The 922,746-nt window shown below is 50.6% G+C and carries 801 protein-coding genes, 16 tRNA genes, 6 rRNA genes, 1 other RNA gene, 16 pseudogenes and 2 riboswitches (2 of these 842 running past the window's edge); of the genes and pseudogenes, 492 read left to right on the forward strand and 348 right to left on the reverse strand.

From position 1 onward, the window contains the following. Nucleotides 1–785: the 3' portion of a filamentous hemagglutinin N-terminal domain-containing protein gene (locus tag UNDKW_RS05910; protein WP_232063260.1), read on the forward strand. It extends 5,383 nt beyond the left edge of the window; 785 of the gene's 6,168 nt are visible here — the last part of the coding sequence; its start codon lies beyond the left edge, outside the window; its stop codon occupies nucleotides 783–785. Then, complete coding sequence (locus UNDKW_RS05915) at nucleotides 754–1,512, forward strand: FecR domain-containing protein (RefSeq protein ID WP_162057951.1); 759 nt, start codon at nucleotides 754–756, stop codon at nucleotides 1,510–1,512. The genes UNDKW_RS05910 and UNDKW_RS05915 overlap by 32 nt, the downstream gene beginning before the upstream one ends. A gap of 73 nt (nucleotides 1,513–1,585) precedes the next feature. Here UNDKW_RS05915 and UNDKW_RS05920 read toward each other — a convergent pair whose 3' ends face one another. The 5 genes from UNDKW_RS05920 to glyQ all read right to left on the reverse strand — a co-directional run bounded on the left by UNDKW_RS05920 (nucleotide 1,586) and on the right by glyQ (nucleotide 7,226). Beyond that, a complete protein-coding gene (locus UNDKW_RS05920; protein ID WP_232063261.1) occupies nucleotides 1,586–2,542 on the reverse strand; it encodes a M48 family metallopeptidase in 957 nt (318 codons plus the stop codon). Between the two features lie 176 nt (nucleotides 2,543–2,718). After that, nucleotides 2,719–3,468 carry a 1-acyl-sn-glycerol-3-phosphate acyltransferase gene (locus UNDKW_RS05925; RefSeq protein ID WP_162057952.1) on the reverse strand — a complete coding sequence of 250 codons (750 nt, stop codon included), beginning with the start codon at nucleotides 3,466–3,468 and terminating at the stop codon, nucleotides 2,719–2,721. A 38-nt stretch (nucleotides 3,469–3,506) separates the two neighbouring features. Further along, on the reverse strand, nucleotides 3,507–4,070 hold the full coding sequence (gene gmhB / locus UNDKW_RS05930; protein ID WP_162057953.1) for a D-glycero-beta-D-manno-heptose 1,7-bisphosphate 7-phosphatase: 564 nt from the start codon (nucleotides 4,068–4,070) through the stop codon (nucleotides 3,507–3,509). 40 nt (nucleotides 4,071–4,110) lie between these two features. After that, nucleotides 4,111–6,195, reverse strand: a complete 2,085-nt coding sequence (gene glyS / locus UNDKW_RS05935) for a glycine--tRNA ligase subunit beta (protein ID WP_162057954.1) — start codon at nucleotides 6,193–6,195, stop codon at nucleotides 4,111–4,113. Nucleotides 6,196–6,266: 71 nt separating this feature from the next. Then, nucleotides 6,267–7,226 carry a glycine--tRNA ligase subunit alpha gene (gene glyQ, locus UNDKW_RS05940; protein WP_232063262.1) on the reverse strand — a complete coding sequence of 320 codons (960 nt, stop codon included), beginning with the start codon at nucleotides 7,224–7,226 and terminating at the stop codon, nucleotides 6,267–6,269. A gap of 463 nt (nucleotides 7,227–7,689) precedes the next feature. On the opposite strand from glyQ, the gene UNDKW_RS05945 reads away from it, so the two are divergent. Next, the gene (locus UNDKW_RS05945; RefSeq protein WP_162057955.1) at nucleotides 7,690–10,173 is read left to right on the forward strand and encodes a GGDEF and EAL domain-containing protein; all 2,484 of its coding nucleotides are present in this window, start codon (nucleotides 7,690–7,692) and stop codon (nucleotides 10,171–10,173) included. A gap of 16 nt (nucleotides 10,174–10,189) precedes the next feature. Beyond that, nucleotides 10,190–10,456, forward strand: coding sequence for a hypothetical protein (locus tag UNDKW_RS05950; protein ID WP_162057956.1), 267 nt, complete (start codon nucleotides 10,190–10,192; stop codon nucleotides 10,454–10,456). Between the two features lie 5 nt (nucleotides 10,457–10,461). Here UNDKW_RS05950 and UNDKW_RS31065 read toward each other — a convergent pair whose 3' ends face one another. Together UNDKW_RS31065 and UNDKW_RS31070 are read right to left on the reverse strand one after the other, a co-directional pair. Continuing rightward, nucleotides 10,462–10,668 (reverse strand): hypothetical protein, encoded by a 207-nt coding sequence (locus UNDKW_RS31065; protein ID WP_370529092.1) that lies wholly within the window; start codon nucleotides 10,666–10,668, stop codon nucleotides 10,462–10,464. A gap of 19 nt (nucleotides 10,669–10,687) precedes the next feature. Continuing rightward, nucleotides 10,688–10,882 (reverse strand): annotated as a pseudogene (locus tag UNDKW_RS31070) (aldo/keto reductase); the annotation flags it as partial. A 154-nt stretch (nucleotides 10,883–11,036) separates the two neighbouring features. On the opposite strand from UNDKW_RS31070, the gene UNDKW_RS05960 reads away from it, so the two are divergent. The 4 genes from UNDKW_RS05960 to UNDKW_RS05975 all read left to right on the forward strand — a co-directional run bounded on the left by UNDKW_RS05960 (nucleotide 11,037) and on the right by UNDKW_RS05975 (nucleotide 16,785). Further along, the gene (locus tag UNDKW_RS05960) at nucleotides 11,037–11,948 is read left to right on the forward strand and encodes a LysR family transcriptional regulator (RefSeq protein WP_162057957.1); all 912 of its coding nucleotides are present in this window, start codon (nucleotides 11,037–11,039) and stop codon (nucleotides 11,946–11,948) included. A 133-nt stretch (nucleotides 11,949–12,081) separates the two neighbouring features. Beyond that, nucleotides 12,082–12,663: a 3'-5' exonuclease gene (locus tag UNDKW_RS05965; RefSeq protein WP_162057958.1), complete on the forward strand. Its 582-nt coding sequence runs from the start codon at nucleotides 12,082–12,084 to the stop codon at nucleotides 12,661–12,663. Nucleotides 12,664–12,730: 67 nt separating this feature from the next. Further along, nucleotides 12,731–13,513: a hypothetical protein gene (locus UNDKW_RS05970; RefSeq protein WP_232063263.1), complete on the forward strand. Its 783-nt coding sequence runs from the start codon at nucleotides 12,731–12,733 to the stop codon at nucleotides 13,511–13,513. Nucleotides 13,514–13,629: 116 nt separating this feature from the next. Next, nucleotides 13,630–16,785, forward strand: a complete 3,156-nt coding sequence (locus UNDKW_RS05975) for a prolyl oligopeptidase family serine peptidase (RefSeq protein WP_162057959.1) — start codon at nucleotides 13,630–13,632, stop codon at nucleotides 16,783–16,785. Here UNDKW_RS05975 and UNDKW_RS05980 read toward each other — a convergent pair. Beyond that, nucleotides 16,722–17,537 (reverse strand): hypothetical protein, encoded by an 816-nt coding sequence (locus tag UNDKW_RS05980; protein ID WP_162057049.1) that lies wholly within the window; start codon nucleotides 17,535–17,537, stop codon nucleotides 16,722–16,724. The genes UNDKW_RS05975 and UNDKW_RS05980 overlap by 64 nt on opposite strands. Nucleotides 17,538–17,610: 73 nt before the next feature. On the opposite strand from UNDKW_RS05980, the gene UNDKW_RS05985 reads away from it, so the two are divergent. The 9 genes and pseudogenes from UNDKW_RS05985 (at nucleotide 17,611) to UNDKW_RS06025 (ending at nucleotide 24,250) form a co-directional block, all read left to right on the forward strand. Continuing rightward, on the forward strand, nucleotides 17,611–18,312 hold the full coding sequence (locus UNDKW_RS05985; RefSeq protein WP_162057960.1) for a hypothetical protein: 702 nt from the start codon (nucleotides 17,611–17,613) through the stop codon (nucleotides 18,310–18,312). A 21-nt stretch (nucleotides 18,313–18,333) separates the two neighbouring features. Continuing rightward, nucleotides 18,334–18,462, forward strand: a pseudogene (locus UNDKW_RS31075) (AraC family transcriptional regulator); the annotation flags it as partial. A 48-nt stretch (nucleotides 18,463–18,510) separates the two neighbouring features. After that, complete coding sequence (locus UNDKW_RS05995; protein ID WP_162057961.1) at nucleotides 18,511–19,713, forward strand: acyltransferase family protein; 1,203 nt, start codon at nucleotides 18,511–18,513, stop codon at nucleotides 19,711–19,713. Between the two features lie 176 nt (nucleotides 19,714–19,889). Beyond that, complete coding sequence (locus UNDKW_RS06000; RefSeq protein ID WP_162057962.1) at nucleotides 19,890–21,284, forward strand: dicarboxylate/amino acid:cation symporter; 1,395 nt, start codon at nucleotides 19,890–19,892, stop codon at nucleotides 21,282–21,284. Between the two features lie 36 nt (nucleotides 21,285–21,320). Further along, nucleotides 21,321–21,755 (forward strand): hypothetical protein, encoded by a 435-nt coding sequence (locus tag UNDKW_RS06005; RefSeq protein WP_162057963.1) that lies wholly within the window; start codon nucleotides 21,321–21,323, stop codon nucleotides 21,753–21,755. Between the two features lie 224 nt (nucleotides 21,756–21,979). Continuing rightward, nucleotides 21,980–22,669 carry a hypothetical protein gene (locus UNDKW_RS06010; protein WP_162057964.1) on the forward strand — a complete coding sequence of 230 codons (690 nt, stop codon included), beginning with the start codon at nucleotides 21,980–21,982 and terminating at the stop codon, nucleotides 22,667–22,669. Between the two features lie 56 nt (nucleotides 22,670–22,725). After that, the gene (locus UNDKW_RS06015) at nucleotides 22,726–23,067 is read left to right on the forward strand and encodes a helix-turn-helix transcriptional regulator (RefSeq protein ID WP_162057965.1); all 342 of its coding nucleotides are present in this window, start codon (nucleotides 22,726–22,728) and stop codon (nucleotides 23,065–23,067) included. Continuing rightward, a complete protein-coding gene (locus tag UNDKW_RS06020) occupies nucleotides 23,060–23,539 on the forward strand; it encodes an SRPBCC family protein (protein WP_162057966.1) in 480 nt (159 codons plus the stop codon). The genes UNDKW_RS06015 and UNDKW_RS06020 overlap by 8 nt, the downstream gene beginning before the upstream one ends. Nucleotides 23,540–23,566: 27 nt before the next feature. After that, nucleotides 23,567–24,250 carry an Asp/Glu/hydantoin racemase gene (locus tag UNDKW_RS06025; protein WP_162057967.1) on the forward strand — a complete coding sequence of 228 codons (684 nt, stop codon included), beginning with the start codon at nucleotides 23,567–23,569 and terminating at the stop codon, nucleotides 24,248–24,250. Between the two features lie 60 nt (nucleotides 24,251–24,310). Here the strand turns inward: UNDKW_RS06025 and UNDKW_RS06030 are convergent, their stop codons facing one another. Further along, a complete protein-coding gene (locus UNDKW_RS06030; RefSeq protein WP_162057968.1) occupies nucleotides 24,311–25,084 on the reverse strand; it encodes a VOC family protein in 774 nt (257 codons plus the stop codon). Between the two features lie 249 nt (nucleotides 25,085–25,333). Between UNDKW_RS06030 and UNDKW_RS06035 the strand changes: the two genes are divergently transcribed. The 4 genes from UNDKW_RS06035 to UNDKW_RS06050 all read left to right on the forward strand — a co-directional run bounded on the left by UNDKW_RS06035 (nucleotide 25,334) and on the right by UNDKW_RS06050 (nucleotide 30,065). After that, nucleotides 25,334–25,711: a hypothetical protein gene (locus UNDKW_RS06035; protein WP_162057969.1), complete on the forward strand. Its 378-nt coding sequence runs from the start codon at nucleotides 25,334–25,336 to the stop codon at nucleotides 25,709–25,711. A 275-nt stretch (nucleotides 25,712–25,986) separates the two neighbouring features. Continuing rightward, a complete protein-coding gene (locus UNDKW_RS06040) occupies nucleotides 25,987–26,928 on the forward strand; it encodes a polysaccharide deacetylase family protein (protein WP_162057970.1) in 942 nt (313 codons plus the stop codon). A 30-nt stretch (nucleotides 26,929–26,958) separates the two neighbouring features. Then, nucleotides 26,959–27,960 carry a ParB/Srx family N-terminal domain-containing protein gene (locus UNDKW_RS06045; protein WP_162057971.1) on the forward strand — a complete coding sequence of 334 codons (1,002 nt, stop codon included), beginning with the start codon at nucleotides 26,959–26,961 and terminating at the stop codon, nucleotides 27,958–27,960. A 263-nt stretch (nucleotides 27,961–28,223) separates the two neighbouring features. Beyond that, nucleotides 28,224–30,065, forward strand: a complete 1,842-nt coding sequence (locus UNDKW_RS06050) for a sensor domain-containing diguanylate cyclase (protein WP_232063264.1) — start codon at nucleotides 28,224–28,226, stop codon at nucleotides 30,063–30,065. A 3-nt stretch (nucleotides 30,066–30,068) separates the two neighbouring features. On the opposite strand, the gene UNDKW_RS06055 is transcribed toward UNDKW_RS06050, so the two are convergent. The 4 genes from UNDKW_RS06055 to UNDKW_RS06070 all read right to left on the reverse strand — a co-directional run bounded on the left by UNDKW_RS06055 (nucleotide 30,069) and on the right by UNDKW_RS06070 (nucleotide 33,259). Further along, nucleotides 30,069–30,596 (reverse strand): GNAT family N-acetyltransferase, encoded by a 528-nt coding sequence (locus UNDKW_RS06055; RefSeq protein WP_162057972.1) that lies wholly within the window; start codon nucleotides 30,594–30,596, stop codon nucleotides 30,069–30,071. An 89-nt stretch (nucleotides 30,597–30,685) separates the two neighbouring features. After that, nucleotides 30,686–31,192 carry a DinB family protein gene (locus tag UNDKW_RS06060; protein ID WP_162057973.1) on the reverse strand — a complete coding sequence of 169 codons (507 nt, stop codon included), beginning with the start codon at nucleotides 31,190–31,192 and terminating at the stop codon, nucleotides 30,686–30,688. A 192-nt stretch (nucleotides 31,193–31,384) separates the two neighbouring features. Beyond that, complete coding sequence (locus tag UNDKW_RS06065) at nucleotides 31,385–32,416, reverse strand: Glu/Leu/Phe/Val dehydrogenase (protein ID WP_162057974.1); 1,032 nt, start codon at nucleotides 32,414–32,416, stop codon at nucleotides 31,385–31,387. Between the two features lie 228 nt (nucleotides 32,417–32,644). Further along, nucleotides 32,645–33,259 carry a hypothetical protein gene (locus tag UNDKW_RS06070; RefSeq protein WP_162057975.1) on the reverse strand — a complete coding sequence of 205 codons (615 nt, stop codon included), beginning with the start codon at nucleotides 33,257–33,259 and terminating at the stop codon, nucleotides 32,645–32,647. 235 nt (nucleotides 33,260–33,494) lie between these two features. Here UNDKW_RS06070 and UNDKW_RS06075 point away from each other — a divergent pair, with 235 nt between their 5' ends. The 3 genes from UNDKW_RS06075 (at nucleotide 33,495) to UNDKW_RS06085 (ending at nucleotide 40,072) form a co-directional block, all read left to right on the forward strand. After that, nucleotides 33,495–34,754, forward strand: coding sequence for an efflux RND transporter periplasmic adaptor subunit (locus tag UNDKW_RS06075; protein ID WP_162057976.1), 1,260 nt, complete (start codon nucleotides 33,495–33,497; stop codon nucleotides 34,752–34,754). A gap of 2 nt (nucleotides 34,755–34,756) precedes the next feature. After that, the gene (locus UNDKW_RS06080; protein WP_162057977.1) at nucleotides 34,757–37,954 is read left to right on the forward strand and encodes an efflux RND transporter permease subunit; all 3,198 of its coding nucleotides are present in this window, start codon (nucleotides 34,757–34,759) and stop codon (nucleotides 37,952–37,954) included. Nucleotides 37,955–38,455: 501 nt separating this feature from the next. Then, nucleotides 38,456–40,072 carry an MFS transporter gene (locus tag UNDKW_RS06085; protein ID WP_232063265.1) on the forward strand — a complete coding sequence of 539 codons (1,617 nt, stop codon included), beginning with the start codon at nucleotides 38,456–38,458 and terminating at the stop codon, nucleotides 40,070–40,072. 79 nt (nucleotides 40,073–40,151) lie between these two features. On the opposite strand, the gene UNDKW_RS06090 is transcribed toward UNDKW_RS06085, so the two are convergent. Then, nucleotides 40,152–41,834 carry an alkaline phosphatase family protein gene (locus tag UNDKW_RS06090; protein ID WP_232063266.1) on the reverse strand — a complete coding sequence of 561 codons (1,683 nt, stop codon included), beginning with the start codon at nucleotides 41,832–41,834 and terminating at the stop codon, nucleotides 40,152–40,154. A 357-nt stretch (nucleotides 41,835–42,191) separates the two neighbouring features. Between UNDKW_RS06090 and UNDKW_RS06095 the strand changes: the two genes are divergently transcribed. Further along, nucleotides 42,192–43,439, forward strand: a complete 1,248-nt coding sequence (locus tag UNDKW_RS06095) for a GGDEF domain-containing protein (protein WP_232063267.1) — start codon at nucleotides 42,192–42,194, stop codon at nucleotides 43,437–43,439. Nucleotides 43,440–43,496: 57 nt separating this feature from the next. Here the strand turns inward: UNDKW_RS06095 and UNDKW_RS06100 are convergent, their stop codons facing one another. Then, nucleotides 43,497–44,672 (reverse strand): DUF3667 domain-containing protein, encoded by a 1,176-nt coding sequence (locus UNDKW_RS06100; protein ID WP_162057978.1) that lies wholly within the window; start codon nucleotides 44,670–44,672, stop codon nucleotides 43,497–43,499. A 124-nt stretch (nucleotides 44,673–44,796) separates the two neighbouring features. On the opposite strand from UNDKW_RS06100, the gene UNDKW_RS06105 reads away from it, so the two are divergent. Continuing rightward, nucleotides 44,797–45,213 (forward strand): lysozyme inhibitor LprI family protein, encoded by a 417-nt coding sequence (locus UNDKW_RS06105; protein WP_162057979.1) that lies wholly within the window; start codon nucleotides 44,797–44,799, stop codon nucleotides 45,211–45,213. A gap of 56 nt (nucleotides 45,214–45,269) precedes the next feature. Here UNDKW_RS06105 and corA read toward each other — a convergent pair whose 3' ends face one another. Next, entirely contained in the window at nucleotides 45,270–46,235 is a 966-nt protein-coding gene (gene corA / locus UNDKW_RS06110) for a magnesium/cobalt transporter CorA (protein ID WP_162057980.1), read from the reverse strand. Nucleotides 46,236–46,321: 86 nt separating this feature from the next. Then, nucleotides 46,322–47,398, reverse strand: a complete 1,077-nt coding sequence (locus tag UNDKW_RS06115) for a GlxA family transcriptional regulator (protein WP_162057981.1) — start codon at nucleotides 47,396–47,398, stop codon at nucleotides 46,322–46,324. A 191-nt stretch (nucleotides 47,399–47,589) separates the two neighbouring features. Between UNDKW_RS06115 and UNDKW_RS06120 the strand changes: the two genes are divergently transcribed. From UNDKW_RS06120 to UNDKW_RS06130, 4 genes are read left to right on the forward strand one after another with little or no spacing between them, the layout of a single operon-like run. Next, nucleotides 47,590–48,351 carry a hypothetical protein gene (locus tag UNDKW_RS06120; RefSeq protein ID WP_162057982.1) on the forward strand — a complete coding sequence of 254 codons (762 nt, stop codon included), beginning with the start codon at nucleotides 47,590–47,592 and terminating at the stop codon, nucleotides 48,349–48,351. Further along, nucleotides 48,348–48,677, forward strand: a complete 330-nt coding sequence (locus UNDKW_RS31080) for a ThiF family adenylyltransferase (RefSeq protein ID WP_370529093.1) — start codon at nucleotides 48,348–48,350, stop codon at nucleotides 48,675–48,677. Before UNDKW_RS06120 ends, UNDKW_RS31080 begins: the two co-directional genes overlap by 4 nt. Further along, the gene (locus UNDKW_RS06125; protein WP_370529094.1) at nucleotides 48,635–49,273 is read left to right on the forward strand and encodes a ThiF family adenylyltransferase; all 639 of its coding nucleotides are present in this window, start codon (nucleotides 48,635–48,637) and stop codon (nucleotides 49,271–49,273) included. Before UNDKW_RS31080 ends, UNDKW_RS06125 begins: the two co-directional genes overlap by 43 nt. Beyond that, a complete protein-coding gene (locus UNDKW_RS06130) occupies nucleotides 49,260–50,396 on the forward strand; it encodes a molybdopterin biosynthesis protein MoeY (RefSeq protein WP_162057983.1) in 1,137 nt (378 codons plus the stop codon). The genes UNDKW_RS06125 and UNDKW_RS06130 overlap by 14 nt, the downstream gene beginning before the upstream one ends. A gap of 188 nt (nucleotides 50,397–50,584) precedes the next feature. Here the strand turns inward: UNDKW_RS06130 and UNDKW_RS06135 are convergent, their stop codons facing one another. The 5 genes from UNDKW_RS06135 to UNDKW_RS06155 form a co-directional block, all read right to left on the reverse strand. Next, nucleotides 50,585–51,340, reverse strand: coding sequence for a Crp/Fnr family transcriptional regulator (locus UNDKW_RS06135; RefSeq protein WP_162057984.1), 756 nt, complete (start codon nucleotides 51,338–51,340; stop codon nucleotides 50,585–50,587). A 207-nt stretch (nucleotides 51,341–51,547) separates the two neighbouring features. Further along, nucleotides 51,548–54,412 carry an ATP-binding protein gene (locus tag UNDKW_RS06140; protein ID WP_162057985.1) on the reverse strand — a complete coding sequence of 955 codons (2,865 nt, stop codon included), beginning with the start codon at nucleotides 54,410–54,412 and terminating at the stop codon, nucleotides 51,548–51,550. Between the two features lie 5 nt (nucleotides 54,413–54,417). Further along, on the reverse strand, nucleotides 54,418–55,224 hold the full coding sequence (locus UNDKW_RS06145) for a hypothetical protein (RefSeq protein WP_232063268.1): 807 nt from the start codon (nucleotides 55,222–55,224) through the stop codon (nucleotides 54,418–54,420). Beyond that, nucleotides 55,221–56,606, reverse strand: a complete 1,386-nt coding sequence (locus tag UNDKW_RS06150) for a hypothetical protein (RefSeq protein ID WP_232063269.1) — start codon at nucleotides 56,604–56,606, stop codon at nucleotides 55,221–55,223. Before UNDKW_RS06150 ends, UNDKW_RS06145 begins: the two co-directional genes overlap by 4 nt. Nucleotides 56,607–56,789: 183 nt before the next feature. Further along, a complete protein-coding gene (locus tag UNDKW_RS06155; RefSeq protein WP_162057986.1) occupies nucleotides 56,790–57,122 on the reverse strand; it encodes a hypothetical protein in 333 nt (110 codons plus the stop codon). A gap of 463 nt (nucleotides 57,123–57,585) precedes the next feature. Here UNDKW_RS06155 and msrA point away from each other — a divergent pair, with 463 nt between their 5' ends. Beyond that, complete coding sequence (gene msrA / locus UNDKW_RS06160; RefSeq protein ID WP_162057987.1) at nucleotides 57,586–58,125, forward strand: peptide-methionine (S)-S-oxide reductase MsrA; 540 nt, start codon at nucleotides 57,586–57,588, stop codon at nucleotides 58,123–58,125. A gap of 106 nt (nucleotides 58,126–58,231) precedes the next feature. On the opposite strand, the gene UNDKW_RS06165 is transcribed toward msrA, so the two are convergent. From UNDKW_RS06165 to UNDKW_RS06200, 8 genes are all read right to left on the reverse strand, one after another. Next, on the reverse strand, nucleotides 58,232–58,834 hold the full coding sequence (locus tag UNDKW_RS06165; protein WP_162057988.1) for an SRPBCC family protein: 603 nt from the start codon (nucleotides 58,832–58,834) through the stop codon (nucleotides 58,232–58,234). Further along, on the reverse strand, nucleotides 58,831–59,436 hold the full coding sequence (locus tag UNDKW_RS06170) for a dual specificity protein phosphatase family protein (protein ID WP_162057989.1): 606 nt from the start codon (nucleotides 59,434–59,436) through the stop codon (nucleotides 58,831–58,833). The genes UNDKW_RS06165 and UNDKW_RS06170 overlap by 4 nt, the downstream gene beginning before the upstream one ends. 1 nt (nucleotide 59,437) lies before the next feature. Further along, complete coding sequence (locus tag UNDKW_RS06175; protein WP_162057990.1) at nucleotides 59,438–59,911, reverse strand: hypothetical protein; 474 nt, start codon at nucleotides 59,909–59,911, stop codon at nucleotides 59,438–59,440. Nucleotides 59,912–59,997: 86 nt separating this feature from the next. Next, nucleotides 59,998–61,128: a glycosyltransferase gene (locus UNDKW_RS06180; RefSeq protein WP_162057991.1), complete on the reverse strand. Its 1,131-nt coding sequence runs from the start codon at nucleotides 61,126–61,128 to the stop codon at nucleotides 59,998–60,000. Nucleotides 61,129–61,251: 123 nt separating this feature from the next. Then, nucleotides 61,252–61,887 carry a pyridoxamine 5'-phosphate oxidase gene (gene pdxH, locus UNDKW_RS06185; protein WP_162057992.1) on the reverse strand — a complete coding sequence of 212 codons (636 nt, stop codon included), beginning with the start codon at nucleotides 61,885–61,887 and terminating at the stop codon, nucleotides 61,252–61,254. 52 nt (nucleotides 61,888–61,939) lie between these two features. After that, complete coding sequence (locus UNDKW_RS06190) at nucleotides 61,940–62,473, reverse strand: hemerythrin domain-containing protein (RefSeq protein ID WP_162057993.1); 534 nt, start codon at nucleotides 62,471–62,473, stop codon at nucleotides 61,940–61,942. A gap of 76 nt (nucleotides 62,474–62,549) precedes the next feature. After that, on the reverse strand, nucleotides 62,550–63,437 hold the full coding sequence (locus UNDKW_RS06195; RefSeq protein WP_162057994.1) for a class I SAM-dependent methyltransferase: 888 nt from the start codon (nucleotides 63,435–63,437) through the stop codon (nucleotides 62,550–62,552). After that, nucleotides 63,434–64,852, reverse strand: a complete 1,419-nt coding sequence (locus tag UNDKW_RS06200) for an FAD-binding protein (RefSeq protein ID WP_162057995.1) — start codon at nucleotides 64,850–64,852, stop codon at nucleotides 63,434–63,436. The genes UNDKW_RS06195 and UNDKW_RS06200 overlap by 4 nt, the downstream gene beginning before the upstream one ends. 285 nt (nucleotides 64,853–65,137) lie before the next feature. Here UNDKW_RS06200 and UNDKW_RS06205 point away from each other — a divergent pair, with 285 nt between their 5' ends. From UNDKW_RS06205 to UNDKW_RS30930, 3 genes and pseudogenes are all read left to right on the forward strand, one after another. Beyond that, complete coding sequence (locus tag UNDKW_RS06205) at nucleotides 65,138–65,881, forward strand: helix-turn-helix transcriptional regulator (RefSeq protein WP_162057996.1); 744 nt, start codon at nucleotides 65,138–65,140, stop codon at nucleotides 65,879–65,881. 72 nt (nucleotides 65,882–65,953) lie between these two features. Next, nucleotides 65,954–66,778, forward strand: a complete 825-nt coding sequence (gene tcdA, locus UNDKW_RS06210; RefSeq protein ID WP_162057997.1) for a tRNA cyclic N6-threonylcarbamoyladenosine(37) synthase TcdA — start codon at nucleotides 65,954–65,956, stop codon at nucleotides 66,776–66,778. A 247-nt stretch (nucleotides 66,779–67,025) separates the two neighbouring features. Beyond that, a pseudogene (locus UNDKW_RS30930) lies at nucleotides 67,026–68,659 on the forward strand (methyl-accepting chemotaxis protein). Nucleotides 68,660–68,751: 92 nt separating this feature from the next. On the opposite strand, the gene UNDKW_RS06220 reads toward UNDKW_RS30930, so the two are convergent. The 4 genes from UNDKW_RS06220 to UNDKW_RS06235 form a co-directional block, all read right to left on the reverse strand. Beyond that, nucleotides 68,752–69,510, reverse strand: coding sequence for an energy transducer TonB (locus tag UNDKW_RS06220; protein ID WP_162057998.1), 759 nt, complete (start codon nucleotides 69,508–69,510; stop codon nucleotides 68,752–68,754). A 412-nt stretch (nucleotides 69,511–69,922) separates the two neighbouring features. After that, nucleotides 69,923–70,963 (reverse strand): GMP reductase, encoded by a 1,041-nt coding sequence (locus UNDKW_RS06225; protein ID WP_162061797.1) that lies wholly within the window; start codon nucleotides 70,961–70,963, stop codon nucleotides 69,923–69,925. Nucleotides 70,964–71,151: 188 nt separating this feature from the next. Continuing rightward, a complete protein-coding gene (locus tag UNDKW_RS06230) occupies nucleotides 71,152–72,072 on the reverse strand; it encodes a metallophosphoesterase (protein ID WP_162057999.1) in 921 nt (306 codons plus the stop codon). 68 nt (nucleotides 72,073–72,140) lie between these two features. Next, nucleotides 72,141–74,723: a heavy metal translocating P-type ATPase gene (locus tag UNDKW_RS06235; RefSeq protein ID WP_162058000.1), complete on the reverse strand. Its 2,583-nt coding sequence runs from the start codon at nucleotides 74,721–74,723 to the stop codon at nucleotides 72,141–72,143. An 82-nt stretch (nucleotides 74,724–74,805) separates the two neighbouring features. Between UNDKW_RS06235 and UNDKW_RS06240 the strand changes: the two genes are divergently transcribed. Further along, the gene (locus UNDKW_RS06240; protein ID WP_162058001.1) at nucleotides 74,806–75,237 is read left to right on the forward strand and encodes a MerR family transcriptional regulator; all 432 of its coding nucleotides are present in this window, start codon (nucleotides 74,806–74,808) and stop codon (nucleotides 75,235–75,237) included. 26 nt (nucleotides 75,238–75,263) lie between these two features. Here the strand turns inward: UNDKW_RS06240 and UNDKW_RS06245 are convergent, their stop codons facing one another. The 3 genes from UNDKW_RS06245 to UNDKW_RS06255 form a co-directional block, all read right to left on the reverse strand. Continuing rightward, entirely contained in the window at nucleotides 75,264–76,871 is a 1,608-nt protein-coding gene (locus UNDKW_RS06245) for a DUF3369 domain-containing protein (protein ID WP_162058002.1), read from the reverse strand. 170 nt (nucleotides 76,872–77,041) lie between these two features. After that, the gene (locus tag UNDKW_RS06250) at nucleotides 77,042–77,686 is read right to left on the reverse strand and encodes a TetR/AcrR family transcriptional regulator (protein ID WP_162058003.1); all 645 of its coding nucleotides are present in this window, start codon (nucleotides 77,684–77,686) and stop codon (nucleotides 77,042–77,044) included. After that, entirely contained in the window at nucleotides 77,679–79,121 is a 1,443-nt protein-coding gene (locus UNDKW_RS06255; RefSeq protein WP_162058004.1) for a PLP-dependent aminotransferase family protein, read from the reverse strand. The genes UNDKW_RS06250 and UNDKW_RS06255 overlap by 8 nt, the downstream gene beginning before the upstream one ends. Nucleotides 79,122–79,296: 175 nt before the next feature. On the opposite strand from UNDKW_RS06255, the gene UNDKW_RS06260 reads away from it, so the two are divergent. The 9 genes and pseudogenes from UNDKW_RS06260 (at nucleotide 79,297) to UNDKW_RS06300 (ending at nucleotide 90,925) form a co-directional block, all read left to right on the forward strand. Continuing rightward, on the forward strand, nucleotides 79,297–80,607 hold the full coding sequence (locus UNDKW_RS06260; RefSeq protein ID WP_232063270.1) for an aspartate aminotransferase family protein: 1,311 nt from the start codon (nucleotides 79,297–79,299) through the stop codon (nucleotides 80,605–80,607). A 13-nt stretch (nucleotides 80,608–80,620) separates the two neighbouring features. Next, complete coding sequence (locus UNDKW_RS06265; protein ID WP_162058005.1) at nucleotides 80,621–82,120, forward strand: CoA-acylating methylmalonate-semialdehyde dehydrogenase; 1,500 nt, start codon at nucleotides 80,621–80,623, stop codon at nucleotides 82,118–82,120. Between the two features lie 61 nt (nucleotides 82,121–82,181). Continuing rightward, nucleotides 82,182–83,540, forward strand: a complete 1,359-nt coding sequence (locus tag UNDKW_RS06270; RefSeq protein ID WP_162058006.1) for an NAD(P)-dependent oxidoreductase — start codon at nucleotides 82,182–82,184, stop codon at nucleotides 83,538–83,540. Between the two features lies 1 nt (nucleotide 83,541). Beyond that, nucleotides 83,542–84,816, forward strand: a complete 1,275-nt coding sequence (gene preA, locus UNDKW_RS06275) for an NAD-dependent dihydropyrimidine dehydrogenase subunit PreA (RefSeq protein WP_110255749.1) — start codon at nucleotides 83,542–83,544, stop codon at nucleotides 84,814–84,816. 253 nt (nucleotides 84,817–85,069) lie between these two features. After that, a complete protein-coding gene (locus tag UNDKW_RS06280) occupies nucleotides 85,070–86,518 on the forward strand; it encodes an NCS1 family nucleobase:cation symporter-1 (protein ID WP_162058007.1) in 1,449 nt (482 codons plus the stop codon). A gap of 204 nt (nucleotides 86,519–86,722) precedes the next feature. Continuing rightward, a pseudogene (gene hydA, locus UNDKW_RS06285) lies at nucleotides 86,723–88,134 on the forward strand (dihydropyrimidinase). Nucleotides 88,135–88,158: 24 nt separating this feature from the next. After that, entirely contained in the window at nucleotides 88,159–89,400 is a 1,242-nt protein-coding gene (locus UNDKW_RS06290) for a Zn-dependent hydrolase (RefSeq protein WP_162058008.1), read from the forward strand. Between the two features lie 101 nt (nucleotides 89,401–89,501). Continuing rightward, nucleotides 89,502–90,221 (forward strand): hypothetical protein, encoded by a 720-nt coding sequence (locus UNDKW_RS06295; protein ID WP_162058009.1) that lies wholly within the window; start codon nucleotides 89,502–89,504, stop codon nucleotides 90,219–90,221. Next, nucleotides 90,221–90,925 carry a PIN domain-containing protein gene (locus UNDKW_RS06300; protein ID WP_162058010.1) on the forward strand — a complete coding sequence of 235 codons (705 nt, stop codon included), beginning with the start codon at nucleotides 90,221–90,223 and terminating at the stop codon, nucleotides 90,923–90,925. Before UNDKW_RS06295 ends, UNDKW_RS06300 begins: the two co-directional genes overlap by 1 nt. Before the next feature lie 68 nt (nucleotides 90,926–90,993). Here UNDKW_RS06300 and UNDKW_RS30810 read toward each other — a convergent pair whose 3' ends face one another. From UNDKW_RS30810 to UNDKW_RS06315, 3 genes are all read right to left on the reverse strand, one after another. Continuing rightward, nucleotides 90,994–91,227: a substrate-binding domain-containing protein gene (locus UNDKW_RS30810; RefSeq protein ID WP_255431533.1), complete on the reverse strand. Its 234-nt coding sequence runs from the start codon at nucleotides 91,225–91,227 to the stop codon at nucleotides 90,994–90,996. After that, on the reverse strand, nucleotides 91,224–91,502 hold the full coding sequence (locus tag UNDKW_RS30815) for a LysR substrate-binding domain-containing protein (protein WP_162058011.1): 279 nt from the start codon (nucleotides 91,500–91,502) through the stop codon (nucleotides 91,224–91,226). Before UNDKW_RS30815 ends, UNDKW_RS30810 begins: the two co-directional genes overlap by 4 nt. A 174-nt stretch (nucleotides 91,503–91,676) precedes the next feature. Further along, nucleotides 91,677–92,147: a hypothetical protein gene (locus tag UNDKW_RS06315; RefSeq protein ID WP_162058012.1), complete on the reverse strand. Its 471-nt coding sequence runs from the start codon at nucleotides 92,145–92,147 to the stop codon at nucleotides 91,677–91,679. A gap of 261 nt (nucleotides 92,148–92,408) precedes the next feature. Here UNDKW_RS06315 and UNDKW_RS06320 point away from each other — a divergent pair, with 261 nt between their 5' ends. Then, the gene (locus UNDKW_RS06320) at nucleotides 92,409–92,690 is read left to right on the forward strand and encodes a hypothetical protein (protein ID WP_162058013.1); all 282 of its coding nucleotides are present in this window, start codon (nucleotides 92,409–92,411) and stop codon (nucleotides 92,688–92,690) included. A gap of 29 nt (nucleotides 92,691–92,719) precedes the next feature. Then, nucleotides 92,720–93,001, forward strand: a complete 282-nt coding sequence (locus UNDKW_RS06325) for a hypothetical protein (RefSeq protein ID WP_162058014.1) — start codon at nucleotides 92,720–92,722, stop codon at nucleotides 92,999–93,001. 42 nt (nucleotides 93,002–93,043) lie between these two features. Here the strand turns inward: UNDKW_RS06325 and UNDKW_RS06330 are convergent, their stop codons facing one another. The 7 genes from UNDKW_RS06330 to UNDKW_RS06360 form a co-directional block, all read right to left on the reverse strand. Further along, the gene (locus tag UNDKW_RS06330) at nucleotides 93,044–95,965 is read right to left on the reverse strand and encodes an HD domain-containing phosphohydrolase (protein ID WP_162058015.1); all 2,922 of its coding nucleotides are present in this window, start codon (nucleotides 95,963–95,965) and stop codon (nucleotides 93,044–93,046) included. 146 nt (nucleotides 95,966–96,111) lie between these two features. Further along, nucleotides 96,112–96,693, reverse strand: a complete 582-nt coding sequence (locus tag UNDKW_RS06335) for an NAD(P)H-dependent oxidoreductase (RefSeq protein WP_162058016.1) — start codon at nucleotides 96,691–96,693, stop codon at nucleotides 96,112–96,114. A 79-nt stretch (nucleotides 96,694–96,772) separates the two neighbouring features. After that, nucleotides 96,773–97,168, reverse strand: a complete 396-nt coding sequence (locus tag UNDKW_RS06340) for a MerR family transcriptional regulator (RefSeq protein ID WP_162058017.1) — start codon at nucleotides 97,166–97,168, stop codon at nucleotides 96,773–96,775. Between the two features lie 25 nt (nucleotides 97,169–97,193). After that, nucleotides 97,194–100,550 carry a PAS domain S-box protein gene (locus tag UNDKW_RS06345; RefSeq protein ID WP_162058018.1) on the reverse strand — a complete coding sequence of 1,119 codons (3,357 nt, stop codon included), beginning with the start codon at nucleotides 100,548–100,550 and terminating at the stop codon, nucleotides 97,194–97,196. Between the two features lie 8 nt (nucleotides 100,551–100,558). Next, the gene (locus tag UNDKW_RS06350; RefSeq protein ID WP_162058019.1) at nucleotides 100,559–102,676 is read right to left on the reverse strand and encodes a bifunctional diguanylate cyclase/phosphodiesterase; all 2,118 of its coding nucleotides are present in this window, start codon (nucleotides 102,674–102,676) and stop codon (nucleotides 100,559–100,561) included. 124 nt (nucleotides 102,677–102,800) lie between these two features. Further along, the gene (locus UNDKW_RS06355) at nucleotides 102,801–104,513 is read right to left on the reverse strand and encodes a bifunctional protein-serine/threonine kinase/phosphatase (protein ID WP_162058020.1); all 1,713 of its coding nucleotides are present in this window, start codon (nucleotides 104,511–104,513) and stop codon (nucleotides 102,801–102,803) included. Nucleotides 104,514–104,523: 10 nt separating this feature from the next. Then, the gene (locus UNDKW_RS06360; protein WP_162058021.1) at nucleotides 104,524–105,738 is read right to left on the reverse strand and encodes a NarK/NasA family nitrate transporter; all 1,215 of its coding nucleotides are present in this window, start codon (nucleotides 105,736–105,738) and stop codon (nucleotides 104,524–104,526) included. A gap of 371 nt (nucleotides 105,739–106,109) precedes the next feature. Here UNDKW_RS06360 and nirB point away from each other — a divergent pair, with 371 nt between their 5' ends. The 4 genes from nirB to UNDKW_RS06380 all read left to right on the forward strand — a co-directional run bounded on the left by nirB (nucleotide 106,110) and on the right by UNDKW_RS06380 (nucleotide 112,209). Beyond that, nucleotides 106,110–108,539, forward strand: coding sequence for a nitrite reductase large subunit NirB (gene nirB, locus UNDKW_RS06365; RefSeq protein WP_162040289.1), 2,430 nt, complete (start codon nucleotides 106,110–106,112; stop codon nucleotides 108,537–108,539). 24 nt (nucleotides 108,540–108,563) lie between these two features. After that, nucleotides 108,564–108,908, forward strand: coding sequence for a nitrite reductase small subunit NirD (gene nirD / locus UNDKW_RS06370; RefSeq protein ID WP_162058022.1), 345 nt, complete (start codon nucleotides 108,564–108,566; stop codon nucleotides 108,906–108,908). Between the two features lie 63 nt (nucleotides 108,909–108,971). Further along, a complete protein-coding gene (locus UNDKW_RS06375; RefSeq protein WP_162058023.1) occupies nucleotides 108,972–111,734 on the forward strand; it encodes a nitrate reductase in 2,763 nt (920 codons plus the stop codon). A 4-nt stretch (nucleotides 111,735–111,738) separates the two neighbouring features. Next, nucleotides 111,739–112,209, forward strand: a complete 471-nt coding sequence (locus UNDKW_RS06380; RefSeq protein WP_162058024.1) for a GNAT family N-acetyltransferase — start codon at nucleotides 111,739–111,741, stop codon at nucleotides 112,207–112,209. A 20-nt stretch (nucleotides 112,210–112,229) separates the two neighbouring features. Here the strand turns inward: UNDKW_RS06380 and UNDKW_RS06385 are convergent, their stop codons facing one another. Further along, nucleotides 112,230–112,871: a LysE family translocator gene (locus UNDKW_RS06385; RefSeq protein WP_162058025.1), complete on the reverse strand. Its 642-nt coding sequence runs from the start codon at nucleotides 112,869–112,871 to the stop codon at nucleotides 112,230–112,232. A 36-nt stretch (nucleotides 112,872–112,907) separates the two neighbouring features. Then, nucleotides 112,908–113,279, reverse strand: coding sequence for a GFA family protein (locus tag UNDKW_RS06390; protein ID WP_232063271.1), 372 nt, complete (start codon nucleotides 113,277–113,279; stop codon nucleotides 112,908–112,910). A gap of 450 nt (nucleotides 113,280–113,729) precedes the next feature. Here UNDKW_RS06390 and UNDKW_RS06395 point away from each other — a divergent pair, with 450 nt between their 5' ends. The 6 genes from UNDKW_RS06395 (at nucleotide 113,730) to UNDKW_RS06420 (ending at nucleotide 124,591) form a co-directional block, all read left to right on the forward strand. After that, the gene (locus UNDKW_RS06395; RefSeq protein WP_162058026.1) at nucleotides 113,730–115,274 is read left to right on the forward strand and encodes a ShlB/FhaC/HecB family hemolysin secretion/activation protein; all 1,545 of its coding nucleotides are present in this window, start codon (nucleotides 113,730–113,732) and stop codon (nucleotides 115,272–115,274) included. Between the two features lie 11 nt (nucleotides 115,275–115,285). After that, nucleotides 115,286–117,595, forward strand: coding sequence for a CHAT domain-containing protein (locus UNDKW_RS06400; RefSeq protein ID WP_162058027.1), 2,310 nt, complete (start codon nucleotides 115,286–115,288; stop codon nucleotides 117,593–117,595). Nucleotides 117,596–117,672: 77 nt separating this feature from the next. Next, nucleotides 117,673–120,780 (forward strand): filamentous hemagglutinin N-terminal domain-containing protein, encoded by a 3,108-nt coding sequence (locus tag UNDKW_RS06405; protein ID WP_162058028.1) that lies wholly within the window; start codon nucleotides 117,673–117,675, stop codon nucleotides 120,778–120,780. Nucleotides 120,781–120,786: 6 nt separating this feature from the next. Then, nucleotides 120,787–122,625, forward strand: a complete 1,839-nt coding sequence (locus UNDKW_RS06410; RefSeq protein ID WP_162058029.1) for an adenylate/guanylate cyclase domain-containing protein — start codon at nucleotides 120,787–120,789, stop codon at nucleotides 122,623–122,625. A gap of 29 nt (nucleotides 122,626–122,654) precedes the next feature. Further along, nucleotides 122,655–123,524 carry a hypothetical protein gene (locus UNDKW_RS06415; RefSeq protein WP_162058030.1) on the forward strand — a complete coding sequence of 290 codons (870 nt, stop codon included), beginning with the start codon at nucleotides 122,655–122,657 and terminating at the stop codon, nucleotides 123,522–123,524. Nucleotides 123,525–123,599: 75 nt separating this feature from the next. Next, nucleotides 123,600–124,591 (forward strand): IS630 family transposase gene (locus tag UNDKW_RS06420; protein ID WP_162057283.1). Its coding sequence is split into 2 segments (ribosomal slippage): nucleotides 123,600–124,062 and nucleotides 124,062–124,591, totalling 993 coding nucleotides; the frame shifts between segments, so codons are not numbered across the junction. A gap of 79 nt (nucleotides 124,592–124,670) precedes the next feature. Here the strand turns inward: UNDKW_RS06420 and UNDKW_RS06425 are convergent. The 6 genes from UNDKW_RS06425 to UNDKW_RS06450 form a co-directional block, all read right to left on the reverse strand. Next, on the reverse strand, nucleotides 124,671–125,966 hold the full coding sequence (locus tag UNDKW_RS06425; RefSeq protein ID WP_162058031.1) for a GAF domain-containing protein: 1,296 nt from the start codon (nucleotides 125,964–125,966) through the stop codon (nucleotides 124,671–124,673). Nucleotides 125,967–126,165: 199 nt separating this feature from the next. Further along, nucleotides 126,166–128,241: a M13 family metallopeptidase gene (locus UNDKW_RS06430; protein ID WP_162058032.1), complete on the reverse strand. Its 2,076-nt coding sequence runs from the start codon at nucleotides 128,239–128,241 to the stop codon at nucleotides 126,166–126,168. Nucleotides 128,242–128,412: 171 nt separating this feature from the next. Further along, complete coding sequence (locus UNDKW_RS06435) at nucleotides 128,413–128,733, reverse strand: hypothetical protein (protein ID WP_162058033.1); 321 nt, start codon at nucleotides 128,731–128,733, stop codon at nucleotides 128,413–128,415. A gap of 72 nt (nucleotides 128,734–128,805) precedes the next feature. Next, nucleotides 128,806–129,267, reverse strand: a complete 462-nt coding sequence (locus UNDKW_RS06440; RefSeq protein ID WP_162058034.1) for a GNAT family N-acetyltransferase — start codon at nucleotides 129,265–129,267, stop codon at nucleotides 128,806–128,808. Nucleotides 129,268–129,289: 22 nt separating this feature from the next. Continuing rightward, nucleotides 129,290–129,940 carry an FMN-binding negative transcriptional regulator gene (locus UNDKW_RS06445; protein WP_162058035.1) on the reverse strand — a complete coding sequence of 217 codons (651 nt, stop codon included), beginning with the start codon at nucleotides 129,938–129,940 and terminating at the stop codon, nucleotides 129,290–129,292. 3 nt (nucleotides 129,941–129,943) lie between these two features. Then, nucleotides 129,944–130,405 carry an OsmC family protein gene (locus UNDKW_RS06450; RefSeq protein WP_162058036.1) on the reverse strand — a complete coding sequence of 154 codons (462 nt, stop codon included), beginning with the start codon at nucleotides 130,403–130,405 and terminating at the stop codon, nucleotides 129,944–129,946. A gap of 104 nt (nucleotides 130,406–130,509) precedes the next feature. Here UNDKW_RS06450 and UNDKW_RS06455 point away from each other — a divergent pair, with 104 nt between their 5' ends. Then, on the forward strand, nucleotides 130,510–132,009 hold the full coding sequence (locus UNDKW_RS06455; protein WP_162058037.1) for a PLP-dependent aminotransferase family protein: 1,500 nt from the start codon (nucleotides 130,510–130,512) through the stop codon (nucleotides 132,007–132,009). 36 nt (nucleotides 132,010–132,045) lie between these two features. Here the strand turns inward: UNDKW_RS06455 and leuA are convergent, their stop codons facing one another. From leuA to UNDKW_RS06475, 4 genes are all read right to left on the reverse strand, one after another. After that, complete coding sequence (gene leuA, locus UNDKW_RS06460) at nucleotides 132,046–133,758, reverse strand: 2-isopropylmalate synthase (RefSeq protein ID WP_162061801.1); 1,713 nt, start codon at nucleotides 133,756–133,758, stop codon at nucleotides 132,046–132,048. A 644-nt stretch (nucleotides 133,759–134,402) separates the two neighbouring features. Beyond that, entirely contained in the window at nucleotides 134,403–135,206 is an 804-nt protein-coding gene (gene lgt, locus UNDKW_RS06465) for a prolipoprotein diacylglyceryl transferase (protein WP_162058038.1), read from the reverse strand. Next, the gene (locus UNDKW_RS06470) at nucleotides 135,200–136,117 is read right to left on the reverse strand and encodes a LysR family transcriptional regulator (RefSeq protein ID WP_162058039.1); all 918 of its coding nucleotides are present in this window, start codon (nucleotides 136,115–136,117) and stop codon (nucleotides 135,200–135,202) included. Before UNDKW_RS06470 ends, lgt begins: the two co-directional genes overlap by 7 nt. An 84-nt stretch (nucleotides 136,118–136,201) precedes the next feature. Further along, the gene (locus tag UNDKW_RS06475; protein WP_162040306.1) at nucleotides 136,202–136,432 is read right to left on the reverse strand and encodes a TIGR04438 family Trp-rich protein; all 231 of its coding nucleotides are present in this window, start codon (nucleotides 136,430–136,432) and stop codon (nucleotides 136,202–136,204) included. 155 nt (nucleotides 136,433–136,587) lie between these two features. Between UNDKW_RS06475 and UNDKW_RS06480 the strand changes: the two genes are divergently transcribed. Further along, a complete protein-coding gene (locus tag UNDKW_RS06480; protein ID WP_162058040.1) occupies nucleotides 136,588–136,896 on the forward strand; it encodes a c-type cytochrome in 309 nt (102 codons plus the stop codon). A gap of 178 nt (nucleotides 136,897–137,074) precedes the next feature. Here the strand turns inward: UNDKW_RS06480 and UNDKW_RS06485 are convergent, their stop codons facing one another. Then, nucleotides 137,075–138,220 carry a branched-chain amino acid ABC transporter substrate-binding protein gene (locus UNDKW_RS06485; RefSeq protein ID WP_162058041.1) on the reverse strand — a complete coding sequence of 382 codons (1,146 nt, stop codon included), beginning with the start codon at nucleotides 138,218–138,220 and terminating at the stop codon, nucleotides 137,075–137,077. Between the two features lie 145 nt (nucleotides 138,221–138,365). On the opposite strand from UNDKW_RS06485, the gene UNDKW_RS06490 reads away from it, so the two are divergent. Further along, nucleotides 138,366–138,878 carry an Lrp/AsnC family transcriptional regulator gene (locus UNDKW_RS06490; protein ID WP_162040309.1) on the forward strand — a complete coding sequence of 171 codons (513 nt, stop codon included), beginning with the start codon at nucleotides 138,366–138,368 and terminating at the stop codon, nucleotides 138,876–138,878. Between the two features lie 243 nt (nucleotides 138,879–139,121). Here the strand turns inward: UNDKW_RS06490 and UNDKW_RS06495 are convergent, their stop codons facing one another. The 6 genes from UNDKW_RS06495 to folD all read right to left on the reverse strand — a co-directional run bounded on the left by UNDKW_RS06495 (nucleotide 139,122) and on the right by folD (nucleotide 144,953). Further along, on the reverse strand, nucleotides 139,122–140,426 hold the full coding sequence (locus UNDKW_RS06495) for a D-amino acid dehydrogenase (RefSeq protein ID WP_162058042.1): 1,305 nt from the start codon (nucleotides 140,424–140,426) through the stop codon (nucleotides 139,122–139,124). Between the two features lie 164 nt (nucleotides 140,427–140,590). Then, nucleotides 140,591–140,992: a hypothetical protein gene (locus UNDKW_RS06500; RefSeq protein WP_162058043.1), complete on the reverse strand. Its 402-nt coding sequence runs from the start codon at nucleotides 140,990–140,992 to the stop codon at nucleotides 140,591–140,593. A 1-nt stretch (nucleotide 140,993) separates the two neighbouring features. After that, nucleotides 140,994–141,413, reverse strand: a complete 420-nt coding sequence (locus UNDKW_RS06505; RefSeq protein WP_162058044.1) for a DNA polymerase III subunit chi — start codon at nucleotides 141,411–141,413, stop codon at nucleotides 140,994–140,996. Nucleotides 141,414–141,419: 6 nt separating this feature from the next. Further along, nucleotides 141,420–142,025, reverse strand: a complete 606-nt coding sequence (locus UNDKW_RS06510; protein ID WP_162058045.1) for a glutaredoxin family protein — start codon at nucleotides 142,023–142,025, stop codon at nucleotides 141,420–141,422. A gap of 17 nt (nucleotides 142,026–142,042) precedes the next feature. Next, a complete protein-coding gene (locus UNDKW_RS06515; RefSeq protein WP_162058046.1) occupies nucleotides 142,043–144,106 on the reverse strand; it encodes a M3 family metallopeptidase in 2,064 nt (687 codons plus the stop codon). A 1-nt stretch (nucleotide 144,107) separates the two neighbouring features. Next, a complete protein-coding gene (gene folD / locus UNDKW_RS06520; RefSeq protein ID WP_162058047.1) occupies nucleotides 144,108–144,953 on the reverse strand; it encodes a bifunctional methylenetetrahydrofolate dehydrogenase/methenyltetrahydrofolate cyclohydrolase FolD in 846 nt (281 codons plus the stop codon). 380 nt (nucleotides 144,954–145,333) lie between these two features. Here folD and UNDKW_RS06525 point away from each other — a divergent pair, with 380 nt between their 5' ends. From UNDKW_RS06525 to UNDKW_RS06545, 5 genes are all read left to right on the forward strand, one after another. Continuing rightward, nucleotides 145,334–148,123 (forward strand): TonB-dependent receptor, encoded by a 2,790-nt coding sequence (locus tag UNDKW_RS06525; RefSeq protein WP_232063272.1) that lies wholly within the window; start codon nucleotides 145,334–145,336, stop codon nucleotides 148,121–148,123. 406 nt (nucleotides 148,124–148,529) lie between these two features. Next, a complete protein-coding gene (aceE, locus tag UNDKW_RS06530) occupies nucleotides 148,530–151,226 on the forward strand; it encodes a pyruvate dehydrogenase (acetyl-transferring), homodimeric type (RefSeq protein WP_162058048.1) in 2,697 nt (898 codons plus the stop codon). Between the two features lie 124 nt (nucleotides 151,227–151,350). Further along, nucleotides 151,351–152,694 carry a dihydrolipoyllysine-residue acetyltransferase gene (aceF, locus tag UNDKW_RS06535; protein ID WP_304941464.1) on the forward strand — a complete coding sequence of 448 codons (1,344 nt, stop codon included), beginning with the start codon at nucleotides 151,351–151,353 and terminating at the stop codon, nucleotides 152,692–152,694. A gap of 14 nt (nucleotides 152,695–152,708) precedes the next feature. After that, entirely contained in the window at nucleotides 152,709–154,826 is a 2,118-nt protein-coding gene (gene lpdA / locus UNDKW_RS06540; RefSeq protein WP_162058050.1) for a dihydrolipoyl dehydrogenase, read from the forward strand. A gap of 220 nt (nucleotides 154,827–155,046) precedes the next feature. Then, a complete protein-coding gene (locus UNDKW_RS06545) occupies nucleotides 155,047–157,935 on the forward strand; it encodes a pitrilysin family protein (RefSeq protein ID WP_162058051.1) in 2,889 nt (962 codons plus the stop codon). A 93-nt stretch (nucleotides 157,936–158,028) separates the two neighbouring features. On the opposite strand, the gene UNDKW_RS06550 is transcribed toward UNDKW_RS06545, so the two are convergent. Then, on the reverse strand, nucleotides 158,029–159,072 hold the full coding sequence (locus UNDKW_RS06550) for a cyclopropane-fatty-acyl-phospholipid synthase family protein (RefSeq protein WP_232063273.1): 1,044 nt from the start codon (nucleotides 159,070–159,072) through the stop codon (nucleotides 158,029–158,031). Between the two features lie 299 nt (nucleotides 159,073–159,371). Here UNDKW_RS06550 and UNDKW_RS06555 point away from each other — a divergent pair, with 299 nt between their 5' ends. From UNDKW_RS06555 to UNDKW_RS06565, 3 genes are all read left to right on the forward strand, one after another. Further along, nucleotides 159,372–160,478, forward strand: coding sequence for an HD-GYP domain-containing protein (locus UNDKW_RS06555; RefSeq protein ID WP_162058052.1), 1,107 nt, complete (start codon nucleotides 159,372–159,374; stop codon nucleotides 160,476–160,478). 21 nt (nucleotides 160,479–160,499) lie between these two features. After that, nucleotides 160,500–161,042 carry a GNAT family N-acetyltransferase gene (locus UNDKW_RS06560; RefSeq protein WP_162058053.1) on the forward strand — a complete coding sequence of 181 codons (543 nt, stop codon included), beginning with the start codon at nucleotides 160,500–160,502 and terminating at the stop codon, nucleotides 161,040–161,042. 156 nt (nucleotides 161,043–161,198) lie between these two features. Next, a complete protein-coding gene (locus tag UNDKW_RS06565) occupies nucleotides 161,199–162,176 on the forward strand; it encodes a GGDEF domain-containing protein (RefSeq protein WP_162058054.1) in 978 nt (325 codons plus the stop codon). Nucleotides 162,177–162,185: 9 nt separating this feature from the next. On the opposite strand, the gene UNDKW_RS06570 is transcribed toward UNDKW_RS06565, so the two are convergent. The 6 genes from UNDKW_RS06570 to UNDKW_RS06595 form a co-directional block, all read right to left on the reverse strand. Further along, complete coding sequence (locus UNDKW_RS06570) at nucleotides 162,186–162,806, reverse strand: hypothetical protein (RefSeq protein ID WP_197893109.1); 621 nt, start codon at nucleotides 162,804–162,806, stop codon at nucleotides 162,186–162,188. 84 nt (nucleotides 162,807–162,890) lie between these two features. After that, entirely contained in the window at nucleotides 162,891–164,144 is a 1,254-nt protein-coding gene (locus UNDKW_RS06575) for a hypothetical protein (protein WP_162058055.1), read from the reverse strand. Between the two features lie 2 nt (nucleotides 164,145–164,146). Further along, nucleotides 164,147–164,887 carry an outer membrane lipoprotein-sorting protein gene (locus UNDKW_RS06580; RefSeq protein WP_162058056.1) on the reverse strand — a complete coding sequence of 247 codons (741 nt, stop codon included), beginning with the start codon at nucleotides 164,885–164,887 and terminating at the stop codon, nucleotides 164,147–164,149. A gap of 15 nt (nucleotides 164,888–164,902) precedes the next feature. Further along, entirely contained in the window at nucleotides 164,903–166,120 is a 1,218-nt protein-coding gene (locus UNDKW_RS06585; RefSeq protein ID WP_162058057.1) for an FtsX-like permease family protein, read from the reverse strand. Then, nucleotides 166,117–166,794, reverse strand: a complete 678-nt coding sequence (locus UNDKW_RS06590) for an ABC transporter ATP-binding protein (RefSeq protein ID WP_162058058.1) — start codon at nucleotides 166,792–166,794, stop codon at nucleotides 166,117–166,119. The genes UNDKW_RS06585 and UNDKW_RS06590 overlap by 4 nt, the downstream gene beginning before the upstream one ends. Then, nucleotides 166,791–167,438 carry a hypothetical protein gene (locus UNDKW_RS06595; protein WP_162058059.1) on the reverse strand — a complete coding sequence of 216 codons (648 nt, stop codon included), beginning with the start codon at nucleotides 167,436–167,438 and terminating at the stop codon, nucleotides 166,791–166,793. Before UNDKW_RS06595 ends, UNDKW_RS06590 begins: the two co-directional genes overlap by 4 nt. Nucleotides 167,439–167,702: 264 nt before the next feature. On the opposite strand from UNDKW_RS06595, the gene UNDKW_RS06600 reads away from it, so the two are divergent. After that, nucleotides 167,703–168,824 carry a DUF2855 family protein gene (locus UNDKW_RS06600; protein ID WP_162058060.1) on the forward strand — a complete coding sequence of 374 codons (1,122 nt, stop codon included), beginning with the start codon at nucleotides 167,703–167,705 and terminating at the stop codon, nucleotides 168,822–168,824. Here the strand turns inward: UNDKW_RS06600 and UNDKW_RS06605 are convergent. Continuing rightward, on the reverse strand, nucleotides 168,821–169,618 hold the full coding sequence (locus tag UNDKW_RS06605) for an ABC transporter substrate-binding protein (protein ID WP_162058061.1): 798 nt from the start codon (nucleotides 169,616–169,618) through the stop codon (nucleotides 168,821–168,823). The two genes, UNDKW_RS06600 and UNDKW_RS06605, sit on opposite strands and share 4 nt — an antisense overlap. Nucleotides 169,619–169,838: 220 nt before the next feature. Here UNDKW_RS06605 and UNDKW_RS06610 point away from each other — a divergent pair, with 220 nt between their 5' ends. The 4 genes from UNDKW_RS06610 to UNDKW_RS06625 all read left to right on the forward strand — a co-directional run bounded on the left by UNDKW_RS06610 (nucleotide 169,839) and on the right by UNDKW_RS06625 (nucleotide 172,815). Continuing rightward, nucleotides 169,839–170,219: a tautomerase family protein gene (locus UNDKW_RS06610; RefSeq protein WP_162058062.1), complete on the forward strand. Its 381-nt coding sequence runs from the start codon at nucleotides 169,839–169,841 to the stop codon at nucleotides 170,217–170,219. A 97-nt stretch (nucleotides 170,220–170,316) separates the two neighbouring features. Next, a complete protein-coding gene (locus UNDKW_RS06615; RefSeq protein ID WP_162058063.1) occupies nucleotides 170,317–170,901 on the forward strand; it encodes a TMEM175 family protein in 585 nt (194 codons plus the stop codon). 5 nt (nucleotides 170,902–170,906) lie between these two features. Further along, nucleotides 170,907–171,893 carry a S9 family peptidase gene (locus UNDKW_RS06620; protein WP_232063274.1) on the forward strand — a complete coding sequence of 329 codons (987 nt, stop codon included), beginning with the start codon at nucleotides 170,907–170,909 and terminating at the stop codon, nucleotides 171,891–171,893. A 97-nt stretch (nucleotides 171,894–171,990) separates the two neighbouring features. Next, nucleotides 171,991–172,815: a DUF2189 domain-containing protein gene (locus UNDKW_RS06625; RefSeq protein WP_162058064.1), complete on the forward strand. Its 825-nt coding sequence runs from the start codon at nucleotides 171,991–171,993 to the stop codon at nucleotides 172,813–172,815. A gap of 32 nt (nucleotides 172,816–172,847) precedes the next feature. Here UNDKW_RS06625 and UNDKW_RS06630 read toward each other — a convergent pair whose 3' ends face one another. From UNDKW_RS06630 to UNDKW_RS30310, 3 genes are all read right to left on the reverse strand, one after another. Continuing rightward, nucleotides 172,848–174,785, reverse strand: a complete 1,938-nt coding sequence (locus UNDKW_RS06630) for a hypothetical protein (protein ID WP_162058065.1) — start codon at nucleotides 174,783–174,785, stop codon at nucleotides 172,848–172,850. A 210-nt stretch (nucleotides 174,786–174,995) separates the two neighbouring features. Next, nucleotides 174,996–176,786: a S41 family peptidase gene (locus UNDKW_RS30305; protein WP_232063275.1), complete on the reverse strand. Its 1,791-nt coding sequence runs from the start codon at nucleotides 176,784–176,786 to the stop codon at nucleotides 174,996–174,998. Continuing rightward, nucleotides 176,696–178,342 carry a hypothetical protein gene (locus UNDKW_RS30310; RefSeq protein ID WP_232063276.1) on the reverse strand — a complete coding sequence of 549 codons (1,647 nt, stop codon included), beginning with the start codon at nucleotides 178,340–178,342 and terminating at the stop codon, nucleotides 176,696–176,698. Before UNDKW_RS30310 ends, UNDKW_RS30305 begins: the two co-directional genes overlap by 91 nt. A gap of 325 nt (nucleotides 178,343–178,667) precedes the next feature. Between UNDKW_RS30310 and UNDKW_RS06640 the strand changes: the two genes are divergently transcribed. Next, nucleotides 178,668–180,449, forward strand: a complete 1,782-nt coding sequence (locus UNDKW_RS06640) for a glycoside hydrolase family 44 protein (RefSeq protein ID WP_162058066.1) — start codon at nucleotides 178,668–178,670, stop codon at nucleotides 180,447–180,449. Nucleotides 180,450–180,528: 79 nt separating this feature from the next. On the opposite strand, the gene UNDKW_RS06645 is transcribed toward UNDKW_RS06640, so the two are convergent. Continuing rightward, nucleotides 180,529–181,542 (reverse strand): NADP-dependent oxidoreductase, encoded by a 1,014-nt coding sequence (locus UNDKW_RS06645; RefSeq protein WP_162058067.1) that lies wholly within the window; start codon nucleotides 181,540–181,542, stop codon nucleotides 180,529–180,531. Between the two features lie 157 nt (nucleotides 181,543–181,699). On the opposite strand from UNDKW_RS06645, the gene UNDKW_RS06650 reads away from it, so the two are divergent. Then, entirely contained in the window at nucleotides 181,700–182,593 is an 894-nt protein-coding gene (locus UNDKW_RS06650) for a LysR family transcriptional regulator (RefSeq protein WP_162058068.1), read from the forward strand. Here UNDKW_RS06650 and UNDKW_RS06655 read toward each other — a convergent pair. The 3 genes from UNDKW_RS06655 to UNDKW_RS06665 all read right to left on the reverse strand — a co-directional run bounded on the left by UNDKW_RS06655 (nucleotide 182,576) and on the right by UNDKW_RS06665 (nucleotide 187,367). After that, a complete protein-coding gene (locus tag UNDKW_RS06655) occupies nucleotides 182,576–184,591 on the reverse strand; it encodes a S9 family peptidase (RefSeq protein ID WP_162058069.1) in 2,016 nt (671 codons plus the stop codon). The genes UNDKW_RS06650 and UNDKW_RS06655 overlap by 18 nt on opposite strands. 162 nt (nucleotides 184,592–184,753) lie before the next feature. After that, nucleotides 184,754–185,950 carry an acetylornithine transaminase gene (locus UNDKW_RS06660; RefSeq protein WP_162058070.1) on the reverse strand — a complete coding sequence of 399 codons (1,197 nt, stop codon included), beginning with the start codon at nucleotides 185,948–185,950 and terminating at the stop codon, nucleotides 184,754–184,756. 391 nt (nucleotides 185,951–186,341) lie between these two features. Then, nucleotides 186,342–187,367: a CDP-6-deoxy-delta-3,4-glucoseen reductase gene (locus tag UNDKW_RS06665; protein WP_162058071.1), complete on the reverse strand. Its 1,026-nt coding sequence runs from the start codon at nucleotides 187,365–187,367 to the stop codon at nucleotides 186,342–186,344. 12 nt (nucleotides 187,368–187,379) lie between these two features. On the opposite strand from UNDKW_RS06665, the gene UNDKW_RS06670 reads away from it, so the two are divergent. After that, nucleotides 187,380–188,288 (forward strand): SDR family oxidoreductase, encoded by a 909-nt coding sequence (locus UNDKW_RS06670; RefSeq protein WP_174247571.1) that lies wholly within the window; start codon nucleotides 187,380–187,382, stop codon nucleotides 188,286–188,288. Here UNDKW_RS06670 and UNDKW_RS06675 read toward each other — a convergent pair. From UNDKW_RS06675 to UNDKW_RS06685, 3 genes are read right to left on the reverse strand one after another with little or no spacing between them, the layout of a single operon-like run. After that, complete coding sequence (locus UNDKW_RS06675) at nucleotides 188,222–190,954, reverse strand: CHASE domain-containing protein (RefSeq protein ID WP_162058072.1); 2,733 nt, start codon at nucleotides 190,952–190,954, stop codon at nucleotides 188,222–188,224. The genes UNDKW_RS06670 and UNDKW_RS06675 overlap by 67 nt on opposite strands. Nucleotides 190,955–190,977: 23 nt before the next feature. Further along, nucleotides 190,978–192,759 (reverse strand): GspE/PulE family protein, encoded by a 1,782-nt coding sequence (locus UNDKW_RS06680; RefSeq protein ID WP_162040344.1) that lies wholly within the window; start codon nucleotides 192,757–192,759, stop codon nucleotides 190,978–190,980. A 34-nt stretch (nucleotides 192,760–192,793) separates the two neighbouring features. Further along, entirely contained in the window at nucleotides 192,794–193,612 is an 819-nt protein-coding gene (locus UNDKW_RS06685; protein WP_162058073.1) for a spermidine synthase, read from the reverse strand. Nucleotides 193,613–193,857: 245 nt separating this feature from the next. Between UNDKW_RS06685 and UNDKW_RS06690 the strand changes: the two genes are divergently transcribed. Beyond that, nucleotides 193,858–194,793 (forward strand): hypothetical protein, encoded by a 936-nt coding sequence (locus UNDKW_RS06690; protein ID WP_162058074.1) that lies wholly within the window; start codon nucleotides 193,858–193,860, stop codon nucleotides 194,791–194,793. Between the two features lie 37 nt (nucleotides 194,794–194,830). On the opposite strand, the gene UNDKW_RS06695 is transcribed toward UNDKW_RS06690, so the two are convergent. Beyond that, complete coding sequence (locus UNDKW_RS06695) at nucleotides 194,831–195,355, reverse strand: DNA-deoxyinosine glycosylase (RefSeq protein WP_162061806.1); 525 nt, start codon at nucleotides 195,353–195,355, stop codon at nucleotides 194,831–194,833. Between the two features lie 164 nt (nucleotides 195,356–195,519). On the opposite strand from UNDKW_RS06695, the gene UNDKW_RS06700 reads away from it, so the two are divergent. After that, the gene (locus UNDKW_RS06700; protein ID WP_162058075.1) at nucleotides 195,520–196,026 is read left to right on the forward strand and encodes a DUF3016 domain-containing protein; all 507 of its coding nucleotides are present in this window, start codon (nucleotides 195,520–195,522) and stop codon (nucleotides 196,024–196,026) included. Nucleotides 196,027–196,087: 61 nt separating this feature from the next. Here UNDKW_RS06700 and htpG read toward each other — a convergent pair whose 3' ends face one another. Next, nucleotides 196,088–197,995 (reverse strand): molecular chaperone HtpG, encoded by a 1,908-nt coding sequence (htpG, locus tag UNDKW_RS06705; protein WP_162058076.1) that lies wholly within the window; start codon nucleotides 197,993–197,995, stop codon nucleotides 196,088–196,090. Between the two features lie 260 nt (nucleotides 197,996–198,255). Here htpG and UNDKW_RS06710 point away from each other — a divergent pair, with 260 nt between their 5' ends. The 4 genes from UNDKW_RS06710 to UNDKW_RS06720 all read left to right on the forward strand — a co-directional run bounded on the left by UNDKW_RS06710 (nucleotide 198,256) and on the right by UNDKW_RS06720 (nucleotide 201,381). Continuing rightward, on the forward strand, nucleotides 198,256–198,834 hold the full coding sequence (locus UNDKW_RS06710) for a transporter substrate-binding domain-containing protein (RefSeq protein WP_162058077.1): 579 nt from the start codon (nucleotides 198,256–198,258) through the stop codon (nucleotides 198,832–198,834). A gap of 8 nt (nucleotides 198,835–198,842) precedes the next feature. Next, nucleotides 198,843–199,016, forward strand: a complete 174-nt coding sequence (locus UNDKW_RS06715; RefSeq protein WP_162058078.1) for a hypothetical protein — start codon at nucleotides 198,843–198,845, stop codon at nucleotides 199,014–199,016. A gap of 245 nt (nucleotides 199,017–199,261) precedes the next feature. After that, the gene (locus UNDKW_RS30315) at nucleotides 199,262–199,849 is read left to right on the forward strand and encodes a TonB-dependent siderophore receptor (RefSeq protein ID WP_232063277.1); all 588 of its coding nucleotides are present in this window, start codon (nucleotides 199,262–199,264) and stop codon (nucleotides 199,847–199,849) included. Further along, nucleotides 199,849–201,381 (forward strand): TonB-dependent siderophore receptor, encoded by a 1,533-nt coding sequence (locus tag UNDKW_RS06720; protein WP_232063278.1) that lies wholly within the window; start codon nucleotides 199,849–199,851, stop codon nucleotides 201,379–201,381. The genes UNDKW_RS30315 and UNDKW_RS06720 overlap by 1 nt, the downstream gene beginning before the upstream one ends. Before the next feature lie 91 nt (nucleotides 201,382–201,472). Here UNDKW_RS06720 and UNDKW_RS06725 read toward each other — a convergent pair whose 3' ends face one another. Together UNDKW_RS06725 and cysS are read right to left on the reverse strand one after the other, a co-directional pair. Next, nucleotides 201,473–202,102, reverse strand: a complete 630-nt coding sequence (locus UNDKW_RS06725) for a hypothetical protein (protein WP_162058079.1) — start codon at nucleotides 202,100–202,102, stop codon at nucleotides 201,473–201,475. A gap of 82 nt (nucleotides 202,103–202,184) precedes the next feature. Next, on the reverse strand, nucleotides 202,185–203,504 hold the full coding sequence (gene cysS / locus UNDKW_RS06730) for a cysteine--tRNA ligase (RefSeq protein WP_370529095.1): 1,320 nt from the start codon (nucleotides 203,502–203,504) through the stop codon (nucleotides 202,185–202,187). A 423-nt stretch (nucleotides 203,505–203,927) separates the two neighbouring features. Between cysS and UNDKW_RS06735 the strand changes: the two genes are divergently transcribed. Together UNDKW_RS06735 and leuE are read left to right on the forward strand one after the other, a co-directional pair. Further along, a complete protein-coding gene (locus UNDKW_RS06735; protein ID WP_162058080.1) occupies nucleotides 203,928–205,013 on the forward strand; it encodes a GGDEF domain-containing protein in 1,086 nt (361 codons plus the stop codon). Between the two features lie 61 nt (nucleotides 205,014–205,074). Next, nucleotides 205,075–205,731 carry a leucine efflux protein LeuE gene (gene leuE / locus UNDKW_RS06740; protein ID WP_162058081.1) on the forward strand — a complete coding sequence of 219 codons (657 nt, stop codon included), beginning with the start codon at nucleotides 205,075–205,077 and terminating at the stop codon, nucleotides 205,729–205,731. A gap of 34 nt (nucleotides 205,732–205,765) precedes the next feature. Here leuE and UNDKW_RS06745 read toward each other — a convergent pair whose 3' ends face one another. Continuing rightward, nucleotides 205,766–207,187 carry a PLP-dependent aminotransferase family protein gene (locus UNDKW_RS06745; protein WP_232063279.1) on the reverse strand — a complete coding sequence of 474 codons (1,422 nt, stop codon included), beginning with the start codon at nucleotides 207,185–207,187 and terminating at the stop codon, nucleotides 205,766–205,768. A 183-nt stretch (nucleotides 207,188–207,370) separates the two neighbouring features. Between UNDKW_RS06745 and UNDKW_RS06750 the strand changes: the two genes are divergently transcribed. From UNDKW_RS06750 to UNDKW_RS06795, 10 genes are all read left to right on the forward strand, one after another. After that, entirely contained in the window at nucleotides 207,371–207,985 is a 615-nt protein-coding gene (locus UNDKW_RS06750) for a LysE family translocator (protein WP_162058083.1), read from the forward strand. A gap of 35 nt (nucleotides 207,986–208,020) precedes the next feature. Beyond that, on the forward strand, nucleotides 208,021–208,893 hold the full coding sequence (locus UNDKW_RS06755; RefSeq protein ID WP_232063280.1) for a DMT family transporter: 873 nt from the start codon (nucleotides 208,021–208,023) through the stop codon (nucleotides 208,891–208,893). A 254-nt stretch (nucleotides 208,894–209,147) separates the two neighbouring features. Further along, on the forward strand, nucleotides 209,148–209,606 hold the full coding sequence (locus UNDKW_RS06760; protein WP_162040354.1) for a RidA family protein: 459 nt from the start codon (nucleotides 209,148–209,150) through the stop codon (nucleotides 209,604–209,606). 61 nt (nucleotides 209,607–209,667) lie between these two features. After that, nucleotides 209,668–210,861 (forward strand): PLP-dependent aminotransferase family protein, encoded by a 1,194-nt coding sequence (locus UNDKW_RS06765; RefSeq protein ID WP_162058084.1) that lies wholly within the window; start codon nucleotides 209,668–209,670, stop codon nucleotides 210,859–210,861. 213 nt (nucleotides 210,862–211,074) lie between these two features. Then, on the forward strand, nucleotides 211,075–211,686 hold the full coding sequence (locus UNDKW_RS06770; protein WP_162058085.1) for a glycine zipper 2TM domain-containing protein: 612 nt from the start codon (nucleotides 211,075–211,077) through the stop codon (nucleotides 211,684–211,686). A gap of 216 nt (nucleotides 211,687–211,902) precedes the next feature. Then, nucleotides 211,903–212,739, forward strand: a complete 837-nt coding sequence (locus tag UNDKW_RS06775; protein WP_162058086.1) for an ABC transporter substrate-binding protein — start codon at nucleotides 211,903–211,905, stop codon at nucleotides 212,737–212,739. A 24-nt stretch (nucleotides 212,740–212,763) separates the two neighbouring features. Further along, a complete protein-coding gene (locus tag UNDKW_RS06780; protein WP_162058087.1) occupies nucleotides 212,764–214,758 on the forward strand; it encodes an ATP-binding protein in 1,995 nt (664 codons plus the stop codon). 48 nt (nucleotides 214,759–214,806) lie between these two features. After that, the gene (locus UNDKW_RS06785) at nucleotides 214,807–215,523 is read left to right on the forward strand and encodes a pseudouridine synthase (protein ID WP_162058088.1); all 717 of its coding nucleotides are present in this window, start codon (nucleotides 214,807–214,809) and stop codon (nucleotides 215,521–215,523) included. A gap of 133 nt (nucleotides 215,524–215,656) precedes the next feature. Beyond that, a complete protein-coding gene (locus tag UNDKW_RS06790; protein WP_162040360.1) occupies nucleotides 215,657–216,271 on the forward strand; it encodes a ParA family protein in 615 nt (204 codons plus the stop codon). Nucleotides 216,272–216,407: 136 nt separating this feature from the next. Then, nucleotides 216,408–217,016 (forward strand): lysophospholipid acyltransferase family protein, encoded by a 609-nt coding sequence (locus UNDKW_RS06795; RefSeq protein ID WP_162058089.1) that lies wholly within the window; start codon nucleotides 216,408–216,410, stop codon nucleotides 217,014–217,016. Nucleotides 217,017–217,101: 85 nt separating this feature from the next. Here UNDKW_RS06795 and UNDKW_RS06800 read toward each other — a convergent pair whose 3' ends face one another. Then, nucleotides 217,102–218,175: an acyltransferase family protein gene (locus tag UNDKW_RS06800; protein WP_162058090.1), complete on the reverse strand. Its 1,074-nt coding sequence runs from the start codon at nucleotides 218,173–218,175 to the stop codon at nucleotides 217,102–217,104. A gap of 297 nt (nucleotides 218,176–218,472) precedes the next feature. Between UNDKW_RS06800 and fliL the strand changes: the two genes are divergently transcribed. Further along, nucleotides 218,473–219,126 carry a flagellar basal body-associated protein FliL gene (fliL, locus tag UNDKW_RS06805; RefSeq protein WP_162058091.1) on the forward strand — a complete coding sequence of 218 codons (654 nt, stop codon included), beginning with the start codon at nucleotides 218,473–218,475 and terminating at the stop codon, nucleotides 219,124–219,126. 236 nt (nucleotides 219,127–219,362) lie between these two features. Here fliL and UNDKW_RS06810 read toward each other — a convergent pair whose 3' ends face one another. The 4 genes from UNDKW_RS06810 to UNDKW_RS06825 form a co-directional block, all read right to left on the reverse strand. Further along, nucleotides 219,363–220,238, reverse strand: a complete 876-nt coding sequence (locus UNDKW_RS06810; protein WP_162058092.1) for an EF-hand domain-containing protein — start codon at nucleotides 220,236–220,238, stop codon at nucleotides 219,363–219,365. 100 nt (nucleotides 220,239–220,338) lie between these two features. Beyond that, complete coding sequence (locus tag UNDKW_RS06815; protein WP_162058093.1) at nucleotides 220,339–221,358, reverse strand: ATP-binding protein; 1,020 nt, start codon at nucleotides 221,356–221,358, stop codon at nucleotides 220,339–220,341. After that, complete coding sequence (locus tag UNDKW_RS06820) at nucleotides 221,355–222,140, reverse strand: response regulator (RefSeq protein WP_304941466.1); 786 nt, start codon at nucleotides 222,138–222,140, stop codon at nucleotides 221,355–221,357. Before UNDKW_RS06820 ends, UNDKW_RS06815 begins: the two co-directional genes overlap by 4 nt. Before the next feature lie 2 nt (nucleotides 222,141–222,142). Then, nucleotides 222,143–222,628 (reverse strand): CinA family protein, encoded by a 486-nt coding sequence (locus UNDKW_RS06825; RefSeq protein ID WP_162058094.1) that lies wholly within the window; start codon nucleotides 222,626–222,628, stop codon nucleotides 222,143–222,145. A gap of 389 nt (nucleotides 222,629–223,017) precedes the next feature. Here UNDKW_RS06825 and UNDKW_RS06830 point away from each other — a divergent pair, with 389 nt between their 5' ends. Next, nucleotides 223,018–223,845: an HDOD domain-containing protein gene (locus UNDKW_RS06830; RefSeq protein ID WP_162058095.1), complete on the forward strand. Its 828-nt coding sequence runs from the start codon at nucleotides 223,018–223,020 to the stop codon at nucleotides 223,843–223,845. Nucleotides 223,846–223,934: 89 nt separating this feature from the next. On the opposite strand, the gene UNDKW_RS06835 is transcribed toward UNDKW_RS06830, so the two are convergent. Continuing rightward, nucleotides 223,935–225,542, reverse strand: a complete 1,608-nt coding sequence (locus tag UNDKW_RS06835; protein WP_162058096.1) for an NAD(P)/FAD-dependent oxidoreductase — start codon at nucleotides 225,540–225,542, stop codon at nucleotides 223,935–223,937. A gap of 1,029 nt (nucleotides 225,543–226,571) precedes the next feature. On the opposite strand from UNDKW_RS06835, the gene UNDKW_RS06840 reads away from it, so the two are divergent. The 13 genes from UNDKW_RS06840 to UNDKW_RS06900 all read left to right on the forward strand — a co-directional run bounded on the left by UNDKW_RS06840 (nucleotide 226,572) and on the right by UNDKW_RS06900 (nucleotide 241,129). Continuing rightward, nucleotides 226,572–228,099, forward strand: a 16S ribosomal RNA gene (locus tag UNDKW_RS06840). A gap of 89 nt (nucleotides 228,100–228,188) precedes the next feature. Then, a tRNA-Ala gene (locus UNDKW_RS06845) sits at nucleotides 228,189–228,264 on the forward strand. A gap of 26 nt (nucleotides 228,265–228,290) precedes the next feature. Further along, a tRNA-Ile gene (locus tag UNDKW_RS06850) sits at nucleotides 228,291–228,367 on the forward strand. 413 nt (nucleotides 228,368–228,780) lie between these two features. Then, a 23S ribosomal RNA gene (locus UNDKW_RS06855) occupies nucleotides 228,781–231,653 on the forward strand. Between the two features lie 244 nt (nucleotides 231,654–231,897). Continuing rightward, a 5S ribosomal RNA gene (gene rrf / locus UNDKW_RS06860) occupies nucleotides 231,898–232,010 on the forward strand. The 16S, 23S and 5S rRNA genes sit together here with 2 tRNA genes alongside, the layout of an rRNA operon. A gap of 333 nt (nucleotides 232,011–232,343) precedes the next feature. Then, complete coding sequence (locus UNDKW_RS06865) at nucleotides 232,344–233,384, forward strand: IS110 family transposase (RefSeq protein ID WP_162058097.1); 1,041 nt, start codon at nucleotides 232,344–232,346, stop codon at nucleotides 233,382–233,384. Nucleotides 233,385–234,331: 947 nt separating this feature from the next. After that, complete coding sequence (locus UNDKW_RS06870) at nucleotides 234,332–234,547, forward strand: Tfp pilus assembly protein FimT/FimU (RefSeq protein WP_162058098.1); 216 nt, start codon at nucleotides 234,332–234,334, stop codon at nucleotides 234,545–234,547. Next, complete coding sequence (locus UNDKW_RS06875) at nucleotides 234,547–234,915, forward strand: GspH/FimT family protein (RefSeq protein ID WP_162058099.1); 369 nt, start codon at nucleotides 234,547–234,549, stop codon at nucleotides 234,913–234,915. The genes UNDKW_RS06870 and UNDKW_RS06875 overlap by 1 nt, the downstream gene beginning before the upstream one ends. A 14-nt stretch (nucleotides 234,916–234,929) precedes the next feature. Further along, nucleotides 234,930–235,466 (forward strand): type IV pilus modification protein PilV, encoded by a 537-nt coding sequence (pilV, locus tag UNDKW_RS06880; RefSeq protein WP_162058100.1) that lies wholly within the window; start codon nucleotides 234,930–234,932, stop codon nucleotides 235,464–235,466. 11 nt (nucleotides 235,467–235,477) lie between these two features. Then, nucleotides 235,478–236,428, forward strand: coding sequence for a PilW family protein (locus UNDKW_RS06885; protein ID WP_162061809.1), 951 nt, complete (start codon nucleotides 235,478–235,480; stop codon nucleotides 236,426–236,428). Beyond that, nucleotides 236,425–237,018 (forward strand): PilX N-terminal domain-containing pilus assembly protein, encoded by a 594-nt coding sequence (locus tag UNDKW_RS06890; protein ID WP_162058101.1) that lies wholly within the window; start codon nucleotides 236,425–236,427, stop codon nucleotides 237,016–237,018. The genes UNDKW_RS06885 and UNDKW_RS06890 overlap by 4 nt, the downstream gene beginning before the upstream one ends. 152 nt (nucleotides 237,019–237,170) lie before the next feature. After that, nucleotides 237,171–240,662, forward strand: a complete 3,492-nt coding sequence (locus tag UNDKW_RS06895; protein ID WP_162058102.1) for a pilus assembly protein — start codon at nucleotides 237,171–237,173, stop codon at nucleotides 240,660–240,662. A gap of 17 nt (nucleotides 240,663–240,679) precedes the next feature. Further along, entirely contained in the window at nucleotides 240,680–241,129 is a 450-nt protein-coding gene (locus tag UNDKW_RS06900) for a type IV pilin protein (RefSeq protein ID WP_162058103.1), read from the forward strand. Nucleotides 241,130–241,147: 18 nt separating this feature from the next. Here UNDKW_RS06900 and nrdR read toward each other — a convergent pair whose 3' ends face one another. Continuing rightward, complete coding sequence (gene nrdR, locus UNDKW_RS06905; RefSeq protein ID WP_162058104.1) at nucleotides 241,148–241,600, reverse strand: transcriptional regulator NrdR; 453 nt, start codon at nucleotides 241,598–241,600, stop codon at nucleotides 241,148–241,150. A 140-nt stretch (nucleotides 241,601–241,740) separates the two neighbouring features. Further along, on the reverse strand, nucleotides 241,741–242,991 hold the full coding sequence (gene glyA / locus UNDKW_RS06910; RefSeq protein ID WP_162058105.1) for a serine hydroxymethyltransferase: 1,251 nt from the start codon (nucleotides 242,989–242,991) through the stop codon (nucleotides 241,741–241,743). Nucleotides 242,992–243,080: 89 nt separating this feature from the next. After that, nucleotides 243,081–243,217, reverse strand: a riboswitch (ZMP/ZTP riboswitch). Between the two features lie 198 nt (nucleotides 243,218–243,415). Between glyA and UNDKW_RS06915 the strand changes: the two genes are divergently transcribed. The 6 genes from UNDKW_RS06915 (at nucleotide 243,416) to UNDKW_RS06940 (ending at nucleotide 251,982) form a co-directional block, all read left to right on the forward strand. Next, nucleotides 243,416–244,168, forward strand: coding sequence for an SDR family NAD(P)-dependent oxidoreductase (locus UNDKW_RS06915; RefSeq protein ID WP_162058106.1), 753 nt, complete (start codon nucleotides 243,416–243,418; stop codon nucleotides 244,166–244,168). Between the two features lie 129 nt (nucleotides 244,169–244,297). Next, nucleotides 244,298–244,708 carry a tol-pal system-associated acyl-CoA thioesterase gene (gene ybgC / locus UNDKW_RS06920; RefSeq protein ID WP_162058107.1) on the forward strand — a complete coding sequence of 137 codons (411 nt, stop codon included), beginning with the start codon at nucleotides 244,298–244,300 and terminating at the stop codon, nucleotides 244,706–244,708. 59 nt (nucleotides 244,709–244,767) lie between these two features. Then, nucleotides 244,768–245,463, forward strand: a complete 696-nt coding sequence (tolQ, locus tag UNDKW_RS06925) for a protein TolQ (RefSeq protein ID WP_162040380.1) — start codon at nucleotides 244,768–244,770, stop codon at nucleotides 245,461–245,463. Nucleotides 245,464–245,479: 16 nt separating this feature from the next. Continuing rightward, on the forward strand, nucleotides 245,480–245,923 hold the full coding sequence (locus tag UNDKW_RS06930) for an ExbD/TolR family protein (RefSeq protein WP_110257282.1): 444 nt from the start codon (nucleotides 245,480–245,482) through the stop codon (nucleotides 245,921–245,923). Between the two features lie 10 nt (nucleotides 245,924–245,933). Next, a complete protein-coding gene (locus tag UNDKW_RS06935; protein ID WP_162058108.1) occupies nucleotides 245,934–247,814 on the forward strand; it encodes an autotransporter assembly complex family protein in 1,881 nt (626 codons plus the stop codon). A 79-nt stretch (nucleotides 247,815–247,893) separates the two neighbouring features. Further along, nucleotides 247,894–251,982, forward strand: a complete 4,089-nt coding sequence (locus UNDKW_RS06940; RefSeq protein ID WP_162058109.1) for a translocation/assembly module TamB domain-containing protein — start codon at nucleotides 247,894–247,896, stop codon at nucleotides 251,980–251,982. Nucleotides 251,983–252,071: 89 nt separating this feature from the next. Here UNDKW_RS06940 and UNDKW_RS06945 read toward each other — a convergent pair whose 3' ends face one another. From UNDKW_RS06945 to UNDKW_RS06980, 8 genes are all read right to left on the reverse strand, one after another. Then, nucleotides 252,072–254,936 (reverse strand): pitrilysin family protein, encoded by a 2,865-nt coding sequence (locus tag UNDKW_RS06945; protein ID WP_232063281.1) that lies wholly within the window; start codon nucleotides 254,934–254,936, stop codon nucleotides 252,072–252,074. 127 nt (nucleotides 254,937–255,063) lie between these two features. Next, complete coding sequence (locus tag UNDKW_RS06950; protein WP_162058110.1) at nucleotides 255,064–255,852, reverse strand: hypothetical protein; 789 nt, start codon at nucleotides 255,850–255,852, stop codon at nucleotides 255,064–255,066. Between the two features lie 153 nt (nucleotides 255,853–256,005). Then, entirely contained in the window at nucleotides 256,006–256,515 is a 510-nt protein-coding gene (locus UNDKW_RS06955; protein WP_162058111.1) for a DUF2867 domain-containing protein, read from the reverse strand. Beyond that, entirely contained in the window at nucleotides 256,512–256,901 is a 390-nt protein-coding gene (locus UNDKW_RS06960; protein ID WP_162058112.1) for a DUF6463 family protein, read from the reverse strand. Before UNDKW_RS06960 ends, UNDKW_RS06955 begins: the two co-directional genes overlap by 4 nt. After that, nucleotides 256,885–258,237: an AarF/ABC1/UbiB kinase family protein gene (locus tag UNDKW_RS06965; protein WP_162058113.1), complete on the reverse strand. Its 1,353-nt coding sequence runs from the start codon at nucleotides 258,235–258,237 to the stop codon at nucleotides 256,885–256,887. The genes UNDKW_RS06960 and UNDKW_RS06965 overlap by 17 nt, the downstream gene beginning before the upstream one ends. Next, nucleotides 258,234–258,965 (reverse strand): TetR/AcrR family transcriptional regulator, encoded by a 732-nt coding sequence (locus tag UNDKW_RS06970; RefSeq protein WP_162058114.1) that lies wholly within the window; start codon nucleotides 258,963–258,965, stop codon nucleotides 258,234–258,236. The genes UNDKW_RS06965 and UNDKW_RS06970 overlap by 4 nt, the downstream gene beginning before the upstream one ends. Before the next feature lie 251 nt (nucleotides 258,966–259,216). After that, nucleotides 259,217–261,475 (reverse strand): ATP-dependent DNA helicase, encoded by a 2,259-nt coding sequence (locus tag UNDKW_RS06975; protein WP_162058115.1) that lies wholly within the window; start codon nucleotides 261,473–261,475, stop codon nucleotides 259,217–259,219. Beyond that, complete coding sequence (locus UNDKW_RS06980) at nucleotides 261,472–263,142, reverse strand: VRR-NUC domain-containing protein (protein ID WP_162058116.1); 1,671 nt, start codon at nucleotides 263,140–263,142, stop codon at nucleotides 261,472–261,474. Before UNDKW_RS06980 ends, UNDKW_RS06975 begins: the two co-directional genes overlap by 4 nt. A 305-nt stretch (nucleotides 263,143–263,447) precedes the next feature. Between UNDKW_RS06980 and UNDKW_RS06985 the strand changes: the two genes are divergently transcribed. From UNDKW_RS06985 to UNDKW_RS07005, 5 genes are all read left to right on the forward strand, one after another. Then, nucleotides 263,448–263,813 carry a hypothetical protein gene (locus tag UNDKW_RS06985; RefSeq protein WP_110257271.1) on the forward strand — a complete coding sequence of 122 codons (366 nt, stop codon included), beginning with the start codon at nucleotides 263,448–263,450 and terminating at the stop codon, nucleotides 263,811–263,813. A gap of 142 nt (nucleotides 263,814–263,955) precedes the next feature. Continuing rightward, nucleotides 263,956–266,187 carry a class I SAM-dependent DNA methyltransferase gene (locus UNDKW_RS06990; RefSeq protein ID WP_162058117.1) on the forward strand — a complete coding sequence of 744 codons (2,232 nt, stop codon included), beginning with the start codon at nucleotides 263,956–263,958 and terminating at the stop codon, nucleotides 266,185–266,187. Beyond that, on the forward strand, nucleotides 266,187–266,516 hold the full coding sequence (locus UNDKW_RS06995) for a hypothetical protein (protein ID WP_162058118.1): 330 nt from the start codon (nucleotides 266,187–266,189) through the stop codon (nucleotides 266,514–266,516). The genes UNDKW_RS06990 and UNDKW_RS06995 overlap by 1 nt, the downstream gene beginning before the upstream one ends. Further along, nucleotides 266,458–268,920: a type I restriction endonuclease subunit R gene (locus UNDKW_RS07000; protein WP_197893110.1), complete on the forward strand. Its 2,463-nt coding sequence runs from the start codon at nucleotides 266,458–266,460 to the stop codon at nucleotides 268,918–268,920. The genes UNDKW_RS06995 and UNDKW_RS07000 overlap by 59 nt, the downstream gene beginning before the upstream one ends. A 63-nt stretch (nucleotides 268,921–268,983) precedes the next feature. Continuing rightward, entirely contained in the window at nucleotides 268,984–269,934 is a 951-nt protein-coding gene (locus tag UNDKW_RS07005) for a restriction endonuclease (protein WP_162058119.1), read from the forward strand. A 144-nt stretch (nucleotides 269,935–270,078) separates the two neighbouring features. On the opposite strand, the gene UNDKW_RS07010 is transcribed toward UNDKW_RS07005, so the two are convergent. The 4 genes from UNDKW_RS07010 to UNDKW_RS07025 form a co-directional block, all read right to left on the reverse strand. After that, a tRNA-Leu gene (locus UNDKW_RS07010) sits at nucleotides 270,079–270,163 on the reverse strand. 93 nt (nucleotides 270,164–270,256) lie between these two features. Next, nucleotides 270,257–271,681: an MATE family efflux transporter gene (locus tag UNDKW_RS07015; RefSeq protein WP_162058120.1), complete on the reverse strand. Its 1,425-nt coding sequence runs from the start codon at nucleotides 271,679–271,681 to the stop codon at nucleotides 270,257–270,259. Continuing rightward, a complete protein-coding gene (locus UNDKW_RS07020; protein WP_162058121.1) occupies nucleotides 271,678–273,402 on the reverse strand; it encodes a glycosyltransferase family 39 protein in 1,725 nt (574 codons plus the stop codon). Before UNDKW_RS07020 ends, UNDKW_RS07015 begins: the two co-directional genes overlap by 4 nt. 183 nt (nucleotides 273,403–273,585) lie before the next feature. Further along, nucleotides 273,586–273,852: a type B 50S ribosomal protein L31 gene (locus tag UNDKW_RS07025; protein WP_162040398.1), complete on the reverse strand. Its 267-nt coding sequence runs from the start codon at nucleotides 273,850–273,852 to the stop codon at nucleotides 273,586–273,588. 706 nt (nucleotides 273,853–274,558) lie between these two features. Here UNDKW_RS07025 and UNDKW_RS07030 point away from each other — a divergent pair. Beyond that, nucleotides 274,559–275,188 carry a trimeric intracellular cation channel family protein gene (locus tag UNDKW_RS07030; protein WP_232063282.1) on the forward strand — a complete coding sequence of 210 codons (630 nt, stop codon included), beginning with the start codon at nucleotides 274,559–274,561 and terminating at the stop codon, nucleotides 275,186–275,188. Between the two features lie 21 nt (nucleotides 275,189–275,209). On the opposite strand, the gene UNDKW_RS07035 is transcribed toward UNDKW_RS07030, so the two are convergent. Further along, a complete protein-coding gene (locus tag UNDKW_RS07035) occupies nucleotides 275,210–275,893 on the reverse strand; it encodes a TetR family transcriptional regulator (RefSeq protein WP_162058122.1) in 684 nt (227 codons plus the stop codon). Between the two features lie 673 nt (nucleotides 275,894–276,566). On the opposite strand from UNDKW_RS07035, the gene UNDKW_RS07040 reads away from it, so the two are divergent. The 4 genes from UNDKW_RS07040 (at nucleotide 276,567) to UNDKW_RS07055 (ending at nucleotide 283,366) form a co-directional block, all read left to right on the forward strand. Next, nucleotides 276,567–277,892 carry an efflux RND transporter periplasmic adaptor subunit gene (locus UNDKW_RS07040; protein WP_232063283.1) on the forward strand — a complete coding sequence of 442 codons (1,326 nt, stop codon included), beginning with the start codon at nucleotides 276,567–276,569 and terminating at the stop codon, nucleotides 277,890–277,892. A gap of 74 nt (nucleotides 277,893–277,966) precedes the next feature. Further along, nucleotides 277,967–281,122 carry an efflux RND transporter permease subunit gene (locus tag UNDKW_RS07045; protein ID WP_162058124.1) on the forward strand — a complete coding sequence of 1,052 codons (3,156 nt, stop codon included), beginning with the start codon at nucleotides 277,967–277,969 and terminating at the stop codon, nucleotides 281,120–281,122. A gap of 2 nt (nucleotides 281,123–281,124) precedes the next feature. Then, nucleotides 281,125–282,567 carry an efflux transporter outer membrane subunit gene (locus tag UNDKW_RS07050; protein ID WP_162058125.1) on the forward strand — a complete coding sequence of 481 codons (1,443 nt, stop codon included), beginning with the start codon at nucleotides 281,125–281,127 and terminating at the stop codon, nucleotides 282,565–282,567. Nucleotides 282,568–282,781: 214 nt separating this feature from the next. Beyond that, the gene (locus UNDKW_RS07055) at nucleotides 282,782–283,366 is read left to right on the forward strand and encodes a hypothetical protein (protein ID WP_162058126.1); all 585 of its coding nucleotides are present in this window, start codon (nucleotides 282,782–282,784) and stop codon (nucleotides 283,364–283,366) included. A 105-nt stretch (nucleotides 283,367–283,471) separates the two neighbouring features. Here the strand turns inward: UNDKW_RS07055 and UNDKW_RS07060 are convergent, their stop codons facing one another. The 4 genes from UNDKW_RS07060 to UNDKW_RS07075 all read right to left on the reverse strand — a co-directional run bounded on the left by UNDKW_RS07060 (nucleotide 283,472) and on the right by UNDKW_RS07075 (nucleotide 287,140). Further along, a complete protein-coding gene (locus tag UNDKW_RS07060) occupies nucleotides 283,472–284,122 on the reverse strand; it encodes an SCO family protein (RefSeq protein WP_162058127.1) in 651 nt (216 codons plus the stop codon). After that, a complete protein-coding gene (locus UNDKW_RS07065; RefSeq protein ID WP_162058128.1) occupies nucleotides 284,119–284,931 on the reverse strand; it encodes a formylglycine-generating enzyme family protein in 813 nt (270 codons plus the stop codon). Before UNDKW_RS07065 ends, UNDKW_RS07060 begins: the two co-directional genes overlap by 4 nt. Nucleotides 284,932–284,996: 65 nt before the next feature. Then, nucleotides 284,997–286,505: a copper-containing nitrite reductase gene (gene nirK, locus UNDKW_RS07070; RefSeq protein ID WP_162058129.1), complete on the reverse strand. Its 1,509-nt coding sequence runs from the start codon at nucleotides 286,503–286,505 to the stop codon at nucleotides 284,997–284,999. 179 nt (nucleotides 286,506–286,684) lie between these two features. Then, nucleotides 286,685–287,140, reverse strand: coding sequence for an Rrf2 family transcriptional regulator (locus UNDKW_RS07075; protein ID WP_162058130.1), 456 nt, complete (start codon nucleotides 287,138–287,140; stop codon nucleotides 286,685–286,687). A 292-nt stretch (nucleotides 287,141–287,432) separates the two neighbouring features. Here UNDKW_RS07075 and UNDKW_RS07080 point away from each other — a divergent pair, with 292 nt between their 5' ends. From UNDKW_RS07080 to UNDKW_RS07090, 3 genes are all read left to right on the forward strand, one after another. After that, nucleotides 287,433–289,721, forward strand: coding sequence for a nitric-oxide reductase large subunit (locus tag UNDKW_RS07080; RefSeq protein ID WP_162058131.1), 2,289 nt, complete (start codon nucleotides 287,433–287,435; stop codon nucleotides 289,719–289,721). A 79-nt stretch (nucleotides 289,722–289,800) separates the two neighbouring features. Then, nucleotides 289,801–290,064: a DUF2249 domain-containing protein gene (locus UNDKW_RS07085; protein WP_162058132.1), complete on the forward strand. Its 264-nt coding sequence runs from the start codon at nucleotides 289,801–289,803 to the stop codon at nucleotides 290,062–290,064. Between the two features lie 50 nt (nucleotides 290,065–290,114). Beyond that, a complete protein-coding gene (locus tag UNDKW_RS07090) occupies nucleotides 290,115–290,453 on the forward strand; it encodes a cupin domain-containing protein (RefSeq protein WP_162058133.1) in 339 nt (112 codons plus the stop codon). 67 nt (nucleotides 290,454–290,520) lie between these two features. Here UNDKW_RS07090 and rho read toward each other — a convergent pair whose 3' ends face one another. Then, a complete protein-coding gene (rho, locus tag UNDKW_RS07095; protein WP_162040410.1) occupies nucleotides 290,521–291,783 on the reverse strand; it encodes a transcription termination factor Rho in 1,263 nt (420 codons plus the stop codon). A gap of 244 nt (nucleotides 291,784–292,027) precedes the next feature. Next, complete coding sequence (gene trxA, locus UNDKW_RS07100) at nucleotides 292,028–292,354, reverse strand: thioredoxin TrxA (protein ID WP_162040411.1); 327 nt, start codon at nucleotides 292,352–292,354, stop codon at nucleotides 292,028–292,030. Between the two features lie 277 nt (nucleotides 292,355–292,631). Here trxA and UNDKW_RS07105 point away from each other — a divergent pair, with 277 nt between their 5' ends. The 11 genes from UNDKW_RS07105 to UNDKW_RS07155 all read left to right on the forward strand — a co-directional run bounded on the left by UNDKW_RS07105 (nucleotide 292,632) and on the right by UNDKW_RS07155 (nucleotide 305,526). Then, nucleotides 292,632–295,382, forward strand: coding sequence for a PD-(D/E)XK nuclease family protein (locus UNDKW_RS07105; RefSeq protein ID WP_162058134.1), 2,751 nt, complete (start codon nucleotides 292,632–292,634; stop codon nucleotides 295,380–295,382). Next, a complete protein-coding gene (locus UNDKW_RS07110) occupies nucleotides 295,382–298,705 on the forward strand; it encodes an exodeoxyribonuclease V subunit beta (protein ID WP_174247572.1) in 3,324 nt (1,107 codons plus the stop codon). Before UNDKW_RS07105 ends, UNDKW_RS07110 begins: the two co-directional genes overlap by 1 nt. Before the next feature lie 117 nt (nucleotides 298,706–298,822). Continuing rightward, on the forward strand, nucleotides 298,823–299,041 hold the full coding sequence (locus UNDKW_RS07115; protein WP_162040413.1) for a DUF904 domain-containing protein: 219 nt from the start codon (nucleotides 298,823–298,825) through the stop codon (nucleotides 299,039–299,041). An 11-nt stretch (nucleotides 299,042–299,052) separates the two neighbouring features. Then, nucleotides 299,053–299,364 (forward strand): cell division protein ZapA, encoded by a 312-nt coding sequence (locus UNDKW_RS07120; RefSeq protein ID WP_162044496.1) that lies wholly within the window; start codon nucleotides 299,053–299,055, stop codon nucleotides 299,362–299,364. Nucleotides 299,365–299,431: 67 nt separating this feature from the next. Continuing rightward, nucleotides 299,432–299,612, forward strand: a non-coding RNA gene (gene ssrS, locus UNDKW_RS07125) — 6S RNA. A 128-nt stretch (nucleotides 299,613–299,740) separates the two neighbouring features. Next, complete coding sequence (locus tag UNDKW_RS07130; protein WP_162058135.1) at nucleotides 299,741–300,202, forward strand: EVE domain-containing protein; 462 nt, start codon at nucleotides 299,741–299,743, stop codon at nucleotides 300,200–300,202. Then, nucleotides 300,199–301,200, forward strand: coding sequence for a DNA-binding protein YbiB (gene ybiB, locus UNDKW_RS07135; protein WP_162058136.1), 1,002 nt, complete (start codon nucleotides 300,199–300,201; stop codon nucleotides 301,198–301,200). Before UNDKW_RS07130 ends, ybiB begins: the two co-directional genes overlap by 4 nt. A 13-nt stretch (nucleotides 301,201–301,213) precedes the next feature. Next, the gene (locus tag UNDKW_RS07140) at nucleotides 301,214–301,747 is read left to right on the forward strand and encodes a hypothetical protein (RefSeq protein WP_162058137.1); all 534 of its coding nucleotides are present in this window, start codon (nucleotides 301,214–301,216) and stop codon (nucleotides 301,745–301,747) included. A gap of 100 nt (nucleotides 301,748–301,847) precedes the next feature. Next, the gene (locus UNDKW_RS07145) at nucleotides 301,848–302,435 is read left to right on the forward strand and encodes a hypothetical protein (protein ID WP_162058138.1); all 588 of its coding nucleotides are present in this window, start codon (nucleotides 301,848–301,850) and stop codon (nucleotides 302,433–302,435) included. Nucleotides 302,436–303,050: 615 nt separating this feature from the next. Beyond that, nucleotides 303,051–303,881 carry an alpha/beta fold hydrolase gene (locus tag UNDKW_RS07150; RefSeq protein WP_232063284.1) on the forward strand — a complete coding sequence of 277 codons (831 nt, stop codon included), beginning with the start codon at nucleotides 303,051–303,053 and terminating at the stop codon, nucleotides 303,879–303,881. Next, on the forward strand, nucleotides 303,853–305,526 hold the full coding sequence (locus UNDKW_RS07155; RefSeq protein ID WP_162058139.1) for a bifunctional diguanylate cyclase/phosphodiesterase: 1,674 nt from the start codon (nucleotides 303,853–303,855) through the stop codon (nucleotides 305,524–305,526). The genes UNDKW_RS07150 and UNDKW_RS07155 overlap by 29 nt, the downstream gene beginning before the upstream one ends. Before the next feature lie 486 nt (nucleotides 305,527–306,012). Here the strand turns inward: UNDKW_RS07155 and UNDKW_RS07160 are convergent, their stop codons facing one another. Beyond that, a complete protein-coding gene (locus UNDKW_RS07160; RefSeq protein ID WP_162058140.1) occupies nucleotides 306,013–308,283 on the reverse strand; it encodes a TonB-dependent receptor in 2,271 nt (756 codons plus the stop codon). Nucleotides 308,284–309,149: 866 nt separating this feature from the next. On the opposite strand from UNDKW_RS07160, the gene UNDKW_RS07165 reads away from it, so the two are divergent. The 6 genes from UNDKW_RS07165 (at nucleotide 309,150) to pstS (ending at nucleotide 316,012) form a co-directional block, all read left to right on the forward strand. After that, complete coding sequence (locus tag UNDKW_RS07165; RefSeq protein WP_197893111.1) at nucleotides 309,150–309,455, forward strand: hypothetical protein; 306 nt, start codon at nucleotides 309,150–309,152, stop codon at nucleotides 309,453–309,455. 284 nt (nucleotides 309,456–309,739) lie between these two features. Next, nucleotides 309,740–312,445 (forward strand): EAL domain-containing protein, encoded by a 2,706-nt coding sequence (locus UNDKW_RS07170; RefSeq protein ID WP_232063285.1) that lies wholly within the window; start codon nucleotides 309,740–309,742, stop codon nucleotides 312,443–312,445. Between the two features lie 187 nt (nucleotides 312,446–312,632). Continuing rightward, a complete protein-coding gene (locus UNDKW_RS07175) occupies nucleotides 312,633–312,860 on the forward strand; it encodes a hypothetical protein (RefSeq protein WP_232063286.1) in 228 nt (75 codons plus the stop codon). 164 nt (nucleotides 312,861–313,024) lie between these two features. Beyond that, the gene (locus UNDKW_RS30940; protein WP_304941468.1) at nucleotides 313,025–315,070 is read left to right on the forward strand and encodes a methyl-accepting chemotaxis protein; all 2,046 of its coding nucleotides are present in this window, start codon (nucleotides 313,025–313,027) and stop codon (nucleotides 315,068–315,070) included. Nucleotides 315,071–315,118: 48 nt separating this feature from the next. Continuing rightward, on the forward strand, nucleotides 315,119–315,415 hold the full coding sequence (locus UNDKW_RS07185; RefSeq protein WP_162058141.1) for a hypothetical protein: 297 nt from the start codon (nucleotides 315,119–315,121) through the stop codon (nucleotides 315,413–315,415). Beyond that, a complete protein-coding gene (gene pstS, locus UNDKW_RS07190; RefSeq protein WP_255431545.1) occupies nucleotides 315,416–316,012 on the forward strand; it encodes a phosphate ABC transporter substrate-binding protein PstS in 597 nt (198 codons plus the stop codon). It abuts the gene before it with no gap. A 27-nt stretch (nucleotides 316,013–316,039) separates the two neighbouring features. Here pstS and UNDKW_RS07195 read toward each other — a convergent pair whose 3' ends face one another. Beyond that, complete coding sequence (locus UNDKW_RS07195) at nucleotides 316,040–316,906, reverse strand: SDR family oxidoreductase (protein ID WP_162058142.1); 867 nt, start codon at nucleotides 316,904–316,906, stop codon at nucleotides 316,040–316,042. Nucleotides 316,907–316,955: 49 nt separating this feature from the next. After that, the gene (locus UNDKW_RS07200; RefSeq protein WP_162058143.1) at nucleotides 316,956–317,615 is read right to left on the reverse strand and encodes an O-methyltransferase; all 660 of its coding nucleotides are present in this window, start codon (nucleotides 317,613–317,615) and stop codon (nucleotides 316,956–316,958) included. A 414-nt stretch (nucleotides 317,616–318,029) separates the two neighbouring features. Between UNDKW_RS07200 and UNDKW_RS07205 the strand changes: the two genes are divergently transcribed. The 8 genes from UNDKW_RS07205 to UNDKW_RS07240 all read left to right on the forward strand — a co-directional run bounded on the left by UNDKW_RS07205 (nucleotide 318,030) and on the right by UNDKW_RS07240 (nucleotide 328,019). Beyond that, on the forward strand, nucleotides 318,030–318,662 hold the full coding sequence (locus UNDKW_RS07205) for a TetR family transcriptional regulator (RefSeq protein ID WP_162058144.1): 633 nt from the start codon (nucleotides 318,030–318,032) through the stop codon (nucleotides 318,660–318,662). Between the two features lie 78 nt (nucleotides 318,663–318,740). Continuing rightward, nucleotides 318,741–319,940: an NAD(P)/FAD-dependent oxidoreductase gene (locus tag UNDKW_RS07210; protein WP_162058145.1), complete on the forward strand. Its 1,200-nt coding sequence runs from the start codon at nucleotides 318,741–318,743 to the stop codon at nucleotides 319,938–319,940. A 284-nt stretch (nucleotides 319,941–320,224) separates the two neighbouring features. After that, entirely contained in the window at nucleotides 320,225–320,437 is a 213-nt protein-coding gene (gene rpsU, locus UNDKW_RS07215) for a 30S ribosomal protein S21 (RefSeq protein WP_005877634.1), read from the forward strand. 240 nt (nucleotides 320,438–320,677) lie between these two features. Next, nucleotides 320,678–321,124: a GatB/YqeY domain-containing protein gene (locus UNDKW_RS07220; RefSeq protein WP_162040426.1), complete on the forward strand. Its 447-nt coding sequence runs from the start codon at nucleotides 320,678–320,680 to the stop codon at nucleotides 321,122–321,124. A gap of 43 nt (nucleotides 321,125–321,167) precedes the next feature. Then, on the forward strand, nucleotides 321,168–322,961 hold the full coding sequence (gene dnaG / locus UNDKW_RS07225) for a DNA primase (protein WP_162058146.1): 1,794 nt from the start codon (nucleotides 321,168–321,170) through the stop codon (nucleotides 322,959–322,961). A gap of 539 nt (nucleotides 322,962–323,500) precedes the next feature. Then, the gene (gene rpoD, locus UNDKW_RS07230; RefSeq protein WP_232063287.1) at nucleotides 323,501–326,272 is read left to right on the forward strand and encodes an RNA polymerase sigma factor RpoD; all 2,772 of its coding nucleotides are present in this window, start codon (nucleotides 323,501–323,503) and stop codon (nucleotides 326,270–326,272) included. Nucleotides 326,273–326,439: 167 nt separating this feature from the next. Next, nucleotides 326,440–326,516, forward strand: a tRNA-Ile gene (locus UNDKW_RS07235). 6 nt (nucleotides 326,517–326,522) lie between these two features. Further along, on the forward strand, nucleotides 326,523–328,019 hold the full coding sequence (locus UNDKW_RS07240; protein ID WP_162058147.1) for a DEAD/DEAH box helicase: 1,497 nt from the start codon (nucleotides 326,523–326,525) through the stop codon (nucleotides 328,017–328,019). A 180-nt stretch (nucleotides 328,020–328,199) separates the two neighbouring features. On the opposite strand, the gene UNDKW_RS07245 is transcribed toward UNDKW_RS07240, so the two are convergent. Then, nucleotides 328,200–329,144, reverse strand: a complete 945-nt coding sequence (locus tag UNDKW_RS07245) for an ornithine cyclodeaminase family protein (protein ID WP_162058148.1) — start codon at nucleotides 329,142–329,144, stop codon at nucleotides 328,200–328,202. A 385-nt stretch (nucleotides 329,145–329,529) separates the two neighbouring features. On the opposite strand from UNDKW_RS07245, the gene UNDKW_RS07250 reads away from it, so the two are divergent. Beyond that, nucleotides 329,530–329,862 carry a DUF3579 domain-containing protein gene (locus UNDKW_RS07250; RefSeq protein ID WP_162040430.1) on the forward strand — a complete coding sequence of 111 codons (333 nt, stop codon included), beginning with the start codon at nucleotides 329,530–329,532 and terminating at the stop codon, nucleotides 329,860–329,862. Between the two features lie 49 nt (nucleotides 329,863–329,911). On the opposite strand, the gene UNDKW_RS07255 is transcribed toward UNDKW_RS07250, so the two are convergent. Next, nucleotides 329,912–330,823: a LysR family transcriptional regulator gene (locus UNDKW_RS07255; protein ID WP_162058149.1), complete on the reverse strand. Its 912-nt coding sequence runs from the start codon at nucleotides 330,821–330,823 to the stop codon at nucleotides 329,912–329,914. 101 nt (nucleotides 330,824–330,924) lie between these two features. Between UNDKW_RS07255 and UNDKW_RS07260 the strand changes: the two genes are divergently transcribed. From UNDKW_RS07260 to UNDKW_RS07280, 5 genes are all read left to right on the forward strand, one after another. Then, nucleotides 330,925–331,656, forward strand: a complete 732-nt coding sequence (locus UNDKW_RS07260; protein ID WP_162058150.1) for a histidine phosphatase family protein — start codon at nucleotides 330,925–330,927, stop codon at nucleotides 331,654–331,656. A 29-nt stretch (nucleotides 331,657–331,685) separates the two neighbouring features. After that, nucleotides 331,686–332,450 (forward strand): SDR family oxidoreductase, encoded by a 765-nt coding sequence (locus UNDKW_RS07265; RefSeq protein ID WP_162058151.1) that lies wholly within the window; start codon nucleotides 331,686–331,688, stop codon nucleotides 332,448–332,450. A gap of 24 nt (nucleotides 332,451–332,474) precedes the next feature. Further along, nucleotides 332,475–332,924, forward strand: coding sequence for a PaaI family thioesterase (locus tag UNDKW_RS07270; RefSeq protein ID WP_162058152.1), 450 nt, complete (start codon nucleotides 332,475–332,477; stop codon nucleotides 332,922–332,924). Between the two features lie 58 nt (nucleotides 332,925–332,982). Continuing rightward, nucleotides 332,983–334,209, forward strand: a complete 1,227-nt coding sequence (locus tag UNDKW_RS07275; RefSeq protein WP_162058153.1) for an acyl-CoA dehydrogenase — start codon at nucleotides 332,983–332,985, stop codon at nucleotides 334,207–334,209. 134 nt (nucleotides 334,210–334,343) lie between these two features. Continuing rightward, a complete protein-coding gene (locus tag UNDKW_RS07280; RefSeq protein WP_162058154.1) occupies nucleotides 334,344–336,050 on the forward strand; it encodes a long-chain fatty acid--CoA ligase in 1,707 nt (568 codons plus the stop codon). Between the two features lie 88 nt (nucleotides 336,051–336,138). Here UNDKW_RS07280 and UNDKW_RS07285 read toward each other — a convergent pair whose 3' ends face one another. The 4 genes from UNDKW_RS07285 to UNDKW_RS07300 are packed head-to-tail and all read right to left on the reverse strand — an operon-like array spanning nucleotide 336,139 to nucleotide 338,956. Next, complete coding sequence (locus tag UNDKW_RS07285) at nucleotides 336,139–336,345, reverse strand: hypothetical protein (protein WP_162058155.1); 207 nt, start codon at nucleotides 336,343–336,345, stop codon at nucleotides 336,139–336,141. Between the two features lie 39 nt (nucleotides 336,346–336,384). Beyond that, on the reverse strand, nucleotides 336,385–337,845 hold the full coding sequence (locus UNDKW_RS07290) for a TIGR01777 family oxidoreductase (RefSeq protein ID WP_162058156.1): 1,461 nt from the start codon (nucleotides 337,843–337,845) through the stop codon (nucleotides 336,385–336,387). Further along, nucleotides 337,842–338,489, reverse strand: coding sequence for a DUF4166 domain-containing protein (locus UNDKW_RS07295; protein WP_162058157.1), 648 nt, complete (start codon nucleotides 338,487–338,489; stop codon nucleotides 337,842–337,844). Before UNDKW_RS07295 ends, UNDKW_RS07290 begins: the two co-directional genes overlap by 4 nt. Continuing rightward, on the reverse strand, nucleotides 338,486–338,956 hold the full coding sequence (locus UNDKW_RS07300; protein WP_162058158.1) for a cell division protein: 471 nt from the start codon (nucleotides 338,954–338,956) through the stop codon (nucleotides 338,486–338,488). Before UNDKW_RS07300 ends, UNDKW_RS07295 begins: the two co-directional genes overlap by 4 nt. 165 nt (nucleotides 338,957–339,121) lie before the next feature. Between UNDKW_RS07300 and UNDKW_RS07305 the strand changes: the two genes are divergently transcribed. The 5 genes from UNDKW_RS07305 (at nucleotide 339,122) to UNDKW_RS07325 (ending at nucleotide 343,282) form a co-directional block, all read left to right on the forward strand. Next, a complete protein-coding gene (locus UNDKW_RS07305; RefSeq protein ID WP_162058159.1) occupies nucleotides 339,122–339,799 on the forward strand; it encodes a response regulator in 678 nt (225 codons plus the stop codon). Further along, nucleotides 339,796–341,121, forward strand: a complete 1,326-nt coding sequence (locus UNDKW_RS07310; RefSeq protein ID WP_162058160.1) for an ATP-binding protein — start codon at nucleotides 339,796–339,798, stop codon at nucleotides 341,119–341,121. The genes UNDKW_RS07305 and UNDKW_RS07310 overlap by 4 nt, the downstream gene beginning before the upstream one ends. 169 nt (nucleotides 341,122–341,290) lie before the next feature. Then, nucleotides 341,291–341,827, forward strand: coding sequence for a peptidoglycan-associated lipoprotein Pal (gene pal, locus UNDKW_RS07315; protein ID WP_162058161.1), 537 nt, complete (start codon nucleotides 341,291–341,293; stop codon nucleotides 341,825–341,827). Nucleotides 341,828–342,004: 177 nt separating this feature from the next. Next, on the forward strand, nucleotides 342,005–342,841 hold the full coding sequence (locus tag UNDKW_RS07320; protein ID WP_162058162.1) for a serine hydrolase: 837 nt from the start codon (nucleotides 342,005–342,007) through the stop codon (nucleotides 342,839–342,841). A 99-nt stretch (nucleotides 342,842–342,940) separates the two neighbouring features. Continuing rightward, on the forward strand, nucleotides 342,941–343,282 hold the full coding sequence (locus tag UNDKW_RS07325) for an NIPSNAP family protein (RefSeq protein WP_162058163.1): 342 nt from the start codon (nucleotides 342,941–342,943) through the stop codon (nucleotides 343,280–343,282). 37 nt (nucleotides 343,283–343,319) lie between these two features. On the opposite strand, the gene UNDKW_RS07330 is transcribed toward UNDKW_RS07325, so the two are convergent. Continuing rightward, nucleotides 343,320–343,727: a helix-turn-helix domain-containing protein gene (locus UNDKW_RS07330; RefSeq protein ID WP_232063288.1), complete on the reverse strand. Its 408-nt coding sequence runs from the start codon at nucleotides 343,725–343,727 to the stop codon at nucleotides 343,320–343,322. A gap of 85 nt (nucleotides 343,728–343,812) precedes the next feature. On the opposite strand from UNDKW_RS07330, the gene UNDKW_RS07335 reads away from it, so the two are divergent. The 3 genes from UNDKW_RS07335 to UNDKW_RS07345 all read left to right on the forward strand — a co-directional run bounded on the left by UNDKW_RS07335 (nucleotide 343,813) and on the right by UNDKW_RS07345 (nucleotide 346,777). Next, nucleotides 343,813–344,346 (forward strand): nuclear transport factor 2 family protein, encoded by a 534-nt coding sequence (locus UNDKW_RS07335; protein WP_232063289.1) that lies wholly within the window; start codon nucleotides 343,813–343,815, stop codon nucleotides 344,344–344,346. Between the two features lie 49 nt (nucleotides 344,347–344,395). Continuing rightward, nucleotides 344,396–345,253, forward strand: coding sequence for an SDR family oxidoreductase (locus UNDKW_RS07340; protein WP_162058164.1), 858 nt, complete (start codon nucleotides 344,396–344,398; stop codon nucleotides 345,251–345,253). 219 nt (nucleotides 345,254–345,472) lie between these two features. Continuing rightward, a complete protein-coding gene (locus UNDKW_RS07345; protein ID WP_162058165.1) occupies nucleotides 345,473–346,777 on the forward strand; it encodes a S9 family peptidase in 1,305 nt (434 codons plus the stop codon). 99 nt (nucleotides 346,778–346,876) lie between these two features. Here UNDKW_RS07345 and UNDKW_RS07350 read toward each other — a convergent pair whose 3' ends face one another. The 9 genes from UNDKW_RS07350 to UNDKW_RS07390 all read right to left on the reverse strand — a co-directional run bounded on the left by UNDKW_RS07350 (nucleotide 346,877) and on the right by UNDKW_RS07390 (nucleotide 356,754). After that, nucleotides 346,877–347,356: an NADH-quinone oxidoreductase subunit B family protein gene (locus UNDKW_RS07350; RefSeq protein WP_162040446.1), complete on the reverse strand. Its 480-nt coding sequence runs from the start codon at nucleotides 347,354–347,356 to the stop codon at nucleotides 346,877–346,879. Between the two features lie 46 nt (nucleotides 347,357–347,402). Then, on the reverse strand, nucleotides 347,403–348,281 hold the full coding sequence (locus UNDKW_RS07355; RefSeq protein WP_162058166.1) for an AraC family transcriptional regulator: 879 nt from the start codon (nucleotides 348,279–348,281) through the stop codon (nucleotides 347,403–347,405). 58 nt (nucleotides 348,282–348,339) lie between these two features. Further along, entirely contained in the window at nucleotides 348,340–348,846 is a 507-nt protein-coding gene (locus UNDKW_RS07360; RefSeq protein WP_162058167.1) for a hypothetical protein, read from the reverse strand. Between the two features lie 160 nt (nucleotides 348,847–349,006). Then, nucleotides 349,007–349,612 carry a response regulator transcription factor gene (locus UNDKW_RS07365; protein ID WP_162040449.1) on the reverse strand — a complete coding sequence of 202 codons (606 nt, stop codon included), beginning with the start codon at nucleotides 349,610–349,612 and terminating at the stop codon, nucleotides 349,007–349,009. After that, the gene (locus UNDKW_RS07370) at nucleotides 349,609–350,724 is read right to left on the reverse strand and encodes a sensor histidine kinase (protein WP_232063290.1); all 1,116 of its coding nucleotides are present in this window, start codon (nucleotides 350,722–350,724) and stop codon (nucleotides 349,609–349,611) included. The genes UNDKW_RS07365 and UNDKW_RS07370 overlap by 4 nt, the downstream gene beginning before the upstream one ends. 35 nt (nucleotides 350,725–350,759) lie before the next feature. After that, a complete protein-coding gene (locus UNDKW_RS07375) occupies nucleotides 350,760–352,580 on the reverse strand; it encodes a CIA30 family protein (protein WP_162058168.1) in 1,821 nt (606 codons plus the stop codon). A gap of 172 nt (nucleotides 352,581–352,752) precedes the next feature. Next, nucleotides 352,753–354,609 (reverse strand): signal peptide peptidase SppA, encoded by a 1,857-nt coding sequence (sppA, locus tag UNDKW_RS07380; RefSeq protein WP_162058169.1) that lies wholly within the window; start codon nucleotides 354,607–354,609, stop codon nucleotides 352,753–352,755. 30 nt (nucleotides 354,610–354,639) lie between these two features. Then, complete coding sequence (locus tag UNDKW_RS07385) at nucleotides 354,640–355,653, reverse strand: S1/P1 nuclease (RefSeq protein WP_162058170.1); 1,014 nt, start codon at nucleotides 355,651–355,653, stop codon at nucleotides 354,640–354,642. A 354-nt stretch (nucleotides 355,654–356,007) separates the two neighbouring features. After that, entirely contained in the window at nucleotides 356,008–356,754 is a 747-nt protein-coding gene (locus tag UNDKW_RS07390) for a hypothetical protein (protein ID WP_162058171.1), read from the reverse strand. Nucleotides 356,755–356,971: 217 nt separating this feature from the next. Between UNDKW_RS07390 and UNDKW_RS07395 the strand changes: the two genes are divergently transcribed. The 4 genes from UNDKW_RS07395 to UNDKW_RS07410 all read left to right on the forward strand — a co-directional run bounded on the left by UNDKW_RS07395 (nucleotide 356,972) and on the right by UNDKW_RS07410 (nucleotide 361,090). Further along, complete coding sequence (locus UNDKW_RS07395) at nucleotides 356,972–358,648, forward strand: peptide chain release factor 3 (RefSeq protein ID WP_174247573.1); 1,677 nt, start codon at nucleotides 356,972–356,974, stop codon at nucleotides 358,646–358,648. 289 nt (nucleotides 358,649–358,937) lie between these two features. Next, nucleotides 358,938–359,252, forward strand: coding sequence for a hypothetical protein (locus UNDKW_RS07400; RefSeq protein WP_162040455.1), 315 nt, complete (start codon nucleotides 358,938–358,940; stop codon nucleotides 359,250–359,252). Nucleotides 359,253–359,481: 229 nt separating this feature from the next. Then, nucleotides 359,482–360,288, forward strand: a complete 807-nt coding sequence (locus UNDKW_RS07405; RefSeq protein ID WP_162058173.1) for a transporter substrate-binding domain-containing protein — start codon at nucleotides 359,482–359,484, stop codon at nucleotides 360,286–360,288. Nucleotides 360,289–360,430: 142 nt separating this feature from the next. Continuing rightward, complete coding sequence (locus UNDKW_RS07410) at nucleotides 360,431–361,090, forward strand: amino acid ABC transporter permease (protein WP_162058174.1); 660 nt, start codon at nucleotides 360,431–360,433, stop codon at nucleotides 361,088–361,090. Nucleotides 361,091–361,115: 25 nt separating this feature from the next. Here the strand turns inward: UNDKW_RS07410 and UNDKW_RS07415 are convergent, their stop codons facing one another. The 5 genes from UNDKW_RS07415 to UNDKW_RS07435 all read right to left on the reverse strand — a co-directional run bounded on the left by UNDKW_RS07415 (nucleotide 361,116) and on the right by UNDKW_RS07435 (nucleotide 370,067). Continuing rightward, nucleotides 361,116–362,573 carry a M48 family metallopeptidase gene (locus UNDKW_RS07415; protein ID WP_162058175.1) on the reverse strand — a complete coding sequence of 486 codons (1,458 nt, stop codon included), beginning with the start codon at nucleotides 362,571–362,573 and terminating at the stop codon, nucleotides 361,116–361,118. 7 nt (nucleotides 362,574–362,580) lie between these two features. Then, nucleotides 362,581–364,689: a lipopolysaccharide assembly protein LapB gene (locus UNDKW_RS07420; RefSeq protein ID WP_162058176.1), complete on the reverse strand. Its 2,109-nt coding sequence runs from the start codon at nucleotides 364,687–364,689 to the stop codon at nucleotides 362,581–362,583. Nucleotides 364,690–364,758: 69 nt separating this feature from the next. Next, on the reverse strand, nucleotides 364,759–365,496 hold the full coding sequence (locus UNDKW_RS07425; protein ID WP_162058177.1) for a YoaK family protein: 738 nt from the start codon (nucleotides 365,494–365,496) through the stop codon (nucleotides 364,759–364,761). A 138-nt stretch (nucleotides 365,497–365,634) separates the two neighbouring features. Then, nucleotides 365,635–367,149, reverse strand: a complete 1,515-nt coding sequence (locus tag UNDKW_RS07430) for a tryptophan halogenase family protein (protein ID WP_162058178.1) — start codon at nucleotides 367,147–367,149, stop codon at nucleotides 365,635–365,637. A gap of 161 nt (nucleotides 367,150–367,310) precedes the next feature. Further along, nucleotides 367,311–370,067, reverse strand: a complete 2,757-nt coding sequence (locus UNDKW_RS07435) for a TonB-dependent receptor (protein WP_162058179.1) — start codon at nucleotides 370,065–370,067, stop codon at nucleotides 367,311–367,313. Nucleotides 370,068–371,058: 991 nt separating this feature from the next. Between UNDKW_RS07435 and UNDKW_RS07440 the strand changes: the two genes are divergently transcribed. From UNDKW_RS07440 to UNDKW_RS07500, 14 genes and pseudogenes are all read left to right on the forward strand, one after another. Then, nucleotides 371,059–371,727 carry an energy transducer TonB gene (locus tag UNDKW_RS07440; protein WP_162058180.1) on the forward strand — a complete coding sequence of 223 codons (669 nt, stop codon included), beginning with the start codon at nucleotides 371,059–371,061 and terminating at the stop codon, nucleotides 371,725–371,727. Between the two features lie 225 nt (nucleotides 371,728–371,952). Then, entirely contained in the window at nucleotides 371,953–372,828 is an 876-nt protein-coding gene (locus UNDKW_RS07445) for a MotA/TolQ/ExbB proton channel family protein (protein WP_162058181.1), read from the forward strand. Between the two features lie 201 nt (nucleotides 372,829–373,029). Further along, complete coding sequence (locus tag UNDKW_RS07450; protein WP_162040807.1) at nucleotides 373,030–373,464, forward strand: biopolymer transporter ExbD; 435 nt, start codon at nucleotides 373,030–373,032, stop codon at nucleotides 373,462–373,464. A 136-nt stretch (nucleotides 373,465–373,600) separates the two neighbouring features. After that, nucleotides 373,601–374,035: a biopolymer transporter ExbD gene (locus UNDKW_RS07455; protein ID WP_174247574.1), complete on the forward strand. Its 435-nt coding sequence runs from the start codon at nucleotides 373,601–373,603 to the stop codon at nucleotides 374,033–374,035. 310 nt (nucleotides 374,036–374,345) lie between these two features. Beyond that, entirely contained in the window at nucleotides 374,346–375,287 is a 942-nt protein-coding gene (locus UNDKW_RS07460) for a BadF/BadG/BcrA/BcrD ATPase family protein (RefSeq protein WP_162058182.1), read from the forward strand. A gap of 25 nt (nucleotides 375,288–375,312) precedes the next feature. Then, on the forward strand, nucleotides 375,313–376,047 hold the full coding sequence (locus tag UNDKW_RS07465) for a GntR family transcriptional regulator (protein WP_162058183.1): 735 nt from the start codon (nucleotides 375,313–375,315) through the stop codon (nucleotides 376,045–376,047). Next, nucleotides 376,044–377,170: pseudogene (gene nagA / locus UNDKW_RS07470) on the forward strand (N-acetylglucosamine-6-phosphate deacetylase). The gene UNDKW_RS07465 and the pseudogene nagA overlap by 4 nt, the downstream one beginning before the upstream one ends. After that, nucleotides 377,163–378,173, forward strand: a complete 1,011-nt coding sequence (locus UNDKW_RS07475) for an SIS domain-containing protein (RefSeq protein WP_162061824.1) — start codon at nucleotides 377,163–377,165, stop codon at nucleotides 378,171–378,173. The pseudogene nagA and the gene UNDKW_RS07475 overlap by 8 nt, the downstream one beginning before the upstream one ends. Before the next feature lie 139 nt (nucleotides 378,174–378,312). Next, entirely contained in the window at nucleotides 378,313–379,584 is a 1,272-nt protein-coding gene (locus UNDKW_RS07480; protein WP_232063291.1) for an ABC transporter substrate-binding protein, read from the forward strand. Then, the gene (locus tag UNDKW_RS07485; protein ID WP_232063292.1) at nucleotides 379,581–380,474 is read left to right on the forward strand and encodes a carbohydrate ABC transporter permease; all 894 of its coding nucleotides are present in this window, start codon (nucleotides 379,581–379,583) and stop codon (nucleotides 380,472–380,474) included. Before UNDKW_RS07480 ends, UNDKW_RS07485 begins: the two co-directional genes overlap by 4 nt. A gap of 2 nt (nucleotides 380,475–380,476) precedes the next feature. Further along, nucleotides 380,477–381,298: a carbohydrate ABC transporter permease gene (locus tag UNDKW_RS07490; RefSeq protein ID WP_232063293.1), complete on the forward strand. Its 822-nt coding sequence runs from the start codon at nucleotides 380,477–380,479 to the stop codon at nucleotides 381,296–381,298. After that, complete coding sequence (locus UNDKW_RS30325; protein WP_232063294.1) at nucleotides 381,295–381,552, forward strand: hypothetical protein; 258 nt, start codon at nucleotides 381,295–381,297, stop codon at nucleotides 381,550–381,552. Before UNDKW_RS07490 ends, UNDKW_RS30325 begins: the two co-directional genes overlap by 4 nt. A gap of 40 nt (nucleotides 381,553–381,592) precedes the next feature. After that, nucleotides 381,593–382,849: a glycoside hydrolase family 3 protein gene (locus UNDKW_RS07495; protein ID WP_232063404.1), complete on the forward strand. Its 1,257-nt coding sequence runs from the start codon at nucleotides 381,593–381,595 to the stop codon at nucleotides 382,847–382,849. 12 nt (nucleotides 382,850–382,861) lie between these two features. Continuing rightward, on the forward strand, nucleotides 382,862–383,962 hold the full coding sequence (locus tag UNDKW_RS07500) for an ABC transporter ATP-binding protein (RefSeq protein ID WP_162058185.1): 1,101 nt from the start codon (nucleotides 382,862–382,864) through the stop codon (nucleotides 383,960–383,962). A 116-nt stretch (nucleotides 383,963–384,078) separates the two neighbouring features. On the opposite strand, the gene UNDKW_RS07505 is transcribed toward UNDKW_RS07500, so the two are convergent. From UNDKW_RS07505 to UNDKW_RS07515, 3 genes are all read right to left on the reverse strand, one after another. Beyond that, the gene (locus tag UNDKW_RS07505; protein ID WP_162058186.1) at nucleotides 384,079–384,522 is read right to left on the reverse strand and encodes a hypothetical protein; all 444 of its coding nucleotides are present in this window, start codon (nucleotides 384,520–384,522) and stop codon (nucleotides 384,079–384,081) included. A gap of 69 nt (nucleotides 384,523–384,591) precedes the next feature. Further along, nucleotides 384,592–384,807 (reverse strand): DUF4287 domain-containing protein, encoded by a 216-nt coding sequence (locus tag UNDKW_RS07510; protein WP_162058187.1) that lies wholly within the window; start codon nucleotides 384,805–384,807, stop codon nucleotides 384,592–384,594. A gap of 527 nt (nucleotides 384,808–385,334) precedes the next feature. Then, nucleotides 385,335–386,237 carry a LysR family transcriptional regulator gene (locus UNDKW_RS07515; RefSeq protein ID WP_162058188.1) on the reverse strand — a complete coding sequence of 301 codons (903 nt, stop codon included), beginning with the start codon at nucleotides 386,235–386,237 and terminating at the stop codon, nucleotides 385,335–385,337. A gap of 129 nt (nucleotides 386,238–386,366) precedes the next feature. Here UNDKW_RS07515 and UNDKW_RS07520 point away from each other — a divergent pair, with 129 nt between their 5' ends. From UNDKW_RS07520 to UNDKW_RS07530, 3 genes are all read left to right on the forward strand, one after another. After that, nucleotides 386,367–387,377 (forward strand): zinc-binding alcohol dehydrogenase family protein, encoded by a 1,011-nt coding sequence (locus tag UNDKW_RS07520; RefSeq protein ID WP_162058189.1) that lies wholly within the window; start codon nucleotides 386,367–386,369, stop codon nucleotides 387,375–387,377. Nucleotides 387,378–387,410: 33 nt separating this feature from the next. Beyond that, nucleotides 387,411–387,854 (forward strand): heme-binding protein, encoded by a 444-nt coding sequence (locus UNDKW_RS07525; RefSeq protein ID WP_162058190.1) that lies wholly within the window; start codon nucleotides 387,411–387,413, stop codon nucleotides 387,852–387,854. 87 nt (nucleotides 387,855–387,941) lie between these two features. Beyond that, nucleotides 387,942–388,415, forward strand: coding sequence for a nuclear transport factor 2 family protein (locus UNDKW_RS07530; protein ID WP_162058191.1), 474 nt, complete (start codon nucleotides 387,942–387,944; stop codon nucleotides 388,413–388,415). Between the two features lie 7 nt (nucleotides 388,416–388,422). On the opposite strand, the gene UNDKW_RS07535 is transcribed toward UNDKW_RS07530, so the two are convergent. From UNDKW_RS07535 to UNDKW_RS07545, 3 genes are all read right to left on the reverse strand, one after another. Further along, nucleotides 388,423–389,286, reverse strand: a complete 864-nt coding sequence (locus UNDKW_RS07535) for a DUF2306 domain-containing protein (protein ID WP_162058192.1) — start codon at nucleotides 389,284–389,286, stop codon at nucleotides 388,423–388,425. A gap of 132 nt (nucleotides 389,287–389,418) precedes the next feature. After that, nucleotides 389,419–390,201: a LytTR family DNA-binding domain-containing protein gene (locus UNDKW_RS07540; RefSeq protein ID WP_162058193.1), complete on the reverse strand. Its 783-nt coding sequence runs from the start codon at nucleotides 390,199–390,201 to the stop codon at nucleotides 389,419–389,421. Beyond that, a complete protein-coding gene (locus tag UNDKW_RS07545) occupies nucleotides 390,198–391,205 on the reverse strand; it encodes a sensor histidine kinase (RefSeq protein ID WP_162058194.1) in 1,008 nt (335 codons plus the stop codon). Before UNDKW_RS07545 ends, UNDKW_RS07540 begins: the two co-directional genes overlap by 4 nt. A 275-nt stretch (nucleotides 391,206–391,480) precedes the next feature. On the opposite strand from UNDKW_RS07545, the gene UNDKW_RS07550 reads away from it, so the two are divergent. Continuing rightward, a complete protein-coding gene (locus tag UNDKW_RS07550; RefSeq protein ID WP_162058195.1) occupies nucleotides 391,481–392,212 on the forward strand; it encodes an ABC transporter substrate-binding protein in 732 nt (243 codons plus the stop codon). Nucleotides 392,213–392,235: 23 nt separating this feature from the next. Here UNDKW_RS07550 and UNDKW_RS07555 read toward each other — a convergent pair whose 3' ends face one another. Next, the gene (locus UNDKW_RS07555; protein ID WP_162061827.1) at nucleotides 392,236–392,631 is read right to left on the reverse strand and encodes a cupin domain-containing protein; all 396 of its coding nucleotides are present in this window, start codon (nucleotides 392,629–392,631) and stop codon (nucleotides 392,236–392,238) included. A gap of 213 nt (nucleotides 392,632–392,844) precedes the next feature. Continuing rightward, nucleotides 392,845–394,167: an MFS transporter gene (locus tag UNDKW_RS07560; protein ID WP_162058196.1), complete on the reverse strand. Its 1,323-nt coding sequence runs from the start codon at nucleotides 394,165–394,167 to the stop codon at nucleotides 392,845–392,847. Between the two features lie 408 nt (nucleotides 394,168–394,575). Between UNDKW_RS07560 and UNDKW_RS07565 the strand changes: the two genes are divergently transcribed. Continuing rightward, nucleotides 394,576–395,238, forward strand: a complete 663-nt coding sequence (locus UNDKW_RS07565) for a heparan-alpha-glucosaminide N-acetyltransferase domain-containing protein (RefSeq protein ID WP_162058197.1) — start codon at nucleotides 394,576–394,578, stop codon at nucleotides 395,236–395,238. Then, nucleotides 395,238–395,648: a hypothetical protein gene (locus UNDKW_RS07570; protein ID WP_162058198.1), complete on the forward strand. Its 411-nt coding sequence runs from the start codon at nucleotides 395,238–395,240 to the stop codon at nucleotides 395,646–395,648. The genes UNDKW_RS07565 and UNDKW_RS07570 overlap by 1 nt, the downstream gene beginning before the upstream one ends. A 131-nt stretch (nucleotides 395,649–395,779) precedes the next feature. On the opposite strand, the gene UNDKW_RS07575 is transcribed toward UNDKW_RS07570, so the two are convergent. The 4 genes from UNDKW_RS07575 to UNDKW_RS07590 all read right to left on the reverse strand — a co-directional run bounded on the left by UNDKW_RS07575 (nucleotide 395,780) and on the right by UNDKW_RS07590 (nucleotide 402,816). Beyond that, nucleotides 395,780–396,616 (reverse strand): HDOD domain-containing protein, encoded by an 837-nt coding sequence (locus UNDKW_RS07575; protein ID WP_162058199.1) that lies wholly within the window; start codon nucleotides 396,614–396,616, stop codon nucleotides 395,780–395,782. Between the two features lie 316 nt (nucleotides 396,617–396,932). After that, complete coding sequence (locus tag UNDKW_RS07580; protein WP_162057050.1) at nucleotides 396,933–398,249, reverse strand: hypothetical protein; 1,317 nt, start codon at nucleotides 398,247–398,249, stop codon at nucleotides 396,933–396,935. 170 nt (nucleotides 398,250–398,419) lie between these two features. Then, on the reverse strand, nucleotides 398,420–400,264 hold the full coding sequence (locus UNDKW_RS07585; protein WP_162058200.1) for a phytase: 1,845 nt from the start codon (nucleotides 400,262–400,264) through the stop codon (nucleotides 398,420–398,422). Nucleotides 400,265–400,278: 14 nt separating this feature from the next. Beyond that, entirely contained in the window at nucleotides 400,279–402,816 is a 2,538-nt protein-coding gene (locus UNDKW_RS07590) for a TonB-dependent receptor (RefSeq protein ID WP_162058201.1), read from the reverse strand. A 486-nt stretch (nucleotides 402,817–403,302) separates the two neighbouring features. Here UNDKW_RS07590 and UNDKW_RS07595 point away from each other — a divergent pair, with 486 nt between their 5' ends. Together UNDKW_RS07595 and UNDKW_RS07600 are read left to right on the forward strand one after the other, a co-directional pair. Further along, on the forward strand, nucleotides 403,303–404,226 hold the full coding sequence (locus tag UNDKW_RS07595) for a GGDEF domain-containing protein (RefSeq protein WP_232063296.1): 924 nt from the start codon (nucleotides 403,303–403,305) through the stop codon (nucleotides 404,224–404,226). Next, entirely contained in the window at nucleotides 404,226–405,281 is a 1,056-nt protein-coding gene (locus tag UNDKW_RS07600) for an AraC family transcriptional regulator (protein ID WP_162058202.1), read from the forward strand. The genes UNDKW_RS07595 and UNDKW_RS07600 overlap by 1 nt, the downstream gene beginning before the upstream one ends. A 39-nt stretch (nucleotides 405,282–405,320) precedes the next feature. Here UNDKW_RS07600 and UNDKW_RS07605 read toward each other — a convergent pair whose 3' ends face one another. The 3 genes from UNDKW_RS07605 to UNDKW_RS07615 all read right to left on the reverse strand — a co-directional run bounded on the left by UNDKW_RS07605 (nucleotide 405,321) and on the right by UNDKW_RS07615 (nucleotide 409,532). Further along, a complete protein-coding gene (locus UNDKW_RS07605) occupies nucleotides 405,321–405,614 on the reverse strand; it encodes a hypothetical protein (protein WP_162058203.1) in 294 nt (97 codons plus the stop codon). A 213-nt stretch (nucleotides 405,615–405,827) separates the two neighbouring features. Next, the gene (locus UNDKW_RS07610) at nucleotides 405,828–408,503 is read right to left on the reverse strand and encodes a prolyl oligopeptidase family serine peptidase (RefSeq protein WP_162058204.1); all 2,676 of its coding nucleotides are present in this window, start codon (nucleotides 408,501–408,503) and stop codon (nucleotides 405,828–405,830) included. Nucleotides 408,504–408,725: 222 nt separating this feature from the next. Then, nucleotides 408,726–409,532 carry an AraC family transcriptional regulator gene (locus UNDKW_RS07615; RefSeq protein WP_232063297.1) on the reverse strand — a complete coding sequence of 269 codons (807 nt, stop codon included), beginning with the start codon at nucleotides 409,530–409,532 and terminating at the stop codon, nucleotides 408,726–408,728. A 115-nt stretch (nucleotides 409,533–409,647) separates the two neighbouring features. Here UNDKW_RS07615 and UNDKW_RS07620 point away from each other — a divergent pair, with 115 nt between their 5' ends. After that, nucleotides 409,648–410,340 carry an aspartate/glutamate racemase family protein gene (locus UNDKW_RS07620; RefSeq protein ID WP_162058205.1) on the forward strand — a complete coding sequence of 231 codons (693 nt, stop codon included), beginning with the start codon at nucleotides 409,648–409,650 and terminating at the stop codon, nucleotides 410,338–410,340. Between the two features lie 10 nt (nucleotides 410,341–410,350). Here UNDKW_RS07620 and UNDKW_RS07625 read toward each other — a convergent pair whose 3' ends face one another. After that, nucleotides 410,351–411,238, reverse strand: a complete 888-nt coding sequence (locus UNDKW_RS07625; RefSeq protein ID WP_162058206.1) for a DUF2785 domain-containing protein — start codon at nucleotides 411,236–411,238, stop codon at nucleotides 410,351–410,353. A gap of 192 nt (nucleotides 411,239–411,430) precedes the next feature. Here UNDKW_RS07625 and UNDKW_RS07630 point away from each other — a divergent pair, with 192 nt between their 5' ends. From UNDKW_RS07630 to UNDKW_RS07640, 3 genes are read left to right on the forward strand one after another with little or no spacing between them, the layout of a single operon-like run. Next, the gene (locus UNDKW_RS07630; protein ID WP_162058207.1) at nucleotides 411,431–411,799 is read left to right on the forward strand and encodes a GntR family transcriptional regulator; all 369 of its coding nucleotides are present in this window, start codon (nucleotides 411,431–411,433) and stop codon (nucleotides 411,797–411,799) included. Next, nucleotides 411,796–412,689, forward strand: a complete 894-nt coding sequence (locus UNDKW_RS07635; RefSeq protein WP_197893112.1) for an ABC transporter ATP-binding protein — start codon at nucleotides 411,796–411,798, stop codon at nucleotides 412,687–412,689. The genes UNDKW_RS07630 and UNDKW_RS07635 overlap by 4 nt, the downstream gene beginning before the upstream one ends. Next, a complete protein-coding gene (locus UNDKW_RS07640) occupies nucleotides 412,686–413,633 on the forward strand; it encodes a hypothetical protein (RefSeq protein WP_162058208.1) in 948 nt (315 codons plus the stop codon). The genes UNDKW_RS07635 and UNDKW_RS07640 overlap by 4 nt, the downstream gene beginning before the upstream one ends. A 61-nt stretch (nucleotides 413,634–413,694) precedes the next feature. Here the strand turns inward: UNDKW_RS07640 and UNDKW_RS07645 are convergent, their stop codons facing one another. The 3 genes from UNDKW_RS07645 to xseA all read right to left on the reverse strand — a co-directional run bounded on the left by UNDKW_RS07645 (nucleotide 413,695) and on the right by xseA (nucleotide 416,861). Next, nucleotides 413,695–414,567: a DMT family transporter gene (locus tag UNDKW_RS07645; protein ID WP_162058209.1), complete on the reverse strand. Its 873-nt coding sequence runs from the start codon at nucleotides 414,565–414,567 to the stop codon at nucleotides 413,695–413,697. 182 nt (nucleotides 414,568–414,749) lie between these two features. After that, on the reverse strand, nucleotides 414,750–415,328 hold the full coding sequence (gene sodB, locus UNDKW_RS07650) for a superoxide dismutase [Fe] (RefSeq protein ID WP_162058210.1): 579 nt from the start codon (nucleotides 415,326–415,328) through the stop codon (nucleotides 414,750–414,752). A gap of 171 nt (nucleotides 415,329–415,499) precedes the next feature. Next, a complete protein-coding gene (gene xseA, locus UNDKW_RS07655) occupies nucleotides 415,500–416,861 on the reverse strand; it encodes an exodeoxyribonuclease VII large subunit (RefSeq protein ID WP_174247575.1) in 1,362 nt (453 codons plus the stop codon). Between the two features lie 1,231 nt (nucleotides 416,862–418,092). Here xseA and UNDKW_RS07660 point away from each other — a divergent pair. The 18 genes from UNDKW_RS07660 to UNDKW_RS07745 all read left to right on the forward strand — a co-directional run bounded on the left by UNDKW_RS07660 (nucleotide 418,093) and on the right by UNDKW_RS07745 (nucleotide 438,736). After that, nucleotides 418,093–418,698, forward strand: coding sequence for a MotA/TolQ/ExbB proton channel family protein (locus tag UNDKW_RS07660; RefSeq protein WP_162058212.1), 606 nt, complete (start codon nucleotides 418,093–418,095; stop codon nucleotides 418,696–418,698). Nucleotides 418,699–418,700: 2 nt separating this feature from the next. Further along, nucleotides 418,701–419,144, forward strand: coding sequence for a biopolymer transporter ExbD (locus UNDKW_RS07665; RefSeq protein ID WP_162058213.1), 444 nt, complete (start codon nucleotides 418,701–418,703; stop codon nucleotides 419,142–419,144). 118 nt (nucleotides 419,145–419,262) lie between these two features. Beyond that, the gene (gene lpxK / locus UNDKW_RS07670) at nucleotides 419,263–420,303 is read left to right on the forward strand and encodes a tetraacyldisaccharide 4'-kinase (RefSeq protein WP_162058214.1); all 1,041 of its coding nucleotides are present in this window, start codon (nucleotides 419,263–419,265) and stop codon (nucleotides 420,301–420,303) included. Beyond that, entirely contained in the window at nucleotides 420,284–420,478 is a 195-nt protein-coding gene (locus UNDKW_RS07675) for a Trm112 family protein (protein WP_162040499.1), read from the forward strand. The genes lpxK and UNDKW_RS07675 overlap by 20 nt, the downstream gene beginning before the upstream one ends. A gap of 5 nt (nucleotides 420,479–420,483) precedes the next feature. Continuing rightward, entirely contained in the window at nucleotides 420,484–421,242 is a 759-nt protein-coding gene (gene kdsB, locus UNDKW_RS07680; RefSeq protein ID WP_162058215.1) for a 3-deoxy-manno-octulosonate cytidylyltransferase, read from the forward strand. Nucleotides 421,243–421,437: 195 nt separating this feature from the next. Further along, nucleotides 421,438–422,094, forward strand: a complete 657-nt coding sequence (gene adk / locus UNDKW_RS07685; protein ID WP_162040501.1) for an adenylate kinase — start codon at nucleotides 421,438–421,440, stop codon at nucleotides 422,092–422,094. A gap of 263 nt (nucleotides 422,095–422,357) precedes the next feature. Further along, nucleotides 422,358–424,571 (forward strand): sodium-translocating pyrophosphatase, encoded by a 2,214-nt coding sequence (locus tag UNDKW_RS07690; protein WP_162058216.1) that lies wholly within the window; start codon nucleotides 422,358–422,360, stop codon nucleotides 424,569–424,571. A gap of 221 nt (nucleotides 424,572–424,792) precedes the next feature. Then, the gene (locus UNDKW_RS07695; RefSeq protein WP_162058217.1) at nucleotides 424,793–425,551 is read left to right on the forward strand and encodes a 3-hydroxyacyl-CoA dehydrogenase; all 759 of its coding nucleotides are present in this window, start codon (nucleotides 424,793–424,795) and stop codon (nucleotides 425,549–425,551) included. A gap of 260 nt (nucleotides 425,552–425,811) precedes the next feature. Next, on the forward strand, nucleotides 425,812–427,026 hold the full coding sequence (locus UNDKW_RS07700; protein ID WP_162058218.1) for a patatin-like phospholipase family protein: 1,215 nt from the start codon (nucleotides 425,812–425,814) through the stop codon (nucleotides 427,024–427,026). Nucleotides 427,027–427,174: 148 nt separating this feature from the next. Further along, a complete protein-coding gene (locus tag UNDKW_RS07705) occupies nucleotides 427,175–427,552 on the forward strand; it encodes a ribonuclease domain-containing protein (protein ID WP_162058219.1) in 378 nt (125 codons plus the stop codon). A gap of 41 nt (nucleotides 427,553–427,593) precedes the next feature. Then, on the forward strand, nucleotides 427,594–427,992 hold the full coding sequence (locus UNDKW_RS07710) for a barstar family protein (RefSeq protein ID WP_162061831.1): 399 nt from the start codon (nucleotides 427,594–427,596) through the stop codon (nucleotides 427,990–427,992). Nucleotides 427,993–428,081: 89 nt separating this feature from the next. Next, the gene (gene purN, locus UNDKW_RS07715; protein WP_162058220.1) at nucleotides 428,082–428,687 is read left to right on the forward strand and encodes a phosphoribosylglycinamide formyltransferase; all 606 of its coding nucleotides are present in this window, start codon (nucleotides 428,082–428,084) and stop codon (nucleotides 428,685–428,687) included. A gap of 139 nt (nucleotides 428,688–428,826) precedes the next feature. Next, nucleotides 428,827–430,137, forward strand: coding sequence for an RsmB/NOP family class I SAM-dependent RNA methyltransferase (locus UNDKW_RS07720; RefSeq protein ID WP_162058221.1), 1,311 nt, complete (start codon nucleotides 428,827–428,829; stop codon nucleotides 430,135–430,137). 49 nt (nucleotides 430,138–430,186) lie between these two features. After that, a complete protein-coding gene (locus UNDKW_RS07725; RefSeq protein WP_162058222.1) occupies nucleotides 430,187–431,485 on the forward strand; it encodes a mechanosensitive ion channel family protein in 1,299 nt (432 codons plus the stop codon). 146 nt (nucleotides 431,486–431,631) lie between these two features. Continuing rightward, nucleotides 431,632–432,834: an acyl-CoA desaturase gene (locus tag UNDKW_RS07730; protein WP_162058223.1), complete on the forward strand. Its 1,203-nt coding sequence runs from the start codon at nucleotides 431,632–431,634 to the stop codon at nucleotides 432,832–432,834. Between the two features lie 252 nt (nucleotides 432,835–433,086). Beyond that, nucleotides 433,087–433,707: an ANTAR domain-containing response regulator gene (locus UNDKW_RS07735; RefSeq protein ID WP_162058224.1), complete on the forward strand. Its 621-nt coding sequence runs from the start codon at nucleotides 433,087–433,089 to the stop codon at nucleotides 433,705–433,707. A gap of 608 nt (nucleotides 433,708–434,315) precedes the next feature. Further along, on the forward strand, nucleotides 434,316–435,359 hold the full coding sequence (locus tag UNDKW_RS07740) for an HD domain-containing phosphohydrolase (RefSeq protein WP_162058225.1): 1,044 nt from the start codon (nucleotides 434,316–434,318) through the stop codon (nucleotides 435,357–435,359). A gap of 86 nt (nucleotides 435,360–435,445) precedes the next feature. Next, nucleotides 435,446–438,736 carry a response regulator gene (locus UNDKW_RS07745; protein ID WP_162058226.1) on the forward strand — a complete coding sequence of 1,097 codons (3,291 nt, stop codon included), beginning with the start codon at nucleotides 435,446–435,448 and terminating at the stop codon, nucleotides 438,734–438,736. A gap of 174 nt (nucleotides 438,737–438,910) precedes the next feature. Here the strand turns inward: UNDKW_RS07745 and rpmG are convergent, their stop codons facing one another. The 3 genes from rpmG to radC form a co-directional block, all read right to left on the reverse strand. Then, a complete protein-coding gene (gene rpmG / locus UNDKW_RS07750; protein WP_110257750.1) occupies nucleotides 438,911–439,078 on the reverse strand; it encodes a 50S ribosomal protein L33 in 168 nt (55 codons plus the stop codon). A 25-nt stretch (nucleotides 439,079–439,103) separates the two neighbouring features. Next, nucleotides 439,104–439,340, reverse strand: coding sequence for a 50S ribosomal protein L28 (gene rpmB, locus UNDKW_RS07755; RefSeq protein ID WP_162040513.1), 237 nt, complete (start codon nucleotides 439,338–439,340; stop codon nucleotides 439,104–439,106). A 237-nt stretch (nucleotides 439,341–439,577) separates the two neighbouring features. Then, a complete protein-coding gene (radC, locus tag UNDKW_RS07760; RefSeq protein WP_162058227.1) occupies nucleotides 439,578–440,252 on the reverse strand; it encodes a DNA repair protein RadC in 675 nt (224 codons plus the stop codon). 96 nt (nucleotides 440,253–440,348) lie between these two features. On the opposite strand from radC, the gene UNDKW_RS07765 reads away from it, so the two are divergent. From UNDKW_RS07765 to UNDKW_RS07795, 7 genes and pseudogenes are all read left to right on the forward strand, one after another. Beyond that, nucleotides 440,349–440,804: a peptidylprolyl isomerase gene (locus UNDKW_RS07765; protein WP_162040515.1), complete on the forward strand. Its 456-nt coding sequence runs from the start codon at nucleotides 440,349–440,351 to the stop codon at nucleotides 440,802–440,804. A 9-nt stretch (nucleotides 440,805–440,813) separates the two neighbouring features. Then, nucleotides 440,814–441,752: a 4-hydroxy-3-methylbut-2-enyl diphosphate reductase gene (ispH, locus tag UNDKW_RS07770; protein ID WP_162058228.1), complete on the forward strand. Its 939-nt coding sequence runs from the start codon at nucleotides 440,814–440,816 to the stop codon at nucleotides 441,750–441,752. A gap of 532 nt (nucleotides 441,753–442,284) precedes the next feature. Further along, entirely contained in the window at nucleotides 442,285–443,214 is a 930-nt protein-coding gene (locus UNDKW_RS07775) for a branched-chain amino acid ABC transporter permease (protein WP_162040517.1), read from the forward strand. A gap of 11 nt (nucleotides 443,215–443,225) precedes the next feature. Next, the gene (locus tag UNDKW_RS07780) at nucleotides 443,226–444,416 is read left to right on the forward strand and encodes an ABC transporter ATP-binding protein (RefSeq protein ID WP_162058229.1); all 1,191 of its coding nucleotides are present in this window, start codon (nucleotides 443,226–443,228) and stop codon (nucleotides 444,414–444,416) included. 11 nt (nucleotides 444,417–444,427) lie between these two features. Next, a complete protein-coding gene (locus UNDKW_RS07785) occupies nucleotides 444,428–445,198 on the forward strand; it encodes an ABC transporter ATP-binding protein (RefSeq protein WP_162040519.1) in 771 nt (256 codons plus the stop codon). Further along, nucleotides 445,198–445,920: an ABC transporter ATP-binding protein gene (locus tag UNDKW_RS07790; protein ID WP_162058230.1), complete on the forward strand. Its 723-nt coding sequence runs from the start codon at nucleotides 445,198–445,200 to the stop codon at nucleotides 445,918–445,920. Before UNDKW_RS07785 ends, UNDKW_RS07790 begins: the two co-directional genes overlap by 1 nt. Before the next feature lie 311 nt (nucleotides 445,921–446,231). Further along, a pseudogene (locus tag UNDKW_RS07795) lies at nucleotides 446,232–446,716 on the forward strand (MFS transporter); the annotation flags it as partial. A gap of 180 nt (nucleotides 446,717–446,896) precedes the next feature. On the opposite strand, the gene UNDKW_RS07805 reads toward UNDKW_RS07795, so the two are convergent. Further along, the gene (locus tag UNDKW_RS07805) at nucleotides 446,897–447,454 is read right to left on the reverse strand and encodes a phasin family protein (protein ID WP_162058233.1); all 558 of its coding nucleotides are present in this window, start codon (nucleotides 447,452–447,454) and stop codon (nucleotides 446,897–446,899) included. 363 nt (nucleotides 447,455–447,817) lie between these two features. Between UNDKW_RS07805 and UNDKW_RS07810 the strand changes: the two genes are divergently transcribed. From UNDKW_RS07810 to UNDKW_RS07845, 8 genes are all read left to right on the forward strand, one after another. Next, nucleotides 447,818–448,258: a thioesterase family protein gene (locus UNDKW_RS07810; protein WP_162058234.1), complete on the forward strand. Its 441-nt coding sequence runs from the start codon at nucleotides 447,818–447,820 to the stop codon at nucleotides 448,256–448,258. Beyond that, a complete protein-coding gene (locus tag UNDKW_RS07815; protein WP_162058235.1) occupies nucleotides 448,255–448,947 on the forward strand; it encodes a nitroreductase in 693 nt (230 codons plus the stop codon). Before UNDKW_RS07810 ends, UNDKW_RS07815 begins: the two co-directional genes overlap by 4 nt. Before the next feature lie 182 nt (nucleotides 448,948–449,129). After that, nucleotides 449,130–450,176, forward strand: a complete 1,047-nt coding sequence (pbpG, locus tag UNDKW_RS07820) for a D-alanyl-D-alanine endopeptidase (protein ID WP_162058236.1) — start codon at nucleotides 449,130–449,132, stop codon at nucleotides 450,174–450,176. A gap of 629 nt (nucleotides 450,177–450,805) precedes the next feature. Next, complete coding sequence (locus UNDKW_RS07825) at nucleotides 450,806–451,615, forward strand: sulfotransferase (protein ID WP_232063299.1); 810 nt, start codon at nucleotides 450,806–450,808, stop codon at nucleotides 451,613–451,615. A 40-nt stretch (nucleotides 451,616–451,655) separates the two neighbouring features. Then, nucleotides 451,656–454,463: a DUF4347 domain-containing protein gene (locus tag UNDKW_RS07830; protein ID WP_162058237.1), complete on the forward strand. Its 2,808-nt coding sequence runs from the start codon at nucleotides 451,656–451,658 to the stop codon at nucleotides 454,461–454,463. A 50-nt stretch (nucleotides 454,464–454,513) separates the two neighbouring features. Continuing rightward, nucleotides 454,514–460,225 (forward strand): DUF4214 domain-containing protein, encoded by a 5,712-nt coding sequence (locus UNDKW_RS07835; protein ID WP_162058238.1) that lies wholly within the window; start codon nucleotides 454,514–454,516, stop codon nucleotides 460,223–460,225. A 423-nt stretch (nucleotides 460,226–460,648) separates the two neighbouring features. Further along, entirely contained in the window at nucleotides 460,649–463,468 is a 2,820-nt protein-coding gene (locus UNDKW_RS07840) for an Ig-like domain-containing protein (protein WP_162058239.1), read from the forward strand. Nucleotides 463,469–463,565: 97 nt separating this feature from the next. Then, nucleotides 463,566–464,708 (forward strand): OmpA family protein, encoded by a 1,143-nt coding sequence (locus UNDKW_RS07845; RefSeq protein WP_162058240.1) that lies wholly within the window; start codon nucleotides 463,566–463,568, stop codon nucleotides 464,706–464,708. 278 nt (nucleotides 464,709–464,986) lie between these two features. Here the strand turns inward: UNDKW_RS07845 and UNDKW_RS07850 are convergent, their stop codons facing one another. Both UNDKW_RS07850 and glnE read right to left on the reverse strand, forming a co-directional pair. Then, a complete protein-coding gene (locus UNDKW_RS07850) occupies nucleotides 464,987–465,379 on the reverse strand; it encodes a hypothetical protein (RefSeq protein WP_162058241.1) in 393 nt (130 codons plus the stop codon). Nucleotides 465,380–465,620: 241 nt separating this feature from the next. Then, on the reverse strand, nucleotides 465,621–468,356 hold the full coding sequence (gene glnE, locus UNDKW_RS07855) for a bifunctional [glutamate--ammonia ligase]-adenylyl-L-tyrosine phosphorylase/[glutamate--ammonia-ligase] adenylyltransferase (protein ID WP_162058242.1): 2,736 nt from the start codon (nucleotides 468,354–468,356) through the stop codon (nucleotides 465,621–465,623). A 378-nt stretch (nucleotides 468,357–468,734) separates the two neighbouring features. On the opposite strand from glnE, the gene UNDKW_RS07860 reads away from it, so the two are divergent. The 15 genes from UNDKW_RS07860 (at nucleotide 468,735) to UNDKW_RS30825 (ending at nucleotide 495,707) form a co-directional block, all read left to right on the forward strand. Further along, nucleotides 468,735–472,913, forward strand: coding sequence for a YhdP family protein (locus UNDKW_RS07860; RefSeq protein WP_162058243.1), 4,179 nt, complete (start codon nucleotides 468,735–468,737; stop codon nucleotides 472,911–472,913). A 62-nt stretch (nucleotides 472,914–472,975) separates the two neighbouring features. Next, nucleotides 472,976–473,770 carry a carbon-nitrogen hydrolase family protein gene (locus tag UNDKW_RS07865; protein ID WP_162058244.1) on the forward strand — a complete coding sequence of 265 codons (795 nt, stop codon included), beginning with the start codon at nucleotides 472,976–472,978 and terminating at the stop codon, nucleotides 473,768–473,770. A 161-nt stretch (nucleotides 473,771–473,931) separates the two neighbouring features. After that, entirely contained in the window at nucleotides 473,932–475,392 is a 1,461-nt protein-coding gene (gene tldD, locus UNDKW_RS07870) for a metalloprotease TldD (RefSeq protein WP_162058245.1), read from the forward strand. Between the two features lie 43 nt (nucleotides 475,393–475,435). Then, nucleotides 475,436–476,203, forward strand: coding sequence for a cellulose biosynthesis protein BcsQ (gene bcsQ / locus UNDKW_RS07875; RefSeq protein WP_162058246.1), 768 nt, complete (start codon nucleotides 475,436–475,438; stop codon nucleotides 476,201–476,203). A 339-nt stretch (nucleotides 476,204–476,542) separates the two neighbouring features. After that, on the forward strand, nucleotides 476,543–477,034 hold the full coding sequence (locus UNDKW_RS07880; protein ID WP_162058247.1) for a cellulose biosynthesis protein BcsD: 492 nt from the start codon (nucleotides 476,543–476,545) through the stop codon (nucleotides 477,032–477,034). Between the two features lie 41 nt (nucleotides 477,035–477,075). Beyond that, nucleotides 477,076–477,897 (forward strand): cellulose biosynthesis protein BcsP, encoded by an 822-nt coding sequence (gene bcsP / locus UNDKW_RS07885; protein WP_162058248.1) that lies wholly within the window; start codon nucleotides 477,076–477,078, stop codon nucleotides 477,895–477,897. Then, complete coding sequence (bcsQ, locus tag UNDKW_RS07890; protein WP_162058249.1) at nucleotides 477,894–478,661, forward strand: cellulose biosynthesis protein BcsQ; 768 nt, start codon at nucleotides 477,894–477,896, stop codon at nucleotides 478,659–478,661. Before bcsP ends, bcsQ (UNDKW_RS07890) begins: the two co-directional genes overlap by 4 nt. Then, on the forward strand, nucleotides 478,662–479,558 hold the full coding sequence (locus UNDKW_RS31085; protein WP_370529096.1) for a glycosyltransferase: 897 nt from the start codon (nucleotides 478,662–478,664) through the stop codon (nucleotides 479,556–479,558). Further along, entirely contained in the window at nucleotides 479,507–483,217 is a 3,711-nt protein-coding gene (bcsB, locus tag UNDKW_RS31090) for a cellulose biosynthesis cyclic di-GMP-binding regulatory protein BcsB (RefSeq protein WP_370529097.1), read from the forward strand. The genes UNDKW_RS31085 and bcsB overlap by 52 nt, the downstream gene beginning before the upstream one ends. 161 nt (nucleotides 483,218–483,378) lie before the next feature. Next, on the forward strand, nucleotides 483,379–487,956 hold the full coding sequence (locus UNDKW_RS07900; protein WP_162058250.1) for a cellulose biosynthesis protein BcsC: 4,578 nt from the start codon (nucleotides 483,379–483,381) through the stop codon (nucleotides 487,954–487,956). A 231-nt stretch (nucleotides 487,957–488,187) separates the two neighbouring features. Next, entirely contained in the window at nucleotides 488,188–492,954 is a 4,767-nt protein-coding gene (locus UNDKW_RS07905) for a cellulose synthase subunit BcsC-related outer membrane protein (protein WP_162058251.1), read from the forward strand. A 23-nt stretch (nucleotides 492,955–492,977) separates the two neighbouring features. Beyond that, nucleotides 492,978–493,409 (forward strand): tetratricopeptide repeat protein, encoded by a 432-nt coding sequence (locus UNDKW_RS07910; RefSeq protein WP_162058252.1) that lies wholly within the window; start codon nucleotides 492,978–492,980, stop codon nucleotides 493,407–493,409. Nucleotides 493,410–493,783: 374 nt separating this feature from the next. Continuing rightward, on the forward strand, nucleotides 493,784–494,845 hold the full coding sequence (gene aroG, locus UNDKW_RS07915) for a 3-deoxy-7-phosphoheptulonate synthase AroG (protein WP_162040543.1): 1,062 nt from the start codon (nucleotides 493,784–493,786) through the stop codon (nucleotides 494,843–494,845). Between the two features lie 53 nt (nucleotides 494,846–494,898). Then, nucleotides 494,899–495,552, forward strand: a complete 654-nt coding sequence (locus tag UNDKW_RS30820) for an ATP-grasp domain-containing protein (RefSeq protein WP_255431535.1) — start codon at nucleotides 494,899–494,901, stop codon at nucleotides 495,550–495,552. Continuing rightward, nucleotides 495,552–495,707, forward strand: coding sequence for a hypothetical protein (locus tag UNDKW_RS30825; protein WP_255431547.1), 156 nt, complete (start codon nucleotides 495,552–495,554; stop codon nucleotides 495,705–495,707). The genes UNDKW_RS30820 and UNDKW_RS30825 overlap by 1 nt, the downstream gene beginning before the upstream one ends. A gap of 73 nt (nucleotides 495,708–495,780) precedes the next feature. Here UNDKW_RS30825 and UNDKW_RS07925 read toward each other — a convergent pair whose 3' ends face one another. Together UNDKW_RS07925 and UNDKW_RS07930 are read right to left on the reverse strand one after the other, a co-directional pair. Then, a complete protein-coding gene (locus UNDKW_RS07925) occupies nucleotides 495,781–496,419 on the reverse strand; it encodes a TIGR02281 family clan AA aspartic protease (RefSeq protein WP_232063301.1) in 639 nt (212 codons plus the stop codon). A 17-nt stretch (nucleotides 496,420–496,436) separates the two neighbouring features. Next, a complete protein-coding gene (locus UNDKW_RS07930; RefSeq protein ID WP_162040545.1) occupies nucleotides 496,437–496,922 on the reverse strand; it encodes a YajQ family cyclic di-GMP-binding protein in 486 nt (161 codons plus the stop codon). 88 nt (nucleotides 496,923–497,010) lie between these two features. On the opposite strand from UNDKW_RS07930, the pseudogene murB reads away from it, so the two are divergent. Both murB and UNDKW_RS07940 read left to right on the forward strand, forming a co-directional pair. Next, nucleotides 497,011–498,038, forward strand: a pseudogene (gene murB / locus UNDKW_RS07935) (UDP-N-acetylmuramate dehydrogenase). A gap of 76 nt (nucleotides 498,039–498,114) precedes the next feature. Then, nucleotides 498,115–499,644 (forward strand): C13 family peptidase, encoded by a 1,530-nt coding sequence (locus tag UNDKW_RS07940; RefSeq protein ID WP_162058254.1) that lies wholly within the window; start codon nucleotides 498,115–498,117, stop codon nucleotides 499,642–499,644. 169 nt (nucleotides 499,645–499,813) lie between these two features. Here the strand turns inward: UNDKW_RS07940 and UNDKW_RS07945 are convergent, their stop codons facing one another. The 4 genes from UNDKW_RS07945 to UNDKW_RS07960 all read right to left on the reverse strand — a co-directional run bounded on the left by UNDKW_RS07945 (nucleotide 499,814) and on the right by UNDKW_RS07960 (nucleotide 503,601). Beyond that, nucleotides 499,814–500,821 (reverse strand): M48 family metallopeptidase, encoded by a 1,008-nt coding sequence (locus tag UNDKW_RS07945; protein ID WP_162058255.1) that lies wholly within the window; start codon nucleotides 500,819–500,821, stop codon nucleotides 499,814–499,816. Beyond that, the gene (locus UNDKW_RS07950; protein WP_162058256.1) at nucleotides 500,818–501,900 is read right to left on the reverse strand and encodes a YjgN family protein; all 1,083 of its coding nucleotides are present in this window, start codon (nucleotides 501,898–501,900) and stop codon (nucleotides 500,818–500,820) included. Before UNDKW_RS07950 ends, UNDKW_RS07945 begins: the two co-directional genes overlap by 4 nt. A gap of 152 nt (nucleotides 501,901–502,052) precedes the next feature. Continuing rightward, nucleotides 502,053–502,607 (reverse strand): lipocalin-like domain-containing protein, encoded by a 555-nt coding sequence (locus tag UNDKW_RS07955; protein ID WP_162058257.1) that lies wholly within the window; start codon nucleotides 502,605–502,607, stop codon nucleotides 502,053–502,055. A 1-nt stretch (nucleotide 502,608) separates the two neighbouring features. Then, entirely contained in the window at nucleotides 502,609–503,601 is a 993-nt protein-coding gene (locus UNDKW_RS07960; RefSeq protein ID WP_162058258.1) for a quinone oxidoreductase, read from the reverse strand. Nucleotides 503,602–503,729: 128 nt separating this feature from the next. Between UNDKW_RS07960 and UNDKW_RS07965 the strand changes: the two genes are divergently transcribed. From UNDKW_RS07965 to UNDKW_RS07995, 7 genes are all read left to right on the forward strand, one after another. Then, the gene (locus UNDKW_RS07965; protein ID WP_162058259.1) at nucleotides 503,730–504,596 is read left to right on the forward strand and encodes a LysR family transcriptional regulator; all 867 of its coding nucleotides are present in this window, start codon (nucleotides 503,730–503,732) and stop codon (nucleotides 504,594–504,596) included. A 214-nt stretch (nucleotides 504,597–504,810) separates the two neighbouring features. Beyond that, nucleotides 504,811–505,197, forward strand: coding sequence for a flagellar protein FlaG (locus tag UNDKW_RS07970; protein ID WP_162058260.1), 387 nt, complete (start codon nucleotides 504,811–504,813; stop codon nucleotides 505,195–505,197). Between the two features lie 11 nt (nucleotides 505,198–505,208). Next, on the forward strand, nucleotides 505,209–506,144 hold the full coding sequence (locus UNDKW_RS07975; protein ID WP_162058261.1) for a hypothetical protein: 936 nt from the start codon (nucleotides 505,209–505,211) through the stop codon (nucleotides 506,142–506,144). A gap of 210 nt (nucleotides 506,145–506,354) precedes the next feature. Then, nucleotides 506,355–507,818: a pyridoxal-dependent decarboxylase gene (locus tag UNDKW_RS07980; protein ID WP_162058262.1), complete on the forward strand. Its 1,464-nt coding sequence runs from the start codon at nucleotides 506,355–506,357 to the stop codon at nucleotides 507,816–507,818. 4 nt (nucleotides 507,819–507,822) lie between these two features. After that, nucleotides 507,823–509,076 carry a RimK family alpha-L-glutamate ligase gene (locus UNDKW_RS07985; protein ID WP_162058263.1) on the forward strand — a complete coding sequence of 418 codons (1,254 nt, stop codon included), beginning with the start codon at nucleotides 507,823–507,825 and terminating at the stop codon, nucleotides 509,074–509,076. 33 nt (nucleotides 509,077–509,109) lie between these two features. Then, complete coding sequence (locus UNDKW_RS07990) at nucleotides 509,110–510,642, forward strand: hypothetical protein (RefSeq protein ID WP_162058264.1); 1,533 nt, start codon at nucleotides 509,110–509,112, stop codon at nucleotides 510,640–510,642. 75 nt (nucleotides 510,643–510,717) lie between these two features. Next, nucleotides 510,718–511,254 carry an isochorismatase family protein gene (locus UNDKW_RS07995; protein WP_162058265.1) on the forward strand — a complete coding sequence of 179 codons (537 nt, stop codon included), beginning with the start codon at nucleotides 510,718–510,720 and terminating at the stop codon, nucleotides 511,252–511,254. A 35-nt stretch (nucleotides 511,255–511,289) separates the two neighbouring features. Here UNDKW_RS07995 and UNDKW_RS08000 read toward each other — a convergent pair whose 3' ends face one another. Next, nucleotides 511,290–511,970 (reverse strand): hypothetical protein, encoded by a 681-nt coding sequence (locus tag UNDKW_RS08000; protein ID WP_162058266.1) that lies wholly within the window; start codon nucleotides 511,968–511,970, stop codon nucleotides 511,290–511,292. Between the two features lie 286 nt (nucleotides 511,971–512,256). Here UNDKW_RS08000 and UNDKW_RS08005 point away from each other — a divergent pair, with 286 nt between their 5' ends. Continuing rightward, nucleotides 512,257–512,964, forward strand: a complete 708-nt coding sequence (locus UNDKW_RS08005; protein ID WP_162058267.1) for an SDR family oxidoreductase — start codon at nucleotides 512,257–512,259, stop codon at nucleotides 512,962–512,964. Nucleotides 512,965–513,054: 90 nt separating this feature from the next. Continuing rightward, a complete protein-coding gene (locus UNDKW_RS08010; RefSeq protein WP_162058268.1) occupies nucleotides 513,055–513,612 on the forward strand; it encodes a thioesterase in 558 nt (185 codons plus the stop codon). A 2-nt stretch (nucleotides 513,613–513,614) separates the two neighbouring features. On the opposite strand, the gene UNDKW_RS08015 is transcribed toward UNDKW_RS08010, so the two are convergent. Further along, on the reverse strand, nucleotides 513,615–514,370 hold the full coding sequence (locus UNDKW_RS08015) for an SDR family oxidoreductase (RefSeq protein WP_162058269.1): 756 nt from the start codon (nucleotides 514,368–514,370) through the stop codon (nucleotides 513,615–513,617). Between the two features lie 194 nt (nucleotides 514,371–514,564). Next, nucleotides 514,565–516,475 (reverse strand): ATP-binding cassette domain-containing protein, encoded by a 1,911-nt coding sequence (locus UNDKW_RS08020; protein WP_162058270.1) that lies wholly within the window; start codon nucleotides 516,473–516,475, stop codon nucleotides 514,565–514,567. Nucleotides 516,476–516,650: 175 nt separating this feature from the next. Between UNDKW_RS08020 and UNDKW_RS08025 the strand changes: the two genes are divergently transcribed. Continuing rightward, nucleotides 516,651–516,725 (forward strand) — tRNA-Arg (locus tag UNDKW_RS08025). A gap of 176 nt (nucleotides 516,726–516,901) precedes the next feature. Then, on the forward strand, nucleotides 516,902–517,918 hold the full coding sequence (locus tag UNDKW_RS08030) for a site-specific integrase (RefSeq protein WP_162058271.1): 1,017 nt from the start codon (nucleotides 516,902–516,904) through the stop codon (nucleotides 517,916–517,918). Here the strand turns inward: UNDKW_RS08030 and UNDKW_RS08035 are convergent. The 21 genes from UNDKW_RS08035 to UNDKW_RS08125 all read right to left on the reverse strand — a co-directional run bounded on the left by UNDKW_RS08035 (nucleotide 517,915) and on the right by UNDKW_RS08125 (nucleotide 529,996). Next, nucleotides 517,915–518,190 carry a hypothetical protein gene (locus tag UNDKW_RS08035; RefSeq protein ID WP_162040566.1) on the reverse strand — a complete coding sequence of 92 codons (276 nt, stop codon included), beginning with the start codon at nucleotides 518,188–518,190 and terminating at the stop codon, nucleotides 517,915–517,917. The genes UNDKW_RS08030 and UNDKW_RS08035 overlap by 4 nt on opposite strands. Further along, a complete protein-coding gene (locus UNDKW_RS08040) occupies nucleotides 518,187–518,651 on the reverse strand; it encodes a hypothetical protein (protein ID WP_162058272.1) in 465 nt (154 codons plus the stop codon). Before UNDKW_RS08040 ends, UNDKW_RS08035 begins: the two co-directional genes overlap by 4 nt. Next, nucleotides 518,648–519,640: a phage Gp37/Gp68 family protein gene (locus tag UNDKW_RS08045; RefSeq protein ID WP_162058273.1), complete on the reverse strand. Its 993-nt coding sequence runs from the start codon at nucleotides 519,638–519,640 to the stop codon at nucleotides 518,648–518,650. The genes UNDKW_RS08040 and UNDKW_RS08045 overlap by 4 nt, the downstream gene beginning before the upstream one ends. Before the next feature lie 2 nt (nucleotides 519,641–519,642). Further along, nucleotides 519,643–520,056, reverse strand: a complete 414-nt coding sequence (locus tag UNDKW_RS08050) for a hypothetical protein (RefSeq protein WP_162058274.1) — start codon at nucleotides 520,054–520,056, stop codon at nucleotides 519,643–519,645. A gap of 235 nt (nucleotides 520,057–520,291) precedes the next feature. Then, complete coding sequence (locus tag UNDKW_RS08055; RefSeq protein WP_162058275.1) at nucleotides 520,292–521,392, reverse strand: RNA-directed DNA polymerase; 1,101 nt, start codon at nucleotides 521,390–521,392, stop codon at nucleotides 520,292–520,294. A 4-nt stretch (nucleotides 521,393–521,396) separates the two neighbouring features. Continuing rightward, complete coding sequence (locus UNDKW_RS08060; RefSeq protein WP_162058276.1) at nucleotides 521,397–522,605, reverse strand: phosphoadenosine phosphosulfate reductase family protein; 1,209 nt, start codon at nucleotides 522,603–522,605, stop codon at nucleotides 521,397–521,399. Nucleotides 522,606–522,771: 166 nt separating this feature from the next. Further along, nucleotides 522,772–523,188, reverse strand: coding sequence for a four helix bundle protein (locus UNDKW_RS08065; protein WP_162058277.1), 417 nt, complete (start codon nucleotides 523,186–523,188; stop codon nucleotides 522,772–522,774). 55 nt (nucleotides 523,189–523,243) lie between these two features. Next, the gene (locus UNDKW_RS08070) at nucleotides 523,244–523,618 is read right to left on the reverse strand and encodes a DUF1566 domain-containing protein (protein WP_162058278.1); all 375 of its coding nucleotides are present in this window, start codon (nucleotides 523,616–523,618) and stop codon (nucleotides 523,244–523,246) included. Nucleotides 523,619–523,678: 60 nt separating this feature from the next. Then, on the reverse strand, nucleotides 523,679–524,284 hold the full coding sequence (locus tag UNDKW_RS08075) for a DUF1566 domain-containing protein (RefSeq protein ID WP_162058279.1): 606 nt from the start codon (nucleotides 524,282–524,284) through the stop codon (nucleotides 523,679–523,681). Nucleotides 524,285–524,315: 31 nt separating this feature from the next. Next, nucleotides 524,316–524,516 (reverse strand): DNA cytosine methyltransferase, encoded by a 201-nt coding sequence (locus tag UNDKW_RS31095; protein WP_370529098.1) that lies wholly within the window; start codon nucleotides 524,514–524,516, stop codon nucleotides 524,316–524,318. Further along, nucleotides 524,504–526,285 carry a DNA cytosine methyltransferase gene (locus tag UNDKW_RS08080; RefSeq protein ID WP_370529099.1) on the reverse strand — a complete coding sequence of 594 codons (1,782 nt, stop codon included), beginning with the start codon at nucleotides 526,283–526,285 and terminating at the stop codon, nucleotides 524,504–524,506. The genes UNDKW_RS31095 and UNDKW_RS08080 overlap by 13 nt, the downstream gene beginning before the upstream one ends. Next, nucleotides 526,282–526,791, reverse strand: coding sequence for a hypothetical protein (locus UNDKW_RS08085; RefSeq protein ID WP_162058280.1), 510 nt, complete (start codon nucleotides 526,789–526,791; stop codon nucleotides 526,282–526,284). The genes UNDKW_RS08080 and UNDKW_RS08085 overlap by 4 nt, the downstream gene beginning before the upstream one ends. Continuing rightward, the gene (locus UNDKW_RS08090; RefSeq protein WP_162058281.1) at nucleotides 526,788–527,024 is read right to left on the reverse strand and encodes a DUF3310 domain-containing protein; all 237 of its coding nucleotides are present in this window, start codon (nucleotides 527,022–527,024) and stop codon (nucleotides 526,788–526,790) included. Before UNDKW_RS08090 ends, UNDKW_RS08085 begins: the two co-directional genes overlap by 4 nt. 43 nt (nucleotides 527,025–527,067) lie before the next feature. Then, a complete protein-coding gene (locus tag UNDKW_RS08095; RefSeq protein WP_162058282.1) occupies nucleotides 527,068–527,937 on the reverse strand; it encodes a DUF2303 family protein in 870 nt (289 codons plus the stop codon). A 2-nt stretch (nucleotides 527,938–527,939) separates the two neighbouring features. After that, nucleotides 527,940–528,278, reverse strand: a complete 339-nt coding sequence (locus UNDKW_RS08100; RefSeq protein ID WP_162058283.1) for a hypothetical protein — start codon at nucleotides 528,276–528,278, stop codon at nucleotides 527,940–527,942. A gap of 85 nt (nucleotides 528,279–528,363) precedes the next feature. Next, on the reverse strand, nucleotides 528,364–528,975 hold the full coding sequence (locus UNDKW_RS08105) for a DUF1566 domain-containing protein (RefSeq protein ID WP_162058284.1): 612 nt from the start codon (nucleotides 528,973–528,975) through the stop codon (nucleotides 528,364–528,366). A gap of 24 nt (nucleotides 528,976–528,999) precedes the next feature. After that, nucleotides 529,000–529,197: a hypothetical protein gene (locus UNDKW_RS08110; RefSeq protein WP_162058285.1), complete on the reverse strand. Its 198-nt coding sequence runs from the start codon at nucleotides 529,195–529,197 to the stop codon at nucleotides 529,000–529,002. A 10-nt stretch (nucleotides 529,198–529,207) separates the two neighbouring features. Then, complete coding sequence (locus UNDKW_RS30830) at nucleotides 529,208–529,330, reverse strand: hypothetical protein (RefSeq protein WP_255431536.1); 123 nt, start codon at nucleotides 529,328–529,330, stop codon at nucleotides 529,208–529,210. Further along, nucleotides 529,327–529,548, reverse strand: a complete 222-nt coding sequence (locus UNDKW_RS08115) for a hypothetical protein (RefSeq protein ID WP_162058286.1) — start codon at nucleotides 529,546–529,548, stop codon at nucleotides 529,327–529,329. The genes UNDKW_RS30830 and UNDKW_RS08115 overlap by 4 nt, the downstream gene beginning before the upstream one ends. Continuing rightward, on the reverse strand, nucleotides 529,545–529,793 hold the full coding sequence (locus tag UNDKW_RS08120) for a hypothetical protein (protein ID WP_162058287.1): 249 nt from the start codon (nucleotides 529,791–529,793) through the stop codon (nucleotides 529,545–529,547). Before UNDKW_RS08120 ends, UNDKW_RS08115 begins: the two co-directional genes overlap by 4 nt. Next, the gene (locus UNDKW_RS08125; protein WP_162058288.1) at nucleotides 529,790–529,996 is read right to left on the reverse strand and encodes a hypothetical protein; all 207 of its coding nucleotides are present in this window, start codon (nucleotides 529,994–529,996) and stop codon (nucleotides 529,790–529,792) included. The genes UNDKW_RS08120 and UNDKW_RS08125 overlap by 4 nt, the downstream gene beginning before the upstream one ends. A 136-nt stretch (nucleotides 529,997–530,132) precedes the next feature. Between UNDKW_RS08125 and UNDKW_RS08130 the strand changes: the two genes are divergently transcribed. From UNDKW_RS08130 to UNDKW_RS08155, 6 genes are all read left to right on the forward strand, one after another. Beyond that, nucleotides 530,133–530,648: a hypothetical protein gene (locus tag UNDKW_RS08130; protein ID WP_162058289.1), complete on the forward strand. Its 516-nt coding sequence runs from the start codon at nucleotides 530,133–530,135 to the stop codon at nucleotides 530,646–530,648. Between the two features lie 32 nt (nucleotides 530,649–530,680). After that, nucleotides 530,681–530,962, forward strand: coding sequence for a hypothetical protein (locus UNDKW_RS08135; RefSeq protein WP_162058290.1), 282 nt, complete (start codon nucleotides 530,681–530,683; stop codon nucleotides 530,960–530,962). A gap of 38 nt (nucleotides 530,963–531,000) precedes the next feature. Next, nucleotides 531,001–531,381: a hypothetical protein gene (locus UNDKW_RS08140; protein ID WP_162058291.1), complete on the forward strand. Its 381-nt coding sequence runs from the start codon at nucleotides 531,001–531,003 to the stop codon at nucleotides 531,379–531,381. Beyond that, nucleotides 531,378–531,659, forward strand: coding sequence for an HNH endonuclease signature motif containing protein (locus UNDKW_RS08145; protein ID WP_232063302.1), 282 nt, complete (start codon nucleotides 531,378–531,380; stop codon nucleotides 531,657–531,659). Before UNDKW_RS08140 ends, UNDKW_RS08145 begins: the two co-directional genes overlap by 4 nt. Before the next feature lie 63 nt (nucleotides 531,660–531,722). After that, nucleotides 531,723–531,920: a hypothetical protein gene (locus UNDKW_RS08150; protein ID WP_162058292.1), complete on the forward strand. Its 198-nt coding sequence runs from the start codon at nucleotides 531,723–531,725 to the stop codon at nucleotides 531,918–531,920. Then, the gene (locus UNDKW_RS08155; RefSeq protein WP_162058293.1) at nucleotides 531,871–532,719 is read left to right on the forward strand and encodes a hypothetical protein; all 849 of its coding nucleotides are present in this window, start codon (nucleotides 531,871–531,873) and stop codon (nucleotides 532,717–532,719) included. Before UNDKW_RS08150 ends, UNDKW_RS08155 begins: the two co-directional genes overlap by 50 nt. Nucleotide 532,720: 1 nt before the next feature. On the opposite strand, the gene UNDKW_RS08160 is transcribed toward UNDKW_RS08155, so the two are convergent. The 4 genes from UNDKW_RS08160 to UNDKW_RS08180 all read right to left on the reverse strand — a co-directional run bounded on the left by UNDKW_RS08160 (nucleotide 532,721) and on the right by UNDKW_RS08180 (nucleotide 535,640). Then, a complete protein-coding gene (locus tag UNDKW_RS08160; RefSeq protein ID WP_162058294.1) occupies nucleotides 532,721–533,623 on the reverse strand; it encodes a LysR substrate-binding domain-containing protein in 903 nt (300 codons plus the stop codon). Nucleotides 533,624–533,974: 351 nt separating this feature from the next. Then, entirely contained in the window at nucleotides 533,975–534,346 is a 372-nt protein-coding gene (locus UNDKW_RS08165; RefSeq protein WP_162058295.1) for a helix-turn-helix domain-containing protein, read from the reverse strand. Nucleotides 534,347–534,426: 80 nt separating this feature from the next. Continuing rightward, on the reverse strand, nucleotides 534,427–534,957 hold the full coding sequence (locus tag UNDKW_RS08170) for a helix-turn-helix domain-containing protein (RefSeq protein ID WP_197893114.1): 531 nt from the start codon (nucleotides 534,955–534,957) through the stop codon (nucleotides 534,427–534,429). Nucleotides 534,958–535,412: 455 nt separating this feature from the next. Then, nucleotides 535,413–535,640, reverse strand: a complete 228-nt coding sequence (locus tag UNDKW_RS08180; RefSeq protein ID WP_162058297.1) for a hypothetical protein — start codon at nucleotides 535,638–535,640, stop codon at nucleotides 535,413–535,415. A 109-nt stretch (nucleotides 535,641–535,749) separates the two neighbouring features. On the opposite strand from UNDKW_RS08180, the gene UNDKW_RS08185 reads away from it, so the two are divergent. The 5 genes from UNDKW_RS08185 to UNDKW_RS08205 are packed head-to-tail and all read left to right on the forward strand — an operon-like array spanning nucleotide 535,750 to nucleotide 537,593. Further along, nucleotides 535,750–536,349 carry a hypothetical protein gene (locus tag UNDKW_RS08185; protein ID WP_162058298.1) on the forward strand — a complete coding sequence of 200 codons (600 nt, stop codon included), beginning with the start codon at nucleotides 535,750–535,752 and terminating at the stop codon, nucleotides 536,347–536,349. After that, nucleotides 536,346–536,798: a hypothetical protein gene (locus UNDKW_RS08190; RefSeq protein WP_162058299.1), complete on the forward strand. Its 453-nt coding sequence runs from the start codon at nucleotides 536,346–536,348 to the stop codon at nucleotides 536,796–536,798. Before UNDKW_RS08185 ends, UNDKW_RS08190 begins: the two co-directional genes overlap by 4 nt. Continuing rightward, nucleotides 536,795–537,019 (forward strand): hypothetical protein, encoded by a 225-nt coding sequence (locus tag UNDKW_RS08195; RefSeq protein WP_162058300.1) that lies wholly within the window; start codon nucleotides 536,795–536,797, stop codon nucleotides 537,017–537,019. The genes UNDKW_RS08190 and UNDKW_RS08195 overlap by 4 nt, the downstream gene beginning before the upstream one ends. An 11-nt stretch (nucleotides 537,020–537,030) precedes the next feature. After that, entirely contained in the window at nucleotides 537,031–537,384 is a 354-nt protein-coding gene (locus UNDKW_RS31100) for a helix-turn-helix domain-containing protein (protein WP_370529125.1), read from the forward strand. Between the two features lie 41 nt (nucleotides 537,385–537,425). Further along, nucleotides 537,426–537,593, forward strand: a complete 168-nt coding sequence (locus UNDKW_RS08205; protein WP_162058302.1) for a hypothetical protein — start codon at nucleotides 537,426–537,428, stop codon at nucleotides 537,591–537,593. A gap of 227 nt (nucleotides 537,594–537,820) precedes the next feature. Here the strand turns inward: UNDKW_RS08205 and UNDKW_RS30335 are convergent, their stop codons facing one another. From UNDKW_RS30335 to UNDKW_RS08215, 3 genes are all read right to left on the reverse strand, one after another. Then, complete coding sequence (locus UNDKW_RS30335) at nucleotides 537,821–538,228, reverse strand: phage tail sheath subtilisin-like domain-containing protein (protein ID WP_232063303.1); 408 nt, start codon at nucleotides 538,226–538,228, stop codon at nucleotides 537,821–537,823. After that, complete coding sequence (locus UNDKW_RS30340) at nucleotides 538,186–538,485, reverse strand: hypothetical protein (RefSeq protein WP_232063304.1); 300 nt, start codon at nucleotides 538,483–538,485, stop codon at nucleotides 538,186–538,188. The genes UNDKW_RS30335 and UNDKW_RS30340 overlap by 43 nt, the downstream gene beginning before the upstream one ends. Nucleotides 538,486–538,566: 81 nt before the next feature. After that, nucleotides 538,567–538,989 (reverse strand): phage baseplate assembly protein V, encoded by a 423-nt coding sequence (locus UNDKW_RS08215; RefSeq protein WP_162058303.1) that lies wholly within the window; start codon nucleotides 538,987–538,989, stop codon nucleotides 538,567–538,569. 408 nt (nucleotides 538,990–539,397) lie between these two features. Between UNDKW_RS08215 and UNDKW_RS08220 the strand changes: the two genes are divergently transcribed. After that, nucleotides 539,398–539,907, forward strand: coding sequence for a chemotaxis protein CheW (locus tag UNDKW_RS08220; protein ID WP_162058304.1), 510 nt, complete (start codon nucleotides 539,398–539,400; stop codon nucleotides 539,905–539,907). Nucleotides 539,908–539,953: 46 nt separating this feature from the next. Then, the gene (locus UNDKW_RS30945; RefSeq protein ID WP_162058305.1) at nucleotides 539,954–541,669 is read left to right on the forward strand and encodes a methyl-accepting chemotaxis protein; all 1,716 of its coding nucleotides are present in this window, start codon (nucleotides 539,954–539,956) and stop codon (nucleotides 541,667–541,669) included. 48 nt (nucleotides 541,670–541,717) lie between these two features. Here the strand turns inward: UNDKW_RS30945 and UNDKW_RS08230 are convergent, their stop codons facing one another. Then, on the reverse strand, nucleotides 541,718–541,957 hold the full coding sequence (locus UNDKW_RS08230) for a phage virion morphogenesis protein (RefSeq protein WP_162058306.1): 240 nt from the start codon (nucleotides 541,955–541,957) through the stop codon (nucleotides 541,718–541,720). A gap of 218 nt (nucleotides 541,958–542,175) precedes the next feature. Next, nucleotides 542,176–542,550 (reverse strand): VOC family protein, encoded by a 375-nt coding sequence (locus tag UNDKW_RS08235; RefSeq protein WP_162058307.1) that lies wholly within the window; start codon nucleotides 542,548–542,550, stop codon nucleotides 542,176–542,178. Between the two features lie 451 nt (nucleotides 542,551–543,001). Here UNDKW_RS08235 and UNDKW_RS08240 point away from each other — a divergent pair, with 451 nt between their 5' ends. Together UNDKW_RS08240 and UNDKW_RS08245 are read left to right on the forward strand one after the other, a co-directional pair. After that, the gene (locus UNDKW_RS08240) at nucleotides 543,002–543,616 is read left to right on the forward strand and encodes a hypothetical protein (protein WP_162058308.1); all 615 of its coding nucleotides are present in this window, start codon (nucleotides 543,002–543,004) and stop codon (nucleotides 543,614–543,616) included. 78 nt (nucleotides 543,617–543,694) lie between these two features. Beyond that, nucleotides 543,695–544,282, forward strand: a complete 588-nt coding sequence (locus UNDKW_RS08245; RefSeq protein ID WP_162058309.1) for an STM3941 family protein — start codon at nucleotides 543,695–543,697, stop codon at nucleotides 544,280–544,282. A 386-nt stretch (nucleotides 544,283–544,668) separates the two neighbouring features. Here UNDKW_RS08245 and UNDKW_RS08250 read toward each other — a convergent pair whose 3' ends face one another. The 6 genes and pseudogenes from UNDKW_RS08250 to UNDKW_RS08275 form a co-directional block, all read right to left on the reverse strand. Then, complete coding sequence (locus tag UNDKW_RS08250; protein WP_162058310.1) at nucleotides 544,669–545,367, reverse strand: phosphodiester glycosidase family protein; 699 nt, start codon at nucleotides 545,365–545,367, stop codon at nucleotides 544,669–544,671. 129 nt (nucleotides 545,368–545,496) lie between these two features. Then, complete coding sequence (locus UNDKW_RS08255; RefSeq protein WP_162058311.1) at nucleotides 545,497–546,213, reverse strand: ABC transporter substrate-binding protein; 717 nt, start codon at nucleotides 546,211–546,213, stop codon at nucleotides 545,497–545,499. A 171-nt stretch (nucleotides 546,214–546,384) separates the two neighbouring features. Continuing rightward, nucleotides 546,385–547,761 carry a branched-chain amino acid ABC transporter substrate-binding protein gene (locus UNDKW_RS30355; RefSeq protein WP_370529126.1) on the reverse strand — a complete coding sequence of 459 codons (1,377 nt, stop codon included), beginning with the start codon at nucleotides 547,759–547,761 and terminating at the stop codon, nucleotides 546,385–546,387. 30 nt (nucleotides 547,762–547,791) lie between these two features. Further along, nucleotides 547,792–548,088: pseudogene (locus UNDKW_RS30835) on the reverse strand (serine protease); the annotation flags it as partial. Nucleotides 548,089–548,510: 422 nt separating this feature from the next. Then, nucleotides 548,511–551,480 (reverse strand): hypothetical protein, encoded by a 2,970-nt coding sequence (locus tag UNDKW_RS08270; RefSeq protein ID WP_162058312.1) that lies wholly within the window; start codon nucleotides 551,478–551,480, stop codon nucleotides 548,511–548,513. A gap of 376 nt (nucleotides 551,481–551,856) precedes the next feature. Further along, nucleotides 551,857–552,240: a RidA family protein gene (locus tag UNDKW_RS08275; protein WP_162058313.1), complete on the reverse strand. Its 384-nt coding sequence runs from the start codon at nucleotides 552,238–552,240 to the stop codon at nucleotides 551,857–551,859. Between the two features lie 75 nt (nucleotides 552,241–552,315). On the opposite strand from UNDKW_RS08275, the gene UNDKW_RS08280 reads away from it, so the two are divergent. Both UNDKW_RS08280 and sodC read left to right on the forward strand, forming a co-directional pair. Further along, entirely contained in the window at nucleotides 552,316–552,972 is a 657-nt protein-coding gene (locus tag UNDKW_RS08280; RefSeq protein ID WP_162058314.1) for a helix-turn-helix transcriptional regulator, read from the forward strand. 234 nt (nucleotides 552,973–553,206) lie between these two features. Continuing rightward, nucleotides 553,207–553,719: a superoxide dismutase family protein gene (gene sodC, locus UNDKW_RS08285; protein ID WP_162058315.1), complete on the forward strand. Its 513-nt coding sequence runs from the start codon at nucleotides 553,207–553,209 to the stop codon at nucleotides 553,717–553,719. A gap of 67 nt (nucleotides 553,720–553,786) precedes the next feature. Here sodC and UNDKW_RS08290 read toward each other — a convergent pair whose 3' ends face one another. Continuing rightward, nucleotides 553,787–555,070 carry a GNAT family N-acetyltransferase gene (locus UNDKW_RS08290; protein ID WP_162058316.1) on the reverse strand — a complete coding sequence of 428 codons (1,284 nt, stop codon included), beginning with the start codon at nucleotides 555,068–555,070 and terminating at the stop codon, nucleotides 553,787–553,789. 149 nt (nucleotides 555,071–555,219) lie between these two features. Between UNDKW_RS08290 and UNDKW_RS08295 the strand changes: the two genes are divergently transcribed. The 3 genes from UNDKW_RS08295 to UNDKW_RS08305 all read left to right on the forward strand — a co-directional run bounded on the left by UNDKW_RS08295 (nucleotide 555,220) and on the right by UNDKW_RS08305 (nucleotide 557,113). Then, nucleotides 555,220–556,179 (forward strand): ribonuclease Z, encoded by a 960-nt coding sequence (locus UNDKW_RS08295; RefSeq protein WP_162058317.1) that lies wholly within the window; start codon nucleotides 555,220–555,222, stop codon nucleotides 556,177–556,179. A gap of 141 nt (nucleotides 556,180–556,320) precedes the next feature. After that, on the forward strand, nucleotides 556,321–556,713 hold the full coding sequence (locus tag UNDKW_RS08300; RefSeq protein ID WP_162058318.1) for an MAPEG family protein: 393 nt from the start codon (nucleotides 556,321–556,323) through the stop codon (nucleotides 556,711–556,713). A 19-nt stretch (nucleotides 556,714–556,732) separates the two neighbouring features. Further along, nucleotides 556,733–557,113 (forward strand): hypothetical protein, encoded by a 381-nt coding sequence (locus UNDKW_RS08305; protein WP_162058319.1) that lies wholly within the window; start codon nucleotides 556,733–556,735, stop codon nucleotides 557,111–557,113. Between the two features lie 66 nt (nucleotides 557,114–557,179). On the opposite strand, the gene UNDKW_RS08310 is transcribed toward UNDKW_RS08305, so the two are convergent. Then, nucleotides 557,180–558,379: a serine hydrolase gene (locus tag UNDKW_RS08310; RefSeq protein WP_162058320.1), complete on the reverse strand. Its 1,200-nt coding sequence runs from the start codon at nucleotides 558,377–558,379 to the stop codon at nucleotides 557,180–557,182. Between the two features lie 375 nt (nucleotides 558,380–558,754). Here UNDKW_RS08310 and UNDKW_RS08315 point away from each other — a divergent pair, with 375 nt between their 5' ends. Beyond that, on the forward strand, nucleotides 558,755–562,975 hold the full coding sequence (locus UNDKW_RS08315; RefSeq protein WP_162058321.1) for a hypothetical protein: 4,221 nt from the start codon (nucleotides 558,755–558,757) through the stop codon (nucleotides 562,973–562,975). Between the two features lie 97 nt (nucleotides 562,976–563,072). Then, nucleotides 563,073–563,516, forward strand: coding sequence for an alpha-ketoglutarate-dependent dioxygenase AlkB (locus UNDKW_RS08320; protein WP_197893116.1), 444 nt, complete (start codon nucleotides 563,073–563,075; stop codon nucleotides 563,514–563,516). Nucleotides 563,517–563,529: 13 nt separating this feature from the next. Here UNDKW_RS08320 and kynA read toward each other — a convergent pair whose 3' ends face one another. Both kynA and kynU read right to left on the reverse strand, forming a co-directional pair. Then, nucleotides 563,530–564,381, reverse strand: coding sequence for a tryptophan 2,3-dioxygenase (kynA, locus tag UNDKW_RS08325; RefSeq protein WP_162058322.1), 852 nt, complete (start codon nucleotides 564,379–564,381; stop codon nucleotides 563,530–563,532). A 187-nt stretch (nucleotides 564,382–564,568) separates the two neighbouring features. Continuing rightward, nucleotides 564,569–565,825, reverse strand: coding sequence for a kynureninase (kynU, locus tag UNDKW_RS08330; RefSeq protein WP_162058323.1), 1,257 nt, complete (start codon nucleotides 565,823–565,825; stop codon nucleotides 564,569–564,571). A gap of 470 nt (nucleotides 565,826–566,295) precedes the next feature. On the opposite strand from kynU, the gene UNDKW_RS08335 reads away from it, so the two are divergent. From UNDKW_RS08335 to UNDKW_RS08345, 3 genes are all read left to right on the forward strand, one after another. Continuing rightward, entirely contained in the window at nucleotides 566,296–566,772 is a 477-nt protein-coding gene (locus UNDKW_RS08335) for an Lrp/AsnC family transcriptional regulator (RefSeq protein ID WP_162058324.1), read from the forward strand. A 38-nt stretch (nucleotides 566,773–566,810) separates the two neighbouring features. After that, nucleotides 566,811–567,287: an NUDIX hydrolase gene (locus UNDKW_RS08340; protein WP_162058325.1), complete on the forward strand. Its 477-nt coding sequence runs from the start codon at nucleotides 566,811–566,813 to the stop codon at nucleotides 567,285–567,287. 178 nt (nucleotides 567,288–567,465) lie between these two features. Then, nucleotides 567,466–568,419 (forward strand): MBL fold metallo-hydrolase, encoded by a 954-nt coding sequence (locus tag UNDKW_RS08345; protein ID WP_162058326.1) that lies wholly within the window; start codon nucleotides 567,466–567,468, stop codon nucleotides 568,417–568,419. A gap of 18 nt (nucleotides 568,420–568,437) precedes the next feature. Here the strand turns inward: UNDKW_RS08345 and UNDKW_RS08350 are convergent, their stop codons facing one another. Continuing rightward, entirely contained in the window at nucleotides 568,438–569,436 is a 999-nt protein-coding gene (locus UNDKW_RS08350) for a type II secretion system F family protein (protein ID WP_162058327.1), read from the reverse strand. A 125-nt stretch (nucleotides 569,437–569,561) separates the two neighbouring features. On the opposite strand from UNDKW_RS08350, the gene UNDKW_RS08355 reads away from it, so the two are divergent. Then, nucleotides 569,562–570,227, forward strand: coding sequence for a hypothetical protein (locus UNDKW_RS08355; RefSeq protein WP_162058328.1), 666 nt, complete (start codon nucleotides 569,562–569,564; stop codon nucleotides 570,225–570,227). 119 nt (nucleotides 570,228–570,346) lie between these two features. Then, nucleotides 570,347–570,865, forward strand: coding sequence for a glycine zipper 2TM domain-containing protein (locus tag UNDKW_RS30950; RefSeq protein WP_174247576.1), 519 nt, complete (start codon nucleotides 570,347–570,349; stop codon nucleotides 570,863–570,865). A 110-nt stretch (nucleotides 570,866–570,975) separates the two neighbouring features. Here UNDKW_RS30950 and UNDKW_RS08365 read toward each other — a convergent pair whose 3' ends face one another. Next, entirely contained in the window at nucleotides 570,976–572,070 is a 1,095-nt protein-coding gene (locus UNDKW_RS08365) for a serine hydrolase (protein WP_162058329.1), read from the reverse strand. 102 nt (nucleotides 572,071–572,172) lie between these two features. On the opposite strand from UNDKW_RS08365, the gene murJ reads away from it, so the two are divergent. From murJ to UNDKW_RS08380, 3 genes are all read left to right on the forward strand, one after another. Continuing rightward, complete coding sequence (gene murJ / locus UNDKW_RS08370) at nucleotides 572,173–573,726, forward strand: murein biosynthesis integral membrane protein MurJ (protein WP_162058330.1); 1,554 nt, start codon at nucleotides 572,173–572,175, stop codon at nucleotides 573,724–573,726. A gap of 204 nt (nucleotides 573,727–573,930) precedes the next feature. Beyond that, nucleotides 573,931–574,260 carry a hypothetical protein gene (locus UNDKW_RS08375; protein ID WP_162058331.1) on the forward strand — a complete coding sequence of 110 codons (330 nt, stop codon included), beginning with the start codon at nucleotides 573,931–573,933 and terminating at the stop codon, nucleotides 574,258–574,260. A gap of 312 nt (nucleotides 574,261–574,572) precedes the next feature. Continuing rightward, on the forward strand, nucleotides 574,573–575,871 hold the full coding sequence (locus UNDKW_RS08380) for a right-handed parallel beta-helix repeat-containing protein (RefSeq protein ID WP_162058332.1): 1,299 nt from the start codon (nucleotides 574,573–574,575) through the stop codon (nucleotides 575,869–575,871). Nucleotides 575,872–575,926: 55 nt separating this feature from the next. Here the strand turns inward: UNDKW_RS08380 and UNDKW_RS08385 are convergent, their stop codons facing one another. The 8 genes from UNDKW_RS08385 to UNDKW_RS08420 form a co-directional block, all read right to left on the reverse strand. Continuing rightward, a complete protein-coding gene (locus tag UNDKW_RS08385) occupies nucleotides 575,927–576,337 on the reverse strand; it encodes a hypothetical protein (protein WP_232063306.1) in 411 nt (136 codons plus the stop codon). Nucleotides 576,338–576,494: 157 nt separating this feature from the next. Further along, nucleotides 576,495–577,295, reverse strand: coding sequence for a YfaP family protein (locus UNDKW_RS08390; protein WP_232063307.1), 801 nt, complete (start codon nucleotides 577,293–577,295; stop codon nucleotides 576,495–576,497). Between the two features lie 5 nt (nucleotides 577,296–577,300). Further along, nucleotides 577,301–578,080, reverse strand: coding sequence for a YfaP family protein (locus UNDKW_RS08395; protein WP_162058334.1), 780 nt, complete (start codon nucleotides 578,078–578,080; stop codon nucleotides 577,301–577,303). Next, nucleotides 578,077–579,867, reverse strand: coding sequence for a DUF2300 domain-containing protein (locus tag UNDKW_RS08400; protein ID WP_162058335.1), 1,791 nt, complete (start codon nucleotides 579,865–579,867; stop codon nucleotides 578,077–578,079). The genes UNDKW_RS08395 and UNDKW_RS08400 overlap by 4 nt, the downstream gene beginning before the upstream one ends. Beyond that, nucleotides 579,845–584,512 carry an alpha-2-macroglobulin gene (locus UNDKW_RS08405; protein WP_162058336.1) on the reverse strand — a complete coding sequence of 1,556 codons (4,668 nt, stop codon included), beginning with the start codon at nucleotides 584,510–584,512 and terminating at the stop codon, nucleotides 579,845–579,847. The genes UNDKW_RS08400 and UNDKW_RS08405 overlap by 23 nt, the downstream gene beginning before the upstream one ends. A gap of 9 nt (nucleotides 584,513–584,521) precedes the next feature. After that, entirely contained in the window at nucleotides 584,522–585,247 is a 726-nt protein-coding gene (locus tag UNDKW_RS08410; protein ID WP_232063308.1) for a DUF1175 family protein, read from the reverse strand. Further along, nucleotides 585,244–586,836, reverse strand: coding sequence for a DUF2138 family protein (locus UNDKW_RS08415; protein ID WP_162058337.1), 1,593 nt, complete (start codon nucleotides 586,834–586,836; stop codon nucleotides 585,244–585,246). The genes UNDKW_RS08410 and UNDKW_RS08415 overlap by 4 nt, the downstream gene beginning before the upstream one ends. A gap of 345 nt (nucleotides 586,837–587,181) precedes the next feature. After that, nucleotides 587,182–587,850 (reverse strand): glutathione S-transferase family protein, encoded by a 669-nt coding sequence (locus UNDKW_RS08420; RefSeq protein WP_162058338.1) that lies wholly within the window; start codon nucleotides 587,848–587,850, stop codon nucleotides 587,182–587,184. 141 nt (nucleotides 587,851–587,991) lie between these two features. On the opposite strand from UNDKW_RS08420, the gene UNDKW_RS08425 reads away from it, so the two are divergent. Next, the gene (locus UNDKW_RS08425; RefSeq protein WP_162058339.1) at nucleotides 587,992–588,963 is read left to right on the forward strand and encodes a YafY family protein; all 972 of its coding nucleotides are present in this window, start codon (nucleotides 587,992–587,994) and stop codon (nucleotides 588,961–588,963) included. 239 nt (nucleotides 588,964–589,202) lie between these two features. On the opposite strand, the gene UNDKW_RS08430 is transcribed toward UNDKW_RS08425, so the two are convergent. Together UNDKW_RS08430 and UNDKW_RS08435 are read right to left on the reverse strand one after the other, a co-directional pair. Further along, nucleotides 589,203–589,670: a cytochrome c family protein gene (locus UNDKW_RS08430; RefSeq protein WP_162058340.1), complete on the reverse strand. Its 468-nt coding sequence runs from the start codon at nucleotides 589,668–589,670 to the stop codon at nucleotides 589,203–589,205. A gap of 373 nt (nucleotides 589,671–590,043) precedes the next feature. Beyond that, nucleotides 590,044–590,667, reverse strand: a complete 624-nt coding sequence (locus UNDKW_RS08435; protein WP_162058341.1) for a glycoside hydrolase family 25 protein — start codon at nucleotides 590,665–590,667, stop codon at nucleotides 590,044–590,046. Between the two features lie 193 nt (nucleotides 590,668–590,860). Between UNDKW_RS08435 and UNDKW_RS08440 the strand changes: the two genes are divergently transcribed. From UNDKW_RS08440 to UNDKW_RS08455, 4 genes are all read left to right on the forward strand, one after another. Beyond that, complete coding sequence (locus UNDKW_RS08440) at nucleotides 590,861–591,652, forward strand: ABC transporter substrate-binding protein (protein ID WP_162058342.1); 792 nt, start codon at nucleotides 590,861–590,863, stop codon at nucleotides 591,650–591,652. Nucleotides 591,653–591,811: 159 nt separating this feature from the next. Next, nucleotides 591,812–591,970: a DUF3096 domain-containing protein gene (locus tag UNDKW_RS08445; protein ID WP_162040668.1), complete on the forward strand. Its 159-nt coding sequence runs from the start codon at nucleotides 591,812–591,814 to the stop codon at nucleotides 591,968–591,970. A gap of 76 nt (nucleotides 591,971–592,046) precedes the next feature. Beyond that, complete coding sequence (locus tag UNDKW_RS08450) at nucleotides 592,047–592,559, forward strand: GFA family protein (RefSeq protein WP_162058343.1); 513 nt, start codon at nucleotides 592,047–592,049, stop codon at nucleotides 592,557–592,559. A gap of 420 nt (nucleotides 592,560–592,979) precedes the next feature. After that, complete coding sequence (locus UNDKW_RS08455) at nucleotides 592,980–593,900, forward strand: LysR family transcriptional regulator (protein ID WP_232063309.1); 921 nt, start codon at nucleotides 592,980–592,982, stop codon at nucleotides 593,898–593,900. Nucleotides 593,901–594,070: 170 nt separating this feature from the next. On the opposite strand, the gene UNDKW_RS08460 is transcribed toward UNDKW_RS08455, so the two are convergent. Next, nucleotides 594,071–594,265, reverse strand: coding sequence for a hypothetical protein (locus UNDKW_RS08460; RefSeq protein WP_162058344.1), 195 nt, complete (start codon nucleotides 594,263–594,265; stop codon nucleotides 594,071–594,073). A gap of 259 nt (nucleotides 594,266–594,524) precedes the next feature. Between UNDKW_RS08460 and UNDKW_RS08465 the strand changes: the two genes are divergently transcribed. Beyond that, nucleotides 594,525–594,908, forward strand: a complete 384-nt coding sequence (locus tag UNDKW_RS08465) for a glutaredoxin family protein (protein WP_162058345.1) — start codon at nucleotides 594,525–594,527, stop codon at nucleotides 594,906–594,908. Between the two features lie 96 nt (nucleotides 594,909–595,004). Here the strand turns inward: UNDKW_RS08465 and UNDKW_RS08470 are convergent, their stop codons facing one another. From UNDKW_RS08470 to argF, 3 genes are all read right to left on the reverse strand, one after another. After that, nucleotides 595,005–595,319 carry a pyrimidine/purine nucleoside phosphorylase gene (locus tag UNDKW_RS08470; protein ID WP_162058346.1) on the reverse strand — a complete coding sequence of 105 codons (315 nt, stop codon included), beginning with the start codon at nucleotides 595,317–595,319 and terminating at the stop codon, nucleotides 595,005–595,007. Between the two features lie 72 nt (nucleotides 595,320–595,391). After that, nucleotides 595,392–596,624 carry an argininosuccinate synthase gene (locus UNDKW_RS08475; RefSeq protein ID WP_110257440.1) on the reverse strand — a complete coding sequence of 411 codons (1,233 nt, stop codon included), beginning with the start codon at nucleotides 596,622–596,624 and terminating at the stop codon, nucleotides 595,392–595,394. 382 nt (nucleotides 596,625–597,006) lie between these two features. Beyond that, a complete protein-coding gene (gene argF / locus UNDKW_RS08480) occupies nucleotides 597,007–597,921 on the reverse strand; it encodes an ornithine carbamoyltransferase (protein WP_162058347.1) in 915 nt (304 codons plus the stop codon). Nucleotides 597,922–598,437: 516 nt separating this feature from the next. Between argF and UNDKW_RS08485 the strand changes: the two genes are divergently transcribed. From UNDKW_RS08485 to UNDKW_RS08510, 6 genes are all read left to right on the forward strand, one after another. Then, nucleotides 598,438–599,097, forward strand: a complete 660-nt coding sequence (locus UNDKW_RS08485; RefSeq protein ID WP_162058348.1) for an SGNH/GDSL hydrolase family protein — start codon at nucleotides 598,438–598,440, stop codon at nucleotides 599,095–599,097. 18 nt (nucleotides 599,098–599,115) lie between these two features. Beyond that, on the forward strand, nucleotides 599,116–599,772 hold the full coding sequence (locus UNDKW_RS08490) for an alginate O-acetyltransferase AlgF (protein ID WP_162058349.1): 657 nt from the start codon (nucleotides 599,116–599,118) through the stop codon (nucleotides 599,770–599,772). Nucleotides 599,773–599,792: 20 nt separating this feature from the next. Next, nucleotides 599,793–601,190 (forward strand): MBOAT family protein, encoded by a 1,398-nt coding sequence (locus tag UNDKW_RS08495; protein ID WP_162058350.1) that lies wholly within the window; start codon nucleotides 599,793–599,795, stop codon nucleotides 601,188–601,190. 9 nt (nucleotides 601,191–601,199) lie between these two features. Continuing rightward, nucleotides 601,200–602,336, forward strand: coding sequence for a cell division protein FtsQ (locus tag UNDKW_RS08500; RefSeq protein WP_162058351.1), 1,137 nt, complete (start codon nucleotides 601,200–601,202; stop codon nucleotides 602,334–602,336). Nucleotides 602,337–602,361: 25 nt separating this feature from the next. Next, complete coding sequence (locus tag UNDKW_RS08505) at nucleotides 602,362–602,862, forward strand: 2'-5' RNA ligase family protein (protein ID WP_162058352.1); 501 nt, start codon at nucleotides 602,362–602,364, stop codon at nucleotides 602,860–602,862. A gap of 192 nt (nucleotides 602,863–603,054) precedes the next feature. Next, nucleotides 603,055–603,711, forward strand: coding sequence for a Sir2 family NAD-dependent protein deacetylase (locus tag UNDKW_RS08510; protein WP_197893120.1), 657 nt, complete (start codon nucleotides 603,055–603,057; stop codon nucleotides 603,709–603,711). A gap of 14 nt (nucleotides 603,712–603,725) precedes the next feature. On the opposite strand, the gene UNDKW_RS08515 is transcribed toward UNDKW_RS08510, so the two are convergent. Genes UNDKW_RS08515 through UNDKW_RS08530 form a run of 4 tightly spaced genes read right to left on the reverse strand, consistent with a single transcriptional unit; the run spans nucleotide 603,726 to nucleotide 606,910 of the window. Then, nucleotides 603,726–604,361 carry an SMI1/KNR4 family protein gene (locus UNDKW_RS08515; RefSeq protein WP_232063310.1) on the reverse strand — a complete coding sequence of 212 codons (636 nt, stop codon included), beginning with the start codon at nucleotides 604,359–604,361 and terminating at the stop codon, nucleotides 603,726–603,728. 23 nt (nucleotides 604,362–604,384) lie between these two features. Beyond that, nucleotides 604,385–605,290 carry a ribosome small subunit-dependent GTPase A gene (gene rsgA, locus UNDKW_RS08520; RefSeq protein WP_162058353.1) on the reverse strand — a complete coding sequence of 302 codons (906 nt, stop codon included), beginning with the start codon at nucleotides 605,288–605,290 and terminating at the stop codon, nucleotides 604,385–604,387. After that, nucleotides 605,290–605,640, reverse strand: a complete 351-nt coding sequence (locus UNDKW_RS08525; RefSeq protein ID WP_162058354.1) for a 4a-hydroxytetrahydrobiopterin dehydratase — start codon at nucleotides 605,638–605,640, stop codon at nucleotides 605,290–605,292. The genes rsgA and UNDKW_RS08525 overlap by 1 nt, the downstream gene beginning before the upstream one ends. Before the next feature lie 10 nt (nucleotides 605,641–605,650). Continuing rightward, nucleotides 605,651–606,910 carry a M48 family metallopeptidase gene (locus tag UNDKW_RS08530; RefSeq protein ID WP_162058355.1) on the reverse strand — a complete coding sequence of 420 codons (1,260 nt, stop codon included), beginning with the start codon at nucleotides 606,908–606,910 and terminating at the stop codon, nucleotides 605,651–605,653. A gap of 42 nt (nucleotides 606,911–606,952) precedes the next feature. Here UNDKW_RS08530 and orn point away from each other — a divergent pair, with 42 nt between their 5' ends. Further along, nucleotides 606,953–607,549: an oligoribonuclease gene (gene orn, locus UNDKW_RS08535; protein ID WP_162040688.1), complete on the forward strand. Its 597-nt coding sequence runs from the start codon at nucleotides 606,953–606,955 to the stop codon at nucleotides 607,547–607,549. Nucleotides 607,550–607,644: 95 nt separating this feature from the next. On the opposite strand, the gene UNDKW_RS08540 is transcribed toward orn, so the two are convergent. Further along, the gene (locus UNDKW_RS08540) at nucleotides 607,645–608,079 is read right to left on the reverse strand and encodes a VOC family protein (RefSeq protein WP_162058356.1); all 435 of its coding nucleotides are present in this window, start codon (nucleotides 608,077–608,079) and stop codon (nucleotides 607,645–607,647) included. A 27-nt stretch (nucleotides 608,080–608,106) separates the two neighbouring features. Next, on the reverse strand, nucleotides 608,107–608,463 hold the full coding sequence (locus UNDKW_RS08545) for an FKBP-type peptidyl-prolyl cis-trans isomerase (protein WP_162058357.1): 357 nt from the start codon (nucleotides 608,461–608,463) through the stop codon (nucleotides 608,107–608,109). A 395-nt stretch (nucleotides 608,464–608,858) separates the two neighbouring features. Between UNDKW_RS08545 and UNDKW_RS08550 the strand changes: the two genes are divergently transcribed. From UNDKW_RS08550 to UNDKW_RS08585, 8 genes are all read left to right on the forward strand, one after another. Next, nucleotides 608,859–609,833 (forward strand): cytochrome D1 domain-containing protein, encoded by a 975-nt coding sequence (locus UNDKW_RS08550; protein ID WP_162058358.1) that lies wholly within the window; start codon nucleotides 608,859–608,861, stop codon nucleotides 609,831–609,833. A gap of 34 nt (nucleotides 609,834–609,867) precedes the next feature. Continuing rightward, a complete protein-coding gene (locus UNDKW_RS08555) occupies nucleotides 609,868–610,632 on the forward strand; it encodes a polysaccharide deacetylase family protein (protein ID WP_162061840.1) in 765 nt (254 codons plus the stop codon). Next, nucleotides 610,632–611,612, forward strand: a complete 981-nt coding sequence (locus tag UNDKW_RS08560) for a sterol desaturase family protein (protein WP_162058359.1) — start codon at nucleotides 610,632–610,634, stop codon at nucleotides 611,610–611,612. Before UNDKW_RS08555 ends, UNDKW_RS08560 begins: the two co-directional genes overlap by 1 nt. After that, complete coding sequence (locus UNDKW_RS08565; RefSeq protein ID WP_370529100.1) at nucleotides 611,609–612,454, forward strand: EI24 domain-containing protein; 846 nt, start codon at nucleotides 611,609–611,611, stop codon at nucleotides 612,452–612,454. Before UNDKW_RS08560 ends, UNDKW_RS08565 begins: the two co-directional genes overlap by 4 nt. 20 nt (nucleotides 612,455–612,474) lie before the next feature. After that, nucleotides 612,475–613,275: a molybdopterin-binding protein gene (locus UNDKW_RS08570; RefSeq protein ID WP_162058360.1), complete on the forward strand. Its 801-nt coding sequence runs from the start codon at nucleotides 612,475–612,477 to the stop codon at nucleotides 613,273–613,275. A 2-nt stretch (nucleotides 613,276–613,277) separates the two neighbouring features. Continuing rightward, nucleotides 613,278–614,624 carry a TAXI family TRAP transporter solute-binding subunit gene (locus tag UNDKW_RS08575; RefSeq protein WP_162058361.1) on the forward strand — a complete coding sequence of 449 codons (1,347 nt, stop codon included), beginning with the start codon at nucleotides 613,278–613,280 and terminating at the stop codon, nucleotides 614,622–614,624. Between the two features lie 279 nt (nucleotides 614,625–614,903). Further along, nucleotides 614,904–615,149: a hypothetical protein gene (locus tag UNDKW_RS08580; RefSeq protein ID WP_162058362.1), complete on the forward strand. Its 246-nt coding sequence runs from the start codon at nucleotides 614,904–614,906 to the stop codon at nucleotides 615,147–615,149. A gap of 143 nt (nucleotides 615,150–615,292) precedes the next feature. Then, nucleotides 615,293–616,585, forward strand: a complete 1,293-nt coding sequence (locus tag UNDKW_RS08585; protein ID WP_162058363.1) for an acetamidase/formamidase family protein — start codon at nucleotides 615,293–615,295, stop codon at nucleotides 616,583–616,585. Nucleotides 616,586–616,648: 63 nt separating this feature from the next. Here UNDKW_RS08585 and UNDKW_RS08590 read toward each other — a convergent pair whose 3' ends face one another. Beyond that, nucleotides 616,649–616,906, reverse strand: a complete 258-nt coding sequence (locus UNDKW_RS08590; RefSeq protein WP_162061842.1) for a hypothetical protein — start codon at nucleotides 616,904–616,906, stop codon at nucleotides 616,649–616,651. Between the two features lie 75 nt (nucleotides 616,907–616,981). Between UNDKW_RS08590 and UNDKW_RS08595 the strand changes: the two genes are divergently transcribed. Then, nucleotides 616,982–617,773: a helix-turn-helix domain-containing protein gene (locus UNDKW_RS08595; RefSeq protein ID WP_162058364.1), complete on the forward strand. Its 792-nt coding sequence runs from the start codon at nucleotides 616,982–616,984 to the stop codon at nucleotides 617,771–617,773. 31 nt (nucleotides 617,774–617,804) lie between these two features. Further along, nucleotides 617,805–618,281 (forward strand): type II toxin-antitoxin system RatA family toxin, encoded by a 477-nt coding sequence (locus UNDKW_RS08600; RefSeq protein WP_162058365.1) that lies wholly within the window; start codon nucleotides 617,805–617,807, stop codon nucleotides 618,279–618,281. On the opposite strand, the gene UNDKW_RS08605 is transcribed toward UNDKW_RS08600, so the two are convergent. Next, the gene (locus tag UNDKW_RS08605; RefSeq protein ID WP_162058366.1) at nucleotides 618,276–619,358 is read right to left on the reverse strand and encodes a hypothetical protein; all 1,083 of its coding nucleotides are present in this window, start codon (nucleotides 619,356–619,358) and stop codon (nucleotides 618,276–618,278) included. The genes UNDKW_RS08600 and UNDKW_RS08605 overlap by 6 nt on opposite strands. Before the next feature lie 150 nt (nucleotides 619,359–619,508). Here UNDKW_RS08605 and UNDKW_RS08610 point away from each other — a divergent pair, with 150 nt between their 5' ends. Further along, nucleotides 619,509–620,219 carry a response regulator transcription factor gene (locus UNDKW_RS08610; protein ID WP_197893122.1) on the forward strand — a complete coding sequence of 237 codons (711 nt, stop codon included), beginning with the start codon at nucleotides 619,509–619,511 and terminating at the stop codon, nucleotides 620,217–620,219. Continuing rightward, a complete protein-coding gene (locus tag UNDKW_RS08615) occupies nucleotides 620,216–621,649 on the forward strand; it encodes a HAMP domain-containing sensor histidine kinase (protein WP_162058367.1) in 1,434 nt (477 codons plus the stop codon). The genes UNDKW_RS08610 and UNDKW_RS08615 overlap by 4 nt, the downstream gene beginning before the upstream one ends. A gap of 32 nt (nucleotides 621,650–621,681) precedes the next feature. On the opposite strand, the gene UNDKW_RS08620 is transcribed toward UNDKW_RS08615, so the two are convergent. Then, on the reverse strand, nucleotides 621,682–622,023 hold the full coding sequence (locus UNDKW_RS08620) for a hypothetical protein (RefSeq protein WP_232063311.1): 342 nt from the start codon (nucleotides 622,021–622,023) through the stop codon (nucleotides 621,682–621,684). Nucleotides 622,024–622,139: 116 nt separating this feature from the next. Beyond that, entirely contained in the window at nucleotides 622,140–623,243 is a 1,104-nt protein-coding gene (locus tag UNDKW_RS08625) for a low specificity L-threonine aldolase (protein WP_162058368.1), read from the reverse strand. A gap of 105 nt (nucleotides 623,244–623,348) precedes the next feature. Here UNDKW_RS08625 and UNDKW_RS08630 point away from each other — a divergent pair, with 105 nt between their 5' ends. From UNDKW_RS08630 to UNDKW_RS08655, 6 genes are all read left to right on the forward strand, one after another. Beyond that, nucleotides 623,349–625,058 (forward strand): M14 family zinc carboxypeptidase, encoded by a 1,710-nt coding sequence (locus tag UNDKW_RS08630; protein ID WP_162058369.1) that lies wholly within the window; start codon nucleotides 623,349–623,351, stop codon nucleotides 625,056–625,058. Between the two features lie 102 nt (nucleotides 625,059–625,160). Next, nucleotides 625,161–625,382: a hypothetical protein gene (locus UNDKW_RS08635; RefSeq protein WP_162057051.1), complete on the forward strand. Its 222-nt coding sequence runs from the start codon at nucleotides 625,161–625,163 to the stop codon at nucleotides 625,380–625,382. Nucleotides 625,383–625,401: 19 nt separating this feature from the next. Then, on the forward strand, nucleotides 625,402–627,162 hold the full coding sequence (locus tag UNDKW_RS08640; protein WP_162058370.1) for a GGDEF domain-containing protein: 1,761 nt from the start codon (nucleotides 625,402–625,404) through the stop codon (nucleotides 627,160–627,162). Nucleotides 627,163–627,269: 107 nt separating this feature from the next. Then, nucleotides 627,270–627,542, forward strand: coding sequence for a hypothetical protein (locus UNDKW_RS08645; protein WP_162058371.1), 273 nt, complete (start codon nucleotides 627,270–627,272; stop codon nucleotides 627,540–627,542). A gap of 146 nt (nucleotides 627,543–627,688) precedes the next feature. Next, nucleotides 627,689–628,516, forward strand: coding sequence for an SAM-dependent methyltransferase (locus UNDKW_RS08650; protein WP_174247577.1), 828 nt, complete (start codon nucleotides 627,689–627,691; stop codon nucleotides 628,514–628,516). A gap of 243 nt (nucleotides 628,517–628,759) precedes the next feature. Further along, nucleotides 628,760–629,158 carry a hypothetical protein gene (locus UNDKW_RS08655; RefSeq protein WP_162058372.1) on the forward strand — a complete coding sequence of 133 codons (399 nt, stop codon included), beginning with the start codon at nucleotides 628,760–628,762 and terminating at the stop codon, nucleotides 629,156–629,158. A gap of 111 nt (nucleotides 629,159–629,269) precedes the next feature. On the opposite strand, the gene UNDKW_RS08660 is transcribed toward UNDKW_RS08655, so the two are convergent. The 5 genes and pseudogenes from UNDKW_RS08660 to UNDKW_RS08680 all read right to left on the reverse strand — a co-directional run bounded on the left by UNDKW_RS08660 (nucleotide 629,270) and on the right by UNDKW_RS08680 (nucleotide 632,520). Next, complete coding sequence (locus UNDKW_RS08660) at nucleotides 629,270–629,485, reverse strand: DUF3820 family protein (RefSeq protein WP_162058373.1); 216 nt, start codon at nucleotides 629,483–629,485, stop codon at nucleotides 629,270–629,272. Nucleotides 629,486–629,488: 3 nt separating this feature from the next. Beyond that, nucleotides 629,489–630,160: a DUF2242 domain-containing protein gene (locus tag UNDKW_RS08665; protein WP_162058374.1), complete on the reverse strand. Its 672-nt coding sequence runs from the start codon at nucleotides 630,158–630,160 to the stop codon at nucleotides 629,489–629,491. Between the two features lie 42 nt (nucleotides 630,161–630,202). Beyond that, the gene (locus UNDKW_RS08670; protein WP_174247578.1) at nucleotides 630,203–630,400 is read right to left on the reverse strand and encodes a hypothetical protein; all 198 of its coding nucleotides are present in this window, start codon (nucleotides 630,398–630,400) and stop codon (nucleotides 630,203–630,205) included. A 348-nt stretch (nucleotides 630,401–630,748) separates the two neighbouring features. Beyond that, on the reverse strand, nucleotides 630,749–631,459 hold the full coding sequence (gene hutC / locus UNDKW_RS08675) for a histidine utilization repressor (RefSeq protein ID WP_162058375.1): 711 nt from the start codon (nucleotides 631,457–631,459) through the stop codon (nucleotides 630,749–630,751). 130 nt (nucleotides 631,460–631,589) lie between these two features. Next, a pseudogene (locus tag UNDKW_RS08680) lies at nucleotides 631,590–632,520 on the reverse strand (LysR family transcriptional regulator). Between the two features lie 192 nt (nucleotides 632,521–632,712). Here UNDKW_RS08680 and UNDKW_RS08685 point away from each other — a divergent pair. Both UNDKW_RS08685 and UNDKW_RS08690 read left to right on the forward strand, forming a co-directional pair. After that, nucleotides 632,713–633,504 carry a 3-oxoacyl-ACP reductase family protein gene (locus UNDKW_RS08685; protein ID WP_162058376.1) on the forward strand — a complete coding sequence of 264 codons (792 nt, stop codon included), beginning with the start codon at nucleotides 632,713–632,715 and terminating at the stop codon, nucleotides 633,502–633,504. Nucleotides 633,505–633,683: 179 nt separating this feature from the next. Continuing rightward, entirely contained in the window at nucleotides 633,684–634,490 is an 807-nt protein-coding gene (locus tag UNDKW_RS08690) for an isocitrate lyase/phosphoenolpyruvate mutase family protein (RefSeq protein WP_162058377.1), read from the forward strand. A gap of 82 nt (nucleotides 634,491–634,572) precedes the next feature. Here UNDKW_RS08690 and UNDKW_RS08695 read toward each other — a convergent pair whose 3' ends face one another. Then, nucleotides 634,573–635,052 (reverse strand): GNAT family N-acetyltransferase, encoded by a 480-nt coding sequence (locus UNDKW_RS08695; RefSeq protein WP_162058378.1) that lies wholly within the window; start codon nucleotides 635,050–635,052, stop codon nucleotides 634,573–634,575. Further along, nucleotides 635,049–635,456, reverse strand: coding sequence for a rhodanese-like domain-containing protein (locus tag UNDKW_RS08700; protein WP_162058379.1), 408 nt, complete (start codon nucleotides 635,454–635,456; stop codon nucleotides 635,049–635,051). The genes UNDKW_RS08695 and UNDKW_RS08700 overlap by 4 nt, the downstream gene beginning before the upstream one ends. A gap of 302 nt (nucleotides 635,457–635,758) precedes the next feature. On the opposite strand from UNDKW_RS08700, the gene hutU reads away from it, so the two are divergent. The 5 genes from hutU to UNDKW_RS08725 all read left to right on the forward strand — a co-directional run bounded on the left by hutU (nucleotide 635,759) and on the right by UNDKW_RS08725 (nucleotide 644,980). Next, nucleotides 635,759–637,459 carry a urocanate hydratase gene (hutU, locus tag UNDKW_RS08705; RefSeq protein ID WP_162058380.1) on the forward strand — a complete coding sequence of 567 codons (1,701 nt, stop codon included), beginning with the start codon at nucleotides 635,759–635,761 and terminating at the stop codon, nucleotides 637,457–637,459. A 189-nt stretch (nucleotides 637,460–637,648) separates the two neighbouring features. Continuing rightward, a complete protein-coding gene (hutH, locus tag UNDKW_RS08710) occupies nucleotides 637,649–639,190 on the forward strand; it encodes a histidine ammonia-lyase (protein ID WP_162058381.1) in 1,542 nt (513 codons plus the stop codon). A 91-nt stretch (nucleotides 639,191–639,281) separates the two neighbouring features. Further along, entirely contained in the window at nucleotides 639,282–639,890 is a 609-nt protein-coding gene (locus UNDKW_RS08715) for a HutD family protein (RefSeq protein WP_232063312.1), read from the forward strand. Then, nucleotides 639,890–641,113 (forward strand): imidazolonepropionase, encoded by a 1,224-nt coding sequence (gene hutI / locus UNDKW_RS08720; protein ID WP_162058383.1) that lies wholly within the window; start codon nucleotides 639,890–639,892, stop codon nucleotides 641,111–641,113. The genes UNDKW_RS08715 and hutI overlap by 1 nt, the downstream gene beginning before the upstream one ends. Nucleotides 641,114–641,236: 123 nt before the next feature. Continuing rightward, on the forward strand, nucleotides 641,237–644,980 hold the full coding sequence (locus tag UNDKW_RS08725; RefSeq protein WP_162058384.1) for a DUF748 domain-containing protein: 3,744 nt from the start codon (nucleotides 641,237–641,239) through the stop codon (nucleotides 644,978–644,980). 92 nt (nucleotides 644,981–645,072) lie between these two features. On the opposite strand, the gene UNDKW_RS08730 is transcribed toward UNDKW_RS08725, so the two are convergent. Further along, nucleotides 645,073–646,704 (reverse strand): M28 family peptidase, encoded by a 1,632-nt coding sequence (locus UNDKW_RS08730; RefSeq protein WP_162058385.1) that lies wholly within the window; start codon nucleotides 646,702–646,704, stop codon nucleotides 645,073–645,075. Nucleotides 646,705–647,068: 364 nt separating this feature from the next. On the opposite strand from UNDKW_RS08730, the gene UNDKW_RS08735 reads away from it, so the two are divergent. From UNDKW_RS08735 to UNDKW_RS08750, 4 genes are all read left to right on the forward strand, one after another. Then, nucleotides 647,069–647,461: a response regulator gene (locus UNDKW_RS08735; RefSeq protein WP_162040723.1), complete on the forward strand. Its 393-nt coding sequence runs from the start codon at nucleotides 647,069–647,071 to the stop codon at nucleotides 647,459–647,461. Then, on the forward strand, nucleotides 647,462–649,105 hold the full coding sequence (locus UNDKW_RS08740) for a diguanylate cyclase (RefSeq protein ID WP_162058386.1): 1,644 nt from the start codon (nucleotides 647,462–647,464) through the stop codon (nucleotides 649,103–649,105). It abuts the gene before it with no gap. A 221-nt stretch (nucleotides 649,106–649,326) separates the two neighbouring features. Next, nucleotides 649,327–650,166 (forward strand): phosphatidate cytidylyltransferase, encoded by an 840-nt coding sequence (locus tag UNDKW_RS08745; RefSeq protein WP_162058387.1) that lies wholly within the window; start codon nucleotides 649,327–649,329, stop codon nucleotides 650,164–650,166. Nucleotides 650,167–650,192: 26 nt separating this feature from the next. Further along, the gene (locus UNDKW_RS08750) at nucleotides 650,193–651,995 is read left to right on the forward strand and encodes a bifunctional alpha/beta hydrolase/class I SAM-dependent methyltransferase (RefSeq protein ID WP_162058388.1); all 1,803 of its coding nucleotides are present in this window, start codon (nucleotides 650,193–650,195) and stop codon (nucleotides 651,993–651,995) included. Here UNDKW_RS08750 and UNDKW_RS08755 read toward each other — a convergent pair. Next, nucleotides 651,943–652,563: a CDP-alcohol phosphatidyltransferase family protein gene (locus UNDKW_RS08755; RefSeq protein WP_162058389.1), complete on the reverse strand. Its 621-nt coding sequence runs from the start codon at nucleotides 652,561–652,563 to the stop codon at nucleotides 651,943–651,945. The genes UNDKW_RS08750 and UNDKW_RS08755 overlap by 53 nt on opposite strands. Beyond that, complete coding sequence (locus tag UNDKW_RS08760; RefSeq protein WP_162058390.1) at nucleotides 652,560–653,753, reverse strand: phosphatase PAP2 family protein; 1,194 nt, start codon at nucleotides 653,751–653,753, stop codon at nucleotides 652,560–652,562. The genes UNDKW_RS08755 and UNDKW_RS08760 overlap by 4 nt, the downstream gene beginning before the upstream one ends. Nucleotides 653,754–653,794: 41 nt before the next feature. On the opposite strand from UNDKW_RS08760, the gene UNDKW_RS08765 reads away from it, so the two are divergent. Both UNDKW_RS08765 and UNDKW_RS08770 read left to right on the forward strand, forming a co-directional pair. Then, complete coding sequence (locus tag UNDKW_RS08765; protein WP_162058391.1) at nucleotides 653,795–654,889, forward strand: patatin-like phospholipase family protein; 1,095 nt, start codon at nucleotides 653,795–653,797, stop codon at nucleotides 654,887–654,889. Between the two features lie 2 nt (nucleotides 654,890–654,891). Beyond that, nucleotides 654,892–655,614 (forward strand): SDR family oxidoreductase, encoded by a 723-nt coding sequence (locus tag UNDKW_RS08770; protein ID WP_162058392.1) that lies wholly within the window; start codon nucleotides 654,892–654,894, stop codon nucleotides 655,612–655,614. A 226-nt stretch (nucleotides 655,615–655,840) separates the two neighbouring features. Here the strand turns inward: UNDKW_RS08770 and parC are convergent, their stop codons facing one another. Continuing rightward, nucleotides 655,841–658,168, reverse strand: coding sequence for a DNA topoisomerase IV subunit A (parC, locus tag UNDKW_RS08775; RefSeq protein ID WP_162058393.1), 2,328 nt, complete (start codon nucleotides 658,166–658,168; stop codon nucleotides 655,841–655,843). A gap of 52 nt (nucleotides 658,169–658,220) precedes the next feature. Then, nucleotides 658,221–660,211 (reverse strand): annotated as a pseudogene (locus UNDKW_RS08780) (DNA topoisomerase IV subunit B). Between the two features lie 150 nt (nucleotides 660,212–660,361). On the opposite strand from UNDKW_RS08780, the gene UNDKW_RS08785 reads away from it, so the two are divergent. Beyond that, a complete protein-coding gene (locus UNDKW_RS08785) occupies nucleotides 660,362–661,189 on the forward strand; it encodes a response regulator (protein ID WP_162040738.1) in 828 nt (275 codons plus the stop codon). Nucleotides 661,190–661,296: 107 nt separating this feature from the next. Here the strand turns inward: UNDKW_RS08785 and UNDKW_RS08790 are convergent, their stop codons facing one another. Next, the gene (locus UNDKW_RS08790; protein WP_162058394.1) at nucleotides 661,297–662,466 is read right to left on the reverse strand and encodes a VWA domain-containing protein; all 1,170 of its coding nucleotides are present in this window, start codon (nucleotides 662,464–662,466) and stop codon (nucleotides 661,297–661,299) included. A 19-nt stretch (nucleotides 662,467–662,485) separates the two neighbouring features. Then, on the reverse strand, nucleotides 662,486–663,076 hold the full coding sequence (locus UNDKW_RS08795) for a GNAT family N-acetyltransferase (protein ID WP_232063313.1): 591 nt from the start codon (nucleotides 663,074–663,076) through the stop codon (nucleotides 662,486–662,488). Nucleotides 663,077–663,385: 309 nt separating this feature from the next. Here UNDKW_RS08795 and rpsT point away from each other — a divergent pair, with 309 nt between their 5' ends. Together rpsT and UNDKW_RS31105 are read left to right on the forward strand one after the other, a co-directional pair. After that, the gene (gene rpsT / locus UNDKW_RS08800; protein WP_162058396.1) at nucleotides 663,386–663,649 is read left to right on the forward strand and encodes a 30S ribosomal protein S20; all 264 of its coding nucleotides are present in this window, start codon (nucleotides 663,386–663,388) and stop codon (nucleotides 663,647–663,649) included. A 224-nt stretch (nucleotides 663,650–663,873) separates the two neighbouring features. Further along, nucleotides 663,874–664,128, forward strand: coding sequence for a hypothetical protein (locus UNDKW_RS31105; RefSeq protein ID WP_162040742.1), 255 nt, complete (start codon nucleotides 663,874–663,876; stop codon nucleotides 664,126–664,128). 90 nt (nucleotides 664,129–664,218) lie between these two features. On the opposite strand, the gene UNDKW_RS08810 is transcribed toward UNDKW_RS31105, so the two are convergent. Further along, nucleotides 664,219–664,764 carry a pseudouridine synthase gene (locus UNDKW_RS08810; RefSeq protein ID WP_162058397.1) on the reverse strand — a complete coding sequence of 182 codons (546 nt, stop codon included), beginning with the start codon at nucleotides 664,762–664,764 and terminating at the stop codon, nucleotides 664,219–664,221. A 360-nt stretch (nucleotides 664,765–665,124) separates the two neighbouring features. Here UNDKW_RS08810 and icd point away from each other — a divergent pair, with 360 nt between their 5' ends. The 3 genes from icd (at nucleotide 665,125) to UNDKW_RS08825 (ending at nucleotide 670,852) form a co-directional block, all read left to right on the forward strand. Next, nucleotides 665,125–666,378, forward strand: coding sequence for an NADP-dependent isocitrate dehydrogenase (icd, locus tag UNDKW_RS08815; RefSeq protein ID WP_162058398.1), 1,254 nt, complete (start codon nucleotides 665,125–665,127; stop codon nucleotides 666,376–666,378). A gap of 363 nt (nucleotides 666,379–666,741) precedes the next feature. Further along, nucleotides 666,742–669,600, forward strand: a complete 2,859-nt coding sequence (locus UNDKW_RS08820; RefSeq protein WP_162058399.1) for a DUF3857 domain-containing protein — start codon at nucleotides 666,742–666,744, stop codon at nucleotides 669,598–669,600. Between the two features lie 22 nt (nucleotides 669,601–669,622). Continuing rightward, nucleotides 669,623–670,852, forward strand: a complete 1,230-nt coding sequence (locus tag UNDKW_RS08825) for a hypothetical protein (RefSeq protein ID WP_162058400.1) — start codon at nucleotides 669,623–669,625, stop codon at nucleotides 670,850–670,852. 131 nt (nucleotides 670,853–670,983) lie between these two features. On the opposite strand, the gene UNDKW_RS31110 is transcribed toward UNDKW_RS08825, so the two are convergent. From UNDKW_RS31110 to UNDKW_RS08840, 5 genes and pseudogenes are all read right to left on the reverse strand, one after another. Next, complete coding sequence (locus UNDKW_RS31110) at nucleotides 670,984–671,169, reverse strand: LuxR C-terminal-related transcriptional regulator (protein ID WP_370529101.1); 186 nt, start codon at nucleotides 671,167–671,169, stop codon at nucleotides 670,984–670,986. Nucleotides 671,170–671,204: 35 nt separating this feature from the next. Then, on the reverse strand, nucleotides 671,205–671,624 hold the full coding sequence (locus UNDKW_RS08830; RefSeq protein WP_370529102.1) for a response regulator transcription factor: 420 nt from the start codon (nucleotides 671,622–671,624) through the stop codon (nucleotides 671,205–671,207). After that, the gene (locus tag UNDKW_RS31115; RefSeq protein WP_370529127.1) at nucleotides 671,621–672,469 is read right to left on the reverse strand and encodes a sensor histidine kinase; all 849 of its coding nucleotides are present in this window, start codon (nucleotides 672,467–672,469) and stop codon (nucleotides 671,621–671,623) included. Before UNDKW_RS31115 ends, UNDKW_RS08830 begins: the two co-directional genes overlap by 4 nt. Then, nucleotides 672,443–672,987: pseudogene (locus UNDKW_RS31120) on the reverse strand (cache domain-containing protein); the annotation flags it as partial. The pseudogene UNDKW_RS31120 and the gene UNDKW_RS31115, both read right to left, overlap by 27 nt. Nucleotides 672,988–673,163: 176 nt before the next feature. Next, complete coding sequence (locus tag UNDKW_RS08840; protein WP_162021162.1) at nucleotides 673,164–673,367, reverse strand: cold-shock protein; 204 nt, start codon at nucleotides 673,365–673,367, stop codon at nucleotides 673,164–673,166. A 397-nt stretch (nucleotides 673,368–673,764) separates the two neighbouring features. Between UNDKW_RS08840 and clpS the strand changes: the two genes are divergently transcribed. The 3 genes from clpS (at nucleotide 673,765) to UNDKW_RS08855 (ending at nucleotide 676,711) form a co-directional block, all read left to right on the forward strand. Then, nucleotides 673,765–674,073: an ATP-dependent Clp protease adapter ClpS gene (gene clpS / locus UNDKW_RS08845; protein ID WP_110257372.1), complete on the forward strand. Its 309-nt coding sequence runs from the start codon at nucleotides 673,765–673,767 to the stop codon at nucleotides 674,071–674,073. Next, nucleotides 674,070–676,370, forward strand: a complete 2,301-nt coding sequence (gene clpA / locus UNDKW_RS08850) for an ATP-dependent Clp protease ATP-binding subunit ClpA (protein WP_162040749.1) — start codon at nucleotides 674,070–674,072, stop codon at nucleotides 676,368–676,370. The genes clpS and clpA overlap by 4 nt, the downstream gene beginning before the upstream one ends. Nucleotides 676,371–676,444: 74 nt before the next feature. Further along, nucleotides 676,445–676,711: a hypothetical protein gene (locus UNDKW_RS08855; RefSeq protein WP_162058401.1), complete on the forward strand. Its 267-nt coding sequence runs from the start codon at nucleotides 676,445–676,447 to the stop codon at nucleotides 676,709–676,711. A gap of 57 nt (nucleotides 676,712–676,768) precedes the next feature. On the opposite strand, the gene UNDKW_RS08860 is transcribed toward UNDKW_RS08855, so the two are convergent. Beyond that, a complete protein-coding gene (locus tag UNDKW_RS08860) occupies nucleotides 676,769–677,173 on the reverse strand; it encodes an OsmC family protein (protein ID WP_162058402.1) in 405 nt (134 codons plus the stop codon). Nucleotides 677,174–677,181: 8 nt separating this feature from the next. Then, on the reverse strand, nucleotides 677,182–678,048 hold the full coding sequence (locus UNDKW_RS08865; RefSeq protein WP_162058403.1) for a pirin family protein: 867 nt from the start codon (nucleotides 678,046–678,048) through the stop codon (nucleotides 677,182–677,184). Between the two features lie 257 nt (nucleotides 678,049–678,305). Between UNDKW_RS08865 and UNDKW_RS08870 the strand changes: the two genes are divergently transcribed. Both UNDKW_RS08870 and UNDKW_RS08875 read left to right on the forward strand, forming a co-directional pair. Further along, nucleotides 678,306–678,830: an NADPH-dependent FMN reductase gene (locus tag UNDKW_RS08870; protein ID WP_162058404.1), complete on the forward strand. Its 525-nt coding sequence runs from the start codon at nucleotides 678,306–678,308 to the stop codon at nucleotides 678,828–678,830. Between the two features lie 15 nt (nucleotides 678,831–678,845). Then, nucleotides 678,846–679,178: a hypothetical protein gene (locus UNDKW_RS08875; RefSeq protein WP_162058405.1), complete on the forward strand. Its 333-nt coding sequence runs from the start codon at nucleotides 678,846–678,848 to the stop codon at nucleotides 679,176–679,178. 175 nt (nucleotides 679,179–679,353) lie between these two features. Here UNDKW_RS08875 and dut read toward each other — a convergent pair whose 3' ends face one another. The 7 genes from dut to UNDKW_RS08910 form a co-directional block, all read right to left on the reverse strand. Further along, on the reverse strand, nucleotides 679,354–679,803 hold the full coding sequence (dut, locus tag UNDKW_RS08880; protein ID WP_162040755.1) for a dUTP diphosphatase: 450 nt from the start codon (nucleotides 679,801–679,803) through the stop codon (nucleotides 679,354–679,356). Between the two features lie 58 nt (nucleotides 679,804–679,861). Then, nucleotides 679,862–681,067, reverse strand: a complete 1,206-nt coding sequence (gene coaBC / locus UNDKW_RS08885) for a bifunctional phosphopantothenoylcysteine decarboxylase/phosphopantothenate--cysteine ligase CoaBC (RefSeq protein ID WP_162061845.1) — start codon at nucleotides 681,065–681,067, stop codon at nucleotides 679,862–679,864. Nucleotides 681,068–681,084: 17 nt separating this feature from the next. Next, the gene (lspA, locus tag UNDKW_RS08890; protein WP_162058406.1) at nucleotides 681,085–681,612 is read right to left on the reverse strand and encodes a signal peptidase II; all 528 of its coding nucleotides are present in this window, start codon (nucleotides 681,610–681,612) and stop codon (nucleotides 681,085–681,087) included. A 93-nt stretch (nucleotides 681,613–681,705) separates the two neighbouring features. Then, complete coding sequence (gene ileS / locus UNDKW_RS08895) at nucleotides 681,706–684,570, reverse strand: isoleucine--tRNA ligase (RefSeq protein ID WP_162058407.1); 2,865 nt, start codon at nucleotides 684,568–684,570, stop codon at nucleotides 681,706–681,708. Between the two features lie 66 nt (nucleotides 684,571–684,636). Continuing rightward, nucleotides 684,637–685,614, reverse strand: coding sequence for a bifunctional riboflavin kinase/FAD synthetase (locus UNDKW_RS08900; protein ID WP_162058408.1), 978 nt, complete (start codon nucleotides 685,612–685,614; stop codon nucleotides 684,637–684,639). Nucleotides 685,615–685,752: 138 nt separating this feature from the next. Beyond that, nucleotides 685,753–685,968, reverse strand: a complete 216-nt coding sequence (locus UNDKW_RS30370) for a hypothetical protein (RefSeq protein ID WP_110257360.1) — start codon at nucleotides 685,966–685,968, stop codon at nucleotides 685,753–685,755. A gap of 74 nt (nucleotides 685,969–686,042) precedes the next feature. Continuing rightward, nucleotides 686,043–687,191 carry a class I SAM-dependent methyltransferase gene (locus tag UNDKW_RS08910; protein WP_162058409.1) on the reverse strand — a complete coding sequence of 383 codons (1,149 nt, stop codon included), beginning with the start codon at nucleotides 687,189–687,191 and terminating at the stop codon, nucleotides 686,043–686,045. A 232-nt stretch (nucleotides 687,192–687,423) separates the two neighbouring features. Between UNDKW_RS08910 and UNDKW_RS08915 the strand changes: the two genes are divergently transcribed. The 7 genes from UNDKW_RS08915 (at nucleotide 687,424) to UNDKW_RS08945 (ending at nucleotide 696,027) form a co-directional block, all read left to right on the forward strand. Continuing rightward, nucleotides 687,424–689,226, forward strand: coding sequence for a DUF885 domain-containing protein (locus UNDKW_RS08915; RefSeq protein ID WP_162058410.1), 1,803 nt, complete (start codon nucleotides 687,424–687,426; stop codon nucleotides 689,224–689,226). Between the two features lie 58 nt (nucleotides 689,227–689,284). After that, nucleotides 689,285–689,761 (forward strand): hypothetical protein, encoded by a 477-nt coding sequence (locus tag UNDKW_RS08920; protein WP_162058411.1) that lies wholly within the window; start codon nucleotides 689,285–689,287, stop codon nucleotides 689,759–689,761. A gap of 44 nt (nucleotides 689,762–689,805) precedes the next feature. Further along, nucleotides 689,806–690,303 (forward strand): dual specificity protein phosphatase family protein, encoded by a 498-nt coding sequence (locus tag UNDKW_RS08925; RefSeq protein WP_162058412.1) that lies wholly within the window; start codon nucleotides 689,806–689,808, stop codon nucleotides 690,301–690,303. Between the two features lie 527 nt (nucleotides 690,304–690,830). Further along, the gene (locus tag UNDKW_RS30955; protein WP_197893124.1) at nucleotides 690,831–693,629 is read left to right on the forward strand and encodes an Ig-like domain-containing protein; all 2,799 of its coding nucleotides are present in this window, start codon (nucleotides 690,831–690,833) and stop codon (nucleotides 693,627–693,629) included. A gap of 130 nt (nucleotides 693,630–693,759) precedes the next feature. Further along, nucleotides 693,760–694,380: a glutathione S-transferase family protein gene (locus UNDKW_RS08935; RefSeq protein ID WP_162058413.1), complete on the forward strand. Its 621-nt coding sequence runs from the start codon at nucleotides 693,760–693,762 to the stop codon at nucleotides 694,378–694,380. 100 nt (nucleotides 694,381–694,480) lie between these two features. After that, nucleotides 694,481–695,389, forward strand: a complete 909-nt coding sequence (locus tag UNDKW_RS08940; RefSeq protein ID WP_162058414.1) for an ADP-ribosylglycohydrolase family protein — start codon at nucleotides 694,481–694,483, stop codon at nucleotides 695,387–695,389. Continuing rightward, nucleotides 695,386–696,027, forward strand: a complete 642-nt coding sequence (locus UNDKW_RS08945; RefSeq protein WP_162058415.1) for an alanyl-tRNA editing protein — start codon at nucleotides 695,386–695,388, stop codon at nucleotides 696,025–696,027. The genes UNDKW_RS08940 and UNDKW_RS08945 overlap by 4 nt, the downstream gene beginning before the upstream one ends. A 52-nt stretch (nucleotides 696,028–696,079) precedes the next feature. Here the strand turns inward: UNDKW_RS08945 and UNDKW_RS08950 are convergent, their stop codons facing one another. From UNDKW_RS08950 to UNDKW_RS08985, 8 genes are all read right to left on the reverse strand, one after another. Beyond that, nucleotides 696,080–696,505, reverse strand: coding sequence for a YidB family protein (locus UNDKW_RS08950; RefSeq protein WP_162058416.1), 426 nt, complete (start codon nucleotides 696,503–696,505; stop codon nucleotides 696,080–696,082). Between the two features lie 130 nt (nucleotides 696,506–696,635). Next, a complete protein-coding gene (locus UNDKW_RS08955) occupies nucleotides 696,636–697,361 on the reverse strand; it encodes a 16S rRNA (uracil(1498)-N(3))-methyltransferase (RefSeq protein WP_162058417.1) in 726 nt (241 codons plus the stop codon). A gap of 36 nt (nucleotides 697,362–697,397) precedes the next feature. Continuing rightward, nucleotides 697,398–697,805 carry a DUF350 domain-containing protein gene (locus tag UNDKW_RS08960; RefSeq protein ID WP_162058418.1) on the reverse strand — a complete coding sequence of 136 codons (408 nt, stop codon included), beginning with the start codon at nucleotides 697,803–697,805 and terminating at the stop codon, nucleotides 697,398–697,400. An 8-nt stretch (nucleotides 697,806–697,813) separates the two neighbouring features. Continuing rightward, the gene (locus UNDKW_RS08965; RefSeq protein WP_162058419.1) at nucleotides 697,814–698,947 is read right to left on the reverse strand and encodes a glutathionylspermidine synthase family protein; all 1,134 of its coding nucleotides are present in this window, start codon (nucleotides 698,945–698,947) and stop codon (nucleotides 697,814–697,816) included. Beyond that, the gene (locus UNDKW_RS08970; RefSeq protein ID WP_162058420.1) at nucleotides 698,947–699,432 is read right to left on the reverse strand and encodes a hypothetical protein; all 486 of its coding nucleotides are present in this window, start codon (nucleotides 699,430–699,432) and stop codon (nucleotides 698,947–698,949) included. The genes UNDKW_RS08965 and UNDKW_RS08970 overlap by 1 nt, the downstream gene beginning before the upstream one ends. A gap of 21 nt (nucleotides 699,433–699,453) precedes the next feature. After that, entirely contained in the window at nucleotides 699,454–700,695 is a 1,242-nt protein-coding gene (gene speE, locus UNDKW_RS08975) for a polyamine aminopropyltransferase (RefSeq protein WP_162058421.1), read from the reverse strand. Between the two features lie 10 nt (nucleotides 700,696–700,705). Further along, nucleotides 700,706–703,096 carry a DEAD/DEAH box helicase gene (locus UNDKW_RS08980; protein ID WP_162058422.1) on the reverse strand — a complete coding sequence of 797 codons (2,391 nt, stop codon included), beginning with the start codon at nucleotides 703,094–703,096 and terminating at the stop codon, nucleotides 700,706–700,708. A 53-nt stretch (nucleotides 703,097–703,149) separates the two neighbouring features. Continuing rightward, complete coding sequence (locus tag UNDKW_RS08985; protein ID WP_162058423.1) at nucleotides 703,150–704,058, reverse strand: SWIM zinc finger domain-containing protein; 909 nt, start codon at nucleotides 704,056–704,058, stop codon at nucleotides 703,150–703,152. Between the two features lie 194 nt (nucleotides 704,059–704,252). On the opposite strand from UNDKW_RS08985, the gene tkt reads away from it, so the two are divergent. The 7 genes from tkt (at nucleotide 704,253) to UNDKW_RS09020 (ending at nucleotide 712,013) form a co-directional block, all read left to right on the forward strand. Continuing rightward, a complete protein-coding gene (gene tkt, locus UNDKW_RS08990) occupies nucleotides 704,253–706,256 on the forward strand; it encodes a transketolase (protein WP_162058424.1) in 2,004 nt (667 codons plus the stop codon). 14 nt (nucleotides 706,257–706,270) lie between these two features. Continuing rightward, a complete protein-coding gene (locus tag UNDKW_RS08995) occupies nucleotides 706,271–706,870 on the forward strand; it encodes a GNAT family N-acetyltransferase (RefSeq protein WP_232063315.1) in 600 nt (199 codons plus the stop codon). A gap of 196 nt (nucleotides 706,871–707,066) precedes the next feature. Beyond that, nucleotides 707,067–708,080: a type I glyceraldehyde-3-phosphate dehydrogenase gene (gap, locus tag UNDKW_RS09000; protein ID WP_162058425.1), complete on the forward strand. Its 1,014-nt coding sequence runs from the start codon at nucleotides 707,067–707,069 to the stop codon at nucleotides 708,078–708,080. Nucleotides 708,081–708,210: 130 nt separating this feature from the next. Continuing rightward, complete coding sequence (gene lepB, locus UNDKW_RS09005) at nucleotides 708,211–708,891, forward strand: signal peptidase I (protein ID WP_370529103.1); 681 nt, start codon at nucleotides 708,211–708,213, stop codon at nucleotides 708,889–708,891. A 146-nt stretch (nucleotides 708,892–709,037) separates the two neighbouring features. After that, on the forward strand, nucleotides 709,038–709,505 hold the full coding sequence (locus tag UNDKW_RS09010; protein ID WP_162058426.1) for a BON domain-containing protein: 468 nt from the start codon (nucleotides 709,038–709,040) through the stop codon (nucleotides 709,503–709,505). Between the two features lie 168 nt (nucleotides 709,506–709,673). Further along, entirely contained in the window at nucleotides 709,674–710,135 is a 462-nt protein-coding gene (locus tag UNDKW_RS09015; RefSeq protein ID WP_232063316.1) for a cache domain-containing protein, read from the forward strand. Nucleotides 710,136–710,480: 345 nt separating this feature from the next. Further along, nucleotides 710,481–712,013, forward strand: a complete 1,533-nt coding sequence (locus tag UNDKW_RS09020) for a DUF4214 domain-containing protein (protein WP_162058427.1) — start codon at nucleotides 710,481–710,483, stop codon at nucleotides 712,011–712,013. A gap of 71 nt (nucleotides 712,014–712,084) precedes the next feature. On the opposite strand, the gene UNDKW_RS09025 is transcribed toward UNDKW_RS09020, so the two are convergent. Next, a complete protein-coding gene (locus tag UNDKW_RS09025) occupies nucleotides 712,085–712,864 on the reverse strand; it encodes an IclR family transcriptional regulator (RefSeq protein ID WP_162058428.1) in 780 nt (259 codons plus the stop codon). Nucleotides 712,865–713,116: 252 nt separating this feature from the next. On the opposite strand from UNDKW_RS09025, the gene UNDKW_RS09030 reads away from it, so the two are divergent. The 16 genes from UNDKW_RS09030 (at nucleotide 713,117) to UNDKW_RS09105 (ending at nucleotide 728,818) form a co-directional block, all read left to right on the forward strand. After that, a complete protein-coding gene (locus tag UNDKW_RS09030; protein WP_162040779.1) occupies nucleotides 713,117–713,515 on the forward strand; it encodes a diacylglycerol kinase in 399 nt (132 codons plus the stop codon). 317 nt (nucleotides 713,516–713,832) lie between these two features. Then, on the forward strand, nucleotides 713,833–714,867 hold the full coding sequence (gene cobT / locus UNDKW_RS09035; RefSeq protein WP_162058429.1) for a nicotinate-nucleotide--dimethylbenzimidazole phosphoribosyltransferase: 1,035 nt from the start codon (nucleotides 713,833–713,835) through the stop codon (nucleotides 714,865–714,867). A gap of 41 nt (nucleotides 714,868–714,908) precedes the next feature. Next, a complete protein-coding gene (locus UNDKW_RS09040) occupies nucleotides 714,909–715,676 on the forward strand; it encodes an adenosylcobinamide-GDP ribazoletransferase (protein WP_162058430.1) in 768 nt (255 codons plus the stop codon). Between the two features lies 1 nt (nucleotide 715,677). Further along, nucleotides 715,678–716,226, forward strand: a complete 549-nt coding sequence (locus UNDKW_RS09045; RefSeq protein ID WP_162058431.1) for a histidine phosphatase family protein — start codon at nucleotides 715,678–715,680, stop codon at nucleotides 716,224–716,226. Nucleotides 716,227–716,281: 55 nt separating this feature from the next. Next, nucleotides 716,282–716,626: a PilZ domain-containing protein gene (locus tag UNDKW_RS09050; protein WP_162058432.1), complete on the forward strand. Its 345-nt coding sequence runs from the start codon at nucleotides 716,282–716,284 to the stop codon at nucleotides 716,624–716,626. Nucleotides 716,627–716,731: 105 nt separating this feature from the next. Beyond that, a riboswitch (cobalamin riboswitch) is annotated at nucleotides 716,732–716,970 on the forward strand. A gap of 179 nt (nucleotides 716,971–717,149) precedes the next feature. Further along, complete coding sequence (locus UNDKW_RS09055; RefSeq protein WP_162058433.1) at nucleotides 717,150–719,012, forward strand: TonB-dependent receptor domain-containing protein; 1,863 nt, start codon at nucleotides 717,150–717,152, stop codon at nucleotides 719,010–719,012. A gap of 185 nt (nucleotides 719,013–719,197) precedes the next feature. Next, complete coding sequence (locus tag UNDKW_RS09060) at nucleotides 719,198–720,208, forward strand: iron ABC transporter permease (protein WP_162061850.1); 1,011 nt, start codon at nucleotides 719,198–719,200, stop codon at nucleotides 720,206–720,208. Next, complete coding sequence (locus tag UNDKW_RS09065; protein ID WP_162058434.1) at nucleotides 720,208–720,981, forward strand: ABC transporter ATP-binding protein; 774 nt, start codon at nucleotides 720,208–720,210, stop codon at nucleotides 720,979–720,981. The genes UNDKW_RS09060 and UNDKW_RS09065 overlap by 1 nt, the downstream gene beginning before the upstream one ends. Before the next feature lie 20 nt (nucleotides 720,982–721,001). Then, nucleotides 721,002–721,640: a cob(I)yrinic acid a,c-diamide adenosyltransferase gene (cobO, locus tag UNDKW_RS09070; RefSeq protein WP_162058435.1), complete on the forward strand. Its 639-nt coding sequence runs from the start codon at nucleotides 721,002–721,004 to the stop codon at nucleotides 721,638–721,640. Then, complete coding sequence (locus UNDKW_RS09075) at nucleotides 721,634–722,947, forward strand: cobyrinate a,c-diamide synthase (protein WP_162058436.1); 1,314 nt, start codon at nucleotides 721,634–721,636, stop codon at nucleotides 722,945–722,947. The genes cobO and UNDKW_RS09075 overlap by 7 nt, the downstream gene beginning before the upstream one ends. Continuing rightward, nucleotides 722,944–723,522 carry a bifunctional adenosylcobinamide kinase/adenosylcobinamide-phosphate guanylyltransferase gene (gene cobU, locus UNDKW_RS09080; protein ID WP_162058437.1) on the forward strand — a complete coding sequence of 193 codons (579 nt, stop codon included), beginning with the start codon at nucleotides 722,944–722,946 and terminating at the stop codon, nucleotides 723,520–723,522. Before UNDKW_RS09075 ends, cobU begins: the two co-directional genes overlap by 4 nt. After that, nucleotides 723,522–724,469: an adenosylcobinamide-phosphate synthase CbiB gene (gene cbiB, locus UNDKW_RS09085; RefSeq protein WP_162061851.1), complete on the forward strand. Its 948-nt coding sequence runs from the start codon at nucleotides 723,522–723,524 to the stop codon at nucleotides 724,467–724,469. The genes cobU and cbiB overlap by 1 nt, the downstream gene beginning before the upstream one ends. Next, nucleotides 724,462–725,475 (forward strand): threonine-phosphate decarboxylase CobD, encoded by a 1,014-nt coding sequence (cobD, locus tag UNDKW_RS09090; RefSeq protein WP_162058438.1) that lies wholly within the window; start codon nucleotides 724,462–724,464, stop codon nucleotides 725,473–725,475. Before cbiB ends, cobD begins: the two co-directional genes overlap by 8 nt. Before the next feature lie 163 nt (nucleotides 725,476–725,638). Then, a complete protein-coding gene (locus tag UNDKW_RS09095; protein WP_162058439.1) occupies nucleotides 725,639–726,556 on the forward strand; it encodes a cobalamin-binding protein in 918 nt (305 codons plus the stop codon). Then, nucleotides 726,553–727,362, forward strand: a complete 810-nt coding sequence (locus tag UNDKW_RS09100; protein WP_162058440.1) for a cobalamin-binding protein — start codon at nucleotides 726,553–726,555, stop codon at nucleotides 727,360–727,362. The genes UNDKW_RS09095 and UNDKW_RS09100 overlap by 4 nt, the downstream gene beginning before the upstream one ends. Nucleotides 727,363–727,396: 34 nt before the next feature. Beyond that, nucleotides 727,397–728,818, forward strand: coding sequence for a cobyric acid synthase (locus UNDKW_RS09105; protein WP_162061852.1), 1,422 nt, complete (start codon nucleotides 727,397–727,399; stop codon nucleotides 728,816–728,818). Here the strand turns inward: UNDKW_RS09105 and UNDKW_RS09110 are convergent. The 4 genes from UNDKW_RS09110 to UNDKW_RS09125 form a co-directional block, all read right to left on the reverse strand. Then, nucleotides 728,815–729,222, reverse strand: coding sequence for a hypothetical protein (locus tag UNDKW_RS09110; protein WP_162058441.1), 408 nt, complete (start codon nucleotides 729,220–729,222; stop codon nucleotides 728,815–728,817). The genes UNDKW_RS09105 and UNDKW_RS09110 overlap by 4 nt on opposite strands. Nucleotides 729,223–729,299: 77 nt before the next feature. Beyond that, entirely contained in the window at nucleotides 729,300–730,895 is a 1,596-nt protein-coding gene (locus tag UNDKW_RS09115; RefSeq protein ID WP_174247580.1) for a PepSY domain-containing protein, read from the reverse strand. Beyond that, entirely contained in the window at nucleotides 730,892–731,203 is a 312-nt protein-coding gene (locus UNDKW_RS09120) for a hypothetical protein (RefSeq protein ID WP_162058442.1), read from the reverse strand. The genes UNDKW_RS09115 and UNDKW_RS09120 overlap by 4 nt, the downstream gene beginning before the upstream one ends. A 342-nt stretch (nucleotides 731,204–731,545) precedes the next feature. Next, nucleotides 731,546–733,498, reverse strand: coding sequence for a TonB-dependent receptor domain-containing protein (locus UNDKW_RS09125; protein WP_162058443.1), 1,953 nt, complete (start codon nucleotides 733,496–733,498; stop codon nucleotides 731,546–731,548). Between the two features lie 310 nt (nucleotides 733,499–733,808). Between UNDKW_RS09125 and UNDKW_RS09130 the strand changes: the two genes are divergently transcribed. Further along, nucleotides 733,809–735,443, forward strand: a complete 1,635-nt coding sequence (locus tag UNDKW_RS09130) for a DUF342 domain-containing protein (RefSeq protein ID WP_162058444.1) — start codon at nucleotides 733,809–733,811, stop codon at nucleotides 735,441–735,443. 68 nt (nucleotides 735,444–735,511) lie between these two features. Here UNDKW_RS09130 and UNDKW_RS09135 read toward each other — a convergent pair whose 3' ends face one another. The 15 genes from UNDKW_RS09135 to UNDKW_RS09205 form a co-directional block, all read right to left on the reverse strand. Next, nucleotides 735,512–736,204, reverse strand: a complete 693-nt coding sequence (locus UNDKW_RS09135) for a tetratricopeptide repeat protein (protein ID WP_162058445.1) — start codon at nucleotides 736,202–736,204, stop codon at nucleotides 735,512–735,514. Nucleotides 736,205–736,240: 36 nt separating this feature from the next. Next, nucleotides 736,241–736,927 carry a hypothetical protein gene (locus tag UNDKW_RS09140; RefSeq protein WP_162058446.1) on the reverse strand — a complete coding sequence of 229 codons (687 nt, stop codon included), beginning with the start codon at nucleotides 736,925–736,927 and terminating at the stop codon, nucleotides 736,241–736,243. A 1-nt stretch (nucleotide 736,928) separates the two neighbouring features. Continuing rightward, nucleotides 736,929–737,567 carry a CatA-like O-acetyltransferase gene (locus tag UNDKW_RS09145; RefSeq protein WP_162058447.1) on the reverse strand — a complete coding sequence of 213 codons (639 nt, stop codon included), beginning with the start codon at nucleotides 737,565–737,567 and terminating at the stop codon, nucleotides 736,929–736,931. A 73-nt stretch (nucleotides 737,568–737,640) separates the two neighbouring features. Next, on the reverse strand, nucleotides 737,641–738,576 hold the full coding sequence (gene tal / locus UNDKW_RS09150; protein ID WP_162058448.1) for a transaldolase: 936 nt from the start codon (nucleotides 738,574–738,576) through the stop codon (nucleotides 737,641–737,643). Nucleotides 738,577–738,611: 35 nt separating this feature from the next. Further along, nucleotides 738,612–739,670, reverse strand: coding sequence for a selenide, water dikinase SelD (selD, locus tag UNDKW_RS09155; protein WP_162058449.1), 1,059 nt, complete (start codon nucleotides 739,668–739,670; stop codon nucleotides 738,612–738,614). Nucleotides 739,671–739,913: 243 nt separating this feature from the next. Further along, complete coding sequence (locus tag UNDKW_RS09160) at nucleotides 739,914–741,356, reverse strand: DEAD/DEAH box helicase (RefSeq protein WP_162058450.1); 1,443 nt, start codon at nucleotides 741,354–741,356, stop codon at nucleotides 739,914–739,916. A gap of 421 nt (nucleotides 741,357–741,777) precedes the next feature. Further along, nucleotides 741,778–742,950, reverse strand: coding sequence for a cellulose synthase complex periplasmic endoglucanase BcsZ (bcsZ, locus tag UNDKW_RS09165; RefSeq protein WP_162058451.1), 1,173 nt, complete (start codon nucleotides 742,948–742,950; stop codon nucleotides 741,778–741,780). A gap of 90 nt (nucleotides 742,951–743,040) precedes the next feature. Beyond that, complete coding sequence (gene fabI, locus UNDKW_RS09170; RefSeq protein WP_110257315.1) at nucleotides 743,041–743,835, reverse strand: enoyl-ACP reductase FabI; 795 nt, start codon at nucleotides 743,833–743,835, stop codon at nucleotides 743,041–743,043. A 333-nt stretch (nucleotides 743,836–744,168) separates the two neighbouring features. Beyond that, complete coding sequence (locus tag UNDKW_RS09175) at nucleotides 744,169–745,491, reverse strand: TldD/PmbA family protein (RefSeq protein WP_162058452.1); 1,323 nt, start codon at nucleotides 745,489–745,491, stop codon at nucleotides 744,169–744,171. Further along, nucleotides 745,491–746,888, reverse strand: coding sequence for a TldD/PmbA family protein (locus UNDKW_RS09180; RefSeq protein ID WP_162061853.1), 1,398 nt, complete (start codon nucleotides 746,886–746,888; stop codon nucleotides 745,491–745,493). Before UNDKW_RS09180 ends, UNDKW_RS09175 begins: the two co-directional genes overlap by 1 nt. Before the next feature lie 221 nt (nucleotides 746,889–747,109). Then, nucleotides 747,110–748,810: an ABC transporter ATP-binding protein gene (locus UNDKW_RS09185; protein WP_162058453.1), complete on the reverse strand. Its 1,701-nt coding sequence runs from the start codon at nucleotides 748,808–748,810 to the stop codon at nucleotides 747,110–747,112. Between the two features lie 9 nt (nucleotides 748,811–748,819). Beyond that, the gene (locus UNDKW_RS09190; RefSeq protein WP_162058454.1) at nucleotides 748,820–749,935 is read right to left on the reverse strand and encodes an ABC transporter permease; all 1,116 of its coding nucleotides are present in this window, start codon (nucleotides 749,933–749,935) and stop codon (nucleotides 748,820–748,822) included. Nucleotides 749,936–749,944: 9 nt separating this feature from the next. Beyond that, complete coding sequence (locus tag UNDKW_RS09195; RefSeq protein ID WP_162058455.1) at nucleotides 749,945–750,883, reverse strand: ABC transporter permease; 939 nt, start codon at nucleotides 750,881–750,883, stop codon at nucleotides 749,945–749,947. 50 nt (nucleotides 750,884–750,933) lie between these two features. Then, nucleotides 750,934–752,766, reverse strand: coding sequence for an ABC transporter substrate-binding protein (locus UNDKW_RS09200; RefSeq protein ID WP_162058456.1), 1,833 nt, complete (start codon nucleotides 752,764–752,766; stop codon nucleotides 750,934–750,936). Between the two features lie 74 nt (nucleotides 752,767–752,840). Continuing rightward, nucleotides 752,841–754,619: an ABC transporter substrate-binding protein gene (locus tag UNDKW_RS09205; RefSeq protein ID WP_197893126.1), complete on the reverse strand. Its 1,779-nt coding sequence runs from the start codon at nucleotides 754,617–754,619 to the stop codon at nucleotides 752,841–752,843. A 1,097-nt stretch (nucleotides 754,620–755,716) separates the two neighbouring features. Between UNDKW_RS09205 and UNDKW_RS09210 the strand changes: the two genes are divergently transcribed. The 5 genes from UNDKW_RS09210 to UNDKW_RS09230 all read left to right on the forward strand — a co-directional run bounded on the left by UNDKW_RS09210 (nucleotide 755,717) and on the right by UNDKW_RS09230 (nucleotide 759,959). After that, a complete protein-coding gene (locus UNDKW_RS09210) occupies nucleotides 755,717–756,388 on the forward strand; it encodes an energy transducer TonB (protein ID WP_162057875.1) in 672 nt (223 codons plus the stop codon). 188 nt (nucleotides 756,389–756,576) lie between these two features. After that, entirely contained in the window at nucleotides 756,577–757,452 is an 876-nt protein-coding gene (locus UNDKW_RS09215; RefSeq protein WP_162058458.1) for a MotA/TolQ/ExbB proton channel family protein, read from the forward strand. A 200-nt stretch (nucleotides 757,453–757,652) separates the two neighbouring features. Next, a complete protein-coding gene (locus UNDKW_RS09220) occupies nucleotides 757,653–758,087 on the forward strand; it encodes a biopolymer transporter ExbD (protein WP_162040807.1) in 435 nt (144 codons plus the stop codon). 14 nt (nucleotides 758,088–758,101) lie between these two features. Beyond that, nucleotides 758,102–758,536: a biopolymer transporter ExbD gene (locus UNDKW_RS09225; protein ID WP_174247581.1), complete on the forward strand. Its 435-nt coding sequence runs from the start codon at nucleotides 758,102–758,104 to the stop codon at nucleotides 758,534–758,536. A 169-nt stretch (nucleotides 758,537–758,705) separates the two neighbouring features. Further along, the gene (locus UNDKW_RS09230) at nucleotides 758,706–759,959 is read left to right on the forward strand and encodes a tetratricopeptide repeat protein (RefSeq protein WP_162058459.1); all 1,254 of its coding nucleotides are present in this window, start codon (nucleotides 758,706–758,708) and stop codon (nucleotides 759,957–759,959) included. Between the two features lie 73 nt (nucleotides 759,960–760,032). Here UNDKW_RS09230 and UNDKW_RS09235 read toward each other — a convergent pair whose 3' ends face one another. From UNDKW_RS09235 to UNDKW_RS09245, 3 genes are read right to left on the reverse strand one after another with little or no spacing between them, the layout of a single operon-like run. After that, nucleotides 760,033–761,037 carry a GGDEF domain-containing protein gene (locus UNDKW_RS09235; RefSeq protein ID WP_232063317.1) on the reverse strand — a complete coding sequence of 335 codons (1,005 nt, stop codon included), beginning with the start codon at nucleotides 761,035–761,037 and terminating at the stop codon, nucleotides 760,033–760,035. A gap of 18 nt (nucleotides 761,038–761,055) precedes the next feature. Then, on the reverse strand, nucleotides 761,056–761,910 hold the full coding sequence (locus UNDKW_RS09240) for an HDOD domain-containing protein (RefSeq protein ID WP_162058460.1): 855 nt from the start codon (nucleotides 761,908–761,910) through the stop codon (nucleotides 761,056–761,058). Continuing rightward, nucleotides 761,907–762,227 (reverse strand): hypothetical protein, encoded by a 321-nt coding sequence (locus UNDKW_RS09245; protein ID WP_162058461.1) that lies wholly within the window; start codon nucleotides 762,225–762,227, stop codon nucleotides 761,907–761,909. The genes UNDKW_RS09240 and UNDKW_RS09245 overlap by 4 nt, the downstream gene beginning before the upstream one ends. A 300-nt stretch (nucleotides 762,228–762,527) precedes the next feature. On the opposite strand from UNDKW_RS09245, the gene UNDKW_RS09250 reads away from it, so the two are divergent. Further along, nucleotides 762,528–763,145 carry a DUF1345 domain-containing protein gene (locus tag UNDKW_RS09250; RefSeq protein ID WP_232063318.1) on the forward strand — a complete coding sequence of 206 codons (618 nt, stop codon included), beginning with the start codon at nucleotides 762,528–762,530 and terminating at the stop codon, nucleotides 763,143–763,145. Nucleotides 763,146–763,201: 56 nt separating this feature from the next. Here the strand turns inward: UNDKW_RS09250 and UNDKW_RS09255 are convergent, their stop codons facing one another. Further along, nucleotides 763,202–763,660: a hypothetical protein gene (locus tag UNDKW_RS09255; RefSeq protein WP_162058462.1), complete on the reverse strand. Its 459-nt coding sequence runs from the start codon at nucleotides 763,658–763,660 to the stop codon at nucleotides 763,202–763,204. A 213-nt stretch (nucleotides 763,661–763,873) separates the two neighbouring features. Between UNDKW_RS09255 and UNDKW_RS09260 the strand changes: the two genes are divergently transcribed. Next, complete coding sequence (locus UNDKW_RS09260; RefSeq protein WP_162061857.1) at nucleotides 763,874–765,112, forward strand: nucleoside recognition domain-containing protein; 1,239 nt, start codon at nucleotides 763,874–763,876, stop codon at nucleotides 765,110–765,112. Nucleotides 765,113–765,155: 43 nt separating this feature from the next. Here the strand turns inward: UNDKW_RS09260 and UNDKW_RS09265 are convergent, their stop codons facing one another. Both UNDKW_RS09265 and UNDKW_RS09270 read right to left on the reverse strand, forming a co-directional pair. Beyond that, nucleotides 765,156–766,949, reverse strand: a complete 1,794-nt coding sequence (locus tag UNDKW_RS09265) for a M14 family metallopeptidase (protein ID WP_162058463.1) — start codon at nucleotides 766,947–766,949, stop codon at nucleotides 765,156–765,158. 36 nt (nucleotides 766,950–766,985) lie between these two features. After that, the gene (locus UNDKW_RS09270) at nucleotides 766,986–768,293 is read right to left on the reverse strand and encodes a TRZ/ATZ family hydrolase (RefSeq protein WP_162058464.1); all 1,308 of its coding nucleotides are present in this window, start codon (nucleotides 768,291–768,293) and stop codon (nucleotides 766,986–766,988) included. Between the two features lie 144 nt (nucleotides 768,294–768,437). On the opposite strand from UNDKW_RS09270, the gene UNDKW_RS09275 reads away from it, so the two are divergent. Beyond that, nucleotides 768,438–769,133 (forward strand): fumarylacetoacetate hydrolase family protein, encoded by a 696-nt coding sequence (locus UNDKW_RS09275; RefSeq protein ID WP_162058465.1) that lies wholly within the window; start codon nucleotides 768,438–768,440, stop codon nucleotides 769,131–769,133. Between the two features lie 8 nt (nucleotides 769,134–769,141). Then, complete coding sequence (maiA, locus tag UNDKW_RS09280) at nucleotides 769,142–769,798, forward strand: maleylacetoacetate isomerase (RefSeq protein ID WP_162058466.1); 657 nt, start codon at nucleotides 769,142–769,144, stop codon at nucleotides 769,796–769,798. Nucleotides 769,799–769,902: 104 nt separating this feature from the next. Here maiA and UNDKW_RS09285 read toward each other — a convergent pair whose 3' ends face one another. Continuing rightward, nucleotides 769,903–770,433 (reverse strand): hypothetical protein, encoded by a 531-nt coding sequence (locus UNDKW_RS09285; RefSeq protein WP_162058467.1) that lies wholly within the window; start codon nucleotides 770,431–770,433, stop codon nucleotides 769,903–769,905. A gap of 469 nt (nucleotides 770,434–770,902) precedes the next feature. Here UNDKW_RS09285 and UNDKW_RS09290 point away from each other — a divergent pair, with 469 nt between their 5' ends. From UNDKW_RS09290 to UNDKW_RS09325, 8 genes and pseudogenes are all read left to right on the forward strand, one after another. Next, nucleotides 770,903–773,665: a PAS domain-containing sensor histidine kinase gene (locus UNDKW_RS09290; RefSeq protein WP_162058468.1), complete on the forward strand. Its 2,763-nt coding sequence runs from the start codon at nucleotides 770,903–770,905 to the stop codon at nucleotides 773,663–773,665. 168 nt (nucleotides 773,666–773,833) lie between these two features. Then, entirely contained in the window at nucleotides 773,834–774,406 is a 573-nt protein-coding gene (locus tag UNDKW_RS09295; protein WP_162058469.1) for an RNA polymerase sigma factor, read from the forward strand. 20 nt (nucleotides 774,407–774,426) lie between these two features. Further along, nucleotides 774,427–774,732 (forward strand): annotated as a pseudogene (locus tag UNDKW_RS09300) (hypothetical protein); the annotation flags it as partial. A gap of 88 nt (nucleotides 774,733–774,820) precedes the next feature. Then, a complete protein-coding gene (locus UNDKW_RS09305; protein WP_162058470.1) occupies nucleotides 774,821–775,117 on the forward strand; it encodes a 4Fe-4S dicluster domain-containing protein in 297 nt (98 codons plus the stop codon). A gap of 112 nt (nucleotides 775,118–775,229) precedes the next feature. Continuing rightward, the gene (locus UNDKW_RS09310; RefSeq protein WP_162058471.1) at nucleotides 775,230–775,709 is read left to right on the forward strand and encodes a GNAT family N-acetyltransferase; all 480 of its coding nucleotides are present in this window, start codon (nucleotides 775,230–775,232) and stop codon (nucleotides 775,707–775,709) included. A 2-nt stretch (nucleotides 775,710–775,711) separates the two neighbouring features. After that, nucleotides 775,712–776,671, forward strand: coding sequence for a GyrI-like domain-containing protein (locus tag UNDKW_RS09315; protein WP_232063319.1), 960 nt, complete (start codon nucleotides 775,712–775,714; stop codon nucleotides 776,669–776,671). A 147-nt stretch (nucleotides 776,672–776,818) separates the two neighbouring features. Further along, nucleotides 776,819–777,886 carry a prolyl oligopeptidase family serine peptidase gene (locus UNDKW_RS09320; RefSeq protein ID WP_162058473.1) on the forward strand — a complete coding sequence of 356 codons (1,068 nt, stop codon included), beginning with the start codon at nucleotides 776,819–776,821 and terminating at the stop codon, nucleotides 777,884–777,886. Between the two features lie 107 nt (nucleotides 777,887–777,993). Further along, nucleotides 777,994–778,425 (forward strand): hypothetical protein, encoded by a 432-nt coding sequence (locus tag UNDKW_RS09325; protein ID WP_162058474.1) that lies wholly within the window; start codon nucleotides 777,994–777,996, stop codon nucleotides 778,423–778,425. Between the two features lie 162 nt (nucleotides 778,426–778,587). On the opposite strand, the gene UNDKW_RS09330 is transcribed toward UNDKW_RS09325, so the two are convergent. After that, on the reverse strand, nucleotides 778,588–780,294 hold the full coding sequence (locus UNDKW_RS09330; RefSeq protein WP_162058475.1) for a cation:proton antiporter: 1,707 nt from the start codon (nucleotides 780,292–780,294) through the stop codon (nucleotides 778,588–778,590). Between the two features lie 351 nt (nucleotides 780,295–780,645). On the opposite strand from UNDKW_RS09330, the gene UNDKW_RS09335 reads away from it, so the two are divergent. After that, nucleotides 780,646–781,086, forward strand: coding sequence for a hypothetical protein (locus UNDKW_RS09335; RefSeq protein ID WP_162058476.1), 441 nt, complete (start codon nucleotides 780,646–780,648; stop codon nucleotides 781,084–781,086). Between the two features lie 52 nt (nucleotides 781,087–781,138). Here the strand turns inward: UNDKW_RS09335 and UNDKW_RS09340 are convergent, their stop codons facing one another. The 3 genes from UNDKW_RS09340 to UNDKW_RS09350 all read right to left on the reverse strand — a co-directional run bounded on the left by UNDKW_RS09340 (nucleotide 781,139) and on the right by UNDKW_RS09350 (nucleotide 783,085). Beyond that, the gene (locus tag UNDKW_RS09340) at nucleotides 781,139–781,669 is read right to left on the reverse strand and encodes a hypothetical protein (protein WP_162058477.1); all 531 of its coding nucleotides are present in this window, start codon (nucleotides 781,667–781,669) and stop codon (nucleotides 781,139–781,141) included. A 689-nt stretch (nucleotides 781,670–782,358) separates the two neighbouring features. Continuing rightward, the gene (locus UNDKW_RS09345; protein WP_197893128.1) at nucleotides 782,359–782,586 is read right to left on the reverse strand and encodes a hypothetical protein; all 228 of its coding nucleotides are present in this window, start codon (nucleotides 782,584–782,586) and stop codon (nucleotides 782,359–782,361) included. 154 nt (nucleotides 782,587–782,740) lie between these two features. After that, a complete protein-coding gene (locus UNDKW_RS09350; RefSeq protein ID WP_162058478.1) occupies nucleotides 782,741–783,085 on the reverse strand; it encodes a phage virion morphogenesis protein in 345 nt (114 codons plus the stop codon). 283 nt (nucleotides 783,086–783,368) lie between these two features. Between UNDKW_RS09350 and UNDKW_RS09355 the strand changes: the two genes are divergently transcribed. Both UNDKW_RS09355 and UNDKW_RS09360 read left to right on the forward strand, forming a co-directional pair. Continuing rightward, nucleotides 783,369–783,752, forward strand: coding sequence for a hypothetical protein (locus tag UNDKW_RS09355; protein WP_162058479.1), 384 nt, complete (start codon nucleotides 783,369–783,371; stop codon nucleotides 783,750–783,752). A 370-nt stretch (nucleotides 783,753–784,122) separates the two neighbouring features. Beyond that, entirely contained in the window at nucleotides 784,123–784,428 is a 306-nt protein-coding gene (locus UNDKW_RS09360) for a hypothetical protein (RefSeq protein WP_162058480.1), read from the forward strand. Nucleotides 784,429–784,613: 185 nt separating this feature from the next. Here the strand turns inward: UNDKW_RS09360 and UNDKW_RS09365 are convergent. The 3 genes from UNDKW_RS09365 to UNDKW_RS09375 all read right to left on the reverse strand — a co-directional run bounded on the left by UNDKW_RS09365 (nucleotide 784,614) and on the right by UNDKW_RS09375 (nucleotide 788,248). After that, nucleotides 784,614–784,703, reverse strand: a tRNA-Ser gene (locus tag UNDKW_RS09365). 107 nt (nucleotides 784,704–784,810) lie between these two features. Next, nucleotides 784,811–785,275: a rhodanese-like domain-containing protein gene (locus UNDKW_RS09370; RefSeq protein ID WP_162058481.1), complete on the reverse strand. Its 465-nt coding sequence runs from the start codon at nucleotides 785,273–785,275 to the stop codon at nucleotides 784,811–784,813. Nucleotides 785,276–785,335: 60 nt separating this feature from the next. Continuing rightward, complete coding sequence (locus UNDKW_RS09375) at nucleotides 785,336–788,248, reverse strand: EAL domain-containing protein (RefSeq protein WP_162058482.1); 2,913 nt, start codon at nucleotides 788,246–788,248, stop codon at nucleotides 785,336–785,338. A gap of 584 nt (nucleotides 788,249–788,832) precedes the next feature. Here UNDKW_RS09375 and glnA point away from each other — a divergent pair. From glnA to ntrC, 4 genes are all read left to right on the forward strand, one after another. Next, the gene (gene glnA / locus UNDKW_RS09380; RefSeq protein WP_162040837.1) at nucleotides 788,833–790,248 is read left to right on the forward strand and encodes a type I glutamate--ammonia ligase; all 1,416 of its coding nucleotides are present in this window, start codon (nucleotides 788,833–788,835) and stop codon (nucleotides 790,246–790,248) included. A gap of 127 nt (nucleotides 790,249–790,375) precedes the next feature. Beyond that, the gene (locus UNDKW_RS09385) at nucleotides 790,376–790,864 is read left to right on the forward strand and encodes a DUF4124 domain-containing protein (RefSeq protein WP_162058483.1); all 489 of its coding nucleotides are present in this window, start codon (nucleotides 790,376–790,378) and stop codon (nucleotides 790,862–790,864) included. An 85-nt stretch (nucleotides 790,865–790,949) separates the two neighbouring features. Beyond that, nucleotides 790,950–792,023, forward strand: a complete 1,074-nt coding sequence (gene glnL, locus UNDKW_RS09390) for a nitrogen regulation protein NR(II) (protein WP_162058484.1) — start codon at nucleotides 790,950–790,952, stop codon at nucleotides 792,021–792,023. Nucleotides 792,024–792,100: 77 nt separating this feature from the next. Further along, the gene (ntrC, locus tag UNDKW_RS09395; protein WP_162040840.1) at nucleotides 792,101–793,615 is read left to right on the forward strand and encodes a nitrogen regulation protein NR(I); all 1,515 of its coding nucleotides are present in this window, start codon (nucleotides 792,101–792,103) and stop codon (nucleotides 793,613–793,615) included. A gap of 150 nt (nucleotides 793,616–793,765) precedes the next feature. On the opposite strand, the gene UNDKW_RS09400 is transcribed toward ntrC, so the two are convergent. The 5 genes from UNDKW_RS09400 to UNDKW_RS09420 all read right to left on the reverse strand — a co-directional run bounded on the left by UNDKW_RS09400 (nucleotide 793,766) and on the right by UNDKW_RS09420 (nucleotide 797,209). After that, nucleotides 793,766–794,290, reverse strand: a complete 525-nt coding sequence (locus UNDKW_RS09400; RefSeq protein WP_232063320.1) for a phosphatidylglycerophosphatase A — start codon at nucleotides 794,288–794,290, stop codon at nucleotides 793,766–793,768. Next, nucleotides 794,287–795,255 (reverse strand): thiamine-phosphate kinase, encoded by a 969-nt coding sequence (gene thiL, locus UNDKW_RS09405; protein ID WP_162058485.1) that lies wholly within the window; start codon nucleotides 795,253–795,255, stop codon nucleotides 794,287–794,289. Before thiL ends, UNDKW_RS09400 begins: the two co-directional genes overlap by 4 nt. Before the next feature lie 75 nt (nucleotides 795,256–795,330). Further along, the gene (locus tag UNDKW_RS09410; RefSeq protein WP_162058486.1) at nucleotides 795,331–796,518 is read right to left on the reverse strand and encodes an FAD-dependent oxidoreductase; all 1,188 of its coding nucleotides are present in this window, start codon (nucleotides 796,516–796,518) and stop codon (nucleotides 795,331–795,333) included. Nucleotides 796,519–796,525: 7 nt separating this feature from the next. After that, nucleotides 796,526–796,690 (reverse strand): rubredoxin, encoded by a 165-nt coding sequence (locus UNDKW_RS09415; protein ID WP_110258335.1) that lies wholly within the window; start codon nucleotides 796,688–796,690, stop codon nucleotides 796,526–796,528. Nucleotides 796,691–796,729: 39 nt separating this feature from the next. After that, nucleotides 796,730–797,209 carry a rubrerythrin family protein gene (locus UNDKW_RS09420; RefSeq protein WP_162058487.1) on the reverse strand — a complete coding sequence of 160 codons (480 nt, stop codon included), beginning with the start codon at nucleotides 797,207–797,209 and terminating at the stop codon, nucleotides 796,730–796,732. Between the two features lie 272 nt (nucleotides 797,210–797,481). On the opposite strand from UNDKW_RS09420, the gene UNDKW_RS09425 reads away from it, so the two are divergent. Next, complete coding sequence (locus tag UNDKW_RS09425; protein WP_162058488.1) at nucleotides 797,482–799,791, forward strand: NADP-dependent malic enzyme; 2,310 nt, start codon at nucleotides 797,482–797,484, stop codon at nucleotides 799,789–799,791. A gap of 62 nt (nucleotides 799,792–799,853) precedes the next feature. On the opposite strand, the gene UNDKW_RS09430 is transcribed toward UNDKW_RS09425, so the two are convergent. Together UNDKW_RS09430 and alkB are read right to left on the reverse strand one after the other, a co-directional pair. Then, entirely contained in the window at nucleotides 799,854–800,759 is a 906-nt protein-coding gene (locus UNDKW_RS09430) for a 5'-nucleotidase (protein WP_162058489.1), read from the reverse strand. 50 nt (nucleotides 800,760–800,809) lie between these two features. Beyond that, the gene (gene alkB, locus UNDKW_RS09435; protein ID WP_162058490.1) at nucleotides 800,810–801,463 is read right to left on the reverse strand and encodes a DNA oxidative demethylase AlkB; all 654 of its coding nucleotides are present in this window, start codon (nucleotides 801,461–801,463) and stop codon (nucleotides 800,810–800,812) included. 583 nt (nucleotides 801,464–802,046) lie between these two features. Here alkB and UNDKW_RS09440 point away from each other — a divergent pair. The 6 genes from UNDKW_RS09440 to UNDKW_RS09465 all read left to right on the forward strand — a co-directional run bounded on the left by UNDKW_RS09440 (nucleotide 802,047) and on the right by UNDKW_RS09465 (nucleotide 808,109). Next, nucleotides 802,047–803,575: ribosomal RNA gene (locus UNDKW_RS09440) — 16S ribosomal RNA — on the forward strand. A gap of 89 nt (nucleotides 803,576–803,664) precedes the next feature. Further along, a tRNA-Ala gene (locus tag UNDKW_RS09445) sits at nucleotides 803,665–803,740 on the forward strand. A 26-nt stretch (nucleotides 803,741–803,766) separates the two neighbouring features. Beyond that, nucleotides 803,767–803,843 (forward strand) — tRNA-Ile (locus tag UNDKW_RS09450). A 413-nt stretch (nucleotides 803,844–804,256) separates the two neighbouring features. Then, nucleotides 804,257–807,130, forward strand: a 23S ribosomal RNA gene (locus UNDKW_RS09455). Nucleotides 807,131–807,374: 244 nt separating this feature from the next. Further along, nucleotides 807,375–807,487: ribosomal RNA gene (gene rrf / locus UNDKW_RS09460) — 5S ribosomal RNA — on the forward strand. A 442-nt stretch (nucleotides 807,488–807,929) separates the two neighbouring features. Then, nucleotides 807,930–808,109 carry a hypothetical protein gene (locus UNDKW_RS09465; RefSeq protein WP_197893130.1) on the forward strand — a complete coding sequence of 60 codons (180 nt, stop codon included), beginning with the start codon at nucleotides 807,930–807,932 and terminating at the stop codon, nucleotides 808,107–808,109. Between the two features lie 91 nt (nucleotides 808,110–808,200). On the opposite strand, the gene paaX is transcribed toward UNDKW_RS09465, so the two are convergent. Then, the gene (gene paaX / locus UNDKW_RS09470; RefSeq protein ID WP_162058491.1) at nucleotides 808,201–809,121 is read right to left on the reverse strand and encodes a phenylacetic acid degradation operon negative regulatory protein PaaX; all 921 of its coding nucleotides are present in this window, start codon (nucleotides 809,119–809,121) and stop codon (nucleotides 808,201–808,203) included. Nucleotides 809,122–809,318: 197 nt separating this feature from the next. On the opposite strand from paaX, the gene paaA reads away from it, so the two are divergent. The 15 genes from paaA to UNDKW_RS09545 all read left to right on the forward strand — a co-directional run bounded on the left by paaA (nucleotide 809,319) and on the right by UNDKW_RS09545 (nucleotide 825,272). Further along, the gene (paaA, locus tag UNDKW_RS09475; RefSeq protein WP_162058492.1) at nucleotides 809,319–810,308 is read left to right on the forward strand and encodes a 1,2-phenylacetyl-CoA epoxidase subunit PaaA; all 990 of its coding nucleotides are present in this window, start codon (nucleotides 809,319–809,321) and stop codon (nucleotides 810,306–810,308) included. A 30-nt stretch (nucleotides 810,309–810,338) separates the two neighbouring features. After that, complete coding sequence (gene paaB / locus UNDKW_RS09480) at nucleotides 810,339–810,623, forward strand: 1,2-phenylacetyl-CoA epoxidase subunit PaaB (protein WP_110252930.1); 285 nt, start codon at nucleotides 810,339–810,341, stop codon at nucleotides 810,621–810,623. Nucleotides 810,624–810,670: 47 nt separating this feature from the next. Next, nucleotides 810,671–811,450, forward strand: a complete 780-nt coding sequence (gene paaC / locus UNDKW_RS09485; RefSeq protein WP_162058493.1) for a 1,2-phenylacetyl-CoA epoxidase subunit PaaC — start codon at nucleotides 810,671–810,673, stop codon at nucleotides 811,448–811,450. Continuing rightward, complete coding sequence (paaD, locus tag UNDKW_RS09490) at nucleotides 811,444–811,974, forward strand: 1,2-phenylacetyl-CoA epoxidase subunit PaaD (protein ID WP_232063321.1); 531 nt, start codon at nucleotides 811,444–811,446, stop codon at nucleotides 811,972–811,974. Before paaC ends, paaD begins: the two co-directional genes overlap by 7 nt. A 42-nt stretch (nucleotides 811,975–812,016) precedes the next feature. Next, nucleotides 812,017–813,093 (forward strand): 1,2-phenylacetyl-CoA epoxidase subunit PaaE, encoded by a 1,077-nt coding sequence (paaE, locus tag UNDKW_RS09495; protein ID WP_162058494.1) that lies wholly within the window; start codon nucleotides 812,017–812,019, stop codon nucleotides 813,091–813,093. Further along, complete coding sequence (paaG, locus tag UNDKW_RS09500) at nucleotides 813,094–813,897, forward strand: 2-(1,2-epoxy-1,2-dihydrophenyl)acetyl-CoA isomerase PaaG (RefSeq protein WP_162058495.1); 804 nt, start codon at nucleotides 813,094–813,096, stop codon at nucleotides 813,895–813,897. A 27-nt stretch (nucleotides 813,898–813,924) separates the two neighbouring features. Next, the gene (gene paaI, locus UNDKW_RS09505) at nucleotides 813,925–814,407 is read left to right on the forward strand and encodes a hydroxyphenylacetyl-CoA thioesterase PaaI (RefSeq protein WP_162058496.1); all 483 of its coding nucleotides are present in this window, start codon (nucleotides 813,925–813,927) and stop codon (nucleotides 814,405–814,407) included. 58 nt (nucleotides 814,408–814,465) lie between these two features. After that, nucleotides 814,466–815,794: a phenylacetate--CoA ligase PaaK gene (gene paaK / locus UNDKW_RS09510; protein ID WP_162058497.1), complete on the forward strand. Its 1,329-nt coding sequence runs from the start codon at nucleotides 814,466–814,468 to the stop codon at nucleotides 815,792–815,794. Nucleotides 815,795–815,831: 37 nt separating this feature from the next. Further along, nucleotides 815,832–817,034, forward strand: coding sequence for a 3-oxoadipyl-CoA thiolase (gene pcaF / locus UNDKW_RS09515; protein WP_162058498.1), 1,203 nt, complete (start codon nucleotides 815,832–815,834; stop codon nucleotides 817,032–817,034). 15 nt (nucleotides 817,035–817,049) lie between these two features. Then, entirely contained in the window at nucleotides 817,050–817,649 is a 600-nt protein-coding gene (locus UNDKW_RS09520) for a phenylacetic acid degradation protein PaaY (protein WP_162058499.1), read from the forward strand. A 49-nt stretch (nucleotides 817,650–817,698) separates the two neighbouring features. Then, a complete protein-coding gene (paaZ, locus tag UNDKW_RS09525) occupies nucleotides 817,699–819,756 on the forward strand; it encodes a phenylacetic acid degradation bifunctional protein PaaZ (protein ID WP_162058500.1) in 2,058 nt (685 codons plus the stop codon). Nucleotides 819,757–819,990: 234 nt separating this feature from the next. After that, on the forward strand, nucleotides 819,991–822,816 hold the full coding sequence (locus UNDKW_RS09530; RefSeq protein ID WP_162058501.1) for an ATP-binding protein: 2,826 nt from the start codon (nucleotides 819,991–819,993) through the stop codon (nucleotides 822,814–822,816). Nucleotides 822,817–823,009: 193 nt separating this feature from the next. Continuing rightward, nucleotides 823,010–824,887, forward strand: a complete 1,878-nt coding sequence (locus UNDKW_RS09535) for a potassium transporter Kup (protein WP_162058502.1) — start codon at nucleotides 823,010–823,012, stop codon at nucleotides 824,885–824,887. A 57-nt stretch (nucleotides 824,888–824,944) separates the two neighbouring features. Continuing rightward, a tRNA-Arg gene (locus tag UNDKW_RS09540) sits at nucleotides 824,945–825,021 on the forward strand. Between the two features lie 174 nt (nucleotides 825,022–825,195). Continuing rightward, nucleotides 825,196–825,272: transfer RNA gene (locus UNDKW_RS09545), tRNA-Arg, on the forward strand. 114 nt (nucleotides 825,273–825,386) lie between these two features. Here the strand turns inward: UNDKW_RS09545 and UNDKW_RS09550 are convergent. Continuing rightward, complete coding sequence (locus tag UNDKW_RS09550; protein ID WP_232063322.1) at nucleotides 825,387–825,785, reverse strand: thioredoxin family protein; 399 nt, start codon at nucleotides 825,783–825,785, stop codon at nucleotides 825,387–825,389. 123 nt (nucleotides 825,786–825,908) lie between these two features. Between UNDKW_RS09550 and tsaB the strand changes: the two genes are divergently transcribed. The 4 genes from tsaB to UNDKW_RS09570 are packed head-to-tail and all read left to right on the forward strand — an operon-like array spanning nucleotide 825,909 to nucleotide 829,013. Further along, nucleotides 825,909–826,619: a tRNA (adenosine(37)-N6)-threonylcarbamoyltransferase complex dimerization subunit type 1 TsaB gene (tsaB, locus tag UNDKW_RS09555; protein ID WP_162058504.1), complete on the forward strand. Its 711-nt coding sequence runs from the start codon at nucleotides 825,909–825,911 to the stop codon at nucleotides 826,617–826,619. A gap of 11 nt (nucleotides 826,620–826,630) precedes the next feature. Continuing rightward, nucleotides 826,631–827,095 carry a ribosomal protein S18-alanine N-acetyltransferase gene (gene rimI, locus UNDKW_RS09560; protein WP_162058505.1) on the forward strand — a complete coding sequence of 155 codons (465 nt, stop codon included), beginning with the start codon at nucleotides 826,631–826,633 and terminating at the stop codon, nucleotides 827,093–827,095. After that, nucleotides 827,095–828,018 (forward strand): uracil-DNA glycosylase family protein, encoded by a 924-nt coding sequence (locus tag UNDKW_RS09565; RefSeq protein ID WP_162058506.1) that lies wholly within the window; start codon nucleotides 827,095–827,097, stop codon nucleotides 828,016–828,018. Before rimI ends, UNDKW_RS09565 begins: the two co-directional genes overlap by 1 nt. Nucleotides 828,019–828,023: 5 nt before the next feature. After that, nucleotides 828,024–829,013: a DUF1853 family protein gene (locus UNDKW_RS09570; protein WP_162058507.1), complete on the forward strand. Its 990-nt coding sequence runs from the start codon at nucleotides 828,024–828,026 to the stop codon at nucleotides 829,011–829,013. Nucleotides 829,014–829,028: 15 nt separating this feature from the next. On the opposite strand, the gene lplT is transcribed toward UNDKW_RS09570, so the two are convergent. Next, the gene (gene lplT, locus UNDKW_RS09575) at nucleotides 829,029–830,291 is read right to left on the reverse strand and encodes a lysophospholipid transporter LplT (protein WP_162058508.1); all 1,263 of its coding nucleotides are present in this window, start codon (nucleotides 830,289–830,291) and stop codon (nucleotides 829,029–829,031) included. Nucleotides 830,292–830,481: 190 nt separating this feature from the next. On the opposite strand from lplT, the gene radA reads away from it, so the two are divergent. Next, complete coding sequence (radA, locus tag UNDKW_RS09580; RefSeq protein ID WP_162058509.1) at nucleotides 830,482–831,867, forward strand: DNA repair protein RadA; 1,386 nt, start codon at nucleotides 830,482–830,484, stop codon at nucleotides 831,865–831,867. On the opposite strand, the gene hpnE is transcribed toward radA, so the two are convergent. Further along, nucleotides 831,864–833,234: a hydroxysqualene dehydroxylase HpnE gene (hpnE, locus tag UNDKW_RS09585; RefSeq protein WP_162058510.1), complete on the reverse strand. Its 1,371-nt coding sequence runs from the start codon at nucleotides 833,232–833,234 to the stop codon at nucleotides 831,864–831,866. The genes radA and hpnE overlap by 4 nt on opposite strands. Continuing rightward, nucleotides 833,227–834,060: a presqualene diphosphate synthase HpnD gene (hpnD, locus tag UNDKW_RS09590; protein ID WP_162058511.1), complete on the reverse strand. Its 834-nt coding sequence runs from the start codon at nucleotides 834,058–834,060 to the stop codon at nucleotides 833,227–833,229. The genes hpnE and hpnD overlap by 8 nt, the downstream gene beginning before the upstream one ends. Before the next feature lie 426 nt (nucleotides 834,061–834,486). On the opposite strand from hpnD, the gene UNDKW_RS09595 reads away from it, so the two are divergent. Then, nucleotides 834,487–835,335: a hypothetical protein gene (locus UNDKW_RS09595; RefSeq protein WP_162058512.1), complete on the forward strand. Its 849-nt coding sequence runs from the start codon at nucleotides 834,487–834,489 to the stop codon at nucleotides 835,333–835,335. Nucleotides 835,336–835,450: 115 nt separating this feature from the next. Here UNDKW_RS09595 and UNDKW_RS09600 read toward each other — a convergent pair whose 3' ends face one another. The 3 genes from UNDKW_RS09600 to hpnC form a co-directional block, all read right to left on the reverse strand. Beyond that, nucleotides 835,451–836,155, reverse strand: coding sequence for a M24 family metallopeptidase (locus UNDKW_RS09600; RefSeq protein ID WP_197893132.1), 705 nt, complete (start codon nucleotides 836,153–836,155; stop codon nucleotides 835,451–835,453). 35 nt (nucleotides 836,156–836,190) lie between these two features. Then, nucleotides 836,191–836,403 (reverse strand): hypothetical protein, encoded by a 213-nt coding sequence (locus tag UNDKW_RS09605; protein ID WP_197740992.1) that lies wholly within the window; start codon nucleotides 836,401–836,403, stop codon nucleotides 836,191–836,193. 274 nt (nucleotides 836,404–836,677) lie between these two features. After that, nucleotides 836,678–837,487, reverse strand: a complete 810-nt coding sequence (gene hpnC / locus UNDKW_RS09610) for a squalene synthase HpnC (protein WP_162058513.1) — start codon at nucleotides 837,485–837,487, stop codon at nucleotides 836,678–836,680. Nucleotides 837,488–837,687: 200 nt separating this feature from the next. Between hpnC and UNDKW_RS09615 the strand changes: the two genes are divergently transcribed. From UNDKW_RS09615 to lon, 7 genes are all read left to right on the forward strand, one after another. Next, a complete protein-coding gene (locus UNDKW_RS09615; protein ID WP_232063323.1) occupies nucleotides 837,688–838,902 on the forward strand; it encodes an efflux RND transporter periplasmic adaptor subunit in 1,215 nt (404 codons plus the stop codon). Continuing rightward, a complete protein-coding gene (locus UNDKW_RS09620) occupies nucleotides 838,899–841,997 on the forward strand; it encodes an efflux RND transporter permease subunit (protein ID WP_162058514.1) in 3,099 nt (1,032 codons plus the stop codon). Before UNDKW_RS09615 ends, UNDKW_RS09620 begins: the two co-directional genes overlap by 4 nt. 294 nt (nucleotides 841,998–842,291) lie before the next feature. After that, nucleotides 842,292–842,378, forward strand: a tRNA-Leu gene (locus tag UNDKW_RS09625). 28 nt (nucleotides 842,379–842,406) lie between these two features. Next, entirely contained in the window at nucleotides 842,407–843,756 is a 1,350-nt protein-coding gene (gene tig, locus UNDKW_RS09630; protein ID WP_162058515.1) for a trigger factor, read from the forward strand. 17 nt (nucleotides 843,757–843,773) lie between these two features. After that, nucleotides 843,774–844,400, forward strand: coding sequence for an ATP-dependent Clp endopeptidase proteolytic subunit ClpP (gene clpP, locus UNDKW_RS09635; RefSeq protein WP_162040873.1), 627 nt, complete (start codon nucleotides 843,774–843,776; stop codon nucleotides 844,398–844,400). Between the two features lie 268 nt (nucleotides 844,401–844,668). Next, a complete protein-coding gene (clpX, locus tag UNDKW_RS09640; RefSeq protein WP_162040875.1) occupies nucleotides 844,669–845,934 on the forward strand; it encodes an ATP-dependent Clp protease ATP-binding subunit ClpX in 1,266 nt (421 codons plus the stop codon). Nucleotides 845,935–846,171: 237 nt separating this feature from the next. Continuing rightward, nucleotides 846,172–848,592, forward strand: a complete 2,421-nt coding sequence (gene lon, locus UNDKW_RS09645; RefSeq protein ID WP_162058516.1) for an endopeptidase La — start codon at nucleotides 846,172–846,174, stop codon at nucleotides 848,590–848,592. Between the two features lie 231 nt (nucleotides 848,593–848,823). Here lon and lexA read toward each other — a convergent pair whose 3' ends face one another. Beyond that, the gene (gene lexA, locus UNDKW_RS09650; protein ID WP_162058517.1) at nucleotides 848,824–849,480 is read right to left on the reverse strand and encodes a transcriptional repressor LexA; all 657 of its coding nucleotides are present in this window, start codon (nucleotides 849,478–849,480) and stop codon (nucleotides 848,824–848,826) included. A 264-nt stretch (nucleotides 849,481–849,744) separates the two neighbouring features. Here lexA and rpsF point away from each other — a divergent pair, with 264 nt between their 5' ends. The 7 genes from rpsF (at nucleotide 849,745) to UNDKW_RS09685 (ending at nucleotide 854,641) form a co-directional block, all read left to right on the forward strand. Beyond that, nucleotides 849,745–850,113 carry a 30S ribosomal protein S6 gene (gene rpsF / locus UNDKW_RS09655; protein ID WP_162040879.1) on the forward strand — a complete coding sequence of 123 codons (369 nt, stop codon included), beginning with the start codon at nucleotides 849,745–849,747 and terminating at the stop codon, nucleotides 850,111–850,113. Nucleotides 850,114–850,140: 27 nt separating this feature from the next. Then, a complete protein-coding gene (priB, locus tag UNDKW_RS09660) occupies nucleotides 850,141–850,440 on the forward strand; it encodes a primosomal replication protein N (protein ID WP_162058518.1) in 300 nt (99 codons plus the stop codon). Nucleotides 850,441–850,449: 9 nt separating this feature from the next. Then, nucleotides 850,450–850,734, forward strand: coding sequence for a 30S ribosomal protein S18 (rpsR, locus tag UNDKW_RS09665; RefSeq protein ID WP_110252960.1), 285 nt, complete (start codon nucleotides 850,450–850,452; stop codon nucleotides 850,732–850,734). 26 nt (nucleotides 850,735–850,760) lie between these two features. Next, entirely contained in the window at nucleotides 850,761–851,213 is a 453-nt protein-coding gene (rplI, locus tag UNDKW_RS09670; RefSeq protein WP_162040881.1) for a 50S ribosomal protein L9, read from the forward strand. 166 nt (nucleotides 851,214–851,379) lie between these two features. Then, the gene (locus tag UNDKW_RS09675) at nucleotides 851,380–852,768 is read left to right on the forward strand and encodes a replicative DNA helicase (protein ID WP_162044543.1); all 1,389 of its coding nucleotides are present in this window, start codon (nucleotides 851,380–851,382) and stop codon (nucleotides 852,766–852,768) included. A gap of 151 nt (nucleotides 852,769–852,919) precedes the next feature. Next, nucleotides 852,920–853,546 carry a DUF47 domain-containing protein gene (locus UNDKW_RS09680; protein ID WP_110252962.1) on the forward strand — a complete coding sequence of 209 codons (627 nt, stop codon included), beginning with the start codon at nucleotides 852,920–852,922 and terminating at the stop codon, nucleotides 853,544–853,546. An 84-nt stretch (nucleotides 853,547–853,630) separates the two neighbouring features. Next, entirely contained in the window at nucleotides 853,631–854,641 is a 1,011-nt protein-coding gene (locus UNDKW_RS09685) for an inorganic phosphate transporter (protein ID WP_162058519.1), read from the forward strand. Between the two features lie 72 nt (nucleotides 854,642–854,713). Here UNDKW_RS09685 and UNDKW_RS09690 read toward each other — a convergent pair whose 3' ends face one another. The 3 genes from UNDKW_RS09690 to UNDKW_RS09700 all read right to left on the reverse strand — a co-directional run bounded on the left by UNDKW_RS09690 (nucleotide 854,714) and on the right by UNDKW_RS09700 (nucleotide 859,322). Further along, complete coding sequence (locus tag UNDKW_RS09690; protein WP_162058520.1) at nucleotides 854,714–855,472, reverse strand: LytTR family DNA-binding domain-containing protein; 759 nt, start codon at nucleotides 855,470–855,472, stop codon at nucleotides 854,714–854,716. A gap of 18 nt (nucleotides 855,473–855,490) precedes the next feature. Beyond that, complete coding sequence (locus UNDKW_RS09695) at nucleotides 855,491–856,822, reverse strand: sensor histidine kinase (protein ID WP_162058521.1); 1,332 nt, start codon at nucleotides 856,820–856,822, stop codon at nucleotides 855,491–855,493. Between the two features lie 259 nt (nucleotides 856,823–857,081). Then, nucleotides 857,082–859,322, reverse strand: coding sequence for an EAL domain-containing protein (locus UNDKW_RS09700; protein WP_162058522.1), 2,241 nt, complete (start codon nucleotides 859,320–859,322; stop codon nucleotides 857,082–857,084). Nucleotides 859,323–859,610: 288 nt separating this feature from the next. Here UNDKW_RS09700 and aroC point away from each other — a divergent pair, with 288 nt between their 5' ends. From aroC to UNDKW_RS09825, 25 genes and pseudogenes are all read left to right on the forward strand, one after another. Then, complete coding sequence (gene aroC, locus UNDKW_RS09705; RefSeq protein WP_162058523.1) at nucleotides 859,611–860,693, forward strand: chorismate synthase; 1,083 nt, start codon at nucleotides 859,611–859,613, stop codon at nucleotides 860,691–860,693. Nucleotides 860,694–861,083: 390 nt separating this feature from the next. After that, nucleotides 861,084–862,487, forward strand: coding sequence for a 3-isopropylmalate dehydratase large subunit (gene leuC, locus UNDKW_RS09710; RefSeq protein WP_162058524.1), 1,404 nt, complete (start codon nucleotides 861,084–861,086; stop codon nucleotides 862,485–862,487). A gap of 18 nt (nucleotides 862,488–862,505) precedes the next feature. Then, nucleotides 862,506–862,628 carry an entericidin A/B family lipoprotein gene (locus UNDKW_RS09715; RefSeq protein WP_162058525.1) on the forward strand — a complete coding sequence of 41 codons (123 nt, stop codon included), beginning with the start codon at nucleotides 862,506–862,508 and terminating at the stop codon, nucleotides 862,626–862,628. Nucleotides 862,629–862,636: 8 nt separating this feature from the next. Continuing rightward, nucleotides 862,637–863,284, forward strand: coding sequence for a 3-isopropylmalate dehydratase small subunit (gene leuD / locus UNDKW_RS09720; RefSeq protein ID WP_162058526.1), 648 nt, complete (start codon nucleotides 862,637–862,639; stop codon nucleotides 863,282–863,284). A gap of 65 nt (nucleotides 863,285–863,349) precedes the next feature. After that, the gene (gene leuB, locus UNDKW_RS09725) at nucleotides 863,350–864,420 is read left to right on the forward strand and encodes a 3-isopropylmalate dehydrogenase (RefSeq protein WP_162040890.1); all 1,071 of its coding nucleotides are present in this window, start codon (nucleotides 863,350–863,352) and stop codon (nucleotides 864,418–864,420) included. Between the two features lie 150 nt (nucleotides 864,421–864,570). Then, the gene (gene asd, locus UNDKW_RS09730) at nucleotides 864,571–865,698 is read left to right on the forward strand and encodes an aspartate-semialdehyde dehydrogenase (protein WP_162040891.1); all 1,128 of its coding nucleotides are present in this window, start codon (nucleotides 864,571–864,573) and stop codon (nucleotides 865,696–865,698) included. A 380-nt stretch (nucleotides 865,699–866,078) separates the two neighbouring features. Then, entirely contained in the window at nucleotides 866,079–868,916 is a 2,838-nt protein-coding gene (locus UNDKW_RS09735) for a FimV/HubP family polar landmark protein (protein ID WP_232063324.1), read from the forward strand. Nucleotides 868,917–868,989: 73 nt separating this feature from the next. Next, nucleotides 868,990–869,805: a tRNA pseudouridine(38-40) synthase TruA gene (truA, locus tag UNDKW_RS09740; RefSeq protein ID WP_162061863.1), complete on the forward strand. Its 816-nt coding sequence runs from the start codon at nucleotides 868,990–868,992 to the stop codon at nucleotides 869,803–869,805. A gap of 170 nt (nucleotides 869,806–869,975) precedes the next feature. Then, nucleotides 869,976–871,769: a translation elongation factor 4 gene (gene lepA / locus UNDKW_RS09745; RefSeq protein WP_162040892.1), complete on the forward strand. Its 1,794-nt coding sequence runs from the start codon at nucleotides 869,976–869,978 to the stop codon at nucleotides 871,767–871,769. Further along, nucleotides 871,766–872,674 carry a signal peptidase I gene (lepB, locus tag UNDKW_RS09750; protein WP_162058528.1) on the forward strand — a complete coding sequence of 303 codons (909 nt, stop codon included), beginning with the start codon at nucleotides 871,766–871,768 and terminating at the stop codon, nucleotides 872,672–872,674. The genes lepA and lepB (UNDKW_RS09750) overlap by 4 nt, the downstream gene beginning before the upstream one ends. A 26-nt stretch (nucleotides 872,675–872,700) precedes the next feature. Then, on the forward strand, nucleotides 872,701–873,105 hold the full coding sequence (locus tag UNDKW_RS09755; protein WP_162058529.1) for a DUF4845 domain-containing protein: 405 nt from the start codon (nucleotides 872,701–872,703) through the stop codon (nucleotides 873,103–873,105). Nucleotides 873,106–873,114: 9 nt separating this feature from the next. Next, a pseudogene (gene rnc / locus UNDKW_RS09760) lies at nucleotides 873,115–874,040 on the forward strand (ribonuclease III). Between the two features lie 6 nt (nucleotides 874,041–874,046). After that, nucleotides 874,047–874,949, forward strand: coding sequence for a GTPase Era (gene era, locus UNDKW_RS09765; RefSeq protein WP_162040895.1), 903 nt, complete (start codon nucleotides 874,047–874,049; stop codon nucleotides 874,947–874,949). A gap of 8 nt (nucleotides 874,950–874,957) precedes the next feature. After that, nucleotides 874,958–875,836: a DNA repair protein RecO gene (gene recO, locus UNDKW_RS09770; protein WP_162058530.1), complete on the forward strand. Its 879-nt coding sequence runs from the start codon at nucleotides 874,958–874,960 to the stop codon at nucleotides 875,834–875,836. Beyond that, complete coding sequence (gene pdxJ, locus UNDKW_RS09775; protein WP_162058531.1) at nucleotides 875,833–876,603, forward strand: pyridoxine 5'-phosphate synthase; 771 nt, start codon at nucleotides 875,833–875,835, stop codon at nucleotides 876,601–876,603. The genes recO and pdxJ overlap by 4 nt, the downstream gene beginning before the upstream one ends. 1 nt (nucleotide 876,604) lies before the next feature. Continuing rightward, the gene (gene acpS / locus UNDKW_RS09780) at nucleotides 876,605–877,006 is read left to right on the forward strand and encodes a holo-ACP synthase (protein WP_162058532.1); all 402 of its coding nucleotides are present in this window, start codon (nucleotides 876,605–876,607) and stop codon (nucleotides 877,004–877,006) included. Nucleotides 877,007–877,051: 45 nt separating this feature from the next. Further along, nucleotides 877,052–878,928 (forward strand): annotated as a pseudogene (uvrC, locus tag UNDKW_RS09785) (excinuclease ABC subunit UvrC). A 77-nt stretch (nucleotides 878,929–879,005) separates the two neighbouring features. Then, nucleotides 879,006–879,590 (forward strand): CDP-diacylglycerol--glycerol-3-phosphate 3-phosphatidyltransferase, encoded by a 585-nt coding sequence (gene pgsA, locus UNDKW_RS09790; RefSeq protein WP_162058533.1) that lies wholly within the window; start codon nucleotides 879,006–879,008, stop codon nucleotides 879,588–879,590. Between the two features lie 91 nt (nucleotides 879,591–879,681). Continuing rightward, nucleotides 879,682–879,757: transfer RNA gene (locus UNDKW_RS09795), tRNA-Gly, on the forward strand. Nucleotides 879,758–879,808: 51 nt separating this feature from the next. Further along, nucleotides 879,809–879,884 (forward strand) — tRNA-Gly (locus UNDKW_RS09800). Between the two features lie 36 nt (nucleotides 879,885–879,920). Next, nucleotides 879,921–879,996 (forward strand) — tRNA-Gly (locus UNDKW_RS09805). A 109-nt stretch (nucleotides 879,997–880,105) separates the two neighbouring features. Then, a tRNA-Cys gene (locus tag UNDKW_RS09810) sits at nucleotides 880,106–880,179 on the forward strand. Nucleotides 880,180–880,256: 77 nt separating this feature from the next. Beyond that, nucleotides 880,257–880,349 (forward strand) — tRNA-Leu (locus UNDKW_RS09815). Between the two features lie 197 nt (nucleotides 880,350–880,546). Then, nucleotides 880,547–881,419 carry a hypothetical protein gene (locus tag UNDKW_RS09820; protein WP_162058534.1) on the forward strand — a complete coding sequence of 291 codons (873 nt, stop codon included), beginning with the start codon at nucleotides 880,547–880,549 and terminating at the stop codon, nucleotides 881,417–881,419. Then, complete coding sequence (locus UNDKW_RS09825; protein WP_162058535.1) at nucleotides 881,416–881,688, forward strand: hypothetical protein; 273 nt, start codon at nucleotides 881,416–881,418, stop codon at nucleotides 881,686–881,688. Before UNDKW_RS09820 ends, UNDKW_RS09825 begins: the two co-directional genes overlap by 4 nt. Here the strand turns inward: UNDKW_RS09825 and UNDKW_RS09830 are convergent. Next, on the reverse strand, nucleotides 881,685–882,404 hold the full coding sequence (locus tag UNDKW_RS09830; RefSeq protein WP_232063325.1) for a site-specific integrase: 720 nt from the start codon (nucleotides 882,402–882,404) through the stop codon (nucleotides 881,685–881,687). The two genes, UNDKW_RS09825 and UNDKW_RS09830, sit on opposite strands and share 4 nt — an antisense overlap. A 37-nt stretch (nucleotides 882,405–882,441) precedes the next feature. Between UNDKW_RS09830 and UNDKW_RS09835 the strand changes: the two genes are divergently transcribed. Both UNDKW_RS09835 and gpW read left to right on the forward strand, forming a co-directional pair. Continuing rightward, nucleotides 882,442–883,203 (forward strand): terminase gpA endonuclease subunit, encoded by a 762-nt coding sequence (locus UNDKW_RS09835; RefSeq protein ID WP_370529104.1) that lies wholly within the window; start codon nucleotides 882,442–882,444, stop codon nucleotides 883,201–883,203. Continuing rightward, complete coding sequence (gene gpW / locus UNDKW_RS09840) at nucleotides 883,203–883,430, forward strand: gpW family head-tail joining protein (protein ID WP_162058536.1); 228 nt, start codon at nucleotides 883,203–883,205, stop codon at nucleotides 883,428–883,430. The genes UNDKW_RS09835 and gpW overlap by 1 nt, the downstream gene beginning before the upstream one ends. Here gpW and UNDKW_RS09845 read toward each other — a convergent pair whose 3' ends face one another. Then, complete coding sequence (locus UNDKW_RS09845) at nucleotides 883,431–883,691, reverse strand: hypothetical protein (protein ID WP_162058537.1); 261 nt, start codon at nucleotides 883,689–883,691, stop codon at nucleotides 883,431–883,433. It abuts the gene before it with no gap. 72 nt (nucleotides 883,692–883,763) lie between these two features. Between UNDKW_RS09845 and UNDKW_RS09850 the strand changes: the two are divergent. Next, a pseudogene (locus tag UNDKW_RS09850) lies at nucleotides 883,764–884,141 on the forward strand (DNA adenine methylase); the annotation flags it as partial. Nucleotides 884,142–884,196: 55 nt separating this feature from the next. On the opposite strand, the gene UNDKW_RS09855 reads toward UNDKW_RS09850, so the two are convergent. The 5 genes from UNDKW_RS09855 to UNDKW_RS09875 all read right to left on the reverse strand — a co-directional run bounded on the left by UNDKW_RS09855 (nucleotide 884,197) and on the right by UNDKW_RS09875 (nucleotide 885,638). Further along, nucleotides 884,197–884,412, reverse strand: a complete 216-nt coding sequence (locus UNDKW_RS09855; protein ID WP_162058538.1) for a hypothetical protein — start codon at nucleotides 884,410–884,412, stop codon at nucleotides 884,197–884,199. A 37-nt stretch (nucleotides 884,413–884,449) separates the two neighbouring features. Then, complete coding sequence (locus UNDKW_RS09860; protein WP_162058539.1) at nucleotides 884,450–884,692, reverse strand: hypothetical protein; 243 nt, start codon at nucleotides 884,690–884,692, stop codon at nucleotides 884,450–884,452. Between the two features lie 114 nt (nucleotides 884,693–884,806). Continuing rightward, complete coding sequence (locus UNDKW_RS31125) at nucleotides 884,807–884,995, reverse strand: helix-turn-helix transcriptional regulator (protein WP_162058540.1); 189 nt, start codon at nucleotides 884,993–884,995, stop codon at nucleotides 884,807–884,809. After that, nucleotides 884,985–885,371 (reverse strand): hypothetical protein, encoded by a 387-nt coding sequence (locus UNDKW_RS09870; RefSeq protein WP_162058541.1) that lies wholly within the window; start codon nucleotides 885,369–885,371, stop codon nucleotides 884,985–884,987. The genes UNDKW_RS31125 and UNDKW_RS09870 overlap by 11 nt, the downstream gene beginning before the upstream one ends. A 30-nt stretch (nucleotides 885,372–885,401) precedes the next feature. Beyond that, nucleotides 885,402–885,638: a hypothetical protein gene (locus UNDKW_RS09875; RefSeq protein ID WP_162058542.1), complete on the reverse strand. Its 237-nt coding sequence runs from the start codon at nucleotides 885,636–885,638 to the stop codon at nucleotides 885,402–885,404. 412 nt (nucleotides 885,639–886,050) lie between these two features. Here UNDKW_RS09875 and UNDKW_RS09880 point away from each other — a divergent pair, with 412 nt between their 5' ends. Both UNDKW_RS09880 and UNDKW_RS09885 read left to right on the forward strand, forming a co-directional pair. Beyond that, entirely contained in the window at nucleotides 886,051–887,712 is a 1,662-nt protein-coding gene (locus UNDKW_RS09880; RefSeq protein WP_162058543.1) for a site-specific DNA-methyltransferase, read from the forward strand. A gap of 12 nt (nucleotides 887,713–887,724) precedes the next feature. Next, nucleotides 887,725–890,412 (forward strand): DEAD/DEAH box helicase, encoded by a 2,688-nt coding sequence (locus tag UNDKW_RS09885; protein ID WP_162058544.1) that lies wholly within the window; start codon nucleotides 887,725–887,727, stop codon nucleotides 890,410–890,412. A 48-nt stretch (nucleotides 890,413–890,460) separates the two neighbouring features. Here UNDKW_RS09885 and UNDKW_RS09890 read toward each other — a convergent pair whose 3' ends face one another. Beyond that, the gene (locus UNDKW_RS09890) at nucleotides 890,461–891,732 is read right to left on the reverse strand and encodes a Y-family DNA polymerase (protein WP_162058545.1); all 1,272 of its coding nucleotides are present in this window, start codon (nucleotides 891,730–891,732) and stop codon (nucleotides 890,461–890,463) included. A gap of 9 nt (nucleotides 891,733–891,741) precedes the next feature. After that, nucleotides 891,742–892,167 (reverse strand): LexA family transcriptional regulator, encoded by a 426-nt coding sequence (locus tag UNDKW_RS09895; protein WP_162058546.1) that lies wholly within the window; start codon nucleotides 892,165–892,167, stop codon nucleotides 891,742–891,744. Between the two features lie 70 nt (nucleotides 892,168–892,237). Here UNDKW_RS09895 and UNDKW_RS09900 point away from each other — a divergent pair, with 70 nt between their 5' ends. Both UNDKW_RS09900 and UNDKW_RS09905 read left to right on the forward strand, forming a co-directional pair. Next, nucleotides 892,238–892,438, forward strand: coding sequence for a hypothetical protein (locus tag UNDKW_RS09900; RefSeq protein WP_162058547.1), 201 nt, complete (start codon nucleotides 892,238–892,240; stop codon nucleotides 892,436–892,438). A gap of 89 nt (nucleotides 892,439–892,527) precedes the next feature. After that, the gene (locus UNDKW_RS09905; protein ID WP_162058548.1) at nucleotides 892,528–893,907 is read left to right on the forward strand and encodes an ATP-binding protein; all 1,380 of its coding nucleotides are present in this window, start codon (nucleotides 892,528–892,530) and stop codon (nucleotides 893,905–893,907) included. Nucleotides 893,908–894,347: 440 nt separating this feature from the next. Here the strand turns inward: UNDKW_RS09905 and UNDKW_RS09910 are convergent, their stop codons facing one another. The 3 genes from UNDKW_RS09910 to UNDKW_RS09920 form a co-directional block, all read right to left on the reverse strand. Continuing rightward, nucleotides 894,348–895,382 (reverse strand): DUF4062 domain-containing protein, encoded by a 1,035-nt coding sequence (locus UNDKW_RS09910; protein ID WP_162058549.1) that lies wholly within the window; start codon nucleotides 895,380–895,382, stop codon nucleotides 894,348–894,350. A gap of 91 nt (nucleotides 895,383–895,473) precedes the next feature. After that, nucleotides 895,474–896,322, reverse strand: coding sequence for a hypothetical protein (locus UNDKW_RS09915; RefSeq protein WP_162058550.1), 849 nt, complete (start codon nucleotides 896,320–896,322; stop codon nucleotides 895,474–895,476). Nucleotides 896,323–896,403: 81 nt separating this feature from the next. Further along, entirely contained in the window at nucleotides 896,404–896,961 is a 558-nt protein-coding gene (locus tag UNDKW_RS09920) for a DUF4113 domain-containing protein (RefSeq protein WP_370529128.1), read from the reverse strand. A gap of 280 nt (nucleotides 896,962–897,241) precedes the next feature. On the opposite strand from UNDKW_RS09920, the pseudogene UNDKW_RS09925 reads away from it, so the two are divergent. The 4 genes and pseudogenes from UNDKW_RS09925 to UNDKW_RS09940 all read left to right on the forward strand — a co-directional run bounded on the left by UNDKW_RS09925 (nucleotide 897,242) and on the right by UNDKW_RS09940 (nucleotide 899,745). Beyond that, nucleotides 897,242–897,992: pseudogene (locus tag UNDKW_RS09925) on the forward strand (IS5 family transposase). Nucleotides 897,993–898,173: 181 nt separating this feature from the next. After that, nucleotides 898,174–898,806: a hypothetical protein gene (locus UNDKW_RS09930; protein WP_162058552.1), complete on the forward strand. Its 633-nt coding sequence runs from the start codon at nucleotides 898,174–898,176 to the stop codon at nucleotides 898,804–898,806. A gap of 136 nt (nucleotides 898,807–898,942) precedes the next feature. Continuing rightward, nucleotides 898,943–899,176 carry a hypothetical protein gene (locus UNDKW_RS09935; RefSeq protein ID WP_162058553.1) on the forward strand — a complete coding sequence of 78 codons (234 nt, stop codon included), beginning with the start codon at nucleotides 898,943–898,945 and terminating at the stop codon, nucleotides 899,174–899,176. A 203-nt stretch (nucleotides 899,177–899,379) separates the two neighbouring features. After that, on the forward strand, nucleotides 899,380–899,745 hold the full coding sequence (locus UNDKW_RS09940; protein WP_162058554.1) for an agenet domain-containing protein: 366 nt from the start codon (nucleotides 899,380–899,382) through the stop codon (nucleotides 899,743–899,745). 24 nt (nucleotides 899,746–899,769) lie between these two features. On the opposite strand, the gene UNDKW_RS09945 is transcribed toward UNDKW_RS09940, so the two are convergent. After that, nucleotides 899,770–900,873 carry an acyltransferase gene (locus UNDKW_RS09945; RefSeq protein WP_162058555.1) on the reverse strand — a complete coding sequence of 368 codons (1,104 nt, stop codon included), beginning with the start codon at nucleotides 900,871–900,873 and terminating at the stop codon, nucleotides 899,770–899,772. Between the two features lie 545 nt (nucleotides 900,874–901,418). On the opposite strand from UNDKW_RS09945, the gene UNDKW_RS09950 reads away from it, so the two are divergent. Genes UNDKW_RS09950 through UNDKW_RS09960 form a run of 3 tightly spaced genes read left to right on the forward strand, consistent with a single transcriptional unit; the run spans nucleotide 901,419 to nucleotide 904,701 of the window. Beyond that, complete coding sequence (locus tag UNDKW_RS09950) at nucleotides 901,419–903,308, forward strand: adenylate/guanylate cyclase domain-containing protein (RefSeq protein ID WP_162058556.1); 1,890 nt, start codon at nucleotides 901,419–901,421, stop codon at nucleotides 903,306–903,308. After that, entirely contained in the window at nucleotides 903,305–903,862 is a 558-nt protein-coding gene (locus UNDKW_RS09955) for an SH3 domain-containing protein (protein WP_162058557.1), read from the forward strand. Before UNDKW_RS09950 ends, UNDKW_RS09955 begins: the two co-directional genes overlap by 4 nt. Then, on the forward strand, nucleotides 903,826–904,701 hold the full coding sequence (locus UNDKW_RS09960) for a M48 family metallopeptidase (RefSeq protein ID WP_162058558.1): 876 nt from the start codon (nucleotides 903,826–903,828) through the stop codon (nucleotides 904,699–904,701). The genes UNDKW_RS09955 and UNDKW_RS09960 overlap by 37 nt, the downstream gene beginning before the upstream one ends. A gap of 92 nt (nucleotides 904,702–904,793) precedes the next feature. Here UNDKW_RS09960 and UNDKW_RS09965 read toward each other — a convergent pair whose 3' ends face one another. After that, the gene (locus UNDKW_RS09965; RefSeq protein ID WP_162058559.1) at nucleotides 904,794–905,600 is read right to left on the reverse strand and encodes an ABC transporter substrate-binding protein; all 807 of its coding nucleotides are present in this window, start codon (nucleotides 905,598–905,600) and stop codon (nucleotides 904,794–904,796) included. A 331-nt stretch (nucleotides 905,601–905,931) separates the two neighbouring features. Between UNDKW_RS09965 and UNDKW_RS09970 the strand changes: the two genes are divergently transcribed. Next, nucleotides 905,932–906,540 (forward strand): TetR/AcrR family transcriptional regulator, encoded by a 609-nt coding sequence (locus UNDKW_RS09970; RefSeq protein ID WP_232063326.1) that lies wholly within the window; start codon nucleotides 905,932–905,934, stop codon nucleotides 906,538–906,540. 31 nt (nucleotides 906,541–906,571) lie between these two features. Here the strand turns inward: UNDKW_RS09970 and UNDKW_RS09975 are convergent, their stop codons facing one another. Next, nucleotides 906,572–907,132 carry a TetR/AcrR family transcriptional regulator gene (locus tag UNDKW_RS09975; protein WP_162058560.1) on the reverse strand — a complete coding sequence of 187 codons (561 nt, stop codon included), beginning with the start codon at nucleotides 907,130–907,132 and terminating at the stop codon, nucleotides 906,572–906,574. Between the two features lie 310 nt (nucleotides 907,133–907,442). Here UNDKW_RS09975 and UNDKW_RS09980 point away from each other — a divergent pair, with 310 nt between their 5' ends. The 9 genes from UNDKW_RS09980 to motD all read left to right on the forward strand — a co-directional run bounded on the left by UNDKW_RS09980 (nucleotide 907,443) and on the right by motD (nucleotide 917,897). Beyond that, entirely contained in the window at nucleotides 907,443–908,645 is a 1,203-nt protein-coding gene (locus UNDKW_RS09980) for an NAD(P)/FAD-dependent oxidoreductase (protein ID WP_162058561.1), read from the forward strand. 65 nt (nucleotides 908,646–908,710) lie between these two features. Next, nucleotides 908,711–909,961, forward strand: a complete 1,251-nt coding sequence (locus tag UNDKW_RS09985) for an MFS transporter (protein WP_162058562.1) — start codon at nucleotides 908,711–908,713, stop codon at nucleotides 909,959–909,961. Nucleotides 909,962–910,154: 193 nt separating this feature from the next. Further along, a complete protein-coding gene (gene flhB, locus UNDKW_RS09990) occupies nucleotides 910,155–911,318 on the forward strand; it encodes a flagellar biosynthesis protein FlhB (RefSeq protein ID WP_162058563.1) in 1,164 nt (387 codons plus the stop codon). Beyond that, complete coding sequence (gene flhA / locus UNDKW_RS09995; protein WP_162058564.1) at nucleotides 911,315–913,402, forward strand: flagellar biosynthesis protein FlhA; 2,088 nt, start codon at nucleotides 911,315–911,317, stop codon at nucleotides 913,400–913,402. The genes flhB and flhA overlap by 4 nt, the downstream gene beginning before the upstream one ends. Beyond that, nucleotides 913,399–914,730, forward strand: coding sequence for a flagellar biosynthesis protein FlhF (gene flhF / locus UNDKW_RS10000; protein WP_162058565.1), 1,332 nt, complete (start codon nucleotides 913,399–913,401; stop codon nucleotides 914,728–914,730). The genes flhA and flhF overlap by 4 nt, the downstream gene beginning before the upstream one ends. Further along, nucleotides 914,723–915,553 (forward strand): MinD/ParA family protein, encoded by an 831-nt coding sequence (locus tag UNDKW_RS10005; RefSeq protein WP_162058566.1) that lies wholly within the window; start codon nucleotides 914,723–914,725, stop codon nucleotides 915,551–915,553. Before flhF ends, UNDKW_RS10005 begins: the two co-directional genes overlap by 8 nt. Before the next feature lie 8 nt (nucleotides 915,554–915,561). Beyond that, nucleotides 915,562–916,293: an RNA polymerase sigma factor FliA gene (locus UNDKW_RS10010; protein ID WP_162058567.1), complete on the forward strand. Its 732-nt coding sequence runs from the start codon at nucleotides 915,562–915,564 to the stop codon at nucleotides 916,291–916,293. Continuing rightward, complete coding sequence (locus tag UNDKW_RS10015) at nucleotides 916,275–917,015, forward strand: flagellar motor protein (RefSeq protein WP_162058568.1); 741 nt, start codon at nucleotides 916,275–916,277, stop codon at nucleotides 917,013–917,015. The genes UNDKW_RS10010 and UNDKW_RS10015 overlap by 19 nt, the downstream gene beginning before the upstream one ends. A gap of 30 nt (nucleotides 917,016–917,045) precedes the next feature. Next, nucleotides 917,046–917,897 carry a flagellar motor protein MotD gene (gene motD / locus UNDKW_RS10020; RefSeq protein WP_162058569.1) on the forward strand — a complete coding sequence of 284 codons (852 nt, stop codon included), beginning with the start codon at nucleotides 917,046–917,048 and terminating at the stop codon, nucleotides 917,895–917,897. A gap of 154 nt (nucleotides 917,898–918,051) precedes the next feature. On the opposite strand, the gene UNDKW_RS10025 is transcribed toward motD, so the two are convergent. The 3 genes from UNDKW_RS10025 to flgA all read right to left on the reverse strand — a co-directional run bounded on the left by UNDKW_RS10025 (nucleotide 918,052) and on the right by flgA (nucleotide 919,705). Next, entirely contained in the window at nucleotides 918,052–918,543 is a 492-nt protein-coding gene (locus UNDKW_RS10025; protein WP_255431537.1) for a flagella synthesis protein FlgN, read from the reverse strand. A 3-nt stretch (nucleotides 918,544–918,546) separates the two neighbouring features. Then, nucleotides 918,547–918,852 (reverse strand): flagellar biosynthesis anti-sigma factor FlgM, encoded by a 306-nt coding sequence (flgM, locus tag UNDKW_RS10030; RefSeq protein ID WP_174247582.1) that lies wholly within the window; start codon nucleotides 918,850–918,852, stop codon nucleotides 918,547–918,549. Nucleotides 918,853–918,979: 127 nt separating this feature from the next. Beyond that, on the reverse strand, nucleotides 918,980–919,705 hold the full coding sequence (flgA, locus tag UNDKW_RS10035) for a flagellar basal body P-ring formation chaperone FlgA (protein WP_162058572.1): 726 nt from the start codon (nucleotides 919,703–919,705) through the stop codon (nucleotides 918,980–918,982). 185 nt (nucleotides 919,706–919,890) lie between these two features. On the opposite strand from flgA, the gene flgB reads away from it, so the two are divergent. The 4 genes from flgB to flgE form a co-directional block, all read left to right on the forward strand. Next, nucleotides 919,891–920,295, forward strand: a complete 405-nt coding sequence (gene flgB, locus UNDKW_RS10040) for a flagellar basal body rod protein FlgB (protein WP_162040921.1) — start codon at nucleotides 919,891–919,893, stop codon at nucleotides 920,293–920,295. A 15-nt stretch (nucleotides 920,296–920,310) separates the two neighbouring features. Continuing rightward, on the forward strand, nucleotides 920,311–920,715 hold the full coding sequence (flgC, locus tag UNDKW_RS10045; protein ID WP_162040922.1) for a flagellar basal body rod protein FlgC: 405 nt from the start codon (nucleotides 920,311–920,313) through the stop codon (nucleotides 920,713–920,715). Nucleotides 920,716–920,736: 21 nt separating this feature from the next. Then, entirely contained in the window at nucleotides 920,737–921,414 is a 678-nt protein-coding gene (locus tag UNDKW_RS10050) for a flagellar hook assembly protein FlgD (RefSeq protein WP_162058573.1), read from the forward strand. A gap of 72 nt (nucleotides 921,415–921,486) precedes the next feature. Further along, nucleotides 921,487–922,746, forward strand: the 5' portion of a protein-coding gene (gene flgE / locus UNDKW_RS10055; protein ID WP_162058574.1) for a flagellar hook protein FlgE. 75 nt of this gene lie beyond the right edge of the window; 1,260 of the gene's 1,335 nt are visible here — the first part of the coding sequence; the start codon lies at nucleotides 921,487–921,489; its stop codon lies off the right edge, out of view.

The raw sequence follows: 922,746 nt of genomic DNA on the forward strand, positions 1-922,746 counted from the left end.
CCACACCGGCGTTGGCTGGTTGCAGCAATGTCTTGCCTACACTGGCATCCTGTACAGCAACACCTACGCTGCCAGGATGTAGCGTGGTCTTGCCCAGCCTGAGCGCATGTACTACCAATCCGGCTACGCCAGGTTGTTCAGCGGTCTTGCCCAGCTTCGCAAGTTGCACTGCCAATCCAGCGCAGGCAGGTTGCAGCGCGGTATTGCCGACGCTGGCAATATGTACCGCCAATCCATCCACGGCGGGTTGTTCTGCCGTCTTGCCTGGCCTGGCAGCCTGTACCGCCAACCCTGGTCTGCCCGGTTGTAGTGCGGTGTTGCCTGGCCTTGCCATTTGCGTAGGCTCGCCATCGACGCCAGGTTGCAGCGCGGTCTTACCTGGTCTGGCTGCATGTACTGCTAATCCAGCGACACCAGGTTGCTCTGCTGTCTTGCCTTCGATGGCCAGTTGCGCCGCCAATCCGGGTTTGCCAGGTTGCGCTGCGGTGTTGCCAACCCAGGCACAGTGCGCCATCAATCCAGTCTTGCTGGGTTGCTCACTGGTCTTGCCCATCGGTGATCTCAGGACTGGCAATATCCTGAACAACACGATTAATTTTGCGCTCAATAACTTTGTCAGTTCTACCTTGTTCATCACTAACGCTATCAGCAATCCTGGCAGTTTCTTCGATAGTGGCAGTGATTCCGGCAGAGAGACCAGGTTTGAGCAAAGAAGCAGTTTCAGCGGTATCAGGGATAACGGAGTATTAAAAAATGCTACAGATAAAAAACTCTACTGCAATTAAGTTTTTCTTTATTGCAGCACTGTGCCTGAGCTGCGCGCTGAGTTTTGCTGCGCAGGTCGCGGGCACGGTGACCCATCTCAGCGGGCCATTGATCACCAAGAAGGCAGATGGCACGGTCAAGGTATTGTCCCTGCAGTCTGGCATAGAGCAGGGCGACACCCTGATTGCCGAGAAAGATACTTATGCCCGCATCAAGTTTGCTGATAATAGTGAAATCGTCTTGCGCCCAAGTACCCAGATCAAGATAGACCAGTTTTCTTTTGAAGAAGACAAGCCCAATAATGATGGCTTTACCATGACCCTGATCAAGGGCGGCTTGCGCGCTGTTACCGGCTTACTCGGCAAGCGCAATAAAGAAAGATTTGGCCTGAATACGCCAACGGCATCGATAGGCATACGCGGCACTATCTTCATCGCAGAGTTCGTGCCTCAGGATGCGAGCCAGCCTGGCTCAGGTGCTGCAGACGCCCAAGGGAATGGGCCACGCGCGCCTGGTTTGTATGTGCAAGTCCTGGATGGCACAGTCTTCCTGAAAAATGATGCGGGCAACCTCGATGTCACCGCTGGTCAATTTGGTTTTGCGATCAGCTTCACCAGACCGCCAATTCTTTTGCCTAACAACCCAGGCATGCAGTTTTCACTACCTGGTAATTTCCCTGTGAGCCTGAATCAGGATAATGCCAATAATGAAAGCAAGTCAGGCAGTTTGATTTGTGAAGTAAGGTAATGATGCATTGAGATAAAGACAGGATTTGGCTTGGCGGCAAATCCTGTTTCGCATTTAAGTTCCGTAGCTAAATTTAGAAAACCGGCAAATCAGCACTGGCATGCTGGCGCAAGGTATTACGCGCGACTTCAAAATCAGGAAATACCGACTGCACAGTTGCCCAGAAACGTGGGCTATGGTTCATCTCACGCAAGTGCGCAAGCTCGTGCGCAATCACATAATCAATAATCATTGGTGAGAAATGGATCAGACGCCAGTTCAGTCGTATCTTGCCTTGTGACGTGCAAGAGCCCCAACGCGTCGCTGCTGCCGACAAGGCCATGCTTTGATAGCGGACGTTGAGCTTTTCAGCAAATACCGGCAGACGCTCATTGAAAACCCGCTTGGCTTCTTGCTGTAACCAGGCTTGTACCCGGTCTTTCAATTGCTGCTCACCAGCGTCCGCTGGCAGGTTGATACTCAACTCAGCCTGCTCGCTCTGGAAATGCGTACCGCTGACCGAGGCAGGGGCAATCCGCAAGGTAATCTCACCGCCCAGATAAGACAGCTTCGCCCCATCCTGCCAATGCATGGTAGGTTCCAGCTGGCGCTGCGTGCGCTCACGCCTCTCAGTCAGTTTGCGCAAGATCCAGGCTTGTTTTTCCTGTATCGCTGTTTCTATATCTGCAATCGTTACCCAGCGCGGTGCCGTGATACGCAGGCCATCTTCATTGATCAAAAAACCTATGCTGCGGCGCTTTGAGCGCTGCAAATCATATTCCAGCAAATAATCCTGTATCAGGATGCGACGCTTGTTGCTGGTATTGACGAAGGTAGAAGGTGGTGGTGCAGACGATGGTGGTATGGGAGCGGGTGGTGCGGCGGGCCGCTGTTCATCACGCAGAACGATATCTTTGAGCGGGCTTGCTGCTGGCACCGGCGTCTTGGCAGGCACAGGACGCAATTTGTCCGGCACCAAAAAATCACTGAATAAATCCAGTTGCAAAGCCATTTGTATGGCCTTGCCTATCGAGGGAATACGGGGCTTCATTTATGCTTGGGGAATCCTGATTCAATAGCAAGTGAATATCTGCTCAGCTTCATTTTTAAGCTGGCATGACACTAGTTTGACCTATTTTCAGGCGTTCGTGTTTTTACGGCTGAAAATGGAGATTTGCAGCGGGCGAGGGGGAAGGAGCTGACACAGCAAGCATCAGCCCCGATAGCTTATTTGGATTGTTCAGACTGATAAACCTGCGGTGAAATCACGCGCATCTCTGCCTCTATCCACTTCTCCACTTCCTGCATCAGCTCCACAGCATTCATGCCGTTCGGTGGGATAGGTTTGCCGACAGAGACAGTGACTGTGCCTGGCAACTTGGTGAAAGAATTTTTTGGCCAGCATTCACCCGAGTTCAGCGCGATAGGCACGACTGGCGTATTGGTTTCTACCGCCAAACGGGCGCCGCCGCCTTTGTACTGGCCTTTTTTGCCAACAGCGATACGCGTACCTTCAGGGAACATGATGATCCATTGCCCATCAGCCAGGCGTTTGCGGCCTTGCGTGACAACGTGAGCAAACGCATCCTTGCCCTTGCTGCGGTCGATCGGGATCATGCGCAGCATGGAAATGGCCCAGCCAAAGAAGGGGATATAGGTAATTTCTTTTTTGAACACGAAGACCAGTGGGCGTGGTGTTGCCATCAACAGGAAAATGGTTTCCCAGGCAGACTGATGTTTGGACAACAGGATGGCCGGGCCATCCGGGAAGTTTTCAAAGCCCTTGGTCTGGTAACGTATGCCGCAGATTACTTTTGCTGCCCAGATGATGGTGACATTCCAGCGGGCGGTAATGTAATAGCGCTGGTTATAGGGCAAGAAAGCAAACAGCATGCTGATGGGAGCCCATACAACGGTGACTACCGCCATCACCAGCAAGAAAATCAGTGAACGTATAAAACGGGTGAAGCTAAGCATGTAGTCTCCATTGTAGCGATGCTGGTTTGAGTAATGACTCAGATCGCGATATTAAATTCAGACGGCGAGTTTTCCACCAGTTTGTCGACCATAGCGGCCAGATCGTCATAAACTTGTGTGCCAGGTGGCAGGCCACCTTTTTCCTGGGTTTTAGTGCCTTTACCGGTCAATACCAAATGGGGTTTGCAACCCAGTACGAAGCCCGACTGCAAGTCACGCAAAGAATCCCCGACACAATGCACACCTTTGAGATTTACTTCATAGCGACGGGCAATTTCTTGCAGCATGCCAGGCTTGGGTTTGCGGCAGTCACAATTATCATCTGCCATGTGTGGGCAAAAGAAAATCGCATCGATGGTCGCCCCGACTTGTTGAGCACTGGTATGCATCTTTTGATGGATGGCATTTAACGTCGCCATATCAAACAGCTTGCGGCCTATACCAGACTGGTTGGTTGCCACCACTACCCTATAGCCCGCCTGGTTAAGCCGGGCGATGGCTTGCAGTGAACCTGGTATTGACTTCCATTCTTCGGGCGACTTGATAAAGTCGTCCGAATCCTGGTTGATCACGCCATCGCGGTCAAGGATGATGAGTTTCATCTGCAATCCTGGTTAGTGGTGCACTCTTGTTTAACTTGCCTCAAGCTGCCAGCTTGGAAATGTCGGCAACCTGGTTCATCATGCCATGCAGGCTGGCCAGCAAGGCCAGGCGGTTATTCCGCAAGGCCAGGTCTTCTGCATTTACCATGACGTCATTGAAGAAGCTGTCGACCGCTGCACGCAGGGCTGCCAGGGTTTTCAATGCGCTGGCGAAATCACCTTTGGCAAATGCGGCATCCACTTCAGGTTTGACATCGGCCATGGCCTTGGCCAGTGCCTGCTCGGCAGCTTCCTGCAACAATGCTGGCTGGACTGCGCCTGGCGTACCCTCGGTTTTTTTGAGGATATTGGTAATGCGCTTGTTGGCAGCAGCCAGTGCTTCTGATTCTGGCAGGGCAGCAAAGGCTTGTACAGCCTGCAGGCGTTCAACGATGTTATCGAGCGTGTCTGGTTGCTGGGCAACCACAGCTTCAACTTCATTTTGAGAAAAGCCCTTGTCGCGCAACTGGCCGCGCAGACGGTCAAACAGGAAGTTCAGCACATCGGCAGTCGGGTCTGTGAAATTGGCATTACCAGCGAACAGTGCTACCGCTTGTGCCAGCAAGGTGTTCAGCGATAGCGGCAAGCGTTTTTCCACCAGCATACGCAAGATGCCCAGGGCATGGCGGCGCAGCGCAAACGGGTCACGGTCGCCGGTAGGTTGCAAGCCTATGCCCCAGATACCAACCAGGGTTTCCAGCTTGTCAGCCAGTGCTACGGCCGTACCTGTCAGTGTCGCAGGCAGTGCATCACCAGCGAAACGGGGCTGGTAATGTTCAGACGCGGCAGCGGCCACATCAGCGTGTTCACCATCATGCTGGGCATAATAAGTACCCATGATGCCTTGCAGCTCAGGAAATTCACCTACCATGTCAGTCAGCAAGTCTGTTTTGGCCAGCAGGGCGGCGCGTTCGGTCAGCGCGACATCACCATTCAGGCTGGCAGCAATCTGGCCAGCCAAAGTTTTAACGCGTTGCGTACGTTCTGCCTGGCTACCCAGTTTATTGTGATAAACCACATTCGCGAGCATTGGCAGGCGGGACTCCAGGGTCTTTTTCTTGTCTTGCTCAAAGAAGAACTTGGCATCTGACAGGCGCGGGCGTACTACGCGCTCATTGCCCTGGATAATGTATTGCGGGTCGCTGGTTTCGAGGTTGGAGACGATCAAAAAGCGTGAACGCAATTTGCCAGATGCATCGGTCAGGGCAAAGTATTTCTGATTCGTTTGCATGGTCAAAATCAGGCATTCTTGCGGTACAGCCAAAAACTCTTGTTCGAAATTGCATTCATACACCACTGGCCACTCAACCAGGGCGGTGACTTCATCGAGCAGAGAATCAGGCATCAACACCTGGTCTGCACCTGCTTTGCCCAACAGGGCGGCACGTATCTGTTCTTTACGCTCATTGAAGCTGGCGATGACCTTGCCTTCGGTTTTCAGGCTGGCGGCATAGTCTTCAGCCTTGGCAATGCTGACTTCACCAGCGGAGAGGAAACGATGACCCTTGGTGATGCGGTCGCTATTCAAGCCCAGCAAAGACAGCGGCACGATGTCAGCGCCGTGCAAGGCGATGATCTTGTGCACAGGGCGTACAAAATGCACGGTCTCGCCATCAGGACGCTGGTAGCTCATGACTTTAGGAATAGGCAGCTTGCCTATGGTTTCTTCCAGCGCAGTTTGCACTGCTGGTGCCAGGGCAGTGCCTGCGGCTGTATAGCTGTAAAAGAAGCTCTCGGCCTTGCCATCGACAGCACGTTCGAGGTCACTGACCTGTAAATTGGGGAAGCCCAGTGCTGCCAGTTTCTTGCCCAATGGTGCTGTCGCATTGCCAGCAGCATCCAGTGCTACTGATACCGGCAAGACTTTTTCACGCATCAGCTTGTCCGGGGAAGTGGCTCGCACGCCAGTGATGCTGACGGCCAGGCGGCGTGGTGATGCATAGCTGGTCGCGACAGACTCAGCTTCCAGGAAATCGCGTGACTTCAGACCAGCGACGATACCGGCGCTAAATGCTTCACCCAGTTTGGCCAGTGCCTTGGGTGGCAGCTCTTCGGTAAATAATTCTACTAACAGTGTTTGGCTCATGTTTCTTATCCTACGTTCCGGCGCAGTGCCAGAATCTGTTTAATGATGTTCTTGTTGGCTATGCGTGCAGCTTATGCAGAAGCTGTAACCGTAGCGGGAGCAGCGGTAGCAGGCTTGTGCTTGTCATCCGCAGCGCACATGGGGAAGCCCAGTGCTTCACGCGATGCATAGTAAGCCGCAGCCACGGAACGCGACAGATTGCGTATACGGCCTATGTAGGCAGCACGCTCGGTCACAGAGATGGCACCACGTGCATCCAGCAAGTTGAAAGTATGCGCAGCCTTCAAAATCATTTCATAAGCAGGCAGGGCCAGGGATTTTTCTGTCACTTCCAGCAGGCGCTTGGCTTCTGCTTCGTAATTGGTGAACAATGAGAACAGGAAATCGGTGTTTGAATATTCAAAGCTGAAAGTCGATTGTTCAACTTCATTTTGATGGAATACATCGCCATAAGACAGGCGCAGGGTCTTGCCGTTTTCTTCACGCTCAGTCCAGACCAGGTCATAGATATTGTCTACACCTTGCAGATACATGGCCAGACGTTCCAGACCATAGGTGATTTCACCGAGGATAGGTTTGCAATCCAGGCCACCGACTTGCTGGAAGTAAGTGAATTGTGTGACTTCCATACCATTCAGCCAGACTTCCCAGCCCAGGCCCCAGGCGCCCAGAGTAGGGTTTTCCCAGTCATCTTCAACAAAACGTATGTCGTTTTGCTGCAAATCCAGGCCCAGGGCTTTCAACGAACCCAGGTAGAGGTCAAGGATATTTTCCGGTGCAGGCTTCAACACCACCTGATATTGGTAATAGTGTTGCAGGCGGTTAGGGTTTTCACCATAACGGCCATCTTTAGGGCGGCGTGATGGTTGTACATAAGCTGCACGCCAAGGTTCCGGCCCGATGGCGCGCAAGAAAGTGCCGGTATGCGAAGTACCCGCGCCCACTTCCATATCGTAAGGTTGCAACAGGGCGCAGCCTTGCTTGTCCCAGTAATCTTGTAATGTCAGGATAATTTGTTGAAATGTGAGCATCGTGCTATCTGCCTTTGTCACTTCATTAAGAAGCGATGAATAAAGTTTGCCAAACCTTAGATTTTAACGGCTTTTGCGCTGGATAGGCGAATTTGCTTGATGTTGTTTTATTAATTTTTGCGGCTTAAATGGGGAAAATCTTAAGACCATTAACCACATTACAGAGGAAGGAATGATTTTTTGCAAAAAATCATCGTTTCGTAAGTGAACAGCATGCTGTTCGAATTCCTTACTGCACCACAGAGAAATTCAGGAGAAAACCTAAGGGAATGAAAAGCTTACGCTAGCTTTTCAATTCATGAAAATTAATAAAAATACTATAAATTTTAAGTTTGTTTGAACGCAATTGCAGCATAAATAGGCAGCTTGCCTCTGGCGGTTTTTGTTGCAATTCGCTTGGCTACGCGGTATAAAAATCCACCTGCCAATAAAAACAGTGTGCTGAATGGGAGACCGCAATCACATGGCTATAGTTGACCAGACCCTTACTTTGGATGCCGAGTCACAACGGCTGGAAGAGTGGTATCTCTTGTTGGGGGAGCTTTCGCATTGTTTGTGGTATACACCAGAACTGCCTGAGATGTTGCGTGGCTTCTGTCGTATCCTGGTGCAGCGCGCTGGCTATCTGTGCGCCGAGGTGGAACTGGACCTGGGTGACAAGTCAGAAATTTACCGCTTTCGCGCCGACAGACAGGCAGGAAAAGAGACAAAATACCTGGTTCTGCCCTTGCAGCGTTATGGCTATGCGCTGGCACAATTGCGTGTTGGTGCTGACTTTGATCTCAGCGAAAGTGGTGATGCATACAACATACTGAGTCGCTTCGCCAATGAGCTGGCGCAAGCCATTCATACCCTCAGCAGCACCCATGAGCATCATGATCTGCAAGACAATATGGAAATGCTGGCACTGTCTGTGCAGCAAAGCCCGTTTGCGGTAATCATCACCAATGCCGATGGTGAGCTCGAATATGGCAATGACAGCTTTTGTCATATTTCTGGTTATGCATTGAACGAAGTGCTGGGTAAGCATGTGTTCTGGAATTCTGGTGATCCCGCTGATGAAAAAGTCATGCGCATCATCAAGGCACTCAAGGTTGGTGAGCATTGGCAGGGTGATGTACTCAGTCATCGCAAGGACGGTACTGCCTACTGGGAAAGGCAGATGGTCAGTCCGCTATGCAATGCAGATGGCCAAATCACACATCTGATCGCTGTCAAACAAGACATTACCGACAGCAAATTCCAGTTGAAAGAAGTCGAACAAGCATTGCTCTTGCGTGAGCAGGCTCTGGTATCGAGCAGCAACGGCATCATGATTACCCGTAGTGATGACAGCGATCATTCCATCGTCTATGTGAATCCTGCATTTGAGCGTATCACTGGTTATACAGCACAGGAAGTCATAGGCAGGGAAGGGCGTTTCCTGGTCAGGGAAGACCTGGCGCAACCAGATCTGGAAGAAATCCGCAGTGCCTTGCGTGAAAAAAGATCAGGCTGCGCGTTGTTGCGCAATTACCGTAAGGACGGCACGCAATTCTGGAATGAATTGCATATCTCGCCCGTCAAGGATGCGACGGGTGCTGCCACCACACATTTTGTCAGCGTTATCAATGACGTCAGTGAGCGTGTCAATTATCAGAAAGAGCTGGAATACCAGGCCACCCATGACAGTCTGACCGGACTGGCGAACCGCAATTTACTGAATGACCGCATCACCCAGGCCATCGCCTGGGCAAAGCGCCAGGATTTGTCGGTGGGTTTGATGTTGCTTGATCTTGATCATTTCAAGCTCATCAATGATGCCTCTGGTCATGGCGCCGGAGATGAAATGTTGAAGCAGGTAGCCAACCGACTCAGTCATTGTGTGCGTGAAACCGATACGGTAGCGCGCCTGGGCGGCGATGAATTCGTCATCATCCTGACTGATTTACCTGAGACTGGCGATGTCGATATCGTCGCTGAAAAAATCCTGGCGGCGTTGGCCCGCCCGTTTGAAATTAATGGCCATGATGTGTTTGTCACGGCCAGCATAGGTATTTCGCTATACCCGCGTGATGGCGACCATGGCGAAATATTATTGCGTTATGCCGACATTGCCATGTACCGCGTCAAGGAACATGGGCGCAATAGCGTGCGCCAGTTCATTCCCGAGATGGGTGTTACTGCCATCAGCCGCCTGAATATGGAAGGCGCATTGCGCCGTGCGCTGGAAAGGCACGAGTTGACCTTGCATTATCAGCCCAAGATAGAACTCGCTACGGGGCATATAGTCGGTGCAGAAGCACTTGTGCGCTGGCATCACCCACAGATAGGCTTGATACACCCCATAGAGTTTATCCCGCTGGCAGAGGAAACCGGGCTGATATTGCCGTTAGGTGAATGGGTGCTGGCAGAGGCCTGTCGCCAGCAGGTCGCCTGGAAAAAATCAGGCATGGCTGATCTGAAAATCGCCGTCAACATGTCGCCACGTCAGTTCAGGCAAGAGGATTTATCCGAGCGTGTTGCGGCTATTTTTGCCGAGACAGGTGCCGATCCGTCGAATGTCACACTGGAGCTGACCGAGAGTATGGTTATGCAGGATGTCAACAGTACACTGGTCGCATTGCGCGCTTTGAAAAACCTGGGTTTGTCGATATCGCTCGATGATTTTGGCACTGGTTATTCCAGTCTTTCCTACTTGCGGCGCTTCCCCATTGATGAACTCAAGATAGATAAATCTTTCATCAATGATATCCATGAAAATCCTGACGATGCAGCAATTGCCAGCGCCATCATTGCCATGGCATTGAGCCTGAGTCTGAGTGTGGTTGCAGAGGGAGTGGAAAAGAAAGAGCAGGCCGAGCTTTTACGCAAAATGGGATGCAGCCAGGTACAGGGTTATTATTTTGGCCGCCCCATGGATGCCGTCGGTTTTGTTACCCGCTATCGCGAGCACATCAATGAATAAGGCGATGAGTAAAACCATGAACAAGCTGCTCTGGCGCACCGGCAAGGTAAGCGAAATCCCGGAATTGCTGATGGCCGCAACCCTGGAAAAATCAGCCGCCATCGGCGCGGCGACCGTTTATCATTTCAAGCATGATGGGGAAGAAAAACTGGCGATTTCCCTGCCCGATGGTCAGGCCCTGATCATCGAACCGCTACCCAGTGGCAGGCCACGCCGCCGCCGGGTTGATCCACTGAAAGCTGAGTCGCCAGGTCAGCTTGCAGATGTCATCGATAAGAGCTAAATAGTTTAGTGGCCTGACGTATGTTCACTATCGAGCAAAGCCATGGCATGATCATTATAGCGATTACCCGCTACTGCATCGCTGGGCACCGCAGCTGCTATTGCCTGTAAATCTGCCGCATCCAGTTTTACGTCGAGTGCACCCAGGGCTTCTGTCAAACGGTCACGACGGCGCGCACCTACCAGAGGAATAATTTCTTCGCCTTGCGCCACTACCCAGGCAATTGCCGCCTGCGCCAAATTTGACGCTGATCTTGACCTTTTCGCGTGGCAGGTTTTGCAGTGCTTCCTGTTTCAGTAATTCATTGTGGCCCATGCCATAAAAATCACCTGTGTCGAGCAAGTCTATGCCTGCATCCAGCGCCGCATGGATAGTGGCGATGCTTTCGCCGCGATCAACAGGGGCATATAAATCAGACATACCCATGCAACCCAAACCCAGTGCTGAAACGCCTTTGTCATTGTTGCCTCAGCGGGTCTGCTGAAGATGTAGCCATTGTAGTTAGTCAGTATTTATAGATAAATACGTTAAAATTGACATTACTGTGCAAAAAATCTAAACAATGAGGATAGGGACGCTGATGGACAAATTCCAGGCTATGCAAGTCTTTATCGCCGTGGTGGAGCAAAGCAGCTTCACCCGCGCTGCCGAGCAATTGCAAATGCCCAGGGCCAGCGTGACCCTGAGTATCAAGCAACTGGAAACCCATCTTGGCACACGTCTCTTGCAAAGAACCACGCGCCAGGTCAATACCACGGCGGACGGCGATGCCTATTACCAGCGTTGCGTGCGCCTCCTGGCTGACCTGGAAGAAACTGAATCTGCATTCAGCCACAGCCTGCTCAATCCGCGTGGCAAGCTCAGGATTAATTTGCAAGGATCGCTGGGCAAATCGTTTGTGGTCCCGGCCCTGCCAGGCTTCAGTGCCAGATACCCTTTGATAGAGCTGGAAGTCGGCATGAGCGACCGTCTGGTTGATCTGGTACGGGAAGGCGTCGATTGCGTCTTGCGTGGTGGCGAGTTGCGCGATTCCAGCATGATCGCCAAACGGGTAGCGCTGATGACGCAAATTACCTGTGCCAGCAGCGCTTACCTGCAAAAACATGGCGTGCCCAAGGCGCTGGATGATCTGCCTGCCCATCTGGCAGTGAATTATTTCTCATCACAGACGGGCCGGAATATGGACTTTGAATTTGTCGTCGACGGTAAAACACAGACATTGCCATTAAAGGGGCAACTGGCGGTCAATGACGTCGATGCCTATGTAGCTGGCGCAGAAGCGGGTTATGGCCTGATACAACTGCCACGCTTCCACGTTGCTGCCCAACTCGCTGCTGGCAGCATGCAGGAAGTTTTATCGGAGATGCGGCCACCGCCTATACCGGTATCCATACTCTACCCTCACCACCGGCAATTATCGCCCAGGGTCAGGGTATTCGTAGAGTGGCTGACTGAGCTGATGGAAACGCATGCCGACAAATTCAAGGCCTAAATAATATTAAAAATATATCGTTTATCAGACTGGCTTGCAGTTTGTGGCTTATTTTCACGGTTTTGACCTCACACGAGCTAAGCTGGCAAGTCAACACCTGACATATTCACCCTGTTTCCCTTATCATGCTGTCATGACAGAAGATCAGGAAGTTCTCCTCCCCCCTTATCCTGGTATCCAGGAAAAAGACATACTGCTGGTGCAGACGCCAGCAGACGCAGAGCAAGCCTATGCAGAGATGCTGACAGCCGATATTTTGGGTTTTGATACCGAATCCAAGCCAGTATTCTTCAAGGGCCAGCAATCTGATGGCCCGCATCTGATACAACTGGCTACCGACAACAAGGCTTATCTCTTCCCCACGATCAAGGCACAAAATACCGATGCCGTGAAAGCCTTGCTGGAATCGAAAGACATACTCAAGGTTGGCTTTGGACTCAGCGATGACATGAAACGCCTGAAGATCAAACTTGGCATTGTGCCGCAGCATGTGCTTGATCTCGCACGCGCCATGCGTGAGAGCAAGCAACGCGACATGGGCGCAAAAGCGGCGGTCGCCAAATATTTTGGCATGCAACTGCAAAAATCCAAGAAAACCTCGACCTCCAACTGGGCTGCCCCAGCCTTGAATGACAGGCAAATCATGTATGCCGCCAATGATGCGCAAGTGGCATTGCTGGTGTATAGAAAGTGGCTGGCACTAAAGCAAGGATAAGCAAGGCTGAACTTTAAGACGTCCCGACGGTCAGATGGCTCACGATAGCTATAATGACAGGGGATGTATGCTGGCCAAAAAGAAAACTCTTTTACTGCTTGCGGGCATGTGTTTCAGTTTGCTTAGTTTGTTTACTCGGGCGGCACAGGCAGATGGTCTGGCAGATTTAAAAGCCTCCCTGGCACGCTTGCCAGGGCAAACACCAGTAAAAGCTGTCGTTGAAGCCAAAACCTGGAGTCGCCAGGGCGAAGGTAAAGACGCTGATGAACAAAATGGCCAGGCTAGCATCAGCCTTGATGACAGCCCGCGTGGCTTGCAAATTTTGTACAGCAAGGATTTATTGACGCGCCTCGAAACCGAAGAGCGCGCCAAGGAAAAAGACTCCAAAGCCAAAACCCCCACTATTGCTGCCATCAAGGAAGTCAATTCATCCGAATTGCGCCCCATGGTTTCTGCCGTGGGTAATCTTTCGCGGGTTCTTGAGAAAGCCATATTCAAAAGTGAAAAAGCCGACGCTAGCTACAATGGCAAGCCCGCGCGCTTGCTGAGTTTCGAGATACCTGTTGAAAAGCTCAGCGAAAAAGACCGCAAGTACGTTAAGAAATTCGAAGGCAGCCTGGAGGTCTGGATAGGCCAGGATGGTATCCCGCTTGCCAGCCGCATGCATCAGGCTATCTCAGGGCGTGCTTTCGTCGTGATCAGCTTTGAAACAAAAAATGAAGAAGAGCTGGTGTATGGCGTCAGCGGTGACCGGCTGGTTGTCACAAAAAAAGAAAGCAAGAACAGCGGTTCAGGTGCCGGTGAAAAAGGTGAGATGCGCGTGGTCAAAACCTTGCAGGTGCAATCTTGATATCTTTGGACTTGCTGCAACGCAACACCGATAATTCATAATTGTTTTGTCGATTTAATTTGGTTTGACATTACAATGTAGTGATGTAAAGTTCGTCTCTCAGAAAGGTAATTCCAGTGTTTAGCACGCCTTATTCCTCTTCTTCTTCTGTGTCTTCCGTTTCTTCTGTTTCTTCCTTCGGCCACTACAAACAGCGTCATCTGCGTAAGCTGGCTGCTACTGCCTTACTGGTATGTCTGGCCTATGGTGCCTATGTTCCTGCGGTCCATGCTGCCCCGGTATTGGCAGATGGCGCAGCAGCCGCAGTCATTCCGGTGAGTGGAAAAAAAGTCATCAGCCATGATGTCTATGCAAACTGGCGCAGCATACAGGGCAGTGTCCTGAGCCGCGACGGCAACTGGGCAGCTTATGCCTTGGTAGGGCAAGAGTCAGATGGCGAGGTCGTTGTCAGGAATCTGAAAGATGGCCGCGAGTGGCGTGCACCACGCGGCACGACACCAGCCTTCAGTGCGGATGGCCGCTACCTGGCTTTTGCGATTGCGCCAACCAGGGTAGAGCTGGACAAGGCCAAGAAAGAAAAGAAGAAGGGTGATGACTTGCCCAAGTCTGGCCTGGGCATCATGAATCTGGCGACGGGTAAAGTTGAAAACCTGGACAGGGTAAAGCGTTTTGCCTGGCCAGAAGAAGGCGGCAATTTCCTGGCAGTCTTGTTCGATGCACCCAAGGAAGCAAAGAAAGAGGCGAAGAAAGACGCCGAGCCTGCTGCCAAGGACGATGAAGATCAGCAAGCCGCTGCTGCCTCAGCCGCAGCAAAGAAAAAAGATACAGGCACAGAATTCTTATTGATCGATGTGGCAAATGCCAAGCGCACCAGCTTCAAGGACGTTGCTGATTTTACCTGGGCAAAAAATGGGGAATTGCTGGCTTTCAATATCATCACCAAAGATGCACAGAAAGACGCTCAAAAAGACGCGCAAAAAGATACAAATAAAGACGCTGCGCGCGAAGGCGTTTACCTGATCAGCCCGCAAGACCTGACACCACGCACCGTCATGGCAGGTGCAGGCAGTTACAAGCACATGAATTTTGATGAGGCAGGCCGTCAACTGGCTTTCGTCAGCAATCGCGATGATCTCGCAAAGAAAAATGCGGAAGCCGAAAAGTCTGGCAAGAAAAATGCCGACACCGAGAAGGCTGACAAGGGCGATAAGTCTGATAAGGCCGACAAAGCTGATAAGGCAGAAAAAGAAATTACTGCTTTCAACCTGTATTACTGGCGCGCAGGTGATAGCGAAGCCAAAGCGGTCGTGACGGCAAGCACCGCTGGCATGCCAGCAGGCTGGTTGCCCAGCGAGCATGGTAGCCTGAGCTTTAGCAAGGATGGCCAGCGCCTGTTCTTTGGCACTGCAGAATTGGCCAAGGCTGATCCCAAGGATGCACCGGAGCCTTTCAAGGTTGATCTCTGGCACTGGAAAGACCCTGAACTGCAATCCATGCAAAAGGTCAAGGCAGAGAAAGAAAAACAACGCAGCTATAAAGCAGTTTTCCACATTGCTGAGCAACGCTTTGTCCAGCTTGCCAACAAGAATATTCCAAATGTGCTGATCAATGATAACCCGCGTTTTGCCATGGGTGCCAGCGATGTGCCATACAAAATGCAGCAGTCTTGGGATGCACTGTATCACGATGCCTACGCAGTAGATTTACAAACTGGCCAGCCCCGTTTGCTGGCGCAAAAACTGCGCTATGTGCCCAGCCTGTCGCCAGGTGGCAAATACGTCATGGCCTTTGATGCCAATAGCAGTATCTGGTATTGCTGGTCAACCGCTGACGGTAGCAAGATCAACCTGACAGGCAAAATCAAGGCACGCTTTGAAGATACCAAACGCGATACGCCAGAAGTCAAGGACGCCTATGGTTTTGCGGGCTGGACAGAAGATGATGCCAGTGTCGTTTTGTATGATCAGTTCGATCTCTGGGAAGTCAATCCACAGACACAAGCGAGCCGCAATGTGACTGCCGGCTATGGCCGCAAGTATAATCTGGAATTGCGTTATGTTCCCGTCGATACCGAGAAAAAGCCGCCTGCAGATGAACCATCACCTGTCGCTGAATCCAAGGCTTTGCCAGCAGATTCATGGATGCTGGCAGCCACCAATGAAGGCAATCGCTCCACTGGTTATTACCAGCAGAACCCAAAATCTGGCGAGCCGGTAAAACTCATACATGGCGATAAAATGTTTGCCGGCCTGATCAAGGCCAAGAAGGCCGATACGGTTTTGTTCACGCAGCAAAGCTTTACAGAATTCCCGGACTTGTGGAGCAGTAACCTGGCTTTGCAAAATCCGCAAAAAATCAGTAATGCCAATCCCCAGCAAGCCCAATTCAACTGGGGCAAGCAAGAGATGATTGAATACACCAGCCTCGACGGCAAGAAGCTCAAAGCCTTGCTGGCCAAGCCTGAGAATTTTGATCCGGCCAAAAAATATCCGATGATGGTCTACATCTATGAAAACATGTCAGACAATCTGCATCGCTATGTTGCACCTGCCCCTGCCCAGAACATCAATGTCACCCGCTACCTGAGTAATGGCTACATCGTGCTGCGCCCGGACATCGTCTATAAAACCGGACACCCAGGCAAGAGCGCCTATAACGCTGTGGTACCGGCAGTGCAAAAAGTGCTGGCGCAAGGCTATGTCGATCCCAAACGCGTAGGTATACAAGGTCATAGCTGGGGTGCATATCAGGTCAATTACCTGATCACGCAAACCAATATGTTCCGTGCTGTCGAAGCTGGCGCATCCATGGCAAACATGATCAGCGGTTACGGCGGTATACGCTGGGGCACAGGCATGAGTCGCGCCTTCCAGTATGAAAAACAGCAAAGCCGTATTGGTGGTGCACCCTGGAACAAGACCGCAGAGTACATAGAAAATTCACCGATATTCTATGTCGATAAAGTGCAGACGCCTTACCTGACCATCCACAACGATGATGATGATGCAGTTCCGTGGTATCAGGCCATAGAATTCTTCACTGCATTGCGCCAGTTGGGTAAAGAGGCTTACTGGTTCAATTTCAATGGTGAAAAACACGGCCTCAAAGAACGTGACAACATAAAGTATTTCACGGTGCACATGGCTGAGTTCTTTGATCATTACCTGCTGGGCAGCCCGCGCCCTGAATGGATGGACAAGCCTGTGCCTTATCTGGAACGGGGCAAGCGGGATGTGATGGGGCAGTTCAAGCCTGTGGGGGGCGAAGGCTGATTAAGGCAGCAGAGTCCATTCGTGGCTCTTTGCTGGTTGACAGATTGGCCCGTGCTGGAATGTTTTAGCTTCATCTCCAAGCCATTTGCAAGCACCGCAGCGGGAGAGGTAAGGGTGAGGATGGTGTCCATTCGATAAACCGTATTCAAATTATCGTCGCTCCAGCGAAGGCTGGAGGCTACCGGGCTGGCGCTCCAGTGGCGTTCGTCGTGCACTTGAGTCGTTATTAAAGCGATTGCCCTTCGTGGATACAAGCCGGGTCTCGGCCCGGCAGCCGAAATTCTTTCTTTGCGTCGCCAAAGAAAGAATTCAAAGAAAGGCGACCCAGGCGTCGCCGCCCCCTGAAGGGGTTCCCGTTTGTGCAGTACAAAAAATGGGAAGGCCCGAAACTCGCCTTCGGCCTTGCCCTTAGGAACATGCGCTTGCAAGCGCATGCCGTTACGCAGGCGGACAGCATGCTGTCCGAAACCCCTGCTACACCTCAAACAGCGGTCCTTCTTAATCCACTTTCTGTAATGCACAAACGGCGTCGACACATGGGAACTGCGGAAAGTCAAAAGCAACGGCAACAGCAACAGCAACGGCAACGGCAACAGCAACAGCAACGGCAACAGCAACAGCAACAGCAACAGCAACAGCAACAGCAACAGCAACAGCAACAGCAACAGCAACAGCAACAGCAACAGTACCCCTTCGGCAGTAATCCAGATGATCTGAGCAAATTGCCAACAATGGCCAAACAAATCAAACACTGGCCCTCATAAAACTTCAAAAATGTCGTAAACGTCCAATACATACACCATGTAAGCAGGTAGCATCCACTACATGCACAGGACTGACATTACCCCCAAAGCGCAAACGCAAATCTGGCCAGCTAGTGGCCAGGCGGCTGAGCATGTGTTGATGTATCTCGTGCGCGATACCCGTGGCTGTCATCTGGATGGGCCGGATCAACTGAATCGTTACCCTGCTACGCCATTCTGTTGCATCAGCTGGATGCTGGAAGGTGAGGTGAGTCTGCTGCAACAGGGAAAAACCAAACGTGAGCAGCGCTTGCCGCAGATATTTGTGGCTGGTTGCCAGAGCCAGTATGGGGTGTCCATGAACCTCGGTGACCGACATAGTTTCATGGCGGTGTTTTACTCGGATGCCTTTCATGTCTTGTTTGAGCCGGACCTGACGACAGTACAGGTCAGATTTGTCGATGCGATGGAGGTATTGAATCCGTCAGGGCTGGCATTGCTGCAGGCCGTTGCCCTGGCTGATACACATGCTGAGCGGCGCTCGCTGATTGAAAGCCATGTTACACAAAACAGCAGCTCCCTGCTTTTCAGCCCCTGGTCACGTTTGCGTAAGATGGGGCAGAACCTGAGTCTGCGCCTGAGTTGCAGCCTGCTTGGCGTAGGCGCGCGCCAGTTGCAAAGACGGGGCAGGAAGGAAGCTGGCCTGCCTTTGCTGGGTTTGTCGCGTTTATGGCGCGCCAAGCGCAGTCACACCCAGGTCTTGAGCGACCTGGCGCAGGGGTAGACTCCAAACTGGGCGGAACATGCAGATGCCCTGGGTTATGCCGACCAATCCCACCTTATTCGCGACTGCAAGGAAGTATCAGGGCGCAGCCCACAGCAATTGCTCAACGATGCCAGAAAAAATGAAAGCGACTGGATTTACCGTATATAAGCAATACGCCAGCCAGACCTGCTTCACGTTAACCTTGAACATGTATCTATGACTACTGCTAATACTGATCAGCGCTTGCACTCCCTTGATAATCTCAGGGCCATTATGATGTGGCTGGGCATCGTCGTGCATGTATCGGTGAACTATATGATCAATCCATCACCTACGCCCTGGCGCGATAGCCAGACCAGTTTGCTGGCGGACTTATTGATCGTCTTCATCCATGCTTTTCGCATGCCTGTGTTTTTCATCCTGGCTGGATTTTTTGTTGCCATGTTGGTGGCAAAGCGTGGCATGGCAGCCATGCTGCGTCAGCGTGTACGCAAGCTGGTTTGGCCTTTCATGGTGTTCTGGCCTTTGCTGTTGATCTGCATGAGTTTGCTGGTGGCAGTGTATGCGCATCTGAATGCTTTTGGGACTATGGGTGTCGATTTTGAGTTGATTCCGAAAGTACCGGGCAGGCCGCGGGTATCACTGCTGCATCTGTGGTTCATCTATTACCTGTTCCTGTATTGTTTGGTGTATGCGCTGCTGCTGCGTTGGTCCGCCTTTGTTCCACTGGGGCTACAAGATGGTTTTGCCAATATATGGAAAATACTATGCAATAACTGGTGGGGTATATTTCTTCTGACATTACCTTTGGCGTTTGCCGGGAGCTTCTACCGCAATGGCATGGTAACGCCGCTGGGTTCTTTCATGCCGCACCCGGCAGAATTTATCCATAGCGGCATGTTTTTTAGCTGCGGGATTTTCCTGTATCGTTTTCAGGCAGATTTGCTGCCCCGTTTTGAGCGCAGGTGCTGGTCATATCTTTGCGCCGGCTTGCCAGTCTTTGTCGTGTTCCTGGCGTTGGTCAAAAGTGGTGGCAATACAGAGTCTGCCAACCCAGGCATGCAGGCCGTCATGGCGTATTTATACAATAGCGTGAGCTGGCTCTGGAGTTTTGCACTGATAGGCTTGTTTCTGCGTTATCTGCCAACTCAGAACCGTTTGCTGTCTTATCTGGCAGACAGTTCTTACTGGGTTTATCTGGTGCACATGCTGGCGACGATGGGCTTTGGCATCTTGCTATATCACAGCCCTTTTGGCGCTATTGGAAGAATGATGTGCAATATCCTGCTGACCAGCCTGTTTTGCCTGCTGAGCTACCATCTGCTGGTGCGCCGCGGCTTGATAGAGCGCTTCCTGAATGGGGGCGCGAGCAAAAAAAACGTTGATGCAGGCTCGGTCAATCCAAGGGTTTCTGGCTAAATTTTGCTAAGTCGTAGGCATATTCGTAGGCATATTCGTAGGCATATTCGTGGGCAAATATCTCCTTATGCGCTTAGCTCATTGCCGGAATGAATTTCTGTATTTGCAAATAGCACAGTCTTTGGTGCATGATGGCAGGCATTAATCATCATGTCAGAAGCACAGGGAATTTGGATATGCAAACTTCAAATAACAAGGCGACTGTATCAGCATTGCCCAGCGGGCATGGCGCACGCTGGTGGAAGTCTTTCGGACCGCAGATAGTCATAGGTTTATTGGCCGGGGTGGTGGTGGGGCTGATAGCACGTAACATGGGCACACAGGGTAGCGAGGCTAACTGGCTGCAGGTTGCGCTTGGTGCAATTGGTAATGCCTATGTGGGCCTCTTGAAACTCATGATCCCGCCGCTGATATTGACGGCAGTGGTCAGCAGCATTGCCAATTTGCGTCGTTTGCAAAACGCAGCGCAACTGGCAACACAGACTTTGATCTGGTTTGCGATTACTGCTTTTATCGCAGTAGCCATAGGCCTCACAATAGGCCTGCTGGCGAATCCCAGTGCAGGTGCGGTAGTCGATGCTGCCAAGGCCAGTGCACCGTCCAGGACAGGTTCCTGGTGGGCTTTTCTGAATCAACTGTTACCGGGCAATATCTTGGGCATGACAGCCAGCAGCTCAGTCAAGCTGGTGGGGGAGAAAGCTGTTGCCTCCACACAGCTGGGTTTTAATGTCTTGCAATTGCTGGTGATCTCGATTGCAGTGGGCATCGCTGCACTCAAGGTCGGTGAGCGTGCCGAACCGCTGTTGCGTTTTACCGATGCAGTCGGTGCAGTGGTGCAAAAAATATTGTGGTGGATCATACGCCTGGCACCGATAGGTACGCTGGCCCTGCTGGGTGATGCGGTAGCCAGTTATGGCTGGGATGCGTTGGGCTCGCTCGCCAGTTTCAGTGCATCAGTGTATGTGGGTTTGCTGCTGGTCTTGTTCGTGGTGTATCCCTTGCTGGTCAAGCTGCATGGCTTGTCCGTGCGCCAGTATTTCACAGGCGTCTGGCCTGCAGTACAACTGGGATTTGTCTCACGCTCGTCCATGGGTACCATGCCTCTGACAGAGCGGGTGACCGAGCGTTATCTCGGTGTCCCGCGTGAGTATGCAGCCTTTGCCGTGCCATTGGGCGCAACCACCAAGATGGATGGCTGTGCCTCGATTTATCCGGCGATCTCAGCTATCTTTATCGCGCAATTCTATGGTCTGCATCTGGATGTCACGCAGTTAGCCTTGATTGCCCTGGTTTCTGTACTGGGCTCAACCGCGACTGCCGGTACAACCGGTGCCACTGTCATGCTGACACTGACTTTATCTACCGTGGGCCTGCCATTGGAAGGTGTCGGCCTGTTGCTGGCTGTGGAACCCATCATTGATATGGGGCGTACTGCGGTCAATGTCGCAGGGCAAGCGCTGGTGCCGACGATAGTCGCCAAGCGCCTGGGTTTGCTGAATCTGGAACTCTATAATGCTGAGCGTACTGCAGAAGCGCTCGAAGCTGAGCTTGTCGAGCGTCAGGCAGCATAAGCCTGATAACGCTGGCGGCCTGTTGAGTCTATCGCGATGAAGCGCATTAGCATCCTGGATGATGCGGCCGATTTGCCTTTGCAATTAGGCCCGTCTGCTTTTGTGCAGGACGATGTCAAGGCTGTTCTGCCAGTCAGCTTGCTGGAGTTTTATCAGGGTGCACCGGCCTGCCATTTGCTGGCCTGGAACGATAAAGATAGCGCAACGATGGGCCTGAGCACATCAGGCAGCGTTATCGTCTTTGAACGCGCCCGGCTGCTTGAATTGACGATCAATATTTTGCGGCGCGCCAAAGGGGCGGGCTGGATTTCTTTTGAGGCTGTGCTCACAGATCAGGACAAACCTCTGGTGTTGCTTGAGTCATTTACGTTTAATGAAGCTGGTCTGGCATGGCTGGAAGCGATGACTGCCGTTTTCGAGGCTGTGTTTGGCGTCAAGTCAATATTGATTGAGCATGGCTATGATTGTTAAATTGTTTCAGAAGATGATGGATTTGATATGTCATAGCCATAAGTTTCAATATGAAAATGACCATTCTGAGCCAGTCTTGCAACATGGCGACAAGTCCCGCTTGTAAGCCACTGAAAATTGTTAAATACTGGAGTCGGGAAGGCTCAATTATTCATGGTCACTGTCTTTATATAAGCACTATGTAAGGAAAAGAAATGCCTGCCAAGCTTTGAAAGTCCATCATCGTGCGCGCATTTCTATTCATCTTTTTTTGCTGTACCTGTGCGTATGCCCACGCCCATGAGCAACTCGTGCAACGCGAGGTATTACGCTTTTCTTCTTCGCTTAGTGAAGCTGGTGAGGCCTTCGCAGACAGCAAAATTTTATTGGAAAAACTGTGCAGGCAGAGCGGCCTGAGTTGTAGCCTGACAGCATATCCACCCGGTCGTGCGGTTAAGATGCTGCAAGATAGTGAAACCGCAGGCGAGTTGCCGCGCTTTGAAGAATTTCAGAATCTGGCGCCAACAGCCAGCCGCGTTCCTACGGCTTTGGGTTATCTGAGCTTCAGTTTGCTGACGCGTGACAAAAATATAGTCGTGAAATCCATGGCCGACCTGAAGAGGCACAAAGTGTTTTATGTGCGCGGCAATGCGGCAATTGCAGCGCATAAAGAACTGGATAATCTCATACCAGTAGGCTCAGAACATGATTGCGCCTACATGGTGTTAAGAAAACTGGGGGACGCCTGCATCATGACCAAATCGCTGGCGTTGAAAATGCTGGAAGGAAGCCAGGCTGCTGCAGACAGCTACTACTTGCAAGATTTATTTTTCAAGCCAGTTTATTTATACCTGTCACCCCGTTATCAATATCTGCAAGAGATCCTCGATCAAAAACTCAGAAACATGCGGCCAGAAGAAAAAATCGCACAGTAGCGAAATTTCAATATAAAGGTGTTTACCTAAGTATTGGTTTGCGCTATATTATCCGCATGTCAAACCAGCAAAATCAACTCGATCATCTGTTTTCTGCCCTCGGTGATACAACGCGGCGTGCTGTACTGGCGCGCCTGTGCCAGGGGCCGGCTGCAGTCAGCGAGCTGGCGCTGGAATTCGACATGGCTCTGCCTTCATTTACCCAGCATCTGCGGGTACTTGAGCATTCTGGCCTGGTAGTGTCTGAAAAAAATGGCAGAGTAAGAACATACCAACTGGCACCAGCAGGCCTGAAAGAAGCAGAGCAATGGCTGGCTGCGCAGCGCAGCGATTGGGAGAAGCGCTTTAACCAACTGGATGCTTATTTAAACAAGATAAAGGAGAACCATAATGTCTGATGCAACGACGGAAGAAGGTAAACTTGATCTGGTGCTGGAGCGTATAGTCGATATCCCACCTTCTTTGGTGTGGGCTGCCTGGACTACGCCCGCCCATTTGCTGGAATGGTTCACGCCTGCTCCGTGGAAAACCGTGGATTGCGAGATAGACCTGAAAGCTGGCGGTATCTTCCGCACGGTCATGCGTTCGCCTGAAGGTGTCGATCACGACAATGCCGGTTGCTATCTCGAAGTCATACCCGGCAAGAAACTGGTGTTCACCGATGCACTGGGGTCAGGTTTTCGTCCTACCGGCAACTCCTTCATGACTGCCATCATTACTTTTGAGCCGCATGAAACGGGAACCCAGTATAAAGCAGTCGTCCTGCATAAAAACGCAGAAGACAAGCAAAAACATATGGAAATGGGATTCCATCAGGGCTGGGGCACGGCCCTCGATCAACTGGTCGCCCATATGAAAAAACTCAATTGACAGTGCAAGTGCCAGGCTAAGGATCATATGCAGGCTCAGCTCGTTTTTTTACATACTTCACCGGTACATGTCGCGGGCTTTGATGCCCTGATGCAGGAACTGGCTCCGGGACTTAAAGTACATCACCATGTTGATGAAAGCCTGCTCATCGCTGCGCAGCAGTTTGGTGCAACAGATGCTGCCGTCATTCAAAAAGTGGAGGCAGCGATGCATGTGGCTTCCACAAATTGTGCAACTGACTATGTGGGCATGGTGGTATGCACCTGTTCCAGCATAGGCGGGATTGCCGAACGCATGAACGGGCGTTCAGGTTTGCGGACGGCCAGGATAGACCGTGCCATGGCAGATCGCGCAGTCGCTTTGGGGCCGCGCATTTTGCTGGTCGCCGCGCTGGAAAGCACGCTTGATCCAACGACAGAGTTGTTGATGGAGTCGGCCAGGGCTGCAAGTAAAACGATAGAGATCAGTACTCTCTTGCCTGAGCAGGCCTGGGGGCATTTCCTGCAAGGCGACAGACAGGCTTATCTGCAAGCGATCAGTGATGCAGTCAGGCTGGCATTGCAGGATACAACTGCTGGCATTGATGTCGTGGTACTGGCACAGGCATCAATGGCAGCAGCGGCAGAAGAGTTAAGTGATCTGGGTGTCGAGGTGTTGTCCAGTCCCCGGCTTGGTGTGGCACGCGCCATCAGTGCATTGACACATGCTTGATACACGCTTGACACATGCAAACCAGGGACTGTGACTGCTAATTTCTGGCAAATTTTCTTGCTAATTTTCTTCATAAATCGCAAACACGGCACCCTGAGGATCAGCCAGAACTGCAAAGCGACCAGTATTTGGAATATCACTCGGTGGCACATACGTCGCCGCACCCAGGGCCTGTGCTTTTGCAGCTGTAGCGTCGCAGTCTTCAACGCTGAAATAGGCCCGCCAGTGTGATGGTGCCATGACACCATCTGGCAAAACCATCATGCCGCCTATGGCAGTGCCATGTTGCTGCCATTCTGTATAAGTCATGGTGTCATCACTGCCTATGCTAGCACCCCAGCCAAACAAGGCTTTGTAATAGGCTTCAGCTTTTGCCGTGTCACTGGTATTGAGCTGTGCCCAGCAAAAAGCGCCAGGCTCATTATGTATGCCTACACCCGTATTTTTACCCGGTTGCCAGACGTTATGGAAGGCGCCGGTAGGATCTTTTAATACCGCCATGCGGCCCAGGTCATAAACATCAAATGCCGGGACCACGACTTCACCACCCAATTCTGCGCTGCGCTTTGCCGTGGCCTCTGCATCTGCTGTCGATACATAGATAGTCCAGTGCGGCGGTATGCCAGCCTGCTGTTCAGGGTCCAGAGTATAAGCTGCTGCGGCATCGTGACCCTTGAGCTGAAAAATCGTGTAATAGCTTCCCAGTCCCATCTCATTGTCCTGATGGCCCCAGCCAAACAGGTCGCCATAAAATGCCTTTGCAGCTTTTTGATCACTAGTGCCAAGTTCTACCCAGCAAAAGGCACCAGGTTCATGTGTGCTTACGATACTCATGCTGATATCTCCTTCAGTTTTATGTCGGTTGGAAAACGATGGGGTAGGTCAGTTGCCAGAGGAGTGAAAATATAACAGTGCAGCTCAGGAATTATAAGCTGCCGCTCCAAATATGGAATGAGAATTTGCGTGGATGCAGGCAGCTTGTGCGCTTGGCAAAACTTAATGTTATGCTATCGCACATGGTTTTGTTGCGCACCTGCAATTTGCACTGGCATCAAAAGAAAATCCCTCAGCCTCTCTGTATTCATGCCGCTAAAAAAATCGCTGTTTTCACTACTCATCCTGACGACTTTGACAGCCTGTCAGCCTGCCGGAAAATCCGCAGTCAACCAGGTCCCGCAGCAAGATGCAATCCCTGCATTGAGCAAGGAAAATGTAGGTGACTTCGAGAATTACAGTATGCTCAGCACGCAGGATGAATGGAAGATCATCGCCTGGTCCGGCAAAGCGGTAAGCCAGCCCGGCAACAAGATCAAGGGGGAAATCTCAAGCACTGTCAGCATACTGAAAAGAGAAAAGCAAGCCTGGAGGGTCATTTCGCAAAAGCAGTTTGCCGATAGTTATAACCCCGCCTGCAGTTACATACCGAATTCACTCTGGCAGGAAAAGCAGTCTTCATCCTGAGACTACAACAAGGCGCTGCCTATGAAGAGCTGCAGGTATATGGCCTGGCTCAGGGCGAATACAAGCTGCTACAAACTTTGGTGGCCGGGGCATTTGAGTGGACTTATGATGCCGCCAGAAATAAGAAATCTTTGCTGGCAATCTCCGCAACAGCTGGAGAGAAAGCCGTAGCTTATCTATGGAATGGTCAGCAGTTCGTGCTCGTGGACGCTGCTGAGGTATCAACAAAATCTGCTGATTATGTCGTAGATTAAATTCTGGAAAATGAAATCAAATTGAAACTCTCCGCTTATTTAAGCAGCGCCACCGCTTCGGTATTTTTTATTGCCTGTATTTCGTTGGCAGCAGATGCAAGTGCGCAAACAGTGGCTATCACTATCGACGATGGCCCCAATCTGGAACAGACGCCCAGGCTGAGCCCTGAGCAGCGCAATCTGGCCATGCTCAAGGCGCTGTCCAGGCATGGTGTCACTGCTGCCCTGTTTGTCACTGCCAATTATGCAGCCACTCAACCTGCCGGTTATGCGCTGGCCAAAGCCTGGGGCGATGCGGGGCATGCTGTTGGTAACCACAGCATGAGTCACCCTGACCTGCATAGCGACAAAGTCAGTCTTGCACAATATCAAAAGGAAATCCTTGATTGCGACGCCATCATCAGCACCTTGCCCGGCTATCAGAAATGGTATCGCTATACTTATCTGCGCGAAGGTAATACACCAGAAAAACGCGATGGCATGCGCAGCTTTTTGAAGCAGCATAACTACCGTAATGCCTATGTCAGCCTGGATACCAGCGACTGGCGCCTGAATGAAAAATTGGTAGAAGTGCTGGGAAAAAATCCCCAGGCAGATGTGAGTGTCATCAAGCGCGCTTACCTGGCCCATATACGCCAGCGCGCCGAAGCTTATCGCGCCCTGTCGTGGCAATTGCAGGGGCGCGACATACCGCAAGTCTTGCTCATGCATCATAACCTCATCAATGCCCTGTGGCTTGATGATGTGCTGGCCCAATTCAAGGATATGGGCTGGAAGTTCACGACCCCGGCTGCGGCATTCAGTGATCCAGTCTATCAACTGGTACCGGATCGTTTGGCATCAGGACAAAGCCTGTTGTTGTCCATGGGCAGAATACTGGGCTTGGGCAAGTTTCCTGGCGGAGAGCGTTTGGTCGATGATGGTGATTTTGAGATTGAGGAATTGAAGCGACAGGGTTTGTAATCGGATTTTCCTGTAATTGAGAATTGCAATATGGCGATCAACATTCATTATCAAGACGATACCGGCGACTATGAGAGGGAGTATGGGCAGTGGAAAGGGCTATTGCTATCGGTCAGTAATGCGCCTGGGCCGACATTGCGTTTGCGTACTGCATTCGACAGACGGATGCGTTTGGATGCGGGAGATTTGAGTCTTCTGTGGGCAGAAATACTTGATGGTTATCACGGCGTCACTATCTATCGCAATTTGCCGCAACATCAAAACTGGCTCCCTTCAATTAGCTCAACTGAGGTTCAGCGTATCAACGAATTTACTCCTGATCAGCAATTGAAGTTATGGTTTAGATATTTTGTTCGGGTCCTGCGTACTGCTGATATTAGCTGTATGTCCAACGGTTTATGGTCGCTGGAATATTGTGACGGTACCCAAATTTATCATCCACATTGGTGTGGTAGCTATCGCTTGCGCGGCTGGCAGCGCGATGGCGATGATATGCAGTTGTTGCATGCGCCTACAGTTTATCTGGATTGGAACTTGAATGGTAACGGGCAGGTGTTGAATTTGTTTGCCCCGCAACACAAGGATAGTGGGCGCGTCAAGTGGTGGCGAAAATTGGTTCGTAATGGACAATTGCCACCAATACTCGTCTGGTACATTCACGGCCTAAATGCTTATCTGGTATTGGACGGGCACGACCGGTTGCAAGCTAGCTTGCTGGAAGATGTGCGGCCTACTTTTGCGGTGCTTAGTTCTTTTTATGAAATCGCCGTGCAAGGTGATCCCAGGCGGGAGAACGCCATATTGCAGCAAGTAAATATGGTTAGTGAGCGAGTTGCTCAAGGCTTGCATATCAATCCAAGTGTATTGAATGACATGCAACAATTGCTGGCACAGGCGTTTGATCGCAGACCAATGCGTCGCTTCATTACCCGCAGTTCGGCAACTTTGAATCCGCAAACATGGGACGATGAGGTTGCCACCTTCATGCGCCAAAAAGCTGGTGCTGACTGTATTTATTTACGCGGCCTGTGATGAACCCCATCAATTCTGTAAAGCAATTTACTGTTGCATTAATCTCAGCAAAATCTCAGTTAAATAGCGAAACACCGCATTGTATTCAATATTTGTATTAAAAATTGTTGCTCGCCATCACGCCTCCTCTCTTTGGTATATGATCAAATAGGGTATTATCGGTCTCTGCCTGTAATGACCTGTGTTTATTCCGATATGTCATGCCGATATAGTGGAATGCTGAATACGTGCAAGCACACTCTGATCAGGAATGCCGGATAAATATGAGTCTGGATAATTTGCACAAGAGCAATGAAGACGGTCAGCACATGCTGGACCTGTATCGTCTATGCATGAATGATATTGCGCGCAATACTGAGCTGACGGATAGTTTGCTTCGCATAGTCAGCAGCCTGGATGCCCATTATTCTGGTTTGCTGTCTGCTATCGTGGTGCGTGGTATTGAAGCCGATATTAAGACTGATCTGCTGCTTGCTTCAAATTTGCCCCTTGCCTGCCTTGATGACATGCGCAATATGTATGCCGTGGTCGAAGATGCATATCCACAAGGCGCATTTCCTGAACATGGCAAGCATGTAAGCCGATTACAGGCGCTCGCGCACGACCACGGCCTTTGGCTGTTAGCTGAGATACCTATTTCAAATGAAGAGCATAGGCAGTCAGGTAGCTTGTATTTCTTTGCAAAGAATGGGGCAATTGAAGAAAAGCCCAATCAGCAAGTCTTGCAAGAGCTTGCCAGCCTGATCGCCAATCTCATACAACGCAAGCACACGCAGCAAAAAGCCCTGCAGGCACAATCGCTGGCTGAACAAAGCCAGACCAATATGCTGCGTATGGCACTGGCGATAGAGGGCAGTGGCACCGGCATCTGGGACAGGGATGTGCCTGGTGGGCGAATACATTATTCGCCAGGCTGGAAAGCCATACTCGGTTATGCCGATGCAGAAATCACCGGGCGCATAGAAGACAGTTATGCGCGCTTGCATCCTGATGACCGTTCCTATGTACAGGCGAGCATACAGGCGCATTTTGAGGGGCTCACTGAGCAATATGCCGTCGAGCACAGGGTGCGTTGCAAGGACGGCAGTTATAAATGGATATCCAGCCGTGGCAAGGTAGTCAGCCGTGCAGAAGATGGCAGCCCTTTGCGCATGATAGGGACCACGACAGACATCACGGCCATGCGTATTTTGTCACAACGTCTGCAAGAGAGCGCTGACCTGGTGACCTGCCTGACCAATGAAGTACCTGGCCTGGCCTATCAATATCGCATGGATAGCGACGGCGCAGAGCGCTTCACCTATCTCAGCGAAGGTGTGCGTGATATCTATGAATTAATCCCAGGACAAATGCCAGAAGCCATACAACTGGTGCACGCGCGTATTCATGCAGATGATTTTCCGGCCTACCGCAATGCCGTCCTGAAATCAGCCAGCCGGCTGGAACACCTGCATCTGGAATACCGCGTCAATCTGCCACAACAGGGCATACGCTGGCGTCAAATGGATGCAAGGCCACGCCGCCTGCCGGATGGCGCTACCCTGTGGCATGGTTTTATTACCGATGTCACTGAACATAAACGCATAGAGCAAGAGTTGCAGGAGCTGGCGACCATCGACTTTTTGACGCAGATTCCTAACCGCCGCAGCTTCATGGGGCGCATGGAAGAAGAGCTGGCGCGCATGCAGCGTGGTGCCAGCAAGGCGGCAGCGGTATTGATGTGTGACCTGGATAATTTCAAGCTCATCAATGATACCTATGGGCATGCCATAGGCGACCTGGTGCTCAGGCATTTTGCCCATATCCTGCATGATGAACTGCGCAAAAGCGATTATGCAGGCCGGGTAGGTGGCGAAGAATTTGCCGTGGTGCTGGCCGGCACCAGCATTGCCGATGCCACCATTTTTGCTGAGCGTGTGCAAAAACAATTACTGGATACGCCGGTCAATGCGCATACCCATATTATTCCGGTCACGGTCAGTATAGGCATCGCGCTTATGCAGGCCAGTGATATTGATGCCGATGTCTCGCTCTCATCCAGTGACATGGCCTTGTACCGCGCCAAAGAAGCTGGCCGCAACCGCATTATTGTTGCGGCAGACTAGACATTATTTTCTGCTTGCCAGCCAGCCTGCTTTATCCATGGAATAAACCGCAGTGTCCATGTCATACCAGCGCTCTATGCCACGGTATTGCATGCCCAGTTTTTTCATGATATTTGCTGAGCCATGATTATCCTGATGGCAGACCGCGCACAAGGATTCAGCCTTGAGATTTTCAAAGGCGAATGCCGCCATGGCCTGCGCGGCCTCTGATGCATAACCATTGTTCCAGCTTTCCTTGCGCAGACGCCAGCCAGTTTCCAAAGGATTGGCCGGGTCGCGGCCCAGGTATTGTATGCAGCCAGCACCGATGACTTCATTGCTGTCTAGTTCTATGAAACTCCACCACGAAAAACCATACTCTATCCAGCGCGCCTTGACGCGTTCTATCATGGCCTGCGTGTCTTCCGGCGTATCTGGTTTGCCGGTAATGTATTGCATGACTTCGGCCTGGCTGTTCATGTGGAACAGACCGTCAAAATGGCTGTCGTTCATTGGTTCCAGGCGCAGGCGTGCAGTAGTGAGTATGGTCATGATCAGGCAGCTTGTTGAAAATAGAACATACGAGTGTAAGCCTGAAATTCAACTCTTTCAAGCAGCACGCCGGATGGCAAGCTTATGCATCATGCCCTCAATACATCCCTGACGAACACGGTCATATCTGTAGATTGAGGCATGACCTTCGCCTGGTACATCATGTCACCGACAAAACCGCGATGGTAAGTAGCGTGATTGACGACGTGCAGCAACATTTCCTGACAACTCATGATGCCTTCGCCACCGCCAATGAAATTGAAATGGATGACACGTTCCAGATCATCGTCAGTCAGGTCTTTGGCGAAGTCACGGTACCACTGGTTCATTTGTTTGGATGCGTTCCACAGATCATGCAATGCTGGTGTGGTCGCGGTATTGCGGTCTTGATATTCATGCTGCTGCCCTTGCAGATGCGCGCGGAAGATATCGTCGATGACATACACGTGGTTCAGGGTATGCAGCATATTGCCAATGCGGGTCAGCCGGGGGCGCAATACCTCTTCTTCAGGTAGGGCACTCAACATGGAAAACATCTTGTCATCAGCCCAGGCTTTATAGTGGGTCAGCATGCGTATATTCGATAACATCGTCATTCATATTCTCCGGTTGGATAAGAAAACTTGCCTCCCAGATAGAATATGCTTGTTGAGATAGGGTCAGTAGATACAGATGTTTGCGATTACTGCAGATACAATGCGAGAAACAATTGAAAAAACAAAAAGCCACCAGAACATCAGTCTGGTGGCTTTTAATTTCAGCATCTGCAAGCCTGGGCTTGTATTGCTTTATTTCTTGAACCTGGCTTCCGCAATACGATCAGCCACGACGCTGGTTGGCAAGCCTTCTGCATCGGCTCGGGCAAACACTTCAGCCAGGGTTTCACCAATGCGGCGTACATGGGCGACCATGCCGTCTTCCGGTGTGTTCAGGTATTCGTAGCACACCTTGATGATGCCGCCAGCATTGATGACAAAGTCAGGCGCATACAAGATACCTTTTTGACGGCAGAGTTCGCCTATCTCTGGTGTTGCCAGCTGGTTGTTGGCGCCACCTGCAACGATCTTCGCTTTCAGGCGTGACAGGGTGTCCGGGTTCAGGGTTGCACCCAGGGCGCATGGTGCATAGATATCGGCTTGCACATCATAGATGGCGTCGATGGCGACGACTTCCGCACCCAGTTCTTCTTGCGCGCGTTTCAGTGCACCCTGGTCGATGTCGGTAACGATGAGTTTGGCACCGGCTTCCTTCAACTGGCGGGCATAGTCATAACCGACATGACCCAGACCTTGCAGGGCCACGGTCAGACCATCAAAGTTGTCACGCTTTAAATGGTGTTTGACTGCAGCCTGGGCCCCAACGAAGCAGCCCAGTGCGGTGTAGGGCGATGGGTCGCCACGGTCACCCAGACCAGCAACGTATTTGGTTTTGCTGGCAACATTGGCCATGTCAGCCGGGCTGGTGCCTACGTCTTCTGCTGTAACATAACGGCCACCCAGGCGCTCCAGGGCTTCGCCCAGGGCTTCAAACAGGGCAGGGGTCTTGTCAGTCTTCGGGTTGCCGATGATGACGCTTTTACCGCCGCCTATAGGCAGGCCAGCAACGGCGTTCTTGTAAGTCATGCCGCGCGACAGGCGCAATACATCACGTACGGCTTCAGCTTCATCTGCATAATTCCACATGCGGCAGCCACCCATGGCTGGGCCAAGATTGGTGTTGTGGACTGCGATGATGGCTTTCAAGCCGGATTTGGCTTCGGATGCGAACACGACTTGTTCGTGGTCGTCGAAATTGATTTCATTAAATACAAAAGCGGTCATGCTTATGGCTCCGCGCGGATCAACCAGACGAGCTGCCAGATCAGGCAGATGCACTGGTGCCGCAAAAAAGTTAGTTAAATAGTGGTGTTGTCATGCAAATAAAACTGTCTTTGATCACGGGTTGGTGTAATCAAAAACGCAGGGCGGTGATTGTGTCACGCGTGCGAAGTATAGGGGAATAGGATGTGAAACTCAATCTTGCCAGCCAGCTACAAGCAGGGTCTTTACTCATGCTGCAACGCTGATTTGCGTCAGATCAAGCAACTCTTTCATAAAACGTTCCTGGGTTTTCAGGCAAAAACCAGCGGAATAGGGGTTCATGAAGCCATGTTTGCTGCCCTTGACCAGTTCTGCATCCTGATTGCGCCGTCGCAAGTCGGCCACCAGTTCTGCTGGTTCAAAGGCTGCTTCCTGCTCGGCAAAAATCAGGCGCATCGGGCAAACAGGTTTTACCTCGCGATGATCGCGTATGCGCGAGCCATAAAACAGCACGGCTTGCTGCATGCCGGCCATGGCCGGCATGGCGCTATTGAGCCAGAGTGCACTGGCTCCGGCGCTAAAGCCTATCGCATAACGCAGGCTGGATTGATGCTCTTCTATGATACGGGCCAGGTTTTCGGCATAGGCAGCAACGCCGCCTTCGGCAATAAATGCGTGATAAGCCAGTGTTTCTGCCGGGTATTGTGTTTTCTCGCCACTAAAAGGCGAAACGGTCAGGCAGGGCAGGGGAAATTGCCGGGCAAAACTGGCAACCGCTGGCGTATTGCCAAAAACATCAGTAACAATCAGTAAGACGGGCGGTGAAGCTGGTGCAGGCGCTTGAACAGAAACAATAACAGACACAATGAGAGCTTGATAGATACGCAGGAGGCGGGAGCCTACCGGACTTGTGATCGAAATGCAAGAAATTCACCCATAAGTAAGCGACAAAGGGGGAGTGTTGCTAGCTGGTAATGTCGCTGGAAATGCATGATTGACACTTGCCTGCATGCTCATAGATACTTGGCAAGAGTTGGAACTTTTTGTTACAAATCAGCTTCTTAGCGAAACATTTATTATAAATATACGGAGAACCACCATGTTGCGACCCAGTCTGATTTTTCTTTCTCTTGCCCTGGCATTGACGGCATGCAGCAAGGGAGGAAAAGATGGCAAGGACTCGGACCAGGCCAAGGCCAGTGCCAGTGCAGGTACTAGCGCGGCAAGCGCAAAGTCTGCCAGCGCCAAGATACCAGACAGTCCCTTGCTGGTTACTGAAGAAGACTTGCAGACCATACAAAATAGTGCGCTCTCATCCGGGCCCGTGATTACCGGCTCGATTCAGCCAGAACGCAAGGCAGACCTGCGCTCGGAATTATCTACAGTCGTTTTACAGGTGCTTAAAGAAAATGGCGAGACTGTAAAGCGTGGTGACTTGCTGGTGCGTCTTGATGATACTTCGATACGCGACAGCCTTAATTCAGCTGAAGAAGCCGCCAGGGCATCGGCGCAGACACTGGAGCAGGCTGAGCGCCAGTTTCAGCGCCTGAAGACCTTGCGTGCCTCCGGCATGACCTCGACCCAGCAACTGGAAGATGCAGAAATACGCCGTAACAATGCCCAGAGTGACCTGGTAGCCGCCAAGGCGCGTGCAGTGCAGGCGCGCCAGCAAATGCAGCGTACGGAAGTGCGCGCACCCTTTGATGGTGTCGTCAGCGAGCGTAAGGTCTCGGCAGGTGATACCGCCCAGATAGGCAAGGAACTGGTCAAGGTCATCGACCCGACCAGCATGCGCTTTGAAGGCTTGCTGTCTGCCGACAAGGTGAACAATGTCAAGATAGGCCAGGCAGTCAGTTTCCGTGTCAATGGTTATGGCGACCAGCAATTTGCTGGCAAGGTCAAGCGTGTCGATATGGCCGCGAATGCCACTACCAGACAGGTAGAAGTGCTGGTGGCTTTTGCCGACGCAACACCACCAAAGGTGTCTGGCCTGTATGCTGAAGGCCGCATAGAAACAGGTTCGACCCAGACCCTGATGATCAAGAGCACAGCCTTGATACGTGATGGCGACAAGGCCTATGCCTGGCGCATCAAGGACGGCATCGTGAAAAAAGTCAGTATCGTGATCGGTGAACGCGATCCCCGCCGTGGCGACTTTGAAATACGCAGCGGCCTGGTGGATGGCGACAAGGTCATACGCAATCCGATTTCTACTCTTGTGGATGGGCAAAAGGTAAAAATGGTTGCTACTGCAGGTGCGAATTTGCCTGCGGCTCCGGCCAGTTCAGTCTCTGCATCTTCTGTGTCAGCATCAACAGCGGCATCGTCCCCTGCAACTGCCAGTCCTAAAGGGAAATAATCATGTTCCTTTCTGATTTCAGTATTAAACGGCCGATTGCGATGATCGTCATCATCATCGCTCTCATGTGCATGGGCCTGCTGGCACTAAAAAAACTCAAGGTTAACCAGATACCGGATGTCGAGGAACCGGTACTGGTGGTCAGCATCCCCTATCCAGGTGCATCTCCAGAAACGGTAGAACGCGAAATTATCAACCGACTGGAAAAATCGCTGCAAAGTATTACCGGCGTATATCAGGTACGTTCGACTGCGTTTGAAGGGCGTGCACAAATTGTAATCGTTTTTAACTTCAATAAAAATCTCATTGAAGCCTCGGACGAGGTGCGCAATGCGATAGCATCGGTGCGCTATAAACTGCCTACGGAAATGCGCGAGCCCATACTGGAGCGCAGCGATCCATCGGCACAACCCATCATGCAGATGGCGCTGTCGTCCAGTACGCTCAGTCATGCCGAGATTTCGCGGCTGGCAGAAGATGAGTTATCCGATAAGTTCCGTGGCATAGATGGGGTTGCTACGGTCAGCGTGAATGGTTCTTTACGGCGCGAGTTGACTGTACTGCTGCATGCGCAAAAACTGCGTGAATACAATGTCTCTGTCGGTGAAGTGGTCACTGCCTTACGCAATCAAAATACCACGGCACCTGTGGGTAAAGTGCGCGGCAAGCTGGATGAACAAAGCATACGCCTGATAGGGCGCATAGAATCACCGGCAGAATTCCAGAACATCGTCATCAAGCGCCGTGGCACTGATTTGGTCAGGCTCGCGCAAGTGGCTGAGATTGCTGACAGCTTTGCCGAGATAGGTGGCTTCAGTGTGCGCAATGGTAACCCCAATGTCGGTATCTCGGTCACCCGTTCGCGTGATGCCAGTACTGTGACAGTTGCCAACAAAGTGCGGGACTTGATAGAAGAAATCAACAAGACTTTGCCAAAGGGCAGTAAGCTGGAAGTCACGCAAGATGGTGGCAAGGATGCGCAATCCAGCCTGAACAACGTCATTGAATCCCTGATGTTTGGTGCGGTGCTGACGATCTTTGTCGTGTATGTGTTCCTCAATTCCTGGCGCTCTACCCTGATCACGGCGATGAGTTTGCCAACTTCTGTGATTGCGGCTTTCATCGCAGTCTGGTTATGTGGCTTTACCCTGAACTTCATGACCTTGCTCGGCTTGTCGCTGGCAATTGGTGTGCTGATTGATGATGCAATTGTGGTGCGCGAAAACATCGTGCGGCATATGGAAATGGGTTCAGACCGCCGTACTGCTGCCAGCAATGGCACCAAGGAGATAGGCCTGGCGGTGGCTGCCACCACTTTCTCTATCATTGCCGTGTTTATTCCTGTGGCTTTCATGCCCGGTGTTTCTGGTGAATGGTTCAGGCCGTTTGCGTTGACCGTTGCCAGTTCCGTGCTGGTCAGTCTGTTTATTTCATTTACGCTGGACCCGATGTTGTCTGCTTATTGGGGCGACCCGGTCGGACATCACCTGGAACCCAAGCGCGGCATTAGCCGGATATTGGCCAAATTCAATACCTGGTTTGACCATCAGGCTGACCGTTATGGCAATGTGATTGCCTGGGCCCTGCATCACCGTGTCTGGATGGCCTTGATCGCTGGCCTCAGTTTTATAGGGGCAATCGCCTTGCATGCAAGTATGGGGGGCACCAGTTTCCTGCCTGTGTCTGACAATGGCACCCTGGTGATTGATGTGCGTACTCCTTCCAGTGCCAGTCTTGACTATGGCCGCATGAAGGTGGAAAAAGCTGCCGAGCTTGCCCGTACCATCAAAGAAACCAAGGCAACCAACAGTGTTATCAATGCCGGTGGTGGCCGTGTCTATGTTGATATCGGCAAGAGTACGGAGCGCAAGCGCTCGGCCAGTGAAGTTGGGGTTGAGTTGCGCAAGCTGGTGGCAACCATTATCGGTGCAGAATATGTGGTGCAGGATGATCTGAGTAATGGTGCCAGAAAACCGGTGCAAATCCGGTTCTCTGGCCCAGACTCAAGAAAACTCACTGAGATTGCCACCGACTTCATGGGGCAGCTCAGCAAGGTGCCAGGCGCAGTGGATGTAGGCTTGTCTGAGCAAGATCCTAAAGATGAATTGCAGATAGAGCTGGATCGCGGCCTGGCAAATTCCCTCGGCATCTCAGTCAATGACGCAGCCCAGGCTTTGCGCGTGGCGTTTGCCGGTGTCGAGATTGGTGATTGGGTTGATCCTACCGGTGAGGCGCGTGACGTGGCGGTGCGTCTGCACCCGGACGACAGGATCAGTGCAGAAAATATAGAGCGCCTGCCTATCGCCGTGGCTGGTAGCGACAAGATGGTACCACTGGAGCAAATCGCCAAAATCACCATGGGCAAGGGCCCAGCCAAGATCCAGCATACTGATGGCAAACGCATGATAGAAGTATCTGCCAATGCACAGGGCAAGTCTTCTGGTGAAGTCACAACCGAGGCTTTGAAGATCGCCAGGGCCATGAACTTCCCCACTGGTTTTGGTATAGAACTTGGCGGTGCAGCACGTTCGCAAAAAGAACTGTTCACTGAAATGACCATTGCTCTGGTTGCTGGCATAGGCTTGATGTACTTGATACTGGTCATGCAGTTCGGCTCCTTCACTGCACCTATTCCTGTCATGCTGTCCCTGCCTTTGAGTCTGATAGGTGTGGTGGTTGCCTTGTTGCTGACCAAGGGCACACTGAACCTGATGAGCTTTATCGGCATCATCATGCTCATGGGGCTGGTCGCCAAGAATGCGATTCTCTTGCTTGACTGTGCCAGGAAACGCGAAGAAGAAGGCTATGACCGTGAAGAGTCATTGATGTACGCTGGCCGCAAGCGCCTGCGTCCTATCCTGATGACCACCTTTGCGCTGATCGCCGGTATGTTGCCAGTGGCGATAGGCCTGGGTGAGGGTGGGGAGTTTTACCGCCCACTGGCGATTGCGATTATTGGCGGCACCATCACCTCCACCTTCCTGACCTTGCTGGTCGTGCCGACTTTCTATGACAGTATAGAAATCAGCGTTGACCGTATGGTCGCCAAGTTCCATCGTCGTGAATCGCGCTGGAATACTTTCTTTGCCTTCATCATGACATTTGTTGAAGCCCTGCTGACACTTGTTATGTTGCGTTTTATCTTCCGCCTGCCATTCAGGTTGTGGCGTAAGGTCAGCGGCAAACCTGCGCTGACCTGATGACATGAATGCCCACTTCATAAGTGGGCATTTTCATTTTTGCGCCACGGTATGTGGAGAAAAGGTGGCGAAAAGACAGAGCAAAAGCGGAGAAATTGTGACGCATATGGAGAGTATGTGAAAAATTATTTTGTCTGAATTTTACTCATAACCGTATCGTCATCAACTCATGAGTTTTTTATTTTTGCGGTGCACAAACCTAGCATCCATGCGGCTTGCAGCCTGGTTGCTGGTTTGAGTGATACAGCATTACGGTAGCTCTCTGACATCATTTCTCCTTGTATGTAGGGACAAGCTTCAAACCATAGCTTTTCTCTATCAAACGCGGGCGTTTTCAGGCTTGACTACCCCTGCACAAATCTGGATACTTCGCCCACTGTTTTTCCAGATATATCCATCTTATATGCTGGCAAACTTATCCATGATCCCAAAAGGCAAGCCTGTCTTTACAAAAGGCAGTTTGCCAAGGCTGTGAAAAAAACAATTGAACAGGAGAGACGAATGACTCAATCCGTGGCTATGGATGGCGCCGACAAAGCGCGCATGCCTAAGCAAATACCCTATATCATCGCCAACGAGGGCTGCGAACGTTTCAGCTTTTATGGCATGCGCAATATTCTGGTCACCTTCCTGACTACCAGCTTGCTGCTGTCCATGCCTGAAGAAATGCGCAAGGACATGGCGAAAGAAGTGTTCCATACTTTCGTCATCGGTGTGTATTTCTTCCCCTTACTTGGTGGTTGGCTGGCTGACCGATATTTTGGTAAATACAATACGGTGTTCTGGCTCAGCCTTGTGTATTGCTGCGGCCATGCATGCCTGGCTATTTTTGAAGATAGCCGCAACGGTTTTTATACTGGACTATTCCTGATTGCCTTGGGGTCGGGTGGGATCAAACCGCTGGTAACATCTTTTGTTGGCGATCAGTTTGATCAGACCAACCGTTCGCTGGCGCAAAAAGTGTTTGATGGTTTTTACTGGATCATCAATTTTGGCTCTTTCTTTGCATCTCTGTTGATGCCTTATTTCCTTAAAAAATTCAGCCCCACTACTACCTTTGACATTTTCGGCGTACTGAAGTTTACTTTGACTGGCCCCAGTATTGCCTTTGGTATCCCCGGCGTGCTGATGCTGATTGCGACTGTCGTTTTCTGGACAGGCCGCACCAAATATGTCCATGTACCACCAGCACCACGTGATCCACATTCCTTTCTGAATGTAGTCCGTACCGCATTGACTACTAATGCACCTGGTCAGGCTAAAACAGGTTATTTCATCGCAGTCGCAGGCGTGTTGCTCGCGATAGGCTCCATGTTCCTGATTCCTAAAGTCGGTATTGTCGCGGCGCTGTGCCTGGCGCTGGTGTTGGTAATGGGCTTTGGTGGCATGGGTACCTGGATGCAACTGGAACGTGCCCGTGGCATTCATCCTGATGTGGCGGTGGATGGTGTCCGTTCGGTATTGCGCATCCTGGTGGTATTTGCTCTGGTAACACCGTTCTGGTCCTTGTTTGATCAAAAGGCATCGACCTGGGTCTTGCAGGCTGATCAGATGACCAAGCCCTCATGGTTTGCATCTTCACAAATGCAGGCTTTGAACCCTATGCTGGTGATGTTGCTGATTCCTTTCAATAACCTGGTCCTGTACCCATTCTTGAAACGTAAAGGCGTGGAGCTGACTGCCCTGCGCCGCATGGGTACTGGTATCGCATTCTCTGGCTTGGCCTGGATCGTGGTCGGTTTCATGCAAGTAGCCATTGATGGCGGCAATGCGCTGACCATCACATGGCAAATCTTGCCGTATGCTTTGCTGACGTTTGGTGAAGTGCTGGTCTCCACTACAGGCCTTGAATTTGCCTACAGCCAGGCTCCTTTGGCGATGAAGGGCGTGATCATGAGTTTTTGGAATCTGTCGGTAACGATTGGTAACCTGTGGGTCTTGCTGGCCAATTCCAGCGTCAAGAGTGAGGCAGTCACTGAGCAAATCAAATCAACTGGCATGAGCGTCACGGCTTTCCAGATGTTCTTCTTTGCCGGTTTTGCCTTACTGGCAGCCTTCTTGTTTGCCTTGTATGCACGCGGCTATACGATGCAAAACAATTACCGTCAGGCGAAATAAACTGAGTGCATGATATTAAAAAACCGCATGATTTTATTCATGCGGTTTTTTTTCGTCCTGCCATTTAGCGGGATTGGAATCAGCGCAATATCTCTGTCAGTACCCGTCCTTCAGAACCAGAAGGTGGGCGCACTCTTAACAGGTGCGCCAATGTTGGTGCAATATCCATGACTTCTGCATACTGACCATAAGAACCTGCTTTGAAAGGCTTGCCCATCAGTATCAATGGCACATTGGTGTCGTAGATATAAGGTGAGCCATGCGATGTGCCATGTGCCTCGCTGGCAAAATACCAGTAAGGTTTGGTGACGACCATGACATCGCCTGAACGCTGTTTATTCCAGGCCCGTTGTAGCAGTGTGCCTATGCGGGTGCGTGGCAGATTACCGTTTTCAAACTGAGTGCGGGTAAAGCTGTCAGCAATACCTGGTACGCCCTGCAGGAACCTGGCTGCTGCCAGTTCCACCTCTTCACGCTTGAGGTTTTTTTGCTCCATGAGTTTGTAGTCAAGCAGGAAATGAGGATTCGACCATTTGCGTACCAGATCCTTTTGCCCAAATTTTTCTGCCAGGTACAGATTCAGATCTGCCGTTATCTTCTTGCTATCCAGGCGCTGTGCATCACGTTTGATGGATTGAGCAAATTCAGGCACGTTCGGGAAGCCGTGATCTGCGGTCAGCACGACCATGGTGTTTTCCAGGCCAATGCGCTTGTCCAGATAAGTAAAGAAAGCGGCCAGCATCCTGTCCAGTCTTTGCAGATGGTCATGCGACATGCGGCTTTCAGGGCCAAAGCTGTGATTCACATAATCATGGCTGGACAGGCTGACACCGAGTACGTCCGGCACACCGGTCGGATTTTGCCCCAGCTTTTCACCCTCTATCGCAGCACGGGCAAAGTCCAGTGTCATTTCATCGACATAAGGACCAGTGTAGAGATCCTTGTAGTATTCAGCATCAGGCTTGCCTGACTTGCTGACGTATTTGAAAGGGAAGCGCTTGTCTTTTTCTTTTTGGTTGATGACCAGCTCGTCGTCGGCATCATTTGCATAGGCTGCATCCGGCAGCAGAGGACGCCACTCCTTGCCATAAAACTTGTCTTGCGGTTTTGCCGCCTGGAATTGCTGCACCCATTGAGGGTGAGACTTCATGTAATACGTGGAGCTGGCGAAGTTGCCAGTTTTGCTCATGTACATATAGGCAGTACCGGTTTTGCCCGCCAGCAGGATTGCGCCCCTGTCCTTGCCGGACACGGTGATTACCTTGCTGTGTTCACCATTCGAATAACGCAATTCATCGCCCAGGGTGCTGACGCGCAGGTTGGCTGGGGATGTGCCATCACTGGCCTTGGTTTCTTCGCCTATATAAGTATATTGCTTGTCTTCTGTGCAATAGACAGATTCCAGCGTGACCGGGTCTATCCAGTTATTGCCGATGATGCCATGTTGATAAGGGTAAGCGCCAGTCAGCACCGCTGAGTGGCCAACCGCTGTGACGGTAATCCCGTGCGCCTGGTGTGCATCCGAGAACCAGGCACCCTGGTCCAGCAAGCGGCGGAAGCCGCCTTGTCCAAACTGATCGCGGTAGCGCACTACTTGTTCTTGAGGCAGGCCATCAACGACCAGAACCACAATGAGTTTGGCTTGTGTTGGTTTTTCTGCGACCGTTGCGGCGTGCGCAGGCATGCTGGCAGAAGCAGCAAGACAGGTCAGCAAAAATAAGCGGCGCATGGGCAGGGGGACGCGGGACAGGGAATTATTCATGATGTATTGTTGAGTGGTAAGTGCGGGTCAATGATGGTCAATATTGCTCAATAGTGGTCCAGGCAGGAGCCGACTCTCGCTATCATCGGCGCCCAGGCTAGCATACACTAAGTGATACATCTGACAGCTTGATGACAAGGTAAATCTTGAGCAAAATACATAAACTTTTCGGCATGTATTCTTTATCTATTAAATTTGGCTATTAAATTTTTGCTTTCAATTCTCTTGTTGTTGTGCGTCAAAAACAAACTGCCTGATCTTGCATTTTCTTACTTTGCTCATCATTGCCCGGCAGTAAAATGAAATCATGCTTTTCTGCATGTCTATCAATTGAAGCCGGAACTGATCGGATCATTCTTGAACAAAGATCATTATTACACTTACCTGTTTGACATCTTACCAGTCGCTGTTGCGATTGTGGTCGATGGCAAATTGGTGAAACTTAATCCCGCAGCAGTGCAATTGCTCGAGGTCAGCGACGAGCAGCTATTGCTGGGAAAGTCTGTCGATGAATTTGTCCACCCAATTGACCAGCCAAGATCACAGGGACGATTGAAAAAGCAGGGCAGCAACTGGGCGAATGCGAATAGTAAATTTCGTATACGTACCAGCAAGGGTAATTTCCGCATGCTGCTGGTGATCAGCAATGCGATAGAATTTGAAGGCAGGGATGCTGTCATGATCAGCGGCATGGACATGACCGAGCACAGCGAAATGGAGGAGCAATTGCGCCAGAGCGAATTCAATTTCAGGCGCTTGTTTGAAAACATGCAGGACGTGTATTACCGTACTGATGCTAATGGCATAGTACAAAAAGTCAGCCCGGCAGTCACTAAAATATTGGGTTACACCCCTGAAGAAATTGAGGGCAAACCAGCAGCGGAACTATATCCGCAAATGGGCGACAGGGAAGCCTTTAGAAAAGAAATCATGCTGCACGGCATGGTCAGTGATTTCCCCGGACAAATGGTCACCAAAGATGGTCGCATCATCGATATATCAGTCAATAGCCAGGCGCTGTATGACGATGAGGGCAATTATGCCGGTGCAGAAGGCATTTGCAGAGACGTCACTCAACGAAAATTGCTTGAACGAGAAATGCAAAGGTTGGCAACCACGGATTCTCTGACTGGCATTGCCAACCGCCGCGCTTTTCTTGAGCATGCCGAGCATATCTTCAAAAGCTGCCAGCGCTATCAAACCCAGATGACGCTGATGATGCTTGATCTGGATTTCTTCAAGGGTATTAATGATAAATATGGTCACCAGTCTGGTGATCTGGCGTTGATAAATTTTGCTGAGGCCGTCAAACTGGAATTACGGGAGTCCGACCTGTTTGGCCGTCTTGGTGGAGAAGAGTTTTGCGTGCTTTTGCAACAGGCTAATCAGCCAGAAGCCTTGCTCGTGGCTGAACGCATACGCGCCCATGTACAGTCCCTGCTGCTGAATTCTGCCGCTGGCGAGCCGTTCTCACTGACCGTCAGCATAGGCATAGCCATATACCGGGCCGAGGACGACCGCCTTGGCCGTTTGCTTGAACGCGCAGACAAGGCCTTGTATCAGGCTAAAAGCAATGGCCGTAACCGGGTTACCTGGGAGACCTAAAGTTCAGGCTCTTCCCGGTTACATACCATACACCATACACTGCACACTACAATCTGATCAGGCGCTCACGCTCAAAATCAGTAACAGATACATGAGCAAAGAACATCCAGCCACGAACAGCAAGGCTATCGTGCGCCACAGGCTGGCAGCTACTCCCAAGTGATAGGCCTCACGTAACTGCCTGAACATATGCAGGGGCGGCACAAAAACAAATAGCAGTACTGCTGTGGTGCTGAAACCCATGGTATTCAGTATGGCCGTCGTCATCAGAAGCAAGGCCATGAAGGACAGGGAATACAGTGAAAACACCGCATGATCGAACATGCCATATCTGCGCTTGAAGATGAATAGCAGCCATAAAAAAGGCAAGGAGATAGGCATGAGCATGAAGGCAAGTTTCGACGCATTGCTCTTCATTTTGTATAAGGTCAATTCAGGTGTATTGACTGCATGCTTGATTTTTTCCTGTATGGATGGGAGAGATGAGGTAACCGTGACCTTTTGTTTTTTTGCCGCTTGCTTGGCCTGATTCTCTTCTATTTTTTTAAACAGTTTTTCATCCAGTTTTTGCGCGAGTTTTCCCAAGCCCTGGTCTTTGTCATCGTCCTTTACCTGGCCGTTTCCATCATTTTTGATGCCAAGTAAATTCAATGAGCTTTCCAGTGCGGTGATCTCTGACTTAAGATCGGCGATGTTTTCATCCAGATCTTCCAGTTTCGAGTCTCCTGCCAGCAGTTTGTTACGTTCACTTTGCAGGGATGTCAGCTTCGCCTGATTCTCTTGCAAGACCTTGCTGATGCCTTCTTTAGTATGCGGTTTGTCAGTAATACTCTCGAGCGGATTGCTCGTCGTGAAAGAAAACACAAAGAACATCAAAAAGATCAAAAACAAAAACAGGGCCAAAGGCGATACATAGCGTGTGCGCTGGCCATCTATATAGTCGCGGGTCAGTTTGCCAGGTGACCAGATCAGTTTTGGAATCGTGCGCCAGGCCTTGGTCTCAAAGTGAAACAGACCATGCAAAAGCTCTTCTACCAGATGCAACAGGGATTTGTGTATATGGCCAGACTGGCCGCAGGCGTGGCAATAGGCCCCTTGCAGGGGAGTATTACAGTTGGCGCATGCATGATGATGCTCTGCTGAGCCCGCCGCATGTGCGGCGCTCTTTTCTGCTTCATTGACCAGCACTGCTGCTGTTGCCACATCCGTTGCAATTTCCACATCCACGGTCATATGCTTGCTCTCTGATTTTTTTGATTATGCACGATGTTGAACTTCCCTCAGTCCGGCAAGATAGCACAATCAGGTGTGGATTTGATAATATGCAACACTCATTTTTTAGATAAACAGGAACAAGATGCGCTTGCCTCAATTACTGTTGTGTGTGAGTTTGTCGGTTTCCAGTGCTGGTGCATGGGCGCAACGTGCTGCATCTGGTGAAGACTGTTTTTTCATTGGCGGCCAGGCAGATGCACGTAAGTGTCTGGAACAACGGGTCAGAGACAGTGACACGCTGCTGCAACAAACAGAAGCAGATACCTCCTCCATGGTGTTGCGCTGGGACGATACGCCAACAAACCGTGGCCGGGTGCAGCGCTATCTGTTATCCGCGGGCAAGCAGTATTTGCTCTATCGCAAAGAACAATGCGAGCTGCAAGCTGCGCTCGCAGCTGGTGGCACAGGCGGTTCGCACCGGCGCTACCTGTGCATACTGGAATTGAATGAACAGCGCATGCTTCATCTGCAAGGAGTCCAGACCTCATTGCAGCGCTGAGGCACCGATAATGACTTGTCCAATACATTGTAAGTCGTGCCACGAGTGAACTCAGGTCACAGCCAGCCTGACTTCTTGAAGCGGTAATACAGATAAGCACAGGCCGAGAACATGATGCCCAGAGCCATGGGATAGCCTAAATGCCATTCCAGTTCTGGCATGGCCTTGAAGTTCATGCCCCAGATACCGGCAAAGGCGGTAGGTACCGCAAAAATTGCCGCACCTGCAGCCAGTCGCTTGTTGACTTCGCTTTCATCGATTGCGACCATGGATAAATTCACCTGTATCGCTGTACTGATGGTGTCGCGTATGGTTTCTATCGAGGTATTGATGCGGTATAAATGATCATAGACATCGCGGAAATATTCCTGAGTATTCACACACAAGGCTGGCACGCGGCCACCAAACAGTTTGCCGCAGGCTTCCATCAATGGTGTGACTGCATGTTTGACCACCATGATCTTGCGCTTGAGCTGGTACAGACGCTGGATGTTGGCGCGCTCACTGCCCTTGGTAAAAATCTGTTCTTCGATGAGTTCGAGTTCTTCTTCCAGCGCTTCCACGACTGGGAAGTAACGATCGACCACTGCATCAATCAGGGCATAGAACACAAAAGATGAGCCATGCCTGAGCAAATGCGGCTCACGCTCGCAGCGCTGGCGCACGCCGAGAAAATTTTGCTGGCAACGGTTGCGTACAGACAGCACATAATTTTCACCAACGAAAAGATTGAGTTCGCCTGTATGCAACTCGCCCTCCAGCATTTCCACCGTGTGGATGACGGCAAACAGCGAGTCGCCATATTCCTCTATCTTAGGCCTTTGATAACCGTGGCGCGCATCTTCCACCGCCAGTTCATGCAGTTCAAACTCAACCTGCATTTCCTGTAATTCTTCGTCAGATGCGTCGCGCAGGGCCACCCAGACAAACTGGTCCTTATGTTGTACATAGTCGCTGATTTCTGCCACGGGTATGTCAGACAGTTTGCGACCTTCCTGATAAGTAACGCAGTTGATTAACATGTTTCAGTTTCCATCTTTTTTGTTGGGAGAAAATAGATTCAGTCTGAGCCAATATGTGTGCTGTGTAAACTCAGGCGTGGCAGGATTCAGTCAGTATCGTAAGAGGTAGCATCATTCGCACGCCACCAGCGCTTATCGACCCGGAAATTGAAACGACGGCGGAATTGCAAGGGACTCATTTGCGTTTCTCTTTTGAACAGGCGGCAAAATGAGCTGTTGTCGCGGTAGCCGCATTGCTCAACGATGGCGCTGACATCCAGCATACTAATTTCAAGCAATTGCTTGGCTCTTTGTATACGCAGTTTTTGCAGATAGGAGAGCGGCGACATTCCCAGTACTTCATTGAAATAACGGTTGATCGTGCGTGGGCTGACGGCGGCAGCATGCGCCACATCTTGCAGGTTGTAGTTGCGGCTCAGGTCTGCTTCCAGCCACACGCGGGCCTTGAAGACTATGCCGTCGCGCGCCTTGGTGGAAAGCACCGGGTTCATGTCGGCGCTGATCTTGTAGCGCTCTTCGCGGTAATAGGTGGCGTCGATGGCGCTATTGGCCAACGCGTCACCGTACTGCAGGCGCATGACTTCATAAATCAGGCGGTAATTGCTGGCCGGTGCGCCCGTTGTGAACAGATTGCCGTCAATCACCACTTCATGACGCAAATTCAGCAGGACATTCGGATAGTTGTCGGTCAGCCATCCACTCATCATCCAGCTCATGCTTGCCTGCTTGTGTTCCAGCAAGCCTGCTTCTGCCAGAAAGCCTGTGGCGTTATAACTCGCAGCGATAATGGCCCCCGATTGATGACGTGACTGCAGCAAGGCTTTTTCTGCCACACCAGTTTTAACCCGCTGGTCCAGCTCATAAATGGTGCTTATTTGCAAGCCAGGCACGACCAGCACGGTTTGCCTCGCCGGCAGATATTCATCTGTGCCGTCAAAGCCGGGGTCCATGGTGTTCGTCAGCCATGGCAAATGCAGGGCTTTGCCATGCACATCAATGATGCGCCAGCGAAATGGCAGCGCACGCCTGCCTGCCTGGCTTAATTTTTCAGGGTTTCTCAAACTCCACAGGGTATTTCCTGCGGTAATGGCATCAATGCTGGTCAGCATGGCACCAGGCATGCAGCCTTCCAGAAATAAGAGATCAAAGCGTAGCGGTAACATTTGATTACATAGATTTGCTTACAAGTCATGGCTGAATCGGCATATCGCTTGTCTATTTTAGCTTATTAATTTTCAGCAGGCATGAATATACTTGCTGCACAGATACGATATTTCTGTTTCCAAACGGTGGGTGCGCACTCCACAGGAAAGGTTTTGTAGTCCCTCAAACTGCTTATACTTTGGATAAGATCATGCACTCACTTGCTCAGACAAATACCATCATTGGTATGCCCCTGGATGTTCCGCGCCAGAATAAGGCGGATGCTTTCAGGCGGCAGCCACCAGTTTATCCCTGGCCGGACAAGCAGATTCCAGGCTTCAAGGTCAAGCTGGTGAACTCCAGAAATGACCGTGAAACCATCAACATGCTGGTCAATGAACGGTTTTCCTCGCGTGGTTATGCCCACCCTGAAGCGAGCAAAACCGGCAATATCCTCAGCCTGCAGGCGACCATAGAAAACCGCGTGGTTGGTACGCTCAGTGTGCAATTTGATGCCGGGGAAGGCCTGCCGCTCGACAAACTGTACCAGTTTGAACTTGATAGCTTGCGCAGGAGAGGTGCAAAGCTATGTCAGTTCACCAAGCTGGCGATAGAAAAAGAAGTCAAGTCCCGCAGCGTGCTCGCGTCCTTGTTCCATCTGGCCGAGATCTGGGCATTGCGGGTACGCCAATATAACTACATCTGCATAGAGGTCAATCCCAGGCATGTGGCCTTCTATCAGCGCATGCTGAAATTTACTGTCCTGAGTGATGTCAGGGATAACCAGCAGGTGCAGGCACCATCTGTCCTGCTGGGGATAGATTTGCATTATGTTGCCAGGATGATAGAGATTTTTGGTGGTAAACCAGAACTGGCTGATACTGAACGTTCTTTTTATCCTTATCTGTTTTCCCCTGAAGAGGAAGCCCGTCTGGCTGCCCGCATGCAGGGCATGAGTGAGCAATACGAATGAAACCACTACTAGTGCATCCTGCTCAGCCGGGTCCATCTTTTGATTACGACCAGGCTTTTTCCCGTAATCTGGGCTGGTTTACCGAGGCAGAGCAGGCACAACTGCGTGGCAAGAAGGCCGCCATCGCTGGCATGGGCGGCGTAGGCGGCGCACATTTGCTGACACTGGCCAGGTTAGGTATAGGTGCTTTCCATATTGCAGACTTTGACCAGTTTGATTTGCCGAATATGAACCGCCAGGCTGGTGCCATGCATCCACCCTGGGTAGAGACAAGGCGCAAGTCATGCAGGCCATGGCCAGGGATATTAATCCTGAGTTGCAGATAGCAGTTTTTGCCCAGGGTATAGGGCCGGCCAATATGGATGCCTTTCTGGATGGTGTCGATATCTATATTGACAGCCTGGACTTTTTTGCCTTTGATACCCGCCGTGCCGTGTTTGCTGCCTGCTATCGCAAAGGCATACCGGCTGTCACTGCTGCGCCCTTGGGCATGGGGACTGCCGTATTGTCCTTCATGCCTGGCAAAATGAGTTTTGATGATTATTTCCAGATGCAGGGGCAATCAGAATTTGAGCAAGGCATACGCTTTTTAATCGGGCTGGCACCGGCACGTCTGCATGGTTCTTACCTGGTTGATCCCAGCCGTGTGCGGCTGGATTTGAAAAAAGGCCCGTCAACGGTCATGGCCTGTCAGTTGTGTGCAGGTGTGGCGGCAACGGAAGCTGCAAAAATCCTGCTGGGACGCGGCAAGGTGGTTTGTGCGCCGCGCGGCATCCATTACGACGCTTACCGGCAAGAATTGAAGAAAACCTGGCTGCCCGGTGGCAACCGCAACCCCTTGCAAAAAATCAAGCTGGCCATAGCAAGGCGCATGTTGGGGCAGAAACTGGCAACTGCAGAAAAACAGCATGAGCCCGCTTGAATACATACTGGACAAGGCGCGCTGGGCACCCAGTGGTGATAATGTACAGAACTGGCGCTTTGAAATCATCTCGGAAGATGTCTTCATCATCCGTGCCTTTGATACCCGCGACACGGTGGTCTATGATTTTGATGGCCGCCCCAGCCAGATCGCCCTCGGTGCTCTGCTGGAAAATATCAGCCTGGCAGCCAGCCATCAACATCGCCAGGCAGAATTTCTGCGCATGGATAGTCAGGACAAATCTGGCAATAGCGATGCCATTGTCTACCAGGTCAGGCTTCTGCCTCTGGATATTTGCAGTCCCCATCCCCTGGTGGAGATGATAGAAAAAAGAAGCGTGCAAAGACGTGTGCTGTCCACAAGGGGTTTGCGGCCCGAACATCAACTGGCGCTGGAACAGGCAGCCGGAGACAATTTCAGCATACGCTGGTTTGGTGGCTGGCAACAACGCTGGCAAATGGCGAAATTGTTGTGGCGCAATGCCCAAATACGCCTGACCATGCCAGAAGCCTTTCCCGTGCATAAAAAAGCCATAGACTGGGGCAAGCAATTCAGTACAGACCGTATACCAGACCGGGCCATAGGCATGGATAAGCTGGGTTTGCTAATCATGCGCTGGGCCATGCGTAGCTGGCAACGCGTTAGCTGGATGAATCGCTATATGGCTGGTACCTGGCTACCACGTTTGCAGCTGGATCTGGTGCCCGCATTGTTTTGCGCTGCGCATTTCATGATCGTGGCAAAGAAAGAACCACAAACCGTTGAAGACTTCGTCGCCGCAGGCCGCAGCCTGCAACGCTTATGGCTGACTGCCACACAACTGGGCATACAATTGCAGCCAGAAATGACGCCACTGATCTTTAGCTGGTATGTCAATGCGGGGCGCCCTTGCAGTGCTGAAGCAGGCATACAGAAACAGGTGCAGGCATTGCATCAAGACCTTGCAGCGCGCTGCTACCCGGGAGCTTTGGAAAATACCTGCTTTATGGGGAGAGTGGGTTACGGCAAACCAGCGCAAGCACGTTCTTTAAGATTGAAGCTGCAGGATATTTGCCTGCAAGCCAATACTGGAGAAAATGTACAAGGTGACTACCCCATAGTTTGCCAACATACTGCCACGTAACACATAGCCTCATGATCATTTCCTCAAGAGGGGAAATGCGATCAAGACGTCTTGGGACGCCGGGCAAGGCCCAAGCTGTAAAAAATTCTCCCTGTATGGCAGCACCAATGACTTACTTGTCCAACTTACTGCGCACTTTATGACAAAGTGCGCATCATACATATGGATGAACAATCGCTAGCTTATCGCTACAGCACCGTTGCCGGGTCGGCATCTGGAACGGGCGGTAGTAGCCGCAGGTATTCTTTGCGGACGACTTCATAGCATTCACAGACACGAGCTTCCATTGCCGCTCTGTCAATGATCTTGATATGACCGCGTCTGCTGGCAATTAATCCGTCCTTTTGCAATTGGCCTATTGTTTGCGTAACGCTTTCGCGCCGCACGCCTAATAAATTGGAAATCATTTCCTGGGTGATCACGATATCTTCAGAATGCAATCTGTCCATACTCATCAGGAGCCAGCGGCACAATTGCTGATCGAGTAAATGATGCTGGTTGCACACCGCTGTTTGTGAGGTCTGGCAAATCAGCGCCTGAGTGTATAGAAGAGCATATTGCTGCAACTTGCCGCCCAGGGAAAATTCCCTTTTCATGACTTTTCTGCTGAGTTTGTATGCCTTGCCTGTGCTTTGCACCTCCGTGCTGGATGGCATGCTATCCCCACCCATGAAGATGGAAATGCCCACCATACCTTCATTGCCGACCAGGGCAACTTCGCTCGACGAACCATCTTCCAGTGCATAGATCAGCGAGACGATGCCGGATATGGGGAAATACAGGTAGCATACATGGTCACCTGATTCCAGCATAGTCCACTTCAATGGAAGAGGAACTAGTTCCAGATCAGGCAGGATACGCTCGAAATCTGCCTTGGGTAGCGCAGCTAATATGCTGTTCTGTTTTGGATTTTCAGACCAGACAGCTTTGCTTGTTTTTTTCATATGTATTTTGAGGTCGCTTGCTTGTTCTACCGCAGGCTTGGGCAGGCTGTAACATCAAAGCAGTTTACATGGTTTCACCCGCATTTTGTGGGTCATTTGGTTTGTGCAAGCGGAAACAACAGTAAAGACTATCATCCTGATTTCACAGCTAATAGTCTCCTCCAGTATTGGCAGTATGTACACAGAAAAAGTGACTGCCAGAATAAGCTATCCCCTGATATCAAGCGATATCAGGGGATATACATCATGCCTTGGCAGCCTTGTTTTTTCAGTCTTTCTTTGCAAGACAAAAATAGGCTGCGCCCATTCCGTATCTTTTTTCTTCTTGCTGGTGATCAGTGTCAGTTCAGACGGATCATAGACGTCGGTATTATGCGTCAGCGGTGTCGTCATCAGATACTGAGCATCGGTGTTCTTCAGGAACTCACCCACCAGCTGGATATTGCGTATATCGAGATGAGCAAAGGGTTCATCGATGAAGACAAAGCCGCCGGAACCATCGTCAGATTTCAGCAAGCCTATCAGCAGGATCAGTGACTTCATGACTTGCTGGCCACCTGATGCTTCACCGTCGTTCATGCCTATCGGGCCTTTGCCGTCAAACTTGAAGCGCACATGCAAGCCAGCCTGGGCCAGTTGTATATCGTCATTTTCGAGTTTGACCGGATCGGTATGCACTTCTATGCCTGCCAGCTCGCCCAGTTGCTTGATGTTCTTGCTGTAGGACTTGATGGTAAAGCGCAGCCTGTCCATATAGGCGGCGCGGGCATTCACGGTGGCTTCTATCGCGCGGTTATTCTGGTAGCGACGTTCATCAGTCTCAGCCTGGCGGCCTTGCAGCAGTGCGTTCAGGCGGGTGTACTGATCGACGACGGTGGAGTCAGTTTCCCAGTCATCGCGCGCAAGGTTATTCGTCAGGCTGCGTATGCGCAATTCAATCTGGTGGACGTTTTCATGCTCGGCCACCAGTTCCTTGCGGTGCGAGGCACGCTTCCAGTTAGGTGGCAGTGTATGCCAGGTATCGCGCATGGCGCGCAGGGTTTCGAATTGTTCCTTGCGTTCATCGGCATGACGCTTTTCTGATGTGCGTAATTGTGCTTCGGCATCGGCAATCGCTGCCTTGGCCTGTTCCCATTTAAGGTGAGCAACCGAGCGTTGCTCCGTAGCGGCTTTCAGCAAAGGCGCAATTTCACCGAGGCGGCCGCCGACTTCCATGCGTTGCTGTTTCAGTGGCTGGGTATTGCGGGTCGCTTCTTCAAATTCTGCATGACGGGCACTCAGTTCTTTTGCAGCATCAACGCCAGCCAGACGCGCTTTGAAGGCACTGATTTCACCAGCCAGTTTGCTGATCTGCATGGTCAGCACATCTTCTTGCGATTGCAGGCGCGGTAAAGACTTCAGCAGGGCTTCAAGACGCTGGGTGCGTCCCGCATTACCAAAGCGATAGCGTGACACTTCAACGAACAGTGAGCGGCCACCACGGCGTTCGAAATGGTAAGCGTCGGGCGTAATCCATTCCTGATTCTTCGGCAGTTTCATACCCAGCTCGATTGAACCTACCGTGTCTATGCGTTGCAACTGTTCTATCAGCCAGGCAGGAGCCTGGCCAGTGAAGTTGACAACGGACAGCAGGCTCTGGTCCTTGACCACCGGTGCGCTGATACGATCAGGCACGATGAAGTGACTATAGCGCTGCTTCTCACCGATGCGGTAAGCTGCAGAGGCATCAGTCGCCTTGTCCAGCAAGATGACCGAGGTATAGCCGCGCAATACACCTTCTACCGCTGCTTGCCATTTGGGATCGGTCACTTCGACGATCTCTGGCAACATGCAATGCGGAATATTTGCATCAGTGAGTGCACGGCGCATCTGGCGTACATTCTCTGGGTCTGGCAGGGCAGACTTGCCTTGCAAGGCGGCGATGGTTTCCATTTCGCCAGCGATGCGCTGGGTCAGGGCATCACGTTCGAGCTTCTGGCGCGACAGTTCGGCTTCTTTTTTCTCCAGATCGTCAGCGATATTGGCGACATCGGCGTCTGCTTCAGCAGCCAGTTTTTGCAAGCGGGCTTTTTGTTCCAGCAGGCTTTCTTGTGGCTTGAGTTTGCTGTTGATCTGCCCCAGTTTTTCTCGCAGCGACGACTCTTCTGCTTCCAGTGCAGCTTCTGCCTGCTTGGCATCTGAGACTTGCTGTGCCTGTTGTGCCAGGTGCTGGCGGCGGTCAGACAGAGCCAGGTCTTGCGTCTTTAAAAAGCGCTTGCTGGCACGCAGTGCCTGGCTGGTAGTTCCTGCTTTTTCCAGGGCTTCATGGTATTGCAGGGTAGGTAGTATCTCTTCCTGCAGATCGCGTTTCTCTTTGCTCAGACTTTCATACTGGTGGTAATTGGCAACGCGCAGGCGCAAGCCCTCGAGATTGGTTTTTGCACCTTCCAGCTCGGTTTCAAAGCGCTGCAACTCGGTTTCTGTATCACGCTGATGGCGCTTCGCATCATCATAGGCATCCAGTACTTCCTTGTCGCCAAAGACCTGGAACACCAGGTCCAGCAACTGGCGAGGTGCGTATTCACATAGTTTGTCGGTTTCACCCTGTTCCAGTGCCAGCACCTTGCCCATGGCATTCGACAAGCCAGCATGTGCCAGACGCTTGCGATAGCTCTCCACGCCCAGCCAGTCATTGGCTTCCTGTATTTCTTCTATCTCGGTCTTGCCACTACGCATCAGGTATTGGCGCTTCCAGTCACCGCCATTTTTTTCTATCTTGCAAAACAGTGTGACCTCATCTTCATACAGGCCAGACATGCGGAAAGGCCGGTTGGATATCTGCGGACCCACCGCGCTGTTATCGACTACCGCACGTATCCATGCCGTTTGCTGGCCTGAGTGACGGGCGTAATGTTTGTAGGATCGCCCCATCGAACATTCCAGACCAAACAGGGTGCGCAAGGCATCGAGCAGCGTGGTTTTACCCGAGCCATTTTGCCCGGCGATAGTAATGATCTTGGCATCGAGAGGGATGTTCTTGATGCGTTGCCAATAATCCCAATGGACAAGTTCCAGCGATTTGATATGAAACATGGTGCTTATTCTTTTTCGGTATTGGTGTCGGTGTTGGTGTCAGGACCGGCGTCTTTATCAGCGTTTGCACTTTCCTCGAAGTTGGCAACGGGTGTGACCACGCTTGCTACAGCCGGTTCAGTGACAGAGACAGTTTCAGCCTCTGTTTTTTGGGCTGCAACGGGTGTGATGATGGCAGGTGTCCTTGGTACCGGGATCTGGAAAATATCCGACAGCGCACCATTGATGATGCGGTCTTTCAGCGTGTCGGTGTCCATCAGTAAATCCAGCAGTGGGCCTTCCAAAATCAGGTCTGCCTTGCGTTCGATAAAACCTACGCGCGCCAGCTGGCCCAGGTTCATGTCCATGCGGGTTTTCTTGCCCAGCTTCTCGCCAAAGTCTGCCAGCAGGGCGCGGTAAGAGATGCCTATCGAGGTATCTTCTGCACGCGGCATGGGTTTGTCTTTGCCAAACATATCATTCTGGTCTTCTTCTGCCAGTTGATGGGCTTCCTGGCGTTCGCGCTTGGGCAAAATAATCAAAGACCACAAGACCACCAGCAAGGCCACGCCGTCGCGCGCCAGGCCAAAATTATTATTCTGCCAGGTCTCTTTGGTGCCAAATACCTTGGATTCGCTATCGCGTGTCAGTGCCAGGGTCACATAGTCGGCATACACGTTATCGACAAACTTCATGCCGCAGGCTTTCAGGCGGGTGTCGATCTCGGTGCGGAATAATTCATCCGACAAGGCGCGCTTGACCAGCTTGTCTTCACGGCGCAGGGTCTGGTGCGCCAGCAAGCGGGCGATCAGGATTTGTGCATCTTCGGTCATGGTGTTTCTCTTGTCTGTACAGGTGGTGCAGATTGTTCAGCAGGCGCAGTTGACTTCGCTTTGCGAGTCGCCTGGGCAGTAGCTTCAGCATCGGGTGCGCTCAGGCTGGCAATCGACATGGCCGCAACGTGTTCATCATGCACCTTTTGCATTTTGTCTTTGGAATTGAAAACCAGCGGCAGGCGCGCCAATACGCCAGTGGCGCCCTGCAAGGCGGATTCATTGGCATCGCCCAGCAAAGGCAGCATGGACGCGCGGTAGGATGCAATCGAAAAATTCGACGGCAATAAAAGATCCTGTAATGAGATGGGCTTTTCCGAGGCATCAGCCTCAGTCAGCAAGGCCAGCCAGTGATCAAGCTCATGCAGGGCTTCGCTGTCATCATTGGCAATCGATGGTGCATTTTCACCTGCAGGCAAGGCACCCACAAGCGCAGAGACGCGGTGGCTCAGCAGTTCACTCTCGGCCACGTCTATCATTTCTGAAGGTGTGATAAACATCGGTGTCACCGGTTTTGCCAGTGCATCGTCAGCCAGTGCCGCCAGGTCGTCTTTTTGCAATAGCCAGGTTTTGATGTCGGTAGTTGACAAGCCAGACTGGCCCAGATGCACGCGCTGGCGCTCAATCTGGTTCAGCGCTCTTGAGAACATGCCTTGCATGTTCAGCAGGGCACTCTGGGCCCGGCCTATCGCTTGCGCTGCTCTGTGTGTTGCTGCATCGGCACGGCTGTCATTGGTGATGGCGTGGATAATCTCTGAGCCTTTTTCCACCCAGTCGCAGGCGGTATGCCATTTTTGCTGGGCAGTGCGTAACTGGAACTCTGAACCGGAGGCTATCGCATCCGAGAATTCTTCGGTCAGCTCTATCAGGCGCCCCAGCAAATGATGCAATTGTTCTACCGAGACCCCACCCACAGCCTGGGCACCGGCGACCTGGGTGAGCATATAGCTCATCTCAGCCTGGTCATTGTTTTCTTCAACTTGCAGCAAGGACTCTATCGCCGCTAGTACATTGCGCGCAGTTGGTGCAATGCGATAAACCGACTGGCTGGCATCCCAGATCAGCAAGCCGGTAGAGCGCAGGCGTGACAATACCGTCTCCAAAGCATCTGCTTCGAGATAACCGAGTTTGGCATTGATATCGGCCCGGCTCAGCGACGGCGTTTCCACATCGGCTGTCAATTCCCGCAAAACCAGCAGGCGCAGCAATACGCCGTTGAAGCCACCATGAAACAAAGCCGTAAAAGCCTGTAGTACAGGCTGGCCACGCTTCAGGGGGAATACAGCGGAAACGTCTTCGGGAGTAATACCAGGCTTGAAATAGGTCTGCAGAGCGAGATCGTCTTCGTTCTGAACCTCAGCGTCATGACTTATATTTTGCATGCGGGCATTTTAACCGCTTGCAGCCTGCTTGAGTATTGTCAGGATTTTAATTTTTGACAGTGTGCATCAAGAAAATGCTGTCGGACATAGTGCCAAAAATCCAGTTTCTTAATGCGAATACAAGTTTTGCTGCAATGGTTTATAAAATATGCCGGATATTGGGTTTTGTTGCGTTTTTTGCAATTAATGCAGGCGCGACCTGTCATAGCGGTGTTCTATGATTTGCAGTAACAGTACTTCACGGTCTGTTTCATTGGCATGTAACAGACGTGTCACCGCTTTGCGCGGCACCTTGAAGTAGCGACGGCGGTTTGAACGCATATCCAGTGTGCGCCAGCCTTTTTCGGTCAGCCAATCCCATTGCTCATAGTCAATAGGCACGATTAATTGCATCTTCAGACGTTTATAGACCACGGTGCTGCCAAATGCCGGCTTGGGGCCAGGTGGTGGCAGTTCGCGGTCATGGCGTACTCTGAAGATAGTCCTGAAACCGTTTTTGATAACGTCAATTAACATGATGTACTTATTGAAATGACAAAGAAAATATATGTGCCAGCAGGATTTGGCAATTAAATTCTGGTATCCATCATCTCTACCGGATGTCTGAGGATATTAAACTGACTCGCCACTGCGTCTGGAGTTGGAAGCAGACAGTACCAAAATTGAGGAAATATTTTAGTCGTATACCAAGTATTTCCTTTCATGTTCTCGTGTAAGTTTTTGTAATCTTTCAGTTGTCCCGTTACATTAATTCACATTTGACCAGGTTTCGATTAATGTATTTTTGATCATCGTCCTCATTTTGTTCAGATGCAGATGCAAATGCAGGTGGTAAGCGTTCAGCCCGAGAAAGAAGCCGGATAAGCCGGGTGTGCGTCAGCAAATAAGGCTTAGCCCGCAAATCGTGAGCAAATAGTTCATAAATGTAAGAAAATGGGCCAGATACAGACTAAGCTTGTATCTAAACAAGGAGAAATACATGGGCACGACATCCACTGAATTTGCCACTTTAGGCGGCGGTTGCTTTTGGTGTACCGAGGCGGTATTCCAGCAAATTCGCGGGGTATTGAAAGTAGAGTCCGGCTATTCTGGCGGGGCAGTGCATCAGCCTACTTATGAACAAATCTGTACCGGCAAAACCGGACATGCAGAAGTAGTGCGCCTGACTTTTGACCCTGCCATCGTCAGCTATCGGGAGTTACTGGAAATTTTCTTCACCATCCATGATCCTACTACCCTGAACCGTCAGGGGAATGACACTGGCACTCAATACCGTTCTGTGATTTTTTTCCATGATGCACAACAGCAGGCAATTGCTGAACAAGTCGTCAAGGAAATGGCGATGGTCTGGGATGATGCTATCGTCACTGAAGTCAGCCAGGCACCGATGTTTTATATTGCGGAAGACTACCACCAGAATTATTTCCGCCAGCATCCTGAGCAAGGCTATTGCTCATTCGTGGTGGCGCCTAAAGTCGCCAAAGCGAGGAAGATGTTTGCCAGCAAGCTGATAGGCTAGCATGGGTTGAAATGGTGTTGAATCAGCGAATTCGCTGCATAGAAAAAAGGAGAGTTGCCGACTCTCCTTTTTTACATAAATCAACGCAGGCTGTTAATGATAATGATCAACGCAGCTTGGTTCTGAGTGCATCCATCATTTTGGGTATGCTGTCCTTGCTCATGCTATCGACTATCCAGCCCAGGCCCATGGGCACAGGCCCCGGATCAGTGAATACCTGATATTTGACGACAGTCTTGCCGGGGTTATCTGCCAAAGGAGTCAGTTCCCAATAGCCTGAGGTGTCGGCGATGGTTTCTTCCTGCTTCAGGCCTTCCCATGGCTGCAATTTCCAGCTCAGGTTGCATGTGGCAGGGCTGACTTTGGGTGTCATCTTGAGGCGGTATTTTTTCACTTTCCCCAGTGGCAGGTTCAGGGTGAAATCGACCAGAGCAGATTCATCGGCTTGGCGTGTGACTTTTGCCTTGGCGGTATTCGGCATGAAACTGGGATAATCTTCATACGCCTGTATGGTGGTGCAGACCTTGGCGACCGGGGCATTCAGGATAGTACCTGCGGCAAAGGTTTTGCCGTTGCTGTCCGCCTTGCTCTGGTCAATTAACTGCACCTGGGTTTCAGTGAATTTGCTGGCGTCCAGTTGGGCTGCTTGCGTGCTCGATAGCGCCAGCAAACTGGCAGTGATGCCGGTTAAAACAATTGCATGCTTCATGGCTTGTCGATACCTTCGCGTATTTTTTCTATGTTCACGTTTTTCAGATATTCCGGGATGTTTTTCCACATGCTGTGGTAGCCATAGCCACCCTTCATCAACTCTTCCAGCGCCTTCTCTTTACTCCAGGCCTGATACAGGATGCGGTACATCGCAGTCACCAGGCCAGTACGGTCTGCACCATGCATACAATGCAAAAGCACGGGGCCGTCCTTCTCTGCCGCCTTGATGGCGCGCAGAGCCGAGATGACGTTGGCATCATTGATGCTCCAGGTATTGATACCTATGCGTTGCAGCTTGATATTGGAATCTTTGAATATGCTGGTATCAGAATGAAACGAGCGCAGGCTGACCACAGTCTTTATGCCGAGTGATTGCAATAGCGCCACATCTTTGCTGCCGAGCTTGGCACTGCGGTAAAAGTCCTGGTTCACACGATACAGATTTTGCGTCTCTGCAACCGGAGTGGCCCAGTCTTCAGGTCTTACAGTTTGTGCTCCAGCCACAGTCGAAATCAATAACATACCGGAGCAGGATAGAGCGGCCAGCCTGGCCAATGAAGACCAGGTTTTCAGGCCTGTCCTGAATCGTTTATTTCGCATCTTATTTCGCGCCTTGTTGAGCATGCTGTTTGTACGAATAAATATAGAGAAAAGTCGCACCGATGAAGCCTAGCCAATAATCAGTGGGCACGCCCAGTAGCCAGTGCACATGCCATGGTACATCATGGGCATTGAAGCGCGAGATGCCATAGGCCGGGTTCATGACAAACCATAAAAAATCTTCTGCTACCCAGAATGTCATGATGCTGGCAATCGCACGGCATTCCAGCTTCAGCGTCCATTGCTGCAGCATGGCAAAGGGGAAATGAAAAAATAGAGTGATGAAAGGGAACACCCAGGCATGGTAACCCGTCATCGCCCGGCCACCCCAGAAGATATCGAGCAGCCAGTGTTTTTCTATGCGCCAGGTAGGCAAGTTGGCGGCCCAGCCTGCGCTACCTTCTATCTGGATTTCTACTTGCGCAAAAAATAGCGCCAGGATGCAGGCAAAGGCAAAACAGGCCAGGAAGGGCATGAATGCGCTTTTAGTTGAACGATTAGCTAAATTGTTAGCTGAATTGTTAACTGAGTTGTTAGCAGATATCATAGTCAAACCAGAACTCAAACCGGTGTATTCAATATGGCTTGCAAGACCTGCGTTGCTGCTTTAGGGCGCCCCAAAGCCTGCGCCTTGTCATGCATGTCGCGCAATTTATCTGGGTGCTGCAACAGGTAATTCAAGCGGTAAGCGAGGCTGACATCATCATAGGCTTTCAACGCAACGCCCTGTTCCAGCAAAAAGTCAGCATTGCGCTCTTCTTGCCCCGGTATTGGTGAGTTGACGATCATGGGCAAACCCATGGCCAGACACTCGGAGGTAGTCAGCCCGCCGGGTTTGGTAATGACCAGGTCAGCGCAAGCCATGAGGCGTTCTACCTTGTCGGTAAAGCCCTGAGGCAGCAGGCGGCCAGGATAACGCAGTGCGAGTTTTTGCAGGGCTTGCAGTGCAGGCGCATTTTTACCCGCGAGCACGATGAGCTGGAAATTGCCTGGCAATGACAGCAAGCGCTCTGCAACTTCATCCAGGCCGCCCAGGCCCGCACCACCGCCCATGAGCATAAAGGTTTGCAGCGCAGGATCAAGTTCAAATTCTGCCGCACAGATTTCCCTGTCCAGATGCTGCGTAAAGGCGGGCATGATAGGGATGCCAGTGACATGAATGCGCTCAGCCGGTATGCCATTGATGCGCATGCGGTCTGCCACTTCTTCGCTGGCGGCAAAATAGCCAGCCATGTGATCATGCACCCACATTCTGTGCAAATCAAAGTCGGTGACCTGTACCCAGACCGGGCAATGCAGCCTTTCTTTGCGTAACAGGCGGGACAGCATTTCTGCTGGCAAGAAATGCGTGCAGACGATGACATCTGGCGCAAAATCAGCTATGGCTTGCAGCAATGGGCGGGCGTTCAGGCGCTCTATGCCACGCCTGAGTTTTTCCATGGTGCTATCAGATTGCGCTTCATTGGACGCATGGTAGAGATAACCCCACAGCGTCGGCGCTTTATTGACGAGCTTGATATAAAAATCAGTATAAATCTTGCGAAATCCGGCGGTAACAAAATCCATTACATCCAGATGCAAGACTTCCGTATCGGCGGGATAGGTCAGCGCCGTTGCCTGTATGGCCTGGGCGGCACGCTTGTGACCAGCGCCAGCGGATACGCTTAATAGCAAGATTTTTTTCTTGGGCATGGACTTTGGTGTCGGTAAAAAACACCGAGGATATCATGCTCTGTATACCCTCATGCCAATTTGGGCACCTGACTATCTCGTCAATATCTTCTCAAAGAGAATAGTCAGGGCTGTTGAACAGCTTTAAGGTTGCAGGCGGGAAATTTTCCATGCGCCATTTTCATCGCGGGTATAGATGATACGGTCGTGCAGGCGCGAGCTGCGGCCTTGCCAGAATTCGACGCGCTCTGGCAGCAAGCGGTAACCACCCCAATGGGCAGGGCGAGGAGGTTGGTCACCAAATTCTGCCACTACGGCAGCCAGTTTTTGTTCCAGCGCTTGCCTGTCCGCGATAGGCTGGCTTTGTTGCGATGCCAGTGCACTCTGACGGCTGCCCAGCGGGCGGCTATTGAAGTAGGCATCATTTTCTGCATCGCTGAGCTTTTCTATGCGGCCTTCTATACGCACCTGGCGCTCCAGGGGAATCCAGAAAAACAGCAGCGCCGCGTGCGGATTACTCTCCAGATCCTGGCCTTTGGCGCTGTCGTAATTCGTGAACCAGGAAAAGCCACGTTCATCAAATTCTTTGATAAGGACGATGCGTGAGCTGGGTTTGCCATCAGTGCTGACTGTCGAAAGTGTCATGGCATTGGGTTCTGGCACATCGGCCTTCAAGGCCTGATCGAACCAGCTGGCAAACTGACTGTAAGGTTCAGGCTTTACATCAGCTTCTGCCAGGCTGGCTTTTTTGTAGTCGGTGCGGATATCAGCTATGGACATGTATATCTTTCATATCATATTCAGAAATATTGCAGGGTGTTTGCAGCTTGTTTTATGCAGCAATGCCACGTCTTGCCTGCATGGCTGCACCCAGGGTGGCCATTTGTGCATCAGAAAACAGACGTTTTGCCATCGGGGCGATCTGTGTTTCTTCTATCTGCATGTGCTCGCCATACAGTGCTTGAAATTCTTTTACTGCGGTATCAGACAAGTGTGCTGCGCTTGCTGCGGCAATGGCAGTTAGCTGCTTTTCGAGCTGGCTCCATTGCGCGGCCATGTCTTCATGCTGACTCAGGATTTTTGGCAGCAGGGTGGCCAGCAAGCTGGCATCCTCGTCTCTGGCCGTTGCTTGCAGTTCAGGTAAGAGATTGATTTCTTCATCTTCGTGGTGCAAGGGCGCTGCTTTGATAAAATAATTCAGGACTGACTGCGCCGCCTGCTGCGCATCCTGGTCTGCGCCGTTGCTAGGCAAATGTTCCAGCAACTTGCCCATGGTCGCCAGTTGCTTGCGTATGCGGTCATGGCAATGCTTGAGAACGGCCAGGGGCTGATCAAAGCCTGGGGCGCTGTCGAATAGAGTATTCATGTTCATTTTACCTGTATTGATACGCTTATTATGCAATAGACAGGCTGGCCCTGCTTGCGTCATATCAAATTCAGGTTCACAGATTCTCAGCCATGCAGATATATTCTCCGGCAATCGGTTTGATACGGCAGTCCTGCGGGCATACAGAAATGCTCTCCTTCAAGTCTTGCAAGGCATAGCCTAGTTGCTTTAAAAATGCCGGAACCCTGTCTTGCGGCATGCCAGATAAAAAGGGCTCTGCTTTTTTCCTCAGGAAAAAGTCGATAATCTTGCTGGCTGGCCGAAAATTGGGTTGGCCGTTGGCCTGTATCTCCATCCAGGTAAAAACCAATGCTGTTTTGGTGGCTGCCATCTGCATTTGTTTCAACAAACTGGCTATATCATCGCATGTTAAATACATCAACAAGCCTTCTGCGATGAACAGGGTTTTCAGGTCAGGATTGAATGCCTTGCAGTCGCTTAATACCTCATTCAGTTTTTGCTTACCCAGTTCGGCACCTATATAGTGTATGCGCTGCGCTCCTGCGGCCGCTGCTGCCCCCGATGTTCCAGCCGCAGCGCGCTTGATGGCCTGCGTAGCCGGGTGATCGATTTCTATCAGTCTCAAGTCTGGATATGGCGTAGCAAGCTCCATGCATAAGGTATCGTAACCCGCGCCGAGCAAAACGATCTGGCGGGTACCGGCAGTGATTGCGCGGGCGACATATTCCCTGATGAGTATTTTGCGCAACACGTAGTGCTGCAAGATGCCGGGCAGGGTGATTTTTGCCGCTGCATAGGCAAGGCTGCGAAACCAGTGCCGTGCAGTCAGCCTGGACAGGCGCGGGTGGCTGACCCGTAATAAACGCTGGCCAAGCGCCGCCATGGCTGCCGGTACCAAACCTGCGTAAGCCGGATCACGCGCCAGCATCTGCACCCCAGCTGCAACGATAAGAGCGGTGTTGCTGGCCTGATCTGTTTTCATGCTGCCTGCTCCAGGTGTGTTGCAAACATGGCCGTATGATGGCGTAGCCAGGTACTCTGGAATAGCGATTCAGGATCAAGACGTTGTTTGTAAGTCAGGAAGTTTTCAAAATTTGGATAGCAATGGCGAATTTGCTCAACCGAGGCAAAGCGCCCATAGGTCAGATAAAAACTGCCATCGCGTTTGATGGCGAGATCGATCAGCCGGCGGAAAGCCGCAGCGGTTGCGGCGATACCGCTTTCTGTATGTTCAGTGTGCAGATTGAAAATCACGCAGGCATAGTCTTGTCTCGCCCATGGCAAAAAGCTTTCTGTATCGGCTTCTATCAAACGCACCGTGCCGTAAATGAGATCGACAGCATGCTGGCGAAAGTCTTGTGCGGCATCATGCATGAAGGCTGTCAGTGCAGCCCTGGGTACATATAATTCACCTATCATTTCGGAACCCTGGTGTCCGAGTAGCTCGTCTATTTTTTTGTGATAGCCGTCAAGATAGGTTGTTTGCTGCAGTCTGTCACTCCAGTAAATCTGGCCTGAGCTGGCCATATAGTGCTGGGCGTAGCAATCAAAGGCGCGGCTTTTGTCTACATGCGCGAGCATCAGTAATTGCTGCCATTGCTCATCGCTGAGCGCATGTTCTTCGCGTATGTTGCTGGCGTTTGATACCGGGCAATAACAGGAGAATACGCCGCGCTGCAAAAAGTCAGGGCTGGCTGGGTCTATGGCAAACTGGAAGTCACCGTAGACATAGCCAGCATCCATGCGTTGCTGGAAGGCTGGCTTCAATTCATCCAGCGAGATGATGCTGACATCGCGCCGCATTTTTTGTCTTTGGCTCAGGCGCAGACTGACTTTGGTGATTACCCCAAATACCCCGTAGCCACCTATTGCCAGTCTGAATAAATGGCTGTTTGTGTCGCGGTTACAGTGCTGTAATCTGCCCTGCGCATCCAGCAGACTGAAGCTCTCTACATCAGCGATAAAAGGGCGCATTTGCAAGCCCCGTCCATGCACATTCGCTGACAGGCAACCGCCTATGCTGAGGTCATCGGCACCGGTCTGTTTTTGCCGTATCGCCCACGGCTGCGCACGGTCTTTCTGGCCTGCTTCCAGATAATCAATCAGGGCTGGCCATTGTATGCCAGCCTCTACCGTGATGATTCCCAGCTCGCGGTCAAAATGGAGTACCTTGTCCATGCCACGCATGTCCAGCAAGATGGCATCTTCTGCAAACTGTTGCCCACCCATCGCATGTCTGCCTGCGCTGATGGCAATTTTCTTGCACTGGCTTTTAGCTTTCTCCAGCGTGGCGGCAAGCTGGGGGAGGCTGCTTATTTCTATGATCTCGCTGACCCTGGTCAGGTTCAGTGCGGAATGAATGTCATTGACCGTGTTTGTGGTGTGCTGCTTGTGCATGCTGTTTTCTCCTTGATAGAAGATTGCATTTTGCAATTCAAGGTATTGATATACAATCTAATAAAAATTAGTATTGAATATCGATACCATTAACCATGTCAGAAGCCACTTTGAGTTTTATGGAAAACCTTTCAACACAGAGACACAGAGGAGGCACAGAGGGGCACTGAGAAAAGCAAAGTACATACCGAGGTGAGCGCTCATGCTTTTCTCTGTGTCTCTGTGGTGAACTTTTTGTCTTGCCTTAATGCATACAATTCTATTTATCCCAAAAATGGACGCGCCATGAACCTGACTCAGCAAATCACGATTGCCCTGAAAAAACACCTGAAGCAAAAAGGCCTGACCTATGCACAACTGGCGGCACATCTGCAAATCAGTGAAGCCAGCGTGAAACGCCTGTTTTCTGAATCGACCTTCACTGTGCGCAGGCTGGAGGCGATCTGCCAGTTACTGGAGCTGGATTTCCTGGAGCTGGCCAGACTCGCACGCGGCCAGCAGGAACTCACGGGGGAATTATCTGACTTGCAAGAGCAGACCCTGGCAGACCAGCCCAGGTTGCTGGGCGTTTTTTATCTCTTGCTGAATCAGTGGCAAGTCCGTGAAATTGCCAGGCAATTTGAGATTGCAGAAACGGAGTTATTGCAGTTGTTGATGAAGCTGGAACGATTGGAATTGATAGAGCTGCATCCACATAACCGCATCAAGTTACTGACCCATACCACTCTGCAATGGCGTGAGGATGGGCCTATACGCAGAAAATACCAGTCCAAGGTTATGGAAGAATTCTTGCAGAATGATTTTCATGATGAGCAGGCGACTTTGCGTTTTGAAACGCGCGAGCTCAGTGCTGCTTCGATTGCTGTTTTACAAAGAAAAATGGCACGGCTGTTGACCGAGTTTAATGAACTGGCAGATATTGATGCCAGCTTGTCATCAGAACAAAGACAGGGCATGGCCTTGTTGATGGCGACCCGGCCCTGGGTCTTTTCTTTATTCTCTGATCTGAAGCGCAAAGCCGGGCGTTAAAGTCACGCCGGTTCTTGCATCAAGTAAAATAGCGCCTGCTTACAATGTCCAGCCTTTTGGCGCAATTTTCTTATGCAAGATGTAATAGATATCGATTTTGAACGCCGCTTTGGTGGCATTGCCCGTTTATATGGAGCGGCAGGTCTTGAGCGTTTCAAACAGGCGCATGTTTGCGTCATAGGCGTGGGCGGTGTAGGCTCATGGGTGGTAGAGGCGCTGGCACGGAGTGCCATAGGCCGCATCACCATGATAGACCTCGACAATGTGGCAGAATCGAATATCAACCGCCAGATACAGGCTAATACCGACACCGTAGGCAAAGCCAAGGTCACTGCACTGGCTGAGCGCATCGCCCTGATCAATCCCTATTGCAAGGTGAATGAGGTCGAAGACTTTGTCACACCAGACAATCTTGATGTCATGCTGGGTCAGCCAGGTTTTGATTATGTGATCGATGCGATAGACAATGTCAAAGCCAAGACCGCACTGATCGCCTATTGCCGCCAGCATGCGATACCGCTGATCACCATAGGTGCAGCAGGTGGGCAGACTGATCCCGGCAAGATAGAAATTCGTGATCTCTCACGCACCGAGCAAGAACCTTTGCTGGCACTGGTACGCAAGCGCCTGCGCCAGAACCATGGTTTCCCGCGTGGCGCAAAAAGCAAATTTGGGATTGATGCCGTGTTTTCCATGGAAGCGCTCAGCATGCCTGAGACTGCCGAGGCTTGCGAAATCAGTGCCGATGCAAGCACTAACACCAGTGCTGGTGTCACTGGCCTGAACTGTGCCGGTTTTGGCTCATCCATCGTCGTGACAGCATCCTTTGGCCTGATGGCAGCAGCCCAGGTGTTGCGCAAGCTGGCTGCACCTGTCCCACTAAATCAAGGAGAATAATTTCTATCCATGTGGAAATATTTTCGTTTGGAAACAATCGTTTATATTGTGTGGGGAAAATAGCTCAGACATTGTTGAATTACTTTTCCTGCCTTGAGTTATTGCCACTTAGCATTTAAAGTCAATTGACGGACGGCTTGCACGCTCCGTGTATCTCTATTGGTTCTGAGACATCAGACCCGATTCAAAAAGCACCGTGGTTCAGCCATGGTCTGTCACGTTCAACTCTGTGTTTGCGGAGGCAAGTATGTTTCAGGACATTCGTATCAAGACCAAGCTCATCTTCAGTTTTATCTTGCTGACCGTATTGGTGTTATCCATAGGAGCAGCCGGCTTTTTGAGTCTCAACGCCAGCAATAATTCTATTAAAACAGTTTATGACGACAGGCTGGTCGCCCTGGGCCAACTGGATGGCGTCATGCGCCTTATCATGCGCAATCAGGTCATCGTTGCCAAGGCGATGACGGACGATCCTGAAAAGGCTGCAGCGCATATAGATGCTGTTGAAAAAGGCAGGGCAGAGGCGAGCAAGATATGGGCAGAATACATGGCGACCTACCTGACATCAGAAGAAAAAGTCCTGGCTGATCAGTTTGCTGCCAAGCGCAAGCAATTTCTCGATGAAGGTTTAAATCCCGCCCTTGCAGCATTAAAGAACAAGGATATCGACGCTGCATCAAAACTCTTCCATGGCAAAGTCGATCCCTTGTTCCTGAATATGAAAGAGAATATGGATGCCCTCATACAACTGCAGTTGAATGTGGGTAAATCTGAATATGAGGCTTCGCAAAGCTTCTTCCACAGCTTCCAGGTTTACGCGACGATTTTCATCGTCTTGTCAGCCTTGTTTGCATCTGCCATGGGCATCTGGCTGATCAACAGCATTTCACGGCCTCTGAACTATGCGGTGGAAATTGCGAATAATATTGCAGCAGGTGATTTGCGCCAGGAGATCGAGGTAAGCTCCAGGGATGAGGCAGGGGAATTGCTGCAGGCCTTGTTCAATATGAACCAGAGTCTGATTGCCATCGTCAGCCAGGTAAGGACCAGCACCGATACGATTTTTACTGCATCGAATGAAATCGCTACCGGTAACCTGGATTTGTCTGAGCGCACAGAAAGCCAGGCCAGCTCACTCGAAGAAACGGCATCATCGATGGAAGAGCTGACTTCAACAGTGCAGCATAACGCCGCCAGTGCTTCGCAAGCCAATCAACTGGTGATGTCTTCATCTGACTTTGCCAGCAAGGGCGGTGATGTGGTTGGTCAAATGGTTAGTACCATGGGTGCAATCAAGGACAGTTCACGCAAGATTGTCGATATCATCGGCGTCATCGATGGCATCGCCTTCCAGACCAATATCCTCGCCTTGAATGCCGCGGTGGAAGCGGCCAGGGCTGGTGAGCAGGGGCGCGGTTTTGCTGTGGTGGCGTCTGAAGTGCGCAACCTTGCGCAAAGATCAGCCAGTGCTGCCAAAGAGATCAAGCAATTGATCGGAGACTCTGTGGCTAAAGTCGATGCCGGTACGGCACTGGTGGATGAGACCGGTGTTACCATGGACCAGATCGTGACATCCGTCAAACAGGTCGCCGAGATCATGAGTGAAATTGCCGCTGCAGGGGCGAACAAAGCCGGGGCATAGAACAGGTGAATGTGGCGATCACACAGATGGATCAGGTGACCCAGCATAATGCTGCTCTGGTGGAAGAAGCCGCTGCTGCGGCCCAAAGCCTGCTTGAGCAGGCTGATAATCTGCATCAGGTGGTCGGTGTGTTCAAGGTCGCAGGTCTGCCCGAGGGTGGTAATGTCATCAAGACCGGCAAATTCAAAAAGGCAGAAGCCGCGAACCAGAACCAGCGCAAGACTTTGCGTCTGGGCTGAATACAGGACTGAATATTTACCTTGGTGCGGACTGCAAATAAAAGAGCCTGTCTGATTTTCATCAGGCAGGCTCTTTTATTTTACGGTTTGTCTTAATTGTCGAGTTTGAAATTAAATTCGAGCAAAGTAGTCAGTGGCTTGGAAATCGGCGCGTATTTCCATTGAGACGCCGCCGCAATCACTTCCCTGTCAAAATGCTTGGGTGGATTGGCTTTGACAATTTCTACCTGAGATACCTTGCCATCCGTATCGACATGCACACGTGCACTGACTACCCCTGAGGTGATGCCCGCACGTACTGCAGTGCTAGGGTATTTGGGCTGGACGCTGGAGACGACTTTTAAAGTCAGGTTTTCAACCGGTGCCGCAACTGGTGCAGGCTTTGGTGCAGCAGCGACCACTGGCGGTGGCGTTTCTACCGGCTTGGGCGCAGCGACAGGTACCGGGGCAGGTGCGGTTGCCGTTGCTGATGCCGCTTTAGGCGCATCTTTTACCTTGGCTGCCAGGGCTTTTGCTTCTGCTGCCGCTTTTGCATCCTTGGCGTCTTTAGCCTCTTTTGCTTCTTTGGCCTCTTTAGCTTCTTTCGCCAGTTTTTCTTCTTTGGCGATTTGCGCGGCTGACTTGTTGGATGCCATATCCATCCACTTGGTCACATCGGCAGTATCAGCATGTTTGACAGGGTTTTTTACCAGGCCTGTTGGCATGGCTGTCGATGAAGGTGCCTCTGGTGCACTGGCAACAGGAGCAGGCTCCGGTGTTTTTTGGCAGGCAGTAATGAGCAAGGCACTGGATGCCAGGCTGAAAGTGAGAAATGATAACTTCCCTGTTGTTTTAGTAACTACCGTTTTCATATTACTCCAGACAAAAGACCGTTTTTAAAGCTAAAGTGAAATCAAGCAATCGGCTGTATTTCAGCGGAAAAATGCTTGCATGAAAATAGTGCATTTCAAAAAAGATGCAATAAATTAGTGCAAAATTATTTTATCTGCTGCTTAGGAAATTTTCACAAATCCGTACGGCTATCCTGCCATGGATGTAGGCACTTAGCAATATTCAAATCACAGAAGTGATTGAAATCATGAAAATTCACCGATCAAAATGGCATAAATTTCGCATATCCATGCATGATTTGTGCCAAATGCAGGCTAAATCATTTAATTGATAAGAATTGTGAAAAAAAAGCCAACTTCTATTGAAGCTGGCTTGTAGTATTGTTACGGGATTATGATGATGTTGTTTAGCGCTAAACAGGCTTTATTCAGGTCAGGATTTTCCGAACACTTCGTTCAATTGTTGGGTGACCCGGATGAAGGTCGTGCGCTTGGTCAGCTCCTTAAGTTTGTGCGCGCCCACATAAGTGCAGGCCGAGCGCACGCCACCGAGTATGTCCTGCAAGGTTGCCTCGACCGGGCCGCGGTAAGGAATCAATACTTCCTTGCCTTCTGACGCACGGTATTTGGCAACACCACCTGCGTACTTGTCCATGGCAGCGCGGCTGCTCATACCGTAAAAACGTTTGAATTGCTGACCATCGCGTTCTACCAGATCGCCGGCACATTCATCATGACCAGCCAGCATGCCACCGAGCATGATAAAGTCTGCACCGGCACCAAAAGCCTTGGCCAGATCACCTGGTACGACACAGCCACCATCGGCACAAATCTGCCCGCCCAGACCATGCGCAGCATCAGCACATTCAATCACTGCTGATAATTGCGGATAACCCACACCCGTCATCTTGCGTGTCGTACAAACTGAGCCCGGGCCTATGCCCACCTTGACGATGTCGGCACCGGCCAGTATCAGTTCTTCAGTAATGTCACCGGTCACCACATTGCCTGCCATGATGGTCAGGTGCGGATAAGTGGTGCGCACTTTTTTGACGAAATTGATAAAGCCTTCGGTATAACCATTCGCCACGTCTATGCAGACGTATTCTATGGCGTTCTGGGCGCGCGCCATGACGGCCGAGAATTTCTCGAAATCTGACTGAGTAATACCCATCGAATAAAAGGCCGTGGATTTCTTTTGCAAGGCAGAGAAATAGGCAACCAGTGCATCTTCATCATAGTGCTTGTGCAGGGCAACCGATAATTGATGCGGGTCCAGTGCGGCGGCCATTTCCATGGTGCCGGTAGAATCCATGTTCGCAGCAATGATGGGAATGCCGTGATAAGTCTTGCGGGAGTGATGAAAAACGAATTCGCGTTCCAGATTGACCTGCGAACGGGAGGTGAGGGTGGAACGCTTGGGACGTATCAAAACGTCCTTGAAATCCAGCCTGAGGGTTTCTTCTATATGCATGACGACTCCAGTATGCGCCTGGCGGACGCGGGAAATCACGACCAGACGCAGTGATGCCATCAAGTCGTTGAGCCGTACTTGAGTATAGTGCAAAATTTTTCCCCGGCTTGATCTGATTATTAAATGAAGTTTATAAGCCAGCGCATATACTGTTGCACCAAAAGCATGCTTAATGCTTTCAGCGACAATTAGTGGCATACCCCCTTGCCTTTATCGGCAAAATCATGGCCTGGAACTGGCATAAATTCCCATTCGTAAGACTTGTCGTGCAAAGTCAGTTTCAGTACGCCATGGGTGGAGTTGTCTCGTATCTCCGTCCCCCCTTTGGGTAAAAACATCGGTGTCAGTTTAGCCCCGCCAGTACCGACCACAAAACTGCGTATGCCATTCTTGTCGTCCCTGTCGCCATTCGCATCCAGTGGCGCAAAACGCTCGTAATCATGATCATGCGAAGTCAGGACCAGATCTGCCTTGGCTGCTACCAGCATGGCCCAGGTTTCCTGCATGTTCTTATTATTGCCATGGCCGCCTGAGCTATATACAGGGTGATGCCAGAAAGCCAGGGTGCAGTTTTGTTTGTTGCTGGCCAGCTCTTCTTTCAACCATGTCATCTGCACTTGCATCTGGCTGGGGTCGAGATTGCTGTTGAGCGAGAGCACCAGCCACTTGCCCAATTGCGTTGAATAGTAGCCGCGCCTGTCAGGCCCGGCCAGTTCTCCAAAGTAATTGTAATAACCCAGGGCCTTGGGCATACCGTAATCATGGTTGCCCGGTGAAGGCAGGGTTTTATCCTTGAAGCGTCCCCAGGTGGGCTCATAGCATTTGGTGAATTCTTCTGGCTTGCCTACCGGGTAGGTATTGTCACCGAGGGTAATGGCTCGTGCTGTATTGTCTTTGGCCAGGCCGGCGGCTATCAGCTCTGCGGTTCTGGCTGCCATGCTTTCTGCAGGAGGTTGCTTGCGGCAATCGGCAATGTCCCCAGCCACATAGACCGTTGTGCTGACAGTTTTTTCTACAGGTTTTTTGCCAGGTTTCCTGGTTTTATCTGTGGCCTGTGCTGACAGGATAAACAGGGTGGAGAGAGCAATAAGCAGGCGGGAAATACGCATGGATTTTTCTTATGAAACTTGGTAAGCAGGAACAGGCGCGTATTTTACCTGTTCCTGACAATTGCATACTACAGCTTTGCATGCCGCAGGCGTAAGGCATTGCTGATGACGGAAACCGAGCTCAGGCTCATCGCCGCACTGGCTATCATGGGGCTCAGTAAAATCCCGAACCATGGATACAGCAAGCCTGCGGCAATGGGCACGCCGACAAAATTGTAGGCAAAGGCAAAGAACAGGTTTTGTCTGATGTTTTTCATGGCCTGTTTGCTCAGGGCGCGGGCTTTTACTATGCCGCGCAAATCACCTTTAACCAGCACCACATGGGCGCTGTGCATGGCAACATCGGTGCCGCTACCCATGGCGATACCGACATCAGCCTGCGCCAGTGCAGGTGCATCATTGATGCCATCGCCTGCCATGGCAACTGCGTGACCCTGTTCCTGCAATTCCAGCACGATGCGGAACTTGTCGGCTGGCAGCAAGTCTGCCCGCACATCATCGAGTCCCAGTTGTTTCGCCACTGCCTGGGCAGTCCTGGCGTTATCACCCGTGAGCACGATGATGTGTATGCCCTGCTGCTGCAATTGAGTGATGGCCTCTTTGCTGTTACTCTTGATTTTGTCTGCGACACTGAGTATGGCCACGGCTTTTTGTGCTACCACCAGCAGCATGACGGTATGTCCCTGCGCCTGCAGATCACTGATTTGCGATTCAAAGCCTGGCAGCTCTATGGCATGTTCTTTCAACAGTGCAGGGTTGCCCAGCAAGACCGTCTTGCCATCTACTGTGGCGCTGACACCCTTGCCTGTGATGGACGTAAAATTGCTGATGGCAATGGACTTTGCACCGCGAGACTCTGCATAGTTGACGATGGCATGGGCCACCGGGTGTTCACTGCGTTGTTCCAGCGCCATGGCGAGCGCCAGCAAGTCTGTTTCTGATTCGCCGCTGGCGACGCTGAAGTGTTGCAGTGTGGGTTTGCCTTCTGTCAGCGTGCCGGTTTTGTCTATCAGCAGGGTGTCTATTTTCTCCAGCCTCTCCAGTGCCTCTGCATCCTTGATCAGCACACCATCACGGGCACCACGGCCTATACCTACTGTGACCGATATCGGCGTGGCCAGTCCAAGTGCGCAAGGACAGGCAATAATCAACACTGATACTGCAGCCATCAAACCATTCGCCATCCCCGGCGCTGGCCCCCATACTGTCCATGCGATGAAGGCCAGCACGGCAGCGGCAATCACACCCGGCACAAACCAGCCAGATACCTGATCCGCCAGCTTCTGGATAGGTGCGCGGGAACGTCCGGCCTGGTTCACCAGATTGATGATGCTGGCGAGCAGGGTATCCTTGCCTATGCGTTCAGCCCGCATGCTGAAGCTGCCTTGCTGGTTGATGGTACCAGCACTGACTCTGTCGCCAGCCTGTTTGCTGACGGGCAGTGGTTCACCTGTCAGCATGGCTTCATCGACATTGCTATGACCATCCAGTACGACACCATCAACAGGGATATGTGCGCCTGGCTTGATGCGCAAGTTGTCGCCAGTCTGTACTTCATCAAGAGCAATTTCTTTTTCGCTGCCATCAGCAGCAATGCGTATCGCCGTTGCAGGTGTCAAACCCAATAATGCCTTGATCGCTGCATTGGTTTGCGAGCGTGCCCGTAATTCCAGCACCTGTCCCAGCAATACCAAGGTAATGATGACGGCTGCGGCTTCAAAATACAGCGGTGCCATACCACCCATCTTGAAGGCTGCAGGCAGTGTATCTGGCAGCAACAAAGCCACCAGACTGAACAGATAGGCAGCGGCTGTGCCCACACCTATGAGACTGAACATATTCAGATGCATGGTTTTGAAGGACGCCAGCGCACGCTCAAAAAATGGCAGGCCAGCCCATAGCACCACAGGTGTCGCCAGGATGAATTGCAGCCAGTTGAACACCGTCATGCCCAGCAGGTGATGAAACGACACGCCAGGCAGCATGTCACCCATGGTCATGATCAGCAGCGGCAAACTCAACACCAGACTGAACTTGAAGCGCCGCGACATGTCATCGAGTTCACTGGTATCTTCTTCTGCCGAGGCTTCCTTGGGTTCCAGCGCCATGCCGCAAAGCGGGCAGGTACCGGGACCTACCTGTTCTATTTCCAGGTGCATGGGGCAGGTGAAAATCGCATCCTTGGCGACGGGCTTAGGTGCGGGGCGTTTGGCCGGGTCCAGCCAGGCGGCAGGATCTTTGCGAAATTTTTCCAGGCAGGCATTACAACAAAAATAATAAGGCTGCCCATTATGCACAAACTGGTGCTGGCTTTGCCCGTTGACACGCATGCCACAGACCGGGTCTTTGTGCTCACCCTGTGCATCGCTTTGCATGGCATCTGTACTCGCAGCATTGACACTGCCCAGTCCTATGACCTTCTTGGCCTTCACATAATTCTCAGGCGCAGCATTGAACTTGCTGACGCAGGAAGTGCTGCAGAAATAATAGGCAGTGCCCTGGAAGCGCGCCGTTTTTTCCGGGTTTTTACTGACCTGCATGCCGCACACCGGGTCGGTATATTTTTTTTCCTGGGTTGCGGCTGGCTGTTCATCATGCTTGTGCCCACAGCAACTGCCGCCATGCTGGTGGGTGGATTGGTCCTGGGTCATTTGCTATGCTCCCGTACAGATAAAATGATATTGCCTTATCATAGACTCCGTACCCAAGAACAGAGTCAAGGATTATTTAAGGATGTCTGATGCAGATCAATATACGATAGGGCAGTTAGCCAAGGCCGCAGGCGTGGGCGTGGAAACCATACGTTACTATCAGCGCCGCGAATTGCTGCCAGTCCCCGAAGTGGCAAGCGGTTTCAGAACCTACCCGGCCAGCCTGGCAGAGCGCATACGCTTTATCAAAAGGGCGCAGGAACTGGGTTTCAGCCTGGATGAAATCGCCAATTTGCTGATGCTCGAAGATGGTAATGACAGACAAGCCATACGAGACGTTGCGCAAGAACGCTTGTTACAGGTAAAGGCCAAGCTGGCTGACCTGCTCAGGATGGAAGACATGCTGACTGAACTGATACATCAATGCGCATCATCAACTGAACAGGCGCAGTGCCCTATTATCCATGCGCTGGCAAGTGATAAGCTGGCAGACGGAAAAGCCTGCCAGCATTGAGATAGAGGGGCTGGGGGCGGGTTTGATTATTCTCCGCTGGCGACCCAGTCCGGTTGCTCGGTCAGTACATAATGGATCAGGGCATCGACGACCAGCGGGTCAAACTGCGTGCCGCTCCTGGATTTGATATAGGCAATGGTGTCTTCGAGTGACCACGGTTCCTTGTAGGGGCGGCGGTGCAGCAGGGCATCAAACACATCGACTACGGCAACTATGCGTGCCGACAGGGGGATTTCTTCCCCCTTGAGTTTACGCGGATAACCCTGGCCATCAAAATGTTCATGATGGCTGCCTGCAATCTGCGAGCCATAAGTGAGATAGCTGACGCCGTCAACCATGGTGGCAGCGCGCGCCAATACGGTTTCACCTGCCAATGCGTGGTATTCCATGATTACACGTTCATGCTTGTCGTGTCCACCCGCTTTGAGCAGGACAGCATCTGGCGTCGCTACCTTGCCCACATCATGCAAGATGCTGGCGATGCCCACCATTTCCATGAATTGCGGCGTCAGGTCATCCGCAAAATTATTGCGCCGTTTGAGTTCACTGGCGATCGCATTGGTCAGCCTGCAAACTCGCTGTACATGGCCACCAGTATCGGTGTCACGAGATTCTGCCAGATCGGTCAGGGCAACCACCGAGGCTTCCTGGGCTTTTTGCAATTGCTCGTTGAGGTAGCGGTTGTCAAAGGCCGCAGCGATGCGGTCGCAGAATAATTCCAGCAAATCGCGCTGCATCTGCCCCAGCGGCCAGGGCGGTGTCACCAATATGGCAAATTCATGGCCTTGCCGGGTGTGGATGAACAAGACATCGGCAGGGTGCTGGAACTGACTTTTCTTTTCGTTGAAGGCTTTTTCTACGATGGCTGTCCATTCGCAATCCTGTGGCAGTTTATCCAGCCCTGAGAAATCACTATAAGTACCAGTCGCCGCAATGATGCTGGCTTGCAAGCCACCGCCAGGATTACCAAGCGGGTTGCGTGAAAGGCATAAAACACCATCAGCACCGACATCCAGTATGGCACCTATCTGGTTCAGCACACCACTGGCAAATTCTTTCAAGGACTTCAACTCATACAAATTGGCAGATGCTTGCAGTATGCGTGTCAACCCTATGCGGCTACGTTCTATCGACAACAAGCCTTCATAGGCGCGCAATGAGGCTATTACCGTGGTGAACAGGCGCTGGGTAGTCAGCTCGGTCTTGGTTTTATAGTCATTGATATCGTAATCGACGATGACACTTTTCTCGGGAGCCTGGCCCGGTTGGCCGGTGCGCAGGACGATGCGCACCAGTTGATTTTTGAGTTCTTCGCGTATGCGTTTGACGAGGCGCAAACCGGCGTCATCGGTTTCCATGACAACATCGAGTAAGATCAGGTTGATGTCGTTTTCTCTGCTCAGAATGTTAAAGGCTTCGGATGCGCTATGGGCTGACAATATGTCCAGCGGACGCCCTTTGAAAACGATATTGGAGAGGGCCAGACGGGTAACGGCGTGAATGTCTTCTTCATCGTCGACGATGAGTAGCCGCCAGGGGTGTGATTCAAATGAAGAGTTCAGTTGATCCTGTGACTTGTCATTACTCTCGTCTTCGATGATCCAGTCTTCGTCAGATCCCTGTTCGTGATTCATGCATTCCCCCGATCATTTGCATTGCAACATGATTTTTGGAAAATCAATCGAAATGAGTTTTGGTATCCTCAGAATTTATTATGCCAGCATTTTCCCTTCAATGCCTTCAGGCATTATTTTATTTCCGTGGTATTTGACAGACATTTACATTACCTCAAATCCAAGGGCAACTAGACGGGGGCTGCGGCCTGCAGGTGTAGTCGATGCAATACCATATCCACTATCAATGTCTCGGCTTCTTCAAAGTCATTGTTATTTAATGGACTATGACCCAGCACCAGGCTCATTTGTGCTGCAAAGTCAGCATACGACTGCGTCATCGCCCAGATTGAGAACAACAAATGTGTCGTGTTAACAGCAGCGATTTTGCCAGCCGCCATCCAGGCTTCAAAAACGGCTATATCTTTTTGCAAGAGCGGCAGGATTTTATTGCGCATGGTCTCGGCATACACAGGTGCCCCGCTGATGACTTCCATTGCATACACGCGTGACCCCTGCGGTTGTTCGCGCGAGAAGCGCAGCTTGGCGCGTATGTAGTTTCCCAGTAATGTCGCCGGGTCTTGTCCAGGGTCGGCCAGTATGTTCATGCGCTCCAGCCATTGATCCAGCACCTGATCCAGTACCTTTTCATACAGGATTTGCTTGGTAGGAAAGTAGTACAGCAAATTCTGTTTCGACAGGCCAGCCCGTTCGGCTATCGATGCCAGCGCCGTGCCTGCATAACCAGCCTCGGCAAATACCTCCACCGCCGCCTGCATGATGCGTGCTTGCAGCGCATCGCGTGAGCGCGTGAGTTTGTCCGGCGCTCTATCCATGGCGCTGCTTCATCAAAAAGGCTTTCAATGCTTCATCACCGCTGTAAGCGATATTGAAGCGGAACCATGGGTGCTCGCTGGTGCGCAGGCTGAAGAATTCGTCCGGTGCCAGCAAGATGCCTTCCTGCAAAGCCTGCCGTGAAATCTCGCTGGCACTCGCCTTGCTATCTTTCCAGCCTGCACTGATGAACATGCCACCGCGTGGTTCTGCCAGTGGGGTCAGACCTGCGGCCAATAACAAATCCATGCTGGCATTGCGTGAAGTTTCCAACTGGCGTTTAAGCTTTTCCAGCATGCGGCGGTACAGACGCGAGCTGATCGCGTGTAGCACCGCACGTTCATTGATTTCAGATGTGGTCAAACCAGCCAGCATCTTCACCCTCAGCAGTTCACCTATCAGCGAATGCGATGCACAGACTGAGCCTACGCGCAGGGTAGGGGAGAGCGTCTTGGAAAAACTGCCTACCCGTATCACACGGCGCAAACCATCCATCGCTGCCAGCGAGGGTTCAGGGCGCGGGCATAGTTCACGATAGATATCATCTTCGACTAGCCAGAAGTCAAACTGTTCTGCCAAAGCCAGCAGGCGGTGCGCCTGCGCCTGGGAGAGGCTGGTGCCCAGCGGGTTTTGCAAGACTGTATTCACAAACATCAGCTTGGGCTGGTGCAGCAGGGCCTTTTCCATCAGGCTGTCGAGGTTCAGGCCTTTTTCATCGCGGGCTATGCCTATCGGTATGCAGCCGTGATGGCGTATCAGGGATAGCAGATTGCTATAACCGGGGTCTTCTACCAGCACAGTATCGCCGGGTTTACATAGCGTGCGCAGGATAAGGTCAAAGCCATGGGTAGCGCCATGGGTCAGCAAAATCTGTTCAGAATCAACACTGAACAATTCCTGCGACAGGCTGCTGGCCAGGTGCTGGCGCAGGCTGGGGAAACCCAGGGGATTGCCATAACCACGCAGGCGCTGGGTAGGGATGCGCATCGATTGCTTCAGGGCATCCAGCAAAATATCATCGCCATACCACTCTGGCGGCAACCAGCCAGAACCCACGGGCAGGGCGCTGGATACGCCAGAATACAAGTCGGGGCTTAAGGCATCCAGCGCGCTGGGTATGACGGCTTGCGCCATGGGCTGCGGTGTACAGGCCGGTTTGGTGACAAAATAACCAGAGCCACGTCGTGAACTCAGCAATCCCAGGGTGATCAGGCGCTCATAAGATTCCACAACTGTAAAGGTGCTGACCGCATTGCATTTGGCGAATTGCCGCACCGATGGCATCTTGCTGCCCTGCGCCAGGTCGTTCTGGCGCACCAGACGGCTTACTTCCTGCACGATCTGCTCTACCAGGCTGGCCTGGCGACTACGCTCCAGCGACAGTTGCGGCCAGATCGGACTTTGCTCTACTACCTGCTGTTCTTTTACGGCGTCCATGCTTGCTCCTTGCTGAACATAAATTGTGCAAACGCACGTAACTGTTATGTTCTGGCTACCAATACGGTTGGATGAAATTAAACTGGCTGTATATGTCATTACTGCATATGCTTATTTAGCATTTCAGCATATTTTTACCACTTGGTAAATTGTTTTCAGTGTCAAGGAGAAGCCCATGCTCAGCAAACAACAACTCAATTCCTACTGGATGCCTTTCACGGCCAACCGTGACTATAAAGAGGCGCCGCGCCTGGTGGCCTCTGCCTCTGGCATGTACTACCGCGACCAGAATGGCCGCGAGATACTCGACGGCACGGCTGGCCTGTGGTGCGTGCCGCTGGGACATTCCCACCCGACAGTGGTGAAAGCGGTACAGGAGTCGGTAGCGACCCTGGATTACGCACCCGCCTTCCAGATCGGTCACCCGCAAGCGTTTGAGCTGGCAGAACAGTTGATAGCCTACAGTGGCAACAGATTTGGCCAGGTGTTCTATACAAACTCTGGCTCAGAAGCTGTTGATACTGCCATGAAAATGGTGCTGGCCTACCACCGCAGCCGTGGCGAAGCCCAGCGTACCCGATTTATCAGCCGCGAACGTGGCTACCATGGGGTAGGTTTCGGCGGTATGTCGCTCGGCGGCTTGCCAGCCAACCGCAAACAGTTTGGCACCTTGCTGGCGGGCGTTGATTACCTGCCGCACACCCATAACCTGGAAAAAAATGCCTTTACCCGTGGCCTGCCAGAATACGGCACCCACCTGGCCGATGAACTTGAGCGAATTATTGCGTTGCATGACATCTCCACCATTGCAGCCGTCATCGTTGAACCGCTGGCTGGTTCTGCTGGCGTCATCCTGCCATCAAAAGGTTACCTGAAACGCCTGCGTGAACTGTGCGACAAGCATGGCATCCTGCTGATATTTGATGAAGTCATCACTGGCTTTGGCCGTATGGCAACGCCGTTTGCATCTGACTTTTTTGATGTCACACCTGACCTGATGACCACAGCCAAGGGCCTGACCAATGGTGTCGTGCCTATGGGCGCGGTGTTCAGCCATCAAAAGATTTACGACGCCTTGATGGAAGGCCCGGCTGGCATAGAACTGTTCCACGGTTACACCTATTCTGGCCACCCACTGGCGGTTGCAGCTGGCCTCGCATCGCTGAAAGTCTTCAAGGAAGAAGAGATACTGGAACATGCACAAAGCATGACGGCCTATTGGGAAGATGGCCTGCATTCCCTGAAAGGCTTACCGCACGTCATAGACTTGCGCAACGTCGGCCTGATCGGTGCGATAGAGCTGGAATCCATGCCAGGCAAAGTCGGCGCACGCGCCATGGCCGCCTACAAGAAAGCCTTTGCTGAAGGTGTACTGGTGCGCACCACAGGCGACATCATCGCCATGTCACCTCCATTGATACTGGAGAAAAAACACGTAGACCAGCTGTTCGGCAAACTGCACGACATTCTGAAACACCTCGATTAATCCGGCGGGCATCATGACCACATATCAAGTCAATCATTACATCAACGGCGAACTGCATCAAAGCCTGCAGCCACGTTTTGCCGATATCTATAATCCTGCGCTCGGTTCAGTCCAGGGACAGGTAGCGCTGGGCAGCGAGCAGGACGTCAACCTGGCAGTCACCGCAGCGGCGAAAGCTTTTCCTGCATGGTCCAACACCCCAGCCCTGTCTCGCGCCCGCGTACTCATGGCTTACCTGAACCTGCTGCAACAGCACACCGATGAATTTGCCAATCTGCTGACCAAGGAACATGGCAAGACCCTGGCCGATGCCAAGGGCGAAGTCGCACGCGGCATAGAAGTGGTGGAATTTGCCATAGGCATCCCACAACTGTTGAAGGGTGAATATTCAGAACAGATCGCACGTGGCATTGATGCCTGCAGCATGCGTCAGCCGCTGGGTGTCGTTGCTGGTATCACGCCATTCAACTTCCCCGTCATGGTGCCGATGTGGATGTTCCCTATCGCTATCGCCTGCGGCAATACCTTTATTCTGAAACCGTCCGAGCGCGACCCATCTGCATCCCTGCTGCATGCAAAACTGCTCAAGCAGGCAGGTTTGCCAGACGGCGTTTTCAATGTCGTACAAGGTGATAAAACCGTCGTTGATGCACTGCTTGATCATCCAGAAGTGCAGGCCATCAGTTTCGTTGGTTCAACCCCGATTGCGCAGGCAATCTACGCACGCGGTTGCGCCAATGGCAAACGCGTGCAGGCACTCGGTGGCGCAAAAAATCACATGGTTGTCATGCCTGATGCTGATCTGGACATGGCAGTCGATGCACTCATGGGCGCAGCCTATGGTTCTGCCGGTGAACGCTGCATGGCAATCTCGGTCGCAGTTGCCGTTGGTTCTGCTGCCGATGCTTTGGTCGATGCCATGGCTGCCCGTGTCAAATCTCTCAAGATCAATAACGGCCTGGTGCCTGATGCAGAAATGGGCCCGGTCATTACACATGCAGCCAAGGAACGCATAGAAAGCCTGATCGGCGAAGGCGTGGCAGAAGGTGCAAAACTTGTTGTCGATGGCCGCAACTTTAAAGTACCCGGACATGAACAAGGCTTCTTCTGCGGTGGCAGCCTGTTTGATCATGTGACACCAGAAATGACCGTCTATAAGCAAGAGATTTTTGGCCCGGTATTGTGCGTAGTACGCGTACCAGACATGGAAGCAGCAGCAGACCTCATCAACAAGCATGAATACGGTAATGGCGTTGCCGTATTCACTCGCGATGGTGGCACTGCGCGTGAGTTCGTACGCATGATACAGGTCGGCATGGTCGGAGTGAATGTACCCTTGCCTGTACCTATGGCCTTCCATAGTTTTGGTGGCTGGAAACGCAGCCTGTTTGGCGATCATCACATCTACGGCCCTGAAGGTGTACGCTTTTATACGCGTGTGAAAGCAGTCATGCAGCGCTGGCCAGACAGCATTTCCAAGGGAGCAGAGTTTTCATTCCCTCAAAATAAATAATCGCTGTCACGAAACTTGCTTTTAGAAAAAAGTTAGTAAACCGAGATTGATTGGAGCCACCATGTTGGAAGCCCTTAAGCATTTACCCCAGGCAGAAGAAAGTCAGGAAACGCTGCGTTCGCATTTCACTGATTTGAATCCGGCACTGAACAAGCGCCAGGCAGCGATAGAAAGTGACCGCTGCCTCTATTGTTACGACGCTCCCTGCACACGCATCTGCCCATCAGAGATTGATGTGCCCAGCTTTATCCAGAATATTGCTGTCGGCAATATCAATGGCGCAGCCAAGGTCATCCTCGATCAAAACATACTCGGTGCAAGCTGCTCACGCGTTTGCCCGACCGAGATTTTGTGTGAGCATGCTTGCGTGCGCAATCATGATGCAGAAGGTGCACCAGTCAAGATCGGTCTGCTGCAACGCTTTGCGCTCGATAATGCAAAATTCGAACAGCATCCTTTCCAGCGCGCAGCCAGCACCGGTAAAAAAATTGCTGTCGTTGGTGGTGGGCCAGCAGGTTTATCCTGTGCGCACAGGCTGGCAACTCTGGGCCATGATGTCGTGATTTTTGAAGCCAAACAAAAGTCCGGTGGCCTCAATGAATACGGGATCGCCAAGTACAAACTGACAGAAGACAGTGCGCAGCGCGAGGTAGAATTCCTGCTGCAAATTGGCGGTGTCACCGTCAAGCATGAGCAGGTACTGGGCAAGAACCTGCACCTGGCAGATTTGCGCCGTGATTATGATGCTGTCTTCCTTGGCCTGGGCCTGAGTGCCAGCCGCCAGTTGGGCCTCACAGGTGAAGATGCTCCCGGCCTGATGGCAGCGGTCGATTACATCGCCGAACTGCGCCAGGCAGAAGACCTGACTAAATTACCTGTGCCCAAGCAATGCGTGGTCATCGGTGCTGGTAATACTGCGATTGATATGGCAGTGCAAATCGCCCGACTTGGTGCGGAACAAGTCACGTTGGTGTATCGCCGTGGTGCAGAACACATGTCGGCTACCCACCATGAACAAGACATCGCCAAAGCCAACCAGGTGCGCATCGTCACCTGGGCGCAGCCGCAAGAAATCTTGCGTGATGCAGAAGGCAAGGTTAGCGGCATGCGCTTTGCACGTACCAAAGAAGTCGGCGGCAAATTGCAAACCAGCGGCGCAACGATCGACATCCCCGCACAAGCCGTCTTCAAGGCCATAGGTCAATGCATGGACAGCAGCAGCTTGTCAGATGATCTGGCAAAAGACCTGCAAAAGCAGAATGACAAAATCCATGTGGATGCGCATTACCGCACCAGTGTATCCGGCATTTATGCTGGCGGCGATTGTATCGCTGACGGGCAGGATTTGACCGTACAGGCAGTTCAACATGGCAAGCTGGCAGCGCTGGCGATTGATAATGATTTGAAAGCGAAGGTGTAATATGGCTGATCTCTCGATTAACTTTGCCGGCATCAAGGCACCCAATCCTTTCTGGCTGGCCTCTGCACCACCGACTGACAAGGCTTATAACGTTATCCGCGCTTTTGAAGCAGGCTGGGGCGGCGTCGTCTGGAAAACCTTGGGTGAAGACCCACCACCGGTCAACGTCTCTTCGCGTTACTCTGCCCACTTCGGCAAGAACCGCGAAGTCATCGGCTTTAACAACATAGAATTGATCACCGACCGCAGCCTGGAAATCAACCTGCGCGAAATCACCCAGGTCAAAAAAGACTGGCCAGACCGCGCCATGATCGTGTCCCTGATGTACCCCTGCGAAGAAGAAAGCTGGGCACGCATCCTGCCACTGGTAGAGGCTACAGGCGCAGACGGCATAGAACTCAACTTCGGCTGCCCGCACGGCATGCCAGAACGCGGCATGGGCGCAGCCGTAGGCCAGGTGCCAGAATACGTGGAGATGATCACGCGCTGGTGCAAGAAGTATTGCTCATTGCCTGTCATCGTCAAACTCACACCCAACATCACTGACGTGCGCGTACCAGCCCGTGCTGCCTTCAATGGCGGTGCAGATGCGGTATCCCTGATCAACACCATCAACTCCATCACGTCCATTGATCTCGACCAGATGATTGCCCGCCCCATCGTCGGCACCCAAAGCACGCATGGCGGTTACTGCGGCAGCGCCGTCAAGCCAATTGCTTTGAACATGGTGGCAGAAATAGCGCGTGACCCGGCCACCAAGGGCCTACCCATCTCAGGCATAGGCGGCATAGGCAACTGGCGCGATGCAGCAGAATTTCTGGCGCTGGGTGCAGGCTCGGTGCAGGTCTGTACTGCCGCCATGTTGCATGGCTTCCGCATCGTCAAGGAAATGACAGATGGCCTGTCCCGCTGGATGGATGAAAAAGGTTATGAACGCATCAGTGACTTTGCCGGTAAAGCCGTCGCCAATACGACAGACTGGAAATACCTGGACATGAACTATGCCGTCATTGCCGAGATCGACCAGGACAAATGCATACAATGTGGCCGCTGCTACATCGCCTGCGAAGACACCTCGCACCAGTCGATTGCGCAACTGATCGCCGACAATGGCACCCGCAAATACGAAGTCATCAAGGAAGAATGCGTAGGCTGCAACCTCTGCCAGATCACCTGCCCGGTAGAGCAGTGCATCACCATGGTGCCCCAGGCGACAGGCAAGCCATATATGAACTGGACGCAAGACCCGCGTAACCCGCGTGCAGTGTTGAAATAATTGCTTGTACTTGCTGAATAGTGAGCGTATAAATTCTGCATGGGGAAGATTCAAAACCTTTTGAAAACCACTAATCACAGAGACACCGAGACACAGAGAAAGGCAAGAGAAATTCCTTGTTTTTCTCATGATGTTCTCTGTGTCTCTGTGCCTCTGTGTTGAGAGGTCTTTACTAAGCCCATCCATGGAATAAAGCTTGCTAAGAACATAGGCGTCATTGAGCGTTTCACATTCAACACCTGGAGAAGAGTATATGCAGACACAAAGCGGGCAACTTTGGAATGAAGATTTAGCACCTACTTCAGAAGCGCAGCGTACCTGGCGCTGGTATCACTTTGCCGCTTTGTGGGTGGGTATGGTCATGTGTATCCCGGCCTATACCCTGGCAGCCAGCCTCATTGAAGGTGGCATGTCGGGTTACCAGGCGGTGGTGACCGTGTTTATTGCCAATGCCATCGTACTCGTCCCCATGTTGCTGATAGGCCATGCTGGTGCCAAATACGGCATCCCTTATGCGGTGCTGGCACGCACTTCCTTTGGCGTACGCGGTGCCCGTTTGCCTGCCCTGATGCGTGCCATCGTCGCCTGTGGCTGGTATGGCATACAAACCTGGTTTGGCGGACAAATGATTTATACCCTGGGTGGGGTATTGATTGGTCATCCTCTCGGCGGTGACAATATTGCCGGCCTGGGCATTAATGCCGCGCAACTGGTTTGTTTCCTGATTTTCTGGGCCATACAGTTCTGGTATATCTTCCACGGCATGGAGTCCATACGCAAGCTGGAAACTTATACCGCACCACTTAAAATCATCATCTGTTTCGTCTTGCTGGGTTGGGTCTATAACAAGGCTGGCGGTTTTGGCCCCATCCTCGATCAGCCATCCCAATTTGTTGAAGGTGGAAAAAAAGCCGGGCAATTCTGGAGTACCTTCTGGCCCTCATTGACAGCCATGGTCGGCTTCTGGGCTACTCTCGCGTTGAATATCCCAGACTTTACCCGCTTCGCCAAATCGCAAAAAGACCAGATCCTCGGACAGACCATAGGCTTGCCTGCACCTATGGGCTTGCTGGCACTGCTGGCCGTGATCGTCACCTCTGCCACAGTAGTCTTGTACGGCAAAGCCCTGTGGGACCCGGTAGACCTCGCAAGCCGCATGACGGGCATTGCCGTTCTGATCGCCTTGCTGGTTTTGCTGATAGACACGGTATCCGTCAACCTGGCCGCCAACCTCGTTGGCCCCGCTTATGATTTCTCGGCACTGAACCCCAAGCTTATTTCATATAAAACAGGTGGCTATATCACCGCATCCATCGCCCTCATCATGATGCCTTGGAAGATTTTGGAATCTACCCAGGGTTATATCTTCACCTGGCTGATTGGCTATTCCGCCTTGCTAGGCCCCATAGCCGGTATTTTGATTATCGATTATTACTTCATCCGCAAGACAGAAATTGATGTCGCAGCCCTGTACCAGGATGAAGGCAAGTACAGCTATAAAAATGGCTGGAACATGGCCGCCGTGATCGCCTTTGTGATCGGCGTCTTGCCAAATATCCCGGGTTTTTTGAACGCGGCTTTCCCGGCCAGCTTCCCGGCTATTCCAGAAGTATTGAAGACCATCTACACCTACGCCTGGTTCGTCGGCCTTGCCTTGTCCGGTGTGGTGTATATGGGTTTGATGAGTGGTAAGAAGGTTTGAATGTGCAAAATTACGAGGTAGGTTGCAATAACGTAGGTTGGGCAACGCTTTATCTACCCAACACTGGGCCTCAATTAACGTATACGTTTTTGAAGGCCGAGTGTTGGGCTGATAACCCGTAGCCCAACCTACGATACGCGGCCCAATCACGAGAAACCAATGCCCACTATCTCGCACACCCAATGAATTAATGAAGGAACTGCCATGACCATCCTGATACGCGGCGGCACTGTCGTCAACGCAGACCGCGAATTTAAAGCCGATGTCCTCTGCGACAACGGCAAGATCATCGCCGTAGGCGACAACCTCGACGCACCTGCTGGCGCCGAAATCATAGACGCCGGCGGCCTCTACGTCATGCCCGGTGGCATAGACCCGCATACGCACATGCAATTGCCCTTCATGGGCACGGTCACGCAAGACGATTTCTTTACCGGAACTGCTGCTGGCCTGGCGGGTGGCACGACCAGCATCATCGATTTCGTCATCCCCAATCCGCAACAAAGTTTGATGGAAGCCTTCAACACCTGGAGCGGCTGGGCAGAAAAATCTGCCGGTGATTATTCCTTCCACGTTGCCGTTACCTGGTGGGATGACACCGTTCACGCTGACATGGGCAAGCTCGTCAATGAACATGGCGTCAACAGCTTCAAGCATTTCATGGCCTATAAAAATGCCATCATGGCCGATGACGAGATTCTGGTAAAAAGTTTTACCCGCGCGCTGGAACTCGGTGCCATACCTACCGTGCATGCAGAAAATGGCGAACTCGTCTATGTATTGCAGCAAGAGCTCATGAAAAAAGGCATGACAGGCCCACAGTCCCACCCCTGTCACGCCCACCCATGGTAGAAGGCGAAGCCGCACAGCGCGCCATCGCCATTGCCAATGTACTTAATACGCCGCTGTACATCGTCCATGTATCCTGCCAGGAATCACTCGATGCCATCACCCGCGCCCGTGCCCACGGCCAGCGCGTGTTTGGTGAAGTGCTGGCAGGCCATCTCGTAGTCGATGACAGCGTCTACAAGAACCCGGACTTTGCCCAGTCCGCAGGTCATGTCATGAGCCCGCCTTTCCGCAGCAGCCATCACCAAGAGGCGCTGTGGCAAGGCCTGCAAGGCGGCAACCTGCATACCACGGCGACTGACCACTGTACCTTCTGCGCCGCCCAAAAAGCCGCAGGCAAGGATGATTTCACCAAGATACCCAACGGTTGCGGCGGTATAGAAGAACGCATGATGGTCCTGTGGGATGCCGGTGTAAATACCGGGCGTTTAACGCCATCAGAATTCGTCAAGGTTACCTCCGCCAACTGCGCACAGATTTTCAATATCTACCCGCGCAAAGGCGTGATTGCCGAAGGTGCAGACGCCGACATCGTGCTGTGGGATGTGAATGGCACCAAGACACTGTCAGCCAAGACACAATTCTCCAAAGGCGATTTCAATGTCTTTGAAGGCTGCACCGTCAAAGGCATACCAACGCACACCATCAGCGGTGGCAAGCTGGTGTTCAAACAAGGCGAATTAATGGCAGAGATGGGAGCAGGGCGTTATATCAAACGTCCATCCTTTTCGCCCATGTTTCAAGCGCTGAACAAAATGCGCACGTAAAAAATAAGATCAGGAGTAATACAAATGTCTACCGCAAACTTACGTATCAATGGAGACCGCCTCTGGGCTTCATTGATGGAACTGGCACAAATCGGTGCCACACAAAAAGGTGGCGTCAAACGCCTGGCCCTGACTGATCTCGACAAACAAGGCCGCGACCTCGTTGTCTCCTGGGCCAAACAGGCTGGCCTCACCGTCACCATAGACCAGATAGGCAATGTCTTCATGCGCAGGGCAGGCAAAAACCCGGCACTGCCACCCATCATGTCCGGCAGCCATATCGACACCCAACCCACCGGCGGCAAGTTCGACGGCAACTACGGCGTGCTGGCCGCGCTCGAAGTCGTGCGCACCCTCAACGACCACAATATAGAAACCGAGGCACCGATAGAAGTCGCCTTCTGGACCAATGAAGAAGGCTCGCGCTTCGTCCCCGTCATGATGGGCTCAGGTGTATTCTGCGGCGCATTTTCACTGGAGACTGCTTACGCAGCGAAAGACACAGAAGGCAAAACCGTAGGCGATGAACTGGAGCGCATAGGCTACAAAGGCACAGAAGTGCCAGGCCAGCACCCCATCGGTGCCTACTTTGAAACCCATATAGAACAAGGCCCGGTACTCGAAGATGCCGACAAAGTCATCGGCGTCGTCCCCGGCGTGCTTGGCCTCTCATGGTATGACTGCGTCGTCACCGGCATGGAAGCCCACGCAGGCCCCACCCCCATGGCCCTGCGCAAAGACGCCCTGCAAGTCTCCACCAAAATCATGCAGGAAGTCGTCAATATCGGCAACCGCTACCCGCCCTATGGCCGTGGCACCGTCGGCATGGTGCAGGTATTCCCCAACAGCCGCAATGTCATCCCCGGCGAAGTTAAATTCAGCATAGATCTGCGTAATGTGTCGTCCGAATTGCTCGACACCATGCACAATGAAATCCTCGCCTTCGTCGATAAAACCAGCAAGGACAGCGGCCTGAACATCAGCGTAGAACGCGTATCCTATTACCCCCCATGCCCCTTCCACCCAGACTGCGTCAACGCCGTACGCGAAGCCACAGCCACCCTGGGCTACAGCACCATGGATGTCGTCTCCGGCGCAGGCCACGACGCCATCTACACCGCCAGGCTCGCACCATCCGGCATGATCTTCGTACCCTGCAAGGATGGGATCAGCCACAATGAAATTGAAGACGCGAAATCAGAACACCTGGAGGCAGGGTGTAATGTGTTGTTGCATGCGATGTTGGGGAGGGCTGGGGTGGTGTAGAGATAAGTTTTTAAAGATGTCTCATTTGTTATATTGAGTTTAATGAATTGTGAACACTATTGTTTTGGTCCAAATAGGAATATGTTTAAAATTGATAGTTCTTGCAATTTGTTGCTCTGATAGAATTAGCTTCCCTAGCAATATTTGCTCTCTCATTAATTGAAAGTTATGACATGTCAGAGGTTTTAGACGTTTTTCAAAATCTTTTCATTCATAGATCAAAATCTAGTCGTGAAGAACTTCGCCAAAATCTAATTGACCATGCTGTTTTTCCTTGGACGCATGTTTCAGATGAGGAAGGGGAAGAAGTTGAATATGGCGAAATTTTATTGATGGAACGTGCTGAGAACGGAAAACTTCCGGGCGTCAGGATTGGTCTTTGGCCTACTGTTGACGGATATTCTATTCTCAATATTATTCCCATAAAAACAGGTTCGATTAATGAAAAAATTTACAATGAAATTTTGCAAGAATTTGCTAATTTAGTTGTATTTCCTGCAATCGTTGATGGTAACTTTTCTGTACACATTTCGAAAGGATATCAATCTATCGACGACTGGTTTTCTCCGACAGCTGTAGCTGCGTTTAAGCGATTCAGTAATGCTGCAAACAAGTCTACTGGTGCGTCACATCCACTTGACAACGCTCGATGGATCGCATTTTTAATAGATGTTCATAGAAACAGACAATCGGTAGACAGCGACTTTTTTTTTCGATGGATGGTTGAGATAGAGGGATGGTCAGAGGAAATTGCACATCATTTGGTAATTCAATACGAATTTGCAGGTGTCCTACTTCAAAAGTATGATGAGACTAAATAATGGGGCTTACACAAGAAGAAGCTTCAAGAATTGTTGCCTCAGGAAGTCCGATTCTTTGTTTTGACACATGCTCGATTCTTGATGTAATGCGCGACCCCACCCGAGAGTCGTTAAATCCGCTTGAGATCATGGCTGCACTTGATTTGCTAAATAAAATGGAGGAAGGCGTAGAACTCATAGGTTTGATTGCAACTCAAGTTCGATTCGAGCTTTCTGAACATTTGAATAGAGTGGAAGATGAGGCTAGGGATTCGATCATAAAATGGCAAAATCGTACTCAGAAAATTAATGCTGTTTCTGTCGCGCTTGGCGCAACAGAAACAACAAACTTGAGCCATTTGGATTCGCATGTAGCAAGAGCGAGAGCTGTCGTCGATAGAATTATTCAAGCTGGAAAGTTGTTTGCACAACCTCTCCATGTAACTGAAAAAGCTTTTGCACGTCTCAATCAAGCAAGAACTCCTGCAAAAAAAGGAAAGGATTCAATGAAAGATTGTGTGGTAATCGAAACGTATTTGAGCGTTGTTGATACCCTTCGGTCTTCGGGCTTGAAATCAAAAATTGTTTTTATCTCATCAAATACAAAAGATTATGCTGGAGATACAGGTTCGAAACTTAAATTGGATTTGGCATCTGAGTTTGCATCAAGAAATATGGAATATGCCCCTAATATGGGAGCGGCAAAATTTTTTCTGGGATTTTAACGTTCCATTGCTAACTCATTGAGTGTTCATAGCATTAATGAATCGAAAAATTTGTGCTTACTCGTTGTTTAATCACGCTTTCCTCCCGAAAAACACCCCACAAACGCATCCGCCACATCCGTGACCCTTGCAGTGCGGGCCAGGTCGCCATGCATGACCAGCCAGACGTCGTAACTGTCTTCGCGATCTGGCCACAGGCGAGTGCGCAGGGGATCGTTTTCTGCCAAGTGGACTGCCAGTTCTGCTATGCCCATGCCAGCACGCGTAGCTTCAAGCATCATCATGGCGCTGCTGACTTTCATGGTGACACGGGCGTTGGTGATGAGCAGACCGCAGATTTTTTCTGCGTGGCGGGGTGCGATGCGTGCTGGTAGCTGATGATGTCGTGGCCGTCGAGGCTTTTGCTGTCTGCTGTTACTTCGTGTTTTTCCAGGTAGGTTTTTGCCGCGAACAGGCCCAGCTTGCGTTTGGTCAGGTGGCGGGCAATGAGGTCGGGGTCGGTGGGCCTGACGAGGCGCACGGCAATGTCGGCTTCGCGCCGGATGAGCTTGTTCAGTTGTGTTGCGGTGCTCAGCACGATGCGGATATTGGCGAGGTTGCGATCCAGGCCAACATTATGAGATCCGGCAATATTTTCGCTACCACATCTTGATCCGCGTTTCTATCACGGGCACGAGGCAAAAATCACCTGGACTCGCAATTAAATGGGCTCTGCCTGTACTACAGAACCCAATTCAGCAATGCTTCAGAATCAGCACTCTCTTTCACGATGCTCAACTTCAACGCCATCATTGACTACAGTGTACTTTGAAATCAAACCCATGGTCTTATTTGTCGCTTTGAGTCCTGTATATTCAAGCGCGCTCAGAATGCCAAAAAATGAGGCTCCAAAATCATCTGCGCCATGATCTTGACCCTCGATATGGATAGTCAGTTCTTCGTTATTCCCTGCAATTTCCATTTCAACTTCGTTGTCTGTGGCCGTATTCACGAAGAGTTCCACCGCGCCTTTTTTGAAAACATCTGCGTAGTCTGAGTAGTCGCTAAAGCAGGATTTGATGATTTCTATGGTTTTTTTTGATTCGATATTGGCTTGAGCAAGTACTTCGGGTATTTTTGAATACTCTTGTTTGTTTAGAATGGGGACAAGGCTATTCAACACTTGAACTGTGCTTGACGAAGGTGCATGCAAGGTAGCGTGGAATCGAAACTCTTCTGACATGTTATTTCCTTTAGTGATGAAAAGTAGTGATGTGTTTATCGCTGACAGCAGATGCATTGTAGTGAACTGCTGCGTCCGTCTACGAAGAAATTTCTTTGCGACAATATTGAAATTAGATTAATGTAATAATTTGATGAAGTCAAATTTTTCTGCCGTGTTATGTATTCAGCGCATATCCTTGTAGATGATTCAAGTAATCTTTAGCGTCAATCACATGCGTTGTGATAAATCAAAAAAATCTCTTCGGAAGGAACTGTCACCATGAATGAGGAAGCGGAAAAACTACCAGACGTATTTGAAGAGGTGATCACTGATGTCAACAGAATAAAATACCTGTTGAGGGAATATTTGACGCGTCCATCAATATGCATACGGGCAAGAGACGAAAAATTTGCTCAGTTGTATTCTGATCCTTATGGACATGTGTGGGGCATGGTGATTCCAGAATCAGTGCCTGAAATATTCCAGCTACCTTACTTGAAACGGTGCAGGAGTTACCTTGTCGGTGATGATAATCTCGAAGTCAAACAGCCTGTTCTTTAAATTCTTTGAATTCTGTTAATTCATAAAATATGCACAAACTGTTCAAGCTTGAAGATTGTTTTGAGATTAAAGGAAAAGGCCTGGCCCTGGCAGGCATTGCTGACGACAAAGAATTGCCTCTTCCTGCAAAAAATAGCCTCATTTTCGCGAAAAGACAAAATTCAGATTTTCTTCCGCTTAAGCTTCTCGATGCAGAATATATGCGTAATTGCTGGTCGCTCCATAAGCCTAGAAATATGGTCTTGCTTGTTGCGATTGATGAAGTTACACGGGACTTGGAAAGTGGCATTGAGATTTGGTGCAATTCGTAACGTCCATAGATTTTTTCTGATCATGAAGTCGTATGCACTTCTTCACACATAGGCATGGATATCAAACTCATCAATCTGCTCAGGATTCATGAACTTTTTCCCGTACTCCAGATACGCCCCTGATTTCAGAAATAAAGAAAACAATTCACCATCAATGTGCTGGTCTTTTTTCATGAAGCTCATGATCTTGATCGCTTCTGACAGGGTCTTGCCTTTTTTGTAGGGGCGGTCGGCAGCGGTCAGGGCTTCGAAGATGTCGGCTATCGCCATCATGCGGGCGGGGATGCTCATGTCTGCGGCCATCAGGCGTTTGGGGTAGCCTGTGCCATCCATTTTTTCATGATGGCCACCGGCTATCTCTGGCACTCTGGCGAGGTGGCGCGGGAAGGGGAGTTTTTCCAGCATCATGATGGTTTGTATCATGTGTTCATTGATCTTGTAGCGTTCTTCTTCTGACAGGGTGCCGCGAGCTACGGTGAGGTTATACACTTCGCCACGGTTGTACAGGTGTTCTGGCACCTTGACCTTGAAGCCCCATGGGTTGTCAGGTGTGATGGTGTCGCGTGGTGACCTTGTGAAGATGTGCTCTGGCTTGTCGCTCAGCAGTTGTTCCTGTACTGGCAAGTTTGGTTCTGTTGTGCGGTTTTTACGTTCTTTTTCGTCGTGTGAAATGCCGATGCGATCGGACAGTGTCCTGTGCCAGTGGCGTCCGGCAATGTCTTGTATGCGGGCGATTTTATCGGGCGCCATGAATTCGCCTCCTTCATTGCATTCGGCGACGAAGGCGAAATCGCTGTCGAGCTGGGTGATGGTGTCGTCCAGTTTTTTCTTGAGTTCTGCGGCATCATTGCCAGTATCATCCTTAGCCACGGCTTGCCAGTAATCAATTTGCGCATCGCGTTTCAAAACCTCGAAGCGCATGCGTATTTCATGGATGCGGTCATACAGGGTTTCGAGCTTGGTGGCTTTGTCGACGATGTATTCTGGCGTGGTGACTTTGCCGCAGTCATGCAGCCAGGCGGCGATGTGCAGTTCTTCCCATTCTGTCTCTGTGAGCTGGAAGTCTGCAAACGGGCCTTCGGTTTCCTTGCAGGCAGCCTGCGCCAGTAACTTGGTCAGTACAGGTACGCGCTGGCAATGGCCGCCCGTGTAAGGACTCTTTGCATCAATTGCACTGGCGATCAGTTGTATGAAGGCTTCGAGCAAGGCCTTTTGTTCCTGTATCAGGCGCTGGTTTTCTATGGCGACTGCGGCTGCGCCAGATACTGCCTCGGCCATGGCTTGCCTGCCTGGGTCTATGTCTGCATCATCTATCACCAGGGCGATTGCACCGACCAGTGTGCCACTTCTATCTTTTAAGGGGATGGCAATAAGGGTAGTGGTGTGGTCAGTGGCAGGCAGGGTGCTGAAGTAGCGCGTCAGGTCTGCTGCCTGCAACTGGCAAATGCTGCTACGGGATTTGCAGGCTAGTATGACCGGATGCGTTTCATCAGCCATGCTGATGCTGTGTGCATTGGTATCCAGCACCTGATGATCAGCATAGGCTTGCACCACTTGCATGGCCTTGTCTTGAGGCTGATAGAGGTAGAGTATCCCGGATTTGGCTTCGGTGATCTCTGACATTTCCTTCAATACCCGCGCCAGCAATTTGTCGTAGTTGGTTTCTGACGCCAGGCTGCTGGCAATATCGAGAAAGGAGCGTATGGTCGCCTTCATGCCGCGCATGGAATTGCTGAGGTCGGCAATTTCCTTGATGCGTGACTGGATATTGATAGGGCTCTTGAAATCGAAACGGGCAATCTTGCTGGCTTCGTCATTCAATTGCTTGAGTGGGTTGGATGCCAGGCGCGAGAAGTAAATGGTGACAGCTATGCCTATGATCAGCATCACCAGAAACAACAAGCTGGTTTGTTTGCGCATCCTGATGACATCGGCCAGCAATTCTTCATGCGGGCTGGCGATGAGTATGCGCAAGTCATGGCCGCCGGGGATTTGTATCTTGCCCTGATAGGTCGCCCAGGTTTTATCGATTGCATCCAGTGTCTGGCTGCCGTTGCCGGCGCTGCTGTCGAGTTCACGTATTTTGTTGAGGACGGGGGCATTTTGCTCAGCCAGGGTAGGCATGCCCTGGGTGCCATCCAGTTTGGTGACGATTTGCGGTTTGTAGGCGGGTTGTTTGCCATTTTGCCAGGCTAGCAATTGACCCTTGCTATCTATCAGGGCGATTCTGGTGGACGGGGTGACGTTGCTGTTCCTGATGGTTTCATGGATGGTGGGCATTTCTATGTCTATGCCGACGATAGCATCAGCATCGACAATTTTTTGTGCATAGGTCACGCCTATCTGGCCGGTCGTGAAAAAGTAATAGGGTTCGCTGACATTGGCCTGGCTGGCGTTTTTCATGGCGGTTTCATACCAGCCACGTTGACGTGGATCATAATTGCGCAGGGGAATTTGCTGACGGCTGATTTCATTGAGCCTGTCATCCAGATACACCAGGTGTTCGACCATCTTACCCGCATCCATGCTGGTGCTTTGTACTATCCAGGTGGTCTTTGTCGGTGCCTTGAATACATCTTGCCCACCATTGGATTTGGCATATTGGCGTAGCAGGAAAAATTCGCCACTGGCAAAACCCACATAAACAGAAGTCGCAGATTTGACGCTGGTGATGGCCTTGGCCAGATAGTTTACGTGGGTCAGGCGTTCGTTCAGGTCTTTGCCAGTAATGGGATGTGACTGGGCAAGTACCTCTGTCTGGTTTTTTACCGGCTCATAAATGTCTTTGACATTGCTGGCGACTTCATTTCCTATCAGGGCGTAGCTGCTATTGGCTTGCGCCAATATGATCTGGCTCATGCGGCTGAATTGCACTGTGCCCATGGCGATAGCGAAGATAAGGATCAGGCCGGTGAAGAAATAGGAGATGTAAATGTGAAAATGGACATTTTTCCTGATGCGCATGAATGACCCGCCTGAGTTTATCTGCTACATGATGGGAGTGTGTTTTTAAAATGCCTTTAAGACAATCTCATGGTAGAGCTTTCTTTGCAATAGCGCAATTGAAAACCTCGCATGTGCGTTTTGTGACACTGGCGGGAGGCCCAAGTTTATAGGCGTCTTGCCAGGCCGATTGTCTTGTCTATCCATTTCTGCCTCTGTGCTGGCTGGGAATTGATGACCGGCCCCAGGCTCAGTATTCTCACAGGTTTAATGCCACAGAACTCAAGGACAGTGCGCTTCATTTGATGTATGCCCGGCGCACGGTAGTAAAGGCCAAAAAACCAGGGTGGTGTATCCATGGTGATCAGCAAGTGGGCCGAGCGGCCTTTCAACAAGCCTTCAGGAAAGCTTTTTCCGGGATGGTATTTGAAGGCGAAACCTGGGAGCAAGACTCGATCCAGGAAACCTTTCAGTAGTGCAGGCACGCCTCCCCACCATATGGGGAAGACAAAGCAAAGGTGCTCGGCCCATAGCAAGGACTCTTGTGCCATTTGCAGATCGGCCTCCAGAGGCTGTATGACTTTATAGCCTTGGTGCAAGATGGGATCAAATACCAGTTGGTCCAGCCTTAATATCTGCACATCATGACCTGCTGTACGGGCTGCCTGTACATAGATATCGGCGAGATCAGAACCAAAACTATTGCCGCTGGGATGGCTGGCAATGACTAACACACGCTTTTTTTGCATACTGTATCCAAATTGGTGAACCTGGCTACAGTGTGCACCTTGTCCCTAGGGACAGAGTCAAGCTATATCAATCAGCATACTAATAGACAGGGAAACTGGTGCAGACAGCTTGTTGCGCTGCAAGTTGTGCTTGCAGGCAATCTTGGATTTCTGCCTGCATTTGCAGCAGGCTGGCATCAAGCGCATGAAGTTTTTTAATTTCAGTTTGCACGACTGCACGCTTATCGTGCAAATACTGTGCTATCAATGCCCAGTCTGGTTCGCCGTGCGCTGTATGAAGCATGGGTTCCAGTTCTGACAGGCGAAAGCCCAGGCTTTGCGCTTGCCTTATCAACTGCACCTGCAAGACATTTCTCTCTGTATAAACCCGGTATTTCCCCAGACGTTGCACCTGGCCAAGCAAGCCCAGGTTTTCATACAGGCGTATGGCTTTTGCCGAAGCATTTGCCAGGCGCGCGAGTTCTCCTATATACATCCATGCTCCTGTCTCATAAGGAAATTTAGGTATTAATGGGTAAATCGATGTAAAACCTGGTGGCTTGCCCTGGCATGGATTCAAAGCTTATGGTGCCGCCCATTCTTTCTACCAGTTCGCGGGTAATGGCCAGGCCCAGGCCGGTGCCGCCGTTTTGCCGGGTGTCGGAAGAATCTGCCTGGGCAAATTTCTGGAATATTCTGTCGCGGAATTCATGCGGTATGCCCATGCCGTGATCGATGACGCTGATACGTAGCGCAGGCAAGAGCGGCAGTTTGTTCGTGCGCTTTTCTACTTCGATATTGACGACATCATTTTCTGGTGAATACTTGATGGCATTCGACAGCAGATTCGACAAGACTTGCATGAAGCGCTGAGTATCAACCGTGATGTTGACGTCAGGCAGCTGACTTGCCAGACGCAGGCTGACCCCGCGTTGTGTGCCAAAGGTCTGGTTGGCATCGACTGCTTGTTGCAGCAAGTCACGGACCGCTACGGTTTCGAGTCTGAATACCATTTTGCCTGCAGTGAGTTTTTCCATGTCCAGCAGGTCGTTGATGAGAAAGGTCAGGCGCTGGCAATTTTTGTTGGCAACATCAATCATCTGTTTCATGGGTTCAGGATAACTGCCAAACACGCCACCAGAGATCAGGCCCAGCGCGCCTGAGATCGAGGTCAGGGGCGTGCGCAGTTCATGGCTGACCGTGGAAATGAATTCATTCTTGATGGTCTCGGTACGTTTGCGTTCGGTAATATCGCGCATCAGGGCGATGAACAGGGGTTGCCCCAGGCGCGTGACCGTGGATACTGACAAATCCAGTGGGAACAGGCTGCCATCCTGACGACGCGCTTCCACTTCACGTCCTATGCCTATGATGCTTTGTATGCCAGTTTCTGGCGCTTGTGCAGTAATGTCGTCTTGCACAGGATAGGGAATGATATGACGTATGCTGCGGCCCAGTAATTCGTCAGCCGCATAATCAAAAATATGAGCGGCGGCATTATTGACACTGAGGATGATTTGCTGCTCATCAAAAGTGATGATGCCATCAAGCACATTGTCGAGAACGGCACTGGTATGGGCGGCTTGATCACGCAAGTCTTCTGCGGCGACTCTTCTTTCGCTAATGTCCTGGAAAGTGCCATAAACGCGAACGCATACCCCCTTTTCAAATTGCGGGAAGCCAGTCACATGGACCCACCTGTCATTACCCCTGGCGGTACGAATGCAAAATTCGCCGTCAAATGACATGTTTTCGCGGATGGCCCGGGCAAATAGCGCGCGGATTTCTTGCTGGCTTTGTGCGCCTGTGTAAAAGGCAATGGCATTATCGACACTGCATTCAAATGCCTCATCTACTTCATGTATCTGCCGGGTTACCTTGCTCCATTGGAGCTTGCGGGAGTTGACTTCAAAGCCCCAGGTGCCTATGCGGGCGGCAGTATTGGATTTTTCCAGTAGTTCATAGGCGTGTTCGAGTTCTGCTTCCGCTTCTTTTTGCTTGGTGATGTCGGCATGGCTGCCTGACATGATCAGGGGTTCACCATTCGGCCCCCAACTGACAACGCAGCCTCGGTCATGTATCCATATCCAGTGGCCATCCTTGTGGCGCATACGGCTTTTCAGGTCAAAATATTCAATTTCTCCCTTGAAGTGCTGCTCTATCATGTCACTGGTCAGCTTCAAATCATCCGGATGACATAATCGAAGCCAGGTATCAACGGTAGTCGGTTCGAGTTCTGCTAGAGTGTAACCCAGCATCTCAGCCCAGCGTTCGTTATAGATGGTTTCGCCGGTCAGGATATTGCATTCCCAGGTACCAATATTGGTACCCTTGATGACGTTGATGAGTTGGCGTTCCGTTTCGAACCGGTGTTTTTGAACACGGGCTGCACTGATTAGCTGCCCGAGTGTGCTGAACAGGGGATTGAGGAATTCAACCTCCCGCTGATCATAGGCATCCGGTTTGTTGGCTATGCCAACCAGGGCAATCAATTGACCGTCGTATTGCACAGGTATGCACAAGAAATATTGCAAGGTATCGAAATGTGCGGGGAATACCTGGTCAAGAGCATTGACGTCCAGCGCATTGTCGATGACGGGCTGCCCAGACCTGAGTGCCGTGCCATATCTGGATTTTAATTGCATGCAGGCCATATCCCTGTCTGCGGCATCCAGAGTGGTGCTGGAGATACCCGGAGTGGCAGTATTCCAGGCCAGCATCATGCTTTTCAGGGCCGGGTTGCTGACGGTATTATCCTTGACTTCGCAGATAAAACCATAGGCGCTGGTTGTCAGCTTCAAGATTGCTGCGAGCAGTGATTCAAAGCCTTTTTCCTGGTCGGTTTCACGGATGAATAGAGCTTGTGCCATGGCGATGGCATCACTGAGTGCGCGTTGCCTTTGCAATTGCCGGTCCAGCTCCTCTCTTTTCATGACACCGGTAATCCAGTCAGCCAGCAGACGTACAAATTCTGTTTCTACTTCTGAAAACGGGAATGACCTTGGTTCGGTATGCCAGATGCACAGTGCGGCATCATCCCTGGCATTGATATGCAGGCGCAGGCCTATCAGGCATTGTATCTGTGCTGGTATGGCGTTCCTGTACTTGCTTTGTGCCAGGTCTGCTGCATGAATGAGCCCCTTGTGTGCATCTTCTGGCAGTATGCACAGCGGTGCCGAATGTGCAGCCGCCATTTCTGGATGCAGCGAATCCCCGGACTGGCAGACCAGGCGGGCTTTGCCGCCGGCTTGTATTCGGCTGATCTGGCCACAGCTCATGCCGAGATAATCGCAGGCCATGGCAAGGGTTTGTTGCAAGGCTGCTTCAGGGTTTTGGTGCGACAGGGCGGTGATGGCAGTCAGCGATAGCAAGGCATGCAATTGCCTTTGCTGTTCTTCGCGAGCAAATTCACTCTCTACACAATCAGCCAGGTCACGCAGGGCAGCCAGGTCTTCTGCACTAAGTATGCGCGGTTTGGTGTCGATGATGCAGAGGGTACCCAGGCTTTGGCCATTGCGTGCACGCAAAGGCGCGCCAGCATAAAAGCGTATATTGGGGTCATCGCTGACCAGAGGATTGTCGCTGAAACGCGCATCCTGGCTGGCATCGGCGACATACAGAATATCCGGCTTGAGTATCGCATGACCGCAGAAAGAAATATCTCGCGCCGTCTCGCTGACATCCAGACCCTGTTTTGACTTGAACCATTGACGGTCGCTATCGATGAGGGAAACCAGAGCAATCGGTGTCTTGAACAAATGGCTCGCCAGCCGCGTCAGCCGGTCAAAACGTTCTTCTGGTGGTGTGTCCAGTATGGCGCAGGCTTGCAGGGTTTGCAGGCGCAATATCTCATCGACAGGAAAATCAGGTGCTTGCATAGTGTCGGTCAATCGCCAGCGTGGTTGGCCAGAGCGTCCAGCCATTTTTGCAGATTATCGCCATACAATGGTTTGCTGGCAAAATAACCTTGCATGGAATCACAACCAAGCTGGCGCAGGCATTCCCGCTCGGCTGCTGTTTCTATGCCTTCGGCTATCACGCTCAGGCCCAGGCCATGGCCCATTTCTATAATGGCTTTGACCAGCCCCTGAGTTGCGGGCAACTGGTCGATGTCAATGACAAAGCTACGGTCTATCTTGAGCTCACTGACAGGCAGGCGTTGCAGGTAAGACAGGGAAGAATAGCCGGTACCAAAATCATCAATGGATAAATCCAGACCGATGGCGCGCAGGCGGTTCAGCAACTCTATGGTACTGCCGGGGTCCTCCATGATGCCGCTCTCGGTAATCTCGAGCTTCAGCAATTTTGGATTGAGCTCATATTGACGCAACAGTGCGGCTATTTGATCCGGGAAGCTGGCGTCGCGCAAATCATGGGTGCTGACATTAACAGCGATGGTCTGGCCAGGATATTTGTCTTGCCAGTTTTTGAGCGTAACGATGGCTTGTTCCAGCATCCACATGGTGAGCATGCTGATATAACCGGTACGTTCGGCAAACGGAACAAATTCTGCGGGGGAGATAAAACCACGCACCGGATGTTGCCAGCGTACCAGGGCTTCAAAACCATAAGCCTTGCCTGTTGCCAGGTAGAGCTTGGGTTGCAGCCACATTTGCAGTTCTGACTCCCGGACGGCAGAGCGCAAATCAGATAAGAGGCTAAGATGGGTCAGGCGCGAAGCTTCCTGCGCATCGGTATACCAGGCCGATGAACTGGCGCTGCGTTTGGCGGCATACAGGGCAACCTCGGCATTACGTATCAGGGTCATCAAGGGTAGAGGTGTGGCTGTGGTGATGGCAAAACCATACACCAGGCTGACATCGACAGAATGCTGACCACATTTGACCGGATCGGCCATGGCTGCATCTATGCGCTGATGCAGGTCTTCTACCGCAGCTTTGGAACTGTCATGGCAGAGTATCGCGAAGGCGCCGCCAGCCAGTCTTGCCAGCCAGGGTTTTTGTATGGCGGTGTCCTGACTGATGACGGTTTTAAGACGCAAGGCCACATCCGAGATGACGGTGTCGCCCGTATCAAACCCCAGAGTTTCATTGATGACCTTCAGCCGTGCCAGATCCATGAGGATAAAGCCCTGATATGGCAAGCCCTGGCCTTCATGCGTCTTGAGCAACAGGGTGCGGTTGGGCAGGCCAGTCAGGCTGTCGTAGTAAGCCAGGCGCTCGACAGTTTGTTCGCGTATGCTTATGGCCTCTGCCATGGTATTGAGGGCTTCGCCTACGCGCGCCACTTCTTCGGTTTTGCTGGGAATAAAACGGGTCTGGTAATCACCTTTGGCAATTTGCAGGGCGCTGGTTTCCAGCCTTGCCAATGGCCTGACTACGCTGCGGGTGGTCAGCCATGCCAGCAAGGCAGCCAGGATGACGCCAAAGACAGACAGCATGGCGACCATGGTGCCGGTTTTTTCCAGTTCCAGTTGCGCCTCTGCCTGATGGTCCTGGATTAATTCCTGCTCACGCTTGAGAAAAATTTTGGACTGTTCGAGCAGGGCATCGAGTGCCGGTTTGACGCGCGTACTAAAGCTGGTCTTGGCCGCATCCTGCCCTTCATCTTCGAGCTGATTGACAGTATCAAGATAATGTTGCTGATAAATTGCGCGCTTTTGCTTGAGCAGTTTGAGGCTGTTTAATTGCCCGTCGTCACTGAGGCTGGCTTCGAGATCGCTGATGAGCTGATCTATGCGACGATTTTTTTCATCGACGATGGTGTATTCAGGTACCCGTTGTTCATAAGGAACTGTCAGGAATTGCAGCAAGGCCCTGCCGACGTTTTCTGTCGCTACGCTGAGTTCTTGCACATACAGGAGGCTTTGCACCTCTTTGCGGGCAAATTGCTCATTACGCGCAGTCATGTTGCGGATTTGTGAAATTGGCAATAGCAAGACGATACTGAACAGTATAAGCAACAAAGCATAGCTCAATGCCAGCCGCATGCCTATGCGGCGCAAGCGCAGGAGCTGGATCAGGCGATGAAAGCTGTTCGACATAAATATGGCCGCAATATAGTCTTGAGTCTTAGTCTGGTAAAACGCAGCCGGCACACAAGCGCCTGCCACTAGAGGCTTATGTTAATGCACTATTAACAGCGAGGGCAATACTATTGTGCAGGGATCAGCGGGCGATCAGTATATACAACATCAAGACATTGGCGACGATGGACAATACTGCCAGCATGCGCCAGGTGGCCAGCGGGTCGCGCTGGGCCAGGGGTTTGGCTTGCGGGGTGGGCAGGGGATGGGCGGCACCGCGTTCCAGTGCCAGTAAAAATTCTTCTGCGGTTTCAAAACGTTCAGCCTCGTCACGTGCCACGGCTTTGAGCAAGACGTTTTCCAGCCAGTGTGGCAAATCCGGGCGGTAGCGCCCCGGCGATGCTGGCTCAGCAAACTTGGGACGCTGGAAAGGTTCGATTTCGCCATAGGGATAGTGGCGTGTCAGCAAATAGTAAAGTGTGACACCGGTGGCATACAGATCAGTGGCGCGGGATGGTGCTGCACCCTGGAATTGTTCAGGTGCCAAAAATGAAGGTGTGCCTGCCATGCTGTGACTGGCATTGCCCTGGCCATCCTGGCTGTCAAAGCCGGATTGTGCGACACCAAGGTCAAGAATGCGGATTTCATCATCGTCCCCGAGATGCACATTGGCGGGCTTGATATCCCTGTGCAAGATGCTGCGCCTGTGCAGCGCACCGATGGCGCGTACCAGCTTGCCACCATAGGCAACTGCTTCCGGTATCGTGAAATGCTGCCCGGCCTCCAGCCTTTGTTGCAGGGATGCACCGGCATGCCAGGTTGAGAGATAGTACAGGTAGTTTCTTTGGTCGGGTGTTATGACCTGAGGGAAAAAACGTGCTACCACGCGCTTGGCCAGCCATGCTTCATGCGCAAAGGCTGAGCGCTCCTGTGTATCGTTGGCCTTGTCTGGGTGCAGGGTTTTTAACACCAGTTGCCGGTGATGAGAGGTATCGCTGACGCGGTACAGTATCGTCGTCGGTGAGGTATGCATGACTTCTTCTATCGCATAGCCATCGAGAGTCTGGCCGGGCTTCATGCGCGGTGGCACGGGCAGGGCGTGCAGCTCGCTGATGGCATCGCGCAACTCGCCTTCTGGTAAGCTGTCTATGCGTGCTATCACCGCACTGCAGTTGTCTTGCGACCCCGCTTTCAATGCGGCTGTGCATAGCACTTCGCATGCAGCTTCACTGTCCAACTTACCGGTGCTGACCTGCTTCAAAAAATCTGTCAGATCATATTCTGTCAGACTGGCCCAGATACCATCACAGGCCAGCAAAAAGACATCATTGACACGCAGCTCACCCATGCCATGATCGATGACGAGGTGGTTGTCCAGGCCTATGGCACGGGTCAGCACATGTTGCATCTCCGGTCTGTCCCAGACATGATCCTGGGTCAGTTTTTGCAAGGCACCGTCACGCAACAGGTAACAGCGGGTGTCGCCGACATGGGCACTGTAATACATGCGTCCGCGCAAGACCAGTGAAGTCATGGTGGTGGCCATGCCTGCCAGCTCACGCCGGACCGAGCCTTGCTGCTGCACCCAGCTATTCATGGCGACCAGCACCTTGTCGAGTGCAGTCGTTACTTCCCAGGTGTCAGGCGTTGCATAGTAATCAGTGAGCAGGCCACGTACTACATATTCAGCCGCTTCGCGCCCGCCTTCATTGCCAGAGACGCCGTCGGCTACAGCCAACACCATGCCCTTGCAGGATAGCTCAGGTTCGCCTGGCGTGACCATGCCGACAAAGTCTTCATTACGCGGACGTATGCCAGCGACGCTGTGATGTCCAGTGCTGACTGTCAGTGGCATATGTAATTGATTAAATTTTTGCTGTAGTCATGGCGGCAGAGCCCCAGGTCGTGCGCCAGCGTTTCTTGACCAATGATAAACCCAGCAAGGCGATGATGGCGAGGCTGGCGAAAATCGACAGGCCTATTTGATAACTGCCGGTGATCTGGCGTGAATAACCCATGCTGGCTGCAAGGTAAAAACCACCTATGCCACCAGCCATGCCCACCAGGCCAGTCATGACACCCATCTCCTTACGGAAACGCTGCGGCACCAGCTGGAATACCGCACCATTGCCCGTGCCCAAAGCCAGCATGGCAACCACGAATACACACACCGCAGCAGGCGCAGATTGCAAACCGATGGATGCAATGAACAGGAAGGCAGAAGCGATGGTGTACATGACAGACAGGGTTTTGATGCCACCTATGCGGTCAGCAATACGGCCACCCATGGGGCGCACCAGAGAACCGGCAAAAACACAGGCAGCAGTGAAGTAACCGGCTGTCACTGGCGTTAAACCATATTGCGTATTGAAATAAATTGTCAGGGAAGAGGCCAGGCCAGAGAAACCACCAAAGGTCACGCTGTAAAAGAACATGAACCACCAGGCGTCTTTGTCTTTCAGCACGGCCAGGTATTCAGTCAATGATTTGCTAGGCGCATCACCCGGTGCATCCTTGGCGAAAATCAGGTAAACCGCCAAAGCGATGAACAAGGGTATCAGCGCCAGGCCAAACACATTTTGCCAGCCAAAGGCGATTGCCAATGCTGGAGCAAACAGGGCTGCAAAAGCGGTGCCAGAATTACCAGCACCTGCTATGCCCAGAGCAGTACCCTGATGCTCAGGCGGATACCAGCGAGATGCCAGCGGCAATGCCACGGCAAAGGCAGAACCAGCGACACCCAGGATCACGCCCAGAAACAGTAACTGTTCATACGTGTGCAAATTACCCAGCCATGCCCAGCATAAGCCTATCAGCACGACGATCTGCCCTATCAATCCGGCTTTCTTGGGTTTCAGGTGGTCTACCAATACGCCCATGACGATGCGCAACAGCGCACCAGCTAATAATGGCGTAGCAACGATCAGACCTTTTTGTGCAGCAGTCAGGCCCAGGTCTTTCGAAATCTGGATGGCGAGTGGCCCCAACAATACCCAGACCATGAAACTCAGGTCGAAATAAAAGAAAGACGCCAATAAGGTGGGCGTGTGCCCGGCTTTCCAGAAGGAAGTTTTTTGCATGATCGCTCCAATAGTGAACACGCATGCCACTTGCAAGGGACGTGCCATCAAAATGTGCAGATGATTCGCGTATTTCATGATTGAAAACAAAACTTTCTGCGCAAAAACTGTGCGTGCTCTGAATTAAATGGTGCAATGCACCGGAATGGCTGGGTTTTGTATGAGTGCCGCGAGGATTTTGAGTGCATGCTTCAATAAGTGGCATTGCTTTTGCTATCAACAGAGGAATCCTCCGTTTTTCTTGGTGAAAACCATATTAATGCGCAGTTAAATTGGTGCAGGCTTATAAAAACAGCCTGGCTTTCCCTCTGATAAAAATGAACTGGCATTGCTCTTGCTTAGAGTCTGGGGAGACAAGCAAAGGAGCAGCCATGAAGAAACTTAAGCTAGTGATGGTAGGGAATGGTATGGCAGGTGTGCGTACCCTGGAAGAATTAATCAAGATCGCGCCCGACCTGTATGACATTACCGTATTTGGTGCAGAACCTTATGCCAATTACAACCGTATCCTGCTATCACCTGTACTGGCAGGCGAGCAAACCATCAAAGACATCATGCTTAATGATGTCGACTGGTATGAAGAAAATAATATCACGCTGCACCTCGGAAAAAAAATCACCAAAATAGATCGCCACAAGCGCATCGTGATTGCTGAAGATGGTACCCAGACTGAGTACGACCGTCTGCTGCTGGCCACCGGCTCTACACCTTTCATGCTGCCCGTGCCTGGCAAGGATCTCAAGGGCGTGATTGCCTATCGCGATATTTACGACACCAATACCATGATAGAGGCGGCAGAAAAGCATACGCACGCTGTCGTTATCGGTGGTGGCCTGCTGGGTCTGGAAGCCGCCAATGGCTTGAAAATGCGCGGCATGAGTGTGTCTGTCGTGCATCTGCCAGGCTGGCTCATGGAGCGTCAGCTTGATCCTGTTGCCGGCAAGATGCTGCAAAAATCGCTGGAAGACCGTGGCCTGAACTTCCTGCTCGAAAAAAATACTGAAGCGATCATAGGTGATGATGCTGGTCACGTCAAAGCCATACGCTTTACTGATGGCCTGGAAATTCCCGCACAACTGATCGTCATGGCAGTTGGCATACGCCCCAATACTGCACTGGCAGAATCTGCTGGCCTGTATTGTAATCGTGGCATCATCGTCAATGACACCATGCAGACTTATGACCCGCGCATTTACTCTGTTGGTGAATGCGTCAATCATCGCGGCACGGTATATGGCCTGGTTGCCCCTTTGTTCGAAATGGCCAAGGTCTGCGCCAATCACCTGGCCAATTTTGGGATAGGCCGTTACCAGGGTTCAGTCACATCCACCAAACTGAAAGTGACGGGCATAGACCTGTTTTCTGCCGGTGAATTCATGGGGGGTAAAGACACTGAAGAGATTATTTTGTCTGACCCCATAGGTGGTGTTTACAAGAAGCTTGTCGTCAAGGATGACAAGCTGATTGGTGCCTGTTTATATGGCGATACTGTCGATGGCAGCTGGTATTTCAAACTACTGCGTGAAGGCAAGAATATTTCTGAAATCCGTGACTCATTGATGTTTGGTGAATCGAATACTGGCGACGTTGGTCATGAAGGACACACCAAGGCAGCGGCCATGCCGGACGAAGCCGAGGTCTGCGGTTGTAACGGTGTCTGCAAAGGCACTATCGTCAAGGCCATCAAGGAAAAAGGTCTGTTCACGTTGGATGATGTGCGCAAGCATACCAAGGCTTCAGCTTCCTGCGGTTCATGTACCGGGCTGGTAGAGCAGATCATCATGTTCACCGCTGGGGGTGATTATTCAACGGCGTCTAAAGTCAAACCCATGTGTGCTTGTACTGATCATAGCCATCAGCAAGTGCGCGATGCGATCAAGGCCAATAAGCTGCTGACGGTCTCTGGCGTGCAGGAATTCATGGAATGGCGCACACCTAATGGTTGCTCCAGTTGTCGCCCGGCCATCAACTACTATTTGATTTCTACATGGCCACGTGAAGCCAAGGATGATCCGCAATCACGTTTCATCAATGAGCGCTCGCATGCGAATATTCAGAAGGATGGTACTTATTCCGTCATCCCGCGTATGTGGGGTGGTGAAACCAATGCCAGCGAATTGCGCAGGATTGCGGACGTTGTTGATAAGTTCAAAATTCCAACTGTCAAAGTCACCGGTGGCCAGCGTATTGACTTGCTGGGTGTGAAGAAAGAAGATTTGCGCGCCGTATGGCAAGACCTGGGCATGCCATCTGGCCTGGCTTATGCCAAGGGTTTACGTACAGTAAAAACTTGCGTGGGCAGTGAGTGGTGCCGTTTTGGTACGCAAAATTCCACACTCATGGGTCAACAACTGGAACGCGAACTGGCACGCATGTATTCGCCGCACAAGGTCAAGCTGGCTGTCTCAGGTTGCCCGCGCAATTGTGCAGAGGCCGGTATCAAGGACGTTGGTGTCATCGGTGTTGATTCTGGGTGGGAAATTTATGTCGGTGGCAATGGCGGTATCAAAACCGAAGTCGCGCAATTCCTGGTCAAGCTGAAAACCCATGAAGAAGTCATGGAATATACCGGTGCTTTCTTGCAGTTATACCGTGAAGAAGGCTGGTATCTGGAACGCACCGTGCATTACCTCGCCCGTGTCGGCCTTGATTATGTGAAGAAAATCATATTGGAAGACCACGAGCGCCGCAAAGACCTGTATCAACGTTTGCTGTTTGCACTGGAAGGCGAGTCTGATCCTTGGCATGAACCAGAAAAAGCCCAGGTCGATACGCGTCAGTTCGAACGCTTGCCAGCATAACGCCATTTTTTGAGAGGAAAAAACATGAGTCAGGAATGGCAAGTTATTTGTCGTGTTGAAGATATTCCCGTATTGGGTGCACGCGTGGTTGCGCGTGCCGCCAAACCGGATGTCGCCATCTTCAGAAATACAGAAAACAAGGTCTTTGCTCTGCTGGATAAATGCCCGCACAAAGGCGGTCCTTTGTCACAAGGTATAGTCTTTGGCCAAAGAGTAGCCTGCCCCTTGCATAACTGGAACATAGAATTGCCCACAGGTTGCGCGATTTCTCCAGATGAAGGCTGTACCCAAAAATTCAGTCTGAAAGTGGATGCAGATCAGGTCTATCTGGATGCAAATGAGTTACGTACACTCGCAATAGAGGTATAGAAAAAATGCGCTGCATCACATACTATGCATAGTATGTGATGCAGCGTGCACTTAAAGGCATGTATGACTGAAACCAAATCTACCTGTTGTTATTGCGGCGTTGGTTGCGGTGTAGTAATTGAAAGCGATGGCAGGCAAGTGCTGGGTGTACGTGGCGACACCGAACATCCGGCCAATTTTGGCCGCCTGTGTAGCAAGGGCAGCACTTTGCATCTGTCTGCAGATGCAAAAATACAGCAACAGGTCAGGGCGCTGTATCCTGAAATGCGTGATCCGCTAATGCGTGAAGAGCTACGTCAGCGCAGTGACTGGGATACCGTCATTGCCAGCATGGCGGGCAAGTTTGCAAACACCATCAAGACGCATGGCCCAGACAGCGTGGCATTTTATATTTCTGGTCAGTTGCTGACGGAAGACTATTACGTCTTCAACAAACTCGCCAAGGGCTTGATAGGCACCAATAACATAGACAGCAATTCGCGCCTGTGCATGTCAAGCGCGGTTGCTGGTTACAAGCAGACCCTGGGTGCGGATGCGCCGCCTGCCTGTTATGAAGATATTGACCTCGCAGAAGTTATTTTCATCGTCGGCTCCAACACGGCTTACGCACATCCTATTTTGTATCGCCGCCTCGAACAGGCCAGGGAAAAAAATCCAAACCTGAAAGTGATAGTCGCAGATCCACGTCGTACAGATACTGCGCGTGAAGCAGATTTGTTCCTGCCTATCTTGCCAGGTACCGATGTCGCCCTGTTCAATGGCATGTTGCATCTGTGCCTGTGGGAAGATTTAATCGATCTGGCCTATATCCAGGAACATACCGAAGGCTTTGCCGAACTCAAGCAAACCGTGCGTGACTACACGCCAGCAGCTGTCGCCAAGACCTGCGGCATCAAGGAAGCTGACCTGGTGCAGGCGGCACGCTGGTTTGGCCAGTCCAAAGCCAGCCTGTCGCTGTATTGCCAGGGGCTGAATCAATCATCTGCCGGTACTGCAAAAAATGCGGCACTGATCAATTTGCATCTGGCTACCCATCAAATTGGCAAACCGGGCGCCGGGCCGTTTTCCCTGACTGGTCAGCCAAACGCCATGGGTGGGCGTGAAGTTGGTGGCATGGCCAACTTGATGTCGGGTCACCGTGACCTTGCCAATGCTGAACATCGCGCAGAAATTGCCGCCTATTGGGGCGTGGACGATGTACCTGCCACACCGGGAAAAACCGCCGTGGAGATGTTTGAAGCAGTAAGACAGGGTGAAATCAGGATTATCTGGATAGTCTGCACCAATCCCGCGCAATCCATGCCCGAGCAAAACCTGATACGCGAAGCCCTGCAAAAAGCCGAGCTGGTGATTGTGCAGGAAGCATACTCCAGCACGGCCACCGTGCCTTATGCCGACATACTTTTACCCGCCAGTACCTGGGCCGAGAAGACAGGCACCGTTACCAATTCAGAACGCCGCATATCCCGCGTGCGCCCCGTCATACCCGCACCTGGCGAAGCAAGACACGATTGGCAAATCGCCAGCCAGTTTGCACAGGTCCTGGCTCCTTTGCTCGGCAAGTCGCCAGCAAACTTCAAGTACGACAGCGACGAACAAGTCTGGAACGAGCACCGCGACAGCACCCGTGGCCGTGACCTGGATATCACCGGCTTGTCTTACGCCATACTGGAGCAGCAGGGGCCGCAGCAATGGCCTTATCCGGCTGGTGCCAGCACTGGCAAACAGCGCCTGTATGAAGACGGTATCTTCCCTACAGCCAATGGCCGTGCACGTTTCATCAATACTGTGTATCAGCCTGTCATGGATGCAGTTGATGCACGCTATCCATTTTCCTTGAATACCGGACGCCTGCGCGATCAATGGCACGGCATGAGCCGCACCGGTACTGTGGCGCAGTTGTTTGCCCACGTGGCAGAGCCTGGCCTTTGCATGGAGGCGACTGACATGCAAAGACGCTTCCTCAAAGCGGGTGATCTGGTGCACGTCAGTAGTCGCCGTGGCACTGTCATTTTGCCGGTAGTTGAAAGTGATGAGCAGCGTGCGGGCCAGGTTTTCATCGCCATGCACTGGGGGGAAGAATATGTATCTGGCCGTGGTCATGCCAGCAATGCGAGCTATGGTGTGAATGCCCTGACCTCACCTGCAATTGATCCCAGCTCTAAACAACCTGAATTGAAAGCCGCTGCCGTCAAGATTCTGAAAGCAGAATTACCCTGGCGCTTCGTTGTATTCGCGTGGCTGGATAGCGAAGAAGCCTATAGCGTACAAGCAGCCTTGCGCCCTTATATGCGCGAGTTTGCCTATGCATCCTGCACACCATTTGGTCGCGACAAGGTGGGTGTGATCTTCCGTGCTGCGAATGAAGAAGCGGTGGCAACTGAAGTTCTGGAAAAAATCGAAATGATTTTTGGCATAGTGGGCGCGGACGTCTTGCGCTATGACGACAAGCGCCGCAGTGTTTCGCGCCATATCCTGGTGAATGAAGGTAGCCTGGCTGCCGTGGCACTGGCTGGCGATGTGTCTGCCGAGAGTTGGCTCAAGGACTTCCTGCAGGCGCAGGAACCAGTCGCTAGACTGGGACGTCTCCTGCTGATGCCAAGCACGACGGCGCCGCAGGGTTTTGCCGCACGTGGAAAAGTAGTGTGCAGTTGCCTGAATGTGACTGATACTGAAATCAATAAGACACTTGCAGATATGGATGGTTTGCCTGCCGATATTCTGGCTGGCTTGCAGGGCAAGCTTAAATGCGGCACGAATTGTGGCTCTTGTGTGCCGGAACTCAAGAAGATGATTAGTTTTAATATGCAGGAAAAAGTCGCATAAAAACATGATGATAGAAAGAGTCGATCCGGCTTCAGAAGCCGCAGGCAGACTGATTGCCATGTCTGATGCTTACATGGCTGCACTATATCCAGCCGAGAGTAATCACATGCTCAGCGTGGACGCATTGCGGCAAGATAATGTGATTTTTCTCGGTTGTTACATGGACGGACAACTGGCTGCCTGTGGTGCTGTCACTATCCTGTTTGATGACGATGAGCAGTTAAGTTATGGTGAAATCAAGCGCGTGTTTGTACCTGATGAATTTCGAGGAAGAGGTTTGTCCAAGCACGTCATGCGGGCGCTGGAAGATCATTTGCTGGATCAGGATATACGTGTAGTCCGATTGGAAACCGGTATCAGGCAGCCCGAGGCGCTGGGCCTTTATTTTCGTCTCGGTTATGCCGAACGAGCTGCTTTTGGTCAATATGAAGAAGACCCTTTGAGCGTCTTCATGGAAAAGATTTTATCTGCCTGAATTCTCAGGTCTTCAGACCTTCAGGCGGTCTGCCTGCGCAAACTGAGCAACATCGTCCCGAAGGTAATGAAGGCCGCACCAACGACGCGGTTAATCCATTTCACAAAACGTGGTTTGACCAGCACATGCATGGCACGCGCAGCCAGTTGCGCATACATCAGGTGGGTCAGGTAAGACAGCCCCATGAAAATCGCCATCAACGCAAAAAACTGCGGTGCCAAAGCTTCACCCGGTGTGATGAAGTGCGGGAATAGCGCCGTAAAAAACATCAGGGCCTTGGGATTGGTGGCTGCTGTCAAAAAAGCTTCAGAAAATAATTTACGCGGACGAGGCCTGCTATCTGCCTGGCCGTTCTGCGCATCGTGCGTCAATGCACTGCTTTTTCCAAATAACTGCTTGGCACCGATATAGAACAGGTAAAGTGCACCAATGATCTTGACGGCTGCAAACAGCATGGCAGATGAATTCAGCAAAGCGCCCAAGCCTAAAAATGCGGTAGTAGAAAGGCAAAAGATGCCGCATACATTGCCAAAGGCTGACCACATGACCGCACGTGTGCCATAACTCGCACCGTTTTTTAAAGACAGCAAGGTGGCTGGGCCAGGGCTGAGTATCGCGAGGCTGGCGATGGCAGTGAAGGCAAGCAGGGTTTGGGTTTGCATGGCTGGTTTCCTGTTTAGTGTAAAAGATTCATCGCCTTATGGCATCCGGGCACCGACGGCCTGGCGCACAGGAATGCCTTCAGGGTCAAAGTCCTCAAGGCAATAGACGTTGATGCCAAAATTATCTGGCGTCACGCGTTTGCGGTGAAAAGGATAAATACCGCAAGTCTTGCAAAAATAATGATGGGCTGTATTGCTGTGAAACTGGTATTCACTCAATGATTCTGCACCCGCCAGCAGCTTGAACTTGCTTTCATGTACCTTGACCATCAAAGCATTTTTGCGGCGGCATATTGAGCAGTCGCACATCGTCAGCTCAGGAAAATCCGTCTCAATTTCAAAGCGTACCGCGCCACAGTGGCAACTCCCCTGATATTTTTGCATGGGGCGGGAACCGGATATTTGCATTTTTTCTACTCCTGAATCTACTGTGAGTTCATCTTAGAGCATGGCAGGCAATGTGTACCGGTACAATTTCCTGCAAGATACTGTGCTGCCATGGTCTTTTTACCATGCCAATTTTATGGGGTGTTGGATTAATCAAGTCGTGAGCAATTATTTAAGCTTGCTGCAAAGCCTTGTCTGCCTGTTTCAGATGTGTCCAGATGTAAGCCATACCTTGGTATCGTTGTAATGATTTGGCAATAGACTTATCATGCCGGGTCTGCGTTGTTCGTCTGTACTGTGGCACTATTTCTCTGTTTATTTTTTTAACCATCTCATGCAAGCAATTCTACATACTATGACCGCACATCGATTTCTCAGTACTGGCGGTCAATAACGATGTGGAATTCTATTTTTGCAAGACCTGCAGTGTCAGGTACTTCACGGATCGCGGCCTGTATTGTGTTGGCGTGCTTGAATCCAGATGTCGTTTTCGCCAATGATTTACCTCCTGTACAAACGATAGCCAGAGATGTGCTGGTCAGGGAGTTTCAATTCAGTGGCAACGCTGTCATCAATACCTCAGAATTGCAAGCAATGTCGGCAGCCTATCTTGGCAAGCGTGCCACTTATGCTGATCTGGAAGAGTTGCGGACCCGCATTTCACGCCTGTATGTGGAACGCGGTTACCTCAATTCTGGCGCTATCCTGGTCGTGGCAGAGGGCAACGAGCCTTTTCCATCAGGCATAGTCAGCATACGTTTGATAGAAGGGCGCATCTCTGAAGTACGGGTAAAGGGGGAAGAAAGACTGCGGCCAGCGTATTTGCAGCAGCGTTTGCTCAGGGATGACGAAGTATTCAATATGCCGGTCGTGCAGCAGCGTTTCCAGCTCTTGCTGACTGACCCGCTGTTTGAAAAAATCAATAGCCGCATCATCCCCGGTGACAAGCCTGGTACTGCCATACTGGACATCGATATTGTACGTTCCAAAGCCTATGGCCTGAATATCTATGCCAATAACTACCGTGCGCCCTCAATAGGGTCAGAAGTTTTGGGCATGTCAGGTTGGGTGCGCAATCTGAGTGGCTATGGTGATTATCTGGAAGCCAGTGTCGCCCATAGCGAAGGTGCTGATCCTGTACATCTGGGCTGGACCATGCCAGTGAATAGCCGTGGCACGGCATTGAAGCTTGGTCTTGATAAAGGCAGCTCCTCTGTTGTTGGTGAATCCATTGCAGCGATCGATATCAAGAGCCGTAGTTCAGGTTATGAACTCGGCATGAGCCAGACTTTGTCGAATAGCCTGCAAAGAAAAATCGAACTCGGCCTCAGCTATAGCCAGCGCGATAGCCAGACCAGTTTATTGGGGGAGGCGTTTTCCTTCACGCCTGGTGAGCCTGATGGTTATTCAAAAACCAAAGTAATACGCTTTTCCCAGGAGTGGACAGAACGCTGGGAAACTGAGGCGCTGGCCTTACGCAGCGTGTTTGCTTTTGGCCGCAATAATATAGACAACAGCGATATCAGCAATAACAACTTGCAGGTACCCAATCAGCATTACCGCATCTGGACAGGGCAACTGCAGTATGTCAAAAACCTCGGCAAGGCCGGCGATCAAATAATTTTACGCGCTTCTGCGCAGCAAACACCAGACCGCTTATTGCCCATGGAAAGATTCTCGCTGGGTGGCGTCGCTACCGTTCGCGGTTACAGAGAAAACACTGTCGTACGTGACCGTGCCTGGTTATTGAATGCAGAATACCATTACCCCTTGCCAGTGTGGCTAGAGGCAGGGCACAAATTCAAGCTTATTGCCTTTACTGATCTGGCGACAGCCAGCAACCAGGGCGAGGCTGCACAAAGACTGGCCTCGATAGGCGTGGGTATGAACTGGCAATGGCAAAACTGGGCAGCCGACTTGTTCCTGACCAGGAAGCTCATTACTTTGCCGGGGCAGAGCAATGGCAACTTGCAAGACCATGGCGTGCATGCCCAATTGACTTACCATTTATTTTGAGAGTGCGGCATATGCGTATCAAATTTGCCTCACCAGCCAGATGTATCTTGATTGCCAGTGTACTGTCAATGTCCGTTCACTTGGTCGCATCTGCAAACGATGCCGCGCTGGATCAGGGCGTGCGTGAATGTGCTAGCGGTAGTTACACGCAGGCATTGTCCGTACTACAAACTGCTTACGCCAGAGCGGATCAGACAGCGGATAAAGTCAAGGCAGCATCTGCACTGGCACAGACTTATGTGCAGATGGATCAGGTTGCCAAGGCGGAACCCTACCTGGTATTTGCCTTTGATCACGCCAGCAATAAACTGGACAAGGCTGGCTATGCGATTGATGTTGGCAACTGGCAGCAGCAACAGGGGCATGCAGAACAGGCGCGTTACTATTATGATACGGCGCTACAGTTGGCACCATCGGATGCCGCAATCGCGATCAGTGTCGGACTGAACCGGCAAAAGCTGGAAGTAAAAAATCTGACCCCGGCAGCAAACTTGAAAAACCTGCAGGCATTGTGGCAGCAACTGATACAAGCAGGAGAACTGCCACAAGCTGCCCGCTACAGCCTGAATCTTGGCGTGCAAGCCAGGGCTTTGGGCACAGAAGGGCAGAACCTGGCTTTCCAGGCATTCGACCATGCACGCAAACTCGCTGCAAAGCAGGGCCAGGCAAGATTGCAACTGGAAGCGCTGGACCAGCTTGCACAGCTTTACGAAGATGCACAACGCTACGATGACGCCCTCGCCTTGACAGACAAGGCTTTGCTGGTTTCACAGGGCCAGGAAGCGCATGACCTGCTCATCAATATCGAATGGCGCCATGGCCGCATCTTGCGGGGGCAAGCAAAAAATACTGAGGCAATCGCCGCCTATCAAAGAGCGCTTGAGCATATAGAAGCAATACGCACCGACATACCGGTCGAATATCAGGATGGCCGTTCTTCTTTCCGTGAAACCCTGGAGCCTGTGTATCTGGGACTGGCAGATTTGCTATTGCAGGCATCCGCACAACTGGATGATGTACAAAAAAATCCACAATTGCGTCGTGCCCGCGATGTGCTGGAATTGCTGAAGCAAACCGAATTGCAAGACTACCTGGGCGACCGCTGCGCTGTTGATACTGCCAGGGCCAATCGTAAGACTGGCAAGAATGATGTGATCGCTGATGATACCGCGATACTCTATCCCATAATCTTGCCCGACAGGCTTGAGCTTTTGCTGGAAACAAGCAAGGGCATGTACCGCCATAGCATCACTATGTCTGTCGCAAAGATGCGTGCAGACGTACTGGATTTCGGCAATATCCTGAAAGATAACCTCTCATTCAAACCGCAGGCCAAGCGGCTGTACCAGGCCTTGCTGGCACCTGTTGATGCTGAACTCACGCAACAAGGCATACGCACACTCGTCATTGTTCCTGACGGTGTGTTGCGTTTATTACCCTTTGCCGCCCTGCATGATGGCCAGCAATTTGCCATAGAAAAATATGCGATCGCCGTAGTGCCTGCTTTGAGTCTGACGAATACCAGTGCGCGCAAACGTGGTGACACTACATATAAAACGCTGCTGGCGGGCATGAGTGAGCCAGGTGCTGTGGTTGATAAATTGCCTGGTGCAATGGTTGAGCAATTGCTGGCAGCCAATCCACAAACGACTGCAAATGGCAGGCAAGTTGCCAGAGCCGTGTTGACGCGCAGCCTGCGTAACATCCCCAAGACAAGCGAAACTGCTATCCTGAACAAGCCAGCACAGCATCAGCAATTGCAACAAATGCTGGCGCTCGCTGGCGTCGATGAAGAAATCCGCACACTGGAAAAATTGACGAGTAGCCAGACTTTGTTGAATGCGAAATTTACCGTCGCTGCATTTAGTCAAAAAGTCAAAACAGGTGATTACCAGATTGTGCACATTGCTTCGCACGGTGTGTTTGGTGGCACTGCCGACAGCACCTTTGTCATGGCGCATGATGACTTGATCACCATGGATAATCTGCAAGGCTTTTTACGGGCAGGTAGCATGAAAAACCAGGAGCTGGAATTATTAACATTATCAGCCTGTGAAACGGCAGAGGGTGATGACAGCGCACCACTGGGTTTGAGTGGCGCAGCTCTCAAAGCCAGGGCCAGGAGTGCCCTGGGTTCATTGTGGCCCGTATCTGATGATGCGGCGACTTTGCTGATGGGTCAGTTTTACCGCCGACTGGCAGAACCTGCCACGAGCAAGGCGCAGGCTTTGCAAAAGGCACAATTGGAAATGATGAAGAATAATCAGTTCAGTCATCCATTTTATTGGGCACCATTCATCATGGTCGGGAGCTGGTTATGAAGACTAAGCAATTACATAAGATGGGCTTGCTCAGATTAAGCCTTCTCAGAGTAAGCCTGTCCTTGGCTTTTGGGAGTATGCCTGTATTTGTTTACGCTGGTGCCACCACGGACGGCACAGTTGGTGCCGTACAAAACCTCAGTGGCAATTTTGTTGTACCACAAAGCCTGGGTACAACCAAAGGCGGTAATTTATTTCACAGCTTTAAAAACTTCAGTATAGAAAATGGTGAGTCTGCCACTTTCACTACGACGACGGTGTTGCAAAATGTCATAGCCCGTGTCACTGGCGGCGCATCCTCGAATATCAATGGTTTGTTGAAACTCAGTGCAACTGCGGGTAACCAGCCGCATTTTTATTTCATCAATCCTGCTGGTGTGATTGTTGGCGCCGGGGCTGCCATTGATGTACCTGCAGGTTTGCATATCAGTACTGCAGATTATGTGAAATTTGCCGATGGAAATTTTTATGTCGATACGGCGAAAGCCAGTACCCTGTCTGCAGCCGCGCCTGAAGCTTTTGGATTTTTGGGTAATAATTCTGCCACTCTCGAATTCAGGAATGGCGCGACTGTCAATGTCCGCCCGCAACAAGCGCTGACCTTGGCCGCTGGCGATATCACGATCAATGACGCCAGCTTGCTTGCACCCGGCGCGACAGTGCGTGTGGCTGCAGTGGGCAAGAGCAAGCTGGAAGTTGGTTTTGCCGGTGATTTGCCTGCAGCGGGTGGCAAGTTGAGTATCCTCAATGGCGGCAGCATCAATGCGTCGGTGAGTGGCAATGTCGATGGCGCCCAGGTGCGAGTACAGGCTGGGGATATTCTGATTGACGGCCAGGATGCGCGCAAGCCTACTGGCATTTTCAGCAATGCCAATGATGGCGGCGCCAAATCAGGTGACATTTTTATTGCGGCAAACCAGCAGCTCAGCATCGTCAATGCTGGCCGCATTTCGACTTCTACCTTCAGTTCTGGCAATGCGGGTTCCATCAAGCTGGATGCAAGTAGTGTCAGTATGGATGGCAAGGGCCAGGTAACGGGTATTTTCAGCCAGGCTAATGAGGCTTATGGCAATGCAGGCAATCTTGACATCAATGTGGCTGGCAAACTCAATATCCTGAATGGTGCTGTCATTTCCTCATCAAGCTATACCTCAGGCAATGCTGGCAATGTGCGTGTGAGTGCCGGCGACATCATGCTGGATGGTGCAGAGGCCAATGGCCCTTACACCGGTTTGCTCAGTACCACCAATAAAGGCACAGGCAATGCTGGCGATATCGAGGCCACTGCTAAAGGCAAGCTCAGCATATTGAATAGCGCACAAATCTCTTCCGCTACTTATTCTGTGGGGTCGGGTGCCGATGTGAAAGTCGCTGCGGCAGAATTGCTGATCAATGGCAATGGTGTTTCTACCGGCATCAACAGTATTTCTGGCGCTGCTGGTAATGCCGGTAATGTCAGTGTTAATGTTAGCGGGGCCACTTCCATATTTTCTGAGGGGGGTATTTCAAGCTCGGCATTTGATGCAGGGCAGGCTGGCAAGATCAGGTTTGTAGGCAATAGCCTGAGCATTGATGGTCAGGGATTGGAAGCGGGCATCTATAGTGACGCTGGCGATTTCCGCACCGCAGCCAGCTTCCGTGGTGGTAATGGTGGTGATATTGATGTGAGCCTGGCAGGTAAATTAACACTGGCTGGTGGCGGGCGTATATCCACTACAACTTATACACGCGGCAATAGCGGTTCTATCAATGTGGCTGCCAACACTGTGGCTCTGGATGGTGACGGCAGCGGCATTCTGGCAGAAACCATAGGCATGGGTAATGCGGGCAATATCGCTGTCAAAACCAACCAGGCTCTGCAAATGCAAAACGGTGCCAGAATTTCTTCTGCCACCCATTTTGTTGGCAATGGCGGCAGCGTCAGCATTGATGCTGCCAGTCTTGATATTGATGGCAAGAGCCTGGCGACTGGCATCTATAGTGATGCTGGCACGCAGGCACAAGGCAATGCAGGAAATGTAGCTGTCAATGTGGCAGGCAATCTGTCATTGAAGGATGGTGGTCAGATATCGTCGGCCACGACCAGTTATACCACTGGTTCGGCTGGTACGGTGAAGGTCAATGCAGCCACCATCAGCCTGGATGGCAAACTCAGTAATTCTGTCAAGGATGATGAGGTGAATCCCAAGGTCTTGAGTACCGGTATCTTCAGTAGCGCCAATGCGGGTGATGAATCTACCAGCAGGTCGGTCGGCAATGCCGGTACCGTCAATGTCACTGCGGGCCAACTGCAGATGAGCAATGCAGCATTGATTTCATCAAGTGCCTATGCCAGGGGCAAGGCGGGTGAGGTCAATGTCAATGCCAGTAAAATCCGTTTGGACAGCAATGCCATCATCAGTTCTGAAGCCGGTGCTGCATCCAGCGGTTATACCGGCAATGTGAATATCAAGGCGACAGATAGCCTGAACATGGATCGGGGCATAGTATCAATTAGCAATGCTGCCCAGGTCAGCGCCGACAAATTGCCAGCCAAGACCCTGCTGGCAATTGATGCCTCAAATATCACATTGCAGCAAGCGCAGATTACTGCTTCTGCCAGCGGCAATGTGGCGGCCAGTGATATTCGCCTCAACTACGGTCACCGCCTGCTTGCCAAAAACAGTAATATCAACACCAGTGCTTTTGATGGTAATGGCGGTGCAATTACGGTACAGGGTAAAGGCGCTTTGATACTTGAGCGCTCACAAATCACTACCTCCGTTACAGGTTTGCAGACCGGTAATGCTGGTGACATCAGCATCAGTGCACCAGCCTTGATACTGCGCAGTGGTTTTGTCCAGGCAAATACTGCAGCCAAGGCTGCCAGTGGTGGTAATGTGAACATACAGGTGAACGCCACCATCGCCAGCGGCAACCAACTGCTGCTTGGCGGTGCGCCATTAAAATTTGACGGTAGTGGCAAGAATTTGATACAGGCGGCAGCACCTGATGGCGTGAACGGGCTTGTCAGATTGAGTAGCCCGCAGGTCGATTTCTCTGCCAGCCTGGTGAATTTGAATGCGCAGACTTATGATTTTGCTGACCTGGCGGCAGACTTGTGCAGGCTGGGTAGCGGTAGTTCCCTGAGCCTGGTCGGAAGAGGCGGTTTATTGCCCACAGCCACTGGTTTATTGAGATATTAAGTTGCCATGACCAAGTTCAGACGCCTGCAGGAATTTTTCACCCCACGCTTGCTGCAAGTACTGGGTTTGCTAGCACTGTTTGTTGTGGCCGCATTCTTGCTGCGTTTGCCTGCGGTCATTGCGATAGACAATAAAATTCTCGACCTGCAGTTCAAATTGTCGCGTGAATACTCTCCTCAAAAAATAGCCATAGACCCTGTTGTCGTGGGATTAGATGAGGCCTTTCTCGATGAAGTCGATGAGCCATTGAGCTTGAATCATCAGCATCTGGCCAATTTTCTGAAAGCCATGAACCAGGCTGGAGCCAAGGTAGTAGGCATGGATTTAAGCCTGCCTGAAAAACGCTTTGACAGCCTGATCTCTACCCGCAAGGACGCGGTTGATTTTCACAAGATACTGCTGGGTGGTCTGCTCGACAGTATACAGACCACGCCGCTGGTCACTGCCAAAATCTGGGATTTGAAGCATGCGCATTACCGCGATATCCAGGTGGATTACGCCGCGGTACTGGGCATGCAGGGCGAACAATTCCAGGCTGTTGCCTCAGCTGAATTTTGCCGCGACAGTGATCAGCGCATACGCCGCTTTCCAGGGCGTGATTGCCAGCCAGACCGCAGTGAACGTGGGTTGGCGACTGAGATAGCGGCAGCAGCAGGTGTACGACAGGACTGGAATGGTTTGATCAATTACCGTCTCGGTGAGCGCTTCAGATATGTCCCGCTACAAGAAGTCTTGAGGCTTGCCGGACAGGGTAAAACAGCAGAATTACAAAAACGTTTTGCAGGCAAAGTCGTCTTGCTCGGTGCAACCATGGATGCAACTGATCTGGTGGATTTGCCAGTGTCACTGGCAGCCTGGTTGCCAGTAAATGATCCTAATCCTGGCGTACTGGCACACGCGCAGTTACTACGCAGCATACTGAATCAGCGTTTATTGCAGCAGGCTGGCACGCTCAGTCTGTTTGCTTTGTCTGCCGTGTTTGCACTGTTTTGGCTGGGGCGCAGCATACGCATTAAAGTGGCGGTGTTTGCAGTGGCGACTATGGGCTTGTTCGCAGCCAACGGCATCGCCATGCAATATGATGTATGGGTGCCGCCAACGGCCGCTTTTCTGACTGGCTTGCTGGCTCTGAGCAGCAGCAGTGCATGGCAAGCCTGGCAGCATTACATCGACAAGCAAAGGCTGAGCAAGGCTTTTTCTGGCCGCGTCAGCCCGGCTGTCATGCAGGAGATAGTTGAAGGGCGTATAGACCAGACTTCACAAAGCAGGCGTTTGCATGTTTGTGTCTTGTTTTCAGATATCCGTAGTTTCACCACTTTGTGTGAACATGCACAGGCAGAGGATGTGGTCAGTCTCTTGAATCGCTATTTTGCCGTCATGAGCAAGATTGTGCATGAACATGGCGGTACCATAGACAAGTTTATTGGTGACGGCATGATGGCATTTTTTGGCGCACCCAAGCAACTCGATAATCCGGCGCAAAATGCTTTCAATGCCGCGCGGGCCATGCTGTTTGTACTGGATGCGTTGAACCTTGAATTGCAGGCGGAAGGTAAAACTGCATTGCAGATAGGTATAGGCCTGCATGCGGGCGATGCAGTCATTGGCCAGGTCGGTTCAGCAGAGCGGCACGAATACACGGCCATAGGTGACACCGTCAACACGGCAGCAAGGATAGAGGGCTTGTGCAAGGACGTGGGTTATCCTGTCGTTTGTTCGGAGGCCGTGCTTGCCAGCCTTGAAGAAGCTGACACGCTGACCGCGCTCGGTGATAAAAACCTCAAGGGACGTTCTGCCATTGCCGTTTGGGGCTGGCAGCCGGTATCTGTTGTTACTGAAATTTAAATACCGCAATTTAATTGATGAGTGTGATGATGAAAAAAAGTATGAGTGGATTGAGAACCTATCTGGCGATTATAGTCAGTCTCGTCGCAGCGCTGACTTGCAGCCTGGCACGTGCTGAAGCTGCACTGGGCATGGTGCTGGATGTGCAGGGTAACGGCAAGATGGAAGTCAATGGAGCGACATCCAAACTGCAATTGCTGGCTTACCTGCAACCGAAAATGCAAATTACGCTGGAGACCGGTGCCAGGGCTTCGCTGTCCTTATATGCGACACGCTCGGTGTATCAGCTGACAGGTCCTGCAACGGTAAGCATAGAAAAAGACGGCGTCACTAGCCTGCAAGGGCAAAAAGCAGTAGTCCGGCCCATGGCAGAAAAACTCGTGCGTGCTGCGGAAACCAGCAATGTCATTGCCGGTGCCGTGCGTATGCGCCAGGTGCCGCCACGTATTGTTGCCGTCACCCCTGAAAACAATTCCTTGTTACTCGGCAAGCGCCCGGCATTTAACTGGATTTCTGCTGAAGCGGCAGAGTTTGATATCAGTATTTCTGACATGGATGAGAAGCTTATCGTCAACGAAAAGACCAAAGAGAACAACTGGCAATTGCCGGAGAAGATAAAACTGGAAGAAGGCGCGACTTACCGCTGGCAAGTCGCTTATGCCTCGGTCAAAGATGGCAAGACATATACTGCCCGGTCTGAATTTAAAATGGCCAGCAAGGCCGAAGCCACTAGCCTGAATGAATTGAAGCCGGAAGACAATGCAGGCGTCGAAGACTGGGTCATGTATGCAGCCATGCTACAAAGCAAGCGCGCTTTTGGTGAGGCCAGGCAAGTCTGGCAACAGATCGCCAGGCAGCGACCTGATTTGCAAAAGCTGTCTGAATCTGCACCTTATTGATTTTTACGTAAATCATGACAACCGTTTTTGATTTCATTCGTTATCCCAATATGATGTCCGTATTGGAGGTTTGAGATGGCGAAAGAAATAGAAGATGGAGCAAAGCGACGAGTCAAGGCGGGTCGGCTTCTGCTGCAAGGCAGAGGGTGCGCCGAAGTAGCGCTGGTGGTCGGTGTAGCACGCAACACGGTATATACCTGGAAAGCCATACTCGATGAAGGAGGGCTTGACGCGCTGCGCGCAGTAGGTGGAAAGGGGCGGCCTGCACAACTTGATGCCATGGAATTAGGGGAGTTGCGGCGCTGCCTTCTCGATAGTCCGACGGAACATGGTTTTGGCACCGAGTTGTGGACACTTAAACGCGTGCGTCTACTTATTGAAAGAAAGTTCGAAGTGTCGTTCAGTGAAGTGCACGTTTGGCGCATTCTTGGCGCACTGGGATTCAGTAACCAAAAGCCGGAGCGTCGCGCCATCGAACGTAACGAAGATGCTGTACAGGAGTTCAAGAAAAAGACCTGGCCTGCGCTCAAAAAAAAGCCTCGAGAGAGAATCGACTGATTGTATTCATCGACGAGTCCGGAATCAGCGAACGGCCTACCCGTGTGCGTACTTGGGCACTCAAAGGGAAAACGCCGATTATTCAGTTTCATTTCAACTGGAAACATTTGTCCGTGATTGCAGGTGTGACCAGGAAGAACTACTTGTTCCGCTTCCACGAGGGTAGCATCAAGAAGGAGCAAATTGTCGAGTTTCTCAAGGCGCTCAAAGCGCATTTGAAGCAGCCGCTGTTGATCATCCTCGATGGGCTCAGGGCGCACAAATCGAAACTGGTGCGCGAATACCTCGACAGCACCAATGGGTACATTCAAATCGCATTCCTGCCCCCGTATGCGCCGGACCTCAATCCTGTCGAATATCTCTGGGCCTGGCTCAAGCGACATGCGTTGGCAAACTTCTGCCCGAACAACCTCGCCGAATTGCAAACAATTGCCCGCAATAAACTCAAAAGCGCACAACGCCGTCCATCCATCATCATGGCATGTTGGAAGCAGGCGGAGTTGTGGTGATGTCATCAATTATGTAAAGCTCAATAATAAAAAACGCCACGTTCATCAAGACCGTGGCGTTTTTCTATGCTGGCTGTATTTATGCTGCTGTATTCATGCCGGTATCAAGAAAATCGACATGAAAATCAACAATGACCTGGCCTGCGATACGTTGTACAGAACCGTCCTTGTGCATACGGCTGACAGTCTTGTCTTCGCGTGAGCGCACATCAATCTGGAATTCAGGATGGCTCTTGGCAAAGGCGTCCTGTATGGTTTCCCTGACCTGTGCGATCAAGGCTTTTTCTGAGGCGGATACTGTATCAATTGCATCCTGCGCTGTTTGTTCGGCAGCAGCGGCAGCAGTTTCGGTATCACCAAAGAACTGATCCACCGTTTGTCTGAATTCTCTTTGTGTCGTCACCACGTATTGTATTTTGGCGATAGGAAAGAGGCTATGCACGATGCGCGAAGCCATGACACGTTCAGGGTCAGTCGTCATGACAGTCAGGCTGTCAGCACTTTCTTCCAGTATGACCCAGTGATGATCTTCTACATAGGCGCGTTTGAAATTCTTCAAGGCATCCGGGCGTGCGCGGTCTGCCTTGTAAGGCTGGTATTCGCATTCAAAGAAGGTCGCCAGGGAATTGCCTATATCCGTCAGGCTGACTTCAAATTCGTCGATGAGAATTTCTTCTACATCCACCCCCTTGCGGCGTGCAGCGCGTGCTGCCAGGCCCAGTTCAGGTATCGACAGTATCGATGATTTGATCAGCGAATCAAACTTGGTATGAATCACCTGCGGTGACATCAGACGCTGGGCAAAAGCTACAGCCAGGGTGTTGCGCAGGTATTTGAAGCCTTCTTCCAGTAGTGGTGGGAACTGGCAATCATTGCGGTTGTTGATCAGTTGCAGTACACCCAGCAATTCATTGCTTTGTTCGTGGATCAGCGGGCCGACCAGCATGTGCTTGGTGCGAAAACCAGTGCGTTGATCAACACGGCGCAAAAACTCCAGCTTCGGTGAATGCTTCCTGAGTTCTGCTTCGTCATACACATTCAGAATATTGACTGTCTGCTTGCTCATGGCAACGAAACCGGCCACGCTTTTTTCAGAGATGGGCAGGGCAAAATCCTTGAATGAAGTCAAACCAGTCTTAACCTTGGATTCGATGGCATTTTTCTTGTAGTTGACCGAATACAGCGTCAGGCGCTCACAATCAAACAGGTTGCAGATATCCTGGGACAGATCAAGCATGATCTGCTCGATATTGCTGGTCGAATGGATGGCATTCGTGATGGTTTGCAGGTTCTTGAAGAAATGTAAGCGGGCATGCACGTCCTCTTTATCATAGACATCATACTTATCTTGCTGGACACGGCGTACAAAACTCATAAATTTGCTTTCATCGATGGAATTCAATCCCGGCTATTCTGCCACAGCCAGGCTATATCGTCATTGCGACACTGATAAGCTTGGGCGCGTTTTTTGTAAAAAGCGCGCGCTGAAAATTGCTTTTTGGGAAAGTGTTGCTATTTTATGACTATTTCCATTAAAAAAGAGGCATTGCTGCCTCTTTTCACCTGAATATCATTTACCAGATGGTGATGCGTTTTTCCGGAGGTACATACATCTTGTCACCTTCCTTGACACCAAACGCCGAGTAAAATTCTGGCAAGTTCGTCAAGGGACCGTTGCCACGGAACTCGGAAGGGGAGTGTGGATCGGTACTTACCCTGAGTATGGTTTCGCCATCGCGCGATTTGCCACGCCAGACTTGCGCCCAACCCATGAAGACACGCTGGTTGCCAGTGTAACCGTCAATCACCGGCGCTGGCTTGCCACCAAGGGAAATCTGGTAGGCCTTGTAAGCGATGGACAAGCCGGAATTATCTGCAATATTTTCACCCAGAGTCAGGGCACCGTTGACCTTGTAACCTGGCAGCGGGCTGTAGGCACTGTACTGGGCAATCATGGCGGCTGTCAGTTTGCCAAAGTTGGCCTTGTCTTCCTTGGTCCACCAGTCACGCAGGTTGCCGTCGCCGTCTGACTGGCTGCCAGAATCATCAAAACCATGGCTGATCTCATGTCCTATGACTGCACCTATACCGCCATAATTGACGGCATCGTCGGCTGCGGCGTTAAAGAACGGTGGCTGCAATATCGCTGCGGGGAAGACGATTTCATTCTGGCGTGAGTTGTAATAGGCATTCACGGTTTGCGGGCTCATGCCCCATTCAGTACGGCTGACAGGTTTGCCCAGTTTGGCCAACTGCCGTTGATATTCATGTTCACGGCCACGTATGATATTGCCGACCAGATCATCCTTGGCAATGATCAGCTTGCTGTAGTCGCGCCATTTATCCGGGTAGCCTATCTTGGGATTGAATTTGGCCAGTTTTGTCAAAGCTTCTTTCTTGGTTTCCGGGCTCATCCAGCTCAGTGTTTCTATGCTTTGCTTATAGGCCAGCAGCAAGTTGTTGACCATGGTTTGCATGCGTGCCTTGTTCTCAGGCGGAAAGTATTTTTCCACATACAACTGCCCCAGTGCTTCTGACAGGGCTTCTTCCACCCGGCCTACGCCACGTTTCCAGCGCGCCTGATTGGCCGGGACACCGCGCAAAGTTTTACTGGTGAATTCAAAATCCTGATCGACAAAGCGCTGGCTGAGGAAAGGTGCATAGGCGTTCAGGGTTTGCCATTTCAGATAAGTCTTCCAGGTATCAAGCGGGGTGGCAGCAATGACCTTGGCAAGACCACTGAAAAATTCAGGCTGACGCACGATGACATAATCCATTTTACCTGCCATGCCAATTTCACTGAAATAAGCATTCCAGTCAAAACCAGGCAGTAATTGCTCAAGTTGTTTCAGGTCCGTCTTGTTATAGGTTTTGACAGGATTGCGGTTTTCTACCTTGGTCCATTGTATTTTGGCGATCTCGGTTTCCAGCGCCATGATGGCCGCTGCACCTTGTTCAGGCTTGGCCTGGCCACTCATACCCAGCATTTTTTCCAGATGTTTGAGATACGCGTCGCGGAAGCCCTGCAATTTCGCATCATCCTGTTTCAGATAATAATCACGATCAGGCATGGTCAGGCCATTCTGGCTCAGATATACCGCATAGCGGCTGGAGTCACGCGCATCCTGGTTAATGCCCGCCGCAACAGGCGTGTTGACACCAAGCTTGCTTAGTTCTGCCATCAAGGCTGGCAGTTTTGATTTATCGGTAATGGCATCGATGCGGGCAAACTGGCTTTGCAGTGGTTTGATATCGAGCTCGTTGGCGCGGGCTTCATCCATGAAGCTGTTAAACACGTCAGCAATTTTTTTCTGATTGGAACCAGCCGTCAATTGCTTGCTGGCAGCCAGGGCCTGGATGATGTCGTAAGACCTTTGTTCCGACAGTTCGCGCAACTGGTCAAATGAACCAAAGCGACCACGGTCAGCCGGTATTTCTGCAGTCGCCAGCCATTTGCCAGACATGTGCTTATAGAAGTCGTCCTGTGGCCTGACGGTGTTGTCTATCCATTGCAAATCTATGCCAGATTGCAGTTTATTTGTGGTGATCGTGCTGTTAATGCCAGCGCTTGCATTTTGTGCAAAGGCTGGCGTTGCCATCATATTGGTAAACAAGCTGGCAAGAGCGAGAGAAATCAGGGTACGTGACATGGTATGTCCTGGTTATATAACTTGTTGTATGGAAAGAGCTATAGATGCGCTGTTTTAGCTAAAGTTCAGCAACTTTGAAGAAACTTATGCTGCAGAACGGCAAAACCCAGGTTTGAAAACAAGATCAAGGCAGGTGAGCCAAAATCATAACCAGGCAAGTTACGCAGATAGTCAAAACCACAATTGGCTTGATGACAGGAATGGGAAGTCGGGGTGTTCGGGTTTGGATGGTGCTATGACCATCCATAGGGCATCCGGCAAATGCCTGTGCTGTATCAGGTCAGTACGCCAGTGAACCTGATATCTTTGTGATTCATGCAAATACTCAGGCTCGGCATGTAGCCAGCCAGTAGCGCTGCCATCATCGTCGCCAGTGACCTCTTCTCTGGTACTCAGGACGCGTACTTGCACTTTGGGCCACAAGGCTATTTGCAATAGCCTTGTTCCATACATCAAGCCAAGTACGCAGGTGGGGAATAAGAGCAGTGTCATTGAAACAGCATTGAGAGTATCGATTGCCTGCATATTGCCGGCCCGAGCCGCTCTTGTAAATGAATGATTTTTTTATGTAAGGCTTTTTCTATAAACAATAAATCCTGACCTGTCTGCCACCTGGCGATACAGTTTTTGCGCCGTCTCATTGGTTTCGTGGGTTTGCCAATATACGACAGTAGAACCTGCCAGCCTGGCCTGTTCATACACTGCCTCTATCAAGGCACCTCCTACACCCTGGCCGCGCACATCCGGGCTGGTGAACAAGTCATTCAGATAGCAACTGGCTTCGATGCGGCTAGTAGTTCTGTGGTACAGGTAATGCGCCAGCCCAACCAGGCGTCCATCCTGTTCTGCGACCAGAGCATGTACAGGTTCGTAGCCATCAAAAAATCTGGCCCAGGTCCTGAGCGTCACTGCTTCTGGCAAGGCATTTGGGCCAGTGCGTTCATAGAACTGGTTATAGCCTTCCCATAGCACAGACCAGTTGGCGAAATCTTCTTTGGCGACGGCACGTACTACTACTTTACTCATTTCTTTTCCTTATTGTTTCGTTTTATTCGGTTTCGAACAATTGTTGCTCCATGACGCTTGCCAATGCGTGCGAGGCCGGGTCATGTTGTTCGCGTAATCCATCCACCATATTCACCCTGTCTTGCGTGCTTTTGTTCTGGCTGGTTTTCCATTTGCCGCTGATGCGACGGATGGGGATTTCTATGCCGACTATCATATCCATCATGCGGTCTATATATTCTGCAGGCGCATCACTGACTTTCCATGGCTGGTCGAACTTGCGCTCAAAGTTATCGCTAAGTTCGCTGAGCAGGCGCAAAAATTCCTGCCGGTCTTCGATGATGCGCATGGGACCATGCACATGCACGACAGCATAGTTATAGGTCGGCACGACAGAACCGCTGCGCTGCTTTTCTTCATACCAGCGCGGACTGATATAGGCTTGCGCGCCCTGGAAAATCAATAGCACATCCTGGGCTGAAGCTGCACTTTGCCAGACCGGGTTATTGCGGGCGACATGGCCCCGCAAAACGCCATAAGGTGCATCTGCGGTTGGTGGCGAAACGATGAAGGGAATGTGATTCGCCTCCAGTTCGCCAGCGTGCAAGCTGACCAGCGTTGCCAGCGGATGCGCCTGTATCAGGGCGTGTAAGACTTCTATGCGTTCTTCAGAAAAATGACTGGGCATGTACATGGGCTACTCGATCTCTATGATGACTTCGGCGCTAATGGAGTTGGCGATATAACAGTGTTCATGCGCCATATGATGGAGTTCTTCACGCTCCTGCAAGGCTGGTTGCTTTTCACCACTATAGCTCTCCTGCGGGCGCAGGTGGATACGGGTAATGGCTGTCTTGCCCTGGGCGTTTTTATCCATGATACCCACTGCCAGATCGCGGTATCGATCCAGCACATAACCGCGCTTGGCGACGAAGGACAGGTAAAACAGCATGTGGCAAGATGCCAGCGCAGCAACCAGTGCTTCTTCAGGATCGACATTTTTTTCTTCCGACATAGGTATTGGGACTGACAGAGGGGATGAGGACGCTGGTACTACGAGGCCACCATCAAATTCCCATGCATGCGCGCGGCTATAGCGGTTGTCGCTGAACGCCTGCTCACCACGTTCCCATAAGATTGTTGCCTGGTATTGATGCATTTATTTACTCCGTTACCGTGAATTTACGTTAATCTTATGCTTGGTATTGGCTATTGAAAAGTACCAATTTTATAAAAAACAAGAATGCCAATTTCGGTGAGCGCATGCATATCTCTCAAATGATTGCCGGGATAAGCCTGGACAGACAAGACAGCCAGCCCTTGTACAGACAGTTGTACGCCGAAATACGGAAAAGTATATTGGCAGGCCAGATGCTGCCTGGAATGCAGTTGCCACCCAGCCGTGAGTTTTGTCAGGCGCTGCATATTTCCCGGCAGACGGTTTTGAATGCTTATGATCAATTGCTCGCAGAAGGGTATCTGCGCGGTTCGGTAGGGCAGGGGACTTTTGTGAATGAAGATTTGCCTGCAATTGCAGAACGCGCCAAAACAAAGGTCAGCGATATACCTGCGGCACGACTGCTGGACAGGATTTCAAAGCGCGGACTGCAACATATAGACCCGCGCGGCAGCACACGCTTTCATCAGGGGAGTGTAAGGGCATTCAGGGTCAGCATGCCTGACCTGGATTTGTTCCCATTTGATATATGGGCGCGGCTGGAAGCGCGTCATTGCCGCCATCCGAAAGGACAACTGGGCTATGGTGACCCTGCCGGTCATTTGGCTTTGCGTGAGTTACTCGCGGTTTATTTGAAGGCAGCGCGTGGCGTGAATTGCGCACCGGAACAAATCCTGATCACTTCCGGTTCGCAGCAGGCGCTATATTTGCTGAGTACCATGCTACTGGACCCGGGTGAAAAGGCGGTGGTGGAATATCCGTGCTATCGCGGTACGACTGCTGCCCTGCATGCAGCACAAGCGGACATTTGTGCCGTACCTGTCGATGATGAGGGCTTGGATGTCGAATACGCAGCGATGCATTATCCCGATGCGAAAGTCGCTTTCGTCACACCTTCCCACCAGATGCCACTGGGCATGACCATGAGCCTGCAAAGCCGCATGGCCTTGCTGGAGTGGGCGCAGGCGAATGCGGTATGGATAGTGGAAGACGACTATGACAGTGAATACCGTTTTGGCAGTTCACCACTGGCATCCCTGCAAAGTCTGGACACGCATCAAAGTGTTATTTATGTAGGCACTCTCTCCAAGGTGCTGTTCCCTGGCCTGCGTCTTGGCTATCTGGTGTTGCCAGAAAAATTGCTGGAGCCGATGATACAGGCCAAGGCTGTCATCGATAAACATACCAGCATCATGCCGCAAATGACATTGGCCGACTTTATTGCAGAAGGCCATTTCGGCAGGCATATCAAGCGCACCAGAAAAGTCTATGCAGAACGACAGGCATGCTTAGTGAGTTGTCTGGAAAAGGAATTGGCAGATGAACTTATCTGCGGCGCGCAAGATGGCGGGCTTGATCTGGCTGTGTATTTCAAACAGGCTTACGATGAAGAACAGATCATAGAAGCCGGGCAAAAAATCGGACTGGAGTTGCGCGGCCTGGGTCACTACGCCGATGTGCCGGGAAAAACAAACAGACCGGCAGAAAGTCCTGGCGGCCTGTTACTGGGTTTTGCTTCACTGACTTGTGCAGAAATAGAGCGCAGCGTCAGCAAGCTGGCTACGCTCTTCAAAGCTGCTCATTAGCGATTAGGCAGCGATCAGGCAGCGATCAGGCAGCGATCAGGCCGCAATCATCTGCATTGCCGTATCTGAGTTTGTATGGCGATTTATGACACTGATGATGGCGCGCATGCTGGCCGTTGCCGCATCGTCAGCTATGCCTGCACCATGCTGGCTGCTGCCATCATTGACGCGTGCTTCCATGATGCTGATGTATTGTGAACGGCCTTGCTGTGTCACTTGCTGTTCTTGCTTGTCGATGATCCTGACTTGATAGCCAAGTGCCTGGCAGGCATTGACCTGGGCTTCAACAATACCATGACCTGTACCCTGGATAGCTTGTGGCTGTCCGTGGTGCAGCAGATCGACATGCAAGGATACTTGTGCCGGATCAGATGGTGATGTCCTGTGATGCAGGACCGGGTTTGCATGATGAGCTTGATAACTGATGGGTGTTGCTGGTGCGAGATAGCTGTCGCTGAAAATCTGGTGTATCTGTTGCGCCGTCATTTCCTTGCCGCTGTCATCGGCAGCCGTTTGCACGACACGGCTGAATTCAATTTGCATGCGTCTCGGCATACTGATGCCATATTCCTGTTCCAGCAAAAAGGCCATGCCACCTTTGCCAGACTGACTATTCACGCGTATCACGGCATCATAATTGCGGCCAAGGTCAGCGGGGTCTATCGGCAAGTAAGGTACTTCCCATATCGCATCTTTTTGTTGCTGGGCGAAGCCTTTTTTAATTGCATCCTGATGGGAGCCAGAAAATGCTGTGAAGACCAGATCACCGACATAAGGGTGGCGCGGATGCACAGGCAATTGATTGCATTCTTCCACGCACTGCCTGACGCTATCGATGTCAGAAAAATCCAGCCCGGGATCTACACCCTGGGTATATAAATTCAAGGCCAGCGTGACGAGATCGACATTGCCGGTGCGTTCGCCATTTCCAAACAAGCAGCCTTCAACCCTGTCTGCACCGGCCATGACAGCAAGCTCTGCAGCGGCGACTGCAGTGCCCCTGTCATTATGAGGATGCACGCTGAGGATAATGGCATCGCGTTGCGCCAGATTCCTGTCCATCCATTCGATCTGGTCGGCATACACATTCGGCGTTGCGCATTCGACTGTGGTCGGCAAGTTGATGATCATCTTGCGTTCAACCGTGGGCTGCCAGATGGCGGCAACGGCATCACACACTTCTTTGGAAAAATCCAGCTCGGCCATGCTGAAGGTTTCTGGTGAATATTCAAATACCCATTCTGTCTCTGGCATGGCATCAGTGAGTTGCTTGATGAGACGGGTGCCATCAGTGGCGATCTGTTTGACTTCTTCACGCGATTTGCCAAATACAATGCGGCGGAAAGCGGGTGCTATCGGGTTGTACAAATGCACGATGGCACGTTTGGCACCACGCACGGAATCGATGGTGCGGCGTATCAGGTCTTCACGTGATTGCGTCAATACTTCTATCGTCACGTCATCCGGTATGCGTTGTTCTTCTATGAGTTTGCGGACAAAGGCGAAGTCTGTTTCTGATGCAGACGGGAAGGCTACTTCAATTTCTTTGAGTCCAATTTTCACCAGCATGTCAAAGAACCTGAGTTTTTTCTTTGCATCCATGGGTTCTATCAGCGCCTGGTTACCATCACGCAAATCCGTACTCATCCATATCGGTGTTTTGCTGATGCTGCGGCTGGGCCATTGCCTGTCCTGCAAAGCGATAGTCGGGAAGGCTTGATATTTTTTAGCTGGATTACTCATCATGATGTTCTTTTCCTTGGGCTGGCACAGTGCCTCAGCAAGGCGCTGATATTTTCAAATTGGTGAATGGATACTGATGTGGTGGCGCTAAGCTAACCGGCAGCCACAGAGATACGCGAGGCCGGTTAACCGATCAGTAGTCGTAGCGCTAGTAGCTTGCGACCGTGAGCAAGTGACAGCGCAGACTGTGGGCGTGCAAAGCCAGACATGACGCTGATAGCGCCTGCTGAATTCTTTGCTGATGTGCCTGATGGTGTCATGCTGTTTTTCCTGATGTCAGGAAGCCTGTGCTGGGTACTACTGGGATATAAGGGTAATTTTTGATACTGGTGTTTCAGGCTGGCTGGTATGCCGCTTAAAACTGGACAAGACGCAACTTATAGTAGCGAGCTTGCTAGAGATGGTAGTAGAACTAGAGAGGCAGACACAGACGACAGCACTGCTTGCAGCTTGGCGCTGTCAGCAGTTTTTTTTGCAGATGTCGATGTCAAAAAAGAGTTCATGCAATTACTGTAAAAGATTTTGCCTGCGCACGTCAAGCAGTATTTTTTGTTTGCTTGTCGATGTGCTGACTGATCGGCATTTCATCGCAACGCAATCTCAATGAAATGCCGCTCAGGCAGATTAACAGCCATACAAAAATCAGCTTCTCAAGAACCTGATTTTTTATTGTTCCTGTAGGCGAAGCCTAATAGCAATAACCCACCAATAATCATGGGGAATGACAGCATCTGCCCGGCTGAAATTGTCGCGCCGAGAATATTGACTTCATAATCCGGGGTGCGGAAATATTCCGTGAAAAAGCGTGCGCAGCCATACAATGTGACGTATAAGGCACCTACAGCCAGGCGCGGCCTGGCTTTGGATGCATATATCCACAGTATGACGAATGCCAGCAAACCATCTACCAATGCCTGGTAAATAGGTGAAGGGTGAACCGGGTGGTCAATACCCGGCCAGATCATTGCCCATGGCAGGTCTGCTGATGCGATGCGGCCTGGCAATTCATGGTTGATGAAATTACCCAGGCGACCGGCAGCGTAACCCAGCGGCACCAGCGGCGCGATGAAGTCATACACGTCTGCAAGGTGGAACTTGGCCTTGCGTGCCCATAGCGACATGGCAATCAGCACACCGATGAATCCACCATGGAAAGACATACCACCTTTCCAAACCGCAAATATTTCCAGCGGGTGTTCCATGTAATATGAAAAACCATAGAAAAACACTTCACCCAGACGGCCACCAAGTATTACACCCAGTACACCAAAAAACAGCATGTCGTCGATATGCTCGCGTGTCCAACCCTGTGCAGCGATATGCGGTTGTTTGAGCCGGACGCGGCCCAGGGCAATGAACTGGGCAAAGGCGATCAGGTACATGATGCCATACCAGTGGACCGAAACAGGGCCCAGATGGAAAGCGACAGGATCAGGATTTGGATGAGTCAGCATGGATGATTTGGTAAGTTAAACAGGTGCGCAAATGCGGCCAGCACTGCAGAATGATTGTCCTTGCGCCAGGCCAGGCCAATTTCAACGGTGGCGCTGGCTTCCGGCAAATCGAAATACAAGACACCAGGGCGCTGCAAATTTGAGACGGATTGTGGCACAAGTGCGATTCCCATGCCAGCAGAGACCAAACCGACGATGGTTTGCATTTGTATCGCTTCCTGGCCGATCGCGGGTGTCAGGCCCGCAGCATGGAAGCAACCGAGGATGGCATCATGCAAAGCCGGGGCAATTTTGCGAGGGAACAGTATCAATGGCAAGTCAGTGCAATCGCTGAGGCGCAGTTGCTGGCGTCCTTTGGCATGGTTTTCTGGCACCGCCAGCATCAGTGGTTCAGACAGCACTTTTTGATAATTGAACAGGTTTTGCAACTTGTCTGGAAGCGGCGGTATCAAAAAGCCAGCATCAATTTCCCCGTTTTCCAGCGCCTGCAATTGTACGTCTGTGGTTGCTTCACGTAATTCTATATGGACATCGGCATGATGACGGCGAAATTCCCGCAGTGCGGGGGGCAATACGCTGTAATCAGCGATAGACACAAAGGCCAGGGACAAGTGACCGTAAGTACCGCTGGCGGCCCTCTGCGCCAGTTCTGGCAGGGATTGCGCCTGTGCCAGCAAGCGCCTGACTTCCGGCAAGAGCGCCATACCGGCAGATGACAGTGAGATATTGCGTGTATTGCGGATGAACAGTTCTGCTCCGAGGATGGCTTCCAGCGCCTGTATGGCTTGTGACAAAGGCGGCTGGGTCATGTGCAGGCGCGTAGCTGCCCTGCCAAAGTGCATTTCTTCCGCCACTGCCAGGAAGTAGCGCAACTGGCGCAGCTCTAGATTGCGTAACTCAGGTAAAGACATCTGGCAGCTCAGCCGGTATTTTATGTTGTGTCAGAGTGCTGTAGCTAAGCAAAAAATAGTCCGGAACAGAACCATGTGCTGTCATTAGCGGCGGGTGTTTTTGTCAAAGGCGCGTTTGACGCGTTCTTTCTGGATTTTTTCAAAATGCGCATGATCTTTGCGTTTGTCCAGGCCCAGCATACGCTCAAGAACTTCAAACCAGGCAAATGCCGCGCCTGCACCACCAATGATCCACCACCAAGACATGGTGGCAAAAATCCATACATCTGCCAGCTTCAATACGAGCATGATGAATAAAACGATGATGATGAACATGGGATGCATCCTTTTTCTGGGGAAAAACCTTCAAACTCTTTGCTACAGATCATGGAGTTTCCTTAATTTTACTGCAGGTCAACCCCGGTATGTAGATAAACGTTAAAATTGTCAAAAGGCGGTAGAATAAGTGAGTTTTTAACCTGGAGAAAGCAATGAAATATTCTTTATTGGTAGGTTCGGTATTGGCAATGATGGTTTCCGGCTCCGCTTGGGCGAATGCTGATCTGGCAAAAGCAAAAAATTGCATGGCCTGTCACGCAGTGGATAACAAGGTTGTAGGCCCTGCATTTAAGGACGTGGCCAAGAAATATGCCAGCGACAAGACCGCTGAAGCCAAGCTGGTGCAAAAAGTATTGAAAGGTGGCTCAGGTGTATGGGGCGCGGTTGCCATGCCACCTAATGCCCAGGTAAGTGATGCAGAAGCGAAAACCCTGGTTAAATGGGTTCTGAGTTTGAAATGAGTTCTGCTTTGATACAGATGACTTGTTCTGTATCCCGCTAGCAGAAAATAAAAAACCTGGCTTTTGCCAGGTTTTTTATTATGCATAAGATCTGCGTGCCAAACTGTTTCAGTTTCACAAGAGCTTGCAGTTTGTCACTACAAGGTTTTGTGTGGTGCAGATCTTATAAGTTGCCAGCTTACTTGACTACGCGCAGCAGATCACGTTTGCCGCCTTTGTATGTGTACAAAGTCAGTGTGCCGTCTTTGATATCGCCTTTGTCATCAAATGCGATGTCGCCTGTTACGCCTTTGTAGTTGATTTTCTTCAGCTCTGGCAGATATTTGGCTGGGTCAGCAGAGCCAGCTTTTTTCATTGCTTCTACCATGACCATGACTGAGTCATAGACATATGGTGCATAAATCTGGACTTCTACACCAAATTTTTTCTTGAATGCAGCTTTCCAGTCGTCATTGGCTTTCTTCTGTGCATCCAGAACACCGCCAGCTTCGGCGCAAACTACCTGGCCTTCGCCGATGCCGTTGTCAGCCAGTTTAACCAAGTCAGCTGTACAGATACCGTCACCACCCATGAATTTGGCTGTGATGCCCAGTGCCTTCATCTGACGCAGCATAGGACCAGCAACAGCATCCATACCACCGAAGAAGATCACGTCTGGGTTTTTGGCTTTGATTGTGGTCAGGATGGCGCTGAAATCTGTAGATTTATCAGTTGTATGCTCTTGCACAACAATTTCAGCACCTTTGCCTTTGGCGCCTTTGATAAATTCTTTTGCCACGCCTTCGCCGTATGCTGTTTTATCATCAATCACAGCGACTTTTTTAGCGTGGTTGATTTGCACCGCAAAACGACCCAGTGTGCCACCCAGTTGGCCGTCATTCGCTACCACGCGGAATGCACCTTTGAAACCTTGTTTGGTGTAGTCAACGTTAGTTGCAGATGGGGAGATTTGAACGATGCCAGCATCGTTGTAGATTTTGGAGGCAGGGATAGTTGTACCGGAGTTCAAGTGACCGATAACGCCGTTTACTTTCGCATCGACCAGTTTTTGTGCTACGGTTGTGCCTTGTTTTGGATCGCCAGCGTCATCTTCAGTCAGCAATTCGAATTTGGCTTTTTTGCCGCCGATCATCACGCCTTTGGCGTTCAGTTCTTCGATCGCCATTTTGGCGCCGTTTTCATTGTCTTTACCCAAGTGGGCGATCGCGCCGGAGATAGGGCCAACGTGACCAATTTTTACAACCAGATCTTGAGCTGCCGCAGCACCAGCGAAAGCGAAAGCAATTGCGCCAGCCAGTGGAATCATTTTAGTTTTGAACGACATGAACATACTCCTAAGGATTAAAAAGTAGGATAACAGTACTGCATCTCTGACTTATTCAGATAACTGAACAGCAAGAAGGTACAACAGAAAAAATATTTCGCAAAGCTATTTTGTGTGGTTTTTTCTCCAAACTGACGTTTTTTATATGCCCCAATATCGCACCCTTGACAAGCTTGATCGCAAGCTCCTGAACCTCCTCCAAAAAGACAACCAGACCCCGACCAGGGTACTCGCCGACAAGCTGCATATCTCCCAGCCCACCTGCCTGCGCCGCATACGGGAATTGCGGGAAGCAGGCGTCATCAGCGCTGAAGTAGCGATGGTCGATAGCTTCGCTCTTGGCTATGGCATGCTGGCTTTTCTGGAGGTATCGCTGATCAATCAGTCGGATGAATTCATGCGGGAATTTGAGACCCGCATGAACAAGGAAGCCGAGGTCATGCAATGTTATTTTGTGTCTGGGGAGTATGACTATTTCCTGGTGGTCCATGTGATAGACATGGACGCCTATTACCAATTTGTGCGGCGCGCCATTTCCGGCTCTGGCAATGTCCGACATTTCCATTCCCGTTTCCCCATGAAGCGTGCCAAATTTACGACACGTATTGCCTTTGACGAAAAAGCCGAAGAGTTACCTGTGCGTATTAAAGGCAAGTAAAGCCAGATAAAACAACATAAAGCTAAATGATTCAGCCTGTTTTGCAGTAAACGCCGGGATCTTGTGTTTGGATGACAAAAAGAACGCAAGTTGTTGCAGATAGAGATTCCATCTGGCAACTTGCGTGAGGGGAAACTTGTTTTTGTACGCCCGCTTTAGCGGGCGTTTAACTTGCAGGGCAGGGCTATGCCTGGGCGCATCCTGTCTGTATCAGAGCAGTTTTTTAGATAAAGCTTGCTTGTCTCAGGCGGGCAGCAGTATGGTTTTTCCCGCCTTGTGTTCCATGCCAGTGAACGCAAAATCGACATCTGGCTGTACACCCGAGACGATGTCTGCAATCGCACGGCCAGAACCTGCGCCCATGGTCCAGCCCAGCGTACCGTGGCCGGTATTGAGGTAAAGATTACTGATGCGGGATTTGCCTATATAAGGAACATTCGAAGGCGTCAGTGGCCGCAAACCTGTCCAGTACACCGGATTGTCGTAATCGCAGGCGGTCGGGAACAGTTCCCGTGTGCGTCTGGTAATAGCTTCGCAACGGGTAGTATTGAGGTCTCTGCCATAGCCATTGATTTCACAGGTGCCTGCAACACGCAGGCGGTTGCCCAGGCGCGACACCACGAGTTTATAGCCATCATCTGTCAGCGAAATAACAGGTGCCTGCTCAGGATTGGTAATTTGATAAGTGGCCGAGTAGCCTTTGCCTGGATAAATCATCAGGGAGATACCCAAAGGTTTTAACAGCGTTTGTGAGTGGCTGCCCATGGCAACCACAAAAGCATCCGCATGCAAGGTCTTGTGACGCCCGGCTGCATCAATGATCTCCACGCCAGTAATTTTGGCGCTGGCACCAGTGCCCTCAGATAGCAAGCGGGTGACCGTCGTGTTGAACTGAAATTGCACGCCTGCTGCCGCAGCCTTGTCAGCCAGACCTGTCGTGAATTGATAGACGTCGCCTGACTCATCGGTTTCGGTGTAATCGCCACCAACGATCTTATCGCGTATGCCTGCCAGCGCAGGTTCCCTGCGTACCACTTCATCGGCATCGATAGAGTCGCGCGGGCAACCCAGGTCGCGCATGTGTTTTGCTGCGGGCAGGGAAATGTCGAACTCTTTTTGATCGGTGTAGAAGTGCAGTATGCCCTTGCTCAGATTGTCATACTGTATGCCGGTTTCTTCACGCAGGCTGCGCAAAGTCAGACGGCTGTATTCAGAGATGGCAACTATCTGGCGGATGTTTTCTGCCGTGCGGCCAGGTGTGCATTCACGCAAAAAGTGCATGCCCCACAGCCATTGCAGCCATTCTGCACGTGGGCGGAACAACAGCGGCGCATCTTCTTTACCCAGCCATTTCAAGACCTTCATCGGCGCCGATGGGTTAGCCCAAGGTTCAGCATGGGAGACAGAAATCTGGCCGCCATTGGCGAAGCTGGTTTCTTGTGCGGCACCAGGTTGGCGATCAATGACGGTGACCTCGTGACCCTGCTTTTTTAAAAACCAGGCAGACGATGTGCCAACTATGCCGGAACCGAGAACGATGACTTTCATGGGGAATCTCCTGTGTTTCATCTGTGTTGCATCTTGTATGCGATGCAGGAGATTGTAGAAATACTTTGCTTTCTTAGGTAATCAGAAAGCTACTTCAGATTTTTATTTTTAAACACGGATGGAGTCTTTGTGTTTAAAAATAAAAATATTATTATTTATTTTGATTATTTAGGCGACTTTGCCTTGGTGATTTCCTGGGTCACTGCGCGGGTGATGACTTCTTCCAGGGTTTTATGCAGGCCAGAGCGTATTTCTGTTGATAAATTGGCTACGGCAATCTGCAAAACATCGGCCAGGTTGTCCCTGATCCTGTGTTCAAGGACGAAATCAATGCGGGTCAGCACCTGGCGCAAGACGTTTTCACGCAGGCTTTGTTCCAGTGCCTGCCAGTCTTCTTCTGTCTTACCTGGATAATGATTGGTAGCCGTTTCATAGGCAGGCTGTGTCGTACCATCGACGCCTGCATTGTCAGTTGCTGCAACTGTTTTGGCGGGTGGCGTGAGGAGTTCTTCCGGCTTGATGACTTCAGTCAACACAGGAATGCTGGCGTCTATTTGATTATTCATTTTATTTCGCCACGGAGTGGGTAAGAGTATGACCTTGTTGCTGGTAGTGACGATAGCGTTCTCGCCCGGCCAGTTTGTCTGCATCATCGGCAGAGATGACTTCTATCATGCGGTGAAACTGAGTAAAGTTGGCAGGTGTGGCAGCGGTGAGGTTGATCAGCAATTCATGATGCGGGCATGCCGCATGCTCATCGTGGCTGAGCACGATGGGCGTCATGGCAGACAAGGGATCGCTGAGCATCACATGCGGCAAAAAATCCGCCTCAGTCAGCGTCCATAAGGCTTCGTTCAAGCGCTGCAACCAGGCACGGTCATGGTGATACACCACCATCTTGCAATTGGCAGCGTGGGCCTTGCGTATCAGGCGGCAAGAGTAGCTCAGCTTGTCCGCCACATTGCTATGAAAATCGATGCGTGTCATGCGAACTCAAAATTTAAAGCCATCATCCGGCTTCTTGGGCTGGGGAGTAGCGGCTTGCCTTGCTGCATCCGGCGCTTTGGGGGCGGCTGGCGGCGGTGGCGGGGCTGCAGGCTCCGCCGCTGCGTAGCGGTAATCCTTGGGCAGTTTGCTGGTGGCTGGATACCCAGCTTTGCTCAGAGCATCTTTCCATTCATCCATGCTGTAGCCTCGGAATTTGACGTTGGAAATCACGAGCAAGGGCATTTGCAGGTCGCCACTAACTTGCTTCATTTTTTCCTGGTCTGCTGCCGTGTTAACGGTTTTTTCGTTAAATGGTATGCCCTGGCTTTTGAGCAGGTTGCGGCCATCATTGCATGGCGAACAGCCGTTGGCTGAGTACAGGGTGACCGGATTTTTTGCAACGACGATTGCCAGTTCCGGGGGCAGATTTCCACCTTCCAGAGTATCGGGCAGTTTTTTCTTTTCTACCTTTTGATTGGCTGGTGGTGGTTGATCGCTATAAGTGACCTTGCCGTCTGGTCCTACCGATTTATATAATTGTGCCTGCGCTGCTGTCGCCATAAAAATGCTGGAAAGCATGCTGCAGATCAGGATCTTTTTGTTGAATGTCATCATTTTCTCCTAAAAACTCAGGCACTCATGCCATTGTGACGTAACAAGGCATCGATGACCGGCTCGCGGCCACGGAATGCCTTGAACGAAGCCAGGGCAGGGCGGGAACCGCCAGCTTCCAGGACTTCGGTTTGAAATTTTTCACCCACCGCACGTGACAGGGTGCTACCTGATTCACTTGCGTGCTCTTCAAAAGCGGCATAGGCGTCGGCAGACAAGACTTCTGCCCACTTATAGCTATAATAGCCCGCCGCATATCCACCAGAAAAAATATGGCTGAAAGAATGCTGGAAGCGATTGAATTCTGGCGGCTGCATGACTGCCACCTGGGCACGCACTTCCCTGACGATGTCTTGCACGCTTTGACTACCATTCGGCTCAAAGGCATCATGCAAACGCATATCAAACAGGGAAAACTCAACCTGGCGCAGGGTTTGCAAACCAGACTGGAAGTTTTTAGCTGCAATCATCTTGTCGTACAGTGCACGTGGCAATGCTGCACCGGTATCCACATGAGAAGTCATGTGCTGCAATACATCCCATTCCCAGCAAAAATTCTCCATGAATTGCGAGGGCAATTCCACTGCATCCCACTCCACACCAGAAATGCCGGAGACAGACAGATCATCTACCTTGGTCAGCAAATGATGCAGGCCATGGCCAAATTCATGGAACAGGGTAATCACTTCATCATGGCTGAACAGGGCAGGTTTTGCCACGCCATTCATGGTGACAGGGGCGCTGAAATTACAGGTCAGATAAGCGACTGGTGTTTGCACTCCTTGCGCTGTCAATCTGCGGCCACGTGCGTCGTCCATCCAGGCACCACCACGTTTGCCATTACGGGCATACAAGTCAAGGTAAAACTGCCCGATCAGCGCGCCATTTTTTTCAAGCCGGTAAAACTTTACATCTTTGTGCCAGACAGTTGCTTCATCTGGTTTGATATCGACTGCAAACAGGGTTTGGATGACGCGGAACAAACCATCGACAACCTTATGCTCAGGGAAGTATTCTTTCACTTCCTGCTCAGAAAAGGCATAGCGTTGCTGGCGCAGTTTTTCGGATGCATAGGCAGTATCCCACGCTTGCATGTCGCTGATGCCCAGTTCGTCTGCCGCGAAGGTGCGCAATTCTGCCAGGTCTTTTTCTGCATAAGGACGGGCGCGTTTTGCCAGGTCTTCCAGGAACTGGCTGACTTGCGCCGGTGACTCGGCCATTTTGCTGACCAGCGATACTTCGGCGAAATTCTGGTAACCCAGCAGTAGCGCTTCTTCTTTGCGCAGGCGCAGCAGTTCCGCCATGATGTCGCTATTGTCCCATTCTGCTTTGCTGCCAAGCTCTGAAGCCTTGGTCGCATTGGCGCGGTAAATGGTTTCGCGGATATGTCGGTTTTCTGCGTACTGCAACAAGGGAAAATACGAAGGGAAGTGCAGGGTGAATTTGTAGCCGGTCTTGCTATCGGCTTCTGCCGCTGATTTGGCAGCCTGCAAGACATCTTCTGGCAAGCCTTTGAGCTCGGCCACATCTTCGATGAAGAGGCCGTAGTCATTGGTTGCATCGAGCAGATTTTCAGAAAACTTGGTCGACAGGGCAGCCTGCTTTTCTTGTATCTCTGCGTAGCGCAGTTTCTTGTCCTCGGCCAGTTCTGCGCCACTCAACTGGAAGTCGCGGATCGCATTCTGGATGATGGTTTTCCTGGCTTGTGGCAGGCTGGCAAATTCTGGTGCTTGCTGCAGGGCTTTATAGCCAGCAAACAGGGCGAGATTTTGCCCCAGCTCTGTCCAGAACTCAGTAATGGCTGGCTGGTTTTCATTGTAGGCTGCGCGCATTTCTGGCGTATCGACAACCGCATTCAAATGACCGACTATCCCCCACGCGCGCCCCAGTTTTTCTGTGGCGTTTTCCAGTGGTTCTACAAACCTGTCCCAGGTGACCGGGCCAGTGTTTTTTTCCAGTTCTGCAATCACTGCACGGTTTTCTTCCAGCAGGGTGGCAATGGCCGGGCTCACATGCTCAGCCCGGATGTCGGCAAAACGTGGTAAATCGCTAAAGTCGAGCAGGGGATTGTCTTGGGTCATATTAAATTCTTTCAGCGGCTTCTATGGTATTGACCAGCAGCATGGTGATCGTCATGGGACCAACACCGCCTGGTACTGGCGTAATATAACCCGCGACTTCTGTGCTTGGCAGATAATCAACATCACCGCAGAGTTTGCCTTCATCGTCGCGGTTCATGCCTACGTCGATGACAACTGCGCCAGGTTTGATCATGTCTGCCGTGACGATATTGCGCTTGCCTGTCGCCACTACCAGAATGTCGGCATTGCGCGTATGTGCTGCCAGGTCACGGGTCTTGGAATTACAGATGGTGACAGTAGCTCCAGCTTGCAAGAGCAGCATGGCCTGCGGTTTGCCCACGATATTGGAGGCGCCCACCACGACCGCATTGGCACCGCGCACGGGATAATCTATCGATTCCAGCATCTTCATGACGCCATAAGGCGTGCAAGGGCGGAACAGCGGTTGACCCGTCATCAGTAGACCGGCGTTGCTGATATGGAAACCATCGACATCTTTTTCTGCCGCAATCGCTTCGATGACCTTGTTGGCATTGATGTGGGCAGGCAGGGGCAATTGCACCAGGATACCATTGATCTTTGGATCATTGTTCAGGCGGGCAATGTGCTCAAGCAATGCTTCTTCGGTCAAATTTGCATCATATTTTTCCAAAACTGAGTAAAAACCGCAGTCTTCACAAGCCTTGACCTTGTTGCGCACATACACCTGCGACGCCGGATTCTCACCAACGAGGATGACAGCCAGGCCAGGCTGCTTGCCAGCAGCAGTCAGTTTGGCGGCACGTTGTGTTACATCGGCACGGATTTGTATAGAAAGCTGGGTACCACTGATGATATGGGCAGTCATGGTTTATAGGGCTATGTTAGTGATAGATAAGGCAGGATTATAAGGGATGGCGGCGCATGGAGCATGTCTGCAAATCAAGCTCGCGCTGTTGACTTCAATTCCGGCCATTTAGCATTGTTTTTCACAGTGAAAAATTATGTAATTAATAATCAATTTTTGGTGTTGAATTACCTTTGTGTAAGTCTTTTGTGTCAATTGGTTATGGAATTGTATCGCTTTGTTGTTTTCTGTCCGCATTCTCTGCGTATTCATTGACTTCAAATTTCAAGAATGGCTTCATACATATTGTGAAAATTAATTTTCAAAATATTTTTCATCGTGGCTGATTGCTTGGCTTCGCCGCGATGTAACACCAGAAACAAACCCCCTAGGAGAGAGATATGCTGAAGGAAAAGGTAATTTCAAGATCGCTGCGCGTGATGTTTTCAGGCGGCTTGATGATGACAGCGGGTATGCTGGCACAACCTGCATTTGCGCAGGATGACGCCAAGGTACAGCGGGTAGAGGTAACAGGCACCAGTATCAAACGTGCTGAAGCTGAAACTGCATCGCCGATACAAATCATCAGCCGTGCAGATATCGACAAGTCTGGTAAGACGACCGTTGCTGAATACCTGCAAACCCTGACTTCCGATGGCGCCGGTTCTTTGCCAACCAGCTTCGGTAATGGTTTTGCTGCCGGTTCCACAGCCATCTCTCTGCGTGGCCTGGGTGCCACTTCCACACTGGTATTGCTGAATGGCCGCCGCATGGCGCAGTTTGGCCGTGCTGATGATGGTCAAAAAGCATTTACAGATATCTCCACTATCCCTATGGAAGTGGTTGAACGTATCGAGATCCTGAAAGATGGTGCTTCTTCCATCTACGGTGCAGATGCGATTGCCGGTGTTGTTAATATTATCCTGAAAAAGAACTATGAAGGCATCACTGTCAGCGCGACTGCTGGTACTTCCGGTTCCCGCGATGCCAATCAGATCAAAGGCTCCATCACTGCCGGTTTTGGTAATCTGGACAAAGACAAATACAACATCATCCTCAATGCCGAGGCTTACAAATCCAATGAGTTGATGAACAGCCAGCGTAATGACCGCGACTGGATAGGTACAGGCGACTGGCGTCGCTGGGGTTACCCTATGGTGACTGTGGGCTCTTTCACTTCCGGTTATATCGCCGGCAATAACAGCGCGCAACCAAATCCTGCCGGTTCCTTGCGCGATCCTAAGACACTGAACTACGTATCCCTGCCAGGTTGCTCGACTTTGTCGGCAACAAAAAATCAGGACCCGAATGGTGGCTGTCTGTGGTACGCAGATCAGTTCCGTACCATGCTGCCACAAATCGACGGTGTGAACCTGTTTGCCCGTGGTACCTGGCAGTTGAATGATGATTTGCAGGCTTATGCTGAATTTGGTTATTCTCAGCGCAAGGCTGCGTTCACAGTAACGCCTCCTTCTACATCTGCCAACGTGTTCTTCCCTTCAAATCCTACCAATTTGAACGGTAACATCAACTACGGCAACACCATCCTGATGTCAGCTTCACATCCGCAAAATCCGTATGGTGCTGATGTCCGTCTGCGTTATTCCATGTTTGACGTCGGTGCGAACCGTCGTATTGCTGACAACTCCTTCTACCGCGCCGTTGCAGGTTTGAAAGGTACGATGGCTGGTTGGGATTTCGATACAGCTATTTTGCATTCTGAGTCCAAGCTGCATCTGGACTACACCAACACCATCAATATGGCGGTATTGAAGTCTGCTCTGGGCGATCCCAAGAGCCCATACTTCCCATATTACATAGGTACTCAGGCCAGTAAAAACAATCCGGCTTTGTATGCAGCCATGGTCAAGACAGCGACTATCGATGCACCTACCAAGATGGACATCATCGACTTCAAGGCTTCCCGTGAATTGTTCGCTTTGCCGGGCGGTATGATGGGTCTGGCGGTCGGTGCTGAATACCGCCGTGAATCCTATGACATGCCTTCCCTGGACGGCAGTAAAGACGGTTCCATCAATGCCAGCTATGTAGCGGCAAAGGGCGACGAGACAGTATCTGCGATCTATGCAGAGTTGCTGGCTCCGGTCATCAAGTCTCTGGAATTGTCCGGCGCTCTGCGTTACGACAAATATTCTCACTTCTCTTCTGTGACGCCAAAAGTTGGTGCCAAGTGGACACCAGTGAAGACATTTGCCCTGCGCGGTACTTATTCTGAAGGTTTCCGTGCACCAAGTGCTCCTGAATCCGGTACAGAAAGCTTCAGTGCAGGTACGGCTTCCGTTCGCGATCCGGTACGCTGCCCTAACGGCACACCATTGCCAGGCGCACAGGCTTCTGATTGCGCTGCGACTTTCACAGGCTTCAAAGTTGGCAACCCTAACCTGCAACCAGAAAAATCCAAAGGTTATACCTTGGGTATGGTCTGGGATCCATTGCCAGATACCAGCTTCGCGATTGACGCTTGGAAGATTCGCCGCAACAACGAAATCAATTCCATGTCCTTCCAGCAGGCAGCGGCCTTGCCAGGCGTATTGCGTCAGGATAACAACCTGACCATCAATGGCGTGGTGACACCAGGCACAGGTACCATCATCGGTGGCGCAGCTCCTTATGCCAACTCCAGCTACACTGAAGTCAAGGGTGTGGATCTGAACGCAAGACAGCGTTTCAACCTCGGCGAATACGGCAAACTGACTGCTGACGTCAACTGGACACACGTTAATTCCTGGTTGCGTGTCGATGGTACAGTGCAGCATCAATATGCCGGTACGCATGGTAACTGCGATACATCCAACTGCGCAGGTACACCAAAAGACAAAGTCAACTTTGTACTGGGTTGGGACAGAGGTCCATTGAACATCACTGGCGTGGTCAGCTATCGTGGTTCCATGAAAAATATCCCTGAAGAAGGCCAGCCTTGCGCCAACAAGTTTGCTGACGGCACTGAAGCGCCAGCAGGTTGCACACTGGCTTCCTTCACGACTCTGGATGTGTCTTTCCGCTACAAGGCAATGAAAAACCTGGAAGTCTTCGGTTCCATCGCCAACCTGTTTGACAAGGTTGCTCCACTGGATCCTCTGACTTACGGCGCAATGGGTTTCAACCCTATGGACGGCAGCGGCGCAATTGGCCGTTACTTCAAAGTTGGCCTGAAATATCAATTCAAATAATAAGTAGTTACGCTGATTAAGGCGATTCTAAGGGCGATGATTTATTCATCGCCCTTTTTTGTTGCCTTTAGAAAAGTTGTTGGCAAATTGCAATAACTTATCAGTGGATTGATGAAATGGCAAGTGCTGCAAGCAATAAGCATGCTCATCATGTATTTCAAGGATTTTGCACTGCACACCAAGCATCATGAGCCAAGTTTTAATAGATAGCTTATGAATAAAATAAAAGAATTTTTCAGTTTATTTGCTGCGTTGCGGTGTAAATTTCACATTATGAAATCATATATCGCTATTTGAAAAATTAAAAAGTCCTGTTAAAATACTTGCGAGAACAAAAAACTAGCCGTAATTTGTCGATTCGCCCCGCGCGTTTCACCCTAACGCGCACCAACAGGAGACCCCTTCTATGTCACCCCAGATAGACCAGGTGCTGGCCCAGGCCGTAAATGATCCCGATGTAGTTGAAACAAATGAGTGGCTGGATGCGCTTGAAGCAGTCATAGAGGCCGAAGGCCCTGAACGTGCGCATTATCTGATGGAGCGCATGGTTGACCTGGCGCGCCGCCGTGGTGCCCATATCCCGTTTTCCAGCAATACTGCTTACGTGAACACCATTCCGGCTGACCAGGGCGAGCATTGCCCGGGCAACCTGGAAATTGAAGAGCGTCTGCGCTCTTATATGCGCTGGAATGCGATGGCCATGGTGGTCAAGGCTAACCGCGTTGATGGCGACCTTGGTGGTCACCTGTCGAGCTTTGCCTCGCTGGCAAATATGCTGGGCATAGGCTTCAACCATTTCTGGCATGCGCCGACGGAAGATCACGGTGGCGACCTGTTGTATATCCAGGGCCATTCTTCTCCTGGTATCTATGCACGCGCCTTCCTCGAAGGCCGTCTGACTGAAGATCAATTGTTGCATTTCCGCCGTGAAGTCGATGGCAAGGGTCTGTCTTCTTACCCGCATCCAAAACTGATGCCAGACTTCTGGCAATTCCCTACGGTATCCATGGGGCTGGGCCCGTTGATGGCGATTTATCAGGCACGCTTCCTGAAGTATTTGCACGCTCGCGGTATTGCAGACACGGAGAAACGTAAAGTATGGGCATTCTGCGGTGATGGTGAGATGGATGAGCCAGAATCCATGGGCGCAATCGGCATGGCTGGTCGCGAACAGCTGGACAATCTGGTGATCGTCGTCAACTGTAACCTGCAACGTCTGGACGGCCCGGTACGTGGCAATGGCAAAATCATCCAGGAGCTGGAATCTGATTTCCGTGGTGCAGGCTGGAACGTCGTCAAAGTGATCTGGGGCAGCGGCTGGGATGAATTGCTTGCGAAAGACAAAGACGGCATCCTGCAAAAAGTGATGATGGAAACCGTTGATGGCGAATACCAGAACTACAAAGCCAAGGATGGTGCCTATGTACGCGCCAACTTCTTTGGCAAACATCCAAAATTGCTGGAAATGGTCAGCAAAATGTCGGATGACGACATCTGGCGTCTGACCCGTGGTGGCCATGACCCACACAAGATTTATGCAGCATTTAAAGTCGCCCAGGAAAACAAGGGCCAGCCTACCGTTATCCTGGCCAAGAGTATCAAGGGCTTCGGCTTTGGTAAATCCGGCGAAGCACGCAACACTGCGCACAACACCAAGAAGCTCGATGACGAAGCCATCAAGGCCATGCGTGACCGCTTCCAGTTGCCGATTGCTGATGCTGAATTGCCCGCAATCCCATTCTTCAAGCCGGCTGACGACACGCCAGAAATGCAATACCTGCATGCGCGTCGTAGAGAACTCGGTGGCTACCTGCCGCAACGTCGTCAAAAAGCCGACGAGGCTCTGGTGGTGCCAGACTTGACCGCCTTCCAGGCCATGCTGGAACCAACGGCAGAAGGTCGTGAAATTTCCACGACAGCCGCTTATGTCCGTATCCTGACCGCCTTGCTGCGCGACGCCAGCCTGGGGCCACGCGTCGTGCCTATCATGGTCGATGAATCCCGTACCTTTGGTATGGAAGGTCTGTTCCGCCAGATCGGTATTTTCAGCCAGGTAGGTCAATTGTATGAGCCTGTCGATAAAGACCAGGTCATGTACTACCGTGAAGACAAGGCTGGTCAGATTTTGCAAGAAGGTATCAATGAAGCCGGTGGTATGAGTTCATGGATCGCTGCGGCGACTTCCTACTCTACCAATAACCGCGTCATGATCCCGTTCTATACCTATTACTCGATGTTCGGCCTGCAGCGTATTGGTGATCTGGCCTGGGCTGCTGGCGACATGCGCGCACGCGGCTTCCTGCTGGGCGGTACAGCCGGTCGCACGACGTTGAATGGTGAAGGTTTGCAGCATGAAGATGGTCACAGCCATGTATTGGCGTCGACCATCCCTAACTGTATTCCTTACGACCCAACCTTCGCCCATGAAGTGGCAGTCATCATGCATGATGGCCTGCGTCGCATGGTGACTGATCAGGAAGATGTCTTCTACTACATCACCCTGATGAATGAAAACTATAGCCATCCAGGTTTGAAAGCAGGTCAGGAAGAGGGCATCATCAAGGGCCTGTACCAGTTGCAAAAATCTGAGCAGACCACCAAGCATCGCGTGCAACTGATGGGCTCAGGCACCATCTTGCGTGAGGTGATTGCCGGTGCTGAGTTGTTGCAAAACGACTGGGGTATTGCTGCCGATGTCTGGTCTGCGCCATCCTTCACTTTGCTGGCCCGTGACGGCCAGGATGCTGAACGCTGGAACATGCTGCACCCGACAGCAGAACCACGCGTGCCTTACATCGCACAGTGCCTGAAAGACACGGCTGGCCCTATCGTCGTGGCAACAGACTATATGCGCACCTTTGCTGAGCAGGTACGTGCCTTCATACCGAAAAATCGCAGCTACAAGGTGTTGGGTACAGACGGTTTTGGCCGTTCTGATTCCCGCGCCAAGCTGCGTGAATTCTTCGAGGTCAACCGTTACTTCGTGGTCATCGCTGCCTTGAAGACACTGGCTGATGAAGGTGCCTTGTCTGCATCCGTAGTGGCGCAGGCGATTGCCAAATACGGTATCAATGCAGATAAACCAAATCCGGTTACTGTGTAATTTTACGTCTGACACCCACTAACATTTCCTGCCACTTTCATTTTTAGAGAGGGGCAGGATGAGCGTGAAGACAGAGCATAAACCTGGCTTCACCCCAACCGCCCTGTGACAGCGCAGGGCGACAATGGAGAAAACTATGAGTAGCGTAGAAGTCAAAGTACCGGATATTGGTGATTTCAAGGAAGTTGAAGTCATTGAGCTGATGGTCAAAGTCGGCGACATCATCAAGGTCGATCAGTCACTGATCACCGTAGAATCAGATAAAGCCAGCATGGAAATTCCATCCAGCCATGCCGGTGTAGTCACAGAAATTAAAGTCAAGGTCGGCGACAAGGTTGCTGAAGGTTCTTTGCTGGTCGTGGTTGATGCTGCAGCAAGTGCAGCAGTAGCATCGGCGGCGGCACCTGCGCCTGCGGCTGCTCCGGCAGCAGTTCCTGCGCCAGTAGCGGCTCCAGCGCCAGCAACAGCAGCTCCCGCACCTGCTCCAGTCGCAGCAGCACCGGCTGCGCCTGCACCTGTAGCAACAGCCAGCGCAGGCAAAGCGCACGCCTCACCATCCATACGCAAGTTTGCGCGTGAACTCGGTGTGGACTTGAGTCGCGTTGCCGGTTCCGGCCAAAAAGGCCGTATCACGCAAGAAGACGTACAAAACTTCGTCAAGGGCATCATGGCGGGCAGCACTGCCGTTGCTGCGGTTTCTGCTCCGGCAAAAAATGGCAGTGGTGTCGGTCTCGATGTATTGCCATGGCCATCGCTGGACTTCAGCAAGTTTGGCGCGACCACGACATCGCCTTTGTCACGCATCAAAAAACTCAGTGGCCCGAACCTGCACCGCAACTGGGTCATGATCCCGCATGTTACGCAATTTGATGAAGCCGATATCAGCGACCTCGAAGAATTCCGCAAATCATCGAACGAAGCCCTGGTTAAATCCGGCGTCAAACTGACGATGCTGGCTTTTGTCATCAAGGCCAGCGTTGCCGCGCTCAAAAAATTCCCGGCATTTAATTCTTCGCTCGATGCGACAGGTGAAAACCTGATCCTCAAGCAGTATTACAACGTCGGCTTTGCTGCTGATACACCGAATGGCCTGGTCGTACCTGTCGTTAAAAACGCAGACCAAAAGACATTGTCGCAAATCGCTGTCGAAATGGGCGAGTTGTCTGCCCAGGCACGCGATGGCAAGCTGAAACCTGCTGACATGCAGGGCGCAACCTTCACCATATCTTCACTCGGTGGTATTGGTGGTACTGCGTTCACGCCTATCATCAATGCGCCTGAAGTGGCGATCCTGGGCTTGTCCAAATCCAGTATCAAACCAGTCTGGGATGGCAAGCAATTCCAGCCACGCCTGATGTTGCCGCTGTCGCTGTCGTATGACCACCGCGTCATTGACGGCGCCATGGCTGCCAAGTTCACCGCTTATCTGGCTGATGTCCTGGCTGATTTGCGTAAAACCCTGCTGTGAACGGAGACCAGACTATGAGCACTATCGAAGTCAAAGTACCCGATATCGGTGATTTCAAGGAAGTTGAAGTCATAGAATTGCTGGTCAAGGTGGGTGACACCATCAAGGTTGATCAATCACTGGTGACTGTCGAATCCGACAAGGCCAGCATGGAAATCCCGTCCAGCCACGCCGGTGTCATCAAGGAATTGAAAGTCAAGCTCGGTGACAAGATTGCTGAAGGCAGTCTGTTGCTGGTAATTGAAGCTGAGGGGGCTGCGGCAAGTGCAGCGCCTGCAGTTGCGGCAGCTCCCGCCGTTGCGGCTGCTCCAGCAGCGGCTCCTACTGTTGCCGCTGCCGCTCCTGTGGCAGCAGCGCCTGCCGGACCAGTTGGTATCGTCGAAGTCAAAGTCCCTGATATTGGTGATTTCAAGGAAGTGGAAGTCATTGAAGTCATGGTCAAGGTTGGCGACAGCATCAAGGTCGACCAGTCCCTGATTACCGTCGAATCGGACAAGGCCAGTATGGAAATTCCATCCAGCCATGCCGGTACGGTAAAAGAAATCAAGGTCAAGGTTGGTGACAAGGTTGCTGAAGGCAGTTTGCTGTTGCTGGTCGAAGCTGCAGGCCAGGCAGCGTCTGCTCCTGCTGCTGCCACCCCAACAGCAACTGCACCCGCTGTAGCACCTGTCGTTCCTGCGCCAGTTGCTTCTGGTTACACAGGCAAGGTCGATGTCGAATGCGACATGATGGTATTGGGCGCTGGCCCTGGCGGTTATTCTGCTGCCTTCCGTTCTGCCGATCTGGGCATGAATACAGTGTTGGTTGAGCGTTATTCCACGCTGGGTGGTGTCTGTCTGAATGTGGGTTGTATTCCATCCAAGGCACTGCTGCACGTGGCCGCCGTGATTGATGAAACTGCATCCATGGCAGCGCATGGCGTGACATTTGCCAAGCCGGAAATCGATATCGACAAACTGCGCGGCTACAAGGAAAGCGTCATCAAGAAAATGACAACTGGCCTGAGTGGCATGGCAAAAGCCCGCAAGGTCAATGTGGTGCAGGGCGTAGGTCAGTTCCTGAGTCCTAATCATATCGAAGTCACCGCGGCGGATGGCAGCAAAAAAACCGTACAGTTCAAGCAGGCGATTATTGCCGCTGGTTCTTCTGTCGTGAACCTGCCTTTCGTACCGGCTGACCCGCGCATTGTTGACAGCACAGGTGCGCTGGAATTGCGTCAGATACCAAAACGCATGCTGGTCATCGGCGGCGGCATCATCGGCCTGGAAATGGCGACCGTCTATTCCACCTTGGGTTCACGCATTGATGTCGTTGAAATGCTGGATGGCCTGATGCAGGGCGCAGATCGTGACATGGTCAAGGTATGGCAAAAATTCAATGAAAAACGTTTTGACAACATCATGTTGAAAACCAAAACGGTTGCTGTTGAAGCACTGCCAGAGGGCATCAAGGTCACATTCGAAGCCGCTGAGGCGGGTGGAACTGCACCTGCACCACAAGTCTATGATCTGGTACTGGTGGCAGTAGGCCGCAGCCCCAACGGCAAGAAGATTGCTGCCGACAAGGCGGGCGTGGCCGTGACTGACCGTGGCTTCATCACTGTCGACAAGCAAATGCGCACCAACGTGCCTCATATCTTTGCGATTGGTGACCTGGTTGGCCAACCCATGCTGGCACACAAGGCCGTACATGAAGCCCACGTTGCGGCAGAAGCAGCTTCCGGTGAAAAAGCCTACTTCGATGCCAGCGTGATTCCATCCGTTGCCTACACTGACCCTGAAGTCGCATGGGTAGGTATGACAGAAGACGAAGCCAAGGCCAAAGGCGTCAAGCTCGAAAAAGGTCATTTCCCATGGGCCGCGTCTGGCCGTGCAGTGGCCAATGGCCGTGATGAAGGCTTCACCAAGTTGCTGTTCGATGCAGAAACCAAACGCATCGTTGGTGGCGGTATCGTCGGCACGCATGCGGGTGACATGATAGGCGAGATCGCCCTGGCTATCGAGATGGGTGCTGATGCAGTTGATATCGGCAAGACCATCCATCCACATCCTACCCTCGGTGAATCGATAGGCATGGCGGCTGAGGTGTATAAAGGTGTCTGTACAGACTTGCCACCGCAGCGCAAGAAATAAGTGAATTTGCTGTAAATTAAAGTTAGGTACAAGCCCTGATGCATAAAAAGCATCAGGGCTTTTTTGTATCTATCGCTATAGAACTCTAGTTTTCTGAACTTGTTCTGCAAACGGTAGTCAAATTGCTGCTTTTTGAGCTATCTTTGCGTGTTGTCCAAAAGATGGCTCCATAAAATCTGATCAAGCTCCCTTACAATAAAATATTACAGGTGGTGCAACCATGAAAACCTTTGTACGCAGCACGCTGGTCCTTGCGCTGGCAACTGCCTTTCTCCCGGCTATTTCTGTTCATGCACAGGATAAAGCTGCCCCGGCAACTACGGCGGCCAAGGCAACCAAACCAGGGCAAAAAACCGCAGACCTGCTGCCATTTCACGCAACAGAAAAGCTCTTGTCCAATGGCCTGAAAATCATCATCGTGCCGACTGGCTTGCCTAACATCATCTCGCTGCACATTCCGGTACAGACTGGTTCGCGCAATGAGATAGAAGAGGGTAAATCCGGTTTTGCCCATTTCTTTGAGCATATGATGTTTCGCGGTACCAAGGAAATTCCGGCAGACAAGTACAAAGATATATTGACGGCCACCGGCGCGAGGCAAAATGCCTACACCAGCGATGACCTGACCAACTATCACACGACCTTCTCCAAGGAAGACCTGGAAACCATGCTGAGGATAGAGGCAGACCGTTTCCAGAACCTGTCCTATAGTGAAGCAGATTTCAAGACAGAATCGCGTGCGGTACTGGGTGAATACAACAAGAACAGCGCCAACCCCATCAGCAAGCTGTTTGAAGTCATGCGCGACGCGGCTTACCAGAAGCACACTTACAAGCACACCACCATGGGCTTTCTCAAGGACATTGAGGACATGCCCAATCAATATGCCTATTCCAAGGTATTCTTTGACCGCTGGTACCGCCCTGAGCGTACCACCGTCATCATCGCCGGTGATGTTGAGCCGCAGAAAGCCATCGCCCTGGTCGAGAAGTACTGGGGTAAATGGCAGCGCGGCAAGGTGCAGCCTGCCGTGCCAGCAGAACCGGCAGCAACAGGTGCGATTTACAAGCATGTGCCATGGCCCAGCCCTACCTTGCCGTATGTGACCGTGGCCTTCCATGCGCCAGCTTTTTCTGAAGTGAACAAGGAGCACGCCGCCCTGCGCCTGTTGCTGAACCTGTCTTTCGGTTCTACCTCAGCCCTGAACAAGCGCCTGCAGCAAGATGAACAAAAGGTTGATCAGCTGTTTGACTATACGCCAGACAATGTCGATCCTGGTCTGGCAACCATAGGTGCACGCGTCAAGAAGCCGGAAGACGTGGTGTATGTGCGCGATGCCATCCTCAAGACCGTTGCCGGCATCACCGCCAAACCATTGTCTGACAAAGAACTGGCCGACGCCAAGTCTGCGCTCAAATATGGTGTCATACGCTCACTTGATAATACCGAGCAAATCGCTTCTACCCTGGTGCGTTTTGTTCATTACAAGCGTTCATATTCGACCATGAATCAGTTCTATCAGCTCATAGATAGTCTGACGCCAGCGGACTTGCAGGCTGCGGCGAAAAAATACCTGATTGATGACAGCATGATCGTCACCACACTGTCGAATGTAGCCTTGCCTGCCGAGGTCAGCCAGTTGCCCAAGCTGGCCAGCTTTGCCGACAAGAACACGGGCAGCAAGCTCGACATGCTGGTGCAAAAATCAGCCTTGCCGCAGATACGCTTCAAACTGGTGTTCAATGCCGGTTCCGCGAATGATCCTGCAGGCAAGGAAGGCCTGGCAGCCCTGACGGCAGCCATGGTCGATGCGGCAGGTTCCAAAGAGCGCAAGATTGATGAAATCAAGAAAGCCTTGTTCCCATTGGCGGCCAGCTTCAATGGCCTGACCGACAAGGAAATGACCACCTTCAGCGGTTCCGTCCACAAAGACAAATGGGATGATCTGATCAATATCGCCTTGCCGCAATTGCTGGAACCCGGCTTCCGCGAAGAAGATTTCCGCCGCCTCAAGGATGCGCAAAAGAATGCCCTGACACTGGATTTGAAGGACAACAACGAAGAAGAACTCGCCAAAGAACGTCTGCAAACCAATGTGTTTGCAGCGTCACCTTATGCCCATCCTGTGCTCGGTACGATCAAGGGCATAGATGCGATTACGCTCGATGATGTCAAACAGTTCTGGAAACAGGCTTATACCAAGGGCGCGCTGAAGGTTGGTATTTCTGGCGACGTGACAGAAGCGATGCAGGCTTCCTTGCAGCAAGCCCTGGCGAAATTGCCAGAAGGTGCAGGCATTGCGCGTATTGCCGCACCTGTGGGCAAAGTCAGCAAGGGGCTGGAAGTGGAGATCATAGAAAAGAATACGCGCGCAACCGCTATCTCTTTGGGGCAGCCTATCACGGTGACGCGTGCGCATCCTGACTTTGCCGCCTTGTGGCTGGCCAAGACCTGGCTGGGCGAACACCGCGCCAGTTCATCCCATTTGTACCAGCGCATACGCGAAGTGCGTGGCATGAATTACGGTGACTATGCGTATATCGAAGCCTTCCCTGGCGCCATGTTCCAGTTCTTCCCGACTGCCAACAGGGCACGCCAGTCACAACTGTTTGAAATCTGGATACGCCCGGTCGCGCCGGAAAATGCCCAGATGGCCATACGGGTTGCGCTTACCGAGTTCGACAGAATGGTCAACAAGGGACTGAGCAAGGAAGAGTTCGAGATCACCCGTGCCTACCTGATGAAAAATGTTTTCATGATGACGGCCACCCAGGATCAGCAGCTAGGCTATGCCATGGATTCGCAATGGCACCATACGCCTGAATTTACGAAGATGATGCGTGATAACCTGAGTAAACTGAGCCTGGCAGATGTCAATGCCGCCATCAAGAAGCATTTGTCGGCAGAAAACCTGTCTGTCGTCATCATCGCCAAAGATGCTGCCGACCTGAAGGCAAAGCTGGTGGCCGATGCTGAATCACCGATCAAATACAATTCAGATAAACCCAAGGAATTGCTGGATGAAGACCAGGTCATCAGCAAGCGCAAGCTCAACATCAAGGCTGAGGCTGTCAGCATCACACCTGCAAGCAAGGTGTTTGCTGATTAAGCCAGTCAGATAGCCAGACCGTCAGATAGTTAAAAAAGCCCTGCAATCCGTGAAGATTGCAGGGCTTTTTTAATATGCGGATATTGCTAAAAATTACGCCGCTTTTTGTACGATCAAACCTATCGAGGTCACTACGTATTTTTCTATCTGCAAACGCAGATGCGTATCCTGTACGTAGGGTGCCATATCGACATGGCCATCTGCAAAACCATCACCTTCATCCCAGTCGATTTCTATCTGATGACCCTGCGATTGCAGCGTAGTGATGATGTCTTCGATATCGCGCTTGCGGAACAGGACGGTAGCACCAGTATCGACGGTATTATCATTGGAAGACATATTGAATTCTGTCGTGTGCACTGCGATGCCGCCGGGCTTTAAGCAATGCATGGCATTATAGACAAATTGCTTGCCATGTTCGATGGAGCCCAGATGCTCAAAAGCGCAGGATGACCAAAGGAAATCGAATTTGCCATGCAGCTCTTCACTGATATTGTTCATGTCGGCAAATTTGAATTCGACCAGCCTGCGCAATTCTTTTTCATCGCAGAGATTACGCTGGTTGATGGCTTCAAAACCATTCGCGTGCTGGGTGGAGTCAACCCAACCCTTGGCTTGTGCTTCTTCAGTGAACAAATCCGTGGCGATGATGCTGGCGCCATGTGCTGCGAAGATAGCAGTCAAGGGTTCAGTGCCGACAGCAAATCCCAAGCCAAGCTGCCCTTCTTGCAGCATGCCGCGCTCTTTCAAAGCTTGGGTGATGAAAGCCCACTCCCAGATTTTTCTGTGCATGTGACCTGGCCTGTCGCCCATGCGTGCAGTCCAATATTGAAAAACCTCGGTGCGCATCATCTGTTCTGTACACATGGATGATTGCAGCAGCTCTGTTCGGGCAGGTGGCGGGGACTGCAGATAGTCGTGAACTGGCTTGAAACCATCTTGCCATGCACGTACAGGGATCAACGGGTCTTCAACTTCGGCAGCAACTGGTGGAGTGGGTTCAACCTGGGCTACAGGGTGCGCTACTACAGGAACTATGAATTGCTGCCGGATTTTTGCGGCCAGGCTGGATTGGCGAAATTCTGCAGGGAGCACCCGCCACACTGGCAAAACCAATTTCAAGATACTGGATTTCATGAGGTAAATCTTAGCTTTAATTGAATAAACTGCACTTATGCTGTTTCCAGCCAAGTAGAGAGCTTGCTGCCATGCTTCCTATAATAGCAATTGATTTGCCAGTCTGACTATTAAATTTTTCAATTGACACAGTCATCACTAATTGTCTGAAGATAATTACGCCCAACAGTATTCAATATCTTTATGTGTTGTGGAAATTACGTCTGTCATCCAAAATAGTCTTACAGTTCGTTCATGGATGCTGCTTTGGACTATAATTTTCAGTAATATTGACGTACGACAATCAGGAAAACCCTAAGATGAACACAGCCACAAGCGTTGATAGTTTCACTTCTCCTGAATTCCTGGCCATGGAGCGCAGCATCATCGATGACTTTGTCGATTGTACGCGGGAGGCATGTGAAGAAGCCGAGGCCTGCGTCAAAGAGCTCAATAATCAGGGCGGTGCGGCCTATGTACACCGCCTGTTCCGCGCCATGCATTCACTCAAGGGCAATTGCCAGATGGTTGGCCTGATTCCCTTTGTCGAGTTATTGCACAGGCTGGAAGAAATCGTCGCCAGGGTCAGGGCAGAGCAGGACCCTTATTGTCGTGAACTGGGTGAATTCCTTTTACTGGCCATTGATGAGGTTGAGGATTTGCTGAATGACCTGATCGCTCATGGGCACACCAGTAATGTCCGGCGCAAGAAATTGTACGTCCTTTGCGACAGCTTGCAAAAGACTTCCAGTGGCGGCTTTCATGCGCAGCAATTCAAAGATGCAATTGCTTTGCTGGATGGGAAAGTCGCAAACAAGGAAAATGTCGCAAAAGCCCCGAAAGTAATGCTGGAATTGTCAGATGACATGACAATGATGTACAAGTTTGCTCAACAAATTGATAATCTCAGTATCTATAGAAAAAATCGCAGCGAACAGTCCGCACAATTAGCCGAAGCATTGAATGAAGCATTGGGTCTGCCAGTCGATGCACGACAATTGAAAGCAGCGTCCCTGATGCACGATGTGGGAATGAGTTTTATTCCACATAGTATTTTTAATAAAGAAGCAGGACTTTCAAGAGAGGAACTGAAAATTGTGCAGGAACACGTAGTTACTGCCAGTCAGATACTCTTGCGCTTTGGTGGCTGGGACGAAGCAGCACGTATCGTTCTCGATCATCATGAGCGCTATGACGGCACCGGTTATCCGAATGGTTTGAAAGCGGAGCAGATACATCCTGGAGCACGCATACTGGCAATAGTTGATACCTTTTGCTCGGTCACCAATGAGCGCTCAGACCGCAGTTTTAAACGCAGTTTGCTGAGTGCGATTTCCGAGATTAACGCCAATATTGAAAGCCAGTTTGATCCGCGCATGGTTGAGATGTTTAATGATGTAGTGCGCAAGCTCATCGCCAAACAATAAATATGTTGCGGCGCGGAATATATGTGGCTAAACAATGTACCTGAAATTTCACACAAGGATGTCCGCTTACGCAGCATACGCCGCAGTGATGCAGCAGCCTGGTATGACTATCTCAAAAATCCGGATGTGATCAGACATACCAGCTGGAACCTTAGTGCGGCAGCAGATCTGTTACCGCAGTTCGCTGCTTATGAAAGCGCTGCACCTGATACCCCTATTCGTCTTGCCATCGTCAGCAGGGAAGAAGACAGGCTCATAGGTACGGTCGGTTTTCATACCATTTCCGGTATTAACCGTAGTGCGGAACTTGCCTATGACCTGGCACCTGAATACTGGGGCAAGGGTGTCATGCAAGCTGCAGCAATGGCACTGTGTCAATGGGGCTTTCAGCAGGCTGGCTATAAGCGCATCCAGGCGACTGTGCTGGAAACCAATTTCCATTCCATACAACTGCTGGAGCGCATGGGCTTTGAACGAGAAGGCCATCTGCGGGCTTTTCGCATGGTGCGCGGCACACCGGGCAATTTCTGGATGTATTCACGTTTGCATCCTGATATTGCCTGATCTTGCCAGCGGATAAACAAATCTTTACGACGACATAACAAGACTGTTTTTTTCATGCAAAGCATGTCGCATAGTGTTGGACATAAGCTTGTCGCTTGAGTTAGGCTGGCATTGAATAGCCTCCTGCCTTGCAGGGGCAATAGCCGGGAAAACAGCATGTTGTTAAAACGCTCAAAAGAAGAAGTAGTCTTGCTCATGCTTTGTGGCCTGAGCATACCGAGCATCCTTCCTTTTGGCATAGTGCGCCTGTTCCAGGGTAATTTTTTGATGGCAACAGTTGATCTGTTGATCGTGCTGGGTATGTTGTGCATCATCGTTTTTGTCTGGCGTACCAGGCGCGTGCGCCTGGCCGGGCTTGCTGTCACTGTGTTTTATTCCATGGGCATGCTGGCGGCTGTGTATGTCAAGGGCGTGCCTATCGCGTATTGGGTATATCCGACCATGATTGCTGCCTTTTTCATACTCAGGGCAAAAGAAGCCCTGATGATCAACAGCATTTCATTGATCGTGCTGGTCATGATCTTGCGCAATGCCATGCAGTTGCTGGACCTGTCCAGTCTGGTCGTCACCCTGGTGTTGATCAATCTGTTTTCCTATATCTTTTCTGACCGCACCAGCCTGCAGCATTTTGAATTGAACCAACAGGCAGAAAAAGACTTTTTAACCGGGGCTGGTAACCGCCGTGCGTTTGACAAGCAATTGCGGACCATCTGTGCCAAGGATGAAGTACATACCGATGTTTGCATCCTGATCCTTGATCTTGACCACTTCAAAAAAATCAATGACCAGTTTGGTCATATGGTGGGTGACCAGGTGCTCATACAGTTTTGCGCACTGCTGCGTTCACGCATACGCACGGCAGACTGCTTTTTCCGCTATGGCGGCGAAGAATTTGTCGTCGTTGCGATGGGGGCAGACGATATTGCCGCAGCCAGGTTTGCGGAGGAATTGCGTACCCTGGTAGAAAAGGCGCAATTGCTGCGTGATTATCCCGTAACCGTCTCCATAGGTGTGGCAAAGAAAATTGCCGGAGAAGATGGTCAGGCATGGTTCCAGCGTGCTGATACCATGCTTTATGAAGCAAAACTGGCCGGGCGCAACGCGGTGCGCGTGGCTGTCAATGACAGCGTTTGAGCTAAAGCCTCAAGCTTGTTGCTCAGGCTGATCACTGGAAGCAGTAACGTCATTGGCGACGACAATCTGTTTTTCCAGCTCACTGTCAGGGCGATAACTCCAGGCTGGCATGAACAGCAATACAAACAGCGAAGCCAGTGCCGTAATGACACTGATCCAGATGACAAACTGGTTGGCCGCAATGCGTTCAGGGTAGATATGGATGACAGCTCCCAGGCCTATGGCATTCGCCGCTGCCACCAGTACTGCACAGGCATAATCCTGAAAACGCCTGGCCTTGTTGGCACTTTTTGCCCAGCGTGGATCAGTGTTGTAGCTGGGCAGATGCAGGTGGGCATCTTCCAGCCTTTCCAGCGTGGCCAGGAAATGGCGCAAATTCGTGATCGAGCGTTCTGCCTTGTAATTCAAAAATGTCAGGCAAATTGATGCGACGGGAAAACCCATGACCAGCCATTCTACCGGCAGCTTGCTGCTGGGCTCACCCGGTTTCAAGGCCACCAGCGCAGCCAGCAGGCTGACTACCAGGGTCACATACAGGGCCAGCGCCTGATGTCTTTGTGCTATGCGGGTATTGACTTCCTGGTTGGCGGCGATGAAACGATAATTGGCATCAACATGGGATTTTGACATAGGGCGGCTTTCAGCGATTTGGAGCAAGCCGATATTATCGCTTAAATTTTCGCTGAAACTGTTTGAAACCGCTCGTCCCTACTCTCAAAATGCCCAGGTAGCAGAAACATAGGCCGTTTTGCTATCTGGCAGTTGCGCCAGTATTGCCTTGCTGGGGCCGCCATACATACGCAAGCCGCCATTAATGCTAATGCGGTCACCCTGCCAGCCTAATGCAGCGGTGATTGTGCGGCCATTGTCTTCTGGCGTCCAGAGTATATCCAGCGAGGGTTGCCAGTCATTCTTTTGCCAGCTCCAGCGTGCAAACACATTCTTGCGACGAATATTGCCAGAGGCCGACAACGCCTGGTTTTGCCAGGCCAGGTTATAGCCAATTATTTGCTGCATTTGCGGCAAATAATTGACGCTGCCCTGCAAAGTCAGGTTGCGCCTGTTCCAGTCTTGCCATTCGCGGCCTGACAAGGCGGTGCCATCCCACCAGGCTTCGAGGAAAAAACTATGCTGTGACTCCGTTGTGTAGTTTGCCCCCAGCATGGCTTGCACGACATTGTTTTGCGTATTGTTTTGCCAGGGGCTGGTACGCTGCAGCAAGCTAGTATCGGTATTCATGCGCAAGCCCGTATTTTTTTGCATGAAGCGCAAGGAGCCATGTATCTCCATTTCATCTGTCGCCACCCACGAAGTAGCAGCACCAAGACTGCCACCACTCTTTTGACCATAGCGGCCAAAGCCATGCAGATCGACGCCGCCAGCACGGTGATAAACCCGTGCCGCCAGCGCCTGTTCATCTGCTATATCCGTCGTTGCAGCATGGCCGGGATTGACCCACACCAAAGTTGCTGAGGTATTCGCTGTGAAATAATCAAGACTGGCCAAAGGCTTGCCGATGACAGTAGTGCTGATCAGTGAGCGGCGCTTTTCCTGCGCTACCACATCATTCGGGCGAAAGCCATATCCAACATCCCATGCAATGGTTTTTTTGCCAGCACTGAACTGCCATGCGCCATCACCAAGGCTGCCATACAGTTCATTGAGCCAGGCTGTGGCCTGGGTACGTCCGCCATCATTCATCTGCCCCTGCACGGTGGCAACAGCATTAATGCCTTTGCCACTGGCGCGCAATTCAGTTTCCACCACGCCCAGTTGGGTATTCTTGCTGGATAAGCCAGGGGCGAGTTGATTGGCTATCGCCAATGGACTGGTGCCATTGCTGTTGTAACTATTAACCAGTCCACGCATCTGGCCACTGAAGTCTGCATCTTCAGCCAAGGCAAAAGCAGGCGTGCAGAGCAGGGCAGCTAGCAAAGTAGCTAAGGCTGGGGTTTTCAAATCAGGCATAATCACTCCAGGCTGGGATTCTTGGCCAGGAACATGGGATTCAGCCATTGTTCAGGCACAGTTTTTTGCTTGCGGCTGAGATAGCGCACACGTGTTTCTTTGTGGCTGCTCAATTGATCCAGCAAAATCATTTCAGACACTGCAGTCGGTGCTTGTGGTTTGTCGAGAACAAAGCTGGCCTGCTTGGCTAGTTTTTCTGATTGCACATACAAATCTGCCTTGATAGGTTCGTGACGGGTCTTGCCCAGCCATAGCTCTATGCGCTGGTAGGCGACGGATTTACGCACGGCATTCAAACTCAGGTGCACGCAGGCTTTGTCATCGCATTTTTCTTCACCAACGATCTTGCCTGTGTAGTCTTGCGACCAGCTCATCGTGGCGATATCGCCGATAGAGGCATCCCCCAATAATTTTTGCATGGGCGTGATGCGCAGCGGGCGCTGGCTGCCGGGCAAGAGCATCCAGAAATCATCACCCAGCATCAAGACCTTTTGACCTTTCTCTGCCGGGCTTTTCATGAGCACCAGAGATTGATGATTGACCTGTGAAAACACCAGGTAATTTCTTTCTTTTTCCTTGCTGCCATCTTTGGCAAAAGTGGTGATCTCTGTTTCTACCTGCATGTTCTCGCTACCTACCCTGAACTGATCGGCAGCTTTGAGGATGTCGCCAACCTCATCTGCCCTGGCCAGACCTGTTGTTGCTGCGAGCAATAAAGCGATAGTGTGTATGGCTGTTTTCATTTTTATTCTCCAGTCTTAATTATGAGCGAGCGCATCGACGATGGGCTGACGCAGGGTTTTGCGGGCGATGAAGGCTGACGACAGCATGGATAAGGCAATCATCATGAACACGGTGATGGCATACATGGCAGCATCTATCGTGATCAGTAAGGGGTAACCGCTTGAGCGCCCTGGTGGTGGTGGCATTTCTACCGGAAACACCATGAGCAGCAGCGCAACGGTGATCGCCAGCAAGGCTCCAGCGATGGCACCTGTGCCGCCCAGTATCATTCCTTCAAAAGAAAAACTGCGTATCAGTTGCCCTGGCAAAGTGCCCATGGCGCGCAACGTGCCAACTTCACGGGTGCGTTCTATGATGGCCATGGCCATAGCATTGGCAACGACAAATACGACGATGACGCTGATGATGGCACCCAGGGCACCAAAGATGCGGTTATACAAATCACGCACAGACTTATAAAAGAAAGCTTGTTCCAGCCAGTTTTGCACGGTCAGATCAGGGAATACTTTTGCCAGCCTGGTTTGCGCAGGCAGGGTCGCATCCATGGAATTCAGGAACACTCCGAGGCTGGAAATGCGTTGGGTATTCAAGAGTTTTTGTGCTGTCTTGATATTCGAATACACCAGGCGTTTATCCAGGTCAGGCACACCTGTTGATACCAGGCCCTTGACGGTGACATCAACTGCATTCAAGGCGCCATCTGTGGTGCTGGCCATCAATGTCAGGCTGCTGCCGGCTTTGGCTTTCAGGCTGCGTGCCAATGCGTCACCCAGGACGATTTCTGCCTCTGCAGATTCGGTTTGCAGGAGTTCACCTTCTTTCAATGTCAGGGTAGGGCCCTTGACCGAGAATTCAGCATCCGGGTCTATACCCACTGCCATCATGATCGTGGATTTGTCGCCATTGCTGATCAGGCCACTGTATTCTATGCGTGGCAAGACATAGCGCACGGCTGGGTCAGCCAGTAGTTTGCTTTGCAGGGCAGCTGCATTTTCCAGACCATATTGCAGGGGCACATCCTGGTCACTGGTGAAGTGCTGGGGTTTGCCTATGGTCAGATGGCCAGTGCTGCGTGCAGATATCTGGGCCAGACCTTCATAGGTCGAATAGGCAAAACCACCAGCCAGTAGTATGGCTGCAGTGCCTAGCGCTGCGATGACCACGGTAATGGCAGAACGGCGGCGGTTGCGCAAAGTATTGTAAAAGGCAAATTTGAGCCAGCTGAGTTTCATTGCAATCTCCCATCCAGCAGTGACACGATGCGGTCGCTGCGGCTAGTCAGGCGGTTATCATGGCTGGCGATGATGAAGGCTACGCCTTCGGCATGACCACGTTCACGCATCAGGTCCAGTACCTGGTCGGCGGTATGTGAATCCAGGCTGGCAGTCGGTTCATCGGCAATCACCAGGCTGGGGCGCTTGATGAGGGCGCGGGCAATTGCCACCCTTTGGCGCTGGCCGCCAGACAAGGCGTCTGGCAAATGCTGGGCATGTTCATGCAGGCCAACGGCTTTCAGTTGTGCAGCCACCCGCTCACGTCTTTCTGCTGCCGGTACACCCGTCAGGAAGAGTGGGTAATCGACATTCTCTGCCACCGTCATGACAGGCACGAGGTTAAAACTCTGGAAGATAAAACCTATGGTGTCGCGTCTTTGCAGTGTTTTTTGTGTTTCATTGTATTGATTGATGTTGACACCGTTAAGCAAGATGTCGCCAGCATCCGCATGGTCTATCAAGCCGCACAGGTTCAGTATCGTGCTCTTGCCACTGCCGGACGGGCCGGTCAGTGCCAGCAGTTCACCACGCTGCAATGTCAGGTCTACGCCTTGCAAAGCCTTGACGACATGAGCGCCGAGTTGATAAGTTTTATGAACTGCATGCAGTTCTATGGCAGGTGCCAGGCTCATGATGGAATACCTTTCAACATGGCCTTGGCAGCTTCTGCCTGTGGTGCATTCTGTTTGATGACTTCATTCAGGTAGCGTTTTGCATCCTCTGGGCGCTTTTGCTCATTCGCCAGACTGGCAGCGCGCATCAATACCGAACCGCGAAAACCGGGTTCGGCCTTGTCGAACTGCTTGTGTTCCAATACTTCGTTGAGGAGTTTTGCACCGCGTGCTCCACGGTTCATGAAGGCTGGCACAGCCAGGAAAGTGCTGGCGGCGACATATTTGACTTCCAGTATCACAGGCGTGCTGCCATGTCCCTGGGCGTTTTCATTGGCGGCGGCGAGTTGCAGGGCTTTTTCCAGCATCGCCATGCCATCTTCTGCGTAAGACATTTTCTTCCACGGGAACATCGTGGTGACTGCCAGTCTGCCTGTGCTGGCTCCGGCATAAGCTATGATCAAAGGGCTGGTCGGGTCTTGTTTGAGCAATTCACTGAAGGCATTCGCTGCAGCTTCTTCGCTACCCTTGGCAGACTGGGTAAATTGCTGGAAAGCTGTTTGAAACTGAGGCTCGGAAAACGCAATGGCCTGGCTGCTGGCAAACAGAACCAGGCCGCCTGCCAACAGTATTTTTTTGCCAATGTTGAAATAAGTCGTGTGCATGTGTATCTCCTGTTTGTCTGATGTGATTCGTGTTTGCGACAGGAGGCAGATTAAAAGGGGCGTGCCTTACTCACAATACTGATGCGACAGACCGGAGAAGTGGGCCGTGAACGGTAGTAAAAATGGCGCGAAATGAAAGGCTGTTGCGCGTATGTCCAGGCTTGTCTGGAAATGCTGACAAGACAGGAAAAATTTCCTGAATCGTGCAATACTGGAATTTAAATGTTAATTCCCTAATAAAATGACGAAGAAAACGACGAGACCATGAACAACCCAACCAAAGAATTTATTGTCAATAAAAGCAATTTATTGGAATCCAGATTCAAGCCCCTGTATGTGCCTGCTGAAGCAGAGTTGCAAGATGGCCAGGTGGTTTTGCAAGTGGAGCGTTTTGCCTTCACGTCAAATAACGTGACTTATGCAGCCTTTGGCACAGCCATGCATTACTGGAATTTTTTCCCTACCGATGAAGGCTGGGGCAATATCCCGGTCTGGGGCTTTGGTGATGTGCTGGCCTCGAAAGCCGAAGGCGTGGCAGTGGGTGAGCGCTTTTATGGCTACTACCCCATGGCTACTCATCTGACAGTGCTGGCAACACGGGTTTCACCTGGCGGTTTTGTCGATGGTGCAGAGCACAGGCAGGCCATGCATGGTCTGTACAATCACTATGTCAGAACTACCACCGATCCTGGCTACACCAAAGAATCTGAAGATGTACAGGTCTTGTTGCGACCTTTGTTCATCACCTCATTCATGATCGATGATTTTCTTGATGACAATCAGTTCTTTGGTGCGCAGACAGTATTGATCTCCAGTGCCTCCAGCAAGACCGCCTATGGCCTGGCATTCATGCTGTCGCTGCGCAAGAACAAGGCTTGCAAAGTCATAGGCCTGACTTCGCCGGGCAACCTCGAATTTGTGCGGAATATGGCTATCTATGATGATGTCATCAGCTATGAGCAAGTGACTGGGCTGACAACTGACCAGGGCGTTGTATATGTCGATATGGCTGGCAATGGGCAATTACGCAGCCAGTTGCATCATCATTTCAAAGACAATATGAAATATAGCTGCGCTGTTGGCGGCACGCACTGGGAAGAGTTAAGTGGTGCGTCAAACCTGCCTGGTGCAAAACCGACCTTGTTCTTCGCACCGGCGCAAATCAAGAAGCGCATGACAGACTGGGGGCCGAATGGTGTGCAATCCCGTTTAGCTCAGGCCTGGAAGGCTTTCATGCGACCTGTGATGGAAGCAGAGAAGCCCTGGATGCAGGTGATACATGGGCAGGGCGAAGCTGCAGTACGACAAGTCTATGATGATATGCTGAGTGGCGCTGCCAGGCCGGATCAGGGCAATGTCCTGACTTTGCTCAGCACTGAGATTTAGTTTTTCCAGAGGGTGGGCAAGTCGCCAGACTTCCTGCCCTTGATGATGGCTGCGTTGATCTTGTTGATGACATCTAACCTGGTATTGGCGCCAGTCGTGAAATGGATAGGATCGACCAGCAAGGGCTTGGCAAATACTTTGACACCATAGTTCATCTGCGTCTCGTTGCGCAGGTTCTTTTCGTCGAGGTAAAGATTCAGTTCCGCTTCCAGGTCTTTGGCATTTGGCATGCGTGAATTGACCAGCATGACATCCATGCGACCCGATAAAAGTTTCTTCAGACGTGAGCTGTTTTGTGGCTGGTCTTCTTCTACGCGGAACATGACATTACGTAATTTGTCGATATCATCGCCAAAACGTATACCCCTGACTATGCCGACTGATTTGCCCTGCAAATCACTGATACCAGCATATTTCATGTGCGTATCGTCTCTTGCCACGACCCAGACAAAATCTGAAAAAACAGCTTCTGAATAGCGCATTGTTTTCAGACGTTCAGTATTTTTCGATAAGCCAAATCCCAGTCCTTCACCCTTGCCTATGTTTTCTATGACGCGGGGCAGGGGATAACGGCGCACCTCAAATTTCACATCCATGGCGCGTTCAAAATAGGCGATGATTTTTTGGTTCTCTGGCCGGATGGGAGCAATTTCACCATTTTCATCGCGGGTTTCTGCGAGTAGCAAAGGCAGGACAGTTTCAGCATGCGCTTTTGATTGCAGGCAGCACAGACAGAGCAGCATCCCTATAAACCGGGAGGCCTTCAGCAAAACGGCGTGGTGCTTATCTGACATGCAATGTTTTCGTGCGGAAATGATGTGCGATGATACCTGTGCTGATATGCGCTTGCATAGCTGTCTTAGGTAAGGATTTGTTAAGCAATGCCTGACATAACCTAAATGTCGGGAAGCCTAACTAAAATAAGTATAAAGAATTTCAAAAGAGCTATTTAATTTGCTAAGATGGAAATAAACTTCTTTAAGAAGTCGCAGTTTTTGTAGAAAAGGAGACATCATGCCCCTCGTCACAATTACCGTCTGCAAACCCAAGTCCCTGCTGTTCAAAGAGACTGTCCTGAATGCCGTGCACGCGGCATTGATAGAAGCGGGTGTGCCAGAGAAAGACAAGTTCCAGCGCATACTGGAACTTGACACAGAAAACTTCCGCTTTGATACGCGCTACCCTGATCTGCACAAGGACAGAAACCAGGACTTCGTCCTCATAGAAATACTATGGTCAGTGGGACGCAGCGTACAGGTCAAGAAAAAATTGCTCGATACCCTGATGCGGCGTCTCAGCGAAAAGAGCATGAACCCCGAAAACATCATGGTCTGTTTCAGGGAGACCGCTTGGGAAAACTGGTCTTTCGCTGGTGGCCGAATACTGCACACCTGAACTGTTCACACTGCATTGATTTTGCGTGCGACTTTTTGCTGGCGCAGCATAGACATATCCGTCAGAATAATTGAAATTTAACAAGACGGAGCAAGTAATGGGAAAGACCAGACTGGAAGCCTTCAGCGATGGCGTGATCGCCATCCTGATTACCATCATGGTGCTGGAAATGAAAGTGCCGCATGGTGGCACGCTGGAAACCCTGCTGCCGGTATGGCCGGTATTTTTGAGTTATATCCTTAGCTTTGTGTATGTCGGCATCTACTGGAACAACCATCATCACATGCTGCATACCTGCCGCAAGGTGACTGGTGGGATTTTATGGGCCAACCTGCATTTACTGTTCTGGCTTTCACTAATTCCATTTGCGACAGGCTGGGTAGGCGAAAATCATTTCGCCCCCATCCCGGCAGCCTTGTATGGTGCGGTTTTGCTGATGGCGGCGATTGCTTATTTCATCCTGCAACAGCAGATCATTGCTACCCAGGGGCCAGATTCATTGCTGAAAAAAGCGGTAGGCGCAGACTGGAAGGGCAAGCTCTCGCCAGTGGTCTATGCTACTGGCATGATGTTGGCTTGCTGGTATCCCCTGGTGGCGATGGCAATGTATGTTGCGATGGCACTCATATGGTTGATACCTGACCGTCGCATAGAAAAAGTCCTCAAAAACCACGAAGAGTAAATTTCATGCGCATGATGATATTTGCTGCAACCCTGGCAGCAGGAGTAATCTTTTGCACTTCGACTATCGCAAGGCAGGCCGATTATGATCAGGATATCGTACTTGCTACCACAGGCGGCAGCATTAATGGCAGCCTGATCATGCCTGCCAATGGAGTGAAGCCGCCTGTGGTATTGATGATTGCTGGTTCTGGTCCCACCGACAGGGATGGCAATACGGTCGGCCTGAAAGGCAGGAATGACTCACTGAAAATGTTGGCAGCATCCATGGCACAGGCTGGGGTAGCGTCTGTACGCTTTGACAAGCGCGGCATCGCCGGCAGCGCAAGTGCCGCGGCATCTGAAGCCGATTTGCGCTTTGAAACCTATGTGCAGGACGCCGTTGCCTGGATAAGGCTGCTCAAGGCAGATGCACGGTTTTCTGGTGTTGCCATACTTGGTCATAGCGAAGGTTCTCTGATTGCCATGCTGGCTGCGCAGCAAGAAGCGGTCAGGGCATACATCTCTGTAGCAGGCCCGGCGAAAAATGCCGCTGATGTCTTGCGGTGGCAGTTGCAAGGTAAATTGCCACCTGCGCTGGCCACCCGTAATGAAGAAATTCTGAGCGCTTTGCAGGCAGGCAAAACCCATGCCGAAGTGCCGCCAGAATTAAATGTCCTGTACCGCGCCAGCGTGCAGCCATATCTGGTTTCCTGGTTCCGTTACACGCCGGAAAAGGAGATCGTCAAATTGACTTGCCCGGTGTTGCTGATACAGGGTGACAAGGATATACAGGTAAATACAGCACAATTGACGGCGCTTAAACTTGCGAAACCAGATGCTGAAAGCCTGCTGGTACACGGTATGAACCATGTACTGAAAATCACAGGCAATGATGCGGCACAGCAAATGGCTTCTTATACAGATACGGCCTTGCCCCTGGCATCCGAATTGACTAAAGGCCTGGCTTCCTTTTTGCTGAATAAACTCAGAAGCAATCTCAGAAGCAAATAAGTCTCTCGCGGTACAGATTGTAATTTGTGCCGGACTGCCTTAGGATGGAAATTGATCCGTATGAAAAAACGGGCATTTTTAAAACAATGGGGACAGTATGACTAATCAATCGCAAGGCCGGGGCGGGGATAGTGCGCCGCCCGATATCCAGACCGTCATAGACCATGAATCTGCTTTTCCACCTCTGCGCCGGGTCGGCATGTTCCGTCCCCTGGCCTGGCTAAAACTGGGCTGGCGCGATTTTCGTGCTTCGGGCGGCTCCAGTATTTTTTACGGGGTCTGTTTTGCAGCCATGGGACTGGTCCTGCGATTGATACTAAATAATGCACCCGAATATCTGTCTGCCCTGACCTGCGGTTTTTTACTGGTCGGCCCATTACTCGCGTTGGGGCTCTACGATATCAGCCGCCGTCTTGAGAATGTGCGCTCCGGTTTGCTCGGCAGTGTATTTTCCATGCGCGGACGCTGGAGCAATATCGGTGTTTTGGCTCTGGTGCTGGCGATTATCATGATGGTGTGGGCGCGCGCTTCGCTGGTCATTTTTGCCCTGTTTTACAACAAGGGCATGCCAACCATGCAGGGCTTCCTGGCGCAATTGTTCTCACTAAATAACCTGGAATTTTTGGCGGTGTATATCTGCATAGGTTTCGTCTTTGCCAGCCTGGTATTTGCCATCAGCTGGGTGTCGATACCATTGATGCTGGACAGGGACACCGATGCCATTACCGCGATGATCATCAGCTGTGTTGCCTTGTTCATCAACGCGCCCGCGACCATGGTCTGGGCCTCACTGATCATTGGCAGCGTGGTGTTGAGTTTCTTAAGCTGGAACCTGGGTTTTCTGATACTCATGCCCATCATAGGCCATGCAAGCTGGCATGCATATAAGGATGTCGTCGGTAATGCTGCTGATCGCCATTAGGTCGTAAATTCAAGTGTGCTGATTAAAGGTGGTCAGGCATTAATGTCGATCTTGCCAGATGTCGCTATATGTTCTTCTGGCTCACCCAATTCTTCTGTCTGGTGATACGCAGAATCGATCTCTGCCTCTTGACGTTGGTTTTTCGCATGCTCATGTAAATCCAGTGTGACGGGTTCTACAACAATGACAGCCTCGGGCGCTGTCACTGTGTCGGCGTCTGCCGGGCGAGATTTTTCTAAGGGGTTGGTCTGGATACCGTCTCTGACGCGCAAGCTCGCGATGGCAGCCGCAATCAGAGGGTTGATACTGGCCTGGATACCAGTAGCGCTGGCGCTGGTGTTGACTGCCGCACTGTTGTTGACGGGCGTAGTTTGCTGGACGCTGGCATTGACGGGTACTGGAGTGGTAACTGCGGTTGATGCCTGGCTGGCTGCGGCGGGCAGCTTATTGGCTGCAATATTAGTTGCTGCTGCGGTGGCCTGATTGATGGTATCCAGAGTCTTGCTGACTTCTTCAAATGTGGACAGCGTATTGAGCGTAGTCTCCGCAATGTCTGAAGCACTACTGGACGCAGCGCTTTCATTTAATTTGCTTGTATTTGCCGCGACCTGATTTTCCAGCTGACTTTCGGTTGGCAGTGTAGATGGTGTCGTGATGTTTGCTGGCAACTTGCTTTGAGTGGCTATAGCAGCCTGTAATACCTTGGGTGTATCCACGGTTTCCGCAGGCGGGGTTTGTGTCCTTATTTGTGTCCCCTGTGTTTGTGAAGGCAGGCTGGTGGTGATGTCCGCCACCTCTGTTGCAGCTGAAAGTGCCTTGCTGTTTACGTTGATATCAGTTGTTCCTGTGTCCACTATGGCATTCGAGCCTATGTCAGTCGCTGCACCAGAAGATGCCGCCGTTCTTGCAACCGTAGATGTATCTATTGCAGAATTGATTGCGGCATTACTTTGCGAGATATTTGCTGCATTGTTTGTAGCTGCTGCTGTTCTTATTTCTGGCGATACGGGTATTTCAGGACTTGCCTGCGCAGCATTGTTCGCTATATTGTCTGTGCCGTTGGTGTTCGCAAATGTGGCCTGAGAATTTCTGGTGATATCGATTGCTACCTGCAGTGCTTCATCTCCCAATGCTCGCTGCAGTTCTGCATTGGCATTGGTCGTTGCAGCGCCTGCATCTTCATTCAAATTAGCCGGTGGGGAAGCGCTGTTACTGATTTTGTTATTTATACTTGTGCTTTCAGTTGAGCTTGTAAGATCAGGATTTTCAGTGTCATTGATACTTGTATTCGTCAGGATATTGCCAGAAGCAAGCTCCTGATTTTGTGCAATGACGGTGCTTTCTGCTTTACCCAGTATCTGTAAAGCCTGCGCCAGTAAAGCAGTTGTGCCCACAGGGTCTTCAGCCAGGGCATTTTGAAAAACACTCACATCCAGTGTCAAAAAACTGTCGTTGTTGGGCTGGGCGACATTTTGCAAATTGATCCCAATTTTCCCCAATTGCTCGAACAGGCTGCTCCCGTCTGCACTTTGTGTGCCAGCATTCATGACCAGCAAGAGGCTGTCACTACTGGTGGGTATCAAGGGATTTTCCGCCAGGTTGGAATTGCTGGCTTGCAGTTGATTGAATGCGTCCACAAATGATGTGGCGATGGTGGTGAGCTGGGCGATGTCTGCTTTCGTTTGCGTTGTTTGGGCTTGATCTGCACTAACTGCAAGGGGGACAGTCGTTGTAATATTGGCAGTTCTCTTGTTTTGCAGGCGGACAATGTAGGCCAGCAATTCACCCGGAGCAGAAACATCGACCGTCATGCTATTGCTGCGTATTGCAGGCATTGCATCAAGCAAGCCTGTGTTGTCAGCTATTGCTGTTGAGAGGGCGCGAATTGTAGCGGAGTCAGTAGCTGCATTGATTGCTGAGGGAGAACGTGCTGCTGCCGTCGCCACCGTGCTGATGTGTGAGATAATCATGCACTACCTGCCTTCCTGGAAAATGCTGCTCTATGTATTAGATCGTATCTCATCCTGTTGATGAAATGCACTCTGATAAATTATCAGCTTATTTGCGAATACTCAGTGCGCTGCATCACTTAGTGAAAGCTATCTATGGGCATTCAAACAAAAAACCTCATAGTATTTAGCTATGAGGTTTTTGCTCTAACAAGAAAAGCCAAGTATTTGCTATTTGCTTAATGGTGGAATGACTTGTGGCACCATGGCCTTGATTGGCTGTTCTTTCAATTTTTTCTCCAGTAATTGTATTGCTGCTTCGAGTTGCTGGTCTTTGCCATTGAAGGTTGCGTGTGGCAGGTTATCGACTTCGACATCGGGTGCTACACCTATACCTTCTACCAGCCAGCGGCCATCCATGCCAAATTGTGCGTTTTCTGCTGCCCTGATCATGCCATTGTCTGACAGTGAATTATTATCCGACAGCCAGACGCCTGCACCTGCGGTGCGTTTGCCTACCAGTGGCCCCAGCTTCAGGGCCTTGATACCGGCGGCAAATGTTTCGCCATCAGAGTAAGTCAGTTCATCCACCAGTACCACCAGATGACCACGGAAGGTCTGCTGCATATTGGTGTAGGGTGCAGAGGTTGGTGATGCCCAGAAAGCCCAGGCCTTGCGCAAGAGTTTTTCTATGACCCAACTGTCGATATTGCCGCCACGGTTGCGGCGCACGTCGATGATGAGGCCGTCACGTTCTATATTGCTGTAAAAATCACGGGCAAAGCTGTTGATATCCTGGGCACCCATGGCACGAAGATGCAGATAACCAATGCGGCCTTGCGTAGCCTTGTTGACTTGCTCGCTGCGGCTTTGTTCCCAGTCGCTGTAACGTAGATTCGCATGCTTCATCATATTGACAGGTGTGACGATGACAGCTCGTGCTGCCTGGTCACCACGCTTGACATGCATTAATACCTGCTTGTCTGCCTGGTTGATCAGCAGGTCTGAGATATCGCGCGCTTCCATCACAGCCTGGCCATTGATAGCGGTGATGATATCGCCTTCCTTGATGTCCAGATCCGGTTGTGACAGAGGGGTACGCTCGGATGGCAATTCTGCTTCAGTATGATAGATATGGTCGATGCGGTATCCACCATTGCTGCGGCTCAAGACCGCACCGAGTGAGGCAGCTTGCCCTTCCGGCGCTGCACGTCGTATATCGCCAGGGCGGCTTTGTGAGTGCAGGGTGCTGACTTCGCTGGCCATCATGCCCAATACATCATTCAACTCTGCCCTGTCGGTGATGCGGTCTACCAATGGTGCATACTTGGTGCGTACCTTGTTCCAGTCCACGCCACGCATTTTGTCGTCAAACAAAAAGTCCCTGTGCATGCGCCAGGCATCGGCATACATTTGTTGCCATTCAAGTTTGGGGCTCAGGAAGAAAGTCCAGTCATTCATATTGACTTTGGATTTGCTGACGTCGCCCGGTTGTTTTGCACCGGCTTCCACGACATAGAATTCGTTGGGGCCAGTATTGATTTGCTGACGGTAGAACACGTGTTTCTTGTCGGCAGACAAGTCAAACTGACGGATATTGCCCGCAAAAATTTCTGGCTGGGGAGAGGTCTTGCTGATCGCCAGAGTTTTCAAGGTAGCTTTGCCATCGCTGCCTTCGAGTTCGGTGAAATACAGGCGTTTTTCATCAATAGCCAGGTCACGGTAATTGCCATACGCCAGTGGTACCTGATACAAGCGTTCTGCCAGACCGGCATACTGGATGGCGGGCAGCGCAGGCTTGGCAGGTTTTTTGGCTTCTTCAGCCTTATCTGTTGATTTATCGGCTGGCTTGTCTTTTGACTTGTCGGCGCTCTTGTCGTCAGTTTTCTCTTTGTCTGCTGGCTTGTCAGTTGCCTTGTCGCTGGATTTACTCAACTCATCGTCGGCCTTGAAGGGGAAGCGGTTCCCCGCCTGCAAAGCAAGCGCGTACAGGCCAGTACGCTTCTCGAAATGCGGTCCCATATTGCGGTCACCCCAGGGGGCACGGTTGCTGACCTGGAAATTGCGTTCCGAGTAAAAATACAGCCAGCGTCCATCGGGGAGAACACTGGTGCGTGCGAGTTATAACGGTCGCTGGTGACAAAGAGAATCTGTTTGCTTTCCAGCGAGTACAGGCCTATCTGCGGTCTTTGCAGCTTATTGTCTGCCCTGACGATGGCGATGGTCTTGCTGTCTGGTGACCAGATGACTTCTTCCTGCCTCTCAGCACCTATCTTGCCTGCATCATCAATCACCTGGTTGGTTTTGCTTGCCAGGTCCAGCAGCCACAGCCTTCCACGTTTGTCAGTGTGCGCCAGCCATTTGCCATCAGGGGAGGGGATGATACGGTAGCGGTGGACGTCGCCGTTGCTCGTCAGGACTTCTGGTTTGCCCAGGCCATTGGCCGGGAATTTCCAGATTTCATTTTCACCGGTAGTATCGACGATGGCATAGACGGATTTGTCGTCATGCGAAAACACGGCTTCACGTGCGCGAGCATTTTCTGGCACCGGTAAGTCTATGCGCCTTTGCGGGCCAGAGCCAGCTATGCTCAGGCGTCCGCGTGCGGTGAACAGCAGGCGTTCTTCCTTGCCAGCGATTTCTATATTCGATACATACTCCATAGGGTTTTTGATCTGGCGCTTGCGCTGCTGATCAAAGTCGGACACCAGGTCTATAGTCAGAGTCTGGTCTTTGGCACTGCCGATGTCGAGTACATGCAAGTCTGCACCCAGTTGATAGGCTATCTTGCCATCGGCTATGCTGGGGTTGCGCACTTCCCATTCCTTGTGCTGGGTCAGGACACGGGCATCTGTGCCATCAGGATTGGCGCTCCAGATATTGAAGGCGCCATTGCGGTCGCTGATAAAGTACAGCTTGCCCTTCCATAGCATGGGGCGGCGGTTGTTGCTTTTGTCGTCGGCAAATAATTGCGTGGCTTCAGTCTTGGCTTGCACGTCATAACGCCAGACTTGTGCAGTGGCGCCACCGCGATATTGCTTGGCGTTGTCATTCGTCATATGCAGGCCAAAGCGGGTGAAGTACAGATATTTACCGCTATCGTCGAGCACAGCTTCATTCGCATCTGCCACCGGGAAAACCCTGCGCATCAGGGTTTGTGGATTGATGGCGGCGATGATGCGGTGCGAAGCCGGGCCTGTACTGTTGAGTGTTGTTACCAGTACTTCACCATTGGCAGTCCAGCCCAATACGGATACCTGGTCATTTTCAAAACTGATGCGCTTTGGCACACCACCTGCCATGGGCATGACATAAGCTTCGGTCGCACCTTCATAAGCGGCTGAAAACGCCAGCCACTTGCCATCTTGTGAAATGGCGGGCAAGACTTCTGCCGCAGGATGGCTGGTCAGCCTTTGCGCCTGGCCACCACTGCTTGCCACTTTCCAAAGATCGCCTTCTGCAGTAAACACCACAGCATCACCACGTATGCTGGGGAAACGATAATAGGCTGGTGCTGCAAATACAGTTGTTGCCAGACTGGTCAGGCTAAGGGCGAGGGCGAGTTTGCTTAGTCTCATTGTTATTCTCGAAAATGGATTTGGATGGTTTTTTAAAATACTTGTACAAATTAAAAGACAAATGACAAAGTCGTGCTGCAAACAAAAACAGCCTCAAATACTTACAAAGGCTGGATAAAAGCTATAACAAAAGCTATATCAATAACGGGATTTGCAACATTCTGTAAGCAGTTTTTCTCTGTTCCCAAGGAAGCCCTTGGGTAATGTGTTTTACGGTTACATTTACCTGCTGGAAATTTCTTGAATTGTTAAAAACGATGAAGTAACCTGAATATTAAATTTCCACTTGGAAATAATTTATTGACGAGCAGACCAAGGGTGCCTCATGAGACAAGTCAGCTTGTGCAAAGTTCTTTTAATTCTGGGTATTTCGGCAGAAATTTCGACAACGTCGGCACAGAATGTCACATTTTCCATTGATACCCAGGCAGAGCGCAAGACCATCAGCCCTTTGATCTATGGTTATAACGCTTATGCCGATGGAACAGGCCGTGCTGGTTGGGCCAATCAGGGCGGGCAAGCCAGTCTGCAAAGCTTGAACCTGCGTTCGCGCCGCCTGGGTGGTAATAATATGACCAGCTACAACTGGGAAAATGGCGTCAGCAATTCCGGTAATGACTGGTGCCATTCATCCAATGCGGGTGTCAGTGCGACAGCCGGAGCGGGCAATCCCAATTCAAATAATGGCCTGGCGTATTACACGCCTGGTGCAGCATTACAAAATTTCCAGGATCAGTCACTGGTGCTGGGCACGTATTCCTTGCTGCAATTGCCTGCCGCTGGCAAGCTGCCCAAAGACATCATCAACCTCAATCCTCCAAGCACTTGCATGGGTTCCCAGCTTTGGCAAAGTACTGCCGGGCCATCAAATGTAGATACCGCGCGCTGGGTCAATATTGTCAATGACAAACCGGCTGCTGCTGGTGGCCTGACTCTGACACCAGGCCTGAATGATGGCGTGGTTTATATAGATGAAGAAATCAATTTTCTTGTTCAGAAATATGGCAATGGTGCATCCGCAAATGGTGTTAAAGGCTATGAGCTCGATAATGAGCCTGATCTCTGGCATCACTGGACGACCAACAGTGGTGAAAGCGGTACGCATGCGAATCTGTATCCAACGCTGACCACGGTTACTGATGTCTTACAGAGAAATATCAGCCTCGCAAAGACTGTCAAACGCATGGACGCCAGCGCAGAGACCTTTGGGCCGGCAATCAGCGGTTACCTTGGTCTGTTCAGCCTGTGGGCAGTGTGGGACGGTTCAGCCTCGCATCAGCCATCTGACTGGGCGCAATACAATGTAGAGCCTTATTACAGCAATAATACTGGCGACCGTTATCGATACAACGGCATGGCCATGGCGAACGCCTATCTGGCAAAAATGAACCAGGCTTCGCAAAGCGCCGGTCGTCGTTTGCTTGACGTGTTTTCTTTTCACTATTATCCACAAGCTTCTTACAATGCCACTGACAGGGTGCAGGCTGCGCGCAGTTTGTGGGATGCGACTTATGTAGAACCTAGCTGGATTACCCAGAACGGTAACGGTTTTACTGATGGACGCTCTCTGCAAATGCTGCCCAAGCTGCAGCAAGCCATCAATGATTTTTATCCAGGTACCAAACTGGCCGTGACTGAATATGATTTTGGTGGCAAGAGCGATATCACAGGCGCGATTGCCCAGGCAGATGCACTGGGTACCTTTGGCAAACAAGGCGTGTATCTGGCGACTTATTTTGGCGATGCAGAACAATACATTGCTGCGGGCTTCAAGATTTACCGAAATTATGATGGGAATAAGTCGGTGTTCCCGGCAACTTCTGTGAAGGCGGTTTCCAGCAATAATAGCAATGCCGCCGTGTATGCAGCGGTCGATCTCAATGACCCTAATGTCATCCACGTTATTGCCATCAACCGCCAGAGCACTAATGTTACGAGCAGCTTTCAACTCAGCCATCCTGTGAATTTGAAATATGCCCAGGTCTGGGGTGTCAGTGGCAGCAGCACCAATATCACTGCAAGGAGCGGGCTCAGCAATATCTCCAAGAACAAGTTCAGTTACACTTTGCCTGCTTTGTCTGTGCTGCACTTTGTGTTGAAGCCATAAGTAACTAAGCTTTAGTAAAAAGCCACCAGCATGCTGGTGGCTTTTCATTTGATGCTTACTATAACTCGTACTAACTGGCTCAGACTCCAGCTACTTTCAAGATCAGCTTGCCATTGTTTTCACCTGTGAACAGTTTCTGGAAAGTCTCAGGGAAATTTTCCAGGCCCTCAACGATGTCTTCACGGCTTTTCAGTTTGCCAGACATGATCCAGCCACCCATGACCATCGCCGCTTCCATGGCACGTGGGTAAAAGTCGGATACCATCACACCTTTCATCGTGGCACGTTTGACCATCAGGTTCAGGTAGTTTGATGGGCCCTTGATAGGGGTCGTATTATTGTATTGGGAGATCGCACCGCAAATCACCACGCGGGCACCAAAAGCCAGTTGCGCCAGGGCCGCATCAAGGATATCACCGCCGACATTATCGAAATACACGTCTATGCCTTTGGGGCAATGCTGCTTCAGTGCGGCACCAACATCTTCACTCTTGTAATCTATCGCGGCATCAAAGCCCAGTTCTTCTGTCAGGTAGCGGACTTTGTCTGCGCCACCGGCGATACCAACCACGCGTGCGCCCTTGATCTTGGCAATCTGGCCGACGATGGTTCCGACTGCGCCTGCCGCACCAGAGATGACAACAGTATCACCTTCCTTGGGTTGGCCGACTTCAAGCAAGCCAAAGTAGGCAGTCATGCCTGGCATGCCCAGGGTACTCAGGTATAGTGGCAGAGGGGCCAGTTTTGGATCTACCTTGCTGATGCCATTACCATCAGAATAGGCATATTCCTGCATGCCCAGTATGCCGCTGACATGCTCACCGACAGCAAATTTTGGATTATTCGATTCAACTACCTGCCCAACAGCCAGCGCACGCATGACTTCGCCTATCGCCACTGGTGGCATATAAGAATTCTTGCTCTCATTCATCCAGCCGCGCATGGCTGGGTCGAGTGAGATATACAGGTTCTTGATCAGCACTTCGCCTGCCTGCAAATCACGCAACTGCTCTTTGACGTGATTGAAATCGCTGGCTTTGACACTGCCTTGTGGGCGGGCTGCAAGTTTGAATTGAGAGTTGATGGCGTTCATGTGTTTTCCTTGTCGGCTAGTGAGGACTTACTGGGAATTTATTGTGGCAGCACGCTGCTGACCATGGAAAGCAGTATAAGCTGCTTATTGTTGCTTGATAAGTCAGGTATATTGCATAATATTGTTGCCTTAATCAGGACAATAAAGAGGGCGTATCATGCTGAATCCACAACATCTTGCTGTATTTGCCACCATCATCCGCGCTGGCAGCATCAGCAAGGCAGCCATACAACTGGGCTGTGGCAAGTCCTTGCTATCGCGGCAACTGGCCAAACTGGAGCAAGACCTGGGCGCACGCCTGATACAGCGCTCCACCCGCAAGCTGACCCTGACCGAGATAGGTGAGCAAGTCCTGCTCGAGGCACAGCGCATCGATACCGCTTTAGCCAACATAGAACAAATGGCGGGGCAACACCAGCAAGAAGTCAAAGGGCGCTTGCGTGTGACCTGTCCCGTTCCAGCAGTCACCCGGCTGGTGCCGGTCATGATGGAGTTTTGCAAACGTTATCCGCAAATTGATTTTGCCCTGCAAGTCGAGGACAGGCTGGTCGATCTGATTGCCGAACAGATTGATGTTGCCATCCGTGTTTCTCACCTGGAAGACTCCAGCCTGATAGCGCGCAAGCTTGTCGATAGTCAGCGCATACTTTGCGCATCACCTGCCTATCTGGCGCATGCTGGACATCCTGTTGTGGCAGAGGACCTGGCACAGCATGCCTGCCTGCTGTACATCAGCGCAGGGCGCGCCCATGACGAATGGACTTTGCTACAAGAGGGCGAAGTCAAAAAAGTGAGGGTGGGCAGCCACTTCCAATCCAATAATGGTCTTGCTCTGGTGGCTGCTGCCTGCTCAGGCGCTGGCATCGTGCTGATCGATAAACTCATCGTCAGCAAGCACTTACAAAGTGGTGAGTTGGTGGCGGTGCTGGACAATTATCAATTGCCCAGCGGTTCACCAGTGTATGCAGTGTATCCAGCGCGTGACTGGCTGGCACTGAAGACGGCCACTTTCGTGGCCTTTTTGCAGGAAAGATTATTTACCAGCGTCTGATACTGCCAGTGGCTGGCCCTTGCCTATATTCTGATCAAGGAATTTCTCCACACGCCCCCAGAAGTCAACATTGTTTTTGAGCAGGAAGAATCCATGGCCTTCTTCTGCGTATTCTACCCATTCGACATTGGGATTTTTTTCTTTAACGGCCTTGTAGAATTTGGTGCCGTGCTCCAAAGGAATTCTGTTGTCGTGTTTGCCATAAGCCATCAACAAAGGACGAGTTAACTTACCAGCATTTTCTAAGGGGGAAGTGGCTTTCAGTTGAGCGGCGTCCTTGACCTGATCACCTATTAGTGTTGGCATGCCAAACCATTTCCACTGGTCAGATACTTCCGTATGGTGAATATCATAAAGCAAATTGATATCTGTAATGCCGGCCCATTCTATGCCACAACGGAATACATCCGGATCTTTGATCAAGCCCATCAGAGTGGCGTAGCCGCCATAATTGGTACCGGCAAGACAAATACGTTTTGGGTCTGCATAACCTTTGGCTGCTGCCCATTTGGCTGCATCGGCAATATCGTCCTGCATGGAAAGTCCCCATTGCTTGAGACCTGCTTGAAAATGCTTCAATCCGTAACCCAGGCTGCCACGAAAATCAGGTTCTATGAGCGCGTAACCACGTGAGGCCAAAAACTGAACTTGAGCATTAAATCCCCAATGGTTGCCTCGATCATACGGGCCGCCGTGTACCAGGACAACTGCAGGCAGATTTTTGCCTGTACTGTTTTTAGGTAAAGTCAGGTTAACCGGTATCTGCATACCGTCGCGCGCGGTATAGGTCAGCATCTCTTTTTCAGCCATTTGTTCCGGCTTAATTTCAGGCTTGCTGACGCCCAGGCGTGTTAATTTTCCAGTATTGAAATCAAACAATTGCCATGCACCGGGTGCTACATCTGAATAAGAATAGACCAGAGCGATATTGGTTTTTAAATCAGAGGGAAAATGCAATGCATTAAAGGTATCTGGTAAAAGAGCATCTATTTGCTTTTGTTTTGCAGCGAAAGACTCATCAAACCAGATGGTCGCTGGCCTGCTCATTTCATAACGCATGCCCAGGACTTTTTTCTCTGGCTGGTTATAAATCAATTGTCCATCAAAGTCATAGCCTTTCAGTGAAATCACTGGCTCAGGATCTAGCTGATTTTTCTCCAGATCAAAGCGATACAAAGAGCTGAGGTCTTTTCCATTATTGGCCCGTACATATAAATCGCCTTCAGGGCTGAAAAATACAGGAGTAATCCTGTCATAAGACGCCCATTCAGAAGTCGCCAGGATACGCCAGGCATCTTTTTTGGGGTCTTTATAATAAATGATAGATTTTTCTTCGGCAGTCGTGACAGCGATACGTGGAACACCATTCTTGTCTATCAACCACCGGCCAACTTTGCCTGGACGAGGAGTGACTTCTATGTTGCCCGTCATTGTATTTAGCCGGTACAGATCACGTGCTCCCGCTCCTGCGGATTGTGTGACGAAAATGTCTGGTGACGTGGAACTATGTGCAATGTCGAGAAAGTACGTGTCCCACGGTAATTCATTACCTACCACTTTGGTGCGGGCTCCAGTGTACTGATGCGTTACCAGACGCAAGCGCTTGCTACGGTCTTTGTTAACTGCGTACAGGCCTGGGCCGAAAAATCGTTGGACGTCCTTGTATTGCAAGTCTGTCAGATCATATACCAGCCGCTCATTATTGATCCAGTGGAAGGAGCGCACATCCTTGTCTTCATAATTGGCAATAATCTCAGGGCGCAATTGACCAACTTCCAGCACTGCCAAAACCATGCGGTCATTAGCACCCTTCATGATCATGGCAATATTTTTGCCATCAGGAGAAAGACGCGCATCACGGAACTGGGATTCCTGGAAAAAACTGGCGATCGGAATAGGTTTGGCCGCGGCATGCGAAACCGGAGCTTGAAGCAAGAACAGGCTGCCGAAAACACCAAAGGCGATTTTGAGGGCGAGAGGCTTGTAAAAGTGAGGCATGCGCGCTTTCATTGCTGGAATGGAATTGCGCATTATATACAAGATAAATTCAGATTAAATACAGATTGATAAATGTTAAACATGCTTTAGAGGCAATGCTCTTGGCGTAAAAAATGGCCTGTATTGCTTTCACAATACAGGCCATTTTCTTTATATTGAAGCTCAGGCCGAGTTTTTGACTTGCTGTATTACGACACGTAACATGCTGATCAATTGATCAATCTCTTCCTTCGTCACATTCAATGCCGGCATAAAGCGCAGCAGGTCTGGGCGAGGGGAATTGATCAGCAAACCTACTGGCTCCATATCACGGGCAGCTTCGACCAGTTTGCCGCCGATATTGTCACCCAGCTTCAGGGCACGCAGCAAACCAAAGCCACGTTCGCCTTGCATGCCAAATTCTTCAGACAATTCTTCCAGTTGCTGACTCAGGTATTCTGCTTTTTCCTGAACCGATGCCAGGAAGCCAGGTTTGTTTAATTCCTTGAATACCGCAATACCGACAGCTGCCATCAAAGGTGCACCGTTGTAGGTACCGCCCTGGTCGCCAGGAACGAAGCAGGCCACTTCTTCACGGCACAGCAAGGCACCCAGTGGCACACCGCCGCCTATGCCTTTCGCCAGGGTCATGATGTCTGGTTCTATGTTCGATAATTGATAGCCAAACAATTCACCGGTACGACCCATGCCAGTCTGTACTTCATCAACGATGAGCAACAGACCGTGCTTTTTGGTCAATTCACGCAGGGCTTGCATGAATTCAGGGCTGGCAGGAATGACGCCGCCTTCACCTTGTACCGGTTCCAGCATGACGCCAACGGTTTTGTCAGTGATCAGTTTTTCTACTGAAGCGATATCGTTCAAATCTGCTTTAGGGAAGCCACTGACTTGCGGGGCAAAGATCGTGTCCCAGCCTGGTTTGCCGGAGGCCGACATCATCGCCAGGGTACGGCCATGGAAACCATGATCAAAGGTAATGATTTCAAATGCGCCATTCTTGTTCAATTGACCCCACTTGCGCGCCAGCTTGACAGCACCTTCATTGGCTTCTGCACCGCTGTTGGTGAAAAATACGCGGTCAAAGCAAGAGTTCTTCGTCAGCAGATCAGCAAATTCCACCATAGGCGCGTTGTAGAAAGCCGGGGAGGGGTTCAGCAATTTCTTTGACTGGCTGACTAGTGCTTCATGGATCACGTCTGGGCAATGACCGAGGCAGTTGACCGCCCATCCTTGCAGATAATCGAGATATCGCTTGCCCTTGTGATCAGTCAGGTACATGCCCTTGCCTTCAACGAACACCAGTTCGGGGCGTGGGGTGATGTACATCAGGGAATTTACGTTGTACTGACTGAATTCCATTTCAAGACTCCTAAGGTCGTTACAGTGGGTGGGGATAGATAAAAACTCAAGGTAAAAAAAAGCCACAGGGCGGAACCTGTGGCTGGATATTCGTGGTGCAGCTTTTAACGCGCACGCTCACTCCTACATCGGCCCAGGCTCGCTTGGCGAGTTGCGACGTCGTGCAATATTTGGTGAGGACATGTCAGTAAATATTTTCATAAAACGGATAATAGGACTTTTTGCGCACTGCGTCAAAAAAATTTTGGTGGACTTACGCAAAGCTGCCCCAGCTGCGTTGCAACGCCTAGCCGTACTTAAAGTACTGTCTTCGTCGTTGCGCCTTGCTGGGACGACTTTGCGTAAGCCCTGTTTTCGATACGTGTGTTGACCTGCATTATTGCTTACGACATTAGTTTGCCAGGTCAGCCTCAGAAGTAAACGAATCTGCATAGAACTCGTCGGCAGGCAATTGGCACTGCGCCGTAAAGTCGCGCTTGGCTGAGTCAACCACGACAGGGGCACCACAGGCATACACTTGATAAGCAGACAAGTCTGCATGATCAGACATGACAGCCTGGTGCACAAAACCGCTACGGCCTGTCCATGCATCTTCAGGCAAGGCGTCAGAAACGACAGGGATGTAGTTAAAGCCAGGCAGCTGCTTTTCCCATTCCTTGCACAGCGCATGCATATACAGGTCTTCAGGGCGACGGCCACCCCAATACAGGTTGACCGGGCGCTTGGACTCAATATGAATCAGGTGCTCTACCAGAGCCTTGATAGGGGCGAAGCCTGTGCCTGAAGCCAGCAGGATAATTGGTTTTTCGCTATCTTCACGCAGGAAGAAAGTACCTTGCGGGCCTTCAAAGCGCAGGATGTCGCGCTCTTTGAGGGTAGTAAATACCTGGTCGGTGAACAGGCCACCCGGCATATGGCGTACGTGCAGGGTTATGTGCTCATCCAGATGCGGGGCATTCGCCATGCTATAGCTGCGGCGCTTGCCGTCCCTGAGCAGGAATTCTATGTATTGACCAGCGCGGTATTGCAGGCGCTCATTGGCAGGCAATTGCAGGGCGATGAGCATGACATCGTGCGAAAGTTTTTCCAGTCTGGCAATGCGGCTGGGCATTTTCTTGACCGGGTAATCGCCGTCCGCAACGATTTCGCGCGCTTCTATGGTCAGGTCTGATTGTGGCCTGGCACAGCAAAACAGGGACATGCCCTGGGTTTCTTCCAGCTCGGTCAGAGCGCGTTGCTGGTGCGGGCCATGTTGCACAGTTCCGCTGGCGATCTTGCCCTTGCAAGAGCCACATGCACCATTTTTACAGCCATATGGCAAGATGACGCCTGCGCGCAGCGCTGCCGACAATACAGTTTCATCTTCTTCACAGCTAAATTGACGGCCACTGGGGGTGACGCTTACTTGAAAAGTCATACTATCCTGAACATGAATAAACAGATTAAACAAATTGGCAAGCCACGCTTGCTTATCATAGGTTGTGGCGACGTGGGCATGCGCCTCTTGCCATTATTGCGCCAGCATTTCCGCATTTTTGCGCTGACCAGCCAGGCTGAACGCTGCACAGAACTACGTACTGCCGGCGCTACTCCCTTGCTGGGTAACCTGGACCAGCCTGATACACTGGCCCGCCTCAAGGGCCTGGCAGAGTATGTGGTTCATCTGGCACCACCACCCTCAGAAGGCAAGGCTGACAGGCGCACACAAAATTTGACCGCCATTTTACCTGACAAGAGCCGCCTTGTTTATATCAGTACGACAGGCGTGTATGGCGACTGTGCGGGAGCCTCGTTTGATGAGACCCGCAGCGTAAAGCCTCAAAATGCCCGCGCACTGCGCCGCGTGGCGGCAGAAAACTGTTTGCGGGCCTGGGCCAGGCGCAGTCAATCCTGCCTGTCCATCCTGCGCGTGCCTGGCATCTATGCGGCAAACCGCCTGCCACTGGAACGTTTGCACAAGGGCACGCCCGCATTGCTTGAAGCTGATGATGTATATTCCAACCACATCCACGCAGATGATCTGGCGCAATTGATCAAACTGGCCTTGTTCCGGGCGCTTCCCAACCGTGTTTATCATGCTGTCGATGACAGTGACATGAAGATGGCTACTTACTTTGACCTGGTCGCTGATGCGTTTGCTCTACCGCGCCCGCCACGCTTGCCGCGTGCTGAACTGGCGCAGCAGGTCAGCCCTGTATTATTGTCTTTCATGTCAGAATCGAGACGCATGCAAAACCAGCGCATCAAACTTGAACTGGGTGTACGCCTGCGCTATGCCTCGGTGACAGAGGGCGTCGCGGCAGTGGTGGCTGCGGTCACGAGCGGTAAGGTGATATAGAAGCAGGAACCGAGATTTTCTGTACTGCTGAAACCGATCTGCCCGCCCATTTTTTCTATCATGGTCTTGGTCAGGCTAAGACCCAGGCCGGTACCGGCATATTTGCGGGCTGCCTTGGCATCTTCCTGAGTGAACTTCTGGAAGATGCTGCTCTTGAATTCTTCTGAAATACCTATGCCATAGTCTTGTACTTCTATGCGTACCTGATTCTGGTCGTGATTCAGCGTGACGCGCACATCAATTTTTCCATGCGGTCGCGAGAACTTGATGGCATTCGACAACAGGTTGGACAAGACCTGTACAAAACGTTGCGAATCTACTCTGACCTGGGCAGCAGGATCTACTGGTGAGTCATACTGTATGCCTATGTCAAAACTTTGCGCATAACCAAGGTTGGACTGCAAGCTGCTCTCTATCAGTTCGGCCAGGGGCAGGGTCTCGAAGTGGAACTGCATGCTGCCATATTCGAGTTTTTCAAAGTCCAGCAAATCATTGATGAGTGCAGTCAGGCGCTTGGCATTGTCGTTGGCCATGACCAGCATGGACTGCGCTTTTTCCGGAATACTCCCGGCAACGCCACCTGCCAGAAGGCCCAGCACGCCTCGGATAGAAGTCAGCGGCGTGCGCAACTCGTGTGACACGGCAGAGACAAATTCGTTTTTGAGTTTTTCTACCCGTTTTTTCTCTGACAGGTCATGCACGATGATGACATACAAGACCTGCATGCCAAGGCGCACACGGGTAATGGCCAGCTCTACTGGTACGTCATGACCATCTTTTTGCCTGGCCAGCAATTCTTTGCGCTCACTTTTTCCTGCAACCTCAAATTGTCTTTCACGATTGGTCGTGTGCAAATGGGTGGTCAGGAATTGCAGCGACTCAGGGTCAGGGAAAAGGCTGAACATGTTTCTGCCATGCAGGCTGCCATGCGTATATTTCAGCAAGACTTCGGCAGAACGGTTGGCTGATTCTATGATGCCATGTTCATTCGTGGTCAATATGCCTTCTGCCGCATTGTCGAGTATGGTACGCAACCTTTCTTCACTGTCGTGCAGCTCTGCCGTTCTTTGTGCGACCAGACTTTCTATGCCAAAAGTATGAGCTGTTGCGACCAGCAGGTAGGCGCCCAGCAGGCCTGTGAACAGCAGGCCGCCTATCATGGTGATCCAGGTGATCCAGGCAACATGGGTGCGCCAGTATTCTGATGAAGGTTTTGCCAGTAATGCGAACTGTCTGCCACCAAAGTTGATGGTGGTTTGGAATAAATAAGTCGGGGTCAGCCCGCTGATTTCATCGATGAATATGCCTTTCTTGCCAGGGTAGGAAAGATCATAAAATTTGATGCGCACACTGCGCATGTCTTCATTGGACAGTATCTCCCTGACGACGTCTGCCATACGTATCATGCTGACAGCCGTTCCGGAAAAAGCAGCTTTCCTCTGTTCCATGGTTTCTTGCGGTTTGCCATTTTCATAGACTGGCGCAAACAGCAGCACATGCAATTGTTCCCTGCCATCGGTCTCGCTGGAAATTAATGGGTCGGTGACTGTCAGGTGGCCACTGTCACGCGCATCCTCTATGGCAATCCTGCGGGCGGTGGTAGAGCCCATGTCATAGCCAAACATCTGATGATTATCAAAAAAAGGTTCTATGTACCTGATGGGATAATATTCATCCCTGATACTGACTTCCACGAGCTGATTAAACTCATTCATCTCCTGTATCTGGTAATTGGCGAAACCTTCACGTAATACGGTGACTTCAAAGTTTTCGCGGTGTTGCAGATCTACCTTTGGCACCCAGGACAAGAAGGAGATGGCTTTCTGGCTTTGAAGGGTATGACTGACAAAGGTGGCAAAGTCATTGCGGCTTACCTGTATGGAGCTGGCATACAGACGCTCGATATTGCGCATGATGTCGGCGTGTGTATCAAGCTTGTTTTGCAGGTTCTGGCCTATGCGTTCAGCTTTCAGGCGGAATTCAAGTTGCTGTTTTTGTTCTTCGCGGTAACGGGTAAAGGTAAATGCGGTAATCACCAGCAGCAGGCAGATCAACAGCGGGACCAGCACGCTCCAGCGCCTGGCATACCATATCTCACGTGGCTTGCCATAGATCACCATGATGATGGGGGTGATCGTTAAAACACCAAAGGTATCGCCTACCCACCAGCCTATCCAGTTATTGAAAAAATCCTGCCAGGGGATGACACCAAGAGCGACCAGCGCAGTGACGCTGATGCTGGCGTTGATGAGACAGGCAACTCCGCCGCCATAGATAAAAAACTGAAAAATAGCCCTGTCTGTATCCAGCGCCAGGTTGTCATGCAATTTCTTCAGGATCAGCTTGCAAGCTACCAGGGTTTGCAGGCTGGCACCAGCAGCGACGATGGTTGAGGCAATCAGGGCATTGGTATTGATGTTGCCAAAAATGTTCAGGTTAATGAGTAAATTGGCAACGAAGGCACCGATGGCTACACCGGGCAAGAGGCGGTAGCCTCCGGTAAGCACCATGCCCAGGGCAACACCGGCAGAAGGATAGATGGCGATGGAATAGCCTGGCGGGATGGCAAGCAACAGGGAAAGGCGTCCAAGTGCCGCATACAGTATGGCAAGCACCAGCATTTGCCATAGTAGTTGTCGCGTATCACTTTCCGGTGTTGAACGCATCCCCGCCTTCCCAGAAAACTAAGCTAGATCAGTGATGAAGTGACTTTCAGAACCTCATCTGCCGTGGTAACACCTTCGATGATCTTATATGCGCCTGCAATGCGCAAGGGTTTCATCTCATCCTTGATGCTTTGGGCACGCAGGGCATGGATATCGGCATTCTCAGTGATCAGTTTGCTGAAAGGCAGGGTGACTGTCAGTAATTCATACAAGCCTGTACGTCCCATGAAACCGGTCTGGCGGCATTCCGGGCAGCCGACGGGTTTATAGATTTTCTCGGGTTTGCTGATGCCCCAGCCCTCAGTGAGGGTGTCCCAGACAGCATCCTGCAGTTCACCTTCGGGAGATTTACAGTGGATGCACAGGGTCCTGACCAGGCGCTGGGCCAGGATGCCTATGATGGTTGCTTCCAATAAATAATAAGGCACACCAAGTTCCAGCAGACGCATGATGGCTGAAGGCGCGTCATTGGTATGCAGGGTGGATAAGACCAAATGACCTGTCAGTGCGGCCTGTATGGCCATCTCGGCAGTTGGCAAATCGCGTATCTCACCGACCATGATGATGTCAGGATCCTGACGCATGAGGGCGCGTATGCCATCAGCAAAACTCAGGTCGATGGCAGACTGTACCTGCATCTGGTTGAACGAGCCCTCTACCATCTCGATAGGGTCTTCGACGGTACAGACATTCACGTCGGGTGTCGCCAGCGCTTTGAGCGTCGTGTACAAGGTAGTGGTTTTACCGGAACCGGTAGGTCCGGTGACCAGGATAATGCCATGTGGCTTGCTGGTCAGGTGATCCCAGCGTTTTGCATCATTGATGGGGAAACCGAGTTCGGGCAGGGTCTTGACCACAACTTCAGGATCAAAAATACGCATGACCATTTTTTCGCCGAACACCGTAGGCAGGGTGGACAAACGCAGTTCCACCTCCTGGCCTTCACTGGTACGGGTTTTGATACGACCATCCTGCGGACGACGTTTTTCGATAACGTCCATGCGGCCCAGCAATTTGATACGGGCTGTCATGGCGATCATGATGGTGGCTGGTACCTGATATACCTGGTGCAAGACACCGTCGATACGGAAACGGATGACGGAAATATCGCGTTTGGGCTCGAGATGGATATCCGAGGCGCGCTGATCAAAGGCAAATTGCCACAGCCAATCGACGATATTGACGATGTGCTGGTCATTCGCATCGACCTGCTTATTGGTCTTGCCTATCTCTATCAGTTGCTCAAAGTTCTGACGCAGGTTGGCGTCATTCTTGTTCGACTTGCGCGCATCCTTGATGGATTTGGCCAGTGAGAAAAACTGCACGATGTATTGCGAAATTTCCAGCGGGTTCGCCACCACCAGGCGAATCTCCTTGCGGCTGAATTTCAGTATTTCATCCTGCCATTCGGTATTGAATGGCTCTGAAGTCGCAACGACAATGACATTGCCCGTGGATTCCACAGGCAGAATGTTAAAGCGGGTCGCATAAGAGGCCGACATCACATCGGATACGCTGGTGAAATCTATCTTCAGGGGATCAATGCGGTAAAAAGGTAAATTTACCTTGGCGGCCGCCCATTCCGTCAGCCAGTCCAGCGTCAGTAAAATATGCGGTGAAATGGCCGAATGCAATCTGGCCTGTGCAACTGCAGTCAGGGGATGCATGCTGGCCGGACCGTTTTTCAACAAACCCTGGGTCGCGTGGAACTGGGTCTTGGCTTCTTCCTTGGGGATGATGCCATCGGCCATCAGCCAGGTAAAAATTTGTTGCAGGTTCAGGCTGCGGTGTGCTGGTTTATTCATGCTTGGTGACCGTTTTCATCAAATTATTTTGACATTATTTGGGATCGCAGGCTGCCTTGAGCCCATTGACCCAGGATTTTGCAGGCATTTTGGTGCTCGCCCTGATCTGTTCCGCTTTTTCGTACAGCTCAGGGAAATTCAATTCGGGCTTGCGTTTGAACGCCAGGGCAACCACATTGCCATCGTGGACTTCTGGCAGGCATAGCACAGTGTCAAAGGCAAAGCGCATGGCTTTAAGGTTGCGTGCATAGCTGGGGTGGTCGCCAAACAGGTTGACGGTCAAGATGCCATCGTCTTTCAGGCAATTTGCACAGGCCTGATAAAACTCAGCACTGTCGAGCACCGGGCCACGGGCAGTAGCATCATATAAATCCACCTGCATGGCATCTGCATGCCCATGATTATTGTCATCGTTGACAAAGTCCATGGCATCCATTTCCAGCACCTGCAGCCGCTCGTCATTGGCAGGTAATTTGAACATGCTTTCGCAAATGGCGATAACAGACGGATTAAGTTCTACCGTGGTGACTGCGGCATCTTCGAAATGACGGTAACAGAACTTGGTCAGTGCACCGGTGCCCAGTCCCAGTTGCACCAGTTGTTGTGGCGTATCGATGAACAGCATCCAGGCCATCATCTGTTGCGCGTATTCGAGTTCTATGGCGTCGGGCTTGCGCAGGCGCATGGCACCTTGCACCCATTCGGTACCGAAATGCAGGAATCGTACCCCATCCATTTCGGATAAGGTGACAGGAGCAAATTTGGGTTTGCGGTTGGCCTTCTTCGGGGCAGCGGCGGTGGGGCCAGAGCGGTGATTGGCCTCGGCTTCTATGGATTTTCGTTTGATCAGCATCCGCTTATTTTAACCTTCATAGTGTGTGTCGAAAGCAAATTTACATTTTCCATACAAGTTGTAATGAATTTTGACGGAAAAACTTGAGGAAGGAGTTACTTTTACGCAATTATACTTGCGCGAACTTGCCTGATGCTTCGCTTGTGGAAACTATATTGTCAGTATGGCTATGAAAGATGCCTCTGAGGTAAAATCCCATCTTGCCCAAATTGACACATACGTTCATTTATTTCCCCGTTTTTCACATGAAAAATAAAAAAACAGCCGTTGCTGCCTTCATTTTTGTCGCCTTGCTCGGCCTGTCCGCTTTTTTCCTGTTTGGCCGTGAACCCCTTGATCCTGCCAAGCCAGAGGTTTTCAATGCCGATACTGCCATGCTGGCAATTTTTGGTACATATAATGAAAAGCATCAAGGGGTCTTGCTCCCTGAAAAAAATACTGCAGCCTGGGATATGGGGCAGGCCGATACCTTGGCCACGGCCCTGCTGGCGGGCACCTATACCGAGGCTGGTAAAAAGAAAGCCGTACTGGTCGTGCAGCGTCAGCAAATTCTTGACGGTGTTGTGGAAGAAAGCCATGCGACCGCTCCAGTCGTCTCTGTGTATATATTCGCCTTTAACGGCAAACAATGGCTATTCGAAAAGGGCAAGAAAGAAGTCGCTGCCTATGGCGCAAATGGCATGGCACCGATGGCCAACCTGATCCGCCTTGGCAAGGACAAGTTTGGTCTCTTGTTTGAAGGTGGAGACATGCATCAGGGCTATACCAATGACTATGCCTTCATCGTGTCCTTGAGCGACGCCAAACCCGTCATCGCGCTGGAATTGAACATGGGCGAAAGCAATAGTGGCGCCTGTACCGATGATGTGGAAGAACAGGGCCCAATGATGCAGGCATGCTGGGAAAATATCGGCAAGCTCAGTTTCCTGCAGAATGCCACTGATGAGTACTATACCGTCAAGCTGAGCACGACAGGCAATAAACCGGAGGGTGACAAGCCGCCATCAGCAGCCAGGCAGCAGGATACTTATTTTGTCCATACAAGTAATACCTACAAGGCCAGCAAAGACCAGCGTCTGAAGACCGCCAGTCCGGTTGCTGAAGAGCTGATCAAAAATGCTGGTGAAATGAAAAAACAGAAGCCTCCTGTCGCTGATGCGGCAAACAAGCAAGGCGCTTAGCACATCAAGGTTTGCATGCTCTGATAACCTGATATCTTCAGCCAGGTGCAGGCTGCAGTCCGGCCTGCCAGTCGAGTAATTTGTCTGCAAAACTGCGTGTTGCGTGGGCGGGGGAGGATGAGGGTAGTATCAGCGTCTGGTACCCGTGTTGCTGGAAGTAAGTCGCCATTTTTCCTGCGGTCTGGCCATTGAAGCAAAGCTTGCGCAAATGCGGATGTGTTGCCCGCAAGCCGCTGAAGTCATTGAGTTTGCCCTCGCGTATGGCTGAGTCAAGGCTGCCTGCACGCACGCAGGAATGAAATACATCCCATAAACCTATGCCATGCGCCAGCAAAGTTTGCAGGCGCTGTTCATAATCAAGAGTGACCAGGTCTGTTGCCAGAGAGGCTGAGACCAGTCGCCAGAACTGGTTTTGCCTGTAGGCATAATATTGCGTTGCCGTGAGTGAAGCAGCGCCAGGGAAACTTCCCAGTATCAGGGTATGGGTGTGCTCATTGATGACAGGAGGGAAGCCCTGCAATACAGGGGCTTGCGCAAGTGGGTTCGATTCTGGTGCTTTCATAAAGCTGTAATTGGCCGGTGCCGTTTGCATGGAAAAACTTTGTGACAAATTTCATGATAACTGATGACAAAGCTGTCTGGCTGTTTACGTCTTGCTGGGCTATTCTTGAAGCATGACAAAAGCTTCAATTTAATTTGCAGTAGAATGGGACAGGAGGTGGAGTGATGAAATTGATGACAAGTGCAATATTGCTGGCAATGGCGATGGCGACACAGGTACAGGCTGGCGAAGTGAAAGTGACCTGGCAGGAGCCGGAGAAATATACGGATATTCGCCCAGGCAATGAATCCAAATCAGGCTTCCAGGAACGCATGATCAAGGAGTTTGATCAAATATTTGCCGACCTGGCAAAAAAACTGCCCGATGCGTATCAGTGGGACATCACAGTCACTGATGTTGATCTGGCTGGCGACGTACGCCCGTTTTACCGTAACACCGTTGGTGATATACGGATCATCAAGGATTTGTACTGGCCGCGCATGACTTTGACTTTTGACTTGAAGGACGAAAAAGGCAAGAGCATTGCTTCGGGTACAGAAAATATCAAGGACATGAATTTTCTGATGAGATCCGCTCTGGCTACCGGTAATTCTGCCTTCCGCTATGAAGAGCAGATGCTGCGCGACTGGTTCGCCAAACAGCAGCGTGACAAGATTTTCCCTTCACGCTGAACACGATGCATAAAAAAACGGACTCAATATGAGTCCGTTTTTTGTGCTGTAGAGATACTGACTACTTGCTCAGCAACATCTCATTGAGACGTTTTACAAATGCACTTGGGTCGCTGAGGTTGCCACCTTCAGCCAGCAAGGCCTGGTCAAACAGCAGGTGTGACCAGTCGTCGAACTTGTTGACTTCATACTTGAGTTTCTGTACCAGAGGATGATCAGGGTTGACTTCCAGTATAGGCTTGGACTCTGGTGCAGCCTGACCTGCAGCCTTCAGCATGCGCGCCAGGTTGCCAGACAAATCATGCTCATCTGCGACCAGGCAGGCCGGTGAATCCGTAAGACGGAAAGTCACACGCACATCCTTGGCCTTGTCTGCCAGGGCTGTTTTCATCTTCTCGACCAGGTCTTTGAACTCGGTCTGGGTTTCTTCATGCTGTTTCTTTTCTGCTTCATCTTCCAGTTGGCCCAGATCCAGGCCACCTTTGGCGACGGAAGCGAGTTCCTTGCCTTCGAAATCATTCAGGAAGGACAGCATCCATTCATCAACGCGGTCAGTCAGCAACAAGACTTCCACGCCTTTCTTGCGGAAAATTTCCAGGTGTGGGCTGTTCTTGGCAGTGGCATAGCTTTCTGCCGTGACATAGTAAATCTTGTCCTGGCCTTCTTTTGCGCGGCTCAGGTAATCCGCCAGTGAGACATTTTGTGCATCGCTGTCATTGTGGGTAGATGCAAAGCGCAGCAATTTGGCGATACGCTCCTTGTTGGCATGATCTTCACCCACGCCTTCTTTCAGGACCTGGCCAAATTCTTTCCAGAAAGTCGCGTACTTGTCTTTCTTTGCTTGTGTATCATCGCCATCCGCATTTGCCAGGTCTTCCAGCATGCCCAGCACGCGCTTGGTCGAACCTTCGCGTATCGCCTTGATGTCGCGGCTTTCCTGCAGGATTTCACGTGAGACATTCAAAGGCAGGTCATTCGAATCAATGACACCTTTGACAAAGCGCAGGTAGACTGGCATCAGTTGTTCTGCATCATCCATGATGAAGACGCGTTTGACGTAGAGCTTGATACCACCACGTTTATTGCGGTCCCACATGTCAAACGGTGCGCGTGATGGGATGTACAGCAATTGTGTATATTCGCTGCGGCCTTCAACACGGTTATGCGTGTGGGTCAGCGGTGCGGTGTAGTCATGCGACACGTGTTTGTAGAACTCATCATATTGCTCAGGCGTGATGTCAGACTTGCTGCGTGCCCACAAGGCACTGGCCTGGTTGATGGTTTCCAGTTCGTCTTTCAAAACCTGTTCTTTCTTCTCTTCGTCCCATTCTTCTTTCTGCATCTTGATAGGCAGAGAGATATGGTCGGAATAAGTACGGATCACGGATTTGAGTTTCCATGCAGACAGGAACTCGTCTTCGCCTTCACGCAGGTGCAGGGTGATGCTGGTGCCGCGGCCTTCCTTGACGATGTCTTCTACACTAAAGTCACCTGCACCTTCGGATTCCCAGCGTACAGCCTGGTCTGCAGGCAGACCGGCGCGGCGGCTTTCTACGGTGATGCGGTCGGCAACGATAAAGCCGGAGTAAAAACCAACACCAAACTGGCCTATCATGGCGGCATCTTTTTGCTGGTCGCCAGACAGTTTGCCAAAGAATTCCTTGGTGCCGGATTTGGCGATCGTGCCCAGGTGTTCTATCGCATCAGCCTTGCTCATCCCTATGCCATTGTCGGCAATGGTGACGGTACGTGCTTCCTTGTTGAAACTGACCTGGATTTGCAACTCAGGATCGTTTTCAAACAGGCTGGCATTATTAATGGCTTCAAAACGCAGTTTGTCTGATGCATCAGAAGCATTCGAGATCAGTTCACGCAAAAAGATTTCCTTGTTTGAATACAAGGAGTGAATCATCAACTGCAAAAGTTGTTTGACTTCGGCCTGAAAGCCCAGGGTTTGTTTTTCTGACATGGTTTCCCTCAAAGATTTCTTTAGTAGTATTGGCAATTGCTTGCCTGCTGCTGTTTTTGTAACATTGTTTGCAACATTGCTTGAGCAGAGGGAAGGTGAGGCCGCTTTGACAGATTTCAAGATGATTGTTTAAAAGACATGGCAACTCGGGTTGTGCTTGCCTTCCAGCATGAATGTTTGTATTTTTTGCAAAATTTCACTAGACTTCGCTGTAGTAGTACCTGTATCTCTGAACTTTTCATGGACATGGAGTAGCCGTAATGTTGCTTAAAGTAGCGGGTGTGCTCTGTTTCATTTTCCTTTGCGGGTATGCGCCTTTCTTGAAAGCGGCTAATCTCTATCTGACTGACGTCGCTCCTTTTGCTTTCTCCAAAGATGCCAAGGGTACTTATGACGGCATCAATGTGCGCATAGCCAATGAATTGCGCAGGAGATCCGGCGTCCCGCTGGAGCTTGTGGTGGTGCCCAGCGCCCGCCATGTGGTGATGTTCCCAGCAGATAAAGAGGCTTACAGTATTTCCCAGGCAGAAAATTTCAGTGAGCAGGAAGGTATCCTTTTGAGCGAGGTTACCCAGTTTCCGATTATGGTGATTGCGCCGCGCGGGGCCATACTCAGAAATTATGATGACCTGAATGCCCTGTCCATGGAAAAAGGCATAGGCATGATGCGCAGGCTCAGTTATGGCACGTTTGGCCAGGATGAGCGCGTCAGGAAGGTAGAAATCAATACACTGGAGAATGGCATGCGCATGCTGGAAGCTGGGCGCATATCGGGTATCGTTGGCAGCCAGCCCGCTATCCTTGCGGCGGCAGAAAAAATGCGTCGGCAAATTTGTTAGGCCCCGGCTTGGTTATTTCTTATGGCTCACATGTCATGCGTGTGCGGCCAGAGTTCGCTGCGAGTGCAACTTCCAAAACCATTAGTGCGACTTTGCTGGCCATGAAAAATGATGGCAGCATCGCACGTATACTCGACGACATTCTAAAAGACCTGAAGGCGGGGTTGTCAGCCGCAAAATAATCTCCCTGTCACCTGATTTCGGGCTTTTATCACAAGCCTGTATTGCCTGAGTCTTGCCCTCCTTAAAATCCATCCTGTTGTTCAATTCTGGAAATCCTGCCTGCCTTGCGCGGCAGCTCACTGTCTCGCTAAAATTCTGCCATCACATGTCCAAGTTCGCTTTAAAAAATAAATTCCCATCGCCTGGCTTTGTGCGCCAGGCATGTATGAAAACCAGCATGGCCGGGATCGGAGCCTCGCTGCTTATGAGTAGCACCGCATTGCGGGCTGCTGATGTAGTTAAAGTCGAAATCACGAAGAGTGCAGATGCGATACAAACCGTTGAGGTGGGCGGGCCCGGAGCAACAGCGCAAAGAAAGAATGACACTGCCGCAAAAATCGTCGTCAACGCCGCTGAGCTGATGCAATATGGTGACACGCAATTGTCTGCTGTATTAAAACGCCAGCCCGGCATTTCTGTCGTGGGAAATGAATTGCGCATGCGTGGCCTGGGTGCAGGCTATACGCAGATATTATTGAATGGCGACCCGGTGGCACCGGGATTTTCCATAGACAGCATTGATCCTGCGTTGATAGAGCGTGTGGAAATCCTGCGCACCACGACGGCGGAATTCAGCGCCCAGGCGGTGGCAGGTAGCATCAACATCATCCTCAAAAAAACTGCGGGCAGTGCCAAAAAAGAGTTCAAGGCTGCAATCGCGCATAGTGAACATAACTGGTATCCCACATTGTCCCTGGAAGCGGCCGACAGACATGCAGGTTTTTCTTACTCTGTCACTGGCACTGTATCAAAAACCGGTGATGAAAATTCCCCGCAGTCACCGAGAGCATAGTGAGCCCTGACGGCAAATCCAGGGTACTGAGATTAATACAGCAAAAAAATCTGGCTGACTTTTGGCGCCTGGCGCTGACACCCCGTCTGAACTGGAGCATGGGCAATGGCGACACACTGAGCTGGCAGAGCCTGATTGATTTTTACCGCAACGTGAATTGGGGGCGTGACCATGAAACAGCGGCACCGGAAGATGCCAGTCAATATCCTGACAATAATTATCGCGCATCTTCACATACAGGTTTGTTACGCTCAGACCTGAGCTGGGCGCACAGGATAGATGCAGACAGCAAACTGAATGCGAAGCTGGGCCTGAACTACAACAAGCGCGAGACTGACTATAATTTCTATGGCTATCCTTTGGGGCAGAGCCAGGCTTTCAACCGCCATGTGGTGTCGAATGCCATAGATAGCAGTGTCAGCAGCAGTGGCAAGTACCTGAGCCGCTTTCGTGATGGCCATAGTCTTGCACTTGGTTGGGATGTCACACAAACGCAGCGCAGTGAAACCCGTGCCCAGTATGACCGGCAGCCACATGCAGCCGGGATAGATACGCTGTTTGAAGACTACCAGGCCAATGTCCGCCGCGTGGCCGTGTTTGCCCAGGATGAATGGGATGTGACTAGTCACCTGCAAGCTTATCTGGGCATGCGCTGGGAAGGTTTGAATACAGAAACCGCAGGCCGGTTGATGTCCAGCGTCCAGACCAGGTCCAGCGTATGGAGCCCGGTCATGCAATTATTATGGAAATTGCCTGAGCTGGAGAAGGACCAGTTGCGTTTTGCCCTGTCCCGTACCTACAAAGCACCCACCACGCGTAGCCTGGTACCCCGTCGCTATACGGCAAACAATGATAATGGCCCGAACAATCCTGACTTCCAGGGCAACCCGCAACTCTTGCCTGAGCTGGCCTGGGGTGCCGACCTGGCGTATGAATCTTATTTTGCTAAAAACAGCATGTTCAGCCTGTCCGCCTATGTCAAGCGGGTACAGGACGTGACGGTGCAAAACCTGTATGAAAGAAATGGTGTATGGATTACGACACCTTTTAATAACGGTAAGGCCAGGGTGATGGGGCTGGAATTTGATGCCAAATTTAGCCTGCAGGATTTGCTGCCAGCCTCAGTGCCGCTGGAAGTACGTCTGAATGCCGCACGGAACTGGTCCAGGCTGGATGCAATACCGGGGCCGGATAACCGACTGACCGACCAGGTACCATTGACTGCCAATCTGGGCATGGATTACAAGCGCAGTGAGCAACAGTCATTTGGATTTAATTTCAATCTGCAGACAGGCGGCAATGTGCAGGTCACGCCTGGTCTGCGCAACTATACGGGTGTCAGTCGCATTCTTGATTTGTATGGATTATGGAAGCTGGAAAAAAAGACGCAACTGCGCCTGTCTGTCAGTAATCTCTTGCATCAGGATGTGCTGCAGTCTTCGCAATTCAGTGATCAGGATGGGCGCCAATCACGTAGCTCGGTCACACCGGGTAGTGCCACGATACGTCTGCAGTTTGAAAAGAGTTTATAAAAAAATGGGAGAAAACATCTCCCATTTTTTTCTCAGTATTCACTCACTATTTGCTCAATATGTTCTTACTATTTGCTTATTAATTTTCTTATTATTTCGCACCCACACCTTTGAATTTTTCCGGATCAAAATCAGCAATATCGATTTTGCCGTAATGTTTTGGGGGAGTAAAAATATTTACTTTGGCATTGTCAGGTTCGCTGGCGTGGAATGATGATTCTTTTGCTTTGACCAATTGCCAGGTGTCATCCTTGCGTGAATAATTGAATTGAAATTCATTTGCCCAGCGCCAGCCGCTGCCGCCATAATGGGAAACAGTTAAACCTTTCTTGCTGGCTTTCAGGTCACCAAACGGATCGCCCATCATGCCACCACAAGTTGAGCACAACACGATTTTGTCATTCGTCTTGACAAGTTTCAATTTACCGTCGGCCTGGCGTATGACTATATGCAAAGGGCGCTGTCCTTGTTCCATATCTTCATCCGCAGCATTTTTCTTTTGTTTTTCAAGGATGAAGACATAGTCTGTCTTGTCATCACCATTCAGGTCGGCACTGGCAAAGGCCAGTAGCTTGGTGTTGGCTGTGACAAAGGGGCGCAAATCTGGGGGAATATCCTTGCCCTCGATGTAAGTACCAGCCTGACTGAACACTGGCAGCATCCCATTGACGACGAGCGCGATTTTTATGGCGAAATTTTTGGACAGGCTGATACTTTGCATGGCATTTCCTTTTATCTGAAACAAAGCAGGGGAAACGATCGTTTCCCCTGGGCGTTTTATCGCTGTTGATTGCTATAACATATTATAGCTTCTTGATCTGCATGCCTTCGGTCTTGTCTTCGACTTCATAACCCAATGCATGCAACTCTCCACGCAGACGGTCTGCCTCAGCCCAGTTCTTGGATTTGCGTGCCGCCTGACGCTGTTCAGCCAGACTTTGTACTTCTGCCGGAATCGTCAACACCGCAGGTTGCCATAGTTCCAATCCCAGGCCAAATACCTTGTCGAATTCAGTCAGCGTGGCTTTTTTGTCGGCATCCGGCAAATCGGCTTTCAACATTTCCCATACCAGTGCCAGGGCGCGCGGTACGTTCAGGTCTTCATTGATGAAGGTTGTGAATTTTTCGCGGTATTCTGCACTGACATTGCCACCTGCTGACCATGCATGGTAAGTCTCGCGCAGGCGCTGCAAGGCGGTTTGCGCGGACAACAGGGCTTCAAAGCTGAACTGCATCTGGCTGCGGTAATGCGCAGTCAGGCACAGGTAGCGATAGGCTAGCGGGTCAATATTCTGATCCAGCAGGGTTTGCAGACGCAGAAATTCACCCGTCGATTTGGACATTTTTCCAGAATCGATTTGCAGGAAATACCCATGCATCCAGAAGTTGGCCAGGCGGGTGCCATGGCAAGCCTGGTTTTGCGCGATCTCATTGCTATGGTGGATGGCGATATGGTCTTCACCACCGCAATGGATATCAAACCAGGGGGTCAGGTATTTGGCTGACATGGCCGAGCATTCTATATGCCAGCCAGGGAAGCCACGGCCCCATGGGCTATCCCATTCCATTTGACGGTGCTCATCTGGTGGGCTGAATTTCCACAGCGCGAAATCAGTCGCATGCAGTTTTTCACCGAGCTCAACACGGCTGCCGGCCTTGATCGCATCACGCTTGATACGCGCCAGGAAACCGTAGTCGTCCTGTTTGCTGGTATCAAAATAAATGCCATCGCTGGTGCGGTAGGTATAACCATTTTTTTCTATGGCAGCGATGAAATCGATTTGCTCGGCGATGTGATCGGTAGCCTTGCACCAGATGGCGGGTTCCAGGATATGCAGTTTTTGCAAATCATCCTTGAAGGCAGTTGTGAAACGGTCAGCAATCTGCCAGGCAGATTCACCGGCTTTGCGGCTACCTTTTTCCATCTTGTCTTCACCATCATCACCATCGGACACCAGATGGCCAACGTCGGTGATGTTGATGACATGGCGTACGGTATAGCCATTCCATTCAAGGGCGCGGCGTAACAGGTCTTCAAACAGATAAGTACGCAGGTTGCCGATATGGGCATAGTCATACACGGTAGGTCCGCAGCAGTACAGGCCCACCCAGTCTTTGTTCAAGGGCTGAAGGGGCGCAGGCGGCGTTCCCAGTTATCGTAGAGAAGTATGTCCATTTGTTGTGAAAATAGCTAAGTGTGAATGTAGTAGATCGTGAAAGCGGGTATTTTTTCGGCATGGGCGGACAGGCAAGGGCATCCCTTGCTGCGCGCAGCTTGCAGACTCAACAACAACAGTCTGAGTGGAAGTCTTGTATTTGTATAGATGCAGACATGCCTGACACTGATGTGTCGCCTATGCAATCTTTAACATCTTGCAGGTACAAGTGGGGCATATAATTAGTCTGACTGGTTCCGTTAGGACTGAATTGAAGAAGTTCAGAGTGAGAATGTAGCATAGATATGCACTTTTGATCAAAATTGAACTGCCTGACCAGGCTCCAGACTGGCAAAGCCAGGTGCAGCTGAAAAATAAAACGGTGCAAAAATGCAAACGAATTATAAAGACGTCAGCGAAGAAAATTACCGCTCTCACTACACCAAGCAGGACAGGGCGCAAGTCCGTCGTGTAGTCCGTATCATGCTCTGGGCATTTTTGCCGCTGGCACTGGTTGATGTACTCTTCCATGAGTTTGATATTCCCTTGGCTATCTTGCTGCTGATGCGGCTTGCCGGATTCTCTTATTCTCTGTGGCTGATCAAGCAATACGGCATGGAAGAGAATGTGCCCAGGCTGGACCGCTATGCGATGCACTGGATAGTTCTGGTGTTGTCGATACAATTCATCAGCAATATCTGTTTGCCACGTGATTATCTGGGCCATTACATGGTCGATGCCTGGCTTGTGCTGATGGCATTCATTTCCCTGCCTTTGGCTTTGAACATATTGCGCATACCGCTGTTCCTGTTTGTCGCAGCATCCTGTTTGCTGTTGTTGTATAAGCAATCAGGCACTTTTTCACAGGCAGCCAGTGTTTTGCTGATCATGCCTGCGGTAGCCATTACCGGCCACGCCATTGCTGCCTATGTGCACAGGTACAGGCGCAAGCTCTTGAGTGCCGAGCATGAGCTTGAAAGACAGGCAAATACTGACCCTGTTACTGGCGTCGCCAACTGGAAAGAATTCATGCGCATCTCAGACACTGAGCTGCAGCGTCACCAACGCCTGGGCAAGCAATTGTCCATGCTGGTACTTGATTTGAGTGACTTCAAGCATATCAACGATACGCATGGGCCACAGGTCGGCGATGTGATCCTGGTCGAAGTCAGTCGCCGTGTAAAACGGGCGATGCGTGCTTATGATTGTGTGGCCCGTTTCAGTGGCGAAGAGTTCTTTGTGCTCTTGCCTGAGGCCTCCGCCGAGGACGCTGTCAAAATTGCTGACCGTGCCCGTGCCACGGTCGTCGCCATGCCGATTTCTGTCTCTGGCAAGGAAATGAAAGTCACAGCCACTGTCCGTACTGCTACCTTGCGTGAAGGGGATACCACATTGAGCCTGCTGCGCCGTGCGGGTGAGGGCACTGGCACACGCGAGCAGGAAGTACCGCAAAATGTTAATCTCTTGCCTGTATAAATGTGCTGCATATGGCAAAGCAAGCAACGAAGATTAATCTGTAATTTTGAGGATGTGCAAAATGGAGTTTTACGGCGTCACTGATTTATGGACCTATGTATTGGGCGCGCTGGGCATAGTCTTGCTGCCTGGTCCTAATTCTTTATACGTATTGGCAGTTGCCACTACGCGTGGTGTGCGTGAGGGCTATAAGGGGGCAGCAGGTATTTTTGTCGGTGACAGTATTTTGCTGTTGCTGACGGCTCTTGGCGCTGCCAGTATCTTGCGCACTTATCCAGCCTTGTTCATGGTCGTGAAGTACGCGGGTGCAGCTTATCTGGCCTGGGTAGGCGTCAATCTGATCTGGGCTGCCATACAGAAATGGCGTAACAAGACAGTGACGGTGGCAGAAACGCAGGCGACAGCTGTCAATATGCAAAACCCGTTCAAGCGTGCCCTGGTGATCAGTTTGCTGAATCCCAAAGCTATCCTGTTCTTGCTGTCTTTCTTCGTGCAATTCATAGACCCGAATTATCCGACACCGGCAATTCCTTTCCTGATACTCAGTAGTGTGGTGATGGTGTTCAGTACCACTTATCTGTCGGTATTGATTTTCCTGGGCTCGCGTCTGGCACGCAATTTCAGCAAGCGTCGCCGCCTGTCTGCCAGTTTGTCGAGTGGAGTGGGCAGCATGTTTGTCTGGTTTGGTGTCAAGCTGGCCAATGCCAGTCTGCACTGAGGTTGCAATAAGGCAGCGCTAAAAATTGCAGCGATTACCTGATCTCACGTTTTAAAAATTCCCAGACACCAGGGTCAGACATCGCCGCTATGTTGATGCGCATCTTGGTGGAGGGGAGCTGGCTCGGTGAGAATAAACTGCCAGGTGCCAGCAAGTAACCCTGTTCCATGGCTTTCTCTGTCAGCTTGTTGGTGTCACAGCCCGTCTCTGTCCACAGGAACATGCCGGCGGGTGTGCGGTAGTCGACCTTCATGCCCATTTGCTCAAGACGTTTGGTGATGTCATCGCGCACCCCGTCAAGCTTTACCCTTATGCGATCGACATGCTTGCGGTAATGTCCCTCAGACAGGATTTTATACACCACGCGCTCGCCAATTTCCGTGGTCGTCAGGGTAGACAGCATCTTACGATCGGCCAGGCGTATTGCCAGTTCAGGTGATGTCGCGATAAAGCCTACCCGCAAATTGGCTGCCAGCGATTTTGAAAAACCACCTAGATAAATCACCCGGTTCAACTGGTCCAGCGCAGCAATGCGGGTGGCTGCCTGCACAGCCGGGCCGGGGTGCATGTCGCAATACACATCATCTTCAACGATCATGAAGTCATGTTCTTCTGCCGCTTTCAAGACCTGGAATGCCTTGGCTGCCGACAGCGAAGTCGAGGTCGGATTATGCAAGACCGAGTTGATGATATACAGCTTTGGTTTGTGCACTGCCGCCAGTTCAGCCAGTTTGGCCACGTCCGGGCCGTCATGCAGGCGTGGTATGCCTATCACCTTGGTGCCCAGGATGGCGAAAGAACCAAACATCAAGAACCACGCCGGGTCATCGACAAAGATAGTGTCACCGGGCTGGGTGAATTCTCGTGCCACCAGATCCAGTGCCTGCGTCACACCGCTGGTCATGACAAGTTGTTCAGGTGAGGCGGCAATTTCCAGTTCCGCCAATTTCAACTGCAATTGCTGGCGTAGCGGCAAAAAACCTTGCTGGGTACCGTAATGCAGTAACAGGTTCTGGTTCAGCCTGCTGATGGAGCGCAAGCCATTCGCTACCAGTTCACCATCCAGCCAGTCATGCGGCAAGACACCTGAACCAGGCATTTTTTGTGGTGGCAATTGGCGAAACATATTGCGTACCAGCCACACCACATCCAGGTTTTGTGTGATGGGAGCGATTTGCGCAGTATGGGGGACATTGTTCAGCATGGATGCACGTTCGCGCACAAAAAATCCTGCCCCCCGGCGCGACTCCAGATAACCCTTGGCAACTAGCCTGTCATAGGCTTCAACCACGGTAAAACGCGATACTTCCTGTTCGTCGGCAAACTGGCGTATCGATGGCATGCGCGCGCCTGTGCGCAGCAATTTGTCGTCGATGCGATTGGCTACGGCATTGACGATTTGCTCTACCAGTGAGCCACCAGAATCGCGCGAGATAAAAAAAGTGGGTGTCAGCATTGCATGTCTCCTGCCTATGTTCTGTAATGGATAGTTGACCATTACAGTGCGAATATTATCGTTTATAGTGTATTGGTACTGTATCGGTTTTTGCGTTTAGGATAGCACAACACTAAAGCAAAAACGGGAGAAATAACATGGACGGACGACAGAATTCCAGTCTTGACCGACGAGGAGAACAGCATGGCAATTGATACCCTCATGGCATTTGCCCTGTTTGCGCTGGTGTCTTCGATCACACCCGGCCCGAATAACCTGATGTTGCTGGCTTCTGGCGTTAACTTTGGTTTTCGTGCCACCTTGCCGCATATGCTGGGCATCAGCATCGGCTTCATGATACTGGTACTGGCAGTCGGTGTGGGTCTGGCGGGCCTGTTTGCGGTTTTCCCCTGGTCATATGTCGTGTTGAAATGGGCAGGGGCTGCGTATCTGCTCTACCTGGCCTGGAAAATTGCCAATGCCGGGCCTATAGAAAGCAAGACGCAAGAAGGCGCGCACAAAGCTGGCCCCATGAGTTTCTTGAGTGCTGCTGCTTTTCAATGGATCAATCCCAAGGCCTGGGTCATGGCGCTCGGTGCCTTCAGTACCTATATCCCCGCAACCAGCGGTTTCTGGATCGTTGCCCTGGCAGCTGGTGTTTTTGCTGTCATCAATTTGCCCAGCGTAGGCTTGTGGGCATTGTTTGGTGCCAAAGTCAGGCATTTGCTGAAGGTGGAACGTAATCTGCGCATTTTTAATTATGGTATGGCCCTGCTGCTGGTATTGTCGCTTTACCCTATGCTGGTGAGTTCACAATGACAACGGGCACGCAAATTAAAACAGGCCGGTCTGTCATGCCGGTACAAGAAAACAAGGGTATGGCCCTTGGGCTGGTTGGTGTCATGATTTTCAGCCTGACACTGCCATTTACCCGCATGGCAGTGGCGGAACTCAATCCAGTTTTTGTTGCACTGGGAAGGGCTGTGGTGGCAGCGTGCTGCTCGGGCGTCCTGTTATGGATGCAGGGCGCCAGCCTGCCACAACGTGAGCAAATCAAACCCTTACTGATTACTTCTCTGGGTGTGGTGGTCGGTTTCCCTTTGTTCAGCTCTGTTGCCATGGCTTATGTGCCTGCTACTCATGGGGCTATCGTACTGGGTATCTTGCCGCTGGCAACTGCCTTGTTTGCAGCATTGCGCTTTAATGAAAAGCCGTCGCCTGGTTTTTGGGTGATGGCCGTACTCGGCAGTGGCCTGGTCATCGTCTTTGCCCTGATGCAGGGCGGTGGCTCATTCCAGTTTGCTGATCTGGCTTTATTCATCGCTGTGATCGCTGCTGCCATGGGTTATGCCGAAGGAGGGCGCTTGTCGCAAAGCATGGGCGGGCAACAGGTCATCTCCTGGGCTTTACTGCTGGCGCTACCGGTTTTATTGCCTGTGGCAGCCTGGCTGGGCTGGCATTATGGGGTACAGGCGTCTGGCCGTGCCTGGGCCGGGTTTGCCTATGTGTCAGCGTTTTCCATGTTCATAGGCTTCTTTTTTTGGTACAAAGCCCTGGCTATAGGTGGTATTGCACGCGTCGGCCAGGTGCAATTGCTGCAACCATTTTTGAGTTTGCTGGGGGCTGCTGTGATACTGGGTGAAGTGTTGACTGGCCGTGAAATCTTTTTTGCTCTGGCTGTGATCATTGTCGTTGCCCTGGGGCGGCGCATGAATATTCAACGGTGAAGCTGAGAAATCTCTTCGAGTGACCAAATTTAATCTGTCACAAGCGGTGCCGCAGGGGGTGTTAATCGCATCAGTGCAGGCTTACAATAGAGGACTGGTATTTTTGCTTGAATTTGTAATTGATACAAACAGCATCTGCCAATCTTAGGGTTTTGACTCTGCAAATTCTTGAAGTTTTGCAGAAATAATAATAAAAATTTAATTATCTCTAGTGCATCAGTGAGGGCTGCTGCGCTTTTTCCTGGAAAATAGACATGTCATTTTACGAAAAGCTTCAAGCATTAAATATCGAATTGCCTGCCGTGGCGACACCTGCTGCTGCCTACGTCATGTATGCACAAACTGGTAATACCGTATTCCTGTCTGGTCATATTGCCAAAAAAGATGGCAAACCATGGGTAGGCCAACTGGGCAAGAATATCTCTACTGAAGAAGGCAAACTGGCCGCACGTGCAGTTGCGATTGATCTGATCGCCACTTTGCAGGCAGCCTGTGGCGGTGATTTGAACCGTGTCAAACGCATCGTCAAACTGATGAGCCTGGTGAACTCCACGCCTGATTTTATTGAGCAGCATCTGGTGACGAATGGTGCTTCTGAACTCATCGGTGAAATCTTTGGTGAGCAAGGCAAGCATGCACGTTCAGCCTTTGGCGTGGCCCAAATCCCTTTGGGTGCTTGCGTAGAAATTGAAATGATCGTCGAGATCGCCTGATTTTGTAAAACAATAAGCTTGCCCGAGATGGCAATCCTAACCGAGAGATAGTGAGACCAGCATGAAACTTGAGAATCCCAGCCCCATAGAGTGGAAATTTTCTGACCGCGCCGAACAGTTGCAGAGTTCTGCGATCAGGGAAATTCTGAAAGTGACCATGCGTCCTGAAGTGATTTCTTTCGCTGGCGGTTTGCCATCTCCAGAAACTTTCCCGGTAGAGCGTATGCGCGCCGCCTTTGACAAGGTATTGTCGCAACAGGGCAAGTCAGCATTGCAATACGGTCCTACCGATGGTTATGCACCTTTGCGTGAATTTTTGGCCGGCTCTTTATCCACCAATGATTCAAAAATTCTGCCTGACCAGATCATGATGGTATCCGGCTCTCAGCAAGGCCTGGATTTGTTGGGCAAAGTCCTGGTGGATGAAGGCAGCAAGGTTTTGGTGGAAACACCAAGCTACCTCGGTGCCTTGCAGGCTTTTTCCGTGTATCGCCCTGAATTTGAATCGGTGGATACTGATGATCATGGCCTGGTGCCATCTTCAGTCGCCGCCAAAGGCGCAGGCGCACGCCTGATGTATGCCTTGCCTAACTTCCAGAACCCTACCGGACGCACCTTGTCGGTAGAGCGCCGTTATGAGCTGGTAGAGACCTGCGCCCGCATGGGTATCCCGCTGGTCGAAGATAATCCTTATGGCGACCTGTGCTATAGCGGTGAACCTTTGCCCAAGATGCTGAACATGAATCCCGGCGGCGTGATTTACATGGGTTCTTTCTCCAAGGTGCTGACACCTGGCATACGCCTCGGTTATGTGGTTGGCCCTACACCGCTGATACGCAAGCTTGAGCAAGCCAAGCAGGCAGCCGATTTGCATACTGCACAATTGACACAGATGGTGGTGTATGAAGTCATCAAGGATGGCTTCCTGAGTGAACACATCCCGACCATACGTACACTTTACGCAAAGCAATGTAACGCCATGCTGGATGCCATGAGCAGGCATTTCCCTGAAGGTGTGCAGTGGACCAAGCCTGAAGGCGGCATGTTCATCTGGGTGACCCTGCCTGAACACATGGACAGCAAGCAATTGCTGGACGAAGCAATCCAGCAAAATGTCGCCTTTGTACCAGGCGGCCCTTTCTATGCAAACAACCCTGCAAAAAATACCTTGCGTCTGTCCTTCGTGACTGTGTCGCCTGAGCGTATCAATGAGGGTATAGAAAAACTGGGCAAGCTGATCAAGGCAAGGCTCTGATTTTCATTTCAAATGATTGCAAGGCCCTTGGGCCTGCCAATGAAACCCGCCGTCTGGCGGGTTTTTTTTATGTTACAGAGATATTTCTTTCGTTCTGTTCTAATATGTAACTGTCAACTATTGTGATTTAAGTCATCAATTTCTCGTCCAGGCCGTTAATGTATGTATGTTTCGCAATGCGATACTGAACTTTGATTAACTGAGGAGTAGTAAATGAATAAAAAATTGTTTCTGGCCAGCCTGATGCTGACTGCCGTGACGGGTGCATTTGCACAAAATATGACGGCCAAACAGCAATACGCTGCAGACAGCAAGCGCGCCACGCAAAGATACAATGACGATAAAAGACTGTGTGCTGATGCTGGCAGTTCCTCAGCCAGAATGCAGTGTCTGCGTGATGCCAAGGCTGAATACAATACAGCGCTGGCCGTCGCCAAACAAAATATGAGCAAACCTGTTGCTGCGCCAGTCAATGCCAGGAACGAACCGGTTTGCCCTGATTGCGGCAAGGTTGTTGCTGTTGCCGTTGTGGATAAGGAAGGTGAGGGCGGTGCCCTTGGTGTGATCGCAGGCGGCGTTGCCGGTGCTTTGCTGGGTAACCAGGTTGGTGGCGGTACAGGGCGTGATTTGGCCACGATAGCCGGTGCTGCCGGTGGTGCGTTGGCCGGGCACAAGATAGAACAAAAAGTGAAGACAACCAAGGTATGGAATGTAACTGTCGCTTTTGATAATGGCAACAAGCAGACCTATTCTTTTGACCATGACCCTGGATTGTTGTCTGGTGATGCAGTCAGAAGTAGTGGTAATTCTGTCGTCAGGCGCTAAACTCCGTAGCATATAAAAAGGATTGCCGTGTCCGGGCAGTCCTTATTCTGGCTGATTGCAAAGTGGTAAAAATCTTGCACTTATAGTCAGGATTTGGAAGAATTATTTTCTTTTTGGAAACCGTTCCTCCTTCACAACTACTTTCTTGCCAAGCCCAATTCCAGCAGTTAGACTTAGGCATCCATCCCCTCACGTTCTTGCCGAGAAGGTCGTGCCATGAAGCTTGATACATGCAAAGCCAGTCCTTCAAATAATGTCCTGTTGCAGTTGTTCTGCTATGCGGCATTGTTGTTGATGGCAGCATTCAGTTCAGCTGCGCATGCCAATGAGTCATGCAAGAGCCTGTTGGCAACTGGAAACCCTGAATATCCACCTTATCTGTGGCGCGATCCTGAAGATGAAAACCGTCTGATTGGGGCAAATGCAGAGTGGATGCAGTTATTGTCCAAAGAAATTGGCATACCTATAGACATTAAATATGTAGGCCCTTGGGGCCGTGTGCAGGAAGAGGCCAAGCTGGGGCGTGTAGATTTGCTGGCAGGCGCATTTTTTACCTTGCCGAGGCTGGAATACATGGATTATTTCTACCCGGCTTTTCGTGAAACACGCACGGTCATCTGGACTCGCAATAATTATAATCTGCCGTACAAGAAATGGTCTGACCTGACGGGCAAGCAGGGTGTTACTGTGATTAACAACAGCTTTGGTGAAGACTTTGACCGTTATGCCAAAGAGTCTTTGAAGATATCCATGGTGCCCAGCCTTGAGCAAGCCTTGAAGATGCTCAGCCTGTCCCGTGCTGATTACCTGATTTATGAAGAAGACCCAGGCCTGGCCTATGTTGCCAAACTGAATATCACTGGCTTGAAAACCGTCACGCCACCGATCACAAATGAAAATTTATATTTGACCCTGTCCCATAAGTCAGCTTGCAATACGCCAGAAATGCGTGGTCGTATTGCCAAGGCAGTCTATAAGCTGGACAAGCAAAACATGATGAATAAACTCATCGCGGCAAATATACAATTGTGGCGCAAGCAACAATCGAAGTAACCGCTGCAAATAACAGGTAAACCATTGCGTACACTCTCCCTCCGACAAATTCTTATTATCGGCGTTGTAGTTGGCATCGTATTGCCCGCGATTGTTTTGGGGCGTTTCCTGGTGCAGGACAGGTATGAGCGGGAATTGCAACTGCGTGTACGCAATCCCATGTCGCAATATGCCGATATGCTGTCGCGTGGCATGGCAGTGCCGGTCTGGACGCTGGACAAGGCGGTCGCCAATCAATTCATACAAGCCGTCATGCGCAACCCCGAAGTGGTCAGCGTCGAAGTGCTGGACGAATCCAGGTCCGTCTTTGCCTATAGCAGCAAATTCAAGAAAGAGGGCGCCAAACTATTGCGCGAAGAACGCCCCATCCTGCTGGAGACCAAGGTCATCGGCAGTGTCATGCTGGAGCTGACTACCGAGCACATAGAAAAAGAACTATGGGCAGACTTCCTGAAGCTGGGGGTGGCCTTGCTGGTGCAGGTCGTGTTTTCTTTTATCCTGATCTGGTTATTATTTGAACGTCGCATCGTCAGGCCCATCATGGAATTGCAGTTGGCGACCGGGCGGCTGGCGCGGGGCAAACTGGATCAGCCACTGGAATGGGTTAGGCAGGACGAAATAGGTAATCTGGCACAGGGCCTGGACAAGATGCGCCTGAACCTGGGACGCTTGATTACCGAAAGGGAAGCGCAAAATATCACCCTGCAGCAAGAACTCAATGAGCGTTTGCGCGCCGAGCAGGCCCTGAAGGTGACCGAAGAGAAGTTCATCGGTATTTTCCAGGCGTCGCCTGTCGCCATGACGGTACTGCGCAAAAGCCAGCACTACAGCATGATTGATGTCAACGATGCCTGGGTCAGGCAGTTTTACTGGTCCCATGATGAAATTCTCGGGGATCACGAGACCCAGAAAGCGCTGTGGCGCAACGAAGCTGATTTCGCAGAGATACTGCGCATCATAGAACGCGATGGTGAAATTCACGACTATGAAGCCTGGCTGACTTGTGGCCAGCAAGAAAAAATTATTCTCTGCCAGGTGTCGGGACGCATGATCAGACTCGGTAATGAACCCCTGATTATCCTGGTGCAGGAAGACATTACCGAAAAACGCCAGAATGAGCAGGAAATCCGCAACATGAATACCACGCTGGAGAGACGGGTTTCTGAGCGTACCCAGGCGCTGGAAGCGGCTAACAGTGAATTGACTGTGGTCCTGGAAAACCTGCAGCGTGCGCAGCGGGAGTTGCTCAGGACAGAAAAAATGGCGGCGCTGGGCTCCCTGGTCGCGGGTGTCGCTCATGAGCTTAATACGCCCATAGGCACCAGCGTTACCGTAGCCAGCACCCTGGCGCAGCATACCGATGCTGTACTGGTTGAATTTGAAAAAGGCTTGCGCCGTTCGGTACTGGAGGAGTATCTGAGAAATGCCAAGACTGGTGCCGATTTACTCTTGCGTAACCTGAGCAAGGCATCGGAACTGGTGATCAGTTTCAAACAGGTGGCCGTCGATAGAACCAGTGCCAACCGCCGTGTCTTTGCGCTTGATGAAATGTTGTCTGAGCTGATCCTGACCATGGGGCCTACCATACGCAAGACCCGCCATGATGTTGTTCATGGAGTTCCTCCGAAACTGATGATGGACAGCTATCCGGGACCATTGGGGCAAGTGATGACTAACTTGATCAACAATGCTTTTATTCATGGTTTTGAAGGCGATTATCGCGGCACGGTCAGTATCACGGCGCGTATTTTTGATGAGAATTTCGTCGAAATAACCGTACGCGACAATGGCAAGGGCATACCAGAAAGCAATCTGGGGCGCATTTTTGATCCCTTCTTTACGACTCGTCTGGGTTTGGGAGGGAGTGGTCTGGGTCTCAATATTGTCTATAACCTGGTGACAGGTATCCTGGGCGGTAATATCGTGGTTGAAAGCGAGATTGGTAAAGGAACCTGCTTTAAAATCAGCTTGCCTCTTGAACCAAAGCTGGTGGATGAAGATGTCGCCGAAGTCCATTGAGAGTGCGAGTACTAGCGGTGCGGGTGCTACATCTGATAAAGTTGCGGCATGACAAAATTAAGCTTAGATAAAATCCTGCAATCACAAGGATTTGGAACCCGCAAATATTGCCGCGACCTGGTAGAAGATGGTGAAGTTACCATCAATGGCGAAGTGATACGCAACGTCAAAACAAGTTTTGAAACTCAGGGTTTGCAATTTCATATCTTTGAAGAAGACTGGGAATACCGCGAGCGCGTGTATATCGTCCTCAACAAACCGGCAAACTTTGAATGCTCACGCAAGCCCAGCCACCATCCCGGCGTATTGACACTCTTGCCCGAACAATTCAGCTGGCGTGACGTGCAGCCTGTGGGGCGGCTTGACCATGATACGACTGGCATGTTGCTGATGTCAGACGATGGCCCGTTTATCCATGCGCAATCTTCACCCAAGCGCCACGTACCCAAAGTGTATCAGGCAACAACGGCTGAGCCGGTGACCGAGGAGCTGGTGAGCTTATTATTGCAAGGTGTGAAACTGCATGATGAGCCTGCTCCACTGGCTGCCGTACATTGCCAGAAGTTGGGAGATCACCTGCTGGAAATCGTGCTGGAGCAGGGCAAATACCACCAGGTCAAGCGCATGCTGGCCGCAGCAGGCAATCATTGTGCCGCCTTGCAGCGCACTGCCATAGGCAAATTGACACTGGAATCGCTGGAGCTGGAAGAAGGTGAGTGGTGTTATCTGACTCCTGAACATCTGGCTTTACTGGTGCCCGCCTGAACTTTTTGACGGTGTTGACAGGCGTCAGGTGGTTTTATGTATGCCCTGGATCAGATGAAGTCTTGCTATCTTCCGGTGAATATGGATAATCTGATCAGATGCTGTAGTTCTTACTCTGTCAAAAGGAGCAGACATGCCTGTCATTGCAATTGTCAATCCCAAAGGGGGCGTCGGTAAAAGCACGGTGGCTACCAACCTGGCAGGATATTTCGCTGCGCATGGTCATAAAGTCATGCTGGGGGATACTGATGTGCAGCAGTCTTCCCGCACCTGGTTGACATTGCGACCACAAAATCTGCCGCAAATCCAGCCCTGGGATATTGCAGATGGCCATATATTAAAACCGCCCAAAGGTACTACCCATGTCGTACTGGATACTCCTGCAGGCCTGACGGGAAGCAAGCTCGATATGGTGCTGAAGTCAGCCGACAAGATCATCGTACCCTTGCAGGCATCGATTTTTGACATCCTGGCAACAGAAGAATTCCTGAAAAGCCTGTCCCAGCATAAAAAAAATGGTTACCAGATAGGCATCCTGGGTATGCGCGTAAATACACGCAGCAAGGCAGCAGAGCAGCTTGAGCATTATGTAGGCCAACTGGGTTTGCCCGTTCTGGGGTTTTTGCGGGATACACAAAACTATATACAACTGGCGGCCCATGGCGCCACCTTGTGGGATGTCGCGCCATCCAGAGTGGAAAAAGACTTGCCGCAATGGGAACATATCGTTAATTGGGTCAAGACTTGATAGCCTGTTGTGACATCGCTTTCGTTAATTAATCTAAAAAAAGCTGATTTTTATTCCCTTAGTTGCCACTGCTCACTATAATGCCGCTTGCTTGAAGAGAAGGCAGAATTCTCTTTTCTTATCAAAGACTTACGGCATGCATCTTACCATTTTTGAAACTCCCATCATTAATACCTTCATGCGCTGGCTGTCCATTATCGGGCTTAAACTGGCTGGCTGGAAGGTCGAGGGTATTGTTCCTGCCGAGCAAAAATATGTCCTGATCGCCGCCCCGCATACGAGTAACTGGGACTTTCCCGTGACCCTGATGGTGTGTTTTGCCTTGCGTCTGCGCGTCTACTGGATGGGTAAGTCCAGCCTGTTTCCACCTGTACTGGGGCATGTCATGCGCTGGCTGGGCGGTATTCCGGTCGATCGTAGTAAATCTGGCAACTTGGTGCAGGGTACGGTAGATGCCTTCCATGCCAATCAAAGATTGACAGTCATTGTCCCGCCAGAAGGTACCAGGGGCAAGGTCACTCATTGGAAAACCGGGTTTTACTACATCGCACTTGGTGCCGGTGTGCCGATTGCACTTGGTTATCTTGATTTTAAGCGCAAGGCAGGTGGTATAGGCAAGATGTTCGCGGTGAGTGGTGATATTGAAGCAGATATGGCGCAGATACGTGAGTTCTACTGTGGCATCTCAGGCAAGAATCCTCAGCAGTTTGACGAAGGCAAAATACAGACGAAAACTCAGGACTGAGCAAGTAAGGCGCTGACCCGGATTCGTATATCAGTGCAGATTCAAGGTTCTTGCTGTACAGGATTTTTCTGGGCGTCCTGAGCGTCTATGACCAGTCCTGCTGGCTTGCTGGCCGTTTGGGGATCAGCAGCCATGCGAGCGGATCAAGGATCAGACGCTTGGTGAGGGCTTCAGTTTTTTCATGCGCGCACACCCATGTGATAGCCATGGAAACCAGAACTGAAACCGCCAGGGCTACAGTATTTTCATGCTTGAAAATGGCGCGCAATACACCAGTCTCTTGCAATATGATTAATGCCATCCCATGCCACACCAGAACATAAATAGAACGTTTGCCTATCTGTGCCATACGCAGGTCTTTTTGCGCCAGCAAATACAGGACGGACAATCCGATTACTGTTGATGCGGCATACTGCAATAACTGATACATGCTGCCAGTAAGGTTGGCCATTTCCAGCCTGTGTAATGAGTAACTGCCATAGAACCAGCGGTAGTCAAAATCACTCTTGAGCATGAAGGCTGCAATGAGCGCTGCCACGACGACGACTGCACTGACCAGCAATCTCTCCTTCTTTTTGACATTGAATATTTCAGGACCGAGCTTCCAGCCTAACAAGAAGTAAGGGAAGAAGATCAGGGTGCGTGAAATACCAAGGAAATAGCCCGCATGTTCAGAGTAGCTGCCAGCCAGCGACAGGGCCAACGCCAGCATGACCCCAAATTGCATGCGCGAAAACAAAGGCAACAGCAGGCGCCAGCACAACAGACTCAGTAGATACCACAGCATCCAGTAAGGTGCGACCAGCCCGGCATAGACACTGGCCGTGCCTTTCAGGGCAAATTCGGTTGCTTCATAAATGATTTCAAAGCCTATCAATGGTACCAGCACGGTAGAGATCAGTTGAGTGGCATTTTTATCATCCCAGCTAGCCTTGGAAAACATGCCAGACATCAGGGCAAACATGGGCATGTGGAAGGAGTAAACAAAAATCCAGATGGAACGCAAAACATGATCTTCGCCCACGTAAATTTCTATCAGATGGCCAAACACGACTAAAAAAATCAAGACAGCCTTGATATTGTCTATGCTGGTATTTCTGATTTTGGGAGTTGTAGGATTGGTCATGCCTGTCCAGGTAGTGCGGGGGAATGCCGCCATGATAGCGAAATTGGCTGCTGATATACACTCTTAGTTTGTAACGAAGCATTTAAATTCCGGTATCCGGGTTACATTAACGCAATGCGGGTAGTAGAAAGTGGATTGCAAAAAAACAGCCTCAACATGCCATAAAAACAAAACTTGAAGCTGCATTTTTTTCGCCAGCTTGCCTTGGAGTTTGATGAATTTGGGTAAAATATGGGCTATGCTTTCCATTCTTTAAAATTTCCACCTGGAAATTAAATGCACGATCAGTGTGTTGAGTGTATGGACATCTGCAAGCTATAAGAGGTAGTTATGTCTAAGGATAGGTCAAAGGCCAGCTTGCTCAGCGCACAGCTGGATTTTGAAGCGATAGATGGCAGTGAACCTCAAAAAACAGGCAATGCTCTGGATTTTGAGGCAGGACAAGCTACCTCTGCCGTCCAGGCGAAGGGGGCAGCGGCTAAAATTAGTACCGGCTCCAGTTCTGCGATCAATGCTGCGTCGGCATCCAGTTCCCGCACGGCAGCACTTGCCCAAAAGCCAGCGAAAAAACCTGGTGTGGTCAAAGATCGTTTTGGCCTCTATGCGGCGATCATCGTGTTGTTTGGCTTTGCCATCTTACTGGCGATTTTTTTCTATATCCGTAGTGTAGGCAGCAATGCAGCCGGACTCAGCTATTATGTTTTGCCGCAGCAAGTCGCCAATCTGAATGGGCAAGTGGTGCGTATGCAAGTCACAATACAAGTCCGCACTGAGGATAAGGAATGGCTATTTGAAAACAAGAAAGTATTAACGAATATATTTCAAATCGAATTCGCCAAAATTGATCCTGACGATTTACATAGTGAAGAAGGATTTGACACGGTCAGGGCGCAACTTAAATCTGGTTTGAACTCTGCTTTGCAGACAGACAAGATAGAGTCTGTGCTTATCAATGAATTATTGATGCAGAACCGGGAGCAATAATTACTGAGAGCTCCCCGAATCAGGAAAACGGCAAGGCACATGATCTAGTGGACTGTCACATTGGAAATCGGAGTGCCCGCCATGTGCGCGATGATCATGGCAGCGTTGCAAGTACTCGCGATAGCCCCGCTATCGCTGTGTTCATTTATTTAACCCTTGCCTTGCCCTGATGCGCCGGGCACATGTCCTTCGTTCTCGATTTCACTGTGACAGCCCACTATATGTGCCTTTTGTCTTTATGCGCTGACGGATATACTTTGATTACTGGCGCTGGTTGATGGTGAGCTGTACGCACGCAATAGCTGTAGTGCTTTTTTGAACAGTGCTGCATCGGTATTGGTACTGCTGCTACCTGTCACCGAACTGGTCGTACCATTCGATGCGCTGCCAGTGCTGCCAGAACTGCTGCTTGTGCTGGAGCTGCTTGCACTGGTAGTGGCGGTTGCACTGGTCGTTGTGGGCGTGCTGCTCGTCTGCGTAGTACTGGCTTTTTCTAGGTAGGCCAGGGTTTCTTGCAGACTGACCTTGCCATCCTGATTGGTATCGGCAGCGTCAAAATTCTGTGCCACCTGGCTCAGCGCCGCACCGGCACTGCTATTGGTTTTGCCCACTTCTGTCGATAAATCCGTCAACTGGGTTTTATCCAGACCCTGATCGCCACCTTCACCACCTCCTGATGGCGGAGGTGGAGGCGGTCTCGATCCCTCTGCGCCACGCGTGCGTCTGGCATTGAATTGTGTTTCCAGGGCATCGCCGAGTTTTTTGATGCCATCGCTAAACTCGCTTTTGGTGACCTTGCCATCGCCATCACTATCAAGTTTTTTGAACAAGTCATTGATGCTGGCGCTATTGCCGCTGGCATTGGCAGAACTTGTGCTGCTGTCACTGCTGCTAGTGCTGTCGGTGCCGGCCGTACTGGTAGATGAGGATGATGCAATATTGCCAAATGCACTTTCCAGATCAGAGACTTCAAGATAGCCCTGGTTCTTGGTGTCAAGCCTGGAAAACACATTTTCCGCTATCTTGCTGGTATCACGTTCGCGTCTTTGGGTACCGCCAGTTTGCGGGAAATAGCTGCCGGAACTTCCACTTACTCCACTGATGCTGCTCATCGCGCTCTCCTTCAGTCATGCGTTGTCGTGATCTGAAGTGTCGCATCCACATGTTGCCTGCTTGTGTCTGCTTTGTATCTGCTTTGACACAAAGAGGAGTTCAGTTCCTTGGCAGGCGTAATTCCACCATCAAGCCTTGATTGCCTGGGCGGTTTTTTAGTATCAGGCTGGCCTGGTGGCGTCTGGCGATTTCCCTGGCAATGCTGAGCCCCAGGCCAACACCACCAGAATTTCTATTTCTGGAAACAGCCAGGCGGACGAATGGGGCGAATACCTTTTCCAGTTCTGCTTCTGGTATGCCAGGCCCCTCATCCTCAATAATGATTAACAATTCATGCTGGCTATCATGCAAACTGATTTGTGCAGTCTTGCCATAGGCAATCGCGTTTTCCAGCAAATTGCTGATGCAGCGCCTCAATTCAATTGGCAGGGCCATCAAAGGGCGGGCTTCTCCATGCATGCTGACAGCTTTGCCTTCTTCCTGCATATTATCGACAATCGCAGCTACCAGCGACGCGATGTCCAGCATTTGCGGTGATTCCTCGCTGCCACGCAGGTAATCCAAAGTCGCGTCCAGCATCAGGCGCATCTCTTCTATATCGTCGAGCAGTTTTTCACTTGCCTCATTGTGTAGTTGTTCTATGCGCAGCTTCATGCGCGTCAATGGCGTGCGCAAATCGTGGGAAACCGCTGCCAGGAAGCGTTCCCTCTCTTCCATTTGCTGGAACAGGCGTTCTTGCATCTGATTAAAGACCCGGGCACTTTGGCGTGCCTCTGCTGGCCCTGTCTCTGGAATCGCCAAAGGTTCTTTATGCTTGCCCAGCTTGCTTGCCGCTTCTGCCAGTTGTTGCATGGGGCGCGCCAGACTACGCGAGCCTGCCCAGGCCGCCACTGCCAGTAAGAGCAATTGTATGGCCATGCTCAGGCAAAAACCCAGGAAAGGACCATGCAAGATGCCGTGCGGGTGATGTTGTGGCAGATGCGCCGGAGGGGGCGGTGGACGGTGATCTCCCAGAAAAACAAATAGCAGGATAAAGGTGATGATGTGGCTCACGACCACCGCAGCCATGGCCAAGCCAAACAGACGGCTGAAGATGGTATCGCGCAACAGCTTATTCATGGCACGCAGGCGTTAAACAGATAGCCTTCGCCACGTATGGTTTTTAATAGGGCAGGGTGACGAGAGTCATCGCCCAGTTTTTGGCGCAGGCGCGACACCAGCAAGTCTATGCTTCTGTCAAAGACTTCAGTCGATTTGTTGTGCGCAAAATCGATCAGTTGGTCACGGCTGAGTATCTGCCCCGGTCTTTTAAGAAAGGCCAGCAAAAGCCTGAATTCTGCATTTGATAGTGGAATAATCAGTTTATCCGGGCTACATAATTGCCGTGTAGGCAAATTCAATACCCAGGCATCAAAGCATATTTCTGTTGCCTTGTTCTCCGTGGCTTCTTGCGTTTGCTTTGCCGAGGTATGTGCACGTCTGCTGACGCTTTGTATGCGCGCGACCAGTTCACGGGTATCGATGGGCTTGATCAGATAGTCGTCAGCGCCTGATTCCAGGCCCTGTATCTTGTCTGCAAATTCACCGCGGGCAGTCAGCATGATGACTGGCGTACTGGCATGGCGGCGTAGCTGGCGCAGCAGGCTCAAACCGTCTTCGCCAGGCAGCATCAAGTCCAGCAAAATTACATCGAAATTGTGGGACTGCAGCGCCGCGCGCATTGCCACACCATCTTGCACGGCGACGCAGCTTATATCAAATTTCCCGAGGTAGTTGCTGAGCAATTCTGCAATTCCGGCATCATCATCTACTAGCAGTACGTGCAGGCGACCTGCCTGGGCATGTAAACCTGATGACTGATGCTGGAGCGAATTTGCAATTGCCGATGATGCAGTCAGCAATTTTATAACTCCTTGATATACCTGAGTAATTTATCCAGGGCATGAACGACAGTCTGTTCCCTGACTGATTTTCTGTCACCGGCAAATACCAAGCGCTCGGTATGAGGGACACCGCCGACTACCCAACCAAAGCAAATGGTTCCAACGGGTTTGCCTGGGACTGCTCCAGTCGGCCCGGCAATGCCGGTGGTGGATAAGGAAAGGTGCGCTTCGGAATTGGCAAGGGCACCTTGCGCCATGGCAGCAGCAATTTCTTCACTGACAGCACCATGCTGGGCTATCAGCGCTGCGGGTATGTCGAGCAATTCGGTCTTGGACGAATTGGAATAAGTCACGAAGCCACAATCAAACCATTCCGACGATCCGGCAATTTCTGTAATGGCGTGGGCAACGCCGCCACCTGTGCAGGATTCGGCGACGCTAAGTATCAGTTTTCTGGATTTGAGTTCTTCACCGACTTGTGTTGCGAGTTCTATGGCATTTTGCATGATGCGTCTCCTGGCTGCTGGCTCTGACTGGATGTACTGTTTCAAAACCTGTCCTGCATTACTCTAAACTACTTTACCACCATGTACCCTCTGAAGTGAAGTAAAGAAACAAGTCAAAAAGTAAGCTGACGGGAAAGTAACAAATTGCATGTGCGCATGTAAAAAGTGCTATGCAACATATTGTTTGCCGCTCCCAATTGTTAGCAATCTTGAGTTAAGCGATGTATGCAGCAAAAAAGCATTTCTGAAAAACCAATATCAGAGTATGATTTTTGATAGCAATGCGCATTCTCCCTGTTTGCTCAGGGAATTTGCTGAAGGTGTATCAATTTCCGGAAATAATAAGAGGCATAGACCTCTTGTATCTACATCCCCAAAGGAGATGCCCTATGAAAATCGAGAATCTGTTTCAGCAGCAAAATGCTTTGCCATCGATACCCAAAGTCGTCCAGGAAGTCATCGACAGTTTTAATAATGATGATGTCTCCATAGACGAGATTGCCCGCAAGCTGTCTGCCGACCAGGTCCTCAGCGCAAAACTGCTGCGTCTGGCCAATTCCTCCTATTACCATGCTTCAAGGACGGTTGGCTCGGTTGATGACGCTGTGCTGATGCTGGGTTTTATGACCGTGCGTACTTTGGTTGTCAGCAGTGGCCTGACCAGCGGCTTTAAATCCATGCCCGGGGTAGATCTGAAGCAATTCTGGCGCTATAGCCTGCACACTGCTGTCGTATCCAAATGGCTGGCAAAGAAAACGCATTGCAATTCTGATTTTGCCTTTACCGTTGGCCTGATGCATGCCATAGGTCAGCTGGTCATGCATGCAGGCATGCCAGAGCAAATGCTGCAAGTCGATAAAACGGCTGGCCCGCTGGACCCGCGCAGGGCAGATGTGGAGCGCACATCCTTTGGCTATGATTTCTTTGATGTGGGTGTTGAGTTGGCCAAGCGCTGGCGTTTCCCTGTCACCTTTGCTACTGCCATTAAAGCTTGTGGCGAACCATTGCAACAATCAGAGTTCGATCAGATCGGTGCAGTCGTACACATAGCGTCCTGGTGCGCCCGGTGTGAGGAGGGGCATTATTCCAAAGAAGAACGCGAAGCCACTTTCCCGGCAGATGTGGCAAAGAAACTGGGAATCAAGCCAGAGCTTATCCTTGACGAGATGCCGCCACTGGCAGAGTTGGCTGCCGGACTGGAAGATCTGCTGGGTTGAGTTAGTTTGGATAGTTTGAGGTTCGCATGAAAAAAATGGCAAAAACCATAGCGGTTTTTGCCATTTTCATGTGTGCTGTCGGCTTGGCTTTATAAGTTTGCCTGAATATCGAGAGCAACTGCCTCAGCAACCTTGATGCCATCAACTGCAGCAGACAATATCCCCCCGGCATAACCTGCACCTTCGCCCGCAGGATACAGACCGCGAGTATTCAAGCTTTGCAAATCGTCGTCATTGCGCTTGATACGTATAGGAGAGGACGTACGGGTTTCCACGCCAGTCAAAATCGCATCCTTCATGGCGAAGCCTTTGATTTTCTTCTCAAATTCCGGCAAGGCTTCGCGTATGGCCGTGATGGCAAATTCGGGCAACACTGTCGCCAGATCGCACAGTGTAATACCAGGCTTATAGGATGGCTCTACCGTGCCCAGTGCCGTCGATGGGCGGGCTGCCAAAAAGTCACCGACCAACTGGCCGGGTGCATTGTAGTTGCCGCCACCAACCTCATAAGCCTTTTCTTCCAGCGCCCTTTGCAAATCTATGCCCGCTAATGGGTTGCCTGGATAATCAGCAGGTGTAATGCCAACCACGATAGCCGAATTCGCATTGCGTTCATTGCGAGAATACTGGCTCATGCCATTCGTCACAACACGGCCTGGTTCAGATGTCGCTGCCACTACAGTCCCACCAGGACACATGCAGAAGCTATACACAGAGCGACCATTTTTGGCGTGATGCACCAGCTTGTAATCTGCTGCCCCCAATATCTTATTCCCTGCGTTAGGGCCAAAGCGCGCTTTGTCGATCACAGATTGCGGATGCTCCACCCTGAACCCTATGGAAAACGGTTTGGCTTCTACATATACGCCACGATCAGCAATCATCTTGAAAGTATCGCGCGCACTATGGCCTATCGCCAGTACTACATGGGCAGTTTCTATATACTCATTGTCATTCAGTCGCACGCCCTGAACCTTGCCATCAACGATATTGATGTCCGTCACTTTTTGCTCGAAACGTATCTCGCCACCTAGTGCTTCTATATTGTGGCGCATCTCCTCTATCATCTTCACCAGGCGGAAGGTGCCAATATGTGGCTTGCTGACATACATGATCTCTTCCGGCGCGCCGGCCTTGACGAATTCCGTCAATACTTTACGACCATAGTGCTTGGGGTCCTTGATCTGACTATATAGCTTGCCATCAGAAAAAGTGCCGGCACCACCTTCACCAAACTGCACATTTGATTCCGGCTTCAATTCTCGCTTGCGCCACAGGCCCCAGGTATCCTTGGTGCGCTCGCGCACAGTCTTGCCGCGCTCCAGCACGATAGGGTTAAAACCCATTTCTGCCAGCAGCAGTGCAACAAACAAACCACAAGGCCCAAAGCCGATCACGACCGGGCGTTTAAATGGCTTGCCATCCGCATGCGTGACAAACTTATAGGACGTATCTGGCGTCTCCGACAGCTTCGTGCGGTTTTTGTGGCTGGCCAGCAAGGCCGCTTCATTCGTCGTCTCTACATCGATTGTATAGATCAAAATGATCGAGGTCTTTTTCCGCGCATCATAGCTACGGCGGAATACCGTAAAATTAATCAGTTCTTTTTCTGTAATTCCCAATTCCTTCAGCACGGCTATTTTCAGCTCGTCTTCGGCATGGTCCAGCGGGAGTTGTAAATCGGTAATGCGCAACATAAATTCGGTCCGTATAACACTAATAGCGAATGATCTGCTTACATATGTATATATAAGCAGATGTTGTATTAGTGGTTTGATGAATCCGCTATTTTACCCGCATGTGCATTGATATACGGATTTCCTTGCGAGGAAAGCCGATGTTAACCAGGTATGCAAAATCAATTTTGTATCAAACAGAGAATTTCGCAAAGCCGTAAAACTCCTTCCCCTTCAAGGGGATGAAGTCGGGATTTCACAAAGCCTGCTTTGTGCCGACAAAATCCAAGCCGCCTATGAGCGGCGCAGTGGAGGGCTTAGGGTGAGGATGAGTTCCGGTCGATCAGCGAAATCAGCGCTATATAGATAGCCCTCGAACCCGTCGCTCCTGCGCAAGCAGGAGCCCAGCGTCGATCGTGAATGAGGCGTGATGTCCGTTCACAGACATTCCATAAATAATAAGAAAGCAAAAGGGTGCGCGCAGCGCACCCCTTGATTATGCTTTTTCTACAAACGCCCTAAATAATTTACGCCAGGGTCTTGCAAAGGGGAGAGGAAGTTTGCTATAGTTCGCCTCCCGCTGAAGAGCGGGAGAGAAGAGAAGCAAAGCTGGAGATTGGGCGGAGAAGTTAAAAGCTGCGGAAAGATCTGGTTGCTGTGAATAGTTTGCAACGGTTTAGCTAGTTCGCAAGAACGAAACAAAACGAAATGAGTTGCAGGTGTTGACAGCGGCGAATAAGTGCTTCATAATCTCGTTTCTCTGCTGCTGACGCACACAACGCTGCGACGCAAAACTGGATGAATAAGTAGTCCGGTTAGGTAGAAAAGATTTAGGTTCTTTAACAATTAACAGTCAATAAATGTGGGCACTTGGTGAAGCGCACCATTCGATCTAGGTTGAATGGAATGCTTAAATAATATAGCAAGTGTTCACAAGAAATAACAAAGCAAGACGATGATTCAGAGATGAGTCATTGAACTGTCAGTATTTTGAGTGAGCGATGTGTCAGTCACATGACACAGTTCAGAAATGAACACAAAACAGAGATTAAACTGAAGAGTTTGATCCTGGCTCAGATTGAACGCTGGCGGCATGCCTTACACATGCAAGTCGAACGGCAGCGCGGGGCAACCTGGCGGCGAGTGGCGAACGGGTGAGTAATATATCGGAACATACCCTAGAGTGGGGGATAACGTAGCGAAAGTTACGCTAATACCGCATACGATCTAAGGATGAAAGCGGGGGATCGCAAGACCTCGTGCTCATGGAGTGGCCGATATCTGATTAGCTAGTTGGTAGGGTAAAAGCCTACCAAGGCGACGATCAGTAGCTGGTTTGAGAGAACGACCAGCCACACTGGAACTGAGACACGGTCCAGACTCCTACGGGAGGCAGCAGTGGGGAATTTTGGACAATGGGGGCAACCCTGATCCAGCAATGCCGCGTGAGTGAAGAAGGCCCTCGGGTTGTAAAGCTCTTTTGTCAGGGAAGAAACGGTGTTTCCTAATACGGAATGCTAATGACGGTACCTGAAGAATAAGCACCGGCTAACTACGTGCCAGCAGCCGCGGTAATACGTAGGGTGCAAGCGTTAATCGGAATTACTGGGCGTAAAGCGTGCGCAGGCGGTTTTATAAGTCTGATGTGAAATCCCCGGGCTCAACCTGGGAACTGCATTGGAGACTGTAAGGCTAGAGTGTGTCAGAGGGGGTAGAATTCCACGTGTAGCAGTGAAATGCGTAGATATGTGGAGGAATACCGATGGCGAAGGCAGCCCCCTGGGATAACACTGACGCTCATGCACGAAAGCGTGGGGAGCAAACAGGATTAGATACCCTGGTAGTCCACGCCCTAAACGATGTCTACTAGTTGTCGGGTCTTAATTGACTTGGTAACGCAGCTAACGCGTGAAGTAGACCGCCTGGGGAGTACGGTCGCAAGATTAAAACTCAAAGGAATTGACGGGGACCCGCACAAGCGGTGGATGATGTGGATTAATTCGATGCAACGCGAAAAACCTTACCTACCCTTGACATGGAAGGAATCCCGAAGAGATTTGGGAGTGCTCGAAAGAGAACCTTTACACAGGTGCTGCATGGCTGTCGTCAGCTCGTGTCGTGAGATGTTGGGTTAAGTCCCGCAACGAGCGCAACCCTTGTCATTAGTTGCTACGAAAGGGCACTCTAATGAGACTGCCGGTGACAAACCGGAGGAAGGTGGGGATGACGTCAAGTCCTCATGGCCCTTATGGGTAGGGCTTCACACGTCATACAATGGTACATACAGAGGGCCGCCAACCCGCGAGGGGGAGCTAATCCCAGAAAGTGTATCGTAGTCCGGATTGTAGTCTGCAACTCGACTACATGAAGTTGGAATCGCTAGTAATCGCGGATCAGCATGTCGCGGTGAATACGTTCCCGGGTCTTGTACACACCGCCCGTCACACCATGGGAGCGGGTTCTGCCAGAAGTAGTTAGCTTAACCGCAAGGAGGGCGATTACCACGGCAGGGTTCGTGACTGGGGTGAAGTCGTAACAAGGTAGCCGTATCGGAAGGTGCGGCTGGATCACCTCCTTTCTAGAGTAGCGCGTAGTTAAGTGTCCACACTTATTGACTGTTAATGATAATGAACAGAGAACACAGGTAAGAGATCATGTTCCCGAAAAGGGGGATTAGCTCAGCTGGGAGAGCACCTGCTTTGCAAGCAGGGGGTCGTCGGTTCGATCCCGTCATCCTCCACCAAGATTCTGGTAGAAGTAATAGGAATCGGGTCTGTAGCTCAGTTGGTTAGAGCACCGTGTTGATAACGCGGGGGTCGTTGGTTCGAGCCCAACCAGACCCACCACAAGATCTCGACAGTGCAAACGTAAGTCAGTGCATAGTAAGAATAGAGCACAGAGATTTAGGTTTGTACTTTCAAAGCGAAAGACATAGTAATAAGTAGTTCTCGTTCTTTAACAATTTAGAAGAAGTAAAGTAGAAATAATCAAAATTATTTCTGTAAAGAGAGGTTGGTGAGTCAGCAATGACGAGCTAATCGAATTTATGGAAGGGTTGTGATTGTATCGAACAAACATAGTATTAAAAAGCGAGTTTGAAAAAGCTGTCGAAAGACAAGTTTTAGAAAAAATCAAATTCCTTGAGATACGGCAAACGCTAAAGTAATACTCATAAGTAGTAAAGAACTATAACCGGTTTTTGGTGATGAACCTGGGATTGAAGAGATTCGATAACAGACACCAGAAGCTAACGTTATAGGGACAAGTGACTAAGTGCACATGGTGGATGCCTTGGCGATATCAGGCGATGAAGGACGTAGTAGCTTGCGATAAGCTGCGGGGAGTGAGCAAACACACATTGATCCGCAGATTTCCGAATGGGGAAACCCGGCCGTAAGGTCATTGCAACCTGAATACATAGGGTTGCAAAGCGAACGTGGCGAACTGAAACATCTAAGTAGCTACAGGAAAAGAAATCAACCGAGATTCCCAAAGTAGTGGCGAGCGAAATGGGAAGAGCCTGCAAGATTTAGCATCTTTGATAATAAAACGGATTGGAAACTCCGGCCATAGAGGGTGATAGCCCCGTATATGAAATCATCGGTGTGGAACTAAGTTTGCGACAAGTAGGGCGGGACACGAGAAATCCTGTCTGAACATGGGGGGACCATCCTCCAAGGCTAAATACTCGATATCGACCGATAGTGAACCAGTACCGTGAGGGAAAGGCGAAAAGAACCCCGGGAGGGGAGTGAAATAGAACCTGAAACCGTGTGCATACAAACAGTAGGAGCGGACTTGTTCCGTGACTGCGTACCTTTTGTATAATGGGTCAGCGACTTACATTCAGTGGCAAGGTTAACCGCATAGGGAAGCCGTAGAGAAATCGAGTCCGAATAGGGCGAATCAGTCGCTGGGTGTAGACCCGAAACCAAGTGATCTACTCATGGCCAGGTTGAAGGTGCGGTAACACGCACTGGAGGACCGAACCCACTAATGTTGAAAAATTAGGGGATGAGCTGTGGGTAGGGGTGAAAGGCTAAACAAACTTGGAAATAGCTGGTTCTCTCCGAAAACTATTTAGGTAGTGCCTCAAGTATCACCGACGGGGGTAGAGCACTGTTATGGCTAGGGGGTCATCGCGACTTACCAAACCATTGCAAACTCCGAATACCGTTGAGTGCGAGCTTGGGAGACAGACATCGGGTGCTAACGTCCGGTGTCAAGAGGGAAACAACCCAGACCGCCAGCTAAGGTCCCAAAGTATAGCTAAGTGGAAAACGAAGTGGGAAGGCTAAAACAGTCAGGAGGTTGGCTTAGAAGCAGCCACCCTTTAAAGAAAGCGTAATAGCTCACTGATCGAGTCGTCCTGCGCGGAAGATGTAACGGGGCTAAGCTATACACCGAAGCTGCGGATATCCTTATGGATATGGTAGGAGAGCGTTCTGTAAGCCTGCGAAGGTGACTTGTAAAGGTTGCTGGAGGTATCAGAAGTGCGAATGCTGACATGAGTAGCGATAATGGGGGTGAAAAGCCTCCACGCCGTAAGCCCAAGGTTTCCTGTTCAACGTTCATCGGAGCAGGGTGAGTCGGCCCCTAAGGCGAGGCAGAGATGCGTAGCTGATGGGAAGCAGGTTAATATTCCTGCACCGTCGTATGATGCGATGGGGGACGGATCGCGGAAGGTTGTCCGACTGTTGGAATAGTCGGTTTTTAACCTGGAGAAGGCTGTTAGGCAAATCCGGCAGCGTAATTCAAGGGGTTGAGACGAGTGAATTAATTCACGAAGCAATCGGAAGTGGTTCCAAGAAAAGCCTCTAAGCTTCAGTCATACGAGACCGTACCGCAAACCGACACAGGTGGGCGAGATGAGTATTCTAAGGCGCTTGAGAGAACTCGGGAGAAGGAACTCGGCAAATTGGTACCGTAACTTCGGGATAAGGTACGCCCTTGTAGTTTGACTGCCCTGCGGCAGAAGGACGAAGGGGTTGCAATAAACTGGTGGCTGCGACTGTTTAATAAAAACACAGCACTCTGCAAACACGAAAGTGGACGTATAGGGTGTGACGCCTGCCCGGTGCTGGAAGATTAAATGATGGGGTGCAAGCTCTTGATTGAAGTCCCAGTAAACGGCGGCCGTAACTATAACGGTCCTAAGGTAGCGAAATTCCTTGTCGGGTAAGTTCCGACCTGCACGAATGGCGTAACGATGGCCACACTGTCTCCTCCCGAGACTCAGCGAAGTTGAAATGTTTGTGATGATGCAATCTACCCGCGGCTAGACGGAAAGACCCCATGAACCTTTACTGTAGCTTTGCATTGGACTTTGAATCGATCTGTGTAGGATAGGTGGGAGGCTTTGAAGCGTGGACGCCAGTTTGCGTGGAGCCATCCTTGAAATACCACCCTGGTTTATTTGAGGTTCTAACCTTGGCCCGTTATCCGGGTCGGGGACAGTGCATGGTAGGCAGTTTGACTGGGGCGGTCTCCTCCCAAAGTGTAACGGAGGAGTTCGAAGGTACGCTAGGTACGGTCGGACATCGTGCTAATAGTGCAATGGCATAAGCGTGCTTAACTGCGAGACTGACAAGTCGAGCAGGTACGAAAGTAGGACATAGTGATCCGGTGGTTCTGTATGGAAGGGCCATCGCTCAACGGATAAAAGGTACTCTGGGGATAACAGGCTGATTCCTCCCAAGAGTTCATATCGACGGGGGAGTTTGGCACCTCGATGTCGGCTCATCACATCCTGGGGCTGTAGCCGGTCCCAAGGGTATGGCTGTTCGCCATTTAAAGTGGTACGTGAGCTGGGTTTAAAACGTCGTGAGACAGTTTGGTCCCTATCTGCCGTGGGCGTTGGAAGTTTGAAGGGGGCTGCTCCTAGTACGAGAGGACCGGAGTGGACGAACCTCTGGTGTATCGGTTGTCACGCCAGTGGCATTGCCGAGTAGCTATGTTCGGAAGAGATAACCGCTGAAAGCATCTAAGCGGGAAACTCGCCTTAAGATGAGACTTCCCAGAGACTTGATCTCTTTAAAGGGTCGTTCGAGACCAGGACGTTGATAGGCTGGGTGTGGAAGTGCAGTAATGCATTAAGCTAACCAGTACTAATTGCCCGTAAGGCTTGTCCCTATAACCTTAGCAGGTAATAGGCTACGACAAGTATTGTGAAGTGTTTGCGAAATGTGCTAGCTGTGGAAACAGCAGGCAAGTTCGACAGCAGTCACAACCACTACCTCAAGCGATGGTCTCGCTTGGGGTAACAAAACAAATTTGATTAGTGCGAATAAGATCGCACACTCTACTTAACTTCTTCTGAATTGGATTTGTTGCCAGCTACAAAACAACGTAGCGATCAACGAATCAACAAGTTATGCCTGATGACCATAGCTAATCGGTACCACCCCTTCCCATCCCGAACAGGACCGTGAAACGATTACGCGCCAATGATAGTGCTGCAACCAGTGTGAAAGTAGGTTATCGTCAGGCTTTTATTCCGCATACCCCCACACAAGCTATTGTGTGGGGGTTTTGCTTTTGCGCGAACGGAAATGCATCGGGCCGTAGCAAACAAAAACTACGTCAAGACCTCTCAACACAGAGGCACGGAGACACAGAGGGGCACTGAGAAAGGCAAAAGCAGCAAAAAACGAAGAGAAATCTCTACTTTTACTCTGTGTCTTTGGTTTTTTTTATTTCATTCTTTGGACTATATAGCTCCACTACCGCAGTAGGGTAATGAAATGGACGCCCCCCTCCCAAACGGCATCGTGATGTGCCAAAGTAGAGTTTCGACAAACTACTTAACAGAAGGGAAGCGTCATGGAAAAGATTACCGTAATTGGGCTGGATTTGGCAAAGAGTATTTTTCAAGTTCATGGTGCCAATGCCCGAGGCAAGAAGCTGCTGTCGAAGAAACTCAAGCGTAGCGAAGTCATGGGATTCTTTGCATCACAGCCACCGTGCCTGGTAGGCATGGAAGCCTGCGGAGGAGCTCACGAATGGGCGCGGCAGATCCAGTCACTTGGGCATGATGTCAAACTGATGGCACCCCAGTACGTCAAAGGCTTTGTACAAGGAAACAAGACCGATGCCAGAGATGCCGCAGGTATCGCAGAAGCAGCAGTAAGAGAAAGTATCCAGAGAGTGACGATACGCAGCCGTGAAGAACAACAGATACAAGCCCTGCACAGAGTAAGAGAAGCCTGGGTCAAACACCGTACTGCGACCGCCAACCAGATACGGGGCCTGCTCGCTGAGTTTGGTCAGATACTCACTCCCGGCCTGCGCCACCTGCGCCGTGAAGTCGCCCTCTGGCAAGAGCAAAGCCGCGGCATGCTCGGCATACTCAACGGCCTGGTCGATGAGTTACTGCAGTATCTCAGTGAGTTAGAAGAAAGAATTGGTCAAGTAGAGAAACAGATCAAACAAGTACTGCAAAGCAATCCCGCCTGCAAACTGATAGAAACCATCCCCGGCGTAGGCGTCCTCACCGCCACCGCCATCATCGGCAGCTTTGGACGGGCAGAGAACTTTACAGAAGGACGCAAGTTTGCCAATGCCCTGGGGCTGACACCGAGGGAACACAGCAGTGGTGGCAAACAAGTTCTGCTGGGGCTCAGCAAGCGAGGCAATGGTTATGTACGCAAACTCCTCGTCCATGGGGCCAGGTCCGTCTTGCAGGCCAGGATCAACAAACCGGCCTATGCCGAAGACTGGGTCGTAAAACTGGCCAAAAGGCGGGGACACAACATCGCCGTGTGCGCTCTGGCAGCCAAGAATGCCAGGAGGATCTGGGCGATGCTGCAGAGCGGAGAAGTATTCCGTGCTGATCATGCGCAGACCAACGACGTCTGCACATGATCAGCACGGTTTGAAAGAACAGTAGCAACCACAAAGCAGGGGCGAGGCAGGAAGCCAGGTGAAGTAAAAACGTCATGCAGTAGCAGGAAAAATAGCAGCAAAGACAAAGAAACGGAGCACACCACCGATTGTTTGGGCAAACTCAAATGAAGACAGGACAGGTCAGACCGGGATGGTCAATAGCTCGTTCGGCGCACTGTGCGATCAGCACGATAGGGTGATTGAGCGACCATCAGCGTATTTCATCATGCGTCAGCAGTCATCAAGCGGCTGCAATAAAGACCGAATGTATGGCTGCAATCGACTATGTCAGGTTTAATTTGAAAATGCTCTTGCAAATGGGGGGCGTCCATGTATGCGCCGTGCGCACCAGCCGTCTGATCACTTATTCCCCCTCTTGATCACCGGCACGGTTCATCGACCAACGACACTGGGCTCCAGCCTGCGCTGGAGCGACGAATTTGAGGCTGGCTCTCTTACAACCTGTGCGACTGGCTGCCAGCATCGCTACCATTGTTGACGCTGTCGCTCAAATCTTTGCATCCGCATGCGCGTGTTTCAACGTGAAAACTTAACATCGTCGCTCCAGCGCAGGCAAGAGCCCAGCGGCGTTCGTGGATTAACGGAGGCGTCCGCTTCAGGATATGCACTTGTCCAGTCACTAAATTGGGGCGTATTTTGAGCATTCGTTGTGATAAATTTATGTGAAACTATCAACTCATCGCTGTAACTCAGGTAGAGGTTGACATGTTGAAACCACCACTGCGCAAGCTGGTGATCTAAAGTCAAAGCTCAAAAAGCGAACTCGCGAGGTATAAACTGATGCCTCCTGTACTATGGATACGATTTTCAATATCCACTCATCAGTTTAAGCATACCGTTAATCGACTAGCTTTTGATTCCAGGATGCAATTACGCATATCATGTCTGAAACTAAGGTGACAAAAATGACCAACAAACATCAAAACCGATCTGAGCGGCAAAGCGGGTACACAATTATTGAAGTGATGATTGTTGTTGCCATTATCGGCATTATTTCAGTATTTGCAGTACCCCAGTTCAGGAACATGCTCAGTGGTGGCCGTGTAAGGACTACGACAGATTCACTGTTGCATGATCTGCTTCTGGTAAAGACTATTGCACGTGAGCGGGGGGCGGTGTAGTGATCTGCAAGAGCGATAACCCAGAAGCTGCGATACCGGCATGTTCTGCTGTGGCGAGCAATGCACTAGGCAATACTGGCTGGGCAGGTGGCTGGATTGCCTTCAAGGATGCAAACATTGACGGGCAATTTAATGCTGGCGATAGTTTGTTGTTCGTTCAACCTGCAACCATGCGGGCTTTTACTGAAGGCTCTGTTGTTCCAAATCCAAATGTACAGGCGCTGACTTTTAATGCGACAGGGCAAAATATGGGAGGGGCAGTGCAATTTTACGTGAAAGGTAATGACCCAGATGTAACTCGGAACCGTTATGTATGCGTCGGCATTGGGGGGCGGATAATGGTTTCAAAAACCGCTGCCTGTAATTGAGAATTGAGAGCGTCATGAAACAACATATATTGAACAAGCAGGCCGGTGCGTCGATGGTGGAGATTGTTGTGACGATCATTATCATTGCAATTGGTTTGCTGGGCGTCGCCAGTTTGCAGGCAAACACGATGCGGTACTTAAAAGTTGCCAATCAACGCACCGAGGCTACTCAGGCCGCATATGATTTGAGTGAGCGCATGCGTGCAAATGGTCAGGGTGTCAAAAATTCTGTCACTGGCGCAGCATCATACACTTACACGACAGCCTATGCGACGACGGTTACAAGCTTGCCTGCCATGCCGACTTGCGGCGGTCCCCGTTGCACTCCTGCTGAGGTTGCTGCTATCGATATCAATGACTGGCTGAGAGGCTTATCAAATCGCCTGACAGATGGTGCGGGGTATATCGTGCCAGTCGCACCGACAGGGTACGATGTTGTCGTGATGTGGAAGGAAGCTAACCTGACTATTGTTGACCCAGCATGCCCTACGGCTACCGCTCCGGCACCTGGTATAGGTGTGCGTTGTTTCACTGTCAGGTTTTCGCCATAACTGAGGTAAATATGAAAATGACGAATTTACGCGATCAGCAAGGCCGGACTTTAGTGGAGTTGATGATCTCCCTTGCAATTGGTTTAATTATCATGTTGGCTGTTAGTACTTTGTATGTGACCAATACACAGACGTACAGGGTAACCGATGACAAAGCGCTCATGGAAGAAGATGGCCGCCTGGCTTTGGCTACTTTGGCATTCAATATAAGAATGGCAGGATATGGACAACTGACAAACGGGTCGCCTTCTTTGATTGCTGGCGGTGGTTTTACTAATTATACGGGGGCAGGCCAGGCGATCGAAGGGTGTACAGGGGGCTTCTCTTCAGCTACTGCCGTTCCCCCTGTGTGCGCCGGTGGTACCAACCCCGACTCATTTCTGATCCGGTATGTGATTGATGGCCTCAATTCAAATTCCAGCGGTGGTGTTCCGGCAGATTGTTTGGGGCAGGCGGTTACAACAGTGCCTGCGATTGTTGAAAATCGCTTTTATGTTCAGCTAAATCCTGTAACAGGGCGCAGGGAGCTCTATTGTGCAGGGAATGGCGGCACGGTACCTGGTGCAACCAATGTTTTACCTGGGCAACCTATAGCAGATAACGTTGTCGATATGAAAGTAACCTATGGTTACGATCAGGATGATAATCAATCTGTTGATGGCTTTTATACTGCGGCGCAGTTGACAGATGTAGCAACGACTGTACCCATGCCAGACTATCAAGTTAAGGATCCATTAACGGTGCCCGCTGAAACCAGGGCACTTATGACGAACCGCTTCTTTAAAGTTCTTTCTGCGAGGGTTTGTCTAGTGATGCGATCTGCTAACGATAACATTACGCCAACAGCACAAAAATATCGTGACTGTAGCGGCAATCTTGTCACTGCAACTGACAAAAGATTATATGCAGCTTTTTCTAGTGTCATTTCTTTGCGTGGCCGCACGAATGGGAGAACCTTATGATAAGAAATTACTCATCGCAACGTGGATTTGTGATGCTGACTTCCATGATTTTTCTGATGGTCCTGACGATGCTGGCGATTACTGCGGTGAGACGTGCTACTCAGGAAGAGCGATTTGCTCGTAGTATAAGGGAGCAAAACTTGGCATTCCAAGCTGCAGAAACTGCTTTGCGATATTGTCAAAGAGATTTTGAGCTCACCAATAAAGGTAGTGTGTTGCCAGCTGGTCTGGACAGGACTGTGAATAATATTCCCATCAATTTATATGTGCAGACCACCGATGATAATCCTCCTCCGGTACTCTGGGCAACCAAGGCAAACTGGGCAACTAAAGGTTTTCGCTTACCGGCAAACACTGTTCCAAATGTGGCTAATCAGCCAGAATGCATGATAGAAGCATGGTTTATACCTAAGGTTAAGGATCCAGCACATCCTGAGAACGATCCCGTATTTTCGGCGAGCGGATCAAATGAAGGTACCAATGACCTGCAACACCAGACTAACTATGTGATTACTGCCAGAGGAGAAGGGAGTACAAACCTTTCAGTGATCTGGTTGCAAGTGACTTTATATATCGGTTCCGCAACATAAGTGGCATTTTGTGATGCATATCGCGTCAATTTACTCTGCGGGCCCTTTTGCCAAACATTGATGTTTTAGTCTCAATAAATTTGATCACTATAGATTCAATGGTGTGGTAGATGGCAACTGGCAGCAGAAGAATGAACATTCAGGGGAAGACCATGAAGAAAATAAATAAACCGCTAACCGTGTGTTTGATCGGCTCTTTAATTGGGCAGTTAATTGCGCCGAGCTTGGCATACGCAACAATATCAAATGCTCCACCACTGGTGAAGCCCAATGTGCCACCTAATATATTTTATACCCTCGATGATTCTGGCTCCATGATGTGGGAAATGATGCCAGATAATATCGCCAGAACGGGTAGTGGTGACGTTACGGGTAAGGGCTATGATAACTATATTGATGGTTGCGGTGGTAATTGCTGGGTGACCAATGTGTTTCCCAAGCCAGCCAATGTGTATAACGTTGGCGGCGCAGGCGATTATGATATTGGTCACAGTATTGTTGTTGGGTTTAATCATAATATTACAGTCGCGCGTTGGCGTTCGTCAGACGTCAACAAGGCGTACTACGATCCCAAGATTTTGTATCAGCCTTGGGCGGATCCTAATGGTGGCCTGATGGCACCTGCCAACCCCTTATCAGCGCTCTATAACCCTGTTGCACCAAGTGGTGGAACAAATACCAATGCAATTAATTTGTCAGTTAATCAGACTTATGCCAACGGCGCTTATGGATGGCTGGCTGATGACGCTACATCGTACAACACTAATGGCAGAACGATTTTCCCAGCCCTTTATTATGTATATAAAGGCACCCTAGGATGCAACCAGTCCACGCTGGCTTGCTTTGATCGTTATGAAATCAGGACTGGAACAGTTTTTCCTGCGAAAGCGGCAGCACGTACAGACTGCGCTGGTTCGGCATGTACAATACCTGAAGAGTTGCAGAATTTTGCCAACTGGTTCCAATATCATCGGTCCCGTATCCTGACCGCGCGCGGCGGCAGTGGCCAGGCTTTTTCCAAGCAAAATTCTACGATCCGCGTTGGATTTGGTACCATTAATACTACTGGCACTGTTATTAACAAGGTCTCAAATGACTTCAGTGCCGCTAATAAAACCAATTTCTTGAATACTTTGTACAAGCAGAGAATGCCAGCTGCGGGTACTCCATTGCGCAAGGCTGTTGATGAGGTTGGTCAATATTTCAAAGACACGTCAATTACTGGTCCATGGCAGACGACTTCCGGTGTCGGGTTGGCCTCAACGCAATTAACTTGCCGCCAAAATTATAATATCTTAATGACTGATGGCTATTGGAACGGTACGGCTGCTGGAGGTGGGCGCAATGGTAACTATGATGGTACCAATGGCCCAACAATCACCAGGCCAGATGGAACAACTTATCAATACACACCCGCTAAACCGTACACCGATACTTTTAGCGATACGCTGGCAGATATAGCCTTTTATTATTGGGCAAATGATTTGCGCACAGATTGGCCGGCAGCGAAGAAAAATGTACCAACCACATCGGCTGACCCAGCTTTTTGGCAACATCTGACGCAGTTCACAGTGGGTTTGGGTGTCAAAGGCACGCTGGATCCAAGCACTGATTTGCCCGCCTTGACGAGTGGTGCCAAGGTCTGGCCAGATGGCTCTATCAATCAGATTGACGATTTGTGGCATGCCGCTGTTAATTCCCGTGGCAAGTACTTTAGTGCATCCAATCCTACGGAGTTTGCCGCAGCACTTGATTCTTCTTTGAACACGATAGCAGAGCGTGTCGGCGATGCTGCTGCAGTAGGTACTTCCAGTAATACCGTGCGCGCAGGTAGTAGTATCTTTACTTCGACTTACCGCACGTCTGACTGGTCAGGTCAACTGGTGCAAAGATTGTTGGATGATAACGGCGTCATTACAGGGACTGGCTGGACTGCGACGACTCCTGTTTTCTCCACCAGGCAAAATAATGTATTTACCTATATCGATTCGGCAATAAAAGGTAAAGTCTTTAGTTACTCCAATCTTGCACCTACAGACAAGGCTTATTTTGATACAGAGGCAGCTACTTATCCGGCAACCACCGTCACTGGAACCAATATAGTCGATTACATCATCGGCGGCCCGGATTTGAACCGTCTTCGTCCGCGTACGGTTCCATTTGGTGATTTTGTAAACTCTGCTCCTCAATACGTCAAAGCAGGTGATGACAGTGGCTATAGTTATATGCCAACTGGCACGCCTGGCAAAGGCACTTATGGTGCCTATTTGTTGAGTAAGTACAATCGTACCCCTATGGTATACATAGGGGCAAACGATGGCATGTTGCATGCGATTAATGGAACCACAGGTGTAGAGGAGTTTGCTTATATTCCAAAAGCCGTTATGAGCAATTTGCCATTGCTGTCACGCACAACCTATGGGCACAGATTTTATGTTGATGGTACGCCTACAGTAGGTGATTATTATGATGGTGGCTGGAAAACAGCTTTGGTTGGGACGACTGGTGCTGGTGGCAGAGCTGTTTACGCCATGGATGTCACAGTGCCTACTCGCCCTAGCTTTAATGAAGGCAAGATTTTGTGGGAAATTAACTCTACAACACAGCCTGAATTAGGATACACCATTGGTACTCCCCAAATCGGACGGATGCCTAATGGTGATTGGGTTGCCATCTTGGGGAACGGCTATGAAAGCAATTCCAAAAAGGCCATGTTGTTCATCATTCGCCTGAGTGATGGCGTGGTGACCAAAATAGATACTGGTGTGGGAAATGCAACTACACCTAATGGACTGGCTACGCCAAAATTGATTGTTGGCTCTGATGCAACTATTAAAGCCATTTTTGCTGGTGATTTGCTGGGTAATTTGTGGAAATTTGATGTAAAGAGTTCAGGCACTACGATTGCATTTTCTGGCACACCTTTATTTCAGGCAAAAATTGGTGGTGTTGCACAGCCAATCACAGTCCAGCCTGATATGATTCCACATAGTAATGGTGGAATGATGTTGCTGTTTGGCACAGGGAAAATTTACGAAACGGAAGATGCTTTGAATACTGACGTTCAATCTTTGTATGGCGTGTGGGATCAAACTGGTGCATCTGGTGTCAGTTCTCCAACTGCTATCTCAAGTAGTCAGTCTGCCCTGCAAAAACGAACCTTGAGCTGGTCTGGTTCCAATGCTTATACAGTCAGTAATGAAACGATTGACTGGACAAGTAAACGTGGCTGGTATATGAATTTGAACTTGAGTACAGGTGAACGTCTGACCATTGATCCGCAAATGTTCTTTGATGAGATAGTGTTCACCACTATTATTCCAGCCAGTGCTGTAGATACTTGTTCTTCAGACGGTAAATCAACAACATTTATTTTGAATGCCATGAACGGTAATGTTTTCCCTTACCCTACGTTTGATACGAATGGCGATAATAAAGTGACTTCTGCAGATGCGATTATTGCTGGTAAGCAGGGTGGTTTGACCTTTGGATCTACGTTGCTGAAAAATGGTTCGTCGGCAATTATTTATCAACCGGTATCATCTGGTGCAGGTTTATCCGGTAATGGAACAAATGCTTCAGCTATTGCTCCAAGTTACAACCCTACCAGACGTATCTGGAAGCAGATATTGCGTACTGATTAAATCATAGAGGTGCTCAAGTGTTAATTAAGAAATCGGAAGCTGGCTTTACTCTGATAGAGATATTGATTGTGGTCGTTATTTTGGGGATATTGGCCGCAATCTCTGTCCCTGCATATACCGATAATGTCAGGCGGAGCCGACGTGCGGATGCGCGTTCTGTTCTAACGCAAAATGTGCAATTCATGCAGAGCTTCATGACTGCGAACGATCGTTATGACAAGATGCGTGACAACACCCCGGTTGCCCTGCCTATGCTGGTGAGCCCGGTAGGTGCTACGGGCAGTAATATTGACTATGACATCAGTTTCACGATAGCACCAACGGCGACTACTTTTAGCGTTCGTGCTGTACCGCGAGCCGGTGGCAGGATGGCCGCAGATGGCTGTGGCACTTATGCGATCAATGAAAGTGGTGCAAGGTCGAATGTGGGCAATACTTTATCTGTCGATACCTGCTGGACCAAGTAATAAAAATCAGGAGGAGCTTTAGCTCTTCCTGACCTCTTGTATCGCCTCGGCAAACTCGGATACATCTTCAAAGCTTTTATACACAGAAGCGAAGCGGATGTAGGCGATTTTGTCGAGGCGCTTCAATTCGCGCATGACCAGTTCACCCAGGTGGCCGGACATGACTTCGCGCTCTCCGCTGGACAATAATTTTTCTTCTATTCTTTGTATTGCTGTCTCGACTGCTTCGGCAGATACCGGACGCTTGCGCAATGCCAGCATCAGGCTGGCGCGCAGTTTGGCGGTTTCATATTCTGTGCGGCTGCCGTTTTTCTTGACGATCACAGGCATCACCAGTTCTATACGCTCATAGGTGGTAAAACGTTTGTCACAGTCGGCACAACGGCGGCGGCGGCGTATGACATTGCCTTCTTCTGAAACTCGGGTGTCGATGACCTGGGTGTCATCGAGGTGGCAAAAAGGGCATTTCATGGCGTATGGTGCTCCATTGGTTTTTATAATTGATTTTATAATTCGATGATACAAAAAAGCCACTCAAGCGAGTGGCTTTTTATTGTACTGCCTGATACTTAAGCCCTGCTTTGGTTGAATCTCTTAAGCTTGATGAATCATTACGCTTGATAAACCGGGAATGCATCTGTCAATTGTTTGACTTCAGCTTTCACGCGTTCTATCGTTGCTGCATCATGCGGATTGTCGAGTACGTCCGCAATCAGGTTACCCACTTTAACTGCTTGCTCTTCCTTGAAACCACGGGTAGTGAAAGCCGGGCTGCCAAGGCGGATGCCGGAAGTGATCATCGGTTTTTGTGGGTCGTTCGGGATACCGTTCTTGTTGCAAGTCATGTGGGCAGAGCCCAGGATGGCTTCGGCTTCTTTACCTGTCAGGTTTTTAGGACGCAAATCCACCAGCATCACGTGGGATTCTGTACGGCCAGAAACGATACGCAGGCCGCGTTCAGTCAGGGTATTTGCCAGCGCAGCAGCATTCTTGACGACTTGTTCTTGGTAAGCCTTAAATTCTGGTGTAAGTGCCTCTTTGAAGGCAACTGCCTTACCAGCGATCACATGCATCAGCGGGCCACCTTGCAGACCTGGGAAAATCGCAGAATTGATCTTCTTGGCGATCGCTTCATCATTCGTCAAAATGATACCGCCACGTGGGCCGCGCAGGCTCTTGTGGGTAGTGGAGGTGACGACGTCTGCAAAAGGTACTGGGTTAGGATACACACCAGCAGCGATCAAGCCAGCATAGTGGGCCATGTCCACCATGAAGTAAGCGCCGATTTCTTTGGCGATCTTGGAGAAGCGCTCAAAGTCGATGCGCAGCGCAAATGCGGAAGCACCGGCGATGATCAGTTTAGGCTTGGTTTCACGCGCCAGTTTTTCCATGGCATCGTAGTCTATATCTTCTTGTGCATTGAGGCCATAAGAGACGACATTGAACCATTTGCCAGACATATTCAAAGGCATGCCGTGGGTCAGGTGACCACCTTCAGCCAGGCTCATGCCCATGATGGTGTCGCCTGGGTTCAACAAGGCAAAGAACACGCCCTGGTTGGCTTGTGAGCCAGAATTAGGCTGCACATTGGCGAAATTGGCATTGAACAATTGCTTCAGACGGTCAATCGCCAGTTGCTCGACCACATCCACATGCTCGCAACCACCGTAGTAGCGCTTGCCTGGATAGCCTTCAGCATATTTGTTGGTCAACTGGGAGCCCTGGGCTTCCATGACGGCAGGGGAACAATAGTTTTCAGAGGCGATCAACTCGATATGCTCTTGTTGACGGACATTTTCTTTTTGTATCGTAGCAAACAGTTCTGGATCTACGTTGGCGAGGGTATGATTTTTTGCAAACATGGCGGTTCCTGATTATTCCTGTTAATAAACAATGATTGTTGTTAATGAGGTGTCTGAAACGGATAGGGGCAGCCTCATTGCTTTTACCATCAGGCTACCCAGGCGCACGGCTGGAGTCAGATAGACTCCGAAATCTCACGCTTCCCGATGGATCTCCATCTTGGGCCAGGATGCTTGCCCGTCTAACAGGGCAGATATGGCCACTTCGCCAGTCACGTGAGATGAAATGGTGCAAGGATTTTACGTGATGGCGTTTGAATGGGCAAGTGCCAGCAGTGGTATGGCAAAAATTAATTTTCACACAAGTATTGCCTTGAAATTTTTAGCTTCCCGATATTGGATGGCAAAACCACTTAAAATAGTATGCTTCAGAGCTGCAAACGTCAGCTAGGCAAATTACCCACAAAAATTGAAGGAATTCAGCATGATCGTCTTGATTACAGGCGCAAGTTCAGGTTTTGGTGAAGAAATGGCACGCAAATTTGTCCGCGAAGGCCATAAAGTCATTGCTGCAGCACGCCGCAAAGACAGGCTGGACGCCTTGCAAGCAGAGCTAGGCGCTGCCTTGTTGCCAGTCACGCTGGATGTGACCAGCAAAGATTCCATCAAACAGGCTTTGGCTGGATTAAGTGCCGAATGGAAAAATATTGATGTGCTGGTCAATAATGCTGGTTTGGCCCTAGGTACAGAGCCTGCCCACCTGGCGTCCCAGGATGAATGGGATACCATGATAGACACCAATACCAAGGGCCTGGTGACAGTTACCAGGGCCATCCTGCCAGACATGGTGGCACGTGGCAGTGGTACGGTCATCAATATAGGTTCGGTGGCTGGTGAAACACCTTATCCAGGTGGCAATGTTTATGGCGCGACCAAGGCTTTTGTCGATCAGTTCACCCGCAATTTGCGTGCTGATCTGGTTGGTACAGGTGTTCGTGCAACCAATATTGCTCCTGGCCTATGTGGTGGTACTGAATTTTCCAATGTGCGCTTCCGTGGCAATGATGATGCGGCAGCCAAGGTCTATGAGGGCACCGTACCGCTGACAGCCATCGATATCGCTGAAACAGCCTACTGGATCGCTACTTTGCCTGCGCATGTGAATATCAATCACATAGAAATGATGCCTACTTGCCAGGGCTATGGGCCGCTGGTCATCAAGCGCAATACTGCTTGATTTTCATCAGGTCTCAGGCTTTGCTGAGATGTAAATTTGCTCTGCCTGCTGCCAAATTGATGGCAGCAGTAGCTCCTTTGAGTGACAAAGAGTAAATATGCGCACTGAATAGCTGGTAAAGTTTATACTATGAAAACAGAATTTGTATGGCCGGTCAGGGTCTACTATGAAGATACTGATACCGGTGGCATCGTTTTTTATGCGAATTACCTGAAGTTTTTTGAGCGTGCCCGTACCGAGTGGCTCAGGGCGGCAGGCGTCAATCAACAGCAAATGGCAGATGAGCATGGCCTGATGTTTGTCGTCAAAGCCACTGCAGTCGAGTATCATGCACCCGCGAGGCTGGATGATGAACTAAGACTCACCGTCGTGGTCGAAAAGCTGGGCAGGGCGTCTGTACAGTTTGTACAAGAAGCCTGGTGTGGCCAGCGTTTGCTGGCCTCAGGCAAGATCAAGGTTGCTTGTGTCAGCAAGACTGAGGTCAGACCGGCGGCAATTCCTGCTGACGTGCTGGCACAGATAGACAGAGATGCTGGCTGAAATTATTTTATTTTAGGGCGGCAACATTGCCCGGTGTTTTGTTTTTGAATTGATTCAATATGACTGTTACCCAAGACCTTTCATTTTTAAGTCTGATCACGAATGCCTCTATTCTGGTGCAACTGGTCATGGCATTGCTGCTAGGCGTGTCACTGACGAGCTGGACTTATATCTTCAGTAAAATGTTCGCCATCAAAAAAGCGCGTGGACAAACTGAAGAGTTTGAACGCAATTTCTGGTCTGGTGGCAATCTGGTTGATCTGTATGCAGCGGCGACCAATAGCCGTCGTACTGGCCGCGACACTAGCGGTGCGCTCGAACGCATCTTTGAAGCCGGCATGAGCGAATATCACAAGGTAAAGACAGCCAATAAAACCACGCTGGATGCCACCGCCATGCTCGATGGCGCGCGTCGTGCCATGCGTGCGTCTTACCAGCGCGAGATGGATTTGCTGGAATCACACCTGTCCTTTCTTGCGTCCGTCGGCTCGGTCTCGCCTTATATAGGTCTGTTCGGCACGGTCTGGGGCATCATGAATTCTTTCCGTGGTCTGGCGAATGTGCAGCAGGCGACACTGGCTGCCGTCGCTCCTGGTATTGCTGAAGCCCTGATTGCTACTGCGATAGGCTTGTTTGCTGCTATACCTGCCGTGCTGGCCTATAACCGTTACTCCCACGATATCGATAGACTGGCGATACGCTTTGAAACCTTTATCGAGGAATTCTCCAACATTCTCCAGCGTCAGTCACGCTAAGGCAGAGTGAGATAGCATGAGTACCCTGCGTGGCGAACGTAAACGCAAATTCAAGGCAGAGATCAACGTTGTGCCGTATATCGACGTGATGCTGGTGTTGCTGGTGATTTTCATGGTGTGCGCACCGATGACCAATCCCAGCGTCATCAACCTGCCTACTGCCGGGCAATCTACCCAGCCGCCATCTGATTATATAGAAATCACCTTGCGGCCCGATGCAGCTTCCACTATCAGCATCAACAGCAAAGCCGGTAACAATGGCAACAACCGCCAGGAAAGCAAGGAAGAAGCCAAAGACCGCAAACAACTGATGCAAAAACTGCGTGAGTATCATGATGCCAAGCCAGAGTTGTCTGTGCTGGTTTCTGCTGACAAGGGCATGATTTATGACGAGGTCATACAAGTGATTTCAGAAGCAAAAAAACTGGGTATCAATCGCGTTGGTCTGGCGACCAAGTGAGTTTTTGCAGATGCAGATAAGACTGCGCCCCTTACTGATGCTGTTCTGTGCTGCCGGTTTATGCGGTGCTGGCTTGGTGAGAGCGCAGCAGTCAGGACAAACTGAAACCTCTTCTGCTCAATCAACACCAACTGCTGCGTCTGCTCAGTCTGTGCAAATGCCTGAGGCAGACAACGAAGCTGTTTCCACCTCCAGCAGTGGCCGTTTGCAACTGGTTGCTGCCAAATCACACTGGGCTGATTTGCTGAGGGAACATATCCCTGAATTTGCCAGCAATGCTGAAGCGCAGAATATCACTCCCGCACTGATCAGACGGTTGCGCCTGGATATCAGCAATATCCTCACTACTGAAGGTTATTTCTCGCCGCAAATCCAGTTTGATAATCCAGATCAGGCGCTGGCACCAGCCTCCACAAATAAAATCATCCATGTGACTGTGGAAGCCGGCCAGCGCACCATCATAGAAAACGTGTCTGTGAAAGTGCAGGGCCCCATGGCAGACGCGATTGATGCTGGTGACAAGGCTGTCACTAAAAGGCGACGGGCCCTGCAAGAAGACTGGGGCCTCGCAGTTGGACAGCCATTCCGTGATGCTGACTGGAGTGATTCAAAAAATCAGCTGCTGGAAAGCCTGCGCTCAGATGCCTATGCCTCAGCCAGCATGACATCCAGTGAAGCAAAAATAGACGCTGACCAGCATAGCGGCATCTTGCAAGTAGAAGTCGATAGTGGCCCGGTATTTACCCTGGGTGATTTGCGTGTCACTGGTTTGCAGCGTTACCCTTCCTGGCTCATAGAACGTTATCAGGCACCCAAAAAAGGTGAGGTTTATTCACGTTCGCGCTTGCTGGATTTCCAGCGTTCCCTGCAAAACTCCGCTTACTTTGCCACCGTCGCAGTAGGCATAGATCCTGATCCAGAAAAAGCCGACGCCGTACCCGTGGATGTGACCGTGGTCGAGCGCCAGGCCCGTGACCTGAGCTTTGGTCTCGGTTACAGCACCAACACCGGTTACCGCAGCGAAGTTGCCTATCGGGACCGCAATATACTTGAGCAGGCTTGGGATTTGCGCAGTGCCGTCAGGCTCGAGCAGCGCAGGCAACTTGGATATGCGGATATTTACCTGCCACCGCGTGAAAGCAAATTCCTCGATTCTTTTGGTGTGCTGGTGGAGCGCGAAAATATCGCCGGTGTGCGCTCCAGCCGTTACGCTCTCGGCATCAAGCGCACCAGCACACGCGGCCATCTCGAACAACGCCTGGGTCTGAACATCGTCAGGGAAAAAATTTCCCCAGATGGTGAAGCAGAAGAGGTCAACAAGGCACTGGTTGCCAGCATAGGCTGGACTTGGCGTGATGTTGATCAGCCTTTCGATCCACGTAAAGGGCAGATCTTGCAGTTCGATCTTGCCGCATCTGAAAAAGCCTTGTTCTCTGACCAGCGCTTCATACGCAGCTATGCCAAATATCAGCGCTGGATACCAGTTCGCAAAACCGATACCGTGATCTTGCGCGCAGAGCTTGGTGCTGTTATTTCCAAAGATGAACAGGGGATACCTGAAGATTACCTGTTCCGCACTGGCGGTAGTACCACCGTGCGTGGCTATGGTTACCAAACCCTGGGCATACAGCACATAGGCAGCACACGTGGTGGCCGCGTGCTGGCAACGGCCAGCGCTGAATATGTACACTGGCTTAACTCTTCCTGGGGCGCTGCCACTTTCCTTGACGTGGGCAATGCCGCCGACAACTTTCGTGAGTTGAATTTAAAGCAGGGCATGGGTGTTGGTGCACGTTACAAGACGCCTGCGGGGCCGATTGCGCTTGATCTGGCTTATGGTCGCCAGACCAAAAAAGTCCGGCTGGATTTTTCTATCGCCATTGCTTTCTGATATGAGCGAAAACGAAAAAAATCAGACAGAGCAAAAAACGCCCGCTAAAAAAAAGCGGAGTCATTTGCGCCGCTTGAGCATGTTCATCCTCAAGCTGTTGATGATATTGATCGTCGTGTCCGGCCTCGTCCTGACCTGGATGTACAAAACTGAGAGTGGCACCAGAGCTGCGCTGGCACTGATAGAAAATGTCAGTCTTGGCAGCCTCAAATTCCGTGGCGTGCAAGGCACACTGGATGACGAACTCAAACTCGACGAATTCAGCTTGGTTGCCCAGGATTTGCATATCAATGGCAGCGCCATCTCCTTGCGCTGGCGGCTTGGCGCTTTATGGCGACGTCAGCTGGATATCACCAGTCTGCAATTAAGCGCTTTGACTATCGCCAGCAGATCCAGCAAAAAAGCCTCCAGCGTACCTGTTGATATAGGACTACCCTTTAGCCTGAGTGCGCCAAAGCTGGCGCTGGGGCGCTTGCATATCGCTACCCTGACTGATGATGGCAAACAGCTGGAGACCCTGAAGCTCAGTGCACTGACTGGCAGTTTTTCTTATCAAGACAATTTATACAAAGCGCAAACCACATTCAGCAGCCCCTGGGGTAATTTGAAAGGCGAAGCTGCACTGGGCAGCTACACTCCTTTCAAGCTGGATAGTCGCCTGAGCCTGCAAGGCCAGGTCCAGGAGGACATCCCGCCCGTCATTTTGCAGGGCGTGGTTTCCGGCAACCTGCATGATATGCAAATCGCGCTGGAAGCTGTATTGGATAGCGCGGCAGAAAAAAATATCCGTAATCAGAACCTGCAAGGACATGCCAGGGGGCGTATCAATTCATTTGCTGCGCCGTATGTACGCGAGCTTGACATTGATGTGCAACACTTTGACCCGTCCGCCTGGCAGGTCAATGCACCTCATGCAGACTTGCGTGTATTGACGAAGTTGAAACCGATAACAGATGAGAAAAATGTAGAAAAAAATACAGGAAAAAACGCGCAAAAAAATACTGTATTTGGTTTGACTGGTCCTATCAATATTCAGAACAGCCAGGTGGCCAGCATCAATAAACAAGGTTTGCCAGTGCAGTCGCTGAGTACCAAATTGTTCTGGCAGGGCCAGCATTTGAGTCTGACAGACCTGGCAGTGCAACTGGCCGGCAAAGGCAAGTTGCAAGGTCAGGCTGATGTTAATTGGCAAGCGGCGCAATTGCAGGCTGACCTGAAACTGAATCTGGCTAATATAGACCTGAACCAGATCGACCAGCGCCTGCATGCCAGTAATATCAAGGGCCAGTTTTCTGCACAGACAGCGAAAGACAAAAGCATCAATCTGCAAGCACAGTTACAAGATGCCCGCGCCAGCCTGAAAGCAGAAGCCAGTTACCATCCTGAGAAACTGCTTCTCGATTTGAATAAATTTGATCTGCAGGCAGAAGATGCTCATCTGCAGGGTGCAGGTGACATCAGCTTTGTAGGCAAGCAGGCATTCAACGTCAAGGCCAGCCTCAAAGATTTTGACCCCGCACGCTGGGTGGCAACACCGGCAGGCCGCTTGCAGGCAGACTTCAGCGCCCGTGGCCAACTGTCGCCGCGCCTTGATGTACAAGTCAATCTGCAGCAATTGCTGGGCCAATATGCAGGCCAGCCTGTGCAGGCAGCGCTGGATGCGCGCTGGCTGCAAGACCAGCAACTGCAAGTCAGGCAACTGGATGCGCACTTTGGTAAAAATACAGTGACAGCACAAGGCAACTGGGGTGGTACCGGTGACAGCTTGAAATTCAATATTGATGCCCAGGACTTGAGTCACCTGAATCCCTTGCTTAGCAACTGGCAACTGGCATTGGGCGGCAAGCTGAAGGCAGATGCGGTATTGCGGGGCCGTTTCGATGAGCCCGCAGGCAGTCTTGATGCCTTGGCAGAGCAAGTCATGATTAAACGTGGTAGCCAGCAATTTACCATTGCCCAGTTAAAGTCCAGCCTGAATCTGGCTAACGGTGCCAAAGGCCAGTTTGATGGCGAGCTCGTGGCCCAGCATCTGGGTGGTGATCTTCCGGCCCTGAGTTCTGCGCCTGATAACCCCGATAAACTCGCGCATGTCAGTCTCAAATTGCAGGGCAGGCGTGATGCCCACAAGCTGAGCCTGGAAACCATCTTTCCTAATAAACAGGTACTGAGCCTGGTCGCGAATGGCAGCATGCAGGCCAGTGCAAAAAATGACACTGCCTGGTCATGGAATGGGCAATTGCAGGCCTTGAATTTGAATGGCAAACCTGATCTGCGTTTACAAAGTTCAGCACCATTACAGGTGTCGGCACAGTCTGTACGCCTGGGTGGCCTGTCGCTGCAAAGCGCACTGGGCAAGCTGGAACTGGAAGAACTGGAATGGACACCTGCCGCACTCAAAACCAAAGGGCAAATCAGCGATGTACAGGTGCTGGAAATTGCCAAACTGTTTTATCCGCAAAATGCAGTCACAGGTAATCTGCGTCTGAATGCGCAATGGAAATTGCAATTGACCGAGCAAGCCCAGGGAGAAATCAAATTGCAACGCCAGAGCGGTGATTTGCGCTTCAATGATCCTGAGGGGACTGGTACTTCAGTCGCCCTGGGCATACGTGATGTGCAATTGCAGATGAAACTGGGTGGCCTGGTCGCCGGTAGCGATAGCGAAAACCTCAGTCTTGATCTGCTTGCCGATGGCAGCCGCCTGGGCCAATGGCAAGCGAAGCTCAATTCCCGCCTAAGCAAACAAAACGATGCCTGGACCATACTGGCCAGTGCACCCCTCAGTGGCCAGGTCACGGCAGCAGTTCCCGACTTGCAATGGCTGGGGCCTTTTGTCAATCCTGGGGTGGTACTCAAGGGCAAGCTGAACGCCGATGCGCGCCTGTCTGGCACCATAGGCAAGCCTGGCTATCGCGCCAACCTGGCAGGGCGGGAGATGGAAATCGCTTTCGCCTCAGAGGGTTTGTTATTGCCAAACGGCAGCCTGGATGTGCAGATAGAAGACAAACATCTGAAGCTGACGAATCTGCAATTTTCCAACACCGTCGCCAACATGCCGCGTCATGCGCAATTCAGGGATGAGAACTGGATAGGCCGCAAAGGTGAGTTCAAGGCCAGTGGTGATATCGACATGGGCAAAGAGACTGGCAGCATACAGGCACAATGGACACAATTTCCACTGCTGCAGCGCAAGGACAGATGGCTGCTGGTATCTGGCCAGGCGAATATCGTTGAAGCCAATGATATCTGGAGCCTGACCGGCAAGGTGCTGGCTGATGGCGCCTACTTCAGGCTGCCCAAGTTGCCGCCGCCCAGCCTTTCCAGTGATGTGGTTGTCGTACGCAAGACTGACAAGGCAGTTACTAAGGCAGCAGAAGCAGAAAGTAATAGAAAAGGTCTCAAGACCCGCATTGATGTCAGCTTCGACATGGGGCCGCGCTTCGTGTTTGTTGGCCGTGGCCTCGATACGGGCCTGGAAGGCAGCCTGCGGCTGCGTTCCAGCGATGGCAGCCCCTTGCAGGCGAATGGGTCCATACGCACCGTCAAGGGCGCGTATGAAGGCTATGGCCAGCAACTGGCAATAGAGCGGGGTATCCTGAACTTCCAGGGGCCACCGTCCAACCCTGGCCTGAATATCCGTGCCTTGCGCAAGGGTTTGCCTGTTGAAGCAGGGGTAGAAGTGGTCGGTACAGTCAGCGCACCGCAAGTCAGGCTGGTGTCAGAACCAGAAGTGCCGGATGCTGAAAAACTCTCATGGCTGGTGCTGGGGCGTGGTTCTGACCAGCTTGCCAGTGGCGACGCCTCATTGCTGATGTCGGCAGCGACAGCGATATTTGGTGGTGATGGCAGCCGCAATGTGCCGCGCGACATTGTGCAAGGCCTGGGCTTTGATGAGTTTTCGATAGGTTCTTCATCGAATGGTTCAGGCAGCCGCCTGCCAGTGCAGACGATTGCCGGTTCAACCGGTACCACCAATGCCACTACCGACCAGGTCGTCAGCGTAGGCAAGCGCATCATGCCGGGCCTGGTGTTGTCAGTGGAGCGCGGCTTGTCAGATGCCAGTGGCGGCATCAAGCTGAGCTGGCAACTGACCCGGCGCATCAGCATCACAGGCCGTACTGGTGCTGAGTCTGCGGTGGATGTGAATTACACTTTCTCCTTTAATTAAAACACTATTAAAAAAGGGAAGGCAATCTGTCTGGATTGTCTTCCCTTTATCTTTTCCGCGCCCATGTTTGCCGCAGACATTGCACCGGATTATTTCTTCTGTTCAGGATAAAGCACAATCTGCGCATAGTTCTGGAAGTTGAAATAACGCTGCGCTGCCTCCTTGATCTGTGTCGGCGTGATGGCGCGTATGCGTTTATCCACCGACAAGATGGCCTCTGCCTCGGTTTTATAATAGACCGCGCCTTGCAGATGGTTCAGCCAGCTTTCATTGCTGCGCAATTCTTCCTGGTGCGCTTTCAACCAGGATTGCTTGACCTTGTTCAGGTCTTCCAGTTGCGGGCCAGACTGCTGTATTTTCTTGATTTCGGCAAACAGGGCAGCAATGACCTTATCCACGTTTTCTGGGCTGCAAGGCAATTCTGCATCTATGCTGTACCTATTTGATGGAATACGTTCAAAAGAGCCATTCAGGCCACCACTGTAAATCAACCCCTGCTTTTCGCGCAGCACATCAATGACCTTCAGATTCAGGATATCCACCATCGCATGAAAGCGTGCATTTTCTTCCCGCGTATAAGTGGATGTGCCGTTGAAGCTGAGTACCACAGTACTTTTTTCTTCATTGCCGGCATAGACATCTTTCTTGACGACACCTTGCACAGGATTGATATGCAAATCCTGATATTCGGTCTTGATGTCCGTATTGGGCAAGCTGGCGAGATAGGTGGCGATCAGCGGCCTGATCTTGTCCAGTTCAAAGCTGCCAACAAAAATAAAGTGCAAATCCTTGGCGCTACCAAAACGGGATTGATAAATTTCCATACTGCGGTCCAGCGAAATCTTGTCAAAATCCTCTACTCTTGCCAGGCGCGGCACGCGTGGATTGTCTTTGTAGATGGTCGTGGTAATTGCTTCTGAGAAGACGGCTTCAGGACGTGCCCAGGTGTTCCTTGCCAATTCCTTTTGTGAGCTGATCAGTGACTGAAACATTGCTTCATCCTTGCGCGGGCTGGTCAGACGCAGGTACAGCAACTGCAACATGGTTTCTATATCGCTGGCACCAGACGCACCGCCTATGCTTTCAGAATAATTATCCATGCTGGTGCGGACATTGGCTGATTTGCCTGCCAGGGTTTCCTGTAAATCTTTCTGGCTGAAATTTCCCATGCCCATGCCCCAGACGACGGGATTACTGTAATACACATTAAAATAATCTGCGTCAGAGAACAAAGACATGCCGCCTGCACGACGGGCGCTCATCAAGACCTGGTCATTCTTGAAGTCGGTTTTTTTCAAGCTGACTTTAACGCCATTCGATAAAGTCATCTCCACCAGACCCAGCAGTTTGTTTTCTTTTTCAGAAACGATCTTGCCGGGCGTAGGAAGAGTAGTCATCAAGCTGGCGCTGGCTGCTTTTTCTGTGCGGGCCTGCAATGGCTTTTGCTCTGCCGTGGCAGTCATCGCCAGCAAATCTGTTTCACTTGGTATGGTCTCGCCTGTCTTGTTTGAACCCACATAAAACGCCAGCCTGATACTGTCATCCGGTGTTGCGTTCCTGGCGAACTGATTCATCTCTTCCAGTGAAATACCTTCGGCAAATTCCTTGAAGTACAGGTATTCATTCTTGATGCCAGGGATAGGTTCATTGGTCAGGAAGTTGCGTATATATTCTGCGGCAAAGGTCGCAGAATTGGATTTGCTGCGCTCGTTGAACATGCTTTCATATTCACGCGCTTCGATTTTCTTGGCGCGGTCAAACTCCGCTGCAGTAAAACCAAATTGACGTATGCTGTTTTTCTCTTGCATCAATGCATCCAGCGCGGCTTGTGTTCCAGATGGTGACAATATCGCGGTCGCTACAAAAGAATCATAGCCTGCTACCACAGGTTCGCTACCGGCAGACGCGCCCAGGAAAGGTGGCCTGGCCTGTTCCGTCAACGCACCCAGGCGGCGGTTCAGCATGGATTTGTAGAAATTGCGGATGATATCCTGACGATAGTCCCCTATGACTTCATGCGTTGGCTGCTTCTCCAGTGGATAGCGTAGCATCAGCATGTTATTCGTGGCCTCCTTGTCGGTGATAACCATGGTCTTGGAGGCGGTATTTTTGGGGATATTGATTTCTGGCCGTGCACGCGCAGGTACCGGGTTTTTCAAGCCTGAAAAATACTTGTATATCATTTTCTCGGCATCATCCGGCTGTACGTCGCCGATAACGACTACCGCCATCAGGTCTGGCCTGTACCAATCCTTGTAAAAACGGCGCAGGGCATCATGCTTGAACTGTTTGATCGTGTCTTCCTTGCCTATGGGCAGGCGCTCTGCATATTTGGAGCCATTGAATACCTCTGGCAGCAATTGGCGCATCATGCGGTCACTGGCACCTTTGCCCAGCCGCGCTTCTTCCAGGATAATGCCGCGTTCCTTGTCGATATCAACAGCCTTCATCTCCACACCCTGTGCCCAGTCAGCCAGTACCTGGAAACCAGTTTTCAAATAGGCCGGTTTGTCGGTAGGGATGGGCAGGATATACACCGTTTCATCAAAGCTGGTATAGGCATTCAGATCAGCACCGAATTTCACGCCTATGGATTGCAGGTAAGAAATCAGTTGATGTTTCTTGAAATGCTTAGAGCCGTTGAAGGCCATGTGCTCAGTAAAATGCGCCAGACCCTGTTGATCATCATCCTCCAGCACCGACCCGGCTTTTACCACCAGGCGCAGCTCCACTTTCTTTTGCGGATTATTATTCTTCTGGATATAGTAAGTCAGGCCATTTTCCAGTTTGCCCTTTTTCAGGTCGGGATTGATGGGCAGGGGATCGTTCAGGCTAATTTCTGCCACTGCAGGAAGGCTCGCAGGCAGGATAAATGCAAGCAACATCAGGCTGGCAACCAGCCTCCTGGCGGGGGTGATTGATTTTATTGCTGAGATAGCAAGGGTATTCGGCATAAACAGCGGTGCAGGCTAGATAAAAATGCCAGTGTACTCTGTTGGCGGAATACCTGTGGCGTGGGCTTTGTATCGATTTGCTACAGAACTGGGAGACGGAACAAAGGGCTTGTGGATGAAATGTCTTCTAGCTACCGCAGCCCCCACCACAACCACCACCGCAACTGCTGCCACAGCTTGATCCGCCGCCATCGCAACCGCCTGAGTCACTGCTGCTGCCGCAACTGCTACCGCCGCCGCAGGATGACCCCGTATTCGCCGCTTGCGCCTGTTTTTTGATCATTTCTTCATAGGTCAGGGTAGTGATCAGGCCAGCCGCCAGCAACTGGGCTGCCCCGAAGCTCTCAGGGTAAGTCGATTTACCTTCTCCCGTACCCCGGCCATTCATATTCTGGAAACCGATGCGGCTGGTGGTGGCAAAGTAGGCATAACCATGCGGCATGTGCAGCTTGCTGTCGAGTGCAAACAGGCGGGGCAGGGTGGGTTTGCCAGGCCAGATACCATCTACCCTTTGTGCAGTCACCAGGCAGTTGGCCAGTGCTGCATCCATGTCGGAAGCCATGTTCTCTGCTTCTACATGCGGTATGGTGCTGCCAAAATGTTTGCAGCAAAAATTGTCAAGGCTGATCGATGACCAGCTGTTCCAGGCATGCCAGACTGAGTCGGCGGCTTTTGAAGGCAGGGCACAAGCCTGCTTGCTGCGGCTGACGCAACTGAAAAACATCATCAGCCCCTCTGCCGCGCGGGCAAAAAAAACGGCATCACTAGGGATGCCGGGGAATTCATACTTCGCTTTTGCCTGCCAAAGCAGGAACACTGCATTCGGTATCTCGACCAGTTGACGCCTGTAATCTGAATATTGAACAATATTTTTGGCCCGCATCATCTGGTATTTTTGTTTTAATTTACTTAACATCGTCTTTAATCTCCTTTTCTCTTTTGTTTTAGTGATTTCATCTTAGAAGAGATTTATGACAATTACGTGACAAAAATGATGAGGGAAAACACGTATACAGTTTACCTGTTAAATCAAGCAAGATGGTATCTTGAGCCCTCGCTAATACCACCCTCAGGCTCTTGCCAATACCGCCGGGGCAATCACCTTGTGTGCCGGCCCCACGAACAACATATATGCCCGCCCCAGGTTATTGTGTACATGCACCACGGTGGTGACTGCAATGAAGGGCTGACCATCCCGGGTTTGCTTACTGACCGATACCTTGACATCAAGATGTTTGTCAGAATCACAGAGTATGACTTCTTCATCAGATTTATACACCAGAGAAAATATCCCGGCCCTGTCGCCTACCTGATATGCCTCGGCTGGTTTGCTTTTGTTCAGCGACTTCATGCCACCCAGGTTTTTCAAGCCAAACAGGCCAACCACGCGATTACGTATGCCCATCAGAGCATTGACCCAGCCCGGTGTTCTTGCAAAGGTATCCATGTAGATTTGCATTGCACTCAGATCTGCATGAGGGAAGGGTGTTTGGTAGCAGTCGTAAAAGTAAGCGCCTGGTACATCTTCAGCGATCTTGCTTGATGCCGGGACTGCTGTTTCCGTGATCTTGTTTTTCATGCTGCCTGCCCCTGGTTTGCGTTTATGTTCACCAATGCAATTGCGGCAGGCATGGCCAGCCAAAAGCCGGACGTGGGCATCAGTATGACAGCAAAGATGCTGCAGAGCAGGAGACCCAAACCCAGCGTGCGTGCTTCAGTAAAATCAGGTTTGCGTTCCAGACTGTTGATGGTCATGCCGAGAAGTAAAAATGGACCACCAAACAGCAAGAACCATGTCGCCGCCGAACGTAAAGGGTCACGATTGACGGTATTGAATACTCCTCGCTCCAGCATGCCCACAAAAACTGGACCAAAGAGTAGAAAGGCAGCTATCGTGTGCAGAGCGGCAACGGCGATCAGATAATTACCTATCCAGATTTTCCGGCGCTTAGTTGGTATTGACATGACTTGCTCCTTGTTTAGTCCAGGCTATTTCAGTGTTGACGACAGCACCCATCTTCTTGAGCATATTCATCAGCCCCAGGTAGGCGCGGTCAAAATAAGGTACGTCTTCATGCCAGCCCGCCAGGATGCCTGACAGCAGTCTGCTATGTTCTGCATTGATGGTTTTGGGGTAGGGCGATTTATTGCTGAAGTCAAATTCACTGCTTTGAAATGCTTCCATCTTCCAGGCATGCAGGTCGGCAAGTGCGGTCACTACACTTTGATCAAATTCATCTTGCGTCACTGCATCAGAGAACAGACTCAGATCTATATATGCCAGACGCAGGATGCGATTACGCTCAGCCACATCGGTCATCAGCAAGGCACGCCAACTGCGCGCCATGGCATCACAAAAATTGTACGAAATTTTATTGGTGCAACCAAAATCCAGTACCGCCAAACGCCCACCCGACATGAATAAAAAATTGCCCGGGTGTGGATCAGCATGCACGCGGCCCAGTTCACATACACTGAACCAGAACCAGTCAAACAGCAATTGCCCGTAGTGATTACGCTGTGCCTGGTCAGGCGCTGTCGCCAGCCATGCATCCAGGTGCAGGCCATCTAGTCTCTCCATCGTCAAGACCCGCTTGCGCGACATCTCAGCTATGCATTTGGGGATAACTATGCCCGGTAAATTCACCCGCTCATGAAACCAGCTGAGTTGCATGGCCTCATGTTCATAATCCAGCTCTTCGCCCATCTTTACTTCCAACTCGCTCATGAAGCGGTCTATCACCTCCTTACGTGGCAAGATGGTGGTACCCATGGCCATGGTCTGGAAGATACCGCGTAACATGCGCAGATCACTGCCGATGGCAGCGGCAATGCCGGGGTATTGCACTTTCACCGCCAAATGCCTGCCATCAGCCAATCTGGCATGATGTACCTGTCCCAAACTTGCTGCAGCAAAGGCATGTGCATCAAATTGCGCATACAGGTGTTCTGGAGCTTCGCCAAATTCACGCTGGAACACTTTGTGGATCAGTGCGCGGTTCAGCGGCGTAACCTGATGACAGCCTTTCGCCAGTTCGCGGCGTATGCCTTCCGGGAGAAAATCGGCTTCCATACTCAGCAATTGCGACACCTTGAGGGCACTACCTTTTAACTGGTTCAGTGCCTTGAACAGTATGCGCCCCAGCTCAGCTTCATGTCTTTCTTGCGCAGCTTGCTTGTCATCGTCGCTGCGCAACATTTGCCGCGCCTTGTGCCCCAGCTTGCTGGCACCAGCCTGTGCCAGCGCCAGGCCAGTGATGGCAGTTCTGCCCAGCTTGCTGGCAGGTGGTGCCTTGTTCATCGCACGTCCCCTAGACCATTGCGCACAAGCTTGACCATTTCCAGCAAACCAGAACCATTTTGCATGATGCGTGACAACTGGTTGCGCAACATGAAGCTGGCCAGCTCAGATACTTTATTGACGATGCCACTCTTCAAAGCCATCACCAGTATCGCCAGCGTCATGTCCACCAGTTGCGTGGTATTCGAGAATTCTTCCGAGTCATCCTTGAGCCAGTAAGCAATGACAGCAAACAGATAATCACCAAACAATCCACCGATGAGGTTCTTGAAATCGCAAGGAGAAATATCGCCACGATGCTCCGCCTCTTCCAGCAGGCTGATAATTTCCTGCTTCAGGGTTTGCTGGCCTGGCATATTGTCGCGCATCATCAACAGTGGGGATTTGCCAAAGATATCACGTGTGATTTCCACAAACTCACGGTCGCCCAGCAAGAGCTCCAGCAAGGCATCCACCAGCCTTTGCAGCTTTTCTTGTAGGGTAAATTCGTCCCAACCCGGTGTTTCCTGCACAACTTCCAGCGTTATTTCTATACACAGCTCATAGTAAGCCAGCAGGATTTTTTCCTTGCTGGGGAAGTACTTGTAAATCGTCGCATCCCCTATACCCGCCTCACGGGCAATCTGCTTCATGGTGGCAGCGTCATAGCCTTTTTCTGTAATCAGATCAACGGCAGTGCGTATCAAGGTGCGCCGGGTTTGCTCTTGCTGGGACTTGGAAGTTTTCATAATCGAGACGAACTTCTATAAAAATGGTGGTTTAGTTCCATTAATATATACAGTGTTTCGTTAAATAACAAGGTTTACTTGTTTAATGGAGGGTTTGTGTTGATTGGGCTGAGGGAGGTGGATAGGGCGTAGGTTGGGCTACGATTTATCAGCCCAATACTGGGCCTCTGCAAACGTATACGTTATTTAAACGCCGAGTGTTGGGCTGATACCCCGTAGCCCAACCTACGGGGGGCAAAGATATAATTGTGTTAATTAACAACCCACCACCCCGGCAATAAAGCCCGCACATCGCCCCGCCCAAACCGGTCATCAATCAAATACACCACACCCTTGTCATCCGTCTGCCGTATGACCCGCCCCGCCGCCTGCACCACCTTTTGCAAACCAGGGTAAAGGTAAGCATAGTCATACCCCGACCCAAAAATCTTATCCATGCGCAGTTTGATTTGCTCATTGATGGGATTGAGTTGCGGCAGGCCCAGCGTCGCAATAAACGCACCTATCAGGCGAGTACCAGGCAAATCTATGCCTTCACCAAATGAGCCGCCGAGAACAGCAAAAGCTATTCCCTGGCTATCCTCAGTAAACCGCGCCAAAAACTCTTCACGATCTGCCTCATTCATACGCCGGGTTTGCAAACGCACAGGAATATCAGGATGCGCGTTGATAAAACTGCTACTAACCTGGGCCAGATAATCAAAGCTGCTGAAAAAGGCCAGATAATTGCCAGGCTGCGCATGATACTGCCGCGCCATCAATGCCACGATAGGGGCAACAGAACGCGTACGGTCAGCATAACGGGTAGAGACGCTATCCACCACATGCACCTGCAACTGATCAGCAGAGAAGGGCGATTCCACATTCACCCATGCCGTGCCCTCGGGCAGGCCTAGCGTGTCGCAATAATAATTCCAGGGGCTGAGCGTGGCCGAGAACAGCGCTGTCGTATGGCTGGCCGCAAAACGCGGCGTCAAAAAAGCCGCTGGCACGATATTGCGTATGCATAGCGTCGATGTGCCATGCGCTTTGCTGACATCGAATATCGAATGATCAGCAAAGCTTTCTGCCAGACGGTTGAACAGCAAGGCATCCAGATAAAACTGCTGCAAATCCGGCGCTAACTGACTGGGGTTGTCAGCAAAGTAAAGACCAATTTCTGTGCATAGCCTCGTCAATGCTGCCAGGAGTTTTTCTGGTATCTCAGCATGCGGCTGGTAATCAGTTTCCTGTTCTTTTTCCAGTTGCAGCCAGGCGCGATACAAGCTGTCCAAAGTTTTTTTGAGCGCTGGCGGTGGCGACTTGCGCAAGCGCTTCAGGCTATCGCGCTGCAACTCTGCGCTATACATCTGGCGCGCCCGCGTCACCATATTGTGCGCCTCATCCACCAGCACGGCGACTCGCCAGTTGTTCACTATCGTTAAACCATGCAGCAAAGCATAGAGATCAAAATAATAGTTATAGTCACCAATGATGACATCGGCCCAGCGTGCCATCTCTATGCCCAGATAATAAGGGCAAACCTGGTGAGCGAGAGCAACGCTGCGCAAGCCTTCCTTGTCCAGCAATTGTTGTTCAGCAGCGGCAGCGCGCGCAGCAGGCAGGCGGTCGTAAAAGCCTTTGGCCAACGGGCAGGCATCACCGTGACAAGCCGCTTCAGGATATTCACAGGCCTTGGTCTTGGCGACCAGTTCCAGTGTGCGCAAGCCTAGCTTTGGTGTGCTGTTCTGGATATTGCCCAGCGCATCCAAAGCCAGTTGCCGCCCTGATGTTTTTGCTGCCAGATAAAAAATCTTGTCCAGCTTGTGTTCAGCAGTGGCCTTTAACAGAGGGAACAAACTGCCTATGGTCTTGCCGATGCCAGTCGGTGCTTGCGCCAGCAGACAACAGCCGCGCGTGCTGGCTTTGTACATCGCTTCGGCCAGTTGCCTTTGCCCTGGCCGGAATGTCGCATGCGGAAAAACCATGTCTGTAATAGCCAGATCACGCGCAGCACGATGAGCCACTTCCTGCTCGCCCCAGGCAATAAAGCGCCCGCACAACAAAGCAAAAAAATCTGCCAGTTCAGTAGCAGCCAAGTCCTGCTGCAGCACCGTTTCTTTCTGACTTTGTATATTGAAATACACCAGCGCCACACTGATCTTTTGCAAGCCCAGTTTCTCGCACAGCAAATGTCCATACACCTTGGCCTGCGCCCAATGCAAATGGCGGTGGTTGTCTGGCATGGCACGCAAGTCACCCAGATAGGTCTTGATCTCTTCTATCTGCTGCAAGTCGGGGTCATAACCATCAGCACGGCCACGCACATGCAAGCCGCCATGCTGGCCTTCCAGCTTTACCTCGCGCTGGTAGTTGCTGCTTCTGCGCAAGGCCACTGTCGCGTGCCCGGCCATGCCTTGCTCGGCAGTGGGCGAGGGTGTAAAGCGTAAATCCAGGTCACCTTGCTTGGCCGTGAACTCGCACAGGGCACGCACGGCCACTGTATAGCTGGCGGTGCTCTCAATGCTCATGGCTCAGTCTCTAGCCATTCCAGATAGCATACTGTCACCGGCATATCATGTGTCGCGCAAAAGTCAAGCCATCGCTTCTGGTTATCCTGCAACTTGTCGCCCGGCCCTTTGACTTCTATCATCTGGTAACGCCGTTCTTGCGGCCAGAACTGTATCAGGTCAGGGAAGCCATTGCGGTTGGCGCGTATGTCCAGCAAGATGCGCTCAAAACTATGTTTCAGATGTTGTGCAGGTATGCACTCCAGCGCCATCTCCAGCAAGTCTTCAGACAACACACTCCAGAACACAAAAGGCGACTGCAAACCAGACTTGGTCGCATAAGTTTGCCGTATGGTCTGGCGATAAGCACCTGTATCAAGCTGCGCAAAACAGGTGGCAAAATCATCCGCCCGCCGCGCCTGAAAATCAACACTCAACAAATCCGTAGGCCCACGCTGGAAAGGGTGAAAAAACGCCCCCGGTATCGCCTTGAAAATCACAGGCCAGCACAACAAACCAAATAGAGAATTGATAAGCGCATTCTCCACATAAAACACTGGCGCGTCATCTGTATGTAAATGATCACGCACCACATACTCGACCACATAATCTTCTTGCGGAAAGGGCAGGCGCAAGGCCAGCTCTGTCGGTGGTTTGCTGGGCGCCTTGGCGGCTTTAGCCAGCCCCAGCTTGCGGGCAAGGCGCGGTGCAATACGCAACATCTGCTGATGCTCTGCCTCACTCTCAGGCGCTTGCTGTGCCAGCGTCAGCAAATCATAGGCGGCCTGCGTCTGTTCACTCTTCTCGAGCACACGTATGGCACGCAAGCGCGCGCCTGGGTAAGTGCAGCCCGCATACACCTGCTGCGCCAGAGCCCAGTCCTTTTGCTTTTCCAGGTACTCACCAATCTGGTACAACAAGCGGTTACGGCGGCTGGCAATCCATGCATTGTCCACTGCATGCAAACCAGTCGCAGCCAGTTGCGCCAGCACTTCAGGCACAGGCTGCTCCGCATGAAAAGCCTCACGACAGGCATGCAAAGCCAGATAAGCATCAATATCCGCACGACAGCCAAAGCCACGCGAGGCCGCAGAAAACTCCACCTTTTCATATTGGAAAATACCCAGGTCAGACAACACAAACTCAGACCAGTCCTGATACAGATTACCAAAAAACAGCAAGCGCAAACGATCGCACAAATCCTTGTTCAGCACCTGATAAGCAACATCATCCACGGCACCCATAGCCCCCGCACACCAGGCAGAAAAAGCCTGGCTACCCGTATGCCGCAAACTAAACAAGCCCAGTTGCTCAGCCTTGGACAATTTCTTTTCAGCAGGCGTCATCGCCAGCACCAAAGCCAGCTCAGGCTTTTGCAGCAAATCAAACAAGCCAGCAATATCAAGCACAGGATCAGCCTGCACCCAACCCACATCCACCAGCGCCTGCATCGCCGCACAGGTATCACCAATCTCGCCATACACCAGCTTGCTAGCCCTGAACACGCAACCCTTGCGCATCACCATCCGCACAAACAAAGCCCGCGACGCCTGCGGCAGCTTGCCAAACTGCGCAATAAACGCCTGCTCATCATCAGCCAACAAATCCGCATAGCGCCCACCCACCCAGCCCAGCACAGCCTGGAAGTTTTCAAGGTAGTAAAAAGGATTATCCAGATTGGCAAGCATGGGGCAGGGGAGTAGCGTTTAAATAACTGTATATGCATACAGTTTAACGCAATGTGGGATGAAGGGTAAACGAGAACTGCAGTCAATTCCGTCTGTATTGAAGCTGCAACGGTTAAAATACCGCCACGTACTCCTTCCCCTTCAAGGGGATATTTGTGGGAATTCGCAAAACATGTTTTGCGCCACAAATATCTAAGCTGCATACTTGCAGCGCAGTGGAAGGTCGGGATGGGGATGGGTTTCAGTCGAAAACCCCAGGTGCAATTTGCCCTCCCATCTGCTCACAATTTCCAAAAGATTAAAAAATGAACAAAGCCGAAGCCATACAAATCGCCAACGATTCCCTGCAAGCCAACGTCCTCAACGAAGGCAACACCCAATTCTCCCAAGTCGTCCGCTATGGCAACGACGAAGGCTGGTGGCTCAACATCCCCTTGACCAACTTCAGAAAAGAAAACCACTTCCTCATCTGCAGCGAAAAAGCCAAAATCATCCGCCACCTGATGATCAAAGCCAACAACATCTTAAGCCCCGCCACCAAGTTCCGTGTCAAGGACGGCATCGCCGACATCTTCATCTCATCCGCCAACCCCAAACGCCTGACCGATGTGCTGCAAGGTGGTAGCAAGTACAGTTTTAATAAGCATTTGGTGGATGAGCATAGGTATTGACATCAAAAAAGTAATATTCAATTGTAAAATAAAATATATAACGTTGATATTCAATATCAGATGTGGTTCCGTTGATATTGTTCAGCATTGTCAATTTGTATAAATCTATACCCCATTCTATTTCTTATTAAAATTAACTTACATGCAAAACACGCAACATCAAAATCTTGTCGGCTTTATTTGGAATATTGCGAACAAGCTGCGCGGCCCTTATCGCCCTCCTCAGTACCGTCGAGTAATGCTTCCATTGATTGTGCTCCGTCGCTTCGATTTGGTGCTCGCTGAAAACAAACAGAAGGTATTAAACGAAAAGAAACGTCTTGAAGATAAAGGCATCAAGGGGCCTGCACTTGAAAAAGCCTTGTCACGTATTGCTGCTACTGATCGCACTCAAGAGTTGTTCAATACCAGTGGTTTCACTTTCGAAAAACTGTTGGACGACGCTCCCAACATCGCAGGTAATTTGATCGCCTACATCCAAGGGTTTTCTCCCCGTGCTCGCGATATCTTTGACAAATTTGAATTTGAGACTGAAATCGCAAAGCTGGATGAGGCAAACAGACTGTTCTTAATCATCAGAGAGTTTTGTTCAGGAGAGGTTAATTTATCTCCTAAAGTCATCAATAATTTGCAAATGGGATACTTGTTTGAGGAGTTAGTACGTAAATTCAACGAGCAAGCAAACGAAGAAGCTGGTGATCATTTTACTCCGCGAGAAGTAATCCGACTGATGGTGCAGTTGTTGTTCACTGGGGAAGATGATATTTTTAAGCCGGGTGTTTATCGTAGCGTCTACGACCCAACTGCGGGAACTGGTGGGATGTTATCCGAGTCGGAAAAGCATATGAAAGAGAAAAATCCTGATGCTCACATCGAACTTTTTGGTCAGGAATATAACCCTGAGTCTTACGCTATATGCTGCTCCGATCTGCTGATCAAGGACGAACCGATCAACAACCTTATCTATGGAGATACTCTGGGCATCAAGGAAGCCAAGAATAAGACCAATGGCTTCGTACCGCACGACGGACACCCAGAAAAAAAATTCCACTACATGCTGGCCAACCCACCCTTTGGCGTGGAGTGGAAGCCGGAGCAAGATTTCGTGCGTGAAGAGTACGAAGCCCAGGGATTCTCCGGTCGTTTTGGTGCTGGTCTTCCACGTATCAATGATGGCTCGCTACTCTTTTTGCAACACATGATCTCGAAAATGCATCAGCCACCTAAGTTTGTCAAAGGCAAGAATGTAGGCGGAGATGGTTCCAAGATCGCAATCGTGTTTAATGGCTCACCCCTGTTCACTGGAGACGCAGGATCAGGCGAATCCAATATCCGGCGCTGGATCATTGAACGCGACATGCTCGATGCCGTCGTGGCCCTGCCAGACCAGATGTTCTACAACACCGGCATCTATACCTATGTGTGGATCGTCACCAACAAGAAACCCTCTCATCGCCAAGGCAAGGTGCAGTTGATTGACGGCACGCGCCATTTCAAGAAAATGGACAGAAGCTTAGGTAATAAGCGCAATGAGCTCTCAGATGATCACATTAAAGAATTGGTGCGCTTATATGCCGAGTATGAACACAGTGCAGAAAGTGAAGTGATTGTTGAAATTGACGGAAAACCAAAGAAAGTTAATCGTGTTTGTAGCAGGCTCTTCAATAACCATGAATTTGGCTTTCTCAAGATAACCGTGGAGCGTCCGCTGCGCTTGAATATCCAAGCCAGCGCCGAACGAATTGCGAAATTGGACGAACAAAGCGCCTTTGTCGACTTGGCCAGCAGCAAGAAGCGCAAGGACGATACCGCCTATCGTAACGAAATTGCAGCGGGGCAGGAAACACAAGCTGCAATCAAGTATACCCTGCTAAGAATGGATGGTGATACACGATACCTTAATAGGCTTGCATTTGAGTCGGTGCTCGAAGTTGCCTTGAAAAAGGCTGGCATCAAGATCGGTGCGTCGATCAAGAAGGCCATCTTGCTTGCACTGTCCGAGCGCGACCCCAAAGCAGACATTTGTCTGGATGCCAAAGGCAACCCTGAACCAGATGTCGAACTGCGCGACACGGAAGTAGTGGCCTTGCCGAAGGACATTGGATTGCCACTGCCATTGGGTTACGACAACGAAACCGACCACGACAAGCTGCTGGCCTTGGTCAAAGACCACTGCGAGGACTATCTCAAGGCCGAAGTCATGCCCCATATACCCGATGCATGGATTGACCACAGCAAGACCAAGGTGGGCTATGAAATTCCGCTCACCCGGTGCTTCTACATTTACCAGCCACCGCGCCCGCTAGAATTGATTGCGCACGAAATCAGTCAGCTAGAAAAAGACATTTTGGCTATGCTGAGGGAGGTAGTGTGATGGGATACGCTCAATACAACGAGCGGGATGGCTCAGGGGTTTCATGGTTGCAACAAAAACCCAGTCATTGGGGAATCAAAAGATTGAAATTCTCAACTGACATCATCAACAACAAAGTAAGCGTTGAAGATTCACCATTGCCTTATTTCGGCTTGGAACATATCGAATCATGGACAGGGCGGAAAATTGAAGGGGAAATTAGTAATAGCGAAGGACTGGCATCTTCTTTTGCAGTAGGGGATGTACTATTTGGAAAGTTGCGCCCATATCTTGCCAAAGTTCATTTGGCTCAAAGACACGTTCTTCCTACCCTTCAATGTGGGGCATGAGCATGGCTCTGGTAACCCAACAGTGGCTGGGGATGTGCGCACTTCCTACCTTTGGCGCAAGGTATTGACTCGTGACAGCCTGATGGACATCCTCGCGCGCTTCATGCATCTGGATGTAGAGGAAAAAACTGTCGTTACTGAGAAGGGTATCAAGCGGCACCGCAAAGAGTCGATGATCTTCCCGCGTTACCACCAATTGGACGCAGTTCGGGCACTCACAGACCACGCACAAGCACATGGTTCAGGACATAATTACTTGATCCAACACTCTGCTGGCTCGGGCAAATCGAATTCGATTGCTTGGTTGGCGCACCGCCTCTCGAGCCTGCACGACGCTAATAACGAAAAGATTTTTCATTCGGTGGTGGTGATTACCGATCGGCTAGTACTAGATCAACAATTGCAAGATACGATCTTTCAGTTTGAACACAAGCTGGGTGTAGTGCAGAAGATCGATGAAAACACTCAACAGTTGGCGAAGTCTTTGGCTGATGGCGTGCCGATCATCATTTCCACTATACAAAAATTCCCCTTTATCACTCAAGCCATCCATACATTGGAGGCTAACGGCAAAGGCGTAGCGATCTCGACTGCGGGCAAGCGCTTTGCGGTGATCGTGGACGAGGCCCACAGTTCGCAAAGTGGTGAAACCGCGATGGAGTTGCGCAAGATCTTGAACAAGGACGGTATTGAAGCTGCTATCGCTTCGCAGTTACTCGATATGGACGATGATACCTTGAGCGAAGAAGCTAAGAAGGAGTTATTACGCGAGCAACTCAAGCGAGCCAAACAGCCTAACTTAAGTTTTTTTGCCTTCACCGCAACGCCCAAGTTCAAGACTTTGGCTGTTTTTAATGAGCCCGGCGCTGAAGGCAAAGCGCCGTTTCATCACTACAGTATGCGCCAAGCTATTGAAGAAGGCTTTATTCACGACGTGCTTGCGAACTACACCTGCTACAAACGTTACTACAAACTGATCCAGAAGGTGGAAGTTGATCCCGAAGTACCTCGCCGCAAGGCCGCCCGCGCACTTGCGCGATTCGTCGAGTTTCATGATTATGAGATTGCACAGAAGGTAGAAGTAATCGTTGAGCATTTTCGCACCCATACTCGTCACAAGATTGGTGGCCGGGCAAAGGCAATGGTGGTCACTGGCTCGCGCGAACATGCTGTGCGTTACAAGCTGGGGTTTGACAAATACATCAAAGACAAAGGTTACACTGATGTGAAGTCACTAGTTGCTTTTTCGGGAGAGATCACGCTTAAAGAGTTTGCTGACAAAAAATTCACTGAAGTGAATATGAATAGTGGAATCAAAGAATCCGAGCTGCCAGAGAAGTTCAACACCGAGGAATATCAAGTCTTGCTAGTGGCGGAGAAGTACCAGACAGGATTTGACCAGCCTCTGTTGCATAGCATGTACGTTGATAAACGCCTGTCAGGTATCCAGGCAGTGCAGACATTATCGCGCCTGAACCGAACAACGCGCGGCAAGACCGACACCTTCGTACTTGATTTTGTGAACGAGCCCGCAGATATCTATACCGCCTTCAAGCCTTATTACGAGGCGACGGATAAGGGGGATGACACCGATCCGCAGCAGCTCAACACGCTGGCATATACGCTGGGAGGCTGGAAGATTTACACCGAAGCGGAGATCAGTGCGTGGTGTGAGATCTGGTTCCGCAACAGGTTAAATCCAACTGGTGGTGAACACAAAAAATTGAACAGCATACTTGACTTGGCAATTGACCGATTTAAATTGCTCGACGAAGAAAATCAGAATTTATTTAAAGGGCAGTTGGTCAGTTTCCGTAATTTATATAGTTTTGTTTCGCAGATCATTCCTTATCAAGATTCTGATCACGAGAAACTATATACCTATGCCCGTTTTTTACTGACCAAGTTGCCCAGCTTGATTGATAGCCGTACTATTCAAATAGACGATGAAGTTGAGCTGAAATATTATCGTTTACAAAAGATCAGTGAGGGCGCGATCGATTTAAGAGTTGGTGAGGCTGAGGCTGTTTACGGGCCAACCGAAGTTGGTACTGGTCAAGCCGACGAGGAGGTGCAATTGTCAACATTAGTCGGAAAATTGAATGATCGATTTGGGACGGAATTTACTCCAGCAGATCAGTTGTTTTTTGATCAGGTGCGCGAAACAGCGGTAGCTAATAAACAATTGCAACTGGCTGTTATGGCTAATTCCATTGAAAATTTTGAACCGGTTTTTAATCAACAATTAGAGAATCTTTTTGTTGAAAGAATTGATGGTAACGAGGAAATATTTATACGCCTTATGAATGACGAGGCTTTTCGCGGCGTAGCAGCGGGGCATTTGATGAGGGCAGTTTTCCACCAAGTGAAGGCAAGACTGAATGCTTCAAGGGGTGATGACTAACTTGTTGGGTAAATTCGTGCATGTTAAAAATTTGAATTTTCGATACTAATTGAGGCCAATGCAGTGACTATTCCTGACTATCAAACATTGATGCTGCCATTATTGCGATTGGCCAGTGATTCGCAAGAACATCGGTTTCGTGATGCGGTTGAACAATTAGCTCAGGAGTTCAAGCTGACGGATGAACAGCGAGACACCATGCTACCAAGCGGAACAGGCTTGCAATTTGATAATCGGGTTGGATGGGCAAGAACTTATCTGAAGCAGGCCGCTCTTCTTGAGTCAAGAAAGCGCGGCTTCTTTAATATCACGGCGAGAGGGAAAGAACTTTTAGCTAAAAATCTTTCTCGGGTTGACAATTCTGTGCTTGAGCAATATCCCGAGTATTTGTCTTTCAAGCTGCGTCGCAGTGAAGACAAGGGCGTGCAGGATGCAAGCGGTGTTTTGCAGCCCACTTCAATTGACACTACCAAAGTGGAGCAGCTGGAAGCTACACCTGAAGAGTTATTTTCTCAGGCTTATCAGCGGCTCCGCAATAATCTTGAATCTGAATTGCTTGAGCAAGTGAAAGCTGCATCGCCTTCATTTTTTGAGAGGCTGGTTGTCGATCTGCTTGTCAGTATGGGTTATGGCGGTTCTCGTCAGGATGCGGGCCGAGCAGTTGGCAGAAGCGGTGATGAGGGGATTGATGGCATCATCAAAGAAGACAAGTTAGGTCTTGATGTTATCTACATACAGGCGAAACGCTGGGAGGGTACAGTTGGGCGCCCTGAAATCCAGAAGTTTGCCGGAGCCTTGCAAGGGCAGAGAGCTAACAAAGGCGTCTTCATCACTACTTCTAGCTTTACCAAGGAAGCGGAAGAGTATGTCCGCATTATCCCGTCGAAGATTATTTTGATTTCAGGCGAACAGTTGGCAACACTGATGGTTGATCATAACGTTGGAGTTTCGCCAGTCAGTAAGTTTGAGCTAAAACGCATAGACTCAGATTATTTTGATGGGGAAAATGTATAAACAGTTAATTTGAGAAAAGCAGCGATGAAGTCGCTGTTGTTCGAGGGATTGTTGGTCAGCCTAAGTTGTCAGTCACCTTCGAATAAGATTTCCATCTTCAAAAACCAAAAAAGCCCTTGAATAATCAAGAGCTTAATCAGTGATTGGTGCCGAGAGCCGGAATCGAACCGGCACGCCTTGCGGCGCGGGATTTTGAGTCCCGTGCGTCTACCTATTCCGCCATCTCGGCAACGCAGAACGAAATTATGACAGAGCCGTCAAAATTTTGCAAGCGGCCTGCTGCTTTTGCCGGGTTTGCTGGTTTTGTTATTTTTGTTATTCATCATGGGTTTCTGCCTGGCTGGTCGAAATTCACGTTCCTGCGCCACATGGCGGGAGTGGGGAAGCGTTTTTGGACTATGCGCAGGTAGTACCACAGGCTGAAGGCGACGATGGCGAGGCTGGTGCTGTTGGCCATCCAGAAGCCTGCTGCGCCGTGCAAAAAGGCGGGGCTGATGTTGTAGGGGGCCAGGCCGAGGATGACGCCGCCACCGAGGCCGCAGCCCCATAGGGCGAAGGCGTACAGGATGGTGGGGACGATGGCGATTTTATAGGCGCGCAGGATGAAGGCGGTGGTGACTTGTATCGCATCAAAAATCTGATATACCGAAATAAAGGTGAACAGCGGGAAGGCTGCGGCGATGATGATGGGGTTGGATGTGTAGGCGTGCAAAATCAGGTCGCGGCTGAACCAGATGGCGATGCCGATGGGCACAGCCAGCATGGCAGCGAGGATGATGCCGGCATTGCCGGTGACGCGGGCGGCCTGCATTTGTTTGGCACCTATGGCTTGCGCAACCAGGGTGCCGGTGGCGCTGGCAATCGACAGCGGCAGCATATACAGGATGGTGCCAAAGTTGGCGGTGAGCTGGTGGCCGGATACTGCGACTTCACCGAGGCGCGCGATGAACAGGGCCATGAAGGCAAAGGCGGTGACTTCGATGAGATAACTCAGGCCCATGGGTATGCCGAGGTGTAGCAGGCTGCGCAGGGCTTTCCAGTTGGGTTTGACGAAGCCTGTGCCAAACAGTGCAAACAATTCATAATATTTGACGTGTTTGAGCATGAGCCAGCCAGTGATGAGCATGAGCCAGGCATTGACGGCAGTAGCAGCCGCGCAGCCGGGGCCGCCCATGGCGGGTATGCCAAGGCCACCAAAAATGAACAGAGTATTGAGCGGGATTTTTATCGCCAGTGCTGCTAGTTGTATGGCCATGACCATCTTGGGGCGGCCCACAGCATTATTGAGTGCGCCGTAAATCCTGAAGCCCAGCGTGGCGGGCAGGGCGATGGCCAATATTTGCAGATATTGTGCAGCCTTGTCATTCAAGGTTGGCGAGGCTTGCGCGATGGAGAGCAGGCTATTTGGGAACAGCAGGATCAGGCAGCCTATGCAGGCCAGAAAGCCGCCTAGCCATACGCCTTGTTTGATTTCTTCGCCTATTTTTTTGAATTTGCGGGCACCGAATAATTGGCCAACGACAGGGGAGATGGCTTGCAAGATGCCGTTGAGGCCGACGAAGATGCTGACGTAAATCGAGATACCGATGGAGAGTGCGGCCAGGTCAGTCGCCGAGAAGCGCGAAGTCATGGCTGTGTCTATCACCCCATTACCCACCACTGCCATCTGGCCCACCATCATGGGCCATGACAGTGAGGCGATGCGCTTGATGTTGCCGCGCAGCGTGCTGGGGTGTTCGGTCTTCATTGCTGCTTGCGCTGGAACAGGGTAAACAATTCGTCGTTGTCGGCGGCGCGGTGGCCCGACCACAGGACTGTCCATTGTTCTTGCTTGTATTCTGCTGGTAGAGCGGGCTCATTTCTGGATTTCTTGCTGTTCTGTACCAGCAGGAGGTGGCAGTCGTGATCAGAGAATCCGGCAAACTGCAGCTTGCCAAAATAGGCGAATGAGGCGCGTTGCGATGGGCCTATGTGGGCTTGTATGCAGCCCATATTGGCGGGTACTTTTTGTGCCAGTTCTTTGGCCAGTGGTGCATAGCTGACCTTTTGATTGACCCATGGCAGCCCCAGGCTTTGTATCAGCAGCCAGCACAGGATCACACCACCACTGGATAAGACAACTGCACGCCACAAGACCGCAGGTTGCCTGGATATGCGCCAATATACGAGGCGGAACCAGGCTACGGTCGCTGCCAGGGCAATGATGAAGGCAAAGACGCTGAAGCTGGACTGATAGCCCGGCACCATGCTGGCTACTTTCCTGGACATGCCAGCAGGCCAGCCAGTCTGGTCTGCCAACCAGTACAGCCAGATAAAGCCCGCCGCCGCAGTAAAGACGATGACCGAGAACCAATCCACGGCGTTGATGGCGCTGCGTTTCATGGTCGGCAAACCAAAGGTGGCAAGTATTGCCAGTGCGGGCAGTATCGGTAAGAGTATGGCTTCTTCAGACTGATGATTGAAGATGCCGAGCACGGCAAAACAGATCAGAAAGCTGACTGGCAATGAGATATGCAGGGCTTTTTCTTGTTTGCGCCAGGCATAAATTGCCCAGGCTGCAAATGGCCAGGCGGGCCAGCTAAACCAGATACCATAGCGGAACAGGTAGCTGACGCTGTCTATATTGGGGAAATTGAACTGACGGTAGTTCCACAACATCCATGCCTGATAAGGCGAGCTGTCATAAGGATGCGCCAGGTTGATCGTGATGAGCCAGGTGCCTGCAATGGCAATCGCCACAGGCAGGGTGGTGTTGATCAGGTATATCAACGGCTGGCGTTGCTGGCGGTAAGCGCAGACTGCCAGCAGGCTGATCCATAGACCAGTTGGCAATACCCAGCCACGGGTTAATACCAGCAAGCCTAAGATGCCACCAATTTTTGCAGCGGTAAGCCTGGCAGGTTCGTCGAGCAGCCGTACGCACAGATACAATGTGCAGGCGATCAGGGATATCTGCAGTGCTTCTGCACTGGTTTCATGGCTGCGCAGCAGGAGTCCAAGGCAGCCAAGGTAAATCAGCAAGGCACCGTCAGCGAGGGTACGGCCAAAATCGCGTGCTTCTGGCTGGCCACCAAAGGCCAGTTTCAATGGCTGGGCTTCTGGCCTGCGGCCCAGCAGGTAAGTGGCATACCAGACCGAGAGTGAGCCTAGCAGGAAGCAGATGCCAGTACTCAGGCGGGCGGCCATGGGTTCGCCCACCAGCCAGCCAAATAATTTAATGCAGATGGCACCGAGCCAGAAAGCCAGTGGGCCTTCTTCTGGCATGGGCAGGCCGACGATGTGTGGCCACAACCAGTCAGCCAGATTGCCATGTGCCATGGTCCACATGATGCCAAAGCCAGCGGCATCGTCACCTTTCCAGGGGTCTCGGCCTATCAGGCCGGGCAGGATATACAGGAGACAGAGGGCGATGATTCCCCAGCGCGGTAGCGCAACTGTTGCGGCAGCAGGAAGTCGGACTGGCTTCATATCTGGGTGGTGGAGGGAAAGGATGCTTATTGTAGGGTAAAGCTGTAGTAAAAAAGGCAGCCTGGGCTGCCTTTTTTACTAAAAACTCTTGGGAACCACAGACTGTCTTGCGTACTCCGCAATTTTGTATTAGCAGGGCTGCCCCTGCCAATGCATGAAACCGTGCTGTGTTTCCCTTGCCGATTAGTTGGCGACAGAAGTCTTGGAACCGACTTTGCCGAACTTTTGGCGGAATTTTTCAACGCGACCGGCTGTATCCACGATTTTGTGTTTGCCAGTGTAGAAAGGATGAGATTCTGCAGAAACCTCGATCTTTACCAGTGGGTATTCTTTACCTTCAAACTCACCTTTGTCTTTGGTGCCGATAGTTGAACGTGTGATGAATTTGAAATCGCAAGATACGTCGTGGAACAGAACTTCGCGATAATTTGGGTGGATGCCGTCTTTCATGCTTGCCTCAAGATAGTGTAGGTAGCCAATAAGCACTTCGTCGGTCGCCCTGCTTCTTGACCCGATTGCATTATCACTTGCCAAAGGTTAAATAATTGTCTGGATTTTGGACGCCCAAAATGCCAAGCCGATGATTATACAATGAAAATTGGGAGTTTTGCGATGGGATGTTGTCGGAGTCGGGGGCTTATTGTAGAGAAATTTGAGGTGGATAAGGTTGGCTTGAGTGAGATTGCGTTATTTATTTAATATGTTTCTATCCTTTTTGCCACGACTTATTCTAGTGAACTGTAACAGTGAAAATCGGAGTGCCTGCCACGTGCGCGACGATCATGGCTGCGTTGCAAATACTCGCGATAGCCCCGCTATCGCTGCGTTTTGCGTCTTGCCCTGATGCGTCGGGCACATGTCCTTCACTCTCGATTTCACTGTTACAGTCCACTAGTTTGTTACGAACGCCAATGGTGCGCCAGCCCGGTAGGTTTCTGCCTGTGCAGGAGCGACGAATTTGAGGGTGGTTTCTTTGCATGAGCTTCCGGATATCTTCGATTTTTCTCAGTCTTTCTCTGTGATAGCTCTGTGTCTCTGTGTCTCTGTGTCTCTGTGTTGAGAGGTCTTGAATTTAAGGAACCATAGACTATCAGACCCATAGTCACCCCTAACTTGATAAAATCCCCATTTTTGCACCAAATCCTGAAGGAGAAACATGACGACGAGCTATCTGGGTATGAGTTCGATGTTGCATACCATTGAAGTCGCCGGGATACTGGCTTTTGCCAGTTCGGGATTTATTGAGGCGCGGCGCAAGCGTATGGATGTGGTGGGGGTGTTCACTGTGGCCTTCATCACGGCCTTTGGTGGCGGCACCCTGCGTGATCTGCTATTGGACAGGCGGCCCTTGTTCTGGGTGGAGAATCAGGAATACCCTATCCTGATCTTTGTCATGTCGATTATCGCCATCCCGTTTTTGCGGCATTTACGTAATGCCGTGACTGAAAACGCCATTGTCCTGGCCGATGCCTTAGGACTGGGTCTGTTCAGTGTAACCGGTGCATCCCTGGCGCAAGAAGCGCAGATGCCCATGTTTGTCTGCGTGATGATGGGGGTTATTACCGGGATTTTTGGTGGAGTTTTGCGCGATATTATCTGTAATGAAATACCGCTGGTGTTCCGCCGCAGCCACTTATATGCGACCTGTGCGTTTGCCGGTTGCTGGACCTACCTGATACTGAACTGGCTGGAGCTCAATGAAGGTGTAGCCCTGGGGTTTGGTGTGGGCATCTGTTTCGTACTGCGCATGATGGCAGTACGGTTTGACTGGAAATTGCCGGTCTAGCCAGGTTTTTCCTGGCCTTGCCTAGTCCTGGTTATTGACGACCAGTTGCAGGCCGCATTCTTTTTCTGCTGGTCTGGCTTTTTTCAGGGGCGGGCGGGCGACCAGGCCTGCCAGGAACATGTCTATCATGTCTTCTGCGTGCAGCATCAGGCAATAGGCGGATGAGTCTTCCAGCCATTCATGGACTATGCCTATGACATAGGCGTGGATGGCCTGCATGGCGATCCAGGTGTCGGTGTCAGGATGCAGTTGCCCCTGATTAACCGCCTGCTGGACCATGGCCTGCACTTTGGACAGGCATTCAACCCGTTTTTCACTTTCGACGCTGAAGAAGATCAGATCGCTGTTCTTTTCACAGCGATGAAAAATGATGTCAAACACATTTTGCTGGCGAGGGTTGCCAGTCACCAGATTGAGGAAGTGAACGTTGAGTTGCCTGATACCGGCAAGCGGGTCTTTTTGTGGTGTGGAAACAATCTCGTTGAGCAAAGCTTCCATGGGCAGGAAGGCGCGGTCACACATGGCCTGGAACAGGGCGTTCTTGTCCTTGAAGTGCCAGTAGATGGCGCCGCGCGTCATGCCTGCTGCGCTGGCAACATCATTGAGTGTGGTACTGGTGACACCTTTTTCGGCGAACACTTTTTCTGCCGCGTCTAGCAGAGTATTATAAGTTTCCTGTGCTTCTTCTTTCGTCTTCCTGACCATTTTGTTTCCTTTGTGTACGCGGCAAATTTTTATCGCGACGTACAAATTTTTTTGCTGTCTCTTCGTTATTGTATGTGATCACTGCAGGGTGAAAAGCGCTGAAAGCCTGAGGCTCGCTACTAATCACACTGCGTGATTAAGACATGTATTCCGGTTATACCGTTTTTATGTTTTTAAAACCTGCATTGTTACGCATTGATACTGCTCTACATTTAAAAAAACGACCTGTCACAGATCAAATTTGTTGCCTCGCAGCAGAAATTTATTGTCTGCTTTATACTTGTTTACTTGCCTGTCTTGCTAGCCTCTATCAGCCCTCGGGATCGGGATGTCATGAGGCTTTCATCAGGCTGCTTTATAAAGCATTTAAATACCGCGCTTGTCATTCATGCTGCTAATGACCGCAAACAATTCTTGTTAATTTGACCATGGCTCACGAAGAGCCATATAAATATAGCCCAAGAGAAACTGCACCCTTAGGCGCTGGTTTTTCATAGGTAAGCATCAATTCAGATCTCACCCAAATCCCTGTTTTACCGTAGGGCTGTTTAAAAACTTTATTTACAAACATTCGTGAATGTATATAATAGCACACCGCCTTTCCTTTTAGAAGAAAGAATCTCCTATGCGCTCCCCTGCAAAACCAATAATAAATGTATTTAAGCTAACTTCAGTGACTAGTCATATGACGCAGGCTTTGCCTGCTTTGCGTATTGCTGCTATCAGCCTGCCTTTACTGGTGCTGGCTGCCTGTGGCGATAAAGGGGCTGCCAATGCTGCGGGCCCAGGCAAGATGCCTCCACCAGAAGTGAATGTCGTTACCGTACAGCCACGTAACCTGGGTATGGACTTTGAATATGCGGCGCAAACCGCAGGTTCACGCGAAACTGAAGTGCGGGCCCGTGTTGCCGGTATTTTGGAAAACCGCCTGTATGAAGAAGGTTCCCGTGTTAAAGCCGGCACAGTCCTGTTCCAGATCGACCAGGGTGCTTACCGCACGCAACTGGCCTCTGCTGAAGCGTCCGCTGGGGTGGCAGAAGCCAAACTGAACCAGGCCAAACGCGAATTTGCCCGTCTGACACCACTGGCAGCAGAAAAAGCCATCAGCCAGAAAGAATTTGATGACGCCAAGTCTGCGCTGGAAACAGCAGAAGCCAGCTACAAGCAAGTGCAGGCTCAGGTGAATGAAGCCAAACTCAACCTGGGTTATACCCGTGTTGTAGCACCGATTGATGGTGTGACTGGCGTTGCTGCCAAATCAAACGGTAGCCTGGTGACAGCAGCAGATAGTTTGCTGACCACCATCGTGCAAACTGATCCTGTGTATGTCAACTTCAGCGTACCGGAAGCCGATTACCTGAAACTGAGCAAGGACGTAGGCGCAGGCAAGATCGCGTTGCCTGGCAAGAAAACCAATAACGGTAGTCTGGCGTTCGATGTGCAACTGAAACTGGCGGATGGCAGTACAGCCCCGGTCACCGGCAAGATGAACTTTGTCAGCGAAAAAGTAAACCCGGCTACCGGCGGTTTTGATGCCCGTGCCCAGGTGCCTAATCCTGATGGCACATTGCGCCCTGGCCAGTTTGTACGCGTGATACTCAGCGGTGCTACCCGTAGTGCTGCCATTGCGATACCTCAGCGTGCTGTGATTGACAGCCCTATGGGCAAGATCGTATTTACGGTGTCGCCAGATAACAAGCTGGTGCCAAAGCCGGTTGAGCTGGATGGCTGGTCCCATGGTGAATGGATAGTGACCAAGGGTTTGCAAGGTGGTGACCGCGTATTGGTGGATGGTTTCATCAAGGCGCATGATCCTGGCATGACGGTAACGCCAATCGCGATTACAGCCAATGCTGCAGCCCAGGCTGCACCAGCGGGTGCACCACCAGGTGCTCCTGCTGCAGGTGGCAAACCACCTGCCGCCAGTGCATCCGCTTCAGCACCTGCAGCATCTGCCGCATCTGCAACACCGGCTGCCAGCGCAGGGGAAAAACACTAAGCCCGTATCTTCAAGCCAAAGTATCAAGCTGAAAATCCGCTGCATAACAAAGCTAAGGCTACAAGGAATAATTCATGTTCTCAAAATTTTTCATTAACCGGCCGATCTTCGCGACAGTTTTATCGCTGATCATCGTGCTGGCCGGTCTGGCCGCCTTGCGCGTCCTGCCGATTTCGCGCTACCCGGAGATTTCTCCGCCGGTAGTGAATGTGACTGCGGTCTATCCAGGCGCGTCTGCCGAGGTGGTTGAACGTACCGTCGCTGGCCCTATCGAAGAGCAGATCAACGGCGTGGAACACATGCTGTATATGGATTCTGTATCTTCTGCTGACGGTCGTGTGTCGATCAACGTCACATTTGAAGTCGGTACCGATCTGGATATCGCTGCAGTTAACGTCAACAACCGCGTGCGTCAGGCTGATGCCAAGCTGCCGCAAGAAGTACGCCGCCAGGGTGTGACAGTGTCCAAGAGTTCGTCCAACTTTCTGGTCGTAGCTGCCTTGTTCTCACCTGATAACCGTTACGATGCGCTGTATCTGTCCAACTATGCAACGCAAAATGTGCTGGATGCATTGAAGCGTGTGCCTGGTACCACCAATATCCAGATTTTCGGTGCCAAGGATTATGCGATGCGTATCTGGATGCGTCCTGACCGCATGGCACAACTGGGTGTGACGGTTGCCGATATATCGAACGCGATTACTGAGCAAAATGCCCAGTATGCAGCAGGTAAAGTAGGTGCCCCACCAAACAATACCGAAGAACTGACGATGACAGTGACGGCCAAAGGCCGCTTGCTGGAACCGTCTGAGTTTGCCAATATCATCGTCAAGTCGGCCAAGGGTGGTTCTGCCATCCGTATCAGTGATGTCGCACGTGTCGAGCTGGGTTCCAAGGATTACAACCTGTATGGTCGCGTCAATGGTCACCCATCTGCGAATATCGGTGTGTTCTTGCAGACCGGCGCGAATGCGCTGGAAACGCGCAAAGCAGTAGAACAAACCATGAAAGACCTGAAAGCCAAGTTCCCTGAAGGCATGGAATATGCCACGCCGTATGACACCACACCTTTCGTGACGGAATCCATCGCTGAAGTGTTGAAAACCCTGGCAGAAGCCATGGTGCTGGTGTTCATCGTGGTGTATCTGTTCCTGCAAAGCTGGCGCGCAACCATCATCCCTACATTGGCTGTGCCGGTATCGCTGATTGGTACCATGGCTGGTCTGCATTTGCTGGGTTACAGCATCAATACGCTGACCTTGTTCGGTATGGTGCTGGCGATTGGTATTGTGGTCGATGATGCGATCGTGGTGCTGGAAAACGTTGAGCGTCTGATCAATGAAGAAGGCATGACACCAAAAGATGCAGCGATTGAGGCCATGCATGAAGTGACTGGCCCGGTTATCGCGATTGTGCTGGTGCTGGTAGCGGCTTTCGGCCCTATCGCCTTCCTCGGTGGTCTGGCGGGTGAATTGTATCGTCAGTTCTCGGTCACGATTTCTATCGCTGTGGTCTTGTCCGGTATCGTTGCCTTGACATTGACACCAGCTTTGTGCGCGATCCTGCTCAAGCCAGGTTCAGAAAATCATAACCGTTTCTTCACCTGGTTTAATGCTGCCTTTCTGCGTTTGACCAAGCGTTACACCAATGGCGTGACCTTCTTCATGAAGCGTGCTGTTCTGGGTATCGCACTGGTGCTGGGTATGGTGGCATTGACTGGTTTGTTGTGGAAAAACGTACCTGGTGGTTTGGTGCCGGATGAAGATCAGGGTTATTTCATTGGTGCGGCGATCATGCCGGACGGTGCTTCGCTGGATCGTACTGATGCGATGGTGCGTCAGGTTGAATCTATCATGAAAACCAACAAGAACATCGATACTACCTTTGCGCTGGTTGGTCTGGATTTCCTGGGCGGTGGCGGCTTGAAATCTTCTGCTGCAACCATGTTCTTCCCGTTGAAGCCTTGGGAAGAACGTAACCAGTCTGCACAGCAGATGGTGGGTGAAAGCTATATGAAAACTGGCCGTATCAAGGAAGGTTTGCCTTTGTTCTTTGCCCCGCCTGCGATTCAAGGTCTGGGTCAGACCGGTGGTTTTGAGTTCTATCTGCAAAATGCCGGTGAAGGCGGTGTCAAACGCCTGGCACAACTGTTGCCATTGCTGATTGCCGAAGCCAACAAACAGCCAGAACTGGCTGGCGTTAAAACTTTGTGGCAAGCCAATTCACCACAGTTGTATGTCGACGTGGATAATGAAAAAGCACGCTCCATGGGTGTGGCCTTGTCTGATGTGTATAACACCCTGGCCGCAACCATGGGTAGTTACTACGTCAATGACTTCAACAAGAATGGCCGTATCTACACCGTACAGTTACAGGCCGAAGGCCAGTACCGCGCCAAGCCAGATGACATAGGCAGCATGTATGTGCGTTCTGCCACTGGTCAGATGATACCTGTGCGCGCTTTCACGACCATCAAGTTCATCACCGGTCCTGATTCTGTACAGCGCTTCAATGCCCTGCCTGCGATTAAATTGCTGGGTGATGCCAAACCAGGCTACAGCTCCGGCCAGGCAATTGCAGCGATGGAAAGAGCAGCGAAGAATGTCTTGCCAGCTGACGTAGTCTATGACTGGGGTGGTGCTTCCTTCCAGGAAAAACGCAGCAGCAATGCGGCTGGTCTGGCATTGGGCGCTGGCGTGCTGATGATTTTCCTGATCCTGGCTGCACAGTATGAGAAATGGTCTCTGCCATTCTCGGTCTTGCTGGCCATGCCTTTCGGTATCTTCGGTGCCTTGCTGGCGGTGTATCTGCGTCACTTTAATAATGACGTGTACTTCCAGATTGGTCTGGTGACGCTGTTGGGGCTGTCGGCGAAAAATGCGATTCTGATTGTGGAATTCGCGGTCATGAAAGTGCATGAGGGATATGCACCGGTGGCTGCGGCGCTGGAAGCGGCACGCTTGCGCTTCCGTCCTATTCTGATGACTTCGCTGGCGTTTATTTTGGGTGTGGTACCACTGGCTTTCTCGCACGGCGCTGGTGCTGCTGCGCGTCAATCCCTGGGTACTGGTGTATTGGGCGGTATGTTGGCAGCGACTTTCCTGGCGATCTTCTTCGTGCCTTTGTTCTTCAAGCTGATCAATGACAGACGCTTGAAAACCACTGAGCAGGATTTTGAGCACCCTGTCCATATTTTGCACAATGCGCCTCAAGCAGATGTGAAGGAATAATAATGTCTGGAACAAAATTCATATTAACGACACTGGTTGCCAGCATGATGCTGGCAGGCTGTGCCTCGGTAGGGCCTGACTACCAGCGCCCGGCGCTGGAAACTCCGGCCAGCCCCGGTGTGGTGGTCACGCAAAATAAACTGGCAGCAGTTGATTATGCAGCCTGGTGGAAAAGCTTCCAGGACCCAGTACTTGACGGTCTGCTCGATGAAGCGGCCAAAAATAACCAGGACTTGCTGCTGGCCGCAGCGCGTATAGAAGAAGCACGTGCAGTTGCTGTCGGTGCCAATTCGAACCGCTATCCCAGTGTGGATGCTAACCTCGGCGCAACCCGTACCCGCACGAGTGAAAATGCCGGTAAGCTGGGTGCCGGTGCCAGCCCGTACAGCAAAGACTTTCAACTGAGCCTGACAGCTTCGTATGAAGTCGATTTCTGGGGCAAGCTGGCGCGTGCCGATGAGGCAGCCCGTGCGCGTTTGCTGGCGCAGGAAGCCAATCGTGGCCTGGTGCAAAGCAGCCTGTATGCGAATGTGGCGCAGACTTATTTCAGCCTGCGCGCAGCCGATGCACAACTGGCCCTGGCTGATTCGACCTTGAAGACTCGCCAGGAAAACCTGCGTTTGCAACAGCGCCGTTTCAAGGCAGGTGCAACCAGCGAACTTGATTTGCATGTAGCTGAATCTGAAGCAGCCGCATCGGACATCAGTTATGCTCAAGCCAAGCAAGCCTTGTCAAACATAGAATCGACACTGGCTGTTTTGCTGGGCCGTTCTGCCAGTGCGATTGCGCAGCCTGTGATTGCACGTGGTAATGAAATAGACAGCCTGCATCAGCAATTGACGATGCCTGCAGACTTGCCATCTGATTTGCTGAACCGCCGTCCGGATATCCTGTCGGCAGAGCAGGCGCTGGTCGCTGCCAATGCAGATATCGGTCAGGCCAAGTCACAATATTTCCCTAGTGTTAAATTGACGACGACTGCTGGTTATGAATCCAGGATATTCCAGGACTTGATCAATCCGGCATCGCTGTTATGGAGTCTGGGTAGCAGTCTGGCGCAACCTATCTTCCGTGCCGGTGCAATTGGTGCGGTAGTACAAGGCGCGGAAGCCCGCAAGAACCAGGCCCTGGCTCAATATGTGCAGGCAGTGCAGGGCGCTTTCCGTGATGTGCATGATGCGCTGAATAATACGGCGGCTAATGAGCAGGTCAACCTGGCTTCCGAGCGCAGGGTGGTCGCATTGAAAGATTCATTGCGCCTGGCGGATTTGCGCTACAAGAATGGCTATAGCAGCTATCTGGAAGTCTTGAACGCACAACGCGACCTGTACCAGGCACAGTCCAGCCTGATCGACAGCAAGCGTGCGCAATTGTCTGCCGTGGTCAGTATCTACAAGGCGGTGGGCGGAGGCTGGAGCAAGCCTGAGGTTTTGGCCAGCAAGTAAGTGATAATGTAATAAAGTAAAAAAAGTAAAGCAGCGGGCCAGTCTCAAAACTGGCCCGTTTCTTTTTGGGTTTGCGATTCTTCAAGGCGTTACATTTTGCTACTTACGCTTGTTACTCTCACTTACAGCTTGGCTGTCATCGGCACTTTCTGATGAGTCGTTATAGGCATGTGACTAGCACAAGTAACTTATAACCCCAGATAAGGATTGCATCATGAAAACAAAATTTATCCCCTTGTTATTGGCTGGTTTGCTGACAGGTTCTGTATTCGCACAAAGCGTCAGCGGCGATGTACAGCGCAATGTGAACCAGCAAGCACGTATAGAAGAAGGCTTGAAAACCGGGCAGTTGACGACCAAGGAAGCTGGCAAACTGGAGCGTGAGGAAGCGGCTGTCGCACGTGAAGAGCATAAGGCATTGAAAGATGGCAAACTGAACCAGCAGGAAAAAAACAAGCTGGCCAGAATGCAGGACAAGGCCAGCGCCGATATTTATGTGGAGAAGCATGATGCCCAGGTTGGCAACCCCAAATCAGTATCCAGCAAACGCATGCAGGCTGATGTGCAAAGAAATGTGAACCAGCAACAACGGGTTGAAAATGGCATCAAGTCTGGCGAACTGACCAATCATGAAGTGGCAAAGCTGGAGAAAGGTCAGGCAAGAGTCGATCACAAAGAAGCCCTTGCTGCAAAAAATGGTCATGTCGGCGCGGCTGAACAGCGCAACATACAGCATGCTGAAAACCATCAATCGAAAAAAATCCACAAGGAAAAAACGGATGATCAGGTTCGTGGCTGATCTGCGCGCTTGTTAATGCAAAAGCCGGGCTCCTGACTCCTGTTAGTGGCCCGGCTTTTTTCCTTGATCTCAATTGCTGATTTGTATCAGCTCAATCTGATTAATTTAAGGCGCCGCAGCGGCAGTGCCAGCATCCAGGCCTTTGAGTGCGAGTTTTATCTTCTGCAAGAATTCATCATCAACTGACCCCAAGGTGCCGCTACGGGCGAGTATGCGGCCATTTTTATCCAGCAAAATCAGAGCGCTGGTATGGTTGAATTCACCGCTGTCCATTTGCCGGTATTGAATATTTAATACCGCAGCCAGTTGTCTCACGGATTTTTCACTGGTGCGTGCAAGCACCCAGTGCTGCGTATCCAGTTCCCTGGCTTTGGCGATGGATTGCAAAGTGGCGACCTTGTCCCTGGCCGGATCGAGGGTCACCAGCAGGACGGATAAATGAGATTTCTCTTTTTCATCCAGCTTTTTTTCCAGCATGCGTATGGTGTCTATCAGCATGGGGCAAACATATTCACATGAGTTGTAGAACATGCTGGTAATCACGATATTGCCGGCCTGGTCTGCCAGTTTGAAGTTTTGGGCTTGCTGATTTTCCAGGCTGATCGGTAAACGGTAAACAGAGTCACCTGGTATTGACTGTATTTTGGGCTGTACTTTTGTTGTTGCTACTGCTTCGCTGCTACCTGCATGTGCATGCAGTGCAAGCAGTAGAAAAGAGGCCGCAATGGCCTTCCATGTGTTCAAAGCTGATGTCATTTTTTTTCTTCCTTGAGGTCGCGCGCACAGCGGAAACCCAGATTGTCGGTCGTGCTTGCACCGGTCAGCGATGACAGCAGGGCTACCCGCATCAGGATCGCGTAGTTTTCCTTGTTTTGCAGGCTTATGGCACCGGCACCGCAGAATTTCAGTTTGTCCGGATCACCCTGGGTACGGCTGTCAGCGCTGATCAGCAGGGCATTAAAGTCACTGACCCATTCCCATATCAGGCCATGCATATCCCGGACACCATAATAATTTGGCGCATGGCTCATGTTGGTTGACGACTGGGCTGGTGATTCTGAATACCATGAGAGTATGCGCGCACGCCAGGCCGGGTCACTGCGGGCATCGGCATGTTGCTCATCTGCCGCTGCCACGAGCTCCCATTCATACCAGCTGGGCAGGCGCGCGTCTTCCGATTCACAGTAAGCCTGGGCTGCATGCCAGCTGACGCTGGTAATTGCCTGCGTCAATTTCTTTTCATTCCCCACATCACTTGCCGATGCCCACGCATGCAAATAGCTGGCATCTGCAAAGATAGAGGCGATCTGATCCCGCTGCCATTCAGGATGGATGTGCAGGAATTGCTGGTATTCCCCCGTTGTTACCGGGCTGGTGCGCATGGCAAAGGATGGGACCCTGGCCATGTCCTTTACATTGGGCCCAGACAATACACTGGCGAACTGCTTGCCAGGAATGGCAACATATTCAGCGGCACAGATAATCGCAGGAGCCAGCAAGAAGACCGTCCCCAGCAAAGCCTGCCCTAACTTTGATTTGCTGCCACGCCTGTTACAGTTCGCCATATATTGATCTATTTATTGATCTATTTATTGATCTATTGACCGATGGATCGTTCAGTTGATGAGTTTCAATGTGCCGCTGCTTTGGCAGGCACAGCCCTGGCACGCTCGGCCTTGACTTCACTGGTCAGTATGCGTCCGCCCTTGTTGCCCCAGCTATTCAGGACATAAGTCAGGATATTGGCGACTTCGTCATCATTCAACTGGTTCATGGCAGGCATGACGGAATCAAAATCTTTGCCATTGACACTGACTTTGCCACTTAAACCACGCAGCAGTACGCCTATTGATCTTTGTGGGTCAGTATTGAGGTAGTCAGACTGTGCCAATGGCGGGAATACGCCGGGCAAGCCCGCGCCATTTGCCTGATGGCAGACTGAGCAGGTGCCCGCAAACAATTGTCCGCCTGCATTAACCTGGTCCTGCACTGTCAGTGTGCCACTCTCTGCTGCCTTGGCTGCTGTGCTGACCGCAGACAGATTCGCTTGTGCACGGTCACCCAGATAAACTGAATCGAGTTCTTTGCCTGAGTAGATATCCTTCTTCTCTGCGCCATCGACTTTCATGATGGCCAGTGCACCTTTATTGAATGCGCGGAAAATTGAGTGATCGACCAGTACATAGCTGCCAGGCACCTTGGTCTCGTATTCAACCACTGCTGCACCGCCAGCCGGGATGAGCGTAGTTTGTACATTTTTCTGGAAATTGCTGCCACCTTCAAAACGTACCTTATCAAAGATGGCTCCAATTACGTGGAAGCTGGATACCAGGTTGGGGCCGCCGTTACCGACGAACAGGCGAATTTTCTCATCTGTTTTGGCAGTCAGGGCTTTGTCACCCGTCAGGGCACCTTCGGCGCCGTTGAACAGGACATAGGTTGGTTTTTCATCGATGGCTTTTTCCATGTCGAAAGGCTGGTAACCTTTTTCACGGTATTTGCCGGTGGTGTAGAAATCACCTTGCATGACATAGTATTCACGATCTACGGGTGGCAGGCCTTGTGGTGGTTCAACCAGGATCAGGCCATACATGCCGTTGGCAACATGCATGCCCACAGGCGCAGTCGCGCAGTGATAGACATAGATACCTTCATTGAGTGCCTTGAAGGTGAATTGTGATTCATGGCCAGGTGCAGTGAAGCTGGAAGATGCGCCACCGCCAGGGCCAGTTACGCCATGCAAGTCAATATTGTGTGGCATCTTGCTGCTGGGGTGATTCTTGAGATGGAATTCAACCGTATCACCCTGACGCACACGAATGAAACTTCCTGGCACGGTGCCGCCGAAGGTCCAGAACATGTATTTCACACCTTCAGAGATAGCCATTTCCTTTTCCACGACTTCCAGCTCGACAATGACTTTTGCCGGATGGTTGCGTTTTATTGGTGGAGGAACAAAGGGTGGGCTGGTCAGTACTGCACGTATGACTGGCCCCTGGGGAGGGCCAAAATCACCAGTGCCTTTGTTGCTTTTACTGTCTTTACTCTCCGCCGCATGCGCTGACAAAGTCAGGAACAGCGAGACGAACAAGATGCGTGCAAGCAGGGATGCAAAAAATCCTCTGAAAATGTTTTTCATGTGAACACCTTTTGTATGTGTAGGCTATAAACCCGAGGGAAATTACTTTGCTGTTCACAATACTGGTGTCTTTCTCAAAAATCCTTGATATGAAATAAGAAGCTGAAAACTTTTAAGGGCAGGACATGGTTTTCAGTGCACAGTGCCTGATAACAACAGATTGATTGAACTGGCGTATGTCATGTCCGCTTTATTTTCTTGTCCGCAAAAAGCTGTATTTTGCCAAGGCTGTTTTTTTGCGCGATCAGGTCGGCCAGTGTCACTGCATCAAGCACTGATAGATAGGAGTCTGTAGCCCGGCTCAGTACGCCTTTTAAAATGCAGGCACCTGAGTAGGAGCAGGTATTGCTGTGACGGTCAAAGCACTCTGCCATATCGAAATCAGATTCAGCGTTGCGTACCACGTCACCTATATTAATCTTTTCTGGTGGCAGATTCAGTTTCAGGCCGCCATTGCGGCCACGTATGGTTTCTACCATGTTCGACATTCCCAGTTGATGGACAACCTTGGTCAGGTGGCTTTTCGAGATGCTGTGCAACTCGGCGATCTCCTGTATGGTCACCAGCCTGTCCTCATGTTGTGCCAGGTACATCAGGGTGCGCAAGGTGTAGTCGGTGAATGCGGTCAATCTCATCATGGTTCCTAAGTGCTGTGCATGCAATGGGAGGTATGAGCACTCCGCATTGGCTCGTTAAGATGCATATAGTATAGATGTTTATAAGCCTGGTCTTACAAATCTCGGAAAATTGATCTTCATCAAGGGTTTTGCATTAAACATTCATTTGTTTTGTATCTTTAAATACATGCATATAAAATGAATCTTTAATGAAGCAAGTCTGTTTGTGCTGCCATGCTGCCATAGCTCGGGCGCCAAAACAGGTTTTGTATCAGGAAACTTTTTCAATTTACCAATAAGGAATCACGCCATGCATGCCACGCGTAAACTCTGGACTTGGCTCGCTGTCATCTGTGTTCTGTCATTTACCGTCCTTGGCTGGGTGGGCACAGAAATTTACCTGACTGCGCCGCCTATTCCCAAACAAGTCGTCAGTGTTGACGGCACTGTCTTATTTTCTGAGGGGCAGGTAGGGCGCGGCCAGGAAGCCTGGCTATCTGCGGGTGGGCAGCAGCTTGGCACGGTATGGGGCCATGGCAGTTATGTCGCACCTGACTGGTCTGCTGACTGGTTGCACCGTGAATCACTGGCCCTGCTCGATATCTGGGCGCAAAAAGAGGCGCAGACATCTTATGAGCAACTTAGTCCGGGCCGCCAGGCCGAGTTGAAGGCTCGCCTCAAAGAAGAAATGCGGCGCAATACCCACGATGCCTCTGGCAATGTGATTACTGTGAGTGCAGACCGTGCCAAGGCTATACAAAGCGTGGCGCAGCATTATATGGCCTTGTTTGGCAATGATCCTTCATTGGAAAACTTGCGTGAGCAATATGCGATGAACCGAGGCAGCCTGCCAGAAATCAAGGACTTGCAAGCCTTGCCTGCATTCTTTTTCTGGTCGGCCTGGGCCGCCGCCACAGACAGACCGGGCGCGGCTGACCTCAGCTATACCAGCAACTGGCCGCATGAACCCCTGGTCAATAATACGCCGACTGCAGGTGCAGGCATCTGGTCCATCGCCAGTGTCATACTGATGATCGCGGCGATTGCGGGGATGATTTTTTATCACTCCATCAGCAAGGAAGAGAGTGATCCCGTACCTCCCAAGGCTGATCCCTTGTTTGACCTGAAGCCTACTCCTTCCATGCGGGCAACCAGGAAATATTTCTATGTCGTCATAGGCTTGATACTGGCGCAGGTTGGCATGGGCGTGATTACTGCCCATTATGCAGTCGAAGGCCACAGCTTCTTTGGTTTTCCGCTGGCTGACATATTGCCGTTCACTGTCAGCCGCACCATACATACGCAATTTGCCGTCCTGTGGATAGCCACAGCCTGGCTGGCGACGGGCCTGTATATTGCGCCTGCCATTTCTGGCCATGAGCCTAAATTCCAGAAGCTTGGCGTCAATGTGTTGTTCTATGCCTTGCTGTTTATCGTGGTCGGCTCCACCGCATTTGGCTGGCTGGGCAGCCTGCAGCACAAAGGCAATGAATTCAGTTTCTGGATAGGCAATCAGGGACTGGAATTCACCAGCATGGGCCGGGTCTGGCAAATACTCCTGTTCGTCGGCCTGTTGTTCTGGGTGACCTTGCTGGGACGCGGCTTGATGCCTGCACTGAAAAAACCATCCGAGAGCCGTGGTCTGATTGCCATGGTATTCCTGGCTGCCATGTGCATAGGCGGTTTCTATGCCACTTCACTGACCTGGGGTCCACATACCCATTACTCCATGATTGAATACTGGCGCTGGTGGCTGGTGCATCTGTGGGTAGAAGGCTTCTTTGAGGTGTTCGCTACCGCAGTGATTGCCCTGCTGTTCACCCGCCTGGGCCTGATCCGTGCAGCAACGGCGAATAGTGCAATTATCCTGGAAACCATCGTCTTCCTGTTTGGTGGCATCCTGGGGACTTTGCATCACCTGTATTTCACCGGCACCCCCACTTTTGTCATTGCCATTGGTGCCATGTTCTCTGCGCTTGAAGTTGTGCCGCTGGCCATGATAGGTGTTGAGGCTTTCCGTAACTACCAGCGCTCAAAAGCGGCAGCCTGGGTGCAGGCCTATAAGTGGTCGATACTGTGCTTTATTGCTGTTGGTTTCTGGAACACTGTTGGCGCGGGTTTGCTGGGCTTTTCCATCAACACCCCTATTGCCCTGTACTACATGCAAGGCTTGAATATGACAGCTGCGCACGGCCATGCTGCCTTGTTTGGCGTGTATGGCATGCTGGGTATAGGTTTGCTGCTGTTCTGCCTGAGAGGCTTGTCTGAGCGCGCGCTGTGGTCCGATAAATTGTTGCAGGCAATGTTCTGGCTGCTCAATATAGGACTGGCAATGATGGTGTTCATGTCGTTGGTACCTGCCGGGATTTACCAGGCCATGGCAAGCATCAGCAAGGGCATGTGGTATGCACGTTCACCCGAGGTCATCCATTCACACTTTATGGAAACCCTGGTCTGGTTGCGGGTTCCTGGTGACGTCGTGTTCTCTGTTGGTGTCGTCTGCCTGGCTATATTTGCCTTGCGCCTGCTGATAGGCCAAAAGCGCACGCAGGCAAGTGCGCTTGATATGACTTATACCAAGGCTTCCGGCAAGCTTTAGTTATTTATTCAGGGGAGGGTAGAAATTACTCTCCCTGTGTTTTCTGCTTATTTTCATCTATATTAAAAGGAGTTTCATCATGGCTCATGATTGTTCTATTCCCGTTTTGGCCGATGGCGTATATGAATTCGATGCGCGTGGCGTTGCCAAACGTTTTCGCCATGCCGCAATCTTTGGCGCCTTGTCAGCATTAAGGCCGGGAGAAACCATGCGTTTTTGCAATGACCATAATCCCTTGCCCTTGCTTGCTCAGATCGCACAACACTTTGGTACGGGTATAAAAGTGGCCTATGTTTCGCAAGAGCCTGGTGAAATCATTATTGATTTTCATGTGGCGACATAATTCTGTGCTGCTCATGGCGTCAAATCTGATTGCACTAAAGGAGAGATAACATGGCCATGCCACATTTGCGCTCAGGAGAAATGGCTAATTTGTTGTTGCCCGAGGCGCAATTACTGACAGTGCCAGCGCACGCCTTGTTTAAAGACGAGCATCTGGAAGTCATACGCATGCATCTGGCGCAGGGCAGGAGCCTGCCTTCACATCATGTTCAGGGGCCTATCACCATACAATGCCTGAGTGGTGAGGTACAAATCGAGCTACAGGCTGGACCCAGGATCATGCATGCAGGCGATCTGCTGTATCTGGAGGCTGGTTTGCCGCATGCTGTAACGGCGCTCAGCGATACTTCATTTTTGGTGACGATAGTATTGTTGAAAGTCGCAAGCTAGCAAATCAATGAGCAAAAAAAAGCCGTCACAAAAGTGACGGCTTTTTAGCCTGAAAACAGGAGGGGGATTAACCGCCCCTGCGCATCATTTCAAAAAACTCTGCGTTGTTTTTCGTGGCTTTCATCTTGTCGAGGATGAACTCCATCGCTTCGATTTCGTCCATGCTATACAGCAACTTGCGCAAGATCCAGATCTTTTGCAACTGATCCGGTTTGATCAGCAATTCTTCACGACGGGTGCCGGATTTGTTCAGGTTGATGGCTGGATAGACACGTTTTTCGGCAAGGCGGCGTTCCAGATGGACTTCCATATTGCCCGTGCCTTTGAACTCTTCATAGATCACATCATCCATACGGCTGCCGGTTTCGATCAGGGCTGTCGCGATGATAGTCAGTGAGCCGCCTTCTTCTACATTACGTGCTGCACCGAAGAAGCGTTTTGGGCGTTGCAGGGCATTGGCGTCCACACCACCAGTCAATACCTTGCCGGATGCAGGGATGACGGTGTTGTAAGCACGTGCCAGACGGGTGATGGAATCCAGCAGGATGACCACGTCTTTTTTCATTTCAACCAGGCGTTTGGCTTTTTCCAGCACCATTTCAGCAACTTGGACGTGACGGGTGGCTGGTTCATCGAAAGTCGATGCGACCACTTCACCGCGTACTGAACGCTGCATCTCGGTTACTTCTTCAGGACGTTCGTCGATCAGCAAAACGATCAAAGTAACGTCAGGGTGATTGGTGGTAATCGCGTGTGCCACGTGTTGCAGCATGACGGACTTACCGGATTTTGGTGACGCTACCAGCAAACCACGTTGACCACGGCCTATAGGGGCGATCATGTCGATGATGCGGCCGGTGGTATTTTCTTCGCCGCGCATCTCGCGTTCCAAGGTCAATACCTTGTTCGGGTGCAGCGGTGTCAGGTTTTCAAACAGGATGCGGTGCTTGGAGGCTTCTGGCGATTCGCCATTGACCTTGTCCACCTTCACCAATGCAAAATAGCGTTCACCGTCTTTGGGTGTGCGCACTTCACCTTCGATAGAGTCGCCAGTATGCAGATTGAAACGGCGGATTTGCGAAGGAGAGATATAGATATCGTCAGTCGAGGCCATGTAGCTGGCATCTGGCGAGCGCAGGAAGCCAAAGCCGTCGGGCAATACTTCTAGGGCGCCATCGCCAAAAATTTGTTCGCCTGCTTTTGCACGTTTTTTGAGGATCGCGAACATCAATTCCTGCTTGCGCATACGCGCTGCGTTATCGATATCGAGTCCTATGGCCATTTCCAATAATGCGGATACGTGTAAGGCCTTTAATTCAGATAGATGCATGGTGAGTGTCCCGGGATGGGATTATGGGGTGGGGGAGTGAACGGAGGAACTACGGATTAAACAGGATAGAAAGAATTTCTGTCTCGGTTTTCGTTTTATTTAATTTTACTTAAAATTGGGCTGAATCAGCATGCCTTGAATGATGGCTATCAACTAACCGGCAAACAAGGCAGCTTGTCTCTGTTTTAAAGCTGCAAACAAGCTTGTTATTTGCAACTTTAAAGTTTCAGACCGCAATAATACCTTAAATATTACTGTCAATGAAAGAGATTAATTGGCCTTTTGCCAATGCACCTACTTTTTGTGCGGCAGCACTACCATTTTTGAACAGGATCAGGGTAGGGATACCACGGATGCCGAACTTGGCAGGAACTGCCTGGTTTGCATCGACGTCCATCTTGGCAACGACGATCTTGCCATTATATTCTTTGGCAACTTCTTCCAGTATGGGGGCAATCATTTTGCAAGGGCCACACCATTCAGCCCAAAAATCGACCAATACTGGTACGTCAGATTTCAATACGTCTGCTTCGAATGAAGCATCGCTTACATATTTGATGTTTTCGCTCATGGAATCCTCAACGAGAGGGGAAAAATTAAGGGGTAACAGCGCCACTGAATGTCGGTATTTTGGGACAGCGCCGCATTCTGGTTTGAATCTGGGGGTGATAGTCACGAATTCAATGGTGTTGAACAGTGCAGCACCGTGACTAAAACAAAATGAGTCAGGCGTGGTCAGCTATGCAGTAGATAATAACCTATTTTTTAGAAAAGTGTGATGCCTGCCTCCAAAATGCCGGAGCCGTCGCATAGTATACTTGCTCTACAGGCAAAACCACTAATCCTTGATGCTACATAATCCCCAACTGATACCTGCTGGCCCACTCTTCTGGCAACAGACTGCCCAGGCTTTTTTGCGCGCCGCCAGGGAGCAGGGCTGGGGGCGAGAGCAAGAGCGGGATTTTTCCGGCGTAAGGTTGATCGTGCCTACTTATCAGCACGCCCATCTCCTGTTGAGGGCATTGGGGACTGTATTGCAGGGTAATTTTATCCCGCCACGCATACAAACCCTGTTTGCCTTGCTGGAAATGCAGGCACCGGATGCTGCACTGCAAAGTAATGCCGGTGGTGATGCCAGTGAAAGACTGATGGGGCTATATGCTGAATTGCGGCAACATCCCTGGTTAAAGAAATTATTTGGTGCGCGCCGCAATACTGACTTGTTACCCCTGGCACAGACCCTGCTGACTTTATCCGATGAATTGACGGCTGTGTTATTGCCCACCGTAGGCGAGGATAAAAGCAAGCTGGAAAAAGACTGGCAGGCCGCACTGGCGCAATTGCCTGCGCCTGCGCAAGCCCTTTTATCAGAAGAAACGCAGTTGGTTTGGTCAGTCTGGCAGAGTCAGCTTGATGGCAATGACCCGCAGGTAAAGCGCTATGCACAGTTATTGCAAATTGCTGCTCAGGCCAGTGAACCTTTGCTGTGGATAGCCCCAACCTTGCCTAACCCCATGGAAAATGCATTTCTGCATGCCTGGTCAAAGCAACAGAGCGTATTGCAAATCAGTCTGGACTGGCGTGCGCATACCTTGCCGCAGCCGTATTACCATGCCTGGCCGGGTTTGCAGGATGCAGGCAGCCAGCATCAGCAGGCGCTGACTGAGTATGTAGAGACATCCCACATACGCCTGTGTCGCGCCACTTCGCTCGAAGATGAGGCGGTACAGGGGGCACAAACCATCATCAACTGGCTGCAGGCTGGCAAGCAGAGTGTGGCCGTGGTGGCGCAAGACCGCGTCGTATCGCGCCGCATACGCGCCTTGCTGGAACGCGCACAGATCATGGTGGCTGATGAAACAGGCTGGAAGCTATCGACTACCCGCGCCGCAGCTGCCATCGCCGCCTGGCTGGAAGTGGTGACCACCCGGGCCGATACCATGGCCTTGCTGGATTTTTTGAAGTCACCTTACCTGCTGTGGAAAGATACTGACAATACCGAGCCTGAGCAAGATGCCATTGCTGCCAAGGCCGACATGGTCATGCGCATAGAGCTGGTCTTGCGCCGCGCGAATGTGCTGGGTGGCTGGGAATCAGTCCTGGCTGCGCTGGATGCTGGCAAGGATACCGCGTCAGCCAGCCGCTGGATCAGGTCCATGTCCCGGCAGGCGGGCAATTTCACCGGCAGGCGCAGTCTGTCGGAATGGAGTGCGTTGAGCCTGCAGGTGTTCTTTGATCTCTCCATGTTCAATGCCTTTCAGGCAGACCCGGCGGGTGGGCAAATCATACAACTGCTACAGAAATTGCAGCTTGCCTGCCAGGACTTGAAAACCCCATTCACCTTTGCTGAATGGCGCGCCCTGATGAATCTGCAACTGGAAAGCACCGCATTTGTGTTCTCACATACCGACAAGCGCGTGGTCATGTTGCCGCTGAATGGTGCGCGTCTGCGTCCCTTTGATGCGGTGCTGTTGGTCGGTGCGGATGCGTCACACCTGCCATCGCAAGCCAGCGAGATTTTGTTTTTTGCAAATGCAGTCAGGCGTGAATGTGGGCTGGAAACCCGCGAGTCGCGCCAGCAGCAACAATTGCGTGATTTTGCTGAACTCTTGTTGAGTAATACGGACATCGTTTTATCCTGGCAGGGCAGCCTGAATGGTGAACATAATCCCGTCAGCCCGTGGCTGGAACAACTGGGTCTGACGCTGGAACGCACCCAGCAAGGTGTGCTGGACAGTCATCCTTTGGATTTACCGATCAGGACCATGCAAGTCAACAACCAAAATATGCCAGCACCGTCTGCGGCTGCCTTGTTGCCCTCAACTTTATCTGCCAGTGCCTACACCAGCCTGGTGGTGTGTCCTTACCAGTTTTTTGCCGGGCGCATGCTGGGTTTGAGTGCGCTGGATGAGCTGTCAGACATGCCTGAAAAACGTGACTATGGCGATTGGCTACATGCCATCCTCAAGCGTTACCATGAGGAATTGAAAGCTGCTCAAGTCAGTCAGCCTGGCGTGGATAAAGAAGCTTTATTGCGCAATATCTCTGCTGATTTTTTTGCTGACGTCTTGCAAAAAAGCCCGGCGGCACTAGCTTATAGCGTGCGCTGGGATAAAGTCATTCCTGCCTATGTCGCCTGGATGCAGGCGCATGAAGAAGCGGGCTGGCAGTTTGACATGGGTGAAATCAAGAATGAAAAGACGCTGGAATGGCAGGGCGGCCAGATCATGCTCAAAGGTCGCATAGACCGCATAGACAGAAATATAAATGGTGAAGTGGCGGTACTCGATTACAAGACAAAAAATCTGAATGACTTGCGCAGGAGACTGAAGGAAGGTGAAGATCATCAACTGCCGTTTTATGGCTTGCTGACGGATTTGCCTGTCAGCTCAGGCAGTTATGTCGCGCTGGAACTGAGCCAGGGCAAGGCTGGCGATGTCGCCGCCGATGATTTTGACCGCTGGGTTTCAGAGCTGGCACTGGCGATTAAAACCAGCATGTCATCCATACAGAAAGGTGCCAGCTTGCCAGCCCATGGTGTAGAAGCAAATTGCCAGTATTGTGAAATGCGTGGCCTCTGTCGCAAGGGGGCATGGTGATGACCGAAGCCTCTCAATATTCGCCGGCTTATGAAGTCAATGGCCAGGCTGTCAGTCATGCTCATTTCACGGCAACTGCATGTGACCCGCGCCATAGCGTCGTCGTCGAGGCTTGTGCTGGCAGTGGCAAGACCTGGCTGCTGGTGTCGCGCATGTTGCGCCTTTTGCTGGCCGGGGCCGAACCGGCAGAATTGCTGGCGATTACCTTTACCCGCAAGGCTGCGCAGGAGATGCGCGAACGCCTCATGGATTTGCTGCATGAACTGGCACTGGCAGATATCGCCCATGTGCGGCAATTGCTGACTGAGCGCGGCATAGCCGAGGCTGACTTGCAGAATGTCATCCCGCTGGCACGTGGTCTGTATGAAAAGGTCTTGTCCAGCCCGCAATCGCTATCATTGGATACCTTCCATAGCTGGTTTGGCCGCCTGATACAACTGGCACCGCTGGCATCTGGCGTGCCGCATGGCTTTACGCTTGTCGAGGCCAGTGGCGACATACAGCGCGAAGCCTATGGCCAGCTCATGCAGATGCTGGCGCAGGAAGATCATGCCAACATCAAGGAAGCACTGCTATTCCTGTATCAGGAAATTGGTGACTTCAATGCCCGTGAAATGCTGGAAGCCTTTCTCGACAAGCGGGCCGAGTGGTGGGCTAGCAACCAGCAAATTGAACTAGGTGGCCCGCTGGACTGGTTGCGTGATTTATGCGGCGCAGACCTGTATCAGGATGCGCGGCTCAGCATCTGGGACGACGCCCAGCTATATCAGCGCATTGCCCACATGGCCCTGGTATTGGGCCAAGGTTCAAAAAATAACCAGGCCAATGCCAATAAGATAGAGCAGGGCCTGACGGATGGCCCTAGCCTGGATGCCTTTGCCATGATTTGTGATGGCTTCATCAATGGGCAAGGCAACATCCGCTCACACAATGTCAAGGTCAAGGCGCTGATCACATCCATAGAAAAACATCTGGGCCTGGACCAGATCAATGCCTTTGAAGATGAATGCGAAGCGATAGTGCAGGCACTGCAGCAACTGCAAAAGCGCAGCGCAGAAAAAATGGTCATGCAAGTCAATGAGGCCCTGTTTGCTGTCGGCACAGCTTATCTTGAATGCTACCAGGGCCTGAAGGCTGACCAGCGGGTATTTGATTTTGCGGACCTGGAATGGCAGGCATATAGACTGCTCAGTAATGAAGAATATGCAGCCTACCTGCATAGCCGCCTTGATGCACGTTATAAGCATATCTTGCTGGATGAATTCCAGGATACCAATCCCTTGCAATGGGGCATAGTGCAAGCCTGGCTGGAAGCTTATGGTGATGATGGGGCCAAGCCCAGTGTGTTTGTGGTGGGCGACCCCAAACAGTCTATCTACCGTTTTCGTCGCGCCGAACCCCGAGTGTTTACCGCTGCACAAGATATGCTGGCAGCGCAGGGAGCAAGGGTGTTGCGTACCAACCAGACGCGTAGGAATGCACCCGCGATTGTTGATGTACTCAATGTCAGCATGCATGGCAATCCAATGTTTCATGCGCAAACGACAGCTTCAGATGCCGATGGTGCGGTCTGGCGTTTGCCTTTGATAGGCATGGCCGCGCCCATTGATCTTGAAGAGGGAGGCGAAGAAGAAACTGCGCCTTCACGTTTTCCTCTGCGCAATCCGCTGACAACCCCACTGGAGGAAGCAGAAAACCAGCAACGCTATGAAGAAGGCAAGCAAGTCGCACAAACCTTGCTGGGCATACGTGCCGCGCAGGGTGCAGATAGCTGGCATTGGAGTGACGTGATGCTGCTGGTCAAGCGCCGCACGCATTTGTCAGCCTACGAAAAGGCTTTGCGCGAGGCAGGCATCCCTTTTGTTTCCAGCCGCCGTGGTGGCTTGCTGGATGCGCTGGAAGTGCTGGATTTGATCGCACTATTAAATTTCCTGATGACGCCAGGTGACAACCGTGCGCTGGCGCATGTGTTAAAGTCCCCCATCGTGGCAGCCAGTGATGATGATCTTATTGCGTTAGCCATGCGCGATGAAGCAACGTGGTGGAAGCGCCTGCAAACCATGGCATTGGACTTAGCCTCGGAGCAGGATGACTCTTATCCAGTTCTGCAACGCGCCGCCAGCTTGCTGCAACAATGGATGGAAGCGTCTTATTATTTACCCGTGCATGATTTGCTGGACCGCATATTGCATCAGGGCGAGGTCTTGCAACGCTATGCGCAAGCATCATCAGTTGCGCAGCGCAGCCAGGTCATGGGCAATATCCATAGTTTTACAGAACTGGCTTTGAATCTGGATGCCGGGCGTTACCCCAGTTTGCCCAAATTTATCGCTGCCCTGAGCGCCTTGCGCCGTGGTGGTGATAGTGACGCCCCCGATGAATCTGCGGTTGATAGTGCGGCTGATGCTGTGCGCATATTGACCATCCACAGTGCCAAGGGACTGGAGGCAAAGATCGTCGTCATGCTGGACGCCAATCACAGTGAATCCATGAAAGACAGGATAGGTGTTTTGTGCCAGTGGCCTTTGCAGGCGGGTGAAGAAAGGCATTTTTCTGTCTTTGGCAAAAAAGACCAGCGTGGCGCTGCGCGTGACCGCTTTTTTGCGCAGGAAGAAGCCCAGGCCACGCAAGAAAACTGGAACCTCTTATATGTCGCCATCACCCGTGCCAAGCAGATATTGATACTTAGCGGTGTACAGAGCGGGAAAAAGCAATTAACGCCCAGTTGGTATGGCTATCTCGATCATGTAGAAGAAAAATCACCGGCTGCGGCTACTATTGGGAATGAAATACAGCAGCATCAGTCGTTCACTATGGCAGTATTTGAACCCCCTGCCATGCCTGCTGAAGAGATAGCGCCGGAAGTGAGCAGTGATGAACAATTGGAGGGCATAGCTCTGCATACCCTGATGGAGCGTTTGAGCAATAACGCAAAGAGCTGGCCGATTGTCGTGCCAGATGTTGAGACTATCGCAGCCTGGTTGCCTTGTTCCAGCACTGTGGCGATGGCAATTCGCAAACAGGCTGAGTGTATATTCAGTAATTCTGCATTGCAGAAATTTTATGAGCCTGCCGCTTATGTATATGCGCGTAATGAAATGGATGTGCTGGTCGAGAAAAAATTATTGCGCCTGGACAGGGTTGTGGTTTTTTCGCATGAAGTCTGGGTATTGGATTACAAACGTCAGCTTTTACCTGGTCAGGAAACAGGCTATCGCCAGCAGTTGCAGGATTATGTATTGGCCTTAAAGCAGGTATTTTCTGGTAAAACTGTCCATGCTGCACTTATTTTGAGCGATGGCAGCCTGATAGACATGCTCTGAGAGAAAATTTACTCGTATAATTAAAGATCGCATTAACATCGCATTATTGACTGCCCTGTTGGCTGCCTTATTGGCTATCTTAATGAATGCATTGCATACCCCTTGAACTGAGACATAATGATTTCCGAATTCGAATTGCTCGCTGAAAAAGTGAAACAGCTAGTCGTGCTGGCGCACACCTTGCGCAGCGAAAATGCCAGACTGCGTAATGATGTGACCTCATTGATGACGCAAAACACAGACTTGCAACAACGCATGCACCAGGCTCATGACCGTGTCTCTGCCTTGCTTGCGCAACTGCCAGCCGAGGTCTTGAATGACAAGGAGGCGGCATGAGTGAAGTAAAAGTGATACAGGTCGATGTCAATATCATGGGGCAGAGTTACAAACTCAGTTGCCGCGAAGGTGAAGACCGCGCCCTGCGCGAAGCTGCTGCCTACCTTGATGGCAAAATGTCTGCCATACGTGATGCTGCAAAAGTCAAGGGCACTGACAGGATCGCGGTCATGGCAGCATTGAGCATGACCACAGAGTTATTGGCGACCAAATCACCCGAAGGCCCTTTGTCTGGCTTGTCTCTGGCAGAAGTCAAACAAAAGATCAATGAAATGCATGACATCATGGATCAGGCTTTGACTCCACAAGAAAAACTATTTTGATCAGTGAGCTTATTATTTAATTTAATCAAAATAGCTGGCGATGCGCGGGCATTTCAGGGTACACTTTAGTTCCCTGCCGTGTTCGCCAATGCCATATATTCCTTGAACCATTTTAGTGCATAGGCCGTGGAACATTGTTCGATGGGTGTGAGCGTCGCTAGTCCGATGAACCCGAAATTGAATTGACCGTGGCCAACTTGAACCGCTCAGGTTCAGGATGCCGGCATAGCGGCATCGGTGGGGACTTATTCTGAACGGCTGTCATTTTTTATGACAGCCGTTTTTTTGTGCCTGATCTATCCATGATGTTTATCGTACTGATGTCGTCGCTACATAAATGTGCGACAATTTCCTTTTGACTTTGCAGGTGCTCACCATGGCATATTGGTTGATGAAGTCTGAACCGGATGAGATCAGTATTGACGATGTACTGGCTTTGCCCAGCATCCCCTGGTTTGGCGTACGCAATTACCAGGCGCGTAATTTCATGCGCGATGGCATGAAGGTAGGCGATGGTGTGCTGTTTTACCATTCCAGTTGCGCTGAACCTGGCATCGCCGGTCTGGCCGAGGTTGCCAGCACTGCTTACCCTGATCACACCCAGTTTGAAAAAGACAGTAAATACTTTGACCCGAAAGCGACCCAGGAAACCCCGCGCTGGATGATGGTCGATGTCAAGGCCAAGCGCAAGACCCGCTTGCTGGGCCTGGCAGAACTCAGGACTTACCCTGAACTTGCTGATATGACGGTGCTGCAAAAAGGCAGCCGCCTGTCGATTACGCCAGTCAAGCCAGATGAGTGGCGCTTCATACAGAAACTGTTGAAGGAACAGGTTTGAAATTCTCTCCATTCACTGCAAATTCTGCGGCAGAGTCGGTCGAGCCTCTTGCCGCAGCCAAATTCATCAAGGAAATAGGTCGCGGCAAAGATGGCGCGCGCAGCATGACGCAGGCCGATGCGGCGACTTTATATGCCGCCATGCTGGCTGGACGGGTATCTGACCTGGAGTTGGGCGGTATCTTGCTCTCCATGCGCATCAAAGGCGAGTCCATAGAAGAAATTTCAGGCTTCCTTCAGGCAGCTCAACCGTATATTTTGCCGCTGCAAGCACCTGCAGTTAGTCCTTATGCCCCGGTAGTCATACCAACTTATAACGGTGCCCGCAAGAAAGCCAATCTGACGCCTTTGCTGGCCTTGTTGCTGGCGCGACGGGGTGTACCTGTGCTGGTGCACGGAGTACGCACAGATACCGGACGGGTCGCCACGGCTGAGATCTTCCAGGCCCTGGGCTTGCCTTTGGTGACCAGCTCAGAACAAGTGCTGGAACAGCTGCAGCAAAAGCAGCCAGCCTTTATGCCCATAGACGCCTTATCGCCCGCAATGGCGCATTTGCTGAGTTTGCGCCGTATCCTGGGTGTGCGCAACTCCACCCATACGCTGGTCAAGCTCTTGCAACCTTTTGTCGTGCCTGCCTTGCGCCTGAGTTCTTACACCCATCCAGAATATCTGTTGATGCTGCAAGACTATTTTTCCCGCTGCGCACCTGTTGAAGCCGGGGATGTATTCCTCATGCGCGGTACCGAGGGCGAAGCTGTCGCCAGCACGGGCCGGGCCCAGCAGATAGACTGGTTTCATGCCGGGCAGGGAACTACCCTGGTGCCCGCTCAGCAAGAGCCCCTGGCGGAAGTGCCTGCTGTACCTGGCAGCATAGATGCCAATACGACTGCGGCATGGATCAGGTCAGTGCTGGCTGGTGAGATTGCCGTGCCTGAAAATATTACTGTGCAAGTGGAGCATTGCGCCAGCATTGCACAGCGTTTGCGACAACAAAGCTAAGGCTGAATTTATGATGGAAACCGATATCGCAGAAATTAATCCCGGTGTGCGCGATGACCCGCGTCTGGATAAGGTATTGAATTTTCTTGACAGGATAGGTATCGCGGTTATTGAGCGCGAACTGCAGCACGCAACGTTTTTGCCCGGCCTTGATCTGGGGCCTGGCTGCATTTATGTCGATTACAGCAAACTCAAATATCCTGGCGATATGGTGCATGAGGCCGGGCACCTGGCGGTGACACCATCTGCCAATCGTGCACTCATAGGCAGCGATCAGCAAGACAAGGACTGGCCACCCCAAGGCGAAGAGATAGCTGCTATTTTATGGTCACTGGCGGTGGCCAGGGAGCTTGATTTGCCACTGGATTTTGTGTTTCATCCAAATGGTTACAAGGATGATTCCAGCTGGTTGATAGAGACTTTTGAATCAGGTAATTTTATTGGCCTGCCGTTTCTGGAATGGGCAGGCCTGAGCCTGGGGGCGGTACGTGCAGAGAAAGAAGGTAAGCCTGCTTTTCCTCACATGCTCAAGTGGATGCGGGAGTAGTTCTGATATAAGTGTGCAGGCGCGCACATGGCATTGAACGACGAAGTCGGGACCGGTTTGCAAACACATATACATAAATGTAAATTTTATGGGGATGAGAATGAAGGCTTCGGTGCTAACGATTGTTTTTTCCGCTGCTGTGCTGGCATGTGGTGTGAGTTATGCTGCTGACTGTGTGTCGATCAAGTCTCAAAAAGAGCGCCTGAAGTGTTTCGATGCTTCAGCCAAACAAGCTGACACAGACTCCCCAAAAAAGAAAGAGTTGGACGAGAAGGCTGAGCCGGACAAGCGTGAGTCAGCGCGGCTATCCCCAAAAAAACTGGACAACGAAAAAGCCAACAAGGCGGCGACTGAGAGCTTTGTCAATGGCCGTATAGTCAGTCTGTCGATTGTGACCTTGAGTTGGAAGAATTTCATGTCTAACCCTGGCGGTGTGGATGACAGGCTGAAGACGGTTGAATGGGCCAAACAAGAGACAGTTAGTGACTATGATAAATTGCTTGCCATGGAAGATTATAGCCCCATGCTAAGGGGGAAAATCAAGGACCTGGTCGCTTCGTGGCTGCAGGCGGTGGAGGATGCGCGGCCCACTTCAAGTGATAATGTGCGTAGCCACAGTGCGCGAGTGGATGCGGCGGTTAGACTGTTTCAGTCACAGGTTGACCGTTTAAAGCTTGATATCAGATGACGCGCTTCCTTGCTCTCATGATAATGGTGCTCGCCATTGAGGCATTCGCTGCGCCAGACTGCAGCTCAACCGTCAAGCGTGATTTCCAGCGCTAGAATCCGTGCCCTAGTACCCACGAGGGCCAGGGGCAAGGAACAGCGTTATCTGCTCCAAAAAATGGGGTCATTTCTAATATTCCAACATTTTCAACCCGGCGAACGATTACGCGCCGCCGATCGTCTCAGTGTGCTTTGAGAAATGTTGAATTTTTGTGGATAAGAATGTTGGAATATTAGAACTACCGGGGGCTAATGGGTGACCCCATATTCCCGAACTGACCCCATTTTCTTTGCGACTACTTGACTACCGGGGCTAATGGGTGACCCCAATTTTCCCCGAGATTCTGAAAAACCTATTGCATCGGCGCAACACAGCTTTGCGAAGTAAATAGAAAACCCGGTTTCGCAGTTAGTTCAATTTGCGTATTTGCTCAATATACATATACTTGAGCCAAGTTGCCGTTTTAAGCTAGTTGCACGTCTTTTGTTCACAAAATTTGTGATATTTAAGGATATGCCCCATATCCGTTGACCTTGCTGTGCGCTACTTGAACCTAACCATTATCGGAGTTGCCTCATGTCTACAGAAAAAAATGACTTGAATGTTCTTCACCGTAACAACGTAAAAGTCATTGGTGAAGCTGGTCCAGTGCTGCTTTATGCGCATGGTTTTGGATGCAATCAGAATATGTGGGACAGGGTAACGCCTGCCTTTGTTGGGACTCACAAACAAGTACTGTTTGATTATGTCGGTTCAGGAAAGTCTGATCTGAAGGCTTTTGACCGTTATCGATACTCCAATATTAACGGCTACGCCCAAGACGTACTCGACGTTTGCGATGCACTTGGTTTGACAAGTGGTGTTACATTCATTGGACACTCTGTCAGTTGCAGTGCCGGAATCTTGGCTTCGATTGCAAGACCAGAATTATTTGATAAGTTGATTTTGGTTGGGCCAAATCCTTGCTTTGTTAATGATCCGCCTGATTACTTTGGGGGATTTGAGAAAGAGGATCTTGAAGGCCTGTTAGATCTCATGGAACAGAATTATATTGGGTGGGCTAATTATCTGGCTCCGGTTGTTTCTGCACAAGGTGAGGCAGGTTCTGTCACTGCTGAACTATCAGACAGTTTTTGTTCTACCGATCCAACGACGACCAAAGTGTTTGCGAAAACCACATTTTTCTCTGACAACAGAGCTGACCTTCCCAAAGTCAGTCGCCCTTGCCTGGTGATTCAGCATAGAACAGATACGCTCGCACCGGTTCAAGTTGGCGAATATGTTCATAACCATCTGGCAGGCAGCACCCTTAAAGTGCTGGAAGTGCAAGGCCATTGCGCGCACATGAGTGAACCCTCGCTCGTCGTTGATGCCATTCGTGAATATCTCGGCCATTGTGGCGGATAAAAAATCAGTGCAAAACTTCGATCAAATACCTTGCCCAGTTCTGGTGACCGATTGGGCAGGCAAAATACTATCAGCCAACCAAAGTTTGCTTAGTCTTACTGAACAAGATTTGGAAACCCTTGTTGACAGATCGATGGATGTACTTTTGCCCATGGCAAGCAGGATTTTCCTGCAGACGCATGTGATCCCAATGATACTGCGCGACGGGCAAATTCGTGAAATTCGCCTGCAATTGATCAGCAGTACTGGAACAAGAATTCCTGTCTATGTCAATTGTCAAAAAACATCATTGATCGATGTTGAAAGTCTTACCTGGGTTTTTTATGTCACGATGGAGCGCAGCCGTTTCGAACATGATTTGCTGCAGGCAAGGCAAAGAGCCGATGAGATGTCAGCAGAAAGTGCCAATAGGGAGAGGTTCATCCGAACGATCGCAGACGGCTTGCCAAGCATGATTGCCTATTGGGATATGAATTTGATTTGCAGGTTTGCAAATTCTGTGTATTTTAGATGGTTCGGTTTAGCGCCTTCAGAGATATTAGGCATGTCCATCAAAGACTTGCTGGGAGAAGAGCTATTTTCACTGAATTTTCCATATATGCAGCGCGCACTTGCGGGGGAGCCACAGGAATTTGAGCGCGAAATAAAGAGACCGGACGGTACTATAGGTTATACGCTCGCCAACTACATTCCTGATAGAGATCCAAGCGGCGAGATAATGGGTTTTTTTGCGCTTGTTACAAATATCACGAAAGTGCGGGAGGCAGATGCTGCAATTCGTCTCTCTGCTAGCGTATTTGAAGCGACCTCCGAAGGGATCATGGTCACTGACCCGCAATCGATCATCTTGTCGGTGAATCAGGCGTTTACACGACTCACTGGCTACACTCAGGAAGAGGCTGTGGGGAAAAATGCGAATTTACTCAGTTCTTCTCGCCATAGTCCCGAGTTCTTTAGCAATCTTTACAAAGAATTGATTCTTTCTGGAAAATGGAAAGGTGATATCTGGAGTAAGCGCAAAGACGACACCATTTTTCTTGAAAAACTCTCCATTTCTGCCATAAAAAACGACGCAGGAGAAATCACGAAATATGTTGGTGTATTCGATGACATAACACTGCAGTGGGACAAAGAACAGTTGGTTCATCACATGGCTTTTCACGATAGCTTAACGGGCTTGCCAAACAGGTTATTGCTCGTCGAACGTCTAGGGCAGCACATCACCATGGCCGAACGTGAGAAACGGCAAATTGCATTGCTATTTTTAGATCTGGATGGCTTTAAATTAGTTAACGACGTCTTGGGACATGACATGGGCGACCATGTTCTCAAAACAGTGGCAGCAAGACTTGAAGAGCAACTGCGTGCCGCTGACACGGTGGCTCGTTTGGGCGGGGATGAATTTGTCATATTGCTAGACAATCCTGATAGTCGTGAGAGTATCTCCATCATTGCCTCGCGATTGATCGCAGTTATCAACGAACCTATCCTTAACGCAGGAAAAGACGCACGAGTAGGAACATCTATCGGCATAGCGTTGTTTAAAAATGAGGGGCAGTCACCAGATCAATTGCTCAAGCTTGCTGACGACGCCATGTATAAAGCAAAAAAATCTGGGAAGAATATTTTTGTTTTTTCAGATTGAGATTAACAAAAATGGGGTCACCCATTAGCCCCCGGTAGTCAAGTAGCCGAACAACATACTCGCAACACACCGCGATAGTATTTACTGCGCCATCACATACTTGTTTCAAAATGCCGTCGTGCCTTTTGCTTCAATGTGTGGTTGCGTGAATCGCACCAGTCACCCATGTGGATCTAGCGAAACATCAAGCTGGATTTCGCCCATTAACACAGCTACTCCAGAAGCATCTCAGTACCGCGTTGCGTCCAAGTGATGGGCAGATCTGTGGCTACCGGATTCGGTTCCAACCCCTTGTGGCTCGCATTGCAGACGACTCATTGTAAAACAATCATTATGATGGCAGATACTGCGTGTCCAATCAGTTCTGATGGCTTGTGATCCAACCCCAATCTCTGGCTCACGCAGTGCTGCCAACTCTCAGGTGTAATTTGCCGCCCATAAAAAAACGCCGGATCACCCCGGCGTTTTTTATCAGCTTAACAAAGATCAGAAGTTAGCCTTGAACTGTACGCCGTAGTTGCGTGGTTCGTTCAGGATACCTGTCAGGTTGTTGAAGTCGATGGCGGCAATGACTTGTTGCTTGTTGGTGATGTTGCGACCATAAGCAGCGAGTTCATATTTGCCATCAGCCCACATGTAAGCCAGGCGCAGGCCGCCTTCGAGCATGGATTTGGCTTTGTATTCCTTGGCTTCATACAGGAACATATTGTAGGAATCTTTGTAAGACCAGTCTGTGCTGGCGTACAAAGTGCCTTCGCCGATTTGTGTGGAATAACGCAGCGAGAAGTTGCCTACCCATTTAGGTGCGCGTGGCAGTGGATTGCCACCGATCAGCACTGTGCCTTTGACCGGGCCTGCAGGATTTGTCACTGTACAGCCGTTACCGCAAGGGGCGACGAACAGTTTGTCATCCTTGATTTCGGTGTCGTTATAGCTGATACCCAAAGTGGTTTTCCAGTTGCGGCTCAGGTTAGCCTGCAAATCCATTTCAAAGCCCTGACCAACGGCTTTGTCTGCATTCACCAGCTTGTTCTGATTCACGCCACCGCTACCTGCTGTCAACTGCAAGTCTTTGGCTGTATATTGGAATACCGTTGCGCTGATACGTGCGGTGTTATCCAGGATGTCTTTCTTGATACCAGCTTCGAAAGACAGGGTTTTTTCTGAATTGGCGACGGAGATGCTGTCACCAAACAAGACGCGACCCTGAATACTTGGTGCGCGGTAGCCAGTAGCGATACGGGCAAATACGGATGTTGCCTTATCCAGTGTGTAGTTCGCACCTATGTCCCAACTGATGTTGGTGGCAGATGGGTTGGCTCTGAACAAAGGTGTGCCAGGTGTGCCCAGGGCTGTACCGGGTGTCCAGGTGCGTTGCGCATCAAAGTCTTTTTTATCGCTGGTATAACGCAAGCCGCCGCGCAGTTTGAACTGGTCGGTAACCGCATAGTTCACAGTACCGAAGGCTGCCCAGGATTTTGCACTTTGATGTTGAACTGCATAACCGTCTTGTGGATTGCCTGGTGCCAGGGAATTGAAGTCGAAGCTATCTACTTGCAGTTCTTCACTGAAGTAATACAAGCCACCTATCCATTGCAGCGCGTCTTTAGTATTGGATTCAACGCGGAACTCTTGCGTGATCTGTTTCAAACTAGGCAAGCCATCTGCAGTTTCAGATGGGAATGGGATAAAGCCAGGGCCCATGGAAGAAGCGAACGATGCGCCATAACCACCATCGACGTCAGCGCGGCTATAGAATTTTGCCTTGTCATACGCAGTGATGGAATGCAGACTCATGCCTGGCATATCCCAGCGCAAACGGACGCTGCCACCGGAAGATTGCAGCTTCTGGCTGTTCAAGCCATCCGTTGGGTAGCTGGCATAGTCAAAGCCAGGAACAATATTGTTTGTTCCTTTTTGGATGATGTTGGCGCGGAACAGAGTGGCGTTACCAGACATGTCGCGGCCATGCAAATTCACCAGGGCGCTGAAATCACCGTTTTTATACGAAAATTGCAGGCGGGCTGCGTTATCGCGGTAGCCCTCGAGGTTTTTCTCGCCGGTGGAACGTGGATTGGTGACGCGGTCATCACGTGTCTGTGATTGTGCCGAGAAGCGCATTGCCCAGTCTGGATTCAGTGGCACGTTGATCGCGCCTTCCAGATTGATCGCTTTGTAATTACCAAAGCCGATATTGCCATAGCCTTCAAAACGACGGGTAGGTTTGGCGGAGTCGAACTTCAGTACACCAGCTGGCGAATTGCGGCCAAACAGCGTGCCTTGTGGGCCGCGCAGGATTTCAACCTGATCTACGTCAAATACAGGGAAGCCTTTCAACATAGGGCTTTCTTGCACGACGTCGTCATACACCAGGCCAACTGGCTGGGATGCGTTCAGATCGAAATCGGTATTGCCCAGACCACGGATGTAGAAGCGTGGGAAGGAGCGGCCAAAGTCGGATTCCACGTTCAGGCTGGGTACGCGCGCCGCCAGGAAGCGGATATCCTGACCACTGGCATTGTAAGTGTCGAGCGCTTCGCCTTTGATGGCAGAAATGGACATCGGTACTTCCTTGATGTTTTCTGCACGGCGGTTGGCGGTAACGATGACTGTTTCCAGTTGCGTACCATCATTTTTTGCTGCAGGCGTGGCAGTCTGAGCCCAGGCAGCTTGCATGGGGAAGGCTGCAGCAACCGCCAGGGCGATCACGCTGAAGCTGACTCCCTTGTGCAATTGCTGAGAAATAGTTTTGCGCATGTTAAATTCCCAAGTTGATGTTAATCGATGATGTTCTGAAATGGTGCACTCGCACCATCCCTGAAATGGGGCGTGGTGAAATCGGGGATTTCGCTACGAGCGCCACCGCAAACGTTTGCGTAATCGTTTGCGGTGCGGCGAATCTGTTATCTCTCTAGCCAGCAAACAAGTCAAGAATTACTTAAATCCAAATAAGGAAATAAGCTTTTTGCTGCAAAAATGTTGCGGATTTCAAACAACATTCTTGCGGCAAGGAATTTGTTTTTTTGTGGCTGGCATGCTTGAAAATGGGGCATTGAAAAGTTTGGACCCAAATTTGACCTCATTTTTAGTTAATTAAGTGGTCTTGATGCCGGTCATATTGGCATGAAAAATTTCATTGAAGGGATGAGAAAATGAAAAAATACTGGCATGAATTCAGTATGAATTAGTTCGAGGAATGTTACTTTTTCTTTTACACTAGATCGTGTTCCATGTGCGCCAATTTATTTGGTAGCTCAGGGTTTATTCTGACTTGAGAAGTGTCGAGATTCTTGCCCGCACAGGGACAGACATAAATATCGAGGGCTGAGTAAAACGGCTGAGTTTCGATAAGTGCTTGCTGAGTGCAGCGACTGTCCTCGGGATGATTGACGGTATTCATATTATTTGGGGTTTTTGTGGCAAGGTCTGAAATAGCAGGCGAAATTTGGAAGCAGAATATGGATAGTGGCAGCAGCATTCATGCTGGGCGGTATATATTGAACGCCATTTTTTTGCTTGAAACAGGTCATGCCTCTTTTGGATAAGGAAAACTGGAAATTGTTTGATGCATAGTTGATAATTTATAGAATAATTATTTATCCAGTTTCTTGATGAGTTTTACTATGCAACGTGGTCATGAACGTTTTGGCGTGCCAGAAGAAAACCTGAGGGCTGCAAAAAAATGGGCCGAAAAACAAAAAAATACTGAGATTTCTCAGTGTTACGTACCTACTCGCAAGGAAGTCGCTAAATTAGGACGCCAAAAAATCACTAAAATTCTTGTGAACTGGATGTGCCATAGTCCAGTCGAGATTATCCCCAGTCGAAGCCAGATTGTCGAAGTAAGGGACATCCTGCTGGCACGCGAGGATGCCAGTAGTCTCAGTAATGTCATAACGATGTGCAATTACTACATTGCTAACGACTAAATCACCGCAAGATTTTTGATATAAAAAAAGCAGCCTTGAGAGGCTGCTTAAAAAACGAAACCGACATCGAGGAGATGTTTCCGAGAATATAGCATGCAGGTATTACAGTTCAGTGACGCCTGCTTGCATTGTTGCTAGCTAAAAACAAGCTGGCGCTTTTCGGGGATTCATTCTGAAAGTCACGCCGTACAGGAAAATTTTTGTTATACATTCCTATGCAGGCAGTGATAAGCCAATACTTTTCGACCACACCGTAATGTTCCTTTCAAAATTCCTTTAATATCGTGACTACCTCACATCTCATTACTTCTATCAGGAAGTGGACAAAAGAGCACGCTCTTTTGAGATACAGTTGCACATTTATTGTTGGATGGTCAATTGTCTTCCTTGTTCTCGTCCTAGCCTTCTGGCGTTCGCATTATTCCGCTATAGACAGAGATAAAAAACAAATGAGGGCAAATGCGCTTAAAGATGTCGCCTCTCTGTCGCGTGCGTACGCGCAATATCTTACCCGCACAATTGAGCAAATTGACCAGGTCAGCATGCATGTGAAATATGACTGGGAACATTCCAGGCATTCCCTGAGACTGGAAGAGCAAAGATCTCAAGGATTATTCATCGCTCCACAGTTTGAGCTGGTCGCCATCCTGGACGCTAAAGGTAAGCCGGTTACCTCGACTGTGCCTGTGGAAAAATGGCAGGACACGACATTGAGGGGGCAGTTTTACTATCATCAAAACAATAACTCCAGTGCGATGCAAATAGGCCTTCCGGCTGTTATTAACAGTTCTGGCAAGCTCGTCATTCAATTTACGCGCAGGCTGGAAACAGCTGACGAAACATTTGATGGAATAGTCGTTATTTCGGTGGAGCCATCCTATTTTTCTTCTTTCTATGATAGTCAAAGCCTCGGTAAAAATGGATTAATCGCCATTCTGGCAAGCGATGGCTCGATAGGCGCAAGCAGGCTGGGAGATGTCATTCCTTTTGGCGGCGGCAACGTATTCACGCAAGATATTCAATTCAAAACAACGGTCGGTTCAGACGAATTTTCTGGGCCATCGACTTTCGTTGATCAGCAGACCCGCATATTGGGTTGGCAAAGCGTTGATGCCTTTTCACTCACTGCAGTCGTTGGCCTGGATGAACAGGAACTATTTGGTAATTACCAGGCCATTTGGGCGCTATCTAAAAAGACGACTGTCACGACAACAATCGCACTTTTCCTGTTCGGCTCAATCGCCGCTTTTATATCGACCAGGCTCGCCTGGAAAAAGTATCAGGCCAAGCAGGTCCGCGATACTTATCGCCTCGCTACGGAAGCGACCGATGAAGGCTTTTACATGATGACTGCACTCAGAGACGTGCACGGAAAAATCGTTGATTTCCAGGTAGTCGATTGTAATGTTCGCGGGGCTTTGTTTTTTGGACTCAATCGCGAAGAGCTCATAGGAATGAAGATGTCGTCCTTGCAGGGGGAAATTTACTTCAGCAAATTAATGCAAATTTATTCCCGCGCGATGGAAACTGGCTTTTACGAGGATGAGTACGAATTATCTGAACTCAGTCCTTTGAACATGGCATGGGCCAGACGCCGACTCACGCGTTCTGGTTCTGGTCTGGCTGTCACAATACAAGATATCAGCGAAAGAAAAGAGGCCGAGCGTGAACTTCAACGTCTGGCCACCAGGGACGTGATGACTGGTTTATATAACCGGCACTGGTTGATGGAATATTTGCCAAAGGCGATACACAGAGCAAAAACTAGCAAGCAAATGCTGGCGTTGCTGTTTATTGATCTCGACGGCTTCAAGAACGTCAACGACTCGCAAGGTCATATAGCTGGCGATCAGTTATTGAAATCTGTTGCTTCACGTTTGTTATCGGTATTGCGGCCATCTGACAATGTTGTCCGGTTAGGTGGCGATGAATTCCTGGTAGTGCTGGAACCGGTAGAGCTAGATAGCCAGTCTGCCCGCGTTGCAGAGCGTATAGGCGATGCTTTCCAGAAGCCGTTCTGGTGGGAGCGTCAAAAGAATCAGATCGGTGCATCCATCGGTATCAGTATGTATCCTGTTGATGGTGATACGACTGAGATACTGCTAAAGAATGCAGATATTGCCATGTATTCGGTCAAGGCCACAGGAAAGGGGCACTACAATTTCTTCAAACCGGAGCTCTATGAAAAATTAAAAGTTCGTGTTGATATGGAGCGTGCACTTGAGCATGCAATAGAAGAAGATCAATTCGTGTTGTTCTATCAACCGCGAGTCAATGCGTTGACTGGAAAAATGACCAGTATGGAGGCACTGATAAGATGGATGCGCCCGGATCATGGCCTGGTTCCTCCGGTAGAGTTTATTCCTCTTGCAGAATCGAATGGAATGATACTGCGCCTGGGTGAAATCGTCATGGCAAAGGCATGTGCTCAGATCGCGGCTTGGCAAGCCGCATCTTTACCAGTAGTGCCTGTTTCAATCAATGTCTCGGCCAAGCAATTCAGTGCGGGTTCTCTCCCTAAGAAACTGGCTGACTGTCTGCAAAGTTGGGGTATTGATTCTAATCTTCTGGAAGTCGAAATTACCGAATCTGCCATGATGGGTGAAGATAATGCCATTCTTGCGGATCTTTGCGATATACGCGAGCTAGGCATTAAATTGCTGGTTGATGATTTTGGGACAGGATATTCCTCACTATCACAACTCCAGCGACTGGACATGGATATCTTGAAAATAGACAGGGTTTTCACCAATGAACTCACGAAGTCTAAAGAGGGTGAGATTTTCTTTAAAGCGATAGTATCCATGGCGCACGCACTGGATATGACCGTTGTTGCTGAAGGTGTGGAAACTCAGGAGCAAGTGGACGCTCTCCAGCAGCTCAACTGTGATGAAATTCAAGGCTATTTTATCTCTCGCCCGGTATCAGCAAACTACGTGCCTGATTTGATGTTGAAACCATTTCTACTACCGCTGGCAGTGAATCCATAGTGGCAGTGCATAGCATTTGGGTTTGATCAAATGAACCAAAAAAACATGCAAAAATTGAGCGCAAAGATGTGAAAGTAACAAATCCTGGTCGCTAATCCGGTGTATTCTCTTCTTTGCAAAAGCTTGCGGGAATGATGAACAGGATTGGTTATCTTTCCTCTTTTAACCGATGGATATGGAGATTCACATGTCAGCTAGCCATTTGAAATTTTTGCAAAACATCGAAGAAGTGAAAACGCCGAATATCCATAGCAGAACCGATTCTGCGACTGAGACCAAGGTTGAGCACGGCATTTCTCTGCAGCAGACAGTAGGAACAGCATGTGCACTTGAGTATCTGCGGGCACATGGTGTACCGCGTCAGGTTACCCAGCGAGTCTTGACCCAACCAGAGCACCGTCGAAGCTGCGCATAAACGCGAACGGTATCTGTGCCTTAGATTGCTGCTGTACTTTAAAAGACGTAACCATTTGTGACACCGCAGTCATGAAAATGACATAAAGCAAGCGCATCATTGCTGCAATGCAATAAATCGTTTCAACCTTGAAGCGACGCATGTTTTATTGGGGTGACCACGCCATGTTTCTACGTCCTGCCATCGCGCTAATGCAGCGCCTTCGTCTGTTTCCCAAGTTCCTTATCGTTGCGGTACTCTTTTCTCTACCAGCTATCCTGATGACTGGCTTGCTCATTCGTGAACTGAATAAATCTATCTCATTTAGTCAGAGTGAGCGCTTGGGCGTCCTGCAATTGCAGGCTGCACAAGAATTGCTGAAACTGACGCAGCTTCATCGCGCTCTGCGTCATTTAGCCCTGGCTGGTAATGCACCAGCAAAAGAAGATGCAGGCAAGGTACAGCAAGAAATTAACTCAAAAATATCAGCGTTTGATAAATTACAAAAAGTTCAATTGGAAATGGGGCTGGATGCATCATTTATCGCCATCAAACAGTCCTGGGAAAGCATCTTACAAAAGCTGCCAGCATCAAAGAATAAGGAAAGCTATACCGATCATTCATTACTGATTGCGCAATTGTACAAGCTCAACACGCAAATCGCTGATCGCTCGCATCTTACCCTGGACCCGGAAGTCGGTACCTATTATCTGATCAGTCTCTTCGCCAAGAATTTGCCGGAATTAGCAGATGGCATTTCCGACATTGCAGGTCGCGGAGCTTCTTATATCGATACCGGTTTGCTGGAAGCCAATGAGGACTTGCTGATCAGTTCAGATGTTATGCTGGCCAAACGAGATGTCAACCGTATCCCTGTACTTCTGGAAGCCATGTACAGGGCGAATCCCGGTTTTAAAACGAAATTGGACGCGCAACAGGCCGTACTCGCCAGTAATTTGGAGTTCTTGGAGCGTACAAAAAATGAAGTACTCAATACCCTGAACCAGACATCGGGCACAGAATTTTTGAAGGCTGGCATAGCAAGTGTCAATGGCTGGTATGCCTATGCAAATGCTACAGGAGCTTTGCTTGATGCCTCACTAGAAGAGCGGCTTCAACGCGATATCTTGCACCGGAATATGTTGATCGCAGTGATTTCCCTCATCTTGATTATTGCAGCTTATTTACTGGCCGGATTCTATGTTTCGTTTTCTGGAGAAGTGCAAGAACTAAGCGAAGCTGTACAACGTGTCGCAGCAGGAGATCTCAGTACCAGGATTTCGTCCCATGGTAAGGACGAGATAGCGCAGTTGCTTAACGCATTTGAAGAAATGAGTCAGGGGCTGGGGAGTCTCGTTGCGAACATCCGCAGTGGGACAGAAACAATCGCGACTGCATCCCAGGAGATTGCGCATGGCAACGCTGATTTATCCACCCGCACTGAACAGCAAGCCGGCTCTTTGGAAGAAACTTCTGCTTCCATGCAAGAACTGACCAATGCAGTGAAACAAAATGCTATTGGCGCAGAGCAGGCCAACGGTAATGCCTTGTTTGCTTCAGATATAGCGCGTGAAGGTGGCGTGGCAGTAGAACGAGTGATTGATACCATGAGAGCTATTGAGCAATCATCCAAGAAGATCAGCGACATCATTGGTGTTATAGATGGCATAGCTTTTCAGACCAATATACTTGCTCTGAACGCTGCGGTAGAAGCTGCCCGCGCTGGCGAACAAGGCCGTGGCTTTGCTGTTGTTGCTTCAGAAGTGCGCAATCTTGCACAACGTTCTGCCGGTGCTGCCAAAGAGATTAAGCAATTAATTACAGCTTCGGTAGAACAGGTCAGCGTAGGCAGCAAGCAAGTCCAGGCGGCGGGCGCAACCATGGAACAAATTGTCAACTCCATTCAGTCTGTCACCGATGCGATGGAAGAAATCACCACGGCCAGTGCTGAGCAGCGTTCAGGCATTGAGCATGTGAATGACGCACTGAGCCAGATGGATAACATTACCCAGCAGAATGCAGCTCTGGTTGAACAGGCGGCCGCAGCGGCAGAAAGCATGCATGATCAGGCACTCAAACTGTCGCAAGCGGTAGCTGTATTCAGGATTCATGATGCCGGACCGACAAACTCAAATGAGGGAGAGACGGGTCAAGGCAGCATGAGAAAAAGTGCCTCTCCACAGGCCAGACAAATTACCAAGTCCAAACTTCGTCTGGCAAATGCGAATTGACCGCACAAGACTACAGTTCTTGTTTAGGAATTGCGACGAGGTATTAAAATGACTTTATTATTGCTTTTGCCAACAAGTTCATTTCGCTCTATACACTGCAATTATTCCAGTGATGATGCCGAGATCCGTCTTGCTGTAAAGCCTGCGAATATTTCTGTCCACGGTCAAATCGCAGCTATCTCCAAAGCGTTTTCGCTTTTCTTGTTTCTCAGCTTTCATATATCTACCGCGATAGCCGCAACGATAAACGGCGCAGACTCTTCTGCAGCAGCGCCTTTATATGGCAAGAAAACCCAAATGAATGTTGATTATCAGGCAGTTGGCTCATCTGCGGGTATAAAGTAAATTAAGGCAAAAACGGTAGATTTCGGTGCCAGCGATGTCGCACTTAGCATGACGGATTTGAAGCATGACAATCTCATTCAATTTCCGTCCGCAATTTCAGGTGTGGTACCTATCGTTAACATTCCTGGTATAGCATCGGTCAAGCTGAAACTGACTGGTGAAATTCTCGCAGACATATTTGCTCGCAAAATAAACCAATGGAATGATCCGGCTATTGCCGTCCTTAACCCTGACATCAATCTCCCAAAGAAGGCCGTTGAGGTGATTGCACGACAAGATGGATCAGGTACGACCTATAATTTTACGGATTATCTGTCAAAACTAAAACCGGACTGGAAGAGTGCTTATGAAAAAAATTTCACGATCACATGGCATATTGAAATCATCCAGGCCAAGGGAAGTAGCGGCATATCTGCAGCAGTCAAAAAAACGCCTTACTCGCTAAGCTATATCGACTACAACTACGTGCTACAGGCTAACCTGGACTTTGTGCTGCTCAAGAACCGTGATGCAAAGTTTGTAGGACCTTCAGCAGCCGCATTTGCGGCAAGCATGATAAATTGGCAGCTGCAGAGACTGCCAATTATTATTAATTGAAATGGTTGCAGGGGCGCTCGTCGGTATTCAGGCTGTGTAATAACCAGCTTGGCTCAGGTCCGCGAGCAGAGATGGGCCTTCAGGTGTCCAGCCCAGCAGTTCTCTCGTCCGCAAACTGGAAGCCGCCATGTCAGCCCCGGCCATTTTTGCGAACCAGCCAAAGTGATCTGCTTCCCTCGATTCAACTGGCAAACCAAGATGGCGACCTATCATTTCAGCGATGGCTTTGAAGGGAATGCTCTCATCGGCAATGGCGTGGTAAGCCGCTTGAGTCACGCCCTGCTCAAGTGCCAGGCAATACACGCGCGCTGCATCTTGCCGGTAAACGCCAGACCAGCAGTTTTGGCCGTCGCCCAGGTAAGCCGAGACGCCCTTTTCCTTTGCCAGACGTATCAGCAGAGGCACAAAACCGTAATCACCAAGTCCATGAACCGATGGTGCCAGCCGCACGGTTGCGGCGCGTATGCCGCGTGCAGCCAAGGCGCGGGCGCTTGGTTCTGATTTGCGTGGTGATCCTGGATTGGGCAGGTCCAGCTCGGTAGCTCCACGTGTCATGCCCAGCAGGCCTGAGGTCACGATCAGGGGACGGTCAGATCCTTCCAGTGTGCTTCCCAATGCTTCGATGGCAAGACGGTCTTGCTCACAATTCTCGATGAATTTTGAAAAGTCATGATTGAACGCGGTGTGAATGACGGCGTCAGCTTTGTCTGCGGCCGTATGCAGTGCATCAAGATCTTCCAGCCTGGCGAGCAAGACTTTTGCTCCCGTTGCAGCGAGTGCGGTCGCCTTTTCGGCAGAGCGGGCAAGTCCGGTTACAAGGTGACCTGCGTTGATCAATTCCTGAACTACTGCAGAGCCTACCCAGCCAGTGGCTCCAGTGACAAATACGTGCATCATATTTTCCTTAAATTTAATGGTGGTTTGTTTGAGGGTTTGTGAGAATTCAGCCCAGCCACATCGATACTTCTACATCGTCGCCAAATGGCAGGGACAGGTAACCGCTACCTGGCGCACGTATCTGCGCGAGATAATCCGGGCTGTAGTCTGCGTTGTCAGCGATGATCAGTGCGCCTGGGCGCAAATGCTTTTCGACCAGCATCAGGACATCGCTATAGAGTGCCTTGGCACCGTCGAGTAATAACAGGTCAATGGATGCTGGAAGATCTGTTGCCAGCGTCTGCAATGCATCGCCTTCACGTATCTCGACCAGATCAGCCAGACCGCCTTCGCCCAGATGTTTGCGTGCCTGCGCTACTTTCGATAGCTCAAATTCGCTGCTGATCAGGCGGCCGCCACCGTTATCACGCAATGCTGCTGCCAGGTGCAGGGTGGAAATGCCGAAAGAGGTGCCAAATTCAACGATATTGCGTGCATTGCTGCTGCGCGCCAGCATGTAGAGCAGCACGCCTGTCCCGCGTGAGACGGGCAGCCAGAGGTCTTTCAGTAAACTATAAAAATTCAGGTATTCGGTTTTGCTGTGCATCAGGCGTTCGCGCTCTTCGCGCGAGATGCTGGCAATGGCGGGGCTGGTCGCAGCATCGGCTTGCCTGAACAGACGGTCAAGCAAGGCCGCCAGTGTGGGTGAAGTAAGTGTATTGGTCATGTATATATCCGGTTCTGAATTGAGTGCAAATGTGAACGCCACCTGCAATGCAGACGGCTATAAATAAAACGCGATTAATTCGTCGCATTGGTGAAAAATGATACGGGCAATGATTTACCTTGACTAATCGCATTGGGCCTCGCGTTTTTTGACAGGCTTGCGTTAATGGATAAGTCTTTGATTCACTATAAGAATTTGCGTGTCAGGTCGCGAAAATTGGGGGCTTGAATGACATTTCATCAGATCAAAGCTCAGGTTTTGCTTTGGATCGAAATTGCTTCGTTTGCAATGATTTGGGTGAGTTGCAAGCTGATTGAGGGATGACACAGCTTGGGTTAAGATGTGACGGATTCATCGCATTACGACAGGATGGATTTACCATTTTCTTGCTTTCTTTCTACTGTTTCTTACACGATGACCACCCGCCGCCGTCCTCAGGTTTCCACCCGCAAGCAGCCACAACAGGTACGCTCGGCAGGTCTGGTAACGGCAATCCTGCAGGCGGCAGTTCAGGTTTTGGCGCAAGAAGGCGTGACGCGTTTTACTACGGCGAGAGTGGCAGAGCGGGCAGGGGTCAGCATAGGTTCGGTTTATCAATATTTCCCGAATAAGGCGGCCATCCTGTTCCGGCTGCAAACCGACGAGTGGCAACAGACTACCGAGATGTTGCGCGACATTCTTGAAGACACCAGCAAGCCGCCGCTTGAGCGTCTGCGTACACTGGTTCATGCTTTCATACGCTCAGAATGCGAGGAGGCTGAGACGCGTCTGGCGCTCAGTGACGCCGCACCGCTTTACCGCGACGCGCCTGAGGCACAGGAGGTAAAGGCGTCCGCCGACCGTACTATCGATTTGTTTATGGCAGAAGTACTGCCCGGTGCATCTGCGTCCACGCGCACGCTTGCCGGTGATCTGGTCACCACGACCCTGAGTTCAGTAGGCAGCAGTTTTTCTGGCACACGCCGCACTCAGGCGGAGATCAAAACCTATGCCGATGCCATGGCGGATATGTTTTGTGCTTATCTCAAGGGCATTCAGCAAGATTGAGCTGCATTGGCAGATTCATTGCGCCTGCCATAAGCTACAATCTCGCCTGAATTTTTGAAAGTACCGAAAGTAAATGCCATGAGTAATCAATTTGACCTTGCCGTGATAGGCGCAGGCGCAGCCGGGATGATGTGTGCTGCTGTTGCAAGCCAGCGTGGCAGGCGCGTGGTATTAATTGATCATGCCACCCGACTCGCTGAAAAAATCCGTATCTCGGGTGGTGGGCGATGCAATTTTACCAACCTGCATGCAGGCCCGAATAATTTTCTATCTGAGAACCCGCATTTTTGTAAAAGCGCTTTATCTCGCTATACGCCGCAAGATTTTTTGTCCTTGATGAAGCGCTATCAGATTGCCTGGCATGAGAAGCATAAAGGCCAATTGTTTTGCGATGACAGTGCGGAAGATATCATCCGTATGCTCAAGGCTGAGTGTGATGCTGGCAAGGTCGATTGGCGCATGGGCTGCAAGGTCGATGATGTGCAACAACAGGAGCCGGACGGTTTCTTGCTGCAAACCAGCGCAGGCGTCATCCGCACTGCGCAAGTGGTGATTGCCTGTGGTGGCTTGTCCATACCAAAGATAGGCGCGACTGATTTTGCCCATAAGGTAGCCCGCCAATTTGGTCTGAAGATCATAGAACCTCGTCCAGCCCTTGTGCCTTTGACGTTTGACGCCAAGGCCTGGGAGCCTTTCGTGCCCCTGTCTGGTATTTCACTGGAAGTAGATATAGAGACTGGCGAGAAAAAATCCCGCATGGTATTCCGAGAGGATTTGCTGTTCACTCACCGTGGCTTGTCTGGCCCGGCCGTTTTGCAGATATCGAGCTTTTGGGAGCCTGGCAAAGCCATACGCATCAATCTCTTGCCAGAAGTCGATGTGGCAGAGGACCTGGTGGGTAATAAATCGACAATAAAAAAAAATCTTGCAAATCATTTATCGCAATACCTGCCTGCACGCCTGGTTGATGGGCTGCTGACTGCCCATGGTTTTGCTGGTGATGCCAGGGTTGCGGACATGCCTGACAAGCGCTTGCGCCAGCTCGGTGAAAAGCTGAACCGCTGGGAACTGATACCGAATGGGTCTGAAGGTTATCGCAAGGCTGAAGTCACCCGTGGTGGTGTTGATACCCGTGAGTTGTCCCAGCAAAGCATGATGGCGAATAAAGTACCTGGCTTGTATTTTATCGGCGAGGCAGTCGATGTAACGGGGTGGCTGGGTGGCTATAATTTTCAGTGGGCCTGGGCCTCAGGTACAGCGGCTGGGCTGGCGATATAAAGTGTTGTAAGTGCGGTGTTGTAAGAGCGTTGTATTTTTGCCTGTTATAATACCCGGTAGCAGTATGCTGAATTGCATCTCATTTTTTACTCTGTAATAGATGATATTCAGATGCATACCCCTGTAAATATCGAAATTTCCAGGTAAATGTAGGTTGAAATTTGTTGATCTGGTTTTGCCTTGCGTAAGTTTTTGCGCAAGATTTAATCAACTTCCTTCCATTAATTTAATTTTCCTGTTAATATCTCGGTCTTCCTATAAATCTTTCCATGGTTTGAACTTACATGACCACAATTCGCCTTAAAGAAAACGAGCCGTTCGAAGTTGCCATGCGCCGCTTCAAGCGCACTATCGAAAAGACCGGTCTGTTGACCGAATTGCGCGCTCGCGAGTTCTACGAGAAGCCAACAGCAGAACGCAAACGTAAGTTGGCTGCAGCTGTTAAGCGTCACTACAAACGTATTCGTAGTCAGCAATTGCCTAAGAAAATGTACTAATCCAGCTGTTGTGTCTGGCAATTTGCCGGATGCCTCATCGCTGTTGGTTCATTAAAGCTTAGGTTTGCATGCCCGCTCCGGTCAGCCGCAGCGGGCTTTGTTGTCTTTGTTTCGGGCATTGTGCAGGCGCTGTGCAAGTACTATGCAAGTATTGCGTGCCGCACTGTTTGTGCCCGGGCTGGTATGTGATTCCAGTGCAAGTTTGCGCGGAATTCATTTAAATAATTTCAGGAGCAGCTTATGAGTTTGAAAGAACAGATCACCGACGACATGAAGGCTGCCATGCGCGCCAAAGAAACGGTCAAGCTGGGTACTATCCGCTTGCTGACCGCAGCGATGAAGCAAAAAGAAGTCGATGAGCGCGTAGAGCTGGACGATGGCATGATCCTGACCATCATAGAAAAAATGCTCAAGCAGCGTAAAGATTCCATCACCCAGTTTGAAGCAGGTGGTCGCCAGGACTTGGCTGATATAGAAAAAGCTGAACTGGCTGTTTTGTCTGTGTATATGCCAGCCGCGATGTCAGATGAAGAAGTGCAGGCAGCCGTGGTTGCTGCCGTGGCAGAAACTGGCGCAGCCGGTCCGCAAGACATGCGTAAAGTGATCGATGTGCTGAAGGCAAAACTGGCTGGTCGTGCCGACATGGGCAAGGTCTCTGGCCTGGTCAAAGCGGCATTGTCCAAGTAATTCGACCTGGCCTTTTGTTTTATCCTTTAGCTGGCGTCCTGCTTTGATACCACAAAGTTTTATACAGGATTTACTGGCCCGCGTTGATATTGTTGACGTGGTGGGTAAGTACGTGCAGCTCAAAAAAGGTGGCGCAAACTATATGGGTTTGTGCCCCTTTCATAACGAAAAATCCCCAAGTTTTACCGTCAGTCCGACCAAGCAGTTTTATCACTGCTTTGGCTGTGGCGCACATGGCAGTTCCATTGGTTTTTTGATGGAATATTCCGGGCTCAGCTATGTGGATGCCATCCGCGACCTGGCGCAAAACAATGGCATGGTCGTGCCGGAAGAAGACCGGCTCTTGCCAGCGCAGCGTGCAGAAGTTACGGCAAAAAGCCTGGCCTTGTCAGAGGTCATGACCAAGGCAGGTGAATACTATAAACAGCAATTGCGTACCGCGCCGCAAGCCATCGCTTATCTGAAGAAGCGTGGTTTGACTGGTGAAATAGCGGCACGCTTTGGTCTTGGTTTTTCCCCGGATGCCTGGGATGGCTTGCGCAGTGTTTTTGCTGATTACAATATCCCGGCCCTGGTCGAGGCTGGCCTGGTCATCGATAAAAGCGAGGAAGAGGGTGGTGGCCGTAAGCGTTATGACCGCTTCCGCGACCGCGTCATGTTCCCGATACGTAATACCAAGGGCCAGATCATAGGCTTTGGTGGGCGCATCATGGAGCAGGGTGAGCCCAAGTACCTGAACTCGCCAGAAACCCCGCTATTTCAAAAGGGCCTGGAATTATATGGCCTGTTTGAGGCACGACAGGCTATCCGTGAAGCCGGTTATGTGCTGGTCACTGAGGGTTATATGGATGTGGTGGCGCTGGCGCAAATGGGTTTTCCGCAAGCGGTGGCAACTCTGGGGACGGCTTGTACGCCTACCCATGTGCAAAAACTCTTGCGCCAGACTGATCACGTGATTTTCAGTTTTGATGGCGACAGTGCGGGTCGCCGTGCGGCCAGGCGTGCACTTGATGCCTGCCTGCCGCATGCAAATGACGACAAGGTCATCAAGTTCCTGTTTTTGCCCAAGGAGCATGACCCTGACAGTTATATCCGTGAATTTGGTGCGGATGCCTTTGAGCAGGAGGTGCGCGATGCGATGCCGCTGTCGCAATTCTTTATGCGCGAAATGATGGGCGACAATGATTTGAGTACGGCAGAAGGGCGCGCCCGCACCCAGTTTGACGCCAAGCCTCTGTTGCAAGCCATGCAGTCATCCGGTATGCGTTTGCAACTGGTGCGCAATCTGGCGCAGGTCACGCAAACCAGCCCGTCCGAAATAGAAGCCATGTTCGAGCTCAGCCAGCCAGTGGCGCGTATCAAACTGGCACCTCCAAAAAGCAAGCGTAATGCGCCTATTGGGCTGGAGCGCCAAATCATGCGCATCCTTGTCGCTCATCCTTCATTAGCCATGATGCTTGATGAAAATGTGCTGGCTGATGCTGCTGTCCTCGCACCTGATGGGGCCGACATGTTGCGAAGTCTGGTATTTACTGCACAGAGCATGGGTGAAAATGCACAATTTGCGGCATTGTCTGAGCAATTGCGCTCGGGAGGCTCAGATTTTGATGTTTTGATCGCCGAGATCGCAGAGCAGGCTGAAACTGATATTGATATCGTCAGGTTCGAGTTGGCCGGGGCCTTGCGTCAGATGCGTCATCAAGTCTTGCGTGCTGAGGCAGAGAGCCTGGCTGCGCGTGGTTTGCGTACGCCTGAAGACATGGCGCGCTATCGCGAAATTGTGCAATTGCAAGACCAGCTTAAAAAACAGGCGGCAGCTGAAGCTGCATTGCGTTAAGTAAAAAACAATTTTCGGTTGAACCATATTCCGTGTTGCGCGGTCATCAGAGTTTGAGGTCTGGTCTTGTTATTTTTGATTTCGGCTTCATTTCTGCTATTGAGATCAGGGCGAAGATCAAATTATTTAATTATTTGCTAAATAATTTGACAAGTTGGTGCGTTGCAAATCAGGGTTTTTGCCTCTTTTTTACCCAGTATTTGCCTAAAATTTATTCACTAAGTTGATATATGCACAGTCTTGGGCTGGAGTAAAGTACACCCGCGTGGTATAATTAAAGGCTTTCGATTCAAGGTCTTAGGTTGTTTCATTCTGGGCGAAGCTTTTTGCATTTGCGCAGGATGTGTTGTTTAGGTGAGCGTAATGCTCCTCCGAGTAACCCAAAACACTGGCGCTGAGACTCGGGAAGTCTGCAACAAACCAGATTTTGCTCTGCGATGCCGATCACAACAGATCTGCTGGCAGCGCATTTTCTTTTTTGTGATGTGCCCACAGGCGACTTCCTCAGTACCGGATGGTTTGATTCAATGGCTAGCGCAATGAAGAAACCCGCGAAAACCCTGAAGTCCACTACGGTAACAAAAGCCGTGGCAAGCGCACCCAAAAAAGCGCCTGCCACTGCAACGAGCGAAGCGGTAAAAACCGCGGCAAGTGCTGGCACCAAGGCAAAGACGGCTGCAGCGTCTGTTGCACGGAGTACGAGTAGTAAGGCTGTGACTGTCAGTAAAACAGACAAAACAGCGGAGCAAAAAGGGGTTGCGAAAGACGTTAAAGCGCCTAAAGTGATAAAGACCTCACTGGCAGCCGAGACCGTCAAGGTGACGCAGGCAACAAAACAGGCAACAAGTAAAGCAGTATTGAAAACGGCAACAAAAGCCAAAGACACGGATGAAATATCCGCGTCTGCGACAAAAACGGCTGGTAAGGAAGTGAGCGGCAAGAATGCGACACCACCGGCAAAAAAAGGGAGTCAGCCAGCAGAAGCGGCCGAATCCCAGCTCAGTGGAAAAACCAGGAGTGCATCTGCAGCCCGGCCAGAACCAGTATCCGTATCATCGAAAGCTTCTGTGACAATTAACAAAACCGATTCAAAGACAGTGACTAAGCCAACCAAGAATTCAGCGAAATCTGCACCAGAGGTGCAGGAAATCAAAACCGGTTCTGCGCCTACCGTAAGCCAGACGACCGATGCTGCGGTGCTTGCCGCGATTGACACATCCGGCTATGTATTGCCCGGGGTGAAGGTGCCTGGCCGCCGTGGTCGCAAGCCAAAAGAATACCAGCCTGAGAATGAAGAAATCGCCGCACTCAATGCAGTAGAGCGCGCCGAGATGAAAGCCATAGACAAGGCCAAGGCAAAAGACCGCAAGGCCAAAGAAAAGGCTTTGCTCAAAGATGCCTTCTCTTCTGATCCTGAAGCGACAGAAGAAGAACTCGAGCGCCGTCGCCAGAAACTGAAAACCCTGATCAAACTGGGTAAGGACCGTGGCTACCTGACGTTTGCAGAAATCAACGATCATTTGCCAGAAAACGTTGTTGACCCTGAAGCCATCGAGGGCATCATCGGTACCTTCAACGACATGGGCGTGGCCGTCTACGAGCAAGCCCCTGATGCTGAAACCCTGTTGTTATCGGATAACGTCGTCACTGTCACGACCGATGATGATGAGGTTGAGGCCGCTGCTGAGGCTGCACTGTCTACGGTTGACTCTGATTTTGGTCGCACCACTGACCCTGTGCGCATGTATATGCGTGAAATGGGTTCGGTCGAGTTGCTGACGCGCGAAGGCGAAATCGTCATCGCGAAGAAAATCGAAGAAGGCCTGAAAGACATGATACAGGCGATTTCTGCCTGTCCAACCACGATTGCAGAAATCCTCGCTGCGGCGGATCGTATCGCTGCCGATGAAATCAAGATCGATGAAATCGTCGATGGCCTGGTTGATCCGAATGCGGATGAGCAGGCTGCACCGGTAGTGGTCGCTGCTGCCGAAGAATCGTCTGAAGAAGATGAAGAGGACGAAGAGGAAGAAGAGGAAGAAGAAGACGATGATGGCGGTGCCGCTGGCGCAGCTGCAATCTCTGCTGAGCAACTCGAACAACTGAAGCGCGATGCTCTGGCAAAATTCGAAATCATTGCGACGAATTTTGACAAGATGCGCAAGTCCTACGAAAAGGAGGGCTATAACTCCAAGACTTACGTCAAGGCGCAGGAAGCGATTTCCGGTGAGCTGCTGGGCATACGCTTTACCGCAAAAGTCGTTGAAAAATTGTGCGATACCTTGCGTGGTCAGGTTGATGAAGTCCGCCATGTAGAAAAACAGATACTCGAAGTGGTGGTCAATCGTTGCGGCATGCCACGTTCTCACTTCATCAAGGTTTTTCCTGGTAATGAAACCAATCTGAGCTGGGTGGAAGGCGAAGTGAATTCCGGTCATTCCTACAGTGCAGTGCTGGGCCGTAATATCCCTTCAGTGCAACAACTGCAGCAAAAACTGATAGACCTGCAATCCCGTGTCGTCCTGCCTTTGCCTGATCTGCGCAACATCAACAAAAAGATGTCTGCCGGTGAAATGAAGGCACGCAAAGCCAAGCGTGAAATGACAGAGGCCAACTTGCGTCTGGTGATTTCGATCGCCAAGAAATACACGAATCGTGGTTTGCAATTCCTGGATCTGATTCAGGAAGGCAATATCGGTTTGATGAAGGCAGTCGATAAGTTTGAATACCGTCGTGGTTATAAATTCTCGACCTATGCAACATGGTGGATACGTCAGGCCATTACCCGTTCTATCGCCGATCAGGCACGCACGATTCGTATTCCTGTGCATATGATAGAAACGATTAATAAAATGAATCGTATCTCGCGTCAGATTTTGCAAGAGACAGGTGTAGAGCCTGATCCTGCAACGCTGGCGATCAAGATGGAAATGCCGGAAGATAAAATTCGCAAGATCATGAAGATTGCGAAAGAGCCGATTTCCATGGAAACACCGATAGGCGACGATGATGATTCCCATCTGGGCGATTTCATCGAAGACAATCACACATTGGCGCCAGCCGATGCTGCCCTGCACGCATCGATGCGCAATGTAGTAAAAGACGTGCTCGACTCCTTGACGCCGCGCGAAGCAAAAGTATTGCGCATGCGTTTTGGCGTTGAAATGTCCACGGATCATACCCTCGAAGAAGTAGGTAAACAATTTGACGTGACCAGGGAACGTATTCGCCAGATAGAAGCCAAGGCTTTGCGAAAATTGCGCCATCCATCACGCTCGGATAAGCTCAAGAGCTTCCTCGAAGGTAATTAATGTTATATAATGGGCGTCGGTTTTCCGGTGCCCATTGAAATTGTTGTGCTGAAATTTGGCGCAATTTTTTGCAGGCGGCATCACCTGGCTTTACCTGCAAAACCTGAAGTATTTTTCCAAACTGGATTAACCTCAGATTAAAGCAGGCAGAGCTTGCAGAAAGAATTGGGCCCATAGCTCAGTTGGTTAGAGCAGCGGACTCATAATCCGTTGGTCGCAGGTTCAAGTCCTGCTGGGCCCACCAACTACCATGACTGATATCAAGTCCCCAGCTACATCCTCTGATGAGCAAGTTACCCCTACGGTAAAGTTTGCCGATTTTGGTCTTGCGCCAGAAATCTTGCGCGCCCTGACAGATCAGGGTTATGTGCATCCAACTCCGATTCAGGAACAGGCTATTCCAGTTGTCTTGCAAGGCCGTGACGTGATGGGCGCCGCCCAGACCGGCACAGGCAAGACTGCAGGTTTTTCTCTGCCTATCATCCAGTTGTTGCTGGCGCATGCAAGCACCAGTGCTTCACCGGCCCGCCACCCTGTACGCGCACTGATCTTGACGCCGACCCGGGAGCTGGCTGACCAGGTCGCAGAAAACGTCAAAGCTTATTCCCGTCACACGCCTTTGCGTTCTACCGTCGTATTCGGTGGCATGGACATGGCACCGCAGACGGCAATCTTGCGCAACGGCGTCGAGATAGTGATTGCCACGCCTGGCCGTTTGCTTGACCACGTACAGCAAAAAACCGTCAACCTGTCGCAGGTCCAGATACTGGTCATGGACGAGGCTGACCGCATGCTGGACATGGGTTTCCTGCCTGACTTGCAGCGCATCATCAACCTGCTGCCCAAGAAGCGCCAGAACCTGATGTTCTCTGCGACGTTCTCGCAAGAGATCAAAAAACTCGCTGCCAGTTTCCTGACCAATCCGCAAACCATAGAAGTGGCACGCAGCAATGCTACTGCTGATAATGTCACGCAGATTTTGTACAAGGTATCGACGGAAGAAAAGCGTGATGCAGTCTCCTTCATCATCCGTGAACGCGGCCTGAAGCAAGTCATCGTGTTTTCCAACACCAAGATTGGTGCGTCACGCCTGGCTGTTCATCTCGTCAAGCAAGGTGTCAAAGCATCTGCAATTCACGGTGACAAGTCACAGCAAGAACGTATGGCGGCACTTGAGGCTTTCAAGCAGGGTGAGGTTGAAGTGCTGGTGGCAACTGACGTGGCCGCACGCGGCCTTGATATTGCCGAACTGCCTTGCGTCATCAATTTTGACTTGCCGTATAACGCCGAAGACTATGTCCACCGCATAGGCCGTACTGGTCGTGCCGGTGCCAAGGGTGACGCAATTTCCCTGCATACTGATCAGGATGAACGTCTGCTGATCGACATAGAAAAAATGATCAAGCAAAAAATCGTGCGCCTGAATCTGGCCGGTTTTGTTGCAACATCCGTGCATCAGTCAGAACATCGTGCACCGCGTGAACGTGGCGAGCAAGGCGATCGTTCAGGTCGTAGCGACCGCGCTGACAGGTCTGACCGTGGTGAAAGAAGCGAGCGGCCAGCGCGTAGCTATCAACCACCGAAAGAGAAGGTCGATCCCTGGTTCCTCAAGCCTTATGAGCCAAGTTCAGGTGCAAGTTCAAGCAGCAGCAATACGACAGCATCGATGGCATCACCATCAAATGCCAGCGCACCAGCCAAGCCACAAAAACGTGCGGCTTTGTTGGGTGGGTTTCCTAAGAACTGATTTGGATTTGGCAAGGTTGACGACTTTGCTGAATGTATATGTGATGTCGTAGGTTGGGCCGGGTGTCGCTACGCTACGTTTTATCAGCCCAACCCCCGGCGTTTAAATGACGTATACGTTTATTGAGGCACAGTGTTGGGCAGATGAAGCGTTGCCCAACCTACGAGGCCTAGCCGAACCTCAATATTGTCTCCCCCACACCAAATTCGCTGCACACAAATCCTCAATCGCCGTTCCCACTGATTTAAATAAAGTGATCTCGGCATTGCTCTTGCGCCCCAGATGCTTGTCGGCGCAAAGCTCTGCCAGCTCCGCAACAATCGCTGATTTTGCCAGGCTGCCATTCGCCAGGGTTTGTGTGATATCTCCTGCCTCGGCCAGGGCGCCTGCATAAGTATCGACAAACACGGTGGCTCTGCTCATCAGATCATCATCCACTTCACGCATATCTGGCTTGAAACCGCCTACCAGATCAAGATGTGTTCCCGCTTTGACATAGTCACTCAACACGACCGGTGTCTTGCTGGTGGTCGCGCAACTAATGATGTCGGCTTCATGGCATGCTGCTGCCAGGTCTTCCCTGACATGCACCCTGATATGCGCGGGAAATTCTGCATGCTCGCGGATTATTTTTGCGGCACCTGCTGACTTCTCAACGGATCTGCCCCAGATGCTGATATCAGTAATTGCCCTGGTCTGGCAATGTGCAATCGCGACATGGGGTGCCAGGCTGCCGTTGCCAACCAACAGCAAATGTCGTGCATCGTGCCGGGATGCATAAGAAGACGCAAGGGCAGAGGCCGCAGCGGTGCGCCGCAAAGTCAATTCTTCACCATCCATCAAGGCCAGCGGTGTACCTGTTTTGGCATCAAATAAAACAAAGACTGCGTGCACGGTTGGTGCATCTGTATTCTTTGGTGCTACCGTTACCAGCTTCACTCCGAGTTGCCCCTGCGGCTGCCAGACTGGCATCAGCAGCAGACTGGAACTGTCTGCTTCAGACAGGCTGTGTGCATGCCGTTTCGGGGAGATTATCTCTTGCGTAAATGCCAGGCGTAAAGCAGGTATCAGTTTTGCATAGGGCAGGGCAATGCTGACTTGTTCTTTGGTGAAATAGGGGATCATGTCGTGTAATTGGAAACTTGCTATGGTTGGATGCGCAATTTTTTATTGTAAGGGCATATGTATTTTGCATTCAATGATGTAATGCCTGAACATGGCAGATACATCATTTTTATTAAACGCCAACTCTCTTCATGCGGTTTGCCCTCTCTTGAGAAAAGCAGTGCTTGTCAATCAGGCAAAACTTAGTCCTGAGTTTTCTTTACTCCCTCTTAAAATGCACTATAGTGGCTCAGTAAGCTTGCACGCTATGTATCAAAGCCAGATATATCAGCGGCGGCATTTTGATTCAAGTCTTCTATAAGATATAATATGGAAGTATATTGAAAGCTTGGTGTCACATAATGATGTTAAGCTTAATTCACTCTTGCTTTTGCAAGCCGAGCACATGGCCGATTCCAAAGAAACGCAACAAGTACGCGAGTTTTTCATCCAGGGTATTACCAGCGATGGAAAACAATTTCGCCCCAGCGACTGGGCAGAGCGCCTGTGCGGAGCCATGTCCTGTTTCAGCCCTGATGGTGGCAGAAATTCACACTTGCAGTATTCACCTTATGTACGCCCCATCTTGTTGAATGGTGTGCGTTCTGTCGTGGTGAATGAAGCTATACGTGAAATTGAACCACTGGCTTATCATTTTGTTCTCAGTTTCGCCAAAGATAATGATTTGCAAATTATCGATGCCTGTCTGTTGCCTGATGAGCCCAAGGCTGGTAAATAAATCACATCATGCCTGATGCTGGATCAAATCAGCTTCATGTCTTGCACTTTCACACTGTCTGGTCTTGAAACGCTTCTATCACTTGCTGCCTTAACCAGCGATTGGCCGGGTCATTTTCCACATTCTGGTGCCAGTACAAATACACATCCCACGAAGGCATGGCTGCCGGTAGCGGCAATATCTGGTTGTTAAACTGCTCATTCGCGATGCGTGCATAGCCTTCCGGCATGGTCAGCAGTAAATCAGTCTGGCTGACTACCCGGCAAGCCGCAAAATAATGCTGACAGCGCAGGCGTATGCGTCTTTGCAAGCCCAGGCGGCTCAGTTCAAAGTCTTCCAGACCCATGCCTTTGCGGCGTGAACTGGCAAGTATGTGTTCTGCCTGCATATAGGTGTCCAGATTCAGCTTGCCTTGTATGATGGGGTGATCACGCCGCGCCAGAACCACGGTATTGCCTTGCACTACCTTCTGGCGGTGTATTTCATTTGGTAATGGCAATAGCATGTCAATCGCCAGATCCAGGCTGCCAGCCGCCAGTTCACTGACCAGTTCCCGTCTTTCTACCTGTATCGCTGCCAGATTGATTTGCGGTGCCTGCCGCGTGATGCTTTCCATCAGTGGCGGCAAGGCAGTCGATTCCAACACATCACGCAAGGCCAGATTGAACTGTTTGGTCGCCAGTGCCGGGTCAAACTTGTCATTCTCTGTGAGTGTCACTTCCAGCCCGCGCAGCGCTTGCCGCACCGGTTCTATGATGCTGCGTGCCAGCGGGGTCGAAACCATCATCTGGCCCTGGCGTACAAACAGCGGGTCATTGAACAATTGCCGCAGGCGGTTCAAGGCATGGCTGATGGCTGGCTGGGTCAGATTCAGTTGCTGGCTGGCGCGGGTCACGCTGCCTTCGGAATAGATGGCAACAAAGACAGTGAACAGGTTTAAATCGACGCGGGATAAATGCATGGAATTAATTAATCTTGATAATAACTATTCATTTGATCAATTATAGTGCCGGGCTTACACTTTGTTCATCAATTTATCAGTGATATCTCACAGAGGAAGTAATGGCAGCTTTATATCTGGTCAGGCACGGGCAGGCTTCATTCGGCAACCAGAACTATGACCAATTGTCTGAACTGGGCGAACAGCAGGCGAGGCACTTGGGCCGCTGGTGGGCAGCGCGTGATATGCAGGTGTCAAGGGTAGTAACGGGCGCGTTGAAACGGCACCAGCAGACTGCGCAAGCCTGTCTGTCCGAAATGCTGCAACAGGATGTTGATGGGCTGGATACCTCTGCCTGGCATTGCGATGCCGGTTTCAATGAGTACAACCATCATGAAGTGCTGGCGCGGCATGTCCCCGCTTTTGATGATCCGGCAGCGGTCAAACATTTCCTCATGAATACGCCGAATGGCAAGCAGGCCTTCCAGGATATTTTTGCCCAGGCGATCAGCCGCTGGATGTCAGGCGAACATGATGCTGAGTATGTAGAAAGCTGGAACGAATTCCGCCAGCGTTGCGTCGTTGCCATGCACAAGCAACTGGCAATTGCGGATGATGCCAAGAACATCGTCGTCTTCACTTCTGGCGGCACGATCTCGGCCTTATGCCAGCATGTACTGGGTTTTCCTGATCCACGTTTTGCTGAACTCAACTGGTCGCTGGTGAATAGTGCGGTCACGCGCTTCCATTTGCAGCCGACAGCTGAAGGCATATTGCGCCCAGCTTTGGCTTATCTGAATAATTTTTCACATCTTGAAGTATTGAACAACCCCAAAGCAATTACCTACGTTTAAAAAAACAAGAGAGACGAGAGAGACAAGACATGACAGCAATGTTTGATTTGACCGGCAAGGTCGCACTGGTCACCGGTGCCAGCCGTGGCATAGGCGAGGCCGTCGCCAAAACCCTGGCTGCCAACGGTGCCTATGTCATCGTGAGTAGCCGCAAGGCAGAAGCTTGCGAAGCCGTGGTGGCTGCGATTATTGCCGCTGGCGGCAAGGCAGAAGCACGCGCCTGCCATATTGGTGAAATGGCACAGATTGATGCCCTGTTTGCCGACATTACTGCAGCGCATGGCAAGCTCAATATCCTGGTCAATAATGCTGCCACCAATCCGCACTTTGGGCATATCACCGAGACCGATGTCAGCGCATTCCAGAAGACGGTTGATGTCAATATACGTGGCTATTTCTTCATGTCTTCAGCAGGTGCCAAACTGATGGCAAAACATGGTGGTGGCAGCATCATCAATGTGGCTTCTGTCAACGGCGTAGTGCCTGGTGCCATGCAAGGAATTTACTCCATCACCAAAGCAGCAGTCATCGCCATGACCAAATCCTTCGCACAGGAGTGCGCGCCCATGGGCGTGCGCGTGAATGCCTTACTGCCAGGCGCGACCGATACCAAGTTTGCCTCGGCCCTGTTCCACAATCCCGTCATTCTCGAAAAAGTGCTGACCCGCATACCCATGAAACGTATTGCCGAACCTGACGAAATGGCGGGCACGGTCTTGTACCTGGCATCGAATGCATCCAGCTATACCACTGGTGCCTGCATCAATGTTGATGGCGGTTATCTGGTTAGTTAATGGGATAACAAACAAGACACGATCATGAAACCTGCATACGAGGCTAGCAATCCAGATTACGCAGTGCAACTGAAGAGTCTGGTGCTGTCCATGCCCATGGCGCAATGGCTGGGCATAGAGTTTGTAAAGGTGGAGCCGGGTGAAGTAGAGCTGGAGATTGCCTGTCGTGAAGAACTCAGTTTCGCACCCGGGAAGATGCAGGCCACAGCCATCTTTGCAGCCGCAGACTTTGCAGGCATCTCTGCCGCTGGCACTCTGTTACTAGCAGGCTGGATCAACGCCAGTATCGATAGTAATTTAAAGATAGTCGCTCCTGCTGATGGTGAAAAATTGCGGGCACGCGGGCGTGTTGTTTCAAACGGGAAGTTGTTAACCGTCAGCGCCGCAGAGGTTTTTTCTGTACGCAATGGCGAAGAAGTTTTATGTGCAACAGCATTGCTGACAGCGCGCAACATCGAACTACAAAGAAAGTAAAACGGACATTTCCATGTCCATTTGAGCAAACTGAACAAACAAGGAAAAAGGACATATCATGGATTTTCAATACAGCCCCAAAGTCAAAGATTTGCAGGCACGCCTGATCGCCTTCATGGACGAGCATGTCTATCCAAATGAAAAAACTTTCTTTGGTGAGATCGCTGCCAACCGCAAGGCAGGCAATGCCTGGATACCAACCAAGGTCGTTGAGCAACTGAAAGCCAAGGCACGCGATGCCGGTTTGTGGAATCTCTTCTTGCCAGAATCTGGCCACGGCGCAGGTTTGACCAATCTGGAATATGCACCGCTGTGCGAAATCATGGGCCGTGCCGTCTGGGCACCAGAAGTATTCAATTGCTCTGCACCAGACACCGGCAATATGGAAGTGTTTGCCCGTTACGGTACGCCTGAGCATCAGGAACAATGGTTGAAGCCCTTGCTGCGCGGCGAAATCCGTTCCTGCTTCGCCATGACAGAACCGGCAGTCGCCTCTTCTGACGCCACCAATATTGAGTCATCGATAGTGCGTGATGGCGATGAGTACGTCATCAATGGCCGCAAATGGTGGTCGTCCGGTGCCAATGATCCGCGCTGCAAAGTGTTTATCTTCATGGGCAAGAGTGATCCTGCTAATGCTGACCGCCACAAGCAGCAATCGATGATTATCGTGCCGCGCGATACGCCGGGCGTGACCATTTTGCGTGCCTTGCCAGTCTTCGGTTATGACGATGCACCGCATGGCCATGGCGAAGTGCTATTTGAGAACGTACGTGTACCCGCATCCAATATTTTGCTGGGTGAGGGCCGTGGTTTTGAAATTGCCCAGGGTCGTCTGGGGCCTGGCCGCATCCATCACTGCATGCGTCTCATCGGTCTGGCAGAACGTGCACTGGAAGATATGTGCAAACGCTCTTTGACACGTGTGGCCTTTGGTAAACGCGTAGCCGACCAGGGTGTGACGCTGGAACGCATTGCCAATGCCCGTATCCTCATTGATCAGGCGCGTTTCCTGGTCTTGAATGCCGCGCAGATGATGGACACAGTCGGCAACAAGGCGGCAGCCAAAGAAATCGCCATGATCAAGGTTGCAGCACCAACCATGGCTTGCCAGGTCATCGACTGGGCCATACAGGCACATGGTGGTGGTGGCGTGTCAGATGATTTCAATCTCGCCTATTCCTACGCGCAAGCCCGTACCTTGCGCCTGGCCGATGGCCCGGATGAAGTGCACAGGAATCAAATCGGCAAGATGGAGTTAAAGAAATATACGGAGAAAAAATAATTACTTGTAGTTTCATAAGTGCGATTTACGGGTAGTTCCGGATTGGCTCTTCCTCTTTCTGAGGCAGGGCTTTTCCGGCGTTAACTTCCCAGTTGGCTGACATTTTCAAATTATTCTTATAAAGAGAGGCAAAAATGCGCGACTTACAACCCTGGATCAAATCTTACCCCGCAGGCGTACACTGGGACGCTGACCTGCCCATCAGCAGCGTGCCACAATTGCTGCATGATGCCGTTGCCAAATGGCCAGACTTGCCCGCACTGGAATTCATGGGCAAGAAAACCAGTTATGCAGAATTGCAAAAGCTGGTGAACCAGGCTACCAAAGGCTTCCAGCAACTAGGTGTGAAGCCAGGTGTGCATGTGGGCCTTTATTTACCGAATACACCGCATTACGTCATCAGTTTTTTTGCGATCTTGCAGGCAGGTGGCACGGTAGTGAATTACTCACCGTTGGATGCAGAGAAAGTGCTGGAACATAAAATTGCCGACAGCCATACCGACATGCTGGTGACGCTGGACATGGTCATGCTGTACCCACAAATGGCCAAGATGCTGGGTCATACCCGCCTGCAAAAACTCATCATCGGCAATATCCCGGAGATGACTCCTTATCCGGATGCCGTCAGGGCGAATCTGGACAAGGCAGGCCAGCTAAGCGCAATTCCCGATGATGCACAGCACCTGCTGTTTGCAAAACTGCTGGACAATGATGGTGACTACAACACACCCATCCCGGCAATCGATCCCAAAGAAGCCATCGCAACCCTGCAATACACAGGCGGCACCACGGGCCTGCCCAAGGGCGCCATGCTCACCCATGGCAACCTGACCACGGCGTGCAGCCAGATCATGGAAACCACCAATATCGAGCCGCGTGTGCTGGAAGAGGGTAAAGAAAAACTGCTGGCCGTGCTGCCGCTATTCCACATCTATGCATTGACGGTAGACATGTTGTTTGGCATACGACTGGGTGCGGAGATAGTCTTGCATACCCGCTTTGATGCTGATGCCGTGGTGAAGGATCTGGCAAATAAAAAAATCACGGTATTCCCTGGCGTGCCGACGATGTACACCGCCATCATCAATCATCCGCAGATCAAGGAATTTGATCTGAGCGCTTTAAAGTTTTGCAACTCCGGTGGCGCACCCTTGCCAACAGAAGTGCTGCAACAATTCCAGGCATTGACAGGCTGTACACTGCTGGAGGGCTGGGGCATGACCGAGACTTCACCCACCGGTACTTTTACGCCATTGGGAGGCGTGCGCAAGGCTGGTTCCTGTGGTTTACCGACGCCAGGTATCAGCTTTAAATTTGCCAGCATTGATGACCTCCGCCAGGAAGTGGCTTTGGGAGAACGCGGTGAAATCTGCGTGGCTGGCGCGAATATCATGAAAGGCTACTGGAACAAGCCAGATGCGACCCGTGACGCATTTACTGCTGACGGTTATTTCCGTACCGGTGATGTTGGTTATATGGATGCTGATGGTTTTGTGTATATCGTCGACCGCACCAAGGACATGATTTTGTCCGGCGGTTACAACGTCTATCCACGCAATATAGAAGAAGCGATTTATGAACACCCGGCTGTCGCCGAAGTCAGCGTCATTGGCATCCCCGATGCATATCGTGGGCAAGCTGCCAAAGCCTTTATCAAACTCAAGACAGGTCAGATGGCTTTCAGCTTTGATGAGTTGAAAGACTTCCTCAAAGACAGACTGGGCAAGCATGAAATGCCGCAAGCCATGGATATTCGTGCGGAGTTGCCTAAAACCCCGGTAGGGAAATTGTCCAAAAAAGAACTGTATGAGGAAGAAGCGAAGAAGAGGGCTGCTACCTGAGCTGGCTTGATCTATTTTGATTGAACAAGTTTTTGCGCGTTTCTGCGGCTTTCTGCTTCCCTCCAGAAAGGCCGCAGTTTTTTTCATTTTATTTCTTCTTGCCAGTTACATTGGCCTTGAGCTGAGTTTGAAAAGCCTGCAAATCTTTCTCGCTATGTTCAACAACAATAGTGCTGGTGTCAGCAACCTGGGTCTGGCTGCTGACTTGTAGTTCTGGCACAGCTTTTCTTGGCCTGACAGGCTGGGGATGGTGCAGGAAGAACATGGCTTGCTCCAGTAGGATCAGGCTGTGCATATCGAGACATTCTTATCGAATTCAAGTGATTTATGTAAATCAAGCCAGATTGCTGATTGCACTACGTAAATCCGGATAATCAAATACAAAACCGTCGTGCAATAATTTTGCCGGCACCACGCGCTGGCCTTCCAGTAATAAATCAGCTTGCTCACCCAGCATCAGGCGCATAGGCCAGCCCGGGGTAGGGAAGAAGCAGGGGCGATGCAATACATGGGCAGCGATGGTGCTGAACTGTTTTTGCGTGACTACTTCAGGTGCAGTGAAATTATAAGCACTGTCCGGCGGCAGGCTGGCTTCATGTTGCCACAGGTGGGCAATACCGCGCAATACATCGTGTACATGTATCCACGATTGCCATTGCTTGCCGCTACCCAGCGCACCACCCAGGCCCAGCTTGATGGGCAGCAGCATCATGCCCAGTGCACCTTGCTGGCCCAGTACAACGCCGAAGCGCATCCTGGCGACTTTGACGCCGTAAGTAGTGGCGGCCTGGTTGGCTTGCTCCCATTCCTGGCACAGCTCTGACATGAAGATGGATTGTGGTGCTGCGCTTTCTGTCAATTCTCTGTCATCGCCCATTGCCTGTATGCCGTAATAACCAATGGCTGAGGCTGCCAGCAAGAGCCTGGGTTTGCTTTCTGCACGACTGATCCATGCTGTAATTTCTTTTGTCAGGCCAGTGCGGCTATGGCGCAATTCTGCCTTGCGTTTTTCTGACCAGCGCCAGCCCAGGATGCGTGCACCTGCCAGGTTGATGATGATATCTACACGCTGATTTGCTGGTAACTCCTCCATGGATGCTATGACCCTGGCCTTGCCATCAAACTTCCAGCTAGCCTGTTTTGGGTTGCGGCTGAGTATCGTCACTTGCTGTCCATCAGCCAGTAAGGCTTTGACCAGCAATGTGCCGATAAAGCCTGTTGCACCGGTGACCAAAACCTGCTCTGATTTGTCGCTGAAATGTATCATGCTTGCCTGCCTTTCTTTAATGGCGATTTTACCGAGGTGCAGTGCAGCCAGCCCATCACGTATGCCAGATACGCCAACACCCACGCCACACAAGGCCAGGAATACACTGAGCCAGCCTTGTGGTTGCCATTGCATTTGTGTATTTGCAGCAAACCACTCAGGCGTATTCAAGATCAACAAGGTGATAAAGGCACCACCATTAATTGCGAGTACTGTGTGGGTCACACGTTCAGTTGCTGGCAAAAGGCGGGTCTGGTCTTCAATCACAAAGTCCCACAAGGTCAGAACAATCTCCACACCAAACACCAGCAACAACACGATGGCCCAGGCACCATGCCAGGCCCATGCTGACAAACCAATGAACAGTAAGCTGTAGATGAGCGCGCGGGTCGCATGTATGCCTAACTCTTTACGGGCGCTGGCGCGCTGTGGCAAGGCCTCGGTCAATTCATGGTGATACAAGGTATCGAAAGCGCCAAGCAAGCCTTGTGCGGCCATTAATTGCAGGGCTATTAAATGGGTGTTCATGATGCTGCCTCAGGATGAGTTTCCTTGAAAACACCGACCTGGGTAAAGGTACGGCCAAACAAGGCGTGTTTGATTTCTATGCGTATATTGAATTGCTCAGGATTGTCATTGCGATGGCAAAGATAAGTTTTGCCAGGCGTGAAAATTCCGGGTATGGGTATGCGGTAGCCCAGTACATCCCAGAAGTAACCATCGCTGGTGAAGTAGAGATTACCCTCATGCACGTGCAAGATCAGTTTCATCCCTAAGCCCATGCCTACATATTCGAGCACTTCACCCTTTTCACTTTCCTGCATGTACGATGTGAATTGTATCGGTGGTCTGTTGTGCAATCGGTATATTCTTTGCTTGAAAATAGAAGGACAATCCGGTTTGGAATACACCATGATATCGACAGGGAAGTCATGATCTGTGTAAGGAATCAAAGCACCGGCTATCATGGGTTTGGTCAGGTGACCCAAGAGCTTACCTATTCTTGAACAGCTCAGTTCACTGAGCTGGCCAGTGTAGTACAGTGGCTTGTCCGGTTCAGGGTTCTTGGCGAACCTGGCCTGGATATCAGGGTGCAGTTTCAACCATTCCTTGCCCAGGATTTTCCTGAATAATTCACCTTCTGACGGGATGGGTTTGCTATCTGGATTCATGCACTTCTTTCTGTATTTTCAGTATTCTTTGAGTCCATTTTCCATAAGATGGACAAGGGGGGGATCATGCTTAGCACAGCAAATGCATCTATCCAGAAATTAATGCGCATATCCGCCTGCATGGAAATAAGCATATCCTGAGGAGCCCATACCAGTATGCCTATCATCAGCCACAGCCACGCAAAGCGGCTGCGGTGCTGGTTGCCCAGATAAATCAGCGCGCCCATCCACAAACCCACAGTTTGCACGGTAGCGCCAAACAGACTCATCCACCAGACTTGCATATTGCGCGCTGCATCTGGTGCAGCCTGTGGCCAGAAATGGCTTTCTATGAGCTGGTGATAAACCTCGACCAGGCCAGTGGCACTGATCCAGGGCAACAAAATGCCGATCAGCAAATGAGTGAAAGCTGCGGCATACAGCCAGAGTATCAGCCATTTGCGTAATGAAGATTGATTTTGTAGCATGGCTTTTCCTTTATTTCTTTAATTTCTGTCGTTACAGAAATTAAAGATTAAATGACGGCGACTGTCAAGTGATTTGCAGCATATCTTTTGAATCCGGCCATGGCGTACAATCACGCTGCACTTATTCTTTCACTCGTCCTTTCACACATCAAGCGCATACAAAACATGAAAGTCCTGCTCGTCGAAGACGACCCCATGATAGGTGAAAACATACAGATTGCCCTGGAAAGTGAAGCCAATCTGGTCGATTGGCTCAGCAACGGTGAAGCCGCCGAGGCTGCCCTGCAATTCCATAGCTATGATGTGTTATTGCTGGACCTGAGCCTGCCACAGCGCGACGGCATGGACATTTTAAAAGCCTTGCGCAAGCGGGGTGATACCTTGCCTGTGCTGGTCATGACCGCGCGCGACGCCGTGCCCGACCGTGTACGCGGCCTGCATGCAGGTGCAGACGATTACCTCGTCAAACCTTTTGATCTGGATGAGTTGATCGCCCGCATGCATGCCCTGGTAAGGCGTTCGCATGGGCGTACTGATACTTCTTATGTGTGCGGCGATGTGGTCGTCAATACCACGACGCGGCAAGTATTTAGCGGCGCAGAACAAGTCATACTGTCTTCGCGTGAATGGACCATACTTGATGCCCTGGTAGCACGCCCCGGTGCCATACTCTCGCGCAGCCGTCTGGAGGATCAGCTATTCGGCGCCACTTCAGAGATAGAAAGCAATGCGGTCGAAGTGTATATCCACGGCCTGCGAAAAAAGCTGGGGCAAAAATTCATCGTCAATGTGCGTGGCGTCGGCTATATGGTAGAAAAAAATGTGGTTGAGAAAAACACATGAAGTCTTTGCGCCTGCAAATGATGCTCTTGTTTGGCATCGCCATTCTGGCCGCCGCAGCCCTGCAGTTTGCCAGTTCGCTGCATGCGGCCATTGGTGAAGCCAACAAACTGTTTGATTACCACATGCAGCAAATGGCACTGGCCTTGCAGGATGGTGATTTTGATCAGGTTGACTGGCATAATCTGCCAGGTACTGAGATTGATGATTTTGATTTTGTCGTACAGGTCTGGTCAGAAGATGGCGCCAGGGTTTACCAGTCACGCCAGCACCGCAGCCTGCCCAAGCAAGCTGCGCTAGGCTATTCAACAGTGACGCTGGAAAACGGTGACTGGCGCGTGTATGCCGCAGAAGAAAACAAGCGCGTCATCCAGGTCGCGCAAAAAATGGGTTCGCGCAGGGACAGGGCAATATCTTTTGCACTGAGTACCTTGTGGCCGGTGATACCCGTGTCCCTACTCTTGTTTTGTGCCGTCTGGTGGGGTATCAATTCTGTGCTGGCTCCTTTGAACCGCATAGGTAGCGAGCTGGCCAACCGAAATGCCAATTCTACAGATCCGGTGTCGTCAGACGGCGTGCCAAAAGAAGTTTCCCTGCTGGTGACGGAATTGAATTCGCTGCTGAGTCGCATGGGTCTGGCGATACAATCACAACAGCGTTTTGTGGCGGATGCCGCGCATGAGCTCAGGTCGCCCATCACCGCCTTGCGTTTGCAAGTACAAAATCTGGGCAGGGTCAAGGATGAAAACAGTCATGAGCAAGCCATCAATCGCCTGCTGGGTGGTGTCGATAGAGCTTCACGACTGGTAGAACAATTGCTGGCGCTGGCCAGGCAAGACCCGACTTCTCAAGCCAGCCTGAGTTTCCAAAACATTGCGCTGAATAACTGCACAGAACAGGCAATCAGCGATGTCATGTCCTTTGCTCAATCCAGAAAAATCACCATCAATGCAGAAATGCCTGAGTTGCTTGAACTGCAAGGTGATAGTGAAAGTCTGCGCATCATGATACGCAACCTGCTCGACAATGCCGTGCGCTATATACAGGACGAGGGCAGGGTACAGATCAGTCTCAGCCGCGACAAAGATGGTGTGCGGCTTGGTATACAGGATACTGGTGACGGCATCGCGCCAGAAGAACGTGAACGTATCTTTGACCGCTTTTATCGCGTAGCAGGGACGAATAAAAGCGGAAGTGGACTGGGTCTGGCCATCGCCAAGGCGATTGCTGACCGCCATCATGCCACTATCAGCCTGACGGATGCCGCCCTGGGCGGGCTGGAAGTAATCATCCTGTTTCCTGCTACGCATACCTTGCCTGGCTGAAAAACACTCACATTTTTGACAAAATTCTGTGTTTGATTGCTGGCAATGCGGTTTTTTAAGATTCGCCTAAGTTTCCTGAGGCAAGATAGCATTGCTTCATACTACCTGGTAGCGCCTCGCTTACGCGCCAGGTTTGAATCGACCAATTAAAAATTTAGAGGGTATTTACATGCGTGCAATTAACACAATCAAAAGCGCTGCCGGGTTGGTAGCAGTAGCAGTTATATTGGCAGCTTGCAGTTCGCCAGTAAAAGTGGCTGAACAACCAACACAACAACCTGCAACAACGACTAAGCCTCCGGTTACTGATACCCGTAGTGTCGCGGCAGTAAAAACTGAAATAGATCCGTTGAATGATCCAAACAGCCCATTGGCAAAGCGTAGCGTCTATTTTGATTTCGACCAATATGTAGTCAAAACTGAATACAGTGGCACGGTCAACGCTCACTCTAAGTATCTGAGCGCCAATAATGGCAAGAAAATCCTGATTCAGGGTAATACCGACGAACGCGGTGGCCGCGAATACAATCTGGCGCTGGGCCAGAAACGTGCCGAAGCCGTGCGTAAATCCCTGTCCCTGCTGGGCGTGCCTGAAGCGCAAATGGAAGCAGTCTCTCTGGGTAAAGAAAAACCAAAAGCCACAGGTAGCGATGAAGCTGCATGGGCAGAAAACCGCCGTGCAGATATTATCTACTCTGGTAAGTAATCTTCAGTTGTGAAAAAACCGGTTTGCATGCAGCGAGCAAAACTTGCCGACTGTATGCAAGCTGGTTTTTCTCTATAATGTTGACGCAAAATTGTTTTGTTCGGGTTTGTCCCTTTGCCTTAGCAATTTTGCGTCAGCCTTATTTGTTTAATCCCGTGACAGAATCGATGTGCCCAGATGTTGAAGCCCAAGCTGTTAGTTGTTCTGATGTTGTACTGCGGCAGCCTGTCTGCCATGCAATTGAGTTCTCAGAATGCCATTGTTGTTGATGAGCGCAATGGCCAGGTTTTGCTGGAAAAAAATGCCGATGTGGTCGTGCCCATTGCCTCGCTGACCAAGCTCATGACAGCCATGGTGCTGCTCGATAGCAAGGCGAACATGGATGAGAAAATCTCCATAGAAGAAGAGGATAAAGACCAGCTCAAGCATAGCCGCTCCCATGTCCCTGTAGGTTCAAGCCTGACGCGCAGGGAAGCCTTGCAACTGGCATTGATGTCTTCTGATAACCGTGCCGCCGCTGCACTGTCCCGCACTTATCCTGGTGGTCAGGGTGCCTTTATGGTCGCCGTTAAATCCAAATTGGTCGCTCTGGGTATGGGGCACACCGTCATTCGCGAAGCGACAGGCTTGTCGCCAGAAAATACTTCGACAGCCGCTGACCTGGTGAAGATGGCGCAGGCTGCATCACGTTATCCGGAAATTGCCGACATCACGACCGACAGTGAAGACAGTGTCACCTTGAAGAATGGGCTCAGCCGTGAATTCCACAATACCAACCGCCTGATCGGTAAAAAAGGCTGGGATATCCTGCTATCAAAAACCGGCTTCACCAATGAAGCCGGTGCCTGTCTCATCATGCGAGTCAAATTGGCAGGCAAAAAAGCCACCATGATTTTGTTGAATGCACGGGCTGGTTCGGCGCGCTGGACCGACGCCCTGAATATAGGCAAATTGTTGGGCTATAAAGAAGAAATCAAGGCAAAGATAAGCAGAAGACACAGGCGTCACCGCTGATCTTGTCCTCCCATGTCAGTGCGCTTGTTTGATGATAAGTGGATGCCAGCAGCTTGTGCTAGCATGACTATTCTCAAATGAACCCTGACAGGTAATACTGTGACCCGCTTGGTCGAAATCCGCACTTATCGTCTCAAACCCGGCGTTGCCGAGGCCTTCCATCATGCCGTGCATACCGTTGCTGTACCCATGCTGAAAAGCTGGAATATGGATGTAGTCGCCTACGGACATTCCGATCATGAAGAAGCGACTTATTACATGATACGTTCTTATGCCAGCCGCGCAGCTCTGGAAGCTGAACAAGATGCCTTCTATGGGTCCAGCGAATGGAAAAATGGCCCCAGGTCAGAGTTGGTCGATCGTATCGAGACGTATATGAATACCCTGATCTGGTTATCAGAAGACGCTATCAATAGCATGCGCGAGTTGAACAAAGCGTAGATAGCCTGCTACAGTCTCGGTCAGTGCTATGCAGGGCTTACGCAGCCTCATTTTCCTGATCAAAAGCCTTCCTTGATAATTTGATTTGATCAAAATTCTTGTCTGCCCACTCTACCAAGGCGCCCAAAGGCAACATGACCGAGATACCTAGCGGGGTCAATTCATATTCCACACTGGGCGGTTTGGTCGGGAACACTTTACGGCTCAATAAACCATCTCTTTCCAGATCGCGTAATGACTGGGTCAGCATGCGCTTGGAAATGTCAGGCACTTGCTTATGTAGCTGACTAAAGCGAAAAGGGCCTGCTTGCAGTGTCAGCAAGATCAGCGGTGTCCATTTGGTGCTGATATGGTCGAGCACATTCCTGACCGGGCACATAGCCGTATCAAAATCAGATGCCATCCCTACGCGGTTGGCTGGGTTCACTTCAGGTAACCTTGTCACGAAAAGCTGCCTTCTTACAAATTTTAGACATAGTCTCTATTATATACCTTATCGGCTTTACGTCGAAATCAGGAGAGACTTTGTCATGAAAAAACAGATATATCGCTACAAGAAAAACCTGGGCCTGGGTGCCATGTCTGCGCTCACCTTGTCCGCCTTGTTGATGGCTCTGCCATTGGTCAGCCATGCACAGGAGCCGGTTACGGGGGTTGAAAACCCTGACCTGCTGTTCACCAGCAGTGATCCAAAGCTGCATGCCAACAAGCAGGTGGTCTATCACATCGTGAAAGACTTGCTGGAGGCGGGCCATTGGGAAATGGCAGGCAAGTATTTGTCCAAACGCTATCTGCAGCATAACCCGAACGCAGCTTCGGGCCTGGATGGCGTGGTCAGGTATTTTGTCGACGTCAGAAAAGTCCAGGCCACACCGATACCGGAAAAGATGGCGAAACCCGTAGTTGCCGTCATCGCCGAAGGTGACCTGGTAACAGTCATGTATCCCTTGCCAGTCAGGGACAAGACCACTGGACAGCTTTTATACACCACCACCTGGTTTGATACCTGGCGGATAGTGGATGGAAAGGCAGATGAACACTGGGATTCTGCACTTAAAAACTGATGAATTTTGATGAGCGTTGACGAATTTTCACATAACAGGAGAAATAAATATGATCGCAATAACAGGTGCAAATGGGCAATTGGGACGTCTGGTGATACAGACCTTGTTGGACACGGTCCCGGCTAATCAGATCGTTGCCATCGTCAGGGATGTCAGCAAGGCAGAGGATTTGCGCGCCAGTGGCGTGCAGGTCCGCCAGGGCGATTACAGCCAGCCAGAGACTTTGACTACGGCCTTGCAGGGAGTGAAAAAAGTCTTGCTGGTATCCTCCAGCGAAATTGGGCAAAGACTGGAACAGCACAACAATGTGGTGCAGGCAGCAAAGAATGCAGGCGTGGAATTAATTGCCTACACCAGCATCTTGCACGCAGATACTTCACCACTTTTGCTGGCCCAGGAACATATAGCGACAGAACAACTGATACGCGACAGCGGTCTGCCTTTCGTGTTCTTGCGCAATGCCTGGTATATAGAAAACTATTTTTCTGCAGTGGGCACGGCGCTGCAAACTGGCAAGGTATTTGGGGCAGCAGGTGAGGGTAAATTCTCTGCAGCTTCCCGTGCCGATTTCGCCGCGGCTGCTGCAGCGGCACTGACCGGTCATGATCAAGGCGGCAAGATCTATGAACTGGCCGGTGACCAGGCATTCACTCTCGCAGAACTGGCTGCGACCCTGGCTGAACTGTCAGGCAAGCCTGTCGCTTACGTAAACTATGCGGAGACTGATTACAAGGACTTGCTCGTCTCATTTGGTTTGCCAGAAGGTTTTGCCCATATCCTGGCACAATCAGATACAGGCGCAGCACAAGGTGGCTTGTATGATGGCAGCGGTCAGTTGGCCAAATTGATACAGCGACCAACTGCGACTTTGCGTTCTGTGCTGCAAGCGCATTTGGCAACGGTATAAGCGACTTGTCAGCATAGACCAAACCAGACCAAGCCAAACCAAATCAAGCCAGTAAAGCTGCTGACCGCAGTTTTACTGGTTTTTTTGTTCACGCTACATTTATTCCGAAGCCTTTGATCGGGGTTTGAGTCATCGAAATCCTGCATTCATCGGATTGCAAGAGCTGACGACAACAATACCGCATAGCATCCACGGCATTGATTCCTTCTGGAGAAATGCGTGAAAATATTATCGTCCACCCTGTTTGTTGCATGCACGCTAGCAAGTCCCAGCCTGTTTGCGCAGGCTATTACCATGCCTGATGTATTGAAGTCCAGCTCTTTTATACAGGGTCCTTGTGAGACAGGTATTTTTAAAAAAGACAAACAGACATTTGTTGTCGTGACCAAGGCAGACAAAGGATTTAACTACACCTTTAGCAACGGGATGCTTGGCAATACGCTGGATTCCGGGACTACGCTGATATGTGGAGAGAATGCAGTCCTGATTCGCGGAGAGGAGATTTGGAACAAGCTGGCCATTTCCGAGTTGAACACGCGATTTGACTCCGGTGGTGTCATGCTCGCAGGCCGCTTGATGGAAGCTATGGAACCGCCCGGTGCTGGGGGGAATACACCCTTGGTTGTCTATGCACATGGCTCAGAAGGCTCTGGCTGGATAGACCGCGCAGGTGATCCTTATCAAATGCTCGGACGGGGTATTTCGGTCTTTGTGTATGACAAACGCGGCACCGGACTTTCGCAAGGAGAATATACCCAAAATTTCCCCCGCCTGGCCGATGACCTGGTGGCAGCTTCGCACGAAGCCAAGCAACTGGCAGCCGGGCGCTACGGTCGTTTTGGTCTCATAGGCTTGAGCCAGGGTGGGTGGATAGTGCCACTCGCGGCAGCGCGGGCCAGGGCAGAGTTTCTTGGGATCGGCTTTGGCCTGGCGGTTGATATCACAGGGCAGGATGCGGAGCAGGTCAGCAAGGAATTACGCGATCACGGTTATGGCGACGACATACTTGCCAACGCCAGCAAGGTCACGGATGTGACGGCAAAAATAGCAAAATCTGATTTGAAAGAAGGGCTTGATGAGCTTGCTGATATCCAGAAGCAGTTTGGCAAAGAAGCCTGGTTCACAAGTATAAAGGGAGGATACTCGGGCGTGTTGCTGAGCATGTCCGTAGATGATTTGCGCCGTAATGGCGTACCACGATTCGACAAACTGAATATTGACTGGTCGCTTGATCCCATGCAGGTCTTGAGCAAAGTTGATGTGCCACAGATGTGGGTATTCGCGGATGAAGACCGCCAGGCTCCGGGTGCGGTGAGTTTGGAGCGGCTCTCGAATCTTCGCCGTCAGGGCAGTAATATCACGATTTACCGCTTCCCCGATACCGGTCATGGCATGTGGGAATATACAGAAGCAAAAGATGGCACGCGCAAGCAGGCACGTATTGCGCCAGGTTTTTACGATCTGATGGCGGACTGGGCAAAAGGCAAACTTGAGGGCAACTATGGAAAGGCATATCGCAGATAAACTGTTATGGATATGCTTCCCGGTATCTATGTCAAGGAGCTGTTAATGGCAATATCTGCGCAAGGAGTTCAGGCTGCCATTGCCTCTATTTACTAACTACTAACGGGCAAAGCTATTGCTGCGCTTGATCTTGTTCTGTAACTGCAGCAAGCCATAAATCAGCGCTTCTGCAGTAGGTGGGCAACCTGGGATATAGATATCGACTGGCACGATGCGATCACAGCCACGCACGACAGAATAAGAGTAGTGATAGTAACCGCCACCGTTGGCGCAAGAACCCATGGAAATCACATAGCGTGGCTCGGCCATCTGGTCATACACTTTGCGCAGCGCTGGGGCCATTTTATTGGTGAGGGTGCCGGCAACGATCATCAAATCTGCCTGGCGTGGGCTGGCGCGGGGCATGAAACCAAAGCGGTCCATATCATACCGTGCACTGGCAGCCTGCATCATTTCGACTGCGCAGCAAGCAAGGCCAAAGGACAGGTACCACATGCTGTTACTCTGTACCTTGTTCATCAGATCGTTGACGTTGGTGAGGATGTATGAATCCTGAAACAAACCTGCTTGCTCTTCCATGATGTGGGCCCTTGCTTGCCTGGTATAAGAAGACCTGATTATGGATTCAAGAGATAAGCTGGTCTTGAACCGAAACGACATCGATTTCATCTAATGGGATAAACATCTTTCCCACGTCAGTTTCATTGAAACGGAAGGCCCAGAGCGCAGGGTCTTGAGCTGCAATCCCACGCATGAGCTGGGCTGGTGTATGACCAGTAAAGCGGGCAAAGTCACGGTTCATGTGCGCCTGGTCAGCATAACCAAAGCTGATGGCACATTCAGCCCAGGTAGGGGCTGGCAAACTGCCCAGCATGACTTGCATCAGTGAGGCACCATAACGCAGGTGCTGTTTGTAGCTGCGCAAACTCAGGCCAAAGCTGGCCAGGAAACGCCGCTCAAACTGTCTGGTACCCAGACCGAGTTGGTCAGCCAGCTCATCGCCTGGCTTGCTGATCCAGTGAGGTGGCATCGCCAGCGGGGCGATGCGTGGTTTTTCCAGCAAACGCCAACGTAGCAACATGTCTTGCACCACTTCTACTTTGGCAGCAGTGCCGCAGGCAGCATGCAGTTTGTCCTGGAATTCATGGCAACGGGATGGCGGCAGCACATCGGCGAGATCAATGACAGCATCACTGAATTCATCCACTGGATATCCAAGGATAGCGCTGAGCTTGCCAGGGCGGAACGCGGCTGAAATAAATCTTGAGCCGGGTTGAGCCTTGCCACGGTAGCGATGACGGCTGGGGCCTACGACAGTCAGGGGAGGCAATGCTTGCCCGTTTTCCATTTCAACTGCACCATGCGTGACCACAAGCAACATAGGTAGTGCGCTCGCAGGTACGGTGTACCAACAGTCGGGAATGTCTTTGACGAGAAAATGCATGCAGACATCCGCCAGCAGGGGATGTGGGGCGAGGCTGACATGGGATAAATAGTCTTGCAATTTAGGCTAACTCTGATTGCGGAAGAATTGGCGCTATTGTAGCCTGTTTGCAAAAAGCTTATTCACTCTTGACTGCTTGCTCCTGGGCCTGGTCTGGTGGCAGGTAGCATGTGGCTGGCAGTGTCTCAGGTTTTATTTTGTAGAGATAAGTGATAGTTGAAGTCTGTGCATCTGGCTTGAGTTTGATGGTCTTGAAATAGCGTCTTCTCAAGTCGCCATAGGCACGCAGATTCAGCCGGATATCTTTCAGGAGTAACAGTGGATTGGCTGCGATGGGTGCAAAATCTTCGCCCGGGCGGTATTTGGAAAAAGCAAATCCCAGGCGTTTTACATACAGCGGGAACATGCTCTTGCTTTCTTCCATGCCACAAGCCAGCAAAACTGCGATTGCCTGGTGTTGGGCAGATGCCTTCCATTTGCTGCTCTCGTAATAATACAAACTGGCATCATCATAGTTTTCTACTGTGCGCCAACTGCTTGCTGGCAAAGAGCGGCTGAACTTGAGCGCGGCGGCATTCAGTTGCAATGCTTTTCTCTGATCGTGATTCTTTTCAAATGCACTCATGGCTGCTTCGCGCAGTTTGTCTGACTTCGTTTCAAGCGAGGATTGCTGAGCGTAGGAAAGCAAGGGAAGGCTGCATACCAAAAAAATAATTGCTTTCCTCATCGTCTTCATCCTTTTTAGCCCTGCATTTCGTCCTTACAATTATAGGCTGCCGGTGACTTTACAACCAGCCTTGATCCCTCGCGAGACGATAGGCATCCACACGGTTTTTTGCATGCAGTTTACTGATTGCTTCTGACAGGTAATTGCGTACCGTACCTTCCGATAAATGCATGATCCTGGCAATTTCGGTACTACTGGAACCCGAGCCCGCCAGTCGTAATACCTGGCGTTCACGCTCGCTCAGCGGGTCTTGTTCGCCGCCCCAGCTTTCCATCGCCAGCTCCGGTGCGATAGCACGGCCACCGCCATGCACCGTACGTATGGCGGCTGCCAGCGTATCGGCAGGCGCATCCTTGAGCATGTAACCGCGCACACCACTGGCCATGGCCCGGCGCAGGTAGCCGCTGCGGGCAAAGGTGGTCAGCACGATGACTTTACTGTTGAGTTTTTTTTCTGCAATTGCTGCTGCCAGTTCCAGCCCTGTCATGAGTGGCATCTCTATATCGGTAACGAGTATGTCTGGCTGTTCTTTTTCGCACAAGGCCAAGGCTTCCTGGCCGTTTTTTGCCAGCGCAATAACTTCCAGGTCGTCTTCCAGGCCCAACAGGGCGGCCAGTGCGCCAGATACCAGGGCCTGGTCTTCGGCGATGATGATGCGTATCATGTCTTTTCTTTCAAGGGCAAAGATAATTCCAGGTGCAATCCTGTCGCGTCTGGTGCTACCTGTACTTGCAGGCTTCCACCCAGGGCCAGTACACGTTCACTCATACCGTTCAAACCACTACCTTTGCGTACTGCACCAGTTTGTCCGGCGACGCCATTGTCGCTGATTTTTAATACTACATGCGCATCTTGCTGGTAAAGCCTGATGTGACATTGACTGGCCTGGGCATGTCGTATGATATTCGTGATGGCTTCACGTAATGCCAGCGCCAATACGTTTTCCTGCGCTGAGGGGATGGTGAATTGCTCAATCTCACTGAGCAGGGTCACTTCAGCCGCGTCCAGGGTTTTTTTCGCCGACTGCAGTTCATGTCCCAAGCCGGTGGCGCGATAGCCGATGACGGCGGCCCGCACTTCTGCCAGTGCCTGCCGGGCAGTGTGCTCTATGTCATTGATTTCTTTTTTGCAGGCCTCGGGATTTCTGTCCAGCAGTTTGCCCGCGAGTTCTGCTTTCAGGGTGATCACTGAAAGAGTATGACCAAGCAAATCGTGCAAGTCCCTGGCTATGCGTTCGCGCTCGGCAAGGGCGGCCAGGTATTCAACTTCTTCCTGCTTCTTGAGCAGGTTTTCATTGCTGCGGCCAAGACGTTCACTGATGATGGCACCAGCCCCGCTGGGGATACTGAAGATCAGTGCCGGTACCCAGAAATAAGAATTCAGATGCATCAGCAGGCTGGCACTGACTATCGTGATGCCGATGGAGAATAAAGTCAGGTAAGCCTTGCGGGTATCCGGCAAACGTGAGCAGATGGTAGCCGCAAATATGCAAAAAGTGGAGCCGCCATAGTTATAAGGTGCCCACATGATGCCCTGGGCACATATAAATATGATACATGCATAAATTCGCCAGCCTGAACACCAGAAGCTATACAAATAAACTGGCAGGAATAACAGCAGGCTCAATGCCAGTAAAGCGATTTCCTTAGCGGTGGGTGCAATATATAAATACTTCCAGCCAAAAATGGCAAAAGAGAGCAGCCAGAAGTAGGGTGCCTTGCCATAACGCACTGGCACCCAGGGGAAAGAGAGTATTGATAAGATTTGTCTGGTCACGGCTTTACCCTGGGTGTTGAATCAAGAATGCTGCATTATTCCTTCAAAAGGCGGATATCGGCAATTTCAAAATGAAATTCTCCGGTTTGCGGCCCGGCATTGAAGGCAAGGATAGTGATGATGCTGGGATCCATACCCTTGAATTTAGTGAAGGGAATAGAAATTTCCTGCCACTCTGCCGTTGTTTTGAAACTGACTGTGACGGGGATAAAGCTGCCTTGCATGCTGATGCCAACGCTATAGTCTTTGCCATCACCCTTGACACGGAATTTCAAGGTATTGGCATTCCCGAGATTGACTGCTTCCATAGGCTTATTGCCGGGAAAGAAAGCCAGACCAGCCCAGGGATAAGTAAAACCAGGGTTGATACTGCCAGCGACGGAGAGCGCATGTTCAGGCACGTCACCATCCTTGCCCGACTCGAGGACTTTCAGGGTGACTGTAGATTTGCCACCCATGGGGGAGTCATTGGATGGATACCAGCCTGAGCCAAAAGGACTGGCCAGTTTGTCTTTGCTGAACAGACCTATACGTCCATCTGCAGGTATATTGACCAGCAGGTTTTTTTGCATGCTTTGTTTGCTGACTTCCTGCAGTTTTTGCTCGCGTTGTGCCGTGACGCGCTCGCCATCCTTCCATACATCAACAATATTGCGTGTGTTGAGAATATCCTTGTCCGGCTCGCCTTCAACCAGCAAGAGATCAGCTTTGTAACCCTTGGCGATGCGGCCACGGTCTTTCAGCCTGAAGGCGGTGGCTGGTACCGATGTGGCCGCTGCCAGTGCTGCCGTTGGGCTCAGTCCTGCCTCGACCAGTGCAGCAAGTTCATGATGCAGGCTGATACCGTATTGAGTGCCGGAATTGCCAGCATCGGTACCGGCCAGCACAGGAATGCCTGCCGCATGCATGGCCGCTGTTACCCTTCTTGGTGCATTGAGCAAATCAGCATCAGGTTTATGGCCATACGGTGTATTCAGCGGCTGCATTTGCGATTTGCTGAGCAGGGCAATCATGCGTTTATCAGACAATACATCCTGTTCTTTCAGGCCAGCAATACTCTCCAGTACCGCGAAAGTCGGTATGACGAAAGCATGTTTGCTTTTTGCGCTGTTGACGAGTGCACGCAAATCCTGTTCACTGATTTGCCTGTCGGTGAACAGATGCACGAGGCCATCTGCACCGGCATCCAGCGCATCCTGTGCTTCTTTCAGGGTACCTATATGGACAACTGCGAGTTTGTTGCGCAAGTGTGCGGCCTTGACCAGCGCCTTCACGGTGGCATTGTCCAGGCTGTTGAAAGAGTGTTTTTCACTGCCATGCTCGATAACGATCTTGATAAAGTGCGAGCCTTCGGCGATACGGGCATCCACCCAGGCCTGTGCTTCTTCAGGCTTGGTCAGGGTGGGGACAGGCATACCGTATTCCGTACCATGGCCGCCAGGGGCAGTAGCGAGTATGCCTGCAGAGATGATGTCGGCACGGTCGCGGTTCTCGCCTTTGCGCATTTTTTCATTGATGGCCTTGAGCATCTCGACATTGCTGAACATGTCGATCTGCGTGGTTACGCCATACAGGAGTGGCAGTTCCTGATCCTGGAATGCATGTACATGGGCGTCGATCAGGCCAGGCAGCAGGGTGCGGCCTTTGCCATTGACGATGGTGGTATCGGCGGCAGGCTTGCCGGTGAAATTGCTGTCCTGGATCTTACCATCGACGATGAGCACATTTTTATCAGCCTGGATTTTCTGGCCATCAAACACGCGTACATGTTCAATCAGAAAACTCGCAGCGCTTGCCGGGAAATGAATGGTGCCAGCGCAAACAGCCAGTGCCAGGGCGAGTGAGGTTTTATGCATTTATTTCTCCTTGTTTTGTATGTCGCCATTTTGCCTCGCCTGGTGTTGGTAATACAGAGGCAAATGCCATCAGTTTGAGATGACATTTGTCATGTCGGGTCTGCTTTGATTTGCCTGACAGGCAAAAAAAATCCCGCAAGCTTGCGGGATTTTTACTGCAAAAACAATCAATTTACGGTGCAGTACACAGGCAATGTGTCAATGCAGTGAAGCCTTTGCCTTCTTTATTGACTTCTGCCAGCCAGCTCAGGTCATTCAGCACCTGGCTTGCAGCCGCTGGTGGCAAACCTGTAGGCACGGCAGCAAGCTTGAAGTTGTCTTGCAACACCTTGGCTATCTTGGCGTCAAAAATACTCAGCAGGCGGTCTATCTTGGAAGGCTCACGTTCTATATAGCTGATGCGATAGTCCGCCCCCAGTTTGGCACGGGTGGATGCCGATTTCAGTGCATCACCAAAACTACCTATGGTATCGACCAGGCCTCTTTCCTTGGCTTGTATACCAGTCCAGACGCGGCCCTGGGCAACTTCATTGATTTTCTCTGGCGTGGTCTTACGTGCTGCTGCCGCCTTGGAGGTGAACTCAGCATAAGTGTGATCTATGCTGGCCTGTAAGACTTGGGCAAAACGTGCGTTGAATGGACGCAGGGGATTGAATGGATCGGCAAGCCAGGTGGTTGGTGAGCCAGCAGTGTGTACCCCTAGTTTGTCAGCCGCCTTGTCAGCAGATGGCAAAATCGCGATAACACCGATGGAACCGGTAATCGTGGCTTCATCTGCAATCACTTCGTCAGCTGCCATCGAAATCCAGTAGCCGCCGGATGCCGCAACGTCGCCCATGGAGACTACGACGGGTTTGCCAGCCTTGCGTGTCAGTTCCAGTTCGCGGCGTATCAGTTCAGAACCAAAGGCACTGCCGCCGGGAGAATCTACCCGCAGCACAAGGGCTTTGATGCTGTCATCTTCCCTGGCTTTACGTATCATTTGTGACGTCGATAAACCACCGATGGAACCTGGCGGCGCGCTTCCTTCGCTGATTTCACCAGCAGCGACAATGACACCGACGGCATCACCAAATGCCTTGGTCTTGACCCTGGCCAGGTAATCGTCAAAAGAAATTTGACGGAAGGTTTTGATCTGTTCGTCCCTGACACCGCGCTTGAGCATCAGTTCACGCAATTCATCGCGGGTTTTCAAACCATCAACGAGCTTGGTATTGATCGCCAGTTTGGCGAGGTCGCCACCAGCATTGGTCAGCAATTTACCGAGGTCATTGATGCCGCGCATGATGTCGCCTGCTGGCAGTTTGCGGGCTTTTTCTACGTCGGTGGTATAGGTTTTCCACAGGCCATTGTATAAAAAAGCCTCGGCTTCTGCCGCTTCTTTGGATGGGCCGTTGGCGACATAAGGTTCACCAAAGCTCTTGAAGTTACCAGCCTTGAGCACATTCACCGTGACACCCACTTTGTCGAGCACATCGCGATAATAATTGCGGTATTTGCCAAAGCCGGTAATCATCACAGTACCCATAGGGTGCAAATAGACTTCATTCGCATGAGAGGCCAGGTAGTACTGGCGCTGGTCAAAGCTGGAACCCCAGGCAACGACAGTTTTGCCACTGGCCTTGAAGCGGTCAATCGCAGTTGCCACTTCGCGAAGGGTGGCAAGACCCGCTCCACCCATTTCATCCAGCAGCAAGACTGCGCTGCTGATTTGCGGGTCCCTGGCTGCCTGATCCAGCACAGCCAGTACATCGCGCAATTGCGTGGTTCTCTTGGTGTCGCCCCTGGCTTCCGCCAGCAGTGCTTCACGTGGGCTGCTGTCATGTTGTTCGACCAGCGTGCCTTTCAGATTCAGCACCAGGGCAGTTTTGCTTTCTATTTTTTTTACCCCGCTACTGAGAATGTTAACGATGATCATGATCAGGATAGCCAGGATCAGCAGGTTGAAAAATACCCTGCGGCTGAAATCCAGCGCATTCCAGAGATATTTGAATCCTTTTCCTGCCCAGCGTAGCGGAGTGAAAGCCATAAAAATTTCCTAATGAGACGTAAGACTGAATTATTCAGGCCAGATGGTTTTTAACAACTGGGCCAGATGGGCACCGGCACGGGCCAGCGCATCTTCCTTCATGTTCAGCATGGTTTTTTCATATTCGAGCGGTAAAGCGATAGACCAGTTATTTCCTCTTTGGTTCGGTGTGCTTTTACTGAATTGTGTGCCTGCAAATAATACCCTGGCATCACGGATGGCATCATTGGCCCACAAGACGGGCAATTCTTCGATAGCGCCATTAGTTGGTGCCACTGCTTTTGCCTTTTTGGTCAGCGCATCATTCATGCGGCCACGCTTGAATTGCTGTGGCAGGTCATCCCACATCGAATGCAGATTGCCACATGGGCATTGCAGCGCATTGCCGCCTACGGTATTGCTGCCACGGTCATACTGGCCTTCATCAGGATTGACGATCTTGCCGTCCGCATTCAGGAACACAGATCCTACATGCAGCGGTTGATGCAAGTCACCGACATAGTGGGTCAATAACATCAGGGCTTCCTGCTTGTCCTTGAAATTGAACGGGGCAGGCTGGGGTTTGCCTTGCAAGACCATGACCGCAGCACGGATCGCATACACAACGTCATGATCGCTGGTGCCAACATAGCCCAGTTTGTATTGATCATGCTGCAAAGCCACGTCGGCATAGTGATATTGCTTGTGGCAATTCTCTTCGTCAGAAGCCGGGTTGCAATTCGTGTTATTGCGTTTTACATAGTCGGCCATGGCGGCGATGCCGGCTGCCGTCTCGAAGGAGGCACATTCTGGATAACGGCCTGCAGAGGTATAGGCAAAATCCTTGTCCGGCGCGATGCCTTTGACGCAATCACCCCATACAGCAATTTTTTCCAGCGTGTTGTCACCCAGCAGGGCTTTGACCTGGGCTCCGGCCTTGCTGCCTGCCAGCAGGTTTTCGGCAACGGCACCGACCGTCTGGTGTCCATCAGCGCCCCAGGCAAAACCCAGTTGTGGCAAGCTGGCCAGCGCCAGCATGAAAGCGGATATCAGTAGCTTTTTCATAGAAATATCAGATAAGGAGTAATCAATACCAAAGATGGTAAGCTGCAAAGATGACGAGGATATAGCAAACTGATTAAATTGTGTGTAGAACTCATTTCATAAATAGGGTGAGATGCGTTTGCCTCATAACACGGTTTGGCAATGCGGATACGGCTGTTAATAGTGGCGCGACCGACAATAAATTTTATGCTGTCTGGTACGCGTTATGAGGCAAACCCTCCGGGAGCTGACGATTTGGGCGCATTGCTGCGTTGTGCCCTTTGCTAAGGCATGAGCCTTAGCTGCAGGTCACGCCTTGCACTGCATCCCAAATCGCCTTGTTCGCACTCACCCTATTTATGAAATGAGTTCTGATCAGAAGGCATATTGCAGGCGCATGCTGAAAACGCCGGCATGGTGGGCATTGAGCTTGCCCATAACATACGCTGCCTCATACCTGATGGTTTGTTTGCTGTCCGGTGCATTTCCCAGTCTGACATTGCCAGAAATCATGGGGCCGGCGCGGTGAGATTGCCGCGCCCTGGCGGACCAGTTGTCCCAGTCACCGAGTTCTCCAAAGCCCTGCAAACCAAATTCCAGCTCAGACCGCAGGCGGTATTTACTCTGCCACTGGTATTTCATCTGCATGCGGCTGGCGGGCGTGGTGCGGTAGGTTCTTTCCAGAAATACATTGGTATTTACCTGCACCCGGCCAAATTCAGTCTGCATGGCCGGGCCAAATTCAAAGTCCATGCCACGGCTGCTGTCGGTATTTTTGTTCAGGCTGGTATGCAGCGCCAGATCAACAGGATATTGTCCATGAGTCAGCAAGAAGTCGTTTTGCCAGGTCCAGGCGCTATTTGCCAGCGAGCTGGCGCCACGTTTTGCCCAACTGGCATAGATTTCGGTGTACCAGGTCTTGTTGGGCATATAGCTGATACCCAGTTCAGGTACGGTCGAGGTCGCCTGGTTTTCTGGAAATGAAGACCAGGATTTGAAATCGATGGTCTTTTCACCCTCATTTTCATAGATACTGACCAGATAATAACCAGAACCCGCCTGTGCTGACATGGGTATGGATGCGCATAGAGAAAATGTTGCTGCAAGAGCAAGTTTTTTCATGGTGAACTAAGTTATTGTAGATATCGTCATGTCCACATGATGGCATCGTCATGGGAAAGTGCAAGAAAATCTCTGGGGGAATTGTTATTTCCTTCATTTTTCTTGGAACAGGTGGCAAATTGCACAGGTGCTGACAGCGCTTGCATTCGACTTCGCTCACAATACCAGCTAAACTTGCGTGTTTTTCTTCCATTTTTGCGGTATCAGCATGAACACCATGAATACATCCCCAGACGATAACGCTGAATCCGGCCACGAGTTAGTCTCAGAGACGAGCACGGTCAGCGCGGCATCGAAAGACCTGATCAGCCGCGAAGTGGCACGCCGTCGCACATTCGGCATTATTTCCCATCCGGATGCGGGTAAAACCACGCTGACTGAAAAGCTGCTGATGTTCTCCGGCGCGATTCAACTGGCTGGCACGGTCAAGGCGCGCAAGAGCGGTCGCCATGCGACATCTGACTGGATGGAAATCGAAAAGCAGCGCGGCATTTCGGTTGCTTCATCGGTCATGCAGTTTGAATACCGCGACCACGTGGTCAACCTGCTTGACACCCCAGGCCACCAGGACTTTTCTGAAGATACCTACCGTGTATTGACTGCAGTCGATTCTGCCCTGATGGTGATTGATGCCGCCAAGGGTGTGGAAGAACAGACCATCAAACTGCTCAACGTTTGCCGCATGCGCAATACGCCCATTATCACCTTCGTCAACAAGATGGACCGCGAAACCCGCGACCCGCTGGAGTTGCTGGATGAACTGGAATCGGTGCTGAAGATACAGTGCGCCCCAGTGACATGGCCTATAGGCATGGGTAAGACTTTCCGCGGTGTGTATCACATCCTGAAAGACGAGATTTTGCTGTTCACTCCAGGTAGCGAACGTGCTGACCAGGAATTTGAAGTCATCAAGGGCATTGATAACCCACGCCTGGTCGAGATGTTCCCGCTGGAAATTGAACAACTTAAAATGGAAGTCGAACTGGTGCATGGCGCATCCCACCCATTCAGCCTGGAAGACTTTTTGGCAGGTGTGCAGACGCCGGTATTCTTTGGGTCAGCCATCAATAACTTTGGTGTGCGTGAAATTTTGAATGCCTTGCTGGACTGGGCGCCGGCACCGCGTGAACGTGATGCTACCGTGCGTGCGGTAGAGCCCAAGGAAGTGCCATTCTCTGGTTTCATCTTTAAAATCCAGGCGAATATGGACCCAGCCCACCGTGACCGTATTGCCTTCCTGCGCGTGTGCTCGGGCCGGTTTGAGCGTGGCATGAAGCTCAAGCATCTGCGCCTGAACCGTGACATCAAGGTATCGTCTGTTGTGACCTTCATGGCGTCTTCTCGCGAGCAGGTGGAAGAGGCTTATGCAGGCGATATCATAGGCTTGCCCAACCATGGCAATATGCAGATAGGTGATAGTTTCTCTGAAGGTGAGCTGCTGCAATTCACCGGCATCCCTTATTTCGCACCCGACTTTTTCCGTACAGCACGTATCCTGAACCCCCTGAAAATCAAGCAATTGCAAAAAGGCTTGCAACAATTGGGCGAAGAGGGTGCCGTGCAGGTATTCAAGCCAGTTGTCAGCAGTGACCTGGTGCTGGGTGCGGTGGGTGTCCTGCAGTTTGAAGTCGTTGCCAGCCGCCTTAAAAATGAATACGGTGTCGATGCCGTGTTTGAAGGCACCAGCATCAGCAGCGCCCGCTGGATCAGTTGCGATGACAAGAAAATGCTGGCTGATTTTGAACGCTCCAGCGCTGGTGGCAATATCGCCTATGATGCCGCGGGCAACATGGCTTATCTGGCGACATCGGGTGTAAATTTGAAGCTGACACAAGAACGTTGGCCTGGCGTAACTTTCCACGCTACACGTGAACATGCTGCAAAATTGAGCTGATTAAAAAGGACAGCGAAGCACAGCGAGCAAACTGGCGGCTGACAGAGCGAAAAGCTTCTGTCAGCCGCTTTGCTATTAAGGTCGAAAAATTTACTTGAACGCAGATTTTAATTTGCTAACATGTTGATTTAAGGTGCTTTTTTTACACGGCATCATGACATATAGCTGTCATACTAAAGGCGCAAGATAAAGTAACAGACTGGTGCAGTTCCTGATAATTGTAGAAATTTGCACAGGCAATTCAATTTCCTTCCCGGTTTTCTTTGCAACTTAGATGAGGAGCGTGATCATGGCATTATTTTTTATCGAAGCCGTCCGTTTTGATGACAGTGGACAGCGTATCGCCAAGGTGCGTTGGGGCAAGAGCAAAGGCGGACAAGTGATGCCACCAGCCACGGTGGATGACCCCCAGGAAGCGGATGTACAGGCTGTGCTGGACACCATCGCCAACGGTGATGAAGTCTTGCCCAAGTTCCAGAGTGAAAACGGCATCATACTGGGACCAAAAGTAGTCGGTATCCTGTATGAAGATGGCGCACATGGCCTGAGTACTGCCAGCAATGATGCCCCTGGGCATAATTTGAGTGACCTTCCTTCTTTCTGATGTCATCTGTACGCCATCGCCATGCGGTGGCGTTTTTGTTTGCTCAGGCTTTCCTGTTTTGCGCATATAGCTACCCCAGGTATATGCAAATAAGAAATACTTCGTTGTCCTTCGCCAGCCTGACTCCATATCATACACAGGTCGCCGGAGAATCTTTCCATCCGGCATGTGTGAATGTATATGTCTTCATTACAGTGTGATGAAAGGCAGTAACCCCCCAGGGAATATAATGAAAATTTCTGCAAAAAAAACAATCTCCACTTTGCTGGCTGGCGTTATTTTGGCCAGTGCTTCTTTGTCGGCAACTGCCGCTGATTTGCTCGATACCGTTAAATCACGCGGCACCTTAAAGATCGCATTGGAAGGTACTTACCCTCCTTTCAATTTTAAAGATACCAAAACCAATGAACTGGCTGGCTTTGACGTTGATGTTGCCAAATTACTGGCGGCTAAACTGGGTGTTAAACCAGAGTTCGTCACGTCTGAATGGAGCGGCATACTCGCAGGCTTGTCTGCCGGTAAATTTGATGTCATCGTCAATCAGGTCGGCATTACTGCCAAGCGTCAGGAGACTTTTGATTTTTCCGACCCATACACTGTCTCCAGTGCCCAGCTTATCGTCAAAAAAGATGAGAAACGCGAGTTCAAGAGCCTGGAAGACCTGAAAGGCAAAAAACTCGGTGTAGGGCAGGGTAGTAATTATGAAGAACGTGCCAAGGCTGTTGCAGGCGTTGAAGTTAAAAGCTACCCAGGTGCACCAGAGTACCTTCAAGATCTGGCTGCTGGCCGTGTTGATGCTGCGTTGAATGACAGCCTGATGGTTGCCTACCTCGTCAAGACCAGCAATCTGCCTATCAAGGCTGGCGCACCTATCGGTGAAGTTGCAAAAAATGGTATTCCCTTCCAAAAAGCCAACCCCAAGTTTGCGGCTGCTTTGAATGCTGCCCTGGCTGACATTATCAAAGACGGCAGCTTTGCCAAAGTATCCAATAAATGGTTTGGCAAGGATGTCAGCAAGGCGCCCGCTGCGCAATAAGCGACAAACAAGCTGAAATTAAGTCGGCAATACTATCTGATATGGATTGCCGGCTGCTTACGCATGTATGATTAAGTGGATGCGATCCATTTGATGTCAAATTATCCCCGTCACCACGGGGATATTTCTTTTTAAAGTCGCCATGGAAATTTTCGAATTGCTGCAAATGGCCGCACCGGTCATGTTGAAGGGGGTTGCCTATACCCTGTTGTTTGCCATTGGTGCCATGGTGGGTGGTTTGATACTGGGTTTCTTGCTGGCGGTTGCGCGGATATTGCCAAGCAAATTGATCAGCACGCCAGCTGCTGTCTATGTCAGCCTGATACGCGGCACACCCTTGCTGGTACAGATTTTCGTCATCTATTACGGCTTGCCTGGCATAGGTATAGAATTTTCAGCAACATCGGCAGGCATACTGGCACTGAGCCTGAACGCCGGTGCCTATCTGTCAGAAAGCATACGCGGCGCAATCGTTGGTGTCAGCCGCGGTCAGTGGTCGGCCAGTTCCAGCCTGGGCTTGAATTATGGGCAGACCCTGCGTTATATCGTCGTGCCACAAGCCATGCGTGTGGCAGTGCCGTCCATGAGCAATACTCTGATCAGCCTGATCAAGGATACTTCTCTGGTATCGGTCATTACCGTGACAGAGCTGATGCTGGCGACCAAGGAAGTCATCGCCACCAGCTTTCGGCCCTTGCCACTGTACATCGCCGCCGCTTGCGTTTATTGGGCGCTGAGCCTGTGTTTTGAAGTCGTACAAAGACGCCTGGAAAAACGTCTGCAAAAAGCCCATCAGGTTTGACACAGCACCGTACTGCACCGCTTGCCTAGGCGGGTTGTGTCGCCTCTTTTTGCAAGCCATTCAGATAAGCGACAGTGAGTTTTGATTGTAGCGCGGCCTGCAATAATTCTGATGGCATGAGCCTGGTCTCAGCACGCGTCATGGTCAGTGCCTGGCCAGGCAGCAGGCTGGCTTTATAGCCATAATGTGTGAGGCACGCGGCAATCCAGGACTCCATGATTTCGAGTACATAAAGACGCTTGCCCAACGGCGACAGGAAGCTGACACCTTCTGGCCTGAGTCTGTCCCATAAGCTGTTTGGATCAGTCGCCATCTTGACCAGTTCATTCAGGGGCAGGGCCTGCGGGTCCATCCAGCTACCGGCAAATCTTTGCTTATTCTGTTCCTGCAAAACTTCGGTAGCATATCTGTCCCAGTCACAATGTTGCAGGTTTTCTTTTTCAAACATGGCATACCAGGCATTCTCTGTTTCTACTTCTCCACCCAGTAAATGCAGGCACTGAGACAGGGGAGGGAAGCTGGGTTTGGCACCCGGTACAACGGCTGCCACCCTTTCTTCCAGACTAGGATGAGTATCAAATTCCGTGGTCGTGTGTGATTCTGCATAGTTGATCGCAGTTTGAATATCGGCTCGCTTTACGCCGGGTTTGCAGAAACGGCGGAAGCCCTCAAAGATAGGCATGCGCACACCACGATTCAAGGCGGGGCCAAGTTCATAATCGAGATAACTGGACCACATCGGTGAAATCAAATGTACTTTTTCCAGTGCACTGCGGGTGGCGACCGGGCCAAATTTTTTGGCAGCTAATGCATCTGCGGCAAATTCTTGTTCGCGTGATACAGCAGCAGATAATTTCAAAAACCATTTGCCATAAAACCGGAACAGGACATCCAGGAAAAACATGGAGTCGTCCAGATCTGTGACGGTATAAGCTATAGACGTGCGGGTGCGATATACCCAGGGGCCGAGTGACAGGTCGCCTGCAACAAAGTGACCGAATTCATGGGCAATGACTGAGCCCAGCTCTGCCTCCGAGAGCGTGCCCAGCAAAGGCAGGCCCAGACCAACCTCCAGCTCCTTGACCTTTCCCCGCCAGTTCTTTTTGCCACTGATAAAGGCAGATGCCACACCTATCAGGTGAATATTCACTGGTGCTTCTACCTTGAGTTCCTTGGCGATGCGCTCTACCAGCGCATACAAGGGTTCAGCGGTTTGGCGTGATAAAGGTTTAACGGTATCGCCGCTCTTTTTCTCCTTGCTGCGTGGCCGCAGCGAATACGCCAGTGTCAATGCCGCAATACCCGCAATGACACCAGAAAATTGCAAAGAGGAGCGGTGATTGATCTGGGTAATCGGCACCCAGGCCAATGCAATTAACAGCCCAAGGGCGAGTACCCAAAAGCCAACCCAGAGGGCGACAACCAATCCGGCGCGGCGCGTCAGATTGGTCTTTTGTGGTTTGCGTTGATGATCTGTTTTCATAATGGACTCAGCTTTGCCATTGCTTGATTGCGGTAGTGACTATGCCTTGCAGTACATCTGTCTTTACTGCCAGTTTCCTCAAGTTTTGCCGTTCCTGGGCTGACAGTTGCGGATTACGTGAGCGAATAAAATAAGCGGCTGCCAGTACATCAGTTTCAAAATCCATCTCATCCAGATTGACCTGTTCTCCTCGCACATATTGCTCAAATGCGGACAAGTCGGCTTTGCGCATGTGCATCATCTGCTGCAACTTGTCTTTGATGATTTTGTCATTGACACGGCTGGCTTCACCATATAGCAGCGCCAGTTGATCAGCTCCCAGATGCTGGCGTACCTGTGTCGTGTTGATATGTTTTACCAAATCCAGTGTTTGCTCTGGTGAACTGCGCAAGCTTAGTGCAAGCTTGACCATGGGCAGGTCACGATGCTCGGTCTTGTTCGGTGGCAGGCCAGCTTTGGCGCGATAAATATCCAGGATATTGTCATTGTCGTCGTCCGGCATGCTGCGCAAATATTTTTCGGGATCACCAATTCCCTGTTGCCGGGCGATTTCATTGAATTCGACGGCGAGCATGGCTCTTTCCAGACCCTTGCTGTTATTGATTGCCGCATCCAGTAATTTCAGGGCATCAGCTGGGCGTTGTTGCGTCAGCAGCAGCCTGATTTCTGTATCCAATAAATAACTGGCATTTTCTGGCGACAGCTTATGCAGTTGCTGCAAATCCTGGGCGGCACCACGGTTGTCGCCGTGAACAAATTTACGCCAGGTCAGGCTGCGCAGGATATTGGCATCTTGCGGGAATTTTTTCGCCAGGTTTTTCATTGCCAGCAAGCCTTCATTACCGCTCAATAGCGAGGCATACAAGTATTGCTCTGACGAAGAGTCAGCAGCCTGACTGGCGCGTTGGGCATATTCCTTGAGCATCATGTCATGCTCACCGATATCATCACGCAAATCCTGGATGCCGCGCTCCAGCAATACATTGTCCGGGTGTATTTTCAAGACCTTGCGGCTCAGGCGCAGCGCTTCTGCACGCGAGATGCCATTGGCGACAAACAGGGCAATGTCAGTAGTGCGCGTATCCCAGCCCTTGATGGCGGCATAGGCTTCCAGCGCGGGTAGCATGTCTTTTTCCTGGCCATGGCCAAATGCATAATTCAGGCAGGACATCACAGCGGGTGTGTCGGCCTGGTTGACGACCGTCAATTGCCTGGCACTGACACTGCTTTGGTGCTTGCTCATGCTCTTGGTTTGCGGCGGTTCTGTGAACAGGTACTCGACACCGGCAAATTCCAGCAGGCGCTTGCCGCAATACACGGTCTGGCTGCCAGCTTGCTCTGGAGAGGCTGGTTTGACTTTGCTATAAATGATGGTGTTTTCCACCAGCGGGGCAGCCCCGGCGATATTCCATACGTTATAGCGGTCAGTGCTTGCCAGCGTCTGATCATAGGTGTCGATGATGCCAGTCTTGTCGCTGCTGGCTTCGCCTTTTAATTGACCTACTGGCAAGGTCATGGTTGCACGTCCTTGTGCTGCCACGACCAGTGCCTGTTCCCCTATCTTCACTTTGACGGGTATGTCAAAACCATTCAGTATGGTCAGGTTCTGGGTGCTCGCCTCCTGATAACTTGCCGCCGCACCGGTCAGGACCATGATGACCATGGCCAGCGCCAGGCCACGTGTATATAACCAGCCCATGATGCCCAGGGGCGCACGGGCATAAATTTGCCATTGCCTGTCGCCAGTGCTACGCACTACATACGAACCCATGGGAACGAGTGGTATGCCAAACAGGATGACAAAAGCATGCAGGGCAATATGGCTGCCGTCAGTATCCCGCTCCGATTCACCGACAAAACTGAAGCCTACCGAGTTGATTGTTCCCAGCGAAGGCGTACCTTTCAGTGGCTTGGCAAACAGACGGCGTTCACTGGTCAGTTCCTTGAGTACATCCTTGTGCTGTGGAAGGCGACGGAACAGACGTGCCAGCACCAGAGAACGATAGACCTTGAATGGATCTCCAGATTCTATGGCCCGGCTTATTTTCGGGTCATCGCTAAAAGTGCGCAACTCTGGCACACGCTGGAATAAATTGGCTGGATCAGATATCGACATACAGGTTTATGAATAAGATAGCCAATAATAAATTGAAATAAGGATGTACAAACGATTACGTGAAAAGCATCAGGCTTTCCTGAAGCGTGGTGCCAGCGACAAAACCACCAGGGCAGTCGCGATAGGCAGGGTAGAAATAAAACCGAAATACTTGAATCCATACGCGCCAGTCAAAGCGCCGAAAAAAAACGAGAATACCAGCAAGCCATGCAAACGCAGTTTTTGCAAATTGGCGCCTACTTCGTTTTCATGACGAATCTCGCCTTTATTCCTGTTCCAATACATCATTTTTCCGAGCTCTATACCTATATCAGTGACCAGACCGGTGACATGGGTAGTGCGTATCTCGGCTTGTGAGATTTTAGTGATCAGCGCATTTTGCAGGCCCATCACATAACAGAGTAGGACCGTGGTGAACGAGACGGTAATCACAGCGTGTTCCTGCAATTCAGTACCAACCAGGCCAAATACCAAAAGCAACACTGCTTCCAGCAGCAAGACAGGGGTATAGATATAGCGAAAGTGGTTACGTTTGGCGTAATTCACCATGATAGCGGTGCATGCCGCACCCCAGGCAAAGGCAATCAGCATGAACAGTGCGGCAAATGCAGGCAGTAATTTACCCAGGACCAGGTCATCGGCGGCAGAGGAAAGCATGCCTGTCATGTGGGAGGTATATTGACCTACTGCCAGAAAACCACCCGCGTTCAAAGCGCCAGCCACACATGCGAGACTTACTCCCAGGTGCAGGTTAGACCGGGGAGTACGCTTGGGTGAGGTCAGCTTAGCGAGATAATTGATGGGCATGCAGGAAACGATAGAATTTTTGCCAGTCTGAGCAGAGTTTAGCTGAAAAACTGGCAAAAATGCACGTCCGCCTGCATTTGCTTGCTTTGAACATGCTGTTTGCTACATGCTCACTTCTCTATTTCCGTGACAGGCAACTCACATCGCAGGCTTTTGTTTAGCCAAAAAACTGCGGTGATCCTGAAAATTCAGGGCGCAACGCTGGATAAAGTCACCGAGTGGGTATTGTTGGTGCTGTTCACCAGCAGTTGTTTTCTTTTCTGCGTCGGGGAATATGCCCATGCCCGCCAGCAAAGCGTACCAAGAGGCTATCGGGTAATACTTCTCGATATTCTGACGGCGTATTTCATCGCCCAGATCACGGCCTTCCAGCCAGGTCGAAAAGATGTGCTTGAGCGAATCAGGTATTCTGTGCAGGTTGGCCGCGTTGGCCTTCCAGTATTCTGTATCTGTCCGGGTATTGGTTTTGTAATGGGCGATGATGTAATTCCTGTGTCCGTCAAAATAATCATTGATTTCCTGGTTATAGACTTGTTGAGCCTGTTTGCTCAAATCACCTTTTTCCAGGAACAGGCAAAAGATCGCAGCGGTCATTTGCGTCAGGTAAAGTGCTGTGGCTTCCAGCGGTTCGAGGAAACCCTGTGACAGCCCGACAGCCAGACAATTCTTGTTCCAGTGTTTCTCCACACGGCCGAGTTTCATCTTCAGATGACGTGCTGGCGTGTCGGAATCAAGCATGCCAATTTTTTCGCGCAATTCTGTCTCTGCCTGATCTGCCGTCGTAAAAGCTGAGCTATATACATAGCCATTGCCATAACGGTTTTGCAGCGGAATCTTCCAGGCCCAGCCATGCTTCATGGCAGTGGATACGGTCAACGTGGGAATCTTGTCGCCTATGTCGGTGGGCATGGCTATCGCCGAATCATTGAGCAGATTGTCTGCGTAGCTGACAAAAGGTGTTTTCAGTGCCTTGTCTATCAGTAGAGCAGAGAAACCTGAACAGTCAACAAAGAAATCCGCTGGCAGTTCACTGCCATCTGCCAGACTGACGGCGGCGATATTCCCTTTTTCATCCATGCGGGCGTGATCGATATGCGCCTTGATATGCTCTATGCCTGTCTGCAAGGCTTTCTTGCGCAGGAATTTGCCAAGCAGCATGGCATCGAAATGGTAGCCATAAGTCGTAAAGAAAGGAAAGTTATGATCTGCGATAGGCGCGAGACAACTGTCAGCCAGTTGGGCCGAAAGAAAAAATTTGTTCGGCAAGACACAGACATCTGCCCCTTGCAAGCGCGCTTTAACGTTGTCGATAAAGGGCGGCATGGTCAGATTATCGACCATGGTCACAAACGGGTGGAAATAACTCGCATGACCGGGCTTGCTTGACCAGCCATCAAAGGCAATACCGCTTTTGTAGGTGGCATTGCATTCAGGCATCCATTCGGTTTCATGTATCTCCAGGGTGTCGAAGAAACGCTTCATGACTGGTGTTGATCCTTCGCCAACACCAATGACGCCAACGGTTTCTGATTCTATGACGGAAACCTGTATGCCCTTGTCCTTGACGGAATGCGCAATCAGCAATGCTGCCATCCAACCGGCAGAACCGCCGCCGACGACCTGGATTTTTTTGATGGAGTCTTGTGTAGTCATATCGTTTGCCGTAAAGATGACAGTATCAGAAGAATATCTGACAACAGGGTTGCAAATGCAAAAAAAGTGATGGGGCAGGCATGCACCATCACTTATGAAGCGGGGAAGCAGAACAACGAATCAACTTCCCTGCATTTACCGCTATAGAATTACAAAGCTGCTTACATCTTCGCGTGCAAAGTCAGGAAGATTTGACGGCCATTTTTGTACAGGGATGCTGGCAAATCTGCTGCGCCTGGTGTTTTCCATACAGAGCTGACCAATGGATTGTTGAGGTCCTTGCCATCCAGAGAGATGGAGAAGCTGTCATTGATCTGATAAGCCAGTGTTGCAGACAAAGTACCGATATCATTCTGGTAAGCAGCACTGTTACGGCTGGTACCATTCAGGAAGCCGGAACGATAGCTGTATGTCAGACGTGCGCTGAACTTGCCATCCTCATAGAATGCACCGATGTTGTATGCATTCTTGGAAGTACCGATCAGAGTACAGTCAGGAGCCAGCAAATCACCGCACTTGGAACCAGGAGCTGCACCTGTTTCTTTACCCAGTGTGTAAGTGTAGTTGGCGTTGATACCAAAACCTGCTGGCAATGCCTGGATGTAAGCCAGTTCCAGACCCTTGACTTCAGCCTGGGTATTGATAGGAGTACTCATTGCATACACAGTGTTTTTCTTCTGGATCTGGTTGTAGAAGGTACCTGTGCTTGAGCCATAAGTAACATAGCCATCCAGAGCAGAGTAGAACAGGTCAGCAGACACCATGGACTTAGGTGCGAAATACCATTCCACGCCCAGGTCTACCGTATTGGCACGGATAGGTTTCAGGTTAGGGTTACCACCGTTACCTGTACCTTGAACGTCACGCAGATCCAGACCAGCCATTTGACCCAGTTCAGGTCGAGCCATTGTGCGGGAAACACTGAAACGGGCAACCATGTCTTTGTTCAGATCCATGCGGAAGTTTGCACTTGGCAGGAAATCGACATAATTGTTGTTATAGGTACGTGGCTCAAAATTGCCGGAAGCACCGATCTCATTACGTGTGACTTGCTCGCTGGTGCGGGCAACACGCAAACCGAAATTACCGCTGATGCCTTCTCCTGCAAAATCAGCCATCACATACGCAGATTGTGTTGGTTCTTTAATGGAGAATTCATTTTGCAGTAAGTGGCCAGTATAGTTGGTGTATTGTGCCAACCAGGCATTCACAGAAGCTTGAGAGAAAGTCCAGTAACCTGCACCATTGGCACCCAGATCATTGAAAATGGCTGGGAAAGCTGTCAAACCAGACATAGGCAAGTTAGCTGCATTGCTCAAACCTGGCAGGGCATTGTTACCGATAGACGTCAGATCACGCTTGTGTTCGGCAGCACGGAAACCAAAACGCACAGTAGGTATGCTGGCGAGATTGGTTTTGAACGTGCCGTCGATTTGTGCGTAGTCTTCCTTGTCATTGGCCGTTACGTGTGAACCGTAAGTGTATGGTGCGCCAGGTGTGCCAGGTGCGCCATTGTTAAAGCCACCGATAGAGAACTTGTCAGCACCAGGTGTGACATAAATCACTGGCTTGTCAGAACCCTGAACTGTGTAGCTACCACCTGTCCATGGCATCCAGATACCCATCGCACCACTGATAGTGTTGCCCAGGCCTTTGGTTGTACCGATTTTACCGGCAAGTGTCAGTTGATCATTGACGCGGAAAGAGCCGTCGATGTTAAAGAACTGAGACTGGCTTTCTGCTACAGGACGGGAGAAAATTTCCTGAACAGAGCTGGACATGCCGCTGCAAGGTACGCAACCAGCAGGATTGCCAACGGACAATTGGGAAATAACGCCCTGGCTCAAAGTGCCACTGACAGCGCTGGTTGGGAAACCAGTTGTTGCCCAGGATGGTCCAACGAAACGGCCCAGGGATTGCATGAAGTTGTGATTGACGTTAGGTGCATCCAGATGAGACTGGAATGCAGTGATATCAATGTTCACATCTTTGGATGGTTTGAACTGGAAGTCAATCAAACCACCTTCACGGGTACGTTGCTGTTCAAACCAGGCAGTACCACCCAGATAGTTGGTGACTGCGCCAGAAGCTGGCGATGTTGCTGTGTTTGCTGTACCAGCACCTTTGATGGCGCTATCGATAGGACTGCCAACATCAACTTTATCCCACCAGATTTGATTCTCTTGGCCAGCGCGGCTCAGAGTACGTTTTTGGTGGAAAGCCTGCACCAGAATACCCATGGTAGATGCATCATTTTTCCAGGCAATCAGACCGCTCAACTGAGGATCAGATTTGCCGGAGTTGGCAGAGTTGACCAGACCGATACTTGCCTGTGCATTGAATTGCTTTTTGAAATCCAGTGGCTTGCGTGTTTCGATATCGACTACACCTTCAGCACCGCCATCAAGCAGGTTGGCTTGAGAGCCTTTATGTACAGTTACGCGGCCTATCAGTTCGGATGGGAACAAAGAGAAGCTGACGCTACGGCCACCGCCAACGATATTGTCGGCAAACCAGTCACCGCTTGATACTGAGTGACCATTAAGTGTCGTCAGTGTCAGGCCAAATGGTGTGCCGCGCAAGGCAACGCGATCGTTCTCACCAAAGCTGCCTTCGCCGCCACCGGCTGCAGCAACGCTGACGCCAGGAACGCGTTGCAGAGAGTCAGCAACGTTTTTATCAGGCATCTTGCCGATGTCTTCTGCAGTGATGACTTCAACGAAATTATCAGCATTACGCTTTTGATTCAAAGATTGCTGCAGGGATGCGCGAATACCAGTTACAACCACTTCTTGAGGCGCTGCGGGCTTTGCGGCCTCTTGTGCTTGCGCCTGCATGGCAACGCTCATGATCAGTACCGCAACAGCGGACGCTACGGGCGTTAAATTGTTCCTCATTGGACTCATTTTATTTTGCATTTATTTCTCCTTCGGTTAAGACCTGTGAAAAGCTTTAGATCCGTGACAAAAAATTGCTTCCTCCCCATACCCTACACACTTGATGTTTTGTCAGTGAGTATTTTCGGTACAACCCGCTGCAGTAAAAGTCATTCTGAGTTAGCTACCACTCGAAACAACAACACCGGATGTGAAGCACTTTAGTGGTGACTAAACAGGTTGTCAATCGGTATCTAAGTGGTATCAATGCGATGTTTAAATGCTTGCTTCTTTGATATCTGCATTTAATCTATCTATTTGTTTTTATTGAATAAATTATTCTTTTTAAATTCGGAAGATGAGAAGTGGACTGATGTTTTATTCCCACATGTGGTCTTTAATTGTTCCTTTTTTAGTCAATAAAGTGGATTTGAAGTGGCTTTGAACTTGGTTTTTTAATTTTATTTACTTATGCCCTGAGTGCGGTATTGAGGGGTGTATTCTGCGCACGAAAAACATGATTGAAATTCCCTTGTCAGCGCTGACAGGTTGAGGCGCTGCCCCGATTATGTCGTGCTTGATGGCTTCATTTGTCGTTTGATGAGCTAAGACCAGTTGCAAAAATGTGTCATTGTTTTGAGATAATTTTTTGCTTGAACAAGCCTGATGATGCCTTCTGATTTGATCCTTTCAGGGCATCCTGAAAATGGTAAATTTAATTCCACATAGATACCTCTTGACAACCAGTTGTGAGGACACTACAGTGAGCCAGATTATAAAGACTGGCGCTTACTTAAGGCGTGTTCAAGGCTGTTCAGGGCAAGTTGTACGGGAGTGGTATTTTTGTATTTTCCTGCAAGGATAGAGTTCAGGGCATGCTTGCATCTGCAAAATCGCAGACACATGAATTGGCGCATCATTAATCCATGCACTGCGATGTGATACAAGCTGCTCCTGGTTCTGAATCTGCCTTTGCTGTCGTGTATGAGAGCTGGTTGGTGAAAATGTCTTCACAATAATAGAGGGAGCAGTAATGGATTTTTCAAATCGCCAGCAAGAGCCGGGGAAGAAGTTTATAGGCTTAGGGCTGGTTATCGCATTTCACGTACTGGTGGTATATGCCCTGGTATCTGGATTGGCGCGCAAAGCGATGGAAGTGGTGATCAAGCCAGCAGAAGTCAAGCTGGTAGAAGAAGTGAAGCCACCGCCACCACCGCCAGACACCCCGCCGCCGCCGCCAAAATTGTTGGCCCCGCCGCCACCGTTCATTCCGCCACCGGAAGTCCAGGTCCAGCAGCCGGTTCAGCAACAGCCAGCGATATCAGCGGTATCGAATGTCAAGCCAGAAAACCCGACATTCACCAAGACCCAGGCCCCACCTGCACCAGTTGCAGAAACCAAGGCCACAGGTCCCGTCACGATACCAGGCGTGATCGACTTCAACGTCGGTGGATGCAAACCGGAATATCCGCGTGCCTCCCTGCGCAATGAAGAAACCGGCACCGTCCTGTTGTCCGTCCTGATTGGTGCAGATGGTTCTGTTGCCGACGTCAAGATCGACAAATCCAGCGGCTTCCGCGGTCTCGACAATGCGGTTAAATCCCAGTTGATGTCAGGTTCCTGCAAAAACAAACCAGGTACCGTCGATGGCAAACCACAACAGACCTGGGCCAAAGTCCAGTATGTATGGAAGTTAGAGTAGTCGAAACCTGCGCAGGCTACTGCGCAAGCCCAGCTTGAGCCTGCGATGCTCACCGTACATCTGTACGGTTGCGCTTCTTAACTCAACCTGAACTTGCTCGCTACGCCCGCACAGGCTTCTTGACGGCACAAAGCAAGTTTAATGAAAAATTAAATCTTAAAGCAGCAGTAAATAAAAACAGCAGTAAGCAATACCAACCTTATTTTGTTAAAAGGAAGCACCTCAATGAAAACCCGTTTCTCCGCATTCCTGGCTGCAACACTCCTGGCCTTGACAGCCGCCGTTGCCGTCGCCCCTGTTTCTGCACAGGAATCCGCCTCCGCTGCCGCATCTGCACCAGCCCCTGCTGCAGAAGCAGCCCCGGCACCAGCCGCTCCAGCTGACGCTGGCGCCCCGGCAGCACCAGCAGCCGCCAAAGAAATGGTAGAAAACCCATACGGTCTCGATGCTCTCTGGAAAACCGGTGACTTCGTTGCCAAAGGTACCCTCATCATCATGGTCATCATGTCCATGGGCAGCTGGTACATCCTCATCACCAAAATCATTGACCAGGTCAAACTGTCCGGTCAAGCCACAGATGCCCGTTCCAAATTCTGGAAAGCAGCCTCTGTCCAAGCCGGTGCCGCCTCTTTGAAAGAAGGCAGCCCATTCCGCTTCATCGCTGACTCTGGCATCAAAGCCACAGAACACCATGAAGGCGCGCTGCTCGAACAAATCGATCTGAACACCTGGGTTTCCATGTCTATCCAGCGCGCTGTCGATAAAGTTCAAAGCCGCCTGCAAGACGGCCTGGCTTTCCTGGCGACAGTTGGTTCCACAGCACCGTTCGTTGGTCTGTTCGGTACCGTATGGGGTATTTACCATGCGCTGACAGCGATTGGTATGTCCGGTCAAGCATCGATCGACAAAGTAGCCGGTCCTGTTGGTGAAGCGCTGATCATGACCGCGATTGGTCTGGCTGTCGCTGTTCCTGCTGTATTGGGTTACAACTTCCTGGTCCGTCGCAACAAGAGCGCCATGGAAGAAGTCCGTGCCTTCTCCGCTGACCTGCACTCCGTAGTCCTGTCCGGCAATATGGGCAAAACGGCTGCTAAGAAGTAATTAGTAATCACTGATTAACACCCGAAGACCTCTCAACACAGAGGCACAGAGGAAGGAAAGACTTCTTGCAAGAAGTCTTCGTTCCGCAGGCGAGTGGCATGCCGCTCGAAACCCCTGCTGCACCACAGAGAAAAAAGATCTTTGTGTGTCTGTGTTGAGAGGTTTTAAGGGTTAAAGCGTAACATCGAAAGAGAACACATTATGGCAATGGCAATTGGCAATGATGGAGATGGTGAAGACGAAGTCAACAGCACCATCAACACCACCCCGCTGGTCGACGTCATGCTGGTATTGCTGATCATCTTCCTGATCACCACCCCGGTGATTACAGATACGGTCAAGCTGAAATTACCGGCAGAAACCAACGTGATTTACAAAACCAAACCGGAAAACATCACCCTGTCGGTGAACAAGGATGGTGATCTGTACTGGAACGGCAGCATGAAGCCGCTGGCAGGCACGGATGCCCTGTTTGAAAAGCTCAAGGTAGAAGCAGTCAAGATCCCGCAACCGGAGTTGCATATCCGTGGAGATCAGAATACCCGCTATGAGTTTATTGGCAAAAGTATCCTGACGGCACAACGTGCCGGTATCGCCAAGGTCGGCTTCGTGATTGAACCGCCGCCACGGAACTAGTTTTTTGAATGACTAAACAGGGCTGGCGAAAAATTGTCCTGACAAGGCGTAGCGACGAAGACAGTGCGAATAGCACGGCGAGGAGCTGCAACGCAGTCAGGGCGATTTTATCGTCGGCCCCAGCAAAGGAAGCATTATGGGTATGCAAATTGGTTCCGGCGGAGGATCATCCGATCCGGAAGTGATGATAGAAATGAATATGACGCCGCTGATTGACGTCATGCTGGTATTGATCATCATGTTGATTATTACCATTCCTATTCAGAATCACGCGGTGAACCTGAATATGCCGACAGGCACGCCACCGCCACCAACAGTAGAACCAGTCGTCGTCAATATCGACGTCGATTTTGATGGCACGGTGTCCTGGAATGGGACGGCAGTCGATCATGCACAGCTGGAAGCGAAGTTGGCTGAATCAGCAGCGATGCCTGCAGCAAACCAGCCAGAGATTCATCTGCGTCCGGTTGCTGTTGTGCCTTACAAGTCTGTGGCTGCGGTCATGGCAGCGGCACAGCGTCTTGGTGTGACCAAGATCGGCATGGTCGGGAATGAGCAGTTCCTGAAGTAATAATGTTGATTGAATAGTCACTGCAAGCGCTAATACAAGTTGTTATGACATTTGCGTTGAAAGTGGTCATTATCAAGCCTGTTTCATTGTGCTGGATAGCAATAGTGTTGCGGGAATAAAGTAGGCAAAATTAAATTTGACGATACCACTTAAATACCTATTGACATCCACTAGTAAAAAAACTTACAGTGAGGCTTAAAATAGTAGCAGAAGTACAGATTTTGATTTAGCCGGATAACTTATTGCACCATTTTTATTATCGCTCTTATCGTCGTTTTTACCATCATTCTTTATCGCCACTTAATTTTCAATGAATAAACAGGCAGAACATCTTTCTACGGCTGATTCATCAGGTACTGCGGAGCAGTCCTCAGCAAAACCTGCTTGTTCTTATTTTATTGGTGCCGATGGTGGTGGTACTGGCACGCGAGTGGTGTTGGCTGATGTCAGTGGCAAAGAACTTGGCCGTGGCAGTGCCGGTCCTTCTGGCCTCGCACATGGGCGGGATAAAGCCTGGCAATCCATCTTGCTGGCGACCCAGCAAGCGTTTGCAGCGGCGAATCTGGATATGCCAGCACTGGCCGACATCGCAGTCGGCTGCGGCCTGGCTGGTGTTCATAATATTCATTGGGCCAGGGAGTTTGTTGCGCTTAATCCTGGCTTTGGCGCGGTCTGCGCAGAAACCGATGCCTATACTACTTTGCTGGGCGCCCTTGAAGGCAAGCCCGGCGCTATCATCGCTTTGGGAACTGGCAGCGTTGGTGAAGTTTTGTTACCTGACGGTCAGCGTCGCGAAGTCGGTGGTTGGGGCTTTCCGGTCAGTGATGAGGCCAGTGGTGCCTGGCTGGGCATGCGTGCCGTCAATCATTTGCAACGGGTGCTGGATGGTCGTGCTGCATCAAATCCATTTGCCAGCGCTGTGCTGACACATTGTGGCGGCGACAAAGATGCCGTCTTCGCCTGGCTTGCACAAGCCAATCAAACCCGTTATGCCGAACTGGCACCCCTGGTGATACGCTTTGCGCCCGAGGTAGAGGTCGCCCGCGCGATCATGCTCGAAGCAGGTAAAGAAGTTGCCATCATGGCGCAGGCCCTGGACCCGGAATCTGCATTGCCGATTGCCCTGTGTGGCGGTCTGGCAGCGCCGGTAGCCAGCTATTTGCCAACAGATTTAAAAGAGAGAATACAAATGCCCAAGGCTGACTCAGCAGTTGGGGCTCTCATCCTGATACAACAGCATTTGCACGCCTGATAAATACATAAAAAGAGAGAAAGACATGCTGGCACAATTGATAGACTTTAAACCTGACGCAGAAAGTTCTACCCCCTTGTATCTGCAACTGGCGAACAAGCTTGCGAACGGCATACATAGCGGATTGTGGCAGCCTGACGAAGCCTTGCCCTCCGAGCGCATGCTGTCTGACACCCTGGAAATTTCACGCGTCACCGCACGCAAGGCCATAGACATGTTGTGCGAGCGTGGCATGCTGACGCGCAAACATGGTTCTGGCACGTATATCACGCCCAAGCTTGAACAACCGCTGTCACGCCTGACCAATTTCAGTGAAGAATTGCGCAACCGTGGTTTTGTTCCGGGTTCACGCTGGTTGTCACGTGAAACTGGTATCGCTTCACCAGAAGAGATTTTGTCACTGGGTTTGTCACCCAATACCGTGGTATCACGTTTGAAGCGTCTGCGTACCGCTGACAATGTCGTGATGGCGATAGAGAGCACGACCATTCCGGCAATCTACATGCCCAATCCAAAACTGGTCAATGACAGCCTGTACGGTTATCTGGAGTCACATAATCTGTCACCGACACGCGCCTTGCAGCATATACGCGCCGTCAATGCAACTGCCGAACAGGCGCGTCTGGCAGATATCAAGCAGGGCGCAGCCATGTTGTTCATCACCCGTGTAGCCTATTTGCCAAATGGTGCAGCGATAGAACTGTCGCATTCTTATTGCCGTAGTGATTACTATGACTTTGTGGCGGAGTTGTTCAGATGAGCTTGCCACAAAAAGTGCAGGGACAAATACTGACGCCCCGAGGCTGGGTGCGCGGCTCTCTGGTGTTCGATGAAAGAGTGCAGGCCATTACAGCCGATGCTGATGTAGAGAATGCTGCTGATGCAGAATCCCTGCATTACATCTTGCCCGGCTTTGTCGATTTGCATGTACACGGTGCCGGTGGTAAAGACACCATGGAAGCTGGCGACGCCGTCGAAATCATTGCTCGCAAACATGCCAAACATGGCACTACCAGCATGCTGGCCACCACCATGACAGCACCGCTGTCTGATCTGGAACTGGCCCTGAAGGCGATCAGGCCGCTGGTGGACAAACGCAGCAGTGGTTCTGCCCGCATACTCGGTGTGCATCTGGAAGGGCCGTATATCAATCCCGGCAAGCTCGGTGCGCAACCAGATTTTGCTCACACCGGCTCACTCGAACAGGTGCGCCACCTCGATGCAATAGCACCGATACGCCTGATCACCGTGGCACCAGAAATGGATGGCCATCTGCAACTGGTGCGCGAGCTGACCGCCATAGGCATGCAGGTACAGATAGGCCATACCCTCGGTACTTACGAAGAAGGTAAGGCGGCACTGGAAAATGGTGCCACCGGTTTTACCCACTTGTACAACGCCATGTCGCGTCTTGATCATCGCGCGCCCGGCATGGTCGGTGCAGCACTCGCGCATGCGCAGTTTTCAGAAATTATTCCCGACTTGTTGCACGTCCACCCTGGCGCCATCAAGGCCGCCATGCGTGCGATTCCGCATCTGTATTGCGTCACTGATTCCACCGCAGCATCTGGCATGCCGGATGGGCAATATATGCTAGGCCGCCAGGTCGTGCATAAATGCCTGGGGGGGTGCGTCTTGAAGATGGCACGCTGGCAGGCAGCACACTGACCATGGATCAGGCCTTGCGCAATCTGGTCAGCATAGGCCTGGACCTGGAAGATGCATCGAAGCGTGTTTCTACCTACGCAGCCGATTATCTGGGACTGAATGAGCGTGGCCGCCTGCAGGCTGGCAGTTACGCAGACCTGGTTGTGCTGGACCGTCAGCTCAACCTCATCGCTGTTTATGTAGAAGGAGAAAAGATTGACCTCGCAGATGCTTAAGGAAGCCAGTTCTTCCGCTGATTTTGTAGCAGAACAACTCAAACATGAAGGTGAGCGCTATGCCGAACTTGGCGCATACTTGCGCGCCAAACCACCAACATCTGTCGTTACCGTTGCCCGTGGCAGTTCAGACCATGCGGCTAATTATGCCGCCTATCTGATTATGGCCAGGGTAGGGCGCATCGTCGCTTCTCTGCCCATGTCTCTGGTGACTTTGAACAAGGCACCACTGGCAGCAAAAGATGCGCTGGCGATTGCGATTTCACAATCTGGCCAAAGCCCTGACGTGGTTGAGCCTATCCGCTATTTCCGCGAAGGTGGTGCTACTACCGTGGCCCTCGTCAACGACGCAGCATCGCCGCTGGCACAAAGCGCAGAATGGACCATGCCATTGCATGCAGGTCCCGAACTGAGTGTGGCCGCGACCAAGAGCTTTATCACTTCACTGGTTGCAGGCGCACGCCTGGCAGGCCACTGGCAAAACGATGCAGAATTCTTGGCGGCGATAGAACAATTGCCAGAATCCCTGCACGCTGCCACCAAGCTTGACTGGTCACCTGCGATAGAAGTTTTACAGCCCGCATCACGCATCATGGTGGTGGGCCGTGGTATCAGCTTCCCGGTTGCGCTGGAGTCTGCGCTTAAATTCAAAGAGACTTCCGTCATCCAGGCAGAAGCATTCAGCGGTGCAGAAATCAAGCATGGCCCCATGGCCCTGATACATGATGGTTATCCATTATTGATATTCGCAACCCGTGGCCCTGCACAAGCTGGCCTGATTGCCCTGGCAGAAGAAATGCGTGGCCGTGGCGCAAATGTCTTGTTGGCAGCGCCAGAAGATGTCAAGGAACGCAACCTGACTTTACCAGTTGCGGCGACGCCTGATCTTGATCCTGTCGTTGCAATACAAGCCTTCTACATGATGGCAGCAAACCTGTCGATTGCCCGTGGACTGGACCCGGACAAGCCAAGGCACTTGAGCAAAGTCACCAAGACAAATTGACATCGCTAAAGCAGCAGGCTATTTTTTAAAAACTTAAAAAATAGATACTGCCCCCAGTATTTTTATTAATAGCAAGATTGGTATGACTAAAATGCGAGATTGCTTAAAAATATTGGGGAGTATATCTAAAAGAGTGATTTTGGTAACGAAATTACGCTTGCTTTTCAGCGTACTGCTATTGAGTTTCGGCTTGCATGGCAATGCCTTTGCCGTCCAGAAAATCGAATTCTGGACCATGAGCCTCAAGCCAAAATTCATTCCCTATTTCCAGGAACTCGTCAAAAATTATGAAGCCCAACATCCCGGCATCAAGCTCGAATGGGTAGATTTTCCCTGGGATATTCTGCAATTAAAACTGATCACCGCGATTGCTGCAGGTACGCCACCGGCACTGGTAAATCTGAGCGTGCCCTGGGCAGAAGAAATGGCGCGTGATGGTTTGCTTGAACCTGTCGATGCCTTGCTGGCAGCGCCAGGTGCAACCAATGACTACACCGATGCTGCATTGGCTGACTTGCGTTTCAATGGCAAGGTCTATGGCTTCCCGCATTACAGTAATGTTAATGTCATCGCCTATAACCGCAAGATACTGGCAGCGGCAGGCATCTTCCAGGCACCACGCAGCATGGATGAATTGCTGACCCAGGCCGTCATGATCTCCCTCAAAACCGGCAAGCCCGGCTATGCACCAGCACTCGGCAAGATCGATGGTTTTTTCATGCAGCAGGGGCTGGATTTGATGCGTGATGGCAAGGCAGTCTTCAATTCGCCAGCGCATGTGACCCTGGTCAAAAAATTGGCTGCCACTTACAAGGCGGGTGGTTTTTTAAAAGATAAATTATTTGCAGAAGATAATTTTCCTGCCGTGGTAGATGCCTATCTCGGTGGTCGCCTCGGCGTCATGGTTAGCGCACCAACTGCCATCAAACGCATACAAACAGATGCACCGGAAATTTATGCGCAAACCGGTATCTTTCCTGTGCCGCCGGGTCCGACTGGGATTAACGACGGCGGCTGGATGTTTCATTTCGCCATACCCAAAGGCGTAAAGAAAAAAGATATCCCCGAAGTTGCCGCCTTCGCCCTTTACCTGACCAGTGATGCCAATCAACTGGCTTTTGCCAGCATGGCCGGTGTCATGCCCACGACCAAACAGGCGCTGGCAAATTCCTACTTCAAGAAAATATTACCCAATGCTGGCGCATCAGAGCAGGCTTTGGCAGTGGCCGCAAACTCCATGAATTCTGCCCGCAGCCTGTATGTCAGCGGCATAGACGATTATGATGAATTGCGCCGCTTCCTGGTCAAGGCTGTCGAAGCTGGCGTCACTGGTCGCCGTGATATACAAGAAGTGCTGGATGAGGCGGTAGCTATCTGGAACCGCAAGTTGCAAGGGGTGAAGTTGCCATGAGTATGCCTGGCTCTCTATCCGCAGCCAACAAGCGGCGCAATCTGCTTGCCTATGCCTTTCTGGCTCCAGCTTTGTTGTTGCTGCTGATGTTCTCCTTCTGGCCTGTCATGTATGGCTCTTACCTGAGCTTTACAGATTTCAGCCTGATACGCGAAGTGCACTGGGTAGGTTTCGCCAATTATCGCGCCCTGTTTGCAAATGACATGTTTTTGACCGGGCTTAAAAACTCGCTACTGTTTTTGCTGGTCGTACCCTTCACGCAATTGGGGGCTATCTCGCTGGCAGTGTTGGTGAATAATCAATTGCCCGGCATACGCTGGTTTCGCGCTGCCTATTATGTGCCTGTGGTGACGACAGTATCTGTAGTCGGCATCATGTGGGGCTTCATGTTTCATGAACAGGGCACGCTCAATTATGTGCTGCTGCAATTACATCTGATTGCCGCGCCACTGGGCTGGATGTCAGACGATGCACTCGCTCTGTTTGCCGTCATGTTCGTCTCTTTCTGGCGCGGCCTGGGTTGGTATATGGTGATGTACCTGGCTGCCTTGCAGTCACTGCCCGCCGAGATGCAGGAAGCAGCCATACTCGATGGTGCCAATCGCTGGCAGCGCTTCTGGCGCATCACCGTGCCAATGCTGAAGCCGACCATACTGGTATGCAGCATCATGTCGGTACTGGCGGCATTGAAAGCCTATCAGGAAGTTGATGTGCTGACCCAGGGCGGCCCCATGAATTCCACCTTCACGGCGCTGTATTATGCTTATGACCAGGGTTTGAAGCACTTGAAACTGCCGCGCGGTTTGGCTGCGAGTTTCGTTGTCTCCCTCTGCTGCATGGCGATCGCCTTCATTTGCCTGCGCTGGCTTAAACCAGGGCACAGGGAATGAGCATGAACATCAAAAAAATCCTGCGCACGGCGTCACAATATGGCTTGTTAAGCCTGATTGCCATCATCTGTATTTTTCCGTTCTGGTGGACGCTGGTGGTGGCGATTTCTACCGAGGGCAATCTGTTTGAATTTCCGCCCACTTTCTGGCCGCGTGGCATTTCACTGGATAATTTTGTCGAGGCTTTCCGCGTCATCCCCATCATTGCTTTCTACAAAAATTCTTTGTTGATCACTTTGGCGACAGTGCTGGGCAAACTGGTCGTGTGCTCACTCGCTGCTTACCCCTTGTCACGCATGCAGTTCAGCGGAAGCAAGCTCATCATGGGTGTGATACTGGCGACCATGATCTTGCCGTCTGAAGTCAATTTCCTGGTCAACTTCATTACCATGACCAAGATATCTCTGGTCAATACTTATACCGCCGTAGTCTTGCCAAATATCGTCACGGCAGTGTCGATACTCTTGCTGAAGCAGGCTTTTGATGAAGTGCCGCAAGACCTGCTGGACGCTGCAAGGGTAGACGGTGCCAGTGAATGGATTATTTTTTACCGAATTGTCTTGCCATTGATTACACCGTGGCTGGCAACGGTGGGCATCCTGACTGCGGTGGAGGCATGGAATGAATACATCTGGCCATCGATAGTCATCAGCAAGCCAGCAGATTTTCCCTTGTCCGCCGGTGTGCTGTATTTGCGTGGCACTTATGGCAGCAGCACCCGCGTGATTGCGGCAGGAACCATTTTGACAGTTGCACCTATATTGGTCGCCTTTTTATTTACCCAGCGCTTTTTTATGCGCGGCATGGATGGAGCAGTTAAATGACGCAAGACAATACGCAAGACAATAAGCAAGATAATAATGCGCAACAAACCCTGACACGCGAAGAAGCACGCCGCCTGGCTGGGCAACTGGTGATGATACGCATGCCCATCACTAGCCTGGATGAGACATCGGCACAATTTTTAAAAGACAATCATATCCGTGGCATTTGCCTGTTCAGGCAAAACATGGTTGACGAAATCCAGCTGAAAAAACTGACGGCTGATCTGCGCCTTATCTTGGGGGAGGGGCGCTGATTGGCATCGATCAGGAAGGGGGCGCAGTCGTGCGTTCCACCTGGGTACCGCAGCCCCCGGCGGCAATGTCGCTGGGGCCAGCGATGATCCTGAGCTATGCCGCCAGGTGGGCGCTGCTGTTGCGCGCGGTGTCAAGGCCCTGGGCTTCAACTGGAACTTTGCGCCCGTGCTGGATCTGAATAACAATGTCGATAATCCCGTCATTTCTGAACGCTCGTTTGGCTCTGATCCCAAGCGCGCCAGCGAGTTGGCACTGGCCTGGATGGATGGCAGCCTGGCTGAAGGTGTGGCTTGTTGCGTCAAGCATTTCCCCGGTCATGGCGACACCAATGTCGATTCCCACCGCGACCTGCCCACCGTGAACAAGAGCCTGGCAGAATTGCAGGCGCTGGAACTCGCACCGTTCCAGACCGCAGTCAGCCGCAATGCGCCAGCGATGATGACGGCGCATATCGTCTATCCCGCACTGGATGCAGAAAACCCGGCTACCATGTCCAAACCTATATTGACTGGCCTGCTGCGCGATCAATGGAATTACCAGGGCGTAGTCATTACAGACGGCATGGACATGCATGCCATAGCAGGGCGCTATGGCGTAGGTAATGCCGCAGTGCGTGCCTTGCTGGCCGGTGCCGACATGGTCATGGCGCTAGGCACCACAGAGACGCAACTGGAAACCCTGAATGCCCTGACCGAAGTGATTTTGTCCGGTCAGATATCTCTGGCAGAAGTACAGCAAAAACTGCAACGCATGGCCGATCTGACCAAGACCTATCCCTGTATAGATACAGCCTACCAGACCGACATCGCAGACCGCATCCTCATGTCCAGCGCCTGGAAGCGCGGCCTGACTACCCAGGGCAATGCACAACCGCCCGTCAGAGGCAGCAAGCTGCGCCTCGTCATCAGCGCCGACGTTGTCAGTGATGGTGTTTCGGAAGCTGGCATACCTGCCGCAAAAGTCAGCGCCATGCTGGCGAGTTTGTATGATGTAGAGACGGTCACCTTTGCCAATGCTGACAGCTTTGACTGGTGTGCCATACCAGATGATGGCCGCTTCGTCGTGCTGGCATCTACTGTGCGCATACGCTATAGCAAACAGGTACGCGATACCTGGAAACCAGACCTGCACCTGGTCTTGTGGAACCCGTTTCAAATGCTGGACATTCAGGCCCCCGCATTGATTACCTACGGCTTTGCTCCGCCAGCGATAGATGCTGCACGTGCGTGGTTTGCCGAAGAAGTGGTCGCCAGCGGCCAGATACCGGTTGCGGGTTTCTCCACTCCAGCTGCATAAGGAACACAAGGAATGGCCGAAGTCAGACTGCAGCAGATCAGCAAATCCTATGGCAATAACCAGGTTTTGCAAGGCATAGACCTGCATGTGCGCAATGGTGAATTCATGGTTTTTGTCGGCCCCTCAGGCTGCGGCAAATCCACGCTCTTGCGCATGATTGCCGGTCTGGAAGATATCAGCGCCGGTGAGCTGCATATAGACAATCAACTGGCGAACGATATCCCGCCCGCCAAACGCGGCCTGGCCATGGTGTTCCAGTCATATGCGCTGTACCCGCACATGACAGTGTATGAAAACATGGCCTTCAGCCTTAGCCTCACCAGCATGAGCAAGGCAGAGATAGATAGAGCCGTACAACACGCTGCCAGCATCCTGCAAATGACACACCTGCTGCAGCGTAAGCCGCGTGACCTGTCCGGCGGCCAGCGCCAGCGCGTCGCCATAGGCCGCGCCATCGTGCGCAAGCCCGGCCTGTTTCTGTTTGATGAACCGCTATCCAATCTCGACGCCAGCCTGCGCGTACAAATGCGCATAGAACTCAGCAAACTGCACAGAGAACTCGCCGCTACCATGATCTACGTGACGCACGACCAGGTAGAAGCCATGACCCTGGGCCAGCGCATAGCCGTATTCAACGGCGGCAAGATAGAACAAATAGGTGCACCGCTGGAACTCTACGACAAACCCGCCAACCTCTTCGTCGCAGGCTTCCTCGGCTCACCGAAGATGAACATCGTCAAGGCAAAGGTATTGCGCAATCTGGGTAATGAGGTAGAACTGCAACTGGCAGCAGGCACGCATATCAATATCCAGCTTGATGGTAGCAATTTACAGACAGGCGACGAAGTCAGCCTCGGCATCAGGGCAGAGCACATCCTGCTGGCGTCACAAGCTACGGAGCACAGCAACCAGCTCGAAGTTTGTATCAGTTTTGTTGAACATCTGGGCGATGCTGCGATAGTCTATGCGACGCTGGCGGGTGAAGAGAATCTATTCGCTATCAAGCTGCCAGCGGATACTTCAGACCTATATGCGGGTGCTGATCTTTGTATACAACTGCCGGGGCATAGGTGTCATGTGTTTGATGCTAGTGGTGAAGCGTTACGCAATTAATGTTGATGATCTGATTTATTGCTTGGACAACCAAGTAGATTTTTTTAACTCATTTATGGGTTTTATGATTATTTACTTTGGTGAAGACAGTGTTGTCTGATGATCCAAGTATGTTTTTACGCAGTATTATCCAATATTTGTGCGCAAATTGAATGCCAAACATTTGCATCTAAAGCGATAGCGCTTGCCCAATTTATGCTGCCGACAAAAGCTGGATGAGGTGCAAATCCATAAAATTGATCTGCGCCGCGCTCTATCCCTTTTTCTTTCAAAAGACAGATACCTTCTGTGAGAAGATTTACTTCCTGCCATTCTGGAGAATTCATCATCGCACGAAAATCATTCATGTTAGGAGCAATGGTGTGGATTCCTCCTTCCAGCACGTCCAGGTGTTCGATATGACCATTTTCTCTTTCGAAATACAGATCACCAAAAGCTGAGCAGCCCAAGGGACGAACTTTGCCAGTTAAAGTCTTGGGCCAATTCGCGGATAGCGTTTGAATATCTAGTGCTGATGCATCGATAAAAATATCTGGCCAGGTAAGCGTAGTTATAGTCATTAAGTTTGAGGGCGGGAGTCAGCACTATGAACATGATGGTCATACTCATGTTCAATAGAGCGAGGTAAATTATTTTTTGTCAGCAGCCAGGGCATAAGCAACGATCGCATTGGCATGACCATGCCCCATTTCGTGTTCAGTCTTGAGCTTGCTCACGATTTCCATGTGCTTTAAGCCTTTGTTATGCTGAATTAGGTCCACCCAGTGCTGTATGGGCTTGCCATATTTCTTTTCTATTGATGGGAAATACGAGGCAGGGCCTTTGACTTTTTCTTCAGCAGACATGGTGTATTCTCTTTCTCAGAGTGTTTTAAAGTGAAGAGCAACTTCAACCACAATTAAGCATGCAGGCGCAGATTTCTTAAGCCTGAATTTGCATCATGCCAAGAATTAGCTTAATCTTATCGCAACTTTAGGTGGTTTACGATATTTCGATGGAATTGTTTGAATGATAGGGATGAACATATTCGCTGACAAAGAATATCGTCAAGCTAGAGTATTCTTAAACTCCTATTTGAGCGACTGAAATCATTTTGAGAAACTATCCAGCGACATGGTACGAACGTGTTCCCGCAGAGGTGTTCGCCTGTTTGCTGCCAGGTGAAATTCAGCTTCTATTATGCCCAGGCGTTGGCCTGGCAAATGGTGGTGCACGCTATCATGTCCCTTTTGAAATTGTGCCACCAGAACTGCGCATGCCTAACACCTTGCTTTGGGTAAAGCTCGATGACAACATGAATGTGGTGAAAGTGTGGAAGCGAGAATTGGAGGAGTAGGGTGCTCTGCTTACTGAGACGATCTTCACGATTACATTAAGTATCAATTGCCGCAAACTTTCCCGCCAAAAACTCCACCAGCGCCCGCACCCGGTTCGGTATGAAACGCCCACTGGGCAGCAATGCATGCAAGGGATAAGCCTCCGTCTCCCAGTCCGTCAGCAGCGCTAGCAGGCTGCCATCTTCCAGCTCTTGCCTGACATCGATCAATGATTTGAAAATGATGCCTGCGCCTGCTATCGCCCACATGCGGGCAAGGGAGGCGTCGTCGGCGCTGCGATCGCCTTTGACGCGGACTTCTTTCCATTTACCGTTTTGCCCAAAGCGCCAGGTGTTGTGCAGGCGGCTGCTGCGTTCGAACAGCAGGCAATTGTGGTGTGCCAGGTCTTGCGGTGTTTGCGGGGCGGGGTGGCGTGCCAGGTAGCTGGGGGCGGCGCAGAGTATGGGGCGGCTTTGTGCCAGTACCCTGGCGACCAGGCGTGAGTCTGTCAGGGTGCCATATCTTATTGCTACATCGACTTCATCGCGCACCACGTCCAGTGGCCTGTCACCGACGTTCAATGCCAGTTGCACACCGGGGTGCAGGGCCAAAAATTCATCCAGCCAGGGTAGCAGGGTGGTGCGGGTCAGGTCGGACGGGGCGGCGACGCGTATCGTGCCTACCAGGGCGGTGCGGGCTTCTGATACCTGGGATTCGCCTTCATCGAGCAAATCAAATGCCCTTTGCGCATAGTCGAGCAGGATTTGCCCCTGAGCGGTGATGCGCAGGGCACGGGTCGAGCGTTCAAACAGGCGGGTGCCCAGCTGGGTTTCCAGCCGCTTGAGGGTGGCACTGGCGGCTGCGGGTGTCATGCCCAGCACGCTGGCTGCGCCTGAGAGTGAGCCGCAGCGGGCGGTTTGCACGAGTACATGCAGGTCGCTGAGATTTTCAATTTTCATTTGAAAGTGATAGTTATTTATCGGTCTTATCAATTCATGCTTTAGATTCTACAATGCTTGCACTGATCTGGAAATGTTTCTGGACACCATACCGATACCTAACATACTCAACATACTCAGGGACTCAACATGAAAGCCATTGCTTACCGCCATTCTTTACCTATCGATAACACTGCATCACTGGAAGATGTGGAATTGCCAAAACCAGTGCTGGAAGCACGCGACTTGCTGGTGCGCGTGAATGCCATCTCCGTCAACCCAGTGGACACCAAGGTCAGGCTGGGCCGTGCACCTGCTGAAGGCCAGTTGAATGTGCTGGGCTGGGATGCGGTGGGCATCGTTGAAGAAGTTGGCGCGGCAGTCAGTAATTTCAAAGCTGGCGACCGCGTTTACTATGCTGGTGCGATAGATCGCCCTGGTGCAAACAGTGAATTGCATGCTGTGGATGAGCGCATCGTCGCCAAGGCACCCACTACTCTGGATGATGCACAAGCTGCCGCTTTGCCGCTGACTACGATTACTGCCTACGAATTGCTGTTTGAACGCCTGGGCGTTGCCAAGAATGGTGGCGCTGGCCAGACCTTGCTGGTGATAGGTGGTGCCGGTGGAGTTGGGTCCATCCTCATACAATTGGCCCGCCAACTTACGCAATTGCGTGTGATTGCCACCGCCTCACGTGCCGAGACACGTCAGTGGTGCCTCGATCTGGGTGCACATGCAGTGATTGATCACTCCAAACCACTGAGCGCTGAATTGAAAGCCATAGGCATCAATGAAGTCGATATCGTCGCCGGCCTGACGGAGACAGCTCAGCACTATGCAGAAATCATCGCCAGTCTGAAGCCACAAGGCAAGCTGGCCGTGATTGACGACATGGTGGCGCTGGACTTGATGCAGTTGAAAGGCAAATCCATCTCCCTGCACTGGGAAATGATGTTCACCCGTTCGATGTTCAAGACGGTCGATATGGACGAACAAGGCAAGCTGCTGGCAGAAGTGGCAGCACTGGTGGATGCAGGCAAAGTACGTACAACTGTGAATGCCAACTTTGGCAAGATCAATGCGGCAAACTTGCGCAAGGCACATGCGCTGATAGAAAGTGGCAAGGCGCAGGGCAAGGTTGTACTGCAAGGCTTTTAATTTAATCTCACCAGAATTCAGCAGAAAGTTTTTATGCAAACGACGAACATCAATAAATCATTTACTGCCGCCAGTATCACCCGTGATGCGGCGAATGCCCTGATCACCGCAGCCAGTGCTGCTTCCCGTGACATCGGTATCGATGTCACGATAGCTGTCACTGATAATGCAGGTCACCTGAAAGCATTTGAACGTGCAGATAGCGCAGCATTTTTGACGGTAGATGTGGCAATCGACAAAGCCTGGACGGCAGCCTCGTTTGGCCTGCCTACCCATACCTGGACTGCCATCATCAGCAATGACGTTGTGGCACAACTGGCTCACAGACCACGTCTGGTAGCAGTTGGCGGTGGTTGCCCCATTATTGAAAATGGTAAGGTCATAGGCGGCATAGGCATATCAGGCGGCAATGCGCTGCAAGACCAGCAGGCGGCGGAAATTGCATTGGCCGCACTGGGTTTTGAAGTGAAGGCGTAAACTCAAACCTAAGCTCAAGCCATTTGTTGAGAGTGCATGCCTTCACTTCAAAGCCCAATGCACTCTTTTTTGTAGAGATCAAATAACATGACAACCATCATTAACCGCTCATTCATCAGCATTCTGGGTGTGCTTTTACTCACCCTGAGCATGTCCGTTGCCAGTGCAGAAAATACCAGCGGGGCAGATGCCGTAAAAGCCGCATCGGTCGATTTTTTCAACAGCGTCAGCCAGCGTAATTTAGCGGCGGTTGGCAGTTATCTTGACACTGAAGGTTTTACTGAATTCGTCGCTGAATCTGACAAGCTCTTGCAACTGGATGCAAATGCCTTTGCCGGACTATTCAAATCCGGTGCGCAAATCGATTTGCGTCTGCTTGATGTGCAAGTCAAGACCACAGGTGACGCAGCGATAGTCACTGGCACCCGTGTTGGTGCGATTACCAGGCCGGGTGCGGCAGCTGTCGAAGGTAAATCGTTGATCACGATGGTATGGTTTAAAAAGGATAATGCCTGGCTATTAAAGCATATCCACCTGTCACCTGTGACCAGCAATAAATAATCGATCGCTAAAGGCGCGGCAGCCACATGCCCATAAACGCCACAAAGATGCCCATGCCGCTGGCGGCACTTAAAACCACCAATGCCCCTGCCATGCCGAAGTGAGCGGCCTTGTTCTTGCTGTCTTGCGCACGCAAATATAATTCACAGACGATCAGCGGTATCAGGGAATTGGCAAAGGATATGAAGCTCAGGAATGGTCCCTCAAAAGTCTTGGGGTTAAAACCTGCAGGGCCGTGATTGATGGCTATCCAGAACATCAAACCTATGCGGAAAAACCAGACACCGTTCGCCACAAGAAACAGGCGCAATGCCCAGCGGCGGTGCAGGGCAAACTGACGGGAGAGAGCATGGCGCAAGGCCATGACTGAGCAGACCAGGATTAGTATTGCGTTCAGGCTGACACCCAGATGCTGGGTAAAGTCACCCACGCCATTGCGAAACCAGACCATGTACAAACCAGTCGTGGCAGCAATGACGAGACTGGATAAATAAATGCGCCCGTTCCAGCGATGGAATCTAGGTATGCGTGCGCGGATTTGTGGGATCATCTGGAGTATGCCGGCCAGGGTGATACTGGCTGCCAGAAAGATATGCGTGATGATGGCGAAATTGCCAGCGCTGTCGCCCTTGATATAACCGTGGGGCAGTACTTTGCTCCATGCTGCAAGATCGCCTTTCATCGCTGACAGAACGTAAAAACCCAGAATGTAATAGACGAATAAAAGCTGGCCTATGATGGCGACTGAGAACCACAGTCCTGCGGCATATTTCAGGCTGGCACGGGAGAGTTTTTCATTGCCATATTTTTTTACCTGAGGTGTGGCCTGTGCAGAATATATATTCGTTTCATAAACAGTCTCTTGCGTCATTTGAAAACTCCCTTTTTTAATGTGAATTAGTCGTGTCTGATCCTGCCGAGCAGGCGTAGGTGTGCTTGCAAAGCGTGCCTGTAAAGGCGGGTTTGCTTTTATGGTTTGTTACTGAAAAAAATCAGTGCGGTGCTACATCTGCCTGAAAAGATGCAGGTAGCTGCGGCTGACTGGCAATACATCGGGGCGGCCGCGTATGTGCAGTTCGGCAGTTTCATTCATGCCGCGTGTGACTTCGCTGACATAGTGCAGGTTGACGATGACTGAGCGATGGGTTTGCGCAAAACAGTCAGGGTCGAGTTCATCACTGAGTTCACGTATGCTTTTGCGTATCAGTGCATCGCCACCATCCCAGGCGACCAGGGTGTATTTGTCGTCAGAGCGCAGGAATGCGATTTGTTCTACCGGGATCAGGCGTACGCTATTGCCTATCGAAGCTTTTATCCATTGCAGGTAAGCTGGTTTTTGACTGCGCTGGCGCATGTCTGTAGCCATGCGGTCTAACAGGGTGTCGTAGTTGGCGGTCAGGCTGGTTGTTTGCGTTAACCTTTGCTGCAGGCGTTTGATGGTGTCGGCCAGACGTGCTTCCACGATGGGCTTGACGAGATAATCCAGCGCACCCTGTTCAAACGCCTGTACGGCATATTGTTCGTAAGCGGTGAAGAAGACAATATGTGCCCGACGTGCTATCGCCCTGGCTGCCTCGATGCCATTCATGCCGGGCATGTGCACATCCAGAAAGACGATGTCGGGCTGGTGGATGTCAAACATCTCTATCGCTTCGCGGCCATTGCGTGCTTCATCGACGATATGCAGTTCTGGCCACAGGCGTGCCAGGTTGGTGCGCAGATGTTCCCTTAGCAAAGGTTCGTCATCGGCGATCAGCGCAGTGATCTGCTTGGTAAACTGCTTCATGCTTTGGCCTCAGGATGGAAAATTAACTCAACACGCAAACCATGTGGTGTTTGCTCATGCAATTCGACACGCGCGTCTTTGCCAAAGCATGCTTGCAGCCGCGCTTTTACATTTGCCAAGCCAGTACCTGGTACGGCAGTTTCTGCCATGCCTATACCGGTATCGGCTACCCAAAGCGTCACTATGTTGTTTGCGTCCTGCTTGCCGCCGACTGCTATGCGGCCACCTTCTGTGCTGGGGTCTATGCCGTGGCGTACGGCATTTTCTACCAGGGTAAGCAAGGACATTGCCGGAAAACGTAAGCCCTTGAGTTCAGGTGCGAGACTCAGCTCAAATTGCAAGCGGTCAGGCATGCGCATGTGCATGATTTCCAGATAGGCGCTGACTAACTGCATTTCATTTTCCAGTGTTGCCTCTGCATCATTCAGGCGCGGCATCGCGGCGCGCAGGTAGGCAATCAGGTGGCGCAGGACGGGTGCTGCATTCTCTGAACCAGCTTCGACGAGGGCTTGCACATTCGCCAGCGTATTGAATAGAAAGTGCGGTTCTATCTGTGCTTGTAACAGGCGCAGGCGGGCATCGAGTACTTCGCGTTCCAGGGCGCTCTTTTCCAGTTCGAGCTGTAACCGGTCTGCACGTTCACGTTGTTTGTCTTCGCGCTTGATAGCTGCGACGGCAATGAGGGGACCAAAAAACAGCGCAAAAATCGTGCTGGTGGCAAAGCCTGATAAAAGATTATTTGCTTTGATGAAGTTCATGAAACCACCCGCTATCGCCACATAGGCCGCCAGGCTGGCAAATGGTGCCAGCAGGCATACCGCCGCTACCCGCACCAGCCAGTGTGGTATCCAGCGTGGCAGCCACAGCAAGCGCCAGGTGCCGGAGACTGTGAACGCCAGCAGCATGACCATGGCGATGAAAGTCGTGCGCCTGAGCACCAGCCAGAAAGGTGACTGGAAGATCGGTGTGGTCACCCAGGCGATCAGCAGGCTGATGATAAGCACTACGACAATTTGTCGCAGTCTTGGTAATGCTGACCATCCTGGTTTAATTTTAGTCGCGGTTTTCATGGAGCTAAGATAGCTGCAACTGATGTTTTGAACAAGTCAGCCAGTGGGGATATGCGACCAGTGACGGTTTTCAGGGGCTGAGTGACGGAGCCAGACCTGATTTACCACCTCTTGCTTAACCATAGTTTGCAAATCGGCACGGCTATCAGAACGTATCTGTCATTTTTCTCGCTTACACTGCCGGGGATTGAAATGGAAAAGGGTCGGCAATGATGAAAAACTGGGTGTTCGCTGCAACAATGCTGGTATTTCTACCCGCAAAGGCAGACACTTTTCGCATTGCTTATTATGAAGGTGGCGATGCGCCCTTTGTCTTGCTGGACAAGAGTGGCCCCAGAGGTATATTCCCGGATTTGATGGCAGCGATCGTTAAACTCAGTGGCGACAAGCTGGAGCAGCGCTATCTGCCCATGCGCCGCTTGCTCAAGTCATTTGAAGACGGGCAGCTTGATATGGAAGTCGGGGCAAATCCAAAATGGCGCACAAGTTCGCACGTGCCTGGTGTGTATAGCATTGCCTTTGGCTTGCCGAGGGCTGTTCTCTGTTTTCGCCCTGGTGAGACACCAAAAGAGCAGGCAGTCAGCGATTTTTATGGGCAAAAAGTGGGAGTGATCGCAGGCTATTCGTATCCTGAATTTGATGCAGCTTTTGCCAGTGGCAAGATACAAAGGGAAAATATCTTTAATTCTCCCAATCTCTTGCTTACCTTAAGAGCGAAGCGCTTTGATCAGATCATCATCAGCAACTATGTACGGCAATACTGGACCAAGGTCGATGCGCATCGCTATGCCTGTGATGAAGGCCGCATGATAGATGAAAGCGAAATGATGCTGAGGCTACATCCATCCAAAGCCGATGCGCTGCCGCGCCTGAATGCGGCCATCGCCACCTTGAAAAAGAGCGGCGAGCTCGATGCCATCTTCAGACGTTACACTGATTAAGCAGGGAGATCATAAGCGGGGGATCAGGGCGCTGGTGCAGGGGCCGGTGAAGCCAGCGGCTTGTCTTTGTCCACCACATAAACACCAACCAGCTTGATCGGGACTATGCCATGGTTTTTTGCACTGTGGACGACACCGGCAGGGATGACGAAACCCTCGCCAGCCTTGACCTTGCGTGGTGCCTGGTTGGCGACCAGCAATTCGGCCTCTCCTTCCGAGATATAACTGATTTCATCGCCAGGATGGGTATGCCAGCCTACCGTCGCACCTGCCGCAATTTCTACGCGGGCAATCACGTCTTCCTTGCCGGGTATCGACGAATCTGCTTTGGTGACTATGGTGCGGGTAATGCCTGTGCTTTGTGCCAGCAGGCTGGTGCTGATCAGCAATAAACTGACGGCACTTAATTGGCGCAGGATGTTGGTTTTGGTCGAATGCAAGATAGATCTCCCGGTTGGATAGTCATGCGCAGTTGTACATGTTTGCGCATGGTTATAATTACAATCCTTTTTGATTAGATAGTAAAGGGGAAATGAATTTGTCTTCGGCTGGTGTTGTTTCCAGAGAGGGGAAGGCTTGCTGGTGTTGTGGAATGATGCGAACCGCTGTCCGCATCATTGATAGAAAGATGATCAGGCGTCGGCAGTTTTTGCCATACCTTCAGGCGCAGCCTTGCTGCTGCCTTCTTTGTCGCCAGCACTGCCATCAAAAGAGACAAAGCGTGTCATGACCAGTACAGGAATGGCGCTGAGCAAGACCCACAGGAAGAAGTTCTGGTAACCCAGAGCGACCTGTATATCACCGCTGATGGTCTTGAAAAACACAAAGCCCAGCTGCATTACGCCTGTGCCCAGCGCATAGTGAGCAGTCTGGTATTTGCCAGGCGCAACCACCTGCATGATGAACAGGATCAGGCCGACGAAACCAAAGCCATAGCCAAACATTTCGAATGCCAGCGCTGCAGTGATGACGGTCATGCTCTCTGGCAGGCTGCTGCTGAGGAAGAAGAAAGCCAGGTTTGGGGTATTCATCGCCAGTATCAACCATGGCAGCGCACGCTTCAAGCCCAGCCAGGAGGCAAAGTAACCACCCAGTATGCTGCCGCCCAGGAATGCGATGGTGCCAGCTATGCCATAAGCAGTGCCGACCTGGTCAGTAGTCAGGCCCAGGCCGCCAAGGTTTTTGGCTTCGCGCAAAAACAAGGGGCCTATGGTTTGTATCTGGCCTTCCGCAGCGCGGAACAGGATAATGAATACAATCGCCAGCCAGATACCGGGCTTTTTAAAGAATTCAACGATCACGTCTTGCAAGGTGACGAAGATGCTATGTACAGACGCCTTGCTTTCTGTATTTTTAGTGCCTGGCAGCGACCAGCTGTTATACAAACCCAGACCGAACAAGAGCACGCCCATGATGGCAAAAATGATTGTCCACGCTTGCGCTGGCGGCAAGCTTTTTTCCAGATAGCCGGCCAGGTATACCAGAGGCCCCAGGGTAATGAATTTTGCGGCATTAAAAAATGCGCCTTGCCAGCCAGCATAACTCGCTTGCTGGGTGTTGCTCAGGCTGGCCATATACAAACCGTCGGCGGCAATATCATGCGTGGCAGAGGCTATGGCGACCACGCCAAGCAAGGCAATGCTGATCGCAAAATAGGCAGGCAGTTGCAGCGACAATGCCAGCAAGCCCAGCGACACTCCACCCGTCAACTGGAACAGGACTACCAGCATTTTCTTGCTGCCAGCGGCCTCCAGGAAGGGACTCCATAAAGACTTGAACACCCATGCCAGCCCGACCAGCCCTGTCCAGTGGGCGATCTGATCGTTCGGTACTCCCATACTTTTATACATCAGCCCGGCGATCAGAGCGACAGCATAAAACGGCAGGCCAGATGCCAGATACAGGCTGGGTACCCAGCGCATTGGCGGGGGAGTCTTGGTGTTTTCTATGCTCATGTACTTGTCTCTGGTTACGTGTCTCTAGTTGAGGGTGTTCTTAAACCCGGTGCGTTTATATTATTTTTTGTATTTATCTGTCAGCAATGCAAACATACAAGCCGCAAAATTGCTGGTCAACTGGTTTTATATTTACAATGCCACTTAAGTGCCAGTAAGATGTGGCAAGGATGAAATTGACCTCAAATAATGCACATGTTTGAGGCGGTTTTTCTGTATTCTTGCTATGAAATGGCAAAAGCTTTTACTATTTTTTTATAGGAGAGCAGGTTAAATACCACTTTGTCAGATTTTAGCACTGGTATTAAGCCATCACCTGGCCATTCTGAGATTTTTCTTGATGCCGGGTAAGCTTGCCTGGCTGAATTGGTATTTCTGCACTGGTCTCAGCACACCCTGAAGCTGGATATGCTTACAGTAAAACGTTTTGCAGCATTGGATGCGATGCGCGGCCTGACGGTTGCTGCCATGTTATTGGTAAACAATGCTGGCGACTGGTCGCATGTGTATGCCTGGCTGGAGCATGCGGCCTGGCATGGTTGCACACCTGCGGATCTTATCTTCCCGTTCTTCTTGTTCATCATGGGCGCGTCTTTAGCGATGTCTGTGGATGCGCAAATCAGTAAAGCTAGCAATGTTGCTGACATCCGCAAGAAAATACTCTGGCGCGGCCTGCGCCTGTTTATGCTCGGTATTGCCCTGCATCTCATTGCATGGGCATTGATCGATGGGCGTCAGTTCCGCTTGCTCGGGGTCTTGCAGCGCATCGGTATCTGTTACGCAGTAGTAGCTTGCCTGATTACCTATGTGCGGCAATTGCCCAGCCTGGCTTTGCTTTCCCTCGCGGCCATGCTGGCATATTGGGCTTTGCTGGGCTGGGGCGGTTCGTATGAACCACATCTGAACCTGGTCGATAAAATAGATACTGCCATGCTCGGCAAACTGGCGTATAGCTTTGATGTACAAACCGGTCTCGCGCAAGAGCCCGAAGGTTTGCTTTCTACAGTGATGGCAATGATGAGTGTCTTGACCGGCGTCTGGGCGGGCAGGGCCATGCGTGATCGCAGTTGATGCACATGCTGGCAGGTGCGGCTGGCTTGCTATTGTTGGCGCTGATCTGGTCAGCTTATCTGCCTTTCAATAAACAACTGTGGACGCCATCTTTTGTGTGCTGGACCAGTGCCTGGGCGATCTTGCTCTTGCTGGCCATGCATCTGCTGATAGACAGGCAGGGTTGGCCAGCGATTGGTAAAAGCCTGGGTGTGAATGCGATAGCCGTTTATGCGGGTGCATGGCTGGCATCTTGTATGCTTGCCTGGACTGGGTGGGCAAATGCGATCTACCAGCATGTATTGGTAGCTATTCTGCAAAAGCAAACAGGCGAAGAATTTTCATCCTTCGCCTATGCAGCATGCTTTACTTTGGTGTTTGCCGCCCTGGCATTTGTCATGAACAAAAAGGGCCGGCGGATTGCGATCTGAAGTTGAATTAACCAAATTCTTTCGGGGGCTTACGCAAAATTGTCCCAGCAAGGCGCAGCGACGAAGACAGTACTTTAGTACGGCTAGGAGCTGCAACACAGCTGGGGCATTTTTTCGTAAGCCCTACCAAATTACATCATCAGGGCAGTAGCCAGCGTATCAATCTGTTCTTCCTGCTCTTCCATGATGATCTGGAAGTTACTGTCTTCAGTATCAAAATTCAGGCGGCGGGCAAATTTCTTATTGTATTCCCTGTCGACATCATGCAGAGGTGACAGCACTGGTGCAATGTCATTCGCCAGGATCAGGGTGTCACCCAGGGATTCTGGAGGGAAGGCGCAAACGCCATGCCACATGGCTTCTACCGCCTGCATGACGCTCTCGGGTATGCCCAGCTGGCGCATGATGCCCCGGCCTATCATGCGTTCGCCGTATTCAATCCAGATTTCTGGTTCGCCATCAAGCAAGCCAGGGAATTCTTCTGCACGTGAGATCAGGTAAAAGCCGCCAATTTCATGCACGATACCGGCAAACATGGCAGTTTCAGGATCTACCCTGGTGACCTGTTTTGCAATGACCTGCGCCAGTGAAGAGACATGGGCAGAGTGTTCCCACAATCTGTCGGCCTTGTGCTTTAAAACCGGGTCAGTGGTCTTGCTATTCAGTTGGCGCACGATGACGGCGGCCAGCATGGCTTTGAGAGTACGGAAACCGAGGCGGTTGACTGCCAGCCTGACATGCGTGATTTCATTTGTGGTACGGCGATATGCTGCCGAATTGGCGATGGCAACTGTGCGGGCCGACAGCAAGGGGTCAGCCATAATGAGCTTTGCCGCTGTGTCCAGATGGCAATCAGGATCGTCCAGGGTACGTTGTAGTCTTAGCGAAGCTTCCACATTGGTAGGGAAGACGATGTCCCCACGATTTACCTCTGCGGCTATGCTTTTAAAAATTTCCAACCTGTCCATGACTTTCTCCCGGTAAACATCTGGCGATTCCTCCACTCATAGGCTATTGCTGCATGAGTTTGCATGCTGTGCTCGTACAGAATGCTAAAAGTTGCCTTGAGGAATGATTGACTGTCTGTATGATAGTCAATAAATTCTCAAAAGCAACTTCTAATTTAACTTTATTTTGCAATCACCCAATGCCTGTCGATAGCATACGCGCTCAGGGGAATCATGCAAGATAGAATAGTCAAAAAATTGTTCCGGCAAGGCGCACTGGCGACGACAGTACAACTGTACGGCTAGACAGTGTAACGCAGCTGGGGCGGTTTTTTGGCTATCCTATTTTAATCAGGGGGTAATTTACCAAAATATCCAGTACTACGTATATAGACGGAAAGTCATCTCTCTGCACTTTGACGTGATAAGTGCCAATTTTTGTTGGCGCTACGTAGTTACCTGACAAGTTAATGCTGCCGCCATCGGCTTCAATCACACTCCATGTCACTGGCTGGCGTATGTAGTTGATATTTGGCGGATAATTAATGCTTGCCAGTAAGTTCATGGTGGCACCCGGCATGACGTTGACTATGTGCCTATCTACGCTAAGCGTTGGCACAAAGTCAGGTGTGCTGTTATCCACGACCACCAGAGCAGTTGTGCTCAGTGAAGGATAATCCTCACGCTGTGCCCTGACATGATAAGTGCCTGGCTTGCTGGGGGCGGTGTATTCGCCATTGATACTGATAACTCCGCCATCGGTCTCCACGATCTGCCAGGTGACAGGTTGCCTTATATAGTTGATATCAGGTGGATAGTTGATGGCAGCCGTGAATACCTGTTTGCTGCCTGGCTTCATGATCAAGGCACCTGGGCTTATATCAATGCGGGGCGCAGTCTCCCAAAGACTGGGACCACTGCATGACATGAATTGCTTATCGGCTAACTGTATCAGGCAACCAGCGCGGCCAAATACCGGGAGGCTGGCAGGTGGATTTGTTTTCGCCAGCGTGGTGAGTAGCGGATCATATAAATTTGCCGCTAAGGCAAGGTTCAGGGTATCCAGTATTTTGTCCTGGGCATCACCACTGGCGGGGCTGGCGCTGGTGGCTGCTTTCAGGGGCGTGCTGTAAAAATCACTTATGCTACTGGTATCGAGCATGCCGCTGAGTACATTGCGAATTTCGGTTTGCGCCGTCGTGACGTTGGTGCTGGTCAGGGTCTTTGTTACCGCATCCAGATCAGGATTGCTAAAAAACACTGCCATATCGGTACGCATGAGGCGGGTCGAGAGCATCTCGGTCAAGGGCGTCAGGTTGATGACACCAGTATTGACTGCAAGCGCATGCAGTTTTTTGCCATTTGCAGGATTGGAGGTTTCCAGTATGCAGGGTAGTGCACTACCTGCAGGCAGACTGATTTCAAACGTACCATCTGCCGCCGTTCGGGTTGCCCCTGTACCTGTGCGGCATTTGTAATTGACAGCCGAATCAGCGATGGCCTTGCCTATTGCCGCCGTGCCACGCAAACTGAGAGTGGTGCTCTGTGGTGTGACCACCGGGTTGCTGGCAGTTGAGCTGCCACCACCACAGGCTGCCAGCAGGCTGGTCATCAGGCACAAACTGCCTGTCAGGAATATATGTCGAGCTTTCAATTTGCTGCCCCATCGTCTATTTTTAGGTGTTAGCGGACTGTTACAGTTCACTAACATCATAGTCTCTGGGGCCAGACAGACTTTTGGAAAAGTGTCCGCAAATTGTCATCAATTTGTACCGCACCAGTTCTGTTGCAGCACTGATCTGGTGCGTTTATTCAATGACTGAGTCATTCCAGCTTGAACGACCTGGCAATCGCCGACCAGGGGATATATTTGAAGTTTTGCGTGCCATCCGGCAGGCGTTTGTAACCATCTTGTACCACCAGCATGCCGAGCGAAAACTCGCCGCCAAAATTGACAGAGCTGACTTCTATGCCATCTGTTTCTGAAGTGCCATCTATACCCTTGGCCAGATTCATGCCTACGCGAAATTTGCCGCGCAGGCGATAAGGGGCTTGGGCTTCCAGTACCAGATAACTGCTATCCCCCTGGCTCGATACTAACAGGTAATTTTTCTGCTGACCAAAGTACATGGCCAGGCCTTCAACATCCGCCACCAGTTGCTTACCAACCGGCATCACCATTTGCAAATCCGCAGGCTGATCTGCCTTGGCAGAGACGACCCAGATACCACGCTTTTCTTCGCCCATGAACAGGCGGTCAGTCTTGTCGTCCGCCACGCAGCCTTCCGGCTGACTTGCCAGCTTGAAACTGCGCACCAGGCTGCTGCTGAAACCTTGCTCATTGTGAGTGATGCGGAACTGCTGGTAAGTGCCATCCTTGTCATTCACAAAGGCTTCCAGACCACCAGTGCGTGGCTGGTACAGGCAAAAGCCATAGATCTTGTCCAGCTTGGTAGGGAAGCGGGCTGCCTCTGCCACTTGACCCTGGTCATTGATGACATACAGCACCAGGCTGTTTTCATCACGCTGGGTCGCCATGGCGATATCAAAACTGTGCTGACCCCATTTGATGTTCTGGCGCACATCGACATTGTTCAGGCGACCGCTTTCCAGCAACTGGGTTTGCTTGCCCTGCATGTCATACACCAGCAAACCCTGCTTCTTGTTGGTGCCCAGCACGCGGGAAAGCCTGGCATCTTGCGGGTGCACCCAGATGGCGGGATCATCAGCTGCATCGCCATGACGGGCCACGGTATCGGTTTGCATTGTGGGTTCGATGACGACTATTTCTGAGGTTGCTGGCTGCTTCCAGGCAGCGCTGCTGGCACGCCAGGTTTTCGCCTGTTCATCCTGCAGTAGGAAATCCAGTTTATTGCCGGATACATTCACATGGATATTCGCTGCGCTGTGCGGCAAATTCAAGATTTGTTCAGGCTGAAAATGCTGCTCATCCTTCTGGCGATAAAGATGCAGTTTTTTTTCATTCGCATCGAGAATCGCCACGCCACCTGGCAGTGCGCTAATTGCCGTGGCACCACCATGCAATTTGCCAAATGGAGCAAGCATGGCGACAGGCTTTAGTTTGGCTGCAGTTTCTGCTTCAGCCGTAAATGCCCAGACGCCGCTATCTGGCACGCTCAGGTACAGGGTCTGGCTCTGGTCATCAACACGGCAATGCTTGCTGTGTGGTGGCAGCGCCAGCTTGCGTACCAGTTGCGCGCTGCCTTTATGCATGACCCATTGCTCGCTCAGTCCTTCTTTGCCAATCAGGAAGACATGATCGAGCTGTTGCGCGTCGCGATACAGGCACATGCTTTCCAGTGAAAAATCAGGAGAAGCCATGCTGACCTGCAAGCGCAGTTGCCCGGTTTTCTGATCAGCTACATAGGCATGTGTCTTTTGTGTATCGGCATCAGTAAATACCGCCAGTATGCCATCCGCATGGGGCCGGGCATCGAGATGCTTGGCCCGCAGGCTGACTTTGCTGCGTTCTTTGCCTTGTGCATCGAGAAGACGTACACCTTGTTTGTCCAGCGTCAGCCAGCCGCCATCTGGCAGGGCGATTATTTCCTGGGCTTTGCCAGTGACTGCGGGTGGCAAACCTGCTGCTGAAGCGCAGGAAAAGGTTAGTATTGATGCCAGACTGGATATCAGATATTTTGTTTTCATGGTTTTCATGCTCATCAGAATGCGCTGGCTTTCAGTGTGACTTTATACGTGCGACCATATTGTTCGTATTGCGAGTTGAATTGATGTGCGCCTTGATACACATAGTATTTTTCATTGTTCAGGTTTGCTGCTTCAAAGATCAGCTGGAAGCGCTTGCTGAGTTGATAGGCCAGCGAAAAATCGAGCTGTTTTTGGGTATCAACAATACGGTCCTGGTCTGCGCGCAAGATATCCGTGCCCAGTTCCAGCAGGTAAGGAGATTTATAGTTGAGCGCGAGACGGCTGCTGACGCGGCCATGCTCGTAACCCAGCATCAGGTTCATGACACGGTCAGACTGACCGGGCAGGCTGATGGAACGGCTACGGGATTTACCCAGTGCAGTATCAAAACGGGCAATGTCAGCATTGGAGCGAGTGAAACTGGCATTCGCACCAACGATCAGGTATTTCCACGGGGTTGGCAACATGCGCAAAGGCTGTGAGTAAGACAGTTCTATGCCTTTGACATTGGCGGTATCACCATTCGCATAGGACACCGCACTGGTATAGCCTTGCCATGCGCCAGAACCGGCCAGGTTGGTGGTGTAGGTGAAGTTCTTGATGTCCTTGTTGAACAGATAGGCAGATACGCTGCCATCATGCGCTAATATTTTTTCTACACCCAGATCAAGATTACTGGCTTTCAGTGGTTTCAAATCTGGATTGCCTATCACTGCTTCGGTAGTGCTGGTGAGGTTGATGCCGGGCGCCAGTTGGCTGAAGTTGGCACGTACGACTGCATTGGTCCAGGCTGCGCGTACACTGGTTTTCTGGTCCAGGTCATAGCGCAAGTGCAGGGACGGCAACCAGTCTGAATAACTGCGCTGGCGGCTGATGGCTTGCAGGCTGGTACCTCCAGTCACTTGCGTGCCAGCAGCATCAAACTGCGTGCGTTCTACCCTGGCACCTGCCAGTATGTGCAGGTTATCCATGTCAAAGCTGTTTTGCAGATAAGCGGCGTCAATATTTTCATTGATCTTGTAATCATTGATGGCCGATTCCAGCACCAGGCGCGCAGCATTTCTGTCCAGACCAGCCACGCGGGCGCGTATCAAGTCAGCACTGATGGCCGTGCCTATGTTGCCCAGGGGATAATCGAGTGCCTGGTTTTGTACAAAGGCGCTCATGGACGTGGAACCCGGTCCCCAGTAATTGCCGCTGCTGGTTTTGCTGCTGTTGTAAGTCCATTGATTGGTGTCATTGGTCTTTTCACGACGGCTGGTCTTGGCACCGAATTTCAGATTCGATTCAAACTGCTCGAAATGGAACTTACGGGCCAGATCAAATTTCAGATGCTGTTCAGTATCCTTGGAAAAACGCTGCTGCAGGCTGATGGCATTCAGGCTGTAGTTCGCTGGATCATACAGGGTGGCAGGACCGATGATTTTGGGTATTTCACCATCGCTAAAACCGACGCCCGCAAAATTGGCATTGCCACGGAAGCGTCCATCGTTCAGGGCTTCTGGCGTATCTTCGCTGGCGCGGCTGAAGCCTGCTGCCAGGTCCAGTTTCCAGTCCTGGAATTTTTGTTCTGTGCCCAGCACGACAGAACTGATGGTTTGGGTATATTTACGCTGGCGTATGCGGCGTTCTGCTCGGGCTGTAGTCGTTGCACCTTCGGCCAGAGTGCCGCTGGCAAAGCTGCCTATGGTGATGCGGTCACGTACTTCATCATCGCTAAAGTCACTCAAAAAGCCATGCATAAAGTAAGTTTGCGATGCAGTCGGCTTGTAATCCAGGTTCAAGGCATAGGCATGACGTTCACGCACAGGCAGGTAATCACGCAATTCAAATCCACCTAGTTTGCCATTGTCCCAGGCACCGCCGGTTTCCACATTGTCTGAGCCAAAGCTGCGTTTCTCTGCGCTGATACCCGCAGCGATACCCAGCTTGCCGCCGGCTAAACGGTCAGCCCACAAGAGACCGGCATTCGGGCTGGTCTTGCCTGTAACCTGGTCGTAGCTGGCACCGGTATTCAAGGTCAAAAATTTCCCCGGCAAATCAAAGGCAGTCAGGCTTTTGACTTCAACTGCACCGCCGAGTGAGCTGGCATCCTGTTCAGGGCGCAGGGTTTTGGTGACTTCCAGTGAACGTATCATCCCGGCAGGCAAGACATCGAGCGCTACCGCACGGCGGCTGGCTTCTGGCGATGGCACCAGGGCACCATTGATCGTGACACCATTCAGATCAGCACCCAGTCCGCGTACAACAATATAGCGGCCTTCACCCTGATCACGCTGGACAGAAATTCCGGGCAGGCGTGCCAGCGCTTCTGCTGCATTTTTGTCTGGCAAGCCACCGATGTCATCACTACTGACCACGCTGACGATATTGTCGGCCTTTTCTTGCATCTCCAGTGCCTTGCGCATACTGGCTCGCTGGCCGCTGATAACGACGCTGCTGGCATCGCTGACAGTCACATTTGGCCCCTGGGCATGGGCGTTCAACATGGCCGAGATGCCCAGCATGATGATGGATAGTTGGGGGACGGGTTTTTTCTTCAGGGTTTTCATGAGTGAGATTTTCCGCAGGTAATGGATGGCAAATAGTGGGCGGATTCTAGGAGTTGTATATGTCGGGTTTGTGACAGGTGGGAGCCGGATTTGGCGTTGCTGGGAAATCGCACTGTAAATCGCGAAGATGTGAGCTGAAATGACTTTTGCGTTTGGCGATACTCAACTGATAACGGGCCCATTTTGAAAAACAGACCAAAAAGCTCACCACAGAGACACAGAGGTACAGAGGAAGAAAGAAGAGAATACTCAAATCAAGTCTATCCATTTTGGCAAAGAGATTTTTTCCTCTTGCTTTTCTCTGTGTCTCCGTGCCTCTGTGGTGAAAGGTCTTTCAGGCAACGAACCCGTGAAAATGAAAAAGAACTGAGCTGTTTGCACCCCCGTTGTTTTTCATCCATAGGTCATACGAAAATGAAAGCATGTCATCGTCCCGTCACGCACGTCCATTACCCTCGCGCGACTTGACCTTAGGATGTGAATGCAATGCTTAAAAATTCCATGCTGCGCCTGCATAGAAACTTCATCATCACTGCCTGTATGGCATTGATTGCCTTTATTTTTCTGTATGCCTATATGGGCACGCCCAAGCCCTTCATTAAATGGAAGTGGATGGACATCGTCGGTGAAGGCGGCACTTCGGTCATGTCTGGCCTGTGGTTGCTGATCATGCTCAGCAGTCGTCCCAAGGGTTTGGTGACGCGGCTGTTTGCATTTGGTCTAGCGGCCATCATGCTGGGTTCATGGGCGGATTGCCTGGATGAGTTTTTTGCGATACCCAAGGAAGATGTCTGGGATAATTGGCTGGAATCCATGCTGGTCTTTGCCGGTATGCTGATCGTCACTGCCGGTATGTATTACTGGCGCGAAGAACAGTTCACCCTGAATGAACATTTGCAAAAGCGTGAGCGTCTATTTCGCGACCACCGTGCATTTGACCGTGTGACCCAGCTTAGCAATGCTGATTATCTGCGCCTGCAAATCAAGCAGGAGCTGGACAGCCATCCTGGCATACCCTGTGCGCTGGTATTGCTGGACATAGACCAGTTCCATCTGATCAACCGTCAGCATGGCCACCATGAGGGGGACCGTGTTTTACAGGCCGTCAGCCACATGCTCTTGCTGAACCTTCGTAATGAAGATGTGCTATGTCGTTATGCAGGCGACAGGTTTGCCCTGGTCTTGCATGACACCAGTCTGGAAGAAGCGCAGACATTGGCCGTGCATCTGTGCAAGATGGTCAGGCAGATGCGTTATTGTGCCAAAGAGGCGATACTGGAAATCAGCATGCGTCATGCCTGCACTGTGGCAGACGATGCACCGGATACTTTGCTGAGCAGACTTAGCCGTACAGTGGAAGCCAGTGCACTTGCCTCTACTGAGCCGCAGTTGGCAACGAGGGGCTTGTAATGCACTTCCATCAGGCTGCAGACGCCTGCCTGCCAGCCGGATACCATGCGGCCCAGATATTGGCCTATACGCGTAGCCGCGAAGTCGATGATGGGCTCATCTTGCGTAGTGTAGGCGTTGAGGCGGCTCGGATCACGCAAGGGCAATGTAATATCAGTCCACAGCAATATCTGCAATTGCTGGCTAACGCACTACAGGCTCTGCGCAGTGCCGACAGCAGTTTCATGCTGGGGCAGCAAATGCTGCCGGGGCATTTTGGCAGTGTCAGCCATGCATTATTACAGGCACAGAGCTTGCGGCAGGCGCTGGAGATTTTGTGTGCGCACTCCACCCGCCTATGCCCTTTGCTCAGACCCAGGTTCAGTGAAGGTAAGGATGTGGCTGTCTTGTACTGGATGAATAGCTATGGCGCCCCTAGTCTGCGTCCGGCAATAGTCGAGATGCACATGACAGCAGTCGTTGCGATGTGCCGCTGGCTTAGTGGCATACGTTTGCCATGGCGCTTTTGTTTCAATCGTAGCGCTGCCCGCCACACTGAGCAACATGAAGTGCACCTCGGCAGTGAGTTGCGTTTTAATTGCCATCTGGATGCCATGCTGATCGCCACAGAATATCTGGACTCGCCGTGGCCACGCGGTAATGCGCTGGCAGCGAGCCTGGCCTTGCAACAGGCACAGCAAGAAGCTTTGCTCAGCGATGAAACGCCGAGTCTGTTAAATGCAGTCTATGATTATCTGCTGACCCATATACGCGGTAACCCCAGCCTGGAGCAACTGGCAGCAGTGTTTGCCGTCAGCCCAGCCAGCATGAAACGCTATCTGGCCAAAGAGGGCACGCATTTCCAGGCAGAGCTGGATCAGGTACGCACCCATGTCGCCCTGTATTTATTCCAGAGCAGACATTACGACAATGAGGCAGTTGCCATGCACCTCGGTTTTCATGATGCAAATAATTTCCGGCGCTCTTTCAAGCGCTGGACAGGGCTCACACCCAGCAGCCTGAAAGAAAATCTTACTCAGGATTTTCCTGGACTGAATTTCAGTGTGGGGATTTGATGGTGGGATAGTAGTCAGGCTGTTTTGGCAACTATCCAATCAATGTATATCCTTGATCCGTCGTTCATACGGCACGTTTGCATCTCTACCCCGGTTTTGCCGCACGCTCATGGAAATGATTTTCAATAATATCCTGATGAGTACAAAAGCAACAAACAAGGTAATGATCAGCGGAATAATCGTGATCAGCAGCGCGATAGCAAGAATGATAACCAGGATTTTTGGCAAGGGTGTGCGCAACAGGCGTTCTCCTACCTTTTGTCCTATCTGACGAAACTCTTGCGCTGCCTGTCGGCAGACAGAGTACAGGTATTGGCTGATGCTATTTTTCATGGGTAACTCCTGAATCGGTGCTTGCCTGATCTGAAAATCAGGCGATGGGGGCATTATCAGCATGCTTGCGCAAATAATCTACGGTAATTTTAATGCGAAATTGCCGTTCACTGTTTTTCAGGGCCAATTCTGCAGTGTAATCCCTTGATATAAGCGAAAAGAGCGACCAGCTTGGTCGCTCTCTTGTTCAAGTTACTATGGCTAACTCATTGCTTATTTAGCCTTGCCCAAATGCTGCAGGAAGAAAGCTTCATATTTTTTATGCAGGGCCTTGGGTTTGACTGTGCCACCCAGGCCATGTTCACCATCTGGATCAAGGAATAGATCAACCAGGGATTCCTTGCCGTTTTCGAGCAGGGCACGATACACATTCACTGTGTCCTGATACAAGACGTTTGGATCCTGCATGCCGTGTACCAGCATCAACGGTTTTTTCAGGCCAGCAGTCAGGGGCAGTAGTGAATATTTACGCAGGTTAGGTTTGCTGCGCTCGGTCTTGCCTATGGTGCGGCCACTGTACCAGCTATTGTAGTTTTCCCATTCTGTCGGGCCAGCACCGGCGATGCCGGCAGCAAAAGTGTCAGGGCTGGTGTACATGGTATATTGAGTCTGGAAGCCGCCAAAGCTCCAGCCTGTGAGGCCTATGCGTTTGCCATCTACACCGAGGTTCTTTTGCATGTACTTGGTCAGGTCTTCCAGATCTTCTGCCTGCGGTTTGCCTACCTGTTCCCAGTTAGCATCGCTGAACTTGCGACCATAATTGGAGTGGCCGCGTGGATCTACTGCCACAGTCACATAACCATGCTTGGCTGCCATATACATGCCAAACATATAGGCAGTCTGCTGGAAGCTGTCCGTTTCGACGATATGCCTGTCATTCAGCGGACCACCGTAGGTATAAACAATCGCAGGGCGGTGATCAGATGAACTCAGACCGGCTGGCTTGAACACATAAGCCTGTATCTTGTCACCATGGCGGTTGGTGTAGCTGAAGCGCTCAGGGCGTTGCAGGTCTATCGCATTCCATTGCGGGTCATGGCTTTGTGTCAGCGTCGTGGATTTGGCTTTATTGATATCCACCAGTTTCAATTCAGGGCGGGCGGCCCATTGGCCTGCCATGCTGGCCAGCTTGTCGCCGCTTTCTGTGACTGTACTATTGCGATAGAAGTCGCCAGCCTGGCCCAGAGCTTTCATGTCACCTGTTGCGAGATCAACCTTGTACGCATTCATGGCGGCAAAATCATCCTTGTTAGCGAGTACGAACATGGATTTATTGTCGTTGCTAAAGCCGATGATGTTGTGGGCTTCAAAATCACCTTTGAGCAATGGTTTTGCGCTGCCATTGCTGACATCAATCACATAGGGCTGGCGATAACCTTGCTCGTCGAGGACGGCAACCAGTTGCTGGCTGTCTGCAGTGAAGCGTGGTGCCAGCACATTGACGACTTCATGACCAACGTTGCCGCGCCTTTCAAAAACCATTTGTGGCTTGACGCCTTCTTCTGCCTTGCCGACATAGATGCGCAACAAGTCTTTTTCACGTTCCCAAGTGGAGAAAGTGTAGCGGCTACCATCCTTGGCCCAGGCAACCGGGCTCATTTCAAACCAGACATCGCCACCATCATTGGTGAAGACTGGTTGTGGCTGGCGTGCTGATGCATCGCCGACACGGCGTATGTACAGGGCCGTGGCAGGTACTTTGCGCTTGTCATCGGATACTTCACGCGGCACTTTTTTTGCCGTAGCAAAGCGCTCGCTGTAGTTCATGATTTCGACCAGGCGTTCTGCAGGTGGGGGCGGTTTGCCATTTTCTGGTTTGGCATCCGGTGCCTCGGCAGAAATCGCCATCCATTGCTTGTCTTCACTGAGCACAGTACTGGCAATGCGGTATTTTTTATCGGCGCCGTCTGGGTGTATCAGTTCGCGGTTCAACTGGCGTATTGCACTGCTGCCAAAGCTGGCGCTGTACAGGCGTTTTTCATCCATGTAGATATAACCATTATCATCTGCCTGGAAGGCGACGATGCGTTCAGGCTTGTCAGTCTGGGTCAGGCGTTCTATCTTGCCATCTGCGGCATTCAGGCGGAACAGGTCACCGCGATACTGGAATATCAGTTCATTCTTTTTATTCGCCCAGACCAGGGCATCCACACCAGGATACAGGTCAGTCGGTTTGAGTTTTTCTTTTTCGAGTTTCTTTTTCAGCTCGTCACGCAGTTCCCAGATTTCCTTGGCCTTGTTGTCGTCTTTTGCATCCTTCTTTTCGTCTTTCTTGTCACCATCGTTTTTAGCTACGCTGGCTGTGCCAGTTTTTGCGGCAGCAGCAGCGGCTTTTTCCCTCGCAGCTTCAGCATCGGTTTCCGCTTTCTTGGCAGCGTCCTTGGCTTTTTTCTCGGCCAGTTCACGTTTCACGTCTTCCAGCGCGGCTTCTTCCCACTGCATCAGGTTGACTTTTTCACCGCGCAGGTAAGCGGCCTGGGCTTCTGCCTTGGCCTGGCGCTCAGCTTCTTCTCTTTCTTTTTGTTTGGCTTTTTTATCGAAGCGTTCCCAGTCTTCTGGCGCATCGAAGGTTTTCATCAGGGCAGGTGAAGTGATGCGTTTGGTTTCACCAGTCTGGGTATCGTGTACATATAAATCAAAACCATTTTCACCAAAAGGGTTCCAGGTGTAAGCCAGGTAGCGGCCATCCTTGCTGAATTGTATATGGCGGGCGGCCTGGCCTGCATAGCCTTTGGCACGGTATACCTGTTCCAGCGTCAGGTCGGCTGGTTTGATTTTGGCGGCACTGTTAGTAGTTGGTGCGGCTTGGGCGGCTTCTTGCGGAAATAGCAAGCTGGCTGCTCCGCTAAAAGCGAGCGCAACGCTGACGGTGAGAATTTTCGGAGACATGATGAAAACCTTGGTTTTAGTTTAATTAGCAGGTATGGGATTGATCAGGAGGTGATGCGCAAATAGCGATGTTAGCAAGCTATCCCCGGAATTAGCGCATTTTCCATAGACAAATGTCTTGGAAAACAGTTCCGTGGGAAAATATTTTCTCTGAAAATCGGTAGAAAATTTGCTTTTGCTTTATTAAAGCGAAGATCGCTTAGTTTTTTGCTGAAATAATCTTCACCGAGGCAGCTTACGGTATTGCTGAGGGCTTAGTCCCAGCCTGGATTTAAAGGCGCTGCCAAGATGAGATTGATGAGCAAAACCACAATCTGCTGCAATATCTGCAATAGATAAATTGCTATCAAGGATGAGCAAGCGCGCCCTTTGCAGGCGACGCTCAGTGATGTAGGCATGTGGTGTGGTGCCGGTTGCATGGGCAAAGCTGCGCAAGAAGCGCAGCAGTGGCATATTTGCCATCGTTGCCAGCTCTTCCAGATTCAAGGCGGTGTCGAGTTGATCTTCGATGTAATCCAGTATGCGGCCATGTAAAACTTTGTCTTGTGCATATGGGCTAGATGTCTTTACCTTGCTTGATTTTTCATTGGCGAGCGCTAAGCCCCGCTGCAAAAACAGGCCAGCTTTTTCTTGCAGGAGCAGAGCATCTTTATCTTTTTGCAAGAGCAGGCTGCGCAATTGCCAGGCCAGCATGACTGCCTGCTTGTCGCCATGGAATATCTGTCTCGGCGATGATGCACGCATGTCTGCCAGCAGATCAGGATTGGTGATGTGCATGAGCAGGTATTCACCGCCATGTGCAGATTCTGAAAACATCGGTAAGCCAGCGGTGCTGATGGCAAAGTCGCCTGGCCAGGCATCAAAGTCATGACGAATATCGCTGCCTATCGCATGTACGCCGGTCTGACGTGCAAATGCCAGACCCAGGCTGGTATGGGACGATGCACTATTGGTGGTATAGGGCGCGGCTGGTAATAATTCCAGCCTTGCCCAATTAATATCGATGATGTCGATGGTATCCATGCTCATGACAAAAGCTCTCTGCTGAAATTTCTTGATAGCCTGGAAAATTCGGTCTGTTTATTATAGAGGCATTCAATCATCTGGCTAGTGCGCTGGCCTTTAATTCACAGACGGAGTTGCAATGAAAACCATAGGCCTGATAGGCGGCATGAGCTGGGAATCGACGATACCTTATTACAAGCAAATCAATGAAACCATCAAGGAAAAACTTGGTGGCCTGCATTCTGCAAAAATCATCCTGTATAGCGTCGATTTTCATGAGATAGAAAAACTGCAACGTGCCGGTGACTGGGATGCCGCCGGTGTCATCATCGCGCAAGCAGCGCGTTCACTGGAGTTGGCCGGGGCAGATTTTCTGGTGCTGTGTACGAATACCATGCACAAGCTGGCAGATGTTATTGAAGCTGCGGTAGCGATACCCTTGTTTCATATCGCCGACCCTACTGCGCAAGCCATCAAGGATGCGGGTTACATCAAGATAGGTTTGCTGGGTACGCGCTTTACCATGGAACAGGATTTTTACCGCGAGCGTTTGCATAGCAAACATGGTTTGCAAGTGTTGGTGCCCGAGCTGGCAGACCGTGACATTATTCACCAGGTCATTTACGAGGAACTTTGCCTGGGCAAAATCAACCCTGTATCACGCCAGCACTATCGCCGCATCATGGCCAGCCTGAATGAGAGTGGTGCTCAGGCAATCATCCTCGGTTGTACCGAGATCAGCCTGCTGGTAGGCCAGGATGATGCCGGTGTGCCCTTGTTTGATACTACGGCCATTCATGCGCGCCGTGCTGCTCTGCATGCTTTGTCGTGAGGGGCGGGTATCAATTGACTTTGCGCAGGGCTTCCCTCAAGGCGGGCAAGAGATTTTCCTTCAGGGCGGGTTCGGTGCTCTCCCTGACTGAAAAATACAGGGGCAGCAAAAAGGCACTGACATTATGTCTTTGCGCCAGTCTGGCCTGAGTGTAAGGACCAGGTTGTATGCTGTTGTCTATCAGCTTGTTGAACCATAGATCCCAGTCGCGCTTGTTGAAACTTGGTGTGCGTGCCAGGTAATACACGGCTGTCATTAACCTTACCCCTTCGCCATATTGATAGAAATGCGTGGATGGGGCGATCTGCGTAGCAATGGCTGCCAGCATGGTTTCATGCTGGGGTTTTTCTATGGCCGGGTTCATCGCCAGTTGCAGCATCAAGTCAGCACTATGGGCTATGCCATGTCGCCAGCCATCTTTTTCATCAAAGCCGCGATAGTCGCGCAGATTCGTCAGGTAGTGACTGCCAGCATTGACGATATCGATTCTCTCTTGAGCACTCAGATATGGTTTTTTCCTGTCTGCCCGTACCAGTTCTGCCAGCGTCAATATTGCAAACGGGCGCAGAAAGCTGCTTTCTTCCGCTGCAGGCATCTGCACGGCATTCAGCATTTTCATGCGCAGGCTGGTGAGTGTCTCGACGTCCAGCTTCTCAGTACGCATCCAGGCTGATAACCCTTCAAACGCCAGTTCATCACGTAATTCTGTATCCGGGTTACCAAGGCAATCAGCCGCAGAGAGTGCCAGGCTTTGCCGCTTGCCGTCATCGTCGAGTTTCCAGCCAGCAGATTTGGCGGACTTTAATTCTTGCTTGGTAGGTTCAACACAATCGGCGAATGTTGTATTGGTGGTGAACAATAGAGCGAGCAGACAAAAAGTAGAGGTCAGGCGATGCATGAGTGCTATCCATACGGAAGAGGAAGATCGACAAGTGTGCCATGCCGATTTTTTCTTGTCATGCACCGCAAAAAACTTGCACAAACTGAATTGAGTTGGTGTTATAGTTAACTACAGCACTAATTTACTTATGAGATGACGCTAGAGAAGTATCAATCTCGTTGTCCCGGGTATTCACAGGAAGGTGCAAGCATGAGTGTTAACTGGAATGACCAGACGCCGATTTACCGGCAATTGAAGCAACGGGTGCTGGGAATGATGCTGGATGGCTTGTTAAAGCCAGGCGACGCCTTGCCCTCGGTCAGGCAGGTGGCAGCAGAGTATCAGCTCAATCCGATTACGGTCTTAAAAGCCTATCAGGAATTGGTCGATGAAGAACTGGTGGAAAAACGAAGAGGTGTGGGCATGTATATGACCGAATCAGCGCTCGATAAATTACTGGCAAATGAACGTCAGCGTTTCATTGAAGAAGAATGGCCAGCCATGCTGGAACGCATACGCAGGCTGGGTTTGGATGTGCAGCAATTGCCGGGTTTGCAGGATAAGGGAGGCGCGAAATGAACAGCGCAGCAGATACATCACAGAACAAGTCAGTGAATAGCGTCATTTCAGCCCGTGGTATCAGCAAACATTATGGCAAACAGCGCGTGCTTGACAGTCTGAACTTTGAGATTGCGCCTGGCCGCATCGTTGGCCTGATAGGGCCGAATGGCTCTGGCAAGACCAGCACTATCAAGGCGATATTGGGATTGAGTGATTTTGATGGCGACATGCAGGTGCTGGGCCTGGACCCGCGTACCCAGCGTGAAGCGCTGATGAATGATGTCTGTTTCATTGCCGATGTCGCCATTTTGCCGCGCTGGCTTAAGGTCAGGGACGCGATTGCTTTTGTTGAAGGCGTGCATCCCAAGTTTAATCGTGCCAAGGCTGAACAATATATTTCCCAGACTAAGTTGAAGCCAGACATGAAGGTCAAGGCCATGTCCAAGGGCATGGTGGCGCAATTGCACCTTGCTCTGATAATGGCTATCGACGCTAAATTGCTGGTACTGGATGAACCGACCCTGGGACTGGATATTTTGTACCGCAAGCAGTTTTATCAAAACTTGCTGGAAGATTATTTTGATGAAAACAAGAGCATCGTCATCACAACGCATCAGGTTGAAGAGGTTGAGCATGTACTCAGTGACATCATTTTTATCAATGAAGGAAAAATCGTACTCGATACCAGCATGGAGCAACTGGCAGAACGCTTTGTTGAAGTCTTGATCAACCCGGACCAGATGGAGCAGGCCACAGCCCTTAAACCCTTGAGCCAGCGTAAGGTTTTCGGCAAATCAGCCATGCTGTTTGAAAACATAGGCACTGACATATTGCGTGCCCTGGGTGACATTCGCCAGCCAGGCATTGCAGAAATTTATCTCGCCACCATGAAAGGAGTGCAAGCATGAAAAAACTGATGTGGCTGATACGCCGTGAGTATTGGGAAAACAAGGCGATGCTCTTATGGCCAAATGCATCGATAGCTGCACTACTAGTGATCTTGTATGCCTCAGTCAAAGGCAGACCCAGCTATCAGTTTGAAGGGCAGGTTGTCGAGCCTGCGGTCATGACTGCAGCACAGATCAGCTTTGTAATCAAGGGACTTAGCGATGCTTTTTATATACCATTGTCGCTGCTGGGGATACTTTTGCCAATACTGGTTGGCGTGTATTGTCTGGGCTCGCTGTTTAATGAGCGGGACGACAGAAGTGCGCTTTTTTGGAAGTCTATGCCAGTCTCTGGAACCAGTTCGGTTCTATCTAAAGTGCTGTTTGCGTTGTTGTTTTTTCCGCTCGCGACTTTGGTGTTTTCCCTGATCGCTGGCGTGCCTATTTTCTTGAGTTTTGCCATCAGCTTGCAAAATTCTGGTATTCAGGCGAACGTGTTCAGCACAGCTTTCCACGACAGCGATATGTTACTGGCGCCTTTGAAAATGATTTCGCTTTTACCCATCTACATGCTGTGGGCCTTGCCCACAGTCGGCTGGCTGATGATGGTATCTGCCTGGGCCAAAGCCAGACCAATACTTTGGGCAGTATGCTTACCGATAATGACAGTATTGTTGATCTTCATTCTTAGCAAGAACCTGGATCTGGGCTTGAATATTCGCTGGTTGAACTTCAATATTATAGGTCGCGGTTTGATGAGTCTTGTTCCTGCTTCGTGGATCGCTTATGAGAAAATCGACAACCCGAAAATGGACTACGCCCAAACTTTCACAGCCTGGACAGGAGATTTGTATGGACCATCGCTGGAGATGCTGGGCAAATCCGAGCTATGGGTAGGCGCCATCGTCGGCATCGCCATGCTGGCAGTTGCCATGTTCTTGCGACAGAAAAAGGATGTGAGTTAAATGTAAAAAAGACGCGCATCAACTTATTGTTGCGCGTCTTTCCTTGTCACTTCTTAGTTTCTTATCTTGCCGGCCTCACCACCAGCGCCACACCCGCCAGGGCAATCACCATGCCCAGTATGGCTGTCATCGTTAGCTTCTCGCCAAACATCAGCCAGGCCATGGCGGCAGTAACTGCTGGTACCAGGTACATATAACTGGTGACCTTGGTCGCTTCGCCATGCCTTATCATGATGAACAGTACCGAGATGCCAACGCCGGATAATACAAATACTGACCAGGCCATGGCGGCAAAGAACTGTGGTGTCCAGATGATGGTCTGGGTTTCCAGCGTCAGTGCGAATGGCAGCGTCACCAATAAAGATGCAACAAACTGTATGACTTGCCCGGTTCTGACATCAAAACTGGGGCAGGTTTTTTTCTGGAACAGCGTGCCTATGGTCATCGCAGTCAATGCCATGACGGCCAGTGCCACACTGCTGACGGACAAGCCGATGACAGAGATTTTGTTGGCCACGACCAGTGCTACGCCGCAAATGCCAAGCGCCAGTCCTGCCCATTGTTTGCCATAGATGCGCTCACCGATGATGGGGCCGAGGAATGCAGTAAAGATGGGTTGGGTATTGGCGATCAGTGCTGCCACTCCGGCAGGCATACCCAGTTTGACCGCGCACCAGATGCCGCCGAGATACATGGCCTGCATCATGATGCCAGCGATAGCTATTGGCAGCCAGAAGCGGCGCTCAGGCCAGGGTGCACGCATGGTCAGTGCCAGTATCAGCATGAAGATGATCACGCCCAGATACCGCAGGCACAGGAAGGTCAGTGGTTCTGCATAAGGCAGGCCATATTTGGCAACGACATAACCGGATGCCCAGATGAAAATGAAGATGGCGGGAAGAAAGCGTAATAAAGGAGAGACTTTGGTTTGCATGCTGTTCAAAGAGTAAGGCGATAGAGCTTAGGGGAAAGTTCCTGGCGCTCATTTGAGCCATGATCTTCGCATAAACAGCTTGCATGATGGATGAAAAAAACCTGCGGTGCTGATGCATGCGCAGGTTTTTTTTCATCTGTGCTGTATATGTCACGACGCAACGGGCATCACGACAAGCTGGCTCAGCCCAGGTTTGCTGTGGCAAATTCCCAGTTGACCAGTGCCCAGAATGCTTCCAGGTATTTTGGACGTGCATTGCGGTAGTCGATGTAGTAAGCGTGTTCCCACAGATCGCAAGTCAGCAATGGCGTGTCTGCTGTTGTCAGTGGTGTTGCTGCATTGGATGTGTTGACGATGTCCAGTGTGCCGTCGGCTTTTTTGACCAGCCATGTCCAGGAAGAACCGAAATTGCCTACGCAAGACTTGGTGAAAGCTTCTTTGAATGCATCGAAAGAACCCCATTTGGCATTGATGGCATCTGCCAGTTTGCCACTTGGTGCGCCGCCGCCATTAGGTTTCAGGCCATTCCAGTAGAAAGTGTGGTTCCAGATCTGTGCTGAGTTATTGAAAATGCCGCCAGAAGATTTCTTGACGATTTCTTCCAGTGTGGAGTTTTCAAATTCTGTACCCTTGATCAGGTTGTTCAGATTGGTCACATAGGTTTGATGATGCTTGCCATAGTGATATTCCAGAGTCTCCTGGGAGATATGTGGAGCCAAAGCATCCAGTGCATAAGGCAGTGCCGGTAAGGTATGTTCCATATCGTGTCCTTTTATCGTGAGTTCATCATTTCCGGCAATCCGGAAAAGCCAGACCAGCATTGTAAGCTTTTGTGCAAAAGCGTGCACGCGGCCTTATACAAATTCTATGTATATGCGCAAAATGATGACTGCAATTGGCACAGCAGGTAATTGGTTTTGTATCGGTATGGCTCAATCCAGTTTGGTTTGCACACTACTGATGCCAACTTCAGCGGTACCTGATGCCAGTCTGACTTGTATCAGTGATTGTGGTTTGAGTTCAGACGTCTTGCGCAAGGCCTTGCCTTTGTGGTCGCTGAGGATGGCATAGCCGCGCTCCAGTGTGCGTTGAGGGTTCAACAGCTCAAGTTGGCTGCGCAGGGCAGACAACTGTTGTTGCTGGCCTTCAAGGCTATGCCTTGCCGCTTGCTGCAGGCGTCTTTGCATGTCTGCCAGCAGCACCCTGGGTTTGCTCAGGTCTGGCTTGTGTGTTTGCCAGCTCAGTGTCAGTTGCGTCAGCTCATGTCTGGCCTGGCGCACCGGCAAGCTGGCGCAGAGGCTGAGGTTGCGGGCCAGGCTTGCCAGTTGCAGACGTCTGGCGGCAATGGCAGCGCTGGGGCTGAGCAGGCGGCGGCTTTGCCAGTCCAGGGTCTGGGCCTGGTCATCCAGTTGTCTGTGCATACAGCGGCTGAGTATTTGCGCCTGGCGCTGTAATAACTGTAGCCAGGCATCCCTGGGCGTGGCTGCCAGCTCGGCGGCGGCGGTAGGTGTGGCTGCGCGCAAGTCAGCGGCAAAATCGGCGATGGTAAAGTCAGTTTCATGGCCTATGCCGGCGATCACAGGCATGGGGCAATTGACGATGGTGCGGGCGACCACTTCTTCATTAAAGGCCCACAGGTCTTCCATACTGCCACCGCCACGGCAAACCAGCAAGACATCGCATTCTTCGCGGGCAGCGGCAGAGGCTATCGCCTGGGCGATCTTCATGCCTGCGCCTTCGCCTTGTACTGGAGTAGGGTAGAGGATGACGTTGACGTGTGGCGCTCGCCTGTGCAGCGCGGTCAGGATGTCACGCAGGGCGGCAGCCTGCGGGCTGGTGACTATACCTATGGTTTTGACAAAGGTGGGCAGGGGGCGCTTGCGCTCGGTGTCAAACAAGCCTTCCTGTGTCAGTTGCGCTTTCAGGCGCAAGAATGCTTCATATAAATTGCCAACGCCGGCACGGCGTATGGCCTCCACACTTAACTGATAATCGCCGCGCGGCGCGTACAGGGTGACCAGGGCACGTACTTCGACCTTGTCGCCTTCCCTGGGCTGGAAGTCGGCATATTGCGCGCGGCCACGGAACATCACGGCCCTGACCTGGGCGCCACTGTCTTTTAACGTGAAATACCAATGTCCAGACGCGGCGCGGGTAAAGTTGGAAATCTCGCCAGACACCCAGGTCAATGGCAGGTTGCGTTCCAAAAGCTGAGCAACGGCCTGATTCAGCGCCGTAACTGTCATCACGGAGGGCGTGTTTACTGGGGGAGCGTAAGGCGATTCAGGATTCATAAAGCTTGGCGGCTGAAATTCTGTCCACAGAAGCATGGATTGGTCATCAGCATGTCATTTTGCCTCTGAGATGTCAAAAGAAATGAAAGTTTACTATCTAAGTCTTTGATTTTTAATAAAAATCAATCTGCAAAAGAATGAGGCAAAATGAAAATTCCCTTTCAAATCAAGGACATTGCGCTGCATCGAGCCGCTTGTGCACAAACTTATCCACAGAAATTGTGGTTAAGCTGTTGAAAACTTTATTTTCCAGCCAGCTTAGGTGGTTTGCCTAAAATATTTGCACTGCGGTAATCTTTTTTAAAATCAAGTACTTAGTGCCTTTCCATGCGCTTTTACACAAGCTTGTCCACATATTTTGTGCAGAATAAGCTGCAATCTACAGAGAAAATGAGGGTAAAGGCAATATTTTAAACTGGCCTGTGAATAATTGGAGTTTGCCACTTTTTTAGGCGCGAATAAAAGAATGATTAAAATCAGTGACTTAGTTACATACCCTATACTTTTTCACATAGTTGTCCACATATTTTGTGCAAAAGCCTGGATTAGCGCAAATCTGGCTTATAAATACTTGTCTTAAAATTAATTTTTCTGTGGAAAAAGTATTGTGTCGCAGAAAAACTGCCGTTTGCCTGTTTTTCTGGCAGTAGGGATTAGTGATTAAAAATCAGTGACTTGTAGCATTTATTTACGGTAATGCACAATCTTGTCCACATATTTTGTGCAAAACGCAGAGCATTTTCCTAGCCACATTTTTATGCTGAAAATTTGTGCAAAAATATGCAGGATTAGATGTTTGCCTAAAATATTGGCAGTACAATAATTTTCTTTTAAATCAGTCACTTGTCATTGTGCACAAGACTTTTGCACATACTTGTCCACAAATTATGTGTAGAAAAGACGGGGCTAAAATGGAAAAAATGCTGTTTTATCCACAAAATCGCCGTGCCTAAATCTTTGGCATAGTCAAAAAAATGAAATAAATCATGAGCTTAGGTAGAATCGATGCACTTATCCACAGGCTTGCGCACAGATTTTGTGTAAAACAGTGAATATTTTCAATCTCAATACAATCGTAATAATTTGCTGTGATGACGGCAAACTTGATGCTTTTTGTTGAAAATTATGCTTTGAAACATTTTGTGCCTAGTTTTTTGCTTTGCACTCTTGCCCGCAGGCAGACAACGCGCTACATTGCGGGCTTGGATTTAGGAACCTTCAAGGAGTTAATTTGTTCGATATCATTCGTGCCGCGGGCTGGCCAATTTATTTTTTATTGATTGCCTCAGTTATAGCGCTGGCTTTAATCATAGAGCGCAGCCTTTCTTTGCGTCGTAGCCGCATTTTGCCACCTACTCTGGTCGATGAAGTCATACGTGTTTATCAGGCAGGCAAGGTAAAGCCTGAAGTCATAGAGCAACTGGCTGGCAATTCTCCTTTGGGTAAAGTACTGGCAGCGGGTTTGCGCAATGTGAATGCGCCGCGTGAAGTCATGAAAGAATCGATAGAAGAAGCGGGCAGTGCTGTTGCCCATGAACTTGAACGTTTCCTGACTACTTTGGGCACGATTGCTTCTCTGGCACCTTTGATGGGCCTGTTTGGTACTGTCGTCGGTATGATAGAAATTTTCGGTTCGCAAAATGCAACTGGCGCTAATCCGGCGCAACTGGCTCATGGTATTTCTGTTGCCTTGTATAACACTGGCTTTGGTTTGATGATCGCTATGCCTGCAATGGTGTTCTGGCGTCATTTCCGCGCGCTTGTTGATAGCATCGTCGTCGATATGGAACAGCAGGCAATCAAGTTTGTTGATGTCGTCCACAGCGCCAGGAAGTAGTCATGAATTTTCGTAAAGGAAGGGGCAGGGAAGAGCCAGAGATCAACCTGATCCCGTTTATCGACGTCTTGCTGGTAATCCTGATCTTTTTGATGGTGACGACGACGTACAGCCGTTTCACCGAACTGCAAATCACCTTGCCGACCGCTGACGCAGAAAAAGCCCAGGACAAACCGAATCAGATAGATATCGGTATTGATGCCCAGGGCCGCTACAAGATCAATAACCAGGCCGTGTCTTTCCTTGACACTCTGACTCTGGCGGAAGATTTAAAAAAAGCGGCAGCAGCGCTGGAAGCTGGCAAGACCGGTACTCAGCCTGATCCTGTGATTATCATCAATGCAGACCGTGCAACCAGCCATCAATCTGTCATCGATGTGCTGGAAGCCGCGCGTATTGCAGGCATGGCCAAGGTTACGTTTGCGGCCCAGGCAACTGCAAAGTGAAGTATGGAATGACTAGCTTGTAAGTGGAGTAGTGCTTCAGGAGCTGGCGAGAAACCGGGGATTGTTACTCCCCGGTTTCTTTTTGTAGAAAACAGCTAGAGAAAAACAAGAGAGTGACATGCGGGCAGTATTGGAAAAAGTCTTATTGAGTACCTGGCAAAAGCGCGGGCTGCTGGCCTGTTTGCTGTGGCCAGTGTCCAGGCTATTCCAGCTCATCGTCACTTTCCGTTTTGGTCTGTTTGTGATGGGCTACAAAGCGCAAACCAGATTACCCGTACCTGTGGTCGTGGTCGGCAATATCTTTATCGGCGGTACCGGCAAGACACCGCTGGTGATCTGGCTGGTGCAGCAATTAAAGCTTGCAGGCTGGCATCCGGCTGTTATCTCGCGTGGTTATGGTGTACATGCCGAGAGCGTAATTTTGCTGGATGCTACTTCGCAGCCGCAGCAAGTTGGTGATGAGCCAGTATTGATTGCTGCCAGGGCCGAATGCCCGGTAGCGGTGGGGCGTGACCGCGTTGCCGTGGCGCGTTGCGTGCTGGCAGCTAATCCGCAAGTCGATGTCATTATTGCTGACGATGGTTTGCAGCATTACGCCCTGGGGCGTGATGTTGAACTCGTGCTGTTTGACCAGCGTGGCGCTGGCAATGGCTGGCTTTTGCCAGCCGGGCCTTTGCGTGAACCCGTGGAAAGACGACGTGATTTTACTATCTGCAATATGCCAGCGCCGGAAACAGTATTTCCACCCGGGATGCCAGCAGACACCGTGCGCATGCAGTTACAGGCAGGTCAGGCTTATAGGTTGAATGATAATGCCCAGCGCAAGTCGCTGGCCGAGTTCTCGGGACAGCGTTTGCTGGCAGCGGCTGGCATAGGTAATCCACAACGATTTTTCACTATGCTGGCACTGCAGGGTTTGACATGCCAGACCAGGGCTTTTCCTGATCATCATGCCTTTGATACACAGAGTTTTAAAGGTGTTGATGCTGATTGCATCCTGATTACGGAAAAGGATGCAGTAAAATGTAGGCAAATCCCGGCTTTACTGGACGATGCCCGCATCTGGGTAGTACCAGTCGAAGCTCAACTTGATGCAGCTTTTGCCGCATCCCTGATACAAATGATTTCGGAGAAAAAGCATGGACGCACGTCTGCTTGATGTGTTGGTTTGCCCTTTGTGCAAAGGACAATTGGTTTACCAAAAAGCCAGTCAGGAATTGATTTGTTATGGCGATAAACTGGCTTACCAGATACGCGATGATATCCCCATCATGTGGGCAGATCAGGCGCGTGCGCTGACGAATGAAGAGCTTGATGCCAGACCCAAGGCATAAATTTTATGAGTTTTATCGCTATTATCCCGGCCCGGCTGGCCTCCAGCCGTTTGCCAAATAAACCGCTGGCTGACATAGGTGGCAAGCCCATGGTGGTGCGCACCGCCGAGCGGGCATTATTGTCTGGCGCCAGCGCCATCATGGTGGCTACAGACCATGCTGATATCGTCGCAGCCTGCGAGGCCCACGGTGTGCCCGTCAGCATGACGCGGCCTGATCATCCGTCCGGTACTGACCGCATTGCCGAAGTTGCTGCCAGCATGAACCTGGCAGACGATGCAGTTGTCGTCAATGTGCAGGGTGATGAACCACTGATAGATCCGGCCTTGATTGCCGCTACCGCAGCGCTGGTGAGCGCTGATGTGCCTATGGCGACTGCAGCCCATCCTATCCATGCGGTAGAAGATGGTTTTAATCCCAATGTCGTCAAGGTGGTATTGGACAAGCATGGCCGCGCACTGTATTTTTCACGCGCAACCATACCCTGGCACAGGGATGGATTTGCTGTCAGCCGCGAACAGTTCCCGCCCGCGTATTCACCTTTACGCCATATTGGTTTGTATGCCTACCGCAACGATTTCTTAAAAAAATATCCGCAACTCGCTGTTTCTCCATTGGAACAAATTGAGGCTTTGGAGCAGTTGCGGGTTTTGTGGCACGGCTATGCAATTGCTGTCCATGTGACAGCTTCCAGCCCCGCATCCGGCGTGGATACGGCAGAAGACCTGGAACGTGTCAGGCAGTTTTTCAGGGATAAGGTATAAAAAAACGGGCAAAACCCCAAGTTTTCGTGGCAAAGCATCAAGAATTGCGAAAATTGTGGTAAGTTTCGTGAAAAGAAACTGTGTTATCAAGCTAAAGAAGAAAAGCAAAAAGAGCCGTGCCTGCAATGAAACCACTGCCGGGCATGATTTGATAATACAAGTAAAAAAATTCAAACTCGTCTTAGGAAATTTAACATGCGTCTTATTTTGTTGGGAGCGCCGGGTGCCGGCAAGGGTACACAAGCCAATTACATCAAAGAAAAATACAATATTCCTCAAATCTCTACTGGTGATATGTTGCGTGCCGCAATCGCTGCTGGCACGGCTTTGGGTCTGGAAGCAAAAAAAGTCATGGACACCGGTGGACTGGTATCAGATGACATCATCATCGGCCTCGTTAAAGACAGGTTGAAACAGCCAGATTGCGCCAATGGTTATCTGTTCGATGGTTTTCCTCGCACCACGCCTCAGGCAGATGCGATGAAGGATGCTGGCGTAACGATAGACTATGTACTGGAAATCAATGTACCTGATGAAGCCATCATCGACCGTATGAGTGGTCGCCGTGTTCATCCTGGTTCTGGCCGCACCTACCACGTCAAATTCAATCCTCCAAAAGTCGAAGGCAAGGATGATGTGACAGGTGAAGACCTGGTGCAGCGCCCTGACGACAAGGAAGAAACCGTCAAGAAACGTTTGTCCGTCTATCACGAACAAACTGAAGTGCTGTTGTCTTACTATGGCGATTGGGCCAAGTCTGGTCAACCAGGCGCACCCAAGTATCGGAAGATTGCTGGCGTCGGACCGGTAGAGTCCATCCGTGACAGCGCATTTGCGGCGCTGTCCGAATAAATATTAAAAAAAGCGGACTGCATTGTCCGCTTTTTTTATAGCTATTAATTATCACTACAAGTACGGCTAAGCCCCAGCCAGTTTCTCCAAAAATATGGGCTGCGTAAAAGTTTCGCAGTGTGCAGGATTCATTTTTGTCATTTGATGCAAGGCAGTCTGGCATCAAAGTCTGAAAAATGAAGAATTGTCGTTGTTTTACTTTGTCGTTAAAAAAATGCATGTGCCCACAAGGCCAACATGCCCATAACATTGGAGGAGTCAACATGACAGCAAGTCTTTGGTTTGTCATCGCATGTGGCGTCATCGCCGTACTATATGGTTTGATATCGCGCAGCTGGATCCTGAAGCAGGATGCCGGTAATGCGCGTATGCAGGAAATTGCCGCTGCCATTCAACAAGGCGCAGCCGCCTATCTCGCACGACAGTACCGCACCATCGCCATTGTTGGCGTGGTGCTGTTCATTGCCGTCGCCGCCATACCTGGTCTGGGTTTGATTACTGCCATCGGTTTTCTGATCGGTGCGGTGTTGTCCGGTGCCTGCGGCTTCATCGGCATGAATGTGTCGGTCAGGGCAAATGTGAGAACTGCGCAGGCCGCAACCAAGGGCATGAATGAGGCGCTGGACGTGGCTTTCCGCGGTGGTGCCATCACCGGCATGCTGGTCGTTGGCCTTGGTTTGCTGGGTGTGACGATTTTTTACTGGGTATTGGTCATGAATGCTGCCGGTAGCACCCTGACGCAGCATGATGTCATCAAGCCCCTGATAGGCTTGGCTTTTGGGGCATCGCTGATTTCCATCTTCGCCCGTCTTGGTGGCGGTATCTTTACCAAAGGGGCGGACGTTGGTGCTGACCTGGTCGGCAAGGTAGAAGCCGGTATCCCTGAAGATGACCCGCGCAACCCCGCCGTGATTGCCGACAATGTAGGTGACAATGTTGGTGATTGCGCCGGTATGGCCGCCGACCTGTTTGAAACCTATGTCGTGACCCTGATCGCCACCATGTTGCTGGGGGCGCTGGTGATTACCACCAATGTCACCGAAGCGATTGTTTATCCTTTATTGCTGGGTGCGGTTTCCATTCTCGCTTCGATTGTCGGTTGCTCCATGGTCAAAGCCAAGCCTGGCAAGAAAATCATGTCTGCCCTTTATACTGGTTTGTGGTGGGCTGCAGGTTTATCGCTGATCGGTTTTGCTGTTGTCACCTGGCAGGTCTGGCCTGATGAAGCGATGCGCATGAAGATGATGGGTTCAGCCCTGGTCGGTATCGTGCTCACAGGCTTGATGGTATATATCACTGAATATTACACAGGCACAGACTTCAAACCGGTACAGCATGTGGCACAGGCATCGACTACTGGTCATGGCACCAATATCATTGCAGGACTGGGTGTATCGATGAAATCGACGGCCTGGCCCGTGCTGGCTGTGTGTGTGGCTATCCTGGTGTCATTTAACCTTGCTGGCCTGTATGGCATCGCGATTGCGGCCACTTCCATGCTGTCCATGGCGGGGATTATCGTCGCGCTTGATGCCTATGGCCCTATCACTGACAATGCCGGTGGTATTGCCGAAATGTCGGAAATGCCAGCTTCTGTGCGTGCCATTACTGATCCTCTGGATGCCGTCGGTAACACTACCAAGGCAGTTACAAAAGGTTATGCAATAGGCTCAGCCGGTCTGGCAGCGCTGGTGCTGTTTGCTGATTACACCCATGCGCTGGATTCCGTTGGCAAGAGTACTTCGTTTGATTTGTCGAATCCGCAAGTCATCGTCGGCCTGTTTATTGGTGGTTTGATCCCTTATCTGTTTGGTGCGATGGCGATGGAAGCGGTGGGTCGTGCAGCCGGTGCCGTGGTGGTGGAAGTGCGCCGCCAGTTCAAGGAAATCAAGGGCATCATGGATGGCACGGGCAAGCCTGAGTATGACAAGGCTGTCGATATGCTGACGACATCAGCGATCAAGGAAATGATCATCCCTTCGCTGTTGCCTGTCATCGTGCCTATCCTGGTTGGCATGCTGCTGGGACCAGCTGCGCTTGGTGGTTTGTTGATGGGGACCATCGTGACAGGCTTGTTTGTCGCTATCTCCATGACTACCGGCGGCGGTGCCTGGGATAATGCCAAGAAATACATAGAAGATGGCCATTTTGGTGGCAAGGGTTCGGAAGCACACAAGGCTGCCGTGACGGGGGATACTGTTGGCGACCCTTACAAGGACACAGCTGGCCCGGCAGTCAACCCGCTGATCAAGATCATCAATATCGTGGCGCTGTTGCTGGTGCCCTTGCTGCCAGCAGCAGGACCGACGAACGCAGCGGGTAGTCATCTCAGTCAGCCTGTACAGACTGCAGCTCCCGCAGCATCGGCATCTTCTGCATCGGCCAAGCTTGCAGCCCCCGTCGCATCTGCAGTGTCAAGTCCGGCAGAGGTGCCGCCGCCTCCAGCTATGGCTGATCCGGCATCTGCGAGTAAATAAGCAGCAGCCTGCTTGAAAAGAAAGTAATGGAAAGTGGTGGCGAGTATATCGCTGCCACTTTTTTATTTTTGCGCGAAGAAGATTATTCGCTACAATACGTGGATGTGACGTTTACGTAAACGTAATCATGCGTAATCGTGGATGCAACTAGTGGATACAAATAAGTGCCATCCCCACAATCCGATTAATGTGCTCATAGACAATAGCCTGGAGAGACAAACATGCAAATTCAAAATCATGTATTTATTATTACTGGCGGTGCTTCCGGCCTGGGTGCTGCCACGGCAAGAATGATCGTTGCCAATGGCGGCAAGGTCGTGCTGGCTGACGTGCAGGTAGAGGCAGGCGAGGTGCTGGCTGCTGAGCTGGGTGGCAAGTTTGTCAAATGTGATGTGACTTCCGAGGCCGATGGCAAAGCAGTCGTCGAGGCGGCAGCTACTCTGGGCACGCTGCGCGGCCTGGTCAATTGCGCTGGTGTTGCACCCGCAATCAAGACTGTCGGTAAAGATGGCCCGCATCCACTGGATGTATTCCAGCGCGTGGTCAATATCAACCTGATCGGCACTTTCAATATGTGCCGTCTGGCAGCAGATGCCATGGGCAAGACTGAAGCCGCAGAACATGGCGAACGCGGTGTCATCATCAATACAGCATCGGTCGCTGCTTATGATGGCCAGATTGGTCAGGCAGCTTATGCTTCTTCCAAGGCAGCAGTCGTTGGTCTGACCTTGCCTATGGCTCGTGATTTGTCACGCAGCGGCATCCGTGTGATTACAATTGCGCCGGGTATTTTTGAAACCCCAATGCTGCTGGGCATGCCGCAAGAGGTACAGGATGCTCTAGGCAAGATGGTGCCGTTTCCTCCGCGCCTGGGCAAACCGGATGAGTATGCAAATCTGGCCAAGACGATTATTGAGAATGTGATGCTGAATGGCGAAACTATCCGTTTAGACGGGGCCATACGCATGCAACCCAAGTAGTAAGTGCTGATAAAGCTACTGCGCGTCACGATTTTGAGCCTGCTGTTTTTGGAAATTCGTCGTCGTACTAAAGTACGACTGCGCTTCTTAACTCAAACTCGTGGCGCTCGCTACGCTTTCTCAACGCTTCACGAGCCTCAGTGTGCTGACAAAAAATTGCTGTTGTATTTGCAGAGCATGATTCTTTCACTGTGCCGTGCAGCATGACAAATTGCTAGGGGGCTACTACACTAGGGCAAATCTGGATTTGCCCTTTTTTTATGCCTAAACAAACGAGCAATAACGCGGGAACAGGATTGATCTTGACGGGTGGTGGGGCGCGTGCGGCCTATCAGGTTGGGGTGCTGCATGAGATTTCGGACATTCTGGTGGAGTCTGGCTGGCATCCTGCCAGCAATCCTTTTGGCATTATCTGTGGTACTTCGGCTGGGGCGATCAATGCCACCTCGCTGGCCTGTGGGGCAGATAACTTTGCTGATGCAGTCGGGCGCATGCTGCATATCTGGGAAAATTTCGAAGCGGCGCAAGTCTATCGTGCCGACTCTCTTGGTGTCATGCGCAGCGGCGCGCGCTGGCTGACCTTGTGGTCATTTGGCTGGTTGCTGAATAAGTGGCGCAAAGCACCACCAAATTCGCTACTGGATAATTCTCCACTGGAAGCCCTGCTGACCCGCATGCTGGACCTGGGCAGTCTGGACGCTGCATTCAACAATGGCAGCCTGCATGCGCTGGCGGTTACGGCCTCTTCTTATACGGCTGGGCAGCATCTGACTTTTTACCAGACCCTGGCCGATATTGAACCCTGGGTCAGGAGCCAGCGACTGGCGCAGCGTGATTTCATTGGCGTCCAGCATTTGCTGGCATCTGCTGCCATTCCTTTTATTTTTCCTGCAGTGCCGCTGAACTGGGGCGGGCGTATGGAGTACTGTGGCGATGGTTCCATGCGTCAGTTGGCACCAATATCACCGGCCATCCATCTGGGTGCGCAAAAAGTGCTGATCGTCGGTGCTGGCCGTTTGACTGAGCCGCCCAGCGTCAATACTGAAGTCGCACGTTACCCCAGTCTGGCGCAAATTGCCGGTCATGCCTTGTCCAGCATTTTTCTTGATAGCCTGGCTGTGGATATAGAAAGGCTGATGCGCATTAACAAGACCTTGTCGATGTTGCCAACAGAATTACTGGAAAAAACACCTTTGCGGCCGGTCGATCTGCTGGTCATCGCACCATCTGAGCGGCTGGACGAAATTGCCAGTCGTCATACCAACAGCCTGCCTTTACCTGTGCGAACCATGCTGGGCGGCATAGGCGCTACAGAGGCGCGCGGTTCGGCGTTGGCCTCTTATCTGCTATTTGAATCAACCTACACCAAAGAATTGATTGCACTCGGGCGACGTGATACCCGCGCCAGGGTGGATGATGTCCTACACTTCTTTGGGGTTGATACAAAGGTACGCACATCAGCGCGATTAGTTTGATTTCAACACAACTTTGCCTCAAGGCATGTTGTCGCAAATGTGACAGGCGCATGAATTAATGCATTGTAACATCTGCAACAATGGTTGATTCATCATCGACAAACCGTTACTCTATGCGCTGTTTAAGCGTGTGCGGATAGACAGAATAATGATAAATCCAACATTTTTTAAAAAATGGCTGGTATTCCTGACGCTTGCTTTGCTGGCTGCAACCAGCTTTGCCAAGGACAATAATAGTCTTGGTCAGGTTGCTGTTGCAGAATTGCCTAAAGAGGCACAGACCACACTCAAGCTCATCAAGCAGGGCGGCCCATTTCCTTATGACAAGGATGGCGTTGTGTTCGGTAATTATGAATCCAGGTTGCCCAAGCAAAAGCGTGGTTACTATCATGAATACACGGTAAAGACGCCACGCGCCCGCAATCGTGGCGTGCGCCGCATTATTGCCGGAGCAGATCCCCAGACATCGGGCGAATACTATTACACGGAAGACCACTACGAGAGTTTTCGAAGAATTAAAGAGTAAATAATTAAAGAGTAAATATGATCTCAGCAACCGAGGGAGAAATAGATTTGTTGGCAACGGTAGCGCCGAATGTGGTGCAATCCATACGTGCTTTCCGTGTACCGGATTTACAGGCAGAAGCAGCCAAACTGGGCCAGCATTTCCTGTATGCCTATTGCCTTGAGGCGGCGACCAAGCAGCAAGTGCTGGGGAAGATAGCCTTGTCTTTTGGTTTCCCCAAGCCCATGTGCCGCAACCTGGATGCCTTGTCAGATTGCCTGACTGACATGATTTACAAGGCGGGCCCACAGGCTGGGTTTTTGATTGTGCTTGAGCAATTGCCAAATACACAAAAATTTGACAAGGAAGCACGTGAGTCGCTGCTGGACGTGTTCCGCGACGCAGCCGATTTTTGGGCTGACAGAAAAGTCGCTTTCCGGGTGTTTTACTCCTTCGAATAGCATTTTCATATCCCGCAGAATAGATGCCGGTAAGCAAATGCTGGCATTTTTATTTGGGACTAGACCCCTGTCAGCGGTACAATGCCGCCATGAAAAAGATTGTTATCCTCATTTCTGGTCGTGGCAGCAATATGCAAGCCATTGTTGAAACTGCCGCAAAACAGCAATGGCCCGCGCAAATCGCTGCCGTTATCAGCAACCGTGCCGATGCAGGTGGCCTGGAGTATGCAGCCAGCCGTGGCATACCAACTGCCGTAGTGGTCAGCAAGCAATTTGCCACGCGTGAGGCATTTGATGCCGCCTTGCAGGCAAAGATAGATGAATTCGCCCCTGACCTGGTTGTCCTGGCTGGCTTCATGCGTATACTGACGGCAGGTTTTGTCGAGCACTATGCAGGCAGGATGTTGAATATCCATCCGTCCCTGCTGCCTAGTTTTGTCGGTCTGGCAACGCATCAGCAAGCCATAGATGCGGGTGTTAAAGTGCATGGAGTCACCGTCCACTTTGTGACCGCCGAACTGGATCATGGTCCCATCGTTGCCCAGGCAGTTGTGCCTGTGCTTGACCATGATAATGAAGACACGCTGTCACACCGTGTACTCGAACAAGAGCACCAGATTTATCCGCGTGCCGTATTGCAATTTGTCGAAGGCAAATTGCGTATAGAGGGCAACCGTGTTCATATCAGTGATTAACAAGCTGGATATTCAGAAATAAGAAGCTTGATTAACCAGTTTCAGCAAAATCGCTTGCGCGGTTTGCCGTCAGTATTAACTAGCAAAAAATAGTAACAAGGCCCGTCCGGGCCATATCAGCATATCAGAAGGAAGCAGCATGAGATTACCTCCAGCCATACTCGTCAATACCGAAGAAGTATTACGTGAGATTCTGCGTTTTACCGGCCCGGCAGATGGCACTTTGTCGCGTTATTTCCGTGATCACCCACGCCTGGGTTCACGTGAACGTGGCGTAGTTGCGGAGGCTGTGTACGGCTTGCTGCGCAATAAAGCGGTGTATACCAATTTTTCTGAGTCCGGCATAGGTTCTCCTATGCGCCGCCTGAGCCTGCTGGGTCTGGCTGATGCCGTTGGCGTTGATGCTCTCGGTGGCTTGACAGAAGATGAAACTGCCTGGCTGCAACGTGTCATGGAAATTGACCGCACGCACCTGCCTTTGATGATGAAGGCTAATTTGCCAGAATGGCTGTGGACAAAATTGCTGGAACGCTTTGGTGAAGAAGATGCTTTGGCGCTGGCCATGTCCCTCAATACCCCGGCGCCACTGGATTTGCGTGTCAATACCATCAAAGGTGATCGCGAAACCGTCATCACGACATTGGCGCAAGCACCTATCATCGCTGAGCCTACGCCATATTCCAGCACAGGTTTGCGGGTACGTAAAAAACCATCCATCCAGAACCTGCCTTTATTCAAAGATGGCACGATAGAAGTTCAGGATGAAGGCAGTCAGTTACTGGCGCAACTGGTGGGTGCCAAGCGCGGTGAAATGGTGGCCGATTTCTGTGCCGGCGCCGGTGGCAAGACTTTGGCACTGGGTGCATTGATGCGCAATACCGGTCGTCTGTATGCTTTTGATATTTCTGAAAAACGCCTGGCCAAACTGAAGCCACGCATGGCACGCAGTTGTTTGTCGAATGTACACCCGGTCGTCATCGCGCACGAAAAAGACGCCAAGATCAAACGTCTGGCAGGTAAGCTGGACCGCGTGCTGGTTGATGCTCCTTGTAGTGGTCTGGGTACCTTGCGCCGTAATCCTGATGTCAAATGGCGTCAGACGCCAGAAGGCGTGGCAGAGTTGAATGTCAAGCAGGCCTCCATCCTGGCCAGTGCTGCGCGCATGGTCAAGCCGGGCGGTCGTCTGGTGTATGCAACCTGCAGTATTCTCGATGAAGAAAATGAAGGTATAGTCCAGGCTTTCCTGGCTGAGCATGCTGATTATGCATTGGTGCCTGCGTCTCAGGTATTGGCTGAGCAAAAAGTGGATCTGGAAATGGGTGACTATCTTAAACTCTATCCTCATCTGCATCAGACTGATGGTTTCTTTGCAGCGATACTGGAACGCAAAAAAGCACCAGCCAAAGTTGTGCCAGAAGCGGCTGATCCAGAAATGGCAGCAGAAGATTAATTTCCATCCTCCGTTCCAGGTCTCCAAGTACGCACCGTAAGTTCCGCCTATGAGCACACCTTTACTTGCCAGTTTATTGTCTGATTTATCCAAGGATCTGGGCCAGCCTGATTTTTACTGGCAAGTTGGGGTGGTTGTTCTTTGCTTTGGCCTCGCATGGGTTTTGTCGCGTGCCCTGAGGCGCAGTTTTACTGCCAAAGACACTGATTCCGATGTCGTGAAGCTGGGAGTGGAAAGCTTCACCCGCGTACTCTCGCCGACCCTGGCGCTGATTTTTATCCTGATTGCAAAAATGATTTTAGGCAAATGGCAGCATACGCATTTGCTGTCCTTACTGTTCCCCATTATAGGTTCATTGGCACTGATAAGATTTGCCTTCTATGTGGTGCGGCAAACTTTTGCACGTGATGGTTATATAGGCAATTTCCTTGCCGCATTTGAAAAACTGTTTGCTGGCCTGGTCTGGCTGGGTGTCGTCCTGCATTTCACTGGTCTGGGTCTGGAGTTGTTTACTGCCCTCGATGAAGTTTCCGTGCCTTTAGGTAAAAACAAGGTATCGCTGCTGACCATATTGCAGGCCGTGGCTTCAGTCGTGGTTACCCTGGTTGTTGCCATGTGGGCCAGTGCTGCGCTCGAAAAACGCCTGATGCAGCTGCCGGATGCGCATTCTTCACTGAAGGTGGTCTTGTCACGGGTGAGCAGGGCAGTATTTATCCTGTTGGCCATACTCATCAGTCTGACCCTGGTTGGCATAGACCTTACCGTATTGTCTGTATTTGGTGGTGCGCTGGGCGTGGGCCTGGGTTTTGGCTTGCAGAAAATCACCAGCAGCTATGTATCCGGCTTCATTATCCTGCTTGACCGCAGTATGTCCATAGGTGACATGATCACGGTGGATAAATATAGTGGGCGGGTTACGCAAATCAATACCCGCTATACCGTCTTGCAGGGTACCGATGGCGGTGAAGCCGTCATACCGAATGAAATGCTGGTGTCTTCACCCGTGCAGAATTATTCCCTCAGTGACAGGACGGTCGCCATGTGGACTGATATGACGGTCGGCTACGAAACGGACCTCGGAAAGATCATGCCCATCCTTGGCGAGGCTGCGGCTACTGTGGAACGGGTTTGCAAAGACCCTGCGCCCGCTGCCTATTTGCTGAAGTTTGGCGCAGATGGTTTTGAGCTGAGGGTAGGGTTCTGGATTGCCGATCCTGAAAATGGACGTTCCAGCGTCATGTCTGCAGTGAATCTTGCTTTGTGGCAGGTTTTGCAAGAGCATCAGGTGAATTTGCCCTATGGTCAACGGGTTGTGACTTTAATTAACAGTCCAGCCAAAGAAACTTGAGGCAAGGCAACAATATTAGTTCTAGAATTGGGTGAATCCCTCTAAAACCGCGTACAATGCCGTCCGATGTCTATAATGAAAAAAGTTGATGGCGTTTTTGCGAAATCAACCAAGATGCCGTCAATAACAATGGAGTACATGTCATTTTGAGCACTTTTATCGATACAGTAGTTGATTTTCTGTCCAACGGTCTGACCCGTGCGACAGCCTGGCAGGTATTTATCTTCACGATGGTCGTGACGCATATCACGATTGCCAGCGTGACAATTTTCTTGCACCGCTGCCAGGCTCACCGCGCGCTGGAATTGCATGCGATTCCCAGCCATTTCTTTCGTTTCTGGTTGTGGCTGACCACTGGTCAGGTCACCAAGGAATGGGCTGCGATACACCGTAAACATCATGCCAAGTGCGAAACTGAAGAAGACCCACACAGCCCGGTAACGCGCGGCATCAAAAAAGTCTTGTTCGAAGGCGCAGAGCTGTACCGTGCAGAATGCAAGAACCTGGAAACCATGGAAAAGTATGGCCATGGCACACCAGACGACTGGATGGAGCGCAATGTATATACCCGCTTTAGCTGGCAAGGCGTGGCCCTGATGCTGATCATCGACTTCATGCTGTTTGGTGTCGTTGGTGTCACAGTATGGGCTGTACAGATGCTGTGGATACCTGTAACTGCGGCCGGCATCATCAACGGTATTGGTCATTACTGGGGGTACCGCAATTACGATTGCACTGATGCCTCACGCAATATCCTCCCTATCGGTATTTTGATTGGTGGTGAAGAACTACATAACAACCACCATACATTTGGTACATCAGCCAAATTGTCGTCCAAATGGTATGAGTTCGACATAGGCTGGCTGTATATCCGCAGCATGGAAATCGTTGGTCTGGCCAAGGTCAAGAAAGTCGCTCCTGAACCCAAGTTCAAGGAAATCAAAACTGTCGTTGATCTGGAAACCCTACAAGCCGTGATCACCAACCGCTATGACGTGATGGCCAAATATGCCAAGTCCTTGCGTCGTGCGTGGAGTGAGGAAGTAGCAAGCTTGCGCGAGAAAGCCATGTTCGAGGCGCACATGCTGAAATCGACCAAGAAATTGTTGCAGCGTGAGCCCACCAAGCTCGAAGCGCCTCAGCAACAGCAATTGTCTGAGGTGCTGGCACATAGCCGCGCACTAAAAACCATGCATGATATGCGTGTGGAGCTGGGCCTGATCTGGGAGCGTTCCACCGTCAGCCGTGAGCAACTGGTGCAGCAATTGCAGGACTGGTGTGTACGTGCAGAAGCATCTGGCATCCAGACTCTGCGCGAGTTTTCGCTCAGGCTGCGTACTTACGCTTGATACTTACTGAACGTATGTTAAAACGGCACTTAGGTGCCGTTTTGTTTTTTTGTTCCCATAATGTATATGTCGCCCACTTGTTGCGTGCTTGTGCAAGATGGTTAAACATTGTGGCTACTCAAGAAATACTGCTAAGCAGATTAACTAACTGTTTAAGGTTTCCCTATTTGTTGGTACAGTAAAGTGTCGACAGGCAGGTGCTATGATTTACCTGATGCCTACTTGAGTGTTTAAATAACAGAAGAGGTGTACATGGTTCCCAGTGTCAATATAAAAAGCAGGATACTGTTAGTTGATGACGATGAGTTCACGCTTACGCTTCTGAGCAGGATTTTGGAGAGGGCTGACTATGAGATCATCCAGGCGCAGTGCGGTGAAGATGCATTGAATGTCATCTTGATGCAGGAGCCTGATATTGCTCTGCTTGATATCAATATGCCTGGCATGTCAGGCCTTGATCTGGCGAATCACTTACGTACTGAAACTGCTATCCCATTTATGTTCCTGTCTGCCACTTCAGATACTGAAATCGTCAAACAGGCGGTAGAGTACGGCGCGGTAGGTTACATGGTCAAGCCAGTAGATGTATTAAATATCGTTCCCACAGTTGAGGCAAGTCTTGCGCGCGCCAGAGAGATCAGGCAATTGAAGAAGAGCGAGGTTAATCTTACATCTGCGCTTGCTTCTGGCCGTGAAACCAGCATGGCGGTAGGCTTGCTGATGGCCAAATTTCAGTCTGATCGGCAAGTCGCGTTTGATGTGTTGCGTAACTTTGCCCGTTCTAATCGACGGCCTATACACGAAGTTGCAAGTATGCTTTTGCAAGCAGAAGAGACCATCAACCAATTCAAAAACCTGTTTGGTGGCAAATAGATCGACACCATCAAAAGATGGTTAAATCTTGTTTCTCTGTATTGCCGTGTGGCAAAATTCAGATATTATTCACTTCAGGCGAAGCGACTATCAGTTAATTCACCTGTCCTGTAACCATTTCCCCGTTATGGGACGTCTCATCAAATGCCGTCTGTTGTCGCCCCATTGCTGCGACCAATTGTCGGCTTCACCGGCCCAGAACCGCCGTCTTTCTCTATTCGCATAGTGTCTTGTTTTTCGCAGGCAATTGCCCATGCGTCTGCTTAAACTTGTTTTTAGTCATTTGCACGAGAATGTACGCAGATCGAAAGGAATAGATGTGTTCACAGATATTATTCAGCAGAATCTTCCGAATTCACCTGAACCAGGCAGGGCATATTCTTGCATTGGTTTTGCTATGCAAGGTGTAATCATTCAAGTTATGTCGAATAAGTTACGCCCAATGGACAATCAACGGGGCTTGTCAATTTGACTGGATAAGCGCAATAAAACGACTAAAGTAGAGAGTGCTATTTGCACTTAATAAACATCAGGCTGTGTCAGGCAAAAAGATAGTAGAAAAAACGCCTTCGATGCCAGTGTGAGTATCAAATAAATGGGAAAAAAGGATGACTGCGAAACCTAATGTATTGATCGTTGACGATAATGCCGTCAACCTGTTGCTGCTGGCGACGCTGACAGAATCTGTCAGCGGTTTTCCTGCCATAAGTTTTGATGATCCGCTCAAGGCTTGTGAGTGGTGCCAGTCAAATACCCCGGATCTTATTCTGGTTGACTATATGATGCCGGGATTGAATGGGCATGATTTCATCCGCAACGTCAGGAAGCTACCACACGGCATGGATGTCCCCATCGTCATGGTGACCACAGAAAACGAAAAGGCGGTCAGGCATGAGGCCTTGTCGCTGGGAGCAACCGAATTTCTTGCCAAGCCTGTGGATATACCTGAATGCCGTAGCCGCATACGCAATTTACTCGCCTTGCGCCACTCTCAAAATTTGATCAAGGACAGGGCCAAGCTATTGGAGCATGAGGTGCAACTGGCGACAACTGCCATCATCGAAAGGGAGAGAGAGTTAATCGTGCGATTGTCCAAGGCTGCCGAGTTCCGGGATCCAGAAACCGGGGCGCATGTGCAGAGAATGGCACATTACTCCAGGATTATTGCTAAGAAAATGGGCTTGTCTGCTGAATTTCAACAACTCTTACTGGATGCAGCTCCCATGCATGACGTTGGCAAACTGGGGATTCCTGACCATATCCTGTTAAAGCCAGGGAGACTGGATGACGATGAATTACGCATCATGCGGCGACACGCAGAAATTGGATCTGTGATCCTGGCGGGCAGTTCTGCACCTTTAATACAGTTGGGTGAGGAAATTGCCAGGACGCATCATGAAAAATATGACGGAACAGGATATCCAAATAATCTGGCTGGGGAAAATATTCCACTCTCTGGACGCATTGTGGCCGTCGCGGATGTATTTGACGCCCTGACTTCAGTGCGTCCTTACAAAAAAGCCTGGTCTGACGAGGATGCACGGAAGTTTTTGCAGGATAACGCCGGTAGCCATTTTTGCCCCATCTGTGTGGCGGCATTTATCGATGCCTGGGATGAAGTCTTGCAAGTGAAAGCAAGCTTGCAGGACTGATGACATTTTTTTAGATTCAAAATTTCTGTGAGCGGGCAGATGCTTATGGTGTCAATCCAGCCTGCGCACCTCAGTGGATAAAGCAAATGAAAACAGCCAGAAAACGCTTTCGCCGTCAGTTGATACTGATGTTCGCCCTGACACTGCTGCTGACCTGGAGCTTTGTTGCCTATGAGCTGTTTCGCAGCCGCACGCAATACTTGCAAGAGGCAAACGTCCGTACTTACGTACAGTCACAGGTATTTGCTGAGTACTCACAGTCCGTCGTCCGACGCATCAATGAAGTGTTACTGGACATACGCGGCGACTGGAATGGTAACTGGGCTGAATTCGCTGACGTCGTGCGTCGTCGTCAGGAAATCTTGCAAGATATCTCTTTCCAGGTAGCAGTGATAGACAAAGACGGCATGATGCAATTTTCAAATTTGTCAAAACCGAACGAAAAGGTGGATCTCAGCCAGCGCGAACATTTTCGTGTACACCGCGATAGTCCCGAGACCGACGCCCTGTTTATCAGCAAACCTTTAAAAGGGAAAGTATCGGGCAAATGGTCACTACAGTTCACGCGTCCCATATTGAGGCAAGGTAAGTTTGACGGCGTTTTGGTGGTATCCGTCAGCCCGGACCAATTTACTGCATTGGCAAAAAAACTCAATATGTCTGAAGGCGGTGCGGTAACAGTGTTGCGTGATAGTGGTGAGGTAATGGCACGATATCCATCCATGGAATCCGTCCTGGGAAAAGTTATCGACAACAGCTTTCTTGGATTGTCTTCCACACCTAGTCTTGCCGGGAATTATAGGCGGGTTGCTAAAGTAGATGGTGTAGAAAGGATTTACGGTTACTTTCGGATACCTGGGTATCAATTAACTTTCCTGGTTGGTGAATCGGTCGAGAGCGTATTGATGCCTTATGCGACGCACAGGAACATGGTTTTGGGTACCGCACTTGTCATCAGTTTGTGCGCCTCTTTCCTGTTTAGCCTCTTGTTTAAAACGCTGAACGCCAGGGATGGCATACAAGAGCAATTGGTTGAGCGTGAGGCTATCTTGCGCCAGTCCCAAGAAGTGGGACAGATAGGGAGTTTTTCACTGGATATCGCTCGCAAGATATTCGAGTGTTCAGACACCATGAATGCTATTTTTGGTTTGCCTGCGGAGTTTGAGAAAACCTATGCCAACTGGCTGGAAATGATTGTCCCCGAGTTTCGTGAAGCGGTTGGCAAGGCCATGAGCGCAGCCATAGAGCAGCAAACCCGGTTCAGCTATGAATATAAGATCGTGCGGCTCCTAGATGGTCGCGAATGCTGGATACAGACAGTGGGTGAAATCAAGCGGGGCTCGGCAGATCAAGCTAGGTATCTGGTCGGGATAGTTCTGGACACCACAGAGCGCAGGCTGCATGAAGAAGAATTGTTGAAGGCAAAAGAGATGGCAGAAGCTGCCAATACTGCCAAGAGTTTGTTTCTTGCATCCATGTCGCATGAGATACGTACGCCCATGAATGGAATTCTGGGGATGACGGAGCTTGCGCTTGATAGTAACTTGAATCGTGAACAGCGTCAGTATCTTAATTTGATCAAGTCGTCCGCTGATTCGCTGCTGACCATTATTGATGACATACTCGACTCGTCCAAGATAGAAGCAGGTAAGCTCGTATTGGACCATGTGGTATTTGATCTGGCCACCATGCTTGACGATGCGGTGAAAACCCTGGTCATTCCGGCTGAACAAAAAGGGCTGGAGCTGGTTGCTGATACTGATATTGACAGCCGTCATACGCTCATCGGTGATCCTGTCCGCATACGGCAAATTTTATTTAACGTGGTCGGCAATGCAATCAAGTTTACTGATAGCGGAGAGGTAGTTATCCAGGTCCGGCAAGAAGTAGTACCTGGTGGCGAGGTGCTCTTGCATTTTAAAGTGACCGATACGGGCATAGGGATAGAGCAATCCAAAATTGCCAGCATTTTTGATTCATTTTCACAGGCGGATAATTCCATTACCAGAAAATATGGCGGTACCGGCCTGGGATTATCGATTTCCTCGCGCCTTGTAGAGATGATGCACGGTCGCATCTGGGTTGAGAGTGAGTTGGGGCATGGAAGTACCTTTCATTTTGTCATCCGTCTGATCAAAGGGGGCGAAAGCCGGCTGCCATCGCTGCTACGTCTGCCTGAGCGCAAGATTTTGGTGGTGGATGACAGCACTGCCAACCGGCAATTTCTGGCGGACTCTTTTCTGGAAATGGGTATACAGGCCGTATGTGCCGAAACTGCTCAGGAAGCCTTGGGTGAGATGCTGCGCGCGCAGCGTAGCGGCAATGCCTATGACCTCATCTTAATCGATGCCCACATGCCCGGTATGGATGGATTTGCCTTGCATAAGAAGATGGCAGAAACCATGCCGCCGCTTGCCGCCAAAGTCATCATGATGATTTCTGCTGGCATACGGGGGGATGCGGACCGTTGCCGCATGGCGGGCATAGAATTTTATATGAGCAAACCTGTCAGGTTGCCGGATTTAAGATCAACACTGGTATCGGCATTGGATATGGACAGCGATAATGTTGCCGACTCAGAACAGGCTGAAAATCCAGCGCCTTCATCGGTAAAAAGATTGTCTATCTTGCTGGCAGAAGATAATTTGATTAATCAGCAACTGGCTGTACGGCTACTTGAGAAGTCCGGGCACAGTGTCAAAGTCTGTGACAATGGCCAGGATGCCCTGAGTTTGGTTGAAACAGAAAAATTTGATGTCGTGCTCATGGATGTGCAAATGCCCGTGATGGATGGCATAGAGGCTTGCCTGGCAATCCGTGCCAGGGAAGAGCTGCGCGGCGGGCATCTGCCTGTCATTGCAATGACCGCCAACGTCATGGATGGGGACAGGGAGCGTTGTCTTGCTGCTGGTATGGACGATTATCTATCCAAGCCGATACAGTCAAAAAAACTGATGGATTGTATTGAAGCGGTATTGAGTGGACATCGGATAAGTCAGTTACTGGATGATCATTCGGGAGATGTTCTGCAGGTGTTACCTGAATTTGATTATGCAAAAGCCCTGGAAAAAACGGATGCTGAAGTGCTCGATATTGTGGGCAAGCTGGCTCTCACGAACATACCAGCCCAGCTTGCAGAAATTGCATCTGCATTGCATGCCAGCCATTTATCAGACCTGCAGCGCGCCGCCCATACTCTTAAAGGGGTTATGGGATACTTTGGAGCTACGCCCATCGTCGAATATGCGAAAAGAATTGAATTGAGTGCCAAGCAGGGGGAGTTGGAGGTGGCCCAGCGGCATTTTCAGTTATTGGAAGTGGAAACCAGAAAATTTCTGGTTCATTTGACGGATAAATTGGGAAAGCATGAGTGTTAGTTCTCTGGACATGTCACCTGTAGTCGCGATGAAAGTTACGTCCGGAGGAACTTGAGCTTCTTGCTTGAGGTCTTGATTGCTGCTCACTTATGCATATTCATCATCAAGCCATTGGATTCAGACATAAAAAACCCTGCAATGCAGGGTTTTTTATGTCTACAAAACTTACCAGAATTACTTGATTTTGGTTTCTTTGTAGATGACGTGCTTGCGTGCTTTAGGATCAAACTTCATGATCTCCATTTTTTCAGGCATAGTGCGCTTGTTTTTGGAGGTTGTGTAGAAGTGACCTGTACCAGCAGTCGATTCCAGCTTGATTTTGTCGCGACCAGATTTAGCCATGATATTTTCCTAACTATAGTTTAGCTTAAACTTTTTCGCCGCGAGCACGCAGGTCAGCCAAAACGGCATCGATGCCGATTTTGTCAATGACGCGCAGGCCAGCATTGGACAAACGCAGAGAAACCCAACGGTTTTCTGATTCTACGAAAAAGCGACGATTTTGCAGATTAGGCAAAAAGCGGCGTTTTGTTTTGTTGTTAGCGTGGGATACATTGTTGCCAACCATTGGCCCCTTCCCAGTCACTTGGCAGACACGTGCCATGTTTTACTCCTTAGACGATTCCGAAATTGGAAAAACGCAAGTATAAACAAAATTCCATGAAATATCAACGACTTGCGAAAAACAAGTGTGTCTTTTTTAAAAAATTAATTTAACAATTGAATTTTCCTGGTTTTTTCGCAGGTAAACGCGGGTGTAAACTGCGAGTGATAACAAAGTCTTATCTGCAACAATGGCTGGTCCAATGTTGCAAAATGGCTGGCCGGGCGGGGTTGATGCTCACATCAGGCCATGCTCTGCAAATGAATACACATTGGGATTGGCAACAATAAAATGATCCAGCACACGAACATCGATCAGTGCCAGTGCCTGCTTCAGGGTTTGAGTGAGGCTGATGTCTGCCTGACTTGGTTCGCAGGAGCCTGAAGGGTGGTTGTGTGCCAGTATGATGGCCGCGGCATTTTGCTGCAGGGCCGACTTCACCACCTCACGCGGATAGACGCTCGCATGATTGAGAGTGCCACGGAACAGTTCTTCAGCCTTGATCAGGCGGTTTTTAATATCCAGGAACAGGATGGCAAAAGACTCATGTGGTTTATTTCCTATCATCAGTTGCAGATAGTTTTTCACAGCCTGCGGCGATGATAGCGAGGCGTTTTCCTGCAGTTCTTCAGAAATCGCCCGTTTGGCCAGTTCCAGTACGGCATGTAACTGTGCATACTTGGCTGCTCCCAGCCCGTGTATGGAGGAAAAATCCTTCATATTTGCTGCAAAAAGGCCTGAAAGAGAGCCAAAGTGCTTGATCATATCGCGCCCCAGATCGACTGCGCTTTTTCCTTTGACGCCGACCCGGAGAAAAACAGCCAGTAATTCGGCGTCTGATAGTGCGCTTGCTCCATGCTTGATCAGGCGCTCACGCGGGCGTTGATCTTCTGGCCATTCTTTGATTGCCATCTAGCTTTTCCCCATAGAATTTGGTCCTTGTCTCTTCATAAGCTAAAGCTGGCTTACAATATCGGATTCTCAGCCTCATAAGCCCAGTTTCATATCATGTCTTCGAATGTTATCCCCACTGTGACACCCAACGCCTACCTGACCCTCCATTATCGCCTTGCGACGCTGGCTGGTGAAGATATACTCAGCACCTTCAAAGAGCGCCCAGCCACATTGCAACTGGGCACAGGGCAACTGGCACCAGAGCTGGAAGCATCCTTGCTGGGGCTCGAGGAAGGTTCTCATACCACCCAGGAACTGGCACCTGAAAAAGCCTTTGGGCCGCGCAACCCGGATTTGATACAAAGAGTATCGATGGCTACACTAAAAGAAAACTCTGCTTTTGGCGAGCAATATGTGATTGGCGACCTGGTTGAATTTGCCGCGCCTGCGGGTGGCAAGTTTGCCGGCATCTTGCGAGCGATTGACGATGAAGGTGCATTGTTTGACTTTAATCATCCTCTGGCCGGGCAGACCGTGCTGTTTGAAACAAAAATTATCGGGATTCTTTAATCAAAGCTTATGGACAAAGAAATCTTATTAGCCCAGCCGCGTGGATTTTGCGCTGGAGTAGATCGCGCCATCGAAATCGTCGAGCGTGCCTTGCAACAATTCGGTGCACCGATTTATGTCAGACATGAAATCGTGCACAACGCCTATGTCGTGAATGACTTGAAAAACAAGGGTGCGATTTTTATTGAAGAGTTGGAAGATGTCCCGCCGGGTAATACCCTGATATTTTCTGCCCACGGCGTGTCGCAAAGCGTGCGCCAGGATGCCGAGGCCCGTGGCCTGACGATTTTTGATGCTACCTGTCCACTGGTGACCAAGGTGCATATAGAAGTGGCCAAGATGCGCAAGGAAGGCCGCGAAATCATCATGATAGGCCACCATGGTCACCCTGAAGTAGAGGGCACGATGGGGCAGGCTAATGAGGGCATGTATCTGGTGGAAACTGTGGCTGATGTCGCCAGTCTGAAAGTAAAAAATGCAGATATGCTGGCTTTTGTGTCGCAAACCACATTGTCTGTTGATGACACCGCAGAAATTATAGATGCTTTGAAAAAGCGCTTTCCTTTGATCAGTGAGCCAAAAAAGGGCGACATCTGCTATGCCACGACCAACCGGCAAGAGGCGGTGAAATTCATGGCGCCGCAAGTTGATCTGGTACTGGTGGTTGGAAGCCCGAACAGTTCCAATTCCAACCGTTTGCGCGAAGTCGCCGAAAAGAAAGGTGTGACCGCCTATATGGTCGATAATGCCAGCCAGATCAAACCTGAATGGCTGGAAAACAGCTTGCGCATAGGCGTGACTGCCGGTGCATCTGCACCGGAAGTGCTGGTGCAAGAGGTGATTGCCAGTTTGCGCCAACTGGGTGCACGCAGTGTACGTGCGCTGGATGGTGTTGAAGAGGCTGTGACTTTCCCCATGCCCAAAGGCCTGGCTGCAGCAAAAGTTTGATGCTTGTAACTCTCTTAAGTAAGTGAATTTGATAAAAAATTTGTTTTGGCTGTTGTTTTCGATATTTTATTTTGCAAATACGTGTTTAAGATTGCGGCACAATCAAGTTCGGTATTTGCCGGACTTGGCAAAACGTGTATGCTGGTATTCGGCACTTGTGGAAAGTACGTAGCTTGCGGTGGTTTTTTTACCACTGGAAGAGCAGGCAAACTATGTATAATCCCGCCGACTTTACTGGGATAACCTTTAAGTCAAAATATATTACAAAAACTTTTACCAAAAGTTGCTGAGGAGAGTTCTACTATGTGCATCGATTACGCCATTATTGCTTCTACTTTGATGACGCGCCTGTTTGGCTAACGCGCGTTCGAATTCCGGCGGCACCCAGTCTGGGTGCCGCTTTCCTTATCAGGAATGATTTTTGCTGAAACCTGCATGTTGTTACCCGATTCTTTCGGGTGGCAAGATGGCAAGCAGTTCATCTCCTGGTTTTTTCAGAAATTCGTTTCGTTTTTAAAGTGAGAAGCAAAATATGGATACCTTTATCCAACAAATTATTAACGGTCTTGTGCTGGGCAGCATGTATGCCCTGGTCGCACTCGGTTACACCATGGTCTATGGTGTGCTCAATCTGATTAACTTCGCGCATGGCGACGTACTGATGGTCGGTGCGATGGCTGGTCTGAGTATCATCAAGTTTTTATCCGTGGTAGCTCCTGAGCTGCCAGGCATAGTCAAACTGATTATCGCCATTCTCGGCGCTATCCCTGTCAGTATTGCTGTCAATGTACTTATCGAACGCGTGGCTTACCGGCGCTTGCGAAATGCACCGCGCCTGGCCCCGCTGATTACGGCGATTGGTGTCTCCATCCTGGTGCAGACTTTTGCGATGATGATCTGGGGCCGCAGCCCTATTCCTTTCCCTTCCGTGATGCCATTGGAACCTGTGCAAATCGGCGGTGCAGTGATTTCGCAAACACAGATACTGTTGCTGGTGTTGGCGACTCTCTCCATGGTTGCCCTGGTTTTGCTGGTGGAAAAAACCAAGATGGGCCGGGCCATGCGTGCAACTGCTGAAAATCCACGCGTTGCCGGTTTGATGGGTGTCGATTCCAACAAGGTCATTGTTGCAACCTTTGCGATAGGCGCTGCACTGGCGGCTGTTGCTGGCGTGATGTGGGCTGCCAATTATTCGTCTGCACAGTTTGCCATGGGTTTTGTGCCGGGTCTGAAAGCTTTCTCTGCAGCGGTACTGGGTGGTATCGGTAATATCTACGGTGCGATGGTAGGCGGTATCGTACTGGGCCTGATTGAAAGTCTCGGTGCCGGTTATATCGGCGACCTGACCGGCGGTATTCTGGGAAGTCACTATCAGGACATCTTTGCCTTCGTGGTATTGATTATCGTATTGACCTTGCGTCCATCCGGCATCATGGGTGAACGTGTTGCTGATCGTGCGTAAGGAGAAAATCTATGTCTACATTATTTGATGTAAAAGCCAATCCGCAAAAGGCATTTGCCAGTTTCGCCGTACTGGCGGTTATTCTGGTGGCATTTCCTTTTGTTGCTGCCAATTTTGGTAATTCCTGGGTCAGGATTATTGATCTGGTGCTCTTATATATCATGCTGGCCCTGGGTCTCAACATTGTGGTTGGTTTTGCCGGTTTGCTTGACCTGGGCTATATCGCGTTTTATGCGGTTGGTGCCTATCTGGCAGGTATATTTGCTTCTCCACAATTTGCCATTGCTCTGGAATCCATCGTCGATAGCTATCCTGGTTTCGGTGCCTTCCTGGTCAATGTGCTGGGGCAGGAAATCACTCAGAATGGCATTCATCTGTCAGTCTGGCTTATTGTGCCTATGGCGGCAGCGGTAGCAGGCCTGTTTGGTGCGATACTGGGCGCACCTACCCTGAAATTGCGTGGTGATTACCTGGCGATTGTGACTCTTGGCTTTGGTGAAATCATCCGTATTTTCATGAATAACATGAATGCACCGATTAATTTTACCAACGGCCCAAAAGGTATCAACAAGATAGACCCCGTCAGTGTGTTTGGTGTGTCATTGGCTGGTGAGCCCGGCAGCAATGCGACGGTACATTTCCTGGGCATGAGCATGCCTTCGGTGAATGCCTATTATTTCCTGTTCCTGTTCCTGTGTATCTGTATCATTCTGGTTTCCTTCCGTTTGCAGGATTCCCGTCTTGGCCGCTCCTGGGTTGCCATCCGCGAAGATGAAATTGCTGCCAAGGCCATGGGTATCAATACCCGCAATATCAAGCTGCTGGCTTTTTCCATGGGCGCCTCTTTTGGTGGCGTGTCTGGCGCGATGTTTGCCAGCTTCCAGGGCTTTGTTTCTCCAGAATCATTCTCGCTGATGGAATCCATCATTGTTCTGGCTGCAGTTGTGGTCGGCGGTATCGGCCATATCCCGGGTGTGATCATGGGGGCTGTGGCACTGATCTCCCTGCCAGAAATATTGCGCCACGTCGTCAGGCCTTTGCAAATGCAATTGTTTGGCGAAGTATGGCTGGAAGATGAAGTTTTACGTCAGTTGATCTACGGAGCGACACTGGTTGGTGTCATGCTTTATCGTCCAGCCGGTTTGTGGCCAGCGCCCAAGCACGAAGACCGTATGGCTAAGACTAACGAAGCGGCAGCATAAGGAAGATCGAGATGACTGAACAAACTATCTTAAAAATCGAAGGTGCCAATAAACGTTTTGGCGGCTTGCAGGCGCTTTCAAATGTAGGCATCAATATCAAGAAAGGCCAGATTTATGGCCTGATCGGGCCTAACGGTGCTGGCAAAACCACTTTTTTTAATGTCATCACTGGCTTGTATCAACCAGACACAGGAACCTTTGAGCTGGAGGGCAAGCCTTATTCGCCATCAGCACCGCATGAAGTGGCCAGGGCAGGTATCGCCAGGACCTTCCAGAATATCCGTCTATTTGGTGAAATGACGGCATTGGAAAATGTCATGGTAGGCCGTCATATCCGCACTCATCAAGGTGTATTTGGTGCTGTGTTCAGGCACGGCGCAGCAAAAAAAGAAGAGGCTGAAATTCGTCAGCGTGCGCAGGAGTTGCTGGATTTTGTGGGCATAGGGCAGTTCGCCAGCCGCACATCCAAGTTCCTGTCTTATGGTGATCAACGCCGTCTGGAAATTGCCCGTGCACTGGCAACAGATCCAAAGCTGCTGGCACTTGATGAACCTGCTGCCGGTATGAATGCGACAGAAAAACTTGCTCTGCGCGAGTTGCTGGTCAAGATCAAGGCAGAGGGCAAGACGATTTTGCTGATTGAGCATGACGTCAAATTGATGATGGGATTATGTGACAGGATGACTGTTCTGGATTACGGCAAGCCAATTGCAGAAGGTTTGCCAGCAGACATACAGAAAAATCCGGCAGTTATCGAAGCGTATTTGGGAGGTGGTCACTAATGGCTGAGAACGTATTAAAGATAAGCAATCTGAAAGTTGCTTACGGCGGCATCAAGGCCGTTAAAGGAATAGACCTGGAAGTCAACAAGGGTGAATTGATTACCTTGATCGGTGCCAATGGTGCAGGTAAAACCACGACACTGAAAGCCATCACCGGCACCTTGCCTGCCTGTAAGGTTGAAGGCGAGATTGTCTACCTGGGTAACTCCATCCGTAACGTCAATTCTTTCGAGATGGTGAAAAACCACCTGGCCATGGTGCCAGAAGGCCGGGGCGTGTTTACCCGCATGACCATTCTGGAAAACCTGATGATGGGGGCTTTTATCCGTAATGATAAAGCGGGTATCGAAGCCGATATCGAAAAATGGTTTGCCGTCTTCCCGCGCCTGAAAGAGCGTGCGGCACAACTGGCAGGTACCTTGTCCGGTGGTGAACAACAAATGCTGGCGATGGCACGCGCACTGATGAGTCACCCTAATCTATTGCTGCTGGATGAGCCATCCATGGGGCTGTCACCTATCATGGTGGAAAAGATTTTTGAAGTGGTGCGCAATGTGTCAGCCCAGGGAATTACGATCCTGCTGGTAGAGCAGAACGCCAAGCTTGCCTTGCAGGCAGCACATCGCGGCTACGTGATGGATTCTGGTTCCATCACGATGAGTGGCAATGCCAAGGATATGCTGAATGATCCTAAAGTCCAGGCCGCTTATCTTGGTGAGTGATGATACGTTTTACGAAGTAAGGTAAGTCTCTTGCGCAGCATGCGCTGTGCAGGGACCTTTCAAATACCTGCAAGTAATTGCAGGTATTTTTTTGTTTGTTTTTTCTCTTATTATCACTTTTCATTTTTCACCTGGCCATGACAGGCATCTTTTGCTATCCGCAAAAAACGCATCAGGCGATGGAGTCGCTTATCACAATGTAATTGCCCGGGTTTTTTTGCAGACACTTGTTTCCAGACTTGACCTTGATGTGGGTCAAGATATATTCCGTTTTTGGTAAATAGTTTATATAAAACAATAAAGGAACATACATGGAGTTTGTCAATAATATGCAGGCTGCATTGAGCAAGGATGCTGCCATCGCCACACCGGGTTATAGTCGCTGGCTGATAGCCGCTGCTGCTGTATTGATCCATTTCCCGCTTGGTCAGGCATACGGATTTTCTGTCTTCAACGGGCCGCTAGTGAAAGTGCTGGGATCAAGCCTGACCAGCGTTGGCTGGATTTTTTCTGTGGCCATTATTTTTCTGGGGCTGTCAGCGGCAATCTTTGGCAAATGGATAGAACGCGTCGGTCCGCGCAAGGCCATGCTGGCGTCAGCATTGTGTTTTTTGCGGGCTTTCTGGTTTCAGCATTGGGCGTGGTACTGTGCTCTTTGCCAGTAGTTATTCTCGGCTACGGCGTGATTGGTGGTACGGGTCTGGGGATAGGCTATATTTCACCCGTTTCGACACTGATCAAATGGTTCCCTGACAGGCGCGGCATGGCTACCGGTCTGGCTATCATGGGCTCTGGCCTGCGTTCCACTGGGATGGGGAGTCTGGCAAACGGCAATGAAAGTCATGGCTATGTTTGCGTAAGCTAAGCATGTGTACATAAGCAAAAAGCCCTGGCATGTTTCCAGGGCTTTTTGCTTGTTGCCTGCTTGTTAGCCTGTTACAGTAGGAGGGGAGTCCTGCTGTAACAATGCTGATGCTTACTTCTTCGCGGCTTTTGGTGTTGCCGCTTTTGTTGCAGTAGAAACTGCATTGTTCAAGTTGGCTTCGAGAGCTTCAACTGCTTGTTTGGTTGTTTTGCTGATGTGATCGTAGCTGGCGTTCGCATTGTCTATCGATGTTTTGAACAGGGATACAAATTGTTCGGATCCTGCAGGGGCATTTTTAGACACTTCGTCAATCAGGGACAACACTTTGCGGTTGGTTTCCGCGATTTGTGCTTCAGCCGCATGTGTGAATTCTGCCTGTGTGCTGGTGGCGATATTTGCCAGGTGACGGCTATATGCCAGTACTTTTTCAGCGGTAGGCTGTGCCTGCGCTGCGGACAGATTGAAAAATTCTTGCGGGTCTTTGGCAGCCAGCAATTGCTTGGTTGCAGCAGAGCTTTCTTCCAGAGAGGATTTGGCGGCATTCAAATTCAGTTCGATGAATTTTTCTACGCCTTCAAATGCTTTGCCTGTCAATGTAGTGAACAGCGCAAGTTGTGCATCGAAATTGGCTTTAGTTGCTGCAGAAATTTGTTCGGGTGCAGTAAACATGGACATCTCCTAAGTAGGAAAGTGGAATACAAGAAACCTGGCGATTGCTAAGTGGAATGTTGCAACGCCGAACTTAATTATTAAACCATGAAATTGTGCGATGCAATAATCCATATTCTATTGAGTCGCAAAACGAAGTCAAGGTAAATTTGTGCGTCGCAATATAATAATTATGTATATAAAATCATTTGATACAGTTACCCGGTCAGGAAAATGGAAAAACAAGCAAGGACACTTTTCCTGTGGTAATTATGTATGGTAATTATGACCAGAAAATGAAGTGGCATGCCTATGTTAGACTTTCGTATGGAGATTTGCGTTCAGGTAATTCATTTTGTGACAAGCATATAGCTGGGAGAGGCAATGGCAATCACTGCAAAAACAAAAAAAGACTTTAAGCATTTTCATGCAATTACTACACGCTGGATGGATAACGATGCTTATGGGCATGTTAATAATGTCGTGTATTACAGCTGGTTTGATACTGTCGTCAACGAGTTCCTGATCAGTAACGGTGTCCTGGACATAGAAAACAGCCCGGTCATAGGCCTGGTCATAGAAACCCAGTGCAATTACCTGGCCTCGGTTGCTTTTCCTGATGTCATAGAAGCAGGCGTCAGCGTCAGCAAGTTAGGTAATTCCAGCGTGCGCTATGAAGTAGGCATTTTCAAGAATGGTGAAGACCAGGCTGCCGCTCAGGGACATTTCGTGCACGTTTATGTAGATAGGGAGAATCGCCGCCCTACAGCCATCCCTGGCAACATGCGCCAGCTCTTGCAAACAATAGAGGTAACCGGCTCATGATTACGTCAGCAAATCAGCAAGTGGTTGATGAAGCCATCACGTCGCGCCGCTCGATACGTGCATTTTTGCCAACGGCCGTGGCGCGTGAAGATATACAGGCAATACTTGAGGTTGCTGCCCGCGCACCATCTGGCAGCAATACCCAGCCCTGGAAAGTTTATGTACTGACCGGCTCCCGCCTGCATGCAGTATCGAATGCCATTCTGGCTGCCCACAATAGTGAGGGGCAGGGGGGGCATGAGCAAGAATACAATTATTATCCGGTGAAATGGATTACTCCCTACCTGGAGCGTCGCCGCAAGGTAGGCTGGGATCTATATGCCTTGCTGGGCCTGGGGCGTGAAAACAAGATGGGCATGCACGCGCAGCATGGTCGCAACTATGCCTTTTTTGATGCGCCGGTGGGCTTCATCTTTACCATAGACCGGGTCATGGAGCAGGGGTCATGGCTGGACTACGGCATGTTCCTGCAAAATATTATGATTGCTGCGCGTGGTCGCGGTCTTGACACCTGTCCACAGGCGGCCTTCACTCAATATCACAAGGTAATTGCAGAGCAGCTGCAGCTACCGGCAGATGAAATGCTGGTATGTGGCATGTCACTGGGTTATGCCGATCACAGCAAAATTGAAAACAATCTGGTGACCGAAAGAGCGAGCCTTGCTGATTTTGTACGGTTTATCGAATAAAGAAGACAATTGATTATTTCTGGAAAGTGAATTGTGAATTTTGTTTAAAAGCCAGAATATTTTTGCAACTTACCCTAAGGCTGCGAATGAATAAGCGCAGCTAACTCCTTATTTTCCTTGCGGAATTTCCGAATTTTGCTACACTGCACTATCTTTTTGGCATATCTAATCTGGAGTCATTAATGGTGAAATTTGCCCGTAGTGCAGTGGTTTTTGCATTAATCGCACTCTTGCCAGTGGCTAGTGCGCTGGCTGCCAACAACACTCACAAGAATTCTTCCAAGAAACATGCTGTCCATGGCAAGACGCATGCGGCTCCGCATAAGAAAATTATTATTCATACTGCGTCGGGCAAACTGGTCAAGCGTACCGTCATGGTGCATGGCAAACGAAAGGTCATTACAGAGCGAGTGGCTCTGGTACGTGAAGTGCCGGACAAGCCCAGCATGGGTGATACCGTCGGCTTGAAAAATACTCAGGACCCTCTGGAATTGAAATCAAATGTGGCCTATGTGGTTGATCAGGATAGTTCCAAGGTCTTGTTTGAAAAAAATTCTGACGTTTCCCTGCCTATCGCTTCAATCACCAAACTCATGACCAGTCTGGTAGTAGTAGAAGCCCATCAGGACATGGATGAGCAGATAGAAGTGACGAATGATGATATCGACAAGGAAAAAAACACCAGCTCCCGCTTGAAGATAGGTGCCAAATTATCGCGCTCTGACATGTTGCATATTGCCTTGATGAGTTCAGAAAATCGTGCAGCCTCTGCACTCGGACGCAATTATCCAGGTGGCTTGCCTGCATTTGTCACTGCGATGAACACCAAAGCGAAGCAGCTGGGCATGACTGATACGCATTATGTGGATTCCAGTGGTCTTTCCAGCCAGAACCGCGCCAGCGCACGTGATTTGGTGAAACTGGTCAATGCTGCCTATCAGCACCCTGTAATCAGGCAGTATTCTACCGATTCAAAATACGTCGTTGCGCCAGGTGGCAAAAATCTCGAATACGGCACGTCCAACAAACTGGTTATCAATCCTGCATGGGAAATCGGTTTGCAAAAAACAGGTTACATTGCCGAAGCTGGCCGCTGCCTGGTTATGCAAGCGATTATTGAAGGCCGCAATATTGTCATGGTCTTCCTTGACTCCAAGGGCAAATATTCACGTCTGGCAGATGCCGACCGCATGAAGAAATGGCTGGAGACGATCAAGCCGCATGTCTGAGCAGTATTCAAAGCATGTCGTAATAAATGTAACACGCAAGAACAAATTCTCACTATACCCGCCTTAACAGGCGGGTATTTTTTTGCCAATAAACATTTAAGTCTGGGCAAAAGCTGAAATCAGCAGGCTTACGAGGCTCTTACGATACTTGATTACAATAAGTAATTTATTTGATGAATTTTCGGTATTTGCCATCCAGTGAATTTGAGTCCATCGCTTCAGGTACGACCTGATCCCGTGTAAGTAGCTGCATTCCCCCAAAAATGTGGTGAAACCTTGCCGTCACTTCCCTTTAAGAAATACTCTAAGATGTGCCGACTTGCACTGGTAAGTTTGTTGGGAAAATGTAGCGAATTTGTCTTGCCGAAACAATTATGGAGTGGCTTTAACTATATTTCACATTCTGTTTTTTATGAAATTAAATATTTAAAGCCTTTTGGGGTATTGTCCTGCATTTTGCCTATCTTTTAATCAAGAGAATGTTTCTCAAAGCTAGAGATGGCGAGGATAGAAAACCGTAGTTGGATTTTCCTTCATCAATGTTTCTATATTATTTTAGTAAAGCAATCGTTTGCTCAATTTTTGAGAGAACTTTATTCACACAGTAGTAGTTTTATTTGCCTCAAATAATGACGACACCGACATATCACTTTATCTCAGGCCTGCCACGTTCTGGCTCTACCTTATTGGCTGCTTTGTTACTGCAAAACCCACGCTTTCATGCCGGGATGACCAGCCCTGTCGGTACTTTATATACCAGCATGTTGCATCAGTTTGGCGCAGGGACTGAGTTTGGTCCGGTCATTACCAAGGCTGAACGCAAGCGCCTGGTGCGTGGTTTGTTTGATTCTTATTATGCCGAGCACGCTGACAAGAGTGTGGTATTCGATACCAACCGCATGTGGACAGCCCATTTACCCATGCTGATGGACCAGTTTCCCGGTTCCAAAGTGATTGCCTGTGTGCGCAATGTCGCCTGGGTCATGGATAGCATAGAACGCAAATACGCGGCTGATCCTTACGAAATCACACGCCTGTTCAATGACGACAATGAACGGGCAACAGTCTACAGCCGGGTAGAAACTCTGGCACAGCGCAACCGCATGGTGGGTTACCCCTGGGCGGCCCTGAAGAGTGCCTTTTACAGTGAGCATGCCGGTTCCATGCTACTCATCGATTATGACTTGCTGGCACAGGCACCACAAAAAGTGCTGCCGCTGATTTATGACTTTATCGGTGCCGAACCATTCGAGCATGACTTCCAGAATATCCAGTATGACGCGCCAGAATTCGATGCGCCTTTGGGCATGCGTGGCCTGCACAAAGTCAGGCCAGCTGTCAGCTTTCAGGCCCGCGACACCATACTACCCCCGATTTGTTTCAGCAATACAGCCAGCTATCGTTCTGGAAAGACACGACCGGTAGCCGTGCCAATGTAATCACCGCCAAATTTGTTCCAAATTCTACTGAAAATTGAAGATGACACTGATTAAACCCCTGAATCCAGCCACTTCTGAAATCAATTCATCTTCCGGTTCTTCGTCAAGTTTTGCATTTGACCCTCTACATCCAAGCCAGGCAGATGGTTTGCCGTTTGTCTCCACTGCAGTTGTTGCGCCAGCCGTTTCCGCCATTACGCAAACCCCAGCTGCACCATCCATTAACCTACCATCCGTTGCAGCCCCTGCACCTGTCGCTGCCGCAACGCCCCGTGAAGTGGTGTTTGTTGATACCACGCTGCAGAACTGGCAAGGCCTGATTGGCGATCTTAAACCCGGTACGGAAGTCATCACGCTCGATCCGTTAAAAAACGGTGTACAGCAAATGGCCGATGCCTTGCAAGGCAAGGCCGATATCACTGCTGTCCATATCGTGTCACACGGTGGTGAGGGCTACCTGGTGCTTGGCAATACCATGCTGTCTTCGTATAACCTGACAGACTATCAGTCCAGCCTGGCGACCATACAAAAAGCCATGGCACCAGGGGCTGATATTTTGCTGTATGGCTGTGATGTTGCCAAAGGCGATAACGGCACAAGCTTTGTGAATCAGTTGGCTAGAGCGACAGGTGCAGATGTCGCTGCATCGACCAATGACACGGGTGTACATGGTGATTGGGTGCTGGAATATCATAGTGGCGTGGTAGAGACTACTGCAATAGCTGCACAACAATATCATTATGACCTCGCGACCATTACTGTTACTAATTTGAACGATAATGGCACAGGCTCGTTACGAGATGCTGTGGTGAACGCGACTGGCAACGGCGCTGCCGATACTATCGTATTTGATCCAGCCTTGTTTGCCAGTGGTGCTGGCACCATTACCCTGACCAGCGGATCGCTTGAGGTTGGTGGCACCAGTGATGCGGATGCATTTAGTATTATCGGCCCTGGCAGCAATTTATTGACCATCAGTGGTAACAATAGCTCGCAAATTTTCCGGGCGGATAATTATGCTGCGGCCAATACTTCAGCATTGAATATTTCAGGTATGACGCTGAGCAATGCCAGCAATACCACAGCAACCGGGTACGCTCTTTCCCGTGGAGGCGGTGCCATTATCGTGGCGAGTACCGGTGCCGTGGTCATCGATCATGTAGTCATAAAGAATTCCAGTTCTTCCGGCTATGGCGGCGGCCTTTCTTCTTACGGTAATTACAATAGCAGTATTACCGTTAGCAATTCAAGTTTCCAGTCCAACACCACCACTGGCGCTGGTGGCGGCATTCATCTAGCTGCCAAATCGGTCACACTGCTGAATAACACTTTTGAAGGCAATACTGCTGTAACCAACGGTGGTGGTGTCGCACTCGGGATCATTGGGGCGGGTAATTTCACGGTCACCAATAACACCTTTTCCAATAACACCAGTGGCGCAAGCAATGTGGTGGCGGGCAAAGGTGGCGGATTGCAGATTTCGTCCTTCTCTGGAAGTACTGGCAGCATCATCAATAACACCATTGTTGGCAATCATTTCATTGGCAAATCAACGGACAATGTAGACCTGGTATCTGCGGATGGTGGGGGCTTGCATGTAGATGGCTCGCCTGGTGTGATTACGCTGTCGAACAATCTGATTGCGAACAATACAAGTACCGGCGCAGCTGGCAATAATGGCGCTGATCTTGTCCTGGGGCGCAATCTGACTGTCAATGGTGCAAATAATATTTTTGGAACCACGGCTGGCACCTACACCGCATCCGGTAGTGGCGGTAATACAATCAATAACCTGACCGGTACCATTTCCACAGTTCCAAGCATGGGTACACTGGCCTACAATGGCGGCCCGGTAAAGACTATTTCAATTGCTGGCGGCAGCAGTGCCGTAGGTGCAGGTACAACAAGCGGCGCGCCGACGACGGATGCACGTGGATTTAACCGAGGTGGCACAATTGATATTGGCGCCTATGAATCGTCCGATAATGGCAGCTTTAACTTCAGTGGAGTGGTGTCACCGGCAAATGGCTTCGTTGATGTACCCATCAATTACGACCTGGTGATTGATTTTGGCACAGCAGTCACTGCAGTTGCCAGCAAAAATATTGTCATTTACCGGCAGTCAGACAATGCAGTACTGGAAACCATCGCTGCAACAGATACGGGCAAGGTTACATTCAGCAGTGGCACCGGTGGCGCCAATAGCAAGGTCACGATTAATCCTGCCGCTAATTTCCTGGGCAAGACGGGTTACTATGTATTGATAGACAGCGGCTCTTTCCTGGACAGCAGCAACAAGTCGTTTACCGGTATCGCTTCGAGTTCTAGCTGGGCCTTTACTTCTGCCGGTTTGCCATCCACCATCACTAGTGCCACCTATGACGCCAGTACCGGCATTCTGTCGGTTACTGGAACCAATATGGCGAACGGCGATACGATTGATGTTTCCAAGCTGTCGCTAACAGGGCAGGGTGGTTCGTATACGCTTACTTCAGCAAATGTAACCACAAGCAGCGCAACTGCATTCTCGGTGACCCTGAATGCGGCTGACAAACTCGCAGTGAATGGTGTACTGAACAAAAACGGTACGACGGCGGTTGATACCACTACTTTTAATCTGGCAGCGGCCGCAGGTTGGGATGCGTCGCAAGGACCATTGGCAGATGCTACAAATGCAGTGACTGTCTCCAACGTCACTGCACCAACGATTACGTCTGCAACTTACGACGGTACAACGCATGCCTTCGTCATCACGGGTACCAACCTCGTCAAGACCATTGGTGCAACAAACGATGTGAATATCTCGACGCTGACCATCACTGGCGAAGGGGTGCAACCCGCACGCTAAGCACTACTGGCAACATCGAAATCAACTCTGACACCAGCTTCACCTTTACCTTGGCTGGTGCCGATATTGTCGCAGTCGATAACTTGCTCAACAAGAATGGCACATCCTCTGCCAGCAGCGCTACCACCTATAACATCGCTGCTGCCAACAACTGGAACGGTACCGTCACCGGTGGCAATATCCAGGATTTAACTGGTAACAGCATTACCGTTTCCAATGCCGCGCCAAGCATATTGAGTTCTACCTACGATGCTGCGACTGGGACGTTGACGGTCTCTGCCGTCAACATCGCCACCAACGACGTCATAGATGTCACCAAATTAAGTGTGACTGGCGAAGGTGGCTCCTACACGCTGACAGCGGCTACCAGCAATCCAACGGCGGCCAGTGCCACGTCTTTCATCGTTACGCTGGGTGCTGCCGACAAACTCGCCATCAACGGCATTTTGAACAAGAACGGCACCACTGCTGTTGATACCACCACCTTCAACCTGGCTGCCGCTGCTTCCTGGGATCAGACCAGAACTTCCGGTGCCGACTTGACCGGCAATGCAGTGACAGTATCGAATGTCACCGCACCAACTATTACCTTAGCGACGTACAACGCTTCCAACCACATCTTTAGTGTTACTGGTACCAACCTCGTCAAGACTATCGGTGCCACCACCGATATCAGTATTTCCAAACTCACGATTACCGGTGAAGGTGGTGCGACCTATACCCTGTCCACGACAGGCAATGTTGAAATCAACTCCCCCACCAGCTTTACCTTTACACTCTCTGGTGCAGATATTGCCGCAGTTAATAACTTACTCAATAAGAATGGTACTTCCTCGGCCGGCACTGCTACCACCTATAACATTGCCGCTGCCGATGACTGGAATAGCGTCATCACTGGCGGCAACATCCAGGATTTGACTGGCAACGGCATCAACGTTTCGAATGCACCAGCGAGTATAGTCAGTGCCACCTACAATGCCACCAGCGGCGCCCTGAGTGTGTCAGCCCTCAACTTGCAGAATGGAGACATCATTGATGTGCACAAGCTGTCCGTCACAGGCGAGGGGGGCTCCTATACCCTCACCAGCAACCTCGTAGTCGCTACCAGTAGCGGCTTTACAGTCACCCTGAACGCCGCCGACAAGCTGGCAGTCAACGGCATATTGAACAACAACGGCACCATAGCCGTGGATAACACCACCTTCAACCTGGCTGCTGCTGCCAATTGGGACACTGACTTACCATCGAGTGCCGACCTGACCGGCAATGCCGTGACAGTATCGAATGTCACCGCACCAACGATCACCTCAGCGACCTACAACGGTAACACCCACGTCTTCACCGTCACCGGCACCAACCTTGTTAAAACCATCGGTGCGACCAATGACGTCAACCTGTCCAAGCTCACCATCACTGGTGAAGGCGGTGCGACCTACACCCTGTCCGCCACTGGTAACGTTGAAGTCACTTCTGCCACCAGCTTTACCGTCACCCTGACCGGTGCTGATATCGGTGGTGTTGCCGCGCTGTTGAATAAAAATGGTAGCTCTTCGGTCAGTAGTACCACCTACAACATCGCCGCTGCCGATGACTGGAACAGCGCCATCACCGGTGGCAACATCCAGGACCTGACTGGCAATGGCATCACCGTTTCCAACGCTGCACCGAGCATCATCAGCTCTACCTACGATGCAGCCACAGGTATTCTGAGTGTCACTGCCGTCAATATTGTCGGTGGCGACACCATTGATGTCAGCAAACTCTCACTCGTCGGCCAGGGTGGCGGTTCTTACACATTAACCACCCCCAACGTCACCGCCAGCAGCAGTACCGCCTTTGCCGTGACCCTCAACGCCGCCGACAAACTCGCCGTCAATGGCCTGTTGAACAAGACTGGCACCACGGCCGTTGATGCCACCACCTTCAACCTGGCCGCTGCTGCTTCCTGGGACGCTACCACCACATCGGGTGCCGACCTGACCGGCAATGCCGTCACCGTATCGAACGTCGCCGCCCCAACGATCACCTCAGCCACCTACGACGTCAACACCCACGTCCTGACCGTCACCGGCACCGGCCTCGTCAGTACCCTCGGCGCCACCAATGACATCACTGTCACTGCCCTGACCATCAAAGGCGAAGGCGGTATCGTCCGGACTTTGTCGACCACCGGCAATGTCGAAGTCACCTCCGCCACCAGCTTTGCTGTGACACTGGCCGGTGCTGACCAGACTACCGTTGAAGGCCTGTTCAACAAGAATGGCACCACCTCCACCGGTGGCACCACCTACAACCTGGCCGCAGCCGATGACTGGGACAGCGTCATTACCGGTGGTGACATTGCCGTCACCACGGCCCCGATTACCGTCTCCAATGTCGCAGTGCCGACCATCACCTCCTCGGTCTACAACGCCAGCACCGGTGTACTGACCGTCACAGGTACCGGCCTGACCGGCCTGACAGGGGCGAACAACGACATCGTTGCCAACAAATTCAGCCTGCAAGGCGAAGGTGGTGCCAGCTATACCCTCACCACCACCAGCAATGTCGAGATCACCTCCGCCACTTCCTTCACAATGACCTTGAGTGCGGCGGACAGGCTGGGTGCCAATCTCATCATGAACAAGAATGGCACCAGCTCCACCAGTGTCAACACGTACAACCTGATCGCCAACGAAGACTGGAATGCCGGGGCTGATGCCGCTGTCGTCATTGCTGATCTGACCGGCAATGGCGTGACCGTTACCAATGTGGTGGCACCTACCGTTGCCTCGGCGACATACAACGTCGGCACGGGCGTGCTGGTCGTTACAGGCAATAACTTCCTGTCCTTGGCAGGAGCCAATAACGACATTACCGCCAACCGTATCCGTTTCCTGGGCCAGGGTGCCATTAACTACACCCTGACCACTTCCCCGAATATAGACATCACCTCCAACACCAGCTTCACCATGACCATGAGTGTCGCCGACAAGACGCAACTGGCACTGAGGCTCAACAAGGATGGCAACTCTTCCACCGACGGCACCACCTACAACATCGGCATGCTGGAAGACTGGAATACCGGTGCCGCTACTGCTGTCGTCATCGCTGATCTGTTTGGCAATTTCATTACCGTCACCGGTAACAATGTCGCTCCCGTCATCGGCGGTGTCGTCGCTGGCCAGACCGTGACTGAAACCACCACGGTTTCTCCTTTTACCGGTGTCACCATCACCGATCCTGATGTCGGTGCTTCCGAAACCATCATCATCAGCCTCGATACCGCGGCCAAAGGCGCCTTTACTGCCGCTTCACTGGCAACCACAGGTTTCTCAACCGCCGATGGTGGTCTGACCTATACCCATGCAGCCGGTACCCCGGCTGCCGTTGAGGCAGCTATCCGTGGCCTGGTATTCCAGCCAGCGGCGGGCCGTGTCCCTGTGGGCGGCACAGAAACCACGACCTTCACCATCAGTGCCAATGATGGTATTGCTTCTGCGGTACTCAATAACACCACCACCGTGATTGCGACGGGTGTCAATGCGGCGCCGACCAATATCACGCTGTCAAATGCTGCTGTCCAGCAGGGTTCTGCTGACAATACCAGTGTTGGTACTTTGACAGCGATTGACCCGAATCCGGGTGATACCGCCAGTTTTACCCTGGTGAGTGGTAATGGGACGAATGACAAGGACAACAGTAAATTCACCATCTCGGGCAATACCCTGGTGGCGAAGAACCCTGTGGGCATGACACCGGGCAATTACAGTATCTTTGTGAGAGCCACGGATGCCATGGGTTCTGCCTATGAAAAGAACTTCATCATCGCCGTTGGTGACAATGTCGCCCCAACCGCGACCGGTATTACCCGCATCCAACCTGAAAACACCAGCCTGGGCACGATAGACTACAAGGTCACGTTCAGTGAAGCGGTGACGGGCGTGAATGCGGCAGCCTTTGCGCTGGCGACGACGGGGACAGTGGCAGGAACCATCAGCAATGTGACCCAGCTTGATCCTTCTACCTACAGCGTCAGGATCACGGGATTGACTGGTGATGGGACACTGGGCCTGAATCTGAAGAATGCCGGTACTGGCATTGTGGATACGTCCAGCCTGGCTCTGAATGGTGGCTTTACCGGGCAGTTGTATCAGGTCGATCATACGGCGCCGACGACGGGTATTGGTTCAGTGCGCCTGTCGAATGATGATGGTGTCAGTGGTACTGACTTCATCACCACCATCAGTGACCAGGCCATTTCCGGCAACCTCACCGCAGGTCTGGCAGTGGGCGAAACCGTGCAAGTCTCGCTCGACAATGGTGCCAACTGGATCAATGCACTGGCAACCATCGGTGGCACTGGCTGGAGTTTGCCAAACCAACTGCTGAGTGGCAATAACACGCTCAAAGTCAGGGTGGTAGATCTGGCGGGCAATAGCGGGCCTACCTTCTCGCAGGCGTTCAGCATCAACCCTAATACTGACAATCCTGGCACGAGCGGCTCGGATGCGGATGGCGATGGCATCCTGCAGCGGGTAGAAGCAGAAGTGCCCAATTTACTGGGTGCTGGCAATGGCGATGGGAATGGTGACGGCATACCGGATCAGTCGCAGAAGAATGTCAGTTCGCTGTTGTGGCATAACAATACGGCGGCGAATAACCATTATGTGACGCTGGCGAACAATAACTTCCTGTCGCAAACCAATGTGAACACCACAGTAGCGCCAGCCACACTACCAGCAGAACTGAGCATGCAGTATGGCATGATCACCACCCAGCTCACTGGCCTGGCTGCGGGGCAGGAAACCACGATGTCGCTCTATACCGATGCGATGGGCCCGGTGAATGGCTACTGGGTACAGGACAAGGCTGGCACCTGGACGAATATCGCCACCAATATTGCAACAGTGAACGGCAAGCTGAAAGTGGACTTCAAGATCACGGACGGTGGCATCTTTGATACTGACGGCAAGGTTGATGGCAAAATCAGCCTCACTGGTGGCCTGGGCTTTAAAACCACGGTGCCAACCAATCCAAGCACTTCTTTGCCGGGCGACAAGGATGGTGATGGCATCCCGGATGCGATAGAAGCCAGAGTCGGTACCAAGCTTGATGTCAAGGACAATGATGTCTTGCACCGCTCTGACCTGTTTGCCATGCAGCTTTATCGTGACGTGCTGTTCCGTGAGGCAGATACCGCAGGTGTGCAGTACTGGCAGCAGCAAATCGACAGTGGCAAGATGAGCCGTGCCCAGGTGGCGGCGTCGTTCATGGAGTCAGCTGAATTCCAGAGCGGCATAGGCGGCATCACGCGTCTGTACTTTGGGGCCTTTGACCGTTTGCCTGACCGTGAAGGTCTGGCTTACTGGATGCAGGCGCAAAAGGATGGCATGAATCTCTCCAAGGTCAGCGCTTCGTTTGTGTCGAGTGCTGAGTTCCAGAAGACTTATGGGGCGCTGGACAATACGGCCTTTGTGGACCGGGTCTATCAGAATGTGCTGCACCGTAGTTCAGATGCCGCAGGCAAGGCCTATTGGCTGGGGCAACTGGGTAATGGCCTCTCCAGGGGCGATATGCTGGCGGGCTTTACGGAATCGACGGAGTTCAAGGCGAATTCGCAGTCCAAAGTGTCTTTGACGCTGGATTACATCGGTCTCTTGGGGCATGCGCCGGATCAGACAACGTTTGATGCGCTGCTGGCGCAGTCGGGTACGGATGTGGTCACGCTGATCGGGCAGTTTATTAATTCGCCTGAGTATCTGGCGAGGTTTATGGCTTGAACCTGATTCAGTCAGTATTCAAAGCCGTCCGGGAGAAAATCCGGGCGGCTTTTTCATTTAATGCGCTCAGGAAAATAAAGAACTCTGCTGAAGGACTATTTTGCTGTAAAAACACCTGCACCTGTTGATTGAAAAAAACAACTCAAAATTCAATAGGATTTTTGTGCGCTATCGCACAGATCGTGCGATGTGAAAAGAGAGATAAGGGATGCTAGATACCTTACTCAAGCAGAAATTGCCTGGTCAATCTGTCAAAGCTGGACGGATAAAGACTGCCTCCCACATGTGAAACCAATGCACCAATGATTCAATCCTGGTTAGCAACTTCACCTCAGGTCGCTTTCTGAAATAAGAAAGAAGCATCGTATTGCGGCCACACCGAAATTACTCGGCACCGGTTTCACCTGACAAAAAAAGGCAAAAATGAATATCCTACAGCGCTACCTGAGGCCGCTTGCTTGCGTCTCTGCAATGCTCATCACATCATTCATTGCCGGTTGCGGCGGTGGTGATCAAGGCCGTGATCCGATTTTGGGATTACCATCAACTACTCTTTCTACTCTCACCGTTAGTCCTGCAACAGCCACAGTAGCAAGTGGCGGTATGCAACAATTTGTGGCTACGGCGACATTTGCAGACGGTGTTTCCCGTGATGTCACGACGGCTTCCGTGTGGAGTTCTGGCAGCCCTGCGATAGCCAGTGTCGTCGTTGATACTGGCGTTGCCAAAGGTCTGGTGAGTGGATCGGCGATTATCACTGCCAGCTTCGGTGGCAAACTAGCCTCTGCTACTTTGACGGTGTCGCCTGCATCTCTGCAATCGATCAGCCTGCTGCCCGCAAATCCATCTTTAGCGGTTGGTGGCAAGCAGCAATTTTCGGCGATGGGAACTTACTCTGATGGCACCACCAGTGACATTACAGCAATCTCCAGCTTCACATCGGCAACGCCAGCATCGGCCACGATCAGCAACACAGGATTGGCGACAGGTGTAGCAATTGGTTCATCGGTCATTACGGCAGTTTCAGGTGCGCGGTCAGCTACGACCTTACTGACAGTGACGCCAGCGAGCTTGCTCTCCATCGCATTGACGCCAGCTAATCCGGTCATGCAAATAGGCACGACGCAACAGCTGACTTCTACTGCCAGATATTCTGATGGCAGTAGTGTGAATGTGACCGCGACGACCAGTTTCAGTTCTGCCACACCTGCCAACGCAACAGTTTCGACTGTTGCAGCCAGCAATGGCTTGGTGACTGCAATCGCTACTGGCCCCTCTGTCATTACAGCGACCTTCAATGGCATTAGTACGACAACCACCATCAACGTCAGCTCTGCCGTGTTGCTTACTATCACCGTGGCACCACCTAATGCAAATGTTGCCGTTGGCAGCACTCAGCAATTTGTTGCCAGTGGCGGTTATTCTGACGGCACTACAGCAAACATCAGCAATGGTGTGACCTGGGCGACTAGGTCACCTCTGGTTGCAACTGTCTTGCCAAATGGTCTTGCTACTGCTGTGGCTACCGGGCCTGCACTGATCACAGCAACGCTTGGTGGTAAAACAGGTTCTGCCTCATTGACTGTGGTACCTGCCGTTACCCTGAACTCAATTGCAATCACTCCCGTCACCGCAAATCTGGCGATAGGCTCTACCCAGGCATTCGTAGCGATTGGTACGTATTCCGATAGTAGCAATGTCAATGTCACGAATTTGGTTACCTGGAGTTCAGGTAGCAGTTCGGTTGCAAGTATATTGTCTAGTGGTATTGCAACTGGTGTGACAACAGGTACATCGATTATCACGGCTAGCCTCAGTGCTAAATCTGCGACAGCCACACTCACTGTTGTATCCAGCCCGGCCTTGACTTCGATTTCGATTGCCGCACCGCCTGCAAGCATGCTTGTTGGCGCGACACAGAATCTGGTGGCAACAGGTAATTACTCAGATGGCAGCACCGCCAATATTACTAACAGCATCACATGGAGTTCTGGTGCAAGTACGATTGCTACGGTGAATACAAGTGGGCTGGTGACTGCAGTCTCTCCTGGTACTACACCAGTTGTGGCGATATCTGGAACTAAATCTGCTTCAGTGACGATTAATGTATTGCCTGTCGCAACTTTAAATTCCATCGCCGTGACCCCAGCCTCGCCAAGCATAGCCGTCAATGGTGCGCAAAGTCTGGTCGCTACCGGTAGCTTTGCAGATGGCAGTAACCTCAATATCAGCAATTCTGTCACCTGGGCTTCTGCTAACGCGGCAGTTGCTTCGGTGTCGGCGACGGGTGTTGTCAATGGCTTGTCTGGTGGTACCGCCGCCATTACTGCCAGTTTTGCTGGCAAGCTGGGTAGTGCCAGTTTGACGGTAACACCTGCAGTCACGCTGACGGGCATTACGCTTGCGCCAGTCAATGGCTCAGTACCTGTTGGATCATTGCAGCAATTTGCTGCGACCGGCACTTATTCAAACGGCACAAGCAATAACATCAGCAGCACAGTAAGCTGGAATTCAAGTGTGGGTAGTGTCGCCAGTATTTCATCCACTGGACAAGCTACGGCACTTGCAGCAGGTGTGACAAATATCACGGCGACGCAAGGTGCGCAAACAGCAAGTACGAGTTTCACCGTGACAGCCGCACCAGTGGCAAGTATTAACCTTGGTAGTGCAGCCAGCTTTGCCGTCTTGGCTGGTGTATCAATCACCAACAACTCTGGTGGCATTACCCTGGTGAGTGGCGATGTAGGTGCACCATCGCAGATAGTTGATCCGGTGCAGGCAGCAGGTTTTAGCAACTACAAATCTGGTGCCATATTGAACACGGCATTGGCCGACCTGCAAGTTGCCATTGCTGATGCGAATAGCCGCACCTGCACTGTTAATTCTCCCAGTGGTGTTGATCTGGGCGGGCAGACATTTACACCTGGTGTGTATTGCTATGCCGGTGCCATCACTATTACCGGTACTTTCACCATGAATGGTCCTGGCCTGTATCTGTTCCGTAGCAGTTCTACTTTAAATACGAATGCGAACTCCATCGTTGGCTTAAATGGTGGTGCGTTAGCGGCCAGTGTCTTCTGGGTACCTGTATCAGCAACAACTCTTGGCGCAAATAGCGTGTTCAAGGGAACTATCATGGGGCAGTCTGCAGCCATCACGATGGGGGATACTGCGACCTTGCAAAACGGCCGGGTATTGTCGGGCAGCGCTGTGACGCTTAAAAATAATGTGATTGCACGTTAAACACACATGGATGTCTGAAAGAGTTCCCGATGAACTCTTTCAATAAATCATCCAATAAGTCATTCAATAAATTCGGCAAATTCATCAGGAGAAAATTATGGCGCTGCCAAAAAAATTAGTCACACTTAACGTGTTCGCTTTTGCACTTCTTGCCAGTCAACTGGCGCAAGCTGATGAACCATGGACCAACCAGGACTGGGCAGACAATGCGTGGTACTTGGGTGTGGGGGCCGGACGTGCAAACACCAGCATTGACAAAGACAGAATAGTACGTAGTCTCATGGACAATGGTGCAAGTTCTGTGACATTCGGATCAAATGAGCGTGATACTGCCTTCAAGCTGTTCATGGGCAAGCAAATGAATCGATACTTTGCCATAGAAGCAGGCTACTTTGATCTTGGCAAGTTTGGATTCAATGCCACTACTACACCGCCAGGAGCCATCAACGGTGAAGTGGGATTTCGCGGATTTAATCTGGATCTGGTGGGGCAGTTACCATTGACTGAGCGCTTCTCTTTGCTTGGGCGTGTGGGTGCAAATTACACCAGAGCTGACGCGCACTTCAGTGGCAATCGCCTGTTCGCGATAACGGATCCCAATCCTACCGAGAAAAAACTGAATCCAAAAGTTGGTGTTGGCCTGGAATATAAATTTACACAAGCATTGGCAATGCGTGGTGAAGCAGAAAGATATCGCATCAATGATGCGGTACATAATCGTGGCGATGTGGATTTTTATTCTGTCAGCCTCGTCTATAAGTTTGGTAAGCCAGCTTATGCAAGGCCGGCAGCTTACACAGCACCACCAGTACCTGTGATGCAACAAGATCCTATACCCGTTACTGTTGCGCAAAATCCACCACCGCCACCAAGACCGCAACCGGTATCTGAAAAAATCACTTTCAGTGCAGAAGCCTTGTTTGACTTTGATAAATCCGTCGTCAAACCACTAGGCAAGCAGGCACTGGATGATTTGTTGAATAAGCTGCAGGGCATGAATACCGAAGTGATGATTACCGTTGGCCACACTGATTCTGTAGGCAGTGATGCATATAATCAGAAATTATCCATCCGTCGTGCTGAAGCAGTAAAAGCCTATCTGGTTAGCAAGGGAATTGATGCAACACGCGTCTATACCGAAGGTAAGGGTGAAACCCAGCCAATCGCTGATAACAAGACTAGTGATGGGCGTTCCAAAAACCGTCGCGTGACTGTGGAAGTGGTTGGTTCACGCAGATGAGGCATTGGTAGTGTGATTGCCTCTTTCTTCTGATTTTTTATGAAATGTATTTTATGTGTCGTCCAGAGAAAAACGGGACGACATTTTATTGCAGGAGCAATTCAGCATTTCTCGGAAACTTCAATAAAGGATGACAGTAAAAACGAATAGGTCCGCCGTAAAAATATTAAAACCGCATGATCTTCTCAGGCGGTTCGAATACTTGAAAATTTTCAGATGCCGTTTGTTGAAGAGCTATTTTCACTCACCTGCACAAAATATTTGATAGGAATTTGGGGTTAACGGTTAAATAAACCAGTCTTTTGAGTGACGTCGGATTCACTCATTGAAAATCTTTTGAGTATGTTATTTTGATCAAATAACACAACAAGTTCTTTTTTCTTGCCGCTGGCAGATGCACCAAACAAGTTGACGATAGGAACATAGCTAATCGCATCAGCAGAGACATTGGTAAATTCGTAGTTCCATATTTCTAATCCACCATCTGTAAAAGTTGTTTTGAGCGGTGAGCCAAATAGTGCACGCACTTCATCTCTTGTCGTTTTTCCTTCAACTAATTTTTGTTTAGCCGAGCTCTCAGATTCTTTGCGAAGACTTTCATTCCCAACGCTGGCACATCCTGCAAGGAAGAGGGCGGAAAGAAGTGCAGATGCTATTGCTATTTTTTTCATGTAGATAGTCCAATTGATCGTTATTAATTGCAATCTGAGTTTGATTTGCAGATAAAAATGAAGGGCGAAGGATTATCATATCGGAAAATATGCAACTAAATGTAATAATATTTGCATCTGCCAATTGAAATTGGCGTCCGTTGTTGTTAAAGGGATGCCAGAGTCTGACTGCATAAAAATGTAAACCTGTTGCGAGGTATTTGAGGAATGTGCCTGACTGGATATACATGAAACAAATCACTCATGGAATTCCAAACAGGGCTGACCATAATGCCTTGGTCGCACTTGCTCCACTTTCTGACAATATGAGCGGTACCCTGGCTCTGTCTTCACCTTGCAGCCGTATACCATGCTGCAATTTGCGGAATAGGCGATACGCATCTGATACCTGATTAGCCAGTTGCAAGTCAATCAGGCCCAGTTCACCGCAACGTTTTAATAAGGCGATATTGCCCTTGTTGGCGGTCAATTCAGGATACTGGTTTGCATATTTCAATACCAGAAATTGCACGATGAATTCTATATCTATCATGCCACCCTCATCCTGTTTGAGGTCAAACAGGTCGCTGCGATTCACGTTGGCATCATGCATTTTTTTGCGCATGCTGATGACTTCAGTACGTAGTTTGTCAGTATCTCTTTGCTGACGCAGGACTTGTTCGCGTATTTGTTCAAACTGTGCGCCTATGCTTGCATCGCCGGCGCAAAAGCGGGCGCGTGTCAGTGCCTGATGCTCCCATAGCCAGGCAGATTTTTCCTGATAACGGGCAAAGGACGAGACTGAGGACACCAGCAAGCCACTCGCTCCATCAGGACGTAAGGCGATATCAATATCAAACAAGATGCCTGCAGGTGTGTGGCAGGTCATCCAGGTAATGAAGCGTTGTGCCAGCTTGGCATAGTTGGCGGGTGCCTCCTGGTCTTCATCTTCATACAGAAAGATCACGTCAAGGTCAGACGCATAGCCCAGCTCTTTGCCACCTTGCTTACCATAGGCGATCACTGCAAAGCTGGGCTCGGCCTTATGCCTGGTAGCGATAGTTTGCCAGGCAGATTGCAAGACGGCTTCAACGATAATGTCGGCCAGTTGCGAGAGTTCATCAGCCAGGTGTTCTACGCTGAGTTGGCCCTCCAGATCTTGCGCCAGCAAGCGAAATTGCATGGCATGGTGCATTTCACGCAGGGTTTCCATTTGCCTTTCAGTGTCGCCTGCATGCTGTGTCAGGTGCTGTTGCAAATCCAGTCGGAATGCTGACCAGTCCGGTCGCTGATGCAATGATGACTCATCCAGCAATTCATCGAGCAGCAGAGGGTGGCGGGTCAGGAACTTGGCAGCCCAGTCAGACGCGGCCATCATGCGTATCACCCTTGCCAAAGCATGCGGGTATTCGGTCAATAGCGCGAGGTAAGCCGCGCGACGGGCAATGGCTTCCATGAAGTCGAGCAGGCGGTTCCAGGTCAGTAATTGGTTGCTGCCTTGTCTGGCGATAATGTTGAGAGCATTGTTGACCAGTGCCACCAGTTTCATGCGGCTGGCTTCAGACAGGGATTGCACCTTCGGTGATTGCCAGGTGGCCTGCAGGCGCTGGCTGAATGCAGCAGCATCCTGCGCTGAAAACTCCAGGCCAGTCAGATGTGCGGCGATCAATTCTTCGCTGTCGGGGCTGGACAGGCTGACTGCCAGCATGCCCTGTTCATTCTCACTATTATTTTCGGCCTTGTCGCGGAAGATCGCATCAAACTGATCGGCGATGAATTCACGGTGAGGGCGCAACTGATCCAGTAGCTGGACAACACTGGTATAGCCCATCATCTGCGCTATCCTCAACTGGTCCTCATCCCTGGCGGGAAAGGTGTGGGTCTGGGCATCATCCAGGTATTGCAGTCTATGTTCGAGATTACGCAAAAAAGTGTAAGAGGCCAGCAGTTTGTCTATGATAGACGCATCCATGATGCCCTTTTCTGCCAGGGTCTGCAGAGTCAGGCGGGTAGAGCGATCACGCAGACTGGCATCGCGGCCACCGCGTATCAGTTGGAAAACCTGTGCCAGAAATTCCACCTCTCGTATGCCACCACGTCCAAGCTTGACGTTATTGCTGCGCTCTGGGTGTTTGGTTTCCTGGCGCACGACTTCCGCCCGTATCTGGGCATGCATGGAGCGCAAGGAATCAATCGCACCATAATCAAGATAACGACGATAGACGAAAGGGCGGATGATTTTTTCCAGAGCGGCGATATCATAGTCATTGCCCGTCATCGCCCTGGCCTTGACCCAGGCATAACGCTCCCATTCACGCCCCTGTATCAGGAAATACTCTTCTATCATATTGAAGCTGGCGACCAGAGGTCCAGATGCGCCATTCGGGCGCAGGGCCATATCGACACGGAAGCTATACCCATCTTCCGTGACTTCAGAAATGGCAGCGATGAGTTTTTTGCCAAGGCGGCTGAAGTACTCGTGATTTGACAGACTGCGCTGGCTGGAGTCCGTGGTTTGTGTTTCGCCGTCTTCGGCATAGCAAAAAATCAAATCGATATCGGAAGAGACGTTGAGTTCATAGCCACCAAGTTTGCCCATGCCCAGCACGATCATGGCTTGTTGTATGCCACTTTCTTCTCCTATGGGAGTGCCATGCATGGCTTGCATTTCGGCATTCAGGGCCTGCAGGTGCTGCTGCACGATGAAATCGGCAAACAGGCTGATTGTTGTTATAACTTCATTGAGATCGGCCTGGCCACAGAGGTCGCGCTTGATCAGGGTGCAGACGACCAGTTTGCGCAGACGGCGCATGGCTTTGTTAAGAGAAGCGCCCTCGTATATTTCTTTTTGTAAAAACTGCGCAAAATGGGCCGTGCTCAAGGATAATTCAGAAACTTGCTGTAACTGCTCATTTCGGCTGGTATCTGCTTCCATGCAATGAGTAAAAAAGCGGGAAGCCTGGAGAATTTCTAGGTTTGTGCTGGTGCTGGCAGTCATAATGGGGCTGTGATGGGCTGTAATGGGCCTTTAATTGCCCGGGCTGGTCAGTGTTGTGATTGATTTTAAGCGATAAGGGCCAGGCAGGGTGGTATTGGTTAGCGGGACTATGCAAGCCACAGTAAATAATTTTATACTCCTTGGGAGTATAAAATTGATCTCAAGTGACAGAGTGGGTTAAGCTTGGTTGTTGTGGGAATTATTTGATTGATAATGATGGATGGCTGTTTAACTGATGACAGCATGCTAAAAATTCCGGGCTTGTTTTGCTGATATTTCCCGGCATGTGAGGATTTGCGCAAGGGTAATGGAGCTTGCTGATTTGCAAGTGCATGGTTTTTGCGCAAGTCTTACTTACAAATAAATTGAACATTAGCAATGACACAAGCAGATCAAGAGAACATTGCTAACACCGCGGTCAAGGACGACAAGCCAGGTCATTTTTGGCGGCTCTGTCGTTTTACCTGGCGAACTTGCGATAAAAGCCTGCGCTTCACGCTCAGGCTGATATTGGCATTGTATTTTCTGTTTTGCATACTGGTGCTGGTATTGCGTTATGTCGTATTGCCCAATGTAGACAGGTACAAGCCTGATATAGAACAGGCGATTTCAAACTCTCTCGGACGGCAATTGCAGATTGCCAGTCTGCGTGCATCCTGGCAGGGCCTTAATCCACAACTGACGCTGGAAAATGTCGTGCTGCGTGACAAGCAGGGTGGCACCGCGCTGGTTTTGCCTGAAGTGTCGGCAACCATGTCCTGGTGGACGCTGGCAGTTGCCGATTTGCGTTTTGAACGTATCGTCATCAATCAGCCTTCTCTCGATATACAGAGGGACGCGGATGGCAAAATCTATGTGGGCGGTTTTCATATCGATCCTGCCGCTGAGAGCAAGGGGCAGGGCCTGGACTGGGTGCTGGCCCAGCATGAAGTATTGATACGCAAGGGGGCTGTGCGCTGGACAGATAAAATGCGCAATGCGGCAGAGCTGAAGTTGCCGGATGTGAATTTTCTCTTGCAAAACCAGTGGCGGCATCACAGGTTTGCTCTTAAGGCAACGCCTGATGTCAGTCTTTCTGCGCCTTTGGATATACGAGGCGATTTCCAGCACCCGGTTTTTGCCAAAAAGATTTCAGACTTTTCTTTATGGACCGGCGATTTGTATGCCGACCTGCGCCATACTGACCTGGCTGCGTTAAAGGCCTATATAGACTACCCGGCAGATGTCAAGAAAGCATATGGCTCGGTGCGTGCCTGGCTGCATCTGGACAAGGGCAGGCTGGCAGACCTGACTGCAGACCTCAGCCTGGCGGATGTGCTGGGCAAGTTCCGTGCTGACCTGCCTGAGCTGGACATGGCCCTGGTCAGTGGCCGCCTCGTCGCCAGCGAAACCCTGACTTCTACGCACAAGTTCCTGGCGGCCCTGATGGGTAAGGCTGGACATAGTGTTTCTCTCGTTAATTTTTCCATGCGTACCCGCGAGGGCCTGCAATTACCTGCCACCACCATCAAGGAAACATTTACCCCAGGTGGCAAGGGCCAGCCCGAAAAGGTGGAGTTGTACGCCAAGACCCTGGATTTACAGACACTGGCCAATTTTGCCGAGCATCTGCCTTTGCCAAACGACCAAAGGCAGATGATGCTGGACTTTGCACCCAAAGGGCAACTCCGTGACTTCACTGCCAAATGGCAGGGTACTTATCCTGATGTGTCGTCTTATAGTGTGAAAGGGCAGTTCATCGACTTGTCGATGACGGCACAGCCAGCGCAACTGGCCAGAGCCAAAACCGCTACATCCCCGGCAAAGGCAGCAGTGCCCGCCATACCAGGATTTGAAAATCTGTCGGGCAGCCTGGAGGCCAATGACAAGGGCGGCAGTTTCGTGCTGGATTCCAAAAACCTGTCCTTGCGCCTGCCCAGTTATTTTGTTGATCCTCTCATGCCGTTTTCAAGCCTGAACATGCATGCGCAATGGCAGTTTGTCGAGCAGGACAAGCTGATTTTCCAGATTCATAAAATGGAAGCGCAACAAGAAGGCATGCGTGCCATCTTGTCTGGCAAGCACATCATGTCCATGCGTCATGGTGCCGACGCCCAGCCGGGTGAGGTAGATTTGACCGGTAGTATTACGGGCTTCGACCTGAAGCAGCTTGACCGCTACATCCCTGCCGCCGCAGAAGAGCATTTGCGGCACTGGCTGCTGAATTCCATACTCGAAGGCAAGGCCAATGATGTCAGCGTGCGCATACGGGGTGATCTCGCCCATTTTCCATTCCATAATACGGACGGCAAGAAAAACCACAAGGGTGAATTCCTGATCAAGGGTAGCCTCGCTGGCGCCAAGCTCGATTTTTCTGCTGGTGAACTTAATGAAGAAGGCAAGCCCCTGTGGCCAGTCATTGATGACATCAAGGGTGGTTTTGTGTTTGATAAAGCCAGGATGGAGATTACTGGCGACACCGCCAAAACCCTGGGTGTCGATCTGAAAAAGGTCAAGGCGATTATTCCTGATTTGTCGCAGCATGGTGCCATCCTGAGTATTGACGGTGCGGTCAGTGGTAGTCTGCAAAATATGCTGGCGTATGTGGGGACGAGCCCGGTTAGTGGCTGGCTGGGACATTTTCTGAAGGAGGCCAAAACCTCGGCACCTGCTGCCTTGCAACTCAAATTGCAATTGCCCTTACAGCATTTGATAGAGTCAAAAGTCCTTGGTATTTTGCAGTTTGCTAATAACGACGTGGTATTACAGCCTGGCATTCCCCAGGTAACAGGCTTGAATGGCAAGCTGGAGTTCAATGAAACAGGAGTCAACCTCGGGACGCTGAGAGGCATGGCGCTTGGTGGCCCGGTACAGATTACTGGTGGCTCGCAAAGAGATAACAGCGTTAAAGTCAGGCTTGATGGTACCGTCACTGCCGATGGCATACGCAAGATCATCCCTGTCGGCATGGTCGATAAAATGGCGGACCGTGTCAGCGGCGCCAGCCGTTACACGGCCAGCATCCATGTCAAAAAAAGGCAGCCGGAAATCATCGTCGATTCAACGATGGCGGGCATGTCACTGAATTTTCCTGCACCCTTGAAAAAGGCCAGCGCAGAGCTCATGCCTTTGCATTTTGAGCTGTTGCCACAGGCAGGCCAGGATGCACAAACCTTGCGTGATGAAATCCGCGTCAGTCTTGGCAACTCCATCAACACCAGATATTCGCGGCAAAAACAGGGCAATGGACCTTGGCAGGTAGTACGTGGCGGCATAGGCGTCAATGCGCCCGCACCAGAACCGGATAGCGGTTTGAATGCCAATATAGAATTCAAGTCCCTGAACATAGACGAGTGGCGACGCCTGATGTCGCCAGTGTCTGCGAGCCAGAAAGCCAATGCCGCCGGTGCAGAAAGGGATAGTGCTGAAGTTGATTTGTCGCCTTACCTGGAACCGAGCACGGTTGCTGTCAGGACGCCGCAATTGAATATCATGGGTAAGCAGCTCGAAAATGTCATCGCTGGTGTTTCCCGTCAAAATAAAACCTGGCAAGCCAATATACATTCAAATCAGGTTGCTGGTTACCTGACCTGGAATGAAGGAACAGGTGGACAAGCGCTGAGCAGTATCACGGCACGCCTGAGTAATCTCATCATTCCTCAGTCTGCCGCTGCCGATGTTAGTGAGTTGCTGGAAGGGAAAAATACCACCACACAAATTCCAGGTCTGGACATCGTCGCTGAAAACTTTGAGTTGTTCAATAAAAAGCTCGGGCATCTGGAACTGCAGGCAGTTAATCAACTCGTCAGCCAGGGGAATGGGCGTGAGTGGCAGATCAATAGGCTGCTGTTGAGAAATCCTGATGCAGACTTTTATGCCACCGGTAAATGGGCCAGTCAGGGCGGCGATGGGCGTACCCAGCTCAATTATGTGCTGGATATTGCAAATTCAGGCAAGCTGTTGGAGCGACTGGGTTTTGCCGATGTCTTGCGTGGTGGTAAAGGTAAACTTGAAGGCGATGTGCAATGGAATGGCCTGCCTTTTGCAATGGACATACCCAGCATGAGCGGGCAGGTCAAGATGGTACTTGCCAGTGGGCAATTCTTGAAGGTAGATCCAGGGGCCGCGAAACTGCTGGGCGTGTTGAGTCTGCAATCGTTGCCGCGCCGTTTGACACTGGATTTCCGTGATGTCTTTTCTGATGGTTTTGCCTTTGATTCCATCGCAGGTATTGCGCATATACAGCAAGGTGTGGCAAAAACCGATAACCTGAAAATGCTGGGTGTCAATGCGACTGTGTTGCTGGAAGGAAATGCTGATCTGATCAGGGAAGCCCAGGATTTGCATGTGACCGTCATTCCTGTGGTGAATGTGGGTACGGCGTCGGTTGTGTATGGTCTTGCCGTAAATCCGGTCATCGGCCTTGGCACCTTTCTTGCTCAATTATTTTTAAAAGAACCTTTGAGCAGGGCATTTACGTTTGAATACAAGGTCAGTGGTTCATGGAAAGAACCCACTGTAACTAAAATTGAAGGCCGTGACAGCCCGTCGGCGATCAAGGCGGCAAGCAAGCCTTGAGTAAACTCAGTATGGAGCCATGTGCTCATATGACGGTAGCGTCATTTTTAAAAGAGGGTGATATGAAGATTGCAGCGATCCAAATGATATCCACGCCCGTGCTGGCGGAGAACATGGCAACTGCCAGACGTCTGTTGCAGGAAGCGGCAGCCTCAGGCGCAAAATTATTATTGCTGCCTGAATACTGGCCACTGATGGGCTTGCAGGAAACCGATAAGGTAGATATCGCCGAGCCTGCAGGTGAGGGGCCCATGCAGGACATGATGGCTGAAATGGCCAGTAAGCTGGGTGTCTGGCTCATTGGTGGCACCATCCCTCTGCAGGCGGCCCAGCCTGGCAAGGTCTTGAATACGACCCTGGTCTATGATCCTCAAGGCCAGCAGATTGCGCGCTACGACAAAATTCATTTATTTGGATTCAGCAAGGGTGAAGAGTCGTATGAAGAGGCGCGCACTATCGTCGCCGGCAATCAGGTCAGCAGTTTTGATGCCGGTTTTGGCAAGGTGGGGCTGTCTATCTGCTATGACTTGCGTTTCCCTGAATTATTCCGTGCGCTGGGGACCAGTTCCCTGATCGTTGTGCCTGCTGCATTTACCTATACGACCGGCCAGGCACACTGGGAAATACTTTTACGTGCCCGCGCCATAGAAAACCAGTGTTATGTGCTGGCTTGCGGCCAGGGCGGCAAGCATGTGAACGGCCGCCGTACCTGGGGGCACAGCATGCTGATCGACCCTTGGGGTAAGGTCTTGGACGTATTGGAAGAGGGCGAGGGCATCGTCAGTGGCGACGTTGATGAAAGCCTGATTGCCAGCATACGCGAAAGTTTGCCAGCATTGCGCCATCGCAAGTTATGAAGCTAGTGCGGGGATAAGGTGGCAATCAGCGGAGTGAGCAGACCAGAGAAACCCGCAGATGCTCTACAATGTCAGTGTGTGCGCCAGCGGTTTACAAGTATGTTGCAAATATTTTGCAAGTAATGTGCGCTAATTTAATTGCAGTGTAAATAATTTATTCTATGACCCCATTTGATCCCGCCATGAGCCATCTCGCTATCGCACGCGATATTTTGCTGACCCCATTTGGCCTTGATGAAGCCAAACTCAGCAAGGTGCTGGGCAGCATGTTCACTCATAAAGTGGACTATGCCGATTTGTATTTCCAGTTTACACGCAATGAAGGCTGGAGCCTGGAAGAAGGCATAGTCAAGACTGGTAGTTTCTCTATAGACCAGGGGGTAGGTGTACGTGCCGTCTCTGGCGATAAAACTGCATTTTCTTACTCTGATGAAATATCTGAGCAAGCCTTGTCCGATGCTGCCAAGGCAACCCGTACTATTGCCCGTCAGGGTACTGGCAAGATTCAGGTGGCATCCAGTCTTAAAGGTCTGGATAATCGCTCCCTGTATTTGCGGGATGACCCCCTGCATTCCATGGACGCCAATCAAAAAGTCCAGTTGCTGGAAAAAATCGAGAAAATCGCCAGAGCCAAGGACCCGCGCATAGTGCAAGTAATGGCCAGCATGGCCGGTGAATATGATGTGGTGCTGGTGGCACGTAGCGATGGTGTGATTGCTGGCGACATCCGCCCTCTTGTGCGTGTTTCACTGACGGTCATTGCCGAACAAAATGGCCGCCGTGAAGTGGGCACCAGCGGTGGTGGTGGCCGCTATGATTATTCGTATTTCACTGATGCATTGCTGGAGCAATATGCAGACGAAGCCGTCAAGTCAGCACTGGTCAACCTTGAAGCGCGTCCGGCCCCGGCTGGCCCGATGACCGTGGTACTTGGCCCCGGCTGGCCTGGCGTACTGTTGCATGAAGCGATAGGTCATGGTCTGGAGGGTGACTTCAACCGCAAGGGTTCCAGCACTTTCTCTGGCCGCATAGGTGAGCGTGTCGCAGCCAAAGGCGTGACGGTGGTGGATGATGGCACCATGCTGAACCGCCGTGGTTCCTTGAATATGGACGATGAGGGCAATCCTACTCAGTGCACAACACTGATAGAGGACGGCATCCTCAAAGGCTATATGCAAGACACCATGAATGCGCGCCTCATGAAAATGCCGGTGACTGGTAATGCCCGCCGTGAATCCTTTGCTCATTTGCCTATGCCGCGTATGACCAACACTTATATGCTGGCTGGTGACAAAGATCCCGAAGAAATCCTCGCATCTGTTAAAAATGGTCTCTACGCTGTCAACTTTGGCGGTGGTCAGGTCGATATAACGAACGGTAAGTTCGTATTTTCAGCCAGTGAGGCATATATGATAGAAAACGGCAAGCTCAGCTATCCGGTCAAGGGCGCTACCCTGATAGGCAATGGTCCGGAAGTATTAAATCACGTCAGTATGATAGGCAATGACCTGCGTCTTGATTCCGGCGTCGGTGTCTGTGGCAAGGAAGGACAGAGTCTGCCGGTAGGCGTGGGTCAGCCCAGCCTGCGCATAGAGGGCCTGACAGTTGGGGGAACTGCCTGATGGCCTGTGGCTATCCATGTATTGTCACGCCGGGCTTGCTCACATGTTAGTCATTGCCATCGTCTCTGCGAAAGGTGGGGTCGGCAAGACCACGATTACCGCCAATCTGGGTGTCGGTCTGGCGCAGCGCGGTTTTCCTGTGACTGTTGTCGATCTTGATCCGCAAAACGCCATGCAATGGCATCTTGGCGGCCTTGAGGCAGGCGAGACCAATGGTGTCAGCCTGTTGACGGCGGCACGCGCCAAGTTGATGGATGCTTGCTACACGAGTCAATTCGGATTGAATTTTGTCCCCTTTGGCAATGGCGGCGAAAAGCAGCGCATGCGTTTTGAAGATGTGCTCGAGCAGCAAGAGCCCTGGCTGCGCAAGAAGTTGCAGGCTGCAAAACTGCCTGCCAATGCCATCGTCTTGCTGGACACCCCGCCTGGGCCTTCGGTCTACCTGAAGCAGGCTATCCACGCTGCGGACTTTTTATTGGTTGTTGTACTCGCCGATGCTGCTTCGTATTCAACCCTGCCCGAGATGGAAGAACTGATTTCGACCTATGGGCACAGAAGCCAGGCAGATGTTGGTTCCGCCTATATAGTTAACCAGGGTTCGCAGCGGCAACTGGCGAAAGATGTGGTGGCCCTGATTGCTGATCGGCTGGGCGAACGTATGGTGCCCTTCATCGTCCAGGAAAGTCCGCAAGTCGAGGAAGCGCTCGCCTATGAGCGTCCGGTACTCGAATATAAGCCGGATAATCCTGCGTCTTTAAGCATACAAAAAATCATAGACTGGTTGCTGGCCGGTTTACTGGGTGGGCGCTGACATTTCAATCGCGCGACCATGCTGAAATTTTACCGCGTCTGCTACTACCATTTAACCGTTTTTTGCAAGCACGCTTGCCTGCATTGGTAATGTGTGACGCATAGTGCAAATGCCGATAAATTGTGCTGTTTTGGCTCAGTAATTGTGAAAATGGTTTGCAAAATAATTAAATATTTACAAATGCTTGATCTTATTATTAATTGTTGACATTTCACCATTCATATAGGCTGGACTAGCAATAAAGGCGAGTGGTAAAGTCGCAACGAATCAACACTCTCTATGATTTGCGTGTCACGATAGTAGCCATAGAGAAAAAGTTAACGCAAAGGTGTCATGAGCATGTCCACAAATTCTATTCGTTATTACGAAGAGCAGCAGTGCTCAGTTCAATGGAGATCTTTCCTTGGAGCATTTTCTGCCGAGTTCGCTTCCAAAGGCGAGCCTGGCGACCTGCGCGCTTTCATGCATCAGTTGGGCCGCACCATGGCTGCCGGTTTTCACGTGAATGACGGCAGTAGCCTGCAAGCACTGGAAGCATGCATGAACAAGGTCTGGTCAGAAATGAACTGGGGCTGGGTGGAGCTGGTGGAAGAAGCCGATGCACTGGTCGTTGCCCATCATGCATCTCCGCTGAAAGTAGCATTCGGCGAGCATGCACTGGAATGGTCGCCAGCTTTGCTCGAAGGCGTATATGCGCAGTGGTTTGATGGCCTGGGTATGGACAAATCCTTGCGCCTGACGCAGCGGGCAGGCGTATTCGAAGATGGACAATTATTTGTATTTGATTTGAAGAAGCAGTCAGAAGAGCCGTCTTATTTCACACGTCGTTAATTGGATTGTGACGCTGCAAGTAACCGGAGCTGGTGGACATTATGGATGATGACGTAAAAAATCTTTTTCAGAAATTTGGGCAATCAACTGATGCGTATCGCGAAATCAATCGTGATGCTGACAGTGAACAGGCAAAGCAGCGCTGGCCCTTGTTGCGTGACGTGCATCTGCATGCGGGACCGGCTCCTGCCACGGCACCCGCTCGTGCTCAGCACAGGGAAGAAGAGGTGGCCGAGCCAGTCCATTTGAATGACAGTCCTTTCCGTCCCGCTGCCGTGAAAACTGCGGTGAGCAGAGCAACTGCGGTGAAAGCCAGCGCCGCACAAGCCGCACCTGAGGGGCATGCAAGTATCAGGCACAGCTCTCAATTGCCTTTGAAGCAAATGCTGATGCAAAAAGCTGCAGTCGAAGAGCAAGAGCTTGAGCTCGAAGTAGCGCCACCATTTTTGTCAAGAGTTTTACCTGCGGCACCAAAGCAAAATACTGCTGGTAAAAAAGAGTCTGTTACCAGTGGCTTGTTTTCCGGCAGGAGCCAGGTCTCACCTGAGCGTGAAGTGGGAGCGCCTGCGCATGCTGTGCCCGGTATTGCTGCAAGCACTGGCATACGCAAGCCTGTGAACGTCAGCCCTGCGCAAGTACCTCCTGCTACTGTCATACACAACATACCTGCAGCACATGTCATGCCTGTCAAACAAGCGCATGTGCATGTTGAAGAACAGCGCGGTCAAAGCGTGAAAACCAAACCGGCCGGCAAAGACCAGCCGGTCAGCGCAGTATTTGGTCGCCTGGCTGGCAAACAGGAAGAAGCCAGGCCAGCCGATGCGGGTACCAATTCATTCTTTAAAAAAATATTTAAACCATGAGGGTAGTTGCCGTCATTTCTCCCAAGGGTGGGGTAGGTAAAACTACCGTTACCGCAAATCTGGCGGCATCCCTGGCCCGTCTCGGTCCACGCATCACCATATTGGACCTGGATCCGCAAAACGCACTCAGATTGCATTTTGGTATGGCACATGATGATGCCAGTGGTATTGCACAACAGGAGACCATGGAGAATAGCTGGACAGATGTTTTGTTTGAAAGCGCCTATGGTGTCGATTTCCTGCCTTATGGCAGCGTAGATGAAGATCAGCGTGCAGTTTTCGAACAGGAAATCAAGGCCGATCCAAAATGGCTCGCAAAGAAACTGGCTTCCCTGAATTTGTCTGAAAATAGCGTGGTCCTGATAGACACGCCACCTGGTCCCAGTATTTATCTGCAACAGGTCTTGCATGCAGCAAATTATGCGCTGGTGGTGTTAAAGCCAGATGCCGCTTCTTATTCAACGATACCATCGATAGAATCCCTGATCGATTATTACTGTGCTGACCGCAAGGAGTTTCTCGGTTATTGCTATCTGCTGAACCAGATGGACGCCGCCAAGCAATTGAGCCGCGATGTCTTTGGCATGTTGCGCAGCAGCCTGGGCAAGCGCTTCATACCTGTCACCATCCATAAGGATGAGGCAGTCAGTGAAGCACTGGCTTGCCAGACACCGGTCTCCTATTATTCCCAGCATTGTTCTGCTACGCATGACATGCAAGAGTTGACAGCCTGGCTGCAAACGAATTTCAGATTGGTTGATTAAATGCGTTCGATACTTAACTCCCGATATCTCTATGGTCGCCTCAACGACCTAGGGCGTGCCATGGTCAACTGGCCAGGCTGGGAGCGCAAGACACCGCGTTTTCTGGCCTTGATGGTCGCGGTGTTCTTGTACTGGACCAGTATCAGCATCCCTCTGGATTTGCCGCTGCAAACACTGTTTTCGATTATCATTTTCAGTACTGCACTGTACCTGCGCCGGTATACTGGTACGCTGATTTCACTGGTGATGGTGATGTTTTCCATCAGTGCTACCAGCCGCTATATCTATTGGCGCATCACTTACACCATAGGCACAGATAATCTGATTGACCTGTTCTTTGCGCTGGTGCTGATCATGGCTGAGGTGTATGCCTGGCTGGTGCTGCTGCTGGGGTATTTGCAAACCGCCTGGCCCTTAAAGCGCAAGCCTGTGATGATGCCGCCAGATACCTCGACCTGGCCCACCATTGATCTGTTCATCCCCAGCTATAACGAAGACCTGGCCGTAGTTAAGCCTACCGTGCTGGCGGCCATGGGTATAGACTGGCCCAAGGATAAACTCAATATCATTATCCTCGATGACGGGCGTCGCCCTGCCTTTGCCGAATTTGCGGCCTCAGTCGGTGTACAGTGTTTTACCCGTGCGGATAATAATCATGCGAAGGCCGGTAATATCAATGCTGCCCTGAAGCGTACTACCGGCGATTTCGTCGCGATCTTCGATTGCGATCACATGCCGACACGCTCGTTTTTGCAATATACGATGGGCTGGTTCCTGGTTGATCCCAAGCTGGCGATGGTACAGACCCCCACCATTTTCTGTCTCCAGATCCGTTTGAGCGCAATTTGCAAACCTTCCGCAATGTGCCAAATGAAGGTGAGCTGTTCTATGGTCTGATACAGGACGGTAATGATCTGTGGAATGCAACTTTCTTTTGTGGGTCTTGTGCCATTCTGCGTCGCACCTACCTCGAAGAAGTTGGCGGCATTGCAGTTGAGACCGTGACAGAAGATGCACACACTGCATTGAAAATGCAGCGCCTTGGCTACAATACGGCCTACCTGGCATTGCCGCAGGCAGCCGGTCTGGCAACTGAGAGCCTGTCAGCCCACGTTGGTCAGCGTATACGCTGGGCGCGCGGCATGGCGCAGATTTTCCGTACTGATAATCCCCTGCTGGGCAAGGGGCTTAGTTTTGGCCAGCGTCTATGTTATAGCAACGCCATGCTGCATTTCTTTTATGGTTTGCCGCGCATGGTGTTCTTGTTGGCACCTCTGTCTTACCTGTTTTTTGAAGTGCATATCATCAAGGCTTCAGCCCTGTCGATTGCGGCGTATTCCTTGCCCCATCTCTTGCATGCCAACCTGACCAACTCCCGCATACAGGGCGCGCACCGGCATTCCTTCTGGGCCGAGGTGTATGAGGCAACGCTGGCATGGTATATCTTCCGCCCCACACTGGTAGCGCTGATCAACCCCAAACTCGGTAAGTTCAACGTGACTGCCAAAGGTGGCCTGGTCGAGCAGGAGCATTTTGACTGGACCATTTCCAAGCCTTACCTGATCATGCTGGGCATGAACATATTAGGTTTTTTTGTCGGTTTTGGCCGGGCATTGTGGTGGAATACTTATGAGATGGACACAGTCATCCTGAATATGCTGTGGACGATTTATAACCTGGTCATCCTTGGTGCTACCCTTGCCGTGGCAACAGAATCCAAACAGGTAAGGCGCACACACAGGGTCAGGGCAGTATTGAATGCGACCCTGCGTTTGAACAACGGTCACTCTATAGTTTGCCGTACTGAGGATTTTTCCATGGGAGGCATGTCTTTCCGGGTACCGGAAGGTTTTCAGATGCACAAGGATGAAGACTTGATGATTTCCCTGTATGGCACCAACGGCGAATCCGTATTCCCGGCCAGAACAGTGTTCTTCAAGGATAATTTGCTCAGTGTGCAATTCATGCCACTGGATCTACAGCAGGAAATGGATTTGATCAATTGCACCATAGGCCGTGCCGACGTCTGGCTCAGTTGGTCAAATGACAGGGATATCGACCATCCGCTGAATGGTTTGAAAGAAATCGCCTATCACAGCATGCGCGGATTCAGCCGGTTTGGCACCAGTATCAAGCAATACGTCATGGAAAGAACGGGACATATGAATAAAATAAATGAGGCTTCCATCGTGAAAACCATCACAACAAGTATACGGGCAAAATTGTCGCGCAAAGGCAGTACTACGGCTCTGGCCATACTTTGTGGCGTAACTGCGATAGCACACCATGACGATGTATTGGCCAAGTCCAAACATGCAAGTGCCAGTGCTTCTGCCACAGCTAGCGCTCAGCCTGCCGTCGTTGAAAAAATCGCCCTGGAAGATTTGCAGCCAACCTCGGTAATAGGTGGCCAGAAGACCTATAACATCAGCCTCAAGGATATGATAGGCATCAGCTCCAGTGTTGAATTGCGTGGCACCGAGGGCGAGCGTTCCTTTCCCTTCACCGTGCGTAGCGATGAGGTGATTACAGCAGCCAAGGTCAAGTATGGCATAGCCTATTCACCTGCTTTGCTGCCTGACCTGTCCCACATACAGGTGCTGGTCAACAATGAGCTGGTCAGTGTTGTACCTCTGCCTAAAGAAACTTCTAAAGGCATCGTGCGTGAAGATGTGATTGATCCACGTTTTTTTGCTGACTTCAATCAACTCAGTTTTAAACTCATAGGCCATTACACCCGGGATTGTGAAGACCCTTATCACTCCAGCCTGTGGGCCAAGCTCAGCCACACCACTAATCTGGAATTGACAGTTTCCCCACTGACCCTGGCAAATGACCTGGGCATGTTGCCAGCACCTTTCTTTGACAGGCGTGACAACAAATTGCTGGAGCTGCCTTTCATCCTGCCAGCGACACCTTCACTGGAAGTCTTGCGCAATGCGGGTGTCGTTGCTTCCTGGTTTGGACATCTGTCTTCTTATCGTGGCGCACGCTTTCCTATCGAAGCCAATACCTTGCCACGTGGTAACGCCGTGTTGTTTGCCACCGCCAATGAAGCACCGGCAGGCGTGACTTTGCCAGCGATTGCTGGCCCGACCCTGGCTATCATGGCTAATCCAGCCAACCCCAAAGCCAAGTTGTTGCTGGTGCTGGGACGTGATGTCAATGAACTCAAGATTGCCGTACAAGCCCTGACCATGGGTCAGATGGCCATGTCTGGCGAATCTGCCGTGATCAAGAACCTTAAAGAAATCGATCCACGCAAAGCCTACGATGCGCCAAAATGGCTGCCTACCGATAGACCAGTCAAGTTTGGTGAACTGGCTGGGCCATCGGCACTGAAAGTCAATGGTCTGACACCAGACCTGATACGCGTGAACCTGCGCGTTGCGCCTGATTTGTTCACCTGGCAAAAAGAAGGCGTGCCTATCGATTTGCGTTACCGTTTCACGCCACGTCCTACCGTTGATAAATCGACTTTGAATATTGGTATCAATGATGAGTTTGTACGCTCCTTGCCTTTGTCTGGTACACAGGTAGAAAAAGGCAAGATCAAGGAATCGGTCATGCTGTTCTTCAAGGATGGCCAGCGTTATGCCCAGGATGAAATCCAGGTACCGACTTTCCGCATAGGTGCAGAGAACCAGTTGCAATTCCACTTCTTTTACGATTACCCAAAACAAGGGGCATGTAAAGATGTGTATCTGGACAATGTGCGCTCTGCCATAGATCCAGATTCAACGATCGACTTTTCGAACATGCCACACTATGCCGCCATGCCTAATCTGGCATATATGGCAAATGCCGGCTTCCCATTCACACGCATGGCAGACCTGGCGCAAACCGCCATCGTCATGCCAGACCGCCCAAATGCACAAGAGATGGAATTGTTCCTCAATGTCATGGGCCGCATGGGCGAGTCTACAGGTTACCCGGTATTGAACAGCACCCTGATCCGTAGCGCCGACGTTGAAAAACATAGTGATAAAGACTTCCTGCTGTTAGGTGCAAGTGGCAATCTGCCTTTGCTCAAGCAATGGTCAAAATACATGCCCATGAGCATGGATGAAAACGGTAACCGCCTGCAATTGCCTACAGGTTTCCTGCGTCTCGTGACCCGATGGGCTGGCCGCGATCTTGACGCCATGGAACGCCATGCCGGTGAAATGCTGGCCAAGACTGGCAATGCCTTTGGTGCCATGATGCAGTTTGAATCACCCTTGTCCAGTGGCCATAGCGTGATTGTCATGACCTCTGGTGACTCGACCAGCCTGGCTGACCTGACCGCGGGTTTGAACAAGGCTGATCTGCGTAGCAAATTCCAGGGAGATCTGGTGCTCATCAAGGGCGAGCGTATCGCCAATGCACAGATAGGTGAAACCTATTATTCAGGCAGCCTGCCTTGGTGGACCTGGTTGAAGTGGCATTTATCTACTCAGCCTTTCATCATGATTATTTTCCTGATGCTGGCCTCGCTGATTGCTGCGACCATGCTTTTCCGTTTCTTGCGCAAGAAAGCGGCATCCCGTCTGGCGCTGGAAGATAAAAAGAAATAATTGAAATGAATTGAGTTGTTTGGGCGGTATGCTATCTGAAGCGTAAAATAAGTAGATAGCACTGCCCATTTCCTTGATTTAAAACCTGACACAGTGCTGATTTTCTGAGGTGACGATAAATAAGCTGACTCACAGAAAAAAGCGATCATTAGGGGAAGTAAATGGTCTTCAAGAAGAAAGCGATAGTCTTTGCGCTTTTGACGGTTTTTTTTGAGAGCGAAACTGCGTTCGCGCAGTCAGCCTTGACACAGCAATTGAAGGAGCAGGCGCAGTTCTGGCAGCAACGTGGCCGTGACGATAATGCGGCAGATATCTGGCGCAAGTTGTTGAAGGTTGATGCCAATAATATCGATGCGCTGATGGCCTTGTCCATACTTGAAGCCAAGGCAGGCAATCCCGAGCAGGCCAAAACCTATTTTTCGCGTTTGCGTGGTACGCAGGCTAGTTCTGCACAAATACGTAATGTTGAACAGGCTTTGCGCCGGGGTAGCAATGGTGGCGTAGGCCAGCTGGAAAACGCCCGCTTGCTTGCCAAACAGGGTGATACTGAAGCCGCAGTCGATGCCTACAAGCAAATAGGTGATCCTTCCAAGCTCAAAGGCGATGCTGCCTTCGAATACTTCCAGGTTCTCGCCGGTACCAAGAATGGTCATGCCGAAGCCCGCAAGGGATTGGAAAAACTCAGCAAAGAAAATCCAGGCAACAGCAAATACGCGCTCGCCTATGCCCAGGTGCTGACTTACCGCGAGCCCAGCAGGGTAGAGGGCATGGCCCTGCTCGAAGGCCTCAGTAGCAGGCCCGATGTCGGCAAGCAAGCGACAGAATCCTGGCGTCAGTCCCTGAGCTGGATGGGCATGAAACCGGAAAATGCCAAATACTTCAACCATTACCTCGAAAAACATCCGGATGACCAGCTCATCAGGGACAGGATGGCGGGTTTGACCAGACCTGCGGCAGTTACTCCGCCAGCAGTGCAAACTGCACAAACCGTACAGACTGTAAAGCCGGCAGAGATCAAGCTCGCAGACAAGTCAGTGAAAACTGAAAAGGTCGATAAGTCTGAGAAGATAGATAAGACTGAAAAGGTCGATAAGCATGAGAAGGCTGATAAGGCTGATAAAGTTGATAAAGTTGATAAGGCAGCACCAAAACCCAAGCCAGTCGCAGAAAACCCTATAGAGAAGAGCCGCATCGCTGGTTTCAAGGCGCTGGAAGACAATGAGATAGAGGCTGCAGAAGCCGAATTCCAGGGGCTGATCAAAAACTATCCCAAAAACCCGATGGGTTATGGCGGCATGGGCCTGGTCAAGATGCGCCAGGAAGAGTTCATTGAGGCGCGTACTTTCTTGCATAAGGCAGTCGATTATTCACCCGCACAATCCAAGGACCAATGGAAGCAAGCTTCTGACGATGCCAGCTATTGGGCAACCGTGGCCGAGGCGAGGAATGCCTTTGAAGATGGTGACAGCACCAAAGGTATTGATTTCCTGCGCAAGGCGATTGCCCTGAATGGCAAGGAGCCAGCCGGTATCCTGCAGCTCGCTGACGCCTTGCAGGCAGAAAATGATTTAAAAGGCGCAGAAGAAAATTACCGCCGCGTCCTTGATGCAGACAAAACCAATATCCGCGCACTTGATGGTGTGATTGGTGTACTGGTTCTGCAAAAACGTATTGCTGATCTGGAAGCCCTGAGCAGCATCATGCTGCCACGCCATCTGGCCATCATTGCCAACCTGAAGTCTGAAGATTTGTGGAACAAGGCCAAGGCTGCTGAGGCTGCAGGTGACATCAACACAGCACAAAAAATGCTGGAAGATGCCATCATGATCAAGCCGGATAATGCCTGGCTGCGCATGGCACTCGCCAGGATTTATCTGAAGCGCGACATGCCAGGACAAGCACGTGCCCTGATCGAAGCCATGACCAACGTCGAAGCACCAGACCCTGAAGCGCTGTATGTCAGCGCCTTGCTCAGCGAGATGCAGCAACTCTGGTGGGAAGCCCTGAATACGCTGGAAAGAGTACCTGCAGCTTCACGCAAGAAAGAAATGGTGGATCTGCAAAAACGTCTGTGGATCAGGGTACAGATAGACCGTATCACCTTGCTGGCCAGGCGCGGCAACACCAGTCAGGCGAGTGAGATATTGACACAGGTAGAGCAGGTCGCTGGCAACGATATGGAATTCACCGGCACCATGGCGAACCTGTATATACAGTTGGGCAACAAGGAACGTGGTTACGCCATGTTGCGCGAGGCTGTGCAAAATACGCCCAAACCGGCAGCAGGTTTACTGTTGCAATATGCGGGTACCCTGATGCAGGCAAACCAGGAAGGGGAGCTCGAAGCCGTCATGCGCCGGGTAGCCGCCATGCCAAATCTGCAAGAGGCAGAAATTACCGCCTTCACCCAACTGCAAAGAGTATTGGCGATGCGCTATGCCGAGCGTGCGCGTGAAGCGGGCGATTATGCAACGGCCTATGCCTACATACAGCCCATGCTGATCGCCACCCCTGATGACGAGATGTTGCTGCTGACGCTGGCCCGTATTTATACGGCGTCAGGCGATAGCGCATCAGCGCGGGAATTGTATGTCAAGGTTTTGCAAAGCGATCCAGAAAACCCTGAAGTCTTGCAGGGCCTGGTCTATGCCGCGATGGAAGCACGTGATCTCGACAATGCAGAAAAATACCTGAGTGTGTTGCTGCGCCAGGAACCTGATAATCCGCGTTACCTGGCACTGGCAGGCAATGTCGCCAGGGCGCAGGGAAATAATAGCCGCGCCCTTAGCTATTTCAAAAAAGCGCTGGCACTCGAACAGGCACAAAAAACCGTGGTCGGCTCAGGCCCTAATGGTTTGCGTCTGGTGGATACAGCACCAGCCAGTGCGGTCAATGATTTCAAAGTCAATCCTTTTGCTGACCGTAAATCTGGTGCGCCTGCCAGCGCTCAACAACCGCAGTTAAAAACAGTAGCACCGACTTCGGCACCTGCACCGGGGCCACTCCTGAAAGAAGCACCAGCCAGTAACTTTACCGGCGGTATATTTGCGCCAGTCGGCAAGCCATTGACTAACTCGCCTGCTCCGGCCAATGTCCCATTGAATAATGTAGCGCCTGGCAGCACGCAACCAAAAACTATTCCAAGTTTGCCGAGCTTGCCACCAGCTCCCAAAGCTCAGCCTGCTCCGGCCAGTGTACCTGCGGGATCGGCACCGCCACCAGTCAATACCTTGCAGCCCAAGATGCCAACGGCAGTCGGTGCCCCACCAGAGCCCAATCGTGGCAGGGCAGATACCTATAGCAATGGCGCGACCATGCAAAGCCCTTATCCTGAAGGGAAAACCATGCTGGCGCAGTACACGCCAGCTACCCCGTATGTGCCGCCCAAAACCAGCTACACGGCAACAGTGCCGGTGCCGCAGCAATATGCTGTTAGTAATAGCAACAGTAGCAAAGCGCGGCCAGCGAAGGCAGCCAATGTGAGTGCAGAAGAAGCGGCGTTGCTGAAAGAGATAGATTCGATCAACGAACTCAAACGCACAGAAGTATCGGTCGAAGTCGCGGCCAGAGCACGCAGTGGAGAAAAAGGCCTGTCAGCGTTGACCGATGTAGAAATCCCGATAGAAGCCCGTATCAACACCCTCGGTCTCGGTCAGTTCGGTCTCAAGATCATTCCCGTGGTGGCCGATGCAGGAACTTTGTATCTGAACGACCCTGCTGTTTCAGGCCAGTTTGGCCGCAATGCCATCGTGGTAGAACGCGCCAGATACGCCAAAGTCCCGTTCACCACCATCGCCCGTCAGCAAGGCCTCTCCAATGTCGCCACACTCGATGAAGAAGCCAAAGGCGTCGCCCTCAACCTCAGCTACGAAATAGCCGGTGTCAGAGCAGACATAGGCTCCAGCCCCATAGGCTTCCCCGTACAAAATGTAGTCGGTGGCCTGCGCTGGAGTGGCAGTGATGATGGCGCCAGCCTAGGCATAGAAATCGCCAGACGCTCCGTGACAGACAGCTACCTCTCCTATGCCGGAGCCAAAGACAGCCTCTACGGACTCACCTGGGGTGGCATCACCCGCACAGGGGTCAAGATCGACACCTCCTATGACGGCGAAGATGGCGGTGTCTATGCCAGCCTGGGCTACTACGGCCTCACAGGTAAAAATGTTGCCAAGAACACCGAAGCAGAAGTTGGTGTCGGCGCCTACTGGCGCGCCTACAAAACCAATGACTTCAGCTTCACCACTGGTTTAGGGCTCACCTCGTTCTTCTACCAGAAAAACCTGCGCTACTTCACCTACGGACATGGCGGCTACTTCAGCCCCAAATCCTATGTCGCGCTCGGTATTCCGCTAGAGATAGCAGGACGCAAAGGCAAGTTCTCCTACCAGCTCGCCACCTCACTCGGTGTCCAGCATTTCCGCGAACTGTCGGCTTTGTATTACCCAAACTCAGCAACAGACCAGGCAGAGCTGGAGCAATTTGCAGCAGCCAACCCCACCATCAACATCCAGACCATTTACCCTGGTCAGACCAGGACAGCGTTCGCGTTTAAAGTGGGTGGAGCAGCAGAATACCAGCTGACGCCGCATTTATTCCTTGGTGGCAAGATCAGTGCAGATAACTCGGGAGATTTCAACGACACCTCGGCAGCCCTGTACCTGCGCTACAGCTTTGAGCCGCGCAAGGCCCCGGTGACGTTCCCGCCTGTCGCTCCCAAGGCGTATTACCAGGGTAACTGAGTCAGGCTAATCAGACTTAAATTGCGCAATGCGATGAAACCGTTCAAATCTTTCTGGTTTGAGCGGTTTTTTTATTGGATTTACAATAGATTTACAATTCCTGCCACACATGGACTTCCTATTTATGCTGGCTTACTTCAAAATGCAGGTGAAGTGAGTGTTTGTAAAGTGTTTATACATAAGCATTGGCAGACGATGCTCTCACTGGCGAAGAAGTTAAAGGGGACATGAATGACATTTAAGAAGAAAGCGCTGGTATTGGCGCTTTTGACGGCATATCTGGAAAGCGGGACAGCTCTCGCGAATACCCCTTTGACGCAACAATTGAAAGAGCAGGCGCAATTCTGGGCACAGCGTGGCAAGGATGAAAATGCTGCCGATGCCTGGCGCAAGGTCTTGAAACTGGAACCATCCAATGTCGATGCCTTGCTGGCCCTGGTCTTATTTGAAGCCAAGGCGGGCAATACTGCACAGGCAAAATCCTATTATTCCAAACTGCGGGGTTCGCAAGCCACGATAGCGCAATTACGTACGGCTGAAAATGCCGTCTTGCAGGGCGGTAGTGGTAGCGGCGGTCAACTCGAAGAAGCACGCAAGCTTGCTAAGCAGGGCGATGCCGACAGTGCGGTCGAAGCCTACAAGCAAATGGGCGACCCTTCAAAGCTCAAGGGCGATGCCGCTTTCGAATATTTTCAGGTATTGGCCGGTACCAAGGCGGGTTATCCTGATGCCAAGCGTGGCCTGGAAAAACTGCAAAAAGAAAATCCAGGCAATACCCGCTATGCACTGGCCTATGCCCAGGTGCTGACTTATCGCGAACCCACGCGTGTGGAAGGTATGGCAGCGCTGGAGCAATTGACCGTCAAGGCTGATGTTGGCAAGCAGGCCGGGGATTCCTGGCGTCAGGCCTTGAGTTGGATGGGTGTCAAGAATGAAAATGCGAAACATTTCCGCCGCTATCTCGATAAGTTTCCGAATGACCAGGTCATCAGCGAGCGACTTGCCAGTCTGAGTCATCCGCCAGCGCCAGCAGTGCCAGAAGAAAAATCCAATCCTGCCAAGGTCATGGCGGCTGCCAAGCAAAGTACGGCGGTGCAGGCCGCAGCTGAAAGCAAGCAAAAAATAGAAGCAGCGGCAAAACCTGAAGTGGTCGCCAGGGCTGAGCCAAAAAACAGCAATAAGCCAGAAGCCCAGTCAAAATCAAACGGTGACGCGCCAGAAAAAGCACGCACTGCGGCTTTCAAGGCGCTGGATGACAATGACCTCAAAACAGCGGAGGCAGCTTTCCAGGCGCTGATCAAATCACATCCCAAAGATTCCGCCGGGTATGGTGGCATGGGCCTGGTAAAAATGCGCCAGGATGAGTTTGTTGAGTCACGTACACTCCTGCAAAAAGCGGTGGAATTGTCACCTTCCAATCGCAAGGATCAATGGAAGCCTGCTTTTGACCGTGCCAATTACTGGGGCATGATCGCAGACGCGCGTACTGCATTTGAAGACAGCAATAGCAGCAAGGGTATCGCCTTATTGCGCAAGGCCGTGGAAATGGACCCCAAGGAAGCAGTCGGCATATTGCAGCTCGGTGATGCCTTGCTGGCAGAAAATGATGTAGTCGGTGCCGAGGCAAATTTCCGTCTGGTTTTGCGTGATGATAAAAAGAACCTGGGTGCGCTTGATAGCCTAATAGGTTTGCTGGCACTGCAAAAACGCATCAAGGATCTGGAAGAGCTTAGCGCCTATATGTCGCCGCGCCAGATGACGGTGCTGTATGAATTGAAGGCAACACAGCTATGGGACAAAGCCAAGGCGGCTGAAGCAGCGGGTAATATCGCCGTCGCGCAAGCCAACCTCGAAGATGCCGTGCTGATCACGCCTGACAATCCCTGGTTGCGCATGGCCCTGGCAAAAATCTACCTGGACCAGAATGCGCCGGGCGCAGCACGCGCCCTGATGGATGCGATAGCCAATGTAGAAAATCCTCAGGCCGAAGCCCTGTACGCCAGCGCCTTGCTGAGCGCCATGCAGCAATTATGGTGGGAAGGTCTGATGACGCTGGAGCGCCTGCCTGCCGCCGCCAGAAAACCTGAAATGTTCGAGCTGCAAAAGCGTCTCTGGACCAGAGTGCAGGTTGATCGCCTGAATGTCTTTGTCAATCGCGGTGATATCGCAAGAGCACGCGAACTGCTGGGCGTCATAGAAAATACTGCCGGCAATGATGCAGAATTTGTTGGCATCATCGCCGCCTTCCACATGAAGGTGGGCGACCCTGCGCATGGCCTGGCACTCGTCAAGCGCGCGGTAGAAGGCACACCTAATCCCCAGGCAGGTTTGTTGCTGCAATATGGCATGGCCTTGTTGCGCGCAAATCAGGAAGCAGAAGTGCTGGCTGTCATGCGCCGTGTCGCTGACATGCCCAAGCTGACTACAGAGGAAGTCACTGATTACAAAGACTTGCAGCGTATAGTTTCGATGCGCTATTCCGAGCGTGCGCGTGAAGCCGGTGACTATGCCAGCGCTTTCAATTTTATCCAGCCCATGCTGATCGCTGACCCTGAAGACAATTTGCTGTTGCTGGCTTTGGCACGCATTTATTCTTCTGCGGGTGATACTGATTCTGCCAAGGATTTATATCAACGCGTTTTGCAGTCAGAACCCGATAATCCTGAAGTCTTGCATGGACTGGTCTATGCCGCGATACAGGTCAAGGATTTTGACACTGCAGAGCAACACCTGGCAACGCTGATGCAGCAGCAGCCATCCAATCCGCGCTTTATTTCCCTGGCCGGTAACCTCGCACGTGCACGCGGTAATACCGGTAAAGCCCTGGAGTATTTCAGGCAGGCCCTGGCATTGGAACAGTCACAAAGACCAGGCACCGATATGGGTGCAAATGGCATACGCCTGGTCGCACAGGCGCAGCCAGCGAATGTCAGCGAATTCAGTGTCAATCCTTTTGCTGACCGCAGCGGCAGAACCCAGCTTGCGGCCGCATCCTATGCAGCACCTGCACCTGCCCCTGCACCACAGCAGCTAGTGGCACCTAATCCCAGGAGCGCGATTTTTGCCCCGGTAGGCGTGCCTTTGCAGGCCGCGCAGCCACAGTACGCTCAACCCCAATATGCGCAGCCTCAATATGCACAGGCACCCCAGCCAGTGCAAGCAGCGCCGCAATATGTGATCCCACAATTGCCAGCCTCTACCATGGCCGCTGCACAAAGCCGTGCCGCCTATCCGGTAATGGCCGCTACTGCTCCGGCACCCATGTCCGGTATCCCGCAGTTGCCCGCTACTGCCTTGAATAACAGGGCGCCAGCACCAGTATCGGTACCTGCGCCTCAACAGGCTTATGCAGGCAATGTTATTCCAGCGACAGTGAAGGGGGGCTCCAGCGGTAACGTCAGTACGACGACAGGTGCAGCAACGGTATATCAGATTCCACCAGCTAATCTGACACGCAGCCCATTATCACAAGCGCCACAATCAACACAGGCCTCACAAGCTGCATCGGTGCAAACGAATCCACTGCAAAATCAGGCCGCGCCAAAAAACAGTGATGCAAGCGGCAGTGCTGCTAATGTACCGGCACTGGTGACACCTTATGTGCCACCCAAAGCCAGCTATTCAGCCGCGCCCGTGCCTGTGCCGCAACAATACGCAGCGGCTGGCAACAACGCTTATACTGCTGCTCCAGCCAACCTGGCCCAGACAGGCAAAGCGCGGCCAGCGAAGGCCGCCAATGTGAGTGCAGAAGAAGCGGCGTTGCTGAAAGAGATAGATTCGATCAACGAACTCAAACGCACAGAAGTATCGGTCGAAGTCGCGGCCAGAGCGCGCAGTGGAGAAAAAGGCCTGTCAGCGTTGACCGATGTAGAAATCCCGATCGAAGCCCGCATCAACACCCTCGGCCTCGGCCAGTTCGGTCTCAAGATTATTCCCGTGGTGGCCGACGCGGGTACCCTGTATCTGAACGACCCTGCTGTTTCAGGCCAGTTTGGCCGCAATGCCATCGTGGTAGAACGTGCCAGATACGCCAAAGTCCCGTTCACCACCATCGCCCGCCAGCAAGGCCTGTCCAACGTCGCCACACTCGATGAAGAAGCCAAAGGCGTCGCCCTCAACCTCAGCTACGAAATAGCCGGTGTCAGAGCAGACATAGGCTCCAGCCCCATAGGCTTCCCCGTACAAAATGTAGTCGGTGGCCTGCGCTGGAGTGGCAGTGATGATGGCGCCAGCCTAGGCATAGAAATCGCCAGACGCTCCGTGACAGACAGCTACCTCTCCTATGCCGGAGCCAAAGACAGCCTCTACGGACTCACCTGGGGTGGCATCACCCGCACCGGCGTCAAGATCGACACCTCCTATGACGGCGAAGATGGCGGCGTCTATGCCAGCCTGGGCTACTACGGCCTCACAGGTAAAAACGTCGCCAAGAACACCGAAGCAGAAGTCGGTGTCGGCGCCTACTGGCGCGCCTACAAAACCAATGACTTCAGCTTCACCACTGGTTTAGGGCTCACCTCCTTCTTCTACCAGAAAAACCTGCGCTACTTCACCTACGGACATGGCGGCTACTTCAGCCCCAAATCCTATGTCGCGCTCGGTATTCCGCTAGAGATAGCAGGCCGCAAAGGCAAGTTCTCCTACCAGCTCGCCACCTCACTCGGTGTCCAGCACTTCCGCGAACTGTCAGCCTTGTATTACCCAAACTCAGCAACAGACCAGGCAGAGCTGGAGCAATTTGCAGCAGCCAACCCCACCATCAACATCCAGACCATTTACCCTGGTCAGACCAGGACAGCGTTCGCGTTTAAAGTGGGTGGAGCAGCAGAATACCAGCTGACGCCGCATTTATTCCTTGGTGGCAAGATCAGTGCAGATAACTCGGGAGATTTCAACGACACCTCGGCAGCCCTGTACCTGCGCTACAGCTTTGAGCCGCGCAAGGCCCCGGTGACATTCCCGCCTGTCGCTCCTAAGGCGTATTACCAGGGTAATTAAGTATTTTTTGAAAGCAAGAGATCATGAAAGTCGCGGCACACCATATTCAATCACTCTTTGCGGGTCTGTTGGCCTTGAGCTTTGTTGCAAACGCATATGCGCAAGACCCAAATGCAGAAGGCCGCAATTTTCTTGCTGAAGGAAATAATAGCGCTGCCAGTAAAAAATTTGCAGAAGCCGCCAAGATCAACCCGTTTGATGCTTCGGCTCTCAATAACCAGGCCGTTGCTCTGGCTGCACAGGGCGATAATGAAAAAGCGCTTAATCTGCTGGAAAGGGCAAACCGTCTTGCCCCCAACCGTGCTGATATCGCAGCTAACCTCAATGAATTACGGAACTGGATGAACCGCAATACGCCACAAGTCGCTGCCGTGCAGAGAAAGGCTCCGGTACCTGGTGCTTACCCCAATCAGGGTGATATTCCACCAGAGCCGCCACCTCTGTGGAAAAAATGAATAAGCTTATTTCCGCAACATTCTTGCAAATTGCTGAATTCTGAGGCACTATACTTTTGAAATATCTGCTTAGGCGGGTAAAACCATGCAAAAACAATAATTAAGCTGAATACATACGCAAATATTGATATGAAACACATTGCTTTCTTTTTCTTCTTTTATTTTAGCTATTCCAAGCCAAGGGCGGTGGAAAGACGGTAAGCACTCGAAGAAAAAGAGCCAAACCAAAATTCTAAAAAACCGCCCGATCAGGCGGTTTTTTTTTGCCCTTGCATTTATTACCCATAATTTGCATTCAGGCCAGGAAAAAGATTGAACCGTATTTTTTGACTACATTGACACATATTATTTTTTAAGAATTCTCAGGAGAAAACATGCAACGCACCGATGATTTACGCATACGCGAAATGAAGGAACTGGTTCCACCCTCACATTTAATACGTGAGTTTGCCTGTTCCGAAAAAGCGTCGGAAACCGCAGCCAATGCCCGTACCGCCCTGCATCGCATCCTGCATGGTCAGGATGACAGATTGATGGTCGTGATCGGCCCTTGCTCCATTCATGACACCAAGGCCGCGATGGAATATGCACAGCGCCTGGCAGAAGAACGCCCGCGCTTTGCCGGTGAGCTGGAAATTATCATGCGCGTGTATTTTGAAAAACCGCGCACCACGGTAGGCTGGAAAGGACTTATCAATGATCCTTACCTCGACAACAGCTTCCGCATCAATGATGGATTGCGCATAGCCCGTGAATTGCTGCTGAACATCAATGAACTCGGCCTGCCTGCCGGTACTGAATACCTCGACGTCATCAGCCCACAATACATCGCTGACCTGATCAGTTGGGGTGCGATTGGTGCCCGCACGACTGAATCACAAGTTCACAGGGAACTGGCATCCGGCTTGTCCTGTCCGGTAGGTTTCAAGAATGGTACAGACGGTAATGTCAAAATCGCGGTCGATGCGATCAAAGCTTCATCCCAGCCTCACCATTTTTTGTCGGTGACCAAGGGCGGCCATTCTGCCATCGTATCGACCAATGGCAATGAAGATTGCCACATCATCCTGCGCGGTGGCAAAGCACCTAACTACGATGCTGCCAGTGTCGATGCTGCCTGCAAGGACATCGCCAATGCGGGCCTGGCATCCCGTTTGATGATAGATGCATCGCATGCCAACAGCTCAAAGAATCCTGCTAACCAGATACCAGTCTGTGCAGATATCGGCAAACAAATTGCAGATGGCGACACCCGCATTGTCGGTGTCATGATCGAATCCCATCTGGTTGCTGGTCGCCAGGATCTGGTGCCCGGTAAGGAACTTGTCTATGGTCAGTCAGTGACGGATGGCTGCATAGATTGGGAATCCAGCATCAAGGTGCTGGAAGGTTTGGCAGAATCTGTCAAGCAAAGGCGGTTGAAGCAGGCTTATTGAAGTAATTTCCATAAAGTACAACCAGAAACTCATGACGGCATCTGTAAGCTGTCATGAGTATGGATTTGCTGAACTTTGCTATTGAATCGATGCAAACTTTGCCCACAAAATTGATCGTCTCGGCAAAAATGCCTGGTCAGCTGGATCATGAACAAAGATTGATGGCCGATTATGCGGCCGGTCTTGGCATAGCTGTTGAGACTGCATCGGAAAAAATGATGGAACGTGGCAAAGTGCCACTTTCGCACGACATGCTGGTGATGGGAACCGTGCCGTTTGTGCATCATGCCCTGCGTTTGCTCGGAGCGCAGTTGCCCCAGCATACGCCATACCCTGAAGTATTGAAACCATGGCTTTACAGAAAAGTATGGCAAGAAAAGAGCTTGAGACGTGTGCTGGATCGCTTGCAGAATGGTGGCCCACGTTTGTTCATCAAACCAGTTTCAGGCTGGAAGCGATTTACTGGTTTCGTTCCTGATTTTGCGGATGATTACCGGTTCAATGGAGTTTCGAAAAGCATGCCAGTCTGGGTTTCAGAACCAGTTACTTTTGTGAGTGAATGGCGGGTGTATGTTTTGCATGGGGAAATTCAGGATATTAAACTCTGTGATCACGGCGGCGATGCACAGGTGACACCAGACTTGAATGAGATAGGGAAGGCACTGCAACTTTACTGGATGCGCATATTGCACCAAGTGGTTTTGTAATTGATTTTGGTGTTACTGCACAAGGTTATACCGCTCTCATAGAAATGAATGACGGTTTTTCATTTGGCGCTTATGACGGACTTTCTGCAAAAATATACTGGGATATCACCTGGGCAAGATGGCAGGATATTTTTCCCTTCGTGACATGCAAATAGCGCGCACAAAATTTATCCGGTAAGACGCAAGTGAGCTCTATGGCAATCAATCATACACAAGGCTCAGTCAAACTCAATACCGCTTGGTCAACGTCATCTGATCGCCTTCGCGGCGCATTTCCATGCGGTTCAGGAAAGACATGCCCAGTAAGGGTGTGGACAGGCCTTGTTCTATGATGGACGCTTCGACTTGGTACAATTCCACATCACCAATTTTGACTGTATCCAGTTTGACTAGATAAGTGGGCACTACGCCGCCTGCAGTACTTGCGCTACCTGGCCTGCCTTGCCTGTAATTAATGCCTAGCCTGACTGCATCTGCTGCTGGCAAGGCTATCAGGCTGGCACCTGTGTCCACCAGCATATTGATGCTGACACCATTAATCATTGCTGGTGCCGTGAAATGGCCGCGATCACCTGCCTTCAAGACAACGCTGCTACCACTGCTTGGTGCCGAACGATGCACAGTTTGCCCCATCGTCAGTAACTTGCGCTTGCCATTGATCATGACAGTGGCTGACTCACGGTCGGCGTCAATGAGCTTGACGTCGCTGGCAATATTGCTACCGACATTGTAAGTTTTGGGTGGTGCACCATCTACCACCAATATGGCTTTGCCCGGAAATAAACCGACCACGCCTATGTCGGTGGCATGCGCCACAGCAACACAGCCTAACAGGTACACGGTACTTAAAAGTTTCAGTTTTTTCACAGGCAGGCGCATGCTGATCAATCGCGGAAGTTATTGAATTCCAAAGGCAGGTCCTTGATTTCCTTGCGCAGCATTGCCATGGCTGCTTGCAGGTCATCACGCTTGGCACCCGTCACACGCACAGCGTCACCCTGTATGCTGCCTTGCACTTTCAGTTTGCTCTCTTTGATCGCCTTGACGATTTTCTTGGCATCTTCGGTTTCTATGCCGTTTTTCACCTTGATGCCTTGCTTGACTTTATCACCGCCGATTTTTTCTATCTTGCCCATGTCGAGAAAGCGTACATCGACATTGCGCTTGGCCAGGGTCATGGTCAATTCTGTACGAACCTGATCGAGATGGAATTCAGAATCGCCGTAAATAGTCAGTTCACGGTCTTTTTGTTCAACTTTGGCGCTGCTGCCTTTGAGGTCGAAGCGATTGGTGACTACCTTATTGGTCTGGTCTATGGCATTCTTGACATCAACCATATTGGCTTCAGAGACGGTATCGAAAGAGGGCATCTTGCTTCCTTGCTTAAAATAATGAATTAAACGCCATTTTAGCAAATGCAGGCAGGCATGAGAGAGCAAAGGCTATAATTTGGGTCTTATGACGAATTTACTCACATTTTCAGCAGATTATTCTCTGCAAAACCTCAATACCTTTGGCATTGCCGCCTGCGCCAGCCAGTTTTTGCGTATAGAGCAACTGGCGCAACTGCAAGCCATCTTTGCTGATGCCGAACTAAAAACCTTACCGCGCCTGATACTTGGGGGGGCAGTAATCTTGTTTTGTCTGATTACGTCAATGCGCTGGTCTTGCAGATGTGCATGAAGGGCAGGCAAATTCTGTCTGAAGACGACAACTATGTGTATGTGCAGGCTGCCGCAGGCGAGAACTGGCATGAATTTGTGCTGTGGACACTGGAACAAGGTTTGAGCGGGCTGGAAAACCTGTCACTGATACCCGGCACCGTGGGTGCGGCACCCATACAGAATATAGGAGCTTATGGTATCGAAATCCAGGAAGTCTTCAGCAGTCTGAGCGCCTTTGATTTTGTCACTGGCCAGTTGGTGGAAATCGACAAGGCTGCATGCCGCTTTGCCTATCGCGACAGTATTTTCAAGCAGGAATATAAAGACCGCATGGTCATACTCAGTGTGCGCTTTGCCTTGCCCAAGCGCTGGCAGGCAAGGTTGGGTTATGCCGATGTCTCGCAGTATTTAAACCAGCACCAGATTACCGAGCCCAGCGCCAGAGATATCAGTGATGCTGTCATTGCCATACGCCAGGCAAAATTGCCAGATCCAGCCCAGATAGGCAATGCAGGCAGTTTTTTCAAAAACCCGATAGTCCCCGCGAGTTTGCGCAACAGCTTGCTGGCTGCCTATCCCGGACTGGTCAGCTATCAGCAAGATAGTGGTGACTACAAGCTGGCAGCTGGCTGGCTGATCGATCAGTGTGGCTGGAAGGGCAGGCAGATGGGCAAGGCAGGCGTCTATGAAAAACAGGCACTGGTGCTGGTTAATCATGGCGGTGCCAGCGGGGCAGAGGTAAGAGCGTTGGCGCAGGCAGTGCAGGCGGATGTGATGGGCAAGTTTGGCGTGTTATTGGAAGTTGAGCCAGTGTTTTTCTGAGGCGTTTATTCGTCGCTACAGGTTTTACTACAAGGCTGTGAATATCATCTTCGAGTATTTTTTAACAGGTAATTGAATGACGGAATTTTTAACAGCAAATAGTGCGGCACACAGCTCTGAACCAGAGGGGGAAGTGTTGCCCCTGGCACCAGCTACAACAGACACGCAGGACCCTGGCGACAATCATGCTACCTCCCTGCGTCGTTTGTTGGCAGAGGCCATGCGCGTGAGTATTTGCTTAAAACCGAGGTGGCAGGGACTGCCAGCATCACCCTGGCTGATCGCGCTATTGATGTTCTTTTACCTGGGCTGCCACATAGGCCTGCAGCGCCTCATGTTCGTTGGCGCTGCCCGGTTTTATTGGCAAGTTCTGGCTTCAGGCTGGTTGGAATTCGCTGCTCTTGCCTGGGGATGTTACTGCTTGCGGCCAGTGCGTATACAAACGCAGGGAAACGATGCAACTTCTGACAGCAGGGCACCGGATGCGGCGCATTTTTTTGTGCTGGCACTTGCTCAAATGCTGGTATTGAATGTTGTCATCTGCACTATCGGCGCCTTACTCATACATGTGGGTTGGTATGATCTGTCAAAATTATCCATGCGCATGCAATGGCTGGTCTATCTTGTGCCACCGGTCGTAGTTTTGTTTATTCAGTGCTTGTTCTTCTGGCGCGCCAGTGACAGGCGCGTACTTGCCATGCTGTCTGTCATCATCGCCATGGCAGCGGCTGGTGCTTTGGGTATCAGCACCAATGCAACACAATTCTGGTATCCGGTCCAGGAAAAGACAGAAAAAAATGAGGAAGATACAGAGATCAAGTCCCCCGAAATTACCCAGGAAATATTCGAGGAGCAAGCGCTTTTGCTGAACCAAAAACTCGAGGCACTGCAAGCACACAGACCAGGCATCATAGACTTGTACAGCCTCAGTTTTGCACCTTATGGTGAAGAGAATGTCTTCCTGAATGAGACCAGCATGGTCACGCAAGTGATGGCGAAACGTTTTGATGCAGAGGGGCGCAGTCTGCAACTGGTGAATAATCCGGGAACCATCCATAGCCTGCCCTGGGCTACACCCCTGAATCTGCAGCGCGCCATACAGCAGTTGGCAAAACGCATGGATGTCAATGAAGACATCCTGTTCTTGCACATGTCTTCACATGGTGCCAGTGATGGAGAGTTATCAGCCGGGATGTGGCCGCTCAGCGTGAAGTCGGTTACGCCAGAAGACTTGAAAAAATGGCTGGATGAGGCGGGTATCAAATACCGCGTGATTTCAATTTCAGCTTGCTTTGCCGGTAACTGGGTGGCACCTTTGTCGGATGCGAAATCCCTGGTCATGACAGCATCAGACGCCGATCATACTTCCTACGGTTGCGGCAGTAAATCTGATCTGACCTTCTTTGGCCGTGCCATGTATGACGAGCAGTTGCGTAACAAGACACTGTCTTTTGAAGCTGCACATGCAGCAGCAAGACCCATCATCAAGCAGCGTGAAGAAGAGGCAGGCAAGAGCGACGGTTATTCCAATCCGCAAATTGCAGTTGGTGAAGAAATACGCGGGCGTCTGAAGTTACTGGAGCAACGCTTGGAGGCGCAAAAATAACGCAGGCTGACGCTGATACTGTTTTGTGATCAGCACCATGGCTATGGTGCTGATTTAAGCTTAGTTTGAGTTTACGCGTTTTGAAAATCTCAAAAGCAGGATTGTAGTCAGTCGTGGTCTTGAGCTTGTTTCAATTGCTCACCTTGATTGCTTATTTCAATTGCTGTCCTCAATTGTTGCCTCGTATGCGCATCACGCGTTCGCTGCCGGAGGGGTGGCTGGAAATGTAAGGTGATACGCCAGGTGCCAGGGCTTCGAGCTTTTCAAACGCCGCTGCCAGGTGTTCACGGGCTATGCCATTCGCATCCATCATTTGCATGGCGTAGTCATCCGCTTCAGTTTCAGCATCACGCGAATATTTCATATCCAGCATCAGGGTCGGTATATTGGCAATCACTGCTGACACATCACCAAACAGCAAAGTAGCGACGGCACCTACTGCAGAACTTTGTATGATACGGCGTGTCATGTGCCGCTCGTGCAAATGTCCAAGCTCGTGGGCCAGCACGCCCATGACCGCATCATCGTCCTTCATCAGAGCAATGATTTCATCGGTGACGATGATGTCGCCAGATGGCAGGGCAAAGGCATTTGGGCCTATGGCACTTTTACGAAACACCAGTTGATATTTAGGGCTGCCTTCACGTGGTGGGCGCAAGCGCTGGAAGCGTTCACGCAATTCTGCCTGTTTGGCTGCGGGTAGTTTTGAAGGCTGGAATATATGCTTGTCCAAAAATTCCAGCACCCCTTCACCCAGCTTGCGCTCTACCGATACCGGGGTAGAAAACGCCGCCACCTTGGCTACCGCAGGCAAGCCATAGAGGTAACCCAGGGTCAGGGTGATGATGACAGCGGCGAGAGCTGCCAGCGTGCCTGTCCAGCTCTGCTGCAATTGAACCACGGCAGAATCCTGGTAGCCAGTACTGTCAAGTATGGCATTGAAGCTGGCATGATCATTGATTTCCAGGTAGGCACCATCGCTGAAGGTGACCTTGCGCGGGGCATGCCGGGTGCGCTCAGATACCCGCAATTCTGACAGCGGGCAACTGCGTATAACGGATGCGTGCAGTGTATTGCTGGCTTCCCATACCTGGGCGATATCGCCCTGCACCGAAAACTCAACCTGGTGCAGGCGCGAGGTTTTGCCATCAAAATAGATGGCGGCAACTTTGTTCATAGAGATAAATCAAAATCCAGTAAATCAGCCATGCCTTCGCCAGTCGCATTGACTTGTTCTTGTGTTTCAGCGATGAAGTCATCCAGGCTGCCATTGACTTCCAGTTGCAGGCTTTCAACTCGATAGCGCAGGGAACGAATTTGTGCAAACGGGATAAACAGACCCAGGGTACAAACAATACCAAGTATATTGGTAACGGCAATGAAAGTCATGCGACCCCATTGCAGATTGTTCTTGAACTGGTGATCACCGAGTTTGGTATGGTTCCAGATCAGGTTTTGCAGCAAGGTCAGGAAGATGGGGTAGATCGCAAACATCCACATATAGAGTACGAAGATGAACAGGCCAAGTGAGGCTGCCGCAGCAACATCAAATGTGGCACCACGGCTGCCAGCAAACAATGCCATTACCGTACCGCCAAAAACTACACTAATAACAATAATGCCAGCCAGCATTATCCCTATGCCGACCAGGTAAGCCCAGTAAAACTGGCCAGCGCCCGCATTGAAAGAAAAATGTGTACTGCCGAAACGGCTTTCGTTGTGCTGGAATCTTTTCAGGCGTTGATGAAAGACGGGTGCCAGCAAATACAAAGTTAAACCTGCCAGCATTGGCCACAACAAGAAAGTGCTGTATGCCTGCCCGGCGGTGCCACGGAAGCCAAAACGTATGCCACGGTAGCTGGAGTTATACAGCTTGAATTGCAGGCTCTTCCAGACCAGCCAAGGCATGACGGTAACCATCATCAGCATCATGGCAAATCCCAGGCCCACTGAGAATTTGAACGCCAGGTGGTAACCAAATATAAAGACGATAGCGACGATGCGCCCCTTTAGAATGGCAATGGCATTGCCATGATATTCAAAGCTGCTGCCACCCAGTTGCGTGCTGGAATACAGGTAACGGTTGCGGCGCACCTTGGCCCAGGCAGAATAAATACCCAGGGTGATAATACTGAGAAATAGATTAACGATCCATATGCGGAAATATTCGCTGCCACTTCCCTTGAATTCAAGTTGCAAAGTGCCACTCGATGATTGCTGACTTACTGAAAAGTCATTGTTTTGAAAGTTATCCATGCTTGTGTTTTTCCCATGCACTTTAATTTTTTTGGAGCTTGGACAATCGCATGGAGTTGATATTAAGTCAAGTGCATTAGCGCTTGCGATCTCTCGTCACAGATGCTTTACCGCAAACTGTTGTGGAAAATAAATGGTTAAAGCAGCATTGGCTAATGCAGCTTTTTCCAGGTGGAGATAGCAGTTGTGCCATTGCCGCTAGCGCCGGCGGGTACGCGATAACTAAGCACATCAGCCTTTAACTCAAATTGTCTTGCCTGCTCACTGCCATCCCAGTTAGAGAAGGATGCATGTTCTATTCTGAAGACCAGCACGTTTCTCTCGGTATCAATGAAGCAGCGGCCATAGTGTGAGCTGGTATCGAGGGCGGCAGCCCGGTATTCTGCTTCCGTACCTTTGCGTTTGTCGCCTGCGGCAAACTTGGGGCGTTCGGATTTGTAGATTTGCAGTGAATAGCGGCCAGTGCCATCAATGATGAGCAAGCCTTGCGGATTTGGCCCAAAGGTTTCGCCACGGCTGCCATCGGTGCGAATTTCTGGTGCAGCCAACAATGTCCAGGTACCTGCCAGGTATTTTTGTGCCTGTTCATTCTTATCGACTTCCTGTTCGGTGAAAGCGCTGGCTGGCAGACACAGGGCCAGCAGGCAAATCACAGCGATGATGTTGTTCATGGGAGTTTTCAATGAGGTTTTAACTGCGGTTTTCATGTCATTTTCCTTGCCATTCATTTTTTGCTGTCTGACTGACTGCCAGCATTAATTTGCCTGTGGTCTGGCGTGATTCCAGATCTGTATGGGCTATGGCAGCCTGCTCCAGTGGATAAACCTGATGTATGCGCAAGCGCAATACGCCTTCGCGCAACCAGCCAAGAACCCGTTGGCTACGGTGCTTGAGGCCTTCGGCGTCAGCAATGTGATGGGCGAGGGTGGGGCGGGTGAAGAGCAGTGAGCCCTGGCGGCACAAGTGCATGGGGTCTATCGGCGGCACATTACCGCTGGACTGGCCAAACAAGACCAGGCTGCCCAAAGGGCGCAAGACGGCCATGCTGCCCAGATAGGTAGTCAGGCCGACCGAGTCATAGACCACATGCACACCTTTTTGCTGAGTCAATTCCCTGGTTGCCGCAACAAAGTCAGTTTCCGTATACAAAATCACGTGATCTGCTCCGGCTGCTTTGGCCAGCTCTGCTTTCTCTTTACTAGATACTGTGCTGATAACGATGGCGCCCTTATGTTTCAGTACCTGGGTCAGCAATAAACCAACCCCGCCAGCGCCAGCATGTACCAGTACGGTATCGCCAGATTGCACGCGATAACTGGTCTCGGTCAGATATTGTACGGTGACGGCTTGCAGCATGGCTGCCGCGGCTTCTTGCGTGCTGACCTCTGCAGGCAACGCGACCAACTTCCATGCTGGAATAGCCAGGTATTCGCCATAAGAGCCTGGTTGCGACAGCCAGGCCACTCTGGTGCCGGGTGTTAGTTCCGCATTGCCTTCGACCACCGTGCCCGCACCTTCTGCTCCCGGTATGCAGGGCAGGGTAGCCGGGTTTTGTCCATTGCGTTGATACACATCGGCGTAATTGATGCCGGCGTAATCTACGCGTACCAGGACTTCCCCTTCTTTTGGCGTCGGCCTTGACAGGTCGCGCACTTCAAGTACTTCTGACCCACCTTGTGAAAAAAATTGTATGGCTCGCATATTTCCTCGCTTTGCTGTAATCATCAGTTGCTCAGACCCTATGTCTGTTTATCTGATGTGCAGCTTAATCAAAACCGGATCGAAAGAAAATTACTGAAAAATTCGCCTGGACTGTGCATAATTGCACCATGATGAATTGGGATGATTTACGCTATTTTTTGGCACTGGTCGATTGCGGTACGCTGACCGGGGCTGCGCGTCGCCTACAGGTGGAACATACGACGGTTGCACGGCGGATTGACACGCTTGAGTCAGCATTGAAACTGCGTCTTTTCGACAGACTGGTGCGCGGCTGGCAACTCACCACAGAAGGACATGACCTGGTTACTCATGCACGGGAAGTGGAAGAGCGCTGGTTCAATTTTGAGAGAAAGGCGCTCAGTAACAGCAAAATGGAAGGCATAGTGCGTATTTCTGCACCACCCAGTTTATCGACTTTTGTACTCGCGCCCCAGCTTAAAAAACTCTGCGCCAGTTTGACCGGCGTGGAGCTGGAGTTACAGGCAGAGCGCCACCAGGTCAGTCTGGGCAAGCGCGAGGCAGACATCGCTTTACGAATGGCGCGCCCACAAACGGCGGGTCTGGTGATCAAGCCTTTGGCCAGTGTGGGCTATGGATTGTACGCCTGCAAAACTTATCTGAAAAAGCGCAAGGAAGAAGATTGGGAATTTGTCGCCTATGAAAAAAACTCTGCAACGCCCCATCATCGATGGCTGGAAGATTATATGGCGCAGCGCAAAGTCATGCTGCGCAGTAATGACCAAATGGTGCTGGCTCAATGCGCGGCGGCAGGCCTTGGCGTAACCGTATTACCGCATTATTTGCGCCAGAGTCACCGCGAGCTGCACCGTATTGAGCATCAGGCTTGTCCTCTGCGCAGAAAACTTTGGCTGGTCATGCATGATGATGTACGCCGTTCACCGAGGGTAAGAGCAGTAGCCGATGGCTTGATTGAATTGTTTTCCAGTGCCGAAGTGAGTGATTTATTGATATAAATGAAAAGTGTGCTTGCATCAAAATACGATCTTGTCATTTTGAAATGTTGTTTTTATTTAAATTTCATTTAAAAGTGTATAGTCAGTTGCTTACATGTGCTCACATTTAAATTAAGCCTATCTTAGGTAGAAACCTAAACTTTTGACAAAAACGACCGTAATACACAATATGCGGTAATCCGTCACGTGGTTTAATTTAGGGCTGGAGAGCAAAATGAGCATCAATCAAATAGCAGGTGGGGCCACTGGCGGTGTCAGTGTTGATACCCGGCAAGATGTCAAGGCTGCACCAGTCGTTGCTAAAGCGGCACCTGCACCGGTAGTTGCTGACGTCGCTAAAACTGCGGTCAGCAAAGACAGCCAGCCCCAAAGTGATATTTCAGCTAAAGAACTCAAGAACTCTGTGGATCAGATCAACCGCGCCATAGGTTTGAATAAAAGCGTGAATCTCAACCTCGATAATGACTCCGGTAAAGTAGTGGTGCAGATTGTTGATAATGAAACCAATGTCGTTTTGCGCCAAATTCCTTCAAAAGAAGTGCTGGCTATAGCCCGTGATCTGGAAGGTAAAAAAGGTGTTTTGTTGAACGACCATGCATGAATGGATAAAGAGTGATTGTCAGCTCTGATGTTGAATACTGGTTAAAGCAAGCAAATCTTCCCCTCCCCGACAGGATAGGTAAAGCACCTGAAGAATTATTGGCCTATGTTGCGAAAGTGAATAAAAGCACTTCTGCTGACCAACTGCCTGCGCAAGCAGAACTGAATCCCGATTTTTTAAATGATATCCGCGCAGCGATAGTGGACATGCCACCTCCTGTGCTGCAGCTTTTGGATAAACCCCTGCTGGGTGTCTATTTAGGGCGGGGCCTGGGTTCATCTGCGGTGACGGACGTTGTTGCTGGCCCGGATGGCAAGGTGCTCGGCCTGGTGACACTCATGGATGCCGACGCTTTTTTAGGTCGCACTGCCAATGACTGGGCGAGCTGGAAAGAAAATACGCCATTTTTGACGGGCTCGGCTTTTCAAGTCCATCTGCAAATTGAAACTGTGGAAAACGATAACCGCAAAAATGCCATGCAGTTTTTGCTCTTGCATGAATTTGGTCATGTAATGACTGCCAATAGCGAATTTTTACCCGACTGGTGGATAGGTTCGCAAAAATTCAAATCGACTGAAGAATATAGTTTCTTGAGTCTGTCCTGGCAAATCGCCATGAATGGCGACATCATTCCTTTGCTCAGACATGATTTTGAGCATCGCAAGAACTTGCACTTCTATAGTGATCAGCAAGTTGCGGGAGATTTAATTCCCGACATCTACAAGGCGCTGGAAAAAACCGGTTTTTCCAGTCTGTATGCCGCAACCAATGCCTATGACGATTTTGCTGAGGCTTTTGCCATGTATGTGCATAGCGTAATGATGGGCAAGCCTTATCGATTGAGCATTCGTTCTGGCGATGAAATCATCATGGAAGTGGCGGATTACTGGTCCAGCCCACGTGCCCGCTCCAGGAAACAGTTATTTGCTGAGTACCTCGGTAATTGACAATATTCCCTCTGAGCTCTGGAAATAAGCAGGAGGTAGATAAAGCGTTGCCTTTAGGTTACTTATTGCTATTGAGCTATTCGTTTGCATCAATAAAGCAGCAAAATTTGCTTTATTCGACACTTCATTTTCTATCCGCTCATCCATAATGTGAATAAGCTTAGACGCTCCTTGTCTTTATGCTGCAATTATTCACGGATGGATATCTGAATGACCGTACCGCCAAAGAACTCACTGGACCCGGATGACTGGCAGGCCCTGCGTGCGCAGGGACATCGCATGCTGGACGATATCCTTGATTACGCAGAACACATACGCGAGCGCCCTGTGTGGCAAGTGATACCGGATGAAGTGCGCGCAAAGTTCCAGTCGGGTTTGCCAATTGCGCCTGCTGAGCTCGGTGAAGTGCATCAACAATTCATGAAAAATATCTTGCCGTATTCGGTAGGCAATAGCCATCCTGGCTTCATGGGCTGGGTGCAGGGAGGGGGCAGCCCCGTGGGTACATTGGCAGAAATGCTGGCAGCGGGACTGAACGCCAATCTGGGTGGGCGTGATCATATACCGATAGAGGTCGAGCGTCAGATAACGCGCTGGGTCAGCGAGCTATTTCATTTTCCGGATACTGCCAGCGGCCTGTTTGTTACTGGCACGTCGATGGCTAACTTCATTGCCGTACTGGTAGCGCGGGCGCGCACTCTGGGTGCAGAGGTAAGGCATCAAGGGCTCACGGCTTTTCCTGAACGGCTGGTGGCTTATACTTCAGCCGGTGCGCATGGTTGCGTTGCCCAGGCCATGGATATGGCCGGGATAGGAAGAAATGCCTTGCGCATGATCCCCATGAACGGCAACTTCCAGATGGATGTCGGGGCATTGCAGGCAGCAATTGTGGCAGACCGCGCGGCGGGATTGACGCCATTCATGCTGGTAGGTACTGCCGGTTCAGTGGATGTTGGTGCGATTGATGATTTGCAGACCCTGGCGGATGTTGCCAGCACTGAAAAATTATGGTTCCATATTGATGGTGCATTTGGTGCGCTGGGTATGCTATCTCCCTTTATTGCTGCACGCCTTGTTGGCATAGAACGGGCTGATTCGATTGCCTTTGATTTTCATAAGTGGTTGCAAGTACCTTATGACGCCGGCTTTATTCTGGTGCGTGACAGCGATGCCCATTATGCGACCTTTGCCACGCCAGCCAGTTATTTGCGGCGCGAGAGTAAAGGCCTGGCAGGCGGCTCACCCTGGCCCTGTGATTTTGGCCCTGATTTGTCACGCGGCTTCAGGGCGCTTAAAACCTGGTTCACTTTGCAGGTATATGGTGCGGAGCGCCTGGGCCAGATGATTGCCCACACTTGCGAGCTGGGGCAGTATCTTAAAGCCAGTATCCTGGCGTATCCAAGATTTGAATTGATGGCACCGGTCGCCTTGAATATCGTCTGTTTCCGCTACCTTGTTGATGGCCTCAGTGATGAAGCCCTTGATGCACTTAATGCCCGTATCGTGATGGCCTTGCAAGAGTCAGGCATAGCGGCACCATCCACCACCATCATCAACAAGCGGCTTGCCATACGTGCGGCAATCGTCAATCACAGAACTACCTCTGCCGATATAGACGCTTTGCTTAATGCAACTCTCGCCATAGGCGAGCAAATTCATACTTCCCGTGATTGAGAATATGACCAACATCGACGAATCCCTTGTTGCAGAAAACAAGCCAGCGCAAAGTAAATTGATAGGCCTGGCACCTCTGATGCGCATTGCTTTTTCCGGTGGCGATTTAAAACCCCTGGGTAAAGAATTGATCGCCTATGCAGAAAAACATCCGCATGACGCGCATGCACTCATGAACCTGGCAACGGTATTAATCTTGCTCGGTCATCGTGATGCGGCTTTGTCCACCCAGATGGAGGCATTGCGCCTGCAGCCGCTGTATTCTGTCCCCACGACCCGCGAACCCACCTTGCGCCTGCTGGCACTCATGACAGACGGTGACCTGATGGCCAATACCCCGCTCGAATTTTTGGTCGAAGATTCCGACATCGCACTTGATTTATTATATGTAGGCGCAGGCATACCTGCAGTGGAACAGTTGCCACCACATGATGTTATGTTTGTTGCCGTGGGTGAGGCAGATGACAAAAACAGTCTGCTGCTTGACCTGCAAGAGATTATCCAGACCTGGCCCACGCCAGTGTTAAACGCACCTGAACGCATTACCCACCTGGGCCGCGACCGCGCCTGCGCCTTGCTGCAGGACGCGCCGGGTGTCGCCATGCCAACGTCAGCCCGTATCAGCCGTCAAACGCTGGAGCAGATAGGTAGTGGCGAGGTGGCTGTCAGCAGTATTTTGGGTGGCGATGATTTTCCCATTATAGCCCGCCCCTTGGGCTCACATGCGGGCCACGGTTTGCGCAAAGTATTGTCGGCTGAAGATGTGCCCGATTACCTGCAAGCCGTACCTAGTGAAGAATTTTATATCGCCCGCTTTGTCGATTACCGCACTCTTGCAGATGGTCAGTTCAGGAAGTACCGCATTATCCTGATCGATGGCAAACCCTTTATCTCACATATGGGTATTTCAAAACACTGGATGATCCATTACCTGAACGCAGGCATGACAGACAGTGCAGAAAAACGGGATGAAGAAGCACGCTTCATGCAGAGCTTTGATGAAGATTTCGTGCCCCGGCATGCAACAGCATTTGCAGAAATATTCAAACGCCTGGACCTTGATTATGTCGGCATAGACTGTGGCGAGACCCAGGACGGCAAGCTGCTGATTTTTGAAGTCGATAGCGACATGATTGTGCATGCGATGGACCCGGTCGATATGTTCCCCTACAAGCAGGAGCCGATGAAAAAATTATTTGCCGCATTCAGGGATTTGCTGATCAAGACAGCCAGAATGTCGCCAGCCTATCAAGGCTAGCCTATACCGGATTGCACAAGTCCATGCCTAACCATGTCAAATAAAACTCATACCGCATTCCCATCGTTCGATCAGCTTTTGACAGGCGGTGGCGATGCGCGTATCGCTTTAGACGATGATGGCTATAATAAATACGGCTGCGGCATAGTGCCAGACAGCTTGTCGCTGGCCTTTGGCTCTGCGACGGCATCAACAATCTCTGCCACTGCACGCGCTGCTGCTAACGCTGTCTATCAAAAACTGGCAGCCGTCAATGATCGTGCGGACTATTATCTGCTGGCAGAAAACGAACAGGAAATTGTCAGGCAAGAGTTAAGGCAATTATGTGGATTAACAGAAAACCTGGAGTCTACCGACCTGGCAGCGACTGATGTCGTCTTCGCCGCCTCAGGTACCGACCTGCATTTGATTGCAGCGCAAATGCTCGCCTTGTCATCACAAGCCGGTCATCCTGCCTTGCCCATGCTGGTGATCATGGTTGAGCCAGGTGAAACAGGCAGCTCGGTACCAGCCGCTTTAAGCGGGCAGCATTTCAGCAACCGTTCTGCTCTTGATGTCTCCGTCACAGCAGGCGAAACTATTCCTGGCAGCATACCCACAGAATTGCGCACGGTAAGCATCCGGGATAGTGATGGCAGTGCGCGCAATTTGCAAGATGTTGATACAGAGGTGAGAGCATTGACAGAGACGGCAATTGCCCAGCACAGGCAGGTTATGCTGGTGCTGGCAGATGTCAGCAAGACGGGCATGATTGCACCTGCTATTGATGTCGCCACAGGTTTAAGCAAGCAGTATCGCCACAATTTTCATGTCATGGTAGATGCTTGCCAGTTCCGCATTTCCAATGCCAGCCTGCATGCCTATTTGCAGCAAGGCTTTCTGGTTGCAGTTACTGGCTCCAAATTTTTAAGTGGCCCCAGCTTTTCTGGTGCATTGTTTATTCCTGCTCCCGTAGCAAAAAAACTGAAATCATTGAGATTGCCGCTGGCTTTGCAAGCATATTCCAGCCGTGCTGACTGGCCGCGTGACTGGGCAGGAGCAGACAAGCTGGGCAGGCAAGTCAATGCAGGTTTGCTACTGCGCTGGGTGGCAGCGCTCGCTGAATTACGTGCATTCCGGCAACTGCCGGAAACTGCCATCCATCGTTTTGTCCTGCAATTTGCACATGCCATCCAGTCATATTTTAAGCATAGCGCTCATCTGGCTTTGCTGCCCATCGTCACTCCTGAGCGCGGTGCTTTGCATGAAAATGTGTCCTGGGACCAGTTACCGAGCATCTTCTCTTTTTTAATCAGGGACGCCAGTGGCCAGCATTTTCTTAATCGTGAGCAAACCATGCTGGTCTACAGGCGCTTGCAAAAAGAAAAACACATGCAGTTAGGGCAACCAGTGCTGTGCGGCGTGCGCCAGCAAACGCCCGTTAGTGCACTCCGCCTCTGTCTCAGTGCACGACTGATAGTCAGCGCAATTGACGGAGAGGGTGATGGCGCGCAGAAAGTTATCGAAGATGCATTGCTGGTGCTGGATACTGCAGCACAATTGGCAGCGCAGTTTGAACATGTCTAGCGGTGTTGCACCGGGCTGCCGTATCCGCAGTATCATATTGCTTTATGCCGTATAGTGCTTTTAGGCTTTGCTACAATGAATACCTTACTGATTATCGATATGCAAAATGCTTGGTTACATGGTCAAACCCGGCGTTTTGACAAGGTAAACGTCATCAAGCGCATACAGCGCGCAGTAGAGCATACCCGTGAGCATGGTGGCCAAGTGATTTTTGTGCGTCATGCCAATGACGAAGCGCTGGTTGGTTCTGCAGGGTGGGAAGTCATACCGGAACTGCCATTTGCACCTGGCGATGTTTTCGTCGATAAAACTGCCTGTGATTCATTTGCTGGTACCGGCCTCTATACACATTTAAAAGTCACCGGGGCGCATACGCTGATTGTTTGTGGTTTGACGACAGAGTTTTGTGTAGATACGACAATCCGTGCTGCCGCATCGCATGGTTTTGATGTGATTGCCCTGTCTGATGCGCATACGACTGGCGACAGACCTCACATGAAAGCCGAAAAAATAGTCGAGCATCACAACTGGGTTTGGTCGAATATTGCGACTCCAGCAAATAGCCGCATTATGGTGCGCACTACGGCTGAAGTGTTTGGTCATCACTATTAAGCACGCTTAAGCACGCTCAAGACCGGGCGCACATACTATTTTGTGCACCCCAGTTCTTTCAGACTGGTTTCAGTGTCGCGCTTGTTATTGGCCTGTGTTTCCATGTCCTGTGCCGTTCCACCTGCTTTTTGAGCATTACGCAAGGCATTGATTTGCTTGCGTAGTTCGTCGCACTGCTTTTGCTTGCGGGCAGCTTCGGCAGGATCTGGCTTGCTGCTGTCTTTTGAGTTTTCACCAGTCACAGCCTTGCGCTCAGCGGCCTGATGGCGGCTGGCCTCATCTTCACTCGCGCGTGGACCAAATTTGCGCTCGGCTTCTTTTTCAGCCATACAATCACTTTCGATTTTCATGCGTACGTCATTGGCATTGCCTTTCATGGCATAGACATCGGCAACGATTCTGCGCTGCTCGGCAGTCTTGGCTTCAGACAGCATTCTGTCCTGCAATGCGCCGCCTTCCTTGTACCAGATCATTTTCTTCGCTTCTTCGCCACGGCGCACGCAATTGGCATCCAGGGGCAGTTTGTCCGAGGTAGAAGGGCTGGGGTTTTTCTTGATCATTTGGCCTTGCCCGCCATCGCAAGGCTTGTCCTGATAAGTGCTGCCACAACGATACAGGTTTTGCGCCTGGGCCTGCCCAGGCAAGCTGCTGCCAACGATGAGCAGGGCTTGCAGTGACTGGGTGATAGCGAGTGAAATAAAGAGAGCGGGGCGCATGCTGATTAACCAATGCATAGAGATAAAGATTCATTACTGTAGCATCCTGCCCGGCATAGTGGTGAGCTGTAGAGGCGGGGAGGCCCCTGATTTTTGTAAATTACGTAACATTCCTCGCTCAGTTTTTACAATGAGCATTTGAAATTTATTTAAATTACGATTGACATTTAAAAATATGACGATCATAATCTAATTGGCTTGATTGACTTCAAGTAGAGGAAGCAAGTTCTCGACGGCCTCGCTTGCAACGCAATTCAATCAAACTTATTTATCAAGAGGATTAATCATGGAACTCAAGAATACTGTCGCCTTCGTTACAGGTGCTAACCGCGGTTTAGGTCTGGCATTTGCCAAGGCCTTGCAGGATGCTGGCGTCAAAAAGGTTTATGCGGCGGCCAGGAACCCTGCGCAAATTACTTTGCCCGGTCTCCATCCCATACAACTGGATGTCACCGATCAACAGCAGGTGCTGGCAGCCGCACAGGCTTGTGGTGACGTGAACCTGCTCATCAACAATGCAGGCATTGCCCAGCCGTCACCATTTCTTGCCAGCGATAGCGTGGCTGCCATACGTACACAGTTCGACACCAATTTCTTTGGCATGCTGGCAATGAGCCAGGCTTTTGCCCCTGTGTTGAAAGCCAATGGTGGCGGTGCACTGGTCAATATGCTCTCGGTCCTGAGCTGGATTAATCTCGCTGGCATCAATGGTTACAGCGCATCCAAGGCCGCAGCCTGGTCATTGACCAACGGTTTGCGCAATGAATTGCGGGCTCAGGGTACGCTGGTAGTTGGCGTACATGCGGCCTTCATCGATACCGATATGACGCAACATGTAGCGATGCCAAAATCTACTCCACAGCAAGTCGCATTGCAGGTAGTGGAGGCAATAGCAGAGGACAGGGAAGAAGTGTTTGCCGATGAGATTACGCGCCAGGTCAAGCGGGCTCTGTCGCTGGACTCTGCCCCCTATCTGCGTGAGGGCGGACAATAAAATTCAGCGATGTGAATCAGCGCAGCAGTGCAATGAAAGCCTTTGCCGGGTTATGATGCAAAATTCCCAATCCGGTAAAAGGACGTGCTCGTGTCTGGACTTATCCGTAATTTCCTGACGGTCATACTGGCCCTGTTTGCTTGCTGCATAGTCCGCCGCCGTGCAACTGCAAATGCTACTGCAGGTGACCGTGTGACTTCGTATTTCTGGATCACGCCATGGGATACTGGCATCAGGACTTTGAAGAGTGAAAAATACTTCCAGTTCGCAGAATCAGCACAACTGGACTTTGTCATCAAAACCGCTTTGTTGCGCCCCATGCTGAGTAGCGGAACGGCTTTTGTCAATGTATCGCAACTGGCCAGTTTCATGAAACCCATGCAAATTTTCCAGAGAGTGCGGGTCGAGACGCGCATCATGCATGCAGATGAAAAATGTGCATATTTTTCACATGCATTCTACGCAGGTGATGCGCTACATGTTGAGCCACATGCTGAACTACTGGTCAAAATGAAATTCAAACGCGGGCGCTTAACGGTAAGCCCATTTGAATTGCTGGGCTTGCGTTTTGACGAGCCACCTGCGCAGCTCTTGGCCTGGGAGCAGGCGATGGCGGCAATGACATCAGTGCGAAACGCATCGCAATAAAATTACCGTCCGCCAGACACATCAACAAAACTGCCAGTGATATAAGAAGCCGCATCACTCAACAAAAAACTGATGGTAGATGCCACTTCTTCCGGTGCTCCACCGCGCAACATGGGTACATTGGTTTTCAGTCTTTCTACCCGGTTCGCCTCGCCTCCATCGGCGTGCATGGTGGTGTGTATCAACCCAGGCCGCACGCTGTTGACACGTATGCCTTCAGCCGCCACTTCTACCGACAAGCCCTTGGTCAGGGTATCTATGGCCCCCTTGGTCGCCGCATAATCAATGTATTCAAAAGCTGAACCAAGACGTGCCGCAGCTGAAGAGACATTGACGATGGCGCCGCCTTTGCCTCCGTGCCTGGTTGACATGCGTTTCACCGCTTCGCGGCAGCATAGAAAATAACTGGTGACATTGGTAGTGAGCAGGCGGTTGATGCGCTCTGCCGTCAAGTCTTCCAGGCGGCATTGCTGCATGAGTATGCCAGCATTATTGACCAGCGCATCGAGCTTGCCGAGCCGCGCATCTATTTCATTGAACAGGCGTACGACCTCTGTTTCAATGGCAACATCAGCTTGCAGGGCAATCGCCGTACCGCCTTGCGCCTCTATCTCTTGCACGACTTGCTGTGCCGCTTCATGATTGTGCAGGTAGTTGATGCAGACGACATAACCGGCAGCGGCCAGTTGCTTTGCCGTAGCGGCACCTATGCCGCGGCTACCACCTGTGACCAATGCTACTTTAGCGGTTTTTGTCATGACGACTCCTTCTTAAATTATCCATCAAGAACGCATAAAATATATCATCCAGCTATGGTAACCGGGATGAAAAATCTTCGCTGACAGAGTGGACTTAGAGCGGGAAAGGAGTTGGGAGGGGAGGTGGTGCGCATGACGCACCCTACTGAATCGCATCCCTTGCAGTTGCGAGGGATGCTGTGCGCTGTGGACAATTAACCTTTACTACGTGCTTCTATCACTTCCCATTTTTCCAGTGCTTCGAGTAATTGCTCGTCAATTTCAGCGTGGCGAGCATTCAAGAGATTGGCTTGCTCCGGGCCGTTTTTATACAGATTGGCATCGGCCAGTTTTTCGGTGATGGAAGCCTGCTCGGCTTCCAGAGAAGCGATCAGTTTGGGCAATTCTTCCAGTTCACGCTGCTCTTTGTAGCTGAGCTTTTTCGGCTTGGCTGCTGCCGGCGCACTCATGGTCGATACTGCTGCCACGCTTGGTTTTTGCTCGGTCTTCGCTGCTTTGGTAACCGGCACTGTGCTGCGATAGCGTTCCCAGTCGGTATAGCCACCAATAAATTCACGCCACTGTCCTTCGCCTTCAGCAACGATAACCTGAGTCACCACATTGTCGAGGAAAGTGCGGTCATGGCTGACCAGGAAAACGGTGCCAGTATATTCTTCCAGCAATTCTTCCAGCAACTCCAGCGTGTCGATATCCAGATCATTAGTCGGTTCATCCAGCACCAGCGCGTTGGCTGGCTTGGCAAACAGGCGGGCCAGCAACAGGCGGTTGCGTTCACCACCAGACAATGATTTAACCGGAGAACGTGCGCGTTCAGGGGCGAACAAAAAGTCGCCCAGATAAGACATCACATGCTTGCGTTGACCATTCACTTCTACCCAGTCACTACCTGGGGCGATTGTGTCCGCCAGGCTGGCTTCTTCATTCAATTGCGCACGCATTTGATCAAAGTAAGCGATCTGCAATTTGCTGCCTTGCTTGATGGTGCCACTGTCCGGTTCATCCTGCCCCAAAATCAGTTTCAGCAAGGTAGTTTTACCGGCACCATTTTGACCGATGAGACCAACCTTGTCGCCACGCAAAATAATGCTGGAGAAATCATCGATGATGACTTTCTCGCCAAAGCGCTTGCTGACGTTTTCCAGTTCTGCCACGATCTTTCCTGAGCGTTCACCAGAGCCTACATCCAGTTTGACCTGGCCTTGCTGTTCACGGCGGGCGCTACGTTGCAGGCGCAATTGTTCCAGGCGCTTGACGCGGCCTTCATCACGCACGCGGCGGGCTTTGACGCCTTTGCGTATCCAGATTTCTTCCTGCGCCAAAAATTTGTCAAACTTGGCGTTTTCCACTTCTTCATTTTCCAGCAAGTCTGCCTTGCGGGTCTGGTAAGTCGTGAAATTGCCAGGGAAAGAAGTCAGCTTGCCGCGATCCAGTTCTATGATGCGGGTCGCTACATTATCCAGAAAACTACGGTCATGGGTAATGAACAGCACGCTGCCTTTAAAGTCTTTCAGCAGGGCTTCTAGCCATTGTATCGATGAAAAATCCAGGTGATTGGTTGGTTCATCGAGCAGCAGTACATCCGGTGCGCTGACCAAGGCACAGGCCAGGGCCACGCGCTTTTTCATACCGCCCGACAAAGTGCCCATGATCGCGTCTTTTGACAGGTTCAGCTTGTCCAGCGTAGTTTCTACCTTGTTACCCAGACTCCAGGCATCAGCCGCATCCAGTTTTACCTGTATGTCATGCATGCGCTCCATCAGGGCGTCATCATTGTCACCGCCAAACTGGCCAGTCAGTGCTTCATATTCCTGCAACAGGGCAGGCAGCTCACCCAGACCGGAAGCCACAGCGTCGAATACGCTGAGTTCCATGTCAAATTGCGGTTCCTGCTCAACATAGGCGATCTGTATGCCTTGCTGCATGACCAGCAAGCCGTCATCAATCTTGGACGTGCGGGCAATGATCTTCAGTAAAGAAGACTTGCCAGTACCATTGCGCCCGATCAGGCCTACACGTTCGCCTGCCTCTATGGAAAACTCTGCATGATCGAGCAGAGCAACGTGACCGAATGCCAATTGGGCATCGCTTAATGAGATAACTGCCATAAAACCCTGTGGAACCGGCATCATGGAGATGCGCGGACATAAATTGGAGAAAAGCAGTATTGTACGCTAGGGGGCACCTAAACTCATCTGCTGAATTGATTGTTGGCCCAAGCTCAGGTAAGATGGCGGGCTGATTGAGAAATGCACAAGCAAATCCGGGCATTTTTCACCGTGTCTCGCCGTAGTTCAATGGATAGAACGTATGCCTCCTAAGCGTAAGATACAGGTTCGATTCCTGTCGGCGGGACCAGTTGCACATTCAGCAAACCATCAAAAACAGCAGAAAATCTAGTTAAATCAACGAGTTAAGTGAATTTTTAACTGTCCTTCTATTCTGCAAAATCCCGATAAATAACTATATTTTAGTTCTGTCTTTACACCGGATTTACACCATAATTACACCAGCATTTATTTTTGGGGTGATATATGGCTAGCTATACCAAACGTCAGGGCGCTTGGCGGGCTCAGGTTGTGATTAAGGGTATTCGACAAAATAAGACTTTTGCAACAAAAGCGCAAGCTATTGCCTGGGCGACGCAGGTTGAGGTAGATATCAGAAATAACCTGGTAACTGGCACGGTCCATGGTAAGACGTTGGAAGATGCTTGCCGCCGCTATGAGAAAGAAGTGTCACCTACCAAGCGTGGCCACCAGTGGGAAGTGAAGCGCCTCACCTGGATGTGTGACTATCAAGTATTCGGAAAGCGCCTCGGCGACTATGAGCTGGTGAACATCACCCCGGAAGTGCTGGGCAAATTCCGCGACATGCGCCTGGCGGGCACGCCTGAATGGCGGGCGGTGACCGGATCCACCTTTAACCGCGACCTTAATCTGCTGAGTAATGTATTTCACACTGCGGTCAAGGAATGGCAGTGGATTGTGCAAAGCCCCACACGTAACGTCAGGCGGCCTAAAGAATCACCTTCGCGTGACAGGTTGATATCGGATGATGAGATTGAGCGCATCAGCGTCAATCTGGGCTTTGATTTTCGGCCGGTGACGACCAAAAAACAGGCTGCTGGGGCTGCATTCTTATTTGCTATCGAGACAGCAATGCGCCAGGCGGAGATTTGTAGCCTGACCAACAAGTCGATCAAGGGGCGAGTCGCCCATCTGGATAGTACAAAGAATGGCTCAGAGCGTGATGTGCCCTTGTCGAAGGTAGCGCGGGAGATATTGGTCTGCCTGCCGGTGCAAGAAAAAGATGATGTCCCTCTGTTTTTGCAGACGCCGCCAAGGCTAAGCGCTATCTTTGCCAAGGCAACAGCCCAATGCCTGATTGAAAATCTCACCTTTCACGACACTCGCCATGAAGCCATCACGCGCCTAGCCAAGAAACTGAACGTGCTAGACCTGGCGCGCATGGTGGGGCATAAGGACTTGCGCATGCTGCAAATTTATTACAACGAGACTGCAGAAAACATGGCTGACAGGCTGGATTAGTGTTTCTCTTTGTATTTTTCCACCCAGGAGATGACCTCGGTGGCTTTATATAAGGGCTGGCCTTTGTGTCCCTTGGCAGAGGGAAGGCGCACCGCGCGCGGGAAATCAGGCAAGCAGGCCAGCCGTTCGCGAACCGTTGCCGGGTCGCGCTTGATGTACTCGGCTATCGTGCTGATGTCCCACATGTCAATGCTCAGCGGAATGGCTGGCTTGATGTGCCTTGCCACCGCACTGGCCAGGCGTTCAATAAGATCTGGTTCGTTTGTGTTCATGCTGTCCTCGATATCTTTTGTGTGTCTGTAGAGAACTCCACCATTGCGGCAATAAAGTCCTTCCACTCATGTCTTGTGAAATTCAGTGAAAGGGCTTGCTCGTCTCCCTCCCAAAGACCGCAGGCTTCGAGCGTCTGGCCTTCATGGTTCCACCAGGCTCCGCGAATTGATGTGCCCCAGTTCAGCCGCCCTGCAAAAAATGACATGTTGATCATGAGTAGGTACCATCGGTAATCATCTTCGTTTTCTGTGTAGCGGATGATTGTTTGGTTGCTGATTGCGGCGCAAACTTCCAATGCTTTGCGGGCAAACATCTCGCCTATATCGCTGTCGTAGGTCGTAAAGCAAAAAATGTAGTCGGCTAAAAATGCAGATCGGCTCATTTCATCATCCAACTCGCATTGAATGCGGTAGCTGTTTTCAAGCAGATTCTTGTAGTTACCTGTTTTATCTTGGCTCATGCCTTATTCTCCGGAAATCCATTGTGTTCAATGCCATCAAGCAAACGACCAGCGGCCTTTTTGCCTACACGAAAAATCTGCATAGCGTCGGTTCCCTGCAAGAATGATATGGGCTCAGTGATGTCATGTGTTGAGCCATCAATATGTAGCACGGTTGTTGGTACTGTGCATTTACGGCCGTAGATGTCATCCAGATCGCTTTGATCCTCATGGGGCTCTGCTATCCTGCGGGATTGATACAGCGCGTTGCACTCGCCTTCCAGCATTTGGCTGATTGGTTTCCATTCGCCCCATTGTTTAAAATGGAAGGTGGTGCTGGTTGCCTGGCATTGATCGCGCAAGTTCCTAACCCATGTGGGATGTTTTGGTCTGGCGTATGGGCCTGATTCGCCTCCTGCGATTATCCATTCGGGCAACAGTTTAGCCGGTATTTGCCCCAGGTCGCCAAGGGCTGGCTCATAGCTCCAGAATCGAATAGGTGCTGGAATGGCTTTAAGCTTGGGTGCATCGCGCAGCATTTCGGTTCTGTTGACGATGCTTGCGCCTAACCAGACATTGGCTGGCCAGCCCCGCTTTGGGCAAGTCCAGCTATATGGTGCCATGCTCTCGACATTGCCTATGCGCTTTGTGAGCAGCAGCCAGTCAAGATTCGGCGTTGCGGCAATCAGTTCAAACAGATCAGCGCGCCAATCATCTGACACTGCGTTGTCGAATACATCTGCAAGGCTGGCGCAAAAGACGCGCTGGCGGTGTCCATGCTTAGCAAAAAAATCTTCATGCGCTGCATTCCAAGCCAATGGTTTTTGCCAGTTGCTTTTACTGGTGCGGCGACGTGGCGCGCCTGGTCCCCAGTTGATCGCAGTGCCGCCTGCAAATCGCGCATTGCGCGTCTCTGCATAGCAATGATCGCAGCCTGGGCCTACTTTTTGGCAGCCTTCCCAGGGGTTGAAGGTGTGGTCGCACCATTCTATTTTTGTGTTTTCGCTCATTCTCACTTCCTCCCGTTGATTTCGTCGCAAACTTCTTCAGCAAACCTGATTCCCATAGCAGCAACCTGTATTGCTTCCTTGCGCATTTTTTCCAGATCCCGGCGTTTCTGATTCACTTTCACTTCATCCCAGAGTTCGTCAACTTCTTCTTTGAGAATAGAAAATCCTTCATGGGCGCTGTTGAACGGTGGCCAAGATGCGCGGGCGTTTGCAATTTCGTGGCGCGCCGCTTCGATTGCTGGTGACTGCCGTGTATTCCATTTGCGGACTGCTGTTTCTTCGTCGGCGTCAGCAATGCAAACGCGGCATTTATCACATTGAATTGTCCAAAATGAATTGGCAGTGATGCATTTGTCCGCGTTCATGGTGGCTTTGCCGTTGCAAAACGGGCAGACGTCCAAGTGTAGTTTTCTCATATTGCCCTCCTAAAAGTCTTCGTTAGTTATTTTCTGGCTATACCCTTGCTTTTTATCCAGCGAGAAAGCCCATCATTTGTAGCTAGTTTTAAAACGCAACGCCCATCTTTCATATAAACAGCCAGGCCTAATTCAACTAGTCTCTTTGCGCTGTTTTTGTTTGTGCGGCCATCTCTGAAGAATTGGTATGCTCTCAGGCGTATGCGTGGAGGCCAGGACTCAGGAGTGTCGGGGTCTAGCATGCGACCCTCCTAAAAGTCTTCGTCAATTGTTTATCCACCGCAAATCCCCTGCGCAGCGCCAGCCGGGCCAGCAAGGCGCGGTCGTGGTGGCTGGCGGGGCTTTGGCGTAGCAGGCCAAAGTAGCTATTTGCCGTGGTGTGAAAATCTGCGTCCGGTGCCGCACGCATGCGGGCCTGGGCTTCGTGTACTGTCCTGCGGCGGGTGGTCGTGTGCCATGGCTTGATGACGTGGCCGACAAAATCTACTCCTCGAGTAACTGGCTGCAGGATGGTTTTGCTGTGGTTCAGCCTTGCGCCCAGGTTGGCGGGCAGCCAGGCGTCTATCTTTGCCAGTGCATCATTGAGCCAGGCTGCTGAGTCGTGCAGAATGATGAAGTCATCGACGTAGCGTATGTAATGCCTGGCGCGTAGCTGGTGCTTGGCGTACTGGTCCAGCGTGTCCAGATAGACATTCGCAAAGAACTGGCTGGACAGGTTGCCGATAGGCAGACCCAGATGCGCCGGCTGATTTGTCAGGCGTTTGTGTGCCGGTACCAGCGACGCCAGTTGCGCAGCGCCGCGCAGCTCAAAATTCTGACGCGGGTCGTGCCACAGGATGGTGTTGGCCAAGTCAATCCAGAAAGGTTCATCGATGCGCTTTGCGAGCTGCTGTTGCACGATGGATTTATCGATCTGCACAAAGAAGTTGGCAAGGTCCATCTTGAGATAGTACGTAGGCTTAGACCAGTTCTGCGATGCGCTGCGGATTTTGGCCTCTAATCGCTTGGCGGCATACAGCGTGCCGCGCCCTGGTATGCATGCGCAGCTATCCGCAATAAAGCTGGCGTAAAAACGCGGGGCGATGTGGTTGTACAGCAGGTGATGCACAATGCGGTCGCGGAAGTCTGCCGCCCATACCTCGCGGGCTTTGGGCTTGGTGACAACAAAACAGATGGACTTGCCGGGCGCGTAGGTGCCTGCGGCCAGTTCGCCGTGCAGCTTGATCAGATTGCGTTCAAGGTCTGCTTCAAATGCCAGCGCGCTAGGCGTGTTGCGCTTGCTTTGGCGACAGTCGAAGTAGGCTTGTACCAGTGATTCAAAAGTAAAATTTTGCATGGTTTTACTCGCAAAGTCCGTATGCAGATGAGCAAACAGTAAGGTCTTCAGCAGGACCAAGCAAATCAAACTGCTTGCCGCCGCGTGTTGTTTTTGCCCACTGAATAACCTGATAGATGTTGTTATCGTTTGAGTACTGTCTTTTGTTGGCGACGACTACCTTGCCGGATGGTGCTGGCATAAACGTCGCGGCCTGACGTTTGCTGCATAAGGCAACGAGCTGCTCCCACGTAAAGATTCTGTTGATGTGGGCAATGAACCTGGCTGCAATTTGTGCAAGTTCATGTTTGCTTGCGTTTACGCAAGGCATGCAACCTACTCGACTCATATCTTGTAAGTAGAGTGGGTTTGGTTTTACCCCGTGCTGGCGGCAAATCTCAAACACCTGATCAGCAGTGTTATCAACAATGGGGCGATAGATGTACAGGCCGCCGCCAACACTCTCAAATTTCTTGGCATCCTTGCGGTTTTCAGATTCATCGCGCCGGATGCCTTGCCATGAAACGACTGTGTAGCCTTGCTCCATCAGCGAAAGCTGAAATTCAACAGCAATATTTCTCTTCAGTTCTTCCGTGCAAAACTGGGCTTTACGACTTGGGAACCGGCCTTTCCACATGCATAGATCAAGGAATGGATTTCCTGTTGGATAGAGTACTGATAGTGCTCTGCGCTTGGCTTTGTTTGTCCAGCGCAAGCGGCGCCCACTGCCGATTTTTACCCGCTTCTGCACAGGCTCTACAACCCCTTTGCGCTTATTCAGTTTGGTGACGATGTTGCCAAAACCGTCGCGCTTCCATACAGGATTTCCATCATCATCAAATACTGCGACAGTGTCATACACGCGCTTGTTGCGAACATCGTTGGCGATGAATGTGCGCTTTTCGGCAATCTGGGTATCAAAGTTTGCTTTTAGGCGCAGGATGTATACACCTGTAACTTGTTCCAGATAGTCCAAGTATTTATAGACTTCTTCGTGTTCGTTCCCTGTGTCGCAAAAAATGGCAATGACGTTATCTACACCAAGGCGGTCAATGGCAATCAGTAAAGTTGCTGCACTATCTTTGCCGCCGGAAACCGATACAACGTGGATTATCCGGCGATGTGGTTTTGGGTATATTAAAAACCCAGCATAGCCCTCGGTGGTGCCATTTTTATCTGCGGACGGCGCGAGCCCTGTACTCGTTGCTCTTGTGGTTGTTGTTCTGGTTGCCATTGTTGAAGTTCTGCATCCATGCGTAGTCGGGGTTGCCCGCGTTCTGCGGTAATTCATGCTATCCACGTCACTACACCGAAGGCTTGGCCGATCAGTGTGGCAACTGCGCCAGACCTGCCAGCATGGGCTGGTGGTATCTGCGGTGCGCTTGGCGGTGGGCCGTGTTCTACCCAGCGGCATGACCAGATTTAAATAATGAGTTCTGACGAGGCTGCCTTGACACCCTCGTATCTGACTCTGGTGCTACTGCGGACTTCTTCCACCCGTTTGCCTGTTTACCTACGTCATCTGTCAATTGCACTGCCTCTGCATACTGTTTAGTTGATATAAAGCGCATGTCTTTACATAGGCGAAACAGTATTTCTGCGGCGTGGACTTGCTCCAGCAATTTCGATAGATAGACGGTCTTGTCCTGGGCTGCATTGGCATTGGCTATAAGGACAATGTTCTGCAAGCACAGACTGCGAATTTCGCCACCAATCGAGCCCTTAAAATCTTTGGGCATATTTTTGGTGATGTTGGTCGCCAGCTTCAGAAGCTCGTAAGCTTCTTTGTAAATAGGTAAATCGTGGTGTAGGGCCATGCTGTAAAAAAAGTTTCGGGCTTCGCCCTGGTTAAGAAGCGACTAAATTATTGAATTACTCAATAATTAATCTGCGGACGGCGCGAGCCCTGTACTCGTAGCTCTTGCGGTTGTCGTCCTGGAGGCCATTGCCGAAGCCCTGCACCCATGCGTAGTCGGGGTCGCCCGCGTCCTGCTCACCAGACCAGTAGTAGTACGGCTCAAACTGCTCTTTGGCATTAGCAAACAGCAGGGATTGTTCGCTGCGTGTAGGCAGCTCGCCGCCCACTGAGGATGCCCAGGCTTTGGCCGCTTCCCAGTTCAGCTTGTTGGCTGGCTTGGCTTCCAGCAAAAACAGGTGGTGATCTGGCTGGCCGTCTTTGCCCAAAATCAGGCCTGCATAAATCTCGCCTGGCTTGAGATTTTCTTGCATCCATTGCGCTTTGCTCATGGCAATCATCCTTAAAAAAATTTGAATCGGGCTACGCCCGGTGATGGTGAAATTATTGAATTACTCAATAACTAATAATCTGCGGACGGCGCGAGCCCTGTACTCGCCGCTCTTGCGGCTGAGGTCCTGGTAGCCATCGCCGAAGCTCTGCATCCATGCGTAGTCGGGGTTGCCCGCGTCCTGCGTAGATGTCCAGTACCACGCTGGCTCAAAAGCCTCCGCGCCACCCGCCTGAAAGGCTGTGTCAGCCGTCTGCGCGGGCAGGTCGCGTGAATAGGCGTAACCAGGTGGTACGCTGCTGGGGTTGTCGCCGCGCCAGCAGTAATTATCGTTGCCGGTTGGTTTCAGGTTGCGGTAGCAGATTTCCAGTTCGTCACGGCTGGGCAAGTACCAGTCGCTCAGGCCGTAGATACTCATGCTGAGCAGGCGCTGCGCCAGTTCGCTACCTGCCTCGGCCATCGCTTTGGTGTTGGCAAGGCCATCAAAAAAGCTGAGGCTATTGGCTGCGGCGGCATCTTTGTGCCAGGCGGCTTCGACTTCGCCGGCTGCCTTTGGCGCGACGATGATGGCGTACTGTTCGCCATTGATGTTGATGCGGCCAGCATAAAAACCGCCAGCGTAGGGGGTGCCGGGTATGGTGGGTGTTTGTTTGACTGCTGTGTCCATGGTTGCTCCTGTTGTGGTTGTGGTGCTTGGGTTAGGCTGCTTGGTAAATGTGCTGCTCATGTTTGAAATTGGCCTCAATCAAAGCCCGGGCCAGTGGTGGGCAGACGCTGTTGCCGATCATGCGCACCTGGGCTGTTTTTGATAAAGGCTTGCCGTTGACGACCGGGTCAAGGATGTAGTGGTCTGGAAAGCCTTGCGCCCGTGCCAGCTCACGCGGGGTCAGCATGCGCATGCCGATATCGACAATGGCGTATCCTCACCCTTGATGGTGACCAGGCCTAGCCGGTCTTTGCAGGGCACTGTGTGCATGGGTTCGCGCACGTCTTGCCATTGACCGCCTTCGCCGTAATACTTGACCAGGAATGCGCGTACTTCGCCATGGTGGGTGCCGCCTGCGCTGATGGTGTGCAGGGGTTCGTCAGTCGGCTGGCCTGTGTTGGTACCGCGCAGTTTGACCAGGCTGCTGGCAATCAGTTGTGTTTTGCCGCTGCCGCCTGCAGTAATGGTGCCCACTGGCGCATCTACGTCAGCGCCGGCACTGTTGCCGAACTCGCGCACCAGGTTGGCGGTGACGACAGAGTGATGGTCTGCTGTGGTGACTGTACCAAATGGTACTTCGACGCTGGTACCAACTACGCCGCCGTAGTGTTTGGCGAGCATGGCGGATACGATGGCTGCACCATTGCCACTTGCAAGCACCGTCTGCATTGGCTGTGTCACTTCGCGTACGCCAGAGCCCCAGCGCTTTGCGCCAGAAGGGGATTCTTCGCCGTGGGCTAAGGTCACTGAAACGGCGGCGAAGTGCCCGCCTTTGACCTGGGCGCATTGGGTGCGTAGCGGTTCATCGGCGGCAAAATTGCGCTGTGTCGATGCATTGGCATGCTCAGTGATAAATGGTGCAACGGTCGCTTGTACAACTGAAAATCCTGGGCTTGATGTGACTGTGCGCAGTGGGTCGTTAATATCCCAAGCGTTGGGCCCTCTGCCTGTTGTCTTGCTGTTTGCAACATTGATGATTACCGGTTCGACCATGCCAAACCGTGGCGCCCCAGCCATTACCGTATGCAGTGGGCTGTCTGTCTCTTGGCCTACACTGTTTTCAGAAAACTTCACAATAAACGGATCTGCACTTTGCACCACAAATTTCATGATGCCCTTTGCGATGCGGCGCAAGGTTGCATCCTTTAATGGGCGCTTACGTTCAAAGATAGAAGGGCAGGGGATGGACCAGTCTATGCACTGGGCAGCGGTGCGCCATGGCAGCAGCTTGCCAGCCTTGACTGCATCGGTCTTTGGGTCGCCGTGGGTCGCATCTGGCCATACAATGGGCAAGCCATCGCGGCGGGCAAAGACAAATAGGCGTTTGCGGATGGTTGGTGTGCCATAGTCGCAGGCGCGCATGATGCGGTGTTCTACCTTGTAGCCCAGTCCAGCATGCAGGCGTTCTACCGGAAAATCAGCGCCAAGTGCTTCGTAAATTTCTTCCACGTCTGGATGGTCTTTTGCCACGCCAGTGGACAGTGCATCGATAAAAGCGGCGAACGTGCGGCCTTTCTCTGCCTTGATAGGTTTGCCCTCGTCGTCCAGTGGGCCCCAGTCGCGGAATTCTTCCACATTTTCTAGCGCGATACAGCGGGGCATTTGCAATGCTGCCCATTTCAGTGTCACCCATGCCAGACCGCGAATACCTTTTTCGCGTGGCTTGCCGCCCTTGGCCTTGCTGTGGTGCTTGCAGTCTGGGCTGAACCATGCCAGGCCGATAGGCTGCTGGGCAGTGACAAAGCCGGGATGAATGGCAAACACGTCTTCACGGTAATGCGCAGTCGTGGGGTGGTTGGCCTCATGCATGGCCAGCGCTTCGCCATCGTGGTTGATCGCGATATCGACGGCGCGGCCAAAGGCTTGTTCGATGCCTTCGGACGCGCCGCCGCCGCCAGCGAAGTTATCGACGATGAGTTCGTGGCAAAAGCCTAGTGGGATGGTGTATTGATCGCGTTTCATGCTGCAATGACCTCAATCTCAAACACATTGTCGTTTTCAATGCGGGCTTCAACAGCTTGCAAGGCTTTGTTGTAGTCGCCATTGCTGACCAGTTCGCATTGCTGGTCGTGTAAGTAAAGGGCATCGCGCACCGCCTGTATGCCTTCGCCATCCAGACGCCATTTGCCTGTTTTTTGATTGCGAATGTAGGCGCGTACAAGCGCTTCCTGCCCGCGAATGAATACATCTTGATGCTCAATGCCATAGCCATCTTCTGCCAGCAATAGTGCTGTATTGACGCTGTTGGTGACATTGGCCCAGTCGTCTGCTGTTGGCACTGCATTGGAAAGTAGTGCCTCGAAAGCCTGACGACCATACATACGGGTTTTGAGCAATTCTTCGTCTGACAAAGGGCTTGCTTGCACATTGCGGGCGTATTGCTGTTGTAAAACCCATAGCCCACCTGTTGGGTTGCTGTGCCAGTTGCGGCGCTGGGTGTGATGCTTGGCTCTGGAATTTTTGCTCATGCTGCTGACTCCTTCGCTTTTTTCTCACGCAATGCAATCTCACGATCCAGATACCATCTGGCCTTTTTCAGGTCTTCAATCGAAGCCCCTTTTTCATCTGAGCGCCAGATGTATTTGATGACATTACCCAGGCAGAAGGGCATGTGTTCAGTCACCTGGATACATTCCACGCCACTGGGGTGGCTGGTGTAATGCTTGGGGTGATTAACGTTGTCGTGAGATTGCTTTGTCATTGTCTTTTAGTTGGTGCGGTGGGTGTCCGCACCAGTTCCAGAGTTATTGATTGTTGAACGGATCGCCGAAAAAGAACGGGTTGCCTGTTTTGTCGCGTAGCTCTTGAATGAGCGTCTTGGCAGCAGCTTCCAGCGTTTTATCGCTGCGTATCAGTTCGTAATAGAACGTCAACTTGCCGTCACGCTGGCGGTAGCGCAGGCGCGCATCAATGCGGTAGGCGTCGCCATTCCAAAAAACTGGGATGCCTATGGCGAAGCGTTCAAACATTTGCATATTGGCGATGGTTTGCTGGTCGTCGTCCTGTACAAACGTCATCTGAATGCCGCCGTTTTGTAGACGTATTGCGCTCTTGAAGCGGTTTTCTTGGTTGGCTTCAAAAGACAGGGCCATGTTGAGCATTTGCGCACCAGTTGGCAGCGTGACGTCATCCTGGCTGACAATATCTTTCAGGTTGTCTTCGAGGAACTTGGCAAAGTCTGTTTGCGACATCGGCTGCTTGTTCTGCGAAATCCAGCGGGAATATTCTTCGCTGAACTCTGGGCGGAATTTGGCTTGATGGTCGCGCCAGGCTGGTTGCTTTTCGTCTTCGCCATGGTCGTTGAGGATGGCGATAAAGCTGACCTTGCCCTCTTTGTAGTTTGCCTTGCACCAGATTGTGCTGTCAGCCAGTGAGCCGTGGCGTTTGATGTAATCAATAAAGCTTTCTTTGTCGTCCAGGATGACCCTGGCTTGTTTGCGGCGAGGTGTAGCCAGCAGCTTTTCGTCGTCAAACTCTTTCAGGTTCCAGCCTGGCGGTGTGGCAATGCGGCGCACGTTTGAGTCTGGATTAGAGCCGATTTCAATTGGCGTTTTCATTTCGCGGGCCAGTGTTTCGGCGATGTTGCTTTCAATTTTGTCGAGTGGTGTGTTCATGATTAGGCGGTTTTAAGTGCTGCAGATTGGTCGGGTGCGCCAGCGACTTTCAGATCAAGCTTTTGCTGGTGCGGGTCGTCGGCAACCAGGTTGCCTTCTGGTGTGGCGAACAAGAGGGCTTCCATCAAATCCTCGGCAGGCTTTTTGAGAGCAACTTTTCCGGTGATATTCATGGCGCCACCGCGTGAAGCTTTTTTGACGGTGACAGTCAGCGTGAGCGTGCCGGACTTGCCGCGCTCATCCACGGCCTGAACAAGTTCGCTCATCTTGTCGCTGGCCATGTCGATAAAAACACCACCGCCAATGTGGCGCAGGGTGTCGGTGATAGGTCGGATAGACATTGTTTCTCCAATTGGTTGGGTGGGTGGGTCGGTGCTGCAAAAATCGAGCGCTTCGCGCTTGGTTGGGAATGGTTAAATTATTGAATTACTGAATAATCAATAATCTGCGGACGGCGCGAGCCCTGTACTCGTCGCTCTTGTGGCCGTCGTACTGGCCGCCATTGCCGAAGCCCTGCATCCACGCGTAGTCGGGGCCGCCCGCGTTCTGCGTAGATGTCCAGTACCAGCCGGCTGTATCAAAGCCTGCAGGCGTGTTGATGTACAGTAGCCTGGCTTCGCGGCGGTCTGGTAATGACCAGTCGTTGAAACCGTTGATCGGTGCTTGCGCTTTTTCGATGGCGGTCTGCCAGTTGGCGTCTTTAATCTCGAACTCTGCCGGCGCATGGATCAGGTGATAGTCGGGCTGGCCGTCCTGGCCTGCGACTACACCAGCGTAGATGCCGCCTTGCCAGGCTGTGCCGATTTTTGGGGCGTTGATCGTCACTTGCGGCAACTCGGGCAGGAAAGCGATTTGATCTTGGCTTGCCCAGATTTGAGAATGGTCTTCGCTGTGGCCAAATGGATTGATGCGGTAGCGTATCGCCACATCGCGGCTTTCGCGCACAAGTGATGTCTCTATCGCAGTGATGATGCCAATGCTGTTGCTCTGTGGGTGGTACACCCTGTTGCTGAGGTCGAATTTTGTATGCTGTAGCATGATTGTCCTTGTCGGGTAAAAAAATCAGTCTTTGTCATTAGATTGCAGCTTCTTCAGGTCAAACTTGTCGCGCTGCTGCATGTGTTTTCTGGCGCGGGTCTTGATGACTACTTTCCAAGTCGGGTGGTTCATGGCCTCTTCAAAACTCAACCTGGTCGCCAGCAGGCCGTGCGCAATTTCAAGCGCTACTTCGTCTGGTTCGGGTGTTTTTGTGCGGGCCATGGTGGGTGTCTCAGCCTGGAATAAATGCCTGCATCGCAGTGCGCAAAGCCATGCGGCGGCTGTGTCCAAACTTGCGCTGGACGCTGTACAGGCTGCGGGCGATGGTGTATTTGGCGGACAGTGTGCGCATCATGCTGGCACTCCGTGCTCGTCTACTTCCTGGGCTTTGATGATCTTGCTGGCCAGTTCGCGCAGGGCGCAGGCTTCGCCCATCTGCTTCAACGACTGTTCAATTTCGGACGGGCCGCACACGCCAGAGCTAATAAACATCATTGCTTCGGCTTCTATCCTGCTTGCCTGATCGCGCAACGCGCTGAAAACCATCAAGGATTCTTGTCCAGTGAGTCTCATTTGTCACCTCTCGCAGTGGCAACAAAACGCACCTGGCCAGCCGACAGCCCCTCTTGCTGCAAGAAAACCTGCTCAATCGCCTCACGCTTGCGTTCAGCAGCATCCAGCCTGGCGATATGCTTGGCATTGCTCAGCATTTCGGCAGATTTGGCTTCGTCCTGCATGTTGTCGTAGCCGCAGTACATCAATGCAGCCAGGCAGATAAGGATCACCAGGGAGTAAGCCACTTTATCGATGCGGGTCATGCTGCACCCCGCACGGTAGCCAAAAACAATTTACCTTCAGGGCCGCACTTGCGACCGCGTTCACGTTCAGGCCTGCAGTCTGCTGGCCTGTTGCCAGTAACCAGGTCAGCACGGCGCATCTCAGGCGCATTGCAACGTGGCAAGCTCAAGTCGCCGTTGAAGTGGCGGCAGTTGATGCAGAGTGGTGATTTTTGGGTAAGCACTTTTTGACTCCATCGGGTTGATGGATTGAACTATACGCCAACGCATAGATATGTCAATACCTCAACGTATAGATAAGACAAAGATATTTTTATTGCGGATACACTTACTTACAAATTTAATAATTGAGGAGTGGTGATGCATTGGTCGAAGCTGTGTTGGAGTTTGGTCGTTCCAATCCTTTTGGCTGGATGTGGTCAGCAAGTGGCTGCTCCCCCTTCATCTTCGGCGTCAGTGCAAGCGCCCTCTAGTTCGGTTGTGTTGGAAAAAACGCCAGAGGTGGCGGTAGTTCCAGAGAAAAATTTTGATGCATCCTTGAAGCGCTTGCCAGATCGGTTTGTGTCGAATGATGTTTGGGAGATATTTGACAGGCTTAGGCAGGTGAGCCTGGTAAAGGATGAATATGAAACAACAGCAGATTTTCAGAAGAGGCTAAAGGAGTTCGCGCAAAAGCCTATCTTTGGTGAATTGCGTCCAGGCGGGGACATGATATTTGAGGTGGCAAGAGGGAAAGAATCGATGTCATATGATGCAGATAAGGCTCTCTTGACAGTCCGTTTAAGTTGTTTGACACATGGGGTTGAGATTACGCGCAGGCCTGTAGATATGTCAGATAAATCGGAGTCGGAAGGGCGAATCCCCCGGCATTTTTAAGGCAAAAATATCCTGATGGGCAAATATTAAAAATGCTGTTTATTGACCCCTTCCCCGGTCGTTGCTATTCGATTTTTTCAACAATTAAGATGTCAAGCCAGGTCGCTCGTTCTTTGGAGGATAGTTTGTATGTCTATTTAGTTGGGCATCCGTTGCCACCATATATGAAAGAAGAGATTGAGCTTCCATATAACGGTTGGCCGGTTGCTCCAGTATATGTGAGGAAAATGCCGTTTGCGTTGACTGGTGTTTGGGTAGCTAACTGGCAGACTGGCGAGGTGTTGTCAAAAGGCTTTAGTGTGAAGAGGCTCTAATTAATTGGTTAATGGTCTTTGTTTCATGGGGAATTAAATTGAAGTCAAAGAAAATTATATTGGCAGGTGCCTTGATTCTTCTCTGCGCAGGTGGTGCGATGGCATACGCATGGTATCCGCAATATCAAGGGGAAAAACTCGTTCGCAATTCGCTAAAAGACCCTGATTCTGCAATTTTCAGAGACGTGAAATATGTTCGCAGCACTAAAGGTGTATGTGGCCTGGTGAATGCAAAAAACAGCATGGGCGGTTACGTCGGGTTTAACGACTTCTATGTGGAGGCGGGTGGTAAAGTGGCGTTTGCTCCTCCTGAAGATGATGCCAGAGAGTCTCTTGAAGATAGACTGAAATCAGTGCAAAAGAGGATTGATTATCTTGAAGTGAGGGTAAAAGTCTGTCCGGATGAAGTGAAAAAATGAATATCAAAGTCGCAGCCTTGGTTGTGGTAGTGCTGTCTTTTCAATCTGCGGCGCTTACTGCCGCCCCAGCCCGCAGCTCAACCGTCAAGCGCGACTTCCAGCGGCAAAACCCATGTCCCAGCACCGGCAAGACCAAAGGCGCATGCCCAGGCTACGTGAAAGACCACATCAAGCCCCTGGCCTGCGGTGGGGCTGATGCGGTGGAGAATATGCAGTGGCAGATGAAGGAAGATGCAAAAAAGAAAGACAGAATAGAAAGGAAAAACTGCATGAAGTAGTGACACAGTTCAACACAATATGAATTTTTCAGGTAATTTGTTTTTTTTGCGTATAATTGAGAAATGAACTCCAAATTCTTCGATAAAGTCAAGGCAATAATTGCCGCAGATAAGCCCTCAAAAAAGGACTCTGCCAAGTCTGTGACTGTTGTTTTGGATGAGATGCAGAAAAACCAAGTTGCTATTGATAAACAAAAGCAAAAGGTAAAAGATGACATCTCCCGAGGAACAAAGCTCACAAAACATCGAATCTCTCTTTGACCATATCTATATTGATCATGGTCGGCTGTCGCATTTTTATGCGCAGCTTTCTGAGCATGGCTTAATCTCCAGTTATAAACGTACAGGCAAAGAATCGGCTAAAACCCAAACCAGCTTTGGCGGTTCTATAAAAATAGTGTCCAGCGACATTAAACAAGAAGAATCGTCTGAGGATGCTTATGAGCACGTCATTGACCCTATGTTTTCGAGGCCGCTTGAAGTGTTGAATTCGTTAGATCAGCGTGGTTTGATATCACGCAGCTTGGCGCAAAGTCCTGTGGGTGGTGTGGTACTAATTCGTGGTGAGCTAGCTATCACTGATACCCGAATGATTCAAGAGATGTGGCCAATGTTTGCTGAAATGCAGGCGCGTGAGCAAGCAGCTGGAATGAAAGAAGGTAAGCCAAAAAAAGACTTTTTGGCTTCAACGAAAAAAGAAAATGATTTGATGATGGGGGTGATCTCCAAGTTGCCTCACATGCTGCAGGGTGGACTCAGTTCTGCCGGTGGAGAGGGTTGGTTTACTCTCAATCCTGAATATTTATCGGTCAGCCCTGAAGATTTTTCTCTAAAGCAAGGCAGTAAAATTCAGGGAGAGTGGATGATGCTCGGTATACTCGATGCAAGGCCTGATATCGATATGGATATGGATTTCGATGAAAATACGGATGTAAGTTTTATTGAAGGGGCAATGAGAACTATGCAGCAAGAATTAAGGAAGGTATTTGGAAGGCCGCTTTCTCATTATGGATTAACGCCAATTCTCATCTTCCGTAAAATTGAATCTGCAAAGACTTAACTTAGCGCAGCACAGGCTTATGCCTCAAGGTCATCAACCTCACAAAATCCACCAACGGCGGCGACATGCTGCCCGCGTCCGGTACCACAATTGAAAACTCCCCTTGTGCCCAGTCATCAAGCAACCTGACTGGGCGTATGGGGTAGATCTTGGAAAATCTCCTCGCTACACTCTCCAGTATCACTGCCACCCCCATGTCGGTCTGCGAGACCATGTGCGCCTGCGCCTCAAAGCTCGATACGCGCATCGCATATTTGATGCGCAGCTTGTCTTTGCGGGCGACTGACTCGAGGAAGAGTGAAATCTGTTTGTCCGGACTGGCGCCAATTAACCGGTGTTTAAGTACGTCGGCAAAATGCACTTCGCTTTTCTGGCCCAGGGCATGTGCCAGTGGCGCCATCACGCACACCCGGTCTGTCTTGTAGTGAAGGAACTGCAAGCCATCGATAAACTGCCTGCCTATGATGAGGCCGGTGTCGGCTGTGCCGTCCAGTACTGACTTGGTGATCTGATGGAATGATCCTTCCACCAGGTCTATGCGTAGCTGCGGGCGCTGTATGCGCAATTCGTCGAGTACCTGGGGCAGGTCATCAATCATCAGTGATGCATTCGCAATAATGCGCAGGGCTGGCTGCCCGGCCTCTAGCGTCGCAATGTCATCCTCAAACAGTTGCTGCTCCAGTAGCGCCTTGTTAGCAAACTGCAGTAACCTTTCTCCAGCCTTGGTGAGTCGCATGGGCCCGGGTCTGTGCACGATCTTGTGGCCAATGATGTTTTCCATCTTTTGCAGACGCTTACTGACTGCGGCACCGCTGATCGTCAGGCGTGACGCTGCCGCTGAAAAGCTCAGCTCGGTCGCAATGATCTGAATCATTGCCAGGTCGATAAAGTCGAGTCGTTGCACGGTAGAAACTGCTCATAATGGTGCATCCATAGTGGGCGGTTTTGTTAAATCTTGAAATGCAGCAACTTTAACATTTAACGATTGTTTTCATGGGGCTTAACCATTGGTTAAACAGGATTGAGCAAAAATTAACCAATTGCAACAAAAATTCATTTACATTATTTATCTGGAAATACTTTGTTGCAACGTTTTTCAAGAGAGGGCGGTATGACGGAGGATGAATATATAAGGGAGTTAGCGGCGCTGTGCCGTGTTATGGATGATGATGCTTTGGATGAATTGTTGCGCTTTGCACGGGCGTGGGCGGCGCAATGTCCAAGGGAGGGGGAGTGTGCTCGCCCTAAGGCAGAGTCAAGACTCAGGCTTGTCAGGTGATGCTGTGGATTTTTTGGCTACTGAATTGCAAGCTGTCTTAATAAAGGACTTGCCCCTCGCAGTGGCTTCTCTGAACTGTGTCAAGATGGTCAGTTCTTCTTGGGTCACATGGACGAGTGGCATCTCAGTTACCTCGGTATTTGGCGTGTCGTTCCCGTTCACAATCCAGTCCATGCTGACGTTACATGCTTTGGCGATTTCTGCCAGGTTCTCTATCGATGGATTTACTCCACCTTTTAGCACTCGGCCTATCGTTGATTCGCTAACGCCGGATGCTCTCGATAGATCGGCTTGAGATTTAATCCCGGCCGTCTTCATAGCGATATCGATTCTGTCTGCAATGTTCATGGCAGCGAACTATACGCGCCATGTACAGATTGCTCAATTTGCATTGCGTTTGCGCTAGAATGGTAGCGCAAACGCAATTTTTACGCATTAAGCTTTTTGATGGACTTGATGCGCCTTCCATCTTTCTCAGATGCTATGGCGGCAGTTTGTATGAGTTTTTTTCCCATTTCTGTCGATTCTCTGAAGAGAGTCAAAATTTCTAATTCAACATCTGTTACATAGGTTAGATGGACGACGGGGGAGTTGGTGTAAGTCGACAACTCCTCGCTTACCTTATGGTGTTGAGGTGGAGCGGCGTTGTCATCTGATTCACCTACAAGCCAAGAAAACGAAACCTTGCAGGCCATAGCAAGTTTCTTTAGCGTGCTTGATTCGGGGGCAACTGCTGTGCCTTTGAGAATTCTATTAATCGTTGGTTGCGGGACGCCAGACGCCCTGGAAAGCGCAGCTTGTGAAATGTGACCAGCGTCTTTCATTGCCTGGTCTAGTCTGGATCCGATATTCATTGGCAAACTATACGCTGGCGCATAATCATCTCGCAAATTACTATGCGTTAGAGTATTGACATATCTATGCGCTAGCGTATAGTTTCGTTCTATGGATAAAGACATCTGCACCCTCCTAACCGAGATTCGACAAAAAACTGACTGGAGCGAGACTAAGATCGCGGAAGAAATTGCCGTTTCGCAACCCACGGTCAACCGCATTCTTGCCGGGCAGTCTGACTGCAAGGGCAAAACATTCAGGGCAATAATGGACTTGCATGCCCGTGTTTTTTCTGAAGTTTATTCCTCTTTACTCCCACCTCCCTCAAAGGAAACCCCATGTCAACCAGTTATTTGAACGACGACTATCCTCGTACAGGCGTGATCCTTTGCATTGACCTTGCTGATCCGCACTGGTCGTGCAAGGTCTACATGCCTGGGAGTCAGCCAGTTGGGGCAGCGGGCCTCATCGAAAGCTGCGGTGGTAGCAATTATGGTTCCCTTGATGTGTTCATCAAGGGCTTTGCGGCAGGCGAAGACCGGTGCTTGCTGAGAAAGAAAATGGTTACTGCAGAGCAGACTTATGCCGGCTCGTCGTCTGGAAATGACGCTGTTACCGCATAAATCTCGTTGAATTCGATGTTTATCAGCATCGGTGTGTCGCTGTTTGGTTTGTATTTGCGTGTTTTTGCCCGGTAGAACGTCAGGTCGCCCGAGCCGAAAAAAATCTCGGTGTCGTCCGAAAGGTCTTTTAACCAGGCAAGGCGGCTTCTTAGTTCGCCTAGCGTGATGGTGGTTATGTTGCTCATAAGAGATTCCTTTCATTGAAATCATGGTTGTGGAACTTTGATTGTACATGTCTGGAATCTCTTTCCTTAATTTGATGTTGTCAGAATAGATTGATTGATTGGAAATTGCATGCGCAATGAATCGCACACAGATTTGACCATCCTACGCACCCATTTCAACGCATGGCGCAAGGCCTGCGGCTACAGTCGTGAGACAGCGGTGCAAACAGTGGTGGAAGCCCATGAGCTGGCAGGCTTGGATGTGGTAACTGGCATCCGTTTTGAACCAAACACCCGTGACGCCTATGAGCGTATGAAGGTGAATGCAGACCGGGTCTGTCGTTGGCTGGATGACGAGACCAAGGAAAATAACCTGCTGCCGTTCAATTTTCATAAATCCATCCTGCTGGCGCTGCCGCAAGAATACCGGCTGGCTTGCATCAATGATATGTACCGGCCCTTGGGTATCTGCGTGCAGGCCCTGGAGGTGGAAAATGCAGAGTTGAACGTCAATTATCACCTGGTTGATATCGTTAAAGAGACCAGCGAGGCGGTGCAGTCAGTCGCTGAGCTACATAACAACAATGACCAGGCTGCGCTGCTGCGCGCAGACAAAGAGGTGGCCGAAGCCATCGAATCATTGAGCCGGTTCAAGCGTGTCGTTAATGCCGCTATTGCCCGCACAAAGTCAGTGGCCAAGGTGTTGCATGTGGGTGGAGGTAGATCATGACTCCCCTTGAACGAGATTCCAGCGCGTACCAACGTTTGAAAATGTTGATTGATGTAGGTGGTGCCTCTGCATTGCCGATCAAAACAGACCCTATGCGGGCGTATCAGATTGAGGTCCTGCTCGATTATGGCTACGTGTCGTGTTGCAACCGCACTGCCACTGTTACGGCTGCTGGTTATGATTATGTTGCGGTCACTGAGTCGCAGTCGGTTGAAGAGGTTGTGGCGCAAGTGAAGGCGGAGCAGATTAACCGGCCATACTTCTCCGCCCGCCCAACGGTTAGCGCGAGGCCTTATAGGCCAGGCTCGGAAGACTATAAAAAAGTGCCTTCATTGCATACCGCAAATGTCACGGTAGAAAAGACTGTTAATGAGCATGGCAATCCAGTAAAAAAAATCAATATCGGTTCAGTCATCCGCAAATTGCCTTCTGGTGAGGTGATCAGTTGACTGCTGCTGATGTCAGGATGCGTGTATTGCGCAAGCTCTCTGTTTGCCGTGGCCAGCGTGCCTATGGCGTATCCCTGCTTGATTGCCTGCCCGATGAGCCGCGTACTGAGAGGCGGCTGCATAACGTCTGTGTGACCTTGTATCGGGATGGGCTGATTGAGCGGCAAAAGGGGATGTATTGCTTGACTGCTGCGGGCGCACAAGCTTCGGGGATGAAATGAGTATTGCTTTGATGACGGCGGCGTTTAAATCGCCTATTCAATCCACGCACAAGTTTGTATTGCTTGCTCTGTGTGATAACGCAAATGACCAGGGGGAGTGTTATCCGTCTGTGTCTATGCTGTGTGAGAAGACGAGTTTGAGTGACCGTTCTGTGCAGAAGTCGCTGGCATATCTTGAGGATAAGCAGTTCATTCAGAGGCGTGAAAGGAATGGGCGCAGTAACTATTATTTTATCGCTGACCCCCGAACGTGGTTCACCCCCGAAGAATATTCACCCCCGAACGACGTTCACCCCACCCCGAACGTGGTTCACCCCCACCCCCGAACGTGGTTCACCCCACCCCCGAACGTGGTTCACCCATAACTATTTATTGGGTTAGGTACGAAGTGCCAGGCAAAAAGAAAATGCGAAAATCCACCTGGCGCATGACGCCAGAGGATGCTGCCAGACATTTTGCTGGGGTGAAATATGAAATTGAGGAATTTGATAGCTATACTTTTACGCGAGGTACAATAAACGGGCGGGGAAATTTCACTGATAACTGGCCGACCAATATCAAGCAAGATTCATAAATAAGGAATCGAACTCAAAATAATTTCCAGTTACACCATATTTACACCATGGGTATATAAGTACTTGAATTAATTGATATATATATTCCTGTCGGCGGGACCAGGCACCCAAAGTAATAGCCCCCTAAAATCAACATAATCCAAATAAAATCAAAGGGTTAGCGTTGAAATTCAAGAATGTCAAAACTACAAAATAACACTTAAAAACGTAGTTTTTCTGTTAGCCTTTACGAACAATTTACGAACATGGCTAGCTTCAAAAAGGCAGTGAACGCTTGGCGCGTCCAAATTGCTATCAAAGATGTACGCGAATCTGCGTCCTTTTCCACAAAGGCAGAGGCCGTAGCCTGGGTCGCAGTATCAAAGTGTACAAAGTCAGGCCAGATAATCATGACTTCACGCTGGCCGAAGTGCTGGCGGTAGGCGATGGCGGCTTCCTTGGTCTGTGTGCCCCAGGCGCTGGCATACACAAAGTCGCGAAGCTTTTGGGCGACGGCAGCCAGCTCAGTGGTGACAGCTTGCGTATCGAGGCCAGGCGCGCCCAGGATGCGCGGTTTAACGCCAAACTTAGTCTGGGCGGCCAGCAAGGCTTTTACGCCCGTATATTGTCCGCTTGGTGTAACGGAGCCAACCACGTTGCCGTCTGGATTGCTTCGTCTTCATCAGCGTCCACACGCACCACGATGGTCACAGAGTTGGTTTGCAGGCTGATAGCGTTCAAGGCTTTTGCCAGCGTGCCGGTATGGTCTGCTTCGGCTACGGAACCATGCGGGGTAATGCTGTCACCCGGCACCACAACCAGCGCACCATCGACAGCAAAGAAGTCTTGCACGCCAGTTCGATGCGAGCCGCCTGCACGATCCAGGGTTTTAACTGCGATACCGTGGCTCATGATTTGACGCCCTGGAATTTAGGCGTGCGCAAGGTCACGCCGTCGTTGCGCAGTTCCAGCGTGGTATTACCCACGACAAAACTAAACTTGCCCTTTGCTGGCAAGGTGATGATGTAGTGATGCCTCGGCGTGGTTGTAATCTGCCGTCGCGCCGTCTGGGTATTCTCTGCGGGTGTTGTCTGGGTTAGTGTCTGGTGCAGGGTTGTGGTTGCTGGCTATGCCTGGCAAGACCACGCCACCGGCAAATTCACCAGAGGGTGAAAGCAAAACGCATTGCTTGCCTAACGTTGGCGGGTTCCATGTCTTTGTTTTGCCAGCGCGTGCCGTTGCCATGGGCAAGAAGCCGGTTTTAATGTCGCCAATTTGCAGGCGCACTTGCGGTACGTGGCCGTGCTTGACTTCGGCAATGGTGCCAAAGCGGACGATATTTTGCAGGTGGCGGGAGAGGTCGGCAAGGGTGAATTCCATGCCGACTATGGTGACGTGACCGGGCTGGCCAGTCACGCGGGGAGGGGGGCTATGGAGGATAGCAACTCCGATATCAATCGAGTTATGATGAATTTTGAGGGGTTAAACCCAGTGTTGCTAAACAAATGTCAAATATGTTGACTAGGCGAAATTTGTCAAGATTTTCGCTCTATAATTTCGTAACGCAGTGTACCGCAATGCAACTTAATCAAATAGTTATTTTGTTATTGAGTAAATCTTACCCAATTGCCGTAAGTTATCACTGCTTCATTTCAGTATCGCCTTTTTTTTGCGATAGTTGTCTTTTTACCCGGCCCAATCCTCGCCGGAAGTGTATCTAAATCATTTTTATTGCTGGTATGGCAGGTATGCCTATCAGTTCGCGGTTCTGACTCGATTTTTTAAGTCGCTGTCAGTTCTACCTTGGCAACAAAGGGGAAAATAATGACACAGGTTTCACATTTTAAAGCGAGTGACGAAGATCAGAATGGCCTTCACTCGTCGAAAGAATTTCTTACATTTACTCTCGGTTCAGAAGATTACGGCATTGATATTCATGTCGTGCAAGAGCTAAGGGGTTACGAGCAAGTTACGCGACTTGCTAACAGCATGGATCACCTCAAGGGTGTGATCAACCTGCGTGGCGTGATTGTACCGATCGTGGATATGCGCATCAAACTCCAGCCAGAAAAGCCGCCAGTTTATGACCAATTCACGGTGGTTATCGTGATCAATTTGCATGGTCAGGTAGTTGGCATCGTGGTGGATAGTGTTTCGGATGTTGTCAACCTGAACAGTGCTGACATTCGCCCAGCACCAGAAGTTGGCAATACCGTTGAAAGTGGATGCATAGTCGGTTTAGGCGTGCTTGAAGAACGCATGTTGATCCTTTTGGATACCGCGGCGCTTTTGGAGAGCGTCGGACTTCATCAAACAGCCAAACTTGCAGCATAAATCGAATACAAAAAGGAAGCCGACGCTTCTGAAGAGAGGAATTGAAATGAATAATTTGACCGTAAGCAAACGCTTGATCCTTGCGTTTTCCATTATGCTAGGCATCATAATTAGCTTGGCTATAGGGACATGGTACTTACTTGCTGAAAACAAGCGTGAGATAGATATCATTGTTAATGAAAATAACGCAAAGATCAGTCATGCATACAAACTGCGTGGGGCCGTCAATTTGGTCGCTCGATCCGTAAGGAATTACATTATTTACACTGACGCTGAGATGCGCAAAAAAATGGTAGATAGGATCGCCAATGCCAGGAAAGATTACGACGAGAGTTTTACTCAACTTGAAGCCTTGGTCGTCACGGAGAAAGCAAAACAATTAATCTCCGAATTGAAGGCAAGCCGTGCTGAAACTCGCCCCTTGTTTAACAGCGTTATCGCACAAATCGATGAGGGAAAGGCAGAGGAAGCAGTGTCCACTCTTCGCAACAAAGTTCAGGGGGCGCAAGACAAATGGTTTGACGTAATGCAAAACATGATTGACCTGCAGAGCAAGCAAAATAGCGATGCGGTAGAAAGTATGAATCAGCAATATGCACTTGCTATCAAGTTGTTGATTATTTCTGTGTTACTTGCCATTGCTATTAGCGTGGCCCTCGCATGGGCAATCACACGTAGTATTGTGCGTCAGCTAGGTGGTGAGCCAAGTTACGCGGTACAGATTACCGAAAAAATTGCTGCAGGTAATTTGGCTGTCGCTGTCAATTTGCGTGATGGTGATAACAATAGCCTTTTGTATGCAATCAATGCGATGCGTCTCAGTTTAGCCAATATTGTGACTGATGTGCGGACAAGTGCTGATGCCATTACCCATGGATCAGGCGAAATTGCCAGTGGCAATATGGACCTGTCTTCACGCACAGAACAGCAAGCTGGTGCGCTGGAAGAAACAGCCTCATCGATGGAGGAGCTTAACAGCACGGTCAGACAAAATGCGGACAATGCCCGCCAGGCAAATCAACTTGCCCAATCAGCATCAAGCGTTGCAATAAAAGGCGGCGAAGTAGTCGGTGAAGTTATCAAGACCATGGGCAATATCGATGCATCCGCGAAAAAAATTGTCGATATCATTTCGGTCATCGATGGTATCGCTTTCCAAACGAATATTCTGGCGCTTAACGCTGCAGTAGAGGCGGCGCGTGCTGGTGAACAAGGTCGTGGTTTTGCGGTAGTGGCTTCTGAAGTACGTAATCTCGCACAGCGTTCTGCTGCAGCAGCGAAAGAGGTCAAGAGCTTAATTGATGAATCGGTAGAAAATGTTGAGATTGGCAGCAAGTTGGTCAATCAGGCAGGCACCACGATCAATGAAGTAGTCGAAAGCGTCCGACGGGTAACTGACGTCATGAGCGAAATCTCAGCCGCAAGCCAAGAGCAGACAGCAGGCATTGACCAGATTTCTACTGCCATTACGCAAATGGACCAGGTTACTCAGCAAAATGCCGCTCTGGTAGAGGAAGCAGCTGCGGCTGCCGCTTCGCTGGAAGATCAGGCTAATAAATTGATGCACACGGTTAGTATGTTCCAGATTGATGGAGCACAAAGCAACAGTCAACCTGCTGTGAAAAATGCCGTTACGCAAATAAGGGCGGTGAAAGCGAACCCACCAAAACCGCGTCCTGCTGCGCCACTAAAGAGAGTGACATCTTCACTTGCAGCAGGTAATGCAGGTAAAGTAGATAGTGCAGAATGGGATGAGTTTTGATTGTCGTTTTTATTTCCCTTGGCTATAGCGCATATAGTCATAAGTACATCAAAAATGGTTGAGATTTTTTAGAATCGAGGTTTGAACGATGTTTTTGTCAAATTCAGTAAATCCAATGATAGGCCTACGCTCGTAATTTACGATTGGCCCGTCTTTGGTAACTCGATCTTTTAGTCCAAATTGATGTACCCGTGCAATACGGGCTACGCGCCCAAAGAAGCCGACAGCAATTTCGTTGCTGTCGGCTTTTATTTTCAAATGCGTGTTTGTACGCAACTTGGCAAACATCGCTGCTGAGCTTGCCGTTTATATCGCAAATTTTAATGGGCTTAGCCGGGCATGTTGTCGCGAATGACAGACATGCACTGATTCAAACATGCACGGACTAAAAAAACGTTAAGCCATCCTGACCTTCATTTTCCATTTTTTTTGTACGCCAAAACCATGTCATCCACAGACCTAAGGGGGGGCGGTAATCTTTGATAGTACCGGGGAAAGTCATAAGTTCAGATCTCAGGCTCGTGGTAAACCGCTTCAATGTTGTGACCATCAGGGCCAATCACAAAAGCCGCATAGTACCGCCCCTGATATTGTGAGCGCAGACCGGGAGGGCCATTGTCTTTGCCACCGGCCTCAATTGCAGCACGGTAGAAATCTTCCACCTGTTGCCTGCTTTCTGCCTTAAAGGCCAGGTGAAGATGGGCGGGTTTTTCATCGGTTTGATAAAGGCATAATGACACTTCGTCATTGGCACAAAGTTCGACTCCGTAGCTTGGTATCCCCTCGGCTATTACTTTTACGCCTAAGGGTTCCAATGCCTTAAGGAAGAAGGTTTTGCTCGCAGTGAAGTCACTGACTCCGAATTTGACGTGATCAAACATGGCTTATCCTGGGATGATTGCCTGTGCAAAAGCAATTAGTTTTAAATGCGCATTCAAAACTTAGCAGAAAATTTTCAATCAGGCAATTGTGATGATTTTTGATTATGCATTCACGCATTTGTTCAGTTTTTAATCCAGAAAATTGCTTATGTGTAATGCAATGCTTATTTATTTCAGTTGATGGCACTGTTTTCTCAATTTTTCTCACTTTAAGAAGTGATTTTAATTTGCGCAAAAACTGCTTTAAATAATAAGATGCCGAAAAGTAAATCCTTTTTGCTTGTATGCTGGCGTGGTTTTCATCAGGGATTGCTCTGTATAGGGGCTAATACATAATCGAAGTAACTCTTGCAATAAGGATGATAGGTATATGAAATTGAATTCCCGGACAATTTTATTGTTCTTGGCACTATGTAGTACTTTCTTTTCAGCGCATGTTTCTGCGATGAGCATGGTACGTTCATATGAAACCCTGATCCTGTTTGGAGGTGTTGAGCCAGATGATGCGGAGCGCTTTCGCAAGCATCTTGAAAAAGGGGTAGTCAGGCAAGTTGTTTTGAGTGAGAGCCCGATTGGTGATTTGAGAGCGGGTTATGCCATCGCTGAACTTATCGCTGCCAACAAAATCAATACGGCAGTTCAGGGAAATTGTTTTTCTTCTTGTGCGATCATTTTCATGGCTGGTGTGAAAAGACAAATGCTGGCAGGCAAAGCGCTCTCTCGCACACGCCTGGGCTTCCATGGCCCGCATAAAAAACAGACACATGAGGTCGCGGTGGCGGCGATTCCCCACTTGCGTGAATGGTTGCTGGCAGCAACGCAAGGTAAATTCCCCGAAGAGATATTGAATCGTGCGATGTATATAGATCGTGCTGGTGACATGATGCTGTTCTACTACCCTGGACAAAGCCGTTTTGGTGACATCCGTTTTTGCACTGAGGGTTCCATTCGTTGTGAAGGTGTAGAAGGCTACGACATTGTCAGTGTGGGCATCCTGACGACGGCTGAATTGCTGGATTCTGACAGTCTTGCCCCAGCGGCTTCCGGCAATAAGGCAAGTCAGTAAGTTGTAGTCTCATGGGAAAAATGCTTTTCTCTCTACTGTTGATCTGTTTGCAAATCTGCTTATAAATAAGGTGCACTGATGAACCATGATTTGAATGTCGAAGACGAAAAGCGCATCGATTTAAGCAAGAGCAAATTACGCCTGTTGTTTGTCGGCTCGATCCTGTTTGTCGCAATGGGTATCTGGATGGTGCAATTGGATGTTGCTGACATCGAAGCGCATAGCCGGTATAACAATCCTGTCATGATGCATGGCATAGGTGTAGTGGCTATCCTGTTTTTTGGGCTTTGTGCTGTGTTTGGTGCCAGAAAGTTGCTGGATAACAGGCCGGGTCTGATATTGAATTCAGCCGGTTTACTCGATAACAGCAGTGCCGTTGCCACGGGCTTTGTACCCTGGTCTGAAGTTGTTGGATTCAGTATTTTTGAAGTGCAACACCAGAAAACCCTGGTCGTCAGGGTGCGCGAGCCCGAGCGCTATGTCATGGCTGGTGGCATGTTCAAGCGCATGCTGAACCGCATGAATTACAAGCTCTGTGGTAGCGCGGTCGTCATTTCAGCCAATTCCCTGAAGCTGAGTTTTGTTGAGTTGCTGGAGATCAGTCATTCCTATTTTTACAAATATGGAAATTCGAGTGCCAAGTCTTTGGTGCCTACGCATGTTTGAGCTCAGTCTTGCATAATCTGCAGTGAGTGTCTACCGGGAAATTGGCCGCGCCACAGGCTGTACAGGGAATATTGTCAGACAGATTGGAGCGATCCTCCATTAATGCATAGATAATAAATGCCACTATATTCAATGGAATGAGTATCAGCCAGGCACCTGAGCGCTTCTTTGCTTTTAAATAGAACCAACAGGCTGCTATAAGCACGCCATACAATACAAGCGCAAGTATGCCGGAATATATATCGCTCTTGGCTGGCCCTAATACATGACTGCGGTAAATGACTGTACACATTCCAGTGAGATAAATTGTGACAGCAAGATTGCGTTTTTTTATGTAACTTGGAATCATGTTTGAACATGTTTTTGAATGTTTGGGTAAATTAATTTTACCGCACTACGGCAATAATCGGCCCCAAATCTACGGTCACGTCATTCCTGTTGAGTTCCACTGAATAAATGCCAGAGATACTGCCATCCAGATACAGGGCATCCTGGCAGTTCAGCGTGTCGTGAAAAAATATCGCCATCTCATAAAAATTGACAGGCTGTTCGCTGATCACAAATATTGCTTTACTGCCGATGACACCAACACCGTTACGCTTCAGGCGTGAATTTGAATCGGGTTTGAATGCGGGATGTATGGCGCCGTTTCTCAGCAGTAGCGGGCCAGACTGGGTCGCCAGTAAAACATCCTTGGCCAGTGCCGGATATTCTGAGGATTCAACCACCTGCGGGCCTGATTTGCTGAGCAGGAAAACGCCATTCGGTTTCAGGAAAAAATTTCCCCAGTTACTGCTCAAATTCAATCCAGATACCTGCTCTCCATTTTGTACAAACAAGCCCACAGGTGAATAGTCTGCATGGTACATGCCAGCATTCATCGCGAATAGCAGTTGCTTGTTGCGTGCTGCCAGTGAATTTTTTAGCTGCTCAAAGCGCCTGTATCCCTTGCCAGTTTCATCACGCAAGAATAACTGCAGCTCTTCATGTTCGGTATCTACAGTGATGACGGTGAAGCGTGGGTCAGCGGCCCGACACGTCAGGCTGAGTAGCAAGCACGCCAACAGCAATAAGATTTTTTTCATGCAGGATAAATCCGGGAGTTTTTTGCGACTTTGATTTTACACTGCCTCCTATGCCTCCTATGCCTCCTATGCCTCCTATGCCTCCTATGCCTCCTATGCCTCTCGCCCGGAAACAAGTTTCATGGAGATTTACTTGTATCGTTTTTCGATGGCAGCGCTGGTACCATCCTTGTCCATCTCCCTCAATATTTGGTTCCATTTATCAATTTTTGCTTGTGATATCGTGGTATTGCAAGCCAGGTACATTTCGGTCTGATTAAAGGTGAACAACTGGACTACCATCTTGGTCAGGCCTTGTTGCTTGAGTATTTCCCAACCCAGTAACTCTCCGCTGGCCCAGAAGTCAAAGCGCCCTGCCAGCATCTTGCGCGGGTTGTCGGCATCCGTGCTGGCCAGTTCGGTATTGAAACCCTTGAGTGAAAAATACTCTGCAATGGCATCATTGCGGTAAGAGCCTATGGTGTATATGCGCAAGTCTTCCAGGGTTTTGGGGTGACGGGTATCGTCGGCCCTGGCGAAGATGACCCAGTTGTTTTTGACCAGCGGGCCCACCCATTTGTAAAGTTGTTCACGGCCAGGTGTACGTGAGGTTGAGAAAACGCAGGTGTCAGGATTGTTCTGCGCCATTTGTATCGATCTTGCCCAGGGGTAAGCCGTGATACTGTATTTTTCACCGGCGCGTCGCATAAGCTCCTGCACCTTTTCGGTCGATAGCCCAGTCACTTCACCTGTTTTGGGGTTGGCGATATTAAAGGGAGGGTAGTCCTCGGTGACCAATATTTCTGAGCGGCAATGCAGGGGCAGGGAAATGCCGAGAATGAAGATGCAAAAACGCAGGATAGCCATGTTGCCCCCTACAATGTCTGCACATCAGCAGACCTGATATTGGCCCTTTGGATATATGTAGCACAAAGCTTGAGGTGACCTGGCCTGGTCACCTGCTTGTTTTATGTCAACAGAATACGCAGTACTACATTCTTACAGGATAGGATATCTGCGCAACTTTGCGATGTTTTTCTATCTGGCCACGTGATGCGAGGCGCGCTTGCCATTTCTGTAGGTGTACAAAGTCAGGGCCGGTTGCCGGATGTCGCCGTTGTCGTCAAAAGAGATCAGGCCTGTGACGCCGTTGTACCTGACACCTTTTATGTAAGCCAGGTATTTGGATGGCTCGACAGAGCCGGCCCTTACCATGGCGGCAGCCAGTGCGTAGAACGCGTCATATACATAAGGTGCATAAACTTGGACATCCATGCCAAAGCGATCCTTGTACACGCGCCTGAATTCTCTGAGCGTTGCCGTACGGCTAGCTTCAACGCCTCCAGCTTCTGCGCAGTACACTTGGTCATTGCGTATGGCGTCATTTGACAGCCTTGGCAGATCAGCAGTGCAAATGCCGTCGCCGCCAACAAATTTGACATTCACACCTTGTGCTGCCAATTGTTGAAGTAGAGGACCAGCCTGACTGTCCATGCCGCCAAAAAAGACCAGATCTGGGTTGCTGCTCTTGATGGCCGCGACCTCTGCGCTGAAGTTGGTTGCTTTATTGTGGACGGTCTGGACGTTGACGATAGTAGCGCCTCCTGCCTCGGCTGCGCGCTTGAATGCGTATGCAATACCTGCTCCGTACATGGTATTGTCGTCAATGACGGCAATCTTGCGTGCTACCAGGTCCTGGGTCGCCACTTTTGCTATCAGACTTGCCAAAGCCTCGTCGTTGGCAACCATGCGAAAGGTCGTATTGAATCCTTGTCTGGTGAATTGTGGATTGGTCGCCGATGGCGATATTTGTGGTATCCCTGCCTGAAAATACACCTCCGAAGCGGGAATGGAGGTGCCAGAGTTTAAATGACCTACCACGCCTTTGACCCGCATGCTGACCAGTCTTTGGGTTGCGCTTACTCCCATTCTGGGGTCTGCGCCATCATTTTCCGTGATTAACTCAAACTTCGTTACCTGACCACCGATGACGATGTTCATGGAATTTAAATCTTCAATCGCCATTTTTGCGCCATTTTCATTATCGCGTCCAAGATGTGCGATGGCTCCGGTAAGTGGCCCCACATGTCCCAGGCGTACCAGACGGGTACCTGGAATGCTGGCAGCTTGCTGGTTGCCCCTGAATTCTTGTTGCCCACTTTCAGGTTGGGCGGTGGCGGGTGGTTTTCTGGACTGCGATTCGGATTCTTTACGTTTGTCGTCTACTGTTCCTACGACCAGATAAACGGCCTCTTCAGCCATTTCGGCAACTTCTTCCCTGGATTTGGCAGTTTTCACAGGTGCACGCAATATCTGGTCTCTGATTTGCCTGGTTCCTGCGATCATGGCAAGCAGGTATTGGACTTTGACCGCATAATTAACGTTTTGCCCAACCTCACCTTGCCTCTCCAGCATGTATATGTCACTGAGCTTAGACACAATAACGCCGACGACGTAGCCACGGCTGTCAAGCAATGGGCCACCAGAATTGCCTGGTTGTATGGGGGTGCTGATTTGGAAATTGCGGATATCGTCACCTTGACCGCTCTCTGCTGTCAGCGTGCCATTGGTAAATTTGGCTTCAGCACCCTGGATACCAACATTAGGAAAGCCCAGGGTCGAGACTTCTGAACCCCTGCGAATTTTCTGATTGGATTCCAGATAGAGTGGGGCGGTTGCCTTGTCTATGCTCAATGTGGCCAGATCATTGACAGGGTCTTTACCAACTATCTGTGCCGGAAAAGCTTTTTTTTGTTTTGATCAAGAACAAAAAGCTCTTTTGCGCCGTCGATCACATGAAAATTTGTCACGAGATGGCCGTTTTTGGTGATGGCGAATGCAGTACCAGTTGATACGGAGGCTCTGGCCTAGGAATCAGCGGCTACGAGCAGCATGCTGCAAAGAAAAATCAGGCTGGTCGTGTAAAGAGCGGATTTGATGAACGAACACACGTGGTCAATCTTCGTTTTGATCATATGCTTTAGAGGTGACTGGGTTGCGGAATCTTGCAAGCAAGAGTATTGCTTACTTTATCAATTGCTACAAGTACAAGCTGCGACACCCACATTTGCCTGTGACAGGAAAATGCCATGACTCTGGGCTCGTTCTGTTCCCGGCGAAGAAGCACGGCAGGCACTCGCCTGGTTTTGCTTCATTTCTCAGTCTCAACGGGACATCTGGCCCATACCTGTGCGGGGACTGCAGCGGGTTTCTCTTTGCTCAATATTGAGCAGGGTTTGCTGAAACTGACTTTTCCAGACGTCACCCTGGACATGGGTTCTGCATGGGATTTCACTGCTGGCTGACCTGGTATTGCCGAGTTCTGTCCGCGCCTTGTGCAGTGCTTCTTGCAATTGCCCTGCAATTTTGCTTGCTTCTTCCTGTTCACCCTTTGCACGCAGCGTTTCTATCAGCATCAGCATCAACTCTGATTGCTGAAAATCTATCGGCTGGGCACGCCGCATGAATAGATCTGTCAGCCAGTTGCCAGTACCAGGTACCGGTGATTGCGCGAGAGCCAGGGCTTCCAGCCTGGCCTGGTTATAGTCTTTCTGGTGCATGGCGATGGTCCATTTGATCTGGTGGATGTCGCGCACGACGATATCCACCCCTGTTTGCTGCTTTGGATGGTATGCCAGAGACTTGAGCATGTCCTGAGCAGCAGCAAATTTTTTGAGATTCAGCAATAGCCAGGCCCGATCACTCTTTAACATGCGGCAGAGAATATTTTCCGTGTCTTTGCTTGCGCAAGAAAAATTTTCATCTGCGGTGCGCAATTGATTTTCTGCATCTTCAGCCCTGCCTATTTTATAGTAGGCGCGCGCAAGCATCTGCCTTGCTTGCAGTAACTCCGTGTCATCTGCTTTTTTGTCTTTTGCAAGCAGGTTGACGACTTCTTCTTTCAAGCTCAGTTGTGCGGGATTTTCTGTATCGATATCGCGTGCCTGCAAAACTTCTGCCAGCAAACGTGCGTCACGTCTTTCACCTTGCTCACGCAGTCTTGCACGCAGGACGGCTTCTGCTTCCTGCAGATAGTTGGCGATGTCTGTATCGTTTTTCTTTGCGTTTTCAGTGTCATCCAGCTCTGACCATTCACGTATTGCGTTTGCCATTGCCAGCGCCGCATCTGCATGCAGATAGGTTGGCTGCAACGAGTTATTATTTTCAGCGTAATACATTTTGGCGATACGCAAAGCATCTTCAGGGTCAGCTTCCCTGGCCTCATCCAGTACAGACCTGAGTATGTCTGCTCTTTCACTACCTTGCGCGGCAGAGATTTTCTCAGCTCTTGCCTGTCTTTGCTTCATCCTTTCTTCTTGCCAGGAACGTTCATCATCCCTGTTTGCATGGTCGCTGATTGCCACGGGCTTGCTGGCATCGTCTGAGGCCAGCAATGCAGACATGCCCTGATACGTCATGCTCGTCATGACGGATGGTGCAGTGTAGAACATGGCAAACAAGGCGGCCAGCGGCAAAATAATGCAGGCCAGATACAAAGCCATACCTGCACTACTTTCTTTCCAGCCGGGCAGGCCACCAAGGTAGCGCGACAATATGGTTTGACCCACGGTCAGTTTACTGGCGTAACTCCATTTGCTGAATTTTTCTTGACTCAGAAAATCAAATAAATCAGCCGCCGCCTGAGAAAAGTTTTTTTCCTTTCCTGGTGCACTGACATTTTGCCTGGATAAAAGTGCAGCCGCGCTGGCGAATTTGTATTGAAACTGTGCGCCGATAAGCGCAAACATGCCTATGCCAGCCAATACTTTATCGCCGGTGTATAGGCCATATCCCAGCAGGGCAAGGCCACTGCACAAAGCAAATAAAAAACGCAACCAGGGCAATCGGGCCATGAGCAAAAGCTCTATCACCCGACCACCATCGAGTGGCAATAAAGGCAGGAGATTAAATCCATTCACCATGAAAGATGCCATCGTCGCCATCGACAGAAGTGGTCCCCATGCCGTATTGAGTATGCCTGGTTCCCTGAATATCAAGGCCATGCCGGCCAGAGATAATAGCAGGCCAGGCAGAGGGCCTGCCAGATAGACCAGCAAATGTGTCAGAGGACGGGCTTCATGTTTTTCTCCACTGGTGATGCCTCCCATACCTGGTACAAAAAATACCTGTACATCGCGAAATCCTGCCATTTTCATTGCCAGCCAGTGCCCGCTTTCATGCAAGGCAATGACAGCGCCAATGACAATGGCACCCGCAATGCCCCACCACCAGGTACCCAATGCGAGAAATAACAAAGCTGACAATGCAAAGCTTGAATATTGATACCAGCGTGGTGCCCGCATTGAGCGCAAGGTGCATAGCGAGCGTATGAAAGCATGGCGGTCGCGCAAGCGAAGTGCCTTGTTCAAACGCTCTCCGTCAATATTCGCCAAAGTGCTGGCTGCGTCTGATCTTGACAGAGATTTCATGGATTTATGTGTGCTCTCTCTGCGCAATTGCCACGCCAGTTTCAGGGCGGGCCACAGGCGGAAACCATAAATATTTTCTTCGCCGCGCTGGTCTCGTTGATATATTTTGCCTTCTCTTTCCAGTCTTACCAGCCAGCGTTCGGCCAGGTTCTGGGAAATTCCCGGGGCATCGGCAGGGTCACTGCGTTGCACGGTAATCAGCTCGCGCACATGTAAATGCGTTGCCAGTTGTCCCGCCAGATTGCCACTCTTGTCGCTGATGGCGCTGACCCTTGAAGGGTAAGGTATTCTGGTTTGCAAAGAACCATTGATTGTCAGTAAGGTTTTTCCATCGACATAGGTATTCCATAGAAAAACTGTGTAGAGACTTGAATCAAGCAGCGACTCGTTCGGATAAACCTCAGCCAGCACATCTTGCGCCAGATGGTGATAGACATCGCAATAACTGGCTGGAATATCTTCGGATGCAATGATCGAGCGCTCACGCCAGCTGTGCATGTAGCGGAACCCGGCTTGCTCCATTTCAGTGCGGGCTGCTTCAAGTATGGGTAAAAGTCCGCCGCTGGCTGTACGCAGGCAGGGCGTTTTGCGTGGTGTCCATAATGGTAATTTTAGTAAGCGGTTGGCGCTTACCAGCAGGGTTGCGGCCTGCAAAAGCAAAATAACGACAATCAGTGTTATGCCCACACTCAACAACAGGTCCATCCCAATTTCCACCCAATTCTCCACGCGCAAAGTATCAGCAGCATTGTCAGCTAAATAGTGTGAAATTGCGAGTACATGAATAGAATTAGGGTGCAATTCAATCGGATAGATGACTGAAATTGCATGAAACCTGCGCCTTACTGCGTTACTTTTTTCATTTCGATAATAATTATGAAATCAGTTCCTGCAAATGCAGGAATCACATGTCCTGCATGTTCTTATGCAATTTGCATTGAGCCAGCGTTGTTATGATCTGGACATATGATCGCGCCAGTATAAAAATATAAATGGATGTAGCCATGAACAGGCATTTGCCGGGAAATGGCCAATCAAATCGCCAGCTTCAATCAAGCTTCATGCCGCTGTCAAGGCAGTATCAATATTGTGCTGCGATGATTTCTATCTCCAGCAAAAAACCTGGCTTGACCAAGGCTGGTGTGATCATCAGCATGGATGTCGGGCGCGCATCTCCAAGATAATGACTGCGTACCTTGACGTACTCCGCGATGTCGGATTCTCTGGTCAGATAGTGAGTCACTTTGACGATATCCGCCATTGTCATCTTGCTGCTTTCCAGCATGCGGACAATATTGCGCCAGGCAAGATCGGCCTGGCCGATAATGTCGTCTGGCAAATTGCCGTCCTCATCCAGGCCTGGTGTGCCCGAGGTAAATAACCACCGGGCATGACCAGACACTTCTTGCGCATCGGTGTATTTGCCGATCTGGCTGACGATGCCGATATTGTGGGGAATATGCATGTTCATCTTTCGTTGTGGATAGTGATGTACATTATGGTTAAGATGTCATTCCGACATTTCAGCCCAGGATGAAATATGGACGACGCGCACAATATTTCCGACGCTACACCTCACATCATTCCCCGCATTGCGGCCATGCTGTGGACACTGATTGATGGCACGACTCGCCCGGCAAGTGAACTGGCCTTTGCGGCAAATGTATCAGCGCAGTCAGCCAGCGCCCATCTGGCAAGGCTGGTAGAGGGTGGCTTGTTAACCTCGCAGGCACATGGACGGCATCGCTATTTTCGTATTGCCAGTGCTGAGGCTGCGAGTCTCATAGAATCCATGGCCGTTCTTGGTGCAGCAACTCACACTAAAGCATCACGCCAGCCACTTCAGCCTGCCTTGGTACGTACCATGCCAAATCCGTTTTTACATGCAAGGACTTGTTATGACCATCTGGCGGGTGAGCTGGCCGTGCAATTGCTGGATGCCATGCTCAAAGCGAAGTGGCTCGAAGCAGATGGCAAGGATTTCAAGCCAAGCGCACTGGGTATTCAAAAGCTCATCGCCCTGGGGATTACAAACCCTGAGCAGACGAAGAGTCGCCGCATATATGCCCGCTGCTGCATAGACCTGACGCAGCGCCGCCCGCATCTGGCGGGTGTACTGGGCGCCGAGTTGTTGAACTTGTTTGTCAGGGAAGCCTGGATACTGCGCACACCGCATTCGCGGAGGGGGGCAGCGTGACGCCGACAGGCCAGCATGCTTTGCGGCAAATCCTTGAGGCCTAATTTGAGGTATTGAGGCGGACACCAGGGCCTGCCTGCTCATGGGCAATTTCATCAGTTTTGTTTGTAACACCATGTAATCCTGCACTGTTAACCTGGCTCCGAAATTGCCAATCGCATGCCAGTCGCGTATATTTTCAATCCTTACGTCATGATGTTGGCGTTGATTGAATTTCTTTAAGGTAACAAGACCATGAAAACCAAATTATTTTTTTGCTTGTTAAGCGCCTTACCAATGATCGCAGCGGCCGATGTCACTGTGAACATGAACCAGGTCAGTGAAGCTGGTGTTGGCACCAAACTGGGTCAGGTTGTTGTGTCTGAAAGCAAATACGGCCTGGTGTTTACGCCTGCCTTGACAGGACTGACACCTGGCTTGCATGGCTTTCATGTACACCAGAATGCAGATTGCAGTGCCAAGGAAAAAGATGGCAAGCTGGTTGCTGCCCTGGGTGCAGGTGGCCACTATGATCCAGAAAACAGCAATCGCCATGGCACACCCTGGGGTGATGGCCATGCGGGCGATTTGCCCCCTTTGTATGTCGATGCAAGTGGCAATGCCAATCAGCCTGTACTGGCACCACGTTTGAAGTTGGCTGACCTCAAAGGTCGCTCACTGATGATACATATAGGTGGCGACAACCACTCTGATCATCCTGCAGTATTGGGTGGCGGTGGTGCGCGCGTAGTGTGCGGCGCATCCTGATTTATTGAGTGTATCGCTTAACGTACAAGCTGCTGCTGAAGGCAGCAGCTTGTACGAGGCTTTACGATTATGTTTCAGTTTTGGCCGCTTTTTCCTTTTTGAAGGGATTGCGGTCAGGTGCATCTTCATGTTCTATGCCCAGTAACAGGCGTTTCATGAGTTTGTTCAGCACGGGTTGACGGTGGCGCACAAATACACCAAAAGTTTGCGGCTTGGCACCGAGTGCAGCCTTGGGTTCCAGTGCTGTGCGGCCATAAGAAATGCGTTTACAACCGAGGTCTATTGCATCGGCAATGCCTGCATGCAGCAGGCGCAGGTAGATTGGCAATTCCTCAGCGGCGGCGCGGTCAAAACCTATGTGATAGGCAATTGCCGTTTCGCCGTCTGCGATGGAAATCAAGAAGCCCAACAAGCGGCCATCACGTTTGATGACGCTGCACCTGAACTTGTCTCCAGCGGCGGCCTGCAAGACAGGAAAGTATTCGGGCAATAATTCAAACGGACGGAAGTTGGCATTCACCTGTACCGCTTTGTATAGCGCAAAGATATCGTTAATCACCAGGCTAAGGTCATCCAGCCTTTCTATGCTGCAGCCAGCTTCATCGAGTGGTTTGAAGATGGCATTGCGGATATTGCTGCGGTATTTGGATGCCAGGCTGGCGAGGTAGTCATCATAGTTTTTCCAGGCGGATGACAGCTCAAGTACCATGTTAGGTTCAGTTTCTACATAGCGGTAACTGAGATTTTCGAGGTGGGCAGCCTGGTCTATGTAAGGATCATGTAAATCCTTGATCATGACAAAATGGGTTTTACCCGCGAGTTTTTCTGCTTGACGCACGCGGTATAACACTTCGACCACACCATGCCATGCCATCTTGGGATCAACATCTTTGGCAAAGGCAATGCCGTGCTGACCAAAGGTCAGGAAATTACCGCAACTGAGTATGCGCTGTTTGGCATGCTGGGCCAGTTGGTCCAGCGGCAGTGCCCATTTTTTATCCGTGTCCGTCGATTTTTCTGGCCTTGCCTGCGCGAGGCTGATATCGGCAATTTGCATATACACGGCGGCGACCAGTTGGCGCTCTGCGCCCGTACCATCAAAAATCAGCGCGTAGCGGGCTGAGAGATTAAGTGGCAAGACCTGTTCGAGTGCCGCCAGGTATTCGAGCGACATGAAAAAGCCGGATTGTGCCGCCAGTTCCTGCCAGGAGTTTGCATCAAGCATGCTGATGGAGTCAGCGATGGCATAATACAAGTCAGCAGGGCCACGCAGACGCTTGCGTTCTTTCTGGCGTTCTCTCAAGGCATTGGTAACGGACTGCAGTGATTGCAGCGCAGCAGGGATTTTCATGTCTCAGATGGATGATGAATTGTGAATTTGCATCATAAGCGCAAATCAGCATACAGAACAGTATGCGAAAGACTGTATTGTTAGAATTTGCAACAGAGTGGCATGCAAAAGCAACCGGCAAAAAACAGAGAATCAAGTTTAAGGAAATTGTGGATATTTTATTTTTAGGCACCTCGGCAGGTGCACCTACCCGACAACGCAACGTCACAGGCCTGGCTTTATTGCCTGACCAGGGCAGCGAATGGTATCTGGTTGATTGTGGAGAAGCTACCCAGCATCAGATATTGCAGACCTCATTATCCATCCATGGTTTGCAGGCGATTTTCATTACCCATGTGCATGGTGATCACTGTTATGGTTTGCCGGGGTTACTGGCCAGCGCTGCCATGCATGGACGCAAAATGCCCTTGCACATCATCGCCCCGGCAGGCATACAACACTGGTTGCAGGTCACGCATGCAATGTCAGAATCCTTCCTGCCGTATGAGTTGATATTCACGGATGTTGAGAACATGGATGCCTGGCAGGATCATGCCGTCACTGTACGCGCAATCAAATTGTCACACCGTGTGCCTTCCCATGCTTATCGCTTTAGTGAGAACCATACTGAGGCGGTGTTGGACACCGCCAAACTGCAAACCGAGGGCATACCAGCAGGCCCGGTCTGGGGGCGTTTGAAAAAGGGTGAAGATGTCACTCATGAGGGGAAAAAATTAATCAGTCACGATTATCTGCATCACCCTTATCCGCTACGCAGCATCATCGTCGGTGGTGATAATGACGCGCCAGGCTTGTTGCTGGAAGCCAGTCAGCAAGCCCACGTGTTGGTACATGAAGCAACTTATACAGAAGAAGTAGCAGAGAAAGTGGGCGCGCGCGTCCAGCATTGTTCTGCTGCCGCCGTCGCCAGCTTTGCTGCTACTGCTGCCTTGCCCAACCTGGTGCTAACGCATTTCAGTGCGCGCTATCAGCATGACAGCGAAAGGTCACCATTCATAGGCGATATCGAGACAGAGGCGAGGGCACATTATCAGGGGAATCTGTTTCTGGCTGAGGACTTCGCGCGTTTTCGTCTGGATAAGACAGGGGTTTTAAGCCGGATTGCATAAAACTGTTGCTGTTTTCATGCCAAAAATTGAGCTTGTTGAAAAAATAAGCACAAGCGCTTGTTGTCATAGCATAATCGCTGGCACTGGGCGCTAACATAGTCGCCCGGTCAATGATAATCCAACCTGAGACGAGGAGCGAGCATGAAAACAGAATTGCTGTACCTGAGCTATGTCACCATATTGACTGGCGTATTATGGATACCTTATATACTTGACCGTGTGTTGACCTGTGGCCTGCTGGCAGCGGTTGGTTATCCAGATAACAGCAAGCCGCAATCCCAATGGGCAGTGCGCCTGATGAAAGCGCATAGCAATGCTGTAGAAAACCTGGTGGTGTTCGCTACCCTGATCCTGTTGGCCAATGCGATGAATATCTCCAACTCGGTAATTGCCAATGCCAGCATGCTGTACTTTGCTGCCCGTGTGGTACATGCGGTGTGTTATACCCTTGGCATACCTTGGGTGCGTACGCTGGCTTTTTTAACTGGTGTGGTCGCACAGGCCATAGTTGCCGTGCAATTGCTGTCGCATTAGTCAGGCGTGATGGGACACCATGATTGAATTTTTCTTTGAAATTCTATTGCAGCTGGTCTTTGAAATTCTTGAACTGGTGTTCACATCAGGAATAGAGAAGCGTGAGCGTAGTCCGCGGTCCCCGCTTGTCACAGCAATTTTGTATATCGTATTCGGCGTTATTGCGGGTTTCGCCAGCTTATGGATATTTCCGCAGGCATTCATTCATAGCAGTGTGGGGCGCATCATCAACCTGATATTGACGCCGGTGTTGATGGGGGCGCTGGCGGCTGTTTTTGCAGCATGGCGTACTAGTGATGGCTTGCGTCTCTGGCGTTTCATCAATGCATATGTGTTTGCATTGTCACTGGCGCTGGTGCGGTTCGTCTTTGCGGGCCATTGCATGACCTGCGTGCAATGATGCAATGATGCCTTGTGCCTGAACCGGGAACAAAGCATCAGTTTATTGGCCTCAGCCGGTTTGTCATTATTTAGGTATCAGCGGTTGCATCAGCGAGTCTGCAAAATCGTCCAGCTTGCTGATGGCAGCTTCGTTATAGCAATTGCAGGCGATAGCAATAGCAACGTTTTTGCTGGGGATCACTCTGTTGCTGGCGTAATAAGTCAACTCTGTACCGTTATGTATGCTGACATTACCCAGCCCAGGAACAGTGGCGATACCCCAGCCCATGCCATAATTATCGACAGGCGTGTGCATCAGCTGGAAATTGGCTTGAGTCAAATAGGTGCTCTGGCCTTGCAAGCCGCGTAGTTGTTCACGTAAGAAGAGGCCATAGTCAGCCAGACTCAGATTCATGCCACCTGCAGCATTGATAAAAAATGCGTAGCGGGGATCGACGAGAGATGATGTGACCTGCCACTTGCCGCCGACCAGGGTATGCCCAATATTGTTATTGATGCCTGCATCTTCAGGAAAACCAAAGCGTCCCTTGATACCCAGTGGTGCAAATACTTCTTTCTGCATCAGGTTTTCATAGCTGTCACCGCCTGCGACTTCGGCCATCAGGCCGGCCAGGGCATAACCTATATTTGAATACACCATCTTGCTATTGGGTGGATATTCGGGAGCATCCTGTGATAACAAAACGGCTAGGCCACGACGGTCTGCCAGCAAGTCGCCAGTCAGCAAGGGCAAGGCTTTTTCTATGGTTCCATCATTCACTTCACGTGGCAGGCCTGAACGGTGGCGCAGTAATTGTTCTACCGTGACATTCAAATATTGAGGACGGATTTGCGTGCGCCAGGCAGGGAATATCTCTGCTATCGTGCTATCCCAACGTAGCTTCTTTTGTTCCACCAGGCGGCCTACCAAGGTGGCGGTAGCCGCTTTGGTCAATGAACCTAACTGGAACAGATCTGTACTTTGTACATTCTGGCTGCCATTGACTTGCCTGGTGCCTGTCACAACGTTTTCTACTTTATCCTGATTGACGATAGTGACTGAAACTGCGGGAAAATTGTTGCTGTTTCGGAAGCGTTCAACCTCGGAGCGCAATGCTTCTCCGGTCAACAGTGTTACCGGTTTTTGTACATCTACGGCTGGCGTGGTGACGGGGGCCGTAGAGTTGGAACTGCCACCACCACAGGCAGCAAGTATGCCGCATAGGCAGGTGGCAATCAGTATATTGTTCAAGCGCATATGCACGGTCTCATAAAAGTATTTCATCGGTATCTTCAGGAAAGAATGGAATGCCGGGAGCCTGTGTGAATTCTGCGCAATCTGTATGCAGGTTCGGAGAGTGGTGGTGTGCAGGCACCGCAGCGGGCGCAGTATCGCTACTTATTTGTCAATAAACTATGTTTTCGTGCAAGGTATAGTTTTGTAAAACGACAAGTATTGTGTAGTAGAACCTGGCTGTTCTGCCTGTGCCTTATGCAACACAGGCATCATGTAGCGGCAACGAGGTCCAGGTAGGTCAATATTGATTCTTGCTTCAGTCACAGAGAGAAGCTTGTAAATAAAAATCACCGGCCCCGAGTGTTATTGCAAAATATGCCACTATAATTGACGTGACCATATCTTAACCATCAGGGATACAGAATGCTGAAGAATTGCATTGCAGCCTTAGTCATCGTTTTATTTGCTTCATTGCTCAGCCGTGCCAGCCAGGCTGCTGAATTCCCTGTCGGTGCCGTCCCCGACCCCTTAAAGACCTGGGTGCCATGGGCGCTGGATGGTGTAGAAAACTTCGGTTGTCCGCAACAAGGTGCTGACGCCAGCCAAAAGCAATGTGTATGGCCCGGCCTGCTGGACATAAAAGTAAATGCGCAGGGTGCGACTTTTGCCCAGGATATGCAAGTGCATAGTGATACCTGGGTTTATTTGCCGGGCAGCGCCCTGCATTGGCCGCAAGAGGTCAGTGTCAATGGCAAACCACAGGCAGTACTGGCACGCGATGAAATGCCCGTTATAAAACTGACGCGTGGCACCTATAAACTGGCAGGTAAACTTATCTGGACTACAGTACCAGAGTTTTTACCCCTGCCGCAAAATGCGGCCTTGTTGAAGCTGGACTTGAATGGCAAAGTGGTGAATTTTCCTGTGCGCGATGAAAGCAATCAGTTGTGGTTGCAACGCAAAGCCGATGCAGACAGTGGCGAACAAATCCAGATACGCACCTTCCGTAAAATCACGGATGGTGTACCTGTTACGGTAGAGACTTATATCCGGCTCGAAGTCTCCGGCAAGGGCAGAGAGATCAAGCTGGAGCGCGCGCTCTTGCCAGACCTGATACCACTGGAATTGCGCACAAACTTGCCTGCCAGCCTTAAGCCGGACGGTAGCATGACCGTGCAGGTCAGGGCAGGCAAGTGGGAAATACGTTTGTTTGCGCGCCAGCCCGGGCCGTCCAAACCCCTGAGCCTGCCTGAAGCTGCTGAGGAAGAAGTCTGGTCCTATGAAGCAACGCCCTTGATACGCACGGTGGCGATAGAAGGACCGTCCACCGTTGATCCCCAACAAACCACCTTGCCGCCAGAATGGCGTAACTTGCCAGCATATCTCATGCGTGCTGGCAGTACATTCAGCTTCAAGGAAATACGCCGTGGCGACAGTGATCCGGCACCGGATAAACTGTCTTTGCAACGCCGTATGTGGCTGAGTTTTGATGGCTCCACCCTGACCATGAGTGACCAGATTAAAGGTGACATCAGTCATTCCAACCGCCTGACCATGGGCAGTATCGCCCAACTTGGCCGTGTCAGTGTAGCCGGGCAAGATCAATTGATCACCCGTGGCAGTGACAAGCTGGCGGGCATAGAAATCCAGCGCGGCAGCATTGAGGTGGGTGCTGACAGCGTGATTGGCAATAGTACCCGTAAGCTGTCTGCCGTGACCTGGCAAAAGGATTTTGACAAGCTGGGCATAGAATTGATTTTGCCAGCAGGCTGGCGTTTACTACACGCGGGTGGAACCGACAGGGCAGAAGGAGCCTGGCTGTCCCGCTGGAATTTGCTGGATTTTTTCCTTGTGCTGGTGATTGCGCTTGCTGCGGGCAAGTTGTGGGGCAGGCAATGGGGCGCGCTTGCCTTGTTTGCGCTGGTCTTGTCTTATCAGGAGGCAGATGCACCACGTTATTCATGGATAGTCTTGCTGGTACTGACATCGATTTTGCGCGCCTTGCCAGCCAGTCGCTTCCAGGTTTGGATCAAGCGTCTGCAGCAAGTCAGTTTGCTGGTGCTGGTCTTGCTGACGCTGTCATTTGCCACGCAACAGGTACGTTCAGCTTTGTACCCTGTGCTGGAGACCGACGGTAGTGCGGCCTATAGATACCAAGTCGTTCAAGGTGATATGTCGCCAGCACCGGCTGCTGCGCCGGTTGCGATGCCGGTAGAGATGAATGCACAAGTGGAAGATGCCAAGGTAGCAGAAGCACCGCCGCCTCCGCCTGGCCGGGGTGGCGTGCGTTTGACTGACCCCAGAATAGATCAGGAGCAGGCTTTAAATAAAATGGGTAAACCATATAGTCTGGCTCGTGCTAAATCTGTCGCAGGAAGCAGAGCCACCAACTATCAAGTGCTGGACCCCGATGCCAAGGTGCAGACTGGCCCGGGCTTACCCACCTGGAACTGGCGTTCCCATCAGTTGATTTTTGATGGCCCAGTCAGGCAGGATCAACAACTGGATTTATGGCTGTTGCCACCGTGGGCAAATAAACTGCTGGTTGTGTTGCGCCTGATACTGCTGGGCTTCTTATTACTGTGCGTGAGCGAGTGGAGAAAAGGATCAAATCAGGGGCCTTCGGACAGTGACAAACCAGCTGCTGGCAGGTGGCCATGGCGTGGCTTGGGCAAGGCCGCGCCCCTGTTGGTGATGTGCAGCTTGATTGCACTTCCTGCTGTTTACGGCGAATCTGCACATGCCCAGATGCCGGAAAATGAAAGGCTGGAAGAGTTAAAACAAAAATTAACCCGCCCGCCAGAGTGCCTGCCAAATTGTGCAGAAATCTCGCGCATGATGGTGCAAATCAATGGCAACAATGTCAGACTGGGGCTGGATGTTGATGCAGCCATTGAGCTTGCCTTGCCACTGCCTGGTGGTATCAAGCACTGGCTGCCCGCGCAGGCGCAACTGGACGGCAAGCCAGCCTACATAAGCCGTGCCGACGATGGAACCATATGGTTGCTGGCCCCGGCAGGACGACACAGGCTGGAACTGACAGGCGAACTGATGCAGAGCGATACCTTGCAACTGCCCTTGCCTCAAAAACCCAGACAGGTCGATGTACATGCAGATGGCTGGGATGTGGCAGGTCTGTCAGACGACTCTGGTGTTGCTGATACCCTGCAATTCAACCGCCGGATCAAGGCCAGCAGCAAGACCGAGGCTAGTGCTTTACCGAGTTTTTTGCGTGTCACCCGTCGTTTGATACTGGACAAGGAATGGCAGGTCGAAACCACGGTCTCGCGCCTGTCACCCATGGGTCAGCCTGTATTGGCGCAAATTCCGTTATTGCCCGGTGAGGCAGTCACTACCGCTGGTTTGAATATCAAGGATGGTAAGGTAGCCGTTAATCTGGGGCCTCAAAGTGAGAGCATGGAATGGCATTCGAATTTGCCACAAACTGCCCAGCTTAAACTGAATCTTGCGCAGCAAAGCAATTGGGTTGAAACCTGGGTTATCGCCGCCTCAGGTATCTGGCATCTGGGCACGACAGGATTGCCACCACTCGCCAGTGATGCCAGCAATGGTGAGAGCGGTGCTGATCTGGTGTTCCGCCCATGGCCGGGCGAGACCCTGGCTATCAGTGTAGAGCGTCCACAAGCCATTCCCGGACAAACCTTGACCATAGATGAAAGCCGTTTGTTCGTCAGCCCAGGCAGCAGGGCTACTGACTATCAACTGAGACTGCATTTGCGCAGCAGCCGTGGTGGCGACTACACCCTGACCTTGCCTGAGGGCGCGGTATTGCAACGTGTGAATATCAATCATCAGTTAAGGCCATTGCGTGCCAATGGCAGGCAACTGGTGTTGCCGGTAGTACCTGGTGCGCAAGACATAGAAGTGCAATGGCGTCTTGATCAGGGCTCAGTGGTCAGCTATACGACTGCTACTGTGAATTTGCAGCAAGCCAGTGTTAACCACACCCTGCAATTGATCTTGCCACGGGACCGCTGGCTGTTGCTCGCCAGTGGGCCCGGCATAGGGCCTGCCATCCTGTTCTGGGGCAAGCTCGTCGTCCTGCTGCTGGTTGCGGTCGCCCTTGGCCGTTATGCAGGCTTGCCTGTCACGACCCGGCAATGGCTGTTGCTGACCTTGGGTTTAACCCAGGTTACCTGGTGGTGCGCAGCTCTGGTGGTGGCCTGGTTCTTTGCATTTGTCCGGCGTGCGGCAGCGGCTGATACATTCACAACAAGATGGCAGTTCAATTTGCGTCAGTTTGGTCTCGCCGTATTGACTTTGCTCATGCTGGGTATTTTGCTGGATGCGGTGCAGAGCGGCTTGCTGGGCCAGCCCGACATGCAGGTTGTCGGCAATGGCTCCAGCGCCAATAGTCTTGTGTGGTACCTGGACAGGGCAATGGCAGACCTGCAAACAGCCTGGGTATTGTCACTCCCCATGCTGGTCTATCGTGGCCTGATGTTGCTGTGGGCCTTGTGGCTGGCGTGGTCATTACTGGGCTGGTTGAAATGGGGTTGGTCGGCATTTGCCAGCGGCAGTTTGTGGAAACAAAAGCAGCGTGTGCTGGATACAGATACTATCTTGCATGAGCCTACCGTCAATGCAGAGGAGCCAGCACCTGAGCAAACGCCAATGAAATAATCATGTCAAGACCAAATATTTATTTGAAGCCAAATTTTCTTACAGCACCGCAGGACTTGTTTGATCTCTTGAAAAAGAGGTCATCTGGGATGAAAGAATGCGCGCCCGTAAAACGGCGAGCTTTGGTGTTGCCTATGATTACTCGCAAATTTCGTATGCTGAGACTAAGATGCCAGAATTCTTGCAGGTGATTTGTAAGAATGTAGAAAATGAACTCGGTTTTTTCCCCAATAATTGCTTGCTGAATTTTTACCTGGACGGTAACTCAAGCATGGGATTTCATTCAGACTCTACTGATGAGCTGGCAGAAGATAGTGGCGTCGCCATCATCTCGCTTGGCAGTTTGCGGCGTATTGCCTACCGCAGCAAACAAGATAAAAGCCAGGAATATTTTTACCCTTTGCCAGCAGGAGGATTGCTGTATATGTCGGCAAGCATTCAAGAGGAATGGCTACATGCCATTCCTAAAGAGCCTGGGGCTGGTGAGCGAATTAGTTTGACGTTCAGAAAAATATTGAACAAGGCTCAATCGGAGTCTTGACCATAGCATTCGTTTATAAAGCCGTCCGCAAAGCAAACAATTCCGGGAACAACACCACATCCAGCATCTTGCGCAGATAGCTGACACCTGCGGTGCCACCCGTGCCGGTTTTGAAACCGATGATGCGCTCCACCGTCGTCACATGGCGGAAGCGCCAGATGCGGAAGGCGGTTTCCATATCCACCAGTTTCTCAGCCAGTTCATACAAAGACCAGTATTTCTCGGGTGTTTGATAGACTTGCAGCCACGCCGCCTTGACAGATTCATTGGCAACCACGCCATGTGACCAGTCTTGTTGCAAGCGGTCTGCATCTATCGTAAAACCCTGGCGTGACAAGAGCATGATGGCTTCATCATAAATCGATGGTGTGCGCAGGGATGCATCCAGGGTTGCGTGCACTTCGGGTTTGCTTTCGTGCACGCTCATCAGGGTGGCGTTCTTGTTTCCCAGCAGGTATTCCAGTTCACGGTATTGATGTGACTGAAAGCCTGATGAGGCACCCAGATAAGGGCGTATCGCCGTATATTCACTAGGTGTCATGGTAGATAAAACATCCCATGCATGCACTAGTTGATCCATGATGCGGGCCACGCGCGACAGCATCTTGAAGGCTGGTGGCAGATCATTGCTGCGTATGTGCACGCGCACGGCATGCAGTTCATGCAGCATCAGCTTGATCCACAGTTCGCTGGTCTGATGCTGGATAATGAACAGCATTTCATTGTGATTCGGTGAGCGCGGATGTTGCGCCGTCAGTATCTGGTCAAGGCCAAGATAATCACCGTAACTCATGGATTCACTAAAATCCATTTGCGCGCCGTGCCATGACATGGGGCATTTGCCAGTTTGTTCGTTATTGCTCATGATGTTCCCTTAAATATCTTCAATGCTTAAAACCATTAACCACAGAGGCACAGAGACACAGAGAAAAACATAAAAGAGTGAAAATCTTTTACAGTTGAGACGATGTTCTTCAACATCTGTTTTTTTTGAGGTTTTCTCTGTGATCCTCTGTGCCCCCTCTGTGTCTCTGTGTTGAGGGGTTTTTAAATTAAGTCACTGCATTACGTTCAGCGTTGGCATCGTAGTCTTTGCTGTCAAGTATATCGCGCAAGCCTTCTGCCGCATCCCAGACATCAGCAAAGCTGGTGTATAAGGGGGTAAAACCAAAGCGCATGATGACTGGCTCGCGGTAGTCACCGATGATGCCACGTTTGATCAGCGCCTGTATCACGGCATAGGCATGCGGATGTTTGAAGCTGGCCTGGCTGCCGCGTTGCTGATGCTGGCGAGGCGTGACCAGTTCCAGTGGATGTGCAGCGCAGCGGGCTTCTACCAGAGCGATAAACATGTCAGTCAGGGCCAGTGATTTCTTGCGTATTGCCTGCATGTCGGTCTTGCCAAAGGTATCCAGGCCACAAGCGACCATGGCCAGCGAGGTGATAGGCTGGGTGCCGCACAGGGCGCGGCGTATGCCTGGCGTAGGTGTAAAATCAGGGTTCATGGCAAACGGTCTGGCATGGCCCCACCAGCCGGACAATGGATGGTGGAATGCTTCCTGATGGCGTGCAGGCACCCAGATAAACGCTGGTGAGCCAGGGCCGCCGTTCAGGTATTTGTAAGTGCAACCTACGGCAAAGTCGGCATTTGCGGTATTCAGATGTACCGGTACTGCGCCGGCAGAATGGGCCAGATCCCACAAGATCAACGCACCATGTTGATGCGCAAGCGTAGTAACTGATTCCATGTCATGCAAATAGCCAGTACGGTAATTCACATGCGTCAGCATTACCAGCGCCGTGCTGTCATTGATGGCTTGCGGCAATTCTTCTGGAGAGTCTATCAACTTGATTTGATAACCGCGATCCAGCCAGCGGGTGAGGCCTTCCGCCATGTAGATATCGGTAGGGAAGTTGCTGCGCTCAGTAATGATGGTTTTGCGTTTGCTGTCTGCTGCTTGTATCTGCAGCGCGGCGGCAATGGCCTTGAACAGATTGACCGATGTCGTGTCGGTGATCACTACTTCATTGTCTGCGGCACCAATCAAAGGGGCGAGCTGGTTGCCCAGCGTGGATGGCATATCAAACCAGCCAGCAGTATTCCAGCTCTTGATGAGATCAGTCCCCCATTCGCGGGTGATGACATCTTGTGCCCTTTGCAGCGCTGCCTTGGGGCGCGCACCGAGGGAGTTGCCGTCAAGGTAAATCACACCGGCAGGCAAATCAAATTCTTCACGCAAGGGCGCCAGCGGGTCTTGCTGGTCTAGCTTTTCGCAATCGCTGCGGGTGATTGTGGTAGTTTGTGTCATTACGGCAGACTCCTTAATGTGACGCGTAGTGGGCTGGTATCAAGCCCGGTAAGTTTTTGGTGGCAGGCAAAGCAGTTCATCTTCGCTGTAACGGCCTACCCTGAGCTTATGGTTCATGAAAAATATGCAGAGATTTTATGCCGGATTGCCTGAATTTTTCTTGCAAATTGCAGTATGAAAATCGGAATTAGTAGAATATTCTGCGATTTATATTTGAAATTTTGATATAAAATGCATTAATGGGTTTGTGCATTGCGCAAAGGTACCAAATTGTTTTCATATTTGCAATTGCCTGTTACTCTAATCTGTTGATAATCATAGATTAAAAAACACTCACCACAGCGGCATAAAGGAAGTAAAGGATGCTTGCAAGTAAGCCTTCCTGTTTCTTTGCTTTTCTCAATGTGTCTTTGTGCCTCTGCGCCTCTGTCTTTAGAGGGTTTGCCATAAATTAAAAAAGAGATTGTCAAATGCAACTCGACGCCACCGATCTTAAAATCCTGCAGCAATTGCAAGCCGATGGCCGCATCAGTAACCAGGAGCTGGCTGACAAGGTATTCCTTTCTCCTTCATCCTGCCTGCGCCGTGTGCGCATGCTGGAAGAGGCGGGTATCATCCACCATTATTGCGCAGTGATCGATGCGGCTGCCGTTGGTCTTGAAGTGGATGCCTTTGTCCAGGTCACCATGCGGCGCGATGTAGAACAATGGCATGAAAATTTTTCGCAAGCCTTGCAACAATGGCCGGAAGTTGTCGGGTCTTATATCATCACCGGGGATGCCAATTACCTGTTGCGTGTGCGTGCACGTAATCTCAAGCATTACTCAGCATTTGTACTTGAACGCCTTTATAAAACCACGGGTGTGCTTGATATACGGTCAAACATCGTACTGCAAACCTTGAAGGACACACAGCAGATTGCCACCAGTTTGCTGGTGGCTGGATAAACCAGGTCAGGCCTGACCAACATAACCATGTCCAAGCCATGATTTCTTTTGATATTGATGAATACCGCTATAACCTGCGGGCTGCTGCCATCATTCTGGATGGTGACAGGGTACTCTTGCATAAAATCGAAGGCGATGCATTCTGGTGTGTGCCAGGCGGGCGGGTCGATGCGGGTGAGCAGGCTGCGGCTACGGTAGTGCGCGAAATGCAGGAAGAATTATCAGAACAGGTGACTTGCGAGAGATTTTTGTGGACGGTAGAGAATTTTTTTGAATACCGGGGGCAAAAACATCATGAACTGGGCTTGTATTTTTTAGCGCTGTTGTCACCAGACTCGCGCCTGCGCAACACACCAGGCCCCTATTTGGGCAACGAAGGTAATCTGCAATTGACTTTCGATTGGTTCACACGGACAGAACTCCAGCATCTGGATATTCGCCCCTCATTTCTGGCAGATGTATTGGCAGAGCCGGAGCTCAGAGTTGGGCATATTGTGCATCAGGAAAGCCAGTGATACCCTCTCTGTCCATCGTACAAAAAAGCGGAAGTCAGCGAATTGAACCTCATTGTGCGGGACATGAAAGAACGCAAGCATAAGTTGGGGCGCAAGATTAGAGTGGCAGATATTCAGCGTTATTTATAAGTCGCATTGCATGATGTTGAAGTGTTCACGGTCTTAGGGGAGTAACACCATGCTTCAAAAAAAACGTTTGTCGAAAATCAGTTTGAGCCTGCTATTCGCTGGCTGTTTGTGGGGCTACGCATCTTCTGTCATGGCTGCGGTTTGTCAGCCAGGTAAGCTGGTAGTACAAGTACTGGGCTCCGGCGGGCCTGAACTCAGTGATCAGCGTGCCTCTACTTCTTATCTGATCTGGGTGGATCAAAAAGCCAGGATACTGGTTGATTTTGGCAGTGGTGCGGCCTTGAATTATGAAAAGTCCGGCGCCAATCCGGCAGAGCTGGATGCGGTGCTCTTCTCACATTTTCATGTTGATCATACGGCGGATTTTCCTGCGCTGGTCAAAGGTTTGCCATTTGCTGGCTACAACAAAGAGCTGCGTGTTTTTGGGCCGGCCAAGCGTGGGGTTTTTCCAGGTATCAAAGAATTCATGCATGCCCTGTTTAACCGTGACACGGGTGCTTATGCCTATCTGGCAGATTATGCTGATCCTGATGTCAGCAGTCAGTTCAAAATGGAACTTGAAGAAGTGAGCGTCAAGCCTAAAGAAATCAAGCGTTACGATATTGATGAGAGTCTGACGGTCAGTGCTGTCAGCGTTTTGCATGGCCCCGTACCTTCCTTGGCATGGCGGGTCGAGAGCAAGGGCTGCAGCGTCACGTTCAGCGGTGACACCAGCAATACCGATCAGGCGCTGGATCAACTGGCGCTAGGTACGGATGTGCTGCTTGCCCATAATGCCGCCCGCGAAAACGATACCGATGAAGTGGCACGCTTACTGCACATGATGCCGACAGAAATTGGCCGCATCGCAGGCGTGACAAAAGCCGGCAAACTGGTTTTATCACACCGCATGAAACGCACTCTTGGACATGAGATGGAAAGCACAACGGCAATACGCAAGAATTATGCAGGAACCATTTTGTTTGCCAATGATATGCAGCGCATTATCGTCGGTGGCAAATAAATTCACTACAGCTTGAAACTAGAGGTCCTTGGGCACGCTGGGCATAAATGCATTGCCTTTGATAATGCCATAGGCGATGACAGCCGCGATCATGGCATAAACGATTCTTGGTATCCATTCTGCTACCTGCCTTTGTTGTAGTGCCAGGCTGGCATTTTCGCTTTTGGCATAACGGGATAGCATTTCCGGCAATTGCCCGCTTGCTTCTCCGGTTTGTATAAAACCAGACAGGGTATCGTCATTGATGGCGGGCAGGGCGCGTACAGCTTCGGCCAATGTTGCCCCTTTTTGCATGCGTGGCAAAATACGTGCGAGTTCACGCCTGATCAATACATTGCTGGTTGCCTGCAAACCCAGGGGCAGGGCGTCGAACATAGGCACGCCTGCTTCTAGTAGTAATGCCATACTCTGCCAGAAATCACAAAGATTGCGTCTTCTGTGCATGTTCCCAATAAGCGGCAAGGCAAGCAAAGCCTGATCCAGCCATGAGACAGGAGCATCGGCAGGGCGCATCTGGAAGCGCCGGTAAGCGTAAATGCCGCCCGTGACCAAACCCACAGCCAGCAGGATGGAACGAATGGCATGCCATAGATAGGCTGCCGTACTGAGTGTGCCCGCGATCAGTTGTGGCAAGGGCGGGATGAACAAGGCCATGATGCCCATTAATGCTGGCCTTATCAAACCTGCCCTGATACTGGCAATTTGCTGGGCTTTTTCTTCATAGGTAGTTGCCAGATGCCGGTAAGTAGAAGTCGGGTCACCGGCCGCCAGTGCAGCGCCCAGCAGACCAGCTTCCAGTGGCGTCCACAAGCCACTCTGCAAGCCTGCCTCGGCCAGGTTTTTGCCACGTTTAACAACTTGCAGGGTTGTCACCATCCTGCTTTGATATTGTGCCGGCAGTTTGATCATGGGTAACGCCTGTAGCGCAGGGATGCCAGCGTGGCTCAATGCGGCCAGTTGTTGCAGTAAGTCTGCACGGATACGGTAGGGCAGGGCCAGTTGGGGCTTATTTTTCATGCATGCTATTGTGCCATGGATTATCATGGCTGATGAATAGCGCCAATGTATAAGGCCATGCATCTTTATTGTTACTGAGAAAATATCTCGTATTTTGAAAAAACCAATCAAAAAAGGAGTACCTGATGTCCATCGCAAAATTAGCCTTTGCTGTTTTTAGTGCAGCTTGCGTCTGGCATGCCCAGGCCTCTGAAATTCTCGAACTACAGGACTATCACGCCAGCGAAGCCAAGGTCGGCAAGACCGGCTCCTGGCTAGGTTTGCAGCAGGCAGGCAAGGGCTGGCGACTAGTGGCGGTCAAACCCAGCTTTAAGAAAATACCCGATCCTATCAGCGGTGAGGGTGTGCGGGTTGCGGCAAACGCAGCCAATGTCAAGATGTTGTTGTCTGACCCCGGTTTGAAGGCCGGGGCAGTCAGTGTTTCAGATGAAGTGAAACTGGTCAGCGGTTCTATGGACGAGGAATTTGAATTATCGACCTTGCCATCCTTAGGGCAGGAAAGGCTGATGCACTTGCAAGGCAATAAATATAGCCTGCAGAACCGCGAAGGTAAAATCTATCTGAAGTATGCAGGAACAGAACAATACCTGTTCGACTATGTCGAAAACAAGGAGGATAATAATGCCCGCCTGATCTGGGTAGGCGACCTTGATCATGATGGAAAACTCGACTTCATCATCGATACCTCAAATCACTATAACGTCACAGAAATGCGGCTGTATTTGTCGGGGCAGGCAGCAAAAGGTGAGTTGTTGAAGCTGGTTGCCAGACGTAAAAGTACCGGCTGCTAATCCAAATTGCTTATCCTCAAGTTACATTTGCTTACCTGCGTAACATTATTCATGTCTCCTTTTTAATAGACTCATGCGTTGTTGGAGCATGAGTCACTGTTAAATTGAAGGAGAACGACATGGAATTAGCAAATGCCAGCAAACGCATACACCCCTTGGTAGCAGGTGCCGCATGCTCAGTCATACTAGTTAGCCTCTTAGGTGCTGCTGCCCTGACAGGCGTATTGCCCAGTTCCCACAGCACGGCAACATCAGGCAACGCGATTGTGCCAGCCATGAATAGTAATGCCAATGCGATCAATCCTGCAGGCAATACTGCCATGCCGCTTGCCAATAACGGTAATCAGCCTGCAGCTAATTATGCAAACACGCAGTATGCAAACACTGCACAAAATAATTATCCTGCACCTGCTCCAGCCAGGGTTGCACAGAGCAGCACCCACCATCAGCCGGTCAGAAATTATCAAACACAGCCTGCCCAGGCAAAGAATAGCCCGGTTGGTATCGGTGTAGGTGCCGTGATCGGTGGCCTGGTTGGTAGCCAGATCGGTAATGGCAATGGCCGCACGCTGGCAACTATCGCCGGTGCAGTTGGTGGCGGTTATGTTGGTAATGAAGTTGCAAAAAGAAATCCATAACAGGATTTCAGGCCTGCAGGATTTTAAGTTTTTCAGTAATCCATAACAAGAACGGAGTGCCAGCTTGATATCTGGCACGCCGTTTTCATTTCATTTAATACGCATTGGTTTTAACGCGCATTCGTCGTATTCATCAGCGAACGCAACAAGTCGGCAGCAATGCCTTTGTTGGCCCAGGTTTGCGACAAATCCAGATCACCGTTGGTACTGACGATGATGAGTATATTCTGGTTTTGCAAGTCCACCAGATTCAAGATGCGTACACCGGCTATCCAGCCCTGACGCTCTACTATCATGGCCGCAGCGCCATCTTCACTGGCTTTGAATGGATAAGACCAGACACCGATCGCACCACCGACATTATTCGGCTTGACCATCTCGTCGCGGCTCTTGGTGGACAGATATTTGCCACGCATGAAGGCCAGGTCAAATGCATACAAATCCCGCAGGGTTCCAAAGCTGCCACCAGCAGGGCCATAACTGGCAAAGTTCACCGCAGGCTCAGGTTTGCCACCCAGCGTGCCATGGATATGGGTTTTGACGTCCGGCTGGGCCGCAGTGTAATAGCCTACGTTTTGCATACCAGCCGGGCTGAAGATGCGTTGTTGCAGCAGGCATGAAAAGCTTTGCTTGCTTATCTTTTCCAGTAAAGCGCCGAGCACGATGTAATCGCAATTGTTATAGTCAAATTTGCTGCCTGGCGTAGCATTGGATGGCCCGGCGCACAGGCCAGTGGCAAATTTCTGGATATCATCACCGCTATTGGCATCCATCATGTGGACGGCAGGATTGACCATCTCATTGTAAAGGCCAGAATAATGCGTCAGCATTTGGCGCAGGGTGGCACCTCGCGCCTGAACATTGGGGTAATCGGGCCAGTAATGTCCCAGTGTCTGATCCAGTTGCAGCTTGCCCGCTTCTACTTCTTGCATGACCAGGATGGCAGTCATTTGCTTGGTGATCGAGGCATAGCGAAAAGTTTGTTTTGTATCAGTGACATTGCCAAGACTTTTTTCCAGCAAGATCTTGTCGCCGCTAGCAGCGAATACCAGGCCTTGAAAGCCGGTATTTTTGAGATTTTTGGCTGCCTCTTCAAGCGTAGGAATAGCTTTGACAGGTGCAGCATGGCTGGCTGGACCTAGTAAACTACTTGCAGCAATGGTGAAAGTGGCAAAAATGGCAAGGTGGCGATGAAGGTAAGACATATTGTGCTCCGGTACATTAGTCAAGCAGATGCTCTGGCCTGAATATTAACAAAAGTTTAGCCTTGGTGATGTGCGTTTAGCCTCAGGCTATAATGCCGCACTATGAATCTATTAAGAACCCTTGCCTCCATCAGTGGCATGACCATGCTGTCGCGGATTACCGGGCTGGTACGTGACGTATTGATTGCTACCCGTTTCGGGGCCGACGCCTATACCGATATATTCAATATCGCTTTCCGCATTCCCAATTTGTTGCGGCGCATGTTTGCCGAAGGCGCGTTCTCGCAAGCCTTTGTGCCTATCCTGGCTGAATACAAGAACAATAAGGGTGATGAAGCTACCAAGAAATTGATTGATCATGTCTCTACCGTCATGACCTGGGTCTTGGTGTTGACTTGCATACTGGGCATCGCTGGCGCGCCGATTTTGCTTTATTTTTTTGCCGAAGGTTATAAAGACAAGCAACAGATCTTTGACATGGCGGTGGTCATGACCCGCATCATGTTCCCGTACATCGGTTTTATGTCCATGGTTGCGCTGGCGGGCGGGATATTAAATACCTGGCGTGAATTCAAGGTGCCTGCCTTTACGCCGGTTTTATACAATTTGTCTTCGATAGCTGGTTCGTTGTTCCTCGCACCTTATCTTGAAAAACCAATTTATGCGCTGGCTATTGCCGTTTTTGTTGGTGGCGTTTTGCAACTGGTGGCGCAGGTACCCTCATTAATCAGGGTAGGCATGCTGCCGACGATTAGCTGGCGTGTAGGTACGGCCTGGCAGGACGAGGGCTTACGCCGCATCATGCGCAATATGGTGCCAGCTATCCTGGCTGTGTCGGCAACGCAGATCAGCATCGCCATCAATACCAGCCTGGCATCAAAACTTGCTCCTGGCAGCGTGACCTGGCTGGCAAATGCTGACAGACTGATGGAATTTCCTACTGCCTTGCTGGGAGTAGCTCTGGGTACCATCCTCCTGCCAGGTCTTTCCAAGGCACATACAGATGGTGATACGGTCGAATATTCCGCCTTGCTGGACTGGGGCTTGCGCCTGACTTTTTTGCTGGCCTTGCCTGCTGCAGTCGGCCTGGCAACCATACCCGACGCGCTGACATCGACCCTGTATCATCACAATAAATACGATGGCCATGCCGTGCAAATGACATCCAATGCCCTGATTGCCTATGGTATTGGTTTGCTTGGGCTCATCGTAGTCAAGATTCTGGCACCGGGTTTTTACGGTAAGCAGGATATACGCACACCTGTAAAAATCGCTGTGGCTGTCATGTTGGTGACGCAGGCATTGAACTATGTGTTCGTGCCTTATCTGGCCCATGCAGGTCTGGCCTTGTCTGTCGGCCTGGGAGCCTGTGTGAACGCGATTTTCCTGTATACAGGCTTACGTAAACGCGGCATTTACCAGCCGCAAAAGGGTTGGCTTTTGTTCCTCATTAAACTTGTTGCTGCACTGGTCTTGATGGCCGGTGTGGCCTTGTGGACTTCAGCGCAATTCGATTGGTTAGGCATGCGCCATACTCCTGTCGTACGTGCAGCCTGCCTGGCTCTGGTGCTGTTGGCTTGCGCCAGCACTTATTTTGTTGCATTGGCACTCATGGGTTTCCGACCCCGGGATTTCAAGAAAGTGACCAGAGTCTGATCCCTTAGCCCTCTGCTTGACGCCGTGTCAACCGCGATCATCCTTACCTGACATATTCATCATTGTTGCCCGGCTGTTGGCTGATTAAAATGCCTACAGCCGGTCAGCTAAGCCAGTGCATTCCCAGTGCATTCTGCAGATAGATTCATGCATGGTTTTCTTGCCGGATTCAAAGAATCCTATTTGCCATGAAAGAGTTGAACCATGTCTGACAACCATGCACTGATGACAGATGCTGAAACCCCGCCAAAAAAATCCTGGTTACTAAAAATCCTGGGATGGTTAGTATCGATCATAATTTTGATCGTTGTTGCCCAATTCATTGCTGGCTTAAAAAGCGACCAGAAAACCAAATTTGTGAACGAATCACACAGCCTGGCTGAGACTGCCTGTGCTGGTGATGCTGCCTGTCTGGATGCAGTGAAATCCAAATTTGAGGTCTGCCTGGAGCTGCACTCAGAATCGCATAAGACAGGTAAATTCGGCCGCAAATACACTTTGCATAAAGAAGAATTTTTAAGCTGTATGAAGTAGTTAAAGATCCAATTTTGTCTTGGATGAGCCTTCGTCAACTTGTAATGTTTGATCTGAAATTTGATTAGGACAGCAAAATCCGGGTCACAAAAGAATCAGCAAGATGATTGAAGAATGAGGCTAATTCCGTACAATTTCGCCTATTTACATCCGATAATGCACAGATCAGGAAACTGATACTGAAGAGTCAGAAAGAACTCACTATTGCGGCATTCACAATTAGAAAGGCGAGGTATTTGTGAGCATCCAGCACCTTACTTCGCCTTTTATCTGTGGATGTTTATTATCGATGGAGACAAGGGGAATTAGGGAATGAAAAAAATCATATTGGCAGGATTCATGTATGGTGTGGCAGCGGCAAGCAGCGCGGCCACTTATTATGTTTCACCCACTGGCAATGACGCAGCGGCGGGGACCAAAGCAGCACCATGGAAATCCATAGCGCGCGCCCAGGTTGCTGCAGTTGCTGGCGATACCGTGTATTTCAGAGGCGGTAACTACAACTACACTGCAGGCATCAACACTTGCGCCACCCGCACTGACATCGTCAATGCGATTACTTTGGACAAGAGCGGTAGTTCAGGCAGCCCGATTCGTTACTGGGCTTATCCTGGTGAGATACCGGTATTCGATTTTTCACAAATGAAAGACGATTGCCGCGTCAAGGCCTTTAATGTGGTAGCCAACTGGGTGCATTTGAAAGGGCTGGAAGTCACCGGTGCGCCCCAGCAACCTGGCAACCGCCTGAACCATGAATCTTGGGCCGTATGGATCAACGGCAGCAATAATACGTTTGAACAGTTGAATACCCACCACAACATGGGACCTGGCCTGTTCATCCAGAATGGTGGTAACAACCTCGTCCTCAATAGTGATTCCCACCACAACTACGACCCCTATACCTCGAATGGCGCAGGCCAGAGTGCCGATGGCTTTGGTGCCCACATCAAGGCGGGCAACCCCGGCAATGTATTCCGTGGCTGCCGCGCCTGGGCCAATTCGGATGATGGCTTTGATCTCATTAATGCTTACTCACCCGTGTTGATAGAAAATTCCTGGACCTGGTCGCAAGGTTATTTGCCGGGCACAACTACACCTTTGGCGGCGGGTAATGGTAATGGCTTCAAGCTTGGTGGTTATGGTGGCGTGTATGTATCGAATGCGGCCAAGCACACGATACGTTACTCGGTTGCCTTCAATAACAAGGCAGCAGGTTTTTACGCCAATCATCACCCGATTGCGAATGACTTCTACAACAACACCAGCTACGGTAACAACAGCGATTTCAACATGCTGGGCATAGATCAAAATGGCAATGCGGTGAACCTCGGCAACCTGCGTAACAACATCGCATTTGGTGGGACACTGGTGTCAAATATGACGGGTGCCAATGATCAGTTTAATTCATGGAACCTGGCAGTCACGGTTTCGTCAGCTGACTTCCAAAGCATATCCACCACTGGCTGGGATGCACCACGTCAGGCCGATGGCAGCCTGCCTGTGCTGAACAAGTTCCGCCTGGCTTCTGGCAGTGACCTGATCAATAAGGGCACTAACGTTGGCCTGCCTTTCAACGGTTCTGCACCAGACCTGGGGGCGTTTGAAAACTGATGACTGAAGTGGGCGGTTTGATGGGCATGCGGCTTGTGCCTATCGATAGTCGGCGCTAAGCGCCGCAGCCGCCCTCTACCAAAAACTTCTTTTCTTGCGCATCGCGCTTTACCAGGATATTCCCACGATAGCTTGCAGTGTCTTCACCTGCACCTGTTCTCTTCAAATGTAGAGTCACACTGATGCCCTGGCCAAGAAATGTTTCCCGCCATGTTTTGCTATCGTTAGCATGGCTGTTCCCGGCTTTTGTGATGCTGTCAAGAATGATTGGTTTTCCGTCTATCTTTACCCACAGCTTGCTGGCCCAGTCTGCTTTCAGTATCACTTTTTTCGCATAGGAAAATTCGCATTGGGCGCCGGTAAATTTTGGTTCGTTTTCCTCAAGTTTTTCCAGGTGAAAATCCGGGCTTGCAGCGGTTATCAACGGAATAGATAGCAGGGTTATAAACAGGAATGAAGTCGGCATTTTATGTGAATGAAAAGTGTCAGGTGAAATCCATGAGTTTTTATAAATCTTTGCCTGCATCCGCAATTTTTTTGGGGATAGCTAACAAGGGGATTCATAAAGCAGCGCCCCCTTCGAACGAGATTCTTGTGCTTGTCAGGCAGAGCCAGGCTCGCATTTAGAACATGAACGATTTCACCAGATTCAAATCGCCGATCTTGCGCAAGGGGATGACAAAGCTTTCGCGTTTTTCTCTGGCAGTATTTTCATAAAACACCAGGGTCACACGGGTAGTGATGATGGGTTGCTTGCGCTGGCCTTCATCAAAGTTATAGCCACCTGCGCCATAGTTGCCCCAATAGTTGACGAACACATGATAAGCGCCATGCTTGGGGGCGATCGTGGTGAACATCTCCGGCCCCGGGCCATCGACGCTATCTACATCGAGGCCACCGCCACCATTCAGTATTGGCGCGGCAAAGAAGGCATGCTGGCCATCAGGGGTAATGATGTGCAGATCAACTTCTGCCTCAGGGGCATCCCACGAGCAGATGATGCGTAGCTGTGGAGACAGTTGCTGGGTATTGGCTTCGTAATATTGCACGCGTTGCAGGCTCTTGCCGTCTGGCCCCTTGATTTCTATATTGTTGGAACCGCTGCCAAAAGCATAGTGGCGTTCAAAGCGGCCATCTGTGCCGTAATTGAGGACCATGGGATTGCCATTGACGATGAGGGTATGCTTGCGCTGTTTGCCCGCATCGCGGATATGGCCTTCGATGAGGGTGCGGTTTTTTTGCGTGCCACGGTCTATCGGGGGCAAAGGGTAGGATGCGCGTGTATCGCTGGATTTATCAGTCAGACCGCCATAATTCCAGCCGCCACGCGGGCTGTTGATGGTGGGCTGGTCTTCAGCGACACAATTGGTGGCAGCGACGAACAGGGTGCATGCCAGCAGGGCAGGTTTCATCATTGTTTGCATGATCATTACGGATAGGTAAAGGATTTAACCAGGGTCAGTTCGCCGGGTTTGCGCATGGGTACCTGAAAGCTTTGCTGCTTCTCGGCCAGCGTGCCTTCCTGGCTGATGATGGCAACTCTGGCGATAGTCAGTTTTTTGTCGTCCCCGCCGCTGCCATAGTAATTGACATAGACATGATAGGTACCCTTGGGTGGTGCCGTACTGGCATAAATCTCCGGGCCATAACCGGTGGTGACATCCACATCAAGAGCGCCGCCATTGTCAACCACGCGATTGCCGTAGAACACATGCTGACCATCCGGCGAGACCACATGCAGGTCCAGGTCAGTGCCGTCGCTGTCCCAGGACAAGACTACGCGCAGGCGTGGATTGGGGTGGCTGGCATTGGTGTCATAAAACTGTACGCGTTTGACTTCACTGCCATCGGGGCTGCGCACTTCTACATTATTCGAGCCGGAGCTGAAAGAATAGGGACGGGAGAACTCGCCAGTTTCACCAATAGCCAGAGGCATGGCGGCACCGTTGACAATGAGCTTGCCTGGCTTCTTCTTGTTGCTGGTGCTGATACGGCCCCTGATCAAGGCCATTTCACTTTGCCCTTCGGTATTGACCGAGGACGCTGGGTAATGCACAGGCTGTTTAAAACCAGAGGCTTCGCCACCGCTATTACGCCATCCTCCACGCGGTAGTTCTATCGTGGCGTCTGCTGATGCAATTAAGTGAAAGCCAGCAAGCAGGCTGCCTGCGATGCATACAATGAGTCGCTTTTGGTAAAACTTGATCATGTTGTTCCTTCTATGAGACGGCGTGCCAGTTTTTCTACATAGTCTTCATTGGCGCCGTTCGGATGAAATCGTAAAGCCAGGTGCAGGTATTCATGGGCGAGGGTGATACGCTCGTCCAGACTGCGCCAGCCGCGGGCGTAGATGCGCATGCGCTTCTGGTCTGAGTAGGGATTGCCGCTTGCCAGCGAACAGATGGCTGGCGGTGTCTCTGGATGCTCAAAACCGGGCTCACGACGCAATATGCCTTGCCATTTGTTGCTCGCGTTGCTTAACCAGGTTTGCGCTGCGGCCAGCGGCTTGCAGTCAGATTTGCCATTGAAGCTGGCGATGCTGGCTTGCGGATAACTGGTGGCCAGGATACGTTCAAAATTCCAGCCCTGGTTTGCCTGCTTTGTCGCTTCTTTCAATGACATGCGGTTGTTGCCTGCGCTGTCATTGTGATAGCGAATGTTCGCTCCTTGCAATATCAGGTCATCCGTGAACCAGGCCGCTGCCAGGGCAGCATCGGTGGGTGCATTGGCGCTGACGCGCTGGCGGGTAGTGCTGTCGGCGATACGCCAGCAGCCATGATCAAGAGCAGCGTTTTGTACCAGATAGCTGCGCGCCGCAATCGCGAGGCTGCGTGCGGCCTGAATATTGCTGGCGTCACCCTCGCGGTCTATGACGCGGGCGACATAATCGTTGATGCTGACGCGGCCAGTGATTTGTGGAGCCATGCCTGGAGTGCGTTGCAGTGTCAGGCTGCCATTGCTGTTGATGTCCAGGCCATTGCCGTTGGCGAATTGCAGCCTGTATTTGCCGGACAGCGTTCCCGCACGCGCAGGAGCGTTTGCAGATATGGACAATACTTCGCGCAGTGGATAGCGCGCAAAAAAATCGACATCCACGCAATGTGCTTCATCACCGACATTGTCGATATTATTGATGCCCGCCCAACGCGGTGCCGGCAGGGTAGTTGCCAGAGCACTGGCCCAGGTAGTGAGGGTAGAGCGGCTGGAACCACGAGCACCAAACCAGAACGGCGTGCCATCTGCCAGCCAGCCTGCTGCGCCACCAAAGGCGCTGTTGTCAGGCAAATGCCAGGAATAAGTTTTGTAACGTATGCCTGTACCCAGTTGCGTCCAGGCTTCGCGGCCATAGCCCTGTACCGCTGTTTCCAGCAAGGCTGTGCGGGCAACAGCGCGGGCTTGTGGCGAGAACTTGTTCAGGGTTTCCAGCAGCTCTTTTACGCTGATCTGGGTGTCGGGCTGCAGTTGCGCTGTGCGTTGCAGCCAGTTGGCGTCACTGCGGGTTTGCCAATAAGCTTTCCATGCCTTGTCATTGACGCCCAGACGCGCTGGTGAAAAATAGGGCGCGCAGGAACGTGCCAGGGCAGAGTCGCGTTCTACCTGCTCACCGGGTTCGCAGCAATACAGGTCTTCATTTTTCTCGTGCTGTTCACGAACATTATTGCGCAAATCTTTTTTTGCGGTGCAGGTATACGCTGCTTCCTGAACGTGATTGTCTTGCAGGTAGGCATAGACAAATAACTTCCACAAACTACCCAGAGGTATCTTTTGATCTGCGATTTTATTGTCTTGAGAATTTAATGAGCGCATTTCCACCTGGCCATCACGCAGCCATGCGACGGTGGCCGTGCTGGCTGTATCTGCAGTCGCGGCCGCAGTTGCAGCATAGGCAACTGGCGCAACTTGTGCAGATGCAGCCAGCGTGACTATGGTCGCACTGGCAAGCATGATGGTACTGATCGCTTTGCGGGCAGGATCAGCGGATTTCCATAAACGCACGTGGCTTGTCCTCAAAGGCTTTCTGGTCTGGCTGGTACATGCGGTAGTAGCGTGCTGGCGGCAGGGCGAACTTGCCGGTTTGCGCTGCACGCACCAGATGACGTATCACGACCTGGCCATCCAGCGCATCCACCGGCACGGCATAACCGCGTGGTGTTTGCTCGTAGCGTGCTCGCTCCATGGCTTCCATATCTTTACCGCCAGGGTAACGCAGGCTGATACCCCAGGTGGAGCGGTCGGCCGAGGTGCCTGGTGGCAGAGGTACTTCAACAATGCCAAAGTTCAGTTCAGGGCCGGATGTGCGGGTGAGTACCACTTCATCCAGATAAACTTCATCTGTCTTCAGTGCTGCACCATCGCCCAGCAATTCCAGCTTGAAGCCTGCTTTGCCTGCGACTGGTTGCACAGGTGCGCCAGTAGTTGGATTGATGGCAGGTTTGCTGGCACTGCTTGGCGCTGGCAGCGCTTCTGGTACCAGGCGGTAAATGCGGCGCTCCACTTTTACTGGCAAGCTGGATTTTTCTGGTTCACGGCTGTCGAACTGGGCAATGGCAATCATGCCTGCGCTTGGGTTGGAAACCATTTTGATCACAGACGGGGTTGGCGTCGCGGCTGTGGTATTCCAGCGATACACGCTCTGACCTGTGACGGTTTCGCGTGGCAACCAGCCAGCTTCGAGTTCTACCTTGGCCATATTGTTGCGCAACAAAGGATCATTACTGCCAGACTTGCCACCGAGAGCGCGATAAGTCCACCACAGGGCGAGGGCGCGGTCTATGGTCGGTGACTCAGCCCTCACACGTTCCAGCACGGCAGCCGCTTCACTGGCAGGGCGTTTGCCAGTCAGTATCAGCAAGGCTTCACCCAAAGGCAGGTCAGCCTGGTGTACACGGGCTGCGGCTTCTGGCAAGGTCGTGACAGTAATGCCTGTCAAGTTGCCTTTGCTTTGCTGAACTACATAGGCGGCCAGCAAAGTGCTCATGGCGTGTTGTACATCATCATCCTTGTTGGCAAAGATCATGCTGTTCATGCCTGAACGCGGGGTGATCACCACAGGTTTGGCAAACGCACCTTTGGCACCGAGTTCTTCACTGAGGGCTTCGGCCATGGATTTTACCGGCAAGCCCATATCCTGCATCCAGTACAGCATCAGGGCGCGCTGCCAATGTGATTGCTTGACGCCATCCTTGCGATAAACATCATTCAGCTTATCAAAATGGCCTTCTGGGAGTGACAGTTTCAAAGCGCGGCTGGCATGCCAGTCAGCATAGTAGGCATAGGTGGTCAGCAGGGCATCACCATCTTTTTCTGGCACAGTCCACCAGCCAAAAGTCGCATTTGGCCCGGCCATTTGCGCCAGACGGAAGCGGTAGCTGTACAGCCTTTGCGTCAATTGTGCAGCCAGTCTTTCTTCACTAGGCAAGGTTGATTGCAGGGCCAGGCTGTAAGGGATGAGGCGGCTGGAAGTCTGCTCGACGCAACCATATGGATAGTCGATCAAATCATCCATCAAGCGGCGGAACTGCGTGCTGGCACTGTCAGCAAATTGCAGTTGCAGGTTGCTGGCGTCAGGTGGCAGTTTCAAGACAGTTTCCTTGCCAGTCACAGGCACGCTGACTGAGCGCTGGCTCAGCCAATGCACAGGAATAACTTTCAGCGGCACATTGAGCGCATCAACAGTCTTGCCACCTACAGCGAGTGACAGGTCTATCTTGTTGTCGAGGCCATTAGCTTTCAAAGGTACGGAGATAAAGTTCGCACCAGGTTTCAGTTTCAGGCTTTCTTGTTTATTGACACCGGAACCGGTGATGTTCAGGCTGGCACTGGCATCCTGGTTGCCCTGATTGAAGATGGCAACGCTGGCATTCGGTGCATCCTGCACGCGCATCCAGTTCGGGCTGGTCCATTTCACATAAAAGTCTTTGTCTGAACGTACATAGGCGATGTTCTGACCTACATTGCCACCGGCCTCAGTCGCACGCACAGTAATGCGCCAGCGTGTCAGCGAATCGGGCATGGTGAAAGTCAGGCGGGCACGGCCAGCAGCATCCGTGGTAACGCTTGGTTGCCACAGGGCGGTATCCTTGTCTTCACGGCGAGGTCTTTCCAATACCTTGATGGCGCGTTCATGGGTTTGCCCGTTGGCTGGCAAGGCCAGCTTGGATGGCGGTACCGCCAGGTCATAAGCGATGAAGCTCAGGCTGGCAGAAGTGCGCACATTATTGCGGCGCGGATGATAGAAGAAGTCAGAAATATCGGGTGCAATTTCAGGTTGCAACACATAAATCATTTCATCGACCACACCTACCGTGAGCTGGCTGCCTGCGGCTGGCTTGCCATCGACCATCGCAGTCAGGTCCAGCGTGACCTTGTCACCAGGCGCATAGACGGCCTTGTCAGCTTTGACGGCGACATTGATGCGTGGCTGCTCAACTTTCAAACCCAGGTTCTGGAACACATAATCAGCGCCTTTGATATACACCACAGACAGGGTAATGTTGGGGCCATAGGTATCCTGAACTGGAAGCTCAACCTTCCATTGCATAGGTGACAAACGTTTGGCAGTAAGCCAGCCACTGGCATTGCTCATTAAAGCGGTTTTTTCTACCTTATCACGCTCCAGGGTAAACAATGCCTGATCGACTTGCTGCGGGAAGGTGATCAGCGCACTGGCAGTTTCACCTGGCTTGTAGCTGGTCTTGTCAAATACCATTTCTATCGAGCCTTGCGGTGCACTGACGCCAGCACCACTGACGTAATGCGAAGTGGCACCGAGGATATTGCCTGCTGCATCACGTACAGACAGGGTATAGGTGCCAGGTTCAGCAAAAGCCAGTGTCAGCTTGCTGGCGTTGGCGAGCTTGCCGTTTGATTTTTTCTGGTTTTCCAGTCTTACCCAATCCCATGTTGCCGGGGCACTGACTGTGCTGACGGTATTGCCAGGTACAGGCAGGGAAGTCAGCGCAAAATTCATGTTTTCACCAACGGCAGAGAAGGCGCGTTCTGCCTTCAGGCTATAGGTGCCAGCGCTACGTTCTACCAGTATCTCCTTGGTAGAGCGTACGCGGTAAGCAGCGCCATCAGTTGCCAGCACCGACAAAATATAGCGGCTGGGTTCAGTTGCTGCAGGCAGTTTGAATTCAACGAAACCGTTGCTATCAGTCGTAAATGTCGTTGTGCTCATCTGTACCGGGAACTGGCCTGCATAACCAAGGTCGCCTTCAACGATGGTCAGGCGCTGGGCGCGTACAGTCAGGTCTGCCTTGGCATTGACGACAGGTTTGCCGTCAGGATAGACCAGTTGCAGCTTGCCCTTGATTTCTTCATTGGTTTTGTAATCCTTCTTGCCTGGCATGACATTGATTTCAAAGTGCGGCTTTTGGTATTCAGCGACGCGGAAGGCAGCGCCATAGCTGTTACCCTTGTAGCTGAAGCGCAGTTCATAACCACCTGCGACGGCATTGTCAGGTAACTGGAATACCGTATCACCACCAGACTGCGGTGTCATTTGCAGGGTTTGCGCCGCGACGGGGAAGCCATTTGCATCAAATACCTGCAACTTCAATTCGCCTGCGGTGATGGCTGTGGATTCACGCGCTGACACAAAAGTACGGCCCAAAAATTTCACATAGACGGTTTCACCAGGGCGGTACAAGGGGCGGTCTGTCACCGCATATAGCTTGGTATTATAGATTTCACTGTCGTAGTAATAATTTTCTGCGACAAACACGCCGCCTTTGCTGTCTTCACCATAGACATAAGTTTTTTCTGGCGCATCGCGTTCAAAATTGACGATACCGCTGGCATCTGTCGCGCCTGTACTCAGGATACCTGCGCCATCTGTCCACACCGTTTTTGCATCTGCCACAGCCTGGCTGGTGCGGCGGTCAGCTACCCAGACCAGCATTTGTTTGCTCGATACCTTGGTCACAGCGATAGAGTCAGAGACAAACACCAGAGTCACTGCGCGATAACTGCCGACCATGGCTTCCACCAGATACAGGCCGGGCTCTTTTTTGCCCAGTGGTATCAGCACATTGCCTTTGGGCGACATGATGAATTCACTGCTGCTTCCATCAAGCTTGACGCCTTTTGGTGGTTGTATGGGCTGGGCGATATGCACAGGGTAGCGGAAGCTATCAACCAGGGTATGCGCCTTCAGTGGCTGGTACAGCGGGTTCATCTGTTGTGGCGTTGATGCTTTGACCAGCGGGTGCAGACGTACTTCAGGTGCTTGTGAAGTGACGGCTTTCCTGGCATCCGATGAAAACAGCTTGCGCCACATGCGGCGAGATGCATCCCACCAGTTATCCCAGGTACGAGCCAGCGCATCGGACACGCCTTTGCCCTTGTAGTTACCCTGGGCATCAATGCGGTGCAAATTCTTTTGCGCCTTTAAAAACTCCAGCGGGTCCTTGACCTTATAGACATAGACATCGACACCGCCAAGCTCAGAAATCTGCCCCATGTCCTGGGCTTCCAGCCTCACCATCGCAGTGTCGCCAGAGCCATAGGCTGCATCGCTGAGCAGGAAGAAAGACGAGCCCCCACCGCCGTCCTGTGCCAGGGCAGGCATGAAGAGCAGCATCGCGCACAGCGCTGTCAATAAAGTGAAATAACGGGATTGTTTGAATGTAGCTTTCATTGGGCGCTTTCAGGCGGACAAGAAATTGAGGCGATACACGCCAGCAAAATTGGGATTATCTTGGGTAGGGTGCCAGCGCGTGTCGCGCCAGGCTTGCAGGTCGCGTAGCTTGACGGCGCGCAGACCATTATCAGTTGGTGTGACCGTGCCAGTGTGATAGGCGATGTAAGAATTCATCCACACCATCAGATGCTGGGCGTCGCCCTGGTCATAGAACAGCAGGTCACCGGGGGCTGCCAGATTGCAGTCCTTGCCACGAAACCTCGCATTCTCCTGCACCATTTCTATGGCACTGACATAGGCCGAGACTGTACCGTCAGCCAGCCGCCACTGATGGCGTACTGATTGAGTGCTTTGATCGAGAGCTATTTCTGGCGGCAGCGCAGTACCCAGCATGCCATTCGCCCGCTTCCATTTTTCATCATGCTCGCGCAGAGATTCAGCCACCGCAAAACGCACCAGGCCTACGCAATCTCGCTGTTGCCAGCGCGGTGTCGGGCCTGCCGTCAACTGGGCGGCAATGATGCGTGTCATCCAGGCGCGGCAACTGCGCGACTGGGCGGGTGTCAATGTTGGTGCCGAGACTACAGGCGCGGTAGTTGTTCCAGCTTTGGCAGCATTTTCGGCAGGCAATGGCACAGCCGGCGCCATGAGCTTATTGGCCAGCGCCAGCCTGTGCCAGCCTAGCATGGTGCTGGTGGCGAGCATGCCAGTCAGTACATGCCGGCGTTTCAATTGGATTTCTCCTTGCTGACCCATTCAACTTTTTGCCAGGCTTTGCCGCTGGCCTGAGCCTTGCTCAATTCCAGGCGGATAGGCGGGTAGGTTGCCAGGGCTTTGATGCGAGCGGGTAGATGCGTCTTTGCAGCTTCCAGGAAGCTGGCATCTTCAGGTTTTGCCAGGGCCGCGTAGATTTCACGTTGAGCCATTTCTGACAAGGGGCGCGGTGTGATCAGGCCCAGGGTGCTTTGCGCGCCAGATGTCTGGTCAGCCACGCTGGGGTTGCTGCGGGCGATGGTATCCACCACTTTTTCTACCAGGCCGCCATCGGGTGAGAACACCACAAAATCGCCGCTGGCTGCCAGCGTAGCCATGCTCTTGGTATTGCGCCATAGTTTCTGATCGGGCTTGGCCTTGGTCGTGCCTTTGCCTGGTGCCGCCTGTTCACCGCTGGCAATCGCCCAGGTCGCCATGGCTTGCAAGGTAGCATCGCGGTTGGCAGTGTTCAGTGGCAGCTTGGTGATAAAGACAGGAGAATACAAATTCGACTCGCGGTACCAGCAAGCCAGGCCTGGGCCAGACAACGGTGCCAATGCCTGCTCTGGCAACTTTGGTGTGGCATCAGCTTTTTTCAAGACAGTATTGACCATACTCCAGTCAATGGGTACGGTGATACATGCGCTTGGGTTGGCTGGCGCAGCAGTCCACAGGGCTGGGTCAAGCAACTGTGCCGAAGAAGTTTTTTTGGAATCTATCCAGACCGAAGTTGACCAGTTGCCGCCAAAATCAAAGCGCATGCCCTTGAAGCCGGATACAAAAGCGCCATAACCCAGGGCCATGGTAGGTGCACCTATCGCCATCGTATGTTTTGCAGTGCCCGTAGCCTGAGCGGGCGCAGGAGCGATATTGTCGAGGTCAAATTGCAGCGACAGTGCACCATCATGTTCCAGCCATTTGGCAACAGCAGCGCGGGCTTCTTTCACGACGCCGTTTTTATCATCAAACAAAAGACCTGGATCAGACAAGACCACGACGCGATCACCCTGGCTGATCAACAGCAGGGTGCGGCGTGGATTGACTTCCAGTGCCATGATCTGGGCTTTGCCATTGCTGGTGCTGATATCACCTGCCAATTTGAGCTGACCATCTTTCATTGCCACCTTGGCGGCTTCCTGCAAGGCTTTGTTGAACAGGCCCATACGCATGACGACGGCATAATGGCGCAAGGCACCTTTGCCATCGCGCCAAAAAGCCACTTCTGCAGGTTCATTGAAAATGCTGGCATACAGCTTGTCTTGCCAATCGAGGTCATGCTCGTAGGCAATGCGCTTGACTGCACCGTTCAAACCCAGACGGTCTTCATTTTGCTCGTAGTAGAAGGCCAGGTCTTCGGTCAGCACATCCTTGGCTATCGGCACTTGCAGCAAGTCGCGCGGCAGTTTCGACAGGCTGGTGGTGCGTATCAAGGCATCTGGTTGGGAAATATCCACCATGAGGCGGGTGCCAACATAGTGGTAATCCTTCCAGTGTTTGCTCAACTGGTAGGCAACAGCAGCAGCGGCAACTGTAGCAACAGTGCCGGTGACGATCCAAATACGACGCATGAATTCTCCCTCTGGGGTATGGCTTTTTTATTGCACGGATACTATCCAAAGCAGGCCAGCAAGACAATCGTTTGCGGCTGTCTATTTGGTAATTTTCTGTAAGCGTGCAGGTAAAGACTGCAACTGGCAATTGTGCCATGCATAGCCCTGGGAATTTATATTGTTGCAATATTTTTTGTGGGCACTTTTGTAGACACGCGAGGCATGTTTCAGCAAGAGGGAAACACAAGGCGGGGAAACAAAATAGCTGGAATGAATTTCTTATGTGCATATCGCCCGGAGAAACAACCGGGCGACATACACTACTTTTTAACTTGTAATTTAGCTTGTAACTTAGCTTGTAACTTAGGCAGCCTTGCTTTCGGACTGCGCTTCACTGGCGATGCGCTCGTGTTCTGCTGCCCAGGCTGCATCAATGGCACCGACTTTGACAAACGCCGGACGGCTACAGACGCGTTCAATGTAATTCATGACGACAGGCGATTCAGGCACGAGCTTGAACATGGTACCCCAACGCAAGGCATTGCCCCAGAGTACATCTGCTGCAGTGAATTGCTCACCCAGTAAATATGGCCCTTTTTCCAGTTGCGCCTTGATGATACCCAGCATGGTGTCAAAATCACCGTAAGGGCACATCGAAGGCATTGCTGGCGGATGTTGCGCAAACTTATCTACCAGCGCAGGCTCGTAACAAGCCGCATAGTAGGCCATCCAGCGCAGATAAGGACCGCGCAACTGGCTATCCAGCGCCGGTGTCAGGCCTGCCTGCGGGAACAGGTCTGCCAGATACAAGAATACTGCCACTTGCTCGGTAATGAGCTCGCCACGATGCTGTATTGCAGGCACTTTACCCATAGGGTTGATGGACAGATAGGCGCTTTGTCTTTGCTCGCCAGCTTTCATGTTCAAGACATGTAATTGATACGGTGCGCCTAATTCTTCCAGCAAAACCAGCGCACCGGTAGCGCGGGTTTGTGGAGAGTAGAACAGGGTGATGTTGTCTGTATTGCTCATGATAAGACCTTTCTTTTATCTCGGAGGCGGAATTGCCTGGCCGTTGATATAAGAATATGTCTCTATACCTGACATCTTTTGTCAGGTTAGCTTATTATTCTTTTATATTTTAAAAATACGGCAAAAGGATCAGTTTTTACCATGCGTGCCAGCCGACTTATCTCCATCCTGACTATCCTGCAGGCACGTGGTTTTGCCACCGCGCCAGAACTGGCTGATGAATGCGCAGTCAATCTGCGCACTATCTATCGAGATATCGACGCCATGAGTGAGGCGGGCATCCCCATCTATAGCGAGCGTGGCTCTGGTGGCGGCTATCGTTTGCTCGATGGCTACCGCACCCAGCTCAATGGCTTGTCCGCCAAAGAGGCCGAGGCCCTGTTCATGAGCGGGCTGGCAGGAGCTGCAACGGATATGGGCTTGGGTTCAGTCATGATGGCAGCACAAAACAAGCTGCTGTCAGCCATGCCCGCCTCTTTACGTGAAGGTGCGCAGCAAATGCGTTCGCGCTTTCATCTCGATGCACCAGCCTGGTTTGGTCAGTCAGAGCAACCTGCACACTTGCCCAAGGTTGCCGATGCAGTGTGGGAGCAAAAGCGCATGCAGATACGGTACCAGAGCTGGAAGGGAATCAAAGAGCGCGTTGTCGAGCCCCTTGGCCTGGTCATGAAAAGCGGCTCCTGGTATCTGGTCGGGCAGGTGGATGGCACGCCACGCACTTACCGCATCTCACGCATACTGGAATTAGCTGTACTTGAAGAACGCTTCGAAAGACCGGCGCCTTTCGATCTGGCAGCCTACTGGCGCAAATCTACCGAGCGCCTGGAGCAGGACATGCACAGGAATATGGCGACCGTGCGCCTGTCACCAAGAGGGGTGAAATTCAGGGAGCACTTTCTGTCGCCCTATGTTTTTTCTGAAATGCAGTTGGCCAGTGAACTTGACGGGGACGGCTGGTGCAGGGCGACCATGCCCGTAGGTTCCCTGATGATGGCATGTGCAGAAATTCTGCGCTTTGGTGAAGATGCCGAAGTGCTGGAGCCGCCAGAGCTGGTGAGCAAGGTGAGGGAGCATGTAGAAAAGATGGCGATGATTTATAACAGACCCGCATAGACACGGCAGGCAAAAAAAGCCCACAACCGTTGCCAGTTGCGGGCGAACACCTTTGGAGAGGAATACTTCAAACCCGGTAGAACAATCTTCTGCTCTTCCCAGATACGCAATATGAAAAAATCAAATTACGAATTAATTATATACATTTTATCGATAAAATATAGATAAAAAGATTTTATTGTGGCTTTTCTGCGATATTTCTCTCCGGAATTGATCAACGACAATAGTCGTGGCGATAGCTAAGGTTTGTTGGGTTTGCTGCTTTTCATGCTCAGAGTCTTCAGGTAGGCGATCAGGTTTTTCCTGTCACCGTCTTTACTGACGCTGACATCCATTTGTTGTCCAGGGATATAGGCTTCAGGGTCTTGCAGCCAGCGGTCCAGGGTTTTTTCATTCCAGATTATCCTGGCATTGCGCAAGGCAGGTGAATACTCAAAGTCTGCAATGCTGCCAGCCTTGCGGCCAAATACATTGGCATGCCTGGGGCCGATATTGTTGGCTTCTACAGTATGGCAACCCAGGCAGCGCGATTCATAGATGATTTTGCCAGCCTGTATTTCATCTGTTTTGGTTGCCATTGCGTCAGCGGCGATCAGCGCGATGCCGAATGGCAGCAGGCATATGAGCAGTTTTCTAAAACTATTATCCAGCTTTGATTTTTCCTGCTGCACGGGCAAGACCCTGGCATTGAAAAGATCCGTCATCATTGATACGCCAGTACAGTTGCCCTCGGCGCGGCACGGCATGTGTTGCAATAAATTGGACAGCGCCCGCCAGCCTGAATGGAAATATACAAATTTGTCATGATGTTCTCTTCGTATTCAAATAAGCAGCCCTGTTGCTGCTTGGGAATATACGCAGGCAGGTGCAGACTGGATTCACAATTTTTCAAAATTGCACGAAAGCAATCAAAATGTTAATTACTTGTTATTTGAAATGGTGGGAAGAAAATACAGCAGGAGGGGCGTATTGAAAGAGGCGAGTTAAATTGGATTAAGCTGGATTTAAGGTGATTGATCTTGATTGAGCCGGATTAATGTGAATCTGGCTCAATCACGTGCATCAGGATTGCGAACGATCTTATTTCTTTGCTGCAAATGCCAGCAAGTCCGCCATCGAACCGGCAAAGACATCGGTATCTACACTACCGGTGACGCCAGCCACGCTACCAGATTCAGAATTTTGCCAGAATGTCCAACTGCTCCAGCCAGTGGGAATTGTTGGCTGCGAAGCACCATATTGCGCAATCCACAATGCATACCTCGAAAAACTGTTATTCATATTCTGGTTCCAGAACGATGGTCCGGTATAAATCATCGGTGTGCGACCCAGTGCCTGTTCTACCGTGTTGAGCCAGATTTGCAGGTTAGCCGCCAGCGTGGCATTACCAAAACCACCTTTATTGATTTCAATATCGACTACCGGGGGCAAGTCGCCAATGGCAATACTGCCTACCGCCTTGATGAAATTATTCGCCTGCGTCACAGGGTCATCATTACTCTCATAAAAATGATAAGCCCCGCGCAATATGCCCGCTGCCTTGATACCAGACCAATTGGTCTTGAACTGTGGGTCAGTATAGGTATTGCCATCTGTGGCCTTGGCAAAGGCAAAACTAATACCTGCACTTTTGACCGCAGTCCAGTTGACTGTGCCTTGATAGTGGGAAACATCAATTCCCTGCACCTTGTTGTTGATTGCCATACATATCTCCGCTGATGAATTCAGGGTTAAATAACAAATCGTTAAGATAACAGGAATATGGTTAATTATGCAAAAACAAGATGTTTTTCATGGGTGTTTTCTGACTTTTCCTTGTATGCCTGGTTCTGGCTGCCTACCCTGATTCATGGGTAAGCGATGAAAAGAGTGTCCATCAAAGTCAGGGAGCCTGAGCATGAAATTCATATTGCTAATTTTGCTTTGCCTGTGCGTGCCAGCATTGGCGGCAGATATCATCGACGTCAGCATTTATGCCGACGAATCTTATCCACCGTACTCATACAAAGAAAATGGCGAGGCCAGAGGCATTTATCCTGCCATCTTCAGTAAAGCCTTCGAACGTATGCCTGCTTACAAGGTGCACATCAAGCCAGTACCCTGGAAGCGCGGGCTCATGCTGATGGAAACCGGGCAGGGGCTGGCTTTGTTTCCACCCTATAACCGGCCACTTGAGCGCCCTTATCTTAACAATTCCGAGCCTGTGCTGACTGAACAGGTGGTGGCTTTTTGCAGTGAGATCTCCATGAAGGGAAGAAAACATCCCTCAAGTTGGCCCGAAGATTTCCAGGGACTGAAAGTTGGCATCAATGCCGGATTTCAAATCGGTGGCGACAAGTATAGAAAAGCCGTCAAGGATGGCAAGATGTTTGAAGACCAGGCACCCAGCAACCGGTCCAATATACTCAAGCTCTTGCTGGGACGTATAGATTGCTACGTCAATGACCGTCTGTCCATCTTGTGGGAGATAGAGCACATCAAGGCGGATGGCGTTTACGCTGACAGTAGCCAGGCCATCGTCGAAGCTGCAGTCATTAGCCAGGAGCAGGCTTACCTGGGATACACCAATCGCGATAACGGGCGCTATCCCTACAAGCCTGATTTCATGCGTGCGCTGAACCAGATACTGACAGACATGAAGAAGTCGGGCGAGATACAGAAAATTGTAGAGGATGTGCTGAGCAAATAAAGGGCACGGAATTACTTTGCAAGTTCGCGTGAACCAGGGGACGAGTCAGGCCCGGTATCAGAGGCTTGAACATAAGGTGAGTCTGTGGAACTATACGGCATGCATGGCGGGTAATGTCGCCGTGCATACCCAACCTGGTCAACCTTAGAATAGTGATACATGAACATACACCTGTCCCTGATGCCCATCCTTGCCCTTGTCGCTGGCATTTGCATACTGATCAAACCCAAGCTCGTCAGCTTCATCGTGGCGCTTTACCTGATAGCCATAGGCCTCATCGGTATTCTTGGACTTGGACGGTTTGGTCTGCATTTGTAAACGAGACCAGGCAATCAGCTGCGCAGGTTCAGGGCTGAACCGGGCAAAGACATCGATTAATGAGGAGTTGGCAAAGATGACGGCTGCATCGATTTACCCACTCGAAGGTGGTTGTGATTGCGGCATGCTGCGCTATCGCATGCTCAGTGCGCCGCTGATCGTACATTGCTGTCATTGCCACTGGTGTCAGCGTGAAAGCGGCACTGCCTTTGCCCTTAATGCCATGATAGAGGCTGACCGTGTCATTCACACCGGGGCAGAACCTGAACTGGTGGAGACGCCATCAGCCAGTGGCAAAGGCCAGAAAATTGCGCGCTGCCCGCATTGTCGGATAGCCATCTGGAGCAATTATGCGGGTGCCGGGCCTTTGTTACGGTTTGTACGGGTAGGTACGATTGATCAGCCAGACCACCTGCCGCCAGACATTCACATTTATACCGAATCAAAGCAGCCATGGCTAAATCTGGCTGGAGACATACCCGTGATGGCTCAGTATTACGACAGGGACTTATATTGGTCTGCTGCCAGTCTGGCCAGACGGCTTGTACTGTTGCCGCAAATCGAGGCTTATCAGGCAAGAAAATCTTAGAAACCGCTTATTTCTATTCCCGTCAGGATGAATTGATTGCTGCCTGGCTCTGGTCTCATGAACTCATAAGCTTACGTAGCCAGTTGTCGGGCAGCCTGTTGATATTGGCGTTATTTTTTTACAGGCAAATAATTCGTACTGTAAGCCGGACGCAGTTTGGTACGCAAATAAAGCTTTGCTGAGGCTCGCCAAAGATCACGCATAGCGAATCGCCTGCCCAGGCATAAACTGTAAAGACAGATGTCGATTCTGTATGGCCTTCAAATGAAGTACTGGCTTTGTACCCATGGACTGTTCATGAGTACCCGAATGAACGGCTGCGTCATTGTAGATATTTGCGTAATTCGGTAAAATAAATTCAAATCAGTACAATATTTTGCGGAACGAGCAAAGATGGGCTAAGCTCACCCAAAGAGTGACATGACCATGCTGGATGAAATCAAAACCTTTATCGCGGTTGCTACTGAAGGCAGTTTCAGTGCTGTTGCGCGCAGCCATGATCTGGCGGTCTCTTCCATTACCCGCAAGCTTGATGCACTGGAGGCCGATCTGGGTGTCAGGCTGTTTGCCCGCAGTTCGCGCTCCATCACTTTGACTGATGCCGGTAATCAGTTTTTGCCGCGTGCCCGTACCATCGTTGCTGAAATGGAAGAGGCCAGGCATGTGCTGGCTGACCTGCATGCTGATCCGCGAGGTTTGTTGACGGTAACAGCGCCGTCAGCGTTTGGCCGCATGCACGTAGTGCCTGCATTGGCCAGTTTTCTTGAACGCTATCCTTTGATGCAGATAGATTTGCATCTCAGCGATGATTTCGTCGATTTGCTCACGCGCAGGGTGGATGTGGCGATACGCATAGGTGTGCTGCCTGATAGTGACCTGGTTGCTACCCGGCTGGCGCCGATTAATCGGCTGGCTTGTGCCAGCCCGGCTTATCTGGCTGCGCATGGGCGGCCAGACTCTCCCGAGCAATTGCTGCAACACAATTGCCTCAATATCGCATCGACACCCTTGCCGTATGGCTGGTGGAGTTTTGCGGGTGTCAGGAATGAGGCGGCCTTGCCAGTCAAAGGCAATTTCAAAAGTGATGATACCGAAGCGCTGCTCGCTGCCGCAGTAGCGGGTATGGGCATTGCACATCTTGCCAGCTGGATGGTGTGTGACATGCTGCGCTCAGGCAAGCTGGAACTCTTGTTCCCCAACTTGCCCATGCCCGCCAAAGCTGCACAGACTGGCATACATGCGGTGCGTATGCCCGGGCGTTCGCATACTGCCAAGGCGCAGTTGTTTATCGCCCATCTCAAGGCTTGTTTTGGTGAGGAGCCGTATTGGGAAGATTTTTAAGCAATGCTCAGGATGGTGCCAGTCGCGACTATCCTGCGTACTGATCTTCAGGTTTGGGCTAAATAAGGGGGCGGGAAGAGCAAGTAATCTTGCAGAACAGCCTGCGTTGGCATTGCTGCCCACACCAGGCTGTTACATTTCGTCAGTCAGGCTGACGAGCTAGGCTGATGTTAGCCTATGCAGCCAGCGCAACGATAGCGTGGTGTGTAGAACAGGTTGCAGGAATCCTGGTTGCCATTCTGGCATTCTTCAAACCAGGCTACACAAGTCTCACATGGAATAAGGGCAGATGCGCTGCCTGCGAAACCGAAAGCAATTCCAACGCCGACAAAAAATGTAAACAATGCTTTTTTCATTTTGCTCATTACTGACTCCTGGGGTTGTATGAAAGTCAAATGTCGTTGTGTCGAGAGTAATCTCGACGCGTTGATGCTATGTTAACAATATCAAGAGGTCAATATTTATTTATTGAATATACTTATTAAATATTTATATTGACAATATTTGTCTGTCCGGAATATTGTTCACAACTGCTGGTCGTGACTCAGGCCATGGAAACTTGATTGCAGTTCATCAACGCCTGGCCTGCAATCGTTGTTTGGCTTATCAATGGAAGGTGGAAAAATGCTGAAACAGAGACTGAAATCAATCGCTTCATACGCTTTGATCCTTGTCGCTGGCCTGGCTGTTGGGCTGGCAGCGGCTAATGTCCCGCGCTGGCTGACGCCGGCTTATATTGAAGGGGATTACAAGGCGTATTTCCCTGATGCAAAGACCAAGGTCGTGCTGTATGCGACAGCTACTTGCCCATATTGCGCCAAAACCCAGGAATACCTGAAGGCGAAAAATATCGCCTACGTCAAATTTGATATCAATGAATCAGAGCAGGCACGCAAGGAATTCAAGCAGTTGAAAGGAGAGATCGTACCGCTGATACTGGTTGGCAACCGCCAGATAGCCGGGTTCAAACCTGAAGTTCTGGATTCAGCATTACAGCAACTGCATTAGTGCAAGGCGCTGATTGTCTTGCAAGTGCCAACCTTGCGTAAGCCGACGCGATTACCATCGTCGGCTTTCTGCTGACTTTCTGCTGAATTAGACTGTTCAGATAAAATGACAGACATAATCGAGGGTATCAATAGTCTCGATTTCAAAACGTGAATTGGCCGGGACGTTGAATTGCTGGCCAGCTTCATAGGTATTCCATTCCGTTTCACCTTGCAAACGTATGCGGCATTTGCCTGCATTTACTTCCATGATCTCCGCTGCCGCCGTATTGAATACCAGGCTCGACGGGAAGATCACGCCTATGGTTTTTTTGCTGCCATCGGCAAACAAAACCGTGTGGGATACGCATTTGCCATCGAAGTAGAGATTGGCTTTTTTAACGACGCTGACTAGATCAAATTGGGTAGACATTTTTTAGATTCCAAGAAAAAACGACCCGCGCAAATGAATGGGCGGGTCGTGCGGGATAATAAACTCAGGTGATTACTGACCGCGTTTTGCGCGGGCATTGGCTGCAATACGCATGCGCAATGCATTCAGCTTGATGAAGCCGCCAGCGTCTGCCTGGTTGTAGGCACCGCCATCTTCATCAAAGGTTGCGATGTTCATGTCGAACAGCGAATCGGTTTTGGAGTCGCGCGATACCGTGATGACATTGCCCTTGTACAGCTTCAGGCGCACCCAGCCATTGACTGTGTGTTGGGTATGATCGATCAGGGTTTGCAGAGCGACGCGCTCTGGAGCCCACCAGTAGCCGTTATAAATCAGACTGGCGTAACGTGGCATCAGGTCATCTTTCAGATGGGCGACTTCACGGTCCAGGGTGATGGATTCTATCGCACGGTGCGCGCGCAGCATGATGGTGCCGCCCGGCGTTTCATAGCAGCCGCGGGATTTCATACCGACATAGCGGTTTTCCACCAGGTCCAGACGACCGATGCCGTGCTTGCCACCGAGGCGGTTCAATTCTGTCAGTACCGTCGCTGGCGACATGCGTACACCATTCAGTGCAACGATATCGCCGCGTTCAAATTCTACATCCAGGTATTCTGGCTGGTCTGGTGCAGCTTCTGGGCTGACAGTCCAGCGCCACATGGATTCTTCAGCCTCAGCACTTGGGTTTTCCAGGTGGCGGCCTTCAAAACTGATGTGCAGCAGGTTGGCATCCATGGAGTAGGGCGCGCCACCGTTTTTATGCTTCTGGTCGATTTCTATGCCCGCATCTTCCGCATATTTCATCAGTTTTTCGCGGGACAGCAAATCCCATTCACGCCATGGAGCAATGATCTTGATACCTGGCATCAACGCATAGGCGCCGAGCTCGAAACGCACCTGGTCATTACCTTTGCCAGTCGCACCGTGGGAAATGGTGTCTGCACCAGTTTCTTTGGCGATTTCGATGAGGCGCTTGGCGATCAGTGGGCGGGCGATGGACGTACCCAGCAGGTATTCACCTTCATACACCGTATTGGCACGGAACATAGGGAAGACGAAGTCGCGTACGAATTCTTCACGCACATCATCGATAAAAATATTTTCAGGCTTGATACCAAACTTAATGGCTTTGGCACGCGCTGGTTCCAGCTCTTCACCCTGGCCCAGATCGGCAGTGAAAGTGACGATTTCACACTGATAATTATCTTGCAGCCATTTCAAAATGACAGAGGTATCCAGGCCGCCAGAATAGGCGAGGACGACTTTTTTAGTATCGCTCATGATGTGCTTTCAAAATTAAACTAACTTTATGCTGAAGACCAAAAAGCTCACCACAGAGACACAGAGGAAGGAGAAGATTCTGGTAGGAATCTTCCGTTTCGCAGGCGAATGGCATGCCATTCGAATTCCCTGCTACACCACAGAGAAAATCATGAGAGAGCACATCATTCATTTACCTGCTTCTTTGTTTCGATGGCAGAGATTTATTTGATCTTATCTTTCCAATACAAATACGATTTAGCAGAGACAACAATTCATACGCAGAGGTTTAACTGATTAAAGAGTAAACGTATTTCAACAAGATTTTCTCCGGTTTTTCTCTGTGTCTCTGTGCCTCTGTGTTGAGAGGTCTTTTTCAAAAATTACGGTGTTCAAAACAAGACTAGCGAATCTCGCCCACCACCAAATATTCCAGCAAGGCTTTTTGCACATGCAGGCGGTTTTCGGCTTCGTCCCAGACTACCGACTGCGGGCCATCTATCACGCCGGCAGACACTTCTTCACCACGGTGTGCGGGCAGGCAGTGCATGAACAGGGCATCGGGATGGGCGCGGGCCATCTTGGCTTCATCGACTATCCAACCATCAAAGGCTTCCAGGCGGGCCTGGTTTTCATCTTCATAACCCATGCTGGTCCAGACATCGGTATTGACGAGATCGACACCTGCGCAAGCGTCGGATGGGCTGTCAAATACCGTGTATTGAGACGGGTCTGCCGTCACCTGCGCCATATCAATGTCGTAGCCTTTGGGCGTAGAGATGTGCAGATGGAAGTTGAACACCTGCGCTGCCTGCAGCCAGGAGTACAGCATATTATTGGCATCACCTATCCATGCCACTTTTTTACCAGTGATGGAACCACGGTGTTCTATATAAGTAAACACATCGGCCAGTACCTGGCAGGGATGATGCTGATTTGTCAAGCCATTGATGACAGGTACGCGCGAATTCGCGGCAAAGCGCTCTATCATTTCTTGCTCAAAGGTGCGGATCATGATGATGTCACACATGCGTGACATGACTTGGCCTGCATCTTCTACCGGTTCACCACGGCCCAACTGGCTGTCGCGGGTATTCAGGTAAATCGCTGCACCGCCTAGCTGGTGCATGCCTGCTTCAAAGGACAGGCGGGTACGTGTCGAGTTTTTCTCGAACACCATGACCAGGGTTCTGTCCAACAAAGGGTGATAGGTCTGATAAGCCTTGAAACGCTGTTTGATGATGCGGGCACGCTGCATCACGTATTCAAACTCGGACAGGCTGAAATCGGAAAACTGCAGGAAATGTTTGATAGCCATAAATAAAACGGGCAGCAAGTTAAGCTTGCCGCCGCTTGTCATAACTGCTTAATTATAAGGGATTAATCGAGGCTTCCCATATTAAATTCTGGGAGCAGGCAAATTTGACCCTTTTTACGTGGGTTTGCCCATAAAAGAAGATCTTGCACTTCTTGTTACGGCCTTCTCCCAAAGCTTAGCATCAAATGATGGTTTTAGGCAGATACAAGGAATCACCCTCGCAATAAGGGGCGTTTTTGAGAAGTTGCCGCAAGGAAAATTGCATTTGTGAACTTTCGTCAACTAGCTGGAATTTCATATTGGTTTGTTTAAACTAGATTTCATTGCTGTATTTGCATAAATATTTGGTGATTAGCGCCGCGGTTGCGCGAAATTCCGATGGAATTGTAAGCAAATGCAATCAAGTGTTAATAAATGAAACATTTTGTAGATGAAGTTCGCCTGATAAGTCTTCCAGAAATGATGAGGGACTCAACAGCGAATATTTTTTAAATGATTTTGTAAAGAATACAAACTATGAGCGCTCTGTTAGCCGGACTGACCGTCCTGATCATTGGCGATAGCCATATGTCCACCCCGGATTACCTGATCACCACTTTGCACGACGACTTGATGAGCAAGGGTGCCGTAGTGTATTCCTTCGGTGCTTGCGGTGTTGCTGCCGGTGACTGGATGGTGAAAAGCCAGTCCCCTTGCGGTGGTGCTGCACGTATCAAGGATGGTCCGGTAGAAGTGAAAACCGGGCAAGATGCGATGACCCGTCCCTTCAATGAACTGGTCAAAACCTACAAACCTAATCTGGTGGTTGTCGTTAATGGTGACACCATGGCATCTTATGCTGCGCCTGAATTGCCGAAGACATGGATCTGGCAACAGGTATCCCGCCTGACCAAAGGCGTTAAAAACAATGCAGTAGGTTGCGTCTGGGTTGGCCCAGCCTGGGGTACTGAAGGCGGCAAGTTCAACAAGACTTTTGCCCGCGCTAAAGAAATGTCAGGTTATTTGTCTGAGATCGTCGCGCCTTGTACTTATATCGATTCTCTGACCATGTCCAAACCGGGTGAATGGGCATCTTCTGATGGCCAGCATTTTGATCTGGCTGGTTACAAAGCCTGGGGCACTGCAATTGGCAATGCCATTTCTTCCCCTGCGGTTTTGCAAACCATCAAAAAATAATTACGGACTCTGACCCACATGAAAAAGCTTATCTTTGCTTGCCTGACTTCAGCCTTGACTCTGGCAGCGCATGCTGACAATCCTTTGTATGAAACCGGGCCAGCCCAGGATTCATCCTTTGTCAGGTTCCTCAATGCAAGCGAAGATAAAGCGAATGTGGTCAATGGTGCAGCCAAAGTAGCGTTGGCTGCCCAAGGTGACGCCAGGGTTTCCCGTTTTTACTCCGTCAAGGCGGGTGCCAAGCTGGCAGCCAATGTGCAGGTCGGTAACGCCAAGACTTCTGTCGAAGTCGTTGCCAAGCCAGGTGAATTTGTCACCATAGCGATTGTCAGTAATGGCACCGGCATAACAACGGTGGTAGTCAAAGATACGCCGACAGATTTCAATGCCAGCAAAGCTTCGGTTGCCTTGCTCAATCTGGACAGCACTTGCAATGCCGCTGGTTTGAATGTGGCAGAAAAAAATACCGCCATACTGGAAGCAGTGAAACCAGCCAGCCTGCAGCGGCGCCTGGTCAATCCCATCAGCCTGAAAACCCAGGCGATTTGTGATGCCAAGGACGTGGGTAAGACCATAGACCTGGGTCAGTTGCAACCAGGCGAGCGTTATAGCGTGGTTGTCATGCCTGGCAAAAAAGCACGCCAGACTTTCTTTGTACGCGACAGTACGTCCTGATCTGATTACGGGTTCTGGCCATGGTATTTGCGTCCCTGGAGTTTCTGACTCTCTTCCTACCCCTGTTCTTTGCGCTTTATCTCGTCACGCCCCAGCGCTTTCGTAATCACACTTTATTGGTAGGCAGCTGGCTGTTCTATGCCTGGTGGACACCAAAATTCCTGTTGCTGATTATCGCTTTGACGGTACTCGCCTGGGGTGCAGCCATACTGATAGACAAGAGCCAGAGCGAACAACGCAAGACCCGCTTGATGGTGATTGCCATCGTCCTCAATCTGTCATCGCTGGTCTGGTACAAATACACCAATATGCTGGTGTATTCACTCAATACCATTTTGACTGGCCGCGACATGCCCACCATACCGTGGGAAAACCTGATGCTGCCGATAGGCCTGTCCTTCACGGTCTTGCATGCGATATCTTATATCGTTGATGTACGCCGCAAAACGGTGGATGCGCAGTACAGCATCATTTCTTTCAGCGCCTATATGGCGATGTTCCCGCATCTGATCGCCGGCCCGATTGTGCGCTACAAGGTCATTGACACCGAATTGCGTGAACGTGTTTTTTCCATCGACAAGTTTGCTGCCGGCGTGCGCCGTTTCATGGTCGGCTTTTCGATGAAGGTTTTGATTGCAGATACTTTGTCACCCATCGTGACCCTTGGTTTTGGCCTTCATAATCCCAGTTTGATCGACGCTTGGACCGCTTGTGCGGCCTACACCCTGCAACTGTATTTTGATTTTGCCGGCTACAGCGCCATGGCGATAGGCCTGGGCCTGATGCTGGGTTTTGATTTCCAGGAAAATTTCAATAATCCCTACCTGGCCGTGTCGATACAGGATTTCTGGCGACGCTGGCACATGACCTTGTCGTCATGGCTGCGTGATTATCTGTACATCAGCCTGGGCGGTAATCGTGGTGGACCAACCCGCACCTACATCAATCTTTTGCTGACCATGGCAATCGGTGGACTCTGGCATGGTGGTGAAAACTGGAATTACCTGATCTGGGGGATTATCCAGGGCACCGCGCTGTGCTGTGACCGTGCATTTACCCAGCGTGGTTTGTCCATGCCCAATTATCTGTCGCGTACCCTGACCTTATTCGTCGTCATGCTGGCGTGGACAGTTTTCCGTTCTGAGAGTTTTGCTACTGCTACAGATATCTGGGCAGGCCAGTTCGGTATGCACGGTGTCGCCATGGGTGACGCGATTGCCCAGGCGCTGCGCCCCAGTATCATCTTGACCTTTGTGCTTGGTCTGATTTGCGTGGTTTATCCTGCCACCAAAATTGGCAAGCAGGGCGGTCTTGGTTTTGCAGGCTGGAGCATGACCTGGCCAGTGCTGACTTTTGCTTATGCTATCGTGGTTCTGGCCGGGCAAAAAGCAATTCCCTTCCTGTATTTCCAGTTTTAGGAGATCATCATGAGTGAGTGTTTTAGTTTTGATCCCAAAAAAGCTGGCTGGACACGCTTTATCCCTGTTGCTGCCTTTGGCGTCATCATGCTCGGTGGCTTTGCTGTTACCCAGACATCTTTACGCGAAGTGCCAGAAGAAAAATGGGAAGGCATAGGTAAAATACACCGTCTGCTGGATGGCGAAGCAACGCGGCAGTTTTCAACCCAGTTGAATGAGCACTTCCTGTTAAGCAAACCGTTTGCAAAAATTGAACGCGGCGTCACCTGGACTATCGCCGGTGACACCGGCGCTTCTGTGCGTCGCGGCTGCGATGGCTGGTTGTTTTTGTCAGATGAGCTGACACCGTATGCGCATGCTGCAGAAAATGCCGCCGCCAGGGCCAGGATCATTACCCAGACCGCCGCTGACCTGCAAATGCGCGGCATCAAACTTGTGGTTGCTGTCGTGCCAGATAAAACCCGCATAGAAGAAGATCATCTGTGTGGTTTGCATCGTCCCGCGGCATTTGCCAATCGTTTGAATGATTGGGTCAGTACCCTCGCAAGTAACAAGGTCGAAGTGCTGAACTTTGCACCGGCCTTGGCAGCCATGAAAGAAGAACGTTATTACCGTAGCGACTCACACTGGAACGAGCGCGGCGCCAACGTCGCAGCGACAACCCTGGCAGACCGCCTGCAATCTTTGAAGCTGGTCGATAAGCCAGCAACTGCACCTGACCCCAAAGCCATACAAAGCAATACAACCGAGCGTTCCGGCGATCTCATGCGCGTTTCCAATCTTGAAGGCCTGCCAGCATGGATGCGTCCAGCAACAGAAGTTACCCAGGTCAGCAAGGTTGCTCCAGTCGCTGTTGCCAGTGATGATTTGTTTGGCGATGCAGGCTTGCCGACCGTGGCCCTGGTTGGCACATCCTTTAGCCGCGCTGCGAATTTTGTCCCTTTCCTGAGTCAGCATCTCGGTGCCCCGGTTGCCAACCTGGCCAAGGATGGTGGTGATTTTGATGGTGCAGCTTACGCGTACCTGAACAGCAAAGAATTCAAAACCCAACCACCTAAAGTCGTAGTCTGGGAAGTGCCAGAGCGCATGCTGCAAAAAACACTGACTGTATCAGAAAAAAAATGGCTGGAGACTTTTAAGTCATAATCCTGATTTGCTTGGGATTTAGGCCATGCTAAATTCACGTCAGCAGTTGAGCATGTTTGTACCTGTGCAAGCTGCCATAGAGTTGGAGCAAGTGCGGCGCATAGTCGATCCTGTGCAGAGTAGTCTTATCCCGGCACATATAACTTTATGCCGCGAAGATGAACTGGGGGATTTACCCGCGATCAGGAGCAGGCTGCAAAGCTTGCACCTGCCTGCCATATCTTTGAGTTTTGCTCCTGCAGAAATATTCTACGAGCACGGACTGATCATGCATTGCGTAGCAGGGGAGGATGCATTTCTTCATCTGCGTGAGTTTGTGCTGGACTCAAAAGACATCAGGGCGCAGCGCCCACACCTGACCCTGGCCCACTCCAGAAACCCCAAGGCTCCCAACAATTCTCTTGAAGTTGCGGCCAGCCTGCCGACACCCTTGCAGCTTGTTTTTCCCAGCATTTGTCTGATAGAGCAAAGCAGCAATCATCCCTGGCGCGTTCTGGAGACTTATGAATTTAGTGATGGTGCATGAGCTACCTCCAGCGGTATTTTTTTCGGCATATGATATGCTGAACTTTCACTTGATACCGTGGCGTTGAATTTTCACGAAAAAATTCCTTCAGCGCGCCAACATTGCTTATGAAAGCCGAAATACAAACAAATAAAATCGTCGTTTTGTCAGGCTCTGGCATCAGCGCCGAGAGCGGAATTCCCACTTTTCGCGATGCAAGGCCTGTGGCATAACTATTCATGGGAAGCTGTGGCCAGTCCCAGCGGTTGGCGCGCTCATCCTGAAGTCGTGCTGGAATTTTATAATGAACGCAGGTTGCAGGCAGCCGAGGCACAACCCAATGCCGCACATTTTGCTCTTGCTGAACTTGAATCAGCTTACGAAGTGGTTGTGATCACCCAGAATGTGGATGATCTTCATGAGAGAGCTGGTTCTTCAAACGTCATTCATGTACACGGGCAGTTGAACCATGCACGTGGCACTTCTGAAGCGCGCAGGCGTTACCGTATTGATGCCGCGCCTATACAATTGGGGCAGCTCTGTGAAGATGGCACCCAACTTCGCCCCGATATAGTCTGGTTCGGTGAAGATGTTGAATATCTCGAAGAGTCCAGAAGACATATCGCAACCGCTGCCAAGGTCCTTGTGGTAGGTACCTCGTTGACTGTTTTTCCTGCGGCCTCGTTGGTCAGGGCCGCGCGGGGCAGGGCGGAGAAAATACTGGTTGCACTGGCAATGGACAAGCTGCCTTATGGCTTCAGGTTCATGCGTGGCAAGGCAAGCAGTATTGTTCCATTCTTATGCCAGGGCTGGTTGACCGAGCACCAAAATGAGGATCGGTATCCTGATTCAGATACGCACGCTTCCTGACGGGAATGGGAAAATTAATACAGCCATTTCCTCACAAGCCCGGTGCCGTGGCGCTGAGCCAGCAGGTCCAGGCCTGCGTCTTCGTCCTCATGTATTTCTGCGAGACAGCGTATCATCAGTGCATCCAGATAATCATCTACTGAATTGAAGAAGGGGCTGAGCATGCTGCCATCATCATGGTCAAAATAAAAGACTTCGCCGCTGTCACGGAGAAAGCAAAACATATTGCCGTTACCCAGGTAGTCACCAAAGACTATCATGTCTTCAAACAGCTCCAGCACTTGCTCATCTTCGTGCTTGAACATATCGACGATGCCTGGGTACGCTTCCAGCAAAGGCTGGATAGGGGTATCGTTATCCAGGCTGACACTGCATAATTTTTCTGCCAGTGACAGAACACCAAATTCAAGGTGATAAGCTTTCAATGCAGATGGTAACTGGCAAGATAAACGTGTTTCCAGATCGAGAAGATCAGACTCACTGACTGGCGCAAAACGGGCCTGGGTGGCATGCCCTTCCCATAGGACGGAGTAAGCGGTAATGACGGCACGATACCAGTCTGCGCGTTCAATAGCTGAGGTTAATGTTGGCCAGCTTAAACTTGGGCAGCCTGGTGGTGGCCAGTGGTCTGAGTTCAATTCATCTTGCATAGTAATTTTACTAAAGCCAGATATCAATATCCGATCGTCTGCTTCGACTCATGCACCAGTTGTTCAAACATATCATGCCGCATGGTAGAGATTTCCCCGTCCTTGACAGCAGCCAGAATTGCGCAACCAGGTTCGGTGTGGTGGTGGCAATTATAGAATTTACACTTGCCCAGATGTGGTAAAAACTCTGGAAAGGCGCGTTCCAGCATGCCTTCACTGAGGTGGTGCAAACCAAATTCCTGAAAACCCGGGGAGTCGATCACGTAGGAGTTCTCATCCATGTGATACAGGCGGGTGAAGGTGGTCGTGTGTTTGCCAGTGTCCAGCGCTGCAGAGATTTCGCGCGTCGCGATTTCTGCATCGGGGATCAGCAAATTGATCAGTGAAGACTTGCCCATCCCAGACTGGCCGATCAGGATAGTGCTTTGCCCCTGCATCAGATTGTGCATTAGCTGGCGTGTACCTTCCGGATCTGTTCTGACCGATACTTCATGTACCGGATAGCCGAGCTTGGTATACAGGCCAACGCGCTCTCTTGCCTTGGGTAGGGAGGCTGTGACATCGACCTTGTTCAAGATAAGATGCGGTTTGATGCCCGACGATTCCGCCGCCACCAGGGCGCGCGATACCAGGTCATCGGTGAAGCTTGGTTCAGTCGCGACAACGATCAGCAACTGCGTCAGGTTTGCTGCCAGCATCTTGGATTTGTACTGGTCAGAGCGGTACAGCAAAGTCTTGCGCGTGGTGATGGCTTCTATCACGCCCTGGTTTTTGGATGTCAGGGCGTATTCAACAATGTCACCTACCGAGACATCGCTCTTCTTGCCACGGGTGACGCAATGAAGCTTGATTTGTACGCCATCTATCTCTGCTTGAACCAGGTAATGGCGGCCATGAGCAGCAATGACCAAAGCTTGTGGACGCGCCATCAGGAAAAACTCTGCTGAAAAATCGCATCTATCTTGGCCGCACAGATAAAGTCATTTTCTGAAATGCCACCTTTGCCATCATTCACGGTATGCGTATCAAACTTGATGACGCAACGGTTATAGGTTACCACCAGTTCAGGGTGATGATCTTCCGCATGGATCACATAGGCTATCGCATTGATGAAAGCCAGGGTTTCATAATAATTCTTGAACTGGAAAGTCCTGACGATGCGCGGGCCATCTTGCGTCCATTGTGGTGTCGCCGCAAAGTAAGCTGGCAGGCTGGCATCGTCGAGGCCGGTTTCTGTATGCTGGGATTTCTTCGCCAGCAGGTCTGTGAATTTGATCATGGTGTCTCCGTTATTGTGCTGCCAGCAGGTGGTTGATACGCACCGATGCTGAGGGATGTGAGTCATAAAACGCCGAATGCAGGGGATCAGGCGTCAGGGTAGAGGAATTGTCGTCATACATCTTGACCAGGGCAGTGACCAGGTCATTGGCATTCGTGTGTTTGGCGGCAAAGGCATCGGCTTCAAATTCATGTTTGCGTGAAGTGATCGCACTCAGCGGCGAAAACAGGAAAGTAAACACCGGCAAGACCAGCATGAATAAAATAATCGCCATCGCATCATTTTGCGCCAGCAGCAAGGGATCGACACCCAGGCCAGTGTAGAACCAGACTTGTTCTTTAAAAAAGCCCAGCATAGCCATGAAAACCAGCGACAAGGCAAACATGACGGCCATGCGCTTGATGATGTGCTTGAGCTTGAAGTGACCGAGTTCATGGGCCAGCACGGCCTCAATTTCATTTGGTGCCAGGCGTTCCAGCAAGGTGTCATAAAATACGATGCGCTTGGCGCCACCAAAGCCGGAGAAGTAGGCATTGCCATGGCCAGAGCGTTTTGAACCGTCCATGACAAAGATGCCTTTCAGGGCAAAGCTGACGCGCTTGCTCAGGTTTTCTATGCGTTCACGTACTTCTTCATTGTCCAGCGGCCAGAATTTGTTGAACAGGGGAGCGATCACTACCGGGAAAATCAGCATGATTAACATCTGGAAACCGATGAAGAATGCCCAGGCATATAGCCACCACAGGCTGCCAGCTTTTTCCATCAGGGTCAGTATCACCCATATCAGGGGCAAGCCCAGTACGGAACCTATCAGGGCATTTTTGATCATGTCAGTGAAAAACAGGCTCAGCGTCATTTTGTTGAAACCAAATTTTTCTTCCAGCACGAATTGTGAGTAATAGCTGAATGGAAATTCAATCACACTGCTGATGATGGTAAATGCCACCAACAAGCTGATCTGATACCACATGCCGGGGCCAGTAAGCTTGACCAGATGCACAGACAGCCATTGCAAGCCTCCAAACAGGGTAAAACCCATCAGCACGGCTGCATTCAACAGCAGCATGGCCATACCCAGCTTGGTCTTGGCAATGGTGTAGTCCGCCGCCTTTTGATGAGAGGCCAGACCTATCTTTTCTGCGAATTGCGCAGGCACAGCAGCACGGTTGCGCAGGATGTGGCGAATATGGCGGGAGCCCAGCCAGAACTGAATAATCAGTGCCAGCAGCAGGAAGGAAACGAATAAAACCGAAAAAACGGATGAAATCATGGGAAAATGTGACATTCGATAAGTAATAGCCAAGGAAGAATTATGTCACAAGCGACCGACATTCAAACAAACACTGCAAATCCTGCCACGCCAGCCCGCCCAAATGAAATGAACCTGATCTGGCTGGACATGGAAATGACAGGCCTGGACCCGGATACAGATCGTATCATTGAGGTGGCCGTGGTGGTAACGGATTCACAATTGAATGTACTGGCAGAAGGCCCCGTATTTGCAATTCATCAATCTGATGAAACCCTGGACAAGATGGATAACTGGAACAAGGGCACGCATGGCCGCTCTGGCCTGATCGACAAGGTCAAAGCCTCTACCGTGACTGAAGCAGACGCTGAAGCCGCCCTGATCGCCTTCTTGAAGCCCTATGTGCCAGCAGGTAAGTCACCTATGTGTGGCAATACCATCTGCCAGGACCGCCGCTTCATGGCGCGTGGCATGCCCAAGCTGGAAGCTTTCTTTCACTACCGTAATCTTGATGTATCGACATTGAAAGAACTGTGCCGCCGCTGGAAGCCGGAACTGGCATCTGGCTTCAAGAAGCATCAAAAGCACACAGCATTGGCGGATATTCTGGAATCCATCGAAGAGCTCAAATACTATCGCGAGCATTTCATTAAAGAATAAGCTGTATTCACCAAACTTGTAGCAAATAAGCAAAAAGCCAGGCTGAGACCTGGCTTTTGTTTTTTTGTTTATTTTTTTTATTTATTTGAACGGTCTCAGAACAGCACTAGCCCTTCATAGGGCTTGATTTTCAAACTGTCGAGCCTTGATTGCAAATCACCGACATGCAATTCCAGCTTGTGGCCGTCAGGATCAAGCAGGTAAAGCGAATCACCTTCGCTTTTATTGATTTTCCATAGCGTCAATTTGCCTGCATCTGCCATTTGCTTAAAAATGGCAAAGGACGCAAGCTTCACAGAAAATGCAGTGTAGGTGTATTCAGAGGGAACGCTGGTACGGCAATTCTGGTCCAGCGAGAGGCAAATCCAGTCGTTGCCAGCTTGCAGATAAGCACCGTTTTTCCAACGGGCGACTGGTCTCAAACCCAGTACATCTACATAAAAGCGAAAAGAGCGCTCAAGGTCAGCCACCGAGAGGGTAATATGATTCAAGCCCATGACAGCAGCCACAGGCTTGTTCAAATCAGGCATGCTGATTGTTGAAAGTGCAAAGGGCGATTAAACGCCCAGCAATTCGACTTCAAATATCAGGGTTGCATTGCCAGGGATAACACCACCAGCGCCGCGTGGGCCGTAACCGAGGCTGGAAGGGATAGTCAGCAGACGGGTGCCGCCCACTTTCATGCCTTGAACGCCTTCATCCCAGCCTTTGATCACATGACCAGCACCCAATGGGAAAGAAAATGGCTGACCACGGTCTTTGCTGGAGTCAAACTTCTTGCCTGCACTACCGTCAGGGTTTTGCAGCCAGCCTGTGTAGTGAACATCGACATGGTTACCAGCGACGGCTTCCGCGCCTTCGCCGATAATTTTGTCTTCATATTGCAAACCACTGACTGTTGTAATAGTACTCATTATTTTTTTCCTTTATTCCGCGTTTGTCACGCTACAAAATCGTTGCTGGTATTTGATTCCAGTTATGCTGTTTTCAAGTCCGTATATCGTGTTCCCTGATATTTTTGTTGCTTGCTTTGTAGTGCGATGCAGGCAATTTTATAGGGAAGCATGTTAAATGCCGACGAAAACTCACTGAAATCAGCATCTCTGATCTAAAAAAGCTGGCGCAATTGTAGAGCAAAAGAAAAGATTTTGGTCACTCAGCTTTAGGTTCTTGTTCTGGCAGCAATAGATTCTGGCTTGATTTTGGACAAATTAGGTGAAAAATCTGAAAAACAATGAAAGGAAAGCTCTTTCCTTATTGTCATGCGCTGTAAAATGCCAGTTCGATTTATTTTTTTGCGGTCTTTTTCATGCGTAGTCGTATCTTGTTGTCGTCTTTGGCGTTTTCTTTGGTTTCCGCATTCTCTGCATTTTCTGCACAGGCCAATGTGGTCGTGGTGCTCAATTCGCGCGATGCCACTGTGAGTCTGCTTGATCAGGCCACTTATAAAGAAATCAGCACCTTTCCTGTAGGCAAGGAACCCCATCATTTGATGGCCACCCCAGACAACAAATCCCTGATCGTGGCAAATGCGGTGGGTAATGAACTGGTATTTCTTGATCCCAAGACTGGTCAGATACAACGCCGCATGAAGGATATTGCTGACCCTTACCAGATTGGCTTTTCTCCAGACCAGAAGTGGTTTATCTCTAACTCCCTGCGCCTCGACCGTGTCGATTTCTATAAGTTTGACGGCCAGGAAATGAAGCTGGTACAACGTGTACCACTGGCGAAATTGCCTAGCCACATGGCTTTTGATGCAGCCAGCACGACGGTTTTTATCACCCAGCAGGGCAGTGACCAGATTTCTGCGATTGATCTGGCGACTCAAAAAATCAAATGGACTATCCCGGTGGGCAAGCTGCCTGCAGGCATTTCCATGACACCTGATGATAAATACTTACTGGTCGGCATCATGGGCAGCAATTATGTTGAAGTCATCGATTGGCGCACACAAAAAACCGTCAAGAAAATCAAGGCAGGTGAGGGTACGCATAACTTCCGTGCTCTGGGTGACAAGCGTCATATTTTTGTCTCCAACCGCACTTCCAACGAAATCAATATCCTTGACCAGCAGACACTGGAAATTGTCGGCTCTATTCCCGTCCCAGGCGGTCCTGACTGTATGGAAGTCAGCGAAGATGGCAAAACCCTGTGGGCCACCCTGCGCTGGATCAAGAAAGTGGCTGTCATTGATATTGCCAGCCGCAAGGTCATCAAGCTGATCCCGGTTGGCCGTTCCCCGCATGGCGTGTTCTTTGCCAATCGTGCCGGCAATATGTAAATTGCAGTGGCCTGCACATGTGGCCGTTGTGTCCATGGTGGCCATGCTGTGCTCGCCTGCGGTGATTGCTGCGACTGCAGCGGGCAACTGCAAGGGAAGCATCTACCTGACTTTTGATACCGGCAGCCAGTCGCAGGCAGAATTGATTGCTGCGACCCTGCGCCGTCATCAAATCAAGGCGACTTTTTTCCTGGCGAATGAAAAGACCGTGCAAGGCGACTATTCGCTGGACATGAGCTGGTCACCCTACTGGAAAAAACTGGCAGAAGAAGGCCATGCTTTTGGTACTCACACTTTTGATCATGTCTATGTTGTCGGCGATTTGCCCGATGGCCATATCACCGTCAAACCGCAGTTTGGTGCGCAAGCTGGCCAGACCCTGCAATGGACAGCAAAAGAATATTGCCAGGAGCTGCGCCGTGTCGATCAGCGCTTCTTTGCCCTGACGGGCAAAAAGCTGGATCCGCTCTGGCGCGCGCCAGGTGGCAAGCTCACACCTAATTTGTTGAAAGCCGGGCAGGCTTGTGGCTACATGCATGTAGGCTGGTCACCAGCCGGGTTTTCTGGCGATGAATTGTCCAGCGAAAAATTCAGCAACCCCATGTTGCTCAGACGTGCTCTCGACAAACTCAGGGATGGCGATATTTTCATGGCACATCTGGGTATCTGGTCACGCAAACAGGCCTGGGCGCCAGAAAACCTGGAGCCATTACTTAGCGGCCTTGAGCAAAAATCCTTTTGTTTTGCTACTCTACGCGAACACCCCGCTTATCAAAATTTAAACCAGCAGAAAAAATAATGACTATTTCCGATCTGTTCACAAATCTGCAAGCCTGGATTTTTGAAACGATAGTACAGCCCGCCATGTTTAACCTGGGCCTGGGTGAGTTTGTGGAAGACTCCTATGAAGGCGTCGAATGGTTCATGCTCGGCGTTTTGCAATTGATCGTGCTGTTCATCATCTTGCGCCCGCTGGAATCATGGATGCCCGTGCATGAAATCAAGAACCGCTATGCACGCTGGAATGATTTCATCTATACCGCCTTGCACAGACTAGGGGCGTTTTCCATCCCGGTGTTTTTTGTGCTTGACCCCTTGCTGGATCAACTCACGGCCCTGCTGCACCTGCAAGGCGTGAACCCCTTCAACCTGGAAAACATCTGGCCAGGCATGTTGCAATATCCGGTTCTGCTGTTTTTGGTGTATCTGGTGGTGCTGGACTTTTTTGACTACTGGTATCACCGTGCCGAGCACCAGTTCAACTGGTGGTGGGCATTACACAGCCTGCACCATAGCCAGCGCGATATGAATTTGTGGAGTGATAACCGCAATCACCTGCTCGATGATTTTATCCGCGATATTTATATGGGTTTGATTGCAATTGTGATTGGCGTAGAGCCTGGACAATATGTCATGCTGGTCATGGCATCACAAATGCTGCAAAGCCTGCAACATGCCAATGTACGCATACATTTTGGCCGTATAGGTGAATACCTGCTGGTATCCCCACGTTATCATCGTACCCATCATGCCATAGGCATAGGGCACGAAACTCATGGCAAGGGCACACTTGGCGGGCATAACTTTGCGGTGTTGCTCCCCATCTGGGATGTATTGTTTGGTACCGCCCTGTTCGCCAAAGAATTTGCGCTGACCGGCATACGTGACCAGTTGCCCGCCCCGGAAGGCAGCGCACGCAACTATGGCGAAGGATTCTGGTCACAGCAATGGCTGGGTTTAAAGCGTATGTTTGGATTTGACAAGGAAAAACAATCATGAATATCGCATCCGTGATGCGTGCCTGGGGCAGGGCAGTAGCAGCGCAATTGCATTACCGTATGCTGCTGCTGACTTTTTTGCCTTTTATGGTCGCCCTCATTTTATGGGGCGCTGCCATGTGGTGGGGCTTGCAAGCAATGATGGATTTTATCCAGGCCTGGTTGAGCGAACATGATGGTTTTGCAAGGGTAAGCAGTGTCCTCAACATAGTCGGCCTGATTGCTCTCAAGATGGTGGTCGTACCGCTGGTAGCCATGTGGGTACTTTTGCCATTGATGATATTTACCTCATTGATGTGTATAGCGGTGTTTGCCATGCCTGCTATCAGCAAACATGTGGGCATGCGTGATTACCCTGAGCTGGAACAAAAGAACGGCGGCACGTTCCTCGGTAGCATGGGGCATTCCTTATCTTCTTTCCTCATTTTTGCGCTGATCTGGTTTGTGAGTTTGCCGCTAAACCTGATCCCCTTCGTCGGGCTGGTGCTGCAACCGCTTTTATGGGGCTGGCTGACTTACCGGGTCATGGTGTACGATGCACTGGCGCTACATGCTGATGCAGATGAGCGTGCCAGCCTGATTCAGGAGCATCGCTGGTCTTTGCTGTCTATCGGCATCGTTGCTGGCCTGTTTGGTGCGGCACCTGGTTTGTTGTGGCTGGGCGGGGTTGTCTCTACCCTGTTCTTGCCTGTCATCGCAGGCGTGGCGATCTGGGTTTATGTACTGGTGTTTGTCTTTACCGGCTTGTGGTTCCAGCATTACTGCCTGGAAGCCTTGCAGCGTCACCGCAGCGTACCACCCCAGGCAGGTGCGCCAATTCCGCAAACACTGCCCAGCCTGTAATATAAAAATAAGGAGAAATTGTGGCAATCGGTCTGATTATCGTTGGCGATGAGATTTTATCTGGCAAACGCGAAGACAAGCACATGTCCAAAGTCATCGCTTTGCTGAAGGCGCGTGGCATGCAGCTTGACTGGGTTGAATATGTAGGAGACAACCGCGAGCGCATTACCGCTACCCTGAAGCGCAGCTTTGCCAGTGGTGACGTGGTGTTTTCTACCGGTGGCATAGGTGCGACACCTGACGACCATACCCGCCAGTGCGCGGCAGCGGCGCTGGATTTGCCAGTCGTTCTGCATCCAGAAGCCAAACTCCTGATACAGGAACGCATCATGGATATCGCCAAAGAAAAAGGCGAAGTGGCCGACCTTACGACGCCTGACCATTTGCACAGATTGAAGATGGGCGAGTTCCCGCTTGGGGCCGATATCATCCCCAATCCTTTCAACAAGATCGCCGGTTTTTCCATACGCAACCACTTCTTTGTCCCCGGCTTTCCGGTCATGGCCTGGCCCATGCTGGAATGGGTGCTCGATACGCATTTTTCTCACCTGTTCAATCAGCATGCACAATTTGAACAATCGGTACTGGTGTATGAAATGGCCGAATCCATCGTCACACCTTTGATGGAGCAACTGGAAGCCGATTTCCCACTGATCAAAGTTTTCAGCCTGCCCAGTGTTGGTAGTGAAACTGAACGCAGGCATATAGAACTGGGCGTCAAGGGCGATGAGCAGCAAGTACCAGTTGCCTATCAAAAAATGCTGGAGGGCTTGCAGCAACTGAAAGCCGAATACATCCCTACGCCTGCCAAGCCTGTCTGAACATGCAAAAAATCAAATTCACCCTCTTCAATCTGCGTGATCTGCTGGTTGCATTTGGCCCGATCACGCTGATGGTGGTGATAGTCTGTGGCGTTGGTTACTGGCTGGTAGATCCGGCACCACCGCGTGTGATTGACATTTCCAGCGGACAGGAGAATGGTTCTTATGAGCGCTTTGCCAAACGCTATGCGCAAGAACTGCAAAAAAACCAGATCACCTTGCGCCAGCAAGTGTCGCAAGGGTCAGAAGAAAATCTGAGCCGCATCAGTGACCCTGATTCTGAAATTGAAGTGGGCTTTGTGCGTAGTGGTTCGAGTGATGAAGCACAGGCGCATGAACGTGGCCTTATCTCATTGGGGAGCTTGTTTTATGAGCCTATCTGGGTGTTCTACCGCAGCCCGAAAGAAGTCACTACAATCAGCCAGTTCAAGGGCAAGACTGTCAATGTTGGCCCTGATGGCAACGGCGTCGCCAAACTGTTCAGCCAGATTTTAAGTGTCAACGGCATGTCAGAAGAAGATCTCAGCATACAAAAATTGGCTGATACGCCGGGCACGGCTGCTTTGCTGGATGGAAAAGTTGATGTATTGATTTTTAGCTCTGCCAGTGATTCGCCGCTGGTGCAAATGTTATTGCTGACTCCCGGCATACGCCTGTTTGATTTCGTCCAGGCAGAGGCATATACAAGGCGTTTCCCGTTCTTGTCGCATGTCGTGCTGCCGCGCGGCATAGTCGATATAGGCAAGGATATTCCTGCTCGAGATTATCACTTGATTGCACCAACAGCGACCCTGGTCGCCCATGAAAGCCTGCATCCTGCCCTGATGGGTTTGTTGCTACAGGCAGCGCACAGGATACATAGCGGCGCCGACTGGTTCAGCCGTCAGGGTGAGTTCCCCTCCGATAAATATACAGAAATACCAGTAGCACATGAGGCCGAGAAATTCTATAAAAACGGCCCGCCTGTGTTGCAGCGTTACTTGAGCTTCTGGATTGCCAATTTCATAGAGCGCATGTGGGTCGTCATCGTCGCCCTCGGTGCCTTGTTCCTGCCGCTGTCAAAAATTATTCCGCCCTTGTACGTCTGGCGCATACGCTCACGCATTTACCGCTGGTATGGTCAATTGCGGCTGGTGGAGCAGGCGATAGAAGAAGTCGAATTAGAAGACAGGCATGGCGTTGCAGAGAAACAATTGCGCTATCTCGATGAGATAGAAGAAAAGGTCAATCGTATCACCATACCCTTGTCCTATGCAGAGGAACTATATGGCTTGCGTAGCCATATCGCTTTTGTACGCTCAAGGGTGCAGGCGATGCTGGCTGCATCCATGGGGCAGGCGACGCAGTAATGGAACTGTACTTCCAGTAAGGATTTTTAAAGCAAATTGATGCTTGAGAAAAAAACTACCAGTGAACGCAAATTTGCTGCCCCTCGTTTATACAGACTATTTTTAAAGAGCCTGGCTGCAGTCTTATGCCTCATCTTTCTGTTGCTGTTGAGTGGTCCCTGGCTATTGTATGCATACGGTTTATCAAACATTACAGGCCGGCCCGAACATGCCAAAATCGCGGTGCTCAACCCGGAAGACAAAGCGCTGATCTAGAAAGAATTGAAAGAGCAGGGCGCTATGCAAGTAGAGGTCTTAACGCCCTATGAAATATATTCTCTGTTGCTGGATAAGCCTGACCCTGCTGGCTTACGCTTGGCCGGGTATGTCGCCAGAAACTATAATTACGATCATCTGCAAGACCGCCGTATGGTGAATTGGCACATCTCGGGCGAGGCACTTACTGTGTGGCTGACGCGGCACTGGAGTAGCGATGAATTGCTGGCCAAGGCACTGGAAATTCGTCAAAGCAAGGTAAAACCATAAATTCATCATGAGTCGGTAGCGCAAATTTCGGGGCTGCGTTTGCAGTCTGTGCTTGGCTATTGGCAGTTCATCGCATTTATTGAAGCTTAGGCGCAGAATAATTTAGTATCGCAGCTACATTTAATTTCTTCACTGGGAAAAACATGCTGCGATACGCGATGTTATTGATCTTTCTTGCCCCCTGTCTGGCGACTGCAGCAGATGAAGAACATTGGCTATTGCAAGTCGATAGATGGGGCAATCGCTCTTACCAGACCTTGAGCATTACTGTGAGTGGCAGCAGCATCAGCGGCAAACTTGATGGTGACCAGCTTCTTGGTACGCGTACCGCCAAAGGCATTGCGTTCACGGTAACGGATGCTGACAAGGCCAAGTATTCCTATGTCGGGACAGTCAGCAATGATGCCATGCAGGGCACGGCTGATTTTCCTGATACCAATAATCCGCAGGCAAGAGCCGTACACACATTCAGCGCACGCAGGATACCTGATCGCCCTGCTGGAAGCTCACGAAAATACGATTTTCAGCCCACCGATTATTCCAATGAATTCGACCCGCACCGTTTGCCAGTGCTGACGATCTGGCCAGGTGATACGGTGCATACCAAGACCATAGACTCTGGCGGCGTCGATGAAAATGGTGTCACCAAGGCCCTGTATGGCAATCCACAGACTGGCCCGTTTTTTGTCGGCACTGCCGAGCCGGGTGATACGCTGGTCATCCATCTTAAACGCTTGCGCCTGAACCGTGATTATGCCGACAGCCTCGACAGTATCGTCGGCAGGGCATTGGGTACTTCACTCGCGGCCAAAGCCACAAATCTTGGCAAGCCCATACGCTGGAAGCTGGATAGGGAGCGTGGTTTGGCAAGCCCAGAGAAACCAACAGAGGGTTTGCGTAATTTGAGTTTGCCGGTGCGCCCCATGCTGGGAGGGCTGGCGGTTGCACCTGGCAATGGTTCCCCACCTATATCTACAGGTGACACTGGACGCTTTGGTGGCAATATGGATTTTAATGAGGTCGTTGAAGGTAATACCGTCTATCTGACTGTGCAGCAACCCGGTGCCTTGCTCTATCTGGGCGATGCACATGCCTTGCAGGGAGATGGCGAGACTTCGCAATATGCATTGGAAACATCCATGGATGTGGAATTTGCCGTCGATGTCATTAAAGGAAAATCTGTCAATGCGCCAAGAGTAGAATCACCAACGCAGATCATGGTGCTGGGACAGGCAGGCTCGCTGGATGATGCTCTGCGGGCAGCAACCGGCGGCATGGTGCAGTGGCTGCAACAGGATTACGGTCTCAGCCTGTCAGAGTGCGCGCAGATTTTGGGTAGTGCAATTCATTTCAGTATTCCCAATCTGGCGGGCCGCAGCGTCGGTGTGGCAGCAAAACTCGACAAGACTGTGCTGGCAAACCTGCGCCGTCAATGAGGGCAAGGACCAGAGGGGGGGGGCTGGCTTGCTTCATTGACGAGCTGCATGGTCGGTGTCTGATTACGATTGATGTTTGGCCAGCATGTCACGCAGGCCGGGGTCTGCAATAGCGAACACATCAAATATACCCAAAGCCTTCAAGGCGGGCAGGGCTTCGACTACGGCTGCTTTTGCATCCGCACGTTCGTCCGCTGAACTGTCTGGCCGCAGGTAGGTCTTTGCATTGACCACGAAGGCTGCGACCGTGCCTTTTCTGATAGTCAGGCCGTCAATAGTGGTCGTGTTGATGTGATCTGGGAGTATGTCTTCGGCTTTTATGTTGTTTCCTTGTGGGTGAATGGAGACTGAAGTTTGCGCTTCATGCCCAAAAGTCGCTTGCGATATAATGCCAACATGTGTCGAACTGAGGCCAAACCCTTACCCCTGATTAATCCTGAGCACGCCAATGCGGATGGCGGCTCTATTGCTTACGCTGTCATCAGCAAGACCCATGCGAGGATGACGCCGGAACACAGCCATGCCCGCGGTCAGTTGCTTGCGGCAACGACAGGCGTGCTGGTGCTCGAAGCAGAACAGCAGCATCTGCTTGTGCCTCAGGGCTATGCCATCTGGCTGCCACCATTTATTACCCATGCCTTGCGTACGAGCCATTTGTTCAATGGCTGGAGTGCCTATCTTGCCCCTTCAGAAGTGCTGCCTGCCAAAACCCAGGTGTTTCCAGTATCCGGTTTATTGCGGGAAGCGGTTTTACGTGCGGCGAGCTGGGGTGTCAGCGATCAGTTGAACGCAGCTCAAGAGCGTGTGCTGGCCATTGTTGTCGATGAAGTAGCGAACTTGCCGTCTCAGGATTTTGTACTCGCCATGCCCACCGACCGTCGCCTCGTCAAAATCGCCAGCGCATTATTGGAAAATCCTGGCGACCCGCGCCCCATGCAAGACTGGGCGACCTGGGCAGGCATTGCACCACGCAGCATGACCCGCCATTTTGCTGATGAGACGGGCATGAGCTTTTCTGACTGGCGGCAACGCGCCAGACTCATGCGGGCGCTGGAGTTACTGGCCGCTGGCACAGCAGTGACTAACATCGCACTTGAACTGGGTTACGATAGTCTGAGTGCCTTTATCGCCATGTTCAAGCGGCATTTTGGCGTACCACCGGGCCAGTTTTTGGCAGGCGATCAATGAGTTCTCTTCCATTCACATCACAGGACAAGATATGCTGATCAAACATGAATTTGAAGTCAGGGCCAGTGCCAAGTATCTGTTTGACTTGACCCAGGATTACACGCTCAGGCAAGAATGGGATACTCTGACTACCGAGTCCTATTTGCTGAATGCAAAACAGGCGGCTGTAGGTGCGCAGGCACGCTGCATAGACGGCAATGGCCTGGCGATGGATATTGAATATGTGTCGTACAAGCCAAATGAAGTGGCCGCCGTCAAGATGGTCAGCGGCCCCTATATTTTTGATCAGTTTGCTGGCGGCTGGCACTTCAAGGCCTTGTCTGACGGGCTGACCCGTGTCCGCTTTTCGTATAACATCACGGCCAAACCTCGCTGGCTGTCATGGTTGTTGACGCCTATCTTGTGTCTGAAATTCAAACGCGAGACAGAAAAGCGCATCGTCGCACTGACAGCCTATGCAGAGCGGCAATTTGCTGTCTTGCCGCCCGCGCATCCTGTTGCTTCATAAGGCATTCATGAAGGCCTTGCGTATCTGGCGGCCGCATTTGACTGATTCCACATAAGCCCCGGCTGCCTTATCGTGGCGCGACAGAATGCCATAGTATTTCCTGTCAGGGCTGACCCATGGGTAGAAACCCCATTTGCCCGGGCTGGAGTACGCATCAATACTGCCATTGCCTTTTTCTGATTCTACCCAGTGGTTGTAAGAGTAAGTCCAGGGTTCATTCATCAGCAATATGGGCGAGAACACGACCTTGCCGGGGCAGACAGAAGGCAGGGCACAGACTGCCTCATCACCCAGGTAGCTGCCTATCACCAATTCCTGCTTCATGATCTTTTTCAGGAATAGCGCATAGTCGGTGGCCGTACCCATCATGCCGCCTGCCATTAGCGGATCAAGCGCAGCCATGTTGAAACCCTTGCTCAGGCCTATGGTGTTCTGGTATTCCGTATCCAGCTGGTTTGCCGTGAAATTGCCCAGGCCAAGGTCCTTGACGGCCAGCTTTTGGTCATGGCCGCTGTCGTAATCAAATTTGTTGATGGTGTTCTGGTTGGGCTGTTCGGTATTGTCGCCCATGCCTGCCGAGTAGCAGGCGGAGACATTTGTTGTACCAGCACAGGCATCTTCATTGAAGCCGGTATAACCTGACATAAAGCGCAAGCCATCCTTCAGTGTGTTGTTGCTGCGTACCTGGTTGATGCCTTTCTTTTCCAGCACGTAGGCGCCAAATATCCATTTCGAGGCAGAGGCAATATTGAAGTAAGTGTTTGATTTAACGCTGCCAGCGCCTTGCGAAGCAGAGACTATGGGAGCATTGTCGGTGGCATTGCCGATTTCCCAGTAAAAATCGCCCAGCTTGTCGGTGGTGCACATGGGGTCTGTGCTTGCAGTATTCTTTGCTGCCGCGATGGCAGCGGTAAGGCGGATAGTAGAATTGGTAGCACTGGCCGAAACGGGTGGTACAGCGTCACTTGTAGTGCCAGGACTGCCAGGGCTACGAGGGTTACCATCGCCACAGGCACTCAGCAAGCTGGCTGCAGCCGCCATGGTGGCAAGGCTCAGCACGGAAGCAGGATAGTTCATGTTATCTCCAGTAGGGAACAGATAATGGACAGGCCCGCTTGTCAGATCGTGAGGTGCAGGCCCGCTGTCAGAAACTGTAAACATGAATCCTGTAATTTTGATGGAAGAGTTTCTCGTTCACCGCAATATGGCAAAATGAAGGAGTAATCTTTGTTACCACATGTTTCAAACTCCATGAATCCTGCCACTACCGTCCTGCTTGTAGAAGATGACCCCATGATCGCCCGTACCTTGAGCATGGGCTTGCGCTATGAGGGTTTTGAACTCAGCCATGCAGGCTGCATCGCTATCGCCATGAACTTACTGGAGCAGCAGGCCTTCGAGTTGATATTGCTGGATGTCGGTTTGCCTGATGGTGACGGCATCAGCCTGTGCAGGGCTCTGCGTGCATTGCACCCGGCAACGCCGATATTGATGTTGTCTGCCAGGGTTGATGAAAGCGCCGTGGTCGCCAGCATGGAAGGCGGTGCCGACGATTACATACGCAAGCCCTGTGGGCTGCGGGAACTTAGTGCCCGTATGCGCCGTCTATTGGTCAGGGCACAGCCAGCCAGGGAGCCAAGGGCGGTCATCAGCTTTGGTGATATCGAGATGGATGTACAGCGCCGCAATGCCAGTGCCAGAGGAGTAGCGCTACAATTGGGCAAGAAAGAATATGATGTGCTGATGTTGCTGGTGCGTGCCAACGGTGACGCCATCACCCGTGAGCAGATACTGAGTCAGTTTGAGGACAGTAATATCATTTACGACCGCACCATTGATTCCCACCTTAGCCATTTGCGCCGTAAATTAAAGGATGCCGGTGCGACTGAGCGTATCGTCGCCATTTATGGCATAGGTTATAAACTGGAGCATACATGAGTCGTTCATTATGGTTGCGGTTTTTTGCGATCAGCGTATTTTTTGCATTGCTGCTGAGTCTGTTCTATCTGTGGATGATCAGGGAAGTAACCACGCGCCCCGGGGATGAAGTACAGCGCAGCATGTATCTGTTTATTGCCCGCATTGTGGAAGGGCATGATTACGCCGAGGGGCTGCGTCTTGTACAGACTTACCGCAGCGAGTCACCGGCGATCCCGCTGGAAATGTGGATAGTGAATGCAGACAATCAGATACTCGCGAGCAGTCCGGCAGATGCCGTTCCACCAGCCGCGCTTTTGCAGCGTACCAAACCAGGAGTAATCCATGAGGTAGCAGCACGTGGGAGATTTTTTTCAGGGACGGCTGCGTCTGCCATTGTGCGTTTGCAGTCAGACCAGCCCAGTTATTTGCTGATACACAATCCGGGTACACCTGCACGTGGCGCATTTTTTACCATGGCGACCTTGTTCGTGGTGACACTTGTTACTGCAATTTTGCTGGGCCTGTTATTGCTGACGCTATATCTGCGTATGCGGTCGGCAGAAGCGCGGCGGGTGATTCAAGACATGGAGGCTGGTAACCTGAGCGCACGTTTTACCTCTGGCCGGCTGGATGCCATAGGTGGGCTGATGCAGCATTTCAATGCCATGGCCAATGAAATACAGCGCTTGGTCTTGCGACTACAAGCCATAGAAAAAACCAGGCGCGAACTATTGCAAGAGCTGGGCCATGATTTGCGCACGCCATTGACCAGTTTGCGTACCGCGATTGATACCCTGTCTGTGCATGGTGACGCGATGGAACAGCAGGAACGTGAAGAGTTTTTTACTGTCGTCAGTAATGAACTGGATTATTTCACCAAGCTCATCGATGACTTGTTCTTTATCGCCAATATTGATGAACCGCGCTACCGTAACCAGGCCAGCAGTGTCGATTTACGCGACTTGCTTAAAACCGAAACAGGCCATGCCGTGCACATGCAACAGCAGGCAGATGAGGCCATAGAATTTGTGCTGCAGATAGATGCTGACTGTGAGCAAGGTAGTCAGCACGGCGGGTTTATTACCGGTGATACTTACCTGATATCCAGGCTTTTGCGCAATGTTTTTGAGAATGCTGGCAGATATGCGCAAAGCAAAGTCCGGGTACGCCTGTCTGCCATTGATACAGTGCTGGTATTGACGATTGAGGATGACGGTCCCGGTTTGTCTGCCGATGCCATGTTCCGCTTTGGCCAGAGGCGCGACACTCGCCTGCTGTTCCAGGGTTTGCCAAGCAGGCAGGCTGGAATATCGCTGGGCCTGGGTTCAGTCATTATCAAGTCTATAGTCGAATTGCACGGCGGCCATTACGAGATAGCTAATGGCGAAGCCCGAAGTGAGTACCCCGGTGCACGCCTGGGATTGACTTTTCCCCGGCGATATTCCTGATCAGCGAATTAAGCCTGAGTTTGGTACTGTTCTCAGTACTGGTGGCTCATGGATTGTTCTTTGCTTTTGGGGCGTGACTTCGCGAGCGTGGATTTTAATTGCGAATCCGTGATACGGAAGGTGTCCCTTTTGTCGCCCATCAGAGCGCGCAATTCCTTGATCGTGAGACCACTGATCTCATGCATGCTGATCATTAGCGACGCACCTATAGGCAAGCGCAAGTGGCGGATTTTGCTGATCACCGGTGGTGCCACGTCCAGCATTTTTGCCAGTGCCGCATCATTTTTCAGATGCAGGCGCCTGATGAGCGTATCAAACAGGTGATTGGGGTTGTACTTGACCTTGTCGGACTGCAGATTGAGCAGGCTTATCATTATTTCTCCTTGGCGTTTCTTGAAAAATTGAAACGATGTCAAAGAGCTTAATAAAGATATAAAGTTTTGTATGTGCGATAACTCACATAGCGCCCACATACTGCTTGAAAGCAGATTCAGTGAGTGCTGTTTTTCAAGGCTTGCGCCAGTAGCTGCAAAGCCTGCCTCAGTTTTTCGTCATCCATGGCAAGCAGATTATCGCCTACATACCATTCAAACATGCACTGCCCGGGTAAGGCAGTGTGTACGGCATTATTGAATAGCCATATCCCGTGTTCTTGCGCGATGCGGTTGCGTATGGTGATAGCAGTATCCCGGTCTATCGGCAGATACAGGTGCAGCATATTGCATTGTGGTGCGGCGGGATTGGTTTTGAATTCGGGATACGCGCGCAATTCTTCAAACAACCATAGGGTGCGGGCAAAGCAGGCGGGCAGGGCAGCCAGCCTTAGATCAAACTGCATCGCAGCAGCGACGACATAGGGGCTGCGGCGGAATACACTGCCACCTTGCCTGTGCATCCAGACGCGTGCTTTGGCAATGAAATCGGCACTGCCCAGCAGCATGGCACCACCCAGGCCAGCTATACCTTTGTAGAACGAAACATAGACTGAATCAAAACCTGCACTTACTTCTGCCAGGCTTCGGCCATAACCGGCGGCAGCTTCCCACAGGCGCGCTCCATCCATATGCAGGTGTATATCCTGCTGGCGACAATGGGTTTTGATGGCGTTCAACTCTTCCCAGTCAGGTAACTGCCCGCCTATCTCGCGCATGGGTAATTCATACTGTGCCGCAGCGATTTTCTCGGGCTGGGCCTGCAAATTCTTCAGTGTCCAGGGGCGATATGGGTTGCCAACCTGCACGGCCTTGAAATGATCGAGCAACTGAAAATTGCTTTTTTCATGGACCAGGATATGCGAGCTCGCATGCAAGGCGACCAGCGGGCTGCCCCTTTCTTCGCAAGCCAGACGCAAGGCTGTAACCTGGGTCAACGTGCCGGTGATACAGAACAGACCTGCTTCCATGCCCAATAAAGCAGCGATCTTGCTTTCGAAAGATTGCACCAGTTCACCCTCACCATAGGTGTCATGTTGCACCTGATGCTGCTCTGACCAGGCTGCCATGCGTGCAAAGGTTTCTGCAGGCGTGATGGCACGATGGCCAGGCAAAGTGGTATGACAATTCTGGCGCAGTGCGCTTATTTCAGCGTCGGTCACAAGGTTCTCCAGCAATTTGTTTCAATCAGGCATCAGTATGCCATGTCAGTACCATCACTTGTACGCTAAAATCGTGGGATATATTTACTTCAACTGGTGTAACGCATGTCATCACATACAGACCATACTACCGCCTTCATCACACCCTATGAAGCCGGTAACCAGAACCAGACGACCACCTGGCAAGCCTGCATACAGTTTTACCAGGACCTGGCAGCGCAATTTCCAAACATCCTGCAATTCAGCCAGATCGGTGTTTCTGATAATGGCAAGCCCATTCACGCCGGTATCGTGACTGTCGATGGCGTATTTGAGCGCGAGCGCATCAAACAGGAACAACGCACGGTATTTTTCAATAATAATGGCATACACCCAGGTGAGCCTGAGGGTATCGATGCCTGTATGGCGTTGGTACGCGATTTTTGTATCCAGCCTGAACGCCTCGCGGCGCTGGGTAAAACGGTATTCCTGTTCATCCCCGTGTATAACGTTGATGGCAGCCTGAACCGTCAGGATACTTCACGTGTCAATCAGGATGGGCCAGAGCAGTTTGGTTTCCGTGGTAACAGCCTGCACCTTGACCTGAACCGCGACTTCATCAAGTGTGATAGCGAAAATGCCCAGGTCTTCAACCGCTTTTTCAGCGAATGGAGCCCGGACGTCATGGTTGATACGCACACCTCAAATGGTGCTGACTACCATTACACCATGACCCTGATACAAACTCAGGCAGACAAGCTGGGCCATGGTCTCGGCCCCTACTTGCGCAACACCATGTTGCCTGCCATTTATACAGAAATGCAGGAGCGTGGCTGGCCGACTTGTCCCTATGTGAATCCCGTCAAGGACAGCCCTGATCATGGCATAGAAGATTTCCTGGAAACACCACGGTTTTCTACCGGTTATGCAGCCCTGCATCACACCATAGGTTTCATGCCTGAAACCCATATGCTGAAGCCTTTTGCCGACCGCTATGCCTCCATGCGCGCCCTGGTGGAAACAGTGCTCGCATTCACGGTTGCCCATGGCGCAGAGATACAGGCGCTACGTGCGCAAGCACGTGAGGCTGCCAGCCAGCAACCGCAGGCAGCAGTGCATTGGGTGGCCGACCATGGACAGCCTTCCAGCTTCATGTTCAAGGGTTACCAGGCCGTGTATAGCCCCAGCGTGCTGGGTAATTACACCCGCCTGTCTTATGACCGTAGCCAGCCGTGGGAAAAAGCCATCCCTTATTACGATCACTTTGTCGCTGATATCACAGTCACCCAAGCCAGGGCTTATCTGATACCGCAAGCCTGGCGCGCAGTCATAGAGCGCCTGCAATGGAATGGCGTCCAGATGCAAAGGCTGGAAGCCGATACCAGCTTGCAGACCGAGGTTTATCACATACAGTCAGTGCAATCACGTCCGCATGCCTATGAAGGCCATATGTTCCATGACGATGTGCAGTTGCTGCCGACCAGTGCTAGCATGATTGCCAATGCAGGTGATTATCTCGTCCCACTGGATCAGCCAGCGGCACGCTATATAATCGAAACCCTGGAGCCCCAGGCGCATGACAGTTTTTTTCGCTGGGGCTTTTTCAATAGCGTACTGGAAAAGAAAGAAGCTTATTCAGATTATGTCTTTGAAGACACCGCCACCGATATCCTCAACACCGAGCCAGAAGTCAAGGCAGCCTTTGAGCAATGGAAGCAGGAAAACCCAGGTTTACTCAGCGACCAGCAAGCGGTTCTCGATTTTATTTTTAGCCGTTGTGCAAGATTCAAGGAACCAGAATGGCGCCGCTACCCTGTGTTGCGCATAATGCATTGATTTTTTGAAATTTGTTACAAGTTTTTACAGAAACATAATAGAATCTTCCGTGGTGTTACCTCGTGTTTTATACAACGGAAATTTATTGAAAGGTTAAAAATCATGTCTAAATTGCTTGAATATTTGAATACACTGGATAAAGATGCGGATGCGTTGACTTCGCACAGAAGCGACCCTGGTGCTGCAATGACTAATTTTGGTTTGACAGCGGAAGAACAGTCAGCGGTTTTGTCTGGCGACAAGGCTGCTGTTGCCGGGATTGTTGGGATTTCGGCAGATGAATTGCCAGCGATTGATTCCATTGAAACTACGCCCAATCCATAAGCAATATTTAGTGTATCTGATGAACTTCCGGCACTTTAAAAGTACTGTATTAGCCATATTACTTTTTGCCGGAAGTGCGGTGCCATTGCTTGCGTACGGTGCAGATGAGAAAACGATAGACGAGCTGTTTGCGCAGGCCTCAAGGGAGATCAAAATTTCTCCTGAAAAGACTTGGGAAACTCTGAGCAAGCTTGAGGAATTTCGTGCGTCGTTTAGCATCACGCAAAAAAACCGGCACCTGCTTCTTAGTGCGTCTGCCTTGGGTTATCGAGGGCGGCACAAAGAGCGGGTTGAACTGGTACGTGCAAACGTTGAGCAGGTTGCTGACCCTGATTATCGCGTTCGTCTCTTATATCAGCTTTCAGCGGGCTATACCCAGCTAGGTGAATTTGAAAATGCTCTGTTGGCGATGAATCAGGGTATTTTACTGTTACCTAAGCTCACCAATCAAATTGCAAAGATGGATACCTTGCAGGCCGCGATTACGCTACACAATTCTTTGCGTGCGTATGATGAAGCATTTGCTTATTCGGAGCGCTTAGTTGAAATCGGCAAAGAAGACGAGAGTACAGGTGTGAAGTGCATTGGTATTGCTAACCAGGTAGAAATTAATTTGCTACGTGGAGAGCGACAACGTGCCCGCTCCATACTACCTGAAGCAATCAAAATATGTGAAGATCGTGGTGCAACAGTAATTGTGCAAATATTGCGCTCACTTGCTGCTGTTGATTTGATTGATTCGGGAAATTACCTCCAAGGGAAAGGTGCTGGAATTCAGCTATTGGCAGATTTTTTGGAAGTAAACAAAAGTTCTGACTATCGTACTCAACTTGAGGAAGCATTGGCCAGAGCGTTCTTAAACTCTGGCAATCTTGATCAGGCTGAGCGTTATGGACTACTGGCATATCAGCATGCAAAAAGTGGTAATGCTGTTCAGTTAATGGAGAAAACTTCAGAAACGATGGCCAGTATTAAACGTGCGCAATCACAGTTTGCTGCTGCACTTGAGTACTATGAGGCTGCACTGGTTCTGAAAAACCGTGTACTTGACGATCAGTTACATAAAAATCTTGCTTACCAGCGTGTGAAATTTGATGCGCAAGACAAAGCTATACAATTAAGTTTGCTGGAACAGAAAAATAAAATTCTTGCGGTTGAGCGAGAGCTGGAAAAAAGAAATAATCAAAATCTTATATTGGCAATTGCGTTGGTAGCAGTAATTTTAGTGTTGTTGTCACTCTGGCTGATCAAAACCTTGCAGCAAAAAAATCAATTTCGCCAGTTTTCGCAAACAGACGGTTTGACCCAGGCAGCTAATCGCATGCATTTCATCAGCTTTGCCAATGAAGCATTCAAATTACGTACAGGTAGCGTCAGCATCATCCTGTTTGACATGGATTTATTTAAAAATATTAATGACACGTATGGTCATGCTACGGGTGATTGGGTATTGAAAAACGTCAGTGAAACCGTCAAGACACATTTGCGCAAGGTTGATTTATTTGGGCGGCTGGGTGGTGAAGAGTTTGGTATTTGCATGCCAGACTCAAGCCAGGCCTCAGCCCTGCAATTGGCAGAGCGCTGCCGTATGGCAATCACAATGATAGATACAGAACCTAGTGGTCATAAATTCTCACTATCTGCCAGTTTTGGTGTAGCGACAGTAGATGGGAATGGACTCAAGAATTTTGATGAAACCTTGGAAGCGGCTGACAAGGCACTTTATATCTCCAAAGCCGAAGGTAGAAACTGCGTTAGTGTCTTCAGGCAAACACCATAGATTTTCTGATGATAATTTGCTAAAAATAGTTTTGCTTTAGTTAATGCTTGAGCTTAGAATCATTCTTGGTATTACCCCTGAAAGTTTTGCCAACCAAGGAGAAAAGTATGTCTAAGTTGTTAGATTATCTGAATGCTCTTGATACTAGTGCTGCTCTTATTCAGGCGCACAAAAACGATGCACTACAGGCAGCACGTGATTTTGGTTTATCCGTAGATGAACAGGTTCTTATCCTGCATCAGGACAGACGTGAAATATCCGCTTTCCTGGATTTGCCGTTCAGGGATTTTGATGCTATTGATACGACAGAAACTTACTTTGAATCATGGGAAATTGCCAGTGACGAGCAAGCTCCATTTGAGCAAGAAGTTATCGCTTAATACTTGTTTATGAAAAACACTTTTTGCAAACGCAATGAAGATGAAAAGTGTTGGTAGTAACGCTATGTGTAGAGCCGGATCATCATTGTTTCTGGCTCTATTTTTTTATTTGCAACTTCTTTTACGATATTCACTCCTAAAAATCTATGACAATTCAAAAGCAAGGATCACTCGTCTGTGTGGGTACTGGTATGCGTATGGGGGGGCAATTGACACCAATCGCGCAAAGCTATATCGAAACTTTTGATATCGTCGTCGCTGCTGTGCCGAATATCTTCACACGCAAATGGTTGCAGGGTGTCGCAAAAGAATATATCTGTCTGAATTCCTATTATGAAGACATGAATATCGAGGGCAAAAATCGCCGCGATACCTACAGACGTATGGCTGATACTATCCTTGCAGAGATGCGCAAGGGAAAACGTGTTTGCGCGGCCTTTTATGGTCACCCCGGAATTTTCGCTTGTATTTCTCACATGGCAATTGCAGACGCTAGGGCAGAGGGGTATCAGGCACATATGGAACCTGGTATTTCAGCTCTCGATTGCCTGGTTGCAGACCTGGGCATAGACCCTGGTACCTATGGCATGCAATCGATGGAATCAACGCAATTCATGATTTACCACCGCACTATTGATACCACGGCACTGCTGATACTGTGGCAGCCAGGTATTGCAGGTGAGCTGGCATTGAAAAAACTTGAAACCAATGAAGAGTATTTGCAGATATTGGTCAACAAGCTTGCACGTAGCTATTCATTGGATCATGAAGTGATTTTATATGAAGCTGCGACTGATCCTTTGGAAAAAACACGTATAGACAAGATACGTCTTGGGGACTTACCGCGGATGACACTCAAGCAAATCACTACTCTGGTGATACCCCCATCCAAATCGCTGGAAAGAGACCAGTCAATTATCGATGAGCTCAATGCAATCGCTGCACAGAGAGGGCAGGTCCAGCAAGCAGCTTGAGAGCCATGATAGCTCAGGTTTTGCCCGTGCTCTGGCGTTAGACCCCTTTAAACAGGAGGGGGCACATAAATGCTATTGCTTGCATACCAGTGACAATATCCTTTAAAACTAACTAAATGCTAATTTGATCAATATATTGATCTGAGCCCGTAGGTTACAAATATCTGCTTTCAATTTGATTTACACTTAATTAGAATCATTTGCGTGCGACAAAATGGTTTGTCAACAAGTTGGAGGATACTGATGAAAAAAATGATCAAAAATACATTGCTGGGTCTGGCTTTGGCCGGTGGTTTGTCGGTAGCTTGCGCTGAAGGCGTAGATACCTCTGTTGATGGCATTTTCAATGCGCTGACAACGACAAGTAATTTGCAGGCTACGGTTGATAACCTGGTTGCCAGCGGTGCCAATCCACAATCCATCGTTTCTGTTGCTGCCGCAGCTGGTATTCCTCTGGATACCGTCAAGGATTTGCAGGTATGCGTGAACTCTGCTGCACCTGATGCAACAGTGCTCAGTGCTTCTTGCATGAGACAGCGTAGCCTGGTCACTGCCTATGCGGCAGGCGTGAATGATCCTATGAAATACCTGCCTGCAACTGCTGCTGGCAAGCGTCAAAGCAAAGAAGTCAAAACGAACTAATCAATTGGTTCAGGATGGCAAAAAAGCAGACATGTTGAACATGTCTGCTTTTTTTATTTGGTGGCACCCCGCGATTTGCTGCCGTGACCGTGGCAAGTGAGGAGAGTGTTCTCAGGCCTTCTTCCTCAATGGCTCCAGCAATTCTTTGAGGTTGTTGTGATCGATCTCATACATCAATTCCAGTAGCCGGCCTATCTCCCCTTTGGGGAAACCTTCCCGCGCAAACCAGCCCAGATAATTGCCGGGCAGGTCAGCGATGACAGTATCCTTGTACTTGCCATAGGGCATCTTGAAACTCAGCAGTCTTTGCAGATCGTCCGCTTGCATGAACTAGTCCTCGGATTTCTTGCCAGACTCAACGGGTGGCGGCGTGCTGGTGGCAGGCTGGCTTGCGCTTGTCGCCGTTGGGGCCGCTGGGGCCGCAGGCGTTACACCAACGGTCTTTTTTTCTTCTTCCATATCCTGGATATAGGGAACCGCATCCAGGTAACGATCGACGAGTTCAAAGAACTGCTCATAAAACTGGCCAGTAGGAATGGTTTCGCTGGCGACCTTGACCAGGGCATCGTCAGTTGAGCCAAATGGCAGTGACACTGAACCCAGGGCGCTGACGCCTATGCTCGCTGAAGTATTACTCTTTTTCAGGGAATAACGGTCACGAACGGCATTCGCAAAAACGGTCGTGCTATTGCTGCCTTTGCTGTTGGCCACACAGACGACGTTAAATTCAATTTCTGCGTGAATGTCTGCCTCTGGCTGGTATTTCCTGCGGCCTTTGAGTACGGAAGGTTTCCATTCACTGATGACGTAACCTTGGCTGAGCAAGGCACGGCGCGCTGCCTCGCAGGCACTTTTTTCAGTGCCGGGAAAGGCGCGGGTGAATACGCCGGTAGCACCAAATTCTTCGTGCTGCAAGCCAGTGTGCTTGGTGGTAGTGCAGGCGCTTAACATGCTAAGCCCCAGGGCGAAGCTGAGAGGTAGTAAAAGTTTGCGGTGAATCATCTTTATTTCAATAGTGCGGATAAAAGCGCAGTGCACTGACACTCAGGCCAGCGCTTCTTTGGCGGCTTCTTCCGGAGTTAATCCATCAAAAAACAGATCGGTGAACCACTCTATCTGTTCTTCTATATGATCCTGAGCCTGGCTCACGGTGGCACCGCCAGCGACGAGGAAGCCTTCTACTTCAGTACACCAGGCTATCAATGCCTCGGTTTCCGGGTCTAAATCATTCTTTTTTGCCATGATGTTTCTTTCTTGCTTATAAATGCGTAAGCCGTATTTTAACTTGGCAGCGCGATGGAGGTGTTACCGCCGCATTAAATACCAGACAAGAGCTGCCAGATTATTAAGATATAACGCAGTGAGAGGGGATTTGGGTGACAGGTGCTGTGGAATATTTTTAGGCCAAAGATATTATCACGGAGACCCAGAGAGATTCTTTCAAGCGAATGGCAGATGCAAGCAAAAAACGATAGGCGCGGCCAGATGTTCGCGGCTGAAGCCGCTCCTACAAAATTTGCAAACCGGGCAGGCGCAAAGAATTTCTCTGTGCCCCTCTGTGCAAACTCTGTGTCTCTGTGTTGAGAGGTTTTAGAAACTACCGGCAAACTGATAACGCTTACCCGGATGCCACATCGTCACACAGGTAGCGATCATGTCGCGTGATCTGGTCGTTCTGTGCAAGACCAGACAGGCTTCTTTGGCTGAGATATGCAGCATCTCGGCGATCTGTTTAGGTGGCAGCACTGCCTCTATGCTGTAATCAACTCCTTGCAAGGGCGCGACTGCCACCAGGTATTCATTAGGCGTCATGGTGCTGAAGTCTTGTTGCAGGTATTCTGGAGTGACACTGGAGTTGACCCAGCGGTCTTCAACCTGTATCGCCACATCGTTCTCAAAATGGACGATGACGGAATGGAATAAGCTATGGCCCGCCTTGACCTGGAATTTTGCTGCCAGTTGCTCGCTCGCGATTTCTGCTTTTAACTCATGCAGTTCGCTGCGGTGAGTATGGCCACGTGAGCGGATTTCTTCTGCGATGCTTTTGATTGCCACCAGCGTTGCCTGGTATTTTTGTTGTGCCACATAAGTGCCTGAGCCCTGTATGCGCGTCAGGATTTGTTCGCTGGTCAGTTCGCGCACGGCGCGGTTGACAGTCATGCGCGAGACACCAAACTGGCTGGCCAGCGCAGTTTCGGCGGGGATGGCATCGCCTTCTTTCCACTTGCCTGACTGGATTTCCTGGAGCAGGGTATCTTTGATGACTTGAAACGCTGGGGTATCTGGCTTGCTGGGTTTCACAGTATGGCTGACATGGGAGTGATAGGTGTTTGCATTTTCTCATAGCATAGCGGTGATAGCGAATATATTGGCAGGCACTGTCACTAAGTGTCACTAAGTGTCACTTGGTGTCACTTACTATCCCTTAATCTCACTTCTTGCGCGGTGACGCAGAAAATTTACCGGCAATATCCAGCTCACGAAAACGCATGAGGATGAAATCGACAAACAGCCTGGTCTTGGCTGGCATCAGCTTGCTGCTGGCGTAGTAGAGGGAAATGGGGCCAATATCCGCATACCAGTTGGGCAACAGGCGTAGCAATGCGCCGTTTTCCAGGTAAGGCATGCAGCCTGGGCACCATGGCAACACCCAAATCCAGCAAGGCAGCACGGCACATGGCTTCCGGGTCATCCATGATGATGCGCGTCTTCAATTCTATGTGTGCTTCTTCACCCGCAGCATTGCGCAGCGTCCACGAGCGCAGCCTGCCACTTTTTGGCGAACGGCGCATGATGCCGTCCAGATGAGCCAGGTCTGCGGGTTTTGCTGGCATTTTGTGAGCCGCGATATAGGCTGGCGAAGCGACCGGTATGACATGAGCACGCCCGATTTCACGCGCAATAACACCCGGCACCAGTTCTATGCCACCGCCTATGGCAACATCAAAACCCTCAGCGATGATATCTACGCTGCGGTTGTCAAAATGCAGGTCGGGTATGACATCAGGGTAGGTATTAATAAAATCATTCACCGCAGGCAAAACATAATCTCGCCCAAAGGCCAGTGCCAGGCTGATCTTTAATACGCCAGCGGGTTTGCCTGCGACACTTTCTACATTTGCCAATGCGGCCTGTATGCTGTCCAGCCCGCCCTTGATCTGCGCCAGAAATACTTCTCCCGCCTCCGTCAGCATCAGGCTGCGCGTGCTGCGCTGAAACAGGCGTATGCCCAGCCGCGATTCCAGCTTGGCGACGTTCTTGCTGACAGCCGCTGGCGTCAGGCCCAGGTTACGTGCTGCCTGGGAAAAGCTGCCTGCCTCGGCACTACGAACGAAAGATTCTATGCTCGCCAGTGTCTCCATGATTTCCTCTGCCTTCAGTCTTTAATTTTGATTATTAGCTTCAAGCTACTTTCAACCTTTGGTTGAAAGTAATGTTATTGATTATGGACTACTTGTAATCATTTAAAAAGCACAAAATAGCTACATCCAATCACGGATTAAAGAAATTAAACCGAATCAAACTTAAGTAAGCCAACTACACAGGAGAACGACATGACACAAGCACTCAACACACAAGCACTTAGCACACAAGCAAATACATCCAAAGCAAACCTGGCCGGTAAAACAGCACTGGTCACTGGCGGTTCACGCGGCATAGGTGCTGCCATTGCACGCAAGCTGGCAACAGATGGCGCAGCAGTTGCGATCACTTATTCCAGCAGTGCACAGCAGGCAGAACAACTGATTGCGGATATACGCTCAACTGGCGGCAAGGCATTGGCTATTCGTGCTGATGCGCAAGATGCAGATGCCGTCAAACAGGCAGTGGCAAAAACGGTCGCAGAATTTGGCGGTCTTGATATCCTGGTCAACAATGCAGGGGCGCTGGTCGCCGGTGGCATTGCAGATATCAGCATGGATGATTATCAACGCCTGATTGCTGTCAACGTGACAGGCGTGTTTGTTGCCTCGCAAGAAGCGCAACGCCACATGAAAGAGGGTGGCCGCATCATCAATATAGGCAGTGTCAACAGTGATTATGTGCCAGTACCTGGCCTGTCGCTGTATGCGCTGACCAAGGGTGCGGTAGCTTCTTTCACTCGCGGCCTGGCACGTGATCTGGGCGCACGTGGCATCACCGTTAATAATGTACAGCCCGGCCCGGTTGATACAGAAATGAATCCGGCCAACGGTGCTTTTGCCGACACCATGCGCAGCTACATGGCGACCGGAAAATATGGCACTGGCACACAGATCGCCAGCCTGGTTGCTTATCTGGCGAGTGAAGATGCAGCATTCATTACCGGTGCCAACCTCAAGGCAGACGGTGGCTTTGATGCCTGATATGCTTGATGCGGGCGGATAAAAAAATGCATGAATCAAAGAGCCGGATTGCTTGCAGGTTAGTGCAGCGCAGCCCGGCTTTTTTTTGTGTGACGATAATGGCCGAATCCGGCCGGATATATCCTGTCTCATTGCGTAAGATGTCGATGTTTTCTACCTGATTAACATTTGGAGTTTTCATGACAGCCACAAGCTTCAGTACATTCAAAGAATTGCACGAGGGCAGTACACCCTTGTTGTTGCCCAATGCCTGGGATGCCGCCAGTGCTATCCTGTTTGAGCGTGATGGTGCCTCAGCGGTTGCCACATCCAGTGCCTCGCTGGCCTGGGCGCTGGGTTATGCGGACGGTGGTACCTTGCCACGCGAAGAATTGCTGGCAGCCGTACGACGCATCATGCGTGTCATCAAAGTGCCTTTGTCCGTGGATATTGAAGATGGCTATAGCGATGATGCCGACGCCGTTGCTGACCTGGTAGCAGACCTGCAGCACTATGGCGTGGCTGGTATCAATCTTGAAGATGGCGGTGGTACACCTGAGTTGCTGGTCGCAAAAATCAAGGCCATCCGTAGCAAGCTGGCTGGTGCCGGATTTTTCATCAACGCCAGGACAGATGTTTATCTGCGTGGGCTGGCAAGTGGCGATGCTGCCATACAAATGGCGATTGGCCGTGCGCAAGCCTATCAGGCTGCCGGAGCCAGTGCAGCATTTTTGCCAGGGCTATGCGATGCTGAAACCATTTCTGCAATTGCACAGGCACTCGATATTCCGGTCAACATCATGGCTGTGCCAGGCATGCCAGAAATCAGCCAATTGTTCGCTGCTGGCTGTCGTCGTTTTTCGCTAGGGCCTGTGCCTTTCCAGCTTGCTTATCACCACGCCAGAGAAGGTGTGCACCCGTTTTTGCATCAGGGGCAGACAGCTTCATTATTCAAACATGAGCTAAGCTATCCATCTATGAATGCGGCTTTGAATGTTGATGGCTGACATGTATTGCTAATACTTGGATAAACAGATCATCCATGCAGGATGATCTGAAAAAATATTCCTGATTTTGTCCGGGTTTAATTCAGGGCGTGAGTGGCAATACCCACGCTTCCCAATCCCTTACTGGTTCACCGCCAAACTGTCGGTAAAACTGTTTTGCATTGCTATTGTCTGGCAGCACATCCCATTTTAATCTGCCACAGCCATGCCGCCTGGCATCGGCGATGACGGTTTCCATCAATGCCTTGCCTATGCCAAGCTGGCGTGCAGTTGCGCTGACATACAATTCTTTGAGTCGCCAGTCAGGGCGCAGGTCATAGGTGAAGGCGATTTCGACCAGGACTGCATAGCCCAGCAAAGCCCCCGTTGGTGCCGCCGCCACATATGCCCTGAATTGTGGCTGTTCTGTATCCAGGCCGCGTTCCAGTAAATCTTTAGCTGTGACGCTAAATTCAGCGAGGTAGCCTTCAAAGGCGGCCAGTTCGCGCATCAGTTGTAACAAGGCTGTTGCGTCGCTGGCCAGAGCAGGGCGTACGCTGAATTCAGTTGCTCCTGCGCTCATGCCAGTTCAGTGACTTCTGTTGTCAGGCTAAAACCTTCATCCAGCCAGCCTGTGACGCCGCCTATCATGATTTTGACGGGACGACCAAGCTGCGCCAGCCTGATCGCCGCCTTGGTTGCACCGTTGCAATGCGGGCCGGCGCAATAAGTCACAAACAAGGTATCAGCCGGATAGCTGGCCAGTTTGGACGCAATGATCTTGCCTCTGAGCAGGTTGATCGCGCCAGGTACGTGCCCTTTGGCATAAGACTCGGGGCTGCGCACGTCCAGCAAGACAAAATCGGCCTTGCCTTCAGACATGGCGTGGTGGGTATCCCAGCAATCTGTCTCAAAACGCAGGCTGTCTGCAAAATGGGCGATGGCTTCCTGACTGCTGGCTGCGGCGACTTCAGTAACGACGGACATGGTTTTTGCCTTTCATGGGTGGGTTGACTATGTAGCTATTCTCGACTTTTTTAGCACGGGTAAATAGTGTCGTTAACGGCATGATCCAGTAATATCGCGCCAAAGTGGCGCATGACTAAATTTTTTGCACAGTCCTCTTATTATTCGCTTGCAAAAGTTGTATATACAACTTAAACTTTCTCTCAATGATTCAGCTTTGTCCGGTTTTGTGCGTGTTTGCTGGTTTGACCGGATTCTTAAATTGGGCGGTACATCTGCGATTTTGCCGCTATCCTGTATTCACTGACTGATGGAGAGAGACTATGAACAACGATCCACGCTGGGATGCCAGCCGCGAAATCCACGCACCACGCGGCGCAGAAAAAACCTGCAAGACCTGGGTAGCCGAAGCGGCTTACCGCATGATCCAGAATAATCTTGACCCTGCAGTAGCAGAAAACCCAAAGCATCTGGTCGTCTATGGCGGCATAGGCCGCGCAGCCCGCAATTGGGAATGCTATGACCAGATACTGGCATCGCTGAAAGAACTGGGTGAAGATGAAACCCTGCTGATACAGTCCGGCAAACCGGTAGGCGTATTCAAGACGCACGAAGACGCACCTCGCGTGCTGATCGCCAATTCCAACCTGGTACCAAAATGGGCCAACTGGGAACATTTCAATGAACTCGACCGCAAGGGCCTGTTCATGTACGGCCAGATGACTGCCGGTAGCTGGATTTATATAGGCACGCAAGGCATCGTCCAGGGTACGTATGAAACCTTTGCCGAGGCTGGCCGCCAGCATTTCAATGGTGACTGGGGTGGCCGCTGGATATTGACTGCGGGCCTCGGTGGCATGGGTGGCGCACAACCTTTGGCTGCCAGCTTTGCCGGTGCAGTATCCCTCAATATCGAATGCCAGCAATCAAGCATAGACTTCCGCCTGCGTACGCGCTATGTCGATAAGCAAGCCAAAGATCTTGATGACGCCTTGGCACTCATCAAACATCATTGCGACCGTAAAGAAGCGGTGTCGATTGCCTTGCTCGGCAATGCTGCAGAAATCTTGCCAGAACTGGTCAAGCGCGCAAAAGCGGGTGGCATGAAACCTGATCTGGTAACCGATCAAACTTCTGCCCATGACCTCATCAATGGTTACCTGCCTATAGGCTGGACAGTGGCTGAATGGAAGGCTGCGCAACAAGACGTAGCTCAGCATGCCAAACTGACTGCCGATGCATCCCAAGCCTGCGCTGTGCATGTACAAGCCATGCTGGATTTTCACGCCATGGGTATCCCAACTGTTGATTATGGTAATAACATCCGCCAGGTGGCTTTTGACACTGGCGTCAAGAATGCCTTTGACTTCCCTGGCTTTGTACCTGCGTATATCCGCCCGCTGTTCTGCGATGGCAAAGGTCCGTTCCGCTGGGTAGCTCTGTCAGGTGACCCGGAAGATATCCGCAAGACCGATGCCAAGATCAAGGAGCTGTTCCCAGAGAATAAGGGCGTACACAAATGGTTGGAAATGGCGGGTGAGCGCATCGCCTTCCAGGGTTTGCCAGCGCGTATTTGCTGGCTCGGCTTGGGTGAGCGTCATATCGCTGGTCTGGCCTTCAATGAAATGGTCAAGAATGGCGAATTGAAAGCGCCTGTCGTCATTGGCCGTGACCACCTTGATACAGGTTCAGTCGCCAGCCCCAACCGTGAAACCGAAGGCATGCGCGATGGTACGGATGCAGTGTCCGATTGGCCATTGCTGAATGCTTTGTTGAATACTGCTGGCGGTGCCAGCTGGGTATCGCTGCATCATGGTGGTGGTGTGGGCATGGGTTATTCTCAGCATTCTGGCATGGTCATTGTTGCTGATGGTACCGAAGCTGCCGCTAAACGTCTTGCACGTGTGCTGGTCAATGACTGCGGTTCTGGCGTCATGCGTCATGCGGATGCTGGATATGAGCAGGCTGTTGCTTGTGCTGAGCGTGAGGGTTTACATTTGCCTATGATTAAGGGCGGTAAGTAAGCATAAGTGATTGGGGTAATTCCGTAGGTTGGGCTACGGTTTACCAGCCCAACACTCAGCGTTTAAAGAACGTTTTTTTTCATCGACGGCCCAGTGTTGGGCTGATGAGGCGTAGCCTGGCGAGGCCCGGCCCAACCTACAAAAGCTAACTGCGCAAACGACGACATTAAAAGTATTCAGGAAAAACACATGAGTAATCATTTTGAAATTCAACCCGGCCAATTCACGCTGAGCGACTTGCGCTCTATCTGGATCAAGGCCCAGCCTTTGAAGCTGGCAGAATCTGCCTATGCAGCCATCAATGCATCATCTGCCACCATCGATAAAATCGTCGCCAAGGGTGATGCTGCTTATGGCATCAATACCGGTTTTGGCAAACTGGCCAAGACCCGTATCCCTGACGATCAACTGGAACTCTTGCAGCGCAATCTCATCCTTTCGCATTCTGTTGGCTCTGGCGAATTGATTTCTGATGAAGTCGTACGCCTGATATTGGCGATGAAGATCGCTAGTCTGGCGCGTGGTGTCTCCGGCATACGTGCTTCCGTGATCGACAGCATGATCGCCATGTATAACGCAGGCATCATGCCGACTATCCCGGTCAAGGGTTCGGTGGGGGCATCCGGCGATCTGGCTCCGTTGTCGCATATGACCCTGGCTATGCTGGGTGAGGGTGATGCGCGGGTGAATGGCAAACTGGTGCCAGCCAAAGAGGCACTGTCTGCTGCGGGTATCAAGCCTGTCGTTCTGGCAGCGAAGGAAGGTCTGGCACTGATTAACGGTACGCAAGTATCCACAGCGCTGGCATTGAATGGTCTGTTCCTGGCAGAGCGCCTGCTGGAAGCTGGTACCATTACCGGCTCCTTGTCGGTCGATGCTGCCAAGGGCAGTGATGCGCCGTTTGATGCGCGCATCCATAGCAGCCGTGGTCAGCCTGGTCAAATCGCGACAGCGCAGATTTACCGCAGCTTGCTGGAAGGTAGCGAAATCCGTCAGTCACATCTTGTCAATGATGAGCGGGTGCAAGATCCATATTGCCTGCGTTGTCAGCCACAAGTCATGGGTGCTTGCCTCGACATCATCAATAATGCGGCACGTACTTTGCTGATAGAAGCTAATGCCGTTACTGACAATCCATTGGTGTTCGTGGAAACTGGTGAAGTCATTTCAGGTGGTAACTTCCATGCAGAGCCTGTAGCTTTTGCGGCGGATACCCTGGCACTGGCGATAGCGGAGATAGGTTCCATCTCTGAACGCCGCATCGCCTTGCTGATCGATTCATCGATTTCTGGTCTGCCACCTTTCCTGGTGCCTTCGTCCGGCTTGAATTCTGGTTTCATGATAGCTCACGTGACAGCAGCAGCGCTGGCTTCTGAAAACAAATCACATGCCCATCCATCCAGTGTCGATAGCATCCCGACTTCTGCGAATCAGGAAGATCATGTCAGCATGGCGACTTACGGCGCACGCCGTTTGCATGAAATGGCACACAACACGGCGACCATCGTTGGCATAGAATTGCTGGCTGCTGCACAAGGCGTCGATTTCCATGCACCATTGCAAACATCGGTGATGTTGAAGCAAGTCCACACGCTCTTGCGCGAAAAAGTGGCTTTCTACGACAAAGACAGGTTCTTTGCCCCTGATATAGAAGCAGCAAAAGCGTTGGTCGTCGAAGGCCATTTGAGCGCACAATGCCAGCAGTTGTATCAAAATCTGTATTTGGCCTGATTCTGCTTGAACCCGAGCAGTTTATATTAAGATAGTGGCTCTCTCATCTGGGAGGGCCATTTTTGTATTTTGTTGAAAGCTTTTGATACCCATGCGTAAGTGGACAAGATTAGACTATCAAACCATGCCGTGGAAAAATGGCGGCGGCAGCACGACTGAGCTGGCGATATTTCCAACAGATGCCAGCCTCGATCATTTCGTCTGGCGTTTGAGTACGGCGGAAGTCAGCAGCAATGGCCCGTTTTCGCATTTTTCCCAGATAGACAGGACGCTGGCGATTTTGTCTGGTGAAGGCCTGATACTGCATAGCGATAGCGAGCAGGTTCATGGCCAAGGTGTTTTCCTCAAACAGGACAGCCTGCCGCATCAGTTCAAAGGTGAAACACCTATCAATGCCGAACTCTTGCATGGCACCGTGCTGGACCTGAACATGATGACACGGCGCGATGTCTGCACCCATCACATGCAAAAGCTGGAAGCTGGCAAGCATTTCATCGAAGCCAATGATGCCCAGCAGCTTTTGTTATTCTGCGCCAAAGGCAGTGCCCGTCTGGCGACAGGTGAGACTTTGCAAGACTATGATTGCTGTCTGTTTGAAGAAGAGCATGAACATCAGGGCATACGACTGAACCTGCACGCTGACGAGGGTGCTGTACTGTATCTGATACGCATACAATTTTTGAGCATGGGTGACAGTTGATGACTGCTACAGCTTTACACTGGGATAGCCTGTGGACCAATGTCCATCTCGCATGCATGACTGATGGTTATGGCGAAATCAGGGATGCCGCCATCGCCGTCAAGGATGGCAAGATTGCCTGGCTGGGCAAGCAAAGTGAATTGCCTGCCGGGTATGTCTCCGCCAAAGCCCATGATGGCAAGGGCTGTTGGCTGACGCCTGGCCTGATTGATTGCCATACGCATTTGGTGTATGCCGGTAACCGCAGCAATGAATTTGAAGCGCGCCTGAATGGCGTAGCATACGAAGAAATCGCCAGACAGGGCGGCGGTATCAACGCCACCGTGCGTGCCACTCGTGCAGCGAGTGAAGACGAGTTACTGGCAGCTACGCTGCCACGCCTGCATGCCATGCTGGCCGAAGGCGTTACTACGCTGGAGATCAAGTCTGGCTATGGCCTGGATCTCGAAACAGAGGCTCGCATATTGCGTGTGGCCAGGCGCATAGGGCGCGAATTTCCAGTGCGCGTCAAAACCACATTTTTGGGCGCACACGCCTTGCCGCCAGAATATGCAGGCAGGGCTGATGATTACATCAAACTGGTTTGCGAGCAGATGTTGCCAGCTTTGGTGGCTGAAGGTCTGGTCGATGCTGTCGATGTGTTCTGTGAAAAAATTGGGTTCACGCCAGCACAAACCGAACTGGTGTTCAAGGCGGCGCAAGCGCATGGCTTGCCAGTCAAGCTGCATGCTGAACAATTATCTGATCAGGGCGGTGCCGCATTGACGGCACGATATAAAGGCTTGTCTGCCGATCATCTGGAATATTTGTCGGATGACGGTATAGCAGCGATGGCAGTCAGTGGCACTGTGGCAGTGCTGTTGCCAGGTGCGTTTTATTTTTTGCGTGAAACCAAATACCCGCCGTTAGCCGCCATGCGTGTGGCTGGCGTGCCGGTTGCATTGGCAACGGATTGCAATCCGGGTACTTCACCCATGACGTCGCTGTTATTGACGATGAACATGGCATGCACTCTGTTTCGCATGACGCCGCTGGAAGCCTTGCAAGGCGTGACTTGCCATGCAGCGCAAGCCCTGGGTTTGAGTGAAAAAACGGGTAGTTTGGTAATAGGCAAGGCGGCCGATTTTGCACTGTGGGATATTGCCAGACCGGCGGACTTGGCGTATCACATCGCAAGCAACCCCTCGCAAGCTAAAGTGTTCGCAGGTAAGTTACTAGCCTGACGATGTCTAAATTTCTTTGCTGATTGACATTCTTTAACCCCGCTCAGGCGGGGTTTTCTTTTGATCACTGTCGTTGAAGACTATAATCTTATTTAGCCATACACAAACGCACCAGAACCTACCATGACGATAATAAGACAAAAAATCACTAATGCAAGCCAACGCTGGCACCTGGGGCGCTGGGCTGCAGGACTGGTTGGCCTGGTGTTATTGCTGGCCGCCCTGAGCTGGGCTTTTTTGCCGGGTGTCGTCAAACGTATCGCTGCCGAGCAAGTGCAGCAGCAGATAGGGCGCAAGCTGGATATGGCGGATATCCGCTTTTCCCCCTTCAAGCTGGCGTTGACGATAGAAGGTTTGACTCTGTATGAGGCTGACCAGCGCACACCCGCAGTCAAGGCCAGGGAGCTGGTACTGAATCTGTCGCTGGCATCGCTGTTTCGTCAGGCTCTGATCGTTGATGAAGTCAGAGTCACGGAGCCTTATGTGCATATTATCCGTACTCCGGGGGAAGGCTATGGTCGCTACAACTACAGCGATATCCTGGAAAAAATTGCCGTCATGCCCAAGAGCGAATCAACGACACGCTTTTCGCTGGCGAATCTGCAGCTTGCAAGTGGGCGTATAGAGATAGATGACAAGGTCGTCAATGAACAGTTCAAGATAGAGGCGCTGCAAATTGGTGTGCCCTTTGTGTCCAATTTCCCTAATCAGGTTGAGAGTTTTGTAGAACCCTTGTTGTCGGCCAAGGTCAATGGTTCAAACTTTGTACTCAAGGGCAGGGCCAGGCCATTTACGAATAGCCTGGATACTTCATTGGCAATCGATCTCGACAAGCTGGACCTGACACAATATCTGCCCTATGTACCTGTGGCCTTGCCAGTGAAAGTCCAGAATGCAAAATTGTCGACCAAACTGGATTTGATTTTTAGCCGCAAGAATGCCCATGCCGAACTACTGTTGGCGGGTGACGTCAATCTGGATGATTTGCATGTCAACGATAAGTCAGATGCACCCTTGCTGAAGCTGGGCAGCCTGCACGCGCAAATCAAGCAAGTCAACGTCATGACAGCTGCAGCCAGCATCAGCAAGCTGGAACTGACATCACCAGAAATTTGGCTGGACATCAACCAGCAGGGGCAATTGAACTGGGCCAGCCTGGCCACTCCACCCGCGTCTGCTACTCCATCCAAAGATAGCAAAACGAATACCAAGAATAAGGCAGTGCCTGTAACGGGCAGCACGGCCTCTGCCGCATCATCCACTGCAGTGAGCACAGCAAAGCCGGTCGCTGCCTTGCAGCAACTGGCTGAACTACAGCTGTCAAAAGGTATTTTGCATTTCCGCGATGCCAAGCATGCCAATCCAGCCCAGACCATCAATCTCAAAGATATCAGTCTCAGCGCGCGTGGCTTGTCTTCTGCAGCAGATGCCAAAGCGGCTGTGTTCAAGTTTGCACTCAGTGGTGAAAACGATGAGAGCCTGAAACTGGAAGGAGAGACGCAGCCACTGAATGGCACGGTCAAGGCGCAACTGGCTTTAAGCTCTTGGTCACTGGCTACTTACCAGCCTTTGTTGAACAATTATCTGCTCGCCAGTGTCAGTGGTAAGTTTGATGTGAATGCGCAATTGCAAGTGCAAAAAGGCCTGGTGCAAGTCGATGACCTTGGCATGAAACTGAGCCAGTTTGCCATCAAACCCAAGTCTGCCGACGACGGCAGTTTTAACCTGAAAGCATTAGCAATAGACAAGCTGACTCTTAGCATGGAGAACAGGCAAGTCAATATAGGCAGCGTGCTGTTTGATGGTCTGGTGAGTGATGTGCGGCGTGATGAACAGGCGGTATTGAATTTCAAAAAATGGCTGAAATCTGGTGCAGGCACAAATCAGGCCGCACCAGAGGTAGCTGGCAGCAATGTAGCAAACGCCGCAACTGCTCCAGCATGGAAATTCAATTTGGCCAGCCTGGATTTCAAGGATAGTGCTGTCAGCTTCAACGATAAATCCATGTCACCAGAGGTAAAAATCAGGCTGGATGGTTTTAACCTGCATGCAGAAAAACTTAACAGTGATATGTCGCAGGCCGTGAAGATGACTTTGCAGACGAATATAGGAAAAAAATCGAAGTTGAGCCTGGATGCAACCGCATCCAGTCAGCTAAAAAACATCAGCATGAATCTGGATGGACAGGGTTTGCCTGTGTCTGCATTATTCCCGTATGTATCACCGTACGTGAATGCTGCGCTGACACGTGGCAGGGCAGATATCAGGGGTAAATTGAACCTGATTAATGTGCTCGATAGCAGCAGGCAGATCAATTATGAGGGCATGCTGGCATTGAATGATTTTCACCTGCTGGAAAATGGCGCTGAAGAAGATTTCCTGGAATGGAAAAACATCTCCATGGATGGCGTCAGTGCCCAGATTGGCGGCGACAAACAATTGGTCAACCTGAAAAAACTTGCACTCAATGATTTTTATGCGCGTGCGATTTTGTCTGCCAAGGGTAAGCTGAATATACAAACCATACTCAGCACCAAGAAAGCAGATGCAGAAGAAGCTGAAGCAACTGCTCAGGCAACTCAGGCAGATGATGCCGCCAAAGCCGTCACCAGCAAAACTGCGACATCGACTATTGTCACAGTGCCCTTGCCCGCCAAGGTGGAAAAGGCCAATCCGCTTGCTATACGCATAGCACAGACCACGCTCAAAGGCGGCAATATCAATTTTACCGATAATTTCGTCAAGCCGAATTACACTGCCAACCTGACTGGTGTTGCAGGTACCATAGGTGCTATAGCTTCTGACAATCCTCAGCCAGCAACTATCGAACTCACAGGCAAGGTTGATGATGATGCGCCATTGGTGATATCCGGCACCCTGAATCCTTTATCCAATCCCATTTTCATGGATGTCAAGGCCAGTGCAAACGGCCTGGAACTGACACGGCTGACTCCTTATGCAGCCAAGTATGCTGGCTATGCCATAGAAAAAGGCAAGTTGTCGATGCAGGTGTCATATCGCATAGAGAACCAGCAGTTGCAGGCAGAAAACGATGTGCGCCTTGATCAGCTGACTTTTGGTGAAAGAGTAGATAGTCCTACCGCGACCAAATTACCTGTCATGCTGGCCGTTGCCTTGTTACGCGACAACCAGGGCAGGATCAATATCAATTTGCCGATCAGCGGCTCCTTGTCTGACCCACAGTTCTCAGTTGGCGGCATCATCTTCAAGGTCTTCATGAATGTGATCACCAAGGCAGTGACTTCACCATTTGCCTTGCTGGGTTCCATGTTTGGTGGTGGGGAGGAACTCGCTTATACCGAATTTCTGCCCGGTCAGACCAGTTTGACCCCTGAGGCAACAGCCAAGCTTGATAATCTCGCCAAGGCACTAAAAAACCGCAGTGCATTGAAGCTGGACATCATAGGCCGTGTAGAGCCAGCGACTGATGGCGATGGCATACGCCAGTTGCTGCTGTTGCAGAAAATGCGCGAACTGAAATGGAAAGATGTGCATCAGAAAGACCGCACGGTCAAAAAAGAAGACATCGTCATTAGCGATACTGAAAAAGCCAAATATATAGAAGAGGTTTATCAGGCCGAAAAATTCACCAAACCCCGCAATGCGATTGGCCTCGCCAAGACTCTGCCAACGGCAGAAGCTGAGAAAATGATACTCGCCAATACCCAGGTCACACCGGATGCCTTGCGCAGCCTGGCCCAAAAACGTGCGGATAATGTGCGTGATTACTTGGAAGATGTATCGGGTGTCGAGCGTGAAAGGCTATTCCTGATCGCCCCTAAACTGAATGCCGACGGCATCAAGGATAAGGGCAGTCCGAACCGGGTAGATTTCTCGCTGAAATAGTTTGAGCCAGGTGATCGCTTTGTTTTGCTATGAGATAGCCTGGCAGGTGGGGCGCCGGTAAGAGCGTATCCGTCGCCCCTGCTGTAGCCCTGTTACTGTGTTGCTCGTCTGTATATTCCACCTTTTTTCCAGACTGGCATCGCAGTATCGTTAGCAATCGCATAACCCAGATTCAAAGTAAATTGTGCCTGTTGTAGCATGCCGCTCAAATCCCATGCCGGGTTGTAGCGATCGCGCGGCGTATGGTAGTCTTTTTTAAACGCTTTCATTTGTGCTGCTTCCTGTTCGGCATCATGATCGAAGGCAAATGAGCCATCACCAGAGAACACGGCAGAACCGACATTAAATGCCGGAACACCCGCCCGTACAAAATTGAAATGATCGGCGCGGAAGAAAGCTCCTCCTAAATCGGCAACGGGCGGTGCAATGCGCAAGCCCATTTTTCTTGCAACGACTGTGGCACTGTGAAACAGGCTGCTGTGCTCGCTGCCAGCAACACCCATGTCCTGGGTTTTGCCAACAAAATTCATGCTGTCCAGGTTGAGATCAGCCGCAGTTTTTGCCAGTGGCCACAATGGGTGTTGTACGTAAAATGCGCTGCCAAGCAAACCCTGTTCTTCCGCCGCTGGCCACAAGAAAATCTGTGTGCGTTTCGTTGGATGTGTCACCGCAGCCTGTGCCATGGCCAGCAATGCCGCCGCACCGGAAGCATTATCTACGGCGCCATTCCAGATTTGTGCGGGTTTACCGGGTTCTTGCACTATTCCCAGATGATCCCAGTGTGCGGAATACAGTACCGCCTGATCTTTCAGTTTTGTGTCCTTGCCGGGTACCATGCCTATGATATTTTGTTGCTCCACTTTACGCACTGCACTGCGCAATGTCACATGTATCCTGGCATCCAGAGCAACAGGTTTAAATTCACGGGTCTCAGCTTGTGCACGCAACCCATCCAGGTCTTGCCCAGCCGCAGCGAACAGGGCTTTGGCAGCATCTTCCTGTAGCCAGCCTTCCAGCGCATTGCCCTTATTATCAACGCTGCCAAGACTGAAACGCTCGTGGCTAAAAGATGTTTGCGGTACGTTCCAGGCGTAACTGGCTGATGGCGTAGTGTGTATCAGTAAAACACCCGCAGCACCTTGCCTTGCCGCTTCTTCAAACTTGTAAGTCCAGCGGCCATGATATGTGAGTGCCTTGCCTGCAAAACGATTTGGTTCTGCCACGGTCGGTTGGGGATCGTTGACCATCATGATCAGCAATTTGCCTTTCAGATCGACGCCTTTGAAATCATCCCAGCGTTCTTCTGGTGCGCGCACACCATAGCCGACAAATACCAGTGGAGCATTGAAGTCATTGTCGGCTTTGCCATTGGACGAGCCATATACAATCTCGGTCCCGAGGATAGGCGAAAGCGCAGCTTTGCTTGTTTCAAAGCGCAGTTGACTGCTGCTGAGTGTCTGGCTACCTACCAGTGTCACCGTTTGTCTATAGCCATTTGCGCCCGGTAAGGGCACCAGGCCCATGGCTGCTGCCTGGGCTTCCAGATAGCGTACGGCGAGATCGCCACCGCGTTGTCCGGTACCACGTCCTTCCAGCAAATCGTCAGATAAAAATGACAGATGTGCTCGTAAAGGAGCTTCTCGCACTTGTTGTGCCTGGACGGGATGATGGTACAGCGCAAAATGTAAAGCGATGCTGGATATGGCGATAGACGCAAGGCGCATCAGTACTCCTGTGAATTCTATAAATTGATTTGATTTGGCTGGTTTGTGCCAGATCATATTACAAAGCAGGTGCTTTTTTCTTTGCTTTAGATATTAGTGATCCATGAAAACAGAAAAACAGCCATGTTTTCCAATTACTTGTCTTGAGGCAATGATAATCCTGATTGCTTGATGCACAAGTGAATACTTATTTCAAAAAACACATTTACTTTGGAAGTAAAAGGAGGATTTAAGTACTGACTTGTTGTCGAGGGCACGGAGTATGATGATTATTCTGATAATGGACAGGATTTATTGTTGTTTTGCGAGTAATCTTGATTTATCCTGAGATCATCTGTTTTACCTATCGCAATAAGGAGTAGTAATGACTTCTGCAACGCTCGCCAGCATTTTGTATGTTGAAGACGATGCTGATATACAAACCGTGGCTCAAATTGCTTTGGAAGTTGTCGGTGGTTTCAGTTTGAAAACCTGTAGTTCAGGGGCGCAGGCCATTGCCGAAGTCAATGCTGGCTTCGTCCCTGATTTGCTGCTGCTGGACGTCATGATGCCGAATATGGATGGCCCGACCACCCTGGCAGAACTACGTAAATTGCCAGGCACCGCCTCTACGCCGGTGATCTTCATGACTGCCAAGGTGCAGTCATCCGAAATGGATTTTTATAAGTCGCTGGGCGCCATAGGCGTCATTGCAAAACCTTTTGACCCTATGGAGTTATCGACTCAGGTGCGAGGTTTATGGCAGGAGAAGGCTTAAATGTCCGACAAAAATGATAGCCTGCAAGAAAAATTGCTTGCTCTCGAAGCAATTTTCCTGCAAAAACTGCCGTCAAAGTTTGAGGAGATAACCAGTACCTTGCAAAAGGTCGTTGAGCGCCCGGATGACAAGGAATCCATGGTTGTCCTGCACCGTCACCTGCACACCATGGCGGGCTCGGCAGGTACTTTTGGTTTTGCCGATATAGGTACGCAGGCCAGGGTATTTGAATCTACCTTGAAACCGCATCTTGAAGGAAAAGCCTGGGACCCGGCAGAGCTGAAAGCTTATTCGGAAGAAGTTAACCGCTATTTTGAATATGCCCTGAAGCATGACACCAAGCCAGTCAATGGCGTGGCAGAGAGCGTGCAGGAAGAGGAGCGCGAACTCAGCGACCCCCACCTGATCTATCTGGTGGATGACGATGAAGCCCAAAATCAGGAAATTACCACGCAGCTTGAGCATTTCGGCTATGAAGTGGTGCGCATGAATCACCTTGGGGCTCTGGCAAAGGCGGTGGCTACTCGCAGACCGCATGTCATCGTCATAGAGCTGAGTTTCCCAGAAGGTAAGGTCGCTGGTGCTGAAGAAATATCGCGCATCAAGCAGATAGAGCGTTTCCGCATTCCCACCGTGTTTGTGTCCCGTTCCAGCAGCTTTGATTCGCGTTTATTGGCCGTGCGCGCCAGTGGCGATGGTTATTTCACCAAGCCGGTTGATGTTGTTGCGCTGACTGAACGTATAGAATCCTTGCTGCAGCTTGATGAAAACAAGGGTTATCGCGTGCTCATCATTGATGATGATGCCGTAACTTCCAAGTTCTACGGCGCGATCCTGCGTGACGCCGGCATGAATGTTTATCTGCTCAATGACCCTACGCAGATATTGACGGTCATGACAGATTTTCGTCCTGAATTGCTGCTCATGGATATTTACATGCCAGTCTGCAGTGGTGTTGAGCTCTCGCGCCTGATCCGGCAAGATAATTCTTATGTCGATGTGCCCATCGTATTTCTGTCCAGTGAAGCAGACCTCAGCAAGCAGCTTGATGCTGTCAGGGCAGGGGCGGATGATTTCATTACCAAGCCGGTAGCGCCTGAATACCTGAAATCTTCGATTGCTTCCAGAGCTGAGCGTTACCGCTCCTTGCGCGCATTGATCATGCGTGATGGCCTGACAGGCTTGTTCAATCATACGGCGATCAAGGAACAACTGGCATCCGAGATTTCCCAGGCGGGCCGCACTGGTTCGCCGTTGGCCCTGGCGATGATAGACCTGGATAATTTTAAATGCATCAATGATACCTATGGCCACCCTGCAGGTGACCAGGTACTGCGTACTCTGGCCAGACTCTTGCGCCAGCGTTTGCGCCGCAGTGATATCGTTGGCCGTTACGGCGGCGAAGAATTTGCCGTGATTTTCCCCGACACCAATGCCAGCACGGCGCGCCGGGTCCTCGATCAGGTCAGGCTGGCCTTCACCAAGATACAGCAGCACTGCGAGGGCGGACATTTCTCGGTCAGTTTTTCTGGCGGTGTGGCCGATCTTGAGGCTACGCTTGATGCTGATGAATTATTTGATATTGCCGATGCCGCGATGTATGTGTCGAAGCAGGAAGGGCGCAACCGCATCAGTCTGGCCTGAACTCAGCTACTGAGCAGGAAGTAAAAGAGGCTGCCATGGAGGCAAACTCCGTGGCAGCCTGTTTTGTTTACGGTACAGTTTTGTACCTGCTTTGTTTCTTATGCTTACATATTGAAAAAGCAAGTGCAGACAAAGTTCGGTGTACACTGGAGTATCTTTACTGTTGTTCAGGTTGCTTAGTGTTTTCAAAATTTCTTCTCGGCAATTCGACTCTGGCTGCCATGTTGATGCTCTACCTGCTGCTGGCGTTTGCGAGTGTTGGTGTAGGCAGGCATAGCTCGCCTGAAAGCCAGTTGCGCAAACAGGTGAATGCCTGGTGGTTTATCTTCCCTGTCGTCAGCCTGAGCCTGTTTTTGTATCCTCTTGGGCCACTGCTGATGGCCTTGCTCATCGTCTTGCTGGCAGTTCGTGAATTGTCCCTGCACTACACCGGCCCTCGCTGGCGTTTCCTGTTGTCATGCTTTGTTCTGCTGGTTTTGCAGGTAGGTTTGCAATATGTAGATAGTTTTGATTCCAGCATGATTTTGCCTGGTTTATTGTGTTTGCAAGCCCTGCAGTTTTTTGTCTGGCGACAACGCAATCATTTATTGCTCATGCTGTTTTTGCTGCTCTGCTATGGCCTGAGTTTCATGCTGGATTTATTGACGCTGCCATTTTCAAATGAAGTCAGGCTGGCCTGGTTTTTCTATCTTTTTGTGGTAACTGCGCTCAATGATATTGCCCAGTTCGTCAGTGGCAAAATTTTCGGCAAGCAAACTATCGCCCCTACCATCAGCCCGAATAAAACTGTACAGGGTTTGATCGGCGGTGTCGTGATTTCCATGTTGGTGTCCCTTGGCCTTGGCATTTACTTGCATCTTGCCGGCCCCGGTTATTTACTGATGATGGGTATTTTGCTGTCGCTCGGTGGCTTTGCCGGTGACCTGATTTTTTCAGCAGCCAAACGTTATTTGAAGATCAAAGATTTTTCTGAATTGATACCAGGACATGGCGGCATACTGGACAGGGTGGATAGCCTGGTCCTGACCGCACCTTTGCTGTATCTGGGATTGTTATTTTGAAGTAAAGAATTTAATAAGGACTATGCATGACAACAGAATTGCAAACAAAATGGCTGTGCAATGAATCTGGCTTCGATAGCCATGACAGTACCCGTTTGTTTTACCGCAGCTGGCAACCGCTGGCGATTCCTGCAGGCCAGCCACAAAAAGCCCTGATATTTTTACACCGCGGTCATGAACATTCTGGCCGTATAGGCCCGCTGGTAGAGCAATTTGGTTTTACCCAGGACTGGGCTTTTGCCTGGGACGCGCGTGGCCATGGCAATTCACCGGGTGAGCGCGGTGATGCACCTGATTTCCAAACCATGGTGCGCGATTTTGACAGCTTCATCAATCACATCCAGCAGAGCTATGGTATAGACAAAGAAAACATGCTCATCGTGGCAAACAGTGTGGGTGCCGTGATTGCCGCAACCTGGCTGCATGACTATGCACCGCGCGTGCGTGGTGTGGTCATGGCGGCTGCTGCATTTGATATCAACCTGTATGTGCCGCTGGCCAAGCCAGCGTTGCGTTTTGCCACCTGCTTCAAGCCTGACTTGTTTGTCACCAGCTATATACGCTCATCCATGCTCACGCATTCTGCTGAACAAGCCAAAGCCTATGATGCCGACCCGCTGATTACCAAGAATATATCTGCAAGGGTTTTGCTGGATCTGGCCGATACTGCCAAGCGCGTAGTGCAGGATGCCCAGGCGATAGATGCACCCGTGTTAATGCTGGTCGCCGATAAGGATTACGTCGTCAAGCAGGCGCCGCAAAAGCAGTTTTTTGAAACGATCTCTTCGACACTGAAGCGCTATATCCTCATAGAAAACTGCCATCATGCGATTTTTTATGAGAGCGAAAACCAGGTGCAGCAAGCCATACAGGCCGCTAAGGATTTCATCAATGAATGTTATGCCAAAGAGCTGTTACCCTTGCCGCATTACTTCAAGGCAGATACCTTAAGCCAGAGTGCGCGCCAATACCAGGCATTGCAGCAAGGCAAATTGGGTGGGGCGCTGGAAAACGCCTTTTACGGCATGCAAAAATTCATGCTCAGTCATCTGGGTAGACTCAGCAATGGCATGACGATAGGTTTGCAACACGGCTTTGATTCCGGCGCATCACTCGATTATGTCTATCGCAACCAGGCAGGTGGCCGTTTGCTGATAGGCGGTATGATAGACCGTGGTTATCTGGATGCGATAGGCTGGCGCGGCATACGCCAGCGCAAGGTACAGATGCAGCAGACTTTGTCTGACCTGATACAGCAATACCCGGCAGACCAGCCTGTGCGCATACTTGATATTGCTGCCGGTGGAGGTCGCTATGTGCTGGAAACCATCAAACGCTTCCAGAACCGCAATATAGAAATCAGCCTGCGCGACTTTGACCAGGCCAATCTGGATCAGGCCAAATTACTCGCAGAACGTTTGCAGTTGAAAAACAAGATCAGCTATCAATGCCGCGATGCCTTTGCCGCAACCAGTTACCCGGCGGAAGAAGATGCCTATGACATCGTCATCGTCTCTGGTTTGTATGAGCTGTTCAGTGACAATGTCCTGGTACTGGCATCCTTGCGCGGCATACAGCAGCAATTGAAAATTGGCGGGTACCTGGTGTACACTGGCCAGCCATGGCATCCGCAGTTATTGATGATCGCCAAGACCCTGAATACCCATCGCGGCCAGTCATGGCAAATGCGCCCACGCCCACAGGCAGAGATGGATGCCCTGGTCGCCAGCATAGGTTGCAAAAAAATTGCGACGCAGCTCGGTATAGCGGGGATATTTACGGTGTCGGTGGCGCAGCGTGATGCGGCAGTGCCCGTTTTATCCGATTGAACAAAGTCCAGAGCAAGAGTAGCAGGACGATGAGCAACACCGCATTCAGCCAGATCGCTGGTAGTTGAAAAGCTACAAGCAGGGCCAGCAAACCAAAGGCAAAAGCGCGGTCGCTTTTGCCCATGGGGCCATCAAAGCGGCGCTTGGAACCTGCCAGTAAGGCTGCAACGCCAGCAAACTCTGTCAGCAGGGCCAGCATAGCCACTGCAATCAACAAGGGCAGATGTATGCCTGCCACCAGGGCAAAAGGCAAGACCAGGGCGGCATCTGAAACCTGATCTGCCACTTCATTGAAAATGGCTCCAAAGGCAGTTTTTTGCTGGGTGACGTTGGCCAGCATGCCATCTATCGCATTCAGCGCCATGCGCACGAACATAAAGACCGGTAGCCCCAGCCACAAGTTTTTATTCTGCGGATAACAAGCCAGCGCAATGCCATAGGCGATGGACAGGACCATCGCCAGCAGAGTCACCTGATTTGGCGTGATATGTCGTTTCGCCAGGCCCGCCAGCAAAGGTTGTAGCAATTGCTGGAAGCGCGGCTTCAGTTGGTAGATAGAAAAACTCATGGTCTGCTGTTTGTTCCTTGTGACATATACAGTTTGGCCAGCAATATACATCGGCTATAACCCATGGCGCAATGCAGGTAAACCGTTTTGCCCGTTTCAATTTCCTGGCGCATGTATTGCAAGATTTCATCGCTTACCGGTTTGCCTGGCTTGAGCAGATCAAGCAGAGGGAAATGTCTATAAGCGTGCTTGCGCAAGGCAGGCGTTTCGCTGAGTTCATTTGCCAGGTCGATGATGCTGCAATCTGGCGGCAGTTGTTTTGCCTCCCGGCTACTGAGGCGGCGCCCCACCCAGAGTCGATCTGTCAATTTGATGATGACGGGTTTGCGCCTCTCACGCCAGACAACGGCCAGCCAGGTAAGCTGGTAACCGAGCAAATAAGGTGCATACATGAACCATATCCACCACGGATATTGCCCCTGTTTTTTATGCAGGAAGTAAACATCGTTACGATAATAAGCCAGACTGACCAGAGCGAGACTGCATGCTATGTACAAAGCCAGCCAGCTATGGGCAAAGATGAAGCCTGTGATAAAAAATACGCTGGCAAATATCAGGTAATAAAACGCCACATGCGGTTCTGCTCTTTTCGGTTTGATAAAGACGACGCAAAACAATCCCAGCAAACTGCCGCCAAGCACATCCAGCAAATGGTGTTGATAAGTGAATACCGTCGAGGCAGCTGTGAGAAGTAACCACGCGGCCAGCGCCATGCGTAGCAGCCTTGTGCGGACATGCTCGCGCAAGGCGCTCCAGAATAACAGGCAGTAAGCAACATGCAGCGAGGGTAATTGATTATATGGTTTATCCATTAGCGCCAGATAATCATATAGATATGCACACCATATAGAGGAGATGGCAGGTCTGGGCCAACTGAATTGCAGAGGGTAGAGCACGAAGATGAAGGCTGCAATGACGGTTGCCAGCAACAGGCGCTGGCTAAGCAGGCGTAATTGATCCTGGCTGTGCACTACAAAGAATGTCAGGCAAAAAAACAGGCCTGAACTGAGGTAGGGCAGTATCATCCATTGCAAAAACGGGATGCCAGCCTCAAATGACAGGGCAGCGTGCCTTATCACTCCTTGCTGCTGCGCCAGCAGATTGGCGGCCAGATAGCACAAGCCAAATGCCAGGGAATTCAGCAACCAGTGACGCAAGCGGTGTTGCACAGGTGCAGGAGTGGATGGCATTTGATATATGTTTAGCCTTAACAGTGTGATATTTTAGCAGGATGAATCAAGTTAAAAAATATAAACGCTGCATGGTATTGGCAGGTGGTGGATTTCGTTTTGGTATTTACCTGGGCATGTACGCAGCCGCCTGCGAGGCTGGCCGTGCGCCAGATATCCTGCTGGCCAGTTGCGGCGGCGCGATTGCGGCAAGCATCATTGCCGGGTTTCCTGACGATGCGCAACGCAAGGCATGGCTGAGCTCGGAAGAAATGTACCATTACTGGAGCGGTTTGAAATCTTCTCCCAGGGCAGGCATAGTCCGCGCGTTGGCCTTGGCCGCTAAACGTGGTTTTGGGCGTGACTCTGCCAGCACCATACCTGACCTGTTCAATGAATACCTGTTTGAAATCCCGGCGGAATTGCCCTTGCCAAGATTGGCGGCAATCGAGCAGTCAGTAGCGACTGCCATCATAGGTGGCAAATTGCTGTTTGATGAAAATGAAGTCGGCCTGGCCCGTGGCCAGCGCAAATTATTTGCCGAGACCGTGTTTTGTGGTCCAAGAGCAGCGGCACTGCTGGATGGCATGACCTCACCACTGGCAGACCCGCGCTGGGGGGAGCATGCCATTTCAGAGCAGTTATTGTGCGATGTGCAAACGCCAACCAGTCTGGCAGCACGTATTTCTATCACTGACATGTTTTATTTCCGTTGCCATACCCATACCGATGGTAATTATTTTGGCGGTGTACTGGACTTGTTCCCCATTGAGATCGCAAAACGCCTGGCAGATGAAGTCATGATGGAATTCAAACAGAGTTTTGACCAGGCTTTTTCCATCCCTGCCTGGCGCACGGTCCTGGGCCTCGATGGCAATGCCCGCCTGCGCTATGCAAATGGACAGGCAGTTGATGTGCGTATCGATACATCCGACGTGGCAACGGTCTTGGCCAAAGAATCAGTACAAAAGAAACTGGACTGGCGTAATAACCGCATACGCCTGAGCATGCCAGAAAACCATGCCACCTATGCAGCCTATATGGAGGCCCAATGGCAATATGGTTATGCACGCGGCATGGAAGCCTTCACCCGGCAAACAGCCTATGACGAAGCCATGATACGCCACAGCGACAAATACAGCAGGGGCGTGGCCTAGGCATGAAGAGCATCATGGTCATAGGCGGCACCAGCGGCATAGGCCTGGCGCTTGCCCGTCACTATTTGCAGCGCGGTGCCAGAGTCGCAGTCTGTGGTCGTGACTTGCAACGCCTGCCCGCTGACTTGCATGGGGTAGTCAGTTATCAACTCGATATCGCAGATCGCGCCGACTTGTCACAAGCCATTGATGACTTTGCTTTGCAGGGCCTGGACATGCTCATCGTCACCGCCGGTATTTATTACAATACCCGCAGCCATATGCTGGATGAGGCTGCCACCCTGCACATGCTGCGCACCAATGTCAGTGGCCTGAGCCATGCATTTGAACTGGCAGCCGAAAAAATGCTGCTGCAAAAGTCGGGGCAACTGGTGGCCATCTCATCGGTTGCGGGTTTGCTGCACGATTATCCCGGCGCGTCCGTCTATAGCGCGACCAAGCGCAGTGTCTTGAGTTTGTGCGATACCTACTGCATTGCACTCAAACCATTTTCCATTGCCGTGACTGCGATAGTACCTGGCTATATTGATACCGCGAAGCTGCGTACCTTGAATGAGGGCGATGCCAGTCATAAGCCTTTTATCATGTCTGAGCAGAAGGCCGTGGCCTTGATTGTAGAAGCTATTGCCGCGCAGTGCGACAGGCTGGTGTTTCCTTGGCAGATGAATTGGTTGATTACGGCATTGAATTTGTTGCCGAAGTGGGTGTTGAAGTTGAGGAAATAGGCAGGGGCTTATGCTCAATTCTTGCGTTTCAAATTACGGCAATCATACAGACGTCATTCCAGCATGATTTTGGCTGGAATCCAGCGACGTTTGTAAAGCAACAAGTGAAATGCTTTTGATGTTCAATTTAAGCAGCTTTCAATGAAAAATCGTCCATGACACTTATTTCACGGACGATTTTCAATTTCACAATCAGCAAACACCACTGATCAAACGCAAACAGCCATTACTCTTTTGCCGTAATTTTCTGCAAGCCACTAGCCTTGATCTTGGCTTCCAGCGCCTTGCCCTTGCGCGCACGTTTGCCGATGTGGATACCCAGACCAGTTGCGCTGAGATTGACTTCCTGCGGCTTGCCACCCCGGCCTATGCCGAGCACTCGCACACCTCGCTGACTGATGGCCTGGGCTGACACGAGGCTTTCCTTGTCTTCCAGTTCCATCAAGATCACGCCACGGCCACCGCTGGAGAGTTGCTTGATTTCTGCCAGGCCAAAGACCAGCAAACGACCTTTTTCTGACAAGCAGGCAATCGCGCTGGCGTCGTCAGTGACTACGGCAGGTGGCAACGGTTGATCTGCTTCTTCCAGTGTCATGAAAGCTTTACCGGCTTTCATGCGGCCCACCATGTCGCCGACTTTTGCGGTAAAACCATAACCAGCAGTCGATGACAACAACAGGCTGATGTCGGCACTGCCAGCAAAATAATGCAAAATCTTGCTGCCAACTGCCAGGTCTATCAGGGTAGTGATAGGTACGCCATCACCACGGGCACCGGGCAGGGCAGAGACGGCGACGGAATATACGCGACCATTCGAACCAAATACAAGCAATTGATCCACCGTGCGGCATTCAAAAGTGCCGTACAGGCTGTCGCCTGCCTTGAAGGTGAATTGGCCATTGTCATGACCATGGCCGGTACGTGCACGTACCCAGCCTTTTTCGGAAATGACTACCGTAACTGGTTCATCGATTACTTTTTGTTCTACTGAGGCCTTGGCAGCTTCTTCGATAACGGTACGACGGGCATCGCCAAATTGTTTGGCATCGGCTTCGATTTCCTTGATGAGCATACGCTTCATCGAAGATGGATTTTCCAGCAAATCATGCAGACCCGCTTTTTCTTTACGCAATTCATCCAGTTGCTGCTGTATCTTGATCGCTTCCAGACGTGCCAGCTGACGCAAGCGGATTTCCAGGATATCTTCCGCCTGGATATCTGACAGCTTGAACGCCGCAATCAGTGCAGGCTTGGGATCATCAGATTCACGGATGATGCGTATGACTTTATCGATATTCAACAGTACCGCTTCACGACCTTCCAGGATATGGATGCGGTCATCGACCTTTTTAAGGCGGAACTGGGTACGGCGTGTGACGGTCGTAAAGCGGAAGGTTATCCATTCACTGAGGATATCGAGCAAACCTTTCTGGCGTGGGCGGCCATCGCCGCCTATCATTACCAGATTGATCGATGCTGAAGTCTCCAAAGAAGTATGGGCGAGCAGCATTTGCATGAACTCGGCCTGATCCTGGTTTTTGGATTTTGGTTCCAGTACCAGGCGTACCGGCGCATCCTTGCCGGACTCATCGCGTACCGTATCGAGCACTGACAGAATGACCTGTTTCAATGCCACCTGTTCTGGCGACAGCGTCTTTTTACCCAGCTTGATTTTAGGGTTGGTCAGCTCGTCGATTTCTTCCAGCACTTTTTGTGAGGACGTGCCAGGTGGTAATTCTGTGACCACGGCTTGCCACTGGCCGCGTGCCATTTCTTCTATCTTCCAGCGCGCGCGCACCTTCATGCTGCCACGGCCAGTCGCATACATATCGGCGATGGTAGATGCTGGCGTAATGATTTGCCCGCCACCCGGGAAGTCAGGGCCGGGGATGTATTCCATCAGCTCGGCATGCTTCATGGCCGGGTTGCGTATCAAGGCTACTGCGGCTTTGGCAACTTCAGTCAGGTTATGCGAAGGGATTTCTGTTGCCAGGCCGACCGCAATGCCGGATGCGCCATTCAGCAAGACGAAGGGCAGGCGGCTGGGCAGGAGCCTGGGCTCTTCGGTGGTGCCGTCATAGTTGGGCTGGAAATCAACCGTACCCTGGTCGATTTCATCCATCAGCAATCTTGAAATTGGTGTCAGGCGTGCTTCGGTGTAACGCATGGCCGCCGCACCGTCGCCGTCGCGTGAGCCGAAGTTACCCTGGCCATCAATCAATGGATAGCGCAGGGAGAAATCCTGCGCCATGCGTACCAGGGCGTCATACACGGACTGGTCACCATGTGGGTGCAACTTACCGAGTACGTCACCGACTACAGCGGCAGATTTACGTGGCTTGGCGGCAGAGTTCAGGCCCAGCTCATTCATCGCATACAGGATGCGACGCTGTACTGGTTTTTGCCCGTCGCACACATCGGGCAGGGCGCGGCCTTTGACGACCGAGATGGCGTAATCGAGGTAGGCGCGTTCAGCAAAGGTCGCCAGTGTCAGGGTTTCACCATCGCCTGGTGGCGGTGGAGTTTGATCAAATAAATTCGCTTGTTCGCTCATGGTTCTATTCGTATTTTTTTGTATTCTTTTGTGGTCCGTAAAGTCAGATATTTTATATATCAGCTTCAACAGCATTACCATGCTCTTCTATCCAGGCACGGCGGGCGGCGGCTTCGCCTTTACCCATCAACATATTGAAGCGGCCTTCAGAAAAGACCTGATCAAACTCACCAAGAGAAACTGGCAGCAGGCGGCGCGTATCCGGGTTCATGGTGGTTTCCCATAATTGGCTGGCATTCATTTCACCCAGGCCCTTGAAGCGGGAAATTGCCCAGGCACCATCCTTGACACCATCCTTACGCAATTTGTCTTCGATAGCGGTAAGTTCGCCTTGATCCAGTGCATAGATTTTCTGTGCCGGTTTCTTGCCGCGTGCCGGTGCATCGATGCGGAACAGCGGCGGACGTGCCACGCAGATATGGCCACGCGCAATCAATTGCGGGAAATGGCGGAAGAACAGCGTCAGCAACAAGACCTGGATGTGAGAGCCATCAACGTCCGCATCAGAGAGTATGCAAATTTTGCCGTAGCGCAGATTGCTAAAGTCAACGATCTCATTTATTCCATGCGGATCAACACCTATGGCAACGGCGATGTCATGAATTTCGTTGTTGGCAAACAGGCGGTCGCGCTCAGATTCCCATGAGTTCAGCACCTTGCCGCGCAATGGCAAGATCGCCTGGAATTCCTTGTCGCGACCCATTTTGGCAGAACCACCGGCAGAATCACCCTCGACCAGGAAGATTTCATTGCGGTCGGTGTCATTCGATTCGCAATCCGTCAGTTTGCCTGGCAAGACAGCCACGCCTGAGGATTTTTTCTTTTCCACTTTCTGTGCCGAGCGCAGGCGCGATTGCGCTTGCTTGATGACCAGCTCAGCCAGTTTCTTGCCATATTCTACATGCGAATTCAACCACAGCTCCAGCGGTGGTTTGGCGAAGGAGGACACCAGGCGCACGGCATCGCGTGAATTCAGCCGTTCCTTGATCTGGCCCTGGAATTGTGGGTCCAGTACCTTGGCAGACAAGACAAAGGAGACTCGTGCGAAAACGTCTTCTGGCAGCAGCTTGACGCCTTTGGGTAGCAAGGAATGCATCTCGGCGAAGCTCTTCACTGCACCGAACAGGCCTTCGCGCAGACCGGATTCATGCGTACCGCCAGCGGGGTAGGGATGAGGTTTACATAGGATTCGCGGACGACATTGCCTTCTTCAGTCCATGCCACGACCCAGGATGCACCTTCGCCCTCGGCAAAGCCGTCGCTGTCTGAATTGGCAAATTGCTCGCCTTCAAACAGGGGGATCAGTGGTTCACCGTGGGAGGATTGTGCCAGCGCCTCGGTCAGGTAACCACGCAGGCCCTGGTCATATTGCCAGGTCTGGCTTTCGCCTGTCTTTGCATGGGTCAGTGTCACCTTGACGCCAGGCAATAACACTGCCTTGGAGCGCAATAGGCGCTGTAATTCACCTTGTGGGATGTTGGCGCTGTCAAAATACTTGGCGTCTGGCCAGATAGTGACACGCGTACCGCTCTTTTTGTCTCCGCGCGCCAGTGGTTGGCTACGCAGTGGTTCTATCACGTCGCCATTGGCAAAAGTCAGGTTGTGCAAACCTGCTTCACGCCAGACCGTGATTTCCAGGCGTTTTGACAGGGCATTGGTGACCGACACACCGACGCCATGCAAACCGCCGGAGAATGCATAGGCACCACCAGAACCTTTGTCGAATTTGCCGCCAGCATGCAGGCGGGTGAATACGATTTCCACGGTAGGCACGCCTTCTTCAGGGTGCAAACCGACGGGAATACCACGGCCATCATCTTCTACACTGATGCTGGTATCAGCATTGATGGTAACGAGGATATTTTTGCAATGCCCGCCCAGCGCCTCATCCGAGGCATTGTCGATGACTTCCTGAATGATATGCAGTGGGTTTTCGGTGCGGGTATACATCCCCGGTCTTTGTTTGACCGGCTCCAGGCCTTTAAGTACTCGGATGGATGATTCGCTATAGTCTGACGGAGAAGTATTTTTTTTAGTGGCCATGCGAATGAAAATCTGTTGTTTTGGTTAATTTTTTGATGATGTTTTGCAATTTTTTTGTGAGGCTGGCAGAATTAAGCTGTATTCTTGCAGCGTTTTTGCAGCTATTGTAGCTGCAATGATCGAAGCCGCAATGTGTAAGATGGAAAAACGATGCCAACAAAAACTCCAACGATCGCGATCCGACTGCTTGGATTTTCTCCAAAAGAGGAAGAAACCTTCTCAACCGTTCTCGCTGTTCTTCGCGAGAAGGGTTATCGCTATCTGGTTTTAAAGACCGGTAGTTTACAAGATCCTGACATTCATATTGTCAACGCAGAAGATTTAAAAGCCCTGGCGACCCTGTCTGACCTCAACCTCGGCGGAGCGCAGCCAGTATTGCTCATAGGTAAGACTGAAGTCAATTTACATTATCAGTCCATGCCGCGTCCCATACGCTGGCGTAAATTGTTTGACGTCCTCGATGAATTGATAGACCGTCGCCAGCTCTTGCTGACCACGCTGAGCGCCTTTGGTGAAGTGGCCGTGCCTGAGCGCCGTCGCCGCGAACGTCTTGATCTCGACCTGACTGATCCCAGCGAATACCAAAAGATGCGCAGGCCCAGTGTACCCAAGGGTGGCATCATGATCGTCGACAAGGACATGCGCTTTCGCGAGTATGTTGCCATGATCATGGATAAATATGGCATCACCGTGACACTGGCAACAGATGAACGTAGTGCCCTGATGCTGGATAAGAACAATCGTCATGCCATGACGATGATTAATTCTTCTACGCCAGATATTGACCCCTATCGCCTGTGTGCTGAGCTGAAAAAGCAAAATACCGACCGCAGGACGACGGTGATCTTTTTGGTCGATAAGAGTTTTAATTATAAAGTTGCAAATGCGCAACAGGCAGGGTGTGAAGGCTTTTTAACCAAGCCATTGTCGAGAAAGCAGGTTCTGTCGACGATACAAAAGTTTTTGCAGTTACGCTGAAGGTAGCGCAATACCCGCTCTTGTTCTTGGCTTAAACGCATCTCTACCAGCCGATAAAAACAAACTTTGCCAGTGCAGCCTGGCAAAGCTTGCTTCTTGATCTGCTGTTACTTGCTTAATAACCTCATTCCCCGCTCCAGGCCTTCTATCGTCACAGGGAACATCCTGTTACTCATGATCTGCCTGATCACTGATATAGACTGCCGGTATTGCCACAAGCCTTCAGGTTCAGGGTTGAGCCAGATGTATTTGGGGAAGGCAGAGGTAAAGCGTTGCAACCAGGTCGCGCCAGCTTCTTCATTGTTGTATTCGACAGAGCCACCAGCCTGCAGAATTTCGTAGGGGCTCATGGTAGCGTCGCCGACGAAGATGACCTTGGTGTCGGGTGTGTATTTGCGCAAGACATCCCAGGTCGGGAATTTTTCTGCATGACGGCGACGGTTGTTTTTCCACAGGTAGTCGTAGACGCAATTGTGGAAATAAAAGAATTCCATATTCTTGAATTCGGTCTTGGCCGCAGAAAATAATTCTTCAGTCTGGGCAATATGGTCGTCCATGGTGCCGCCTACGTCCAGCAGCATGAGTACTTTGATATTGTTCTTGCGCTCAGGCTGCATCTTGATGTCGAGGTAACCGGCATTGTTGGCCGTGGCCTTGATCGTCGCATCCAGTGCCAGTTCTTCTTCTGCGCCCTGGCGGGCGAATTTGCGCAGGCGGCGCAGGGCGACCTTGATATTGCGGGTGCCGAGTTCGCGTTCCGCATCATAGTCACGGAAAGCACGTGCTTCCCACACCTTGACGGCGCTGCGACCACCACCTTTGCCACCTATGCGTATGCCTTCAGGATTAGTGCCGCCATTGCCGAAGGGCGATGTGCCACCTGTTCCTATCCATTTGCTGCCACCTTCGTGGCGTTCTTTTTGCTCTTTGAGCAATTCCTGCAGTCTGTCCATCAGCTTGTCATAGCCAAATTTCTCGATGGCGGCTTTTTGCTCGTCGGTCAATTCACGCTCCATGCGCTTCATGAGCCAGTCCAGCGGGATGTCAGGGCGTTTTTCAAAAATCGTGTCTATGCCCTTGAAGTACAGACCAAAGGCTTTGTCGAATTTGTCGTAATGCGCTTCGTCCTTGACCATGATGGTGCGCGCAAGGAAGTAAAAGTCGTCGAGTGACATGCTGATCAAGCCTTTTTCCATGGCTTCCAGCAGCATCAGGAATTCCTTGATGGATACCGGGATCTTGGCGTCTTTCAGGGTAAAGAAAAAATCGATCAGCACAGGTCAGTCTCCCTACTATTTATTCATATTTGGATTGCATATATTGCAAATTCTTTTTCACACCCGCCCATTCAGAATGCAGGATGCTGTATACCACCGTATCACGGATGCGGCCATCAGGCAAAATCATGTGATTGCGCAAGACGGCATCACGCTTGGCACCCAGGCGTTCTATCGCTGCCTGTGAACGGCGGTTGAACCAGTCAGTGCGGAACTCGACGGCGATACAGCCAAATTCTTCAAAGGCATGACCAAGCAACAGCAGCTTGCATTCGGTATTCACCGGGCTGCGCTGCACCCGCTGCGCATACCAGGTGTAACCTATTTCCAGACGTTTGTTATTGATGTCCATATTACAGTATCTGGTAGCGCCGACTATCTGACCAGTCGCATTTTCACGGACGACAAAAGGAACGGCTTTTTGCTGCTGTTGCATGTCCAGAGCGATATTGAGCCAGTTCTGGGTATTATCGGGGGAGGGGACTGAGGTAAAAAACAGCTTCCATAACTCACCATCGGCTGCGGCGGCCTGGATATCAGCCAGATGATGCTGTTCCAGCGGCTCCAGAGTGACGTGTTTTCCCTTTAATGTAATAGCGTTGCAGTGCATGTTCATCCTTGAGATTGTGGATTGTGATGTGGGCAGAGAAATGACATTGGTAGTAAAATCGGAGCAGTGCCTAGTTTTGCATCCCCACACGCAGGCGCATAGATACAGTCGTGCAGATTTTGAGCATGACAGTTGCGTAAAATCCCCTGAAGTAGTGGAAATATGCCTGCCTGTTGCAAGAATCGACAGGAAAGCTTGCTATCAAAAATAAATCCGGTTATACTGCAAAGCTGTATAGAATTTTTGCGGCGTGGCATTTATAAATCAAATGTTTTGACCTCGTCGCTTTGACCACGTTTAGGAAATCTCATGGCAAATACCGCACAAGCACGCAAACGTGCTCGTCAAGCAGTTAAACTGAATGCACACAACTCCAGCCAGCGCTCCACGCTGCGCACAGCAATCAAAGCTGTTCGTAAAGCAATCGAAGCTGGTGATAAAGCTGCTGCAGCAACAATTTTTCAAAACTCCGTATCGGTTATCGACCGTATCGCTGACAAGAAAATCATTCACAAAAACAAGGCAGCTCGCCATAAGAGCCGTCTGGCATCTGCTTTGAAAGCACTGGCTTAATTTAAGCCTGCTTCTAAAGCTGTAAGTTAGTGCTAATGCGCTGACTTGACTGCCTGAAGTGAAAAAAGCCGCAATTTATTGCGGCTTTTGCTTTTTTTGCTTCCGGCATGCGTTCCCCTTCTCTATTTTTTCTGAGCTGCTCTAATTGGTGGGAAAGTTTCACCCGCAAAAAAAGGCAGGGGTAAGCCTGCCTTGCTTCTGTACTGAAAAACGACAGAAATTACATGGATGCAGAAGCGGATGCAGATGCTGCTTTAGCTTTTTTAGCTTTTTTCGCTTTTTTAGCTGGCTTGGAAGCATCTGTAGATGCAGCTGCAGCAGCCGAAGCGGCTGGAGCTGATGCTTTTGCTGAAGGAGCAGATGCTTGGGCGAAAGCAGTAGAAGCAAACAGACCTACGACCAGAGCGGCGATCAATTTTTTCATTTTGGTGTCCTTCATAAAATATTGGTTAAGAGTGATTCAATTGAATCAAGGTTAATAACGTTACCGATGAGTCGGGCGTTGACAGGAATTCTAATTAATTTATAACGTTTATGGATTTTTTTCTGAATTTCTGTGCAAACATTATTTAAATTTTAACTTCTTGCCATTCGCCGGGTAGTAATGGGTGGGTTTCGAGTGAAAAACCGCCTATGCTGATACGCATCAGGCGCAAGGTTGGCAAACCAACCGCTGCCGTCATGCGCCTGACCTGACGATTTTTTCCTTCCGATAAAGTCAGGCTTAGCCAACTGGTAGGAATGTTCGCCCGTTCACGTACAGGCGGATTACGTGGCCATAGCCATACCGGCTGATATATATGTTTGACGACGCAAGGCTGGGTCACAAAATCGCCGAGGTCCAGAGGCTGGCGCAGTTTTTCCAGTGCTTCGCGCGTGGGCGTGCCCTCGACTTGCACCAGATAGGTTTTTGGCTGTTTGTAGTCGGGATGGCTGATGCGGTTTTGTAGCTGGCCGTCATCAGTCAGTAATATCAGTCCCTCACTATCTGCGTCAAGCCGGCCTGCCGGATAGATGTGCGGTATCTTGACATAGTCAGCCAGGGTAGGGCGGCTGGGGTGTGCCGAAAACTGGCACATCACATTAAATGGTTTGTTGAGTAAAATCAGTTTCATGGCAATATGGTAACCGTAAAATGTACTTGCATGATTGCTCAGTGCTGCATAGGCTGCTCATTCGGGCATGGGTAGATGTGAAAATTATTTCTTGTACACCAACGGCTTTGCATCAGGCTCAATGAGATGACTACTCAGCTTGTCATTTTGTATTTTCAAACGGGGTAGTACGTGAAAACCGAAGTCGCCGTGACCCCAGCAAAGCTGACAAACTGATGGCATACGGTAAAATAGTAGTGCATAATACGAAAAGATGGTCTTGTGTCTTATAGAAGAGTGATTGCTCTATAAAATATATGCACACAAGGCAAATGATGAGAAAAGCGTGACCCGCTTGATCGCCCAACTACGGAGAAAACGATGTATCAACATATTCAAGTACCTGCTGAAGGTAAACAAATTACCGTCAATGCTGATTTTTCGCTGAATGTTCCTGACAATCCTATCATCCCATTCATCGAAGGCGATGGTACTGGCGTTGATATCAGCCCGGTCATGATCAAGGTCGTTGATGCGGCCGTAGCGAAAGCCTATGGCGGCAAACGCAAAATCAGCTGGATGGAAATCTATGCTGGTGAAAAATCCACTAAAGTATATGGCCCTGACGTCTGGTTGCCAGAAGAAACACTGAAAGTCTTGAAAGACTACGTTGTTTCCATCAAAGGCCCATTGACTACGCCAGTTGGCGGTGGTATCCGTTCCCTGAACGTGGCCCTGCGCCAAGAGCTCGACCTGTATGTCTGCCTGCGCCCAGTACGTTATTTTAAAGGCGTGCCATCCCCAGTGCGTGAGCCAGAAAAAACAGACATGGTCATCTTCCGTGAAAACTCTGAAGATATCTATGCTGGTATCGAATTCGCTGAAGGCTCTGATCAAGTTAAAAAACTGATCAAGTTCCTGACAGAAGAAATGGGCGTTAAGAAAATCCGTTTCCCAGAAACGTCTGGTATCGGCGTCAAGCCAGTATCCCGTGAAGGTACAGAACGTCTGGTACGCAAAGCGATCCAGTACGCGATCGACAATGACAAGCCATCCGTAACTATCGTTCACAAAGGCAACATCATGAAGTACACCGAAGGTGGCTTCCGTGATTGGGCATATGCTCTGGCACAAAAAGAATTCGGCGCTGAACTGATCGATGGCGGCCCATGGTGCAAATTCAAGAATCCTAAGACAGGTAAAGAAATCACTGTCAAGGATTCCATCGCTGATGCATTCCTGCAGCAAATCCTGTTGCGTCCGGCAGAATACAGCGTTATCGCTACACTGAACCTGAACGGCGACTATATCTCTGACGCGCTGGCAGCTCAGGTTGGTGGTATCGGTATTGCTCCAGGTGCAAACTTGTCTGACTCTATCGCGATGTTTGAAGCAACTCACGGTACAGCACCTAAGTATGCTGGCAAAGACTATGTGAACCCAGGTTCCCTGATCTTGTCCGCAGAAATGATGTTGCGTCACATGGGTTGGGTAGAAGCAGCTGACCTGTTGATCAGCTCTACAGAAAAAGCCATCACTGCCAAGAAAGTGACTTATGATTTCGCCCGTTTGATGGAAGGCGCGACACAAGTGTCTTGCTCTGGTTTCGGCGATGTCATGATAGAAAACATGTAAATCTGAGTCCGTTGTCTGGCAGGAGTAAATCCGGCCAGACAGTCAAGACGCAGTCAAAGCCCCCTGTTTTGCGACAGGGGGCTTTTTTGTCACTTATCTGCACCCTGAGCGTGAGACTTAATGAAGATTTCTTCTACCGGTTTTTAGACAAAAAAACATGTCATTCTGATAGAATCAAGTTGAAAAACAAATCTCGAAGTTGATTTTCAAGGCAGGTACAGTTTGTTGGATCGAGGCTTCGGGACCCGTATGAGACCACTCCGGTCTGTGTTCCTGTGGCTTGTGACGGCAGAATGCTACTCACTTTTCTTGATCATGAATTTCAAGTGAGTGACCATTCCTTGCATACTTATGACGCCATTCATGACACCAGCCCTGCTCAAACTGACCGGGCTGAATAAAATATCCTCTATCTCCTTCAAGAGTACAGCTTCTGTACTGTGCCTCTGTTTTTGCCTCTTTTTGCTGGCCCTGTGCGGTCATGCTTCTGCGGTGCAAACCGAAGCGCAGACTGGTGGCAGGCCGCAGGAGTCCCAGCGCTTTGAAAAAAATCTGACGCGCGGTGAACCAGTGCCCTCGTGGGTGGAATATGATAATGGAAGCCAGGTGGCAAATGCCAGTAACGCAGCACCACTGGTGGTTCGCCTGTCTGACGTCCAGACCTATGTGGATAAGCAGGCGAGCACTTATGTGCATCGCATGATGCAGGCAAATGAAGCCTCTATGCTAACCCAGGTGGGCCGGATTGAGATTCCATTTCATCCTGAATATCAAAAAGTGGGCTTGCACAGCATCCGGGTCATACGGGGCAGTCAGGTGTTTGACAAAACGACCACTGCTGATATCCGTTATCTGCAGATGGAAAGTGAACTTGATTCCGGTATTTTTACGGGTTCAGTTACTGCGTCGATTGTGATTGATGATATCCGCGTGGGCGATATTGTCGATATAGCGTATTCAACTACGGGGCAGAATCCGGTTTTTGATGGCCATTTCTTCTCGACCCTGGTATGGGATAATGGCTACCCGATTTTACGTAAGCGCATACGCCTGAACACACCAGCCAGCAGGCCTGTCAAGTACCGCATTCTTGGCCAGGGCAGTGGCAATATCCAAACCAGGGAAGAGCAGCTTGCGGGCCGCAAGATCATTACATTTACTGCCGATCAGATCAATGCAATAGAGTTTGAACCCTATGTGCCGCACGACATATTCCAGTTCAGGGTCATACAGTTTTCAGAGTTTTCACAATGGCAGCAAGTCAATCAATGGGCGCAAAACCTGTTTGACGTCAGCATCAATAGTGCCGAACTCGATAAAGTCGTGGCGGGGCTGCGTGGGGCGGGTAACTCAGACCAGACTGTGCAGCAAGCGCTGGCTTATGTACAAAATGAGATACGCTATCTGTCGATTTCCATAGGTGAGAATTCTCACAAGCCTTTCCCGCCGGACGTGGTGTTGGCGCGCCGTTACGGCGATTGCAAGGACAAGTCTTTGCTGTTATCAACGATTTTGCGCAAATTGGGGATAGAGGCAGCTCCGGTTCTGATTTCTGCATCCAATCCAGCAATGCCAGGAAAAATGCTACCTTCACCTTTGGCATTTGACCATGCAATTGTCAGGGTAAAAGTGAATGGCAAAGTCTATTACCTCGACCCGACCAGGGCAGCCCAGTACGGGCCGCTTGCCAATATGGGGCAGGTACATGGCGGTGCTGAAGTACTGGTGATTAACAAGGATACTTTTGAACTTGCCACGATTTCCAAAAATGAAGAGGGTATCGCGACCGTCAATGCACGCCTGGAAAAAATACGCCTGGATAAAATGGATGGTGTAGCCGAGTTTCAGGTCACGCATCAATATTCAGGCATAGAAGCTGAGCAGGTGCGTTCTTACCTGGCACGGCAAACCAGGGAGCAATTGAAAAATGCCTACGTCGCCTCAGTGTTGAGACGCTATCCTGATGCCGAGCTCAAGTCAGGCCCAACTGTTGCTGACAACCGCCAGGCCAATACTGTCAATATTGAATTGAAATTCCAGATACCTGGCTTGCTGGTCAAGAATGCTTCTGGATGGCAACTGCGCTATCAGGCATCAAATATGCGTGAGCGTTTTTATATTCCTGAAAATCCCAAACGCAAGCAAGCCCTGATCGTGCCGACACATCCGCCACTGATACGCTATGAACTGGAGGCCAGATTGCCAGAAGAGGTCAATGCGAACTACACGCCTTCGATTACAAATATTGATGACCCGGCATTCAAGGCAAGCGAAACTTTGACTTTCAAACAGAATGTATTCAAGGCCAGCGTAGAGCTGCGAAGCCTGAAAGACAGGGTAGTGCCGCAGGACGTGGTTGATTTTATGGCGAATACCCGCAAAGTCGGTGTCATGCTGGAAGGTAGCATACAGATACGCAAGACGGACTTGCGTGAAGCTGCTGTCCGTGATCTGCCTGACGTGCCAATCAAGCAGAAGGTCAAGGAACAACTGGAAGAGGAAATACGCAACAAATCCAGCCTCATCAATGAAGCGCGTGCCAGCGGCAGTATCCCCGCGCTTGCACTCTGTGAACGCAGCCTGGCCTATGCGCGTATGGGGCGCAAGTCCGATGCCCTCGCAGATCTGCAGATAGCCAGAAAGGATGCCCCGGATAGCCAGGAATATTTACGCTGTCGTTCAAATGCCTATTATGCGACAGGGGACTTTAAAAACAGTGAAGCAGACAGCGCGCGCCTGTTGTCTCTTGGGGCTGCTGATAGCAGGCTTTACATGTCACGCGGCATGTCCTTGTTTGCCCTGGGTAAATGGCGGGAGGCTGCAGATAGTTTTGCTTTGGCGATAGAGCAAGGCAGTGGCAGCCAGGCCAAATTGCGCGCCAGCATCATGCGCCAACTGGCACTCAGGCGGCAAAATCTGTCATCCAATGTCAATAACACCGTGGATGGCAGTGATGACTGGCTCAGTGACATGTTGTCAGCCACTTATGCAGGCGGGAAGTCGGAAGACCAGGTATTGCATCAGGTGCATAAGCGCACAGGAGATGAGCTTGATGTGGCATTGGCCGAAGCCTATTTCTACATCGCTCAATTGAATATGATTAACGGTAACAAGATCAAGGCCTCGGTATACATGCAGAGATCTGTTGAAAAAAGTCCGCTCAACGCAGATTACCGTCCATTGGCTGAGTTTGAAGCAGAGCGATTAAAGAAAAATAAATAAAACTATTGATGAGGGAGTAGTGATGTTGGTGTGTAGATTATTGTTAGTGCTGTTTTTGTCGTCTCTGGCATCGTTTTCTGGTGCCGCCGGGATACCGATCAAGAATCCGGCAGCGCTTGAGGATGTGCAACAGATTGTCAGTACCTTTGGTATAGACCAGGGAGTACAGAATGCTATTCGCCGTGACCTGGAAAATAACAACAAGACGAAGCCTGAATTGTATTTTGATCCGGTAATTTATATGCAGCCGTTTACAGTCGAGGCGATTAATAAGCATATTTCTGTCGTGCTGGCAAAATACATTTCATCGGATTATGCACAAAAGCTGTTGAAGGAATTACCCAAGCCTGCTGGTAAAATCTCCACCCGTCTCTGGCGGGCTGAAATGAATCAGAGTCTTGATGCGGCACGTGGCGAATTCAATAAGTTGTCACCAGCTGATCGTAAGGCAGTTAATGACTTTCGCTCTTCGCCAACCTTCCTGAGCATGCTCAATGCACTCAATAACAGCCGGGAGGAGCGTCAGGAAGAGTTGGGGAACTGGTCAGGCAATGAAATGCGTGCGAGGGTACAGCAATCGCGCAAGGCAATTGCAGAATTGATGGAAATCAGTATCAAGCTTGAAAAAGAAGAAATTGACGAAAACGTCAAATTGTCCGAACGTATTCCTCTTACTGGCCAGCGCTCTTTTGATCAGGAAGCTCGTCTGACTTTCGAATACCTGCGTGCCAATATCAAACAGAATTTGCGTTTCTCGGAAGAGCTCAAGGCATTGGACCTGGCGAATGCATTAAAACCTGCCACCCTGACTTCCCGCCAGGGCATAGAAAACAGCAACCTGGCCATTCTTGCAGCAGAGGCCATGTTTGACAATAACTCCAAGCGCTACGATAGCCTGCGCGCAAGCTATACCGACGCCATTGAAAAAATCGTCATGTCGCCGCAACAGAGGCAGGATGTTATCGCCAACAATAAAAAGAATATGGAAGATATCCTCGAATTGAGGATAAGGCGCAATGAACATTTGCGTGCTTTTCTTGAACTGAAAAAACAGGTGCTGGCGCTGTGTGAGAGCAGATTCGGAAAAATAAAAGTGGAAAGTGATACCCTAGTTTTCGACAACGAGCAGGATGTCAATCAATATAACAGTCTCGTCAGGCAGATCAATGCAGAACGACAGGCCCTGCTGGACATGGAAAAGCAAGACCTGGATGAACGCAGCCGTTCATTGGCGACGTTCAGAAAGAAATAGAAGGCCATAAAAATTAGCCAGCCCAGCGTGGGTGATTGTCTGGTCTGGCTGTTTTTTTAAAGCATGTTCTAAGGCATGTTCCGAAACATATATTGATTGATTTCAGGGTTAAAGTTGACTGCCTTGAATTTTTAAACAATCACATTGCTCAAGGCGTAGCGTATCAGGTCGGCCTGACCTTCGATGTTAAGTTTGCGTTTGATATTGAGCCTGTGGGTTTCCACCGTCCTGACACTGAGCCCCAGTTCCTTGGCAATATGTTTATTCGATTTGCCAGTTGCTATGCATGTCAGGATGGATTTTTCTCTCAGCGTCAAAATCTGGCTGGTGTCACTGCTGGCAGTTTGCCGGTTCAGGCCCGAACTGAAATATGTGCCCCGGCAATGACGGTATCAATTGCCTCTATGATTTCTACAGCTGGCGCATCCTTGAGTACGTAAGCGCGGGCGCCGGCCTGCATGGACTGATTCACGTATTCAGTTTTTTCATGCATAGACAACATGATGACTGCGATGTGCGGGTACTCAGTCTTGAAACGGGCAGTCAGGCTGATGCCATTGCCTGTGCCAAGATTAATATCCATCAGCATCAGGTCTATGGGTTTGCTGGCAGCGATGGCCAGTGCTTCTTCTGCCGTACCTGCTTCACCGGCTATCCTGATGCTGGCGATGGTTTCCAGCCTTGCCCTGAGTCCGTCCCTGACCAGGGGGTGATCATCGACGAGTAACAAATGCACTTGTCGTACAGCTTGGACCGGTATCTGCTCGGTCATTGGTTATCTCCATTTGGTATGCTGGCGGTGACAGTCGTGCCGCTGGTATCGGATTGTAATTGCAAATTACCATTAATCGCAGCCAGACGTTCACGCATATTGCTAAGGCCTATGCCACGGTGTGGGTGGTTCGCCACACCCTTGATATCAAACCCGCGTCCGTCATCGCTGATGATGAGATTGATGTTTTCAGCGTCGCTGAGCAGGTGCACATTGACCTGGCTGACTTGCTGGGCATGTTTATGTATATTCGTCAGAGCTTCCTGTGCCACCCTGAACAGGACGGTGTTGCCGATTTCATCGAGCGCATGGAAATCGCCAGAAGCATGAAAGCTGACTGGCAAGCCACTGGCATGTTCAAACTCATCGCACAGATGTTCAAAGGCGGCCACCAGGCCCAGATCATCGAGCAGGGCAGGGCGCAGGTTGTGGGAGATGCGCCTGACTTCGCTGAGTGCTTCATTGAGCTGGTCTGTGGCACGGGCAAATGACAGTTTTGCCGCTTCCGGGCCTGCGCCTGCCTGATGCAGTTTGACCTGACCTGATTCGATCTGCAGCTTGACGGAAACCAGTAGCTGACTCAGGCCATCATGCAGGTCACGGGACAGACGGGCACGCTCATCTTCCTGCGAGCTGACTACGCTTTGCGCGAGTACCTTGAGCTTGGCTTCGGCAAGCCGCGATTCAGTGATATTCAGGGCCAGGCCGGACAGGGCAATCAGCAAGGCGCTGATAATGGCGATGCCAGCGATCCATGACATGGTGCTTTGTATGTTTTTTGCCACTTGCACATCAATTTTATTGAGGGCGTTATCGACGTCGTCGAGATATATCCCCGTGCCCATCATCCAGCCCCATTTTTCCAGGTGCACCACATAACCGAGTTTGGGCATGACCTTGTGCATCGAGGGTTTTTCCCACATATAACGGATGGCGCCACCTCCTGCCCGGGCTTTATTGAGCAGGTTTTGTATGGTCAGACTGCCCTGGGGATCGGTCATATTCCACAGATCCTGGCCTACCAGGTCAGGCCGGCGGGATGCATAAGATTTTTACCATCCATGTCGTAGATGTAAAAATATCCATCATCCCCAAAATCCAGGGCCGCGAGTATTTTCTTGGCTTCTTCCTGCGTGGCAGGGCCTTGCTGCTTGCCATTGTAAAGGTGGGCAATGGCTGCAGTGCCCAGGGTGACATAATGCTTGAGTTCAGCTTCTTTGCTGGACAGGTAGGCTTGCTCTATCGTGCTTCTTTGCTGTTTTGCTAAAAAAGTCGCCTGATAAAATACCGCCATGGCAATACCGGCAAAAGCCAGTAGCAGCGGGACAACAGCCAGCAATATGATTTTATGCCTGAGCTTCATGGGAGAAATCTGAGCCTGCGTTTAATAAAGCATTTGAAAAAGGTATCTACTCTAGCCTTGAACTCAATTAAAGCAAAATTTAATCGGACTGGGGGAGGGGGAATTTGCCGGGGAATGAAAAAAAGCCCCGCAGTGCGGGGCTTTTTAAAAAACCAGAATCTGAGAAAAATCAGAGATTAAGGGTTTTGGATGTTGGAAGCTTGCTTGCCTTTAGGGCCTTGCGTGACTTCGAACGTTACTTTTTGACCTTCTTTCAGGGTCTTGAAGCCGTTCATCTGGATTGCGGAAAAGTGGGCGAACAAATCCTCACCACCGTCATCCGGAGTGATAAAGCCGAAACCTTTGGAATCATTGAACCACTTGACGGTACCTGTTGCCATAATGCATCTTTCAAATAGAAACTAATCACACGAGCCGTAAAAGCAAGAAACCTAGCACTACGCTACCTCCCCCTTGACCTGCTCACTTCATATTGACGATTTACTACTTTATTTGTCAATAAATATCATTCTTGGCGGAAAAAAAGCTAAAGTCAAGAAACTTCTGGTTACATATCAAGTAGTTTTGCAGTACTGTTGTATTTTTACTTAATGACAAGAAAATTCCCTGATATTTGATGTGTAGAAATAGTTTTGCCATTGAAACTTGATCTAAAGGAATTGATCACCATCTGCGAGGAAAGCAGAAAGCGCGTAACATTGACCAAGGAGAAAATTAAGCCGTTTTTATTCGCTTATTATTTGTCTCTGAAATGAATCAACGTACTAGAATATACGTATGGGAAACAAGCAAGAAAACGGTACGATACTGGAACGTCAGGCGCAGAAGTTAAAACCGCCTTCCATGTATCAGGTAATTTTACTCAACGACGACTACACTCCTATGGAGTTTGTGGTGGCGATCGTTCAGGAATATTTTAATAAGGATCGTGAGACTGCCATGCAGATCATGCTCAAGGTGCACAGGGATGGCAAAGGGATATGTGGTGTCTATTCCAAGGATATTGCGCTGACCAAAGTGGAACTCGTTTTAACGCACGCCCGTAAGGCAGGACACCCCCTGCAATGTGTGATGGAGGAAGTATGATTGCGCAAGAACTGGAAGTTAGTTTGCATATGGCCTTTGTCGAGGCCAGGCAGGCTCGTTATGAATTCATCACGGTAGAGCACCTGCTGCTCGCCTTGCTGGATAACCCTTCTGCTGCGGAGGTGTTAAGAGCCTGCGCAGTGAATATCGAGGATTTGCGCAAAACCCTGGGTAATTTCATTACTGATAATACCCCTACAGTTCCTGGCACCAATGAGGTTGATACCCAGCCTACGCTTGGTTTCCAGCGCGTGATACAGCGCGCCATCATGCACGTGCAGTCAGCCTCGAATGGCAAGAAAGAGGTGACTGGTGCGAATGTGCTGGTCGCCATCTTCGGCGAGAAGGATTCGCATGCTGTGTATTATTTGCATCAGCAGGGCGTGACACGTCTGGATGTGGTCAACTTCATTTCGCATGGCGTACGTAAAGACAGCCATAACGAAGTACCAAAATCACCTGAAGGCGGTGAGGAAAATCAGGCCGAAGCACAAGCCAAGGAAAATCCGCTGGATCAGTTCACGCAGAACCTGAATAAGGCTGCTGCTGAAGGCAAGATAGACCCGCTGATAGGCCGCGACAACGAAGTAGAGCGCGTGATCCAGATCCTTTGCCGTCGCCGCAAAAACAATCCTTTGCTGGTGGGTGAAGCCGGTGTTGGTAAAACAGCTATTGCTGAGGGCCTGGCATGGCGCATCACGCAAAGTGACGTACCAGATATTTTGCAAAACGCCGTTGTCTATTCTCTGGACATGGGGGCTTTGCTCGCAGGTACCAAATACCGTGGCGACTTTGAGTTGCGCCTCAAGGGTGTGCTCAAACAGCTCAAAGACACGCCTAACGGCATTTTGTTCATTGATGAAATCCATACCATCATCGGTGCTGGCTCAGCGTCGGGCGGTACGCTGGATGCGTCCAATCTCTTGAAACCAGCCTTGTCCAGTGGACAACTGAAGTGCATAGGTGCGACCACTTATACAGAATACCGTGGTGTTTTTGAAAAAGACCATGCACTGGCACGTCGTTTCCAGAAAATCGATGTCAACGAACCAACGGTAGAACAAACCGTACAAATCTTGCGTGGCTTGAAAGCCAAGTTCGAAGAGCATCACAACGTCAAGTATTCAGCCTCTGCGCTGACGACTGCGGCAGAGCTGTCTGCACGATTCATCAATGACCGTCATTTGCCTGACAAGGCGATTGATGTCATCGACGAGGCTGGTGCTGCGCAGCGTATTTTGCCCAAGTCCAAGCAAAAGAAAACCATAGGCAAGGCCGATATCGAAGACATCATTTCGAAAATCGCCCGTATTCCGCCACAGACTGTTAACCAGGATGACCGCAGCAAACTGCAAACCATAGAACGCGACCTGAAAAATGTCGTGTTCGGGCAAGAGCCTGCCATTGAAGCATTGGCTTCCTCGATCAAGATGGCGCGTGCTGGTCTCGGCAAGACAGACAAACCTATCGGTTCCTTCCTGTTCTCTGGTCCTACCGGTGTGGGTAAAACCGAGGTTGCCAAGCAACTGGCATTCACCCTTGGTATAGAATTGATACGCTTTGACATGTCTGAATACATGGAGCGTCATGCCGTCAGCCGTCTGATCGGTGCGCCTCCGGGTTATGTGGGCTTTGATCAGGGTGGTTTGATGACGGAAGCCATCACCAAAAAACCACATGCCGTGTTGCTGCTGGATGAAATTGAAAAAGCCCATCCTGATGTTTTCAACATTTTGTTGCAGGTGATGGACCATGGTACGTTAACAGATAACAACGGTCGCAAGGCAGATTTCCGCAATGTGATCATTATCATGACGACAAATGCGGGCGCTGAAAGTTTGCAAAAACGTTCTATCGGTTTCAACGACAGCAAAGAAGCTGGCGATGAAATGGCTGATATCAAACGCATGTTTACGCCTGAGTTCCGTAACCGTCTGGATGCCATTATCAGCTTCCGTGCACTCGATGAAGAGATCATCTTGCGGGTAGTCGATAAATTCCTCATGCAGCTCGAAGAGCAATTGCATGAGAAAAAAGTCGAAGCTACCTTTAGTGATAATTTGCGCAAGTTCCTCGGTAAAAAAGGCTTTGATCCTTTGATGGGCGCACGACCTATGGCGCGTTTGATACAGGATATGATACGCAAAGCCTTGGCGGATGAGCTCTTATTCGGTAAGCTGGTGACAGGCGGACGTGTGATTGTCGATCTTGACGATAAAGACCAGATAAAACTGGAATTTTCTGAAGGCGATGCCACCCCACCTGAGGCATCACAAGAGGTGGTGGAAGTAGAATAATCCTGCCCTTGTCTGCCCCGGCCCTGGCCGGGGTTTTTTATTAATTTGTATATTTTTGCGTGATGGAGACAAGTATGGCTGGCCTGACACTTCCCACATATGTCCTTGAATATACAACTAAAACCATAGACGCAGTTCTGTCCCAGGCAGCCCTGGAAGGAAATGAGGTTGAAGTTGATGTCTATGAGCGTAGCGATGTCAGCAAGAAGCATGTTGCACTGGGCAAGCGCCTGAAAGGCGATAGTGACATGTTCCGCGTCTCAGTAGGTTCTCATGATGATGACTGGAATTACACCATTCTGCGTGAATCGGCGGGGCGCAGCCGCAAAATGAAAAAGTAGTAGCAAAACAAAAGCCCGGCGCAGATTGAACTGAGCCGGGCTTTTGTTTTGAGCTTATCAGCCTGCAGTGGTTTCTATGATGGGCGAACTGGTGATGGTCTTATGTACTGGGCACTTTGCCGCGATGGCGACCAGTCTGGTTCTTTGCTCATCAGTTAAATCTGCACCATGCAGAATGACTTCTTTCTTGAATATGTCTTGCGCGCCTTCTTTGTGATGTGTCAATTTGACTTCAACCTTGTCCAAAGGCCATTGATGCTGGCTCGCATACCAGCGCACTGTCATGGCCGTGCACTCCCCCAGCGCTGCAGTCAATAAGTCGAATGGGGCGGGGCCCAGGTTGCCGCCACCGGCATCCAATGGCTCGTCACCTTTGATCAGGTGGCCAGAGACATTGATATCTACGGCAAAAGCGTTTTCGCCGGTTTCAATGACATGAGCGAAGATAGTTTGATCTGACATGCTGCTTCCTATTCAGGTAATGGGATGAATTCATTGTCGCCCGGGACTTTGGCAAAGCGCCCAGCCTTCCAGTCGGCTTTTGCCTGTTCTATGCGCGCTTCTGACGTGGATACAAAATTCCAGAAAATATAGCGCTGCTCAGGCAGGTTCGCACCGCCCAGCAATACCAGATGAGCGTCGCTGGTAGCTGTAATGATCACGTTGGCACCTTCTTCGAAGACTGGCATGGTGCGTTCTTCAACAGTTTCACCGTCGATGCTGACCTGGCCGGAGATCAGATACAAGGCACGTTCCGCATATTCTGCTGGTACTTGCAACTGCGTACCCGCAGGCATTTTTGCCTCGACATAGAACAGCGGGCTAAAAATCTTCACAGGTGCTGTATGCCCGTAGGCTGAACCTGCGATGAGTTTTAAGGCTACATGGCCTATGTCAAATGCAGGCAGGCTCTCAGCCGCATGATGATGAAACGAGGGTTCGACTTCTTCAAATTCCTTGGGCAAGGCCACCCAGCTTTGCAGGCCATGTACAGTGCGCGTCTGCGCACGTTGTGCATCGCTATTGCGTTCTGAATGGGTAATGCCGCGTCCTGCAGTCATCCAGTTGACTGCGCCAGCCAGTATCTCTTGTTCTGAGCCCAGGCTGTCGCGATGGAACATGCTGCCTTCAAATAGATAAGTGACTGTTGCCAGGCCTATGTGAGGATGGGGGCGCACATCCATGCCTTGTCCGGCCTCGAATTGGGCAGGGCCCATGTGGTCCAGGAAGATGAATGGGCCAACCAGATGCCGTTTGGCGAAGGGTAAAATGCGCCCGACAGTAAAACCCCCAAGGTCTTTGCTGCGTGCAGGTATGGTCAGACTGATGACGCTCATGATAGATTTCCAATAAAGATTTGTAAGGATACTCAAGTCGCTCAGAGTTCAGGCTTCAGTTATTCAGTTTGAATAAACATCGCGTGACATTGATGTCGCCTAATATCATTTAATCAGCATTTTAATCCAGATTGATCATTGCAGCCTTGCCCGGGTACGCCAGGTTTTATCGCATCGGCACTTGATCATCTTGCTTTACAATGTGGCAAGCTAATTTGCTCTTAATTTGATTCTTAATTTTCAACAAGGACATCGTCATGAAATTACTCGCCTTCGCCGCCAGCAGCAGCAAAAAATCCATCAACAAACAACTGGTCACTTATGCGGCCAGGCAGGTCGCAGGCGCTGAAGTTGAATTGCTGGATTTGAATGACTATGAACTGCCTTTGTTCAGCGTAGATAAAGAAGCAGACCTGGGCAAGCCGGCACTCGCGCAGGCATTCCTGGACAAGATCGCTAACAGCGACGCCATCCTGATTTCTTTTGCTGAACACAATGGTTCGTACAGCGCTGCCTATAAAAACCTGTTTGACTGGTGCTCACGTGCCAATGCCAAGGTATTCCAGGGCAAGCCCATGGTCATGCTTTCGACCTCTCCTGGTGCACGTGGTGGTGCCAGTGTACTGGCTGCAGCCACAGGATCTGCTCCATTCTTTGGCGGGCAACTGAAGGCAAGTTTGTCTGTGCCTGCCTTCCATGAGAATTTTGATGTGGAGAAGCAGGAATTGAAGAATGAGGAGTTGAAAGCTAAATTGGTTGCGGCATTGGCCAGCCTCGCTTGAAAACCTGCGATAAAAATGAGCTTGTTTAAACTGCCTTTGCATTTGCCAGGCTATAAGTTCATGGCCATGGCATATTTAGTAGTGGCAGTCATATTGATCTGGGCAGGAACTTTCCCAAATGAATATCTATTATCTTTGGGAAAGGTAGCGGACGCCCATGCGTTTCCATTTGTTCCACTGGCTCTTGAGTTGTCGCTTTTATTGCTAGTATGCTGGCTTCAAATATGGGCGCTCTCGGTATCTGCGTGGCGAAGAGTGGGAAGACTGCTTGTTTGCCTTGCTTTGACTGGTGGTTTAGCTATGCTTTCCGCTTTGGGTGTCGTGCATTCATCACGGCAATATATTTAATTTGTTCTTGCAGTGATTGCTCTCGCACCGGCAGATGCAATACTGATAATCAGTTTCAGTGTTATCGCTCTGGTGTCAAAATTAAAATTGCCAGTAACTCGTTGAAGGAGCAGTTCCTGTTCAGGCACGCAGGAACTGCTTCATAAAAGGTATTTGGGAACTTCAATGGCTTTTCTTAATGCTTGCCCGTACTACCAAAACCACCCTCACCACGCTCACTCTGACCAAATTCATCCACGATATTAAATCCGACTTGCAGCACAGGCACGATGATCAGTTGTGCCAGTCTTTCCATAGGTTGCAGGGTGAACTCTGACTGGCCACGGTTCCAGGTTGATACCATCAATTGTCCCTGGTAGTCAGAGTCAATCAGACCTACCAGGTTGCCCAGCACGATACCGTTTTTATGGCCCATGCCGCTGCGTGGCAAGATCATGGCGGCGTAGCCTGGGTCAGCTATGTGTATCGCCAGGCCGGTAGGGATCAACACTGTTTGGCCGGGTTGTATGGTAATCGCTTCATCTATGCAGGCGCGCAGGTCAAGGCCAGCGCTGCCAGGTGTGCCGTAGGCAGGCAGCATGTCTTTCATACGGCTGTCGAGAATTTTCAGGTCTATGTTTTTCATGGTATTGAGAAAAAATAATGCTCAAAGCGCGGGCGCTCTTTGAGCAGGTAGGGGAGATTTAAATGAGGCTGGAACGCAAGGCGATTTCTGCCACCAGTTGTTGAGCCAGCGCTTGTTTGTCTGCGCGCGGCAAAGTAGTGTGGCCGTGCACATCAAACAGCACCAGCTCGTTCTCATCCTTGCCAAAGGTGTGATGGCCGATATTACCAACCAGCAGAGGCACGTCTTTCTTCTGGCGTTTGGCAGCGCCGTACTGCAAAAGGTTTTCTGATTCTGCGGCAAAGCCTACGCAATAAGGTGCATTCGGCATGGCGGCGACGCTGGCCAATATGTCAGGGTTTTGCGCAAACTGCAGTTGCGGCACATCACCTTCACTGGTCTTTTTTAGTTTCTGCGTGCTGGCATTGGCAACGCGCCAGTCGGCAACGGCGGCAACGGCAACAAACACATCCTGCTTGTGCTGCCTGAGTTGAGCCACTACCGCATCAAACATTTGCTGCGCAGTTTGCACGTCAATGCGGCGCACGCCATATGGCGCATCGAGTGCCGTAGGGCCGGAGACGAGGGTGACAATGGCACCGGCTTCCCAGGCGGCCTGCGCAATCGCATAACCCATCTTGCCAGATGACAGATTGGTGATGCCGCGTACCGGGTCTATTGGCTCAAATGTAGGGCCAGCGGTGATCAATACATGTTTTCCAGCCAGGGTCTTGGCCTGGAAAGAGGCGATGATTTCTGTCAGTAATTGCTCGGGTTCCAGCATGCGGCCCATGCCGGTTTCTCCACAAGCCTGGTCGCCGGCAGCAGGACCTAGCAGATGTATGCCATCTGCCCTGATCTGTTGCACATTGCGCTGGGTGGCCGGGTTTTGCCACATCTCTACATTCATTGCCGGAGCGATGAGCAGGGGTAAACTGGCGGGGCGGGCAACGCACAGGGTGGACAGTAAATCGTTGCAGGCACCATGTGCCAGCTTGAAGATAAAGTCAGTACTGCAAGGCGCAATGACGATGGCATCCGCGTCCCGCGTCAGGTCTATGTGCGGCATATTATTATTGACGCGCGCATCCCATTGGTCGGTATAGACCGTATTGCCAGACAGGGCTTGCATGGTCACTGGCGTGATGAAATGGGTGGCAGATTCTGTCATCACCACCTGTACATCGGCGCCAGCTTTGCCGAGTGCGCGCGTCAGTTCTGCAATCTTGTAGCAGGCCACGCCACCGGTCAGGCCCAGAACGATCTTTTTACCAGCCAGTCGCAGACTCATGGTGCTACTCCTTATTTTTTGACGCGGCGTAATTCATCTACTATGAATAATGCAGCACCTACGCAAATTGCGCTGTCTGCGATGTTAAATGCCGGGAAATGGTAAATTTCCAGGTAATGAAAATCCAGAAAATCAATGACATGGCCATACAACACCCTGTCGATAACATTACCGAGCGCACCACCCATGATCAGTGCCAGTGCAGTGCAAAACAGTTTTTGTCCTGCATGGCGCTTCAGCAGGTAAGTGATATACGCAGCTGCGATCAAACCGATAGCAGTAAAGAAATAACGCTGCCAGCCTGCTTCTGCGGCCAGAAAGCTGAAAGCTGCACCCTTGTTGTACACCAGTGTCAGGTTGAAAAATGAGGTAATGCTCAGAGTTTCGGCATAAGCAAAGGCCTTGCTGATCGTGATTTTTGTGACCTGGTCCAGCAAGATAATGATGGCGGCCAGACCCAGCCAGGGTATCAGGCTGGAACCAGATGACTTGGTGCCTGAAGAATTATTTGATGCAGCAGGACGTTTTTTGGTCGCCATGGATATTGAACTCTTGTGAAGTCTTGATTAATGCAGGCAGGAGCAGGTTTGCGCCTGCCCCACACTCACAACTACACTGCAACTACATTTTTACTATGCAAAGCGACGCGCTTCGCCAGCGCCAAACAGATTACTGACACAGCGGCCACACAGTCCAGCGTGTTCAGCATTGCTACCCACGTCTGCACGATAATGCCAGCAACGCTCGCATTTTTCGTATTTGGATGGAGTAACAACGACGGCTTCATCGGCTTCGCTGGCGACCTGTTCCACGCCTGCTGCTGAGGTGATCAGGGTGAATTTCAAGTCATCGGCAAAGCTGTTCAATACATTAAACTTGTTGCCGCTGGCCTTGATTGTCACTTCTGCCTGCAGGGATGAGCCTATGCCACCAGCCACACGTACTTCTTCCAGTTGCTTGGTCACATCCGTGCGCACTGCACGCAGGGCGGCATATTTGGCCAACAAGGCTTCTGCATCTGCAATCTCAGGCAAGCTGTAATAAGTTTGCGTGAAGATGGTTTCGTCGCTGTCTTTATACGCATCGGCAGCAGCAAAGAATTGCCATGCTTCTTCAGCAGTGAAAGACAGCATCGGTGCCATCAGACGCAATAGGGATTGCGTGATATGCCAGATTGCAGTCTGTGCAGAGCGGCGCGCATGCGAAGTCGCGCCGCTGGTGTACAGACGGTCTTTCAGGATGTCGAGGTAGAAACCACCGAGGTCTTCCGAACAGAATGACTGCAATTTGCTGACCACAGGGTGGAATTCAAACGCATCAAAATGTGTCAGGATTTCTTTCTGCAATGCTGCCATATTGGCGATGGCATAGCGGTCTATCTCCAGCAATTCGTTGATGGCGACTGCATCTTTTGCAGTATCAAAATCAGAAGTGTTGGCTAGTAAGAAGCGCAGGGTATTACGGATGCGGCGATAGGCTTCCGTCACGCGTTTCAGGATTTCGTCAGAGATGGACAGTTCGCCCGAATAATCAGAAGATGCCACCCACAGACGCAAGATGTCTGCACCCAGTGTGTCGGATATCTTTTGCGGTGCCAGTGTATTGCCCAAAGACTTGGACATCTTCTTGCCATCGCCATCAACAGTGAAACCATGTGTCAGCAAAGCTTTGTATGGTGCACGGCCATCCAGCATCGACGCTGTCAACAAAGAAGAATGGAACCAGCCGCGATGCTGGTCAGAGCCTTCCAGATACAGGTCTGCCGGGAAGGCTGACTGCTCTTTATGTGAGCCGCGCAAGACGGTCTGATGTGTCACGCCAGAATCAAACCAGACGTCCAGGGTGTCGCGGTTCTTGACATACATGGCTGCTTCATCACCGAGCAAATCAGCGACTTCGATTTTTTGCCAGGCTTCTATGCCTTCTTTTTCTATGCGCAGGGCGATCTGTTCCAGCAACTCTGGTGTGCGTGGATGCAATTGACCAGTTTCCTTATGCAGGAAGAAGGCCATAGGCACGCCCCATTGACGCTGGCGTGACAAGGTCCAGTCAGGACGGTTGGCGATCATGCCATGCAAACGTGCCTTGCCCCATGCCGGGAAGAAGGCAGTTTCATCGATGGCTTTCAATGCGGTCTGGCGCAGGCTGTCACCGCCGGCTTTGGGCGTATTGTCCATGCTGGCAAACCACTGTGACGTGGCGCGATAGATGATCGGTGTCTTATGACGCCAGCAATGCATGTAACTATGCTCAAACATCTTGAATGAGAACAGGGTACCCGCTTCGCGCAGCTTGTCGCAGATAGGTTTGGATGCTTCCCAGATCGTCATGCCAGCAAAGAAAGGCAGGCTGGATGCGAATTTGCCATCACCCATGACTGGGGCGATGATATCGTCATCCTTCATGCCATGCGCCTTGCATGACTGGAAATCTTCGATACCGTAGGCTGGCGCAGAGTGGACCACGCCAGTACCGGTTTCTGTACTCACATATTCACCCAGATAGACTGGAGAAAAACGGTCATAGCCAGCATCCAGTGCTGACAATGGATGTTTGAATTTGATTTCAGACAAATCCGCACCCAGGCAAGTGGCGATAACTTCACCTGTCAGACCGTAGTTAGTCAGGCTGGCTTCGACCAGGTCTTTTGCCAGTATCAGCAGGATGTCTTCACCTTCGCGCTGGGTCTTGACCAGGGCGTAAGTGATTTCCGGGTGCATGTTCAGCGCCTGGTTGGATGGGATGGTCCATGGCGTTGTAGTCCAGATGACGCAGTAACCTTTGTCCAGCGGCAGTTTGTCCAGCTTGAAGGCGGCAGCCAGTTTGTCATGTTCCGCAAACGGGAAACCGACATCGATGGATGGATCACGCTTGTTTTCATATTCAACTTCAGCTTCCGCCAGGGCAGAGCCGCAGTCAAAACACCAGTTGACTGGTTTCAGGCCGCGATAGACGTAGCCTTTTTCCAGCAATTTGCCGAGTGCGCGCAATTCGTCCGCTTCATTGCCAAAGGCCATGGTTTTGTACGGGTTATCCCATTCGCCCAATACACCCAGACGGATGAAGCCAGCTTTTTGTTTTTCTATCTGTTCATTTGCATACACGCGTGCCTTGGCATGCACTTCTGCCACTGGCAGATTCTTACCAAACAGTTTTTCCACCTGGATTTCGATAGGCATGCCATGGCAATCCCAGCCTGGCACATACGGTGCATCAAAGCCAGCCATGGTACGGGCTTTGACGATCATGTCTTTCAAGATCTTGTTAACGGCGTGGCCCAGATGGATATCACCATTGGCATACGGTGGGCCGTCATGCAGGATGAATTTCGGACGACCGGCAGATGCCTTGCGCACGCGTTCATAGATTTTCTTGTCTTGCCATTCCTTGACCCATTTGGGTTCGCGCTTGGCCAGATCGCCGCGCATAGGGAAGGTGGTTTCGGTCATATTGACCGGGTATTTACTGGCAGTTTTTGCCGCTTTGTTTTCAGACATAATGAGTTTTCTATTTTTAAAATCGGGATGAAGTCACAAGCAATCACAACAAACAAAGTGTGAGCTTCAAATTCGGTCAGTGGCAGAGCGGGCAGGGCGGTGGCTGTCGGCAAAATAGACACGTGCCTGTTCAGCGTCCTTGTTGATGGCCGCAGTCAAGGTAGGCAGGTCTATGTATTTTTCTTCGTCGCGCAGTTTTTTCAAGAACTCTATCTGCACGACTTTGCCGTAGGCATGACCGCTGTAATCAAATACATGGGTTTCCAGCAGCACACGGCCACTGTCATCGACAGTAGGGCGTACGCCGAGGCTGGCAACGGCGGGTAAAGGCTGTTCGGCCAAACCGTGAACCTGCACGATAAAGATGCCATGCAGGGCAGGGCGGTGATGGGCAATACGCAGGTTCAGCGTAGGAAAACCTATGGTGCGTCCCAGCTTTTGGCCGTGCACCACATGGCCTGAAATACGGTAAGGGTGACCCAGCAGGGCTTCTGCCTCATCAAAATCACCATTCGCCAGCGCAAGGCGTACTGCAGATGAGGAGATGCGCACGCCCTTGTTTTGTACTGAGGGCAGCGTCTCTACGGTAAAACCATGACGCAAGCCTGCTTCGGTCAGGGTGGCGACATCTCCAGCGCGTTTGGCACCAAAGCGAAAATCTTCACCAACCATGACCCATTTCACATGCAGACCATCGACCAGCACTTTTTCTATGAAATCTTGCGGTGACAATGTAGCAAAGTGGGCATTGAAATGTTCAACGATGACGCGGTCAACACCGGCAGCTTGTAGCGAAGCCATGTTGTCGCGCAAATTGGCGATACGGGTAGGTGCCTTCGACAGATCACCCAGCATCTGGGCAAAGAATGCACGTGGATGTGGTTCAAATGTCATGACGGCAGCTTCTATGCCCAGACGTGTGGCGGCATCCCGCAAACGGGCAAGCAAAGTCTGGTGGCCCAGATGCACGCCATCAAAATTGCCTATCGCCAGCGCACAGGGGGCACGGGAGGCTGCATTTGGAAGTCCGCGAAATACCTTCATTGTTTCCAGAAAACTGCTGCAAAGCCGTAGATTATAAATGCTTTCGTCTGGCTATAGACCTGATCTGAGGTTGAAATGCAAATTTCACAAGGGTTTAACTTGTGAAATCCTCTCATTTCTCAGCATTTGAGGCATGAATCAATGATGATGTGACCACAAAACATCATTGGAGCTCAGATAAGACTGCACAGCTTCCTTATTGCCAGTCGCATGTTTCATGATCTCGCCGCAGTTGCAAATGCCTTGATAGGGTTGAATGTGCGAGCAGGCAGAGACTTTTTGCAAGAAAACCTGGACGGATTTGCTGCAATTTTTGCATTTAAAGGTCAGGATGCGGGCGGGTTTGTTGATCATGATGCTAATTTTCTAAACAATTAATCAATTCATGTGGTCAGTGTTTTGATAGCTACTGACCACAAATACAAATGCTATTTTAATTTCAAACGCCATAATGAAGTAACTTCTTTGACGCGGGCAGCATGCAAGGGATCGTTTTCATCTGTGGATTTTGGATGGCGCGGTTTGATATCCATCTTGCCAGCTACTGTCAGGCCACCTGCATCTATCCAGCCTTGCAACTCTGCCGCAGTACGCAGGCCCAGGTGTTCGGCAAAGTCTGACATGACCAGCCAGGCTTCACCCTGTGGCTCCAGATGTTCTGCCACGCCAGCCAGAAAACCGCGCAGCATGCGGCTGTCAGGGTCATACACAGCATATTCTATCGGTGAGTTAGGACGTGCTGGCAACCATGGCGGGTTACACACTATCAAAGGCGCGCGACCTGGCGGGAACAAGTCTGCCTGCACCAATTCAATCTGGCTGGACAAACCCAGTCTGTCTATGTTTTCACGGGCACAGGCGAGGGCGCGCTGGTCCTGGTCGGTAGCGATGATCTTTTTGACGCCACGTTTGGCCAGCAAGGCAGACAGCACACCAGTGCCGACACCAATATCAAAAGCCAGTGTCGTCGATGGCAGCGGGGCTTTTGCCAGCAAATCTATGTATTCACCACGTACTGGAGAAAACACACCGTAGTAAGGGTGGATTTTTGCACCCAGCGCAGCGATCTCTACGCCATTCTTGCGCCATTCATGCGCACCTATCAAACCCAGTAATTCACGCAGGGAAGCCACAAAGGCTGTGCTGGGCTCGCCATAGACTTCGCGGCAGGCTAGTGTTACATCCGGCGCACGGCGCAGGGTGATGCGGTAATCGGCTTCAAAGGGTATCAAGAGCATGGCCAGTACGCGCGCTCTTTGAGACTGCGCCTGGCGGTGCAGGTTGAATGCTTCTTTCGCAGATTCAGGCACCTTGGCCTTTTTGCTGGCCCTGGCTGGTTTTTTATCGATGCGGCGTGCCAGTGCCTGCAATAGCTGCTTGGCATTGTGGTAATCACCACGCCATAGCAGAGCCGTGCCTTCGCAGGCCAGCTTATAGGCGGTTTCGACATTCATGCGGTCATCGGCAATCTGCACGCGCTTGGGCGCTGGTGCACCACTCTCGGAATGCCATCGGCATGAGCGTGCTTCGTCGTTTTCTGTCCAGTGCAATTGCAGAGCGGGATCGGGGGTGTTCATATTTTTCTTTTTGTTGATTTTGTTGATGCTGCAGGTTTGCCAGTGTCTGGCCAAGGCTGGAGTGTAACAAAGAATGCTGCCTGGAAGAGGGCTGTGTGAGGATGCGCACGGTTTTGCAAGCGAGTTTTCCTCATTGGGACAAAGTAAAAAATACAGCTGGCAGGCACCATCTTATGTTAACCTCATGTTTCTTAATATATTAAGCCTGCTATTAGCCTACTAGGAACTCACTATGCCCATCCAATTTCGTCCTGTTGTTCTTGCGACTTTGTTGTCGTCATTGATCATTGCTCCTCCTCTCAGCCTGGCTGCTAAGCCCTCGACTGTAGTGGAAAGCAAGAAGGCAGACCTGGGTTTTGCACAGATCAAGACAGCCTTCCTCAGCGCATTGTGGCAACAAGACCCGGACATGGCGATGGCAGCAGGCCGTTATCAGGATGCTAATAAACTGGTATTGCCAGACCAGGCTACCCGCGATGCCTATGTTGCATTCACAGATAACTGGCTGGCGCAATTGAACAAGGTGGGGGCAGATGCCTTGTCCGCCAAAGAACAGACTGACCTGGCGCTGATGCGCAATTACCTGAATGGAACACGATGGTATTTGACGCAGTTCCGCGAATTTGAATGGAACCCCACCCAGCATAATATTGCAGGCAGTTTTGATGCCATTCTCAATACTGACTTCGCGCCGAAAGCAAAACGGGTACAGGTAGCAATACAGCGCCTGCAAGCAGTGCCTGCCTATTATGCAGCAGCCAAAGCCAGCATCAAAAACCCTACGCCTGAACACACCCGCCTGGCGATCAAGCAAAGTGCTGGCGCGATTTCGGTATTGGCTGATCTGGAGAAAGCAGCATCGCAGGAAAAACTCGCAACAAAAGACAAGCAGGCGCTGGAAGACGGCTTGAAAAATGCCCGGGCTGCGGTCAATGACTACGTGCAATTCCTGGAAAATCTGGAAAAGAAACTTGATACTGCAACGGCCCGTTCTTTCCGCATAGGCAAGCAGCTATATGAAGGTAAATTCACTGCTGATATCCAGTCTTCACTGAGTGCCGAACAGACTTACCAGCGCGCACTGACTGCCAGGGACGAAGCGCACAATAATATGGAAAAACTGGCTGACCAGCTCTGGGATAAAACCATGGGTGCGCAAGCCAAGCCTGCTGACCGCGTCAAGAAGATTGCCATGGTCATCGACAAACTGTCTGAAAATCATGTGGTCGCAAAAGACTTGTACCCTGAAATTCGCCAGCAATTGCCGCTGCTGGAAAAGTGGATACGCGAACATGATCTCGTCAGCCTGGACTTGAAAAAGCCACTGGTCGTACGTGAGACACCAGTATATCAACGCGGCGTCAGTCTGGCCTCTATCGAAGCGCCTGGCATCTTCAGACCCAATGATAAAACCTATTACAACGTTACCCCTTTTGATGGACAACCCGCCGACCAAGTTGAAAGCACGCTGCGGGAATACAATCACTGGGTCTTGCAGATATTGAACATCCACGAAGCCATCCCTGGCCATTACACGCAACTGCAGCATGCGAATAAATCACCCTCAGTCATCAAGACCCTGTTTGGCAATGGCGCAATGATAGAAGGCTGGGCCGTTTATAGCGAACGTATGATGCTGGAGTCCGGCTATGGCGGCAATACGCCAGAGATGTGGCTTATGTATTACAAATGGAACTTGCGCGCCGTCTGCAATACCATCCTCGATTATCTGGTGCATGTACTCGGCATGACAGAGGCAGAAGCCAAAGACTTTTTGATGAACCAGGCTTTCCAGACCAAGGCAGAAGCCGATGGCAAATGGCTGCGCGTGCAATACACATCCGTGCAACTCACCAGCTATTTCAGTGGTTATAGCGAGATACTTGAATTCCGCGAGCAACTTAAAAAACAGCAGGGCGACAAGTTCAAACTCAAGCAATTCCATGAGCAATTCCTGAGCTATGGCAGTGCACCTGTGGGGATGATCAAGAAGTTGATGTTGAAGGACGCGGGAAAGCAAAGATTTCTTAAATGATTTCAGAATTGTTGCTAGTATTGTTGTTCTTCAAAATTATCAAGTAAAGTCGCCCGCCATGATCAGATTAAAATCACTCAATTTTATGTTAGCTCTCATGGTGATATGCCCCGGTTACGCATTCAGCCTGGAATCGGCTATCAAGGATAAAGAGCAACTGCTTATCGGCACATGGCTAAAAGGTTTGACCGCCGAAATTGCTGCATTAAGCGCAGATAAACTGGCTCTTTACAAATCGTCGAGCCCTTTAGGAGAAGTGGTTCAATACAAGGCGGACCATAGTTTTGTCATGTATCCACCTTGTGGGAAAAAGGCGGAAGATTTGCGTAAACTTGGGCTGAGTTTTATTGAGGGTACCTGGAAGATCAATGATGCTGGTGATTTGGTGAGTGAAGTCAGCAATAAAGGCAAAGTCTTTACGCAAGTATCGAAAATTGATTGGATAAATGAACAGCTTGTGTTGACCATAGGCAAACCTGGCACGGGCGACAGGATGGGGAAATATTTTGGCAAGTTCCCTCCGCAATGCTCTTAGTATTGTGCAAATCAAGCTGACATGATTCTCAACAGCAAATAGCAATGCGCCCCGATATTTATAAAGTCACTCAGATTGGCAAGGGTTTTCTTGCCGTCATGGCCAAGCCCGTTGCTGGCGAATGGATAGAAGACGAATTTCGCGGGATTGCGCAATTCGGCATCAGCAGGATGGTCTCGTTGTTAGAGACCCATGAAATACGTGACTTGGGTTTGCGGACTGCGCCAGACTTATGCGCAGCAAATCAAATCAATTTTATGCATTACCCCATCAAGGACAGAGGCTTGCCATCATCTTTTTCTGCCACGCAGAAACTAGTGACGCGATTGCATGATGACATTCTCAAGGGGAACAATACCGTCATCCACTGCCGCGCCGGGATAGGGCGGACTGGCCTGCTTGCCGCAGCAGTGTTAATACGACACGGGCTTGATGCAAATGCTGCTCTGGCAATAATCAGCAAGGCACGTGGCGTTGGCGTTCCCGATACCGTAGAGCAAATCGATTGGTTGAACAAGCATCAGGCTACATTGCGCGCATGAAATAGCAAAATTCTGCTTTGCACAGATTTTGTTATTCATCTTTTTCGAAAATATTTCACTGCAGAAATTTAAATTTCCTTCAGGAAAAACATTCTCTCGTCTGTTTTGGTGCACCTTCAAAAATTGTGGTGCAAAAGTCATAGAAATGCACAAAACAGATAAGCAAGAGTGGTTTTTTCGCAAATTTGTTAAAAAAAGTCAAACCTTGGTAACAAAACTGACATAAGCGGATGTTAATCTAGTAATCGTTTGCGCAAACGATTGCTTAATATAACTGTCGTTAAATCTCGTTTCTTGAAAGCTGCAAACAGCATGGTGGTAAGAAAAATAGTAGAGCTGTACAAGAATGGCTGCTTACGGATATCTGAACAAAGGCTGAAGAAAAAGAAGCGAGATAGGCGTATTCCTGAGGGGATATGTGCAGGCAAGGTATGACTCTGCTTTGATGTTTTCATCTGGATGAGGATATGTGCGAGACGGCCACATAGATCAATACTAATGAACAATCATTCAGGGGGAATATTTTTATGCAAGGTCTACAAAAAGCCGGCAAGCTAAAAGTGCTGGCATTGCAACTCAGTCTTATTTTTACAGTCAGTTTTGCGGGCATGGAAGCTGCCTACGCATCTATCCCGGATCATCATGAGTTTGAGGCAAGTCTGCATGTGCCATATCGCTCGGATGCAAAAGCTGGTGCCGAATCCCGCTATTTCACGATGGAATTCGAATACCCCTATGTGACGAAAGAACAAACCATCACATGGCGTCTGGAGTTGCTGGGCAGCGACGGCAAGGTCGTCGATCGCTGGTATGGCACAGAAAAACTGTTCAAGAAAACTGTCACCGCACAAATGTTCTGGAGTGGCCGTGGCCCAACTGGCGCAGCTTTGAAAGACGGCGTCTATCAAGTCAGGCTTACCGCCAAGGCGACGGATACATCTGCGATTCAAGCCGCTCCCGCTGGCGATGTTGCCAGCACGGTTGAGCGCGCATTGGCAGTCCACGATACAGAAATCATTACACAAAGCTGGCCGCTGCAAGTCGGCAAACTGGCAACACCAAAAATGCCAAGCTTTGCCGCCTTGCCTACCAAGGCCAGTAAAGCCCTTGCTGCCTCATCCACTGCTGCTACCAAGGCCGTAGCAGGCATGGCACCGCCGCCGGCGCCGGCAACAGGTTCACTGCCTTACACTATCTACTACGGCAACCTGCACAGCCAGACCAATCATAGTGATGGGGGGGGCGAGCTAACTTCATGCACAGGTGCGCAAAACCCACAATCTGCTGCCTATGGTCCAACGGATGCATATCAATATGCATTGAACAAGGGCCTGGATTTCCTGATGACATCTGAGCACAACCATATGTACGATGGCTCTGACGGCACGAACGCTTCTGCCACACCGGCATCTGCAAAAAACCTGTATCAATCCGGTCTTGCCGCTGCCAGCAGTTTTAACTCCAGCCACACAGGCTTCCTTGGGATTTATGGTCTGGAGTGGGGTGTCATCAACAATGGTGGGCACTTGAATATTTTCAATGCCAATGAATTATTGGGATGGGAATACAATAGCAGCAGCCAATTACTAGCAGATACGCTGACTACAAAAAATGATTATGCCGGCTTATACACCTTGATGCGTCAGCGTGGCTGGGTAGGGCAATTTAATCACCCTTCAAGCAGCGGACAGTTCCTGGTGGGTGGAACTGCATTCGGTTATACCGCAGATGGCGATCAGGCTATGGTTGCTTGCGAAGTCTTGAATACTTCCGCTTTCTCTACTAATACGACAGAGACAGAAACCAGTCGCAGCACCTATGAAGGTGCTTGTAACAAGGCACTGGAAGCAGGTTTCCACATCGCATTCACGACAGACCAGGATAACCACTGTGCCAACTGGGGTGCTTCTTATACCAATCGCACAGGTGTTTTGTTGGCAAACGGTGCAGCATTGAATACCACAAATTTTGTGGATGCTTTAAAAGCCCGCCGCGTCTTCGCTACTATGGACAAGAATTCGCAAATCATTCTGACAGCGAATGGTCACGTCATGGGTGAGCGGTTTACGAATAGTGGTGCCTTGACCCTGGTCAGCAATTTTGCCAACACCAGTGGGCGAACTGTTTCTACCGTTGTGATTTATGAAGGTGTACCAGGTCGCAATGGCACGGTGACACAGTTGTCGAATACAGCGACGACGACAATTACTCCGGCAGTGGGCGAGCATTTTTACTATGCAAAAATCACGCAGGACGACGGTAAAATCCTGTGGTCTGCACCGATCTGGGTTACCCAATCGAATAGTACAGACAGCACGCCACCGACAGTCAGTGCAGGCGAATCCGGTACTAGCGGTAACATCACCTTGTCTGCCAATGCGACAGATAATGTCGGTGTCAGTAAAGTTGAGTTCTATGTCGACGGTGCACTCAAAGGCACTGCCACCAGTACACCGTACAGCATGACGCTGAACTCCACAAGCTTGACTAACGCCAGCCACAGCCTGGTTGCCAAAGCCTATGATGCGGCCAACAATGTTGGTACTTCATCGGCAGTCAGCTTCACCATCAATAACCCTGTCAGTGATACTACCGCACCTACCGTGTCGGCCAGTGAAAGCGGCACTAGTGGCAACATTACTCTGTCAGCTACAGCGACAGACAATGTAGGCGTCACTAAAGTTGAGTTTTATGTTGACGGTACATTGAAGGCAACCAGCACAGCTTCACCGTATTCAACGACATTGAATTCAACCACCTTGTCGAATGGTACGCACAGCCTGACGGCCAAAGCCTATGATGCTGCCAATAATATTGGCACTTCTTCTGCCGTGAGTTTTACTGTCAATAACAGTACCTCGACGCAGTTGATTACCAACGGCGGCTTCGAGAGTGGTGCCAGTTCATGGACGGCCAGTTCAGGCGTGATCAGTACCGGTGGCTCTGAAGCATCTCGCACAGGCAGCTACAAAGCCTGGCTCAATGGTTATGGCAGTGCCCACACTGATACCCTGTATCAGCAAGTGACTATCCCCGCTGCCGCCACATCCGCCAGCCTGAGTTTCTGGTTGAAAGTCAGTTCGGCAGAAACCACGACAACCCAGGCTTACGATACCCTCAAACTGCAAATCCAAAACAGCAGTGGCACGGTACTGGCAACACTGGCGACGTACTCGAACCTGAATAAGGGTACGACCTATGTCAACAAAACCTTTGACCTGAGCAGCTATAAAGGTCAGACCATACGCGTGTATTTTGTGGGTGTTGAAGGTAGCGTGACAGCGACGTCTTTCCTGATCGACGATATATCGCTGATTTCGCAATAAACTTTTTATATGCTGAAGTAGTAAAAACGAGAAAACCCGCCAGGTCTGGCGGGTTTTTTTTATTTCTGTGATTCGCGGTAATATATGTCATCTAGCCAAGCCATCTACGTAACGAATGCCGGAGATCAAAATGAAAATCAGGTTTTATCACGCACCAGATGCAAACTGCTGCGAACGCCTGTTGTGGATACTTGACTATAAAAAAATCGCATACGAGCGCATTGATGTAGGCTTGGGTGATGTTGGTGAACAGGTCAGATTGCTGAGCCCCTTTGCCCGCGTACCACTGATGGAAGTCAATGGCATTGCCCTGAGTGAATCCATGGCCATGGCCGAATTCATTGAAGAGATCTCACCTGATCCGCCACTGCAATATACCGAGGCCTTCGCGCGCGCCCAGGTGCGGGAGATTTGCGAGGCAGTCAATTCTTCCATACACCCCCAGCAAAATAGCAGTACCGTCCGCTATTATCATCCCGACTGGAGCAAGGAGCAGATGCGGCCAGTGCGTGCCAACTGGCTGTTTATCAATTTGGAAAAATTGCAAAATCGTTTATGGCTACAAAGTCAATTTGCAGTTGGCCATCAATTTACGATGGCAGATATTTTTGTCAGTATCATTTATCGCAAAGCCTTGGACCTGGGGCGACTTGCGACTGAATTGCCACGTTACGAACAACACTGGACTTTCCTGATGTCAGATGCTGAGATACGCAATGCTTGTCCGATCGCCAGTCAGGGCGTATCTTAAATATGGCATTGCCATTGACAGAAAATTAAATCAAGATTTAAGGTTGAGATCAAACTTTGATTTTGAGTTTGTTTAGCGATCTATAAAAAATACCTGAATAATGAAATCATTAGAACGCGCACTGACGTCACTGGAAGGTTTATCCATCGGCGATGCTTTTGGACAGTGTTTTTTTCAGACAGAAAATCAGTTGCTGCTTGCTGAAGGAAAACAATTGCCTGATGCCCCCTGGTACTTTACTGATGACACAGAGATGACTTTGTCCATCGTACATGTATTGCGCAGTCATGGTGAAATTGATCAGGACATCCTCGCAAAAAGTTTTGCGAAACACTATAGCTATGACCGTGCTTATGGCCCTTCCATGCACAGAGTGCTGGCACGTATTGACGCTGGCGAAGCATGGCAGGAGGTGGTTGCTAGCGCTTTTGAAGGGCAGGGTTCTTATGGTAATGGCGCTGCCATGCGTGCAGCACCATTGGGCGCATATTTCGCCGATGACCTGTATTTGTTAATGAGGCAGGCGAGTTTGTCTGCCGAAGTGACGCATGGGCATCCAGAAGGAATAGCGGGAGCCGTTGCAGTTGCATTGGCTGCCGCGCACGCTTGCCTTTACAGCGATGTAGGAATACGCCCCAAACATACAGAATTTTTAGGAAAAATTATCGACTTGTTACCGCAAAGTGAAGTGCGTTCCAAACTGGTTCGCGCGCAATCCATAGCGACAGCAGGGTCTATGGATTTTCTGGTTTATGTTCTGGGTAATGGTAATCATATGTCGGCACAAGATACAGTGCCGCTGGCCTTGTGGTGTTGCGGACAGGCACTGGAAGATTTTGAAAAAACCATGTGGCTGACTGTCAGTGCAGGTGGAGATCGCGATACTTTATGTGCGATTGCAGGAGGTGTCGTTGCCTCCTTCGTTGGCGACAAAGGTATCCCTGACAGTTGGAGAGCGAGACGCGAAGCTCTGCCAGACTGGTATCTTGAATCCAGGGATGTAAATTGACAAAGAAATTTTTTTGGAATGACCCGTATCAAACCAGTTTGCAAACGCAAGTCAGCAAAGTGGACGGTAATGACATTTACCTCGCATCGACCATTTTCTTTGCTTTCTCTGGTGGGCAGGAAAGTGATCATGGCAGCATTGCTGGGCACGCAGTTGTTGCGGCACGCAAGGAAGGGCTGGAGTTGGTATATACCCTGGCTGATGACCACGGCTTGCTGGCCGGGCAGGAGGTGGAAGTTTGCATAGCCTGGGACAGACGTTATCGTCTCATGCGCTTGCATTTTGCGGCTGAGCTGGTGCTGGAATTGTTTTGCAAGTCGTTGCCAGGCGTGGGCAAGGTCGGCGCGCATATTGCACAAGACAAGGCGCGCATAGACTTCACCTGGCCTGAAAGTATCGCACCCTTGCTGCCTGCTTATACGCGAGAAGCGCAGGCCATTATTGATGCAAATCTCGACATCACATGCGCTTTTGAAGATGAAACTACAGAACGACGTTATTGGGAAATCGCAGGATTTTCCCGGGTACCTTGCGGCGGTACGCATGTCAAACGTACTGGAGAGTTGGGACAGATAAAATTGAAGCGTAACAATATAGGGCGGGGTAAGGAGAGGGTGGAGATTTACCTTACTCCATAAAAAAAGCGACAGGAGAGTCTGCCGCTGTTTTTTCCTGGCGAGTTGTTGATGCTTACTTGCCGAACAGGGATGAAAACTGTTGTAGCATCGCAGCCGGGTTGATATTGCCAGCTTCAGGCACCTGGCCATGTGGGGTCAGGTGATCGATAATGCCTGGCAAAAATTCAGCGAGGTGGCTTGCTGCGCCTTCTTGTGAAATGCCAGCAGCATCAGCAAGTTGCTGCAACTGACCGCCCCCTAAGGCTTGCTGGATTTGTGCGGCAGAGATGGGCATGTTTTGTCCCGTCCCCACCCATGACTGCACGATGTCAGCCAGGCCCGCCTGGTGGAAGGCGCTGATCAGGGCTTGCAAACCACCAACGCCACCAGGTTGTTTGTCACCCAGCATGGCAACCACTGCCTGCATCAAGCCTGCCTTGCCATCATTGTCCTGGTTCATGCCGCCAAGCATGCCTAATGCGCTATCGAGTAATCCCATGATGTTCCTCTTTGAATTGATAAAGTGCAGCAAGTGTAAATCTGAGTATCGGCGGGAATTGTGAACTCTGTATGAAATTTGACAATGTTTTGCGGCGATGGAAATTTTCTCTTTTAATTTGCTGAGTCCGTTACATGCCACCCCATGCTGCATTCAACATGGCAATCGCAGCCAGGCCTGCCGTTTCGGTGCGTAATATGCGTGGCCCCATGGATAGTGCCAGCACGCCGTGTTTAATAGCGAGACTTTCTTCTTCATCGGAATAACCGCCCTCAGGCCCAACCATTAAGCTTACAGCTTGTGCGGGATGATGGCGTGACCAGTCTGCCAGTGATTGTTCTGCGCGCGGGGTCAGCAATATTCTCTGATGCATATCTTGCTGGCTCAGCCACTGGTTGAAATTCATCAACGGTGCCAGGTGAGCGAGGCGGTTGCGCCCACATTGTTCAGCCGCTGCAACGATGATGCCTTGCCAGTGCGCCTGCTTTTTCTCGGCACGCTCTGCTGACAGCCTGACGACACAGCGCTGCGCTGCCAAGGGCTGGATTGCACTGACGCCAAGTTCCATGGCTTTTTCAATGATCCAGTCCATCTTGGATGCTTCTGGCAGTGCCTGCACCAGGTTTAGCGAATAAGGTAACTCACATTCTTCTGGCAAAAACACTTTGACTTCAGCGGTCACGTTTTTCTTGGCGACCTGGATCAGGGTGGCTACATAGCTGCCACCTTCGCCATTAAAAATATGAATGTTATCGCCCACATTCTGGCGCAACACAAAAACATGGTGCGCGACTTCATCCGGAAGGTCGATGGTGATCCCTATGCTTAAAGGGAGAGGGCAGTAAAAACGTGGCATTCAATTCTCTGTATTCAAAAGCAAAAGCATTAATTTTTAGTAGGTCATGCAGGCAGCATTCAGCATACCCAGGCCGAGGCTCAGGGCGCCAAGAAAAACGCCAGAGGCAATTTTATTACCTGGTATGTCAGAGACTATGCCGGGTATCAACAAGCGGGCAATACCAAAGGCCAGTAATTGTATGAGTAGCGCTATCACGCCCCAGAAGCACATATCGATCAGGCTGACACTGTTGGCAATGGCTGAGGCCAGGGCAGTGCAATAACCGAGTACTGCGCCAGACAGGCTGGCCGCTGCTGCAATATTACCTTCTCGTATCAGGGCAATTTCACGGTAAGGTGTTATGCGTATGTACACCACGACAAATATCGCCAGCAAGACGAAAGCGGCTGCAATATGGCTGAAGAAGGCGAGTAGGCCGTGTGCCAGTAATTGTTCACTCATGGGTTATCCTATTCTACAAAATAATGGGGAATGAAACGGCTGGTGTTTTTTGTGATCAGTGTTTCGTCTTCGCGTATGCCTATGCCTGCTGGTTCATCACCCACTATCCAGGCACCGATGGAGGTGTAAGCCGGTGTGATGCCATCATCAAATTTGGGCTGTGGGGCATAAGCCTGGTAGATATAGCCTTCTTCACCATAATCACCACCAGTATGCATCACTTCACCATTGGCATAGATGGAAATATTTTCCCCCTCACGCGAGTACAGAGGTTTCTTCACATGGTTGCCACTGATACGCCATGCATCAAAATAAGCGGGCAAGAGGTTGGGGTGATTCGGAAACAGTTCCCACAATATCGGCAATATCGCCTTGTTCGACAAGATCATTTTCCAGGCTGGCTCTATGATGCGCATGGGGCGCTTGAGCAAGTGATTGGAAAAATCTTCGCGGCACAGCCATTCCCATGGGTAGAGCTTGAACAGGTTATCAATACGGCTGTCGAGATCATCGACGAACACGCCTTCGTCTTCATCCCAGCCCAGGGACTCTATCGCGCACTGCTTGGTGGCAAAGCCCGCCTGTATGGCAGTGTCGCGCAAGTAAGAGAGATTGCCTTCATCTTCTTCATTGCCACCTGCGCAGGCAAAGTGCAACAGGCCTTTGCCAGGGAATTTTTTCCACTGTTCTATGAGTTTTTCATGCAGGGAGTTGAACTGGTCAGCATCAGGAAATACATCCTGCAGCCAATACCATTGTGCGACACTCGATTCAACCAGACCAGTGGGTGTGTCGGCATTGTATTCCAGCATCTTGGGCGCACCTGTGCCATCCCAGCTCAGGTCAAAGCGGCCATACAAAGAAAATTCCTTAGCACGCCAGCTGTCTTCGACTTGCGGCCAGAAGGCCTGGGGAATGGCAAATTTTTCTTGCATGCCATGTTTGACGACATGATCCACGGCTTGCAATGACATCTGGTGCAAGTCCAGACTCGCTTGTTCCAGTGTATCTACTTGCTCTGCCGTGAAACGATAGGCATAACGTTCATCCCAGTACAGACCATCAATGGAGTGGTAAGGAAATCCCAGGGATTCAAATTGTTGTTGCCAGCCCGTGCGTGGCGTTAATGAAGTACGTATCATTAACCACCCCCGCTATGGCCGTGTGCCGTGCCGCCAAAACCACCACGGCTGACACTGCTGCGGCTGGTGGAAACACTGCGGCTGACGGCGTGATCACTGCCAGAATTGCTGACACCGAAATTTCTTTGCACCGTGTCACGATAACCAGGCGAATAATATGGCCCGAAAAAACTGTGTGAGTATCCGCTGTAGTGGCTGCCACTAGTGCCAGTGTAGCTGCTACCAGTCGATGAGGCTGGCATGCTGGCGGCATTGAGGTCAGTGCTGGAGGCCACGGTTTCGCAAGCCGTGCCAGTACCCCAGTCTTTCTGGCAGTCTTCCAGGTTTTTATACTGGTCGCGTATGGATGTCAGTTCCTGGCTGCCACTGTCTGCATTATCGCTGCTGACACTGCATGCAGTCAGGGCAGCACTGGTCACTAGCATTAGCGGCAGAGTGCGGCTGACTCTGCGTTTGCCATGTTGTTTGGTTTTTCCGGCACTCACGGTTTCTCCTGTTTTCCCATGTTAGGGTCGTGGCATCAGGTCTTTCACATAATTGGGTAAGGCAAATAATGCCTGATGCACATCGCCATTGTAATACTTTAGCAATGGCAAACCACGGTGTTTGATCTGAAGATTTACCGTTGACGGGCTTAGCGATAATGGGTTGCCATGCTTGCCGGCAATAGCCATTCCCCATAAGGCACCGTACAGGGGAATGAAAACGGTATACGGATGTAATTGTGGAAATATATTGCTGAGTTTTTGCAAAGTACCCGCAAAGCGTTGCGGATGATAGTAGGGGCTGCCCAGATGCAGTACCAGCATGCCCTGCTCAGTCAGCCTTTGCGCACAAGCCTGGAAAAATTCTTCTGTCATGCAGGTGGCTGCCAGTGAGCTGCCATTCGGGCTGATCGGGTCGGTCAGGTCCAGCAGTATCAGATCAAATTGCTCTGTACTGTTATGGACATAGGCAAAGCCATCTTCATAACGGTGTTGTATTTTTGGATCATCCAGCGCGCCGCGATGGATACTGCCCAAGTGCTGGCGTGCCATCTTGACGACTTCTTCATCAATTTCACACAGGGTGATGCTGTCGATGCTGGGGTGTTTCAGTAATTCTTCACAAGACCCACCATCGCCACCACCAATGATGAGGGCAGAGCGTGGTTCCGGATGTGTCATGGCAGCAGGATGCACCAGACATTCATGATAAAAGAATTCATCTTTTTCTGAAGTCATCATGGCACCATCTATGCGCATGACTTTGCCAAAATTGGTGGTGACGGCGATCTCGATATCCTGCATGGCGCTGCGCTGACGTACCAATACCTGATTGATGCGGGTGGCTGCAAAGCTATCTTCTGTCAGGGCTTCAAAGGCCATGGCGGGACCATGTTCACCGCGTTGCAATTCCTGACGCGAGACTGTGCATGGCTGGAAAACAGCAATCAATGCATCGACAATTTGCCTGGCCTTGCTGCCATTGTCATGATTGAAGTTGCAGACATACACGTCCAGCGTCACTGCATTGCGTTCTGGCCAGGTGTGGATGGCAACATGCGACTCTGCCAGCAGCAAGGCTCCTGTGACGCCAGCCGGGCTGCCATCTTCATGCGTGAAGGGGTGAAATTTTTCCCCAACAATGGTCAGGCCCGCAGCGATGGTGATGTCGCTGAGGCAAAGACGCAGGCTTTGTGGGCTGACGAAATATTCTGGCGCTGCTTCACAGTCAAAGCAGTCGGCGGTCAGGTGTAAGCCTTCCATAAGTCTTTCTTTATTTCAATGGTTCAAAAATGCCCTGCAAGTCTTCTGCAGTCAGTTGCACACTGGCGATTTCACCCTGGTCAAGTATGGCGCGCGCCAGGTCAGATTTTTTAGCCTGCATTTCCTGTATCTTTTCTTCCAGCGTACCCTTGGCTATCAGGCGATAGACAAATACTGGCTTGTCTTGGCCTATGCGCCAGGCGCGGTCGGTGGCCTGGTTTTCTGCTGCCGGGTTCCACCAAGGGTCATAATGGATGACGGTGTCGGCTGCGGTCAGGTTCAGGCCTACGCCACCGGCTTTCAGGCTGATCAGGAACAACGGCACGTCACCCTCCTGGAAACGTCTGACCACTTCGCCGCGATGCTCGGTATCTCCAGTCAGCATGGCATAGCTCAGCTTTTTTTCTTGCAGGGCTTCGGCAATCAGGGCCAACATGCTGGTGAATTGTGAAAATACCAGTATCTTGCGGCCTTCAGACAGCAATTCTTCCACCATTTCCATGAGTTCCGCCAGCTTGGCTGAAGGCGGTGCTTTGCCCTTGCCAGCGCTAACTCCTGTTATTTTTACCAACCTGGGGTCGCAACAAACCTGGCGTAATTTAAGCAAGGCGTCCAAAATAATGATCTGGCTGCGCGCCACTCCCTTCTTGGCAATTTCATCCCGTACTTTTTTATCCATGGCCACTCGCACGGTTTCGTACAAGTCGCGTTGTGCTCCGCTGAGTTCTATGTGCCGGACTATCTCGGTTTTAGCCGGCAATTCGGTGGCAACCTTGTCCTTGGTCCGTCGTAACAAGAAAGGTTTGATACGGCGTGTCAGCAAAGCATGGCGTTGAGTATCGCCCAGCTTTTCTATGGGGTTGCGGAAATCCTTGGTAAACGCTTTGACATCTCCCAATAAACCTGGCACCAGAAAATTGAATTGTGACCACAATTCGCCCAAATGATTTTGCAAAGGCGTACCAGTCAGGCAAAGGCGGTGATTAGCCTGCAGCAGGCTGGCCGTCTGGCTGGCCTTGGCCTGGGCATTCTTGATGTATTGGGCTTCGTCTAGTATCAATAAGTGATAGCGATGCTGGCGCAAGGCTTCTTCATCGCGCGGCAACAGGGCATAGGTGGTCAGCACCAGGTCAACCTGCGGGATTTGTTCAAACAGTTTGCTGCGCTCTTTTCCATGCAGGACCAGTATGCGCAAACCAGGGGTGAAGCGCTGCGCTTCACTGGCCCAGTTATCCATCAGACTGGTAGGGGCGACTACCAGTGCAGGTTGCGTAAGTCGGCCTGCTTCTTTTTCTATCAGGATATGCGTCAGGGTTTGTATGGTTTTGCCCAGGCCCATGTCGTCAGCCAGTATGCCTGCGAGTTGGTATTCGCGTAAAAACTGCATCCATGCCACACCTTCTTTTTGATAATCGCGCAGGTTGGCATGCAGACCTGCTGGCGGTGTAATGCTATTGATGCCGCCAAACTCGGCAAGACGTTGACCAAAGGCTTGCTGGCGCTCACCACCTATCCAACGTAATTGTGTGGTGGCCGATAATTCTGCCAGACGTGCCGCGTCCAGCATGGGAAGTCGTATGGCGTCGCCCTGGTGTTCATTGAAATACAATTCACCAAGCACCAGCAGAATAGGTTTGATACGTGCATAGGGAAGAGCCACCCGGCTATTGTCAGGCAGGTTCAGCAAGACTTGTTCATCGTCGGCGCGCTGGTTCAGTTGCTGCACGCTAAAATCTTGTGGAGCCTGGCGTATCAGGCCAACCAACAAGGGCAGCAGTGAAATTTTAGTCTGGTTGACGACGATGCCCAGTTCCAGATCAAACCAGGTGGATTGCTGGTTTTCTTCCGCGACTTCGGCATACCAGTCTTCTACCTCTTCCAGGTCATAGCGATAGCTATCGAGCAGACGCAAATCCCAGCCTTGATCATAAAATATAGGCAGTTGCTGGGTAGTAAATTTCAACCAGGCGTTTTGATCTCCAAGTACAAACACATCACCAGCGTTTGACGAACTGATATCTTCCGGGGAAAATCCCAGATCAAACAGGGTTTGCAGGGCGGCTTGTTCTGCTTTTTTGTCCCTGGTGATACTTTCAACATGATCACCATTGCGACGTGTGATGCCTACTCCCGCCAAGTCAAAGGGGATGAAGCTGTTGTCGTAAGCGTACTGGAGCAGGGCAAAGTCCACTGTTTCAGTAGGGCTGCGCTCTTGACTACCCAAGATCAGTGCGGGACGCATTTTGATGTCGTCGCGTTGAATCATTGTTAATTCAGCGGGCATGGGTATGCTGTTTTGTAGCCCCAGTTCCAGTAATTTATGCGCCATAGCAATGCGGGTTTTTTGACGCCCTATCGCAATTGACGGCGCTTCTTCGACCAATCTGATCAGTGCAGGCAAATCCAAGTCTCCGGTTGCTGCGGCATGCAATTTGCCGCAACTCTGCGGTGTTACTATCCAGGGGGATCGGTAGGCAATAGGTAATATGTTTCGGGCAAGCTATCGCTTTGAGTTGATAATTGCCAGCGCAGGCGCAAGAAGCCCTGTTCCTCCTGCCAAGTCAGGTGGGCATGTTGCTGCTCATAAAATTCGAGTTTCTTTATCGAACTTTGTTTATTCTCAGTGCTTAACCAGTACAGTTTGCCTGCTTTGGCAATACGCTCAAGCAAGACTGCCCCCATCTTCTCTCTGGGGTTGTAGTACGAGTAGTAATAGGAATTCATCGTACTCATATTGAACAATGCCAGTAAATCGTAGTCATCGCCCTTGATGAAATTACTGGTACGCATCACATCGCGCACAGCCTGAGACAATTTGGTGTACTTGAGTTCGCCCTTGGCATTGAGCTTGGCTTTGCCAGGGATGAGGCGAATTTCCTTGCCGTTCCCCAAGGTCGAGAGGGTAAATATCAAAAAACCGTCGTCCGTTTTTTCTTCTCTATGTGAAACAACGTATTGATTGATATGGCTGGTATTTTGCGCAAATTCCAGTTCGTGTAGCCATTTTTGCTCCGCAAAACTAAGCGACGCTTCTATCGCAGGTTTGCCAGAAGGAGATTTTTTTTGTTGGTGGTCCAAAATGTTGAGCAAAACTGCAACAGTATGTTTGCAGTTGTATTCAACTGGACAACTGCAGCCTCCGATGACTTCCTCAAGTGCTCCCTTGCCATCAAAGATTAGCTCGATTTCCTGAGTGTAAATATTGCGTCCGCTGCCTTGTACCTCTGACTCTATAAAGTCATTTTCAAAACTCCAGCCTTTGACTTTGTTGTCATTTGCATAGTCCATTCCGCGTATAAACGTGTCGCGGGGAAATTGTGCAGCTACATCTTCCAGGGTAAAGCGGTGATTTTTTGATAGCATGTGTGCGTTTTACTGGTAAAGCAAAATGTTTGATGGCAGAAAATAGTCCAGTTTGATGCTTGTTTGTACTTCCAAAGAGTCGCAATTGTAGTATGGACCTCATGCTCTGGTAAAATATCGGGTTTTCGCGGGGATAGTTTCATGTCCCTGGCTCGCTACACTGACCAGTTTTCTCAAGACTACCTTCTGACACCATGATTTCATCTCTTCAGCCGGCAACACTTACCAAGATGGCCAATGCAATTCGTGCCTTGTCCATGGATGCTGTACAAAAAGCCAATTCTGGCCATCCGGGCGCGCCTATGGGCATGGCCGACATCGCAGTAGCTTTATGGAAAGGCTTTTATCGTCACAATCCGGCTAATCCTAAATGGATCAACCGTGACCGCTTCGTGTTGTCGAATGGCCACGGCTCGATGTTGCATTATTCGCTGTTGCACCTGACAGGCTATGACCTGCCTATCGAAGAGATTAAGAATTTCCGTCAATTGCATTCCAAAACTGCCGGTCATCCTGAAGTTCATATCACGCCAGGTGTAGAAACGACTACTGGCCCACTGGGCCAGGGCATTACCAATGCAGTCGGTATGGCACTGGCTGAAAAACTGCTGGCAGCCGAATTCAATCAGGGCGACCTGAAAGTCGTAGATCATTACACCTATGTGTTCATGGGTGATGGTTGCCTGATGGAAGGCATTTCGCATGAAGCCTGTTCACTGGCCGGTACATTGCAACTGAATAAGCTGATCGCTTTCTGGGATGACAATGGCATCTCCATCGACGGCCATGTAGAAGGCTGGTTCACCGACAACACACCAAAACGCTTTGAAGCCTATGGCTGGAATGTTATCCCTGCCATTGATGGTCACAATGCTGAAGCCGTGGCCAATGCGATTGCTGCTGCCAAAACATCTGACAAACCGACGCTGATCTGCTGCAAAACCGTCATCGGCAAGGGCTCGCCAAACATGGAAGGCACGCACAATGTGCACGGTGCCGCCCTGGGCGATAAAGAAATTGCCGCAGTACGTGCGCACATAGGCTGGGAATACCCGCCATTTGAAGTGCCGTCTGACGTTTATGAAGCCTGGGATGCCAAAGCAGATGGTGCCAAAGCCGAAGCTGAATGGAATACACAATTTGGCGCCTACACGGCCCAGTTCCCACAAAAAGCGGCTGAACTGACACGCCGCATGAATGGTGATCTGCCTGCCAACTTCGATGAAGTGGTGGCGAATGCGATTGCATCCTGCGTAGAGAAAAAAGAAAACATCGCAACCCGCAAAGCCAGCCAGAATGCGATCCAGGCATTTGCGCCATCGCTGCCAGAATTCCTCGGTGGCTCTGCCGATTTGACAGGTTCCAACCTGACCAACTGGAAAGAATGCATCGCCGTTCGTGGCAACCAGGCTGGTAACCATATCAATTATGGCGTACGTGAATTTGGCATGAGCGCGATGATGAACGGTATTGCTCTGCATGGTGGTTATATCCCGTTTGGCGCGACCTTCCTGACTTTCTCTGATTACAGCCGTAATGCCATACGCATGGCAGCGCTGATGAAAATCCGCACCCTGTTTGTGTTCACTCATGACTCTATCGGCCTGGGTGAAGATGGTCCTACCCATCAATCCATTGAGCACGTCTCCAGCATGCGTCTGATCCCTAACCTGGATAACTGGCGTCCATGCGACACAGTGGAATCTGCCGCTGCCTGGGCGCATGCAGTCAAACGCAATGATGGCCCATCGACCCTGATTTTCTCTCGTCAAAACCTGCCGTACCAAGAGCGTAGCGCCCAGCAAATCGCTGATATCCAGCGTGGTGGCTATGTCTTGCAAGACGTGGCTGATGCCAAGGCAGTATTGATCGCCACCGGTTCTGAAATTGAACTGGCTGTCAAATCTGCGGCTGAACTGGCACAGCAAGGCATTGCGGTGCGCGTCGTTTCCATGCCATCGACGGATGTGTTTGACCGCCAGGACTCTGCTTATAAGGCTGCTGTTTTGGGCAAGGGCTTGCCACGTATTGCCATCGAAGCCGGTGTCACAGACTTCTGGTATAAATATGTAGGTTTGGAAGGTGCTGTGGTTGGTATCGATACTTTCGGTGAATCAGCACCAGCGGGCGTCCTGTTCAAGTACTTTGGCTTCACTGTCGATAACGTCGTTGCCAAAGTAAAAGCGACTTTGGTTTAAGCTGGAAGACGGAATTGACAGACATTACTGTGAGCAGCATCAAAGAGGTCAGCCTGCGTCGTGCTACTGTAGATGACGCAGAAGCGATTGCTGCTGTGCGTGTGGAAAGCTGGCAAGCTACTTACCGTGGCATGATCCCGGATAATTATCTGGATGAAATGCGCATAGAAGACAGCATGCTGCAATGGCGGCAAATCCTGCAAGCCATGTCGCAGGCAGAAGACCGTATCTGCGTGTATGTGGCTGAGAGCGAAGGCCATATCATCGGCTTTGCATCCGGTATGATGCTGCCTGAGCCCAAGCTGGGCATGCAGGCTGAGTTGACCGCTGTATATCTGCGACCAGCCTGGCAGCGTTCCGGCATAGGCCGTCGTATGGTACAGAAAGTAGCACGTACCCTGCAGGCGCAAGGTGCAGAGAGCTTGCTGGTGTGGGTCATCTCCGGCAATTCCATCGCCCGCAATTTTTATGAAGAGCTGGGCGGCACGCTGTTGATAGAACAGGCATTTAGCTGGGATGGCATGGATTTGATGGAAGTGGGTTACGGCTGGCGCGATTTGTCGGTGCTGATGGCATCGGTGAATGCCATGCGTACTTCTGCTTCTTTGCATTAGACGTATTTTTGAAGACCAAAAAACTCACCACAGAGACACTGAGACACAGAGAAGGGCAGGAGAGAGCAAGATATTAATGGTCGAGGGCTTGGATTTCCATTTGCTTTTCTCATGTTTTTCTCTGCGTCTCTGTGCCTCTGTGTTGAGAGGTCTTAGGTTTTTTAATTTGTATTTTTAGTCCTTTGGAGATAAAACCATGACGATTCGCGTCGCAATCAACGGCTATGGCCGTATCGGCCGCAACATCCTTCGCGCTCATTACGAAGGTGGCAAGTTCAAGAACGAGATCCAGATCGTTGCGATCAATGATCTTGGCAATGCAGAATCCAATGCCCATTTGACCCGTTACGACACAGCCCACGGCAAATTCCCAGGCACGGTCACGGTCGAAGGCGACACCATGATCGTCAATGGCGACAAGATCAAGGTATTTGCAGAACGCAATCCTGCTAATATTCCTTGGGGTGAATTGAATGTTGACGTCGTGCTGGAATGCACAGGCTTCTTCACAACAAAAGAAAAAGCGTCTGCCCATCTGGCTGGCGGCGCGAAAAAAGTCATTATCTCTGCCCCAGGCGGCAAAGATGTTGATGCAACCATCGTCTACGGCGTTAATCACAATGTATTGAAAGCCACTGACACAGTGATTTCCAATGCATCCTGCACGACCAACTGCCTGGCACCTCTGGCCAAGCCTTTGAATGATGCTATCGGTATCGTCAATGGTTTGATGACGACTATCCATGCTTACACTAATGACCAGGTATTGACTGACGTTATGCATGAAGACCTGCGTCGCGCCCGTTCAGCCACCATGAGCATGATCCCGACCAAAACCGGCGCAGCTGCTGCCGTTGGCCTGGTCTTGCCAGAACTGAATGGCAAACTGGACGGCTACGCCATGCGCGTACCAACCATCAATGTATCCGTCGTTGACCTGACTTTTGTTGCTGCCCGTGATACAACAGTGGCAGAAATCAACCAGGTCTTGAAAGATGCATCCGAAGGTGCCCTGAAAGGCATCCTGGATTACAACACTGCTCCTCTGGTTTCTGTGGATTTTAACCACAATCCAGCTTCCAGTACTTATGATGAAACACTGACAAAAGTATCTGGCCGTCTGGTTAAAGTATCGAGCTGGTATGACAATGAGTGGGGCTTCTCCAACCGTATGCTGGACACCACTGTTGCATTGATGCAAGCAAAATAATCTGCTAAATCTGTTGTTCAGATGGTTTTTGCAACATGCTTGAAAAATACCCCGAACTTTCGGGGTATTTTTTTGTCTATTGACGGTAAGCTTGGTTCATTGAAAGATATTTTTGTTTTGGGAGATTGCTGTGAAGCTCAAGAAACTGTTGGCTGAAAATAAAGGTTTCATCGTACTCATGCTGGGCATGGTCTTTGTGCGTAGCGCCCTGGCTGATTACTATATCGTGCCTACCAGTTCCATGTATCCGACCCTGCTGGAAGGTGATCGCGTCATCTGCGACCGTCTGGCTTATGACGTCAAGTTGCCATTCACCGATGTCATCCTTGCGCATGTCGCTGATCCAGAGCGTGGTGACGTGGTGACCTTTACTTCGCCGGCAGATGGTGTGCGCCTGATCAAGCGCCTCGTTGCCGTGCCTGGTGATGTGGTCGAAATGCGCGAAGAAAAGCTGTTCATTAATGGTGTTGCTGCCAGCTATGAAGCGCTGGAGCCACGCAGTGACGACCATCTGACACCAAAGCGAGAATACAAAGGTCAGCAACTGGTTTACAAAGAACGCCTGGGCAGCCTGCAACATGACATGATCGTCATGCCGGAACGCGAAGCCTTGCGTTCTTTTGGCCCTGTCAAAGTCCCGGAAGGTGAATACATGATGCTGGGTGATAATCGTGATAATAGCCAGGATTCCCGCTACATAGGCCTGGTAAAGCGTGAGCTGATTACCGGACAAGTCAAGCGCCTGATGTATTCACTGAATGGGGATCAGTATTATTCGCCACGTTTTGATCGCTTTGGGGCGAAAATCTAGTAAAGCATTGTTTTAGTCAGAAAGCGAGAAAGCCAGTACCAGCCGGTGCTGGCTTTTTTATGAGTCAAGCATAATGATTGAAATATGGTTAATATGTAAATTCTTGTTTGCGCAGTTTGTAACGCATTCCGCTGATAGGGATTTACATGTCGCCAAAAGAATTTACCAGCCATCTGTTTTTTGCGTCGGTACTTGTTGCTGGTGCTGGCGCCGCGAATGCAGAAGAGCCGCGCAGCAATTTCTTCAACGACCCCTTCCTCAAAGTGACTCATGCCATCAGCGATTGTGCAGTGCCTGAAGGCCCTTTGCTGACTGCGGCACAGGCCAGGTCCGAGGCGCATTCCAGAATAGAGCGCGGCACAAGTTGTTATCACTCAGGGCAGTGTCGCCTGCCAAATTCCTACCTGTACGACCAGGAAATCATTCCCCGGGTAAAACGTGCCATAGAAGCAGATGGGCGTTTTGCCGAAACCAGCATCTGGATAGAAGGGCAGCGGCGTTTTGTCACTTTAAAGGGCTGTGTGCAAACCTCTGGTCAGGCAAAAGAGTTGGAAAAACTCGTGCGCCACCTGGATGATGTAGAGGGTGTTGTAAATTTGCTGAATTATAAATAGCTTTTTAGACTATGCTGGGATGGCTCTAATTGAAAAGGAAAGTAAATTTATTGCACTGCACAGTGCCTAATACTGGACTGTAAAGCGCAAGTCATGAATGATTGGGTCTGCAAAGCAATAATCACCATGCGCCGGCCAGGCAGGCCGGACCTAACGAGGAGGATAGCCATGAAATTAATGAGCAAACTGTTTTTGTTGGCAGTAATGGGTTTCTTTATCTCATCGTCAGCGATGGCAAGGGAAGAGCGCGGAACTACAGCGCAAGCACAGGCCATGGTGAAAAAAGGGATCGCCCACATCAAAAAAAATGGTAAGGAAAAAGCTTTTGCCGATTTTAATGACACCGCAAACAAAGACTTTCATGACCGCGACCTGTACTTGTTTGTGTATGACATGAATGGTCTGAACTTGTCTCATGGTGCCAATCCCAAGATGGTCGGTAAGAATTTGCTGGATTTGAAAGTGGAAGGCAAGCCCATCATCAAGGATATGATCACTGCTCTCAAAACCAAGAATGACGGCTGGATTGACTATCAATGGCCAAATCCCGTCACTAAGGCCCTGGAAACCAAGTCCAGTTACTTCGAAAAAGTTGATGATTATTTTGTTGGTGCGGGTGCCTATAAATAAGTCTGATGGATTGACTCGAACGCAAGGCCAGCGGTTCCGCTGGCCTTGTTTTTTTTACATTTCAAATATGCTACACTATTCGTGCTTGGCAGGTTGATGCAGCAGGGAGATAATCAAGTTAATTCCTCATGAAAAAAAGCGAAGTTTTACATCGAGAATTGATTTGTTTCGGTGCCACCAAAGCAATTTAAAGTTTAATTACTTTGCGCGCCCAAAAAGCAACGGCTTGGTTGTCGCTGCGGCGTAAAATTTGTCCCTTATATCCTTCGTCTACTTGAGTTTCCACGCTTCTGCTGCGCTCTATTTTTTGCCCGAATGTTTTCAATCTATTGAAAGGACAAGATCATGCAAGAAAAAACAGTTATTGCTAAGCCGTTTTCGGGCGACTACAGGATAGATGTACTTATTGATGATATTAATTACCGCTGGAATGCGGGCAAAGCGCTAGGAACCCCGGTAGAGATCAGCTATAGCTTTATCAAATCCCCTGCTTCCTATGCTTCCGATTCTGATAAAAACGGGTTCAAGGCTTTCACTGTGGAACAGATGGCAGCTGCCAGAGCCATCTTTGCTGAGATATCCCAAGTGTTGAATGTAACTTTCAAGGAAGTTGCAGAGGCTGATATCCAGTCTGGCATCAGGCTGGCGAATAATATCCAGGAGAAGAGCGCCGGATATGCCAAACTACCCGTGCCTGCATCGGATGGTTCAACCTTCAGTGTGGGCAGTGGTGATTTATTCATGTCGACAACTTACATGGATGCGAGTTATCAAAAAGGCAGTGATGCCTACAAGATACTGATTCATGAAATAGGGCATGCGATAGGACTTAACCACCCTGGTAACTATAATGCTGGTGAGCCGCCAAGTGCTGAGGCGGGCAATTATCTTGCGACATCCGAGGACAGTAGCTGGATTTCCATCATGTCCTACAATCCGATCGCGCAAAACCAGCAAGGCGAGTTTTTTGCGACTTACGATATGTTGGCCCTGAAGTATTTGTATGGAAGCAGACCATTTCATACTGGCAATGATACCTACGCCTATGGCGATGTTGATGGGCAGACGCTGAAGATCATCAATGATACTGGCGGGGTCGATACTATTGATGTATCGAAGGCAACATTGGCTGCAACCATCAATCTTACACCGGGTTCATTGAATTCTGTGGGGCGCATTGTTGCCGGGGATGCAGCGATCAATAATTTGTCTATCGCTTTCGATGCAACGATAGAAAATATCATTGGTACTGCTTTTAGCGACAAGTTTACTGGCAATGCTTCCAACAACCTCTTTGTTGGTGGTAGCGGTGACGACTTTCTTGATGGCGCCGCTGGACTTGATACTGCCCAGTACACTGGTTTGAGAAGCACCTATTCAATTGCGGGAAACAATACGGGTTTCAATGTGAGTAAACCAAATTCTCAAGGAGTGGATACACTTAACAGCGTTGAGCGACTCAAATTTGCAGATGTGTCGGTAGCGCTTGATATTGATGGTACTGCTGGTCAGGCTTACAGGATATATCAGGCTGCTTTTGGTCGCACCCCAGATCTGGCCGGTCTCGGATATTGGATCAAGGATATGGACAATGGTTCTAACTTGACAACGGTCGCAGCGGGATTTATGCAATCGAAAGAATTCCAGACGCTTTATGGTGCAAATCCCTCAGTTGATACTTTCTTGACGACTTTGTACAAAAATATCTTGGGTCGTATCCCAGATCAGGCGGGTTACGACTACTGGAAAAATGAGTTGAGTGCTAATAAAATCAGTTTTGCTGGGACTTTGGCCAGTTTTACTGAAGGTCAGGAGAATAAGTTGAAAGTTATTGGCTCCATTCAACATGGCTTTGATTACATCGAGTACCTTGGCTAGTTTGGAAAGATGATTTGCTTAGCCCATGACCGTATCATGGGCTAAGCCAGTGCTGGCAGAGGTATTCCCTTTTATCTCGTTTCCATGTAGCCCAGAGTGAAAGAAATCTGCCTCGCTGTTTCAGTCAGATTGCTTAGCCACTCTTCCTGCAGGCGGTCTGCAGGTGCAGAGATAGACAGGCCAGCAATCATTTTGCCGCTGTCATCGTGGATGCCTGCTGCCATGCAGCGCACGCCCAGTTCCAGTTCTTCATTATCCCTGGCATAGCCGTTTTCACGCACAGCAGACAATTCTTTTTCCAGTTTGGCGAGATCAGTAATCGAATTCTTATTGTGACCAGCCAGACCAGTCCGGGTTGCATAAGCGCGTATCGCCTTCGGTTCATCAAGGGACAGGAAGAGTTTGCCTGTTGAAGTCAGGTGCAGCGGGGCACGGCCACCAATAGCACGTACCACCTGCATGCCCGAGCGCTCAGAGAAAGCCCGGTCTATATAGACAATTTCATCGCCCTGGCGTACCGACAGGTTAATGGTCTGGTTGGTCTGGCGGTGCAGGGCACGCATGAATTCCAGCGCGGCCTCACGCACGTTCAGGCGGCTCTTGACGATATTGCCCAGTTCCAGCAAGCGCATGCCCAGGCGATAAGAACCAGTGTCTGCCCTATCTACAAAACGGGTAAGCACCATGTCATTGAGAATGCGGTGGGCAGTGGAGGGGTGCAAGCCTGTGACGATAGCCAGTTCCTTGAGGCTGACCGGGTCCTGGTAACGCGACAGGGCGTCCAGCAAGGACACCATGCGTTCTATGACCTGTATGGATGTTTTATCAGAAGCGGGCGTATCGTTTTTCATATTATGGTTGGTGCGCTGCAATATATAAGTTATACCACAATGTGAAATGAACGTCACGGCTTCGTCGCCAAAATACAATATATGCAGCGAGATGGTGTGCAGGGACACTGCCAGCATGCAAGAAATTGATTTGCAATAAGTAAATCTGCTTGTTACAGACTTATAGTCCTGTAAAATTCGCCACCTGAGTGAAGGTCGGCTGGCCTGGTCTTCATCTGCAATACTGTTCAAGTGTGGGTTTAAGGAATAAAAATGTCTGAAAAAGAACAAGCTGTCAGTGAATTCAAAAGCAAAAGTGGCCTGCGCCGTATATTTTCGGCCTTTCTGTACTCCATCGATGGTTTGCGCTCTGCCTGGAAAAACGAACATGCCTTCCGCCAGGAACTGGTGCTGGTGGTTAGCGGTTCTGTTATTGCCTTGTTTTTGCCAGTGTCAGCTTTTGAAAAACTGATGATGATAGCCGTGCTGGTCTTGATACTGGTGGTTGAGCTCATCAATTCAGCGATTGAAGCCGTGGTAGATCGCGTCTCGCTGGAACGCCATACTTTGTCCAAGAACGCCAAGGACTTTGGTAGTGCCGCTGTCTTGCTGACAGTGTTGATAGCGCTGGCAACCTGGGTAGTCATTTTGCTTGACCGCTTTTATTATTGATTATGACGAAACTGTCCATGCTATTACTGCTATTGATTGCGATCAGGGTAGTGCTGGATTTGTTTTATTTTTTGAATAAAAAACCTGTTGCATATTTGTATCTCGCGTATTTTTTCCTATATTTGATCGCCGCCGCATTCATGTTGTTGATTGATGGATTGGACATGTGGGTGATTTTGTCGCTGGCAATTTCTGCTTTTAGCTTGATGCAGTTTGTATGGATGCGAAATAAGAAAATCGATGGAATAGCTAGCCATTAATAAATGATCGTTGAGCCCGTTTATTGCAAAAATGCGTCATTACTTCGAATGCTGTATATGAATAAAAAAATATCTGCGACAAGCCATCCTGCACTGGAAGTACAGCTCGCCGCTGCCATCAACAACAAGACCAAGCCCTTGGGCAGTCTTGGCCGTCTTGAGCATCTGGCGGCGCAAATAGGTTTGATACAGCAAAGCACACAGCCGGAGTTGCGTGAGCCTGCCATCGTCGTCTTTGCTGGCGATCATGGCGTTGTGGCTGAGGGTATTTCTGCTTTTCCTCAGGACGTGACCTGGCAGATGGTAGAGAATTTCCTGGCCAATGGTGCGGCGATCAATGTCTTTGCAAGGCAGAATGGCATCGCTCTGCATGTGGTGGATGCCGGGGTCAATCATGAATTTGGCCCGCGTGAAAAACTGCTGAGCATGAAAGTCGCCAATGGCACGCGCAATTTTGCCAAAGAACCGGCAATGACTGCTCCTCAATGTCAGGCCGCCATGCAAAATGGTGTTGAACTAGTCGCCAGCTTGTCTGGCAATGTGCTGGGGTTTGGTGAGATGGGCATAGGCAACACCACGGCTGCAGCTGCACTCATGCACAAGCTGACGGGTGTTCCTGTTGCGGATTGCGTAGGTGCAGGCACAGGTTTGTCTGCAGAAGGCATACGCCATAAACAGGCTGTCATTGAAGCTGCGGTGGCCTTGCATGCAAATGTAGAAGAGCCTGCAGATGTGCTGGCTACCTTTGGTGGTTTTGAAATCGCGACCATGGTCGGTGCCATGCTGGCAGCGGCAGAGCGTCGCATGGTCTTGCTGATAGATGGTTTCATCGTGACCAGCGCCTTGCTGGTGGCAGCCAGGATGCAGCCGGCAATACTCGATTACTGTGTGTTCTCACATCAGTCTGACGAAAGTGGCCATGCTCGCATGTTGCAGGCATTGCAGGTCAAGCCTGTGCTGCAACTCGACCTGCGCCTCGGTGAAGGTACGGGGGCAGCGCTGGTTTATCCTATGCTGCAAGCTGCGGTCAATTTTCTGAGCCAGATGGCGACTTTTGCGTCTGCGCAGGTGAGCGAAAAGAGCGGCGACTAGATATTACCCATACTGCGATTACCCATACTGCAGGAGCTGGCTTGCGTCAACTACGTTTATTCTTCATCGCCCTGCAGTTCTTTACCCGCATCCCCATACCAGCCTGGGTAGGGTTTGAGCCTGACTGGTTGCGCCAGTCTTCACGCTATTTCCCGGCAACAGGCTGGATTGTGGGGGCAGTGTGTGCAAGTGTCTATGCAGCCACAGCGCAATTGTGGCCACATGCGGTGGCCGTGGTGCTATCTACTATTGCAGGCATCTTGCTGACAGGCGCTTTTCATGAAGATGGCTTTGCTGATGTCTGCGATGGCTTTGGCGGTGGCATGACGCCAGAGCGCGTCTTGGAAATCATGAAGGATTCACGCGTCGGAGCCTATGGTGCCATAGGTATTTTACTGATGCTGGCCCTGAAGCTGGCTTTACTCAACAGCTTGCCTGCCTCGGCAGTGGTACCTGCCTTGCTGCTCGCACACCCCCTCTCGCGGCTGGCTTCATGCAGCCTGATCTGGCTCATGCAATATGCGCGGCATGAAGGCAAGGCCAAGCCGCTGGCACAGGAGATGAGTAATGGCGAATTTTTCGTCGCCTGTCTGACGGTGCTTTTACCGGGCGCAGCGCTGCTGTACTTCTGTCCTTTTCCATTGTATTCGCTGCTGTTGGCCCTTTGCCTGGTGTTATTGCTGACCTGGCGTATGGCGCGTATGTTCCGGCGCAGGATAGGCGGCTTTACCGGTGATTGTCTGGGGGCTACCCAGCAAGTGGCAGAAGTGGCTATCTACCTGGGTTTGCTGGCTTTTCAGGTGGCCTGATATGCGCCTGCATATACTCCGGCACACCAAACCGCGAATAGCAGAAGGTCTGTGCTATGGGCAAACAGATGTTGATGTCTTTGATGCCGACTGTGTTTCACTGGCGCAGCAATTGTCCAGTCAATTGCAAACAGGCTTACCAGTATTTTCCAGCCCTTCGCAACGTTGTGCCAGGCTGGCCAGCTTGTTGCACCCAGAACCTGTATTTGATGAGCGTTTGCAAGAACTCAATTTCGGTGCATGGGAAATGCAAGCCTGGGACGTGATCCCAAGAACCGACATAGATGTCTGGGCTGCAGCTCCCGCCAGCTACAAGCCCGGCGGTGTTGAATCGGCCATAGACCTGGCGCAACGCGTAATAAACTGGCTAAATGATATGCGTGTACTGAATATACCTGAAGCCATTGTTGTTACCCACGCCGGTGTCATACGCATGTTGCTGGCCTGGCAGGCAGGTATGGGGGCCGAGGAACTGGCAGAGCTGGTCTGTGCACAAAACCGCAGTCTTGCCTTTGGTGAATATCAGGAAATACTGGTATTTCATACTTAATGCAGATAGTATTTACGCAAGACTGACAGGTATCCATGTTTCCCATGGTCATTGCATGATAGAACTCAGGAAATCCCCACGCATTACCGTGACATGGCGCGCAGGTGTCAAATTGCCTGACGGCAAACTGGTTCTCGCCAAGCTGGTCAATATATCGGCCGAGGGTGTGCTCTTGCATACGACCGAAAACCTGATACCGCAACGCAGTTACCCCATGTTGATCGAGATTCCCGGTATTTTTCAGGAATCCCAGATTTACAAGGTCAGTTGCAAAGGCACAATCAGGCATGCCATCCTCAGTGGCGAGGTCTATCACGTAGGCATACAACTCTCTGAAATGTCCGAATTGCATACTGAACTGGTGACCGCGTGGATATCCAAGACCGCCCATTTGAGTTGAATTCGGGCACGGCTTGGAGCAAATCTGCTTTGTTTTCAATAAGTTAATAAACTGAGTTGCGTCAGTTTTTAAACCTGCCAAACTTGCGGCTACCCCCATCTGTCTATAGAATGGCGGGGTTTTGGTGCTCGCGGGTATATTCATATCTGCGGTTAAACGGGAAACACTAAGCTCTTGCAAAAGTGTGCTGCCCCCGCAACGGTGTACAAGTTGCTGCGAATTCAGAAGACTTATGTCGCTCATACGCAGCCAGCCATTTTCCAATACCACTGTGCTAAGTGCATGGGAAGGTCAGATGGTGATACTTGTCAGCCCGGATACCGGCCAGAATAAGTGAAGCAATACGGACGGGGAAATTTCGTTAAACAGAAACGCATGCATTGCCGTTGATTGGCATGGTGTGAAATCCTGACAGCACAGGCTGCCTGCGTGGCCCTGTCGCTGACGACTAATTGTCCTTATTGCTTTGTTCAAAGTAGCCTGCGGGGACGTCGGTTACTTGCTCTATTTTTTCTGAAATATCATGACATCTGTATTCAAACCGCTTGCCATTAGTCTGGCCATTGCTGCTGCATTCCCATCCACCTTCGCTTTTGCACAAACTGCTGCTCTAGGCGCTGCTTCCAGCGTGGTGATTACCGCTGGTCGCCAGACCCAGGCCGCCAAGGATGTGTTGGCTGACAACGTCGTTATCACGGCGGAAGACATTGCCAAATCCGGCGCTGCTTCTGTTGTTGATCTCTTGCAACAGCAACGTGGCATAGAAATCGCCCGCAATGGTGGCCCTGGCACGACAGCTTCCGTCTTCATGCGCGGTGGTAACAATGCGCAAAACGTGGTGTTGATTGATGGCGTACGCATCGGTTCCTCCACTACCGGCGGTGCTACCTGGTCTTCCATTCCATTGTCACAGATAGACCGTATTGAAGTCGTGTATGGCCCACTGTCAAGCCTGTATGGTGCTGATGCCATGGGTGGTGTTATTCAGATATTCACCAAAAAAGGTACTGGTGTTCTCTCTCCTACCGTGTCGGCTGGTTTGGGTAGCTATGGCACGCGTAAATTGCAGGCGGGTATCTTTGGTTCTGTGGCCAATAATCTCAGTCTCAGCTTGAATGCTGGCCACGAAGAGAGCGAGGGGTTTTCTGCGACCAAGCCAACAGCGGATTTTGGCTATAACCCTGACAAAGACGGCTACAAACTGGATAGTTTTAATGGCCGTATGGTATGGGAGATCAGCAAGGGTTATGAACTCGGCGCGAGTATTTTGCACAGCCGTAATAATGCACAATATGATTCCGGCTTAAATCGTGAAGACCGTTCAATTTCGACATTGGAAACTATTGCCGTATTTGGTCGTGGCAAGTTTACTGATAATTGGACAGCTTCTCTGCAAGTAGCCAAAGCTACTGACAAAGGGGCAACAGAATCTGTTACCAGCACAAAGTATAGCTACAGCCAGATTAGCACGGTGCAGGATAGTCTGAGCATCCAAAATGACATTCGCATCGGTAAAGACACATTGCAAGTTATTGCAGAAACACGGGAAGAAAACGTCGATACACCTACTTTGGCTCTGAATGGCAAGCGGACGACTAACTCTTTTGCTGCATCTTATGTGTTCAAGCAAGACGCTCATCTGGCCAGTGCCAGCATACGTAATGACCGTAGCTCGCAATACGGCTCCAATACGACTGGCAGCATAGCTTACGGCTATCGTTTCACTGATGCTCTGCGCGTCAATGCCAGTTATGGCACCAGCTTCAGAGCGCCTACTTTCAATGAATTGTATTACCCTAATTATGGTGTTGCCACCAACAAACCGGAAAAAGCAAAGAATGCAGAAATCGGTGCGTATTTTGAGCAAGGTGATACTCAGTTAAGTGCGGTGTACTATCAAAACAAGGCAACTGATCTGTTGATTTCTGCTGGTTCTGCAGATTGTCCAGCAGGTTATACTTTTGGTTGCGCGCGCAACGTCAATAAAGCGACATTGTCTGGTTTGAGTATAGGTGGTAGTACACGCTTTGCTGACTTGACATTGCGTGGTTCCATTGACTTCCAGAATCCTAAAGATGACACAACAGGCAAACGCCTGGCACGCCGCTCCAAACAGCATGGTACTTTTGCCGCAGAATATGCTTTGCCTAGCGCAAAAATTGGTGTGGAAATAATCTTCTCTGGAGAGCGTTTTGATGATGCTGCTAACAGCAGAACTCTTGCTTCCTATCAGTTGCTGAACCTGTATGCTCGCTATGAAATCGCAAAAAATACAACGGTGCTGGCACGCTGGAATAATGCCCTGAACAAGGACTATGAACTGGCAAGAGGCTATGCAACAGCCGGTTCCAATGTATTTGTTGGCGTGAGCTACGGCTTTAAATAAGTCTGGCATTGATGTGATGCGATGTGGCGGATATGGCTGCATCGCCCATCACATCAGCAAGCTGATAAGCTGATGTGCAGGTCTGGTTTTTAAAAGATGCTGCACATCAAAACCTGTTTTACCTTTGGACCAGACTAATGATAGCGTCTTTTTTTTCTGCACGACAGCGCAAGCAATCCCCCAGGATGGCGGTCGCTCAACGTGCCGGGCTGGTTCTCCCTATTCTATTCGCCGCCGCTGTAGGCAGCATATTGATTGCCTGCGTCTGCGGTTCAGTGTCCCTGAGCTTTGCTGAATTATGGCAAGCCTTGCTGGAATTGCTGCGTGGTCCACCAACAACCCTGCCTGGCAGCCTGCTTGATTTGCGCCTGGGACGTGCGCTGACTGGTTTTGTGACCGGTGCCACACTGGCACTGGCTGGCGTCATGATGCAGGCGCTATTACGCAATCCGCTGGCTGATCCTTATGTGCTCGGTATATCCGGTGGCGCATCTGTCGGCGCGCTGGCGACCATCTTGTTTTTCGGTGCATTCTGGCTGGTCGATGTGGCGGCCTTTGCCGGTGCAATTACTGTGGCGCTGTTATTGTTCGGCCTGGCTTACCGCGACTTGCGTGGTGCGGGTAGTACCGATGGCAGTGCACCTATCCTGTTGCTGACCGGCGTCATCGTCGCTACCGGTTGCGGTGCCATCATCACTCTCATGCTGTCGATCGCGCCAGACAGTCGTTTGCGCGGCATGGTGTTCTGGATGATAGGTGATCTGTCGAATACCCAGTCACGTTATCTGCCCTGGTTGATACTTGGTGCCATATTAATGTTCGTCATGCGCAATGCGCGTTCCATCAATGTCGCAGCCATGTATGCCGACAATGCAAGCACCCTGGGTGTCAATATTGGTCGTTTGCGGCAACTGCTGTTTTTATGCTCTGCATTGCTGACGGCGAGTGCGGTCAGCAATGCAGGCAGCATAGGTTTTGTTGGTCTCATCATGCCGCATATCTGCCGCTTTGCCTGGGGGCCGGATCACCGTTTGCTGGCACCTGCTGCGACCCTGGCTGGCGGCTGTTTCCTGGTGTTGGCAGATACAGTGGCTCGTACCGTGGTCGCGCCACAGCAGTTGCCAGTGGGCGTCATTACTGCCCTGGTAGGCGTGCCGATGTTCCTGCTGCAATTGCATCAGTTGCGGAGGCGCTGATGGATATCCGCAACCTGAATTTATCGGTAGGCAAGCGCGTACTGGTGCGTGAACTCAACTGGCAAATACAGCCAGGTGAATGCTGGTGCATCATAGGCCGCAATGGTGCTGGCAAAAGCACCTTGCTGCGTACACTGGCTGGTTTGCGTCCCATAGAAAGCGGGCAGATTTGCCTGCGTGACAAACCGCTGCCAGACTGGTCATTGACAGCGCTTGCGCGTGCGCGTTCTTTCTTGCCGCAGGGCAGGGTGGATGCCTTTGGTTATTCTGCACTGGATACGGTACTTAGCGCCCGTCATCCTTACCAGAATGCGCATTACTGGGAAAACAATGACGACATGGATCTTGCCATGGCTTCCTTGCGTGAAATGGATGTCGCCGATATGGCAGACCGCGATGTGCGCAGCCTGTCTGGCGGTGAAAGACAGCGCGTCGCGATTGCCGCCTTGCTGGCCCAGGATGCCAAATGGATGTTGCTGGATGAACCGGCGAGTGCGCTTGATCTTGGACACCAGGTCAGCGTCATGCAATTGTTTGCCCGCTTGTGCAGTAAAGCAGATGCACAGCAAAACAAGGCCGTCGTCATGGTCAGCCATGACCTCAATATGGCTTATCGCATTGCCACCCATGCTCTGTTGCTGATGGGCGATGGCAACTGGCAAGCCGGGCCTGCAGATGACATATTCAGTGCATCCCAACTCAGTCTCTGTCTGGGACACCCAATAGAACGCTTCACCCATGGCGGGCAAACCATCTTCCTGCCGCAAAACTAAACACACGAGAAACTACCACCATGACAAGTGCATTGCCTCCCAAGCCAGATACCGAAACCGATAACATCAACACCCGTCATGAACGCCGCATGCAGCGCAAGAAAGCGATGATGGATGAAAAGATAGAAAAAGCCCAGCGCAAGACCGGTGTCTTGCTGGTACATACCGGCAATGGTAAGGGTAAAAGTTCCAGCGCCTTTGGCATGGTCATGCGTGCTATGGGGCATGGCATGAAGGTAGGCGTGGTGCAGTTCATCAAGGGCGCAATGTCGACAGGAGAAGAAATTTTCTTGCGCCGTTTTCCTGATGAAGTCGAATTCCATGCCATGGGCGAAGGTTATACCTGGGTCACCCAGAACCGCGAACGTGATATGGAAAAAGCCGCAGTTGCGTGGGAACAGGCAAAACGCTTTCTTAATGACCCAAGCATAGGCCTGGTCGTACTGGACGAACTCAATATCGCCCTCAAATATCATTACCTGGATTTGCAGATGGTCATTGATGATCTCGATGGCAGGCCGGAAATGCAGCACGTGGCCGTCACCGGTCGTGGTGCATTGCCAGAGATTATTGCGATTGCCGATACCGTCACAGAAATGAACGTCATCAAACATGCCTTCAAAGAAGGCATCGTGGCACAGGCGGGCGTGGAATGGTAAGGCCCAGTGCCAAGGTCGTACTGATATCGGCCATCGCATCTGGTCAGGGTAAAACCACGACTACCGCAGCACTGGCCCGCAAACTCGTCAAACTCGGCAAGACAGTACGCGTATTTAAAACCGGGCCGGATTTTATCGACCCCATGATGCTGGAACGTGCTTGCGGCTCTCCCGTACATTCACTGGATTTGTGGATGGTAGGGCAGGCAGGTTCTGAAGGTATGCTGGCACGCGCTGCGCTGGATGCCGATGTCATTCTCATCGAAGGCGTCATGGGTCTGTATGACGGCAACCCCTCAACGGCTGATCTGGCGCGCGCCTTTGGCGTACCTGTCGTGGCCGTGCTTGATGCCTCTGCCATGGCGCAGACTGTAGGTGCGCTTGCCATGGGATTGCGTGATTTTGGGCCTGTTCATCTGGCTGGTGTCATTGCCAACCGCATCGCCTCTGAAGGTCATGCCAACATGGTAGCGGCTGCCATGCGCGATATACCCTTGCTCGGCAGTCTGCGTAGACAGGAAGAAGCGTTGCCCGAGCGCCATCTGGGGCTGGTCTTGCCACAGGAAGTAGACCGCATTGAAGCCATACTTGATGCCATGGCCGACAGCCTGGAACTGGATATGCAAGCCTGGAATGCCTTGCCGGATACCAGTGTTGAATTGCGTGAACATGCATCTCAGCATGTATCTCAGTCAGCCGCCAACCTGGCAGGCAAGACCATCGCCATTGCGCGCGACGCTGCATTTGCTTTTATCTATCCAGCCAATACTGAATGCCTGATAGGGCTGGGTGCCGAGCTGGTTTTCTTTTCACCTTTGGCTGATGAAGCAGTCCCACCGCAAGCAGATGCCCTGTATCTGCCAGGCGGCTATCCTGAATTGCATGCAGAGACACTGACGCAGGCCAGCAACTGGCTGGTTTCGCTGCGTGCTGCTCATGCCAAGGGCATGCCTATATTGGCAGAGTGTGGCGGCATGATGGCGATTACCGAGGGTCTGGTGGATCAACAGGAACATAGCTGGCCCATGGCGGGTATCTTGCCAGGTAAAGTCATCATGCAAAAACGGCTGGCAGCGCTGGGTGCACAAGCCCTGGCTACACCGCAGGGTGAATTGCGCGGGCATACCTTTCATTATTCGCGTTTTGAAACCACGTTGGCTGCCACCAGCCATACCATCAAGCATGCTACCCAGCAGCAAGGCGAGGCTATTTACAAGTTGGGCAATGTGCGCGCTTCTTATTTTCATGCCTACTTTGCTTCCAATCCAGCGGCAACGGCAGCATTCTTCTTAAGAGATGCAGTATGAAAACCACACACCGTACCAGCCTGATTTTTGGTGGTGCACGTTCGGGCAAGAGTGCGTTTGCTGAACAACTGGCAAGCAGACTCAGTGACGGTAATCAACAGGTGCTTTACCTGGCAACTGCCAAGGCAGGCGATACGGAAATGCAGGAGCGTATTGCCCACCACCGCGAACGCCGCCCGGCAGACTGGGGCACGCTGGAACAAAGCCTGGAGCTGGGTTCTACCATCATGGCGCGCAGCCGGGCAGACAACATCATCCTCGTCGATTGCCTGACAGTCTGGTTGTCGAATCTGCTGTTTTCAGAATCAACAAATTTTCCCGAGATAGGTCACATCACGCCACCTCCACAGTTTGCCGTGCAACGTCAGGCTTTGCTGGATGCACTGGTGCAGGCACCGGGGCAAATTATCCTGGTATCGAATGAAGTCGGCATGGGCATCGTCCCGATGGGGGCAGTGTCGCGCTGGTTTGTCGATGAAGCGGGGCGACTGAACCAGTCTGTCGCTGCCATTGCAGACAATGTAGTCTTGGTCGCTGCCGGTTTGCCACTGTACTTGAAAGGCCAGCCATGTTGATGCTGGATGGCGTGGTCATGGTGCTATGCCTGTTGCTGGGTATTTTGCTGGACTTGGCGCTGGGCGAAGTGCGCAAATGTCATCCTCTGGTGGGTTTTGGCAATCTGGTAAATTCCATAGAACGCCGCTTGAATACACCAACAGCCAGCCGCTGGACCGGTGCTTTGGCATGGTGTCTGGCGGTTTTGCCACTGCTTGCATTAAGTGTACTGGTACTGCTGTTGGTTCAATATTTCAACTATTGGCTGGCGGCTATATTGCACATCGTAATGCTTTATTTTTGTCTGGGTTTGCGCAGCCTGCATGAACATAATGCCGCCATCGCCACTGCCTTGCAGGCGGCTGATTTGACCGAAGCGAGAAAACGCACTTCTTATATCGTCAGTCGCGATACTGACGATGCAGATGAAGCTTACCTGGCCAAGGCCAGTGTCGAATCCGTGCTCGAAAATGGCTGCGATGCTGTCTTTGCCACCTTGTTCTGGTTCATCTTGCTGGGTGGCCCCGGTGCAGTTTTGTACCGCCTCGTAAATACTCTCGATGCCATGTGGGGTTATCGCTCCACGCGCTTCCTGCGTTTTGGTTGTGTTGCGGCACGCATTGATGATGTCATGAACTTGCTACCCGCGCGTCTGACTGCATGCACCTATGCCACATTGGGCAAAACCCGTCTGGCATGGCAATGCTGGCAGCGTCAGGCACTCGGATGGCCCAGCCCTAATGCGGGGCCAGTAATGGCCGCCGGTGCCGGTGCGCTTGGCCTGGCGCTGGGTGGTGCTGCCAGTTATGACGGCGTGGCAGAAGTTCGTCCACCGCTGGGTGAAGGTGATACAGCAAAGGCGATTGATATTTTGCGTGCTCTGCGTCTGGTAGAAACTGGCGCCGCCTTGTGGTGTGGCATAGCCTTGCTGGCCGCTTTATTTTTGAGTGGAGTTATCCATGCTTGAACACGGTGGCAACCTGCGCGATGCCGTGCGCCATTTTGGCCGGCCTCTGGAAGACTGGCTGGACTTATCGACAGGTATCAATCCGCACTTTTATCCTGCACCACAACTCGCAGCAAATGCCTGGCATCGCTTGCCTGAATATTCCGATGCACTGGTAAAAGCGGCACAGGCTTATTATCGCGCACCACAGATGCTGGCAGTGGCGGGATCACAAGCGGTGATACAGGCCCTGCCACGCTTGCGTCCGGCAGCGCGGGTCGTCGTGTCTGCCCCGAGCTATGCTGAACATGCTTACCAATGGCGGCAAGCTGGTCACGCGGTGACAGAGTGCAGATATGCAGAACTGGATGCAGCCGTCGAGCAGGCGGATGTCGTGGTGCTGTGTAATCCCAATAATCCTACGGGTGAATTTATCCCGGCAGCTCAGCTTTTGCGCTGGGCTGCACAACTGGCAGGGCGTGGTGGCTGGCTAGTGGTTGATGAAGCTTTTGCTGATACCGTACCTGATATCAGCGTTGCTACTCATGCAGACCAGCCTGGCCTGATCGTCTTGCGTTCGGTAGGCAAGTTCTTTGGCCTGGCAGGTATACGCCTGGGTTTTGTGGCTGCTGAAAAAAATCTGTTACAGCAATTAGCAAATTATCTTGGCCCCTGGAGTGTCAGCGGACCTGCCCAGCAAATCGCCATCGCTGCTTTGAATGACCGGCAATGGCAAATGCAGACAGCGCGACGCTTGCAGCAGGATGGTGAGCGACTGCGTCAGCTCTTGAAAACGCATGACATCCGTTCATCAGGTACTGATTTGTTCCAGTGGTGCAGTCATCAAGACTTAAATAATAAATCGGAACAGTTGTGGCAGTTCATGGCAGAACGCGGCATCTGGTTGCGCTGGTTTGCGCAAGGGCCACACAGGCCGCATGGTTTGCGTTTTGGCTTGCCTGGCAGTGAAGCGGGGTGGTTGCGGTTGGAGCTTGGTCTGGATGAATGGTGTGAGTTAAATCTTTAAAGCCACTCACCACAGAGACAGCTAGGGAGGAAAGATTTCTCTTAGGAAATCTTCGTTTCGCAGGCGAATGGCATGCCATTCGAATTCCCTGCTACACCACAGAGTAAGCACAGAGAAAATTCAGAGATGTATTTCGGTTTTATATTTTGAATATGGGAAGTTTATGTCCAGGTTATTAAACGTAATGATGGCGGTTGGATTTGTTGTATTAACTGCACATTCGCACGCAGCTATTACGGTGACTGACGACATGGGTAATCAGGTAACCCTGGCCAAGCCTGCGCAGCGGATTATCAGTTTATCGCCGCATGTGACGGAAATGATTTATGTCGCAGGTGCGGGTGAAAGGATCATTGGTACAGTCAAGTACAGTGATTATCCGGCGGCGGCAAAAAATATCCCGCGTGTTGGGGACAATCGCCAACTGGATATTGAACGCATACTGGCGATGAAACCGGATTTGCTCATCGTATGGATGCATGGGGCATACGAGCGCCAACTGGAAATGTTGCACAATTCCGGCATTCCTTATTTTTTCAGTGAGCCCCACAAGCTTGATAATGTGGCAGAAACTTTGCTCAAGTTTGGCAGTTTGTTTGGCACAGAAAAACAGGCGCAGATAGCGGCGGCAGAATTCAGGCAGCAAGTGCAGCAACTGAACAGCCAGTACCAGAATAAAAGCAAGGTCAAGGTTTTCTATCAGGTCTGGGGGAAGCCACTCTATACCCTGAATGATAGTCACATCGTCAGCGACGCTATTCGTACCTGCGGAGGCGAAAATATTTTTGGTAAGCTAGCCACTACCGCGCCCGTGGTAGGTACAGAAGCAGTCTTGCAGGAAAATCCTGAGGTCATCATCACCGGCGACAGCAAAACCCAGGCCGTGAGTGGTGTCGAGCAATGGAAGACTTTCCCTAGCTTGCTGGCGACAAAAAATAGCAATCTGATCGGCATTGAGGGTGATCTCGTCAATCGATCTGGTCCACGTATTATCGAAGGAGCCAAGTTGATATGCCAGGCATTGGAGCAAGCCAGGCAAAAGCGCGATAAAGCCGTAGCACAACCACAAGGGACGAAATGAATTCAGCCAGCATGTATCAACGCATTGCCTGTCTTTCTACAGAAGCGGTAGAAGTCTTGTACGCCCTGGGAGCAGAAGATTTTGTGGCTGGCATCTCTGGCTATACCACCAGACCGGCCCGCGCCCGCGATGAAAAACCCAAGGTCAGTGGTTTTTCTTCTGCGCAGATAGACCGCATACTGGCTGTGAAGCCTGATCTTGTGATTGCCTATTCAAATATGCAATCTGAGATTTCGCGTGATCTGATCAGTGCCGGCATAGAAGTGCATGCCTTCAACCAGCGCGACGTTGGCGGTATTTTGCATATGATCAGGGTATTGGCGAACCTGGTTGGCAAGCAGGAGCAAGGGTCTGCGCTGATCGCAGAACTGGAATTGCAAATTGCAACTGTCAAACAGCAAAGCGCAGGCTGGACACGCCGACCAAAAATCTATTTTGAAGAATGGAATGATCCACTGATGTCCTGCATAGGCTGGGTGTCAGAACTCATCCATATCGCTGGTGGTGAAGATGCTTTTGCTGACCTGGCGCAGCATCATAGTGCCCGAGAGCGCATTATTGCCGACCCTGCAGAAATCATACGGCGTGCACCAGATATCATCATCGGCTCCTGGTGTGGCAAGAAGTTCCGGCCTGACAGCGTGATTGCCCGTGAAGGCTGGGATAATATCCCTGCTGTAAGAAATGGCAGGGTGCTGGAAATTAAATCGGCAGATATACTTTCGCCCGGCCCATCAGCGGTACAGCATGGACTGGTGCAATTGCATATACTGATTGCTGAATGGCAGTCTGCACAGGCCGTTTGAACAAGAAATTTATCCTATGAAAATATCCACGCTGATGGTGCAAGGTACGACTTCTGACGCTGGCAAAAGCACGGTGGTTGCTGCCCTGTGCCGCCTGTTGTACCGCCAGGGTGTGCACGTTGTTCCAATGAAGCCGCAAAACATGGCGCTCAACAGTGCTGTGACCATTGACGGCGGCGAGATAGGCCGCGCCCAGGCCTTGCAGGCCATGGCTGCGGGTTTACCTGCGCATACTGATATGAACCCGGTCTTGCTGAAACCTTCTTCCGACACTGGTGCGCAAGTCATCATCCACGGCAAGGTCAGGGCAGACATGGATGCGCGTGATTACCACCAATACAAGACCATTGCCATGGGGGCGGTGCTGGAATCCTATGAACGCCTGCAACAGCAATATGAGGTGATTATCGTTGAAGGTGCGGGTAGCCCGGCAGAAGTGAACTTGCGTGACCGCGATATCGCCAACATGGGTTTTGCTGAAGCCGTCGATTGCCCCGTCATCCTGGTGGCTGATATAGACCGTGGCGGTGTGTTTGCCCATTTCGTCGGCACCCTGGATTGCCTGTCTGCATCAGAACAAAAGCGCATCATTGGCTTTGTCATCAACCGCTTTCGCGGCGATATCCGTTTACTGGAACCTGGTCTTGAATGGCTGGAGCAAAAAACCGGCAAACCTGTATTGGCAGTCCTGCCTTACCTGCATGGCCTGCAACTCGATGCTGAAGACGCGATACAGTCCAGCCAGGGCAATGCGGGCAAGTTCCGCATCATTGTGCCTGCCATACCACGTATATCCAACCATACGGACTTCGATGCACTGCGCGCACACCCTGATGTCGATCTGCAATTCATAGGCCCGGACAGGACGATACCGCCTGCCGATCTGATCATCCTGCCGGGCAGTAAAAACACCCGAGCCGACCTGGCATTCCTGCAGGCGCAGGGCTGGCAGCCTGTGCTGGAAAAGCATTTGCGCTATGGCGGTAAAGTCATAGGCATTTGTGGCGGCTATCAAATGCTGGGCCAAGTCATCAGCGACCCGCACGGCGTAGAAGGGCAGGCTGGTGATTCTGATGGACTGGGTCTATTAGACATTACCACAGAGCTGACGCAGGAAAAACGTCTGCAGCAAGTGACAGGGGTTTGCGCATTCAACGCCAGCACTGCTCAGGTCAGCGGCTACGAAATCCATATGGGTATCACCTATGCCAGCAATGACACGCAGCCTGTCTTCACCATCAACGGCGAAGACGAAGGCGCGCGCTCACCAGACGACCTGATACTCGGCACCTACCTGCACGGCCTGTTCGACCACCCAGAAGCTTGTGCTGCCTTGTTGGCCTGGGCGGGACTGGAAAGCGAGCACAGGGGCGATCTGGCTGCATTGCGTGAACTCAGCCTGAACAGGGTGGCAGATGCTTGCACACCTTTGCTGGATGCTTTGCAAAAACTCTAATCAATTACTGCCTGTTTTTTGACAGGTAGTAATTGCGCAATCCCAAAAGCAATTTCAAACACGGTGAAGGCCAATATGATCTGGCTGGCTCCATGAGCAACCGCATATAACTGCCACATGCTGAACAGTATACGCCCGGCAGCGTCATAGCGGCCATATTCCATACGTGCGTTGCGCAGGCGCAAGATAGCCCAGATCGTGACGATAGATCCCAGCAGATTTGCCATCAGCACATGGGCTGCAGCGAAAGCGGGGAATTCGCCTGCAATGCCCAGGCTGCTATTGAGTTGCGTCAGGCTTTGGTGGATCAGTGTGAAACTCCAGGGTGTGGCAAAACCTATGGTGACAATCAGGTCATACCAGGCGCTGGCGCGCACGATGCGCAGGTAATTTTTCAGTTGCATAAGTCTCTCCGGAATTAGGAGAGACTATGTTGAACCCTGGTGCTTACTCCAAGGTCAAGCTAAATTTAAAGAAAGTGTCAGGTGCTTGTCTGCAAAGACCAGACACTGTCTTTTGCTTCATCCCTGATACGCTTGCCGGTCTTGCGTGCCGCGAAGATAAATGCCAGCGTCATTGCAATGGCAACCAGTTCCACACCAAGGCCAGTGCTATTGGGTGCAGATCGCAAGGTCATGAATGCAGAGCTGCAAGGGATGGACAGTGCTGCAATCACGCACAGCCATAGCAAGTCAACTGAAGAACGGGCAGCCCCCCGTATATATGCCCAGGCCAGTGCGCCGAGGAAGACGCTGTAGTAGACAAATAAATAGACGAAATTGATATTCTTTGCCGTGGCAGCAAATAATTTGCCTGCCACCAGAGTGAAGCATACGCCTGCCACTGTGCCCAGGCACACACCAACTGTGCCAGCAGCCATCAACCTGGTAGACAGAGTTTGTAAGGGAAGTGCCTGATTTGGGCGTTGTACTTTGCGGCGCTTTTCCAGCCACAACAAATTACCCGAATAAAACAGGAAGGCACCACTGAGGCCAAACGCGAAATACACCCAGCGCATCATGTCGCCGCCATAACTGCCGAAATGAAGAGAGAAGAAGGGGCCGACGATGGCGCTCCAGGGGCTTTCCTTGCCTGGCAACATGCTGGCATTGATGACGACACCAGTATAGGGATGTACGATGAGGTAGCCAGCTTCTGGCCCTTGCACCAGATAGCGTGGATTGACAAGCGCTACCCTGGCCATAGGGCGTGGGCTTTCCAGTCCAAAGAACTGTATCTCTGAAATTCTCGAATCACCTGCTTCTGCCTTGACCTTGCTGATGATACTGGTCAGCGGCAGCATGTCTTTGGCTTCATAGGGTTTGGCAGCTGCTGCTGGTGGCGTGCCAAACATGGCCTGGTCTTTATAGACTACCTCTGCCAGGCTGTCGTAAAACTGGTCATGAAAGGCAAATACAATGACGGTGACACTGATGACGATATGATAGGGCAGGCTGGTAATGCCGATGATATTGTGGGCATCCAGCCAGAAACGTTTGCGGTTTTTGCCAGGACGCAGGGCAAAGAAATCCTTGACAAGGGTAGGCAGTAATAAAATCACGCCGGATACTAAAGCCAGGAAGTACAAAATACCTGCCACGCCCATGAGATAGCCACCCAGGTATTCATCACCTATTTCTCCAGGTATGCCGCCCGTTCTGTGCAACATGTCTATCATTTGCGCCAGGATGGATGGCAGTTCTTCTTTCGCCTGCAGCTTACCAGTTTCATCAAGGCTGGCAGTCCATTGCTTGCCTGAGAAATCCAGCTCACGCCCCGGCCTGCCTGCTGTCCAGCTCATGGTCGCGGCAGTATTGTCATGCTGCCCCAGATGCACGGTGAAACCCTTGTGCGCAGCAGTGTGTTGTGCCAGCGCTTGTAGTGCCAGGCTGTCGATGTGCTGTTCGCTGGTCATGGCAGGCAACGGTGCTGGCGGGCTGACCCAATGATCCAGTGGTTGCTTGAACATGGTCAGGGCACCGGCAAAAAAACCGATGAACAGCAAGAGGCCTGCACTGATTCCTACCCAGGTATGCAAGGATTGATAGACACGCAAGATGTCACTTCTGATTTTCATTGACTACCCGACCAAGTTTTGACAAGGAACAGCAAGGCATAGGCCAGCGCATTGGCAATCAGCAGCCCTGTCAATGCACGTAGGCCAGTGCGTACCAGATAAATCATGCTGAGTATCAGCATCCATATCGGCGTGATCAGCCACATGACAAACTGTACTTTTTGTGGTGCAGCTATGCCACCCGGGCCCAACCAGGCAAACAAGCCGGATACTGCCAGCGCCAGCGTAAAGCCCAAGACCATGCCAGACAGCGTTTTTGTCCACCAGTCGGCACGCATGGGCTTATTCTTTTGTTCTTTATTCTCCATGTGTTTTTTTCTTTTTGAGTAAGGAAAAAAATGGCAACAAGCTCAATGTCAGCATAGTGATGACCAGGCCTGCAAATATGGCGGTCGCCATACTGAATGCCTGCCACCCGCAATAGAGGGCCAGTGACATGAGTATGAAGGCACCCACAAGCGCAGGTTTTGCCGGTAAAGCATGCCTCAGCAAGGTCTGATGCCTGTGGCTCAGATACAGCAGGAGTGAGCCTGTGAGTGTTAGCAGTAAAAACAAAATAGACACAAGACTATTCCTGTTTGGGTAGGTAAGATGGTTCCGTAGCGAAAACTGCAAGCATTCATATGCCTGCAGTTTTTCATCAAAACTACTTAAAATGCCAGCGTGGCACTGACGTAATAATTGCGACCCAATTCAAAATAGGCAAAGTCTTTGCTCTTTTGTTCCAGGTTCACATTATTGAGATTCTTTACACCCATGCGCAAAATCAGATTGTCTTGCAGGCGGGCTGAGAGGTTCCAGTCCAACCTGGTGTAGGCTGGTAATTCCACGTTTTCATAAAATTGGCGGCCTATGTAGTGCGCCGTCAATCCAGTTTGCAGGCGTGTCGTCGCTTTCCAGTTTACCCCCAGCTTTGCCACGTTGGCAGGGCGGTTATCGAGCTTGGTTTCCTTGCCCGCCTCATCCGTATAATCAGCCTTCAAATGGGTATAGTTACCATTGATGGAGAAAATGGGGCTCAGTTCCACATCAGCCTGCAGTTCTATGCCGCTGGTCTTGGCCTTGGCAATATTGATCCAATTGCGGGTATTTTTAACGCTATCGTAATTCGCAACGATCATGGCATCAACATCGTTCTTGAAGGCCACAGCGCTCATGTTCCAGCCTTTTTGATGCACTTCTACGCCGGCTTCAAAGTTGGTGCTGGTCTCAGGTTTCAAGCTGGGATTGCCTGACAAATAACATGCTCCGCCGCAACTGATCACACTATATTCAGGGCTCAATTGATAAGCTTCTGGTGCCTTGAATGCCTTGCTGATACCACCTTTAACGGTGACAGCATGGTTGACCTGGTAAGACAGATAAGTCTTGGGTGAAAAATGGTTGCCAAAGGTATTGCTGTCATCGACACGTCCGGCGAGTGTCAGATGCAAGCCCTTGGTCAGGCTGATTTCATCTTCCACAAATATCGCCGAGCTTCGTGTGCTGATCTCACCAGTTTTTAAATAAGTCAGTGGGTCTTTGATTAACTGGTGGCGTAAATCGACGCCAGCAGTCAGGCTATTAATACCCAACTCAGTATTGGCATACACTTTTACATAGGTATTTTTTTCTTTCAGCACGCGTTGTTGTGGTTTGTTATAGCGGCTGTTGAAGTCATCTATTGTCGTATCTTCCTGATTCAGGAAGGCTGTGCTTGTGCCCCAGTCCCAGGACGCCTTATGGCTGAGACCGTAGGTGTAACGCGTGATTTCCTGCTCGCGATAATCCTTGGATTCAAAATTCCATTCAGGGAAATAGGCGTAGTAATACAGGGCGCGGGGACGTTTGTCCTTGTTGTAGCCAAAATCAAAATCCAGAGATTGTGTGTCAGACAGTTTCCATGTCGTCGTTGTCACCAGGTTTTGTGATTGTTTTTTTTCCAGGCGAGCAGGGCGGGTGGTGTCAGATGCAGATGTGCTGAACCATGGCTGCCTGTCATACACTTCACCAGAGACACTCAGGCTGAACTGGTCATTGATGGTGCCGCTGGTTGATGCACCTATGCGGTATTGATCACCCTGATCACCTGTGGCTACCTTGCGATATTCTGTGTTCAGTGTACCGGTCCATTCCTTGCCTGGTGTCTTGGTAATGATATTGATGACACCACCAATCGCGTCAGAACCATACAGCGCCGCCATGGGGCCGCGCACGATCTCTACCCGCTTGATACTGTTCAAAGGGATGGAACTGAAGTCAAAGTCACTGCCACGCCATAAAGCGCCACCAGAAGAGATGCGTTTACCATTCACAAGCATCAAAGTATATTTGCCACCCAATCCACGAATCTGGATTTCATCACGTCCTGTGCCATCGGTTTGATTATTGACGCCGACCGTTTCACGCAATAAATCTGCCAGGCTATTTACTGGTGATTTGGCAATATCTTCAGCTGTTACTACAGTAGTAAATGCTGGTGCGGATGCGATGCTGTGATTGCGCAGCGTAGCTGTCACGACGACCTGTTGTGCATCAACGGGTTCCTGGGCAGCGGCATATACTGCCTGTCCAATCGCCAGGTTGGCCAATAAAACAACGATCAACTTCCTTTTGAAATGCATGGTTTCCCCTTTTTGTTAAGGGTGTGATATTAATGCAAATAAATATTAAATACAAATGATTCTCATTTGTATTTAATGAAAATCAATATTTGCACTAAGCGTGCACAAAATATCCTGAGCTGGATGTTGGATTTGGAATAGGTCACCAGGCAATTTACCGGGTTTTGATTTGTGCCTGAGAAGCGTATCGATGGCTGGAAAGCCTCTTTATGAAATCAGTTCTAGCCTTGTACTTGTTGCCGTGGCATGCTTGTGTAGGCAGCAAACAAGAAAATATTCTGAGGGCGGATGTCAAAGTAAAGGAGGCAATTTGAGTGAGTCGCTTTCTAATTCGATAACACTATCGTTTTTTATTGAAGAACCTGACGGTATACTGTATGCGCAATATGCGCCGGCAGAGGCGGCCGTGCCTCCGGATCTGAGCAGCCTGGAAAATGCACTGCAAGTCAGCGAACATGCAGGCTGCTACATAGATAATTCTGCTTTACTGGCTTTCGTCAAACTTTGTCGTGACAGTAAAGAAACACAAAAATTGCAAATAGGTCAGCGCAAGGATGCTGAGTTTATTCTGAGTCTTGCAGATGATTTATTGTCCGCCAGCCTGACTCTGATTCCTGCCGTGGGCGGTAAGCCGGTAGGTACAGCAGTTAATGATGCCTTGCGTGAGCAGGGCATTATTCATGGGATATTGCACAAAGAACTGGATGCAGCATTGGCAGCAGGCAGGTGTGAAAACTTGCTGATTGCCCAGGGCGATGCTCCGCGCCAGGGTGTTGCTGGTCGCCTTGAGCCTTTGTTTGGCGCGCACAAAAGCGAAGTGACCCAAAGGGATGAACTGGCGGTTATCAAGTTTCGCGAGCTTAGCCATTTGCTTCTCGTGCATGTCGGCGATGAACTGATGCGACGCATACCACCAGTGCAGGGCAAGTTTGGCATGAATATCAGGGGGCAGGTGATACTGGCCAAGCCGCTGCCAGACATGGCATTTGGGGCTAATCTGCAAGGTGCCGCACCGTCGGCAACAAACCCAGATTTGTTGATGGCGACCAATGCAGGTCAGCCTGTAGTTGTTGACGATGGGGTTATAGTCAATCCGGTCTTGCAAGTGCCGGATGTGGATTTGAGCACAGGTAACATCAGTTTTGAGGGGACTATCCATGTCGAGGGCGATATCAAGGCCGGGATGATATTGAACGTAACGGGAGATGTCATCGTCAATGGACTGGTTGAGGCAGCCGATATTATTGCAGGTGGCAATGTCGCCGTGAAGGGCGGCATCATCGGCCTGGCAGAAAGAAAACCTGGAACGCAAAGTCTGAGTGGCACCACCTCCCGCATCAAATGTGGTGGTTCAGTACAGGCGCTATTTGCCGAAAATGCACACGTTGAGGCTGGCGACAGCATAAGATTGGAACAAAATGCCAGGCAATGTGAGCTGATTGCCAGAAAAGAAATCACCGTCGGCAAACCTGGGTCGAGTGTAGGTAATATTCTGGGTGGCAAAACACAGGCGGCACTGATGATCAGTGCCGTATCCCTGGGATCTGCTGCCGGTATACGTACGCAGATACAGGTCGGTTTTGATCCATACAGGGATGCGCAAATTCATGACAATCAATATCAGATAGGGCGCAAGGCTGCTGAACTGGATCAACTGATCAAGCTGCAAGCTTTCTTTATGACTCACCCAGAAAAAGCAGCAGGTGGCATTGGCGAAAAGGTTGAAGCCAAGCGCTTGCATTTACTGGAAGAACTGGATGCTCTGGAAAAAGAGCTCGATGAGCTGGAAGCTGAGCAAGAGCTGATAGACAAGGCCAGCGTCAAAATCATCAAGAAAATTCACGAAGGCACAGAGATACAGATAGGCAGGCATAAATGGCAGGTCAAGGAAGACTCAGGCCCTGGTAATTATCAAATACACGATGGGCATATTGCTATCATCTGAACCGTCTTGCCTGTTAAAAAGCCAGATTAAAAATCTTCCGCATGAAGGGGGAATTGTCAGATGCTGGCTTACTCGGCTGCTTTCTGTGGCTCCCAGTCTTTTGCCAATGCCTGCGCTTCTGCAACGTCTTCCTTGCTCATTTTGGCGGCGACATATTTTCTGAATACTTCGCTATCGTCATATTCACCTGCGAGACTGAACCATTTATAGGCTTCGACAAGATTTGCCGTGACGCCCCTGCCTTTCAGGTAAAGCAAGCCTAATTGATACTGTGCACTGGCATTGCTTTGATTGGCGGCTTGCTGGAATAATTCTTTTGCCTTGTTATAGTCGCGTGCCACGCCGGTACCGGTGACATACAAAATACCTAGGCTGTATTGGCCATCGGCATAACCCTGGTCAGCTGCCTTCCTGAACCAGGAGGCGGCTATGCCATGATTCGATACCATGCCTTTGCCTTTTGCATACATGCGTCCTATGTTGACCTGCGCTCTGGCATTGCCTTTGCTGGCCGATTGTTCAAACCAGCTGAGTGCCTGCTTGTAGTCCTGGTCTATGCCTTCACCATTCAAATACATTAGCCCCAGGTTGAACTGGGCATCGGCATTGCCCTTGGTGGCGGCTGCTTTGAATGATTCAATAGCAGAACTAAAATCTCCCTGCTCGTAATAACTGACACCATCGCTGAAATCGTCAGCGCGGGCTGTCGCGATTGCCAGTCCAAAGGCGAACAGGACGATGGCGCGATTAATTTTGTGCATGATAATTCCTTCCGCAATGCAGATAAGTCAGCAGCATCAGTTGACCGGCTTTGGCGTCCACTCAGCGTGGGTTTGCTTGATAGACATCTTCGCTTTCTTGAAGGGAATCTGGATATCAATATTACCCTGCATCTGCCCTCTGAAGCACATGCCTTCTTTACCAGGTTCAGTATAGTGTGTACTGAAATCGGCATCTGCATAAAAAGCTACATGCATGGAGGTATCCATTTTAACCATGCAGGCTGTATCAGGATGAACCCATACCTTGATACTGACTTTCTTGCCTGCGCCATCATCACTGAGTTGAAACACGACAAGATTTTTTCCATTCAGGTTCTCATTGGCTAGCCGCTTGACCTTGACCTCGTCTTCCAGCAGACTGGATTTGAGTTCATCCAGGCCGGTCAGCATTTTGTTGATGCCATCAGCAGATTTTTTTTGCTCTGGCAGGATTTGCCAGTTGCTGTCTGTGGTGGCACTGGTATATTTAGGCTCCTGTTTTTCCCAGCCATTCAGTGTAGATTTGATATAAGCAGTTTTGCCTGGCTGGTCTTTACGCTCAGCATCGATCTGGGTCCGTATTTCTTTTGGAACCCATTGATTGGACAGTTTGTATTGCGCCATGGCTTTATTCCAGAGAATATCTGCGTCTGCCCTGGCATGCGCGGCTGGCAAGATCACCAGGCAAAGGAGGAACAGGGAGGTTTTTATCTGTTTGATCATCTTAATTGCTTTGGCCAGACAAGGCGGCCTCCAGTGCAGTGACGAACTGATGGACGTGATAAGCATCCACCAGACCATGGTGAACGAAGATCGCTATGGGTAACATGAGGCGCTGATCCTGTTTGAAAAACTTGCCTACTGAAATCTTGGGGACACTGTCCTTACGGTCATATTGCCGTGCATGCGTGAGTCCGGTAAAGCTGATCCACGGTATGGCAGAAAAATGGATCACATCTTCACGTGCGCATTCATCATTGAAACAAAGACCGCTACTGTTCTTGATCTTGTCCATGGCGACGTTGGCGCCAGTGGCGAAGGCGGTAAATTCCTCTTCATAATAGATAGGACAAAAACCGAAAGTATGGTCAGCCCGTTGCACGGTTGCATTCGCGTGTATGACTTCGTAGTCAAATACCTTGTCATCTTCTATGCGGTAACGCATGGCATCCGTGCGCATGATGGCGCGCAGTATCTGATGCAGATAAAACAGGAAGAAAGATATTTGTTCTTCTTTGCAATGCTGGTAAGCCCAGGTGCAATCCACATTCAGGTTAATTCCATGGAAAGGTTCATCCATTTGCGAAAAGAAGGCGTAATGTTCGCGCCTGTTCCAGTTTGCTATGTCTAACTGCTTTTTCATATCCCGGTCATTCAAAATAAAAAAGGGGCAGAAAATTCTGCCCCCTCATCATAACCTGTCAGATGGTATTGATTCAACGCATTGCGGCAATCATCTTTTCCAGTTTGACGGTATCGGCACAGAAGGCACGTATGCCTTCTGACAGTTTTTCAGTTGCCATTGCATCTTCATTCAAATCAAGGCGGAAAGTCTTTTCATCCATGCTGACTTTTTGCAGATCAGAAGATGCTGCCAATTCCTTGCTCAGTTTTTGTGTGACATTGCTATTGCTGTCGCTGAGTTTTTGCAGGAGGTCAGGGCTGATGGTCAGCAGGTCGCAACCTGCCAGCTCGAGGATTTGTGAAGTATTGCGGAAGCTGGCACCCATGACTTCTGTGTTGTAGCCAAACTTGCGGTAGTAAGTATAGATTTTTTTGACAGACAAAACACCAGGATCATCTGCACCAAAAATTTCCTGGCCTGTCTTGTTTTTATACCAGTCATAGATGCGGCCTACGAAAGGTGAAATCAGTTGTGCACCCGCTTCAGCGCAGGCAATCGCTTGTGCCAGGCAGAATAGCAGGGTCATATTGCAACGTATGCCTTCTTTTTCCAGTATCTCGGCGGCACGTATGCCTTCCCAGGTGGAAGCAATCTTGATCAGGATGCGGTCACGCGGTATCCCTGCGGCTTCATACATGGCGATCAACTGACGACCTTTGGCAACTGTGCCAGCTGTATCAAAAGACAGACGGGCATCAGTTTCAGTAGAAACGCGACCCGGGATGACTTTTAAAATTTCCAGACCAAAAGCGATGAGCAAGTGATCGATGGTTTCATCAATCGATTTACCGGAGGTGTCCTTGACCGCTTTTTCCAGCAAAGGCAGGTATTCAGGCTTTTGCACGGCTTTCAGTATCAGGGACGGATTGGTCGTAGCATCGCGCGGTGCATAAGCCTGGATAGCCTGGAAATCGCCAGTGTCGGCGACAACGGTAGTGTATTGCTTCAGTTGTTCTAATTGGTTCATGGTATTTGCAAAAGTAGGGGCAAAATCAAAAAAAATCAGGGCAGTACAGCGATAGCAGGTTCACCTGCAACAATATCACCAATCACAGCAGCTTCCAAGAAGCCGCCCTGATGGAAAATTCTTAAAACATCTTCAACAACTGCCGCATCGCAGGCAACCAGTAATCCCCCCGATGTTTGCGGATCAGTCAGCAAGGCTTGCTGGGCGGGACTGATCTGCGTGTCGAACTGCACAGATGAGCCATAGGCTGCCAAGTTGCGGGCAGAGGCACCGGTGATATAGCCATTTGTGGCCAGTTCTTTCACATTCGCCAGCAAAGGTATTGTTGACATATCCAGCCGGGCTGCCAGTTTCGAACCACGGCAGACTTCCAGCAAATGGCCTAGCAGGCCAAAGCCGGTAACGTCGGTCATCGCATGCACGCCATCAAGTGCAGACAGGGCCTGCCCAGGTTTGTTCAGTTTGGTGGTATTGGCGATCATGGTGGCATAGCCTGCCTCGTCCAACGCCTGCTTTTTCAGTGCGGCAGACAATATGCCTACACCCAGCGGCTTGCTGAGTATGAGTTTGTCGCCTGCCTTGGCATCGGCATTGCGTTTGACCCTGGATGGGTGAATCAGGCCCATGACGACCAGGCCATAAATGGGTTCTACAGAATCAATGGTGTGGCCGCCGGCTATGGGTATGCCAGCCTCGGCACAGATGGTTTCACCGCCTTGGATAATTTTGCCGATGACATCCAGAGGTAATTGATTAACAGGCATGCCCACCAGTGCCAACGCCATGATGGGCGTGCCGCCCATGGCATAGATATCCGAAATGGCATTGGTGGCAGCGATGCGGCCAAAATCAAAAGGATCATCCACGATGGGCATGAAAAAATCCGTGGTGGCAATCAGTGCCTGCTCATCATTGAGTTTATAGACGGCTGCGTCGTCTGCTGTTTCTATCCCCACCATAAGAGCAGGCGGTACCGGAAAGCCTGAGGATTTTTTTAGTATTTCAGCAAGTACGCCGGGCGCAATCTTGCAGCCGCAGCCGCCGCCATGCGAGAAAGAGGTCAGTCGGACGGGGGCGTTAGTTTCTTTGCTCATGTGGGATTTATAGTTCTATACAGATCAGATTTGCTGATTATACGCCGAGCCAGTTGGTGGACTATAACAGTGAAAATCGGAGCGCTTGCCCTGATGCGCCGGGCACATGGCCTTCGCTCTCGATTTCACTGTTACAGTCCACTAGTATAAAAAAAGCGACCACCAAAGTGATCGCTTTTTCATGATATTGCTTATGCAGCAATGTCTATGTTGTTCGCTTTACCTGGTAAAGCTATTGGCTAATTAATAGTCGCCAAATGTACGTCGTGCGCCACTGTCGTTCGAGCGGTTGCCTTTGTAGCCACCGCCTTCTTTACGTGGACCAGCGCTGGTGCCTGTGGATGCGCCAGCTGGTTTGCTGAAGCTGCGTTGACCTGGCTTGTTGTTGCCATAGCCGCCGCCACCGGATTTACGGGCATCGCCTGGTTTCCAGCCGTTAGGCTTGCGCGCTGCAGAGCGTGCAGGTGCTGCAGATTTCTTGGGTTCAAAACCTTCGATGACATCGACAGGGATCAATTGCTTGGTGAAGCGTTCGATACGTTTGACGTGCATGCTCTCGGCATGATTGACCAAGGAAACAGCCAGACCCTTGCGGCCAGCGCGGCCAGTACGGCCTATGCGGTGGACATAGTCTTCCGGGAATTTAGGCAAATCGTAGTTGAATACGTGCGTAATTGCAGGAACGTCAATACCACGGGCAGCAACGTCAGTCGCGACCAGTACACGTACCTGGCCACGGCGCAATGCGTCCAGTGTGCGGTTACGTGCACCCTGGTGCATGTCGCCATGCAGGGCAGCAGCAGCGAAGCCAGCGATGTTCAGGCGGTCAGCGATGGTGTCTGCATCACGTTTGGTGGCTGTAAATACAACGGCCTGGTCAACGGTAGTGTCGCGCAGCAGATGATCAAGCATGCGGTTTTTGTGGGACAGGTCATCCACAAAGTGTACGCGTTGCTGGATGTTTTCATGCTTGCTGGCAGAACCGGCGATCTGGATCACCAGAGGCTCAGTCGTGATGCGTTTAGCCATGTTACCGACGACGCCATCCAGCGTTGCAGAGAACAACATGGTTTGACGTGTAGGAGGTGTGGCAGCAACGATTTTTTCGATATCGTCGATGAAACCCATGTCCAGCATGCGGTCGGCTTCGTCCAGAACCAGCATTTGCAGTTCAGAGAAATCGATCTTGCCAGATTCCATATGGTCGATCAGACGGCCAGGCGTTGCCACCAGAATTTCTGGATTGCGGGACAACAATTGCATCTGTTTAGGGTAAGGCATGCCACCGAGGATGGACACAGCCTTGATACGGCGTGAATAAGCGCTGTATTTGTCAGTTGCTGTAGTGACTTGCAAAGCCAGTTCGCGGGTTGGTGTTAGTACCAGCATTTTTGGTTTTGCAGCAACGAAACGTGGACGGTCGCCACGGGAGCGTGCAGATTGACGTTCCTGGTTAGGTGTTTTGCTGTTGTCATAGCTGACAACTTCAGCGGAAACCAGTTTATGCAAAGCAGGCAGCATGAAAGCGGCAGTTTTGCCGGAGCCGGTCTGGGATGAGACCATCAGGTCACGACCTTCAATCGCGGCAGGGATTGCCTGTTCTTGTACCGAGGTTGGCTTGGTATAGCCAGAGTCAGTCAGAGCGCGGATGATGTTGACGTGGAGACCTAGTGCTTCAAAACTCATGAATTTCTTTCGTGATTGGGACGTTTGCAAAATGCGGCAGCAATGTCTAGCTCACCGGCGACAGGGCCGGTTTGCAGCATGTTTTGCCGGAACGATTGCTTCTGTCCCAGTATAAATTAGCGCGTTGCTAACGAACGCGCGCAACAATGCAGCGCCAACCAAACGAAATGAACACAGAAAATCCAACAAGGGACGACAATGAAATTTCGGCACAAAAGCTTTGCGCCGGTATGATGTCTATGGATTACTACCAGACATGCGAGGCGGGAGGGCTTTTACATGCACCATCCTGAGGATGTGCACAGGCTTGCGATGCTACTTGGTTTTGCGCCGTAAATTTTATATTGCAGCGCAAAAAACGAAATTATACAGGATTTTTCAGGAAAAAGCAGCCAGTTTCTAAGAATATCTTGCAAAAGGTTTAGAATAGGCGCCAGCAAAAGTGCTGCCAGTAAAAGTCAACTTCCCCGCGAGCATCAAAACGGAAGCGCTTTTCTTGCCAGCCCAGGGCAAACAAGGACAGCACCTGATCATAGTAGGCATCTGCCTTGATGGGTTGCGCCTGCAGACGTAATTGCTGTTGTACTATCGTCTTCTGTACCCCTTGCGCTTGCAGGAAGGGCAGCAGTGCGGCACTAAAACCGCTGGAGCCGGGGCCATTGATGTCGCCAGTCAGGATGTCGATATATTCTGGCGGATATCCTTTGCTATCCACGATCTGCGCCATGGGACGCAGCAACTTCAGTAAATTTGCGCGCTCTGCATCCTGGCTTGCCATCATGCCAGTCCACAGATATATGCGGATGGCATTGTAAGCACCCTGGCCTTTTTCTACGCCCTGCGTATCTGGCAGGAAGCCTTTTTGCGCGTCATAGATAATCCAGTCGGCGGCGTAGCCTTTGGGGGCACTGCCAGCAATCAGGCGCACTGCCGGGGAGACCATACGCTTCCAGCGTTCATCGCTTTCTTTTTGCTCAAACCAGCGCAGCAAAGGCAGTGGCAGGTAGCTGGCATTGAGCTTCCATTGATTATTTGGCAGGTTAAAGCCGCTTGGTGCCGGCAAGAGGCTCAATCCCAGTCCGGGCAGCTCTGCGGTTTCTTCATTCAATATTCTTTGTGCCAGCAGGCTGGACAGGGCGGCATAGCGTTTTTCTTTCCAGACTTCTCCGGCAACGCCGAGGCTGTAGGCTATCCACAAGTCGGCATCGGAGGCTGGATTTTTATCGATGATGCCCCAGCTATTGTCTTCACGCTGACCCCATTGCCAGGCGGGCAGGCGGGCAGTCAGGTCACCTGCTGCCAGGTTATTCTCTGTCCAGGTCAGGATGCGTTGAAATGCGCCTTTGTCGTTGCCACTCAGGGCAAAGAACAGGGCATAAGCCTGGCCTTCTGATGTTGTTGGTTTGCGCGTACCGCTATGGTCGATCACGCGGCCATCGTCGGCGATGAAAGTCTTCTTGAATTGTTCCCAGGCTGGCCATGGGTCATTGCAGGATGCCGCGAAAGTATTGCCGGAAGACGCGAGGAACACACTGAATATCAGCAGCAATAAAGTGCGTGCTATAGAAAAGACAGTGTTTGGGATCTTGGGCATGGTAGGGTGTGCTTCATTCATGCCAATAGTATAAGGCCAGTACGGGATGCATGTGCAAGCATCCCGTACCGTCTTTAAATACTGGACGGCTTACTTGTCGTAAGAGTCAGCATTCAAGCCCATGACGTGCGAGAAGCCGCCATCGACATAAGTGATTTCACCGGTAATACCGTTTGCCAGTGGCGACAGCAGGAAGGCGGCGGTATTGCCCACGTCTTCGATAGTCACATTGCGGCGCAGTGGTGCGTGTTCGGCAACAAAGCCCAGCAATTTGCCAAAGTCCTTGATGCCGCTGGCAGCCAGGGTCTTGATAGGGCCAGCAGAGATACCATTGACGCGTATGCCTTTTTTGCCCAGGTGTTCTGCCAGGTAGCGTACTGAGGCTTCTAGAGATGCTTTGGCCATACCCATGGTGTTGTAATGCGGGATGGCGCGGATGGCACCCAGGTAAGACAGTGTCAGCAGGGCAGAGTCTTCACGCAGCAGTGGCAGCGCAGCTTTTGCCATTGCCGGGAAACTGTAGGCAGAAATGTCATGCGCGATGCGGAAAGCTTCGCGGGAGAAACCATCAAGGAATTCACCTGCAATCGCTTCGCGCGGCGCAAAGCCGATAGCATGTACCAGGCCATCAAGTTTGTCCCAGGATTTGCCCAGGTCAGCAAATACTGCTTCAATTTGCTCGTCGCTGGCCACGTCGCAATCAAAGATCAGTTTGCTGTCAAATTCAGCCGCAAAATCAGTAATCCTGTCTTTGAAACGTTCGCCTACATAGGTAAATGCCAGTTCAGCGCCTTCGCGTTTGCAAGCCTGGGCGATGCCATAAGCGATGGAACGGTTGGACAACAAACCGGTGATCAGAATTTTTTTGCCTTGCAGAAATGCCATGTTGACTCCAGATATGACCGCAATATGCTTAAGGCTCTCAGGACGGCAAGATTGAAAGCCTTATTCTATTGCGCTGTGGGTTTTATTACTTGTTGTTTCTACACCAGGTTTTTGCCTGAATGTTGAATGCTTAAATTGCAGCCTTTTCCGCAACAGGTCGGAATTGTAGTTGCTCTCACCGAAAGGGGCAAATGCTAAGTTTGCCTGTACTTATCTGCGCTGAAACAAAGTGCGTTTGGTCAGCATAGGCGCTCTTTTGGAAAATGTCCCATTTTTACTTGAAGTCGCCACAAAATCGCCTTTCGTGTTCATAAAAAACAGCTTTTTGTCTGTTTATAATACAAAACGCATTTCCTTGAGCAGCGCTCCGGGCAGGATTGCGCCACCAGTATGTCGTTGTCCGTAAGAACGGTCATCCATGATGACCTCGGTTTCCTGGCTTAGCGCCAGCAGGTTTTCTCCCAGCATCTTGAACAGGGAATCATCAAAGCGCATGACATTTAATGGCGCGATGATTTCACCGTTTTCTACCCAGAAGGTGGCAAAGCGCGTCATGCCGGTAATACGGCAAGTGGCGCGGTCAGAAAAATTCAAATACCAGAGATTGGCGATATAGATGCCCGTACCCAGTTCTTTGAGTATGTCTGCATTTGCTAACATGCCTACCTGCATGACCAGGGATTTTGCCGATTCATCTTCTGGTGCCCCGTTCGTCAGCAAGGAATATTCCTTGGCGCTACGCGGAGAAATCATGCTGCCAACCAATTTGCCCGCCTGTATCAGGGGAATTACTTCGGGTTTGATAAAGCCTTGCGCCTGAAAGCCTGGTTCCAGACCTGCACGACTGTCTTCACAGATATTCACCATGGCATGCATGCTGGCTTCGCCCGATTGTAAGCGGCGCAAGCAGCTATGGCGGGTGCGCAAGGCTTTTTCCGACAAGCCGCCCCAGTTCAGCATCATGATTAATTCATTTAATGCAGCTGGACTGAGGTAGGCGCGGTAATTGCCCGCGCCAACCGTAATTGGTGGTCGTGCCAGCAGAGCCAGCTCTTTGCGGGCGGCGGCGAATTTACTGAGAAATGCTGCCTCATTCCAGGTGAAGCCGGCATAGTTGGATTTGACGGCCTTGTCCGTCGCATAAAACAGGCTCCAGTCAAAATTAACATTGCTGGTTTCGTACCAGTTGCGCTGACCATAGGAATTGGCAAAGCCGCGATATTGTGTACCTGTAGTCAGCAAGCCCACCATGTCCACATCTTTTGCGGCAGCCAGTATCTGTTCCAGCATACTGGCTACAGGCGGCAGGGATGATGGCAGAATCTGTGTGCTGTCACTGATTTCAGTGGCTATCATCAGGTGCGGGTCTGCTGGCAAATCCGCCAACTGCGCGCGCAAATCCTGGATTGCAGTATTGATGGTGGGTAAATCCATGTCCATTTCGCCGCTGAGATTGAAGCTCATCGCAGCATGGGTTTGCCCCTTTATCAATTGCAGGTTCAGTATCAGTTGGAAAACATGGCCGGGCTGGCGTATGGCGCTGTGATTAAAGCGCACGAAATCACTGGACTCTGCGGCCAGCCAGGTGGTGCTGACTTCATTCGCCGCGAGTTGTGTTTCTATATGTGTGGCCAGGGACAGGAAATAACTTTGCATCAGGCTTCACCTCCAAATACTTCTACCTGATCAAACAGGCAGGCTGGCGAAGCGTGGCCTACGCGTATGACTTGGGATGGCTCACCTTTGCCACAGAAGGGCGTGCCCATGACTGCCAGCGTAGAGGCATCACCGACCATCTTCAGCGAACGCCAAAAGCTTTCTGAGATGCCGCGATAATTCGGGTTCTTGACCAGTTCCTGCAATTTGCCGTTGCGTATCATTTGCCCGTACTCACAACCGAACTGGAATTTATTGCGGGAATCATCAATAGACCAGGACACATTGGTATTCATCATTACACCATATTCAACGCTGGCTATCATTTCATCGAGGCTGCTGCTGCCTGCTTCTATATTCAGGTTGGCCATGCGGTCTATAGTTGGGCGGTTCCAGTCGCAAGCGCGTGAATTGGCGACGCCTGCCATGCCGGCGCGGGCTTGGGAAAGGGCGCTGCCTAAAGGTTTTTCCAGTATGCCGTTTTTGATGATCCAGGTTTTTTCTGCAGTACTGCCATCATCATCCCAGCCAAAGCTGGCAAATTGTTCTGCCCGGCTGGGGTCATAGGTAACGTTCAGCAATTCAGATCCATACTGAAAATGGCCAAACATGTCGGGCGTGACAAAACTGGTGCCAGCAAAATTGCGCTCATCACCCAATATGCGGTCCAGTTCCAGCGGGTGTCCTATGGATTCATGAATTTGCAGCATCATCTGTTCAGGCATTAGCAGCAAATCCATGCGGCCACTCGGGCAGTTTGCTGCGTGCAATAGCGCCAGTGCTTCTTCTGCAATGCGTTTGCCTGCGCCATAAAAGCCAGACTGCTGCAGAACTTCCATTCCACCCTGGCGGCAGAAACCATTGTATTGACCACCGAGACTGCGGGTCTGGGTTTCTGAACCTTCATTGGCGGTAACGCTGAGATTGGGGATCAGGTAATTGAATTGCTGATGGATGTCAGCACCTGCGCTACTGATAAATAGCTGCTCAGTTTGTGTCACGCCTATGGATGCACTCCAATCTACAATCTTGTCACTGAAATGCGATGTGACGGATTCCTGCATCAGTAGGGCAATCAAGTCTTTCCTGGTCCAGATAGAAGCGGCTGGACCTTGATATTGACCAAGTACAGCGGCCTGCGGGATTTGGCTGAAATTGGTTACTGTCTTACCAGAACTGAGCCTGGCCCAGTGCAAGGCATGCTGCATTGCGGTATTCAATCCATTGCGGGACAAGTCGCTGGTTGCGGCATAGCCGTAACCACCATCATGAATAACGGCCAGCATGGCACCATGGCTGCGGGCATTGCGCAGCGGTTGCAATACATTTTGCCTCACCAATAGCTCTTCACTGCGCTCATCCACCACGCGCATGGAGCAAAAATCAACAGCGGGCATTAATTCCCGGAATAAAATTCTTAGTGCTTCCAATCCTGGCTCCAGTGAATGTGCCGCATACGAGATATGCGGGAGATTGTGCCTGTTTCGTCACGGTTTCGTTATGTCGCAGGCGAATGCCATCTTGCCAGTGTTTGCAGGATTGGTCAAAAATATAAGTGTCAGGGGATTCTTCAAGCAGGAGAGCGCGAACCGGCAGACAGCCGGTTCGCAGTCACAACTTAGTGTTGCAAGCCTTTTGGTATGGCGTTCAGCAAAGTCCTGGTATATGCCTGGGTTGGGTTCAGATACAGATCATCCGAATTGGCCAGCTCGACAACCTTACCCTTGTTCATCACCATGACCTGGTCGGCAATGTATTTGACCACCGCCAGATCATGCGAGATGAAAATGTAGGACAGGCCAAATTCTTCCTGCAAATCCTGCAGCAGGTTCAATACCTGCGCCTGCACCGATACGTCCAGCGCAGATACTGACTCATCGCAGACCAGCACTTCTGGTTTCATTGTCAGGCAGCGTGCAATCGCGATACGCTGGCGTTGGCCACCCGAGAATTCATGTGGGTAGCGGTGAAAAGCAGCAGTAGGCAGGCCGACTTTTTCCAGCAACTGATAAGCCATGGCAGAGCGCTCACTGTCATTGGCGCCGATATTATGGATGTACATGGGTTCCATCAAAATCTGGCCCACCGTAAAGCGTGGGTTCAGCGATGCATACGGGTTCTGGAAAATGATTTGTATGCGGCGCTTGTAGTGATGGAATTCCTTGTTTGACATGGACAGGATATCCTTGCCTTCAAACAGGGCCTGGCCAGAGGTTGCCTGGTGCAGGCGCATCAATGTCAGGCCCACCGTGGTTTTGCCTGAGCCTGATTCACCCACTACGCCCAAGGTTTTGCCGCGCGCGAGTTTGAAAGAGACGCCTTCAACAGCCTTGAATTCTTTTTTGCCAAAGAAACCTTCGCGGGAGTAGAAACTCTTGCCCAGGTCCTTGACTTCGAGCACGATTTCTTCATCACCCTTGAGACCACGCGGGCGCTGTTTTTGCTCGACCAGTGCGCCGTTGTTATTCATGAAATCAGCAATCACCGGCAAGCGCCATGGGCGGGTATCAAGGGTAGGGCGACAGTGCAACAGCGCCTGGGTATAGGTATCTTTCGGGCTCTCAAAAATTTGTTCTACCGTACCCGCTTCGCGAATTTCTCCATTGCGCATGACAATGACATGGTCGGCAATTTCACCGACCAGTGCCAGGTCATGGGTGATGAACAAGACGGACATCTTGTGTTTGATACGCAGTGCATCTATCAGGTCGATGATCTGTTTTTGTATGGTGACATCGAGAGCAGTGGTCGGCTCATCGGCGATCAGCAATTTGGGTTCGCAGGCAATCGCCATCGCAATCATGACCCTTTGTTGCTGCCCGCCAGACATCTGGCTGGGATAGGCATCGATCTTGTTCTTTGGGTCGGGAATGCCGACTTCTTCCAGCAATTCTATGGCACGCTTGCGGGCTTGCTTTGCATCCATGCCCATGTGCAGGCGCAAGACTTCGCCTATCTGGAAGCCAACGGTAAACACCGGGTTCAGCGAGGTCATCGGCTCCTGGAAAATCATGGAAATTTCCTTGCCACACAGATCGCGTCTTTCAGCGATGCTGAGTTCCAGCAGGCTGCGGCCTTCAAAAATAATCCTGCTGTCAGCGGCAATGCTGGAGGTGTCTGGCGGCAGCAAGCCCATGACTGCGAGAGAGCTGACTGATTTGCCACTGCCTGATTCACCGACCAGGGCAACGGTGGAGTTGCGGGGTATTTCAAAGGAGATACCCTTGACGGTTTCCACGCTGTCTTTTTTATTGACACGGAAAGACACGCGCAGGTTTTCTACTTTCAGCAAAGCTTGATTTGTGTTGTCTTGACTCATGATCTGTCCTTATTTCAATTTTGGGTCAAGCGCATCGCGCAAGGCATCGGTGAACAATGAGAAGGCTGTTACCAGCACAGCCATCGCTGCAGTTGCGGCAACCAGTTGCCACCATTTACCCAAAATTAATTCATTCTGCGCTTCATTCAGCATACTGCCCCAGGACACCACACCAACCGGCACACCAAAGCCCAGGAAACTCAGGATAACTTCAGATTTGATAAATCCGACGACAAGGATGGATACCTGTACCAGTGCCACATGGCTGACATTCGGGAAGATATGCACGAACATCTTGCGCCAGTGCGAAGCACCAATGGCATCTGCCGCCCATACATATTCACGCGCCTTGTGTTTCATGTATTCAGCACGGATCAGGCGGAAAGGCCCAGTCCAGCCAGTGAATGCCAGGATCAGAATGATGGTGGTCACGCCTTTTTGCTGCAATACAGCCGCGACTGACAGTATCAACAACAGGTAGGGGATGGAAGTGAAAATGCTGTAAAACCAGTTAAAGAAATCATCAACTTTGCCGCCAAAGTAACCGGCCAGTGCACCAAACATGGTACCCAGCAGGGTCGCCAGGAAAGCGGCGACCAGACCAACAACGATGGAAGTCTCTGCACCCTTGATGGTTTTCTTGATGATGTCGTGTCCCCATTTGTCAGCACCAAAGGGCAGGGTGGTCAGGCGTTCGCCCACGACAGCCTTTCCAGACTTGGCCAGCTCAGCGCGGATTTCTGCCATTTCCTTTGCCAGCGGATCAGGGATGCCGTAGTCATTGACGATGACGGCCTGGTCCGCATCTGGTTGCTTGCGCAATTCACGGATGATGTCCGCCAAAGGGTCAAGTGGATTCTCTGGCGGCGGCGCTTCTACCTCTGCCTTGGCGACCGGGCCTGTATCGGCACCGACAAAGCTGGGTGGCGCATAACTGACGCCGCTTTCTTGTTCCCAGTCAGAGGCGATGATGCCAGTCGCGGACAGTATCAGCGTCAATAAAAACGCAGCTACGATTGCCAAGGCAATCATGGCGACCTTGTCAGCGCGCAAACGGCGCCAGGCCAGTGCCCACAGTCCGGGTGAAACTGCTTGTACAGTAGGATTTGTGATAGTCGTGCTCATGAATGATCCTTATTTCAACTGTACGCGTGGATCAACCGCCTGGTACAGCAGATCGGTCAACAAATTAAAAAACATGGTGGCTGCTGCGACATACACGGTGATCGCTTTGATCACGGGAAAGTCACTGCGCTCCACTGCCAGTATCACTTCACGGCCTATGCCAGGGATGGAGAAAAAACGCTCAATCAGGAAGGCACCAATCAGCAAGGCCGGCAGGTTGGACATGACATGGGTGATGATAGGTATCGATGCATTACGCAAGACGTGCACCCATTTCACGCGGCTTTCGCTAACACCCTTGGCGCGGGCGGTACGCACATAATCCTGGTTCACTTCATCCAGCACAAAGGTGCGGAACAGGCGCAGGTTAGGTGCCACACCCACGGCCAAGGCAATCAGGATAGGCAGGGCAGAGTACTTGAACAGGTTCTCGGCAAAATGATTACCCCAGCCCTGTACCGGGAACAGCCCCAGTTTGTAGGCAAAGAAATACTGACCAACGATGATATAGACCAAAATACTGACCGACATACCAACGGTACAGGCGATCATCACGCCACGGTCTGTCAATGAACCACGCTTGAAGGCAATTGCCAACGCCAGCGCAATGGCGATGATTGTTTCGATAATCGTCAGCGGTATCAGTACTGTCAGTGAAGGGCCAAGGCGTGTGCCTATGATAGAAGACACGGCCTCACCAGTACTCCAGCTATTGCCAAAGTTGAAGGTGACGATCTGCTTGATAAAAATCCATAACTGTACGTAGTAGGGCTGGTCGATGCCCAACTGGGTACGGATATTGGCAATCTGTTCGGCATTCGACATCTTGCCTGCCAGGATGTAAGCCGGGTCGCCACCCACCCAGTTGAACAGGAAAAACACCAGCAGGATGACACCCAGCATCGTCGGTGCCATCTGCCATAAGCGGCGCAGTATATAAGCGGTCATGTTTGTCTCTCGGTTTTCAAATTTCAGTTAGTCTGCGGCTCATTTTTTGTCTATTTATTCTTGTCGATGTCTATCTGCATCCATTCTATATGCATGATGGGGTGTTTCTTGTGCCCTATCACGCGTGGCTGTGACAGCATCATGCGGTGGCGGGCATAACCCAGGCGCTGGGCTGCATACAGTTCCATGATGCGTGTCATCTTGTGATACAACAGGTCGCGTTCTGGCCCCGGAGCCAGTTTTTGTGATTGCTCATACAGCTTGTCATATTCAGGAATGGTGACACAGCCATTATTATTCATGTGGATGTTTTTGCCGTAAAACAGCTGCATGAAATTGTCGCCATCGGGATAGTCCGCTATCCATGGCGAAATGCGCTGCATCAACTGGCACTGCTTTTCAGCTTTGAGGATTTCAGCAAAAGGGCGGAATTCGGCGCGCATCCTGATGCCTATGCCGTCATAGGATTTTTTCCAGACTTCAGCCTGCAAATGGCCGCGTGATTCGGTCTGGGCAGTGTGCACAATTTCCAGCGGGCTGCCATCTGGCATGGTGCGATAACCATCCTTGCCTTTTTTGTAGCCAAACTTGTCGAGTAGGGCATTGGCAGCGGCAGGATTGTATTGGATGCTGCTTTTGTAGTTAGGATCATGCCCCACGACGCCAGGAGGAATAGGATATTGCAGGGGAATAGCATGACCATTATCGACGATGCGAATTTCTTCTTCGACATTGTGTGCCATGGCCATGGCGCGGCGCAAGGCGACTTTCTCTTTGCTCAGGCCGCCAAACACCGGGTCTTGCATATTCCAGTAATAGATAGTCAGCTCAGGATCGACAATGCGCGACATCTGTATGCCGCGTTTGACAAATTCAGGTTTCAGGTCAGGACCATTCAATACCTGAGGTGCCAGGCCGCCGTAGAGCTGGAACAAATCAATTTCATCTTTCTGGAATGCCAGCAGGCGAGACTGATCTTCCAATATCACATTGACGACAACGCGACCGATTTGCGGCATGCGCTTGCCTTTCATGGCCGCGATGATTTTTTGGTCGTTCGGGTCAGAGCTGGCCTGGAAATCCCATATCGTTGTATGGAAATCCGGATTGGCATCCAATACCATTTTTGAGCCGCGTACCCATTCAGTCAGTTTGAAAGGGCCAGTGCCGACCGGGTTTGCCATGGCGGCACCTTGTACGTCCTGGTATTTTTCTATGACCTCACGTGCGACAGCAGACATGGCGGTGTAGGCCAGTATCATGGGCAGGTTGAAGTCCGGACGCGTCAAGTGTATGCGCAAGGTATATTTATCGACGACTTCCAGGCCGGGTACCTTGGCTGAATAATCAAACTTGCCGGATTTCTTTGCCTGTGCCGCCAGTTGATCCAGCCCCGCGATCTTGTCCTCTAACAGCCAGACATGGGTAGAAGCGATTTTCGGGTCCATGATGCGTTTGAATGAATATACATAGTCATCCACCGTCAGTTCACGTTTTTTGCCATTGAAGGCTGCATCAGGGGTGAAGTAAATGCCTTTCTTCAGCTTGATGGTATAGGTTTTTCCATCGGCAGAAATCTCTGGCATGCCATCGGCTGTTTCGGGAATGATTTTTGCCGGGCTCGCCAGATAATCGTAAGTGAACAGACGCTCGAAAATCGCTTCATTGATGGCGTTGGAGTACAGGTCACGTGTTGCAGCAGGATCAAAGCCAGTCTCGGCAACAGGGAAAATGGTGCGTAACACTTTTTCCGGATCAGCAAATTCAGGTTTGGCGGCCTGCGCCTGCAAGGGCAGGGTAGATGACATCAGACCGGCTAGTACCAGACAGATTGCCATACCTGTTCTGGTCAGCTTGTGCTGAAACGGATGAGTGGACTTCATTGACAAATTCTCCTGCTATTTTGTGCGATGATAAAAAGTGCGTATTGAATCAAACTGAATCTTTAGAGCCGGGCTTAATGTTTTTCTACATCAATGAATGCCCAGTCAGAATGCAAGATGGGATGTTTTTTATAGCCAGTAATCCAGGGGCGGTACAACCAGCTACGGATGCGGGAAGTGTGCACGATCCATGGTGTATCAGCTTCAACCTGACGGTTCATTTGTGCATATACCTTATTACGCTCCTCACCCAGCGGCAGCGATACTGCCTTGCGGAACAGTGCATCATAGGCGGGCGACTCATAGCAGGCATGGTTGCCTGCACCGGCTTTGGGGCCGTAGAGTAATTGCAGGAAGTTTTCGCCATCAGGAAAGTCGGCATTCCAGGCACCACCCCACATATTCAACTTGCAGGCGGAAGCCGCTTTCAGATTGTCAGCGAAATTACTGACCGGGAATTCGATGCGCAAGCCGATTTTATCCAGGCCACGTTTATAAATCTCAGACTGAACTTTATAGATGGCAGCGGGTTCCACGGTTTTTTTGAGGGTGAGCGGGCTGCCGTCAGGATTATTTCTGTATCCATCCGCTCCACGTTTATAGCCAAAATGGTCGAGCAGTTTATTGGCCAGCTTGATGTCGTAAGCCAGGCTGCTGCGATAGGCAGGGTCATAGCCAACTACGTCTTTAGGAATAATCATTTCCGAGCGTATGGCCTGTCCCAGGCGCATCTGGGCGATTTCATCCTCATAGCTGTAAGCCATGCCTATCGCGCGACGCAGGGCGATTTTTTCCTTGGTGTAGCCGCCAACAACGGGGTCACGCATATTGAAAATTGTAAATACAATACCAGCATCTGTGACCCTGTCCATCTTGATGCCCTGATTTACCAGCTCAGGTTTTAATGCAATTCCATCCAGTGCTGCCGTTGCTGCACTTTGCGGCAGCTTGTCGATATCCAGTTGCGAATCCTGAAAAGCCAGCCAGCGCGATTGCTCTTCTTCTATGATGCTGATATCGACTTTCCCCACCTGAGGCATTTTCTTGCCCTTCATTTGCTTGACGATTTCTTCATCGCGGGCGCTGCCTGTCGATTTGAAATCCCAGGTGTAGCCACGGTATTCCGGGTTGGCGGTCAGCACGATCTTGCTGCGCGGCAGGTATTTCTCCACCATATATGGCCCGGTGCCGACGGGGTGCAGCCCAGTTTGGTCACCATAAGCTTCGATGATTTCTCTCGCCACGGCACCAAAGCCACCATAGGCGACGACGTACAGAAAATTGTAATCAGTCGCTTTTAATTCTATTCTTAATGTGTATTTGTTAACGGCTTTCAGGCCGGCAACAGGTACATCATAATCAAATTTACCTGTTTTCTTTGCCTTGGCTGCGACATCATCGAGGCCCACAATCTTGCCTTCGATGAAGCTGGCATTTGGCGAACGGTTAACCGGGTCAAGCAGGCGCTTGAAGGTGTAAACATAGTCTTGCGCGGTCAGCTCATGTTTTTTACCCTTGAATGCTGGGTCGGGAGCAAAGTAAATGCCGGGCTTGATCTTGAAGGTAAATACTTTTCCCTGTTCGGTCACCTCTGGCATGCTTTCTGCTGAAAGTGGGAGGAGACGGGCGGGGCGGGAGAGGTAGTCATAACTTAGTAAAGGCTCGAAGATGGCCTCGCTGACCCAGCCAGAATAGAAATTCTGGGTTTTAGCCATGTCAAAACCGTCATCCGCAGCTTCAAAGGCTTGTCTGACTACTTTATTGAGGTCCGCAGGATTGGCTGCCTGAGCAATTTGCAAGGGAAATGTCGATAGCAGCATAGTGAAAATGCAAGCAACTGTCTGGTGACGCATGAACATTCTTTAACCTCATTGTCTGGTAAAACAAATTCGTCTGGCGAGTTTGATCTGTGTAAGCATGGATCAGGCCCGGTAGGCAAAACGCAGTTTTGTATGTTAAAACCAGGACGGAACACAAACCGTATAGATTAATTTACATATTGCAGGTGCAAATTAATTTTCTTCACTATTTGCCTGGCAGCTTTTTCCGCTTCAGTTTTAAAAAGCCGTAACCATAACGCAAGAGTCTTATCGATGGGAGAAGGAAAGAAATTTTTATTTCATTGTCGAATTGTACGGTGTGACAATTCTTTTCAATTTTGGGTTTTTGAGTGCATTTTGGCAATGGGGGCGCATCGTTAACGGGATTATGATGGTGCCGCGCACCATTGTGGTGCGATATTCGCACACAACTTTAGATAGTTTGGCGCCTGAAAAAGGGCTCAAAAAAAATTAAATTCTGGTGAGTGAGGGTCTGGGCGAATTTCTCAATGTAATGAAGTGTAAAAAAAGCTGCATTGAAATAATTTATGCTGCATAGCACAAGAAATTAGGTTTCCTATGCGGGTGGTTTTTTGGCAAAATGCGCCATGTTGTTTTTTGGCGGAGCTTAAAGTAAAGCACTTGACAGTTTCTGGGCATAAGTGGTTTTATGCGCCTTCGGAAAAATTTCTGACGACTAAATTTACATTTTCCATGCGGTAAGTTCGTGTTTTTTTACATGGGAACATAATTAGTTGTTCTGATAAAGATGAAATGACTGTAGCGTCTGACTTTGCTGCAGGTAATAAAAATTTTCTGCTTTGCATCGCTGGTGTAGCCATTTACGGCACGGAGAATCTGGTAGCGGAAATTGATTAATATTTTTTATTACCTGGTCAGGTATATATGGCCTCAGTAGAAGCTGGTGCTTTGGTTGTAGGCAGAATTAAATGAGTCAGTTTTATCAAAAACCTCGATTTATATTTTGACGAGCCCGCAGCTTATGAATTTATAAGTGGTTTTGTATCGGTATGGCTTTTTATTGATTCACAGCATTTATAATCACTTTTTTGTTTGAGATGTTTTGACTTGCGTCAGACAGTTGACCTTGTGGTAGTGGAGGAGCAGTAATGGATTTTTCAAATCGCCAGCAAGAGCCGGGGAAGAAGTTTGTAGGCTTAGGGCTGGTTATCGCATTTCACGTACTGGTGGTATATGCCCTGGTATCTGGATTGGCGCGCAAAGCGATGGAAGTGGTGATCAAGCCAGCAGAAGTCAAGCTGGTAGAAGAAGTGAAGCCACCGCCACCACCGCCAGACACCCCGCCGCCGCCACCGCCAAAATTGTTGGCCCCGCCGCCACCGTTCATTCCGCCACCGGAAGTCCAGGTCCAGCAGCCGGTTCAGCAACAGCCAGCGATATCAGCGGTATCGAATGTCAAGCCAGAAAACCCGACATTCACCAAGACCCAGGCCCCACCTGCACCAGTTGCAGAAACCAAGGCCACAGGTCCCGTCACGATACCAGGCGTGATCGACTTCAACGTCGGTGGATGCAAACCGGAATATCCGCGTGCCTCCCTGCGTAATGAAGAAACCGGCACCGTCCTGTTGTCCGTCCTGATTGGTGCAGATGGTTCTGTTGCCGACGTCAAGATCGACAAATCCAGCGGCTTCCGCGGTCTCGACAATGCGGTTAAATCCCAGTTGATGTCAGGTTCCTGCAAAAACAAACCAGGTACCGTCGATGGCAAACCACAACAGACCTGGGCCAAGGTTCAGTATGTATGGAAGCTCGAGTAATCAGGAATCCCAGGCAAGAGCAGTCGATCTACCAGACTGCTCTACCCAAGAAAATGAAGCAAGAGATGGTTCAGATCGATTCGTAAAAGATAAGTACCAGGCAACAAACAAACCAAGTAATACATAAGTAATACATAAAAACAGCAGTAAGCAATACCAACCTTATTTTGTTAAAAGGAAGCACCTCAATGAAAACCCGTTTCTCCGCATTCCTGGCTGCAACACTCCTGGCCTTGACAGCCGCCGTTGCCGTCGCCCCTGTTTCTGCACAGGAATCCGCCTCCGCTGCCGCATCTACACCAGCCCCTGCTGCTGAAGCAGCCCCGGCACCAGCCGCTCCAGCAGACGCTGGCGCCCCGGCAGCACCAGCAGCCGCCAAAGAAATGGTAGAAAACCCATACGGTCTCGATGCTCTCTGGAAAACCGGTGACTTCGTTGCCAAAGGCACCCTCATCATCATGGTCATCATGTCCATGGGCAGCTGGTACATCCTCATCACCAAAATCATTGACCAGGTCAAACTGTCCGGTCAAGCCACAGATGCCCGTTCCAAATTCTGGAAAGCAGCCTCTGTCCAAGCCGGTGCCGCTTCTTTGAAAGAAGGCAGCCCATTCCGCTTCATCGCTGACTCTGGCATCAAAGCCACAGAACACCATGAAGGCGCGCTGCTCGAACAAATCGATCTGAACACCTGGGTCTCCATGTCCATCCAGCGCGCTGTCGATAAAGTTCAAAGCCGCCTGCAAGACGGCCTGGCTTTCCTGGCGACAGTTGGTTCCACAGCACCGTTCGTTGGTCTGTTCGGTACCGTATGGGGTATTTACCATGCGCTGACAGCGATTGGTATGTCCGGTCAGGCCTCTATCGACAAAGTGGCGGGTCCTGTTGGTGAAGCGCTGATCATGACCGCGATTGGTCTGGCTGTCGCTGTTCCTGCTGTATTGGGTTACAACTTCCTGGTCCGTCGCAACAAGAGCGCTATGGAAGAAGTCCGTGCCTTCTCCGCTGACCTGCACTCCGTTGTTCTGTCCGGCAATATGGGCAAAACGGCTGCCAAGAAGTAATTCGGTTGTAAACTGACAGAACCAAGACCCTTAACCACAGAGGCGCAGAGGAAGGAAAGACTTCTTGCAAGAAGTCTTCGTTCCGCAGGCGAGTGGCATGCCACTCGAAACCCCTGCTGCACCACAGAGAAAAGAGATCTTTGTGTGTCTGTGTTGAGAGGTCTTAAGGGTTAAAGCGTAACATCGAAAGAGAACACATTATGGCAATGGCAATTGGTAATGATGGAGATGGTGAAGACGAAGTCAACAGCACCATCAACACCACCCCGCTGGTCGACGTCATGCTGGTATTGCTGATCATCTTCCTGATCACCACCCCGGTGATTACAGATACGGTCAAGCTGAAATTACCGGCAGAAACCAACGTGATTTACAAAACCAAACCGGAAAACATCACCCTGTCGGTGAACAAGGATGGTGATCTGTACTGGAACGGCAGCATGAAGCCGCTGGCAGGCACGGATGCCCTGTTTGAAAAGCTCAAGGTAGAAGCAGTCAAGATCCCGCAACCTGAGTTGCATATCCGTGGAGATCAGAATACCCGCTATGAGTTTATTGGCAAAAGTATCCTGACGGCACAACGTGCCGGTATCGCCAAGGTCGGTTTCGTGATTGAACCGCCTCCACGGAACTAAGTAAAGGAAGCATTATGGGTATGCAAATTGGTTCCGGCGGTGGCTCAGCCGATCCGGAAGTGATGATAGAAATGAACATGACGCCGCTGATTGACGTCATGCTGGTATTGATCATCATGTTGATTATTACCATTCCTATTCAGAATCACGCAGTGAACCTGAATATGCCGACAGGCACGCCACCGCCACCAACAGTAGAACCAGTCGTCGTCAATATCGACGTCGATTTTGATGGTACGGTGTCCTGGAATGGTACGGCAGTCGATCATGCACAGCTGGAAGCGAAATTGGCTGAATCGGCAGCAATGCCTGCAGCAAACCAGCCAGAGATCCACCTGCGTCCGGTTGCTGTTGTACCTTACAAATCCGTGGCTGCGGTCATGGCAGCGGCACAGCGTCTTGGTGTGACCAAGATCGGTATGGTCGGGAATGAGCAGTTCCTGAAGTGATAAATAAGCACTTCGTGACATTTTCGGCGTATCAATGCTGAGTTATTAAGGTATGATAGAAAATTGGCAGGGTTAACCCTGCCATTTTTCATATTCACGGGTTGGGCTTTGCGTATTTCCAAGCTGCAATCCCAAAGTTTATTAAATTTATTGATTGAGAGATCAACATATGAAGCAACTTCGCTTGTCTCGTATTGCTGTATTGTTTGCAGCTATTGGCTTTGCCGCCGCTCCAGAATTAACAAATATCGCAGCAAATCAAGCTTATGCTCAAGAGTCCTTGCGTCCTGAGATTGCCAAAATTGTGCACGGCGCTGGTGAATTGTACAAAGCGAAGAAATTCAGGGAAGCGCTGTCCAAGATTCATGAAGCCGACAGCGTAGGCGGCAAGACAGTCAATGAAAATTTCACGATAGAGCGCATGCGCCTGTCTATCGCTTCTGCTGCTGGTGATAATGACACCGTGATCCGTTCAGCAGAAACCATCGTTTCTGCAAACAAGCTGGGTGGTAAAGAGCAGTTGCAAATGATACAGGTGCTGGCGAATGGCTATTTCAAAGCCGGTAACTACGGCAAAGCTGCACAATGGTATAACCGTTATTATGCTGATGGCGGTACAGATCCTTCGCTGCGTCCTTACCTCACACAAGCCATGTTGCAGAGCGGTGACAGTGCAAAGGCCATGAAGGAAATCAATGCTGAACTGGCAGCAGATGAAAAGGCAGGCCGCACACCAAGTCTGACCAATCTGGAATACCAGTCCAATGACGCATTGAAGCGTAAAGACATGGCTACCTATTCCAGTGCGCTGGAAAAAATGGTCGCCTACCATGGCAAGAAAGAGTACTGGGTCAACCTGCTCAATAACATCGAGAGAAAGCCAGGCTATTCCGAGCGTTTCAAACTCGATTTGATGCGCCTGAAACTGGCTTTGGGTCAAATTACCAAGAGCGCTGACTACATGGACATGTCCTTGTTTGCTATCCAGGCTGGTTTCCCGGCAGAAGCAACCAAAGTCATCGATGCAGGCTACAAGGCTGGTGCACTGGGTGAAGGCAAGGATGCCGACCGTCACAAACGTTTGCGCGACATGGCAAACAAGACCCAGGCAGAAACTACCAAAGGCCTGGCAGCTAGCGAAGCTGAAGCCAAGGCAGCCAAGGATGGCAATGCACTGGTCAATATCGGCTATGGTTATGTGACTGCCGGTAATTACGACAAAGGCATCGCCATGATTGAAGAGGGCATAGCCAAAGGTGGCCTCAAGCAGGAAGATGATGCCAAATTGCACTTGGGTATTGCGCAACTGCAGGCAGGCAAAAAAGCCAATGCAATCAAAACACTGAAAACGGTAAAGGGAACAGATGGCTCAGGCGATCTGGCACGTTACTGGGTGATTTACGCGAATCAGTCTGGCAAATAATGCGTGACCTGATGTAAAAAACAAAGGCGCCTTCGGGCGCCTTTGTTTTTTACTTATCTTTATCGTTTTAGTGTCAACTGGCGACTTGATTGCGCCCGCTGTCTTTGGCGCGATACAAAGCCGCATCAGCACAACTGATGAGCTCATTGCTATCTTGGCCGGTGCTCAAAGTTGCTACACCAAATGAGCCGGTGATATGCGGCAGTGGCTTTTGACGATCAATAAATACCTTGGTTTTTGCCAGGCGGTTGCACAGTCTTTGCGCAACCCCCAATGCTGATTTATGATTGGCACCAGGTAGTATAACCATCATTTCTTCACCGCCGTAGCGGGCTGCAAAGTCACTGGGGCGCAAGCCTGCATTCAATACTTTTGCAGCCGTTTGCAAGGCATCGTCACCCAGCAAATGGCCGTGCTCATCATTAAAGCGCTTGAAGTGATCCAGATCAACCATGATGATGCTCAGGGCTGCGCCAGTAGCATGGGCATGCTGCACCATGCCAGGCAATTGTGCGTTTAGCCAGGCGCGGTTATGCAAGCCAGTCAGCCCATCTACCATCGATAGCTGGCGATAGAATTCCCCCACTTTCTGACGGCTGCGAATTTGTGCATTAGCTGCACGTATGCGGAAAGACAGCAGTTGCAAGAGATTGCGGGCAACACCATTGGACTCATCAATCAGGCGCCACAGGGTTTCTGCTTCTATCAGTAATAATTCGCTTTCACTGATGGCAGAGATGGTTGCTGAATGAATTTCTTCATCCAGAACCGAGATTTCGCCTACGCATTCACCCGGCAGATACTGCGTGATGGTATTTTCCAGCTGATTGCTTTCTTCGGTAATGCGGCTGACGCCGAGTGCACCTTTGAGTACGATATACAGTTTCGCTCCTGAGCTGTTGGCGTCCAGTACAACCTGGCCAGTATAGGCGCGAACCACCCTGCAATCCTTGATGATGTCGGCAATAAGTTGTCTGTTGTCTTCGGTAATGTCGCGGAAAAGGTGGATATCCTCAATACGATAATCCGTTTCCCTGAAAAGCTTGAGTCGTTCCAAAATCGTTTTATCCAGATACATGAGGCAAATATAAGAGTGTCAGAGTACGATCTGATCCATGGCATCGAAACGCATTTCAGTTTCGCGAAAAATGCTCAGGTAGTCAGCTTCACCAAGCCCTAGCGTATCCCAAGCAGCCTGCAACAGCAAGGGCAGGATATCGTTTTCATCCTGGGCAAGGTCAAGTGCGTGCACAATTGCATTTGCTACATGTACGACCGAAGCAAGTACGTTCAGGTTTTCTTGTTCAGGATGATGGTGACCGCGTATGGCATCACACACTGCCTCAGAAAAGTTCCAGTGTGTTGCCAGTGCCAGCCCTGCATCGACATGATCGATGTGCAGGATATGCCGTTCAGCTTCGATGAGCAGACAATCTGCCTCTTTTTGATAACGCAGAACCTGTTCATAATTCGCCGGGTAGCAGGTCACCAGTACCAGCTTGCCTATGTCATGCAACAGACCCGCAGTAAAGGCAAAATCATGCTTCATGTGCAGTGCACGCGAGATCAGCTCAGCACAAATCGCTGTGGCAATGCTGTGACGCCAGAATGCCTTGAAATCAAATGCAGGACATTTCTCAGTAGGAAACTTGTTCGACAGGGTTGTTGTGCGAATCAGGTTTTTTACATTCTTGACACCCAGCATGGCAGTCGCCTGCTGCAAGGTCACTACTTTGGAGTTATTGCCATAGTAAGACGAATTGGCCAGCCTCAATAATTTCGCCGTGATTGATTGATCAAGGGCGATTTTTTCAGTCACCATGTCCAGGCTGCTTTCTTCATCATCAAGATTTTGCAGCATCTCCATCGCAACTTCTGGCAGGGTGGGCAAGTCCTTGATTTTTTTTACCACGTCTTCCAGTTGTACCTTGAATTCATTGATATCGGTCATTTGGCTTCCCCTTTACGGTAGTCAATGACGTAGGACTTCAGTATGTTCGCTGGCTCAGCATCACCCGCCTGGCGAAAGATTTTTTCTATGCGGTTTAATTTTGTCGTCAGATATTCAAGCTCTTCATGCTCGGCACCCACTTCGCCCTCGACCGTCAATTGATGAATATCGTGATGCGCAATTGCCTGGAGCATGCGCTCTGTCAACGTTGTGCCTGCGGGTAGCAAGACGTGGCCAACTTTATCAAGCAAATCATCGGCCAGCACTGTCCCCGGCGTCACCTTGGAAAGTGGCAAATAGCGGTAATGTCTGTTCATGGTGCTTGCCTCACTGAATGAGCGTGCTGCGTTATCAGAGACGTATTGCTTCAGTGTAATAAAAATTTACTTAAAAGGAAGTCGATTTTTTATTAAGACGCATGCATTAACCTGACCCGGTGATGAATATGTCCGAATATCAATTGATAATGAATATACTACACCTGTTGCATCTGCATGTTTGATTCTGGCGGCTGCCTGTATTTACAATATGAAGTTTCGTAATTTTCATGCATCATTTCTCATATTTTTGATCTGACAGGATTCATCATCAAACAAATCATCCAACGTCGCCCGCGTTTGTTACTTACCTTGGCTCTGGGCAGCCTGGCAGCGGTATTGTTGCCTGGGGCGCAGTCCCTGATCACCCGTGCCCTTTGTGGCTGGAATGTAGCCGTGTGGACTTATCTTTTGTTGATGGCCTGGCTGATGATGGGGGCAGACAAGCATGCTGTACGTAAGATGGCGCAGCAGGAAGATGAAAGTGCAGTAGCTGTATTGGTATTGATGTCACTGGCAGCAACCCTGAGCCTGCTGGCCATCATCCACGAATTATCCGGTATGGCAGGTGCCAGTAGAGAGGAGAGGGCGATCAAATACTTGTTTGCCTGCAGCACGGTGTTGGGTTCGTGGCTGTTGCTGGGGGTGATTTTTTGTTTTCACTATGCATTGCAGTTTTATAACGCTCCACCAGACAAGCCAGCCTTGCGTTTCCCGGAAGAGGAGTGCATACCAGATTTCTGGGACTTCCTGTATTTTTCATTCACCATCGCCGTTGCCGCACAAACTTCTGATGTGACCGTGATGAACAGGCAGACACGCAAGACTGTGCTTGCTCAGTCAGTACTCAGTTTCTTCTTTAATGTGGCTGTGGTTGGTTTTTCCATTAATATTGCTGCCAGCCTGGTAGGTAATTAGGCGAAAAAGAAGCCGCTACAGCAGGTAGTAGCGGCTTCTTTTATTGTCATTATGTTCTAGCGCCAGTGATGATCATGGTGGCGCTCACGTCTTTCTTCACGCCATTCACGTTCGTAACGTCTTTCCTGGTGCCAGCCATGACGGTCACGCCATGGGCGGCCATAGTTTTGCTCTACATAGACATGCTCGACATAGGGTCTGGGAGAGCTCAACACTACAGGTACCCCACCTATACGCATATCCACATTGACACCATAGGGCAGGCGACTACCACTTTGCCAGATGCCACCATTTGCCCAGTACCAGTTACGCTGTGCGGGTGCGTAATATACCTGCTGGGACGGGTAATACACGTAGTTGTAGTTGCGTACTACCTGATGCACAGGAGGCGCAGGGTGCCAGCGGTAGTCCCTGACATAGGCATCGTGAGCAAGCACCGAATTTGCGGTGGCAGCACAGATCAGCAGCGCTGATGTTGCTGACAACAGGCCTTCGATAAGTTGAGTAGCTTTCATGGCATCTCTTCCTTCGTTTTGATGTTCATATAACGCGGCGCAGGGCGATGCGGCTGACAGCAATTTGTGTATGTCCGTACAAAACTGCAAGCAGATGTTACAGGCTGGTGGCATGTCCCATGCCGGGCGTTTATGGCGCCGGATGAAATTTTCATACTACAGCGCAAGCTTTTCATGATAAAAAGCCTGCACACTTATTCCATATTGAATGCCATGTTACTCACCTACATCTGGACAGGTTTTTTTTTGATCGGCTTTATTGCTGCCCTGGCGCAATGGTTGATATTGGGCGATGTAGAAGTATTCAAGCGCATCATGGATGGGACTTTTGAGTCAGCTCGCCTGGGTGTCATGGACATAGCCTTGCCGCTGGCGGGTGTCATGACATTGTGGCTGGGCATCATGAATATAGGCGAAAAAGCCGGGGCGATTGACTTCATCGCCAAAATCATTGGCCCCTTTTTTGCCCGGATATTTCCTGGCGTGCCGCAAAACCATCCGGCCAACGGCCATATGGTCATGAATTTTTCAGCAAACCTGCTGGGCCTGGACAATGCTGCCACACCCTTTGGCCTGAAAGCGATGGAAAGCCTGCAGAGCCTGAACCCCAGCAAGGATGAGGCCAGTGATGCACAAATCATGTTCCTGGTCTTGCATACATCCGGCCTGACATTGATCCCCCTCGCCATCATGGCGCAACGCGCCGTGCTGGGGGCAAAAGACCCTTCAGACATTTTCATCCCCTGCATGATTGCCACTTACGTGGCGACAGTGGTGGGCCTGATTGCAGTTGCCATCAGGCAGCGCATTAATTTGTTTGACCGGGTGATCATGGGCTGGCTGGGTGGTTTGACGAGTTTTATCGTTGCTCTGGTCTGGTATATGAGTCAGCACATGAGCCGTACTGATATTGAAGTGTTTTCCAAAATCAGCGCCAATCTTTTGCTATTCACCATTATCATCAGCTTCATGCTGGGTGCCATGCGCAAGAAAGTGAATGTGTATGAAGCCTTTATTGAAGGTGCCAAAGGTGGCATACAGACTTCGCTGACCATCATCCCTTACCTGGTGGGCATGCTGGTCGCTATTGGAGTCTTGCGCAATTCCGGCATCCTGGGGTTTATCGTTTCCGGTTTTACTTGGCTGTTCACGCAAATGGGGTTGAATACCGATTTTACTGCCGCCTTGCCAACCGCCCTGATGAAGCCGCTCAGCAGCTCAGGCTCACGGGCGTTGATGGTAGATGCGATGAAAACCTACGGCGTGGATTCATTCATTGGCCGCCTGACCTGCATTTTCCAGGGCTCGGCTGACACCACCTTTTATATTGTCGCCCTGTATTTTGGTTCAGTCGGCATACGCAAGACCCGCTATGCCATATCCATGGGCTTGCTGGCTGATTTTGCTGGTGTGGTTGCAGCGATTTTTGTTGCCTACCTGTTTTTTCATTAAAACTTCGCCACATGCAGATGTCTGCATGTGGCAGATCGCAATTTTATTGAGGAACAAAATCCAGCCTCAACACAGGATAAACCTGATAGCGCTTATCCCATGATGAATGACGTTGCGCAAAGAACTCCAGGCGGGCAGATGCGCTCTTGGCAAACTCGGCATCTTCAGCAATACGTTTCTCGAATGCGGCTTTCAATTGCGGATCAGCGGCTAATTGTTCACGCGCGACATCTTCAGCCACATAAGCTTCCATGTATTCCTTGCGCTCAAATGCGCCATTGAACCAGCCCCAATTAACCAGGGCATCGGGTGCCTGCGGTTCAAACAAGCCTGCAACCAGCCTTGCCTTTGCCTGGGCAACAGGAATGAACAAAGCACCTTTACGCAGGCTTTGCGTCTGATTTTGCCATGTTCCCAGCAGCTTCAAGGTTTGCCGTCCTTCAAATGACTGCGCTTGCACGCTGGCCTTGCTGGTTGCGAATTGTTCAGCGGAGATGGCATTCAAGTCGGTATTGAGAATGCGGAATTCTATGCCGTGCTGCTGCAATTTTTCTGCGACCGCTTTGCTGTAGGCGGCAGGTACGATATAACCGCCCTTGGGCAATGTTATTTGCGCATCCGGCACGATCTCATCACGCAGCTTCACTGTCCATACTTGCGGTTTGCTTTCATCATAGCGCGTCATCAATGCGCCAGAAATATCGGACATCGTGCGCGTATAGGCATAACCGCGGAAGTCTATGTCCCGGGTTTTTTCTGTCGTCTTATAAGTAACTGGCAAACTTTGACCAGCCAACTGCGCTGCACGCTTATCTGCCGCTTTGGTAATGGACAGCCATTGTCCGCCATTTGCCGCCACTTGCTCCAGCACTGATATCACAGTGTTGTGGGTGATGCGTACCCGGGTTGGGTAATCTTTCCAGGAATGGGTTTCCACCAGCATGCCAAAACGATTGCGCAAAACTGGATAGCCGCTGGAGAAACGTGGCGTAGGCACGCTGTCCATAAAGCCTGACATGGGATCATCTTCACGCACAAAAGACATATAAAAAGGTTGCGGCAGTGAACCCTGTTTCGCCAGGTCGGCGATGACATTGTCGCGCAAGGTTTTGCCCGCTACACGCAATGCGGCATCGCCTGAATTGATGGGCTCTACCTGTATCGAAATATCATGTTCAAATTTGGCACCATCGGTCACATGTAAATCAATGACGGCCAGAGGGTCCCAGGTGTTGATGAGTTTGAGCATGGCCTGCATTTCAGGCGCATCTGCCTTCACATAATCGCGGTTCAGGTTAAAATTTTGCGCGGTGGTGCGCCAGCCCATTTCTTCGGGGCCGCGCTGATTTGGGCGATTCCATGCACCAAAGCGTTCATGCCCATCGATATTGAAGACCGGGACAAACAATAGCACTTGCTTGTCCAGCACATGTGGTGCGACTTTATTGTCCAGTATCTCGCGCAATGCCAGAAAGCCCGCATCCTTGCCATCTATCTCCCCCGCATGTATGCCGCCCTGTATCAGGGTGACCGGCAAAGCTTGCTTTGCTACCTGTGCAGGTGTGAAAGCACCGCTGCGTGTCGCCAGCAAAGCCAGCATGGGGCGGTTTTCTGGTGTGCGGCCAAATTCCAGGCAGCGTACTTCTTTAGGATAGTTTTTCTGAAAAGCCTGACATAGCTTTTCCACTTCTTCATAGCGCCCGGTCTTTTTAAAACCGCTTTGTTCAGCGATTGTCGTCATTGGCGTTGCTGCCTGGGCGCTCGCCAGTAACAAACTGCCGCCTGCGATCAGGCCACTGATAATGCTGAGTTTAAAAATTGAGTTTACTGGTTTCATACGAAAATCAAAATTTGATATGTTGACATTGAAAGCCTAGGCTGCAGCAACTTTATGCTGCCACCATCTTGCCTTGTCCTTGAGTTGGCCTTCATCCACGGTCTGGAGTTTTCGATCAGCCATCAGGCAGCGTCCACTGACCCAGACGTGGCTGACCTGTTCACGCCCGGCGGCATACACGATTTGCGAGACAGGATCAAACAGCGGCAGGGTTTCAATAGCAGACAGGTCTATCGCGATTACGTCAGCCAGCTTGCCTGCTACCAGACTGCCAATTTGCTGGTCCATGCCCAGGGCTTTGGCACCTGCCAGTGTTGCCATTTCCAGCGCATTACCGGCATTCAAGGCTGTAGGGTTACTGGACACTGCTTTTGCCAGCAATGCCGCCATACGCAAGTCGCCCAGTAAATCCAGTTTGTTATTGCTGGCTGCGCCATCGGTACCTATGCCTACATTGACACCGGCAGTTTGCATGGCATGAATGGGAGCAAAGCCAGAAGCCAGCTTCAGGTTACTGGCGGGATTATGGGCAATGTGCACGCCTTGCTGTGCCAGCAGTTTTATTTCATCTTCGTTCGCATGCACCATGTGCGCAGCAATCAGGCGTGGTGACAACAGTCCCAGATTATGCAGGCGCTGCAAAGGGCGCATGCCATGGTCCCTGATGCTGTCATTGACTTCATCCATGGTTTCATGGATGTGGCAGTGGATGCCCATGTCATGCTTATCCGCCAGCGCGACTATCTTTTTGAAAGTCGCATCTGATACGGTATAAGGCGCATGCGGGGCCAGGCGGAAAGATACACCGCTTTGTCCCTTGAATGCCTGGTGTGAAGCCAGTGCTTTTTCCAGATAGCCATCCGCATCGGCCGCATAGCCGGTAGGGAATTCAAGCACACTGCAACCGACCACGGTGCGCATGCCGGTGTGAAGGCATGCACGTGCCACATCGTCGTTATAAAAGTACATATCATTGATGGTCGTGGTACCACCGCGCAGCATTTCTGCCATCGCATATACACTGCCGTCGAAGACGAATTCTTCTGACACATGCTTTTTTTCGGCCGGCCAGATGTGATTGTGCAGCCAGTCCATCAGACTGAGATCATCTGCCAGACCACGCAACAGCGTCATGGCAGAATGACCGTGCAGGTTGATCATGCCGGGCATGACGGCATGTTCAGGCAATTCCACATGCTGCGCATCAGGGTGCTGCAGGCGTGCCTCAGCACTGTTGAGTATGTCCAGAATTTTTTCATCTTGCATGACCAGTGCATGCCCGCTCAGGACAGTAGCACGTGGTTCTATGGGAATCAGGTATTTGGGATGTAAGCAGGTTTTCATATTATTGGGCTCCACTATTGTTCATGCATTATAACCAGTGTCATTCAATATGGCTTTGGCAAGCCCGTATGGCAATTGCGCCATGTCACAGAGACTGAATGAAAGTGCCATAATACCGTCTGGTATCAGAAATCAGGAGCAGATATGGATTACCTTTTCCCGCCTGTACAGCAAGCCGCCGTACCCATCGCTGGTGGTACAGCGTATTTTCCTGTGCACAGGATTTACTGCGTAGGGCGCAATTATGTAGAGCATGCCAAAGAAATGGGATGGTCAGGGCGTGAACCACCATTTTTCTTCATGAAACCGGCTGATGCCATATTGCCCGTCAAGCAGGGTAGCATCGGTGAAATGCCTTATCCACCCATGACCGTCAATCTGCATCATGAAGTAGAATTGGTTGTCGCCATAGGCAAGGGCGGCAAGAGTATCCGCACTGAAGATGCACTCGGCCACATCTGGGGTTATGCAGTCGGGCTGGACATGACACGCCGTGATCTGCAGGCCGAAGCCAAAGACCAAGGGAGGCCCTGGTGCACATCCAAAGGGTTTGATTTTTCTGCGCCCATAGGCCAGGTCCATAGGGCAGACACCGTGCAAGGCATGGAGCAAGCCCATATACGTCTGGATGTGAACGGACAAGTCCGGCAAAATAGTGATACCAGCAAGCTGATCTGGAGCCTGGCAGAAATCATTTCTTGTCTGTCTGAACTATATACCCTGCAACCCGGCGACCTGATTTATACAGGAACACCAGAAGGTGTGGCAGCTGTACAGCGCGGCGATTTGCTGGAAGCCTCGATCACAGGTTTGAGTGATCTGAAAATCAAAATGGTGTAGGCATTATCATGAAACTATATGGTTATTTCCGCAGCTCTGCTTCATACCGTGTAAGGATAGCCCTTAATCTCAAGGGGCTCGATTATGAGCAGGTAGCGATTCACCTGGTCAAAAATGGCGGTGAACAATTGACGCCAGCTTACCGTGCTTTGAATCCGGATGGGCTCGTACCGGCATTGCAGGACGAACTGGACGGTGAGAGCGCCACACTGACGCAGTCGATGGCGATCATTGAATATCTTGATGAAGTGTATCCTGAAGTCGCCTTGCTGCCATCCGGCGCTCTGGATCGTGCTCATGTCAGATCGCTGGCCTTGTCGATAGCCTGTGAAATTCATCCCGTTAATAATTTGCGGGTGTTGAAATATCTGTCAGGGACACTACAAGTCAGTGATGAACAAAAGAATGCCTGGTACCGTCACTGGTGTGAAACCGGCCTGGCAGTATTGGAACAAAAACTGACTGCCGATCACCGTACCGGCCGTTTTTGTCTGGGCGACACGCCCGGATTTGCAGACTGTTTTCTGATACCGCAAATCGCCAATGCCCAAAGGTTCAATTGCGATTTAACTAGCATGCCTACCATCATGCGCATACATCAGGCTTGCAATGAGCATCCGGCGTTTATCAAGGCAGCACCGGCTAATCAGCCCGATGCAGAATAGCAGGGCAAAGCTGTTGGCAAATATTTTTGCCTCATGATTTTTTTATGCATAAAAAAGGGGCCGGAAAACTGGCCCCAGTCATGCCCCGCTTGCATAAACAAATGCTAATTCGGTATTTCGGGATTGTCGTGGCTATTTGCCAGCGTATCGTTGAGCACAGAAATCAGAAGTGAGCGTGTCAATTTTGACTTGGTCGTGTAGCCATCAATGGCAAAGGTCTCGCTGACATGCTGCTCAGGCGCATAACCTGGCTGACCTGTGCGTAATACGATGCGCAAATTTGGTAGTGACATTTCATTGCGAATGACACTCACGAGCTTCAAGCCTGCATCGACAGTTTCCATCACCACATCCAGCAAGATCAGGGCAATATCAGGATTGTTGCGTATGATGCTGTGCGCTTCTTTGGCTGAATAGGCGTGAATAAATTCCAATGGCCTGCCATGGATTTTAACGCCGCTCAATGCCAGCAAGGTCGTGTCATGCACATTGCTATCATCATCTGCGATCAGAATTTTCCAGGGATGCAAGTCCAGCTTGGGTTGTAAAGACTCTTCATCTTCTTCAATAAAATCAATGACATCATCGTCCTGACTTGCACCGAGCGCACAGTCAGAAACTAAATCATTTCCCAAATGTGAATATATACCTAGCGATGGCGATCTTTCGTTGTTTGCCAAAATGTTACAAGTCATTTGTGCCCGAAAAAGATCGTTTTGTAACAAGCCGGGTGTTCTACTGTGTTGATTCTTCATCAGCGTGCTCCCTGTTGCTTGAGTAAGTTTCAATTCAATCTTATGTGAACCAGACTGCATAATCAAGACCAAAGAAATGGAAAATGTTAAATAATGATTATTGCAACACTGGGACGTAACATAAATTGATATTCCTCACCGATTGTGCTGATGTTCGGTGCTACTATTTACGCCATAAACTGTAGCTCTATCGCTGAATATACAGCAAAATCAGGCAAGTTCCATGCTATTGGCCTGGTCCTGGTATTGGAGCACAACTTTACAAGGCAGCACACCTGAATCGAGAACGGGTACGGGGCTCGAAGTTTTTTGGCACAGGCAGTAGGGGTAGCTTAATTACGTCTTCATTATGTCTTCCATTATGCCTTCCACTTATCTTCCCGCAGCCATGGTGACTTCACTGGTCACTTCGTTCCTGATCATGTTGGTGCTGTTCTATATCCAGTATTTACATTTGCATCCCAGGGCCAGCAGGTGCTGGGCGCTGGCCTATGCCTGCCTGGTCATGCAGCAACTATGCCATCTTCTTGGTGATGCACAGAGCCCGGTTTTTAATCTGGTTGCAGATGTCTTCTTGTCTGGGTATATCTGTTACCTGTGGGCAGGTACGCGCATCTTCCACGGCGTTACTGTGTTTGTCATGCCCGTCATGTTGAGCTTTGCGATTGCAGTTCTCTGGCTGTTGATGACGTCACTGACTGCGGTTCATTCATTGTGGCGCATGCTACCAGTTTACCTGGCTGCCGGCGTGGTCATGCTGGGAGCCTCGATGACTTTTTTGCGTACTCGCAATGAAAAACACGTGCTGGGATTTATCCTGCTCGGCGTATTGCTGGGCTTCAAAGGCGCATATCTGGCTGGTTCGCCATTCCTGCAAAACCAGCCAGAATATCTTGTGCTTGGTTTACAAGCCTCGACATTGCTGGACCTGGCCATAGGCATGCTTTTTCTGGTTGCTGCTTTGTTGCGCCAGCAAGATGATGCTGCGCGCATGAATGATAATTTGAAACAGGAAATGGAAGAACGCAAAAATATAGAGCGTCTGTCCAGGGACCGTGAAACCCTGTTTGAAAAAGTCTTCCAGATGGTGCCAGATGTATTGGCTATCTGCCGCGAAAAAGATGGCCGCTATCTGGATGTGAATCGTCACTGGGAAACCATTACCGGCTATTCCAGAGAAGAGACCCTGGGGCGCTATTCGCTGGAACTGAATTTATGGATAGATGTCAGCCGTCGCGCTGAAATGCTGGCGACCTTAAGACGTGATGGCGAGATCAATAATTTCGAGGGCTTGTACAGACATAAGCTGGGACACGCTTACCACGTGCTGATCTCGGGCACCCTCTTTGATGTTGGTGGTGAGCCCTACATCGCCTATGCCATGCAAGATATCTCTGCCTTGCGCAAGGTCGAGCAATTACAGGAACAGGCCGAGCGTGATCTGCAGGAACGCGAGAAATTGCTGTCAACCGTATTTCAACTCGTGCCAGATACCTTGACTATCACCAGGATGACGACAGGTGAATATGTCGATGTCAACCGCAACTGGGAACCAATGTCTGGCTACACCAGGGAAGAAGCGATAGGCCATACCTCAAACGAAATACAGCTATGGGAACAACCTGAACAAAGGGATGAACTGATCAGGCAGATACAGCTACATGGTGAAGTCAGGAATATGCAAATCGCCTTCCGCCATAAGCAGGGCTACACCAGCAATTGCCGTGTTTCAGGCTCCAAGTTTGAGACCGGGGATGAAACCTATCTGCTGCTGTCCTCACGCAATATCGATCAGGAGCTCAGTGCAGAAACTGCGCGTCTGCACGCAGAATCACTATTGCGCGAGAATGAGCAAAAATATTCCACACTCTTTCAATTGTCGCCTATACCTCTGGGGCTGGTCGATGTCGAAACCGATTGCATAGTCGAAGTCAATGATGTCTGGCTCAAGGAACTCGGTTATCAACGGCAGGACATAGTCGGCCGTACGACGCTGGACATGGGCATCATCCGGCAAGCTGAGCTGCGGGCGAAATTCAATGAAGACCTGGGGCGCGAGAAGAAGATAGATCAACTGGAAGTCCGCATCAGTAACCAGGCTGGGGAGGAAGTAATTTTCCTGTTGTCAGCCAGACTGATCAGAATGCATGGTAAGGCCATGTGCATTTTTTCTTTGCTGAATGTGACCAGGCAAGTTCAGGTAGAGCAGGAGATTCGTGAAATGACGGCGCAGTTGGAAGAGCGCGTCAGGTTGCGCACACTCAATCTGCAGCAAGCTAATGCCGAACTTGCGGCAGCCATGGAATCATTGCGGCACACTCAGGATGAACTGGTGCGTTCAGAAAAAATGGCGGCCCTGGGTTCACTCGTGGCTGGGGTCGCTCATGAATTGAACACGCCCATAGGTAACAGCGTGACCGTGGCCAGCACTCTGCAGGACCAGACCAGGGATTTGGTGCGCGATATCAATGATGGGAAGTTGAAGCGCTCAGTGCTTGATCATTATCTGGAAAGTGCAACGACTGGCACAGCCTTGCTCATGCGCACACTCGGCATGGCGCGCGAGTTGATCGGCAGTTTCAAGCAAGTCGCAGTTGATCAGTCAAGCAACCACAGGCGACAATTTGATTTGAAAGTGGCGCTGGAAGAACTCATCGTGACCCTGGCGCCCATGTATAAAAACACGCCTTACCATCTCGTGACTGAACTGGCGCCCGGCATAGGCATGGACAGCTACCCAGGCCCGCTGGGACAGATCATGACGAATTTCATGACTAATGCATTGACGCATGGATTTGAAGGACGTGAGTCTGGCGAAATGCGTCTGAGCACACAATTACTGCCTGATGATCAGGTACAAATCATCTTTGCCGATAATGGCATAGGCATGACAGAGCAAATACAAAAACGTGTTTTTGATCCCTTCTTCACGACCAAGCTGGGGCAGGGCGGTTCTGGCCTCGGTATGAATATCGCCTATAACCTGGTGACTGGCGTGCTGGGTGGTGAGATACGACTGGAGAGCAAACCAGAAGAGGGAACCCGTTTCATCCTTGTAATTCCCCTGCAGGCCCCTCAATTAAGTAGCGAGAGCGAGAAAAAGGCAGGGTGAAGCACATGCCTGTTCTTTTGAATTTTCAATACTATTCCGGCAGGCTACGTTAGACATAAATTGTTATTTGATAACTTTTTTCTCTACCCTGTGCGCTGATATGCTAGTGTTTGCCAATTATTTTGCCTGTATCTGCAATATTTGCCCTTATTGCGCGTCTTCACAGGCATGGAGACTACACATAACCCACCAGAGCTGATGGCTGACCAGAACAAAGACCTTGCTGAAACGGTCAGGCGCGAACGTGGGCGGCTGGGTAGCTTCATACGCAAGCGTGTGGCAGATGCCAGCGAGGCAGAGGACATTTTGCAAGATGTCTTTTATGAGCTGGTCGAGGCTTATCGCCTGCCGGAGCCTATAGAGCTGGTTGGTGCCTGGCTGTTCAGGGTTGCCCGCAACCGCATCATAGACCGCTTTCGCAAGAAAAAAGAAGTCGCCCTGCCTGATGTAGAGGAGGGCAGTGAAGATGAGACCTGGCTCGACAGAGTCATGCCATCCGTAGATGAAGGCCCGGAGGCCGCCTATGCACGAAATGTCATGCTGGAAGCCTTGTACGAAGCCCTGGATGAATTGCCTGAAGAGCAGCGCGATGCCTTCATAGGCCATGAAATCGAAGGGCTGAGCTTTAAGGAAATGTCCGCCGCTACTGGCCTGGGCGTCAACACTTTGCTGGCGCGTAAGCGCTATGCCGTCTTGCATCTGCGCATGCGCCTGCAAGACTTATTGGATGAATTTAATTAAGACAGGAGTTTGATATGTTAATGCGATTTAGAGTATTGAAAATCATGGTGGTAGTGATCGCTGGCATCTGCGCACTGAGCTGGGTAGTCATGATGTTGTGGAACTGGCTCATGCCAGCTTTGTTTGTCGGTGCCCGCAGCATCGATTTTTTGCAAGCGTTGGGTTTGCTGGTGCTCAGTAAAATTTTGTTTGGTGGCATGCGTGGACATGGTGGCTGGCATAAACATGGCGAACATCACTGGCATCGTCGCTGGGAAAAACTGACGCCGGAAGAAAGAGAAAAATTCCAGCACGGCATGTTTGGCCGCAGAAGGCACAGGGATGAAGCCTATGTCCAGGCTTGCCGCAATCATCAGGATAATAACAGCCATAAGCCTGAAAATCAGCCTGAAAACAAGCACGAGCAGGCTTGATATGCAGACGACAAAGGAAGCGGTTTGCAAACAGGAGCCAGGCATCATCATCCCTGTCGTCAACTTCAGCAAGTGTGAAGGCAAGGCTGATTGCGTGCCAGTTTGTCCGGAAAACGTGTTTGAAATTCGCCGCATTGCCGCCGAAGACTATAAGCAACTGGGCTTGCTGGCACAACTCAAGCAAAGAGTACATGGCATGAAGGTAGCCTATACTCCCAATGCCGATGCCTGTCGCGCCTGCGGCTTGTGCGTGACGGCTTGCCCGGAAAAGGCAATTACTTTGCGGCGCTCAACATAAGGGAAGTACGCATATTTAAGTGAGGCCCACACGGATGTTTTAAAATAGTCATTTGAGCAGGCATAACAGATACCTGCATTCCATCACTCTGCATTGCCGGAGAGGAGTATTGATGACTATTGTAATTCGTGAGGCCGGGCCTGCTGATCTTGAAGAAGTCCTGCAACTGCGCATGCGCCTGTTCGACAAGCTGGTCGATTTTAATAATGGCAAAGGTGTCGATGAAGATTTGTTGAAATCGACCAGAGCCTACTTCAGCGATGCCTTGCAAAGCGGCGCTTGCAAAACCTGGGTAGCCGAGGCAGATGGGCGTCTAGTTGCCTGCGGCTCACTCGCCATCTTCATCCGTCCACCGTATCCGGGTAACGTGGCAGGTAAGGATGCTTATCTGCTCAATATGTACACCATGGCAGAATATCGCAAGCAAGGCCTGGCCAGAAAGATATTGCAACAGGCCATGCAGTATGCCCGTGAACAGGGCTTTGCAACAATCTGGCTACATGCCACTGAAGATGGGCAGGCTTTATATGCGTCCGAAGGGTTTGAGCCGTCGGCCAAATACATGGAATGGGAAGTCGGGGCGGGAGTATAAACTTGAGCCAGCTTCCAACGAGGAAAAATGCACAGGCATCCCAGCATCAGTCTCATTACCAGGCGCGCATGCACAGGGTGCTGGAACATATAGACCGTCACCTTGATCAGCCACTTGATCTGGAGGCGCTGGCCGGGGTCGCACATTTTTCACCGTATCATTTCCACCGCCTGTTTGCTGCCTGGATGGGCGAACGCCTGGGCGACTATGTGCGTCGTCGCCGTCTGGAAGCCGCAGCATTTCGCCTGTTTGCGCAAGCTGGTACACCCGTGCTTGAGATTGCCTTGTCAGTCGGCTTTGGTTCGGCAGAGGCATTTACGCGTGCCTTCAAAGATCGGTTTGCTTATACGCCAGCGGCTTGGCGGCAATATCAAATTGATTTGCAGCGTGCAAATAGCAAGAATAATCAAGTGGTAAGCAATAATGATCAGGTCCAGTCTTATGCGTCCTTTCATAATGGGGTCTCTTCCAGTTTAAAACAGGTGGCCAGCATGGACGTCAAATTAATTCACAGAGAACCAGTCAATATCGCTTACCTGCGCCACATAGGGCCTTATGGCGCAGATGTCGGCCGCTTCTGGGCAGAGGTTGTGTCACCGTGGATGGCAACACATAATCTGTTCACAAGGGCGCGCTATGGCATTAGTCATGACGACCCCAGCATTACTGATCCGGCGCTTTGCCGTTATGATGCAGGAGCTGAACTGCCAGAAAATGCCCCCGTACCCGGAAATGCCTTGCTGACCAGCATACCCGGTGGCGAATATGCATCACTGCACTTCGAAGGTAGAAGCGCTGAAATCGGTGAAACCTGGGCTGCCCTCCTGCGCGACTGGTTACCTGCAAGCGGCTATCAGATCGATGCCCGCCCCTGCTTTGAATACTATTCACCCGATGCCTGTTTTGACCCGGAAACCGGCATCTTTGACTGCGATATCTGCATCCCGGTTATTCCTCTTTGATATGCCTCTCTGAGGCAGCCTTATGACCTGAGTCAGGTCGCGACAATTCTTTGCATGCTCAACGGCACATTGCTGCCGCTGCATTTTTGCGCCCATTTTTTGGAGTTCACGAATATGATGTCACTTCTTCGCTACTGCTTAACATCCTTGATTTTACTTGCTGCGAGCAGCCTCTTTGTCATGGCCGCCGGGGCGGAGCACAAACCCTATCCCGTAGGTTTGAAGCTGGTGCAATATGAAGATGCCAGTCGCATGGCCTGGGCAGGTAATAAAGCGCGACCCCTGGCAACGGCAATCTGGTATCCGGCTCAGGCTGGTACGGTAGAAAAAGACTGGAACGTGGCTATCTTCAAGGCGGGCCGCAATGCGATAGGTGCACCCATGCTGCACACAGCCGGGAAATTGCCCTTGATCCTGCTCTCACATGGCACGGGGGGCTCGGCAGCCTCCATCGCCTGGTTCGCCGAGAGCCTGGCAGCACACGGCTATATAGTCGCCGCCGTCAATCATCACGGTAATACCGGGTATGAAGAGCATACCCGGCTCGAAGGCTTTGTCGTCTGGTGGGACAGGCCGCATGATTTGTCAGTACTCATCGACAAGTTGCTGGCAGACCCTGCCATAGGCCCTGGTATTGATACCCAGCGCATTGCCGTAGCAGGTTTTTCTATCGGTGGCTATACCGCCCTGGCCAGTGTAGGTGGCCGGATCAGTTATGCGCAATGGCAAGAATTTTGCGGCAAATACGCAAGCAACCCAAATTGCACATTGCCTCCAGAAGCCAAATTCAGCCATGAAGACTTGCAGACGCTGCTTGAAGAAAACCAGCGTGTCAAAGCTGAGATTGCCAAATCTGGCGCAGACTACAGCGACAGCCGGATCAAGGCCGCCTATGCCATGGCACCTGTCTTGGGCAGGGTAGTGACAAAAGACAGCATGGCTGCCATCAAAGTCTCTGTACGTATCGTGGTGGGTGCAGCTGATGATCAGGCTATTCCTGAATTTAATGCTCAGGTCTATGCAGCAAATATCGCTAGCAGCAGCCTGCTGACACTGCCTGCAGTAACCCACTATGCTTTTTTGGCAGAGTGCAATATGCTAGGCAAACTGGCGGTGCGCCAGGTTTGTGTAGATCCTGCCGGGTTTGAACGTACTGCCATCCATCAGCAAGTAGCAGCAGATGCCAGGAAATTTTTTGACGACAAGCTGCGGTAGTTTGCGCTTATTGCTGATACCTGGTTAAGCTGATTTAAACGGCAGGGCATGATACCGTTTTCCAAATCAAATCCTTGATATGAACCCTGCAATATGGTCCCGGTAATATGAGCCCTGTATTTCATTTCAGTTTTGAATGCCACTGGCGCAGCGCGCCGCTGGCTTATTGGGTGCATATACCTATAGCAGGGCAGCCAGACAGTTTTTTGCCTGCTGCGCCACCCTGCATACCGCACCGTGGCTATGCCGTTCTGCATGTGGAATTTGAACAGTTTGATCTGGTGTTCAGTGCGCCTGCACAACTCGATCATTTTATTGCCGTGCTATCGACCAAGCCCTTGCCCACATCTGGCCAACTGTCTGCCTTGCGTAATGCGCCGGTCGGGCCAAACGGACACTGGCTCAGCCGCCTGCCAGCGGCTTTGAAAGCACCACGCAAGCGGGGCAGGCTGGTACGGCTCATCAGCGAGATACGCAGCCTGGTCGTGGATAAGGAAAAGCCCGACAGGTTTGACTGGGAAAACCAGCACATCAAGTGAAGTATCGACAATCTTCACGAGCCTTTTGAATGATATCCAGCATTTCACAGGTTGGATAAATTTTTCAAATTACGAAGATGCTCAGGGCGCTGCAAAAGATGCCATTAAATAAACTACATAAACTTAGCTGCAGTTGCCAGGACTACCATGGCATTCCATTGCTTAATGCCCGGCACCATCAGGCTTGAAGCGATTTACTATGTGCACTGCCATGCCTTTTGCCAGTTCTTCTTCGCCATAAAAGACATCGCCTATCTCTTCCTTGCGCAAGAGTATGGATTCGTCTTCGCTATGCGTGCGCAACAAAACTTCAATGCCAGGGTTCAGGGTACGGGCAGTTTTTGCCATTTGCCGTACATTCAGGGTATCTGGTGTTGCCACCACCAGCATCGCAGCATTGGTGATATGCGCCTGTATCAACACTGCCGGGTCGGCGGCATTACCAGAGACAGCAGCGATGCCTTTCTTACGCAAATCCTCTACCACTTCACGGTTCTGTTCAGCCACCACATAAGGGATGCCGCGCTCATCCATGGCCAGGGCAATACGGCGGCCAACTCTGCCATAACCGACTAACACTACCTGGCCTTCGAGATATTTACGCTCAGTCGTCATCGGCAATTCAGCGTAAGGGTCTTGCCTTTGATCGAGTTCCCGCGCCAGATCAGAATGTGACAAGGCCCATTTCCTGATTGGCCCTATCAGCGCGAAAAGGAAAGAATTCAAGCCTATGGAAATCAGCACCCCCGCCAGTATCAAACTCATGCCCTCTTGCGGCAGCAAGCCCAGCGACAAACCCAAACCAGCCAGGATGATGGAGAACTCACCAATCTGCCCCAGGCTTGCACCTATCGCCAGCGCCGTATTGAGTGGGTAACGTAACAAGATCACAAGCGCAGAAGAAGTAAAGAAGTTACCCAGTATGACAATCACCACCACGCAAAGCACGCGCAAAGGTTGTGCCATCAAAATCGCAGGGTCAAATACCATGCCCACCGACACAAAAAACAAAACTGAAAACGCATCACGCAAGGGCAGTGATTCTTCCGCCGCACGATGGCTGAACTCTGACTCACGCATCACAGTACCAGCAAAGAATGCGCCCAGCGCAAACGACACGCTGAATATCACAGCCGCACCATAAGCGATACCAATTGCAGATGCCACGACTGACAGCGTGAACAATTCACGCGAACCCGTACGCGCCACCTGCCACAACAGCCAGGGCAAAGCACGGCGGCCAACCACCAGCATCAAGGCAATAAAGGCAGACACCTGCAACAGGGTTTTACCTATCGTCATCCACAATGGCGTCGTACTCTCGACAACTGCAGTCGTGCTGCCCAACACACCTGCCAATGGCGGCAGCAACACCAAAACCAGCACCGTCACCATATCCTGCACCACCAGCCAACCCACCGCGATGCGGCCATTCATGGTGCTCAGCAGATTGCGCGCTTCCAGTGACTTCAACAACACCACTGTACTGGCACAAGCCAGCGACAAACCAAAGATCAATGAGCCACCCACACTCCAGGTCCACCACGACGCAATCGCCATGCCCACAGCCGTGGTAATCCCCATTTGCAATACAGCGCCAGGAATAGCAATGCGCCTCACCGCCAGCAAATCTACAGGCGAGAAATGCAAGCCCACCCCAAACATCAGCAACATGACGCCTATCTCTGACAACTGCGATGCAATATGTACGTCAGCCACATAGCCAGGTGTGGCAGGCCCAATCACTATCCCTGCCAGCAAATAGCCAACCAGGGCTGGCACCTTGATTTTCTCCGCAATAAAGCCAAGAACAAGCGCCCCTGCAAAAGCGGCTGCGACGGTAGTGATCAAAGAAATGCTGTGGTCCATTCGGCTCCTTAAATTAAATCACACGCAATAACAGCGAGTGATAGAGGTTGAAGTGATTGAGTATTCGGACGCCATCATCTGCATGCGGCTTGCGGTGGGTGTTGCGGTATTCCATGTAGCGGCTGGGTAGCTGGGTAGCAAATACTTCAAGCTATTTGAAGCAGAGCATACTTGGCTTTGTTAGTGCAGTGGGAAATACTAGAGCCAATATTGCTGTCGGTCAAGAAATTTGGCTCGGCCTTATACCGATATATGCTTATTCGAAAGCATACTTTTGATCATTATAAGCCTTCATACTGCAAGCAAAGTTCATAATACGAATATCGAAATAATCAAACTTTTGGAAAAACAATGGGATCACTCTGGGGGCAAGTAACAACCTGCAATGCATGTGATTTTTTCTTTCAAAGCAATCACAGTGATTACATACGCGGATTCGCTCACGGGATGCTGGGGTTTTTCGACGCAGTCTGTACTGAATGTCAGCAGCCCTATATCTTCCCGACCGAGAGCCCCAGGGGGCCAGGCGAAGCTGAATTGCTCGAATTAAGCACTTGCGTGCAGCAAGAACAGACGCGGCGACAGGCGAAAAAGAAAGTGCCAAAGGTCTGGAACTGCAAGGGTACAGGGCAGCATGTTTTGTTTGAGTCAGAATTGCGCGATGGCCGCTACCTGCCAGACCTGACTTGCATCAAGTGCGCAACAATTGAATCTATTGTGATTGAATTTGAAGAAGGCCAGCCTTGTCCTGCCTGCAAGCTTGGGATATTGCATTGTGGGCGATCTGTGTAATGCTGCCTGCAGTATCCGTGCGAATATACAGGGTTATTCACATCTATGTAGCTTAGTTTTTGGGGTTCACGTCATCAATAATCTCAATTCGCGCTATGTCACCCTCGCAGCGGTGGATACGCACATGCAAGCCATTTTTCATTTGACCTCCGTCTGCAGTAGTTGTCTTATAGCCTGCAGTGTTGCCGGGACTTGGGTAAGCGAAATTCTCAGTGCCGATTTCGAAAGATTCTACCGATTCATATTTCGTACTTTTACCAGGGACGAAATGCTCGATTGTTCCATCGGTTATTTCACATTGCCCTTTTTCATAGGCCGAACGGAGCTCTGCATAATCTGCATGGGCTCTCCTGGCATACGTCGCTGCGACAGCTAAACCTAAGGCAAATATAATGAATGGCAGGGCACGGTTTAGCTTGTCATAGAACCTGCTGAAAGCGTGTTCGGTCGATACTTTTTGCTTACGCAACATGTTACTAACAAGTTTAATGCTGCCTAGTACTACATAGAAAGCAACAGGCGTCCAATTTATATTGGACTGCCAACTCGCTTGAGTGATGTCGAAAACGACGGTTGAGGTCATATTTATCCTGGTGTGGCTGCCAATTTTTTTTGGCTCAATGCCGCATTGTATCAATATCAATAACGGACACAGATTTCCGACGTGACCGGGCTAGCCAAGTACATTGGGAGGGCGGTGCTATGGGGTTTAGTAACTCAGCGGCGTTTTCGCATGCGCGAGAGGAGAGATATTTTGCGGTAACATGCGTACGAATACGCGTAGCCATTCGTACCTATGCGGGTTTTCGCTCCAGAAGTACCGTTTTTTTTGCGATGGTCGCTCAGAGTAGTGAATCTTCCGGCACGTCGGACTTTGAACAGGCGTCATGATTAAAACCGGGCAAAGACTACAGGACATTAAGAATCGCGGTGCCGTAGAGGATATTTTCCACAAGTATGGCATTGCCGTCAACAAACGCAATCAATGCAGCAAAAACTACACCCCCATAAGAACTGCATTCGCTGGCAGGATTTTGAATTTGCCTACCAGCCTGGATAGGTGCAAATTTGGGGCGCTATCCTCACCTGTGTTGGCTACCTAGATTGTTGATAGACTACGGTTAAATCGGCAATGACGCTCTTCCAGTTTCTAATCATTTCTAAATTTGAACTTGGGTCATTCTCACCAGTATCAAGTTTGTAATACTCGACGCAAGCCTCAGGTCCTGGGCGAGAGTGACCAGCTATACAGCGGGTGGTTGGATTAGCTGTCTACGCAAATTCCCTGTAGCGATATAACCTGTGATCAGCACGCTGTTCAAATCCATCTGGCAACCAGCCTCTTGCGAGGATTCTATCGGTGATCAACGCCATGTTTATGCCGATGGGGTCAAGTAGCGATTGGTGAACGGCCAGCGTAAAATCTTTGGGGAAACCATCGAAGGCTGCGACGAGCGCGAGAGCTTCGTCAACAGTGCGAATTGGGATGATTTCGATCATGTCGTATAAGGTATTTAAATTTTAGAAATGTTCAAGTAATCGAAAACGCAAAAGCAGGGGTTTCGTTTTCTGTGGAAACCGTGATGATACTTTTATCAATCTGTTATGTCGCGCATAACGGGCTAAGTGGCCATAGAACCCCACTTCCAGCCCGTTACCGTCTGCCTTTGTTTTGAGGTGGGTTTGTGCGCAGTTTGTTGAACATGCTGGCTTTTTGCTTTTTGATGCGGGCTTGTTTGCCCCTGATATTTTTGCGTTGCTTGCGTGGTGCATAGGGCGTGCCGTCCGGGTTTTGTTGTTCCTGGATGCGGGTTTGTTGTTGGCGGCGCAGGTCTTGACTGCCATTTGAGGCGTGTGCCGAGAAATTTAAGGGTGGTTTTTTAATTTCAATCGAGACGCTCCAGTAGCGCGGTAGCCCAGTCCTCCCAACTAGACTCCCCGAGCGAATCCTCGCGTGCGCCTGGATGGAATTGAAGCCACCAGTCTTTGATTTGGGCATATTCTTCGTGGGTAAGCCTGAAAGGAGACCAAGTTCCCATTCTCTGGTCTTGATCACACGGATCGTAACCGACTAACAAGAACTCGTTTAGAAAATCTCTTGGAGGAAAAATCCCAGAGTTTTCTATTACGCCAAAAAAACCAAATAAGACCCTTGAGTTTTCGGCTAGCACCCTTTGGGCTTCATTAACTGCGCTGGACATGGTTATTAGGTGTCAGATGTGTTTTAATTTTTCAATTTGGTCAATTATAGTTGCAGTTACTCGTTAATAGGGGATAAAGAAATGTCTTCGGAAAATATCATCCCAGAAAAAGAAGTTTTGCTGGAAGGTACTTTTGTTGGATTTGATGGGCGGGATCTGAAACCTTTTTTAATTGAAGGCGGGAAGGATGTCGAGGAAATATTGCTTTATAGTCGTGATGAACATATGGATGAACACTTTCGCAAAATCGGAGGGAAAGTATTCAAGATTCTTGACGAGAATTTCGTAACAGTGCTTAAAAGCACGATGTTTCCCTTATGTGGCAATTGCTACTCGTATGTGAACAAAGCTTCACTTAGAGGAATAGTCCGTCAAGAACATGAAGAAGCTGAATTTACGCTGGAAAAAATCTCAATGGCAAGAATCGTGGAAGATGAAGGGCGCGTGTTCGATCTTGAGCTGTAGAAGTTTTTGCGATGTTTCGCCGTTTAAAAAATTAAAATGGTTTTAAGTATGGACAATTATGTTTGAGAATTTTTCTATAGCATTCCCTTCTGAGGGGAACGTAAAAAATACTACTGATGTACCTGGACTTGTTAAATTTGTAGAGACAGAGCTCTGTGCGCACGTACCAGTGGAAGTCATCGCTTTTTGGGGCCGTGTCGGTGCAGGATACCTGGGAGACAGAGTTTTATATGTTTTCGGGGACTGCATAACTTCACAGCCAAGAGACTCATTTCAGGATTAGAACAAAAAAGACTTTTGGCGCGCCGTATATCCAACACCACAGCAGGGAGGGCCAATTTTTTTTGCAGAAACTTGCTTCGGTGATCAGTTGGGTTTCAGATGGGATGGCGAACGTGTTGTGTATGTGCTTTTTTGTGTAGGCACCTTTGATGCTTTTACAGTTGCAGAGAATGGGACAGAGCTTTTTGACCACGTATTAAGCGATAGATATGCCCTTTTGGATGAGCAACGCTTTGATGCAGCGATCAAAATGCTAGGTCCATTGAAAACTGGAATGCATTACGCCCCCATAGTGAGCCCAATGCTTGGCGGTTCTGGCGACCTTAGTAATTTATGCTTTGAGACGCCGAATGCCCATTTTCGAACGGCGATCGCCACTTACAATGCCAATTAGACGAGGCTAACGATTTAGGCAGTTTTCAACTGCTTTTAGATTCAGCTTTTTGATGAGCCCTTGTTTGTCTGGACGGTTTTGCGTTGCTTGCGAGGTGCGTAGGGTGGGTACGGGTTAATCGCTGGCGATCTTAGAGTGAGTCCAAACAAAAAGCCCTTGGAATCATCCAAGGGCTTTCATATTCATGGCGGAGAAGGGGGGATTCGAACCCCCGGTAGGGATAAACCTACGCACGCTTTCCAGGCGTGTGACTTAAACCACTCATCCACCTCTCCTGCTTTCGCTAAAACTTGCCGTAACAGCGAAGTCCGCTATTCTAGCAAAGCAAACTTCATTATGGAAGCTTTTTTCTTGGTTTTTGTAAATCTTGCTATGGATTAAGTCAGGCTCCCAGCCATGGCAGGTTGTTTTGGCACCAGCCGCCTACGGTTTTCCTGTGGCCTTGTTGGTCCTTGTCGCCTTCAAAACCTTGCAGGATGTCGTAGCAATTGTTGTAGCCGTTCTCTGTCGCCAGCTTGGCGCCGTGGCGTGAGCGTACGCCGGAGCGGCAGAGGAAGAGGATGACGCTGTCCTTGTCTGTCACGCTGGCTTGCAGTTGTGCGAGAAAGTCGGGGTTGGGTGTGCCGCCTGGGTAGAGGCTCCATTGCACGGCCAGGTGTTGGGCTTCGTTGATATTGACCCTGCCTACCCAGTCGCGCTCGGCATTGGTGCGCACATCAACGAGTAATATCTTGCTGTCATTTTGCAGCAGAATAAAGGCTTCCTGTGGGGTGACTGCGCCAGCGTAGGGCAGGGCCTGTTCCTGGCCGCGCTGGCGTGCTGCTTGCAGGGTTTGATCTGTGGACATGGTGTTTCCTTGATTGAAAATAGTGATTGCAAAAAAGGTAGTGCTGATGTGCCTGCTAGTTTATATTAAATTGGCACTGGGTTTGCCATACAGATAACCTTGATAGGAAAGACAGCCCTGCTGAAGCAGGAAGTCGCGCTGGTCAGCAGTTTCCACGCCTTCGGCAATCACAGCCAGACCCAGGCTTTGGCCGAGGGCGATGATGGTTCTGGTGATGACTGCGTCATTGTTATTATTGAGGATGTCGCGTACAAAGGACTGGTCTATCTTGAGCTGGTCCAGCGGCAGGCGTTTGAGATAAGACAGAGATGAGTAGCCGGTGCCAAAGTCATCGAGTGAAAAGCCTACACCTCTGGCTTTGAGCTGGTTCATCTTGTCTATGGTTTCTTCTACATTATCGACGAGCAGGCTTTCGGTCAGTTCCAGTTTGAGTTTGCTGGCGTCGATCTGGTAGTGCCTGATGTTGTCGAGTACCAGTGAGACAAAGTCGTTTTGCCTGAATTGGCGTGCGCTGACATTGACGGCCAGGGTGCGGTTTTTTGTGTCGTCATTGTTTTGCCATTCTGCCAGTTTGGCGCAGGCGGTTTTTAATATCCATGCCCCCAGGCTGAGGATGAGGCCTGACTCTTCTGCCAGTGGAATGAAGTCTGACGGCGGTACCAGCCCCTTGTGGGGATGTTGCCAGCGTACCAGGGCTTCTGCGCCGGTGACCTGGCCTGTGCTGCTGACTTGTGGCTGGTAGTGCAGCACGAACTGTTCTTGCTGCAGGCCCTGGCGCATGTCTGCTTCCAGTGCTGCGCGGGTGTTGACGATGTCGAGCATGTCTTTGTCAAAGAAGCGGAAGTTATTGCCGCCACTGGACTTGGCCTCATACATGGCGACTTCTACCTGCTTGAGCAGTTCTTCGGCAGAGGTACTTTGTTTGTCAAACAGGGTGATACCTATACTGGCACTGCTGTGATACTCACTGTGCTCTAAATCATAGGGGGCGCGCAGGTCAGCCAGGATTTTGGTGACGATCATTTGTACTTCTATCGCGGTTTCTCTGACGTTGTCGCTGAGTTCTTCGAGCAGCAAGACAAATTCATCGCCGCCGTAACGTGCCAGGGTATCGCCCTTGCGTATGCTGTGTGCGAGACGTTTTGCGGCAACTTGCAAGAGCATGTCGCCTTTGCCGTGGCCACTGCTGTCATTGATGGTCTTGAAATTATCAAGGTCGAGGAATAGCACTGCTCCATACAGATTGCTGCGGCTCTTTGCGAGCAGGCTGTGTTGCAGCCGGTCTATCAGCAGGCGGCGGTTGGCCAGACCGGTTAAAGGATCATGGTAGGCCAGGTGTTCAAGCTTGGCTTCGGTGGCTTTTCTTTGGGTGATGTCGAGCATCGTGGCGACATAGTTGACAACCTTGCCGCTGGCATTTTTGACTGCAGTGATGGTCAGCCATTCTGGATAGACTTCGCCGTTTTTTCTGCGGTTCCAGATTTCGCCTTGCCAATAGGCGTTGGCGTCAAGCTGCTTGCCCATTTCTTCATAATAGCTGGCCCCATGCAGGCCAGACTTGAGCAAGCTGGTCTGTTTGCCGAGTGCTTCTTCGCGGCTATAGCCCGTGATGCGGGTAAATGCCTGGTTGACGCGCACGATACTGCGGCGCTCATCAGTAATGACCATGCCTTCTTGTGCTTCAAAGGCGATGGCGGCGATGCGTAAGTCTTCTTCTACATGTTTGCGTTCGGTGATGTCTTGCACCGTACCCATGTGCCTGGCGCTCTGCGCATCATATTGTGAATGTAGCCAGCGCACTTCGCCGTCAATAATGATACGGTGTTCTATGCCTGCATCTTTGCCTGCTTGCACCTGGCTCCAAAAAATCTTCACCGCATGAATGTCGTCTGGATGGATGCGTTGCATGAGGCTGGCGCAATCGATTCTGCTGCCATTGGCGTAACCAAGTATGCGTCGTGCCTCGTCTGAATAGCGCCACTCTTCTGCATTATTGCCTATGCTCCAGTTGCCTGTTTTTGAAATAATCTGGGCATGGTGCAAGTCGGTTTCGCGCTGCGCCAATTCTGCAGTTCTTTTGCTGACGATTTTTTTCAGGTTCTTTCTTTGTTCGCGTGCTTCAAGCAAGAGTTTTACCAGACAAGCCAACATGAAGCTAAACAAAAGCCCGACGCTGTTGTAGAGCAGTCGGGGTTTGTTCTGGATGATAGAATTTTTAGGTGTCAGCTCCAGTGTCCATTCTGCATTTGGTAATTTGATCGCATAGCTGAGGTAATTCGTCGTTGCAAATCCGGCAGATTTTTCTATGACTTGCCTTGCGCGTGTATCTGGGTGAACGCGAGATAACTCATAGTCATAACCCCGTTCGCTTAGTTTTGATAAGCCGGTGTCGGCAAGCAGTGTCTTTAAATCAATGGCAGCCGAGATCAGGCCCCAGAATTGAGGCGCTTTGTTTGCGTCTATGGGGTCCTCAAGATAGACGGGCAGGCGGGCTATGATGCCGGTGCTGCCATTGGTGAGGGGGAGTGGCCCCGCAAGTGTCAAGTGATGGCTGTCCTTGGCGAGTTGTGCTTCTGCTTTGCGTATGGGATCGGCCAGCAAGTCTATGCCCAGCCCTTTATTGCTCCATTCTACTGGCGCGACTTCGCTGGTGACGCCGTCTGGAGCAAGATACAAAGCGGCAATTTGTGGATGATACTGCAGTATCTTGTCGGCAAAACGTCCAAAGTGCCTGACCCTGCCATTGCCGTCGGCAACCATGGCAGCAAGCGCATAGCTTGCTGATAACGCGCTATACATATTGTTTTGCAGGTTGACCGCTTGTGAGCGCGCCAGATCGTATGCGAGCCGGCGTTCTTCCTGCTTTGAACCTTCGTCCAGTTTGACGATGATGGCGGCGCTTGCCAACATTGTCAGCGCAAAGGTGAGCAGGGCAAACAACATAGGTTTGCGTAGGTAAGGGTGAGGCGACATAATGAGATTTGGGTGTGGGAGCGAACGCCCGTGCACTGGTTCATAACTGTTTAAGTTGCAGGCAGGGGCATCGCCGCCTGAAATACCATCACAGTCTAAATGAGAGTGAGTCGCATATAGAGAAATACCAATCAATGTTGATTTTGGTCAATATTGCCAATTGAGTATTTCGCTTAATTGCTTCAATTGCAAGTGTTCAATAGGCGCGATGCAATCGACTCTTGGCTTGCACTAAAATAATGCAATTTGATTCGATGGACTTAAAATTGCACCAAAATAGTTATTTAAATTTGTTTTGCGTTATTTTGGTGCGTTCATGGAGTTTGTATAATGCCAAGGTGCTGTGTTTTTGTCAGAGAAAACGCCACAAAAACAAGCATTTAACAAATTTAGAATTTATATATGACTGATCTGGATGATGGCACGGTTTCTGCTATTATCCCCACTGAGTTTAGCCGCCAAGCGAAAATGCTGTTGTAAGAACAATAAGGCAAGGTTTGTCTGTTGGTCAAAATTGCACATAACTGGCAGGCGCAGGGCTCGGCAATTTCCGAATTTATTTTTAGCTCTCAGAGGAGTTTCACATGGCAATGACAGCCGCAGAAGTCTTGAAAATGGCGAAAGATAACGAAGTCAAATTCGTTGATTTTCGCTTTGCTGATACCCGAGGCAAAGAACAGCACGTAACTGTTCCAATTTCCCAGTTCGACATCGATAAATTCGAATCTGGCCACGCATTCGACGGCTCGTCCATCGCTGGCTGGAAAGGCATTGAAGCATCCGACATGTTGTTGATGCCTGATCCTAATACTGCCAACATTGATCCATTCTTCGAAGAAACCACATTGTTCATGCAATGTGACGTCATCGAGCCATCTGACGGCAAAGGTTACGACCGTGACCCACGTTCCATCGCGAAACGTGCTGAAGCTTATTTGAAATCCTCAGGCATTGGTGATACAGCTTACTTTGGCCCAGAACCAGAATTCTTCATTTTTGACAGCGTACGCTGGAAAGTGGACATGTCTGGCTGTTTCGTCAAGATTGATTCTGACGAAGCCTCCTGGACTACAGGCGAAAAACTGGAAGGCGGCAATACTGGCCACCGTCCAACGGTGAAAGGTGGTTACTTCCCGGTTCCTCCAGTTGACAGCTTCCAGGACATGCGCTCTGAAATGTGTCTGATCCTGGAATCCCTGGGTATCCCGGTTGAAGTGCATCACCATGAAGTGGCTGGCGCTGGTCAAAACGAAATCGGCACAAAGTTCTCTACCCTGGTAGAGCGCGCTGACTGGACTCAAAACCTGAAATATGTGGTCTGGAATGTAGCCCACACGTATGGTAAGACAGCGACTTTCATGCCTAAACCTATCGTTGGCGACAACGGTTCTGGCATGCACGTGCATCAATCCATCTGGAAAGATGGCAAAAACCTGTTTGCTGGCGACGGCTATGCTGGTTTGTCTGATTTTGCCCTGTACTACATCGGCGGTATCATCAAGCATGCTAAAGCATTGAACGCGATCACTAATCCAGGTACCAACTCTTACAAACGTCTGGTTCCAGGTTATGAAGCTCCAGTGAAACTGGCTTACTCTGCACGTAACCGTTCTGCTTCCATCCGTATTCCTTACGTTGCCAATCCAAAAGGCCGTCGTATCGAAACACGTTTCCCTGATCCACTGGCGAACCCATACCTGTGCTTCTCTGCACTGATGATGGCAGGTCTGGACGGCGTACAGAACAAGATCCATCCTGGCGAAGCTGCCAGCAAAGATCTGTACCATTTGCCACCAGAAGAAGATGCATTGATCCCAACAGTGTGTGCATCTCTGGAAGAAGCGCTGGATGCATTGAACAAAGACCGCGAGTTCCTGACACGCGGTGGCGTATTCAGCGACAGCATGATCGATGCTTACATTGATTTGAAAATGCAAGAAGTACAACGCTTCCGCATGACAACTCACCCTGTTGAATTCGATATGTATTACTCTCTGTAATCTGAGTAAAAACGCAAAAAAGCGGGGGTAACCCCGCTTTTTTTGTTACAAATGCTAATTTGTTCGTAATTGTGTTGCACGGCTGCATGACATACACTTACAGTCTATCAATGAATATTGCTTATTTATGAACCGACTCTTGTCAGGATTGCTTCTCTTTATTGGTGTGCACGCCTATGCGCATGCACAGGCTGAGGTGTATCTGTGCGTCGATGATAATGGCAAAAAAGAATACAAGAACACCGGCGCCGTCAAAGGTTGCAAGAAAGTGGATCTGCAAGGCCTGACCGTTTTGCCTGCACCTGTATTGCCAGCGCCTGCCAAAAAACCGCAAGGCAAACCCGCCAGCAGCCCTAGTGATTTCCCCAAGGTAGATGACAGTACGCAAAAAGCCAGGGATTCTGACCGCAAACAGATTTTGCAAGACGAATTGAAGACGGAAGAGCAAAAACTGGCGAATATCAAGAAAGAATACAATAATGGTGAGCCTGAGCGTCGTGGCGATGAAAGAAATTTCGCCAAATATCAGGAACGCACCAATTTGATGAAAGAAGACATCAGCCGCACCGAAAAAAACATAGAAGCACTGAAACGTGAAATTGCCAATGCAAAATAAGTTGCCAGTGTGAACGGCAAAAGTGCTTCCGGGCATGATGCTTGCGTAAAGGTCGCTCTATGCGGCCTTTTTTTATGGACAAGTTTTGAAAACTCCACTTACCTCATTTGCCGGACTTGACCTGCTGACATCCGCGGTCATTGTGCTGGATGCTGAAGGCAGCATTTTATTTGCCAATGCTGCTGCTGAAAACCTGCTTGATTCTTCTTTCAAGTCACTCACACATCTGAAGCTGACAGACCTGTTCCTGAATGGGCAGGAACTGACTGCAGTCTTTCATCAGGCAGTAGCTCATCAGTTTGCTGACAAGCGCCAGGACCTGACGCTGGAGCGGGCAGGGCGCGACCCCTTGCACGTGCACAGCATCGTCACTGCACTCGATAATCCTGATACACCAGTGCTGATAGAGTTGCGTGAAAACGTACAGCAACTCAAGCTTGACAGGGAAGAGCGCATGCTTGATCAGAGCAAGGCCAACAAGGAATTGATACGCAATCTGGCGCATGAAATCAAGAATCCGCTGGGTGGCATACGGGGAGCAGCCCAATTGCTGGAGCTGGAATTGCCCGAGCGGCACTTGCGTGAATTGCGTGAGTACACCCAGGTCATCATCAAGGAGGCTGACAGGTTGCAGACCCTGGTCGATCGATTGCTGGCACCACATCGTTTGCCACATATTGTTGGCGACGTGAATATCCATGAAGTGTGTGAACGTGTACGCAGCCTCATCGTTGCCGAGTTCCCGCAGGGGCTGACGATCAGTCGTGACTATGATTTATCGATACCTGAGTTTCGGGGTGACAAAGAACAGCTTATCCAGACTGTGTTGAACATTGCCCACAATGCCGCGCAGGCATTGAGTGAGCGTATCAGGCAGGGTGATGCGGTGCTGACATTCAAGTCACGCGTGGTGCGCCAGATCACTTTGGCCAAGGTTCGTTACAGGCTGGCATTAGACTTGCATATCATCGATAACGGTCCGGGCATCCCACCCGAGATTCGCAACCGTATTTTCTATCCCCTGGTATCAGGAAAAGAAGGCGGTAGCGGTTTGGGATTGACGCTGGCGCAAACTTTCGTTGAGCAACACTTGGGTGTCATCGAATGTGAGAGCCGGCCAGGATGTACGGATTTCCGGATACTGATACCACTACCTTAAATAAGGGTGTGGCAAAGCGGCGGCACCAAAAGTGCTCCTTCTATCGATATGCTTAACACAGACTGCAAAACGACAATATGAAACCAATCTGGATAGTGGACGACGACGATTCAATTCGCTGGGTGCTGGAAAAAGCACTGGCGAGAGAAAATCTGGCAACCCGCAGCTTCACCAATGCAAGAGATGCGATGAATGCCTTGCAAAGCGATACGCCGCAAGTGCTGGTGTCGGACATACGCATGCACGGCGCATCCGGCCTTGAACTCTTGCAAACCGTCAAAGCCAAATACCCAGGCTTGCCTGTGATTATCATGACGGCGTTTTCTGACCTTGAATCTGCGGTGGCAGCTTTTCAGGGCGGGGCCTTTGAATACCTGGCCAAGCCATTTGATCTCGACAAAGCCGTTGAGCTGATACGTCGCGCGCTGGATGAAAGTCTGCGTGAATCCAGTGTAGAACAAAGTATTTCAGAAACTCCAGAGATATTGGGCCAGGCACCGGCAATGCAGGACGTGTTTCGCGCCATAGGCAGGTTGTCGCAATCGAATGTGACGGTACTGATCACTGGTGAGTCTGGCAGTGGTAAAGAACTGGTGGCGCGCGCCTTGCACAAGCACAGCCCGCGTGCATCCCAGCCTTTTATTGCCTTGAATACCGCAGCGATTCCCAAGGACTTGCTGGAGTCTGAATTGTTTGGTCATGAGCGTGGCGCCTTTACTGGTGCGCAAACCACGCGCCGTGGCCGTTTTGAACAGGCTGAGGGCGGCACGCTGTTCCTGGATGAAATTGGTGATATGCCTTTTGATTTGCAAACTCGCTTGTTGCGGGTTTTGTCAGACGGCCATTTTTATCGCGTTGGCGGTCACCAGCCCATGAAAGCGAATGTACGTGTGATCGCCGCGACACACCAGAATCTTGAAACCCGCGTTAAAGATGGCTTGTTTCGTGAAGACTTGTATCATCGCCTGAATGTTATCCGCCTGCGCTTGCCGAGCTTGCGCGAGCGCCGTGAAGATATCCCATTACTGACGAAATACTTCCTGAACCAGAGTGCCAAGCAACTGGGTGTGGATGTCAAGCGTATGTCGGAACCGGCATTGCAATTTTTGTCCAGCCTGGATTTTCCGGGGAATGTGCGCCAATTGGAAAACCTGTGTAACTGGATCACCGTCATGGCACCAGGCCAGACTGTGGAAGTGCCAGATCTGCCACAAGATCTGGTACCAGGTACGGCAAGCGCAGCCCATGTTGCGCCTGTTGGCAACGTAGGTGAAATGCATGGCCGTAACCCTGAGCATCTGCCAGGCACGCTTACCCCAATGAATGGCAGCACCTACCCCGAGAAACCGGTGTATCGAAGTGGTGAAAGCTGGGTTTCTTTGCTGGAAGCTGAGGCAACAGCCATGCTGGCCGAGGGGCAGTCAGAAGTCATTGACAAACTGGGTCGCTGCTTTGAATCCGTTGTGATCAAGGCCGCATTGCGCCATACCCATGGCCGCAAGAATGATGCAGCGATACGTTTGGGCATAGGCAGGAATACCATCACCCGCAAGATTCAGGAACTGGGGATAGATGGGGTGAAGGACGAGTAAGTTTTTTGACACGCTTATTTGCTAATGAGGTAAATGAGCACCTTAATCCCCTTAATCCCCTTCCCCTTCAAGGGGAAGGCTGGGATGGGGATGGGTTTCTTCAGTAATTTGACGAAATCCTCAATGCAGGAAATATGGCATCAAAATGTTTCAGAAGCTACGCCAGAGTGCAAAACTCAGCAGACAAAAGAAAGCCGCCACAATGTCATCCCACATGACACCAAAGCCACCTTTGAAGCGGCGGTCAAAATAGCCTATCGGTGGCGGCTTGACCATGTCAAAAAACCGGAATCCAATAAATGCCCATAGCTGGGTTTGCCAGTCAGCAGGCACGATGAATAACAGCACCAGCCAAAAGGCGATGATCTCATCCCACACCATGCTGCCATGATCAGCGACCCCCATGTTTTTACCGGTGACATGGCAAGCCCAGACACCAATAGCAAAGCCAATGACAATGATGGCAAACCAATTAATGGTTGTGAATACCTCAGGCCAGCGGCTGGATAAAACATAAAAACTCAGCCATGCGAACAGAGTGCCTGAGGTGCCGGGCATGATGGGTGACAAGCCGCTGCCAAAACCCTGGGCCAAAATATGGGCGGGGTGACGCAGCATGAAGCGCCAGCCAGGGTGGGTGATGATCGCTGTCTGGCCGTTTTCTAAAGTGCTCATGGATTCACAAAGTGATCGAAGGATTTATATTGCAGATTCACTGGTTTGCCATCGTTATCAAGCAGGCGCAAGCCAGCATTTGCTTCTATCTGGCCTATGCGCGTAACCGCAGTGTGCGATTTTGTAGCTGCGGCGATGACTTGTTGCCTGTTGTTGGCGGGAGCCGTAAAACATAGCTCATAATCATCACCACCATTCAGTGTAAATTGCCTGCGCAATTCCTGAGGCTGCGTTTGCAAGACCGGGCCAGCTGGCAACTGGTCGATCAACAGGGTGGCACCGACTTGTGACTTTTCCAGGATGTGGCCGAGATCACCAGCCAGACCATCCGAAATATCCAGCGCCGCATGCGCTATGCCACGCAAGGCCATGCCCAGTGCAATACGCGGGCTGGGCTGATGCATGCGTGTTGCTGCCAATTGATGATCAGACTCGCCGAGTGTGACTTCATTCCAGTAGCCTGCCAAAGCCAGGCGGGCGTCACCGAGCGTGCCAGATACCCAGATATCATCTCCAACTTTGGCTGCATCGCGGCGCAGTGCAGTGCCAGGTGGCAGCTCACCAAAAATCGTGATGCAGATATTCAGTGGGCCCTTGGTGGTGTCGCCGCCTATCAGGTGGCAATGATGCTCATCAGCCAGCGCCAGCAAGCCGCGTGAAAATTCTGCCAGCCATTCAGGATTGGCTTCTGGTAGTGACAGTGCCAGGGTAAATCCCAATGGCGCAGCGCCCATGGCGGCCAGGTCAGACAAATTCACCGCCAGGCATTTATGGCCCAGCTTGTACGGGTCAGCATCCGGGAAAAAATGTCGGCCAGACACCAGCATGTCACTGGAAATAGCCATTTGCATGCCGGGGCTGGGGTTGAGCAGGGCGCAATCATCCCCTATGCCGAGGGCGACGCGGCTGTCTTGAATACTGTGCTGCGCAAAGTAGCGCTTGATGAGATCGAATTCGGAAAGCATGCGCGCATTGTACCTAAGCTGACCCAGGATTCAAGATAATCCCCAGGCACCTTCTGCACTATGCGCCTGGCCGCATCAGTTCAGCCGCGTTGCTTGTGCTTCTATCAATTCTGCAATCAGTGCATTTCTCGATTTGGCATCTTGCGGGGCAACTGCAAAACCATGCAATTTTTTGCCCTCGTCAAAGTAGCGGCTGATGGTGACACCGTCCGCATGATTTGATTCCCACGCGCCTGATTTGCTGGCCGCAAATGCTGGCGGGATCAATGCAACGGGGTAGCTGGGTGTTTTGACCAGCACTGCGGCTGGTTTCATGTCTATGCTGGTCAGTTGGCCTGTCAGACTTAGCGCAATTGCCCGCGCTGCAGTCATGATGGGGGCGACATAGGGCATCAGGCTTTGGCTGCCATCTGCTTGCTTGTACTGCGCACAATCTCCAAGCGCGAATATCTCGGGCACGCTGGTCTGGCCATACTCATTGATGATAATGCCGCGGTCTGTGTGCAACTGCGCTGCCTGTGCCAGGCGTATATCTGCGCGCAAGCCGACTGCCGACAGGACGACGTCAGTGTTGAAGCTTTCGCCATTGGACAGCGTCACCTGCAAGCTATTATCCAGCATATCAATCTGACTGGCAGTGCTGCCCAGTTTGAGCTGTACACCTTTTGCATTTAGTGCGGCATGCAAGCCTTGCGAAATGGCGGTTGGTGCCAGCGCAGCGAGTGGCAGGATGTTTGGATCTATCAAGGTAACTTCATGACCGGCACTGGCTAAATCATCGCTGAATTCACAACCTATCAAACCTGCACCCAGTATGGTGACCCTCGCCTTGTCGCCAGCCTGCGCCAGCTTGTCGCGGAACACTGCGTAATCAGTCAGGTTATTGACCGATAAAACCTGGTCAGCAGCGCTTCCGGCGATGGGCAAACGTATCGCTTGCGCACCTGGCGCCAGCACCAGTTGGGCATACTCAAAGTCTCCCATCTTGGTATGTATGGTCTGCGCAACTGTATTGATGCCGCTCACCAGAGTTTTGGTCAGGATGGTGGCAGTCAATTCCGCTGCCATCTGATCTGCCGTTTTGCTTTGCAATTGTTGCGGCTGCTTGCCCATGGCAAAGGCGTTCGAGAGCATGGGCTTGGAATAAAAGCAGCCATCATCACCAGTGATGATCAGCAAGGGTGTAGTTTTATCGAGCTTGCGAAATTCTCTGGCGACTGTATAGCCAGCCAGGCCGGAGCCGATGATGGCGATGGGTTTCATGACTACCTCAGATTTCTATCATGTCAAAATCAGCTTTGGCGACGCCACAATCAGGGCATTCCCAGTCGGCTGGAATATCATCCCAGCGTGTGCCTGCGGCGATGCCTTCTTCTGGCAAGCCTTTGGATTCTTCATAGATAAAGCCGCATACGATGCATTGGTAAGTTTTCATGGTGTCCTCTGTATTTTTGATTAAACGTTTTTCGGGTGCTCAGGCCTGATTGGCTTCGAGCACGGCACGATAATGATTGGCATGACGCTCTTCTACTTTGGCCAATGCGGCAAAGCGTTTAGCGGCGATTTCTAAAGTCCGCTTAAAGTTTTCAGCGTGCTCCTTAGATTCTGCGATTTGCTCATCGTATTCAGCGACAGCAGCATGGTTGCCTTCTTCCACAGCGAGATGGCGGAATTTTGGGTACATTTCTGTGTATTCATAGGTTTCACCTTCGATAGCAATTTCCAAAGCGCGTTGTGGCGTCAATTGGGTTTTGGGATACAGCAAGTCCAGATGACCAAAAGCGTGCATGACTTCCTGATCAGCGGTCGCTTCAAATGCTTCTGCAATGTCAATTGCGCCAGCTTCGCGTGCCAGTTTGGCGAAATAGCGGTATTTGATATGGGCCATGGATTCGCCCGCAAAAGCGGCTTCGAGGTTCTGGATAGTGACGGATGGGTTTGCCTGGGTGCTCATAATGCTCTCCTTGGTTATTTGCGGTGTTGTTTGCATTTGCTATCAACGTGAGACAGATAATAGATTTTAATAATTGATTTGAAAAGATAATTGATTTTATTGATTTAATAGTTAAAAGCTATGTATTTTTGCTTAGCAGAATAAATTGCATTTGGTTATGTCAGAAAAGCATAAGAGTCGTACAAATACGTATAAAGTTAGAGGGTTCCCTCTGCTAGAATCTCTATCAGTAAGATTTCCGTAAGCAAAAAAATAGAAAGAAGGTCAAGCACATGGATTCGTCAGATCAAAAAGAGCAAATACGTCAACAATTGCGCCAGGCAGCGCTGGAATATCATGAGTGCCCGACTCCGGGCAAAATCAGCGTTACACCGACCAAACAACTGACGAATCAGCGTGATCTGGCCCTGGCGTACTCCCCCGGAGTTGCTGCCCCCTGTGAAGAAATCGTCGCTGACCCGACTGCTGCATTTAAATACACTGCCCGGGGTAACCTGGTTGGAGTGATCACCAACGGCACTGCGGTACTTGGCCTGGGTAATATTGGCCCACTGGCGTCAAAGCCGGTCATGGAAGGCAAGGGCGTGCTGTTCAAGAAGTTTGCCGGTATTGATGTGTTCGATATAGAAATCGCCGAATCTGACCCAGATAAACTGGTCGATATCATCGCTTCCCTGGAGCCTACATTTGGCGGTATCAACCTGGAAGATATCAAGGCACCGGAATGCTTCTATATAGAACGCAAACTGCGTGAACGCATGAAGATACCGGTCTTCCATGATGACCAGCACGGTACGGCGATCATCGTTGGTGCGGCGATCCTGAATGGTTTGAAAGTCGTAGGTAAAACCATCAAAACCACCAAATTAGTGGTGTCTGGTGCCGGTGCCGCAGCGCTGGCCTGCCTGGATTTGATCGTTGATCTCGGCTTCCCACTCGAAAATATCTTTGTTACCGATCTGGCAGGCGTAGTTTATAAAGGCCGTGTCGAGTTGATGGACCCGGACAAAGAACGTTTTGCGCAAGAGACATCGGCTCGTAGCTTGCGCGATGTGATCCCTGATGCAGATATCTTCCTTGGTTTGTCTGCTGCGGGTGTCTTGAAGCAGGATATGGTCAAGTTGATGGCGCCGAATCCTTTGATCCTGGCCTTGGCCAACCCTACGCCAGAAATCCTGCCTGATGAAGTCAAGGCTGTGCGTGATGATGCCATCATGGCGACCGGACGTTCTGATTTCCCTAACCAGGTTAATAATGTCCTGTGCTTCCCTTATATTTTCCGTGGCGCTCTGGATTGCGGTGCAACAACGATCACACGTGAAATGGAAATCGCGGTTGTGCACGCAATTGCTGAACTGGCCCAGGCTGAGCAATCAGACGTCGTCGCTTCTGCGTATGGCATCAGCAACCTGTCCTTTGGCCCTGAATACCTGATACCCAAGCCGTTTGATCCCCGTTTGATGATCAAGATTGCCCCCGCTGTTGCCCGTGCAGCAGAAGAATGCGGCGTGGCGGCGCGTCCTATCCAGGACATGCAGGCGTATGTAGAAAAGCTGCAGCAATTCGTGTATCACAGCGGCACGTTCATGAAGCCACTGTTCCAGATTGCCAAAAAAGCACCTGCTGACCGCAAACGTATCGTCTATGCCGAAGGTGAAGAAGAAAAAGTATTGCGCGCCGTACAGGTTATCGTCGATGAGAAACTGGCTGCACCGATATTGGTAGGTCGCCCTCACATCCTTGACCAGCGCATAGAAAAATTCGGTTTGCGTCTAAAGGCGGGCGTAGATTTTCAAGTCATCAACCCTGAGCAGGATGATCGCTATCGCGACTACTGGCAGACCTATCATCAGATGACTGCCCGCAAAGGTGTGACAGAGCAATATGCCAAACTGGAAATGCGTCGCCGTCATTCACTCATCGGTGCCATGATGATCCATAAAGGTGATGCTGACGGCATGATCTGTGGCACCTTTGGTACGACTGGCCTGCATCTGAATTACATCAATCAGGTACTGGGCAAGCGTGAAGGCGTGAATGTCTATGCCGCCATGAATGGCCTGGTGTTGCCAGACCGTCAATTGGTGCTGGTTGATACGCATGTCAATGAAAATCCGACAGCGGAGCAAATTGCCGAAATCACGATTTTGGCAGCAGAAGAAATGCGCCGCTTTGGTTTGTTGCCAAAAGCTGCCTTACTGTCTCACTCGAATTTCGGTTCCAGCAATAGCGAATCCGCGCAAAAAATGCGTGCGGCGCTGGCGATTATTCAGCGTGATGCACCTGACCTTGAGGTAGATGGTGAAATGCATGGCGATACAGCACTTGATACCAGCTATCGCAAGAAAATGATGCCGGATTCAACATTGAAGAGCGACGCCAATTTGCTCGTCATGCCAAATATTGATGCAGCAAATATTGCCTATAACCTGTTGAAGACAACGGCAGGTAATAATGTTGCGATTGGTCCTATCTTGCTGGGTTGTGCCAAGCCTGTGCATATTTTGACGCCATCGGCAACGGTGCGCCGTATCGTCAATATGACTGCTTTGTGTGTGGTAGATGCGGTAGCGCAGCGTTAATTTGCCATCTGAAGTAAAAAAAGCCAGCCTGTTGCAAGGCTGGCTTTTCGTTTTTTGCAGATCTAATTGGTTTGCCTTACTGGCACGCGGCCAGTTGGCACAACATTCGACGCATGCAGGCAATGACCATGCTGATCATCAAAAAACATATGCGGCTTGAAGGCGGCCAGGACAGCAGACTTGTTGACGCCTCCCATGAAGAAGGTTTCATCAATTGCGATGTTCCAGGCGCGCAATGTGCGTATCACTCTTTCATGAGCGGGGGAGGCGCGTGCGGTCACCAGCGCAGTTCGCAGTGGAAAGGCACGACCATCCGGCGTTTTGAAATTATTCTGCAGATACGATAAAGCCAGCAGCAATCTGGCGAATGGGCCTTCCGGCAAAGGTTTCAGGGCATTTTCTCTCTCATGCTGCTCAAAGGCTTCCACCCCTTGTTCCTGGTATATGCGTTCAGATTCATCTGAGAAAATAACCGCATCACCATCAAAGGCAATGCGAATTTGCTCAGGGTCAGCGGCATTTTCCGGTAGCCGATATAACATCGCCGACGCAACACCTGAATTGATGGCGGCTTGCACATCGTCTTCATGCAGGGATAAAAACAGGCTGACATTAAAAGCCAGCAAGTAGGGTGCCAGTGGTGATCCGCCCGATAAGGCTGCGCGTGTAATATCCAGGCCATAGTGGGCGATGGAATTAAATATGCGCAAAGAAGTTTCGGACGAATTGCGCGACATAATGACCACTTCCACCAGCTTGTGGCCAGGCATCAGCTCATTAAGTTTCAATAAGGCTTTTACCAGGGCAAAAGCTGCACCTGGTTTTAGGATACTGTTTTCTTCCTTGAGTTGATGCTGACGATAGGCATCCAGGCCTTGCTCCTGAAAAATCGTCTCTTCCGCTTCCAGATCAAACAGGGCGCGGGAGGAAATTCCTATGACTAAGAGATTATCTAGCGAAAATGGCATATGAGATTTTTTGTCTTGTTATTTGGCGGTGAGATAAAGTGCCGCCCTGTTTATGTAGCCTGACGGAAGGTCAGATTGATTCTTTGTGTTCCCAGGAGTGGATGCGCCGCTTCCTTGATGGCTGCTACGCCATGGTAACGCAATCTGGCAGGGCCGCCCCAGACTACCACATCACCATGTGCCAGATGATAGCGCTGGACAGTATCACTGCGTTGCATGCCACCAAAAAGAAATGTCGCTGGTATGCCCAGTGAGAAGGACACGATAGGTGCACCAAATTTCTTTTCGTCCTTATCCTGATGAAGACTAAGGCGTGACCCCACCTGATATTGATTGATCAGGCAACTGTCTGGAGTAAAGCCGGGAAAGCCAGCTTCTTGCGCCGCTTGCACAGCCAGTGAATAAAAACTATCTGGCATCGCAGGCCAGGGTTCTCCATTTTCCGGATCATAAGCGCTGTAGCGATAGCCATCGCTATCGGATACCCATCCCACCTCTCCGCAGCAAGTCATCGCGACTGACATATGGTGGCCATTAGGCGTGCGCATTTGCCGGAAAGGGTGCGCGCTTAGTATTTGCTTTATGCCATCCAGTAATGCGGCCTCGCGATTCACTGAAAAGTGCCTGAGTATCGCAGCACCTTCACAGATAGTTTCTGTCCAGGGCCGTATATTGCTGGCGTCATCAAAGAGTGAATAATTCATTGCCTTACTTCAGTTTGCTCATCCATATAGAAGCGTAATTCATTTTTTGAAAGTTTGGCTGATAAAGAAAATTTCTCTTGCAAAACAGGTGGGGAATTTGCTATAGTTCGCCTCCCGCTGAAGAGCGGGGCAGAAAGTGAAGTAATTCTCGGTTTGAGCGAAAGAAATAACGCGGAAAGCCGGGGTCTGAAAATATCCTGCAGTAGTTGAGATTGATTCTAAAAAATTTAATCTAAGCGAAATAAAAACAGGGTGTTGACAGATAAAAAGAAGTGCTTCATAATCTCGTTTCTCTGCTGCTGACGCACACAACGCTGCGACGCAAAACTGGATGAATAAGTAGTCCGGTTAGGTAGAAAAGATTTAGGTTCTTTAACAATTAACAGTCAATAAATGTGGGCACTTGGTGAAGCGCACCATTCGATCTAGGTTGAATGGAATGCTTAAATAATATAGCAAGTGTTCACAAGAAATAACAAAGCAAGACGATGATTCAGAGATGAGTCATTGAACTGTCAGTATTTTGAGTGAGCGATGTGTCAGTCACATGACACAGTTCAGAAATGAACACAAAACAGAGATTAAACTGAAGAGTTTGATCCTGGCTCAGATTGAACGCTGGCGGCATGCCTTACACATGCAAGTCGAACGGCAGCGCGGGGCAACCTGGCGGCGAGTGGCGAACGGGTGAGTAATATATCGGAACATACCCTAGAGTGGGGGATAACGTAGCGAAAGTTACGCTAATACCGCATACGATCTAAGGATGAAAGCGGGGGATCGCAAGACCTCGTGCTCATGGAGTGGCCGATATCTGATTAGCTAGTTGGTAGGGTAAAAGCCTACCAAGGCGACGATCAGTAGCTGGTTTGAGAGAACGACCAGCCACACTGGAACTGAGACACGGTCCAGACTCCTACGGGAGGCAGCAGTGGGGAATTTTGGACAATGGGGGCAACCCTGATCCAGCAATGCCGCGTGAGTGAAGAAGGCCCTCGGGTTGTAAAGCTCTTTTGTCAGGGAAGAAACGGTGTTTCCTAATACGGAATGCTAATGACGGTACCTGAAGAATAAGCACCGGCTAACTACGTGCCAGCAGCCGCGGTAATACGTAGGGTGCAAGCGTTAATCGGAATTACTGGGCGTAAAGCGTGCGCAGGCGGTTTTATAAGTCTGATGTGAAATCCCCGGGCTCAACCTGGGAACTGCATTGGAGACTGTAAGGCTAGAGTGTGTCAGAGGGGGGTAGAATTCCACGTGTAGCAGTGAAATGCGTAGATATGTGGAGGAATACCGATGGCGAAGGCAGCCCCCTGGGATAACACTGACGCTCATGCACGAAAGCGTGGGGAGCAAACAGGATTAGATACCCTGGTAGTCCACGCCCTAAACGATGTCTACTAGTTGTCGGGTCTTAATTGACTTGGTAACGCAGCTAACGCGTGAAGTAGACCGCCTGGGGAGTACGGTCGCAAGATTAAAACTCAAAGGAATTGACGGGGACCCGCACAAGCGGTGGATGATGTGGATTAATTCGATGCAACGCGAAAAACCTTACCTACCCTTGACATGGAAGGAATCCCGAAGAGATTTGGGAGTGCTCGAAAGAGAACCTTTACACAGGTGCTGCATGGCTGTCGTCAGCTCGTGTCGTGAGATGTTGGGTTAAGTCCCGCAACGAGCGCAACCCTTGTCATTAGTTGCTACGAAAGGGCACTCTAATGAGACTGCCGGTGACAAACCGGAGGAAGGTGGGGATGACGTCAAGTCCTCATGGCCCTTATGGGTAGGGCTTCACACGTCATACAATGGTACATACAGAGGGCCGCCAACCCGCGAGGGGGAGCTAATCCCAGAAAGTGTATCGTAGTCCGGATTGTAGTCTGCAACTCGACTACATGAAGTTGGAATCGCTAGTAATCGCGGATCAGCATGTCGCGGTGAATACGTTCCCGGGTCTTGTACACACCGCCCGTCACACCATGGGAGCGGGTTCTGCCAGAAGTAGTTAGCTTAACCGCAAGGAGGGCGATTACCACGGCAGGGTTCGTGACTGGGGTGAAGTCGTAACAAGGTAGCCGTATCGGAAGGTGCGGCTGGATCACCTCCTTTCTAGAGTAGCGCGTAGTTAAGTGTCCACACTTATTGACTGTTAATGATAATGAACAGAGAACACAGGTAAGAGATCATGTTCCCGAAAAGGGGGATTAGCTCAGCTGGGAGAGCACCTGCTTTGCAAGCAGGGGGTCGTCGGTTCGATCCCGTCATCCTCCACCAAGATTCTGGTAGAAGTAATAGGAATCGGGTCTGTAGCTCAGTTGGTTAGAGCACCGTGTTGATAACGCGGGGGTCGTTGGTTCGAGCCCAACCAGACCCACCACAAGATCTCGACAGTGCAAACGTAAGTCAGTGCATAGTAAGAATAGAGCACAGAGATTTAGGTTTGTACTTTCAAAGCGAAAGACATAGTAATAAGTAGTTCTCGTTCTTTAACAATTTAGAAGAAGTAAAGTAGAAATAATCAAAATTATTTCTGTAAAGAGAGGTTGGTGAGTCAGCAATGACGAGCTAATCGAATTTATGGAAGGGTTGTGATTGTATCGAACAAACATAGTATTAAAAAGCGAGTTTGAAAAAGCTGTCGAAAGACAAGTTTTAGAAAAAATCAAATTCCTTGAGATACGGCAAACGCTAAAGTAATACTCATAAGTAGTAAAGAACTATAACCGGTTTTTGGTGATGAACCTGGGATTGAAGAGATTCGATAACAGACACCAGAAGCTAACGTTATAGGGACAAGTGACTAAGTGCACATGGTGGATGCCTTGGCGATATCAGGCGATGAAGGACGTAGTAGCTTGCGATAAGCTGCGGGGAGTGAGCAAACACACATTGATCCGCAGATTTCCGAATGGGGAAACCCGGCCGTAAGGTCATTGCAACCTGAATACATAGGGTTGCAAAGCGAACGTGGCGAACTGAAACATCTAAGTAGCTACAGGAAAAGAAATCAACCGAGATTCCCAAAGTAGTGGCGAGCGAAATGGGAAGAGCCTGCAAGATTTAGCATCTTTGATAATAAAACGGATTGGAAACTCCGGCCATAGAGGGTGATAGCCCCGTATATGAAATCATCGGTGTGGAACTAAGTTTGCGACAAGTAGGGCGGGACACGAGAAATCCTGTCTGAACATGGGGGGACCATCCTCCAAGGCTAAATACTCGATATCGACCGATAGTGAACCAGTACCGTGAGGGAAAGGCGAAAAGAACCCCGGGAGGGGAGTGAAATAGAACCTGAAACCGTGTGCATACAAACAGTAGGAGCGGACTTGTTCCGTGACTGCGTACCTTTTGTATAATGGGTCAGCGACTTACATTCAGTGGCAAGGTTAACCGCATAGGGAAGCCGTAGAGAAATCGAGTCCGAATAGGGCGAATCAGTCGCTGGGTGTAGACCCGAAACCAAGTGATCTACTCATGGCCAGGTTGAAGGTGCGGTAACACGCACTGGAGGACCGAACCCACTAATGTTGAAAAATTAGGGGATGAGCTGTGGGTAGGGGTGAAAGGCTAAACAAACTTGGAAATAGCTGGTTCTCTCCGAAAACTATTTAGGTAGTGCCTCAAGTATCACCGACGGGGGTAGAGCACTGTTATGGCTAGGGGGTCATCGCGACTTACCAAACCATTGCAAACTCCGAATACCGTTGAGTGCGAGCTTGGGAGACAGACATCGGGTGCTAACGTCCGGTGTCAAGAGGGAAACAACCCAGACCGCCAGCTAAGGTCCCAAAGTATAGCTAAGTGGAAAACGAAGTGGGAAGGCTAAAACAGTCAGGAGGTTGGCTTAGAAGCAGCCACCCTTTAAAGAAAGCGTAATAGCTCACTGATCGAGTCGTCCTGCGCGGAAGATGTAACGGGGCTAAGCTATACACCGAAGCTGCGGATATCCTTATGGATATGGTAGGAGAGCGTTCTGTAAGCCTGCGAAGGTGACTTGTAAAGGTTGCTGGAGGTATCAGAAGTGCGAATGCTGACATGAGTAGCGATAATGGGGGTGAAAAGCCTCCACGCCGTAAGCCCAAGGTTTCCTGTTCAACGTTCATCGGAGCAGGGTGAGTCGGCCCCTAAGGCGAGGCAGAGATGCGTAGCTGATGGGAAGCAGGTTAATATTCCTGCACCGTCGTATGATGCGATGGGGGGACGGATCGCGGAAGGTTGTCCGACTGTTGGAATAGTCGGTTTTTAACCTGGAGAAGGCTGTTAGGCAAATCCGGCAGCGTAATTCAAGGGGTTGAGACGAGTGAATTAATTCACGAAGCAATCGGAAGTGGTTCCAAGAAAAGCCTCTAAGCTTCAGTCATACGAGACCGTACCGCAAACCGACACAGGTGGGCGAGATGAGTATTCTAAGGCGCTTGAGAGAACTCGGGAGAAGGAACTCGGCAAATTGGTACCGTAACTTCGGGATAAGGTACGCCCTTGTAGTTTGACTGCCCTGCGGCAGAAGGACGAAGGGGTTGCAATAAACTGGTGGCTGCGACTGTTTAATAAAAACACAGCACTCTGCAAACACGAAAGTGGACGTATAGGGTGTGACGCCTGCCCGGTGCTGGAAGATTAAATGATGGGGTGCAAGCTCTTGATTGAAGTCCCAGTAAACGGCGGCCGTAACTATAACGGTCCTAAGGTAGCGAAATTCCTTGTCGGGTAAGTTCCGACCTGCACGAATGGCGTAACGATGGCCACACTGTCTCCTCCCGAGACTCAGCGAAGTTGAAATGTTTGTGATGATGCAATCTACCCGCGGCTAGACGGAAAGACCCCATGAACCTTTACTGTAGCTTTGCATTGGACTTTGAATCGATCTGTGTAGGATAGGTGGGAGGCTTTGAAGCGTGGACGCCAGTTTGCGTGGAGCCATCCTTGAAATACCACCCTGGTTTATTTGAGGTTCTAACCTTGGCCCGTTATCCGGGTCGGGGACAGTGCATGGTAGGCAGTTTGACTGGGGCGGTCTCCTCCCAAAGTGTAACGGAGGAGTTCGAAGGTACGCTAGGTACGGTCGGACATCGTGCTAATAGTGCAATGGCATAAGCGTGCTTAACTGCGAGACTGACAAGTCGAGCAGGTACGAAAGTAGGACATAGTGATCCGGTGGTTCTGTATGGAAGGGCCATCGCTCAACGGATAAAAGGTACTCTGGGGATAACAGGCTGATTCCTCCCAAGAGTTCATATCGACGGGGGAGTTTGGCACCTCGATGTCGGCTCATCACATCCTGGGGCTGTAGCCGGTCCCAAGGGTATGGCTGTTCGCCATTTAAAGTGGTACGTGAGCTGGGTTTAAAACGTCGTGAGACAGTTTGGTCCCTATCTGCCGTGGGCGTTGGAAGTTTGAAGGGGGCTGCTCCTAGTACGAGAGGACCGGAGTGGACGAACCTCTGGTGTATCGGTTGTCACGCCAGTGGCATTGCCGAGTAGCTATGTTCGGAAGAGATAACCGCTGAAAGCATCTAAGCGGGAAACTCGCCTTAAGATGAGACTTCCCAGAGACTTGATCTCTTTAAAGGGTCGTTCGAGACCAGGACGTTGATAGGCTGGGTGTGGAAGTGCAGTAATGCATTAAGCTAACCAGTACTAATTGCCCGTAAGGCTTGTCCCTATAACCTTAGCAGGTAATAGGCTACGACAAGTATTGTGAAGTGTTTGCGAAATGTGCTAGCTGTGGAAACAGCAGGCAAGTTCGACAGCAGTCACAACCACTACCTCAAGCGATGGTCTCGCTTGGGGTAACAAAACAAATTTGATTAGTGCGAATAAGATCGCACACTCTACTTAACTTCTTCTGAATTGGATTTGTTGCCAGCTACAAAACAACGTAGCGATCAACGAATCAACAAGTTATGCCTGATGACCATAGCTAATCGGTACCACCCCTTCCCATCCCGAACAGGACCGTGAAACGATTACGCGCCAATGATAGTGCTGCAACCAGTGTGAAAGTAGGTTATCGTCAGGCTTTTATTCCGCATACCCCCACACAAGCTATTGTGTGGGGGTTTTGCTTTTGCGCGAACGGAAATGCATCGGGCCGTAGCAAACAAAAACTACGTCAAGACCTCTCAACACAGAGGCACGGAGACACAGAGGGGCACTGAGAAAGGCAAGAATAGAGAGAAATTTCTGCTTTTACTCTGGGGCTCAGGTTCTCTATTTCCCCATTGCTGAAACGTTCTCTTCCTCACCGCACGTCCCGTCAACCAACGACGCTGGGCTCCAGCCTGCGCTGGAGCGACGAATTTGAGGCTGGCTCTCTTGCAACCTGGGCGACTCACTACCTGCATCGACAGTATTGTCGGCAAATTTGCTGTTCAAGTCTTTGCGTTAGATGCGTGTATCGAGGTTCTCATGATTGTTTTAACTGAAGGGACGCGATCAGATTTTGGGCGGCAAATGCGCCGGTGAACACGCTTGGTCTGCACCGCATCATGTTTGCTGTCGATGGAATTGATACTGTCGTTGCCCGCATGCGTGAACACGCGGCAGAGCTGATTGGCGAAATGCAGTATGAGAATACGTATAACCTGGCTTATATCCGGGTAGCTGAGGGCATAAGTTGCGCTTGCCGAGCAACTGCCTAAGACGTGACTATAAGCGGGTACTTCAACGCGCGCGTGCTTTTAATACTAAGCAACTAAGCAAGCCAAAATGATATAAACCAAATTTATGGCTTTAAAAAAGCCCGCCAAACCTTTCCTGTAAACTCAAACCGCCATCTTGTCGATGTTCAGGATCAAGTGCCTGGCTCAATAAATTTTCTGCTGGCCGGAAACAGGCCCGGTAAAGATCACGGCATAACCGGTATGCCTCATCACCTAGCCAACCCTCAGGTCGCAAGCTGCTTGGTAAGTTGGGATCGTGCAGTTGGGTGCGACGGAAGCTATGTATCAACAGACTGCGAATAACAAAGGCCGCGTGCTCAGGCAAATTTTGTCCTTGCACTAGTTTTTTCAGAGGCGAGAATGCTTCAATAAAATTCTTGTAGGCGATATTCACTTCATCGAGTTGCCAATGGCTGGCGATCAGTGATGGTAGCGGGCGGGCATTGGGCAAGTTTAAATCACTGGTGCGGCAAACCGTACATAATCCCGCGAAGCCATTTCGTCCCAACACATTTTGCAGGGCTGCAGTATCTGCCTGGGGATGGGCAAATACACCGGCATTGATCATGCGAAAACCTTCCCACAGCAATTCTTTTTTCAGGCTGGCTTTATTGCCGGTGGAGGTATCGTCGCCACTCATGATGACCAGGGTCCAGTAGTGATCCCATTTGCCCGTTTGTGGCACATACACGCGCTTGTAGGCATGCTGGAACCTGGCATAGCTTGCGGTTGCCAGTTGATAAGTGCTGCGCCGGCCATCCCGTCTGGCTTCCAGCCAGCCTTCTTCGGCCAGTCTGAACACGCTGGTGCGTACTAATCTGTCATTAATGCCAAAATGACTCATTAATGAGATTAAACTACCTAGCCATATCGTACCGCCATGCGGGGCAATGGCATCGCCAAAGACCGTCATCACCAGGGATTTTGCCCTTGGTGGATTATTGGTAAGTTGCTGGTCTATCCAGGTTTGGATGGCAGTGCTGGTCTGCATGCGGCTGTGTAAGTGATGGTATGTAAGTATTGGTTGTTGTCCAGATTTTACCTATGGTGTAGCTGATGAGGGGTAAATCCCTCAAAAAATTAAAATGATACAAAAAAACTTAAACATTAATAAAAACTGTATCATATAATTGTTTGACGCAGATCAATCTTCCATGTTCGCATCCTCAGGATGCCAAGGAGTGTTTCATGTATGCACAATTAGTCGAGACCGGCTTGAGCAAGCTCAAAACTGCAGAAGAGTTGAGCGATGCCGAGCGTGCTTTCCAGGAGCGCATCGATGCCGGTATCCGTATTGAAGCCAAAGACTGGATGCCGGATGCCTATAGAAAAACATTGATACGACAAATCTCCCAGCATGCGCATTCCGAAATAGTTGGTCAACTGCCAGAAGGCAACTGGGTTACCCGCGCTCCCACCTTAAAACGCAAAGCCATCTTGCTGGCAAAAATCCAGGATGAGGCAGGGCATGGTCTGTATCTTTACAGCGCTGCCGAAACTCTGGGTGTGTCACGCGATGAGCTGCTGGCCGACCTGCATTCCGGTAAAGCCAAGTATTCTAGCATCTTCAATTACCCGACCCTGAGTTGGGCTGATATGGGTGCGATAGGATGGCTGGTTGATGGCTCAGCCATCATCAACCAGATACCTTTGTGCCGCTGTTCTTACGGTCCATATTCACGTGCCATGATACGCGTCTGCAAGGAAGAATCCTTCCATGCGCGCCAGGGTTACGACATCATGATGACCTTGTGCCGTGGCACAGCAGAACAAAAAGCCATGGCGCAAGATGCATTGAATCGCTACTGGTGGCCAGCTCTGATGATGTTTGGCCCGTCTGATGCAGCATCGGTGAATAGCGCTCAATCTGCGCAATGGCGTATCAAGCTTTTTTCCAATGATGAACTGCGTCAGCGCATGGTAGACCAGACTGTGCCGCAGATTGAATACCTGGGCCTGGAACTGCCTGATCCTGCCATCAAATGGAATGAAGAACGTGGCCATTATGATTTTGGTGAAATTAACTGGGAAGAGTTTTACCAGGTCTTGAAAGGCAATGGGCCCTGCAACCGCGAACGTCTGCGTACCCGTGTCAAGGCCTATGACGACGGCGCGTGGTTCCGTGATGCCTTGCAGGCCCATGCCGACAAGCAGCAACAACACAAAAAGAGCGCATAAAAAAATATATAAGAGAGCAGGAGACAGATCATGAGCAAAGAATGGCCCTTGTGGGAAGTATTTATCCGCAGCCAGCATGGCTTGGCGCATAAACATGTGGGAAGCCTGCATGCTCCGGATGCCGAAATGGCGATCAACCACGCGCGTGATGTCTACACACGTCGCAATGAAGGCGTCAGCATCTGGGTGGCACGTGCTGGTGATATTTTTGCCAGCAGCCCTGGCGATAAAGAAGCTTTGTTTGAGCCATCAAACAGCAAGGTATATCGTCATCCGACCTTCTTTCCCATGCCGGATGAAGTCAAGAATCTGTAATTGAACTCTGTCTATACATCATAGCTAAATAATTCTGGAGAATTGAGATGTCAGAGAACGAGTTCAATCATAAGCTCAATGACAAGTTCAACCACGTTTTGCGTCTGGCAGATAATGCCATGATACTCAGCCAGCGCCTGTCGCAATGGTGCGGCAAGGGCCCTGCGCTGGAAGAGGACATGGCATTGACCAATGTAGCGCTGGATTTAATGGGCCAGGCCAGGCTCTGGTATGCCTATGCTGCAGAGCTGGAAGGCAAGGGCCGCACAGAAGATGATTTGGCGTTCTTGCGGGATGCCCACGACTTTCATAATCTCTTGTTGCTCGAACAGCCTAACGGTAATTATGCCGATACCCTGATGCGGCAATTCCTGTTTGATACCTGGCATTACCATTATCTGCAAGCACTGAAGCAATCCACGGATCAGCAGATTGCCGCCATCGCAGAAAAATCACTGAAAGAAGTCACTTACCATTTACGCCGCAGCAGCGATCTGGTGGTACGTCTGGGTGATGGTACTGAATTGAGTCAGAAAATGATGCAGACCGCTCTAGAAGAATTGTGGCGCTTCACTGGCGAAATGTTTATGGATGATGAGATAGACGTCGCCATGCATGAGGCAGGCATAGCTCCATTGCATTCCGATCTGAGAGCCGCCTGGGATACCTATCTGGCCGATGTAATGCATGCGGCCACCTTGCGCCTGCCAGACGCTAATAGCTGGATGCAAAAGGGTGGCAAGCAAGGTGTGCATACTGAACACATGGGTTACCTGCTGGCAGAAATGCAGTTTCTGCAGCGTGCCTATCCGGGGGCGCAATGGTAGTTTCTGCCATGGACTATGGGGAAAATCCATCTGCAAGCACAGGGCAGATATGGCAATGGCTGGGAGAGGTCAGGGACCCGGAAATCCCGGTCATTTCGGTGACGGACCTGGGCATTATCCGTGCAGTGGAATGGCTGGGGGGCGAGTGTGTCATCACGATTACCCCCACTTATTCTGGCTGCCCGGCCATGGATGTGATTGCCGAAGAAATAGCTGAGACTTTGCAGGCACATGGCATCAAACCGCCCAGAATTGTTTATCAATTGTCGCCCGCCTGGAGTACCGACTGGATGACAGAAGCTGGCAAGCAAAAGCTCAGCGGCTATGGCATCGCACCGCCACAGCAACAGGTAGTGGATATCTCCTCCATACAACGTTATCGCGAAGTACAGCCCGCCATCGCTTGCCCGCAATGTGGTTCTGTCGATACCCAACTGGTCAGCCAGTTTGGATCAACTGCTTGCAAGGCGCTGTATAAATGCAAGGCTTGCCTGGAACCTTTTGATTATTTCAAACCGCACTGAGCGAATAATAAAAATAAAAAGCATAAAAGGAGACGACAATTCATGAGCAAATTTTACCCACTGACAGTCAGCCAGATACGACCAGAAACCCGTGATGCTGTAGTCTTGAGCTTTGCCGTGCCAGCCGATTTGCAGACGCAGTTTACCTATCGCGAAGGACAGCACCTGACCTTGCGCGCCAAGATCGCAGGAGAAGATGTGCGGCGCTCGTACTCTATTTGTTCTGCTGTGCAGGATGGGCAATTGCGGGTTGCCATCAAGCGCGTGCTGGGTGGTGCATTTTCCAACTGGGTACATGACTGCGTGCGTACAGGTATGGAGATCGAAGTCATGCCCGCCATGGGGCATTTCAATTTGCCGCTGGCTGCGGAACATGAAAAGCATTATCTTGCATTTGCCGCAGGTAGTGGCATCACGCCTTTGCTGTCCATCATCAAGACTACGCTGCAGACAGAACCGCACAGCAAATTTACTCTGGTGTATGGCAATCGGGCATCATCGACAGTCATGTTCAAGGAAGAATTGGCAGCGCTGAAAGACAGCTATCTGCAGCGCTTGAACCTGATTTACATCATGAGCCGCGAGCAGCAGGACATAGACTTGTTTAATGGCCGCATCACTGCTGAAAAATGCCTGAACTTGTTTGACCGATGGATAAGTGTAGACGACATGGATGCCGCCTTTATCTGCGGGCCGGAAGAAATGATGCATGCCGTCAGCGCAGCCCTGCAGCAGCGTGGCATGGCGAAAGAGCAGATCAAGGTCGAGTTGTTTGCCGCCAGCATACCGGCGCACCGGCATGTCGCCAGCGCCAAGCCTTTGCCAGGTAAATCATCCTGTGCCGTGACGATTATCATGGATGGTCATCACACGCATTTTGACATGGAAAAAGACAAGGAATCTGTACTGGATGCCGCCCTGAAGCTGGGGCATGATATGCGTTATTCCTGCAAGGGCGGTGTGTGTTCTACCTGTCGCTCCAAAGTCGTGGAAGGCAAGGTCGATATGGACAGGAATTACGCCCTGGAAGATTATGAAGTAGCACGCGGATTTGTGCTGACCTGCCAGAGTTTCCCGGTCAGCGATACCCTGACCCTGGATTTTGATAGCGAGAATTGAATGGACTATTCCCACATCCTGTTTTACATCGGCGAAGGCATAGCCCACCTGACCCTGAACCGTCCTGAAAAACTCAATAGTTTCAACGTTGCCATGCATCTGGAAATTCAGGATGCTCTAGAAAAATTGCGGGCTGATGCTTCGGTGCGCGTCCTGGTATTGACCGGTGCCGGGCGCGGCTTTTGTGCGGGCCAGGATTTATCTGATCGTGCCGTAAAGGGAGACAATGCGGTCGACGCTGCGCCACCTGACCTAGGTGAGTCAGTAGAAAAATATTATGCGCCGCTGGTACTTGCCTTGCGCGCGTTGCCCATCCCGGTTATTTGCGCAGTGAATGGCGTAGCAGCCGGTGCTGGTGCCAACCTGCCGCTGGCTTGCGACATCGTATTGGCGGCGCGTTCTGCCAGTTTTGTTGAAGTCTTTTGCAAACTGGGTCTGATACCAGATACTGGCGGCACATACTTCTTGCCACGCGCCCTGGGCACAGCCAGAGCCATGGGCGCAGCCATGTTGGGCGGCAAAATCAGTGCCGAACAGGCAGAGCAATGGGGCCTGATCTGGAAGTGTGTGGATGATGATCAGTTGCAGGCTGAAGCCATGGCTATGGCCAAGCATTTTGCATCAGCCCCCACCAAGGGGCTGGCCTTCACAAAGCAGGCAATCTATGCCAGCCCGCAGCATACTTTGGAGCAGCAATTGACTCTGGAGACCAATATGATGCGTGAACTGGGACAAAGTCAGGACTATCGTGAAGGTGTTGCTGCGTTTGTAGAGAAGCGCACCCCCCAGTTTGTTGGCAAGTAAGTTTGATCTACCCAAGGAAAAGCATAGATGAGCACAGAGACCATGCAATTTGCCAAAGACAGCCAGCACATGGCAGAACTCACTGCCGCCGCCATGTTCGCTAGCGATGCCGCAACGCGCGGTCTGGATATGCAGATAGTGCATGTAGCTGAAGGGACAGCATCACTCAGCATGATGATCAGGCCCGACATGCTGAACGGGCACAAGACTTGTCACGGTGGGTATTTGTTTACCCTGGCCGACAGTGCATTTGCCTTTGCCTGCAACAGCCGGAATCAGGTAACTGTTGCGGCCGGATGCAGCATAGAATTTCTGTCACCAGGGCGCGAGGGTGATGTCATCACCGCGACGGCGACAGAACAATCATTGACTGGCCGCACCGGCATCTACGATGCGCGCCTGACGAATCAGCATGGCCAATTGATCGCGCTGTTCCGTGGCAAGTCGCATAAGCTGAATGCGGAAGTCGTACCAGGTCTGGTATTAGAGGAAAACGCAATTCCAAATTGAGCTTTGTTTAGCCATCATACATAAAACCACGATCAAACTAAGTGCGCAGGAGACAAACATGGCAGACAACACAGACAGAAAAATAGCTACGGGTCTGGACGCAATAGAAACGGCCAGTAAAGATGAACTTCAGGCTTTGCAATTGCAGCGACTGAAATGGACCTTGCAACACGTGTATGACAACGTCCCGCATTACCGCACCAGTTTTGATGCAGCGGGCGTACATCCAGATGATTTGAAAAACCTGGCTGACCTGGCGAAGTTTCCTTTCACTGGCAAGAAGGATTTACGCGACAACTATCCTTTTGGTATGTTTGCCGTACCGCGTGAAAAAGTGGTCAGGGTGCATGCATCCAGTGGCACCACAGGCAAACCAACGGTGGTTGGTTACACGCAAAAAGATATTGATCACTGGGCGGACCTGGTGGCGCGCTCTATCCGTGCTGCTGGTGGCCGTGCTGGTGATATCGTGCAAGTCTCCTACGGTTATGGTCTGTTCACTGGTGGTCTGGGTGCGCATTATGGTGCAGAGCGACTGGGGTGTACAGTCATCCCCATGTCTGGCGGGCAGACGGAAAAACAGGTGCAACTGATACAGGATTTTCAGCCATCCATCATCATGGTCACACCTTCCTATATGCTCAATATCATAGAAGAAATGACGCGCCAGGGCATCGACGCTGCCAACACCTCCTTGCGTATCGGCATCTTTGGCGCGGAACCGTGGACCGATGCCATGCGCAGTGAAATCGAAACACGGGCAGGTATTGATGCCGTTGATATCTACGGCTTGTCAGAAGTCATGGGGCCAGGCGTTGCCAGTGAATGCATAGAAAGCAAAGATGGTCCGGTGATATGGGAAGACCATTTTTACCCGGAGATTATCAATCCTGAAACGGGAGAAGTTTTGCCCGATGGTGAAGAGGGTGAACTGGTATTTACCTCTCTGAGCAAGGAAGCTTTTCCCGTCATACGTTACCGCACCCGTGACCTTACGCGTCTGCTTCCACCGACTTCAAGATCCATGCGTCGCATGGGCAAGATCACTGGTCGCTCTGATGACATGCTTATTATCCGTGGCGTGAATTTATTCCCTACACAAGTAGAAGAACTGATACTCAGACATCCACAACTGGCACCGCAATATCAACTCGTAGTGACGCGTGAAGGTCATATGGACAAGCTTGATATCGTAGCTGAACTGCGGCCTGAAGTATCAGGCACTTTGTCAGAGCACGATGTGAAGCAATTGCACCAGCAGCTAGAGCATCATATCAAGACCTTTATCGGTGTCAGTTGCCATGTCAGCATACTGCCCGCCAATAGCATAGAACGCACCATGGTCGGCAAGGCCAGGCGTGTAGTTGACAATCGCAAGAAGGCTTGAGCATTCAAAGCAAATAAAATAAAAGGAAGACAAAAATATGGAAGCATGGATATGTGACGCTGTCAGAACCCCATTCGCCCGTTACGGCGGTGCCATGGCCAGCATACGTACCGATGACCTGGCAGCCTTGCCGATCAAGGCATTGATGGAACGCAATGCTGGCGTAGACTGGAAAATGGTAGATGACGTGTATTACGGTTGCGCCAACCAGGCCGGTGAGGATAACCGCAATGTAGGTCGCATGGCCGCACTGCTGGCAGGTTTACCCGTCGATGTACCAGCCAATACCATCAACCGTTTATGTGGCTCCAGCCTGGATGCGATAGGCATAGGCGGGCGTGCCATTAAATCTGGAGAAGCATCACTGATTATTGCTGGCGGTGTAGAAAGCATGACGCGCGCACCCTTTGTCATGGCCAAGGCCGACAGCGCTTTTTCACGTGCAGCAAAAATAGAAGATACGACGATAGGTTGGCGTTTTGTGAATGCCTTGATGAAGGCAAAATACGGCATAGATTCCATGCCCGAAACCGCAGAAAATGTTGCCGAACAATTTGGCATCAATCGCGTTGACCAAGATGCCTTTGCTCTGCGCAGCCAGCAACGCTGGGCGGTAGCCCACGCTGCCGGTTTTTTTGCCGGGGAAATCATCCCCGTCAGCATCCCGCAAAAAAAGGGCGAGGCCATTTTGTTCACAACCGATGAACACCCACGTCCGGATACAGATATCGCCATGCTGGCCCGCCTTAAAGGCGTGGTCAAACCAGATGGCACAGTCACTGCTGGCAATGCATCTGGCGTCAATGACGGTGCTTGCGCTTTATTGCTGGCGTCAGATGCTGCAGTAAAACAGCATGGCCTGACACCACGTGCACGTATCGTCGGTATGGCGACAGCGGGCCTGGCACCACGCATCATGGGTTTTGGCCCATCACCGGCAACACGTAAATTGCTGGCGCAGACTGGTTTGAATCTGGCGCAGATGGATGTCATCGAACTTAATGAAGCCTTTGCAGCACAAGGACTCGCAGTAACACGTGATCTCGGCCTGGCTGATGATGCTGCACATGTGAATCCGAATGGCGGTGCGATAGCGATAGGTCATCCACTAGGTGCATCCGGCGCGCGTCTGGTAACGACAGCACTGAACCAGTTGGAGCGTATCAATGGCCGCTATGCCCTGTGCACGATGTGCATAGGCGTAGGGCAGGGCATTGCACTCATCATCGAACGTGCCTGAAGCCAAGGAAGCGGCATGACTATATATGCAATCGATGGCCTGATACCGGTGGTGCATCCCAGCGCCTACGTGCACCCCAGCGCCACGCTGATAGGCGATGTGATCGTTGGACCTGGCTGTTATATAGGACCCTCTGCCAGCCTGCGTGGGGACTTTGGCCGTATCGTTCTGGAAGAAGGTGCGAATGTGCAGGATACCTGTGTCATACATGGCTTCCCTGACAGCGACACAGTGGTAGAGCAGGATGGGCATATTGGCCATGGCGCAGTATTGCATGGTTGCCGCATAGGTAAAAATGCCATGGTGGGCATGAATGCTGTGGTCATGGATAAGGCAGTCGTTGGTGAATCATCCATCGTCGCTGCCATGTCCTTTGTCAAAGCTGGTATGGATGTACCGCCACGCAGCCTGGTCATGGGTGCACCAGCACGCATTGCGCGTGTTTTGCGCGATGAAGAAATTGCATGGAAGACCGAAGGCACGGCGCAATATCATGCACTGACCAGACGCTCACTCGCCAGCATGCAGGAAGTGGAAGCGTTGACTGCAGTCGAAGAAAATCGCCCACGCATTGCGCTGGCGGCAGGCTTGCCAACATATAGTACCAAGACCTGATGGCACCAAGTCCTGATCCTGAATATCTGATTATTTAAGAGAGTAATCCATGAAAATTTTGCAAAGCTGGATAGCAGGTGTATGGACAGGTGCAGAGCCGCAACAAGTCCTGCATAGCGCCATTGATGGCAGTGCGATTTACGCCAGCCATGCCGATGCCCTGGACTTTGGCGCAGCGCTGACTTATGCAAGGCAGACTGGCCTGAAAAACTTGCTGGCGCTGGACTTCCAGCAACGTGCAGCCATCTTGCGCACCCTGGCCAAATACCTGACTGAACACAAGGAAGAGCTATACGTAATTTCATCCCACACCGGGGCAACGCGTAGTGATAGCTGGATAGATATAGAAGGTGGCGCAGGTACCGTCTTTGCCTACGCCAGCATAGGCACGAATGAATTCCCGTCCGGGAATGTGGTGCACGAAGGCCCGGCCATGCCACTGGGCAAACAGGGGCATTTTTCTGGTACGCATATCCTGGTGCCGCGTCAGGGTGTCGCAGTGCATATCAATGCCTTCAATTTTCCAATCTGGGGTTTGCTGGAAAAATTTGCGCCCTGTTTTTTGGCAGGTATGCCTTGCATAGTCAAACCGGCGACAGCGACCTCGTATCTGACCGAGGCACTGGTCCGGCAAATTCATGCCAGTGGCTTGCTGCCGGAGGGCAGCCTGCAACTGATCATCGGTTCCACCGGAAACCTGCTCGATCTGCTGGAAGAAACCGATGTCGTCACCTTCACCGGTTCTGCTGCCACGGCAGCACAATTGAAGGTACATCCAAATATCGTGCGCCGTTCCATCCCCTTCAATGCCGAAGCCGATTCACTGAATTGCGCAATACTCGGGCTGGATGTGATGGCTGGTGACGAGGAGCTGGATCTGTACGTCAAAGAAGTTGTGCGTGAAATGACAGCCAAGGCCGGGCAAAAATGCACGGCCATACGCAGGGCCATGGTGCCTGCTGCACAACTGGATGTGGTGGCAGAAAAAATACGCGCCAGGCTGGAAAAAACCGTCGTTGGCGACCCACGTCTTGATGGTGTGCGCATGGGGCCGCTAGCCAGTCGCGCCCAGCAGCATGATGTACTCGCCAGCATTGAGCAGCTGGCAGCGGGCAATCAAATCATCTGCGGTGGCACAGTGCCTGTGCAAATGCAGGGTGAAGGGCTGGAGCAGGGCGCTTTTGTCTCACCGACCCTGATCGTCTGCCGCCGGCCTATGGAAAATTCAGCAGTACACGAGATAGAAGCCTTCGGCCCAGTGACGACCCTGATGCCTTATCAGGACATGCGGGAAGCCCTGACGCTGGCAGCAAAAGGCAACGGCAGCCTGGTAGCTACCCTGGTCACCAAAGACCCGCATATCTCCGCCATGGCGATACCGCATATGGCGGCACGACATGGGCGCCTGATGATCTTGAATGCAGAGTCAGCGCCAGAATCAACCGGCCATGGATCCCCCTTGCCGCAATTGAAGCACGGTGGTCCCGGCCGTGCCGGGGGAGGTGAGGAATTGGGGGGCAGCCGCGCTGTCAAACATTATCTGCAAAGAGCTGCCGTGCAGGGTTCGCCCACCATGCTGGCAGCAGTGACGGCAGAGCATGTACGTGGTGCGGTTGTACTGGAATCTGATGTCCATCCTTTCCGCCGCTATTTTGAAGACCTGCAGATTGGCATGTCCCTACTGACACACAGGCGCACTGTCAGTGAAGCCGATATCGTTGCCTTTGGTGGATTATCGGGCGATTTTTTTTACATGCATTTTGATGAGATCGCTGCCAAAGAAAGCCCTTTTGGCAAACGGATTGCTCATGGTTATTTTGTGCTCTCGGCAGCTGCCGGTTTATTTGTATCTCCGGCACCTGGCCCTGTCCTGGCCAACTATGGCCTCGATACCCTGCGTTTCATCAAACCGGTAGGCATAGGCGACACCATCCGTGCACGCCTGACTTGCAAGCGCAAGATAGACAGGCAAAAGAAAGATGCCAAAGGTGTGGGGCAGGGAGTGGTGGCCTGGGATGTGGAAGTGACGAATCAGGATAATGAACTGGTGGCGTCTTATGATATTTTGACCTTGGTGGCCAAAAAGTCAGACGCCGTAGTCGCATAGATAAAATTTGGTTAAATTTTAATAAATTATCTTTAAGCTAATGAGCGGGCTGGTATTTCAATGAGAAATTCATTTGAAATACCAGCCTGTGTTACTTTTCAGTGTAAGGTTTTGTCAATATTCTTCAAATACGCTCTTCTGGCTTCGGGATTATCTTCAAATTCTTGCCCGATCTGATACTATTTCTTCAATATTCAATCCGTTAAAATCATCCAACCTCTTTAATTTCACCCGATGGACATTTTCGTTACCAATGACGAAGTAGAGCAGTGGGAACGCGAATTGCCAGGTTTGCGGGGGATGGAATTATTGGATCTGCAGTTAAAGCTTGCCTGGCATTTGCGCCAGCGTGACACTCTCAGGGCACTTAAGCTGGCCCAGGCCACAGAAAATCTCACTGGCGAATTGTTTCCTTCTGATGATAGTGATGCAGGCAGCCCTGCACGGCTCATACGCGCCCGCTTGCTACTGATCCGGGCTGAAGCTGCATGGCTGTTTGGCGAGTTTGATCAGGCGGCGCAGTTGTCTGTGCAATCTCTGGAACTGTCAACTGGCAATAGCTCTGACCTGGCTGCGTGCTGCACTGCAGATGCACATTTTTTGCTTGCGAGTGTTAATTTGCAAAAAGGCGAGGTGCCAGTCGTTGAATCAGAAATTGGCCTGGCAGTTCAGTTTGCTCTTGTGGCAAAAGACAAGATGCGCGAAACCGCCGCTGAATACCTGCTGGCAAATCAACTGGTGTTGCGCAACTTGCCTCTGGCGCTTGAACGTTGGGGAGAAAACCGCAATCCTGAAAACCAGAGTGACGATCTGTTCTTGCGCAGTTATATCAATGAATTTTTAATGTATACCTACTCCCTCACCAGTGATTTTGGTGCATCCGCAGGGCGTGGCATACAGGTATTTGAATTCGCCAGAAATTATGGGCAAAAGCGCCGCATGATCACTGCTGCCAGCAATATAGGTGATGCCTTTAACAGCATGAGTGATCATCAGTCGGCCTTGCACTGGATACAGGATGGACTCGATCTGGCCAGAGCAGCCGGATGGCCCAACAGCATAGCCAGTTGCCTGGTACAGATGTCAGAGACCCTGCGCAGACTTGGGCGCCTGGATGCTGCCAAGCAGATGCTTGAAAATGCCTTGCCCATACTTGCCAAAGTGGTTGGGGCACGTGCCCATTTACTGGCCTTGCGTTATCTCGGTGATTTGTCACTGGACATGGGGGACTATGCAACTGCGCTGACCAGTTTTCATGAATTGATTTCCTGGGCGGATAAAAAGAATCATCTGGATTTTCGCATAGGTTCACGCCGTGGTTATGCCAATGCCTTATCCATGCAAGGACAAGCCAAGGCGGCATTGGCTGTCGCGCTTGAAGCATTGACGCTGGCGCGCCAGAGTACTGATGGCTACCGGCATATTGAAGTCCTGCGTGTGCTCGCCGCTTTATACACGCGTCATAGCTTGCCCGAACCTGCACAAATGCAAGCTGCCAGCGCCTCCTTGCATTATCTGCGCATGGCACTTGACCTCGCTGACAATATCAGCGGATTTACCATACCCCCAGACCTGTATGAAGAAATTGCCCATGCCTATGCGGCTGCCGACAATTTTCGCCAGGCCTATGAATTTGGGCAACTGGCACTCATTGCCCGCGAAAAAAGTAACAAACTTGCTTCTGCAAACCGGCTCAATGCCATGCAACTGAGCCAGCAGACTGAGCGCATGAAGGCTGAGAGTGGACATCTGCGCCAACTGGCTGCAGCAGAAGCGCAACGTGCCAAAGTCTTGCAACAAACCAGCATCGTATTGGAAAAATTGGGAACCATAGGGCAGGAAATTACTGCCAGCCTGGATGCTGCGGCAGTCTTTGAAGCCTTGAATCGCCACGTGCACGACTTGCTGCATGTGACTGCCTTTGTCATCTATCTCATGGATGATGACCTGCAAAGCATGACCTCAGCCTTTGGTGTGGAAAATGGTATGCCTATAGAGCCAGATACCGTTTATATGTCCAGCCCGGTGTCCAACTCTGTGCGCTGCGTCAAAGAGCGCCGTGAAGTTGCCATAGAGCTGGCTGCCGAAGATGAATTGCCAGGTCTGATACCAGGTACTGAAATGGTGCACAGCATGCTGTTTGCGCCGCTGATCATCGGCGACAGGATACTGGGTGCGATGACCATACAATCTTCACGCCAGCATGTGTATGGCGACAGGGAGCGAATGATCTTTCGCTCGTTATGCGCGTATGGTGCTATTGCCCTTGGTAATGCTGATGCCTATATGCGTCTGCAAAAAACCCAGGAGCATTTGCTGGCGCAGGAAAAACTGGCTGCCCTGGGCTCGCTGGTTGCCGGTGTTGCGCATGAACTCAATACCCCCATAGGCAATTGCCTGCTGGTCGCCAGCACCTTGCAGGATGGTAGCCGCTACCTGAGCAGCAAGCTGGCAGGACAAAGCTTGCGACGCTCAGACTTGAATAATTTTTGTGAAGAAGTCAAAACCTCGTCAGAAATATTGATGCGTGGCCTGAGCAGTGCTGCGACCCTGGTCAGCAGCTTCAAACAGGTGGCGGTCGACCGCACTTCTGAACACAGGCGCAGCTTTGATCTGCGCCAGGTCTTGCATGACATTATCGCCACCCTGAATATACGCATTACCCAGACCGGTCACAGCATACAAGTCAATGTGCCATACAACATCCACATGGACAGCTATCCAGGCTCTCTGGGCCAGGTGATCAGCAACCTCGTGGAGAATTCTATCTTGCACGCCTTTGATAAAAGGCAGGCGGGCCGCATGGAAATCAATGTCAGCACGGTAGATGGGGAGCGCGTCCTGATCGTCTTTAGCGATGATGGCGAAGGCATACCCGAAGAAAACCAGAAACGAATTTTTGACCCGTTCTTTACCACCAAACTGGGGCAGGGAGGCAGTGGCCTTGGCCTCAACATTTGTTACAACATTACCACTTCGATTTTGCACGGGCAACTCAGCGTTAAAAGCAGTCTTGGGGCTGGAACCAGTTTTTATCTCGATTTACCTCTGGTCGTATGAGTTTTATTTGAGTTTTATCAGGATTTGTGAAATAACAATAATTGTAGAAAACAGTATGCACAAAGTCAGGTTTTCAGAAAAAATCGACGCTTGAATTTGATCCTTGTCAAGCATCCTTTTTTTGTTGCACTTACTTGAAAATCTGAACGAATTCACCTATTGTGCAATGCACCAATAATAACAAGGTACACAATTGGCTAATCAACACACAAAAAGCAGCCTTGCAGGCTTGACCCTGGCTGCTGTCGGCATCGTCTATGGCGATATAGGTACTAGTCCTCTTTACACGATGAAAGAGGTGTTTTCAAAAGAACATGGTCTCCCCCTGAATGAGGCGAATATTTTCGGCGTGGTTTCGCTTATCGTCTGGGGCCTGCTGGTCATTGTCGCCATTAAATATGTAACGCTCATACTCAGGGCAGATAACCGTGGTGAAGGCGGTATTATGGCCTTGACTGCTTTGGCTCTGGAGTCAGTGGGTAAATCGTCAAAATGGCATTTTACGTTGCTTGTTTTGGGACTGTTTGGTGCCGCACTATTTTATGGGGACGGCGTCATTACTCCTGCCATATCGGTGCTTTCTGCAATAGAGGGATTGGAAGTTGCAACCCCCGCTTTCACACCCTATGTGGTACCCATCACTTTGGTCGTCTTGCTGCTGTTGTATTCTGTGCAATACAAGGGCACTGCTGGCATAGGCAAGTGGTTCGGCCCCATTATGGTGATCTGGTTCATCGTGCTTGCCGGTATGGGTTTGTATAATATCGCCAAGATGCCCGGAATACTCTGGGCCTTAAATCCTGCACATGCATTTCATTTTCTGACAGAATATAAATGGCTGGCTTTCCTGGCTTTGGGTGCAGTCGTGTTGGCATTTACCGGTGCAGAAGCCTTGTACGCAGACATGGGCCATTTTGGTAGCAAGCCCATACGTGCAGCCTGGTTCATGATTGTATTTCCATCCCTGGGTTTGAATTACCTTGGCCAGGGGGCATTGTTGCTTGGCACTCCTGAAGCCGTCAGCAATCCTTTTTACCAGCAACTGGGTGCATGGAGTGTATATCCGCTGGTGATTTTATCGACGATAGCGACAGTGATCGCGTCGCAGGCAACAATTTCTGGCACCTTCTCTATGACCAAGCAGGCAATTTCGCTGGGTATTATGCCGCGCATGGAGATTGTTCATACATCATCAAAAGAAATAGGCCAGATATATATTCCTGCGGTTAACTGGTTGCAGCTGGCAGTTGTGGTTGCTGCAGTGATTGGTTTTGGTTCGTCTTCCAGTTTGGCGTCGGCCTACGGTATTGCCGTCACTGGTACGATGCTGGTCACTTCGCTCCTGACTTTCTTCGTGATTCGTTATGGTTGGAAATATAACCCCTTCCTTTGTTTCGCGGCGACAGGCTTTTTCCTGTTCATTGACGTAGCACTTTTCTCTGCCAATGCCTTGAAGTTCTTCCATGGTGGTTGGTTCCCTGTTGTCTTGGGTATAGTAATGTTCACCCTGATGATGACCTGGAAGCGTGGCCGCGAATTGGTATTCGACAATTTGAAAAAGCATGCGATTCCATTGGAAGACTTCCTCGAATCCCTGTTTGTTTCTCCTCCAGTGCGTGTCGCAGGTACTGCAATCTTCCTGCGTGGCGAGGCCGATGGTGTGCCGCATGCGTTATTGCACAATCTTTCGCATAACAAGATATTGCATGAACGTGTGATTTTCCTGACCCTGCATAATCGTGAAATTCCCTGGGTGCCTTTCTCGGAAAGGATCAAGGTCAGTGACCTGGGAAATGCCTGTCATCAGATTGACGTCTATTATGGCTTCAAGAATGAGCCGGATATCCCGGGTGCCCTGGCGCTGTGCGCGCCCTATGGCCTGACTTTCGAGCCTTTGGAAACCTCTTACTTCATTTCACGTCAGACCATCATCTCCAGCCCGGGTAGTGGCATGGCTGCATGGCGTGAGAGTGTATTTGTGGCCATGTCCCGTATTGCCCGTGATGCTGCTGATTTTTATCAGATACCAAGTAACAGGGTGATTGAAGTGGGTTCACAGGTGGAAATCTAAAAACTTGGCACAGGCACTTATCAAACCGAAATGCCTGTGCTATACTCTCGGTCTTTCGCGGCTGTAGCTCAGCTGGATAGAGTACTTGGCTACGAACCAAGGGGTCGTGGGTTCGATTCCTGCCAGCCGCACCAGATTCAAGGGACTAGATGCAAATCTAGTCCCTTTTGTCTTTTTTACCCCCAATTTTAATGCGCAGACTGAAGTTTCCGGCTTGTATTGGACGGGAATATCTTTTAGCTAAGAAAAAATAATCTGGCTTTGGGGGCTTTCCATTTTGCATCAGTCCGGCTATAATCTTGTTTTTCGCGGCTGTAGCTCAGCTGGATAGAGTACTTGGCTACGAACCAAGGGGTCGTGGGTTCGATTCCTGCCAGCCGCACCAGATTCAAGGGACTAGATGCAAATCTAGTCCCTTTTGTCTTTCTGGCGATAGAGTTCAAAGGGGTGGTATCTGCAGCCTTGCTGCAGACCATTGATGGTTTCAGGGGCAAGACGCTTAGCTTGCGAGTATCAGTTCCCGTATGTTCCAGCCATCGGGTGCTGCCTGGTTCAGGGCGCTGCGTTTGACTTGCGGGTCTGGCGTTTCTTCTGTCATGGAGAGAATCAGGCGCTGCAACTGGGCTGCATCCGGCAGCACAGTGCCAAGGAAAATCACCTGGTCGCGGTGCTGTATAAGGATGGTGGGGAAGTTCTCTATATCTATTTCATCCACCAGATGGGCCTGATCTTCGATATCTATCCAGGCAAAGCATTTATCGGGATGCTTGCTCATCAGTTCGTCAAAAGACGCCCTGTAAAAATTGCAGGTATCGCACCAGGCGGCGCACAGGCAGGCGATTAACCAGTCTTTATTTGCCAGGTCAGCCTTTATTGCGGAAATATCTTCTGTATTCATGATGGTATTCATCACGTAATTTTAAACCAAGTGATGAGCTGAGGCGCAATTAAGGTATGACCAGGGTATAAGCTTTGGCAAACAGCCAGTCTTGAAACAGGTGGAACACGGTAAAATACGCGTATGACCAGAATTTTAGCAATTGAAACCTCTACCGAGCTCGCCACCGCAGCCATCTTGACTGATGGTGGCATATTTGTCCGCGAACTCAGCGGTGTCCAGACACATTCCCAGGGCATTTTGCCTGCCATACAGGAGCTTCTCACAGAAGCAGGCCTGCGTTTGCAGGATTGTGATGCCATCGCTTTTGGCTGTGGGCCCGGTGCTTTTACCGGCATACGTACGGCTTGCGGCATCGTGCAGGGCCTGGCCTATGGTGCTGACCTGCCAGTCATGCCGGTGGTGAGTTTGCTGGCCATGGCTGAAGCAGCGCGTGAACAGGTAGCCGCAACTGAGTTCGTCTGTATACTCGACGCGCGTATGAACGAAGTGTACTGGGCGCAGTACCGTTTTGACGATGCGGCAGGATGGACGGAAATAAGCGCACCTGCATTGTCAGCTTTAGATGTCGCGTTGGCTGGCATCACGCTGGGAAGTCCACAACTGGCATTGGGAAATGGCCTGGTTTTGCCTGAATCTGCACTGGCCCAGTATGCCAGTCTGCCATGCATGCCGCACGCAAGACAAGTTGGCATATTGGGGCAATTGGATTTTGTCGCTGGCCGTAGTCTGCCAGCAGATCAGGCGCAGCCCCTGTACCTGCGCAATAAAATCGCCCTGACTACCGCAGAGCGTGAGCAAGTCAAACTCCAGGCAGCCAAGGTGCCAGTGTAATGGAGTTGGCAATGGATTTGAAATTGACTGCACCGCATTATGGCAAGCTGGGGTTTGCTGATGTTGACAGCATACTCAGCATAGAAGAGCGGGTGTATGCCCATCCCTGGACACGTGGCAATTTTACTGATTCCTTTTCCAGTGGCTATGAAGCTTTTGGCTTCAGGAATGCAGAGCTGGATTTGTTTGCCTATTTTGTGGTCATGCCCATACTGGATGAATTACACCTGCTGAATTTCGCGGTAGATTTGCCATACCAGGGCCAGGGCCATGCAAAATTACTGATGGAAAAATTATTTGCTTACGTCAAAGAGCATGCCTATGCCTCGATTTTGCTGGAAGTGAGGCGTAGTAATGCGCGTGCTATCAGTGTGTATGAAGGTGCCGGGTTTGCTGCAATAGGTGTCCGTAAAGGTTATTACCCTGCACATGATAATCAGCGTGAAGATGCAATAGTGATGCGGAGGATGTGTTGATGCAGACTTTTGACGCCTATAACAGACAAAGAGCTTTGCAAGAACTAGGCCTTGGGCCTTTGTGGTTATTACGAAATATTGAATCGCCAGCACCTGAGCCTGCCATGGAGGCTGAGTCTGAAGTCAGGCAGCATCCTGCGCCTGTCGTTGCGAAAGCTGCTGAGCCAGTAGTCACAGATGCAAAACCAGCAATAGATGCTGCCTGGCCAGAACCAGAAGTTGTGCAGCACAAACACCAGCCTGTAGCCGAGTCTTTAGCTCAGGCTTTTGAAAGCATGCCTGAACCAGATGAATGGATGCCGCAAGACCTGCCTACTGTTTTGTCTGCAGATAATGAACCTGTGGTCGCCACTTTATCCTGGGATGAATTGCAGCCCATGGTAGAAAGTTGCCGCTTATGCGGTTTATGCCAGGGCAGGAAAAAAGCCGTATTTGGCACCGGTGACAAACAGGCCAAATGGCTGTTTGTCGGTGAAGGGCCTGGTTACAACGAGAATTTGCAGGGATTGCCTTTTGTCGGTGCTGCCGGGCAATTGCTCGACAATATGCTCAAATCTTTGGGTGTGCCGCGCGGCGAGCAAAGCTATATCGCCAATATCGTCAAATGCCGTCCTACAGATGCGCAAGGCAAGGACAGGCCACCGACTGCTGATGAAATCGCAGCCTGCCTGCCTTATCTGCACAGACAGATCGCCATGATCAAACCGCAAATCATTGTGGCGCTGGGCAAGACTGCTGCCGTGTCCCTGTTGGGTATGGATCTTGAAACTCCTGTGGGTCAATTGCGTGGTAAGGTGCATCAATTCAATGGCATACCAGTGGTGGCAACTTATCATCCGGCCTATCTCTTGCGTAAACCTGCGGACAAGGCCAAGGCCTGGGCAGATTTATGTCTCGCTATTAAAGCACTGTCAGCAAATTGAGTCACATGGAGAGCGCACAGGCTGCATTTCACCGGCAATGGCAGCATCTCCACAATCCTCATGTGCGGGCACTGACATGGATGCTGACAGCGCCGGGTCTGCTGGATACCCATCATGTTTCCTGGGACGGTAAACTGGCAGGCGCAGTATTTTCTGATGCTCAAGTATTGCCACAATGGCTGACCGAGCTTGATCGTGATCCAAGCCCCGTGCTCGACTTGTTGCAGCGCCATCCTTCGCGCCGGCTTGGCCTGTATGCTGAGAGGCTCTATGAATTCTATTTGACTGCCCACTGCTTGCTGGTTGCGCACGGTTTGCAGGTGCATAACAAGGGCGCGAGTACGATAGGGGAGTTTGATTTTCTGTTGCAGGCCCAGGCTGGCCTGCAGCATCTGGAGTTGGCAACAAAATTTTACTTGTATCATGCCGATGCGGCAGTGGTACCAGATTTATATGATTATCTTGGTCCCAATCTGGCGGACAGCCTGGGCACCAAGCTGCATAAAATCATGGGGCAACAATTGGGATTATCCCGGCATCCGCTGGCACAGCAGGTCTTGCCAGGCCCAGTGCAAAGTGCGCAGGCGCTGATACTTGGCTGGTTGTTTTACCGCGACGAACAAGCGAACGATGACCTTATCGCCGGGCTGGCACAAAATCACTGCCGTGGAGCGATATGGACGCAAGCAGAAGTGCGGTCGCTGGATTTTGAACATGCCTTGTTACTGGACAGATTGGAGTGGCTGGCACCGGCACAGTCGGACAAGAATGCAGTGCAGGAGAAAGAAAGCATACTGAATAGCATGCAAACTTACTTTGCCACTTCTAGTGCGCCACTCATGCTCGCCTTGATGCAGGAAAACCACGGCCTGATGCAGGAGTATCGGCGGGGTATGGTGGTGCCGGATGACTGGTTTATGCAGGCCGACATGGTCAAGCTGAAGCGCACTCCTCATCACACTCAATCACATGCAATGTGCAGCGAGGGGCCGTAATCGCCCATCGCTTGATCAGTGCTTGTGCTCGCCTATCAATGCCAATGAATCATACTCGCGTTGATTGGCCATGTGTTTGCGTATGACGGCATAGATAGTGCTGGACACAAACAGGCCAAACAATACGATGATGACCATGATGTCCATGTTCATGGAGTTCAGTAAAGTATAGATAGCCAGCATAGTCAGAACTGACAAATTCTCATTAAAATTTTGTACGGCAATAGAGTGCCCGGCACTCATTAAGACGTGACCGCGGTGCTGCAACAAAGCATTCATGGGAACGACAAAGAAGCCAGCCAAGGCGCCAACCAGGATCAGTAGTGGGTAAGCAACCCAGATGTTGTGCACGAAAATCATGGTGATGACCACCAAGCCCATGGCCACACCTAAAGGCATGACGTTCAACGATTTTTTCAAAGGCACGAAACGGGCCGCAGCTACCGCTCCGAGAGCAACGCCAACAGCAACTACGCCTTGTAGAATGGCGGCCTGGTCCAGTTTCATATGCAGGGACTGTTTTGCCCATTCCAGTACGATGAATTGCAGAGTAGCTGCAGTACCCCATAGCAGAGTGGTAACACCCAGGGTAATTTGTCCCAGCCTGTCTTTCCACAAGATAGTCACACATTCGGCAAATTCAGTTATTAGCTTGGCAGGATTGCGTTGCTGATGTTTATAGCGAGCACCTGTATCCGGGATGCGTATATTGAATAAGGCTGCCGTTGCATAGCAAGCAGTGACCACGCACAAAGCAGCTTCAGAAGGCGTTGTTATATTAAAGTCGATGAGCGGAAAGTCAAAATTGAGTAGCACTGACGATACTCTGGAATTGACCAGAGCGCCGCCCAATACCGTGCCAAAAATGATGGACGAAACCGTCAAGCCTTCTATCCAGCCATTCGCCGCGACCAACTTTTCTGGAGGTAGCAATTCGGTGAGGATGCCATATTTAGCTGGTGAGTATGCTGCTGCACCGAAGCCAACAACAGCGTAGGCGATCAGGGGATGGATATTAAAAAACATCAGCGCACAGCCACCGACTTTGATCATATTGGTAATGAGCATGACCTTGCCCTTGGGCAGGGAATCAGCAAAGGCGCCGACAAAAGGTGCCAGCAAAACATAAGACAAAACAAAAAATAATTTTAACAATGGTGGCATCCAGTGGGGCGAACCTATGGATGTCAGCAATGCCATCGCGGCTATCAGTAAGGCATTGTCGGCCAGTGAAGAAAAAAACTGCGCCGCCATGATGGTGTAAAAACCGCTCTTCATGCTTTATTCATGCTCTATATCTACCTGCTACAAAATGTCACTGGCAGCTTTATACCATGAAAATTGTGCGGAATTAGTGAAATAAGGCAAGCTATTTGCTGAATACTGGTTAAAATGCCAGTGTTTTTCTGGTCTGCATGCAGATGCGAACTGAACTTGTAAACCCCCGCAAATTTCCTCTGGTCTGAAGATGGCAAAAGCAAAAACCAATTTTACCTGTACTGAATGTGGTGGTATTGTCAATAAGTGGGCAGGGCAGTGCCCGGCTTGCGGCCAATGGAATACCCTGGTCGAAACCATCGTCGAATCTGTTGGCAACCGCTTTAGTGCCAAACCCCAGGGGCTGGCGCAATCTGCACCTGTTTTGAACCTGGCAGAAATTGAGGCGCTGGATGTGCCGCGTTTTGGTACTGATATTGATGAGTTTGACCGCGTGCTCGGTGGCGGGTTGGTTGCCGGCGGCGTAGTGCTGATAGGTGGTGACCCTGGCATAGGTAAATCCACTTTGCTGTTGCAGGCGCTGGCTAATCTGGCTCAAAAGAAAAAGGTCTTGTATGTCAGTGGCGAAGAGTCGGGAGCACAAATCGCCCTGCGCGCCAAACGCCTGTCGCTGGACGCGAAGGACTTGCAATTACAGGCCGAGATACAACTGGAAAAAATTCTCAATACCCTGGCTGAGCATAAGCCGCAAGTCGTGGTCATTGATTCCATCCAGACCATGTATTCAGATGCCCTGAGTTCTGCGCCCGGCTCAGTTGCCCAGGTACGCGAATGTGCCGCCCAGTTGACACGTGTTGCCAAGACCATGAACATCACCATGATACTGGTCGGCCATGTCACCAAGGAAGGTGCCTTGGCCGGGCCACGTGTGCTTGAGCATATCGTTGATACGGTCTTGTATTTTGAGGGCGACACCCATTCCAGCTTCCGCCTCGTGCGGGCGATTAAAAACCGTTTTGGTGCAGTCAATGAACTCGGTGTGTTTGCCATGACGGAAAAAGGTTTGAAGGGCGTATCCAATCCTTCTGCCTTGTTCCTGTCGCAGCATGATACCCAGGTGGCTGGCTCTTGCGTCATGGTCACGCAAGAGGGGACGCGGCCCTTGCTGGTAGAGATACAGGCGCTGGTTGACAGTTCACATGCACCCAATGCACGCCGTTTGTCCGTTGGTCTTGAGCAAAACCGCCTGGCCATGTTGCTGGCGGTGTTGCACAGGCATGCTGGTGTGGCGGCTTTTGATCAGGATGTGTTTATCAATGCTGTGGGCGGCGTCAAGATTGCAGAGCCGGCCGCTGATCTGGCCGTGTTGCTGGCGATCAATTCGTCGATGCGCAATAAACCCCTGCCACGTGGGCTGGTGGTGTTTGGCGAGGTTGGTTTGGCTGGCGAGATACGTCCCGCACCGCGTGGTCAGGAGCGCTTGCGTGAAGCGGCCAAGCTGGGTTTTTCGATTGCGATGATCCCAAAATCAAATGCGCCGAAACAAAAAATCGAAGGCCTGACCATCATCGGGGTCGACAGGATAGAAGAAGCCCTGTCCAGAATCCGCGATGTCGATAGCGAAATCCCGGATTAGTTTTTTGCCGTCTTCAAGTCTTTGGCGATAGCGTGGCTGGCTGCTATGCCACTGCGTACGGCTCCTTCCAGAGTGGCAGGGTAGTCGCCTTTGGTATAGTCGCCTGCCAGATACAGGCCAGGGTAAGCTGTATGATTGTCTGGCCTGTTCAAACCAGGTGCGCAACTGAAGGTGGCGCGCTTTTCCGATATGCATTGATGCCAGATAGGTTGCGCCAGTTCTGGCAAGCCAAGGCTTTGTGTCAGTTGGGCAGCAATATCCATCGCCAGTTCATGTCTGTCAATTTCTGTGGCAGCTTGCGAAACACTCACCACCACCGCCAGCAAGCCCGCCTGATCTGGTTGTAACTGACCACGGTCAAATACATATTGCCCCCATTTTTTTTGACTCGCATCGTCAAGCAGAGCCAGCATGGGACGTGGCAACCTGACGTTTGAGCCATATTGCAGATAACAGGTAGTGATAGGTTCGTACGTCATTGCAGGCAAGGGTGCTGCCTGATCTTTGAATGGCAATGTGGACAATAGTCTGTCTGCATTGGCAAAATCGCAGGCAAGTATGACTGCATCATGGAGCGGCAGTTGTGCTTCTGCCTGCTTCAGTTCAATTTGCCATTTGCCATCTTCATTTTGCACAAGGCATGTTGCGGTATGGGCTGTTAAGACTTGCCCGCCGTGAGCGCGTACATAGTCAGCTGCTTTTTCTGGGAAGATACCGCTCAGGTCCAGCCGGGGTATCAGCATGTCGGATGCTGTGCGTTTTGCTCCGAGGCTGTCGCGCAGTACATTTAAGAATACCTGGGCTGAGGCGCGTTCTGGCGGCGTATTCAGGGCTGCGATGCAGAGTGGTATCCACATCAAACGGCAAAGCCGCGGTGTCTGATCAAAACGTTCCAGTAATTCCAGGACGCTGCAATCTTCATTCAGACGCCAACCCATCCAGCGTGCTGTGGATGAAAATCTTGCCAGTGCCATTTTGTCAGCAAAGCTCAGGCCACTGGATTTAATCAGTGCGAGTAATAAGTGTAGTGGGGCAGGCAAGCGCGGAGCGATAAACGACATGCCATCTTCCAGTTCTGGATAGACCATTTGCAGCGGCAAGTTCAATAGTGCTGTTTCAGTATCGACACCAACCAGTCGCATCAGGCGCAGACTCTGAGTATAGGCGCCCAGCAAAATATGCTGGCCATTGTCCAGTTCATGCCCATGCACTGTGACACCACGCGCACGCCCACCCAGATTGCGGCTGGATTCGAATAATGTAACGGTGGCACCTTGTTGTGCCAGTTCACAGGCAGCCGCGCAACCAGCCCAGCCAGCGCCGATGACGGCGACTGACTTGTTTTTCAGCGCCTCTTTTTTAGCCACGGACGTAGGTTTTCCAGGCTAGCCAGAGTTTGCGTATCGGTGTCAGCGAAATGCGCTGATTCAGTACATGGAAGCCGTCACGCTGGATTTCTACCAGCAGGGCGCGATAAATTGCTGCCATGATGAGGCCGGTTCTTTGCGCCTTGCGGTCTTCCGGCGGCAGCAGAGCAAAGGCTTCTTCATACAGTTTTTGCGTGCGCTCATACTGGAATTGCATCAGGGACTCAAATTGCGTGCTATGGCGGGCATTCAGAATATCGGCTGCAGTGACATTAAACTGCTGCAATTCGTTGACGGGCAAGTAAATCCTGCCTTTACGCGCATCTTCACCCACATCGCGGATGATATTGGTCATCTGGAAAGCCAGTCCCAGTTTCTCCGCAAACTCACGGGTTTGCGGATTGGTGATGCCAAAAATACTGGCCGACAAAATGCCGACCACGCCGGCGACATGCCAGCAATATTTTTGCAGCGCATTGAAGTCGAGGTAGCGGGTCTGGTTCAAATCCATTTCCATGCCATCGATGATCGCCAGCAGGTGCGCGCCATCAAGCTGGTATTCTGCCATGTGAGGCAGCAAAGCCTTGGTGACAGGATGCGTGGGTTGATTTGCCAGCATGGCCTGCACTTCCTTGCGCCACCAGCCCAGTTTGCTGCGGGCCACCATGTCGTCAGTGCTTTCATCCACAACATCATCGACTTCGCGGCAAAATGCATACAGGGCGGTAATTGCCCGCCTTCTTGCCTGGGGCAAAAACAGGAAACTATAGTAAAAACTGGAGCCACTTTGTGCAGCTTTTTGCTGGCAATATTCGTCTGGAGACATGCTGAATGAGTAAGAAGTGGCGGCTAAAGCCAAAATTAAGGCCAAATATAAAGCCAAAAAGTAGCTATGTTAACAAACTGTGGCAAAGCTCACAAATCTCTTGCACTACATTGTGTGCCGAGAATGATGATTTCTACGCAGTTTACAGTAGAAATATGAAATTCTTATTAACAAAGTAAGGTGCTGGCTGGCCTGACGCTGGTTTTGTACGGCGCAGGCAAAATCCCGGGCTTTGTATAAGAAGTGTATTTTGACGCCGGGATAGGCCTGTTTTATCGTAACATATTGTAATGAAAACGAAGAACTGCCTTCTTATCCGGGACTAAACGTATAATAGGCGGCGCGTCATAAAGCAATACCAGAGCGTTAGAGCGCCATGGAAAATCGGCGCGGCATTGAAAATAATTACTCATTCGGACGAATATCTTGAATAAATCGAAATTTGCAGCATTGATCGTTGGCGCAGGCATAGTCCTCGCTGGATGTGGTGGCTTTGTATATACGACAGTTGGCGGTACTGTCACTGGTCTGGGTACTGGTGATGTCCTGGTTTTGCGCAATGAAGCCAATTACACCCAGACGCTGACGGCAGATGGTACTTTCTCATTCAATGTTGCCAGCAATGGTGCTTACTCCATCAGTGTGCTGACCCAGCCAAATTCTGTGAACTGCACGGTTGTCAATGGCACAGGCAAGATGTCCAGTGATTCAGCAGTCAAGAACATCGCCGTAACCTGTGTGCCGAATGTGCCGGTGGGTGGCGCGGTTTCCGGCATGGCTGACAATAGCTCCATGGTATTGCTCAATAATGCGTTGTCAACTACTACAGTAACGGCCAATGGCAGCTTCCAGTTTGCATCTTATGGTGTCAGCGGTCAGCCGTTTGCAGTGACTGTAGGTATCCCGCCTGCATCGCAGTACTGTACAGTCGCCAATGGCACTGGCACTGTCAATAATGCCAATCCTGCAGCTTCACTGACGGCCCTGGTGTCTTGTGTACCTGCTGTGCCGGTTCAATTTACCGTCAATGGCCTGACAGCTGGCACCGTGTTGACCATGGTGAATACAGTAGATGGTTTTGCTGATAAATTTGCCGTTAGTGCGCCAGGTAATTATCAGTTCAACTGGAGCTGGTTGAGTGGCAAGCCATTCAATATCACGGTTGATACCCAGGCTACCGGTCAGACTTGCAAGGTTACTGGTGGTACTGGTTTTGTCGATGCATCCAATCCTGCTGCCTCAAGAAATGCAGTGGTAGATTGCGCCAAGACCTGATAGCACGCAGTTGATATAAAAAAAAGCTGGACAGATTAACATCTGTCCAGCTTTTTTGTGTTTACCCGCAAGGGCAGGCGGATTAAATGGGTGGTGGGGGGGGCTGCCTTTGCCTTTATATTTCTTCCAGCTTGCCCTGCTCATTGAAATAAAAAATCCCTTCATGCTTGAAGCCCCATTTGCCGCCTTTGAGGCGTATGAAGGGTTCAAAGCTGAAAAAGGCGACTTCTCCCAGTTCCTGGTTGTTATCTGAATGAATATATTGGCGCTGGTCGCGGTCTGTGACGATGCTGTGTCCGACATTATTGCGGTAATCCAGGTTCACGAAGCCATTTTGCCGTATGCGTAAATTGGCCCAGTCAAATAACTGACCAAACGTGGTTTTGGGTGTCACGGTTTCCAGCATTTGCGCATGCAGGTGCTGCTGGAAGCAAAGCCCATTGCGGAACTCCAGCAATTGTGGCGTGTGCGTTACCCTGCCGTTTTCAACGGGGAAGGAGCGAGCGCAATCTCCCCAATATGCATCATGGACCGGGCTCAAATCCACCGTAACCAGATTGGCTGATCCCACGGTTTCTTTGCCGGGTTGGTAATCACTGCCAGAAATGGAGACACAACTACGCGACCCCAGCAGGACCAGGGCAGGGCACTGGTGGTACCAGGTTTCGGAATAGCCCGATTCGCACAGCATGGCATAAGCCTTGTCGGCGATGCTTTGCTCGGTATCTTCAGCCGTGATCATGCCAGCCAGGCGTGCCAGTACCGTCTTGGCAGCGGACTGGATTTCCCTGTGCTTGGCAATTTGCAATGCTGTGGGCATGATATTGAGTTGGCTATCGTACAAAATACGGGTGCTTATCTATGGTGCTTGCTATTGGAGTTACTGTCGGCGTCACTGCTGTCGCTGTCCTTATTGGCATCACTATCTTCTTCGCTGTCGCTGGTGACGGCCCTGACGCCTGCGCGTGTGACATCGACGGCAGTGCCAACGACGGCACTGCCAACTTTAACGGTGGTTGAGACCGCAGCATCGGCAATTGCAATGACGGTACAGCCGTTAAGTGACAATAGTGATAGTAGGAAAACACATCGACATATACAAGTTCGCATTCAGACTCCAGAATCCGGTGCAGACCCGCTTGCTCGTAAAAGAAGCGCAAGGGATTACTGCTTGGTGTGATTGACAGTCTGATTTTAAGTTCAATCCCGTGTATCTCCTATTGCTATCAGACAAAAACAATAATGATTTACATGTTGCTACAATTTGTTGACACAGCGGGATGCTGGCAAACGTTTGCTGTGGGTCAGCGATTGAATGATGCGGATTTGCGCTGGTTTGTCTTCACATGTGTGTAGCCCGCCATGCCAGTCTGATCCAGTCGGTCTTGGTTAATGTGGGTCTGTACTGAAATACGTTGTAATTTGCTGCTTCGATTTTTTCCAGTATGCGCAGCCCGCCTTGTACCACCAGGCGCAATTCCCATCCCAGTCTGCCGGGCAGGCGCTTTGCCAGACCGCTGCCAGATTCCATCATGTTCCTGGCACGCGCCACCTGAAAGCGCATCATATTGCGCCAGTCCTCATTTTGCATGCCACTGGCAATTTGCTGCTCTCCTATGCCAAACCGGCTCAGGTCATCCAGCGGGAGATAGATTCTTTGCTTTTGCCAGTCTATGGCGACGTCCTGCCAAAAATTGATCAGTTGCAGTGCACTACATAGGGCATCTGAATCGCGCAAATTTTCAGTGCTGGCCTGTTCATACAGGTGCAGCATCAGTGTACCGACCGGATTTGCCGAGCGGGCACAATAATCCAGCAGCCCGGTAAAGTCTGCATATCTGGTAGTGACGACATCCTGTTTGAATGCCGACAGTAAATCGCGAAAGCTTTGCAGCGGCAGCTTATAGTCACGTATCACCTTAGCGAGCGCCTTGAATAGTTGTGATTCGCTGCTACTATTTTTCTCTATGTTATCGAGTTCGCGTTCATATTCTGCCAGTTGCGCCAACCTTTGCTCTGGGCTGGCATCTCCCTCATCGGCAATGTCGTCGGCACTGCGGGCAAAAGCATAGATGACCTTGACCGCTGGTCTTAAGCGGGCGGGAAGCAATAGCGAGGCAACAGGGAAGTTTTCGTAATGGTTAACCGACATTTGTTGAGCTAAATTCCATGGAAAGTCTTAATGACCGAAAAGTCATTGGCAAAAACAAGATGCTTAACTATAATTACTAACCGCAAAGTCAGTTACTTGATAGTAGCATGCAGTCAATATTGAATATTAATAAAATAACATTGTCATTTTTGCCCGTTTTGTTCCGGCCCTGAAAGCCAGCATAGTAAAGGAAAACTCCTGTGTTAACACCAGAAACTAACATCCATCCTCAAGCGAGGCAGTTTGCTGGAAGGCGTGTTGCCCAATTCGCCTTCATTCTTGCTTCTGCAACACTATTGCTGGCTTGCTCCAAACCTGCCGAAAAGACCGAAGACATACGTCCGGTCAGAACCATTACTCTGGCGAGCAGTAATATAGACGTCAATGCCGAGCTGACCGGTGAAGTACGTCCGCGCATAGAATCACGCCTGGGTTTTCGCGTGCCGGGCAAAATCGTTGCCCGTAAAGTGGATGCCGGTACCTTGGTTAAGCGCGGCCAGGTATTGATGCAGCTTGACCCTCAGGACTTGGCGCTGGCGCAGGTCCAGGCCAAGGCAGGGCTGACCGCAGCCGAGAGTAACCGCGATCTGGCCAAGGCTGAATTGAAGCGTTATCAGGAGTTGCGCTCCAAGAATTTTGTGGCCGCCGCCGTGCTGGATGGCAAAGAAGTCGCTTACAAATCGGCACAATCAACTTATGAACAGGCTCTGGCAGCTTATAAGAACCAGTCCAACCAGTCTTCCTATACCAGCCTGGTGGCTGATGTCGATGGAGTGGTGACAGGCATCGATGCTGAGGTGGGGCAGGTGGTTGCAGCGGGTACACCGGTCGTGCGCGTAGCCCAACTGGGGGCTATGGACGTTATCGTTGGTGTACCTGAAGACAAGGTCAACTCCATCCGTCAACTGACGGATGTCAATGTACGTTTGTGGGCCAACCCTGGCCAGACCATACCTGGTAAATTGCGTGAATTGTCACCTATGGCTGATCCTGTCACCCGCACTTACACTGCCAAAGTCAGCCTTGCTGGTGATAGCAAGGATGTACAACTGGGCATGACTGCTTATGTCAGCTTCAATGCGAAAAATCCGAATAGTGCAATCAAAGTGCCTTTGACTGCCTTGTTCCAGGAAAAAAATGCTTCTTCAGTCTGGGTGGTCGAGTCTGGCGTGGTCAGGCTGGTGCCGGTTCAGGTAGCCGGTTCTTCTGGTGAAGAAGCCTTGCTGGCTGGTGGTGTCAAGCCAGGTCAGGTAGTGGTGACGGCGGGTGCCAACCTGCTCAAGAATGGCCAGAAAGTAACCATACTCGGTGTGGAAACTGCCCCCGCCCCGGCCAAGTCTGTGGCCGCTGCCAGTGATGCCGCATCCGTAGCTCCTGCAGCGCAGGCAGCACCAGCAGCAGGAGCTGCCAAATGAGTGATTCCTCACGTGGTTTTAATTTATCCAGGTGGGCGCTGGAGCATATCCCGCTGACGCGCTACCTGATGGTCGTGCTTTTGCTGGGGGGCATACTCAGCTATGGCAAACTCGGGCAGGATGAAGATCCGCCGTTTACTTTCCGTGCCATGGTGGTGCGGGCTATCTGGCCAGGTGCCACCGCTTTGCAAATGGCAGACCAGGTGACTGACAAGCTGGAAAAAAAGCTGCAAGAAACGCCTTATATAGACAAGATACGCAGTTACTCCAAGCCAGGTGAGACTTTAATCATCCTGCAATTGCGTGAATCGACGCCGCCCAAGGAAACGCCGCAGGCCTGGTACCAGGTGCGCAAGAAGATCAGTGATATACGCGGGACTTTGCCACCGGGTGTCATAGGTCCTTTCTTTAATGATGAATTCGGCGATACCTATGGCTCCATCTTTGCCTTGTCCGGCGATGGTTTCAAGTATGAAGAAGTCAAGGAATATGCCGATTTTGTGCGTCAGCAATTCTTGCGCATCCCTTCTGTCTCCAAAGTAGAGTTGTTTGGTGTGCAGGATGAGAAAATCAACATTGAATTCTCGCAAAAAAAATTCTCGCAACTGGGCGTGCCTTTTGATTCCATCGTGGGGCAAATCAATTCTCAGAATGGTGTGGAAGCTACGGGTGTTCTGACCACCTCAACAGATAACCTGCAAGTGCGCGTTTCTGGCGCGCTGATGACGGTTAAAGAGCTGGAAAACCTGCAATTGCGCGCCAATGGCACGACTTTCCGCCTGGGTGATTTTGCTACCGTCAAACGTGAGTATAAAAACCCGCCGCAAGACAAGATGCGCTTTAATGGCAAAGAAGTTGTCGGCCTCGGTATTTCCATGGAAAAAGGCGGCAATATCATAGAGCTGGGCAAACACCTGCAAGTTGATGTTGCTGAAATCAAGGCTAAATTGCCTGTAGGCATTACCCTGGAGCAGGTGACCAATCAGCCGGATGCGGTGAAGTCTTCAGTCGGTGAATTTATCCGCACATTGATAGAGGCGGTCGTCATTGTTCTTGCAGTCAGCTTCCTGGCCTTGGGTTTGCATACTAAACCTTTCCGCCTCGATATCTGGCCTGGTCTGGTGGTTGGTTTGACGATACCGTTGGTGTTGGCAATTACCTTCCTGTTCATGCGCATCTTTGATATCGATTTGCACAAGATATCGCTGGGTGCCCTGATCATTGCCCTGGGTTTGCTGGTCGATGATGCGATTATCGCGGTTGAAATGATGGTTCGTAAGATGGAAGAAGGTTTCTCGCGCTTTGATGCGGCAACCTTTGCCTACACGTCAACGGCGATGCCCATGCTGACCGGTACCCTGATCACGGCTGCGGGCTTCTTGCCTATCGGTCTGGCAAAATCGGCGGCAGGTGAGTATACCTTCTCGATGTTCTCGGTAAATGCCCTGGCTTTGCTGATTTCCTGGCTGGCGGCGGTTATTTTTACGCCTTATCTGGGTTATTTGTTGCTGAAGGTGAAGCCTCATGGCGGCTCCGGTGGCAGTGAGCATGAGATTTTTGATACACCGTTTTATACCCGTTTCCGTGCTCTGGTGAACTGGTGCGTGAATTGGCGCAAGACTACCATCATCATTACGCTGGGTGTGTTTGGTCTGGGTGTGTATGGATTCAAATTCATTGAGCAACAGTTCTTCCCAGACTCCAGTCGTCCTGAATTGATGGTGGAGTTGTGGCTGCCCGAAGGTTCATCCTTCCAGGCCACGGAAGCACAGGCCAAGAAGTTTGAAGCCTTCATGCAAAAACAGGAGGGCGTGGAAAGTGTGACCAGCTATGTCGGTACGGGTAGCCCACGTTTCTACCTCCCGCTGGATCAGATTTTCCCGCAGACCAACGTGTCGCAGATTGTGGTATTGCCCAAAGACCTGAAGGCGAGGGCAGCTTTGCGCCTGAAGATCATTGAAGCATTCAAGAATGATTTTCCTGAGGTGCGTGGCCGTGTGAAACTTTTGCCAAATGGTCCGCCGGTTCCTTATCCTGTGCAGTTCCGTGTCACCGGTCTGGAAGTGACCAAAGTCAGGGAAATTGCTGATCGCGTCAAAGAAGTCATGCGTGCCAACCCGAATACCGTTGGCGTGAATGACAACTGGAATGAATCAGTCAAGGTAGTGCGTATTGACCTCGACCAGGATAAATTGCGTGCATTGGGCATTACTTCGCAAGCTGTGATGCGTGCTGCCAACACCATCCTGACGGGTACGACTGTTGGTCAGTTCCGTGATGGCAACAAGCTGATTGATATTGTCGTGCGTCAACCAGTCGATGAGCGTTCTACCATAGAAGCATTGGGTAATGCCAATGTGCCAACTGGCAGTGGCAAATTTGTGCCTTTGTCCCAGGTCGCCCGTATCAATCTGGTATGGGAACCGGGTGTCGTCTGGCGTGAAGGTCGCGAATGGGCAGTAACGGTGCAGTCTGACGTGGTTGATGGCATACAGGGGCCAACTGTGTCCAGCCAGATTTCGCCCAAGCTTGACCAGATCAGGGCCAGTCTCTTGCCAGGTTACAAGATAGAACTGGCAGGTGCGGCGGCGGACAGTGGCAAGGCGCAGGAGTCAATTGCTGCCAACGTGCCATTTGTGATTTTCATCATCTTCACCTTGTTGATGTTGCAATTACATAGTTTCTCGCGCTCTGTGCTGGTGTTCCTGACTGGGCCTTTGGGTGTGGCGGGGGCAGCGATGGCCTTGCTGATATTGCAGCGTCCATTTGGCTTCGTTGCTCAGCTCGGTGTCATTGCCCTGTTTGGTATGATCATCCGTAACTCTGTCATTCTGATTGACCAGATTGAGCATGACATAGGTGAGGGCGTGCCGCCATGGGAGGCGATTGTCGAGTCTGCGGTGCGCCGTTTCAGGCCTATTATCCTGACGGCAGCAGCCGCGGTGCTGGCGATGATACCTTTGTCACGTTCCGTGTTCTGGGGCCCAATGGCGGTTGCCATCATGGGTGGTTTGGTTATCGCAACAGCATTGACCTTGTTATTCTTGCCAGCCTTGTATGCTGCCTGGTTCAGGGTCAAGAAAACCAGCCTCTAGGCGCATGTTTCAGGTATGTGTCTGATGTCGTCCCTGCCATAGTGTAGGCAGGGACGAAAAATGGCTTAAATCCGCCAATCTTGCCTGCATCAAGGGCTTAAAGCGCCTGCATTGAGCTTGTATTTAAAAAAATAAGGCACATGCCGATAAAATCCAGTAGAATATCGGGCTGGAGTTGTAATGCCACATACATCAGTTTTGGGCGACGCTTGAATTTCGGGTCGCCCTTTGCTTTTGTGACGGCCGTGCAGAACGTGTGGCGGCATTGCGCCGGTGAACATAAACATACATCCCGCGAGGATGGCGAAATTGGTAGACGCACCAGGTTTAGGTCCTGACGCCAGCAATGGTGTGGGGGTTCGAGTCCCCCTCCTCGCACCACAGAATTTTTACTATTTGGACGATTTTCATGGCAACTGCAGTCGAAACTTTAGATAAATTGGAACGCCGTTTGACGATTTCCTTCCCGGTCGCTGATGTGCAATCGGAAGTTGAAAAGCGTTTGAAACAGCGCGCACGCACAGCAAAAGCGCCTGGTTTCCGTCCTGGTAAAGTACCTATGAAAATGGTAGCCGCCCAATATGGCTATCAAGTAGAAACAGAAGTACTGAACGACAAAGTCGGCCAGGCTTTTGCTGCTGCAGCAAATGAAAACAAATTGCGTGTTGCTGGTTACCCAAGCATAGAGCCAAAGTCTGGATCAGACGTGGCTGAAGGCAGCTTGGCATTCGATGCAACTTTCGAAGTGTATCCAGAAATTACAGTGGGTGATTTGGCTGTTGCAGAAGTTGAACAAGTCAAATCTGACGTAACTGACGCTGAAATCGATAAAACCATCGATATCCTGCGCAAGCAACGCGTGCATTTCCACGTTAAAGGCGAGCAGGGTGCGCATGGTGACGGCGGTGCAGACCAGTCCGCACAGAATGGCGACCGCGCTACAGTAGATTTCGTAGGCAAGATCGACGGCGTCGAATTTTCTGGCGGCAAAGCTGATGGTTTCGCATTCGTACTGGGCGAAGGCCGCATGTTGCCTGAGTTTGAAGCCGCAACTATCGGTTTGAAAGTCGGTGAATCCAAGACTTTTCCACTGGCTTTCCCTGAAGACTATCATGGCAAGGACGTCGCAGGTAAAACTGCAGAATTCACGATCACTTTGACAAAGTTGGAATGGGCGCATATGCCTGAAGTGGATTCCGAATTTGCCAAAATGCTGGGCGTGGAAGATGGCGACCTGGTCAAGATGCGTGCAGATATCAAAGACAACCTGGAACGCGAAGTACGTGGCCGTGTCAAATCCAAGACCAAAGAAAGCGTCATGGACGCTCTGGTCAAGGTCGTGGAATTTGATGTGCCAAAAACTCTGGTGGCTCAAGACAGCGAACGTCTGGCAGAAATGACACGTCAGGACATGGCGCAACGCGGCATGAACGTCAAAGATGTGCCTTTCCCTGCTGACTTGTTCAATGCGCAAGCTGAGCGCCGCGTTCGCCTGGGCCTGATCCTGGCTGAGCTGGTCAAGGCTAACAATCTGCAAGCGACAACTGAACAAATCAAGGCGCAAGTTGAAGATTTTGCTCAAAGCTACGAAGATCCGCAGCAAGTCGTTAAATATTATTTCAGCGACCGCAATCGTCTGGCTGAAGTTGAAGCCCTTGTATTAGAAGAAAACGTCGTTAACTATGTGTTGGGTAAAGCGAAAGTCACAGACAAAGTTCTGCCTTTCGACGAATTGATGGGTAACAACGCACAAGCGTGACAAATAAAGGAAAACACATGACAGGCATCATCCGTAATTCGGCACTGGACACAAACATGCTGGGCATGGTGCCTATGGTGATTGAGCAAAGCGGCAGGGGTGAGCGTTCATACGACATCTACTCACGCTTGCTCAAGGAGCGTGTGATTTTCCTGGTGGGTCCGGTCAATGATCAGACTGCCAATCTTGTTGTTGCGCAGTTGCTGTTTTTGGAAAGTGAAAATCCTGATAAGGATATTTCACTTTACATCAACTCTCCTGGTGGTTCGGTATCTGCTGGTATGGCGATTTTCGATACCATGGAGTTCATCAAGCCTGACGTATCTACCCTGTGTACCGGTATGGCGGCATCCATGGGGGCCTTTTTGCTGGCAGCAGGTGCCAAGGGCAAGCGCTTCTCTTTGCCAAATTCCCGTATCATGATTCATCAACCTCTGGGCGGCGCTCAAGGTCAGGCATCTGATATTGAAATTCAGGCACGTGAAATCCTGTATCTGCGTGAGCGCCTGAATGGCATACTGGCTGAAAAAACTGGCCGCAGCCTGGAGCAAATTGCCAAAGATACAGACCGTGATAATTTCATGTCAGCAGATGCTGCTGCGGAATATGGTCTGATCGATAAGGTGCTGGCGCATCGCGCTTAAATTCCCCAAGCACATTGCTTATCAAAAGAAAAACGCCTGTTCCATGATGGTCCGGGCGTTTTTTTATTCTGTTCTATAATGTCTCTTTGCTCCCCATTGTTGCATATTGATGTCATGACGAAAGACGTTTTTGCAGGTAATATGCAAGACCAAGAAACTGAGATTATTAATGTTTAATGTGCGTGACTGAGGCCTGAGTCCAGGCTCTGTCCAGCCAGCGTTTAATCATCAGTTTATAGATTAATTTTGTTTATTTCATATACGTATCATGCCCGATAAAAAATCCTCCAGCGGAGAAAAGTTGCTCTATTGCTCGTTTTGCGGCAAGAGTCAGCATGAGGTTAAAAAATTAATAGCTGGGCCATCCGTATTCATCTGCGACGAGTGTATCGATCTGTGCAATGACATCATTCGTGACGAAGTGTCCGAGATTGATAATATTGCCAGTGCGAAAACTGAGTTGCCTACACCACAGGAAATCACGGATTTGCTGGATCAGTACGTCATTGGTCAGTTGAATGCCAAGCGCATCCTGGCAGTGGCTGTATACAACCATTACAAGCGCCTCAAGCATCTCGGTAAAAAAGATGACGTTGAACTGGCAAAGAGCAATATTCTGCTGGTAGGTCCTACCGGCTCTGGCAAAACCTTGCTGGCGCAAACACTGGCACGCATGCTGAATGTGCCTTTCGTCATCGCCGATGCGACTACTCTGACTGAAGCTGGCTATGTTGGTGAAGACGTAGAAAACATCATCCAGAAATTGCTGCAAAATTGCAATTATGAGGTTGAACGCGCACAAAAAGGTATCGTCTATATCGATGAAATCGACAAGATTTCCCGTAAGTCTGATAATCCTTCGATTACCCGCGATGTGTCCGGTGAGGGTGTGCAACAGGCTTTGCTGAAACTGGTTGAAGGTACCATGGCGTCAGTGCCACCTCAAGGTGGCCGCAAGCATCCTAACCAGGATTTCATACAGATAGACACGACCAATATCATGTTCATCTGTGGTGGCGCATTTGATGGCCTGGCCAAGATCATTTCTGACCGTTCAGAGCGCAGTAGCATAGGTTTCTCTGCCAGCGTCAAGAGCCAGACTGAAAAGAGCGCCAGCGAGGTTATGCAGGATGCTGAGCCACAAGATCTGATCAAGTTCGGTCTCATTCCTGAACTGGTAGGTCGTTTGCCTGTGATTGCTACGCTGAATGAGCTGGATGAAGCAGCGCTGATACAAATTCTGGTAGAGCCTAAAAATGCCCTGATCAAGCAATATGCAAAATTGCTTGAGATGGAAGGTACTGAACTGGATATCCGCCCTGCAGCCTTGCAAGCGATTGCCAAGAAGGCCATTGCGCGTAAAACCGGTGCCCGTGGCCTGCGTTCCATCCTTGAGCATGCTCTGCTGGATGTCATGTATGACTTGCCTAGCCATCAAAATGTGGAAAAAGTTGTTATTGATGAAAATACCATTACCAATGGCGCCAAACCCTTGCTGATTTACCATGAGCAGCCAAAAGTATCTGGTGCCTGATGGCATTGTTTGCTGCGAAGTAACAAAAATGGGGACTTAGCTCCCCATTTTTATTTATTTTGCCTTGTTTTAATTTGATTCGAAGTACAATGGTTTAACCAAACGATTCTGGCTTCAATCGTAAAGCTACCCGGAGAAGCTCTCTGAGTGGCTTTTTTTATTGTTTTTTTCCAGAATGGGCTTGTGTTTCCGCCCAGTGCGCCAACATTGTTAACCAGTATTTATGAAAGGTGCGCCATGACGACTACTCTGATTACCGAACAAACCCAATTGCCGTTGTTGCCACTGCGTGATGTCGTTGTATTCCCGCACATGGTAATCCCCCTGTTTGTGGGCCGCCCCAAATCCATTAAAGCCCTGGAAGCCGCTATGGATCAGGGTAAAAGCATCATGCTTGCTGCCCAGAAAGCTGCTGCCAAGGATGAACCTTCGGCAGATGATATCTATGAAATTGGCTGTATCGCCAATATTCTGCAAATGCTGAAATTGCCAGACGGCACTGTCAAGGTGCTGGTCGAAGGTGCGCAACGTGCGCGGATCAGCAAGATCCATGATTCTGAATCGCATTTCTTTGCCGATTTGACACCGATCGCCGTCGATGAAGGTGACGAGTCAGAAGTGGAGGCCATGCGCCGTACTATCGTTCAGCAATTTGACCAGTACGTCAAACTGAACAAAAAAATTCCACCAGAAATCCTGGCTTCGTTGTCTGGCATTGATGACGCTGGTCGCCTGGCTGATACCATCGCCGCGCACCTGCCTCTGAAGCTGGAACAAAAACAAGTCATCCTGGAAATTTTCAGTGTGGCAAAACGTCTTGAGCATTTGCTCGGTCAACTCGAAGGTGAGCTTGATATCCTGCAAGTTGAGAAACGTATCCGTGGTCGCGTCAAGCGCCAGATGGAAAAATCCCAGCGTGAGTATTACCTGAACGAACAAGTCAAGGCGATACAGAAAGAGCTGGGCGAGGGTGAGGAAGGCGCGGATATTGACGAGCTGGAGAAAAAAATCCTGGCCGCCAAGATGCCTAAAGAAGCCCGCGACAAAGCACAGAATGAGTTGAAAAAGCTCAAGATGATGTCCCCGATGTCGGCAGAAGCGACTGTCGTGCGTAATTACATCGACACTATCGTCAATTTGCCATGGAAGAAAAAATCCAAGGTCAATAATGATTTGACGAATGCTGAAAAAGTATTGGAGGACGAACACTTTGGCCTCGATAAGGTCAAGGAACGCATCCTGGAATATCTTGCAGTACAACAGCGCGTCGACAAGTTGAAAGCGCCTATCCTGTGTCTGGTAGGTCCTCCAGGTGTGGGTAAAACCTCGCTGGGGCAATCCATCGCCCGCGCTACGAACCGCAAGTTTGTGCGTATGGCTCTGGGTGGTGTGCGTGATGAAGCAGAAATTCGCGGTCATCGCCGTACTTACATAGGCTCCATGCCAGGCAAGATTTTGCAAAGCCTGTCCAAGGTCGGTGTACGTAATCCATTATTCCTGCTGGATGAAGTCGACAAGATGGGTGCCGACTTCCGTGGTGATCCTTCATCGGCTTTGCTGGAGGTATTGGACCCTGAGCAAAATCACACTTTCTCGGATCACTATATCGAAGTCGATTTCGATTTGTCCGATGTGATGTTTGTAGCGACGTCCAACTCTTACAATATTCCGCCAGCATTGCTGGACAGGATGGAAGTGATACGTCTGTCGGGTTATACCGAAGATGAAAAGACCAGCATTGCCCAGCGTTATCTGTTGCCTAAACAAATCAAGAACAATGGTTTGAAAGAAGGCGAAATCACCGTTGCTGAAAGTGCAATACGCGACATTATTCGCTATTACACCCGAGAAGCAGGTGTGCGTTCGCTGGAAAGGGAAATCTCCAAAATTTGCCGCAAGGTAGTGAAAATGCTCTTGTTGAAAAAGACCGAGAAAAAAGCCACGGTCAATTCAAAAAATCTGGATAAATACCTGGGCGTACGTCGTTATGACTTTGGCGTTGCCGTTAAAGATAACCAGATTGGTCAGGTTGTCGGTCTGGCCTGGACTGAAGTGGGTGGCGATTTGCTGACCATAGAAGCCGTCGCCATGCCAGGTAAAGGTGGCGTCATCCGCACAGGTACACTGGGCGATGTCATGAAAGAATCCATCGAAGCAGCCCGCACAGTGGTACGCAGCCGCGCCAAACGTCTGGGTATCAAGGCGGATGTGTTCGAGAAGAGCGACATCCATATCCACGTACCAGAAGGTGCAACACCGAAAGATGGGCCATCTGCCGGTATTGCCATGACCACGGCTCTGGTGTCAGTATTTACTGGCATCCCGGTCCGTGCTGATGTTGCCATGACAGGTGAAATCACCTTGCGTGGTGAAGTATTGCCTATCGGTGGCCTAAAAGAGAAATTGCTGGCTGCTCATCGTGGTGGCATCAAAACAGTATTGATACCTGAGGAAAATGCCAAGGATCTGGCTGAGATCCCGGATAATGTCAAAAACAAACTGGAAATCATCCCGGTACGCTGGATAGACAAGGTCCTGGAAATTGCACTGGAAACTCAGCCTGTTCCTTTGGTGGATGAGCCTGTTTCTGTGGCGGCTGCAACGCCGGCTACAGCGCCGACGGAAACTCCTGCAGACACGACGGTTGTTAAGCACTAAGTTTTTGAAGTAACAGCTCGTTGCTCTGAAATGAAAAACGTCCGGGACATCCGGACGTTTTTTTATGCCTGCTGCTTTTTAATCATTCATGGTGTGTACGCTTATTGGTAAAGGCTGGGAAAGCAGAGAGTGACTTACCAGCAGGCAGAAACAAATAAGCTTGAGAAATAAGCTTGAGATTCTGCCCGGGCGTGAAGTAAACGAGAGGGTAAAATCACGCCCGGGCTGACCTCAAACCCAGTTGCGCATGAGGCCGACAGCCAGACCTTCCAGCGCGAAATCTTCTTCCGAGTCGCCAATCTTGATGACAGGATAATCCGGGTTCTCTGGCATCAGTTCTATCAGGCTGCCAGTTTTTTTATAGCGCTTGACGGTCACATCATCACCCAGGCGCGCAACCACGATCTGGCCATTGCGGGCACTGTCAGCCTTTTTGACGGCCAGCAAGTCACCGTCAAATATGCCAGCATCGCGCATGGACATGCCGCGCACCTTCAGTAAAAAATCTGGCTTGGCAGAAAACAGGGCAGGATCTACGTGGTAAGTGGATTCTATATGTTCACTGGCCAGTATCGGGGAGCCAGCGGCAACGCGGCCAACCAGTGGCAGGGCAAGTTGCAATAGAGCGGGGTGAGGCAAGGCCAGTTGCTTGCCTGTGATATGGCTGGACAACTCTGACTCCAGCAGGCGTATGCCGCGTGAAGTACCTGCCGCAATTTCTATGACGCCTTTTCGTGCCAGAGCTTGCAGATGTTCTTCTGCCGCATTGGTGGAGCGAAACCCCAGTTCTGTCGCAATCTCGGCCCGGGTAGGGGGAAATCCCGTGTTTTGAATGGCGTCTTTGATCAGGTTCAGGATTTGTTCCTGGCGGGAAGTGAGTTTGAGCATGGCGTTTTCTAGTGTTAAGGTGCTGTATATACAAGCAGTCTGTATTTTTATACAGTAAAGCTGAATATGCAAGTCAAAATGACCGTAATTACTGAGAAATCTGAAAAAATACCTCACTTACGATGAGGAATTGGCAGATAAATTGCCTAAGTCACTGATCTAATTGATCAATATGAAAAACTGGGTTATTATTATCGGCTTTCCTCTTCCCGCACTCGTCTTGACGCCGAGGCGGGCTATTTTTATTGTCCACAAGGAGAATATATGCGTCATTATGAAATCGTATTTATCGTACATCCAGATCAGAGCGAGCAAGTTCCTGCAATGATCGAGCGCTACAAGGCAAGTGTTGTAGCCCGTGGTGGTCAAATCCACCGCGTTGAAGACTGGGGCCGTCGTCAACTGGCTTACATGATTCAAAAACTGGCGAAAGCGCACTACGTTTGCATGAACATCGAATGCGATGCTGAAACTCTGCTCGAGTTGGAAACAGCATTCAAATTCAATGATGCTGTCTTGCGTCACCTGACAGTCAAATTGAAAAAAGCAGAAACAACACCTTCTCCTATGATGAAAGCTGTTCAGAAAGAAGATGCTGCAAAAGCGCAACGTGTTGAAGCACCTGCTGCTTAATAATTGACAAAGGTCGCGTAAAAAATAGTGAATCAGCTGAAGCTCGTAGCCCGGATTGTGGAAAAAAGCGCATTGCGCTACACCCCGGCCGGTATTCCGATAGCTTCTGCTACCTTGATGCATAGTTCAGAAACTCGTGAGGCGAACACTGTCCGCCAGGTCGAGTTTGAGATTTCTGCGATGGCTGCTGGTGAAATATCCCGGCGTTTTACAGAAATTGCCCTGGAACAGCCCATGGAATTCACCGGTTTTTTAGCGCGCAAAAATCGCAATAGCAAAAGTCTCGTTTTTCATATCACTGAATTCGGGACACATTTACTAGATTAGGAGCCAAAAATGGCATTCGGTAAAAAATTCGACAAAAGCAAATTGAAGCAAAAGCGTCAACAACAAAACCCTTTGTTCAAGCGCAAAAAATTCTGCCGCTTCACAGCAGCACATGTAGAAAAAGTTGACTACAAAGACATCGACACACTGAAAGATTTCGTGCAAGAAAACGGCAAAATCATGCCAGCACGTTTGACCGGTACAAAAGCGCTGTATCAACGTCAAGTTGACACTGCAATCAAACGTGCACGTTACCTCGCGTTGCTGCCATACACTGATTTGCACACAGCGTAATTGACGACAAGGTAAAGGAGAAAAATATGCAAGTTATTCTGTTGGATAAAGTCGTTAATCTCGGCAATCTGGGTGATGTAGTTCGCGTAAAAGACGGCTATGCACGTAACTTTTTGATTCCACAACGTATGGCTCGTCGTGCTACGACAGCTGCAGTTGCTGAATTCGAAGCTAAACGCGCTGAACTGGAAAAAGCAGCAGCAGCCAAATTGGCAGCAGCTCAAGCTCAAGGCGAAAAACTGTCCGGTCTGACCGTGCAAATCACACAAAAAGCGGGTGTAGATGGCCGTTTGTTTGGTTCAGTTACTAATGCTGATATCGCTGAAGCCCTGACTAAACAAGGTTTTGCGGTAGAAAAAGCACAAGTGCGTTTGCCACAAGGTCCATTGAAGATCGCTGGCGATCACAGTGTTTCCGTTGCTCTGCACACTGATGTAGTAGTTGACGTTATCGTTGCTGTATTGGGCGAACACGCTTAATTTGCTTTCTTGGCAAATTCAAAAAAGCCGGGTTTTCCCGGCTTTTTTTATGTGGATGGCCGAATTTTGAGCGATTTCGCTATTTGTCACAAACTTGTCACAAACTGGTTCATTTCTCCATGCTGGGACGTTCTGATAGTCTGATTTAACGGTTATAATGCGCGCCATGAAAGCTGGTTCTGATCCTCAACTTGATGCCTTGCGTGTCCCCCCTCATTCCATAGAAGCAGAGCAATCTGTTCTCGGAGGTTTGCTGCTTGATAATGCCGCCTGGGATCGTATCGCTGACTTCATCAACGAAGAAGATTTTTATCGTTATGACCACAGGATTATTTTCCAGTGCATGGTCAAATTGATCAATTCTTCCCGTCCTGCTGACGTCATCACTGTGTATGAAGCCCTGAATGGCATGGGCAAGGCAGAAGACGCCGGTGGCCTTACCTACCTCAACGCGCTCGCGCAGAATACGCCTTCGGCTGCGAATATACGCCGCTATGCAGAGATCGTGCGTGACCGTGGTGTCTTGCGCAAGCTGATTACCGTGGCAGATGAGATCTCAGGGGACGCCTTTAACCCGCAAGGGAAAGAGGTCAAGCAAATGCTGGACGCGGCGGAATCCAAGATTTTTGCCATCGCCGAAGAGGGCGCGCGTGGAGCACAAGGTTTCCAGGCCATCCAGCCCTTGCTGACACAAGTCGTTGAACGCATTGATGAATTGTACAACCGCGACAACCAGAACGATATTACCGGTGTGCCTACCGGTTTTGTTGATCTGGACAAAATGACTTCAGGTTTGCAGCCAGGTGATCTGATCATTGTGGCGGGACGTCCATCCATGGGTAAAACTGCCTTCTCGCTGAATATAGGTGAGAACGTGGCCATAGACAGTGGCTTGCCAGTCGCCGTGTTCTCCATGGAGATGGGTGGCGCCCAGTTGGCCATGCGTATGCTGGGTTCGGTAGGTCGTCTGGATCAAAGCCGCCTGCGGGTCGGCAAGCTGACTGATGAAGACTGGCCCCGCCTGACGCATGCGATACAAAAAATGAATGATGCGCAGTTGTACATTGATGAAACACCAGCGTTGAGTTCTATTGAATTGCGTGCCCGATCACGCCGCCTGGCGCGCCAGTGTGGCAAACTGGGTTTGGTGATAGTCGATTACTTGCAATTGATGTCAGCCAATAATGCCGGTGAAAACCGTGCGACCGAGATTTCTGAAATTTCCCGTAACTTGAAGGGCTTGGCAAAAGAACTGCATTGTCCAGTGATTGCCTTATCCCAGTTGAACCGCTCCCTGGAACAAAGGCCAAATAAACGTCCTGTCATGTCTGACTTGCGTGAATCTGGTGCGATTGAACAGGATGCTGACGTCATCATCTTTTTGTATCGTGACCAGGTATACAACCCGGATTCACCGGACAAGGGGACGGCAGAAATCATTATTGGTAAGCAGCGTAACGGCCCCATTGGTAGCGTGCGTCTGACTTTTCTGGGTGAATACACCAAATTCGATAACTATGTCGGTCATTTGTCCGTGTTTGGTGATAACGAATAATATTGAAAAAAGTATGAACTGATATTGATTGCTTGGTAGAGACGAAGTGGTGTTGTAAAGACTTAAAAGTAGAACAGTGTTGCCAGGCATGTTTGTATGCATGCACTTTCCTGGACAATTCTAGAAATCTTATATTTTCAGTGAGAATAAAATGTTTGGACGCTTGATGCCCACCGAGGGCAAATTTTTTGAACTCTTCAATCAACATGCTGAGTTATGTGTCAAAGGCTCCAAGGAAATGGTTGCCCTGATGACGAACTTTGATGACCTGGAGATCCGTGTTCACGCGATAGAGAGCATAGAAAAACAGGCTGATACTGTCACTTACAACACGATAGAATTGTTGCACAAAACCTTCATCACACCACTGGACCGTGATGACATCCACAAACTGATCACACGGATGGATGATATTCTGGATTTGCTGGAAGATGCGGGCCAGACCATCTCCCTGTACGATATCCGTGAAATCACACCAGAAGCCAAGCGCCTTGCTGAACTTTGCCTGGGTTGTGCCGAGAAAGTGAAGGCAGCCGTAGCCTTGCTGCACAACATGGATAATTCCCGCGAAATTCTGGCACTGTGCGAAGAAATCGACCGCCTGGAATCAGACGCTGACCATGTCATGCGCGCTGCCATGTCCAAACTGTTCCGCGATGAACCTGATGTCCGCAATCTGATTAAACTCAAAGCGATTTACGAAATTCTGGAAACAGTAACGGATCGTTGTGAGGATGTCGCCAATATCATAGAAGGCATTATTGTTGAGAACGCTTAAGCGTCTGACTTTTTTATTTTGACGCTTAATTGACGCTTAACAGTTCTCTGTCAATGCAGAGAGCGAACAAGGGAATTCACTTTTATGCAATCCTTTCATATGAGCCTGTATGTCATCATCTTATTGGTGGTACTGGCATTGTTATTCGATTTCATGAACGGCTTCCATGATGCCGCCAATGCGATCGCAACCGTTGTATCGACGGGAGTATTGAAGCCTAGCCAGGCTGTAGCCATGGCTGCCTTATTCAATGTATTTGCTTTTTTTGTTTTTAACCTGTCAGTTGCCAAGACCATAGGCAAAGGTACGATTGATCCTGTCATTGTTGATCACTATGTCATCTTTGGTGCCCTGGTCGGGGCGATATTCTGGAATCTGGTGACCTGGTATTTCGGTATCCCGTCCTCGTCTTCACACGCCCTGATTGGTGGCCTGATAGGCGCTGCAGTGGCGAAAGAAGGTACTGGGGCCCTGATTGCTGCTGGTCTGTACAAGATCATCCTGTTTATCGTCTTGTCACCCTTGCTGGGCTTTGTGCTGGGTTCCGTGATGATGCTGATTGTCTCCTGGCTGTTCGTTAAGTCGACACCAAGGAAAGTGGATAAATGGTTCCGTCGCCTGCAACTGGTATCAGCTTCTGTCTTCAGTCTGGGACATGGTGGTAATGATGCTCAGAAGACCATGGGCATCATCTGGATGTTGTTGATTGCTGCCGGTTATTCCAGTGAGGCTGATAAAGGCCCGCCGAGCTGGGTAGTGTATTCCTGCTATGCAGCCATAGGCCTGGGTACCTTGTTTGGTGGCTGGCGTATCGTGAAAACCATGGGTCAGAAAATCACCAAACTCAAACCAGTAGGCGGTTTTTGTGCTGAAACCGGTGGTGCCATCACCCTGATCATGGCAACGGTACTGGGCATTCCTGTATCGACAACGCACACCATTACTGGTGCGATCGTTGGTGTAGGTTCAGCGCAAAAAATGTCTGCAGTGCGCTGGGGTGTTGCTGGCAATATCGTCTGGGCATGGATTTTGACAATCCCGGCTTCTGCATTTGTGGCAGCCATAGCCTGGTGGATAGGTAAACACATCCTGTAGGGAAAAATACTGATGCATAAAAAAGCGCCTCAGTTCACACGAACTGAGGCGCTTTTTCTTGGACGCTTGCGCTCACATCTGTTTGAACAAATGCACGAAACTGCGGCTGACTTCCAGCTTTTCTGTCAGCCCTTTGATTTGCACGAGATGGCGGCCACGCAGGTCGCGCACTACACCTGAAATAGCTTTGGCGTTCACCAGTGTCGATCTGTGGATTTGCCAGAACAGGGCGGGGTCGAGTTCATCTGCCAGATCGCGCACAGGTTTGCGTATCAGCGCTTCGTAAGTGGCGGTCTGTACCCGCGTGTATTTTTCGTCAGACTGGAAGAACAGAATTTCTTCTACTGGTATCAGTCGCAGTTCCTGGCCTATCGATGCCTGTATCCATTGCAGGTAATTGGGCTTGGGTGCTATCCCCATCTGTTTTGCCAGTTGTGACAGCATGGTGCTCATGTCATTTGGCTGGCTCTGGGCAGTTAACCTCGCCTGGAGTCTTTCTACCGTGCGCGTCAGCCTCTCTACGTCGGCGGGCTTGAGTACATAATCAACTGCACCATGATCAAAAGCCTGTATCGCATATTGATCGTAAGCTGTGATGAAAACGATATGCGCCTTGTTGCCTATGTCCTTGGCCGCTTCCAGCCCGGTTTTGACCGGCATGCGTATGTCCAGGAAAACCAGGTCTGGTTTGTGTGTTTCGACCAGGGCGACAGCTTCCTCGCCATTTTTTGCTTCATCCAGAATTTCCAGCTCGGGCCAGACCTGTTCCAGGCGCGACTTTAACTGGTCGCGCATCAGTCTTTCATCATCAGCAATTATGGCAGTAGGCATGGTCAGCGTAATTGAAATCTAGTTGGCTAATTCGTAAGGGATTTCTATAGTAACGCAAACTCCACTAGGTTGATTAGGGGTAATGATCATTTGACCCTTTTCTTTGTAAATCAATTTCAGGCGTTCACGTATATTTTGTAGTCCCAGTCCGGTACCGTTGCTGGGCATGGCGCCAAACCCCAGTCCATCGTCCGTCACTGAAACACGCAATTTGTTATGCGCAACCTCGGCATGGAAGCGTATGGTGCCACCTTCTGCCTTGCATTCCAGGCCATGCTTGATGGCATTTTCTACCAGGGATTGCAACATCATCGGCGGGAAAGACGCGCTGCGCAAACCCTCAGGCATGATGAAATCGACATTCAGTCTTTCTTCCATGCGCATTTTCAGTAACTCCAGATAGGATTTGATCATATCTGCTTCACGTCCGAGATTGGTCACGCTGGCATTTTCACGCATTTGTGGCAGGACAGCACGCAAATAGGCGATCAGGCTGCGCTGCATGGCAGCGGCACGTGGAGGATCGGTTTCTATCAAATGCTCGACCGAGGCCAGGGTATTGAACAGAAAATGTGGCTCTACCTGCGCTTGCATCATTTGCATCTGCGCTTCGCTGACCTGACGCAACAGCGATTCGCGCTCGGCTGCCATGCCCGCTTCCTTGGCCTTTTCTTCGGCACGGACTTTGCCGCTCATCAGGGCTTTCATGCCAAACAGGCCAAATACCAGCAAGACCACGAAGTTGACAAACCATTTGGAGGAGGTGCGTTTATAGCTTCGTACTTCTTCGTCGGCAGCATCGGCAACTGCATTATTGATTTCTTCGCTGATTTCCTTGGCTATTTCAGCAGGCAGCTTGATGTGGATATCGTCATTCTCTGAGATTGACGGCGGGCTAGGAGGTGTTGGTGGTGCGGGAGGTGCAACTGTACCAGGGGCGGCTGGTGCTGACGGCGGAGCAGGGGGAGTAATGCCGCTGTCCTTGCTGATGTGGACACCGTTCTCATCAATCTCTATCTGCTTGCCCTTGCCGTCGATATTGTTTTTACGGATATGCAGGCCAGTATTGTCTATTTCTATACTGGTATCACCATCGCTGATCTTGCTGGTTTTTTTTGCCTTGCTGGATTTGCCAGATGGGCTGCTTTTTGTGACAACCACCTTTTCTTCCGATGTGAACAGCATGTCCTGCAGCATGCTGCCTGCAGTGATGGTGATAATGGCAAACAAGAAAAACTTCCACCAGGATAATTTGGTCACCCAGGCTGCCGTTGTGTCAAAGCTTTTGCTGAGCCAGGCCATCAGGTCGGCGATAAGCTGCTTGATCGTATCTGCATTGGTATTATTCATGATGCTTCTCTTTTAACGGTTGTCCCTGACATTTCAGCCTCGTGTCATGCACGGGCTGTTAGCGACTTTTCAGTCCATGTTGATACTGTAGGGAAATCGTGCTGGCTTTGATAGTGACTTGCGACAGTCTGCAAAAAATGCAGGACAGAATGGAAAATGCCACATTTAGTATGCATGGTTACTGACGCAAGGAGTAGCAAGATTGGTGTCTGGTTGCACGCGTCAGACCGGAAAATCCGGCCTGACGCGTGCGGTGGGATTATCTGCTTGCCAGCCAGGCATGCAAATCATCGCGGGTCAGGGGTTTGGAATACAGATAGCCCTGGGCGATATGGCAATCGTAAGAAAGCAGGGTGTTTGCCTGCATTTCACTTTCCACGCCTTCGGCGATGATGGACAGCCCGAGGTTTTTGCCAAGTTGAACAATCATTTTGGCAATGCTGCCCTCGTTAGGATTTTTTTGGATTTCATTGACAAAGGCCCTGTCAATTTTTAATTTATCTACATCGAGTTTTTGCAGATGACTCAGTGAAGAGAAGCCGGTGCCAAAGTCGTCGATAGAGATACTCATGCCCAGTTGCTTGATCTGATGCAGGGTCTTGATCAGCAATTCCGGATCTTTCATGGCCATGGATTCGGTAATTTCCAGTTCCACATATTGCGGTGGCACCTGGGTATCTGCTAATGCCTTGTTCAGTGATTGCATGAACAAGGGATGTGAAAACTGTGCCTGCGACACATTGATCGCCATCTGGAAATTGGTATAGCCAAGGCTGCGCAAGTGCATCAGTTCAAGACAGGCAGTGCGCAAGACCCATTCACCTATATCGACAATCAGGCCAGAATACTCGGCGATGGGAATAAACTGATCGGGCGGGATGAATTTGCCTTCGTCGGTTTTCCAGCGCAACAAAGCTTCTGCCCCGAGCACGCGGCCATCACGCATATCGATCTGCGGTTGGAAAACCAGAAATAATTTTTTTTGCTCAAATGCTGCACGCAGGGCATGCATGAGCAAGACGCGCTCACGTATTTCCACACCCATGTTGCGAGTGAAGTATTCATAGCCGCCCCGACGGTTCATCTTGGCGCGCTTCAGGGCAATATTGGTGTCTTTCAGGGCTTCTGAACCATCGCTTTCATAGTCATCAAGCTTGATCAGGCCTATGGTTGCCGACAGTTGCACGTCTTGCTGATCGACGTCGAAGGGGGAGTTGAACAAAGCCAGGATCTTATCCGGGCATACCAGACCTTCGTCGCCCAGCAGGGCGAATGTATCGCTGCCAACTCTTGCCAGTTGGCAATGGTCACCAAAATTGGCGACAAGTCTTTGTGCAACGGAATACAGGAGCTGGTCACCAAACTGATGGCCAAGTGCATCATTGGTCTCGGCAAAATGGTCTATGTCTATGAGCGACAGTGAGCTGTGGTTCTTGAGTGAGGTCATCAGTGTCTCATTCAAGGTCTGCAGCAGCTTGAGGCGGTTTGCCAGGCCTGTCAGCGGGTCGTAGAAGGCGTAGTTATGCAAACGTGAAGTCAGCATGACATTATCCAGGCCTACCGATACATTGCCGCAGAACACACCCAGCAGACGCTTGTCCATCTCGTTCAGATGCAGGCCAGTATTGAGGTAGAGCGTGAAATCCTTTTGTGCGACATTGTTGAAGTACAGCGCGGTGGAATCTGCTTCAAACACGCTCTGGCGGGCTTCCAGCGAGCGTTTGACGATATCGCCGGTTGCATGGTTACCTAATTTTTCCAGTGGCTTGTTGAGGCTGCCCAGGTACATATTGGTGGCGGCGATAATGTACAGGTCATCACTTTCTTCCTGCAACTCCACAGGTACCTGCCGGGCGCACACGAATCCTTCTGTATTGAGTCCCAGCAAGCCTGCAATCTGTACCAGCACTCCGGCTGCAAAATTCTGCAGGCCCTGTAGTGCCATCAATTCAGTGCTGGCATGAATAATCATTTCCAGGCCGCGACGGCTGGCACTGATGGCGCAAATCTGCTCGTAAGAGCGGATGGCTGAGGTGACGGCGGTATACAGCTTGGTGCGGGTCAGTTCTGATTTGGTTTTGTAATCATTGATGTCGTAATCGCGTATCGCATCGATTTCTGGAGCATAACCTGGCTGGCCGGTACGCAGGATGATCCTGACATCAGTGAGGCCCAGGGTCTTGCGGATATGGCTGACCAGTTGCAGGCCGGCGTCCTCCTGTTCCATGACCACATCCAGCAGGATAATGGCAATATCGGTTTCATTTTTCAGGATGTCGCGGGCTTCTGCGGCGGAATACGCGTGCAGGAAACTCAGGGCGCGGTGCTGGATCTCCAGGCTGCCCAACGCAAAGGTTGTGGCGGAGTGGACATCCGGATCATCATCAATAATCATGATCCGCCAAGTCTGCGCAGGCCGCGACGCCGCCGCAGTTTCATCGCTGTCTGGTTCATCCAGGAAAACCAGATCATCTTCAGAAGAGTGGATCGTTGAATTCATCTGTAATGCGGCTCCATGCTTGGCATATCGTATGGTAAGGGCACTGCAAAATTGGTTCCTTGCGGAACTATGACATTAAAAGTATCGGGAGCCAAGCTTCAAATATTTATCATTGGTAAGAATAAAACAAGATTCACCCGAGCGGGGATAAAAATGCCCTGAATTTGACTGGAATGTGCGAAAAATAGTGAAATCTTTTGCTACATCATACAGAGGCTAAATTCTGTACTGGGCGCTTCACTGGTAAAATGGAATTTATTCTGTCTAACCTCTCATTTTCGAAATAATATGTCCGGTAATACTTTTGGCACCTTGTTTACTGTTACAACCTTCGGCGAATCCCACGGTCCAGCTATCGGATGCGTGATTGATGGCTGCCCGCCGGGCATGGAATTGTCTGAAGCAGACATACAGCCAGAACTTGACCGCCGCCGCCCCGGCACGTCCCGCCATGTGACCCAGCGCCAGGAGCCTGATACGGTGGAAATTCTGTCCGGTGTATATCAGGGCAAGACAACAGGTACGCCGATAGGTCTGCTGATCCGCAACCAGGACCAGCGCAGTAAAGATTATGGCAACATCACCGAAACTTTTCGACCAGGGCATGCCGATTTCACTTATTGGAATAAATACGGCATTCGCGACCCGCGTGGTGGTGGGCGCTCTTCTGCGCGTTTGACTGCGCCCGTTGTTGGTGCCGCAGCAATCGCAAAAAAGTGGTTGAATCAGCAATATGGGACGGTGTTCCACGGCGGTATGAGTCAGTTGGGTGAAATTGTCATTCCATTTCAAGCCTGGGAGCATGCTGCAACTAACCCGTTCTTTGCGCCAACTACTGATGTTGCGCTGATACAGCAACTTGAAGATTACATGGATGCCTTGCGCAAGGATGGTGACTCCATCGGTGCCAAAATCGATGTCGTTGCCTCCAATGTGCCAGTTGGTCTGGGCGAACCTATCTATGACAAACTTGATGCAGAAATTGCTTATGCCATGATGGGGATTAATGCAGTCAAAGGAGTGGAAATCGGCGCTGGCTTCCGCTCAGTTGCACAACGCGGTTCTGAACATGGTGACGAACTGACACCTGAGGGTTTTGTTGGCAATAATGCCGGTGGCATACTGGGGGGTATTTCTACTGGTCAGGATATTACGGTTTCGATTGCGATCAAACCTACCTCCTCAATACGTACGCCAAGAAGATCAGTCGATAAAGATGGTAATCCTGTCATGGTGGAAACCTTTGGACGTCATGATCCCTGTGTCGGCATCCGCGCCACACCAATCGCTGAAGCCATGCTGGCGCTGGTCCTGATGGATCATGCACTACGCCACAGGGCGCAATGTGGTGATGTCAAGTCTGGTACCTGATGTCAGGCATGATCCTGCTTCCATTCTTGGTCGTTCAGAGGCGGGGCAGGATCATGCTACACTGAGGGCAATTGTTTCTGTGGCTTCTGTGCCGTAACTTGACTGGCCGCTTGCCGGCCAACGCATTTCTCTCCTGCTGGCACTGTTCTGAGTGCCACGTCGCTGAATCTGCTCCAGAATATTCACTGGCAATTTTCCAGATTCCCCTCAAAATCCAGATGAAAATTTGGCGATTTTCATCAAACTCATGCATTTATATTGAAATTTTCATGCACCATTTTGGCGTGAGGGTTGGTTTTGCGTTGCACAATTGTGGCATAATCAAATGCGAAAAAAAGATGCAGTACAGGATGTAGCAAGAACCAATGACTTATTTCCAGGCTTCAGATTATGCTTAAAACGCTTTACGATAAATTATGGGAATCCCATGTAGTCCATTCAGAAGACGATGGCACGGCAATTCTCTATATAGACCGCCATTTGTTGCATGAGGTGACCAGTCCGCAGGCTTTCGAAGGTCTGAAGCTGGCTGGACGTCAGCCATGGCGACTATCCGCTAATCTGGTCGTGGCAGATCACAATGTGCCAACCACAAACCGCATCGATGGTATCGATGATCCGATTTCCCGCTTGCAGGTAGAAACACTGGATGCCAATGCCAAGGAATATGGTTTAACCTATTTTGGCATGGCAGACAAACGCCAGGGCATCGTTCACGTAATAGGCCCTGAGCAAGGCGCAACCTTGCCGGGCATGACTGTCGTTTGTGGTGATTCGCATACATCGACTCATGGCGCTTTTGCCTGCTTGGCGCATGGCATTGGTACATCTGAAGTTGAGCATGTGCTGGCGACACAGACTCTGATCGCCAAAAAATCCAAATCCATGCTGGTGCAAGTCGATGGTGCCATGCCTGTCGGCGTGACAGCAAAAGATATCGTGCTGGCAGTGATAGGCAAGATTGGTACCGCAGGCGGCACCGGTTACGCGATTGAGTTTGCCGGTTCAACCATCCGCAATCTGTCTATGGAAGGGCGCATGACCGTCTGCAATATGGCGATTGAAGCTGGTGCGCGTGCTGGCATGGTGGCAGTGGACCAGACTACCATCGACTATGTTAAAGGCCGCCCCTTGTCACCCGTTGGCCCGCACTGGGACAGGGCTGTTGAATACTGGAGCACACTGCATACCGATGTTGGTGCCAAATTCGACATGGTAGTGACGCTCAATGCCGCAGAAATCAAGCCACAGGTTACCTGGGGTACCTCGCCCGAAATGGTGGTGGCGATAGATAGCCGCGTACCTGACCCTGAGCAGGAAAAAGATGCTGTTAAACGTGATGCCATAGAAAAAGCATTGATCTATATGGCGCTGGAGCCGAATACGGCCATTTCTGATATCCGTATTGATAAAGTCTTTATCGGCTCCTGCACTAATTCGCGCATAGAAGATTTGCGTGCTGCGGCAGCTGTGGTGCGTGGCAAATACCGCGCGTCAAACGTCAAGCTGGCGATGGTCGTGCCAGGTTCTGGCCTGGTCAAAGAACAGGCTGAGCGTGAAGGCCTGGATCAGATATTTAAAGCCGCAGGTTTTGAATGGCGTGAGCCAGGTTGCTCGATGTGCCTGGCAATGAATGCCGACAGGCTGGAACCGGGTGAGCGTTGTGCTTCCACTTCCAACCGTAACTTTGAGGGCCGTCAGGGCCAGGGTGGCCGCACCCACCTGGTGTCACCTGCCATGGCTGCAGCAGCTGGTGTGGCAGGACATTTTGTCGATGTACGTGGATTATCTTAATTTACCAGGAGAGATGACATGAAAAAGATATTTGTATTGGCGATGTGCACACTGGTACTGACAGCATGCAATACCGTACAGGGCATAGGTAAAGACGTTAAAAAGGCTGGTGAAGCAGTCGAGAATGTAGGTAAAAAATAAGCACGGGTATGGAAAAATTTACTTTATTGGATGGCTTGGTTGCGCCCATGGACCGGGCTAATGTGGATACCGATGCCATCATCCCCAAGCAGTTCCTGAAATCCATCAAACGCAGTGGCTTTGGTCCCAATTTGTTTGATGAGTGGCGCTATCTCGATCACGGCGAACCTGGCATGGACAATAGCAAGCGCCCTGTGAATCCGGAATTTGTATTGAATCAAGCACGCTACCAGGGTGCTTCGATTTTGCTCGCACGTAAAAATTTTGGTTGCGGTTCTTCGCGTGAGCATGCGCCCTGGGCTCTGGAGCAATTTGGTTTTCGCGCCATTATCGCCCCGAGTTTTGCCGACATCTTCTTTAATAACTGCTATAAAAATGGTGTGCTGCCTATCGTCCTGGGCGAGGCTCAGGTCGATGCATTGTTCAATGAAGTCAAGGCTTTTCCTGGCTATCGCCTGATCGTTGATCTGGAGCAGCAAGTCGTGCGCACCACGAATGGCAGTGCCAGCTATGGTTTTGATATTGACGCGTTCCGCAAATACTGCATGCTCAATGGTCTCGACGATATTGGCCTGACGCTGCGCCAGTCTGACAAGATACGCGCCTTTGAAGAGCGCCACTTGGCGGCACAGCCTTGGCTTGCCAATACCATCTAAGTCATTTGAATACCTTACTTGAATCAGCTACCTGTATCAGCCATCTAAATTAATTTGTTGAGAATATGAAAATTGCTATTTTGCCGGGTGACGGCATAGGTCCGGAAATTGTTGAGCAGGCAGTCAAGGTGTTGAATGCGCTGGGCGAGTCTTTTGAAATGGAAACCGCACCAGTAGGTGGTGCAGGCTACGAAGCGTCTGGTCATCCTTTGCCAGAAGCAACCTTGAAACTGGCGCTGGAAGCGGATGCGGTGTTGTTTGGCGCAGTCGGTGACTGGAAGTATGACACCCTGGATCGTCCACTGCGTCCTGAACAGGCCATCCTTGGTTTGCGTAAAAACCTGAAGTTGTTTGCCAATCTGCGCCCGGCCATCATGTATCCGGAGCTGGCAGGTGCATCGACATTAAAACCAGAGGTGGTTTCAGGCCTGGATATATTGATTATCCGTGAGCTGACAGGTGATATTTATTTTGGTCAGCCACGCGGTATTCGCGTTTGTCCTGACGGCCCTTTCAAAGGCGAGCGCGAAGGTTTCGATACCATGCGTTATGCAGAATCTGAAATTCGTCGCATAGCCCACGTCGCCTTTCAGGCTGCGCAAAAACGCGACAAGCGCCTGACTAGCGTTGATAAGGCCAACGTGCTGGAAACTTTCCAGTTCTGGAAAGAAATCGTTACGGATGTACATAAAGAATACCCGGATGTAGCGCTGGACCACATGTATGTCGATAATGCCGCCATGCAACTGGTACGTGCACCCAAGAAATTTGATGTCATTGTCACCGGCAATATGTTTGGCGATATCTTGTCAGACCAGGCATCCATGCTGACCGGCTCCATAGGCATGCTGCCATCGGCTTCGCTGGATGCAAATAACAAGGGCCTGTATGAACCTTCACATGGTTCAGCTCCAGATATCGCTGGCAAAGGCGTAGCGAATCCGCTGGCAACCATCCTGTCTGCTGCCATGATGTTGCGTTACTCGCTGAACAAGGCCGAGCAGGCAGACCGCATAGAGAATGCGGTCAAGAAAGTTCTGGCGCAGGGGTTGCGTACTCCTGATATCTATGAAGCTGGTACCACCAAGGTTGGTACTGGCGAGATGGGGCAGGCTGTGTTGCAGGCATTGAGTTAATTTAGTCCTTACGCAAAACCGCCCCAGCTGCGTTGCAGCGACTAGTCGTACTAAAGTACTGTCTTCGTCGCTACGCCTTGCTGGGACAATTTTGTATAAGTCCTATTTGTTCATGAAGGGCAGGGACGTCCTGCAAAATTTTAGGGAAAAATGATGAAACTGGTAGGTCTGGTAGGTTGGCGCGGTATGGTGGGTTCTGTCCTGATGCAACGCATGCAGGAAGAAGGTGATTTCGATCATATTGAACCCGTGTTCTTTTCAACGTCCAATACAGGTGGCGCGGCCCCTGCAATGGCGAAGAATGAAAAGACCTTGCAAGACGCAAATAATATTGATGCGCTCAAGAAGTGCGAAATTATTATTACCTGCCAGGGTGGTGATTACACCAATGAAATTTACCCTAAATTGCGCGCTAGTGGCTGGAACGGCCACTGGATAGATGCCGCATCCAGTCTGCGCATGAATGAAAACGCAGTCATCGTGCTGGACCCGGTCAACCTGCCTGTGATCAAGCAAGCTCTTGTCAATGGTCAAAAAGACTGGATAGGTGGTAATTGCACAGTCAGCTGCATGCTCATGGGTGTTGGTGCTTTGTACAAGGCAGGCCTGGTCGAATGGATGAGTACGCAAACTTACCAGGCCGCGTCTGGTGGCGGTGCTCAGCACATGCGTGAATTGTTAACGCAATACGGCACCTTAAATGCCGAAGTGAAGTCTTTGCTGGATGACCCGAAAAGCGCAATTCTGGAAATCGACCGTAAAATCATTGCCAAACAACGTTCTTTGACTGCCGACGAAACTGCCAATTTTGGCGTACCACTGGGTGGTTCGCTGATCCCATGGATAGACAAGGATCTCGGCGACGGCATGTCCAAGGAAGAATGGAAAGGCATGGCCGAGACCAACAAGATACTGGGGCAGGGTGCAGGTTTTGGTACGGCAGCTGTGCCAGTCGATGGTTTCTGCGTACGTATCGGTGCGATGCGCTGCCACAGCCAGGCTTTGACATTCAAGCTGAAAAAAGACGTGCCACTGGCAGATATCGAAGCCATGATCGCTGCTGACAATGAATGGGTAAAAGTGGTACCAAATACCCGCGAAGCCAGTATTCGTGACCTGACACCGGTTGCCGTCACTGGCACCATGACTATTCCGGTTGGCCGTATCCGCAAATTGGCAATGGGCCCGGAATATGTCGGCGCCTTCACTGTGGGTGACCAGTTATTGTGGGGTGCAGCAGAGCCACTGCGCCGTATGCTGCGTATCCTGATTGATTAAAAACTCAGCAAAGCCTGATGTTTTAAAGTAATTGTTAAAACTTGTTGTAGAATATAGGGGGGCGTTTGACGCCCCCTTGTTGTTTTTGAAACTCTTTGAGTGCCGGATTGATGTGCTGCCGGACTTCTGGAATTAATTTTAATAAATAAACAATTGGGTTTTTGGCGATAATCTTTTCACTTGTCATTTGGCAACAACATTTATGCGATATCCTTGCACTTCAGGGTTCTTAATGTATTTACCACTGTGATAAATCGCGTTAAGCTTGCGGGGCAATGTTTGTAATGTTAATGTGAAACATTAGGACGCGTCGCTAAGCAATATGTAAAGCGTCACCCAGCGGACTTTGTTCGCCAAAAATTCCCAATATGTCTGACAAAATGCATAATCAAAAAAAATCGTCTGTGATTACCGTGGGACGCAAGGCGTTAAGTGTTGCTGTAGCCTCGTCCTTGTTCATGTTGTCCAGTGCGCATGCTACCGGTCTCGGTAAGCTGACCGTGCTCTCCGCTCTTGGGCAGCCCTTGCGCGCAGAGGTAGAACTGACTTCTCCTGCCAAGGAGGAGATCGATTCCCTGGTGCCCAAACTGGCATCCCAGGAAGCTTTCAAACAGGCGAACATAGACTTTAATGTCGCATTATTGTCACTGCGTTTTGCAGTTGAGCAGCGCGGCGCAAATTATGTCATTCGCATCAGCTCATCCCAGGCAATGAACGAGCCTTTCGTTGATATGCTGCTGGAGTTAAACTCCGCCAATGGTAAGCTGCTGAGAGAATACACCTTCTTGCTGGACCCCGCTGAATTGCGAAACAGTCAATCCGTGCAAGTCAGTAATCCCGTCGTTGTTGCTAACCAGCCACAAAATACATCTGCATCTAATGCAGCCAAAAACACCCGTGCAAATACGGTTGCAAATAATCCCGGTTTGAGAAATGACAGGTCACCAGCACCAAAAAACGCTGAAGCCGGCAAGGAAATCAAATCTGCCGGCGAATATCAGGTCAAGGCTGGTGATACTTTAAGCAAGATAGCCGGTAGTTACCGCGCTGAGGGCGTTTCCCTTGATCAAATGCTGGTCAGTATTTACCGTGCCAATCCACAGGCTTTTGCCGGCAATAACATGAATCGCCTGAAGTCCGGCCAGATTCTGAACGTGCCGGATGCTGAGTCTGCCAATGCAAGTGCCGGAAGCAGCACTGAAGCTCATTCTGTTGTGGTCGCGCACGCCGCTGATTTCAATGCATACCGCAACAAGCTGGCAGGTCAGGTAGCAGAGGCTCCAGCAGAAAAAACACCTGCCACCAAGCAAAGTGGTGCCGGCAAGATCACTGCCAAGGTAAAAGAAGTACCAAATGCAACGACTGATTCGCCAGATAAACTGAAGTTGTCCAAGGCAGGACCAGCGTCGGCACGCGCCTCAGGCAAGGGCGGTGAAGAAGACAAGCTTGCCAGGGAAAGGGCAACGCAAGAAGCCAATGCGCGCGTCAAGGAACTTGAGAAAAACGTCAGCGACCTCAAGGGCTTGCTCGAAGCACAGAAGATAGAAATCAAGAACAAGGAACTGGCAGCCAAGCAGGCAGAGCTGGCCAAGGCTAAACCTGAAGCCAAGGCAAGTGCTCCTGCATCAACGCCAGCGCCAGCGGTTGCAAGTGTAGCGTCTGCTCCTGCGCCCGCACCAGCTTCAGTACCAGCGCCAGCGTCTGCTCCGGCATCTGTTTCTGCCCAGGCAAGTGTGCCAGCACCAGCTAGCACGCCAGCCGCTGCAGCGTCCGCAGCTTCTGTTGCTACGCCAAAACCACCGGTCAAGCGCAAGATAACTGCGCCACCTCCGCCGCCACCTCCTGAGCCAAGTTTCTTCGACAGCATTTCTGACTACCTGTTGCCAGGTGGTATTGCATTGCTGGCTATCCTGGGTGGCGTTGGCATCTGGACCAGCCAGCGCAAGAAAAAATTACAGCAGTTTGAAGACAGTATCCTGACCGGTTCAAGCATGAAGGCCAACTCCATGTTTGGCTCTACAGGTGGTCAGAGTGTTGATACGAATAACAGCGTATTTAATTCCAATTTTGCGCCATCTGCCAGCCAGCTGGATGCCAATGAAGTTGATCCGGTCGCGGAAGCCGACGTATATATCGCCTATGGCCGTGACTCTCAGGCAGAAGAAATCCTGAAAGAAGCATTGCGTACTCAGCCAGACCGTCATGCGGTAAGGGTCAAATTGCTGGAAATTTATTTTGGTCGTAAGGATGCCAAAACCTTTGAGCGTCTGGCCAGTGAATTGTATGGCATGACCAGTGGCGAGGGCGATGATTGGGCGCAAGCTGCCTCCATGGGTATTGTGCTTGAGCCAGGCAATCCTTTGTATGCCGGTGGCAAAGCCAAGGCTGACATGGCCGCAGCATCTGGTCTGGGTTCTGGTACCCAACCATTGGAAGATCTTGATCCGGAGGCGCTGCTGGCCAATTCCTTGTCCCAGGACATGCTGGAAGCGATCAGTATCATCGATACAGCCCAGCGTGATGGTGGTGCTGCAAAAGCCAGTGCCGCTCCAGAAGATGCAGCGATGGATGAGCATGCCCTGGATTTTGATCTCGATATCTCGGCCATTCCTGAGCCAGAAGTACCAAAAATTCCTGAGCCTGTTGCCCATGCTGCGCCTGCCGCAGAACCTGCTGCAGCACCAGAAGTCGATTTTGGTACGATAGACTTTGATTTTGGCAGCAAGGATGATGTGCCTGCTCATGTGGCGGCAGAGGCGGCCCCCGTCGTTGCAGCAGAGCCAGAAGCTGAGAAGTTCGAGCTGGATTTGGGTCATATAGATTTCGCGTCAGACAAACCTGCAGCAGATCATTTGTCTCTGGATATCTTGCCGCCGGATGAAAAACTGGATGAAAATCTGCTGGCAGCATCCCTGGCTGAAGAATCAGCAGAGGCTCCATTGCCTGAATTGACAGCGCAAAAAGCGGAAGCTGATGCCATGTCAGCCTTTGAATTTGATCTGTCCGGCATTGATCTTGATCTGGACCCGGGCGCAGCACCGGCAGTAGAGGAGGCACCAGCGCACAATGCTGAAATGGCAACCAAGCTGGATCTGGCAGTTGCCTATCATGAAATAGGTGATAAAGAAGGTGCCCGCGAATTGCTGGATGAAGTACTCAAAGGCGGTACTACTGATCAGGTAGAAAGAGCCAAGTCCATGATAGCTCAAATGGCTTAATGGTCTTGTCGTAGTCATAACGGGCGCAGCGTATGCTGGCGCCCGTTTTTGTTTTTTTGGAAATCGCATTGTGTTGAAAAGATTAGTTTTAGGTGTGCAGTACGACGGCAACTCTTGGCAGGGCTGGCAAACGCAGCCTTCCGGTAATACCGTGCAAGACGTGTTGGAACGGGCCTTGCAACAATTTACCAAAAGTGACATCAAAACCGCTTGCGCCGGGCGCACTGACGCTGGCGTACATGGTATAGAGCAGGTCGTCCATTTTGATACCGAACTGGCGCGCGAGCCTTATTCGTGGGTAAATGGTGTAAATGCCTTTTTGCCCCCCAGCGTGGCTGTGCAATGGGCCAAGGAATTGCCTCTGGCCCCTGAGTCTGAAGACAATTTCCATGCGCGTTTTAGTGCCCGCGCCCGTACTTATCATTATATTTTGCATAATGCCGCCATCCGTTCGCCCATGTGGCATGGCCGGGCAGGCTGGACTTTTCGGCCACTTGATGTCGAGCGTATGTGCGCCGCTGCTTCGCATTTGTTGGGCGAGCATGATTTTTCTGCTTTCCGTGCCTCTGGCTGCCAGGCTAAAACCCCGGTCAAGCACATGTATGAGATACGGATACAGCGCCAGGGTGAAATGATTATCTTCACTCTGCGCGCCAGCGCCTTTCTGCATCACATGGTCAGAAATATCGTTGGTTCCCTGATCTTTGTCGGCACTGGCAAAAGAGAGCCGGAATGGATGGGCGAGGTGTTGCTCAGTAAGAACCGTGAAATTGCTGCGCCTACCTTCATGCCTGATGGTTTGTACCTGGCCAGGATAGACTATGAAGATAAATGGGGCTTGCCGCAAAGGGATTTAGTGGAATCCCTGGCTTTCTTGTCTTTTTTGTAGTGATCAACTGACATCATGCCGACGATTTCTCGGCTTTCCGGGGTGAAATCCGGTAAAATGGCGTTTTGCAAAACCCAAACTGAAGGCGCTCGCCTGGGGAAACTTGCCCAGCTCAGAGCGCTTTTTTTATAGCCGGTATTCGCTTCACCTTTGTTTTTTTCGTAATTTCAATGAATAACATCCGCAATTTTTCAATTATTGCCCATATTGACCACGGCAAATCCACGCTGGCAGATCGTATCATCCAGCTTTGTGGCGGCCTTTCCGACCGCGAGATGGAAGCGCAAGTGCTTGATTCCATGGATATTGAGCGTGAACGTGGTATCACGATCAAGGCTCAGACAGCGGCATTGCATTACAAGGCACGCGACGGTCAGATATACAACCTGAACCTGATCGATACTCCCGGTCACGTCGATTTCAGTTATGAAGTCAGCCGTTCCCTGTCTGCATGTGAAGGCGCATTGCTGGTTGTCGATGCATCACAAGGTGTAGAAGCACAGACTGTAGCCAACTGCTATACCGCCATAGAACTGGGTGTAGAAGTTGTACCTGTCCTCAACAAGATTGATTTGCCTTCAGCCGACCCTGACAATGCCTGCAAGGAAATCGAAGAAGTCATAGGCATAGATGCTTCAGACGCGGTGCATTGCTCCGCTAAAACCGGTCTGGGTGTTGAAGATGTCTTGGAGTCCCTGATTGTTAAGGTACCACCTCCGCAAGGCGATCCAACTGCGCCTTTGCAAGCGCTGATTGTCGATTCCTGGTTTGATAATTACGTCGGCGTTGTCATGCTGGTGCGTATCAAAAATGGTACTTTGCGCCCGAAAGACAAGATTTTGTTCATGGCGACAGAAGCACAGCATCTGGTCGAAAGTGTAGGCGTATTCACACCCAAGTCCTTGAGCCGTACTGAGTTGACGGCAGGCCAGGTAGGCTTCGTGATCGCTGGCATCAAAGAATTGAAATCGGCCAAAGTCGGCGACACGATTACGGTTGCCAACAAACCTGCTGCAGCACCTTTGCCGGGCTTTAAAGAAGTGCAGCCGCAAGTGTTTGCCGGTCTGTTCCCGGTTGAGGCTAATCAATACGATGCCTTGCGTGATTCTCTGGAGAAACTCAAGCTCAACGATGCCGCCCTGATGTACGAACCTGAGGTGTCACAGGCGCTGGGCTTTGGCTTCCGCTGTGGTTTCCTTGGTTTGCTGCACATGGAAATCGTCCAGGAACGCCTGGAACGTGAATTCGACATGGACCTCATCACCACTGCCCCAACCGTGGTGTATGAAGTGGTCATGGCTGATGGCACCATCCTGATGGTGGATAATCCTTCCAAGATGCCTGAACCATCCAAGATAGAAGAGATACGCGAACCTATCGTCACCGTCAATCTCTACATGCCGCAAGAGTATGTGGGCTCGGTGATTACCCTTTGCACCCAGAAACGCGGTGTGCAGATGGACATGAATTACCACGGTCGCCAGGTCAAGCTGACCTATGAAATGCCGATGGCAGAAATCGTGCTGGATTTCTTTGATCGCCTGAAATCCACCTCGCGTGGCTATGCCTCCATGGACTATGAGTTCAAGGAAAACCGCGCATCTGACGTCGTCAAGGTCGATATGCTGATCAATAGCGAGAAAGTAGATGCGCTGGCGATTATTGTCCATAGAGCAAACAGCCATTTCCGTGGTCGCGCTGTTGCTGCCAAGATGCGCGAACTGATCCCGCGCCAGATGTTTGATGTGGCTATCCAGGCGGCAATTGGCTCCAACATTATCTCGCGTGAAAACGTCAAGGCCTTGCGTAAAAACGTTTTGGCCAAATGTTATGGTGGTGATATCAGCCGTAAGCGCAAATTGCTGGAAAAACAAAAAGCAGGTAAGAAACGCATGAAGCAGGTCGGCTCGGTAGAGATCCCGCAAGAAGCGTTTTTGGCGATTTTACAAGTGGATGAAAAATGAGTTTCCAATCAATCCTGGGCAATTTCGCCCTGATCCTGTTTGTCCTGACCATAGTAACGGGTGTTATCTGGTTTCTGGATGTTTTTGTCTTTGCCAAGCAGCGCCGCCAGAATGCTGACAAAGCCCTTGCCGAATATGATGCGCGCCGTGCCAAGCTGTCCGCTGAGGGCATACGCCTGGAAGAAAATACCCGTCATGACATAGAAGCCAGTCTGCTCAGACAACCAGTCTGGATAGAATATTCTGGCAGTTTCTTCCCAGTCATTGCCCTGGTATTTTTCTTGCGCTCTTTCTTGTTTGAGCCTTTTAAAATCCCCTCCAGCTCAATGTTACCGACATTGTATGTTGGTGATTTGATACTGGTGAATAAATTTACTTACGGCATACGTTTGCCAGTGATTAATAAAAAAATCATCTCAATCAATGATCCACAAAGAGGGGATGTCATGGTATTTAAATACCCTGAAGACCCCAGCGTGGACTATATTAAACGTGTGGTCGGTGTGCCTGGTGATAAAATTGTGTATAAAAACAAACGTTTATCAGTGAATGGTAAAGAAGTTTCATATACGGATATGCCTGACTTCCGTGATAATCTTAATTATCTGAAACAATACAAAGAGCAGTTGACTGACGCTACTCATAACATTCTTGTCAATGAGCAAAAACCGGTTTACGACAGAGGCCAGGTGCTCGATTTTAAGGACAAAGAGTCTTGCTCTTATGAAATTGACGGTTTTAGCTGTACTGTTCCACAGAATCGCTATTTCATGATGGGTGATAACCGTGACAATAGTGCTGACAGCCGCTACTGGGGTTTTGTGCCAGATGAAAATATTGTTGGAAAAGCATTTTTCATCTGGATGAATTTTGGTGATATCGAACGCATTGGTAGTTTTCATTAAATTTCAGTTTTAATCAGGAAAAATCTATGTCAAATATTCAATATTCCGCATTAAAAAAACAAAAAGGTATCACCCTGATTGGCTTGATCATGGCGATTGCCGTCATCATTGTTGTTGCTATGGTTGCAATGAAAGTGGTGCCTACCGCGATTGAATATAATTCCATCAATAAAGCGATGAATAACGTCAAGAATGGAACCAGTCCAAGGGAAATACAGATCGCCTTTGATAAGCAAAGGGAAGTTGGTTATTTTGATGCAGTAACAGGCAAGGACCTCCTTATCATCAAAAACAACGAGGGTGGATATGACCTGCATTTTTCTTACTCCAAAAAAATTCCCCTGGTTGGTCCAGCCAGCATATTGATGGAGTACTCGAACACTACTGCAAAGAACGGTGTCGTCATTACAAAACCTGCCAAGGCAGAATAAGCTACGCGTATGAATCAACAACTATTGCAGAAAAGGCTGGGGCACCAGTTTAGCAACCCCGCTTTGTTGCAGCAGGCTTTGACACATCGTAGTCATAGTGTTTTGCATAATGAACGTCTGGAATTTCTTGGTGACTCAGTCTTGAATTGCGTGGTCGCTTCCCTGTTGTTTGACAGTTTTGCCAATATTGATGAAGGTGATTTGTCGCGTGTACGTGCCAATCTGGTCAAACAACAATCGCTGTACGAAATCGCCCAGAGAATAGAATTGTCGCAATTCTTGCGCCTGGGGAGGGTGAATTGAAATCCGGTGGATTCCGTCGCCCATCCATTCTCGCTGATACGCTGGAAGCCTTGTTTGGCGCGATTTTCCTTGATGCAGGTTTTGATGCGGCACGTGAAGTGATACGTGCGCTGTATGCACCTGTGCTGGCCAGTGTTGATCCTACTACTCTGGGCAAGGATGCCAAGACCCTGCTGCAAGAATTCTTGCAAAGTAAAAAAATCGCTTTGCCGCAATATAATGTAGTGGCAACCCATGGTGCTGCACATAACCAGGAATTTGAAATTGAGTGTCTGGTCCCCAAACTTGAAATTCAAGTATTTGGTACGGGTGGTAGCCGCCGTGCAGGCGAGCAGGCAGCCGCCAAACTGGCACTGGAAACTGCCCTGGCTATGCTGGTGCGTTCACCTGCAGCGAAAAAAGCCAAGCCACGCGCATCCCAGCTCAAACTGGCGGGCATAGCGACTGTGCAAGGTGATGCGGCCGTGGCCGAGACCAAACCGCAATCAGCCAGACAAAAAAGCCTGTTGGATGCAGAAACACCCAAGGCCGAGAAGACAAAAGCCAGCAATAGTGCCGCTAACAGTGAGGCTGCAGCAGATGAAGTGCTGGCCCATGATGTCCACCCCGAGACTCACCCTAAGACTGCCTGACGACGCATGACTGAATTAATAGACAATCCTGATTTCCGCTGTGGTTATATCGCCATCGTCGGGCGGCCTAATGTCGGTAAATCGACCCTGATGAACGCCCTGATCGGCGCCAAGGTCAGTATTACCTCGCGCAAGGCTCAAACCACGCGCCATCGCATTACCGGCATACAGACCAAAGACAATACCCAGTTTGTTTATATTGATACACCGGGTTTCCAGACCCGCCATTCAAATGCGCTGAACCGCACGCTGAACCGTACTGTTACCACGACGCTGACAGCCGCAGACGTGATTTTGTACATCATAGAAGCAGGCACATTTGGCCCGGCAGATCAACAAGTGATCGATTTGCTGCCCAAAAATGTGCCGTGTATCCTCGTCATCAATAAATCCGACCGCGTCAAAGACAAGGCCGTGATGATGCCGTTTGCCCAAAAGGTGGCAGCATTGCATAATTTCGCTGCGATCGTGCCAGTGTCTGCGACCTTGCGCTTCCAGCTGGAAAACCTTGAAGGCGAAATCCGCAAATACCTGCCGCTGAACCCGCCTATGTTTGGCGAGGATGACATCACCGACCGCAGTGAGAAATTTCTTGCCGCAGAAATCGTCCGTGAAAAACTGTTCCGCTTCGTTGGTGATGAACTGCCTTACACCAGCACTGTCCTGATAGAAAAGTTTGAGCAAGAGGGTAATCTGCGCCGTGTCTTTGTTGCCATCCTGGTCGATAGGGATGGTCATAAATCCATGGTTATAGGCAACAAGGGCGCGCGCCTGAAAGATATTTCCACCCAGTCACGCCAGGATATGGAAAAGCTGTTTGGCGGCCCTGTGTATCTGGAAATCTGGGTCAAGGTCAAATCTGGCTGGGCAGACAATGAAGCCGGTTTGCGTGCCTACGGTTACGAGTAAAACCATCCATGGATGAGCAGGCAGTCGCCGTGCAGGAAGACAGCGCCGTAACAGATGCGGCGGCTGTCCCACCAGCGCCACCTGCTGCCAAAAAAACTGCTGCAAGACCACGCGCACCTAAAGCAAGCGCGGCAAGTTCAGCGACCTCACGTGTTGCCAGCAAATCCCCGGCCAAAGATTTGCGCATACTGGAGCAGCCAGGTTTTGTCCTGCATTCCTGGCCCTACAAAGAAACCAGCCTCATCATCGATGTATTGACGCGCGACCATGGACGCGTCGCCCTGGTTGCCAAGGGGGCAAAACGCCCGCATTCGCAATTACGCAGTGTCTTGCAAACTTTCCAGCCCTTGCAACTGGGCTGGACAGGCAAGGGCGAGATACGCACGCTGACGACAGCAGACTGGGTGGGCGGCATGCTGCCGCTGGAAAAATCAGCCTTGCTCTGCGGTTTTTATCTCAATGAATTACTGGTCAAGTTTCTCATGCGCGATGAAGCGCACCCCGACTTGTTTGACCTGTATGTTTCCACCTTAAATCAACTCGCGCATGATGAGCCTGCCACTATCGTCCTGCGCCGCTTTGAACTCGCACTATTGCGCGAATCCGGTTTGCTGGGTGACCTGACACGCTGCACTCAAGAGCGAGAACGCGTGCAGGCAGAGCAGTTCTATGTGCTTGACCCGGAACGCGGCCCCAGGCCAGCCATGTCCTCAGACAATGTACCCAGGGTCAGTGGCAAGACATTGCTGGCCATGCAGCGCGGCGACTATACTGAGCAAAGCACACAACTGCAAAGCAAGTTGCTGATGCGTTTTTTGCTTGCGCATCACCTGCACGGTGCAGCGCTGAATACCCGGCAAATACTGATTGATTTGCAAAATCTATGAATATCCATCAACAAAGCCAGTTGATAGAACTGGGCATCAATATCGACCACGTTGCCACCCTGCGTAATGCGCGCGGTACGACTTATCCAGATCCCTTGCAAGCCGCCTTGCTGGCAGAAGAGGCAGGCGCAGATTGCATCACCCTGCATCTGCGTGAAGACCGCCGCCACATCCGCGATGCAGACGTAGAACAATTGCGCCCGCGCATCTTGACGCGCATGAACCTGGAAACTGCCGTCAATAATGAAATGCTGGACCTGGCTTGCCGCATTCTGCCGCAAGACGTTTGCCTGGTGCCGGAACGCCGTGAAGAAGTCACAACTGAAGGTGGCCTTGATGTTGCCCGTGATTTTGCCAAAGTGCAGGCCGCAGTCCGGCAATTGCAGGCGGCAGGTATACGCGTGTCATTATTCATCAATGCGGATGAACAGCAGATACAGGCCAGCTCAGAAGCTGGCGCAAGCGTCATAGAAATTCACACAGGTCGCTATGCTGATGCGGCTGATCCAGCGTTGCAGGTGAAAGAACTGGCGCGCATATCACAAGCCGCTATCGCTGGCATACGCCATGGTTTGAAAGTGAATGCCGGACATGGATTGCACATGACTAATACTGCCGCAATCGCTGCCATCCCTGAAATTTCAGAATTAAATATAGGCCATGCCATCGTCGCCCAAGCCCTGTTCGTAGGCTGGCAAAAATCCATCAGCGATATGAAGGCCTTGATGGTCAAAGCCCGCCTGGCAAGCTTGCATAAAGTGGCCTGAGATGATTTACGGCATAGGCACCGACATCGTACAAATCTCACGCATGCAAGAAGCCATTACGCGTAACGGTGATCGCTTTGCTGAAAAAATCCTGGGGCCAGAAGAGCTGGTGATTTATCGCGAACGTAAAGCTCTGGTTGAAGCACGCGGCCTGCGTTATCTGGCCACCCGGTTTGCCGCAAAAGAAGCTTTCTCCAAAGCCGTTGGCATGGGCATGCGTGACCCCATGAACTGGCATGCCATGCAAACACTGAATAACGACCAGGGCCAGCCCGTCGTGCAGGCAAATGGCAATATGTTGCAATGGATGCAGGAGCGCAGCCTGAAGGCGAGTATCTCCGTCAGCGATGAAACTGATTATGCCATCGCCTTCGTCATCATCGAACTGAACAATCCCTGCTAAAGTAGCGGCTTCTACCTCCTACCAGCGCCGCAGATTGATTGCATCATGACCGAACCAAATATCTCAGAAGCACGCCAGCAGGTGCTCGATCTGGTTGCCAAATTACCCAACCTACCGGGTGTATATCGCTATTTCGATAGCAATGACCAGGTGCTGTACGTCGGCAAGGCGCGTGATTTAAAAAAACGTGTTTCCAGCTATTTTCTCAAAAACTCTCCCCCGCGCATTGCGATGATGGTAGAGAAAATCGCCAGGCTCGAAACTACGGTCACCCGTAGCGAAGCTGAGGCACTGATCCTTGAAAACAATCTCATCAAGGCTTTAAAGCCGCGCTATAACATCCTGTTTCGTGATGATAAGTCTTATCCATACCTGAAAATCACCACAGAAAAAACGCCACGCATGATGTATTACCGTGGTGCGATCGATAAGAAACACCAATACTTCGGGCCGTTTCCGTCCAGTTGGGCTGTCAAGGAGTCGATGCAGATTTTGCAGAAAGTCTTTTTGCTGCGCAGTTGCGAAGACAGTGTATTCGCCAACCGTACCCGCCCATGTCTGCTGCACCAGATCGGCCGTTGCAGTGCGCCTTGCGTCAAGATTATTACGCCAGAAGACTACCAGCAAGACGTCAATAATGCCGCTGACTTTTTGCGTGGCCGCCAGTTGGAAGTCATGCAGACTCTGGAAAAAAAGATGCTGGATTTTTCCATGGAACTCAAATTCGAGCAGGCCGCCGCAGTGCGCAATCAAATGCAGGCCCTTTCTAAAGTCTTGCATCAGCAAAGCATGGAAACCGCAGGCGATGTTGATATCGATATTCTCGCTGTGGTAGTGGAGGGTGGTCGTGCCTGCGTCAACCTGGCCATGGTCAGGGGCGGGCGGCATCTGGGTGACCGGGCTTATTTCCCCACGCATGTCGATGATGCCCTCAGCGTCGCAGAAAATGAAATCGAGGTTGAGGTCATCTCGGCCTTTCTGGCACAACATTATGTTGATCAATTCATCCCAGCGACACTCGTCATGAATGTGGAACTCGATGCACCTGATTTGATACTGGCACTGGCCGAGCAATGCGGTCATCGTATTCACTTGTCATTTCAGCCGCAAGAGCAACGCCGTGCCTGGCTGGACATGGCCGTCAAGGGGGCCAGACTGGCGCTGGCGCGTATGCTGTCAGAGCAGGGCTCGCAGCAGGCCCGCACGCGCGCCCTGGCAAGCGTGCTGGAGCTCGATGTAGAAAACCTTGAAGAATTGCGCGTGGAGTGTTTTGATATCAGCCACACCCAGGGCGAAGCCACCCAGGCATCCTGCGTGGTGTTCCACCACCATGCCATGCAAAACAGTGAATACCGCCGCTTCAATATCAAGGATATTACTGGGGCGACGATTACGCTGCCATGCGCCAGGTGCTGTTCCGCCGCTATGAAAAAGTCGCTAGTGGTGACGCCAGCGGTGAAGAGACTAATGCGCGCCGCATGCCAGACATCGTCCTGATTGACGGTGGCAAAGGTCAGGTGGAAATTGCACGCCAAGTTTTTGTTGAGCTTGGCCTTGATATCAGCCTCATCGTCGGCGTCGCCAAAGGCGAGGGCCGCAAGGTCGGCCTTGAGACCCTGGTGTTCGTTGATGGCCGTGCAGAAAAGGAGCTGGGTAAAGAATCTGCTGCCCTCATGCTGATCGCCCAGATCCGCGACGAGGCGCACCGCTTTGCCATCACAGGCATGCGTGCCAAGCGCGACAAGGCCAGACAGACCTCGCAACTGGAAGAGATAGAGGGCATAGGCCCCAAGCGCCGCCAGCGCCTGCTGGTACGTTTTGGAGGTTTAAAGGGGGTCAGCGATGCCAGCGTCGCCGATTTGGCCAGTGTCGAAGGTATTTCCCGCCAATTGGCAGAAGAAATTTACAAGCGGCTGCGATAGGGAAATATAATTGCGTCAGATGCTGGCATTGTAGTCAGCGAGCCTGATGCATAAACCGAATAAAAACCAAAAAAGACATGCCTTTCAATTTTCCTATCCTGCTGACCTGGCTACGTGTCGCGTTGATACCGCTGGTGGTTGGTGTTTTTTACCTGCCCGAAGTCTGGCTGACCCGGTTTGAGCAAGGCGTCGTTGCTACTGCGATTTTTATAGTTGCGGCGGTAACCGACTGGTTTGACGGTTTCCTGGCAAGGCGGTGGAACCAGACTTCCTCATTTGGTGCCTTCCTTGACCCGGTGGCAGACAAACTGATGGTGGCAGGTGCATTGCTGGCACTGGTTCAGCTGGATCGCGTCAATACTGTTTTCGCTTTCATTATCATAGGCCGTGAAATCACTATCTCTGCGCTGCGTGAATGGATGGCGCTGATTGGCGCCTCCAAGTCAGTCGCAGTCAGCTCTCTTGGCAAAATCAAGACAGCGGCACAAATGACCGCGATACCTATGCTGTTATTTAACGATGTCTTGTTCGGAGTAATCGATACCAGCTTCTTTGGCTCATGGTTATTGATTATTGCCGCCATCCTCACAGTCTGGTCTATGTTCTATTATCTGCGCAAGGCATGGCCTTTAATCAAGGAAACTACCGACAAAATGGGATAAGCATGGAATGATCGTTGAATAAGCGCGCAGTGATCTTGGAATGGGTGGTTGACAGAATGGCTGGATGATATATAATTCTGGTCTTCGCGATGCGGGAGTAGCTCAGTTGGTAGAGCGCAACCTTGCCAAGGTTGAGGTCGAGAGTTCGAGACTCTTCTCCCGCTCCAAAGTTTTTGGAATGGCAGCGAAAAGCAGTAAAGTAGCACGGTAGTAAAAATGCGGGAGTAGCTCAGTTGGTAGAGCGCAACCTTGCCAAGGTTGAGGTCGAGAGTTCGAGACTCTTCTCCCGCTCCAAAATGGCGTAGTACCTGAAGTATCAGCAGTACATCTGCGGGAGTAGCTCAGTTGGTAGAGCGCAACCTTGCCAAGGTTGAGGTCGAGAGTTCGAGACTCTTCTCCCGCTCCAGATTCTGAAGGGAAGCAAAGCTTCCCTTTTTTGTTCAAGTTGCACCGCATTTCAGCAATCATCAAGCGTGATAAAATCACATTAGACGATCAGCAGAGATAGCACCCCTGGCGGGGTAGCAAAGTGGTTATGCAGCGGCCTGCAAAGCCGTAGACGCCGGTTCGATCCCGACCCCCGCCTCCAAATACAAAAAGCGCTTTTAGAGCGCTTTTTTTTCCAGAACCCGACTTAGCGTTTCGCTAAGCAGGTTGTAGTAGTGGGCCCGAGTGGTGAAACTGGTAGACACATCGGACTTAAAATCCGCCGCTTCGTTAATAGCGGGCGTGCCGGTTCGATTCCGGCCTCGGGCACCACGTACTTACATCACATATCATCATAAAACCCGCAAAGCCAATGAAATCAAGGCTCTGCGGGGTTTTTTGTTGGTTTCGCAAATGCGCAAATTGCCGCTTTAAACCACTATTTTCTGTTTCCAACTCCCCACAATTCCCCCACAAACTCCCCACGACAGTTTACTATTCGCCAATTCATTTTAATTGCGGGTGTTATTTTGGCATCGTTTACGAAAATGGCGAATGGCTGGCGGGCGCAGATCAATATCAAGGGCCATCGTGAGTCATTGGTGCGCCCGACAAAGGCGCAGGCCGTGGCCTGGGCTACTGAGCGTGAATCTGCAATACGCAATCACGTCGATACCGGCATTCTCAAAGGAAAAACTTTTGAAGATGCCTGTCGCCGTTACGAGCTGGAGGTATCAAAGCACAAACGGGGGTATCGATGGGAGGCGCTGCGCCTTAATGCCCTGGTCGAATTTGTGATGGATGGTAAGCGGCTGGGCGACATCGAGCTGGTAGATATGTCATCTGATCTGATTGGCCGGTGGCGTGACCTACGCATGAAAGGCACGGAAGAAACAAAAGGTGTTTCAGGCTCGACAATTAACAGAATTTTAAATCTGTGGTCCCACGTCCTTAGCACTGCTGCAACAGAATGGAAGTGGATATCGCACAGTCCGACCAAGGACGTGCGCAGGCCGAAAGAATCCCCGCATCGGGATCGTAGGCCAACACAGGACGAAATCGACAGGATCAAGCTATATTGCGGGTTTAATGATGAGCCTAGCGTAAACCAATACTGCCTGGATGAAATCGGTGACGAAGACGACCAATTTAACACCGTGCTTGCAATGGCGAGGGCCGAAGGCATCGACCCCGACCAGGTACGTGCCGAACTGGAGACACCCGTCGAGCCTGAACCAGCACCAGAGCCAGTGCAAAAACCTGCGAAGCGTGGTCGCAAGCCAAAAACTGAGAAGCCAGCCGACGCAGCCCTGCCGGAAAAAACCGAGACAGAAAAAGAGGCAGAAGCAGTATTACAAAAAATTGCCCCCTGGCCATACCCAACATCTAAAGGTGCAGCATGAGCGACACAGACATCATCCAGAAAATCGCTGCCGCTGTTGTGGCACAGATAAAGCCAGCAATACCGCTATCGATTGACCTGTGGGATATTTCAACAATCGCACAGTTTCTGAAGCGCAATGAATCGGTGGTAAGAGAAAGGATCGCTTGTAAACCTGACTTTCCACCAGCAATACGCCTGCCGACTGAAACAGGCAAACGTGGCCACCCGCTATACAAGGCCAAGGATGTCATCCAGTGGGCAGAGAAATACACGGAGCGCCGCGCTTAATCCAGTCTCGATGCCATCTCTGCTGCAGACTCGTTGTAATAGACCTGCAGCATTCTCAAGTCCCTATGTCCCACCATACGCGCCAGGTCAAGAACATTAAGCTTCTTGGCCAGGCGCGTAATCGCTTCATGGCGCGAATCATGAAACGTCAAATCCTCAATTAAACAGGCTTTAGTGGCCTTCCTGAACAAAGTGCTTAGACTATCTGCCGACAGCATAAATAAATTGTCCTCGGCCCTTTCCGGCTTTGGTAGGTAGCTTAAAAGCTTCAGCGCTTGCTTTGACAAAGGGACGTCGCGCTTCATTCCATTTTTTGTTTTTGGCAAGTGGGCCACGTTGCCGGTGATATGTGCTTCAAGTAGGCCGCAGATTTCCCCTTGGCGCATGGCCGTCTCGATTGCAAACAGATACGCCACCGCGACTGCCTGCGTCTTGCTTTGGATAAGTGATTCACCAAGAACCAGATCGACGAGCAGGATTTGCACTTCTTCAATGGATGCCTGGTCAATGTATTGACACACGGTTTCGTCAGCGCCACCTTCAAACGGATATAGATCACCGAGTAGATCATCCGGCAGAGAAAAATCATTGCGGTAATCAGTGACCATTGCTTTGACAAATTCGCGCAATGACTGCAGGCTGAATCCGCCAAACCTGCGCTGGCGGAGCCGCTTGTAGAGTGCTATCCCGCCTGAAAATGGCGCTGAACCAGGCAAGTACAGTAGTGACCGGACACCATACGCTGAAGAAGTAATGCAGTGCCTGTCGCCTGAGCATCCGTGCCGTCGTGTCGTAGCTAAGGTGGCGTCCCAACTGATGAAAACGCAGGTTGCTTTGAACTGGATATGCGGAAGCATTCACCAGGCCCCCGGCAATATGCTGGTGTTGCTGCCATCTCTTAGCCTGGCCAAGCGTGTCAGTGGTCGTATCGATAAGACGATCAATGCCGTGCCGGTGGTCAACGAATGTGTGGCTGCACCAAGAAGCCGTGACAGCCGAAACACCATCGATACCAAAGAATTCAAGGGCGGCACTGATACAGCAAAGGACTGGATATATAACCGCATCAAGTTTGATAGTGGACCAGGCGCCATTCATTTCAGCGAAGATTTATCCGCTGATTACTATGAGCAAATGACTGCCGAACGCAAGCTGACCAGGTATGTCAAAGGTTTCAAGCGGACAGAGTGGGTAAAAGCCAAAGCTGCCCGGAATGAAGCATGGGATTTGATGGTGTACAACCTGGCTGCAGCGCATTTTTTAGGCTTGCATCGCTGGCGCGAGGCAGATTGGGAGCGTAAGAAACTCCGGGTTGATCCGGATCAGCAAGACATTTTCGCACCTCCGGTTCCCAAAATTGCCACGGTCGAAGACCAGGAAGAACAGCAGCCGGTTAAACCCCAAGCAAGGCCGAGAGAAAACCCCAAAGTTTCGGCACCACGACCAACACCTACACAGCAAAGTCCCGGCCAAGAGTCGGGATTTGTCGTTTACCACTCTACGGATTATGAATAATGGCTGATCTCGCAAAACTACAAGCTTACTTGTCCGGCGCAGAGGATGCGCTCAACAAACTGATGACCGGGACGCAAGTTGTCGAGTTTGACCGCTCAGGTACGAAGATTCGATACACACCGGCGCAAGTACCAGCGTTGCAAACGTATATCGCCCAGCTCAAGAGCCAGATTGCTGCGTTAGGTGGCGGTGGCAATTCACGTCGCGTTATCTATCAATACTTCTGATCATGAAAAGACGACAAAAGAAACCGTACGTTCGTGCGGCGGATACTGCATTGCCCAGAGCGACAGCAGCTTTCCCCGCGCATGATGGCGCATCGCGCAGCAGTCAGCAGCTAGGATCATGGCAACCGTTCGCAGGATCTGCCGACACCGATACATTGCTGGATCTACCGTATCAAGGCCGGTTCCTTCGTTCTGGATGATGGCAGCGTCAAATATCCAGGCGAAGAAATCGAACTGCCGGACGATGTTGCCCGCACCCATGCGGCCCTGTTAGAGGCCCCTGAGGATGAGCAAGTAGCATCAGAGTCCAACTATGACACCCATCAGTAACCAGAGGAAAACATCTCTGCAGCGCACCTCCGCCTGGCTTCTGCTTTCATTGAAAACATGGACTGGCACAAGCTTATGCTGCGCTATGACAGACCACACACATTCTTTTACCTGGACCCGCCATATTGGGAAACGGAAGGCTACGGTGTGGATTTTGGGATCGAGCAATATGAGCTGATGGCCGACACGCTCAAGAAGTTAAAAGGCAAGGCCATCATCAGCTTGAACGACCACCCGGATATCCGGCGAATCTTTGCAGGCTTCGAGATCGATACAGTGCCGATAAAGTACAGCGTCGGGGGTGGTGGCAAGACCGTGGACAGAATGGAGGTGATAATCTATTCATGGGACCGGGCAAGTGACCCGGTTGGGTTGTTCTAGCAGAATGAAAAATGGGCCAGAATTTCTGGCCCATTTTTTAACAATACACTATCAATTAATTTGCTACATGCGTCATTATTCCGACTATTTCATTTATATCAATATAGCTGTAGTACGTTGTATTTTTCAAAACGATCACTTCGTCTGAAACTATACCGTCTATCATTCCTATGACTTCCTTGCCGCTGCGAAGAATAATAGTAACGTTTCTAGTATCTTCGTCTACTGCGCTATTTAATTTTTTTAAAAGTTTATGTATTTGGGCGTTCATTTTTAGGCCGTATAAGTTTATCAGTGTTGATTTGATTTCAATCTTCCCAGATTGTGGTCGCACCGCGATTTACCCAGATGCGCTTTGAATCGTTTTCTGCACTGAGCTCCTGGACCCATTCGCCGGCAACAGCATTTTTACCAAACTTGCTGGAAGTGTAGTAGCTGATCCCCTTGTATACAATTGAAACCGCTTGGCCGTTATGAAAATCTACTTCTGCGGTTTGATGGCCGATACTTCTGCCATTTAAATCGAATGCTGGGGCGGTAATATGTTGCATCGTTTGGTTCCTTTCGTTTGAGACCGATTCGTCGGTTGGCGCTAAACAGTGTTGTGCTGTCTATGTGTTAATAATAGTCTCAATTTGAGACTATTGCAAGCGGGTAAAGAAAATTTATTTTTCCTCTGTCCACGGCGCAAGACCGTTTGCAATCGCGGCGCATGCCAGGCCAATGTGAAAAGGGATGCTGCTGCCAGCGATATACCTGGCGTAAGTGGCTCGACTGACTCCCAGGGCCTTTGCGGCGCTATCATAGGTTAGCTTCATTGTGGCCTGCCAGGCGATTAAGTCTTTAGTCTTCATCGTCCCCCCCTAATAGTCCCATAGCGTCATCTCTCAGCAGACGGTTAATGATCGCGTCATCGCATGCCTTTCTAAGCGTTTCCGGTTCTGGTTTGGGATCGAGCCAAACAAAATCGGACATGGCCACGCCATGAGTCTGGCACACATATATTTCTTTTAATCCATCTGGCATTAAGCCAACGGTGCTAACTAGAGGTATTTCGTTTTTGTGACCGTCAGCAGGATGGTTATCTTGTCTCAGTCGGCAGATGAACCGAGGGTAACGGGTATGAGTTAGAAATTCGTCCGTGCCAAGACAAACATCACTTTCATCGGAAGTGGCCGTACCCCAAATGAATTGGGGTAGCTTGTTGAATGCTGAATTTTTAGATGACATGGTGTATGGCCCCGTTTCGGGGCCAGGTGGTTAATTGACTAACAGGGAGGAAAAAGATGGCTGCGTAACGTTAAAACCGACTTGCCTTAGTTGCGCTGCCGCTGTTTGGGCTAATGCCGCACAATAGTCTCTGTGCAAGTTCTCATTGAATTCTATGGCGCCATCTTCAATACGAACGATCCAATCTAGCGCTGCAACACCTAGTTTCCATTGGGGTAATTCATAAACATCTGGGATTGCATTAAAAATTTGTTGCTTGGTAATCATGATTTTCCTTTCGTTTGGGACCGAATCGTCGGTTGGCGTCAATCAGTACTTGGCAGTTAATTTTTTAGATTATAGTCTCAATATGAGACTAATGGAAGCAAATTGATATTGTTCTTTGGTAATATTGACTGTTTTTTAAACTAGGCAAGGTGGTGTTCATTGGTAAGCATCGTTTTCGTTAATTCGATATGAACATGCAGCCGACATGCAATTTAGCTGCTTTTTGTGGATATAATTCGCGACCCCGATACACTCAATTCTTAGGTCTCGTGCATTCTAGAACACAGGCAAGCCTATTGGTGACCAAAGTCCCAACGATTTCCAACTGAAATCAAGGAGTAGTGGTGGGTTCGGGTGTTCGAATGTGAGAATTCAAAAATTATAATAGCTGTATCCAACATGGAATATTAAGATGCCGACACTGACTTGGGTAGGAAAAGACAAGGTGGTTAATCACCATCATGAAGTACCATTTCGCGTGTTGAATAAGCAGTATAGTTTTAGTCAGCCTTCAAGCCATAAGGACCATCAGAAAGATCAGTTGCAGCTTTACAGCTCACCAAAATCTTCAAGCAATTCGCAAGCTAATTCTGTAAATAACCGGATAATCCATGGCGACAATCTCGAAGCATTGAAGAGTTTGCTTCCCGAATTTGAAGGGAAAGTAGATTGTATTTACATTGATCCTCCGTACAACACCGGCAATGAGGCTTGGGTCTATAACGATGCTGTAAATGATCCGAAGATAAAGAAATGGTTGGGGCAAGTTGTAGGCAAGGAAGGAGAGGATCTATCAAGGCATGATAAATGGCTGTGTATGATGTATCCGCGACTTAAGCTACTTCAGCGGTTGTTATCAAGTAATGGTTTTTTCTTTGTGAGTATTGATGCATTCGAATTCGGTCATTTAAAGGTATTGCTAGACGAGATCTTTGGTGTGCAGAATTTTCGAAATTGCATAGCCGTCCGCCGTGGTGTAAAAAATGTTCAGTCTCAATTCGATGAGTTGCAGGCACTTTCATTGGGGCATGAATATATTTTTCTATATTCAAAAAATACATCTTCAAAATTACCTAAGCTAACAAAAGCACACGATGAAGTTAAGGCGGGCAAGTGGGATACGTTCTGGAGAGGTACCGATCGGCCTACCATGCGCTACGAAATTTTTGGTGTAAATCCCCCTTCTGGTCAATGGCGATGGGAGAACGGAAGAACAAGCAGAGCAATAAATAACTACTTGGATTTCAAAGCCAACCACGCTCAACATATTTCAATAGATGATTTTTTCCTAGATCGCCTTCAAGCGACAAATGAGAAGTTGGATTTTGTTCGATTGAGCGAAAATGGAGTTGTTCAGTATTATGTGCCTCCGCAGGGAAGTAAGCTCGCTAATGACCAATGGATGGATATTACGCTTTCAGGAGCATTTACTGATTTTGATACGGAAAAGAATGTTGAAGTCCTTGATCGTATTGTTGGATGGATCACTGGCGAGAATCCAAATGCAATCATTCTCGACTCATTCGCTGGGTCAGGTACCACTGCGCATGCGGTTCTGAATCTAAATGCAAAAGATGGCGGCAATCGTCGCTTTATCTTGGTTGAAACTATGGACTATGCGGAAACCATGACAGCACAACGTGTTCGACGCGTCATGACTGGCTACGGGGAAGGCAGTAAATCAGTACCTGGACTCGGTGGTAGTTTTGATTTTTACACCATTGGCGAACCAATTTTTCTAGATGATGACAATTTCAATGAGTCGATCGGCATTAGTGTAATTCGGGATTATGTTGCCTTCACTGAAGGGATCTTAGAATCTGACCGAGTAGGGCAAGACAATCCTTATTCACCACATCTGCTGGGCTTAAATAGTGAAATAGCTTGGTTGTTTAACTATGAGTTGGATAAGGTTACAGTGCTCGATCTACATTATCTGGCAGGGATACGTTTCGGGTTAAAAAAGCCGCAGTTTTCCATCATTTATGCCGATCGTTGTCTATTGGACGAAGCATTCATGACCAAACATGGAATTAGTTTTAAAAAAATTCCACGCGACATTACACGATTTTAAAAAGAGATAATGATGGATCTTAAACCTTATCAACAACGTGTGATTGATGATTTATGCGCGTTCCTGGCAAAATTGGAATCGTCGCGTCGAATAGATCGTGCGTTTCATGAACTATGGTCGGAACGTGGCGTAACTGCTATGGAGCGATACAAAAACAATGTGGCTGGTGTACCGCATGTTTGCGCAAAGGTACCTACCGCCGGAGGTAAAACCTACATTGCGGTCAATGCGCTAAAGCCAATATTTGAAGCATTTCGCCGCCATAACCCTAAACGCCCAACTTTCGTTGTGTGGCTGGTACCGTCATTAACTATCCTTGACCAAACAGTTGGAGCTCTTTCAGATAAAGATCATCCATACCGCAAGCGCTTAAACGCACTATTTCGAAACAAAGTAGAAATTTACGAAAAAAAGGATTTACTGCAGGGAGCGGGGTTTTCTTTAGACACCGTCCGTGAGCAGTTGTCTATTGTAGTCATGAGTTTCGATTCACTTCGGGCAAAAAACAAAGAAGATAGAAAAATATTTCAGGATAACGGCTATCTTGCATCATTTCTAAATGACGATGATGAGGCAAGTATGGATTTTCTTTTGCCGCAACACGACGCGTCTTCTTTGATTAATGTTATTCGTAGAATGAAGCCAGTAGTTGTCGTTGATGAGAGTCATAACGCCGAGACAAAGCTGTCGGTGGATATGCTTAACGACCTGAATCCACACTTTATATTTGACCTCACAGCAACACCAAAAAATAATAGTAATATCATTAGCTTTGTCGATGCTATGCAGCTTAAAAAGTACAATATGGTGAAGTTGCCAGTAATTGTAGCGAACCGTAAAGACAAAAATGAAGTTATTGAAGCTGCATTGATACTTCGGCGGCAGTTGGAGTCGATTGCCATTGAAGAGGAGACGAAGGGCGGAAAAAAAATACGTCCGATAGTGCTATTTCAAGCGCAGCCGAAAACCGCAGACGACAACACCACGTTTGAAAAGATTAAGCAGACGTTAATTGATCTAAAAATACCGGAAGAGCAAATTAAGATAAAGACGGCGAATGTCAATGAATTAAAAGCAATTGACTTGATGGCCGACGACTGTCAAGTTCGGTTCATTATCACCATTAATGCCCTAAAAGAGGGGTGGGACTGTCCCAACGCTTATATTCTTGCCGCATTGGGTGATAAATCATCTGCAGTTGATGTCGAGCAAATCCTTGGGCGTATCCTTCGAATGCCTCATGTGCGTAAACACGGTAACGATTTACTCAATATGAGTTATGTGTTCACAGCTAGCAATCGTTTTGCTGAGACACTTGATAATGTCGTTAAGGCTCTGAATCGATCTGGCTTCTCCGATAGAGATTATCGCTCTTTAAATATGGACGATGCAGCATCGAGAAACGATCTTCAATTGCCAGGACAAGGTCAAAAGCCAGACGATCTGTTTAGCCGAGAACATGCAGCAGCTCATACTAGTAATAAGGCACATGATGCTGAAAACGATACAGAAATCGACATTGCAAAAGTTGCTGCAACATTAAAGCAGGCTGAATTACAAGGTGATCTGTGCACTGATCAGGCTATTTCGACAAATGTAAATACTTTTGTGGATTCGATCACAGCGCAGGCCAGCGCCGAAAATCATGCGTATGAGGAAGCCGCAAAAGGTACTGAAACTGACAGCTTGCCTTTCGAACTGGAAACAAAAATGAATAAGCACCGTTTGAAGGACTTGTTCCGCGAAGATGCATTGAGTCTAAAACTTCCGCAGTTCTTTATTAAAGTGGAAACCGGCGGTTTTTTTAACGAGGACGAGGAATTTCAACTGGTTGAACGAGATCATTTGTTGAAAGAGTTTAAGTTAAGCAATTTGGATGCAACTATAAATTTTGCTGGTGTAGATAGTGAAATGTATAAGGTTGATCTAGAGCAAATTGGTGAGGAAGAATATGCTCCAAAGCCATTTAAGATTGATAAAAAAAATCGTCAGCGATTTAACGGAATCATCCTCTCTCAATCACGTGATATGCAAATATTGAGTTTGACGAATCGACTGTTTGACCTAATTGGGAATCTTTATCCGATTGACGATAATGATGCCAAGCGATATCTGGCCCGTATAATCGAGGAAATGGATGAGGAACAAATTAGAGATTGCCTCGACCGAGATGTGGCGTATGTTAAAAAAATTCGACAAAAAATTGATTCGCTTGCAAATGTTCATGCAAAAAAACAATTCCATGATTTGTTAGATGTAGAGAAAATTTCTACGCGACCATATTACTCATTGCCAGATAGCATAGCGCCAAGCGCAAATGCGCCAGCAATTCCCAGAAGCCTGTATGTTACGGAAGCATCGATTGGTAATTTCGAGAGGCATATAATTAATGAAATAGCTGATCTAGAGAACATTCTCTGGTGGCATCGTAATCTATCGAAAGGGAAAGGATTTCGTATCAACGGCTTCATCAATCACTACGCCGACTTTATTTTGAGGACGAAGTCAGGAAGAATCATCATTCTTGAGACGAAAGGTGACGATCGTGATAATTCCGACTCGGAATTTAAATTGGAGCTTGGAAAGCTTTGGGAAAGTAAGATTGGGGGCGCGTATAAATATATGATGGTTTTTGAGACTAATCCTATCCCTGGTGCAGAAAATTTATCAGACGCACTTAAGAAACTTTCGCAGCTTTGATTTTATTGAATTAAAAAAAAACTGCGAGGTGTATCTGTTTCGCAAGAACTACCTGCAAACCGGAAAGTCATCCCAAGTCGTCGTATAGGACGGCGACTTGGCCTCCATCCTCATTTTCCACGAATGCCTACTACCATCCTGGCTTAGCTTCAAAGTACCTTTACCATATCGCCTGTTGACCTGATCCAGCACGTCCATTAGTTCAGGTTTTTCCTTCGCCTCAGAAAACATGTCGCCCTGGTACGTCGTTGTCGGGGAAATTTCACTTAGGATCACCCCAGCCTTTTTGTACTCGTATCCTTGCTTGAAAATACTGTTCAGTGCAGCCATTGCATAGCGTTGCAGCGTGATGGTGTTGCAAGTTGGCTGAACCAATGGAACAGCAATACATGGGTTGTATTGCGGCAGCTCGGTTCTGAAACGGTTGGTCTGTATGAATACCTGCAACATGCCAGCTATGGAGTCTTGGTCCCGCAGCTTGCGGGCAGCGTTGCTGACGAAGTGGGCGAGGGCGTCCTGTAGATCTTCGATTGCTGTGACGTTCTTGCCAAAGCTGCGGCTGTTGATGATTTGTTTCTTCGCTGGTGCGGCCTCGTCCAGCTCAATGCATGTCTCCCCCCGTAGTTCTCTGATCGTCTTTTCCATCACGACTCCAAACTTATTGCGCAGGCTGGCCACGTCACTATCCCGAAGCTGCAACACGGTATCGATGCCGTAGGCGCTCAAGGATGCAGTCAGCTTGCGACCTATGCCCCAAACTTCTTCTACCGGGAGATTTTTAAGTACGCTGTCCACCTGGTTCGATGAAAGCAGATTGAAATTAAAAACACCGGCAGACCGTGGATGCCGCTTCGCCATGAAGTTCGCCAGCTTTGCCAGGGTTTTGGATTGCCCCACACCCACGCAAACCGGGATGCCGGTGTCTGTCATGACCTTCTGACGCATCGCTCTTGTGCGCGCCACGATGTCATCAAAGCCAGTCAGGTCCAGAAACGACTCATCAATACTATAGACCTCATGGACTGGCGAGTATTCTGCCAATATGGACATCACCCGGTTACTCAAATCAGCGTACAGGGCATAGTTGCTGCTGAATACCGCGATGTTATGCTTCTTGACCAGGTCAGCCACTTCAAAGATCGGGCCACCCATCTTGATACCGAGGGCCTTCGCCTCCTGGCTGCGACTTACGGCACACCCGTCATTATTGCTGAGCACGACCACAGGCCGGTTCAACAGATCCGGGCGAAACAGGCGCTCACAGGAAACATAGAAATTATTGCAGTCAATGAGGGCAATGCTGCGCGGCCCGGCATCCATGCTTAATCCTCAGATGTTGGTAAGCCGGTGCAGGTTAAAAGTAACCACACCCCAGATCCGCAGCTCCTGCCCGTCCTTAAACAAGATTTCAGGGAAAGCAGGATTCTCTGCAAGCAGCTTGATGACCTGGCCGCGCTTGTACAAACGCTTTACGCAAAATTCTTCATCGACAATTGCCAGCACAATCTGATTGTGCGCCGGCACAATCGAGCGGTCCACAATCAGGGTGTCACCGTCATAAATCCCAATATCCCGCATCGATTCGCCGCTTACCCTAAACAGAAAGCTGGCATTCTCATTGAGCAGCAAATGCTCATTCAGATTGATTCGACCCTGGGCGTAGTCAGCCGCAGGGGAGGGGAAGCCAGCCTGCACGGATGTACCGAATAGGGTTAATGGCGTTGCAATCGTTGAAATGGAGAGAGGTGCGTTCATGAATTTATGCTGTATATGTAATCAGTATAAATAGCATGTTAGGTAAGAGCAAGGGGATATTGGCCTGAAAATGAGGTTGATACTTAAGCAAGGTATCGATGAGCGTCACCCAGCGATTGTGGACATGCTCAATGAGTTCAAATCGCGCTACACTTTGTTAGACAACATGAGTCGTAAAACTGCTGAGGCGGTGATAGTCATCACGATCGCTTTGCTAGCGTATTCTGTTGCATTTTTATTTGAATTCGCGATAGATGAGGCAATCGATTGAAAAAAACAAACATACTTTCTTTAGTTCAAGCTAACAGATCGTTGAAGAAAGAGACTTTTGACAGTTACTTGAAACATTACGGAATAGCAATGAAGGCTGCCGAATTAGAAGACCTCGAAAGTTTTATTGGGGTTTTAACTGTGGAGGGGATCAGCCTAAATATTTTCGATTGTTTTTATGTTGGCTTCACAATACCTCAGATCGGAAAAGAATTTGATTTGTTGCGCTTTGGTGCGGAATATGTCATCAATATTGAGTTAAAAAAAATAAGTACTGAAGAGAAAATACAGAAACAGCTAGTCAGAAATAGATACTATTTGGGCAATCTTTGTAAGAAGGTATATAACTTTTCATTTATTGCAGAAAGCAAAAGTCTATTTATTCTTACTGATAATGATGACCTAGAAATGGTGGGTTTCGATTATCTGATTGGACTGCTAAAAGACCAGAAGGTTGATGATATTCAAAATGTTGAAGACCTATTTAATCCTTCCGATTTTTTAGTTTCCCCTTTTAACTCTACTCAAAAATTCTTAAACAAACAGTATTTCCTGACGCAGCAGCAAGAAGATATAAAAACTAAAATTATCAATTCAATAAGTATTGGCAAGACTGCCAATTTTGTATCTGTTGTAGGGGGGGCTGGTACTGGAAAGACTTTATTGATTTATGATCTGGTTAAAGAACTAAGGGAGCAAGGCAAAGATGTATTAATTTTGCACTGTGGATATCTAAATGCAGGGCAAGAAATGCTGAGGCAGCTTGGATGGCAGATAAGTCAAATAAAATACTTATCCTCACATGATCTTTCTAATTTTGATGTGGTAGTCATTGATGAGGCTCAGCGTATATATCCTGTGCAATTGGATCAAATAGTTAATACTTTAACTATGTCTAATGGTAATTGTATCTTCTCTTATGACAAGCGCCAAACGCTTGCTAAATCGGAGGAGGCGCACGACATTGACGGTAAAATAAGTAATATTAATTCGCTCACTAAGTATAAGCTCACAGAAAAGATCCGAACAAATAAAGAGATCGCTCTTTTTATTAAAATGCTTTTCAATAACCAACAAGCAATCAATGGAACTGTTCATGGAAGTGTTGAAGTCAACTATTTTCAAAATGTTGATGACGCGAAGCGCTATTTGGAATCAATAGATACAAGTAGATGGGAGGTGCTTAGGTTTACTCCGTCTCAATTTAATAGAGAACATCATGATCAGTACTCTGAAATTTCCGCGAAGACATCGCATAAAGTAATCGGGCAGGAGTTTGATGGTGTCGTTGTAACCATTGACAGGTATTTTACCTATAACCAAGATGGCGAATTAACCTATCTTGCTAAAGCTTATTACTATCCGGTCAAAATGCTCTTTCAGAACATGACTCGTGCAAGAAAAAGAATAAATTTGGTAATAATAAATAATGAAGAATTATTAAATAGATGTATAGCTATTTTGCAATAATTCTTAACCGATGCGAAAAAGGAGAATGGCATGGAAGCGTCGGTCATGGCGGATAGAACTGCCGTATTAAACGATTCATGTTTTTGTTAGCTCCAGGCCTCTAAGCACAATAAAAGTGGGCAAAAAAATACTTCACATCAATCGAAAGACAAATTGCAAGTCTTTGAAATTTAAAAATCAACTACGCACTATTTACGCATTTAAATTTTAAGTAATTGATTTTAAAAGAATCACTATTCCGGCCTCGGGCACCACGTACTTACTTCGCATATCATTGTAAAACCCCGCAAAGCCAATGAAATCAAGGCTCTGCGGGGTTTGTTGTTGGTTTTACGAATACGCAATTTGCCGCCTTAAACCACAATTTTCTGTTTCTCATTACGCCATTTTTACACCATAATTACGCCACTCAATCTTGGCAGATGTGAAAATGGCAAATATTAGTAAGCGTCCAATCTCTTGATTGCAACTATTTTTGTTAAATATTGGTCACCATATTTAGTCAGCGTCCAATACGGTGATTGGAGAGAGTCGAAATATATTTTCTCACTTTTACAAATTAAGTTGAGTGCTCGGAGTTGTATTTTGATGGAAGAGAAACTTGTTTCATCAATCTTAAAACAGTCTAACTTGCTAAACTCCATCTTCGGACCTCGATCACAGTATTCAAGAGTTTTAATAAAATCTGTCAATTTATCTTGCATAGTATCCTCACTCGTATCGACAATTAAGTGAGGTGCGATTACTGAAAATATCTTGTTCCATGAAAAACTGCAGCTACTTCGAATGTCTCTAGTCGTTATATAGTCGTCATCCCACTCTCTGTAGGTGTAACCAATTTTGAATTTGTCTTCGCCTTGTGCTAAATCTGCTGTTGGCTCCATAATCTCTTCTTTTGTTTTTGCCAATTCCTCCTTTAAAGCATCAATATGTCTTCGTAAATTTAATATTTCTATATTTGCTTCCATTGTTGGAACATCGGAGCCTCGAACCCAACCTGCGCCAGGAGCTTTGGTCATTTGTATAGATAGGCCCCGACTAACAATCGATCCGAGCTCTAACGCATTTTCCCAGTACTTGCAGTGCTTGCCTTGTACTTTGTGGCGAAAGTCCCTAAGTTTATGAGTGGACTCACTAATTTTCTCAGTTTTCCCTGCGGGAATTTTTTCAGGGTCCTTATGTAAAAAGGCTAAAATTGGTATTTGCCTTGATACTGCATAATCGTATTCCATTTCAGTATAGCTTTTGCCTTCTGGTCCGATCGATCCGTATCGACCGCCGAGAATCAACACGTAGTAATCGCAATCGTTTATAACGTTCCTAATTAAATCCCATTGATCTTCATCTGCAGCCGGAAATAGCTCCATTCCGGCAGGCATTACATCTAGCTCTAGTAATGCCTTCATAACTTCCTTCCTTTCGTCTTCAAGGTCGGTAAAAGTACTACTTATAAATACTTGATATTTTTTTTTCACGATTACTCCCTTGGCGGTGTCATTTGTATTGGATGAAGATCTCGGTAATTGATTAGAGGGACATCTGCGAAAATTTTTTTTTAGTTTCTCGTTACATCCGTGGAGGCGGCGATACTTGTTTGCATTTTAAAAACAAGTTTTTAATCCATTTATCATGTTCTGCCTTTATTTCATGAATTATTTTTTCTCGGACATTGGTCGAAATTTTATAAGTGTCTGGTGGAGGTCTGAGCTCAGGTACAGAAAGTATTAAGCTAATTTCGTTAATCTTTGTTCTTGGAATTATTGTTGTTTGTGCTGTTTCATAATTCCATAAAAACACATAATCGGTTGATGCACCTAGCATTGCATGACATTTATATGTTTGATCGATCGTTCTAATATCGTATCTGCTGGCTATACCTTGCTTGATATCGTGAGAATGGCTTACCATTGCCGAAGGCAGGCTTACCAATGAAAGAACAATTAAAGTAGGCGGCGCAAAAATGATGAAAAATCGAATCAGCTGCCCGTAAATGAATTCAAATATTTTTTCCAAAATTGATGGCCGTTTATTTGGGCGTTTTTTTTCTATTTTATCTTTTTGAATTTCTACCACTGACGGCGCCGTCACTTTTTCCTTGTTTTTTTGAATTGCCCCAAAACATATTATGAACAATGCAATGAAAAATATGCAACTTCCCGCTATTTTCCAGGCTTGGTTAGAGAATGCAGGCTTATATATATCCAAAAAACTTGAAAAATATGTGATTTCTATTCCAAATTCTTGATAAAACGAAATGCTTAAAAATAGGCATAAACCAGTAAATACAGTGGCGAATGATGCCGCTAGAGAAGTGTAATGGTCTTTTAGAAAGGCAAGAAGATACGATAGGTAACCAAGTTTCTTTTCTGAATCCTTATCAGGAGTTCCATTTGGCGGTTTATCTGAAGCTATCATTTTTTATGAAAATATTAGGGAGTTGTTATTTTGATTCTAATAAATGAATCATACTTGATTATCTTCATTCTGACTGTTGCATTACCTGCAAGTTGGAAACTCATCCCATGCCGTCGTATAGCATGGTGACTTGACTTCCATCCTCATCTTCCACGAATGCCTGCTGCCATCCTGGCTTAGCTTCAACGTACCTTTACCGTATCGCCTGTTGACCTGATCCAGCACGTCCATTAACTCAGGCTTTTCCTTGGTGTCAGAAAACATGTCGCCTTGGTATGTCGATGCTGGGGAAATTTCACTCAGGATCACTCCTGCCTTTTTGTATTCATATTCAGATTTAAAAATGCTGTTTAGTACAGCCATTGCATAGCGCTGCAGCGTGATGGTGTTGCACGTTGGTTGGATCAGTGGCACGGCGATACAAGGGTTGTATTGCGGTAGCTCGGTTCTGAAGCGGTTGGTCTGGATAAAAACTTGTAGCATCCCAGCGATAGAATTTTGGTCCCGCAGCTTGCGGGCGGCATTGCTGACAAAGTGGGCGAGGGCATCCTGCAGGTCTTCAATTGCGGTAACGTTCTTGTCAAAGCTGCGGCTGTTGATGATTTGTTTCTTCGCTGGTGCGGCCTCATCCAGCTCAATGCATGCCTCCTCCGTAGTTCCCGGATCGTCTTTCCATCACGACCCCAAACTTGTTGCGCAGGCTGGCCACGTTACTATCCCGAAGCTGCGGCACTGTGTCGATGTTATAGGCGCTCAAGGATATATTTGGCTATGCTGCATAGCCCTCTATGAAGTTCCGTAACACCTTGCTTGTAAGCTTTCGTCTGCTGACTAGGGCGTGTTGACATATCTATTTTGCATGAGGGCTGTTAACTTTTCCGAAAATGTGTTTACATCCTTGAATTTGGGCGAATCAAGGATGTCGAGAATGTTGTTGCGTGACGATCAATGGGCAAGAATAGAGAGGCTGTTGCCTGGACGAACAGGAGGCGGAGGCAGGGCTGGTGGAAATGACAGGCTGTTTATTGAAGCAGTGTTGTGGATAGCCCGCACAGGTAGTCCGTGGCGAGATTTGCCGGTTGAGTTTGGCTACTGGAACACGGTCTATACGCGCTTTGCGCGGTGGTCTGAGCGAGATAGTTGGCAAAGTATTTTTTCTGTGTTGCGAGAAGAAGCTGATTTTGAAGAGGTGTACCTTGATAGCACAGTGGTGAGAGCACACCAACACGCAGCGGGCGCTGCCAAAAAAAAGGAGAGCAAGCTCTTGGCCGTTCTCGCGGGGATTGACTACTAAAATTCATGTATGTGTGGAAGGCTTGGGGCAAGCAGCCCGTTTCCTGCTTACTGGGGGTCATTGTCATGATGTGACGCAAGCAGAGGCATTACTCAAAGACCTACAGCCAGGAGCAGTACTGGCAGACAAGGCTTACGATGCCAATGCTTTGATTGCGCGCATTCAAGAGAGAAATGCGAAGGTTGTGATCCCGTCAAAATCGAACCGGAAAGAGCCAAGAGAAATTGATGCTTTTCAGTATCGCAACCGCAATGTAATCGAACGGTTTTTTGCGAGAATCAAACAATTCAGACGAATTGCAACACGCTATGACAAGTTGGCTTCTCGCTTCGCCTCATTCTTCGCTATTGTGGCTTCTTTTGAATGGCTAAAATGATATGTCAACACGCCCTAGCGAAATGAATGGGCGTAAAAAAATGCATTTGTTTATTCGAATGCATTACAGTAAGTGTTTTTAACATAACGTATGAGTCAACCTTTATATGTCTGAGTGAGTCAAAGTTGGTGATGTGTATCTTGAATTACCCAAGGGATTTCCGAAGGCACCAATACGCACATTGGCAGAGAAACCCGAAAAGCCAGAAGCACTTGAAGTTCCTGCGTTTGTGCATATCCGTAACGATCCCGTTCAGGATTATCTTGACGGCTCAAACCGGGCTTCTCCCATTGAAAAGACCAATCAAGTTTCAGCAAAAGCTCCAGATATCATGGCAGAGTGGATTGCATTTTGCGGCGAGAAGAGTCGCCTTCCTGGATATTGGCTTCAATATCAAAAACAGGAGTCGAAGGACTGTGGCTACAATGTATATGCTTCACTGTTTGGACTGCAGTGGTTCTTTGTCAATAAGATGTATGTGAATGGAATTATCTCGTTATTTGTTGAGTTCGGACCTTTATTTGCCTACCTGGTCGCAACCTCATCCTTGAGTAATGACCATTGGATCAATGGCAGGGCAGGCATGGCAATGCTTCTTTGTGCTAGTTTACTAATGCGTATCGCTATTGGATTTTGGGCAAATATCGCCGTTTACAAACGTGCAAATGCAGAGATATCAAGAATTCGTGCTTTTAATCTGGATTCTGAAATGCATCTCTCACTTATTCGCAGTGCTGGAGCGCCGGCCTTAATGCCCGTCATATTACTTAACGTCTGCGTTGTAATCATTAAAGTGATGAGTTTGCGCCCGTAGTATGCGACGATCTTGGATATCATCCTTCAGACCTATTGTAGGCCAACTACTTTCTTGCGATTTCATTGTGTTTTATGGAATTAACATTACACTATGTGACGAGCAATCCTAAACTGATACGAAAAAGGTGATAGACATGGAATCTATGTATGAAGTTTTGACGTTAAATTTTAAATCCTCGACCGACGACAAAAAAAATGCGGTGACAATCCACATGAAAAGCGGTGTATCCCATTTTGGCTACGTCAGAGAAATAAGTGAAGCGTCGAAAATTGTAAAAATTCGCTTAGTTACTCCGAGTGGGAAATCATTTCAAGATGCCTATCTCGACATCGGCAGCATTGAATCGATCTTAGCTACCTCCGTCTGACTGTTATCCCGGCGTGGGAGTGCAAGCAAGTTTCCTGATTTTTGCCAGCCGGTCATGTTTGCGGATGGCGAAACCGGCCTTGCTGCTCTGATTCGCGTGATTCCCGGTTTGCATATCCTTTTCCCTGATCCTAAAATGGTGTGCGCGATATAGACTAAACAAGTCTGTCGTTGTGCTGATCTACCCACTTTTAGGAGAGCGTGATGAATGTCAAGAAATCTGCATTACTGTTTTCGCTGGCAATACTGACACTGTGTTTTTCATCTTCGGCTTTTGCAGAACTTTGTACGGTGGGGCGAGCGACGCAGGTGCTGTGGAAAGGTGATTGGTACAAGGCAACGATTACCGAGGCTTCGTCTGACAAGTGTAAGATTACTTATATTGGTTATACCGCCGACGATGATGAGTGGGTGGGGCCAGAGAGGCTCAAAATCAAGGTGCTGTGGAAGGGTGACTGGTATCCGGGCCGTGTGATAAAGAAAGAAGGGGCCAACTATCTGATAGGCTATGACGGCTATTCCAGCGATGACAATGAGATTGTTCCCCTGTCACGCATACAGGTACGCTAGTTTTAACCTCGCCACAAACATGATTCAATTTATCTGGGCCCGTTGACTTGGGCCCGGATACCACTTTGCCCGTATTTGCATGAATGGCGTCTCCACCAGGCAATACAGCAACCACCCGCCAAAGATACCCGCAGCAGTGACCAGAATAATAGTCAGTGGTGCTTCCGCGTCTATATGTCGTTTACCCAATTCCACAGCTATCAGCATGAACACAGGTTTATGCACCAGATAGACCGCGTATGACCACAACGCCAGTTGTGCGGCTCCGGGCAGGCGCAGGCGGTGCAGATAGCTGCTGGGGCTGAGGGCTGCCAGGGTGAGGATAGCGAAACTCATGGCTATCAGTGAAAAGCCCAGTGAGTTGACGATCATCAGCTTGTTGTAGTCGTCGCTGTTGATGCAGTACAGCACGCCGCCAGCGGCCAGCAGGCCGGTGAAGAGCAGGGCCTGGCCGTGGCGCATGAGTCTGTCATATAAGCCTGGGTGAAAATTCTTGAGCATGGCGATGGCAACGCCGGGGAGTAGTTCATCAAAGCGGCCAAAGCTGGAGTAGTAAACTTGCGCATCAAATGCAGGATGTCCATCCATAAATGCCATGCCGCGAAACAGCATGCCGCCGCCTATTGCTGCAATGAGCAGGCACCAGGCCAGCCATAGTGGGCTCTTGAGTCTGATCAGGAAGAGGCTGACTATGGGTAGTATCAGGTAAAACTGTTCTTCTATGCATAGCGACCAGGAGTGGGTGAAGGTTTGTCCGTATTCCAGCCCTATGTTTTGGGTGAATGTGAGGAACTGCCATAGCGGCGAGGTACTGCGCCCGGCCAGCGCAACGGGAAAAATAAAGTATGCAGCCAGCACGACGTAGTAGTTGGGCAGGGTGCGCAGCAGGCGTCTGGCGAAAAAATTCTTTAGCGACAGTGCTTGCCCATTGGCAGCGGCAGACATGATCTGGTTGCCTATCAGGTAGCCACTCAGCACAAAAAATAAATCCACACCTGCCCAGCCTATGTCTCCCGCAAAACCAAAGGTTTGGTGTTTGCTGACAAAGCCGCAGTAGTGTGACATGAGTACCAATAATATGGCGAGGGCGCGCAGGGTGTCGAGGCCATTGATTCTTTTGTGGGGCATTATTGTGTCGTTGATGCGGGAATAGTGTGAGGCCGGGTTTTGATGTTGCGCTATGACTTGTCAGACTCGCGGGTATCAATTGACAGGAATGGTTTTAATCATGGAGTGGTATGCAATCTTGAACTTGGCCAAGTGTGAAGCTTGATGCCAGGCCGGTTAGTGTCGCTGAATGTGTCATCACCTGCAAGGGGTTTTGGTGTCAACATTCCGGGTTTTTGTACCTGCATTTTGTAACAGATCGATCTCACATCATTAGCCAGTAGCCCAGTTTGAGACGGGCAGATATTTTTCTGCATTGTTCAATATGGTTTCGGGTTTGATACTGCTTGGACAGGGCCGCCCGTGATCTGAGTGAAATGTGCCCGTCAATGGCAGTGCTACGAAGTCACTGCCCGATCTTATGTCTGTAAATCCACAGATTTCAAGGAACTTAAATGCTGTTGCCAGCAAATATGGTTTTTGTGCAATAAACAAGTGTAAACTTCTGACGATGAGAAATTGTCTGTTGAATTCACACCTGACTTTACCTGTATAAGCCTTAAGGCATGTTGAAAATTCTGTTCCCTTTCATTCAAAGCGCAACCATACGCTGGTATGCCGCGCTGACGCTATTGCTGTTGCTGGCAATGGCAGGGGAGCTGTTTGGCCTGCATTTGCTGGCGACGACAGAGTCGCGCCTGGGGGATGTGTATTTGCGGCACCATGCACCGAGCTATCAGCCTGACCCTGATATTGTGGTGGTGGATATTGATGACCCCAGCATGTTGGCCATGCAAAAAATTGCTGGCCTGTGGGTATGGAAGCGGGAGATACATGGTTTTTTGCTGGAGGCACTCGCTGGTTTTGCTCCTAAAGCGATAGCGTTCGATATCAGCTTTCAGGAACGTGATTTGGGTTCACCAAAAAGTGATACGTTTTTATCGGATCAGATTCGGGAATTTCCGCATGCTTATCAACAAAGCTTGCTGTTGGACGATGCGAATAGCGCCGACGCTATCGCCTTGGCTGATTTAAAGGATGCTTTTGCCATCAAAAATCAGGGTAAGGCAAACGCCAAGGTCAGTATGCAACTGCCATTGGCGACAGAGCGTAGTGCCTGGCGTCTGGGTCTGGTGAATAGTTTGGTCGATGCTGATGGTGTGGTCCGGCGTTATCGCCTGTATGCGGACGTGGCTGGCTGGCATCTGCCGTCACTGCCTGCACGGGTTGTACAGGACCTGGGCTTTACTTTGCCGCAAGGCGCTGATTTTCAGATGTTCTGGCCTGCGCAGGGACACAAGCGTTTTGCCTATGCCGATTTGTTTAAAACACTCACAGAAGAACGACAGTATTTAGCGCCGGGGGCAGAAGCTGCTCTTGACCAGCTCTTTCGCAACAAGATTATTATCATAGGTTCTTCGGCTCCCGGGCTATTTGACCATCATTTAACGCCACTAGCGCCTGGTTATCCGGGGGCCGATATTCTGGCTGTTGCGATGGATAATTTAAAAAATGGGCGCAGCATACGTCAGGTTCCTCCCCAATGGCCTTTTGCTGCCGGGTTTGGGCTGATTGCCTTGCTGGTGCTGGCATTCCGGCAGCGTCTGCATCCGGGCATCACTGGCGGTGCTTTGCTGATATTGTCACTGGCAGCCGTTTATCTGGCAGACCAGATGGTAGCCCATCACTGGATGTTGCCGGTAGTGACTCCCCTCATCTTTGCCTGGGCCTGGTTTGTGTCGGCGGCACTTGCCGGGTATCTGCGTGAGCGGCGCACCCGTGACCGCACAGTGTCACTGTTTGGCCGCTTCCTTAATCCCCAGGTGGTACGCAAGATCGTGGATCACGGCGAGACGGTAGAAAGTCTCTCTGGTCAGATGCGTCTTATTACCGTGCTGTTTTCTGACATACGTGGTTTCACCACGCTGGCAGAAAGCAAAGCTCCACAAGATGTCGTGAATATTCTCAACCGTTATTTTGAACGCCAGGTAGAAGTCGTCTGGAAGCATGGTGGTACGCTGGATAAATACATAGGTGACTGCATCATGGCTTTTTGGGGCGCGCCCATGGATGACCCCGAGCATGCCTCCCATGCTGTAGCCGCCGCCCTGGAAATGCAGGATAACTTGCTTGCCTTCAGGCAAGAGCTGCTTGCGGAAGAAGATTCAGACCTGGCTGACTTTGACGTGGGCATCGGTGTACACACAGGAACTGCTGTGGTAGGCTTTATTGGTGCCAAACGCAAGCTTGATTACACCGCTATTGGCGACAACGTCAATCTCGCCAGCCGGGTAGAGGGCCTGACCAAGGGCATTGCCAGAGCCCTGGTAACCAAGGAAACCATGTTGGCCTGCGGCGACAATGCCGATATCACTTTTAGTTTGCGTGGCTCATTTGCCGTCAAGGGCAGGGCTGCAGAAGTTGAATTGTACGAACCTCTGAGGAAAATCCCATGAAGATACCGATTTTAATTGCGGCAGTCATGCTGACTGGCAATGCGTTAGCCGAGTCTGCAACCACCTCCAAATCTACCGAGTTAATGGACAAGGCCAGCGCCGATGCTGCTGTTATTGCTACCCTGGCAAACCAGACCAGAGTGGATGTCATGCAACGCAGTGGTGCCTGGACTCAAGTAAAAACTTCTGCCGGGCAAGCTGGCTGGGTGAGAATGACAGCCTTGCGCCTGGATGCAAGCGCCAACAGCAATGCTGCGCCTGCTTCGGGCGGTAATGTACTGGGCTCCCTGATGACCAGTGGCCGCACGTCGAATACTGGTACGGTTGGTAATGGTGTCAAAGGTCTGGATAAAGAGGATATACGCAGAGCCTCACCGAATTATGCCGAACTGCAGAAAATGCAGAAATTTACAGCCGATAAAAACAGCGCCCAGGCGTTTGCTCAGCGTTCACCACTCGTGGCAAGCAATGTCGAATATTCAAGCCAGGATAAAGCTGGAAAACGGGGGGCAATTAAATGCGTACATTACAAAAACTTGCGATTGCCGGACTGACTTTGGTGCTATGCGGTTCTGCAATTGCGCAGGGTGGTATTTTCGGCCAGATTCTCGACGCCACGAGAGGCAAAACGGGTGTTGCAGGTGACTTACTGGATAAAGCCAAGCCTATCATTGAAAATTCAGGGATAGATGAACCAAGAGAAATAGAAATAGGTAATGAATTTGCCGCTGTCTTGTTGGGGGCGAAACCTTTGCTGAATGATCCAGCTTTGCAGCGCTACGTAAATACTCTGGGGCGCTGGTTGGCATCGCAAACCGAGAGACCTGATTTGCCATGGACTTTTGGTGTGCTGGATGATGTGGGCTTCAATGCTTTTGCTACACCAGGTGGCAAGATTTTTGTCACCAAAGGGTTGCTGGCGCGCATGCGTAATGAAGCTGAATTGGTGGGCGTGCTATCGCACGAAATTGCTCACGTCGTATTGAAACATCATGTGAATGCCATGCAGTCAAAAGCATGGACAGATGTTTTCGGTGATGTCGCTGGCAGTAAACTCAAAGGTAATTTTGCAGAAGTTAGAGGTATGGTGGTCAATTTAGGTAAAGATATGTTAACCAAAGGTCTTGATAAGGGGGATGAATATGCCGCCGATCGTGTGGGTGTGGTAATTGCTGCTCGCGCAGGTTTTGACCCCTATGGATTGCCAGCTGTATTGCAAACTTTACAGTCACAAAATGCGCAGGATGGTAATTTCAGTTTGTTGTTTGAAACGCACCCGTCCCCAACTGACCGTCTTGATAATCTGGACAAAGTCATGCGTAACCGCTTTGAATCCACCAATGGTTCTCAGGGGCGTTCGTTTAACGACAGGTTCAAAGAATTCAGCCGTTGATGAGTTCAGATTTTGAATAAAAAACGCCGCACCAGTTGTTGAATGGTGCGGCGTTTTTCATTCATGATGACACTGCGTTTACTACGCCATTCCTAGTAAAACTTCGCCAGCAATTTAGACAGTTTCCCATTCGCCGTTCCCTTGCGTATGACGACATTCAATTTTTCCATTTCTGCTTCATATCTGCCATTGGCTGCGGCGAAATGGGTGGTGTCGTAAAACACGGGTTTGGCTGAGACATAGAAGGTCTTGCCTGTCAGCTCTGGGTCATTGAAGCTGGGGATTAGCTGGTCGCGCAGGTAGGCTTCTACCTGGCTGGACCGCTGCAATTGGCGCACAGGCCAGAGCATGATGTCGCTGCGGCGGTTCATGAGTTTTTTAAAGCGAGCGGCTGATGAGGCGGAGTCTTCCTGCACCTGGAAGACGACATTCTTTGCTTTCTCAAAATCCATGCCGTGGCTGAAGCCGCGGCCAATGCTGACGGTTTTGCCACGCAGGTCTTCCATGGACTGGAAGTTGGGGCGAGGGTCGCCATAGGTAATCGCCCAGATTTTTTCACTGACAACCGGGGTGGAAAAGTGATACAGCTTCAGGCGTTCTGGTGATTTGGAAATACCAAAGATAATGCCTTCGCCATTTTGCGCCATCAGTTGCGCACGGTTCCAGGGTAATAACAGCTTGTCAAAACGGATGCCTGATTCACGTTCAAAATAGATGAGTATGGCTTCCAGGCCGCGGTCCAGTGGCAATTGCCTTCCATGGATGTCCAGGCTCTCTTGCAGGAAGAGTTTGATGAGGGGCTTGTCCTGCCCAGGTTTTACCGTGCTGGCAAACGCAGGCGTGAGTGCGAATAAAGAGAGTGATACAAGACAGGCAAACTGTTTGAAGCGGTGCAGCATAGGTATTCTCGACGACAGCTTGACTGTCAAATGGTATTTCTAAAATGTGGTGCAATGAGGCAGCATTACAAATTCATTGCAATTTCATCGCAACTGAATATGCAGCTTGATTTTTTGTGAAGACATCATGGCATCAGCTTGCGCAATGGCGATGAGTATCAGGGTGTGGTCTCAAAATTGCAGTTTTAATCCGCGCTGATTGTAGTCCGCAATTGCCCGAATTTTGTGCGTTCTTGGGATAGGAAAACTTTGTTTGCATTCTTATTCTTGTGCCAAGTTAAAACCGGATAGAATTTGGTTTGATAACCAAAATAACGAGCAGGCCTTCATTATGTCCAGAAAATCCAATACCGAGCAGCGCCGCAAGGAGATTGTTTTTGCCCTGCTGTCTGTCATGGCAGAGCACGGTTATGAAAAGGCCACTATCCTTGCCATTGCCAGGCAGGCTGGCCTGGCTCCGGGTTTGATTCATTATCATTTCAAGAGCAAGGGCGAGATTCTGCTTTATCTGGTCAAGTTGCTGGCTGATCTGTCGCGTACCCGCTATGAAGTGATGGCTGCAGCGGCCAGTACGCCACAAGACAAACTGCTGGCCTATATCAATGCCCGTCTGGCCAAAGGCGAGGGTGCCTTACCGGAGGCGGTTTCTGCCTGGGTGGTGATAGGTGCCGAGGCAGTGAGGCAGCCTGAGGTGCGGGCAGTGTTTCAAGAGGCCATTGCTGCCGAACTGGAATTGATACAGGCTTTGTTGACAGCATGTCTGCATCAGCAAAAGAGGCGCATAGATCGCGTTGCTGAGCTGGCCGCTGGTTTGCTGGCGTTCATGGAGGGGGCATTTCAACTCGCCAGTGCTGCCGGGGATATCATGCCGCAGGGCTATGCGGCAGTGACAGCAAGCGCATTCATAGAAAACAGCATGGCGGCACAGGCATCTGTCTAAATAGTGTTAAGGCCGCAGCTATACAAACAGGCTACTCTTTCCAGCCATTCTCCATCATATTGAACAAGGTGTGCAGCGAAGCTTTTGGGTTTTCTGCATCTTTTGATCGATGAAATGCATCGAGAATAAAATGGGCGAGGGCTTCAGCCTCAGCTTTTTCGAGCTTGTTTTTGGTTTCTTGCTGTAGCGCCGCAGCGAGTGACTTTTCATAACGCATCCAGACCTGCTTTGCGTAAGCATATAGATCTGGCGTGGAATAGATCAAATTCCTGAAGGCGTTGACTTCTTTCTTTTTCTTTTCATCAAAAGCCATATAGCTTGAGAAATACTCAAGCAAGGAGTCAAGTATGGAAACACCTGCTTTTCTGTCTGTAACGGCAGCAATCAGGCGTGCTTCGCGCTCATCTTCTTCGTCGAATACCAGAGTTTCTTTGGTCGGAAAATATTTGAACAGGGTAGGTACTGACACTTCAGCAAGGCGGGCAATTTCTGCCGTTGTTACCTGATCGTAACCTCTTTCTATGAACAAGCCAGTGGCCAGGTCAGAAATCATTTTCCTGGTTTTCGCTTTTTTTAATTCCCTCAGTCCCATTTCAGTTCCATCTCAGCTCAATTCCTTTTTTTATTTCGACTAAATACGACATTGTTCACTGCCTTCATTTTAACAGAATTAATTATCTCAATAAAATAATTAAGTCACTTTACTTTTTAATTTGGTTAACTTATGATGCAGATCAAGGCAAAATTCCGGGAAATGGTTTTGTGGGTAAAAAATCCTGAGCTCCCTGCAATATTTGCAATTTCAAAACGTCTATCCATTAAGCCGCAAGTTCAAGCCACAATACATGTATGTGGCCTGAGGTCGTGCGCAATGTGTGGATAAAAAAACCAGGATGACCGCAATGACTCAAATCCATCAACAAACTCCTGTACAAGACAAGCAAATCGCCATCATAGGTGCCGGACCAGGCGGGCTGACTCTGGCCAGACTGCTGCAGATGCATGGTGCAAAAGTGAAGGTGTTTGAAAGGGATATCAACCAGTTTGCCAGAATGCAGGGTGCAACTTTGAATCTGAATGAGGATTCAGGCTTGGCAGCCTTGCGTGGTGCAGGTTTGATGGAAGCATTTGAGCATGCGTATCGTCCGGGTGCCGAAAAAATGCTGTTTGTGGATGCACAGGCAGCAGTCATTATCGATGAGCTTGGTGCTGAGAGTAATGACAGGCCTGAGATAGACCGCGGCCCCTTGAGAAATCTGTTGCTGGCTTCGCTGGCTGAAGACACAGTAGTGTGGGACGCCCGCTTCTCGTCTTTGCAGAGGACAGATGAATCAGTGAAGATTTCGTTTGAAAACGGCGATCAATTCACTGCTGATTTACTCATCGCAGCCGATGGGGCGAACTCGAAAATACGTCCCTATATCACACCGCTTGCACCAGAGTATTCTGGTGTGACTGTACTGGAAGGGAATGTCGCAGACGTAGCAAACACGATTCCTGAATTGTATGAATTGCTCGATGGTGGAAAAGTCTGTGTGCTTGATGATGAAAAGACTTTATTCATTGTATTGAAAGGCGACGGCAGCGTCGCTTTTTACACCGGGCATAAAGCTGATCAACAATGGAGTACGCAATGCGGTATCGATTTTTCTGACCGGGCGCAGGTATTGGCGTGGTTTCAGCAGGAATTCAAAGGCTGGAGCAATATATGGGCAGAGTTGTTCCGGCATGCCAGCCTGCCTTTCATGCCGCGCCCGCAATTTTGTGCGCCGCTTGATCAAAGCTGGCCATCTTTGCCTAACCTTACCATGCTTGGTGACGCTGCTCACGTCATGCCGCCGTATGCGGGCGAGGGTGTGAATATGGCGATGCAGGATGCCCTGGTGCTGGCTACGCAGTTGCTGAACCCTGATATGCCAGACATGCAAGCCGCCATTGCCGCCTATGAAATAGAAATGCGCACACGGAATGCTGCGACCGCAGCAGAGACCATGCAATTTACCAGAGTCTTTCATTCCTATGAAGCCGTGCCGTTTTTCCGGGAATTCTTTACCGGGAACCAGGACGTGCTTTTACAAAACGATAGCTTCAGGAAAGCTGCCTAGACTACATAAAAATATGAACTCAGGCCATAACCAGGCGCCTAAGTTTCATCCCAAAGAAAGAAAATATGAATCAAGCTATCTCTACCGAACCGCCAGCGAAGTTCACTGGCTACCAAAAATTTGTACTCGCTATATTGGCGTTCTTGCAGTTCACCATTATTCTCGATTTCATGATCATGTCGCCCCTTGGGGCGATTTTGATGCCGGCATTGAATATCACGCCTTCACAATTTGGTGTGGTGGTGTCGGCCTATGCCTTTAGCGCGGGTATTGCCGGGTTTGCGGCAGCGGGTTTTGCTGACCGTTTTGACCGCAAAAAACTGCTGCTGTTTTTTTACGTTGGTTTTATCCTTGGTACCTTCCTTTGCGGTATCGCTCCTAATTTCTATTTCCTCTTATTTGCCCGCATCATAACGGGCTTGTTTGGCGGTGTCATTGGCTCCATCGTGATGGCAATTACGACAGACTTGTTCCCATTTTCCATGCGTGGCAGGGTCATGGGCGTGTTGCAGTCGGCGTTTGCAGGAAGCCAGATTCTGGGTTTGCCTATCGGTCTTTATCTGTCTGCGCACTGGGGCTGGCATGCGCCTTTCCTGATGATCGTGGTTATGGCAGCATTGGTCGGCGTAATCATCATCGCCAACTTGAAACCGATAGACGGACATCTGAAATTGCAGTCTGACCGTAATCCCTTCCACCATTTGCGGGACACGATAGCAACACCAAGGTATTTGCTGGCATTTGCTGCAACTGGTTTCCTGAGCATAGGTGGCTATATGCTGATGCCATTCAGCAGCGCTTTTTCAGTGAATAACCTGGGTATTTCGATGAAAGAATTGCCGATCGTTTATCTGGTCACCGGATTCGGTGCGATTATTACTGGCCCTCTGGTAGGCAAGCTCAGTGACAAATTTGGTAAATACCGCATATTTTTATTCGGTGCGGTAATGACCATCATCATGGCGCTGATTTATACCCGTCTTGGTGTCACACCTTTGCCTATGGTTATCCTGGTCAACGTATTGCTGTTCGTCGGTATTTTTTCCCGCATGATCCCTGCCCAGGCAATGATGTCGGCAGTGCCAGCGGCTGACAGCCGCGGTGCATTCATGGCGATCAATTCATCATTGCAGCAAATTGCCGGTGGTGTCGGTTCTGTGGTTGCAGGCATGATCGTCAGCCAGCCTGATGGTGGTGCGATATTGCATTTTGATTTACTGGGCGACATTCTGGTTTGCACCGTGCTGCTGACTGCCGTCATGATGTATTTCATACACCGTATGGTGGCCAGGCCCGTTGTCGCTGTTCCCGCCTGATTAATTATCTTTCAATCACTGATTTCAGCCATTTCTGACCCTTTGATCACAAAGGGCCAGTCTTTCCCCAGAGCTAAGGGGTATTTCCTCCTTTATTCCCCGCATCTTGTGCTTCTGTCATAGCCAATAATTACACCTGTACATTTGCGTAATCAAAGCAGTACTTGCTTTGAGGAAATAACAGGAGTCGGCAATGGCCGAAGATAGCGATCTCGAAAGAACCGAACCGGCCTCGCCCAAGCGCCTTGAACAAGCGCGGGAAGAGGGCGATGTTCCGCGTTCGCGCGAACTATCTACCTGCACTATCCTGCTGGCAGCAGGAGGTGCCCTGTGGGGCATGGGTGACGGGCTGGTACGTCACTTGAACCAGGCTCTGGTCGCCGGCCTGTCGCTGGAGCGGGCGATTATCTATGACCATGAACTGCTGTTTTCCAAGATTGCTGCCAGTTTGTGGGATGTGCTGTTGGCTTTTGCGCCAGTCGCCGGGCTTTTACTGGTGGTTGCGCTAGGCTCGCCTTTGCTGATTGGTGGCTGGTTGTTCAGTGCCAAAGCCCTGACCCCGAATTTTTCGCGCATGAACCCGATCTCTGGCCTGGGTAATATGATTTCTACCCATGCGGGTGTGGAACTGATCAAGGCCATTATCAAAACCATTTTGGTGGGTACAGTTGCCTGGATAGTCATCATGGGGCAAAAGAATGCCATCTTTGCCTTGCCACTGGAATCTCTGAAATCTGGCCCAGCTCACGTTGGTCACATGATGGGCGTGTGTTTTCTGGCCATCGTCGGTTCGCTGGCGGTGATTGCTGCGATTGATGCACCTTACCAGATGTGGCAATACGCAGAAAAACTGAAGATGACGCATCAGGAAGTGGTGCAGGAATCCAAAGAAGCCAACGGTAATCCACAAATCAAGGCGAAGATTCGCGCCCAACAGCGTGAGATGGCACGCCGCCGCATGATGTCTGAGATTCCAACGGCTGACGTTGTCGTTACCAACCCGACTCACTTTGCTGTCGCTCTCAAATATACCGAAGGTGGTAATGGCGCGCCTAAAGTCATTGCCAAGGGTGCAGATGCAGTCGCTGCCAAAATCCGTGAGTTGGCCAAGGAACACAATGTGCCCCTGCTGGAAGCACCACCACTGGCGCGTGCCTTGTACAAACACACTGATCTCGGCGACGAAATACCAGAAGCCCTGTATGCCGCCGTGGCAGAAGTACTGGCCTATGTTTATCAATTGCGCAGTTATACCAAGGCCGGTGGTAACAAACCTGTAGAACCAAGTGATTTATATGTACCAGCTGAGCTTGACCCTAATAATCAAACAGCTAATCAAGCAGGAGCTCAAGCATGAATAGCTTTACCTTGCCTGCCTGGATGAATGGCATGAATACCAGGGCGCTGGCTGCGCCTTTCCTCATCATCCTGATGCTGGCGATGATGATTCTGCCTTTGCCAGCCTTTATTCTGGACGTGTTCTTCAGCTTCAATATCGCGATCGCCATCATCGTTTTGCTGACCAGTTTATACACGGTCAAGCCGCTGGATTTCATGGTGTTCCCGACCGTGCTGCTGGTCAGTACGATGTTGCGTCTGTCCCTGAATGTTGCTTCTACCCGCGTCGTGCTGACAGAAGGTCACACAGGCCCGGATGCTGCCGGTAAAGTGATTGAAGCCTTTGGCCACTTTTTGATCGGAGGTAATTACACGGTCGGTATCGTGGTCTTCATTATCCTGACCATCATCAACTTTACTGTCGTTACCAAGGGTGCTGGCCGTATTGCAGAGGTGGGTGCACGTTTTGCCCTGGATGCGATGCCAGGTAAACAAATGGCGATTGATGCTGACTTGAATGCCGGTCTGATCGCTGAGCAGGAAGCCCGCCGCCGCCGTACCGAAGTGGCGCAAGAAGCAGAATTTTATGGTGCCATGGACGGTGCCAGTAAATATGTGCGTGGTGACGCGGTAGCGGGCATCATGGTCACCGTCATCAATATCGTTGGTGGCCTGGTGGTGGGTATGGTCCAGCATGACCTGGATTTTGCCACTGCTCTGAAAAACTATACCTTGCTGGCCATTGGTGATGGCCTGGTCGCACAAATTCCTTCGCTGATTATCTCAACTGCGGCAGGTGTCGTGGTCTCGCGCGTGGCCAGTGATCAGGATATCAGTGGTCAGTTAATAGGGCAGTTGTTTGCCAAACCCCAGGTCATGATCATCACCGGTGGCATTATCGGTGGCATGGGTATCATACCCGGCATGCCGCACATCGCCTTCGTTTTGCTGGCAGGCATATTGGTTGGCGGTGGCTACATGCTCAACAAGCGCGCCCAGTTGCCCCCGGTTATTGAAGAAAAAACCGAGGCTCCCGCCACGGCAGGTCAGGAAATGGAAGAAGCAACCTGGCAAGATATCTTGCCAGTCGATACCCTGGGCCTGGAAGTCGGTTATCGCCTGATCCCCCTGGTAGATAAAAACCAAAGTGGTGAACTCCTGCGCCGTATCAAAGGCATACGCAAGAAATTTGCCCAGGAAGTGGGATTTTTGTCACCCCCCGTCCATATACGCGATAATCTGGAACTCAAGCCTTCTGCATACAGGATCACCCTCAAGGGGGTGGAAGTCGGTGCCGGTGAGGCATTGAGCGGACAGTATCTGGCGATCAATCCTGGCATGGTGACCGGTAATTTACCAGGTGCCGTCACCAATGATCCGGCTTTTGGCTTGCCAGCGATCTGGATAGACGCCGCACTGCGTGAACAGGCGCAAGCGATGGGGTATACCGTGGTCGATTCTGGCACCGTTATTGCCACTCATCTGAATCACCTGATCACCAGCCATGCGGCTGAGTTGCTGGGTCGTCAGGAAGTGCAGTTGCTCATGGATCACCTGGCAAAAGACATGCCCAAAATGGTGGAAGAGCTGGTGCCAAAAGCCCTGCCTCTGTTCATCCTGCAAAAAGTATTACAAAACCTGCTGGTCGAGGGTGTGCATATCCGTGATATGCGTACCATTATTGAGACCCTGTCTGAGCAAGCCATGCATACCCAGGATGCGAATGAGTTGACGGCGCAAGTCAGGATCGCTTTGGGTCGTGCCATCGTCCAGCAAATCTTCCCGACCGGGAATGAGATGACGGTCATGACCCTGGATAGCCGCCTCGAACGCCTATTGATGCAAGCCCTACAAACAAGTGGTGCTGATGGCTCAGGCATAGAGCCAGGTCTGGCCGATACCCTGGCAAGCCAGACCGAGGCTGCGGCCCAGCATCAGGAGCAGATGGGCCTGACGCCGGTGCTGCTGGTGCCTGCACCATTGCGTGCCTTGCTGTCGCGCTTCCTGCGCCGCAATTTGCCACAACTCAAAGTCTTGTCACACGCAGAAGTACCTGAAACAAAAACCATTAGAGTCACTAGTCTGGTCGGAGGTCAATCATGAACGTCAGAAAATTTACCGCGAACACTTCTCGCGAAGCTTTGCGCATGTTGCGCGATGCTTTGGGGGCAGATGCCGTGATCCTGTCCAACCGTAATGTGGGCGGCAAGGTGGAGATTCTGGCCATGGCAGATGAAGCCATCAGTGCCATTGCACCTGCTTCCAACGATGAGGCACCGGTGCCTGAAGTGCCGCGCTTTGCTCCTCGCCTTAGTCCTCAATTCCAGTCTGATCAACCGCTTATCAGACCGCGTGCGTTTGAGCGAGCCGTGGAGGCACCTGCAAGTGTGCCGACTTTCAAGGCGGCGACCGGTGCATCTGGTTTTGCCAGTGAAATCGAAGCCCCGGTGAGTGGCAATGAGCTTAACGATGTCATGTCAGAAATACGTTCCATGCGCAGCATGCTGGAATCGCAACTGGCAGAAATCTCCTGGACACAAACGCAAAAACGCCAGCCACAAAAAGCAGAAATCCTGCGTGAATTACTGGCGACAGGTTTCAGTGCCAGTCTGTCTCGCTATCTGGTGGAAAAGCTGCCTGAAGCAGGCAAGCTTGAAAATGGCCTGGACTGGATCAAAAACGTCCTGACCCGCAACCTGTCTACCATTGACAATGAAAATGAGATGCTGGAAAAGGGCGGGGTGTATGCCCTGGTAGGCCCCACAGGCGTCGGCAAGACGACCACAACGGCCAAGCTGGCGGCTCGTTGTGTCATGCGTCATGGCCCATCCAAACTGGCCCTGATCACGACGGACGGTTATCGTATCGGCGGTTTTGAACAATTGCGTATCTACGGCAAGATATTGGGTGTCATGGTGCATGCGGTCAAGGATGAGGCAGATTTACGCATCGCCTTGTCGGAGCTCAAGAACAAGCACACGGTCCTGATTGATACTGTCGGTGTCAGCCAGCGTGACAAAATGGTGACTGAGCAGGTGGCAATGTTGTCTGGAACAGACACTCCGGTAAAGCGCTTGTTATGTCTGAATGCGACTTCAACTGGCGAAACCTTGAGTGAAGTCGTGCGTGCCTATCAGGGCAATGGCCTGGCTGGCTGTATCCTGACCAAGCTTGATGAGGCGGCCACCATAGGTGGTGCACTGGATATCGCGATACGCCAGAAACTCATGGTGTATTACGTCGCCAGTGGACAGCGTGTACCTGAGGACCTGCATATCGCCAACAAGCTCTACCTGATAGATCGCGCCTTCAAGCTCAAGCGTGAAACGGCGGCTTTCCGCTATCTGGATGAAGAATTACCCTTGCTGATGGCTGGCGCGGTTTCCGCGCAAGCATCAGGACGTGCTGGTCAGGAGGTGTCCCTTGGCTAGTTTCGATCAGGCAGAAGGCCTGCGCCGCATGCTGGCTGGGCCAAAACCACGGGTATTTACCTTTTTGTCAGCCTTGAGAGAAGATGAAAAGAGTGGCATGTTGGTCAATCTCGGGGTGTCACTGGCGCGCCAGGGTAACCAGGTGTTGATGGTGGATGCGCGCTCTTCCGAAAACAGTGTGGGAGCCTGGTTGAATGCCAACCTTGATCAGACCTTATTGGATGTAGCGAGACAACAGCGTACAATGAAGGAAGCAGTCAAATTGGTGGCTGCAGGCCTGTCGGTAACGATGCTGGCCCGTCACGCGTGGCTGCCGCCCGAAAATACCCGGCATTTGTCCAAAGTATTTGATGTGGCTGCCAACCGTGCGGATCTGGTCATCGTCGATAGTGAGATCAATCTGGATGACAGTTTTCCGCTGGCGACGCTGGATGACAGCGAACTGGTGATACAGGTTTCTGCTGATCCCGACATGATCAAGGCCGCTTATGGATTGATCAAGCGTGTGAGCAACCGGCTGGGGCGACGTGGTTATGGTATTTTAGTGTCCGGTGCATCGGATAAAGAGGCGAGATTGATTTATACGAATATGGCGCAGGCGGCCAGCCGTTACCTGGCAGTGCCGCTGCACTACGTCGGCCATGTGCCGGAAGATGAACACGTAAGAAAGGCTGCACATTTGGGACGCTCTGTGATTGACGCTTTTCCTAAAGCCCTTGCTTCGCTGGCATTCTCCCGGCTGGCTGAACAATTGGCGAAGACCGCGCGTTCCACCCTATGTGCAGAGGGAGTCCCTGAGCTGGGTGTCGGTCTCGGAATGTAATCAGAAAAATGTACACCGCGAGCGGAAAATCAGATAAAAACTTCCTTTTGAGGGAGCATGCGCCTCTGGTCAAGCGTCTGGCTTACCAGTTGAAGGCGCGCCTGCCTCCCAGTGTGGAGGTGGATGATCTCGTGCAGGCCGGTATGATAGGCCTGCTGGATGCCGTTAACCGCTACGAAGATACCCATGGCGCCCAGTTTGAAACCTATGCGGTACAACGCATACGCGGTGCCATGCTGGATGAATTGCGTAGTAGCGACTGGCTGCCGCGTGGCGTGCGCCAGAACATGCGCAAGATAGAAAATGCCATGAATGTGCTACAGCAAAAGCTGGGCAGGCCACCGCTGGAAACCGAGGTGGCGAAGTCGCTCAAGCTCAGCCTGGAAGAGTACCAGAACCTGCTGACAGACAGTGGCGGGCACCAATTGGTGTACTACGAAGACTTTCATGATGCGGATACCAAGGAACATTTCCTTGATCATTATTGTTCCGATGCGTCAGGTGATCCCTTGCAGGATTTGCTCAATGACGACTTCCGTGACGCCGTCATCGGTGCCATAGACAGCCTGCCGGAGCGGGAGAAATTGCTGATGGGCCTGTACTACGAGCAGGAATTGAATCTCAAGGAAATCGGGGCCGTGATGGGTGTATCAGAGTCGCGGGTTTCTCAATTACACAGTCAGGCAGTTGCCAGGCTCAGGGCATACTTAAGGGAGAAAGCGTGGACTGGGCTAGCATAGTAGGTTTGATACTGGTGGTACTTGGCATCGTCAGCGGCCAACTGATCGAGGGCGGGCGCCTGTCTTCGCTGGTGCAACCAGCTGCTTTTGTGATTGTGGTCATTGGTACCCTCGGTGCGGTACTCTTGCAAAGCAGGATGAACACCTTCGTGCGTGGTGTGCGCATGTTGCGCTGGGTAGTGTCTGAACCACCTGACAGCAGCAAGAAAAATATTGCCGATGCACTGATCTGGAGTGTGGTGGCAAGGCGTGAAGGCTTCCTGAGCCTGGAACGTTACATGAATGCTTCTACCGACCCCTTCATAGGCAAAGGCTTGCGCCTGGTGATCGATGGCATAGACCCGATACGCTTGAAAGACATACTGGATGTCGATATTTCACTGTATGAAATGGAGCAGCGTCAGGCCGCTAAAATCTGGGAGTCTGCGGGCGGGTATTCCCCGACCATAGGTATTCTTGGGGCAGTGCTGGGGCTTATCCATGTCATGGAAAATCTCAGTGACCCATCCAAGCTTGGTGGTGGTATTGCTGTTGCCTTTGTGGCCACTATCTACGGTGTGGGCCTGGCTAACCTGTTATTTTTGCCCGTCAGTAATAAACTCAAGGAAATCATAGGCCGCGAAGTGACGCGCCGTGAAATGTTGTCCGATATTTTTTATAGTATTGCTCTGGGCGACAGCCCGCGCGTGGTGGAAGAAAGACTGACCAATCACCGCAATTAAGCGATGCAGTGACATTGAAAAAATACACTTATGGCAAGAAAAAAATACCACGAAGAACCAGACAACCATGAGAGATGGCTGGTTTCTTACGCGGATTTTATTACCTTGCTGTTTGCGTTTTTTGTTGTCATGTATGCCATCTCCTCCCTGAACGAGGGCAAATACCGGGTCTTGTCCAACTCACTGACCGGTGCCTTTGGCAAAGTCATGACGGTGAATCCCAAGCCTGTCGATGCGCAACTTGAACAAAAAATCAAGCTCGACCCCTTGCCTCTGGTCAAAAACCGTATCAATGAAGGTTTGCGCAAAGAAAAAGCGCAAATGACGACCATGGCCAAAGATATCATGACCGTGCTGGAGCCTCTGGTGCGCGAAGGCAAGGTCAGGGTTACCCAGACCAGCCGCGGTATTACCATAGAAATCAATGCCAGCCTCTTGTTTGCTCCTGGTGATGCGCGCCTGAATGTCGATTCCATACAGGCACTGAGGGCGATTGCCGGTGTCCTCAAGCTTGATACCCATGCCATACAGGTAGAGGGACATACTGACAATCTGCCTATCAGTAACCCCATTTTTCCCTCCAATTGGGAATTATCGGCCGTACGTGCCAGCACGGTCGCCCGTTTGCTCACGGAAAATGGTGTCGATGAAAACCGCGTGACTGCAGTAGGGCAGGGCGCAAAGCTGCCTGTCAGTGACAATGACACGCCAGAAGCGCGGGCCAGGAACAGGCGTGTATCCGTCACCATACTGGCAGTATTGCCTGAGCCTGTGATAGAGGTGCCCTTGAGCCCAGCATCTGGGGCGGCGGCAACATCATTGCCCTCACCAGCAACGCGGCCAGCGGCGGCATCTTTGTCTGGCGCGGCACCGGGGCCTTGAAAACCTGAAAATCCTGAAGATTAAGGAGTTTTTCCAGTTGCTGGCGGGATAGTCGGCGCAGTACGGTCATGCTAGCGAAGTCGTGTTCAGAGTTAGTCGCCAGCGAAAATCACCAGCGCTTCATCAATGCGCAAGCAGGATCGCACAAGCACCGTCAGGTGGCGATATAGCCCTTGCCTGGCGTAGTTTTGACGGTTGATTGACCGTTGGGGCCATACATGGAGCCGGCCTGATTGTTGTTTTTTTGCAATAGATGCAAGGTTGCCTGGTTCAGCGATAGTCTGCGGTTGATCAGCAAACCATTGGTGCGGTTGTCTTCTTTGGCTTGCACAGTCAGTTGCAATAAAGCATCCCAGTCCTGTGCACTGGTTTGGGCGACGCCGGCTTGCTGCAAATAAGCCTGCATGCCGTCTATATCAGCATTAAATCCAAGTTCATTCAAAAAGCTGTTACGCTTTTTTTCCAGTTCTGTCATTTTGACCACAAGCTGTCCCTTGCTCTGGGTAAAGTCATTGAGCTGGACTATATCGCTTTCTACCAATGCCGCTTGCTCTTGCTTGAGCAAGTCAGTGAGCGAAGACATGATGCTCACCTCTTCTTGCAGGCATTGTTGAATAGCGCTATGTCTGGAACCTGTTGCGTTCATTTTTTAACGTTTTCTGGCGTTGAGCAAATCTTTAACTGTTTCCAGAAGCCCATCAGCGACTTTTTCCGAATTGACCTGGAAGCGTCCTTCGGAAATGGCCAGCTTGATAGCTTCCACCTTCTTCGTCTCAAACACAGCATTGCTCGCCTGCGTACTTTGCAAGGCTTGCAACTGTGAAGACAGGGTCGAAATTTGTACTTTCGTCGAATTCGCCACGGGTACCGCGGTTTCTGCGGGTTTTTCCGTGCGAGCCTGTTGCGGGCTGACTGGCAGTCCCGCTGTCTTATTTAGTGCGTCATCAATTTTCACAGCGATACCCTCTAGTGTGGGACTTACAAACATCTACATCCAGTTTATCGGCTGTGTAATTTTAAACTTTAACCTTACTGTAAAAAAATATTGCATGTGCTTAATTCCAGCTACAAATATCTTGCCATCAGTAAACTATTTCTATAATGCCACCATTCTTCGCAACGCCACTGATGGTTTGCCCTGAACTGGTCTTGGCCTTGGCAATTTGTCCATCTGCCGCATTATTAAGGGCGATGGCATCTGTTGTCACCTGGAAACCTGGGCCGTTGCTGATGACCCGCACTGATTGCCCTTGTTGCACGACTGCAGGGCTTTTCAGGGCATCAAGACGCATGACACCACCAGAAGCCATGGAGACCTGCATGGTTTTGCCTATCGCCTGTTCAGGCGCGGTGATGACGCCGGCGGGCAATTTCGCAATATCACCCCTTTGTTTGCTTAAATCGCTGAGTGAGATAACTTGTCCATGGGTAAGCGCATTGGCTGCCACGTAGTAATCTGCCGTCACCTGCACATTTGCTTGCAAATACACCAGCCAGGGGGCAGGGGCAGTGCAGCGTATTGCCAGAGTGACCTTGCCCCAGGGTTTGCTGCCAGGCAATAAATAAGGATTGGGGTTGTCGCAGGCCTGGAGATTGAGGCGTTTATCGACTTCGCCTACTGTTACCTGTACGTCATTGCTGAGACCTGATGCCTGTAGTGTCAAAAAGTCCAGGGCGATCTGGCGCAACTGTGCAGCATCCTGGACCTGGCTTATCGGAGCGGCCTGGCTCAGGCATGCCAGGCTCATCAAGGACAGGGCCAAAACTTGCTTGCGGTTGGGTTTGCTGAATATCTTTGCGGCTTTCATCATGTTTCCTGCCGGGGTTGCGCTGAACTCCATTTTAGGATTTGCGGGTTTTTTTGAATGCCTGAATAAACGGGTTTTTCCCTTTCTGCTTGCCTGATCAAATTTGTGCTCTGACGAATAAGATGCAAGGTATAGAAAACCCTTGTGTGCCTCAAGCGTACTGTGCGATGGCGAAGGAGAGAAAGATGGTTGGCAGGTTAGATGACTTTTTGAAATTCCATGAGGCTGCACTATCAGTGCGTGGTCAGCGTCAGCAGTTGCTCGCATCCAATATTGCCAATGCTGATACGCCCAATTACAAGGCGAAGGACATCGATTTTTCCAGTGCACTCAGTCATGCCCTGGGACAAAACCTGAACCAGTCGCCAACGGCGCTGGCCAAGACTGCCGCACAGCATATCGATACACCGGGTAGCGTGGCAGGCATGGCACCACAATACCGGCCCACGGTACAGGGTAGTGTTGATGGCAATACGGTTGATATGGATGTGGAACGCAATCAGTTTACCGACAATGCACTGCGTTATGAGGCTAGCCTGACCATCATCAATATGCAGATCAAGAATATGTTGGCAGCGATACAGGGATAAACAAGGATAACCATCATGTCACTCTTTAATGTCTTCAATGTTGCCGGATCGGCCATGAGCGCGCAGTCGCAGCGCCTGAATGTGGTGACCAGTAACCTGGCCAATGCCGACAGTGTCACCAGCTCGGACGGTACGCCTTACAAGGCCAAGCAGGTGGTATTCAGTGCGGTGCCGGTAGCGGGTACGGCTTCTACCGCCGTCAAGGTAAATGAGGTTGTAGAAGATACTAATCCGCCTAAACTGATGTATGACCCAAAACACCCGATGGCAGATGAAAAAGGTTATGTCGCCATGCCTAATGTGAATGTGGTGGAAGAAATGGTGAATATGATTTCAGCATCACGTTCATATCAAAACAATGTAGAAGTCATGAATGCAGCAAAAACCATGCTGCTGAAAACCTTGACTTTAGGGCAATAAGATTTTTGTAAGGAATAAATCATGGCTACCACCAGCGGCGTACAAAGCAGCACCGTCGATCCAGCTTTGCTGACAACGATGAACGGGGCAAAGGCATCAACCAATTCGACTGAAGATGCAAAAAACACTTTCATGACTCTGCTGGTAACCCAGCTCAAGAATCAGGACCCGTTGAACCCCATGGACAATGCCCAGGTGACCAGCCAGCTTGCGCAATTATCAACGGTCTCGGGTATCGATAAACTCAATGCGTCGGTGACTGCGCTGAGTGCCAGTTTCCAGAATGGCCAAAACCTGCAGGCGGCCAATATGATAGGTCATGGCGTGATCGCGCCAGGCAATACCATGGTCGTGACCGATGGCAAGGGGATTTATGGCCTTGAGTTGCCACAGGCAGCCAGCAATGTTGATGTCGTGATACGCGACAGCTCCAATGTCGTGGTAAGGAAAATGACCCTCGGTGCCTTGCCGCAAGGCGTGAATACCCTGACCTGGGATGGCAAGACCGATGCAGGTGCGACAGCGGCTAACGGTGCCTATAAATTCGAGTTTGTTGCCAATGCGGCAGATAAAAAACTGGATGTAACCAGCCTCGCATTTGGCGTGGTTTCCAGCATCACCTCGGGCTCCCAGGGCTTGAAGCTCAGCCTACCCAATATTGGTGATGTCAGTATGAATGATGTAAGACAAATTTATTGATCCTTGGAGTAATCCTGTATCAAATCCTGCGGTAAAAAGTGAACGAACTAGCCTAAGTAAGGGAGAAATATCATGGGTTTTCAACAAGGACTGAGTGGACTGAATGCCGCTTCCAAATCCCTGGATGTGATTGGTAATAATATTGCCAATGCCAGCACCGTCGGTTTCAAGCAAGGACAAACGCAATTTGCCGACGTCTATGCCAATTCACTTAATGGCTCTTCTGGGGGGACTGTGGGTATTGGTACTAAAGTGTCTGGCGTGGTGCAGCAATTCACGCAGGGCAATATCTCAACGACAAATAACCCGCTTGATATCGCCATCAATGGTGGCGGCTTTTTCCGCATGTCCACCAATGGTGCGATTACCTATACACGTAATGGCCAGTTCCAGCTTGATAAGCTCGGTAACATTGTCAACGCGCAAGGAGCGCAATTGACAGGTTATGTAGCGAATTCTGCAGGTGTATTATCGACTGGCGCCGCTGCGCCTATCAATATCAATACGGCAGACATTCCGCCAGCGCAGACGACGACCATCAATGCAGTCATGAACCTCGATTCGCGCAAATTGGTTCCCGGTACACAATTGCCAGCGACCATACCGCCAGTGATTACCCCTATCGCATTCAGTGCGACTGATCCGACTACTTATAATAGCTCGACTTCGGTCGCTGTATTTGACAGTCTGGGTAATTCGCATGTGGTCCAGTCATTTTTTGTCAAACGTGATAACACAGCCCCTGCGCCGACCCCACCCGTAACAATTGAGTGGGATGTCTTTGCTACAGTCGATGGTGTTTTGATTAATGGTGCTGGCGCTACCACCAACTCCATCACCCGGCTTGGTTTTGATAATTTGGGTAAGCTAAGTGCGGTTACCCCACCATTCTCTGCCACAGATCCACGTGCAACCACCTTGACCGTGCCTGTCAGTACCGGTGCTGTTACACCTATCAATACTACTTTAAATATCAAATACGATTTCACTGGTACTACGCAATTCGGCTCTGATTTCAGCGTCAGTAAAAACACCCAGGACGGTTATGCATCCGGCAAACTGGCGAAGTTCAATACAGCCAAGGACGGTACTATCGTCGGTAGTTATACCAATGGTAAAACTTCAGTTCTGGCGCAAGTGGTATTGGCGAATTTTACCAATCCTAACGGTCTGCAATCGACGGGCGACAACCAGTGGATAGAAACAGCGGCTTCTGGTAATTCTCTGGTTGGTCCGCCAAATTCGGGCAGTCTGGGTACGCTGACTTCATCAGCGACAGAAGATTCAAATACTGACCTGACGGGTGAGCTGGTGAATATGATTACTGCACAG

The organism is Undibacterium sp. KW1, assembly GCF_009937955.1.
Taxonomy (GTDB): domain Bacteria; phylum Pseudomonadota; class Gammaproteobacteria; order Burkholderiales; family Burkholderiaceae_D; genus Undibacterium.

What these genes read in the sequence shown, in the direction of transcription:
- UNDKW_RS05915 (WP_162057951.1), top strand. Translation starts at nt 754, where the DNA reads ATGCTACAGATAAAAAACTCTACTGCAATTAAGTTTTTCTTTATTGCA.
- UNDKW_RS05920 (WP_232063261.1), bottom strand. Translation starts at nt 2,542, where the DNA reads ATGAAGCCCCGTATTCCCTCGATAGGCAAGGCCATACAAATGGCTTTG.
- UNDKW_RS05925 (WP_162057952.1), bottom strand. Translation starts at nt 3,468, where the DNA reads ATGCTTAGCTTCACCCGTTTTATACGTTCACTGATTTTCTTGCTGGTG.
- gmhB (WP_162057953.1), bottom strand. Translation starts at nt 4,070, where the DNA reads ATGAAACTCATCATCCTTGACCGCGATGGCGTGATCAACCAGGATTCG.
- glyS (WP_162057954.1), bottom strand. Translation starts at nt 6,195, where the DNA reads ATGAGCCAAACACTGTTAGTAGAATTATTTACCGAAGAGCTGCCACCC.
- glyQ (WP_232063262.1), bottom strand. Translation starts at nt 7,226, where the DNA reads ATGCTCACATTTCAACAAATTATCCTGACATTACAAGATTACTGGGAC.
- UNDKW_RS05945 (WP_162057955.1), top strand. Translation starts at nt 7,690, where the DNA reads ATGGCTATAGTTGACCAGACCCTTACTTTGGATGCCGAGTCACAACGG.
- UNDKW_RS05950 (WP_162057956.1), top strand. Translation starts at nt 10,190, where the DNA reads ATGAACAAGCTGCTCTGGCGCACCGGCAAGGTAAGCGAAATCCCGGAA.
- UNDKW_RS05960 (WP_162057957.1), top strand. Translation starts at nt 11,037, where the DNA reads ATGGACAAATTCCAGGCTATGCAAGTCTTTATCGCCGTGGTGGAGCAA.
- UNDKW_RS05965 (WP_162057958.1), top strand. Translation starts at nt 12,082, where the DNA reads ATGACAGAAGATCAGGAAGTTCTCCTCCCCCCTTATCCTGGTATCCAG.
- UNDKW_RS05970 (WP_232063263.1), top strand. Translation starts at nt 12,731, where the DNA reads ATGCTGGCCAAAAAGAAAACTCTTTTACTGCTTGCGGGCATGTGTTTC.
- UNDKW_RS05985 (WP_162057960.1), top strand. Translation starts at nt 17,611, where the DNA reads ATGCACAGGACTGACATTACCCCCAAAGCGCAAACGCAAATCTGGCCA.
- UNDKW_RS05995 (WP_162057961.1), top strand. Translation starts at nt 18,511, where the DNA reads ATGACTACTGCTAATACTGATCAGCGCTTGCACTCCCTTGATAATCTC.
- UNDKW_RS06000 (WP_162057962.1), top strand. Translation starts at nt 19,890, where the DNA reads ATGCAAACTTCAAATAACAAGGCGACTGTATCAGCATTGCCCAGCGGG.
- UNDKW_RS06005 (WP_162057963.1), top strand. Translation starts at nt 21,321, where the DNA reads ATGAAGCGCATTAGCATCCTGGATGATGCGGCCGATTTGCCTTTGCAA.
- UNDKW_RS06015 (WP_162057965.1), top strand. Translation starts at nt 22,726, where the DNA reads ATGTCAAACCAGCAAAATCAACTCGATCATCTGTTTTCTGCCCTCGGT.
- UNDKW_RS06020 (WP_162057966.1), top strand. Translation starts at nt 23,060, where the DNA reads ATGTCTGATGCAACGACGGAAGAAGGTAAACTTGATCTGGTGCTGGAG.
- UNDKW_RS06025 (WP_162057967.1), top strand. Translation starts at nt 23,567, where the DNA reads ATGCAGGCTCAGCTCGTTTTTTTACATACTTCACCGGTACATGTCGCG.
- UNDKW_RS06030 (WP_162057968.1), bottom strand. Translation starts at nt 25,084, where the DNA reads ATGAGTATCGTAAGCACACATGAACCTGGTGCCTTTTGCTGGGTAGAA.
- UNDKW_RS06035 (WP_162057969.1), top strand. Translation starts at nt 25,334, where the DNA reads ATGCCGCTAAAAAAATCGCTGTTTTCACTACTCATCCTGACGACTTTG.
- UNDKW_RS06045 (WP_162057971.1), top strand. Translation starts at nt 26,959, where the DNA reads ATGGCGATCAACATTCATTATCAAGACGATACCGGCGACTATGAGAGG.
- UNDKW_RS06050 (WP_232063264.1), top strand. Translation starts at nt 28,224, where the DNA reads ATGAGTCTGGATAATTTGCACAAGAGCAATGAAGACGGTCAGCACATG.
- UNDKW_RS06055 (WP_162057972.1), bottom strand. Translation starts at nt 30,596, where the DNA reads ATGACCATACTCACTACTGCACGCCTGCGCCTGGAACCAATGAACGAC.
- UNDKW_RS06060 (WP_162057973.1), bottom strand. Translation starts at nt 31,192, where the DNA reads ATGACGATGTTATCGAATATACGCATGCTGACCCACTATAAAGCCTGG.
- UNDKW_RS06065 (WP_162057974.1), bottom strand. Translation starts at nt 32,416, where the DNA reads ATGACCGCTTTTGTATTTAATGAAATCAATTTCGACGACCACGAACAA.
- UNDKW_RS06075 (WP_162057976.1), top strand. Translation starts at nt 33,495, where the DNA reads ATGTTGCGACCCAGTCTGATTTTTCTTTCTCTTGCCCTGGCATTGACG.
- UNDKW_RS06080 (WP_162057977.1), top strand. Translation starts at nt 34,757, where the DNA reads ATGTTCCTTTCTGATTTCAGTATTAAACGGCCGATTGCGATGATCGTC.
- UNDKW_RS06085 (WP_232063265.1), top strand. Translation starts at nt 38,456, where the DNA reads ATGACTCAATCCGTGGCTATGGATGGCGCCGACAAAGCGCGCATGCCT.
- UNDKW_RS06090 (WP_232063266.1), bottom strand. Translation starts at nt 41,834, where the DNA reads ATGAATAATTCCCTGTCCCGCGTCCCCCTGCCCATGCGCCGCTTATTT.
- UNDKW_RS06100 (WP_162057978.1), bottom strand. Translation starts at nt 44,672, where the DNA reads ATGACCGTGGATGTGGAAATTGCAACGGATGTGGCAACAGCAGCAGTG.
- UNDKW_RS06105 (WP_162057979.1), top strand. Translation starts at nt 44,797, where the DNA reads ATGCGCTTGCCTCAATTACTGTTGTGTGTGAGTTTGTCGGTTTCCAGT.
- corA (WP_162057980.1), bottom strand. Translation starts at nt 46,235, where the DNA reads ATGTTAATCAACTGCGTTACTTATCAGGAAGGTCGCAAACTGTCTGAC.
- UNDKW_RS06115 (WP_162057981.1), bottom strand. Translation starts at nt 47,398, where the DNA reads ATGTTACCGCTACGCTTTGATCTCTTATTTCTGGAAGGCTGCATGCCT.
- UNDKW_RS06120 (WP_162057982.1), top strand. Translation starts at nt 47,590, where the DNA reads ATGCACTCACTTGCTCAGACAAATACCATCATTGGTATGCCCCTGGAT.
- UNDKW_RS31080 (WP_370529093.1), top strand. Translation starts at nt 48,348, where the DNA reads ATGAAACCACTACTAGTGCATCCTGCTCAGCCGGGTCCATCTTTTGAT.
- UNDKW_RS06125 (WP_370529094.1), top strand. Translation starts at nt 48,635, where the DNA reads ATGCAGGCCATGGCCAGGGATATTAATCCTGAGTTGCAGATAGCAGTT.
- UNDKW_RS06130 (WP_162057983.1), top strand. Translation starts at nt 49,260, where the DNA reads ATGAGCCCGCTTGAATACATACTGGACAAGGCGCGCTGGGCACCCAGT.
- UNDKW_RS06135 (WP_162057984.1), bottom strand. Translation starts at nt 51,340, where the DNA reads ATGAAAAAAACAAGCAAAGCTGTCTGGTCTGAAAATCCAAAACAGAAC.
- UNDKW_RS06140 (WP_162057985.1), bottom strand. Translation starts at nt 54,412, where the DNA reads ATGTTTCATATCAAATCGCTGGAACTTGTCCATTGGGATTATTGGCAA.
- UNDKW_RS06145 (WP_232063268.1), bottom strand. Translation starts at nt 55,224, where the DNA reads ATGACCGAAGATGCACAAATCCTGATCGCCCGCTTGCTGGCGCACCAG.
- UNDKW_RS06150 (WP_232063269.1), bottom strand. Translation starts at nt 56,606, where the DNA reads ATGCAAAATATAAGTCATGACGCTGAGGTTCAGAACGAAGACGATCTC.
- UNDKW_RS06155 (WP_162057986.1), bottom strand. Translation starts at nt 57,122, where the DNA reads ATGTTAATTGACGTTATCAAAAACGGTTTCAGGACTATCTTCAGAGTA.
- msrA (WP_162057987.1), top strand. Translation starts at nt 57,586, where the DNA reads ATGGGCACGACATCCACTGAATTTGCCACTTTAGGCGGCGGTTGCTTT.
- UNDKW_RS06165 (WP_162057988.1), bottom strand. Translation starts at nt 58,834, where the DNA reads ATGAAGCATGCAATTGTTTTAACCGGCATCACTGCCAGTTTGCTGGCG.
- UNDKW_RS06170 (WP_162057989.1), bottom strand. Translation starts at nt 59,436, where the DNA reads ATGCGAAATAAACGATTCAGGACAGGCCTGAAAACCTGGTCTTCATTG.
- UNDKW_RS06175 (WP_162057990.1), bottom strand. Translation starts at nt 59,911, where the DNA reads ATGCCCTTCCTGGCCTGTTTTGCCTTTGCCTGCATCCTGGCGCTATTT.
- UNDKW_RS06180 (WP_162057991.1), bottom strand. Translation starts at nt 61,128, where the DNA reads ATGCCCAAGAAAAAAATCTTGCTATTAAGCGTATCCGCTGGCGCTGGT.
- pdxH (WP_162057992.1), bottom strand. Translation starts at nt 61,887, where the DNA reads ATGTCCATAGCTGATATCCGCACCGACTACAAAAAAGCCAGCCTGGCA.
- UNDKW_RS06190 (WP_162057993.1), bottom strand. Translation starts at nt 62,473, where the DNA reads ATGAATACTCTATTCGACAGCGCCCCAGGCTTTGATCAGCCCCTGGCC.
- UNDKW_RS06195 (WP_162057994.1), bottom strand. Translation starts at nt 63,437, where the DNA reads ATGAAAACAGATCAGGCCAGCAACACCGCTCTTATCGTTGCAGCTGGG.
- UNDKW_RS06200 (WP_162057995.1), bottom strand. Translation starts at nt 64,852, where the DNA reads ATGCACAAGCAGCACACCACAAACACGGTCAATGACATTCATTCCGCA.
- UNDKW_RS06205 (WP_162057996.1), top strand. Translation starts at nt 65,138, where the DNA reads ATGAACCTGACTCAGCAAATCACGATTGCCCTGAAAAAACACCTGAAG.
- tcdA (WP_162057997.1), top strand. Translation starts at nt 65,954, where the DNA reads ATGCAAGATGTAATAGATATCGATTTTGAACGCCGCTTTGGTGGCATT.
- UNDKW_RS06220 (WP_162057998.1), bottom strand. Translation starts at nt 69,510, where the DNA reads ATGAAAACGGTAGTTACTAAAACAACAGGGAAGTTATCATTTCTCACT.
- UNDKW_RS06225 (WP_162061797.1), bottom strand. Translation starts at nt 70,963, where the DNA reads ATGCATATAGAAGAAACCCTCAGGCTGGATTTCAAGGACGTTTTGATA.
- UNDKW_RS06230 (WP_162057999.1), bottom strand. Translation starts at nt 72,072, where the DNA reads ATGCGTATTTCCCGCCTGCTTATTGCTCTCTCCACCCTGTTTATCCTG.
- UNDKW_RS06235 (WP_162058000.1), bottom strand. Translation starts at nt 74,723, where the DNA reads ATGACCCAGGACCAATCCACCCACCAGCATGGCGGCAGTTGCTGTGGG.
- UNDKW_RS06240 (WP_162058001.1), top strand. Translation starts at nt 74,806, where the DNA reads ATGTCTGATGCAGATCAATATACGATAGGGCAGTTAGCCAAGGCCGCA.
- UNDKW_RS06245 (WP_162058002.1), bottom strand. Translation starts at nt 76,871, where the DNA reads ATGAATCACGAACAGGGATCTGACGAAGACTGGATCATCGAAGACGAG.
- UNDKW_RS06250 (WP_162058003.1), bottom strand. Translation starts at nt 77,686, where the DNA reads ATGGATAGAGCGCCGGACAAACTCACGCGCTCACGCGATGCGCTGCAA.
- UNDKW_RS06255 (WP_162058004.1), bottom strand. Translation starts at nt 79,121, where the DNA reads ATGGACGCCGTAAAAGAACAGCAGGTAGTAGAGCAAAGTCCGATCTGG.
- UNDKW_RS06260 (WP_232063270.1), top strand. Translation starts at nt 79,297, where the DNA reads ATGCTCAGCAAACAACAACTCAATTCCTACTGGATGCCTTTCACGGCC.
- UNDKW_RS06265 (WP_162058005.1), top strand. Translation starts at nt 80,621, where the DNA reads ATGACCACATATCAAGTCAATCATTACATCAACGGCGAACTGCATCAA.
- UNDKW_RS06270 (WP_162058006.1), top strand. Translation starts at nt 82,182, where the DNA reads ATGTTGGAAGCCCTTAAGCATTTACCCCAGGCAGAAGAAAGTCAGGAA.
- preA (WP_110255749.1), top strand. Translation starts at nt 83,542, where the DNA reads ATGGCTGATCTCTCGATTAACTTTGCCGGCATCAAGGCACCCAATCCT.
- UNDKW_RS06280 (WP_162058007.1), top strand. Translation starts at nt 85,070, where the DNA reads ATGCAGACACAAAGCGGGCAACTTTGGAATGAAGATTTAGCACCTACT.
- UNDKW_RS06290 (WP_162058008.1), top strand. Translation starts at nt 88,159, where the DNA reads ATGTCTACCGCAAACTTACGTATCAATGGAGACCGCCTCTGGGCTTCA.
- UNDKW_RS06300 (WP_162058010.1), top strand. Translation starts at nt 90,221, where the DNA reads ATGGGGCTTACACAAGAAGAAGCTTCAAGAATTGTTGCCTCAGGAAGT.
- UNDKW_RS30810 (WP_255431533.1), bottom strand. Translation starts at nt 91,227, where the DNA reads ATGAAAGTCAGCAGCGCCATGATGATGCTTGAAGCTACGCGTGCTGGC.
- UNDKW_RS06315 (WP_162058012.1), bottom strand. Translation starts at nt 92,147, where the DNA reads ATGTCAGAAGAGTTTCGATTCCACGCTACCTTGCATGCACCTTCGTCA.
- UNDKW_RS06320 (WP_162058013.1), top strand. Translation starts at nt 92,409, where the DNA reads ATGAATGAGGAAGCGGAAAAACTACCAGACGTATTTGAAGAGGTGATC.
- UNDKW_RS06325 (WP_162058014.1), top strand. Translation starts at nt 92,720, where the DNA reads ATGCACAAACTGTTCAAGCTTGAAGATTGTTTTGAGATTAAAGGAAAA.
- UNDKW_RS06330 (WP_162058015.1), bottom strand. Translation starts at nt 95,965, where the DNA reads ATGCGCATCAGGAAAAATGTCCATTTTCACATTTACATCTCCTATTTC.
- UNDKW_RS06335 (WP_162058016.1), bottom strand. Translation starts at nt 96,693, where the DNA reads ATGCAAAAAAAGCGTGTGTTAGTCATTGCCAGCCATCCCAGCGGCAAT.
- UNDKW_RS06340 (WP_162058017.1), bottom strand. Translation starts at nt 97,168, where the DNA reads ATGTATATAGGAGAACTCGCGCGCCTGGCAAATGCTTCGGCAAAAGCC.
- UNDKW_RS06345 (WP_162058018.1), bottom strand. Translation starts at nt 100,550, where the DNA reads ATGCAAGCACCTGATTTTCCTGTCGATGAGATATTGCGCCTGCAAACC.
- UNDKW_RS06350 (WP_162058019.1), bottom strand. Translation starts at nt 102,676, where the DNA reads ATGTCGAACAGCTTTCATCGCCTGATCCAGCTCCTGCGCTTGCGCCGC.
- UNDKW_RS06355 (WP_162058020.1), bottom strand. Translation starts at nt 104,513, where the DNA reads ATGCCACTGACAGTCAGCACTGGACATCACAGCGTCGCTGGCATACGT.
- UNDKW_RS06360 (WP_162058021.1), bottom strand. Translation starts at nt 105,738, where the DNA reads ATGCAAAAAACTTCCTTCTGGAAAGCCGGGCACACGCCCACCTTATTG.
- nirB (WP_162040289.1), top strand. Translation starts at nt 106,110, where the DNA reads ATGAAGAAACTTAAGCTAGTGATGGTAGGGAATGGTATGGCAGGTGTG.
- nirD (WP_162058022.1), top strand. Translation starts at nt 108,564, where the DNA reads ATGAGTCAGGAATGGCAAGTTATTTGTCGTGTTGAAGATATTCCCGTA.
- UNDKW_RS06375 (WP_162058023.1), top strand. Translation starts at nt 108,972, where the DNA reads ATGACTGAAACCAAATCTACCTGTTGTTATTGCGGCGTTGGTTGCGGT.
- UNDKW_RS06380 (WP_162058024.1), top strand. Translation starts at nt 111,739, where the DNA reads ATGATGATAGAAAGAGTCGATCCGGCTTCAGAAGCCGCAGGCAGACTG.
- UNDKW_RS06385 (WP_162058025.1), bottom strand. Translation starts at nt 112,871, where the DNA reads ATGCAAACCCAAACCCTGCTTGCCTTCACTGCCATCGCCAGCCTCGCG.
- UNDKW_RS06390 (WP_232063271.1), bottom strand. Translation starts at nt 113,279, where the DNA reads ATGCAAATATCCGGTTCCCGCCCCATGCAAAAATATCAGGGGAGTTGC.
- UNDKW_RS06400 (WP_162058027.1), top strand. Translation starts at nt 115,286, where the DNA reads ATGCGTATCAAATTTGCCTCACCAGCCAGATGTATCTTGATTGCCAGT.
- UNDKW_RS06405 (WP_162058028.1), top strand. Translation starts at nt 117,673, where the DNA reads ATGCCTGTATTTGTTTACGCTGGTGCCACCACGGACGGCACAGTTGGT.
- UNDKW_RS06410 (WP_162058029.1), top strand. Translation starts at nt 120,787, where the DNA reads ATGACCAAGTTCAGACGCCTGCAGGAATTTTTCACCCCACGCTTGCTG.
- UNDKW_RS06415 (WP_162058030.1), top strand. Translation starts at nt 122,655, where the DNA reads ATGAAAAAAAGTATGAGTGGATTGAGAACCTATCTGGCGATTATAGTC.
- UNDKW_RS06425 (WP_162058031.1), bottom strand. Translation starts at nt 125,966, where the DNA reads ATGAGTTTTGTACGCCGTGTCCAGCAAGATAAGTATGATGTCTATGAT.
- UNDKW_RS06430 (WP_162058032.1), bottom strand. Translation starts at nt 128,241, where the DNA reads ATGTCACGTACCCTGATTTCTCTCGCTCTTGCCAGCTTGTTTACCAAT.
- UNDKW_RS06435 (WP_162058033.1), bottom strand. Translation starts at nt 128,733, where the DNA reads ATGACACTGCTCTTATTCCCCACCTGCGTACTTGGCTTGATGTATGGA.
- UNDKW_RS06440 (WP_162058034.1), bottom strand. Translation starts at nt 129,267, where the DNA reads ATGAGTAAAGTAGTAGTACGTGCCGTCGCCAAAGAAGATTTCGCCAAC.
- UNDKW_RS06445 (WP_162058035.1), bottom strand. Translation starts at nt 129,940, where the DNA reads ATGTACATGCCCAGTCATTTTTCTGAAGAACGCATAGAAGTCTTACAC.
- UNDKW_RS06450 (WP_162058036.1), bottom strand. Translation starts at nt 130,405, where the DNA reads ATGCATCAATACCAGGCAACAATCTTATGGGAACGTGGTGAGCAGGCG.
- UNDKW_RS06455 (WP_162058037.1), top strand. Translation starts at nt 130,510, where the DNA reads ATGCATATCTCTCAAATGATTGCCGGGATAAGCCTGGACAGACAAGAC.
- lgt (WP_162058038.1), bottom strand. Translation starts at nt 135,206, where the DNA reads ATGCTGACTCATCCAAATCCTGATCCTGTCGCTTTCCATCTGGGCCCT.
- UNDKW_RS06470 (WP_162058039.1), bottom strand. Translation starts at nt 136,117, where the DNA reads ATGTCTTTACCTGAGTTACGCAATCTAGAGCTGCGCCAGTTGCGCTAC.
- UNDKW_RS06475 (WP_162040306.1), bottom strand. Translation starts at nt 136,432, where the DNA reads ATGTTCATCATCATCGTTTTATTCATCATGCTCGTATTGAAGCTGGCA.
- UNDKW_RS06480 (WP_162058040.1), top strand. Translation starts at nt 136,588, where the DNA reads ATGAAATATTCTTTATTGGTAGGTTCGGTATTGGCAATGATGGTTTCC.
- UNDKW_RS06485 (WP_162058041.1), bottom strand. Translation starts at nt 138,220, where the DNA reads ATGTCGTTCAAAACTAAAATGATTCCACTGGCTGGCGCAATTGCTTTC.
- UNDKW_RS06490 (WP_162040309.1), top strand. Translation starts at nt 138,366, where the DNA reads ATGCCCCAATATCGCACCCTTGACAAGCTTGATCGCAAGCTCCTGAAC.
- UNDKW_RS06495 (WP_162058042.1), bottom strand. Translation starts at nt 140,426, where the DNA reads ATGAAAGTCATCGTTCTCGGTTCCGGCATAGTTGGCACATCGTCTGCC.
- UNDKW_RS06500 (WP_162058043.1), bottom strand. Translation starts at nt 140,992, where the DNA reads ATGAATAATCAAATAGACGCCAGCATTCCTGTGTTGACTGAAGTCATC.
- UNDKW_RS06505 (WP_162058044.1), bottom strand. Translation starts at nt 141,413, where the DNA reads ATGACACGCATCGATTTTCATAGCAATGTGGCGGACAAGCTGAGCTAC.
- UNDKW_RS06510 (WP_162058045.1), bottom strand. Translation starts at nt 142,025, where the DNA reads ATGACATTCAACAAAAAGATCCTGATCTGCAGCATGCTTTCCAGCATT.
- UNDKW_RS06515 (WP_162058046.1), bottom strand. Translation starts at nt 144,106, where the DNA reads ATGACCCAAGACAATCCCCTGCTCGACTTTAGCGATTTACCACGTTTT.
- folD (WP_162058047.1), bottom strand. Translation starts at nt 144,953, where the DNA reads ATGACTGCCCATATCATCAGTGGTACCCAGCTTTCTATACAAATCCGT.
- UNDKW_RS06525 (WP_232063272.1), top strand. Translation starts at nt 145,334, where the DNA reads ATGCTGAAGGAAAAGGTAATTTCAAGATCGCTGCGCGTGATGTTTTCA.
- aceE (WP_162058048.1), top strand. Translation starts at nt 148,530, where the DNA reads ATGTCACCCCAGATAGACCAGGTGCTGGCCCAGGCCGTAAATGATCCC.
- aceF (WP_304941464.1), top strand. Translation starts at nt 151,351, where the DNA reads ATGGAGAAAACTATGAGTAGCGTAGAAGTCAAAGTACCGGATATTGGT.
- lpdA (WP_162058050.1), top strand. Translation starts at nt 152,709, where the DNA reads ATGAGCACTATCGAAGTCAAAGTACCCGATATCGGTGATTTCAAGGAA.
- UNDKW_RS06545 (WP_162058051.1), top strand. Translation starts at nt 155,047, where the DNA reads ATGAAAACCTTTGTACGCAGCACGCTGGTCCTTGCGCTGGCAACTGCC.
- UNDKW_RS06550 (WP_232063273.1), bottom strand. Translation starts at nt 159,072, where the DNA reads ATGAAATCCAGTATCTTGAAATTGGTTTTGCCAGTGTGGCGGGTGCTC.
- UNDKW_RS06555 (WP_162058052.1), top strand. Translation starts at nt 159,372, where the DNA reads ATGAACACAGCCACAAGCGTTGATAGTTTCACTTCTCCTGAATTCCTG.
- UNDKW_RS06560 (WP_162058053.1), top strand. Translation starts at nt 160,500, where the DNA reads ATGTGGCTAAACAATGTACCTGAAATTTCACACAAGGATGTCCGCTTA.
- UNDKW_RS06565 (WP_162058054.1), top strand. Translation starts at nt 161,199, where the DNA reads ATGTTGTTAAAACGCTCAAAAGAAGAAGTAGTCTTGCTCATGCTTTGT.
- UNDKW_RS06570 (WP_197893109.1), bottom strand. Translation starts at nt 162,806, where the DNA reads ATGTCAAAATCCCATGTTGATGCCAATTATCGTTTCATCGCCGCCAAC.
- UNDKW_RS06575 (WP_162058055.1), bottom strand. Translation starts at nt 164,144, where the DNA reads ATGCCTGATTTGAAAACCCCAGCCTTAGCTACTTTGCTAGCTGCCCTG.
- UNDKW_RS06580 (WP_162058056.1), bottom strand. Translation starts at nt 164,887, where the DNA reads ATGAAAACAGCCATACACACTATCGCTTTATTGCTCGCAGCAACAACA.
- UNDKW_RS06585 (WP_162058057.1), bottom strand. Translation starts at nt 166,120, where the DNA reads ATGAAACTCAGCTGGCTCAAATTTGCCTTTTACAATACTTTGCGCAAC.
- UNDKW_RS06590 (WP_162058058.1), bottom strand. Translation starts at nt 166,794, where the DNA reads ATGAGCCTGGCACCTGCCATAGAACTGCATGCAGTTCATAAAACTTAT.
- UNDKW_RS06595 (WP_162058059.1), bottom strand. Translation starts at nt 167,438, where the DNA reads ATGCACACGACTTATTTCAACATTGGCAAAAAAATACTGTTGGCAGGC.
- UNDKW_RS06600 (WP_162058060.1), top strand. Translation starts at nt 167,703, where the DNA reads ATGAACAACCCAACCAAAGAATTTATTGTCAATAAAAGCAATTTATTG.
- UNDKW_RS06605 (WP_162058061.1), bottom strand. Translation starts at nt 169,618, where the DNA reads ATGTCAGATAAGCACCACGCCGTTTTGCTGAAGGCCTCCCGGTTTATA.
- UNDKW_RS06610 (WP_162058062.1), top strand. Translation starts at nt 169,839, where the DNA reads ATGCCCCTCGTCACAATTACCGTCTGCAAACCCAAGTCCCTGCTGTTC.
- UNDKW_RS06615 (WP_162058063.1), top strand. Translation starts at nt 170,317, where the DNA reads ATGGGAAAGACCAGACTGGAAGCCTTCAGCGATGGCGTGATCGCCATC.
- UNDKW_RS06620 (WP_232063274.1), top strand. Translation starts at nt 170,907, where the DNA reads ATGCGCATGATGATATTTGCTGCAACCCTGGCAGCAGGAGTAATCTTT.
- UNDKW_RS06625 (WP_162058064.1), top strand. Translation starts at nt 171,991, where the DNA reads ATGACTAATCAATCGCAAGGCCGGGGCGGGGATAGTGCGCCGCCCGAT.
- UNDKW_RS06630 (WP_162058065.1), bottom strand. Translation starts at nt 174,785, where the DNA reads ATGATTATCTCACACATCAGCACGGTGGCGACGGCAGCAGCACGTTCT.
- UNDKW_RS30305 (WP_232063275.1), bottom strand. Translation starts at nt 176,786, where the DNA reads ATGGGACCGCATTTCGAGAAGCGTACTGGCCTGTACGCGCTTGCTTTG.
- UNDKW_RS30310 (WP_232063276.1), bottom strand. Translation starts at nt 178,342, where the DNA reads ATGAGACTAAGCAAACTCGCCCTCGCCCTTAGCCTGACCAGTCTGGCA.
- UNDKW_RS06640 (WP_162058066.1), top strand. Translation starts at nt 178,668, where the DNA reads ATGAGACAAGTCAGCTTGTGCAAAGTTCTTTTAATTCTGGGTATTTCG.
- UNDKW_RS06645 (WP_162058067.1), bottom strand. Translation starts at nt 181,542, where the DNA reads ATGAACGCCATCAACTCTCAATTCAAACTTGCAGCCCGCCCACAAGGC.
- UNDKW_RS06650 (WP_162058068.1), top strand. Translation starts at nt 181,700, where the DNA reads ATGCTGAATCCACAACATCTTGCTGTATTTGCCACCATCATCCGCGCT.
- UNDKW_RS06655 (WP_162058069.1), bottom strand. Translation starts at nt 184,591, where the DNA reads ATGCCTCACTTTTACAAGCCTCTCGCCCTCAAAATCGCCTTTGGTGTT.
- UNDKW_RS06660 (WP_162058070.1), bottom strand. Translation starts at nt 185,950, where the DNA reads ATGGAATTCAGTCAGTACAACGTAAATTCCCTGATGTACATCACCCCA.
- UNDKW_RS06665 (WP_162058071.1), bottom strand. Translation starts at nt 187,367, where the DNA reads ATGACTTTTCAAGTAAGCGTCACCCCCAGTGGCCGTCAATTTAGCTGT.
- UNDKW_RS06670 (WP_174247571.1), top strand. Translation starts at nt 187,380, where the DNA reads ATGAATAAACAGATTAAACAAATTGGCAAGCCACGCTTGCTTATCATA.
- UNDKW_RS06675 (WP_162058072.1), bottom strand. Translation starts at nt 190,954, where the DNA reads ATGCGTTCAACACCGGAAAGTGATACGCGACAACTACTATGGCAAATG.
- UNDKW_RS06680 (WP_162040344.1), bottom strand. Translation starts at nt 192,759, where the DNA reads ATGAATAAACCAGCACACCGCAGCCTGAACCTGCAACAAATTTTTACC.
- UNDKW_RS06685 (WP_162058073.1), bottom strand. Translation starts at nt 193,612, where the DNA reads ATGCTGATCAAACGAAAATCCATAGAAGCCGAGGCCAATCACCGCTCT.
- UNDKW_RS06690 (WP_162058074.1), top strand. Translation starts at nt 193,858, where the DNA reads ATGAAAAATAAAAAAACAGCCGTTGCTGCCTTCATTTTTGTCGCCTTG.
- UNDKW_RS06695 (WP_162061806.1), bottom strand. Translation starts at nt 195,355, where the DNA reads ATGAAAGCACCAGAATCGAACCCACTTGCGCAAGCCCCTGTATTGCAG.
- UNDKW_RS06700 (WP_162058075.1), top strand. Translation starts at nt 195,520, where the DNA reads ATGAAATTGATGACAAGTGCAATATTGCTGGCAATGGCGATGGCGACA.
- htpG (WP_162058076.1), bottom strand. Translation starts at nt 197,995, where the DNA reads ATGTCAGAAAAACAAACCCTGGGCTTTCAGGCCGAAGTCAAACAACTT.
- UNDKW_RS06710 (WP_162058077.1), top strand. Translation starts at nt 198,256, where the DNA reads ATGTTGCTTAAAGTAGCGGGTGTGCTCTGTTTCATTTTCCTTTGCGGG.
- UNDKW_RS30315 (WP_232063277.1), top strand. Translation starts at nt 199,262, where the DNA reads ATGAGTAGCACCGCATTGCGGGCTGCTGATGTAGTTAAAGTCGAAATC.
- UNDKW_RS06725 (WP_162058079.1), bottom strand. Translation starts at nt 202,102, where the DNA reads ATGCAAAGTATCAGCCTGTCCAAAAATTTCGCCATAAAAATCGCGCTC.
- UNDKW_RS06735 (WP_162058080.1), top strand. Translation starts at nt 203,928, where the DNA reads ATGCAAACGAATTATAAAGACGTCAGCGAAGAAAATTACCGCTCTCAC.
- leuE (WP_162058081.1), top strand. Translation starts at nt 205,075, where the DNA reads ATGGAGTTTTACGGCGTCACTGATTTATGGACCTATGTATTGGGCGCG.
- UNDKW_RS06745 (WP_232063279.1), bottom strand. Translation starts at nt 207,187, where the DNA reads ATGCTGACACCCACTTTTTTTATCTCGCGCGATTCTGGTGGCTCACTG.
- UNDKW_RS06750 (WP_162058083.1), top strand. Translation starts at nt 207,371, where the DNA reads ATGGCAATTGATACCCTCATGGCATTTGCCCTGTTTGCGCTGGTGTCT.
- UNDKW_RS06755 (WP_232063280.1), top strand. Translation starts at nt 208,021, where the DNA reads ATGCCGGTACAAGAAAACAAGGGTATGGCCCTTGGGCTGGTTGGTGTC.
- UNDKW_RS06760 (WP_162040354.1), top strand. Translation starts at nt 209,148, where the DNA reads ATGTCATTTTACGAAAAGCTTCAAGCATTAAATATCGAATTGCCTGCC.
- UNDKW_RS06765 (WP_162058084.1), top strand. Translation starts at nt 209,668, where the DNA reads ATGAAACTTGAGAATCCCAGCCCCATAGAGTGGAAATTTTCTGACCGC.
- UNDKW_RS06770 (WP_162058085.1), top strand. Translation starts at nt 211,075, where the DNA reads ATGAATAAAAAATTGTTTCTGGCCAGCCTGATGCTGACTGCCGTGACG.
- UNDKW_RS06775 (WP_162058086.1), top strand. Translation starts at nt 211,903, where the DNA reads ATGAAGCTTGATACATGCAAAGCCAGTCCTTCAAATAATGTCCTGTTG.
- UNDKW_RS06785 (WP_162058088.1), top strand. Translation starts at nt 214,807, where the DNA reads ATGACAAAATTAAGCTTAGATAAAATCCTGCAATCACAAGGATTTGGA.
- UNDKW_RS06790 (WP_162040360.1), top strand. Translation starts at nt 215,657, where the DNA reads ATGCCTGTCATTGCAATTGTCAATCCCAAAGGGGGCGTCGGTAAAAGC.
- UNDKW_RS06795 (WP_162058089.1), top strand. Translation starts at nt 216,408, where the DNA reads ATGCATCTTACCATTTTTGAAACTCCCATCATTAATACCTTCATGCGC.
- UNDKW_RS06800 (WP_162058090.1), bottom strand. Translation starts at nt 218,175, where the DNA reads ATGGCGGCATTCCCCCGCACTACCTGGACAGGCATGACCAATCCTACA.
- fliL (WP_162058091.1), top strand. Translation starts at nt 218,473, where the DNA reads ATGTCTAAGGATAGGTCAAAGGCCAGCTTGCTCAGCGCACAGCTGGAT.
- UNDKW_RS06810 (WP_162058092.1), bottom strand. Translation starts at nt 220,238, where the DNA reads ATGAGCAGCATCAGTGGAGTAAGTGGAAGTTCCGGCAGCTATTTCCCG.
- UNDKW_RS06815 (WP_162058093.1), bottom strand. Translation starts at nt 221,358, where the DNA reads ATGAATAAGCTGTTGCGCGATACCATCTTCAGCCGTCTGTTTGGCTTG.
- UNDKW_RS06825 (WP_162058094.1), bottom strand. Translation starts at nt 222,628, where the DNA reads ATGCAAAATGCCATAGAACTCGCAACACAAGTCGGTGAAGAACTCAAA.
- UNDKW_RS06830 (WP_162058095.1), top strand. Translation starts at nt 223,018, where the DNA reads ATGAAAATCGAGAATCTGTTTCAGCAGCAAAATGCTTTGCCATCGATA.
- UNDKW_RS06835 (WP_162058096.1), bottom strand. Translation starts at nt 225,542, where the DNA reads ATGTTGCGCATTACCGATTTACAACTCCCGCTGGACCATGCCGAAGAC.
- UNDKW_RS06865 (WP_162058097.1), top strand. Translation starts at nt 232,344, where the DNA reads ATGGAAAAGATTACCGTAATTGGGCTGGATTTGGCAAAGAGTATTTTT.
- UNDKW_RS06870 (WP_162058098.1), top strand. Translation starts at nt 234,332, where the DNA reads ATGACCAACAAACATCAAAACCGATCTGAGCGGCAAAGCGGGTACACA.
- pilV (WP_162058100.1), top strand. Translation starts at nt 234,930, where the DNA reads ATGAAACAACATATATTGAACAAGCAGGCCGGTGCGTCGATGGTGGAG.
- UNDKW_RS06885 (WP_162061809.1), top strand. Translation starts at nt 235,478, where the DNA reads ATGAAAATGACGAATTTACGCGATCAGCAAGGCCGGACTTTAGTGGAG.
- UNDKW_RS06890 (WP_162058101.1), top strand. Translation starts at nt 236,425, where the DNA reads ATGATAAGAAATTACTCATCGCAACGTGGATTTGTGATGCTGACTTCC.
- UNDKW_RS06895 (WP_162058102.1), top strand. Translation starts at nt 237,171, where the DNA reads ATGAAGAAAATAAATAAACCGCTAACCGTGTGTTTGATCGGCTCTTTA.
- nrdR (WP_162058104.1), bottom strand. Translation starts at nt 241,600, where the DNA reads ATGAAATGCCCTTTTTGCCACCTCGATGACACCCAGGTCATCGACACC.
- glyA (WP_162058105.1), bottom strand. Translation starts at nt 242,991, where the DNA reads ATGTTTGCAAAAAATCATACCCTCGCCAACGTAGATCCAGAACTGTTT.
- UNDKW_RS06915 (WP_162058106.1), top strand. Translation starts at nt 243,416, where the DNA reads ATGATCGTCTTGATTACAGGCGCAAGTTCAGGTTTTGGTGAAGAAATG.
- ybgC (WP_162058107.1), top strand. Translation starts at nt 244,298, where the DNA reads ATGAAAACAGAATTTGTATGGCCGGTCAGGGTCTACTATGAAGATACT.
- tolQ (WP_162040380.1), top strand. Translation starts at nt 244,768, where the DNA reads ATGACTGTTACCCAAGACCTTTCATTTTTAAGTCTGATCACGAATGCC.
- UNDKW_RS06930 (WP_110257282.1), top strand. Translation starts at nt 245,480, where the DNA reads ATGAGTACCCTGCGTGGCGAACGTAAACGCAAATTCAAGGCAGAGATC.
- UNDKW_RS06935 (WP_162058108.1), top strand. Translation starts at nt 245,934, where the DNA reads ATGCAGATAAGACTGCGCCCCTTACTGATGCTGTTCTGTGCTGCCGGT.
- UNDKW_RS06940 (WP_162058109.1), top strand. Translation starts at nt 247,894, where the DNA reads ATGTTCATCCTCAAGCTGTTGATGATATTGATCGTCGTGTCCGGCCTC.
- UNDKW_RS06945 (WP_232063281.1), bottom strand. Translation starts at nt 254,936, where the DNA reads ATGCCGAATACCCTTGCTATCTCAGCAATAAAATCAATCACCCCCGCC.
- UNDKW_RS06950 (WP_162058110.1), bottom strand. Translation starts at nt 255,852, where the DNA reads ATGTTAAGTAAATTAAAACAAAAATACCAGATGATGCGGGCCAAAAAT.
- UNDKW_RS06955 (WP_162058111.1), bottom strand. Translation starts at nt 256,515, where the DNA reads ATGAAAAACAAGATCACGGAAACAGCAGTCCCGGCATCAAGCAAGATC.
- UNDKW_RS06960 (WP_162058112.1), bottom strand. Translation starts at nt 256,901, where the DNA reads ATGTCAATACCAACTAAGCGCCGGAAAATCTGGATAGGTAATTATCTG.
- UNDKW_RS06965 (WP_162058113.1), bottom strand. Translation starts at nt 258,237, where the DNA reads ATGAACAAGGCACCACCTGCCAGCAAGCTGGGCAGAACTGCCATCACT.
- UNDKW_RS06970 (WP_162058114.1), bottom strand. Translation starts at nt 258,965, where the DNA reads ATGAAAACTTCCAAGTCCCAGCAAGAGCAAACCCGGCGCACCTTGATA.
- UNDKW_RS06975 (WP_162058115.1), bottom strand. Translation starts at nt 261,475, where the DNA reads ATGAGCATTGAGAGCACCGCCAGCTATACAGTGGCCGTGCGTGCCCTG.
- UNDKW_RS06980 (WP_162058116.1), bottom strand. Translation starts at nt 263,142, where the DNA reads ATGCTTGCCAATCTGGATAATCCTTTTTACTACCTTGAAAACTTCCAG.
- UNDKW_RS06985 (WP_110257271.1), top strand. Translation starts at nt 263,448, where the DNA reads ATGAACAAAGCCGAAGCCATACAAATCGCCAACGATTCCCTGCAAGCC.
- UNDKW_RS06990 (WP_162058117.1), top strand. Translation starts at nt 263,956, where the DNA reads ATGCAAAACACGCAACATCAAAATCTTGTCGGCTTTATTTGGAATATT.
- UNDKW_RS06995 (WP_162058118.1), top strand. Translation starts at nt 266,187, where the DNA reads ATGGGATACGCTCAATACAACGAGCGGGATGGCTCAGGGGTTTCATGG.
- UNDKW_RS07015 (WP_162058120.1), bottom strand. Translation starts at nt 271,681, where the DNA reads ATGAAGACCGAACACCCCAGCACGCTGCGCGGCAACATCAAGCGCATC.
- UNDKW_RS07020 (WP_162058121.1), bottom strand. Translation starts at nt 273,402, where the DNA reads ATGAAGCCAGTCCGACTTCCTGCTGCCGCAACAGTTGCGCTACCGCGC.
- UNDKW_RS07025 (WP_162040398.1), bottom strand. Translation starts at nt 273,852, where the DNA reads ATGAAAGACGGCATCCACCCAAATTATCGCGAAGTTCTGTTCCACGAC.
- UNDKW_RS07030 (WP_232063282.1), top strand. Translation starts at nt 274,559, where the DNA reads ATGACGACGAGCTATCTGGGTATGAGTTCGATGTTGCATACCATTGAA.
- UNDKW_RS07035 (WP_162058122.1), bottom strand. Translation starts at nt 275,893, where the DNA reads ATGGTCAGGAAGACGAAAGAAGAAGCACAGGAAACTTATAATACTCTG.
- UNDKW_RS07045 (WP_162058124.1), top strand. Translation starts at nt 277,967, where the DNA reads ATGTTCTCAAAATTTTTCATTAACCGGCCGATCTTCGCGACAGTTTTA.
- UNDKW_RS07050 (WP_162058125.1), top strand. Translation starts at nt 281,125, where the DNA reads ATGTCTGGAACAAAATTCATATTAACGACACTGGTTGCCAGCATGATG.
- UNDKW_RS07055 (WP_162058126.1), top strand. Translation starts at nt 282,782, where the DNA reads ATGAAAACAAAATTTATCCCCTTGTTATTGGCTGGTTTGCTGACAGGT.
- UNDKW_RS07060 (WP_162058127.1), bottom strand. Translation starts at nt 284,122, where the DNA reads ATGACATCAGCTTTGAACACATGGAAGGCCATTGCGGCCTCTTTTCTA.
- UNDKW_RS07065 (WP_162058128.1), bottom strand. Translation starts at nt 284,931, where the DNA reads ATGGCGAACTGTAACAGGCGTGGCAGCAAATCAAAGTTAGGGCAGGCT.
- nirK (WP_162058129.1), bottom strand. Translation starts at nt 286,505, where the DNA reads ATGAAAAACATTTTCAGAGGATTTTTTGCATCCCTGCTTGCACGCATC.
- UNDKW_RS07075 (WP_162058130.1), bottom strand. Translation starts at nt 287,140, where the DNA reads ATGAGATTGACCGCATTCACCGACTACACCTTGCGCACCCTGATGTAC.
- UNDKW_RS07080 (WP_162058131.1), top strand. Translation starts at nt 287,433, where the DNA reads ATGCATGCCACGCGTAAACTCTGGACTTGGCTCGCTGTCATCTGTGTT.
- UNDKW_RS07085 (WP_162058132.1), top strand. Translation starts at nt 289,801, where the DNA reads ATGGCTCATGATTGTTCTATTCCCGTTTTGGCCGATGGCGTATATGAA.
- UNDKW_RS07090 (WP_162058133.1), top strand. Translation starts at nt 290,115, where the DNA reads ATGGCCATGCCACATTTGCGCTCAGGAGAAATGGCTAATTTGTTGTTG.
- rho (WP_162040410.1), bottom strand. Translation starts at nt 291,783, where the DNA reads ATGCATCTATCTGAATTAAAGGCCTTACACGTATCCGCATTATTGGAA.
- trxA (WP_162040411.1), bottom strand. Translation starts at nt 292,354, where the DNA reads ATGAGCGAAAACATCAAATATGTAAGCGATGCTTCATTCGAAGCAGAC.
- UNDKW_RS07105 (WP_162058134.1), top strand. Translation starts at nt 292,632, where the DNA reads ATGCTACATAATCCCCAACTGATACCTGCTGGCCCACTCTTCTGGCAA.
- UNDKW_RS07110 (WP_174247572.1), top strand. Translation starts at nt 295,382, where the DNA reads ATGACCGAAGCCTCTCAATATTCGCCGGCTTATGAAGTCAATGGCCAG.
- UNDKW_RS07115 (WP_162040413.1), top strand. Translation starts at nt 298,823, where the DNA reads ATGATTTCCGAATTCGAATTGCTCGCTGAAAAAGTGAAACAGCTAGTC.
- UNDKW_RS07130 (WP_162058135.1), top strand. Translation starts at nt 299,741, where the DNA reads ATGGCATATTGGTTGATGAAGTCTGAACCGGATGAGATCAGTATTGAC.
- UNDKW_RS07140 (WP_162058137.1), top strand. Translation starts at nt 301,214, where the DNA reads ATGGAAACCGATATCGCAGAAATTAATCCCGGTGTGCGCGATGACCCG.
- UNDKW_RS07145 (WP_162058138.1), top strand. Translation starts at nt 301,848, where the DNA reads ATGAAGGCTTCGGTGCTAACGATTGTTTTTTCCGCTGCTGTGCTGGCA.
- UNDKW_RS07150 (WP_232063284.1), top strand. Translation starts at nt 303,051, where the DNA reads ATGTCTACAGAAAAAAATGACTTGAATGTTCTTCACCGTAACAACGTA.
- UNDKW_RS07160 (WP_162058140.1), bottom strand. Translation starts at nt 308,283, where the DNA reads ATGCGCAAAACTATTTCTCAGCAATTGCACAAGGGAGTCAGCTTCAGC.
- UNDKW_RS07165 (WP_197893111.1), top strand. Translation starts at nt 309,150, where the DNA reads ATGCAACGTGGTCATGAACGTTTTGGCGTGCCAGAAGAAAACCTGAGG.
- UNDKW_RS07175 (WP_232063286.1), top strand. Translation starts at nt 312,633, where the DNA reads ATGTCAGCTAGCCATTTGAAATTTTTGCAAAACATCGAAGAAGTGAAA.
- UNDKW_RS30940 (WP_304941468.1), top strand. Translation starts at nt 313,025, where the DNA reads ATGTTTCTACGTCCTGCCATCGCGCTAATGCAGCGCCTTCGTCTGTTT.
- UNDKW_RS07185 (WP_162058141.1), top strand. Translation starts at nt 315,119, where the DNA reads ATGACTTTATTATTGCTTTTGCCAACAAGTTCATTTCGCTCTATACAC.
- UNDKW_RS07195 (WP_162058142.1), bottom strand. Translation starts at nt 316,906, where the DNA reads ATGCACGTATTTGTCACTGGAGCCACTGGCTGGGTAGGCTCTGCAGTA.
- UNDKW_RS07200 (WP_162058143.1), bottom strand. Translation starts at nt 317,615, where the DNA reads ATGACCAATACACTTACTTCACCCACACTGGCGGCCTTGCTTGACCGT.
- UNDKW_RS07205 (WP_162058144.1), top strand. Translation starts at nt 318,030, where the DNA reads ATGACCACCCGCCGCCGTCCTCAGGTTTCCACCCGCAAGCAGCCACAA.
- UNDKW_RS07210 (WP_162058145.1), top strand. Translation starts at nt 318,741, where the DNA reads ATGAGTAATCAATTTGACCTTGCCGTGATAGGCGCAGGCGCAGCCGGG.
- rpsU (WP_005877634.1), top strand. Translation starts at nt 320,225, where the DNA reads ATGACCACAATTCGCCTTAAAGAAAACGAGCCGTTCGAAGTTGCCATG.
- UNDKW_RS07220 (WP_162040426.1), top strand. Translation starts at nt 320,678, where the DNA reads ATGAGTTTGAAAGAACAGATCACCGACGACATGAAGGCTGCCATGCGC.
- rpoD (WP_232063287.1), top strand. Translation starts at nt 323,501, where the DNA reads ATGAAGAAACCCGCGAAAACCCTGAAGTCCACTACGGTAACAAAAGCC.
- UNDKW_RS07240 (WP_162058147.1), top strand. Translation starts at nt 326,523, where the DNA reads ATGACTGATATCAAGTCCCCAGCTACATCCTCTGATGAGCAAGTTACC.
- UNDKW_RS07245 (WP_162058148.1), bottom strand. Translation starts at nt 329,144, where the DNA reads ATGATCCCCTATTTCACCAAAGAACAAGTCAGCATTGCCCTGCCCTAT.
- UNDKW_RS07250 (WP_162040430.1), top strand. Translation starts at nt 329,530, where the DNA reads ATGGCCGATTCCAAAGAAACGCAACAAGTACGCGAGTTTTTCATCCAG.
- UNDKW_RS07255 (WP_162058149.1), bottom strand. Translation starts at nt 330,823, where the DNA reads ATGCATTTATCCCGCGTCGATTTAAACCTGTTCACTGTCTTTGTTGCC.
- UNDKW_RS07260 (WP_162058150.1), top strand. Translation starts at nt 330,925, where the DNA reads ATGGCAGCTTTATATCTGGTCAGGCACGGGCAGGCTTCATTCGGCAAC.
- UNDKW_RS07265 (WP_162058151.1), top strand. Translation starts at nt 331,686, where the DNA reads ATGACAGCAATGTTTGATTTGACCGGCAAGGTCGCACTGGTCACCGGT.
- UNDKW_RS07270 (WP_162058152.1), top strand. Translation starts at nt 332,475, where the DNA reads ATGAAACCTGCATACGAGGCTAGCAATCCAGATTACGCAGTGCAACTG.
- UNDKW_RS07275 (WP_162058153.1), top strand. Translation starts at nt 332,983, where the DNA reads ATGGATTTTCAATACAGCCCCAAAGTCAAAGATTTGCAGGCACGCCTG.
- UNDKW_RS07280 (WP_162058154.1), top strand. Translation starts at nt 334,344, where the DNA reads ATGCGCGACTTACAACCCTGGATCAAATCTTACCCCGCAGGCGTACAC.
- UNDKW_RS07285 (WP_162058155.1), bottom strand. Translation starts at nt 336,345, where the DNA reads ATGCACAGCCTGATCCTACTGGAGCAAGCCATGTTCTTCCTGCACCAT.
- UNDKW_RS07290 (WP_162058156.1), bottom strand. Translation starts at nt 337,845, where the DNA reads ATGAACACCCATTTAATAGCCCTGCAATTAATGGCCGCACAAGGCTTG.
- UNDKW_RS07295 (WP_162058157.1), bottom strand. Translation starts at nt 338,489, where the DNA reads ATGAATCCAGATAGCAAACCCATCCCGTCAGAAGGTGAATTATTCAGG.
- UNDKW_RS07300 (WP_162058158.1), bottom strand. Translation starts at nt 338,956, where the DNA reads ATGCTACAAAATCAATCTTCATTACGCAAATGGCTGATACTCTGGCTG.
- UNDKW_RS07305 (WP_162058159.1), top strand. Translation starts at nt 339,122, where the DNA reads ATGAAAGTCCTGCTCGTCGAAGACGACCCCATGATAGGTGAAAACATA.
- UNDKW_RS07310 (WP_162058160.1), top strand. Translation starts at nt 339,796, where the DNA reads ATGAAGTCTTTGCGCCTGCAAATGATGCTCTTGTTTGGCATCGCCATT.
- pal (WP_162058161.1), top strand. Translation starts at nt 341,291, where the DNA reads ATGCGTGCAATTAACACAATCAAAAGCGCTGCCGGGTTGGTAGCAGTA.
- UNDKW_RS07320 (WP_162058162.1), top strand. Translation starts at nt 342,005, where the DNA reads ATGTTGAAGCCCAAGCTGTTAGTTGTTCTGATGTTGTACTGCGGCAGC.
- UNDKW_RS07335 (WP_232063289.1), top strand. Translation starts at nt 343,813, where the DNA reads ATGAAAAAACAGATATATCGCTACAAGAAAAACCTGGGCCTGGGTGCC.
- UNDKW_RS07340 (WP_162058164.1), top strand. Translation starts at nt 344,396, where the DNA reads ATGATCGCAATAACAGGTGCAAATGGGCAATTGGGACGTCTGGTGATA.
- UNDKW_RS07350 (WP_162040446.1), bottom strand. Translation starts at nt 347,356, where the DNA reads ATGGAAGAGCAAGCAGGTTTGTTTCAGGATTCATACATCCTCACCAAC.
- UNDKW_RS07360 (WP_162058167.1), bottom strand. Translation starts at nt 348,846, where the DNA reads ATGAGTGCATTTGAAAAGAATCACGATCAGAGAAAAGCATTGCAACTG.
- UNDKW_RS07365 (WP_162040449.1), bottom strand. Translation starts at nt 349,612, where the DNA reads ATGATACGCATCATCATCGCCGAAGACCAGGCCCTGGTATCTGGCGCA.
- UNDKW_RS07375 (WP_162058168.1), bottom strand. Translation starts at nt 352,580, where the DNA reads ATGCATAAAACCTCACTCGCCCTGGCACTGGCTGTTTGCGCTGGCACC.
- sppA (WP_162058169.1), bottom strand. Translation starts at nt 354,609, where the DNA reads ATGGCTTTCACTCCGCTACGCTGGGCAGGAAAAGGATTCAAATATCTC.
- UNDKW_RS07385 (WP_162058170.1), bottom strand. Translation starts at nt 355,653, where the DNA reads ATGAAAAAGCTACTGATATCCGCTTTCATGCTGGCGCTGGCCAGCTTG.
- UNDKW_RS07390 (WP_162058171.1), bottom strand. Translation starts at nt 356,754, where the DNA reads ATGAAAAAACTTGCTCTTGCAGCAACATTTTCTCTATGCGCATCCATA.
- UNDKW_RS07395 (WP_174247573.1), top strand. Translation starts at nt 356,972, where the DNA reads ATGAATACATCCCCAGACGATAACGCTGAATCCGGCCACGAGTTAGTC.
- UNDKW_RS07400 (WP_162040455.1), top strand. Translation starts at nt 358,938, where the DNA reads ATGGCATTATTTTTTATCGAAGCCGTCCGTTTTGATGACAGTGGACAG.
- UNDKW_RS07405 (WP_162058173.1), top strand. Translation starts at nt 359,482, where the DNA reads ATGAAAATTTCTGCAAAAAAAACAATCTCCACTTTGCTGGCTGGCGTT.
- UNDKW_RS07410 (WP_162058174.1), top strand. Translation starts at nt 360,431, where the DNA reads ATGGAAATTTTCGAATTGCTGCAAATGGCCGCACCGGTCATGTTGAAG.
- UNDKW_RS07415 (WP_162058175.1), bottom strand. Translation starts at nt 362,573, where the DNA reads ATGAAAACAGATCATCAACGCAAACCACAAAAGACCAATCTGACGCGC.
- UNDKW_RS07420 (WP_162058176.1), bottom strand. Translation starts at nt 364,689, where the DNA reads ATGTCGATATCTGATCCAGCCAATTTATTCCAGCGTGTGCCAGAGTTG.
- UNDKW_RS07425 (WP_162058177.1), bottom strand. Translation starts at nt 365,496, where the DNA reads ATGCCCATCAATTATCTCGCTAAGCTGACCTCACCCAAGCGTACTCCC.
- UNDKW_RS07430 (WP_162058178.1), bottom strand. Translation starts at nt 367,149, where the DNA reads ATGACTACACAAGACTCCATCAAAAAAATCCAGGTCGTCGGCGGCGGT.
- UNDKW_RS07435 (WP_162058179.1), bottom strand. Translation starts at nt 370,067, where the DNA reads ATGCAAAATAAAATGAGTCCAATGAGGAACAATTTAACGCCCGTAGCG.
- UNDKW_RS07440 (WP_162058180.1), top strand. Translation starts at nt 371,059, where the DNA reads ATGGATTTTTCAAATCGCCAGCAAGAGCCGGGGAAGAAGTTTATAGGC.
- UNDKW_RS07445 (WP_162058181.1), top strand. Translation starts at nt 371,953, where the DNA reads ATGAAAACCCGTTTCTCCGCATTCCTGGCTGCAACACTCCTGGCCTTG.
- UNDKW_RS07450 (WP_162040807.1), top strand. Translation starts at nt 373,030, where the DNA reads ATGGCAATGGCAATTGGCAATGATGGAGATGGTGAAGACGAAGTCAAC.
- UNDKW_RS07455 (WP_174247574.1), top strand. Translation starts at nt 373,601, where the DNA reads ATGGGTATGCAAATTGGTTCCGGCGGAGGATCATCCGATCCGGAAGTG.
- UNDKW_RS07460 (WP_162058182.1), top strand. Translation starts at nt 374,346, where the DNA reads ATGAATAAACAGGCAGAACATCTTTCTACGGCTGATTCATCAGGTACT.
- UNDKW_RS07465 (WP_162058183.1), top strand. Translation starts at nt 375,313, where the DNA reads ATGCTGGCACAATTGATAGACTTTAAACCTGACGCAGAAAGTTCTACC.
- UNDKW_RS07475 (WP_162061824.1), top strand. Translation starts at nt 377,163, where the DNA reads ATGCTTAAGGAAGCCAGTTCTTCCGCTGATTTTGTAGCAGAACAACTC.
- UNDKW_RS07485 (WP_232063292.1), top strand. Translation starts at nt 379,581, where the DNA reads ATGAGTATGCCTGGCTCTCTATCCGCAGCCAACAAGCGGCGCAATCTG.
- UNDKW_RS07490 (WP_232063293.1), top strand. Translation starts at nt 380,477, where the DNA reads ATGAACATCAAAAAAATCCTGCGCACGGCGTCACAATATGGCTTGTTA.
- UNDKW_RS30325 (WP_232063294.1), top strand. Translation starts at nt 381,295, where the DNA reads ATGACGCAAGACAATACGCAAGACAATAAGCAAGATAATAATGCGCAA.
- UNDKW_RS07500 (WP_162058185.1), top strand. Translation starts at nt 382,862, where the DNA reads ATGGCCGAAGTCAGACTGCAGCAGATCAGCAAATCCTATGGCAATAAC.
- UNDKW_RS07505 (WP_162058186.1), bottom strand. Translation starts at nt 384,522, where the DNA reads ATGACTATAACTACGCTTACCTGGCCAGATATTTTTATCGATGCATCA.
- UNDKW_RS07510 (WP_162058187.1), bottom strand. Translation starts at nt 384,807, where the DNA reads ATGTCTGCTGAAGAAAAAGTCAAAGGCCCTGCCTCGTATTTCCCATCA.
- UNDKW_RS07515 (WP_162058188.1), bottom strand. Translation starts at nt 386,237, where the DNA reads ATGAAAATTGAAAATCTCAGCGACCTGCATGTACTCGTGCAAACCGCC.
- UNDKW_RS07520 (WP_162058189.1), top strand. Translation starts at nt 386,367, where the DNA reads ATGAAAGCCATTGCTTACCGCCATTCTTTACCTATCGATAACACTGCA.
- UNDKW_RS07525 (WP_162058190.1), top strand. Translation starts at nt 387,411, where the DNA reads ATGCAAACGACGAACATCAATAAATCATTTACTGCCGCCAGTATCACC.
- UNDKW_RS07530 (WP_162058191.1), top strand. Translation starts at nt 387,942, where the DNA reads ATGACAACCATCATTAACCGCTCATTCATCAGCATTCTGGGTGTGCTT.
- UNDKW_RS07535 (WP_162058192.1), bottom strand. Translation starts at nt 389,286, where the DNA reads ATGACGCAAGAGACTGTTTATGAAACGAATATATATTCTGCACAGGCC.
- UNDKW_RS07540 (WP_162058193.1), bottom strand. Translation starts at nt 390,201, where the DNA reads ATGAAGCAGTTTACCAAGCAGATCACTGCGCTGATCGCCGATGACGAA.
- UNDKW_RS07550 (WP_162058195.1), top strand. Translation starts at nt 391,481, where the DNA reads ATGATGAAAAACTGGGTGTTCGCTGCAACAATGCTGGTATTTCTACCC.
- UNDKW_RS07560 (WP_162058196.1), bottom strand. Translation starts at nt 394,167, where the DNA reads ATGAGCATAGAAAACACCAAGACTCCCCCGCCAATGCGCTGGGTACCC.
- UNDKW_RS07565 (WP_162058197.1), top strand. Translation starts at nt 394,576, where the DNA reads ATGCTTACAGTAAAACGTTTTGCAGCATTGGATGCGATGCGCGGCCTG.
- UNDKW_RS07570 (WP_162058198.1), top strand. Translation starts at nt 395,238, where the DNA reads ATGCACATGCTGGCAGGTGCGGCTGGCTTGCTATTGTTGGCGCTGATC.
- UNDKW_RS07575 (WP_162058199.1), bottom strand. Translation starts at nt 396,616, where the DNA reads ATGGACAGGTTGGAAATTTTTAAAAGCATAGCCGCAGAGGTAAATCGT.
- UNDKW_RS07585 (WP_162058200.1), bottom strand. Translation starts at nt 400,264, where the DNA reads ATGAAAACAAAATATCTGATATCCAGTCTGGCATCAATACTAACCTTT.
- UNDKW_RS07590 (WP_162058201.1), bottom strand. Translation starts at nt 402,816, where the DNA reads ATGAAAACCCTGAAGAAAAAACCCGTCCCCCAACTATCCATCATCATG.
- UNDKW_RS07595 (WP_232063296.1), top strand. Translation starts at nt 403,303, where the DNA reads ATGCTTAAAAATTCCATGCTGCGCCTGCATAGAAACTTCATCATCACT.
- UNDKW_RS07600 (WP_162058202.1), top strand. Translation starts at nt 404,226, where the DNA reads ATGCACTTCCATCAGGCTGCAGACGCCTGCCTGCCAGCCGGATACCAT.
- UNDKW_RS07605 (WP_162058203.1), bottom strand. Translation starts at nt 405,614, where the DNA reads ATGAAAAATAGCATCAGCCAATACCTGTACTCTGTCTGCCGACAGGCA.
- UNDKW_RS07610 (WP_162058204.1), bottom strand. Translation starts at nt 408,503, where the DNA reads ATGTCTCCGAAAATTCTCACCGTCAGCGTTGCGCTCGCTTTTAGCGGA.
- UNDKW_RS07615 (WP_232063297.1), bottom strand. Translation starts at nt 409,532, where the DNA reads ATGAGCATGGATACCATCGACATCATCGATATTAATTGGGCAAGGCTG.
- UNDKW_RS07620 (WP_162058205.1), top strand. Translation starts at nt 409,648, where the DNA reads ATGAAAACCATAGGCCTGATAGGCGGCATGAGCTGGGAATCGACGATA.
- UNDKW_RS07625 (WP_162058206.1), bottom strand. Translation starts at nt 411,238, where the DNA reads ATGCATCGCCTGACCTCTACTTTTTGTCTGCTCGCTCTATTGTTCACC.
- UNDKW_RS07630 (WP_162058207.1), top strand. Translation starts at nt 411,431, where the DNA reads ATGAGTGTTAACTGGAATGACCAGACGCCGATTTACCGGCAATTGAAG.
- UNDKW_RS07635 (WP_197893112.1), top strand. Translation starts at nt 411,796, where the DNA reads ATGAACAGCGCAGCAGATACATCACAGAACAAGTCAGTGAATAGCGTC.
- UNDKW_RS07640 (WP_162058208.1), top strand. Translation starts at nt 412,686, where the DNA reads ATGAAAAAACTGATGTGGCTGATACGCCGTGAGTATTGGGAAAACAAG.
- UNDKW_RS07645 (WP_162058209.1), bottom strand. Translation starts at nt 414,567, where the DNA reads ATGCAAACCAAAGTCTCTCCTTTATTACGCTTTCTTCCCGCCATCTTC.
- sodB (WP_162058210.1), bottom strand. Translation starts at nt 415,328, where the DNA reads ATGGAACATACCTTACCGGCACTGCCTTATGCACTGGATGCTTTGGCT.
- xseA (WP_174247575.1), bottom strand. Translation starts at nt 416,861, where the DNA reads ATGAATCCTGAATCGCCTTACGCTCCCCCAGTAAACACGCCCTCCGTG.
- UNDKW_RS07665 (WP_162058213.1), top strand. Translation starts at nt 418,701, where the DNA reads ATGAATTTTCGTAAAGGAAGGGGCAGGGAAGAGCCAGAGATCAACCTG.
- lpxK (WP_162058214.1), top strand. Translation starts at nt 419,263, where the DNA reads ATGCGGGCAGTATTGGAAAAAGTCTTATTGAGTACCTGGCAAAAGCGC.
- UNDKW_RS07675 (WP_162040499.1), top strand. Translation starts at nt 420,284, where the DNA reads ATGGACGCACGTCTGCTTGATGTGTTGGTTTGCCCTTTGTGCAAAGGA.
- kdsB (WP_162058215.1), top strand. Translation starts at nt 420,484, where the DNA reads ATGAGTTTTATCGCTATTATCCCGGCCCGGCTGGCCTCCAGCCGTTTG.
- adk (WP_162040501.1), top strand. Translation starts at nt 421,438, where the DNA reads ATGCGTCTTATTTTGTTGGGAGCGCCGGGTGCCGGCAAGGGTACACAA.
- UNDKW_RS07690 (WP_162058216.1), top strand. Translation starts at nt 422,358, where the DNA reads ATGACAGCAAGTCTTTGGTTTGTCATCGCATGTGGCGTCATCGCCGTA.
- UNDKW_RS07695 (WP_162058217.1), top strand. Translation starts at nt 424,793, where the DNA reads ATGCAAATTCAAAATCATGTATTTATTATTACTGGCGGTGCTTCCGGC.
- UNDKW_RS07700 (WP_162058218.1), top strand. Translation starts at nt 425,812, where the DNA reads ATGCCTAAACAAACGAGCAATAACGCGGGAACAGGATTGATCTTGACG.
- UNDKW_RS07705 (WP_162058219.1), top strand. Translation starts at nt 427,175, where the DNA reads ATGATAAATCCAACATTTTTTAAAAAATGGCTGGTATTCCTGACGCTT.
- purN (WP_162058220.1), top strand. Translation starts at nt 428,082, where the DNA reads ATGAAAAAGATTGTTATCCTCATTTCTGGTCGTGGCAGCAATATGCAA.
- UNDKW_RS07720 (WP_162058221.1), top strand. Translation starts at nt 428,827, where the DNA reads ATGAGATTACCTCCAGCCATACTCGTCAATACCGAAGAAGTATTACGT.
- UNDKW_RS07725 (WP_162058222.1), top strand. Translation starts at nt 430,187, where the DNA reads ATGAGCACACCTTTACTTGCCAGTTTATTGTCTGATTTATCCAAGGAT.
- UNDKW_RS07735 (WP_162058224.1), top strand. Translation starts at nt 433,087, where the DNA reads ATGGTTCCCAGTGTCAATATAAAAAGCAGGATACTGTTAGTTGATGAC.
- UNDKW_RS07740 (WP_162058225.1), top strand. Translation starts at nt 434,316, where the DNA reads ATGACTGCGAAACCTAATGTATTGATCGTTGACGATAATGCCGTCAAC.
- UNDKW_RS07745 (WP_162058226.1), top strand. Translation starts at nt 435,446, where the DNA reads ATGAAAACAGCCAGAAAACGCTTTCGCCGTCAGTTGATACTGATGTTC.
- rpmG (WP_110257750.1), bottom strand. Translation starts at nt 439,078, where the DNA reads ATGGCTAAATCTGGTCGCGACAAAATCAAGCTGGAATCGACTGCTGGT.
- rpmB (WP_162040513.1), bottom strand. Translation starts at nt 439,340, where the DNA reads ATGGCACGTGTCTGCCAAGTGACTGGGAAGGGGCCAATGGTTGGCAAC.
- radC (WP_162058227.1), bottom strand. Translation starts at nt 440,252, where the DNA reads ATGGCAATCAAAGAATGGCCAGAAGATCAACGCCCGCGTGAGCGCCTG.
- UNDKW_RS07765 (WP_162040515.1), top strand. Translation starts at nt 440,349, where the DNA reads ATGTCTTCGAATGTTATCCCCACTGTGACACCCAACGCCTACCTGACC.
- ispH (WP_162058228.1), top strand. Translation starts at nt 440,814, where the DNA reads ATGGACAAAGAAATCTTATTAGCCCAGCCGCGTGGATTTTGCGCTGGA.
- UNDKW_RS07775 (WP_162040517.1), top strand. Translation starts at nt 442,285, where the DNA reads ATGGATACCTTTATCCAACAAATTATTAACGGTCTTGTGCTGGGCAGC.
- UNDKW_RS07780 (WP_162058229.1), top strand. Translation starts at nt 443,226, where the DNA reads ATGTCTACATTATTTGATGTAAAAGCCAATCCGCAAAAGGCATTTGCC.
- UNDKW_RS07785 (WP_162040519.1), top strand. Translation starts at nt 444,428, where the DNA reads ATGACTGAACAAACTATCTTAAAAATCGAAGGTGCCAATAAACGTTTT.
- UNDKW_RS07790 (WP_162058230.1), top strand. Translation starts at nt 445,198, where the DNA reads ATGGCTGAGAACGTATTAAAGATAAGCAATCTGAAAGTTGCTTACGGC.
- UNDKW_RS07805 (WP_162058233.1), bottom strand. Translation starts at nt 447,454, where the DNA reads ATGTTTACTGCACCCGAACAAATTTCTGCAGCAACTAAAGCCAATTTC.
- UNDKW_RS07810 (WP_162058234.1), top strand. Translation starts at nt 447,818, where the DNA reads ATGGCAATCACTGCAAAAACAAAAAAAGACTTTAAGCATTTTCATGCA.
- UNDKW_RS07815 (WP_162058235.1), top strand. Translation starts at nt 448,255, where the DNA reads ATGATTACGTCAGCAAATCAGCAAGTGGTTGATGAAGCCATCACGTCG.
- pbpG (WP_162058236.1), top strand. Translation starts at nt 449,130, where the DNA reads ATGGTGAAATTTGCCCGTAGTGCAGTGGTTTTTGCATTAATCGCACTC.
- UNDKW_RS07825 (WP_232063299.1), top strand. Translation starts at nt 450,806, where the DNA reads ATGACGACACCGACATATCACTTTATCTCAGGCCTGCCACGTTCTGGC.
- UNDKW_RS07830 (WP_162058237.1), top strand. Translation starts at nt 451,656, where the DNA reads ATGACACTGATTAAACCCCTGAATCCAGCCACTTCTGAAATCAATTCA.
- UNDKW_RS07840 (WP_162058239.1), top strand. Translation starts at nt 460,649, where the DNA reads ATGAATATCCTACAGCGCTACCTGAGGCCGCTTGCTTGCGTCTCTGCA.
- UNDKW_RS07845 (WP_162058240.1), top strand. Translation starts at nt 463,566, where the DNA reads ATGGCGCTGCCAAAAAAATTAGTCACACTTAACGTGTTCGCTTTTGCA.
- UNDKW_RS07850 (WP_162058241.1), bottom strand. Translation starts at nt 465,379, where the DNA reads ATGAAAAAAATAGCAATAGCATCTGCACTTCTTTCCGCCCTCTTCCTT.
- glnE (WP_162058242.1), bottom strand. Translation starts at nt 468,356, where the DNA reads ATGACTGCCAGCACCAGCACAAACCTAGAAATTCTCCAGGCTTCCCGC.
- UNDKW_RS07860 (WP_162058243.1), top strand. Translation starts at nt 468,735, where the DNA reads ATGACACAAGCAGATCAAGAGAACATTGCTAACACCGCGGTCAAGGAC.
- UNDKW_RS07865 (WP_162058244.1), top strand. Translation starts at nt 472,976, where the DNA reads ATGAAGATTGCAGCGATCCAAATGATATCCACGCCCGTGCTGGCGGAG.
- tldD (WP_162058245.1), top strand. Translation starts at nt 473,932, where the DNA reads ATGACCCCATTTGATCCCGCCATGAGCCATCTCGCTATCGCACGCGAT.
- bcsQ (WP_162058246.1), top strand. Translation starts at nt 475,436, where the DNA reads ATGTTAGTCATTGCCATCGTCTCTGCGAAAGGTGGGGTCGGCAAGACC.
- UNDKW_RS07880 (WP_162058247.1), top strand. Translation starts at nt 476,543, where the DNA reads ATGTCCACAAATTCTATTCGTTATTACGAAGAGCAGCAGTGCTCAGTT.
- bcsP (WP_162058248.1), top strand. Translation starts at nt 477,076, where the DNA reads ATGGATGATGACGTAAAAAATCTTTTTCAGAAATTTGGGCAATCAACT.
- bcsQ (WP_162058249.1), top strand. Translation starts at nt 477,894, where the DNA reads ATGAGGGTAGTTGCCGTCATTTCTCCCAAGGGTGGGGTAGGTAAAACT.
- UNDKW_RS31085 (WP_370529096.1), top strand. Translation starts at nt 478,662, where the DNA reads ATGCGTTCGATACTTAACTCCCGATATCTCTATGGTCGCCTCAACGAC.
- UNDKW_RS07900 (WP_162058250.1), top strand. Translation starts at nt 483,379, where the DNA reads ATGGTCTTCAAGAAGAAAGCGATAGTCTTTGCGCTTTTGACGGTTTTT.
- UNDKW_RS07905 (WP_162058251.1), top strand. Translation starts at nt 488,188, where the DNA reads ATGACATTTAAGAAGAAAGCGCTGGTATTGGCGCTTTTGACGGCATAT.
- UNDKW_RS07910 (WP_162058252.1), top strand. Translation starts at nt 492,978, where the DNA reads ATGAAAGTCGCGGCACACCATATTCAATCACTCTTTGCGGGTCTGTTG.
- aroG (WP_162040543.1), top strand. Translation starts at nt 493,784, where the DNA reads ATGCAACGCACCGATGATTTACGCATACGCGAAATGAAGGAACTGGTT.
- UNDKW_RS30820 (WP_255431535.1), top strand. Translation starts at nt 494,899, where the DNA reads ATGAGTATGGATTTGCTGAACTTTGCTATTGAATCGATGCAAACTTTG.
- UNDKW_RS07930 (WP_162040545.1), bottom strand. Translation starts at nt 496,922, where the DNA reads ATGCCCTCTTTCGATACCGTCTCTGAAGCCAATATGGTTGATGTCAAG.
- UNDKW_RS07940 (WP_162058254.1), top strand. Translation starts at nt 498,115, where the DNA reads ATGACGGAATTTTTAACAGCAAATAGTGCGGCACACAGCTCTGAACCA.
- UNDKW_RS07945 (WP_162058255.1), bottom strand. Translation starts at nt 500,821, where the DNA reads ATGAACAAAGTTGCCGCCATCTATTTTGATGGCAAAACCTCGCGCCTG.
- UNDKW_RS07950 (WP_162058256.1), bottom strand. Translation starts at nt 501,900, where the DNA reads ATGGATAACTTTCAAAACAATGACTTTTCAGTAAGTCAGCAATCATCG.
- UNDKW_RS07955 (WP_162058257.1), bottom strand. Translation starts at nt 502,607, where the DNA reads ATGAAAACCGCAGTTAAAACCTCATTGAAAACTCCCATGAACAACATC.
- UNDKW_RS07960 (WP_162058258.1), bottom strand. Translation starts at nt 503,601, where the DNA reads ATGCGAGCCATACAATTTTTTTCACAAGGTGGGTCAGAAGTACTTGAA.
- UNDKW_RS07965 (WP_162058259.1), top strand. Translation starts at nt 503,730, where the DNA reads ATGATGAATTGGGATGATTTACGCTATTTTTTGGCACTGGTCGATTGC.
- UNDKW_RS07970 (WP_162058260.1), top strand. Translation starts at nt 504,811, where the DNA reads ATGAGCATCAATCAAATAGCAGGTGGGGCCACTGGCGGTGTCAGTGTT.
- UNDKW_RS07980 (WP_162058262.1), top strand. Translation starts at nt 506,355, where the DNA reads ATGACCGTACCGCCAAAGAACTCACTGGACCCGGATGACTGGCAGGCC.
- UNDKW_RS07985 (WP_162058263.1), top strand. Translation starts at nt 507,823, where the DNA reads ATGACCAACATCGACGAATCCCTTGTTGCAGAAAACAAGCCAGCGCAA.
- UNDKW_RS07990 (WP_162058264.1), top strand. Translation starts at nt 509,110, where the DNA reads ATGTCAAATAAAACTCATACCGCATTCCCATCGTTCGATCAGCTTTTG.
- UNDKW_RS07995 (WP_162058265.1), top strand. Translation starts at nt 510,718, where the DNA reads ATGAATACCTTACTGATTATCGATATGCAAAATGCTTGGTTACATGGT.
- UNDKW_RS08000 (WP_162058266.1), bottom strand. Translation starts at nt 511,970, where the DNA reads ATGCGCCCCGCTCTCTTTATTTCACTCGCTATCACCCAGTCACTGCAA.
- UNDKW_RS08005 (WP_162058267.1), top strand. Translation starts at nt 512,257, where the DNA reads ATGGAACTCAAGAATACTGTCGCCTTCGTTACAGGTGCTAACCGCGGT.
- UNDKW_RS08015 (WP_162058269.1), bottom strand. Translation starts at nt 514,370, where the DNA reads ATGACAAAAACCGCTAAAGTAGCATTGGTCACAGGTGGTAGCCGCGGC.
- UNDKW_RS08020 (WP_162058270.1), bottom strand. Translation starts at nt 516,475, where the DNA reads ATGGCAGTTATCTCATTAAGCGATGCCCAATTGGCATTCGGTCACGTT.
- UNDKW_RS08030 (WP_162058271.1), top strand. Translation starts at nt 516,902, where the DNA reads ATGGCTAGCTATACCAAACGTCAGGGCGCTTGGCGGGCTCAGGTTGTG.
- UNDKW_RS08035 (WP_162040566.1), bottom strand. Translation starts at nt 518,190, where the DNA reads ATGAACACAAACGAACCAGATCTTATTGAACGCCTGGCCAGTGCGGTG.
- UNDKW_RS08040 (WP_162058272.1), bottom strand. Translation starts at nt 518,651, where the DNA reads ATGAGCCAAGATAAAACAGGTAACTACAAGAATCTGCTTGAAAACAGC.
- UNDKW_RS08045 (WP_162058273.1), bottom strand. Translation starts at nt 519,640, where the DNA reads ATGAGCGAAAACACAAAAATAGAATGGTGCGACCACACCTTCAACCCC.
- UNDKW_RS08050 (WP_162058274.1), bottom strand. Translation starts at nt 520,056, where the DNA reads ATGAGAAAACTACACTTGGACGTCTGCCCGTTTTGCAACGGCAAAGCC.
- UNDKW_RS08055 (WP_162058275.1), bottom strand. Translation starts at nt 521,392, where the DNA reads ATGCAAAATTTTACTTTTGAATCACTGGTACAAGCCTACTTCGACTGT.
- UNDKW_RS08060 (WP_162058276.1), bottom strand. Translation starts at nt 522,605, where the DNA reads ATGGCAACCAGAACAACAACCACAAGAGCAACGAGTACAGGGCTCGCG.
- UNDKW_RS08065 (WP_162058277.1), bottom strand. Translation starts at nt 523,188, where the DNA reads ATGGCCCTACACCACGATTTACCTATTTACAAAGAAGCTTACGAGCTT.
- UNDKW_RS08070 (WP_162058278.1), bottom strand. Translation starts at nt 523,618, where the DNA reads ATGAGCAAAGCGCAATGGATGCAAGAAAATCTCAAGCCAGGCGAGATT.
- UNDKW_RS08075 (WP_162058279.1), bottom strand. Translation starts at nt 524,284, where the DNA reads ATGGACACAGCAGTCAAACAAACACCCACCATACCCGGCACCCCCTAC.
- UNDKW_RS31095 (WP_370529098.1), bottom strand. Translation starts at nt 524,516, where the DNA reads ATGCGCATGCTGACCCCGCGTGAGCTGGCACGGGCGCAAGGCTTTCCA.
- UNDKW_RS08080 (WP_370529099.1), bottom strand. Translation starts at nt 526,285, where the DNA reads ATGAAACGCGATCAATACACCATCCCACTAGGCTTTTGCCACGAACTC.
- UNDKW_RS08085 (WP_162058280.1), bottom strand. Translation starts at nt 526,791, where the DNA reads ATGAGCAAAAATTCCAGAGCCAAGCATCACACCCAGCGCCGCAACTGG.
- UNDKW_RS08090 (WP_162058281.1), bottom strand. Translation starts at nt 527,024, where the DNA reads ATGACAAAGCAATCTCACGACAACGTTAATCACCCCAAGCATTACACC.
- UNDKW_RS08095 (WP_162058282.1), bottom strand. Translation starts at nt 527,937, where the DNA reads ATGAACACACCACTCGACAAAATTGAAAGCAACATCGCCGAAACACTG.
- UNDKW_RS08100 (WP_162058283.1), bottom strand. Translation starts at nt 528,278, where the DNA reads ATGTCTATCCGACCTATCACCGACACCCTGCGCCACATTGGCGGTGGT.
- UNDKW_RS08105 (WP_162058284.1), bottom strand. Translation starts at nt 528,975, where the DNA reads ATGCTACAGCATACAAAATTCGACCTCAGCAACAGGGTGTACCACCCA.
- UNDKW_RS08110 (WP_162058285.1), bottom strand. Translation starts at nt 529,197, where the DNA reads ATGGCCCGCACAAAAACACCCGAACCAGACGAAGTAGCGCTTGAAATT.
- UNDKW_RS30830 (WP_255431536.1), bottom strand. Translation starts at nt 529,330, where the DNA reads ATGATGCGCACACTGTCCGCCAAATACACCATCGCCCGCAGCCTGTAC.
- UNDKW_RS08115 (WP_162058286.1), bottom strand. Translation starts at nt 529,548, where the DNA reads ATGAGACTCACTGGACAAGAATCCTTGATGGTTTTCAGCGCGTTGCGC.
- UNDKW_RS08120 (WP_162058287.1), bottom strand. Translation starts at nt 529,793, where the DNA reads ATGACCCGCATCGATAAAGTGGCTTACTCCCTGGTGATCCTTATCTGC.
- UNDKW_RS08130 (WP_162058289.1), top strand. Translation starts at nt 530,133, where the DNA reads ATGCATTGGTCGAAGCTGTGTTGGAGTTTGGTCGTTCCAATCCTTTTG.
- UNDKW_RS08135 (WP_162058290.1), top strand. Translation starts at nt 530,681, where the DNA reads ATGCTGTTTATTGACCCCTTCCCCGGTCGTTGCTATTCGATTTTTTCA.
- UNDKW_RS08145 (WP_232063302.1), top strand. Translation starts at nt 531,378, where the DNA reads ATGAATATCAAAGTCGCAGCCTTGGTTGTGGTAGTGCTGTCTTTTCAA.
- UNDKW_RS08150 (WP_162058292.1), top strand. Translation starts at nt 531,723, where the DNA reads ATGAACTCCAAATTCTTCGATAAAGTCAAGGCAATAATTGCCGCAGAT.
- UNDKW_RS08155 (WP_162058293.1), top strand. Translation starts at nt 531,871, where the DNA reads ATGACATCTCCCGAGGAACAAAGCTCACAAAACATCGAATCTCTCTTT.
- UNDKW_RS08165 (WP_162058295.1), bottom strand. Translation starts at nt 534,346, where the DNA reads ATGAACATTGCAGACAGAATCGATATCGCTATGAAGACGGCCGGGATT.
- UNDKW_RS08170 (WP_197893114.1), bottom strand. Translation starts at nt 534,957, where the DNA reads ATGTCTTTATCCATAGAACGAAACTATACGCTAGCGCATAGATATGTC.
- UNDKW_RS08180 (WP_162058297.1), bottom strand. Translation starts at nt 535,640, where the DNA reads ATGAGCAACATAACCACCATCACGCTAGGCGAACTAAGAAGCCGCCTT.
- UNDKW_RS08185 (WP_162058298.1), top strand. Translation starts at nt 535,750, where the DNA reads ATGCGCAATGAATCGCACACAGATTTGACCATCCTACGCACCCATTTC.
- UNDKW_RS08190 (WP_162058299.1), top strand. Translation starts at nt 536,346, where the DNA reads ATGACTCCCCTTGAACGAGATTCCAGCGCGTACCAACGTTTGAAAATG.
- UNDKW_RS31100 (WP_370529125.1), top strand. Translation starts at nt 537,031, where the DNA reads ATGACGGCGGCGTTTAAATCGCCTATTCAATCCACGCACAAGTTTGTA.
- UNDKW_RS08205 (WP_162058302.1), top strand. Translation starts at nt 537,426, where the DNA reads ATGCGAAAATCCACCTGGCGCATGACGCCAGAGGATGCTGCCAGACAT.
- UNDKW_RS30340 (WP_232063304.1), bottom strand. Translation starts at nt 538,485, where the DNA reads ATGAGCCACGGTATCGCAGTTAAAACCCTGGATCGTGCAGGCGGCTCG.
- UNDKW_RS08220 (WP_162058304.1), top strand. Translation starts at nt 539,398, where the DNA reads ATGACACAGGTTTCACATTTTAAAGCGAGTGACGAAGATCAGAATGGC.
- UNDKW_RS30945 (WP_162058305.1), top strand. Translation starts at nt 539,954, where the DNA reads ATGAATAATTTGACCGTAAGCAAACGCTTGATCCTTGCGTTTTCCATT.
- UNDKW_RS08230 (WP_162058306.1), bottom strand. Translation starts at nt 541,957, where the DNA reads ATGTTTGCCAAGTTGCGTACAAACACGCATTTGAAAATAAAAGCCGAC.
- UNDKW_RS08235 (WP_162058307.1), bottom strand. Translation starts at nt 542,550, where the DNA reads ATGTTTGATCACGTCAAATTCGGAGTCAGTGACTTCACTGCGAGCAAA.
- UNDKW_RS08240 (WP_162058308.1), top strand. Translation starts at nt 543,002, where the DNA reads ATGGTACGTTCATATGAAACCCTGATCCTGTTTGGAGGTGTTGAGCCA.
- UNDKW_RS08245 (WP_162058309.1), top strand. Translation starts at nt 543,695, where the DNA reads ATGAACCATGATTTGAATGTCGAAGACGAAAAGCGCATCGATTTAAGC.
- UNDKW_RS08250 (WP_162058310.1), bottom strand. Translation starts at nt 545,367, where the DNA reads ATGAAAAAAATCTTATTGCTGTTGGCGTGCTTGCTACTCAGCCTGACG.
- UNDKW_RS08255 (WP_162058311.1), bottom strand. Translation starts at nt 546,213, where the DNA reads ATGGCTATCCTGCGTTTTTGCATCTTCATTCTCGGCATTTCCCTGCCC.
- UNDKW_RS30355 (WP_370529126.1), bottom strand. Translation starts at nt 547,761, where the DNA reads ATGCTGGAGAGGCAAGGTGAGGTTGGGCAAAACGTTAATTATGCGGTC.
- UNDKW_RS08270 (WP_162058312.1), bottom strand. Translation starts at nt 551,480, where the DNA reads ATGGACCTGTTGTTGAGTGTGGGCATAACACTGATTGTCGTTATTTTG.
- UNDKW_RS08275 (WP_162058313.1), bottom strand. Translation starts at nt 552,240, where the DNA reads ATGCATATTCCCCACAATATCGGCATCGTCAGCCAGATCGGCAAATAC.
- UNDKW_RS08280 (WP_162058314.1), top strand. Translation starts at nt 552,316, where the DNA reads ATGGACGACGCGCACAATATTTCCGACGCTACACCTCACATCATTCCC.
- sodC (WP_162058315.1), top strand. Translation starts at nt 553,207, where the DNA reads ATGAAAACCAAATTATTTTTTTGCTTGTTAAGCGCCTTACCAATGATC.
- UNDKW_RS08290 (WP_162058316.1), bottom strand. Translation starts at nt 555,070, where the DNA reads ATGAAAATCCCTGCTGCGCTGCAATCACTGCAGTCCGTTACCAATGCC.
- UNDKW_RS08300 (WP_162058318.1), top strand. Translation starts at nt 556,321, where the DNA reads ATGAAAACAGAATTGCTGTACCTGAGCTATGTCACCATATTGACTGGC.
- UNDKW_RS08305 (WP_162058319.1), top strand. Translation starts at nt 556,733, where the DNA reads ATGATTGAATTTTTCTTTGAAATTCTATTGCAGCTGGTCTTTGAAATT.
- UNDKW_RS08310 (WP_162058320.1), bottom strand. Translation starts at nt 558,379, where the DNA reads ATGAAATACTTTTATGAGACCGTGCATATGCGCTTGAACAATATACTG.
- UNDKW_RS08315 (WP_162058321.1), top strand. Translation starts at nt 558,755, where the DNA reads ATGCTGAAGAATTGCATTGCAGCCTTAGTCATCGTTTTATTTGCTTCA.
- UNDKW_RS08320 (WP_197893116.1), top strand. Translation starts at nt 563,073, where the DNA reads ATGCGCGCCCGTAAAACGGCGAGCTTTGGTGTTGCCTATGATTACTCG.
- kynA (WP_162058322.1), bottom strand. Translation starts at nt 564,381, where the DNA reads ATGAGCAATAACGAACAAACTGGCAAATGCCCCATGTCATGGCACGGC.
- kynU (WP_162058323.1), bottom strand. Translation starts at nt 565,825, where the DNA reads ATGACACAAACTACCACAATCACCCGCAGCGATTGCGAAAAGCTAGAC.
- UNDKW_RS08335 (WP_162058324.1), top strand. Translation starts at nt 566,296, where the DNA reads ATGCAACTCGACGCCACCGATCTTAAAATCCTGCAGCAATTGCAAGCC.
- UNDKW_RS08340 (WP_162058325.1), top strand. Translation starts at nt 566,811, where the DNA reads ATGATTTCTTTTGATATTGATGAATACCGCTATAACCTGCGGGCTGCT.
- UNDKW_RS08345 (WP_162058326.1), top strand. Translation starts at nt 567,466, where the DNA reads ATGCTTCAAAAAAAACGTTTGTCGAAAATCAGTTTGAGCCTGCTATTC.
- UNDKW_RS08350 (WP_162058327.1), bottom strand. Translation starts at nt 569,436, where the DNA reads ATGAAAAATAAGCCCCAACTGGCCCTGCCCTACCGTATCCGTGCAGAC.
- UNDKW_RS08355 (WP_162058328.1), top strand. Translation starts at nt 569,562, where the DNA reads ATGTCCATCGCAAAATTAGCCTTTGCTGTTTTTAGTGCAGCTTGCGTC.
- UNDKW_RS30950 (WP_174247576.1), top strand. Translation starts at nt 570,347, where the DNA reads ATGGAATTAGCAAATGCCAGCAAACGCATACACCCCTTGGTAGCAGGT.
- UNDKW_RS08365 (WP_162058329.1), bottom strand. Translation starts at nt 572,070, where the DNA reads ATGTCTTACCTTCATCGCCACCTTGCCATTTTTGCCACTTTCACCATT.
- murJ (WP_162058330.1), top strand. Translation starts at nt 572,173, where the DNA reads ATGAATCTATTAAGAACCCTTGCCTCCATCAGTGGCATGACCATGCTG.
- UNDKW_RS08375 (WP_162058331.1), top strand. Translation starts at nt 573,931, where the DNA reads ATGTCTGACAACCATGCACTGATGACAGATGCTGAAACCCCGCCAAAA.
- UNDKW_RS08380 (WP_162058332.1), top strand. Translation starts at nt 574,573, where the DNA reads ATGAAAAAAATCATATTGGCAGGATTCATGTATGGTGTGGCAGCGGCA.
- UNDKW_RS08385 (WP_232063306.1), bottom strand. Translation starts at nt 576,337, where the DNA reads ATGCCGACTTCATTCCTGTTTATAACCCTGCTATCTATTCCGTTGATA.
- UNDKW_RS08390 (WP_232063307.1), bottom strand. Translation starts at nt 577,295, where the DNA reads ATGCAAACAATGATGAAACCTGCCCTGCTGGCATGCACCCTGTTCGTC.
- UNDKW_RS08395 (WP_162058334.1), bottom strand. Translation starts at nt 578,080, where the DNA reads ATGATCAAGTTTTACCAAAAGCGACTCATTGTATGCATCGCAGGCAGC.
- UNDKW_RS08405 (WP_162058336.1), bottom strand. Translation starts at nt 584,512, where the DNA reads ATGAAAGCTACATTCAAACAATCCCGTTATTTCACTTTATTGACAGCG.
- UNDKW_RS08415 (WP_162058337.1), bottom strand. Translation starts at nt 586,836, where the DNA reads ATGCGTCGTATTTGGATCGTCACCGGCACTGTTGCTACAGTTGCCGCT.
- UNDKW_RS08420 (WP_162058338.1), bottom strand. Translation starts at nt 587,850, where the DNA reads ATGAGCAATACAGACAACATCACCCTGTTCTACTCTCCACAAACCCGC.
- UNDKW_RS08425 (WP_162058339.1), top strand. Translation starts at nt 587,992, where the DNA reads ATGCGTGCCAGCCGACTTATCTCCATCCTGACTATCCTGCAGGCACGT.
- UNDKW_RS08430 (WP_162058340.1), bottom strand. Translation starts at nt 589,670, where the DNA reads ATGATGACGGATCTTTTCAATGCCAGGGTCTTGCCCGTGCAGCAGGAA.
- UNDKW_RS08435 (WP_162058341.1), bottom strand. Translation starts at nt 590,667, where the DNA reads ATGGCAATCAACAACAAGGTGCAGGGAATTGATGTTTCCCACTATCAA.
- UNDKW_RS08440 (WP_162058342.1), top strand. Translation starts at nt 590,861, where the DNA reads ATGAAATTCATATTGCTAATTTTGCTTTGCCTGTGCGTGCCAGCATTG.
- UNDKW_RS08445 (WP_162040668.1), top strand. Translation starts at nt 591,812, where the DNA reads ATGAACATACACCTGTCCCTGATGCCCATCCTTGCCCTTGTCGCTGGC.
- UNDKW_RS08450 (WP_162058343.1), top strand. Translation starts at nt 592,047, where the DNA reads ATGACGGCTGCATCGATTTACCCACTCGAAGGTGGTTGTGATTGCGGC.
- UNDKW_RS08455 (WP_232063309.1), top strand. Translation starts at nt 592,980, where the DNA reads ATGACCATGCTGGATGAAATCAAAACCTTTATCGCGGTTGCTACTGAA.
- UNDKW_RS08460 (WP_162058344.1), bottom strand. Translation starts at nt 594,265, where the DNA reads ATGAGCAAAATGAAAAAAGCATTGTTTACATTTTTTGTCGGCGTTGGA.
- UNDKW_RS08465 (WP_162058345.1), top strand. Translation starts at nt 594,525, where the DNA reads ATGCTGAAACAGAGACTGAAATCAATCGCTTCATACGCTTTGATCCTT.
- UNDKW_RS08470 (WP_162058346.1), bottom strand. Translation starts at nt 595,319, where the DNA reads ATGTCTACCCAATTTGATCTAGTCAGCGTCGTTAAAAAAGCCAATCTC.
- UNDKW_RS08475 (WP_110257440.1), bottom strand. Translation starts at nt 596,624, where the DNA reads ATGAGCGATACTAAAAAAGTCGTCCTCGCCTATTCTGGCGGCCTGGAT.
- argF (WP_162058347.1), bottom strand. Translation starts at nt 597,921, where the DNA reads ATGGCTATCAAACATTTCCTGCAGTTTTCCGATTTCAGCCTGTCCGAG.
- UNDKW_RS08485 (WP_162058348.1), top strand. Translation starts at nt 598,438, where the DNA reads ATGAGCGCTCTGTTAGCCGGACTGACCGTCCTGATCATTGGCGATAGC.
- UNDKW_RS08490 (WP_162058349.1), top strand. Translation starts at nt 599,116, where the DNA reads ATGAAAAAGCTTATCTTTGCTTGCCTGACTTCAGCCTTGACTCTGGCA.
- UNDKW_RS08495 (WP_162058350.1), top strand. Translation starts at nt 599,793, where the DNA reads ATGGTATTTGCGTCCCTGGAGTTTCTGACTCTCTTCCTACCCCTGTTC.
- UNDKW_RS08500 (WP_162058351.1), top strand. Translation starts at nt 601,200, where the DNA reads ATGAGTGAGTGTTTTAGTTTTGATCCCAAAAAAGCTGGCTGGACACGC.
- UNDKW_RS08505 (WP_162058352.1), top strand. Translation starts at nt 602,362, where the DNA reads ATGCTAAATTCACGTCAGCAGTTGAGCATGTTTGTACCTGTGCAAGCT.
- UNDKW_RS08510 (WP_197893120.1), top strand. Translation starts at nt 603,055, where the DNA reads ATGCAAGGCCTGTGGCATAACTATTCATGGGAAGCTGTGGCCAGTCCC.
- UNDKW_RS08515 (WP_232063310.1), bottom strand. Translation starts at nt 604,361, where the DNA reads ATGCAAGATGAATTGAACTCAGACCACTGGCCACCACCAGGCTGCCCA.
- rsgA (WP_162058353.1), bottom strand. Translation starts at nt 605,290, where the DNA reads ATGGCGCGTCCACAAGCTTTGGTCATTGCTGCTCATGGCCGCCATTAC.
- UNDKW_RS08525 (WP_162058354.1), bottom strand. Translation starts at nt 605,640, where the DNA reads ATGATCAAATTCACAGACCTGCTGGCGAAGAAATCCCAGCATACAGAA.
- UNDKW_RS08530 (WP_162058355.1), bottom strand. Translation starts at nt 606,910, where the DNA reads ATGATTTCATCCGTTTTTTCGGTTTTATTCGTTTCCTTCCTGCTGCTG.
- orn (WP_162040688.1), top strand. Translation starts at nt 606,953, where the DNA reads ATGTCACAAGCGACCGACATTCAAACAAACACTGCAAATCCTGCCACG.
- UNDKW_RS08540 (WP_162058356.1), bottom strand. Translation starts at nt 608,079, where the DNA reads ATGCCTGATTTGAACAAGCCTGTGGCTGCTGTCATGGGCTTGAATCAT.
- UNDKW_RS08545 (WP_162058357.1), bottom strand. Translation starts at nt 608,463, where the DNA reads ATGAGTACTATTACAACAGTCAGTGGTTTGCAATATGAAGACAAAATT.
- UNDKW_RS08550 (WP_162058358.1), top strand. Translation starts at nt 608,859, where the DNA reads ATGCGTAGTCGTATCTTGTTGTCGTCTTTGGCGTTTTCTTTGGTTTCC.
- UNDKW_RS08555 (WP_162061840.1), top strand. Translation starts at nt 609,868, where the DNA reads ATGGTGGCCATGCTGTGCTCGCCTGCGGTGATTGCTGCGACTGCAGCG.
- UNDKW_RS08560 (WP_162058359.1), top strand. Translation starts at nt 610,632, where the DNA reads ATGACTATTTCCGATCTGTTCACAAATCTGCAAGCCTGGATTTTTGAA.
- UNDKW_RS08565 (WP_370529100.1), top strand. Translation starts at nt 611,609, where the DNA reads ATGAATATCGCATCCGTGATGCGTGCCTGGGGCAGGGCAGTAGCAGCG.
- UNDKW_RS08575 (WP_162058361.1), top strand. Translation starts at nt 613,278, where the DNA reads ATGCAAAAAATCAAATTCACCCTCTTCAATCTGCGTGATCTGCTGGTT.
- UNDKW_RS08580 (WP_162058362.1), top strand. Translation starts at nt 614,904, where the DNA reads ATGCAAGTAGAGGTCTTAACGCCCTATGAAATATATTCTCTGTTGCTG.
- UNDKW_RS08585 (WP_162058363.1), top strand. Translation starts at nt 615,293, where the DNA reads ATGCTGCGATACGCGATGTTATTGATCTTTCTTGCCCCCTGTCTGGCG.
- UNDKW_RS08595 (WP_162058364.1), top strand. Translation starts at nt 616,982, where the DNA reads ATGTGTCGAACTGAGGCCAAACCCTTACCCCTGATTAATCCTGAGCAC.
- UNDKW_RS08600 (WP_162058365.1), top strand. Translation starts at nt 617,805, where the DNA reads ATGCTGATCAAACATGAATTTGAAGTCAGGGCCAGTGCCAAGTATCTG.
- UNDKW_RS08605 (WP_162058366.1), bottom strand. Translation starts at nt 619,358, where the DNA reads ATGAACTATCCTGCTTCCGTGCTGAGCCTTGCCACCATGGCGGCTGCA.
- UNDKW_RS08615 (WP_162058367.1), top strand. Translation starts at nt 620,216, where the DNA reads ATGAGTCGTTCATTATGGTTGCGGTTTTTTGCGATCAGCGTATTTTTT.
- UNDKW_RS08620 (WP_232063311.1), bottom strand. Translation starts at nt 622,023, where the DNA reads ATGATAAGCCTGCTCAATCTGCAGTCCGACAAGGTCAAGTACAACCCC.
- UNDKW_RS08630 (WP_162058369.1), top strand. Translation starts at nt 623,349, where the DNA reads ATGTCATCACATACAGACCATACTACCGCCTTCATCACACCCTATGAA.
- UNDKW_RS08635 (WP_162057051.1), top strand. Translation starts at nt 625,161, where the DNA reads ATGTCTAAATTGCTTGAATATTTGAATACACTGGATAAAGATGCGGAT.
- UNDKW_RS08640 (WP_162058370.1), top strand. Translation starts at nt 625,402, where the DNA reads ATGAACTTCCGGCACTTTAAAAGTACTGTATTAGCCATATTACTTTTT.
- UNDKW_RS08645 (WP_162058371.1), top strand. Translation starts at nt 627,270, where the DNA reads ATGTCTAAGTTGTTAGATTATCTGAATGCTCTTGATACTAGTGCTGCT.
- UNDKW_RS08650 (WP_174247577.1), top strand. Translation starts at nt 627,689, where the DNA reads ATGACAATTCAAAAGCAAGGATCACTCGTCTGTGTGGGTACTGGTATG.
- UNDKW_RS08655 (WP_162058372.1), top strand. Translation starts at nt 628,760, where the DNA reads ATGAAAAAAATGATCAAAAATACATTGCTGGGTCTGGCTTTGGCCGGT.
- UNDKW_RS08660 (WP_162058373.1), bottom strand. Translation starts at nt 629,485, where the DNA reads ATGCAAGCGGACGATCTGCAAAGACTGCTGAGTTTCAAGATGCCCTAT.
- UNDKW_RS08665 (WP_162058374.1), bottom strand. Translation starts at nt 630,160, where the DNA reads ATGATTCACCGCAAACTTTTACTACCTCTCAGCTTCGCCCTGGGGCTT.
- UNDKW_RS08670 (WP_174247578.1), bottom strand. Translation starts at nt 630,400, where the DNA reads ATGGCAAAAAAGAATGATTTAGACCCGGAAACCGAGGCATTGATAGCC.
- UNDKW_RS08685 (WP_162058376.1), top strand. Translation starts at nt 632,713, where the DNA reads ATGACACAAGCACTCAACACACAAGCACTTAGCACACAAGCAAATACA.
- UNDKW_RS08690 (WP_162058377.1), top strand. Translation starts at nt 633,684, where the DNA reads ATGACAGCCACAAGCTTCAGTACATTCAAAGAATTGCACGAGGGCAGT.
- UNDKW_RS08695 (WP_162058378.1), bottom strand. Translation starts at nt 635,052, where the DNA reads ATGAGCGCAGGAGCAACTGAATTCAGCGTACGCCCTGCTCTGGCCAGC.
- UNDKW_RS08700 (WP_162058379.1), bottom strand. Translation starts at nt 635,456, where the DNA reads ATGTCCGTCGTTACTGAAGTCGCCGCAGCCAGCAGTCAGGAAGCCATC.
- hutU (WP_162058380.1), top strand. Translation starts at nt 635,759, where the DNA reads ATGAACAACGATCCACGCTGGGATGCCAGCCGCGAAATCCACGCACCA.
- hutH (WP_162058381.1), top strand. Translation starts at nt 637,649, where the DNA reads ATGAGTAATCATTTTGAAATTCAACCCGGCCAATTCACGCTGAGCGAC.
- UNDKW_RS08715 (WP_232063312.1), top strand. Translation starts at nt 639,282, where the DNA reads ATGCGTAAGTGGACAAGATTAGACTATCAAACCATGCCGTGGAAAAAT.
- hutI (WP_162058383.1), top strand. Translation starts at nt 639,890, where the DNA reads ATGACTGCTACAGCTTTACACTGGGATAGCCTGTGGACCAATGTCCAT.
- UNDKW_RS08725 (WP_162058384.1), top strand. Translation starts at nt 641,237, where the DNA reads ATGACGATAATAAGACAAAAAATCACTAATGCAAGCCAACGCTGGCAC.
- UNDKW_RS08730 (WP_162058385.1), bottom strand. Translation starts at nt 646,704, where the DNA reads ATGCGCCTTGCGTCTATCGCCATATCCAGCATCGCTTTACATTTTGCG.
- UNDKW_RS08735 (WP_162040723.1), top strand. Translation starts at nt 647,069, where the DNA reads ATGACTTCTGCAACGCTCGCCAGCATTTTGTATGTTGAAGACGATGCT.
- UNDKW_RS08740 (WP_162058386.1), top strand. Translation starts at nt 647,462, where the DNA reads ATGTCCGACAAAAATGATAGCCTGCAAGAAAAATTGCTTGCTCTCGAA.
- UNDKW_RS08745 (WP_162058387.1), top strand. Translation starts at nt 649,327, where the DNA reads ATGTTGATGCTCTACCTGCTGCTGGCGTTTGCGAGTGTTGGTGTAGGC.
- UNDKW_RS08750 (WP_162058388.1), top strand. Translation starts at nt 650,193, where the DNA reads ATGACAACAGAATTGCAAACAAAATGGCTGTGCAATGAATCTGGCTTC.
- UNDKW_RS08755 (WP_162058389.1), bottom strand. Translation starts at nt 652,563, where the DNA reads ATGAGTTTTTCTATCTACCAACTGAAGCCGCGCTTCCAGCAATTGCTA.
- UNDKW_RS08760 (WP_162058390.1), bottom strand. Translation starts at nt 653,753, where the DNA reads ATGCCATCCACTCCTGCACCTGTGCAACACCGCTTGCGTCACTGGTTG.
- UNDKW_RS08765 (WP_162058391.1), top strand. Translation starts at nt 653,795, where the DNA reads ATGAATCAAGTTAAAAAATATAAACGCTGCATGGTATTGGCAGGTGGT.
- UNDKW_RS08770 (WP_162058392.1), top strand. Translation starts at nt 654,892, where the DNA reads ATGAAGAGCATCATGGTCATAGGCGGCACCAGCGGCATAGGCCTGGCG.
- parC (WP_162058393.1), bottom strand. Translation starts at nt 658,168, where the DNA reads ATGAGCGAACAAGCGAATTTATTTGATCAAACTCCACCGCCACCAGGC.
- UNDKW_RS08785 (WP_162040738.1), top strand. Translation starts at nt 660,362, where the DNA reads ATGCCAACAAAAACTCCAACGATCGCGATCCGACTGCTTGGATTTTCT.
- UNDKW_RS08795 (WP_232063313.1), bottom strand. Translation starts at nt 663,076, where the DNA reads ATGCACTGCAACGCTATTACATTAAAGGGAAAACACGTCACTCTGGAG.
- rpsT (WP_162058396.1), top strand. Translation starts at nt 663,386, where the DNA reads ATGGCAAATACCGCACAAGCACGCAAACGTGCTCGTCAAGCAGTTAAA.
- UNDKW_RS31105 (WP_162040742.1), top strand. Translation starts at nt 663,874, where the DNA reads ATGGATGCAGAAGCGGATGCAGATGCTGCTTTAGCTTTTTTAGCTTTT.
- UNDKW_RS08810 (WP_162058397.1), bottom strand. Translation starts at nt 664,764, where the DNA reads ATGAAACTGATTTTACTCAACAAACCATTTAATGTGATGTGCCAGTTT.
- icd (WP_162058398.1), top strand. Translation starts at nt 665,125, where the DNA reads ATGTATCAACATATTCAAGTACCTGCTGAAGGTAAACAAATTACCGTC.
- UNDKW_RS08820 (WP_162058399.1), top strand. Translation starts at nt 666,742, where the DNA reads ATGACACCAGCCCTGCTCAAACTGACCGGGCTGAATAAAATATCCTCT.
- UNDKW_RS08825 (WP_162058400.1), top strand. Translation starts at nt 669,623, where the DNA reads ATGTTGGTGTGTAGATTATTGTTAGTGCTGTTTTTGTCGTCTCTGGCA.
- UNDKW_RS08830 (WP_370529102.1), bottom strand. Translation starts at nt 671,624, where the DNA reads ATGACCGAGCAGATACCGGTCCAAGCTGTACGACAAGTGCATTTGTTA.
- UNDKW_RS31115 (WP_370529127.1), bottom strand. Translation starts at nt 672,469, where the DNA reads ATGGGCACGGGGATATATCTCGACGACGTCGATAACGCCCTCAATAAA.
- UNDKW_RS08840 (WP_162021162.1), bottom strand. Translation starts at nt 673,367, where the DNA reads ATGGCAACAGGTACCGTCAAGTGGTTCAATGATTCCAAAGGTTTCGGC.
- clpS (WP_110257372.1), top strand. Translation starts at nt 673,765, where the DNA reads ATGGGAAACAAGCAAGAAAACGGTACGATACTGGAACGTCAGGCGCAG.
- clpA (WP_162040749.1), top strand. Translation starts at nt 674,070, where the DNA reads ATGATTGCGCAAGAACTGGAAGTTAGTTTGCATATGGCCTTTGTCGAG.
- UNDKW_RS08855 (WP_162058401.1), top strand. Translation starts at nt 676,445, where the DNA reads ATGGCTGGCCTGACACTTCCCACATATGTCCTTGAATATACAACTAAA.
- UNDKW_RS08860 (WP_162058402.1), bottom strand. Translation starts at nt 677,173, where the DNA reads ATGTCAGATCAAACTATCTTCGCTCATGTCATTGAAACCGGCGAAAAC.
- UNDKW_RS08865 (WP_162058403.1), bottom strand. Translation starts at nt 678,048, where the DNA reads ATGAGCGTCATCAGTCTGACCATACCTGCACGCAGCAAAGACCTTGGG.
- UNDKW_RS08870 (WP_162058404.1), top strand. Translation starts at nt 678,306, where the DNA reads ATGAAATTACTCGCCTTCGCCGCCAGCAGCAGCAAAAAATCCATCAAC.
- UNDKW_RS08875 (WP_162058405.1), top strand. Translation starts at nt 678,846, where the DNA reads ATGAGCTTGTTTAAACTGCCTTTGCATTTGCCAGGCTATAAGTTCATG.
- dut (WP_162040755.1), bottom strand. Translation starts at nt 679,803, where the DNA reads ATGAAAAACATAGACCTGAAAATTCTCGACAGCCGTATGAAAGACATG.
- lspA (WP_162058406.1), bottom strand. Translation starts at nt 681,612, where the DNA reads ATGGCGACCAAAAAACGTCCTGCTGCATCAAATAATTCTTCAGGCACC.
- ileS (WP_162058407.1), bottom strand. Translation starts at nt 684,570, where the DNA reads ATGTCTGAAAACAAAGCGGCAAAAACTGCCAGTAAATACCCGGTCAAT.
- UNDKW_RS08900 (WP_162058408.1), bottom strand. Translation starts at nt 685,614, where the DNA reads ATGAAGGTATTTCGCGGACTTCCAAATGCAGCCTCCCGTGCCCCCTGT.
- UNDKW_RS30370 (WP_110257360.1), bottom strand. Translation starts at nt 685,968, where the DNA reads ATGATCAACAAACCCGCCCGCATCCTGACCTTTAAATGCAAAAATTGC.
- UNDKW_RS08910 (WP_162058409.1), bottom strand. Translation starts at nt 687,191, where the DNA reads ATGAACACCCCCGATCCCGCTCTGCAATTGCACTGGACAGAAAACGAC.
- UNDKW_RS08915 (WP_162058410.1), top strand. Translation starts at nt 687,424, where the DNA reads ATGCCCATCCAATTTCGTCCTGTTGTTCTTGCGACTTTGTTGTCGTCA.
- UNDKW_RS08920 (WP_162058411.1), top strand. Translation starts at nt 689,285, where the DNA reads ATGATCAGATTAAAATCACTCAATTTTATGTTAGCTCTCATGGTGATA.
- UNDKW_RS08925 (WP_162058412.1), top strand. Translation starts at nt 689,806, where the DNA reads ATGCGCCCCGATATTTATAAAGTCACTCAGATTGGCAAGGGTTTTCTT.
- UNDKW_RS30955 (WP_197893124.1), top strand. Translation starts at nt 690,831, where the DNA reads ATGCAAGGTCTACAAAAAGCCGGCAAGCTAAAAGTGCTGGCATTGCAA.
- UNDKW_RS08935 (WP_162058413.1), top strand. Translation starts at nt 693,760, where the DNA reads ATGAAAATCAGGTTTTATCACGCACCAGATGCAAACTGCTGCGAACGC.
- UNDKW_RS08940 (WP_162058414.1), top strand. Translation starts at nt 694,481, where the DNA reads ATGAAATCATTAGAACGCGCACTGACGTCACTGGAAGGTTTATCCATC.
- UNDKW_RS08950 (WP_162058416.1), bottom strand. Translation starts at nt 696,505, where the DNA reads ATGGGATTACTCGATAGCGCATTAGGCATGCTTGGCGGCATGAACCAG.
- UNDKW_RS08955 (WP_162058417.1), bottom strand. Translation starts at nt 697,361, where the DNA reads ATGCCACGTTTTTACTGCCCTCTCCCTTTAAGCATAGGGATCACCATC.
- UNDKW_RS08960 (WP_162058418.1), bottom strand. Translation starts at nt 697,805, where the DNA reads ATGAGTGAACAATTACTGGCACACGGCCTACTCGCCTTCTTCAGCCAT.
- UNDKW_RS08965 (WP_162058419.1), bottom strand. Translation starts at nt 698,947, where the DNA reads ATGATACGTACTTCATTAACGCCACGCACGGGCTGGCAACAACAATTT.
- speE (WP_162058421.1), bottom strand. Translation starts at nt 700,695, where the DNA reads ATGGAAGGCTTACACCTGACCGCCGACTGCTTTGACTGTGAAGCAGCG.
- UNDKW_RS08985 (WP_162058423.1), bottom strand. Translation starts at nt 704,058, where the DNA reads ATGCTATCAAAAAATCACCGCTTTACCCTGGAAGATGTAGCTGCACAA.
- tkt (WP_162058424.1), top strand. Translation starts at nt 704,253, where the DNA reads ATGATTTCATCTCTTCAGCCGGCAACACTTACCAAGATGGCCAATGCA.
- gap (WP_162058425.1), top strand. Translation starts at nt 707,067, where the DNA reads ATGACGATTCGCGTCGCAATCAACGGCTATGGCCGTATCGGCCGCAAC.
- UNDKW_RS09010 (WP_162058426.1), top strand. Translation starts at nt 709,038, where the DNA reads ATGTCGCCAAAAGAATTTACCAGCCATCTGTTTTTTGCGTCGGTACTT.
- UNDKW_RS09015 (WP_232063316.1), top strand. Translation starts at nt 709,674, where the DNA reads ATGAAATTAATGAGCAAACTGTTTTTGTTGGCAGTAATGGGTTTCTTT.
- UNDKW_RS09020 (WP_162058427.1), top strand. Translation starts at nt 710,481, where the DNA reads ATGCAAGAAAAAACAGTTATTGCTAAGCCGTTTTCGGGCGACTACAGG.
- UNDKW_RS09025 (WP_162058428.1), bottom strand. Translation starts at nt 712,864, where the DNA reads ATGAAAAACGATACGCCCGCTTCTGATAAAACATCCATACAGGTCATA.
- UNDKW_RS09030 (WP_162040779.1), top strand. Translation starts at nt 713,117, where the DNA reads ATGTCTGAAAAAGAACAAGCTGTCAGTGAATTCAAAAGCAAAAGTGGC.
- cobT (WP_162058429.1), top strand. Translation starts at nt 713,833, where the DNA reads ATGAATAAAAAAATATCTGCGACAAGCCATCCTGCACTGGAAGTACAG.
- UNDKW_RS09045 (WP_162058431.1), top strand. Translation starts at nt 715,678, where the DNA reads ATGCGCCTGCATATACTCCGGCACACCAAACCGCGAATAGCAGAAGGT.
- UNDKW_RS09050 (WP_162058432.1), top strand. Translation starts at nt 716,282, where the DNA reads ATGATAGAACTCAGGAAATCCCCACGCATTACCGTGACATGGCGCGCA.
- UNDKW_RS09055 (WP_162058433.1), top strand. Translation starts at nt 717,150, where the DNA reads ATGACATCTGTATTCAAACCGCTTGCCATTAGTCTGGCCATTGCTGCT.
- UNDKW_RS09060 (WP_162061850.1), top strand. Translation starts at nt 719,198, where the DNA reads ATGGCGGTCGCTCAACGTGCCGGGCTGGTTCTCCCTATTCTATTCGCC.
- UNDKW_RS09065 (WP_162058434.1), top strand. Translation starts at nt 720,208, where the DNA reads ATGGATATCCGCAACCTGAATTTATCGGTAGGCAAGCGCGTACTGGTG.
- cobO (WP_162058435.1), top strand. Translation starts at nt 721,002, where the DNA reads ATGACAAGTGCATTGCCTCCCAAGCCAGATACCGAAACCGATAACATC.
- UNDKW_RS09075 (WP_162058436.1), top strand. Translation starts at nt 721,634, where the DNA reads ATGGTAAGGCCCAGTGCCAAGGTCGTACTGATATCGGCCATCGCATCT.
- cobU (WP_162058437.1), top strand. Translation starts at nt 722,944, where the DNA reads ATGAAAACCACACACCGTACCAGCCTGATTTTTGGTGGTGCACGTTCG.
- cbiB (WP_162061851.1), top strand. Translation starts at nt 723,522, where the DNA reads ATGCTGGATGGCGTGGTCATGGTGCTATGCCTGTTGCTGGGTATTTTG.
- cobD (WP_162058438.1), top strand. Translation starts at nt 724,462, where the DNA reads ATGCTTGAACACGGTGGCAACCTGCGCGATGCCGTGCGCCATTTTGGC.
- UNDKW_RS09095 (WP_162058439.1), top strand. Translation starts at nt 725,639, where the DNA reads ATGTCCAGGTTATTAAACGTAATGATGGCGGTTGGATTTGTTGTATTA.
- UNDKW_RS09100 (WP_162058440.1), top strand. Translation starts at nt 726,553, where the DNA reads ATGAATTCAGCCAGCATGTATCAACGCATTGCCTGTCTTTCTACAGAA.
- UNDKW_RS09105 (WP_162061852.1), top strand. Translation starts at nt 727,397, where the DNA reads ATGGTGCAAGGTACGACTTCTGACGCTGGCAAAAGCACGGTGGTTGCT.
- UNDKW_RS09110 (WP_162058441.1), bottom strand. Translation starts at nt 729,222, where the DNA reads ATGCAACTGAAAAATTACCTGCGCATCGTGCGCGCCAGCGCCTGGTAT.
- UNDKW_RS09115 (WP_174247580.1), bottom strand. Translation starts at nt 730,895, where the DNA reads ATGAAAATCAGAAGTGACATCTTGCGTGTCTATCAATCCTTGCATACC.
- UNDKW_RS09120 (WP_162058442.1), bottom strand. Translation starts at nt 731,203, where the DNA reads ATGGAGAATAAAGAACAAAAGAATAAGCCCATGCGTGCCGACTGGTGG.
- UNDKW_RS09125 (WP_162058443.1), bottom strand. Translation starts at nt 733,498, where the DNA reads ATGCATTTCAAAAGGAAGTTGATCGTTGTTTTATTGGCCAACCTGGCG.
- UNDKW_RS09135 (WP_162058445.1), bottom strand. Translation starts at nt 736,204, where the DNA reads ATGCACAAAATTAATCGCGCCATCGTCCTGTTCGCCTTTGGACTGGCA.
- UNDKW_RS09140 (WP_162058446.1), bottom strand. Translation starts at nt 736,927, where the DNA reads ATGATCAAACAGATAAAAACCTCCCTGTTCCTCCTTTGCCTGGTGATC.
- UNDKW_RS09145 (WP_162058447.1), bottom strand. Translation starts at nt 737,567, where the DNA reads ATGAAAAAGCAGTTAGACATAGCAAACTGGAACAGGCGCGAACATTAC.
- tal (WP_162058448.1), bottom strand. Translation starts at nt 738,576, where the DNA reads ATGAACCAATTAGAACAACTGAAGCAATACACTACCGTTGTCGCCGAC.
- selD (WP_162058449.1), bottom strand. Translation starts at nt 739,670, where the DNA reads ATGAGCAAAGAAACTAACGCCCCCGTCCGACTGACCTCTTTCTCGCAT.
- UNDKW_RS09160 (WP_162058450.1), bottom strand. Translation starts at nt 741,356, where the DNA reads ATGAGTTTTGAAGCACTAGGTCTCCACGTCAACATCATCCGCGCTCTG.
- bcsZ (WP_162058451.1), bottom strand. Translation starts at nt 742,950, where the DNA reads ATGCCCAAGATCCCAAACACTGTCTTTTCTATAGCACGCACTTTATTG.
- fabI (WP_110257315.1), bottom strand. Translation starts at nt 743,835, where the DNA reads ATGGCATTTCTGCAAGGCAAAAAAATTCTGATCACCGGTTTGTTGTCC.
- UNDKW_RS09175 (WP_162058452.1), bottom strand. Translation starts at nt 745,491, where the DNA reads ATGCAAAGTTATTTCCTGTCCCTGGCCACACATATAGAAACACAACTC.
- UNDKW_RS09180 (WP_162061853.1), bottom strand. Translation starts at nt 746,888, where the DNA reads ATGCCCGCTGTTGATTTTTGCTCCATGCGCGTGGTGGATGAGCGCAGT.
- UNDKW_RS09185 (WP_162058453.1), bottom strand. Translation starts at nt 748,810, where the DNA reads ATGAGTCAAGACAACACAAATCAAGCTTTGCTGAAAGTAGAAAACCTG.
- UNDKW_RS09190 (WP_162058454.1), bottom strand. Translation starts at nt 749,935, where the DNA reads ATGAGCACGACTATCACAAATCCTACTGTACAAGCAGTTTCACCCGGA.
- UNDKW_RS09195 (WP_162058455.1), bottom strand. Translation starts at nt 750,883, where the DNA reads ATGACCGCTTATATACTGCGCCGCTTATGGCAGATGGCACCGACGATG.
- UNDKW_RS09200 (WP_162058456.1), bottom strand. Translation starts at nt 752,766, where the DNA reads ATGAAGTCCACTCATCCGTTTCAGCACAAGCTGACCAGAACAGGTATG.
- UNDKW_RS09205 (WP_197893126.1), bottom strand. Translation starts at nt 754,619, where the DNA reads ATGCGTCACCAGACAGTTGCTTGCATTTTCACTATGCTGCTATCGACA.
- UNDKW_RS09210 (WP_162057875.1), top strand. Translation starts at nt 755,717, where the DNA reads ATGGATTTTTCAAATCGCCAGCAAGAGCCGGGGAAGAAGTTTGTAGGC.
- UNDKW_RS09215 (WP_162058458.1), top strand. Translation starts at nt 756,577, where the DNA reads ATGAAAACCCGTTTCTCCGCATTCCTGGCTGCAACACTCCTGGCCTTG.
- UNDKW_RS09220 (WP_162040807.1), top strand. Translation starts at nt 757,653, where the DNA reads ATGGCAATGGCAATTGGTAATGATGGAGATGGTGAAGACGAAGTCAAC.
- UNDKW_RS09225 (WP_174247581.1), top strand. Translation starts at nt 758,102, where the DNA reads ATGGGTATGCAAATTGGTTCCGGCGGTGGCTCAGCCGATCCGGAAGTG.
- UNDKW_RS09230 (WP_162058459.1), top strand. Translation starts at nt 758,706, where the DNA reads ATGAAGCAACTTCGCTTGTCTCGTATTGCTGTATTGTTTGCAGCTATT.
- UNDKW_RS09235 (WP_232063317.1), bottom strand. Translation starts at nt 761,037, where the DNA reads ATGTATCTGGATAAAACGATTTTGGAACGACTCAAGCTTTTCAGGGAA.
- UNDKW_RS09240 (WP_162058460.1), bottom strand. Translation starts at nt 761,910, where the DNA reads ATGACCGATATCAATGAATTCAAGGTACAACTGGAAGACGTGGTAAAA.
- UNDKW_RS09245 (WP_162058461.1), bottom strand. Translation starts at nt 762,227, where the DNA reads ATGAACAGACATTACCGCTATTTGCCACTTTCCAAGGTGACGCCGGGG.
- UNDKW_RS09255 (WP_162058462.1), bottom strand. Translation starts at nt 763,660, where the DNA reads ATGAAAGCTACTCAACTTATCGAAGGCCTGTTGTCAGCAACATCAGCG.
- UNDKW_RS09260 (WP_162061857.1), top strand. Translation starts at nt 763,874, where the DNA reads ATGTTACTCACCTACATCTGGACAGGTTTTTTTTTGATCGGCTTTATT.
- UNDKW_RS09265 (WP_162058463.1), bottom strand. Translation starts at nt 766,949, where the DNA reads ATGAAACCAGTAAACTCAATTTTTAAACTCAGCATTATCAGTGGCCTG.
- UNDKW_RS09270 (WP_162058464.1), bottom strand. Translation starts at nt 768,293, where the DNA reads ATGAAAACCTGCTTACATCCCAAATACCTGATTCCCATAGAACCACGT.
- UNDKW_RS09275 (WP_162058465.1), top strand. Translation starts at nt 768,438, where the DNA reads ATGGATTACCTTTTCCCGCCTGTACAGCAAGCCGCCGTACCCATCGCT.
- maiA (WP_162058466.1), top strand. Translation starts at nt 769,142, where the DNA reads ATGAAACTATATGGTTATTTCCGCAGCTCTGCTTCATACCGTGTAAGG.
- UNDKW_RS09290 (WP_162058468.1), top strand. Translation starts at nt 770,903, where the DNA reads ATGTCTTCCATTATGCCTTCCACTTATCTTCCCGCAGCCATGGTGACT.
- UNDKW_RS09295 (WP_162058469.1), top strand. Translation starts at nt 773,834, where the DNA reads ATGGAGACTACACATAACCCACCAGAGCTGATGGCTGACCAGAACAAA.
- UNDKW_RS09305 (WP_162058470.1), top strand. Translation starts at nt 774,821, where the DNA reads ATGCAGACGACAAAGGAAGCGGTTTGCAAACAGGAGCCAGGCATCATC.
- UNDKW_RS09310 (WP_162058471.1), top strand. Translation starts at nt 775,230, where the DNA reads ATGACTATTGTAATTCGTGAGGCCGGGCCTGCTGATCTTGAAGAAGTC.
- UNDKW_RS09325 (WP_162058474.1), top strand. Translation starts at nt 777,994, where the DNA reads ATGAGCCCTGTATTTCATTTCAGTTTTGAATGCCACTGGCGCAGCGCG.
- UNDKW_RS09330 (WP_162058475.1), bottom strand. Translation starts at nt 780,294, where the DNA reads ATGGACCACAGCATTTCTTTGATCACTACCGTCGCAGCCGCTTTTGCA.
- UNDKW_RS09335 (WP_162058476.1), top strand. Translation starts at nt 780,646, where the DNA reads ATGGGATCACTCTGGGGGCAAGTAACAACCTGCAATGCATGTGATTTT.
- UNDKW_RS09340 (WP_162058477.1), bottom strand. Translation starts at nt 781,669, where the DNA reads ATGACCTCAACCGTCGTTTTCGACATCACTCAAGCGAGTTGGCAGTCC.
- UNDKW_RS09345 (WP_197893128.1), bottom strand. Translation starts at nt 782,586, where the DNA reads ATGATCGAAATCATCCCAATTCGCACTGTTGACGAAGCTCTCGCGCTC.
- UNDKW_RS09350 (WP_162058478.1), bottom strand. Translation starts at nt 783,085, where the DNA reads ATGCCCAAATCAAAGACTGGTGGCTTCAATTCCATCCAGGCGCACGCG.
- UNDKW_RS09355 (WP_162058479.1), top strand. Translation starts at nt 783,369, where the DNA reads ATGTCTTCGGAAAATATCATCCCAGAAAAAGAAGTTTTGCTGGAAGGT.
- UNDKW_RS09370 (WP_162058481.1), bottom strand. Translation starts at nt 785,275, where the DNA reads ATGTCCACAGATCAAACCCTGCAAGCAGCACGCCAGCGCGGCCAGGAA.
- UNDKW_RS09375 (WP_162058482.1), bottom strand. Translation starts at nt 788,248, where the DNA reads ATGTCGCCTCACCCTTACCTACGCAAACCTATGTTGTTTGCCCTGCTC.
- glnA (WP_162040837.1), top strand. Translation starts at nt 788,833, where the DNA reads ATGGCAATGACAGCCGCAGAAGTCTTGAAAATGGCGAAAGATAACGAA.
- UNDKW_RS09385 (WP_162058483.1), top strand. Translation starts at nt 790,376, where the DNA reads ATGAACCGACTCTTGTCAGGATTGCTTCTCTTTATTGGTGTGCACGCC.
- ntrC (WP_162040840.1), top strand. Translation starts at nt 792,101, where the DNA reads ATGAAACCAATCTGGATAGTGGACGACGACGATTCAATTCGCTGGGTG.
- UNDKW_RS09400 (WP_232063320.1), bottom strand. Translation starts at nt 794,290, where the DNA reads ATGAGCACTTTAGAAAACGGCCAGACAGCGATCATCACCCACCCTGGC.
- thiL (WP_162058485.1), bottom strand. Translation starts at nt 795,255, where the DNA reads ATGCTTTCCGAATTCGATCTCATCAAGCGCTACTTTGCGCAGCACAGT.
- UNDKW_RS09410 (WP_162058486.1), bottom strand. Translation starts at nt 796,518, where the DNA reads ATGAAACCCATCGCCATCATCGGCTCCGGCCTGGCTGGCTATACAGTC.
- UNDKW_RS09415 (WP_110258335.1), bottom strand. Translation starts at nt 796,690, where the DNA reads ATGAAAACTTACCAATGCATCGTATGCGGCTTTATCTATGAAGAATCC.
- UNDKW_RS09420 (WP_162058487.1), bottom strand. Translation starts at nt 797,209, where the DNA reads ATGAGCACCCAGGCAAACCCATCCGTCACTATCCAGAACCTCGAAGCC.
- UNDKW_RS09425 (WP_162058488.1), top strand. Translation starts at nt 797,482, where the DNA reads ATGGATTCGTCAGATCAAAAAGAGCAAATACGTCAACAATTGCGCCAG.
- UNDKW_RS09430 (WP_162058489.1), bottom strand. Translation starts at nt 800,759, where the DNA reads ATGCCATTTTCGCTAGATAATCTCTTAGTCATAGGAATTTCCTCCCGC.
- alkB (WP_162058490.1), bottom strand. Translation starts at nt 801,463, where the DNA reads ATGAATTATTCACTCTTTGATGACGCCAGCAATATACGGCCCTGGACA.
- paaX (WP_162058491.1), bottom strand. Translation starts at nt 809,121, where the DNA reads ATGCAGACCAGCACTGCCATCCAAACCTGGATAGACCAGCAACTTACC.
- paaA (WP_162058492.1), top strand. Translation starts at nt 809,319, where the DNA reads ATGTATGCACAATTAGTCGAGACCGGCTTGAGCAAGCTCAAAACTGCA.
- paaB (WP_110252930.1), top strand. Translation starts at nt 810,339, where the DNA reads ATGAGCAAAGAATGGCCCTTGTGGGAAGTATTTATCCGCAGCCAGCAT.
- paaC (WP_162058493.1), top strand. Translation starts at nt 810,671, where the DNA reads ATGTCAGAGAACGAGTTCAATCATAAGCTCAATGACAAGTTCAACCAC.
- paaD (WP_232063321.1), top strand. Translation starts at nt 811,444, where the DNA reads ATGGTAGTTTCTGCCATGGACTATGGGGAAAATCCATCTGCAAGCACA.
- paaE (WP_162058494.1), top strand. Translation starts at nt 812,017, where the DNA reads ATGAGCAAATTTTACCCACTGACAGTCAGCCAGATACGACCAGAAACC.
- paaG (WP_162058495.1), top strand. Translation starts at nt 813,094, where the DNA reads ATGGACTATTCCCACATCCTGTTTTACATCGGCGAAGGCATAGCCCAC.
- paaI (WP_162058496.1), top strand. Translation starts at nt 813,925, where the DNA reads ATGAGCACAGAGACCATGCAATTTGCCAAAGACAGCCAGCACATGGCA.
- paaK (WP_162058497.1), top strand. Translation starts at nt 814,466, where the DNA reads ATGGCAGACAACACAGACAGAAAAATAGCTACGGGTCTGGACGCAATA.
- pcaF (WP_162058498.1), top strand. Translation starts at nt 815,832, where the DNA reads ATGGAAGCATGGATATGTGACGCTGTCAGAACCCCATTCGCCCGTTAC.
- UNDKW_RS09520 (WP_162058499.1), top strand. Translation starts at nt 817,050, where the DNA reads ATGACTATATATGCAATCGATGGCCTGATACCGGTGGTGCATCCCAGC.
- paaZ (WP_162058500.1), top strand. Translation starts at nt 817,699, where the DNA reads ATGAAAATTTTGCAAAGCTGGATAGCAGGTGTATGGACAGGTGCAGAG.
- UNDKW_RS09530 (WP_162058501.1), top strand. Translation starts at nt 819,991, where the DNA reads ATGGACATTTTCGTTACCAATGACGAAGTAGAGCAGTGGGAACGCGAA.
- UNDKW_RS09550 (WP_232063322.1), bottom strand. Translation starts at nt 825,785, where the DNA reads ATGAATACAGAAGATATTTCCGCAATAAAGGCTGACCTGGCAAATAAA.
- tsaB (WP_162058504.1), top strand. Translation starts at nt 825,909, where the DNA reads ATGACCAGAATTTTAGCAATTGAAACCTCTACCGAGCTCGCCACCGCA.
- rimI (WP_162058505.1), top strand. Translation starts at nt 826,631, where the DNA reads ATGGATTTGAAATTGACTGCACCGCATTATGGCAAGCTGGGGTTTGCT.
- UNDKW_RS09565 (WP_162058506.1), top strand. Translation starts at nt 827,095, where the DNA reads ATGCAGACTTTTGACGCCTATAACAGACAAAGAGCTTTGCAAGAACTA.
- UNDKW_RS09570 (WP_162058507.1), top strand. Translation starts at nt 828,024, where the DNA reads ATGGAGAGCGCACAGGCTGCATTTCACCGGCAATGGCAGCATCTCCAC.
- lplT (WP_162058508.1), bottom strand. Translation starts at nt 830,291, where the DNA reads ATGAAGAGCGGTTTTTACACCATCATGGCGGCGCAGTTTTTTTCTTCA.
- radA (WP_162058509.1), top strand. Translation starts at nt 830,482, where the DNA reads ATGGCAAAAGCAAAAACCAATTTTACCTGTACTGAATGTGGTGGTATT.
- hpnD (WP_162058511.1), bottom strand. Translation starts at nt 834,060, where the DNA reads ATGTCTCCAGACGAATATTGCCAGCAAAAAGCTGCACAAAGTGGCTCC.
- UNDKW_RS09600 (WP_197893132.1), bottom strand. Translation starts at nt 836,155, where the DNA reads ATGCCCACAGCATTGCAAATTGCCAAGCACAGGGAAATCCAGTCCGCT.
- hpnC (WP_162058513.1), bottom strand. Translation starts at nt 837,487, where the DNA reads ATGTCGGTTAACCATTACGAAAACTTCCCTGTTGCCTCGCTATTGCTT.
- UNDKW_RS09620 (WP_162058514.1), top strand. Translation starts at nt 838,899, where the DNA reads ATGAGTGATTCCTCACGTGGTTTTAATTTATCCAGGTGGGCGCTGGAG.
- tig (WP_162058515.1), top strand. Translation starts at nt 842,407, where the DNA reads ATGGCAACTGCAGTCGAAACTTTAGATAAATTGGAACGCCGTTTGACG.
- clpP (WP_162040873.1), top strand. Translation starts at nt 843,774, where the DNA reads ATGACAGGCATCATCCGTAATTCGGCACTGGACACAAACATGCTGGGC.
- clpX (WP_162040875.1), top strand. Translation starts at nt 844,669, where the DNA reads ATGCCCGATAAAAAATCCTCCAGCGGAGAAAAGTTGCTCTATTGCTCG.
- lon (WP_162058516.1), top strand. Translation starts at nt 846,172, where the DNA reads ATGACGACTACTCTGATTACCGAACAAACCCAATTGCCGTTGTTGCCA.
- lexA (WP_162058517.1), bottom strand. Translation starts at nt 849,480, where the DNA reads ATGCTCAAACTCACTTCCCGCCAGGAACAAATCCTGAACCTGATCAAA.
- rpsF (WP_162040879.1), top strand. Translation starts at nt 849,745, where the DNA reads ATGCGTCATTATGAAATCGTATTTATCGTACATCCAGATCAGAGCGAG.
- rpsR (WP_110252960.1), top strand. Translation starts at nt 850,450, where the DNA reads ATGGCATTCGGTAAAAAATTCGACAAAAGCAAATTGAAGCAAAAGCGT.
- rplI (WP_162040881.1), top strand. Translation starts at nt 850,761, where the DNA reads ATGCAAGTTATTCTGTTGGATAAAGTCGTTAATCTCGGCAATCTGGGT.
- UNDKW_RS09675 (WP_162044543.1), top strand. Translation starts at nt 851,380, where the DNA reads ATGAAAGCTGGTTCTGATCCTCAACTTGATGCCTTGCGTGTCCCCCCT.
- UNDKW_RS09680 (WP_110252962.1), top strand. Translation starts at nt 852,920, where the DNA reads ATGTTTGGACGCTTGATGCCCACCGAGGGCAAATTTTTTGAACTCTTC.
- UNDKW_RS09685 (WP_162058519.1), top strand. Translation starts at nt 853,631, where the DNA reads ATGCAATCCTTTCATATGAGCCTGTATGTCATCATCTTATTGGTGGTA.
- UNDKW_RS09690 (WP_162058520.1), bottom strand. Translation starts at nt 855,472, where the DNA reads ATGCCTACTGCCATAATTGCTGATGATGAAAGACTGATGCGCGACCAG.
- UNDKW_RS09695 (WP_162058521.1), bottom strand. Translation starts at nt 856,822, where the DNA reads ATGAATAATACCAATGCAGATACGATCAAGCAGCTTATCGCCGACCTG.
- UNDKW_RS09700 (WP_162058522.1), bottom strand. Translation starts at nt 859,322, where the DNA reads ATGAATTCAACGATCCACTCTTCTGAAGATGATCTGGTTTTCCTGGAT.
- aroC (WP_162058523.1), top strand. Translation starts at nt 859,611, where the DNA reads ATGTCCGGTAATACTTTTGGCACCTTGTTTACTGTTACAACCTTCGGC.
- leuC (WP_162058524.1), top strand. Translation starts at nt 861,084, where the DNA reads ATGCTTAAAACGCTTTACGATAAATTATGGGAATCCCATGTAGTCCAT.
- UNDKW_RS09715 (WP_162058525.1), top strand. Translation starts at nt 862,506, where the DNA reads ATGAAAAAGATATTTGTATTGGCGATGTGCACACTGGTACTGACAGCA.
- leuD (WP_162058526.1), top strand. Translation starts at nt 862,637, where the DNA reads ATGGAAAAATTTACTTTATTGGATGGCTTGGTTGCGCCCATGGACCGG.
- leuB (WP_162040890.1), top strand. Translation starts at nt 863,350, where the DNA reads ATGAAAATTGCTATTTTGCCGGGTGACGGCATAGGTCCGGAAATTGTT.
- asd (WP_162040891.1), top strand. Translation starts at nt 864,571, where the DNA reads ATGATGAAACTGGTAGGTCTGGTAGGTTGGCGCGGTATGGTGGGTTCT.
- UNDKW_RS09735 (WP_232063324.1), top strand. Translation starts at nt 866,079, where the DNA reads ATGCATAATCAAAAAAAATCGTCTGTGATTACCGTGGGACGCAAGGCG.
- lepA (WP_162040892.1), top strand. Translation starts at nt 869,976, where the DNA reads ATGAATAACATCCGCAATTTTTCAATTATTGCCCATATTGACCACGGC.
- lepB (WP_162058528.1), top strand. Translation starts at nt 871,766, where the DNA reads ATGAGTTTCCAATCAATCCTGGGCAATTTCGCCCTGATCCTGTTTGTC.
- UNDKW_RS09755 (WP_162058529.1), top strand. Translation starts at nt 872,701, where the DNA reads ATGTCAAATATTCAATATTCCGCATTAAAAAAACAAAAAGGTATCACC.
- era (WP_162040895.1), top strand. Translation starts at nt 874,047, where the DNA reads ATGACTGAATTAATAGACAATCCTGATTTCCGCTGTGGTTATATCGCC.
- recO (WP_162058530.1), top strand. Translation starts at nt 874,958, where the DNA reads ATGGATGAGCAGGCAGTCGCCGTGCAGGAAGACAGCGCCGTAACAGAT.
- pdxJ (WP_162058531.1), top strand. Translation starts at nt 875,833, where the DNA reads ATGAATATCCATCAACAAAGCCAGTTGATAGAACTGGGCATCAATATC.
- acpS (WP_162058532.1), top strand. Translation starts at nt 876,605, where the DNA reads ATGATTTACGGCATAGGCACCGACATCGTACAAATCTCACGCATGCAA.
- pgsA (WP_162058533.1), top strand. Translation starts at nt 879,006, where the DNA reads ATGCCTTTCAATTTTCCTATCCTGCTGACCTGGCTACGTGTCGCGTTG.
- UNDKW_RS09825 (WP_162058535.1), top strand. Translation starts at nt 881,416, where the DNA reads ATGAGCGACACAGACATCATCCAGAAAATCGCTGCCGCTGTTGTGGCA.
- UNDKW_RS09835 (WP_370529104.1), top strand. Translation starts at nt 882,442, where the DNA reads ATGCAGTGCCTGTCGCCTGAGCATCCGTGCCGTCGTGTCGTAGCTAAG.
- gpW (WP_162058536.1), top strand. Translation starts at nt 883,203, where the DNA reads ATGGCTGATCTCGCAAAACTACAAGCTTACTTGTCCGGCGCAGAGGAT.
- UNDKW_RS09845 (WP_162058537.1), bottom strand. Translation starts at nt 883,691, where the DNA reads ATGGGTGCGGGCAACATCGTCCGGCAGTTCGATTTCTTCGCCTGGATA.
- UNDKW_RS09855 (WP_162058538.1), bottom strand. Translation starts at nt 884,412, where the DNA reads ATGAACGCCCAAATACATAAACTTTTAAAAAAATTAAATAGCGCAGTA.
- UNDKW_RS09860 (WP_162058539.1), bottom strand. Translation starts at nt 884,692, where the DNA reads ATGCAACATATTACCGCCCCAGCATTCGATTTAAATGGCAGAAGTATC.
- UNDKW_RS31125 (WP_162058540.1), bottom strand. Translation starts at nt 884,995, where the DNA reads ATGAAGACTAAAGACTTAATCGCCTGGCAGGCCACAATGAAGCTAACC.
- UNDKW_RS09870 (WP_162058541.1), bottom strand. Translation starts at nt 885,371, where the DNA reads ATGTCATCTAAAAATTCAGCATTCAACAAGCTACCCCAATTCATTTGG.
- UNDKW_RS09875 (WP_162058542.1), bottom strand. Translation starts at nt 885,638, where the DNA reads ATGATTACCAAGCAACAAATTTTTAATGCAATCCCAGATGTTTATGAA.
- UNDKW_RS09880 (WP_162058543.1), top strand. Translation starts at nt 886,051, where the DNA reads ATGCCGACACTGACTTGGGTAGGAAAAGACAAGGTGGTTAATCACCAT.
- UNDKW_RS09885 (WP_162058544.1), top strand. Translation starts at nt 887,725, where the DNA reads ATGGATCTTAAACCTTATCAACAACGTGTGATTGATGATTTATGCGCG.
- UNDKW_RS09890 (WP_162058545.1), bottom strand. Translation starts at nt 891,732, where the DNA reads ATGGATGCCGGGCCGCGCAGCATTGCCCTCATTGACTGCAATAATTTC.
- UNDKW_RS09895 (WP_162058546.1), bottom strand. Translation starts at nt 892,167, where the DNA reads ATGAACGCACCTCTCTCCATTTCAACGATTGCAACGCCATTAACCCTA.
- UNDKW_RS09900 (WP_162058547.1), top strand. Translation starts at nt 892,238, where the DNA reads ATGAGGTTGATACTTAAGCAAGGTATCGATGAGCGTCACCCAGCGATT.
- UNDKW_RS09905 (WP_162058548.1), top strand. Translation starts at nt 892,528, where the DNA reads ATGAAGGCTGCCGAATTAGAAGACCTCGAAAGTTTTATTGGGGTTTTA.
- UNDKW_RS09915 (WP_162058550.1), bottom strand. Translation starts at nt 896,322, where the DNA reads ATGATAGCTTCAGATAAACCGCCAAATGGAACTCCTGATAAGGATTCA.
- UNDKW_RS09935 (WP_162058553.1), top strand. Translation starts at nt 898,943, where the DNA reads ATGGAATCTATGTATGAAGTTTTGACGTTAAATTTTAAATCCTCGACC.
- UNDKW_RS09940 (WP_162058554.1), top strand. Translation starts at nt 899,380, where the DNA reads ATGAATGTCAAGAAATCTGCATTACTGTTTTCGCTGGCAATACTGACA.
- UNDKW_RS09945 (WP_162058555.1), bottom strand. Translation starts at nt 900,873, where the DNA reads ATGCCCCACAAAAGAATCAATGGCCTCGACACCCTGCGCGCCCTCGCC.
- UNDKW_RS09950 (WP_162058556.1), top strand. Translation starts at nt 901,419, where the DNA reads ATGTTGAAAATTCTGTTCCCTTTCATTCAAAGCGCAACCATACGCTGG.
- UNDKW_RS09955 (WP_162058557.1), top strand. Translation starts at nt 903,305, where the DNA reads ATGAAGATACCGATTTTAATTGCGGCAGTCATGCTGACTGGCAATGCG.
- UNDKW_RS09960 (WP_162058558.1), top strand. Translation starts at nt 903,826, where the DNA reads ATGCGTACATTACAAAAACTTGCGATTGCCGGACTGACTTTGGTGCTA.
- UNDKW_RS09965 (WP_162058559.1), bottom strand. Translation starts at nt 905,600, where the DNA reads ATGCTGCACCGCTTCAAACAGTTTGCCTGTCTTGTATCACTCTCTTTA.
- UNDKW_RS09970 (WP_232063326.1), top strand. Translation starts at nt 905,932, where the DNA reads ATGTCCAGAAAATCCAATACCGAGCAGCGCCGCAAGGAGATTGTTTTT.
- UNDKW_RS09975 (WP_162058560.1), bottom strand. Translation starts at nt 907,132, where the DNA reads ATGGGACTGAGGGAATTAAAAAAAGCGAAAACCAGGAAAATGATTTCT.
- UNDKW_RS09980 (WP_162058561.1), top strand. Translation starts at nt 907,443, where the DNA reads ATGACTCAAATCCATCAACAAACTCCTGTACAAGACAAGCAAATCGCC.
- UNDKW_RS09985 (WP_162058562.1), top strand. Translation starts at nt 908,711, where the DNA reads ATGAATCAAGCTATCTCTACCGAACCGCCAGCGAAGTTCACTGGCTAC.
- flhB (WP_162058563.1), top strand. Translation starts at nt 910,155, where the DNA reads ATGGCCGAAGATAGCGATCTCGAAAGAACCGAACCGGCCTCGCCCAAG.
- flhA (WP_162058564.1), top strand. Translation starts at nt 911,315, where the DNA reads ATGAATAGCTTTACCTTGCCTGCCTGGATGAATGGCATGAATACCAGG.
- flhF (WP_162058565.1), top strand. Translation starts at nt 913,399, where the DNA reads ATGAACGTCAGAAAATTTACCGCGAACACTTCTCGCGAAGCTTTGCGC.
- UNDKW_RS10010 (WP_162058567.1), top strand. Translation starts at nt 915,562, where the DNA reads ATGTACACCGCGAGCGGAAAATCAGATAAAAACTTCCTTTTGAGGGAG.
- motD (WP_162058569.1), top strand. Translation starts at nt 917,046, where the DNA reads ATGGCAAGAAAAAAATACCACGAAGAACCAGACAACCATGAGAGATGG.
- UNDKW_RS10025 (WP_255431537.1), bottom strand. Translation starts at nt 918,543, where the DNA reads ATGAACGCAACAGGTTCCAGACATAGCGCTATTCAACAATGCCTGCAA.
- flgA (WP_162058572.1), bottom strand. Translation starts at nt 919,705, where the DNA reads ATGAAAGCCGCAAAGATATTCAGCAAACCCAACCGCAAGCAAGTTTTG.
- flgB (WP_162040921.1), top strand. Translation starts at nt 919,891, where the DNA reads ATGGTTGGCAGGTTAGATGACTTTTTGAAATTCCATGAGGCTGCACTA.
- flgC (WP_162040922.1), top strand. Translation starts at nt 920,311, where the DNA reads ATGTCACTCTTTAATGTCTTCAATGTTGCCGGATCGGCCATGAGCGCG.
- UNDKW_RS10050 (WP_162058573.1), top strand. Translation starts at nt 920,737, where the DNA reads ATGGCTACCACCAGCGGCGTACAAAGCAGCACCGTCGATCCAGCTTTG.